This is a genomic window from Piscinibacter sp. (genome assembly GCF_047600445.1).
In the GTDB taxonomy this organism is placed as follows: domain Bacteria; phylum Pseudomonadota; class Gammaproteobacteria; order Burkholderiales; family Burkholderiaceae_C; genus Piscinibacter.
Genome location: NZ_JASGKT010000002.1, coordinates 1,280,623 through 2,175,099 on the forward strand (window position 1 = coordinate 1,280,623; position 894,477 = coordinate 2,175,099).

Below are 894,477 nucleotides of genomic sequence, written 5' to 3' on the forward strand. Positions count from 1 at the left end.
CGCACCACCTGCGCCGGCGCGGGCAGTTCGCCGCGCTCGTGGCGCTCGCTGTGCAAGGCCGTCTCGGGCAGCAGCAGCCAGGGGTCTTCGGCGACGTCGGGCAGCAGCGCGCGCAGCGCATCGAGCTCGGTGCGCAGCGCGGCCACATCGGCGTCGAGCCGGCCGCCCAGCGTGATGCGGCCCTCGGCGCGGCGCCGGCCCTGCGTCAGCGCCACCGTGGCAAAAGCCTGCTCGACCTGCGTCGCCTGCCGCACCGCGCCGTGGTTGAAGCGGATGAAGTCGGAGGCTTCGGCCTTCAGCAGCAGCGAGCTGCGTTCGCCGGGCTTCGCCTCGGTGCAGGCGGCGTCGGCGAGAGCATCGAAGTACGCGCGTTCCAATGTCTTCATGTCCGCCCCTCGTCCGGCGTGTACGCCGGCCGATCCCCCAAGGGGATGCGGGCCGGCCCTTCGACGCGGCTCAGGACAGGCTTGGGAGCGGCCCGGCGCGCGGCCCGCCTCATGCGCCCACCACCGCCACACCCTCGAACGCACACGCCGGCGAGGCGTGCCCGACGCGGATCACCTGCGAGGGCTCGCCCTTGCCGCAATACGGCGTGCCCATCACCTCGTAGGTGCTGGGGTCGCCCACCGCCTTCAGCGAGCGCCAGAAGGTCGCGCTGACGCCGCGGTAGCCGGGGTCGCGCACCACCTCGGCGAGCCGGCCGCCGCGGATCATGCGGCCCCACTCGCAGCCGAACTGGAACTTGTTGCGCGAGTCGTCGATGCTCCACGAGACGTTGGTGCGCATCATCACGCCCAGCTCGATGCCGGCGATCATCTCGTCCAGCGTCGAGCGGCCGGGCTCGATGTTCAGGTTGCTCATGCGGTCGATCGGCGCGCGGTTCCAGCTCGCCGAGCGTGTCGTCGCCACGCCTTGCAGGTCGGGCCGCAGCCGCCGCGCGCGCGAGAGCGACACCGCGCCGCCGAGCGGCCGCTTCAGGATGCCGCGTTCGATCAGCAGCGTGCGCTGCGCCGGCTGGCCCTCGTCGTCGAAGGCGAAGCTGGCGAGCTGCTCGGCGCGTGTCGGGTCGTAGCTGACGTCGAGCAGTTCGCTGCCGTAGGCGTAGTGGCCGAACATGTCCAGCGTGACGAAGCTGGTGCCGGCGAAGTTGCGCTCGTCGCCGAGGATGCGGTCGAGCTCGATCGGGTGGCCGATCGACTCGTGGATCTGCAGCATCATCTGGTCGGGCATCAGCAGCACGTCCATGGTGCCGCCGGGGCAGGGCGGCGCCAGCGCCAGCTCGATCGCCTCGGCGGCGACGCGCGCGCCCTCGGCGGCGAAGCGGGCGCGCTCCAGCACCTCCAGCCCGCCTTGCTGGCAGAAGCCGTTGTACTGGCCGGCCGAGGAGCGCGTCTGCGTCACGCCGTCGACGTGCGCGCTGGCCTGCACGTGCGGCATGGTCACGTGCCAGTGCTGCTCGGTGCGCCCGCCCTCGCTGGTCAGCAGCAGTTGCGACACCTCCACCGCCATCAGCGTGGCCTCCCAGGCGACGATGCGGTCGTCCGGGTGCGCCGAGGCGCACACCGCGCGCAGCGCGTCGAGCCGCTCGCGCAGCGGCGCGCCGCGCACCGGGCGGCTCACCGCGCCGTCGTAGCGGCCGCGCGCGTCGGCGGCGGGCAGGTCTTCGGGCACGAACACCATGCGGCCGGCCACCGCGTCGGCCATGCCGGCGGCGCGCGCGAAGGCGTCGGCCAGGCCGGCTTCGCTCAGGTCGGCGCTGGCGGCGTGGCCGAGGCCGCCGTTGCGCGTGACGCTGACCATCACGCCGGCGTCGCGGCTGCGCTGCGGCGCCTCGGCGACGTCCTGCCGCACGGCGAGCGTCTCGCTGATCTCGTCGACGGCACGCAGCGACCAGCGTGCGTCGCCGGGGGCGACGCGCGCGGCCAGGGTTTCGAGGTGATCGAGCATCGGAGGGCAGGTGGCGGTCGTGGATGCGAGGCAGTTTAGCGGCGCGCCCACGCGCCGTACCCCCCAAGCTTCCAGGCACCGGCGCCGAGTGGGACACTGCGCGCATGAACACCACCGCCCACCCGAACGCCCGGCTCATCGCCCGCTTCTACGAGGCCTTCGCGCGCCGCGACGGCGCCGCGATGGCGGCCTGCTACCACCCCGAGGTGCACTTCAGCGACGAGGTGTTCGACCTGCGCGGCGCCGACGCCGGGCTGATGTGGCGCATGCTGACCAGCACCGGCAAGGACCTGTCGGTCGAGGCCAGCGCCATCGAGGCCGACGAGCGCGGCGGCCGTGCCCACTGGGACGCGCGCTACACCTTCGGCGCCACCGGGCGGCCGGTGCTCAACCGCATCGACGCCTGCTTCGAATTCCGCGACGGGCTGATCGTGCGCCACGTCGACCGCTTCGACTTCTGGGCCTGGTCGCGCCAGGCGCTGGGATTGCCGGGCTGGCTGCTGGGCTGGTCGGGCTACCTGCGCGCCAAGGTGCGCGCCAGGGCGGCGGCGGGGCTGGCGGCGTTCAAGGCCAAGGCCTGATGCCTCTTGCGCGGCCCGGGCGCGTCAGCATTCCACGATGTTCACCGCCAGCCCGCCGCGCGCCGTTTCCTTGTACTTGCTCATCATGTCGGCGCCGGTCTCGCGCATGGTCTTGATCACCTTGTCGAGGCTGACGTGGTGGGTGCCGTCGCCGCGCAGCGCCATGCGCGCCGCGTTGACCGCCTTCACCGAGGCGATCGCGTTGCGTTCGATGCAGGGGATCTGCACCAGCCCGCCGACGGGATCGCAGGTCAGGCCCAGGTGGTGCTCCATGCCGATCTCGGCGGCGTTCTCCACCTGCGCCGGCGTGCCGCCCAGCACCGCGCACAAGGCGCCGGCGGCCATCGAGCAGGCCACGCCGACCTCGCCCTGGCAGCCGACCTCGGCGCCGCTGATGCTGGCGTTCTCCTTGTAGAGGATGCCGATCGCCGCGGCGGTGAGCAGGAAGTCGATCACGCCGCGCTCGGTCGAGCCGGGAACGAAGCGTGCGTAGTAGTGCAGCACCGCCGGCACGATGCCGGCCGCGCCGTTGGTGGGCGCGGTGACGACGCGGCCGCCGGCGGCGTTCTCCTCGTTGACCGCCAGCGCGTAGAGGTTCACCCAGTCGAGCACCTGCAAGGGGTCGCGCAGCGCGGCTTCGGGGTTGGCGCACAACTGGCGGTACAGGCCGGGCGCGCGCCGCCGCACCTTGAAGCCGCCGGGCAGCGTGCCGTCGTTCTCGCAGCCGCGCTTCACGCAGGCCTGCATCACGCCCCAGATGCTCAGCAGCCCGGCGTCGATCTCGGCGTCGCCGCGCCAGTGGCGTTCGTTGCGGCGCATCAGCTCGGCGATGCCGCAGCGCTCGCGTTCGGCCAGCGCCAGCAGTTCGGCGCCGCTGTGGAAGGGGTGGGGCAGCACCGTGGTGTCGGGTGCCACCACCTTCTGCCGCGTGCCGTCGGCCGCCACCTCGTCGCTGACGACGAAACCGCCGCCCACCGAGTAGTAGCTGCGCTCGGCCAGCAGCGCGCCCGCCGCGTCGAAGGCCGCGAAGCGCATGCCGTTGGCGTGGAAGGGCAGTGATTCGCGGCGGTGGAAGACGAGATCGGCCTTCTCGTCGAAGGCGATGGGCTGCGCGCCGAGCAGCGTCAATGACCTGGCCGTGCGCGCCGCCTGCAGCAGCGCGGGAATCGCCTCGACGTCCACCGTGTCCGGCTCGTGGCCCATCAACCCGAGCAGCACCGCCTTGTCGCTGCCGTGGCCCTTTCCGGTGGCGCCGAGCGAGCCGTACAGGTGCGACGCGACGCGCGCCGCGGCGGCGAGCTGGCCCTCGGCCTGCAGGCGCAGCGCGAACAGCCGCGCCGCGCGCATCGGCCCGACGGTGTGCGAGCTCGACGGCCCGATGCCGATCTTGAACAGGTCGAAGACCGACACCGCCATGGGCCGCTCCGTCGCTCAGCCGGCGTACTCGGCAACCGGCACGCAGGCGCAGAACAGGTTGCGGTCGCCGTAGACGTTGTCGACGCGGCCCACCGGCGGCCAGTATTTGTGCTGCTTCAGCGCGGCCACCGGGTAGGCGGCCTGCTCGCGTGTGTAGGCGTGCGGCCAGTCGGCGGCCAGCAGCGCCTGGGCGGTGTGCGGCGCGTGCTTCAGCGGGTTGTCCTCGCGCGGCCAGGCGCCGGATTCCACCTGCGCGATCTCGCTACGGATCGCGATCATCGCGTCGCAGAAGCGGTCGAGCTCGGCGCGCGATTCGCTCTCGGTCGGCTCGACCATCAGCGTGCCGGCCACCGGGAACGAGAGCGTCGGCGCGTGGAAGCCGTAGTCGATCAGGCGCTTGGCGACGTCCTCGGCGCTGATGCCGCTGCTTTCTTTCAGCGGGCGCAGGTCGAGGATGCACTCGTGCGCGACGCCGCCGCCTTTGAAGCCGGCGATCTCGCCGCTGAAGTGGATGTCGTAGTGCGGCGCGAGGCGCGCGGCGACGTAGTTGGCGGCGAGGATGGCCGCCTCGGTGGCGCGGCGCAGGCCTTCGGCGCCCATCATGCGGATGTACATCCACGAGATCGGCAGCACTGCGGCGTTGCCCAGCGGCGCCGCGCTGATCGCGCCGACCTGCTTGTCGCCGCCGATGCCCGCGCTGCGATGGCCGGGCAGGAAGGGCACCAGGTCCTCGACCACGCACACCGGCCCCACGCCCGGCCCGCCGCCGCCGTGCGGAATGCAGAAGGTCTTGTGCAGGTTGAGGTGGCTGACGTCGCCGCCGAACTCGCCCGGCGCCGCCACGCCGACCAGTGCGTTCATGTTCGCGCCATCCACATAGACGCGCCCGCCGTAGGAGTGCACCAGCGCGCACAGCTCCTTGACGCGCGCCTCGAACACGCCGTAGGTCGAGGGGTAGGTGATCATCACGCAGGCCAGGCGCTGCTGGTGCTGCTCGCACTTGGCGCGCAGGTCGGCCAGGTCGACGTTGCCCATCGCGTCGCACTTGACCACCACCACCTGCATGCCGGCCATCTGCGCGCTGGCCGGGTTGGTGCCGTGCGCGGATTCGGGGATCACGCAGATGTCGCGCTGCGTGTCGCCGCGCGCTTCGTGCCAGGCCTTGATCACCAGCAGCCCGGCGTATTCGCCCTGCGAGCCGGCATTGGGCTGCAGGCTGACGCCGGCGTAGCCGGTGGCCTGCGCGAGCCAGGCGCACAACTGCGCGTCGAGCTGCGCATAACCGGCCAGTTGATCGGCCGGCGCGAAGGGGTGCACGTTGGCGAACTCCGGCCAGGTGATGGGGATCATCTCGCTGGTGGCGTTCAGCTTCATCGTGCACGAGCCGAGCGGGATCATCGTGCGGTCCAGCGCCAGGTCCTTGTCGGCCAGGCCGCGCAGGTAGCGCAGCATGCCGGTCTCGCTGTGGTGGCGGTGGAACACCGGGTGCGTCAGGAACTCGCTCGTGCGGCGCAGCGCGGGCGGGATCAGCGCCGGGGTGCTCTCCAGCGCCTCGACCTCGGGCAGCGCCTGAGCGTCCTTCGCGAACACCGCCCACAGCGTTCGCAGATCCTCGCGCGTCGTGGTTTCGTCCAGCGAGATGCAGAGGTACTCGTTCCAGGCGCGGCGCAGGTTGATGCCGCGCTCGACGGCGCGCGCCATCAGCGTTTCGGTGTCGGCGCCGGTCTTCAGGCAGACGGTGTCGAAGCTGCCGCGCTCGGCGTGGTGCATCAGCGCGGCGCCCCAGCCGAGCTGATGCAGGCCGGCCGAGAGGATCGCGGTGTAGCGCGCCACGCGGCGCGCGATGCGCTTCAGGCCTTCGGGCCCGTGGTAGACCGCGTACATGCTCGCCACGATGGCCGGCAGCACCTGCGCGGTGCAGATGTTGGAAGTGGCCTTCTCGCGCCGGATGTGCTGCTCGCGCGTCTGCAAGGCCAGGCGCAGCGCCGGCGCGCCGGCGCCGTCGACGCTGACGCCGACCAGCCGCCCCGGCATCGAGCGCTTGAACTCGTCGCGGCAGGCGAGGTAGGCGGCATGCGGGCCGCCCGCGCCCATCGGCATGCCGAAGCGCTGCGTGCTGCCGATCGCGATGTCGGCGCCGAACTCGCCCGGCGGCTTCAGCAGCGTCAGCGCGAGCGGGTCGGCGGCGACGATGAACAAGGCCTGCCTCGCATGCAGCGCGGCGGCGTCCGCGCTCCAGTCGTGCAGCCAGCCGCTGCTGGCGGGGTACTGCACCAGCGCGGCGAAGCAGCCGGCTTCCAGGCCGGAGCGCCACTCGTCGGCCGAGTTGGCGATGCGCAGTTCCAGCCCGAGCGGGCCGGCGCGCGTTTGCAGCACCTCGAGCGTCTGCGGGTTCGTGTCGCCCGAGACCAGCAGCACCGGGCTCGGGTTTTTCGCCGAACGGCGCGCCAGCGTCATCGCCTCGGCGGCGGCGGTGGCTTCGTCGAGCATCGAGGCGTTGGCGATCGCCAGGCCGGTCAGCTCGGAGACCATGGTCTGGAAGTTCAGCAGCGCTTCCATGCGGCCCTGCGAGATCTCGGCCTGGTAGGGCGTGTAGGCGGTGTACCAGGCCGGGTTCTCGAGGATGTTGCGCAGGATGACGCCCGGCGTGTGCGTGCCGTGGTAGCCCTGGCCGATGAAGCTCTTGAGCAGCTTGTTGCGCGAGGCGATGGCCTTCAGCTCGGCCAGCGCGGCGGCCTCGGTGGTCGGCTCGGGCAGCGCCATCGCGCGCTCGCGGCGGATGGCGGCCGGCACCAGCGCGGCTATCAGCGCGTCGCGCGAGGCGGCGCCGATCGCCGACAGCATGTGGCGCTCGTCGTCTTCACCCAGGCCGATGTGGCGGGTGATGAATTCGGCGGGGTTCTCGAGCTCGCGCAGCGGCGCGTGGGCGGACATCGGCATGGTGGGTCCCGGGCGTTCGAATCAGGCGTTCTTGAGCAGCTTGTCGTAGGCCGGAGCGTCCATCAGCTGGTCGAACTCGGCCATGCCGGCTTCGGAGATGTGCACCTTGAAGAACCAGCCGTTGCCCAGCGGGTCGGAGTTGGCCAGCGACGGGTCGGCGCGCAGCGCCTCGTTGACCTCGACGACCTCGCCGCTGACCGGCATGTACAGGTCGGCGGCGGCCTTCACCGACTCGACCACGCCGGCCACCTCGCCCTTCTTGAAGCTCTTGCCGACTTCGGGCAGGTCGACGAAGACCACGTCGCCCAGCGCGTCCTGCGCGTGGTGCGTGATGCCGACGGTGGCGGCCTCGTGGTCCTCGATGTTGATCCACTCGTGGTCGGGGGTGTACATGGTCGTCATCGGAGTTCTCCTCGGTGTGATCGGGGGTGGTGGAGGGGTTCAGCCGCGGTGATAGCGGTGCGGCGCGAAGGGCATGGGGCTGACGCGCATCGGCTGGCCCTTGCCGCGCACCTCGGCGTAGACCTCGTGGTTGGGCAGCGCGTGGTTGGCGGCCAGATACGCCATCGCGATTGGCTTGCCGACCGTGGGCGCCAGCGTGCCGCTGGTGACGTGGCCGAGCTTGCGGCCTTGTGCGTCGTTGACGATGGCGCCTTCGCGCACCGGAATCTTCTCCAGCCCGACCAGGCCGACGCGCTTGCACGCCGGCCCGGCGGCGAGCTGCTTGTCGATCGCCGCCGCGCCGGGATAGCCGCCGTGGCGCTCGCCGCCGGCGCGGCGCACCTTCTGGATCGCCCAGGCCAGGCCGGCTTCGATCGGCGTGGTCTTCTCGTCGATGTCGTGGCCGTACAGGCACAGCCCGGCTTCCAGGCGCAGCGTGTCGCGCGCGCCCAGGCCGGCCGGCTTCACCTCGGGCAGGGCGAGCAGCGCCTTGGCCAGCGCCACCGCCTGCTCGGCGGGCACCGAGATCTCGTAGCCGTCTTCGCCGGTGTAGCCCGAGCGCGTGGCGAAGCACTCGATGCCGGCGATGCGGCAGGGTGCGCCGCTCATGAACACCAGTGCGTTCAGCTCAGGCGCGAGCCGGCCCAGCGCCGCGGCCGCCTTCGGCCCCTGCACGGCCAGCAGCGCGCGCTCGGGCAGCGGCTGCACGGTGCAGCGGTGCGCGATGTTGGTCTGCAGGTGGCGGATGTCGGCGTCCTTGCAGCCGGCGTTGACGATCACGAGGAAGTCGCTCTCGCGCCGCGTGATCATCAGGTCGTCGAGGATGCCGCCGGCCGCATTGGTGAAGAAGGCGTAGCGCTGGCGGCCGGGCGCGAGGCCGATCACGTCGACAGGCACCAGCGTTTCGAGCGCCGCCGCCGCGTCGTCGCCGGCCACGCGCACCTGGCCCATGTGCGAGACGTCGAACAGCGCCGCCGCCTCGCGGCAGTGGCGGTGCTCGGCGAGGATGCCCTGCGGATAGCTCACCGGCATCTCGTAGCCGGCGAAGGGCACCATCTTGGCGCCGAGTTCGAGGTGCAGCGCGTGCAGCGGGGTGTTGCGCAACGGAGTGTCGGACATGCTCGCCTCCTGGCGATGGATCGAGGGCCTTTGCCAAACCCGGCGCGGCGGTTCGCCGTGCCGGGTGCCGTGCCCTCTCTGTCCGCTTTACCTGAGAGATTGGCGGCGCGCCGTTGCCGATGCGTCGCTTGCCCCTTCGGTGGACCCGCTCGAAGGCGAGCCTCTCTCCAGCGAGGAACGCCGCGCGTCGCCGCGTGGCGCGTGCCAGTCCTTTTGCCTGAGCGTTCGAGCCGTGCCCCCGGGGATGCGGCTCTGCGCCTTCGGCGGCTTCGCGGGGGAAGCTCTCTCCTGGCGCGGCCAGTGTAGCAGCGGCCCTGCGGATAATCCGCGCATGACATCAGCGGAAGAATGGCTGGCGGTCGAGTCGCTCGACCTCGAGGCCCAGGGCGTGGCGCACGACGCCGAAGGCAAGGTGGTCTTCATCGACGGCGCGCTGCCCGGCGAGCGTGTGCGCGTGGCGGTGCAGCGGCGCAAGAACAACTGGGAGCAGGCCACCGCCGTGGCCTGGCAGCGCGAAAGCTCGCAGCGCGTGCGGCCGCAGTGCCCGCACTTCGGCCACTGCGGCGGCTGCAAGATGCAGCACCTGCACGTGGCCGCGCAGATCGCCGTCAAGCAGCGCGCGCTGGAGGATGCGCTGTGGCATCTCGGCAAGGTCGAGGCCGAGCGGCTGCTGCGCCCCATCGAAGGCCCGGCCTGGGGCTACCGCTACCGCGCGCGGCTGTCGGTGCGCTGGGTGGCGAAGAAGGGCAAGGTGCTGGTGGGTTTCCACGAGCGCAAGTCGAGCTTCGTGGCCGACATGGAGCGCTGCGAGGTGCTGCCGCCGCACCTGTCGGCGATGCTGCTGCCGCTGCGCGAACTGGTCGCCGGCATGCAGCAGCGCGACCGGCTGCCGCAGATCGAGGTGGCGGTGGGCGATGTGGTGACGGCGCTGGTGCTGCGGCACCTCGAGCCGCTGTCCGAGCACGACCTGGCGCGGCTGCGCGAGTTCGCCGCCGCGCACGGCGTGCAGTGGTGGCTGCAGCCCAAGGGGCCGGACAGCGTGCATCGCCTCGACGAAGGCGGCCCCGAACTCGCCTACACGCTGCCCGAGTTCGGCATCGTGATGCCTTTCAAGCCGACCGACTTCACGCAGGTGAACCACCAGATCAACGCGGTGCTGGTGTCGCGCGCGCTGCGCCTGCTCGACGTGGGGCCGCAAGAGCGCGTGATCGACTGGTTCTGCGGCCTGGGCAACTTCACGCTGCCGATCGCGCGCGGCGCGCGCGAGGTGCTGGGCATCGAGGGCAGCGAGGCGCTGGTGCAGCGCTCGCGCGAGAACGCGCTGCGCAACGGCCTGGCGGGCCGGGCCAGCTTCGCGGCGCGCAACCTGTTCGAGCTGCCGGCGGCGGACCTGGCCGGCTACGGCACGGCCGACAAATGGCTGGTCGACCCGCCGCGCGAAGGCGCGTTCGCGCTCGCCAAGGCGCTGGCCGAACTGCACGCCGAGCCGGCGCTGGCGCCGGGCTGGCGGCCGCCCGCGCGCATCGTCTATGTCAGTTGCAACCCGGCCACGCTGGCGCGCGACGCCGGTCTGCTGGTGCACCAGGCCGGCTACCGCTGCGTGGCGGCCGGGGCGGTGAACATGTTCCCGCACACCGCGCACGTGGAGAGCATCGCGGTCTTCGAGCGCGCATGAAAAACGGGGCCCGCGGGCCCCGTCGGCAGTGGGCGCGGCGGCGCCTCAGTCGCTGCTGCCGCCGGCGATGCCGAACAGCGACAGCAGGCCCTGGAACACGTTGTAGAGGTCCAGGTAGACGGCCAGCGTGGCGCTGATGTAGTTGGTCTCGTAGCCGTCGCGCACGCGCTTCAGGTCGTACAGGATGAAGGCCGAGAAGATGCCGGTGATCAGCACCGACAGCGTCAGCATCAGCGCGCTCGACTGCAGGAAGAAGTTCGCGATGGCCGCGACGAACACCATGATGGCGCCGATGAACAGGAACTTGCCCATCGTCGACAGGTCGCGCTTGATCACGGTGGACAGCGCGGCCATGCCGAGGAACACCGCGCCGGTGCTGGCGAAGGCCATCATGATCAGGCTGGCGCCGTTGGACAGGCCGAGCACCGCGCCGATCAGGCGCGAGAGCATCAGGCCCATGAAGAAGGTGAAGCCCAGCAGCAGCGGCACGCCGGCGGCCGAGTTCTTGTTCTTCTCGATCGCGAAGATGAGGCCGAAGGCGCCGACCAGGAAGACCACCAGCGAGATGCCCGGCGACATCGCGCGCGCGATGCCGGTCTGCACGCCGATCCAGGCGCCCAGCACCGTGGGCACCATCGACAGCGCCAGCAGCCAGTAGGTGTTGCGCAGGACGCGGTTGCGCTGCTCGAGCGAGACGCCGGATGCGGCGCCGGCGTAGGCGGCAGCTTGCAGACTTTGATTCATGAAACCTCCGTGGGGGTTGGATGACATGTCTTGTGACACGCCGCCGCATTCTAGGTTCCCTCGCCGGGGTTCAAGAAGACCGTATCGCGCATGCCGGAATCGCCCCGGCGCGGCGCGATACAGTGCGCCTGTCCCGAACTCGAAGCACGCCATGAAGACCAAGCCGACCCTGACCCTGGACGACGTCAAGCGCATCGCCGCCGCCGCCGAGGCCGAAGCGCTCGCCAACCGCTGGGCGGTGAGCATCGCCATCGTCGACGACGGCGGCCACCTGCTGTGGCTGCAGCGCCTGGACGGTGCCGCGCCGATCTCGGCGCAGATCGCCCCGGGCAAGGCGCGCACCGCGGCGCTGGGCCGGCGCGAGAGCCGGCTCTACGAGGAAATGATCAACCAGGGCCGCGTCTCCTTCCTCAGCGCGCCGGGGCTGGAGGCGCTGCTCGAAGGCGGCGTGCCCATCGTCGCCGAGGGCCAGCACATCGGCGCGGTGGGCGTCAGCGGCGTCAAGTCGACGGAGGACGCGCAGATCGCTCGCGCGGGCATCGCCGCGCTCGGTCTGGCTGGGTGAAAACCCGGGGCGGCGGTGGTCGCTCGGCTATACTTCTGCGGTTTAGCTTCTTCCACCCCCGCCCAGCGAACTCTCGCTGATTCCGACGGCTTCTTCCCTCGGTTTTCCCGCCGGCGCAGCCGGTTCCGGCTTCGACGAGCCGCGCTGGGCGCGCACACACGAACGGAGAACCCGGTGCCGCCGCAATTGCTGTCCCCACAAGCCCCGGCAATCCTGGCTCTCGCGGACGGCACGGTCTTCCAAGGCGTCTCGATAGGCGCCGCCGGCCGCACGGTCGGCGAGGTGGTGTTCAACACCTCGATCACCGGCTACCAGGAAATCCTCACCGACCCGAGCTACTGCCGGCAGATCGTCACGCTGACGTATCCGCACATCGGCAACTACGGCGTCAACGCCGAGGACGTCGAAGCCGCCAAGGTGCATGCCGCCGGGCTGGTCATCAAGGATCTGCCGGTGCTGCACTCCAACTTCCGCAGCAGCGCGACGCTGGCCGAATACCTGCAACGCGAGGGCACGGTCGCCATCGCCAACCTCGACACGCGCCGCCTGACGCGACTGCTGCGCGAGAAGGGCGCGCAGAACGGCTGCATCCTGACGCTGGCCGTCGGCGAGGCGCTCACGACCCGACACCGCGAAGAGGCCATCGCCGCCGCGCAGGCCGCGCCCAGCATGGCCGGCCAGGATCTCGCCAAGGTGGTGAGCTGCACCGAGCGGCACGAGTGGACCGAAACCGCCTGGACGCTCGAAGACGGCCACGGCAAGCTGCAGCGGGCCCGGCACCACGTGGTGGCCTACGACTTCGGCGTCAAGCGCAACATCCTGCGCCTGCTGGCCAGCCGCGGCTGCCGCGTCACCGTGGTGCCGGCGCAGACGCCCGCCGGCGAGGCGCTGGCGCTGAAGCCCGACGGCATCTTCCTCAGCAACGGCCCCGGCGACCCGGAGCCCTGCGACTACGCGATCGCCGCGGTGCGCGAGCTGGTCGACACCGGCATCCCGACCTTCGGCATCTGCCTGGGCCACCAGATCATGGCGCTGGCCTCGGGCGCGAAGACCTTCAAGATGAAGTTCGGCCACCACGGCGGCAACCACCCGGTGAAGGATCTCGACACCGGCCGCGTCTCGATCACCAGCCAGAACCACGGCTTCGCGGTCGACGACAAGACGCTGCCTTCGACCCTGCGCGCCACGCACGTCTCGCTGTTCGACGGCACGCTGCAAGGCCTGGCGCGCACCGACAAGCCGGCGTTCTGCTTCCAGGGCCACCCGGAGGCCTCGCCCGGGCCGCACGACATCGGCTACCTGTTCGACCGCTTCGTCGCGCTCATGGAGAAAAAGTAAATGCCCCAGCGCACCGACATCCGCAGCATCCTGATCATCGGCGCCGGGCCGATCATCATCGGCCAGGCCTGCGAGTTCGACTACTCCGGCGCGCAGGCCTGCAAGGCGCTGCGCGAGGAGGGCTACCGCGTCATCCTCGTCAACAGCAACCCGGCGACGATCATGACCGACCCGGAGATGGCCGACGCCACCTACATCGAGCCGATCACCTGGCAGATGGTCGAGAAGATCATCGAGAAGGAGCGGCCCGACGCGCTGCTGCCGACGATGGGCGGCCAGACCGCGCTGAACTGCGCGCTCGACCTGCACAAGTACGGCGTGCTGGCCAAGTACGGCGTCGAGATGATAGGCGCCAACGAGCACGCGATCGAGAAGGCCGAAGACCGCCTCAAGTTCAAGGACGCGATGACCGGCATCGGGCTGCACTCGGCCAAGTCGGGCATCGCGCACTCGATGGAAGAGGCGCTCGACGTGCAGCGCCGCATCACGCAGGAGATCGGCGGCACCGGCTTCCCGATGGTGATCCGCCCCAGCTTCACGCTCGGCGGCACCGGCGGCGGCATCGCCTACAACCCGCAGGAGTTCGAGGAGATCTGCAAGCGCGGGCTCGACCTCTCGCCGACCAACGAGCTGCTGATCGAGGAGAGCCTGATCGGCTGGAAGGAGTACGAGATGGAGGTGGTCCGCGACAAGGCGGACAACTGCATCATCGTCTGCTCGATCGAGAACCTCGACCCGATGGGCGTGCACACCGGCGACTCGATCACCGTCGCGCCCGCGCAGACGCTCACCGACAAGGAATACCAGCTCCTGCGCGACGCCTCGATCGCCATCCTGCGCGAGATCGGCGTGGACACCGGCGGCTCCAACGTGCAGTTCTCGATCAACCCGGACAACGGCCGCATGGTGGTGATCGAGATGAACCCGCGCGTGTCGCGCTCCTCGGCGCTGGCGTCCAAGGCGACGGGCTTCCCGATCGCCAAGGTGGCGGCCAAGCTGGCGGTGGGCTACACGCTCGACGAGCTGCGCAACGACATCACCGGCGGCGCCACGCCGGCGAGCTTCGAGCCCAGCATCGACTACGTGGTCACCAAGATCCCGCGCTTCGCGTTCGAGAAGTTCCCGGCCGCCGACTCGCGCCTGACCACGCAGATGAAGTCGGTCGGCGAGGTGATGGCGATGGGCCGCACCTTCCAGGAGAGTCTCCAGAAGGCGCTGCGCGGCCTGGAGACCGGCATCGACGGGCTGACCGAGCGCAGCACCGACCGCGAGGAGATCGTGCAGGAGATCGGCGAGCCCGGCCCCGAGCGCATCCTCTACGTGGCCGACGCCTTGCGCATCGGCATGACGCTGGCCGAGATCCAGGAAGAGACCACCATCGACCCGTGGTTCCTGGCGCAGATCGAGCAGATCGTCGCGATCGAGGCGGCGCTGCGGCACCGCACGCTGGCCAGCCTCTCGGCCGACGAGATGCGCCTGCTCAAGCAGAAGGGCTTCTCCGACAAACGCCTGGCCAGGCTGGTGGGCAGCAACCAGCACGAGGTGCGCGTGGCGCGCCACAAGCTGGGCGTGCGGCCGGTGTACAAGCGCGTCGACACCTGCGCGGCCGAGTTCGCCACGCAGACCGCCTACATGTACTCGACCTACGAAACCGCCGACGGCGAGTGCGAGGCGAACCCGAGCGAGCGCAGGAAGATCATGGTGCTCGGCGGCGGGCCCAACCGCATCGGCCAGGGCATCGAGTTCGACTACTGCTGCGTGCACGCCGCGCTGGCGATGCGCGAGGACGGCTACGAGACCATCATGGTCAACTGCAACCCGGAGACCGTCTCGACCGACTACGACACCTCCGACCGCCTGTACTTCGAGCCGGTGACGCTGGAAGACGTGCTGGAGATCGTCGACAAGGAGAAGCCGGTCGGCGTGATCGTGCAGTACGGCGGCCAGACGCCGCTGAAGCTCGCGCTCGACCTGGAGCGTGCCGGCGTGCCCATCGTGGGCACCAGCCCGGACAGCATCGACGTCGCCGAGGACCGCGAGCGCTTCCAGAAGCTGCTGCACGAGCTGGGCCTGAAGCAGCCGCCCAACCGCACCGCGCGCACCGAGGAGGCGGCGCTGCTGCTGGCCAACGAGATCGGCTACCCGCTGGTGGTGCGGCCGAGCTACGTGCTGGGCGGCCGCGCGATGGAGATCGTGCACGGCGACAAGGATCTGGCGCGCTACATGCGCGAGGCGGTGCAGGTCAGCGAGAAGTCGCCGGTGCTGCTCGACCGCTTCCTCGACGACGCGATCGAGGTCGACGTCGACTGCATCGCCGACGGCAGCGAGGGCGCCGACGGCGTGATGATCGGCGGCATCATGGAGCACGTCGAGCAGGCCGGCATCCACAGCGGCGATTCGGCCTGCTCGCTGCCGCCCTACACGCTGCCGGAGCAGTTGCAGGACGAGCTGCGCCGCCAGGCCACGCTGATGGCGCGCGCGCTGAAGGTCAAGGGCCTGATGAACGTGCAGTTCGCGATCCAGGGCGACACCTCGGGCGACGGCTCCAAGGCCACCGTCTACGTGCTCGAAGTCAACCCGCGCGCCTCGCGCACCGTGCCCTTCGTCTCCAAGGCCACCGGCCAGCCGCTGGCGAAGATCGCGGCGCGCTGCATGGTCGGGCAGACGCTGGCGTCGCAGAAGGGCCGTGACGGGAAGAAGCCGGGCGAAGTGATCCCGCCGTACTTCAGCGTCAAGGAAGCGGTGTTCCCGTTCAACAAGTTCCCCGGTGTCGACCCCATTCTCGGCCCCGAGATGCGCTCCACCGGCGAGGTGATGGGCGCCGGCGCCACCTTCGGCGAGGCCATGCTCAAGAGCCAGCTCGGCGCCGGCTCGCGGCTGCCGCGCAAGGGCACGGTGTGCATCACCGTGAAGAACGGCGACAAGGCGCGCGCCGTCGCGGTGGCGCGCGACCTGCACGCGCTCGGCTTCGCGCTGGTGGCCACCAAGGGCACCGCGGCGGCCATCGCCGAGGCCGGCGTGCCGGTCAAGCCGGTCAACAAGGTCAAGGACGGCCGGCCGCACATCGTCGACATGGTCAAGGCCGGCGAGATCCAGCTCGTCTTCACCACCGTGGACGAGACGCGCACCGCGATCGCCGACTCGCGCCACATCCGCCAGGCGGCGCTGGCCAACCGGGTGACCTACTACACCAGCATGGCCGGCTGCGAGGCGGCGGTGGAGGGCATGAAGCACCAGTCGGGGCTGGCGGTGAGGTCGTTGCAGGAACTGCACGCGGAACTGCACTAGACTCGCGCGCGTCCGAACACAACACAGAACCACGGCCGCTGCCGGTCCAGCCGGTGGCGGCTTCCTTTTTGCGGCAAGGTAGAACGCACATGGCCACCATTCCCCTCACCCGGCGCGGCGCCGACAAGCTCAAGGAAGAGCTGGCGCGGCTGAAGAACGTCGAGCGCCACGCCGTCATCCAGGCGATCGCCGAGGCGCGCGCGCAGGGCGACCTGTCGGAGAACGCCGAGTACGAGGCCGCCAAGGACAAGCAGGGCTTCATCGAGGGCCGCATCCTCGAGATCGAGGGCAAGCTCGCCGCCGCGCAGATCATCGACCCGAGTTCGCTCGACGCCGAGGGCCGCGTGGTGTTCGGCTCCACCGTCGACCTGGAAGACGAGGACAGCGGCGCCAAGGTCACCTACCAGATCGTCGGCGAGGACGAGGCCGACCTGAAGCAGGGCCTGATCTCGATCAATTCGCCGATCGCGCGCGCGCTGATCGGCAAGAGCAGCGGCGACGTGGCCGAGGTGCAGGCGCCCGGCGGCGCGCGCCACTACGAGATCGTCGACGTGCGCTACCTCTGATGGCGCCGTCTCGCATCGCGTCGCTGCTGGCCGGGCTGTGGGCCGGCGCGCTGCTGGCGGTCGGGCTGATCGGCGCGCCGGCGGCCTTCGCGGTGCTGGCCACGCCGGCCGAGGCGGGGCGGGTGGCGGGGCGCATGTTCTCCGTCGAGGCACCGCTGAGCCTGGCGCTGGCGATGGTGCTGTTCCTGCTCGAACGCCGCCGCGCGCGCGACGGCGGCGGCTCGCAGTTCAGCACCGGCATGCTGCTCGCGCTCGGCGCGCTGTTCTGCACCGTGGCCGGCTACTACGCGGTGCTGCCGATGATGGACGCGGTGCGCGCCGGCCAGTCGACGCTGACGTTCGCGACGCTGCACATCGTCTCGACGGCGTTCTTCGCGCTCAAGGGCCTGCTGGTGCTGGCCCTGGCCTGGCGGCTCAGCCGGCCGCCTGCTTCTTCTTGACGCTGGTCGCGCGCTTGCGGGCGCGCTTGAGTTCGCCGCCGGCGGCGAGCCGCTGGTTGCCCAGCACCTTGACCTTCTTGACCTGCGGGCGGTGGTTGCCGCTCTTGGAAAACTTCAGCACCTTCACCACCTTGGGCCCGGGCATGCGGTCGTCGCGCTCGGCCTTCTCCTTGGGCGGGATCGGGCGCCACAGCACCAGCAGCTTGCCGATGTGCTGGATGGGCGCGGCGTTCAGCGTGTCGGCCAGCGTGGCGAGCATCTGCTCGCGCGCCTCGCGGTCGTCGGAGAACACCCTCACCTTGACCAGCCCGTGCGCCTTGAGCGCGGCGTCCACCTCCTTGCGCACCGCGGGCGTCAGGCCCTCGGCGCCGATGCGAACGACCGGGTCGAGGTGGTGGGCGTCGGCGCGCTTGTCCTTGCGCTGGGCGGGTGTGAGCTGGATGGCAGGCATATGGGCCTATTATCCCCGCGACATGAAGACTCGGATCCGATGAAGAAGGGCGGCAAGAAGGTCAACCGGGCCTGGCTGCACGACCACCTCACCGACCCCTACGTGAAGCTGGCGCAGAAGGAGGGCTACCGCGCCCGCGCCGCCTACAAGCTCAAGGAGATCGACGAGACGCTGCACCTGGTCAAGCCGGGGCAGCTCGTCGTCGACCTGGGCGCGACGCCCGGCGCCTGGAGCCAGTACCTGCGCCGCAGGTTCGCGCCCAAAGAGGGCGGCGTGGCGCTGAACGGCACGATCATCGCGCTGGACATCCTCGACTTCGAGCCGATCGAGGGCGTGAGCTTCCTGCAGGGCGATTTCCGCGAGGAAGCGGTGCTGGCGCGGCTCGAGGCGGCGCTGGCCGGCCGGCCGGTCGACGTGGTGGTGTCGGACATGGCGCCCAACCTGTCCGGCATCGAGAGTTCGGACGCCGCGCGCATCGCCCACCTGGTCGAGCTGGCGGTGGAATTTGCGCAGGCGCACCTGCGGCCCGAGGGCGCGCTGGTGTGCAAGGTGTTTCACGGCAGCGGCTACAGCCAGCTCGTCAAGCTGTTCAAGGAGCGCTTCCGCGTCGTCAAGCCGATCAAGCCCAAGGCCTCGCGCGACAAGTCGGCGGAAACCTTTCTGGTCGGCATCGGCCTGAAAAATGCGTGATCTGCCGCGATTGCCGTCAAGGTACCAGGGTGAAACTTCGCCGGACGAGGCCCTTGACTCGACTAAAATCGCACACATCTACCGTGGCAATCGGTGGCATTTGGCCCGCCGCGTTGTCGTGACCCCGGAAAAGGAGCCGCGGTGAACAATCAATGGTTCTCCAAAGTCGCTGTGTGGCTGGTGATCGCCCTCGTGCTGTTCACCGTGTTCAAGCAGTTCGACCGCGGGGTGACGTCGGCCGGCACGATCGGCTACTCGGAATTCCTCGAAGAGGTGCGCAACAAGCGCATCAAGAGCGTCGTGCTCCAGGAAGGCGGCGGCGGCTCCACCGAGATCCGCGCCCGCACCACCGATGACAAGGAAGTGCGCACCACCGCCACCTACCTCGATCGCGGCCTGGTCGGCGACCTGATCAACAACGGCGTCAAGTTCGACGTCAAGCCGCGCGAGGAGCCCTCGTTCCTGCTCTCGCTGCTGGCGAGCTGGGGCCCGATCCTGCTGCTGATCGGCGTGTGGATCTACTTCATGCGCCAGATGCAGGGCGGCGGCAAGGGCGGCGCCTTCAGCTTCGGCAAGAGCAAGGCGCGCATGCTCGACGAGGCCAACAACAGCACCACCTTCGCCGACGTCGCCGGCTGCGACGAGGCCAAGGAAGAGGTCAAGGAGCTGGTCGACTTCCTGAAGGATCCGCAGAAGTTCCAGAAGCTCGGCGGGCGCATCCCGCGCGGCGTGCTGCTGGTCGGCCCGCCCGGCACCGGCAAGACGCTGCTGGCCAAGGCCATCGCGGGCGAGGCCAAGGTGCCGTTCTTCAGCATCAGCGGTTCCGACTTCGTCGAGATGTTCGTCGGCGTCGGCGCGGCGCGCGTGCGCGACATGTTCGAGCAGGCCAAGAAGAGCGCGCCGTGCATCATCTTCGTCGACGAGATCGACGCGGTCGGCCGGCACCGCGGCGCCGGCCTGGGCGGCGGCAACGACGAGCGCGAGCAGACGCTGAACCAGATGCTGGTCGAGATGGACGGCTTCGAGACCAACCTCGGCGTGATCGTGATGGCGGCGACCAACCGGCCCGACATCCTCGACCCCGCGCTGCTGCGCCCGGGCCGCTTCGACCGCCAGGTCTACGTGACGCTGCCCGACGTGCGCGGCCGCGAGCAGATCCTCAACGTGCACATGCGCAAGGTGCCGGTGGGCCAGGACATCCGCGCCGACATCCTGGCGCGCGGCACGCCGGGCTTCTCGGGCGCCGACCTGGCCAACCTCGTCAACGAGGCGGCGCTTTTCGCCGCGCGGCGCAACGGCCGCGTGGTCGAGATGGTCGACTTCGAGCGCGCCAAGGACAAGATCATGATGGGCCCCGAGCGCAAGTCCATGGTCATGCCCGAGGAGGAGCGCCGCAACACCGCCTACCACGAGGCCGGGCACGCGCTGGTCGCCAAGCTGATGCCCAAGACCGACCCGGTGCACAAGGTGACGGTGATCCCGCGCGGCCGCGCGCTGGGCGTGACGATGCAACTGCCCGAGACCGACCGCTACAGCATGGACAAGGAGCGCATGCTCTCGACCATCTCGGTGCTGTTCGGCGGCCGCATCGCCGAGGAGGTGTTCATGAACCAGATGACCACCGGCGCCAGCAACGACTTCGAGCGCGCCACGCAGATCGCGCGCGACATGGTCACCCGTTACGGCATGACCGACGAACTCGGCCCGATGGTCTACGCCGAGAACGAGGGCGAGGTGTTCCTCGGCCGCTCGGTGACCAAGACCACCAACATGTCCGAGGAGACGATGCGCAAGGTGGACGGCGTGATCCGCCGCATCATCGACGAGCAGTACGCGATCGCGCGCAAGCTGATCGAGGACAACCAGGACAAGATGCACGCGATGGCGACCGCGCTGCTCGAATGGGAGACCATCGACAGCGAGCAGATCGACGACATCATGGCCGGCAAGCCGCCGCGCCCGCCGAAGGACTGGACTCCGTCGGCGAGCAAGAGCAGCACGCCGACCCCGCCGGTCAACCCGGCGGGCGGCGGCGCCGCGGCGGCGGCCTGAGCGTGCGCTGAGCGCGCCCAGCGCGATTTGCCGATCGATGGGTGAACGGGGCTGCGGCCCCGTTCGTCTTTTCCGCATCCGCCGACCCGACCATGTTCTGGCAGACCACCCGCTTTTGCATCGACCTCGCCGAGCCGAAGGTGATGGGCATCGTCAACGTGACGCCCGACTCCTTCTCCGACGGCGGGCGGCACGGCGACGCGGCCGGCGCGCTGGCGCACTGCGAGACGCTGCTGGCCGAGGGCGCGCACATCCTCGACATCGGCGGCGAGTCGACGCGGCCCGGCGCGGCGCAAGTGCCGCTGGACGAGGAACTGCGCCGTGTGATCCCGGTGGTCGAAGGCGCGCTGAAGCTCGGCGTGCCGGTGTCGGTGGACACCGTCAAGCCCGAGGTGATGCGGCGCGCGCTCGACGCCGGCGCCGACATCGTCAACGACATCAACGCGCTGCGCCTGCCCGGCGCGCTGGAGGCGGTGGCGGCGCACCCCGGCTGCGGCGTCTGCCTGATGCACATGCGCGGCGACCCGGCGACGATGCAGCAGCGCCCGGCCTACGACGACGTGGTGCTCGAAGTCGGCGACTTCCTGCGCGAACGCCTGGCGGCGCTGCGCGAGCGCGGCGTCACCGCCGAGCGCGTCGTGCTCGACCCCGGCATCGGCTTCGGCAAGAGCGTGCAGCACAACCTGGATCTGCTGCGCCGCCAGCGCGAGCTGCTGGCGCTGGGCCGGCCGCTGCTGCTGGGCTGGTCGCGCAAGTCGACGCTGGGCGCGCTGACCGGGCGGCCGGTCGAGCAGCGGCTGGCCGCCAGCGTCGCGGCGGCCCTGGCCTGCGTGCACAGGGGTGCGCGCATCGTCCGTGTGCACGATGTCGCAGCCACGGCCGATGCCCTCAAGGTGTGGGGGGCGGCCGGGCTCGGCGGCTGACCGACAATCGCGCGCGACAACGCAGGCGAAAGAAAGGCAGGCCCCGTGAGCAGAACCTATTTCGGCACCGACGGCATCCGCGGCACGGTCGGCCAGAGCCCGATCACGCCGGACTTCATGCTGCGCCTCGGCAACGCCGTGGGCCGGGTGCTCAAGCGCACCGAACAGCGCCCGACCGTGCTGATCGGCAAGGACACGCGCATCTCCGGCTACATGATCGAGTCGGCGCTGGAGGCCGGTTTCGCCTCGGCCGGCGTCGACGTGCTGATGACCGGCCCGCTGCCCACGCCGGGTGTGGCCTACATGACACGCGCGCTGCGCCTGAGCCTGGGCGTGGTGATCAGCGCCTCGCACAACCCCTTCCAGGACAACGGCATCAAGTTCTTCTCGGCGCGCGGCGAGAAGCTGCCCGACGCCTGGGAACTGGACGTCGAGAGCATGCTCGAGCAGCCGGCCGAGTGGGTCGATTCGGCGCGGCTGGGCAAGGTGCGCAAGCTGGAGGACGCGCGCGGGCGCTACATCGAGTTCTGCAAGAGCACCTTCAGCAACGATCTGTCGCTCAAGGGCCTGAAGCTGGTGGTCGACGCGGCGCACGGCGCGGCCTACCACATCGCGCCCGAGGTGTTCCACGAGCTGGGCGCCGAGATCGTGCCGATCGGCTGCAAGCCCGACGGGCTGAACATCAACGCCGGCGTCGGCGCCACCGCGCCGGCCGCGCTGATCGAGGCGGTCAAGCAGCACGGCGCCGACTACGGCGTCGCGCTGGACGGCGACGCCGACCGGTTGCAACTGGTCGATGCCGGCGGCCGGCTCTACAACGGCGACGAACTGCTGTACGTGATGGTGGCCGACCGCCTCGCGCAGCAGCAGGCCGTGCCGGGCGCGGTGGGCACGCTGATGACCAACATGGCCGTCGAGGTGGCGCTGAAGTCGCGCGGCGTGCCCTTCGTGCGCGCCAAGGTCGGCGACCGCTACATCCTGGAGGAACTGGCCGCGCGCGGCTGGCAGCTCGGCGGCGAGGGCTCGGGCCACCTGCTCGCGCTGGACAAGCACACCACCGGCGACGGCATCGTCAGCGCCTTGCAGATCCTGCAGGCGATCCGCCGCACCGGGCGCTCGCTGGCCGATCTGCTGGGCGGCGTCGCGCTGTTCCCGCAGACGCTGATCAACGTGCGCCTGGCCGACGGCAGCGACTGGAAGAAGAACGCCGCGCTCGCGGCGGCGCAGGAGCGCGTCGGCCGCGAACTGGGCGACGACGGCCGCATCCTGATCCGCGCCTCCGGCACCGAGCCGGTGCTGCGCGTGATGGTCGAGGCGCGCGACGCCGGCCAGGCCCGGCGCAGCGCCGAGCAGCTCGCCGAGGCCGCGCGCGGCTGAGCCTCGGCCTTACTTCTTCGGCGGCAGCAGCACGCGGTCGATCACGTGCACCACGCCGTTGCCGGCGCGGATGTCGGCCTGCGTCACCAGCGCGTCTTCCACCGTCACGAAGCCGCCCGAGCGGGCCAGCGCCAGGTTGGCGCCTTGAACGGTCTTGACGTTGGCGTTGGCGACCTCGGTGGACGCCAGCCGGCCCGGCACCACGTGGTAGCTCAGCACCGAGCGCAGCAGTTCCTTGTTCGACGCCAGCTCGGCCGTGGTCTTGGCGGGCAGCGCCTTGAAGGCCTCGTCGGACGGCGCGAACACCGTGTAGGGGCCGGCGCCGCGCAGCGTGTCGGCGAGGCCGGCGTCGGCGATCAGCTTGTTCAGCGTGCTCAGTTGCGGCGTGCGGGCGGCGGCCTCGGCCACGTTGGCCGGCGGCGTGGCGGTGGTGGCGCAGCCTTGCATCAGCAGCGCGCCGGCAAGGGCAAGACAGGCGAGGGCGAGCGGTCGTTTCACGGCGGGTTTCTCCGGTGGGTTGTCGGTTCGGCCGGCAGGCTAGGGCGGCTTTGTGACAGCTTCGTGATGGCCATATGACGGCCGTGCCGCTCACGCGGCTGTCACGAGATCGTCATGACGGCTGCCTAGCATCCCGGCCAACCCCACCAACGACGAGAGGCCTGTCCATGTTCCATCGCTTCGTCATCGGCGCCACGCTCGGCGCGGCCGCCAGCTTCGCCTTCGCACAGAACATCACCGGCGCGGGCGCCTCGTTCCCGGCGCCCGTCTACGCCAAGTGGGCCGATGCCTACCACAAGGCCACCGGCACGCAGATCAACTACCAGTCGGTCGGCTCCGGCGCCGGCATGCGCCAGATCAAGGCCAAGACGGTGGACTTCGGCGCCTCCGACGCGCCGCTGAAGGACGACGAGCTGGCCAAGGACGGCCTGCTGCAGTTCCCGACCGTGATCGGCGGCGTGGTGCCGGTGCTCAACATCAAGGGCATCGCGCCGGGGCAGGTCAAGCTCACCGGCCAGGTGCTGGGCGACATCTACCTGGGCAAGATCACCAAGTGGAACGACGCGGCGCTGACCGCGCTGAACCCGGGCGTGGCGCTGCCCGATGCGGCCATCGCCGTGGTGCGCCGCGCCGACGGCTCCGGCACCAGCTTCATCTTCACCAACTATCTCTCCAAGGTGAACGCCGAGTGGAAGAGCAAGGTGGGCGAGGGCACCGCGGTGAACTGGCCCACCGGCGCCGGCGGCAAGGGCAACGAGGGCGTGTCGGCCTTCGTCGCGCGGCTGCCGAACTCGATCGGCTACGTCGAATACGCCTACGCCAAGCAGAACAAGATGTCGCACGCTCAGTTGAAGAACGCGGCTGGCAACTTCGTCTCGCCCGACGACGGCGCCTTCCAGGCCGCCGCCGCCGGCGCCGACTGGGCCAAGAGCTTCTACCAGGTGCTGACCGAGCAGCCGGGCAAGGACTCGTGGCCGATCACCGGCGCCACCTTCATCATGATGCACAAGGTGCAGGACAAGCCGGCCAACGCCGCCTCGGCGCTGAAGTTCTTCGACTGGGCCTACGCCAACGGCGACAAGGCCGCGGCCGAACTCGAATACGTGCCGCTGCCCGAATCGGTGAAGGCGCTGGTGCGCAAGCAGTGGGCGCAGATCGCCGACGCCTCCGGCAAGCCGGTGGTTCCGAACGCCAAGTGATCGCGGCGGGCCCGGGCGGGTGCCCGGGCCGATGAACGAGAATCGGAGGAACGCATGACGGCCATCCTGCCCGTCGAGGCATCGTTGAAGGAGGCAGAGGTGCGCCGCTTGGGCTCCGCGAACACCCCACCGGCCCGGCGCAAGCGCGCGCCGGCGGCCGATGCGCTGTTCGCCGCGCTGGCGCAGGGCGCGGCCTGGATCACGCTGGCGCTGCTGGCGGGCATCATCGTCTCGCTGGTGATAGGCGCGGCGCCGGCGATCCGCGAGTACGGGCTGTCCTTCCTCTGGCGCAGCGAGTGGGACCCGGTGCAGGACCGCTACGGCGGCCTGGTGATGATCTACGGCACGCTGGCCACCTCGATCATCGCGCTGCTGATCGCGGTGCCGGTGAGCTTCGGCATCGCGCTGTTCCTGACCGAGCTGTCGCCGGGCTGGCTGAAGCGCCCGCTGGGCATCGCCGTCGAATTGCTGGCGGCCGTGCCCTCGATCGTCTACGGCATGTGGGGCCTGCTGGTGTTCGGCCCCATCCTCGCCCGCTTCGTGCAGCAGCCGCTGCAAGCGGCGCTGGGCGACACGCCGCTGCTGGGCGCGCTGGTCTCGGGCCCGCCGGTGGGCATCGGCATCCTGTCGGCCGGCATCATCCTGGCGATCATGATCATTCCCTTCATCGCCTCGGTGATGCGCGACGTCTTCGAGGTCACGCCGCCGATGCTCAAGGAGTCGGCCTACGGCCTGGGCTCGACCACCTGGGAGGTGGTCTACCGCGTCGTGCTGCCGTACACCAAGACCGGCGTCATCGGCGGCATCATGCTCGGGCTCGGCCGCGCGCTCGGCGAGACCATGGCGGTGACCTTCGTGATCGGCAACATGAACCAGTTGAACTCGCTGTCGCTGTTCGAGGCCGCCAACAGCATCACCTCGGCGCTGGCCAACGAGTTCGCCGAGGCCGGCGAGGGCCTGCACCAGGCCTCGCTGATCTACCTCGGCCTGGTGCTGTTCTTCATCACCTTCGTGGTGCTGTCGATGTCCAAGCTGCTGCTGGCCCGGCTCAAGAAGAACGAAGGAGCGCGCACATGAGCAAGGCTGCGAGCGCACGGCTGGCGAAGCACCACGCCCGCAAGCGCGTCAACGCGGTCGCGCTGGCGCTGTCGCTGGCGGCGATGGCCTTCGGCGTGTTCTGGCTGATCTGGATCCTGGTCGAGACGGTGCGCCTGGGCATGGATGGGCTCGCGCTGGCGACCTTCACCGAGATGACGCCGGCGCCGCAGGCCGAGACCGGCGGCCTGGCCAACGCGATCTTCGGCTCGGCGCTGATGGTGGCGCTGGCCACGCTGATCGGCACGCCGATCGGCATCCTGGCCGGCATCTACCTGGCCGAGTACGGCCAGCGCGGCTGGCTGGGCTCGACCACGCGCTTCATCAACGACATCCTGCTGTCGGCGCCGTCGATCGTCATCGGCCTGTTCATCTACTCGGTGGTGGTGGCGCGCTTCAAGTCCTTCTCGGGCTGGGCCGGCGTGCTGGCGCTGGCGCTGATCGTGATCCCGGTGGTGATCCGCACCACCGAGAACATGCTCAGCCTGATCCCGAACGCGCTGCGCGAGGCGGCCTACGCGCTGGGCACGCCGAAGTGGAAGGTGATCCTGGCGATCACGCTGAAGGCCGCGCGCGCCGGCGTCGTGACGGGCGTGCTGCTGGCCGTGGCGCGCATCGCCGGCGAGACCGCACCGCTGCTGTTCACCGCGCTGTCCAACCAGTTCTGGACCAGCGACCTGGCCGAGCCGATGGCCAGCCTGCCGGTGACCATCTTCAAGTTCGCGATGAGTCCCTACGAGAACTGGCAGAAGCTGGCCTGGGCCGGCGTCTTCCTGATCACGCTGGGCGTGCTGGGCCTGAACATCCTGGCCCGCGTGCTGTTCCGCAACAAGCATTGAGACTTCCCCCATGGACGCGAAAGTCAACCTGCCCGTGACCGAGAAGCCGAAGATCTCGGTGCGCGACCTGAACTTCTACTACGGCGGCTTCCACGCCCTGAAGCGCATCAACCTCGACATCCCCGAGCGCAAGGTCACGGCCTTCATCGGCCCGTCGGGCTGCGGCAAGAGCACGCTGCTGCGCACCTTCAACCGCATGTTCGAGCTGTATCCCGAGCAGCGCGCCGAGGGGCAGATCCTGCTCGACGGCGACAACATCCTCGAGAAGCGCCACGACGTCAGCCTGATTCGCGCCAAGATCGGCATGGTGTTCCAGAAGCCGACGCCGTTCCCGATGTCGATCTACGACAACATCGCCTTCGGCGTGCGGCTGTTCGAGAACCTGCCGCGCGTCGAGATGGACGAGCGCGTCGAGTGGGCGCTGAAGAAGGCGGCGCTGTGGACCGAGGTCAAGGACAAGCTCGACCAGAGCGGCTCCGGGCTCTCGGGCGGCCAGCAGCAGCGCCTGTGCATCGCGCGCGGCATCGCGATCAAGCCCGAGGTGCTGCTGCTCGACGAACCCTGCTCGGCGCTCGACCCGATCTCCACCGGCAAGATCGAGGAGCTGATCGGCGAGCTGAAGGCCGACTACACCGTGGCCATCGTGACGCACAACATGCAGCAGGCGGCGCGCTGCTCGGACTACACCGCCTACATGTACCTCGGCGACCTGATCGAGTTCGGCCCGACCGCCGAGCTGTTCATGAAGCCGAAGAAGAAGGACACCGAAGACTACATCACCGGGAGATTCGGATGAACGACAAGCATCTCTCGACGCAGTTCGATTCGGAACTCAGCGCCATCTCCAACCGCGTGCTGGAGATGGGCGGGCTGGCCGAGTCGCAGCTCGCCCAGGCGATCTACGCGCTGGTGAACTTCAGCGGCGAGACGGCGAGCCAGGTGCTCAAGCAGGAGGAACTGGTCAACCAGATGGAAGTGGAGATCGACCGCGACCTCTCGACCATCATCGCGCGGCGCCAGCCGACCGCGCGCGACCTGCGCCTGCTGATCGCGATCTCCAAGACCATCGGCAACCTCGAGCGCGTCGGCGACGAGGCGGCGCGCATCGGCCGCACCGTGCAGCGGCTGCTCAACTCCGGCATGTCGAGCCGGCTGCGCCTGCCCACCGGCGACGTCTCCTTCGAGGCCAGCCTCGCCACCGCCTCGCTGCGCAAGGCGCTGGACGCCTTCGCGCGGCTCGACCCGGTGAAGGCGCTGGAGGTGATCAAGGACGACAATCAGATCGACCAGGAATTCGACGGCCTGATGCGCAAGCTGATCACCTACATGATGGAAGACCCGCGCACCATCTCGGCCTCGATCGAACTGGTGTTCGTCGCCAAGGCCATCGAGCGCATCGGCGACCACGCCAAGAACCTCGCCGAGCAGATCATCTACATCGTCAAGGGCACCGACGTGCGGCACCACTCGCTCGAGAACGTGGAGTCGGTGGTCCGATGAGCCGCGTGCTGGTGGTCGAGGACGAATCGGCGATCGCCGAGCTGATCTCGCTGAACCTGCGCCACGCCGGCTACGAGGTGACGCTCGCCGCCAGCGCCGAGCAGGCCCAGGCGGCGGTGGATGGCGTGCTGCCCGACCTGGTGCTGCTCGACTGGATGCTGCCCGGGCAGTCGGGCCTGGCGCTGGCGCGGCGCTGGCGCGGCGAGCAGCGCACGCGCGAGCTGCCGATCATCATGCTGACCGCGCGCGCCGACGAGGCCGACAAGGTCACCGGCCTGGACGCCGGCGCCGACGACTACCTCGCCAAGCCGTTCTCGACCAACGAGCTGATGGCGCGCATCCGCGCCGTGCTGCGGCGCAAGGCGCCCGAGGCGCTCGATTCGGTGGTCGAGCTCGGCGGGCTCAAGCTCGACCCGGCGACGCGTCGCGTCTCGCGCGGCGAGCAGGAGCTCAAGCTCGGACCCACCGAGTTCCGCCTGCTGCACTTCCTGATGACGCACCCCGAGCGCGTGCACAGCCGCGCGCAACTGCTCGACCGCGTCTGGGGCGACCACGTCTTCATCGAGGAGCGCACGGTCGACGTGCACGTCAAGCGCCTGCGCGAGGCGCTGGCGCCGGCGCAGTGTTCGCAGATGGTCGAGACGGTGCGCGGCGCCGGCTATCGATTGACCCAGCAGGTGGCGGCACCCTCGGCATGAACTGGCTGCTGCCGCGACTGACCGCCGGCGTGCTGGCCATGCTGGCGGGCGGCTGCGCCGGCTTCCTGGTGTCGAACGTCGAGCACACCGTGGTGTGGCGCGTGCTGGCCGGCGGCGCCATCGGCGTCGCGCTGGCGGCGCTGCTGGACACCGCGCGCGGCTACCGCCTGATCGAGTGGCTGCGCGGCAGCCAGGAGCAGCAGGCGCCGCGTGATGCCGGCTTCTGGGGCGAACTGGGCTACCGCGTCGAGCGCTCGATCCGGCTGCGCGAGCAGGGGCTGGAGCAAGAGCGGCTGCGCCTGGAGCAGTTCCTTTCGGCGATCGAGGCCTCGCCCAACGGCGTGATGATCCTCGACGCCGGCCAGCAGATCGTCTGGTGCAACGGCGTCGCCGCCGACCACTTCGGCCTCGACCCGCAGCGCGACCGGCGCCAGCGCGTGACCAACCTCGTGCGCTCGCCGGCCTTCGTCGCCTACCTGCAGCAGGCGCGCTTCGGCGCCGAGCCGGTGAGCTTCGCCAACCCGCGCGGCGACGGCACGCTGTCGGTGCTGCTGCGCTCCTACGGCGAGGGCATGACGCTGGTGCTGTCGCAGGACGTCACCGACCGCGAGCGCCACGAGGCGATGCGGCGCGACTTCGTCGCCAACGTGTCGCACGAGATCCGCACGCCGCTGACGGTGCTGTCGGGTTTCATCGAGACCATGGGCAACCTGCCGCTGACCGAGGTCGAGCGCAAGCGCGTGCTCGAGCTGATGGCGCAGCAGACCGGCCGCATGCAGACGCTGGTCAGCGACCTGCTGACGCTGGCGCAGCTCGAAGGCAGCCCGCGCCCGGCCGCCGACCGCTGGGTGCCGCTGGCGCCGCTGCTGGCGCAGGTGGAGTCGGACGCGAAGGCGCTGTCGGGCGGCAACCACACGATCGAGTTCGCGGCCGCGAACGGCATCGAGATCGCCGGCTCGCATGCCGAGCTGCTCAGCGCCGTCCACAACCTCGTCGGCAACGCGGTGCGCTACACGCCCGAAGGCGGGCGCATCACGGTCGGCTGGCAGCAGCAGGCCGACGGCAGTGGCGAACTGAGCGTGACCGACACTGGCCTGGGCATCGCGCGCGAGCACCTGCCGCGCCTGACCGAGCGCTTCTACCGCGTCGACGGCAGCCGCTCGCGCGACACCGGCGGCACCGGGCTGGGCCTGTCCATCGTCAAGCACGTGGTGCAGCGCCACGGCGCCGAACTGCAGGTCGACAGCGAGCCGGGCAAGGGCTCGCGCTTTCGCATCGTCTTTCCGGCGGCGCGTGTGCGCACGCTGGGCTAGGGTGCTGCCGCGCGCCGGTAGATCAGCGTGTAGTCGTTGCGGTCGGTCGGCCGGCGGATGCGCGCCACGGCCTTCCAGCCTTCGACCTCGGGCTGGCCCTGGCGCTCGGCGGCCGGCACGAGCAGGTACTCGCAGGGGCTGGTGGCGGCCGGCGTGATCGCGTCGACGCGCCAGCGGCCCTGGGCCTCCAGCGCCGCCAGCAGCGCGCGCGGCGCCTGCGGCGCGGCGATGCAGGCGTCGCGCGGCACGTGCTCGGCGATGCGCGCCAGCAGCGGCCGGTAGCTGCGCGCGTGGTCGAGCAGCGGCAGCCACAGCGTCATCAGCAGCAGCCAGCACACCGCCACGCCGCCGGCCGGCAGCACCAGGCTCTTCCACAGCGGATGGCGGTGCCGCCCGGTGCGCCAGCGCACGAGCCAGATCCAGGCCAGCGTGCCGGCCGCCGCGATGGCCAGCGCGAAGGCCGAGAAGCTCGGAACGAACTCCGGCGCGAGGCGCGCCACGTTGGCGGCCGGCTTGGCCGGCACGCCGGTCTGGATCGCGGCGTAGATGACCCAGATCGCCAGCGCGCAGGCGCTGAAGAAGAACACCGAGAACCAGTCGATCGCCGCCGCGGTGCTGCGTTGCAGCGTCGGCAGCGCGAAGGCGGCCAGCACCGCCAGCGCGGGCACGCCCAGCATCAGCGCGCGCTCCGAGCCGCCCATCGCGAGGCAGCCGCCCAGCGCCGTCAGCGTGATGCCCAGCGGCACCGCGATGTGCCGGTGCAGCAGGTGGCCGCGCCAGCGCCACAGCGTCCACAGCGCCAGCGGCCAGGCCGGCCAGCCGAACCACAGCAGCAGGCGCAGCGTGCTCACCGGGTTGAGCTGTGCCGGGCTGGCGACGCGCCAGGCCCAGGCCGCCAGCGCGCTGCCCAGGGCCACCGCGACGACGCCGGCGGCGACTATCCACCAGGCGGTGCGGCGCACCTGGGCGTAGGTCGATTTGGCGCAGATCGCGGTGCCGATCACGGCCAGCACCGCCGCGATGGCCGGCGCGCCGCTGGCCGCCATCAGCGGCAGCGACAGCAGCGCCGCGATGCGCGCCCGCGCGCGCCGGAACGGCGCCGCCGCCAGCGCGTACAGCAGCAGCGTGGCACCGACGAGCTGCACCAACTCGGGCGTGGTCTCGTGGCCGAGCTGCAGCAGCCCGAGCGTGGCCATCAACGCCAGCACCGCGCCGTCGGCGACGGCGCGCGCGTAGTCGACCGGGGTCGCCTCGCCGCCGAAGGCGAAGGGCACCGGCTGGGCCGCCTCGGTGCGCGCCAGGTGGTAGGTGGCGTACCAGCTGAACACCAGCACCGCCACCAGCAGCAGCGCGAACGGGATGCGCGCGGCCAGCGCCGCGTCCAGCCAGGGCAGGGCCTTGATGAACAGCGCGCCGAGCCAGTAGGGCACCAGCGCGCCGTCGGCCGGCAGCCCGGCCAGCGAGGGCGAGAACCAGCCGGCGCGGCCGTCGGCGATGGCCGCCATGTGGCCGAAGGCGGCCACGTCGGCGTTCTTCCAGGGGTCGCGGCCGAACACGCCGGGCATCACGTAGGCCGCGCAGAACAGCAGCAGGGCCGATCGCGGCAGCCGCTGCGCGGCGCGCTGGGTGACGAGGGCGGGCTTGGGCGAGTTCAAGGGCGGGGGCGCGTCGGGTCGGGGCGGATCATGCAATGAAAAAGGCAGCCGAAGCTGCCTTGATCGTCGGGCTGCACGAAGAAGCTTACTTCTTCAGGTGCGCGAACTTGTTGCGGAACTTCTCGACGCGGCCGCCCAGCGAGTCCACGCTCTTCTGCGTGCCGGTGTAGAAGGGGTGCGATTCGCTGGTGGTTTCCAGCTTCATCAGCGGCAGCTCGCGGCCGTCTTCCATCTTGATGGTTTCCTTGGTCTGCACGGTCGAGCGCGTGACGAACTTGAAACCGTTGGACAGGTCCACGAAGCACACTTCGCGGTAGCTGGGGTGGATGCCTTCTTTCATGACTGGCCTCTGCGCTGTTGACTCGGGAGCCACGCCGAACCTCTCGACGCACTTTCCGACGCTGGAAAACCGCGAAGTATAACTGATCGTTCCGATCCCCGGCCTGCCGGCTTGCAAGCCGGCAGGCGTTCGCCAGGCGCGAAGCAGTCCGCAGGGACTGCTTCACGTCCGGGCTCACCCACCTCTTCGCATCATGTCGAAGAAGTCGAGGTTGTTCTTCGACTGCTTCATCTTGTCGAGGATGAACTCCATCGCCTCGATCTCGTCCATGTTGTAGAGCAGCTTGCGCAGGATCCAGGTCTTCTGCAGGATCTCCGGCTTGAGCAGCAGCTCCTCGCGGCGCGTGCCCGACTTGTTGATCAGGATCGAGGGGTACACGCGCTTCTCGGCCATGCGGCGATCGAGGTGGATCTCGCAGTTGCCGGTGCCCTTGAACTCCTCGTAGATCACCTCGTCCATGCGGCTGCCGGTGTCGATCAGCGCGGTGCCGATGATGGTCAGCGAGCCGCCTTCCTCGACGTTGCGCGCCGCGCCGAAGAAGCGCTTGGGGCGCTGCAGCGCGTTGGCGTCGACGCCGCCGGTGAGCACCTTGCCCGACGAGGGCAGCACGTTGTTGTAAGCGCGCGCGAGGCGGGTGATCGAGTCGAGCAGGATCACCACGTCCTTCTTCAGCTCGACCAGGCGCTTGGCGCGCTCGATCACCATCTCGGCCACCTGCACGTGGCGCGCCGCGGGCTCGTCGAAGGTCGAGCTGATGACCTCGCCGCGCACCGTGCGCAGCATCTCGGTCACTTCCTCGGGGCGCTCGTCGACCAGCAGCACGATCAGGTAGACGTCGGGGTGGTTGGCGACGATGGCGTGCGCGATGTTCTGCATCATCACCGTCTTGCCGGTCTTGGGCTGGGCGACCAGCAGCGCGCGCTGGCCTTTGCCGATCGGCGCGATCAGGTCGATGATGCGCCCGGTGATGTTCTCTTCCGACTTGATCTCGCGTTCGAGCTTGAACTGTTCCTTCGGGAACAGCGGCGTCAAGTTCTCGAACATGATCTTGTGCTTGCTCTCCTCCGGGGTCAGGCCGTTGACACGATCGACCTTGACCAGCGCGAAGTAGCGCTCGCCGTCCTTGGGCACGCGCACCTCGCCCTCGATGGCGTCGCCGGTGTGCAGGTTGAAGCGGCGGATCTGGCTCGGGCTGAGGTAGATGTCGTCGGTCGACGCCATGTAGCTCGTGTCGGGCGAGCGCAGGAAGCCGAAGCCGTCGGGCAGCACCTCGAGCACGCCGTCGCCGAACACCTGCTCGCCGGCCTTGGCGCGCTTCTTCATGATCGCGAACATCAGCTCCTGCTTGCGCATGCGGGCGACGTTCTCGATCTCCAGGCCTTCGCCCATCTTGATGAGCTCGGAGACGTGGAGCGCTTTCAGTTCGGACAGGTGCATAAGGCGAGGGCGCGGATGCGCAAGGCTTCCAGGGACGAGAGCTGGCGGATGCTGGAGTGGGGTGCCGGAGCCACGCGCTGCCGGCGTGGTGGCGAACTTGGCGCGGCGCCGCCCGGAGGCTTGTGACCCGGGCGCGCCGCTATTGGAGCGAATTATAGATGACCGTCGAGGAAGGCGGTCAACTGGGTCTTGGACAGCGCGCCGACCTTGGTCGCGGCGAGCTGGCCGCCCTTGAACAGCATCAGCGTCGGGATGCCGCGGATGCCGAACTTGGCCGGCACGTCGCGGTTCTCGTCGACGTTCATCTTGGCGATCTGCAGGCGGCCGTTGTAGTCCTTCGAGACCTCGTCGAGGATGGGCGCGATCATCTTGCACGGGCCGCACCACTCGGCCCAGTAGTCGACCAGCACCGGCTTGTCGGACTTCAGCACGTCGCTTTCGAACGACGCATCGGAGATGTGTTTGATCAGCTCGCTGCTCATGGATTGTCCTCGGGAGAGCGCCTCGCGGCAGGGGTGCGAGGCACAATGATTCTGACACAAAGCCCCCCTGCGGCACCCGACTGGACCACCCCGTTCCCCCTATGGTCGCGATAGCGCGAATCTCCTTGAACGCCGCCGGCGAATCTGCGTGGGAGGCGTTCGCCGCGCGGGTCGCGGCCTGGGCCGAAGGCGAGGGCATCGCGCTGCGCGACGCGCTGGTGCTGCTGCCCTTCGGAGAGCTGCTGGCGCCGGCGCGCGCCGCCTTCGCGCGCCGCGGCGGCTGGCCGGCGCGCATCGAGACGCCGCGCACGCTGGCCGCCTCGCTCGGGCCGGCGCCGCCGGCCGCGCCGCAGCAGCCGAGCTTCGACGCCGCCGCCGACCGGCTCGTCGCCGCGCGGCTGCTGCGCGCGCAGGCCATCGGGCAGGCGCTGGCCCGCAGCGACCCGCGCCGCTTCGACCACGCGGTCGATGCGCTGGTCGAGACCGCGCACGCCTTCGCGCGCGCCGCGCACCAATGCGCGCCACGGCAGCGCGAGGCCTGGTGGGCCCAGGCGCGCGAGCGGCTCGCGCCGACCACCGGCCCGGGCACCCAGCAGCGCTGGCTGGCGCGCATCGCGCTCGAATGGGCGGCGCTGGCCAATGAGGCCGACACCGACCGCCTGTTCGCGCTGCGCCCGTCGGCGTGGATCGTGCTGCGGGCCGGCGGGCCGGACCGGCTGGCGCAGGCGCTGCTCGATGCCGCTGCCGCCGTGCCTTGCCTCGTCGTCGATGCCGATGCCGGCCTGCCGGCGGTGCCGCGCGAGCCGCCGGCGCTGGCGCGCTGCGACGACGTCGAGCACGAAGCGCAGTGCGCCGCGGCGCAGGTGCTGGCGCATCTGGAGCGCGGCGAGGCGCCGGTGGCGCTGGTCGGGCTAGACCGGCAGCTCGTGCGGCGCGTGCGCGCGCTGCTGGAGCGCCAGAACGTGCCGCTGGCCGACGAGACCGGCTGGACGCTGTCGACCACGCGCGCCGCCGCGCTGGTGATGAGCCTGCTGCGCAGCGCCGCGCCGCGCGCCGGCACCGATGCGCTGTTCGACTGGCTCAAGGCGCTGCCCGAGTGGCCCGGCGTGCCCGAGTTCGACGCGCGCGTGCGTGCGCTGGAGCGCGCCTGCCGGCGCCTCGGCGTGGCGCGTGTCGAGCGCCTCGGCGCGCTGCCGGACTATGTCGCGCCGGACTTGGTCGCGCCGCTCGATGCCGTGCTGGCCCCGCTGCGCGCGCCGCGCCGCCCGGTCGCCGAGTGGCTGGAGGCGCTGCGCGCCGCCTTGCAGGCCAGCGGCGGCTGGGCCTGGCTGGCGGCCGACGAGGCCGGCCGCGCGGTGCTGCGCGCGCTGCGGCTCGACGCCGAAGGCCCGGCCGCCTGGCGTGAGGCGACCGGCGCGGCGCGCCTCGGCCTGGACGGCTTCGCCGCCTGGGTCGATGCGGCGTTCGAGGCGCAGACCTTCAAGCCCGCCGCGCCGCCGGCCGAGGCGGTGAAGGTGGTCATCACGCCGCTGGCGCAGGTGATGCTGCGTCCCTTCGCCGCGCTGGTGTGCCCCGGCGCCGACGATCGCCACCTCGGCGCGCCGCCGGCCACGCATCCCTTGCTGTCCGACGCCGAACTCGCGGCGCTCGGCCTGCCCGACCGCGCCCAGCGCCGCGAGCGCGAATCGCTGGCCTTCGCGCATGCGCTGGCGCTGCCGCGCGTGACGCTGCTGCGCCGCCATGCCGACGCGAGCGGCGAGACGCTGGCCGACAGCCCGCTGCTGCAGCGCCTCGCGCTCGATCTCGCCGCGCAAGGCCGTTCGTTCGCCGCGTGGCACGACCCGCGCGTCGCGACGCCGCTGGCCGCCGAGCCGCTGGCGCGTCCGCTGCCGGTGGCCGCGCAGGCGCTGCCGGCGCGTCTGTCCGCCAGCGCCGTCGAGGCGCTGCGCGACTGCCCCTACCGCTTCTTCGCCCGCCACGTGCTCGGCCTGCGCGAAGACGACGAACTGGAAGCCGCGCTGGAAAAGCGCGACTACGGCACCTGGCTGCACGGCGTGCTGCTGGCCTTCCACCGCGAGCGCGGCGCAGGTGCTTCGGTCGAGCACGACGCCGAACGCCTGCGCGCCCTGGCCGCGCAACAGCAGGCCGAGATGGGCCTGGCCGACGACGAGTTCCTGCCCTTCGCGGCCAGCTTCGAGCGCTTCGTGCCGGCCTACCTCGCCTGGCTGCACGCGCGCGATGCCGAGGGCGCGCTCTGGCAGGACGGCGAGCGCGCGTGCCGGCTGCGCCCCGAGGCCTTCGGCGGCATCGAGCTGGAAGGGCGCATCGACCGCATCGACCGCGTGGCGCAGGGCGCGGCGCTGGAGCTGATCGACTACAAGACCTCGTCGGCCCAGCGCCTGCGCGGCAAGGTGGCGCAGCCGCTGGAAGACACGCAGCTCGCCGTCTACGCGGCGCTGCTCGCGCCCGAGGCCGACGTGCCGCTGCGCGCCTGCTACCTGCCGCTGGACCAGCCCGAGGCCATCAAGCCCATCGTGCACCCGCAGGTGCAGCACAGCGCCGAGGTGCTGGTGCGCGAACTGGGCGCCGAGTTCGCACGGCTGCGTGCCGGCGCGCCGCTGCCGGCGCTGGGCGAAGCCGGGCTGTGCGAGACCTGCGAAGCGCGCGGCCTGTGCCGGCGCGACCACTGGCCCGACGGAGGCGAGGCATGAGCCCCACACCCGCCTACCGTGCCGACGGCCGGCCGGTCTCGCGCGAGGCCTTCTACGCGCTGGCCTGCGACCCGCGCCGCAGCGTCGTCGTCGAGGCCTGCGCCGGCGCGGGCAAGACCTGGATGCTGGTGTCGCGCATCGTGCGCGCGCTGCTGGCCGGCGCGCAGCCGCAGGAGATCCTGGCGATCACCTTCACGAAGAAGGCCGCCGGCGAGATGCGCGAGCGCCTGGCCGAGTGGCTGCAGGCGTTCGCCGCGCCGGCCACCAGCGAGGCGCGGCGCATCGCCGAGCTGGTCGCGCGCGGCGTGCCGCCGGCCGAGGCGCCGGCCTGGGCCGATGCGCTGGCCGGATTGCAGCGCCGCGTGCTCGACAGCGGCCGCGCCGTCGAGGTGCGCACCTTCCACGCCTGGTTCGCGCAGTTGCTGCGCGCCGCGCCCTACGAACTGCTGGCCGAGATCGGCCTCGACCCCGCCGGAGAACTGCTGCTGGACATCGCCGACCACCGCGGCGAGGTGATGCGGCGCTTCCACGCCGCGCTGCTGCGCGACGCGGCGCGGCGCGAAGACCATGCCGCGCTGCTGCGCACACGCGGCCGCCACCAGGCCGACAAGTGGTTCGGCGTGGTGCTGGAGCGGCGCGTCGAGCTGGCGCTGGCCGATCGTGCCGGCGTGCTGGACGACAGCGTGCCGCCGGCGGTGCCCGCAGGCGCGCCGGCGCCGATCGAGGAGGTCGGCGGCGCCGCGTGGCGCGACGACCTGCTCGGCCTCGCGGCGCGGCTCGCCGCCAGCGACAAGAAGACCTGCCGCGACGCCGGCGCCGGCGTGCAGCAAGCGCTCGAACTGGCCGGCGCCGAAGCGCGTTTCGCCGCGCTGTGGTCGGCCCTGTTCACCAAGAGCGGCACGCCGCGCAAGCTGGCCGGCATCGCCGGCCTGGACGAAACCACGCGCGCGCTCGAAGCGATCGCCGCGCGCCAGCACCAGCACGACAGCCACCTCGAACACGCGCGCCTGGTGCGGCTGGCGCGCGTGCTGCTCACCGAGTACGCCGGCTACAAGCGCGAGCGCGGCCTGCTCGACATGAACGACCTGGAGCACGGCGCGCTGGCGCTGTTGCGCGACGCCGCGCTGTCGGGCTGGGTGCAGGAGCGGCTCGACGCGCGCATCCGCCACGTGCTGATCGACGAGTTCCAGGACACCAGCCCGCTGCAATGGCATGCGCTGCACGCCTGGCTGGGGGCATATGCGGGCGCCGGCGGCGGCGCCAGCGGGCAGAACGCGCCCGCGCTGTTCGTCGTCGGCGACCCCAAGCAGAGCATCTACCGCTTCCGCCGCGCCGAGCCGCGCGTGTTCGGCGCGGTGCGCGAGTTCGTCGGCCAGGCGCTGGGTGGCTGCGTGCTCGAATGCGATCACACGCGCCGCAACGCGCCGGGCGTGCTGGCCGCGCTCAACGCGGTGTTCGAGGCGGCGCAGGCGCAGGGCGCGTTCGACAGCTTCCGCGCCCACACCACCGAGGCCGGCGCCGACGACGCGCCGGCGCTGTTCGCGCTGCCGCGCGTGCCGCGCCCGGTTGCACAGGAAGACGGTGAGGGCGATGCGGCCGACGCGCCGCAGGCCTGGCGCGACAGCCTGACCCAGCCGCGCCGCGAACCCGAGGCGCAGCGCCGCGAGGCCGAGGCCCGCCTGGTGGCCGAGGCCATCGTGCGGCAGCTCGACGCCGGCCTCGCGCCGCGCCAGTTGATGGTGATGGCGCGCAAGCGCGCGCCGCTGCGGCTGCTCGCCGAGGCGCTGCAGCGGCGCCACGTGCCCTGCGTCGCCGTCGACGACGCGACGCTGATCGAAGCCGCCGAGGCGCAGGACCTGGTGGCCGTGCTCGACGCGCTGGTCTCGCCGCAGCACCGCCTGTCGCTGGCGCGCGCGCTGCGCTGCCCGCTGTTCGATGCCTCCGACGCCGAGCTGCTCGCGCTGGCGCGCCGCGCCGAGGCCGGGCACGCCGGCGACTGGTGGGCCGCGCTGGTGGCCGACACCGATGCGGGCGCCGCGCTGGCGCGCGCGCGCCGCCTGCTCGCCGCCTGGCAGCAGGCCTCGCGCCGCCTGCCGCCGCACGACCTGCTCGACCGCATCGTCGCCGAGGGCGAGCTGCGCGAGCGCCTGGCCGCACGCGTTCCCGCGGCGCGCCGCGCCGTGGCGCTGGCCACCGTCGACGCGGTGCTGGCGCAGTCGCTGGCGCTCGACGGCGGGCGCTACGCGACGCCTTACGCCTTCGTGCGCGCGCTGCGGCGCCGCACGATCACCGTGCCGGCGCCCGACCTGGGCGGCGCGGTGCGGCTGCTGACGGTGCACGGCGCCAAGGGGCTGGAGGCCGACGTGGTGTTCGTGATGGACGCGCAGCCCGAGCCGAGCCGCGCCGAGACCGCCACGCTGCTGGTCGACTGGCCGGTGCAGGCCAGCGCGCCGCGCCGCTGCGCTTTCATCTACAAGGAAAGCGAGGTGCCGCCCGCGCTGGCCGATGCGATGGCCGAGGAGCGGCGCGCGCGCGAACGCGAGGAGCTCAACGGCCTGTACGTGGCGATGACACGCGCGCGCCGCACGCTGGTGTTCAGCGCCACCGCGCCGCACGGCGCCAGCGCCGGGAGCTGGTGGCAGCGCATCGAGCCGCTGGCCGTGCCCTGGCCGCGGCCGGGCGACGGCGGCGTCGCGGCGCGGCCCGAGCCGGCGCCGCAGGTGATCGGGCTGCCGCGCTGGAGCGCCGCGCCGGCCGCGCCGCCGGCGCCGCCCGAACGCGACGACAGCCCGGCCGCGCGCCTGGGCAGCGCGGTGCACCGCGTGCTGGAGTGGCACACCGGCGCGGGCGGCGAGCTGGCGGCGCTGGCGGCCGGCGCCGCCGCCGAGTTCGGCGCGCCGGCCGGGGAGGTGGCGCGCATCGCCGGGCGCATCCTCGCCAACCCGGCCAGCGCGCGCTTCTTCGACGCCGCCGCGCTGCGCTGGGCCGCCAACGAGGTGCCGGTGAGCCTGGACGGCGCCGTGCTGCGCATCGACCGCCTGGTGCGGCTGGACGAGGACGGTGTCGACACCTGGTGGGTGCTGGACTACAAGCTCCACCACCGGCCCGAGGCGCTGCCGGCCTACCACGCGCAACTGGCCGCCTACCGCGCGGCGGTGCAGCGTGCCCAGCCCGGCGCGCGGGTGCGCAGCGCCCTCATCGCCGGCGACGGCCGTTTCATCGAGTCGGCCTGAGCGGCGCGAAGCCGCGATTGGCGGGAATTCCTGCCGCTGATCGGCGCTTCCGACCGGCCGGGATTCGCGTCCAATCGGCGCAAGACCCACCGCCACCGCCGATGGCCGCTTCCGCCACGTCCGCCCCGCCTGCCTCGCCCGCCCGCGCCAGCCCGCCGCGCGCCTTCGGCCGCTACGAGCTGCGCCAGTTGCTGGGCAAGAGCGCCGGCTCGATGAGCTGGCTGGCCTTCGACCCGCGGCTCGGCCAGGAGGTGATGCTGACGCTGCCGCGCGCGCAGCCGGGCGACGCCGCCGCGCTCGAACTGCGCCTGCGCGAGATGCGGCAGGCGGCGCGGCTGAACCATCCGAACCTCGCCCACGTGATCGAGGCCGGCGTGCAGGACCACTGGCCCTACCTCGCGGTGGATCGCGCGCTCGGCCTCACGCTGGCCGAATGGCTGGCGCGCCAGCAGCCGTCGCCCGCGCCGCTGGAGGTCGCCGGCCTGCTGTGCCAGGCCTTGCAGGGCCTGGCCTTCGCGCACGAGGCCGGCATCGTGCACCGCGACCTGCAGATGCACCACGTGCTGGTCGGCGCGCAAGGCCAGTTGCGGCTGGCGGGCTTCGGCGCCGTCGAGCCGGCGCAGGCCGCGGCCGGCGACGATGACGACGCGCTGCGCGTGCGGCGCGACGCCGAGCGCGACGTGCTCGCCGCCGGCGTGCTGCTGCACCAGATGCTGGCTGGCGCGCCGGTGCTCGACGAGCCCGACATCGCCGCGGTGATCGCGCGCCTCGCGCCGCGCGGCCGCGACCTGGTGCGCCTGCCCTGGACCACGCCGCAGCCGGTGCCCGAGGGCCTGCGCGCCATCGCCAACCGCTGCACTGCCTCGCAGGAGCGCCAGCGCTACCTGAACGCGCGCACGCTGCTGCGCGCGCTGGAGGGCTGGCGCGAGGTCGAGGAACGCGGGCAGGGCGACCCGATCGCGCTGCTGATCGACCGGCTGAGCACGGTCGGCCACCTGCCCGCGCTGCCGGGCATCGCGCGGCGCGTCGCCCGGCTGTCGGCCACCGACACGCAGCGCACCGACGAGATGGCCGAACTGCTGCTGCAGGACGTCGCGCTCGCCTTCGAGTTGCTGCGCCTGGCCAACTCGGCGCAGGTGCGCGGCACGCAGATGGCCGGCGGCGGCGCGGTGCTGACGCTGCGCCGCGCCATCACGCTGCTCGGCGTCGACGGCGTGCGCGGCGCCGCCAACGGCCTGCGCCAGTGGCCGGGCCCGATGAACGAGGCGGCGGCCGCGGCGATGGCGCGGCTGGTCAACGTGGCGCGCCTGGCCGGCCACGCCGCGCAGGCGCTGCGCCCGCCGGGCTACGACGCCGAGGTGGTGTTCCTCGTCGCGTTGATGCAGAACCTCGGCCGCCTGCTGGTGCAGTACCACTTTCCCGACGAGGCCGAGCAGATCCGCCAGTTGATGCAGCCGCTGCCGGCGGCGCAGCCGGACGAGCGCGGCCAACCCGGCCTGAGCGAAGCGGCGGCCTCGTACGCCGTGCTCGGCGTGGACATCGAATCGCTGGGCGCGGCGGTGGCGCGCCACTGGGGCCTGGGCGACGAGGTGCAGCACATGATCCGCCGCATCGCGGCCGACCGGCCGGTGCACCAGCCCGACGACGACGCCGACATGCTGCGCGCCGCCGCCAGCGCGGCCAACGAGGCGGTGGACGCGATGACGCGGCTGCCGTCGGCGCAGATCGGCGCGGCGGTCCAGCAGGTGGCGCAGCGTTACGCGCGTGTGCTGGAACTGAGCCCGCGCGAGGTGCAGGAGGCCTTGCAGGGCGCGCGCGCGGCCTTGCAGAGCGGCACCGCGGCGGCGGCGATGCCGCGCGCGGCGGCGCCGCAAGGGCAGCAAGGGTGACGAGCCTTACCCCCGGCACTGGTCGCAACGCTTAGGGCTGCTTGGTTCCCCACCTGACCCGGTTGGGCGCGCTCCCATGCGGGGAGGCCCGTCGCGGACGATTGTAGGCGACGCCCCCGTGCGCCCTCGGGCCCTCAGCGCAGTTGCAGCGCGTCGTCGCCCCACTCGATGCCCAGCGGCTCGACGATCAGGCGCTTCGCGCCGGCCTCGACACGGCCGGCGACCAGCGCCGCCACGCCCTGCGCGCGCGCGATCGCTACGCAGCGCTGCGCCTCGTCCGCCGCGACGAACAGCGCGAAGCCGGCGCCCATGTTGAGCGTGCCGTAGGCCTCGTGGTCGTCCTGCTTCGCATGCTGCTGGATGAACTTCAGCACCGGCGGCACCGGCGGCACGCTGTGGATGCGGTAGGTGAAGGGGGACGGATGGCGCAGCAGCTTGCGCCAGCCGTGGCCGGTGATGTTCGCGCAGTAGTGCGGCACGATGCCGGCGCGGGCCAGCGCTTCGGTCACCGGAGAGTACAGCGTGGTCGGTGCGAGCAGCGCCTCGCCGTAGCTCAGCCCCGGCGCCACCTCGCTCAGGTAGCCCCGCGGCAGCCGCTCCACCAGCTTGCGCGCCAGGCTCAGGCCGTTGGCGTGGATGCCGCTGGAGGCCAGCAGCACGATGGCGTCGCCCGCGCCGAGCCGCTCGCCCAGCGACAGCCGCGTCTTCGGGTTGACCAGGCCGGTGCAGCTCGCCGCGAGGTCGATGCGCCCGGCTTCGACGATGCCGGCCAGCGCCGGCGTCTCGCCGCCGCCCCAGGCCACGCCGCAGGTGTCGCAGGCCTTCTTCCAGCCGGCCACCAGCGCCTGCGCGCGCTGCGCGTCGCCGAACCAGTCGCTGCCGCCGGCGGCCCAGTAGGCCTGCACCACCAGCGGCGTCGCGCCGACGGTGATCAGGTCGTTGATCGCCATCGCGATGGTGTCCTGCGCGATCGCGTCGTAGAAGCTGCGGCCGGTCAGCGCCTTCATCTCGTCGGCCACCAGCGCCTTGGAGCCCAGGCATTCGACGATGCTCGCCAGGTAGAACGGCCCGACGTCGAGCACGTAGGCCGATTCGCCGCGCGAGGCCGGCACTTCCGTGAAGCCGTGCGGCCCGAGGTTGGCGGCGGTGGCGGCGGCGGCGCGCTGCGCGGCCACCTTGAGCGGGTCGATCAGCTCGTAGTCGACGCCGGCCTGTTCGTAGCTGAGCGTGGAGGCGTTGTCGGTGCGGGCGGCGTCGGTCATGGGGCGCGATTATCGGCCAGCGCACGCGCCGGCCGCGGCCGCCGCCGCCGGGGGCGGCCCGTAGAATGCCCCGTATGAGTTACCTGGTGCTCGCCCGCAAGTACCGCCCGCGCAGCTTCGATGCGTTGGTCGGGCAGGAGCACGTCGTGCAGGCGCTGTCCAACGCGCTGACGCAGCAGCGGCTGCACCACGCCTACCTCTTCACCGGCACGCGCGGCGTGGGCAAGACCACGGTCTCGCGCATCCTCGCCAAGTCGCTGAACTGCACCGGGGCCGACGGGCGCGGCGGCATCACCGCGCAGCCCTGCGGCGCCTGCGACGCCTGCCGCGACATCGACGCCGGCCGCTTCGTCGACTACGTCGAGCTCGACGCGGCCTCCAACCGCAGCGTCGAGGAGATCACGCAACTGCTCGACCAGGCCGTCTACAAGCCGGTGCTGGGCCGCTTCAAGGTCTACATGATCGACGAAGTGCACATGCTCTCGAACACCGCGTTCAACGCGATGCTCAAGACGCTGGAGGAGCCACCCGACTACCTCAAGTTCGTGCTGGCCACCACCGACCCGCAGAAGGTGCCGCCGACGGTGCTGTCGCGCTGTTTGCAGTTCAACCTGCGGCCGATGGCGCCGCAGACGGTGCAGGAGCACCTGGCCGCCGTGCTGGCGCAGGAGCACATCGCCGCCGAGCCCGGCGCCCTGCGGCTGCTGGCGCGCGCCGCGCGCGGCTCGATGCGTGACGCGCTCTCGCTGACCGACCAGGCGATCGCCTTCGGCGCCGGCACGCTGGCCGAGGCCGGCGTGCGGCAGATGCTCGGCGCGGTCGATCGCGGCCACGCGGTGCGGCTGGTCGAGGCGCTGGCGGCCGGCGACGGCGCGGCGCTGGTCGGCGCGGTCGAGCAGTTGCGCGGGCTCGGGCTGTCCGCCGCCGGCACGCTGGAGGAGATGGCCGCGCTGCTGCAGCAGATGGCGGTGCAGCAGGCGGTGCCGGGCGCGCTCGACGCGGGCGACCCCGACGCGGCGCAGGTCGAGCGCCTGGCCGGCGCGCTGGCGCCCGACGAGACGCAACTGCTATACAGCATCGTCGTGCACGGCCGCGCCGAGCTGGCGCTGGCGCCCGACGAATACAGCGGCCTGGTGATGGTGCTGCTGCGCATGCTGGCCTTCAAGCCGGCGGGCCCGGGCAGCGCGCAGCGCGCCGCGCCGCGGCCGGCCGCCGCGCCGGCGCAACCGGCCGCCGTGGCCGCGGCAGCGGCGCTGCGCGTGCCGGCGCCGCCGCTGGCGCGGCCCGCACCGACTCCCGCACCGGCACGCGCCGTGACGGCGCGCTCGCCCGAGCCGCCGCCCTGGGTCGACGCGCCCGACGAGGCTGCCGATGCCGATCCGGCCGAAAGGCCCGCCGTGGCCATCGAAGTTGCGGAGCCGAGCCCGCGTGCGGCCGTCACGACCCTTGCCACCACGCCGCTCGGCGACCGCTGGGCCGCGCTGGTCAGGCGCCTGGTCGAAGCCGGCGCGGTCAGCGCGCTGGTGCGCGAGCTGGCGATGCAGGCCGAGTGCATCGCCTTCGACGACGCGCGCATCGTGCTGCGCGTCGAGCGCGAGACGCTGCGCGGCGCGGCCAACGTCGACAAGCTGCGCGCCGCGATCGAGCAGACGCTGGGCCGCGCGGTGCCCTTGCAGGCCGAGTCCGGCGCGGCGCAGGATTCCCCCGCGCGCCGTGAAGCCGCCGCGCGCGCGCGCGCCCAGGCCGAGGCCGAGCAGATCATCGCCGACGACCCGCTGGTCAAGGCGCTGATGGCGCAGTACAAGACCGCGCGCATCGTGCCCGGCTCCGTCAAGCCGTATTGAGAGATTTTGCAGGAGCATCCACCATGATGAAGAACCAGTTGGCCGGCCTGATGAAGCAGGCCCAGGCGATGCAGGACAACCTGAAGAAGGCGCAGGAAGAGCTGGCGTTGGTCGAGGTCGAGGGCCAGTCCGGCGCCGGGCTGGTCAAGGTGACGATGACCTGCAAGCACGACGTCAAGCGCGTCGCCATCGACCCCAGCCTGCTCGCCGACGACAAGGACATGCTCGAAGACCTGGTGGCCGCCGCGTTCAACGACGCGGTCCGCCGCGCCGAGGAGGTCAGCCAGGCGAAGATGGGCAAGCTCACCGCCGGCCTGCCGCTGCCCCCTGGAATGAAGTTCCCCTTCTGATGATCCCCCCCCGGAGCGCTCGCGCGCTCCCCCCAGGGGGGCGCCGCTGGCGGGCCGGCAAAGCCGGTCCCGCGGCGGCCGCCTGGATCCGCGCCGTGGCTGAAGGCTCGCTGGCCGCGCTCGTCGACGCGCTGCGCCGCCTGCCGGGCATCGGCGTCAAGTCGGCGCAGCGGCTGGCCTTCCACCTGCTGCAGCACGACCGCGAGGGCGCGCAGCGCCTCGCCCATGCCTTGCAGGCGGCGTGCGCCGACGTGCGCCACTGCGAGCGCTGCCACACCTTCACCGAAGCCGCGGTGTGCGCCATCTGCGCCGACCCGCAGCGCGATGTGCGGCTGCTGTGCGTGGTCGAGACGCCCGCCGACCAGGCGGCGCTCGAGCGCAGTGGCAGCTACCGCGGCCTGTACTTCGTGCTGATGGGGCGCATCAGCCCGCTCGACGGCCTGGGCGCGCGCGACATCGGCGTGGCAGAGCTGCTGGAGCGCGCCGCCGACGGTCGCACCGAGGAAGTGATCGTCGCGACCAATTTCACCGCCGAGGGCGAGGCCACCGCGCACGTGATCGGCGAGGCGCTGCGCGCGCGCGGCCTGAAGGTCACGCGGCTGGCGCGCGGCGTGCCGATCGGCAGCGAGCTGGAATACGTCGACCTCGGCACCATCGCCCATGCGCTGAGCGAGCGGCGCTGAGCGTTCGGCCGAACGCTATTTCCGGGCGCGCTTCTTCGGCGCGCCGGCGGCCTTCCGTTTGACGCTCTTCGGCGCCGGCTTGGCGGCGACCTTGGCCACGTCCCTGGCCGTCACCGCGCGCGTCGACTTCGTGCCGGCCCTGGCCCCCGGCTTCTTCGCCAGGTAGACGACGATGGCCTGCCCGGGGCGGAAGCTCGCGCCGGCGCCGACGCCGTTCCACTGCGCCACCTGCATGGCGCTGACGCGGTAGCGCCGCGCCACGCTGGCCACGCTGTCGCGCTTGCCGGCCTTCAGCGCCACGCGCCGCAGCGCCGGCCCTTCGGGCGTCAGCGCCATCGTCGCGTTCTCGGCCAGATGCTCGGAGACGTCGGCCTCGCGCTGCGGGCTGCGCGGCACCAGCAGCGTCGAGCCGGCCCTGACCAGCATGCGCGGCGGGATCCGGTTCACCTCGCGCAGCTCGTCCTCGCCCATGCCGACCTGGCGCGCCGCCTCGGCGGGCTTGAGCGTCTTGGGCGCCACCCAGGCCGTCCAGCTCGCCAGCGGGCCGCGGTGCGAGGGCAGCGCGCGCACGAAGTGGTTGGCGTTGTCGTAGGGCAGCAGTACCTGCGGCGTGCCGGCGGCCAGGATCACCGGCTTGTTCATCTGCGGGTTGAGGGCGCGGAACTCGTCGAGCGGCAACTGCGCGAGCCTGGCCGCCAGCGCGACGTCGATGTCGCGTTCGATCGCCACCGCGAGGAAGTACGGATGGTTGGCCAGCGGCGGCAGGTTCAGGCCGAAGTCGGCCGGCCGCGCGACGATGTTCTTCACCGCCTGCAGCTTGGGCACGTACCAGCGCGTCTCGGCCGGCATGCGCAGGCTTTCGTAGTCGGTGCCCAGGCCGCCGCGGCGGTTCTTCGCGATGGCGCGCTGCACGTTGCCCTCGCCCCAGTTGTAGGCCGCCAGCGCGAGGTGCCAGTCGCCGAACATGCCGTGCAGCCGCTCGAGGTAGTCGAGCGCGGCGCGCGTCGAGGCCAGCACGTCGCGGCGGTCGTCGCGGAAGACGTTCTGGCGCAGCTCGAAGTGGCGCCCGGTGGCCGGCATGAACTGCCAGATGCCCGAGGCCTTGGCCGAGGACAGCGCCTCCGGGTTGAAGGCGCTCTCGATGAAGGGCAGCAGCGCCAGCTCGGTGGGCAGGCCGCGCTTCTCGACTTCCTCGACGATGTGGAACAGGTAGCGTCCGCCGCGGTCGCTCATGCGCTGCACGTAGTCGGGCCGCTCGGCGTACCAGCGCTCGCGGTCGCGCACCAGATCGCCGTCGAGGTCGGCCAGCGCGAAACCCTGGCGCACGCGCTGCCACAGGTCGGTGCGCGCCGAGCGGTCGTCCAGGTCGAGCGGCACCTCGGGGCGCAGCGGGTCGACCGCCGGCGGCGTCGGGGCCGGGCCTTCGGGTTCGGCCGACGCAACGGCTGCGGCGGGCGGCTGCGGCGCGGGCTCGGCGGGGGTGGTCGGCGGCGTGGCCGGCGCGGTGGATGCAGTGGACGTGGCGGGTGCCGCGTCGACCGGCGCGTCCGGGGTCGGCACATTGGCGCAGCCCGCCAGCGCGGCCAGCATCAGCCAGGTCAGGGCGGACGCGGCCGCGCTCGGGAATCTCGTCATCGGAATTCGTTCTTCCAGCGGCGCAGCGCCGCAAAGACTTCGGCGCCGGCCGTGCCGGCGGCGCCATGGGCGCGCGCGGAGGCCACCACCTCGGGCTCGGCGCAGCGCAGAAAGGGGTTGATCGCGCGCTCGGTGGCCAGCAGCGCGGGCAGCGTCGGCGTGCCGGCGGCGCGCAGCGCCTCGCAATCGGCCTGGTAGCGCGCCAGCGCGGCGTTGCCGGGCTCGACGGCGCGCGCGAAGCGCAGGTTGGACAAGGTGTACTCGTGCGCGCAGCACACCCGCGTGGTGCCGGGCAGCGCCGCCAGCGCCGCGAGCGAGGCATGCATCTGCTCGGGGGTGCCCTCGAACAGCCGGCCGCAGCCGGCAGAGAACAGCGTGTCGCCGCAGAACAGCAGCGGCGTGCTGTCGGCGTCGCCGTCGACGAAGTAGGCGATGTGCCCGGCCGTGTGCCCCGGCACGTCGATCACCGTGACGCGCCGGCCCAGCAGTTCGAGCCTGTCGCCGCCGGCCAGCGCCACGAAGGGTTCGGGGATGCGCTCGCGCTTCGGGCCGTAAACCGGACCTTTCAAACGATCGCGCAGCGCATCGACGCCGCCGACATGGTCGCCGTGGTGATGCGTCACTAGAATCGCCGCCAGCGCCAGCTGCCGCTCGTCGAGCGCCGCCAGCACCGGCGCCGCTTCACCTGGGTCGACGACCACCGCATCGGTGCCGTCGTGCAGCATCCAGATGTAGTTGTCGGTGAAGGCGGGCAAGGCGATCGGATTCATGGCGCGCAGCGAGCGAATTATAGGTTTGGCCTCCTGGCTCGCCACCCCGGCGGGGCGTTACCTGCTCCAGTGGGAACAGCGGCATCTCGACCTCGCCGTGGCCGACCTGTTCGGCTTCCACGCATTGCAGATCGGCCTGCCCGAGCTCGACGCGCTGCGCGCCAACCGCATGCCGCACCGCTGGTTGGCGATCGACGGCAGCGAGCCGGGCGCCGAAGGCGACGCCGCGCTGCCGCGCGCCGCGATCGCGCTGCAGCTCGACTGCGACGCGCTGCCCTTCGACAGCGCCAGCCTCGACCTCGTCGTGCTGCCGCACACGCTCGAACTGGCGCACGACCCGCACCAGACGCTGCGCGAGGTCGAGCGCGTGCTGCGGCCGGAAGGCCGCGTCGTGGTGGTGGGTTTCAACCCGGCCAGCCTGTGGGGCCTGCGTCAGCGCCTGGGCCGGCTGCGGCTGGGCGTGGGCATCGCGCGGCGCCGGCCGCTGTTCCTGCCGCCCAGCGGCGAGTTCCTCGGCTACCGGCGCCTGCGCGACTGGCTGCAACTGCTGAGCTTCGAGGTCGAGGCGGGCCGCTTCGGCTGCTACCGGCTGCCGGTGGTCTCCGAGCGCTGGCTGCAGCGCTGCGCCTGGATGGACGGCCACGGCGAGCGCTGGTGGCCGGTGTTCGGCGCGGCCTATTTCGTGGTGGCCGTCAAGCGCGTGCGCGGCATGCGCATCGTCGGCCTGGTGCGCGACCAGCAGCCGCAGCGCGCCAAGGCCGGCGCGGTGGTGGCCACGCACAAGCAGCGCCGCGAGCGCGAGAAAGAACCCGCATGACGAGCAGCCAGGCGGCCATCAAGAGGCCGCAAGTGACCATCTATACCGACGGCGCCTGCAAGGGCAACCCCGGCCCGGGCGGCTGGGGCGCGTGGCTGGCCAGCGCCGGCCACGAGAAGGAATTGTTCGGCGGCGAGAAGCTGACCACCAACAACCGCATGGAACTCACCGCGGTGATCGAGGCTCTGGCATCGTTGAAGCGCAATTGCGACGTCATCGTGCACACCGACAGCGAATACGTGCGCAAGGGCATCACCGAGTGGATCCACGGCTGGCAGCGGCGCGGCTGGAAGACCGCCGACAACAAGCCGGTGAAGAACGCCGAGCTGTGGCAGCGGCTCGACGCGCTGCGCCAGCTTCATCACGTCGAGTGGCGCTGGGTCAAGGGCCATGCCGGCGACCCGGGCAACGAGCGCGCCGACGCGCTGGCCAACCGCGGCGTCGCCTCGATTGCCTGAGCGGCGGCGCGCTTCCGGACCCAAGGCTACAGTTCGCAACAAACAACCGAAGTGCCGACTTGAAAACATTGCACACCGTCGTCGCCGTGGTCGGCATCGCCGCCGCCGGCGCCGCCGCCTGGTGGGTTCAGCACAAGGAGCCGGCCGCGCTTGCCGCGGCGCCGCAGGCCGCCGCGCCGGCAGCCAGCGGTGGCGGTGCCGCGCCGGCCGACGCGTCCGGCGGCGGGCCGGTGAGCGTGGAAGTGGCGCGCGCCGCCACGGTGCGCATCGAGGACGACGCGCAGTCGGTCGGCTCGCTGCGCTCGCGGCAGGGCGTGATGCTGCGTCCCGAGGTGCCGGGGCGCATCGCGCGCATCGGCTTCGCCGACGGCCAGCGCGTCAGGCGCGGCCAGTTGCTGGTGCAGCTCGACGACACCTTGCAGCGCGCGCAGTTGCAGCAGTCGCAGGCGCAGGCCAGCATCGCGCGCACCAACTTGCAGCGCAACCGCGAGCTGGTGGCGCAGAACTTCGTCAGCGCCAGCGCGGTCGACCAGAGCGCCGCCGCGCTCGAGGTGGCCGAGGCGCAGGTGGCGCTGTCGCGCGCGCAGCTCGAGCGCATGCGCATCCTCGCGCCCTTCGACGGCGTGGCCGGCATCGCGCTGGTGAACCTGGGCGACTTCGTGAAGGACGGCGCCGACCTCGTCAACATCGAGGACGCCTCCTCGATGTCGGTCGACTTCCGCCTGCCCGAGCGCTACCTGGCGCGCCTGAAGACCGGCCAGTCGGTGGAGGTGCAGGTCGACGCGCTGCCGGGCCGCGGCTTCCAGGGCCGCATCGACGCGGTGGACTCGCAGGTCGACGCCAACGGCCGCTCGCTGCTGGTGCGCGCGCGGCTGCCCAACCCCAAGGGCGAGCTGAAGGCCGGCATGTTCGCGCGCACGCGCACGGTGTTCGCGGTGCGCGAGCAGGCCGTGGTGGTGCCCGAGGAGGCGCTGGTGCCGCAGGCCGGCCGGCAGTACCTGATCAAGGTGGTCGACGGCCCGGCCGGCAAGGTCTCGCAGCGCGTCGAGGCGCGCCTGGGCATGCGCCTGCCCGGGCGCGTCGAGATCCTCGACGGCGTGGCCGCGGGCGACCTGATCGTCACCGCCGGCCAGGCCAAGCTGCGCGACGACAAGATGCCGGTCAGCCCGGTCGAGATCGGCGCGGCGCGATGAAGATCTCCGAAATCTCGATCCGCCGGCCGGTGTTCGCCACCGTGCTGTCGCTGATGCTGGTGCTGGTGGGCGCGGTGTCGTTCAAGGGCCTGCAGGTGCGCGAATACCCGCGCATCGACGAGCCGGTGGTCAACGTGACGACCAAGCTCACCGGCGCCTCGTCCGAGGTGATCGAGTCGCAGGTGACCAAGCCGCTGGAGGACTCGATCTCCGGCATCGAGGGCATCGACATCGTCACCTCGGTGTCGCGCAGCGAGCAGAGCCAGATCACCGCGCGCTTCAAGCTCAGCAAGAACCCCGAGGCCGCCGCGGCCGACGTGCGCGACCGCGTCTCGCGCGTGCGCGCCAAGCTGCCCGACGCGATCGACGAGCCGGTGATCGCCAAGGTGGAGGCCGACGCCACGCCCACCGTCTGGCTCGCCTTCGGCAGCGAGACGCTCTCGCCGCTGGAGGTGACGGACCTGCTCAACCGCATCGTCAAGCCGCGCCTGCAGACCGTGCCCGGCGTGGCCGAGGTGAACATCAACGGCGACCGCCTGTTCTCGATGCGCGTCTGGGTCGACCCCGACAAGCTCGCCGCCTTCAGCCTGACCGTGCAGGACGTGGAAGACGCACTGCGGCGCCAGAACCTCGAGGTGCCGGCCGGCCGCATCGAGAGCCAGCAGCGCGAGTTCAGCGTCACCGCGCGCACCGACCTGACCACGCCCGAGCAGTTCGCGCAGATCGCGCTGAAGAACGCCGCCGGCTACGTGGTGCGCCTGCGCGACGTGGCGCGCATCGAGCAGGCCGCCGCGAGCGAACGCTCCAGCGTGCGCCTGAACGGCATGCCCTCGGTGTCGGCGGGCGTGGTGCGCCAGGCCACCGCCAACCCGCTGGAGGTGTCGGCCGGCGTGCGCGAGGTGATCCCGAGGATCCAGCAAGACCTGCCGCCCGGCGTGATCGTGCGCCAGGCCAACGACAACTCGGTGTTCATCGACCGCTCGATCAAGTCGGTGTACCGCACCATCGCCGAGGCCGTGGTGCTGGTGGCGCTGGTGGTGTTCGTGTTCCTGCGCACGCTGCGCGCCTCCATCATCCCGCTGGTCACCATCCCGGTCAGCCTGATCGGCGCCTTCGGGCTGATGGCGCTGTCGGGCTTCACCGTCAACACGCTGACGCTGCTCGCGCTGGTGCTGGCCATCGGCCTGGTGGTGGACGACGCCATCGTCGTGCTGGAGAACATCTTCCGCCACGTCGAGGAGGGGCTGACGCCGTTCCAGGCGGCGCTGCGCGGGGCGCGCGAGGTCGGCTTCGCGGTGATGGCGATGACGATGACGCTGGCCGCGGTGTTCGCGCCGCTGGCCTTCACGCCGGGGCGCACCGGGCGGCTGTTCGTCGAGTTCGCGCTGACGCTGGCCGGCGCGGTGGTGGTGTCGGGCTTCATCGCGCTGACGCTGACGCCGATGATGTGCAGCAAGCTGCTGCGCCACGAGGCGGCGCCGAACCGCTTCGACCGCCTGATGGAGTCGGTGCTGGTGGCCATAGGCCGGGCCTACGACGGCGCGCTGCGCTGGGTGCTGCTGCGCCGCTGGCTGGTGCTGCTGGTGATGGTGGCCTCGGCCGCGGCGAGCTGGTGGCTGTTCAAGGGCGCCAAGAGCGAGCTGGCGCCGATCGAGGACCGCGGCGTGATCTTCACCTCGGTGAACGCGCCCGACGGCTCGACGCTCGAGTACACGCAGCGCTACATGCAGGCGATCGAGCGCATCGCGCAGCAGTACGACGAGTTCGACCGCATCTTCATCGTCACCGGCAACCCGACCGTCTCGCAGGGCATCGCGGTGCTGCGCACGCTCGACTGGACCGAGCGCAAGCGCAGCACGCAGGAACTGGCGCGCGAGCTGCAGCCCAAGTTCGCGCAACTGCCCGGCGTGACCGCCTTCCCGGTGACGCCGCCCTCGCTCGGCCAGGGCTTCCGCGAGCGGCCGATCAACTTCGTGATCGTCAGCTCCGACAGCTACGACAACATGGCGCAGGTGGCGCAGCACATGCTCGCCGAGATGGCGAAGAACCCCGGCATCGTGCAGCCCGACATCGACCTGCGGCTGAACAAGCCCGAACTCTTCATCCAGGTCGACCGCGACCGTGCCGCCGACGCCGGCATCGCCGTCGAGCAGGTGGCGCGCACCATCGAAACCATGCTGGGCGGGCGCAACGTGACGCGCTACAAGCGCAACGCCGAGCAGTACGACGTGATCGTGCAGACCGAGGGGCGCGGCCGCACCACGCCCGAGGACATCGACCGCATGTTCGTGCGCGGCCGCACCGACGCCGCCGGCAACGCCGCGATGGTGCCGCTGGCCTCGCTGGTGAAGGTGACCGAATCGGTGAGCCCGCGCGAGCTGAACCACTTCAACCAGCGCCGCTCGGTGGCCGTGACCGCCAACCTCGCGCCGAACTACTCGCTCGGCGAGGCGCTGCAGTTCATGGACGCCACCGCCGCCAAGGTGCTGAAGCCGGGCTACGCCACCGAGCTGAACGGCGTGTCGCGCGAGTTCCGCTCGTCCAGCGGCGCGCTGGGGCTGGTGTTCGTGCTGGCGCTGCTGTTCATCTTCCTGGTGCTGTCGGCGCAGTTCGAGAGCTTCGTCGACCCGTTCGTGATCCTGCTGGCGGTGCCGCTGTCGATGGTCGGCGCGCTCGGCGCGATGCGCCTGACCGGCGGCACGCTCAACGTCTATTCGCAGATCGGCCTGATCACGCTGGTGGGCCTGATCACCAAGCACGGCATCCTGATCGTCGAGTTCAGCAACCAGTTGCGCCAGCAGGGCCGCGACGTGCGCGCCGCGGTGACCGAGGCCGCGTCACTGCGGCTGCGCCCCATCATGATGACCACCGCCGCGATGGTGCTGGGCGCGCTGCCGCTCGCCCTGGCCAGCGGCGCCGGCGCCGAAAGCCGCCAGCAGATCGGCTGGGTGATCGTGGGCGGCATGTCGGTCGGCACGCTGCTGACCATCTTCGTGGTGCCGACGATGTACACCCTGTTCGCACGCAAGGGCGTGCCGGGGGAGATCACGACGCCGGAGGCGGGTGGGGCGGCGGCGGTGCATTGAGGACGGTTGGCTTCTCAGGTAGAGGGCGTTTGCCGTGCGGAGCCGGTGTAGGGCGGAACCTTGAAAGTGAGGCCTAAGGGTCGGGTGGCAGTCCCATCCCGCGCCGCGGTCTCTCTTTCTCATCGGAACGCCGTACAACGGCGCACCGCACGAGACCGGCAACGGGCAGATGGTTGCCTTTCTCGCCGAGAGCCGCCAGGTCGTCGACCAGGCACATGCCGTGGCAGTGGCGAACGGAGGCACCTCGGAGGGAGCGCCCGGCTTGCGGCCTGAGTACCACGCCAACTACTATGGCGCGTACTGCCGGGATACCGAGGGCAACAAGCTGTGTGTCGCGTGCCATTCGGCGCCTGCATGAGCCTGCTGCCTCGAGGCGTCATCGCATCACAGGAGGCGCGCCGCCATGCCCAAGCCGAGTTCGTTCCCCATTGAAGGCGGCTGCGACTGCCGGGCCGTCCGCTATCGGATGGAGACCGCCCCTCTGTTTGTCCACTGCTGTCACTGCCGCTGGTGCCAGCGGGAGTCCGGCGCATCGTTCGCGCTCAACGCGATGATCGAGGCGGATCGAGTCACCGAACTCGGCCAGGCGCCGGAACCCGTCGATACACCATCCGAAAGCGGCAGCGGCCAGGTCATCGCCCGCTGCCCGCACTGCAAAGTCGCCGTGTGGAGCAATTGCGCCGGCGCCGGGCCGCTGCTCAGGTTCGTGCGCGTGGGTACGCTGGACGACCCGGACCTTCTGCCTCCGGACATTCACATCTTCACGGCGTCCAAGCAGCCTTGGGTCGTGCTGCCCGAGGGTGTGCCCGCCGTCGCGGAGTACTACGAGCGCGAGAGCCATTGGTCCGCCGAGAGCCTTGCCCGGCGCCGGGTTCTTCTTCCGCTCATCGAGGCGTATCAGGCGGCGAAGCAGGGTGGTGCCTAACCCTTTGCTGAGGCCGACAAGCGCCAGGCTTCGATCCATCTTGCGCTGAGCGCCGCCGGTGGCGATACATTGGCTTCACCAGCCCGGAGGAGCAGCTTGTGGCAGACGCAAAGATGAAACCCACCGACTCCAGCATCGACGAGTACCTCGCTTCCAGGGCCAGCGGCGACCAGCTTGCCGACTGCAAGGCGCTGATGGCGCTGTTCCGGCGCGTCACGAAGTGCGCTCCCAGGATGTGGGGGCCCAACATCGTCGGTTGCGGCGCCTACACGTACGAGTACGAGAGCGGCCGGACGGGCGAAGCGCCCCTGGCCGCGTTTGCCGTGCGCGGCAAGGAACTGGTGGCCTACCTCGACGTGGACAGCCCCGAGCAGCAGCAGCGTCTGTCCCGGCTCGGTCGATACAGGATGGGAAAGTCCTGCCTGTATTTCAAGCGCCTGGCCGAGCTCGACACCAGCATGCTGGAGGCGCTGGTGGCCGAGTCGGTGGCGATGAGGAAGCGCCGCTACCCTGGCGCCGGCGGAGCCTGAGCGCATGACGAAGATCGAGGCGTTCTTTGCCCGCTACGAAGAAGGCGCCAACACCTTCGACCCCGACCTGATGGTCTCGCTCTACACCGCGGAGTTCATGGCGGGCGACCCCAACGGCGTATCGTGCGGCCGCAACGACCAGGCGCTGCGCGACGCCTTCGTTCAGCGCAAGGCCTTCTTCCAACAGATCGGCTTCAGGCGTGCCGAGATATTGGACGTGGCGGCAACGCCGCTCGATGAGCGGTACACGATGGCCAAGGTTCATTGGCACATGACGTTCGAGAAGCAGCCTGGCCATCCGCTCGATTTCAGGTTCCACATCACCTACTTCCTCTACGACCCCGGCGCCGGGCCCAAGGCCGTGTTCTGGATTTCGCACGACGACGAGCGGCGGGTCATGAGGGACGCCGGGCTGATCCCGGGCGGGGCCTGACGCCCCGCTCGCCCGATCCAACACACCCATGCCCCAAGCGCGCCGAGGTGTACATTTCGCCCCATGAAGCTCGCCACCGGCAGCGTCGTCGACGGCAAGATCGTTCTCGAAGGCGAGGCTTTGCCCGAGGGGACCGTCGTCACCGTGTTGGCACCCGAAGGTGACGGCACCTTCCTCGTCCCGCCCGAACTGGAGTCGGAACTGGACGAGTCGATCGCCCAGTCCCTTCGGGGAGAGACGATCCCCGTCTCGGAAGCCCTGCGCAAGCTGCGCACCCATTGACAACCGTGCTCGCCGTTGAAGTCACGCCGAGGGCGTTGGCCCAACTCGAGCGGGCGGCGAAGTGATGGGCTGTCAACAGGCCGGCTGCGCCGGGAGCCATCGCGAACGATGTCGAAGCCGCCACGAAGCTGCTGGCGCTTCAACCCGGCATCGGCGAACGCAGCGCTTCGCACAAGTATCCGGAGCTTCGCTGCCTGCAGCTCGAGCGGGTTCGTTACGACGTCTACTATCACGTGCTTCCCGGCAGGGTCGTCGTTCTTGCCTTCTGGCATTCGAATCGCGGCTCGACGCCCAAGCTGTAGTCCAAGAGGAGCCCGCACCATGACCATCGAAACCCAGGACGACGTCACCGCCCTGAAGCGCATCGGCCGCATCGTCTCGCTGGTGCTGCAGCGGATGCTCGACGCCGCCGAGCCCGGCATGAGCACGCGCGAGCTCGACCAGTTCGGCGCGCGGCTGCTCGAAGCGCACGGCGCGCGCTCCGCGCCCAGGCTAACCTACGACTTCCCGGGCGCCACCTGCATCAGCATCAACGAGGAAGCGGCGCACGGCATCCCCGGCGACCGGATCATCCGCGCCGGCGACGTGCTCAACGTCGACGTGTCGGCCGAGCTCGACGGCTACTTCGCCGACACCGGCGGAACGCGGGTGCTGCCGCCCACCACGGCGCAGAAGACGCGCCTGTGCCACGCCACGCGCACGGCGCTGGCCGAGGCGATGAAGGGTGCGCGGGCGGGGCAGCCGATCAACCGCATCGGCGCGGCCATCGAGCGCACCGCCAGGGCCTATGGCTTCAAGGTCATCGAGAACCTCGGCAGCCACGGCGTCGGCCGCGCGCTGCACGAGGCGCCGGAGCACATCGCCGGCTACTTCGACGCCTCGGACACGCGCCTGCTGCAAGAAGGCATGGTCATCACGATCGAGCCCTTCCTGTCGACCAAGAGCCGCATCGTGCACGAGACGGCCGACGGCTGGACGCTGGCGGGCGCGAGCGGCAACCTCTCGGCGCAGTACGAGCACACGATGATCATCACGAAGGGCGCGCCCATCGTGGTCACGCAGCATTGACGCCGGAGCGCGCCCGATGAACATCCGCCCCACGCCGCTGAGCGCCGCCGCCGCGGGTGCCGTGGCCGCGTTCGCGTGGCCCTTTCTGTGGGCACGGTTCGGCGGCCCGGCGGTGGAGGGTGGCTTCGAGCTGATCGTCGCCACGCTGCTGGTGATCGCGCTGCCGGCGCATGCGTTCGTGGTCGGCTTCGGCCGCTCGGAGCAGGTTTCGCCGCGCGCGCTCGACACCGCGCTGCTCAAGCGCATCGGCGCGTGGCTGGCGGCGGCACTGGCGGTGACGGCGCTGCGCGCCCTGGCGGGGTTCTGAGCGGGCCGCCTCAGCCGCGCGCGTTCATCGCGCGGCGCGCCTGCACGAATTCGAAGGCGAACTGCACCGCCTCGTCCACCCGTCGGGCGTTGGCGCTGCGTTCCTTGTCGCTCAGGTAGAAGGCGAAATCCGCCGCGTGGCGGATGTAGCGCGGCGGCAGGCGGTTCAGCGCCACACAGGCGATGTCGGCCAGCAGTTCAGGCGTGGCGAGGTGCGCGAAGCGCCCGGCGTGCGCCTCGACGGCCTCGAACACGGCACGTTCGTGGAAGTTGTGGATCGAGGCGAAGTCGGCGCTGCTCATGGCCCCGCCAGTGTTCACCGCGGCGGCGCCGGCGGCGGCCCGAAAAGCGCGGCCGGGGCGGTGCAATTCGGGCCTTTGGCCGACCGCCTCACAGCCGCTCGATCACCCGCATCGACAGATCGACCGCGCGCACGTTCTTGGTCAGCGCGCCGACCGAGATGCGGTCCACGCCGGTGGCGGCGATGTCGCGCAACTGCTCCAGTTGCACGCCGCCGGAGACTTCCAGTTCGGCGCGCCCGGCGTTCAGCGCCACGGCCTCGCGCATCGCGGCGAGGTCGAAGTTGTCGAGCATGACGCTGGTGGCGCCGTGCTCCAGCGCGTCCTTCAACTGCGCGAGCGTCTCCACCTCGATCTGGATTTCCACGCCGGCGTTCAGCGCGCGCGCCTGCGCCAGCACCTGGGCGATGCCGCCGGCCGCCGCGATGTGGTTCTCCTTGATCAGGATGCCGTGCCACAGCGCCAGGCGCTGGTTGCGTCCGCCGCCGGTGCGCACCGCGTACTTCTGCGCCTGGCGCAGCCCGGGCAGGGTCTTGCGCGTGTCGAGGATGGCGCATCCCCTGGGGTTGGGCGAGGCGCCGGCGATCGCGTCGACGTGCGCGCGCGTCAGCGTCGCCGTGGCCGAGAGCAGTTGCAGGAAGTTCAGCGCCGGGCGCTCGGCGGAAAGCAGCGCGCGGGCGTCGGCCTCGATCTCGCACAGCGTGGCGCCGGCTCGCACGCGCGCGCCTTCGTCGGCCTGCCACGCGACGCGCGTGTCGGCGTCGAGCGCGTGCAGCGTGCCGTCGAACCAGTCGCGGCCGCACAGCATGGCGTCCTCGCGCACGATCACGCGCGCGCGCACGCGCCTCGCCTCGGGCACGAGACTGGCGGTCCAGTCGCAGCGGCCGATGTCCTCGGCCAGCGCGTCGCGGATGTTGCGCGCGCGCGCCTGCTCCAGCGTTTCGTTGAAGTCGAACATCATGATGGGCAAGGGTCTCAGGCCGGGCCGATGTTCTTCACGAAGGCCGGCTGCGCCAGCGCGGCGGCGTTCCTGGCGGTGAAGTCGAGCATGCGCTCGATGCAGCCCTGCGCCCTGGCGCGCACGGCTTCTTCGACGTGGATCTCGCCGTCGCCGGTTTCCAGCGCGTGCACCACGCCTTGCAGGCCGTTCATCGCCATCCATGGGCAGTGCGCGCAGCTCTTGCAGGTGGCGCTGCGGCCGGCGGTGGGTGCTTCCAGCAGCGTCTTGCCGGGGGCGAGCTGGCGCATGCGGTGCATCAGGCCGTTGTCGGTGGCGATGATGAAGGTCTTGGCGTCGCTCTTGAGCACCGCGTTGAGGATCTGCGTGGTCGAGCCCACCACGTCGGCCAGCGCCACCACGCTCTTGGGCGACTCGGGGTGAACCAGCACCTTGGCGTCGGGGTGCTCCTTGCGCAGCAACTCCAGTTCGAGGCCCTTGAACTCGTCGTGCACGATGCACTCGCCGTGCCACGAGAGCATGTCGGCGCCGGTCTGCTCCTGGATGTAGCGGCCGAGGTGGCGGTCGGGCGCCCACAGGATCTTCTCGCCGCGCGCCTTCAGGTGGTTGACGATCTGCAGCGCGCAGGAGCTGGTCACCATCCAGTCGGCGCGCGCCTTCACCGCCGCGCTGGTGTTGGCGTACACGACGACGGTGCGGTCGGGGTGGGCGTCGCAGAAGGCGGCGAACTGGTCGGGCGGGCAGCCGAGGTCGAGCGAGCAGGTGGCGTCGAGGTCGGGCATCAGCACGCGCTTGTCGGGCGAGAGGATCTTGGCCGATTCGCCCATGAAGCGCACGCCGGCCACCACCAGCGTCTTGGCCGCATGGTCGCGGCCGAAGCGCGCCATCTCCAGCGAATCGGAGACGCAGCCGCCGGTTTCGAGGGCCAGATCCTGCAGGTCGCCGTCGACGTAGTAGTGCGCCACCAGCACCGCGCCGTGCTGTTTCAGAAGCGCCGCGGCGCGCGCCTTCCAGGTGCGGCGCTCCTCGGGGCTGAGCGCCTCGGGCACCTTGGCCCAGGCATGCGCGGTGCAGCTCGCGCCGCTGGCGTCCTGTCGCGTGTAGTCGTAGAGGGCTTGGCTCATGCGCCGATGTTAGCGGCGCACTCAGACCAGCGCTTTGTCCAGCTCCATCAGCTTGTAGCGCGCCAGCGGCAGGTTGGTGCGCTGGCGGTCGAGCAGGCAGACGACGAAGACGTCGGGGTAGCGCGAGATCACGCGCATCACCATCTGGCGCGCGCTGGTGCCGGTCATGATCTCCTCGACCGGGCCGCCCAGGCCCATGGTGCTCGAAGCCTGGCGGTGCTCGCGCAGGATCTGCGCGCAGGCGGCGCCGACCACGTCCATGTCGACCGGCTGGTCCTCGCGCAGCGCGCGCGCCAGCACCAGCCCGGTGCCGGCATCGACGGCCGCGGCGCCGAGCATGCCTTCGAGCGGCAGCATGTTGGCCAGGGCCTGGTTGGCGCGCGCCGGGTCGAGCATGGCGTGTCCCAGGCGCGCCAGCGGTGCCGGCGGCGCCGCGACGGCGGGGGCCTGCGCCGGCTGCGACAGGTCGGCCACCTTGAACGGGAACTCCGGCTTGGCCGCGGCCGGCGGCGCTTCCCAGGCCGGTTGCAGCTTGACGAGGTTCCAGATGCCCAGCATCGCGTTCCACACCGCCGAGGCGCTGATCAGCGGCTCGTCGATCACGTGCACGTTCAGGCGCTGCGGCCAGTGCACGGCGGCGATCTTGTTGGCGATCCACACCGCGTTGGGCGGCAGCATGAACAGCAGGTTGGGGCAGCGCCAGCCGGGCAGTTTTGTCGCGTCGGCCAGCGAGGCGAGCAGCGCGTCGATGGCGTGCGGCTGCATCGGCCCGATGATCACCGCGGTGAGGTGGCTGCGCTCCATCAGCGCGGCCGGGATCTCGGCGGTGTCCTGCCCGGGGGCGCGCACGTCGGCGTGGTAGAGGTTGAGCTTTTCCTCGTGGCGGCGGACCAGGCTGGTGCGCTCGATCATCGCCAGCGTCTTCAGCGTGGTGTGCTCGCGCAGGTGCAGGCGCTCGACCGGCTGGCCGCCGGCGTCCGACAGCGCCTTGATCACCGCCGAGGCCCACACGCCGGTGGGGTCGAGCAGGGTGATCTGGCGCGTCGCGGTGCCGAGGTCGGCGCGCGTGGCGGCGAAGTGCTCGCGGATCGCGGCGGCCGGCGAGCCGGTGACGACCAGGTCGCGCAGGTGGCGGTCGACGATCTGGCCGCGTTCGTTGACCTCGGTGGCCACGCTCTCGAGGATCGCGGTGGCGGCGAATCCGCCGTCGGTTTCGTCGGGGCCGGCGGCGCGCAGGCGCGGATCTTCCGCCGGGCCGAGCTCGCCGAACAGGGACTTGAGCATGGGTTTCCTCCGCGGCCGCGCGCGATTTCTGCGTCGACGTTCAGCCTAAGTTCAACTGCAACGCGGCATTCTCGGCGCAGATGGAAGAGCTGTTGCAAGACGTGTGTCGGGGCCGCGCCACCCGCCCCCGCAAGCGGGGGGAGGGCGGGCCCGCGTCAGGCAAAGAACTGCGTCGGCGGCGCGCCCAGCGTGCGCCGCACCATCGCCGTGAAGGCGCTGGCGCTGGCGTAGCCGAGTTCGGCGGCGATGGTCGCCATCGGCAGCTTGCGCGCCGCCAGCGCCACCGCGTGCGACAGCAGCACCTGCTGGCGCCACTGCACGAAGCTCGTGCCCAGCTCGCTGCGGAACAGGCGCGCCACCGTGCGCGGGCTGGCGCCGGCCTCGCGCGACCACTGCTCCAGCGTGCTCCAGCGCGCCGGCGCGTCGAGCACCGCCTCGCAGAGCTGGCGCAGGCGCTTGTCGGCCGGCAGCTCGATGCCCAGCTTGACCGGCGCGGCGCGGCGCAACTCGTCGAGGATCAGCGCGGCCAGGCAGGCCTCGCGCTCGCCGGCGGCCTTGCCGCCGGGCTCGTTGTCCAGGTGCGCCACCAGCTCGCGCAGCAGCGGCGAGACCTCCAGCACGCGGCATTCGGGCCAGCGCTGGAAGGGTGTCTCGCCGTCGGCGCCGAGAAAGCGCGCGCTGGGGTGCACGTAGAGCGTGCGGATCTCGGCGTCTTCCACCACGGTGACCACGTGCTCGATGCCCGGCGGGATCCACAGCGCGCGCGTCGGCGGCACGAGGTAGGTGCTGCGCCCGGCCTGCATGCGGATCACGCCGGTGGCCGACATCGCCACCTGCGCCCACGGATGGCTGTGCGGTATCACCTGCGTGTCGGCCGCCAGGCGGCGCAGCTTGGCGCGCAGCGGCCGCGCCGGCGTGGGCGCGTAGGCCACCGGGTCGATCGGCAGCACGCTGGTGCGGCCGGCGCGGCGCGGGCGTGGCGTCTTGGGCATTGGCAGGATCTCGACAGAGATTGGCCTTCTATCGTAACCGCGCCGTGCCGCGGCGGCCTACAGTGGCGTGATGACGACGACCGCCACCGCCTCGCTGCGCGACGACGCCCGCACCATCGGCCTGATCGGCCTGGCGCACGGCACCTCGCATTTTTTCCACATGCTGCTGCCGCCGCTGTTCCCGCTGTTCATCCGCGACTTCGGGCTGAGCTACTCCGAGCTGGGGCTGCTGGTCAGCACCTTCTTCGTGATCTCGGGCATAGGCCAGGCGCTGGCCGGCTTCCTGGTCGACCGTGTCGGCGCGCGGCCGGTGCTGTTCGCGGCGCTGTCGTGCTTCGTGCTGGCGTCGCTGGCGGCGGCCAGCGCGCAGGGCTACGCCGGGCTGATGCTGGCGTCGGCGCTGGCCGGGCTGGGCAACTCGCCGTTCCACCCGGTGGACTTCACCATCCTGAACAAGCGCGTCTCGCAGGCGCGCCTGGGCCACGCCTTCTCGGTGCACGGCATCACCGGCAACCTCGGCTGGGCCGCCGCGCCGGTGTTCATGGCGGCGATCACCGCGGCCACCGGCTCGTGGCGCTGGGCCGCGGCCGGCGCGGGGCTGTGGGCGCTGTTCGTGCTCGCGACGCTGCTGCTGAACCGCCGGGCCATCGACGACCGCTCGGCGAGCTGGCCGCACGCCGCCGCCAAGGCCGCCGGCGCGGCCAAGGACGAGCACCCGCTCGCCTTCCTGCGCCTGCCCTCGGTGTGGCTGTGTTTCTCGTTCTTCTTCTGGTCCACCTGCGCGCTGTCGGCGGTGCAGAGCTTCGCCGGCCCGGCCTTGCAGAAGCTGCACGACCTGCCGCTGACCGTGACCTCCTTCGTCGTCACCGGCTTCATGCTGTGCGGCGCGGCCGGCATGGTGGTGGGCGGCTTCCTGGCGGCGCGCGCCGAGCGGCTCGAACGCATCATCGGCGCGTGCCTGCTCGGCGCGGCGGCGCTGTTGTTCCTCGCCGGGCTGCCGGGCATGCCGGGCATGCTGGCGGCGGTGGTGGCTTCGCTGGCCGGCTTCGGCACCGGGCTGGCCGGCCCGTCGCGCGACATGCTGATCAAGCGCGCCGCGCCGCCCGGCGCCACCGGGCGCGTCTACGGCACGGTGTATTCGGGGCTGGACCTGGGCTTCGCGCTGGCCGCGCCGGTGTTCGGCGCCATCCTCGACCGCGGCGCGCCCTCGGGCGTGTTCGTCGGCGCGGCGCTGGCGCTGGTGGGCGGCGTGCTCTCGGCCGGGCTGGTCGGCGCGCGCGTGGCGAAGGGGCGGCCGCAGGCGGCGAAAATGGCTGCATGAACAGCCATCGCCTTGCCGGACACGCCCTCGTCGAAGCCCTGATCGCGCAAGGCGCGGACACCGTCTTCGGCGTGCCCGGCGAGAGCTACCTCGCGGTGCTCGACGGTTTTCACGAACACCGCGACCGCATCCGCTTCATCGCCTGCCGCCAGGAGGGCGGCGCCGCCTTCATGGCCGAGGCACAGGGCAAGCTCGGCGGCCGGCCCGGGCTGTGTTTCGTGACGCGCGGCCCCGGCGCCACCAATGCCGCCATCGGGCTGCACACCGCGTTCCAGGACAGCACGCCGATGATCCTGTTCGTCGGCCAGGTGGCCAGCGACCAGCGCGACCGCGAGGCCTTCCAGGAACTCGACTACCGCCAGGTGTTCGGCCCCGGCACGCTGGGCATGGCGAAGTGGGTCGGCGAGGTGCAGTCGGCCGACCGCCTGCCCGAGTACGTGGCGCGCGCCTTCCACACCGCGATGCAGGGCCGCCCCGGCCCGGTGGTGCTGGTGCTGCCGGAAGACCTGCTCACCACGCCCACCGCCGCGCCGGTGCTGCCGCGCGTCGAGCCGGCGCAGGCCTGGCCGGCGCCAGGCGCGCTGCGCGACCTGCGCGCGCTGCTGGTGCAGGCACGGCGGCCCTTCGTGATCGCCGGCGGCGGCGGCTGGGACGCCGAGGGCGCGCGCGCCTTGCAGCGCTTCGCCGAGAACTGGCAGTTGCCGGTGGGCTGCGGCTTCCGCTTCCAGGACAGCTTCGACAACCATCACCCGCAGTACGCCGGCGACGTCGGCATCGCCATCAACCCGAAGCTGGCCGCTCGCATCCGCGAGGCCGACCTGGTGATCGCGCTGGGCGTGCGCCTGGGCGAGATGACCACCGGCGGCTACACGCTGCTCGAAGCGCCGCGGCCGGCGCAGAAGCTGGTGCACATCCATGCCGGCGCGGAGGAACTCGGGCGCGTCTACGCCGCCGACCTGCTGCTGCAGGCCTCGGTGAACAACGCCGCCAAGGCGCTGGAGGCGCTGGCCGCGCCGCCGTCGCTGGCCTGGACGGCCTGGGCGCGGGCGGCCGCGGCCGACTACGCCGACAACCGCGTCGCGCCGCCGGTGGCGCCGCTGGACATGGCGCAGGTGATGCTGACGGTCGAGCGCCTGGCGCCGCAGGACAGCGTCTACACCAACGGCGCCGGCAACTACAGCGGCTGGCTGCACCGCTACCTGCGCTACCGCGGCCTGCAGCACCACGGCCGCACCCAGCTCGCGCCGACCTCGGGCGCGATGGGCTACGGCGTGCCGGCGGCGATCGCCGCGTCGCTGCTGTACCCGCGGCGCACGGTGATCAACGTCGCCGGCGACGGCGACTTCCTGATGACCGGCCAGGAACTCGCCACCGCCAGCGGCTACGGCGCCGGGCGCGGGCCGGGCCGGCTGATCAGCCTGGTGGTCGACAACGGCACTTACGGCACGATCCGCATGCACCAGGAGCGCGAGTACCCGGGGCGCGTGTCGGGCAGCGACCTGTTCAACCCCGACTTCGCCGCGCTGGCGCGCGCCTACGGCTGGCACGCCGCGACCGTGGAGTGCAGCGACGAATTCGAACCGGCCTTCCGCGCCGCGCTGGCCGCCGACGGCCCCGCGCTGATCCACCTGAAGCTCGCCGCCGAGGTGAGCACCACGCGCAGCACGCTCAGCGCGATCCGCGAGGCCGCGCTCAGGAAGCGGGCCTGAGCGCCGCGCCGCGCAGCATCAGCACCACGCCGGCCAGCACCACGCCGGCGGCGGTCCACTCGAAGCCGCTGACGGCCTCGCCCAGCACCGCCACGCCCAGCAGCATCGCGATCACCGGGTTGACGAAGGTGTAGCTCGACGCCAGCCCGGCGCTGGCGTGCGCGAGCAGGTGCATGTAGGCGTTGAAGGCGATCAGCGAGCCGGCCACGACGAGGTAGAGCCACGCCGCCGCGGCGGCCGGCTGCGGCGGCCACTGCGGCCGCTCGCCGGCCGCCAGCGACAGCGCCATCAGCACCGCGCCGCCGCACAGCATCTCGCTGGCGAAACCCATCGCGCCGGGCGCGAGCGGCAGGCTGCGCTGGCTCAGCACGCTGCCCAGCGCCCAGGCCAGGCAGGCGATCGCGATCGCCGCCAGCCCGGCCGGCGAGGCCTGGAAGCCGGCGCCCTGCGTCAGCATCAGCACGCCGCCCAGGCCGACGACGATGCCGGCCAGCTCCAGCCGCCCGGGCCGGATGCGCCACAGCAGGTTGAGCGCCGCGATCATCAGCGGCACCACCGCGATGAAGGCCACCACCAGGCCCGAGCCGACGCTAGTTTCGGCCACCGCGGTGCCGCCCATGCCGCCGCCGAGCATCAGCGCGCCCACCACCAGCGCGTTGCGCCACTGCGCGCGTGTCGGCCACGCCGCGCCGCGCCAGCGCAGCCAGGCGAGCAGCAGCGCGCCGGCGGCGAGGAAGCGCGTGCCCATCTGGAAGAAGGGCGGCAGGCTCAGCAGCGCGAACTTGATCGCGAGGTAGGTCGAGCCCCAGATCAGCCAGGTGGCGGCCAGGCAGGCGAGCAGCAGCGGCGACAGCGGCGCGGCGCGCGCTGCGCCGGCGGCGAGGGGAGAGGAGGAGGTCATGCCGTGGATGGTATGGAAAGCCGATCACTTCTTGCGGCCACAATCGTCGCGCCGCGCCGCCGCTGCGCAGACGTGAAACACCTCTTCAGGAAAGCGACCCACGCATGAGCACCACCCCGACCGACTTCTCCACCTGCGACCTGTGCGACGCGCACAAGGCCGCGTTCGCCGCGGGCGACGGCGCCTTCCGCGTGCTGCCGCCGGTGTTCGCGAGCTACGGCGGCCGCGCGAAGTTCAGCGGTCCGGTGCTGACCGTGCAGTGCTTCGAGGACAACTCGCCGGTGAAGGCGGCGCTGGAGTCGCCCGGCCAGGGCCGCGTGCTGGTGGTCGACGGCGGCGGCTCGCTGCGCCGCGCGCTGATCGGCGGCAACATCGCCGCCGCCGCCGCGAAAAACGGCTGGGCCGGCGTGCTGATCGACGGCGCGGCGCGCGACAAGGCCGAACTGGCCGCCGCCGACGTGGGCGTCCGCGCGCTGGCGCTGCTGCCGATGCCCACCGAGCGCAAGGCGCCGGGCCAGACCGGCGTGCCGGTGCGCATCCAGGGCGTGTGGGTGCGCAGCGGCGACTGGCTGTATGCCGACGAGGACGGCATCGTGGTGATGAGCGCGCGAGCCGCCTCCGCTTGAATGGCTAGCTAGAGGAAGCCCGTGGTTGTTGACACACGGCAAGACGCAGAGCATGCGCGACCGCGGCTCGCCCGGTTCGCGGCCCGCCCGGAAGCCATCCGGAACCTGCCTCTTCCTGACACAGCCATGCCCGTACGCAACGCCCCCTCCGCCGTTCCGACCACCTTGCGCTTCATGGCCGCGCGCTTGCGGCATCGCCTGTTCTCACCCAGGCCGGCGAGCGCGCCGGACCTTCGCACGCGCATGGGGAAGGTGTTCGCTGCGCTCCAGGCGCGCGGTGTGCAGGCGCACTGGATCCAGGTGCCGGCCGGCGGCGACTGGCTGGACGGCGGCATCGACCTGTTGCCCGGCGAAGCGGTCGCCATCCTCGCCGAAGGCATGGTGTGGCTGGCCAAGGGGCTGGACGTCGGTTTCGGGCCGCAGGTGGGGCTGTGGTACCGCGTCGGCGACGCGCCGCTGCGCAAGACGACGTCCGCGCGGTCGTGGCTGGACGCCGGCGAGGGTGGGCGGCTGCGCTTCACCACCAAGCCGCCGGGCGAATTCGCCTCCCGCGACGGCCGCTTCGAAGCCGACCTGGACCGCAAACCGCTGCAGGGCGGTTTCACCGTCGCGGTGCTGCGCTGGCCGGCGGAGCCGGACGCCGCGCTGGACCATGCCGCCTCGGTGGACGAGGAACTGTTTGCCTCGCTGCGGCAACAACGGCGCGTTCCGGCGCGCGCGCCGCAGGGCTGGCACTACCTCTGGCGCCTCGGCGACGGCAACATCTTCCGCGCCCACGAGCAGCACAACGGCCGGATGTGCTGCCAGACCCATGCCGATGTCGGCATCCTGCAGTTTCCGGTCGACCATGCGCTCGACGAAGGCTCGCGTCTCGACTGGCGCTGGCTGGTGCAACGGCTGCCGTCGGCGCTGCCCGAACACACCGCGCCGACCCACGACTACCTGTCGATCGCGCTCGAGTTCGACAACGGCCTCGACCTGACCTGGATGTGGAGCAGCGGCCTGCCGGAGGGCACGATCTTCCAGTGCCCCTTGCCCTGGTGGGACCAGCGCGAGACCCATTGGGTGCTGCGCAGCGATCCGGCGAAGCTGGGCCAGTGGCTCGATGAATCGCGCCCGATTCTGGCCGACTACCGAAAGGCCATCGGCGGGCCGGACCCGACCCGCATCGTCGCCGTCTGGCTGATCGCCAACACCGCCTTCCAGCGCGGCCACGGGCATTGCGAGTACGAGGGCATCGTCCTGCGCAGCGGCGCCCGTGAAGACCACGTCGGCGGCTGAGGCGCGCAAGCCCCTGTCGCCTGAATGGCTAGTTGGAGAAAACCCCTGGTTGTTGATACACGACAAGACGCAGACCATGCGCGACCGTGGCAAGCCTGATCCGTCCCGACGAACTGCCTCGCTGGGTTCCCGGCGAACTGCTGCTGTGCAGCGATGCACGCGGCTGGAAGGGTGTCGGCGTGCGCGGCTACCGCTACCAGGGCTCGGATGTCGAGGTGCCGCCGCTGGCCGACTACATGATCGTGCGCTACCAGCGCGGCAGCACGCTGATGGAGCGGCGCTTCGAGGGGCGCTGGACGCGCACCGAGTGCCACCCCGGCGACGTGTCGCTGCTGACACGCTCCCAGATGTCGCACTGGCACTGGACGCAGCCGATCGACGTCACCCACACCTACCTGGCTGACGACCTGGTCGCGCGTGTCGCCGCGGACGTGCTTGACCGCCCCATCGCCGAGGTGCGCCTGCACGACCTGCTGCGCACGCAGGACCCGATCGTCACCAACATCGTCGACGCGATCGCGCAGGAGAGCGGCGACGAAGGCGTCGGCGGCGCGCTCTACGTCGACGCGCTGGGCACCCAGCTCGCGGTGCACCTGCTGCGCCACTACGCCTCGTTCGAGTTCCGCGACCAGTCCGGCCGCGGGCGGCTGCCGCCGGCGGCGGCGCGGCGCGTGGTCGAGTACATCGACGCGCGGCTGGAGATGGCGCTGACGCTGGACGAACTGGCCGGCGTCGTCGGCATGGGCGTGTGGAGCTTCGGCAAGCGCTTCCGCGAGACCTTCGGCACGACGCCGCACCACTTCGTCGTCGACCGCCGGCTCGACCGCGCGCGGCAACTGCTCCAGCAGGGCAGCCTGCCGGTCAAGGCGGTGGCCTCGGCCTGCGGCTTCGCCGACCAGGCGCACCTGACGCGCGTGATGCGCGCCCGCCTGGCCACCACGCCCGCCGCGCTGCGCCGCGACCGCGCGAACTGAGCCGCCCGCGCCCGCGCGCGGCACCACAATTTTCAAAACCCGCACGCGGCCGTTCAAGACGGCGCGGCAGGCCGTCCCCGACATTGGCGCCAGGCCCGAGCACGAGGCCACGACGACATTCCAGGAGACAGCATGACCGCATCTGCCAACACCGCCACGGCGGCCCCGCCGCAACGTTCCGCGAACGGAACCCCCACCCGACTCGACGCGCTGGTGATCGGCGCCGGCATCGCCGGGCTGTACCAGTTGCACCGCATGCGCGAGATGGGCCTGAAGGTGCGCGCCTACGACACCGCCTCCGGCGTCGGCGGCACCTGGTACTGGAACCGCTACCCCGGCGCGCGTTTCGATTCGCAGGCCGAGGTCTACCAGTACTGGTTCTCGGAGGATCTGTACAAATCCTGGAAGCCCAGCGAGCGTTTCCCGGCGCAGCCCGAGACCGAGACCTGGCTGAACTTCGTCGCCGACCGGCTCGACCTGAAGAAGGACATCCAGTTCAACACCCGCATCGTCTCGGCGCACTACCGCGACGACACCGGCCGCTGGGACGTGACCACCGACGCCGGCGAGCGCATCGACACCCAGTACCTGCTGGCCTGCTGCGGCATGCTGTCGGCGCCGCTGGTCGACCGCTTCCCCGGCCAGTCCAGCTTCAAGGGCACGATCACGCACACCGGGCTGTGGCCCAAGGAAGGCATCGATCTGAAGGGCAAGCGCGTCGCCGTGGTCGGCACCGGCGCCACCGGCATCCAGGTGATCCAGACCATCGGGCCGATCGTCGGCTCGCTGAAGGTTTTCTCGCGCACGCCGCAGTACGTGGTGCCGATGAAGAACCCGAAATACTCGAAGGAGGACTGGGACCGCTGGAGCAGCCAGTTCCACGATCTGAAGAAGCGCGTGCGCCAGACCTTCGCCGGCTTCCACTACGACTTCGAGAACCGCCCTTGGGCCGAACTGGGCGACGCCGAGCGCACCCAGGTGCTGGAGAAGTTCTGGGAGGACGGCTCGCTGTCGATGTGGCTGGCCACCTTCCCGGAGATGTTCTTCGACGAGTCGGTCAGCGAGGTCGTGTCGGAGTTCGTGCGCGGCAAGATGCGCGCGCGGCTGCGCAACGACGAGAAGCTGTGCAAGACGCTGATCCCCGGCCGCGAGGACTACGGCTTCGGCACGCACCGCGTGCCGCTGGAGAACAAGTACCTGGAGGTCTACCTGCAGGACAACGTCGAAGCCATCGACTGCCGCAAGACGCCGATCGAGCGCATCGTGCCCGAGGGCATCCAGACCTCCGACGGCAAGGTGCACGAGTTCGACGTGATCGTCCTGGCGGTCGGCTTCGACGCCGGCTCGGGCGCGCTGTCGCGCATCGACATCCGCGGCCGCGGCGGCCGTTCGCTGAAGGACCAGTGGCAGCAGGAGATCCGCACCGCGATGGGCCTGCAGGTGCACGGCTACCCGAACTTGTTCACCACCGGCGCGCCGCTCGCGCCCTCGGCCGCGCTGTGCAACATGACCACTTGCCTGCAGCAGCAGGTGGACTGGATCACCGACTGCATCGCCTTCGCGCGCAGCCAGGGCAAGAGCGTCGTCGAGGCCAGCAAGGAGTTCGAGGACCGCTGGGTGCAGCACCACGACGAGACCGCCGCGGCCACGCTGGTGGTCAAGACCGACTCCTGGTACATGGGCTCGAACGTCGACGGCAAGCCGCGGCGGCTGCTGTCGTACATCGGCGGCGTGGGCAACTATCACCGCCAATGCGACGAACTCGCCGCCAGCGGCTACCCCGGCTTCACGATGGCGTGAGGTACGTCATTCTTCACGATGCCGTGAGGCGCAATATTCCAGTTTTGTCACTCTCGGAGAACAGGTCATGAAACGACTGGAAGGAAAGGTTGCGCTCGTCACCGGCGGCGCCAACGGATTGGGTGAAGCGATCGCGCTGCGCCTGGGCGAGGAGGGCGCGGCCGTGGCGCTGCTCGATCTCGACGAGCGCGGCCGCGAGGTGGCCGCGCAGCTCGAGGCGCGCGGCATCCGCACCAGTTTCGTGCGGGCCGACGTCACCCGCGAGGACGAGGTGCGCGCGGCCGTGCAAGGCGTGGTCGAGCGCTTCGGCGCGCTGCACGTGCTGGTCAACAACGCCGGCATCGAAGGGGTCAACAAGCCCACGCACGAACTGCCGCTCGCCGACTGGGAGCGCGTGATGGCGGTCAACGTGACCGGCGTGTTCCTGTGCACCAAGCACGCGATCGCGCCGCTGCGCGCCGCCGGCGGCGGCTCCATCGTCAACATCTCGTCGATCTACGGCCTGGTCGGCGGCGGCGACGTGCCGCCGTACCACGCCGCAAAGGGCGCGGTGCGCACGATGTCGAAGAACGACGCGCTGACCTACGCCGCCGACCGCATCCGCGTGAACTCGGTGCACCCGGGCTTCATCTTCACCGCGATGGTCAAGCGCTACGCGCGCGACGCGGGCCTGCAGGAGGCCGACGCGCGCAAGGCGCTCGACGCGATGCATCCGCTGGGCGGCACCGGCTCGCCGGACGACATCGCCTGGGGCGTGGTCTACCTCGCCTCCGACCAGGCGCGCTGGGTGACCGGCGCGGAACTGGTGATCGACGGCGGCTACACGGCGCGCTGAGGTCCAACCCCAACCACAGGGCCGGCCGCCATCGCGCGGCCGGCGACGAAGGAGGAGACAAGCATGAAAAGACTCGATAACAAAATCGCCCTGATCACGGGCGGCGCGGGCGGCATCGGCCTGGCGACGGCCAAGCTGTTCGTGGCCGAAGGCGCCAAGGTGGTGCTGGCCGATCTCGACGAGAAGGCGCTCAAGGCCGCGGTGGCGGAAGTCGGCAGCGATGCCGCCAGCCACGTGGCATGCGACGTCAGTCAGGAAGACCAGGTGCGCCACATGGTCGCCACCGCGGTGCAGCGCCACGGCCGGCTGGACGTGGTGTTTGCCAACGCGGGCACCGAAGGCACGATCAAGCCGCTGGTGGACTACCCGGTCGAGGCCTTCGACCGCGTGCTGGCGGTGAATCTGCGCGGCGTCTTCCTGTCGCTCAAGCACGCCATGCCGGTGATGCAGAAGCAGGGCGGCGGAAGCATCGTCATCACCTCGTCCATCGCCGGCCTGAAGGGCTTCGCAGGGCTGTCGGCCTACGTGGCGAGCAAGCACGGGGTGGTCGGGCTGATGCGTTCGGCGGTGCTGGAAGCCGGCAACAGCGGCGTGCGCATCAACACCATCCACCCGTCGCCGATCGAGACGCGCATGATGCGCTCCATCGAGGAAGGCGCGGCGCCCGGCGCCGCCGCGGCGGTGAAGGCCCAGTTCGAGACCATGATCCCGGCCGGTCGCTACGGCCTGTCCGAAGAGGTCGCCCGGACCGCGCTCTTCCTGGCCAGCGACGAGAGCGTCTTCTGCACCGGCGGACGCTACAGCGTGGACGGCGGCATGTCGGCGGGCTGAGCCCGCCGCGGCGCAACGACGAATCGACAACACGATCGACACAAGGAGACAGACATGAGCGGCTACTACACCCAGGAAGCGCACGGCCCGTTCGAGATGATCGGCATCGGCGCGCTCGAGCTGGAAGACGGCGGCAGCATTCCCGACTGCCGGCTCGCGGTGGCGACCCACGGCACGCTCAACGCGGCCAAGGACAACGCCATCCTGGTGCCGACCTGGTACTCGGGCACCAGCAAGATCATGGAGCAGGTCTACATCGGCCGCGGCCGCGCGCTGGACCCGACGAAGTACTTCATCATCGTCGTCAACCAGATCGGCAGCGGGTTGTCGACCTCGCCGAGCAACGCCGAGGGCGCGCTCGCCGGGGCGCGCTTCCCGCAGGTGCGCATCGGCGACGACGTGCGCGCGCAGCACCGCCTGCTGACGCAGCACTTCGGCATTGAGCGGCTGGCGCTGGTGGTGGGCGGCTCGATGGGCGCGCAGCAGACCTACGAGTGGGCGGTGCGCTACCCCGACATGGTGCGTCGCGCCGCGGCGATCGCCGGCACCGCGCGCAACACCGAGCACGACTTCATGTACGCGCAGACGCTGATCGAGGCGATCACCAGCGACCCCGCCTTCGCCGGCGGCGCCTACAAGAATTCGGCCGACGTGGCCGCCGGCCTGAAGCGCCAGGCCAAGCTGTGGACGGTGATGGGCTGGAGCACCGAGTTCTTCCGCGCCAAGCGCCACCACGCGCTGGGCTTCGACTCGATGGAAGCCTTCGTCGACAACTTCATGACCGGCTACTTCGCGCCGATGGACCCGAACAACCTGAACGCGATGGCCTGGAAGTGGCAGCGCGGCGACGTCAGCCGCCACACCGGCGGCGACCTGGCCGCCGCGCTGGGGCGCATCAAGGCGCGCACCTTCGTGATGCCGATCAGCCACGACATGTTCTTCCCGCCGGCCGACTGCCAGGCCGAGCAGCAGTTGATCCCGAACAGCGAGTTCCGCCCGCTGGCCTCGATCGACGGCCACCTGGCCCTGTTCGGCACCGACGCGCAGATGCTCGCCCAGCTCGACGCGCACCTGCTCGCGCTGCTGGGCGCGGCGGCACCCTGAGGTTTCAGGCGGGCACCGCGGGCAGGCCGGCGAGCGCCATCGCCAGCTCCTTCTCGTCGTAGGGCTGGTCGACCAGCTTGCCGGCCGCGTAGTTGCTGTAGGCCGCCATGTCGAAGTGGCCGTGCCCGCTGAGGTTGAAGACGATCACCTCGGAGCGGCCCTCGCGCTTGCAGCGCAGCGCCTCGTCGATCGCCGCGCGCACCGCGTGGTTGGCCTCGGGCGCCGGCACGATGCCCTCGCTGCGCGCGAAGGCCACGCCGGCCTCGAAGCAGGCGGTCTGGTGGTAGGCCACGGCCTCGATCAGGCCCAGCTCCTTCAGGTGCGACACCATCGGCGCCATGCCGTGGTAGCGCAGGCCGCCGGCGTGGAAGCCCGGCGGCGTGAAGGTGCTGCCCAGCGTGTGCATCTTGGTCAGCGGCGTCAGGTGCGCGGTGTCGCCGAAGTCGTAGGCGTACTTGCCGCGCGTCAGGCTCGGGCAGGCGGCCGGCTCCACCGCGACGATGCGGCGCTTCTTGGCCTTGGCCCCGCCGCGCAGTTGCAGGCCGAGGAAGGGGAAGGCCAGGCCGGCGAAGTTGCTGCCGCCGCCGGTGCAGCCGATCACCACGTCGGGATCGTCGCCGGCCATCTCGAACTGCTGGATCGCCTCCAGCCCGATGATGCTCTGGTGCATCAGCACGTGGTTGAGCACCGAGCCCAGCGCGTACTTGGTGTCGTCGTTGGTCGCCGCCACTTCCACCGCCTCGGAGATCGCGATGCCCAGCGAGCCGGGGTGCTCGGGGTTGGCGGCCAGGATGGCGCGGCCGGCGTTGGTTTCGTTCGACGGGCTGGCGATGCAGCGCGCGCCGTAGGTCTCCATCAGCGCGCGGCGGTAGGGCTTCTGGTCGTAGGACACGCGCACCTGGAACACCTTGACGTCGATGCCGAACAGCGCGCCCGCGAAGGCCAGCGACGAACCCCACTGGCCGGCGCCGGTTTCGGTGGCGATCTTCCTGATGCCGGCCTGGGCGTTGTACCAGGCCTGCGGCACCGCGGTGTTGGGCTTGTGCGAGCCGGCCGGCGAGACGCCTTCGTACTTGTAGTAGATCTTGGCCGGCGTGCCCAGCGCCTTCTCGAGCCGGTGCGCGCGGATCAGCGGGGCGGGGCGCCAGAGGCGGAACACCTCGCGCACCGGCTCGGGGATCTCGATCTCGCGCTCGGTGCTGACCTCTTGCGCGATCAGCGCCATCGGGAATAGCGGCGCCAGGTCGTCGGGGCCGACCGGCTGCATCGTGCCCGGGTGCAGCACCGCCGGCGCGGCCGCCGGCAGGTCGGCGGCGATGTTGTACCAGTGCTTCGGCAGCTTGCTTTCGTCGAGCAGGAACTTGGTGGGGGTGCTCATGGAGGGTTTCCTCGTGGGGTCGTGGGCGATGGCGCCGCATGCTAGCGCCGCGCGGCCCGCGCGGCATGAGGTCGAGCCCGCGCTCAGGCGTTCTGGAGCCAGGCTCGCGGCGAGCGGCCGACGACCTGCGTGAACGCGCGCGAGAACGCCGCCGGGCTGGCGTAGCCCAGCGCGGTGCTCGCGGTCTTCACCGACGCGCCCTCGCGCAGCAGCGTCTGCGCGAGCGACATGCGCCAGCGCAGCAGGTAGTCGCCCGGCGCGCAGCCGAGCGCGGCCTTGAACGCCGCCGCGAAGGCGCTGCGCGACATGCCCGCCTCGCGCGCCATCGCCTCCAGCGACCAGGGCGCGTCGGGGCGCTCGTGCAGCGCGGTCAGCGCCCGCGCCAGCCTGGCGTCCGCCAGGCCCGTCAGCAGCCCGGCGCTGACGCCGCCGCGCTCGGGGTGGTCGAGCAGCCAGCGCAGCATCTGCAGCAGCAGCACCTCGAACAGCCGGTCGGCCAGCAGGCGCTGCCCGCAGCGCACGCGCTCGGTCTCGGCGAACAGCAGCGCCAGCGTCTGCGCGATGCCCTCGACCTCGGCGATCGGCAGCGCCAGCAGCGCCGGCAGCGCGCGCACCAGCGGGTGCTGCGCGCCGCCGTCGAAGTCGAGCGTGGCGCAGACGAAGTCGCTGCCCTCGGCCGGCGCGTTGTGGAAGTCGTGCGCCAGCGGGCGCGGGTAGAACAGCAGCGTCGGCTCGTTGAGCACCAGCCGGCGTGGCGCGCCGCTGCGGGCGCGGTGCGTCACCGCCATCTCGCCGCGCCGCAGCACGTGCAGGAAGGCGCGGCCCGGACGGGCGTCGAAGTGCGTGACGCCGCACAGCGGCCCGGCGTGGAACAGGTGGGCGCGCACGCGGAAGCGTTCGAGCAGCGCGGAGAGCCGGTCGACGCCGGAAGCCGAGGTCATGGACGATCTGCAATATTCAATGGACCGAATGCAGCCAATCATACGGACATCTTGGCCACACTGGTCGCCTCTCGTCACCAACCCAGGAGCTGCCATGAACCGCGTCCCCCTGATCGACCGTACCGCCACCAGCGCCGACCGCCAGGCGCTGCTCGACGACATCCACGCCGCCTTCGGCGCCACGCCCAACATGTTCCGCGCCGTCGCCAACTCGCCGGCGGCGCTGCGCAGCATGTGGGGCTCGTTCGGCGCGCTGGGCGCCGGCACGCTGGGCGCGAAGCTCGGCGAGCAGATCGCCGTGGCGGTGGCCGACCGCAACGCCTGCGAGTACTGCCTGGCCGCGCACACGGTGCTGGGCCGCAAGGCCGGCGCGAGCGCCGAGGAGATGGCCGCCGCGCAGGCCGGCGAGGCGGCCGACGCGCGCACGCAGGCGGCGCTGCGCTTCGCGCTGAAGCTCGTCGACGCGCGCGCTCAGGTCGGCGACGCCGACGTGCAGCGGCTGCGCGACGTTGGTTTCGACGACGAGGGCATCGTCGAGATCCTCGCCCACGTGGCGCTGAACCTGTTCACGAACTACGTGAACGTGGCCTTCGCGGTGCCGGTGGATTTCCCCGCGGTCAGGCTGCGCGGCTCACTGGACCGCCCTCCGGTCACTGCGTGACCACCTCCCCGAGGGAGGAGCGCGCTCCCTTCGGAGCGGCCGTGCGGGAGCGCTCACGCTGACAGCACTTCGAGCGCGCGGTCCATGCCGCCGCTCGTGATCGAGATCATCGCCCGCTCGCGCACAGCGGGCTTGGGGCGGTAGGCGATCGACAGGCCGGCGGCGCCCATCATCGGCAGGTCGTTCGCGCCGTCGCCCACGGCGATGGTCTGCGAAGGCGCGATGCCCATCAGCTCGGCCACCTCGAGCAGCACGCGCTTCTTCTCGGCGCCGTCGACGATGTCGCCCCAGGGCCGGTCGAACAGCGTGCCGGTGAGCCGGCCGTTGGCGATGCCCAGCGTGTTGGCGCGTGCGAAGTCGAGCCCGAGCTGGTGGCGGATGCGCTCGCTGAAGAAGGTGAAGCCGCCCGAGACCAGCAGCGTCTTCAGCCCGGCCGCCCGGCAGGCCTGCACGAAGCCCTGCACGCCCGGGTTCAGGCGCAGCTTGTCGCTCCAGACCTTCTCCAGCGCCGCCACCGGCACGCCGGCCAGCAGCGCGACGCGGCGGCGCAGGCTGTCCTTGTAGTCGGCGATCTCGCCGCGCATCGCCGCCTCGGTGATCTCGGACACCTCGGCCTTGCGGCCGGCGGCCTCGGCGATCTCGTCGACGCACTCGATGTTGATCAGCGTCGAGTCCATGTCGAAGGCCACCAGCCTGAAGTCCGCCAGGCGCAGCGGCGGTGCGAAGCCGCGGATGAAGAGGCCGGGGGCGTGTTCGGTGCTGGACATGGAGCGGGCAAGGGACGAAGGGCCGCGATTCTACGAGCGGGGTGCCGCAGCCACGGGGACTTCGACGTACGAACCCGGAGACGCCGAATCGATGGCCGCCACGACGGGTGGCAGGTCGGCCAGGATGCGCGGCCAGCTCGTCGTGAGGATGACGACGATGGCGATCTTCCTGCCCGCGAGGTTCTGCTGGTACCTGAGGTTCTGGTCGGTGCTGACGAAGACCTCGAAACCGGCCTGCTCGGTGGCGGCGATGAGGGCGCCGTTCTTCAGTTGCGACCACCCGCGCTCATGGGCGGTTTCGACCTCGTGGCCCGCCAGCGAGCGGCGCAGCGGGGCGGGTGTGCCCTGGTCGAAGAACACCTTCACTCAGGCGGGCGCCAGGGCGCTCTTCGCGGCGTGCTCCAGGACCGTGCGAACCTGCTCCGCGCCGACGCCCGGGAACCATTCGATGAAGTCGTGGACGGATGCGCCGTCTTCCAGGTTCTCGAACAAGGCGGCCACGGGCACGCGCGTGCCCCGAAAGACCCAGGCACCGCTGACGCGCTCGGGGTCGCTTTCGACGGCGGGGCAGGTCGACCAGTCGATCATGGTGGGCATCGTAGCACCGGAGCACGGCGGCTCGTCGTGTCAGGCCGCCACCTTCGGCGCGCCGAGCGAACGCAGCACGTCGCGGATCAGTTGCGCGCGGTCTTTCGGCTCGGGCATGGCGCGCTCGATGCGCAGCTTGTCGTTGCCGGCCAGCTTGACGTGGCGGTTCTTCTGCACCAGCTCGATGATCTTCAGCGCGTCCACCGGCGGGTTGGGGCGGAAGCCGATCACCGTCAGTTGCGGCGCGGCGTCGATCTTGAGCACGCCGTAGGGCTTGGCCAGCACGCGCAGGCGGTGCACGTCGAACAGCGTCTGGCCCTGCGGCGGCAGCTTGCCGAAGCGGTCGGTGATCTCCTCGAGCATCGCGTCGATCTGCTCGGCGCGCTCGGCGGTGGCCAGGCGCTTGTACAGGCTCAGGCGCACGTGCACGTCGCCGCAGTAGGCGTCGGGCAGCAGCGCGGGGGCGTGCAGGTTGATCTCGGTGGCGGCCGCGAGTGGGCTCAGCAGGTCGGGCTCGCGGCCCGCCTTCAGCGAGCGCACCGCCTCGGCGAGCATGTCGTTGTAGAGCTGGAAGCCGACTTCCATCATGTTGCCGCTCTGGTTCTCGCCCAGCACCTCGCCCGCGCCGCGGATCTCCAGGTCGTGCATCGCGAGGTAGAAGCCGCTGCCGAGTTCCTCCATCTGCTGGATCGCTTCGAGCCGCTGCGCCGCCTGCTTGGTGAGGCCCTCCACGTCGGGCACCAGCAGGTAGGCGTAGGCCTGGTGGTGCGAGCGGCCGACGCGCCCGCGCAACTGGTGCAGTTGCGCCAGGCCGAACTTGTCGGCGCGGCTGATCACGATGGTGTTGGCGCTCGGCACGTCGATGCCGGTCTCGATGATGGTCGAGCACAGCAGCAGGTTGTGGCGCTGCGCGACGAAGTCGCGCATCACGCGCTCCAGCTCGCGTTCGGGCATCTGGCCGTGCGCGATGGCGATGCGCGCCTCGGGCAGCAGCTCGGCCAGCTTGTCGCGCCGCGCGGCGATGGTCTCCACCTCGTTGTGCAGGAAGTAGACCTGCCCGCCGCGCTTGAGCTCGCGCAGCACCGCCTCGCGGATCGTGCCGCTGCCCTCGTTGCGCACGAAGGTCTTGATCGCCAGGCGGCGCTGCGGCGCGGTGGCGATCACGCTGAGGTCGCGCAGGCCTTCCAGCGCCATGCCCAGCGTGCGCGGGATCGGCGTGGCGGTCAGCGTGAGCACGTCCACGTCGGCGCGCAGCGCCTTGATCGCCTCCTTGTGGCGCACGCCGAAGCGGTGCTCCTCGTCGATGACCAGCAGGCCCAGGCGCTTGAACTTCACGTCGGCCGACAGCAGCTTGTGCGTGCCGACCACGATGTCGATGCTGCCGTCGGCGATGCCTTCCATCGCCGCCTTCACTTCCTTGGCCGAGCGGAAGCGCGACAGCTCGGCCACCTTCACCGGCCACTTGCCGAAGCGGTCGGCGATGTTCTGGTAGTGCTGCTCGGCCAGCAGCGTGGTCGGCGCGAGGATGGCCACCTGGCGGCCGCCGGTCACCGCGACGAAGGCGGCGCGCAGCGCGACCTCGGTCTTGCCGAAGCCGACGTCGCCGCACACCAGGCGGTCCATCGGCCTGGGGCTGACCATGTCCTGGATCACGGCGTGGATCGCGGCCTGCTGGTCGGGCGTCTCGTCGAAGCCGAAGCTCGCCGCGAAGGCCTCGTAGTCGTGCGGCTGGAAGCGGAACGCGAAGCCCTCGCGCGCCGCGCGGCGCGCGTAGAGGTTCAGCAGCTCGGCCGCGGTGTCGCGCACCTGCTGGGCGGCCTTGCGTCGGGCCTTCTCCCACTGGCCGGAGCCGAGCCGGTGCAGCGGCGCTTCCTCGGCGCTGACGCCGGTGTAGCGCGCGATCAGGTGAAGCTGCGCCACCGGCACGTAGAGCGTGGCCTTGTCGGCGTATTCGAGGTGCAGGAATTCGCTCGGCCCGTCGCCTAGGTCGATGTTGATCAGCCCGATGTAGCGCCCGATGCCGTGGTTGACGTGCACCACCGGGTCGCCGACGTTCAGCTCGGAGAGATCCTTGATCAGCGCGTTGACGTCGCTGACCTGCTCCTGCCGCCGCTTGCGCCGCGCGCTCGGCGCGGTGGCGAAGAGTTCGGTCTCGGTGACGAACTGGATCGTGCGGCCCTCGGCCGGTTCGTGCCAGAAGAAGCCTTCGGCCAGCGGCGCGACGCCGATCGCGAAGTGTTCCGCGCCGGCTTCGAATTCGGCCAGCGAGGCGACGCTGGGCGGCTCGATCTTGTTGTCGCGCAGCAGCTCGAGCAGGCTCTCGCGCCGGCCCTCGCTCTCGGCGAGGATCAGCACGCGGTGCGCGGTGCCCGCCACGTGCTGCTGCAGCTTCTTCAGCGGCTCGGGCGCGCCGCGGTCGACGCTCAGGTCGGGCAGCGGCCGCGCCCACGTGACCTCGGCAGAGCTCACTTCGTGGCCCTTGACCGGCTCGCGGCCGCGCAGCGCCAGCGTCGCATGCACGTTGGCACGCGCGAAGAACTCCTCGCTGCGCAGGAAGATCTCCTCCGGCGCCAGGATGGGCTTTTCCTTGTCGTGCCGCAGGAAGCGGTGGCGCTCGCGCGTGTCGGTCCAGAAGCGGTTCAGCGCCTCGTCGACCTCGCCGTGCAGCGCCAGCGCCGCCGTGTCGCCGAGGTAGTCGAAGATCGTCGCCGTCGCGTCGAAGAACAGCGGCAGGTAGTACTCGATGCCCGCGGTGGCGATGCCGGCGGCGATGTCCTTGTACAGGCGCACCTTGGTCGGATCGCCCTCGACCTTCTCGCGCCAGCGCGCGCGGAAGGCGGTGCGCGCCGCCTCGTCCATCGGGAACTCGCGGCCCGGCAGCAGCCGCACCTCGGGCACCGGGTAGAGGCTGCGCTGCGAGTCGGGGTCGAAGGTGCGTATCGAGTCGACCTCGTCGCCGAACAGGTCGACGCGGTAGGGCACCGGCGAGCCCATGGGGAACAGGTCGATCAGGCCGCCGCGCACCGCGTACTCACCCGGCGACACCACCTGGCTGACGTGGGTGTAGCCGGCCAGCGTGAGCTGGCTCTTCAGCGCCGCTTCGTCGAGCTTCTGCTTCTGCTTGAAGTGGAAGGTGTAGGCGGCCAGGAAGCTCGGCGGCGCGAGCCGCACCAGCGCGGTCGAGGCGGGCAGCAGCACCACGTCGACATCCCGCTGGCGGATGCGCCACAGCGTGGCCAGCCGCTCGGAGATCAGGTCCTGGTGCGGGCTGAAGGTGTCGTAGGGCAGCGTCTCCCAGTCGGGGAACACGGCGATGCGCAGTTGCGGCGCGAAGAAGGCCAGTTCGCCTTCGAGGCGCTGCGTGTCGGCCGGCTCGGCGGTGACGATCGCCAGCGGCGTCTTGCGTTCGGCCTGCCGCTGCGCGAAGCGGGCCAGCAGCAGCGCGTCGGCCGAGCCGAGCGGGCGGGGCAGGGTGAAGCGCTTGCCGGGCGCGATGACGGGGACTTGCATCGGGGGGCGGATCATACAATCCGGGCCCTTCGCCCGCCGCGCATGAACGCCCCCACGAACACTCCTGCGAACGTCGATTCGCAGCCCCGCTGCTACGCCTTGCTGCCCTGTGCCGGCGTCGGTGCGCGCGCCGGCGCCGACGGCCCCAAGCAGTACGTGCGGATCGCCGGTCAGGCGATGGTGGCGCACACGCTCGCGGCGCTGGCTCGTGTGCCGCGCATCGCGGCGACGCTGGTGGTGCTGGCCGGCGACGACGACCGCTTCGAGGCGCTGCTGCCCGGCTTCGAGGGCGAACGCGGCTGGCTCTGCAAGCGCGGCGGCGCGACGCGCGCCGACAGCGTGGCCGGCGGCCTCGACGAACTGCTCGCGCGCGGCGCGCGCCGCGACGACTGGGTGCTGGTGCACGACGCCGCGCGCTGCCTGCTGCGCCCGGCCTGGGTGGAACGGCTGATCGACGCCTGCCTCGCCGACGCCGTCGGCGGCCTGCTCGCGCTGCCGCTGGCCGACACGCTCAAGCGCGCCGAGGGCGGGCGCGTGGCCGAGACGCTGCCGCGCGCCGACAAGTGGGCGGCGCAGACGCCGCAGATGTTCCGCATCGGCCTGCTGCGCGACGCGCTCGCGCGGGCCGGCAGCGCGGTGACCGACGAGGCCAGCGCGATCGAGGCGCTGGGCCTGCGCCCGCTGCTGGTGGAAGGCGACGCCGCCAACCTGAAGGTCACCTGGCCGTCCGACTTCACGCTCGCCGAACGCCTGCTCGCCGAACGCCAGGAGGAATCCGCATGAACCTGCCCAACATCCGCATCGGCCAAGGCTGGGACAGCCACCGCCTCGTCGAAGGCCGCCCGCTGGTGCTCGGCGGCGTGACCATCCCGCACACGCACGGGCTGGACGGCCACTCCGACGCCGACGCGCTGTGCCACGCGATCACCGACGCGGTCTTCGGCGCGCTGGCGCTGGGCGACATCGGATACCACTTCCCCGACACCGACGAGCGCTTCCGCGGCGCCGATTCGCTGGCGCTGCTGGCCGAGGCGGGCCGGCGCGCCTTGCAGGCCGGCTGGCACGTGGCCAACGTCGACAGCACCATCGTCGCGCAGGCGCCCAAGATGGCGCCGCACATCCTGGCGATGCGCCAGCGCATCGCGCAGGCGCTGGCCATCAAGGTCGAGCAGGTCAGCGTGAAGGCCAAGACGGCCGAGAGGCTGGGCCCGGTGGGCGAGGGCCTGGGCATCGAGGCCCGCGCGGTGTGCCTGCTCTACACCCTGCGCCGGCCCGTCGTGCCGGCCTGACCCCGCAGCGAACCCGGCGAGCCCGGTTCAGGGCGCTTTTTTCAGGCGCAGGTGGCAGACGAGGCCGCCGTCCGGCGCGTTGGCCACCTCGAAGGCGCCGCCCATGCGCTGCATCGCCTTCTCGACGATGGCCAGGCCCAGGCCGGCGCCGGTGGCCGCGGTGCGCGCCGCGTCGCCGCGGAAGAAGGGCGTCGACAACTGCTGCAGCTTGGCCGGGTCGACGCCCGGGCCGTGGTCGCGCACGCTCAGGATCACCCAGGGCCCGGTGCGCGCGTAGCTCACCAGTACCTTGGCGATGCCGGTGTCGTTGCTGCGGCCGTAGCGGCGCGCGTTCTCGAACAGGTTCTGCAGCACGCGGCCGAGTTCGGTTTCGTCGGCCAGCACCTTGGTGTCGATCGCCACGCGCGCGGTGATGCGGATCTGGCTGGTGTCGCGGAAGGCCGCCATCTCGCGGTCGACCAGGCTCGACAGGTGCACCGGCACCAGCTTCACGTCGCCCGGCCGCGCGTAGTCCATGAACTTGTCGATGATGGCGTCGAGCTGGTCGATGTCGGAGGCCATGTTGCGCTTGGCCTCGTCGTCGTTGACGCTCATCTCGGCTTCCAGGCGCAGCCGCGCCAGCGGCGTGCGCAGGTCGTGGCTGATGCCGGCGAGCATCACCGCGCGGTCTTCCTCCACCTTGGCCAGCTCGCGCGCCATGCGGTTGAAGCCCATGTTGACCTGGCGGATCTCGCTGGTCATCGTGTTCTCGTCGAGCACCGAGTCGAACTCGCCCTCGCGGATGCGGCTGGCGGCGAACGACAGGTCCTGCAGCGGCCGGTTGATCGCGCGGGCGATCAGCGCCGAGCCGAACACCGAGGCGATCAGCGCGACGCCGCCCCACAGCAGCAGCGTGCCCAAGGTGAGCGTGCTGACGCGCGAGGAGTCGGCCTGCAGCCAGTACGGGTCCTTGTCGATCGTGAAGCCCACCCACAGGCCCGGCTGCTTGTTCACCGAGCCGGCCACCACCGTGTCGGGGCCGAGCTGGGCGCGCAGTTCGGCACCGATGGCGCGCGAGAAGCGGTCCACCTCGTAGGGCTCCCACTTGTCGCCCGGCTCGCGCGGCGCGAGGCGCACCGACTCCTGCTTGGCCATGGTCTTGACCAGCGCGACGCGGTTGATCGTGTCGCTGGCCTGCAGCGCGGTGCGCGCCAGGTTCACCAGCGCGGCGATCTGCTGCGCCGCCTGCACCGCGCGCGGCTCGAACTCCAGCGCCTTGAAGGTCTGCATCCACGCGAACACGCCCCCCACCAGCAGCAGCGCGAGCAGGAAGAAGGTGCGCCAGAACAGGCTGAAGGCGAGCTTGGTGCGGGCCATCCGGGGCGGGGCGGGAGCGTGTGTGGAGGGTCAGTGCGCGAGTGTCGGCGCAAAAAAGGCCCCGACGCGCGGGGCCGTGCTGCCGGCGCGACGCCGCAGCGTCACGAGGTGCCGTCCGGCACGAAGACGTAGCCCACGCCCCACACCGTCTGGATGTAGCGCGGCTGGGCCGGGTCGGGCTCGATCATCTTGCGCAGGCGCGAGATCTGCACGTCCAGGCTGCGGTCGAAGGGCTCGAACTCGCGGCCGCGCGCCAGTTGCGCGAGCTTGTCGCGGCTCAGCGGCTGGCGCGGGTGCCGCACCAGCGCCTTGAGCATCGAGAACTCGCCGGTGGTCAGCGCGATCTGCTCGCCGTCCTTGGTCAGCCGGCGCAGCGCGAGGTCGAACTCGAAGGGGCCGAAGCTCACCGTCTGCGGCTCCTTGGCCGGCGCGCCGGGCGCCTCCAGCGTCGGGCGGCGGCGCAGCACGGCGTGGATGCGCGCCAGCAGCTCGCGCGGGTTGAAGGGCTTGGGCAGGTAGTCGTCGGCGCCCACCTCCAGGCCGACGATGCGGTCGACGTCTTCCACCTTGGCGGTCAGCATGATGATGGGCGTCACGTCGTTGGCGGCGCGCAGGCGGCGGCAGATCGACAGGCCGTCCTCGCCGGGCAGCATCAGGTCGAGCACGATCAGGTCGACGGTCTCGCGCGTCAGCACGCGGTTCAGCGCCTTGGCGTCCTCGGCGAGCAGCACCTCGAAGCCTTCCTGCGTCAGGTAGCGGCGCAGCAGGTCGCGGATGCGCGCGTCGTCGTCGACGACGACGATGCGGTCGGGGCGCTGGTTGGGATTGGCGGGCATCGGGGACTCCGAACTTGTAACAGGCGGGATTCTGCGGGGCTTTGCCGGGGCAATCGGAGCGCCTGACCATATGTTACAAATCTTGCCCCTGCGCGGGCCGGGGCGCCATCGTCACCCCGTTGGCGGCGCCAGCGCGTATAAGCCCTGCCTGTCCACTTTGACGAGGAAAACACAGACATGCGAAGCCGCCCCATCGCCGCCATGCTGGCCGCCGCCACCGCCGCGCTGACCGCCCACGCCCAGGCCGAGCAGCCGCAGGGCGTGGTCTCGCTCTCGGCGAGCGCCACCGTCGAGGTCACCAAGGACCTGCTCAACGTCGTGCTCAGCACCAGCAAGGAAGGGCAGGACGCCGCCACCGTGCAGAGCCAGCTCAAGCAGGCGCTCGACGCCGCGCTGGCAGAGGCGCGCAAGGCCGCCAAGCCGGGCCAGATCGACGTGCAGACCGGCAACTTCTCGCTCTACCCGCGCTACGCCGCCAAGGGCGGGCTGGCCGGCTGGCAGGGCTCGGCCGAACTGGTGATCGAGGGCAAGGACATCGGCGGCATCGGCGCGCTGACCGGCCGCATCACGACGATGAGCGTGGCGCGCGTCAGCCAGGGCGTGTCGCGCGAGCTGCGCGAGAAGGTCGAGAGCGAACTCGCCGCGCAGGCCATCGCGCGCTATCGCGCCAAGGCGGCCGAGTACGCCCGGCAGTTCGGCTACTCGTCGTTCGTGATCCGCGAGGTCAACGTCGGCGAAACCGAGGCGCCGGGCTTCGTGCCGATGCCGATGCTGCGCGCCAAGGCGATGTCGTCGGTGGTGGCCGACGAGGCGCTGCCGGTGGAGGCCGGCAAGGCGCAGCTCGCGGTCAGCGTCAACGGCAGCGTGCAGTTGACGAAGTAGCCGGCGGCGGCGCCGACCTCACTGCGCGGTCCAGCCGCCGTCCACGGCCCAGGCCTGGCCGCGCACGTTGTCCGCGCCCGCCGAGCACAGGAACACCGCCAGGTCGCCCAACTGCTCGGGCGTGGTGAACTGCAGCGAGGGCTGCTTCTCGCCGAGCAGGCGGCGCTTGGCTTCTTCGTCGTCGACGCCGTCCTTCGCGGCGCGCGCGTCGACCTGCTTCTGCACCAGCGGCGTCAGCACCCAGCCGGGGCAGATCGCGTTGACGGTCACGCCGGTGGTGGCGAGTTCGAGCGCGCTGGCCTTGGTCAGCCCGACGATGCCGTGCTTGGCCGCCACGTAGGCCGACTTGCCCGCCGAGGCCACCAGGCCGTGCGCCGAGGCGATGTTGACGATGCGGCCCCAGTTCCTCGCGCGCATCGCCGGGATGGCCAGGCGCATCGCGTGGAAGGCCGAGCTGAGGTTGATGGCGATGATCGCGTCCCAGCGCTCGGCCGGAAAGTCCTCGACGTTGGCCACGTGCTGGATGCCGGCGTTGTTGACCAGCACGTCGACGCCGCCGAATTCCTTGGCCGCGTAGGCCATCATCGCCTCGATCTCGGCCGGCTTGCTCATGTCGGCGCCGTGGTAGCCGACGCGGACGCCGTGCGCCCGGCCGGCCGCGGCCACCTCGGCCTGGGGCGCCTCGGCGTCGCCGAAGCCGTTGAGCACCACGTTGGCGCCCTGCGCGGCGAGCCGCTTCGCGATGCCCAGGCCGATGCCGCTGGTGGAGCCGGTGACGAGGGCGGTTTTTCCTTTGAGCATGAGGGTTCTCCGACGATTGACTTAGCATGGATTATGGAGACCGAACTGAACCGGAACTGAAACGGACATGACGCAACCCCGCCTTCACAGCGTGCAATGCCTGGGCGCGCGCGGACTGCACCGCATGGCCTACGCGGAATGGGGCGACGCCGCCAACCCGCGCGTGCTCGTCTGCGCGCACGGCCTGGCGCGCCAGGGCCGCGACTTCGACGTCTTCGCGCAGGCGATGAGCGACCGCTACCGCGTCGTCTGCCCCGACGTGGTCGGCCGCGGCCGTTCCGACTGGCTGGCCGATCCGGCCGGCTACCAGATTCCCGCCTACGTGAGCGACATGGTGACGCTGCTGGCGCGGCTGGACGCGCGCGAGCTGCACTGGGTCGGCACTTCGATGGGCGGCCTGATCGGGCTGGGCCTGGCCGCCTTGCCCGGCTCGCCGGTGGGCAAGCTCGTGCTCAACGACGTCGGCCCGGTGATCGAGGCGGCGGCCTTGCAGCGCATCGGCGCCTACGTCGGCGCGCCGGGGCGCTGGCCCAGCGTCGAGGCGGCGGCCGACTACCTGTGGAGCATCTCGGCCAGCTTCGGGCCGCACACGCGCGAGCAGTGGCTGGCGCTGACGCGGCCGATGCTCAAGCCCTGCGCCGACGGTTTCGAGCTGCACTACGACCCGGCCATCGCCGTGGCGCTGCGCGCCATCACGCCCGAGGCCGCGCGCGCCGGCGAGGCGGCGCTGTGGGCCGCCTACGACGCGCTGCGCTGCCCGACGCTGCTGCTGCGCGGCGCCGACAGCGACCTGCTCTCGCGCGACACCGCGCAGGCGATGACGCAGCGCGGCCCGCGCGCGACGCTGGTGGAGTTCGAGGGCGTCGGCCATGCGCCGACGCTGATCGCGCCCGGGCAGATCGCCGCGGTGCGCGAGTTCCTGCTCGCGCCATGAGGACGGGCCTGCCGGACACGCACGAGCAAGCCGCCCCCATCGTCCAGCTCGCGGACGTGGCCGGCGCTGTCGCCGACGCCGAAGCCGAGCTGGCCCCGCTGGAGCGCGCCCGCGCCTTCGCCGAGCCGCTGCTGACCGGCCGCACGCTCGGCACCGGCGAAGACGCGCGCGCGCACGCCGACGGCGTGGCCGCGATCCTGCAGGCCATAGGCGCGGCGCCCTCGATGCGCGCCGCCGCCTACCTCGTCTACGCCGGCGACTTCGTGCAGAAGCCCGAGGAGGTGGTCGAGAAGGCCTTCGGCGCCTCGTACGCGAGCCTGGTCAGCCACACGCGGCGGCTGGTGCAGATCCAGCGCGCCGCGCGCGAGGCGCAGCTCGGCGACGCGCAGCGCGCCGGCCAGGCCGAGCGCGTGCGCAAGATGCTGCTGGCCTTTTCGCGCGACCTGCGCGTGGTGCTGCTGCGCCTGGCCTCGCGGCTGCAGACGCTGCGCTGGTACGCCGCCGCGCGGCGCGAGTGCCCGCGCGCGCTGGCCGAGGAGTCGATGCAGGTGTTCGCGCCGCTGGCCAGCCGGCTCGGCATCTGGCAGGTCAAGTGGGAGCTGGAAGACCTGTCGTTCCGCTTCCTCGAGCCGGCCCGCTACCACGAGGTGGCGCGGCTGCTCGACGAGAAGCGCGTCGAGCGCGAGCAGGGCGTCGAGGCCTTCCGCGTCGAACTGGGCGGGCTGCTCGCCCGCGCCGGCCTGAAGGCCGAGGTGCAGGGCCGGCCCAAGCACCTCTACAGCATCTGGAAGAAGATGCGCGGCAAGGGCCTGGACTTCGCGCGCGTGTTCGACGTGCGCGCGATGCGCGTGATCGTCGCCGACGTGCCGGCCTGCTACGCCGTGCTGGCGCGCGTGCACGAGGCCTGGGCGCCAGTGCCCGGCGAGTTCGACGACTACATCGCGCGGCCCAAGCCGAACGGCTACCAGTCGCTGCACACCGTGGTGCTCGACGCCGAGGGTCGGCCGGTGGAGATCCAGATCCGCACGCGCGCGATGCACGAGCACGCCGAGCACGGCGTGGCGGCGCACTGGGCCTACAAGGAGGCCGGCGTCAAGGGCTACGCCGGCGTCAGCGCCGGCAGCGACTTCGACGCCCAGGTGGCCGAAGCGCGCAAGGCCGTGCTGCGCCAGTTGCTCGCCTGGGAGCGCGACTTCGTCGAGCGCAGCAGCGGCGAGCAGCAGGGCGGGTCGGCCGGCGCCGGCGTGTTCGACGACCGCATCTACGTCTTCACGCCGCAGGCGGCGGTGGTGGAGCTGCCGGCCGGCGCGACGCCGGTGGACTTCGCCTACGCGCTGCACACCGACCTCGGCCACCGCTGCCGCGGCGCGCGCGTCGACGGCCAGATGGTGCCGCTGAACACGCCGCTGCGAAGCGGGCAGACGGTGGAGATCAACGCGGCGAAGGAGGGCGGCCCCTCGCTCGACTGGCTCAACGCCGAACTCGGCTACCTGCAAAGCTCGCGCGGCAAGACCAAGGTGCGCGCGTGGTTCAACGCGCTGGCGCAGCGCGACACCATCGCGCGCGGCCGCGAGGCGGTGGAGAAGCTGCTGCAGCGCGAGGGCCGCACCGCGGTCAAGCTCGACGACCTGGCGGCGCGGCTGGGTTTTCGCAACGCCGACGCGCTGTTCGAGGTGGTGGGCAAGGACGAGTTCTCGCTGCGCAACATCGAGAGCCTGCTGCGGCCGGCCGGGCCGGCGCCGAGCGAGGACGAGGCCATCGTCGCCAAGCACCTCAAGGCGCCCGGGCGCGCGCCGCAGGGCGGCGTGCTGGTGGTGGGCGTCGAGTCGCTGCTGACCAGCCTGGCGCGCTGCTGCCGCCCGGCGCCGCCGGACGCGATCGGCGGCTACGTCACGCGCGGCAAGGGCGTGGCGATCCACCGCGCCGACTGCGTCAACTTCCGCCAGATGGCCGCGCGCGCGCCCGAGCGCGTCATCGCCGTGGCCTGGGGCGAACGCAAGGGCGAGGGCGCGGCGGTGTACCCGGTCGACGTGACCGTCGAGGCGAACGACCGGCAGGGCCTGCTGCGCGACATCACCGAGGTCTTCGCCAAGGAGAAGGTCAACGTGACCGGCGTGAAGACCCAATCGGTCAAGGACGCGCGCGGCGGCACCGCCTGGATGACCTTCACCGTCGAGGTCGGCGACGCGACGCGGCTGGCGCAGGTGCTGGCGCAGGTGGCGCGCATCGCCGGCGTGCGGACGGCGCGTCGGCGCTAGCGCGAAGCCTGCTATACTAAGCGGCTTTCGCAGGCGCGTAGCTCAGCTGGTTAGAGCACCACCTTGACATGGTGGGGGTCGGAGGTTCGAGTCCTCTCGCGCCTACCAGATTCGGTAGAAGGAACAAGGGCTTGGCGGTTTCGCCAGGCCCTTTGTCTTTGGTGGCGCGGAAAGCGCGTGCCGAAATTTGGCTGCTTCAGTTGATGGCGGCAGGTCTATGAGGTGTCCGGAATCCGCGACGAGAGAGTCTTCGGACGGCCGCCGCGTGAACCGACACCTCGAAGCCCGGGCACGCGATAGGTGCGCTCCGGATATCCAACTTTGGTGCGCGGCAAAATTACGTCTCAAAATCCGGACGCCTCTCGATGACCTGCTTCGCAGGAACATCAAGGGTAAACGCTCGAATTTCGGGCCCCCGTGACTCATTCCGGGGTCTCGGATTCAGAGACGCCGTGGCTCACGTCCGATCCTAGAGTTTCGCCGTTGACAGCCCGCCGCGACGGGCAACGGACTCGAAGCCACGTGCTTTCCAACCAGCGAGCGAGACCCATGACATCCAGATTCGACGCTGCGGCGATCCGCAGCGAATTCCCGGTGACCAAGCGCATGCTGTACCTGGATTCGGCGCATCAGACACCGTTGGCCACCAGCGTACGCAGCGCCTTGACCGACTTCTATTCCGAAAGCCATGAGACGGCAGGCCCGAAGCCGGTCTGGCTGCGCCGCGTCGAGCAGACACGTGCTCGTGTGGCGTCGCTCTTCAATGCCAAACCCAGCGAGGTCGCCTTCACGAAAAACACCTCCGAAGGGATGAATATCGCCGCCCACGCCATTCCATTCGCGGCCGGCGACAACGTCGTCCTGATCGAAGGCGACCATCCGAACGCTGCGTATGCATGGCTGAACCAGCGTCGCCGAGGTGTCGAGGTGCGCTTCGCCAAGCTGGCCGCCGAAAGCGAGATCGCCAGTGCCGACACCTTCCGGCCCCTGATCGACGAGCGCACGAAGGTGATCTGCCTGTCGCACGTCAGTTTCCACGCCGGCCAGCGCCACGACCTGGCGAGCATCGGCCGCCTGTGCAGGGAGCGCGGCATCTACCTGGTGGTGGACGCGATGCAGTCGGTCGGCGTGCTGCCGGTCGACGTGCAGGCGCTGAACATCTCGATCCTGGCTGCCGGTACGCACAAGGGGCTGCTGGTGCCGCAGGGGCTGGGCGTGCTGGTCGTGCGCGACGGCCTGGATGAGTTGCAGCCGGCGTACCTCGCGATGTCGAGCCTGGCCAACCCGCCGGCCGACTACATTGCCCGCCCCGACGACATGGCGACGCGCAAGGACGCCGCGCGTTTCGAGATCGGCAACCTCAATCTGCCGGACATCCAGGCGCTCGATGCCGCGGTCGAGATGATCACGAAGGTCGGCGTCGAGAACGTCGAGCGGCACGTGCTGGCGCTGGGCGACCGCCTGATCGAGATCCTGGACGCGCAAGCCATCCCCCTGGTCGGCCCGCGCAAGCGCGAACACCGGGCGCACATCTACGTGCTGCGCGTGCCCGTCGGGCCGTGGGCCGAGCACTTCGCCAACAACCAGGTGCGGGTCTCGCCGGAGCGCGATGGCATCCGCATCTCGTTCGCCATGTTCAACACGCTCGACGACGTCGAACGGCTGGCGCAGGTCCTCCGCCTCTACGGAGCCAAGAACTCGGCAGGCCAGGCCGTCGAGCGCATCGACTGAGCCGCGGCACGCATTCAACCGCCAGTTCCCTTCCACACCCTCGGAGTCACTCATGAACGCACGCACCCTCTTGACCATGGCCTGCCTCGCCGGCGCCGCGCTGACCTCGTCGGCCCACGCGCAAGCCACGGGCGACACGCTGAAGAAGATCAAGGAAACCGGCTCGATCACGCTCGGCTTTCGCGAGTCGTCGATTCCGTTCTCCTACCTCGACGGCCAGCAGAAGCCGGTGGGCATCTCGATCGATCTGTGCGACGCGATCGTCGCCAAGGTGAAACAGCAGCTCAACCTGCCCAGGCTGGAGGTCAAGCAGGTGGCGGTGAACTCGTCCAACCGCATCCCGCTCGTCGCCAACGGCACGGTGGACATCGAATGCGGTGGCACCGCCAACAACGCCGCGCGTCAGAAGCAGGCGAGTTTCTCCGTCGCTACCTTCGTCAGCCAGCCGGTGTGGCTGGTGCGCACCGACGCCGGCATCAAGCAGACTTCGAACCTGAAGGGCAAGACCGTCGTGGTCACGCAAGGTTCGAACGCAGTGGCATTCGCTCGCAAGGTCAACGAGGACCAGAAGCTGGAACTGAACATCATCCAGGCCAAGGACCACGCCGAGTCGATGCTCACGCTGGACAGCGGTCGCGCCGTCGCCTGGCTGGAAGACGACATCCTGGTGGCCGGCGAAAAGGCCAACGCGCGCAATCCCGGCGCGTTCGCGCTCGTCGGCAGCAACTTCGACAACATCTACTACGGCCTGATGTTCCGCAAGGACGATGCGGAATTCAAGACGCTGGTGGACGGCGTGCTCGGCGGCCTGATGAAGAGCGGCGAGTTCGACAGGCTCTACAAGAAGTGGTTCGAGTCGCCGATCCCGCCGCGCAACATGAACCTGGCCTTCCCGATGAGCGACAAGCTGAAGGAGCGGGTCAAGGCGCCGAGCGACAAGATCGACGGCTGACCCTGGATCGTCGCCGCGGAATCGGGCCATGTCGTTTGTCTTGCTGGAAACCGTTCAAGATGGCGACGAGCGCTACCTGGACTGGCTCGTCTCCGGTGTCGGCTGGACGCTGCTGCTGGCGATCACCGGCTGGTGCGTCGCCTTCGTGATCGGCGTCCTGGTTGGCAGCGCCCGCACCTCGACCCATCGCCACGTGGCCCTGGCCGCTCGCCTGTACGTCGAGGTGTTCCGCAACATCCCGGTCATCGTGCAGATGTTCCTGTGGTACTTCGTGTTCCCGGAGCTGTTGCCGGCCGCGCTCGGCGATGCGTTCAAGAAGATGGCGCCGCCCTGGGGCAGCTTCGTGCCGGCGCTGATCGGCCTGTCGCTGTACACGGCCGCCCGGGTGGCCGAGCAGGTGAGGGCGGGCATCGAGGCGCTGCCGCTGGGCCAGCGCTCTGCGGCGCAGGCCCTGGGCATGACCGAATTGCAGATGTACAGACTGGTGCTTCTGCCCCAGTCGCTGCGCATCATCATGCCGACGCTCACCAGCGAGGTGATGGGCATTTTCAAGAACACATCGGTTGCGCTGACCATCGGCCTGCTGGAGCTGACCGCGCAGGCGCGGCAGATCAACGAGTTCACGTTCCAGACCTTCCAGGCCTTCGGTTCGGCGACCGTGGTGTACCTGCTGCTCGCGCTGCTCGTCTACGCCGGAATGCACTGGATGGAAGAGCGCTTGCGCACGCCGGGCCAGGAGCCCGCGAAGAACGCTGCGCAGCCTGCGGCGACGCGCAAGCAAGGGGCCTGAGATGCAGCACCTCGACTTCTCGGTCGTCGGAGAGGCGCTGCCTTTCCTGTTCAAGGGCCTGGTGTTCTCGCTGGAGCTGACCGCCGTCGGATTTCTCGGCGGCCTGGTGCTGGGAACCGGTCTGGCGCTGGTCCGCCACCTGGATGTGCCGGTGGCCGCGCGTGTGGCCACCGGCTACGTCACGCTGATGCGGTCGATCCCGCTGATCATGGTGCTGTTCTGGTTCTTCTTCCTCGTGCCGCTCATGCTGATGTGGGTGACCGGCGCGCCGAGGCCGGTGACCATCGGGCCGGTGTGGACCGCCTTCATCACCTTCACGCTGTTCGAGGCGGCCTACTATGCCGAGATCATCCGCGCCGGCCTCAAGGCCATTCCGAAGGGGCAGTACGAGGCCTGCAAGGCGCTGGCAATGTCCACGGCCAAGACCTACCGGCTGGTGATCCTGCCGCAGGTCTTTCGCACGGTCAGCCCGATCCTGCTGACGCAGACCATCATCCTGTTCCAGGACACCTCCCTCGTGTACGTGCTCTCGATCACCGACCTGCTCGGCGCGGCCTCCAAGGTGGCGCAGCGCGACGCGCGCCTGGTCGAGATGTACCTGACGGTGGCGGTGGTCTACATGGCGATCTGCTCGCTGGCATCGCAACTGGTCGCGACTCTGCGCAAGCGCTATGCCATCCCTTCGAGAGCCTGAGGAGCGCGCCGCAATGGCCACCAAGAACCGCAGGGCGGCCGTGGAGGCCACGTCGACGGATACGCCGGTGGGCCGCCTGTTCGCGGTGATCGAACTGGCGTCGAAGATGGGCATGATCTCGGCGGCCGACATCGTCTACATGCTCGACCTGCCGCGGCCGACCGCGCATCGGATGATCGCCACGCTGGAGGGGCTGGACTTCCTGCAGAAGATGCCGGTCAAGGGGAAGTACGCGGTGGCGCCCAAGCTCGTCGGGCTGGCAACGGCCATCCTGTCGTCGACGATCGTGTACGCGCCGATCCAGACGCTGCTGGCCACCGTGGCGCAGCGCACCGGCGAGACCTGCGGCATCGCGCTGATGGCCATGGGCGAGGTCGAGTACATCGCCAGCGTGATGGGGCAATCGCCGCTGACGCTGCAGTTCCAGGCGGGGCAGCGCGCGCCGATGCATTGCACGTCCAGCGGCCAGGTCTTCCTGGCGAACCTGGACGCGGAGCAACTGGCCAGGTTCCTCGCCACCGGCCCCTGGGAAGCGACGACCGAGTTCACCGTCACCCAACCCAGGATGCTCGCGGACAAGCTTCGCAAGGTGAAGTCGCAGGGCTACGCGAAGAACGACTCCGAATACATCAGCGGCGTCGTCGGCGCCGCCGTTCCGATCCGCAACAGGGAGGGTCAGGTGATCGCCGCGCTGACGATCTCCGCGCCGCGCAGCCGCCGTTCGCTGGACGAGATCAGCGCCATGGTGCCGACCATGCGCACCTACGCCGATCGCATTGGCCGCATCCTGTGACCGCCGCCTGCCAACGCCGATGGAACACGCCGCCATGAGCACCGCCGCTCCCGAAGTCGCCATCCGGCTCACGAACGTCAACAAGCACTTCGGCGCCTTCCAGGTTCTCAAGAACATCAACCTCGAAGTCGCCGCGGGCGAGCGGGTCGTGGTCGGTGGCATTTGAGAAAGTCATTCATGAACGAGCGGTTGCCGAGTGAGCGCAGCGTGGCGAGGGAGATGGCCCTGCCTACTGCGGCGACATGCCTGCGCGAAGGAGCAGGGCGACCACAATCACAATCAGAAAGCTGTTCAATGCGCGGCGGAATGTCGCTTCCAGCAAGCGGCCAGCTAAGGCGTTTCCGGCGATGAAGCCCCCGAGGCCCACGGCTGTGCTGGCCAGCAGCATTGCAGGCGACGTGAGGCCCAGGGTGCCGGTCAGAGAAATCAGCCCCACCTGGATCGACTTGCCGAGGAAGAAGCACAGGTTCAGGACGATCAACTGCTCGACACGTTTCAGATGCGCCAAGGCGCCGAACAACACCATGAAGGGCGCGCCCACGTTGAGTGAGGACTCCGTGAAGCCGGCCAGTGCGGCGAAAGCGCCGCTGTTGCGCCGCACCTGCTGGGGGTCGACTGCGCTCCATCGCTTCAGCAACCAGGGCAAGCAGACGCTCATCGCCAGCAGGGCGGCGAGCAGCAGGATCGATGCTCGCGCCGGCAGCACGCTCTGAACGGCGACGCCGAGGATAGAACCGGTGGCGATGCCCGCAAGCAGCCGGCCAGGGATGCGTTCGGCCAGCAATGCGTGTCGATGGGTCGCCAGCCACCAAGCCGACATGCCGAGCAACGGGATCGCAGCCAGCACCAGCGATGTCGTGTAATCGAGAAAGAGCGCGAGTAAAGGCGTGGCGATCATCGCGAAGCCGATGCCGAAAATGCCGTGCGCGAGCCCTGCGACGCCCAGGATAGCCAGGGTGCCTATCACCGCTGCGTCCGTCATCTCGGGCGGCCCGGCTGCGGCAAGAGGGGTTTCTCGATCACTGCCATGCAGGCCGCTGCATCACCGGAGCGCTGCCACACCCGGCGGGATACCGGTTGCAGCTTCGAAGCGGCGCCCGAGGTCTCGCAGCAGATCGTCGGAGCCCGACCGTCCGATGATCGAGACGCCGAATGGCAAGCCGTCGGGCCGCAGGGCCGATGGCACGGCGACGGCGCAGAGGTCCAGCGGACCGACGCCGTAGGTGTAGTAGCCGATCTCCGCATTGCGGACGAGTGGCTCTTCCAGCATCTCGCGCACGGTGTATGGACGCGGGAGGGTGGGTGTCACGAGCACGTCGATGTTCTGGAATTGCCGCGCGAACTCCGACTGCAGCTCTGCTAGGCGATACATCGCGTTGAAGGCATCGACGGCCGTGTACTTGCGCGCGCGCATGAGAATCGCGGCGACCGTGGGGACGAGCTGCTGCGGGCTGGCGTGCAGCACGTCGCCGTAGCTGGCGACCCGCTCCGCGACGAGCCCGCTCTCGAAGATCATGCGGCCCGCCTCGTGATACGACGCCAAATCAATCTCCACGCAGCTGCCGCCGAGCCCTTTCAGGCGGGCGACGGCCTGCGCAAAGCACTCGGCCGAAGTTGTGTCTCCAAAGAACTCGAGCTGGTTCGGGATCGCGAAATGGAACATGCCGTCGGCTGGTGCGTTCCTGGTGCCGGCACCGGGCCCCCAGGGGCGCACGGGCTCGTCGGAGTCTGCGCCCGAGATCACGTCGAGGACGACGTACGCCTCCTCGACGGTCGAGGCGAAGATCGGGATGCAGTCGAAGAGGCGATTGTTGTAGACCATTCCCTTCGTGCTGACGCGCCCGATGGAGGGGCGAACGCCGACGATGTTGTTCATCGCGGCCGGAATGCGTCCCGATCCACCGGTGTCCGATCCCAGTGAGAAACTCACCAGACCTGCCGCGACAGCCACCCCCGATCCAGAGCTCGAGCCGCCGGGAATGTAGTCCGCATCGAAGACGTTGCGGCAGTGACCGCCGAGTGTGCGCGTGCCATTGAGTCCCGTGGCGAACTGGTCGAGCGTTTGCTTGCCGATGAAGATTGCACCCGCGTCCAGGGCCTTCTGTACCGCCTGCGATGACAGCTCGGGCGTACGCGAATATGTCGGGCAGCCGCAGGCCGTGGGAGATCCGGCGACGTCGACGTTGTCCTTCACGCCGAACGGCAGCCCGAAGAGGGGCAGGCGGTCGATCTCGTGCATCCGTGCGGCAAGCGTACGCGCGCGCTGGCGTAGGGCCTCGGCGTCGGCAACGAAGGCCCAGACGTGATCCTCTCCACGTGCGGCGATCGTGCGAAGCACTTGATCGACGACCTCGACGGGCGTCAACACTCCTGTCCGATAGGCGGAACGAAGCGCATCGAAACGCAGGGAGTGCGTCATGTCGAATCTTTTGAAAACGGCCGAGCAGCGGGCCATGCATGCTGCTCGCGCTCAACGCGAACGTGGAAGTGATAGGCGTCGCCCCGATGGAACAGGTGCTCGCACGAGACCGGAAGACCCGACTGGTCGGTCGTGACGCGATCGATGTAGAGCAGGGCCGCCCCTGGAACGAGCCCGAGCAGCGCGGCCTGTGCCTCGTCGGCAAGGCGCGCACCGATCACCAGGTCTGCGTGCTGCAAGGTCAGGCCCAGATCGCGCTCGAGGATCACGAAGATGTCGGAGGATTCAAGATCCGCACGAGCCAGCAACGCTCCGAGCTGGGTTTTGAAATAGCTGACATCGATCGACACGCGTTCGCGGTTGAGGAACCGGATGCGTTTGATCTCGCAGGCTTTCTCGTTGCGTTGCAGGCCCAGCCGCTCTGCCACGGCCGACGGTGGCTTCAGTTGCTTGATGCTGATCAGCTTCGAGAAGGTCTCGTATCCCAGCGGGCGCATCGCCTCGCCAAAGCTTTGCAGGCGTGTGAGGTCCTGTGTCGCGCGAGGGCGAGACACGTAAGTGCCCTTGCCGTGCAAGCGGTAGATCAGGCCCTCGTTCTGCAGGTCTTGCAGCGCGTGGCGGATCGTGATCCGGCTCACACGGAACATCGCGGTCATCTCGTTCTCTGACGGCAACTGCTGGTCGGGCAGGTGAGTGCCGTCGAGAATGCGCGCACGAATCGTCTCGCGCACCTGCGCATGGAATGGCAGTCTGTCGATGTTCGTGAGCGCCAGGGGCGCCGCGGGTGTGCGTGCAGGTTTCAGCGCTTGCCCTCCCAATGAACCAGTCGACGCCCGATGGCTGCCAGCCCACGATCACTGACCAGTCCGATCAGGCCGATGAGGATGATCCCGGCAAACACGTGGGCGGTTCGGAAGAAGTTGCTGGCATCGAGGACGATGAAGCCGAGTCCGCGATCACCCCCGAGCAGTTCGGATGCGACGAGGATGGACAGAGCCGTGCCCAAAGCCACGCGCATTCCGGTCACGATCTGCGGCAGCGCGGAGGGCAGCACGACATGCCGGAAGATCTGAAGGCGGCTGGCGCCGAGCGTCTGGGCCGCACGCAGCGAGTCCTCGGCGCAGCTGCGCGCACCGGCTTGGGTGTTGATCATCATGATCAGAAAAACCGACATGAAGATCAGCAGGATCTTCGATGTCTCGCCAATGCCGAACCAGAGGATGAACAGGGGGATCAGGCCGAGCGGGGGGATCGGGCGCAGCAACTCCGAAGGCACCAGGAAGATTGCGTCGACCGCTGGGATGCGACCCCTCATCATGCCGATTGAGACGCCGAGCAGGCAGCCCAGTGCAAACGCCGATCCTACGCGCAGCAAGCTCGCAGACACGTGCGCGATCAAGCTGACGCCAGAGTAGCCCTGCGACACCATTTCCTGCAGCGTCGCAAGCACACTTGCTGGGGATGGCAGCAAGGCACTGCGCACCCAGCCAAGTTGGGTGGCTGCGATCCACAACATCAGCAATGCGACGGGCGACAGCACTGCCAGCAGGACATAAGCGCTTCGCCTGCCCGAAGTCGTCGACGTGGTCATGATTCCCTTCTTCAATGGCCTATGCCGCGCATGGCGCGGTAGACCTTCTCACGCACTGACAGGAACTCTGGATGAAGCCGGTTCTCGGATTGGTCGCGCGGCTCCGGCAGCGCGACAGGGAACTCCTCGAAGCGTCCCTGGCCGTCCTTGAGCATCAAGAAGATCCGGTCGCCCAGGAACACGGCCTCGTCGATGCTGTGCGTCACGAACAAGATCGTGCAGCCGGTGGAGGCCTGAATGCGCAGGATCTCCTCCTGCAGCGTCTCTCGCGTCTGTACGTCCACCGCGGCAAAGGGTTCGTCCATCAGCATGACGCTCGGGCTCGCAGCGAGAACCCGCGCGAGGCCGCACCGCTGTCGCATCCCGCCCGAGAGCTGGTAGGGATAGGAGCGCTCGAAGCCGGACAGCCCGACCAGTGACGCCATGCGGCGCGCGGTTTCGTGCTGCTGCTCCTTCGGCGCGCCGGCGCAGCGCAAGCTGAATGCGATGTTCTCGGCGACTGTCATCCAGTCGAACAAGGCATAGGACTGAAAAACGACGCCACGGTCCGGCCCTGGCTCAGAAATCTCGCGGTTGTCGCACAGTGCCACCCCGGCGGTGGGCCGCAGGAAGCCGGCGACGATGTTCAGCAGCGTTGTTTTGCCGCAGCCCGACGGGCCGAGCAGTGCAATGGTTTCGCCGCTGCGCACACTGAACGACACATCGCGCAGCACAGCATGTTCGCCATAGGCGAGCCCCACACCTTCGAAGCGCAGTATCTCGCGTGGCATGCCCGGCCGGCCGGTGGGGGGCGCTGTCAGGTGTGTCGCCAGTTGTGGCGTGTCGCTCAGATCCATGGCGTTCAGGTGCCTTCGGCGCCGAAGAGCCGCAGCATGGCGAGGGCGAGCACCTGCGTTGCCGGAACCGCCTTGGGTGTGTGGATGTACTCGTTCGTGGGTGGCCAGCCGTCTTCGCCCGGTCCGAAGGTCACCGACGGAATCCCGGCGTGCGAGAAGCGAATCGTGTCGCAGTACGCGTTCTTGCGGTAGAGCATGGGAGCCTCGCCGAACACGCTCTGGTAGGCCCGGGCGAGGGAGGCGACCGGTTCCGCATGCGCGGGCACTTCCTTCGTCGCCGGGACGAAGAGCGAACCGGGTACCTGCCGGACATGCACTTTCAGGGTGGGGTCCGCCGCCATCCGCGTGTCGAGTACGCGACGGATGTCTGTGAGGATCGACTCCATGGTCATGCCCGGCACGAGACCGACCACAGCCGCGATGGCTACAGCTCTCGCCGGCGTGAACTGCATTTCGCGAGGCTCGCCCGCGCGCATGCGTGTGAAGCAGACCATCGGCCGCGTGCCACCATACAACTCGGGCTCTTCATGGGTGAGTTCGAGCAGTTGGAGCGCCGAGACAACCTTGGCCATGTGCGTGATCGCGTTCACGCCCGTGTCCGGGCGCCACAGATGGGACTGTGTGCCCTCGACGGTGATCTCCACCAGGCAGTTGCCGGAGTGTGCAACGGCGATCCCGATCCCCCACTCGTCGACCGATCGTGTCCAGCCGCTAGGCTCTGCCGTGATCTCGAAGTCACCTCGTACGCCGAGTTCTTCCAGCAAGTAGATTGCGCCATTGGGGCCGTGCTTCTCCTCGTCGACCGTGTAAATGCACTTGAGCGTTCCACGCAACTCGACGCCGGCGTCGCGCAGGGCCTTGACTGCCAGCAGCGTGCAAGCTAGGTTGCCGCGTGTGTCCGAGGTGCCGCGCGCGTACAGCTTGTCGTCGCGGACGGTCGGTCGATAGGGCTCACCGCCGGTTTCGGTCCACCCTGCCGGGTCGCCAGCCGGATAGACATCGAGATGGTCGTTCAGTATCACCGTCGGACCCGGCTCGGTGCCTGTCCAGGTACCGATCACGTTCGGTCGGCCGGGCTGCTTCGCTTGCAACTGCACGTCGAGGCCGAGCTCGCGCAACTTGCCGGCGACGCAGGTCGCGATCTTCTCTTCGCTACCGGAAGGCATGTCCGGATCCAACGGATTCTCGGCGTCGGGCTGCCCGGTGGTGACGAGCTCACGTGTGAGCGCGAGCCAAGCCTCGTGGGTTATGCCCTGCACGATGCGTTGCTGCAAGGCAGTGAGCTTGGTGGTGTCGAGAGGCTTCATGTCGTTGGATGGAGTGAAGGAAGGATCAGCGCTTTTCTGCCCGCAGCAGTTCCTGGATAGGGCGCGTGTTGAAGATCCGGCTCCAGTCGGAGGGCAGCGCGCTGATTCGCTTCTCGGTGAGCAGGAACGAGCCGATGGACTGCAGGTGCTTCATCAGGCGCGAATCCAGCTCCTGGCCCGGCGGCCCCATGAAGTCAGCGGTGAGCAACTGCTCGAACGGCGGGTGGCTTGCCGTTTGGCGAGCGATCAATGCATCGAACTCCTGCGGCGTCTGGCCCACGCGCTTGGCCTCGTATTGGCGCACTTCGGCAGGGTTGCTGGCATAGGCCGCCTGTGATTCCCGCCAAGAGCGCAGGAAGCGCTGTACTGTGTCGGGCTTGTCTCGGGTGAAGGCTTGGCGCGCCACCCAGATGCCGCCGGTGATCATCCCCAGGCTCTGCGTCGTGGCGATCGGCCGGGCCCCCGCCTTCTCCATCAGTCCGACATTGGGCTCCCAGGTCAGCGCGGCATCGATCTGCCCCGCGATGTAGGCCGGCGGCATGTTGGCCGGCGTCAGGTTCACCAGGGTGACGTCCGTCTGCTTTAGGTCACCTTGCGCAAGCGCGCGCAGAAGGTGGTTGTGGCTGGTCGATCCAATGGACACGCCGATCTTCTTGCCCTTGAGGTCGGCAAGACTGCGGATGTTTGCCGCTGGATTTGCGACGAGCCGGACGTTGGTGAAGTCCAGTCGCTCCATCATCAGGATCTCGATCGGCATGCCGTTCGAATAGCCCGTGACCGCCGGAAACTCACCCATCCACGCCAGGTCGACTTCGCCTGCGGCCAGCGCTGGGAGCATGGCCGGTCCCGCGGGAAATGGCGTGAGCTTCACGTCGAGGCCGTTGCGGGCCAGCACGCCGGCCTGCTGGGCGTACATCAGAAGAACATTGATGTCCCCGGTCTGAAAGCCAATGCGGATGGGGTTGGCCTGGGCGAAGACCGGAGCAGCGTATGCCAGCACGCCGGTGGCACCGATGGCATGAAGTACAGAGCGTCTGAGCATTGAAGCCTCCAAAAAAACGACGGACTTCATCAACTTGTGATGACTTGTCATTACAAGCGAAACCCATGCCTGCTGTTTTGGAGGGTTGAATGCCCGGGGGCCCAGTCCGACGAACCATCTGTGTGCAGGACGGGTCCAAACAAAGGCGCCCCAAGTTGATTTGGTGCGGCGGCCCCGCGGGTCGAACTGTCAGTCGAAATCTATCCCGGGACCTCGCCCCGCAGCAGGTGGTCCGACCAGGGCGTTCTTACAGCAGGTCATCCACTGATCGACAGCGCCTCGGCGTTCGCAGTCGAAAGGCGGAACCCGGCCTCGACCGGCCAGCCGCGCTCAAGCCTCCCCTTCCGACCCCTCACCCTTGCCGTAATAAAGCACCCCCAACTGGATGCGCGCGCGCCCCTGCGCCACCCGGTGCTCGTTGGTGTCGCGCAGCGAGTAGACGCAGCCGCAGTACTCCTGCTGGTAGAAGTTCTCGCGCTTGCTGATCTCGATCATGCGCGCCGAGCCGCCACCCTTGCGCCAGTTGTAGTCCCAGTACGTCAGGCCCGGGTAGCGCGCCGCGGCGCGCGTGCCGCAGTCGTTGATCTGCGCCATGTTCTTCCAGCGCGAGATGCCCAGCGAGCTGGTCATCACCGGAAAGCCGTGTTCGTGCGCGTACAGCGCGGTGCGCTCGAAGCGCATGTCGAAGCACATCGTGCAGCGGATGCCGCGCTCGGGTTCGTGCTCCATGCCCCTGGCGCGCTCGAACCAGTTGTCGCGGTCGTAGTCGGCGTCGATGAAGGGCACGCCGAACTTCTCGGCGAAGCGGATGTTCTCGTTCTTGCGCAGCTCGTATTCCTTGAGCGGGTGGATGTTGGGGTTGTAGAAGAAGATGGTGTAGTCGATGCCCGAGGCGAGCATGGCCTCCATCACCTCGCCGGAGCAGGGCGCGCAGCACGAATGCAGCAGCACCTTGCGGTGGCCCGCCGGCAGCGGAAGGGGTTTGCGGTCAGCGGGGGCGTTCATGCGGAGGGGCGGCGGGCGAGTTCGACGAAGGCGCGTATGTAGTCTATGGCGGTATCGGCCTCGCGCGCGCCGAGGAAGATCTGCTTGGCGATGCCGCGCGGCCCCAGGCGCACCGGCACGACGTCGAGCCGGGCCGCGTACTCCTGCACCAGCCAGCGCGGCAGCGCGGCCACGCCGCGGCCGCTGGCAACCATCTGCAGCATGATGTCGGTGGTCTCTATCGTCTTGTGGCGCCGGGGCGTGATGCCCGCCGGCAGCAGGAACTGGTTGTAGACGTCCAGCCGCTCGATGTCCACCGGGTAGGTGATCAGCACCTCGCTGGCGAGCTGCCGCGGCTTCACGTGCGCCGCCGCGGCGAGCGGATGGCCCCTGGCGACGACCAGCACCTGCTCGTAGTCGAACACCGGCTCGAAGTGGAGCCCGGGCTTGAACAGCGGGTCGGGCGTGACCAGCAGCTCGATCTCGTAGCCGAACAGCGCACCGATGCCGCCGAACTGGAATTTCTGCTTCACGTCCACGTCCACGTCGGGCCAGGCGGCGAGGTAGGGCGAGACGACCTTCAGCAGCCACTGGTAGCACGGGTGGCACTCCATGCCGATGCGCAGGCTGCCGCGCTCGCCCTGGGCGAACTGGCGCAGCCGCGCCTCGGCCTGGCCGAACTGCGGCAGCACGCGGTTGGCCACGGCCAGCAGGTACTGGCCGGCCTGCGTGAGCCGCAGGCTGCGGCCCTCGCGCAGCCAGACGTCGGTGCCGAGCTGCTGCTCGAGCTTCTTCATGCTGTGGCTCAGCGCCGACTGGGTGACGTGCAGCACCTCGGCCGCGGCGGTCAGCGAACCCTGCCTCTCGACTTCCTGCACGACGGCCAGGTGGATGCGCTCCAGCATGATGAGTGAATGAAATTCATGGATACGTGAGATAAGACCATTTTACTTCATTGAACCGCCTTTCTACGATGCCGGCCGTTCCCGGTTTTCCATTGATCTCCTGTTGATGAGGCGGCGCATGACCACGATCCACAACCTCGGCTTTCCCCGCATCGGCGCCCGGCGCGAACTGAAGTTCGCCCTCGAGTCGTACTGGAAGGGCGAGTCCTCGCGCGACGAACTGAAGGCGCTGGGCGCGCAACTGCGCCGGCGCCACTGGCAGAACCAGGCCGGCCTGGACTGGGTGCCCGTGGGCGACTTCTCGTTCTACGACCAGGTGCTGGACACCAGCTTCCTGCTCGGCAACCTGCCCGAGCGCGTGCAGGGCTTCCACGGCGACGTGCTGGACAACTACTTCCGCGTCGCCCGCGGCCGTTCGGCCAAGGGCACCGACGAGCACGCCGCGTGCTGCGGCGGCGTGGCGGCCGGGGAGATGACCAAGTGGTTCGACACCAACTACCACTACATCGTCCCCGAGTTCACGGCCGCCACGCGCTTCACGCTCGACGCCTCGCGCCTGCTGGCGCAGCTCGCGGAAGCGAAGGCGCAGGGCGTCAAGGCCAAGCCGGTGATCGTGGGCCCGCTCACCTACCTCGCGATCGGCAAGGCCAAGGACGATTCCGACAAGCTGGCGCTGCTGGAGCGGCTGGTGCCCGCTTATGCCGAACTGCTCGGCACGCTGGCCGCCCAGGGCGTCGAATGGGTGCAGATCGACGAGCCCATCCTCGTGACGGAACTCGACGCCGCCTGGCAGCGGGCCTTCGAGACCGCCTACCAGCGGCTCGCGGGCAGCGGGGTGAAGATCCTGCTGGCCACCTACTTCGGCCCCTTGCAGGAGAACGCCCGCCTGGCGGCCGGCCTGCCGGTGGCCGGCCTGCACGTGGACGCCATCAACGACCGCGACGGCGTGGCGCCGCTGATCGAGCTGCTGGCCGCCGGCAAGGTGCTGTCGCTGGGCGTGATCAACGGCCGCAACATCTGGAAGACCGACCTGACGGCGGTGCTCGACTGGATCGAACCGCTGGCGCGGCGCCTGGGCGAACGCCTGTGGATCGCGCCCTCGTGCTCGCTGCTGCACGTGCCGGTGGACCTGGACAGCGAACAGAAGCTCGACGCCGAGCTGAAATCGTGGCTCGCCTTCGCGCTGCAGAAGCTCGACGAGCTGCGCGTGCTCGGCAAGGCGCTGCGCGAAGGCCGCGATGCGGTGCGGGCCGAGCTGGCGGCCAACCGGGCGGCCCTGGCGTCGCGCCGCGCCTCGCCGCGTGTGCACAACCCGGCGGTGCAGGCGGCGGTGGCGAAGATCACGCCGCGCCTGGGCCAGCGCCGCAGCGCCTATGCCGAACGCGCCTCCCGGCAGGCCGCCTTGCTGAAGCTGCCCGCCTACCCGACCACGACGATCGGCTCCTTCCCGCAGACCGCCGAGATCCGCCATGCGCGCGGCGAATTCAAGGCCGGGCGCCTGGGCGAGCAGGGCTACCGCGACGCGATGAAGGCGGAGATCGAGCGCAGCGTGCGCGAGCAGGAGAAGCTGGGCCTGGACGTGCTGGTGCACGGCGAGGCCGAGCGCAACGACATGGTCGAGTACTTCGGCGAGCAGCTCGAAGGCTACGCGTTCAGCCAGTTCGGCTGGGTGCAGAGCTACGGTTCGCGCTGCGTGAAGCCGCCGATCCTGTTCGGCGACATCAGCCGCCCGAAGGCGATGACGGTGGAGTGGATCACCTACGCCCAGTCGCTGACCGACAAGCCGATGAAGGGCATGCTGACCGGGCCGGTGACGATCCTGAACTGGTCGTTCGTGCGCGACGACCAGCCGCGCTGCGTGTCGTGCAGGCAGCTCGCGCTGGCGATCCGCGAGGAGGTGCTCGACCTGGAGAAGGCCGGCGTGCGCGTGATCCAGATCGACGAGGCCGCGCTGCGCGAGGGCCTGCCGCTGCGCCGCGCGCAGTGGAAGAGCTATCTGGACTGGGCGGTGGAGAGCTTCCGCATCACGGCCAACGGCGTGCGCGACGAGACCCAGATCCACACCCACATGTGCTACTCGGAGTTCAACGACATCATCGCGTCGATCGCCGGGATGGACGCCGACGTGATCACCATCGAGACCTCGCGCTCCGACATGGAGCTGCTCGACGCGTTCGAGAACTTCCGCTACCCGAACCAGATCGGCCCGGGCGTCTACGACATCCACTCGCCCAACATCCCGACGCAGGAGCACATCGTGCAACTGATGAGGAAGGCGGCGCAGCGGCTGCCGGCCGAGCGGCTGTGGGTCAATCCCGACTGCGGCCTGAAGACCCGCCAGTGGCCCGAGGTGATTCCCGCGCTGGCCAACATGGTGGCGGCGGCGAAGACCTTGCGCGCCGGCGCCTGATCAGGCCGGGGCGTCGCGGCGCGCGCACAGCGCCCGCAGCTCGGCATGGAAGCGCTGCGCCGCCACGTCCAGCGGCCAGGGCTCCCAGGGCCGGTCGCCGTAGCGCGCGGCCAGCGGGTCGGCCTCGGCGATGGGCGCCGCGATTTTCAGGATGTCGCGCACTTCGGCCTGCGTCCAGCCGACGCAGTGCACGGCCTCGCTGGCCGCCGCGGCGGTGTCGGCGAGCTTGTGCAGGCGGTGCTGCTCGGCCGTCCAGGGCGGCAGGCGGTAGCGCCGCGCCACGGCGCGCATGAGCTGCTCGCCCACCGCGCGGAAGGGCTCGCCCAGCACGGCCTTGAGCGGGCCGATGCAGTCGAAGCCGAGGAAGGCCTCCTCGGCATCGTGCAGCAGCTCCAGCAGTTCGTCGTCGGCGCTCAGCGGCGCGGGGGCCGCCGCCCGGCGCAGCTCCAGCACCAGCAGCGAGTGCTGGGCCACCGACAGCGGCAGCGGCCACACCGATTCGCCGCCCCAGCGCGCGGTGCGCGACAGGCGCACCGCGAGGTCCGTGTCGGTCCAGGCGCAGGGGTCGGGGGTGATGAGGTCCAGGCGCGCGCCGGAGGGCAGGCGCATCCAGGCACGCGCGGGCGAGGGGCCGAAGGGCATGCGGCCATTGTGCCCGCGCCCATGCCCGCGCCCGCGAGGTTCACCTCACCAGCCGCCCGAGTAGCGCACGCCGATCCAGGCCTGCCGGCCCAGGCCCTGGTAGTCGCGCGCCGGTTCGATGCGCTCGTCGGTGGCGTTCAGCAGCTTGGCCTCCAGCGACCACTGCGGCAGGAAGCGCCAGGCGGCCTTCAGGTCGAGCGTGGTCTCGCCGCCGAGCCGCTTGCCGCCGTCGGGACGGCTGGCCAGGTTCAGCACGGCGGCACCGACGCTCCAGCTTCCGCCGTCCCAGTCGGCCGACAGCGTCTCCTGGTGCTTGGCACGGCGCGCCAGGCGCTCGCCGCTGTCGGTGTCCTTCGCGTCGACGAAGTCGATCTGCGCGCGCAGCGCGAGCGCGCCCAAGCGCTGCGCCCCCGAGAGCGTGGCGCCGTCGAGCTTGGCGCGCGCGGTGTTGCCGGCGCAGCCGAAGGGGTAGGCCGCCGGGTCGGGGCACTGCGTGGCGTCGCCCTGGTAGCCGATCAGGTTGCGCACGCGGTTGCGGTAGACGGTGGCCGCCGCTTCGCTGCCGTCGCCCTGCCACGCCACGCCCAGCTCGATGCCGCGCCCGCGCTCGGGCTCCAGCGTCTCGACGCCGTAGCCGGGGTAGTACAGGTCGTTGAAGGTCGGCGCGCGGAAGGTGGTGCCAGCCAGCGCGCGCAGCTTCCAGCCGGGCGCGAAGGCGAAGGCGCCGCCGATGCGGCCGGTGTTGACGTTGCCGTAGGCCGAGTTGTCGTCGTGGCGCGCGTCGAGCTGCCACGACCACGGCCCGGCGTCGCCGGTGAGCTCCAGCACCAGCGCGCTGTTGCGGCGCTTCAGCGAGCCGGGGCCGATGTCGCTGGACAGGGCCTTCTCCTCCACGTGCTCCAGCGCGCCCACCAGTTGCCCGATCGCGCCGGCCTTCCACGCCAGTTGCGCCGAGGCGCCCTGGCGCGTGGTGCGGTAGTGGGCGATGCCGTTGCCGCCGGTCTTGGAGTCGTCGCGCTGGCTGTCGATGCGGGCGCTGCCGACCAGCTCGGGCGTCAGCGCGCCGCGGTAGTCCAGCGCCACGGTGCGCGTGTTCAGCTTGTTGCGGAAGTCGGGCGTGTTGTCGGGCGCGAAGGTCGGCGGCGGGTACTCGCTGCTGTCGTACTGCGCGTTGAGCCGGCTCGTGGTGGCCACCAGCCCGATGCGGTGCCCGGCCGCGGGCTTGAAGCCGATCTGCGCCTGGGCGCTGTCGAGGCGGTAGCCGTCGTCGTCGGGGTTGTGGTTGCCGAACAGGTCGCCCGGCCGCACGGCGGAGACGCCGTCGCTCTTCTCATGCGACAGCGAGCCGGCCAGATCCCAGTCGCCGACGCCGCCGCTGACCGCCAGCGAGGCCTGGTTGCTGCCGTAGCCGCCGATCGCGGCATGCGCGTCGATGCGCGCCGGGCCGTCGCCGCGGCGCGTGTAGATGTTGATCACGCCGCCCAGCGCGTCGGCGCCGTAGAGGCTGGAGCCGGGGCCGCGCAGCACCTCGATGCGTTCGATCTGCGCCAGCGACAGGCTTTCGAGCGACGGCGAGCCGAGCGTGGCCGAGCCGACGCGCACGCCGTCGACGAACACCGCCGACTGGCCGGACGAGGCGCCGCGGATGAAGACGCCCGCGCTCTGCCCCGGCCCGCCGCTGCGCGAGAGCTGCACGCCGGCCTGGCGGCGCAGCAGATCGGCGACCGAATCGGCGCTGGACTGGCGGATGGTGTCGGCGTCGATCACGACCACGTCGGCCGCCAGCCGCTCCAGCGCCAGCGGCTCGCGCGTGCCGCTGATGACGACGCTGTCCAGCGCGGCGACGGCTTGCGCCAGCGCTGGCGGACAGGCGATGAAGGGAAGGGCGCCGGCGATGGCGCGCGCGATCGTGCTGCGCGCAGCGCGGCGGGAAGACGACTCGGTCATGATGAAAGAAGGATCACAAACGCGCCCGCGCCGCTTCCCCGCGGCCTGGCGCCTCACGGCGGGCCGCTCGCGCGGCGCGCCACCTCGTTGGCCGGTATCCGGGCTGACGGAGACTGCGCGCGACGCCTTCCCAGGGCGCAGCGCGGCGAGGCGATGCGCTTCCAGTGGCCGTGTGTCACGCGCCGCGGGCCGTGCCGCCGAGGCTTGGCCTGCGTCCGCTTACCGTTGCGGGGGCAGCTCAGGTTGGGAGCGGGCCGTGCCGGCCGTTTCCTTCCTGATTCCCGTTGAACCGTCTCGGCGGAACGCCTCGACGAGCACCAACGCCGCGATCATAGCCCGGCTATGCTCGGCGGATGAACGCTGCCGACCCCCACGCCACTGCCCACGCCGCCGCCGCCGAGCCGCGCCTGACCTCGCTGTCGCACGGCGGCGGCTGCGGCTGCAAGATCGCGCCCGGCGTGCTGACGAAGATCCTCGAAGGCACCGCCGCGATGGCCGCGCCGCGGGAGCTGCTGGTCGGCATCGAGACCTCCGACGACGCGGCGGTGTACCAGCTCAACGACGAGCAGGCGCTGGTGGCCACCACCGACTTCTTCATGCCCATCGTCGACGACCCGTTCGACTTCGGCCGCATCGCCGCCACCAACGCGATCAGCGACGTCTACGCGATGGGCGGCAAGCCCATCCTCGCGCTGGCGCTGGTGGGCATGCCGATCAACGTGCTGTCGACCCACACCATCGGCCGCATCCTCGAAGGCGGCGCCTCGGTGTGCCGCGCCGCGGGCATTCCGGTGGCGGGCGGCCACACCATCGACTCGGTCGAGGCGATCTACGGCCTGGTCGCGCTCGGGCTGGTGCACCCGAAGCGCGTCGGGCGCAACGCCGACGCGAAGCCGGGCGACGTGCTGGTGCTGGGCAAGCCGCTGGGTGTCGGCGTGATGAGCGCGGCGCTGAAGAAGGGCGAGCTGGGCGAGGCCGGCTACGCGCGCATGATCGCCACGACCACGCGGCTGAACACGCCGGGGCCGGAGCTCGCGGCGCTCGACGGCGTGCACGCGCTGACCGACGTCACCGGCTTCGGCCTGGCCGGCCATGCGCTGGAGATGGCGCGCGGCGCGCGCTGCCGCGTCGAGATCGACTGGACCGCCGTGCCCTTGCTCGACGGCGTGCGCGAACTGGCCGCGCGCGGCCTGGTCACCGGCGCGTCGGGCCGCAACTGGGCCGGCTACGGGCACGACGTGAGGCTGCCCGAAGGCTTCGACGCCACCGAGCGCGCGCTGCTCACCGATCCGCAGACCAGCGGCGGCCTGCTGGTGGCGTGCGCGCCGCAGGCGGTGGACGCCGTGCGCGCGGTATTCGCGCGCCATGGATTCGACGGCGCCGCGCTCATAGGCCGCGTGGCCGAGGGCGAGCCGGGCACGCTGGCGGTGTGTTGACGCGCCCTGGGCTCGCGCCCGAGGCGCCGGGGTAAACCCCTTCGGGTGCTCCGTGGGCGCTTCTTAGAATCTTTGTGCCCTGCACCATGCAAGCCCAACGGAGTCCACTGCCCATGCCCGCCACCCGCCGAACGACCAAGGCCGCCCCGCCCGCCAGCGCAGCGAAGGCCGACGACGCCGCGCTGCGGGTGCTGAAGAAGTACCCCAACCGGCGCCTGTACGACACACGTTCGAGCAGCTACATCACGCTGGCCGACGTCAAGCAGATGGTGATGTCGGGCGAGGCCTTCGTGGTGCGCGACGCGAAGACCGGCGAAGACCTGACGCGCAGCATCCTGCTGCAGATCATCCTCGAGGAAGAGACCGGCGGCGTGCCGATCTTCAGCACGCAGATGCTGTCGCAGATCATCCGCTTCTACGGCCACGCGATGCAGGGCATGATGGGCTCGTACCTCGAGAAGAACCTGCAGACCTTCACCGACATCCAGCAGCGCATCGCCGAGCAGTCGCAGGGCCTGTACGACCCGAAGGCGATGAGCCCGGAGCTGTGGACGCAGTTCCTGCAAGGCCAGGCGCCGGTGATGCAGGGCCTGATGGGCAACTACCTGGAACAGAGCAAGGCGATGTTCCTGCAGATGCAGGAGCAGATGGCCCGGCAGGCCGAGACGCTGTTCCCGGGCATGAGCGGTCTGCATCCGCCCAAGCGCTGATCGGGCGGCTTGCGAGCCGGCGTTCTTTCTTTTTCTCTTTCCTTCGGCGATGGCCCGCATCATCGGCACGATCTGCCTGGCGCTCGCGGCCCTGGTGTATCTCGTTCCGGTGCAGGTGCTGCTGCTCGAACTCGCCCGCAAGCGCGACGACGGCGGCGGTGCCTTCGCCGGCATCCTGCTGTTCGGCGCGCTGTGGGTTCTGCTGGCGATCGCGCTGTGCTGCGCGGTGGCCGAAGGCGGCTTCGACCGGCTGGGCATGGCCCGGGTCTGGCAGTACCTGCTGGTGGTGTTCGCGTCGCTGTGTTTTCTCGTCCTCGCCCTGGCGCGGCTGGAATTCGCGAGGCATCCGGGCAAGGCCGTGAGGCTGCTCACCGTGGCCTTCGTGCACGTGCCGCCCCTGCTCAGCATGCTGCTCGTGGTGATCACGCTGTATCCCCGTTTCGCGTTCGGCGTCGCGCACACGGCCGTGTTGCTGCCGTGGGCCGTCTGCGCGGCCGGCGCCGTGCTGCTCGGCGCCGGTTTCCTGGGTTGTCGGCTGGTGGGCGCGGGCGGGGGGCAGCTCGCCGGGCTCGTCCATCGTGCGGGCCACAAGCGCGAAGTAAGAGCGCAGAACCTGGCCAGCATTCCGACGCTGGACCCGAAGCGCGACTTCTCCGAGCTGATCCGCTTCACCGACGAATGGAATTCCGACGAGGTGCGCGCCGCCGCCATCGCGCGACTGCGCACGGACGGCGGCTTCGTCGCCGCGCTGATCGCCGAGCTGGACGGCGGCCAGGCCGGGCAGGCGCTGGCGACGCTGGAGATCGCGGGCCTGGCGCCGGACGAACAGCAGCGTGTGGGCCCGCACGCGCGCCGCGCCATCGAACGCATCACGCAGAATGCCCGGCGCGAGTGGCGCCACATCCCGAAAGACCGCCGCCAGCGGATGCGCAGCGCTTTCAAGCGCCTGCTGCCCGCGGTGCAGCGCGCGCTGCCGGCGGCGAACGTGGATCTTCAACCGGCCATCGCCGCATTCGACGACCTTTTCGACCATCCAGAGCGGATCACGCCATGAGCGCCACCGCCGCACTGCTGCGCGACAACCCCGGCCTGCTGGCCATGACCGTGGCCGCGGTGCTCGGCGCCGTGGTGCTGGCCGTGATGGGCCTGATGATGTCGCGGTCGGGCGTCTCGCTGCGGCCGCTGGTGTTCGTGGCCGGGCTGTTCGCCCTGGTGCTGCTGCCGCAGTTCGCCTTTCACCTGGCGGTGGCCACGGGCGCCGTGCCGCGTGCTGCGCTGAGCTGGACGCCGGGCGCGCAGCAGGCGAGCGCGCATGGCTGGGTGGAGCGCAAAGCCGCTCTCGCGGTGCGCGACGGCGCGTTCGCGGATCTCACCGCCGTGTTCGGGCCGGATGCCGCCGGCGCGCCCGGCTCGGACCTGCGTGCCGCCGGCACGCTGCCGCCGTTCCGGCAAGCGGAGGCGGCGCACATGGTGGTGCTGCCCGAAGGGGCCGCCATCGTGGCCCGCTTCGCCACGGCCGGGGCGGCGCAGCATGCGGCGCGGGCCTACGCCGAGCAGGCGCTCGGATCCTGGCCCGACCCCGGGCCCGACGGACTGCGCACCGCAACGCGGCCGGCGGGCGACGTGGTGAAGATCGCGCAGGTCGGGCGCAGCTTCGTGATGGTGTCCGGCGCGGATGAACGCGGCGCCACGCGGCGCCTGCTCGCGCTGGGCGCCATCGCGCCGGCACAGGCACGGTCACAGGCCGATTCGGAGGCGGACAGCCACTGGCTCTACCGTCCCGGCGTGCTGCCCGCCATCGTCGTCGCGCTCGTGCTGCTGTACGCGTTCGTGTTCTTCCGTGGCGTGGCCTGGGCGGGCACGGTGCCGGCGGCGGCGGGCACCACACCCGTGCCGCTCGCGGCGCTGCGCGAACGGCTGCTGGCCGTCAATGCGGCGGACGTGCCGCTGACGCTCGGCGAAGAGGCGGACGGCCGCATCGTCGTCACCTGGCGCCTCGCCGATGCGCGCTGGCTGGACCTGGCGCGGGCGCACCGCATGCGGCAGGTGGTGCGCCTGATCCTCGAGCCCGATCCGGACTCGGGCGTCGTGCGCGTGACCGATCAGCGCACGCGCTTCGACGCGGACGCGGGCTCAGGCGGCGCGTCGCTGGACTGGAGCACGCAGCGCGGCGTGGTGTTCTTCCAGGTCGAGCACGAACGTGTGTTCGGATTGCAATTCGACGCCGCCGGACGGCCGCAGCCGCGACTCGACTACGCTTGGCGCTTCGACGCCCAGGAGATGAAGGCGCCGTTCGTCGATGCGGTGACCCACGCCGGCTGGCAGTGGCGCGCCGTTCCCTGGTCCGGACCTTCATGGCTGCGATGGCTTACCGGTTGATTCTGCTGATGGCACTGTTCGGACTGCTCGGCTTTGGCGGTGATCGGCTGGTGCCGCGCACCTTGCAGGGGGTGGGGGAGATTTCGCTGCCCCCTCGCGTCGTTCCGTTCGGGGCGGGCGGGGCCCAGGACGACGATCCGCAGCGCATCCATTTCCGCTTCGAGCGGCAGTTCGGCTGGATGGCATCGCTGGGCAGCAGCACGGCTTTTCGGCAGTTGCTGACCGTGTCGCTGATGGCGCCCGACGCCCCCGCGGCCGCGTACGAGCGCTGGCCGCCGGGCTTCTCGCCGTCGTACGCGACGCTGCGCCACGAACGCACGCTGACGTTCGCAGACGCGCGCCTGAAGATCTCCGCCGGCCGCTACGCGCAGAACTCGCTGGACGAGCCCGCGCACCTGTATCTGTACGCCGATCCGTCGCGGCGCCTGCACATCGCGTGGCATGTGGTGGACGAGGACGTCGCGCCCGACGCGGCGGTGCCGATGCTGCAGCACATCGCGGCGTCGTTCAAGGTCACCGCGGACCTGCGGGCGAAGTTCGCCGAGATGGCCGGACGCGCCGGGCGTGCAGAGGCGCGTGCCACCGCGGCGACGCTGCGGGCGCGCGCGGCGCTGGAGAAAGCCGGCTTCGGCGCGGCGGCGCCCGGCAAGCCTGTGATGGTCAACGGCGTGTACGCGGAGTGGATGGACCATCCCGAGCCGCGCTTCCAGCTTTTGAAACCGCTCGGGCTGATGCTGCGCGAGGGCGCCGCGGCGCCGGTGCCGCGCCTGCCCGCGCGCGCCGACGGCTGGCGCGGCAGCGTCGGATGGCGTCAGCACGCGGAAGGCGCCTGGACCCACGACAACCGCGGCAACGCCTACCTGCCGATGCCGGGCATCGCCCAGGCGCTGGCGCGGCGCCAGACCGATGCGGCGACGCGGCTGTACTACTTCGCGACGACGGTGCGGGTGGAGGTGGCGGACGAGGCCAGGATCGACGAGCTGGGTTCGTTCTTCGACGAACTGCCGGCCGTCGAAGCCACCTGGCAGCAGGGCACGCTGGTGCCGGGCGCGCGGCAGAAGCTGGCGGATGGCGCCGCCGCCCCCGAGGCGGCGCCCACCGCGCCGCGCGAAGGCTTCGGATTGGACCTGCGCACCGGCGACCCGCAGCTCGACGCCCTGCGCCGGCGCCTGGCCGCCGCCGCGCGGGCCGCGCTGCCCGATGTGCAGGCGGGGCGCTTCGCCGAGGCGGATGCCGCGGTGCTGGCGGTGGACAGCGAGATCCAGTCCGCCGTGATGCTCGGCGCGTTGTACACCGAGGCCTTGCGCGACGCCGTGGGCCGCGGCGAGCGCGCGACGCGCCCGGACCACGTGGCGGCCCTGCATGCCCATGCGCTGCACTGGCGCCTGCGCGCCTACCCCGAGCCGCACACCGCCTTCGAGGCGGACAGCTACGACGCCGGCCGCCGAGCCGATCGCGCGGCGCTCGCGGCGCTGCTGGCGGGCGGCGAAACCGGGGGTTGAAGAACAAGGCCCGGCACTTCCCGCACCCATGTCCGCTTCTCGCACCCTCGCCGTCGTGTTCTTCACGGGTCTGCTCTCGGCCGCCGCCGGCCTGGTGCTCGTCGGCTGGCTGGCCGGGCAGTGCATCCGCTGGTATCGCATCAGCAGCTTCGAAGGCGGCTCGGCGTACTTCGCCATCATGCTGGCGCTGGGCGGGGCGATCGCCGGCTTCGTGATCGGCGCGGTGTGCGCGTGGCGGGTGGGCAGCGCGCCCGGCGGCACCTTCGTGCGCGGGTTGGCGCTCGCGCTGGCGGTGGACCTGGCGCTGGTCGCCCTCGCCACCGGCCTGGCCTACGCGGCGGCGGATCATCCGCCGCCGCGAGCCGAATCGAGTGCACCCGAGAACCAGCCACCGACCGAGGCGCAGCGGGCCGAGGCGCGCGAGCGCCGCGAGGCGCGGGCGCTGGCGGCGCTCCCCGCCGACGCGCCGCTCGAAGCGTGGCTGCCGTTCACGCGTGTCGAGGTGGCGGAGGCCCGACGCGCCGAGGTGCGCTCGCGCATCGCCGCGCGGCCGGACCTGGCCGCCGAGCTGCGCGCCCTGGCGCTCGGCGACGACGAGGCGCTGGCGGCCGAGGCGCTGCGCCTGGTTGCCGAGATGCCCGACGCGGCCGCCGCGTGGCGCGATGCGGTTCGTGCGACGGGCCCGGACCTCATCGCGCGACTGCGCCAGGGCATCGCCGTCAGCGCGGCCGACGATCCCTCGTACCTGTGGGCGGCGGCGATCTCGACGCGCTTCTCCGGCTGGCTGCAGGCCGCGCTCATCCTGCGCAAACGCTTCGGCGACGACGTGAGCGCGGAGCTGCGAACCCTGCGCGACCTCGCCCGCCAGCGGCCCGACAGCTACGTGATGCAGCGGGACATCGCCCGCGTGGCGGAGTTCTACGGAAGGCAGTAGCCGAAGCGCTGGCGCAGCTCGGCGATCGCAGCCGCGCGCGCGGCCGGGTCGTCGGTCGCGAAGCGCAGCACGAAGGGGCGGTGCTCCAGCGCCAGGCGATGGCTCGCGAGCCCGTGGAGGTGCAGCAGCAGCGCGGCGAAGCGCGGCGCCACCTGGGCGTCGCGCTCGCTCAGCCCCCGCCACAGCGCCTGCATCACCGGCGCCGGGTGCCAGACCGCGGCTTCGTCCAGCGCCGCCGGCAGCGCGATCAGCGGCTCGGCCTCGTCCAGCGCGCGCAGCAGCGACGCGGTGCGCGTCTCGGCGTCGACGAGCTGCGGGCAGCGGCGCACGATGCGCATGCGCACCTCCGGCGGGCCGTTTTGCAGCGCCTCGCGCAGCGCGGCCAGCGCGCTCGGCGACTCGACCTGCGCCAGCGCGTCGACGTCGCGCCAGTCGCGCAGGCCGCGGTCGAGCAGCACCTGCACCATGCTCTCCTGCGCCTTCGCGGGCAGCGCGGCCAGGGCTTCGAGGTCGTAGCCCGTGCCTTCGCGCCACTTCTCGCAGTCGATGGACAGGCTGGCGAGAAAGCGCTTCCTGAGCAGCGCTTCCGGGCTGGGCTCAGTCATGCCCGCCTCCGGCGGCGTGCAGGGCGGGCGTGCTCATCGGGCCGGCTTGGGCAGCAGCGCGCGCAGGCGGATGCCGCGGCGGTCGGTGATGTCGTCGACACGCCAGCCCTCGGGAGTGCGCAGCAGTTCGTAGTGCAGCGTGTGGCTGCGCCCGCCGTCGGCGAAGCGCACCGGCACGCGGGCGCGCTCCCCGCGCAGCCGGGCCGCGCCGACGGCGAAGCGTGCCGGCGCCTCCTGCGTGTCGGTGAACGGGTCGCCGTTGATCTCCGGCGGTTCATCCGCCTGCGCCGCGCGCGTCAACTCGGCCTGCAGGCCCGCGAGCAGCGCCGGCGTCAGCCAGCCCGCGCCGCGCTGCAAGCCGGCTTCGGTGTAGGCCACGTTGCCGGCGAAGTGCGCTTCCAGCAGGCGCTGCACGGTGGCCTGCGGCGTGCCGTCGGCGGCCAGCGCGCCGGGCGCGCGCGACAGCGTCCAGACGCGGCCGTCCAGCGCGACGAGCAGGGTCTGCGCGTCGGCGCGGTGGAAGTCGAAGCTGGCGTTCGGGCAGTCCACGCGCAGGCTGGGCACCGGGCCGCGGGCCAGGCCGAGTTCGCGCGGGTCGCTGCCGGCGGGCAGCCCGCCCTGGAACAGGCCGGCAGCCGGCACGGCCAGCGTTTTCATCGTCGCGGGCGCGCAGGCCAGCGGCGCCGGGCCGAGCAGGCGGTCTTCGCGCAGCCCGACGATCTGGCCGACCCGGTCCGCCGGCGCGGCGGCGGCCGGCACGCCCGGCGCGCCGGAAGCTCGCGGCAGGGGCCGCGCATGCGTGATGCGCCAGTCGCCGCCGAAGCCGCCGGGCACCGCGGCGGCGGCGGCCAGCGAACCCGCCAGCAGCGCCGCGGCGGCGAGTGCGTGGAAACAATGCGAGGTCTTCATGCCGTTCAGTCGTGGTTGCGCTCGAAAGGATCAGGCGTTTGTGCGGACGCGCGCAGCATCGGTGAGCGGCCCGGACCGGTCAAGGCCATGTCGGCGAAAATCGGGCGATGACCGAAACCGCCACCCCCGCCGCCACGCCCAAGATCGGCTTCGTCTCGCTCGGCTGCCCCAAGGCGCTGACCGACTCCGAGCTGATCCTCACGCAGTTGCGCGCCGAGGGCTACGACACTTCCAAGACCTTCGCCGGCGCCGACCTGGTGATCGTCAACACCTGCGGCTTCATCGACGACGCGGTGAAGGAGAGCCTGGACACCATCGGCGAGGCGCTGGCCGAGAACGGCAAGGTGATCGTCACCGGCTGCCTGGGTGCCAAGTCGGGCGAGGGCGGCGGCAACCTGGTGCGGCAGATGCATCCCAGCGTGCTGGCCGTCACCGGCCCGCACGCCACGCAGCAGGTGATGGACGCGGTGCACGTGCACGTGCCCAAGCCGCACGACCCCTTCGTCGATCTCGTGCCGGCGCAGGGCGTCAAGCTCACGCCACGGCACTACGCCTACCTGAAGATCAGCGAGGGCTGCAACCATCGCTGCACCTTCTGCATCATTCCCAGCATGCGCGGCGACCTGGTGTCGCGCCCGGTCGGCGACGTGCTCTCGGAGGCGCAGCGCCTGTTCGAGTCGGGCGTGAAGGAGCTGCTGGTGATCAGCCAGGACACCAGCGCCTACGGCGTCGACGTGAAGTACCGCACCGGCTTCTGGGATGGCAAGCCGGTCAAGACGCGCATGACCGAGCTGTGCGAACAGCTCGCCGTGCTGGCCGAGCGCCACGGCGCCTGGGTGCGGCTGCACTACGTCTACCCGTACCCGCACGTCGACGAGATCCTGCCGCTGATGGCCGGCGGCCGCATCCTGCCCTACCTCGACGTGCCCTTCCAGCATTCGCACCCCGACGTGTTGAAGCGCATGAAGCGCCCGGCCAGCGGCGAGAAGAACCTCGAACGGCTGCAACGCTGGCGCGAGGCCTGCCCCGAGCTGGTGGTGCGCAGCACCTTCATCGCCGGCTTTCCCGGCGAGACCGAGGCCGAGTTCGAGCACCTGCTCGACTTCGTGCGCGAGGCGAAGATCGACCGCGCCGGCTGCTTCACCTATTCGCCGGTGCCGGGCGCCACCGCCAACGAGCTGCCCGGCATGCTCGCGCCCGAGCTGCGCGAGGAGCGCCGCGCGCGCTTCATGGCGGTGGCCGAGGCGGTGTCGACGCGCAAGCTCCAGGCGCGTGTCGGTGCGACCATGCAGGTGCTGGTCGACGAGGCGCCGGCGCTGGGCCGCCGCGGCGGGGTGGGGCGCAGCTACGCCGACGCGCCCGAGATCGACGGCCGCGTGCGCCTGCTGGCGCCGCAGAAGGCGTCGAAGACGCTGAAGGTCGGCGAGTTCACGCGCGCGCGCATCATCGCCGCCGAGGGGCACGACCTGGTCGGCGAGGCGATCTGAGGACCAACGCATGAGCCAACCCGAAGACGAAGGCGTCGCCACCGGCCTGATCCACCACCCGTACCGCGCGCCGGGCGAGTTCGAATCGCCGCTGGCCGGCGTGCACAAGGCCTCGACGGTGTTCTTCGGCAGCGTGGCCGAGCTGCGCGCGCGCCGCTGGGTCGACAAGAGCGCCTACACCTACGGCCTGCACGGCACGCCGACCACCTTCACGCTGGAGGCCCGGCTGGCCACGCTGGAGCACGCGCGGCACGTGCTGCTGGCGCCCAGCGGCCTGTCGGCCATCACGGTGGTCGACATGGCGCTGCTCAGGCAGGGCGACGCGCTGCTGCTGCCCGACAACGTCTATCAACCGAACCGCAGTTTTTCGGCCCACGAACTGGCGCAGTGGGGCATCGCCCACCGCCTGTACGACCCGATGCAGCCCGACTCGCTGGCCGCCGCGCTGGGCGAGGACGTGAAGCTGGTCTGGCTCGAAGCGCCCGGCTCGGTGACGCTGGAGTTCCCCGACCTGCCGGCGCTGGTCGCGCGGGTGCGCCAGCGCGCGCCGCGGGCCGTGATCGCGCTGGACAACACCTGGGGCGCGGGCCTGGCCTTCGACCCCTTCGAGCTGCCCGGCGGCCAGGGCGTGGACCTGACCATCCACGCGCTGACCAAGTACCCCTCGGGCGGCGGCGACGTGCTGATGGGCTCCATCGCCTGCCGCGACGACGCGCTGTACGAGCGCCTGGCCTGGACGCACAGCCGCCTGGGCCTGGGCGTCGGCGCCAACGACGTCGAGGCCGTGCTGCGCGCGCTGCCCTCGCTGCCGCTGCGCTATCACGCGCAGGACGCCGCGGCGCGGCGCATCGCCGGCTGGGCCGCCGCGCAGCCGCAGGTGCGGCGCGTGCTGCACCCGCCGCATGCCGACTCGCCCGGCCATGCCCACTGGCGGGCCCTGTGCCGCGCGGCGGCCGGCCTGCTGACGCTGGAGATGGACGCGCGCTACACGGCCGCCCAGGTGGACGCCTTCGTCGACGCCCTGCGGCGCTTCCGCATCGGCTGGAGCTGGGGCGGCCCGGTCAGCCTGGCCGTGCCCTATCAGGCCCGCGCGATGCGCCAGTTGCCGCAGCCCTACCAGGGTGTGCTGGTGCGCCTGTGCATCGGCCTGGAAGACGTGGACGACCTGATCGCCGACCTCGCGCAGGCGTTGGCCGGCCTGCCGCCGCCATGACGACCGGCTCACTGCCTGGGCAGCAGCGCGTTGTCGATCTCCGCGGCGCGCAGCGCCGCCGGCCGGCCCATGTGGCGCTCGGCGAAGGCCTTGAAGGCCGGGCGCGCCGGCAACTGGCCGATGCGCATGTAAAAGCCCAGGCAGGCCGCGGCGTAGAGATCCACCGCGCTGAAGTGTTCGCCGGCCAGGTGGGCACGGCCCTGCAGGGCGGCTTCGAGCGTGTCCAGCGTGTCCTGCTCGCGCCCGTAGCCGGCGCTCGACGCGGGCGCCAGCGTGCCGCTGGCCTTGGCCGTCAGCATCGCTTCCAGCGGGCCGGCCAGGAAGAACATCCAGCGGTAGTAGGGGCCGCGCTCGGCGCTGCCGGGCGGCGGCGCAAGGCGCTTCTCGGGCACCAGGTCGGCCAGGTACAGGCAGATGGCGGCGTTCTCGGTGACCACCGTGTCGCCGTGGCGCAGCGCCGGGACCTTGCCCATCGGGTTGATCGCCAGGTAGTCGGGCGTCTTCATCGTGCTGCCGTAGTCCAGGATCACGGCCTGGTAGGGCAGGCCGGTTTCTTCCAGCATCCAGCGCGCCACGCGGCCGCGGGACATGGGGTGGGTGTACAGGGTCAGCGGCGCGGTGCTCATGGCGTGTCTCCAAAATGGAAGTGGATGGCCGGTGCACTGTAGGCCGGGGCTGCTGACAGGCGCTGTCAGCAGTCGTCGCTTCGTCGATTCACGACGGGCGGGACGCCGCCTTCTCCTGCATCTGCGCGCGCCAGCGGCGGATCAGCGCATGGCGGCGCACGGGGTAACGCTGGCCGGTGTCTTCCAGTGTGCGCACGCGGTCGGCGCGGAAGTGGCGGAAGTCCCGCCGCAGCTCGCACCAGGCGGCGAACACGCGCGTCGACGGGCCGAAGAAGGCCATCGCGAAGGGCCAGACGATGCGTGTGCTGGACGCGCCGGCGGCGTCGGCATAGTCCAGGCGCAGCGCGCGCTCGTCGCGGATGGCGTGGCGCAGCGCGGGCAGCCAGGGCTCCGGCGCCGCGGCATCGCGCGGGCGCGGCACGAACAGGCCGCTGGTCTCGACGGCCAGGCGCAGCTCGGCCGGCAGCGTGGCGCCGATGCGCGCCAGCGCGGCGTCGGCGGCGCGGGCCAGTTCGGCATCGGCCTGGGTGCCGACCCAGCGCATGCCCAACACCAGTGCTTCGAGTTCGTCGGCGCCGAACATCAGCGGCGGCAGCAGGAAACCCGGCCGCAGCGCATAGCCGACGCCCGGGTCGCCGGCGATGTCGGCACCCTGCTGGCGCAGCGTGGCGATGTCGCGGTACAGCGTGCGCAGGCTGACGCCCAGGGCCTGCGCCAGCGCCGCGCCGCTGACCGGGCGCCGCTGCCGCCGCAGCGCGTCGAGCAGGTCGAGCAGGCGGGCGGCGCGCGGCTTCATCGCGGCTGTCAGTCCTTGCCCGGCCCCGAGACCTTGTGCCGCATCAGGCGGCCTTTTTCGCGCTCCCAGTCCTTCTGCTTCTCGCTCTCGCGCTTGTCGTGCTGCGCTTTGCCCTTGGCCAGCGCGATCTCGGCCTTCACGCGTCCGCCCTTGTAGTGCAGGTCCAGCGGCACGAGCGTGAAGCCCTTCTGCTCGACCTTGCCGATCAGGCGGCGGATCTGCTCCTTGTGCATCAACAGCTTCTTGGTGCGGTCGGCCTCGGGATGCACGTGCGTCGAGGCGCTGCGCAGCGCGTTGATGCGGCAGCCGATCAGGTGCAGCTCGCCGTCGCGGATCACCACGTAGCCGTCGGTCAGTTGCACCTGGCCGGCGCGGATCGCCTTGATCTCCCAGCCTTCGAGCACGATGCCGGCCTCGAAGCGCTCCTCGATGTGGTAGTCGTAGCGGGCGCGGCGGTTTTCGGCGATGGGCATGGAAGGGCGGGTGCGGCCGGGGGCCGCCAATAGAATCGCGCGATTGTATGAAGCACGTGAAGAAGTCGGTCCTGCTGTGGTACTCGCCGCACGAGATGTACACGCTCGTCACCGGCATCGCCGACTACCCGAAGTTCCTGCCCTGGTGCGAACGCGCCGAGGTGATCGAGCAGCACGACGGCGGCATGACCGCGCGGCTGCACCTGCACTACGCCGGCGTGCGCCACGCCTTCACGACGCGCAACACGCACGTGAGCGACGCCTCGGTGCAGATGGACCTGGTCGACGGCCCGTTCTCGCTGCTCGAGGGCCTGTGGCGCTTCGTGCCGCTGGCGATGCCGGGCAACGACGCGGCGCAGGCCTGCCGCATCGAGTTCGAGCTGCGCTACGCGTTCAGCAGCAAGGCGCTCGAAACCGTCGTCAGCCCGGTGTTCGACCGTGTCGCCAACACCTTCGTCGATTCCTTCGTGCGCCGCGCCGAAGAGATCCACGGCGAGCGCTGAGCGCATGCGCGTCAGCGTGGCCTACAGCCCGCGCGCGGGCGAAGTCGACGAGGTGACGGTCGAGCTGCCGCCGGGCGCGACGCTGGCCGACGCGATCCGCGCCAGCGGCATGGCCGCTCGCCATCCGGGGCTGGACCTGGCCGGCGCGAAGCTCGGCGTGTGGGGCAGGGTGCAGCCGGCGACACATCCGCTGCGCGAGCGCGACCGCGTCGAGATCTACCGTGCCTTGCAGGTGGACCCGAAAGAGGCGCGGCGGCAGCGCTATCGCGGCACGGCGGCGTCGCGGCGCCGCTGAGAGGCGGCCGACTCTCTACTGCGCGCAGTTCGCGCCGGCGACGTCGCGGGCGCGCTTCACCTCGTCGGCGCGCATCTTGTCGTCGAGCACCTCGCGCTCGCCCTTCTCGTTGATGCGCGCCATGCGCATGCCGCTTTCGAGCGTGCGAAGCTGTTCGCGCGCGCGCTTGCAGTTGTCGGCCTTGGCGGCGGCGACGCGCTGCTCTTCTTCCTTGGTCTTGGCCGCCGCGTCCTGCTCGGCCTTCTTGCGCTTGGCTTCGAGTTCGGGGTCGACCGCCGCGGCCGGCTGCGACGCCGCGGAGGCGGCCGGCGCGGCGGCGGGGGCGGCCGCGCGCAAGGTGGCGGCGCTCGGGCGCTGCAGGATGTCCTTCTCGGCCACGCCGGCGGGCGGCGGCAGGTCGCTGTACTGGATCTGGCCATTGGCCCCGCGCCACTTCCACTGCGCCGCGGCGGGCAGGGCCAGCACGGCGCCGGCGAGGGCGATGGACACGAGGGCGGCGAGACGGCAACGCATCATGGTGCGACGAGAGGCAGGCGGCATTGCGCCACAGTGTAGCGGCGGCACCCGCGCGCGCGCCGTGCGAACGGTCACGAAACGTGCGCTGCTGCACGCTCCCTATAATCCGCTTTTGCGTCTGGAGCCCGCCTCATGCGCCTTCTCGGCAAAGCGCTCACCTTCGACGATGTGTTGCTGGTGCCCGCCTTCTCCCAGGTCTTGCCGCGCGACACCACGCTCGCCACGCGCCTGACCCGGAACATCCGCCTGAACCTGCCGCTGGTGTCCGCCGCGATGGACACCGTCACCGAGGCGCGCCTGGCGATCGCCATCGCCCAGGAGGGCGGCATCGGCATCGTGCACAAGAACCTCAGCCCGAAGCAGCAGGCGGCCGAGGTGGCGCGCGTCAAGCGCTACGAGAGCGGGTTGCTGAAGGATCCGATCACCATCTCGCCGGGCGTGCCGGTGCGCCACGTGATCGAACTCTCCAAACAGCACGGCATCTCCGGCTTTCCGGTGGTCGACGAAGGCCGCGTGGTCGGCATCGTCACCAACCGCGACCTGCGCTTCGAGACCCGGCTCGACGTGCCGGTGCGCGAGATCATGACGCCGCGCGAGCGCCTGATCACGGTGCGCGAAGGCGCCTCGCTCGAAGAAGGCAAGGCGCTGATGCACCAGCACAAACTGGAGCGCGTGCTGGTCGTCAACGACGCCTTCGAACTGCGCGGCCTGATGACGGTGAAGGACATCACCAAGCAGACCAGCTTCCCGAACGCCGCGCGCGACGTGCAGGGCAAGCTGCGCGTCGGCGCCGCCGTGGGCGTGGGCGAGGGCACCGAGGAGCGTGTCGAGCTGCTGGTGAAGGCCGGCGTCGACGCGCTGATCGTCGACACCGCGCACGGCCACAGCCACGGCGTGATCGAACGCGTGCGCTGGGTCAAGCGCAACTTCCCGCAGGTCGAGGTGATCGGCGGCAACATCGCCACCGGCGCGGCCGCGCTGGCGCTGGCCGAGGCGGGCGCCGACGGCGTCAAGGTCGGCATCGGGCCGGGCTCGATCTGCACCACGCGCATCGTCGCCGGCGTCGGCGTGCCGCAGATCACCGCGATCGACAATGTCGCGCGCGCGCTGGCCGGCTCCGACGTGCCGCTGATCGCCGACGGCGGCATCCGCTACTCGGGCGACATCGCCAAGGCCATCGCGGCCGGCGCGCACACCGTGATGATGGGCGGCATGTTCGCCGGCACCGAAGAGGCGCCCGGCGAGGTGATCCTCTACCAGGGCCGCAGCTACAAGAGCTACCGCGGCATGGGCTCGATCGGCGCGATGAAGGCCGGCTCGGCCGACCGCTACTTCCAGGAGAACGACGAGGCCGCCAACCCGAACGCCGACAAGCTGGTGCCCGAGGGCATCGAGGGCCGCGTGCCCTACAAGGGCTCGCTGGTGTCCATCATCTTCCAGATGGCCGGCGGCATCCGCGCCGCGATGGGCTACTGCGGCTGCGCCACCATCGAGGAGATGCGCAGCAAGGCCGAGTTCGTCGAGATCACCGCGGCCGGCATCCGCGAGAGCCACGTCCACGACGTGCAGATCACGAAGGAAGCGCCGAACTACCGCGCGGAGTGACGGCCGCGATGTCCGACAGCGATCGCGGGCCGAGCGCCGGGCCGCCCCAAGCCGGCCCCCGCCGGCCCCGAGACGGGGCCGGCACTCCGGCCGTCCATGCCCGCGCAGGCGGGCATGGAGCCGCGGCCGTCGTTCCCCTCGGGGGATCGTCGGGCGTAACCGCACGACCAGGGGCCGTCAGGACGGCTGCGATGCCATTCATCCTGGTGACGGTGCTGCTCGACATGGTCGCGATCGGCCTGATCGTGCCCGTGCTGCCGCTGATCGTCGGGCAGTTCACCGATTCGCCCGCCGCGCAGGCCTTCTGGTTCGGCGCGGTCGCCTTCGCCTTCGGCATCGCCAACTTCTTCGCCGCGCCCGTCCTCGGCGCGCTGTCCGATCGCCACGGCCGCCGGCCGGTGCTGCTGCTGGGCCTGAGCGGGCTGGCGATCAGCTTCATCGTCACCGGGCTGGCCACCGCGCTGTGGATGCTGATCGCGGTGCGCCTGGTCAGCGGCGCGATGCAGGCCAACGCCGCGGTGGCCAATGCCTACGTGGCCGACATCAGCGCGCCGGCCGAGCGCGCGCGGCGCTTCGGGCTGCTCGGCGCGATGTTCGGCCTGGGCTTCATCCTCGGGCCGATGATGGGCGGGCTGCTCGGCGCCGTCGACGTCCGGCTGCCGTTCTTCGCCGCCGGCGCGCTGGCGATCCTGAACTGGCTGTACGGCTACTTCGTGCTGCCCGAGTCGCTGCCCGCCGAACGCCGCCGCGCCTTCGAGTGGAAACGCGCCAACCCGTTCTCGGCCCTGAGGCAGCTCGGCGCGCTGCAAGGCGTCGGCCCGCTGGTGGTGGTGATCGGCCTGGCGCAGCTCGCGCAGTTCACGCTGCATTCGAGCTGGGTGCTGCACAACGCCTTCAAGTTCGGCTGGGGGCCGGCGGAGAACGGCTGGTCGCTGTTCGTCGTCGGCGTGATGTCGTTCCTGGTGCAGGGCGTGCTGCTGCGCGTGCTGCTCAAGCGCTTCTCGCCGCAGCGGCTGGCGAGCATCGGCCTGGTCGGCTCGGCGCTGACCTACCTCGGCTTCGGCCTGGCCACCGAGGGCTGGATGCTGCTCGTGGTGATCGTCGTCGGCACGCTGATCGGCGCGGGCGCGCAGGCGGCCATCCAGAGCATCGTCTCGAACGCCGCCGACGCGCACTCGCAGGGCCAGACCGCCGGCTCGGTGGCCTCGCTGACCAGCCTGATGGCGGTGGTCGCGCCGGTGATCGCCGCGCCGCTGCTGGGCATCGTCTCGCACCTGCCGCGCGGCGACATGCGCATCGGCCTGCCGTTCTTCTTCTGCGCGCTGCTGCAGGCCGCCGGCGCCACCATCGCCTTCCTCCATTTCCGCCGCCAGCGCGCCGCGGCGCACGCCGCGGCCACGGCCTGACTTCGACCGCCATGCACGACAAGATCCTCATCCTCGACTTCGGCTCGCAGGTCACGCAACTGATCGCGCGGCGCGTGCGCGAGGCGCACGTCTACTGCGAGATCCATCCGAACGACGTGTCGGACGAGTTCATCCGCGCCTTCGCGCCCAAGGGCGTGATCCTCTCCGGCAGCCACGCCAGCACCTACGAAGACCACCAGCTCCGCGCGCCGCAGGCGGTGTGGGACGCGGGCGTGCCGGTGCTGGGCATCTGCTACGGCATGCAGACCATGGCCACGCAGCTCGGCGGCAAGGTCGAGTGGAGCGACCACCGCGAGTTCGGCTACGCCGAGGTGCGCGCGCGCGGCCACACGAAGCTGCTCGCCGGCATCCAGGACTTCGCCACGCCCGAGGGCCACGGCATGCTCAAGGTGTGGATGAGCCACGGCGACAAGGTCACCGAGCTGCCGCCGGGCTTCAAGCTGATGGCCAGCACGCCGAGCTGCCCGATCGCCGGCATGGCCGACGAGGCGCGCGGCTACTACGCCGTGCAGTTCCACCCCGAGGTGACGCACACGCTGCAGGGCCGCGCGCTGCTGGAGCGCTTCGTGCTCGAGATCGCGCAAGCGAAGCCCGACTGGGTGATGCGCGACCACATCGCCGAGGCGGTGGTGAAGATCCGCGAGCAGGTCGGCGACGAGGAGGTGATCCTGGGCCTGTCGGGCGGTGTCGATTCGAGCGTGGCGGCGGCGCTGATCCACCGCGCCATCGGCGAGCAGCTCACCTGCGTGTTCGTCGACCACGGCCTGCTGCGCCTGAACGAAGCGCAGATGGTGATGGAGATGTTCGCCGGCCGGCTGCACGCGAAGGTGGTGCACGTGGACGCGAGCGAGCAGTTCCTCGGCCACCTGAAGGGCGTGAGCGACCCGGAGCACAAGCGCAAGATCATCGGCCGCGAGTTCGTCGAGGTGTTCCAGGCCGAGGCGAAGAAGCTGAAATCCGCCAAGTGGCTGGCGCAGGGCACGATCTACCCCGACGTGATCGAGAGCGGCGGCGCCAAGACCAAGAAGGCGACCACGATCAAGAGCCACCACAACGTCGGCGGCCTGCCCGAGACGCTGGGCCTGAAGCTGCTGGAGCCGCTGCGCGACCTGTTCAAGGACGAGGTGCGCGAGCTGGGCGTGGCGCTCGGCCTGCCGCACGAGATGGTGTACCGCCACCCGTTCCCCGGCCCGGGGCTGGGCGTGCGCATCCTCGGCGAGGTGAAGAAGGAATACGCCGAACTGCTGCGCCGCGCCGACGCGATCTTCATCGACGAGCTGCGCATGGCGATCGACGAGCACTCGGGCAAGAGCTGGTACGACCTGACCAGCCAGGCCTTCGCGGTGTTCCTGCCCGTCAAGAGCGTCGGTGTGATGGGCGACGGCCGCACCTACGACCACGTGGTGGCGCTGCGCGCGGTGCAGACCAGTGACTTCATGACCGCCGACTGGGCCGAACTGCCGTATTCGCTGCTGAAGAAGGTGTCGGGGCGCATCATCAACGAGGTGCGCGGCATCAACCGCGTGACCTACGACGTCAGCTCGAAGCCGCCGGCGACGATCGAGTGGGAGTGATTCAGGGTTCGCGCTCCCCGACGCCAGACGACCGCGCCGCTCGCGAGCCGCAGAAGACCGCGGCGACGATGCCGCAGATCAGACCCACGATCGGGCCGAACACCAGGCCCATCGCCATCGCTCCGCCGCCGTCGTGATCATGGATCTTGAATAAACCGGTATAGACGCTGTAGCCGACCATGAGCACGACATAGCCGGCGACGGCGCCCGCGACGAAGCCCAACAGGCTGGCGATGAAGACCTGGATCACATCCCCCCAAGTTTCTTTTTCGATTCGACCGAGCACGAATCGAGCGCGCGCCCAGGCTACCCCAAGCGAGCCGGGCCGTGCCGGCCCGTGACTACAATTCTCCGCGTGCGCCGCGGCAGGTGGAGGCGCTGGGCGAACTGATCCGAGGAACCCCACCGTGCCCCAAGCGCTTCAATCGGATGTCGTGGTCGCCGGCGGCGGCCTCGCCGGCATCGTCACCGCCACCGGGTGCCTGCGCGCCGGCCTGCGCGTCACGCTGATCGACCGCGACACGCCCGAGCGCCTCGGCGGCCTCGCGCTGTGGGCCTTCGGCGGCATGGCGCTGGTGGGCACGCCCTTGCAGCGGCGCATGAAGATCCCCGATTCGCCCGAACGCGCGCTGCGCGACTGGCTGAGCTTCGCCGAGCTGTCCGATGCCGACGTCTGGCCGCGCCGCTGGGCCGAGCACTACGTGCAGCACTCGCGCGCGCAGGTGTACGACTGGCTGGTGGCGCAGGGCCTGAAGTTCCTGCCGGCGGTCAACTGGGTCGAGCGCGGGCTCCAGGGCGAGGGCAACAGCGTGCCGCGTTATCACATCCTGTGGGGCAGCTCGCGCGAGTTGGCGCGGCGCATGATCGCGGCGATGAAGGCGGCCGACGCGGGCGGGCGCCTCGCGCTGCTCAGCGGCCACCGCGTCACGGCCATCGAGCACGGCGGCGGCGCCGTCTCGGGCGTGCAGGCGATCGACGAAGCGAGCGGCGCCGCCGTGCGCGTCGACGCGCCGGTGGTGGTGCTGGCGATGGGCGGCCTCAACGGCTCCACCGAGCAGGCCATCGCCAACTGGCCGGCCGGCCGGCCGCGTCCGGCCACGATGCTCAACGGCGCGCACCCGTTCGCCGACGGCCGGCTGCATCGCTTCGCGGCCGAACAGCTCGGCGGCCAGGTCACGCACGCCGGCGAGATGTGGAACTACGCCGCCGGCTTTCCGCATCCGCAGCCGCATTTCCCCGGCCACGGGCTGTCCACCATTCCCTGCAAGTCGGCGCTGTGGCTGGACCATCGCGGGCGGCGCATCGGCCCCGAGCCGCTGGTCACCGGCTTCGACACCCACGAGCTCTGCCAGCGCGTCGCCGCGCAGGAGAAGCCCTGGACCTGGCACCTGCTGAACCGGCGCATCGCCGCCAAGGAGTTCGCCATCTCGGGCGCCGAGCACAACCAGCGCCTGCGCGACAAGCAGTTCCTGCACTTCGTGCGCGAAACCGTGCTCGGCAATCACCGCCTGCTGCGCCAGATGCAGCGCGAGAGCGCGCATTTCCTGGTCGACGACACGCTGGCCGGCCTGGCGCGCCAGATGAACGCGCTGACGCAGAGCAGCGACGTCGACCCCGCGGTGCTGCAGGCGACGGCCGACGCCTTCGACGCCAACTTCGCCGGCAAGGATCTCGCGCTCGCCAACGACGACCAGATCCGCCGCATCCTGCATGCGCGCCAGTGGGGGCCGGACCGGCTGCGCACCTGCGCGCCGGCACCCTTGCAGAAGAAGGGCGCCGGGCCCTTCATCGCGATCCAGGTGCAGCTGATCACGCGCAAGAGCCTGGGCGGCCTGCAGACCGACCTGCAAAGCCGCGTGCTGCGCGCCGACGGCAGCGCGGCCAGCGGCCTGTACTGCGTCGGCGAGGCCGCCGGCTTCGGCGGCGGCGGCGCCAGCGGCAAACGCTCGCTGGAAGGCACTTTTCTGCCCGGCTGCATCCTCACGGCGCAAGCCGCCGCCGCTTCCATCACCCAAGGCAAGACGACCCCATGAACGGCGCCCAGGCCCTGATCAAGACGCTCGCCGACGCCGGCGTCGAGGTGTGCTTCAGCAACCCCGGCACCTCGGAGATGCACTTCGTCGCCGCGCTCGACCACGAACCGCGCCTGCGCGCCGTGCTGACGCTGTTCGAAGGCGTGGCCAGCGGCGCGGCCGACGGCTACGCGCGCATGGCCGGCAAGCCGGCGGCCACGCTGCTGCACCTGGGCTGCGGCCTGGGCAACGGGCTGGCCAACCTGCACAACGCGCGCAAGGGCCGCGTGCCGCTGCTGAACATCGTGGGCGACCACGCCACCTACCACGTCAAGCACGACGCGCAATTGCAATCCGACATCGAGACCGTGGCGCGCAACGTGTCGAGCTGGGTGCGCACCTCGGCCTCCACCGCCGCGCTGTGCGAAGACGCGGTGCAGGCGCTCGCCGCGACCCTGGGTCCGCCGGGGCAGGTGGCCACGCTGATCCTGCCGGCCGACGTGTCGTGGTCGGAAGGCGGCGTGCCCGCCGCGCCGCCGCCGCCCGCGCCGGTGCCGGCGGCGGACGACGCGGTGCTGGCCGCCATCGCGCAGGCGGTGCGCAGCGGCGCGCCGGCGGCGCTGCTGCTCGGCGGCCGCGCGCTGCGCGAACCCGCGCTGCTGGCCGCGGCGCGCATCGCGGCGCGCTGCGGCGTCAAGCTGCTGGCCGAGGTCTTCCCGACGCGCATCGAGCGCGGCGCGGGCCTGCCGCACGTCGAGCGCATCGCCTACCTCGCCGAGTTCGCGTCCGTGCAGTTGCAGGGGCTGCGCCACCTGATCCTGGTCGATGCCAAGGCGCCGGTGTCGTTCTTCGCCTACCCGGGCAAGAAGAGCGACCTGGTGCCCGAGGGCTGCGAGGTGCACACGCTGGCGCGCTTCGACCAGGACGCCGAGGCCAGCCTCGCCGCGCTCGCGCAGCGCCTCGGCGCCGGCGATGCGCAGCCCGCGCTGCAGGCGCCGCAGCGGCCCGGCCGGCCGCGCGGCAAGCTCAGCGCCGAGAAGGTCTGCAAGGCCATAGGCGCCATGCTGCCGGAGCGCGCCATCGTCGTCGACGAGGCGCAGACCTCGGGCGTGCTGCTGAGCGCCTTCACGCGCGGCGCGCCGCGCCACGACGTGCTCACGCTCACCGGCGGCGCGATCGGCCAGGGCCTGCCGGCCGCCGTGGGCGCGGCCATCGCCTGTCCGGACCGCCCGGTGCTCGCGCTGTGCGGCGACGGCTCGGCGATGTACACCCTCCAGGCGCTGTGGACGATGGCGCGCGAGCGGCTCGACGTGATCGCGGTGGTCTTCAACAACCGCTCCTACGCGATCCTCAACGTCGAGTTGCAGCGTGTCGGCGCCCAGGGCAGCGGCGAGAAGGCGCGCGCGCAGCTCGATCTCGACCGGCCCGGCCTGGACTTCGTGCAAATGAGCCAGGGCCTGGGCGTGCCGGCCGTGCGCGCGACCAGCGCCGAGGACTTCGTCGCCGCGCTCGAGCACGCGCTGCGCACGCGCGGGCCGCACCTGATCGAAGCGGTGGTGCCGAGCGCCTTCTCCGGCCTGCGGCTGCGGCTGCTGCCGCGCCTGCTGGCTTCACTGGGCAGCCTGCCGCCGGCGGTGGCGCGCGCGATCAAGCGCAAAGTGGCGCCCTGAGCCGCCGCTGAAGGGCGGCGGGTCTCCCGCCGTCACCCCGCGCATGGGGAGGGTTTCGTGTCGATTCATTGAATGAGAACTATTCTCAAGTAGAATCGACGCCATGCTGCCACCGAACCTCGCCGCACCCGACGCCGCCGTCACCACTTGGCGCTGGCGCACCTGGCTGGGCCTGGCGATCGCGGGCGCGGGTGCGCTGATCCTGCTGTTCCAGGTCTGGCGCGCGCTGCGCGGCGACCCGGTCGTCGCCGGCGCCTTGCTGGGCGGCTCGGCGGCGGCGCTGGCCACCGCGCTGGGCACGCTGCCGGTGCTGCTGTCGCAGCGCCTGTCCGACCGGGTGCAGGACACGCTGTTCGGCTTCGGCGCCGGCGTGATGCTGGCGGCCAGCGCGTTCTCGCTGGTGATCCCGGGTTTGCAGGCGGCGCGCGCGGCCGGCGTGTTCGGCGGCGGGCCGTGGTCGGCCGGCGCGGTGGTGGGCCTGGCGATCGTCGCCGGCGCCGTCGCGCTGCTGGCGCTCGACCGGCTGCTGCCGCACGAGCATTTCATCAAGGGCCGCGAGGGCGCGGCGGCGCGCACGCTGCGCCGCACCTGGCTGTTCGTCATCGCCATCGCGCTGCACAACCTGCCCGAAGGGCTGGCGATCGGCGTCGGCTACGCGGGCAACGACGGCCTGCGCGCCAACGCGCTGGCCATGGGCATCGCGATCCAGGACGTGCCGGAAGGCCTGGTGGTGGCCGCCGCGCTGCTGGGTGCCGGCTACCGGCGCGCCGTGGCGGTGGGGCTGGGCATCGCGTCCGGGCTGGTCGAGCCGCTCGGCGCGGTGGCGGGCGCGGCCATCGTCGGCTACTCGGCCGCGCTGCTGCCCTGGGGCCTGGGTTTCGCCGCCGGCGCGATGCTCTACGTGATCAGCCACGAGATCATTCCCGAGTCGCACCGCAAGGGGCACGAGGCCTCGGCCACCGCCGGGCTGATCGTCGGCTTCGTGCTGATGATGATGCTCGACACCGCGCTGGGCTGAGGTCTGCCCGCCATGCATGAATGCCTCTCGGCCGTGCCCTCGACGCTGCGCATTCCGCTGGCGGCGCGCGCGCTCGGCGATGCGCTGTTTCCTTCGGTGGCGGTGGACGACGCGCACGCCGCGCGCCTGCTCGCCGCTCTGGGCGACGACGGCGCGCTGTGGCTGCGCGACCGCGGCAGCGTCTACGGCGTGCTGGCGCGCACGCGGCGCTTCCGCGAACTGGCCGGCGCCTACCTGGCGCGGCATCCGGCCGGCCACGTGGTCAACCTCGGCTGCGGTCTCGCGCACTACTTCCAATGGCTCGACAACGGCCAGGCGCACATGACCGATGCCGATCTGGGCGAAGTGTTCGCCATCCGCCGCGCGCTGCTGCCGGCCGCGGGTGGCCGCCACGTGCTGCGTGAAGTGAATCTCGCCGACGCCGGCTGGTGGGATGCGCTCGGCCTGCCTGCGCAGCGCGGCGAGGCGCCGGTGTTCCTGTTCGCCGAAGGCGTCTTCATGTACCTGCAGCCCGAAGTCGTGCAGGCGGTGCTGCGCACCTTCGGCGAGCGCGCGCCGGCTGAATCGGTTTTCGCCTTCGACGCGATGTGCTGGCTGGCGGCGGGGCGCGCGAAGCAGCATCCGTCGGTGCGCCACACGGAGGCCGAATTCCACTGGGGGCCGCGCCGCCCGGCCGAGCTGACGGCGCCGTCGCCACGGCTGCGCCTCGCCGCGGCGCACCCGGTGATGGAGGGCTACGGCTGGCCGTACCAGTGGATGGGGCCGCTGTTCCGGGCCGTGCTGGGCGTGCCGTTCTATGCGCTCTACGAGCTGCACGCGACCGACACGGAAAACTGATGCGCATCGACGCACGCGACTTCGAGCAGCTCGCGCGCGAGCACCGCGCGCTGATGCGCGACTACGGGCGCGTGCAGTCGCGGTGCAGCGAGCAACTGCTGGCGCAGGCGCGCCGCATCGAGCGGCTCGATGCGCAGGCCGTGCGCCTGCGCGCCGAACTGATCGTGCGCGAGACCGCGCTCGCCTGGGCGCGCGAGGACCTGGCCGCGCTCGAGCAGGCCATCCCCGGCCTGCCGCGCCGCGTGAGGCTGGCGCGGCACGTCGAGGCGCTGCTGGCGCGCAACCGCGAGCTGATGCGCGAGCGCACGCGCGGCGAGCCGCCGGCCGCCACGGTGCTGCCGCCGCCCGACGATGCCGAGGCGCTGGAAGCCAGCCTGCGCGCCGCCGACCTGGTGATCTGCCAGACCGGCTGCCTGAGCCACGCCGCGTTCTGGCGCGTGCAAGACCATTGCCGGCGCACCGGCAAGGCCTGCGTGCTGGCCGAGCAGCCCGAGGCGCTGCGCATCGTGCGCATCCACAAGGCGCCGGCGAGCAACTAAGATCGCCGTCTCGGATTCGAGGAGCGTGCCATGAGCCACCAGTTCTCTCGTCTCGCAGCCGCCGGCCTGCTCGCCGCGGCCGCCGCCACGGCCGGCGCCGCCGAGTTCAGCGTCGGCTTCGTCCACCCCGAGACCTACACCGACGCCGGCTACTCGCGCTCGCCGGCCAGCGAGCGCGACCGCGCCGAGGTGATGCACGACATCGAGCAGCACCTGCAGCGCCTGGCCGAACGCAGCCTGCCGGCCGGCGACACGCTGCGCATCGAGGTGCTCGACATCGACCTGGCCGGGCACTTCGAGCCGTTCCGCTTCCGCGGCGCCGACGTGCGCATCGTGCGCGACATCGCCGCGCCGCGCATCAAGCTGCGCTACACGCTCAGCCGCGGCGGCCAGGTGGCGGCGCAGGCCGAGGAGCGCCTCACCGACCTGAGCTTCCTGATGGGCTTCAACCGCTATCCGGCCAGCGACCGGCTGCGCTACGAGAAGGCGATGCTCGACGACTGGTTCGACAAGCGCTTCGCCGCGCCGCAGTAGCCCCGGTCAGGCCGCGCCTGCGCGCCGCGCCGCGATCTCCTGCGCCAGCGCGATCACCGACAGCGGCGCGCAGCCCTCGGCCTTGTTGCTGATCGCGATGCACACCGGCTGGCCGGCGTCGGCGGTGGCCAATGCCACCTTGGCGAGCACGCGGCGGGTGTCGATGTCGGCGTCGGCGATGCGCGTGTAGGGCTCGTAGAGCTGGCGCGCCTTCTCGTAGCCCCAGGCGCCGTGGCGGCGGTGCAGGTTCCAGCGGCAGACCAGCGGGCCGGGCCAGAGCGCGCGCAGCATCGGCAACTGGTCTTCGATGGGCGGCATCTTCGCGTGCAGGCCCAGGCAGTAGGTGGCGCCGGCCGCGCGCAGCAGCGCGGCGAAGGCGGGCGTCAGCAGGGCCGCGTCGCGCACCTGCACCGCCACCACGGCGCCGGGCGCATCGGCCAGCGAGGGCAGGGCGCGCAGCATCGCGCCCAGGCGCTCGTGCAGGCGCGGCAGGTCGTGCAGCCACGCCGGGGGCAGCGGGCTGAGCTGGAACACCAGCGCGCCCAGCCGCTCGCCCAGCCCGGCCAGCGCCGGCTCGGCGAACTCGCGGCAGGCGAGGCCGGGGTCCAGGAACAGCGGGTTGGGCTGCGTCGCGCGGCCGTTCTCGTCGCGCACCACGGCATCGGCCACCGAGGCCGGCGCCTTGACGATGAAGCGAAACGAGGCCGGCACCTGCGCCGCGTAGGCGGCGTACTGCGCGCTGCTCAGCGGCTGGTAGAACGAGCGGTCGATGCTGACGCAGCCCAGCAGCGGGTGCCGCGCGTAGGCGGCCAGGCCGTCGCGCGACAGGCGGCTCTCGCCGTACTCGCCGTTCCAGACGAGGCCGTCCCAACCCGGATAGCTCCACGATGAGGTGCCCAGGCGCAGATTCGATGGCAGTTGCGCGGCCAGCGCGGCGATTTCCGCGCCCACCGGGGCGGCCGCCACGCCGCCGCGGCGCGGCCTGGGCGCCTCGGGAAGGGCAAACAATTCGTCCTGCACGTCGCGCAGCGTAGCCCACCCGGGTTTGCGGCGAGAATGCGCCGCGAGGAAAGGAACAGCGCCGAATGAGCGGGGGACACGACGAAGCCGCGATGCGCCTGGCGATCGACCAGGCGCGCAATGCCTGGCTGGTCGGCGAGGTGCCGGTGGGCGCGGTGATCGTGCGCGAGGGGCCGAACGGCCGCCAGGTCGTCGCCACCGGCTACAACCGGCCCATCACCGAACACGACCCGACCGCGCACGCCGAGATCGTCGCGCTGCGCCACGCCGCGACGCTGCTGGCCAACTACCGGCTGCCCGAGTGCGAGCTGTACGTGACGCTCGAGCCCTGCGCGATGTGCGCGATGGCGCTGATGCACGCGCGCTTCAAGCGCGTGGTGTTCGGTGCCTTCGACCCCAAGACCGGCGCGGCCGGCTCGGTGGTCGACCTGTTCGCCGACCCGCGACTGAACCACCACACCGAGGTCGCCGGCGGCGTGCTCGGCGACGAGTGCGGCGCGCTGCTGCGCGAGTTCTTCGCCGAGCGGCGCGAGCAGTACCGCCAGCGCCGCGGCGAGCGCCAGGCCGACGCCCCCGACACCATTCCCGCCGGCGAGGCGATCGAACTCGAACACCCCGATGCATCACCACCACCATCACCATGACCAGTCGCTGACGCTGTTCACGCCCTCCGGCGTGGTGGCGAAGGCGGCAACGCTGCGGCTGGCGGCCCGGCGCCTGCACGAGCTGGGCTTCCGGGTGTCGGTCGACGAAGCCGCGACCGCCCGGCACCAGCGCTTCGGCGGCGACGACGACACCCGCCTGGCCGCGCTGCACCGCGTCGCCGCCGCGGCGCCCGACATCGCGATGGCCGCGCGCGGCGGCTACGGCCTGACGCGGCTGCTGGACCGCATCGACTGGAAGCTGATCGCCGCGAGCGTCGAGCGCGGCACGCGCTGGGTCGGCCACAGCGACTTCACCGCGCTGCAGCTCGGCCTGCTCGCGCATGCGAAGGGCGTCACCTGGGCCGGGCCGATGGCGTGCTACGACTTCGGCGGCGAGGCGCTCGACGACGTCACCCGCGACTGCTTCCGCGAGGCGATGAGCGGCGAGCTGGAGGCGGTGGGCTTCCGCACCGACGAGGGCTTCGACGGGCTCGAGGTCAAGGGCACGCTGTGGGGCGGCAACCTCGCGATGCTGGTCTCGCTGCTGGGCACGCCGCACTGGCCGCGCATCAAGGGCGGCGTGCTGTTCGTCGAGGACGTCAACGAGCACCCCTACCGCATCGAACGCGCCTTGCTGCAGCTTCATCAGGCCGGCGTGCTCGACGCGCAGAAGGCCATCCTGCTCGGCGACTTCACCGAATGGAAGAAGTCGCCGCTGGACCGCGGCTACTCGCTCAAGACCATGGTGCGGGCGCTGCGCGGCGCGACGCGAACCCCCATCCTCACCGGGCTGCCCTTCGGCCACGTGCCGACCAAGGTGACGCTGCCGGTCGGCGCGCGCGTGCAGCTCGCGGTGCAGGGGCGCGACGCCTTCGCCGGCTGGCGCTGACGCTCGCGCCCTTGCCCTTATCATGCGCGGCTTCGACAAGGGGATCGGCCGCATGCACGGTCAGACGAGAGCCTGGAGCGCACGGATCGCCGCGATGGCGGCGCTGCTGCTGGCCGCCTGCAACAACAGCCCGTACCCCGACGGCGCGGCCGCCACCAACACGCTGTTCAATTCCTTCGACGAGCGCTCGCCGCGCTACCTCGACCCGACCGCGTCGTACAGCAACCCCGAGACGCCGTACACCTACTCGGCCTACGAGCCGATGTACGCCTACCACTACCTGAAGCGGCCCTACGAGCTGATCCCGAAGACCGCCGAGGCGGTGGCGCGCCCGCGCTACGTCGACCAGGCCGGCCGGCCGCTGCCCGACGACGCGCCGGCCGAGCAGATCGCCGAGAGCATCTACGACATCCACCTGAAGAAGGGCATCCTCTACGCGCCGCACCCGGCTTTCGCGAAGGACGACCAGGGCGCGTACCTCTACCACGCGATGAAGCCGGGCGAGGTCGGCGACAAGCGCTCGCCCTGGGATTTCGCGAAGCAGGGCACGCGCGAGCTGGTGGCCGAGGACTACGTCTACGCCTTCAAGCGCCACGCCACCACGCGCATCGAGACGCCGATCTTCGCGATCTTCTCCGAGTACGTGATCGGCCTGAAGGAGTACGGCGAGCTGGTGCGCCGCGAAGACGCCAAGCTGCTCGCCGGGCTGCCCGAGTCGAGCCAGGACAAGCCCTTTCTCGACTTCCGCCGCTGGCCGCTGGCCGGCGTGACCGCGCCCGACAGCCACACGGTGCGCTTTCGCATCAAGGGCAAGTACCCGCAGTGGAAGTACTGGCTGGCGATGACCTTCAGCGCGCCGGTGCCCTGGGAGGCCGACGCCTTCTACGCGCAGCCGGGCATGGCCGTCAACGGCCTGTCGCTGGTGAAATGGCCGGTGGGCACCGGGCCGTACATGATGACCGAGTACGTGCAGGACCGCCGCCACGTGATGAAGCGCAACCCCAACTACCGCGGCGAGCCCTACCCGTGCGAGGGCGAGCCGGGCGACAGGGAGAAGGGCCTGCTGGCCGACTGCGGCAAGACCATGCCCTTCGTCGACACCATCGTCTCCACCATCGTCAAGGAGGCGGTGCCGCGCAAGGAGATGTTCAAGCAGGGCTACCTCGACGTGCCCGAGATCGAGCGGCCCGAGTGGGGCGTGCAGTTCCGCGCCGACATGGAGGATTCCGACGACGTGCGGCGCCGCTTCGAGGCGCGCGGCTTCCTGTTCCCGCAGACCACCGACATCAACAACTGGTACCTCGGCTTCAACTGGCTCGACCCGGTGGTGGGCAAGGGCGACACGCCCGAGCAGCAGGTGAAGAACCGCAAGCTACGCCAGGCGCTGTCGATCGCGATCGACTGGGAAGAGGGCTACGGCCGCATCTTCCGCAGCAAGGGCGGCGTGGCCGCGCACGGGCCGGTGCCGCCGGGCGTGTTCGGCTCGCGCGAGGGCACGGCCGAGGGCATCAACCCGGTGACGCACAAGCTCGTCGACGGCAAGCCGGTGCGCCGCGACATCGAAGACGCGAAGAAGCTGCTCGCCGAGGCCGGCTACCCCGACGGCCGCGACGCGAAGAGCGGCAAGCCGCTGGTGCTGAACTACGACTTCCAGCGCGCGCCCACGCCCGACATCAAGTCGGAGCTCGACTGGATGGTCAAGCAGTTCGCCAAGCTCGGCGTGCAGCTCGAGATCCGCGCCACCGACTACAACCAGTTCCAGGACAAGGTGCTCAAGGGCAAGCAGCAGATCTTCTGGTGGGGCTGGCTGGCCGACTACCCCGACGCCGAGAACTTCCTCTTCCTGCTCTACGGGCCGAACGCCAAGTACCCGAATCAGGGCGAGAACACGGCCAACTACAACAACCCCGAGTACGACCGGCTCTATCGCCTGATGCAGACCATGGAAGACGGGCCCGAGAAGCAGAAGGTGGTCGACCAGATGGTGGCCATCGTGCGCGAGGACGCGCCCTGGGCCTGGGGCTACTGGCCCTACGTGGCGCTGGCCTTCCAGCCCTGGGCGCACAACGGCAAGCCGACCATCGTGGTGCGCGACCTGGCCAAGTACTACCGCATCGACCCGGCGCTGCGCGTGGCCAAGCAGGCCGAGTGGAACCAGCCGGTGCGCTGGCCGCTGGCGCTGATCGCCCTGGTGCTGGCCGTCGCGGTATGGCTCACCTGGCGCGGCTACCGCGTGCGCCAGCAGGCCACCGCCAAGCCGGGCTACGCCTGAGATGAAACCCGGGATGCGCCTCACTGCCGCTTCGACACGGGGCCTTCGGCAAGCTCAGTCCCCTGCTCAGGGCGAACGGTTGCTTCACGCCCGCGCCGCTCCCCTTTTCGGGTCGAGCCTGTCCGAACGGTTGCTTCACGCCCACACCACCCCCCCGTTCGGGCTGAGCTTGTCGAAGCCCGCTGCGCGCCTTGCTGCCCCTTCGACATGCTGACCTACCTGATCCGCCGCCTCGGCTACGGAGTGCTGATCCTGATCGGCGTGAACCTGTTCACCTTCGCGCTGTTCTTCACCGTCAACACGCCCGACGACATGGCGCGGCTGAACATCGGCGGCAAGCGCGTCACGCAGGAGCAGATCGACAAGTGGAAGGCCGAGCGCGGCTACGACAAGCCGCTGTACTGGAACGCGAAGGAGCAGGGCGCCGCCAAGCTGACCCAGACTATCGTCTGGGAGCGCTCGGTCTCGCTGTTCGCGCTGAAGTTCGGCCGCTCCGACGCGCGCGCCGCGATCGACATCGGCTATGAGATCCGCACGCGGATGTGGGTCAGCCTGCAGCTCGCGCTGCCCCTCTTCATCCTGCAGGTGATCGCCAGCACGGCCTTCGCGCTGCTGCTGGTGTTCTTCCGCCACTCGCGCATCGACTTCTGGGGCGTGGTGCTGTGCGTGCTGATGCTGTCGATCTCGGCGCTGTTCTACATCATCGTCGGCCAGTACCTGTTCTCGCGCCTGCTGCGCCTGGTGCCGATCAACGGCTACGCGCCGGGACTGGACGCGGTGAAGTTCCTCGTGCTGCCGATCGCGCTGTCGCTGCTGTCGCGCCTGGGCGGCGAGGCGCGCCTGTACCGCGCGATGTTCCTCGAGGAGATCGGCCGCGACTACGTGCGCACCGCGCGCGCCAAGGGCCTGTCGGAAGCGGTGGTGCTGTTCCGCCACGTGCTGAAGAACGCGCTGATCCCCATCATCACCAGTGCCGGCTCCTACCTGCCCTACGTGTTCCTCGGCAGCCTGGTGTTCGAGAGCTTCTTCGGCATCCCGGGGCTGGGCGCCTTCGTGATCGAGGCGATCACCGGGCAGGACTTCGCCATCGTGCGCTCGATGGTCTTCCTCGGCGCGCTGCTGTACATCGCCAGCTACGTGCTGATCGACGTGGCCTACACCTGGGCCGACCCGCGCGTGCGGCTGTCCTGAGCGCAAACGAAGCACACCATGCCCAAGATCGTCCTGCTCTGGACCGACATCGTGCTCTACGCGATGGCCGCCGCGCTCGTCTGGTACGGCTTTCGCATCCGCGCCAACGCCAACCTGCGCGCCAACTGGTGGAAGGTGCTGCGCGACCCGGCCGCGCTGTCGGCCGGCATCGTGCTGGCGCTGTTCGCGCTGGTCACGCTGGCCGACAGCCTGCACTTCCGCCGCGCGCTGCCGCCGCCGCCGGGCGCCGCGGCCGACGCCAGGATCTTCTACGCCACCACCACCGAAAGCGTGCTCGACCTGCTGCTGGCGCGCCAGATCGGCATGCGCGAGACCGGCTACTCCGAGCCGCTGGCCTGGCTAGGCCTGACGAAAGAGCCGTTCGAACGCGACGGCCAGCCGGTGCGCGACTTCCCGCGCCTGAAGTTCGGCGGCGCGCACCTCGCCGACCCGGCGAACGAGCGCGACGCCGACGTCGCGCTGCGCGCCGCGGCCGGCGCCTGCGGCGGGCTGCTGGCAGCCGCGCTGGCCGCGCTGGGCTGCGCGGCCGCGCTGCGGCGCACGCACGGCGGCTGGCGGCAAGCGCTGCGCGACATCGCCGCCGACCGCACCGATCTGCCGCTGCGCGCCGCGCTGGCCACCGTGGCGGTGGCGGCGATGCTGATCGGCGCGGCGCTCGCGCTGATGGGCCACTACCACGTGTTCGGCACCGACCGCACCGGCAACGACGTGCTGTACCAGGCGCTCAAGAGCGTGCGCACCGCCTTCGTGATCGGCACGCTGGCCACCGTGGCGACGCTGCCCTTCGCGGTGGTGCTGGGCATCCTGGCCGGCTACCTGCGCGGCTGGGTCGACGAGGTGATCCAGTACCTCTACACCACGCTCAGCTCGGTGCCCAACGTGCTGCTGATCGCCGCCTGCGTGCTGATGGTGCAGGTGTTCCTCGACAAGAACCCCGACCTGTTCGAGACCGGGCTGGAGCGCTCCGACCTGAAGATCTTCCTGCTGTGCGTGATCCTCGGCCTGACCGGCTGGGCCACGCTGTGCCGCCTGGTGCGCGGTGAGACGCTCAAGCTGCGCGAACTCGAATACGTGCAGGCCGCCACCGCCTTCGGCGTCGGCCACGCGCGCATCATGGCGCGCCACATCGCGCCCAACGTGATGCACCTGGTGCTGATCACCACGGTGCTGAGCTTCTCCGAGCTGATCCTGTACGAAGCGGTGCTGACCTACGTGGGCGTCGGCGTCGACCCGGCGATGAACAGCTTCGGCGGCATGATCAACCTGGCGCGCAGCGAGATGAGCCGCGACCCGGTGGTGTGGTGGAGTTTCGCCGCCGCCTTCGGCTTCATGGTCACGCTGGTGCTGGCGGCCAACCTGTTCGCCGACGGCGTGCGCGACGCCTTCGACCCGCGCGCGCGCAGCCTGCGGCCTCGCCTGGTGAGGCGCAGCCATGCTTGAACCTTCGGCGGCCAGCCCTTCGGCAGGCACAGGGCGAACGGGCTCGCTCCCTTCGCTGAACAGGCCGTTCGGGCCGAGTTTCTCCGCCCGGTTCGGGCTGAGTTTCTCTTCCCCGTTCGGGCTGAGTTTCTCCACCCCGTTCGGGCTGAGCCCTTCGACAAGCTCAGGACAGGCTCTGTCGAAGCCCCATCGCGCACCTCGGCCGCCCTTCGACAAGCTCAGGGCGAACGGGTTGGCGGCTCCCGCTCTCGAAAACCCCGTTCGGGCCGAGTGCGTCGAAGCCTCGTCGCACACCTTGGTTCGCCCTTCGACAAGCTCAGGGCGAACGGACAACACCCCGTTCGGGCTGAGCCTGCCCACCCCGCCTGGGCTGAACCTGCCCACCCCGCCTGGGCTGAACCTGACCACCCCGTTCGGGCTGAACCTGACCACCCCGCCTGGGCTGAACCTGCCCACTCCGTTCGGGCTGAGCCTGTCGAAGCCCCGTGTCGAAGGGCACGCTCGGGGCGAACGGGTTCATTCCCACCCGAAACGAGCACGATGCTGAAGATCGAGAACCTCGAAGTCACGCTCGACGCCGACGCCGGCCTGGTGCGCGCCATCGACGGGCTGAACCTGGCGATACGCCGTGGCGAGACCTTCGCGCTGGTGGGCGAATCGGGCTGCGGCAAGAGCATGACCGCGCTGGCGCTGATGCGGCTGCTGCCCGAGAACGGCCGCATCGACGCCGGCCGCATCGAGGTCGAGGGCGTCGACGTGCTGGCGCTGCCCGAGTCGAGCATGCGCGCGGTGCGCGGCGGGCGCATCGGCATGATCTTCCAGGAGCCGGCCACCAGCCTGAACCCGGTGATGCGCGTCGGCGAGCAGATCGTCGAGGCCATCGAGAGCCACACCGAACTGCGCGGCGAGGCGGCGCGCGAGCGCGCCATCGAGTGGCTGCGGCGCGTCGGCATCCCCGAGCCCGAGCGGCGCATCGACGAATACCCGTTCCGCCTGTCCGGCGGCCAGAAGCAGCGCGTGATGATCGCGATGACGCTGGCCTGCGAGCCCGACTTCCTGATCGCCGACGAGCCCACCACCGCGCTCGACGTGACCATCCAGGCGCAGATCCTCGAACTGCTCAAGCAGTTGCAGCGCGAGCAGGGCATGGGCCTGCTGCTGATCACGCACGACCTCGCCGTGGTCTCCGGCATGGCGCAGCAGGTGGCGCTGATGTACGCGGGCCAGATCGTCGAGGTGGCGAGCGCCGCCGAGTTCTTCGCCGCGCCGCGCCACCCCTACGCCAAGGCGCTGCTGCGTGCGCTGCCCGACACGCGCAAGCGCGGCGGCGCGCTCGCCGCCATCGCCGGCACCGTGCCGGCGCTGTGGCAGGAATTCCGCGGCTGCCGCTTCGCGCCGCGCTGCGAGCGCGTGATGGACGTCTGCCACGACACCGTGCCGCAGATGCTGCGCGTGGGCGAGGGCAGCGTGCGCTGCCTGCTGTACCGCGACGGCGCGGCGGCTGCGGCGGCCGTTGCCGGCGGCGCCGAGCCGGCGCGCGAAGCCGCGCCGCGCGCCGAGACGCCGGCCGAGGCGCCCGCCAGGGCGCTGCTCGAAGTGCGCGACCTCTCGGTGCGCTTCCCGATCCGCAAGGGGCTGCTGCAGCGCGTGGCCGGCGCCTTCACCGCGGTGGGCGGCGTGTCGTTCGACATCCCGGCCGCGCGCACGCTGGCGCTGGTGGGCGAGAGCGGCTGCGGCAAGACCACCACCGGCAAGGCCATCGTGCAACTGCTGCGCCGCCAGGCGGTGATCGGCGGGCAGGCGCTGTTCGACGGGCAAGACCTGTTCGCGCTCGAAGGCGAGGCGCTGCGCAGCGCGCGGCGCGCGGTGCAGATCGTCTTCCAGGACCCGTTCGGCTCGCTCGACCCGCGCATGCGCGTGCTCGAGATCCTCGAAGAAGGCCTGATCGCGCTGCGCCCCGAACTGGACGGCGCCACGCGCCGCGCGCGGTTGCACGCGCTGGTCGACCAGGTGGGCCTGCGCCGCGACGCGCTGGAGCGCTACCCGCACGAGTTCTCCGGCGGCCAGCGCCAGCGCATCGCCATCGCGCGCGCGCTGGCGGTGGAGCCGCGCCTGATCGTCTGCGACGAGCCGACCTCGGCGCTCGACGTCTCGGTGCAGGCGCAGATCCTGAACCTGCTGCGCGAGCTGCAGCGCGACACCGGTGTGTCGTACCTGTTCATCACGCACAACATCGGCGTGGTGGAGTACATCGCCGACCACATCGCGGTGATGCAGCGCGGGCTGATCGAGGAGCAGGGCAGCGTCGAGCAGGTGCTGGGCGCGCCGCGCACCGAGTACACCCGGGCGCTGCTGGCGGCGGTGCCGCGCATCGCGGCGGCCGCGGCGGCGGCCTGACCCCGGTGTGGGGTCCGCGCACCGTTTCAAGGAAACCCCTAGACAAGTTGCCGCACCGCTGTGGTGACAATCCGTTGACGTAGCTTCGCAGACGGGACATAGCCGGCTTACAAGGGCGGCATGTGTCTTGCTCGGGGCAAGGGTTACAGATCAACCTTTCATAGCTTTCGAGGAGAAGCCATGTTCAGGAGAACGAAGGTCAGCGCAGGGGTGGTGTTCGCTTTGGGCGTGATGGGCGCCGCGGGCGCCTGGGCGCAAGCTCAGCAGTTGGAGCGCGTCGAGATCACCGGCTCGTCGATCAAGCGTGTGGCGGCCGAAGGGGCGCTGCCTGTTCAGACGCTCAAGCGCGAGGACATCGAGCGAAGCGGCGTCACATCGGTGGTCGAACTGATGCAGAACCTCGCGGTCGTGCAGGGCGGCTACACCGAAGGCGACGCGATCGGCGGCGGCGGCGGCGGCCTGGCCGAGGTCTCCATCCACAACCAGGGCGGCGATCGCACGCTGGTGCTGCTGAACGGTCGCCGCCTGGTCGGCGAGGCCGGCGGGGCCGTGGACCTGAACATGATTCCGCTGTCGGCGATCGAGCGCGTCGAGGTGCTGACCGACGGCGCGTCGGCCATCTACGGTTCGGATGCGGTGGCTGGCGTGGTGAACTTCATCACTCGGCGCAACACGTCGATGGGGGGTCTGGAACTGCGTGCTTCCATCCCTCAGAGAAGCGGCGGCAAGGAGACCAACTTCGGCATCTCCAAGGGCATCGGCAACGTGGATTCCGACGGCTACAACGTGCTGCTGTCGGCTTCCTTCGACAAGCGCGATTCTCTCTCGGCGAGCCAGCGCAGCTTCTCGAAGACCGGCAACATGTTCTTCGACTATGGCGGCCAGCACGTCGGCTTCTTTAATGGCTCGCCGCGCTCCATCCCGGGCAACGTCGTGATGCCGGATGGCTCGCTGGCGAATATCTACGAAGTGCAGAATGGCGAGTGCCCGCCGGGGCACGTGGACTACTTCGGATCCTGCTACAACGACTACGCCGCAACGGTGATGGGCCTGCCCACGCGGGACCGTGCCAGCTTCATGGCGAACTCGGTGCTGAAGATCAGCCCCGACCACGAACTCAAGTTCGACGCCTACTACACGAAGACCAAGACGAAGACCCTGATCGCCTCGGTGCCAGGAGAACTGTCCATCGACCCGAACGGGCCGCTGGGCGGCTACCTCAACGATATCGGGTGGGCGCCCTACACCGATCAGGACGGGTTCGTCCATGATCAGGCGACGGTCTACTACCGGGCGACGGATCTCGGTGGCCGTGAAGCCACCTACAAGCGAGACAGCTTCGGTGCGTGGCTGGGTGCGGAGGGCCGCGTCGGGGGCTGGGACTACAGCACCTCCGTCGGCGCGCAGCAGACCAAGTACAAGGAATTCAACAAGGGTTATCCGTTCGGCAAGGCGTTCAACGAACTGATGAACAGCGGTGTCTGGAATCCGTTCGTGCTGCGCGGCAACCAGTCGCAGGCTGCGCTGGATGCGGCTGCCGGCATCATGACCGACGGCTTCTACGACGGCGAGCGCAGCCGCCTCTATAGCCTGGAGGCGAAGGCCAGCCGGGAGATCTTCCAGCTTCCCGGCGGCGCGGCGTCGATTGCGCTGGGCGCGAACTACAACCAGGACGCGGTGGACACCGACCCGAGCGCCGTGGCGCGTGGCGTGGCCGGGCCGACTGGCGACGACTCCCGGTTCGGGGATGCGGGCGCCGCCATCGCGTACAGCGCCAAGCGCAAGGCCTTCGGCGTGTTCGGCGAACTGCTGCTGCCCGTGGCCAAGTCGTTCGAGATCGGGGCCGCTCTGCGCTACGACAACTACAAGGACATCGACAGCGCCGTCACCGGCAAGGTGAGCTTCCGCTACCAGCCGAACAACGCGGTGCTGTTCCGCGGCTCGCTCGGTACCGGTTTCCGCGCGCCCACGCTGCGCCAGCTCTATCGCCCCTTGCAACAGTTCGGCGTGACCGGCACGCCCTTCGCTTGCACACCGGAGATGCAGGCCATCGCCACCGGGCTCGGCGCCCAGTGCCGCCCCGCGGGCACGCAGTACGACGTGTTCACCGGCGGCGACGCGAACATCAAGCCGGAGGAGTCGCGGCAGGCGACCATCGGTTTCCGCGTCGAGCCCACGTCCTCGTTCTCCTTCGGGGCCGACCTGTGGTGGATCGGGATCAAGAACACCTTCGGAACCATCGACGAGACCGAGGCGTTCAGCAACGCTGCCAAGTACTCCGATTTCTGGACCTCGTACACCGACCCCGTGAGCGGGCAGACCTATCTCGCTTATGCCGCCCGCGAAACCAACCTCGGCAAGAGCTATTCGAGCGGGGTCGACCTCGACATCGTCGGACGGTTCGCGACGGATGTCGGCCCGTTGACTTCGTCGCTCAGGGCGACGTACATGATCCGCGACCGGGGACAGTTGTTGCCGAATGGCGAGTACTTCTCGACCGTGGGTGACAACAACCCGTCGATCGGCGAAGTGACCTTCCGCTGGAAGGCGACCTGGTCGAACACGCTGCAGATGGGCAACTGGACCCACACGGCCGCCGTCAACTTCCTGTCCGGCTACAAGGACTTCCCGGGCTGGGTGGACTTCTATGACGACGCTGGCAATTGGATTGGCGAGGACCAGGAGTTCCGCATGAACATCAAGCGCTTCTCGACCCTGGATTGGCAAACGTCGTATGCCGTCAACAAGGCGCTGCAACTGACCGTGGGCGTCAAGAACGTCTTCGACCGCTCGCCGCCGCTGACGCTGCGCACGACCGGCGCCCACATGCTGGGCTTCGACTACCGCTACTACAACCCGCTGGGACGGACGTTCCAGGCGAAGCTCAACTACGCGTTCTGAGTTCCCGGGACGGAAAGCCGCTTCCCCCATGCCCGCTGGTCACGAGCCGGCGGGCATTTTTGTTAACCTCGCACGCTTTCGAACTGGAGATCCCAGGACATGAATTTCGGTCAGCGACAGCGTGACCCGACGAAGCACTTCGTCGGCATCGCCGCTGTGATCCTGTTCCACGGCTTCGTGATCTACGCGCTGATGACCGGCCTGGCCAAGAAGGTCATCGAGGTGGTGCGCGCACCGATCGAGACCAAGGTCATCGAGGAAGTCAAGAAGCCGCCGCCTCCGCCCGAGGTGCTGCTGCCGCCGCCGCCCAAGCTCGAGGCGCCGCCGCCGCCCTTCATCCCGCCGCCCGAGGTGCAGATCGCCACCCCGCCGCCGCCCCAGCCCACCATCACCGCCGTCACGCCCACGCCGCCGCCCGAGCCGGTGGTGATCGCGCCCGCGCCGCCGCCGGTGGCGGCACCCGCGCCGCCGGCCCCGGCCGCGCCGGCCGTGGTCTCGGCCGGCGTGGTCTGCCCCGGCTACCAGGAGAGGGTCAAGGAAGCCGGCTACCCGCGCGAGGCCAACCGCGCCGGCCTGACGCGCGGCGAGGCGCTGATCGAGTTCAGCGTCGGCGCCGGCGGCGAGGTCAAGAACCCGCGCGTGATCTCTTCCACCCACCCGATCTTCGGCCGCTACGCGGCGCGGCAGGTCCAGGAGATCAAGTGCGTCGGCCAGGGGCACGAGGTGCCGGCCGTGCGCATTCCCTTCACCTTCAAGCTCGACTGACCGGGCACCTACCCGGGCCCGCGTTCCCCGCTTTCACTTCTTCTCTGCACCACAGAAAGAGAACACCATGAATCTCCTCCGTCAAAGCATCGCCGCCTTCTTCCTCACGCTGAGCCTGGGCCTCGCGCCGCAGGCCGTGCTGGCCCAGCAGGCCTCCGCGCCCGAGGCCACCGCGGAAGCGGCCGCCCCGGCGCTGGCGGCCGCGCCGGCCGCGGCCACCAGCACCGAGGTGGTCGACAACCCCTACGGCCTGAAGGCGCTGTGGGCGCAGGGCGACATCGTCGCCAAGAGCACGCTGATCATCCTGGTGCTGATGAGCGCGGGAAGCTGGTACATCCTGTTCTCCAAGCTGTTCGAGAGCTTCAAGCTCAGCGGCGAGGCGAAGAGCGCGCGCGGCACCTTCTTCAAGTCGGCGAGCCTGCAGGACGGCCTGGCCAAGCTGAAGAAGGACGGCGCCTTCCGCTTCATCGCCGAGACGGCCATCGAGGCGGGCGAGCACCACGAGGGTGCGCTGACCGAGAACATCGACCGCAACACCTGGGTCGGCATGAGCGTGCAGCGCTCGGTGGAGGAAGTGCAGTCGCGCCTGCAGGACGGCCTGGCCTTCCTCGGCACGGTGGGCTCCACCGCGCCCTTCATCGGCCTGTTCGGCACGGTGTGGGGCATCCTGAACGCGCTGACGGCCATCGGCATCGCCGGCCAGGCCTCGATCGACAAGGTGGCCGGCCCGGTGGGCGAGTCGCTGCTGATGACGGCCATCGGCCTGGCCGTGGCGGTGCCGGCGGTGCTGGGCTACAACTGGCTGGTGCGCCGCAACAAGGTGACGATGGACGCGGTGCGCGGCTTCGCGGCCGACGTGCACGGCGTGCTGATGGGCGCGCGCAAGGGGCGCTGACGCCATGGCGATGAACGTGGGCTCGCCCAGCGGCGAGGAGGATCCGCTGAACAGCACCATCAACACCACGCCGCTGGTCGACGTGATGCTGGTGCTGCTGATCATCTTCCTGATCACGATTCCGGTGGTGACGCAGTCGATCGCGATGAAGCTGCCGCAGGAGACCAACCTCGCGCGCCAGACCAAGCCCGAGAACATCGAGATCTCGGTCAACCGCGACGGCGACGTGTTCTGGAACACCCAGCCGGTGGCCGACAGCGAGGCGCTGTTCCAGCGGCTCAAGCAGGTGGCGGTGATGAACCCGCAGCCCGAGGTGCACATCCGCGGCGACCAGGCGGCGCGCTACGAGTCGATCGGGCGCGTGGTGTTCGCCTGCCAGCGCGCGGCGATCGCCAAGATCAGCTTCGTGACCGAGCCGCCGCCGAAGGGGTAACGCATCATGGCAATGAATCTGGGCTCCTCCTCGGGCGACCAGGACGTGATGGTCGACATCAACACCACGCCGCTGATCGACGTGATGCTGGTGCTGCTGATCATGCTGATCATCACCATCCCGATCCAGTTGCACAGCGTCAACCTCAACATGCCGCAGGGCGCGCCGCCGCCGACGCAGACCGAGCCGGTGGTGGTGACCATCGACATCGACTTCGACGGCACCGTGCTGTGGAACGGCATGGCGCTGGCCGACCGCGCCGCGCTCGAGGCCAACCTGTCGCGCGCCGCCGCCGAGCCCGACCAGCCCGAGGTGCACATCCGCCCCAACAAGCTGGTGGAGTACAAGCAGGTGGCGATGGTGCTGGCGTCCGCGCAGCGGCTGGGCGTGACCAAGCTCGGCATGGTGGGCAACGAGCAGTTCGTGAAGTAGGCAGTTCCTGAAGTAGCGCGATGAACAAGCAACTCCGTTCGACCCTGCTGGCGCTGTCGCTCGCCGCCGCGTTCGGCGCCGCGCCGGCGCAGGAGGCGGTGCGGCCCGACGTCGGCCGGCCGCTGCAGGCGGCGCAGGATCTCATCAAGTCGGGCAAGTACCGCGAGGCGCTGGCCAAGGTGCGCGACGCCGACGCGGTGGGCAACAAGAACGCCAACGAGGCCTACCTCGTCGAGCGCATGCGCATCGCCGCGGCCTCGGGCGCGGGCGACATGGAAGCGGCCACCCGGGCCTACGAGGCGCTTTCCGCCGGCGGCCGCCTCGCGCAGGCCGACAAGGCGCGCATGGCCGAGTCGATCGCCGGCGGCTACTACCGCGCCAAGGACTACGCACGCGCGATGCAGTGGAGCCAGCGCTACTTCAAGGAGGGCGGCAGCAACCCGGCGATCCGCACGCTGCTGATCCAGAGCCAGTACCTCAGCGGCGACTACGCCGGCGCGGCGCGCGAGCTCACCGCCGAGGTGCAGGCCGCCGAGAAGGCCGGCAACGCGCCGGGCCAGGACCGGCTCAACCTGCTGCTGAACGCCGCGTCGCAGATGAAGGACGCCAACGCCACGGTGTTCGCGCTCGAGCGGCTGGTGACCTACTACCCGAAGAAGGAATACTGGGTCGACCTGCTCAGCCGCATGCAGCGCAAGCCCGGCTTCAGCGACCGGCTGGTGCTCGACACCTACCGCCTGAGCCTGGCCACCGGCAGCCTGTCGTCGGCGGCCGACTTCATGGAAGCCGGCCAGCTCGCGCTGCAGGCCGGCCACGAGGAGGAGGCGCGCCAGATCGTCGACAAGGGCTTCGCCAGCGGCGTGCTCGGCGCCGGCCCCGAGGCCGAGCGCCACAAGCGGCTGCGCGACCTCGTCGCGCGCAAGACCGCCGAGGCCAAGCCCGGCCAGGCGGCGGCCGAGGCGGAAGCCAAGGCCGCGAAGGACGGCGACGCCCTGGTGAAGATCGGCTTCGCGCGCGCGATGGGCGGCGACGGCGCCGCCGGCCTGGCGATGATGCAGCAGGGCATCGCCAAGGGCGGCCTGAAGCGGCCCGAGGACGCCAAGCTGCACCTGGGCATCGCGCAGGTGCTGGCCGGCGACAACAAGGCGCAGGCCACGCTGCGCAGCGTGGGCGGCAGCGACGGCACGGCCGACCTGGCGCGGCTGTGGAGCCTGTACGCGAGGCGGCGCAACTGACATCGACCCGGGCCAGTTGGCCCTGACCGGCACGCCGAGAGCCCTCGCGAATGCGGGGGCTCTCTTGCATCGGGCTCACATCGGGCGCGGTGTTTGCAATGGGGAATCCGTGCTGTTGCTCCTGCGCCTCATTGGTGAACGCCATGAGCGACGCCGCTCACAGGTCGCATTACGCTATTTGCATATCAATCGGAGGGTTTCCCATGTTCAAGCCCAGCAGCATTCGGTTGGCCGTTCTGACACTGTGTGCCGCCGGCGCACACCTGTCGGTGATGGGCCAGCAGCAAAGCCAGCCGCAACAGCAGCAGACTCAACAACTGCAGCGTGTCGAGGTGACCGGCTCCAACATCAAGCGCACCGACATGGAGACCGCGTCTCCCGTCACGGTGATCACGCGCGAAGACATGGTGCGCTCGGGCGCCTCGACGCTCGGCGACGTCATCAGCCGGCTGACCGTGGTGCAAGGCGGCCTGAGCGGCGTCGAGTTCAGCGGCTTCACGCCGGGCGCGGCGACGATCTCGCTGCGCGGCCTGGGTGGCGGCGCGACGCTGGTGCTGATCAACGGCCGGCGCATCGCGCCCTACGGCGTCACCGGCTTCCAGGAGGTGCTGACCAGCGTCAATGCGATCCCGGTCTCGGCGATCGATCGCATCGACATCCTGAAGGACGGCGCCTCGGCGATCTACGGCTCGGAAGCGATCGCCGGCGTGGTGAACATCATCCTGCGCGGCGACTTCACCGGGCTCGAGGCCGCGGTGCAGCACGGCTTCAACGAGAACGGCGCGCTCGGCGTCACGAGCTTCAACCTGTCGGGCGGCATCGGCGACATCGCAGCCGACCGCTACAACATCTTCGCGATCTACGAGCACCTGTCGCAGGATCACGCGACGGTGTCCGACAACCGCTTCTATCCCTCGCGCAACCTCGCACCGAAGGGCATTCCGGTCGACGGGCGTTCGTCATACGCGTATCCAGGCAACTTGCTGACCGGCACGATTTCGATGCTGCCGGGCACCGACTGCGATCCGGCGAACCAGCGTGTCGTCGGCGGCGTCACGCGCTGCGTGCTCGACGTGTTCGAGTACAACACGATGGCGCCCAAGGCCGAGCGCGACAGTCTGTTCGTGCGCGGCAACGTGCAGCTCTCGGCCAACCTCACCGGTTTCTTCGATGCCGGCCTGGGCAAGAGCAAGTACGGCTACCAGTTCGACCCGCAGTTCTATTACAACGACTACGACTTCCAGACGCTGGTGACGGATGGCGCGCCGTACGGCATCGCCGGCCCGGTCGACCTGCTGTATCGCGCCGGCGACCTCGGCCCGCGCAAGTTCAACGTGACGTCCGACGAGATGCGTGTGCTGGCCGGGCTGAAGGGAACGCTCGGCAGCTGGGACTTCGACAGCGCCATCGGCACGATGCAGAACAAGGTTCGCATCGACCAGCTTGGTTCGATCCTGATCACGCCGATGGATGAGGCGCTGGCCAACGGCACGTACGTGCCCGGCATGGTCAACGACCCGGCCGTGCTGGCGCAGATCTCGCCGGCGCTGAGCCGCAAGGGCAAGGCCACCACCACATTCGCCGATGCGCGCGTGTCCACCGAGTTCTCGTCGTTGACGCTGCCCGGCGGCGCCGTCGGTTTCGCCGCCGGCGTCGAGGCTCGGCGTGAGACGCAGAAAGACGAGTTCGACGAGCGTTTCGTCACGGGTGAGGTTTTCGGCTTCGGCTCGCTCGATCCGCTGGATGCCAAGCGCACCGTCAAGTCGGCCTATGCCGAGGTCAATCTGCCGATCCTGCGTACGCTGGAGAGCCAGTTGGCGCTGCGCCACGACCGCTACAGCGTCGGCGGCAAGTCGACCACGCCGAAGGTCGGCCTGAAGTGGACCGCGTTGCCCAGCCTGGTGCTGCGCGGCACCTATGCACGCGGCTTCCGCGCGGCCAATCCGCGCGAGACCAACCCGGCTGTCAGTGTCGGCTTCTACAACGGCGTGCAGGATCCGGTGCTGTGCCCGGTGATCGACACCACCAACCCGAACTGCAGCCTGAGCCTGCAGGCCAACATCTCCGGCAACCCGAACCTCTCGCCCGAGAAGTCGAAGAGCTACACGGTCGGCATGGTGTTCGAGCCTGCCAAGGACATGAGTGTCTCGGTCGACTACTGGCGCATCGACCGCACCGCCGAGATCACCAACCTCGACCTCACCCATCTGCTGGCCAATCAGGGTGCCTACTCGCAGTTCATCCAGCGCGACTCCTCGGGCTCGATCTCCGAGGTCGATCTGCCGTACGTGAACCTGGCGGGTACCTCGGTGCGCGGCTGGGACGTCGATTTCCGCGGACAGACCAACCTCGGCGAGGCCGGCAAGCTGAGCTACGGCGCGGCGGCAACCTACTTCGAGCACTTCTACGTGCAGCCCGCGCCCGATACCCCCAGCGAGGACTACAACGGCACCTGGCAGCAGCCGCGCCTGCGCATGAACGCGCGGATCGGCCTGGAGACAGGTCCGTGGACGACAGAACTCCTGGGCAACTACGTGGGCGGCTACAAGAACAGGCCGACGCCCTCGGGCGTCTGCTCGGCCCCGGCCGCGCTGAGCCAGTTCTGCTCGATCAAGCCCTGGGCCACGCTGGGGTTGTTCGTTCGCTACAAGGGCTTCAAGAACACCGAGCTGTCGCTGGCGATCGACAACATCGGTGACGAGAAGCCACCGTTCGACTACCGTTCGGCGGTGAACAACCAGACGCAAGCCTGGAGCACCAACTACCACAATGCCTGGGGCCGCTCGTACAAGCTGCGCATGAAGTACACCTTCTTCTGACCCGGGGATCTTTGCTCGCGAGAGGCGATCGGCGACGATCGCCTCTCGGCGTTTCACGAGAGGACTTTCGATGCTGAATCGTTGCCTGACCGCCGGCCTGCTGGCCGGCCTGACAGCCGTGCTCCTGCCTGCCGCGCAGGCGCAGACGGTGGTGAAGGACTACAAGAGCGCGGCCGAGGTGCCGGTGGCGCAGTTCTTCGCGCTGGAGGATTTCCGCAGCATGCGCTTGTCGCCCGACGGCAAGAACGTCGCGGCGGTGGCGCCGTACAAGGGCCGCGGCAACCTGCTCGTCGTCGATCTGGCCGGGCGGCAGGCCAAGAGCATCACCGCATCGGAGCGCTGGGACGTCGTGCAGGTACGCTGGATCGGCAACAAGCGCCTGTACTTCACCGTCGCCGACGGGCTGGAAGCCAGCGGGCGTCCTCGCCTGAAAGGCGCCTACACGATCAATGTCGATGGCACCGACATGAAGGAGGTGTTCGGCTACAACGACAACGGCGCGCCGCGCGGGCTGCGCATCGTCAGCGTGCTCGACACCGAGGGCGGCGATTCGACGGTGGCCTATGTCGCGATGCGCGAACGCTCGCGCGAGTACGCGGATGTCTACAAGCTGGACTTCCGCAACTTGCGCTTCGAACTGCTGTCGTTCGACTCGCCCGGGCGCACGGGGCAGTGGGAACTCGACAGCCAGCGGCGCCCGCGTATTGCCGTGCGCCACGAGCCCCGCCCGGCCCAGGGCAAACCGGTGGTCGAGACGTTCTGGCACAAGCCGGCATCCGGCGGCGCTTGGGAGAAGCTGTTCGAGTACAACCTCTACGTCGATCCGGAGACGTACTCGATCTGCGGCTTCGACAAGGACGACAAGACGCTCTACGTGACGGCGCGCCGTGGCCGCGACAAGTCGGCCCTCTGGAAATACGACACCCAGACCAAGCAGTTCGGCGACATGGTGCTCGACGACCCGCTGGTTGATCTGGAGTGCAACAGCGGCTCCGACGAGAGCGAAGGGTCCGGATCGGACGGCGGCCTGCTCACCGACCCGAAGACCAAGGAGGTGGTCGGATTCCAGTACCAGGGAGATCGGCCGAAGAAGGTCTACTTCACGCCGGGCAGCGAGCACGAGCGGCTCGCCAAGATGTTCTCCGCGGCCGTGCCGGGCTTCAGCGAGTTTCGATTCTCCAAGGATCGCTCGGTGGCGCTGGTGATGGCCTACTCGGACATCGATCCGGGCACGTACTACCTCTACGACGCCGCCAAGAAGCAATTGGAGGTCGTTGCGCGGAAACGTGCCTGGGTCAAGCCGGAATTGATGGCCGAGCGCAAGCCGATTCTCTACAAGTCCAGGGACGGACTGACGATTCCCGCCTACCTGACGCTGCCGCGCGGTATGCCCGCGAAGAACCTGCCACTCATCGTGAACATCCACGGCGGGCCGCAGGTGCGTGGCTACTACTGGTCCGAATGGGGGCGTTGGCCGGAAGCGCAGTTCTTCGCGTCGCACGGATACGCGGTCCTCGAGCCCGAGCCGCGGCTTTCGATGGGCTTCGGGCACAAGCTCTACTCCGTGGGCTTCAAGCAGTGGGGCCAGGCGGCGCAGGACGACATCACCGACGGCGCGTTGCACCTCGTCAAGGAAGGCATCGTCGACAAGGAGCGCATGTGCCTGCACGGCGGCAGCTACGGCGGTTACGCCTCGCTGCAAGGGCTGGTGCGCGAGCCGAATCTCTTCAAGTGCGCGCACTCCTTCGTCGCGGTCACCGACCTCGGGTTGATGCAGTCGGTCGCCTGGTCGGACATCGCCGAGGACGTCAAGTTCGACTACCTCGCCAACGAGTTCAAGATCCTGGTCGGCGACAGCAAGGACGACGCCGAGATGTTCCAGCGTGTCTCCCCGGCGCGCAACGCCGACAAGATCAAGGGCGCGGTGATGTTGACGATGGGCTCGGACGACGTGCGCGTGCCGCTGATCCACGGTGAGAAGATGCGCGACGCGATGATCAAGGCGGGCAAGCCCATCGAGTGGAAGGTCTACGCCGAGGAGGCGCACGGCTTCAACAAGGAAGCCAACGTGACCGACTTCTACACCCGCTCGCTGCGCTTCTACGACGAGCACATCGGCGCGAAGCGCAAGACCACGCCCTGAGCCGCGCCCTGAGGCGGGAAACAAAACGGGCGCCATCGGCGCCCGTTTTTCCGTGCTGCGCGGCGCGTTGGCTACTTCGGCGCCAGCCGAATCGCCCCATCCAGCCGGATCACCTCGCCGTTGAGCATCTCGTTGGTGACGATCTGGTGCACCAGCTTGGCGTAGTCGTCCGGCGTGCCCAGGCGGCTCGGGAAGGGCACGCCGGCGGCCAGCGCGTCCTGCACTTCCTGGGGCATGGTGAACAGCATCGGCGTGCCGAAGATGCCCGGCGCGATGGTCATGTTGCGGATGCCGTTGCGGGCCAGGTCGCGCGCGATCGGCAGCGTCATGCCCACCACGCCGCCCTTGGACGCCGAGTAGGCCGCCTGGCCGATCTGGCCGTCGTAGGCGGCCACGCTGGCGGTGGAGATCAGCACGCCGCGCTCGCCGGTGGCTTCGGGCTCGTTCTTCGCCATCGCCTCGGCGGCGAGGCGGATCATGTTGAAGCTGCCGACCAGGTTGACGGTCACGACCTTGGCGAACAGCGCCAGCGGGTGCGCACCGTCCTTGCCGACGGTCTTGGCCGCCGGCGCGATGCCGGCGCAGTTGACCAGGCCGACCAGCTTGCCCAGCTTCAGCGCCGCGGCGACGGCGGCCTGGCCGTCGGCCTCCTGGCTGACGTCGCACTTGACGAAGGCGCCGCCGAGTTCCTTGGCGACGGCCTCGCCCTTGTCGGCCTGCAGGTCGGCGACGACGACCTTGCCGCCGTTCCTGGCCAGCATGCGCGCCGTGCCTTCGCCCAGGCCGGAGGCGCCGCCGGTGACGATGAAGACCTTGCCTGCGATGTCCATGCGCTTGCTCCTCAGCCCAGCGCGGCGAGCGCGCGCGCGGTGATGTCCTCGACGCTGCCGGTGCCGTCGATCTTGCGGTAGCGCGGCGCGTTGGCGTCGCCGGTGGCGGCCCAACGGGAGTAGTAGTCGACCAGCGGGCGCGTCTGGCTCTGGTAGACCTCCAGGCGCTTGCGCACGGTCTCTTCCTTGTCGTCGTCGCGCTGGATCAGGTCTTCGCCGGTCGCGTCGTCCTTGCCGGCCGTCTTGGGCGGGTTGAACTTGACGTGGTAGGTGCGGCCCGAGGCGGCGTGCACGCGGCGCCCGCTCATGCGCTCGATGATGGCGGCGTCGGGCACGTCGATCTCGAGCACGAGGTCGAGCTTGACGCCGGCGCTCTTCATCGCGTCGGCCTGCGGGATGGTGCGCGGGAAGCCGTCGAACAGGAAGCCGCGCGCGCAGTCGGGCTGGGCGATGCGCTCCTTGACGAGGCCGATGATGATGTCGTCGCTGACGAGGCCGCCCGAGTCCATCACGCGCTTGGCGGCGATGCCCAGCTCGGTGCCGGCCTTGACCGCGGCGCGCAGCATGTCGCCGGTGGAGATCTGCGGAATGCCGAAGTGCTTGCAGATGAACGCGGCCTGCGTGCCCTTGCCGGCGCCGGGAGCGCCCAACAGGATCAGTCTCATGGGTTTGCCTCGAATAGTCTTATGCGGAAACGACGCCGGCGCGGGGGCGCCCCGTCGCGCGAACTCGAATCGAGAATAGCATGCACGCCCCTGCGTGAAGCTGACGCTCGGCAGCGGGTGGCTCGCGTGCCCTTCGACAAGCTCAGGGCGAACAGAGGCAGGGCGAACAGAGGCAGGGCGAACAGAGGCAGGGCGAACAGAGGCAGGGCGGATGGAGCCTGTGTCCCGTTCGGGCTGAGCCTGTCGAAGCCCCGGCGAGTGCGGCGATCGATCGTCGCCGGGTATCAGACCGCGGCGAAGATCGCGCGCACGCGCTCCAGGTCTTCGGGCGTGTCCACGCCGGGGCCGGGCGCGTGCGCGGCCACGTGCACCGCGATGCGCTCGCCGTGCCACAGCACGCGCAACTGCTCGAGCGACTCGATGCGCTCCAGCGGCGCCGCCTCGAGCGCCGGGAAGCGGCGCAGGAAGCCGGCGCGGTAGCCGTACAGGCCGATGTGGCGCAGCGGCGCGGGCGAGGGCAGTGCCGCGGCCGTGCTGGCGATGCGGCCGTCGCGCCACCATGGGATAGGCGCGCGCGAGAAGTACAGCGCGCGGCCGGCGGCGTCGAGCACCACCTTCACGACGTTCGGGTTGTCCAGTTCGCGCGGGTGGTCGATGGCGTGCGCGGCGGTGCTCATCACGCAGTCGCCGCGCGCCTGCAGCAGCGCCGCGCAGGCATCGATCAGCGCCGGCTCGATGAGCGGCTCGTCGCCCTGCACGTTGACCACCGTGTCCGCGCCGTCCAGGCCCAGCAGCGCGCAGGCTTCGGCGAGGCGGTCGCTGCCGGTGGCGTGGTCGCCGCGCGTCAGCACGGCGCGCACGCCGTGCGCGGCGCAGGCGGCGACGATGTCGGCATGGTCGGCCGCGACGACGACGGCACTCGCCGCCGACTGCGCCGCGCGCTGCGCCACGCGCACGATCATCGGCAGCCCGGCGATGTCGGCCAGCGGCTTGTTGGGCAGCCGTGTCGAGGCCAGCCGCGCCGGCACCAGCACCGTGAAGTTCACGATGCGCTTTGCGGCTCGCTCAGGGGGCGCGCTTCGCTTTCCAGCATCACCGGGATGCCGTCGCGCACCGGGAAGGCCAGGTGGTCGGCGTGGCACACCAGTTCGTGGCGCTCGTCGGCCGGCGGGCGGCGGTGTTCGAGCGGGCCCTTGCACAGCGGGCAGACCAGCAGTTCGAGCAGTCGGGTTTCCATGGCTCACGAGGTTCGCTGCGGGTGCGGCGGCAGCAGCGCGAGCAGCTCGCGCTCGAAGGCCGCGGGGAAGCCGAAGTCTAGCGCCGCCACCCAGATGCGCAGCGCGCCGGCGCGCTCGGGGCGGATCTTCACGGCGTCCTTCTCGGTGACGATCACGTCCTGCGTGCCGGCGGGCCAGTCGAGTACGGCGTGGTCGTGGTGGTCGGGCAGCGGGTGCTCGACGATGTCCAGCCCGGCCTCGCGCAGCATCGCGAAGAAGCGCTGCGGCCGCGCGACGCCGGCGGCGGCCAGCACGCGGCGGCCGCGCAGCGCTTCGAGCGCGGCGCGGCTGGCGGCGGCGCCGGCCCACCAGCCGGCCAGGCTGGCGGCGCCGGCCAGCGCGCGGCGCGCCACGTGGCCGGGCAGCGGCGTGCTCGGCTGCGCCGCGTTGTAGAGCACGAGGCTGCGCGCCGGCACGCGCGCCGGCAGCGGCTCGCGCAGCGGCCCGGCCGGCTGCAGCCAGCGGTTGCCGGCGCCGCGCTCGTCGAACACGATGACTTGCGCGTCGCGCGCCAGGCGCAGGTGCTGCAGGCCGTCGTCGCAGACGATGACGTCGGCCTCGGGGTGGCGTTCGAGCAGCGCTGCGGCCGCGCCGACACGATCGGCGCCGACGCACACCGGCACGCCGCCGCGCAGGCGCAGCAGCAGCGGTTCGTCGCCGCATTCGGCGGCCGGCGTGTCGGCCTCGACGTGCACGATGCCGCGCGACGCGCGTCCGTGCCCGCGCGACACCACCGCCGGCCGCCAGCCGGCGCGGCGCAGCAGCGCCACCAGCGCCAGCGTCGCCGGCGTCTTGCCGGCGCCGCCGGCGATCAGGTTGCCGACCACGATCACCGGCACGCCGACACGCCGTGTGCGCAGCACGCCCAGGCGGTACAGCGCGCGGCGCAGCGCCGCGGCGAGGCCGAACAGCGCCGCCAGCGGCAGCAGCGCCACGGCCAGCGACCCGCGGCCGCTCCAGATGCGTTGCAGGCGGCGTTCGATGGCGTTCAGCGCCAAATCAACGCGCTTCGCCGCCCGAGGTCTGCGTCGCGAAGGTCAGGCGCGCCAGGCCGGCGCGGCGCGCCGCGTCCATCACGTTGACCACGCTCTGGTGCGCCGCCGTGGCGTCGGCCGAGACGATCACGACCAGGTCCTTCGAGCCTTCGGACACCGCGTTCAGCTCGGCGGCCAGCAGCTCGACGCTGCGCCCGTCCACCGGCTTGCGGTTGACCACGTAGCGCCCGTCGGCGCTGACCAGCACGACGATCTCGCGCGGGCGCTCGCGCAGCTTCTCGGCGTCGGCGGTGGGCAGCGTGACCTGCAGCTCGGTGAACTTCGAGTAGGTGGTGGAGGCCATCAGGAAGATCAGCACCACCAGCAGGATGTCGATGAACGGGATCAGGTTGATCTCCGGCTCCTCGGGGCGGCCCTTGCGGAAGTTCAGCGACATGCGGGCAGTCTCAGCCGGCGTTGCGCTCGCGCGTGAAGCGCAGCAGGTGCGGCACCAGGCGGTTGGCCGACTGCTCCATGTCCAGCGTGTACTGGTCGACCAGGCCGCGGAAGTAGCGGTAGAAGATCAGCGCCGGGATCGCGACGATCAGGCCGAAGGCGGTGTTGTACAGCGCCATCGAGATGCCCTGCGCGAGCTGCGCCGGGTTGCCGCCCGCGGGCGACTGCGAGGCGAAGATCTCGATCATGCCGATCACCGTGCCGAGCAGCCCGAGGTAGGGCGCCGACTGCGCGATGGTGCCCAGCGTGTTGAGGTAGCGCTCCATGCGGTGCACCGCGGCGCGGCCGGCCGACTCGAAGGTGCTGCGCAGCGTGTCCTCGTTGATGCGCGGGTCGTTGATCACGGCGCGGATGCCGCTGGCCAGCACGCGCCCGAGGATGGAGTTGTCGGCCAGCTTGTTGACCACGTCGGGCGACGGCAGGTTGGCGCGTGTCACCGACAGCACCTCGTCGAGCAGCTTCGGGGGCACGACGCGCACGGCGCGCAGGCTGGACAGGCGCTCCACCACCAGCGCCAGCGCGATGATCGAGCAGATGATGAGCGGCCAGATCGGCCAGCCAGCGGCTTGTATGATCGAAAACAAGCGAGCCCTTTCGGTGACGGACTGCGGTTCTTTGGCGAGGCGCGATGATAGACGAAGGGTGTGGCCGCGGCGTCGTGCCGCACCCTCGCAGCGGCGGGCGCGCCACAATCCACCGCGCGTGTGGACAACTTTGTGGGCAACCCCCGTCCGGCCCGCGCAAAGCCGCGCCGATTCTGGCGCCGGGCTGGATCGCTGAAAAATTCAGCAGCGAGAAACCTTTGAAAATCAAGCACTTGCACGAACATGACGGCGCCGTGACGGGCAAGATGGCGCGCCAGGCCGCATGGCTGCGTGTTGTGGAGTTCTCGACCCGCGCCGCCATTGGGTTTGCGCGTGGCTGAGGGCGGCGCGCCGCGGCTGGTCTGGAGCGTCGCCGCGCTGGTGCAGGCGGTGGCCGACACGCTGGCGGCGCGTTTCCCGGTGTGCGTGGTGCGCGGCGAGCTGTCGGCCTTCGCGCGCGCGGCCAGCGGCCACTGCTACTTCAGCCTGAAGGATGCCGACGGCGCCGGCGCGCTGCTGCGCTGCGCGATGTTCCGCCGCGCCGCCGGCCTGCTCGACTTCGCGCCCGCCGACGGCCAGCTCGTCGAACTGCGCGGCCGGCTGGCCGTCTACGAGCCGCGCGGCGAGCTGCAGTTCGTCGTCGAGGGCATGCAGCGCGCCGGCGCCGGCGCGCTGTTCGAGCAGTTCCTGCGCCTGAAGGCCAGGCTCGAGGCGCAAGGTCTGTTCGAGCCCGGGCGCAAGCGGCCGGTCGCGGCCTTTCCGCGCCGCGTCGGCGTGGTCACCTCGCTGGCCGCCGCGGCGCTGCACGACGTGCTGAGCACGCTGGCGCGGCGCAGCCCGCACGTCGAGGTGATCGTCTACCCGAGCCCGGTGCAGGGCGCCGAGGCACCGGCCGCGCTGGCGCAGGCGCTGGCCGCGGCCTCCGCGCGACGCGAGGTCGACACGCTGCTGCTGGTGCGCGGCGGCGGCTCGCTGGAAGACCTGTGGTCGTTCAACGACGAGCGCGTGGTGCGCGCCATCGTCGGCTGCGCGGTGCCGGTGGTGTGCGGCGTCGGCCACGAGACCGACGTGACGCTCGCCGACCTCGCCGCCGACCTGCGCGCGCCGACGCCGACCGCCGCCGCCGAACTGGCCGCGCCGGCCAGCGCCGCCTGCGCCGAGGCGCTCGCGCTGCTGCAGCGGCGCGCCGCGCTGCGCCTGCACGGCGCGCTCGACACCCAGGCGCAGCGTCTCGACGGCCTGGCGCTGCGCCTGGCGCGCCCGGCCGCCGGCGTGCGCGCGCGCCGGCAGCAGCTCGCGCTGCTCGGCCAGCGCCTGGCCGCCGCCGCCGCGCGGCAGGCCGAGCGGCGCGGCGCGGCGCTGGCCCCGCTCGGCCGGCGCCTCGCGCGCGCCGCGGCGGTCGACCTCGACGCGCGCGCGCGCCGGCTCGACGCCTTCGGCCAGCGCCTCGCGGCGCTCGATCCGCAGCACGTGCTGGCGCGCGGCTACGCCTGGCTGACCGACGACGCGGGCCGCGTGCTGCAGTCGGCGCGGCAGTTGCACGTCGGCCAGGGCGTGCGCGCCACGCTGGCCGACGGTCACGCGGCGCTGACGGTGGCTGGCGTCGATCCGGAAAGCGGCCCGGGCGGCGACTGAGCGGCACCACGCCCGCCGGCAGGGTCTCGGGGCCCTGCCTACAATGCGGCGCAGGCCAACGACACAAGAGAGGATGCTCATGGAACACACCCTGCCGCCGCTGCCGTACCCGATCGATTCGCTCGCGCCGCACTACAGCCGCGAGACGCTCGAATACCACCACGGCAAGCATCACAACGCCTACGTGGTCAACCTGAACAACCTGCAGAAGGGCACCGAGTTCGAGAGCATGCCGCTCGAGGAGATCGTCAAGAAGTCGTCCGGCGGCATCTACAACAACGCCGCGCAGATCTGGAACCACACCTTCTTCTGGAACTGCATGAAGCCGGCCGGCGGCGGCGAGCCCCAGGGCACGCTGGCCGCGGCGATCAACACGAAGTGGGGCGGCTACGCCGCGTTCAAGGAAGCCTTCGTCAAGAGCGCGGTCGGCAACTTCGGCTCGGGCTGGACCTGGCTGGTGAAGAAGCCCGACGGCAGCGTCGACATCGTCAACACCGGCGCCGCGGGCACGCCGCTGACCACCGCCGACAAGGCGCTGCTGACGGTCGACGTCTGGGAGCACGCCTACTACATCGACTACCGCAACCTGCGCCCGAAGTTCGTCGAGACCTTCCTCGACAAGCTGGTCAACTGGGAGTTCGCGGAGAAGAACTTCGCCTGAACGCGCGAAGAGGCGCTCCGCCAAAGGGGAAGGCCGGTCGTCGACCGGCCTTTTTCGTCATGGGAGGGGCTGGTTCACTTGGTGCCGAAGGGCTCGCCCTTGATCTTCGCGCCGGCCTTCAGCGCGCGCTTGGCGAACCAGCCCTGGTTCATCTCCAGCGCGTAGCGCACCGGCCGCGCCGAGCAGTGCGAGTCCAGCGTCTGCGGCTTCATGTCCTCGATGTTGACGATGCTGCCGTCGTCGTCGAGGAAGGCGATCGACAGCGGCAGCAGCGTGTTCTTCATCCAGAAGCACTGCTGGCCGGGGCGTTCGAAGACGAACAGCATGCCGTCGTTGGCCGCCATCGCCGGCCGGTGCATCAGGCCGATGGCGCGCTGCTCGGGCGTTTGTGCCAGCTCGGCCTTGATCAGGTGGAAGCCGGCGGTCAGCGTCGTGGCCGGCAGGCGCTGCGGCGCGTCCTGCGCGCGGGCGGCGCCGACCAGGGCGAGCGCGGCGGCGAGGATCTGGACAGCGGCGAGGGAGCGTGGCTTGATGAATGTCATTCGAACCCCAGGGTGCGGCCGGTAGATTATGGGCGTGGCTTCCACATGGACTGAACGCGCGGCGGCGAGCGGCGACGACCTGCGCGCGCTCGACGACCCCTTGAACCAGGCGTCGTTCACGACCTTCGCGCCCGGGCCGGCCGGCGTGCGCGAGGCCACCTCGCAGTTCCGCATCTCGGGCATGTACTGCGCCGCCTGCGCCGGGCTGATCGAGGCTGCCTTGCAGCGCGTCGAGGGCGTGCGCGAGGCGCGTGTGCACGGCAGCGCCGCGATCGCGCTGGTGCGCTGGGATCCGCAGCGCACGCGCGCCTCGGCGCTGGTCGAGGCGGTGCGGCGCGCCGGCTACGGCGCCGTGCCCGACGCCGCCGCCAGCGCCCGCGCGCAGCGCGAGGCCGAGCAGCGCAAGGCGCTGTGGCGGCTGTTCGTGGCCGGCTTCTGCATGATGCAGGTGATGATGTACGCCACGCCGGCCTACGTCTCCGAGCCGGGCGACATCACCCCCGACATGCTGCGCCTGCTGCAGTGGGCGAGCTGGCTGCTGAGCCTGCCGGTGCTGCTGTTCTCGGCCGGGCCGTTCTTCCGCGGCGCGTGGAACAGCCTGCGCCAGCGCCGCCTCGGCATGGACGTGCCGGTGTCGCTGGGCATCGCGGTGACCTTCATCGCCAGCTCGGGCGCCACCTTCGACCCCGGCGGCGTCTTCGGCCACGAGGTCTATTTCGACTCGCTGACGATGTTCGTCTTCTTCCTGCTCGGCGGGCGCTGGCTCGAACTGCGCGCGCGCCACAAGGTGGCGCTGTCGCTGGAGGCCGGCACCGCGCGGCTGCCCGACAGCGTCGAGCGGCTGCGCGCCGACGGCGCCGGCGAGGCGGTGGCGATCGCGCGGCTGGCCGCCGGCGACCGCGTGCGCGTTCCCGCCGGCGCGGCTTTTCCGGCCGACGGCGTGCTGCTCGACGGGCGCAGCCTGGTCGACGAGGCGCTGCTGACCGGCGAATCCGAACCGGTGGCCAAGCAGCCGGGCGACGAACTGGTGGCCGGCAGCCTGAACCTGCGCGCGCCGGTGGTGATGCAGGTGCTGCGGCTGGGCGAGGACACGCGCCAGGCCGGCATCGTGGCGCTGATGCGCAGCGCGCTGACGCAGCGGCCGCGCCTGGTGCAGCAGGCCGAGCGCATCGCCGGGCCCTTCCTGTGGGCGGTGCTGACGCTGGCGGCGGGCGCGGCGGCGGCGTGGTCGCTGATCGACCCGTCGCGCGCCGTCTGGGTGGCGGTGTCGGTGCTGATCGTCACCTGCCCCTGCGCGCTGTCGCTGGCCGCGCCCTCGGCGCTGCTGGCCGCCACCGGCGCGCTGGCGCGGCGCGGCGTGCTGTTGCAGCGCATCGAGGCGCTCGAGGGCCTGGCGGCGATCGACACCGTGGTGTTCGACAAGACCGGCACGCTGACGCGCGACCGCCTCGAACTGGCCGAGACGCGCGTGCTCGCGCCCGGCGCCGATGCGCCCGCGCTGCTGGCGCGAGCGGCGTCGCTGGCGGCGCTGTCGACCCACCCGGCCTCGCAGGCGCTGGTGGCCGCCGCCGGCGGCGCGCCGGAAGCGGGTGCCTGGCGCGAGGTCGAGGAACATGCGGGGCAGGGCCTCGAAGCCGGCGCCGCCGACGACACGCGCTGGCGCCTCGGCCGCGCCGGCTGGGTCGACGCCTCGCTCGCCGCGGAGGTGCCGGACGGCGCGCTGTGTTTCGGTCCGGCCGGCCGCGCCCAGGCCGCCTTCGTGCTGCGCGAGCAGTTGCGCGAGGACGCGCCGGCCACGCTGGCGGCGCTGCGCGCGCAGGGCCTGACGCTCGCGCTGCTGTCGGGCGACGCGCCGGCGCGCGCCGCGGCGCTGGCGCAGCGCCTGGGCATCGCCGAGGTGAAGGGCGGCGCGACGCCGGCCGACAAGCTCGCCGCCGTGGCGGCGTGGCAGGCGCAGGGGCGGCGCGTCGCGATGGTCGGCGACGGCCTGAACGACGCGCCGGTGCTGGCGCGCGCCGACGTCTCGTTCGCCTTCGCGCACGGCTCGGCGGTGGCGCGCAGCGGCGCCGACGTGGTGCTGCTCGGCGAGCGCCTCGGCGACGTCGCGCTCGCGCGCACCCAGGCGCGGCGCACGCTGCGCGTGATCCGCCAGAACCTCGCCTGGGCCGCGCTCTACAACGCCGCCTGCGTGCCGCTGGCGCTGGTGGGCTGGCTGCCGCCGTGGGCGGCGGGCATCGGCATGGCGGCGAGTTCGCTGCTGGTGGTGCTCAACGCGCTGCGCGTGGCGCAGATCGACGCGCCGGCGGGGCGGGGCTGAACGCGATGGACATCCTGTTCGTGCTGATCCCGCTGTCGGTGGTGCTGGTGTTCGCCATCATCGGCGTGTTCGCCTGGGCCCTGAATGCCGGGCAGTTCGACGACCTGGAGCGCGAGGGTGAACGCATCCTCGGCGCGGAAGAGACGCCCGCGGGCCCGCCCGAGGGAAAGGTTGATGGCGATCAATCCGGATAATGACCCTGCGGGGAACAATGGTTTCATCCGGAAATACGACAGGCAAGGAAGGAGAGATCCGATGGTCAACAACGCGTCGGCGGCCACGAGGAGTGCGCCCGTCTACAACGACGCCGTCGTGCGGGCGTTCACGCTCGCCGCGGTGCTATGGGGCATCGTGGGCATGCTCGTCGGCGTCATCATCGCCGCGCAGCTCACCTGGCCCGAGCTGAACCTGGGGATCTCGTTCCTCAGCTACGGCCGGCTGCGGCCGCTGCACACCAACGCGGTGATCTTCGCGTTCGGCGGCTGCGCGTTGTTCGCGTCGAGCTACTACGTCGTGCAGCGCACCTCGCAGGTGCCGCTGTTCGCCGGCAAGCTCGCCTGGTTCACCTTCTGGGGCTGGCAGCTCGTGATCGTGCTGGCGGCGGTCACGCTGCCGCTGGGCCTGACGCAGGCCAAGGAGTACGCCGAGCTCGAATGGCCGATCGACCTGCTGATCGCCGTCGTGTGGGTGTCCTACGCGGTCGTCTTCTTCGGCACCGTCGGCACGCGCAAGGTGCGCCACATCTACGTGGCGAACTGGTTCTTCGGCGCCTTCATCCTGACGGTCGCGCTGCTGCACATCGTCAACAGCGCGGCGATTCCGGTCAGCCTGACCAAGAGCTACTCGGCCTACGCCGGCGTGCAGGACGCGATGGTGCAGTGGTGGTACGGCCACAACGCGGTCGGCTTCTTCCTGACCGCGGGCTTCCTCGGGATGATGTACTACTTCATCCCCAAGCAGGCCGAGCGCCCGGTGTACTCGTACCGCCTGTCGATCGTGCACTTCTGGGCGCTGATCTTCACCTACATGTGGGCCGGCCCGCACCACCTGCACTACACCGCGCTGCCCGACTGGGCGCAAAGCGTGGGCATGCTGTTCTCGCTGGTGCTGCTGGCGCCGTCGTGGGGCGGCATGATCAACGGCATCATGACCCTGTCGGGTGCCTGGCACAAGCTGCGCGACGACCCGATCCTGAAGTTCCTGATCGTCTCGCTGTCGTTCTACGGCATGTCGACCTTCGAGGGCCCGATGATGTCGATCAAGACGGTCAACGCGCTGTCGCACTACACCGACTGGACCGTCGGCCACGTGCACAGCGGCGCGCTCGGCTGGGTGGGCCTGGTGTCGATGGGCACGCTGTACTACCTGATCCCGCGCATGTTCGGCCGCAAGACGATGTACAGCACGCGCGCCATCGAGCTGCACTTCTGGATCGCCACCATCGGCATCGTGCTGTACATCGCCGCGATGTGGATCGCCGGCGTGATGCAGGGCCTGATGTGGCGCGCCATCAACCCCGACGGCACGCTGGTCTACAGCTTCGTCGAGAGCGTGAAGGCGACCTTCCCGTTCTACGTGATCCGCCTGGCCGGCGGCCTGCTGTACCTCGGCGGCATGCTGATCATGGGCTGGAACACGATCAAGACCGCCACCAGCGGCAAGTACGAGCCGGTCCCGGTGCCCGCCGTCGCGGCCCACGCCTGAACCCGCAGGAGGACAGAACAAATGGCCAACACCCATGCCACCGGTCACGAGAAGATCGAGACCAACAACTTCCTGATGATCGTGCTGATCCTGATCGTGGTCGCCGTCGGCGGCCTCGTCGAGATCGTGCCGCTGTTCTTCCAGAAGTCGACCACCGAGCCGGCGCCGGGCCTCAAGCCCTACACCGCGCTGCAGCTCGCCGGGCGCGACGTGTACATCCGCGAGGGCTGCTACAACTGCCATTCGCAGATGATCCGCCCGTTCCGCGCCGAGACGCTGCGCTACGGCGACTACTCCAAGGCCGGCGAGTTCGTCTACGACCACCCGTTCCAGTGGGGCAGCAAGCGCACCGGCCCGGACCTGCACCGCGTCGGCGGCAAGTACAGCGACGACTGGCACCGCATCCACCTGTTCAACCCGCGCGACCTGGTGCCCGAGTCGAACATGCCGGCCTACCCGTGGCTCGAGAAGTCCACCATCGACCCGGCCGACATGGCGCCCAAGATGAAGGCGCTGCGCACGGTCGGCGTGCCCTACAGCGACGACGAGATCGCCAAGGCCGGCGACGAGGTCAAGGGCAAGACCGAGATGGAGGCGGTGATCGCCTACCTGCAGGTGCTGGGCACCGCCCCGGCCACCGCTGCCGCGAACGCCGCCGCCGGCGCGAAGTGAGGGAGGTGCGCGATGGACATCAATGACCTCAGAAGCGTGGTGACCGTGATCTCGCTGATCGCCTTCCTGGGCATCGTCGCCTGGGCCTGGTCCCGCAACAACCGTGCAGGGTTCGACGAGGCGGCGCAACTGCCGTTCGCCGAGGAGCAGGGCGCCGACGGCGCCTCGCGTGGAGGAAACCGACAATGAGCGACTTCATCAACAGCGGCTGGTCGATCTACATCGCCGCCGTCGTCATCGTCAGCCTGGCGGCCTGCCTGGCGCTGCTGATCGTGGCGAGCCGGCGCAAGGTCATGGCCGGCGACAACACCACCGGCCACGTCTGGGACGAAGACCTGCGCGAGCTGAACAACCCGCTGCCGCGCTGGTGGATGGGCCTGTTCGTGATCACCGTGGTGTTCTCGGCGCTGTACCTGCTGCTCTACCCGGGCCTGGGCAACTTCGCCGGCCAGCTCGGCTGGACCAGCGTCGGCCAGCTCGAGGCCGAGCAGGCCAAGGCGCAGGCGGCGATGGCCCCGCTGTACGCCAAGTTCACCAGCCAGACGCCCGAGGCGCTGGCCAAGGATCCGCAGGCGATGGCCATCGGCGAGCGGCTGTACATCAACAACTGCGCGCAGTGCCACGGCTCCGACGCCAAGGGCAGCAAGGGTTTCCCGAACCTGACGCTGCCGGTGGCCTCGCGCCTGGCGACCGACTCGTTCGAGTCGGTCAAGGCGACCATCGTCGACGGCCGCCAGGGCGTGATGACGCCGATGGCCGCCGCGGTGGGTTCGTCGGAAGACGTCAAGAACCTCGCCAACTACGTGCTCAGCCTGTCGGGCAGCCCGCACAACGAACTGGCCGCCCAGCTCGGCAAGCCGAAGTTCGCGGTGTGCGCGGCCTGCCACGGTCCGGACGGCAAGGGCATGAAGGCCCTCGGCGCGCCGAACCTGACCGACAAGGTCTGGCTCCACGGCTGGGGCGAGGACGCCGTGATCGCGATGATCAACAATGGCAAGACCAACGTGATGCCGCCGCAGGGCGCGCGCATGACCGCCGACCAGATCCACGTGCTCGCGGCCTATGTGTGGAACCTCGCCCAGGGCGGCGCCGCGCAATAACGACGGACGCATGAATGGCTGACACGCACGCGGCGCCCCCCGGGGGCTCCGCCCCCGACGCGGCGGGCGAGATCGTCTCGCTCTACGCCGCGCAGAAGAAGATCTACGCCCGCGCGGTCAGCGGCTGGTTCGCCACCTGGCGCTGGGTGCTCGTCTGGGGCACCCAGCTTCTTTTCTACGGCCTGCCCTGGCTGCAATGGAACGGCCGCCAGGCGGTGCTGTTCGACCTCGGCGCGCGCCGCTTCTACATCGGCGGGCTGGTCCTGTACCCGCAGGACTTCATCTACCTGACCGGGCTGCTGATCCTCTCGGCCTACGGCCTGTTCCTGTTCACCGCGGTGGCCGGGCGGCTGTGGTGCGGCTACGCCTGCCCGCAGACGGTCTACACCGAGATCTACATGTGGTTCGAGAACCGCATCGAGGGCGACCGCGCCAAGCGCATGCGGCTGGACGCCGGCCCCTGGAACCGCGAGAAGATCCTGCGCAAGGGCGGCAAGCAACTGGCGTGGATCCTGTTCGGGCTGTGGACCGGCTTCACCTTCGTCGGCTACTTCACGCCGATCCGCGACCTCGCCGCGGCGCTGCCTACGCTCGCCTTCGGCCCGTGGGAATGGTTCTGGATCCTGTTCTACGGCTTCGCCACCTACGGCAACGCCGGCTACATGCGCGAGCAGGTCTGCAAGTACATGTGCCCCTACGCGCGCTTCCAGAGCGCGATGTTCGACCACGACACGATGGTCATCAGCTACGACGCCTCGCGCGGCGAGCCGCGCGGCTCGCGGCCGAAGTCGCTCGGGCACGCCGCGCTGAAGGACGCGGGCAAGGGCGACTGCATCGACTGCACGCTGTGCGTGCAGGTCTGCCCGACCGGCATCGACATCCGCAAGGGCCTGCAGTACGAGTGCATAGGCTGCGCCGCCTGCATCGACGTGTGCAACGGCGTGATGGACAAGATGAACTACCCGCGCGGCCTGATCCGCTACGCGACGCAGAACGGCATCGCGCAGCAGTGGACGCGCGAGCAGATGTTCCGGCGCGTGCTGCGCCCGCGCGTGCTGATCTACACCGCGATCATGGTGCTGATCGTCGGCGCCTTCGCGGCCAGCCTGGCGCTGCGCACGCCGTTCCGCGTCGACGTGGTGCGCGACCGCGGCGCGCTGGCGCGGCTGGTGGACGACGGCCGCGTCGAGAACGTCTACCGCCTGCAACTGATGAACGCGATGGAGTCGCCGCAGCGCTTCCGCATCGAGGCCAGCGGCCTGAACGGCGTGGCGGTGACGGTGCCGCGCACCGAGGTGACCGTCGGCCCGACCGAATCGCGCTGGGTGCCGGTGGCGGTGCAGTTGCCGCCGCAGGCCGCCGCCGCGCTGGGCGCGGGTGCGCACCCGCTACGATTCACGATCACGCGGCTGCCCGACGCGGCCGGCGGCGCGGTCGAGGTGCACGAGAAGTCGACCTTCGTCGTGCCGCGCTGAACACCGAGGACATGAACATGCACGACGACGACACGAACAAGAAGCCGGTGCCGTGGTATCGCGTTCCGATGGTGTGGCTGGTGCTGGGCGGGCCGCTGTCGGTGGTGGTGGCCAGCGTCGCCACCGCGGTGATCGCCTGGAAGCACATCGATCCGGTGATCGCCACCGGCCCGCAGGGCGAGCTGCGCCCCGGCGACAACATGGCGCCCAAGCTCAGCCCGAAGGACGCGATGGCGCCGGCGCTGCAGGGCCGCAACCACGCCGCCACGCCGGCCGAACAGTGAAGCAGCGAGTGAAGCAGCGCGCCCTGACCATTCTCTGGCCGGCCTTCCTGATGGCCGGCGTGCTGGAGATGCTCGTCTTCGTGGTCGTCGACCCGAGCGAGCTGCGCTGGTTCGGCGGCGAGGCGCTGGACTGGTCGGCGCAGGCGGTCTACACCGTGACCTTCCTGATCTTCTGGGGCGTGATCGCCGCGGCCGGCGCGCTGAGCGCGCTGCTCGGCGCGAGCCCGGACGAGATCAACGCCGACCGCGGCCGGCACTGGCCGCGCTGAGCGGCTTTCTCAGCAGGCCGTGCTGCTGATCAACTGGCGCAGGCCGGCGTCGTCGAGGATGCGGATGTGGCGCTGCTTGACTTCGAGCAGCCCGTCGTCCTGGAACTTCGAGAAGGTGCGGCTGACGGTTTCGAGCTTCAGGCCGAGGTAGCTGCCGATCTCCTCGCGCGTCATGCGCAGGATCAGCGACGAGGCCGAGAAGCCGCGCGCCTGCAGGCGCTGCGTCAGGTTCAGCAGGAAGGCGGCCAGCCGCTCCTCGGCGCGCATGCTGCCCAGCAGCAGCATCATGCCGTGGTCGCGCACGATCTCGCGGCTCATGATCTTGTGGAACTGGTGCTGCAGCGGCGTGAAGTCGCGCGACAGCTCCTCGAGCTGCGAGAAGGGGATCACGCACACCTGCGAGTCCTCCAGCGCGATCGCGTCGCAGTTGTGGCGGTCGTGGCTGATGCCGTCGAGGCCGAGCAGTTCGCCGGCCATCTGGAAGCCGGTGACCTGGTCGCGGCCGTCCTCCGAAGAGACGCAGGTCTTGAAGAAGCCGGTGCGCACCGCGTAGATCGACTGGAAGGCGTCGCCGGTGCGGAACAGCGCGTCGCCGCGCGTCACCGAGCGGCGCTTGGCCACCAGCTCGTCGAGGCGTTCGAGGTCCGGGTCCGCCAGGCCGACCGGCAGGCACAGCTCGCGCAGGTTGCAGTTGGAGCAGGCGACCTTGAAGGCGTCCGCGCGCAGCGGCACGACGGTCGATGCGCGATCCGCGGCGTCGCGGCGGGCCTTGGAGGCGGTCATGGGCGTGACATCCGCGGTGGTGGAGGGCATGGAATTATTCTCCGCCGCGCCTCGTGGAAGCCCGTTGATTCACGTCAAGGCGCTCGATCGGCGGCAAGGCACAGTCTCGTCTCATGTCCACGTCCTACGCCCCCATCGAGCGCCCCGTCGTGACCGAGGATCTGCTGCGGCGCCTCGACGTCAACGGCCCGCGCTACACCTCCTACCCGACCGCGGACCGCTTCGTCGACGCCTTCGGGCCGGACGACTACGTCCGCGCGCTCGACCAGCGCGCCCAGGGCGGCGGCGTGATCGGCGGCGCCAGCCCGCTGTCGATCTACGTGCACATCCCGTTCTGCGAGTCGCTGTGCTACTACTGCGCCTGCAACAAGGTGATCACCAAGCACCACGAGCGCGCCGCCGAGTACCTCGACGCGCTCGACAAAGAGATCGCGCTGCACGTGGCCCGCCTCGGCCCGGGGCAGGCGGTGTCGCAGTTGCACTTCGGCGGCGGCTCGCCGACCTTCCTCAGCGACGCCGAGCTGACGCGCGTGATGGATTCGCTGCGCGGCGCGTTCCGCATCGCGCCGGGCGCGGAGTGTTCGATCGAGGTCGACCCGCGCACGGTCGACCACGACCGGCTCGCGCACCTGGCGAGCCTGGGCTTCAACCGCCTGAGCTTCGGCGTGCAGGATTTCGACGCCGGCGTGCAGCAGGCGGTGCACCGCGTGCAGAGCCGCGAGATGGTGGCCGCGCTGATGGCGTCGGCGCGCCAGCTCGGCTTCGAGTCGACCAACGTCGACCTGATCTACGGCCTGCCGAAGCAGACGCCGCAGTCGCTGCAACGCACCGTGCGCGAAGTCGCCGAACTGCGCCCCGAGCGCATCGCGCTGTACTCCTACGCGCACCTGCCGCAGCGCTTCAAGCCGCAGCGCCGCATCGACCCGGCCGCGCTGCCGCCGGCGGCCGACAAGGTGCGCATGCTGGCCGAGGCCATCGCCGGCTTCGTCGGCCACGGCTACCAGTACATCGGCATGGACCACTTCGCGCTGCCGGGCGATTCGCTCGCCGCGGCCAAGCGCCAGGGCCGGCTGCACCGCAACTTCCAGGGCTACAGCACGCAGCCCGACTGCGACCTGGTCGCGCTGGGCGTGTCGTCGATCGGGCGCGTCGGCGCCACCTACAGCCAGAACGCCAAGACGCTGGCCGAGTACTACGACGCGGTCAACCGTGGCCAGTTCCCGGTGGTGCGCGGCCTGGCGCTGACGCGCGAAGACCTGCTGCGCCGCGCGGTGATCATGGCCATCATGTGCCAGGGCCGGCTCGAGTTCGAGTCGATCGAGCTGGCGCACCTGGTCGACTTCCGCCAGCACTTCGCCGCCGAGCTGGAGCAGTTGCGCACGCTCGAAGCCTCGGGCCTGGTGGTGGTGGAGCCGTCGGCGATCCAGGTCACCGCGCTGGGCTGGTACTTCATCCGAAGCGTGGCGATGACCTTCGACAAGTACCTGCAGGCCGATCGCACCCGGGAGCGCTTCTCTCGCATCATCTGAGCGATGATCCGGGCATGAACGCCGCGCTCGCCACCACCGCCTTGCTGATGGGCCTGGCCGGCGCGCCGCATTGCGCGGCGATGTGCGGCGCGGCCTGCACCGGCATCGTGCGCGGCTGCGCCGGCGGCACGGCGCAGGAGGCGAGCACGCTGTCCTTCCACGCCGCGCGGCTGGCCAGCTACGCCGCCGGCGGCGCGCTGGCGGCCGGCAGCGTGTCGTGGCTGGCGACGCAGGGCGCGCAGGTCGCGATCCTGCGGCCGCTGTGGACGCTGCTGCAGGTGGCGGCCTTCGCGCTCGGCCTGTGGCTGCTGGTGCGCGGCCGCCAGCCGATGTGGATCGACAAGGTAGGGCGCGGCGCCGCGGGCCGCAAGGTGATCTGGATGAACGGCCCGACCGGCGCCGCCGCGGCCGGCTCGCTGTGGGTCGCGCTGCCTTGCGGGCTGCTGCATTCGGCGCTGGTGGTTGCCGCGCTGGGCTCCGGCCCGGTCGAGGGCGCGACGCTGATGGCGCTGTTCGCCGCCGGCTCGGGCCTAGGCCTGTGGCTCGGCCCGGCGCTGTGGCTGCGCCTGGCCGGCCGGCATGCCGGCCGCGCCCAGGTGATGGCGGTGCGCCTGGCCGGCCTGATGCTCGCCGGCGCTTCCGGCTGGGCGCTCGCGCGCGGCCTGGCCAGCGCGATGGGCAGCGACTTCTGCCTGCCGGGTTTTTGACCCTCCGCGGCGACCCCTTGTAAGGCCTGCTTGTCAGTCGTCGGACAGAGAGCGTGGAATAGAATTCCACGTTCCGGTAAGACCGATCCCCCACCCATTCCAGCGAGGAGCGATATCTCCATGTACCAGCACATCAAGGTGCCCGAAGGCGGGCAGAAGATCACCGTCAACGCCGACTTCTCGCTCAACGTCCCGGCCAACCCGATCATTCCGTACATCGAGGGCGACGGCACCGGCTTCGACATCACGCCGGTGATGATCAAGGTGGTCGACGCCGCGGTGGCCAAGGCCTACGCCGGCAAGAAGAAGATCCACTGGATGGAGATCTACGCGGGCGAAAAGGCCACCAAGGTCTACGGCCCCGACGTGTGGCTGCCGGCCGAATCGCTGGAGGTGCTGCGCGAGTACGTGGTCTCGATCAAGGGCCCGCTGACCACGCCGGTGGGCGGCGGCATCCGCTCGCTGAACGTGGCGCTGCGCCAGGAGCTCGACCTGTACGTCTGCCTGCGCCCGGTGCAGTATTTCGCCGGCGTGCCCAGCCCGGTGAAGGAGCCGCACAAGACCAACATGGTGATCTTCCGCGAGAACTCGGAAGACATCTACGCCGGCATCGAGTACGAGGCCAGGAGCGACAAGGCGAAGAAGCTCATCAAGTTCCTGATCGACGAGATGGGCGTCAAGAAGATTCGCTTCCCCGACAGCAGCGGCATCGGCATCAAGCCGGTGTCCAGCGAAGGCACCGAGCGCCTGGTGCGCAAGGCGATCCAGTACGCGATCGACAACGACAAGCCCAGCGTGACCATCGTGCACAAGGGCAACATCATGAAGTTCACCGAGGGCGGCTTCCGCGACTGGGCCTACGCGCTGGCGAAGAAGGAGTTCGGCGCGGTCGAGATCGACGGCGGCCCGTGGTGCAAGTTCAAGAACCCGAAGACGGGCAAGGACATCGTCGTCAAGGACAGCATCGCCGACGCCTTCCTGCAGCAGATCCTGCTGCGCCCGGCGGAGTACTCGGTAATCGCCACGCTGAACCTCAACGGCGACTACATCTCCGACGCGCTGGCCGCGCAGGTGGGCGGCATCGGCATCGCCCCGGGCGCCAACCTGTCGGACTCGGTGGCCTGCTTCGAGGCCACGCACGGCACCGCGCCGAAGTACGCCGGCAAGGACTACGTCAACCCGGGCTCCGAGATCCTCTCGGCCGAGATGATGCTGCGCCACATGGGCTGGACCGAGGCCGCCGACCTGATCATCAGCGCGATGGAGAAGGCGATCGCCTCGAAGAAGGTGACCTACGACTTCGCGCGCCTGATGGAAGGCGCGACGCAGGTGTCGTGCTCGGGCTTCGGGCAGGTGATGATCGAGCAGATGTGAGGGCGCCCCGGGACGTCCTTGGACATCCCGGGTGGTCCCGTGCGAACCCCAGATCGTTGATTCGACTGGGGTTTTCTGTTTTCGGGCAGCCAGGATCGCTCGTTGACCTCCAATCGTGGTGGGGCCGAATTCGGGACCACGCCCGCCCTGGACCTGCCCACGCGCGCCGGCATTCCCACCCGGTCCGGATGCGCGTAGACTGCGCAGAATTCTGCAACTTCCGAGTGGGTCGTCCATGGGTATCTCTGCTAGCGATGTGGTGCCGTTCACCCAGGCGCGCGCCACGCTGTCCGACCTGGCGGAGCAGGTCAAGGCCGGTGCCGAGAAGATCATCACCAAGAACGGCGAGAGCTACGTCGCGCTCATCGACGCTGAGCGCCTGGACTACTACCACCGACTGGAGCGCGAGCGCATCCACCTGCTGCTGATCGACGATGCGCGCCGCGGCCTCGCGGACATCGCGGCGGGCCGGACCCAGGATGCCGATGCCGCCATCGCCGCGCTGCAGGCGAAGCGGGCCGGCGCATCGACGGCTGGCGCGAAAGGCAAGGTGAAGACCAGCGGGGTCGCACGCAAACGTGGCTGAGCCCGTCGTCCGTGTCGAACTGACGACCAGCTTCCTGGAGCGGCTGGCGGCGATCGAGTCCTTCCTGACCGAGGCCGACGCGGGCGCCGCCTACGACCGGCTGCTCGACGAACTTCGCACCACCGTCATCCCCAATCTCCGGCGCTTCCCTCGCATCGGGCGGCGGTATCTCGACCAGCCGCCGCAGTCCGCCGAAGCCCTCGCGCAGCTGGCCGCATTGCCGGCCGGAGCAGCAGATCGTCTGCGCGAGTACCTGCACGGCGACTACCTGATTCTGTACACCGTGGCGACTCCTGGCCACCTGGTGCACCTGCTGTCGATTCGGCACCACCGGGAGCTGTCCTTCCAGTTTTCTCGGCTATGGGCGGGGCCGGCCGGCAGCCCGGAGCGCTGACGAGAACAAGCAAAGGGTGCCAATGCCAAGCCGCATCGGCGCCGTAGAAGAATCAGATCCCATGAACTTGCAAGAACTGCTCACTCAGCTCGACACGCCCATCATCATCCGCCCCACGCGGCGCATGACCCAGGGCGAGCTGGAGACCTACCTCGATCACGCGGCAAACATCCTGCGGGGCAACGCCGACCACTCCGAGTTCCGCGGCTACGTGTTCGCGCTGCTGTTCTACAAGCGCATCAGCGACTGCTACGACGAAGAGGTGCGCACGCAGACGGACGCGCTCGTCAAGGCCGGCGTGCCGCGCGACCAGGCGCTGCTGCTGGCCCGAGACCCGCAGAACCACCACTTCACGGTGCCGGAACAGGCGGCCTGGGCTGACGTGGCGCGCACCGCCAAGGGCCCGCTCGGCCAGGCCCTGAACGAGGCCATGCTCGCCATCGAGCGGGCGAATGCCCACCGCCAGAACAACTTCGACGGCATCCTCACTGGCAAGATCGACTTCAACAAGCAGGACGAGCTGCCCCGCGACAAGCTGGTCAATCTAATCAACCACTTCAGCAGCCAGACCTTCGACCGCGCGCACGTCTCCGACGACCTGTTCGGCAATGCCTACGAGTACCTGATCCGCAACTTCGCCAGCAAGGCCGGCAAGTCCAGCGGCGAGTTCTACACACCGGCCGAGGTCGGCTTTCTGATGGCGGAGGTGCTGCAGCCGCGGGCCGGCATGTCGGTATGCGACTGGGCCAGCGGTTCGGGCGGCCTGCTGCTGCAGTGCATCCGGCACGTCAAGAAGCACGGCGGCGACGTGCGGCAGCTGCAGCTGCACGGGCAGGAGTCCAACGTCACCACCTACAACATCTCGCGCATCAACATGATCCTTCATGGCATCCCCGTGTGGGAGCACAAGCAGGGCGACAGCCTGCGTGACCCGCGGCATCTGACAGGCGAGAACCGCCTCAAGCAGTTCGACCGCATCATCATGAACCCACCCTTCTCGCTGGAAGACTGGGGGCACGACACGGTGGTGGCCGGCGACAAGTACGGGCGCCTGGGCTTCGGCATGCCGCCTGCGAGCAACGGCGACTGGGCCTGGCTGCAGCAGATCGCCAAATCGCTGAAGGACGCCGACCCCGACACCGGCATCGGTGGCCAGGGCATGGTGGTGATGTCGCAAGGCGTGCTCTTCCGCGGCCAGCCCGAGCAGACCGAGGAAGAGGACGGCCAGAACCAGAAGGCTGACGCCGAATACGTGATCCGCCGGGGCCTCATCGAGGCCGACCTGATCGAGGCCATCGTCGTGCTGCCTGGCAAGCTGTTCTATGGCAACAACGTGCCCGGCTGCCTGCTGCTGCTGAACAAGGCCAAGCCCGAAGCGCGCAAGGGCAAGATCCTGATGATCTGGGCGTCGCGCCACTTCCAGAAGGGCAACCCCCAGAACCTGCTGCGCCCTTCCGACCTGATGCGGGTGCTGGTGCCATGGCAGGCCTTCGGTGACCTGGAAGCAGCCCGCGCGCTGGTGCCGGTGCACGAGGCGCAACTGATCCGCGAAGTGGAGCAAGACCGGGACAGCCGGCTCGCCGACATCGAAGATGCCTACGGCCCTGTGCTGGAGCCACTGGCCCGACTGCAAACGGAACTGGCCACGCTGGAAGCGCTGGACCTCAAGGTGCAAGCCGTCAGGGACGCGATCACCCCGGAGCACCCGTACTTCCATCCATTGGCGCCGTTGAAGGCCGAAGTGGACCGGATCGAGGCCGAGATCGCCGCTGCCGGGCGGGGTGACAAGGCGGCGCTGAAGGCGGCCCTGCTGACCCCGAAAGCGAAGTTCGACGTGGCGCGCAAGCAGCTCGTGGACGCGATCAAGGCGCGCGAGAAGCAGGTGGCGCGAGCCGTCAAGGAACTGCAGAAGTTGCAAGAAGAACGGGATGCGCGCGAGCTGGAAATCAAGCAGGTCGCCGACCGTGAGATCGCGCACCTGCACGAAGCATCCAAGGACCTGCTCCGCATTTGCAGCAGCGAGGACGAGGCGCGGCGCTACTTCGCGATCGTGGGCCTGGGCGAGATCGAAGAGAACGAGTTCAACCTGAACATGCCGCGGTACGTGGACACCTTCGATCCGGATCCCACGAAGCCCCTGACCATCGCTGCACGTGAACTGGCCGATGCCGAAAAGGCGGCGCATGAGGCCCAGCAAGCCTTGAAGGCTGTGCTTGCCGCAGCGGGAGTGCTTTCGGAATGAAGGCCATCTACGACACGCCGCTGCCGGCGGGTTGGCGCGAAGAGCCGCTTGCAAACCTGGTAGTCACGCGGCGGGGTTACACGTGGGAGAAAGCAGACGAGGCGGACTATGCCGATGCGGATACCGTGCCCGTGATCCGGATTCCGAACGTGCAGGACACACTGGACCTGTCCGACCTCGTGCATCTGCGCAACGTTTCGCCGGAGGCGCTTCAGAAGGCTGCTGTGACTAAGGACTGGCTGCTTTTCGTCGGCTCCAATGGAACGCAGGATCGAATCGGCGACTCCGTCTTGATCGAAGAAGACCGGCCCATGGTGTTCGCCTCGTTCTTGATGGGCATTCAACCGAAAGATCAGATTCGACTGCGATCTGACTTCTTCGCCCATTGGATGCGCCTCCATCTCGTGCACGAAATGTTCAGCAAGACGTCGCAGCAGACTACAGGCTTGGCCAACTTCAGTTGGGGTGCCGTAAAGAGGCTACCGGTGCGATTCCCGGACTCAACTGAAGAGCAGCGGCGAATTGGAGCGTCGTTGAAGCTGGCCGAGGAGTCCGTTCATCGGGCACGCGCGCAATTGACCGCTACCGAGGATGTGAAGCGGTCGCTGCTGGCCAGTGTCTTTGAGAAGGGCCTATGCCGGTCAACTACCACGAAGCCCTGCAAGATCCATCGCTGCTTCACAGCGTCCGTCCCTGCGCACTGGGATGACGATAGGCTCGGCCGCAGTCTTGAGCTTGTGGAGTACGGAACGAATTCTCCGTCCAACGACCATCGCAGCGGGTACCCCGTCATCGCCATCCCGCAGGTTGTTGCACCTCACTTGTCACTGACCGACGTTCCATTTGCCGAAGTCCCTCAGGCGGAGGCTGAAGCACTCAGGCTCGTGCAGGACGATGTCCTGCTAATTCGAACGAACGGCAACCCCGAGTACATCGGCAAATCGACCATCGTTTCTGCGGAAGTGGCCGAGGTCCACACGATCTATGCGTCGTACCTCATCCGGGTTCGACCGAACAAGGACAAGGTGCTGGGGGCCTACTTGAACTACTTCCTCGCGTCCCCGCCGGGGAGGCGTCAGGCAGGTGCAGCTGCCAACACCTCGGCTGGCAACAACAATATCGGCGCTCGGGCGATCAAGCATTTTCGCTTTCCAAGGCCACCGCTTGCAGAGCAGCGACAGATCGTGGACCTCTTGGACGCAACCGAACGGCAGATTGACGCACTGACAAGGAAGCTGGTCACGGCCGAGGACGTGAAGCGGTCGCTGCTACATGACCTGCTCATCGGCAGGATCAGAATTCCGGAGGGGGCCATTCATGCCTGAGCTGAGGGAGGGACCGGTCCCATACTCCGTCCGCACGCTCTTCAACGAAGAGACCACCGTTGAACGCGAGATCATCGAGCACCTCAAGGCCGCCAAGCTCGGCTGGACCTGGCGGTCACGCGACTACCTGAAGCAGTATCGGCCGGATGAGCGCGAAGTCCTGCTGCTGCCGCTGCTGCGCGAGAAGCTCAAGGCACTGAACCCCGCCGTGCTGACGGACGACAGCCGGGTGGACGCCATCGTGACCAAACTGCTGGCCTGCCATGACAACCAACAATGGCTGGCCTGGCTGAAGGACGGCGTGAACTACAAGTTCGACGCGGCCGAGAACGCCCAGGACGTGCGGCTGATCGACTACGAGAACCTGGATGCCAACGACTGGTGGGTGACCAACCAGTTCTCGATCGACGGTCGCTCGACCCGCCGGCCCGACATCGTGCTGCTGATCAACGGCATTCCGGTCATCGTCATCGAGGCCAAGACGGCCAGCCGCAGCAAGCCCGACTGGCGCGAAGGCGCCAAGCAACTGGGCATGTACGCGGAAGAGATCGACCAGCTCTTCTACACCAATGCCTACGGCGTGGGCGTGAACGAGACCCGGATGATGTACGGCGTGCCTGGCCGGCGGCTGCAGTTCTGGCTGCAGTGGCGCGACCCATGGCCGCACGACATCGACGAGTACGACGAGATGAAGGTCTCGCTGTACGGCCTGTTCGACCGCAGCAACCTGCTGGACTTCATCCGGCACTTCATCGTCTTCGTCACCAAGGACGGGCGCACCGAGAAGGTGGTGGTGCGCTACCAGCAGTACCTGGCGGTGAAGGACATCGTCAATCGGGCCACCGCGCTGACGCTGCCTTCAGAGAAGCGTCGCGGCTTGATCTGGCATACGCAGGGTTCGGGTAAGACCCTGACCATGATTTACGCGGCCCGCAGCCTGTGGGAAGACCCGAAGCTGAAGTCGCCGACGGTCATCCTGCTGGTGGACCGCGAGCAGCTCGGCGACCAGATGGACCGCGAACTGAACTCCACCGGCACCGACAACGTGCACGTGGCGGCCAGCAAACGCGACCTGGAGGAGAAGCTGCGCGGCGACTACCGTGGCGTGATCCTCACCACGGTGCACCTGTTCGACGGCATGCCGGCGCGCATCACGCAGCAGCGGCCCAACGTCATCGTGATGGCCGACGAGGCGCACCGCTCGCAGGAGCGCGAACTGGGCACCTACATGCGGTCGGCGCTGGAAGGTGCGTCGATGTTCGGCTTCACCGGCACGCCGATCGAGAACGACGACCACAACACGCCCAAGGCCTGGGGTTACGTCAAGGAAGACGGCAAGATCGAGCGCTACATGGGCCGGCCCTACACGGTGACCGATGCCCTGCGCGACGGTGTCGTCAAGCCGATCCACTGGCAACCCCGGGTGACCGATTGGCAACTGCACGGCACCAAGCTTGATGTGGCGTTCCAGCGCGAGTTCGGTCACCTGCCAGAAGACGAGCGCAACAAGCTGGTGACCGAGGGAGCCCGCCTCGACGCGCTGCTGTACCACGACAAGCGCATCGCCCAGATCGCCGACGACGTGGCCCAGCACTTCACCGAGCACGTGCAGCCCAACGGCTTCAAGGCGATGTTCGTGTGCCGGGAGAAGAAGGCCGTCAAGCTCTACACCGACGCCCTTCGCGCGCGCCTGGGCGACGAGTTGGTGATGCCCGTGATCTCCGAGGCGCCGCAGATCGACCCCGAGGACATCAAGGCGATGTACCTCGGCGACGCCAAGCGCAAGGCGCTGCTCAACCAGTTCCTGATCCCGGCAGGTTCAGAGGCCGATGAGCACCGCGACAAACCGCTGCGCAAGGTGCAGATCCTGGTGGTGTGCGACATGCTCACCACGGGCTTCGACGCCCCCATCCTGCAGGCCCTGTATCTGGACCGCAAGATGGAGAACCACCTGCTGCTGCAGACCATCGCGCGTGTGAACCGGCCGTACAACGAGCTGAAGGGCTATGGCCTGATCCTCGACTACTACGGCATCTTCGATCACCTGAACGAGGCCCTGAACTACAAGCCCGACGAGCTGGGTGACGTGGCCTTCCCCTTCGATGGCATCCGCGACCGGTTCCGCCAGACCTTCCTCGAGGTGTGGGACATCTTTCCCGAGGCCACGGTGCCGCGCGACGGCTCGCACGATGCCTTCATCACGGCGATGACCATCCTCCGCGACGAGGACGGCGCCGAGAAGCGGTTCGACGTGGGCTATCGCAACCTGCGCGTGATGTACGAAGCGCTGCAGCCCGACGAGCAGTTGCGGGACTTCATCCGCCCGTACGCATGGCTCACCAAGCTGTACCTGCTGTACCGGAAGAAGTTCTACCCGGTGGAGAGCCGCAGCGTCGAGGCCACTGAGGAAGACGCGGCGCGCACGCGCGAGCTCATCCGTGACCACATCGACGTGGAAGTGCTGGAGAAGGAGTTCCCGACGTATGTGCTGGACGAGCATTTCCTAACCAAGCTGAAGGACAAGAAGCCCGACGCCAAGGCACTGGACATCGAGGCCATGCTTTCGTCGGAGCTGCGCATCCGGCTGGACCAGGATGAGTCGTTCCGCCTGCTTTCGGAGAGGCTGCAGCGGCTTATCGACGAAAAGCGCGCCGGCACGCTGGCTGGCGTGGCGCTGATCGAAGAACTGGAGAAGGTGACCGACGCGGTGCGCCAGGCCATCGACGAGGTGAACCGGCCCATCGCCCAGCAGTTGGCGCTAAAGGTCAAGGCACGAAACCCAGCGATCGCCGACACCGTGGCCGTGGAGGTGGCATCGGCCACGCTGGAGGTGGCCGACAAGCACTGCTTCCCGAACTGGTGGGGCACGTCCACCGCAGACCCGGACCTGACGAGGGATCTGCTGATGATGGTGGCCACGAAGTTCTCAGCAGCCGGGCTGCTGACGGCTGACGCCATGGGCTTCATCGGCACGCTGGTGCAGACGCTCAGACGGCGCCGTTATCAGCCGCGTGCGGAGAGCGCGGCGGCTTCACCGGAAAGCGGCGATGCCAGCGCTGATTGACGACAGCGCGCCCGGCAGCCTAGTGCTGCCTGATGGGCGATCGATCGAGTTCGCGATTCGGTACTCCAACCGTGCGCGCTCGGCCCGCCTGCGGGTGGGCGCGCGCGAGGGGTTGGTCGTTGTCGTCCCTGCGGGCCTGCAACGCGATCGCGTCAACCAGCTCGTTGCGAGCAAGCGCGATTGGATCGCGTCGAAGCTGGACGACATCGAAGCTATTCGGCACTTGATCCCGAAGGTGGCTCCGGCACGTCCGCAGGCATTCGACCTGCCGGCGCTCGCTGAATCGTGGCGGGTCGAGTACCGCGAGATGCGCCGACCATCGGTCGGCGCCAAGACGGATCGGCCCGGCCGCATCGTTGTCTTCGGTGCTGTCAATGATGTGGACGCATGCCATGCAGCGCTTCGACGGTGGCTGGCCCGCCGGGCTGCGGAGGCGCTACCGCCTTGGCTTGAGCGCGTAGCGGTTCAATGTGGGCAGCAGCCCGCCGCTGTCGCCATCAAGAACCAACGTACCCGCTGGGGAAGTTGCGCAGCCAGCATGCGCATCAGCTTGAACTGCAAGCTGCTATTCCTGCCGCGCGAGCTTGTGCGATACGTGATGGTTCACGAGCTCTGCCACCTGCTGGAGCACAATCACTCCAGCCGATTCTGGGCGCATGTCCGCCAGATGGACTACGGTGCGGATAGCCACCACGGACAGATGCGGGATGCATGGAAGTTCGTGCCTGCATGGGCACAACGCGGCACCGGGCTGGTACTGTGACAAGGGCCTGCAACAAGGGAAAGCGAGGGTAGTTCTATTGCGCCGCTAGCCATCCTCGTTGACTACGACAATGTTGAGCCGCGCCACAAAGGTGCTGGGCCAGTTGGTCTGGCACGAATCCTGGCTTCGGCAGTCCCCGAAGCGGTTGCGGCGCGCCACGACTCTTTCCTGGTCCGCTTCTACGGCGGCTGGCGCGCGAAAGGTACTTTGACGCAGGCGGCTCAAAGGCTCGTCCCCGAGATTCGGAAAGACTCGCCATGCATCGTCAACGTCAGCCACACAGGCGCCTGGCATCAGTATCGCCTGACAGTTGAGCTCGCCGATGGTCCAATCGGAACGACGATTGCGCTACAGGAAACGCTCGCACGCGAGCGCGGCTTGCGACGCTTTCGGTCCCGTGGGAGTGTCATGCCGGAATGTGCCTCGGTGGTCGGCTGCGGCTTGAATCAGTTCTTTGGCTTGTCCAATGCGACGCCGTGCACCAACACTGCCTGTGCTTGCACCCTTGGCGATGTCTTGGTTCGAGACGAGCAGAAGATGGTCGACACTCTGCTGGTTGCCGACATTGCTGCACACGCTTTCACGAGCAAAGCAACGGACGTGGTTGTCGTTTCATCCGATATCGACATGTGGCCCGGCGTGCTGCTCGCATTGCGCACGGGATGCTCGGTAACTCACATGCACACCAAGTCGGGTTGGCGAACGCAGACTCATTTGGTCGGAACTCTCGGTTCATCGCTTGGGAAGGCATACAGGCAACTTGCCGTGTAGGAGCACTCATGGATATCAGCGCATTTCGACGTGCTCTAACCGCGTTTGCCGATGAACCATCGGATGTGGATATTCGACTAGGTAAGGTTGTTGCGCAGATTCGCGATGAAGTCATCGACGCGACAATCACCTTGGATGATGGCGACGACCAACGGCTGCAAGTTCACGAGAATGGCCAGACCTACTCGGCCCGAATGTGGTTGATAAACCGAGTGGCCAAGGTTCCACAACTCGCAGACCGGATACTCGCTGCAACCTCGCTCCCACCGGAAGTTGCTGCGCGTTCTCCATTTGTGGTGCCCGCTGGACTTCTGACGCGCGATCTGTCGGAGCAACAAGGCCAGACTGCGGAGGCGGAAGTGCCGGACGCTGTAGAGGCGTTGTTGCAGAGAGCATCCAGGCCCCTCCCTGGCGCCACTTCGGTTGTCTACCTGACTTCAGATGCCGGCGAGGGGAAGACAACACTCATCAATCGTGCCGCAAGGATCCAGGCGGAGAGATTCAAACAGAAGTCTGTCGGATCGCTCATCGTTCCGGTCCCACTCAGCGGGCGTGCCTTCCTGACGTTCGACGACGCGGTAATCGCCGCATTGGTCAACAAGCTTCGCTTCAACTATCTGTACTACGACGCCTTTGTGCAGTTGGTTCGTATGGGCGTGGTGGTGCCTGCGTTTGATGGGTACGAGGAAATGCTTGTCGAAGGCTCCCGCGGTGAAGCTGTCTCAGCGCTCGGCAATCTCGTTCAGCATCTGGAGTCGGCCGGGGCCATTGTCATCGCGGCGCGCAAGGCATTCTTCGAGTACCTCAGCTTCAAAACACAAGCGCGACTCCTGGACGCTATCGGCGACAGGTCCGCCTCCTTTTCGAGGCTAGCTCTTCGACGGTGGAGCAAGGCGCAGTTCTGCGAGTACGGCCGACTTCGGAAGATCGACGCGCCTGAAGAGGTGCATGACATCGTCTCGGCTCGCCTCGGCTCGGAGCACCCACTCCTGACCCGAGCCGTCTTGGTTCGTCGGCTGTTCGATGTGATTGCCGATGGCGCCGATAAGCAGGAGCTGGCTGAGCTTCTAGGGAGCAGCCCCCATGACTACTTCTTCACCTTCGTCGATGCAATCGTGAAGAGAGAGGCGGCGGAGAAGTGGCTGGCTCGCGTGTCGGGCGATGTCATGACGCCACTGCTGGACATCTCGGAGCACCACCAACTCCTTGCGTTGATCGCGCAGGAGATGTGGCAATCGTCTACCAGTTCGCTCAGGCACGATGTTCTCGATGTCATCGTGGATATCTTTGGCGAGTCGCTCGGGAAAGGGCCGGCAGCCGTCAGACAGTTGAAAGAGCGAGTCAAGCAACACTCCCTCTTGGCCTCTGACCCGGCTCGCTCAGGGGCGCTCGCCTTTGATCATGAGGACTTCCAGAACTTCTATCTCGGTGAGTCACTCGGCCAACTTCTGGCCAAAGCCAATCGCTCAGAGTTGCAGGCCTTCTTGTCCGTGGCGCCTGTTCCTCAGGCAACGATTGAGCAAGCGGTTCAGTACGTGATCCGGCATGGTGCTGATCGGGTTGGAGCCCTAGCCTGTATTGTTCAGATCAACGGCGCGGAGTCCGGCTTCACGTTCTGTAAGGAGAACTGTAGTGGCTTGGCCCTGCGACTGACGGAGTGCGTTCCCAGCTCTGACGAGATCACTGAACTGCGAGGAATGATGTTCTCGCCGGGAAGCCTCGCTGGACGGACGCTGTCGCGTGTTGCGTTCTACGAGTGTCAGTTCCAGCCCACATCCACCGCAAAGTCGAAGCTCTCCGACCTGCTGTTCCGGCAATGCGAGTTTGAGCGCATCGAATGCGATGAGGATCAGCAGCTCGCAGGCTGCTCTTTCGTCGATTGCCGAGTTGACTCGCTTGTGATCTTGCCGGACGGCGAGCAGACCTTTGACCCAACTCTCATCGAGCAAGGGCTGCGTCGGGCCGGTGCGCAAGTCGGAGTTGTCGCTGATGCGCAGATCAAGACTGGTGCCGGTGATGTCGATGATCGGGTGAGGCAGCTTGAGCGCTTTCTGCGAGTCTTCTTGCGAAGCACGCACGTCGACGAAGAGGTCATTCGACTCCGGCTGGGCAAGAACTTCGCACCCAGCTTCTTCGACGAAGTGCTCCCCAGTCTCTTGAACGCTGGGTTGCTAGAGGAAGTGCCCTGGAGGGGCGGCGGCTACCAGAGGCGCTACAAGCTCGTGTCATCGATGTCCACCATCGAACGAGCGCTGGAGCGCTCGCGCGGAGACTTTGACGGCTTCCTGCGTCTCGTTCGAACTGGGGCGTAGCCGAGGCGCCCCGGGCTGGCCAGCGTGGCTTGCCATGTGCGAATCAACGCTGCGGTGCAGCACAACGACATCACGCCCGGCCCGGGTACCGGGGGTCGATCGCAGGCAGGGAGGTGGACGGGGCCACAGACGGGGCCACGGCCGAATCCTGGCAACACGGAACCCGCATGAATGCTGGCTCTACGGCCGATTGGGAAGTGATGATCGAGCAGATGTGAGGCGAGGGCGGGGCGGCCGGACCGCCTCCCGCCACGCTGCGACGCGTCGACGGCGCCCCGCGGGGCGCCGTTTCGTTTTTGCGCGGCGGGTTTCAGCGCTCGGCCAGCATGTCCTCCACGCGGATGTCCTGCGCCAGTTGCCCCTTCGGCCCCTGCACCAGTTCGTAGCGCACGCGCGCGCCTTGCTTCAGCGTGCGGAAGCCCTCCATGCGGATGGCCGAGAAGTGCGCGAAGACGTCCTCGCCGCCGCCCTCGGGCTCGATGAACCCGAAGCCTTTGGTGTCGTTGAACCACTTCACGGTGCCGGTCGGCATGGCATTCTCCTCGCTGTGAGCTGCGGAAATTCTCGAACGCCGCGCGCGGGCTCGTCCATGAAGCAGCGCAAGTCCGGCGCACTCCGCGCGCGGCGCGTGACCGGCGCACGGAACGCCGAAACCGGCGGGTGATCAGACCGAGATCAAGTCGATAGAATGTTTTCATGCCCGACGAAACCCCGCCGCAGCCGCCCGTGCCTCCCGGCACCGGAGTGCCCGATGACGGGCAGGGGGCGGTCGTCGCCGAGCGCAAGACCCAGCGCACCCGGCCGCCGCGCATGTACCAGGTGCTGATGCTCAACGACGACTACACGCCGATGGAGTTCGTCGTGATGGTCTTGCAGGAATATTTCAAGCGCGACCTCGAAACCGCGACTCAGATCATGTTGAAGATCCACCATGAGGGTCGGGGTGTCTGCGGCGTCTATTCCAAGGACGTGGCCGCGACCAAGGTAGAACTGGTGCTGGCTGCCGCGCGGCGCGGCGGCCACCCGTTGCAGTGCATTATGGAGGCCGCATGATTGCCCAGGAACTCGAAGTCAGCCTGCACATGGCGTTCGTCGAGGCGCGCCAGCAGCGCCATGAGTTCATCACCGTGGAGCATTTGCTGCTCGCGCTGCTCGACAACCCCTCGGCCGCCGAGGTGCTGCGCGCCTGCTCGGCCAACACCGACGACCTGCGCAAGAGCCTGGCCGGCTTCATCAAGGAGAACACGCCCACCGTCGGCGGCTCCGAGGAGGTCGACACGCAGCCGACGCTGGGCTTCCAGCGCGTGATCCAGCGCGCCATCATGCACGTGCAGTCCACCGGCAGCGGCAAGAAGGAAGTCACCGGCGCCAACGTGCTGGTCGCGATCTTCGGCGAGAAGGACTCGCACGCCGTGTACTACCTGCACCAGCAGGGCGTCACAAGGCTCGACGTGGTGAACTTCATCGCCCACGGCATCAAGAAGAGCGACCCGCCCGAGCCGGCCAAGTCGAACGACAACAGCGCCGGCGCCGGCGAGGGCGAGAAGGAAGAAGGCGAGGGCAAGGGCTCGCCGATCGACCAGTTCACGCAGAACCTCAACCAGCTCGCCCGCGACGGCAAGATCGACCCGCTGATCGGCCGCGAGCACGAGGTCGAGCGCGTGATCCAGATCCTGTGCCGGCGGCGCAAGAACAACCCGCTGCTGGTCGGCGAGGCCGGCGTCGGCAAGACCGCCATCGCCGAGGGCCTGGCCTGGCGCATCACGCAGGGCGACGTGCCCGAGGTGCTGGCGCAGTCGGTGGTGTACGCGCTCGACATGGGCGCGCTGCTGGCCGGCACCAAGTACCGCGGCGACTTCGAGCAGCGCCTGAAGGGCGTGCTCAAGCACCTGAAGGACCAGCCGCACGCGATCCTGTTCATCGACGAGATCCACACGCTGATCGGCGCCGGCGCCGCCTCGGGCGGCACGCTGGACGCGAGCAACCTGCTCAAGCCGGCGCTGTCGTCCGGCCACATGAAGTGCATCGGCGCGACCACCTTCACCGAGTACCGCGGCATCTTCGAGAAGGACGCGGCGCTGTCGCGGCGCTTCCAGAAGATCGACGTGGTCGAGCCCTCGGTCGAGCAGACGGTCGAGATCCTCAAGGGCCTGAAGTCGCGCTTCGAGGAGCACCACAGCGTCAAGTACGCGCTGGGCGCGCTGCAGGCCGCCGCCGAGCTGTCGGCCAAGTTCATCAACGACCGCCACCTGCCCGACAAGGCGATCGACGTGATCGACGAAGCCGGCGCGGCGCAGCGCATCCTGCCCAAGAGCAAGCAGAAGAAGACCATCACGCGCGCCGAGGTGGAGGACATCGTCGCCAAGATCGCGCGCATCCCGCCGACCAGCGTCTCCAGCGACGACCGCAGCAAGCTCAAGAGCCTGGAGCGCGACCTCAACAGCGTCGTGTTCGGCCAGGAGCCCGCCATCGAGGCGCTGGCCTCGGCGATCAAGATGGCGCGCTCGGGCCTGGGCCGGCCCGACAAGCCGATCGGCTCGTTCCTCTTCAGCGGCCCCACCGGCGTCGGCAAGACCGAGGTGGCGCGCCAGCTCGCCTACATCCTGGGCATCGAGCTGATCCGCTTCGACATGTCGGAATACATGGAGCGCCACGCGGTCAGCCGCCTGATCGGCGCGCCGCCGGGCTACGTCGGCTTCGACCAGGGCGGGCTGCTGACCGAGGCGATCAGCAAGAAGCCGCACGCGGTGCTGCTGCTCGACGAGATCGAGAAGGCGCACCCCGACGTCTTCAACGTGCTGCTGCAGGTGATGGACCACGGCACGCTGACCGACAACAACGGGCGCAAGGCCGACTTCCGCAACGTCATCATCATCATGACGACCAACGCCGGCGCCGAGACGATGAACAAGTCGACCATCGGCTTCACCAACTCGCGCGAGTCGGGCGACGAGATGGCCGACATCAAGCGCATGTTCACGCCCGAGTTCCGCAACCGGCTGGACGCGATCGTGTCGTTCCGCGCGCTCGACGAGGAGATCATCCTGCGCGTGGTCGACAAGTTCCTGCTCCAGCTCGAGAGCCAGCTCGCCGAGAAGAAGGTCGAGGTCACCTTCACCGACGCGCTGCGCAAGCACCTGGCGAAGAAGGGCTTCGACCCGCTGATGGGCGCGCGGCCGATGCAGCGGCTGATCCAGGACACGATCCGCCGCGCGCTGGCCGACGAACTGCTGTTCGGCCGCCTGGTCGACGGCGGCCGCCTGTCGGTGGACATCGACGCCGACGGCAAGCCGCTGCTCGAGATCACGCCGCCGAAGAAGAGCGACAAGCCCAAGGCCGAGCCGGCGACGGCCTGACCGCGGGGCCGGCGTAAGCGCGCCTACTGCGCCGGCAAGCCGGCGACGCGCAGCCCTTCGACGAAGCGAGCCTGGCCGGGCTGCAACGCGGGAGCCGAGCGCGCCTGCAGCGCCTGCACGCCGGCCACGGTCCATTGCGGCCGCAACTGGCGCAGCCGCGCCAGGGCCTGGGCGGCGGCATCGGGGCGCTGGTGCAGCGCGTCGATCGCCGCCATCAGCGCCCAGGCGTGGACGTTGGAAGGATTGGCCTGCACGGCCTCGCGGCAGTGTGCGTAGGCGGCATCGTCGCGCCCCAGATGGAAGTCGGCGGCGGCCGCGATCGCCTGGCCGAAGGCCACCTGCATGCCTTCCAGCGGGCTGAGCCGGCGCGCCTGCTCGACCGGCGCCGCCACCTCGGCGAAGCGGCCCAGCGCCAGCAGCGCCGACGCCACGCGCGCATGGGACCAGGCGTCGCTGGGGTTGAGCGCCAGCACGCGGCGATAAGCCGCCAGCGCGCCCTCGGCGTCGCCTTGCACCATCAGCAGGTGCCCGCGGGCGTAGTGGGCCAGCGGGAAATCGGGGTTGATCGCCAGCGCCGACTGCACCGCCTCGGCGGCGCGTGCGGTCTGGCGCGCGGGGTCGGCCGACCAGCCTCCCTGCAGTTCGGACAACAGCGACAGCGCCAGCCCCGACCAGGCGTGCGCCGAGCGCGGGTCGGCCGCCAGTGCCGACTCGAAGGCGGCGCGCGCCTTCAGCACGTCGGCCGGCGCGCCCGAGCGTCGCAGCAGCGCGTCGCCCTGGGCCAGCGCGTCGACCACGGCGCTGCTGCGCGGCGCCGAGCCGCCGCCGCGCGCGGCCGCCGCCGTCAGGTGCAGGTCCAGCGCGCGCGCCACGCGCAGCGAGACGTCGCGCGGCCAGGCCTGCGGGTCGGGGCTGTCGTAGCGCCAGCGTTCGCTCCACAGCACGGCGCTGCTGTCGGTGGCGACGAACTGCAGCGCCAGTTCCACCGCCTCGCCGTCGCGTGACAGCGAGCCGTCGAGCAGGTAGGCCGCGCCCAGCGCCTGGCCGATGCGGTGCGCGTCGCCGCCCTCGCGCGCCGCCGCCGCGGCCGCCGAGGGCCTGGCGATCACCTGCGTGCTGACCAGGCGGGCCAGGTCGCCGGTCAGCGCGTCGGCCACCGCCTCGGCGAACTCGGGGCTGGTGCCCGGGCCGACGACACGCAAGGGCAGCAGCGCGATGGAGCGGCGCTCGGCGAACGCCAGGTCGGCCGCGGCCGGCGCCGATGGGCGCCAGAGCAGCCATCCCGCCAGCGCCAGCGTCGACACCAGCCCCAGCGCGAGCAGCCGCCGCGCCGGCCGGCGCGGCGAGGCTGGCGCGAGCGTGTGTGCGGGTGCGGGTACCGGTGCAGGCGGCGCCGCGGCCTGCACCGGCGCATCGAAGCGGTAGCCGTGCCGCGGCACGGTGGTGATGAAGGCGGCGCCGTCGTCGCCCAGCGCGGCCCGCAGGTCGGCCACGCACTGCACCAGCGAATCGTCGGTGACCACGACGCGCGGCCACAGCGCCGCCACCAGTTCGGCCTTGCCCAGCACGCGGCCGGGGTGCGCCAGAAAGCAGGCCAGCAGCGCATAGGCCTTGGGCCGCAGCGGCACCGGCACGCCGTCGCGCAGCAGTTCCACGCGCTGCGGGTCGAAGCGGAAAACGCCGAAGCTCACCGGCCCGGCAGGCTGCGGCAGTGGTTCCAGCGCGCTACCCATCGCTTCCCTGTTCGTCGAAGTTTCGGCGAAGCTTGGGGCCGATTTGGGCGCCGGTCAATCGGGCAGGCAGCACAGTGGCGGCTCGTTCAATCCACAAAGGAGCGCCGATCATGTCCCGCCTGCTCTCGCTGCTTGCCGCCTCGGCACTGGCCCTGCTGGGCGCCTGCGCCGCACCGCCGCCCCTGGCCGGGCCGCCGCAGTGGATCGTGATGACGCCCTTGAGCGCCGCCGGCGACGCGCAGCCGCCCTGGCTGGCGCACGCGGCCACCTTGGTGCTGCGCGACGAACTGGGCGCGGTGCCCGGGCTGATGGTGGTGATTCCGCCGCCGGCAGCCGCCTCGGCGCCCGATTTCGATGAGCCGACGCCGTGGCGCTTGTCCGGCAGCGTGGCGTCCGCGCCCGACGGCGGCCTGAGCTTCGATCTCGCCTTGCGCCGCGGCGCCGACGGCAGCGCGGCCTGGCAGCAGCGGCTGGACTTCGCGGCCGGCGCGCTCTGGCGCCGCGAGCTCAGCGCCGCCGTCGCGCGCCAGATCGGTGTCGCGCCGCCGGCGTCCGATGTGCCGGGCCTGGGTGCCTGCCATGACGGTGCCGCCGCCGCGGCCACGCTCCAGGCGATCGAGGCCTTCGGCGGCTACCGCAGCCGCGACGACCTGCTGCGCGTGCGCGCGCTGCTGGAGCAGGCGCTGGTGGCCGAGCCCGGCTGTCCCGAGGCGAAGGCGCACCTGGCGATGACGCACGTCTCGGAGATGCTCAACCGCTGGAGCACCGACCCGGCGGCGCAGCTCGCGCTGGCCGATCGGCTCTCGCGCGAGGCGGTGGCGGCCGGCCCGGCGCAGCCTTATGCCCGCATGGCCCGTGTGGAGGTGCTGCGCCAGCAGGGCCGGGTGGCCGAGGCGCTGGAGGAGGCCCGGACGATGACGCGGCTGGACCCGAGCAGCGGCCTGTTCGTCGGCCGGCTGGCGGCGCTGCGCTACGGCACGGGTGATGCCGCCGGCACGCTGGAGGCCGCGTTGCAGGTCCAGCGCCTGCCCAACGGCACGCTGGCCGTGCAGCAGCAGGGGCTGCTGTTCGAGGCGATGGCGCGCTATTCGCTGGGCGAGGAAGCGCACGCGGCCGAGGTCCTGCGCAAGCTGTTGCAGATGAACCCGCGCAACGGCCTGGCCTGGCAGTTGCTCGCCGGCATCGAGGCCGTGCAGGGCAACGATGCCGTGGCCACCGAGGCACTGGCGCGTTTCATCGCGCTGGCGCCGCCGGGCCAGAGCATCCGCCGCCTGCGCGCCGCCGAGACGCCGGTTGGCGACGCGCGCTTCCAGCAGCAGCGCGAGCGCTACTTCGCGGCGCTGCGGCGCATCGGGCTGCCGGAGTAGCGCTGGCTCTAAGACCGCGTGCAGGTGAACGGCCAGTCCTGGATCCCGACGGCCGGCGCCGAGAAGCTGCCGCTGGCCGCCGCGCCGCTGACGGCGGCGCGTCCCGTCGGCACGGCGCCGTTGCCGCGTGTGTCCCAGGCCTGGTAGTACAGCGCGCCCTGGTCCGAGACCCAGCCGTCGCACGGGAAGCTCAGCGTGCCGAAATGGATGCTGAACGCGCACGATTCGAAGTAGCCTGAGCCGTCGACGTAGGCGCTGCCGCCGGCCGCGCCGCGGGCCGGGACGGTGGCGGTCAGGATGAAGTCGGCCTCGCCGGGCTGCTCGGCGTGGCTGGCGCAGCGGTAGGTGCCGGCGTAGTCTCCGGGGTTGGCGCCGGGCGCGGGCAGCGCCTCGCCGAGCGCGGCGACGCCGGCGATCTGCGAACAGGGCGACGAGGCCGAGCATGCCGCCTGCGCCGCCGAGTCCTTGCCGCCGCCGCCACCGCAGCCGGACAAGATCGAAGCCAGCGCGGCAACGAGGGCGCACCCCAGGCTGCGGGTGCGGAATTTTGTCTTCATGCTCGGGACTCCCTGTCGAGCCGGCGCATCGGCCGGACCAAGGCGCCGGCCTGTTCGGGCAGTCGGCGGAACCCAGGGGTTGCGCGGCGAGCGGATGGGTGCCGGCGACTCCTGTGAGCACGCTAGTGCCGCCGCGCGCCGGGCGGCGGAAGGTACGGCGAAACTTCGCCGAAGCGCCGATCAAGCTTCGCTCAGCGGACGCCGTCGATGCGGCGCACAGGCGCGGCCGGCGCGTTCGCGCTGGATCCCGGCGCAGGCCTGAAGCGATGCCGGGCGGGCCGCGCGGCCCGGCCCGGATTCCGGCTTACCTGGACGGCCGGGTGGCGGTGACGTTCACCGTCACGCGCCGGTTCGGCAGCAGGCATTCCTGCAGGGCCGGCTGCGACGACTTGGTACGCTCGCAACCTTCCACCTGCTGCGTGTCGCCCACCGCCGTGGCGGTGATCGCCTGGGCGGGGATGCCGCGCTCGACCAGCAGCGCGCGCACCGTCTCGGCGCGGCGCTCGGAGAGCTTCTGGTTGTAGGCGGGGTTGCCGGTGGAGTTGAGCCGGTCGGCGTGGCCCGCGAGTTCCACCGACTCGACGGTGAGCTTCTCGCGGCGGATCGTCGCCAGCATCTCGTCGAGCTGCTCGCGGCTGCCGGCGCGGATGTCGGCGCGGCCGTGGCGGTCGAAGGCGAACACCACGTTGGCGAACAGGCGCACGCGGCGGTCTTCGGCGGCGGCGCAGGGCGCGCACGGCACGGCTGCCGGCGCCGGGGCGGGCGGAGCCACGGCCGGCGCGGGCGCCGGGTTGCAGGTCGAGGCGCGCTGCTCGGCCTCGGCCACCATGTCCTCGGCCATCTGCACGTAGGGCTTGGCGTGGCGCCAGCCCTGCTGGTTGAACTCGTTGCCGGCGTGCACCAGCTCCACCTCGGCGCAGGCGGCGCGCTGCATCGCGCAGTTGAAGCCCGAGGAGCGCTGCACCACGGTCAGACGCTCCCACAGGTCGGGGCGCAGCCGCGCCGCGCCGTTGACCAGTGGGGTGTCCATCGGCAGCGGCTGCACCTTGTTCTCCATCGCGATGACGAGCTTGTCGCTCTCGGTCAGCGCGGCCTGCGGAAACTGGCTGCGGTCGTTGCGCGTGTACTCGTGGAAGCTCACGTCCAGCCAGCACTGCGCCTTGGAGAGGTGGTAGTCGGCGACGCGCCGGCCGCCGTCGTTCAGCGACTTGATGCGGGCCTGCACGGTCTCGAAGACCTTGTGGTCCTGCTGGATCACGCCGTCGCTGATGCGCGCGGCTTCCGGCGCGAGCGTGGCGGGCTGCTGCTGCGTGCCTTGCGCGAAGGCGGTGCCGCAGAAGGCCGCCAGCGCGGTGGCGGCAAGGGTGGTGGCGCGGAAGGGCATCGGTTTCATCGATCGAGACTGGGGTTGACGGCCTTGTTCCGGCCCGAGAAGAGGGTTTCGTCGAACTTGAAGCGCAAGCGCAGGTAGGCGCCGCGCTGCGTGTACTCGTAGCCGGTCAGGTCGGTGTCGCCCTTGAAGCCGGTGACGTTGTAGCCGGCCGAGAGCCACAGGTTCTGCATGATCAGGTAGCCGACCTCGACGCCGGCGGCGTACTGCCTGGCGCCTTGCTGGCCGGTCTGCAACGCGCCCATCACGCCGACGTCCCAGTTCTCGGTGAGGTCGTAGACGACGCGGCCCTGCACGAGCTGCGCGTTGAAGCGGCTGCGCACGCCCTGCTCGAACTGGTCGCGCTGCCACTTGCCGGCGATGCGGCCGGTCAGCCACCACGGCCGCGACGGGTGCCAGTCGGCGTGCGCCGAGGCGATGAAGGCGCGTGTCTTCAGCTCGCCGGTGGCGGCGTTGGTGTCGTCGCGCTCGTGCTTCCACTCCACCTTGCCCAGCGCGTTGACGCGGTTGGTGTCGGTATCGCGGTAGGCCAGGCCGAGCTGGGCGCGGTTCTGCACGATGTCGCCGCGCGCGCTGTAGCGCGTGGTCAGCAGATAGTCGCGCGCCAGCAGCGTCCAGTCGCGGTTGATCTTGCGCGCCACCAGCAACTGGCCGAGCACGGTGGTGAAGGTGTCGTCCTCGGGCGTGTCCTCTATGTCGCCGGAGCGGCGCGCCTCGACGCGGCCGGCCACGCGCCACAGCTCGTGGCCGGTCCAGTCCAGGCCGACGCTGACGGCGTTCGACGGCGCGCTCAGGTTGCCGTGCGTCTCGATGTGCTCGAGCGCCGTGGTCAGGCGCAGGCCCTCGCGCAGGTCCCAGAAGTTGCGGATGCCCGAGGCGAGCTGCAGGTCGCGGCCGTTGATGGCGTCGCGCATGCGGTACTCGCTGTAGACCTGGGTGTCGCGGATGACCGTCGAGTCGACGCCGAGCACGACGGCGTCGGCGCTGCGGTCGGTGGTCGAGACGCCCTGCAGCCAGGCCCAGCCCTCCTGGCGCTCGTAGCGCGCGTAGAGGCGGGTCTTGTCGTTGATGGCGTAGTCGGCGCCGGCCGCGTAGCGGCGGCGCGATTCGCCCGACACGTCGTGCTCGATCTCGCCGCCGAGCGTGATGCGCTCGGTGAGCCGGTAGCCCAGGCCGGCGCGCAGCGTGTCGCTCTCCAGCCGGGTGCCGGCGGGCAGGTCGCTGGTGGCCGGCGTCAGGCCGGTCGACGAGGTGATGATGGGCAGGCCCGTCACCGGGTCGAGCGCCTGGTTGCCGTAGCCGAGCGCGCCGCCGCCGGCGCCGCTGGCGATCGAGCCGGTCAGGCCGAGCTGCGAGGAGAAGGGCACCGCGGAGACGCCGGTGCCCAGCGTGCCGACGGTTTCGCGCATGTTGCGGTAGCCGACGTCCAGCGTGAGCCGCTGCGTCGCCTGCCAGCGCAGGCCGGCGCCGGCCACGCGGCGCTCGCCGCCGCCGGCGCTGCGGTCCTCGCTGAGCACGGCTTCGCCGTAGACCTTGACGTCCTCGGCCACCTTGTAGGCCACGCGCGCCTCGCCCTCGCCGCGGCCGGCGTTCAGCGGCGCGGCCGGGTTGTTGAAGGTCGGGTCGCTGCGGCCCATGAAGGCGCGCGCCTCGACCTTGCCGTCGGGGCCGGGGTCGTGCACGAACTCGGCGCGCCAGGCCTTGCCGGCCACATCGCCCGAGAGGCCGGCCAGGGCCGGGGTGGTCGACTGGTTGGTCGGGTTGGTGTTGATCTCGCTCTCGGTGCGCGCCGCCTCGACGACCAGCGCGGTGCGCTCGCCCATCTTCCAGGTGGCGTTGGCGCTGTAGAGGCGATAAGCGGCGAGGTCGTTCTCGTCGTGCACCGCCGAGCCGCCCAGCTCGATCTGCGGCGAGAGCTTGACCTGTGCGTCGCCGCCGAAGACCCAGAACTTCTCGCCACCCTGGTCGACCTCGTAGGTCACGCGCAGGCTGACGGGGTTCAGGTTCTCGTCGACCGAGGGCATGAAGGTCGCGAGGATGATGCGCCCGGAGAACGGCTCGAAGGAGTAGTCCACCAGCCGCGCCAGCGGCTTGACCGACAGGATGCGCGAGGTGTTGAAGCGGTCGCGCACGACCACTTCCACCTTCTCGCTGCCCTCCAGCACGGCGTTGTTGCGCAGCCCGTAGGGGCCAGAGCCCTGGCTCGCGAACTCCTCGACGACCTGGCGCAGCGAATCGTGGAAGGCCCAGCCGCTGGCGGTCAGCCAGTCGCGCTCGACGTGGCCGCGCACGCCGGTGGCGGTGCGGTTGTAGTTGCCCAGGCTGCGTTGCTTGAGCGAGGCCACCGCGCCCTGGCCGATCGGCTGCGTGAAGCCGTCGCCGGTGACGAAGTCGCCCCACAGCAGGTAGTCCTTGTCCTTGTCGAGACGCACGTACAGGCGCGAGGTCGAGCGCGCGTCGAACGAGCGCAGCGACGAGTCGCCGTACACCGGGTACAGCTCGTCGGGGTTCACGTCGCGCAGCAACCGCGCGCGCGTGTCCTTGTCGGAGTCGTAGGCGGCCGTCAGCAGCGCGTCGCCGCGGATCGTGCCCTTCAGGAAGAAGGCGGCGCGCGCGGCGGCGTTGGCCTTGCCGCTGTTCCACTCGCGCGACCAGGTCTGGATCTCGCGCTCGAAGGCGTCGCCGCCGCGCACCGGGTTCACCAGCGTCTTGGAGCGGAAGTTGACGATGCCTTCGAGCAGGCCGGCCACGACCATGGGCCGCAGCTCGGGCACGTAGCTGACCACGCCGCTGGCCTCGACGCCGTCGACCGAGACGCGCAGCCGCACGTCCTGCGGCTCGAAGGGCGCGAGCAGGGTGAAGCTGCCGCCGCCGTTCTCGACCTTCCACTGGATGCCGGGCACGGTGCGGTCGGCGTCGATGCGGCGCGGCCCGAGTTCGTCGGTGCGCGCGCCGGGCAGCACGATGCGTCCGCCCGAGTGCTCGATGGTGACCAGCGCCTGCCCCTTGAACGGCGCGCCGTTCTTGTCGAGCAGCTTGACGGCGACGCGCGCCGCCTGCTGGCCGTCGGCCGGGATGGCGTCGCGGTCGATCTCGACCACGATGCGCGCCACCGGCCCGGGCGCGGCGTCGCCGCCGGGCTGCACGGCCTGGTCGTCACGGACGATGACGGGGCGCGCGTCGGCGTCCGGGTTCTTCGGATAGAGCGGCACGCCTTCGCCGGTGACCGGCGTGTAGCGCACGTCGGAGGGGCTGCCGGCCGGGGCGCTGCTTTGCGCGCCGGCGGCGAGCGGCCCGAGCGCGAGCAGGGCGGCGGTCGCCAGGCGGCTCAGGCGGTGGCGCTGGACGAGGCGGCTCATCGCGCACCTCCTTCCTGGCGCGGGGCAGGTGTCTGCGTTCGTGGCCACGGGCCCTTGTCCCTGTTGATGCTGTCGAAGCGCAGCGCCGGCGGCTTGGATTGCTCGGTGTCGACCGAGCGGATCTCGCCCTGCGCGCGGCGCGCCTTGGTCTGGTCGAGCACGGTCGCGTTGCACGAGCCTTCGACGAAGTCGGCGCGGTGCAGCTCGCCGTTCTTCAGGTCGAGCCAGAGGCTGCCGGCGTCGCCCAGGTTGCGGTTGCTGGAGGTGGTCAGGCGCGAGCGCGGCGGCAGCGTGGTCTCGTCGACGCGCATCACGTGGCTGCGCGGGGGCAGGCCGCAGTAGCTGTACTTGCCCTCCGAGTCGCTGACCAGCACGGTGCCGTCGCTGATCACGAAGCGCACGCCGGGGATGCCGATCTCCTCGGGATCCTGCACGTGGTTGTTGTTGCAGTCGATGAAGATCTTGCCGAGCACGCAGGCGTCGGTGGTGAACACGCCGCCGGTGACGCGCACCGTGTGCCGGCCCTCGTTGGTGGCGTTGCTGCCGGGCAGCGGCGAGCTGCCGTTGGTGCAGCCCGCGGTCTGCTGGCAGGCGTAGCCGATGGCGCGGTTGGTGCCGTCGCCCTGCATCGCGCCCACGCCGACCCGCACGCGGTACTGCAGCACGAGCTGGTTCGACGCCGGCATCTCGCCGAGGTTGAACACCAGCGCCGGGCCGGGCTTGCCGGCCGGGTCGGCGACGCTCACGCCGTTGACCGTCGCGGTGCCGGCGATGAAGGTGAAGCCGGCCGGCAGGCGGTCGACCACCGTCACCTGGCGCGGCACCGGGCCGCTGGTGCGCTGCACGGTGATGGTGTAGCGCACGCTGTCGCCGACTTCCACGATCTGGCGGTCGCCGGTCTTCGACAGCGTGAGGCCGGTCGGCGCCACCGGGTCGAGCGGGATGTGGTTGTGCACGATGTTGGGCGTGCCCGAGCCGGCCGTGATCTGCAGGTAGTAGGTGGTCGCCGGGCCGGCCGGGCCGGTGGGCGCGTTGCCGTTGGGCTGCACCTGCACCGTGGTGCCGGGGGCGCCGCCGGGGGTGTAGGTGCCGTCCGTCGGCGGGATCTGCGTCGAGACGAAGCTGTGCGACGAGGGCGGCGTGACCGCGAGCGCGAAGGTGCAGCTCGCCGGCGCGGCCGGCGTGAACAGGAACTGGTAGAAGCCTTCGCTGCCGACCGTCATCGAGACCGCGCCGCCGTTGACGGTGTAGCCGCCCAGCGTGGCGCCCACCAGGCCGGTGGCCGGATCCCAGCCGGCGCAAGCGCCGACCGGTTGCAGCGTGACCACCGAGCCCGGCACGGGCTGGCGGTTGCCCGCGTCGTAGACCACGCCGCTCGGATCGACCGGCAGGCTTTGCTGCGGCAGGTTCTGCCCCGGCGCGAGCACCACGGTCAGCGTCGGGTCGCCGCCGGTGCCCGGGCACGAACTCGCCGTGCCGTTGGCGATGGCTGCCGCGGTGTTGCAGGCCGCGCCCGAGGAGCCGGGGGCCGACTCGCCGTTGACCGGGTAGGCCCACACCGTGTTCGACGACGGATCGCGGAAGCGCACGCGCAGCGCCTCGCCGGGCACCAGGCCGTCGACGCGGTAGCTGCCGTCGGCCTGCGTGGTGGCCTGGCCGACGATGTTGCCGGCGGCGTCCAGCACTTCCACGGTCCAGCCCGCGAGGCGGCGGTCGCCGCCGTCGAGCAGGTGGCTGGACGAGCCGATGTCGTACCAGGTCGTGCCCGAGATCGAGGCCGAGGCCTGCACCGGCGTGGTCACGCGGCAGGCGTTGGCGGTGATCGCCGGATCGCACGCCGGCAGGCTGCCCGGGTTGTTGTTGAAGGCGTCGGTCTCGGCCGGCGTCGGGCCGCGAGCCGGCAGCTCGCCGCCGCCTTCGACCAGCGCCACGTTGGTGAGGGGCGAGGCCTGCAGCGCCGCGGGCAGCACGGTCACGATCACGCTGATCGCGTTCGGGCTGGTGGCGCCGCCGGCGATGACGTCGCTCGACTCGCAGGTCACGATCTGCGTGCCGACCGCGCCGGTGCAGCTCCAGCCGGTGCCGCTGGGCACCGCGGCGAGCTGCAGCCCGGCGGGCAGGCGGTCGCGCACGGTGTAGGCCCCGACCGTGGGCGCCTGGCCGATGTTGCGCACGCGCAGCGTGTAGTGGCCGAGGTTGCCGACGGTGAAGCGCGTCTCCGTCGCCGCCTTGCTCACCAGCAGGTCGGGCGAGTTGCCGACTTCGAAGAAGTTGTTGTCGATCGAGGTCGAACCCGAGGTGATCACGATGTTGCTGATCGCCGAGGGCGTCTGCGCCGGCGTGGTGGCGGTGCCGGTGGGCGTGCCGTTGATCGTGCCGGGGCGGGTGATGCCGTCGACCGTGTCGGGCGGCTGCGTGGGCTCGGTCACCGTGTAGGTGCCGGGGCGCAGGTCGGGGAAGGTGTAGCGGCCGTCGGCGTCGGTGGTGGTGGTGATGTTCACCGGGTTGCCGTCGGTGTCGGTGCCGGTGAGCACGATGCTCACGTTGGCGATGCCGCCTTCGCCGGGGTCGACCACGCCGTCGTTGTCGGCGTCGGCGACGACGCGGCCGGAGATGCTGGCCGCCGGCAGCTCGGGGAAGTTGTAGCGCTCCGCGGTGGCCGCGGCGCCCACGACCACGCCGGTGTAGCTCGAGTTGCCGGTGCTGCCGCCGGCGGCGTAGCCGCCGCCGAGGCTGGGCGCCTGCGCGCCGGCCGTGGGCGGCGCGTCGGGCGAGTTGCGGTAGCCGGCCGGCTGCGTCTCGGTGATCGTGTAGCCGGTGGCGTCGGACGGCGGCAGGTCGTTGAAGCTGTAGTTGCCGTTCGCGTCGGTGGTGGTGGTGCGGCTGACGGGGTTGCCGTAGGTGTCGGTGCCGGTCAGCGTGATGGTCACGCCGGCGATGCGCGGCTCGACACCGGGCGCCTGCGGCGTGCCGGCGTTGGCGCCGCTGCGGTCGCGGTCTTCGAACACCGTGCCCGAGAGGGTGGAGCGCGTCACCGTGACGGTGCTGTTGGCGCTGTTGTTGCCCGGCACCGGGTCGACGCCGCCGATCTTGCTCGGCGTGGTGTCGACGGTCGCGGTGTTGGTCAGGCTGCCGCCCGTGGGATAGGCGGTCACGCGCGCCGGAACGGTGATGGTCGCCACGCCGGTGTTGTCGAGCTGGCCGAGCGGGCAGTTGATGGTGCTGCCGGTCAGCGTGCAAGTGCCGTTGCCCGCGGGCAGGGTCTTGCTCCAGGTGATGGCGCCGCTCACCGCGACGCCCGCCGGCAGCGTGTCGGTCAGGTCGGTCTGCAGCGAGTTGCCGTTGCCGTTGTTGGTGACGGTCACCGTCCAGTCGAAGGGCTGGCCGATCGTCACGCTGGCCAGCGAGGCGGTCTTGGTGACGGCCAGTTCGATGCGCTGGCGCACGTTGGTCTGCTCGGTGGCGGTGTTGTTGCTGCCCAGCGGGTCGGGCTCGGTGGAGCTCGACACGGCCCTGTTCACGAACAGGTCGCCGTTGCTGGCCGGCGCGTCCAGCGCCTCGAAGCGCAGCCACAGCGTCTTGCTCTGGCCGGCGGCCAGGGTGCCGCGGGCGGCGCCGGTGGTGGCGTTGCCGGCCGGCACGTCGCAGGTGAAGTCGGGCAGGGCCGTGCCCGGCGCGGAGGTGACGTTGCCCACCGAGCACAGCGTGGTCGGGTTGCAGGTGCTGCTGCCCGGGCCGGTGGTGTCGCAGACGAAGCGGACACGCTTGCCCGCCGGCGGCGTCATCGTCTCGGTGATGCGCACGCCGGTGGCGTAGCTGGGGCCCTGGCTGGTGACGGTGACGACGTAGTCGAGGAAACCGTTGGTTTGGAAGGCCACCGGGTCGACCACGTCGGTCTTGTTGACCAGCAGGTCGACGGAGGCCGCATTGACCGTCAGCGCGGCGGTCTCGGAGTTGTTGCCGTTGTCGCCGCCGCTCGGGCTCTCGACCGAGGTCGTGGCCACCGTCGCGGTGTTGCCGAAGCTGCGCCCGCCCGGGTTGCCGGGCTGGTAGTTGGGCCGCACCACCAGCGTGACGGTCTGCGTCTCGCCGTTGTTCATGTTGCCCTTGGTGCAGGTGAACGACGAGTTGGCCGGGTCGAGCACGGCGCCGGCCGCGATCGAGCAGGTGGCGCCGCCGGTGGCGGCGATCGAGACCACGGTCAGGCCGGTGTCGCCTGCCGGGAAGGCGAAGGCGTCGGTGACCGTCACGTTCGCCGCTTGCGACGGGCCGTTGTTGCGGTACGAAAGAACGTAGGTGGACTGCACGCCGGCCAGCACGGTGCCCGGCGAAGCCGTCTTGCCCGTCATTTCCACGTCGGCGATGGGCTGGATGGTCACCTCGTCGGTGGCGCTGTTGTTGCCGTCGACCGGGTCGCCCTCGGCCGTGTTGCTCACGGTGGCGGTGTTTGTGAAGTTGCCGTCGTTGAGCGGGCGGTTCACGGTGATCACCACCGCGACCGACTGGCCCTGCGCCAGCACGCCGCCGGTCTGGGTGCAGGTGACGGTGGCGCCGCTATTGCCGCAACTGAAGGTGGCGGTGCTGCCGCCCGAAGGCGTCGCCGTGATGGTGCCGAAGGTGGTGCGGCCCGTGATGAAGCCTGGCACTTCGTCGACGATGCGCACGCCGGTGGCGTCCTGCGCGGTGGCCGAGACGTTGCCGACGTTGAGCGTGTAGGTGACCGAGCTCTCGCTGGTCGAGACGATCTTGTCGCCGCCGGTGGGCGTGGACGTGGCCTTGCTGATCGCCAGGTCGGGCCGGACCGTGGTGGAGTTCGAGCCCGCGCTGTCGCAGTCGTTGGCCGTGTTCGGATCGCCTTGCGTGGGCGGCGAGGCGGTCACGCCGCCGGCGGCGCCGGCCGGCACGGTGCTGCCGGTACAGGCCTGGTTGGTGAGCGTGCCGGAACTGGTCGCGGTGGTGACGATGGTCAGCGTGGGCAGCGAGGCGTTCACCGCCAGGCCCGAGGCGTTGGGGTGGTTGCACACCAGCGTGGTGGTGCTGGCGGGCGCGAGCGCGCAGCTCCAGCCCGTGCCCGAGGCCGACACGAAGGTTTCGCCGTTGAGCAACTCGACCACGCGCAGCGGCCCGGTCGCGGTGCGCGGGCCGTTGTTGGTGACCTCGATGGCCGAGGTGAGGTTGGAGCCCTGCGCCACCGGGTTGGGCCACTTCGCCTTGGTGATGCTGAGGTCGGCGCCGTCGGGCCGCACCGTGAAGTTGACCGAACCGGCGTTGTTGCCGCCGTTCGGGTCGGCCACCGCGCTGTTGATCGAGGCGGTGTTGGTATAGGAACTGCCGGTCGGGCCGACGACGGCGTTGCCGGGCGCGGTGGCGACGACGCTGATGTTCTCGGTGGCGCCCACCGGGAAGTTGGCGCGTGTGCAGGTGACGGTCTGGCCGGCGTTCGTGCAGTTCCAGGGCGAGCCGGTGCTGGCCGAGACGAAGGTGAAGCCCGCGGGCAGCGTGTCGGTCACCACGGCATTGGTCGCGGCGGCCGGGCCGCTGTTGCGCGGCTGGATCTGGAAGGTGACGTTGGTGCCGGCGATCACCGGCGTGGCCGAGGTGATCGTCTTGGCGTTGATGCGCACGTCGGCGCCGGGCTGCACCGCGGTGGTCACGGTGGCGCCGTTGTTGGCCGGGTTCGGGTCGGCGGTGCCGCCGGCCGAGGGCGCGACGGTGGCGGTGTTGGTGACGTTGCCGGACGCGGCGTTGATGCGCGCCACGATGGACAGCGGCGCAATCGGCGTGCCCGCCGGGTGGTTGCCGGCGTGCGTGCAGGTCACCACCTGCCCGCTGACGCCGCAGTTCCAGCCGCTGCCGCTGTACGACTGGTAGACGGCCGACGGTGGCAGGGTGTCGGTGATGGTGATGGGGCCGGAGTCGTTCGGGCCGGCGTTGCTCGGCGTCAGCGTGTAGGTGACGTTGGCGCCGCCGACCACCGGGTTGGGCGTGCCCGTCATCGCCAGCGACAGGTCGCCGCCCTGCGACACCGAGGTCGACTGCGACTGGACGTTGTTGCTGGTGTTGGGGTTGGTGTCGTTGCTGGAGGCGAGGGTGGCGGTGGCGGTGATGGTGCCGGGGCCCGGGCCGTTGGCGCGGAACACCATGTTCAGCGTGCGCACGTCGGTGTCGCTGCCGGCGACGCTGCCGAGGTTGCAGACCACGCTGCCGCCGCTCAGCGCGCAGGGCGCGGCGGCGGAGACGAAGGTCGCGCCGGCAGGTACCGGGACCGTCAGCACGACGTTGGTCGCGGCATCCGGCATCTGGTTGCTGACCACCGCCGTGTAGGTGACGTTGCCGCCGGCCGGTACCGGGTCGGGGTTGTCGGTGAACGACGAGATCAGCGGGTCGGCCGCATGGGCCTGCGCAGCGACGAGCAGGGGGCCGAGTGCGAACAGCAGGCGGCCGAGGGCAGAGCGGAGCAGACGCGACACGATTTTGGACGACAGCGAAGCCGAGAGACCGCGCGATTCTCGGCAGCCAGCCCGCCGCATGGGAAGACATGCGCCGTAACCAACGGCCATTTGTGCGCAATATGCGGCATCCTTGCCACACATGGCGAGTTGGCGTTGACTTCGATGCCGAAACGGCGACGGCAGTGACCCGGGCGGGCCGATGCCGGAGATGCCCGTTGTTTTCCCTTCGTCGAACTTTCGGCGAAGCTTCGCCGGGCCTTCGGCGCGGACCGATCGGGTGCGTCGCACAGTACGTGCCGCACAGGAGACCGCCATGCGCCACTTGCCACTCATGCCACTCAAGCCGCTCGCCGCGGCCGCCATCGCCTTCGTTCTGTCCGGCCCCTCGTCCGCGCACGACGCCCACGAGGGCCAGGGCCGGCTCGGCAAGGTGTCGTTCGCCAACTCGTGCGACGCCAAGGTGCAGGACCAACTGCAACCCGCCTTCGCGATGCTGCACTCGTTCTGGTTCAACGCCGGCGAGCAGGCCTTCCGCAAGGTGCTCGAACAGGACCCCGGCTGCGCGATCGCCACCTTCGGCATCGCGGCGCTGTTGATGAACAACCCGCTGGCGGGCCAGGGCGCCTCGCCCAAGGCGGCGCAGGACGCGCAGGCCGCGATCGAGCAGGGCCGGCGCATCGGCGCCAAGACGGAGCGCGAACGCGACTACATCGAAGCCGTGGCCGCCTACTACGCCGACTTCGCCAACCGGCCCGAGCGCGCGCGCCAGGCCTCGCGGGCCCAGGCGTTCGAGGCCCTGGCCGCCAAGTACCCGGGCGACGACGAGGCGCAGATCTTCGCCGCGCTGTACACCGCGGCGACCCAGTCGCAGGCCGACCAGACCTACGCCGCCTACCTGAAGGCGGCGGCCGTGCTGGAGAAGCAGTTCGTCAAGTACCCCGACCATCCGGGCGTGGCGCACTACCTGATCCACAGCTACGACGCGCCGTCGATCGCGCAGCAGGGCCTGTCGGCGGCGCGCAAGTACGCCACCATCGCGCCCGACGCGCCGCATGCGCTGCACATGCCCTCGCACATCTTCACGCGCGTCGGCGCGTGGCAGGACTCGGCCGCGGGCAACCGGCGCTCGGCCGACGTGGCCAAGAAGGACGGAAGCTGGGTCGATGCCTTCCACGCCGCCGACTACATGGTCTACGCCTACCTGCAGCTCGGGCGCGACAAGCAGGCGCGGCAACTGCTCGACGAGTTCAAGAGCGCCGAGGGCGCCAAGCTGCCGCAGTTCGGCGGCCCCTATGCGGCGGTGGCGATGCCGGCGCGCGTGGCGCTGGAGCGGGCCGACTGGGCCGCGGCGGCCGAGCTGGTGCAGATGGGCACGCCGTTCCCGCACTGCGAGGCCATCACCAGCTTCGCGCGTGCGCTGGGCGCCGCGCGCAAGGGCGACGTGGCCGCCGCCGAGCGCGACGCGCAGCGCCTGCAGGCCCAGCACCAGGCGCTGGTCGAGGCGCGCAATACCTACTGGGCCGGCGAGGTGGACGTGCAGCGTGTCGCGGCGGCGGCCTGGATCGCCAAGGCGCGTGGCCAGAACGACGAGGCGCTGCGCCTGATGCGCACGGCGGCCGACATGGAGGACAAGAGCGAGAAGCACATCGTCTCGCCCGGCCGCGTGGTACCGGCGCGCGAGCTGCTGGGCGAGATGCTGCTCGAACTCAAGCAGCCCGCCGAGGCGCTGGCGCAGTTCGAGCAGTCGCAACTGCGCGAGCCCAACCGCCTGCGCGGCCTGGCCGGCGCGGCGACGGCCGCCGAGGCGGCGGGTGATCGCGACAAGGCGCGCCGCTACTACGCCAGCCTGGTCGAGCTGACCCGCGGGGGCGACGCCACGCTGCCCGAGCTGGCGCGCGCCCGCAGCTACCTCGCCGCGCGATGAGGGCGCCGCCTCCCGCCTACGCCGCCGGGTCCTGCCGGTAGTAACCGGCCAGCAGTGCGTACAGCGCCGGGTGCGCGTCGCGCATCGCGGCGGCGTCGACGAAGAACAGTTCGGAGGCGACGGCGAAGAATTCGTCGATCGCCTCGGCGCCGTAGGGGTCGATCAGGGTGTCCTTGCCGGTGTCGACGCGCTCGCAGAAGGCCCGCCACTCGGGTTCGAGCACCGCCAGCCAGCGTTCGCGCGCGGCGCGGTCGGCCAGCAGCGGCACGCCGTCGGCGGCGCCGTCGCGCATGTCGAGTACGTGGGCGAACTCGTGCACGACCACGTTGTAGCCCCAGGCCGCGGATTCGCCGGCCTCGGCGACGTCGCGCCAGGTCAGCATCACCGGGCCGCCTTCCATCGCCTCGCCGGCGAGTTCCTCGTCGTAGTGGTGCACGACGCCGTCCTCGTCGACGGTCTCGCGGCGCGCGACGACGATGTCGGGGTGCACGACGATGCCCTTGAAGCCGGCGTAGTGCGCCAGGTCGAGGCGCAGGATCGGCAGGCAGGCCTGCGCGGCGATCGCCACCGCCATGCCGTCGTCGACCTCCAGGCCCTGCATGCCGGCGAACTCCTTGTCGGCGAGGAAGAGCGTGGCGAGTTCGCGCAGGCGCCGGCGCTCGGCCTCGCCGCGCCGCGCGATGAAGGGGTAGCGCGCCAGCGTCAGCGCCCAGAGTTCGTCGGGGATCGCGCGGTGGCGCAGCGTGTGCTCGGCGCGGCGGCGGCGCCACCAGGCGCCGATCATGCGTGCACGATCGGCAGGCGCGTCAGCGCGCCGTCGGGCGTCAGGCGCAGCACCTCGGCGCGCGGCGCGCCGTGCGCGCCCTCGCAGTCCCAGTCGCTCAGCACCTCGCGCGCGTAGCCGGGTGCCAGCGATTCATGGGCCGGGCGGTGCGTGTGGCCGTGGATCAGCACCGGCGTGCGCGCCGCTCGCATCCAGCGCAGCGCGGTGGGCTGGTCGATGTCGACCCAGTCTTGCACCGCCATGCCGTGTTTGCGCTGCTCGCTGTGGTCGCGCATCTGGCGCGCCAGTTGCTGGCGCTCTTCCAGCGGGCGGGCCAGGAAGTCGCGCTGCCAGGGCGCGCCGCGCACCAGCGCGCGGAAGACCTGGTAGTCGTGGTCGGCCAGGCACAGCGCGTCGCCGTGCGAGAGCAGGAAGCGCCGGCCGAACGCGACGAGCACCGCCGGGTCGGGCAGGGCGCGCACGCCGCACTCGGCGAGCATCGCGTCGCCGACCAGGAAGTCGCGATTGCCGCAGGTGAAGGTGACGGCGCGCCGCGCCGCCGCCTCGGCCAGCACCGCGGCGCAGCGCGCCTCGAAGCCGGCGTGGCGGGCGTCGTCGCCGACCCAGACTTCGAACAGGTCGCCGAGGATGATCACCGCCGAGGCCGGCGTGCCGCGCAGGTAGTGCGCCCAGCACTCGAAGGTGCGCGGCGTCTGTTCGGACAGGTGCAGGTCGCTGATGAAGTCGACCGCCGTCCAGCCCGGCGCCGCTTCGAGCGTCTCGAAGCGCGGCAGGGCGGCCGGCGTCTCCCCCATTCGGGCCGACCCCAGTCAGTCGAGCACGGTGGCGCGCTGGATCAGCACGTCCTCGACCGGCACGTCGGCGTGCCCGCCGCTGCGGCCGGTCTTGACCTTCTCGATCGCGTCGATCACCTCGGCGCCGGCGCTGAGCTTGCCGAACACCGCGTAGCCCCAGCCGTCCTGCGCCTGCGCCTTGTTGAGGAAGCCGTTGTCGGTGGCGTTGATGAAGAACTGCGCGCTCGCCGAATGCGGCGCCGAGGTGCGCGCCATCGCGATCGTGTAGCGGTCGTTGGTCAGGCCGTTGGCCGATTCGTTCTGGATGGGCGCGCGCGTCGGCTTCTGGCGCATGCCGGGCTCGAAGCCGCCGCCCTGGATCATGAAGCCGGGGATGACGCGGTGGAACACCGTGCCGTCGTAGTGGCCGGCCTTGACGTACTCGACGAAGTTGGCGACGGTGGCCGGCGCCTTGGCGTCGTCGAGGTCGAGCGTGATGTCGCCCTTGCTCGTTTGCAGTCGGACCTTGATGCTCATGTCATTTCTCCAGGGTGGCCTTCTTGATGACGACGGGTTCGAGCGGCACGTTCTGGTGCATGCCCTTGTTGCCGGTGGGCACGGCGCGGATCTTGTCGACCGTCTCCATGCCCGAGACGATCTTGCCGAACACCGCGTAGCCGTTGCCGTCGCGCGAGTTCGCCTTGTCGAGGAAGGCGTTGTCGGTGACGTTGATGAAGAACTGCGCGGTGGCCGAATTCGGGTCCATCGTGCGCGCCATCGCGATCGTGCCGCGCCGGTTCTCCAGGCCGTTGCCGCTTTCGAGCGGGATCGGCGCGCGCGTCGCCTTCTCGTTCATGTCGGGCGTCATGCCGCCGCCCTGGATCATGAAGTTCGGGATGACGCGGTGGAACACCGTGCCGTCGTAGTGGCCGGCCTTGACGTACTCGACGAAGTTGGCGACGGACTTGGGCGCCTTCGCGGCGTCGAGCTCGACGACGATGTCGCCGGCGCTGGTGGCGAGCTTGACCTTCTGGGCCTGGGCGGCGGCATGCACGCCGAGCGCGAGCGCGGCGGTGAGCAGGGCGTGGCCGATGCGGCGGACGTTCATCGTGGCGGTCTCCGGTGTCGTGATGAAAAAGGGGATGGAAGCGCCGCGGCGCGTCACGGCGCGGCCGTGGGCACCGAGCGCAGCAGGTGGCGCAGCAGCGCCAGCTTGGCCGGCAGCGAGGTGCCGGACGGGTCGAGCTGCTGCGCGCGCTCGTAGGAGCGCAGCGCCAGCATCAGTTGCACGTCGCCGAGGTTCTCGTGCGCGGTGGCCAGCGAGGGGTTGGCGCGCAGCGCCTGGTCGAGCGAGGCCTTGGCGCCTTCGAGGTCGCCCGCCGCGGCCTTCAGCGCGGCGAGGTTGTTGTAGGGCTCGGGCAGGTCGGGGTGCTCCTGCGCCAGTTGTTCGAGCAGCTCGCGCGCCTCGGCGGCGCGGCCGGTGTCGGCCAGCATCACGGCGAGCTGGAAGCGCATCGCGGCGTCTTTCGGCGCGGCGGCGATGGCCTTGCGCGCGCGCTCGATCGCTTCGGCGTTCTGGCCCGCGCCGTGCAGGCGGCGCACCTCGTCGATCTCGGCCGCGCCGACGGCGCCGGCGAGCAGGGCGAGGCACAACACCGAGGAGCGGAAGACGCGAAGAGTCGCGCGGGCAGTCGTCATATACTGCCTCGATTCTAGTTCAGCCCCTCTCCGGCACGCGGCGTGGGGCCGGCGCGAGAGCTGCACTGCGCGCCCCGACCATCCCCGGAATCTGCTGCCGACAGGCCCATGACGCTGCGCATCCACAACTCGCTCTCGCGTGCCGTCGAGACCTTCACCCCGATCGAGCCCGAGCACGTGCGCATGTACGTCTGCGGCATGACGATCTACGACCTGTGCCACGTCGGCCATGCGCGCTTCCTGCTGGTGTTCGACATGGTGTACCGCTGGCTGCGGACGCTGGGCTACCGCGTCACCTACGTGCGCAACATCACCGACATCGACGACAAGATCATCCGGCGCGCGGTCGAGCGCGGCATCACGATCCGCCAGCTCACCACCGAGATGACCGCCGCGATGCACGAGGACATCGGCCGGCTCGGCGTGCTGCCGCCAACGCACGAGCCGCGCGCCACCGAGTACGTGCCGCAGATGCTGGCGATGATCGCCGCGCTGGAGCGCAAGGGCCTGGCCTACCGCGCCAGCAACGGCGACGTGAACTACGCGGTGCGCAAGTTCCCCGGCTACGGCAGGCTGTCGGGCAAGTCGCTCGACCAGTTGCGCGCCGGCGAGCGCGTCGCGGTGCTCGACGGCAAGGAAGACCCGCTCGACTTCGTGCTGTGGAAGTCGGCCAAGGACAGCGAGCCCGACGACGCCAAGTGGGCCAGCGAGTTCGGCCCCGGCCGCCCCGGCTGGCACATCGAGTGCTCGGCGATGGGCTGCGCGCTGCTCGGCGAGCACTTCGACATCCACGGCGGCGGGCTCGATCTGATCTTCCCGCACCACGAGAACGAGATCGCGCAGAGCGAGGGCGCCAACGGCGGCACCTTCGTCGACACCTGGATGCACAACGGCTTCCTCAACGTCGACAACGTGAAGATGTCGAAGTCGCTGGGCAACTTCTTCACCATCCGCGACGTGCTCCGGCACTTCGACGGCGAGACGCTGCGCTTCTTCATGCTGCGCACGCACTACCGCAGCCCGTTCAACTTCAGCGACGCGAACCTGGAAGACGCGAAGAGCGCGCTGCGCCGGCTCTACACCGCGCTCGACGGCATCGAGGCGCCGCCGGTCGAGATCGACTGGGCGCAGCCGCAGGCCGCCGCGTTCCGCGCCGCGATGAACGACGACTTCAACACGCCGGTGGCGTTCGCGGTGCTGTTCGAGCTGGCCGGCGAGCTGAACCGCACGCGCACGCCGGCCGCCGCCGCGCTGCTGAAGGCGCTGGGCGCGACGCTGGGCATCCTCCAGCAGCCGCCGCGCGCCTTCCTGCAAGGCGGCGAGGCCGGCGCCGACGAGGCCGCGTGGATCGGCGAGCGCATCGCCGCGCGCGCCGCGGCCAAGGCGGCGCGCGACTTCGCCCAGGCCGACGCGATCCGCCAGGAGCTGGCCGCGCGCGGCATCGTCCTGAAGGACTCGCCGCAAGGCACCACCTGGGTGAAGGGCTGACCCGGTGGCGGCGACCAAGGCGGGCACGACGCCCGAGTACTGGGACGAAGCCTGCCGTCACCTGGCGCGGCGCGACCGCGTGATGCGCAAGCTGATCCCGCAGTTCGGCGAAGGCCGGCTGCAAAGCCGCGGCGACGCCTTCACGACGCTGGCGCGCTCCATCGTCGGCCAGCAGATCTCGGTGAAGGCGGCGCAGTCGGTGTGGGAGCGCTTCGCGGCGCTGATGGCCGATCCCGGCCACCGCCTGCGGCCGGCCTCGGTGCTGGCGCTGGCCACGGCCGAGGCGCGCGGCGCGGGGCTGTCGGCGCGCAAGGTGGAGTACCTGTTCGACCTCGCGCAGCACTTCGAGTCGGGCAGCGTGCACGTGCGCCAGTGGCAGCAGATGGACGACGAGGCCATCATCGAGGAACTGGTCGCGATCCGCGGCATCGGCCGCTGGACGGCCGAGATGTTCCTGATCTTCCACCTGATGCGCCCCAACGTGTTGCCGCTGGACGATCTGGGCTTGATCCGCGGCATCAGCGTCAACTACTTCAGCGGCGAGCCGGTGTCGCGCGCCGAGGCGCGCGAGGTCGGCGAGGCCTGGGCGCCGTTCCGTTCGGTGGCCACCTGGTACCTGTGGCGTAGCCTGGACCCGCTGCCGGTAGACTACTGAGCCGTTCACCGAGCCGTTTCACGCGGAGGACATTCGTCCATGAGCAAACGCCACTTCCTGGAATTCGAGCAGCCGGTCGCCGAGCTCGAATCGAAGATCGAGGAGCTGCGCTACGTGCAGAGCGAGTCGGCGGTCGACATCTCGGAGGAGATCGACCGCCTGAGCAAGAAGAGCCTGCAACTCACCAAGGACATCTACGCCAGCCTGAGCCCCTGGCAGGTGACGCAGATCGCGCGCCATCCGCAGCGGCCGTACACGCTCGACTACGTCGCCGAGATCTTCACCGACTTCCAGGAACTGCACGGCGACCGCCACTACGCCGACGACCTCTCCATCGTCGGCGGGCTGGCGCGCTTCAACGGCCAGCCCTGCATGGTGCTGGGCCACCAGAAGGGCCGCGACACCAAGGAGCGCGCGGCGCGCAACTTCGGCATGGCGCGCCCCGAGGGCTACCGCAAGGCGCTGCGGCTGATGAAACTGGCCGAGAAGTTCGGCCTGCCGGTGTTCACCTTCGTCGACACGCCGGGCGCCTACCCGGGCATAGGCGCGGAGGAACGCGGCCAGTCGGAGGCGATCGGCCGCAACATCTTCGAGATGGCGCAGCTCGAGGTGCCGATCATCTGCACCATCATCGGCGAGGGCGGCTCGGGAGGCGCGCTGGCCATCAGCGTCGGCGACCAGACGCTGATGCTGCAGTACTCGATCTACTCGGTGATCTCGCCCGAGGGCTGCGCCTCGATCCTGTGGAAGACCGCCGAGCGCGCGTCCGACGCGGCCGAGGCGCTGGGCGTCACCGCGCACCGCCTGAAGGCGTTGCAACTGATCGACAAGATCGTCAACGAGCCGGTCGGCGGCGCGCACCGCGACACCAAGCAGATGGCCTCGTTCCTCAAGCGCGCGCTGAACGACGCGCTGCGCCAGGTCGGCGACCTGAAGCCCAAGGAGTTGCTGCAGCGCCGCTACGAGCGGCTGCAGGCCTACGGCCGCTTCGCCGACAGCACCCAGCGCTGAGCCCGGCGCGCGTGGCGTGAACGCCGGCCGCATCGCCGTGGCCTGGAGCGGCGGGCGCGACTCCACCGCGCTGCTGCACGCCACGCTGGCCGCCGCCGCGCCGCTGGGCGTCGAGGTGGTGGCGCTGCACGTGCACCACGGCCTCAGCCCGAACGCCGACGCCTGGCTCGCCTTCTGCGAGGCGCAGGCCGCGCGCTGGGCGCGGCGCTGGCCGCTGCTGCTGCGCCACGCACGGCTGGCGACGCGCCCGCCGCGCGGCCAGAGCGTGGAAGCCTGGGCGCGCCGCGAGCGCTACCGCGCGCTGCGCCGCCTGGCGCTGGAAGAGGGCGCGGACACGGTGCTGCTGGCGCACCACCGCCGCGACCAGGCCGAGACCGTGCTGATCCAGGCGCTGCGCGGCGGCGGCGTCGCCGGGCTGGCCGGCATGCCGCGCGAGATCGAACGCGACGGCGTGCGCTGGCTGCGGCCGTGGCTGGCGCAGGCGCCGGAGGCCATCGAAGCCTACGTGCGGCGCCACCGCCTGCGGCACATCGAGGACGAGAGCAACGGCGACCGCCGCTTCGCGCGCAACCGCCTGCGGCTGGAGGTCTGGCCGGCGCTTCGGGACGCCTTTCCGCACGCCGAGGCGGCGCTGGCCGACGCGGCCGAATGGGCGCGCCAGGCCAGCGCCTGCCTGGGCGAGATCGGCGCGGCGGATGTGGCGCTGCTCGACGACCACGGCGCCGGGCTCGACGTGGCGCGCTGGCGCGGCCTGAGCGAGGCGCGGCGCGCCAACGCGCTGCGCGGCTGGCTGCGGCGTGTGCTGGGCGCGCCGGCGGCCGCCAGCCTGGTCACCCGCCTGAGCGCTGAACTGCTGCGCGGCGCCAGCGGAAGCTGGCCGGCACCCGGCGGCCGGCTGTGCCTGTATCGCGGACGCCTGCACTGGCAAGCCGATGCCGCGCCCGCCGTTGCGGCCGCGCGCGAGGCCACGCTGAGCATCCGCCGCGCCGGCCGCCACCGCCTGCCGGGCTGGGGCGGCGTGCTGGTGGCCGAGCGTGTGGCGCAAGGCGGCGTGCCGCTCGCCTGGCTGGCCGCGCTGGAACTGCGCGAGCGCGGCGGCGGCGAGCGTTTCCAGGCCGGCATCGGCCGCCCGCCGCGCAGCCTGAAGAAGCAATTCCAGGCGCTCGGCCTGCCGGCCTGGGAGCGCGACGGCCCGCTGGTCTACAGCGGCGGCCAGCTCGTCTTCGTGCCCGGCCTCGGGCTCGATGCGCGCGTGATCGGCCTGCCCGGGCAGGCGCAGGTGCGCCTGTCGTGGCAGCGCGGTCCGGTGCCACGGGCCGCATAGAATGCCGGGTTCCCGAGAGCGCAGGCATTCCTCATTCATGGCACTCATCGTTCACAAGTACGGCGGCACGTCGATGGGCTCGACGGAGCGCATCCGCAACGTCGCCAAACGTGTCGCCAAGTGGGCGAGGGCGGGGCACCGCATGGTGGTCGTGCCCTCGGCGATGAGCGGCGAGACCAACCGCCTGCTCGGCCTGGCGAAAGAACTCTCCCCCGCCGCGACCACCCCCGCACTGCAGCGTGAACTCGACATGATCGCCTCCACCGGCGAGCAGGTGTCGGTGGGCCTGCTGGCGATCGCGCTGCAGGCCGAGGGCATGCCGGCGGTCAGCTACACCGGCTGGCAGGTGCCGATTTCCACCGACAGCGCCTACACCAAGGCGCGCATCCAGAGCATCGACGACCAGCGCGTGCGCGCCGACCTCGCGGCCGGCAAGGTGGTGATCATCACCGGCTTCCAGGGCATCGACGAGCAGGGCAACATCACCACGCTGGGCCGCGGCGGCTCGGACACCTCGGCGGTGGCGGTGGCCGCGGCGCTGAAGGCCGACGAGTGCCTGATCTACACCGACGTCGACGGCGTCTACACCACCGACCCGCGCATCGTGCCCGAGGCGCGCCGGCTGCACACCATCAGCTTCGAGGAGATGCTCGAGATGGCCAGCCTGGGCTCCAAGGTGCTGCAGATCCGCTCGGTGGAGTTCGCCGGCAAGTACCGCGTGCCGATGCGCGTGCTCTCGAGCTTCACGCCGTGGGACATCGCCATCGACGAGGAAGCCCGCTCGGGCACGCTGATTACCTTTGAGGAAGACGAGAAGATGGAACAAGCCGTCGTGTCCGGCATCGCGTTCAACCGCGACGAAGCCAAGATCAGCCTGCTGGGCGTGCCCGACAAGCCGGGCATCGCGTTCTCCATCCTCGGGCCGGTGGCCGAGGCCAACATCGACGTCGACGTGATCATCCAGAACGTCTCGCACGACGGCAAGACCGATTTCTCGTTCACCGTGCACCGCAACGACTACCAGCGCACGGTCGACCTGCTCAAGACCCGCGTGCTGCCGCAGACCGGCGCGGCGCAGGTGGCGGGCGACACCAAGATCTGCAAGGTCAGCATCGTCGGCATCGGCATGCGCTCGCACGTCGGCGTGGCCAGCCGCATGTTCCAGGCGCTGAGCGACGAGGGCATCAACATCCAGATGATCACCACCAGCGAGATCAAGACCAGCGTGGTGATCGACGAGAAGTACATGGAGCTGGCGGTGCGCGCGCTGCACAAGGCCTTCGACCTCGACCAGCCGGCCGCCGCGTGACGGGAAGGCACACCGAACGCGGCTAGAATGCGCCACTTCGCCGGAGTCGTGACCGAGAGGCCGAAGGTGCTCCCCTGCTAAGGGAGTATGCGGGCAAAACCTGCATCGAGGGTTCGAATCCCTCCGACTCCGCCAGATGCGAAACGAACGGGCCCCGTGGGGCCCGTTTTCATTCCGGCGTCGGCGCGTTCAGACTCGGCTTGCTGGCTGTGCGGTTCATGTGATACTGTATAAAAATACAGCATTCAGGAGCCTGGAGGCACCAATGGCCGCACACATCCGCCAACACTACCAACCCCGTCCCGAACGCCTACCCAACTGGCTGCGCCGGATCTGGGCTTGGCTCTGAGCCGTCTGAGTGCTCCGGGTGGGTACCCACTGGTTTGGTACCCGTACTTGTCACTAAGGTGGTGAGGTGTTGCACGCGTTAATTGACATAATATACAGGGGCTCCCCGATCAACCGTAGGGGAGGGCACGTCCGTACGTACGGCCGCGCCAGCGTCCGGGCCGCCGGTGATGAACATGCAGGCAAGGGCTGCGGCAGCGCCGGTGTGCAGGCGCTTCGCGATCGACTGCCACAGCTCGCGGGCCGGGCCATCGGCGGCGCGCTCGGCGTACAGCTCGGCAACGACTTCACCGGCGTCCAGGCCGGCGAGGCCGGCGAGCCGAATTGCGGTCTCATCGTCGGGGCGGCGCCGGCCGTGCTGCCAGTTGGCGACGGTGTTGTCTGTGACGCCAAGGAACCGCGCCAGGCGGTAGTCTGAGCTGATGCCCTGAGCGGCCTTCACGGCGGCCAGTAGGCGGCGAGTCGCTTCCATTGAATCCCCCGATTCCTGTGACGCTGGTCACTGTACGCTAACGCCCCGTACAGCCGAAAGCCCTACCACCACTTGCGGGCTTACGGCATGTTGGGGTATCGTGCCGGGGCGGTCCTGCTCCAAGTTCGCCCCCCATCCCAGGCGGGACCGCCCCTCAGGGGCCTTCGTTGGGGGGGCGAACGGGGGTTCAATGATCTTGACCGTCGGCCAGGTGCTTGACCTGGCGCGGGCGCGAACGAAGTCGCCAAGCGACTACGCGCTCTCCAAGCTGCTGAAGGCGTTCCCTTCGGCCCTCACCAACTACCGCAGCGGCCGATCGTTTCCCGACGATCTACGGGCCATCCGGCTGGCCGACCTGGCCGGCCTCGATCGCGCCTACGTGCTGGCGTGCATGTGGTCATGGCGCACGCCGGAAGGCGCGGTGCGCGAGGAATGGCGGGCGATGGCGCTGAGGCTCAGAAGCCAGCCATTCGCTTCCGCTGCGTGCACAGCACAAGCCGCACCTGGTGTGCATGAACCTGCACCGACACCACCCCTTCCTGGCCTGGTGGTTGCGATGCCAGTGTCAGCTCTAGAAGGCCTGACTCTGCCGCCTGCACCGATGAGCAGAGCATGCCCTGAACGGCCGCTCCGGTGGTGGGAGCGCTTGATTCAAGCAGGCCTTCAAAACCAGGAACGCCGAGCACAGGAGCGCCCTCTGTGAACACGACGAAGAATTCCCTCTCCATGCTGCCCCCCGCAAAAGAGGGCAGTGTATCCACCCCGGCCCTGAGCGAAGAACGCCTGGCCGGACTCCACCTCAGTGTTGGCGGCCACGAGCGCCCGAGCGAAGGCCACTGCCTGCTCGAAGTCGTCTCCATGTTCGCCGGGGAAGAGTTCTCCGACCACCCGGCGTGCGTTGACCCGGTGCTGGCCGCCTTCGGCCGGCGCTGGAACGACGCGCTGACCGACCAGGCCGAGCGCGACCACCTCAAGCGCTACATCCCCATGCTGGTGGGCACGCGCGGCAGCGTCGAGCTGTCGCGCCTGCGCGCATGGATGGCGGTCGACTGGTCGATCCGCGTGCACGCGCCGATCTGGCTCGACCTGACCGATGCGCTCAAGCCGCACGCCGAGAAGCTGCGCGCGCTGGCGCCGATCACCGATCGAGCGTCGGCTGACGCGGCGCTGCCGGTGATCCGTGCGGCGCGCGCCGACGCCGACGCCGACGCCTACGCCTACGCCGCCTACGCCGCCTACGCCGCCGCCTACGCCTACGACGCCGACGCCGCCGCCTACGCCGACGCCGCCGCCTCCTCCGCCTCCTCCGCCTCCTCCGCCTACGCCGCCGACGCCGACGCCGCCGCCTCCTCCGCCTCCTCCGCCGCGCACCTCAAGACCGCACGCTGCACCGCGCAGTCTTCGATGCACGACCTGTACGAGCGAATGATCAAGGCCTCTTGCCCGGCCCCGAGCCCTGAAAGGGCCGGGCAAGAGGGCGCAGCGTCATGAGCGCCGCCTACGCTCGCGGCGAGTTGGTGCATGTTGCCGTCGGCGCTACCGGCAAGGTCGGCCCGGTCGAGTTCGCCGGCACCAACGACAGGGGCGAGCCGCGCATCTGCGTGCGCTTCTCGCCCGCTTGGCGGCACTTCGCGGCGCCGGGCGACGTGCGCCAGGCCACCGGCGCCGAAGCGGCCCGGTGGATCGCCCTCCAGGCGGCGCGCGCCGTGGAACGCATCCTGTGAGCGCGCTGCGCCTGGTCATCCGCGCAGCCCGCGCGCGCCGCTGGCGCCCGCAGTGGTGGCCGATCCTGGCCGTGCTGCTGGACGTCACCGGCTGGCTCGGCATCGCGCTGCTGTGCGCGCTGTGGACGCGCGTGGATGCCGCCGAGCTGCCCCGGCCTGGCGCCGTGTGCGCCTACGGCGAGCAGCGCGCCACGGTGCAGTTCCTCGAGCCAGGGGAGGCGATGGCCATCCCCTGGGCGTGGGTCGCGCTCGACGCGGACGACGGATGGACCTGGCGCCGCGTGCGCGTCGACGAACTGAGGGGGTGCCGATGAATCTCGACCAGCTCGAAGCGCTGATGGCGCTCGCCATGCAGTTGCAGCGTGCACGCTTCGCGGAAGTGGCCCTGCGGGAGTTCGTCCCGCGCTCCTTCGATTCGACCCTGCCGCCCGAGCTGCACCAGCGCGCGGCGCGCGAGGCCTTCGACCTGGCCGACGCGATGATGGCCGAGCTGGCGCGGCGACAGGCCTGATTCGCCGCATGCCGCGCCGCAGGCCCGACAGCGACACCGTGGACATGTTCGGCTTCGATCCGCTCGGCCAGGCCTACACCACCACGCCGGAAGAGAACCGCGCCTTGCTCGGCCTGGGCGTGCTGCCGCTGGCCGTCTATCACGTGCTCAAGCGCTTCGCGAATGGCAACGGCCAGGTGATCGCCGCGAGCTACTACCGCATCGGCCAGGTGCTCAAGCATCGCGCCGAGCGCCGCGGCGGCCCCACCCCTCACGACCTCACGCTGAAGCAGCTACGCGGCGCTCTCGACGCGCTGGCCAGCGCCAATCTGGTGTTCAAGCCTAACGCCATTAATGAGCAGCGCGGCGTCCTTCAAATTTGGGTCGCGAGTGGGGTAGGGGCAACTGCAACTCGCGCAGTTAGGGCAGGGGTTAGGGCAGGGTCAAAACGCCCGCAAACCCGCGCCAATGCTTGATCTGAGCTCGACTTGTCCACAAGTTAGGGCAGGGGTTAGGGCAGCATCTAGTAATCTTTTAACTAAGTTAAAAGAAGGCCGAGGTTCATTCGCGTTTTGTGGATAACTCGCCATCGGCGCGGGGTAAGGATTTGGGCCCCCAAGGGGGCCTGAACATCGCCCGCTTCGCGGGCACGCCCCCCGGGGCTTCGCCCCCGCGATCGGCTCAGGCCGATCGCTCACCCAACCCGATCAACAGATCGACCAGGCGCACGGCGCCGCGCGGCGAACGCGACCGGCACCACCAGCTATGCACCGCACCGGCTGACGAATACCGCTCTCGAAGGGGGAGGGGCGCCAAGCGCGGAGCGCGCCGACAGCAGCGAGAGCCGCACCGGCTTGCAGGATCGAACGCAGCGGGCCGAACGGGGGCGGGGTAAGGGGTAGGGTGCTTGGACCCCGGAAAATCGCTCTACGGGCCGTTTGGCGCGTCAGCGCCAGAACTCGACCTTGAGCCCCGGCACGCGCTGGAAGTCGCGGTCGCGCGTGGCGAGCGTAAGCCCCCATTCGATCGCCGTCGCGGCGATGAGCGCGTCCATGCTGCCGAGCTGGTGCCCGGCCTTGGCAGTGGCGCGCACGATGCTGGCGGCCTCGCTGGCCACGCCATCGCTGACGAGTTCGTAGGTGAGCAGGCGATAGAACCGTTCCCACCTGGCGCGGCGGGCGCGGATGTTGGGGCTTCCGGCGATCATGCCGACTTCCACTTCGAAGATGGAAACGGCGCTGATGTGCACTTCGCGCGGGTCGAAGCGCTCGAGCTGCTCGGCGCACAGCATGTAACCGGCGCCCTGCTCGACGATCTCGATCACCACCGAGGTGTCGAGCAGGATCACTTGACGGGCTTGAACTTGAACGGTCCGAGCTTGGCGAGTTCGCCGAGCGCGCGCACCATCGGATAGCCCGGCGAGCCCTTCGCGTGGGCGATCATGGCGTCGATGCGGGCGATCTCCGCCTTCGAGAGCTTCTTCGGCGCCGCCTTCTTGGCGGGCGCCTTCTTGCTGGCGGCGCGGGACTTGGATCCGGTCATGCCCGCAGTGTACGGCCGTAGTCGCTGAGGCACAATCGCGCTGGGCCGGGGGGCTCTGCACAGGAGCCGCACCATGCGCACCCCCGCTGCGATCGCCGCCGAGCTGGCCGCGATGCGCGACAAGGCCGCCGCCTCGTTCCTCCCCCCCGATGTCCGGCGCGCGCTCGACCTGGCCGCCGAGTTCGCGGTCAGCGTGGCCGCCGTGCTGCGCGCCGCCGGCCTGGCGGCCGAAGGGCAGGGCTGATGGCCAGCGAGCTGATCGGCCTGGCGCGCTGCCCGGTGCCGCGCTGTGGATCCGACCGGGCGCGGCTGTCGCTGGCCAAGACCGGCCTGCCGGTTTTGACGTGCAACGCCTGCAACTTCCAGGGCTTTGCCCGCAGCGATCGCAGCGATCAGGGCCTGCGCGCGCTGCTGGTCGGCCAGGCGCCGCCCGCGCCGGCGCCCGAACCCGCACCGGCGCCACCGGCGCCGCCTGTTCCCGCTCCCGCGCCCGCCGCCCAAACCGGCAAGGCGCGCATGAGCTGGGGCGTCATGGGAGGATCCTGATGGACGAGACCAACGAAGCGCCGGCCGTGCCAGGCGTGCAGCCGCTGGACGTGCTGGCCGCCGAGGCGGCGTCGCTCGAGGCCGGCGCCGCGCCGGCCGCGCCCAGCGCGGCGCAGACCCGGCAGGCCGACAGCGAGGCCGCCGAGCTGCTCGGCGCGCTCCAGATGGCGCGGATGATGGTGGCGCCCATGTTCGGCTGGTGGGCGCAGTTCGGCGAGGTGTGGAGCGACCAGGCGCTGGAGCGGATCGCCGCCGGCGGCGCGCTGGTGATGCAGCGCCACGGCTGGACGATGGGCGGCCTGATGGGCGAGTTCGGCCCCTACATCGCGCTGGCCGGCGCGACGCTGCCGCCGAGCTTCGTCACCTGGCAGGCGATCAAGGCGCACCGCGCCGAGCTGGAAAGGGCTGCGCGTGAGCGTCCTGAACCGGCCGCGCATTGAGGCGTACATCGGCGCGAGCGGGTCGGGCAAGGGCGTCAGCGTCAACGCGCGGCTGCGCGAGCTGACGCCGCGCCGGCTGCTGATCTGGGATCCGCGCAACGAGTACGACGCCTACGCGCGCGCCGTGCACTCGCTGCCCGAGCTGGTGAAGGCGTTTCAGAAGGCCGGCGCCGGCGGCGTGCGCGTGCGCTACGTGCCCGGTGCCGCGCTCAAGCTCGACGACGCCTTCGACGTGGTGTGCAAGCTCGCCTTCAACGCCGGCGAGCTGGTGTTCGTCGCCGAGGAACTGTCGGACGTGACGACGGCCAGCCGCGCGCCGGCGAGCTGGCGCCAGGTGATCACGCAGGGCCGGCACCGCGCGCTGCACGTGCTCGGCTGCGCGCAGCGGCCGGCGCTGATCGACAAGACCTTCCTGGGCAATGCCACCTACATCCGATGCTTCACGCTGCGGTACGACGACGATCGGCGCGCGATGGCCAAGGCGCTCGACGTGCCGCAGGCTCAGGTGGACGCGCTGGAGACGGTCGAGACCGAGAAGCACACGACGATCCGCTACATCGAGCGGGATTTCCGGGCCAAGGTGTTGCGAACGGCGCAGATCAGGCTGGCCAGGTGATGGCGGCAATGTAGCTCCGACGTACAGGGCGAACGGCGCGCCGACGTACCGCTTCGATGCTGCACTTGGCGGGCTTTCCTCCACCACCATGAAAGGACCGTCATGAAAGCCCAGATCAAGAACGCCGCCATCACCACCGCGATCGTGCTCGCCACGATCTTCGCCCTCCGCCAGGTGGGTGTGACCAAGGGCCTGGTGGACCGCGCACTGAACGGCTGACCGTCGGGAACCGTGGGCCGGGGGGCGCACTGACACCAAGGAATTTCGATGCGCACCATCCGCCTGCCCCAGTTGCAGAACGTCGCTCCGAACTCGCACGTGAGCCTCGCGCTGCCGCTGGGCGTCACCTACGAAAAGCTCTACTTCACCCTCGGAACGAACATCACCACGGCGTTGATCACGAACATCGTGCTTCGGATCAACAACAAGGAGTTCCAGCGCTGGGCCACGGCCGCCGACCTGGTCAACGGCCTGAGCCTGTTCAAGGGCAACTTCAACGACACCTCGACGCTGGTGCTCGACTTCACCGAGCGCGACGCGAAGGAAGAGGTTGCGATGAAGCTCGGCACCATCGCGGCCACGGCCGAAGCCGGTGTCCAGAACCTCACGCTGGAGTTCGACCTGGGCAACTACACCAACGTGGCGGCCTCGATCATCACCGGTTGGGCGGACGTTGAACTGCCCTCGGCGAACTCGATCGTCCAGCGCGTGCAGTACAGCCAGAAGGTGATCGCCGCCGCGGCGCAGGAACAGATCTACCTGCCCTTCGGCGCCAACGGCTACCAGCTCAAGCGGCTGATCCTCAAGCACACGAACCTGGCGAGCGTGCGCGTGCGCCGCGACGGCGTCGACATCTACGAAGACCTGCCGGTGGCGTTCCAGAACAAGCGTCTCCAAGACTTCAAGCGGGCGCCGCAGGCCGGCTACCAGGTGATCGACTTCATGCCCGACTGCCTCCAGTCGAACGCGCTGAACACCGCGCTCGTGGTGGGCGGCGATGGCAAGCCCTCGCCGGTGACGAACCTGGACATCCGCCTGACCACGAGCGCGGCCGACACCATCACGATCTACGCCGAGGCCTACAGCCTCAACGCGCAACTGTGATGGAACGCGCGGCGGGCTCCGGCTCGCCGCGCTCCACCCGAAGGACATCACGCAGATGAGCGCGCGAATCGACTACATGATGGGCGATGTGGGCTACACCGGCCCGTCGCTGATGCCCGGCGATGTCACCGACACCGCCGCGGTGGCGCCCTACGTCAACACCTCCAACGGCGCGAGCTGGTGGGAGTCGCTGATCCAGTATGGCGTCACCAAGGCGATCGACAACAAGTTGGGTGGCTCGAACGTGGCGGGCAACACCGCCGTGGGCAGCTACGCGGGCCAGAACGGCCGCACCTACATGAACAACACCAGCGGCCAGGCCGGCGGCCTGTCGGCGAGCGTGGGCGGCGTGCCGCTGTGGGCGCTGCTGGCGGTCGGCGCGGTTGCCGCTTTCGTGGCGCTGCGGGGCTGACCATGGCTGTGGCGGCTGATCCGTGGTCGGCGTTCGCCGGCAACTTCGGCGCCGGCCTGGGCTCCGGCCTGGGCTCGGGCATCAGCGGCGCGCTCGGCGGCGACGCCGGGCCGTTCATCGGCGGCAGCTCGTCGGCCAACACCTACGGCACCACGCAGGACGGATCGGGCTGGATCGTCAACATCGGCGGCCAGCAGTCGGCCACGTCGACGGCCAACAAGACCACCAGCCCGAACCTGTACGACACGGCGCCGCAGATGCCGGGCGTCGGCATGCAGTCGGCCGGCGCGTCGGGCGTCGGCATGCTGCTGATGGTCGTGGTGATCGCCGGCATGCTGCTGGCGCGCAAGCGGGGCCGCTGATGCGCATCGGCCTGCGCGTCTCCAGCGACCAGGCGGCGGCCGTCGAGCGGCTGCGCGCCGCCGAGCGCTTCGCCGTCGACGGCTCCAGCGCCGAGGACATGGCGCGCGGCTGTGTGCTGTTCGATGTCGTCGACGAAGGCGCGGCCGTGGGTGCCATCGCGGTCGACCTGGCCGGCGAGCGCCGCGCCGTCGTCACTGCGGCAGCCTCGCGCGGCGCGGCGACCTGGCAGCACCTGGTGATGCTCGAACAGACCTTGCGCATCAACGGCGTGCGGCGCGTGGCGCTGTTCACCCGCCGCCGCGGCCTGGTGCGCCAGCTCGCGCGGCGCGGCTACCAGCCCGTGCGCCCGGTCGGCGCCGATGGCGTGGCCGAACTCGAAAAGGAACTGTGATGGCCAGCAAGAGCAGCAAGAGCGTCAGCACCACCGAACAGAACTTCTACGACCAGCGGGCGATCACGACGATCGACGACAGGGACACCACCACCAGCTACGACCTGTCGGACCGGTCGACCAGCAGCTACGTGTCGGACAGCTCCAACCGATCGACCACCAACACCACCATCACCGGCTTCGATCCTGGCGTGGCGCGCATCGTCGAGCTGCAATCGCAGCTCGCCGGCGCGGTGACCGAGAGCGGCTCCGACACGCTGCGCGCCGTTGCCGGTTTGGGCATGGGCGCGTTCAACGACCTGACCGGCTCGCTCTCGAACCTGAGCGCGACGAACGAACGCGCCTGGTCGCACACGGTGGACTCGGCGGAGAAGGTCATCACCGGCCTGCTCGCCGGCGCGAAGGACTCGACCGACGCGGCCAAGTCGCTCGCCGCATCGGCGATCGCCAGCTACCAGCCGAGCGAGAACAAGAGCGCCGACACATTCAAGTGGATCGGCGTTGCCCTGGCCGTGGCGCTGGGCCTCGGCTTCGTCTTGAAGGCATGAGCATGGACATTGAACTGATCACCGTCACGCTCGCCGCCAACGCGGTCGCGCGTATCGAGCGGGCAGGGCGCTACATCGAAGTGATCGATGCGCAGTACACCATCGCGTCGATCACGCTGACCGACGATGCGGGCGGGCAGGCCGCGTTCATCCGCAACTGCCTCTCCGGCATCTACGCCGAAATCGGCTTCCGCGCCTTCGACGTGGTGAACGGCGCCAGCGCGCAGACGATCACGGTGATGGTCTGCACCGGTCGAGGCGGATCGCGTCGTCAGCCTGGCGTCGTGCAAGTGGTCGACAGCTCGAAAGCGCGCGTGCTCTCGAACCAGTCGTTCATGGACTTCGGCTTTGCCAGCAGCACCGCCGCCCTCGCGGCTCAAGTTCAGGCGTGGAACCCGGCTGGCTCTGGAAAGCGCCTGATCGTTCAAAAGGTCGTGGTCAATATGTCCGTGGCTGGACTGCTGAACATCTCGCCTTCCAACGCCGCGCTGACCACGCTACGCGGGCAACTGTCCAGCAAGCTTGGCGGCGGCGCGTCGGCGGCGTCCCAAGTCCGCACGGATCAGGCGGCCGTGCCTGGCACGAGCGCCAAGCAGGCGTTCGGTGTATCGGCTAACACGCCGATCAATGTTCTCTTCGCGGACCCTGTCGTGCTTCCGCCTGGCTATGGCCTCACCGTGTGGAACGACGTGGGACCTGTCGGTCTGCTCTCGGCCTCCTTCGAGACGATCGAGGAAGCCGTCTGATGAAGCACGCCACCGCCATCGTCTTAGGCTTCGGCGTCCTCGCGCTGACAGCGAGCTACGCCGCCAAGCGCGCGGCCGATGCCGTCGCGACCAGCGATGACGCCGACGGCAGCACCGCACTCGACTACGTCAACGTCTGGGGCCTGATCGAACAAGGCGTGGACACCTACAGCACGGAGCAAGCGATGCGTACCAACGCCAACCTGCCGGCCTTCCTCGACGCGATCATGTGGAGCGAGGGCACCGCGCGCGAGGCCGATCCCTACCGCGTGTGCTACGGCTACCGGCACACCATCGTCAGCCTGGCCGACCACCCGGCCGTCACCGGCGAGTGGAAGGGCGAGGACATCAGCAAGCTCGGCCCGCAGTACGTGGGCAAGGTGAGCACCGCGGCCGGCGCTTTCCAGATCATCCGGGCGACCTGGCTGGGCGCCAAGCGCGCGCTCGGCCTTGCCGATTTCAGCGCGGAGTCGCAGCGCGCCGCGGCGACCTGGTTGATCAAGCGTCGCGGCGCGCTCGACGACATCGAGCGCGGCGACCTTCAGGCCGCCGTCGACAAGTGCGCGGCCGAGTGGGCCAGCCTGCCCGGCAGCACCAGCGGCCAGCCGCAGCGCAAGTTCGACCAGTTCGCCGACGCCTACAGCTCGGCGGGCGGCTGGCTCGCATGAAACCGGCAACCATGATGGCCATCGGCGCGGGCGTGCTGGCCCTGGCCGGCGCGGCCTGGCTGGTGTACCGCAAGGGCGGCGTCAGCGAGGCCGCCGGCGCCGTGGGCGAGGCCATCGGCACCGGCGCCGTGAAGGCGGCCGATGGTGCCGTCACCGGCGCCGTGGGCACGGTCGGCGCCGGCATCGGCGTGCCGACGCCCGGCCAGGTCACCACCGATCCGCTGGTGGCACGCTGGCTGATCGACACCGAGGGTTACTTCCCCGCCTCGCAGTGGTCGAGCGCGCCGGCGCTGATGCAGGCCATCTTCCTGGCCGCCGGCTCGGGCTCGCCGCCGCCGGCTGGCTCGGCGGTGGCGCTGCGCTTCGGCACCGGCGGCAGCGGCCTGACCACCGGCGACTTCACGCGCATGGACCACGACACCACGCCGGTGTTCACCGGCGGCGCCTCGGGGGGCTGGTGATGAACCCGCTGCTGGTCGGCCCGCTGTTCGACGTGGTCAAGCAGTTGCTCGGCGGCCTGGGCCTCGACCCGGCCGCCAAAGAGCGCGCGCAACTGCAAGCCTTCGAGCTGCTGAGCAAGGGCGACTTCGCGCAGAACGCAGATCTGCAACTCGCGCTGGCTCAACTGAGCGTCAACCAGTCCGAGGCGGTGTCGCCCGGCAGGTTCAAGGGTGGCTGGCGGCCGTTCATCGGCTGGGTGTGCGGCGGCGCGCTGGCGCTCCAGTTCGTGGCCGGCCCGCTGATGGAGTGGGGCGGGGCGGTGTACGGCCATCCGCTGCCGCCGCTGCCGCGGCTGGACGGCGTGCTGTGGGAACTGCTGTTCGGCATGCTGGGCCTGGGCACGCTGCGCACCGTCGAGAAAGTGAAGGGCTCCGCATGACGCTGGCCGACATCCTCCCCTGGCTCAACCTGCTGATGCTGCCCGGCGTCTCGCTGCTGCTGCGCATCACGCGCCAGCTCGCGGTGCTGGAAACGCGCCAGGACGAGCAGGCCCGACGACTTGAGCGCATCGACTCTGACCTGGCAGAGCTGCGCATGTGATCGACCAGGCAACCCCGAAAGGACCACCATGACCAAGAAGCGAAAGTCCCTCTCGCCGCGCAAGGCCAATGGCCAGTTCCGCAAGCGCAAAACCGGCAAGCGAGGCCGCCGGTGATCGGCGCGCTGCTGCGCGTGCTCGGCCGCTACGTGGCGCAGCCTGACAAGGCGCTGCACGTGCTGGCCGCGTTCGTGCTGACCTTCCTGCTGATGGCCGGCGGCATGCCGGTGCTGGCGGCCGCCTGGCTATGCCTGGCCGTGGCCTGGGGCAAGGAGCGCTGGGACAAGGCGCACGCCGAGGGGCACACCTGGGACGGCTGGGACGCCTTTGCGACCGTGCTGGGCGGCCTGGCCGGCATCACCCTGTGGCAGCTCATCGCGCCAGCTTGGCGCGTTGGCTGAGCCGTAGTCGCCGAAGCGCTCCAGCCAGGCCACGCGGGCCTGTAGGCGCTGCACGTCGCCGGCCAGGCACCGGGCCTGGCTCGCGTGGAGCCGGGCGCTGTTGGTCGCGGCGCAGTCGACGATGGACCACCCCCAGCGGGTGATCCAGAAGAGCGCCAGGTGCGCCGCGCGCGGCGCGGCGTCGGCGGCGAGCCAGCGGCGCACGGTGCCGGCGGACACGCCCAGCGCGCGCCCGATGCGCTCGGGCGGCGCGGCCAGGTCATCGACGATCAGCGACAGGGGCGGGAGCTGGCGGGGGATCAGGGCGAGCATCGCCGGCTTTCGTCAGGCCGGCAGCATCCCTTGAGGCTCGAAACCGGCAAGCAGGCGACGCAGTGCGCGCAGCAGTCGGTTGACATAATATACATTGTAGCGCGTTTATGGGTGCGCCAATTTGGCAGGATGGCAGGAAAGCCATCCCGCTCCCGCAATCAGGCGCTGGCCGGGCTCGTGCCGCTGACCAAGCCGGAATCGTCCATCTGCACCGTCGTGCCGGGCTGCTCCGGCGGATGGGCCTTGTCCAGTGGGCGGCAGATGCGGCTGCTCAGGCGGTTCAGCAGTTCGGAGCCTTCCATGCGGGCCACCACGGAGGCGGGGTCCAGCAGGAGCGCGAACGGATTGGCGACGGTCTGGGTTTGCATGGGGAATCTCCGGCACAAGCACTGGGATGGCCGCACTCTAGGGCTCGCCCGGGGCGCTGAAAGTCTCCGTTGCACCATCAGCCGTGTAGGGAAAAATCCGACACGCCGCCTGGCGCGTGAACTGCTGCCGCAATCTCAGTGCGGCAGCTTTTTCAGGCGCTCGACCATGTAGTCGCGCCCGGCGCTCTCGGCGAAGTCGATCGCCTGCTGGCCGCGCTGGTTGTGGCGCCTGGGGTCGGCGCCGCGTTGCAGCAGCAGTTCGACGGTGGCCTCGGGCGCATGCCGCGCCGCCAGCATCAGCGGCGTCGTGCCGTTGGGCGCCTCGGCGTCCACGCTGGCGCCGCGGTCGAGCAGCAGCTTGGTCAGCGCGGTGCTCGGCCCGCTGGCTGCGTAGTGGATGGGCGACCAGCCCGGCCGCTGCACCTTGGCGCCGCGCGCCATCAGCTTCTCGCTGGCTTCGACGTCGCCGGCGAGCACCGTGAGCATCAGCGCCGTCTCGTTCGCCGCGTTGGCGGCGTCGGGGTCGATGTCGGGGTGGGCCAGCAAGGCGTCGAAGGCCTGCGGCGACTCGCGCCGGACCGCCACCATCAGCGCCGGCATGCCCTTCTCGTCGCGCCAGTTCGGGTCGACACCCTGCTCGAACAGCTTCTTCAGGCTGCGTGGGTTGTCGCGGATGATGGCAATGAAGAGCTCGTCGTAGGCACCGGCTGCCGCAACGGAAAACCACATTGCAGCAACGAGATAGATTCCACACTTCAAGTAACGCTTTATCATTTCTGAATGAGCAACAGCGAAGAAAATCCCTTTGGATTCAACATTCTTTTGGATCTTCTTCAAGTTTTGCTGGAAGTTCTGAACAAGGCCTCGAAATTGGCCGAAGTCGCTTCGGCCACCGCCTCCAGCGGCAATTCCTTCAGCGCCGCCAGTTGCCTGGCCACATAGGGCACCAGCGCCGGCGTGTTGGTCTTGCCGCGATACGGCACCGGCGCGAGGTAGGGGCTGTCGGTCTCGATCAGGCAGCGCTCCAGCGGCACGAAGCGCGCCACGGCCTGCAGGTCGACGGCGTTCTTGAAGGTCAGGATGCCCGAGAACGACACGTAGAAGCCGAGGTCGAGCGCGGCGCGCGCCACTTCCATCGTCTCGGTGAAGCAGTGGAACACCCCGCCGGCCGCCTCGGCGCCCTCTTCCTTCAGGATGCGCAGCGTGTCGTCGGAGGCGCTGCGCGTGTGGATCACCAGCGGCAGCCGCGCCGCGCGCGCGGCACGGATGTGGATGCGCAAGCGCTCGCGCTGCCATTCCATGTCGGCCACGCTGCGGCCGTTCAGGCGGTAGTAGTCGAGCCCGGTCTCGCCGATCGCCACCACGCGCGGCAGCACGGCGCGTTCGAGCAGATCGGCCTCGGTGGGCTCGCGCACGCCTTCGTTGTCGGGATGCACGCCGACGCTGCACCAGAAGTTGTCGTGGCGCGTGGCCAGGCCGTGCACGGCCTCGAATTCCTCCAGCGTGGTGCAGATGCACAGCGCGCGCTCGACCTGGGCCGCCGCCATGTCGGCGCGGATGGTGTCGACGCGCTCGGCGAGGCCCGGGAAGCTGAGGTGGCAGTGCGAGTCGACGAACATCGGGCGGCTGCGCCCGGGGGCGGCGCGTTCAGGCGTTCTTCAGATGGTCTGCGTCGGCTTGGCCGAGGAGATCGAGGTGCCCAGGATCTCCTCGATCTTCAGCTTCAACAGCCGGGTCTTCTCGTCGGTCGGGAAGCGCACGCCGACGCCCTGGGTGCGTCCGCCCGAGGCGTTGGCCGGCGTGATCCAGCCGACCTTGCCGGCCACCGGGTAGCGCTGCGGATCGTCGGGCAGCGACAGCAGCAGGTAGATGTCTTCGCCGAGGCGGTATTCGCGCGTGGTCGGCACGAACAGGCCGCCGTCGGAGAACACCGGCATGTAGGCGGCGTACAGCGCGCCCTTCTCGCGGAACACCAACTGGATGACGCTCGGCCGCGCGGCGGCGACCGAGGTGGTCGAGCCTATCGAGCCCGGGACGGTGCTGCGCGCGGTGGCATCGCTCATGCGGTCGAGTGTACCGAAACACCCCGGCGCGCGGGCCCGCCGGGCGCGCCGGAAGCGCTGCCGGCCAACGCGCGCCGCGCTTGTGTGACCAAGGTCTCGATGGCCAGGCCGGCGTTGAGCGGATGCTCGGCCTGGCGCGCGGCGCGGGCCAGCTCGCGCGACCAGGTATCGAGCTTCGTGATGTCGGTCTGGCGCGGCAGCGTCTCGGCCGGAAAGAATCGCGGCGCCGTGCCGAGGCCGGCGCAGGCGAGGTCGTGGCAGAGCTTCTGCAGCGCGTCGACCACGCGCGGCAGCGGCCAGCCGGCCAGCGCGGCCAGTGCGTCGGCGTCGCCGCGCTGCATCGCGGCGGGCAGTTGCTGCCACAGCTTGGCGTCCAGCCCTTCGCGCAGCCAGTCGAGCGCATCGAGCGGCGCGCCGCCGGCGGCGGCCAGCACGGTCTGCGGCTGCGCCACGCCCTGCTGCGCCAGCCAGGCCGTGGCGGCCTCGGCCGGCGGCAGGTGCAGCGCCAACGCCTGGCAGCGGCTGCGGATGGTCGGCAGCAGCGCCTGCGGCGCCGCGCAGCTCAGGATGAAGCGCGCGTTGCCGGCCGGCTCTTCCAGCGTCTTCAGCAGCGCGTTGGCGGAGATGGCGTTCATGCGCTCGGCCGGGTGCAGCACCACCACCTTGCCGGCCTGGCGCGCCGGCGTGGTCTGCGCGAAGGCGACGGCGCCGCGCACCGCGTCGACGCGGATCTCCTTGCTGGGCTGCTTCTTGCCGCTGCCGGCCTCGGCCGGCTCGGCGTCGCCGTCGGCGAGCGCCCAGCCCAGCGGCGCCTGCAAGGCCTCGGGGATCAGCACCAGCAGGTCGGGATGCGTGCGCGCCTGCACCATGCGGCAGGCAGCGCATCGGCCGCAGGGCCGCGCGGCGCCCTGCCCGGCCGATGCGTCGGCTTCGCACAGCCAGGCCTGCGCCAGCGTCAGCGCGAGCTGCCACTGGCCGATGCCCTGCGGGCCGTGCAGCAGCACGGCGTGGCCGCGCTGCGTGCGCAGCGCTTCGTCGAGCCAGGGCGCGAGCCAGGGCAGCGGCAGCGCGCCGTCGGTGCCTACCACGAGCGTTTCTCCAGCTCGGCCTCGATCTGCGCCCACACGGCTTGCCGGTCGAGCGCGGCGTCGATGCGCGCGAAGCGCCGCGGCGCCGCCGCCATGCGCTGTGCGTAGCCGGCGCGCACGCGCTCGAAGAAGGCCAGGTCCTCGCGCTCGAAGCGGTCGGCCGCGCGCGCCTCGGCGCGGCGCCGGGCGGCGATGTCCGCCGGCAGGTCGAGCCACAGCGTCAGCTCGGGCTGCAGATCGCCGTGCACCCAGCGTTCGAGCTGCGCCAGCACGCCGGCATCGAAGCCGCGCCCGCCGCCCTGGTAGGCGAAGGTGGCGTCGGTGAAGCGGTCGCACAGCAGCGTGGCGCCGCGCGCCAGCGCCGGGCGGATGACCTGCTCGACGTGGTCGCGCCGCGCCGCGAACACCAGCAGCGCCTCGGTCAGCGCGTCCATGCCGCTACCCAGCACCAGCTCGCGCAGCCGCTCGGCCAGCGCGGTGCCGCCGGGCTCGCGCGTCTGCACGACCTCGGCGCCGCGCGCGCGCAGCCGCTGCGCCAGCGCCTCGATGTGGGTGGACTTGCCGGCGCCGTCGATGCCCTCGAAGGTGATGAATCGGCCGCTCACGGCGTTCGGGAACGCGCCGGCTAGCGGCCGCGCTGGTACTTGTTGACCGCGCGATTATGCTCGGCGAGGGTGTCGCTGAACTCGCTGCTGCCGTCGCCGCGCGCGACGAAGTACAGCGCCTTCGAGTCCTGCGGCCGCAGCGCCGCGCGCAGCGAGGCTTCACCCGGCATCGCGATCGGCGTCGGCGGCAGCCCCGGGCGGGTGTAGGTGTTGAAGGGCGTGTCGGCGAGCAGGTCGCGCTTGCGCAGGTTGCCGTCGAAGGTTTCGCCCAGGCCGTAGATCACCGTCGGGTCGGTCTGCAAGGGCATGCCGATGCGCAGCCGGTTGATGAACACCGCCGCGACGCGCCCGCGGTCCGCCGCCTGGCCGGTCTCCTTCTCGACGATCGAGGCGAGGATCAGCGCCTCGTCGGGCGTGCGCAGCGGCAGTTCGGCCGCGCGCGCGGCCCAGGCTTCGGCCAGCCGCTGCTGCATCGCGCGGTGCGCGCGCCTGAGCACCGCGAGGTCGGAACTGCCCTTGCTGTAGGCGTAGGTGTCGGGGTGGAAGCGCCCTTCCGGCGCCTGGCCCGCGGCGCCTATCGCTTCCATGATCTGCGCGTCGCTCATCGCCGCGGTGGTGGGCTTGAGCGCGTCGGCCTTGGCCAGTTCGGCGCGGAACTGGCGGAAGGTCCAGCCTTCGATCAGCCGCACGGTGGCCAGCGTCTCGTCGCCGCGCACCATCTTCGCCAGCAGCGTGCGCGGCGTGGTGCCGGCGCCGATCTCGTAGCTGCCGGCGCGGATGCGCTTGGCGTCGCCCGACCAGCGGAACCATTGATACAGCGCCCAGGCCGGCGCCTGCACGCCGGCACGCACCCAGCCCGCGGCGATGTCGCGCGGCAGCTCGCCCTGGGCGATCGACAGCTCCACCGTGTCGTCCGACAGCGCCAGCGGCTGGTTGACCCACCACGCCGCGCCGCCGCCCGCCGCGGCGGCGGCCAGCAGCGCGAGCAGCACAAGACGCCACAGCCATCGGGTCATCATCGGCCGATGATAATTGGCGCATGTCCGCCGCCTTCGCAACCAACGGTGTCGTGCGCCTGGCCCATTGGGGCCTGATGCGCGCGCGCGGCGCCGACGCCGCCAGCTTCCTGCACGGCCAGTTCACCAGCGACGTGCTGCATCTCGGCGCCGAGCGCGCGGTGCTGGCCGGCTACTGCTCGGCCAAGGGACGCTTGCAGGCGAGCTTCGTCGTGTGGCGCGCCGCGGCCGACGAACTGCTGCTGGCCTGCGCCGCCGACCTGCTCGCGCCCACGCTCAAGCGCCTGTCCATGTTCGTGCTGCGCGCGCAGTGCAAGCTCGGCGACGCGAGCGCCGAACTGCCGCTGTACGGCCTGGCCGGCGAGGCGGCGGCGGCGCGGCTGGGCGATGCGCCGGTCTGGTCGCGCCGCGACACACCCGAGGGCACGCTGATCCGCCTGCCCGACGCGGCCGGCGTGCCGCGCGCGCTGCTGGCGGCGGCCGATGCGCCGGCCGGCCTGCCGGCCCTTGCGCTGGAAACCTGGCGCTGGCTCGAAGTCGGCAGCGGCGTGCCGCTGATCGAAGTGGCCACGGTCGAGCAGTTCGTGCCGCAGATGGTGAACCTCGAACTGGTCGGCGGCGTGGATTTCCGCAAGGGCTGCTACCCGGGCCAGGAAGTCGTCGCGCGCAGCCAGTACCGCGGCACGCTCAAGCGCCGCATGTTCCTGTTCGACGTGGCGGCGCCGGCGCAGGCGGGCCAGGAGATCTTCCACAGCGGCGATCCCGGCCAGCCGGCCGGGCTGGTGGCCAACGCGGCGCCGGCGCCGCAGGGCGGCTCGCGGCTGCTCGCCGAAGTGAAGCTGGCGGCGCTGGCCGGCGGCAGCCTGCACCTGGGCGCGCCCGACGGCCCGCTGCTGCAACGCCAGGCGCTGCCTTACGACGTTCCGCTCGAATCCGCGGCGACCGCCTGAGCCGCGCGACGCACCGCACGGCCGGAATTCACGCGGCGGCGGCGCCGCTTTCCGGTGCGCGACACGCGCGCCGGCGCCTCCCCTAGCATCGAACGCTCCGGGAAACACGCGCCTGCAACGAGGCGCGTGTCCATGAATTCCAGAGGTGTTCCATGTGCCTGCTGACGCTGGCGCTCGACGAAAGCCGGCGGTTTCCGCTGGTGGTGGCCGCCAATCGCGACGAATACTTCGCGCGCGCCACCGCGCGCCTGGCCTGGTGGGCGCCCGAGCCGGGCGCGGCGCCCATCCTCGGCGGGCGCGATCTCGACGCCGGCGGCACCTGGCTCGGCCTCAGCGCCGAAGGCCGGCTCGGCCTGCTGACCAATGTGCGCAGTCCCGCGCGCAACGACCCGGCGGCGCCGTCGCGCGGCCGCATCGTGCCGCAGTGGCTGGCGGCGGACGAGCGTGTCGACCAGTTCTGGATGCGCACGGCGCTGTCCGGCTACAACGGCTTCAACCTGCTGGCCGCCGATTTTGCGCAGGGCGAATGTTTCTGGGCCAACAACGACGGCAGCCATCCGCTGCGGCTCGAACGCGGCCTGTACGGCCTGTCCAACGCCGGGCTCGACGCACCCTGGCCCAAGGTCGATGCGTTGAAGGTGCGCACGCGCGAGGCGATCGCGCAGTCCGCCGGCGTGGACGAACTCGCCGGCCGCCTGTTCGACGCGCTGGCCGACCGCCGCGTGCCGCCCGACCACGAACTGCCCGACACCGGCGTAGGCATCGAGAAGGAGCGCATGCTCGCGCCGGCCTTCATCCGCTCGCCCGACCTGCTCTACGGCACGCGCTGCTCGACGCTGATCATCACCGAGCGCACCGGGCGCCACAACGTGACGCACGTGCTCGAACGCAGCTTCTCGCCCAACGGCGGCATGGCGCTGCTGCGCCGCGCCACGCTGAACCACTGGCCGCCGCGCTACAACGCCGGCGCCTCGGCGCCTGCGATGCAGGCCGGCGCGGTGACGGAGTCGGAAGTCGATGCCGCCGCCGGCGTGGTGCCGGCCAAGCGCAGCCGCGTGCGCAGCCTGCTGCGGCCGCCGGCCGGGCGGCGCCGCGGCTGAACGCTGCCGTCTACAGCGCGCGCGTCATCTCGACGTGCGGTATGCCGGCTTCGTCGAAAACCTCGCCGCGCGGCGTGAAGCCGGCGCGCGCGTAGAACGGCGCGGCGCCGGTCTGCGCGTGCAGCAGCACCTCGCGGTCGCCGCGTGCGCGCGCCGCCTTCATCAGCGCGTCCAGCACCTCGCGGCCGACGCCGCTGCCGCGCACCGCCTGGCTCACCGCCATGCGGCCGATCTTGGCCACGCCCGGCACGTGCTGCAGCAGCCGGCCGGTGGCCAGCGGCAGGCCGAGGTGGTTGTAGGCCACGGCGTGCACGCTCACGGCATCGGCCTCGTCCCACTCCATCTCGGCCGGGATGCGCTGCTCCTCGACGAACACCGCGGTGCGCAGCGCCGCCGCGTCGCGGCCCAGCGCGGCCCAGTCGCCGACGCGCACCTCGACCATGCCCTGCCCGGCCTCGAAGCCCTGCAGCACGTCGCGCAGCGCGGCGGGCACCGGGCGCGAGGTCTGCGTGCGCGGATCGGCGAAGACGTAGACCAGTTCGCCCTCGACCAGCAGTTCGGCGCCGCGGAACACGCCGGCCGCGAACTGGATCGACGAGTTGCCGATGCGCGCGCAGCGCATGCCGACGTCCAACTGGTCGTCGTAGCGCGCCGAGCCGTGGTATTCGAGCGTGGCCTTGCGCACGTAGAGGTCGCCGTCCAGCGCTTCCATCGATGCGGCATACGGCAGCGCGAGCGCGCGCCAGTAGCCGGCCACCGCGGTGTCGATGTACATCAGGTAGTGCGCGTTGAAGACGATCTTCTGCGCGTCGATCTCGGCCCAGCGCACGCGCAGGCGGTCGAAGAAACGGAACTCGCTTCGTTGGGTCATGTCTCGAAGGCCTTCTTCAGTGCGGCGCCGAGCAGCGCCTGGGCGTGGCGGGCCTCGTCGAGCACGCGGCCCATCTTGATGAAATCGTGCGTCATGCCGCGCACCAGTTCGAGCGTCACCTCGACGCCGGCGGCGCGCAGCCGGTCGGCGTAGGCCAGGCCTTCGTCGACCAGCGGATCGCATTCGGCCAGCAGCACCACGGCGGGGGCGACGCCGTCGAGTTCGTCGGCGTTCAGCGGCGCGAAGCGCCAGTCGCCGCGCTGCGAGCGCTCGATGTACTGCTCGAAGAACCACTCGACGGTGCTGGCGTCGAGCAGGAAGCCGTTGGCGAACAGGCGGTGCGAGGCGGTGTCGGCATGCGCCGTGGTGCCGGGCGTGATCAGCACTTGCGCGCGCAGCGCGATGCCGTGCTCGCGCGCCCACAGCGCCGCCACCGCGGCCAGCGTGCCGCCGGCGCTGTCGCCGCCGACCGCGAGGCGCCGGACATCGAAACCCTGCGCCGCGCCATGGTCGGCGAGCCAGCGCAGCGCGGCCCAGCTGTCGTCCACCGCGGTCGGGAAGCGGTGCTCGGGGGCGAGGCGGTAGTCCAGCGCGAGCACCTCGGCACCCGAGTGCCGCGCGAGCTGCCGGCACAGGCTGTCGTGCGTGCCCAGCCCACCGATCGTGAAGCCGCCGCCGTGCAGGTACAGCAGCGTGCCGCGCGCGGCGGCGTCGGCGCGGTAGCGGCGCGCGGGCAGCGGCGTGCCGTCGAACGCGGGCAGTTCGAAGTCGCGGATCGAGGCCAGCGGGGCGCGCGGCAGGTCCAGCACCTCGGCCGCCGCCTCGTAGGCGGCACGTGCGGCCTGCGGCGTCATCGCGTGGAAAGGCGGCCGCTTGGCACGCTGGATGCGTTCCAGCAGGCCGGCCATGCGCGGTGTCAGCAGATGGGTGCCCATGGGAGCGGCGCAGTCTGCCACATGACGGCTCCTCGCCCGGCGGGTACGTCGGGCGCTCCCCCGAGGGGATGCGCGGGCCGGCTTGGGAGCGGCCCGGCGCTCGGCCCGCGGGGCGCACCCGATGGCGCGCGCGGCTGTTCTGCCTACACTCGCGCCCATGGCCTTCATCAACTACGTCACCCAGATCCAGTTGGACTTCGGCGCCGTGTCGCTGCTGCCGCAGGAATGCGAGCGCACCGGCATGCGCAGGCCGCTGGTGGTCACCGATCCCGGCGTGCGCGCCGCCGGTGTGCTCGACAAGGCGCTCGCCGCGCTCGGCGCCCTGCCCCACGCGGTGTTCGACCAGACGCCGTCGAACCCGACCGAAGCCGGCGTGCGCGCGGCAGTGGCGGTGTACCGGCAGCACGGCTGCGACGGGCTGATCGCCGTCGGCGGCGGCTCGAGCATCGACCTGGCCAAGGGCGTGGCGATCGCCGCCACGCACGAAGGCCCGCTGAAGACCTACGCCACCATCGAAGGCGGCAGCCCGAAGATCGGCGAGCGCGTCTCGCCGCTGATCGCGGTGCCCACCACCGCCGGCACCGGCAGCGAGGTGGCGCGCGGCGCGATCGTGATCGTCGACGACGGCCGCAAGCTCGGCTTCCACAGCTGGCACCTCGTGCCCCGGGCGGCCATCTGCGACCCCGAGCTGACGCTGGGCCTGCCGCCGCTGCTGACCGCCGCCACCGGCATGGACGCGATCGCGCACTGCCTCGAAACCTTCATGGCGCCGGCGGTGAACCCGCCGGCCGACGGCATCGGCCTGGACGGCCTGGAACGGGGCTGGGCGCACATAGAGCGCGCCACGCGCGACGGCGCCGACCGCGAGGCGCGCTGGCAGATGATGAGCGCGAGCATGCAGGGCGCGATGGCCTTCCAGAAAGGCCTGGGCTGCGTGCACAGCCTGAGCCACAGCCTGGGCGGCGTGAACCCGAAGCTGCACCACGGCACGCTCAACGCGGTGTTCCTGCCCGCGGTGATCCGCTTCAACGCCAGCGCCGAGTCCATGGTGCGAGAACGCCGCCTGGCGCGGCTCGCGCATGCGATGGGCATCGGCTCGTGCGACAGCGCCGGCACCGAGATCGCCGAGGCGATCCGCGAGATGAATGCGCGCCTCGGCCTGCCCAGCGGCCTGCGTGCGATGGGCGTCGGGCCGGAGCTGTTCGAGAAAATCATCGACGGTGCAATGGCCGACCACTGCCACAAGACCAACCCGCGCATCGCCACCCGCGAGGACTATCGGCAGATGCTCGAAGGGTCCCTCTAGAACACCGAATCCCGGTCGATCCCGTGGCGCAGCATGCGCCGCTTCAGCTTGACGAGCGCTTCCTGCTGGATCTGGCGGATGCGCTCGCGCGTCAGGTGCAGCCGCTCGGCCAGCACTTCGAGCGTCTCGGGCTCGCGGTCGTGCAGGCCGTAGCGGCCGCAGAGCACCTCGCGCTCGCGTTCGCTCAGCTCGTCCAGCCCGTGTTCGAGCAGGCGCTCGACCTCGTTCGACAAGGTCAGGCTCACCGGATCGCCGGCGCCGTCGTCGGGCACGCTGTCGAGCAGCGATTCGGCGTTGCCGTCGGCCGGGTGGCGCTCGATCGGCGCGTCCAGCGAGGCCGGCTGCTCGGCCAGGCGCAGCAGCTCGGCCACCTCCTGCACCGGGCGGCCGAGCGAGGCGGCCACGTCTTCCACGCGCACCGGCCGCTCGGCGTCGGCGCCGTCCGCCGGCAGGCGCGATTCGAGCGCGCGGCGCGCCTTGAGCACCTGGTTCAGCTCGCGCACCACGTGCACCGGCAGCCGCACCAGGCGCGCCTGGTGCAGGATCGCGCGCTCGATGCTCTGGCGTATCCACCACGAGGCGTAGGTCGAGAAGCGAAAGCCGCGCTCCGGCTCGAACTTGCCGATCGCGTGCATCAGGCCGAGGTTGCCCTCCTCGATCAGGTCGGGCATCGGCAGGCCGCGGCCGAGGTAGTTCTTGGCGATGCTGACCACCAGGCGCAGGTTGCGCTCGATCATCGCCTGGCGCGCCGCGAAGTCGCCCTGGCGCGCGCGCGTCGCGGTCTCGAACTCCTGCTGCGGCGTCAGCAGCGGCGCGCGGCGGATCTCGCGCAGGTAGGTCTGCAGCGTGTTGCCGATCTCGCCTTCGCCGGCGGGCAGCTCGGGGCGGCTGTCGGCGGCGGCGAGCGCAGGCGGCTCGTCGCCCTCGCCGTCGATCGGCGCAGGGCCGTCGAGCCGTAGTGGCGGCGGCCTGACCGATCCCCCGGATGGCGTCGTGCGCTTCCTGGGCATCGGCCTGGCTTTCGTGGTGCCGCTAGCGTGGCGGCAACAGGCGCGCCGGGTCGACCGGCTTGCCCTGCTTGCGGATCTCGAAGTGCAGCAGCACACGATCGGAGTCGGTGTTGCCCATCTCGGCGATCTTCTGGCCGCGCTTGACCGCCTGGTCTTCCTTGACCAGCAGAGTCTGGTTGTGCGCGTAGGCGGTCAGGTAGGTGGCGTTGTGCTTGAGGATCACCAGGTTGCCGTAGCCGCGCAGCCCCGAGCCGGCGTAGACCACGCGGCCGTCGGCCGCAGCGAGCACCGGATCGCCGAGCTTGCCGGCGATGCCCAGGCCCTTGCTCTTGCCTTCCTCGAAGCTGGCGCTGACGGGGCCGGCGGCCGGCCACATCCAGTTGATGTCGTCGTCGCCGTCACGCCCGGCCACCGGCGCCGGCGCCGCGGGTGGCGCGGCCGGCGGCGCGCTCGGCGCGGCGCTGGACGACGGCGTGGCCGCGGGGCGCGGGGCGTCGAGCGGACGCGTCTCGGCCCGCGTGGAGGCGATCGGACGCGTCGACACCGCGGCCGCGTTCTCGCCCGGCGGCACCACGCGCAGCACCTGTCCGACCTCGATCACGTTGGCGTTCTCGAGGTTGTTCCACTTGACCAGATCCTTCCAGTTCTGGCCGCTTTCCAGGCCGATGCGGATCATCGTGTCGCCCGGCTTGACGGTGTAGTAGCCGGGTTTGCCGGCGTTCTCGGCGCCGGGCAGCGGCTTGCTCGTGTCGGAGGCCGGCAGCGCGGGCGCGGTGCCGGGGCCGGCGATGATGGTCGGCGCGGGGCGCGGGCCGAGCGCGCGCTCTTCCACCGGCGCGGGCGACTTCGAGGTCGCGCAGCCGCCCAGCACGCCGGCGGCGCACAGCGCCGCGAGCAGGCCGTGAAAGCGTCGCATCGACGCGGGTTTGAGTTGTCGTTCAATCATGGATCAAGCACCGAGGCCGGATTTTAGGGGCACGAACTTCACGGATTCGTGAATGCTGTGCTCGTAGCCTCCCTCGTGGCGGTCGACCACCACCAGCGTCTGCTGCTGTGTGTGCGGCGTCTGCAAGGGCGCCACCAGCCGCCCGCCGATCGCCATCTGCTCCAGCCAGGCCGGCGGCAGCGCCTGCCCGCCCGCCGCCGCGATGATGCTGTCGTAAGGGGCGTTGGGCGGGTGTCCCCGCATGCCGTCACCATACACCAGACGCAGATTGCCCGGCCGCAGCGGCGCCAGATTGGCGCCTGCCTTGTCGTGCAGCGGCTTGAGCCGCTCGATGGAGATCACCTGGCGCGCCAGCCGTGCCAGCAGCGCGGCCTGGTAGCCGCAGCCGGTGCCGATCTCCAGCGTGCGCAGCAGCGAGCCGGCCGCGCGCGCGTTGGCGCCTTGCATCAGCAGCTCGATCATGCGAGCCACCACCGAGGGCTTGGAGATGGTCTGGCCCAGGCCGATCGGCAGGCTGGTGTCCTCGTAGGCCTGCGTGGCCAGCGCGGCGTCGACGAAGGCGTGGCGCGGCACCTCGGCCAGCGCGGCGGCCACCGCCGCATGCTGCAGGCCCTGCGCCTGCAGGCGCTGCACCATGCGGCGGCGCACGTCGGCCGAATCGAGCCCCAGGCCCGAGGGCGCCGCGTGCCGCGCGGCGTCCGCGTGCGCCTGCTGCAGCGGCGTCTGCGGGCGCAGCAGTTCCCGCCCGGTCGGCGCCCCGACCTGGTCCAGCCGCAGCGGAAAACGCGGCGGCTTGCCCGCTGAACTCATGCCGCTGCGCCCAGCCAGGCACGCCAGGCGGGCAGCTCGGCATGGTCGGTGAGGTCCACCTGCAGCGGCGTGACCGACACCGCGCCGGCGCTCACCGCGTGGAAGTCGGTGCCCTCGCCACCTTCGCGCGCATCGCCGGCCGGGCCGATCCAGTAGATCGTCTCGCCGCGCGGGCTGGTCTGGCGGATCACCGGCTCGCTGGCGTGGCGGCGGCCCAGCCGCGTGACGCGGCGCGGCAGCGCATCGGCATCGGCGCGGTTCGGGATGTTGACGTTGAGCAGCCAGGCGGCGCCGCCCGGCGGCCGGCGCAGCACCTGCTCGATGACGCTGCGCGCCACGCGCGCCGCGGCGTCGAGGTGCGCCCAGCCCTTCTCGACCTGCGAGAAGGCGATGGCCGGAATGCCGAACAGGAAGCCTTCCATCGCCGCCGCGACCGTGCCCGAATACAGCGTGTCGTCGCCCATGTTGGCGCCGTTGTTGATGCCCGAGACGACCAGGTCGGGCCGCTGCGGCAACAGCCCGGTGAGCGCCACGTGCACGCAGTCCGACGGCGTGCCGCTGACGTAGCGGAACGACTGGATCGCATCGCCGTGGGCGTGGCGCGCCGGATAGACCGACAGCGGCCGGTTCAGCGTCAGCGAGTTGGACGTGCCGCTGGCGTTCTGCTCTGGCGCGACCACGTCGATCTCGCCCAGCCCGGCACAGGCCTGGATCAGCGCGGCGATGCCGGGAGCGAGGTAACCGTCGTCGTTGGCGATGAGGATGCGCATGCGCGGCATTGTAGGGAGGCGCCGCGGCACGTCGCGCCGGCGACGCGGCGCCGGGCGCTTGATGCTTATCATGCGGCGACACCCGTAGCGAACCGCGGAGACGATCCCATGCATGCCTGGCTGTGCGAGAACCCCACCGGCGTCGATGCCGTGGCCTGGAAGGAATTGCCGACGCCCGAGCCCGGCGCCGGCGAGGTGCGCGTCGCCATCAAGGCGGCGAGCCTGAACTTTCCCGACCTGCTGGTGGTGCAGAACAAGTACCAGATGAAGCCGACGCCGCCCTTCGTGCCCGGCTCGGAGTTCGCCGGCGTGGTCGACGCGGTGGGCAGTGGCGTTTCTCACGTGAAGGTGGGCGACGCCGTCGCGGCCTTTTCCGGCACCGGCGGCTTCGCCACCCATGCCTGCCTGAAGGCCGAGCTCGTGATGCCGCTGCCGCGCGGCTTCGCCTTCGACGACGCGGCGGCCTTCGTGCTGACCTACGCCACCACCCACCACGGCCTGCTCGACCGCGGCGCGCTGAAGGCCGGCGAGACGCTGCTGGTGCTGGGCGCGGCCGGCGGCGTCGGCACCGCGGCGGTCCAGATCGGCAAGGCGGCTGGCGCGCGTGTCATCGCCGCCGCGTCCAGCGACGAGAAGTGCGCGCTGTGCCGCGAGATCGGCGCCGACGAGACGATCAACTACAGCAGCGCGAACCTGCGCGACGAACTCAAGCGCCTGACCGCCGGCAAGGGCCCGGACGTGGTCTACGACCCGGTGGGCGGCGACCTCGCCGAGCCGGTGTTTCGCTCGATCGCCTGGCGCGGGCGCTACCTGGTGGTCGGCTTCGCCCAGGGCGGCATCCCCAGCCTGCCGCTGAACCTGGCGCTGCTCAAGGGCGCCTCGCTGGTCGGCGTGTTCTGGGGCGATTTTGCGCGCCGCGAGCCGCAGGCCAACGCGCGCATGCTCGGCGAGCTGGCGCAGTGGTATGCGCAGGGCAAGGTCAAGCCGGTGATCGACAGCCGCCTGCCGATGCGCGCGCTGCCCGAGGCCTTCGCACGCATGGGCACGCGCAAGGTGCGCGGCAAGCTGGTGCTGCTCAACGACTGACGCGCCTCCCCCGCAAGCGGGTGCGGCGTTCGCACCCGGTGCGCTAACATGCCAGGCAAACGACGACAAGGCCCCGCAGGGTCGAGATCGGTGGAGCATGTCAGTCAAAGTCCTGATCCTCGAAGACAACCCGGTGGCACGCAGCTTCCTGTGCCGCGTCGTGCGCGAGAGCTTCAGCGATGCCATCGCCATCACCGAGGCCGGTGACCTCGAAACCGCGCGCCGCCACATCGGCCCGCTGTCCGCCGTGCGCGAGCCGGTCGATCCGTTCAAGCTGATCCTCGTCGACCTCGAACTGCCCGACGGCAACGGCATGGAGCTGCTGGCCGAACTGGTCAAGTACCCGGCCACCAAGATCGTCACCACGCTGTACTCCGACGACGACCACCTCTTTCCCGCGCTGCAATGCGGCGCCGACGGCTACTTGCTGAAGGAAGATCGCTTCGAGGTGCTGGTCGAGGAACTGCAGAAGATCGTGCGCGGCCAGCCGCCGCTGTCGCCGGCGATCGCGCGCCGGCTGCTGACGCACTTCCGCCAGGGTGGCGGCCTGGGCGGCTCGGAGAACCCGCCGCTGGCGCCGAACTCCGGCTTCCAGAGCAGCCGGCCGATGCCGCTGGGCCGCGGCGCGCCGCTCGACCACGAGCGCCTGACGCCGCGCGAGAGCGAGGTGCTCACCTACCTGAGCAAGGGCTTCACGATCAAGGAGATCGCGAACCTGATGGGCATCAAGTGGTTCACCGTCAACGACCACATCAAGTCCATCTACAAGAAGCTCAACGTCTCCAGCCGCGCCGAGGCCGCCGTGCTGGCGAGCAAACAAGGGCTGGTCTGACGCCGGCGCCGCGGCCGTGTCGCACCGTTCCGAGCCGGCGCCGCTGTCCACGCTGACGCCGGCCGACAGCGCCATCGAGTCGAGTTTCGGCGAACGCCTGTCGCTGCGCGGCGACCGTCTGTCGCGCTGGATGGGCTGGCGGCTGCGCGCGCTGGCGGTGTTCGCGCTGATCGGCTGCCTCGGGCTGTTCCTGCTGGCGCGCGAACTGGCCATGCAGCCGCGCGTCGACGCGAGCTGGCGCGCCAGCGCCGAGAACCGTGTCCAGCTCGTGCGCAGCAGCGACCCCGACCTCGAGCCGCTGGTCGGCCAGGTGCTGGTGGCGGTGCAGGCCGAAGGCCGCAGCGTGGCGCTCGACGACGCGCTGACGCTGCGCACCTCGGCGCGCTGGGTGGTCGACGACGACGCGCGCGCGCGCCACCACCGGCTGCACGCCGCGCTCGACGGGCTGCTGACGCAGCCGGCGGTGCAGTTCGTCTTCGCCGGCGGGCGCAGCGCCTACGTGCAGACCGCGCCGCGCGGTTTCGGCGGCCTGCCGGTGGTGTACTGGCTGCTCGGCGCGCTGGCGCTGGCGGTGTACCTGGTCGGCATGATCGTGCTGCTGGCCAAGCCGAACGGCCGCAACCTGCTGTACGCGCTGATCACGCTGTGCCAGGCCGGCAACCTGCTGTTCATCGCGATCGAGTCGACCGCCGATCTCGCGCTGCCCCTGCTGGTGGCGCGCCTCGACCTGCCGCTGCGCGTCGGCTTCGACCTGTTCAGCGCCGCGGCCATCGTGCACGCCGCCGCGGTGCATCCGCGCCGCCTGCCGGGCGCGACGGCCATCGCCGCCGCGGCCTGGCTGTTCGCCGCCGCGCTGACGGCCGGGGTCTCGACCGGTCGGGTGCCGCTCGGCTGGTGGTGGGTGCAGATCGCCGTGGTGGCCTACGGCCTGGCGATGGTGGGCCTGATGAGCTGGTCGTACCAGATCGAGCCGCACCCGCTGGCCACCGTGCTGCGCCGCATCGGCATCGTGACGGTGGCCACCTGGGTGCTGCTGACCGCCTCGATCGCCGCGGCCATCACCTACCCGGGCGTGCACCACAACATCGCCTCGATCGGCTCGACGCTGTGGTACGTGTTCTTCGCCTCGCTGATCGTGCTGATCCCCTTCCTGTCGCGCTCGCAGCAGGTGATGCGCGAGTTCTCGATGCTGGCCGCGGTGAGCACGGTGACGACCTCGCTCGACCTGCTGTTCATCGCGGTGTTCTCGCTCGGCCCGTTCGCGTCGCTGACGCTGGCGCTGTTCATCTCGCTGGCGGCCTACTCCGGCGCGCGCCAGTGGGTGCTGAACCAGTTGCTGGGCAGCAAGGTGCTGACCACCGAGCGCATGTTCGAGCAGCTCTACCGCATCGCGCGCGAGGTCGAGGCGCGCCCCGAGCGCACCGGCATGCTGCTGTCGGAGCTGCTGCGCGACCTGTTCGAGCCGATGGAGGTGCTGCTCAGCGAGCGGCGCGTCGGCGCGACGCGCGTGTCCAGCGACGGCTCGACGCTGGTGCTGCCGGTGCCCGCGCTGGGCGGCGAGAGCGCGCCGCCGCGCGGCGCGATCGTGCTGCGCTTCGCGCACCGAGGGCGGCGCCTGTTCACCTTCGAGGACGCGCGGCTGACGGCGCGCGTGGTCGAGCAGCTTCGCCGCGCGGTCGCTTTCGACAAGGCCGTCGAACAGGGCCGCAGCGAGGAGCGCGCGCGCATCGCGCAGGACCTGCACGACGACATCGGCGCGCGGCTGCTGACGCTGATGTACAAGGCCCAGTCGCGCGAGATGGAAGAGTACGTGCGCCACACGCTGCAGGACCTGAAGACGCTGACGCGCGGCCTGGCGGCGGCCAACCACAGCCTGTCGCACGCCGCGGCCGAGTGGAAGGCCGACCTGTCGCAGCGCCTGACCGCCGCGCACGTGCAGCTCGACTGGGTCTTCGACGCCGACAAGGAGGTGATGCTGTCGGTGGTGCAGTGGTCGGCGCTGACGCGCGTGCTGCGCGAGCTGGTCAGCAACGCGATCGCGCACGCGAAGGCGACGCGCGTCGAGGTGTCGCTGGTGCTGCGCAAGGACAGGCTCGAGCTGCAGATCCTCGACAACGGCGAAGGCCGCAACCCGCGCGCCTGGGCGCACGGCCTGGGCCTGGGCGGCGTGCGCAAGCGCGTCAAGCAGCTCGGCGGCGAGGTCGAATGGCGCGAGCTGCAACCGCGCGGCATCGGCTGCCGGGTGACGATCCGGGATCTCTCGGCGAACGCTTGACCTGAATCAGAGTTTGTCGTCGTCGCGGGTCGATCCGCGCAACGATTCATATTTTCATAATCTATTATTTCCCAATGCGTTCGACAGCCAGAACCAAGCCCCCCGAGCAACTGCGCGAGCACGCCGGCGAGGCGAGCGCCCTGCTCAAGGCGCTTGCCAACGAAGACCGCCTGATGCTGCTGTGCCAGATCGCATCCGCCCGCCTCAACGTGGGTGAGCTGGAAGCCCTCACCGGCATCCGCCAGCCCACCTTGTCGCAGCAGCTCGCCGTGCTGCGCCAGGAGGGGCTGGTCGACACCGAGAAGGAAGGCAAGTACGTCTATTACCGGCTGGCCGACGAGAAGGTGGTGCGCGTCATGCGCACGCTCTGGGACATCTACTGCGCTGCGCAGTGACAACGGGCAGGAGACCATGAAACACGACCACGATCGCATCGAACGAGACGAGCCGACGGCTCGGCCGCTCGACCGGCGCCGGGCCCTGCTGGCGCTCGGCGCCGCCGGTGCCGCCGGCTTCGCGCTCACGCCCGGCGTCGCCGGCGCGGCGAACAAGCTCAAGACCACGGCCCGCATCGTCATCGCCGGCGCCGGCGCCGCGGGCCTGGCGGCGGCGTCGCGCCTGTCGGAAGCGCTGGACGGCGCGAAGATCACGCTGATCGACGCGCGCAGGGAGCACTTCTACCAGCCCGGCTTCACGCTGGTGGCCTCGGGCATCAAGCCGGCGGGTTACGTGGTCTCCAGCACCGCCGACTACGTGCCCGCGGGCGTCGACCTCGTGCCCGAGCGGGTGGTCGAATTCGATCCCGAGGGCAGGAAGGTCGTCACGGAGAGCGGCCAGGCCCACGCCTACGACTTTCTCGTCGTCGCCACCGGCATGAAGCTGGAGTACGGCCTGATCGAAGGCATGGACGAGACGCTGATCGGCACGAACGGCATCGGCAGCATCTACCACAGCCCGGCCAAGGCCGAGGCCACGTGGCAGGCCATGTCGGCGTTCGCGGACCAGGGCGGACGGGGCGTCTTCCTGCGGCCCGGCACCGAGATGAAGTGCGCGGGCGCGCCACTGAAGTACACCTTCATCGCCGAGGACTACCTGAGCCGGCGCGGCCAACGCGGCAAGGCGGAGGTGGTCTACAACTCGAACAACAAGGCGCTGTTCAGCGTGCCCATCGTCTCGGAGAAGGTGCGCATGCTGTTCCAGGAGCGCGGCATCCAGGTGAACTACGAGCGCGTGCTCAAGGCCATCGATCCGGGCAGGCGCATCGCCACCTTCGCCACGCCGGCGGGAACCGAGGAACAGAACTACGACTTCATCCACGTCATTCCGCCGATGCGCGCGCCCGAGGCCATCCGCAACAGCCCCCTGCCCTGGCAGAGCGGCCCCTGGGCCGCCGAAGGCTGGATGGAGGTCGACAAGGCAACGCTGCGCCACGTGCGCTACCGCAACGTCTTCGGCGTCGGCGACATCGCCGGCGTGCCCAAGGGCAAGACCGCCGCGAGCGTGAAGTGGCAGGTGCCCGTGGCGGTCGAACACCTCGTGGCCGAGATCGCCGGCAAGACCTCCGGCGCGCTCTACACCGGCTACACCTCGTGCCCGCTGATCACGCGCCTGGGCCGCGCCATGCTGGTGGAATTCGACTACCAGAACAACCTGGCGCCCTCGTTCCCCGGCGTGATCGCGCCGCTGGAGGAACTGTGGATCAGTTGGGTCATGAAGACCATGGCGCTCAAGCCCACCTACATCAGCATGCTGCGCGGCCGCGCCTGAGGAGACATCGCCATGAAAGAACTCGACCCCGTCATCCTGCTGGCCGTCTTCCAGGAGATGCTCGGCCCGCTGCTGTGGATGCTGCTGGCCGTCGTCGTGCTGGGCCTGGCCGCTTTTGTCGCGCTGCTCGCGCGCGAGAAGGGCCTGATGTCGCGACGCCTGGTGCGTTCGGAGGCGCTGGGCGTCGTCGGCGGCGCGCTGGCTCTGGTGCTGATGGCCAAGGTGTCTTCCTCGGGCTTCACCGATGCCGGCGGCCCGGCCGACTGGTTCCTGATCGCCCTGGTGTTCGGCGCCGGCCTGGCCGGTTCGACCATACTGGTCTATACCATCGCCGGCTGGTGGACGGCCCGCACGGCACGTGCTCATTGAACCGGAGGGAGCTTCATGACGACCCACAGCTACACCGACCTGACCCAGCAGATCAGCGCCAACCTGGCCACGCTGCGAAGCGGCGTTCCGCAGGTGATGAAGGGCTTTGCCGAGATGGGCAAGGCCGCCATCGCCGACGGCGCGCTGGACGCGAAGACCAAGGAACTGATCGCGCTGGCCATCGGCGTGGCCACGCGCTGCGACGGCTGCATCGGCTTCCACGCCAAGGCCCTGGCTCGCCTGGGCGCGACGGCCGCCGAAGTGCACGAAACCCTGGGCGTCGCCGTCTACATGGGCGGCGGGCCTTCGGCCATGTACGCGGCCAATGCCGTGGCGGCGTTCAACGAGTTCGCGGCCGCCAGGGAATCGTCCTGAGCCCCTGATTCATCCCGAATTCTTCCCCGAGAAACGAAAACGCCCGGCTGATGCCGGGCGTAGAAGGTGGGGTGGCTGATGGGACTCGAACCCACGACGACAGGAATCACAATCCTGGACTCTACCAACTGAGCTACAGCCACCGCAGAGCCCGCCATTATAGCCAAGCGGGGCGTGGCGATGCTCAGTTGGCGGCTGGCGTGCTGGCGTTCTTGGCCGCGGCGGCCAGCGTCTCGGCGCGGAAGCGCTGCTTGAGCGCGGCGTAGTAGGCCTGCGCCTCGGCCTCGCCCCAGGCCTGTCCGTACTGCGCCTGCATCTGCTTGGCGTCGCCGGCGGCCGGGTCGCGGCCGGCGAGCTTGCCGATGCGCACCACCGCGTAGCCCTGCGTGCCCTGCTCTACCCCGACGACGGCCGGCAGCTTGCCGGCCGGCGCGCGCAGCGCGGCGTCGAGCACGTCGCGCGCCACGTCCTTGGGCGCGGCGCGCGACACCGTCACCGGGCTGCCGGGCATGGCCGCGTCGGGCGTCTTCTGCAGTTCGGCCAGGCGCGCCTCGCCGTCCTTGCGCGCCAGCGCCTGCGCCTGCTGCGCCGCGACCTTCTCGCGCACCAGCGTCTTCACCTCGTCGAAGGCGAGCTGGTGCGCCGGGCTGTACTGCACGATGCGGCCCGAGGCGATCTGGTTCGCGCCGATCTCCACCGCCTCGATGTTGCGCTTGTTCTTCACCGAGTCGGCGCTGAAGATCGCCTCGAGGAACTTGGCGCTGGCCAGCGCGCCGGTGGCGCCGCTGGCCGGCGTGCGCTTCACGTCGGCGGCGCTGCGCACTTCGAGCTTGAACTTCTCGGCCGCCGGCTTGAGGCTGTCGGCCTGCTCGTAGACCATGTTGGTGAAGTCGACCGCGGCGGCCGCGAAGCGGCTCTGCGCCTGCTGCTGCTTGGCCTCGTCCTCGATCTCGGCGCGCACCTGCTCGAAGCTCTTCTTGCCGCCGCCGCGCACGCCGGTGACCTGGATGACGTGGTAGCCGAAATCGCTCTCGACCACGCCGCTGATCTCGCCCGGCTTCAAGCCGAAGGCGGCGTCCTCGAAGGGCTTGACCATCGCGCCGCGGCCGAAGAAGTCGAGGTCGCCGCCGCGCTGCGCCGAGCCGGGGTCGTCGCTGTTCTTGCGCGCGACGTCGGCGAAGCTGCCCGGCGCCTTGCGCACCTCGGCGAGCAGGTGCTCGGCCTTGGCCCTGGCCTTGTCGCGCTCGGCGGCGGGCGCGCCCTTCTCGGCCTTGACGAGGATGTGGCTGGCGCGGCGCTCCTCGGGCGTGGAGAAGCGCTTCTCGTTCTGTTCGTAGTACTTGCGCAGCTCTTCCTCGGGCACGCTGATGTCCTTCTTGATCGAGGCCAGGTCGAGCACCACGTACTCGATCGAGGCCTGCTCGGGCGCCTGGAACTGCGCGGCGTTCTCGGGCGCCTTGTAGTAGGCCTGCAGATCGTCGTCGCTCGGGTTGACGCGGGCGAGGTAGCTCTTGGCGTCGAAGTGCTGCACCTGGATCTCGCGCTGCTGCAACAGCGCGTCGAAGGCGGCGTCGGCGCTGCCGGCCGTGCCGAAGGCGGTGTTGCCCACGCCGTCGAGCACCTGGCGCAGCGTGATGTCCTGGCGCATGCGCGCCTCGAACATCTCCGGCGACATGCCTTGCGCGCCCAGCAGCGCCTTGTAGGCCTCGACGTCGAAGCTGCCGTCGGGCTTCTTCAGCGCGGCGAGCTGCGGAATGGCGAGCAGCTCGCGTTGCAGCCGCTCGTTGGTGGTGACGAGGTGCGCCTTGTCGGCCGCGGCCAGCAGCACGCGCTCGCGGATCATCGCGTCGAGCACCTGCTTCTTCATCTCCGGCGTGTCGAACAGCTTCGCGTCGACGTTGGGCATCTGGCGCCGCACGCGGTCGATCTGCTCGCGCTGCGCGGCGTTCCACTCGGCCAGCGTGATCTCGTGGCCGGCGACCTTGGCCACCGGCTCGTTCTCGCCGCCGCTGAAGCGGCTGTAGCCCTGGATGCCGAAGAACACGAACGACGGGAAGATCAGCAGCACCAGGATGAACTGCAGAAGCCGGGTGTGCTTGCGGACGAAGTCGAACATCGGAGAAAGCCTCTGTCGAGCCGAGGGAAGTCCAGACGCGACAAAGGCGAACCGCGGTTCGCCTTCGTGTTCTGGTGTTGGCCTGGATTCTAGCGCAGGCCCCTGGCGGGGCCGTGGTGGGTGCTGAGGGGTTCGAACCCCCGACCTACGCCTTGTAAGGGCGCCGCTCTACCGGCTGAGCTAAGCACCCGCGCGCTGCGCAGGCTGTCAGCGCAGCGATCAGTTGACGGCGTCCTTCAGGGCCTTGCCGGGGCGGAACTTCGGCACCTTGGCGGCCTTGATCTTGATCGTGGCGCCGGTGCGGGGGTTGCGGCCGCTGCGCGCCGCGCGCTTGCTGACGCTGAAGGTTCCGAAGCCGACCAGCGAGACGCTGCCGTTCTTCTTCAGCGTCTGCTTCACACCGCCGATCACGGCTTCCAGGGCGCGCGTGGCAGCAGCCTTGGAGATGTCCGCCTGTCGGGCGATGTGTTCGATCAATTCAGACTTGTTCACGGGATATCCCCCTCTCAAAAGTTTCTCGAACGGTGGTATTCGGTGGGTGTCTCCGGGCACTGTCTGCCCGAGGCGATCCGGCGCGGAGCATTACATGCCGCGCCCCTGGGGCTGTCAAGCGCGGAGCGCGATTCTATGTGGATTCACCTCGCGCCGCGCTCGTCGCGAACCACCAGCGCGACGCCGGCCGCGGTGAGCGCCATGCCGAGCATCATCAGCGGCGTGAAGGCCTCGCCGAACAGCGCCCAGGCCATCGCGGCGGTGCACGGCGGCACGAGGTAGAGCAGGCTCGTCACCTGCGTCGCCGCACCCCGCTGGATCAGCAGGTACAGCAGCGAGCTGCCGCCCAGCGTCAATCCGAGCACCGACCAGGCGAGCGCGGCGATCAGCTCGGGGTGCCAGCGCATCGGCTCGGCCTCGAGCAGCGCGAACGGAACGCTGACGAGCAGCGCCGCGCCGAGCTGCACCGCGCTGGCGGCGCGCACGTCGGCGACACGCACATGGCGCTTCTGGTACAGCGTGCCGATGGTGATGGACAGCATCGCGAAGATCGACAGCGCGAGGCTCGCGCCGCCGACCTCGCCGACGCCGAGCTTGCGCCACACCACCAGCGTGAGCCCGGCCAGGCCGAGCGCGAGGCCCAGCCACTGGCGCGGCAGCACACGATGCTCGGCGCTGGCCGTCGCGCTGATCCAGATGGCGGTGAGCACCGGTTGCAGCCCGACCAGCAGCGCGACGGTGCCCGCGCCCATGCCGAGCTTGACCGCCGACCACACGCCACCGAGGTAGCCCGCGTGCATCAGCGCGCCGCTGACGGCCAGGTGCGGCCACTGCGCGCGCGGCGGCCACGACACGCGCGCCAGCGCCATCCACGCCGCGAAGCACAGCACCGACAGCGCGTAGCGCACGGACAGGAAGGTCAGCGGCGGCGCGTGCGGCATCGCCAGGCGCGCGACCACGAAGCCGGTGCTCCAGATCAGCACGAAGACCCACGGCATCGCCCGCAGCAGCGGGCCCGCACTGCCCTGCGCCACGCTCAGCGCGCCTTGGCGCGGATCTCCGGCAGCGCCTTCTGCAGGTAGTAGATCATCGACCAGATGGTGAGCACCGCGGCCACGACGATCAGCACCGTGCCCCACAGGTGCGTGTCGATCACGCCGAGCACGTGGCCGTCGTAGAGCAGGAACGGGATCGCCACCATCTGCACCGCGGTCTTGACCTTGCCGACCATGTGCACCGCCACGCTGCGCGACGCGCCGATCTGCGCCATCCACTCGCGCAGCGCCGAGATCGCGATCTCGCGGCCGATGATCACCAGCGCCACCAGCGCATGCAGCCGGTTCAGGTGCACCAGCACCAGCAGCGCGGCGCAGACGAGGAACTTGTCGGCCACCGGGTCGAGGAAGGCGCCGAACGACGAGGTCATGTTCAGCCGGCGCGCCAGGTAGCCGTCGAGCCAGTCGGTCAGCGCGACGACGACGAACAGCACGGTCGCCAGCAGGTTCTGGAAACCGGGCTCGAGGTTCAGGTAGAACAGCCCGACGATCAGCGGGATCGCGACGATGCGAGCCCAGGTCAGCAGGGTCGGCAGGTTGAAGAACATCGGCGCATTGTGCCGAAGTTCGAACCCGACCCTAGAGCTGGCCTTCGGTCAGCGTGTCGAGCTGGAACTGGCCGCTCTTGTCCATCAGCCAGGTGTCGATGTACTTCATCCGGCCGATGCGCGCCGGCGCGGGCAGCGGCGAGGCCTTGCGGATCATCTCGCGCACGCGCGCCGTGACCTCGGGCGCGTGGCTGGGCGCGCGCAGCATGCGCACGTCGCGCACGTTGCCGTTGGCGTCCAGCTCGGTCTCGACGACGGCGATGGCGTACAGCAGCGGCGGCAGCTTGCCCTTGTAGATGCTGTCCGGGTACGCGGCGTAGATCGCGCGCGCGGCGTCCTGGCGGTAGGCGCGCTCGTTGGTGGCGGCGGAGACGCGCTTGTTGGCCGGCGCCGGCGGCGTGGCCGGCGCGCGCGCCACCGGGGTGCGCGGCGTCGGTGCCGGCGGCGGCTCGGTGCTGCAGCCGGCCAGCCAGGCGAAGCCGGCCAGGGTTGCCAGCGCGAGGCCGGCGCGGGTGCGGGTAAGAGTGTCAGTGCAAGGCACGATAGATCTCCTCTGCGAGTTCCTTCGATATTCCGTCCACGCTGGCGAGGTCGTCAACGCTGGCCTGCCCGACGCCGCGCACGCCGCCGAAGCGTTGCAGCAATCTTGCACGCTTGCGTGGCCCGACGCCGGGGATCTCCTCCAGCCGACTGCCGCCGGTGCGCACGCTGGCGCGCCGCGCGCGCATGCCGGTGATCGCGAAGCGGTGCGCCTCGTCGCGGATCTGCGCCACCAGCATCAGCGCCGCCGAGTCGCGCCCGAGGTACACCTTGGGCCGGCCGTCGGCGAACACCAGTTCCTCCAGCCCGACCTTGCGGCCTTCGCCCTTCTCGACGCCGACGATCAGGCCGAGGTCGATGCCGAGCTCCTCGAACACCTCGCGCGCCATCGCCACCTGGCCTCGGCCGCCGTCGACCAGCACCAGGTCGGGCAGGCGCGCCGCGCCGCTGCTCGCCGCTTCGGCCAGCTTGGCGTAGCGGCGCGTCAGCACCTGGCGCATCGCGGCGTAGTCGTCGCCGCCGGTGATGCCTTCGATGTTGTAGCGGCGGTACTGCGCGTTCTGCATGCGGTGGTTTTCGAACACCACGCACGATGCCTGCGTCGCCTCGCCGGCCGTGTGGCTGATGTCGAAACACTCGATGCGAAAGGTGTCGAGATCGTCGGCCGCGAGGTCGAGCGCGTCGACCAGCGCGCGTGTGCGCGCCTTCTGCGAGCCCTCCTCGGCCAGCAACTGCGCCAGCTTGAGCTGCGCGCCCTGGATGCACATGTCGAGCCAGGCGCGGCGCGCCTCGCGCGGCTGGTGCTGGGCCGTCACGCGCACGCCTGCCTGCGCCGACAGCGCCTCGATCAGCGACTTGTCGACCGGGTGGCTGGTGAGCAGCAGCGGCGGCACCGGCGCGTCGAGGTAGTGCTGGGCGATGAAGGCTTCGAGCACCTGCACCTCGGGCGAAGTGCGCGTCGCATCCCCGCCGCCCTCTTCGTCATCGTCGGCGGCCAGCGTGCCCTCCTCCACGTGCGCCGGGAAGTACGGCCTGTCGCCGAGATGCCGCCCGCCGCGCACCATCGCGAGGTTCACGCAGGCCTTGCCGCCTTCGACGCGCACCGCCAGCACGTCGGCGTCCTTGGTGCTGACACCGCTGTTGTCTTCCACCGCCTGGCGGTGCAGCACGCGCGACAGCGCGCCGATCTGGTCGCGCAGCTCGGCCGCCTTCTCGAATTGCAGCGCGTCGGCGTGCGCCATCATCTGCGCCTGCAGGGCGTCGAGCGTCTCTTGCTCACCGCCGAGCAGGAAGCGCTCGGCGTTGGCGACGTCGCGTGCATAGTCGCGCTCGTCGATCATCCTCACGCACGGCGCCGAGCAGCGCTTGATCTGGTAGAGCAGGCAGGGCCGCGTGCGGTTGGCGAACACGGTGTCCTCGCAGGTGCGCAGCCGGAACACCTTCTGCAACAACTGGATCGACTCCTTCACCGCCCAGGCGCTGGGGTACGGGCCGAAGTAGCGGTGCTTCTGGTCGACCGCGCCGCGGTAGTAGGCGATGCGCGGGAAGGTGCCGGCGACGATCTTCAGGTAGGGGTAGCTCTTGTCGTCGCGGAAGAGGATGTTGTAGCGCGGCGCGAGCGCCTTGATCAGGTTGTTCTCGAGCAGCAGCGCCTCGGCCTCCGAGCGCACCACGGTGGTCTCGATGCGCGCGATCTTGCCGACCATGTGGCCGATGCGCGTGCCGCCGTGGTTCTTGTGGAAGTAGCTCGAGACGCGCTTCTTCAGGTCGCGCGCCTTGCCCACGTACAGCACGCCGCCCTGCGCATCGAAGTAGCGGTAGACGCCCGGGCGGCCCGGCAGCGCGGCCACTTCGTCGAGCAGGCGCGCCCAGGCGGCGTCTCGGTCCGGCTCGATGGGCGTGTTCATCGCGGCGGATTATCGGCTCGGACACCGGCCCGGATAATCGCCCGCATGCCGCACTGCGACCTGTTCTGCCGCGTGATCGACAACCACGGCGACCTCGGCGTGTGCTGGCGCCTGGCCGCCGATCTCGCGGCGCGCGGCCGGCGCGTGCGGCTGTGGGTCGACGATGCGCAAGCACTGGCCTGGATGGCGCCGCAAGGCGCGGCCGGCGTCGAACCGCGCGCCTGGGACGAGGCGGATGCGCAGGCCGCGCCGGGCGAGGTGGTGATCGAAGCCTTCGGCTGCGAGCTGCCGCCGCGCTTCGCCGAGCGCATGGCGGCGCGCGCGCCGGCGCCGCTGTGGATCAACCTCGAATACCTGAGCGCGGAAGCCTACGTCGAGCGCAGCCACCGCCTGCCCTCGCCGCAGCGCAACGGCCTGACCAAGTGGTTCTTCTACCCCGGCTTCGGCGAGCGCACCGGCGGACTGCTGCGCGAGCCCGGCCTGCTCGCGCGGCGCGAGGCTTTCGACGCGGCGGCGTGGCTGGCCCCGCGCGGCCTCGCTCGCCGCGACGGCGAACGCCTCGTCAGCCTGTTCTGCTACGACAACGCCGCGCTGCCGGCGCTGCTGGATCGACTCGCCGCCGCGCCGACGCTGCTGCTGCTCACCGCCGGCCATGCGGCGCGGCAGGTGCGCGCCGCGCTGGGCGATGCGCTCGCGCTCGGCGCGCTGCGCGCCGTCGAACTGCCCTACCTGACGCAGACCGACTTCGACCGCCTGCTGTGGGCCTGCGACCTGAACTTCGTGCGCGGCGAAGACTCGGCGGTGCGCGCGATGTGGGCCGGCTCGCCCTTCGTCTGGCAGTTCTACCCGCAGTCCGACGGCGCGCACCACGCCAAGCGCGAAGCTTTTCTCGACCGCTTCCTCGCCGGCGCGCCCGAGGATTGGGCGGCGCCGTGCCGCGCGTTCTGGCGCGCCTGGAACGGCGCCGGCGCGCTGCCGGCCTGGCCCGCCATGCCGGCCTGGCGTGCGCAGACGCTGACTTGGCGCAACACGCTGGCCGCCCGGCCCGACCTCGCCAGCCAGCTCCTCGGTTTCGTGGCCGAAAAGCGCTAAAATCGCAGGCTTTTCGCCAGACGGGCAAGTCACCATGAAGATCGCTCAGGAAATCCGCGCCGGCAACGTGATCATGCAAGGCAAGGATCCGATGGTCGTGCTCAAGACCGAGTACAGCCGCGGGGGCCGCAACGCCGCCACCGTGCGCATGAAGCTGAAGAACCTGCTCAACAGCTCGGGCACGGAAGTCGTCTTCAAGGCCGACGACAAGATGGACCAGATCGTGCTCGACAAGAAGGAGTGCACCTACTCCTACTTCGCCGACCCGATGTACGTGTTCATGGACGCCGACTACAACCAGTTCGAGGTCGAGGCCGAGAACATGGGCGACGCGATCAGCTACCTGGAAGACGGCATGGCCGTCGAGGTGGTGTTCTACGACGGCAAGGCGATCTCGGTCGAGCTGCCCACCAGCGTGGTGCGCGAGATCGAGACCGAGCCCGCCGTCAAGGGCGACACCTCGGGCAAGGTGATGAAGCCGGCGCGCCTGGTCGGCACCGGCTTCGAGATCTCGGTGCCGCTGTTCGTCGAGAACGGCGACAAGATCGAGATCGACACCCGCACGCACGAATACCGCAAGCGCGTCTGACGCCTATCGGCGGGACGGACGGCGGGCGCCCTTTGGGCGCCCTTTCTTTTTGTAGTCCACTCCTGGCATGCCCTTCGACTTCGCCTCCGTCAGCGCGCCCTTCCGCATGCAGCCCGGGCTGCGCGCGCTGGCGCCCGAGGCGGCGCAGCTCACGCCGATCCACCCCGGCGATCGCGCCTTCGCCGAGAAGCTGGCGGTGCTGACACACCACGCCGACCAGGCGCTGCTGGTGCAGCCCGGTTTCGATGCGGCGCCGGCACTGGCCGCGCTGATGGCGCAGGCGGCGCGCGAGCACCCGCAGGCCTGGCACGAGGCGCGGACGCGGCTGCCCGCCGAGCCGGCCGTCGCCGCCTGCCTGGCCGCCCTGAGCGACGCCTGGCGGCTGCCCGCGCTGCTGAGCCTCTCCTTCGCCGAGGACTTCGCGATCATCGACGGCGCCAGCGCGCGCATCCCCTGGCTGGCGGTGTGCCTGCCCTCGCAGTGGTCGCCGCAGGACAAGGTCGGGCGTCACTTCGCCGAGGTGCACGCGCCGGTGGCCGACAACCGGCTGCTGCTGGCCGCCGGCGACCATCTGGCGCGCCTGGTCACCGGCACGCAGCGCTGGGAGCGTTTCGTCTGGACCATCGTGCCCGAGCCGCGCCTGGACATGCATCCGGCGCGCGTGGGTCCGCCGCATTGGCGCGACGCGGCCGAGGCCTTCTTCCGCACCGAGCGCCAGACCTTCATCCCGCTGCCCGAGGCGCGCCAGGCGGTCTTCACGATCCACGTCGAGAGCCGGCCGCTGGCCGAGGCGATCGCCACGCCCGGACAGGCCGCCGCCGTGCACGCCGCGCTGGCCTCGATGAGCGAGGCGGTGCTCGCCTACCGCGGCCTGAGCAGCGTGCGCGGGCGGCTGCTGGACTGGCTGGCCTCGCGCATGGCATGAAAACCGCGCCCATCGTCGCCGCCGACATCGTGCCCTCGCCCGAGGGCCTGCCCTTCGCCGCCGCATTCGGCGACGTCTACCACCCGCGCGGCGGCGCGCTCGATCAGGCGCGCCACGTCTTTCTCGCCGGCAACGGCCTGCCCGAGCGCTGGCGCGGCCGCGAGCGCTTCGTCATCGCCGAGACCGGCTTCGGCCTGGGCAACAACTTCCTCGCCGCGTGGCAGGCCTGGCGCGACGATCCGCAGCGCAGCGAGCGGCTCGACTTCGTTGCGGTGGAACTGCATCCGCCGCGCGCCGACGATCTTTTGGCATGGCCGCGCGACGCGGCCGTGCAGGAACTCGCGGCGCAACTTCATGCGCAATGGCCGCTGCTCACGCCCGACCTGCACCGCCTCGAATTCGAAGGCGGCCGCGTCACGCTGCACCTCGCCTTCGGCGACGCGGCGCAGTGGCTGCCCGAATGGGTGGCCAGCGTCGACGCCTTCTTCCTCGACGGCTTCGCGCCCGACCGCAACCCGGCGATGTGGGACGCGCGGCTGTTCAAGTCGCTGGCGCGGCTGGCCGCGCCGGGCGCGACGGCGGCCACCTGGTCGTCGGCGCGAGCGGTGCGTGATGCGCTGCGCGGCGCCGGTTTCGAGGTGAACAAGACCCCCGGCCGCGGCGGCAAGCGCGAGATCACGCTGGCGCGCTTCGTGCCGCCGCCGGCCGCCGCGCGGCGCGTGCCGCCGGGCCGGCCGCGCGGGCGCGGCGTAGCGCGCAAGGCGTTGATCGTCGGCGCCGGCCTGGCCGGCTGCGCGGCCGCCTGGGCACTGGCCGGGCAAGACTGGCAATGCGAACTGTTCGACCGCCACGCCGAGCCGGCGCAGGAAGGCTCGGGCAATCCCGGTGGGCTGTTCCACGGCATCGTCACACCCGACGACGGCGCGCATGCGCGCTGGCACCGCGCCGCCGCGCTCGCGTTCGCGCCGGTGGCGCGCGCCGCGGTGGCTGCCGGCGTGCCAGGCGCGGTCGATGGCCTGCTGCGGCTGGAATACCAACTGCGCGACGTGGCGGCGATGCAGGAACGCCTGCGGCGCCTCGGCCTGCCGCCGGCCTACGTCGAGGCGCTGCCGGCCGGCGTGGCCTCGGCGCGCGCCGGCGTCACGCTGCGCGACCCGGCGTGGTTCTTTCCCGGCGGCGGCTGGATCGCGCCGCGCGGCCTGGCGGCCTGGCTGCTGCGTTCGGCCGCCAGGCCGGTGGCATGGCATGGCGGCGTGCAGGTCGATGCGCTGCGCCGCGACGGCGCGCAATGGTGCCTGCTCGACGCCGCCGGCCGCGAACTCGCGCGCGCACCCACTGTTGTGCTCGCCAATGCCGGCGACGCGCTGCGCCTGCTCGATGCGCCGGACTGGCCGGTGCAGGCGGTGCGCGGCCAGGTGGCTGTCGCGCCGGCCGCCGGCATGCTTCTGCCGAAGCTGCCGCTGGCCGGCGCCGGCTACGTGCTGCCGCCCGTGGGCGATCGCGCCGTGTTCGGCGCGACCGCGCGGCGCGGCGATGTCGATGCGGCGGTGCGTGAGACCGACCACGTGGAGAACCTCGCCAAGCTCGCGCGCCTGCTCGGGAATGAATCATCCGTTCGCCCTGAGCTTGTCGAAGGGCGCCCGCGTGGCGCGGCAGGGCTTCGACGAGCTCAGCCCGAACGGGAGTCGAGCCTCGTTCACGAACTGCAAGGCCGCGTCGGCTGGCGCTGCACGGCGCTGGACCGGCTGCCGCTGATCGGCGCCGTGCCCGACGCCAGCGCGTCCGGCGTCGGCTCGGCCGACCAGCCGCGCCTGCTGGCGCGCCGCGAGAGCTTGTTCGTGTTCGCCGCGCTGGGCTCGCGCGGCATCGTGCAGTCGGTGCTGGGCGCGCGGCTGCTGGCGGCCTGGGTGACCGGCGCGCCCGCGCCAGTGGCGGCGAGCCTGATGGATGCCGTCGACCCGGCGCGCTTCGCGGCGCGCTCGCGCCGCAAGGGGCTCAGTTCGAACCGGGCTGCGCCGGCTGGGGCGCCGTGAGTTCGTCGGCGTCGTCCTCGGGCGCCGCCTCGCCCTCGCCGTCGGCGCCCGTGCCGCCGCCGGCCTTGCGCGCGGCTTTCTCGCGCGCCTTCTCTTCCTTCTTGTTTTTCTTCGCCAGCTCGCGCTGTCGCTTCTCGTACGAATAGTTGGGTTTGGCCATGCGCGCTGTTTCCTTTCCTGGGAGGCGCCTGGCGGCGCCCGATATCGCGAGGTTACGCGCTTTTGCCGGCGCTGCGCCGCGAACAGCGCTCAGAAATCGAGAGTCTTCACGCCTTGTGCCGTGCCGAGCAGGCAGACGCTGGCACGGTGCCGTGCGAAGATGCCCACCGTCACCACGCCCGGCCACTGGTTGATTTCCCGCTCCAGCGCCAGCGGGTCGGTGATGGCCAGGCCGCGCACGTCGAGGATGAGGCCGCCGTTGTCGGTCACCACGCCTTCGCGCAGCGCCGCGTCGCCGCCCAGCGCCGCGAAGCGCCGCGCCACCTGCGCGCTGGCCATCGGGATCACTTCCACCGGCAGCGGGAAGCGGCCTAGCGTGTCCACCAGCTTGGATTCGTCGGCGATGCAGACGAAGCGCTCGGCCAGGTCGGCGACGATCTTCTCGCGCGTCAGCGCCGCGCCGCCGCCCTTGATCATGTGGCCGCCGCGGTCGATCTCGTCGGCGCCGTCGATGTAGACCGGGATGCGCTCGACGCCGTTGCTGTCCAGCACCGCGATGCCGTGGGCGCGCAGCCGCTGCGTGCTCTTCTCGCTGCTGGACACCGCGCCGGCGATGCGATCCTTGAGGGTCGCCAGCGCGTCGATGAAGCAGTTGACCGTCGAGCCGGTGCCGACGCCGACCACCTGGCCCGGTTGCACGTAGGCCAGCGCGGCCTGGCCGACGAGGGCCTTGAGTTCGTCCTGGGTCATGGCGTGGGCGTTCGGCGCGTAGGGGTTTGCGACAATCGCGCGATTATCCAGGACGCCCACCCGACCCCGCATGGCCCTCGTTCCCTACCCGCTCGCCCGCACCGTGCTGTTCGGCCTCGACCCCGAGGATGCGCACGACCTGACGTTGGCCGCGCTGGCGCGCATCCAGCACACGCCGCTGGCCTGCGTGGTCGCGCAGCCGCGCGTCGACGATCCGGTGACGCTGGCCGGGCTGCGCTTCCCGAACCGCATCGGCCTGGCCGCCGGCCTGGACAAGAACGGCCGCTGCATCGACGGCCTGGGCGCGATGGGCTTCGGCTTCGTCGAGGTCGGCACCGTGACGCCCCGGCCGCAGCCTGGCAATGCGAAGCCGAGGCTGTTCCGCCTGCCCGAAGCGCGCGCGCTGATCAACCGGCTCGGCTTCAACAACGACGGGCTCGACGCCTTCGTCGCCAACGTGAAGCGCGCGGGTTTCCGCGCGCAGGGCGGCATCCTGGGCCTGAACATCGGCAAGAACGCCGCGACGCCGATCGAGCGCGCGGTGGACGACTACCTGCTCGGCCTGGCCGGCGTCTACCCGCACGCCGACTACGTGACGATCAACATCTCCAGCCCGAACACGCAGAACCTGCGCGAGCTGCAGGGCGACGCGGCGCTCGACGCGCTGCTGGGCGCCATCACGCAGCGCCGCGAGGCCTTGCAGCGCGAGCACGGCCGCGCCGTGCCGCTGTTCGTGAAGATCGCGCCCGATCTCGACGAGGCGCAGGTCAAGCTGATCGCCGCGACGCTGAACCGCCACGGCATCGACGGCGTGATCGCGACCAACACGACGATCGCGCGCGACGCCGTCAGGCACCTGATGCACGGCGCCGAGGCCGGCGGCCTGTCGGGCGCGCCGGTGCTGGAGGCGAGCAACCGAGTGATCCGCGCGCTGCGCGCCGAGCTGGGCGGCGGCTACCCGATCATCGGCGTGGGCGGCGTGATGAGCGCGGCCGACGCGCTCGCCAAGCGCGAAGCCGGTGCGGACCTCGTGCAGATCTACACCGGCTTCATCTACCAGGGCCCGCCGCTGATCACCGAGGCGGCGCAGGCCCTGAAGGCGCGGGGCTGAGCCCCTGAGCCTTACTGCAGCGTCACGCCCGTCTTGGCCTGAACCTCCTCGCGCGTCACGCCCGGCGCGAGTTCGACGAGCTTCAGCCCGTGCGGCGTCACGTCGAGCACGGCGAGGTCGGTGATGATGCGGTCGACCACGCCCAGGCCGGTCAGCGGCAGCGTGCACTGCGGCAGGATCTTCAGGTCGAAGCCGCCGTCCTTCTTCTTCGCGACGTGCTCCATCAGCACGACCACGCTCTTGACGCCGGCCACGAGGTCCATCGCGCCGCCCATGCCCTTGACCATCTTGCCCGGGATCATCCAGTTGGCGAGGTCGCCCTTCTCGCTGACCTGCATCGCGCCGAGGATGGACAGGTTGACCTTGCCGCCGCGGATCATCGCGAAGCTGTCGTGGCTGCCGAAGATGCTCGAACCCGGCAGCGTGGTGACGGTCTGCTTGCCGGCGTTGATCAGGTCGGCGTCGACCTCGGCCTCGTCGGGGAACGGGCCGATGCCCAGCATGCCGTTCTCGCTTTGCAGCCACACCTCGATGGCCGGGTCGACGAAGTTGGCCACCAGCGTCGGCAGCCCGATGCCGAGGTTCACGTAGAAGCCGTCGGCGAGTTCGCGGGCGGCGCGCGCCGCCATTTCATCGTGGGTCCAGGCCATCGTCAGGCTCCCTTCGGGTTCTGCTTGGTGGTGCGCTTCTCGATGCGCTTCTCGGGTTTGGCGTTGAGCACGAGGCGGTGCACGTAGATGCCCGGCAGGTGCACGGCATCGGGGTCGAAGCTGCCGGTCTCGACGATCTCCTCCACCTCGACGACGCTGACGCGCCCGGCCATGATCGCGGCCGGATTGAAGTTGCGCGCGGTGCGGCGGAAGATCAGGTTGCCGCTCTTGTCGGCCTTCCAGGCCTTGGCCAGCGCGACGTCGGGCACCAGGGCGCGTTCCATCACGTAGGTGTGGCCGTCGAACTCGCGCAGCTCCTTGCCCTCGGCCACCAGCGTGCCGACGCCGGTGCGTGTGAAGAAGGCCGGGATGCCGGCGCCACCGGCGCGCAGCCGCTCGGCCAGCGTGCCCTGCGGCGTGAACTCCAGCTCCAACTCGCCGGCGAGGTACTGGCGCTCGAACTCCTTGTTCTCGCCGACGTAGCTCGAGATCATCTTCTTGATCTGGCGCGTCTCGAGCAACTGGCCGAGGCCGAAGCCGTCGACGCCGGCGTTGTTCGAGATCACCGTGAGGTTCTTCGCCTTCGAGTCGCGCAGCGCGGCGATCAGCGCCTCGGGGATGCCGCACAGGCCGAAGCCGCCCACGGCGAGCAACTGCCCGTCGTGCACGATGCCTTCGAGCGCCTTGGCCGCGCTCGGGTACACCTTGTTCATCGAAACGTCTCCTGGGTGGGATAGGAAGCGGGCGAAGCGTACTACGTATGGCATTACGTAGGCGCTACGTAGAATTGACTAATGACTACCCCGCAGTCGGCTGCACCTCAGTCGGCCATCGACTACCGCACCGCCTTCGACCTCGCGCCGGTGGGCATGGTGCTGTCGCGCCAGCGGCTGATGGTCGACTGCAACCGGCAGGTGCTGGCGATGTTCGGCGCCGAGCGCGAGCAGTTGGTCGGCCAGAGCTTCGAAGTGCTCTACCCCACGCACGACGAATTCGAGCGCACCGGCGAGCGCATCGCCGCGAGCCTGGACCGCCAGGGCTGGTACAGCGACGAGCGTGTGATGAAGCGCCTGGACAACGCCGGTGGCGCGCAGCGCGGCGAGCTGTTCTGGTGCCACGTCTCGGGCCGCGCGCTCGACCCGGCGCGGCCGCACGCCGCCGGCATCTGGGTGTTCGAGGACCTGTCGGCGCGGCGGCGGCTGGCGGTCGACCTGACGCCGCGCGAACGCGAGATCGCCGCGCTGCTGATCGAGGGGCTGACCAGCAAGCTGATCGGCAAGCGGCTGGATATCAGCCCGCGCACGGTGGACGTGTATCGCGCCCGGCTGATGAAGAAGCATCGGGCGGCGACGACGCCGGAACTGGTGCAGAAGTTGTTGCGGGCTTGATGTTCGCGGCCTGAGGCATGCATGGGCTGGGGCGGCAAAGGGCCGTCCGGGGCGCCCGCGGCGCTTCGATGAGGCGGTCGGCTGCGCCGACTGCCCTGCGGTGCTCGGGCTTGCGGCCCTGCCGCGGAACTCACTACGCTCACTTCGTTCGCTGCGTTCAAACACCCGCGGCAAGCATGAGGACGAAGCGCGCGAGTACGCGCGCGGGCCACAAGCCCTGCGCTTCTCGGCGCCTCATAGGCGCGCCGCGAGCGCCCCGGACGGTCCTTTGCTGAATCAGCGATGGCATGCCATCTTCCGCACACCACCATTGGTTCAGCGCGGCAGGCGCGGCCCCGTGGGGGCGATTTGGGGGCGGCGAGAAGCGCAGGCACCGGGGTCGGCGCGCGTACCCGCGCGCTTCGTCCTCATGCTCGTCGCGGGTGTTTGAGCGCAGCGGGCAAGGCCCGCGCAGCGAGTTCCGCGACGCGGCCCCGGTGTCGAGCATCGCAGCGAAGTCGGTGCGCAGCACCGACCGCCACCGCATGAGCCCCCACGGGGCCGCGCCTGCCGCGCCGCTCGGTGCCGCGCACGCCGTCAGCTATTCGGCCGCCGCCGCCACAACCTCGCGAATCCGCTCCGGCAGCGGCACCGACTTCTGCTTCGGAAAGTCGACCCACACCGTCTTCGCCCCGCCCTCGGTGCAGATCACGCCGGGCTGGTCGGTGCGCTCCAGCGTCATGTAGGTGTCGAAGCTGGTGCGCCCGGGGTTGGCGACGTAGTGCTTGGCCAGCACCTCGCCCGGGTATTCGAGCTGGCGGATGAAGCTGCAGAAGGCGTTGACGATCACCGGCCCCACGTCCTGCGGCCCGGGCAAGGTGCCTATCGTCTCGAACCAGGCGATGCGCACGGTCTCGAAATAGCGGAAGTAGATGGTGTTGTTGACGTGGCCCATCGCGTCCATGTCGCCCCAGCGGATCGGGATCACCATCTGGTGCACCAGCTTCTTTTGCTCGGGCAGGTGGAATCGCAGCATCGTCTCGTTCCTCGTCAGGGCCTGGCGACGCCCAGCTCGGCGTAGAGCCGCTCGACCAGCGCGCGCAGTTCGTTGACCTCGGCCTTCAGCGCGGCGATCTCGCTGCTGGCGACGATGTCGTCGGTGGCCGCCGGCAGTGCGCTCAGGTCCACCGCGCCGGCCAGCAACTGCGTCCAGCGCGGCTCGCGCGCGCCGGGGGCGCGCGGCAGCTTGAGCGCCAGCGCGCCGCCCTTGTCGTCGGGCCGCGCGGCGAGTTCGTCGAGGAAGGCTTCCACCGACGACGTGTCGGCGAAGCGGTGCAGCCGCTCGCAGTTCGTGCGCAGCTCGGAGGCCGTCTGCGGCCCGCGCAGCATCAGCACCGCCAGCAGCGCCACCGCCTGCGAGGGCACGCCCAGCGCGCGGCCGAGGTTGTGCTCGTAGCGCGCCACGCGCGAGCCGCTGCTCTCGAAGACGAGGCTGAGCACGCGCAGCGAATCGACGGCGTCCTGCACCTCGGCCTCGCTCGCGCTGAGCACCGGGTCGCGCGCGGTCTTCTGGTTGCAGCCCAGCGTCAGCGCGTTGAGCGACAGCGGGTAGCTGTCGGGCACGGTGTGCTGCTTCTCGACCAGCACGCCGAGCACGCGGGTCTCGAGCAGCGACAGCGTTCTCACACCGCGAAGCCGTCGTCCGCCTGGATCACGGCGCCGTTGATGAAGTGGCTCTCGTTGGCCACCAGCATCAGCAGCGCGGTGTCCAGGTCCTGCGGCTGGCCGACGCGCTTGCGCGGCAGCATGTCGACGAGCTTCCTGCCCTGCTCGGTCTGCCAGTGGTGGTGGTTGATCTCGGTGTCGATGTAGCCGGGGCAGATGGCGTTGACGTTGATGCCGAAGCGGCCCCATTCGAGCGCCATCGAGCGCGTCATGTGGATCACCGCCGCCTTGCTCATGCAGTACACGCCGATCTGGCCCAGCACGCGCAGTCCGGCCATCGAGGCCACGTTGACGATGCGCCCGCCGGTGAAGGTGCCCGGCGCCGCGCCCTTGGCGCGCGCCAGCATGCGCTTGCCGACCTCCTGCGCGACGAAGAAGGCGCCCTTGGTGTTGGTGTCGAAGACGAAGTCGTAGTCTTCCTCCGTCACGTCGACCAGCTTCTGCGTGGTGCTGACGCCGGAGTTGTTGACCAGGATGTCGATCGTGCCCATCTCGGTCTCGGCGTGCGCCACCGCGGCCTTGATGCTGGCCAGGTCGGTCACGTCGAGCGCCACCACGTGCGCGTCGCCGCCGTCGGCCTCGATCTCGGCGCGCAGCGTCTTGAGCCGCTCGACGCGCCGCCCCGCCAGCACCACCGCGCAGCCGGCGCGGGCCAGGGTCTTCGCGAACTGCGTGCCCAGGCCGCTCGACGCGCCGGTGACCAGCGCCACGCGGCCGGAAAGATCGATGCTGTAGCTCATGCCTGCCCTCTCGTTTGATCTGCGATTGGCGGGCGACGATAGCACGCAGCCTCGCGGCCCCGCGCGTGTCGCATCGGTGACTCGAGCATCGAGTCCAAGTCATCGAACGATCGTGCTTTTTTGTTTTTTCACCCCGTAGAATCGTGCGCAGTCCGATCCACTTCGATCCACTGGACACACGATGAGCCCGCAACAGATCCTCGAACAGTTCGGCCCGCGCGAAGCGATGGAATACGACGTCGTCGTCGTGGGTGCCGGCCCCGCCGGCTTGGCCACCGCGATCCGCCTGAAGCAGTTCGCCGCGCTCGAAGGCGGCGAGGTCTCGGTGGTGGTGCTGGAAAAGGGCTCCGAGCCCGGCGCGCACATCCTGTCCGGCGCGATCATGGATCCGCGCGCGATCACCGAGCTGTTCCCGACGTGGAGCGAGATGGACGCGCCGCTGAAGCAGGAAGTCGCCTGCGACCGCTTCCTGTTCCTCGACGAGCACGGCGCCAAGGCCACGCCCGAATGGCTGCTGCCCGACTGCTTCAAGAACCACGGCAACTACATCGTCAGCCTCGGCAACGTGACGCGCTGGCTGGCGCAGCAGGCCGAGGCGCTGGGCGTGGAGATCTTCCCCGGCTTCGCCGCCGCCGAGGTGCTCTACAACGACGACGGCTCGGTCAAGGGTGTGGCCACCGGCAACATGGGCGTGGGCAAGGACGGCGAGCCGACCGAGAACTTCCAGCTCGGCATGGAGTTGCACGCCAAGTACACGATCTTCGCCGAGGGCGCGCGCGGGCACCTGGGCAAACAACTGATCGAGCGCTTCAAGCTCGACGCCGGACGCGACCCGCAGAGCTACGGCATCGGCCTGAAGGAGCTGTGGGAGATCGACCCGGCCAAGCATCAGCCCGGCCTGGTGATCCACACCGCCGGCTGGCCGCTGGACAGCGCCACCTACGGCGGCTCGTTCCTCTACCACGCCGAGGACAACAAGGTCGCGCTCGGCTTCGTCGTCGGGCTCGACTACGCCAACCCCTGGCTCAGCCCGTTCGAGGAATTCCAGCGCTGGAAGACACACCCCGAGATCCGCAAGTACCTCGAAGGCGGCAAGCGCGTCGCCTACGGCGCGCGCGCCATCACCGCCGGCGGCATCCTCAGCCTGCCCAAGACGGTGTTCAAGGGCGGCGCGCTGGTCGGCTGCGACGCCGGCTACCTGAACGCCAGCCGCATCAAGGGCAGCCACGCGGCGATCAAGACCGGCATGCTGGCCGCCGAGGCGGCCTACGCCGCGCTCAAGGCCGGCCGCGCGTACGACGAGCTGAGCGACTACCCCAAGTCCTTCGAGGAAAGCTGGCTGCACGAGGAACTCGACCGCGCGCGCAACTTCAAGCAGTGGTTCAAGAAGGGCCGCAACACCGCGACGCTGATGACCGGCGTCGAGCAGTGGCTGCTGCCGCGCCTGGGCTTCAAGGCGCCGCCGTGGACGCTGCACCGCGCGGCGCCCGACCACACCTACCTCAAGCCGGCCGCCGAGTGTCCGCCCATCACCTACCCCAAGCCCGACGGCAAGCTCACCTTCGACCGCCTCAGCTCGGTGTTCATCAGCAACACCAACCATGAGGAGAACCAGCCGGCGCACCTGACGCTCAAGCGCGCCGACGTGCCGGTGGACGTCAACCTCGCGACCTACGCCGGCCCCGAGAGCCGTTACTGCCCGGCCGGCGTCTACGAGTTCGTCAAGAACGACGACGGCTCCGACCGCCTGCAGATCAACGCGCAGAACTGCGTGCACTGCAAGACCTGCGACATCAAGGACCCGACGCAGAACATCGTCTGGGTCACGCCCGAGGGCGGCGGCGGGCCGAACTATGCCGGGATGTGAGCGCAGCGAGCAGGCCCGGCGCCGCCTGATTCACGCTGGGATGTGAGGCTCAACGGCGCGCCGCATAGACCTGCGCGCCGTTCACCGCCAGCATCTGCTGCACCAGCGGCGCGCGCGCCTTGTCGGCCCAGTAGGGGTGCGCGAGGTCGATCACCATGAAGGGGCACGGCAGCTCGATGCGTTCGCGCAGCTCGGCCCACCAGCTCTGCGCGTCGGGCTGGCCCAGGCCCTTGGCGCGCTCGATGATCACCAGGCAGAAGCGCCAGTTCGGCGCCGCCGCGTCGACCTTGCGCACGACGTAGGCGCGCGCCGCGGCGCGTTCGCCGCGCAGCAGGTCCTGCAAGGAGCGCAGCACGCGGCGGCTGAGCTGCGCCGGCTCGAAGTGCTGCGGCCCCTCGAAATCGTGCAGCGCCTGCATCGCCGCGGTGGCCTCGGCGTCGCGCTGCTTCAGCAGCTCGCGCCACTTCTTCAGCTCGTCGAAGCGCTCGCGCCGCTCCAGCCAGGCCTCGCGGCGCTGCGCCGCGCTGAAGGCCCAGGGGTTGTTGCCGGCCTCGGCGACGCCGCGCAGCAGCTCGGCGCCCTCTTCGCCGCGCGCGTCCGAGGCGTCGTCGATCAGCAGCATGCCCAGCTCGTAGCGGCCGGCCAGGTTGTCGGGGCGCTGCTCGACCAGAGCGCGCAGCACCGACTCGCCGGCCGCGTCGCCGTCGAGCAGCCGCGCGGCGTGCGACCACAGCAGGTGGTCGTCGGGGTCGATCGCGCCGGTGCCGCTCTCCTGGCGCAGCTCGTCCATCAGGTGGCGCTGGCCGTTGGCGTAGCGGTGCCGCTCGCTCCACGAGCGGCCCGCCTCCTCGCGCCAGCGTGCGTCCAGGCGCGCGATCCAGTCCTTCAGCGCGCCGCCCAGCAGCGCCTGCGCGGCCGAGGTTTCGGCGGCGCGCGGCAGGCCGGGCTTGAGCTCGGCGAAGGCGAGCCGGTCGCGCAGCGAGGGGTGCGTGTCGTCGACGTCGGACAGGCGCTTCAGCCCGTCGGCCAGCCAGGTGTTGGCCTTGGCGTGCGACAGGCTGGCCGGCATCGCGTCGCGCAGCAGCCGGTACGGCCGCTCGGCGGCCGGCGACGGCGCGTTCGCCGCGCGGCGCCACAGCGCCGGCCAGAACTCCTCCTCGAGGTAGCGCGACTGCACCTCGATCGCCTGCAGGCCCTCGCCGCTGGCCTGCGCCCCGGCGATGCGGTGCGCGGCGCGGTCGGCCTCGTACTCCTGCTGGCGCGACAGCACGAAGGCGCGCGCGTTGAAGCGCGGGAAGAAGTGGCGGAAGAAGAACGCCAGCGCCAGGTCGGCGACGTTGCCGCCCAGGCTGGCTCGCTCGCGCGCCAGCGCCAAGAGGTACCAGCTCCGCCGCGTGCGGTAGATCCACTGGCCGAGCTTGCCGTGCGCGCCGCGCAGGTGGCCGAACTCGTGCGCGATCACCGCGCCGAGCTGGCGCGTCGACAGGCCCATCATCAGCGGCAGGCCGAGCACCAGGTGGTTGCGGTGCCAGCCGAGCAGGCCCAGGCGCGGCTGCTGCCACACCGCGGCGTTCAGCTCGCCGTCGATCAGCACGCGGTCCGGCCGCGGCGCGCCGGTCTTGCGGCGCAGCGTCTCGATCAGTTCGAACAGGCGCGGCGCCTCCTGCGGCGTCACCGCCAGGCCCTGCGGCGCCTCGGGGCGCATCCACAGCGCGCGCAGCAGCGAGAACATCAGCGAGGCGCAGCCGAGCACCAGCATCAGCTTCCAGCCGGCCACGCGGCCGTGCAGCAACTGCGCGCCGCCCCACACCAGGCCCCAGGCCGAGGCCGCCAGCGTCAGCAGGATGGCGGCGTAGCCGAAGGCCGCCAGCGCGAAGGTCAGGCGCGCGAAGCGCACCGGGTCGTCGCGGCTGTCGTGTTCGTAGCGGGCGACCAGGCGCCGGAAGGAGGCGTCGTCCATCGTCGGGTGGCGTTGCGGCCGGCCATCTTGACGCGGCGCGGCTTCGTTCACTTTGTCACGCGGCCGCGGCGTCGAGTTGTTCACACATTCACACCGGGCGCTGCGTGCCGGCCGATACACTGCCGGGCATGGTTTTGCTGACCCGCCGACGCTCGCTCGCCGCCTTCGCCGCCCTTGCCGCCTCCCCGGTGATCGTCCAGGCCCGCGCCGGCGGATCGCGCGCGCTGAGCTTCAAGCACCTGCACACCGGCGAGGCGCTCGAGGTCGAGTACTTCAGCGCCGGCCGCTACCTCGACGACGCGCTGGCCGCGGTGAACCACCTGCTGCGCGACTTCCGCAGCGGCGAGGCCGGCACGATGGACCCGGCGCTGCTCGACCTGCTGCACGCGCTGCGCGAGCGCACCGGGGCGCAGGCGCCCTACCAGATCATCTCCGGCTACCGCTCGCCGGCCACCAACCGCATGCTGCATGAGCGCAGCGGTGGCGTGGCGACCAGGAGCCTGCACATGAGCGGCCAGGCGATCGACATCCGCGTCGCCGACGTGCCGCTGGCGCGGCTGCGCGACGCGGCGCTGGCGCTGCAACGCGGCGGCGTCGGCTTCTACCCGGGCTCGAACTTCGTGCACGTGGACACCGGGCGCGTGCGCGCCTGGCGCGGCTGACAATCTAGCGGCGGCGCGCCGCCAGGCGCTTCTCCAGCGCGGCGTCGTGGCGGTAGATGTCGTCGGCGAAGCGCAACTGCCCGTCGTCGGGCGACACCATCGCGGTCAGGTAGTACAGCAGCACCGGCACCGGCGCGCCGAGGTTCACCTGCTGCGTGCGCGCGCCGTTCATCGCCGCGTCTATCGCCTCGCGCGTCCAGGCCGGCTGGTCGCGCAGCAGCCACTGCGCCAGCGCCGGCGGGTCGGCCACGCGCACGCAGCCGTGGCTGAAGTCGCGCCGGCTGCGCGAGAACATCTCGCGCGAGGGCGTGCCGTGCAGGTAGACGCTGGCCTCGTTGGGAAAGATGAACTTCACCAGGCCGAGCGAGTTCTTCGGCCCCGGCCGCTGGCGCACGCGCATCGCCTCGCCCTCGCCGGAGACCACTTCCATGTCGTGGCGCGCGAGGTAGTTCGGGTCGCGCTCGATGGCCGGCAGGATCTCGTTGCGCACGATGGAGCGCGGCACGTTCCAGTACGGGCGGAACACCAGGTGCGTCATCTGGTGCGAGAACACCGGCGTCTGCGTGCGCATCGCGCGGCCGACGATCACGTCCATCGCCAGCGCGGGCGCGGCGCGGTCGGCGTCGGCGCCGGCATCCCAGGCCCACAGGCGGAACATCGGGATGTTGATCGCCACCAGCGGTCGGCCGGCCAGCGGCGGCAGCCAGCGCAGCCGCTCCATCGACAGCTCGATCTGGCGCAGGCGCCGCGCCGGAGCGATCTTGTCGTCGGCGACGACGACATCGCCGGCACGGTAGCGCGCCAGCATCTCGCGCAGCCGGCGGTACTGCGTCGGCGCGGGTGTCAGGCGCTCGACCGCCGGCGCGAGGCGGCCGGCGGCGATGGCCTCGTGCAGCGCCTGCGCGACGAAGGTCTCGTCGGGCAGCGGCGTGCCGACGCCGAAGCCGAGGTCGCGCGGCCGCACACGGCCCAGGTGCAGATCGCGCAGGTAGCGCCCGAAGGACGCTTCGACGGTGCCGTCACGGTAGTCGGCCGGGTCGAGCCCGTCGGCCGCCGCGCCGGCCAGGATCTGCCGCGCCTCGTGTTGCAGCGCCTCGCTCCACGGCGCCGGCGCCTGGGCGCGCGGTGCGCCGGCCGCGAACGCGACGGCGCCGGCCAGCAGCGCGCGTCGCCTCAATGCGGCTGTCCCCAGCGCGGCGGGCGTTTGTCGATGAAGGCCTGCACACCTTCCAGCGCGCTGTCGTCCATCATGTTGCAGGCCATGGTCTGGCCGGCGTCGTCGTAGGCGGCGGCGATGCCCTTTTCGAGCTGGCGGTAGAACAGCGCCTTGCCCATCGCCAGCGCGACGCGCGGCTTGGCGACGATGGCGCCGACCAGCGCCTCGACGGCGGCGTCGAGCTGGTCCGGCTCGGCGACGCGGTTGACCAGGCCCTTCTCCTTCGCCTCGTCGGCCGAGATGAAGCCGCCGGTGACCAGCATCTCGAAGGCCGCCTTGCGCGACAGGTTGCGGCTCAGCGCCACGCCCGGCGTCGAGCAGAACAGCCCGAGGTTGACGCCGCTGACCGCGAAGCGCGCGTCGCGGCTGGCCACCGCGAGATCGCACATCGCGACGAGCTGGCAGCCCGCCGCGGTGGCGATGCCCTGCACACGCGCGATCACCGGCACCGGCAGCTTCTGGATCGCCAGCATCACCCGCGTGCACTGCGCGAAGAGCGTCTGGTAGTAGTCGAGCGAGGGCTCGGCGCGCATCTCCTTCAGGTCGTGGCCGGCGCAGAAGGCCTTACCCGCCGCGCCGAGCACGACGACGCGCACCGACTCGTCGCGCGCGGCCGCCTCGAACTCGGCCCGCAGCGCGGCCAGCATCGCCTCCGACAGCGAGTTGAAGGCGTTCGGCCGGTTCAGCGTCAGCCGCAGCACGCCGCGCGCGTCGATGTCGCGCAGCACCAGCCTGTCGTCGTTCGTCTGCATCACGCTCTCCTCATTCGATCGCCGAAGCGCTCTTCGCGCGTTCGCGCAACTGGAACTTCTGGATCTTGCCGGTCGATGTCTTGGGAATGGCCTCGAAGCGGATCTCGCGGGGCACCTTGTAGCCGGCCAGCAGGGCCTTGCAGTGGGCGATCAGCGCCTCGGCCGTCACGCTCGCGCCCGGCTTCAGCTCGACGTAGGCCAGCGGCGTCTCGCCCCACTTCTCGTGCGGCCGCGCCACCACCGCGCAGGCCAGCACGTCGGCGTGGCGGTACAGCGCGTCTTCCACCTCGATCGAGCTGATGTTCTCGCCGCCGCTGATGATGATGTCCTTGCTGCGGTCCTTGATCTTGACGTAGCGGTCGCTCTCCATCACGGCGAGGTCGCCGGTGTGGAACCAGCCGCCCTCGAAGGCCTTGGCGGTCGAGCCCGGGTTCTTCAGGTAGCCCTTCATCACGATGTTGCCGCGGAACATGATCTCGCCCATGGTCTGGCCGTCGGCGGGCACCTCGCGCAGGGTCTCGGGGTCGAGCACGGTCATGCCCTCCTGCAGCACGTAGCGCACGCCCTGGCGGCCGTTCAGGCGCGTCTGCTCCGACAGCGACTCGGCCGCCCAGCCCTCGCGCTTGACCGCCACCGAGGCCGGGCCGTAGACCTCGGTGAGCCCGTAGACGTGGGTGATGTCGAAGCCGAGCTTCGCCATGCCCTCGATCATCGACGCCGGCGGCGCGGCGCCGGCCACCATGCCGCGCACCTTCTGGCGGATGCCTTCGCGCAGCTCGGCCGGCGCGGCGATGATCAGGTTGTGCACGATGGGCGCGGCGCAGTAGTGGTCGACGCCGTGCTCGCGCATCGCGGCGAGGATGGCCGGCGCCTCGACGCGGCGCAGGCAGACGTGCACGCCGCCGAGCATCGCCACCGTCCACGGGAAGCACCAGCCGTTGCAGTGGAACATCGGCAGCGTCCACAGGTACTTCGGGAAGTGCGGCATGGTCCAGGTCGCCGCGTTGCACACCGCGTTCAGGTAGGCGCCGCGGTGGTGCGTGACCACGCCCTTGGGGTCGCCGGTGGTGCCGCTGGTGTAGCTGACGGCGATCGCGTCCCACTCGTCGGCCGGGCCCTCCAGCCGCGCCAGCGGCGCGTGCGCGGCCAGCAGCGCCTCGTACTCGTGCGCGCCGAGGCGGTCGCCGGGGCCGGTGTATTCGCTGTCGCACACGTCGATGACCACCGGCGCGCGGCCGTGCTCGGCCTTCAGGATGCGCAGCGCCTCGCCCATCAGCGGCGCGAACTCGCGGTCGGTGATCACCACCGCGGCCTCGCAGTGGTTCATCTGCCAGGCCAGCAGCGGCGCGTCGAGCCGGGTGTTGAGCGTGTTGATCACCGCGTTCAGCGCGGGGATCGCGTAGTGCGCCTCGACCATCTCGGGCGTGTTCGGCAGCATGGTCGTCACCGTGCTGCCGCGGCCGACGCCGAACGAGCGCAGCGCCGCGGCCAGCCGCGCCGAGCGCTCGCGCAGCGTGCGCCAGTCGTAGCGGCGCGCGCCGTGGATCACCGCCGGCAGGTCGCCGAACACCTCGGCGCTGCGTTCGACGAAGCTGATCGGGCTGAGCGCCGCGTGGTTGGCGGGGTTCTTGTCGAGATCGCGGTCGTAGATCGTGCTCATGTCAGTTTTCCGTGGCAGCGAGTGCCTGGTCGATGTCCCACAGGATGTCGTCGATGTGTTCCAGCCCGACCGACATGCGCACCATGTCGGGCAGCACGCCGGCGGCGCGCTGCTGCGCCTCGTCGAGCTGGCGGTGCGTGGTCGAGGCCGGGTGGATGATCAGCGTGCGGGTGTCGCCGATGTTGGCGAGGTGGCTCATGAACTGCGCCGCCTCGATGAACTTCACGCCCGCGGCCGAGCCGCCCTCGACGCCGAAGGCCAGCAGCCCCGAGGCGCCGCTCATCTGGCGCATCAGCAGCGCATGCTGCGGATGATCCGGCAGGCCGGGGTAGTTGACCCAGCGCACGCGCGGGTGCGCGCGCAGGAACTCGGCCACGCGCAGCGCGTTGGCGCAGTGCCGCTGCATGCGCAGCGGCAGCGTCTCGACGCCTTGCAGGATCTGCCAGGCGCTGGCCGGTGCCAGTGCCGCGCCGTAGACGCGCAGCGTCTCCATGCGCGCGCGCATCGTGAACGCGAAGTCGCCGAAGGTCTCGTGGAACTTCACGCCGTGGTAGCCGGGCGAGGGCTCGGTCATGCCGGAGAACTTGCCGTTCGCCCAGGGGAATTTGCCGCTTTCGACCACCACGCCGGCCAGCGTGGTGCCGTGGCCGCCGAGGTACTTGGTGGCCGAGTGCACGACGATGTCGGCGCCGTGGCGGATCGGCTGGCACAGCAGCGGCGAGGGCACGGTGTTGTCGATCACCAGCGGAACGCCGTGCGCATGCGCCACCTCGGCGACCGCGGCGATGTCGAGCACCGCCAGGCTGGGGTTGCCCAGGCTCTCGGCGAACACCGCGCGGGTGTTCGGCCGCATCGCGGCGGCGAAGGCCTCGGGCTGCATCGCATCGACGAAACTGGTCTCGATGCCGAACTTGGCGAGATTCACCGCCAGCATCGTCACCGTGCCGCCGTACAGCGCGCCGGCGGCGACCACGTGGTCGCCGGCCTGCAGGATCGTCATCAGCGCCATCGCCTCGGCCGCCATGCCGCTGGCCGAGGCCACGGCGGCGCGGCCGCCTTCGAGCGCGGCGATGCGCTCCTCCAGCGCCGCCACCGTCGGGTTGGACAGCCGCGAGTAGACGTTGCCGAAGGTCTGCAGGTTGAACAGCGACGCGGCGTGGTCGGCGCTGTCGAAGACGAAGCTGGTGGTCTGGTAGATCGGCAGCGCGCGGGCGCCGGTGGCGGCGTCGGGAATCTGGCCGGCGTGGATGGCCAGCGTCTCGGGCTTGAAGTCGTGGTCGGCCATGGGAGCGGCCAAGTGTAGCGAGGCACCGAGCGGATGGGCACGAGCCCCGGGCAGCGATTACCCGCGAGGTAGTTGCCGCCGCCCCGCCCTGGCGGCAAGCTCAGCGCATGAACAATCCATCCCCATCGGTGGGCGAACTGCTGCGCGGCTGGCGCCAGCGCCGCCGGCTCAGCCAGTTGGCGCTGGCGGTCGATGCCGAGGTCTCGCAGCGCCACCTGAGCTTCGTCGAGTCGGGCCGCTCGCAGCCCAGCCGCGAGATGCTGCTGCGCCTGGCCGAGCGCCTGTCGGTGCCGGTGCGCGAGCGCAACGCGATGCTGGTCGCCGCCGGCTTCGCGCCGCTGTACCGCGAACGGCCGCTGGGCGCGCCGGAACTGGCTTCGGCGCGCGACGCGGTCGAGCGCATCCTGCAAGGCCATGCGCCGCACCCGGCGCTGGCGGTGGACCGGCACTGGAACCTGCTCGCGGCCAACCGCTCGGTGTACGCGCTGCTCGGCGCCCTCGGCGCGCCGCCGCCGTCGGGCCCGGTGAACGTGCTGCGGCTGACGCTGCACCCCGAAGGCCTGGCCGGCCGCGTGCTGAACCTGGCCGAGTGGCGCGAGCACCTGCTGGTGCGGCTGGCGCACGATGTCGAACGCTCGGCCGATCCGGTGCTGGCCGCGCTGCTGGAGGAACTGAAGAGCTACCCCGCGCCGCCGCGTCCGCCGGCCGCGCCCGCCGCCGACGGGCGCATCGCGGTGCCGTTCCGGCTGGCCGGGCCGGACGGGCCGCTGTCGTTCATCAGCGCGACCACGGTGTTCGGCACCGCGGTCGACGTGACGCTGGCGGAACTGACCATCGAAGCCTTCTTCCCGGCCGACGCCGACACGGCCGCAACCATGGCGCGACTGGCCTGACCATCATGCTCGAACTCTCGACCCTGCAAACGCTGCTCGACCCGCTCTTCCCCGGGCTCATGGGCGTGCAGTTGCTCGAAGCCACGCCCGAGCGCGTCGTGGCGCGGATGCCGGTGCGGCCCGAGCTGTGCACCGCGGGCGGCATCATGCATGGCGGCGCCTGCATGGCGTTCGCGGACACGCTGGGCGCCGTCGGCACCCTGCTCAACCTGGCCGCGGGCCAGACGACGACCACCACCGACTCGAGCACCAAGTTCATCGGCGCGGCCAAGGCCGGAAGCGTCGTCAGGGGCGAGAGCGTCGCGCTGCACCGTGGCTGCACCACCCTGGTCTGGCAGACGAACATCACCAACGCCGACGGCAGGCTGTGCGCGGTGGTGACGCAGACGCAACTGGTTCTCGAAGGCAGGCGCTGAGCCAGATCTACACCGGGCGCCGCGCCGAGATCACCCGGGTGTTCACGCCCGCCCAGTTCAGTCCGCCGAACAGGCGCGCGTGCTCGATCTTCACGCAGCGGTCCATCACCGAGTCCATGCCGGCCGCGCGTGCGATGGCGTCGGCCTCGAGGTTCTTCACGCCGAGCTGCTGCCACAGGCACTTGGCGCCGACGGCCGCCGCGGCGCGCGCGATCGGCGGCAGGTCTTCGGGCTTGCGGAACACGTCGACCATGTCGACCTTGAACGGGATCGCTTCCAGGCTCGGGTAGCAGGTTTCGCCCAGCACCTGCGCGTAGCGCGGATTGACCGGCACGATGCGGTAGCCGTGCTGCTGCATGTACTTGGCCGCGAAGTAGCTCGGCCGGTGCCATTCGGCCGACAGGCCGACCACCGCGATGGTACGGCAGTCTTTCAGGATGCGGCGCAGGTCGGAGATGGTGTCGGCCATGCCCGCGACGATAGCAGGCGCGCACCGCGTGCCAAAGACAAGGGCCCGGCATCGCCGGGCCCGCTGTCGTCTCCTGCGCGAAGCGCGTTACGCGTGCTTCTTGTCGAAGAACTGCTCGTCTTCCGTCGAGCCCTTCAGCGCGGCGGTCGAGGCTTCCTTCTCGATGGTCGTCGTCACGGCGTCGAAGTAGCCGGTGCCGACCTCGCGCTGGTGCTTCACCGCGGTGAAGCCGCGCTCGGCGGCGGCGAATTCCTTCTCCTGCAGCTCGACGAAGGCGCTCATGTTGTTGCGCGCATAGCCGTAGGCCAGGTCGAACATGCCGTAGTTCAGCGCGTGGAAGCCGGCCAGCGTGATGAACTGGAACTTGTAGCCCATCGCGCCCAGCTCGCGCTGGAACTTGGCGATGGTCGCGTCGTCGAGGTTCTTCTTCCAGTTGAACGACGGCGAGCAGTTGTAGGCCAGCAGCTTGCCCGGGAACTTGGCGTGGATCGCGTCGGCGAAGGCCTTGGCGAAGGCGAGGTCGGGCTTGCCGGTCTCGCACCAGATCAGGTCGGCGTAGGGCGCGTAGGCCAGGCCGCGGCTGATCGACTGCTCCAGGCCGTTCTTCGTGCGGTAGAAGCCCTCGACGGTGCGCTCGCCGGTGCAGAAGGGCTTGTCGTTGTCGTCCACGTCGCTGGTGACGAGGTCGGCCGCTTCGGCGTCGGTGCGCGCCAGCAGCACGGTGGGCACGCCCATCACGTCGGCCGCCAGGCGCGCCGCCACGAGCTTGCTGACCGCTTCGCGCGTCGGCACCAGCACCTTGCCGCCCATGTGGCCGCACTTCTTCACCGCGGCGAGCTGGTCTTCGAAGTGCACGCCGGCGGCGCCCGCGTCGATCATCGCCTTCATCAGCTCGAAGGCGTTGAGCACGCCGCCGAAGCCGGCTTCCGCGTCAGCGACGATGGGCGCGAAGTAGTCGATGTCGCTCTTGCCTTCGCTCCACTGGATCTCGTCGGCGCGCTTGAAGGTGTTGTTGATGCGGCGCACGACCTTGGGCACCGAGTCCACGGCGTACAGCGACTGGTCGGGGTACATCTCGCCGGTGGAGTTGGCGTCGCCGGCCACCTGCCAGCCCGACAGGTAGATCGCCTTCAGGCCGGCCTTGACCTGCTGCATCGCCTGGTTGCCGGTCAGCGCGCCGAGCGAGTTGATGAAGGGCTCGGTGTTGATCAGGTTCCACAGCTTCTCGGCGCCGCGCTTGGCCAGCGTGTGCTCGATGGGCAGCGAGCCGCGCAGGCGCACCACGTCGGCGGCGGTGTAGCCGCGCTTGATGCCCTTCCAGCGCGGGTTTTCCGCCCAGTCCTTCTCGAGGGCGGCGGCTTGTTGTTCGCGGGTCAGATTCGTCATGGAGACCTCCGTGAGTGGGTGAAGACAAGGAAGCAAAACTTGCAATCTCTGGACCCAAGGTTAACGACGCCGGCCTCGCATGGAAAGACTTATGTCTTATAGAAGACTAAAAAAGTTTTCCAGTAAAATCAATGGGTTGCATTCGACGTTCCGGGATGCGGAAGTTCGTTCTTCACGATGAGAAAGATTGCGGCGGCGCAGCATCCATGCTTGCCGCGATGCGAAACGACTATCCCTGATCGTGAAACGGGCTCAGCCGCGCAGCGCCGCCAGGAACTCCGCCAGCGCCGCCACCAGCGGCTGCGCCTGTTCGGCGCTCATCGTCGGCGCCACCAGCAGCATGTTGTGGAAGGGCGTGACGAGGACGCCGCGATTGAGCAGCCACAGGTGCAGCGCGCGTTCGAGCTCGTCGTCCATCGCCGCCCTCGCCTCGCCGGCATCGCGCGGCGGCCGGGTGCAGAACTGCAACTCCATGCGCGCGCCCAGGCGCGTCACGCTCCAGGGCATGCCGGCCTGCGCCAGCGTCTCGCGCAGGCGCGATTCGATCGCGGCGGCGCTGGCCAGCATCGGCGCATAAGTCTCCGGCGTCACCAGCTCGCCCAGGCTGGCGTGCAGCGCGGCCATCGCGAGCAGGTTGGCCGACAGCGTCGTGCCGATGCCGGAATGGCCGTCGGGCGCGGCGCGCTTGGCGGCTTCCATGCGCGCGTTCATCTCCTCGGTGAAGCCGTAGACGGCGCAGGGCAGGCCGCCGGCGATCGCCTTGCCGACGACGAGGAAGTCGGGCACGAGGCCTTCGCCGCGCGCCTGCCCGCCCCAGCCGCTGGACAGCGTGTGCGTCTCGTCGAGCGCGAGCAGCGTGCCGTGGCGGCGGCAGGCCGCCTGCAACTGCGCGAGAAAGTCCGGCAGCGGCGGCACCAGGCCGCAGTTGGTCAGCGCCGGTTCGCTCAGCACGCAGGCGACGTCGCCGCCGGCCAGCGCGCGCTCGACCGCCGCGATGTCGTTGAACGGAACCACCACGCTGCCGAGCGCGAGGTCGTGCACCTGGCCGAGCAGGCTGGCGCGCGTCAGCGTGCGGCCCTGCGCGTCGCCGTCGACCAGCGTGTCGTCGACGGTGCCGTGGTAGCAGCCGTCGAATACCAGCACCTTGGGCCGGCGCGTGACCGCGCGCGCCCAGCGCAGCACGAAGCGGTTGGCGTCGCTGGCGCTGAGCGTGAGCTGCCAGCGCGGCAGGCCGAAGCAGTGCGCCAGCCGCTGGCCGACCTCGGCCGCGAGCGTCGAGGGCAGCATCGCGGTCAGGCCGTGCTGCGCCTGCTCGGCGATCGCGCGCGCCACCGGCGCCGGGCTGTGGCCGAACATCGCGCCGCTGTCGCCGAGGCAGAAGTCGAGGTAGGCGTGGCCGTCGGCGCACCACAGCCGGTGGCCCTCGGCGCGCGCCACGTGCAGCGTGGCGGGCGTGGGCCAGTCGCGCATCCAGTGCAGCGGCACGCCGAACAGGTAGTGCCGCGCGTCCTGCCCGGCCAGCGCGACGCTGCGCGGATGCGTCTCGACGTAGCGGCGCCGCTCGCGTTCGTGCAGCGCGGCGAGATGGGCTCTAATCATGGCCCGCCAGTGTGCAGCAGGATGCCCGCCCGATGAGCGACCACGCCTTCGCCTTCCTCTCCAACAACGCATTCCTGAAGGCGCCCGCGGCCGGCGCCGCCACGCCCTACGCGGTGGCCGGCATCGCCTGGGACGGCGCGGTGACCAACCGCCCCGGCGCGCGCATGGCGCCGCGCGCGATCCGCGAGGCGAGCCACATGCTGTGCGACGCGATCCATCCGCACTTCGACCTCTCGCCCGAAGGCCGGCTCGGCGACGCCGGCGACCTGGCGCTGCCCAACACCGGGCTGGCGGCGATGCGCGAGGCGATGGCGCCGCAGGTCGACAGGCTGATCCGCGCGCACCACATGGCCTGGCTGGGCGGCGACCACAGCATCACGCTGCCGCTGCTGCGCGCCTATCGCCGATGGCTGGGCCGGCCGCTGGCGGTGATCCACTTCGACGCGCACTGCGACACCTGGAAAGACCACTTCGGCGAGCCCAGCGGCCACGGCACCTGGGTCTGCGAGGCGATCCAGGAAGGGCTGGTGCTGCGCGAGTGCTTCACGCAACTGGGCATACGCTCGTCGGGCGTGCGCGAGGCGCGCGAGTACGTGCGCGACCAGGGCGGGCTGATCTTCACCGCGCGCGATCTGCGCGGGCTGGAGAGCCCGGCGCAGCTCGCGCCGTTGCTGCAGGCGATCCGCGACCGCCTCGCGCGGCACGGCCATCCGCCCGTCTACCTGAGCCTGGACATCGACTGCCTGGACCCCGCCTTCGCGCCCGGCACCGGCACGCCCGAGCCGGGCGGCATGAGCAGCAACCAGGTGCTCAGCGTGCTCGAAGAACTGGCCGACCTCCCCTTCGTGGGGATGGATTGCGTCGAGGTCGCCCCGCCCTACGACCATGCCGAACTGAGCAGCCAGGCGGCGGCGCATTTCGTCTGGACCTACCTGTGCGGCAGACTGAAAAACGCTTGAGCTGACGCAAGGTTCTCGGCGCGCCGGCGTGCGAACAATGCCGTCGGCACAACGGCATCGCGGAGGTGAACATGGCATCGGCGACGGCACGCCGCGCGGCGGGCGCGGACTTCGAGGCGCTGGCCGCCTGCCACCGGCAGATCGCGGCGCACCTGGAGCGGCTCGGCGCGCTGCTCGAACACCTCGCAGAGCGGGGCGTCGACGCGCACGCGCGGCACGAGGCGCGCGCGATCGAGGCCTTCTTCTCCAGCACCTCGCAGCGGCACCACGCCGACGAGGAGGCCCAGGTGTTCCCCGCCCTGCTGGCCTCCAGCGACGAAGCGCTGGTGGCCACGGTGCGCATGCTGCAGCAGGACCACGGCTGGATCGAGGAGGACTGGCTCGCGCTGGCGCCGCAGTTGAGCGCCATCGCGGCGGGCCATGACTGGCACGACCCGGCGGAACTGCGCCACGGCGTCGAGGTCTTCCTCGAGCTGTACCGCGAGCACCTCGCGCTGGAGGAGTCGCTGGTCTACCCCGAGGCCAAGGCCTTCGCCGCCAAGCTGGCGCGGCGCCGGGTCACAGCGGAAACGCCGTCGTTTTCTTGACGGTGCGCAGCACCAGCATCGAGTTGGAACGCGCCACGCCCGGCAGGTGCATCAGCACCTGCGAGTGGAAGCGCTCCAGGTCCTCGGCGTCGCGGTAGGTGAAGCGGATCAGGTAGTCGTTCTCGCCGGCCACGTAGTAGCAGTCGAGGATCTCCGGCGTGTCGCGCACCGCCTGCTCGAAGGCCGCGAGCAGCGGCGTGCTCATGCTCTCCAGGTTCAGGATGGTGTAGCTGATGCCGTGCTTGCCCACCGCCTTGGGGTTGAGCAAGGCGACGTAGCCGGCGATCACGCCCGCTTCCTCCAGCGCCTTGACGCGCCGCAGGCAGGCCGAGGGCGACAGGTGCACACGCTGCGCCAGCTCCTGGTTGGAGATGCGGCCGTCGTGCTGCAGCACGTCCAGAATGCCGCGATCTATCGAATCCAGTTGCACGTCCGTGGCTTTGTTTCGCATTGGCTGCGTCGTATCGGCTGCGTCACCGCATGATATTGCAACTGCAAGGGTGAACCCGGCACGATTGCGCAAGCACATTGCGCCTCGCTTTCTCTAGACTTCCCGCTTGCCCAGGAGCGCGCCATGAACAAGTCCATAGACCCCAGCCTGTTGTCCGTCGCCGAGCAGGGCTCGGCGCACCCGCATGCGATGGATGCCTTCTGGATGCCCTTCACCGCCAACCGGCAGTTCAAGAAGGCGCCACGCCTGCTGGCCAAGGCCAAGGGCATGCATTTCTGGACGCCCGAGGGCCGCGAGATCCTCGACGGCATCGCCGGCCTGTGGTGTGTCAACGCCGGCCACGCGCGGCCCAAGATCGTCGAGGCGATCGCCCGGCAGGCCGCCGAACTCGACTACGCGCCGCCCTTCAACATGGCGCATCCCAAGGCCTTCGAGCTGGCCGAGCGCCTGGCGCAGCTCACGCCGGCGGGGCTGGACAAGGTGTTCTTCACCAACTCCGGCTCGGAGGCCGTGGACACCGCGCTGAAGATGGCCATCGCCTACCACCGCGCGCGCGGCGAAGGCACGCGCACCCGGCTGATCGGCCGCGAGCGCGGCTACCACGGCGTCAACTTCGGCGGCATTTCGGTGGGCGGCATCGTCGGCAACCGCAAGATGTTCGGCCCGGCGCTGGGCGGCATCGACCACCTGCGCCACACCCACGACCCGGCGCGCAACGCCTACTCGCGCGGCGTGCCGGCGCACGGCGCCGAGCTGGCCGACGACCTGGAGCGCCTGGTCGCGCTGCACGACGCCTCGACCATCGCCGCGGTGATCGTCGAGCCGGTGGCCGGCTCCACCGGCGTGCTGCTGCCGCCCAAGGGCTACCTGGAGCGGCTGCGCGCGATCTGCGACAAGCACGGCATCCTGCTGATCTTCGACGAGGTCATCACCGGCTTCGGCCGCCTGGGCTCGCCCTTCGCGGCGCAGCACTTCGGCGTCACGCCCGACCTGATGACGGTGGCCAAGGGCATCAGCAACGGCTGCGTTCCCATGGGCGCGGTGTTCTGCAAGAGCGAAATCCACGACGTGTTCATGACCGGGCCCGAGCACCTGATCGAGTTCGCGCACGGCTACACCTACTCGGCGCACCCGCTGGCCTGCGCGGCCGCGCTGAGCACGCTGGACACCTACGCCGACGAAGGCCTGCTGACGCGCGGCGCGCAGATGGCACCCTACTTCGAGGACGCGCTGCACTCGCTGAAAGGCGCGCGCCACGTGATCGACGTGCGCAACATCGGGCTGGTCGGCGGCGTCGAGCTGGAGGCCATTCCCGGCCAGCCGGGCAAGCGCGCCTTCGACATCTTCCTCGAGTGCTGGCAGCGCGGCGTGCTGATCCGCACCACCGGCGACACGATCGCGTTCTCGCCGCCGCTGATCATCGAGAAGCAGCACATCGACCAGCTCGTCGGCACGCTCGCCGACGTGCTGAAAACCGCGGCCTGAACCCGCTTTTATGTCGCTGCTGCAAACCGACCTCGAACTGACCCGGAATTCGTACTACGCGGCCACGGCGCCGCGTCGGCAGCGCTTCGCGGCGCTGGAATCGGACGTCGAGGCCGACGTCGCCATCGTCGGCGGCGGGCTGGCCGGGCTGTCGGCGGCCGTCGAGCTGGCCGACCGCGGCTACCGCGTCGTGCTGCTCGAAGCGCGCCAGGTCGGCTGGGGCGCCTCGGGCCGCAACGGCGGCCAGGCGATCGCCGGGCTGGCCTGCGACCAGGCGGTGGTCGAGGCGCAGCTCGGCCACGGCGACGCGCGGCGCGTGTGGGACATGACGATGGAGGCGCTGCGCCTGATCGGCGAGCGCCGCGAGCGCTTCGGCATCGACTGCGACTGGCGCCCCGGCTACCTGGGCCTGGCGGTCGGCGAGCGCAAGGCGCGCGAACTGCGCGCCTGGCACGAGCAGATGCAGCGCGACTACGGCTACGAGACGCGCTGGATCGAGCCCGGCGAGATGCCGGCCTGGATCGCCAGCCCGCGCTTCCACAGCGGCATCCACGACCCCCGGGGCGGCCACCTGCACCCGCTCAAGTACAGCATGGGCCTGGCCGCCGCGGCGGCCTCGCTGGGCGTCTCGATCCACGAAGACTCGGCCGTCGGCGCCGTCGAGCACGGCCGCATCGCGAGGCTGCGCACCGCGCGCGGCAGCGTCGCCGCCGCGCACGTGCTGCTGGCCGGCAACGTCTACCTGCAAGGCCTGGCGCCGGCGCTCGAAGCGCGCGTGATGCCGGTCGGCACCTACATCGTCGCCTCCGAGCCGCTGGCGCCGGCGCTGGCCGAGTCGCTGATCCCGTCCGGCTCGGCGGTGTGCGACACCAACTTCGTGCTCGACTACTTCCGCCCCACCGTCGACCGGCGCCTGCTCTACGGCGGCCGCGTCAGCTACAGCACCGCGACGCCGGTGAACCTGGTGGCCAGCATGCGGCGGCGCATGGCGCGCACCTTCCCGCAGCTCGCGGACACCAAGGTCGAGTTCGCCTGGGGCGGCTTCGTCGACATCTCGATGAACCGCGCGCCCGACTTCGGCCGTCTCGCCGACGCGCCCAACGTCTACTACCTGCAAGGCTTCTCCGGCCACGGCCTGGCGCTGACCGGGCTGGCGGGCAAACTGGTGGCCGAGGCCATCGCGGGCGATGCCGGGCGCTTCGACACCTTCGCGCGCATCCGCCATCGCCCCTTCCCCGGCGGCTCGCTGCTGCGCACGCCGGCGCTGGTGGCCGGAATGGCTTATTACCGCTTGAGGGATCTGCTGTGAAGCTGGCCGAGCGCAGGGCCGTTCCCAAGCCGGCCGGCATCCCCGTGGGGGATCGGCTGGCGTACTCGACAGACGAGGGGCAGTCATGAACAAACCCGTGGTGCTGGTGCCGTCGTGCAACCGCACGCTGGGGCAGCACCTCTTCCACGTGGCGGGCCGCAAGTACGTCGAGGCGGTGCGGCTGGCCGGCGCCCTGCCGCTGATCGTGCCGGTGGCGCATGCCGACGAATTCGACGCGCTGCTCGACCTGGCGCACGGCGTGCTGCTGACCGGCTCGCCCTCGAACGTGCATCCGCGCCACTTCGGCGAGGGCGTGCACGACACCACCTTGCCGCTGGACACCGAACGCGACGACTGGACGCTGCCGCTGATCCCGCGCATCCTCGCGCGCGGCATGCCGCTGTTCGCGATCTGCCGCGGCTTCCAGGAGGCCAACGTCGCGCTCGGCGGCTCGCTGCACCAGGCGGTGCACGAGGTGGCCGGCCAGCACGACCACCGCGGCGCCGGCGGCCGCGCCGACGCCTCGGCCGAGGAGGTGTACGACTTCGCGCACGCCGTCGAGGTGCAGCCCGGCGGCCTGCTGGCGGGCATCCTGGGCGAGCGCGAGGTGCGCGTCAATTCGGTGCACGGCCAGGGCATCAACCGTCTTGCCCCGGGGCTGCGCGTCGAGGCGCGCGCGCCCGACGGCCTGGTGGAAGCCTTCTCGGTCGAGTCCGCGCCGGGTTTCAACCTGTGCGTGCAGTGGCATCCGGAGTGGCAGGCGGCGAGCAACCCGGTGTCGATGCGCCTGCTGCGCGCCTTCGGCGACGCCTGCCGCGCCTTCCGCGACCGCCCGCGCGCGCCTCAGCCAGCGCGCTGACGCTCGCCACGGCCGCCACCGCGGCAGATACTCCGCGCTACGAGCCGGCCACGAGCCGCGAGACGCGCAACAACCTTCAGGTGCCCCATGGTCGACAAGAAGAACTTCGGCTTCGCCGAACTGGAACAGTGGTTCAACGAACGCCGCGTCACCGAGATCGAATGCCTCGTGCCCGATCTCACCGGCGTGGCGCGCGGCAAGATCCTGCCGCGCGAGAAATTCACCGAAGACCGCGGCATGCGGCTGCCGGAGGCGATCGTCGCGATCGGCGTGACGGGCGAGTTCCCCGAGGAAGGCCCGTACTACGACGTGATCCACGCCACCGACCGCGACATGCACCTGCGCCCCGACCCGAGCACGGTGCGCATCGTGCCCTGGGCCACCGACCCGACCGCGCAGGTGCTGCACGACTGCTTCGACCGCGACGGCAAGCTGATCCCCTACGCGCCGCGCTCGGTGCTGCGCCACGTCTGCGACCTCTATGCGGCCGAGGGCTGGAGCCCGGTGGTCGCGCCCGAACTGGAGTTCTACCTGATCGAGCGCAACTCCGACCCGAACACGCCGCTGCGCCCGCCGCGCGGCCGCAGCGGCCGCTCCGAGACCTCGCGCCAGGCCTATTCGATCGACGCGGTCAACGAGTTCGACCCGCTGTTCGAGGACATCTACGCCTACTGCGAGCAGATGGAGCTGAACGTCGACACGCTGATCCACGAGGTCGGCGCCGGGCAGATGGAGATCAACTTCTTCCACGCCCACCCGCTGGCCCTGGCCGACGAGGTGTTCTTCTTCAAGCGCACGATCCGCGAGACCGCGCTGCGCCACGAGATGTACGCCACCTTCATGGCCAAGCCGATGGCCAACGAGCCGGGCAGCGCGATGCACGTGCACCAGAGCCTGGTCGACACGGCCAGCGGGCGCAACATCTTCAGCAACCCCGACGGCTCGCCCAGCAAGGAGTTCTACTGGTACATCGGCGGGCTGCAGAAGTACACGCCGGCGGCGATGGCGCTGTTCGCGCCCTACGTCAACAGCTACCGTCGCCTGGCGCGCTCGACCGCCGCGCCGATCAACATCCAGTGGGGCACCGACAACCGCACCGTCGGCATCCGCTCGCCGGTGGCGACGCCGGCGGCGCGCCGCGTCGAGAACCGCGTGATCGGCGCCGACGCCAACCCCTACGTGGCCCTGGCCGCCACGCTGGCCTGCGGCTACCTGGGCATCAAGAACCGCATCGAGCCCACGCCCGAGTGCAAGGGCGACGCCTACCTGTCGGAGTACCAGTTGCCGCGCTCGCTGAACGAGGCGCTCGGCTGGCTGGCCGACGAGAAGGATCTGCACGACGTGCTGGGCCGCGAGTTCATCACGGTGTACTCGGAGGTCAAGGACACCGAGTACGGCGAATTCATGAAGGTGATCTCGCCGTGGGAGCGCGAGCACCTTCTTCTTCACGTCTAGAAATTGGCCCACCCCCGCAGCGCCTGCGGCGCTCCCCCTCGAGGGGGCGCCGCCCGCGGCCCGGCAAAGCCGGTTCCGCGGCGACCGCTCGAACGGAGATTCCACGAATGAATGACCTTCTCACTCCCGCGCCCCCCCGCAGCACCGCCGACTGGCAGGCCGCCGACGCGGCGCACTACCTGCACCCCTTCACCGACTTCAAGGGCCTGGCCCACAAGGGCTCGCGCGTGATCACCCGCGCCGAGAACATTTACCTGTGGGACAGCGACGGCCACAAGATCCTCGACGCGATGTCGGGGCTGTGGTGCGTCAACGTCGGCTACGGCCGCCAGGAGCTGATCGACGCGGCCACGCGCCAGTTGAAGGAGCTGCCCTTCTACAACAGCTTCTTCCAGACCGCGACGCCGCCGGCCATCGAGCTGGCCGAGTTGCTGGCGCAGGTGACGCCGCCGCAGTTCCAGCACGTGTTCTTCTCCGGCTCGGGCTCGGAGGGCAACGACACCGTGGTGCGCATGGTGCGGCGCTACTGGGACCTGCTCGGCCAGCCGCAGCGCAAGGTGATCATCAGCCGCAAGAACGCCTACCACGGCTCGACCATGGCCGGCGCCTCGCTCGGCGGCATGAGCGGCATGCACGAACAAGGGGGGCTGCCGATCCCCGACATCGTGCACATCGAGCAGCCGTTCTGGTTCGAACTGGGGCGTGGGCAGTCGCGCGAGGACTTCGGCCGCACGGCCGCGGGCTGGCTGGAGGCCAGGATCCTCGAGATCGGCGCCGACCGGGTGGCCGCCTTCATCGGCGAGCCGATCCAGGGCGCGGGCGGCGTGATCGTGCCACCGTCCACCTACTGGCCCGAGATCCAGCGCATCTGCGACAAGCACGGCATCCTGCTGGTCAGCGACGAGGTCATCACCGGCTTCGGCCGCACCGGCCAGTGGTTCGGCTGCGAGACCATGGGCACGCGGCCCGACCTGATGACCTTCGCCAAGGGCGTCACCTCGGGCTACATCCCGCTCGGCGGCGTGATGGTCGGCGAGCGCGTCGCCCGCGTGCTGATCGAGCGCGGCGGCGAGTTCAACCACGGCTATACCTACTCGGGCCACCCGGTGGCCTGCGCGGTGGCGGTGGCCAACATCGGCCTGATCCGGCGCGAAGGCCTGGTCGAGCGCGTGCGCGAGGACATCGGCCCCTACCTGGCGCAGCACTTCGCCGAGCTGGCGAAGCACCCGCTGGTCGGCGAGGCGCAGACCTGCGGGCTGATGGGCGCGCTGCAACTGGTCAAGGACAAGGCCTCGGGCGCCACCTTCGACGCCGCGCTGGAGGTCGGCATGGTCTGCCGCGGCCACTGCTTCGGCAACGGGCTGATCATGCGCGCGGTGGGCGACCGCATGATCATCGCGCCGCCGCTGGTGATGACACGCGCGCAGATCGACGAGATGGCCGCGCTGATCCGGCGCTGCCTCGACCTGACGCTGTCCGACCTCGAGGCGCGCGGCTGGCTGTGAGGCGTGGCACGGGGTTTGCCTCTAACGCCCCGTTGACGCACCTCGCTAGACTGCCCCGCAGCCCGTTCCTTACACCGAAACCTCGACACGAAGGAAATCCACCATGAAGCGGATGTTCAGTGCCCTCGCCTCCATCACACCGGCCGCGCTGGCCGCCACGGCAGCGCTGTGGGGGCCACCGGCGACGGCGCAGGACGAGGAGAAGGTGCTCAACGTCTACAACTGGTCCGACTACATCGCCGAGGACACGCTGCGCAACTTCGAGAAAGAGACCGGCATCAAGGTCCGCTACGACAACTTCGACAACAACGAGATCGTTCACGCCAAGCTGGTGGCGGGCAAGACCGGCTACGACGTGGTGGTGCCCTCGTCGTACTGGGCCAAGATCCAGGCCGACGGCGGGCTGCTGCTGAAGCTCGACAAGAGCAAGCTGCCCAACCTGAAGAACCTCGACCCGGCGCTGCAGGAGCAGCTCGCCAAGCTCGACCCGGGCAACCAGTACCAGGTCAACTGGATGTGGGGCTACACCACGGTGGGCATCAACGTCGACAAGGTCAAGGCCGCGCTCGGCGACATGCCCCTGCCCGACAACGCCTGGGACCTGGTCTTCAAGCCCGAGTACATCTCCAAGCTCAAGGGCTGCGGCGTCAGCTTCCTCGACTCGGCCACCGAGGTGATCCCGGCGGCGCTGCACTACCTCGGCAAGCCGCCCTACTCCAAGGCGCAGGCCGACTACGCCGGCGTCGGCCCGCTGCTCAAGTCGGTGCGGCCCTACGTGACGCTGTTCAGCTCGTCGGGCTACATCAACGACATGGCCAACGGCTCGATCTGCGTGGCGCTGGGCTGGTCGGGCGACATCAACATCGCGCGCCAGCGCGCCATCGAGGGCAAGACCGGCCAGAACATCCAGGCGCTGATCCCCAAGAACGGCGGCATCCTGTTCTTCGACGTGATGGTGATCCCGGCCGACGCGCCGCACCCGAACAACGCCTACAAGTTCATCGACTACATCCTGCGCCCCGAGGTGCACGCGAGCCTGACCAACAAGGTCTTCTACGCCAACCCGAACAAGGAGTCGAAGAAGTTCATCAAGCCCGAGGTGGCGAGCAACCCGACGGTGTTCCCGAGCGCGGAGGACATGAAGAAGATGCAGGCGCCCGACGCGCTGTCCAACGACATCCGCCGCACGATGACGCGCCTGTACACGGGCTTCAAGACGGGCCTGTGAGCACACGATGAGCGCGGCGGCATTCCTCCAGATCCAGGACGTCGTGAAGGACTTCGGCGGCGGCGCCGTCGCGGTCAACCACGTCTCGATCGACATCGCCAAGGGCGAGATCTTCGCGCTGCTCGGTTCCTCGGGCTGCGGCAAGACCACGCTGCTGCGCATGCTGGCCGGCTTCGAGACGCCGACATCGGGGCGCATCGTGCTGGCCGGGCAGGACCTCGCCGGCCTGCCGCCCTACGAGCGGCCGATCAACATGATGTTCCAGAGCTACGCGCTGTTCCCGCACCTGACGGTGCGCGACAACATCGCCTTCGGCCTGAAGCGCGACGGCATGGCGGCCGAGCAGATCGCCGAGCGCGTCGAGGCCATGCTCAAGCTGGTGCAGCTCGGCAAGTTCGCGCAGCGCAAGCCGCACCAGCTCTCCGGCGGCCAGCAGCAGCGCGTGGCGCTGGCGCGCAGCCTGGCCAAGCGGCCGCAGCTTCTGCTGCTCGACGAGCCACTGGGCGCGCTCGACAAGAAGCTGCGCGAGGAGACGCAGATCGAGCTGGTCAACATCATCGAGGAGGTCGGCGTGACCTGCGTGATGGTGACGCACGACCAGGAGGAGGCGATGACCATGGCCTCGCGCATCGCCATCATGAGCGAGGGCCACGTGCTGCAGGTCGGCGCGCCGGCCGACATCTACGAGACGCCGGCGACGCGCTTCGTCGCCGACTTCATCGGCAACGTCAACCTGATGGACGGCACGCTCGCCGACGACCAGGCCGACCACTGCGTGGTCGACTGCGGCGACGTGAAGCACTACGTCGGCCACGGCATCACCGGCACGCAGGGCATGCCGGTGTCGGTGGCGGTGCGGCCGGAGAAGATCCACCTGTCGCCGCACGCGCCGCCCGACGAGGACCACGGCGGCGGCTTCAACCGAGCCCGCGGCGTGGTGAAGAACCTGTCGTACTTCGGCAGCTACACCGTCTACCACCTCGAGCTGCCGTCGGGGCGCGTGCTCAAGATCAGCCAGAACAACACCCAGCGCCACCGCGAGCACGAGCTGACCTGGGGCAGCGAAGCCTGGGCGCACTGGTCGCGCCAGTCGCAGGTGGTGCTGACGCAATGAGAACCACCCGCGAGCCCGGCGCCCGGCCGCCCGAAGCCGGGCGAGGCCCCCTCGGGGGGCTGCTTGCCGTACTCGGCAAGCTGGGGGCGGTCATCGGTCGCGGCCGCACGGCCGTGATCGGCGTGCCCTATTTGTGGCTGCTGGTGTTCTTCCTGCTGCCCTTCCTGATCGTGCTGAAGATCAGCATCTCCGAGATGGAAGGCGTGGTCTTCAAGGACGTGCTGACGCTGCAGGACGGCGTGCTGGCGCTGACGGTCAAGCTGTCGAACTACGTCTTCATCACGCAGGACGACCTCTACTTCAAGACCTACCTGTCGAGCATCAAGTACGCCGCCGTCACCACCGTGCTGTGCCTGGCGATCGGCTACCCCTTCGCCTACTTCATGGCGCGCGCCCGGGCCACGCTCCAGCCGGCGCTGCTGATGCTGGTGATGCTGCCGTTCTGGACCTCGTTCCTGCTGCGCGTCTACGCCTGGAAGGGGCTGCTGACCGAGCACGGCTGGGTGTCCGACCTGCTGATCGCGCTGAAGCTCGACCACCTGCTGCTGGCGATGGGCGTGATCCCGGCGCTGGGCAAGTTCATGAACTCGCCGTTCTCGCTGGTGGTGGGCATGGTCTACACCTACCTGCCGTTCATGATCCTGCCGCTGTACGGCAACCTCGCCAAGCTCGACCTGCGCCTGCTCGAAGCCGCCGCCGACCTCGGCGCGACGCCCTGGGTGGCGTTCTGGAAGGTGACGGTGCCGCTGTCCAAGGCCGGCATCATCGCCGGCGCGATGCTGGTGTTCATCCCCTGCATCGGCGAGTTCGTCATCCCCGAGCTGCTCGGCGGCCCGCAGACGCTGATGATCGGCCGCGTGCTGTGGGACGAGTTCTTCAGCAACAACGACTGGCCGATGGCCTCCACCGTGGCGGTGGTGATGATCCTGCTGATCATCGTGCCGCTGGCGATCTTCAACCGCTACCAGGCGCAGGCCCAGGAGCAGAAGCGATGAGCGGCCGCAAGACCTGGTTCGGCACCGGCTTCGCGCGCGGCTTCTCGCGGGCCTGGCTGATCGCCGGCTACGCCTTCCTGTACCTGCCGATCGTCGCGCTGGTGATCTACTCGTTCAACGACTCGCCGATCCCGAACATGTGGGCCGGCTTCACGCTGAAGTGGTACGCGGCGCTGCCCGGCGACCGCGAGATGATCGCCGGCCTGTGGCTGAGCCTCGAGGTCGCCTTCTTCACCGCCTGCGGCGCGGTGCTGCTGGGCACGCTGGCCGCCTTCGCGCTGGTGAAGTACCGCCGCTTCACCGGCCGCACGGTCTTCAGCGGCATGGTCAACGCCCCGCTGGTGATGCCCGAGGTGATCATCGGCCTGTCGCTGCTGCTGATGCTGGTGTCGGTGCAGCGCGTGCTCGGCTTCCCCGAGCGCGGCATGCTGACCATCTGGCTCGGCCACCTGCTGCTGGGCATGGCCTACGCCACCGTGGTGGTGCAGGCGCGCCTGCAGGACCTGAACCCGCAGCTCGAAGAGGCGGCGATGGACCTGGGCGCGCGCCCGCACCAGGTGTTCTACCTGGTCACGCTGCCGATGATCACGCAGTCGCTGCTGTCGGCCTGGCTGCTGACCTTCACGCTCTCGCTCGACGACGTGGTGCTGTCGGCCTTCCTGTCCGGCCCCGGCTCGACGACCATGCCGCTGGTGATCTTCTCGCGCGCGCGCCTGGGCCTGAACCCGAGCGTGAACGCGGTGGCCGCCATCATCGTGCTGGTGGTCTCGGTGGGCGTGGTGCTGGCCAGCCTGGCCATCGCGCGCGCCGAGCGCCGCCGCAGCCGGGAACTCGCGGCCGCCGCGCGCGGCGGATGAAGCAACGAACGACGACAACCGAAACCGATTGACCCACGAGGAGAACCCGAAATGAAAGTCTGGCAACCCAACGCCCTCGCCCAGGCCGTCGTGCTCGCGCTCGGGGCCGGCTTCGCGAGCGGCGCCGCGGCGCAGTCCAACGCCGAACTGCTCAAGGAGATCCAGGAGCTGAAGAACCGCGTCGCCGAGCTCGAAGGCCGGCAGAAGGCCGCCGAGGCGGCGCCCAAGCCGGCCGCCGGTCAGTGGGGCATGACGCCCGAGCAGGCCGCCGAGTTCAACCGCATCGCGGTGAAGACCGAGGCCATCGAGGACGCGCGCGAGGCCTCCGGCCTGAAGGGCCTGGTGATCTCGGGCTACATGGACCCGACCTTCATCTACAACAAGCGCCAGGACAACGCCGGCTTCCAGTTCCTGAACCGCGTCGACGACGACGGCTACAACTACGACAACTCCTACTTCGGCGCCGCGGTGCTCGACTTCCAGAAGGAAACCGACTCCGGCACGCGCTGGCGCCTGACGCTGGCGCCGAACCGCGGCGTCGGCGCGGCGTTCGACGGTAGCTCGCCGATCCACGAGGCCAGCGTGTCGGTGCCGCTGACCGACCTGCAGACGCGCTTCATCGCCGGCCAGGTGCCCGACTGGTCGGGCTACGAGTACCTGCAGCCCACGCTGAACAAGCTGATCACGCACAACCTGCTGTTCGACTTCACGCTGCCCACCGCCTACACCGGCGCCGGCCTGGAGATCACCGAGGGCAAGTGGATCTACAAGGCCATGCTGGCCAACATGAACACCAGCCGCAAGACCTCGGGCAACAAGACGCCGGTGCTGGCCTACCGCGTCGACTACGCCAAGGGCGAGTTCCAGGGCTTCGGCTTCGCCGGCGCGCACGGCAAGGCGGCGAACTTCAGCGAGAACGTCGTCGACGTCAACGGCGACGTGGTCGCGCAGAAGGACTCGCGCGTCGACCTGTTCGAGCTCGACGCCTACTTCATCCGCGGCGACTGGACGGTGCAGGGCCAGGTGAGCTTCGGCCAACAGAAGCGCGCCGCGATCACCCTCGACCCGGACACCGGCGATCTGCGCGACGCGCGCTGGTGGGGCCTGTCGACGCTGGCCGCCTACAAGTGGGATCCGCGCTTCGAGACCACCGCGCGGCTCGACTACCTCGCCAACAAGAAGAACGGCGGCGGCCTGCTCGGCTATGCCGTGGCCGACGACCGCAACGGCATCGGCCCCGACCTCAACGGCGATCCCGAGCGCGGCGCCAACCGCATGGCGCTCACGCTCGGCGCGAGCTACCTCTTCAACCTGAACACTACCTTCAAGGTCGAGTACCGCCTCGACCGCGCCAACCTGCCCGTCTTCTACGACGTGAAGAACGACAGCTACAGCAAGACCAACCACCTCTTCGGCGCCTCGGTGCTGGTGTCGTTCTGACCTTCCGCCCGCCGTCGCGGCGGGCTCGTTCGACGACGACGCTCTGCGCCCGTGGCCCCGTTCAGGCCACGGGCGTTTCATCGTCGCCACCCCGACCCAGGAAATCCCCATGAACAAGCCCGCCCCCGACTGGCATGCCGCCGCATCGGCGCTGCGCATCGACGGCCGCGCCTTCGTCGCCGGCCAGCGCGTCGCCGCCCGCAGCGGCGAGACCTTCGCCAAGCGCTCGCCGATCGACGGCCGCGCGCTCGGCGACATCGCGCGCGGCCGAAGCGAGGACATCGACGCCGCCGTCGTGGCCGCGCGCGCCGCCTTCGCCGACGCGCGCTGGGCCGGCAAGCCGCCGGCCGCGCGCAAGAAGGTGCTTCAGCGCTTCGCCGAGAAGATCCTCGCCGCCAAGGACGAACTGGCCCTGCTCGAAACCCTCGACATGGGCAAGCCGATCCAGTACAGCCTGGCCGTCGACGTGGGCGCGACCGCGCGCACCATCGCCTGGTACGCCGAGGCCGTCGACAAGGTCTACGACGAGATCGCGCCGACCGGGGCGAACGCGCTGGCGCTGATCACGCGCGAGGCCATGGGCGTGGTCGGCGTCGTCGTGCCCTGGAACTACCCGATGATCATGGCGGCCTGGAAGCTCGGGCCGGCGCTGGCGGCCGGCAACAGCGTGGTGCTCAAGCCCAGCGAGAAGAGCCCGCTGACGGCGCTGCGCCTGGCCGAGCTGGCCGTCGAGGCCGGCCTGCCCGACGGCGTGTTCAACGTCGTGCCGGGTTACGGCCACGAGGCCGGCGAGGCGCTCGCGCTGCACATGGACGTCGACGCGATCGGCTTCACCGGCAGCACGCGCGTCGGCCGCAAGATGCTCGAGTACGCCGGGCAGAGCAACCTCAAGCGCGTCTACAACGAACTGGGCGGCAAGTCGGCCTTCGTGGTGTTCGACGACTTCGCCGACGTCGAGCGCGCCGCCAAGACGGTGGCCGGCAGCATGTTCTTCAACCAGGGCGAGAGCTGCAACGCGCCCTCGCGCGTGCTGGTGCACGAGCGCGTGGCCGACCGCTTCCTCGAAGTCGTCGCCGCCGAGGCGCCCCGCTACGCGCCGGGCGATCCGCTGTCGGGCAGCGCCGCGATGGGCGCGCTGGTCGACGAGACGCAGATGAACACCGTGCTGGGCTACATCGCCGCCGGCAACGCCGAGGGCGCGAAGCTCGTCACCGGCGGCGCGCGCGCGCGCGCCGAGACCGGCGGCTTCTACGTGCAGCCGACCGTCTTCGAGCAGGTGCGCAACGACATGAAGATCGCCCGCGAGGAGATCTTCGGCCCGGTGATGAGCGTGCTGCGCTTCCGCGACGAGGCCGAAGCCGTCGCGCTGGCCAACGACTCCAGCTACGGCCTGCAGGCCAGCGTGTGGAGCGACAACGTCAACCGCGCGCACCGCGTGGCGCGTCAGCTCCGCGCCGGCACCGTGCACGTCAACCAGTACGACGAGGACGACATCACCGTGCCCTTCGGCGGCTACAAACAAAGCGGCAACGGCCGCGACAAGAGCCTGCACGCCTTCGACAAGTACACCGAGCTGAAGACCACCTGGCTGCGCATCGACCCGGCCTGAGGAGAGCGCCATGAACCACTCCCTGAACGAGCAACTGATGGCCCGCAAGGCCGCCGCCACCCCGCGCGGCGTCGGCGTGATGGGCACCTTCTTCGCCGAGCGCGCCGACAACGCCGAGCTGTGGGACGTCGAGGGCCGGCGCTTCATCGACTTCGCCGGCGGCATCGCGGTGATGAACAGCGGCCACGGCCACCCGAAGGTGGTCGCCGCGATCGAGGCGCAGCTCGCGAAGTTCACCCACACCTGCTACCAGGTCGTGCCCTACGAGAGCTACATCGCGCTGGCCGAGAAGCTCAACGCGCTGACGCCCGGCGCGCACGCGAAGAAGACGGCGCTGTTCTCCACCGGCGCCGAGGCGATCGAGAACGCGATCAAGATCGCGCGCTCACACACCAGGCGCTCGGGCGTGATCGCCTTTTCCGGCGCCTTCCACGGCCGCAGCCTGTTCGCGGTGTCGCTGACCGGCAAGGTGGCGCCCTACAAGCTCGGCTTCGGGCCCTTCCCGCCCGAGATCTACCACGCGCCCTACCCCGACGCGCACACGCCACTGGCCGAGGTGAAGAAGGCGCTGGGCCACCTCTTCAAGGCGGACATCGAGCCGAGCCGCGTCGCGGCCATCGTGTTCGAGCCGGTGCAGGGCGAAGGCGGCTTCAACGTCATCCAGGCCGAGGCGGTGCGATGGCTGCGCCAGCTCTGCGACGAGCACGGCATCGTGCTGATCGCCGACGAGATCCAGACCGGCTTCGGCCGCACCGGCCGCCTGTTCGCGATGGAGCATTTCGGTGCAATGGGTGTCACGCCCGACCTCATGACCATCGCCAAGAGCCTGGCCGGCGGCGTGCCGCTGTCGGCGGTGACCGGCAAGGCCGAGATCATGGACGCGCCCGCGCCCGGTGGCCTGGGCGGCACCTACGCCGGCAACCCGCTGGCGATCGCCGCGGCGCACGCGATCATCGACCTGATGCGCGACGAGCGGCTGCCCGAGCGCGGCGCGGCGCTGGGCGACCAGCTCAAGGCCGTGCTCGACGGCATGCGCCGCGAGGTGCCGCAGATCGCCGACGTGCGCGGCCTCGGCGCGATGGTGGCGGTGCAGTTCGACCAGCCCGGCGGCGGCGCGCCCGACGCCGAGTTCACGAAGAAGGTGCAGGCCGAGGCGCTGCGGCGCGGGCTGATCCTGCTGAGCTGCGGCGTCGACGCGAACGTGCTGCGCTTCCTGTTCCCGCTGACGATCCAGCAGCCGGTGTTCGACGAGGCGATGGCCATTCTGCGCGACTCGCTGAAGGCTGCCGCCGCGTGACCGGCGACGCCATCGACGCCCTGCGCGAGCGGCTCGCCGCGCAGGGCGTGCACACGCTCGTCGCGCAGTTCACCGACCTGCACGGCGTGGCCAAGGGCAAGCTGCTGCCGCTGGCGCAACTGCGCACGCTGGTCGAGACGGGCGCGGGCTTCTCGGGGCCGTCGATCGCCGGCACTGGCCTGCCGCGCATGGGGCCGCGCTCGGAGTACTACGGCCGCGGCGACCTCGCCAGCGCCTGCGCGCTGCCGTGGCTGCCGGGCCATGCGCGCCTGGTCTGCGACGGCTTCGTCGCCGGCGTGCCCTTCGACGCCTGCCCGCGGCAGGTGCTGCGGCGCCAGGTCGCGCGCCTGGCCGAGCGCGGCTGGACGCTGCACACCGGCATCGAGCCGGAGTTCTTCCTGCTGCGGCGCACGGAGCGCGGCTACGCGCCGGCCGACGACCACGACCGCCTCGCCAAACCGTCCTACGACCTGAAGAGCCTGCCACGCCAGGCCGGTTTCCTGCACGAGCTGGCCACGGCGCTGGCGGCCTGCGGGCTGGAGGTGCTGCAGGCCGATCACGAAGACGCGCAAGGCCAGTACGAAGTCAACTTCCTGCACGCCGACGCGCTGGCGAGCGCCGACCGGCTGATGCTCTTCAAGCAGGCCGCGCACGCGCTGGCCGAGCGGCGCGGCATGGTGTTCTCGATGATGCCCAAGCCCTTCGCCGACCAGCCGGGCAGCGGCATGCATTTCCACGTGTCGCTCGAAGGCTGCGGCGACGAGGCCGTGCCGTGGCACTTCATCGGCGGCGTGCTGGCGCATTCGGCCGGGCTCGCGGCGCTGGCCGCGCCGACGGTGAACTCGTACAAGCGCCTCGTCGTCGGCGAGTCGCTGTCGGGCACGAGCTGGGCGCCCGCGTTCGTCGCGCACGGCCCGAACAACCGCACGGCGCTGGTCCGCACGCTGCCCGGCCGCTTCGAATGGCGCCTGCCGGACGCCTCGGCGAATCCCTACCTCGCCACGGCCGGGCTGATCGCCGCCGGGCTGGACGGCATCGCCCGGCGCAGCGATCCCGGCCCCGCCTGCCACGACGACCTGTTCGAGCAGCCCAGCGCCGCGCGCCTGCCGCGCAGCCTGGGCGAAGCCGTCGATGCGCTCGAAGCCGACGCGACGCTGTGCGAGGCGCTGGGCGCCACGCTGGCACGCGAGTTCATCGCCGCCAAGCGCGCCGAATGGACCGCCTACGCGCGCCACGTCGGCGACTGGGAACTGCGCCGCTACGCCGAGCTGTTCTGACGCGATGGCACACCCCGTTCCCTGGCTGTCGTACCTGTGCCTGGCCTCCGGCATGGCGCTGGTGGGCAGCTACGTCGGCCTGTCGAAAGTGCTGGTGCTGGTGCTGCCGGTGTTCCTGCTGGCCTGGCTGCGCTTCGGCATCGCCGCCGTCGCGATGGCCGGCTGGGTGAAGCGCCAGCCGGGCGAGGCGCCGCTGAGCCGGCACGACCGCCGGCTGCTGTTCCTCGAGTCCTTCTTCGGAAACTTCCTGTTCTCGGTGTGCATGCTGTTCGGCGTGGCGCGCACCTCGGCGCTGGCCTCCGGCGTGATCATGGCGGCGATCCCGGCGGTGGTGGCGATCCTGTCGCGCGTGCTGCTGAAGGAACGCATCGCGCCGCGCGTGGCCGTGGGCATCGCCTGCGCGGTGGGTGGCATCGCGCTGGTGTCCTTCGGCAAGCATGCCGGCGGTGACCTCGGCGGGCTGGTCGGCAACCTGCTGCTGCTCGGCGCGGTGACCTGCGAGGCGATCTACGTCGTGCTCGGCAAGAAGCTGGCGGCCAAGGTCTCTGCCAAGCGCATCAGCGCGCTGATCAACCTGTGGGGCCTGCTGCTGGTGACGCCGTTCGGGCTGTGGCAGGCGCTGGGCTTCGACTTCGCGAGCGTCGGCGCCGGCCACTGGTGGCTGCTGCTGTTCTACTCGCTGGCGGCCAGCATGGTCACCGTGTGGCTGTGGATGACCGGCCTGAAGCACGTGCCGGCCTCGCAGGCCGGCGTGTTCACGGTGATGCTGCCGGTGGCCGCGGCGGCCATCGGCGTGGCCTTCCTCGGCGAGCGCTTCACGCCGGCTCAGGCCAGCGCGTTCGCGCTCGCGCTGGCCGGCGTGGTGCTGGCCACCTGGCCGTCGCGCCGCGCCTGAGTCGCGAGGCCGGCCACCGCGGCCGGCGCCAGCGCCTTCAGCCGGTGGTCCGACCACACCTGGCGCCAGCGGCGCGCGCCCGGCTCGCCGCTCCACAGCCCGAGCATGTGGCGCGCGATGTGCGCCCAGGGCTCGCCCTGGCGCGCTTCGCGCTCCATGTAGTCGACCATCGCGGCCTCGACCTGCTCGCGCGTTCGCGCGGCCGGCGCGGCGCCGAGGAAGCGTTCGTCCCACTCGGCCAGCAGCCACGGATGGTGATACGCCGCGCGGCCGACCATCACGCCCTGCATGCCCTGCGCGAACAGCGCCTCGATCTGCGCATTGCCCGCCACGCCGCCGTTGAGCGCGAAGCGCAGCGCCGGGAAGTCGTTCTGCAAGCGTGCCACGAACTCGTAGCGCAGCGGCGGCAGCTCGCGGTTCTCCTTCGGGCTCAGGCCGCGCAGCCAGGCGTTGCGCGCGTGCACGATGAAGACCTCGCAGCCCGCCGCCGCCACGGTGCCGACGAAGTCGCGCACGAAGTCGTAGCTCTCGATGCGGTCGATGCCGATGCGGTGCTTGACCGTCACCGGGATCGCCACCGCGTCGCGCATCGCCTTGACGCCGTCGGCCACCAGCGCCGGCTCGGCCATCAGGCAGGCGCCGAAGGCGCCGCGCTGCACACGCTCGCTGGGGCAGCCGCAGTTCAGGTTGACCTCGTCGTAGCCCCATTGCTCGGCGAGCCTGGCGCAGCGCGCCAGGTCGTCGGGTTCGCTGCCGCCGAGCTGCAGCGCGAGCGGATGCTCCTCCTCGCGGTGGCCGAGGTGGCGCGGCACGTCGCCGTGCAGCAGCGCGCCGGTGGTCACCATCTCGGTGTACAGGCGCGTTTGCCGGGTGATCAGGCGGTGGAAGAAGCGGCAGTGCCGGTCCGTCCAGTCCATCATCGGCGCGACGCTGAGGCGCCAGGGCGAGGTCATGCGGGGGAGTCTGCGGGCTGTCGGCGAGGCCCGCATTGTCTCAGCCCCGCGCGGGCTCAGCGCCGGTTCCAGTAGCCGGGGCGCTCGCGCCAGCCCTGGCCCTGTCGCTGCCACTGGTGCGGCACCCAGCGGTAGCCGGGGCGCGGCGCCTCCCAGTGGCCGCCGACCCACACGTGGCGATTGGCGCGCCAGCTCCAGAAGCCGCCGATCCACAGCCAGCCCGGCGCCGGCGCGGCCGGCATGTATTCGACCTGCGGCGGCGGCGGCGCCACCGACACCGGCTCGCCGTAATAGCCGTAGGACCCGTAAGGCGCCGGCGCGACCACGCAGCCGGCCAGTGCGAGGCTCAGCGCGGCGGCCGCGCCCAGGGTGAAGAATCGGATCGAGGGCTTGCTCATGGGGCGCTCCTTCGGAAAGGGTTCAGCCCCGAAACGCCAGGCCGCGCGCCGCCGTGCACGGCGGCTGCGCGGCTTTACCCGCGCGACACAGTCGTATCGGCGGCGCGCGCCGCCGCGCCGGCGATGCCCGCGACGAAGCGCGGCCACAGCGACTCGGGCAGGTCGTGGCCCATGCCGGCGATCACGTCGAGCGTCGCGTCGCGGATGCGCCGCGCCAGGTCTTGCCCGCAGGCCAGCGGCACGAGCGGATCGTCGGCGCCGTGGATCACGTGCGTGGGCGCGGCGATGCGCGCCAGCAGCGGCGTGCGGTCGCCGTCGGCGGCGATGGCCGCGAGCTGCCGCAGCACCGCGCCGGGGCGGTGCGAGCGCCGCATCCAGGCCTCGATGTGCTCGCGCCGCTGCGCTTCCGGCATCGGGTAGCCGGGGCCGGCGATCATGCCGTGCAGGCGCACCAGGTGCTCGGCCACGCTGGCCGGGTCGCCCGGATGGCGCGGCCGCGACAGCAGCGCCATGCGCATCTTCAGGCTCGGCTGCGGCAGGCTGCGCGCGCCGCTGGTGGTCATCATCAGCGTCAGGCTGCGCATGCGCAGCGGATGCCACACCGCGAGGTGCTGCGCCACCATGCCGCCCATCGACGCGGCGCACACGTGCGCGCTGTCCAGCCCGAGCGCCGCGATCAGCGCGGCGCAGTCGTCGGCCAGGTCGGCGAGCCGGTAGGGGCTGGCCACCGGCAGGCCGACGGCGTGGCGCAGCGCGGCGGCGGCCAGGTTCGGCACGCCGAGGTGATCGAAGGGCTGCGACAGGCCGATGTCGCGGTTGTCGAAGCGGATGACACGGAAGCCGCGCGCCGCCAACTGGTCGACCAGGCCCTCGGGCCAGGCCACGAGCTGCATGCCCAGGCCCATGATCATCAGCAGCGGCTCGCCGCCGGCCGGCCCGCGCTCGTCGACCTCGAGGCGTATGCCGTTCGCGCCGATCTGCATCTCAGTGGCGCTGCGGCTGCTGCGGCGTGCGGAAGAACCAGCGCCGCGCGCCGCGCGCCTCGAAGGGTTTCCAGTGCCCGGCCGGCTGCGCGAGGCGGTCGGCCACCGCGTACAGCGCCAGCGGGTTCATGCCCATGCCCATGTGGCTGGCGTGCACCTCGATGTTCTCGGCCTGCGCGCCGGGCGCGACCACGCTGCAGCGCCAGGCGACGATGCCGTCGCTGCGTGACCAGATCGAGGTGGTGGGCACCGGCGGCTCGCGGCGGATCTGCGCCAGCACCTTCGGGTCGTGCACCGACTGGCCGCTGACCAGCTCGAAGAAGCGCCACGCGTTGGTGGCGCGCGGATGGCCGGTGAAGGGCGTGCCCAGCGTGATCACGCAGCGCACGTGGTCGGGCAGTTCCTTGGCGAGTTCACGCGCGTACAGCCCGCCCAGGCTCCAGCCGATCAGGCTGAGCTTGCGCGAATGCGCGTTGAACAGCCGCCGCACGTCGTGCGTGCAGCGCTCCAGCACGCCCTGGCGCGGGCCGAAGTTGAAGCCCTGGCCCCAGGGGTGGGTGACGTAGCCGAGGCTGTCGAGAAAGCGCCGCAGCGGCCGCGTGGTGAAGTCGTTGGCGCCCAGGCCCGGCAGCACCAGCACCGGATGGCCGTCGCCGCGCGGCAGCCGGCGCAGCCAGGGCATCGCCGCGAGCAGCGCGGCGTACTCCCACGGCGCGCGGCCCTCCAGCGCGAGCAGCAGCGCATGGGGCGCGCGCAGATCCTCGAAATGAATGCCCGGGTGTTCGCTCGTCGGATCGGATTTCACCGGGGCATGTTAGCGGCTTGCCCGCTTCGCGGCTGGAGCGCTTGCCCTAGGGCCTGTTAACGCCATGAGATGGCTCGCGTGACTCGGCAAACAGCCGCCAGCAAGGCGCGCGGCGCAGCCCATGCTGGGCGCCTGGGCAAGCCGTGCAACGCGGCTGGCGGCTGTTTGCCGAGATCACCCGCAGGGCCGCTGCCTGGCTGGCCCCAGGGCGTCGTTGCTCGCTCGTTGCGTGCCACAGGCACGCGGCCTCGCTCACGCCTAGCCCTGGGGCCAGCCAGGCAGCGGCGCGAGCCCTCTCATGGCGTTAACAGGCCCTAGGCTTGCGCGTCGCCTTGGCGACAGGCTTGGCCTTGGATTTGATGGTGGGTTCGGCGGCCGGCGCCGCCGCCGGCAGGCCCTTGAACTCCTCGAACGCCGTCTCGATGTGCGCGGCGAACTCGGCCACCTCGGGCATCGCGTCGGCGCAGGCGATGATGCCCAGGTCGAGCTGCTGGTCGTAGGTCTGCACGGTGACGTTCAGCGCCACGCCGTGCACGACGATGGACACCGGGTAGTTGGCGAGCATGCGCGCGCCGGCCAGGTACAGCGGCACCGTCGGGCCGGGCACGTTGGAGACCACCAGGTTGGCCAGCGGCGGAACGCGGTCGGCCAGCCCGGCGCGGCCGTAGACCGCCGTCAGCGCCTCCATCAGCCAGGGCACACCCATCGACGGGAAGTCGGTCGGCAGCAGGTTCTTGATGCCGACTAGCGTGGCCTTCATCGAGGCGCTGGCCGCCAGCACGTGCGCCAGCCGCGCCGCCGGGTCGGCCAGGTGCGTGCCCAGGCTCATCTGCGTCATCGAGGCCTGGTTGTTGGCGGCGGCGTCGCCGCGTTCGCGCAGCGAGATCGGCACCGCGGCCAGCAGCGACTTGCGCGGCAGCGGCCCGTGCTTGGCGAAGTGGCGCCGCAGCGCGCCGCCGATGACGAACAGCAGCGCGTCGTTCAGGCTCGCGCCGTGGCGGCGCCGCACCGTGTTCAGCTCGGCCAGCGGCAGGCTGACGCCGGCGAAGGCGCGCGTGTCGGAGATGGTGGTGTTCAGCCGCGTGCGCGGCGCGAGGCCGAGGTTGCCGACGCGCTTCTTCGGCGCCGCGCCGCCGCCGATGCGCGCCCACAGCGCCGCGGCGGTCTCGCCCAGCGCGCCGCCGGCGCTGCGCGCGGCCACCTGCGACACCGCGCCCACCGCCGCCGGCAGCGCCTTGACGAGGCTGCCGAGCTGCTCCAGTTGATGCGACAGCGCGCCGCGCAGCATCTCGGTGGTGCCGAGCCGGCCCTTGCGGCGGCGCGGCAGCTTCTTCGTCTCGATCTCGCGCGGCTGCGGGCCGAGGTCGAGGATGACCTGCGCCAGCGCCACCGCGGCCTGGCCGTCCACCGCCGCGTGGTGGAGCTGCGAATAGACGGCGACGCGCTTCTCGCCTTCCGGCCCCGGCGCGAGGCCGTCGAAGACGTGGAACTTCCACAGCGGCCGGCTGCGGTCGAGCAGCACCGGGTGCAGCTCGCCGATCTTGCGTTCCAGCTCGGCCTGGCCGCTGCCCGCGGGCATGCGGATGGCGACGATGTGCTCGTCGAGGTCGGGCTGCGCATCGACCCAGGCCGGCGCGGCCAGGTTCAGCGGCATCCACGCCAGCTTGCGGCACAGCGCGGGCAGCAGCGGCAGCCGTGCCGCGATGTGCGCGCGCAGCTCGGCGGCGAAGTCACCGCGGTGGTTGCGCGGCAGCTCGTACAGGCTCAGCGCGCCGACGTGCATCGGCATCTCCGCGGTTTCCAGGTACAGGAAACTCGCATCCAGGCCGGACAGCTGTTGCATGCTTGGCTCTTTCGTCGCTCGGGGTCGCGGCATGCTAGCCGCACCCACCGCGCGCGGCGCCGAGGGAAAGCCCGCTGCGCGGCGCTACGGCCCGCGTTCGCGCAAGGCCAGCAGCTCGTTGCCGGCCAGCGCCGCCAGCACCAGCGCGCCGCCGCTGATCACCGTGGGGCCGGGCGTCTCGCCGGCGCCCAGCCAGGCCCACAGCACGCCGAAGATCACTTCGAGCAGGCCGAGCAGCGAGATCTCCGGCGCCGGCAGCACGCGCGCCACCATCACCGCGAGCAGGCAGGGAATCGCCAGTTGCACCACGCCGAGCAGCGCGAGCAGGCCCAGGTCGCGCCCGGTGGCGGCGAAGGGCAGCGCCGGCAGCAGCGTGGCGGCGGCCGACAGCACGGCGCCGATCAGCACCGCCGGCAGCATGTCCTGCGCCGCCGCGCCGCGGTTGTGCTGCATCAGTGTCCAGTTCGCCGCCGCCGCCAGCGGCACCGCCAGGCCGACGGCCATGCCCAGCAGGTTGCGCGCGTCGGCGCCGCTGAGTTCGCGGGCGTACATCCAGACGATGCCGGCGCCGGCCAGGACGATGGCGCCCCAGGTGCGCGCGGCCAGCCGGTGGCCGAGCACGAAGCGCGACGCCAGCGCGGTGATCAGCGGCGTCAGCGCGATCAGCACCAGCACGTTGGCCACCGTGGTCAGCGTCAACGCCAGCATGAAGGCGACGTACATCACCGCCCAGCACAGGCCCGACAGCCACAGCGTGCGGCCGCCCCCGCGCAGCGAGCGCAGCAGCGCCGCCGGCCCGCGCAGCGCGCCGAGCAGCAGCGCCATCGCGGCGGCGTTGAAGAAGCTGCGCCAGAACGTGACCTCGAAACCGCGCGCCGCCTCGATGTGGCGCGACACCACGCCGGCGATGCTCCACATCAGCGTCGCGGCGATCATCGTCAGCACCGCGCGGCGGTGCGTCATCGTCATGCCGCCTCGCGGCTGGCGCGCTTGCGCTCGTGTTCCTTGAGGTGGCGCTTGCGGATGCGGATCGACTTCGGCGTGATCTCGACCAGCTCGTCGTCGGCGATGAACTCGACCGCGTACTCCAGCGTCAGCAGGATCGGCGGGGTGATCTTGATCGCGTCTTCCTTGCCCGAGACGCGGAAGTTGGTGAGCTGCTTGGCGCGCACCGGGTTGACCACCAGGTCGTTGTCGCGGCTGTGGATGCCGATCACCATGCCCTCGTAGAGCGGGTCGCCGGCCTTGACGAACATGCGGCCGCGGTCGTCGAGCTTGCCCAGCGCGTAGGTGACGGCCTCGCCGTCGTCCTGGCTGATCAGCACGCCGTTCTTGCGCCCGCCGATCTCGCCCTTGAAGGCCTCGTAGCCGTCGAAGATGTTGCTGATCAGCCCGGTGCCGCGCGTCAGGTTGAGGAACTCGTTCTGGAAGCCGATCAGGCCGCGCGCCGGGATGCGGTATTCGAGCCGCACGCGGCCCATGCCGTCAGGCTCCATGTTGACGAGTTCGCCCTTGCGCTCGCCGAGCGCCTGCATCACCGCGCCCTGGTGCTGGTCTTCCACGTCGGCGGTCACGAGTTCGATCGGCTCCTGGCGTTCGCCGTCGACCTCGTGGAACACCACGCGCGGCTTGCTGACGGCCAGTTCATAGCCCTCGCGGCGCATGTTCTCCAGCAGGATGGTCAGGTGCAGTTCGCCGCGGCCGGAGACCTCGAAGATGCCGTCCTCGTCGGTCTCCTTGACGCGCAGCGCGACGTTGCTCTGCAGCTCGCGCTGCAGACGGTCCCAGATCTGCCGGCTGGTGACGAACTTGCCCTCGCGACCGGCCAGCGGCGAGGAGTTGACGCAGAAGTTCATCGTCAGCGTCGGCTCGTCGACCTTGAGCATGGGCAGCGGCGCCGGGTTCTCGGGGTCGGTCAGCGTGACGCCGATGCCGATGTTCTCGATGCCGTTGACCAGCACGATGTCGCCCGGGCCGGCTTCGGTCGCCTGCTTGCGCTCCAGGCCCTCGAACTTCAGCACCTGGTTGACGCGCGCGTTGAACGGCGCCGCTTCCGGGCCGGCGTACACCGCGACGGTCTGCATGGGTTTCAGCGTGCCCTGGTTGACGCGCCCGATGCCGATGCGGCCGACGTAGCTGGAGTAGTCGAGCGAGCAGATCTGCAGTTGCAGCGGCGCGTCGGCCGCGCCCTCGTGCGCCGGCACGTGCTGCAGGATCGCGTCGAACAGCGGCGCCAGGTCGGTGCCGGTCTCGCCCTGCTTCAGCGTCGCCCAGCCGTTCAGGCCGGAGGCGAAGATCACCGGGAAGTCGAGCTGCTCCTCCGTCGCGTGCAGCTTGTCGAACAGCTCGAAGGTGGCGTTGATCACGTAGTCGGGCCGCGCGCCGGGGCGGTCGACCTTGTTGACGACGACGATGGGCTTCAGGCCCAGCGCCAGCGCCTTCTTGGTGACGAAGCGCGTCTGCGGCATCGGGCCCTCGACCGCGTCGACCAGCAGCAGCACCGAGTCGACCATCGACAGCACGCGCTCGACTTCGCCGCCGAAGTCGGCGTGGCCCGGCGTGTCGACGATGTTGATGTGCGTGCCCTTCCACTCCACGGCGCAGTTCTTGGCCAGGATGGTGATGCCGCGCTCGCGTTCGAGGTCGTTGCTGTCCATCACGCGCTCGGCGATCTTCTCGTTGTCGCGGAAGGTGCCGCTCTGGCGCAGCAGTTGGTCGACCAGCGTGGTCTTGCCGTGGTCGACGTGGGCGATGATCGCGATGTTGCGGATCTGGCGGGTCATGCGGTTCTTTCGGTTCTATCGTTCACGACGAGGCCTTGCACCTCGGTCGGGCTGAGCAGCCTGGTGGAAATCAGTTCGCCGGCGACGATGTGCGCCGAGCCGAGGAAGGCGCGCGGCTCGGGGCCGAACACCCGCACCTGCGGCGCGTCGGCCAGCGCGAGGCGGCGCCGCATGCCGGCGAGGAAGCGCGCGGCGTCCTCGGCGCCCAGGCGCACCTCGGGGCAGTCGGCCAGCAGCGCGTCGGCGCTGAGCAACTGCGCGTCGCGCTGGGGTTCGTCCATCGCCTCGAGCGCTTCCAGCGTCACGGCGCCTTGCAGCGTCAGCGCGCCCGAGCCGGTGCGGCGCAGCGCCGCGAGGTGCGCGCCGCAGCCCAGCGCCTCGCCGATGTCCTCGGCCAGCGTGCGGATGTAGGTGCCCTTGCTGCAACGCACGTCGAGCAGCCAGCGCCGATGATCGCCTTCGACGATGTCGATCGCGTGAATCGTCACGCGGCGCGCCTCGCGCTCGACCTCGACGCCGGCGCGGGCGTATTCGTAGAGCGACTTGCCCTCGTGCTTGAGCGCCGAGTGCATCGGCGGCGTCTGCTCGATGGTGCCGGTGAAGCGCGCGCAGGCGGCTTCGACGTCGGCGCGCGTCGCGTTCACCGGCCGCGTGCGCAGCACCTCGCCTTCGAGATCGCCGCCGCGGCGCGTCTGGCCGAGCGCCAGCGTCGCGAGGTAGCGTTTGTCGGCGTCCAGGCTGGCCTGCGAGAACTTGGTGGCCGCGCCGAAGCAGATCGGCAGCAGCCCGCTGGCCAGCGGGTCGAGCGTGCCGGTGTGGCCGGCCTTCTCGGCGCGGTACAGGCGCTTGGCGCGCTGCAAGGCATCGTTGCTCGACAGGCCCACCGGCTTGTCGAGCAGCAGCACGCCGTGCACGGCGCGCCGCGGCACGCGGCCCCGACCCAGCGGCCGCCGCGGAACCGGCTCTGCCGGGCCGCTGGCGGCGCCCCCCTGGGGGGGAGCGCCGAAGGCGCTACGGGGGGGGGTCATTCTTTCGCCCGCGTCGCGTTGGCCTGGCTGATCAGGATGTTCAGCTCCGCCGCGCGCTCGGTGGTGCGGTCGAAGTGGAAGTGCAGCGTCGGCACGGTGTGGATCTGCAGGCGCTTGAACAGGCCGTTGCGCAGCCAGCCGGCGGCCTCGTTGAGCGCCGTTTCGCATTCGGCCGGGTCGCCCACCAGCAGCGAGAAGTAGACCTTGGCGTGCGCGTAGTCGGCCGACACCTCCACCGCGTGCAGCGTGACCATGCCGATGCGCGGGTCCTTCAGCTCGCGGATCAGCTCGGCCAGGTCGCGCTGGATCTGGTCGGCGATGCGGTAGCCGCGGTTGGGGATGGAACGCTTGTGTCGCATGGTGTGCTCCTAAACGCGAACCCCGCCCTCTTTTGGAAGGCGGGGTTCGGGACGAGGCCGGTGCCGCCTTACAGCGTCCGCGCCACCTCCTTGATCTCGAAGAACTCGAGCTGGTCGCCTTCCTTGATGTCGTTGTAGTTCTTCAGCTTGATGCCGCACTCGAAGCCTTCCTTGACCTCGCGCACGTCGTCCTTCAGGCGCCGAACCGACTCGACCTCGCCGGTGTAGACCACCACGTTCTCGCGCAGCAGGCGGAAGCGCGCGCCGCGGCGCACCAGGCCGGAGGTGACCATCGAGCCGGCCACCGTGCCGATCTTGGAGGCCACGAACACCTGGCGGATCTCGGCGGTGCCGATCGCCTCTTCCTTCTGCTCGGGCGCCAGCATGCCGCCCATCGCCGCCTTCACCTCGTCGACCGCGTCGTAGATGATGTTGTAGTAGCGGATGTCGACGCCGTTGTTCTCGGCCAGCTTGCGCGCGCCGGCGTCGGCGCGGGTGTTGAAGCCGATGATGATGGCCTTCGACGCGATCGCGAGGTTGACGTCGCTCTCGCTGATGCCGCCCACCGCCGCGTGCACGATCTGCACCTTGACCTCGTCGGTGGAGAGCTTCTGCAGCGAGGTCGCCAGCGCCTCCTGCGAACCCTGCACGTCGGCCTTGATGATCAGCGCGAGGCTCTGCACCTCGCCCTGGCCCATCTGTTCCATCATCGACTCGAGGTTGGCGGCCTGGCGCTTGGCCAGCTTCACGTCGCGGTACTTGCCCTGGCGGAAGGTGGCGATCTCGCGCGCGCGGCGCTCGTCGGCCAGCACCATGAACTCGTCGCCGGCCTGCGGCACTTCGGTCAGGCCCTGGATCTCCACCGGGATCGACGGGCCGGCCGATTCGGTGGGCTTGCCGTTCTCGTCGAGCATCGCGCGCACGCGGCCGTAGCTCGAACCCGCCAGCACCACGTCGCCCTTCTTCAGCGTGCCGCTTTGCACCAGCACGGTGGCCACCGGGCCGCGGCCCTTGTCGAGCTGCGCCTCGATCACCAGGCCCTTGGCGGGCGCGTCGACCGGCGCCTTCAGCTCCAGCACCTCGGCCTGCAGCAGCACCTGCTCGAGCAGCTCGTCGATGCCCTGGCCGGTCTTGGCCGACACCGGCACGAAGGGCGAATCGCCGCCGAAGTCCTCGGGCACGACCTCCTCGGCCACCAGTTCGCTCTTGACGCGCTCGGCGTTGGCCTCGGGCTTGTCGATCTTGTTCATCGCCACGACGATCGGCACGCCGGCCGCCTTGGCGTGGTGGATGGCTTCCTTGGTCTGCGGCATCACGCCGTCGTCGGCGGCCACCACCAGGATCACGATGTCGGTCGCCTTGGCGCCGCGCGCGCGCATCGCGGTGAACGCGGCGTGGCCCGGCGTGTCGAGGAAGGTGATCATGCCGCGCGGCGTCTCGACGTGGTACGCGCCGATGTGCTGCGTGATGCCGCCGGCCTCGCCCGCGGCGACGCGGCTGGTGCGGATGTAGTCGAGCAGCGAGGTCTTGCCGTGGTCGACGTGGCCCATCACGGTGACCACCGGCGCGCGCTGCGTCGCCTCGTGCGCGCCCTCGGCGGCCTCTTCCTCGAGGAAGGCTTCCGGGTCGTCGAGCTTGGCGGCCAGCGCCTTGTGGCCCATCTCCTCGACGACGATCATCGCCGTCTCCTGGTCGAGCTGCTGGTTGATGGTGACCATCTGGCCCAGCTTCATCAACTGCTTGATGACCTCGGAGGCCTTCACCGACATCTTGTGCGCGAGGTCGGCCACCGAGATCGTCTCGGGGATGTGCACCTCCTGCACCACCTGCTCGGTCGGCGGGGTGAAGTTCGAGCCGGAGCCCTCGCCGCGCTCGCCGCGGCGGCCGCCGCGCGGCGCGCGCCAGCCGGCGCGCGCGCCGCCGGCCGGGCCGTCGCTGCGGCCCTTGAGCGCGGCGCGCTTCTTCGCGGCGTCGTCGGCCCAGCTCGACGACAGCTTCTCGGACTTGACCGACTTCTTGTCGCCCGGCTTGGCAGCGCCCGGCGCGGCGGCGGCGGTGGCCGCACCCGGCGCACCGGCCTTCTTGTGGATCGTGCCCTTGATCTCGGTGGCCGGCTTGGCCGGCTCTTCGGGCTTCTTCGCGACCAGCACCTTCTTGGGCGCGTTCATCATCTCGCGGATGGCGCGCGCCTCGGCCTCGGCGGCCTGGCGGCGCCGCGTGAGATCGGCGGCCTTCTGCGCTTCCTCGTTGGCCACGTCGGCGGCCTTGACGACGCGCAGCGCCGGCTTGGGCGGCTCGGCCGGCGCCGGGGCGGGCGCCGCGGCCGGGGGCTCGGCGGCGGCCGCGGCGGCCTTGCTCTTCTCGGGCTTGGCGGCGGCCGCGGCCAGCGCGGCGGCGGCTTCCTCGGCGGCGCGGCGCGCGGCCTCGGCGGCGCGCGCCTCGGCGGCTTCGCGGTCGCGCTTTTCCTGCTCCTCGCGCTGGCGGCGCTTCTCGGCCAGGTCTTCCTCCTGGCGGCGCAGCAGCTCGGCGTGGGCGCGCGCCTCTTCCTCGCGGCGCTGCAGTTCGGCCTCGTCGATCACCGGCGCGGCGGGCTCCTCGGCGCCCACGTCGTCGCGCTTGACGAAGGTGCGCTTCTTGCGCACCTCGACCTGGATGGTGCGCGCCTTGCCGCTCGCATCGGCCTGCTTGATCTCGCTGGTCGACTTGCGCGTCAGCGTGATCTTCTTGCGCTCGCCGCCGGCGGTGCCGTGGGCCGAACGCAGGAAGTCGAGCAGGCGTTCCTTGTCCGCCTCGCTGAGCATGTCGTCGGCCGACGCCTTCTTGACGCCGGCGGACTGCAACTGCTCGAGCAGTGCCGCGGCCGGGCGGTTCAGCTCGGCGGCGAGTTGGGCGACGGTGGTCGAAGCCATTGTGGGTGTTCCTTGCTGGGTCTAGCTCTGTCTAGCGCTGTCTCGTGGCGGCGTGGCGGTCAGGCGGTGAACCAGTGCTCGCGCGCCTTCATGATCAAGGCCTTGGCCTGCGCCTCGTCGACGCCGGTCATCTCGGTCAGCTCGTCGACCGCCAGGTCGGCGAGGTCGTCGCGGGTGTGGATGCCGCCGTCGGCCAGCTTGGCGATCAGCTCGGGCGCGATGCCGCGGCCGTCGACCTCGAGGTCGCGCAGGTCCTGCGAGACCTCCTCGACCTTCTCCTCGCGGGCGATCTCCATCGTCAGCAGCGCATCCTTGGCGCGGGTGCGCAGCTCGCCGACGGTGTCCTCGTCGAAGCTCTCGATCTCGAGCATCTCCTGCATCGGCACGTAGGCCACTTCCTCGAGGCTGGTGAAGCCCTCGGCGATCAGGATGTCGGCGACTTCCTCGTCGACGTCGAGCTTGTCGACGAACAGCTTGCGGATCGCGTCGCTCTCGGCCGCCTGCTTGGTGGCCGATTCCTCGGCGGTCATGATGTTGATGCGCCAGCCGGTCAGCTCGGAGGCCAGGCGCACGTTCTGGCCGCCGCGGCCGATCGCGATGGCGAGGTTCTCCTCGTCGACCACCACGTCCATCGCGTGGCGCTCCTCGTCGACGACGATGGACTGCACGTTGGCCGGCGCCAGCGCGCCGATCACGAACTGCGCCGGGTCGTCGGACCACAGCACGATGTCGACGCGCTCGCCGGCCAGCTCGTTGGTGACGGCGGTGACACGCGAGCCGCGCACGCCGACGCAGGTGCCGATCGGGTCGACGCGCTTGTCGTGCGACACCACCGCGATCTTGGCGCGGCTGCCGGGGTCGCGCGCGCAGCTCTTGATCTCCAGAAGGCCCTGCTCGATCTCGGGCACCTCCTGGCGGAACAGCTCGATCATGAAACCCGGCGCCGAGCGCGACAGGATGATCTGCGGCCCGCGCAGCGTCGGGTCGACCTCGAGGATGAAGGCGCGCACGCGGTCGCCGCTGCGCAGGTTCTCCTTCGGGATCATCTCGTTGCGGCGCAGCCGGCCCTCGACGCGGCCCGACTCGACGACGATGTCGCCCTTGTCGAGGCGCTTGACGGTGCCGACGAAGATCTTGTCGCCGCGCGACAGGAAGTCGTTGAGCAGTTGCTCACGCTCGGCGTCGCGGATCTTCTGCAGGATCACCTGCTTGGCGGCCTGCGCACCGATGCGGCCGATCGACACCGACTCGACCGGCTCCTCGATGTAGTCGTCGACCTCGATGTCGGCGATCTGCTCCTTGGCCTCGAACAGCAGGATCTCGGAGTCGGGCAGTTGCAATCCGGCCTCGTCGGGCACCACGTGCCAGCGGCGGAAGGTCTCGTACTCGCCGCTCTCGCGGTCGACCGACACGCGCATGTCGACCTCGCCGCCGTGCAGCTTCTTCGACGCCGAGGCCAGCGCGGCCTCCACCGCGCCGAACACCACCTCGCGATCGACGCTCTTCTCGCGCGAGATGGCGTCCACCAGCATCAACAATTCGCGGTTCATCGCTCACGACCTCCGTCTGCCTCTGGCGCGGTGGCGGCCGCGTCGGTGTCCGGCTTCGCGGCGGCGGCGCGCCGCCCCTTGAAGTCGATCACCGGCACCAGCCGGGCCTCGCGCACTTCGTCGAATGAAAAATCCAGTGCCTGATCGGTCTTGCCGTCGTTGAAGACGAGGCGCCAGCCCTCGCCTTGCGGCTGCAGCACGCCGCTGTACTTCTTGCGCCCCTGGAAGGCCAGCTTGAGCGTCAGCTCGACGGCCGAGCCGGCGAAGCGCGCGTAGTCGGCCGGCTTCTTCAGCGGCCGGTCCAGCCCCGGCGACGAGACCTCGAGCCGCGCGTAGGCGCAGTTCTCGACCTCCAGCACGTGCTGCAACTGGCGCGTGACGCGCTCGCAGTCGTCGACGGTGACGAACTCGCCGCCCGGGTCGCCCGGCAGGCGGTCGATGTACACGCGCAGCAAGCCCCCGGCGCTGCGCTCGGTGTCCACGAGCTCGTAGCCCAGGCCGGTCACGGTGCGTTCGACGCTGGCTTGCCAACTCGTCACTGGTTCGTCAACCTTCGCAAAGACTTCAAAAAACGATCGAGCAAAAAAAATGGGCTGGAAGAATCCGCCCACGCAGCTTTCTCGAAAACGACGGATTGTAGCGCGCCGCGCAGGTACCGGCAAGCCGGCCGGCTGTCAAGAGGGGCCCGCGGCGCCCGGGCGCATGCCAAAATCCGGCCCCTTCCCCCCCCGAACCAGCCACGCGGAGACTCCATGGGCTTTCTTGCCGGCAAGCGCTTCCTCATCACCGGCCTGCTGAACAACCGCTCGATCGCCTACGGCATCGCCAAGGCCTGCCGCCGCGAGGGCGCCGAGCTGGCCTTCAGCTACCAGGGCGAGCGCTTCAAGGAGCGCATCGCCGAATACGCCGCCGAGTTCGGCTCGACGCTGACCTTCGAGTGCGACGTCGGCGACGATGCCCAGATCGCCGCGCTGTTCGCGCAGCTCGGCCAGGCCTGGCCGCAGTTCGACGGCTTCGTGCACTCGATCGGCTTCGCGCCGCGCGAGGCGATCGCCGGCGACTTCCTCGACGGCCTGTCGCGCGAGAACTTCCGCATCGCGCACGACATCTCGGCCTACAGCTTTCCGGCGATGGCCAAGGCGGCGCTGCCGATGCTGCGCGAAGGCTCCTCGCTGCTGACGCTGTCGTACCTGGGCGCGGTGCGCTACGTGCCCCACTACAACACCATGGGCCTGGCCAAGGCCTCGCTGGAGGCCAGCGTGCGCTACCTGGCGCACTCGCTGGGTGCGCGCGGCATCCGCGTCAACGGGCTGTCGGCCGGGCCGATCAAGACGCTCGCCGCCTCGGGCATCAAGGATTTCGGCAAGCTGCTGGCCGACTTCGCCGCGATGACGCCGATCCGGCGCGCCATCACCATCGAGGACGTGGGCAACACCGCGGCCTTCCTGCTGTCCGACCTGGCCTCGGGCATCAGCGCCGAGATCACCTACGTCGACGGCGGTTTCAGCCACGTGATGGCCGGCTCCGACGCCGCCTGACGCGCGGCCGTCGCGCTCAGTTCGAGAGTTCGTCCAGGGCCCGCGCCGCGCCGAGCAGCGCGGGCGAGCCGCTGGCCTGCACGACGAAGGTCGGGATGTTGCGCAGGTAGGCGGCGAAACGCCCCTTGGCCTCGAAGCGCTCGCGGAAGGCCGATTGCTCGATGCGCCCGCCCAGGCGCGGCACGATGCCGCCGCCGATGTACACGCCGCCGCGCGCGCCCAGCGACAGCGCGAGGTTGCCGGCCACCGTGCCGAGCAGCGCGAAGAACAGATCGAGCGCCCGGCCGGCGCGCGCCTCGCCGGCCTGGGCGCGCGCGCTGATCGCGGCGGCATCGAGGGTCTCGACCGCCGCGCCGTCCAGTTCGCACAGCGCGGCGTGCAGGTTGACCAGCCCCGGCCCCGACAGCGCGCGCTCGGCCGAGGCGTGGCCGAAGCGTTCGCGCAGCCGCGCGATCACCGCGTCTTCCAGCGCCGTGGCGCCGGCCAGCGTGACGTGGCCGCCCTCCCCCTCGATGGCGACCACGCCGCCGCCCGGCGCCGGCAGCAGGCCCGAGACGCCCAGGCCGGTGCCCGGCCCGAGCAGCGCCAGCGGCGCGTGCTCGGCCGCCGTGCCCGGCCCGACCTGGCGCAGATCGGCCGGCCGCAGCGCCGGCAACGCCAGCGCCAGCGCGGTGAAGTCGTTGATGACCAGCAGCCGCTCCAGGCCGAACTGCGCGCGCAGCGCCTCGATCGAGAACTGCCAGTGGTGGTTGGTCATGCGCACCCGATCGCCGGCCACCGGGTTGGCGATGCCGATCGCGCAGCGCCGCGGCGCCGGCAGGCACTGCGTGTCGAGGTAGCGGCGCATCGCGTCGGCCAGCGAGGCGTGTTCGGCGCAGCGCAGGCTGTCGAACCCGGCGAGCGCGGCGCCCGGCGCGGCCAGCCAGGCGAAGCGCGCGTTGGTGCCGCCGACGTCGCCCAGCAGGCGCGGGTAGCCGGGCGCGCTCGCGTCCAAGGCCTCAGCCCTTCACGCAGTCCACGTAGTAGCGCTTCGGCGCGCCCGGCACGCCGTCCTCGTCGGCGACCAGCCCGTGCACGTCGGTCGTGAAGCCGGGGAACGCGGCGTTGAACTCGCGCGTGAACTTCAGGTAGTCGACGATCTTCCGGTTGAAGCGCTCGCCGGGGATCAGCAGCGGGATGCCCGGCGGGTACGGCGTCAGCAAGGCGGTGGTGATGCGCCCTTCCAGCGCGTCGATGTCGACACGCTCGGTGCGGCGCTGCGCGATGTGCGCGTAGGCGTCGCTCGGTTTCATCGCCGGGTGCAGGTTCGACAGGTACATCTCGGTGGTCAGCCGCGCGATGTCGCCGCGCGCGTAGGTCTCGTGGATGCTCTGGCACAGGTCGCGCAGGCCCATGCGCTCGTAGCGCGGGTGCTGGGCGCAGAACTCCGGCAGGATCTTCCACATCGGCTGGTTGCGCGCGTAGTCGTCCTTGAACTGCTGCAGCGCGGTCAGCAGCGTGTTCCAGCGGCCCTTGGTGATGCCGATGGTGAACATGATGAAGAACGAATACAGGCCGGTCTTCTCGACCACCACGCCGTGCTCGGCGAGGAACTTGGTGACGATGGACGCCGGGATGCCGGTCTTGGCGAACTTGCCGGTCACGTCCAGCCCCGGGGTGATGATGGTGCTCTTGATCGGGTCGAGCAGGTTGAAGCCCTCGGCCAGGTCGCCGAAGCCGTGCCACTTCTCGCCGGCCTTGAGCATCCAGTCGGCGCTGGCGCCGATGCCCGAGGCGGCCAGCTTGTCGGGGCCCCAGACCTTGAACCACCAGTCGCCGCGGCCGTAGTCCTTCTCGACCTTGCGCATCGCGCGGCGGAAGTCGAGCGCCTCGAGGATGCTCTCCTCCACCAGCGCGGTGCCGCCGGGCGCCTCCATCATCGCCGCGGCCACGTCGCAGCTCGCGATGATCGCGTACTGCGGGCTGGTGCTGGTGTGCATCAGGTAGGCCTCGTTGAAGAGGTGGCGGTCGAGCTTGCGGTTGGCCGCGTCCTGCACCAGCACCTGCGAGGCCTGGCTCAGCCCGGCCAGCAGCTTGTGCGTCGACTGCGTGGCGAAGACGAGCTGGTCCTTCGGCCGCTCGCGGTTCTTGCCCATCGCGTGGAAGGTGGCGTAGAACTTGTGGAAGGCGGCGTGCGGCAGCCAGGCCTCGTCGAAGTGCAGCGTGTCGATGTAGCCGTCGAGCGAGTGCTTGATGGTCTCGGTGTTGTAGAGCACGCCGTCGTAGGTGCTCTGCGTCAGCGTCAGGATGCGCGGCTTGATCCTGTCGGGGTCGACGCCGGCCAGCAGCGGGTTGGCGGCGATCTTGCGCCGGATGGCCTCGGGCGTGAACTCGCGCTCGGGGATCGGGCCGATGATGCCGTAGTGGTTGCGCGTCGGCGGCAGGAACACCGGCACCGCGCCGGTCATGATGATCGAGTGCAGGATGGACTTGTGGCAGTTGCGGTCGACCACGACCACGTCGCCGGGCGCCACCGTGTGGTGCCACACCATCTTGTTCGAGGTGCTGGTGCCGTTGGTGACGAAGAAGCAGTGGTCGGCGTTGAAGATGCGCGCCGCGCCGCGCTCGGAAGCCGCCACCGGGCCGGTGTGGTCGAGCAGTTGCCCGAGCTCGTCGACCGCGTTGCACACGTCGGCGCGCAGCATGCTCTCGCCGAAGAACTGGTGGAACATGCGCCCCACCGGGCTCTTCAGGAAGGCGACGCCGCCGCTGTGGCCGGGGCAGTGCCAGGAGTACGAGCCGTCCTGCGCGTAGTCGACCAGCGCGCGGAAGAACGGCGGCGCCAGTCCGTCGAGGTAGCTCTTGGCCTCGCGGATGATGTGGCGCGCGACGAACTCCGGCGTGTCCTCGAACATGTGGATGAAGCCGTGCAGCTCGCGCAGGATGTCGTTGGGCAGGTGCTGCGAGGTGCGCGTCTCGCCGTACAGGTAGATCGGGATCTCCGAGTTGCGGAAGCGGATCTCGCTGATGAACTTGCGCAGGTTCACCACCGCCGGGTCGATCTCGGGGCCGGCGGAGAACTCCTCGTCGTCGATCGACAGGATGAAGGCGCTGGCGCGGCTTTGCTGCTGCGCGAACTGGCTCAGGTCGCCGTAGCTGGTGGCGCCCAGCACCTCGAAGCCCTCTTTCTCGATCGCCTGCGCGAGCGCGCGGATGCCGAGGCCGGACGCGTTCTCCGAACGGTAGTCCTCGTCGATGATGACGATCGGGAAGCTGAAACGCAGCATGGGCGGCCTCGGGGCGGTGGCGGTGGTCGAAAGAGCGCGCAGTGTAGGGCTTCGCGCCGGCCGTACACTGCGCGGCGTCGGGCTTCGAGGAGCAATGCATGGACCTGTCTGCCGCCACGCTGTGGTGGGTGGCCGCCGGTGTCGCGGTGGCCGCGGAGCTGGCCACCGGAACCTTCTACCTGCTGATGATCGCGCTCGGCCTGGCCGCCGGCGCGCTGGCCGCGCACCTCGGCCTCGCGCCGTCCGCCCAGGTGGTCGTGGCCGCGCTGGTGGCCGCCGCCGCCACCGCGCTGTGGCACTTCAAGCGCGCGCGCCATCCGCGCTCGGCGCCGGCGGCGAGCAACCGCGACGTCAACCTCGACATCGGCGAGCGCGTGCTCGTCGAAGCCTGGGGCAGCGACGGCACCGCGCGCGTCAGCTACCGCGGCACGCAGTGGACCGCGCGTCTCGCGCCGGGCGCCGCGCGAACGGCCGGCGAGCACCGCGTCGCCGCGGTCGAAGGCAACTGGCTGGTGCTCGCGCCGGATTCCTCCTCCCACTGATCCCATCCATCGAACGAGAGCCATCCATGGAAATCGCCCTGATCATCGCGGTCATCGCCGGCATCTTCATCGTCCGCACCTTCAAGATCGTGCCGCAGCAGCACGCCTGGGTGGTCGAGCGGCTCGGCAAGTACGACCGCACGCTGACGCCGGGGCTGAAGTTCGTCGTGCCCTTCATCGAGCGCGTGGCCTACAAGCATTCGCTCAAGGAGGTGCCGCTGGACGTGCCGAGCCAGGTCTGCATCACCAAGGACAACACGCAGTTGCAGGTGGACGGCATCATCTACTTCCAGATCACCGACCCGATGCGCGCCAGCTACGGCTCGAGCAACTACGTGGTCGCGATCACGCAACTGGCGCAGACGCTGCTGCGCTCGGTGATCGGCAAGATGGAGCTGGACAAGACCTTCGAGGAGCGCGACGCGATCAACGCCTCGGTGATCAGCGCGCTGGACGACGCGGCGGCCAACTGGGGCGTCAAGGTGCTGCGCTACGAGATCAAGGACCTGACGCCGCCGGCCGAGATCCTGCGCGCGATGCAGGCGCAGATCACCGCCGAGCGCGAGAAGCGCGCGCTGATCGCCGCCTCCGAGGGCCGCAAGCAGGAGCAGATCAACATCGCCAGCGGCGAGCGCGAGGCGTCGATCGCGCGCTCCGAGGGCGAACGCCAGGCCGAGATCAACAAGGCGCAGGGCGAGGCCGCCGCGATCACCGCGGTGGCCGACGCCACGGCCGACGCGATCCGCAAGATCGCCTCGGCGATCCAGTCGCCTGGCGGCGAGCAGGCGGTGCAGCTCAAGGTGGCCGAGAAGGCGGTGGACGCCTACGGCCAGTTGGCGCAGAAGAACAACACGATGATCGTGCCCGGCCACATGGGCGAGGTGTCGGCGCTGATCGGCACCGCGATGGCCTTGCTCAAGGGCAAGGGGCCGGGGGCGGGCTGAGGCCGGCGCTCGGCCGTTCAGCACCACTTTGTGACAACCATCACCAGGAACAAACGGCATTTCCCGCCAGCGTTGATACGATTTTCCCCACTTCGACCCGGCGGGTCGGAGCAACAACGAGATCACGACGGGGAGGCGGGAATTGCGCAGGATCGCTGCATCGACACTGCTGTTGCTGGGCCTGCTGACCGCTTGCGGCGGCGGCGGTGGTGGAAACGGAAGCGGAAGCGGCACGCCGGACAACGGCACCGGCACGACGCCGGCACCCGCGCCCGCCCCGACGCAACCCTCACCAGGGCCGGCCAACGGCATCGATGCCGCGCTCGCCAGCGGCGATCCATCCGCGCTGACCGATGCGCAAGCCCTCATGGCCCGGGCCCTCGACCATGCGCGCACACTGGCGCAGCAGCAGGCCGCCCGCATCGGCGCGCTGTATGCCGGCGTCAGCAGCGAATACCTGCCCGGCGCCAGCAGCCAGTTCATCGTGCCCGGCAACCCGGAGTCCGCCCAGCCGCTGATCGTCGGTGACGGCGGGCAGCGGCTGGCCGCGATCAGCACGGCGCACGGCGGCCGCGCCGCCGGCTACGGCGAGAACGTGCTCGCGCAGTTTCGCGGCAACGCCAACCTGAACCACGCCCCCGCGTTCCGCCGCCTGCTGGCCTGGCTGGCGAGCGGCCATGCCGACAGCGCGCTGCCGGCGCCGCTGAACCTGAGCATCGTCGGCCTGTCCGCGAAGGACACCCTGGACGGCCTCGCCAAGGCCGGCGTCAGCGCCAAGGATGCGGCCTGCGACGCGCTGGCCGACAGCGCCTGCGCGGCCGGCATGGCGCTGGTGATCGTCGGCGGCGACGTCGCCGCGAGCGACACGCTGACCGCCCGCATCCGTGACCTGCTGCAAGCCGGCAAGCCGGTGCTGTACGTGCACGACAACGGCTGGGGCGACAGCCCCTCCGGCCGCCAGGTGCTGGCGGCCATGGACCTGGAGCTGGGCGGCTACGGCGGCAACTTCTGGGACGAGGACAAGGTGGCGGCCGGGCGCAGCAGCAGCGCCAACGAGAAGGCGACCGCGCAGTTCGGCGCCATCCTGCCGCTGCTGGAGCGGCTGGCCGGGAACACGCTGCGCACCAACTACGACTGGAGCCCTTGCAGCGACACCGACTGCGACGAGGTGACCGCCTTTGACGCCGACGTGCTGGCGCCGGCCGAAGACGTGCGCGGCCAGCTCGATGCCTTCAACAGCGCCGGCCGCAACCTGTTCACCACGCCGAACACCACGCTGTTGCGGCTGCTCTCGCTGTGGGCCGACACGGTGCGCAAGCAGATCGCCTACCCGCTCGACAAGGCCGCCAAACCGGCCGATTTCCAGCGCGCGGTGATCGCCGATGCCTGGGTCAGCTATGTGCGCCATGCCGGCGGGCGCCAAACCGATCTCGGCTCCTACCTCGGCGGCAAGGCGGCCACGCTGCCGGTGTCCAGCGCCGACGAGACGGTGAAGGTCACCCTCACCGGCGCCGACGGCTTCACCGCCATCGGCCGCTTCGCCGCGCCGGGGCAGCCGCTGCAGGTGACGCTGCTCGACGCCGGCCAGGCCAGCGTGGCGCTGCGCATCAACACACAGCGCAGCGGCTCCACCAAGTGGGGCAGCAGCCGCGACTACACCCGGCCGCGTTACCTGGCCAGCCCCGCCATCCGCCTGGCCGGCAATGCGCCGGTGCCGGTGGTCACGCCCTACGGCGGGCTGCTGCAACTGCAATTCAGCGGCGCCACGCCCGGCCAGGTGGTGACGCTGCGGCTGCGCGGCGCGGCGCGCCAGCCCTTCCTCGACCTGACCGCCAACGGCGATCGGGCCGCCTTCGTCACCGCGCTCGCCGACACGCCGTTCGAATGGGCCGAGATCAAGCTCGCCGGCCTGGAAGCGCACACCCGCGTGGACATGCTGCGCGAGGTGATCAACGACACGCCTTATCAGGGCAACGTGGACCGGTATCTCGACGAGATGGTGAACCTGTTCTTCGAGAGCGACTACGACCTGGCCGGCTTCGCCCGCGGTGGCCGCAGCCTGCCCGACGCGGTGCGATCGTTCTGCGCCGCACGCGGCTGGAACTGCACCGATGCCACGCTGCATCGCGGCCCCGGCACCCAGCACGTGAACGCCGACGTCTACGCGCAGTGCGGCATCGGCTGCTCCGGCAACCCCTATGACCAGACCTGGGGCGTCACCCCGCGCGGCTGGGGCGAGAGCCACGAACTGGGCCACAACCTGCAGCTCGGCGAGCTGGATGTCTATGGCGGACGCAGCGGCGAGGTCTCGAACAACCTGTTCCCGCTGCACAAGAAGTGGCGCCTGTTCCGCGAACTGGGCGTGAACGAGGAGAACGCCCGCGTGAGCTACCGCAGCGCCTTCGACCGGATCGTCGCCGCCAAGGCGAACGCCACGCCGGTCCAGGCCGCCTACCAGGCCCTGTGGGCCGACGACCGCTACGCGGCGCAGAACGGCGAGCGCCTGGCGTTCTACATGCAGTGGGTGCACCACTGGGCCGAGCGCACCGGCAACGTCACCCAGGGCTGGAACATCGTCACCCTGCTCTACCTGCATGCCCGCCAGCTCGCCGCCGGCGCCGCCTCGGGCGCCGAATGGGACGCCAAGAAGGCGGCGCTCGGCTACGGCCAGTACACCAGCCGGCCGAAGACCGACGGCAACGACAACCTGCTGCTGGCGCTGTCCACCATCACGCAGCGCGACCAGCGCGCGACCTTCGACCTGTGGGGCGTCAAGTACTCGGCCGCCGCTTCCAACCAGGTCGACAGCTATCGCTACGACGCGCAGCCGGCGTTCTTCTACGCCAACACCGGCACCAACGACCACGGCACGGTGCGCAAGGTGGACATGACGGTGGCGAAGCCGGCCTGGCCGTTCTGAGCCCCTTCAGGACTCGACCCTGTCGCGCCCCAGCGCCTTGGCGCGGTACAGCGCCGCATCGGCGCGGGCGAACAGGCTGTCGCGGGTGTCGCCCGGCTGCGCTTCGGCGATGCCGATGCTGGTGCTGATGCGCAGCTCGGGCGCGACGTCGGGCAGGCGCACGGCGCGCGTGGCGTTCAGCAGGCGTTCGGCGATGGTGCGCGCCAGCGCGTTCGACGCGCCCGTGCAGACCATCATGAACTCCTCGCCACCGAAGCGGCCCAGCGCGTCGTCCCCGCGCAGATGCGCCTTCCATGCGGCGGTGGCGGCGCGCAGCACCGCGTCGCCCGTGGCATGGCCGTAGCGGTCGTTGATGGTCTTGAAGTGGTCCAGGTCGAGCACCAGCAGCGCGAGCGGCGCGCCGGTGCGCGCCGCCCGGGCCAGCGCGGTGTCGACGATGCGTTCGATGACGCGCCGGTTGGCCACGCCGGTGAGCTGGTCGGTCATCGCCAGCGTGCGCAAGTGGCGCGAACGGCGCTGCTGCCGCAGCGCCAGCGCCGCCAGCACGACGATCAGCAGCGCACCCAGCACCAGCGCCGCCGTCTGCCAGGCGCGCGCACGCTCCAGCGCGGCGACGTGCCGGCGCTGGGCCTCGGCCTCGACGCGCAACTGCCGGTTCTCCAGCTCGCGCGTGCGCAACTCGTGCTCGGAAGCCAGCAGCCGGTTCTGCTCCAACTGCATCCTGCGCTGCAGGCCGGCCTGCAGCTCGCTGTAGCGCTTGAAGTCGTCCAGCGCCGCGGCGCTGCGCCCCAGCGCTTCCTCGCTGGCGGCCATCGACTGGTAGGTCCAGGCCAGGTAGCGCTCGTTGCCCTCGCGCTGCATCAGCGGCAGCGCCTGGCGGTAGATCGTCAGCGCCTGCTGGTGCCGGCCCTGTCCGGCCAGCGCCTGGCCGGTGAGCAGCCGCAGCATGCCTTCGTTCTGGGTGATGCCGGCCGCGGCAAAACCGGCGCGCGCCTGTTCCAGCGTGGCCAGCGCCGTACCGTGCCGGCCCTGCGCCACCTGGGCCGAGGCGAGGCCGAGGCGAGCATAGGCGGCCCGGTCGCCGTGGCCGTGTTCGCCCGCCACCTCGACCGCACGCTCGAACGCCGCCTGCGCCTTGTCCGGCGACTCCGCCTCGGCATGCAGGTGGCCGAGCTGGATCAGGATGCCCGCCACGCCCTGCCAGTCCTGCCGCGCCTGTGTGCGCGCCATCGACTCGTTGAAATACTGCTCGGCGTGCGACCAGTCGCCGATGCGGCGGTAGGTGGTGGCCAGGCGCAGCAGCAAGGCGTCGACTTCGTGGTCGATGCCGGCGTCGCGGAAGGCCGTGCGCGCGCGCTGGTAGTCCAGCAGCGCCTTGGCCTGTTCGCCCACGCGCGACAGCAGGCTGCCGCGCACCATCAGCGCCTCGCCCAGCAGTTGCGGCTGCTGCGCGCTCTCCAGCAGCGCCACGGCCTTGTCGATCTCCACCAGCGCCTGCTTCGGGCCTTGCAGCGGCAACACGTAGGCGGTGATGCAGATCAGGCCGCGGCCTTGCGCCGGCACGTCGTTCACCGCCTGCGCGAGGGTCAAGGCCTCCCGGGAATAGGCCAGCGCGCGTTCGTTGTCGCTCCAGCGCTTGCTGCCGCAATCCACCGAGCGGAAGCGTGCGTCGCGCAGCGCATCGCCCGCGGGCAGCAGCGCGCGCAGCCGCTCCACCTTGGCGGCGGTGACGTCGTGGCGCAGGTCCAGCGAGGCGGGGCCGGTGATCTCGGCGTACAGCGCATCGAAGGGCTGCGTCGCCGCGCCGACGTCCGAGGCCGCCCAGGCCATCGGCGACAGGGCCAGCAGCCCGGCCAGCAACAGCCCGGCCAGCCACGGCGCTGCGGGGCCGTGGCGAAGAGGGATTGCTCCTGGCGTCGTCATCGACGGGGATCGTAGCCGGCATGCCGCCGACCGGCCTCCGAACGGGCTTCGCGCGAAGGCGATCGGCTAAAATCGTGGCTTCGGAGAGATGGATGAGTGGTTTAAGTCGCACGCCTGGAAAGCGTGTGTGGGTTAACAGCCCACCGCGGGTTCGAATCCCGCTCTCTCCGCCACGCCACCGCCGCTGACTCCCCTGCTGCGCTCGCCGCAGCGAGTTGTTGCGATTGCAGCCGCGGCGGCTTTCCGCGGCCACCCCACCCGGCATAGACTCGCGGCGATGAGCGACAAGCCCTCAGACGCCGAACCTGCAGCGCCCGCCGAGCCTCGCCCGGCCGACGCCGGCCCGCGCACCGAGCCCGCGCAGCCGGTTCCGGTCGAAGCCGCGACGCCGTTCAAGCGCATGCCCCACGTGCCCAAGCGCCGCAGCGGCTGGGAGGCGTTCAGCGTGCCGCTGCCGCTGCAGTTCGCCATCGCGGTGATCCTCGGCGTGCTGATCGCCACCGCCATCGCCGCCGCCTACGTGAAGTGGAACGCGCGCGTCACCGCCGAGGCGAACGCACGCGCCACGCAGGAGGAGATCGAGCGCATCGCGCGCGAACGCGAGCGGCAGCTCGAAGCCGAGCAGAGCGCCGCCGCCGAGCGCCAGCGCAAGGCGGCCGACGAGGAGCGCCAGCGCATCGAGCGCGCGCGCGAGGAGCAGCGCCTGGCCGAGGAGGCGCAGCGCGCCAGCCAGGGCGAGGCCGAGCGCATGGAGAAGGCTTTCGCCGCCAGCTACCGCAAGCCGCCCGGCTGCGCCGACTCGGGCTCGCTGGCCTGCGCCAACCACTACATCCGCGCCCGGCGCGCCTTCGAGGCGCAGTACCTGCGCGAACGCGCGCGCCAGCGCGCGGCCTCGGCGCCGTAGCCGCCCCCTCGCCCTCCCTGCGATCTATCCGGCCGCGTCGCCGCTCAGGCGGCGGTACAGCGCGAGGTAGCCGCCGGCCGCGCCGTCCCACGAGAAGTCCTGCGCCATCGCGGTGGTCATCAGCTTGCGCCACAGCGCGGGCTGGGCATGGGCGCGCACCGCGCGCGCCAGCGCCGCTTCGAGCGCCGCCGGGCTCGCCTCGTCGAAGGTGAAGCCGGTGGCGCGGCCCTCGCGCAGCGCGGCCTCGTCGGCATCGACCACGGTGTCGGCCAGGCCGCCGACGCGCCGCACCACCGGCAGCGTGCCGTAGCGCAGGCCGTAGAGCTGCGTCAGCCCGCAGGGCTCGAAGCGCGAGGGCACGAGGATGGCGTCGGCGCCGGCGATCACGCGGTGCGCCAGCGCCTCGTCGTAGCCTATGCGCAGCGCCACGCGGCCGGGGTGCGCGTGGGCGGCCTGCGAGAACGCGGCTTCCAGCATGGGGTCGCCGCTGCCCTGCACCACCAGTTGCGCGCCCAGTTCCAGCAGCGCGGGCAGCGCGGCGAGCACGAGGTCGAGGCCTTTTTGCGCCGTCAGCCGGCTGACCACGCCGAACAGCGGCCCCGTCGCGTCGGCCGCCAGCCCCATCTCGGCGCGCAGCGCGGCCTTGTTGCGCGGCTTGTCGCGCGGGTCGCCGGCCGAGTAGCGCGCCGCGATGCCGCTGTCGCGGGCCGGGTCCCACACCGCGCCGTCGACGCCGTTGAGGATGCCGCTGACGTCACCGCCGCGGCCGCGGATCACGCCGTCCAGCCCGCAGCCGAACTCGTGCGTGCCGATCTCGCGCGCGTAGGTCGGGCTCACGGTGGTGATGCGGCGCGCGTACTTCAGCCCCGCCTTCATGAACGACAACTGGCCGTGGTACTCGACCCCGTGCGACTGCATGAAGTGCGGCGGCAGGCCGAGCTGCGCGAATGCGCCGGCCGGGAACAGGCCCTGGTAGGCCAGGTTGTGCACCGTGAACACCGTGGGCACCGTGTTGCCCGGGTGCGCGGCGAGGTAGGCGCAGGCCATCGCGGCGTGCCAGTCGTGCGCGTGCAGCAGCGTGGCCGGCCAGTCGCGGTCCAGGTCGCCGCCGGCCACGTGCGCCGCCATCCAGCCCAGCAGCGCGAAGCGTTGCAGGTTGTCGGGCCACTCGCCGCCGTCCTCGGCCTGGTAGGGGCCGCCGGCGCGCCGGTAGAGCCAGGGCGCGTCGACCACGTAGGCCGGCACGCCGCTGCCGGGCAGCGTGCCCAGGCGCAGCGCGACGCGGCCGGCGCCGAACAGCGGACCCAGCTCGACGATGGTCTTCGGCTGTTGCAGCACGTCGGCGATGGCCGGGTAGCCGGGCAGCAGCAGGCGCACGTCGGCGCCCTGGCGCCGCAGCGCCTGCGGCAGCGCGCCCATCACGTCGGCCAGCCCGCCGGTCTTGACCAGCGGGAAGACCTCCGCGGCAACCTGGAGCACGCGCATCGCTCAGACCTCCTCGAGCTGGCCCAGCATCTCGCGCGTCACCAGCGTGATGCCGGCGTCGCTGCGCACGAAGCGCGCGGCGTCGGCGTCGGCGTCCTCGCCGATCACCATGCCGTCGGGGATGCGGCAGCCGCGGTCGACCACCACGCGGTTCAGCCGCGCGCCGCGCCCCACCTGCACGCCGGGCAGCAGCACCGCCCAGTTGACGCTGGCATGGGAGTGCACGCGCACGCTGGAGAACAGCACCGAGCGGAACACGTGGCCCGAGACCAGGCAGCCGCCCGAGACCAGCGACTCGATCGCCATGCCGCGCCGGTCGTCCTGGTTGTGCACGAACTTGGCCGGCGGCAGTTGCGGCTGGTAGGTCCAGATCGGCCAGCGCGTGTCGTACAGGTTCAGCAGCGGGTCGGTGGCGGTGAGGTCGATGTTGGCGTCCCAGTAGGCGTCGATGGTGCCGACGTCGCGCCAGTACGGTTCCTCGTCGATGCGCGTGCCGACCGCGCTCAGCTCGAACGGGTGCGCCGCGGCGCGGCCGTTGCGCACCGCCGCCGGGATGATGTCCTTGCCGAAGTCGTGGCTGGAGTTCGCGTCGGCGATGTCGCGCTCCAGCTCCTTGTAGAGGTAGCGCGCGTTGAAGATGTACACGCCCATGCTGGCCAGCGAGCGCTCCGGCTTGCCGGGCATGCCGGGCGGGTCGGCCGGCTTCTCGACGAAGTCGGTGATCAGGCCCTTGTCGTCCACCGCCATCACGCCGAAGGCCCGGGCCTCGGCGCGCGGCACCTCGATGCAGGCCACCGTGCAGTCGCGCCCCTTGGCGACATGGTCGGCCAGCATCAGCGCGTAGTTCATCTTGTAGATGTGGTCGCCGGCCAGCACGATGATGTAGTCGGCGCCGTAGCTGGCGAGGATGTCCTGGTTCTGGTAGACCGCGTCGGCGGTGCCGCGGTACCAGCTCTCCTCGTCGACGCGCTGCTGCGCCGGCATCAGGTCGACGAACTCGTTCATCTCGCTCTTCAGGAACGCCCAGCCGCGCTGCAGGTGGCGCATCAGGCTGTGGCTCTTGTACTGCGTGATCACGCCGATGCGGCGGATGCCGGAGTTCAGGCAGTTCGACAGCGCGAAGTCGATGATGCGGAACTTGCCGCCGAAGTACACCGCCGGCTTGGCGCGCCTGTCGGTCAGGTTCTTCAGCCGGCTGCCGCGCCCGCCGGCCAGCACCAGCGCCACCGCGCGCTTGGGCAGATCGAGGCTGAGCGCCAGTTCGTTCGGCTTCATCGAATCGTCTCCTCGGGTCTCGTCGAAGGCCCACGGCATGGGGCGGCCCGATGATCGGCGATTTCGGCGGGCGCGGGCATGACAACCATCACGCTCGGGGCCGCCGGACCGCCGCGCCGGCGCGACAGGCTCGAAACTTGCGTTTGCGCCTCGGTTGACGCCCTTCCGATGGGCATGGACACTGCGCACCCCGCCGCAAGGCCTGAGGACTCTCGTGGACACGAACGCCCCTTCTTCCCGCTTCGACAGCGCCCTCGACAGCCATCTGCTGCAGACCGTCGGCGTCGCGCCGGCGCAGGCCACGCCCACCGAGCTGATGCAGGCGGTGGCGCAGGTGGCGCGCGAGCAGCTCTCGCGGCGCTGGGTCGCCACGCAGGCGCGCGAGCGCGAGGCCGGGGCGCGGCGCGTCTACTACCTGTCGATGGAGTTCCTGATCGGCCGCACGCTGGGCAACGCGCTGGCCGCGCTCGACCTCGGCGATGCCGCCGCGCAGGCGGTGCGGCAGCACGCGCTGACGCTGGAAGACGTGGCCGGGCGCGAGCCCGACGCCGCGCTGGGCAACGGCGGCCTGGGCCGGCTGGCGGCGTGTTTCCTCGACTCGATGGCCACGCTCGGCCTGCCCTCGTTCGGCTACGGCATCCGCTACGAGTACGGCATGTTCGCGCAGGAGATCAGCCAGGGCTGCCAGGTCGAGTATCCCGACCCGTGGCTGGCCGACGGCACGCCCTGGGAGTTCCCGCGCGCCGGCATCGCCTACCCGGTGCGCTTCGGCGGCTGGGTCGAGCACCAGGGCGACAAGGCGGTGTGGCGCCACGCCGGCGAGGTGGCCGCCAAGGCCTACGACATGGTGGTGCCCGGCCACGGCACGCAGAAGGTCAGCACGCTGCGGCTGTGGAAGGCGGTGGCGCCGGCGCACATCGACCTGCACGCCTTCAACACCGGCGACTACGCGCGCGCCGCCGGCGTCAAGAACGAGTACGAGAACATCTCCTGGGTGCTGTACCCGAACGACAGCACGCCGGCCGGCCGCGAGCTGCGGCTGCGCCAGGAGTACTTCTTCGTCGCCGCCTCGGTGCAGGACATCCTGGCGCGCCACCTCGACGAGCACGGCACGCTGGCCAACCTCGCCGACCGCGTGGCGATGCACCTGAACGACACGCACCCGGCGATCGCGGTGGCCGAGCTGATGCGCGTGCTGTGCGACGAGCACGAGCTGCCCTGGGAGCAGGCCTGGGACATCACGCAGCGCGTGTTCTCGTACACCAACCACACGCTGATGCCCGAGGCGCTGGAGACCTGGCCGGTGGGGCTGATGCAGCACGTGCTGCCGCGCCACCTGGAGATCATCTTCCGCATCAACCAGGTGTTCCTCGACTTCGCCGCGGCGCAGCGGCCGGGCGACCTGGGCTTCCTGTCGCGGCTGTCGCTGATCGACGAGAACGGCGAGCGCCGCGTGCGCATGGCCCATCTGTCCATCGTCGGCAGCCACAAGGTCAACGGTGTCTCGGCGCTGCACTCCGAGCTGCTGGTCGAGACCATCTTCGCCGACTTCGCGGCGCTGTGGCCCGAGCGCTTCACCAACATGACCAACGGCGTGACGCCGCGGCGCTGGCTGGCGCAGGCCAACCCCGGCCTGGCCGCACTGCTCGACCGCGGCATCGGGCCGGCGTGGCGGCTCGACCTCGACCAGTTGCAGGCGCTGCGCGAGCGGCGCGGCGACGCCGCGTTCCGCGACGAGTTCATGGCCGTCAAGCGCGCCAACAAGGCCCGCCTGGCCGGGCACATCGCGCGCGCCACCGGCATCGCGGTCGACCCGTCCAGCCTGTTCGACGTGCAGGTCAAGCGCATCCACGAGTACAAGCGCCAGCTCCTGAACGTGCTGCACGTGGTGGCGCGCTACCAGGCCATCGCCGCCGACCCGGGCGCCGACTGGGTGCCGCGCACGGTGATCTTCGCCGGCAAGGCGGCCTCGTCGTACGCGATGGCCAAGAACATCATCCGGCTGATCCACGACGTGGGCGCCGTGGTCGAGCGCGACCCGCGCGTCGGCGGGCGGCTCAAGGTGGTGTTCGTGCCGAACTACGGCGTCTCGGTGGCCGAGGTCATCATGCCCGGCGCCGACCTGTCGGAGCAGATCTCCACCGCCGGCACCGAGGCCTCGGGCACCGGCAACATGAAGCTGGCGCTCAACGGCGCGCTGACCATAGGCACCGACGACGGCGCCAACATCGAGATCCGCCAGCACGTGGGCGACGACAACATCTTCATCTTCGGCCTGAAGACGCCCGAGGTGCAGGCGCTGCGCGCCGGCGGCTACCAGCCGATGCGCTGGTACGAGGGCAACCCGCAGCTCAGGAACGTGCTCGACGCGATCGCCGGCGGCGCCTTCTCGCCCGAGGAGCCGGGGCGCTACCGCGGGCTGGTCGATTCGCTGCTGTGGGGCGGCGACCACTACCTGCTGCTGGCCGACTTCGCCGCCTACGTCGAGACGCAGGCGCGTGTCGACGCGCTGTACCGCCAGCGCGACGAGTGGGCCGCGCGCGCCATCGCCAACGTGGCCGGCATGGGCGCCTTCTCGTCGGACCGCACGATCCGCGAGTACGCGCGGCAGATCTGGGGCATGACGCCGGCGCCTTGATTCAGTCCGGGCGCCGACTGTCGACGGCTACCATCGCGGCGATGCTGACCGACACCGAGATCGAGCTGATCCGCCACGCCCGCCACGGCGATCCGTTCGCCGTGCTGGGCCCGCATGCCGACGCCGAGGGGCGCGTGCAGTTGCGCGCCTTCCTGCCCGGCGCGACGCACGTGCTGGCGGTCGATGCGCACAGCGGCGCCACGCTCGCGCCGCTGCTGCTGGCGCACGTCGACGGCGTGTTCCAGGCCACGCTGCCCGCCGCGCTGCCGGCGGCCGGCTACCGCTTCCAGGTGCGCTGGGGCGACGGCAGCGGCGCGCTGCTCGACGACCCCTACCGCTTCGGCCCGCTGCTCGGCGAGATGGACGCCTGGCTGCTCGGCGAAGGCACGCACCTGCGCCCCGGCGAGGTGATGGGCGCGGCGCCGCGCGAGATCGACGGCGTGGCCGGCACCGCCTTCGCGGTGTGGGCGCCGAACGCGCGGCGCGTCAGCGTGGTGGGCGACTTCAATACCTGGGACGGCCGCCGCCACCCGATGCGGCTGCGCCGCGAGTGCGGCGTGTGGGAGATCTTCCTGCCCGGCGTGGCCGCCGGCGCGCGCTACAAGTTCGAGATCGTCGCGCCCGACGGCACTGTGCTGCCGCTCAAGGCCGACCCCTACGCGCGCCAGTCCGAGCTGCGCCCGGCCACCGCCAGCGTGGTCGCGACCATGCCGGACAAGGTCGCGCCCTCGGAGGCGCGGCGCCGGGCCAATGCGCTCGACGCGCCGCTGAGCATCTACGAGGTGCACCTCGGCTCGTGGCGGCGCAAGCCCGAGGAAGGCGACCGCTGGCTGAACTGGGACGAACTCGCCGCGACGCTGCTGCCCTATGCGCGCGAGATGGGTTTCACCCACCTCGAACTGCTGCCGGTGTCCGAGCATCCGTTCGACGGCTCCTGGGGCTACCAGCCGATCGGGCTGTACTCGCCCACCGCGCGCTTCGGCGACGCGGGCGGCTTTCGCCGCTTCGCCGAACGCTGCCGCGCCGAGGGCCTGGGCCTGATCATCGACTGGGTGCCGGCGCACTTCCCCAGCGACGAACACGGCCTGGCGCGCTTCGACGGAACGCACCTGTACGAATACGCCGACCCGCGCGAAGGCTTCCACCCCGACTGGAACACGCTGATCTACAACCTCGGCCGCACCGAGGTGCGCAACTTCCTGGTCGGCAACGCGCTGTACTGGCTGGAGCGCTACGGCGTGGACGGCCTGCGCGTCGACGCGGTCGCCTCGATGCTCTACCGCGACTACAGCCGCGAGCACGGCCAGTGGCTGCCCAACGTGCACGGCGGGCGCGAGAACCTGGAGGCCATCGCCTTCCTCCAGCGCCTGAACGAAGTGATCGGCAGCGAACGGCACGAGGCGGTGACGCTGGCCGAGGAGTCGACCGCCTTCCCGGCCGTCTCGCGCCCGACCTACGTCGGCGGGCTGGGCTTCCACTACAAGTGGAACATGGGCTGGATGCACGACACGCTGAAGTACATGGCGCGCGACCCGGTGCACCGCCGGTATCACCACGGCGAGCTGAGCTTCGGGCTGGTCTACGCCTTCAACGAGAACTTCGTGCTGCCGCTCTCGCACGACGAGGTGGTGCACGGCAAGGGTTCGCTGCTCGGCAAGATGCCGGGCGACCGCTGGCAGAAGTTCGCCAACCTGCGTGCCTACTACGGCTTCATGTGGGGCCACCCGGGCAAGAAGCTGCTGTTCATGGGCGGCGAGTTCGCGCAGGAGCGCGAGTGGAACCACGACCGCAGCCTCGACTGGCACCTGCTCGCCGACCGCTCGCACGCCGGCGTGCAGCGCCTGGTGCACGACCTGAACCGCTTCTACCGCGCCACGCCGGCGCTGTACGAACGCGACTTCGACGCCAGCGGCTTCGAGTGGATAGACCACGAGGATGCGCAACATTCGGTGCTGAGCTTCGTGCGCCGCAGCGCCGACGGCCGCTCGCAGGTGCTGGTGGTGTGCAACTTCACGCCGACGGTGCGGCACGGCCACCGCCTCGGCGTGCCGCTGCCGGGCACCTGGCGCGAGCGCATCAACACCGATTCGCAGCACTACGGCGGCAGCAACGTCGGCTGCCGCTGGGGCGCGGCGGCCAGCGAGCCGGTGCCCTGCCACGGCCGCGCGCAGTCGCTGCTGCTCGACCTGCCGCCGCTGGCCACGGTGTTTTTCGAACACGAGCGGACGTGAGCGCCGAACTTCAGCCCGGCCGCCCCTGGCCGCTAGGCGCGCACTGGGACGGCCGCGGCGTCAACATCGCGGTGTTCTCGGCGCATGCGCAGCGCATCGAGTTCTGCGTCTTCGACGCCGCCGGCAGCCACGAGACGCACCGCTTCACGCTGCCGGCGCGCAGCCAAGAGGTCTGGCACGGCTACCTGCCCGGGGCGGGGCCTGGCCTGGTGTACGGGCTGCGCGCGCACGGGCCGTGGCAGCCCGGGCGCGGCCACCGCTTCAACCCGCACAAGCTGCTGCTCGACCCCTGTGCGCGCGAGATCGTCGGCCGCTTCGAGTGGCGCGACGAGCACTTCGGCGCCGCCGCGAACCACGGCCCGGACCCGCGCGACAACGCCGCGCACGCGCTCAAGGCGCGCGTGGTCGAACCGCTGCGCGACGTGCCGAGCGACGACGAGCGCCCGCACGTTCCGCCCGAGCGCACGGTGATGTACGAGCTGCACGTCAAGGGCTTCACGCGGCGCCACCCCGGCGTGGCGCCGGAACTGCGCGGCAGCTACGCCGGGCTGGCGTCCGACGCGGCGATCGCGCACCTGCGCGAGCTGGGCGTCACCACGCTGTGCCTGCTGCCGGTGCACCAGCACATCGACGAGCGCCGCCTCGTCGGCCTGGGCCTCGCGAACTACTGGGGCTACAACAGCATCGGCTTCTTCTGCCCCGACGCGGGCCTGGCCAGCGGCGCCGGCGGGCTGACGCCGCGCGAGGAGTTCCGCGCGATGGTGCGCCGGCTGCACGCGCACGGCTTCGAGGTGCTGCTCGACATGGTCTACAACCACAGCGCCGAGTCCGACGAACACGGGCCGACGCTGAGCTTTCGCGGCCTGGACAACGCCAGCTACTACCGCCTGCCGCCCGAGTGCATGGCGGCCTACGAGAACCACACCGGCTGCGGCAACACGCTCGACCTGCGCCAGCCGCGTGTGCTGCAGATGGTGCTCGACAGCCTGCGCTGCTGGGCCGGCGAGATGGGCGTCGACGGCTTCCGCTTCGACCTCGCGCCGGTGCTGGGCCGCGGCGACCACGGCTTCGACCGCCACGCGCCCTTCTTCACCGCGCTGGCGCAGGACCCGCTGCTGTCACGCCTGAAGATGGTCGCCGAGCCCTGGGACGTCGGCCCGGGCGGCTACCAGCTTGGCGCCTTCCCGGCCGGCTGGCTGGAATGGAACGACCGCTTCCGCGACACGATGCGCGCCTTCTGGGCGCAAGGCCGGGGCACGCGCGGCGAGTTCGTGCAGCGGCTCGCGGCCTCGTCGGACATCTTCCAGCCGCGCGGCCGCGCGCCGGCCGAATCGGTGAACTTCGTCGTCGCGCACGACGGCTTCACGCTCGCCGACCTGCTCAGCCACGATCAGCGCCACAACGAGGCGAACGGCGAGCACAACCGCGACGGCCATGCGAACAACCACTCGGCCAACTTCGGCGTCGAGGGGCCCAGCGCCGACCCGGCGGTGCGCGCGCTGCGCGGCCGCGTCGGCCGTGCGCTGCTGGCCTCACTGCTGCTGTCGCAGGGCACGCCCCTGCTCTGTGCCGGCGACGAGATCGGCCGCAGCCAGGGCGGCAACAACAATGCCTACTGCCAGGACAACGCCCTCTCGTGGCTGGACTGGGCGCAGGCCGATGCCGAACTGCTCGCTTTCACGCGCCGGCTGCTGGCGCTGCGCCGCCAGGCGCTGCCCTTCGCCAACCGCTGGTACGACGGCCAGCCCGACGAACGCGGCGTGCGCGACGTGACCTGGCTGCGCGCCGACGGCGGCGAACTGCACGGCGACGACTGGCGCCAGTCCGAGGGCCGCGCGTTCGGCTGCCTGATCGGCCGCCCCGGGGGCGGTGGCGCGCCGCTGCTGCTGCTCGTCAACGGCGAGGCCGCCGACATCCCATTCATGCTGCCGCGCGGCGCCTGGCAGGCCGTGCTCGACAGCGCCCATCCGCGCGGCGAAGCGCACTGGCAGGGTGCGGGCGAAGCGCCCTATCCGCTGCCGGCGCGCAGCGTCGCGCTGCTGGCCGGCGACGGCCACGCCATCGTTCCGTAGGACATCCCATGCGCCTGCCACGCGCCAGCGGCGTGCTGCTGCATCCCACCTCGCTGCCCGGCCCGCACGGCTCGGGCGACTTCGGCGCTGCGGCCTACCACTTCGTCGACTGGCTGGTCGCGGCCGGCCAGACGCTGTGGCAAATTCTGCCGCTGGGCGGCATAGGCCCGGGCAACTCGCCCTACATGAGCAGTTCGGCCTTCGCCGGCAACGTGCTGCTGATCGACCTGGAGGAACTGCACCGGCGCGGCTGGCTGACGGCCGACGAGCTCGTGCCGCCGGCCGGCATCGCCGAGCAGCGGTTGAACTTCGCGGCGGTGGTGCCGTTCCGCATGGACCGCCTGGCGCGGGCCGCGCAGCGCTTCGCCGCGCAGGCGAATGCCCAGGAGCGCGCCGAACTGCATGCCTTCTGCGAACGCCATGCCGACTGGCTGCCCGACCACGCGCTGTTCATGACCCTGGCCGAGCAGCGCCTGTCGCGCGACTGGTGCGACTGGGAAGCACCGCTGGCCGCGCGCAACCCGGTGGCGCTGGCCAGCGCGCGCCACGTCCATGCCGAGCGCGTCGCCTTCTGGACCTTCTGCCAGTGGTGCTTCTTCCGCCAGTGGCTGGCGCTGAAGGCCTACGCCAACGGCCGAGGCGTGCGCATCGTCGGCGACGCGCCGATCTTCATCGCCTACCAGAGCGCCGAGGTGTGGGCGCGGCCGGAGCTGTTCGAGCTGGACGCGAAAGGCCGGCCCGGCGTGGTGGCCGGCGTGCCGCCGGATGCCTTCAGCGCCACCGGCCAGCGCTGGGGCAACCCGCTGTACCGCTGGCCGGCCCATGCGCGCGAGGGTTATGCGTGGTGGGTGCGGCGCATCCGGCGCAGCTTCGAGCTGGCCGACATCGTGCGCATAGACCACTTCCGCGGCTTCGCCGGCTACTGGGAGATCCCGGCCGATGCGCCCACGGCGGTCGAAGGCCGCTGGATGCCGGGGCCCGGCGAGGCGCTGTTCGAGGCGGTGGCGCGCGCGCTGGGGCCGCTGCCGGTGATCGCCGAAGACCTCGGCGTGATCACGCCCGACGTGGTGGCCCTGCGCAGGAAGTTCGGCTTCCCCGGCATGCGCATCCTGCAGTTCGCCTTCGAGGGCGGCAGCGGCAACGCCTACCTGCCGCACAACCACGAGCCCGACAGCGTGGTCTACCCCGGCACGCACGACAACGACACCGCGCTGGGCTGGTGGCAGGCGCTCGACGAGGGCCGGCGCCGGCACGTGCGCGACTACCTCGGCAGCGACTGCCGCGAGATCCACTGGGCGCTGATCCGCGCCGCCTGCGCCAGCGTGGCCGACACCGCGGTGCACCCGATGCAGGACGTGCTGGGCCTGGGCGCCGAGCACCGCATGAACCTGCCCGGCCAGGGCGCGGGCCACTGGGCGTGGCGCTTCGCCTGGAGCCAGGTGCGGCCCGAGCACGCGCAGCGGCTGGCGCAACTGGCGCGGCTGTACCGCCGCGACGGCACGCCGCTGCAGTCGTAGGCCGGTGCCATGAAAAACGGGGCGCCGAAGCGCCCCGTTCATGCGGTCACGAAACCGCCGTGCTCAGCGCACCACGGCCATCTGCTCGCGCTTGCCGCCCTTGTAGGTGTACAGGGTCAGCGCGCCGTTCTTGATGTCGCCCTTCTCGTCGAAGGCGATGTTGCCGGTCACGCCCTTGTGCTCGATCTTGGCCAGCACCGGCAGGTACTTGGCCGGGTCGGCCGAGCCGGCCTTGACCATCGCGTCGGCCATCGTCATCGTGGCGTCGTAGACGTAGGGCGCGTAGATCTGCACGTCGGCGTTGAACTTCTTCTTGAAGTCGGCCTTGAACTTGTCGAGCGCCGGCTTGCCGGCATCGTCGACACCGCCGGCCTCGGCGCAGATCACCTGGCTGTCGGCCATCGCACCGGCGGCCAGCTTGGGCAGTTCGCCCGAGCAGATGCCGTCGCCGCCGAGGAACTTGGCGTTGATGCCGAGCTGCTTCATCTGGCGGATCATCGGGCCGGCCACGGCGTCCATGCCGCCGTAGAAGACCACGTCGGGGTTCTTGGCCTTGATGGCGGTCAGGATGGCGGTGAAGTCGGTCGCCTTGTCGTTGGTGAACTGCTGTTCGGCGATGGCGCCGCCCGAGGCCTTGACGGCCTTGGAGAATTCCTCGGCCACGCCCTGGCCGTAGGCGGTGCGGTCGTCGATCACGGCGATCGACTTGCCCTTCAGCGTGTTGACGGCGTAACGGCCCAGCGTGCCACCCAGGTGGGTGTCGTCGGCCACGACGCGGAAGGCGGTCTTGTAGCCGTTGCGGGTGTACTTCGGGTTGGTCGCCGACGGCGAGATCTGCGGGATGCCGGCGTCGCTGTAGATCTTGGAGGCCGGGATGGTGGTACCGGAGTTCAGGTGGCCGATCACGCCGTTGACCTTGGAGTCGACCAGCTTCTGCGCCACGGCGGTGCCCTGCTTCGGGTCGCCGGCGTCGTCTTCGGCCAGCAGCTCGAACTTGGCCTTCTTGCCGCCGATCGTCACGCCCTTGGCGTTCAGTTCGTCGATGGCCATGCGCGCGCCCATCTCGTTGTCCTTGCCGAGGTGGGCGATGCCACCGCTGGTGGGGCCGACGTGACCGATCTTGACGACCACTTCCTGAGCCGACGCGGCGCCTGCGATGAGCAGGGCGGCCGCAGACACCACGGCATTGAATTTGACTTGCATGTAGAGACCTCCGGGTTGGGGAATGTTGAGAGCGTTCGGAAGAGAGAGGGTATTTCTCAACGGCCGAGACGATACTCCAAAAGAAACGCCGTCTGTAGCGCTTCGCCTCAGGGGAAACCTTCGATTCGCCCCCGGGGCCTGCCCTCAACGCACGGCTCAGCGTGTGCGATGACGGGCGATTTCCGAAGCGACGGCGCGCGCCACGACATCACGCAAGGTCGATGCCAGCTCGGTGCGCGCCTCGCGCATCAGCGCATCGGTGGCGCGCGTCAGCGCCGGGGCCAGCGCCTCGCGCAGCTTGACCTCCAGCATCAGCTCGATCTGGCGCTGCAGGTCGGCCAGCACGCGCTGCACCAGTTCGTCCTCGTCGAGCGCCTGCGGCACCGCGGCGGGCGGCGCGGGGGCGTGCAGCGGCGTGGGCTGGGTGGGCGCGAAGGCGCTGGCCGGCACCGGCGTGGCGGCGTCCGGCAGGCTCACCACCTCGGTCAGCGTGGGCACGCGCGCCGGCGGCGGGGGGCGCAGGGTCATGCCTCGACCTCGTGCTTGTCGATGGCGTAGCCGCGCGCCGCGTAGTGCTTCCAGCGCGCGCGCGCGGCGGCGCGGTCGGCCTCGTCGGTGGAGACGATCTCGATCAGCCGCTCGAAACTCTCGAAGCCGGCCGGCGGCTGCGCACCCAGATTGAGCAGCACGTCGTGGTGCGGCGCACCGACGGGCGTCGGCATCAGGCACACCGGCGTGTCGCGCAGCCGCTCGGGCAGCGCCTGGCCGTCGCGCAGCAGAACGTGCGGGATGAACTCGGTGGGCTCGAAGCTCCACAGCGCGCGGTCCAGCTCGGCGAGCTGGCGCGCCTCGCCGGTGACGGCGATGCGCGCGTTCTGGCGCGTCGCCTTGCGCAGCAGCCGGCAGGCGTAGACCAGCCGCTGCGGCACGTTGAAGTGGAAGCTGACGCGCGTCATCGTGGTCCGGCCCGCGCGCGGATTCAACCCGCCTGCGAGAGCACGAAATGCGTCAGCAGCGCCACCGGCCGCCCGGTGGCGCCCTTGGCGGCGCCCGACTTCCAGGCGGTGCCGGCGATGTCCAGGTGCGCCCAGCGGTAGCGGCCGGTGAAGCGGCGCAGGAACATCGCCGCGGTGATCGCGCCGCCGGCGCGCCCGCCGACGTTGCCCATGTCGGCGAAGTTGCTCTTCAGGGCCTCGTCGTACTCCTCGTCGAGCGGCATGCGCCAGCACGGGTCCAGCGCCTCGGCGCCGGCGGCCAGCAGCGCGGTGGCGAGGCGGTCGTCGGCGCTGAACAGGCCCGTGTGGTGGTGGCCCAGCGCGATCACGCAGGCGCCGGTGAGCGTGGCCACGTCGACCACGCAGGCCGGCTTGAAGCGCTCGGCGTAGGTCAGCGCGTCGCACAGCACCAGCCGGCCCTCGGCGTCGGTGTTGAGGATCTCGATGGTCTGCCCCGACAGGCTGGTGACCACGTCGCCCGGCTTGACGGCGCGTCCGCCCGGCATGTTCTCGGTGGTCGGCACCAGCACGACGAGGTTCAGGCGCGGCTTCAGCTCGGCCACGGCGCGCAGCGTGCCCAGCACGCTGGCGGCGCCGCCCATGTCGAACTTCATCTCGTCCATCTCGGCGGCCGGCTTGATCGAGATGCCGCCGGTGTCGAAGGTGATGCCCTTGCCCACCAGCACCACCGGCGGCTGCGACTTCGGCGCGCCCTGGTACTGCGCGACGATGAAGCGCGGCGGCTGCGCCGAGCCCTGGGCGACGGCGAGGAAGGCGCCCATGCCGAGTTTCTCGATCGCCTTGCGGTCCAGCACCTCGACCTTCAGGCCGAAGGCCTTGCCGAGCTTCTTCGCCTGATCGCCCAGGTCGCTGGGCGTGCAGTGGTTGCCCGGGCGGTTGCCGAGTTCGCGCGCCAGCGTCACGCCGGCGGCGACCGCCTGGCCGCGCGCCAGGCCCTGCGCCACCGCCTTGGCCGCGCCCTTGCCCGCCAGCAGCGTGACCCGAGACAGAGCGCCGGCGGCCGGCGCGCTCGGCTTGGTGTGGCGGTAGACGTAGGTGGCGTCGTTCACCGCCGCGACCAGCGCCTCGGCCTGCGCGGCGCTGGCCTCGCCGGCGCCGGCGAGCGCCACCGCGACGTGCCGGCTGCCGCCGCCCTTGAGCGCCGCGAGGCCGGCGGCGAAGGCCGCCTTCACCGCCTGCGGCGTCGCCGTGCCGCAGGCGGCCAGCACCAGGCGCGGCGCCTTCAGGCCGCTCGGGCGGTGCAGGTAGACGGTCTTGCCGCGCTTCAGTTCGAACTCGCCGTGCGCGAGCGCGTCGTCGAGCGCGCGCTTGACGGCCGCATCGCGCACCGCGTCGGCCTGGTCGCCGGCGACCACCAGCAGCAGCGCGTCGCAGGCCACCGTGGCCAGCGCGTCGGGGGAAACGCCTTGATGACGAAAGTCCATAATCGTCGACTGTTCCAAGATGCGCACGATGTTATTCGATTCCACCCTGCGGGCCGACCTGGCGCGCAGCTTCGGGGCCACCCTGGTGGTCATCCTGACCATCGTGCTGACGATGTTCCTGATCCGCACGCTCGGCCAGGCCGCGGTCGGCCGCGTGTCGCCGCAGGACGTGGTGCTGCTGCTGGGCTACACCGCGCTGGGCCACCTGCCGACCATGCTGGCGCTGTCGCTGTTCGTCTCGGTGGTGGCCACGCTCGGGCGCATGTACCGCGACAGCGAGATGACGATCTGGTTCGCCAGCGGCGTCGGCCTGGCGCGCTTCGTGCGCCCGGTGCTGCGCACGAGCTGGCCGGTGCTGCTGGTGATCGCCGCGCTGGCGCTGTTCGTCTGGCCCTGGGTCAACCAGCGCGCCAACGACCTGAAGGAGCGCTTCGAGCGCCGCTCCGACATCTCGCGCGTCGCGCCCGGCCAGTTCCAGAGCTCCAGCGACGGCAAGCGCGTGTTCTTCATCGACCGCGACTCGGAGGACGGCCGCACCGGCCGCAACGTCTTCATCCTGTCGACCACGCCGCAGGCCGAGTCGGTGACCTCGGCGAAGACCGGCCGCATCGAGGTCGAGGGCGACGACCGCTTCCTCGTCCTCGACCGCGGCCAGCGCAACGAGGAGAACCGCGCCAGCGGCGAGAAGACGCTGTCGCGCTTCGAGAGCTACCGCATCCTGGTGGGCGACCGCGCGCTGGCGCGTGTCACCGGGGCACCGCCGCGCGCCACGCGCAGCATCGAGCTGCTGCGCAAGCCCACGCCGCGCAACCTCGGCGAGTTCACCTGGCGCATGGGGCTGCTGCTCGGCGCCGGCAACCTGCTGCTGCTGGCGATCCCGCTGTCGGCCGCCAACCCGCGCCGCGCCAGCAACTGGAACCTGCTGTTCGCGCTGCTGACCTTCGTCGTCTACTACAACGCGATCAATCTCTCGCAGGCCTGGGTGGCCGGCGGCCGGATGGGCGTCGGCACGGCGCTGGCGCTGTTCCACGGCGGCGCCTTCGCGCTGGCGCTGGCGCTGCTGTGGTGGCGCGAGCAGGGCAACCGGGGGCTCGGCCTCACGCGGCGGCGCGCCGCCGCGCCCGCGGCGGCGGCATGAAGACCGTCCGCCGCCTCTTCTACCGCGACATCGTCTCGTCGGTGGGTTTCGTCGCGATCGCCTTCCTGTCGCTGTTCTTCTTCATCGACTTCGTCGAGGAGCTGGCCGACGTCGCCAAGGGCTACACCGTGCTGCACGCGGTGGCCTACTCGCTGCTGCAGGCGCCCGGGCACCTGTACGAGCTGATGCCCATCGCGGTGCTGATCGGCACGATCTACGCGCTGGCGCGGCTGGCGCAGTCGTCCGAATACACCATCCTGCGCACCGGCGGGCTCGGGCCGGCGCGCGCGCTGTCGCTGCTGGCGCAGCTCGGGCTGATGTTCGCGGTGCTGACCTACGTCACCGGCGACTGGGTGGCGCCCTACAGCGAACGCCAGGCCACCGAGCTGGTGGCGCGCGCCAAGGGCAAGGTGCGTGTCGGCGCCGCCGGCGCCTGGCTGAAGGACAGGCGCGCCGCGCCGGACGGCGAGCACAGCTTCTCGGTCAACGTCGGCTTCGCCGGGCATGACGGCGTGCTGCACGACATCCGCATCTTCGAGTTCGACGCCGACGGCCGGCTGGTGCGGCGCATCGGCGCGGCCAGCGCCACCATCGCCGACCGCGCCTGGCAGCTCGCCGAGGTGCGCGTGACGCACTGGTCCGCCGACGCCGACGCCGCGCGCAGCGCGGCCTCCGACGAGCAGCTCGCCACGCTGGCCTGGCCGAGCGCGCTGTCGGCCGGCGTGGTGGCCGCCGCGGTGCTGCCGCTGTCGACCATGTCGACGATCGAGCTGTTCCGCTACATCGGCCACCTGGCCGACAACGAGCAGGCGGCGCAGCGCTACGAGATCCAGTTCTGGAAGCGCGCGCTGTATCCCTTCGCCTGCCTGGTGATGATGGCGCTGGCGCTGCCCTTCGCCTACATGCACGCGCGCGCCGGCAGTGTCAGCTTCAAGGTGTTCGCCGGCATCATGCTGGGCATCGGCTTCGTGCTGCTCAACAACATGGCCGGCCACCTCGGCCTGCTGCACGACTGGACGCCGTGGATCACCGCCGCCACGCCCAGCGCGCTGTTCCTGATGGTGTCGCTGGCGGCCTTCAGCTGGCTGGTGCGCTACCGATGAAGCGCGGCGTGCTGCTGTTCGCCCACGGTGCGCGCGACCCCGGCTGGGCGCGGCCCTTCGAGGCGGTTGCGCGGCGCGTGCGCGCCGCCGGCGTCGAGGCCGCGCTCGGCTACCTCGAATTCATGAGCCCGAGGCTGCTCGACGCCGGCGCGACGCTGGCCGGAGCCGGTTGCGACCACGTCGAGGTGCTGCCGCTGTTCCTGGGCGCCGGCGGCCATGTGCGCCGCGAGCTGCCGGCGCTGGTCGACGAACTGCGCCGCCGCCACCCCGGCGTTTGCTTCGTGCTGCGCGGCGCGGTCGGCGAGGACGAGGCGGTGATCGAGGCGATGGCCGCCTGTGCATTGCGCGGCGCCGGCGACACCTGAGAGGCGGAAAGCACCATGAACCTGCATCAATTCCGCTTCGTCCAGGAGGCGGTGCGCCGCAACCTCAACCTCACCGAGACGGCCAAGGCGCTGTTCACCTCGCAGCCGGGCATCTCCAAGGCGATCCTCGAGCTGGAGGACGAACTGGGCGTGGACATCTTCGCGCGCCACGGCAAGCGCCTGCGGCGCGTCACCGAGCCTGGCCTGCAGGTGCTGAAGTCGATCGAGATCATCATGCGCGAGGTCGGCAACCTCAAGCGCATCGGCGAGGAGTTCTCCAAGCAGGACGCCGGCACGCTGTCGATCGCCACCACGCACAGCCAGGCGCGCTACTTCCTGCCCGAGCCGATCGCGCAGTTGCGCAGGCGCTTCCAGAAGGTCAACGTCAGCCTGCACCAGGGCTCGCCGGACCAGGTGGCGCGCATGGTGATCGAGGAGGTGGCCGACATCGGCCTGGCCACCGAGGCGCTCGACGCGCACGACGAACTGGTCACCCTGCCCTGCTACGACTGGCAGCACGCCCTCGTGATGCCGGCCGGCCACCCGCTGGCGCAGCTCGAGCGCGTCGAGCTGGAGGACCTGGCGGTGCAGCCGCTGGTGTCCTACCACCCCTCGTTCAGCGGCCGCACGCGCGTCGACCAGGCCTTCGCGGCGCGCCGGCTCAAGCCGAACATCGTGCTGGAGGCGATCGACGCCGACGTGATCAAGACCTATGTGCGCCTCGGCCTGGGCGTGGGCATCGTCGCCGAGCACGCGGTGCGCGACGACGCGCCGGGCGGCGAGCTGGTGTGGCGCCCGCTCGGCCACCTGTTCGGCCGCAACGTGACGCGCATCGCCTTCAAGCGCGGCGCCTACCTGCGCAGCTTCGTCTACGCCTTTGCCGAGATGCTGTCCGACCGCCTGACGCGCCCGCTGATCGTGCAGGCGCTGTCGGGGGCCCCCGGCGCCGCGCCCGACTACCAGCTTTGACCCGACCCGCCATGACCGACTTCCGCTCCCCCGCCATCGAAAGCCGCCTGCCGCGCGTGGGCACCACCATCTTCACCGTGATGTCGGCGCTGGCGCAGCAGCACGGCGCGGTCAACCTCGGCCAGGGCTTTCCGGACTTCGACTGCGACCCGGCGCTGCTCGACGCCGTCACCGACGCGATGCGCGCCGGGCTGAACCAGTACCCGCCGATGGCCGGCGTGCCGGCCTTGCGCGAGGCGATCGCGGCCAAGATCGAGGCGCTGTACGGCCGCCGCTACGACCCCGGCAGCGAGATCACCGTGACCGCCGGCGCCACGCAGGCGATCATCACCGCGATCCTGGCCGTCGTGCACCCGGGCGACGAGGTGATCGTGCTCGATCCCTGCTACGACAGCTACGAGCCCAACATCGAGCTGGCCGGCGGCCGCGCGGTGCACGTGCCGCTGACGCCGGGCAGCTTCCGCCCCGACTTCGCGCGCATCGCCGCGGCGCTGTCGCCGCGCACGCGCGCGATCATCGTCAACACGCCGCACAACCCGAGCGCGACGGTGTGGAGCGAGGCCGACATGCGGCGCCTGGCCGAGTTGCTGCGCCCGACCGACGTGCTGGTGATCGCCGACGAGGTCTACGAGCACATGGTCTACGACGGCGCGCGCCACGAGAGCATGGCGCGCCACCCCGAGCTGGCGCAGCGCGCCTTCATCGTCTCGAGCTTCGGCAAGACCTACCACGTGACCGGCTGGAAGGTCGGCTACGTCGCCGCGCCGGCGGCGCTGACGGCCGAGTTCCGCAAGGTGCACCAGTTCAACGTGTTCACCGTCAACACGCCGATGCAGCACGGGCTGGCGGCGTTCATGGCCGACGCTTCGCACCACCTGAACCTGCCGGCCTTCTACCAGCGCAAGCGCGACCTGTTCCGCGCCGGCCTGGCCGGCAGCCGCTTCAGGCTGCTGCCCAGCGAAGGCAGCTACTTCCAGTGCGTGGACTATTCGGCGATCGGCGACGAGCCGGAAGAAGCCTTCGCCCGCCGCCTGACGAGCGAAGCCGGCGTGGCGGCGATTCCGCTGGCGGCCTTCTATCCCGACGGCTTCGAGCAGCGCATCGTGCGCTTCTGCTTCGCGAAGAAGGACGAGACGCTGAAGCTCGCGCTGGAACGCCTGGCGGCGCTGTAGCCGGCCGCGCCGGCTCAGTAGCGGTCGCCGCCGCGCTTGTTGGCGTCGGGGTCGACCAGGCCGAGGAAGTCGGACCGGCCGCTGCCGGAGCGGTCGGGCATCGGGCGCGTCACGTCGAGGTCGACCTGCACCGTGAGCTGGTTGGTCGGCGCGAAGCCCATCAGGCGGCTGGCGGTCAGCTCCTCGATCGGCTTCTCGGCCGCGCCGCCGTCCATCGGCAGTTCGAGGTCGACGGAGCGCGCGTTGGTGGGGTGCTCGCCCAGGTCGCGCGCGATCGAGTACAGGAACAGCAGTTCGCGGTAGGCCGGCAGGTCGTAGGTGTCGCCCTCGGCGTCCTGGCGCATCAGCGCGGCGTCGAGCATCTGCGTCACGCGCGCCGGCTCGTCCCACAGGCGCTGGAGCTGGCGCAGCATCTGCGGGTAGTCGTCGAGCGGGCGGCCTTGCGCGAGGTCGGCGTCCCAGTCGGGCGCGTAGGCGCTGAAGCGCCGGTTGAAGCGTTCGCGCACGCGTTCGTAGGCGTCGCGCTCGCCGCGGCGGCGGTAGATTTCCAGCAGCTTCAGGTAGGGCAGCGGGCTGGCGCCGCCGCTGCTGCGCACATGGCCCATCAGCAGGTCGATGGCGGCGTCTTCCTGGCCCAGCACGACGAAGAAGTCGGCCTGCTGTTCGAGGTCGATCAGTTCCTCCACCGACAGCTCGCGGCGCGGCTCGGCGGTGGAATCGGCGCCGGGCGGGATCAGCGACACCGGCGGCTCGGTGCGCGGCGCGGTGGACGGCATCGGCGGCGACAGCGAATCGACGCCCGTGTGCGCCAGGTGGCGCTCGGCCATCACCGCCGGCTGGGTCTCCTGGCGTGTGTTGGCCGGCTCGACGGCGCGCGGCGGCGCCGGCCGGGCGGTGTCGGCCATCGCCACCGTCGCGCCGGTGGGCGCGAGCCACCACTGCGAGTTCTGGCGCGCGTGCGACTGGCGCCACCACAGCAGCGCGAGGCCGAGCGCCAGCAGGGCCGACAGCGCCGCCAGCGCGTAGACCAGCGGGTTCGAGTAGCTGTGCTCCTGCGCCTGGCCGAGCGTGGATTGCAGCGTGGCCAGCGCCTTCTGCGTCTTCTGCGATTCTTCGCTCAGCAGCTTGAGCTGCGCCTCCAGCGCGGCGATGCGCTGCTGCGCCGCCGAGGCGGCCGCCGCGGCCGACGCCGCCGCCATGTTCGATGCCGCGACTTCCGACGCCGCGGCGGCAGCCGCCTGCGCGGCGGCGGCGGACGCGGCCGAGGCGGCGGCAGCAGCCGCCACGCTGCCGGGTTCGAGCTGCAAACGCGGCCCCGGGGCCCGCGGCGCGGCGCTGGACGCCACGCGCGTGTCGGCACGGCGTTCGCGCGGCTGGGTCGGCGCCTGCGCCGCGGCGCGCGGGCGCGCAGCCGGTGCCACGCGGCCTTCGGCGCGCGCCCTCGGCTCGCGGGCCGCCGGCGCGGGTTCGGATGAGCGCGGCGCGGAGGTCGACGACGAACCCTGCGCGGCCGCGACCACCGGCGCCGTCTCGGGGTCGAAGCGCTGCGGCGGCAGGCTGGCGGGCTCGACCGGCGCCGTGCCGGCGAGGTTGATGCCGGGCGGATCGACCAGCGCGACGAAGTTGCGCGACAGGCGCTGCTGGCAGCCGGCGGACAGCGTCACGGTGACCACCGGCTCGTCGATGGCGCCGCGGGTGGTGACGCGCACCAGCCGCTCGTTCGGGTTCGGCGCCGGCTCGACCGACACGTTCACCGCCGCCGGCGCGACGCGGAACTCGCCCGACATCACCTCGGCCGTGACACATTCGCGCGGCAGCGACTCGTCGTTCTCCAGCCGCACGGTGGCCGCGAAGTTCAGCGGCTGGCCGAGGTGGGAGGCGTTGACCGAGCGCCCGAAACCGAGCGCTTGCGCGTCGCCCGCGGCGGACAACAGGCAGCCGCCCGCGGCGAGCAAGGACAGAGAGAGCGAGACCCGGCGCATTGAGCAGGTGTGTTCTTTTGCGCGAAGACTCTAGCATGGACCGCCGACCCGCCCGGAGGCGCTTTCACGGGGTGCCGGGAACGAGCGTGACACAATCGACCGAACCCCGGCGCCGGCCGAAGCCATGACATCCGAACTGTTGACCGAGCGCCAAGGCGCCGTGCTGATTCTCACGATCAGCGACCCCGAAACCCGCAATACGCTGTCCGAGGCGGTGATCACCGCGGGGATCGAGGCGCTGGGCACGGCCGAGGCCGACGACGAGCTGCGCGCCATCGTGCTGCGCGGCGCCGGCGCGCATTTCTGTGCCGGCGGCAACCTGCAGGGCCTGATGGCGCGCCGCCAGGCCGGCGTGGCGGCGCAGACGCGCCAGCTCGAACTGCTGCACCAGTGGATCGAAGCGCTGCGCGCGTGTCCCAAGCCGGTGATCGCCGCGATCGAGGGCGCGGCCGCCGGCGCCGGCTTCTCGCTCGCGCTGGCCTGCGACCTGATCGTCGCCGCCGACACGGCGCGCTTCGTGCTCTCGCACGCCCGGCTCGGCCTGACGCCCGACGCCGGCGCAACCTGGCAACTGGCGCGCGCGCTGCCGCGCAACGCGGTGCAGCAGATCGTCTGGCTGGCCGAGCCGGTGAGCGCGGCGCAACTGCACGGCTGGGGCGTGGTGCAGGTGGTCTGCCCCGGCGGGCAGGCGACGGCCGAGGCGCTGCGCCTGGCCGACCGGCTCGCCGCGATGGCGCCCAACGCAGTCGCCGGCGGCAAGGAACTGGTCAATGCCGCTTCCGGCAACAGCCTGAACGCGCAACTGGCCGCCGAACGCGACCAGTTCCTGCTCAGCCTGTTCCACGCCAACGGCGGCGAGGGCCTCGCGGCCTTCGTCGCCAAGCGCGCGCCGCGCTTCGAGTGAGACCGGGCGCGAGCGGGAAACGAACGGCGCGGGCTGTCACCTCAGCGACTGAACATGGACGTGTCGGTTCTTACACTCGAAGAACGTTCCAACATCGAGTCGGGCTCGTGGTTCTCGAAGCTCTCCCCCACCCTGCGCGAAGCCATCCTGTCGCGCGCCACGGTGCGGCGCCTGCGCGACGGCGCCGCCTTCGGCACGCGCGGCACGCCGGCGGCCGAATGGATCGCGGTGGCGCGCGGCGCGGTGCGCGTCAGCTCGGTGTCGCTGTCGGGCAAGCAGGTCACGCTGACCTACGTCGAGCCCGGCTCGTGGTTCGGCGACATCGCGCTGTTCGACGGACTGCCGCGCACGCACGACGCCAACGCGCATGGCGAGACCACCTTGCTGATCGTGCGCAAGGCCGACTTCCGCGAGTTGCTGGCTCAGCACGTCGAGTTGTACGAGGCGCTGCTGCGCCTGAATTGCCGGCGCCTGCGCATGATGTTCGACACCATCGAGGACCTCAACACGCTGCCGCTGGCGGCGCGGCTGGCCAAGCAGGTGCTGCTGCTGGCGCGGCGCTACGGCGTGCGCGAGGGCGACGAGGTGCGCATCGGATTGCAGCTCGCGCAGGCCGACCTGGCGCAACTGCTCGGTGCCTCGCGCCAGCGCGTCAACCAGGAGCTCAAGGGCTTCGAGCGCGAAGGCGCGGTGCGCGTCGAGCCGACCTCGCTGGTGGTGCTCGCCCCCGACAAACTGCTCGCCATCGCCGAGCGCTGAGCGGCCCTGCGGCCGGGCGGCGCGAGGCTCTTCACGTCCGACACGCCCCATGACCAGCCCCAGCCTCTCCGACGCCAATTCCGGCACCAAGCCGGTCGCCGAGCAGCACGCCTTCGACGCCGCGCGCCTGCAAGCCCACCTGACCCAGCACCTGGAGGGCTTCGCCGGGCCGCTGACCGTCGAGCAGTTCAAGGGCGGGCAATCCAACCCGACCTTCAAGCTGGTCACGCCGGGCGCCACCTACGTGATGCGCTGCAAGCCCGGCCCGGTGGCCAAGCTGCTGCCCTCGGCGCACGCGATCGAGCGCGAGTTCACGGTGATGCGCGCGCTGGCCGGCAGCGACGTGCCGGTGCCGGCGATGCGGCTGCTGTGCGAGGACGAATCGGTCATCGGCCGCGCCTTCTACGTGATGGAGTTCGTGCCCGGCCGCGTGCTGTGGGACCAGTCGCTGCCCGGCATGAGCCCGGCCGAGCGCGCCGCGATCTACGACGAGATGAACCGCGTCATCGCCGCGCTGCACAAGGTCGACGTGCGGCGCGCCGGCCTGGCCGGCTACGGCAAGCCGGGCAACTACTTCGAGCGCCAGATCTCGCGCTGGAGCAAGCAGTACGTCGCCTCGATCACCGAGCCGATCGAGGCGATGGACAAGCTGATCGAATGGCTGCCCGCCCACATCCCGGCCGGCGCCCGCGACGAGAGCCAGGTCTCGGTGGTGCACGGCGACTTCCGGCTCGACAACCTCGTCTTCCACCCCAGCGAGCCGCGTGTGCTGGCGGTGCTCGACTGGGAGCTGTCGACGCTCGGCCACCCGCTGGCCGACTTCAGCTACCACTGCATGTCGTGGCACATCACGCCCGGCGCGTTCCGCGGCATCGGCGGGCTGGACCTCGCCGCGCTGGGCATCCCCGACGAGAAGAGTTACGTGCGCCGCTACTGCGAGCGCACCGGCCGCGCCGACCCCGACGCGGTGATGGCCGACTGGAACTTCTACCTCGCCTACAACATGTTCCGCCTCGCCGGCATCCTGCAAGGCATCGCCAGGCGCGTCGTCGACGGCACCGCGTCGAGCGCGCAGGCCGCCGCGGCCGGCGCCGGCGCCCGGCCGCTGGCCGAGATGGGCTGGCGCATCGCCAGCCGCACCTGATCACCCGAACACCACCCGGAGAGACACGCCATGGACTTCAGCTATTCGCCCCGCACCCAGGAACTGCAGGCTCGCCTGCTGCGCTTCATGGACGAGCACATCTACCCCGCCGAAGCCGCGTGGTGGGCCGAGATCGAGGCCAACACCGCGGCCGGCCGGCGCTGGACGCCGCTGGAGGTGATCGAGCAGCTCAAGCCCAAGGCGCGCGAGGCCGGCCTGTGGAACCTGTTCCTGCCGCCCAGCGCCGACGGCCGCAAGAACACCTCGGGCGACTACGGCATCGGCCTGAGCAACCAGGAGTACGCGCCGCTGGCCGAGATCATGGGCCGCGTGCCCTGGGCCAGCGAGGTCTTCAACTGCTCGGCGCCCGACACCGGCAACATGGAAACCATCGTGCGCTACGGCACCGAGGCGCAGAAGAAGCAGTGGGCCGAGCCGCTGCTGGAGGGCAGGATCCGCAGCGGCTTCGCGATGACCGAGCCGGCGGTGGCCTCGTCGGACGCCACCAACATCGAGGCGCGCATCGAGCGCCAGGGCGACGAGTACCTCATCAACGGCCGCAAGTGGTGGACCAGCGGCGCCGGCGACCCGCGCTGCAAGATCTACATCTTCATGGGCAAGACCGACCCGGCGGCGCCCAGGCACACCCAGCAGTCGATGGTGCTGGTGCCGGCCGACGCCCCGGGGGTCAAGGTGCTGCGCCCGCTGAGTGTGTTCGGCTACGACGACGCGCCGCACGGCCACATGGAGGTGGCGTTCGAGAACGTGCGCGTGCCGGTCTCGAACATCCTGCTCGGCGAGGGCCGCGGCTTCGAGATCGCGCAGGGCCGCCTCGGCCCCGGGCGCATCCACCACTGCATGCGCCTGATCGGCCTGGCCGAGCGCTCGCTGGAGCTGATGTGCCGGCGCGCGACGCAGCGCGTCGCCTTCGGCCGGGCGCTGGCCGAACAGGGCGTGACGCGCGAGCGCATCGCGCAGGCGCGCTGCATGATCGACCAGGCGCGGCTGCTGACGCTGAAGGCCGCCTGGATGATGGACGTGGCCGGCAACAAGAGCGCCAAGGCCGAGATCGCGATGATCAAGGTGGTGGCGCCGAACATGGCCTGCCAGGTGATCGACTGGGCGATGCAGCTCCACGGCGGCGCCGGCATGAGCCAGGACACGCCGCTGGCCTACTTCTACACGCTGGCGCGCACGCTGCGCTTCGCCGACGGCCCCGACGAGGTGCACCGCAACGCGATCGCCAAGCTGGAGATCGGCAAGCTCGCCTGAAGGCGCGCGCGGCGCGGCGGGCCGCTCAGCGCGGCTTGCCGGCGCCGAAGGTCTGCCAGACGGTGGCGGGCGCGTCGCCGTCCGGGCAGTCGAGCGCCGCCGGCGACTCGTCCGGGCTCAGCGACACGCGCAGCGCCTGCCGAGCCGCGGCCTCGAACAGCGTCACCAGCGCTTCGAGCGCCGCCGGCTCGGGCTCGGCCAGTTGCATGCGCAGGTAGGCGCGGCCGCGCAGCGTCATCAGCACGAAGGGCGGGTCGAAGCGCAGCAGCGTGGCCAGCGCGCGCTCGAGCTGTTGCGCCAGCGGCCCCTCGACCCAGGCCTGCACCGCCGAGGGCAGCGACGAGGCCGCGCCGAAACGCTCGCGCAGCGCTCCATGCGCGTTCAGGTTGACCTTGGGGAACATCACCAGCCAGCGCATCTCTTCCGGCGTGGCGGTGTCGATCTGCGTCTGCAGGCCTTCCGTGAAGCTCTCGTAGGTCTGGCGCTCGAGCTGGTCCATCAGCGGCTTGCTCAGCAGCAGCATCTGCAGGTCGCCGGGCAGGTCGAGCTCCATGCGCATGCGCAGCTCGCGGCCGGCGATGTACGCGCGCTGCGGCGGGCCCCATTCGAGGCGCCAGGGCAGCTCGTCGAGCCTGCCCTCGGCCACGAAGCCGCCGCCATCGCGCGCACGGCGAAACGCCAGCGAACGGCGCCTGGCCCAGGCCTCGGCCTCGGGCCAGGCCGGCGGCTGCGGCGTCTCGGGCCGGGCGGCGAACAGGCGCTTGATCGCGTCGAGCATCGCGGCGATCAATCCACTAGAGTTCGCCCCAACGGCGACATCGGGCGCGTGCTGCGGGGGAAGACATGATCGAAGTGTATTCGTGGGCGACACCGAACGGACACAAGGTCCACATCATGCTCGAGGAGTGCGGCCTGCCCTACCGCGCGGTGGCGGTGGACATCGGCGCCGGCGAGCAGTTCGAGCCCGGCTTCCTCGCGATCAGCCCGAACAACAAGATCCCGGCCATCGTCGACCCCGACGGCCCGGGCGGCGAACCCATCTCGCTGTTCGAGTCGGGCGCGATCCTGCTGTACCTGGCCGCCAAGACCGGCCGCTTCCTGCCCGACGACCTGCGCGGCAAGTACGAGGTGCTGCAGTGGCTGATGTTCCAGATGGGCGGCGTCGGGCCGATGCTCGGCCAGGCGCACCACTTCCGCATCTACGCGCCCGAGAAGATCCCCTACGCGATCGAGCGCTACACCAACGAGGCCAGGCGCCTGTACGGCGTGCTGGACCGGCGCCTGGCCAAGAGCAGGTACCTCGGCGGCGGCGACTACTCGATCGCCGACATCGCGGTGTTCCCCTGGCTGCGCTCGTGGAAGAACCAGGGCATCGATTGGGCCGACTACCCGCACCTGAAGGGCTGGTTCGACGAGATCGCGCACCGGCCCGCAGTGATGCGCGGCGTCGAGGTGCTGGCCGACAGGCGCAAGCCGCTGGTCGACGACAAGGCGCGCGAGACGCTGTTCGGCGCCACGCAGTACCGCAGGCGCTGAAGCCGGCGCGGTATCGCGCCGCGCGCCCGGCGGTGTCGTGCGCCGCGCGGCCGCCGAACCGTGCGCGGCCCGCGGCGCGGCGCGGCTAGCATGCCGCCCGATCACGTCACCCATGGAGGATGGATGGACCTGCGACTCGCGCTGCACGAACTCGAGGCGACGCACGGCCTGGATGCGCCGACCGCGCGGCGCCTGCACGACATCGCCGGGCTCGGCGCCGAGCCCGCCGCGCTGGCGCGCCGGCTGCCGCTCGGGCTGGCGGTGCTGGCCGCGGCGCTGCTCGGCCTCGGCCTGATCTTCTGGATCGCGGCCAACTGGGACACGCTGGGCCGCTTCGGCCGCTTCGCGGTGCTGCAGGGCGCGATCGCCGCGGTGGGCCTGGGCGCCCTGCTGCGCCCCGCCTGGCGCGCGCCGCTCGCGCTGCTGGTGCTGCTGGCCACCGGCGCGCTGTTCGCCTACTTCGGGCAGACCTACCAGACCGGCGCCGACCCCTGGCAACTGTTCGCGCTGTGGGCCGCGCTGACGCTGCCGCTGGCGCTCGCGCTGCGCTCCGACCTGCTGTGGACGCCGTGGGTGCTGGTGGCCTTCGTCGGCATCGCGCTGTGGATCCATGCGCACGCCGGGCACCGCTGGCGCATCGAGCCGGACGACCTGGCCGTGCACCTGGTCGGCTGGGCCGCCGCCGGCGCGCTGGTGCTGGCGATGAGCCCGCTCGCGCAACGCCTGACCGGCGCCGGCGCCTGGGCATTGCGCGGCGCGGTGACGCTGGCGGTGATCGTGGTCACCGGCACCGCGCTGATGGCGCTGTTCTCGACGCCCGTCGCCGCGCACTACGCCGCCGGTCTGCTGGTGCTGGCCGTGCTCGCGGCGGCCTTCGTGCCGCGCGCGGGCTTCGACGTCTACGCGCTCAGCGCGGCGGCGCTGGGGCTGAACACGCTGATCGTCGCCGGCCTGGGCCGGCTGCTGTTCGAGGACGCGCGCGGCGACCCGATCGGCCGGCTGTTCCTGCTCGGCGCGCTGGCGGCCGTGCTGCTGGCCCTCACGGTGAGCCGCGTGCTCAAGCTCGCGCGTTCGTGTGCGAACCCGGAGGCCTCGGCATGAACAGGCTCGACGTCATCGTGCAAAGCGCTCGCGCGCAAGGCCTGCTGCCCGCCGACGCGCGGGCACCGGCCGACGAGGGCCGGCCCTGGCCGGTGGTGCTGCTGACCGCGCTCGGCGCCTGGCTGGCGGCGGTGCCGCTGCTCGGCGTGGTCGCGCTGCTGCTCGGCGACCTGATCAACGGCAGCGCGGGGCCTTACCTCGTCGGCGTGCTGCTGCTGGCGGTGGCCATCGTGCTGCTGCGTTCGCGCGGCCTGCCGCTGTTCCTCGAGCAGCTCGCGGTGCCGGCGCTGCTGGTCGGCGGCGGCTCGCTCGGCTACGGCCTGTTCCGCGACGCCGACATCGCGCTCGGCGCGCTGCTGCTCGCTCTGGTGACGCTGGGCGTCGCGGGCGCGTTGCGCGCCGCCTGGCTGCGCGTGCTGCTCGGCGTCGCCGCCGCGCTGCTGCTGGCGATCGCGCTGACGCCGCGGCGCTGGGATCTGTTCGAACAACAGGGCGGCGGGTCGCTGACGCAATGGTGGCTCGCCTGGCACGCCCTGCTGCTGGCCTGGTTGGCGGGACACTTCTTCGTGCGCCACCGCCTGCGCGCGCAGCCGGCGGCGCTGCTCGAATCGGTGGGCACGGGCTGGAGCCTGGCGCTGCTGGCCGCGTTCGCGTGGTGGTCGGGCATGAGCTTCCTGGTCGGCGGCGTGTTCGGCAACGGCCTGTCGGGCGAGCTCGCGCGCGAACTCGGCCGGCGCGCCGACCCCGGCCTCGCCTGGCGCGGCCTGCAGGCGGCCTCGGCGCTGCTGGCGCTGGCCGGCGCGCTGCTGGCCGCGCGCCGCTGGCGCGGGCTGCGCCATCCGGCGCTGGCCGGCGCGGCGCTGGTGCTGGTGGGCCTGGCGGCGCTGATGCCTTCGCTGGGCGCCACGCTGCTGATGCTCGCGCTGCTGGCCACCAGCGGACGCTGGCGCCTCGCCGCCGCGGCCGGCGTGGCCGCGGCCTGGATCGTCGGCGCCTTCTACTATGCGCTGGCCTGGCCGCTGGCGCACAAGGCCGCGCTGCTGGCCGGCGCGGGCGCCCTGCTGCTCGCGCTGGCATGGTGGGCCGGCGCGCGCCTCTCGCGCGGCGGCGAGGCCACGGCCCACGGCGCCGCGCCGCGCTTCGCGCGCTGGGGCATCGCGCTGTCGCTGCTGGCCGTGCTGGCGGTGGCCAACCTCGGCATCCGCGACAAGGAAGCGCTGATCCGCGACGGCCGGCCGGTGTTCGTCGAACTGGCGCCGGTGGACCCGCGCTCGCTGATGCAGGGCGACTTCATGCGCCTGAACTTCAACCTGCCGGGCGAGCCGGCCGAACGCCGCGCCGGAATGCTGCGCGCGCGTCGCCCGCACGCGGTGGCGCAGATCGACGAACGCGGTGTCGCGCGGCTGGTTCGCATCGACGCGGGCGAACCGCTGCAAGCCGGCGAGCTGCGCATCGAGCTGACGCCCAAGGGCGGCGGCTGGATCCTGGTCAGCGACGCCTGGTTCTTCGCCGAGGGCGAGGCCGAGCGCTGGGCGCGCGCGAAGTACGGCGAGTTCCGCGTCGACGCCGAGGGCCGGGCGCTGCTGGTGGGGCTGCGCGGGCCGCAACTCGAGGCGCTCTGAGCGGCCCCTAGAATCCGCCGCCTCGCAGACCGCCCCCGCCCGAATCGATCCATGTTCAAGAACGCGCTCGTCTACCGCATCGTCCAGTGGGAGCCGCCCACGCAAGCCGAGATCGAACGCCGCCTCGAAGCGGCCCGCTTCGCCGCCTGCGCGCCCTCGCAGCCCGAGGCGGCCGGCTGGGTCGAGCCGCGCGGCGAGAAGCACGGCGCGCTGCTGGAGAGCGTCGGCGGCCAGCTCATCCTGCAACTCTGCAGCGAAAGCAAGCCGGTGCCGTCGGGCGTGGTCAAGCAGCAGCTCGAAGCGCTGCTCGACCGCATCGAGGCCGACACCGGCCGCCGCCCCAAGGGCAAGGCCAAGCGCGAGCTGAAGGAGCAGGTGGTGCACGAACTGCTGCCGCGCGCCTTCCCGAAGCGCTCGGCCACCTGGGTGTGGCTGGACCTGGAGGCCAGGCTGGTGCTGGTCGGCGCGACGGCCACGAAGAAGACCGACGCGGTGCTCACGCGCCTGGTCGAGCTGTTCGGCGCGCTGCGCCTGGAGCCCTTGCAGACCGCGCTGTCACCCGCCACCGCGATGGCCGCGTGGCTGAGCGAGAAGGAAGCGCCGCGCGGCTTCGGCATCGACCGCGAATGCGAGCTGAAGCAGCCCGACAGCGAGAAGGCCGCGGTGCGCTACGCGCGCCACACGCTCGAGATCGACGAGGTCGGCGAGCACATCAAGCAGGGCAAGCTGCCGACGCAGCTCGCGCTGACCTGGAACGGCCGCGTCTCCTTCGTGCTGACCGAAGGCCTCGCGCTCAAGCGCATCAAGCTGCTCGACGTGGTGCTCGAGGGCGCCGGCCAGGGCGACGCGGACGCCGGCTTCGACGCCGACGTGGCGATCATGACCGGCGAGCTGCGCGGGCTGCTGCCGGATCTGATCGAGGCGCTGGGCGGGGTGTTGGAGAAGCAGCCGGCGGCGTGAGCTACGCTGGCCTGCCCAGAGGGAATCGAACCCCCGACCTGCGGTTTAGAAGACCGCTGCTCTATCCAACTGAGCTATGGGCAGTGCGGAGGTGTGAAGTGGTCGGGGTGAGATGATTCGAACATCCGACCCACTGCTCCCAAAGCAGTTGCGCTACCAGGCTGCGCTACACCCCGAACGGCCCGGATTGTAGTGGCCGGCGCCGTGCGCCAGCCACTCCGTTCAAGCCGGCACCGACGCCGCTGCCGGCGCCGGCAGCGCGAGCTGGCGCGCCACCGACATGCACTGGCGGATGTGCTGCTCGCAGACGTACTTCAGCGCGCTGTAGGTCAGCACCGCCGACACCGCCTGGCCAGCCAGCGGCACGAACTTGGCGGCCTGCTGGGCGCTCAGGCGCACGCCGACCAGGCGCAGCATCGACATCAGCACCTCGCGCGTGACGACGCGGCCGATCAGCATGCCGCCGCCGGCGGTGATGGCCTTGTAGACCACCACGCGGCGATCCGGCGCGAGGCGCTCGACCTGCTCGGGCGTCAGCCCGAACTCCTGGTTGATCTGGGGGATGAGCTTGAGCAGCAGCGCCACGTCGGTCATCCAGTCGACGCCGGGCAGCGGCACCATCGCCACGCCGGCGCCGAACAGCGCGCGCTTGGTGACGAGGCGGCGGCAGCGCTCGGCGGCCGCCTCGATGCGCGTGGGGGTGTCGGGCACCACCTCCCATTCGGCCGTGCGGCTCATCGCCTCGCCTCAGCCGCCCGACGCGCCGGGGCCCTTGAGCTTGCCGACGATGAACAGCAGCACGATGGCGCCCACCAGCGAGCCGATGAAGCCGGCGCCCTGCCCCATCTGGTACCAGCCGAGCGACTGGCCGACGAAGCCGGCGATGAACGAGCCGGCGATGCCCAGCAGCGTGGTCAGGATGATGCCCATGGCCTGGGTGCCGGGCAGCACGGCCCGCGCGATCAGGCCCACCACGAAGCCCACCAGGGCGGTCCAGAGCAATTCCATCGCGGATCTCCTTGTTGTGGATGGTGCGGAAGACTGTAGCCGATGCCGGGCATCAGCGCTGCAACTGCTCCCACGCCCTTTCCAGGCGCTTGACACTGACCGGCTGCGGCGTGCGAAGTTCCTGCGCGAACAGGCTGATGCGCAATTCCTCCAGCAGCCAGCGGAATTCGTCGAGCCGCGCGTCGGCGCGGCCCTTGCGCTCGGCCAGCGCGCGCGTGAAGCGCTGCTCCAGCGGACGCAGCTCGGCCAGGCGCTGCGCATCGCGCGCCGGGTCGGCGCGCCACTTGTCCAGGCGCATCTGCACGCCCTTCAGGTAGCGCGGCAGGTGCGCCAGCGCCGCCCACGGCGTGGCGGTGACGAAGCGCCTGGGCACCAGGCGCGCGAGCTGCGCCGCCACGTCGTCGGCGGTCTCGCGCGCCGGCCGGGCGTCCTTGAGCTTGCGCTGCGCCGCGCTCCACTCGGCCAGCACGGTGCCGGCGGCGCGCGCGATCTCGCTGGCGATCAGCGTCAGGCGGCCGCGGCCCTCGTCGACGCGCCGGGCGAACGCGGCCGCGTCGGCGGGCAGCGGCTCGGCGAGGAAGGCGCGGTCGAGCGCCAGCTCGACGATCTGCTCGCGCAGTTCCTCGGCGGTGCCCAGCGGCATGTAGGCCACCGCCATCTTCTGCAAGTCGGGGATGTTCTTCTCCAGGTACTTCAGCGCGTCGCGGATCTGCAGCGCCACGAGGCGGCGCAGGCCGACGCGGTGCTTGGCCGCGGCCGCGTCGGGCTCGTCGAAGACCTCGATCTCGACGTGGCCGCCGCAGTCGATCAGCGCCGGAAAGCCGACCAGCGACTGCCCGCCCTTGCGCAGTTCGAGCAGTTCGGGCAGTTCGCCGAAGGTCCAGGCGGCGTACTTCTCCGACGCCTTCGCGGCCGGCGGCGGCGCGGCCGGCGCGCTGGCCGCCGGGGTGGCCGACGCGGCGGGTGCCGCGGGCACCGCCGGCGCGGCGGCGATCTTCAGCGCCGCCAGCGCCTGGAAGGCCGAGCGCGCCTGGCCGCCCAGCTCGGCCTTCAGCGCCGCGAGGTTGCGCCCGCTGCCGAGCTGGCGGCCGTGTTCGTCGACGACGCGGAAGTTCATCGCCAGGTGCGGGCTGAGCTGTTCGCGCTTGAAGTCGTTGCGCTGCACGGCGAGCTGGGTGCGCTCGCGCACGTGGCGCAGCAGCGCGTCGATCAGGTCGCCCTGCGCGAACGCGGCCTCGGCGACGAACTCCTCCGCGTAGGCCGGCAGCGGCACCAGGCGCGAGCGCGGCCGCTGGTGCAGCGTCTTCACCAGCGCCAGCACCTTGTCCTTCAGCATGCCCGGCACCAGCCATTCGCAGCGTTCCTCGGCGACCTGGTTGAGCACGTAGATCGGCACGGTGACGGTGAGGCCGTCCTTGGCGTCGCCGGGCTCGTGCAGGTAGCTCGCCGCGCAGTCGATGCCGCCGAGGCGGATGGTTTTCGGGAACGCGGCTGTGGTGATGCCGGCGGCCTCGTGGCGCATCAGCTCGTCGCGCGTCAGCGTCAGCAGGCGCGGCTGGCGTTTGACCTCCTCGCGGTACCAGCGCTCCAGCGTCGCGCCGCTGACCACGTCGGCGGGAATCTGCGCGTCGTAGAAGGCGTAAATCAGGTCGTCGTCCACCAGCACGTCCTGGCGCCGCGACTTGTGCTCCAGCTCCTGCACCTGCGCGATCAGCTTGCGGTTGGCGGCCAGGAACGGCAGCCGCGTCTCCCACTCGCCGCCCACCAGCGCCTCGCGGATGAAGATCTCGCGCGCCGCCTTCGGGTCGACGTTGCCGAAGTTCACGCGCCGGTTGTTGTAGACCACGATGCCGTACAGCGTGGCGCGCTCCAGCGCCACCACCTCGGCGGCCTTCTTCTCCCAGTGCGGTTCGAGCAACTGCGTCTTGATGACGTGCGCCGCGATGCCGGGCAGCCAGGCCGGGTCGATCGCGGCGATGCCGCGGCCGAACAGCCGCGTGGTCTCGACCAGTTCGGCGGCGACGATCCAGCGCCCCGGCTTCTTCGACAGATGCGTGCCCGGGTGGCGGTGGAAGCGGATGCCGCGCGCGCCCAGGTACCAGTCCTCGTCGTCGCTCTTGCAGCCGATGTTGCCCAGCAGCCCGGCCAGCAGCGATAGATGGATCTGCTCGTAGGTGGCCGGCGTCGCGTTGAGCCGCCAGCCGTGTTCGGCCACCACCGTGTGCAGTTGCGCATGCAGGTCGCGCCACTCACGCACGCGGCGCGGCGAGATGAAGTGCTCGCGCAGCAACTGCTCCTGCTTGCGCAGGCTGAGCTTGTGTTCGCCCTTCTCTTTCGAATGAGCACCCTTGCTGTCTTCCAGCCACTTCCACAGCTTGAGGTCGCCGCTGAACTCGGAGCGCTCGTCGTCGAACTTCCGGTGCGCGTTGTCGGCGGCCTGCTGCTGCTCGAGCGGGCGGTCGCGCACGTCCTGCAGGCTGAAGGCGGCGGCGATCACCAGGATCTCGGTCAGCGCCTGGCGCTCGCGCGCCTCCAGGATCATGCGGCCGACGCGCGGGTCCAGCGGCAGCCGGGCCAGCTCGGTGCCGATGCGGGTGAGCTGGTTGGTCTCGTCGACCGCGCCGAGCTCGGACAGGAGCTGGTAGCCGTCGGCGATCGCGCGGCGCGGCGGCGCTTCGAGGAAGGGGAAGTCCTCGACGTTGCCCAGGCCGAGCGACTTCATGCGCAGGATCACGCCGGCCAGCGACGAGCGCAGGATCTCCGGGTCGGTGAAACGCGGCCGGCCGGCGTAGTCCTTCTCGTCGTACAGGCGGATGCAGATGCCGTTGGCCACGCGCCCGCAGCGCCCGGCGCGCTGGTTCGCCGCCGCCTGGCTGACCGGCTCGACCAGCAACTGCTCGACCTTGTTGCGGTAGCTGTAGCGCTTGACGCGCGCGGTGCCGGCGTCGATCACGTAGCGGATGCCGGGCACCGTCAGCGAGGTTTCGGCCACGTTGGTGGCCAGCACGATGCGCGGCGCGCCGTGCGGCTCGAAGACGCGGTCCTGCTCCTGCTGCGACAGCCGCGCGAACAGCGGCAGGATCTCCACGCCCGGCGGGTGGTGGCGGCGCAGGTGCTCGGCCGCCTCGCGGATCTCGCGCTCGCCGGGCAGGAAGACCAGCACGTCGCCCGCGCCCTCGCGCCAGAGTTCGTCGACGGCCTCGCCGATGGCGTCGTTCAGGTCGAACTCGCGCGACTCCTCGAACGGCCGCCATCGCTGCTCCACCGGGAACAGCCGCCCCGACACCTGGATCACCGGCGCCGGAGCGCGCGCCGAGGCGAAGTGCTGCGCGAAGCGGTCGGCGTCTATGGTCGCCGAGGTCACGATCAGCTTCAGGTCGGGCCGGCGCGGCAGGATGCGGCGCAGGTAGCCGAGCAGGAAGTCGATGTTCAGGCTGCGCTCGTGCGCCTCGTCGATGATCAGCGTGTCGTAGGCGCGCAGCAGCGGGTCGCTTTGCGTCTCGGCCAGCAGGATGCCGTCGGTCATCAGCTTGACCGAGGCGCCGCGCTGCAGGCGGTCCTGGAAGCGCACCTTGTAGCCCACCACCTCGCCGAGCGGCGAGTTCAGCTCCTGGGCGATGCGCTTGGCCACGCTCGACGCCGCGATGCGGCGCGGCTGCGTGTGGCCGATCAGGCCCTTGCCGCCCGCGCCCAGCCCGCGGCCCAGCGCCAGCGCGATCTTCGGCAACTGCGTGGTCTTGCCCGAGCCGGTCTCGCCGCAGACGATCACCACCTGGTTCGCCTCGACGGCGCGCGCGATCTCGTCGCGCCGCGCCGAGACGGGCAGCGATTCGGGGAAGCTGATCGCCGGAACGGCGTTGGGAGCAGGTGCTGGCACGGGGCGCGGATTATCGGAGACAAGCCCCGGAGCGCGCCGCGCCCTGCGGCACAATTGCCGCCGCAGCCGCCCTTCCCGCGCCGATGAGCCTCGTCTTCCCCCACACCTTCGTGCCGTGGTTCCGCCATGTCGCGCCGCACATCCACGCCTACCGCGGCAAGACCTTCGTCGTCGCGATCGCCGGCGAGCTGATCGCCGCCGGCAAGCTCGACCGCTTCGCGCAGGACCTCGCGATCCTGCACGCGATGGGCATCAAGCTGGTGCTGGTGCACGGCTTCCGCCCGCAGGTCACCGAGCAGTTGCGCGTCAAGGGCCACCCGGCGCGCTACAGCCACGGCATGCGCATCACCGACGCGGTGGCGCTCGACTGCGCGCAGGAAGCCGCCGGCCAGCTCCGCTTCGAGATCGAGGCGGCCTTCTCGCAGGGCCTGCCGAACACGCCGATGGCCAACGCCATCGTGCGCGTGGTCTCGGGCAACTTCCTGACCGCGCGGCCGGTGGGCATCGTCGACGGCGTCGACTTCATGCACAGCGGCGTGGTGCGCAAGGTCGACGCGGGCGCGATGCGCAAGGCCATAGACACCGGCGCGCTGGTGCTGCTGTCGCCGTTCGGCTTCTCGCCCACCGGCGAGGCCTTCAACCTGACGATGGAAGACGTGGCCACCAGCGCGGCCGTCGCGCTGCAGGCCGACAAGCTGCTGTTCATGACCGAGGTGCCCGGCATCCACGAGAAGGTCGACGACGCCGACAGCCCGATCGACACCGAGCTGGCGCTGGCCGAGGCCGAGCGGCTGCTGGCCGCGCTGCCCGCGCCGACGCAGCCCGCCGACCCGGCCTTCTACCTGCGCCACTGCGTCAAGGCCTGCCGCGGCGGCGTGGAGCGCTCGCACATCCTGCCCTTCGCGGTCGACGGCGCGCTGCTGCTGGAGGTGTTCACGCACGACGGCATCGGCACGATGGTGGTCGACGAGAAGCTCGAGAGCCTGCGCGAGGCCGGCGCCGACGACATCGGCGGCATCCTGCAACTGATCGAGCCCTTCGAGAGCGACGGCACCCTGGTCAAGCGCAGCCGCACCGAGATCGAGCGCGACATCGGCCACTACACGGTGATCGAGCACGACGGCGTGATCTTCGCCTGCGCCGCGCTGTACGCCTATCCCGAGGCGCGCACCGGCGAACTGGCGGCGCTGACGGTGTCGCCCAACGTGCAGGGCCAGGGCGACGGCGAACGCATCCTCAAGCGCGTCGAGCAGCGCGCCAAGGCGATGGGGCTGGAGAGCATCTTCGTGCTGACCACGCGCACCATGCACTGGTTCATCAAGCGCGGCTTCGCCAGCGTCGACCCCGACTGGCTGCCCGAGGCGCGCAAGCGCAAGTACAACTGGGACCGGCGCTCGCAGGTCCTGGTCAAGAAACTGTGAAAGGAATTCCACCATGCCCCGCACCATCCAGTGCAGCTACCTGAAGAAGCAGGCCGAGGGCCTGGACTTCGCGCCCTACCCCGGCGAGCTCGGCAAGCGCATCTACAACGAGATCAGCAAGGAGGCCTGGGCGCTGTGGCTCAAGCACCAGACCATGCTGGTCAACGAGAACCGCCTGAACCTGGCCGACCAGCGCGCCCGCCAGTACCTGGCGCGCCAGATGGAGCGCTTCTTCTTCGGTGAGGGCGCCGAGCAGCCGGCCGGCTACGTGCCGCCTTCGGCCTGATTCCAGCTTGCACCCGGCCTGATCCCGCTATCCGGCGCGGGCATTCATTGAGAACGCTTCTCGTTCGACTCTAGAATCCCGGGCTCCCGCCACCAGGAGTCCGCATGAAGATACGCCTCGCCCTCGCCTCCATCGCCGCCCTGCTGGCCGCCGCGCCCGCCGCCGCGCAGGACAAGGTGCTCAACCTCTACTCGGCGCGCCACTACCAGACCGACGAGGCGCTGTACGCCGACTTCACCAAGGCCACCGGCATCCGCATCAACCGCGTCGATGCCGACGACGCCGGCATCGTGGCGCGCCTGAAGAGCGAAGGCGCGGCCAGCCCGGCCGACGTGGTACTGCTGGTCGACGCGGCGCGCCTGTGGAACGCCGAGTCCAGCGGCCTGTTCCAGCCCTTCAAGTCGGCGCTGCTCGAACAGCGCATCCCCGCCACGCTGCGCGGCGCCGACGACGGCAAGGGTTCGCAGTGGTTCGGCTTCTCGACGCGCGGCCGCGTGATCGTCTACAACAAGCTGAACGTCAAGAAGGACGACGTCGACACCTACGAGGAACTCGGCGACCCGAAGAACAAGGGCAAGGTCTGCACCCGTTCCGGCTCGCACCCCTACAACCTCTCGCTGTTCGGCGCGATGCTGCAGCACCTGGGCGAACCCGCCACCGAGAACTGGCTCAAGGGCGTGGTCGACAACATGGCGCGTGCGCCCAAAGGCGGCGACACCGACCAGATCAAGGCCGTGGCCAGCGGTGAATGCCAGATCGCGCTGACCAATACCTATTACCTGGCGCGCCTGATGCGCTCTTCGAAGCCGGAAGACCGCGCGGTGGTCGAAAAGGTCGGCGTGGTGTTTCCCAACCAAGCCAGCTGGGGAACGCACGTGAATATCGCCGGTGCCGCCATCGCGCGCCATGCGCCGAACCTCGACTCGGCCAAGCAGTTTCTCGAATACCTGGCCAGCGACTCGGCGCAGGCGTATTTTGCCGACGGCAACAACGAATGGCCGGCGGTGCCCGGCGTCAAGACGGCCAACCCGGCGCTCGCCGCGCTCGGCACGTTCAAGGCCGAAACCATTCCGGTTGCCGCCGCCGGCGGCAACCAGGTGAAGGTTCAGCAAATGCTGGACCGTGTCGGCTACAAATGAATCCGTGGGTTTGAACCCGAGGGTTTGCCATTGATTTTCAGGAGCGGAAACCGGGCCGCTCCTGCCTAGAATATCCCCGCCGCGACATCGGGTTTGCGGGGAGTTTTGAATGGCCACCCTCCAGGAACTGCTGCAGCAGAAAGAAGCGCTAGAGCGCCAAATCGACCTGACCCGCAAACGCGAGCGCGCCGAGGCGATCGCCCAGGTGCGCGCGCTGATGAACGAATACGGCCTGACGCCGGCCGACCTCGGCGCGCGCGCCGTGCCGCCGGCGCCCGCCAAGTCCGGCGCGACCAAGCTGGCGCCGAAATACCGCCATCCCGACAGCGGCGAAACCTGGAGCGGCCGCGGCCTGCAGCCCAACTGGCTGAAGGCGGCCCTGGCCGCCGGCCGCAAACTCGACGAGTTCAAGCTCTGAACACGCTCGCGCGCTCGGCGATGTCCCGGCTGCGCGCGCTGGGCCACGGGCTGCCGTTGCCGCGGCGCGCCCTGGCCGCCTTCGGCTGGGCGCTGGCGCTGTGCCTGGCCTACTACGCCAGCGGCCTGCTCGGCCTGGCCATACCGCAGGTCGGCCACAGCGTCAGCCTGATCTGGGCGCCCGCCGGCATCGCCTTCGCGGCGCTGCTGCGCCTCGGGCCGCGCCTGTGGCCGGCGGTGGCGCTGGCCGCGCTGGTGGTCGCCTTGTCCAGCGGCCTGGCGCTGTGGATGGCCGTGCTGGTGGCGCTCGGCAACGCCGGGGCGATGGCCTGGGTGGCCGCGCTGCTGCGGCGCCGGCGCATGCAGCCGGCGCTGGGCCGGCGTCACGACCTGCGCCTGCTGGCCCTCGGCGCCTGCGGCGCGGCGGCGCTGACGGCCACGAACGGCACGCTGTGGCTGCTGCTCGGCAGCGCGCTGCCCTGGTCCGCCGCACCGCGCCTGTGGGGCCACTGGTGGCTGGGCGACCTGATGGGGGTGATCGTCGTCGGCGTGCCGCTGCTGACGCTGTCGCGCCGCACCTTCGCCCAGGCGCTCGCGCCGGGCTGGCTGGGCGCGGCGCTGGCGGGCGCCTCGCTGCTGGCGGCGTGGCTGGCGTTCCGCGGCGCGGGCGGCATGCCGTCGCCGCTGCTGTTCGTGCCCTACCTGCTGCTGGGCTGGCTGGCGCTGCGCAGCGGCCTGTTCACCGCCTCGGCGACGGTGCTGGTGCTGGCGCTGATCGCGCTCGCCGGCACGCTGGCCGGCGCCGGCCCGTTCGCCTCGGCGCCGCCGCAGCGCGGCCTGGGCCTGCTGGCCGGCTACCTCGCCACGCTGGCGGCGGTGCCGCTGCTGGCCGCAGCGCTGGTCGGCGAACTGAGCGCCCGTGCGCAGCGCTGGCGGCTCGCGCTGGCCGCCTCGCAACTCGGCGTGGCCGACTGGAACCTGCGCCGAGCCGAGATCGAGTTCTCGCCGCGCTGGGCCGCGCTGCTCGACGCGCCGGAACTCGACGCGCCGGCGCCGGCACAGGCCTTCTGGTCGCGCCTGCGCGACGACGACCACCCCGCGGTGCAGGCGGCGCTGGCCTCGCTGCGCGACGCGCAGGCCGAGTCGGCGTGCGTCGAATGCCAGATGCGCCGCGGCGACGGCGCCTGGCGCTGGTTCGAGCTGAACGCGCTGGCCGCCGAGCGCGATGCCGACGGCGCGCCGCTGCGCCTGGTGGCCACGCTGCGCGACGTGCACGGCGAACACGAGACGCGTGCGCGCGAACTGGCCGCCGACGGCCTGTACCGCCAGTTGCAGGAGCGCATGGCGCGCCAGGCCTTCTACGACGAGGTGACGCGCCTGCCCAACCGCACCCGGCTCGGCCATGCTGCTGCACGACGCGCTGGACACCAGCCGGCGCGAAGGCTCGCTGCTGACGGTGTGCCACCTCGACATCGACCACTTCAAGGACATCAACGACAGGTACGGCCGCGACGCCGGCGACCGGCTGATGGCCGCGCTGGCCGCGCGCGTGCAGGCCTCGCTGCGCAGTTGGGCCGGCGGCGACGACGTCGCGGCGCGCGTCGGCGGCGACGAGTTCGCGCTGCTGCTGCGCACCGCCACGCTGCGCGAGAGCCACCACGCCGTCGAGCGCGTGCTGCGCCAGGTCGCGCAGCCCTGCGACATCGGCCTGCCCGACGGCCCGCTCAGCGTCACGGCCAGCATCGGCGCCACCGTCTTCCCCTACGACCGCGCCGACGGCGACGCGCTGCTGCGCCACGCCGACCAGGCGATGTACGGCGCCAAGCAGGCCGGCCGCAACGGCTACCTGTTCTTCGACGCCGAGCAGGAGCGCCGCACCAAGGACCGCTTCGTCGCGCTCGGCCGCGTGCAGGAGGCGCTGGACGCCTCCGAGTTCGAGCTGCACTACCAGCCGCGCGTCGACATGCGGCGCGGCCGCGTGCGCGGCGCCGAGGCGCTGCTGCGCTGGCGGCACCCGGAGCAGGGGCTGGTCGGGCCGTCGCAGTTCATGCCGCTGGTCGAGCACACCGTGCTCGGCGTCGCGCTCGGGCGCTGGGTGCTGGCGCAGGGCGTGGCGCAGCTCGCCGCCTGGCTGCACGAGGGGCTGGACCTGACGCTGAACATCAACGTCTCGGCGCGCCACCTGCAGGAGCCCGCCTTCGTCGACGAACTGGCCGCGCTGCTCGCGCCGCACGGCCCGGCGGTGGCCGGGCACCTGGTGCTGGAGGTGCTGGAGACCGCCGCGCTGGCCGACATCGACTACACCTGCGAGCTGATGCAGCGCTGCCGCGAGCTGGGCGTGCGCTTCGCGCTCGACGACTTCGGCACCGGCTACTCGACCTTCACCTACCTGAAGCGCCTGCCGGTCGACCAGATCAAGATCGACCGCTCGTTCGTGCAGCAGATGCTCGACGACCGCCAGGACCACGCCATCGTCGAGGGCGTGATCGCGCTGGCGCACGCCTTCGGCTGCGAGGTGGTGGCCGAGGGCGTCGAGGCGCCCGCGCAGGCGGCGCGGCTGGTCGAACTGGGCTGTGACGCCGGCCAGGGCAACGGCATCGCCGCGGCCATGCCGCCCGAGCGGCTGCCGCCGTGGATCCAGGCCTTCGCCGGCATGCCGGCCCCGGACCCGGCCCCGCCCTCGGACAGCCTTTAGACTTTGGCCGGTGATCCCGCCCGGCTTCATCCAGGAACTGCTCTCGCGCACCGACATCGTCGACGTGGTCGGGCGCCACGTGCAGCTCAAGAAGGCCGGCATCAACCACAAGGGGCTGTGCCCCTTCCACGGCGAGAAGTCGCCCAGCTTCATCGTCAGCCCGTCGCGCCAGACCTACCACTGCTTCGGTTGCGGCGCGCACGGCAACGCGGTCGGCTTCCTGATGGAGCATGCCGGCCTGGGTTTCCCGGAGGCGGTGCGCGAGCTGGCCCAGCAGGTCGGCCTGGTGGTGCCGGAAGACGACAGCTCGCCGGCCGAGCGCGAGCGCGCCGCCGCGCAGAAGCAGCGCCAGGCGACGCTCACCGACGTGCTCGCCAAGGCCTGCGACCACTACCGCAAGGAACTGCGCGCCAGCCCGCGCGCGATCGACTACCTCAAGCGCCGCGGCCTGAGCGGCGAGATCGCCGCGCGCTTCGGCCTCGGCTACGCGCCCGACGGCTGGCGCAGCCTGGCCAGCGCCTTCGCGCGCTACGACGATCCGCTGCTGGAGGAAAGCGGCCTGGTGATCGTCAAGCCCGCCGACAGCGGCGACGAGGCCGACGCGCGGCGCTACGACCGCTTCCGCGACCGCGTCATGTTCCCTATCCGCTCGGTGCAGGGCGAGGTGATCGGCTTCGGCGGACGCATCATCGACCAGGGCGAGCCCAAGTACCTCAACTCGCCCGAGACGCCGGTGTTCAGCAAGGGCCGCGAGCTGTACGGCCTGTACGAAGGTCGCAGCGCGATCCGCCAGCGCGGCTACGCGCTGGTGGTCGAGGGCTACATGGACGTGGTCGCGCTGGCGCAAAGCGGCTTCGGCAACGCGGTGGCCACGCTGGGCACCGCCTGCACGGCGGAGCACGTTCAGAAGCTGTTCCGCTTCACCGACTCGGTGGTGTTCAGCTTCGACGGCGACGCCGCCGGCCGCCGCGCCGCCGGCCGCGCGCTGGAAGCGAGCCTGCCGCACGCCAGCGACACGCGCACCGTGCGCTTCCTGTTCCTGCCCGCCGAGCACGACCCGGACTCCTACGTGCGCGAACTGGGCGCCGAGGCCTTCGAGCAGTGCGTCGCGCAGGCGGTGCCGCTGTCGCGCCAGTTGATCGAGGCGGCCCGCGCCGATGTCGACACCGCCACCGCCGAAGGCCGCGCGCGCTTCGTCGTGCAGGCGCGGCCGCTGTGGAACGCGCTGCCGCCGGGCATGCTCCAGCGCCAGTTGCTGGGCCAGATCGCCTCCGTCGCGGCGCTGCCGGTGGAAGAACTCGCCGCCGCCTGGCAGACCCAGGCGCAGGGGCCGGCGCCACGCCGCGCGCCGCCGCGCCCGCCGGCGGCGCGCCGCCACATGCCGCGCCAGCCGGAAGACCGCGTGCTGTGGGCCTTGCTGCTGGAAAGCGGCTGGTGGAGCGAACTCTCCGCCGAGGACCACGAGCGCCTGTGCGCGCTGCAAGACTGGCGCGGCGAGGCGTTCCGGCTGATCGACCGGCTCGCCACCGAAGAAGGCAACCTGCCCTGGGCGGCGCTGCGCGAGCGGCTGGCCGGCGAGGCATGGGCGGCGCAGGCGCTGCACCTGGTCGACGGCGAAGACCCGGCCATCGAGCCATCGCTGGAGGATCTGCGCGCCTCCATCGTGCAACTGCGCCGGGCATCGGTGGACGCCGAGGTCATGCGCATCCTCGGCCGACGCTGAAAATACGGCCTCCGCTTTGTATAATGCACGGTTTGTACGCGCGGCAAGAGTGACAGCAGCACCTCCGGGCCCCGGCCACCCTGCGACACAGGGTCACACACCAGGCCACCCATTCCCCGCAAGGGCTGCGCTCTACGGACTGTTCACGCCAGCTTGCCCGCCGCCAGCCGCCCGAACGGGCGCGCCGGCCGCCGCATGGCCCCCTACCATCCGAGGAATCGCATGACCGCGAAGAAGAGCGCCGCTCCCGCCAAGGCCGTGAAGGCCGCCGCCAAGCCCGTCAAGGCCGAGGCCGAGGACAAGAAGAAGCCCGCCAAGGCCGCGGCCAAGGCGGCGCCGGCCAAGCCGGCCGCCCGCGCAGAGGCCGCCGCGCCCAAGGGCAAGCCCGGCCGCAAGCCCAAGGAAGACCCCAAGGCCAAGAAGGAGCAGGTCGAGGAGGACTTCTCCGACATCGACGCCGATCTCGAGGGCGAGCCCGAGGTCGAGGCGGCCGAGGACAGCGCCAAGGCCGAGAAGGCCAAGCCGCTGCGCATGAAGGTGTCGCGCGCCAAGGAGCGCGCGCTGATGCGCGAGTTCGGCCTGGACGAGACGCAGTTGACCGAGGAAGAGGTCACCAAGCGGCGCCAGGAGCTGAAGACGCTCATCAAGATGGGCAAGACGCGCGGCTTCCTGACGCACCAGGAGATCAACGACCACCTGCCCGAGAAGCTGGTCGACAACGAGATCCTCGAAGCCATCGTCTCGATGCTCAACGACATGGGCATCGCGGTGTACGAGCAGGCGCCCGACGCCGCGACGCTGCTGATCGCCGGCGGCGGCACCACCACCGCCACCGAGGAAGAGGCCGAGGAAGCCGCCGAAGCGGCGCTGTCCACCGTCGACTCCGAGTTCGGCCGCACCACCGACCCGGTGCGCATGTACATGCGCGAGATGGGCACCGTCGAGCTGCTGACGCGCGAGGGCGAGATCGAGATCGCCAAGCGCATCGAAGGCGGCTTGCAGGCGATGATGCTGGCGATCTCCGCGTCGCCGACCACCATCGCCGAGCTGCTGAGCTACGCCGACCGCATCCGCGCCGGCGAGATGCAGATCTCCGAGGTGGTCGACGGTTTCGTCAGCGAGGACGAGGCCGACGACTACGTGGCCGAGGAGGACGTCGACTTCTTCGACGACGACGACGACGACGGCGCCGGCGGCAGCAAGGCGCTGACCAAGAAGCTCGAGGAGCTGAAGGCCGCGGCGATGGTCAAGTTCGACTCGCTGCGCGCCAACTTCGAGAAGATGCGCCGCGCCTTCGAGAAGGACGGCTACCAGTCGGGCGCCTACGACAAGGCGCAGCACGCCATCAGCGCCGAGCTGATGACGATCCGCTTCACCGTCAAGACGATCGAGAAGCTGTGCGGCATCCTGCGCTCGCAGGTCGACGACGTGCGCCGCTACGAACGCGAGCTGCGCAAGATCATCGTCGACAAGTGCGGCATGCCGCAGGAGTACTTCATCAAGCACTTCCCGCCCAACGCGCTGAACCTCAAGTGGGCCGAGAAGGAAGCCGCGGCCGGCAGGCCGTACAGCGTGGTGCTGCAGCGCAACCTGCCGCCGGTGCAGGAGCTGCAGAAGAAGCTCACCGACGTGCAGGCGCGCGCCGTGGTGCCGCTGGAGGACCTCAAGCTCATCAACAAGCGCATGAACGAGGGCGAGAAGGCCTCGCGCGACGCGAAGAAGGAGATGATCGAGGCCAACCTGCGCCTGGTGATCTCGATCGCCAAGAAGTACACCAACCGCGGCCTGCAGTTCCTCGACCTGATCCAGGAAGGCAACATCGGCCTGATGAAGGCGGTCGACAAGTTCGAATACCGCCGCGGCTACAAGTTCTCGACCTACGCGACGTGGTGGATCCGCCAGGCGATCACCCGCTCGATCGCCGACCAGGCGCGCACCATCCGCATCCCGGTGCACATGATCGAGACGATCAACAAGATGAACCGCCTGTCGCGCCAGCACCTGCAGGAGTTCGGCTACGAGCCCGACGCGCCGACGCTGGCCGAGAAGATGGAGATCCCCGAGGACAAGATCCGCAAGATCATGAAGATCGCCAAGGAGCCGATCTCCATGGAGACGCCGATCGGCGACGACGACGACTCGCACCTGGGCGACTTCATCGAGGACACCAACAACACCGCGCCGATCGACGCGGCGATGCAGGCCGGCCTGCGCGACGTGGTCAAGGACATCCTCGACAGCCTGACGCCGCGCGAGGCCAAGGTGCTGCGCATGCGCTTCGGCATCGAGATGAGCACCGACCACACGCTGGAGGAAGTCGGCAAGCAGTTCGACGTGACGCGCGAGCGCATCCGCCAGATCGAGGCCAAGGCGATCCGCAAGCTCAAGCACCCGAGCCGCAGCGACAAGCTGCGCACCTACCTCGACAACCTGTAGAGCCAGCCACATGGTCGCCACCGCGCGCGGGCCGAGCGCCGGGCCGCCCCAAGCCGGCCCGCATCCCCTCGGGGGATCGGCCGGCGTACCCGCCGGACGAGGGGCAGCATGACCCAGATCGTCGAGCGCACCATCCTGTTCGCGGATCTCCGCGGCAGCACCTCGCTGTACGAGTCGATGGGCAACGCCGAGGCCACCGCGGTGGTCACGCAGAGCGTGGCGCTGCTGGCGCGCATCGTCGAGACCATGGGCGGGCAGGTCGTCAAGACGCTCGGCGACGGGCTGATGGCGATGTTCATCCTGCCCAAGGCGGCGCTCGCCGCGGCCGAGGAGATCCACGACTCGATGGAGCGCATCGGCGGGCGCGGCGGCTCGCTGCAACCGCTGAAGGTGCAGGTGGCGCTGGCCTGCGGCGAGGTGGTGCAGATGTCGGGCGACGTGTTCGGCGACGCCGTCAACGTCGCCGCGCGGCTGCTCGACCACGCCGGCGACAACGAGACGCTGCTCACCGCCGCGGTGCTCGCCGGCCTGCCGCCGGCGCAGCGCGAGCGCTTCCGCAGCCTCGAGCGCATGCAGTTGCGCGGACGCGTCGAGCCGGTGCACGTCTTCCTGCTCGAAGCGCAGCGCAACCCCGGCGACACCGCCGCCACCGCCTTCGGCGACATGCTGCCGGCGACCGAGCCGGAGGGCATCCGCCTCGTCTGGGTGAACCAGAACCGCGTCTACAGCGGCGCCAGCCTGCCGGTGGTGCTGGGGCGCAGCCCGCAGGTCACCTACTGCATCGACGACACCCGCGTGTCGCGCTCGCACGCGCGCATCGACTGGCACGGCGGCACCTTCCAGCTCACCGACCTGAGCTACAACGGCACTTACGTGCGCTTCGACCACGACCCCGAGGTGATCAGCCTGCGGCGCGGCACCTGCACGCTGCACGGCAGCGGCCTGATCGGGCTGGGCACGCCGCCCGCCGAGACCGACGGCCCCTGCGTGCGCTTCGAGGTGATGAAGTTCGCCGACACGCAGCCGCGCGACTTCTGCCCCTGACGATGAGCGGCAAGCACGGGCCGGGCGCGATGGATGCCGAGGCCGGGACGTACGGCCCGAGCGACCTTCGCCGCCTCGAACGCGAACTGCGTCTGCTGCAGCGCGCCGTCGAGGCCGACGCCGCGCTGCCGGTGATCGTCACCGACGCCACGCACCCCGACGACCCGATCGTCTACGTCAATCCGGCCTTCGAGCGCCTCGCCGGCTACCCGCGCGCCGAGGTGCTGGGCCGCAACTGCTGCTTCCTGCTCGACCCCGCGCGCGAGCAGCCCGGGCTGCCGGCGCTGCGCGCCGCGCTGGCCGAAAACCGGCCCTGCACCGCCGTGCTCGCCTGCCTGCGCCGCGACGGCAGCGGCTTCCTCAACGAGATCAGCCTCGTGCCGATCCGCGACGACCGGGGCGCGGTGGTGCAGCGCCTGGCCACGCTGATCGACGTCACCGAGCGCGTGCGCGCCGCCGAGCGGCTGAGCCTCAGCGAGGAGCTGTACCGCTCGGTGGCCGCCGCGATCAGCGACGGGCTGGTCGTCGTCGGCGCGGACGGGCGCGTGATCACCTGCAACCCCGCCGCCGCCGAGACGCTGGGCATCGATCCGGCGCGGCTGGCCGGCCATCGGCTCAGCGAACTCGGCTACCGGATGCACGACGAGCACGACCGCCCGCTGACGCCCGAGACGCATCCGGTGCGCCAGGTGCTGGCCGGCGGCGCGCCGGTGCGCGAACTGCCGCTGGTGCTGCATCGGCACGACGGCCAGGTGCGGCGCGCGCTGCTCAGCGCCCGCGCGCTGCCCGCCGCGGCCGGCGCGCCGGGGCCGTCGTGCCTGATGAGCTTTCGCGACGTGACCGAGCGGCATGCCGCCGCGCAGGCGCTGCTCGACAAGCAGGCCGCCGAGATGGCCAGCCGCGCCAAGAGCGCCTTCCTCTCGCGCATGAGCCACGAGATGCGCACGCCGCTGAACGCGGTGATCGGCTTCGCGCAACTGCTGCGCATGCAGCCCGCCGGCGATCCGGCCAAGGTGGCGGACTACGCCGAGCACATCCTGCGCGCCAGCGAGCACCTGCTCGGCCTGGTCAACGAGGTGCTCGATCTGCAGCGCGTCGAGGAAGGCCACGCCGCGCTGGAGCCTCGCCCGATCGAGCTGGCGCCCCTCCTCGCCGCCACGCTGGAGCTGCTGCGCCCGGCCGCGCGGGCGCAGGACATCGCGCTGACGAGCCAGGTGCCGCCGGGCCACGCCGTGCTGGCCGACGAACGCTGCCTGCGCCAGGTGCTGATGAACATGCTGTCCAACGCGGTGAAGTACAACCGCGCCGGCGGCTGGGTGGTGGTGACGCTGCTCGACGCCCAGCCCGGGCGCTGCGCCATCGGCATCGAGGACACCGGCTCGGGCCTCACCGGCGCGCAGATCGCGCGGCTGTTCCAGCCCTTCGAGCGGCTCGGCCACGAGAGCAGCGGCATCGAGGGCTGCGGCCTGGGCCTGGTGATCACGCGCAGCCTGATCGAGCACATGGGCGGCAGCGTGGCGCTCGAAAGCACACCCGGTGCCGGCACGCTGGCGCGCATCGAGCTGCCGGCCGCGCCGTGGCCGGACGCCGCGCCGGCCGTGCCGACCGAAACGCCGCCGCAGGCGGCGCCCGCCGACGCCTTCGCCGAGGCCGCGCCGCTGCGCGTGCTGTACGTCGAGGACAACCGCATCAACGCGCTGCTGTTCGAGGAGGCGATGCGCCTGCTCGGCGGCATCGAGCTGCGCGTGGCCGAAGACGGCGCCGCGGCGCTGGCGCTGGCGCCGCAGTGGACGCCGCAGGTGCTGGTGCTCGACGCCAACCTGCCCGACATGAACGGCCACGAACTGCTGCGCCGGCTGCGCGAGCAGCCCGCGCTGGCCGGCGTGCCGGCCTTCATGTGCTCGGCCGACGCGATGCCCGAAGACCTGGAGCGCGCCCGCGCCAGCGGCTTCCAGGGCTACTGGACCAAGCCGATCGAGATGGCCAAGCTCGGCGAGGCGCTGGCCGGCCTGCGCCGGCCCGCGCCCCCTGCCGCATGAGCTTCGCGCCGGAACCCGCGCTGCCCGCCTCGGCCGCCGACCGGCCCGGACGCAGCGCTGTCGTGCTGGTCAACCTCGGCACGCCCGACGCGCCGACCGCGCCGGCGCTGCGCCGCTACCTGGCGCAGTTCCTGGCCGACCCGCGCGTCGTCGAGATCCCGCGCGCGCTGTGGTGGCCCATCCTGCACGGCGTGATCCTGCGCGTGCGGCCCGCCAAATCGGCGAAGAAGTACGCCGGCATCTGGACGCCCGAGGGCTCGCCGCTGCTGGTGTGGAGCGAGAAGCAGGCCAAGCTGCTGCAGGGCTACCTCGGCGAGCGCGGCCGCGCGGTGCCGGTGCGCCACGCGATGCGCTACGGCCAGCCCTCGGTGGCCGGCGTGCTCGACGCGCTGAAGGCCGAGGGTGTCACGCGCATCCTGCTGCTGCCGATGTACCCGCAGTATTCGTGCACCACCACCGCCAGCGCCTGGGACGCGGTGAGCCAGTGGGCGGCGAGCATACGCGCCCTGCCCGAGCTGCGCTTCGTCAACCGCTACCACGACGACGCCGGCTACATCGAGGCGCTGGCGCAGCGCGTGCTGGCGCACTGGCAGACGCACGGCCGCGCCGACAAGCTGGTGCTGAGCTTCCACGGCGTGCCGCAGCGCACGCGCACGCTCGGCGACCCGTACCACGACGAATGCCAGGCCACGGCCCGGCTACTGGCCGCGCGGCTGTCCGTGCCGCCCGAGCGGCTCGCCGTCACCTTCCAGAGCCGCTTCGGCAAGGCCGAATGGCTGCAGCCCTACACCGAGCCGACGCTGGTGGCGCTGGCGCGCCAGGGCACGGCCAGCGTCGACGTGATGTGCCCCGGCTTCAGCGCCGACTGCCTGGAGACGCTGGAAGAGATCGACCAGGAGGTGCGCGAAGCCTTCCTGCGCGCCGGCGGCCGCGAGTTCCGCTACATCCCCTGCCTGAACGACAGCCACCCCTGGATCGCCGCGCTGGCGGCGATCGCGATCCGGCACCTGCAGGGCTGGGACTGAGCGCTCAGCCGAAGCGCGCGCGGCGCCGCGCCTTCGCCACGCGCGGCAGCACCAGCACCGCGGCGACGATCACCAGCAGCACGATGGACATCGGCCGCTGCAGGAACACGCCCCAGTGCCCTTCGCCTATGGACAGCGCGTTGCGCATCTGGGCCTCGGCCAGCGGGCCCAGGATCATGCCCACCACCACCGGCGCGGTCGGGAAGTCGAAACGCCGCATCGCCACGCCGAGCAGGCCGATCGCGTACAGCAGCACCAGGTCGAAGGCCGACTGGCGCATGCCGTACACCCCCACCGTCGCGAAGATCAGGATGCCGGCGTAGAGCTGCGGCTTGGGCACCTTCAGCAGCTTCACCCACAGGCCCACCAGCGGCAGGTTCAGCACCAGCAGCATCACGTTGCCGATGTACAGCGAGGCGATCAGCGCCCACACCAGCGCGGCGTTGTTGTCGAAGAGCTGAGGCCCGGGGTTGATGCCGTAGTTCTGGAACGCGCCGAGCAGGATGGCCGTGGTGTTGGAGGTCGGGATGCCCAGCGTCAGCAGCGGGATCAGCGTCGCGGTGATGGCCGCGTTGTTGGCCGCCTCGGGGCCGGCCACGCCTTCGATGGCGCCGGTGGTGCCGAACTCCTCCTTGTGCTTGCTGAGCTTCTTCTCGGTGGCGTAGCTGAGGAAGGTCGGGATCTCGCTGCCGCCGGCAGGGATGCAGCCGAAGGGCGTGCCGATCACCGTGGCGCGCAGCCAGGCCGGCCAGGAGCGGCGCCACTCGTCGCGCGTCATGTGCACCTTGCTCATGCGGTTGCGCGACTCCTGCACGCGGCCCTCGTACAGCACCGCGTACAGCGCCTCGGCCACCGCGAACAGGCCGACCGCGATCAGCACCACCTCGAGCCCGTCCATCAGCTCGGGCACGCCGCCGGTGTAGCGCGCCTGGCCGGTGATCTGGTCGATGCCCACCAGCCCCATCGCCAGCCCGACGAACAGCGCCACCAGGCCGCGCAGCGTGCTCTTGCCGAGCACCGCGCTGACGGTGCAGAAGGCCAGCACCATCAGCAGGAAGTACTCGGGCGGCCCGAGCTTGACCGCGTAGTTGGCGACGAAGGGTGCGAAGAAGGTCACCACCACGGTGGCGATGGTGCCGGCGACGAAGGAGCCGATCGCCGCGGTGGCCAGCGCCGCGCCGGCGCGGCCGTTCTTGGCCATCTTGTTGCCCTCCATCGCGGTGACCATCGAGCCGGATTCGCCCGGCGTGTTCAGCAGGATGGAGGTCGTCGAGCCGCCGTACATCGCACCGTAGTAGATGCCGGCGAAGAAGATCATCGAAGCCGTGGGCTCGACCTTGAGCGTGATCGGCAGCAGCATCGCCACCGCGGTGGCCGGACCGATGCCGGGCAGCACGCCGACCGCGGTGCCGATGGTGCAGCCCAGCAGCGCCCACAGCAGGTTGATCGGCGTGGCCGCGACGGCGAAGCCTTGCAGCAACTGGTTGAGGATGTCCATGCGCGCGCCTCCTCAGATCCAGCCGGTCGTCGTCAGGCCGGGCAGGCTGATCGCCAGCGCCTGCGTGAACATCCAGAACACCGGCGCGGCGATCGCGATGCCGATCAGCGCGTCGACCAGCCAGGCCTTCGGGCTCATGTCGGGCCGGCCCTCCGAGGCCTTGAAGCCGCGCACCGCCAGCACGAAGCACAGCGCGCAGCTCAGCACGAAGCCGATGGTCGTGATCAGCAGCGCGTTGGCGAGGATGCCCGCCGACACCCAGGCGAAGCCGGGCCAGAAGCCCTGCGCCGCGCCCGAGGGTTCTTCCATCTCGCGGAAGCCGCCGCTGCGCGCCTCCCACACCAGCAGCGCCCCGCACACCAGCAGCGCCACGGCCACCACCCAGGGCAGGAAGTTGGGGCCGACGCCGGCGTAACCGGCCTCGGCGCTGATCTGCGTGGCGCCGGCGGCCAGCAGCGCGCCCAGCGCCAGCACGCCCGCGCCGAGCAGCGTCTGCGGCGTGGCCGGCTTCATCAGATCATCCCCGCCTTGGCCATCACCGCACGCAGGCTGGCGAACTCGTTGTCGACGAAGCTGTCGAACTCCGGCCCGGCCAGCAGCGCCTGCGTCCAGCCGTTGGATTCGACCGCCTGCGTCCAGGCCTTGGTCCTGGTGGCCTTGACGATCAGCTCGGTCAGCGCCTTGCGCTGCTCGGCGCCGATGCCGGGCGCGCCGTAGACGCCGCGCCAGTTGCCGATCTCGATGTTCAGCCCCAGCTCCTTCAGCGTGGGCGCGTCGACGCCCTTGAGGCGCGCCGGCGCGGTCACCGCGATCGGGCGCATCTTCTTCGTCGCGATGTACTCGCCGAACTCGGTGTAGCCGCTGCCGCCCACCGTGACGTTGCCGCCCAGGATCGCCGCCACCGCCTCGCCGCCGCCGCGGAAGGCGACGTAGTTGATCTTCGCCGGATCGACGCCGACCTCGCGCGCGATCATCGCCGCGGCGATGTGCTCGGTGGAGCCGCGCGAGCCGCCGCCCCACTTCACCGAGCCCGGGTCTTTCTTGAGCTGCTCGATGACGTCCTTCATCGACTTCAGCGGCGACTCGGCCGGCAGCACGAACACCTGGTATTCGCTGATCAGCCGCGCCAGCGGCGTGGCCTGCGACAGGTTCACCGGCGGCTTGCCGGTGATGATGCCGCCGACCATCACCGCGCCCATCATCATCAGCGCGTTGGGGTCGCCCTTGCTGGCGTTGACGAACTGCGCCAGGCCGATCGCGCCGGCCGCGCCGCCCTTGTTGTCGTAGCTGACCGAGCCCGCGCCGGCCTCCTGCAAGGCCTTGCCCAGCGCGCGGCCGGTGCCGTCCCAGCCGCCGCCCGGGTTGGCCGGGATCATCATCTTCAGGTTCGGGCCCGCCGCGCGGGCGGGCAGCGGCAACACGCCGGCGGCGGCCAGCGCGGCCATCGAGCGCAGGAAGGTATCGCGACGCATGAGGGAGTCTCCTGGGTTTTCGGATTCGAACGCGGTGCATGCTCGGGCGCTAAGCTGTCAATCCGCTGTCCACGCACTCAGGGAAAACGCCAGGCGATGAAGCTGCTGCTGATCGAGGACAACCCGGCCATGCAGGCCACGCTGCAACGATCCTTCGAACGCCGCGGCATCCAGGTGGCGACCTGCGGCGACGGCGCGCGCGCGCTCGACCGCTGGCGCGCCGGCATGCCCGACGTGGTGCTGCTCGACCTCAGCCTGCCGGGGCTGGACGGCCTGCAGGTGCTGACGCTGGCGCGCACCGAAGGGCTGCGCACGCCGGTGCTGGTGCTGACCGCGCGCGGCACCGTGGGCGACCGCATCCTCGGCCTGAACAGCGGCGCCGACGACTACCTGCCCAAGCCCTTCGACCTCGACGAGCTGGAGGCGCGCATCCGCGCGCTGGCGCGCCGCGGCCGCGACCAGGAGGCGCCGCGCGCGGCGGCCTTCGCCGGGCTGAGCGTCGATGCCGACAGCGGCGCGGTCTGCCTCGACGGCGCGCCGATGGAGCTGCCCCCGCGCGAGGCGGCGCTGCTGCGCGCGCTGCTGGCGCGCCCCGGCCAGGCGCTGGCCAAGGAGCGGCTGGTCGAGGTGGTGTTCCCCGGCGAGGACGTGCAGCCCGACGCGATCGAGGTGGTGGCCTACCGGCTGCGCAAGCGCCTCGCGGCCACGGCGGTGCAGCTCGTCACGCTGCGCGGCCTCGGCTACCTGCTGAAGGCGCAGGCGCAGTGAAGCTCGTTGCCCGTTCGCTGCGCGGCCAGTTGCTGATCGGCATCCTGGCGCCGCTGCTGATCGGCATCGTCGTCAACACCGTCAGCCTGTACCGCCAGACGCTGCGTGCCGCCGACACCGCCTACGACCGCACGCTGCTGGCCAGCGCCAAGTCGATCGGCGAGCACCTGGAGGTCGAGGGCGCCGGCGACGACGCGCGCGTGCGCGCCAGCGTGCCCTACTCCGCGCTGGAAGCCTTCGAGGCCGACAACCGCAGCCGCATGTACTACAAGGTCAGCGGCTTCCGCGGCGAGATGGTGTCGGGCTTCGAGGACCTGCCGACGTGGCGCGGCCGCCTGCCCGACAAGGGGCTGTACGCCGCGCTGGTCGACTTCTACGACGACGAATACCGCGGCCAGCCGGTGCGCGTGGCGGTGCTGCTGCAGCCGGTGGCCAGCCCGCAGGGGCGCGGCATGAGCACCATCCAGGTGGCCGAGACGCTGGAGCTGCGCCAGACGCTGGCGCGCCGCCTGCTCGTCGACACGCTGTGGCGCCAGGCGGCGCTGCTGGTGGTGCTGGTCGGCGCGGTGCTGTGGGCGGTGCAGCGCGCGACGCGGCCGGTGCGCTCGCTCAGCGCCGAGCTGCGCGAACGCGCCGAGAGCGATCTCTCGCCGATCGCCGGCGCCGACGCGCCGCGCGAGCTGCAGCCGCTGCTCGATGCCTTCAACCAGGTGATGGCGCGCCTGGCGCACCTGCTCGAACACCAGAAGCGCTTCGTGCGCGACACCGCCCACCAGTTGCGCACGCCGCTGGCGGTGCTGAAGACGCAGGTGCAGTCGGCGCTGCGCGGCGACCTCGAGCCGGCCCAGGCGCTGCGCGAGATCGAGCACACCGTCGAGCGCGCCACGCAACTCGCCAACCAGATGCTGGCGCTGGCCAAGGTCGAGCAGTTGCGCCAGCAGGGCGACGCGCCCGTGGCCGACTGGGCCGTCATCGCGCGCGCGGTGGCGCTCGACCTGGGCGCGTTGATCGCCGAGCGCGCGCTCGACTTCGAGATCGCCACCGCGCCCGCGCCGGTGCGCGCGCACGACTGGGCGCTGCGCGAGCTGACGCGCAACCTGCTGCACAACGCCATCCGCCACTGCCCCGAGGGCGGTGCGCTGGCGATGCGGCTGGTGTGCGACGCCAGCACCGCGGCGCTGACCATCGCCGACAGCGGCCCCGGCGTCGAGCCCGAGCTGCGCAAGCGTCTGTTCCAGCCCTTCGCCGCCGGCGAGCGCGGCGGCTCGGGCCTGGGGCTGGCGATCTGCGGCGAGATCGTGCGCACGCTGGGCGGAACGATCTCGCTCGACGACCGCGTCGCCGCCGGCCGCATCGCCGGGCTCGACGCCACGGTGCGCGTGCCGCTGGCCGACAATCACGGCACATGAACGACGACGACAGGGACGGCCGCGTGCGGCTCGACAAATGGCTGTGGGCGGCGCGCTTCTACAAGACCCGCAGCCTGGCCGCCGAGGACATCGGCAAGGGCCGCATCGAGGTCAACGGCCAGCCGGCCAAGGCCTCTCGCGAGCTGCGTGAAGGCGACCTGATCACGATCCGCCACCCGCAGCAGCCGCGCACCGTGTCGGTCAAGGGCCTGAGCGCGGTGCGCGGCCCGGCGCCGGCGGCGCAGCGGCTCTACGAAGAAACCGCCGAGAGCCTGGCCCGGCGCGCCCAGATCGCCGAGCAGCGCCGCTTCGGCAGCGAGCCTGCGCAAACCATCGAGCAGGGGCGCCCCACCAAGCGCGACCGGCGCCGGCTGGCCGACTGGGAGCGCTGGAGCGCCTCGGCCGACGCCGTGCGCCGCGAGCGCGGCCAGCGCTGAGCGCTACGGCGCGCCGCGCGGCCTGTGGCCGCCTGCGGGAGCGACGTGCTGCGCATCTTCCAGCAGTGACCGCTACGGCGGCGGCATGAAGTCCAGCGCCACCGCATAGGCGCGCAAGCGCCCCTGCACTGCATCCCGGGCCGGGCCCAGCCCCAGTCGCACTCGCAGCACCATGCCTCGACCCGGATCGTCGGCCACTTCCAGCCCTTCGACGGCCAGGCCATCCAGCACTTCCCGGAAATGCGCCAGCGCCGCCATGCGCCGCAGCGTGGGCTTGAAGGGCTTGCCCACGGCGGTGAGCGGCAGCGCGTCGAGAACGCGCACCCAGCGCGGCAGCGCGGGCCGCTCGGCGATGCGCTCGGCGGCAAAGCTGCGCAGTACCTCTGCATCCGCCTGCGCGCCGGGCTTCAGCGTCACGTAGGCCACGGGCACCTCGCCCGCGTAGGCGTCGGGCAGGCCGACCGCCGCCGCGTCCGCCACCGCCGGGTGGGCGCGCAGGCAGTCCTCGATGGCGGCGGGGTCGATGTTGTGGCCGCCGCGGATGATGAGGTCCTTGGCCCGGCCCGTGATGAACACGCGCCCGTCTTCGCACACGCGGCCCAGGTCGCCGGTGACGAGCCAGCCGTCGGGCGTGAAGAGGCCCGCGCCCTCCCCGGCTTGCAGATAACCCGGCGTGACCTGCGGCCCGCGCACCACGAGCATGCCCGCCTCGCCGGGCGCGCAGGCATCGGCCAGCGCCCCCAGCCGCCGCGCCCGCACTTCGCAGAAGGGCACGGGCAGGCCCGCCGAGCCCGGCACGCGCTCGGCCCAGACGGGATCGACGCAGATCACGCCGCCGCATTCCGTCATGCCATACACCTCGCGCAGCGGTCGGCCCGTCAGCCGCTCGACGCCCGCCGACACGGCCTGCGGCGTGAGCGCCGCGCCGCAGACGCTGGCACGCACGGCGGACAGGTCGAGCCCATCGGCGCCATGCGCAAGCGCCGCCGCGAACGCGGTGGGCACGCCGCCCAGCAGCGTGGCCCGCCGCTCGGCGGCGATGCGCCAGAAGCCCGCCACGATGCCTGGGTCGCGCATGCCCAGCGGCGACAGCACCAGCACCTGCGCGCCCGCGAGCCACATCGACAGCGTGCCGAAGATCGTGGCCGCCACGTGGAACAGCGGCAGGCCGTTGAGCATCACGTCCGTGGGGGCCGCGCCAATGGCCGCCGCGCCGCCGTAGGCGGCGGCAAGCTGGTTGCGGTGCGTGTGCACGGCCAGCTTGGGCGCGCCCGTGGTGCCGCCGGTGTGGTAGCAGGCGGCGGGGTCGTCCGGCGTGGGCGGCGCGAAGCCCAGGCGCGGCGCGCTGGCGGCAAACGCGGTGGCGAAGTCGGCGTCCGCCCCGGGCGCGTCGCCGCCGCCCAGTCGCATCAGGGTCTGCACGCAGGGCGCCAGCGCACGGGCGGCCTGGGCCTTGGCCCAGATGTCGACACCCGGCATGGGGCCCAGCGCAACCAGCACCTTGGCGTTGGCGGCGCGCAGCAGCGCGGCGATGTCCTCGGCGGACAGCAGCGGGTTGATGGGCAGGGCGATGCCCGCCGTCTCGGCTCCCCACAGCAGGTAGTGGGTTTCTGGCAGGGCGGGCAGCAGGTAGGCCGCCACGTCGCGCGGCCCCACGCCCAGGCCGCGCAGCAGGTTGGCGGCGCGGGCGACGTGCTCCACCAACTGGGTGTAGCGGGTTTCCAGCAGCGGCCCCTGGTGTGCCGCGTGCGGCAGAAAGGCCAGGGCCGTGCGCTCGCCGTGCGCTGCCGCCGCCATCTCCAGGGCTTCGAACACGCTGCACGCGGGCAGCCAGTCTTGCAGCGTGGTGCCCGCGAAGGCGGCGGGCAGCGCCTCGGATGCGGGCCAGCGGATCGTCATTGCGCACCCCGCTGCCCGCGCACGGCCTGGGCGATGGCGGCAAAAGCCTGCCGGTCGAGCACGTGCGTGAACGCGGTGTTTGGCACCGGGTGCGACGAGAGCTTGACCACCACCAGCTCCGCCGCCGGGTTGACGTGCAGGTGCTGGCCATTCAGGCCCTTGGCCTCGAAGCTGCCGTCGCGGTCATGCGGAATCCACCAGAAGTTGTGGTACGAGTAGCCCGCGCGCATCGGCTGGCCGGCGGCCTTGAACTTCTCGGGGTCGGCGCCCTTGCGTAGCTCGGCCACCACGGCGGGGCCAGCACCTCGCGGCCGTTGAAGCGGCCTTGCAGCCGCAGCATCTCGCCCAGGCGCGCCAGGTCGCGCGCGGTGGCGCCCACGCCCACGCTGGCGAGCTGCGCGCCGTTGGCGTCGGTCCAGACGTAGCCGTCCTCGCCCGCGCCCAGGGGTGCCCAAAGGCGTTCGGACAGCAGTTGATCGAGTCGCTGCCCGGTCACGCGTTGCAGCAGCCAGCCGATCACCTCGGTGTCCACCGTCTTGTACACAAAGCCCGCGCCGTGCTCGCCCGCCTTCTTCACCGTGGGCAGGTAGGCCAGCACGCTGCGCGGGCCGGGGTAGGCGGCGGGCGCGGGCACCAGGCCGCCCGCGATGAGGTACTGGAAGATGCCGGAGCCGGGCTTGGCGAAGTCCTCGTCGTATTGCACGCCTGCGGTCATGTCCAGCGTCTGCTGCACGGTGGCGTCGCCCCAGGCGGAGTCCTTCAGCTCGGGCAGGTAACGCGCGACGGGCGCTGCCGGGTCGATGCGGCCCTCATGGATGAGCTGCATGGCGATCAGGCCGGTGAGCGACTTGCTCAGCGACCACAGCGCATGCGGCTGCCAGGGCTGCATGCCAACGTCGTAGCGCTCGTAGACCACCTGGCCGCGATGCAGCACCAGCAGCGCGTCGGTGTAGGTATTGCGCTGCCAGTCGGCCAGCGCCAGCGCGCGGCCCTGGCCGTCGTCGAAGCGCGCGTCGCCCAGGCCGTGTGCGGCCTGCGGCAGGGCCGATGCAGGGCCTGCGCCGCGCCAGACGGCGGCGGTGGGCCCGAGTTCACGCATGTGGTGGAAGGCCCAGCGGGCGTTGGGGTACTGCAGCACGGTGGCCAGCCGCACCGTCTTGTCGGGCGGGGGCGGAAAGCCCTGCATCGTCTTCAGCGCGACCGGGTCGGTGGCCTGCGGCGGGGGCAGTTGCGGTTGCGCATGGGCCGTGGCGGCGAGCAGCACGGCGGCGGCCCAGGAAGCGGGGCGGAGTGTCATGGCGGCTTGTTCCTCGAAAAACGGGAAGGGGTTGCGGGTCCGGCATGGCCGGGACAACCGCATTGGGCGTGGCGCCTGTGTGCGCGGTTTGTCCGAGCCGGGCGGTTTTGTCGCCTCGCTTGTCCGCCGGGCAGTCCAGACAAACTGGAATACAAAACGCCGCGTCGGCTCGGGTACAACCACGTGGTGCAGCCGCCCGACCACATCCTCATCGTCGATGACGACCCCGACATCCGCGAGATGCTGGTCGACTACCTGACGCGCCAGGGCCTGAAGGCCAGCGGCGCGGCGGACGGCCGCGCGATGCGCCGCGTGCTGGCGCGCGAGCGGGTCGACCTGCTGGTGCTCGACCTGATGCTGCCCGGCGAAGACGGCATCGGCCTGTGCCGCGAGCTGCGCGCGCCCGGCCAGCCGCCGCTGCCCATCGTGATGCTCAGCGCCCGCAGCGACGAGGCCGACCGCATCCTGGGCCTGGAGCTGGGCGCCGACGACTACCTGCCCAAGCCCTTCGCCGCCCGCGAGCTGCTGGCGCGCGTGCGCTCGGTGCTGCGGCGCACGCGCATGCTGCCGCCGCCGATCGCGGCGGAGATGCCGCGGCCGCACCTGCGCTTCGGCGCCTGGACGCTGGACACCGTGGCGCGCCACCTGCTGGACGAGGCCGGCACGGTGGTGGCGCTGTCGGGCGCCGAATACCGGCTGCTGCGCGTGCTGCTGCAGCATCCGCAGCGCATCCTCAGCCGCGAGCAGTTGCTGCAACTGACCCAGGGGCGCGACGCCGACGTGTTCGACCGCTCCATCGACCTGCTGGTCAGCCGCGTGCGCCAGCGCCTGCGCGACGAGGTGCGCGAGCCGCGCTACATCAAGACGGTGCGCAACGAGGGCTACGTGTTCTGCATGCCGGTGCAGCCCGCGCCATGAGGCTTCCGCGCACGCTGTTCGGCCGGCTGGTGCTGATCCTGTTCGCCTGCCTGGCGCTGGCCCAGGCGCTGACCTTCGGCGTCGTGCTGGCCGAGCGCGGGATGGCGATGCGCGGGACGATGGTCTCGTACCTGGCGGCGGACGTGGCCAGCTCCGCCGCGATGCTCGACCGCCTGAGCGCCGGCGAGCGCCGCGCCTGGCTGCCCCGGCTGGAACGCCCCCACTACCGGCTGGTGCTGGGCGCGGCTGGCGAACCTGCCGAACACATTCGAGGCGACGCGGCCACGCCGCTGGCCCGCTCGGTGTCCGCCGCGCTCGCGCAGGCGCTGGGCCAGCCGGTGACGCTGATCGAAGCGCCCGGGCCCGGCGTGGACATGCGCCTGGGCCTGCGGCTGAGCGACGGCACAGCGCTGGCCGTCGACGTGGCGCAGCCGCGCCTGCGGCTCTCGCCCTGGCTGCTGGCCGCGCTGGCCGCGCAGCTCGCGCTGCTGGCCGGCGGCTGCTGGCTGGCGGTGCGGCAGGCGACGCGCCCGCTGGCGCAACTGGCCGAGGCCGCCCGCGCGCTGGAGCCCGGCCGCCCCGTCCCCGCCCTGCCCCACGCCGGCCCGCGCGAGGTGGCCGACGCGGCCGACGCCTTCGACCGCATGCGCCTGCGCATCGCCGAGCACCTGGAAGAACGCAGCCAGATGCTGGGCGCCATCGCCCACGACCTGCAGACGCCCATCACCCGCATGCGCCTGCGCGCCGAGCTGCTGGACGACGCCGCGCTGCGCGACAAGCTGCACGCCGACCTGGGCCAGATGCAGCACCTGGTGGAACAGGGCCTGGCCTACGCACGCAGCGCCCACGCCGTGCAGGAGCCCGAAGCACCCACCGAGCTGACCGCCCTGCTGCACAGCGCCGCGGCCGACTACCAGGACGCCGGCCAGCCGGTGCGGTGGCTGGGTGGCCCGGAGGCCGTCATCGTGCACACCCGGCCTCGGGCGCTGCGCCGCATCGTCGGCAACCTGATCGACAACGCGCTGAAGTTCGGCGGCGCGGCGGAGCTGGGGCTGGCCGTGCGCGAAGGGCGTGCCGTCATCCTGGTGCGGGACCGGGGGCCGGGCATCCCCGCCGACCAGCTCGACAAGGTGCTGCAACCCTTCTACCGCATCGACGCCTCGCGCAACCCGGCCACCGGCGGCACCGGGCTGGGCCTGGCGATCGTGCAGCGGCTGGCGCCGCACTGCCACGCCAGGCTGCGGCTGCTGCCGCGCGAAGGCGGCGGGCTGGTGGCCGAGCTGGCGTTCGACGCCTGAAGCCCACTTGGCCGAGTGCCGCCAGGCCGAAAAATCGCCGAATACCCCTCTTGAAAGCGCGGTCGCCGCCCCCAGGTGGCCGGCTGAGCTTTCGTTTCGACCGCCTTTCCGCCCTTTCGACCGCATCCGCCCGTCATGTCCGACCAAGACCAAGCCGCCCCCCTGCCCGACACGCCGGCCGCGCCCGGCGCCGCCGCGCCCCAGACTGATGTCCCCCAGGCCGACCTGGCCGCCCAGTTCGCCGAGCTGCAGGCCCGGCACGCCGAGGTCTCCGACGCCTACCTGCGCGCCAAGGCCGAGACCGAGAACATCCGCCGCCGCGCCGAAGAGGAGATGAGCAAGACGCGCAAGTTCGCCATCGAAGGCTTCGCCGAGAGCCTGGTGCCGGTGAAGGACAGCCTGGAGGCGGCGATCGCGATCCAGAACGCCACGCCCGAGCAGTTGCTCGAGGGCGTGCACGCCACGCTGCGCCAGCTCACCCAGGCGCTGGAGCGCAACAAGGTGGTCGAGGTCAACCCCGCCGCCGGCGCCCGGTTCGATCCCAGCCAGCACCAGGCGATCTCGGTGGTGCCGGCCGAGCAGGAGGCCAACACCGTCGTCGCGGTGCTGCAAAAGGGCTACCTGATCGCCGAGCGCGTGCTGCGCCCGGCGCTGGTCACCGTGGCCGCGCCGAAGTAACGCGCTCCACAAGCCGCGGCCCTTGAATTAGCCCGACTTATCCACAACTCGAAGACAACCCGGTTTCCAGATTTCAGGAGCACACGAACATGGCAAAGATCATCGGCATTGACCTCGGCACCACGAACTCGTGCGTGGCCATCATGGAAGGCAACACCACGCGCGTGATCGAGAACAGCGAGGGTGCGCGCACCACGCCGTCGATCATCGCCTACCAGGAAGACGGCGAGGTGCTGGTGGGCGCCTCGGCCAAGCGCCAGGCGGTGACCAACCCGAAGAACACGCTGTACGCCGTCAAGCGCCTGATCGGCCGCAAGTTCACCGAGAAGGAAGTGCAGAAGGACATCGACCTGATGCCCTACAAGATCACGGCCGCCGACAACGGCGACGCCTGGGTCGAGGTGCGCGGCAAGAAGCTCGCGCCGCCGCAGGTCAGCGCCGAGGTGCTGCGCAAGATGAAGAAGACCGCCGAGGACTACCTCGGCGAGCCGGTCACCGAGGCCGTGATCACCGTGCCCGCGTACTTCAACGACAGCCAGCGCCAGGCCACCAAGGACGCCGGCCGCATCGCCGGCCTGGACGTCAAGCGCATCATCAACGAGCCGACCGCCGCGGCGCTCGCCTTCGGCCTGGACAAGCACGGCAAGGGCGACCGCAAGATCGCCGTGTACGACCTGGGCGGCGGCACCTTCGACATCTCGATCATCGAGATCGCCGACGTCGACGGCGAGAAGCAGTTCGAGGTGCTGTCCACCAACGGCGACACCTTCCTCGGCGGCGAGGACTTCGACCAGCGCATCATCGACTACATCGTCTCCGAGTTCAAGAAGGAACAGGGCGTCGACCTGTCGAAGGACGTGCTCGCGCTGCAACGCCTGAAGGAAGCGGCCGAGAAGGCCAAGATCGAGCTGTCGAACGCGACGCAGACCGACATCAACCTGCCCTACGTGACCGCCGACGCGAGCGGCCCGAAGCACCTGAACCTCAAGCTCACGCGCGCCAAGCTGGAGTCGCTGGTCGAGGAGCTGATCGAGCGCACCATCGCGCCGTGCCGCACCGCGATCAAGGACGCCGGCGTCAGCGTGGGCCAGATCGACGACGTGATCCTGGTCGGCGGCATGACGCGCATGCCCAAGGTGCAGGACAAGGTCAAGGAGTTCTTCGGCAAGGAGCCGCGCAAGGACGTCAACCCCGACGAGGCCGTGGCCGTCGGCGCGGCGGTGCAGGGCCAGGTGCTGTCGGGCGACCGCAAGGACGTGCTACTGCTCGACGTGACGCCGCTGTCGCTGGGCATCGAGACGCTCGGCGGCGTGATGACCAAGATGATCCAGAAGAACACCACCATCCCGACCAAGTTCAGCCAGGTGTTCTCGACCGCCGACGACAACCAGCCGGCGGTGACCATCAAGGTCTACCAGGGCGAGCGCGAGATGGCCTCGGGCAACAAGAGCCTGGGCGAGTTCAACCTCGAGGGCATCCCGCCGGCGCCGCGCGGCACGCCGCAGATCGAGGTGACCTTCGACATCGACGCCAACGGCATCCTGCACGTCGGCGCGAAGGACAAGGCCACCGGCAAGGAGAACAAGATCACCATCAAGGCGAACTCGGGCCTCAACGAGGAAGAGATCCAGAAGATGGTGAAGGACGCCGAGCTGAACGCCGCCGAGGATCACAAGAAGCTCGAGCTGGTGCAGGCGCGCAACCAGGCCGACGCGATGGTGCACTCGGTGAAGAAGAGCCTGGCCGAGCACGGCGACAAGCTCGACGCGCCCGAGAAGGAGAAGATCGAGGCCGCGCTGAAGGAGGCCGAGGAGGCCATCCAGGGCGACGACAAGGCCGCGATCGACGCCAAGACCGAGGCGCTGATGAGCGCCAGCCAGAAGCTCGGCGAGAAGGTCTACGCCGACGCGCAGGCGGCCCAGGCGGCGGCCGGCGCGGCGGGCGGCGGCGCCCAGGAGGCGCAGGCGGACAACAAGCCGGCCGACGACAACGTGGTCGACGCCGACTTCAAGGAAGTCAAGAAGTGACCCGGCGGACGGGCCGGACGCGGCCTGCCGCCTTTTTCGCCGCGTTCGACCTGCCGGGCCGCGCCCGCAGGCCGACGCGGCGGTTTCGCTTCTGATTCACTGAGGCCATTCATGGCAAAGCGCGATTACTACGAAATCCTCGGCGTCGCGAAGAACGCGAGCGAGGAAGACATCAAGAAGGCCTACCGCAAGCTGGCCATGAAGTACCACCCCGACCGCAACCAGGGGGACGACGCGAAGAAGGCCGAGGAGAAGTTCAAGGAGGCCAAGGAGGCCTACGAGATGCTCTCCGACGCGGGCAAGCGGCAGGCCTACGACCAGTTCGGCCATGCCGGCGTCGACCCCAACATGGGCGGCGGCGGCTTCCGCCCGGGCGGCGGCGGCGCGGACGGCTTCGGCGGCTTCGCCGAGGCCTTCGGCGACATCTTCGGCGACATCTTCGGCGGCGGGGCCGGCGGCGCGCGGCGCGGCGGCCAGCAGGTGTTCCGCGGCGCCGACCTCAGCTACGCGATGGAGATCACGCTCGAGGAAGCCGCGCACGGCAAGGAGACGCAGATCCGCATCCCCGCCTGGGAGAGCTGCGAGAGCTGCCACGGCAGCGGCGCCAAGCCCGGCACCAGCCCCAAGACCTGCACCACCTGCAACGGCTCCGGCACGGTGCACATGCGCCAGGGCTTCTTCAGCATCCAGCAGAGCTGCCCGCACTGCCACGGCAGCGGCAAGATCATTCCCGACCCCTGCCCCGCCTGCGGCGGCCAGGGGCGCATCAAGAAGACCAAGACGCTGGAGGTGAAGATCCCCGCCGGCATCGGCGAGGGCATGCGCATCCGCTCCAGCGGCAACGGCGAGCCGGGCAGCAACGGCGGCCCGCCGGGTGACCTGTACATCGAGATCCGCGTCAAGCAGCACGACATCTTCGAGCGCGACGGCGACGACCTGCATTGCACCGCGCCGGTCGGCCTGACCACGGCGGCGCTGGGCGGCCGCATCGAGGTGCCCACGCTGGGCGGCACGGCCGAGATCGAGCTGCCCGAAGGCACCCAGCACGGCAAGACCTTCCGCCTGCGCGGCAAGGGCATCAAGGGCGTGCGCTCCAGCTATCCCGGCGACCTGTACTGCCACGTGCAGGTGGAGACGCCCATCAAGCTCACCGAGCACCAGCGCAAGCTGCTCAAGGAGCTGGACGAGTCCTTCCGCAAGGGCGGCGACCGGCATTCGCCGAACGCCAAGAGCTGGACCGATCGGGTGAAGGACCTGTTCAAGTAGGAAGCCGGCACGCGCGCCGGCGTCAGAACAGCTCGCCCTGCCCGGCCGCGCCGGGGCGGCGAAAGCGCGTCAGGTCGAGTTCGTGGCGCGTGCGGTTCAGCCCCAGGCGCGCGCAGGCCTTGTGCAGACGCTGGCGCAGCAGGCGCGCCCACACGCCCTCGCCCGTCATGCGGCTGCCGAAGCGCGCGTCGTTGTCGCGCCCGCCGCGCATCTCGCGCAGGCGCGCCATCACGCGTTCGGCGCGCAGCGGGTAGTGGCGCGCCAGCCAGTCCTGGAACAGCGGGTTCACCTCCCAGGGCAGGCGCAGCACGATCGAGAACGCGCGCGTCGCGCCGGCCTCGGCGGCGGCTTCGAGCACGCGCTCCAGCTCGGGCTCGTTGATGAACGGGATCACCGGAGAGACGCTCACGCCCACCGGCACGCCCGCGTCGGCCAGCGCGCGTATGGTGCGCAGGCGGCGCTGCGGCGAGGCCGCGCGCGGCTCGAGGACGCGCGCCAGCGCGGCGTCGAGCGTCGTCACCGACACGTACACCGCGACGAGGCGCTGCTGCGCCATCGGCGCGAGCAGGTCGAGGTCGCGCTCGACCCCGGACGACTTGGTGACCAGCGAGAACGCATGGCGGCACTCGGCCAGCACCTCGATCACCGCGCGCGTGATGCGCAGGCGGCGCTCGACCGGCTGGTAGGCGTCGGTGGCCGAGCCGAGGTTGAGCATCAGCGGCTCGTAGGCGCGCCCGGACAGCGCCTCGCGCAGCCGCTCGGCGGCGTTGACCTTGGCGACGATGCGCGTCTCGAAGTCGAGGCCGGGCGAGAGGTTCAGGTAGCTGTGCGTCGGCCGCGCGAAGCAGTAGATGCAGCCGTGCTCGCAGCCGCGGTAGGGGTTGATCGAGAGATCGAAGGCGATGTCCGGCGAGTCGTTGCCGCTGAGGATGGACTTGACGCGCTCCTCGATGATCTGCGTGCGCGGCGGCACGATCTCCTCGCTGGCCTGCTGGTCCAGCGTGCCCCAGCCGTCGTCCCAGGGCTCGGCGTGCTGCGCGCTGAAGCGGTGTTCTAGCGCCCAGGTGGTGCCGCGCCCCTTGGGCGCGAGCGCTTCGGCGCTCAGGATGTCGATGCGGCGGGCGTGGCGCATACTGTAAATATATACAGTCTTCGCACGGCACGCACCGGCAGCCTCAGTAGTCGTCGCCTCCACCCATGCCCGGGGCCAGGTTGTCGAACTTGGTCAGCGGCTTCAGGAAGGTCAGCTTGCAGGTGCCGGTCGGGCCGTTGCGCTGCTTGCCGATGATGATCTCCGCGATGCCGGGCTCCTTGCAGGCTTCCTTGGTGTAGTACTCGTCGCGGTAGATGAACATGATCACGTCGGCGTCCTGCTCGATCGCGCCGGACTCGCGCAGGTCGCTCATCATCGGGCGCTTGTCGGTGCGCGTCTCGACGCTGCGGTTGAGCTGCGACAGCGCGATCACCGGGCACTTCAGCTCCTTGGCCAGCGACTTCAGCCCGCGCGAGATCTCGCCGATCTCGGTGGCGCGGTTCTCGTCGCCGCCGCCGCCGCTGCCGCTCATCAGTTGCAGGTAGTCGACCACGATCAGCCCGAGCTGCCCGCACTGGCGCGCCTGGCGCCGCGCGCGCGCGCGCACCTCGCTGGGCGTCAGGCCCGGGCTCTCGTCGATGAACATGCTGACCCGGCCGAGCTTCTCGACGGCCTCGGACAGCCGCCCCCATTCGTCGTCGCGCAGCCGGCCGGTGCGCAGGTTGCTCTGGTCGATGCGGCCGAGCGAGCCGACCATGCGCAGCGCGAGCTGCGCGGCGCCCATTTCCATCGAGAACACCACCACCGGCAGGCCCTCGTTGACGGCCACGTGCTCGCCGATGTTCAGCGCGAACGCGGTCTTGCCCATCGAGGGGCGCGCCGCCAGCACGATCAGGTCGCCGGGCTGCAGGCCGGCGGTCATCCGGTCGAGGTCGTAGAAGCCGGTGCGCACGCCGGTCACGTCCTCGGCGCCGTTCTCGTGCAGTTCGTTGACGCGGTCGATCAGCTGCACCACGAGCTGGTCCATGCTCTGGAAGCCCTGGCGCGAGCGCGAGCCCTCCTCGCCGATGCGGAAGATCTTGCCCTCGGCCTCGTCGAGGATCTCCGAAACCTGCCGGCCCTGCGGGTTGAAGGCCGTGGTGGCGATCTCGTCGGCGGTGGCGACCAGCTTGCGCAGGATGGCGCGCTCGCGCACGATCTCCGCGTAGCGGCGCAGGTTGGCCGCGCTGGGCACGCTCTGCGCCAGCGCGTTGAGGTAGACGAGCCCGCCGCACTCCTCGGCCTTGCCCAGGCTCTGCAACTGCTCGAAGACCGTGATCACGTCGGCCGGGCGCGTGGCGTTGACCAGCGCGCCTATCGCGGCGTAGATGTGGCGGTGCTCCCAGCGGTAGAAGTCGCTGTCGCTGAGCAGGTCGCCGGCGCGGTCCCAGGCGCTGTTGTCGAGCAGCAGGCCGCCGAGCACGCTCTGCTCGGCCTCGATCGAATGCGGCGGCACGCGCAGCCGCGCGACTTCGTCGTCGGGGCGCGACTCGGCGCTGTTGGAGAAAACGGCAGACATCGGCGGATCATAGGCCGGCGCCGGCCGCGAGCCTGTGCGCAAGCCTGTGGAAATTCGGGGGGCAAGCGCTGGACAAGTAGCGTGCGCGCGGCCAAAGAAAAAGGGCCGGCATGCGCCGGCCCCGCAGTCGTACCGGGCCGAAGGCCTCAGTCGGTCTCGCCGATCACGACGACCTTGACTTCCGCCGCCACGTCGGTGTGCGGCACCACGGTCACGGTGTGCTCGCCGACGGTCTTGATCGGGCCGCTGGTCAGGCGCACCTGCGCCTTGGCGACCTTGAAGTCGATGCGGTTCAGCGCGTCGGCGATGTCGGCGTTGGTCACCGAGCCGAACAGGCGGCCGTCGACGCCGGCCTTCTGCGTGATGTGCACGGTGCGGCCGTTCATCTTCTCGGCCAGCGCCTGGGCGGCGGCGAGCTTCTCGGCGGCGGCCTTCTCCAGTTCGGCGCGCTTGGCCTCGAACTCCTTGATCGCGGCGTCGGTGGCGCGGCGCGCCGCCTTGGTCGGGATCAGGAAGTTGCGGGCGTAGCCGTCCTTCACCTTGACGACGTCACCCAGGTTGCCCAGGTTGACGACTTTTTCGAGCAGGATCACTTGCATGGCGATGCTCCCTTCAGACCTTGTGCTGGTCGCTGTACGGCAGCAGGGCCAGGAAGCGAGCGCGCTTGATGCAGGTGGTGAGCTGGCGCTGGAAGAAGGCGCGCGTGCCGGTCAGGCGCGCGGGCACGATCTTGCCGTTCTCGCCGACGAAATCGCGCAGGGTGTCGACGTCCTTGTAGTCGATCTCCTTCACGCCGGTGACGGTGAAGCGGCAGAAGCGCTTGCGGCGGAACAGCAGCGATTGTTGGTTGCGCTTGGGCTTGCGGTCCTTCGAGAACCGGCCTTTACCACGGGGCGGGGGCATGGTGTACCTCTTTCTGATCTATCCGGATGGAACGTGTGTCTGTCAGTCGAGTTCGGTCACGTGGAAGACGACGCCGCGGCCGTTGCGCTGGGCGGCGACGAAGCCGGCGAAGCCGTGCTCGCTGCCGAGTTCGAGCGCACTGACCTGCTGCACGATCTGCCCGATCGCCCGGGCCCGGAGTTCCACCGAGACCTTCCTGGGCTGCCCGTCCTGCGTGACCTGCGATTCGTGCCGAAGCGAAAAATCCAGGGCCGGCAGTCCGGCGGGGGTGTAGCGAAGCGCGGCGCGTTCGACCAGCGTGGCCGACAGCATCAGCCTGTTCAGGCGGCCGACTCCTGGGCGGTCTTGCGCGACTCTTCCTTCTCGACGGCCTTCATCATCACCGACGGCGTGGTCTCGGCCTGGGCCTTCACCACGGTCAGGTGACGCAGCACGGCGTCGTTGAAGCGGAAGCCCGTCTCGAGCTCGGCCAGCGTCTCCTTGCTGCACTCGATGTTCAGGCACAGGTAGTGCGCCTTGGCGAGCTTCTGGATCAGGTAGGCGAGCTGGCGGCGGCCCCAGTCCTCGACACGGTGCACCTTGCCGCCGGCGGCGGTGACGATGCCCTTGTAGCGTTCCAGCATGGCCGGAACCTGTTCGCTCTGATCCGGATGGATCAGCAGAACGATCTCGTAGTGACGCATCGATACTCCTCGAGGTTTCCAGGCTGGCGGCGAAGCCGCCACGCCGTTGCTGGAAGCCACCCCGAAGCGTCGGTCCCGGGTGTGGCAAGGGAAAGCCCGCGAGTATACCTCAGCCGCTGAGCCCGTACACCTTGGGCCGGGCGCCGCTGCGGGCGCGGCGCACCAGCACGGTCGGGAAGCTGACCGGCAGCGCGTTCGGGAAGTCGCGGCTGTAGTGCAGGCCGCGGCTCTCGTGGCGCATCAGCGCCGAGCGCACGATCAGCTCGGCGCAGTCGACCAGGTTGCGCAGCTCGAGCAGGTCGCGGTTGACGCGGAAGTTGGCGTAGTAGTCGTCGATCTCGCTCTTGAGCAGCTTGATGCGGTGCAGCGCGCGTTCCAGCCGCTTGGTGGTGCGCACGATGCCGACGTAGTTCCACATCAGCAGGCGCAGCTCGTCCCAGTTGTGGGCGATGACGACCTGCTCGTCGGCGTTCTCGACCTGGCTCTCGTCCCAGGCCGGCAGCGCCGGCCGCTCGTGCCGCGGCTGGCCGAGGATGTCGTCGGCGCAGCCGCGCCCCAGCACCACGCATTCGAGCAGCGAGTTGCTGGCCAGCCGGTTGGCGCCGTGCAGACCGGTGTAGGTGGTCTCGCCGACGGCGTACAGCCCGGGCAGGTCGCTGCGGCCGTGCAGGTCGGTGACCACGCCGCCGCAGGTGTAGTGCGCCGCCGGCACCACCGGGATCGGCTGGCGCGCGATGTCGATGCCCAGCGACAGGCAGCGCGCGTGGATGGTCGGGAAGTGCGACTTGAGGAAGTCCTCGCCCAGGTGCGTGGCGTCGAGCAGCACGTTGTCCAGGCCGTGCTTCTTCATCTCGAAGTCGATCGCGCGCGCGACGATGTCGCGCGGCGCCAGCTCGCCGCGCTCGTCGTGCGCCGGCATGAAGCGGGTTCCGTCGGGCAGCTTCAACTGGCCGCCCTCGCCGCGCAGCGCCTCGGTGATCAGGAAGCTGCGCTCCTGCGGGTGGTACAGGCAGGTCGGGTGGAACTGGATGAACTCCATGTTGCCGACGCGGCAGCCGGCGCGCCAGGCCATCGCGATGCCGTCGCCGGTGGAGGTGTCGGGGTTGGTGGTGTAGCGGTACACCTTGCCGGCGCCGCCGGTGGCCAGCACCACGGCGCGCGCGGCCAGCGTCTCGACGCGCTGGCGTTCGATGTCCAGCACGTACAGGCCGTAGCAGCGCGGCTGCTCGTCGCGCTTCAGGTGCCGGCTGGTGACCAGGTCGAGCGCCATCCAGCGCTCGCGCAGCGTGATGTTGGGGTGCGCGCGCGCCTCGTCGAGCAGCACGTCGTGGATGGCCTTGCCGGTGGCGTCGGCCGCGTGGGCGATGCGGCGCACCGCGTGGCCGCCCTCGCGCGTCAGGTGCAGGCCGAGCGGGCCTTGCGGGTCGGGCGAGAACGGCACGCCGCGATCGACCAGCCACTGCACCGCCTCGGCGCTGTGCTGCGCGATGAAGCGCGCGATGTGCTCCTCGACCAGCCCGGCGCCCGCCTCCTGCGTGTCGCGCACGTGCGACTCGATGCTGTCGTCGCTGCCCAGCACGCCGACGATGCCGCCCTGCGCCCAGGCGGTGGCGCCTTCGGTCAGCTCGCGCTTGGCCAGCACGACCACCGGCTGCGTCCGGGCCAGATGCAGCGCCACGGTCAGGCCGGCCAGGCCCGCGCCCACGATGACGACGGGATCGGCGGCAGCGGCGCGTTCGGCAGGTTTCATGGCGGGGCACGGCAAGAGGGGGCTGCATTCTATCGACCGGGCGCGCGCGGCGCCTTCGACACTGGGGATGGCCGGCCGCGACGGCGGCGTGACAACATCACGCGCGCCGACCCGACCCGGCCGCCCCGGGGGCGCGGCGCCGGCGGCACGCCTACACTCTCCCCGCAGCCCCTCGACGAGGACCACACCATGAGCTCCAGCCCCGCGCCTCCCGGCGGCGCGCCCGACACGCCGGAAGCCTGGCAGGCCACGCTCGTGCAGACCATGCTGGCCACGCAGGTGATGCGCCGGCCCGAGGACGACGCCGACGCGCAGGGCAAGGACATCGGCCGCCTGGTCGGCAACGACGAGCGCGAGCTGTTCGTCTCCTGCGCGCCGGCCGAGGCGCTGCAGCAGCAGATCGACCACCTCGACCCCGATTTCATCGCGGTGCACGACATCGGCACCAACTCGTCGCGCCGGCTGCTGGCCGGCATCGCCGCGGCGAGCAAGCGCGCGGTGCAGAAGCTGCACATCCGCCGCCAGGGCTACGGCACCACGCTGGCCTCGCTCGAATACGTCGAGCTGCCCACCTCCGACGGCTCCAGGCTGCTGATGTACTCCACCGAGGCCGACGCCGACACCGCCTCGCGCCACGAGCTGGCGCGCACGCTGCTGGGCAACAGCCGGCTGGCGGTGATCATGGTCGGCGAGCTGCCCGCGCATGCGCTCGAAAGCGCCTTCAAACCGCTGCGCGAGGGCGTCCTGGGCGGCGCCATGCACTGGCGCAACCGCCACGTGCTGGTGCTGCCGCTGAGCGGCGCGAGCGCGGTCGCGAACCTGGCCGCCGAGATCGGCCGCGGCACGATGGTCGACGTGCGCACCACGCCGCAGGTGACGCGCCCGGCCGACGCCTGGGGCTTCATCAACGGCACCTGGGCGCGCATCCGCGAACTGCTGCCGGCGCGCGGCGCGGCCGCGCCGCTGCGCACGAGCGCTCCTGCGCCTGCACCGGCACCAACGCCTGCACCGGCGCCCGCCCCCACACAGCCGCCGCTGGCGATGCGGCCGATGCCGGCGGTGCCGTCCAGCGCGCCGGGCCCGGCCGCGGCGGCCGGCATCCTGGAGCGCTACGTGCACCAGCTCGCCGAGCTGACCGGCATGGTGAGCTGCTGCGTGTTCGAGCTGTCCAGCGGCAAGCCGCTGGCGCACGCCGGCGCCAGCCCGGGCGCCGAGGAATTGGCCAACCACGGCACCGAGCTGCTCGCCACCATCGCCGGCACCTGCCGCGCGATGGGCCTGGGCCACGCGATCCCGGACGCCGCGATCACGCTGGGCGCGCACCACCTGCTGCTGCGCGCGGTGCCCCGGCATCCCGGCCTGGGGCTGCACGCCGTGCTCGACAAGACACACGCCAACCTGACGCTGGCGCGGCTGCAGGTGCAGCGCATGGACGCGATCTTCGACGAGCCGGCCGCCTGAGCGGCCGGCTCGCCGCGTCGTGCCGTCAGTGCACGACGCGCTCGAAGCGGAACTCGCCGCCCTGCACCTCGACCGGGATCACGTCCTTCGGCCCGAAGCGGCCTTCGAGGATCAGCCGAGCCACCGGGTTCTCGATGCGCTGCTGGATCGCGCGCTTCAGCGGCCGCGCGCCGAACACCGGGTCGAAGCCGACCTTGGCGATCTCCGCCAGCGCCGCCGCCGACACGTCGAGCTTCATGTCCATCTTCTCCAGGCGCGATTCGAGCACGCCGAGCTGGATCTTCGCGATCGCCTCGATGTTCTTCGCGTCGAGCGCGTGGAACACCACGGTCTCGTCGATGCGGTTGAGGAACTCGGGCCGGAAGTGCTGCTTGACCTCGCCCCACACCGCGTCGCGGATCTGCTCGCTGGGCTCGCCGGCCATCTGCATGATCAGGTGCGAGCCGAGGTTGCTGGTCATCACGATCACGGTGTTCTTGAAGTCCACCGTGCGGCCCTGGCCGTCGGTCAGGCGGCCGTCGTCGAGCACCTGCAGCAGCACGTTGAACACGTCGGGGTGCGCCTTCTCGACCTCGTCGAGCAGCAGCACGCTGTACGGCTTGCGCCGCACCGCCTCGGTCAGGTAGCCGCCCTCGTCGTAGCCGACGTAGCCCGGCGGCGCGCCGATCAGCCGCGCCACCGAGTGCTTCTCCATGAACTCGCTCATGTCCAGGCGGATCAGGTGCTCCTCGCTGTCGAACAGGAAGGCCGCCAGCGCCTTGCACAGCTCGGTCTTGCCGACGCCGGTGGGGCCGAGGAAGAGGAACGAGCCGGTCGGCCGGTTCGGGTCCGACAGGCCCGAGCGCGAGCGGCGGATCGCGTTGGCCACCGCGACGATCGCCTCGTCCTGGCCGACCACGCGCTCGTGCAGCTTGTCTTCCATGCGCAGCAGCTTCTCGCGCTCGCCCTGCATCAGCTTGGACACCGGGATGCCGGTGGCGCGCGCCACCACCTCGGCGATCTCCTCGGCGCCGACCGTGGTGCGCAGCAACTGCGGCCGGCCGCCGCCCTTCTTGCCCGCCTCCTTGGCCTGCGCGTCCTTGAGCTTCTTCTCCAGCTCGGGCAGCTTGCCGTACTGCAGCTCGGCCACCTTGTTGAGTTCGCCCTTGCGGGTGAACTCCTCGATCTGGAAGCGGATCTGGTCGATCTCCTTTCGCACCTGATCGGTGCCCTGGGCCGAGGCCTTCTCGGCCTTCCAGATCTCGTCCAGGTCGGCGTACTCGCGCTCGAGCTTGGCGATTTCCTCGGCGATCAGCTCGAAGCGCTTCTGCGAGCCTTCGTCCTTCTCCTTGCGCACCGCCTCGCGCTCGATCTTCAACTGGATCAGCCGGCGGTCGAGCTTGTCCATCGCCTCGGGCTTGGAGTCGATCTCGATCTTGATCTTGCTGGCCGCCTCGTCGATCAGGTCGATCGCCTTGTCGGGCAGGAAGCGGTCGGTGATGTAGCGGTGGCTCAGCTCGGCCGCGGCGACGATCGCCGGGTCGGTGATCTCCACGCCGTGGTGCACCTCGTACTTCTCCTGCAGGCCGCGCAGGATCGCGATGGTCGCCTCCACGCTCGGCTCGCCGACGAGGATCTTCTGGAAGCGGCGCTCCAGCGCGGCGTCCTTCTCGATGTACTTGCGGTATTCGTCCAGCGTCGTGGCGCCCACGCAGTGCAGTTCGCCGCGCGCCAGCGCGGGCTTGAGCATGTTGCCGGCGTCCATCGCGCCCTCGGCCTTGCCGGCGCCGACCATGGTGTGCAGCTCGTCGATGAAGACGATGGTCTGGCCGGCGTCCTGCGCCAGCTCCTTCAGCACGTTCTTCAGGCGCTCCTCGAACTCGCCGCGGTACTTGGCGCCGGCCAGCAGCAGCGCCATGTCGAGCACCAGCACGCGCTTGCCCTTCAGCGAATCGGGCACCTCGCCGGCGACGATGCGCTGCGCCAGGCCCTCGACGATGGCCGTCTTGCCGACGCCCGGCTCGCCGATCAGCACCGGGTTGTTCTTGGTGCGGCGTTGCAGCACCTGGATGGCGCGGCGGATCTCGTCGTCGCGGCCGATCACCGGGTCGAGCTTGCCCAGGCGGGCGCGCTCGGTCAGGTCGAGCGTGTACTTCTTCAGCGCCTCGCGCTGGCCCTCGGCCTCGGGCGAATCGACCTTCTGGCCGCCGCGCACCGCCTCGATGGCCGCCTCCAGCGCCTTGCGCGTCAGGCCGTGGCCGCGCGCCACGCCGGCGAGGTCGGTCTTGGCGTCGGCCAGCGCCAGCAGGAACATCTCGCTGGCCACGTACTGGTCGCCGCGCTTGGAGGCCTCGCGCTCGGCCGCCTGCAGCAGCGAGACGAGGTCGCGCCCCGCGCCCACCGGCTCGCCGCCCTGCACCTGCGGCAGAGCGCCGAGCGCCGTCTGCGCCGCGGTCTGCAAGGCGCTGGTGCGCACGCCGGCGCGTTCGAGCAGCGCGCGCGGGCCGTCGTCCTGCGCGAGCATCGCGGCGAGCACGTGCACCGGCTCGATGTAGGGGTTGTCGTTCGTCACCGCGAGGCTCTGGGCCTCGGCGAGCGCCTGCTGGAACTGGCTGGTGAGCTTGTCCTGTCGCATGGAAATTCCTCCGATGACGACGATCTGGGGCGGCCCGGCCCCGATTTCAAGTCGGACGCGCGGTGTTCAGCGCGCGCCGCTCAGCCGGCATTCGGCGCGTGGATGCCCCAGCGCGCCAGCGCGGCGTCGTCATCCACGCGCGCATCGACCCAGCGCGCGCCCTCGGGCGTGGTTTCCTTCTTCCAGAACGGCGCCTGGGTCTTCAGGTAGTCCATCAGGAACTCGCAAGCCTGGAAGGCCGCGCCCCGGTGCGCCGAGCTGACGGCCACCAGCACGATCTGGTCGAGCGGCGCCAGCACGCCGACGCGGTGCACGACACGCGCGGCGCGGATCGGGAAGCGCGCGAAGGCCGCGTCGACCATCGCCTCGATGGCCTTCTCGGTCATGCCGGGGTAGTGCTCCAGCTCGAGCGCGCTGATGCCGGCCCGCGCCTCGCCGCGGTCGCGCACCGTGCCGACGAAGCTCACCACCGCGCCGACGCCGGCGTCGGCGGCGCGCAGCGCGGCGACTTCGGCGCCGAGGTCGAAGTCCTCGCGCTGGATCGAGACGCGCGGCGCGGCCACTTCAGCCTCCGGTGACGGGCGGGAAGAACGCCAGCTCGGCGCCGTCGGCGAGCGCGGCGGATTCGTCGCACAGCACCTGGTCCAGCGCGCAGCGCAGCGCACGGCCGCGCGCCAGCGCCGCCGCGTGCGCGGCATCGCGGCCGATCAGCGCGTCGCGCGCGCCGGCCACGGTGGCGCCTTCCGGCAGGTCGAGCGTCTCGCCCGCGCCGAGCGCCTCGCGCAGCGAGGCGAAGTAGCGCACGCGGATCTTCACGACAGCAGTTCCGCGAAGGGCAGGAAAGCGACCGTGTCGCCGCGCGCGATCGCGTGCCCGCCCGGGTTGTCGACCAGGCCCTCGCCCCACACCAGCGAGGTCAGCACACCCGAGCCCTGGTTGGGGAACAGTTCCAGCCCGCCGGCCGCGTTGCGCCGCACGCGCAGGAACTCGCGGCGCTTGTCGGGCCGCGGCCAGTCGAAATCGGCGTGCAGCCGCAGCGGCACCGGCATCGCGGCGGGCGCGCCTTGCAGCGCGCGCAGCACCGGCCGCACCGCGAGCAGGAAGGTGACGAAGCTCGACACCGGGTTGCCCGGCAGGCCGATGAACCAGGCCGAGCCGCCGTCGGCGCGGCGCACCTCGCCGAAGGCCAGCGGCTTGCCCGGCTTGATCGCGATCTGCCACAGGTCGAGCCGGCCCTCGGCCTGCACGGCCGGGCGCAGGTGGTCTTCCTCGCCGACCGAGACGCCGCCCGAGGTGACGATCAGGTCGCTCGCCTGCGCGGCGCGGCGCAGCGCCTCGCGCGTCGCGTCGAGCCGGTCGGGCACGATGCCGAGGTCGTGGCATTCGCCGCCCAGCGCCTCGATCAGCGCGCGCAGCGCGTAGCGGTTGGAGTTGTAGATCGCGCCGGGCTTGAGCGGCTCGCCCGGCATCGCCAGCTCGTCGCCGGTGGAGAACAACGCGACGCGCGGGCGGCGCGCCACCACCAGCGAAGCGGCGCCGACCGAGGCCGCCATGCCGAGCGCCTGCGGCGTCAGCAGCGTGCCGCGCGACAGCACCTCGGCGCCGTTCGTCACGTCTTCGCCGCGGCGGCGGATGGACTGGCCGGGTTCCGGCACCACGTCGATGCGCACCGCGTCGCCCTGCGCGGTGCATTGTTCCTGCATCACCACCGCGTCGGCGCCGGGCGGGATCTGCGCGCCGGTGAAGATGCGCGCCGCGCTGCCGGGCGCGAGCGGCCGGCCCACCTGCCCGGCCGGGATGCGCTGGCTCACCGGCAGCACGGTGCCGGCGGCCGGCACGTCGGCGGCGCGCAGCGCGTAGCCGTCCATCGCGCTGTTGTCCTGCGGCGGCACGTCGAGCGCGGCGCGCACGCCTTCGGCCAGCACGCGGCCGCGCGCGTCGAAGGTGGACACTTCTTCGACCTCGCCTAGCGGCTGCACCGCGGCGAGCAGCCGCGCCAGCGCCTCGTCCAGCGTCATCAGCGGTGCGCGTGCCGGTTCAGCCATGCCGGGCAATGTAGTCCTTGACCGCCTGCGCGTCGACGCGCATCACCTCGAAGCGCTTGGGCAGTTTTTCGATGCCCTCCAGCGCGGCGGGGCGCTGCGGCTCGCGGCCCAGCGCCTCGACGATGGTGGCCGAGAACTTCGCCGGCAGCGCGGTTTCGAGCACGATCATCGCGACGCCGGCGTCGCGGTGCTCGCGCGCCACCTTCAGGCCGTCGGCGGTGTGCGTGTCGATCACCGTGCCGCAGCGCTGCGCGGTGTCGCGGATGGTGGCCAACCGGTCGGCGTGCGTGCTGCTGCCCGAGACGAAGCCGTAGCCGGCGATGCGCTCGAACTCCTCGGGCGTCAGCGTGAAGGCGCCGCGGCGGGCGATCTCGTCGCCGAACAGCGCCTTGACGCGAGCCGCGTCGCGCCCCAGCAGGTCGAACACGAAGCGCTCGAAGTTCGAGGCCTTGCTGATGTCCATCGACGGGCTGGAGGTCTCGTGCGTCTCGGCGCTGCCGCGCACGCGGTAGGTGCCGGTGCGGAAGAACTCGTCGAGCACGTTGTTCTCGTTGGTGGCCAGCACCAGGCGGTGGATGGGCAGGCCCATCATGCGCGCCACGTGGCCGGCGCAGATGTTGCCGAAGTTGCCCGAGGGCACCGCGAAACTGACGCGCTCGTCGTTGCCTTGGGTCGCCTGGAAGTACCCGGCGAAGTAGTACACCACCTGCGCCAGCAGGCGCGCCCAGTTGATCGAGTTGACGGTGCCGATCTTCCAGCGGCGCTTGAAGTCGAGGTCGTTCGACACGGCCTTGACGATGTCCTGGCAGTCGTCGAACACGCCCTCGATGGCGATGTTGTGGATGTTGGCGTCCTGCAGGCTGAACATCTGCGCCTGCTGGAACGGGCTCATGCGGCCGTGCGGGCTGAGCATGAAGACCCTGACGCCCTTCTTGCCGCGCATCGCGTACTCGGCCGCGCTGCCGGTGTCGCCCGAGGTGGCGCCGAGGATGTTCAGCGTCTGCCCGCGCCGCGCCAGTTCGTACTCGAACAGCGCGCCCAGCAGTTGCATCGCCATGTCCTTGAAGGCGAGCGTCGGGCCGTTGGACAGCGCTTCGAGGTACAGGCCGTCTTCGAGCTTCTTCAGCGGCACGATCTCGCGCGTGCCGAACACCTGCTCGGTGTAGGTCTGCGACACGAGCCGCTTCAGGTCGGCGTGCGGGATGTCGTCGATATAGAGCGAGAGGATTTCGAAGGCCAGCTCGGCATACGTGAGGCCGCGCCAGCGCGCCAGCGTGGCCGCATCGACCTTCGGGTAGTGCGTCGGCAGGTACAGCCCGCCGTTGGGCGCCAGGCCTTCGAGCAGGATCTCGGAGAAGCCGCGCGGGGTCGCGTCGCCGCGCGTGCTGAGGTATTTCACTTCAGTTCTTCCTTGCGGATGCGCACGATGGGCGCGAGCACGGTCGGCAGCGCCTGCATCTGCGCCAGCGCCTTGTCCATCTCGCCTTCGAGCGTGTCGTGCGTCAGGATGATCAGGTCGGTCTGCGCCTCGCCTTCATCCGATTCGCGCTGCAGCACCGCGTCGATCGAGATGCCGTGCTCGGCCAGGATGCCCGTGATGCGCGCCAGCACGCCGGCCTTGTCGGCCACCACCAGGCGCAGGTAGAACGAGGTCACCACCGCCGACATCGCCAGGATGGGCGTGTCCCGCATCGCGCCGGGCTGGAAGGCCAGTGACGGCACACGGTGGCCGGGGTCGGCCGTGTGCAGGCGCGTGATGTCCACCAGGTCGGCGATCACCGCCGAGGCGGTCGGCTCGGCGCCGGCGCCCTTGCCGTAGTACAGCGTGGTGCCGACCGCGTCGCCATGCACCACCACGGCGTTCATCGCGCCCTCGACGTTGGCGATCAGCCGCGTGGCCGGGATCAGCGTCGGGTGCACACGAAGTTCGATGCCCTGCTCTCTGCGTTTCGTGATGCCCAAGAGCTTGATGCGATAGCCGAGCTGCTCGGCGTAGCGGATGTCGGCCGCCTGCAGCTTCGTGATGCCTTCGACGTAGGCCTTGTCGAACCGCACCGGCGTGCCGAACGCGATCGCGCTGACCAGGGTCGCCTTGTGCGCGGCGTCGACGCCCTCGATGTCGAAGGTCGGGTCGGCCTCGGCGTAGCCCAGGCGCTGCGCATCCTTCAGCGCGGTGTCGAAGTCCAGCCCCTTGGAGCGCATCTCCGAGAGGATGAAGTTGGTCGTGCCGTTGATGATGCCGGCCACCCACTCGATGCGGTTGGCGCTCAGGCCTTCGCGCAGCGCCTTGATGATCGGGATGCCGCCGGCCACCGCGGCCTCGAAGGCCACCACCACGCCCTTCTCGCGCGCGGCGGCGAAGATCTCGCTGCCGTGCACCGCCAGCAGCGCCTTGTTGGCGGTGACCACGTGCTTGCCGGCGTCGATCGCGGCAAGCACCAGCGAACGCGCCAGCTCGGTGCCGCCGATCAGCTCGCAGACGATGTCGACGTCGTCGCGCCGCGCCAGCGCCTCGAAGTCCTGCACGACGGGCACGTCGACGCCGCCCAGCGCGGCCTTGGCCTTGGCCGGGTTGCGCGCCGCCACGGCCACCACCTGCAGCGCGCGGCCGGCGCGGCGCTGGATCTCGGCCTGGTTGCGCTGCAGCACGTGGACGACGCCGCCGGCGACGACGCCGGCGCCGAGCACGGCGATGCGGATCGGTTTCATACGGAATGTCTCTTGCGGTAGTGCTCGAGGAAGCGCGCGATGCGGCCGATCGCGTCGGCGAGGTCGTCGACGCTGGGCAGGAAGACGAGGCGGAAGTGGTCCGGTGTCGGCCAGTTGAAGCCGGTGCCCTGCACGATCAGCACCTTCTCCTCGGCGAGCAGTTCGTAGGCGAACTGCTGGTCGTCCTCGATCGGGTAGAGCTTGGGGTCCAGGCGCGGGAACATGTACAGCGCCGCCTTCGGCTTGACGACGCTGACGCCCGGGATCTGCGTCAGCAGCTCGTAGGCGAGGTCGCGCTGCTTGCAGAGCCGGCCGCCGGGCGCCACCAGGTCCTTGATGCTCTGGTAGCCGCCCAGCGCGGTCTGGATCGCGAGCTGCCCCGGCGTGTTCGAGCACAGCCGCATCGAGGCCAGCATGTTCAGGCCCTCGATGTAGTCGCGCGCATGCCGCTTCTCGCCCGACACCACCATCCAGCCGGCGCGGTAGCCGCAGGAGCGGTAGTTCTTCGACAGGCCGTTGAAGGTCAGGCACAGCACGTCGTCGGCCAGCGAGGCGATGCTGGTGTGCGTGTGGCCGTCGAACAGCGTCTTGTCGTAGATCTCGTCGGCCAGGATGACGAGCTGGTGCTCGCGCGCCACCTCGACGATCTGCCGCAGCACGCCCACCGGGTAGAGCGCGCCGGTCGGGTTGTTCGGGTTGATGACGACGATGGCCTTGGTGCGGCTCGTCACCTTGCGGCGGATGTCCTCGATGTCGGGCATCCACTCGCTCGCCTCGTCGCACAGGTAGTGCACCGGCGTGCCGCCGGACAGCGCCACCGAGGCGGTGTACAGCGGGTAGTCGGGCGCCGGGATCAGCACCTCGTCGCCGCTGTTGAGCATCGCGTTCAAGCTCATCGTGATCAGCTCGGAGGCGCCGTTGCCGAGGAACACGTCGTCCACCGTCACGCCGGGGATCGCCTTCTCCTGCGTGTAGTGCACCACCGCCTTGCGCGGCGCGAACAGGCCCTTGCTGTCGGTGTAGCCGGCGCTGTGCGGCATGTTGCGGATCATGTCCTGCACGATCTCGTCGGGCGGCTCGAGGCCGAACACGGCGAGGTTGCCGATGTTCAGCTTGATGATCTTGTGGCCCTCCTCCTCCATCTGCCGGGCCTTCTCGAGCACGGGTCCGCGGATGTCGTAGCAGACATTGGCCAGCTTGCTCGACTTGGCGATGGGCTTCACGGGGGCGTCTCCTGGGCGCTGCGGCGCCGCAAAACCTAGAATTTAACCATGAAGATGCATGCCGACCGCCCCGAAGGAGCCAACGCGATCAGCCGCCACGCGCCCGAGGGCGTGATCATCGCCGGCGTCGCGTACCGCGACAGCGTGCTGGTGCCGTGGCAGGGCGCGGTGCAGCCCTGGGCGGTGCAGCGCTTCGAGTCGCTCAGCGAGCAGAGCTTCGAGCCGGTGATCGCGCTCGCGCCCGAGTTGGTGCTGTTCGGCAGCGGCGGCCGGCTGCGCTTTCCGCCGCCGGCCGTCCTGCGCGCACTGATGGCGCGGCGCATCGGCTTCGAGGCGATGGACACGCCGGCCGCCTGCCGCACCTACAACGTGCTGCTGGCCGAGGGCCGCGCGGTGGTCGCGGCGCTGCTCTTCGAGACCAGGGCATGAGAGCCCCGCGCCGCGGGCGGCTCGGGCACGAGCCTTATAATGCATGGCTACGCCCGGACGGGCGCAACAGATCAGCATAACTCCATGACGCCAGCCCTCAACAAACCCCTTCCGGACTTTGAAGCGCTCGCCACGGGAGGCGTGAAGTTCACGCCGGCGGCCTTCGCCGGCAAGACGGTCGTGCTGTATTTCTACCCGAAGGACAACACGCCGGGCTGCACCACCGAGGCGATGCAGTTCCGCGACCACCACAAGGACTTCGTCAAGGCCGGCGCGGTGGTGTTCGGCGTGTCGCGCGACAACATGGCCTCGCACGACAAGTTCAAGCAGAACCTCGAGCTGCCGTTCGAGCTGATCGCCGACACCGAAGAGAAGCTCTGCCACATGTTCGGCGTGGTCAAGAACAAGATCATGTACGGCAAGAAGGTCAAGGGCATCGAGCGCTCGACCTTCCTGATCGACGGCGCCGGCGTGCTGCGCGCCGAGTGGCGCGGCCTGAAGGTCGCCGGCCACGTCGAGGAGGTGCTCAAGGCCGTCAAGGCGTTGAAGTGAGCTCTCCTCCGGCCCGCGATCTCTTGTGTATGATCAATCCATGCACGTGAGTCGCGAGACCCGCTTCCGCCGAAAGCCGCACAGCCGACTGTGCGGCTTTTTTGTTTTCCGTCCGCACTGAACGCCTCCATGCCACTGCCCAAGCCGCCTGCCAAACGCGCCGCCATCCTCTCCAATACCGACTTCGAATCGCAGGCCGCCCCCAAACCGGGCAAACGCACCCCACCGAGCCGCCACAGCGCCGAACCCGCCTCGCCGGCGGTGCTGGACCTGCTCGACGGCAGCGCCACGGCCACCCCGGTGGTGGCGCGCCCGGCCGCCGCGGCCCCGGCGGCCAAGCCGGCGCGCCCGGTGGCGCCGCAGCGCGTGCCGCGCACGCCGCGCGGCAGCGGCCCGGCCAGCCTGTTCGTGCTCGACACCAACGTGCTGATGCACGACCCGACCTCGCTGTTCCGCTTCGAAGAGCACGACATCTACCTGCCGATGATCACGCTCGAGGAGCTCGACGGGCACAAGAAGGGCATGACCGAGGTGGCGCGCAACGCCCGCCAGGTCAGCCGCGACCTCGACGCGCTGGCCGCCGCGATGCCCAAGCGCGACGCCTCGGGCATGTCCGAGGGCCTGCCGCTGGCCGCCACCGGCCACCGCGAAGCCGGCGGCAAGCTGTTCTTCCAGACCCACCTGGTCGACGTGCACCTGCCCGCCGGGCTGCCGCAGGGCAAGGCCGACAACCAGATCCTCGGCGTCGTGCAGGCGCTGCGCAAGCAGCAGCCGGGCCGTGAGGTGGTGCTGGTGTCCAAGGACATCAACATGCGCATCAAGGCGCGTGCGCTCGGCCTGCCGGCGGAGGACTACTTCAACGACAAGACGCTGGACGACGGCGACCTGCTCTACACCGGCGTGCTGCCGCTGCCCGCCGACTTCTGGGAGCGCCACGGCAAGACGATGGAGAGCTGGCAGCAGGGCGGCTTCACCTACTACCGCATCAGCGGGCCGCTGGTGCCGGCGCTGCTGGTCAACCAGTTCGTCTACCTGGAGGCGCCGGGCGCCGCGCCGCTGTACGCCAAGGTGCACGAGATCACCGGCAAGAGCGCGGTGCTGCGCACGCTGCGCGAGTACACCCACGCCAAGAACGCGGTGTGGGGCGTGACCGCGCGCAACCGCGAGCAGAACTTCGCGCTCAACCTGCTGATGGACCCGGAGTGCGACTTCATCACGCTGACCGGCACCGCCGGCACCGGCAAGACGCTGCTGACGCTGGCCGCCGGGCTCAGCCAGGTGATGGACGACCGCCGCTACACCGAGATCATCGTCACGCGCGTGACAGTGCCGGTGGGCGAGGACATCGGCTTCCTGCCCGGCACCGAGGAGGAGAAGATGAGCCCGTGGATGGGGGCGCTGGACGACAACCTCGAGGTGCTGGCGCGCAGCGACGGCGGCGCCGGCGAGTGGGGCCGCGCCGCCACCAACGACCTGGTGCGCGCCAAGATCAAGATCAAGAGCCTGAACTTCATGCGCGGGCGCACCTTCCTGAACAAGTTCGTCATCATCGACGAGGCGCAGAACCTCACGCCCAAGCAGATGAAGACGCTGATCACGCGCGCCGGCCCGGGCACCAAGATCGTCTGCCTGGGCAACCTGGCGCAGATCGACACGCCCTACCTGACCGAAGGCAGCTCGGGCCTGACCTACGCGGTGGACCGCTTCAAGGGCTGGCCGCACAGCGGCCACGTGACGCTGGCGCGCGGCGAACGATCCCGGCTGGCGGACTTCGCTTCCGAGGTGCTCTGAGACCCGGATCGCCGGGATCAACAAAAAGGCCCCTCGCGGGGCCTTTTCTTCTTTACTTCACCGCCACCAGATCGCGGATCTGCTGCAAGGCGGTCGGGTCGTCCATCGTGGTCAGGTCGCCCGGGTCGCGCTGTTCGCAAACCGCCTGGATCGCGCGGCGCAGCATCTTGCCGGAGCGCGTCTTGGGCAGCAGCGTCACGAAGTGGATGCGCGCCGGCCGCGCCACCGCGCCGAGCTGGCCGTCGACCGTCTTCATCACCTCGCCTTCGAGCTTCAGGCGCGCGGCGGCGTCGGGCGCGAGCGCCGGATCCTTCAGCACCGCGAAGGCCATCGCCACCTGGCCCTTGAGCTGGTCGGCCACGCCGACCACCGCCACCTCGGCCACGGCCGGGTGGCTGGAGATGCTCTCCTCGATCTCGCGCGTGCCGAGGCGGTGGCCCGCCACGTTGATCACGTCGTCGGTGCGGCCGAGGATGAAGAAGTAGCCGTCCTCGTCCTTGATGCCCCAGTCGAAGGTGCTGTAGAGCTGCTGGCCCGGGATGCTCTGCCAGTAGGTCTTGACGAAGCGCGCGTCGTCGCGCCACACCGTCTGCATGCAGCCCGGCGGCAGCGGGCCGGCGATCGCCACCACGCCCTTCTGGTTCGGCGCGCTGACCTGCTCGCCGGTGGTCTCGTCGATCAGGCGCACGTCGTAGCCGTACATCGCCACGCCCGGGCTGCCGAACTTGCTGGGCGCCTTCTCGACGCCGTTGGCGATGGTCAGGATCGGCCAGCCGGTCTCGGTCTGCCAGTAGTTGTCGATGATCGGCTTGCCCAGGCTGTCGGCGATCCACTTGGCGGTGGGCTCGTCGAGTGGCTCGCCGGCGAGGAACAGCGCGCGCAGCGAGGACAGGTCGTACTTGGTCAGGAAGGCCGGATCCTGCTTCTTCAGCACGCGCACCGCGGTGGGCGCGCTGAACATCACGGTGACCTTGTACTTCTCGACCAGGCTCCACCAGATGCCGGCGTCGGGGCGCGTCGGCAGGCCCTCGTACATGATGGTCGCCATGCCGGCGATCAGCGGGCCGTAGATGATGTAGCTGTGGCCCACCACCCAGCCGATGTCGCTGGTGGAGAAGTAGGTCTCGCCGGCGTTGCCGCAGAAGATGTGCTTCATCGACGCGGCCAGCGCCACCGCGTAGCCGCCGGTGTCGCGCTGCACGCCCTTGGGCTTGCCGGTGGTGCCGCTGGTGTAGAGCGTGTAGCTCGGGTGCGTCGAGTCGACCCAGACGCAGGGCACGACGGTGTTCAGGTGCTTGTCGCGCAGCGCCGCGTAGTCGACGTCGCGGCCGGCCACCGTCTCCATGGGGCTCAGGCCGCGGTCGACCAGCAGCACCTTGGCGGGCTTGTGCGTCGCGAGGCTGATCGCCTCGTCGAGCAGCGGCTTGTAGGCCACGACCTTGCCCGAGCGCATGCCGGCGTCGGCGCTGACGATCACCGTCGGCTCGGCGTCGTCGATGCGGCTGGCCAGGCTCACGCTGGCGAAGCCGCCGAACACCACCGAATGGATCGCGCCGATGCGCGCGCAGGCCAGCATCGTGAAGGCGGCCTCGGCGATCATCGGCATGTACACCAGCACGCGGTCGCCCTGCTTGACGCCCAGTTCCCGCAGGATGGCGGCCATGCGCTGCACCTCGGCGTGCAGTTCGCGGAAGCTGTAGGCCTTCTCCTGCTCGGTTTCGGTGGAGACGAAGATCAGCGCGTTCTGGTCGGGCCGCGTCTTCAGGTGCCGGTCGACGGCGTTGTGGCACAGGTTGGTCTTGCCGCCGACGAACCACTTGGCGAACGGCGGGTTCGCGTAGTCGCAGACTTTCTCGAACGGCTGCTGCCAGTCGATCAGCTCGGCCTGTTCGGCCCAAAAACCGTCGCGGTCCTGGATCGAGCGCTGGTGGAACGCTGCATAGCTCGTCATGGCGTGTCTCCTGGAGTCGTTGTTGCCTGCCGGCGCGATTTCAAGCGCGGGCTCTTACGAGCGTCTGACGCTCAGCCGATCGCGACGACGACGCGGCCGCGCAGCCGGCCGGCCATCAGCTCGGCAGCGCGCTCGGCCGCCTGCGCCAGCGGCACCTCGACGGCGATCGCCTCGAGCTGCTTCGCGTCGAGGTCGCGCGCCAGGCGCTGCCAGGCCTCGCGGCGCAGCGGCTGCGGCGCGTAGACGCTGTCGATGCCGGCCAGCGTCACGCCGCGCAGGATGAAGGGCATCACCGTGGCCGGCAGCTCGGCGCCCTGCGCCAGCCCGCAGGCGGCGACGACGCCGCCGTAGCGCGTCTGCGCCAGCGCGTTGGCGAGCGTGTGGCTGCCCACCGCGTCGACCACCGCCGCCCAGCGCTCCTTCTGCAGCGGCTTGCCGGCCGCGGCCAGTTCGGCGCGGTCGATCACCGCGGCGGCGCCCAGCGCCTTCAGGTAGTCGGCCTCGGCGGCCTTGCCGGTGGCGGCGACGACGCGGTGGCCGAGCCGGGCCAGCAGCGTGGTGGCCACGCTGCCGACGCCGCCGGTGGCGCCGGTGACCAGCACCTCGCCCTCGCCCGGCTTCAGGCCGTGGCGCTCCAGCGCCATCACGCACAGCATCGCGGTGTAGCCGGCGGTGCCTATGGCCATCGCCTGGCGCGTCGTGAACGCGGCCGGCAGCGGCACCAGCCAGTCGCCCTTCAGGCGCGCCTTGCCCGCCAGACAGCCCCAGTGCGTCTCACCGACGCCCCAGCCGTTCAGGACGAAGGCGTCGCCGGCCTTCCACTGCGGGTGCGAGCTCTCCAGCACGCGGCCGGCGCCGTCGATGCCGGCCACCATCGGCCACTGGCGCACCACCGGGCTGCGGTTGGTGATCGCCAGGCCGTCCTTGTAGTTGAGCGTCGAGTGCGCCACCTCCACCAGCACGTCGCCTGCGGGCAGCGCGACCTCGTCGAGTTCGCGGATGCCGGCGCGAAAGCCGGCCTCGTCCTTCTCCAGCAGCAAAGCCTTGAACATGAGATCTCCTTGGGGATGGCGCGGACGATAACGCAGCCTCGCAATCGTCTCTAAATGTTCGCGCAAGTGCTGGTCAGCACTGGTTTTTTCGATTGACTGGCGGCGCCGCCAGCGGCTAAGCTGCGCGCCGATGGACCGCCCCGCCCGCCTCCGCCCCCTGCTGGCCGCCCTGGCCGCGGGCCTGGCGCTGGCCGCCGCGGGCGTGCAGGCGGCGCCGGAAGCCGACCCGATCGCCAAGCTGCTGGCCGAACGCGGCTACGGCGAGCCCGACACGGTGCCCGCCGCCGTGCCGCCGAGCGAATACGCCTTCGTGCGCACGATGCGCGACAAGGCCTCCGAGATGGTGCTCGGTGCGATGAACTTCCTCGGCGTGCCTTACCGCCGCGGCGGCAACAGCGCCGAGCAGGGTTTCGACTGCAGCGGGTTCACGCGCCACGTGTTCGAGATGAGCCTGGGCCTGGTGCTGCCGCGCCGCGCCGACGAGCAGGCCAAGGCGGCCGGCATGGTCAAGGTCAAGCGCGACGAACTGAAGCCGGGCGACCTGGTGTTCTTCAACACGCTCAAGCGCACCTTCTCGCACGTCGGCATCTACATCGGCGAGGGCAAGTTCATCCACGCGCCGCGCACCGGCGGCGAGGTGCGCGTGGAAGACATGCGCTACGCCTACTGGAGCAAGCGCTTCACCGGCGCGCGCCGCGCGCAGCCGCTGGTGGACGCCGCCGCGCCCGCGGCGCAGTCCGTCGCGCCGGCACCCGCCGCGACGCCGGCGGTGACCGCCGCCGTGCAGGACGCCGAAACCTTCCGCATGCTGCACTGAAGCGCCGACCCCGGCCGTTGCGGGGTCGCGGGATCGTGCCGGGTCGCAGCGCCGCCGCGCGCAGGCACAATTCGCGCTCATGGGCGAAAAGATCATTCCGCTGGCCGACCACCGCTACGCCGCCAGCGTGCCGCTCATCCCCGAGCGGCCCGCGGCGCCGAGCGGGCACGTCGCCGACCGCCTCGGCCGGCCGCTGCGCGACCTGCGCATCTCGGTCACCGACCGCTGCAACTTCCGCTGCGGCTACTGCATGCCCAAGGAAGTGTTCGATGCGCGCTACCCCTTCCTGCCGCACGCCTCGCTGCTGAGCTTCGAGGAGATCACGCGCGCGGCAAGGCTGTTCGTCGCGCACGGCGTGCACAAGCTGCGCCTGACCGGCGGCGAGCCGCTGCTGCGCAAGAACCTGGAACGCCTGGTGGCGATGCTGGCCGCATTGCGCTGCGCCGACGGCCGGCCGCTCGACCTGACGCTGACCACCAACGGCTCGTTGCTGGCGCGCAAGGCGCGCACCCTGAAAGACGCCGGCCTGCAGCGCGTGACGGTCAGCCTCGACGCGCTGGACGACGCCGTCTTCCGGCGCATGAACGACGTCGACTTCCCGGTGGAAGACGTGCTCGAAGGCATCGCCGAGGCGCTGCGCTGCGGGCTCGGGCCGGTCAAGGTCAACATGGTCGTCAAGCGCGGTGCGAACGACCACGAGATCGTGCCGATGGCGCGTTTCTTCCGCGAACACTTCGGCGGCCGCGTCGTGCTGCGCTTCATCGAGTACATGGACGTGGGCGCCACCAACGGCTGGCGCATGGCGGAGGTGCTGCCCTCGGCCGAGGTGGTGGCGCGCATAGACGCGGCCTTCCCGCTCGAGCCGCTGGAGGCCAGCGCGCCCGGCGAGACCGCGCAGCGCTGGCGCTACCGCGACGGCGGCGGCGAGATCGGCGTGATCTCCAGCGTCACCCGCGCCTTCTGCCGCGACTGCAACCGCGCGCGCCTGTCCACCGAGGGCAAGCTCTACACCTGCCTGTTCGCCAGCCAGGGCCACGACCTGCGCGTGCTGCTGCGCGGCGGGTACGACGACGAGGACATCGCCGCGGCGGTCGGCGCGCTGTGGGCGGGGCGCGAAGACCGTTACTCCGAACTGCGCGGCGCGATGCAGGCCGATGCGGGCAGCGGGCAGCGGCGCGTCGAGATGCACTACATCGGCGGGTGAGTTGCACATCGCCCGCGACGACATCACCGGCCTCGTGCTCGCCGGCGGGCGCGGCAGCCGCATGGGGGGCGTCGACAAAGGTCTGCAACGCCATCGCGGCATGCCGCTCGCCCTGCACGCCTTGCAGCGCCTGGCGCCGCAGGTCGGCCGCGTCGCGATCAACGCGAATCGCCATCTCGACGCCTATGCAGCCTTCGGCGCGCCGGTCTGGCCCGACGCCCTGCCCGAGCATCCCGGCCCGCTGGCCGGCTTCCTCGCCGGGCTGGCGCACATCGAAACCCCCTGGCTCGCCACCGTGCCCTGCGACTCGCCGAACTTCCCCGCCGACCTCGTCGCGCGGCTGGCCGACGCGCTGGCGCGGCAAGGCGGCGAGATCGCGATGGCCGTCAGCGTCGAAGCCGGCGGGCGCCGCGCGCAGCCGGTGTTCTGCCTGCTGCACCGCGCGCTGGCAACGAGCCTGCGCGAATCCGTCGCCGCCGGCGAGCGCAAGGTCGAACGCTGGGCGACGCGGCACGGCTGCGTCGAGGTGCCGTTCGACGACGCGGCGGCCTTCGTCAACGCCAACACGCCGGCCGAGTTGCAGCGCCTGCAAGGCTGAGGCGCGGCTGCGTGCGCGCGGCTACCATCCGCGCCCATGAGCGCCCCGCCCCCGACCCTGGCCCAGATCGCCTCCTGCGTGAGCGGCTACGACCCCGACGCCCTGCCGGTGGCGCAGGCCCAGGAGTTCATCGCCCGGCTGGTGCCGCGCGTGCAGGCGGTGCAGCGCGTGCCCATCCGCAGCGCGCTGGGCCGCGTGCTGGCGCACGATCTGATCTCGACGCTGGACGTGCCGGCGCACGACAACGCCGCGATGGACGGCTACGCGCTGCGCGGCAGCGAACTGGCCGCCAGCGGCGACACCGTGCTGCGCATCGCTGGCCGCGGCCTGGCCGGCACGCCCTTCGAGGGCGCGCCCGGCCCCGGCGAATGCGTGCGCATCATGACCGGCGCCGTGATGCCGGCCGGGCTGGATACCGTGGTGCCGCAGGAGTTCGTGCGCGTCGAGGAGGGACGCGCGACGCTGCCCGCCGGCGTGGTGCGTGCCGGCGACAACCGCCGCCGCGCCGGCGAAGACCTGGCCAAGGGCGAGCCTGCGCTGCACGCCGGCCGGGTGCTGCGCCCGGCCGACCTGGGCCTGCTCGCCTCGCTCGGCCAGGCCGAGGTGGCGGTGCGGCGCCGCCTGCGCGTGGCCTTCTTCTCCACCGGCGACGAGTTGCGCTCGGTCGGCGAGCCGCTGGACGAAGGCTGCGTCTACGACAGCAACCGCTACACGCTGTGGGGCATGCTGCGGCGCCTGGGCGTCGAGCCCATCGACATGGGCGTGGTGCGCGACGACCCGGCGGCGCTGGAAGCCGCCTTCCGCGACGCCGCCGCGAACGCGGATGCGGTGATCACCTCCGGCGGCGTCAGCGTCGGCGAGGCCGACCACACCCGGCGCATCATGAACACGCTCGGCGAGGTGCTGTTCTGGCGCATCGCGATGCGTCCCGGCCGGCCGCTGGCGATCGGGCGCATCGGCAACGCCGTCCTGTTCGGCCTGCCCGGCAACCCGGTGGCGGTGATGGTGAGCTTCTACGCCTTCGTGCGCGACGCGCTGCTGGCGATGAGCGGCGCGGCGCCTCAGCCCTTGCCCATGCTGCGCGCCGCCAGCCTGCGGGCTATCCGCAAGAAACCCGGCCGCACCGAGTTCCAGCGCGGCATCGTGACGCGCGCCGGCGACGGCTGGCAGGTCGAGATCACCGGCTCGCAAGGTTCGGGCATCCTGCGCAGCATGAGCGTGGCCAACGGGCTCGTCGTGCTCGGCCACGAGCAGGGCGACGTGCCGGCCGGCGCGCCGCTGGACGTACTGCCCTTCGACGGGCTGATCTGAGGAGAACACGTGTACCCCACCCCTTCGCAGACCGCCGGCGACGCGGCGCGCAAGCCGATGACGCTGCACCGCCTCGCCGCGATGCGCGCGGCCGGCGAGAAGATCGCGATGCTGACCTGCTACGACGCCAGCTTCGCGCGCCTGCTCGACGAGGCCGGCGTCGACGTGCTGCTGGTCGGCGATTCGCTCGGCATGACGCTGCAGGGCCGCGACAGCACGCTGCCCGTCACGCTCGCGGAGATGGCCTATCACGTGCAGTGCGTGGCGCGCGGCAGCCGGGCGGCCTGGATCATCGGCGACCTGCCCTTCGCCAGCTACCACACCGGCGCCGAGCAGGCGCTGCTGAGCGCGGCCACGCTGATGCAGTCGGGCGCGCACATGGTCAAGCTCGAAGGCGGCGGCTGGACGGCGCCGGTGGTGCGCCACCTCGCCGAGCGCGGCATCCCGGTGTGCGCGCACCTCGGGCTGACGCCGCAGTCGGTGCATGCGCTGGGCGGCTACCGCATCCAGGGGCGCGACGAGAGCGGCGCCGAGCGCCTGCTGCGCGAGGCGAAGGAACTGGCCGACGCCGGCGCGGCGATGCTGGTGGTCGAGCTGATCCCCAGCGCGCTCGGCGAGCGGCTGACGCAGAGCCTGCCCATCCCGGTGATCGGCATCGGCGCCGGCCCGGGCTGCTCGGGCCAGGTGCTGGTGCTGCACGACATGCTGGGTGTCACGCGCAGCCGGCTGCCGCGCTTCGTGCGCAACTTCATGGCGGGCGCCGGCGACATCGAAGCCGCGATCCGCGCCTACGTGGCCGCCGTCAAGGACGGCAGCTTCCCCGACCCGGCCGTGCACGGCTACTGAAACACGACCCGACCAACGCATGCAAGTCGTCCACAGCATCGCGCAACTGCGCGCCGCGCTCGCCGGCCAGGCCAACAGCGTCTTCGTGCCCACGATGGGCAACCTGCACGACGGCCACCTCTCGCTGATCCGGCTGGCGCGCGCGCGCGGCGGCCCGGTGGTGGCGAGCATCTTCGTCAACCGGCTGCAGTTCGCGCCGCACGAGGATTTCGACACCTACCCGCGCACGCTGGAGCGCGACTGCCAGTTGCTCGCGCCGGCCGGCTGCGACATCGTGTTCGCGCCCTCGGAGAAAGACCTCTACCCCGAGCCGCAGGGCTACAAGGTGCATCCGCCGCCCGAGCTGGCCGACATCCTCGAGGGCCACTTCCGCCCCGGCTTCTTCACCGGCGTGTGCACCGTGGTGCTCAAGCTCTTCAACGCGGTGCAGCCCAAGGTGGCGGTGTTCGGCAAGAAGGACTACCAGCAACTGATGGTGATCCGCCGCATGGTCGAGCAGCTCGCGCTGCCGATCACCATCGTCGGCGGCGAGACCGGGCGCGCCGCCGACGGCCTGGCGCTGTCGTCGCGCAACGGCTACCTCGACGCGGCGCAGCGCGCCGAGGCCGTGCAGCTCAGCGCCGCGCTGCGCCGCATCGAAGCCGCGGCGATGGCCGGCGAACGCGACTGGGCCCAGCTCGAAGCCGAGGCGATGGCCGGCCTCGCGGCGCGCGGCTGGCAGCCCGACTACGTGGCGATCCGCCGCCGCCGCGACCTCGGCGAGCCCGCCGGCGGCGAGCCGCTGGTGGTGCTGGCCGCCGCGAAGCTGGGCACGACGCGGCTGATCGACAACCTCGAGATCTAACGCTTCGCGAGGCGCTGCCAGGTCTCGACCACGGTGTCGGGGTTCAGCGAGATCGACACGATGCCCTCGCGCGCCAGCCAGTCGGCGAAGTCGGGGTGGTCGCTGGGCCCCTGGCCGCAGATGCCGACGTACTTGCCCACCGCGCGGCACGCGGTGATGGCGCGCGAGATCATCGCCTTGACCGCCGGGTCGCGCTCGTCGAAGTCGCGCGCCAGCAGTTCCAGGCCGGAGTCGCGGTCCAGGCCCAGCGTGAGCTGCGTGAGGTCGTTCGAGCCGATCGACATGCCGTCGAAGTGCTCGAGGAACTGCTCGGCGAGGATGGCGTTGCTCGGGATCTCGCACATCATGATCACGCGCAGGCCGTCCGTCCCGCCCGAAGCCGCGCGCTTCAGGCCGCGCTCGGCGAGCATGCCCACCACGCGCTCGGCCTGCCCCAGCGTGCGCACGAAGGGCACCATGATCTCGACGTTGTTCAGCCCCATCTCGTTGCGCACGCGCTTGAGCGCCTCGCACTCCATCGCGAAGGCCTCGCCGAACTCCTCGCTGACGTAGCGCGACGCGCCGCGGAAGCCGAGCATCGGGTTCTCTTCCTCGGGCTCGTAGCGCGAGCCGCCGATCAGCTTCTTGTACTCGTTGCTCTTGAAGTCCGACAGCCGCACGATCACCGGCTTGGGCCAGAAGGCCGCGGCGATGGTCGCCACGCCCTCGGCGAGCTTGTCGACGTAGAAGGCGCGCGGGCTGGCGTGGCCGCGCGCCACCGACTCGACCGCCTTCTTCAGGTCGGCATCGACGTTCGGGTAGTCCAGGATCGCCTTCGGGTGCACGCCGATGTTGTTGTTGATGATGAATTCCAGCCGCGCCAGGCCCACGCCCGAGTTCGGCATCTGCGCGAAGTCGAAGGCGAGCTGCGGGTTGCCGACGTTCATCATGATCTTCACCGGGCAGTAGGGCAGCTCGCCGCGCTGCACCTCGCTGACCTCGGTTTCGAGCAGGCCGTCGTAGATGTAGCCGGTGTCGCCCTCGGAGCAGGCCACCGTCACCAGCGCGCCGTCCTTGAGCGTCTCGGTGGCGTCGCCGCAGCCCACCACCGCCGGGATGCCCAGCTCGCGCGCGATGATCGCCGCGTGGCAGGTGCGCCCGCCGCGGTTGGTGACGATCGCGCTGGCGCGCTTCATCACCGGCTCCCAGTTCGGGTCGGTCATGTCGGTGACCAGCACGTCGCCCGGCTGCACCTTGTCCATCTCGGCGATGTTGTGCACCAGCCGCACCGGGCCGGTGCCTATCTTCTGGCCGATCGCGCGGCCCTCGGCCAGCACCGTGCTCTTGGCGCCCTTCAGACGGTAGCGCTGCTCGGCCTTGCCGTGCGCCTGGCTCTTCACCGTCTCGGGGCGCGCCTGCAGGATGTAGAGCTTGCCGTCGCCGCCGTCCTTGCCCCACTCGATGTCCATCGGCCGGGCGTAGTGCTGCTCGATGATCAGCGCGTACTTCGCGAGTTCGGTCACGTCGGCGTCGCTGAGCGAATAGCGGTTGCGCTGCTCGGGCGCGGTGTCCACGGTGCGCACCAGGCGGCCGGTCCTGGCGCGCTCGTCGGCCGGCGCGAACTCCATCTTGATCAGCTTGGAGCCGAGGTTGCGGCGGATGATCGGCAGCTTGCCGGCCTTCAGCGCCGGCTTGTGCACGTAGAACTCGTCGGGGTTGACGGCGCCTTGCACCACCGTCTCGCCCAGGCCGTAGCTGGAGGTGATGAAGACCACGTCGGCAAAGCCGCTCTCGGTGTCGATCGTGAACATCACGCCGGAGGCGCCGAGGTCGGAGCGCACCATGCGCTGCACGCCGGCCGACAGCGCCACGTCGGCGTGCGCGAAGCCCTTGTGCACGCGGTAGCTGATGGCGCGGTCGTTGTAGAGGCTGGCGAACACCTCCTTCATCTTGGCCAGCACCTCGTCGATGCCGACCACGTTCAGGAAGGTCTCCTGCTGGCCGGCGAAGGAGGCGTCGGGCAGGTCTTCGGCGGTGGCCGAGGAGCGCACCGCGAACGAGGCGCCCGGGTTGCCCTCGGCCAGCCTGGCGAACTCGGCGCGGATCGCCGCTTCGAGCGCGGGCGGGAACGGCGTGGATTCGAGCCAGTGGCGGATCTGCGCGCCGGCCTCGGCGAGCGCGCGCACGTCGTCGGTGTTCAGGCTCGCCAGGCGCTGCTCGATGCGGCCGGCCAGGCCCTCGTGCTTGAGGAACTCGCGGAACGCGTGCGCCGTGGTCGCGAAGCCGCCGGGCACGCGCACGCCGGAGGCGGCCAGTTGGCTGATCATCTCGCCGAGGGAGGCGTTCTTGCCGCCGACCACCTCGACATCGCTCATCCTCAGTTGTTCGAACGGTACGACCAGGGCGGTCGCCAGAGCGGGGTTGGACATGGGAAAACTCCGTGATGTTGCAAAAGCCGTGTCCCCCGCCGGATGCGGCAGGCCCAGGCCGGCGCGCCGCACTGTTCGAGTGCTTGTTGGAGGCGGCGGTCGGCGTTCATCGGGCGTGGCTCGGGCGGGGGCGAATCGGCGGGAATTCTAAGGTTTGTCCCTATCATTCCGGGCACGCTCACCCCCCTCGGCCGCAGGGCCGCCCGCCCATGCCCAACCGCACCGTGTTCTTCGTCTCCGACGGCACCGGCATCACCGCCGAGACCTTCGGCAACTCGATCCTGGCGCAGTTCCCGGGCAAGCCGCGCCATGTGCGCCGCCCCTTCATCGACACGCCCGACAAGGCGCACCAGGTGGTGCGCGAGGTCAACCACAGCGCCGATGCCGAGGGGCGCCGGCCGGTGGTGTTCCTGACGCTGGTCAACGCCGAGATCCTGGCCATCCTCAAGCAGTCGCGCGGACTGGTGCTGGACATGTTCAACACCTTCATCGAGCCGCTGGAGGCCGAGTTCGGCGTCAAGTCGAACCACCGCATCGGCCGCTTCTCCGACGTCTCGGCCAGCCAGGAGTACACCGACCGCATCGAGGCGATCAACTTCTCGCTCGCGCACGACGACGGCCAGTCGGCCAAGAACCTGGCCGAGGCCGACGTGATCCTGGTCGGCGTCAGCCGCAGCGGCAAGACGCCGACTTCGCTGTACCTGGCGATGCAGCACGGCATCAAGGCCGCCAACTACCCGCTGATCCCGGAAGACTTCGACCGCGGCCAGATCCCCTCGACGCTGGCCCCGTTCAAGAAGAAGTGCTTCGGCCTGACCATAGACCCCGAGCGCCTGACCCAGATCCGCAACGAGCGCCGCCCCGGCAGCAAGTACGCCTCGCTGGAGAACTGCCGCTTCGAGGTGCGCGAGGCCGAGGCGATGATGCGCCGCGAGGGCATCGCCTGGCTGTCGTCGACGCACAAGTCGATCGAGGAGATCGCGACGACCATCCTGCGCGACCTGCGGCCGGACCGGCTGATGTATTGACGACCCGCCCGACGCGCCCGGCGGCCGCTCAGAACTCGTAGCGCAGCGTCGCGGTGATGTCGCGCGGCGTGCCGTAGTTGTGATACCAGATGGTGGACAGATAGGTCTTGTCGGCAAGATTGGCCACGTTCAGCGTCGCGGTCCAATGGCGGTTCACGCGGTAGCGCGCCATCAGGCTGAACACCGCGAACGAGCCCTGGTTCAGAACGGGGTTGGCATCGTAGGGGTGCGAGGTCCGGCTTTGCCATGTCACGCCGCCGCCCAGCGTCAGGTCGCTCAGGCCGCCGGAGAGGGTGTAGCTCGTGAACAGCTTGAGCTGCCGCACGGGAACCTCCTGCAACAGCCGTTGCCCCGCGCTGTCGCGAACCACCACTCGAGAGAACCCCGCCGCCAGGCGCCAGTTGCGCAGCGGCTCGCCGGACACTTCCAGCTCATATCCACGCGCGCGCACCTTGTCCGCCGCAATGTAGGCATCGTCCCCATTGGGAGTGACGGCACCCTCGTCCCACAGCGCGAGATTGCTCTTCCTCGTCTGGAACACGGCAGCGCTGGCATTCAGGCGGCCGTCGAGGAATTCGCCTTTCAGGCCGATCTCGTAGTTCCTCCCCTTCTCCGGGCTCAAGGTCTGCCCATTGCGGTCCTGGTAGCTCTGGGGATTGAAGATGGTCGTGTAGCTGGCGTACGCGGACACCTGCTTGCCGAGATCGGCCACGACGCCGAGGTAGGGCGTGACGACGCCGGATTCATCGATACCGGACCAGTTGTCACGCAGCCTGTAGTTGCTGACACGCGCACCCGCGATGAGCGCCAGCCCCTCCATGGGCCTCAGCCGCGTGGCCAGGTAGCCGCCGGTCTGGCGAATGCGCGTATGGCTGACGCCATTGCGCTGCGGCGGTTCGGCCTCGATCTCGCCCGTCCGCGCGAATTCGTAGATGTTGTCGACAGGCAGGTCGAACCGGTACTCGTGCGACGGATCGGACGCCTTCAAGGTTTCATGGTTCAGCCCGAGCATCAGTTCGTGCTCCCGCCCCAGCAGGCCGTACGTTCCGGTCAGGTGGAAATTCAGGCCGGTGGTGCTCGGGGTGAAGACGGTCTTCCCATACTCGAACGACGAGGCGCCGGTTTGCGCGTCGATCTCGCCCCGGGCGAATCCGAAGACCTGGTCGTGGTGCAGCCGGGTGTGGTTGACCGACAGGCGCGCGGCCCAAGCGCCGCCGAACTGGTGGTCCAGCGTGGCAAAGGCGTTGCTGCGCCGGACATCGGCATGGGTCCACGAGGCCGATGCATTGGCCGTGCGCCAGAAGTGCGTCGGGTTGCCGTCGGTGTCGACGCGCATGAAATTGTTGAAGGAGATGCCGCGATCCTTGCTGCTCGTGTGCTCCAGCCCGACGGTCAGCAGCGTGGTGGGCGCCAGATCGGCCTCCAGCACGCCGTAGAACAGGCCGTTGCGCGCATCCCTGTGGCGATCCATCCACTCCCCGCCGCCGCCCTGGCCGACGACGACACGGCCTCGCAGCGTCTTCGCCGCGTCGAACGGGCCGGACAGATCGACCAGGCCGTCCAGGCGGCTCCAGCGGCCGGCGGAGGCCTCCACGGCGCCGTGAAGCTCGGAGGTCGGCCGCTTGCGCACGAGGTTGATGGCGGCAGCGGGGTTGCCGGCGCCATTCATCAGCCCCGTCGCGCCGCGAACCACAGTGACCTGGTCGTAGAGGGCCGTCGACGTCCCTCCGATGCCGCTGCGGGTTCCGGCCATCGCCTGCAGGCCGAGCTGATTGACCGGCAAGCCATCGATCTGGTAGTTGGTGATCTCGAACCCGCGCGCATAGAAGATCTCACCCACGGCCGGGCTGCCGCTGGCGCCGGCACGCACGAGCGCAACCCCCGGCGTGACATCCAGGACCTTGCCCACCGAGTTCAGGCCTTCGTCCTCCATGCGCTGGCGCGTGACCACCGTCACCGACTGCGGCGTCTCGCGCAGCGGGAGGTCCAGGCCGGTCGCGGCGCTGCTGATGCGCGCGGTGTAGGAGCCCGTGCCCTCGGTCGGCTCCCCGCCCTCGGCCCGGGCTGTCACCCTCACCTCCGGCAAGGCCGCATCGGGCGACACGGCCGGCGCGGGCAGCAGCGCCGGCCGGAGCGTGAAGCCGCCCGCCCTCGCGCTCGAAATCGCCACGCCGGTGCCTGCGAGCAGTTGCTCCAGCGCCTGCCTGGGCGTCAGGCTTCCCTTGACCGCCCGCGCATGGCGCCCCGCCACGTCGGCCTCGTCGAACAGCACCTGCCGTCCGGCCTGCTGCCCGAACACGCCCAGCGCGGAGACCAGCGGCTGCGCCGCGATGTCGAATTCGATGCGCGCGTCCTGCGCATGCGATGTGGCCGGCACGGCCATCGTGGCCACGGCGCTCATCACCGGCAAAGACAACGCCGTCCGCACCGCCAACACCCCGCCCGCCAGGGCACCCCTCGATTTCCTTGTCCGCATCACGAATCCTGCCTCCGATTGAACGGCGCGAACCTGCGCCCGTGAGCACCGGCGTGCAGGCAGGACGAAGGCCACTCGGGGCGCGACGCGCGGATCGACACGGGAAAGACGTCGCTCATCGGGCCCGGACAACCCTGCCAGCCTGCGTGCGCTCGGCGCACCGCTTGTTTGCGGCCGTTGGCTGGGGGAAGCGCGGTGTGCCCGCTTCGGCCCGACTGGCTGGCAGCCGAGGGTGGCCGGAGGATTCCGGTCCCTAGGGAAACAAGACGTGGTTCGAGGGCACAGGACGAACCCGCCGCACCGACTCCATGTGCAACGAGTTGAAACGCGGCGGCGTGGCGCGGCGTCAGCGGGGCGAGATCATCCAGCCGCCGCCGGGCTGGCGCTGCACCCGCACGGGCACGAGGTCCGGCAGGAGTTCCACAAAGGCGTCGGGTGCCGCCGTGGCGAAGTAGGCCGAGATGGGCATGCCGGCCAACTCGGGGCCGGTCAGCGTGACGGGCCGCCCCAAGTAGCGCGCGATTTCCTCGGCGACTTCTATCAGCGGGCGCTGTTTGAAGCGCAACTGGCCGCTGCGCCAGTCGTCCACGCCGTCGGCGCTCGCGGGCACGGGCACATGCCGTGCCGTCACGGGGTCGATGGACACGCCGTCCTGCGCGCCGAGCAAAAGCACCGGAGCATCGGCCGCAGCCCTGTCCGGGCGCACTTCGACCTTGCCCTCGCTCACCTTGACGACGAGGCGGGACGGGGCGACCCGCACGTTGAAGGCGGTGCCGACCACCTTGAGCTGGCTGCGGCCCGAATCCACGGTGAAAGGCCAGGCCGCATCGGCCTTCACTTCGAAGAAGGCTTCACCCCGGTCCAGCGCCACCTCGCGGCGGCGCGGGTAGTAGCGCACTCGCAGGACGCTGTCGACGTTGAGCGCGATGCGCGATCCGTCGGGCAGGTCGACGCTTCGGGTTTCACCACGGGCGGTGGAGGCGTCGAGGCTGTAGCGGGCGGTGTTGTCCCACGCATACCAGCCGCCGCCTGCCAGCGTGAGAACGGCGGCAAGCAGAATGGATGCGAATACCGGGCCGCGCGCGACAGCCCGCCGCCAGCCGCGGCGCGACGCCGTGGCCGCGCCGGGGCGCATGGCCGGTGTCGACCCCTGCTGCTCCGCGCGGAACTGCCTGAGGCTGCCGAAGAGCTGCCGTGTACGCGCCATGCTCTCGAAGACTTCGCGGTGCAAGGGGTCGGCTTGCAGCCATGCATCGAGCTCGCGCTCGTCGGCGCCCGTCCAACCCGGTTCCTGGCGGCGGGTGAACCGCTCGGCGGCGGCCTCGTGCAGGGCGACCAGTATGTCCGGCGCCATGCCCGGCGGCGGGGTCTTGTTCATCGCGGGCTGCCGCGTTCGGGCTCGCGGTGCGTTTCGTCGGCTTCCTCCCGGCGGGCCGATGCGAGCAGGCGCTGCATCTGCGCCACGCTGCCGTATTGCAGACGCAGTTCGCAGTAGGCATAGGCGCGGCTGACGTGCTTGGAGACCATGCGCTTCGAGATGCCCATGCGTGCCGCCACCTCCTCCTGCGTGCAGCCGTCGAGAACGTTCAGGATGAAGGCCTCGCGCTGGCGCTCGGGCAGTTCGGTCAATGCCTGGTCCAGCCGCGCCAGGCGCTGGCGGTGCTGCGCATGCCGCACCGGATCGTGTTCCTCGCCTCCGGCCGCCACCTCGCTCGAGGCGTCCATGGACAGCAGCTCGATGGACTGGTACCGCCCGCTCCTGCGCCAGCCGTCGATCACCAGGTTGCCGGCGGCCCGGCTGAGATAGGCCTGCTCCTTGCCGGCTTCGGGCAGGCGGCCGGAGGCGATCAGCCGGACGAACACTTGCTGCACGGTGTCTTCGGCCTCGGCACGGCTGCCCAGGCGACCCTGCAGCAGGCGCAGGATCGGTTTGCGCCAGCGCTGGTAGAGCGCGGAGAGCGTGGCCGTGGACTCGCGCTTCATGGGTCGCAACGATACGCCATCGATCCGCAAGGGCGGCGCCGCACGCCACCGGCGCTCACACCGCCCGCTGCCGCGCCGACTCGTACAGGCACACCGCGGCGGCGGCCGCCACGTTGAGCGACTCCTCACCGCCCGGCTGCGGAATGCGCAGGCTCATCGCGCAGCGCCGCCGCAGGTCGGGCGCGATGCCCTGCCCTTCGTGGCCCATCACCCAGGCGCAGGGCCAGGGCAGGTCGACCTCGTGCAGCGCCGCCTCGGCATGCGAGCTGGTGGCCAGCAGCGGCAGGCGCAGCGCTTCGAGCGCGCCGGCGTCGACGCCCTCCACCAGCCGCAGCCCGAAATGCGCCCCCATGCCGGCGCGCAGCACCTTGGGCGACCACAGCGCCGCCGTGCCCTTGAGCGCCACCACCTGCGTGAAGCCGAAGGCCGCCGCGCTGCGCAGGATGGTGCCGACGTTGCCGGCGTCCTGCAGCCGGTCGAGCAGCACCGAGGGCGCATCGGGCGTGATCGCCGCGGCGGTCGGCGTGGCGACGACGAAGCCGATCGCACCCGGCGATTCGAGCGTCGACAGCCCCGCCATCAGCTCGGCCGGCACGATGGCCACGGCCGCGGCGTGGCCGGCCAGCTCGCGCAGCCGCGGCTGCTGCCAGCCCTCGCTGCTGACCAGCGCCTGCAAGGCACGCCCGCCGCGCTGCGCGAAGGCGGCGCAGAGGTGGTCGCCTTCCAGCCAGACCTCGCCGAACTTGCGGTAGCCGCCGGGGTCGGCCACGAGCTTGCGCACGCGCACCAGCAGCGGGTTGTCTTTCGAGGTGATGCTGCGCGGCTCGGCCATGGCTCAGGGGATCAGCAGTTCGCGCACCGGCGCGAAGGAGCGGCGGTGCTCCGGGCAGGCGCCGTGCGTGCGCAGCGCGGCCAGGTGCTCGGGCGTCGGGTAGCCCTTGTGGCCGTCGAAGCCGTACTGCGGATGCGCCTCGTGCATCGCCAGGCAGAGGCGGTCGCGGTGCACCTTGGCGAGGATGGAGGCGGCCGAGATCGCCTTGACCTTGGCGTCGCCCTTGACGATGGCCTCGGCCGGCACCTTCAGCACCGGGATGCGGTTGCCGTCGACCAGCACCTTGGCCGGCTTCAGGCGCAGCCCCTCGACGGCGCGGCGCATCGCCAGCATCGTGGCCTGCAGGATGTTGAGCTGGTCGATCTCGGCGGCGCTCGCCTCGGCGATGCAGCAGCACAGCGCCTTGGCGCGGATCTCGTCGAACAGCTTCTCGCGCTTGCGCGCCGTCAGCGCCTTGGAGTCGGCCAGGCCGCGGATCGGCTGCAGTTCGTCGAGCATCACCGCCGCGGCCACCACCGGGCCGGCCAGCGGACCGCGGCCGGCCTCGTCGACGCCGGCCACCAGCCCGGGCGCGTCGAAGACCAGGCCGAGCTGCTCAGCGCGCAAGAACTTCCGCGATCGCATCGGTGGCGGCGCGCGCGGTGTCGCGCTTCAGTTCGAGGTGCAGCGCGCGGAAGCGCGTTTCCAGCTCGGCGCAGCGCTGCGGGTCGTCGAGCCAGGCGAGCGTGGCGTGCGCCAGCCGCTCGGGCGTGGCGTCGCCCTGGATCAGCTCGGGCACGGCGAAGTCGCGCAGCAGGATGTTGGGCAGCCCGACCCAGGGCTGGTACTTCATGCGCTTCATCATCTGCCAGCTCAGCGCATGCATCGCGTAGGTGATGACCATCGGCCGCTTGAACAGCGCCGCCTCCAGCGTGGCGGTGCCGCTGGCGATCAGCGTCACGTCGCAGGCGGCCAGCGCCTCGTGCGAGCGGCCGTCGAGCAGTTCGATGCCGACGCGGTCGGCGTACTGCTTGCGCAGCGGCTCGACGAGGTGGCGCAGCCCCGGCACCACCGGCAGGACGAAACGCAGCCCCGGGCGCAGCTCGTTCATCTCGGCGGCGGCGGCGAACAGGCGCGGCGCGATGTACTGGATCTCCGAGCGCCGGCTGCCGGGCAGCAGCGCGACCACCACCGCGTCGCCGGGCAGGCCGAGCGCGGAGCGCGCCTGGCCGCGCGGCACCTCGAGCGCAATGGTGTCGGCCAGCGGGTGGCCGACGTAGTGCGCCGCGATGCCGCTCCTGGCGTAGATCTCCGGCTCGAAGGGGAAGATGCACAGCACAGCATCGACGGCCTTGCGCATCTTCTCGATGCGCTTGCCGCGCCAGGCCCAGATCGACGGGCTGATGAAGTGCACGGTGCGGATGCCGCCGGCCTTCAGGCGCGCTTCGAGATCGAGGTTGAAGTCGGGCGCGTCGACGCCGATGAACAGGTCGGGCCTGGCGGCCAGCAGCCGCTCGGCGAGCTGGTTGCGGATGCCGGCCAACTCGCGGTAGTGGCTCAGCACCTCGACGTAGCCGCGCACCGCCAGCTTGTCGTGCGGCCACCAGGCCTCGAAACCCTGCGCCGCCATCTTCGGCCCGCCGATGCCCTGCGCCACGAGGCCGGGCCAGCGCGCGCGCAGGCCGCCGAGCAGCAGGCCGGCGAGCAGGTCGCCCGAGGCCTCGCCGGCCACCATGCCGAAACGCGGCGTGGTCATCGCCCGGTGTCAGCGCACGATGCCGCGGCTCGCGTCGCCGAGGAAACCGAGCATCAGCTCGACGTCGGCATCGCCCTCGGGCACGGCGCCTTTCATCGCGGCGATCTCGGCGATGCCCGCGGCCAGCGTCAGCCCTTTGCGGTACAGCGCGCGGTGCATCTGCTTGACCTGCGCGATGCGTTCGGGCGTGTAGCCGCGGCGCTTCAGGCCCTCGGCGTTGATGCCCTGCGCCTCGGCCGGGTTGCCGGCCGCGGTGACGAAGGGCGGCAGGTCCTGCGACAGCCGGGTCTGGAAGCCCGTCATCGCATGCGCGCCGACGCGCACGAACTGGTGCACGCCCGACAGCCCGCCGAGGAAGACCCAGTCGCCCAGGTGCACGTGGCCGCCGAGCTGCGTCGCGTTGGCGATGATGATGTGGCTGCCGAGCCGGCAGTCGTGCGCGATGTGCACGTAGGCCATGATCCAGTTGTCGTCGCCCAGGCGCGTGACGCCGCCGTCCTGCACCGTGCCGGTGTTCAGCGTGCAGAACTCGCGGATCGTATTGCCGTTGCCGATGACCAGCTCGGTGGGTTCGCCGGCGTACTTCTTGTCCTGCGGCATCGCGCCGATCGAGCCGAACTGGAAGAAGCGGTTGTCGCGCCCGATCGTCGTGCGGCCCTCGACCACGCAGTGCGCGCCTATGGACGTGCGGTCGCCGATGCGCACCTGCGGCCCGACGACGGCATAAGGCCCTATCGTGACGTTCTCGCCCAGCTCGGCGCCGGCGTCGACGATGGCGGTGGGGTGGATGTTCGTCGCCATGGTCGGCGGCTCAAGCGAAGCTGCGCATCGTGCACATCAGGTCGGCCTCGACGGCCAGTTCGTCGCCGACCAGCGCGCGTGCCTTGAACTTGAACACCGAGGACTTCGCGCGTTCGAGCGTGGCTTCCAGCGTCAACTGGTCGCCGGGTTCCACCGGGCGCTTGAAGCGCGCGTTGTCGATGCCGGCGAAGTAGTAGACGGTGTTCTCGTCGGCGTCCTGGCCGAGCGTCGCGAAGGCCAGCAGCGCCGAGGCCTGCGCCAGCGCCTCGATCATCAGCACGCCGGGCATCACCGGGCGGCGCGGGAAGTGGCCGTTGAAGAAGTCCTCGTTGATCGTGACGTTCTTGATCGCCTTGATGCGCTGGCCCTTGTCGAGCTCGAGCACGCGGTCCACCAGCAGGATCGGGTAGCGGTGCGGCAGCTTCTTCAGGATCTGGTGGATGTCCATCGTCGTCATGCTTGTCTCTCGTTCTTCTCGAGCGCCCGGATGCGGTCGCGCAGCGCGTGAAGCTGGCGCAGCGTGGCGGCGTTCTTCTCCCACGCGGCATTGTCGTCGATGGGGAACACGCCGCTGTAGTGGCCCGGCTGGCGGATCGAGCGCATCACCACCGAGGCGGCCGAGATGTGCACGTCGTCGGCCAGCGTCAGGTGGCCGAGGATGACCGCCGCGCCGCCGATGGTGCAGCGCTTGCCGATCACGCCGCTGCCGGCCACGCCCGAGCAACCGGCCATCGCCGAATGCGCGCCGATGCGCACGTTGTGGCCGATCTGGATCAGGTTGTCGAGCTTGACGCCGTCCTCGATCACGGTGTCGTCGAGCGCGCCGCGGTCGATGCAGGTGTTGGCGCCGATCTCGACGTCGTCGCCGATGCGCACGGCGCCGAGCTGCTCGATCTTCTCGTAGCGCAGCCCGTCCTCGCCCTCGACGGGCGCGAAGCCGAAGCCGTCGGCGCCGATCACCGCGCCGCCGTGCACGACGCAGCGCGCGCCGATCGTGCAGCCGTCGTAGACCGTCACGTGCGCGGCCAGCCGAGTGCCGGCGCCGATGCGCACGTTGGCGCCGATCACGCACAGCGGGCCGATCACCGCGTCGGCCGCGACCCGCGCGCTGGCGTCGACCACCGCGCTGGGGTGGATGCCGGATGCCGGCCGCGGCCGCAGCGTGCGCACCCACCACTGCGTGAGCCGCGCGTAGTAGGCATAGGGGTCGGGCGTGACGATCGCCGCGCCGCGCGCGGCGGCTTCGTCGCGCAGCGCCGGCGCGACGATCACGCAGCCGGCGCGCGAGCTCGCGAGCTGCGAGCGGTACTTGGGGTTGGCGAGGAAGGCGATCGCGTCGGGCGCCGCGCTTTCCAGGGTGGCGATGCGCGCGATGCGCAGTTCGCCGTCGCCGACCAGTTCGCCGCCGAGTTGCCCGGCGATCTCGCGCAGAGCAACTTCCATCGGCGCCGCCCTGCCCTTACTTGGCGCCGCCCTGGGCGTTCAGCGCCTTGATCACCTTGTCGGTGATGTCGATCTTCGGGCCGGCGAACACGGCTTCCTGGATGATCAGGTCGTACTTCTCGCTGTCGAAGATCTGCTTCATGACCTTGTTGGCGCGCTCGACGACGGAGGCCAGCTCCTCGTTCTTGCGCTGCGTCAGGTCTTCCTGGAACTCGCGGCGCTTGCGGTCGAAGTCGCGGTTCTGCTCGACCAGTTCGCGCTGGCGGCGCGTGCGCTCGGATTCGGCCAGCGTCGGCGCGTCCTTGTCGAGCTTCTCGCCGGCGGCCTTGAGCTTGCCAGCCATGTCGGCCAGCTCCTTCTCGCGCTTGCCGAACTCGGCTTCGAGCTTGGCCTGCGCGGCCTTGGCCGGCACGGCGTCGCGCAGCACGCGGTCGGCGTTCACGTAACCGATCTTCAGCTCTTGCGCCTGCGCACCCAGGGCGGCGCCGGCGAGCAACGCAGCGCAGGCCGCCGATTTCAGGAAAGAGGTATTCATTAGAACGCGGTCCCGATCTGGAATTGCAGTCTCTCGATTCTATCGTTGGGCTGTTTGCGGATGGGCGTACCCCAGCTCAGCTTGAGCGGGCCGACCGGCGAGATCCAGCTCAGGCCCAGGCCGGCCGAGGCGCGCAGGCTGTCGGCGGTCAGCTTCTCCTGCTCGCCCCACACGTTGCCGATGTCGAGGTAGCCGAACACGCGCAGCGTGCGGTCGTTGCCGGCGCCCGGCACCGGCACGTAGAGCTCGCTGTTGAGGTTGGCGCGGCGGTTGCCGCCCACGTAGGCGCCGGTCACGTCGGCCGGGCCCAGCGAGCCCTGGTCGAACGCGCGCACCGTGCCCAGGCCGCCGCCGTAGAAGTTCTTGAACACCGGGTACGGCCGCCCGCCCAGCCCGCGGCCGTAGCCCACCTCGGCGTTGACCGCGAAGGTGTACTGGCGCGTGATCGGCCAGTAGTGCTGGTACTGCAGGTTGCTGCGCATGTAGCGCGTGTTGCCGAAGGCCGTCCAGTCGACGTTGACGCGCTTGTAGCTGCCCTCGTTGGGCACCAGCGCGCTGTCGCGCTCGTCGCGCGTCCAGCCCACCGTCAGCGGGAAGGAGTTGCTGCTCTCGCCGAACTGCAGCCGGTACAGGTACAGGTTGTTCGGCATCGAGGTGCCGCCCTTGATCTGCGTGCGCTCGGCGCCGATGCCGAAGAACACCGTGTCGTACTCGCTGAACGGCACGCCGAAGCGCAGCGCCACGCCCGGCGTGACGATCTGGTACTGCTCGCCGCGGCTGTTGATCGGCTTGGCGGTGCGGTAGTAGATGTCGAAGGCGCGCGAGATGCCGTCGATCGTGAAGTACGGGTCGACCGTGCTGAGCACCAGCGTGCGGCTGCTGCGGCTGGTGTTGACCTCGATGCCGAGGTAGTTGCCCGAGCCGAACACGTTCTCCTGCTTGATCGACGCCGTCAGCGCGAGCCGGTCGGCCGACGAGTAGCCGGCGCCGAGCATCAGGTTGCCGGTGGGCTTCTCCTTGACCGACAGCGTCAGGTCGACCTGGTCCTGCGTGCCGGGCACCTCGGTGGTGTCGACGCTCACGTCGCTGAAGTAGCCGAGGCGGTCGACGCGGTCGCGCGAGAGCTTGATGCGCTGGCCGTCGTACCACGACGACTCGAACTGGCGGAACTCGCGGCGGATCACCTCGTCGCGCGTGCGCGTGTTGCCGGCGACGTTGATGCGCCGCACGTAGACGCGCCGCGACGGATCGGCGGCCAGCGTCAGCGCGACGCGGCCGTTGGCGCGGTCGATCTCGGGGCGCGCGTCGATGCGCGCGAAGGCGTAGCCGAACAGGCCGAAGTGGTCGGAGAAGGCCTTGGTGGTCTCGGTCACCGCCTCGGCGCGGTAGGGCTCGCCGGGCTTGATGCTCACCAGGGTCTTGAAGTCCTCTTCCTTGCCGAGGTAGTCGCCCTCGAGCCTGACCGAGGTCACCGTGTAGCGCTGGCCCTCGGTGACGTTGATCGTGACGGTGATCTCCTGCTTGTCCGGCGAGATCGCCACCTGCGTCGAGTCGACGTTGAACTCGAGGTAGCCGCGGTTCAGGTAGTAGGCGCGCAGCGTCTCCAGGTCGGCGTTGAGCTTGGAGCGCGAATAGCGGTCGGCCTTGGTGTACCAGTTGAGCCAGCCGCCGTCGTTCAGGTCGAACAGGCCCTTGAGCGTGCTCTCGGAGAAGGCCTTGTTGCCGACGATGCGCAGCTCGTGGATCTTCGCCGCCGTGCCCTCGGTGATCGTGAAGGTCACGTTGACGCGGTTGCGCTCCTGCGGCGTCACGGTGGTCACCACCTCGGCGCCGTACAGACTGCGCGTCAGGTACTGGCGCTTGAGCTCCTGCTCGGCGCGGTCGGCCAGTGCCTTGTCGAAGGGCAGGCCCTCGCCGATGCCGAAGTCCTTCAGCGACTTGACCAGCGTGTCCTTCTCGAACTCTTTCAGGCCGACGAAGTCGATCGCGGCGATCACCGGGCGCTCCTCGACGATCACGACGACGACGCCGTCGTCGATGTCGATGCGCACGTCCTTGAACAGCCCGGTGGCGAACAGCGCGCGCAGCGCGGCGGCGCCCTTCTCGTCGTTGTAGGTGTCGCCGATGCGGAACGGCAGCGAGGCGAACACCGTGCCGGCGTCGGTGCGCTGCAGGCCCTCGACACGGATGTCCTTGAGCGTGAAGGGTTCGACCGCCCAGGCGCTGCCGGCGTGCAGCGCGGCGGCCAGGGCGATGCCGAGAACGGTCGGGCGGAATGCGGGCGCGCGTCGGGAAGAAGGCATGCGTCGGGGTCAGTGCAGGCCCAGGAGTCGGGCCACGTCGTTGTAGAGAGCCAGGGACATCATCATGAGCATGATGGCCACCCCGCCACGCTGCAGCCGCTCCAGCCACAACTCGGAGACCGGCCGCCCCGTCACACCCTCGAAAAGATAATACATCAGGTGCCCGCCATCGAGCATCGGCAGCGGCAGCAGGTTCAACACGCCGAGTGACACGCTGACCACCGCGAGGAAGCCGAGGTAGTAGGCCAGCCCGAGCTGCACCGACTGGCCGGCGTAGTCGGCGATGGTCAGCGGCCCGCTGAGGTTCTTCAGCGAGGCCTCGCCGACCAGCATGCGGCCGAGCATCTTCAGCGTCAGCGCCGACATCTCCCAGGTGCGCGAGGCCGCGCGCGCCAGGCCCTCGACGAAGCCGTAGCGCACCTTGACCATCTCCGGCGCCTGGCCGGGATAGGCCTCGATGCGGCCGACACTGCGCGTGCCCTCGGCGACGACGCTGGGCGTCACGGCGATCTCCAGCGTGCGGCCGGCGCGCTCGACGCGCCACAGCATCTCGCGCGCCGCGCCGTCGGCGCCGTTGGCGCGGATCAGCTCGCGGATGCGGCCGGCCTCGGCGATCGCCTCGCCGTCGATGGACAGCACGCGGTCGCCGGCGCGCAGGCCGGCGCGCGCCGCCGGCCCGGCCGGCTTGGTCTCGCCGAGCACCGGCTCGCTGAACGGCGCGCCGATGCCGATCTGCTTCCTCGCCGCCGCGTCGACCTCGCGCCCGGCCAGCGCCTGCAGATCGAGCACCACGCGCCGCTGGCCGTGGCCCTGCGTGTCGGCCACCAGCAGGTGCAGCGGCTCGCCGTGCAGCACCGACTGCGTCAGCTGCCAGTGCAGCTCGTTCATCGAGCGCAGGTCGTGCCACTCGGCGCCGTCGTCCGACCAGGCCTGCGCCCAGTCGCCGGCGCGCAGGCCGGCGCGCTCGGCCAGGCTGCCGGCGGCGGGCGCGGCCATCACGGCCTTGGGCTCGTCGGTGCCGATCCAGCTCGCGCCGGCGTACAGCAGCACCGCCAGCAGCAGGTTGGCCACCGGCCCGGCGGCGACGATGGCCGTGCGCTGCCACAGCGTCTTGCGGTTGAAGGCGCGGTGCGCGTCTTCGGGCGCGACCGCGGCCTCGCGCTCGTCGAGCATGCGCACGTAGCCGCCCAGCGGCAGCGCGCAGACGACGAACTCGGTGCTCTCGGGCGTGGGCTGGCGGCGCCACAGCACGCGGCCGAAGCCGACCGAGAAGCGCAGCACCTTGACGCCGCAGGCCACCGCCACGCGGTAGTGGCCGTACTCGTGCACGACGATCAGCACGCCGAGCGTCAGGATGAAGGCAAGCAGCGTGGTCATCGTGCCAGGTTGCGGATCAACTGCCGCGCCTCGCGGCGCGCGCGCTCGTCCAGGTCGAGCAGGCCCGGCAGCGACTGCGCGGCCTCCGGCGCCGGAAGCACACGCCCGACGGTGCCGGCGTTGACGCTGTGAATGCGATCGAAGGCTATGGTTCCGGCCAGGAACGCGGCCACGGCCTCCTCGTTGGCGGCGTTCAGCACCGCGGTGCTGCCCGGCGCGGCGCGCAGCGCCTGCCACGACAGTTCGAGCCCGGGGTAGCGCACGAAGTCGGCCGGCTCGAAGCTGAGCGCGGACAACGCGGTGAAATCGAGCGCCGACGCGCCCGACTCGATGCGCTCGGGGAACGACAGGCCGTAGGCGATCGGCACGCGCATGTCGGGCGTGCCGAGCTGCGCCAGCACCGAGTTGTCGCGGCACACCACCATCGAGTGGATGATGCTCTGCGGGTGCAGCACGACGCGGATGCGCTCGGGCGCGAGGTCGAACAGCCAGCGCGCCTCGATGACCTCGAGCGCCTTGTTCATCATCGTCGCCGAGTCGACCGAGATCTTGCGCCCCATCACCCAGTTCGGGTGCGCGCAGGCCTCGTCGGGCGTCACCGCGTGCAGCGTGGCCGGGTCGCGGCCGCGGAACGGCCCGCCCGAGGCGGTCAGCACGATGTGGGCTATGCGCTGCGGCCAGCTCGCGCGGTCTTCGGGCAGGCACTGGAAGATCGCCGAGTGCTCGCTGTCGATCGGCAGCAGCGTCGCGCCGCCGGCCTTCACCGCGTCCATGAAGAACGCGCCGCCGACCACCAGCGCCTCCTTGTTGGCCAGCAGCAGGCGCTTGCCGGCGCGCGCCGCGGCCAGGCACGACGACAGCCCGGCCGCGCCGACGATCGCCGCCATCACCACCTCGACCTCGGGGTGCGCGGCCAGTTCGTCGAGCGCGCGCTCCCCGGCCAGCACCTCGGTGCGCAGGCCTTCGCGCCGCAGCCGCTCGCGCAGCGCGGCGGCGCGCGCCGCATCGGGCATGGCGGCGAAGCGCGGCCGCCATTGCAGGCACTGCCGCGCCAGCTCGTCGACGCGGCTCGCGCCGGTCAGCGCGAACACCTCGAAGCGCCCGGGGTGGCGCGCGATCACGTCCAGCGTGCTGACGCCGATCGAGCCGGTCGAACCGAGCACGCAGATGCGTTGGCGGGCGGTGGCGGAGCTCATGACGTTCTGTTCAGCTCGCGGCCAGCGCGATGGCGATGGGGAACACCGGCAGCAGCGCGTCGACGCGGTCGAGCACGCCGCCGTGGCCGGGTAGCAACTGGCTGCTGTCCTTCGCGCCGGCGGCGCGCTTGACCAGCGATTCGAACAGGTCGCCGACCACGCTCATCGCGCCGAGCAGCACGCAGCCGATCACCATGCCGGCCGCGCCCCAGGCCGCCGCCATGCGGCTGTAGAGGCTGGGCGTGTCCAGCGCGCAAGCGGCATCGGCCCAGCGCCACACGAAGGCCAGCAGCAGCACGCCGGCCAGGCCGCTGAACACGCCTTCCCAGCTCTTGCCGGGGCTGATCGAGGGCGCGAGCTTGCGCCGGCCGAAGGCGCGCCCGCCGAAGTAGGCCGCGATGTCGGCCACCCAGACGAGGCAGAACACCGACAGGGTGAAGTTGATGCCGACGCCGCGTGCAAACGCGATCGCCAGCCACGCCACCCACAGCAGCGCCAGGCCGAGCAGCCAGCGCAACGCCTGAGGCAGCTTCGGCCAGCCGGCCGGTCCGCCACGCAGCGCAAGCGCGCCGCCGGCCACCCAGGCGACGGCCACCGGCGCCCACAGCCAGCGCGGCGGCGCGAAGGTCCAGCCCAGCGCGAGCGCCGCGGCGCCGGACAGCGCGAGCAGCACGCCCATGGCCACCGCAACGGCCGGCGCCGCGCCGTTGAGCCGGCCCCACTCCCAGCCGGCCGCGCCGATCAGCAGCAGCGTCAGGACCGCGAACGGCCACGCCGAGGCTGCGAACAGCGCGGGAAGCAGCAGCGCCAGCAGCACGATGGCGGTGATGACACGCTGCTTCAGCATGCTCGGTTGGCCGCGGCCTGCGCGGGCGCGGCGTTCTTCACGAGGCCGAAGCGCCGGTCGCGCGCGGCGTAGGCGGCGATCGCCTTGTCCAGTTCGGCGTCGTCGAAGTCGGGCCACAGGCAGTCGGTGAAGACGAGCTCCGAATACGCCGCCTGCCAGAGCAGGAAGTTGCTGATGCGCAGCTCCCCGCCGGTGCGGATCAGCAGGTCGGGGTCGGGCGCCTCGCCGAACGCCAGGTAGCGGGCCAGCGTGGCTTCGTCGAGGGCCTGCGGATCGACGCCGTCGCGCATCGCCGCGCGGCAGGCCTGCACGATGTCCCAGCGTCCGCCGTAGGCGAAGGCCACCCACAGCGTGATGCGCGTGTTGTGCGCGGTGTTCGACTCGGCCTGGTCGCAGGCCTGGCGCAGCCGCTCGCTGAGCTGGTCGCGGTCGCCGATCACGCGCACGCGCACGCCGCGCGCGGCCAGCCGGCCGAGGTACTTCTCCACCGCCACCAGCACCAGCCCCATCAGGAACGAGACTTCCTCGGTGGGGCGCTTCCAGTTCTCCGACGAGAACGCGAACACCGTCAGGTGCTCGATGCCGCGGTCGGCGCAGGCCAGCACGGTCTTGACCAGCGTGTCGACGCCGGCCTTGTGGCCGAACACGCGCGGCAGGAAGCGGCGCTTGGCCCAGCGGCCGTTGCCGTCCATCACGATGGCGACGTGGCGCGGGATGCCGGCGTCGGAAGCCATCAGACGGCCAGGATTTCCGATTCCTTGGTCGCGACGAGCTTGTCGATCTCGGCGATCGTGCCGTCGGTCAGGCGCTGCAACTGCTCGAGCGCGCGCCGCTCGTCGTCCTCGGAGATCTCCTTGTCCTTGAGCAGCTTCTTCAGGTGGTCGTTGGCGTCGCGGCGCACGTTGCGCGCCGCGATGCGCGCCTCCTCGCCGGCGTGGCGCACGACCTTGGTCAGGTCGCGGCGGCGCTCCTCGGTCAGCGGCGGCATCGGCACGCGCAGCAGGTCGCCCTGGGCCGCGGGATTCAGGCCGAGGTCCGACTCGCGGATCGCCTTCTCGATCTTGGCGCCCATGCCCTTCTCCCAGGGCTGCACGCTGATCGTGCGCGCGTCGAGCAGCGTCACGTTGGCCACCTGGCTGATCGGCACCATAGCGCCGTAGTAGTCGACGTGCACCTGGTCGAGGATGCCCGGGTGGGCGCGGCCGGTGCGGATCTTCTGCAGTTCGACCTTGAACGACTCGATGGTCCGGGCCATCTTGGTCTCGGCGGTCTTCTTGATGTCGGCAATGGTCATGGCTACCTCGTCGCGTCAGACGTGCACCAGCGTGCCCTCGTCCTCGCCCTGCACCACGCGCTTCAACGCGCCGGGCTTGAAGATGGAAAACACCTTGATCGGCAGTTTCTGGTCGCGGCACAGCGCGAAGGCAGTGGCGTCCATCACCTGCAGGTTGCGGGCGATCGCCTCGTCGAAGCTGATCTGCGCGTAGCGCGTCGCGGCCGGGTCCTTCTTCGGGTCGGCGCTATAGACGCCGTCGACCTTGGTGGCCTTGAGCACCACCTGCGCGCCGATCTCGGCGCCGCGCAGCGCGGCGGCGGTGTCGGTGGTGAAGAAGGGGTTGCCGGTGCCGGCGGCGAACACGACGACCTTGCCTTCCTCGAGGTACTGCAGCGCCTTCGGGCGCACGTAGGGCTCGACCACCTGCTCGATGCCGATGGCCGACATCACGCGCGCCGTCATGCCCTCCTGGCGCATCGTGTCGGCCAGCGCCAGCGAGTTCATCACGGTGGCGAGCATGCCCATGTAGTCGGCGGTGGCGCGGTCCATGCCCACCGAGCCGCCGGCCACGCCGCGGAAGATGTTGCCGCCGCCGATCACCACCGCCACCTCGCAGCCGAGCTGGGTCACCTCCTGCACCTCGCGCACCATGCGCACGATGGTGGCGCGGTTGATGCCGTAGGCATCGTCGCCCATCAGGGCCTCGCCGGAGAGTTTCAGCAGGATACGTTTGTAGGCGGGCATGCGGGCGGCTCCAGGCGCGGGTCGGTTCTCGTGGTGCGCAAGTCTAATCGGCCGGGAGCGCGCGGCGCCCCCGGCGCGCCGGCTCAGGCGCCCTTGGCGGCGGCCACCTGGGCGGCCACTTCGGCCGCGAAGTCGTCGACCTTCTTCTCGATGCCCTCGCCGACCACGTAGAGCGTGAAGCCCTTCACCTCGGTCTTGGCGCCCTCGAGCATCTTGCCGACGGTCTGCTTGCCGTCGGCGGCCTTGACGAACACCTGGTCGAGCAGGCTGACTTCCTTCAGGAACTTCTGCACCGAGCCGTCCACCATCCTGGCGACGATGTCGGCCGGCTTGCCGCTCTCGGCGGCCTTCTCGGCAGCGATCTTGCGCTCCTTGTCGACCAGTTCGGCCGGCACCTCGGCCGACGACAGCGCGGCCGGCTTCATCGCGGCGACGTGCATCGCCACGTCCTTCGCCGCGGTGGCGTCGCCGCTGTACTCGACGATCACGCCGATGCGCGTGCCGTGCAGGTAGTGCGCCAGGCTCGTGCCGCCGGCGTAGCGCTTGAAGCGGCGGATCGACATGTTCTCGCCGATCTTGCCGATCAGGCCCTTGCGCACGTCTTCCAGCGTCGGGCCGAAGCCGTCCTGCGCATAGGGCAGCGCCGACAGCGCGGCCACGTCGGCCGGGTCGTTCTTCGCCGCCAGCTCGGCGGCGGCCTTCGCGAAGGCCAGGAACGAATCGTTCTTCGAGACGAAGTCGGTCTCGCAGTTGATCTCGATCAGCGCGCCGGTGCCGCCGTCGACCGCCGCGGCGACCACGCCCTCGGCGGTGATGCGGGCGGCGGCCTTGCCGGCCTTGTTGCCGAGCTTGACGCGCAGGATCTCCTCGGCGCGACCCATGTCGCCGTCGGCCTCGGTCAGGGCCTTCTTGCACTCCATCATCGGCGCGTCGGTCTTGGCGCGCAGTTCGGCAACCATGCTGGCGGTGATTGCGGGCATCTCAGTTCTCCGGAAAAACAGGGATTGAAAAAGGGGCTGTGCGACAGCCCCCTTTGCACGAACTCGCGGCGCGCGAGCCGGGGCGAGCGGGCCTCAGGCCGTGGTCTCGACTTCCACGAACTCGTCGCCGCCGGCGGCGGCCTGCACCACCTCGGCGCTCGCGTTGGCCTTGCCCTCGAGCACGGCGTCGGCCACCGCGCGGGCGTACAGCGCCACGGCCTTGGCCGAGTCGTCGTTGCCGGGGATGACGTAGTCGATGCCGTCGGGGTTGTGGTTGGTGTCGACCACGCCCACCACCGGGATGCCCAGCTTCTTGGCTTCCTGGATGGCGATCTTGTGGTAGCCGACGTCGATCACGAAGATCGCGTCGGGCAGCGCGTTCATGTCCTGGATGCCGCCGATGTCCTTGAGCAGCTTGTCGAGCTCGCGCTGGAACATCAGTTGTTCCTTCTTGGTGCGCGTGTCGATGCCGGCTTCGACCTGGGCCTGCATGTCCTTGAGCTTCTTCAGCGAACCCTTGACGGTCTTGAAGTTGGTCAGCATGCCGCCGAGCCAGCGCTGGTCGACGTAGGGCATGCCGGCGCGCTGCGCGTCCTGCGCGATCACCTCGCGCGCCTGGCGCTTGGTGCCGACCATCAGGATGGTGCCGCGCTTGGCGGCGAGCTGGCGCACGAACTTCAACGCGTCGTTGAAGAGCGGCTGCGTCTTCTCGAGGTTGATGATGTGGATCTTGTTGCGATGGCCGTAGATGTACGGGGCCATCTTGGGATTCCAGAAGCGCGTCTGGTGGCCAAAGTGCACACCGGCTTCCAGCATTTCACGCATGCTGATCGTCATGGGGACTCCAAAGGTTGGTTCTAGAATCCGGCCCGAATCGCTGCGACACATGCCGACATGCGTCGGTCTCGTGGCGCCGCGACACCTTCAGCGGCCGGCTTCGCGATTGCTTCGTCCGGGGGCGTCCCGGACAAAACTCGCGGAGTGTACCACGCCACCCATGCCCACCGACCCGAGCGCCACCGACACCCTCGAGCGCTGCATCGCCGCCGCCCAGGGCGAGGCCTGCCGCCACGCCTTCACGCTGACCACCTTCGACGCCGCGCGTGAACAGGCCCGCGCCGCGGCGCCCGGCAGCCCGCTGGCCGGCCGCGCGCTGAGCATCAAGGACTTGTTCGACGTGGCCGGCCAGCGCAGCGCCGCGGCCAGCCGCGTGCTCGCCGACGCGCCGCCGGCCGCGGCCGACTGTCCGGCCGTCGCGCGCTTGCGCGCCGCCGGCGCGGCCTTCGTGGGCCGCACCAACATGAGCGAATTCGCGTTCTCCGGCGTGGGCATCAACCCGCACCACGGCACGCCGGCGAACGTCGCGACGGCCGCGCTCGACGCCACGCCGCGCATCCCCGGCGGCTCCACCTCCGGCGGCGCGGTGTCGGTGGCGGCCGGCGCGGCCTGGGCGGCGCTGGGCTCGGACACCGGCGGCTCGATCCGCATCCCGGCCGCGCTGCACGGGCTGGTCGGCTTCAAGAACACCGCGCGCCTGGTGCCCACCGAGGGCGCGATCCCGCTGTCGACCACGCTGGACACCGTCTGCGCGATCACGCGCAGCGTGCGCGACGCGGTGCTGATGCACGAGGTGCTGGCGGCGCGCACGGTCGCACTGGCGCGCAAGCCGCTCGCCGCACTGCGCTTCGGCGTGCCGAGCACCCTGATGCTCGACGGCCTGGAGCCGGCGGTGGCCGCGGCCTTCCAGCGTGCGCTCGCGGCGCTGCGCGACGCCGGCGCGCGCGTGGACAAGATCGTGCTGCCCACGCTGGCCGAACTCGCCGCGCTGAACGCCGCCGGCGGCTTCCCGGCCGCCGAGAGCTGGGCCTGGCACCGCCGGCATCTTGCCGCGAAGGCCGGGCTGTACGACCCGCGCGTCGCGCTGCGCATCCGCCGCGGCGAGGCGATGAGCGCGGCCGACTATGTCGAGCTGGTCTGGGCGCGGCGCGACTGGATCGCGCGCACCGAGGCGGCGATGGCTGGTTTCGACGCGATGCTGAGCCCCACCGTGCCGCTGCTCGCCGCGCCGATCGCGCCGCTGCTGTCCGACGACGCCGCCTTCTTCGCCGTCAACGGCGCGCTGCTGCGCAACCCGAGCGTGATCAACTTCCTCGACGGCTGCGCGCTCTCGCTGCCCTGCCAGGGCGCGGGCGAGATGCCGGTCGGCCTGATGGTCTGGAGTTCGGCGCTGCGCGACGACGCGGTGCTCGATGCCTCGCTGGCCATCGAGGCGGCGCTCTCGACGAAGCGCGGCTGAGCATGCGCATCGCCGTCATCGGCGCCGGCATCGTCGGCGTCACCACCGCCTACGAACTCGTGGCCGCCGGCCACGAGGTCACCGTGTTCGAGCGGCGCGGCAGCGTCGCCGCCGAAACCAGCTTCGCCAACGCCGGCGTGGTCGCGCCCGGCTACGTCACGCCCTGGGCCGCGCCCGGCATGCCGCGGAAGGTGCTGCGTTCGCTGTTCGCCCGCCATGCGCCGGTGCGCCTGCACGCCAGCCTCGACCCCGCGCTGGCCGCCTGGATCTGGCGCTGGTGGCGCGCCTGCCGCAGCGAGGTGTGGCAGGCCAACCGCACGCGCATGCAGCGCCTGGCGGTGTTCAGCCGCCATCGCCTGCACGAGCTGACCAAGGCCTTGCAGCTCGACTACGAACACGAGAACGGCTACCTCGTGCTGCTGCGCAATGAAGCCGACCTCGCCGCGGTGCGCCCGGGACTGAAGCTGCTGACGGAACTCGGCAACCGCTTCCACCTCGTCGACGCGGCTCGCTGCCGCGAGCTGGAGCCAGCGCTCAACCCCGACACGCCGCTGCACGCCGGCGTGCACCTGCCCGACGACGAGGTCGGCAACTGCCGCCAGTTCGCCCACCTGCTGCGCCACGAGGCGCAGAAGCTCGGCGCGCGCTGGTGCTTCCACACCGAGGTGCAGCGCCTCGTGGCGGGCGCGCAGCCGCGGGTGGTGCACCGCTACCTGCCGCCGGCCGAATCGACGCAGTTGATGATGGAGCCGTCCACGAGCGCCCGCGGCGACGCGGTCGCCACCGAGCCGGCGCCGCTGGAGCCCATCGACGAAGTCTTCGACACGGTGGTGGTCTGCGCCGCGATGGGCTCGCCCGCGCTGCTCAAGCCGCTGGGCGTGCGCCTGCCGCTGCGCGCGGTGCACGGCTACTCGATCACCGCGCCGCTGCGCCCCGACGACAGCGCCGCCGAGCGCGCGCCGCGCGCCGCGTTGATGGACGAGCGCTACAAGGTCGCCATCTCACGCATCGGGCAGCGCGTGCGCGTGGCCGGCAGCGCCGAACTGGGCGGCAGGCTCGACAAGCAAGACCCGCGCGCGATCGAGACGCTCTACAAGGTGCTGGAAGACTGGTTCCCCGGCGCCGCGCGGCTGAGCCAGGTGCAGCGCTGGAAAGGCGCGCGCCCGATGCTGCCCGACGGCCCGCCGCTGATCGGCGCCAGCGGCACCGCCGGCATCTGGCTCAACCTCGGCCACGGTTCGAGCGGCTGGGCGCTGGCCTGCGGCTCGGCCTATGCGCTGGCGCAGGCGATGCAGGGGCGCGAGGCGCCGATCCCGCTGGACGGCTTGGGCATCGAGCGCCTGCGCTGAGCGGGCCACCAGCCCGCGCCTCGTTTGCTACCCTCGCACGATGCGCCGCATCGACCGCTTCTGCCCCGACCTGCCGCTGTTCGATGTCGTCCGCACGCGGCGCATCGAACGGGCGGCGCTGGCCACGCTGCCCGCGCACGCGCTGATGCAGCGCGCCGGCGACGCGGTGGCGCGCCTCGCGCTGGCGCTGGCACCGCATGCGCAGCGCATCCGCGTCGTGGCCGGGCCGGGCAACAACGGCGGCGACGGACTGGATGCGGCGATGCGCCTGCAGCACGCCGGCAAGGCGGTGGAAGTGGTGCTGCTCGGCGAGCCGCAGGCCGACGACGCGCTCGATGCGCTGGCGCGCGCGCGAGATACCGGCGTGACCATCCATGCCGAGGCCACAGCGCCGCTGGGCGCGCAGGACCTGGCCATCGACGCGCTGCTCGGCATCGGCGCGAGCCGCGCCGCCGAGGGTGCGCTGCGCGAGGCGATCGCCGGGCTGAACGCCCTGCCCTGCGCGCGGCTGGCGATCGACCTGCCCTCGGGCCTCGCGGCCGACACCGGCCAGCCGCTGGGCGAGGCCGTGCGCGCGACGCACACGCTGAGCCTCTTGACGCTCAAGCCCGGCCTGTTCACCGCCGCCGGGCGCGACCATGCCGGCACGGTGTGGTTCGACGACATCGGCATCGCCGACCCGCGCGAGGCGCCCGCCGCCTGGCTCGGCGGCGCGGCAGTCGGCGACGCGCCGGCGCGCCGCCACGCACAGCACAAGGGCAGTTTCGGCGACGTGGCGGTGGTCGGCGGCGCCGGCGGCATGGCCGGCGCGGCGCTGCTGGCCGGCCGCGCGGCGCTGGCGGCGGGCGCGGGGCGTGTGTTCGTCGAGATGCTCGACGCGCAGGCGCCGGCCTTCGACGCGGCGCGGCCCGAGCTGATGCTGCGCCCGGGCTGGTCGCGCCACGCCGACCCCGCCACGCTGGCGCACACCAGCGTGGTGTGCGGCTGCGGCGGCGGCGACGCGGTGCGCGCCGTGCTGCCCGCGCTGCTGGCCGGCAGCGCGCGCCTGGTGCTCGATGCCGACGCGCTCAACGCCGTCGCCGCCGACGAAGCGCTGCGCCGCCAACTGCGCGCGCGCGCCGGCCGCGGCCTGGCCAGCGTGCTGACGCCGCATCCGCTCGAAGCCGCGCGGCTGCTCGGCGTGCCCAGCGCGCAGGTGCAGGCCGACCGCCTCGCCGCCGCACAGCGCCTGGCCGACGGCTTCGGCTGCGTCGTGGTGCTCAAGGGCTCGGGCAGCGTCATCGCGGCGCCCGGCCGCGCGCCGTGCATCAACGCCAGCGGCGACGCCTCGCTGGCCAGCGCCGGCACCGGCGACGTGCTGGCCGGCTGGCTGGGCGGGCACTGGGCGCAGCGCGACGAGCAAGACGCCGCCGAGCGCGCCTGGCGCGCCGCGCGCCACGCGGTGTGGCGGCACGGCGCCGCCGCCGAAGCCGCCGCGCGGCCGGTGCTGCGCGCCGCCGACCTGATCGAGCGGATGGCGGATCGGATGACGGCGCCGGGCTGATCAGCGCCGCTTGGCGCGGCGCGGCGCCGCCGCCGTCTTGGTCTTGCGCGCCGTCGCCTTGGCCGCCTTCACCGGATGCGCCGCCTTGGCGCCCCTCGCCTTGACCTTGGTGCCGGCCTTGGCGGCGCGGTCGGCCGACTTCACGCGCGCCAACTCCTCCTCGGCGCCCGTCTTGGCCAGCGTGCGCTCGCGCCGCGCGCGCAGCCGCGCCGCGTCGTCCTCGCCCTCGCGCACCAGGCGGAAGTCGATGCGCCGGCCGTCGAGGTCGACGCGGCTGACCTGCACGCGCACGCGCGCGCCGATCACGTAGCGCATGCCGCTGCGCTCGCCGCGCAGTTCCTGGCGCAGCTCGTCGAAGCGGTAGTACTCACCGCCCAGCTCGGTGATGTGCACCAGCCCCTCGACGTACAGCGCGTCGAGCGTGACGAACAGGCCGAAGCCGGTCACCGCGCTGACCGTGCCAGAGAACTCCTCGCCGAGGTGCTCGCGCATGTAGCGGCACTTCAGCCAGGCCTCGACGTCGCGCGAGGCCTCGTCGGCGCGCCGCTCGTTGGCGCTGCAATGCGCGCCGGCGGCCTCCCAGCGCTCCATCTCCTCGCTCGGCGTCTGCCGGGGCTTGCCCTTGCCGCGGCCCTTGGCCGCGCGCGGCGCGGGCGCGTCCTCGAGCTTGCCGCTGAGCAGGTGGTAGCGCTTGCCGCCGAGCAGCGCCTTGATCACGCGGTGCACCAGCAGGTCGGGGTAGCGCCGGATCGGGCTGGTGAAATGCGTGTAGGCGCCGTAGGCCAGGCCGAAGTGGCCGCTGTTGGTGCCGGTGTAGATCGCCTGCTGCATCGAGCGCAGCAGCATGGTGTGGATCTGCAGGGCGTCGGGGCGGTCCTTGGTGGCCGCGGCGATGGCCTGGAACTCCTGCGGGCGCGGCTCCTCGCCGATCGACAACCCGAGGCCGAGCGCCTTCAGGTAGTTCTGCAGCGTCGCGCGCTTCTCGGGCGTCGGCCCTTCGTGCACGCGGTACAGCGCCGGGTGCCCGGCCTGCGCGATGAAGTCGGCCGCGCAGACGTTGGCCGCCAGCATCGCCTCCTCGATCAGCCGGTGCGCGTCGTTGCGCGTGCGCGGCACGATCTTCTCGATGCGGCCGTTCTCGTCGCAGACGATCTGCGTCTCGGTGGTCTCGAAGTCCATCGCGCCGCGCCGCACGCGCTGCTTGAGCAGCGCGCGGTAGACCTCGTGCAGTTGCAGCAGGTGCGGCACCAGCTCGCCGCGCCGCGCCGCCTCCGGCCCGCGCGTGTTGGCCAGGATCGCCGCCACCTCGGTGTAGGTCAGGCGCGCGTGCGAGCAGATCACCGCCGGGAAGAACTGGTAGGCGTGCACCTCGCCGGCGGCGTCGACCAGCATGTCGCACACCATCGCCAGGCGCTCGACGCCCGGGTTCAGCGAGCACAGCCCGTTGGAGAGCTTCTCCGGCAGCATCGGGATCACGCGGCGCGGGAAGTACACCGAGGTGGCGCGCTCGTAGGCGTCGTCGTCGAGCGCCTCGCCGGGCTTCACGTAGTGGCTCACGTCGGCGATCGCCACCACCAGGCGCCAGCCGTTGGGCGCCTTGACGCGGCCGATCTTCGCCGGCTCGCAGTACACCGCGTCGTCGAAGTCGCGCGCGTCCTCGCCGTCGATGGTGACCAGCGGCACGTCGCTCAGGTCGATGCGCTGCCTGCGGTCGGCCGGGCGGATCTTCTCCGGCAGCGCGGCAGCCTGCGCCAGCGCCTGCGCCGAGAAGCGGTGCGGCACCTCGAACTTGCGCACGGCGATCTCGATCTCCATGCCGGGGTCGTCGATCTCGCCGAGCACCTCGGTCACGCGGCCCACCGGCTGCGAGTACATCGACGGCGGCTCGGTCAGCTCGATGGCCACCACCTGGCCCGCGCTCGCGTTGGCGATCGCGTTCTTCGGCACCATGATGTCCTGGCCGTAGCGCTTGTCTTCGGGCGCCACCAGCCAGACGCCGCCTTCGTGCAGCAGCCGGCCGATGATGGGCGCCTTGCGCCGCTCGAGGATCTCGAGGATGCGGGCCTCGGGGCGGCCGCGCTTGTCGTAGCGCACGATGCGCGCGCGCACGCGGTCGCGGTGCAGCACCGAGCGCATCTCCTGCTGCGAGAGGTAGATGTCGCCGCTGGCGCGGTCGTCGCGCACGAGGAAACCGTGGCCGTCGCGGTGGCCTTGCACGGTGCCCACGACTTCGCTCATCAGTTCGGCACCGACGGCGGGGAGAGTTGAGTGTTGATTCGTTTTGATGATATGATCCAAGACTTCCTGAAATGCCCAGGTGGCGGAATTGGTAGACGCACTAGTTTCAGGTACTAGCGGGTAACACCGTGGGGGTTCGAGTCCCTTCCTGGGCACCAGATGATTGATATCGAAAAGGCCAGTGCCGGCGCGCTGGCCTTTTTCTTTGTGTCGTCCGCAAGCGGCTTCAGATGACGAACTTCTTCGCCAGGCCCTCGGGCCGCAGGTCGTCGTATTCCTCGAAGGGCTGGTGGATCCACGGGCTGGTGGGCAGCAACTCGACGAAATAGTCGGGCGTGTAGCTCGAGACGCCCTTGACCCAGATCACCGCCGAGCGCAGCTCGGCGATCGAGGGCATGCCGCGCAGCCGCTCGACCACCGCCTTGAGCGTCACGCCCGAGTCGGCCAGGTCGTCGACCAGCAGCACGCGCCCGGACAGGTCGCCCTTGGGCATGGTGATGTACTTGGCCATGTCCAGCCGGCCCTGGATGGTGCCGGCCTCGGCGCGGTACGAGCTGGTCGACATGATCGCCAGCGGCTTGTCGAACACGCGCGAGAGCACGTCGCCCGGCCGCATGCCGCCGCGCGCCAGGCACAGGATCTGGTCGAACTCCCAGCCCGAGGCATGCACCTTGAGCGCCAGGCGCTCGATCAGCATGTGGTACTCGTCCCAGGAGACGTAGAGATGTTTGCCGTCGTCGGTGAGCATGCGGTCGTTCTCCTCCAGATGGATGCGCGGGCGGCCCTCAGCCGCGGTACGGATGCTTCAACAGGATGGTGTGCTCGCGGTCCGGGCCGGTGGACACCATGCCGATCGGCGCGCCGATGAGCTGCTGCACGCGCTCGAGGTAGCGGCGCGCGTTCGGCGGCAGCGCGTCCCACTCGGTGACGCCGAAGGTGCTCTCGCTCCAGCCGGGGAAGCTGTCGTAGACGGGCACGCATTCGGCCACGTCGTCGGCGTCCAGCGGCAGGATGTCGATGCGCCGGCCGCGCAGCTCGTAGCCGACGCAGACCTTGATCTCCGGCAGCTTGTCGAGCACGTCGAGCTTGGTGATGCACAGGCCCGAGATGCCGTTGATGATGATCGCCCGCTTCAGCGCCGCGGCGTCGAGCCAGCCGCAGCGGCGCGGCCGGCCGGTGACGGTGCCGCGCTCCTGGCCGATGGTCGAGAGGTGGTGGCCCACCGAGCCTTCCCGATCCATCGGCAGCTCGGTCGGGAACGGCCCGCCGCCCACGCGCGTGGTGTAGGCCTTGGTGATGCCCAGGATGTAGTGCAGCATGTCCGGCCCGACGCCCGAGCCGGCCGCGGCGTTGCCGGCCACGCAGTTGCTCGAGGTGACGTAGGGGTAGGTGCCGTGGTCGATGTCGAGCAGCGTGCCCTGCGCGCCTTCGAAGAGGATGTTGCCGCCGCGCCGGTTGATCGTGTGCAGCATGTAGCCCACGTCGGCCAGCATCGGCTTCAACTGAGCGGCGACCTTCATCGCGTGCTCGAAGATCGGCTCGAAGGTCAGCGCCTGGGACTTCAGGTAGCCGGTCAGCGCCACGTTGTGCAGCGCCAGCAGCTCGCGCAGCTTGGCGGCGAAGCGCTCGGGGTGCTTCAGATCCTGCACGCGCAGCGCGCGGCGCGCCACCTTGTCCTCGTAGGCCGGGCCGATGCCCTTGCCGGTGGTGCCGATCTTGCCGGCGCCGCTGGTCTCGCGCAGCGCCTCGCGCGCGCGGTCGACCTCGACGTGGAAGGGCAGGATCAGCGGGCACGACTCGCTGATGAACAGGCGCGAGCGCACGTCCAGGCCGATGCCTTCGAGCCGCTCGATCTCGGACAGCAGGTGCGTCGGGTCGACCACCACGCCGTTGCCGATGAAGCAGGCCACGCCGTCGCGCATGATGCCCGAGGGGATGAGCTGCAAGGCCGTCTTGACGCCCTTGATCACCAGCGTGTGGCCGGCGTTGTGGCCGCCCTGGAAACGCACCACGGCCTCGGCGTGGTCGGTCAGCCAGTCCACCACCTTGCCCTTGCCTTCGTCGCCCCACTGCGTGCCGACGACGACGACGTTGTGGCCGGCGGCCGCGCTCTTGTGTTGCTGCATGTCTCGTGTCACTCGATGAATCACCCGGGCCGTGGCGCGCTCACAGCGCGCGCACCGCCCACTGGCCGCCGACGGCGACCAGTTCGCGGTCGCACTCGAACTCCTGCCCTTCGTGGTCGTGCCCCGGCAGGATGCACACCACGGTCTCGCCCTGCTCGCGCAGGCGCCGCACCGCGGCGCGCAAGGCCGCGTCCTCCGACCACGGCGCGCGTACCGCCGGCCGGCCGATGCGGGCCGGCACGCACTCGGCCAGCTCCTTCAGGTCGAGGCTGAAGCCGACCGCCGGGCGGTTGCGGCCGAAGATCGCGCCGACCTCGTCGTAGCGCCCGCCGCGCGCGATCGAATCGCTGGAGCCGCGCGCATACACCGCGAAGCGCGCGCCGCTGTAGTACGACGAGCCGCCCACGTCGGCGAGGTCGAAGCCGACGCGCACCTCCGGATGCGCCTGGCGCACGTGGCGCGCCAGCGTCGCCAGGTCGGCGAGCGCGGCGCGCAGCGGCGCCGGCGCCGGCAGCAGTTCGCCGGCGCGCGCCAGCACCGCCTCGTCGCCGTACAGCGCCGGCAGCGCCAGCAGCACGCGGCGCGAGGCCTCGTCGAGCCCGGCGCACAGTTCGGCGAGGCCGGCCGTGTCCTTGCCCGCCAGCGCCGCCTCGATGTCGGCGCGCCGCGCCGCGTCGACGCCGGCCAGCAGCGCGCGCACGATGCGCGCGTCGGCCAGGTCCAGCGTCAGCTCGGCGAGGCCGGCGTCGCGCAGGCAGTCGAGCGCGAGGTCGAGCACTTCCAGGTCGGCTTCCAGGCCGGCGTGGCCGTAGATCTCGGCGCCGAACTGCAGCGGCTCGCGCGTGCCGCGCATGCCCGAGGGCCGCGTGTGCAGCACCGGGCCGCAGTAGCACAGGCGCGTCACACCGGCGCGGTTGAGCAGGTGGGCGTCGATGCGCGCCACCTGCGGCGTCGCGTCGGCGCGCACGCCCAGCGTGCGGCCGCTGATCTGGTCGACCAGCTTGAAGGTCTTCAGGTCGAGGTCGCGCCCGGTGCCCGACAGCAGCGACTCGATGTGCTCCATCAGCGGCGGCATCACCAGTTCGCAGCCGAAGGAGCGCGCCACGTCGAGCAGGCCGCGCCGCAGTTCTTCGATGTGTCGGGCCTGCGCGGGCAGGACGTCGGCGATGTGCTCGGGCAGCAGCCAAGCAGAAGACATGGGGAAAACCGGCGCGGGATTAAAAACCGCATTGTACCGGCCGCACCCCCGCCAAAAGCCTCGCGGCGTTGCGCCGCGGCGCCAGTTCAGCCCCAGAACAGCAGCATCAGCAGCGCGCCGAGCAGCATGCTCGACAGGCCGAGGAAGCGGATCTGCCCGTCGCTCAAGGCCATGGCCTGCTCGAACAGCCGGCGCCACGAGGCCGGGCTGAAGAAGGGCAGCAGCCCTTCGAGCACCAGCATCAGCGCACCCGCGGCGAGCAGCAGGTCCCAGGCGCTCGCGCCCACCGCCGGCTACTTCTTCGCCGGCGCGCCGGCCAGGCCCGAGCCGCGCATCGCGCGGAAGAACTCGCTGCCCGGGTCGACCACCATCACGTCGTTCTTGCTGCGGAAGCTGGCGCGGTAGGCCTCGAGGCTGCGGTAGAACTCGGCGAACTGCGGGTCGCGCCCGAAGGCCTCGGCGAAGATCGCCGAGGCGCGCGCGTCGCCGTCGCCCTTGACCTTCTGCGCCTCGCGGTAGGCCTCGGCGACGATGACCTGGCGCTGCCGGTCGGCGTCGGCGCGGATCTTCTCGCCCTCGGCGGTGCCGGTCGAGCGCAACTGGTTGGCGACCTGCTGGCGCTCCGAGCGCATGCGGCTGTAGATCGACTCGGTGATGTTGGCGACGAAGTCGACGCGCTTGATGCGCACGTCGAGGATCTCGATGCCGAAGGCCTTGGCGTCGTCGTCCAGGCGCTTGCGCACGTCCTGCATCACCTTGTCGCGCTCGGTGGACAGCACGCCGCCGACGGTGCGCTTGGTCACCTCCTCGTTGAAGGCGGCGTGCACCACCGGCGACAGGCGCGTCTCGAGGTTGCGGATGTCGGTGCCGTTGTTGCGGATGAACTGGCGCGGCTCGGCCACGCGCCACTTCACCAGCCAGTCGATCACCAGGCTCTTCTTCTCGGCGGTGAAGATCGGGCGCACGTCCGGGCTGTCGAGCGTCTGGATGCGGCGGTCGAGGAAGACGACGTTCTGGAACGGCGGCGGCAGCTTGACCTTCAGGCCGGGCTCGGTGATCACTTCCTTGATCTCGCCGAGCGCGTAGACCACCGCCACCTGGCGCTGGTCGACGACGAACAGCGTCGAGGCCGCGGCCATCAGGGCCAGCAGCAGCAGGCCGACGAAGAATCCGATGCGGTTCATGTTCTGGTTCTCCCTCTCGCCTCAGCGGCCTTCGCGTTCACGGCTGCGCTGGTTGTCGCGCGAACGCGCGTCCAGCGCCGCGGGAGACTGCACCGCGGCGCCGGCGTCGGCCGACGCCGCGGCCGGCGGCGCGGCCACCGCCGCGCCGGCCTGCTGCATCAGCTTGTCCAGCGGCAGGTACAGCAGGTTGGAGTTGCCGCGGCTGTCGACCAGCACCTTGCTGACATTGGAATACACCTGCTGCATGGTCTCGATGTAGAGGCGGTCGCGCGTCACCGCGGGCGCCTTCTGGTACTCGGTGAGCACGCGGGCGAAGCGCTGCGCGTCACCCTCGGCCTGCGCCACCACCGCGGCCTTGTAGCCCTCGGCCTCCTCGCGCAGCCGCGCGGCCGTGCCCTGCGCCTTCGGGATCACGTCGCTGGCGTAGGCCAGGCCCTCCTTCTTCGTGCGGTCGCCGTCCTGGCCGGCCTTGAGCGTGTCCTCGAAGGCGGCCTGCACCTGCTCGGGCGGCTGCACGCTCTGCATGTTGACGTTGGCGACGATGATGCCGGCGTTGAGCCGGTCGAGCTGGCTCTGGATCAGCTTGACCAGCTCGGCGGCGATCGCGTCGCGCTGCTCGTACAGCACCGCGTCGATGTTGGTGCGGCCGACGATCTCGCGCACCGCCGACTCGGCGGCCAGCGTCACCGCCTCCTCGGGGTCGCGGTTCTCGAACAGGAAGGCGCGCGCGTCCTTCAGCCGGTACTGCACGGTGAAGCGGATGTCGATGATGTTCTCGTCCTGCGTCAGCATCGACGAGTCGCGCAGCCCGGTGGCCTGCACCACCGCGTTGCGGCCCACCTCGCGCGAGCGCAGTTGCGTGACGCTGACCGTCTCGTGCGCCTGGAACGGGTACGGCATGCGCCACTGGAAGCCGGCGTCCGCGGTGTGGCTGAACTTGCCGAACGAGGTGACCACCGCCTGCTGGCCTTCCTGCACGATGAAGAAGCCGCTGCCCAGCCACACCAGCGCCACCACGCCGGCGATCAGGCCGACGCCGATGCCGGCGCTCTTCATGTCGGGCTGGAAGTCGCCGCCGCCTTCCGGCGGGCCGCCGGGGCGCTGGCCGCCGCCCTTGCCGCCGAACAGGCCGCCGAGCTTGCGGTTGAAGTCGCGCCACAGTTCGTCGAGGTCCGGCGGACCGTCGTTGCGGCCGTTGCTGAGCAGGCGGCCGGCGGCGAGTCGGAGGGCGTTCAGGGGATTCATGCTCATGCCTGTGAATCGTGGGTTCCGGTGGCGGGGGCGTGGATGACGTCGGGGTCGGCGGCGAAGCGCGCGTCTAAGGCCTCGCACGCCGGCGTGTCGGGGTGCAGCGTGCCGGCCACGGCTTCGGTCAGCACCTGCCGCAGTTCGTCCAGGCCGCTGCCGTCGAGCGCGCTGACGAACACACGCGGCACGCGCTGGCCGCCGCCGCGCTCGATCAGGTCGCGCGGCGCGCGCGGGCGCTGGCTGGGTTCGAGCCTGTCGACCTTGTTGAAGACCAGCACCTGCGGGATGCGCCCGGCGCCGATCTCGTCGAGCACGCGCTCGACCTCGGCCATCTGCTCGTCGAGCACCGGGCTCGCGCAGTCGACCACGTGCAGCAGCAGGTCGGCGTCGGCGGCCTCCTGCAGCGTCGCCTCGAAGGCCTCGACCAGTTTGTGCGGCAGGTCGCGGATGAAGCCCACCGTGTCGGACAGCGACACCGAGCGCCCCGCCTCTTCCAGGTAGAGCTGGCGCGTGGTGGTGTCGAGCGTGGCGAAGAGCTGGTCGGCGGCGTAGCTGCGCGCCTTGACCAGCGCGTTGAACAGCGTCGACTTGCCGGCGTTGGTGTAGCCCACCAGCGAGACGCGGAAGGTTTCGTTGCGCTCGCGCGCGCGGCGCTGCGTGCGGCGCTGCTTCTTCACGCGCTCGAGCCGCGCCTTCACCGACTTGATGCGGTCTTCGATCATGCGCCGGTCGAGCTCGATCTGCGCCTCGCCCGGGCCGCCGCGCGTGCCGATGCCGCCCTGCTGGCGCTCCAGGTGGCTCCAGCGCCGCACCAGCCGGGTCGCGAGGTACTGCAGCCGCGCCAGTTCCACCTGCAGCTTGCCCTCGTGGCTCTTGGCGCGCGCGGCGAAGATCTCCAGGATCAGCATCGTGCGGTCGGCCACCGCCACGCCGAGGTGGCGCTCCAGGTTGCGCTGCTGCGCCGGCGAGAGCGCCTGGTCGAACAGCACCGCCTCGGCCTGGTGGCCCTCGACCAGCGCCTTGATCTCGTCGGCCTTGCCCGAGCCTACGAACAGGGCCGGGTCGGGCGCCTTGCGGCGCGCGATCACGCGCGCCACCGGCGCGTCGCCGGCCGATTCGGCCAGCAGCGCCAGTTCGTCCAGCGATTCGTCGAACGCGACGCGCCCGCCGAGGTCGACGCCGACGAGGATGGCCCGCGCGGGGCTGCCGGCGGCGACGGGGGCCTGCGAAGAACTCAAGCCTGTTCGGGGGTTTCGTTGGCGTGGAAATTCACCGCCCGGCCCGGCACCACGGTGGAGATCGCGTGCTTGTAGACCATCTGCGTGACGGTGTTGCGCAGCAGGACGACGTACTGGTCGAACGACTCGATGTGGCCCTGCAGCTTGATGCCGTTGACCAGGTAGATGGAAACCGGAACGTGCTCCTTGCGCAGCAGGTTCAGGAACGGGTCTTGTAGGAGTTGCCCTTTGTTGCTCACGATATGCTCCGTGATGAAAGTTCGTAGGAGGGAGACGTTAACACAGGGATTTCGCGGCCCGGTGGAATCTCCGCATTGACCGCGCTCGCGGAAGTCTTGCGATCACTTCTCGTCGAACGGGTTCCGCGACGAGCGCATCTCGATCTTCAGCGGCGTGCCGACCAGCTTGAAGTGCGCGCGAAAGCGCCCTTCGAGGAATCGTTTGTACGAGTCGGTCACGTGTTCGAGCGAATTGCCGTGGATGACGATGATCGGCGGGTTCATCCCACCTTGGTGCGCGTACCTCAATTTGGGGCGGAACATGCCGGCGCGCTTGGGCGCCTGGTGCTCCACCGCCTCGTGCAGCAGCCGCGTCAGCACCGGCGTGGGCATCTTGCAGGTGGCCGAGGCATGCGCATCGGCGATCGCCTTCCACAACGGGCCCAGGCCTTGCCGCTTCTTCGCCGAGATGTGGAGCAGCGGCGCGAATTTCAAGAAGGCCAGGCGCTGCTCGATCGAGCGCTGCAACTGCTCCTTCTGGTAGTCGTCGATCGCGTCCCACTTGTTGACCGCCAGCACCACCGCGCGGCCGCTGTCGAGCACGTAGCCGGCGATGTGCGCGTCCTGGTCGGTCACGCCCTGCGTCGCGTCGAGCAGCAGCAGCACCACGTGGGCGTCGGCGATGGCCTGCAGCGTCTTGACCACCGAGAACTTCTCGATCGCCTCGAACACCTTGCCCTTGCGGCGCAGCCCGGCGGTGTCGATCAGCTCGAAGCTGCGGCCGTGGCGCTCGAAGGGCACGTGGATCGCGTCGCGCGTCGTGCCCGGCAGGTCGAAGGCGACCAGGCGCTCCTCGCCCAGCCAGGTGTTGATCAGCGTCGACTTGCCGACGTTCGGCCGGCCCGCCACGGCCAGGCGGATCGGCGCGTCGGGGTCGGGCTCGGCGCCCTCTTCCTCGCCGAAGTCGCAGTCGGCCAGCGCCGCTTCGGTCAGGCTGCGCACGCCCTGGCCGTGCGCGGCCGACACCGGGTGCGGCTCGCCCAGGCCGAGTTCGTAGAACTCGCCGAGCAGCGGCGAATCGGCCATGCCCTCGGCCTTGTTGGCCGCCAGCAGGATCTTCTTGCCGGTGCTGCGCAGGTAGCGCGCGATGTCGTGGTCCTGCGCCGAGAGCCCGCCGCGCACGTCGACGACGAAGACCACCGCGTCCGCCTCGGCCACCGCCTGGCGCGTCTGGCGCGCCATCTCGCGGACGATGCCCGATTCGGCGCTCGGCTCGAAGCCGCCGGTGTCGATGACGATGAACTCGCGCTCGCCGAGGCGACCGTCGCCGTAATGGCGGTCGCGCGTCAGCCCGGCGAAGTCGGCGACGATCGCGTCGCGGCTCTTCGTCAGGCGGTTGAACAGCGTCGACTTGCCGACGTTGGGCCGCCCCACGAGGGCAATGACGGGTTTCACGACGCGGGTCTCCGGCGACCGGCGACCGGCCGCTCCGAAGCCGGTCGCCGATCCCCCCGGGGGATCGCCGTGAAACGGCGAGGGGCTGTCATCTACTCGGGGCGGAAGGCGTGCAATCCGCCGTTGCGCGTGACGACGAGCAGCGTCGTGCCCGACACCGCCGGCGCCGCGGCGGGCGCCGAGCCGTCGGTCGGCAGGCGCAGCATCGTCTGGCCCTTGGCCAGCGAGAGCCAGTGCACCATGCCCTCGCCGTCGACGAACACCGCCGTCGGCCCGGCCACCTGCGGCGCGCCCAGGCTGCGGTACAGCAGCGCTTCGCTGCTCCAGGCGACCTCGCCGCCGGCGGCCTGCCAGGCGGTGATGCGGTCCGACGCATCGGCGCCGACCACCACTTGCTCGTTGCCGGCGATGCCCTCGGTACCGCCGACGTTCTTGCTCCATTGCAGGTTGCCGCGCTCGGCGTCGACGCAGCCCACCGCCGACTGGAAGGCGCGCGCGCAGACGCTGTCGCCGCGGCGCACCAGCGGCGCCACCAGGTCGGCGATGCGCTCGACCTCGTTGGTGCCGCGCGGCGAGGCCACCGGCACCTCCCAGCGCACGTTGCCGCTCAGCGGGTCGAGCCCGGCCAGCCGCGGGCCCTGGCCGACCAGCAGCGTGTTCTTGAACGCCGCCAGCACGCCGCCCTGCGCCAGCGTCAGCGGCTCGCCCGGGCGCTGCTGCTGCCACAGCTTGCGGCCGTCGAGCGCGTCCCAGGCGGCCACGCGGCGGTCGACGCCGAGCACGAAGACGCGCTCGCCGGCCACCAGCGGCGCGGTCACGACCTTGGTGCCCACCGGCTTGCGCCACAGCGGCTTGCCGCCGTCGAGCACCACCAACTCGCCCTCGCGCGTGACCACCGCGGCGTAGCGGCCGTCGCTGCCGACGCCGGCGGCGATGCGCCCGCCGACGCTCGTGCGCCAGACTTCGCGGCCGGTGTCGGCCTGCACGGCGGCGACGGTGCCGTCGCCGCTGGCCACGGTGAACACGCCGCCTTGCGCCGCCACGGAAAGCGGGAAGTCGATGCCGCCGATGCGCTGCGACCAGACCTGCTTGCCGGCGATGGGCGCGGCGATGGCCTCGTAGGGCTTGGGTTTGGGACGATCGGGCCCGCTGGAGCAGCCCGCCAGCGCCAGCGCCAGCGCCAGCGCGCCGGCCAGGACTTGCCAGCGCGCCGTCACTTGGCGGCTCCCTCGGCCGCCGCCGGCGGCGCGGCGCCCAGCGCGGTCAGCTTGGCGTCGATCAGGCGGCGGTACTGCACCGCCGGGTCCATCGTGTCCCAGGCCTTGCGGTAGGCGGCCTTGGCCTCGTCGGTCTTGCCCTGCGCGAGCAGGATGTCGCCGCGGCGGTCGGCCACCAGCGCCTCGAATTCCTTGCTCGCGGCGCCGTCGAGCTGCTTGAGCGCCTCGTCGTACTTCTTCTGGTCGGCCAGCAGGCCGGCCAGGCGCAGCCGGGCGACGCTGCGGTATTCGCTCTCGCTGGCCTTGTCGGCCACCCAGGTCAGCGTGGCCTGCGCGGCGTCGGCCTGCCCCTTGTCGAACTGCACGCGCGCGGTCAGCAGCCCGCCCTGCTGAGCGAAGGCGGTACCGCCGAAACGCTCCTTCAGGTCGTTGAAGATGCCGGCGGCCTTGGGTGCATCGCCGGCGTCGGCGGCCTTCTGCAACTCGTCGAACATCGCCGCGGCCTTGACGGCCTGGTCGCGCTGCCACCAGGTCCAGCCGTTCCAGGCCGCGAAGCCGGCGAGCACGATGGTCAGCGCCCAGGTGATCAGGTTGCCGTACTGGCTCCAGAACGCCTTCAACTGGGCGACCTGTTCCTGTTCTTCGAGATCGAGATGCGTGGCCATGAGGGTGGAAGTTCGGTTCTGCGCGCAAAGGCGCGATTATGCTTTGGCGAGGTCGGCGGCCCAGGCGGCGGCGCCGGCCAGCGGCAGGCTGCGCTGCACGGCGGCGGCGTCGCGCAAGTCCTTCAGCGCCACCTCGCCGCGCGCCAGTTCGTCATCGCCGAAGATCAGCGCGTAGCGCGCGCCGCTGGCGCCGGCGCGCTTGAACTGCGCCTTCATGCCGCCGCCGCCGGCGTGCATCAGCACGGCAATGCCGGCGGCGCGCAGGGTCTCGAGCACCGCCATCGCACACGGCAGCGCCGCCGCGCTTGGCAGCACGGCGTAGACGGCTGGCGCCGACGCGGGCTGCGCCACCTTCAGCTCCTGCAACAGCAGCAGCAGCCGCTCTATGCCCAGGCCGAAGCCGACGGCGGGCGACGGCTTGCCGCCGAGCTGCTCGAACAGCCCGTCGTAGCGGCCGCCGCCGCACACCGTGCCCTGCGAGCCGAGCTGGTCGGTAACCCACTCGAACACGGTCAGGTTGTAGTAGTCCATGCCGCGCACCAGGCGCGGGTTGATGCGGTATTCCAGCCCGGCCGCGTCGAGCACCGCGCGCAGCGCGTCGAAGTGCGCGCGCGATTCGGCGCCGAGGAAGTCGCCCAGTTGAGGCGCGGCTTCGACCAGCGCCTGCATCGCCGGGTTCTTGCTGTCCAGGATGCGCAGCGGGTTGCTGTGCAGGCGGCGCCGCGCGTCCTCGTCGAGCTGGCCGGCGTGCGCCTCGAAGTGCGCGATCAGCGCGGCGCGGTGCGCCAGGCGCTCGGCCGGCTGGCCCAGGCTGTTCAGCTCCAGCCGCACGTGGCGCCCGATCTCCAGCCCGAGGGCGCGCCACAGCGCGCGCAGCATCAGGATCATCTCGGCGTCCACGTCGGGCCCGGCGAAACCCAGCGCCTCGACATCGAGCTGGTGGAACTGCCGGTAGCGGCCCTTCTGCGGCCGCTCGTGGCGGAACATCGGCCCGAGCGTCCACAGCCGCAGCGGCCCGTTGTACAGCGCGTTGTGCTCGACCATCGCGCGCACGATGCCGGCGGTGGCCTCGGGGCGCAGCGTGAGCTGGTCGCCGTTCATGGCGTCGGTGAAGGAGTACATCTCCTTCTCGACGATGTCGGTCACCTCGCCGAGCCCGCGCACGAACAGCGCCGTCGGCTCGACGATGGGCGTCACGACGTACTGGTAGCCGTAGCGGCCCAGCACCTCGCGCACCGTGGTCTCGAACCACGACCACAGCGCCGAGTCGGGCAGCCGGTCGGTGCGCGGCACGCCGGCCGGCAGGATGTCGTTCATGCCCTTGACGGCACGCAGGATGTCAGCCATGTCGCAACGAAGTGGAAAGCGGGAAGCCGCGGCGCCTCAGGGCGCGGCGGCGGCGGCGCCGAAGCGCTTCTCGATGTAGTCCTCGACGATGCGGTGGAACTCCTGCGCGATGCCCTCGCCGCGCAGCGTCAGCGCCTTCTCGCCGTCGATGAACACCGGCGCGGCCGGCGCCTCGCCGTTGCCCGGCAGGCTGATGCCGATGTCGGCATGCTTGCTCTCGCCCGGGCCGTTGACGATGCAGCCCATCACCGCGACCTTCATCGTCTCGACGCCGGGGTACTTGCTCTTCCACACCGGCATCTGCGCGCGCAGGAAGTCGTCGATCTGCTTGGCGAGTTCCTGGAAGGTGGTGCTGGTGGTGCGGCCGCAGCCGGGGCAGGCGGTGACGCTCGGGTTGAAGGAGCGCAGGCCCAGCGATTGCAGAATCTCGAGGGCCACCACCACCTCCTGCGTGCGCGCCTCGCCGGGCTGCGGCGTCAGGCTGACGCGGATGGTGTCGCCTATGCCGTCCTGCAGCAGCAGCGCCAGCGCCGCGGTGGAGGCCACCGTGCCCTTGGTGCCCATGCCGGCTTCGGTCAAGCCCAGGTGCAGCGGGTAGTCGCAACGCCGCGCCAGCGCGCGGTAGACGCTGACCAGGTCCTGCACGCCGCTCATCTTGCACGACAGGATGATCTGCTCCGGCGCGAGGCCGATCTCCTCGGCGCGCCGCGCCGACTCCACCGCCGAGGTGATGATGGCGCGGTACATGATCTGCTGCGGCTCGTGCGGCTCGGCGAGGCGGGCGTTGTCGTCCATCATGCGCGCGAGCAGTTCCTGGTCGAGGCTGCCCCAGTTGACGCCGATGCGCACCGGCTTGGCGTACTTCGCCGCCGCCTCGACCATCTGCGCGAACTGCTTGTCCTTCTTGTCGCCCTTGCCGACGTTGCCGGGGTTGATGCGGTACTTCGACAGCGCCTCGGCGCAGGCCGGAAATTCGGTCAGCAGGCGGTGGCCGTTGTAGTGGAAGTCGCCGACCAGCGGCACGGCTATGCCCATGCGGTCGAGCTGCTCGCGGATGTGCGGCACCGCCGCTGCCGCCTCGGGCGTGTTGACGGTGATGCGCACCAGCTCCGAGCCGGCGATCGCCAACTCCTTCACCTGGATCGCGGTCTCGATGACCTCGACGGTGTCGGTGTTGGTCATCGCCTGCACGCGCACCGGCGCGCCGCCGCCGATCGTCACCTCGCGCGCGCCCCAGCGCACCACCGCCTGGTGCGAGCGGCGCGCGGCCGGGTGCGCCGGCGCGATGAAGTCGTCGAGTGATTCGAGCGATTCACGCGCGTTCATTTCAGCTCCAGGCGCGCGACGTTGTCGCGCGGCGCGGGCAATTCCACGGCCTTGCCGCGGAAGGTCAGTTGCGTCGCGGCGGCATTGCCGATCGTCAGCTTGAAGGGCGCGGCGCCGTCGATGCCGACCGTCTCGCCGGGTTGCAGCAGGCGCGACAGCAGCGTCGCGCCACGTGCGTCGAGCACCTCGACCCAGGATTCCGCCGACGCGCGCAGTTGCAGCACGCCGGCCACCTCGGCGGCGGCGCCGGGCGTGCTCGCCGCGGCGTCGGGCGCGGCGGGCGCGGAGTGCACCGTCTCCACCACCACCGACGCGGCGGCTTCGGCGGCCGGTGCGCTCTGCTCGGCGGGCGCCGTGTCGGCCGGCGGCGGCGTGGTCGTCGAGGTGGCCGTGCCGGGCGCCGAGGCGGCGCCGCCCAGCGTGGGCAGCGTCACCGTGCCCTTGGGCAGGAAGTAGACGACGGCGGCCAGCAGCAGGATCAGCAGCGGCGCCCACACCGCCGGCGAGCCGAGCAGCGACCAGTCGGCGCCGGCCGCCGCGCCGGGGCGCTCGCGGAACGGCGCGTTGATGCCTTCGGCCACGTGCTCCAGCCGGTGGCCGGCCGGCTGCGGCAGCAGCGCCAGCACCGGCGCCGGGTCGACCTTCAGCGAGCGGCACACCGTCTGGGCGAGCGCGCGGGTGAAGGTGGCGTCGGGCAGCTCGTCGAAGCGGTCGGCCTCCAGCGCCTCGAGCTTGCGCTGCGGCACCTTGATGGACGCGGCCAGCGCCGCGATGTGCAGGCCCTGCGCCTGGCGCGCCTGGCGGATCAGCGCGCCGGCGCTGGCGGCGGCCGGCTTGTCGACGGACGGATCACTCATCGAAGCGCCCCCGCTGGAAAGCGACGGCCTCGCGCGTCTCGGGGAAGCGGTTGAGCAGTTGCTCGCCGAGGTCCTTCACGCCGGCGTTGTTGCCGAGGCGGCGCTCGATGCGCGCGGCCAGCCACAGCGTCTGCGCGCTGACGTAATTGGTGTTGGCGTTGACGCGCCGGATGTGGAAGCGCGCGCGGTCGGCCTCGCCGCGGCGCAGCAGCACCTCGGCGAGGTTGACCGAGGTGGACGGGTTGTTCGGGTCCATCTGGTAGGAGCGCTGCAAGGCCTGCTCGGCCTCGTCGAGCTTGCCGGCGCGCGCATGGCACACGCCCTGCGCGAGCCAGGTGCGCGCCGTGTCGCGCCGCCCCGGCAGGGCCAGCGCCTGCGCGAACTGCGCGTTGGCCTCGTCGTGGCGGTTGTGCTGGCACAGGTACCAGCCGTAGTTCTGCAAGGCGTCGGTGTCGCGCGGGTTGATCGACAGCGCGCGGCGGAAGTCGCTGTCGGCGGCGCTGTCGTTGCCCAGCGCCGCGTTGATCAGGCCGCGCAGGTTGTAGCCCTGGCCCAGGCTCGGGTTGGCCGCGATCGCGCGGTTCACCTCGGGCAGCGCCACCTCGGGCTGGTTGTTCGCGAAATAGGCCGCGGCCAGTTCGAGCCGGGTGCGCGCGCGGCGGTCGGGGTCGGGGTCCTCGCTGCCGGGCTGCGGCTTGATCGGCCGCGCGTCGTTGATCGGGCCCGTGGTGGTGGTGCTCGTCGTCGAACAGCCGGCCAGCGCGGCCAGCAGGGTCGCGCAGCACAGCGCGGCAATGCCCTTCATGCCTTGGTCTCCTGAAGCGGAACCCCGCGGGTCGGCAGGCGGACGGGCGCGCGCAGCATGCGTTCGTGCGCGCGCGTGCGGTCCTGCACCTCGCCGGCGAGCTGGCCGCAGGCGGCGTCGATGTCGTCGCCGCGCGTCTTGCGCACGGTGGTGACGATGCCGGCGTCCTGCAGCACCCTGGCGAACGCCGTCACGCGCTCGCGCGGCGAGCGCTTCAGGCCCGAGGCGGGGAAGGGGTTGAACGGGATCAGGTTGAGCTTGCAGGGCACGCGCCCCTTGAGCAGCCTCACCAGCGCCTGCGCCTGCTCGGGCGCGTCGTTCACGCCGTCGAGCATGCAGTACTCGAAGGTGACGAAGTCGCGCGGCGCGGCGTCGAGGTAGCGCACGCAGGCGGCCAGCAGCGCCTCGATGCCGTCCTTGTGGTTCAGCGGCACGAGCTGGTCGCGCAGCGCATCGTCGGGCGCGTGCAGCGAGACGGCCAGCGCCACCGGGCAATCCTCGCGCAGCCGGTCGATCATCGCCACCATGCCCGAGGTCGACACCGTCACGCGCCGGCGCGACAGGCCGTAGGCATGGTCGTCGAGCATGGTCTTCAGCGCGGGCACCAGCGCGGCGTAGTTCTGCAAGGGCTCGCCCATGCCCATCATCACGACGTTGTCGATGACGCGCTCACCATCCGCGCCGCGCAGGCGGTGCTCGGCGAACCAGAGCTGGGCGACGATCTCGCCGCTCGTCAGGTTGCGGCTGAAGCCCTGGTGGCCGGTGCTGCAGAAGCGGCAGCCGACCGCGCAGCCGGCCTGCGACGACACGCACAGCGTGCCGCGGTCGTCCTCGGGGATGTAGACGCTCTCGACCGCGTTGCCGCCGCCGACGTCGAACAGCCACTTGATCGTGCCGTCGGCCGAGCGGTGTTCGCCGATCAGCGGCAGGCCGCGCACCTCGGCGCTGCCGGCGAGCTTGGCGCGCAGCGACTTGGCCAGGTCCGACATCTTCTCGAAGTCGGATTCGCCGCGCTGGTGGATCCAGCGGTAGAGCTGGACGGCGCGGAAGCGCTTCTCGCCCAGGCCCTCGCACCAGGCCGCCAGCCCCTCGAGGTCGAAGTCGAGCAGGTTGACGGCCATGGCGCGTTCAGCGGGCGTAGACGTTCATGCCGGGGAAGAAGAAAGCCACTTCCACGGCGGCGGTTTCCGGCGCGTCCGAGCCGTGCACCGCGTTGGCGTCGATGCTGTCGGCGAAGTCGGCGCGGATGCTGCCCTTCTCGGCCTTCTTCGGGTCGGTGGCGCCCATCAGCTCGCGGTTCTTGGCGATCGCGTTCTCGCCTTCGAGCACCTGGATCATCACCGGGCCGGAGATCATGAAGTCCACCAGGTCCTTGAAGAACGGACGCGCCTTGTGCACCGCGTAGAACTGCTCGGCGTCGGCGCGCGACAGATGCACCAGCTTGGCCGCGGCGATCTTCAGCCCGGCGCCCTCGAAGCGGGCGTAGATCTGGCCGATGACGTTCTTCGCCACGGCATCGGGCTTGATGATCGAAAGGGTGCGTTCGATGGCCATGAATTCTTCTCCTGAAATCAACAACTTGGCAAAGCTTCGAATTGTAGCCCGCGGCGTTCGCGCGGCGCGTGACGACGCGCCTCAGCGCCCGCCGCGGCGGCCCCCGCCGCCGCCGTAGTTGCCACCGCCCCGGCCACCGCCGCCGCCACCGCCACCACCCCCGCCACTGCGCCCGCCGCGGTTCTTGCGGTGGAAGGCGTCGGCGCCGATGTAGCCCACCGAGGTCTGCATCGGGTCGGGCTGCTTGGGGCCGCCCTTCTTGCCGCCGCCACCGCCGCCGCCGGGCTGCTGGCCGCTGCCGCCCGCGCCGAAGCCGCCGCCGCCGAACGCGAAGCCGCGCCCGCCGACGCGGCTGCGCGGGTTCTGCACGAAGCGCTTGTCGAAGGTCTGTTCGAGCGGGTTCGGTATCTTCATCGGGTCGATGTCCAGCCCGTCCTCGTCGTCGAAGTCGGCGTGCTCGCGCTGCGGCGGCTGCTGTTGCGGCTGCGCCGGGCCGCGCTGGCCGCGTTCGTTGTTCGGCCGCGCGCCGCGCTCGTTGTTGTTGCGCTGCTTGTTGCGGCCGTCGCGGCGCTCGTCGCCGCGCTGCTGTTGCTGCGGCTGCCCGTCGCGCGGGCCGCCGCCGGCCAGGCGCCGGATCGCGCGCACGTCTTCCGGCCCGAGGTCGACCCACACGCCGCGCTTGAGCCCGCGCGGCAGCACCACGTTGCCGTAGCGGATGCGGATCAGCCGGCTGACCGTCAGGCCCACCGCGTCGAACAGCTTGCGCACCTCGCGGTTGCGGCCTTCGGTGATGACGACGCGGTACCAGTGGTTGACGCCCTCGCCGCCGCCGTCCTCGATGGCACGGAAGGCGGCCGTCTGGCCCTCGATCTCGACGCCTTCGAGCAGCCGGGCCTTGGCTTCCGGCTCCAGCATGCCCAGCACGCGCACCGCGTACTCGCGCTCGACGCCGAAGCGCGGGTGCATCAACTGGTTGGCCAGTTCGCCCGAGGTGGTGAACAGCAGCAGGCCCTCGGTGTTGATGTCGAGCCGGCCGACCGACTGCCACTTGCCCTGCTGCAGGCGCGGCAGGCGGCGGAACACGGTGGGGCGCTGCTGCGGATCGTCGTGCGTGACGACCTCGCCGACCGGCTTGTGGTACGCGATCACGCGCGCCGGCGGCGGCTGGATGCGCACCTTGACCGGCTTGCCGTCGAGCGCGATGCGGTCGCCGAACGAGATGCGCTGGCCGACGTGCGCCGGCTCGCCGTTCACGGTGATGCGGCCGTCCTCGATCATCTGCTCCATGTCGCGGCGCGAGCCGACGCCGGACTGCGCCAGCACCTTCTGCAGTTTGGGCGCGTCGGGCTCGGGCGCCAGCACGCGCTTGTGCGGCTCGGCCTCGCCGCCGTCTTCGGCGGTGGCGTCGGATCCAGCGGCTTCCGCGGCCTCGGCGGGCCCGTCGGCCGGCGCCACCTCGGCGTCGGCCTGCGCGTCGAACGCACCCGACAGCACCTCGGCGAACACTTCGCCGGTGGCGGCCGCGGCCGCTTCGGGCGTCGCCGCGTCGCCGCCTTCGCCGCGGCGGCGGTCGCGCCGGTTGCGGCGGTTGCGGCGGCGGCCGCTGCCTTCGCCGCTTTCGCTGCTGTCGCCGCCTTCGCCGTCGCTGCTTTCTTCGCCATCACCGCCCTCGCCTGCATAGGCCGCCGGCGCTGCCGCCACGGGCTCGGCCGCCGGCGCCACGGGCGGCGCCTCGCTCACGACGGACGCGGCCTCCTGCGGCGCGGCCTCGGCCGCCTCCTTGCGGCGCCGGCGCGGCTTGGGCGCCGCCTCGACGGCGACTTCGCCGCCTTCGGCTGGGGCCTCGCCCTCGGCGCTCGCCGGCGCGGCGGCCGTGCGGCGCCGGCGCACCGGCTTGGCGGCCTCGGGCGTCACGGCGAGATCCTCTGCGGGAGCTTCGGGCTGGGACTCGGGCGGGAGATTCATGCTTGCGGTTCCATCGGCGCGGCGTCGTCGGCCGCAGGGTCGCTCTCGTCGGAGAGGGCTTCGGGGAGAACTTCGGGGGACATTTCGGGGGGGAGCGCTTCGGCAGCGTCGGCCGGCGCTTCCAGCGCCAGCGCCGCCTGTGCGTCGATCAGCGAGGGCTGCTCGTCGTCGGGCAGCGCCTCGGCGAGCATCGCGCCGGCGGCGGGCGCGCCATCGATCATCGGCAGTTGCTCCAGGCTGGCCAGGCCGAGGTCGTCGAGGAACTGGCGCGTCGTGGCCAGCAGCGCCGGCCGGCCCGGCGCCTCGCGGTAGCCGATCGCCTCGACCCAGCCGCGGTCTTCGAGCTGCTTGATGATCTGGCTCGCGACGGTGACGCCGCGGATCTCCTCGATGTCGCCGCGTGTCACCGGCTGGCGGTAGGCGATGATGGCCAGCGTCTCCATCACGGCGCGCGAATACTTCGGCGGCTTCTCGGGGTTCAGGCGGTCGAGGAACTCGCGCATCTCGGGCCGGCTCTGGAAGCGCCAGCCATGGGCCAGCGCCACCAGCTCGACGCCGCGGTCTTCCCAGTCGCGCGTGAGTTCGTCGAGCAGGGCGCGCAGCGTGTCCGGCCCCAGCTCGTCGTTGAACAGCGTGCGCATCTCGCGCAGGGGCATGGGCTGGCTGGCGCAGATGAGCGCGGTCTCGAGGACGCGCTTCGCATCCTGTGTATTCATGGATCCTGTCAAATCCTCGGCCGGGGGTAGCCGGCTGGTCTGGCAAGTGGGCCGCGCATATCGCGCCGGCGGGGGCTGAGGCGCCTCGGTGGACCGCCTCAGGGGGCCTGGCAGCCGGAGCGGCCAGGGGCCGCGGTTCGCGGCGGCCGGCCCGCTCGGGCTGGAGGGATGGCGCGCATTGTACCCGCCGTCAACCCGACCCGCCCAGCGCGCGCCAGGCGGGCGCCAGATCGGCCGGCGGCGCGGCCTCGAATTGCAGGGGGCGCCCGTCGATCGGGTGCACGAAGCCGAGCCGGAAGGCATGCAGCGCCTGGCGCGTCAGGCCCAGCGCCGGCGCGCCGCCGTACAGCGCGTCGGCCACCAGCGGATGCCCGCGCGAGGCCAGGTGCACGCGGATCTGGTGCGTGCGGCCGCTGTGCAGCGTGCAGCGCAGCGCGCTGAAGCCGTCGCGCGCCGCGACGCGTTCGACGTCGGTGCGCGCCGGCTTGCCGGCGGCGAGCACCGCCATGCGCACGCGCGACTTCGGGTCGCGGCCGATCGGCGCGTCGACGCTGAACGCCGCCTCGGCCACCTCGCCGTGGCAGATCGCGAGGTACCGGCGCTGCACCTCGCGCGCGGCGATGGCGCGCACCAGCGCGGTCATCGCCGGCAGCGTCTTGGCCACCACCATCAGGCCGGAGGTGTCCTTGTCGAGCCGGTGCACGATGCCGGCGCGCGGCAACGCGGCGGCGCCGGCGTGGTGCGCCAGCAGGCCGTTGAGCAGCGTGCCCGACCAGTGGCCCGCGGCCGGATGCACGACCAGGCCGGCCGGCTTGTCGAGCACCAGCAGTTGCGCGTCCTCGTGCACGACGGCCAGCGCCATCGCCTCGGGCCGGAAGGCGCGGCTCTCCTCGGTGCCGACCAGCTCGACCGCGATGCGCTGCCCGGCGCGCAGTTTCTGCGCCGCCGCGCGCGCCGCCACGCCGTCGACGCTCACCAGGCCGCGCTCCAGCAGGCTTTGCAGGTGGCTGCGCGAGAACTCGGGCGCCATCGCCACCAGCAGCTTGTCGAGCCGCTGGCCGTGCCACTCGGGGCCGGCCGGCGCCTCGCGGCGCTCCGCCGCGCCGTCGCCGTCGACCTCGGCGTCGGCCTCGCCCTGCGGGGGCGGCTCCCTATAATCCGGCGCTTCTGTCATGACGTGTCCGCGCGCGAGCGCGGCGCTAGCCTCAGCCCATGAATGTGATGCCTTGGATCGGCCTGCCGGGCCTGCGTGCAGCCCTCGTGACAGCCACCGTGCTGCTGGCCGCCTGCGGCTCGGGCCCGAAGGACGAGAGCAGCAACTGGTCGCCCGAGAAATTGTATTCAGAGGCCAAGGACGAGGCCTCGGCCGGCGCCTACGACCGCGCCGCCAAGCTCTACGAGCGCCTCGAAGGCCGCGCCGCCGGCACGCCGCTGGCGCAGCAGGCGCAGATCGAGCGCGCCTACGTGCTGTGGCGCAGCAACGAGAAGGCCGAGGCGCTATCGGTGCTGGAGCGCTTCATCAAGCTCAACCCGTCCAGCCCCGGGCTGGACTACGCGCTGTACCTGCAGGGCCTGGTCAACTTCAACGACAACCTCGGCATCCTCGGCAAGTTCGCCGCGCAGGACCTGTCCGAGCGCGACCAGCAGGCGGCGCGCGATTCGTACCAGTCGTTCAAGCAGCTCGTCGACCAGTTCCCGCGCTCGATCTACGCCGAGGACGCGCAGGTGCGCATGAACTACATCGTCAACTCGCTGGCGGCCTACGAGGTGCACGTGGCGCGCTACTACTTCCGGCGCGGCGCCTACGTGGCCGCGGCCAGCCGCGCGCAGCAGGCGGTGCAGGAGTTCCAGCACTCGCCGGCCGCCGAGGAGGCGCTGGCGATCATGTCGCGCAGCTACGACCGCCTCGGCCTGGTCGAACTGCGCGACGACGCGCGCCGCGTGCTGGAAGCCAACTTCCCGCAGAGCCGCTTCGCCGGCGAGAGCGGCAACGCGCCCGACAAGGCGTGGTGGAAGATCTGGTAGCTCAGAACGGCACGTCTTCGCGCTCGCGTTCGCTCGCCAGCGTCTCCAGCCAGGCGCTCGCCTCGGCTTCGTTCGCCACCCGCGTCATCGGCGGCAGCGCTTCGCGCAGGCGCCGGCCGTAGTTCATGCCGGCCATGCGCGGATCGCACACCACCAGCAGGCCGCGGTCGGTCTCGCTGCGGATCAGCCGCCCGGCGCCCTGCTTGAGCGACACCGCCGCCTCGGCGATGAAGTAGTCGGCGAAGGCGTTGCGGCCCTGCGCCTCGAGGCGCTTGACGCGCGCCTCGACCAGCGGATCGTTGGGCGGCGGGAACGGCAGCTTGTCGATCAGCACGCATTGCAGCGCGTCGCCGGGCACGTCGATGCCCTCCCAGAAGCTCTGCGAGCCGACCAGCACCGAGCGCGGCTCGGCGAGGAAGCGCTGCATCAGCGCGCGCTTGGGCGCCTCGCCCTGCTGCAGCACGCGCAGCGTGTCGCCGGCCGCCTCGAACTCGGCGCGCAACTGCTCGGCGATCGCCTGCAAGGCGCGCAGCGTGGTGGTCAGCACGAAGCTGCGGCCGCCCAGCACGCGCGCGAAGCGCGAGGCCAGCGTCGCCACCGCGGCCGGATGCGCCGGCTCGTTCGGCTTGGGCATGCCGGCCGGGATGTACAGCCGCGCGTGCGCCGCGTAGTCGAACGGGCTGCCCACGCGCAGCGTGCGCGCCGCCTCCAGGCCGGCCTGCTCGGTGAACCAGGCGAGCGCGTCGTCCTCGCCCAGCGTCGCCGAGGTGAATATCCAGGCTTTGCGGGCGTTGCCCATCTGCTCGGCCAGCGCCTCGCGGATGTCCAGCGGCGACTCGACCAGCCGCGCCTGGTGCGGCGAGACGTCGATCCAGCGCACCCGGCCGGTGGCCGCCTCGTCGGCGAAGCGGCCGGCCAGCGTGGCCAGCGTGCCGGCGCGCTCGGCGAGCTTGACCAGATCGGGCGAAAGCTCGGCCACGCCGTCCAGCGCCTGCCCGGCCGCGTCCGCCGCGCGGCCGAGTTCGGCGAGCGCGGCGACGAAGTCCTCGCGCTTCGCACGTTCGTCCCAGCGCAGCTTGAGCGTGCCGCGCAGATCGCGCAGCGGCCCGGCGGCGGCCAGGCGCAGCTCGCGCGCCGCCTTCTCGACCGCGGCGGCGAGCTCCTGCCACTTGGCCAGCCCGCGCGCCAGTTGCAGGCCCAGGCCGAGCAGGTCGCGCGAGAAGTCCAGCGCCTGCGCGGTCGACAGCGTGGTGCCGAGGAACTGCACGCCGGCCTCGGGCAACTGGTGCGCCTCGTCGAACACCGCCACCTCGACGCTGGGCAGCAGTTCGGCCACGCCGCTGTCGCGCAGCGCCAGGTCGGCGAAGAACAGGTGGTGGTTGACCACCACCACGTCGGCCGCCATCGCCTCGCGGCGCGCCCTGACGACGTGGCAGGCGCGGAAGTCGGCGCACTCGCTGCCCAGGCAGTTCTCGCGCGTCGAGGTCACCAGCGGGATCACGCTGCTGCGCTCGTCCAGGCCGTCCATCTCGGCGAGGTCGCCGCTGCGCGTGGCCTGCGACCACTGCTCGACCTTGGCGAGCGTGCGCACCGCCCAGCGGTCGGGCAGCGTGGCCGACTGGCGCGCCTGCTTCATGCGGTGCAGGCACAGGTAGCTGGCGCGGCCCTTGAGCAGCGCCACGCTCACCGGCAGTTGCAGCGCGTCGCGCAGGCGCGGGATGTCGCGCAGGAAGAGCTGGTCCTGCAGGCTCTTGGTGGCGGTGCTGACCAGCGCGCGCGCGCCCGACAGCAGCGTCGGCACGAGGTAGGCGAAGGTCTTGCCGACGCCGGTGCCGGCCTCGGCCACCAGCGCGGCGCGCGATTCGATCGCCTCGGCCACCGCCTCGGCCATGCGCAACTGCACCTCGCGCTCGACGTGGCGCTCGTCGGCCTGGGCCAGCGCGCCCGCGCCCGACAGCGCCCGGCGCGAGGCGGCGGCGAGGCCGGGCACGGCGTCGGCGGGCTCCGCCGTCATGCCGGCTCGGGAGGTTCGAGCTCGGCCTCGAGGCGGGCGATCATGTCGCGCAGCGCCAGGCGGCGCTTCTTCAGGCGACGCATCGCCAGCTCGTCGCCGGGATGCTCGATGGTGGCGCGGTCGATCAGGTCGTCGAGGTCGGCGTGCTCGATGCGCAGCTCGATCAGTCGACGCGGCAGGGAATGCAGGTTGTCGTCCATCGACGCGCCACGGCGGAACAGGCCTTAGGTCGCAGAAATCGCCCCGGAGCGGGACGGATCAGCGATTATAGTTTTCGGCCATGAGCACCACGACCGCCGGCTACCGTCTGTCCGCCGCCACCGGCATCCACCGCGGCGACCGGGCCTACCAGCAGGACCAGGTGCAGATCATCCCGCACCAGCGCGTGCCCGGCTGCGTGATGGCGGTGCTGGCCGACGGCATGGGCGGCAAGAGCGGCGGGCGCAAGGCCGCCGACCAGGTGATCCTGACCGCGCAGCAGATCTTCGAGCGCTTCGCCGTCAACCGCGACGACGCGGCCGAGGCGCTCAAGCAACTGGTGCTGGAAGCGCACCTGATGATCAAGCTGACCGCGATCACCTCCGAGGAGGAGCCGCACAGCACGGTGGCCGCCTGCATCATCGGCCCCACGCGCGAGTGCCACTACGTGCATGCCGGCGATTCGCGCGTCTACCACTTCCGCGGCTCCGACATGCTCACGCGCACGGTCGACCACTCCTACGTGCAGCGCCTCGTCTCCGAGGGCTCGATCAGCGAGGAGGACGCCAACAACCACCCGCAGTCGAACCTGCTGACCGGCTGCCTGGGCACGCACCAGGACCCGCCGATCAGCATCGGCCACATCGAGCGGCTGGAGGTGGGCGACAGCGTGCTGTGCTGCAGCGACGGCCTGTGGCATTACTTCACGCCGCGCGAGCTGGGCGCGATCGTGCATGCCCTGGCGCCGCGCGAGGCCAGCGAGATGCTGGTCAGCAAGGCGCGCCAGCGCGCCCGCGGCGGCGGCGACAACCTCTCGCTCGCGCTGATCCGCGTCGATCCGCTCGGCTGACGGGCGCCGCGTCAGCGCGCGGCCGGGTCGGGCAGCGGCGCGGCCGGCTTGCCCTTCTTCTCGCGCTCGGCGCGGCGCCGCTCGGCCTGCTCGCGGTGCCTTTGCGCCTCGCGCTGGTGGGCCTCGGCGCGCTCGCGCTTGCGCGCCTCCTGCGCGGCGCGCTCGGCCGGCGACACCGCCGGGGCCGGCGCGCGCGCCGCCTTCGGCTCGCGCGGCGGGCGCGGCGGCCGGGGTTCGTGCGGCTCGGCGGTCCGCGCGGCGCGCGGGGCGCTGGCGCGTTCGCGCTCGGCGCGCTGCTTCGCCTCGATGGCGGCCAGCCGCGCCGTGGCGCGCTGGCGGCGCTGCGCCTCGTCGAGCACGCTTTCCTCGCGGCGCAGCCGCTGCGTCACCTCGCGGTGATCGCCGCGCGCCGCGTCGACGCAGGCCGTCACCGCGAAGCGCTGCTGGCATTCCTCGCGCTGCGCGCGCAGCCGCGCGTCGGCCTGCGCGCGCTCGTGCGCGATGCGCTTGCGCTCGGCCACGGCGTCGTCGGCGTGCGCCGGCGCGAGCGCGGCGAGCAGCAGGCAGGCGGCGGCGAGCAGCGGCCTCATCGTCAGGTCAGCGAGGTGTCGACGGCGCGGCGGTCCAGCGCCAGGAACTCGGCCGACTGCATCTCGGCCAGCCGCGACACCGTGCGCGGGAACTCGTGCGCCAGCGGTCCCTCGGTGTAGAGCTGCTCGGCGGGCACCTCGGCCGACAGGATCAGCTTGCAGCGCCGGTCGTACAGCACGTCGACCAGCCAGGTGAAGCGGCGCGCCTCGGAGGCCATGCGCAGCGGCATGCGCGGCACGCCCGACAGCAGCACGGTGTGGAACTGCGTGGCGATCTCGAGGTAGTCGTTCTGCGAGCGCGGCCCGCCGCACAGCACCTTGAAGTCGAACCACACCACGCCGCCGGCGCGGCGCCGCGCGCGCAGCTCGCGGTGCTCGATGCGCAGCACCGGATCCTCGTCGCGCGCCTCGGCGAGCCGATCGAAGGCCTCGTCCATCGCCGCGTCCGCCTCGGGGCCGAGCGGGCAGTGGTAGAGCTCGACGTGCTCCAGCGTGCGGCGCCGGTAGTCGGTGCCGTTGTCGACGTCGATGACCTCGAGCCGGCGCTTGAGCAGCTCGATCGCCGGCAGGATGCGGTCGCGGTGCAGGCCGTTCGGGTACAGCGCGTCGGGGTGGAAGTTCGAGGTCGTCACGATGCTGACGCGGTTCTCGAACAGCGCTTCGAGCAGGCGGTGCAGGATCATCGCGTCGGTCACGTCGGCGACGTGGAACTCGTCGAAGCAGATCAGCCGGTGCCGCCGCGCGATGCGCGCGCCCAGCTCCTGCAGCGGGTTGACCACGCCCTTGAGATCCTGCAGCTCGCGGTGCACCTCGCGCATGAACTCGTGGAAGTGCAGCCGCGTCTTGCGCGTCAGCGGCACCGAGACGAAGAAGCAGTCCATCAGGAAGCTCTTGCCCCGGCCCACGCCGCCGTACATGTACACGCCGCGCGGGATCGGCGGGCGCGCGATCAGCTTGGTGATCGCGTTGCTGCGCCGCGCCTTGTAGGCGATCCACTCGTTCTCGCAGCGCTCCAGGGCGGCCACGGCGCGCAACTGCGCCGGGTCGGCCGCGTAGCCGCGCTCGGCGAGCGTCTGCTGGTACAGCGCGCGGACGCCCATGCCCGTCGCGATCAGAAGTTCAGCGTGCGCTTGTCGACCGCCAGGGCGGCTTCCTTCGTCGCTTCGGACAGCGACGGGTGCGCATGGCAGATGCGCGCGATGTCCTCGGCGCTGGCCTTGAACTCCATCGCCACCACCGCCTCGGCGATCAGCTCCGAGGCGAACGGCCCGACGATGTGCACGCCGAGGATCTCGTCGGTGGCCGCGTCGGCGAGGAACTTGACGAAGCCGGTGGTGTCGCCGAGCGCGCGCGCGCGGCCGTTGGCCATGAACGGGAAGCTGCCGGCCTTGTAGGCGCGGCCGGCGGCCTTGAGCTGCTGCTCGGTCTGGCCGACCCAGGCGATCTCCGGGCTGGTGTAGATCACCCAGGGAATGGTGCCGAAGTTCACGTGGCCGTGCTGGCCGGCGATGCGCTCGGCCACCGCGACGCCCTCTTCCTCGGCCTTGTGCGCGAGCATCGGCCCGCGCACCACGTCGCCCACCGCCCAGACGTTGGGCAGGTTGGTGCGGCATTCGTCGTCGACGACGATCGCGCCGCGCTCGTCGAGCTTCAGACCGACGGTCTCGGGGTTCAGGCCGACGGTGTTGGGCACGCGGCCGATCGAGACGATCAGCTTGTCGACCTCCAGCGTCTGCGCCTCGCCCTTGGCGTTGGCGTAGGCGATGGCGACGCCCTTCTTGCCGGCCTTGACCTCGCCGATCCTGACGCCGAACTCGAACTTCAGGCCCTGCTTGACGAAGGCCTTGTGCGCCTCCTTGGCCACCTGCTCGTCGGCCGCGCCGAGGAAGCCGGGCAGCGCCTCGAGGATGGTGACCTCGGCGCCGAGGCGGCGCCACACCGAGCCCATCTCCAGGCCGATCACGCCCGAGCCCACCACGCCGAGCCGCTTGGGCACCGCGGGGATACGCAGCGCGCCGTCGTTGGAGAGGATCTGCTCCTCGTCGAAGGGCGCGCCCGGCAGCGCGCGCGCGTTCGAGCCGGTGGCGACGATCACGTGCTTGGCGAGCAGCGATTCGTTCGCCGTACCCGCGACCGCAATCTCATAACCACCCTCACCCGCTTTCACGAACGAGCCGCGGCCGTGGAAGAAGGTCACCTTGTTCTTCTTGAAGAGGTACAGGATGCCGTCGTTGTTCTGCTTCACGACGGTGTTCTTGCGCGCGACCATTTTGGCCACGTCCATCTTCAGGTTCGTGAGGCTGATGCCGTGCTCGCCGAAGTGGTGCGCGGCCTGCTCGTAGTGCTCGCTCGATTGCAGCAGCGCCTTGCTCGGGATGCAGCCGACGTTGGTGCAGGTGCCGCCCGGCGCCGGGCCGCCCTTGTCGTTCTTCCACTCGTCGATGCAGGCGACGCTGGCGCCCAGTTGCGCCGCGCGGATCGCCGCGATGTAGCCGCCCGGGCCGCCGCCGATCACGACGACGTCGAATTGTCTGGTGCTCATCGTGCCGTCCTCAGATGTCGAACAGCAAGCGGGCCGGGTCTTCCAGCGCTTCCTTCATCGCGACCAGGCCCAGCACCGCCTCGCGGCCGTCGATGATGCGGTGGTCGTAGCTCATCGCAAGGTAGTTCATCGGGCGCACCACGACCTGGCCGTTCTCGACCACCGCGCGGTCCTTGGTCGCGTGCACGCCGAGGATGGCGCTTTGCGGCGGGTTGATGATCGGCGTCGACAGCATCGAGCCGAACACGCCGCCGTTGCTGATCGAGAAGGTGCCGCCAGAGAGTTCGTCGAGCGAGAGCTTGCCGTCGCGGGCCTTCTGGCCGAACTCGGCGATCTTCTTCTCGATGTCGGCGAAGCTCATCTGGTCGGCATTGCGCAGGATGGGCACCACCAGGCCGCGCGGCGAGCCGACCGCGATGCCGATGTCGAAGTAGCCGTGGTAGACGATGTCGTTGCCGTCGACCGAGGCGTTGAGCACCGGGTAGCGCTTGAGCGCGGCCACCGCCGCCTTCACGAAGAAGCTCATGAAGCCGATCTTGACGCCGTGCTCCTTCTCGAACTTCTCCTGGAAGCGCTTGCGCATCTCCATCACCGGGGCCATGTTGACCTCGTTGAAGGTGGTCAGGATGGCGTTGGTGGCCTGCGACTGCAGCAGCCGCTCGGCGATGCGCGCGCGCAGGCGCGACATCGGCACGCGCTGCTCGGGGCGGTCGCCCAGGTTGACGGCCGCCGGCGCGGCGACGGCCGGCAGCGGCTTGGCCACGGCGGGCGCGGCCGGCACGGCCAGCGCCGGCGCGGCGGCGGCGCCGGCCACGGCGGCGAGCACGTCGCCCTTGGTCACGCGGCCGTCCTTGCCGGTGCCGGGCACCGAGCCGGCGGGCAGCTTGTTGTCGGCCATCAGCTTGGCGGCGGCGGGCATGGCCACGCCGGCCTTGCCGGCGGCGGCCGGCGCGGGGGCCGCGGCGGCGGGCGCGGGCGCCGCAGCCGCCGCCACCGAGGCCGTGCCTTCGGTGTCGATCTTCGCGATCACCTGATCGCTGACGACGCTGCCGCCGTCGCCGACGACCAGGTCGGCGATCACGCCGGCGGCCGGCGCCGGCACTTCGAGCACGACCTTGTCGGTTTCGATCTCGATCAGGATCTCATCGATCGCCACGGCTTCGCCGGGCTTCTTCTTCCATTGCAGCAAGGTGGCTTCGGCCACCGATTCCGACAGTTGCGGAACCTTCACTTCGACGATTGCCATGATGTGTCTTCAGAGTGTGTTGTACGTACCGCGCGGCCGCCGCGCGGGCCCGGCTCGGCCGGTCCGCCGGCGGCGCAGCGCCGCCGGGCGCTGCGGGGGTGGACCTATTTCGTGAGGACGAAACCCTTGAGTTTTCCGAAGGCCTGGTCGAGCAGCGCCTTCTGCTGGTCCTGGTGCAGGTGCGCGTAGCCCACCGCCGGCGAGGCCGAGGCGGGCCGCCCGGCGTAGCCGAGCTTCTGGCCTTCCAGCATGTTCTCGTGGATCTGGTGCTGCACGAAGAACCAGGCGCCCTGGTTCTGCGGCTCGTCCTGGCACCACACCACGTCGACCGCGTTCGGGTACTTCTTCATCTCCGTCGCGAAGGCCTTGTGCGGGAACGGGTAGAGCTGCTCGACGCGCAGGATCGCGACGTCGGTGTGCTTCTTCTCGGCGCGCGCCTTGACGAGGTCGTAGTAGACCTTGCCCGAGCACGCGACCACGCGCTTGACCTTGTCGTGCACGATCTCGGCGCTGACCTCGCCGATCACCGTCTTGAACTCGCCGCGCGTGAACTCGCTCAGCGGCGAGGTGGCGTCCTTGTTGCGCAGCAGGCTCTTGGGCGTCATCAGCACCAGCGGCTTGCGGAACATGCGCACCATCTGGCGGCGCAGCACGTGGAAGATCTGGCTCGCCGAGGTGGGCTGCACCACCTGCATGTTGTTGTCCGCCGCGAGCTGCATGAAGCGCTCCAGGCGCGCCGAGCTGTGCTCGGGGCCCTGGCCTTCGTAGCCGTGCGGCAGCATCAGCGTCAGGCCGTTGGCGCGGCCCCACTTGACCTCGCCGGAGGCGATGAACTGGTCGATGACCACCTGCGCGCCGTTGGCGAAGTCGCCGAACTGCGCCTCCCAGATGGTCAGCGTGTTCGGCTCGGCGCTGGCGTAGCCGTACTCGAAGCCGAGCACCGCCTCTTCCGACAGCAGCGAGTCGATCACGACGAAGGGCGCCTGGCCCTCGGCCACGTTCTGCAGCGGCGTGTAGGTGCCTTCGTCCCAGCGCTCGCGGTTCTGGTCGTGCAGCACCGAGTGGCGGTGCGTGAAGGTGCCGCGCCCGCAGTCCTCGCCCGACAGCCGCACGGCGTAGCCGCTGGCCACCAGCGAGGCGAAGGCGAGGTGCTCGCCCATGCCCCAGTCGACGTTGATCTCGCCGCGGCCCATCGCGGCGCGGTCGGCCAGCACCTTCTCGACCAGCGGGTGCGGCTTGAACTTCTCGGGCAGCGTGGTGATGCGCTCGGCCAGGCGCTTGACCTCGGTCAGCGGCAGCGCGGTGTCGGCCGCGTCGGTCCACTTCTTGCCGAGGAAGGGCGCCCAGTCGACCGAGTACTTGCTCTTGTAGTTGGTCAGCACCGGATCGACGGTGTGCTTGCCGGCGTCCATCGCGGCGCGGAAGGCCTTGACCATGTCGTCCGGGCCGCCTTCGGGCAGCACGCCCTGCGCCACCAGCTTGTCGCCGTACAGCTTGCGCGTGCCGGGGTGCTGGCCGATCTTCTTGTACATCAGCGGCTGCGTCAGCGCCGGCGTGTCCTGCTCGTTGTGGCCGAGCTTGCGGAAGCAGATGATGTCGACCACGACATCCTTGTTGAACTCCTGGCGGTACTCGAGCGCGAGCTGCGTGCACAGCACCACCGCTTCCGGGTCGTCGCCGTTCACGTGCAGCACCGGCGCCTCGATCATCTTGACGACGTCGGTGCAGTACAGCGTCGAGCGCGTGTCGCGCGGGTCGCTGGTGGTGAAGCCGATCTGGTTGTTGATCACCAGGTGCACGGTGCCGCCGGTGTAGTAGCCGCGCGTCTGCGCCAGCGCCAGCGTCTCCATCACCACGCCCTGGCCGGCGAAGGCCGCGTCGCCGTGCACCAGCACGGGCAGCACGCTGTCGCCTTCCTTGTCGCCGCGGCGGTCCAGCCGCGCCTTGACCGAGCCCTCGACCACCGGGTTGACGATCTCCAGGTGCGAGGGGTTGAACGCCAGGCTCAGGTGCACCGGGCCGCCCGGCGTGGTGATGTCCGACGAGAAGCCCTGGTGGTACTTGACGTCGCCGGCCGGCAGGTCTTCCTTGGCGGTGTGGTCGAACTCGGCGAACAGGTCCTTGGGCATCTTGCCGAGCGTGTTGACCAGCACGTTGAGGCGGCCGCGGTGCGCCATGCCGATCACCATCTCCTGCACGCCGCGCTTGCCGGCGCCCTGCACCAGTTCGTCCATCGAGGCGATGAAGCTCTCGCCGCCCTCCAGCGAGAAGCGCTTCTGGCCGACGTACTTGGTGTGCAGGTAGCGCTCCAGGCCCTCGGCGGCGGTCAGGCGGTCGAGGATGTGCTTCTTCTCGTCGGCCGTGAAGCTGGGCTTGCTGCGGATGGCCTCCAGCTTCTGCTGCCACCAGCGCTTCTCGACCGGCTCGGTGATGTGCATGAACTCGGCGCCGATGGTGCCGCAGTAGGTTTCGCGCAGCGCCTGCAGGATCTCGCGCAGCGTCTGGTGCTCGGCGGTGGTGAAGTAGGTGTTCGTCGCGCTGAACGTGATGTCCATGTCGGACTCGCTCAGGTCGTAGAACGCCGGCTCCAGCTCGGGGATCTTGGGGCGCTCCTGGCGCTTGAGCGGGTCGAGGTCGGCCCAGCGCGCGCCCAGCGAGCGGTAGGCCGCGATCAGCGACTGGACGTGGACCTGCTTGCGCGCCACCGCCAGCTCGCTGGCGCTGGCCTTGACGGCGAAGGCGTTGGCCTTGGCGCGCTGCGCGAAGGATTCGACGACGGGGGCGTGCGCCATGTCGCGGGCGTTGCTGCCGTCGGTGGCGGGAACGTGCTGGAGCGCGTCGAAATACGTGCGCCAGTTGTCGGGAACCGAGCCGGGGTTGTCGAGGTAGGCCTCGTACATCTCCTCGACGTAGGGCGCGTTGCCTCCGAACAGGTACGAGTTCGACCTGTATTGCTGCATCATCTTCGCTCACCTCTCGCGCCGGTTTCCAGCGCTGTAGTGGGTTGAAAAACCTTCCGCGACACGGCTTAACCGGCTGGCGGACTAGCGACCCGCCTCGGCTGATGGACCAGCAAAGGGGACGGGAAGGACCTGGAAAGTCACCGGCGCGACTGTAGCACCGGCGCGCATGATCCGCAGCGATGCTGACGCACCGCTGAAGCGGCCCCTAGGGGAAACGCGAAGTCGTGCCTAGGCGCGCGCTCAGGCGGCGCGCAGCCGCTGCCGTGCCGCCTGGTACTCGCGCGCCAGGCGCGCCACCAGCTCGCCGGCCGGCACCACCTTGTCGACCGCGGCGATGCCCTGGCCGCAGCCCCAGATGTCCTTCCAGGCCTTGGACTTGGAGCCCTCGCCGCCGCCGAAGCTCATCTTGCTCGGGTCGCTCTCGGGCAGGTTGTCGGGGTCCAGGCCGGCGGCGCGGATCGAGGGCTTGAGGTAGTTGCCGTGCACGCCGGTGAACAGGTTCGAGTAGACGATGTCGTCCGACGTGCCTTCGACGATCGCCTGCTTGTAGGCGTCGCTGGCGCGCGCCTCGTCGGTGGCGATGAAGGCCGAGCCGATATAGGCCAGGTCGGCGCCCATCGCCTGCGCGGCGAGGATGGCGCCGCCGGTGGCGATGGCGCCCGACAGCGCCACCGGCCCGTCGAACCAGCCGCGGATCTCCTGGATCAGCGCGAACGGGCTCTTCACGCCGGCATGGCCGCCGGCGCCGGCCGCCACCGCGATCAGGCCGTCGGCGCCCTTCTCGATCGCCTTCTTCGCGAAGGCGTTGTTGATGATGTCGTGCAGCACGATGCCGCCCCAGCCGTGCACCGCCTCGTTGATGTCGGTGCGCGCGCCCAGCGAGGTGATCACGATCGGCACCTTGTACTTGGCGCACACCTGCATGTCGTGTTCGAGCCGGTCGTTCGTCTTGTGCACGATCTGGTTGATCGCGAACGGCGCGGCCGGCCTGTCCGGGTTCGCGCGGTCGTACGCCGCCAGCGTCTCGGTGATCTCGGCCAGCCACTCGTCGAGCTGCTCGGCCGGGCGCGCGTTGAGCGCCGGCATCGAGCCGACGATGCCGGCCTTGCACTGCTCGATCACGAGCCTGGGGTTGCTGATGATGAACATCGGCGAGGCGATCGCCGGCAGCGGAAGCTTGGCGAGGATGGGCGGCAGCGACACGTCGTGGTCTCCGGGTGGGCGTTGTCAGAAGGCGTCGATGGGCAGCGCGTTGACGCTCTCGCCGCCGGCGACGATGGCGTCGCGCATGCCGGGCACGCGGCTCAGCAGGTGCTCGGCGTAGAAGCGCGCGGTGGCGATCTTGGCGGTGAGGAAAGGCTGGTCGGCATCGGCCTGCGCGAGCAGCGCCTCGGCGGCGAGCAGCGCGCGCGCCATCTGCCAGCCGGCCATCAGGTTGCCGGCCAGCATCAGGTAGGGCACCGAACCGGCGAACACCGCGTTCGGGCTCGCCTTGGTGTTGCCGGCGACGAAGTCGACCACCTGCACGAAGGCCTCGCGCGCGGCGCGCAGCCGCGCCTGCATGGCCCGCGCGGCGGCGCTGGCGCTCTTGGCCAGCGCGGCTTCGGTCTGCTCGATCTGCCGCGCGATCGCCTTGGCGGTCTGGCCGCCGTCGCGCGCGGTCTTGCGGCCGATCAGGTCGTTGGCCTGGATCGCGGTCGTGCCTTCGTAGATCGTCAGGATGCGCGCGTCGCGGTAGTACTGCGCCGCGCCGGTCTCCTCGATGAAGCCCATGCCGCCGTGCACCTGCACGCCCAGGCTGGCGACCTCGACGCTCATCTCGGTGGAGTAGCCCTTCACCAGCGGCACCATGAACTCGTAGAAGGCCTGGTTCTGCGCGCGCACGTCCTTGTCGGGGTGGTGGTGCGCGGCGTCGTAGGCGGCCGCGGCGGCCAGCGCCATCGCGCGGCAGCCTTCGGTATAGGCGCGCATCGTCATCAGCATGCGCTTCACGTCGGGGTGGTGGATGATCGCCGCGCTGCCGGGCAGCGAGCCGTCCACCGGGCGCGACTGCACGCGGTCCTTCGCGTAGGCCACCGCCTTCTGGTAGGCGCGCTCGGCCACCGCGATGCCCTGCATGCCCACCGCGTAGCGCGCCGCGTTCATCATGATGAACATGTACTCGAGGCCGCGGTTCTCCTGGCCGATCAACTGGCCGATCGCGCCGCCCTTGTCGCCGAACTGCAGCACCGCCGTCGGGCTCGCCTTGATGCCCAGCTTGTGCTCGATGCTGACGCAGTGCACGTCGTTGCGCGCGCCCGGCGAGCCGTCGGCGTCGACCAGGAACTTCGGCACGATGAACAGGCTGATGCCCTTCACGCCCTCGGGCGCGCCGGCGATGCGCGCGAGCACGAGGTGGACGATGTTGTCCGCCATGTCGTGCTCGCCGTAGGTGATGAAGATCTTGGTGCCGAAGATGCGGTACGTGCCGTCGGGCTGCGGCTCGGCGCGCGTGCGCACCAGCGCGAGGTCGCTGCCGGCCTGAGGCTCGGTGAGGTTCATCGTGCCGGTCCACTCGCCGGAGATCATCTTCGGGATGTAGGTGGCCTGCTGCTCGGGCGTGCCGGCGGTCAGCAGCGCCTCGATCGCGCCGTCGGTCAGCAGCGGGCACAGCGCGAAGCTGAGGTTGGCGCTGTTGAGCATCTCGCCGCAGGCCGCGCCTATGGTCTTGGGCAGGCCCTGGCCGCCGACTTCGGCCGGATGCTGCAAGCCCTGCCAGCCGCCCTCGGCGAACTGGCGGAAGGCCTCCTTGAAGCCCGGCGTGGTCGTCACCTTGCCGTCGTGCCACGACGAGGGGTACTTGTCGCCCTCCCAGTTCAGCGGCGCGATCACGCCCTCGTTGAGCCTGGCGCATTCCTCCAGCACCGCCTGCGCGGTGTCCAGGCCGGCCTCCTCGAAGCCGGGCAGCTTCGCCACTTCCTCCAGTCCGGCGAGTTCCTTCATGCAGAACAGCATGTCCTTGATCGGCGCGACGTAGCTCACGGTGTCATCCTCGAAGAGATTCAGGCAAGAAAAAGCCCGTCGGCCAGGGAGATCGGCGAACGGGCTGATCCGGAAGGCGCGCGGCGACTCAGAGCGCGGCCACCAGCTCCGGCACGGCGGTGAACAGATCGGCCTCGAGGCCGAAGTCTGCGACGCTGAAGATGGGGGCCTCGGGGTCCTTGTTGATGGCCACGATGACCTTGGAGTCCTTCATGCCTGCCAGGTGCTGGATCGCCCCGCTGATGCCGCAGGCGATGTACAGGCTCGGCGCGACGATCTTGCCCGTCTGCCCGACCTGCCAGTCGTTGGGCGCATAACCGGCATCCACCGCCGCGCGGCTGGCCCCCAGCGCGGCGCCGAGCTTGTCGGCCAGCGGCGTCAGCACCTCCGTGAACTTCTCGCTGCTGCCCATCGCCCGGCCGCCCGAGACGATGATCTTGGCCGCGGTCAGCTCCGGCCGGTCGCTCTTGGCCAGCTCGCTGCCGACGAAGCTGCTCTTGCCGCTGTCGGCCACGGCGGCGACGGTCTCGACGGCGGCGCTGCCGCCCTGGCCCGCCGCGTCGAAGCCGGTGCTGCGCACGGTGACGACCTTGACCGCGTCCTGGCTCTGCACGGTGGCAATCGCGTTGCCGGCGTAGATCGGGCGCTCGAAGGTGTCGGGGCCGATCACCCGGGTGATGTCGCTGATCTGCGCCACGTCGAGCTTGGCGGCCACGCGCGGCGCGACGTTCTTGCCGTGCGCGGTGGCGGGGAACAGGATGTGGCTGTAGTTCGCGGCGAGCGCCAGCACCTGCGCGGCGACGTTCTCGGCGAGCTGCTCGGCCAGGCTCGCGCCGTCGGCGTGCAGCACCTTGGCCACGCCCTGGAGCTGGCCGGCGGCCTGCGCCGCGCCGGCGGCGTTCTGCCCGGCCACCAGCACGTGCACGTCGCCGCCGCATTGCAGCGCGGCAGTCACGGTGTTCAGGGTCGCGCCCTTGAGGGCGCCGTGGTCGTGTTCGGCAATGACGAGGATGGGCATCTCAGATCACCTTGGCGTCGTTCTTGAGTTTTGCGACCAGCGTGGCCACGTCGGGCACCTTGATGCCGGCGCTGCGCTTGGGCGGCTCGCTGACCTTCAGGGTCTTGATGCGCGGGGCCACGTCCACGCCGAGATCCGCCGGCTTGACGGTCTCCAGCGGCTTCTTCTTGGCCTTCATGATGTTGGGCAGCGTGACGTAGCGCGGCTCGTTCAGGCGCAGGTCGGTGGTGATGACGGCCGGCAGGCTGACCGACAGGGTCTCCAGGCCGCCGTCGACTTCGCGGGTGACTTTGGCCTTGCCGTCGGCGACTTCGACTTTGCTGGCGAAGGTGGCCTGCGGCAGTTCGGCCAGCGCGGCGAGCATCTGGCCGGTCTGGTTGCAGTCGTCGTCGATGGCCTGTTTGCCCAGGATGACCAGGCCGGGCTGCTCCTTGTCGACCAGGGCCTTGAGCAGCTTGGCCACGGCCAGCGGCTGGAGTTCGGCGTCGGTCTCGACCAGGATGGCGCGGTCGGCGCCTATGGCCATCGCGGTGCGCAGCGTCTCCTGGCACTGCGCGACGCCGCAGGACACGGCGATCACTTCGCTGGCCGCGCCCTTCTCCTTGAGCCGCACCGCTTCCTCCACGGCAATCTCGTCGAAGGGGTTCATGCTCATCTTCACGTTGGCGATGTCCACTCCCGTGCCGTCGCTCTTGACGCGTACCTTCACGTTGTAGTCCACCACTCGCTTGACGGGGACGAGGATCTTCATCCGGCAGGCTCCTGCTGTATTGACACTTAAAATCGAACGATCGTGCTATTTTAGACGCACGATGACGGGGCGCGCAACGATGCAAGCGCGGGCTCGGCGTGGTGCCCGGGGCGGGCATCGAACCCGCAAGCCCTCTTGCGAGAGGCGGCGGATTTTAAGTCCGCTGTGTTTACCGATTTCACCACCCGGGCGGCCGGGCGCGATTATCGGCGCGCGCAAAGAAAAGGGCCTCGCGCACGGCGAGGCCCGATGGAGAATTCTGTGGAGGCGCGGGCCGGAGTCGAACCGACCTAGATGGATTTGCAATCCACTGCATAACCGCTTTGCTACCGCGCCGCGAGCGGGATTCTGACAAAAAAGGGAAGCCTGGGCTTCCCTTTTCCGATCAGACTCTGGAGCGGGAGACGAGTCTCGAACTCGCGACCTCAACCTTGGCAAGGTTGCGCTCTACCAACTGAGCTACTCCCGCGTGAGCCTCACAGTATACACAAAATTCAGTGCTGCATCACCGCCTCGCCGGTGCCGTCGGCCGGCTTGGCGCTCTCGCCCGCCTTGGCCGGCTCCTCGTCGGGCAGCGGCTGCGGCGCGGACTGCAAGGCGATTTCGAGCACGCGGTCGATCCACTTCACCGGAACGATCTCGAGGTGGTTCTTCACGTTCTCGGGAATGTCCTGCAGGTCCTTGGCGTTCTCCTCGGGAATCAGCACCGTCTTGATGCCGCCGCGGTGCGCCGCGAGCAGCTTCTCCTTCAGGCCGCCGATCGCCGTGACCTCGCCGCGCAGCGTGATCTCGCCGGTCATCGCCACGTCGGCGCGCACCGGGATGCCGGTCAGCGCCGAGACGAAGGCCGTCGTCATCGCGATGCCCGCGCTCGGCCCGTCCTTGGGCGTCGCGCCGTCGGGCACGTGGATGTGCACGTCGCGCTTCTCGAACAGCTCGTCCTTGATGCCCAGGAGTCGCGCGCGCGAACGCACCACCGAGCGCGCCGCCTCGACCGACTCCTTCATCACGTCGCCGAGCTGGCCGGTGCGGATGATGTTGCCCTTGCCGGGCATCACCGCCGCCTCGATGGTCAACAGGTCGCCGCCGACCTCGGTCCACGCGAGGCCGACCACCTGGCCGACCTGGTTCTGCTTCTCGGCCTGGCCGTAGCTGAACTTGCGCACGCCGAGGAAGTCGTTGAGGTTGTCCTCGGTGACGACGACCTTCTCGCTCACCTGCTTGAGCTGGATCGACTTGACCACCTTGCGGCAGATCTTGCTGATCTCGCGTTCGAGCGAGCGCACGCCGGCCTCGCGCGTGTAGTAGCGGATCACGCCGCGGATCGCGCTCTCGGTGACGTCCAGCTCCTCGTCCTTCACGCCGTTGTTCTTGCGCTGCTTGGGGCAAAGGTAGCGCGACGCGATGTTGACCTTCTCGTCCTCGGTGTAGCCCGACAGGCGGATCACCTCCATGCGGTCGAGCAGCGCCGGCGGGATGTTCATCGAGTTCGAGGTCGCGATGAACATCGTGTCCGACAGGTCGAAGTCGACCTCGACGTAGTGGTCGCCGAAGGTGTGGTTCTGCTCGGGGTCGAGCACCTCCAGCAAGGCCGACGACGGATCGCCACGGAAGTCCATGCCGAGCTTGTCGATCTCGTCGAGCAGGAACAGCGGGTTGCGCGTGCCGACCTTGGTCAGCGACTGCAGCACCTTGCCCGGCATCGAGCCGATGTAGGTGCGGCGGTGGCCCCGGATCTCGGCCTCGTCGCGCACGCCGCCCAGCGCCATGCGCACGAACTTGCGCCCGGTGGCGCGCGCCACCGACTGGCCCAGCGAGGTCTTGCCCACGCCCGGAGGCCCGACCAGGCACAGGATGGGCGCCTTGACCTTGTCGACGCGCTGCTGCACCGCGAGGTATTCGAGGATGCGGTCCTTGACCTTCTCCAGCCCGTAGTGGTCTTCGTTGAGCACCTGCTCGGCGAAGGCCAGGTCGTGCTTGATCTTGGTCTTCTTGCTCCAGGGCAGGTTGATCAGCGTGTCGATGTAGTTGCGCACCACCGTCGCCTCGGCGCTCATCGGCGACATCAGCTTGAGCTTCTTCAGCTCGCCGTCGGCCTTCTTGCGCGCCTCCTTGGGCATCTTGGCGGCGATGATCTTCTTCTCGAGCTCCTCGAGATCGGCGCCCTCCTCGCCGTCGCCCAGCTCCTTCTGGATGGCCTTGACCTGCTCGTTCAGGTAGTACTCGCGCTGGCTCTTCTCCATCTGGCGCTTGACGCGGCCGCGGATGCGCTTTTCCACCTGCAGGATGTCGACCTCGTGCTCGAGCTGCTCGAGCAGCTTCTCCAGGCGCTTGTCGACCGCGAACAGGTCGAGCACCGACTGCTTGTTCTCCAGCTTGAGCGGCAGGTGCGCGGCGATGGTGTCGGCCAGGCGCCCGGCGTCGTCGATGCCCGAGATCGAGGTCAGGATCTCCGGCGGGATCTTCTTGTTGAGCTTGACGTACTGGTCGAACTGCTGCGTCACCGCGCGGCGCAGCGCCTCGACCTCGGGCTTGCTGTCGGCCTCGGGCGGCACCGGCGTCACGTCGGCGACGAAGTATTCGCCGTTGTCGCTGATCTGGTGGGTGTTGGCGCGCTGGATGCCCTCGACCAGCACCTTCACCGTGCCGTCGGGCAGCTTGAGCATCTGCAGGATGCTGGAGACGCAGCCGACCTCGAACATGTCGTCGGGCTTGGGCTCGTCCTTGCCGGCGGCCTTCTGCGCGACCAGCATGATCTGCCGGCCGGCTTCCATCGCCACCTCGAGCGCCTTGATCGACTTCGGGCGGCCCACGAACAGCGGGATCACCATGTGCGGGAAGACCACCACGTCGCGCAGCGGCAGCAGCGGCAGGTTGATCTTCTCGGCGGGCAGTACGGGATGTCCGGACATTGGGAACCTCTCTTTCTCAGGCCCATCTGCGGCCCGAGCGGTCAATTGCAAGGAGCCGCGCGCGGAACCGGGCGCGGCTCACCGGACTTCAGGCGCTCGCCTTGGCCTGCTCGCGGTAGACGAGCAGCGGCTTGGCCTCTTCCTCGATGGTGTGTTCGTCCAGCACCACCTTGGCCACGCCGTCGAGGTTGGGCAGGTCGAACATGGTGTCGATCAGCGAATGCTCCATGATCGAGCGCAGGCCGCGCGCGCCGGTCTTGCGCGCCAGCGCCTTGCGCGCGATGGCGGCCAGCGCCGAGGGGCGAATCTCCAGCTCGACGCCGTCCATGCCGAACAGCTTCTGGTACTGCTTGACCAGCGCATTCTTCGGCTCGGTGAGGATCTGCACCAGCGCGTCCTCGGTCAGCTCGCCCAGCGTGGCCACCACCGGCAGGCGGCCGACCAGTTCGGGGATCAGGCCGAACTTGATCAGGTCTTCCGGCTCGACCTCGCGGAACACCTCCGAGACGCGCCGCTCCGACTTGCCGTGCACGGTGGCGCCGAAGCCGATGCCGGAGCGCTCGGTGCGGCCCTGGATCACCTTCTCCAGCCCGTCGAAGGCGCCGCCGCAGATGAACAGGATGTTGGTCGTGTCGATCTGCAGGAAGTCCTGGTTCGGGTGCTTGCGCCCGCCCTGCGGCGGCACGCTGGCCATCGTGCCTTCCACCAGCTTGAGCAGCGCCTGCTGCACGCCCTCGCCCGACACGTCGCGCGTGATGCTGGGGTTGTCGGCCTTGCGCGAGATCTTGTCGATCTCGTCGATGTAGACGATGCCGCGCTGCGCCTTCTCGACGTCGTAGCCGCAGTTCTGCAGCAGCTTCTGGATGATGTTCTCGACGTCCTCGCCGACGTAGCCGGCCTCGGTCAGCGTGGTCGCGTCGGCGATCACGAAGGGCACGTTGAGCAGCCGCGCCAGCGTCTGCGCGAGCAGCGTCTTGCCCGAGCCGGTGGGCCCGATCAGCAGGATGTTGCTCTTGGCGAGCTCGACCTCGTCCTTGGTGCGGCTCATGTGCTTGAGCCGCTTGTAGTGGTTGTAGACCGCCACCGCGAGCGTGCGCTTGGCCGCGTCCTGGCCGATCACGTACTGGTCGAGGATGCTCTTGATCTCGGTCGGGATCGGCAGGTCGGACTTCGGCGAACGCGCCTGCTCGCCCTCGGCCGGCACCTCGTCGCGGATGATGTCGTTGCACAGCTCGATGCACTCGTCGCAGATGAACACCGACGGGCCGGCGATCAGCTTCTTGACTTCGTGCTGGCTCTTGCCGCAAAAGGAGCAGTAAAGCACCTTCTCGGTGGCGGAGCCTTTCTTGTCGGCCATGTGTGGAGTGCCTGGGTGGGTAGCGTCCGGGCAATGATAGTGGAAAAGCCGACCCGCCCCGCCCCGTGGAAATGCCCCGCAAGCAGGCGTTTTCCGGCGCTTTGCGCGTTCTTCCGCGCTCGGCGGGCGACTCAGGCTCAGGGGCGCTGGCTGATCACCTGGTCGATCAGGCCGTAGGCCTTGGCCTCTTCGGCATCGAGGTAGAAGTCACGCTCCATGTCGGCCTGGATCTTGGACAGCGGCTGGCCGGTGCGTTCGGCGTAGATCTGGTTGAGCTTCTCGCGCGTCTTGAGGATCTCGCGCGCGTGGATCTCGATGTCGGTGGCCTGGCCCTGCGCGCCCCCGGACGGCTGGTGGATCATCACGCGCGAGTTCGGCAGCGCCACGCGCTTGCCCTTGGCGCCGGCCATCAGCAGGAACGAGCCCATGCTGGCGGCCATGCCCAGGCACATCGTCGAGACGTCGGGCTTGATGAACTGCATCGTGTCGTAGATCGACATGCCCGCGCTCACCGAGCCGCCCGGCGAGTTGATGTACAGGTAGATGTCCTTGTCCGGGTTCTCGCTCTCGAGGAACAGCAGTTGCGCCACCACCAGGTTGGCCGACTGGTCGTTGACCGGGCCGACGAGGAAGATGATGCGCTCGCGCAGCAGCCGGCTGTAGATGTCGTAGGCGCGTTCGCCCCGGCCGGAGGTTTCGATGACCATGGGCACCATGCCCAGGCCGGTGGTGTCGAGCGCGCTCATGCGGTTCCTTGGATTGCGTCAGACGCGAATATTGCCCGAACTCAGCCGACCATCAGTTCGTCGAACGGCACGGCCTTGTCGCTGACCTTGGCCTTGGCGAGCACGAAGTCGGCGACGTTGTTCTCGATCACCACCGCCTCGACCTCGGCCATGCGGCTGCGGTCGCTCAGGTACCAGCGCACCACCTCGGCCGGGCGCTCGTAGCTCTGCGCCATCTCCTCGATGTGCGCCTGCAACTGCTCGGGCTTGGCCTGCAGGTTGTTGGCGCGCACCAACTCGCCGACCACCAGGCCCAGGCGCACGCGGCGCTCGGCCTGCGGCTCGAAGATCTCCTTCGGGATCGGCGCCTTGTCGGCGTCCTTGATGCCGCGCTTCTTCAGGTCGGCGCGCGCGCCCTCGGTCATGCGCTCCACCTCGCCGGCCACCAGCGCCTTGGGCACCTCGAGCTCGGCGACCTTGACCAGCGCCTCCATCACGCTGGCCTTGTTGCGCGCCTGCACGCGGAACTTCACCTCGCGCTCGAGGTTCTTGCGGATGTCGGCGCGCAGCGCCTCGACCGTGCCGTCCTGGATGCCCAGCGACTTGGCCAACGCCTCGTTCACCTCGGGCAGGTGCTGGGCCTCGATCTTCTTCAGCGTGACGAGGAAGTCGGCCTCCTTGCCGGCCACGTCCTTGCCGTGGTAGTCGGCCGGGAACTGCAGCGGGAAGGTCTTGCTCTCGCCGGCCTTCATGCCGCGCACGGCCTGGTCGAACTGCTCGAGCATCTGGCCTTCGCCGATGATGAACTGGAAGCCCTCGGCCTTGCCGCCCTCGAAGGGCACGCCGTCGATCTTGCCCTCGAAGTCGATGCTCACGCGGTCGCCCTCGGCGGCGCCGTCGGCGGCGGCGCGCTGCTGGAAGGTGCGGCGCTGCTTGCGCAGGATGTCCAGCGTCTTGTCGATCGCGGCCTCGGTGACTTCGGTCGAGACGCGCTCGACCTCGGCGCCGGCGAGGTCGCCGATCGTCACCTCGGGGTAGACCTCGAAGGTGGCGTCGAAGGCCACCTGGCCCTCGGGCGCGCCTTCCTTCTCGGTGATGCGCGGCGCGCCGGCCACGCGCAGCTTGGCTTCGTTGACGGCGGTGTTGAACTGCTCGCCAACCTTGTCGTTCATCACCTCGTAGTGCACCGAGTAGCCGTAGCGCTGCGCCACCACGCTCATCGGCACCTTGCCCGGGCGGAAACCGTCGGCCTTCACGGTGCGGGCCAGGCGCTTCAGGCGCGACTCCACCTCCGACTGGATCACGTCGGCGGGCAGGGTCAGCGTGATGCGGCGCTCGAGCTTCTCGAGGGTTTCGACTTGGACGGACATGATGTTCTCGGACTGGAGGGTTGAATGTCTGGTGCGCGGGGGGGACTCGAACCCCCACACCATCGCTGGCGTCAGGACCTAAACCTGGTGCGTCTACCAATTTCGCCACCCGCGCATGGGGGACGGCCTCGACGGCAAGCCGGCGATTTTAGCGGGATGCGGCGCGCCGCTCCTCCCGGGCCGGTTTGACGCGGAACCAGGCCGCGTACATCGCCGGCAGCGCCAGCAGCGTCAAGGCGGTCGCCACGACCAGCCCGCCCATGATGGCCACCGCCATCGGCCCCCAGAAGCCGCTGCGCGACAGCGGGATCATCGCCAGCACCGCCGCCGCGGCGGTCAGGATGATCGGGCGGAAGCGCCGCACCGCGGCCTCGACGATCGCGTCCCAGGTGGCGACGCCGCGCTCGCGGTCGTGCTCGATCTGGTCGATCAGGATCACCGAGTTGCGCATGATCATGCCCATCAGCGCGATCACGCCGAGCAGCGCGACGAAGCCGAACGGCCGGTCGAGCAGCAGCAGCGCGGCGGCCACGCCGGCGATGCCCATCGGCCCGGTCAGGAACACCAGCATCGCGCGGCTGAAGCTGTGCAGTTGCAGCATCAGCAGCGTGAACATGATGAACAGCATCAGCGGCGCGCCGGCGGCGATCGAGCCCTGGCCCTTGCTGCTTTCCTCCACCGCGCCGGCCACCTCGATGCGGTAGCCGGGAAGCATCTTCTCGCGGATCGGCTTGAACAGCGGATCGAGCTGCGCGGTCACGGTCGCGCCCTGCAGGCCGTCGACGATGTCGCCCTGCACGGTGGCGGCGTAGTCGCGCCCCTCGCGCCACAGCACGCCGGGCTCCCAGGTGAACGAGGCCTTGGCGATCTGGCCGAGCGGGATGCTGCGCCCGCTGGCCGACGGCACGTAGCCGTTGGCCAGCGCGGTGATGGTGTCGCGCTCGTCGAGCGGCTGGCGCAGCACGATGTCGATCAGCTTGTCGCCCTCGCGGTACTGGCCGATCGTGCTGCCGCTGTTGAAGACGCGCGCCGCCTGCGCGATGGCCTGGCTGCTGACGCCGAGCGCGCGCGCCTTGTCCTGGTCGATGGCCAGGCGCAGCACCTTGACCGACTCGTTCCAGTTGTCGTTGACGCCGCGCATGTTCGGGTTGGCGTGCATGATCGCCTTGACCTCGTCGGCATAGGCGCGCACCTGCGCGGGGTCGGGCCCGACGACGCGGAACTGCACCGGGTACGGCACCGGCGGCCCGTTGGGCAGCAGCTTGGCGCGCGCGCGCGCCTCGGGGAACTCGCTGGCCAGCAGCGCCGGCAGCTCGCGGCGCAGCTTCTCGCGCGCCGCCAGGTCGGTGGACATCACGATCAACTGGCTGACGTTGCTCTGCGGGAAGATCTGGTCGATCACCAGCGCGAAGCGCTCGGCGCCGCTGCCGACCCAGGTGGTGACGTGGGCCACGCCGTCGAGCTGCATCACGCGCGCCTCGACGCGCCGGGTGACCTCCTCGTTGGCGGCGTAGGCGGTGCCCTCCGGGTACCACAGGTCGACCAGCACCTCGAGCCGGCTCGAATCGGGGAAGAACTGGTTCTGCACCCGGCTCATGCCGGCCACGCCGAGCGCCAGCGTGGCGACGGTCAGGCCGATGGTGATCCAGCGGTGCTGCACGCACCAGTTCACCAGCGCGCGAAAGCGCGTGTAGAACGGCGTGTCGAACAGTTCGTGCGGCTCGTCGGCGTTGGCGTGCGGCCGCGTCTGCAGCAGCAGCGTGCCGAGGTAGGGCACGAAGTACACCGACACGCACCACGAGATCACCAGCGCCGCGGCGGTGACGGCGAAGATCGCGAAGGTGTATTCGCCTACCGTCGACTTCGCCAGCCCGATCGGCAGGAAGCCCACCGCGGTGATCAGCGTGCCGGTGAGCATCGGCATCGCGGTGGCCTCGTAGGCGAAGGTGGCGGCGCGCACCTTGTCGTAGCCCTCCTCGAGCTTTCGCACCATCATCTCGACGGCGATGATCGCGTCGTCGACCAGCAGCCCGAGCGCGACGATCAGCGAGCCCAGCGAGATCTTGTGCAGGCCGACGCCCCAGTAGTACATCGCCACGAAGGTGATGGCCAGCACCAGCGGGATGGTGATCGCCACCACCAGGCCGGGGCGCCAGTCGAGCCGGAAGCGCGGCTTGAGGTGCAGCCCGAGGCTGACGAAGCTGACCGCCAGCACGATCACCACCGCCTCGATCAGCACCTTGACGAACTCGCCGACCGAGCGCGACACGATGGTCGACTGGTCCTGGAACTGGCTCATCTCGATGCCCACCGGCAGCTCGGCGCGGATCGCATCGGTGGCCCCGCGCAGCGCGTGGCCCATCTCGATGATGTCGCCGCCCTTGGCCATCGAGATGCCCAGCGCGATCACCTCCTTGCCCTGGTGGCGCACCTTGACCTGCGGCGGGTCGACGTAGTCGCGCCGGATCCGCGCGATGTCGCCGAGCCGGAAGCTCGCGCCGTTGGCGCGGATCGGGAAGCGCTCCAGCTCCTCGACGGTGTTGAACTGCCCCGCCACGCGCACCTGCAGCACGTCGGTGGGCGCGTTGATCGTGCCGGCCGACTCCACCGCGTTCTGCTGGCCGAGCTGCGCGATCACCTGGTTGAAGTCCAGCCCGAGCTGCGCGAGGCGCTTCTGCGGGATCTCGACGAACACCTTCTCGTCCTGCGCGCCGAAGATCTGCACCTTGTTGACGTGCTTGACCTTCAGCAGCCGCTGGCGCACGAAGTCGGCCTGGTCCTTGAGCTGCTGGTAGCTGAAGCCGTCGGCCGAGAGCGCGTAGATCGAGCCGTAGACGTCGCCGAACTCGTCGTTGAAGTAGGGACCGATCACGCCGGCCGGCAGCGTGGCGCGCATGTCGCCGATCTTCTTGCGCACCGTGTACCAGATCTGCGCCATCTCGCGCGGCGGCGAGTTGTCCTTCACCTGGAAGATGATCAGCGCCTCGCCCGGCTTGGAGTAGCTGCGGATCTTGTCGGCGTAGGGCACCTCCTGCAGCGTGCGCTCGAGCTTGTCGGTCACCTGGTCGGCCACCTGCTGCGCGGTGGCGCCGGGCCAGAACACGCGCATCGCCATCGCGCGGAAGGTGAAGGGCGGGTCTTCGTCCTGGCCGAGCTGGAAGTACGCGGCGACGCCCAGCACCAGCAGCACGACCAGCAGGTAGCGCGTCAGCGCCGGATGGTCGAGCGCCCAGCGCGAGATGTTGAAGCGCGACGGCTGCCGCGGCGCGTTCGCCCCGCTCACTTGACGCTCACCTGCGCGGCGCCGGCGGCCGCGGAGGCCGCGGCGGCGCTCGCGGCGCCGGGCTCGACGTAGAACTTCACCTGCTGGCCGGCGTTGAGCACGTGCACGCCGGCCGTGACGACCACCTGGCCGGGCTGCAGACCGGCGCCGATCACCGCGTCGTTGCCGTCGGCGCCGGCCACCTGCACGGGCTGCGCGCGCACCGTCATGCTCTGCGGGTCGACCACCCACACGATGGAGCGGCCCTGCTCCTCCTTCAGCGCGGTCAGCGGCAGCTTGGTCACGCCGGCGGTCTGCGGCAGCGCGACGCGCACCGTCGCGGTCTGGCCGAGCTTGACCGGCGCCTGGCCGACGTCGGCCTTGACGAGGAAGGTGCGCGTCACCGGGTCGGCGGCGGCCGAGACCTCGCGGATCGTCGCCGGCAGCGGCGCGCCCGCCTCGCCCCACAGCGTGACGCTGAAGCGGCCCGGCGCCTCGCCGAGCTGGCGGATCAGCGCCACCTTGTCCTCGGGCACCGCGAACACCACGTCGCGCGGGCCGTCGTGCGCCAGGCGCAGCACCGGCGTGCCGGCCGCCACCACCATGCCGGGCTCGGCCTCGACGGCGGTGATCACGCCCTTGGCGTCGGCGGTCAGCGCGGTGTAGGCCGCCTGGTTGCCCTGCACGCTGCTTTGCGCGCGCGCCTGCTCGAGCTGGGCGGCGGCGGCTTTCAGCGCGGTCTCGCGGCGCTCCAGCTCGGCCGAGCTGATGAACCCCTGGTCGCGCAGTTCCTTGAAGCGCTTGAAGTCGGCGGCGGCCTGGTCGTGGTTCACCTGCGCCGCCGACAGCGCCGCCCTCGCCGCCTCCTGGCCGAGCCGCAAATCCTGCGGGTCGAGCTGCGCCAGCCGCTGTCCAACCTTGACGCTGGCGCCCAGGTCGACGTCGCGGCGCACGATCTTGCCGCCGACTCGGAAACCCAGGCGCGACTCGGTGCGCGCCCGCACCTCGCCGGCGTACTCCTGCACGCCGCCGGCCGATTGCGGCGCCACCGTCACAGTGCGTACCGCGCGCACCGGCGGCGCAGCGGGTTCCGGCTTGGAACAGGCCGCCAGGGCGGCGACGCTGGCGAGCACGAGCACATGCAGCGGTTTCATGAACTTCCTAACTGACTGACTGGTCAGTAATATATTGATCGGCTTGCGCTCTGTCAAACCCCGACCCGCCGCGCGTCGCGGTCACGGCGCGGCGGGCCGTGGACAATCGGCCCCGTGAGCGTCGATCACTACGAAAACTTCCCCGTCGCCTCCTGGCTCTGCCCGCCGGCGCTGCGCGCGCCGATCGCGGCGATCTACGCCTTCGCGCGCACCGCCGACGACATCGCCGACGAAGGCGATGCCACGCCGGCGCAGCGGCTGGCCGAGCTGGCCGCCTACCGCGCCGATCTCGCGGCGGCGGTGGCGGGCCAGGCCGTCTCGACGCGCTGGCCGCAGGTGTTCGCCGCGCTGGCGCGCGCGCTGCGCGAGCACGCGCTGCCGCCGGCGCCGCTGCACGACCTGCTCGACGCCTTCGCGCAGGACCTGGTCAAGCCGCGCTACGCCGACCGCGCCGAGCTGCTCGACTACTGCCGCCGCTCCGCGAACCCGGTCGGCCGGCTGCTGCTGCATCTGTACGGCGTGGCCGACGAGGCCTCGCTGCGCCGCTCGGACGCGATCTGCACCGCGCTGCAACTGATCAACTTCTGGCAGGACCTCGGCGTCGACACCGCGCGCGGCCGGCTCTACGTCCCCGAGAGCGACTGCCGCCGCCACGGCCTGGCGGGCGACACGCTGCTGGCGCGCACCGACTCGCCGCAGCTTCGTGCGCTGCTGCGCGAGGAATGCGGCTGGGCGCGCACGCTGATGCTCGAAGGCGCGCCGCTGGTGCACCGCGTCGGCGGCCGCGCCGGCTGGGAGCTGCGCCTGGTGGTGCAAGGCGGGCTGCGCATCCTCGACAAGATCGCCGCGCTCGACTTCGCCACGCTGCGCGAGCGCCCGACGCTGCGCGCGGCCGACGCGCCGCCGATGCTGTGGCGCGCGCTGCGCATGCGCGCCGCCCCGCCCGCCCTGGCCGGGAGCGCCGCATGACGCCGCAGGAGTACGTGCAGCAGAAGGCGGCGCGCAGCGGCTCGAGCTTCTACTACGCCTTCCTGTTCCTGCCGCCGCCGCGGCGCGCCGCGATCACCGCCTTCTACGCCTTCTGCCGCGAGGTGGACGACGTGGTCGACGAGGTGCACGACCCCGGCGTCGCCGCCACCAAGCTGGAGTGGTGGCGGCGCGAGGTCGACGCCGCCTTCGCCGGCCGCCCGACGCATCCGGTGATGCAGGCGCTGCAACCGATCGCCGCCGGCTTCGACATCCGCGCCGAGCACCTGCAGGCGGTGATCGCCGGCTGCCGCATGGACCTCGAACAGTCGCGCTACCTCGACTTCCCGGCGCTGGCGCACTACTGCCACCTGGTGGCCGGCGTGGTCGGCGAGGTCGCGGCGAACATCTTCGGGCGCAGCAGCGACGCGACCATCGCCTACGCGCACAAGCTCGGCCTGGCGATGCAGCTCACCAACATCATCCGCGACGTCGGCGACGACGCGCGGCGCGGCCGCATCTACCTGCCGGTGTCGGAGCTGAAGCAGTTCGACGTCAAGGCGCAGGAGATCATCTCGCGCAGCTACAGCGAGCGCTTCGCCGCGCTGATGCGCTTCCAGGCCGAGCGCGCGCAGCGCTGCTACGACGAGGCGCTGGCGCTGCTGCCCGAGGCCGACCGCCAGCCGCAGAAACCCGGGCTGATGATGGCCAACATCTACCGCACGCTGCTGCGCGAGATCGAGGCCGACGGCTTCCAGGTGCTGCACCAGCGCACCTCGCTGACGCCGATCCGCAAGCTCTGGATCGCGATGTGCACGCACTGGCGGGGCCGCTAGTGGCGGGAGCCCTGTCGGTGGCGGTGGTCGGCGCGGGCTGGGCCGGGCTGGCCGCGGCGGTCGAAGCGATGCGCGCCGGCCATGCGGTGACGCTCTACGAGATGGCCGAGCAGCCGGGCGGCCGGGCGCGCGAGGTGCGCCACGACGGCCTCGCCCTCGACAACGGCCAGCACATCCTGATCGGCGCCTACACGCAGACGCTGCGGCTGATGCGCGCGGTGGGCGTCGACCCCGAGGCCGTGCTGCTGCGCACGCCGCTGCGCCTGAGCGAACCCGACGGCCGCGGCCTGCACCTGCCACCCGGGCCGCCGACGCTCGCCTTCGCGCGCGGCGTGTGGCGCCGCGAGGGCTGGCGCGCGGGCGAGCGCCTCGCGCTGCTGCGCGCGGCCGGCGGCTGGGCGCTGCGCGGCTTCCGCTGCGACGCGGCGCTGACGGTGGCCGAACTGACGCGCACGCTGCCGGCGGCGATCCGGCGCGATCTGGTCGAGCCGCTGTGCGTGGCCGCGCTGAACACGCCGGCCGGCGAAGCGAGCGCGGCGGTGTTCCTGCGCGTGCTGCGCGACGCGCTGTTCAGCGGCCCGGGCTCGGCCGACCTGCTGCTGCCGCGCGCCAGCCTGGGCGACCTGTTTCCCGCGCCGGCGCTGGCCTGGCTGAAGGCGCGCGGCGCGGCGCTGGAGCTCTCGACGCGCGTGCAGGCCATCGAGCGCGCCGGCGAGGGCTGGCGCATCGACGGCACGCGCTTCGACGCCGTCGTGCTCGCCACGCCGCCGGGCGAAGCGGCGCGCCTGAGCGCGGCCATCGCCCCGGCGTGGTCGGCGGGCGCGGCGGCCCTGCGCTACGAGCCGATCGTGACAGTCTACCTCGATGCCGGCGCCACCCGCCTGCCCGAGCCGATGCTCGCGCTGCCGGCCGGGCCGCGGGCGCCGGCGCAGTTCGTCTTCGACCGCGGCCAGCTCGGCGGCCCGCGCGGGCTGCTGGCCTTCGTGATCAGCGGCGCGCAGCCCTGGGTCGACGCCGGCCGCGAGGCGACGCTGGCCGCCACGCTGGCCCAGGCCCGCGCCGCGCTGGGCCCGCTGCTGCGCGGCGAGCCGCGGCCGCTGCAGTCGATCACCGAAAAACGCGCCACCTTCCGCTGCGTGCCGGGCCTGGCGCGCCCGGTGATGCAGCTCGCCCCAGGCCTCGTCGCGGCGGGCGACCACGTGGCAGGCCCCTACCCGGCCACGCTGGAAGGCGCGGTGCGCAGCGCGGTTGCCGCCGTGGCGGCCGTTTCCACATCCAGTCCCGCAGCCAGTCCCGCAGTGATTTCCGGATAGCCCGATGCGCTTTCGCCATGCAAAAACTCACTGCGGATGAGCGAGAATCCCGGGCATGCCGAACCCCGACGCCAAGAAGCCCACCATCCAGGTTCTCGAGCGGGCCTTCGACCTGCTGGAAGTGCTGGCCTCGTTCCCCGATCCGGTCTCGCTGAAGCTGATCGCCGAGCGCTCGGGCCTGCACCCGTCCACGGCGCACCGCATCCTCAACGACCTGACCATAGGCCGCTTCGTCGACCGCCCCGAGGCCGGCAGCTACCGGCTCGGCATGCGGCTGCTCGAACTCGGCAACCTCGTGAAAGCGCGGCTGGACGTGCGCGAAGCCGCGCTCGCGCCCATGCGCGAGCTGCACAAGCTGACGCACCAGCCGGTCAACCTGTCGATGCGCCAGGGCGACGAGATCGTCTACATCGAACGCGCCTACAGCGAGCGCTCGGGCATGCAGGTGGTGCGCGCGATCGGCGGCCGCGCGCCGCTGCACCTCACCTCGGTGGGCAAGCTGTTCCTCGCCAACGACGACCCGCAGCGCGTGCGCGCCTACGCCGCGCGCACCGGCCTGGCCGGCCACACGCGCAACAGCATCACCGAGCTGCCCGCGCTCGAACGCGAACTGGGGCGCGTCAACCAGCTCGGCACGGCGCGCGACGACGAGGAGCTGGAACTGGGCGTGCGCTGCATGGCCGCGGGCATCCGCGACGACCAGGGCCACCTGGTGGCCGGCCTGTCGATCTCGGCGCCGGCCGACCGGCTGGAGGAATCGTGGCTGGAACGCCTGAAGGCGACGGCGGCGCAGATCTCGGCCGCGCTCGGCTACCGCGGCTGAACGCTCAGCTCGCCGGCTCCAGCAACTCGGCGGCGCTCGACGACGTGGTCGACGCCGCGCCGTGGCCCACCTCGTCGAGCCAGCGGCGCACGCGCTCGGCGTCGCCCAGGCGCGAATACTTCCCGGCCGAGTCGAGGAACACCATGATGAGGTGGCGCCCCGCCAGCTTGGCCTGCATCACCAGGCAGCGCCCGGCCTCGGAGATGTAGCCGGTCTTCTGCAGGCCGATCTCCCAGCTCGGGTTGCGCACCAGCGCGTTGGTGGTGCGGAACTGCATCTCGCGCTTGCCCACCGCCACGCTGTACTCGGGCGAGGTCGACAGCTCGCGGATGATCTGGTGGCCGTAGGCGGCCTTCACCAGCGTGGCCAGGTCCTTGGCGCTCGACTGGTTGCGGCTCGACAGGCCGGTCGGCTCGGCGTAGCGCGTGTCGCCCATGCCCAGCAGCCTGGCCTTGGCGTTCATCGCCGAGACGAAGGCCGCGAGGCCGCCCGGGTAGTGACGGCCCAGCGCATGCGCGGCACGGTTCTCGGAGGACATCAGCGCCAGGTGCAGCATCTCTTCGCGGGTGAGCTGCGTGCCGACGCGCAGGCGCGAGCGGCTGCCCTTCTCGGTGTCCACGTCTTCCTGCGAAATGGTCAGCGTCTCGTCCAGCGGCAGTTGCGCCTCGGCGACCACCAGCGCGGTCATCAGCTTGGTGATCGAGGCGATCGGCAGCACCGCGTCGGGGTTCTTGGAGACCAGCACCTCGTCGGTGTCCTGGTCGAGTACCAGCGCGACGCTGGACTTCAGCTCGAGTTCATCCTCGGTGTTGCGCAGCCCGGCGAGCTGGCCGAAGGACGGACGCTCGGGCACCACGCGGACGACGCGCTTGGGCGCGCCGCGGCGCTGCTTGAGCGAGGCCCTGGCCTTGGCCGACGGCTTGACGGCCTTCTGCGCCGTGGCGGCCTTCTTGCGCACCTGCTTCTGGGCCGCCTCCGCGGGCGGCGCCATCGTCAGCGCGACGGCGGCCAGCAGGGCCGCGGCCAGCGTTGCGGCAACTCGGTTGATCAATCCCACGACAGTCCTTTTGGCTCGGCTTTGCGCCGAGTCTATGCGATGGAAAAAAAGCGCGCAAGATCATGACGTTACGCGCTTTTCCTCAAGTCAGTCCTCGGACTGTCAGGATTGTGACCAATTTGGCAGGTCAGCCCTGCGCGGCCACGCGCTCGGTCTTGCTGTGCAGCTTGTTCAACGCCGACAAATAAGCCTTCGCCGACGCCACCACGATGTCCGGATCGGCTCCCACGCCATTGACCACACGCCCGCCGTGCTGGAGCCGCACCGTCACCTCGCCCTGCGATTCTGTGCTGCCCGAAGTGATGGCATTGACCGAATAGAGCAGCATCTCGGCGCCAGTCTGCAGCTTCGACTCGATCGCCTTCAGGCTCGCGTCGACCGGGCCGTTGCCGTCGCTGTCGGCGTGCAGCTCGGTGCTGCCGGCCGAGAACGCCACCGTGGCGTGCGGACGCTCGCCGGTCTCGGAGCGCTGCGCGAGCGACAGCAGCCGGTAGTGCTCGCTCTCGGCGGTGACCGACTCGTCCATCACCAGCGCGACGATGTCCTCGTCGAAGATGTCGCTCTTGCGGTCGGCCAGTTCCTTGAACTTGGCGAAGGCAGCGTTGATCTCGGCCTCCGACTGCATCTCGATGCCCAGCTCCTGCAGGCGCTGCTTGAAGGCGTTGCGGCCCGAGAGCTTGCCCAGCACGATCTTGTTGGCGGCCCAGCCCACGTCCTCCGCGCGCATGATCTCGTAGGTGTCGCGCGCCTTCAGCACGCCGTCCTGGTGGATGCCCGAGGCGTGCGCGAAGGCGTTGGCGCCGACCACCGCCTTGTTCGGCTGCACGACGAAGCCGGTGGTCTGCGCCACCAGCCGCGAGGCCGGCACGATCTGCGTGGCGTCGATGCCGACTTCGAGGCCGAAGTGGTCGCGGCGCGTCTTCACCGCCATCACCACCTCTTCGAGCGAGCAGTTGCCGGCGCGCTCGCCCAGGCCGTTGATGGTGCACTCCACCTGGCGCGCGCCGCCGATCTTGACGCCGGCCAGCGAGTTGGCCACCGCCATGCCGAGGTCGTTGTGGCAGTGCACCGACCAGATCGCCTTGTCGGAGTTGGGCACGCGCTCGCGCAGCTCGCGGATGAAGGCGCCGTACAGCTCGGGCACGGCGTAGCCGACCGTGTCCGGGATGTTGATCGTCGTCGCGCCCTCGGCGATCACCGCCTCGACCACGCGACAGAGGAAGTCGGGGTCCGAGCGGTAGCCGTCTTCGGCCGAGAACTCGACGTCGCCGCACAGCTTGCGCGCGAAACGCACCGCCAGCCGCGCCTGCTCGAACACCTGCTCGGGCGTCATGCGCAGCTTCTTGTCCATGTGCAGCGCGCTGGTGGCGATGAAGGTGTGGATGCGCGAGCGCGCCGCGCCGGCCAGCGCCTCGGCGGCGCGCGAGATGTCGCGGTCGTTGGCGCGCGCCAGCGAGCACACGGTCGACTCCTTGATGTGGTCGGCGATGGACTTCACCGCCTCGAAGTCGCCGTTGCTCGACGCCGCGAAGCCGGCCTCGATGACGTCCACGCGCAGCCGCTCGAGCTGGCGCGCGATGCGCAGCTTCTCGTCGCGTGTCATCGAGGCGCCGGGCGATTGCTCGCCGTCGCGCAAGGTGGTGTCGAAGATGATGAGCTTGTCGGCCATTGCGGGTCTCCTCTGTCGCTGAGAGTGCGTGGATGTTAGGCGGTCGCCGCGGCGACATCGCGAGGCGCGAGGCCGCGCGCCGAGGCGCGCCGCAGCCCCGAGACCACCGCGTGCAGCGAGGCGTTGACGATGTTGCGGTCGATGCCGACGCCGAACAGCGTCTGCTCGCCGATGCGCAGTTCCAGGTAGGCGACGGCGCGTGCGTCGGCGCCCTCGCCGACCGCGTGCTCGTGGTAGTCGAGCACGCGGATCGCCACGCCGGCGCGCTGCGCCAGGCCGGCGACGAAGGCGTCGATCGGGCCGGTGCCCTGCCCGCTCACCGTGTGCACCGCGCCGTCGAGGCGCACGCCGGCCTCGATCGCCACGCGCTCCGGCCCGGCCTCGCGCACCGCCACCTGCACGACGCCCGGCGCGTCGATGCCGTACTCGCGGTCGAAGATGGCGCGAAGCTGCGCCGCATCGACCTCCTTGCCGCTGTCGTCGGTGACCGCCTGCACGACCTGGCTGAACTCGATCTGCAAACGGCGCGGCAGCTCCAGCCCGTGCTCGGCTTCGAGCAGGTAGGCGATGCCGCCCTTGCCCGACTGGCTGTTGACGCGGATCACCGCGTCGTAGCTGCGCCCCAGGTCCTTGGGGTCGATCGGCAGGTAGGGCATGTCCCAGACATCGCCCTCGCGGCGCGCCGCGAAGGCCTTCCTGATCGCGTCCTGGTGCGAGCCGGAGAACGAGGTGTAGACCAGGTCGCCGACGTAGGGGTGGCGCGGGTGCACCGGCAACTGGTTGCAGTGCTCGACGCAGCGGCGCACCTCGTCGATGTCGGAGAAGTCCAGCCCGGGCGACACGCCCTGCGTGTACAGGTTCAGCGCGATGTTGACGATGTCGACGTTGCCGGTGCGCTCGCCGTTGCCGAACAGGCAGCCCTCGACGCGGTCGGCGCCGGCCATCAGCGCCAGCTCGCCGGCGGCGGTGCCGGTGCCGCGGTCGTTGTGCGGGTGCACCGACAGCACCACGCCGTCGCGGCGCTCGATGTGGCGGTGCATCCACTCGATCATGTCGGCGAACACGTTGGGCGTGCTGTGCTCGACGGTGGACGGCAGGTTGACGATCACCTGGTTGCTCGGCGAGGCCTCCCACACGGCGGTGACCGCATCGACCACGCGCTTGGCGAACGGCAGCTCGGTGCCCGAGAACATCTCCGGCGAGTATTCGAAGGTCCACTGCGTCGCGCCCTGCGCGCGCGCCAGGTCGCGGATCAGCCGCGCATGCGTGGTGGCCAGTTCGACGATGCCGTCCTCGTCCAGCCCCAGCACCACGCGGCGCATCACCGGCGCGGTGGCGTTGTAGACGTGCACGATGGCGCGCTTCGCGCCCTGCAGCGCCTCGAAGGTGCGCCGGATCAGCGGCTCGCGCGCCTGCGTCAGCACCTGGATGGTCACGTCGTCGGGAATGCGGTCCTGCTCGATCAGCAGGCGCACGAAGTCGAAGTCGGTCTGCGAGGCCGAGGGGAAGCCGACCTCGATCTGCTTGAAGCCGATCTTCAGCAGCATCTCGAACATGCGCAGCTTGCGCTGCGCGTCCATCGGCTCGATCAGCGCCTGGTTGCCGTCGCGCAGGTCGACGCTGCACCACTGCGGCGCGCGGGTCAGCACCGCGTCGGGCCAGCGGCGGTCTTTCAGGCCGATGGGCTGGAACGCCCGGTACTTCTGCTGCGGATGCTTCAACATCATGGTTGCCTCGTGAAGGTGGTGATGGCAACCCGCGCATTCCCGAAAATCGAACGGCCCGCTGCGGGTTGCATACGGGCCGTGAGATCGGAAAACGAATGGACGTGGACGATCAGCGAGCCCGTGGAACTCCTAGAAGAAGCGCTAGCGTGGTCGCGGTCGGGAACGTCATGGGTCGCAGTCTAGCACGGCCGGCTCAGCGGTGCAGGCCCTGCTCGTCGGGCTCGTCGGTCGAGGTGGAGATCACGCTGACCGGCTTGCCCTTGGCCTTGCGGTACGCGTACATCCCATAGCCCGACAGGCCGTAGACGACGAACAGCGCGAACAGCACGGTGGGCGGGTGGTAGGCGATCAGCGCGAAACCCAGCGCGATCGCGACGATCACGATGAAGGGCACCGAGCGCTTGAAGCTGATGTCCTTGAAGCTGTAGAAGGGCACGTTGGTGACCATCGTCAGCCCGGCGAAGAGCGTGAAGCCCAGCGCCGTCCAGCCCAGCCACGGGCCCTCGCGGAAGCCCTGGTAGCCGTTGTCGTCCATCAGCCAGATGAAACCGATCACCAGCGCTGCCGCCGCCGGGCTCGGCAGGCCCTGGAAAAAGCGCTTGTCGACCACGCCGACGTTGACGTTGAAGCGCGCCAGCCGCAGCGCCGCCGAGGCGCAGTAGACGAAAGCCGCGATCCAGCCCAGCTTGCCCATGCCCTTGAGCGCCCACTCGTAGACGATCAGCGCCGGCGCGGCGCCGAAGGACACCATGTCCGACAGGCTGTCCATCTGCTCGCCGAAGGCGCTCTGCGTGTTGGTCATGCGCGCGACGCGGCCGTCCAGGCTGTCGAGCACCATCGCGCAGAACACGCCGATGGCGGCCTGCTCGAAGCGCTGGTTCATCGCCATCACGACGGCGTAGAAGCCGCCGAACAGCGCCGCCAGCGTGAACAGGTTGGGCAGGATGTAGATGCCCTTGCGGCGCGGCCGCGGCACGAGATCGGTGTCGTCGGCCGGTTCGGGTGCGTCGTTCATGGCCGCGAGGATACCGCACGGTGCCTCAACGAAAACGGCCGCGTGGGGCGCACGCGGCCGTCGAGGACAAGAAGCCCGGATCAGTTGCGCGACTGGTCGACCAGGCGGTTCTTCTTGATCCACGGCATCATCGCGCGCAGTTTCTCGCCGACCACCTCGATCGAGTGCTCGGCCGTCAGGCGGCGGCGCGACTGCAGCGTCGGCGCGCCGGCGCGGTTCTCGAGGATGAAGCTCTTGGCGTACTCGCCGGTCTGGATGTCCTTGAGCACCTGCTTCATGACCTTCTTGGTCTCTTCGGTGACGATGCGCGGGCCGGTCACGTACTCGCCGTACTCGGCGTTGTTCGAGATCGAGTAGTTCATGTTCGCGATGCCGCCCTCGTAGATCAGGTCGACGATCAGCTTCAGCTCGTGCAGGCACTCGAAGTAGGCCATCTCGGGCGCGTAGCCGGCTTCCACCAGCGTCTCGTAGCCGGCCTTGATCAGCTCGACGGTGCCGCCGCACAGCACGGCCTGCTCGCCGAACAGGTCGGTCTCGGTCTCCTCGCGGAAGTTGGTCTCGATGATGCCGGCCTTGCCGCCGCCGTTGGCCACCGCATAGGAGAGCGCCAGATCGCGCGCCTTGCCCGACTTGTCGGCGTGCACCGCGACGAGGTGCGGCACGCCGCCGCCCTGGGTGTAGGTCGAGCGCACGGTGTGGCCCGGCGCCTTGGGCGCGACCATCCACACGTCGAGGTCGGCGCGCGGCACGACCTGGCCGTAGTGCACGTTGAAGCCGTGCGCGAAGGCCAGCGACGCGCCCTGCCTGATGTTCGGCTCGACGTCGTTCTTGTAGACGGCGGCGATCTGCTCGTCGGGCAGCAGGATCATCACCACGTCGGCGCTCTTCACCGCCTCGGCGACCTCGGCGACCTTCAGCCCGGCCTTCTCGACCTTGGCCCAGGAGGCGCCGCCCTTGCGCAGTCCGACGGTGACTTTGACGCCGCTGTCGTTGAGGTTCTGCGCGTGCGCATGGCCCTGCGAGCCGTAGCCGATGATGGTGACGTTCTTGCCCTTGATGAGGCTCAGGTCGGCGTCCTTGTCGTAGTAGACCTTCATGTCTTCTCCTTCTTTCGTTCGTTCAATGAGCGGGGTTCAAGTGCGGAGAATCCGCTCGCCGCGACCGATCCCGCTGGTGCCGGTGCGCACGGTTTCGAGGATGGCGGCGCGGTCGATGGCCTCGATGAAGGCATCGAGCTTGCCCGCGTCGCCCGTCAGTTCGATGGTGTAGCTCTTCTCGGTGACGTCGATGATGCGGCCGCGGAAGATGTCGGCCATGCGCTTCATCTCCTCGCGTTCCTTGCCGACGGCGCGCACCTTGATCAGCATGAGCTCGCGCTCGGTGTAGGCGCCTTCGGTCAGGTCGACGACCTTGACCACCTCGATCAGCCGGTTCAGGTGCTTGGTGATCTGCTCGATCACCTCGTCGGAGCCGGTGGTGACGATGGTCATGCGCGACAGCGAGGCGTCCTCGGTCGGCGCCACCGTCAGGCTCTCGATGTTGTAGCCGCGGGCGGAGAACAGCGCGACCACGCGCGACAGCGCACCGGGCTCGTTCTCGAGCAGCAAAGCGATGATGTGTTTCATGTGGGTTTCAGCGCGCTCTTCGGGCCGGCGGCGGTAACCGGCGGCCTTTGGCCACGCTGCTTGGGTTGAGGGAAGAAAGTGAACGATCCGGGGCGTTTCGCGCGTCCCGCCGGCTCCTGGCGCGCGCCCGGTCAGGCGCGAGCCCTCGCCGGCGTTTGGCGCGTCACAGGTCCTCGGAGCCCAGCAGCATCTCCGAGATGCCCTTGCCCGCCTTGACCATGGGCCAGACGTTCTCGGTCGGGTCGGTGCGCACGTCGAGGAACACCGTGCGGTCCTTCAACTTGATGGCCTCGCGCAGCGCCGGCTCCACGTCGGCCGGCTTCTCGATCTTCAGGCCGACGTGGCCGTAGGCCTCGGCGAGCTTGACGAAGTCGGGCAACGCGTCCATGTAGCTGTGCGAGTAGCGGCCCTGGTAGTCCAGTTCCTGCCACTGCCGCACCATGCCGAGGTAGCGGTTGTTCAGCGAGATGATCTTGACCGGCGTCTTGTACTGCTGGCAGGTCGACAGCTCCTGGATGCACATCTGGATCGAGCCCTCGCCGGTGATGCAGAACACGTCCGCGTCCGGCTTGGCGAGCTTGATGCCCATCGCGTACGGCAGGCCCACGCCCATCGTGCCCAGGCCGCCGGAGTTGATCCAGCGGCGCGGCTCGTCGAAGCGGTAGTACTGCGCCGCCCACATCTGGTGCTGGCCGACGTCGGAGGTGACGTAGCAGTCGCTGCCGCGCGTCATCTCCCAGAGCTTGTCGATCACGTACTGCGGCTTGATGACCTCGCTGCTGTTCTTGTAGCTCAGGCACTCGCGCTTGCGCCACTCGTTGACCTGGGCCCACCACGCGGCCAGCGCCTGCGCGTCGGGGCGCGCCTGGGCTTCCTTGATCTGCGCGATCAGCTCCTGCAGCACGTCCTTCACGTCGCCGACGATCGGGATGTCGACCTTGACGCGCTTGGAGATCGACGAGGGGTCGATGTCGACGTGGATGATCTTGCGCTGCACCGTCGCGAAGTGCGCCGGGTTGCCGATCACGCGGTCGTCGAAGCGCGCGCCCACGGCCAGCAGGACGTCGCAGTTCTGCATCGTCATGTTGGCTTCGTAGGTGCCGTGCATGCCCAGCATGCCGAGGAAGCGCGGGTCGGTGGCGGGCATCGCGCCCAGGCCCATCAGCGTGTTGGTGCAGGGGTAGCCGAGCAGCTCGACCAGCTCGCGCAGCTCGGCCGCGGCGTTGCCCAGCACCACGCCGCCGCCGGTGTAGATGTACGGGCGCCGTGCCGCCAGCAGCAGTTGCACGGCCTTGCGGATCTGCCCGCCGTGGCCCTTGCGCACCGGGTTGTACGAGCGCATCTCCACCGTGGCCGGGTAGTGGAAGGGCGCGGTCTTCAGCGACACGTCCTTCGGGATGTCGACCACCACCGGGCCGGGACGGCCGGTGCGGGCGATGTGGAAGGCCTTCTTGATCGTCGTGGCCAGCTCGCGCACGTCCTTGACCAGGAAGTTGTGCTTGACGATGGGCCGCGTGATGCCGACGGTGTCGCACTCCTGGAAGGCGTCCAGGCCGATCGCCGGCGTCGGCACCTGCCCGGTGATGACCACCATCGGGATCGAGTCCATGTAGGCCGTCGCGATGCCGGTCACGGCATTCGTGACGCCCGGCCCCGAGGTGACCAGCGCGACGCCGACGTCGCCGGTGGCGCGCGCGTAGCCGTCGGCCGCGTGCACGGCCGCCTGCTCGTGGCGCACCAGCACGTGCTCGATGGTGTTCTGCTTGTACAGGGCGTCGTAGATGTAGAGCACCGCACCGCCGGGGTAGCCCCAGAGGTACTTGACGCCTTCGGCCTGCAAGCAGCGGACCAGGATTTCCGACCCGTTCGGGTCGGCATGAGGGGGGGTTTGCGGTTGTGCCGTGGCGGCACGCTTGATTTCCGCGGCAGACATGTCCATGTAGAACCTCTGTGAATTTCTCTGACGAAAAACCATCGGTGCACCTCTCCGCATCCTCGTGAGACGGGTGTGGTGCCTGCGCGGTCAGGAATACGAGGCGTCCGGGTCGGACGTCCAGCTCTTGACCCAGCTGTTGTGCAAAGCAGCATTATGACATCTGTTTGCACCTCGACTGCGCCACGCCATGTTCCGAATGGGTGCGGTGACATAATCCCGCGCGACTTTCAGGGCCTCGCCCCAGCGCGAGGCACCCGCCCTTGGCTTCCGACAAAGAACTCGCCGACTTCCTCAAGAGCGCAGAGCGGCGCGCCTTCAAGCGCGTGGCCTACGCCATCCGCGACGAGAACGCCGCGCTGGATGTCGTGCAGGACTCGATGATCCGGCTGGCCGAGAAATACGCCGACCGCCCCGCCGCCGAGCTGCCGCTGCTGTTCCAGCGCATCGTCTCGAACGCCACGATGGACTGGTTCCGGCGCCAGAAGGTGCGCAATGCGCATGTGCGGAACTTCTCGGATTTCGAGACCACCGACGACGACGGCGAGTTCAACATCCTGGAGGCGCTCGAATCGCTGGACGGCTCCCCGGAGACCGAGAGCGCCGCCGACTCGGTGTCGCGGGCCCAGATCCTGCTCGCGATCGAGCAGGAGATCCAGCAGTTGCCCGGGCGTCAACGGGAGGCTTTCCTGCTGCGTTACTGGGAGGATTTCGACGTCGCCGAAACCGCCCAGGCCATGGGTTGTTCGGAGGGATCGGTCAAGACGCACTGCTCCAGAGCCGTGCACGCCTTGGCCAAGGCCCTCCAGGCGAAGGGAATTGCACCGTGAAGAACTCGAACACCTCCGCTTCCGCCGCCGCGCTCGACGCGCTGGAGTCGCGCGTCGCCTACCGCATCGCGGCGCGCCTGAGCGAGCGCGCCGAAACGATCGACGGTGATGTCGCCGAACGCCTGCGCTTCGCGCGCGAGCAGGCCTTGGCGCGCGCCAAGGCGGTGCGCACCGCGCACGCCGGCGCGGTGGTGGGTGTGGGCGCCGGCGGTGCCGCGCTGCTCGGTGGCGGCGGCGGCTGGTGGCTCAAGCTCGGCTCGGTGCTGCCGCTGCTGGCGCTGGCCGCGGGCCTGGTGCTGATCCAGCACCTGCACACCGAGGCGCAAATCGAGGCCGCCGCGCAGATCGACGTCGAACTGCTCGCCGACGATCTCCCGCCGGCGGCCTACACCGACGCCGGCTTCGTCGAGTTCCTCAAGTCCTCTCCGCTCGACGATTGAGGGCGCGCATGAGCCCTCGCCTCCCCCGCCTGCGCCCGCTGGGCACGGCAGCCGTGCTGGCTGCCGTGCTGGTCGGCGGCGGCTTCTTCGCGATGACCTCGGCGGTGCACGCCGGCGGCGGCGCACGTCCCGTGCCCACGGCCGAGACCGGCCCGCGCTGGCGCGAGCTCAGCCCGGCGCAACGCGCCGCGCTCAAGCCACTCGAGCGTGACTGGGCCAGCATCGACGAGCCGCGCAAGCAGAAGTGGCTGGAAATCGCCAACCGCTACCCCGCGATGCCGCCGGCCGAGCGCGAGCGCATCACCGCGCGCATGTCGGAGTGGGTCAAGCGCTCGCCGGCCGAGCGCGGCCAGGCGCGGCTGAACTTCCAGAACGCGCGCCAGATCACCCCCGAGGAGCGCCAGGCGCGCTGGCAGGCCTACCAGTCGCTCAGCCCGGAAGAGCGCAGCCGGCTCGCCGAGCGCGCCGCCCCCGGCCGCGCCGCCGAGCGCCGCGCCGGCCCGGCCCGGCGCGACGACGTGCAGGACAAGTCCAACCTCGTGCCGAACCCGCCGCCGGCGGCCGCGCGCAGGCCGGTGGCGCCGTCGGTGGTGCAGGCCGCGCCCGGCGCCACCACGACGCTGATCTCCAAGCGCCCGATGCCGCCCACGCACCAGCAGCCTGGCCTGCCGAAGATCGTGGCCTCGCCCTCCTTCGTCGACAAGCAGACCCTGCTGCCGCAACGCGGCGCGCAGGGCGCGGCCGTTGTGACGCTGCCGCCGCCGGCCCGCGCCGCGAGCCGGTGAGCGATCCCGCCGCGAGCGAAGGCGCCGGCCCCGGCGCGAGCACGCCGGACGCCTGGCGCCGCCTGGCCTGTTTCCTCTACGAAGGCGTGCTGCTGTTCGGCGTGGTCTGGGGCGCGGGGCTGGTCTATTCGATCGTCACCGGGCAGCGCAACGCGATGACCGGGCAGACCGGCATGCAGTTGCTGCAGTTCCTGGTGCTCGGCGCCTACTTCGTCTGGTTCTGGTCGCGCCGCGGCCAGACGCTGCCGATGCAGACCTGGGGCATCCGCGTCGTGCGGCTCGACGGCAGGCCGCTGACGCCGCTGCGCGCGGCCTGCCGCTACCTGCTCGCCTGGCTGTGGTTCCTGCCCGGGCTGGCCGCCGCGCGGCTGGCGGGCATCCACGAGCCCTGGCCGGTCGCCGTGATCGTGCTGGCGGGCATGGCCACCTATGCCACGATCGGGTTGCTGCATCCGCGCAAGCAGTTCCTGCACGACGTGCTCTGCGGCACGCAACTGATCCACTGGAAGACCGAGCGCCGCCGCCCATGAACACGCCAGCCCTGTCGGTCTGCGTCTACTGCGGCTCGCGCGACGGCGACGACCCGGCCTTCGCCGCGGCCGCCCACGCCGTCGGCCGCGGCATCGCCGAGCGCGGCTGGCAGCTCGTCTACGGCGGCGGGCGCGCCGGGCTGATGGGCCGCGTGGCCGATGCGGCGCTGGCCGCCGGCGGCCGCGTGGTCGGCGTGATCCCGCGCTCGCTGATGGAGCGCGAGGTCGGCCATGCCGGGCTGTCGGAGCTGCACGTCGTCGACACCATGCACCAGCGCAAGCGGCTGATGGCCGAGCGCAGCGACGCCTTCGTCGCGCTGCCCGGCGGCATAGGCACCTTCGAGGAACTGTTCGAGGTCTGGACCTGGCGCCAGCTCGGCTACCACGACAAGCCGGTCGGCCTGCTCAACGCGGCGGGCTACTACGACGCGCTGCTCGGCTTCCTCGGCCAGACCGTGGCGCACGGTTTTGTCGCCCCGCCGCAGCGGGCGCTGCTGCAGGTCAACGCCGAGCCGGCCGCGCTGCTCGACGCGATAGGCCGCCTCGCGCCGCGCGCCACCGCGCCCGACGACTACGGCCGCATCTGATCAGACGGCGTCTTCGTTGGTCTCGCCGGTGCGGATGCGCACCACCTGCTCGACCGGCGTGACGAAGATCTTGCCGTCGCCGATCTTGCCGGTCTTGGCGGCCTTGACGATGGCCTCGATGCAGCGCTCGACGTCGGCGTCCTTCACGACGACCTCGACCTTGACCTTGGGCAGGAAGTCGACCACGTACTCGGCGCCGCGGTACAGCTCGGTGTGGCCCTTCTGGCGCCCGAAGCCCTTGACCTCGGTCACGGTCAGCCCGGTGACGCCGACCTCGGCCAGCCCTTCACGAACCTCTTCGAGCTTGAATGGTTTGACGACGGCGGTGATCTGCTTCATGGCCTGCTCCGAAGGGTTGAACTGGGGCTAGTGTAGTTTCAGGCGCGGAACTTCGAGGTGATCGGATAGCGCCAGTCGCGGCCGAAGGCGCGGTGCGTGATGCGGATGCCCACCGGCGCCTGGCGGCGCTTGTACTCGTTCACCTTGATGAGGTGCGTCACGCGCTCCACGTCGGTGCGCGCGAAGCCGGCCGCGACGATCTCCTCGATGGACTGGTCGTCTTCCATGTAGCGCTCGAGGATGGCGTCCAGCACCTCGTAAGGCGGCAGGCTGTCCTGGTCGGTCTGGTCGGGGCGCAGTTCGGCCGAGGGCGGCCGCGTGATGATGCGCTGCGGGATCACCTCGCGCCCCTGCGCGTTCTTCCAGTTCGCGAGGCGGTACACCAGGGTCTTGGCCACGTCCTTGATGACCGCGAAGCCGCCGGCCATGTCGCCGTACAGCGTGCAGTAGCCGGTGGCCATCTCGCTCTTGTTGCCCGTGGTCAGCACGATGGCGCCGAACTTGTTCGACAGCGCCATCAAGAGCGTGCCGCGGATGCGCGCCTGGATGTTCTCTTCGGTGGTGTCTTCGGGCAGCCCGGCGAATTCGCCAGCCAGGCTGGCGCGGAAGGCGTCGAACATCGGCACGATGGAGATCTCGTCGTAGCGCACGCCCAGGCGCTGCGCCATGTCGCGCGCGTCGATCCAGGAGATGTCGGCGGTGTAGGGCGAGGGCATCATCACGGTGCGCACCTTGTCGGCGCCCAGCGCGTCGACCGCGATCGCCAGCACCAGCGCCGAGTCGATGCCGCCGGACAGGCCGATGATCGCGCCGGGAAAGCCGTTCTTGACGATGTAGTCGCGCACGCCGGTCACCAGTGCCGCCCAGGCCTGCGCCTCGATGGCGGGCACCTCGGCCAGCGGGCCGCGCAGCGCGCCGCCGCGCACCTCGACCAGCGTCAGCGCCTCCTCGAACATCGGCGCGCGCGCGCCCACCGCGCCCTGCGCGTCGACGGCGAACGAGGCGCCGTCGAACACCACCTCGTCCTGCGCGCCGGTGAGGTGCGAGTACAGCAGCGGCACGCCGGCCTGGCGCGCGCGCTCGGCCATGCGCTGCTCGCGCTCGGCCAGCTTGCCCAGGTGGAAGGGCGAGGCGTTGAGCACGCACAGCGCCTGCGCGCCGGCCGCCGTGGCCGCGGCGGCCGGCTCGTCGAACCAGGCGTCCTCGCAGATCAGCACGCCGAAGCGCGTGCCGTCCACCTCGAACACCAGCGGCGGCTGGCCGGCGTCGCGGCCCGAGGCGAAGTAGCGGCGCTCGTCGAACACCTGGTAGTTCGGCAGCTCGCGCTTGCAGTACGTGGCGAGGATGCGTCCCCCCGCCAGCACCGAGGCGGCATTGAAGCGCCGCTGCACCGCCAGCGACTTGGACCTAACATCGCCGCGCTCACCGAACTGATGCGGATGCCCCACCACCACGTGCAAGCCGTCGAGACCGGCCAGCGACCGCGCGACGCCGGCCAGCGCCTCGGCGCAGGCCTGCATGAAGGCCGGGCGCAGCAGCAGGTCTTCGGGCGGGTAGCCGCACAGGCTCAGCTCCGGGAACAGCACCAGCCGCGCGCCCTGCGCGTGCGCGCGGGTCGCGTACTCGACGATGCGGCGGGCGTTGCCGGCGATGTCGCCCACCGTCACGTTGATCTGCGCGAGGGCGACTTGAACGGGCGGGCGAGCTGACATGGGGCGCGACGAAGGGTTGGGCGACTATGTTATCCGCGTCCACGACGCGCCCTCGCGCATCGACGCGCGGCAATGGAACGCGCTGCTCGATGCGGAGCCCGAGGCGACGCCTTTCATGCGCCACGAGTACCTCGCCGCGCTGCACGACTCGGGCAGCGCGACGCACGCCACCGGCTGGCAGCCGCTGTTCATCACGCTGCACCACGGCGAAACGCTGGCCGGCGCCGCACCGCTCTACCTGAAGACGCATTCCTACGGCGAATACGTGTTCGACTGGGCCTGGGCCGACGCCTACCAGCGCCACGGCCTGGCCTACTACCCCAAGCTGCTGGGCGCCGTGCCGTTCACGCCGGTGCCCGGCGCGCGGCTGCTGGCCCGCGGCGAGCCCGAACGCCGCCTGCTGCTGCGCGCCATGCGCCGGATCGGGCGGCAACAACAGCTTTCGTCGGCACACCTGCTGTTCATGTCCGACGCCGATGTGGCCGCCGCGCGCGCCGAAGGCTGGCTGCTGCGCGCCAACGTGCAGTTCCACTGGCGCAACCCGGCCGAGGCGCCCTACGCCGACTTCGCCGCCTTCCTCGCCGGGCTGCAGCGCGACAAGCGCAAGAAGATCCAGCAGGAGCGGCGCCGTGTCGCCGAGGCCGGCGTCGATTTCGAGATCCTCGAAGCCGAGGCCATCGACGAATCGGCCTGGGACTTCTTCCACCGCTGCTACACCCTCACCTACCGCGCGCACCACTCGACGCCCTACCTGACGCGCGACTTCTTCGCGCGCATGGCCGCGACGATGGCGCGCCACTGGCTGCTGTTCATCGCGCGGCGCGGCGGGCAGCGCATCGCCTGCTCGCTGGTGGCCATGGACCCCGGCCGCCGCGCCGCCTGGGGCCGCTACTGGGGCGCCGTCGAGGCCGTGCCCTGCCTGCACTTCGAGGCCTGCTACTACCAGCCGCTGCAATGGTGCATCGCGCACGGCTACCGCCGCTTCGAGGGCGGCGCGCAGGGCGAGCACAAGATGGCGCGCGGCCTGCTGCCGGTGGCCACGCACTCGGCGCACTGGCTCGCGCACCCGCAGTTCTCGCGCGCCGTGGCCGATTTCCTCGCCGCCGAGAGCGGCGGCGTCGAGCGCTACCTCGACGAACTGAACGAGCGCAACCCCTTCAAGGCTGCTTGAAGTCGCCCGCCAGCACCAGGGCGATGTCCTCCGGCTTGATGTACTTGCGCAGCGCCGCGTTCACCTGCGCCAGCGTCGCCTTGGCGATCGCCTCGTCGACCTGCTGCGAATAGGCGTACGTGCGATCGAGGTCGAGGTTGCTCGCCAGCGCCGCGGCGATGCCGCCGTCCTGCGCGCGCGACAGGCGGCGGAAGTTGAGCAGCCCGCGCTGGCCCTCGGCCAGCTCCTGCGCGGTGAAGCCGTCCTTCAGCGCGCGCGCGATCTCCTCGCGCAGCGCCTGCTCGACCTTGGCCGCGTTCTGCGGCGCGAAGATCGCGCCGGCGGTCCAGGTGGAATGCGCCTCGCGCGGGTTCCAGCCTATCGAGCTGCGCACGTCGTAAGACAGGCCCTCGCTCTCGCGGATGCGACGCCACAGCCGCGAGCTGCCGCCCTGGCCGAGCAGGTAGTTGGCCAGCGTCAGCGCCGGGTAGTCGGCGTCGCGGTCCGACAGCGGCAGCGGCAGCTTGGCCGCCAGCGTGGCGTTCTGCTTGTCGGGCGTGGCGATCACCAGGCGCTGCGGCGCCGGCGCGACGAAGGGCCGCGGCACGCGCGTGTAGGGCGCGCCGCCGCGCCAGTCGCCGAAGCCCTGCTCGAGCGCGGCGCGCACCTGCGCCACGTCGAGGTCGCCGGCGGCGCCGAACTCGCCGCGCGCCGCGCCGTAGAAGCGGCGATGGAAGTCGCGGATGGCCTCCAGCGTCACGCCGTTCACGTCCTGCGCCATCTCGTCGAAGCTGCGCACGTGGCGCACGTCGCCGCGCGGATACGGGTTGCCGATGCGGCCGATCGTGTTGTCGGCCAGCGCGTCGGGTTCCTTGCGCTGCGATTCGATCGCGGTGAGCGTCTGGCGACGCACCTCGTCGAAGGCGTCGGCCGGGAAGGCGGGCCTGCGCAGCAGCTCGGCGGCCAGGCCGATCGCGTCGGCCAGGTGTTCGCGGCGCGAGGCGATCGTCACGTCGACGCGGCCCGGCGAGCCGTGGAAGGACATCTCGGTCTTCAGCGCGTCGAGCCGGTCCTGCACCTGCTCGCGCGTCAGCGTGGCGCTGCCCTTGTCGAGCAGCGCGGCGGTGAAGTCGGCCACTTCGGCCTGGCCGTTCAGCGATGCCTCGTCGCCGAAGCGCAGCGTCAGCACCGCGCGCACCGCCTGGCCGCGCGTCGCCTTGGGCAGCACCGCCGCGCGCACGCCGCCGGCCTCGAAGCGCTGCGTGCGCGCGTCGATGTTGGCCGGCGTCGCGGCGAAGGCCTCGGCGCGCGCGGCCGCGGGCGCCGGCGTGAAGCTCTTCATCTCCTGCGCGACGTCGATGCGCCGCGGCGCCGGCGCGCGCTGCGGCTTCTCGGTGGGCACGTAGGTGGCCACGGTGCGGTTGTCGGCGATCAGGTACTGCTCGGCCACGCGCTGCACGTCGGCCAGCGTCACGCCGCGCACGCGGTCGCGCAGCAGGAAGAAGAAGCGCCAGTCGCCCTGCGCCACCGACTCCGACAGCACCATGCCGACGGCCTCGGGGTTGTCGAAGGTGCGCTCCCAGTTCTTCAGCCACTTGGCGCGGGCGCGCTGCAGCTCGAGCTCGCCGACCGGCTCGCGGGCGAGCGACTCGATGGTCGCCAGCATCGCCGCGCGCGCCGGCTGCGGGTCGGCCTGCGGCGGCAGTTGCGCGCCCAGCAGCAGCACCGAGGGCTCGGCCAGCGCCAGGGTCTCGCCGAAGGTGCCGGCGGCGAGCTGCTTCTCGGTCAGCACCTTGTGCAGGCGGCCCGAGGGCGCGTCGCCGAGGATCGCCGCCAGCAGCTCGACCGCCGCCGTGTCCGGGTGGCCGGCCGGCGGCACGTGGTAGCCGGCGAACAGCAGCGGCGCGCCGCCGACGCGGCGCAGCACGATGCTGCGCTCGCCGTCCTGCGCCGGGTCGAGCGTGTACTGCGGCGGCAGCACGCGGCGCGGCTTCGGGATCGCGCCGAAGGTGGCCGCCACGCGCTTGAGCACACGCGCCGCGTCGAAGCTGCCCGAGACGATCAGCGTCGCGTTGTCGGGCTGGTAGTGGAGCCGGTAGAAGGCCTGCAGACGGCCGATGTCGACGTTCTCGACGTCGCTGCGCGCGCCGATCACGTCCTTGCCGTAGTTGTGCCAGTCGTACATCAGCGCCAGGATGCGCTGGTAGAGCATGCGCTGCGGGCTGTTCTCGCCCATCTCCATCTCGTTGCGCACCACCGTCATCTCGGTGTCGAGGTCGCGCCGGGCGATGAAGCTGTTGACCATCGAGTCGGCCAGCCAGCCGATGTACCAGTCGAGGTTGCCGGCGTCGGCCGAGAAGCTCGCGGTGTAGTTGGTGCGGTCGAAGCCGGTGCTGCCGTTGGCGGCGAGGCCGCGCTTCTCGAACTCGGCCCAGACCTTGCGGTGCGTCGGCGTGCCCTTGAAGATCAGGTGCTCGAGCAGGTGCGCCATGCCGGTCTCGCCGTAGTTCTCCTGGCGCGAGCCGACGTGGTAGGTCAGGTTGACCGTGGTGGTCGGCTTGGAGTCGTCGGCCACCAGCAGCAGTTGCAAGCCGTTGGCGAGGCGGTATTCGGCGATTCCTTCCACCGAGCCCGCGGCGCGGACGCCGGGCGGCAGCGGCTGCGCCCGGGCGAAGCCGGCCTGGAGGCCGAGAACGAGAAGAACGAGGCCGAGCAGGAATCGGGGCATGGCGGGCGCGGGCTGGACGGGAACGGCAGTGTAGGAGCGCGGCCGCGCCGAAAAGATCCCGCCCCGGCCGGCCTCACGCCTTCTTGCTTCTTGCGTAGGCGGCGATGCCGTTGCGGACCTCGGCCTGGGCGGCCTCGGGGCCTTCCCAGCCCTGGACCTTCACCCACTTGCCGGCTTCGAGGTCCTTGTAGTGCTCGAAGAAGTGCTGGATGGCCTTCAGGCGCATCTGGTTGATGTCCTCGGGCTTGTGCCAGTGGCTGTAGATCGGGCAGACCTTGGGGATGGGCACCGCCAGCAGCTTGGCGTCGCCGCCGGCCTCGTCGTCCATCTTCAGCACGCCCAGCGGGCGGCAGGTCACGACCACGCCCGGGCTCAGCGCATAGGGCGTGATCACCAGCACGTCGACCGGGTCGCCGTCGTCGGCCAGCGTCATCGGCACGTAGCCGTAGTTGCACGGGTAGTGCATCGCCGTGGTCATGAAGCGGTCGACGAACATCGCACCCGACTCCTTGTCGACCTCGTACTTGATCGGGTCGGCGTTCATCGGGATCTCGATGATCACGTTGAACTCTTCGGGGGCCTTGGGGCCCGGGGTGACGTTGTGCAGGCTCATGAAGTGGTGGCGGCAGACGAAAAGCCGTGATTCTATGCACCGCGCTTGTCGGCGACCTGACACATTGATCCCGGGCACGGAAGGCAGGAAAACCCGAGGCGGCTCCATTGCCGCCCGCGCGCCCTTCCCTTAGGATGCCGCGGGCCCCGGGGTGGGGCATCGCCGGTGCGCCGGCGCGCCCTCCCCCCGCGAGTTTTCCCATTCAATCCAAAAGCCAAGCAAAGAGGAAGGAGATCCCGAGATGTCCACCACCGTGGCGCTATACGTCGCGCTTGCCTGCGGGCTGGCCGCCGTCGTCTACGGCTTCGTGCAACGAAGCTGGATCCTCGGCCAGAGTGCCGGCAACGCCCGCATGCAGGAGATCGCCGGCGCGATCCAGCAGGGCGCGGCGGCCTACCTGGCCCGGCAGTACAAGACCATCGCCATCGTCGGCGTGATCCTCGCGGTGCTGATCGCCGTGTTCCTCGGCACCACCACCGCGATCGGCTTCGTGCTCGGCGCGGTGCTCTCGGGCGCCTGTGGCTTCATCGGCATGAACATCTCGGTGCGCGCCAACGTGCGCACCGCGCAGGCGGCCACCCGCGGCATCGGCCCGGCGCTGGACGTCGCCTTCAAGGGCGGCGCCATCACCGGCATGCTGGTCGTGGGCCTGGGCCTGATCGGCGTGGCGCTGTTCTTCTGGTGGATCACCGGCGGCCAGGCGCCCGAGGCCGGCACCTCGCTGTCGGCGCTGCTCAAGCCGCTGCTGGGCGTGGCCTTCGGCTCCAGCCTGATCTCGATCTTCGCGCGGCTGGGCGGCGGCATCTTCACCAAGGGCGCCGACGTCGGCGCCGACCTGGTGGGCAAGGTCGAGGCCGGCATCCCCGAGGACGACCCGCGCAACCCGGCGGTGATCGCCGACAACGTGGGCGACAACGTCGGCGACTGCGCCGGCATGGCCGCCGACCTGTTCGAGACCTACGTCGTGACGCTGATCGCGACGATGGCGCTGGGCGCGATCATGATCGCCGGCAGCGGCGCGATGACCGGCGTGGTCTACCCGCTGGTGCTCGGCGGCGTGTCGATCATCGCGTCGATCATCGGCTGCTTCTTCGTCAAGGCCAAACCCGGCATGACCAACGTGATGCCGGCGCTCTACAAGGGCCTGGCGGTGTCGGGCGTGCTGAGCCTGATCGCGTTCTGGTTCGTCAGCTCGGCGATGTTCCCGCAGCCGATCGAACTGGCCGGCGGCAAGACCGTGGGCGCCACCGGCCTGTGGCTGAGCTGCGTCGTCGGCCTGGTGTTGACCGCCGCGCTGGTGTGGATCACCGAGTTCTACACCGGCACGCAGTACGGCCCGGTCAAGCACATCGCGCAGGCCTCGACCACCGGCCACGGCACCAACATCATCGCCGGCCTGGGCGTGTCGATGAAGTCCACCGCCTGGCCCGTGCTGCTGATCTGCATCTCGATCTACGTCGCCTACGCGCTGGCCGGCCTGTACGGCATCGCGATCGCGGCCACCTCGATGCTGAGCATGGCCGGCATCGTCGTCGCGCTCGACGCCTACGGCCCGATCACCGACAACGCCGGCGGCATCGCCGAGATGTCCGAGCTGCCCAGCAGCGTGCGCGACGTCACCGACCCGCTCGACGCGGTGGGCAACACCACCAAGGCGGTGACCAAGGGCTACGCGATCGGCTCGGCCGGCCTGGCCGCGCTGGTGCTGTTCGCCGACTACACGCACGCGCTGGAAGCGCGCGGCATGTCGCTGGCGTTCGACCTGTCCGACCACCGCGTGATCGTCGGCCTGTTCATCGGCGGCCTGATCCCCTACCTGTTCGGCGCGATGGCGATGGAAGCCGTCGGCCGCGCGGCCGGCTCGGTGGTGGTCGAGGTGCGGCGCCAGTTCCGCGACATCAAGGGCATCATGGAAGGCACCGGCAAGCCCGAGTACGGCAAGGCGGTCGACATGCTCACCACCGCGGCGATCAAGGAGATGATGATCCCCTCGCTGCTGCCGGTGGTCGTGCCCATCCTGGTCGGCCTGCTGCTCGGCCCGGCCGCGCTCGGCGGCCTGCTGATGGGCACCATCGTGACGGGCCTGTTCGTCGCGATCAGCATGTGCACCGGCGGCGGCGCCTGGGACAACGCCAAGAAGCTGATCGAAGAAGGCTTCAAGGACGAATCCGGCGTCACCCACAAGAAGGGCGGCGACACGCACAAGGCCGCCGTCACCGGCGACACCGTCGGCGACCCGTACAAGGACACCGCCGGCCCGGCCGTCAACCCGCTGATCAAGATCATCAACCTGGTGGCGCTGCTGATCGTGCCGCTGCTGCCGATCAGCGGCACGGCGAGCAAGGCGCACGAGGCCGCCCCGGCGGCCGCCACGGCCGCGGCTGCGGCCGATGCCGCCTCGTTCGTGGTCGAGAACGGCGTCGTCAAGTTCTACTTCGCCTCCGGCAAGGCCGAGCTGGCTGGCGGCGCCGACGCCGCGCTGGCCGACGTGGCCAAGGCCGTGGCCGACGGCAAGCGCGCCGTGCTCAGCGGCTACACCGACGCCTCGGGCGACCCGGCGCTGAACGAGGAACTGGCCAAGCAGCGCGCCTTCGCGGTGCGCGACGCGCTCAAGGCCGCCGGCATCGCCGAAGACAAGATCGAGCTGAAAAAGCCCGAGCAGCTCACCGGCAGCGGCAAGGCCGCCGAGGCGCGCCGCGTCGAGGTGACGCTGCAGCAAGCCCCCTCAGCGTGCCAGCCAGGATCTCGTGAAGTCCGCGAGATCCTGGTGCACGCTGCTGGCCAGCGCCAGTTCCGGCCCTTCGTTCGGGCTGCCGTTCGGCGCCCGCGTCACCAGCGCGGTGTGGACCGAGCTGGCCACGCCGCGAAAGTACGGCAGGTAGTCGTCGACGAAGGCCACCGCGTCTATCGCCTCCACCGCGTCGGCCTTGGGACTGCGCACCGATTCGCGGTGGCCGGTGGCGATCACGCGCTCGATCGGGAAACCCAGCTCACGCAGGTTGCGCAGCCGCGCGGCCTCGTAGCGCGCCTCCAGCGCCGAGACGCACACCAGCTCGTGGCCCGCCTCGCGCAGGCGATGGCAGGCGTCGACCGCGCCGGGGATCGCCGGCACCGTCGACCAGAACAGCTCGCCGAACTCGGCGCGAAAGCGCCTGCGCTTGAACAGGCGCAGCGCCGGCACGGCCCAGCGGTCCATCGGCCAGTAGGCCTGCGGGTCGCGCTCGGCGGGGTATTCGCCGAAGGCGCGCTGCCACGCGGCGGCGTAGGCGAGGTGGTAGTCGAGCAGCACGCCATCGGCGTCCAGGGCGATCACGGGGCGGGTCATTGTTCAACCGATTACGAGGGCAGGCGCGAAAGCTGGGACAATAGCGGATTGAACAGGCCGCCAGAGCCCCCACCTTCGCCTCTGCCTCTTCGGATCGACCGCGACATGACGACACGCCGCCCCACGCCCCCGACCCCGCCCGAAACGCCGGCCATGAAGCTGCGCCAGACCCAGGCGGAGTACACGGCGGCGCGGCCTTCGGCCGAGCCGGGCATCCGCCCGCTGATGTCCAGCTCGAAGATGTACGTGTGCCGCCGCTGCCAGGCCAACTTCAAGACCGGCGACGGCAAGCCCGACCCGCGCCTGCCCGGCCTGGGCAAGTGCAACGCCTGCCTGGCCGCCTCGGCCGCGACCGCGGCCTGAGCGCCTTCTTCCGGAGCTTCCGCTAGAGATCGAGCACCAGTCGCGCCGACCTGGCGCGCGAGCAGCACGGCAGGAACTGGTCGTTCGCCGCCTGCTCTTCCGGCGTCAGGTACAGGTCGCGGTGGTCGGGCTCGCCCTCGATCACGCGCGTCAGGCAGGTGCCGCACACACCCTGCTCGCACGAGGTGGCCACGCTGACGCCGGCCTCGGCGAGCGCCTGCACCACGCTGCGATCGGGCGCCACCGTGATCACGCGGCCCGAGCTGGCCAGCATCACCTCGAAGGAGCCGTCGCCCGCCTTCGGCGCCGCGTCGGCGGCGAAGAATTCGTAGTGGATCTGCGCCTCCGGCCAGCCCTGCGCGCGGGCGCCGGACAGCACTGCGTCCATGAAGCCCTTGGGCCCGCAGACGTACAGATGCCGCCCGGCGCGCGGCGCCGCCAGCAGCGCGGCGATGTCGAGCTTCTGCCCAGCCGCGCCGTCGTCGAAATGGAAGGCCACGCGCGGCGCGAAGACCGAGCGCGCGATGCGCTCGCGGAAGGCCGTGCGCGCCGCCGAGCGTGTGCAGTAGTGCATCTCGAACTCGCCGCCGGCGTGCGCCAGGCGCTCTGCCATGCACAGCAGCGGCGTCACGCCGATGCCGCCGGCCAGCAGCAGGTGGCTTTGCGCGTCGTGCGCCAGCGCGAAATGGTTCTTCGGCGCGCTGATGGCCAGCACGTCGCCCTCCTTCACGCGCTCGTGCATGCCGGCCGAGCCGCCGCGCGAGGCCGCGTCGCGCAGCACCGCGATCAGGTAGCGGTGCGACTCGGCGGGGTCGTTGCACAGCGAGTACTGGCGCGTCGGGCCGCCGCCGGGCAACTGCACGTCGATGTGCGAGCCGGCGGCGAAGGCCGGCAGCGGCGCGCCGTCGGTGCTCACCAGTTCGAAGCTGGCGATGTCCTCGGCCTCGACGGTCTTGCGCGCCACGCGCACCGACAGCATCGCGGCGCTCATGCCGCCACCGCCTGGCCCTGCTCCTGCGCCACCAGCCGCTCGACGATGCGCCGCGCCTGCACGCCGCCCAGGTCGGTGTTGAGCGACAGCAGCTTGCGCTGCGGCTGCGCCGAGAGGTTGCGCTGCTGCGATTCGAGCATCTCCAGGTCTTCGGCGAACACCCTGCCCTGCGCCTCGCGGATCGAGGCGGTGAGCGCCTTGTCGTCCGGGCGGAAGTTGCGCGCCAGGCCCCAGAAGTACCAGATCGAGGTCTCGGTCTCGGGCGTGATCAGGTCGACGACGATGCCCGAGGTCTTCACCGCCGCCGGCGCGTCGAAGCCGCCCTGGCCGGCCAGCGCCACGCCCACGTCGATCATCACGCTGGACGGCGGCACGAAGCGGCAGCGCTGCCAGCGGTCCACCGTCTGCTCGGGGTCCAGCCCGTTGCCGCGCATCGCGGCCTGCCAGAACGGCGGCGCCTTCACGCCGCTCATCTCGCGCCGCGCGATGACCACGCCGCCCTCGCTGCTGGTATGCGCCGGCACCTCGTCGAGTTCCTGCTGGCCGATGCTGGTGGCATGCACGTACTTCTCGTGCGTCAGGTCCATCAGGTTGTCGATCATCAGCCGGTAGTCGCACTGCACGTGGTACATGCCGCCGCCGAAGGCCCAGGCCGGATCCTCGGCCCAGGCGAGGTCGGGCATCAGCGCCGGATCGGCCTTGGCCGCTTCGCCCGGCCACACCCAGACGAAGCCGTAGCGCTCGACCACCGGGTAGCTCGCCAGCGTCGGGAAGCCGCGCACGCGCTGGCCGGGCATGGCCACGGTCTTGCCGTCGCAGCCCATCTCCAGGCCGTGGTAGCCGCACACCAGCTTGCCCTCGACCACGCGCCCCAGCGACAGCGGCGCGCCGCGGTGCGGGCACCAGTCCTCCAGGCCGACGGCCTTTCCGTCCGCGCCGCGGAAGAACACGATGCGCTCGCCGCACACCGTGCGGCCCAGCGGCTTCTCGTCGATCTCGCCCGGCGTGCAGGCCACGTACCATGCGTTCCTGGGATACATGCTTGTCTCCTGGATCTTGTTTGGGTTGATGATTGGATCCAATTATCGGTCAAAATGGCAATTCTACGCAAATAACTCGATATTATGGATCCAATCGAACCCATCACCCCCGACTCCGGCAGCGTCGTCGCCACCTTGCGCCAGCGCATCGTCGAAGGCGCGCTGGCGGCCGGCGAGCGGCTGGCGGAGATTCCGGTGGCCGCGTCGCTGGGCGTCTCGCGCACGCCGGTGCGGCTGGCCTTCCGCGCGCTGGAGCAGGAAGGGCTGCTGGCCAAGGCCGGCAAGCGCGGCTACGAGGTGCGCAGCTTCTCGGAGGCCGACGTGCGCTCGGCCGTCGAGGTGCGCGGCACGCTCGAAGGGCTGGCGGTGCGGCACCTGGCCGAGCGCGGCATGACGGCCGAGGTGCGGGCCACGCTGCGCGGCTGCGTCGCCGACGGCGCGGCGCTGCTCGCCAAGGGCCACCTGAACGACGACGACATCGGCCGCTGGAGCCGCATCAACAAGCGCTTCCACGACACGCTGGTGCAGGCGCACGAGAGCCGCGTGATCGCCGACGCGATCGCGCGCAACGACCACCTGCCCTTCGCCTCGGCCAGTTCGATCGCGCTGGACCGCAGCGCGCTGCCGGCCGAGTACCAGAAGCTGCGCATCGCGCAGCTGCAGCATCAACTGGTGCTCGACGCGCTGGAGCGGCGCGAGTCGGCGCGCGCCGAGATGCTGATGCGAGAGCACGCCTGGGTGGGCTTCCGCTACGGGCAGTTGTTCGGCCTGCCGGCCGGCGACAGCCTGGGGCGGGCCCTGCCCGGCTGACGAATCCTTCCACCCACTACCCTCACGACCTTCACACCCACGAGCACACCATGAGCCAACTCAAGATCGCCGTCATCATCGGTTCCACCCGCCCCACCCGTTTCGCCGACAAGCCGGCGCAGTGGATGTTGAAGCAGGCGCAGGCGCGCGACGAACTCGACGCCGAGATCGTCGACCTGCGCGACTTCAAGCTGCCGTTCTTCGACGAAGTGGCCTCGAACGCCTGGGTGCCCAGCCAGAACCCCGAAGCCGTGCGCTGGCAGCAGACCGTGGGCCGCTACGACGGCTACGTCTTCGTGGTGGCCGAATACAACCACTCGATCACCGGCGCGCTGAAGAACGCGCTCGACCAGGCCTACAAGGAGTGGAACCGCAAGCCCTTCACGGCCATCGGCTACGGCGGCGTGGGCGCCGCGCGCGCGATCGAACACCTGCGGCTGATCGGCGCGGAACTGCACATGGTCTCCACCCGCTCCGCCGTTCACATCGGCGGCGGCGACTTCCGTGCCGTCCACCCCTCGGGCCGCGTCGAAAAACCCATCGAGGAGATCGAAGCGAACCTGCTGCCCGCGACCAAGGCCGCGCTGGACGAGCTGGTGTGGTGGGCCCGCGCGACGAAGGCGGCGCGGGGCTGAGGCACGCCTTCCCGCCCGATCGCGTTCAGAAGCTGAGGCTGGCCGCGCCGGCCTTGAGCCGCTCGTGCATCGCACTCGCCCCCTGGATGGTGACGCCGTCGATGAAGTCTTCCTGCGCATAGCCGCGCGCCTTGGTACACGGCGGGCACGCCCAGATGATGCCCCCGCGCGCGAGGAAGTCGTCGATGAGGGACTTCAGCGGATCCAGCGGCGGAACATGCGTGATGTCCACGGCCTTGCGGCGCACCAGATCGACGCCCGAACTCACGAGGAAGGCGTAGACCTTCATCCCCGACGTGATCGCGCCGCAGGCGATCGTGAAAGCGACGGACGACAGTTCATGGTCGGTGCCGCGGGTCACCAACACCACCAGTTCACGGCTGGGTTGCGGGATCTGCTCTGCCATCGGAGTGCTCCTTCCTGTTCGTGGGATCGAAATTGAGCCACGCCGGCGGTAGGGCATCAATCCCCTGGAGGACACCGCGACGGCGCCGCCGGCGCTGCGCGCGGCCGCGTGGCAGCGGCTCGTACGCGTGGCGCAGGACTGAACGCGCGGGTGCCGCAGCCGTACCTTACGATCCGCAGCCTGCCACCCACAACCAACGAGGAGATACGCCATGAGTGCCCTGCCCTCCACCCTGGCGCGCGGCCTGTCCGCTGCCGCCTTGGCCGGCCTGCTGGCCGCCTGCGCCGGCATCACGCCCGCGCCCATCGTGCAGACGCCCGGCTGCCTGAGCGACGCCCAGGTGGACGTTTGGATGGCCGACCAGGCGGCCCGCCGCCCCGCCGCCAATCCAGCCCAGACCATGACGATGGCCGACGCCGCCTGCACCCGCGCCAAGCTGCAGCAGCGCCTGGCGGCGCAGTCCGGGCCGCTGGCGGGCTACAAGGCGGGCCTCACCAACCCGGCGGTGCAGAAGCGCTTCAACACCGACCAGCCGGTGTGGGGCGCGCTGTACCAGCGCATGCTGCTGGACAACGGCGCCACCGTGGAAGCCGCCTTCGGCGCCCGCCCGCTGTACGAGGCCGACCTGCTGGTGCGCGTGAAGGACGCCGGCATCAATGCCGCCACCACGCCCGCCGAGGTGTTGCGGCACGTGGACCAGATCGTGCCCTTCATGGAACTGCCCGACCTCGTGGTGCAGGCGCCGCCCCAGCTCAACGGCGCGGGCGTGAGCGCCATCAACGTCGGCGCGCGCCTGGGCGTGCGCGGTGCGCCGCTGGCCGTGCCTTCCGACGCCGCCGGCCAGGCGCGGCTGCTGGACCAGTTGCGCGACATGGACGTGCGCCTGGTCGACGCGCAGGGCGAAAAGCTGGGCGGCGGCAAGGGCAGCGACGTGCTGGGGCACCCGCTGAACGCCGTGGTCTGGCTGGCCGGCGCGCTGAAGGCGCAGGGCCTGGCCATGCAGCCGGGCCAGCTCATCAGCCTGGGCTCGTTCTCGGCCCTGCTGCCGCCCAAGCCGGGGCTGCAGGCCACGGTGCGCTACGACGGCGTGCCGGGCTTGCAGCCGGTGACGGTGACCTTCCGCTGACCCTGCGGCCGCTGCCGGCGCCTACAGCGACGGCGCCTTCGTGGTCTTCGCCGCCTTGTCGAGTTCCCTGGCGCGGCGCTCGCGGTCCGACTGCTCCAGGCCCTGCTCGGTCGCGACCAGCAGGCGGTAGCCGCCACCCTGGTCGACGACGCCCACCTGAAGGCGGTCGACCAGGCCCGGGTTGGTCCGTTGCGGCAGCAGCAGCGCCTGCACGACGATGCCGCAGTCGGGCGCCACGCTCACCGAGCGTTCCAGCGCGTGCGCGCCTGCCGCACCCAGTCGGCCAGCTCGGGCCAGTCGTCGAAGGCCAGGTCGCCGAGCAGCGCGTCGCGGCCCGCGTCGGGGTCGGTCGCGATGCGCGCCAGCGTCGCCGCCAGATCGGTCGCGACACCCTCGGCGAGCGCGAGCCGGCTGCCGCTGGCGACGATGGCTGCGCCGCACTCGCGGCGCAGCCTGAACAGGCGCTGGCGCAGGCTGGTGTCGGCCTTGCGGGTGTCCGCGCCGGGCCAGACCAGCGCCGCGACGCGCTCGGCCGCGACCGGCCCGTCGAGCGCGACGATCGCCAGCAGCGCGGCGTCTTTCACCGACAGGCGCACGACGGCGGACGAGGCATCGTCCCGCAGCAGGCGCGGCGTGCCGAGCAGCAGCAGTTGCCAGCGCCCGGCGGCGCTCGTGTCGGGCACGGTGGACATGGCGGATTGTGTTGTAGGCCCGATGGCGTTACCAGCGGGTTACCGGCGACCGAGTGGGCCACGCATGACGCTTCGCTCGGTGGCTTCCTGCTTCGGCAGGTTATATTAATGAAAATTATTCTCATTCAATAATGAGAACCTCCCTTTCACCCAACCGAAGAAGCCAGCCATGCCCTCGCTCCGCCCCTGCCCGCCCCGCGCCGCCGCGACCCGCCCTCGCCCCACCACGCTGACCTTGGCGCTGACCTTGGCCCTGGGCGCGGCAGCGCTGCCGCCGGCGGCGCGCGCCCAGGCCGCCGCCGCGCTGCCCGCTGGCGGCGAGGTGCACGTCTTCGACCTGCCCGCGGGCCCGCTGCGCCCCGCGCTGGCGCAATTCGAACGCGCGACCGGCGTCGCCCTGAGCTACGACGCCGCGCTGGTCGACGGCGTGCGCACGCAGGGCGTGACCGGCAGCCACGGCATCGCCGCCGCGCTGAGCGCGCTGCTGGCCGGCAGCGACCTCGAAGCCGTGTCGCAGCCGGGCGGCGGCTACGTGCTGCGCCGGACCGTCGCGGCGGCACCCGCGTCCGCCAGCCAGGACGCCACGCTGGCCGCGGTGAAGGTCACCGCCAGCAGCCTGCGCGACGGCGTCACCGAGGGCACGCGCAGCTACACCACCGACGGCAGCGCCGCCGCCACCGGCCTGAACCTGTCGCTGCGCGAGACGCCCCAGTCGGTCACGGTGATCACGCGCGAGCGCATGGACGAGGCGGGCATCAACAGCCTGGGCGATGCCGTGGCGCAGGCGCCGGGCATCGCCTACCAGCCGATGGGATCGCCGGTGGGCGGCTACTCGCCGCTGTGGGCGCGTGGCTACCAGGTGCAGAGCTTCATGCTCGACGACATCCCCGTTTCCGCCTACGCCATCAGCGCCGGCGGGGCCTGGCAGGGACTGACCAACATCGATTCGGCGGTGTACGACTCGGTGACGGTGATCCGCGGGGCCACCGGCCTGATGACCGGCGCGGGCGACCCCTCGGCCACCGTGGCGCTGACGCGCAAGCGGCCCACGCCGGCGTTCCGGGCCTCGCTGTCGCAGTCGTTCGGCAGTTGGCAGAAACAGCGCACCGTGGGCGACGTGGGCGGGCCGCTGAACGAGGCCGGCACGCTGCGCGGCCGCCTGGTGGGCGCCTACGAGGCCGGGCATGGCTGGAAGGAGGGCTACCGCTACGACAAGTCCGTGGTCTATGGCGTGCTGGAGGCCGACCTGTCCAGCCGCACGCTGGCCACGCTGGCGCTGGAGGCGAGCGACGACAAGGCCCGCGGCGGCGCCGCCGCGTACACCGGCTACGCGGTCGACGATGTGGACGGCAACCCGACGCCCTTCGGCCGGCGCGACAACTCCGCGGCCGACTGGAGCCGCTACGGCAGCCGCCGCCTCGGCCTGACGGCGACGCTGGAGCACCGCTTCAGCGACGACTGGCAGGTCAAGCTGAGCTATCACCGCGCCACGGTGAAGGACCACCAGAGCTTCGGCCTGGCCTCGTGGTCGCCCGATGCCGACGGCATCGGCCAGTTGCACCTGCGCAGCTACCGCCGCCACAACGACGTGGATGCCGCGCTGCTCAAGCTGGACGGACGCTACGAACTGTGGGGCCGCAAGCACGAACTGGTCGCGGGCATCAACGGCTACCGCGAGGACCAGACCGCGCCGCAGTGGTTCATGGACTGGGACAACTACTTCGTGAACGTCTACACCTGGAACCGCCGGTTCCCCGAGCCGGACTGGCCGGCCCTCTACGAGTTCGGCTGGCGCGACAAGGTCAGCCAGTACGGCGCCTACACCGCCACCCGGCTGCACGTCACCGAGCAACTCTCGGTGCTGGCCGGCGCGCGCTGGACCCGGTGGCGCTCGCGCGGCTTCGACGAAGCCGGCGGCGTGATCGAGGACCGCAAGGAGAACGGCGTCCTCACACCCTACCTGGGCGTGGTGTACGACTTCGCGCCCAACCTCTCGGCCTATGCCAGCTACACCAGCATCTTCAACCCGCAGTCGTACCGCGACGTGAACGGAAGCCTGCTCGACCCCGAGACGGGCACGAACATCGAGGCCGGCGTCAAGGGCGAATGGTTCGGCGGCCGCCTGAACGCCAGCGTGGCGGTGTTCCAGGTGAAGAAGAACGACCTGGCCGTGCTCGACCCTCCCAACCTGACGCCCGGCGGCGACGACGCCTACCGCGCCGAAGACGACACCAGGGGCCGCGGCTGGGAGGTGGAGGTGGCGGGCGAGCCGCTGCCCGGCTGGCGCGTGCAGGGCGGCTACACCCGCATGCTCACGCGCGACAGCAGCGGCGGGCGCCTGATGACCGATGCGTCTCCGGAGCACCTGTTCAAGATGTTCACCACCTGGACGCCCGCGAGCCTGAACCAGCTCACCGTGGGTGGCGGCGTGACCTGGCAGAGCAGGACGTGGGTGGACGGCATGAGCGCGCTGTACGCGCAGAAGAGCTACGCCGTGCTCAACCTGATGGCGCGCTACGCCTTCAGCGAGCCGCTCACGCTGACGGTGAACCTGAACAACGTGTTCGACAAGGTCTACCGAACCGACATGTGGGGCCACGACTACGGCGCGCCGCGCGACGTGCAGGCGACGCTGCAGTACAAGTTCTGAGCCGCACAGTTCGCGGCAGCCACCCCCACCGGCCGAGATGTCACCGGCACCAGTACCAACAGCGCCGGCGCCCACACCGCTGGCCCGTGCATGTCCCTGCCAATCGACCCGATCCCGCGTGCTCGCGATCTTCGCTTCGGCTGGCCCGGCCAAGCATCGCTGTGGCCGGCACTGAATCTTGACCTCACCCCCGGCCTCTGGGCCGTGGTGGGGATGAGGGCTGCGGCAAGACCACGCTGCTGCGACTGCTGGCGGGCGAACTGGCGCAGCAGGCCCCGGCCAGATCCTGCTGCGCGGGCAGCCGGCCTCTGCGGCGGAGTTGGCTTCATCGGTCGCCTGGACCGATCCGCGCACCGGCACCTTCGACGCAGTGGCGGTGGAGCGCTACCTGGCCGGTCTGCCCCAGCGTTTTCCAGGCACCGACCAGCGCCCGCTGCACGCGCTGGTGGAGGCGTTGTCACTGGGCTAGGACCGCCCTTCTGACGGGAACGGGAGCCGGGGGGGTATCCGCGCCCCGGCCCCCTGCCTCATCCAATCAACGATCAGGACCGCTTGGTCAGCTTGCCGGCGATCTGCTCGGACACCCAGCCGAACAGCGCACCGACGATGATGGACAGAATGGTCGGCACGATGGCATCCGTCGGCGACAGGCCTTTGAGCAGGATCAGGCCGGCCACGCTGGCGAAGCCATAGACGCTCGACGGAATGGTGCTCAGCACCGGCAGGTGCGCGGCCAGCACGATCACGGCCGCGCCGATGCCGACCGCCACGGGAGCGGCCAGGCCGCCCAGCGCGCCCAGTTGGCCGGCCAGCATCACCGAGGCCATGCCGACGAGCGCGCCGAACGACATGCAGACCACGGTCTTGACCAGGCCGCCGGTTTTTCCGCCATTGTGGAAAAAGCTCGCCCAGGCGACAAAGGCCTGCCAGATCTGCATGTGAAGGGCGGCCAAGGGCCCCAGGAACAGCCACGTCGCGACAAGCGCCAGCACGCCGATGGACAGCGCCAGTGCAATCAACAAACTCATCTTTGTCTCCTCAATAGTTGGAAAGTCGTTCCCATCCGGATGAAAGACGGAGGGAACATCCGCGGCAAGGCAACTTCCGCGCCACTGAGCTGAGGTACAAAACTACCGATTCACGGCAGAAAAGAAGTGATTACCCAGGCCAACTTCAATTTGACGCAAGGGTTTTCAGCAGAAGAAGCATCGCCGCTCGCGTTCCAGCCCGGCCCGATTTTCTCGAGGCAGACTCACGCCGCGCCTAAATGGAACAATTCCCGGAGCAATGGGTAATCGGTGCCCATGCGCACGGCCCAGGGCTGTCGGTTCAAGGCCGCCGCGCCTGCGCCGTGCGCACTGCCCATACGCTGTCCGCGCGGCCGTGGTGAATCCGGCGGCGTGTGAGGCGGATCAGCCAGGCGAACACCGGCACCGCCGCGAGCGCGGTGAGGTCCACCGCGACGGTGCCCGGATGGTTCCAGCCGCCGACCATGCCCCAGGCGCTCATCAGGCTGACCAGCGGAATCGCCGCGGTGGCCGCCGCGCACAGCCACAGCAGCTCGTGCGCGCCTTTGGCCGCGCCGCGCACGAAGGCCCAGGCGGTGGCGGCAAGGAACACGCCGCAATAGATGGCCTCGTGCCAGAAACCCGGGTCGGCCACGCGCACCGGCAACCATTTGGTGGCGGCGATGGTGGCCGAGATGCCCGCCACGCTGCCCAGCGCGACACCCACGGTCAGGCAGCCCATCATGCGTGCGGATCGCGCCTGCACCACCGTCTCGGCACCGCGCCGCGGTTTGCGGCGCGATTCGATCCACAGCAGGTTGCCGGTGTAGAACAGCGCCGCGCCCGCCAAACCCATCAGCGCATACAGCCAGCGCACCGGGGTGCCACCGAAACTGCCGAAGTGCAGCATGAAGAAGGTGTTGACCGCCTCGCTCCAACCATCCATGTGTCCGGGCAGGCCGCGGAGGTCCACGTCGCCGGTGATGGGGTCGATGCGGGTGCGCATCCATGTGCTGCCGCGCGTGCCGCGCCGCACATCGAGGCCCTGGACCGTGGCGTCCTGGCGGAAGATGCTCTCCTGCTCGAAGCCGAAGCGATGCACGTCGAAGCCCGGCAGTTGCTCGCGCACACGCGCCAGAAGCTGGTGTGCCCGCATCGGCGTGCCGCCCGCGGGCATCGTCGAGGGCTGGCCCCAGTTGATCTGGCCGCCGTAAAACGCCTTGCTCTGGGCAAGGTAGAACGGCGCATGGAACGCGAACACCACGCAAGTCAGCGCGATCACCAGGTGGAACGGCAGGCTGAAGACGCCGAGCGCGTTGTGCACGTCCAGCCACATGCGTTTGAGGTTCGGGCCGATGCGCAGCGCGAACAGGTCGCGCACGAGTGCGGGTAGCAGCACGATCAACCCGGACAGCAGCGCCACCGCATAGGCCAGCGCCACTGCGCCCATCAGGGGGCGCGCGATGTGCTCCGGCAGCGGCAGGCCGACGAACTGGTGCAACCGGTCCACGAGTTGCGCCACCTGCGCCCGGCGCAGCCGCTCGGTCTGCAAGCTGCCGTCGGGGGCGAAGCTGGCGCCGTATTCGATGCGGTCGAACTCGCTCTTGCCGGGCAGGCTCCAGGTGACGCGCGCCGGCTGCTCGGGCGTGATGTCCACCACGATGCCGTAGCGGTCGATGGGCCGAGGTTGTTCGTCCCGCACGGCGGCCAGCAGTTTTTCGGCCTCTTCCAGCGGCGGCGCGGCGGCCAGCGCCGTGGGCGGCGTGGCCCAGCGTTGCAGCGGCTTTTCGAACATCGTGATCGCGCCGGCATAGAACCCGATGAACAGCAGCAGCCCGCAGACGATGCCGACCCAGGTGTGGACATCTTTGTAGACCTTGACGATGTCGCTGCGGATGTTCATGCCGACCTCAGCGCAGCCACGCCTTCAGCAGCCACAGCAGCCCCCACGCCGCTGCGTTCGCCAGCCCCAGCCATCCCCACGCGCGCAGGCTGTCGCGAAACAGGAACACGAAGCCGAGCACGGCGACCCAGGCCGGCGCGATAGCCCACATGACGAACTGGATCTTCCCTTGGCCGCCGGGATCGGCGGGCGTCAGCAGCGCGAGCACGCCGGAAAGCGCCAGCGCCAGCGTGAACCCGAGTACCACACCGGCCGCCGCCTTGCCGAACCAGTGGCGGCTTTGCAAGCGCCGCCGCGCCGTGGTCATGGCGCTCCTCCTGCGCGGCTGAGGGCACGCCAGGCACCCAGGAACGGCATCACCGACGCGGCCAGCATCAGCAGGATGCTCCACGCGAACGCGGCCTCCATCGGGGCCAGCAGCCGAAGCATCGCCGCCAGCGACACCAACGCGCACACGACGCCCGGCCACCAGCGCCACCGTGACGGCCAGCGCCCGGCCGCGCGCCATTGCTGGTGCGACGAAGCCAGGTAGGCGAACAGCGCGGCAGCGGTGCCGGACAGAACGGCCAGGATGGCGGCAAACGTGGTCATGGCACCGGCCTGATGGGGCATAGGGCGTGCATTCTGTCAAGTTCGCCCCGGGGCCGCGCGCCAGTCGTACCAGCGCGTCGAGCGGCGCCAGCCGGTCAGCGTCTTCTTGAAGCGCGCGGCCAGCTTGCCGGGGCCATCGGCATCGGCATCGGCCCCTCACAGCCCCAGAAATCGAAACGGGTTAGCCCCTTGTGGAAGCTAACCCGTTGATTTCAATGGTCGGGGTGGCGGGATTCGAACTCGCGACCCCTTGCACCCCATGCAAGTGCGCTACCAGGCTGCGCTACACCCCGACGAAGCTGCGCATTATAGCCTCAGCGGGCCGCGCCTCTGCCTTCAGAGCACCAGCAGCGCGCGGATCGCCAGCAGCTCGCTGCGCACCTCGCCCGGCGAGGGCACGCCGGCGCCCGGCGGCGCGGCCACCGGCATCGCGTCGGTGGGCACGCCTTCGAGCACTTCGCTCATGTCGATCACCTCGTCGGGCTCGTCGTCGGCCTGCGGCGGCACGGGCTCGCGGGCATGCAACAGCGCCTCGGCGAGCCGGTTGCGCGCGCCGCTGATCGTGAAGCCCTGTTCGTAGAGCAGCTCGCGGATGCGCCGGATCAGCAGCACCTCGTGGTGCTGGTAGTAGCGCCGGTTGCCGCGGCGCTTCATCGGCTTGAGCTGGGTGAACTCCTGCTCCCAGTAGCGCAGCACGTACGGCTTCACCCCGCAAAGCTCGCTGACCTCACCGATGGTGAAGTACCGCTTCGCCGGGATGGCTGGGAGCGCTTTCTCCATGAAAATCAACAAGATCCCGTGGGAAAGCTAAGACTTTACTCGAAGTCCTCCCCGGCGGGTATGTCGCCTTGCACAACCCCCTTGAGTTTGTGGCTCGCGTGGAAGGTCACGACGTTGCGCGCCTTGATCGGGATGGCCTCGCCGGTGCGCGGGTTGCGCCCCGGGCGCGGCGCCTTGCGGCGGATGTTGAAGTTGCCGAAGCCGGAGAGCTTGACGTCCTCGCCGCGCACCAGCGTGGCGTGGATGATGTCGAAGAAGCCCTCGACCATGTCCTTCGACTCGCGCTTGTTCAGCCCGAGGCGCTCGAACAGCAGGTCGGCCAGTTCCGCCTTGGTCAGCGTCGGCGTCTCGATGCTCGGCAGCATCACGCGGTCGTGCGGCTTGTGCTTGTCGTCGTCGTCCATGATCGTTGCCTTCAGCCCCGCAGCCGCGCGCCCAGGCGCGCGCCCAGCCGTTCGATGACCTCGGCCACCGCGGCCTCGATGCGTTCGTCGGTCAGCGTGTTGTCGTCGTCCCGCAGTTCCAGGCGCACCGCCAGGCTGCGCTCGCCCGGCTTCATGTCGGCGGCCGGCGCGGCGGGTTTGTAGATGTCGAACAGGCGCGCCGAGCGCACCAGCCCGCCGCTGCCGGCGCCGATCGCCGCCATCAGCGCGTCGTGCCCGACCTGCTCGCCGGCCACCACCGCGATGTCGCGCCACGCCGACTGCTGGCGCGGCAAGGGGGCGAAGGCCGGCACGTCGCGCTCGAGCAGCGCATCGAGGTCGAGTTCGAACAGCACGGGCGCCGACGGCAGCTCGTAGCCCTGGCGCCAGCGCGGATGCAGTTCGCCGACGAAGCCGATGGCCACGCCGTTCAGCTCGACACGCGCGCAGCGCCCCGGGTGCAGCGCCGGATGCTCGGCGGCGACGAACGTCGCCTGGCGCGGCGCGAGCAGCGCCTCGATGTCACCCTTCACGTCGAAGAAGTCGGCCGCGCGTTCCTTGCTGCCCCACTGCAAGGCATCGACGCGGCCCCAGGCGAGCCCGGCCACGCGCCGCGGCTGCGCCACGCCGGCCACGCTGCGGATGCTGTCGGGCACCGAGGGGTCGCGGCGGAACACGCGCCCGGTCTCGAACACGCGCACGCGGCTCGGCCTTGCGCGCGAGGTTGGATTGCAGCACCGAAACCAGGCTGCCGATCAGGCTGGAGCGCATCACCGCCAGCGGGCTGGCGATCGGGTTGAGCACGCGGATCGGGTCGGGGTTGCCGGCCAGCTCGCGCTCGCGGCGCTCCTCGACGAAGCTGAAGCCGATGGTCTCCTGGTAGCCCAGGCTGGCCAGCGCGTGGCGCAGCGCGCTCAGGCCGCGGTTCGCCTCGGGCCGCACGCGCGCCGTCACCGGCGCGAGCGGCGGCGTGTCGGGCAGGTGGCGGTAGCCGACGATGCGCACCACTTCCTCGATCAGGTCTTCCTCGATCTTCAGGTCGAAGCGCCACGACGGCGGCGTCACGGTGATCGCGCCCGGCTCGCTCACGAAGGCCAGGCCGAGGCGCCGCATCACGCCCTCGCACTGTTCCTGCGTCACCGGCATGCCGATCACCTTGGCGGCGCGTGCGATGCGCAGCCGCACCGGTTCGGCCTTGGGCAGGTTGAGGATCTGGTCGTCCATCGGCCCGGCCCGCCCGCCGCAGATGTCGATGATCAGCCGCGTGATGCGCTCGATGTGCTCGACGGTCAGCGCCGGGTCGACGCCGCGTTCGAAGCGGTGCCCGGCGTCGGTGGCGAAGTTGTAGCGGCGCGAGCGGCCGGCCACCGCCTCGGCCCACCAGAACGCCGCTTCGACGTAGACGTTGCGCGTGTCGTTCGACACCGCGGTGGCCTCGCCGCCCATGATGCCGGCCAGCGACTCGACCTGCTTGTCGTCGGCGATCACGCCGACCTGCGCATCGACCTCGATGGTGTTGCCGTTGAGCAGTTCGAGCGTCTCGCCGGGCCGGCCCCAGCGCACCGTCAGGCCGCCGTGGATCTTGTCGAGGTCGAAGATGTGCGTCGGCCGGCCGTACTCGAACATCACGTAGTTCGAGATGTCGACCAGCGCGCTCACCGAACGCTGGCCGCAGCGCGCCAGGCGCTCGACCATCCAGTCCGGCGTCTTCGCCTGCGTGTTCACGCCGCGCACGACGCGGCCGGAGAAGCGGCCGCACAGGTCGCTCGCCTCGACGGTCACCTTCAGCCGGGCGTCGTGCGCCGGCGGCACCGGCGCGATCGCCGGCGTGAGCAGCGGCGCGCCGGTCAGCGCCGAGACCTCGCGCGCGATGCCGTACACGCTCAGGCAGTGCGCCAGGTTGGGCGTGAGCTTGAGCGTGAAGATGGTGTCGTCGAGCTCGAGGTGGTCGCGGATGTTCGCGCCGACGGGCGCGTCGTCGGCCAGGATCAGCAGGCCGCCGTGGTCGTCGGAGAGCTTCAGCTCGCGCGCCGAGCACAGCATGCCCTGGCTCTCGACGCCGCGCAGCTTGCCGAGCTTGATCGTGAAGGGCTTGCCATCCTCGCCCGGCGGCAGCTCGGCGCCCACCAGCGCGCAGGGCACGCGGATGCCCTCGCGCACGTTGGGCGCGCCGCAGACGATCTGCAGCGTCGCGCCGGTGCCGGCGTCGACCTCGCAGACGTTGAGCCGGTCGGCGTTCGGATGGCGCGTCACCGACAGCACCCGCGCCACCACCACGCCGCCGAAGGGCGGCGCGGCCGGGCGCGCCTCTTCGACCTCCATGCCGGCCATCGTCAGCAGGTCGGCCAGCTCGGCGCTGGACACGCCCGGGTTGCAGAACTCGCGCAGCCAGGATTCGGGGAACTGCATGGGAAGCGGTGCTCAGTTGAACTGCGCCAGGAAGCGCAGGTCGTTCTCGAAGAAGAGGCGCAGGTCGTCGACGCCGTAGCGCAGCATGGTCAGGCGGTCCGGCCCCATGCCGAAGGCGAAGCCGATGTGGCGCTCCGGGTCGAGCCCGAAGTTGCGCACCACGTTCGGGTGCACCTGGCCCGAGCCGGCCACCTCGAGCCAGCGGCCCTTCAGCGGGCCGCTGTCGAAGGCGATGTCGATCTCGGCGCTGGGCTCGGTGAACGGGAAGAACGAGGGGCGGAAGCGCAGCGCCAGCGCGTCGGTCTCGAAGAAGCGGCGGCAGAAGTCGGTGAAGACGACCTTCAGGTCCTTGAAACTGACGTTCTCGCCGATCCACAGGCCTTCGCACTGGTGGAACATCGGCGAGTGCGTCGCGTCGCTGTCGACGCGGTAGGTGCGGCCCGGCGCGATCACGCGGATCTCGGGCATGTGCGCCTCGGCCGCATGCTTCGCTGCATGCGCCTTCGCGTAGCGCACCTGCATCGGCGAGGTGTGCGTGCGCAGGTTGAGCCAGCGGCCTTCGGCGTCCTTCATGTCGACGTAGAAGGTGTCCTGCATCGAGCGCGCCGGGTGGTTCTCGGGGCTGTTCAGCGCGGTGAAGTTGAACCAGTCGGTCTCGATCTCGGGGCCGTCGGCGACGTCGAAGCCCATCGAGCCGAAGATCGCCTCGATGCGCTCGATGGTGCGCGTCACCGGGTGCAGGCCGCCCACGCCGCGCTGGCGGCCGGGCAGCGTGACGTCGAGCGCCTCGGCCCTGAGCTGCGCCTCCAGCTCGGCCTGGCCGAGCGCCTCGCGGCGCGCCTGCAGCAGCGCCTCGACCTGCTGCTTGGCGGCGTTGATCAGCGCGCCGCGCGCCTTCTTCTCCTCGACCGGCAGCGCGGCCAGCGCCTTCAGCGCCTCGGTCAGGCGGCCCGACTTGCCGAGGTAGCGCGCCTTGGCGTTCTCGAGGTCGGCGGGCGTCATCGCGGCGGCGAAGTCGGACTTCGCGGCGTCGATGAGGGAAGCGAGATCGTTCATCGTGGCGGGAAACAAAAAAGGCCGAACGCGAGGTCGGCCTTCGAAAGCTGAACCGGCGGCCGCCGCCCTCGCGGGCGCCGGCGACGCGTTGGATCAAGCGAGCTGGGCCTTCACCTTCTCGACGATGCTGCCGAAGCCGGCAGGATCGTTCACGGCCATGTCGGCAAGAACCTTGCGGTCGATGTCGATGTTGGCCTTCTTCAGGCCGGCCATGAACTTGCTGTAGGTCAGGCCCAGGCCCCGGCTCGCCGCGTTGATGCGGGCAATCCAGAGCTGGCGGAACACGCGCTTCTTGTTGCGGCGGTCGCGGTAGGCGTACTGCCCGGCCCGCATGACCGCTTCCTTGGCGATGCGGAAGACGTTCTTGCGGCGGCCGCGGAAACCCTTGGCCAGGGCCAGCACCTTCTTGTGACGAGCGCGTGCGGTGACACCACGTTTGACGCGAGGCATTTCTCTTCTCCTTTACCTGGGCGACTCAGAGACCGGCGAACGGCAACATCTGGGCCATGTGGCCCATGTTGGTCTCGTGCACGGTGACGGCGCCACGCAGGTGGCGCTTGTTCTTCGTCGTCTTCTTGGTGAGGATGTGGCGCTTGAACGCCTGACCCCGCTTGACGGTGCCGCCCGGGCGGACGCGGAAGCGCTTCTTCGCGCTGCTCTTGGTCTTCATCTTGGGCATGAACTGCTCCTTCTTGAAATTGCGTCCGACAGGCGCCGGGGAAGCTTCCCCGTCTTGTTGGCCTGCGGCCGCTTCTGGCAGCGCCCCGGCAACCAGACCGGGACACTGAACTTCGATTCAATTCACTTTCGCTTCGGCGCCAGCACCATGATCATCTGGCGGCCTTCGAGCTTGGGCATGTGCTCCACCACCGCCACGTCGGCCAGTTCGTCGCGGATGCGCTCGAGCAGCCGCATGCCGATGTCCTGGTGCGTGATCTCGCGGCCGCGGTAGCGCAGCGTGACCTTGCCCTTGTCGCCGTCCTCCGAGATGAAGCGGCGCAGGTTGCGCATCTTGATCGCGTAGTCGCCTTCGTCGGTGCCCGGACGGAACTTGACTTCCTTGATCTCGATGATCTTCTGCTTGGACTTCGCCTCCGCCGCCTTCTTCTGCTCCTGGTACTTGAACTTGCCGTAGTCCATCAGGCGGCACACTGGAGGATCCGCCTGGGCCGCGATCTCGACCAGATCGACGTCCAGATCGCCGGCCATGCGCAGCGCTTCCTGGATGGGCACGATGCCCAGCGGTTCGTTCTCTGGGCCGTTGAGGCGCACCTCAAGCGCCATGATCTCGCGATTGAGCCGGTGCTTGCGCTCGTCGTTCCGGACACGGCGGTCAACAAAAGTAGCGATGGTGGGTACCTTTCAGCAGACCTCCCAGGCAGCAGGAAGCCCAACACACAAACAACGACGCGCCCCAAGCCTTCCAGCGGCAACCACCGTCGTGGTCACAGCTTGCGGGCGATGTCTCCGGTGACTCTTTCGAGGAAGTCGGCCAGCGGCATCACGCCGAGATCCTGGTTGCCCCGGGCGCGCACGGCAACGGTTCCGTTTGCCTTCTCCTTGTCGCCGACGACCAGGATGTACGGAACCTTCTGCAACGAATGCTCGCGGATTTTATAGGTAATTTTTTCGTTCCGCAAATCGCTGGCCACTCTAAGTCCTTGTTTTTGCAGCGTTTTGGTAACGCTCTCGGCGTAGTCGGCCTGGGCTTCGGTGATCGTGAGCACGCTGGCCTGGCGCGGCGCCAGCCAGGCCGGCAGCGCGCCGGCGTGCTGTTCGATCAGGATGCCGATGAAGCGCTCCAGGCTGCCGACGATGGCCCGGTGCAGCATCACCGGGTGGTGGCGCGCGCCGTCCTCGGCGACGTACTCGGCGCCCAGGCGCTCGGCCATGAAGAAGTCGACCTGCATCGTGCCGCACTGCCACTGGCGGCCCAGCGCGTCCTTCAGCGTGTACTCGATCTTCGGGCCGTAGAAGGCGCCGTCGCCCGGCGCGACGACGAACTCGACGCCCGAGCGGCGCAGGCTCTCCATCAGCGCGTGCTCGGCCTTGTCCCAGGCCGCGTCGGAGCCGATGCGCGCCTCGGGCCGCGTCGCCACCTTGTAGAGGATGTCGCTGAAGCCGAAGTCGGCGTAGACCTTCTGCAGCAGCGCCGTGTAGGCCACGCATTCGTCGAGGATCATGTCCTCGGTGCAGAAGATGTGGCCGTCGTCCTGCGTGAAGCCGCGCACGCGCATGATGCCGTGCAGCCCGCCGGTCGGCTCGTTGCGGTGGCACTGGCCGAACTCGCCGTAGCGCAGCGGCAGGTCGCGGTAGCTCTTGATGCCCTGCTTGAAGATCAGGATGTGGCCGGGGCAGTTCATCGGCTTGAGCGCGTAGTCGCGCTTCTCCGATTCCGTCGTGAACATGTTCTCGCGGTACTTGTCCCAGTGGCCGGTCTTCTGCCACAGCGTGCTGTCCAGCAGTTGCGGGCCCTTGACCTCCAGGTAGCCGTTGTCGCGGTAGACGCGCCGCATGTACTGCTCGACCTCCTGCCACAGCGCCCAGCCCTTGGGGTGCCAGAACACCGTGCCGGGCGAGTGCTCGTCGAGGTGGAACAGGTCGAGTTCGCGGCCGAGCTTGCGGTGGTCGCGCTTCTCGGCCTCCTCCAGCATCGTCAGGTACTTCTGCAGGTCGTCCTTGCTCGCCCAGGCGGTGCCGTAGATGCGTTGCAGCATCTCGTTGCGGTGGTCGCCGCGCCAGTAGGCGCCGGCCACCTTCATCAGCTTGAAGTGCCTGAGCTTGCCGGTGGACGGCACGTGCGGGCCGCGGCACAGGTCTTCGAACTTGCCTTCGCGGTACAGCGACACGTCTTCGCCGGCCGGGATGCTGGAGATGATCTCGGCCTTGTAGTCCTCGCCCAGGCTCTTGAAGTAGGCCACCGCCTCGTCGCGCGGCAGCACGCGGCGCTCGACCTTCTCGTCCTTCTTCGCCAGTTCCGTCATCTTGGCCTCGATGGCCGCCAGGTCCTCGGGCGTGAAGGGGCGCTTGTACGAGAAGTCGTAGTAGAAGCCGTTGTCTATCACCGGGCCGATGGTCACCTGCGCGTCGGGGAACAGCTCCTTGACGGCGTAGGCGAGCAGGTGCGCCGTCGAGTGGCGGATCACCTCCAGGCCATCCGGGTCCTTGTCGGTCAGGATGGCCAGCGCCGCGTCGCCGTCGATGCGGTAGCTGGTGTCGACCACGCGCGCCGCGTCGCCCTGCCCCACACGCCCGGCGATCGCGGCCTTGGCCAGGCCGGGGCCGATGGACGCCGCCACCTCGGCCACCGTGACCGGGCCGGGGAATTCGCGCCGCGAACCGTCGGGCAATTGAATCGAGACCATGTCGAGACTCTTTCGGAAAAGCAAAAAGGCGCGGACCCTGCCGCGCCTTTCTTCGTGAACGAAAAACGAGTGATGAAGATCGACGCGCGCAGCTCCGCTAGACCTTCCGGGTCCAACGCGTAGTCCGCGGTGTCATAACCGTCATGCCTTTCTCGCTCTTGTCGGGTCTATCGAAGCGGCAATTGTAGTTCAGGCCAGCGGCTGCGGCTCGATGCGCCCGGGCCGCGCCAGCCACTGCGCGAACTCGTCGGCCAGCCGCCGGCTCTCGGCCACCGCCCGCGACCAGGCCGCCACGCGCGCCGGCAGGTCGTCGCCGTAGTGCTTGAAGTCCTCGCGGTCGGGCAGCTTGGCGTTGGGCAGCGTCGCGATCCATTCGGCGCGCGGCGACAGCACGATGGCGTTGTCCAGGCAGGCGCTGGCGCGGTGGCGGTGGCGCAGCGCCTTGTCCAGCCAGCCGGGGATCACCGTCTTCTGGAAGTGCGGATAGAGCACCAGGCCCTCGCCCATCGAGGCGTAGTCCAGGTGCAGGTGGTAGTCGGTGATGCCGCCGTCCCAGTAGGCGCCGGCCGGCGCGCCGGGGATGTCGCGCACCGCCTGCAGCCAGAACGGGATCGAGCAGCTCGCCAGGATGCCGGGCTGCAGGTTGTTCGCGGCCAGCGGCACGACCCGGGTGCGGAAGTCGTTCAGGCGCAGCGGCAGCGGCTCGCGCGCGTCGGAGAAGATCACCCGCTCCAGCCAGCCGCCCATCGCCCTGCGGCTCAGCGCGTTGGCGGCGAAAGCGCCGAGGTAGCCCAGCGGCGTGCGCAGCCGCCCCTCGCGGCGCAGCAGATGCCGGCCGCGGCTGGTGAACACGTGCAGCCGGTAGCGCGGATGGCCCAGCACCTCGGCCTCGCGGCCAGCGAAGCGTTCGGCGAGCTTGGCGCCGAACACCGCGCTGACGTGCGAGGCTGTCGGCGCCTTGCCGGGCGCATGTTCGTAGGTCTGGCCGATGTAGTCGGCCGCCATCTGCTCGAAGGCCGCGTCGGGCTGCGCGAGGCAGGCGCTGGCCATGCGCCACGCGCCGATCGAGGCGCCGAGCAGATGCACGCTGTGCGCGCCGCCGGCCAGCCAGTGGCCGAACAGGAAGCGGTCGAGCGGGTTCAGGACCAGGCCCTTGGGCCCGCCCGCCGCGGCGGGAATCAGGCGCACGTCGGCCGGCGCCAGGCCGCGCTCGCGCAGGTGGCGCAGGGCGCGCGGCCCGGCGTGGATCTGCAGGGCTTGCACGGCCCGCCCCGTGCCTCAGCCGCGCGACTGCAGCTTGGCGAAGGCCGCGGCCATCGCCGATTGCGGCTGTGCACCCCCCCGCCCGCCTTGAGCACGCTCGCCGCGCGCCGCTGGCCGGTAGCTGTTGTCGCCGCGCGCGCCGGAAGCCGCCGGCTTGGCGTCCAGCTTCATCGTCAGCGAGATGCGCTTGCGGGCGAGGTCCACCTCCAGCACCTTCACCTTGACGATGTCGCCGGTCTTGACCACCTCGCGCGCGTCGTTGACGAACTTGTGCGAGAGCTGGCTGACGTGCACCAGCCCGTCCTGGTGCACGCCCAGGTCGACGAAGGCGCCGAACTGCGCGACGTTGCTGACCGTGCCTTCCAGCGTCATGCCGGGCTGCAGGTCCTTGATGTCCTCGACGCCGTCGTTGAAGCGCGCCACCTTGAAGTCGGGGCGCGGGTCGCGGCCGGGTTTCTCCAGCTCGGCGAGGATGTCCTTGACGGTGATCGCGCCGAAGCGCTCGTCGGCGAAGGCCTCGGGCTCGAGCGTGCGCAGCACGTCGCTGCGGCCCATCAGCTCACCGATCGGCCGGCCGGTCTGGGCCAGCATGCGCTGCACCAGCGGATAGGTCTCGGGGTGCACGCCGCTCTGGTCCAGCGGGTTGTCGCCGCCGCGGATGCGCAGGAAGCCGGCGCACTGCTCGAAGGTCTTGGCGCCCAGGCCGCCGACGTCGAGCAGTTGCGCGCGGCTGCGGAACGCGCCGTTCGCATCGCGCCAGCGCACGATGCCGGCCGCCACCGCGTTCGACAGCCCCGAGACGCGCGCCAGCAGCGGCGCCGAGGCGGTGTTCAGGTCCACGCCCACCGAGTTGACGCAGTCCTCGACGATGGCGTCCAGGCTGCGCGCCAGCTCGCTCTGGTTGACGTCGTGCTGGTACTGGCCGACGCCGATCGACTTCGGCTCGATCTTCACCAGCTCGGCCAGCGGGTCCTGCAGCCGCCGCGCGATGCTGACCGCGCCGCGCAGGCTCACGTCCAGCTCGGGCAGCTCCTTGCTGGCGAACTCGCTGGCCGAGTACACCGAGGCGCCGGCTTCGCTGACGACGATCTTCTCGATCTTCGTGTCGGGGGCCATCGCCTGGATGCGCTTGATCAGGTCGGCGGCGAGCTTGTCGGTCTCGCGACTGGCGGTGCCGTTGCCGATCGCGATCAGGTCGACGCCGTGCGCCGCGACCAGCCGGCCCAGCGTGTGCAGCGAGCCTTCCCAGTCGTTGCGCGGCTCGTGCGGATAGACGGTGTGGGTATCCAGCACCTTGCCGGTGGCGTCGACCACGGCCACCTTGCAGCCGGTGCGTATGCCCGGGTCCAGGCCCATCACGACGCGCGGGCCGGCCGGCGCGGCCAGCAGCAGGTCGCGCAGGTTTTCGGCGAAGACCTTGATGGCCACTTTTTCGGCTTCTTCGCGCAGGCGCGCGAACAGGTCGCGCTCCAGGCTCAAACTGAGCTTGACCTTCCAGGTCCAGGCGATGGTCTTGCGAATCAGTTCGTCGCCCGGCCGCTTGGCATGGCGCCAGCCGAGGTGCACCGCGATGCGGCCTTCGGCGAGCGTCGGTTGGCCGGGAACGACTTGTTCATCGAGCACCAGCTTGGCGTCCAGCACTTCCTGCGTGCGGCCGCGGAACACCGCCAGCGCGCGGTGCGAGGGCACGCCGCGGATCGGCTCGTCGTGGTCGAAGTAGTCGCGGTACTTCGCCACCTCGGCCTGGTTCGCGTCCTTGCCGTCCATCAGCCTGCTCTTGAACAGGCCCTCGGTCCACAGCCACTCGCGCAGCGTGCCGACGAGCACGGCGTCTTCGGCCCAGCGCTCGGAGAGCAGGTCGCGCACGCCGTCGAGCACCGCGTGCGCGTCGGCGAAGCCGGCCTCGGCCAAGGCGGCAGGGCCGCCTTCGCAGGCGTCCGCGAAGGCAGCGGCTTCGGCCAGCGGATCGAGCGACGGATCGGCGAACAGCCTGTCGGCCAGCGGCTCCAGCCCGACTTCGCGCGCGATCATGCCCTTGGTGCGGCGCCTGGGCTTGTAGGGCAGGTAGAGGTCTTCCAGCTCCTGCTTGGTCGGCGCGGCCTCGACGGCGGCGCGCAGCTCGGGCCTCAGCTTGCCCTGCTCGGCGATGCTCTTGAGCACCGTGGCGCGGCGCTCTTCCAGCTCGCGCAGGTAGGCCAGGCGCGCTTCCAGTTCGCGCAGTTGCACGTCGTCGAGGCCGTCGGTGGCCTCCTTGCGGTAGCGGGCGATGAAGGGGACGGTCGCTCCGCCGTCGAGCAGTTCGACGGCGGCCTTCATCTGGGCCGGCCGAACCTTCAGCTCGGCGGCGATCTGCAGAAGAATCTTGTCCAAATCGGCTCAGGCCCGCGAGGGGGCATCTCGAAAAGCGGCGCAGTGTGCCACAGCCCCCCGCCCGGCGATCAGGCCGCTGGCGAAGCTCGCGGTGAGCAGGTAGCCGCCGGTGGGCGCTTCCCAGTCGAGCATCTCGCCGGCGCAGAACACGCCGGGCAGCCGCTTCAGCATGCCGTTCTCGTCGAGTTCGTCGAGCCGCACGCCGCCGGCGCTGCTGATCGCCTCGTCGATCGGCCGCGCGCGCAGCAGCGTGACCGGCAGCGCCTTGATCGCCGCGGCCAGCGCGGCGGCGTCGGCGAAGGTCTGGCGCGGCAGCAGTTCGCGCAGCAGCGCGGCCTTGGCGCCGTCCAGGCCGAGGCGGCTTTTCAGGTGCGTGGACATCGAACGCGCGCCGCGCGGCCGGGCCACCTCGGCGTGCACGAACTCGGCGCCGCGCTCGGGCAGCAGGTCGATCTCGGCGACCGCCCTGCCCTGCGCGGCGATGGCTTCGCGCAGCGTGGCCGAGGCGGCGTAGACCAGGCTGCCTTCGATGCCGCCCTCGGTCAGCACGAACTCGCCGCGCTGGTGGAACGCGCCGCAGCGCAGCGCGACGTTCTTCAGCGGCGCGCCGGCGAAGCGCGTGCGCAGATGTTCGCTCCAGCGCGCCACGTCGAAGCCGCAGTTCGACGCTTGCAAAGGCGCTACCCCCACGCCGCGTTCGGCCAGCCGCGGCACCCACGCGCCGTCGGAGCCCAGCCGTGCCCAGCTCGCGCCGCCGAGCGCCAGCACCACGGTGCGCGCATGCAGCGTGGTCTCGCCGTCCGGCGTGGCGAAGCGCAGCGCGTGCGCGCAGTCCTCGCTCTCGCCCCAGCCGATCCAGCGGTGCCGCATGTGCAGCCGCACGCCGTTCGCGCGCAGGCGCTGCAGCCAGGCGCGCAGCAGCGGCGCGGCTTTCATGTCGACCGGAAACACCCGCCCCGAGCTGCCGACGAAAGTGGCTATGCCCAGGCCGCGCGCCCAGTCACGCAGATCCTGCGGGCCGAAGGCCGCCAGCCACCGCGCCACGCGCGTGCCGGCCGCGCCGTAGCGCGCGACGAAGGGCTCGGCCGGCTCGCTGTGCGTCAGGTTCAGCCCGCCCTTGCCGGCGAGCAGGAACTTGCGCCCCACCGAGGGCATCGCGTCGAACAGGTGCACCGGCACGCCGGCCGCGGCCAGCGCCTCGGCGGCCATCAGCCCCGCCGGCCCGCCGCCGACCACCACGGCCGGCAGCACGCCTTGCAGCGCCTTCACTCGACCGCGCGCAAGGCCTGGCGCAGGTTCTCGCCGATCTCCGGCCGGGCGGCGAACGGATCGCTCGGGTTGCGCGCCAGCATCACGTCGTCCAGGCGCGTCTGCACCGGACCCAGCGCGTTCGGGTGGCTGAAGACGTAGAAGCGCCGTTCGCGCACCGCGTCCATCACGAACTGCGCCACCTGCGTCGCGCTGACCTTGCCGCTGCCCACGGCCTTGTCGATCATCGCCTGCGCGACGAGCTGGCTGCGGGTCGGCTTGGCGCCGTCGCGCATGTCGCCCGGCCGGTTGCGGGAACTGGCCGCGATGCCGGTGGACACGAAGTAGGGGCACAGCACCGAGGCGCCGATGCGGTCGGTGACCAGGCGCAGGTCCTGGTACAGCGTCTCGCTGAGCGAGACCACCGCATGCTTGGTGACGTTGTAGACGCCCATGTTGGGCATGTTGACCATGCCGGCCATCGAGGCGGTGTTGACGATGTGGCCCTCGTAGCCAGCGTCGGCCTCGGCGGCGGCCAGCATCATCGGCGTGAAGACGCGCACGCCGTGCGCCACGCCCATCAGGTTGACGCCGACCACCCACTCCCAGTCCTTCAGCGAGTGCTCCCAGATCAGCCCGCCGGCGCCGACGCCGGCGTTGTTGAACACCAGGTGCGGCGCGCCGAAGCGCGCCCGCGTCGCGTCGGCCATCGCCTCGACCTCGGCGGCCTTGGCCACGTCGAGCCGGAAGCCGATCGCCTGCGCGCCGAGCGCGCGGATCTCGGCCACCGCGCGGTCCAGCGCCTCCTGCTGCACGTCGGCCATCACCAGGTTCATGCCGGCACCGGCCGCCAGGCGCGAGAGTTCCAGCCCGAAGCCCGAGCCCGCGCCGGTGATGACCGCGGTGCGGCCCTGGAAGGTTTTCATCGAAGTGCTCCTGTGTCGGAATGTCGGGATGTCGGTGGTCAGCGCGGCATCGCGCGCGCCGTGATCGCATCGAACGCGACCGTGCGCGGCAGCGTGCCGAAGACCTGGCCCCAGTCGCCGGCCAGGCGCGAGGCGCAGAAGGCGTCGAAGACGAAGTCCGGCGCATGGCGGCGCAGCAGCGAGGCCTGCACCGCGAGCGCCACGTCCTGCGCGAGTCGGCGCGCCTCGATCTCGTCGGCCAGCGCGTCGATGCGCGCCGGCAGCGCGGCGGCGCAGCGGTCGTAGGCGGTGTTGGCGCCGCGCGCCGGGGCGAGCTCGGCCTCCAGCGCCTCGGCCACCGAGCCGCCCTTGCTGCCGCCGCCGCGCAAGGCGCGCAGCAGGTCGAGCGCCATGATGTTGCCGGCGCCTTCCCAGATCGAGTTCAGCGGCATCTCGCGGTAGATGCGCGCCATCACGCCCTCGCCTGCCTCCTCGACGTAGCCGTTGCCGCCCAGGCACTCCATCGCCTCCTGGCCGAGCAGACTGCCGCGCTTGCAGATCCAGAACTTGGCCACCGGCGTCAGCACGCGCCGCATCAGCGCCTCGAAGGGATCGTCCCGCCGGTCGATGGCGCGCGCCAGGCGCAGCGCCAGCGCGGTGGCGGCTTCGGACTCCAGCGCCATGTCGGCCAGCACGTTCTTCATCAGCGGCTGCTCGATCAGCTTCCGGCCAAAGGCCATGCGCTGCGCGGTGTGGTTCAGCGCGAGGCCGAGCGCCTGGCGCATCAGGCCGGCCGTGCCTAGCGCGCAGTCGAGCCGCGTCAGCGTGCCCATCTCGAGGATCTGCGCCACGCCGCGCCCCGGCTCGCCGACGCGCCAGGCGCTGGCCGCCTCGAACTCCACCTCCGAGCTGGCGTTGGCGTGGTTGCCGAGCTTGTCTTTCAGGCGCTGGATGCGGATGGCGTTGAGCGCGCCGTCCGGCAGCACGCGCGGCAGGAAGAAACACGACAGGCCGCCCTCCTCTTGCGCCAGCACCAGGAAGGCATCGCACATCGGCGCCGAGAAGAACCACTTGTGGCCGGTGATCTCGGCGCGTGCGCCCCAGGGCGTGGCCTCGACGATCAGCGCCCGCGTGGTGTTGGCGCGCACGTCCGAGCCGCCCTGCTTCTCGGTCATGCCCATGCCCATGGTCACGCCGGGCTTGTCGGCCAAGGGCACGAGGCGCGGGTCGTAGGCGGTGCTGGAAAGCTTGCCGAACCAGTCCTGCGTGATCGCCGCGTTGGCGCGCAGCGCCGGCGTCACCGCGTAGGTCATGGAAATCGGGCACAGGACGGACGGCTCCAGCTCGGTGAAGAGCATGAAGGCCGCGGCGCGCTCGACGTGCGCGCCGGGCCCGAGCGCCCAGGGCCGGCCGTGCAGCCCGGCGGCCACCGCCTCGGCCATCAGCGCGTGGTAGCTGGGGTGGAACTCGACGCGATCGACGCGGCGGCCGAAGCGGTCGTGCGTCAGCAGGCGCGGCGGGTGCGTGTTGGCCAGGCGCGCATGCACCTGCCACTCGGCACTGCCCCAGCGCTCACCCTGCGCGAGGCTGGCGGCCTCGTCGCGCCCCGGCAGGTGGAAGGCCAACGCCTCGCGCAGCGCGAGGTTGCCGGCGTAGAGGTTGTAGTCGGCCAGCGGCTCGGGCTGGTTGAACACGTCGTGGGTGGTGCTCATGCGCTGATCTCCTTCCACGTGGGGAGCGTCGCGGCAGCGTGATCAGAACAGTTTCACCAATTGCTTGCCGAAGTTCCTGCCCTTGAGCAAACCGAGGAAGGCTTGCGGCGCATCCTCGATGCGCGGCGCGATGCTCTCGCGGTACTTCAGCCGGCCGGTGGCGACCAGCGTGGCGAGTTCCTTCAGCGCCTCGGGCCAGGCGTCCATGTGCTCGCTGACGATGAAGCCCTCGACGCGCAGCCGCTGCGTCAGCAGCAGCGCCGGGTTGGCGAGCGGGACGGGCCGGCCCTCGTAGCCGCTGATCATGCCGCACAGCGCGACGCGGCCGAAGGCGTTCATGCGGCGCAGCACGGCGTTGAGGATCTCGCCGCCGACGTTCTCGAAGTTGCAGTCGATGCCGTTCGGTGCGGCCTGCGCGAGTGCGGCGTCGAGCGCGGCGGCGTCGGCGTGCCGCTTGTAGTCGACGCACGCGTCGAAGCCGAGTTCGTCGACCACGTAGCGGCATTTCTCGGCGCCGCCGGCGATGCCGACCACGCGGCAGCCGCGCACCTTGGCGAGCTGCCCCACCGCGCCGCCGACCGCGCCGCTGGCGGCGCTGACCACCACCGTCTCGCCGGCCTTCGGCTGGCACAGCTTCACGAGGCCATACCAGGCCGTCACGCCCGGCATGCCGACCGCGCCGAGGTAGGCCGACAGCGGCACCTGCGTGGCGTCGACCTTGCGCAGCAGCCCGGGCGCGTTGCCGTCGACCAGCGCGTACTGCTGCCAGCCGCCCATGCCGACCACCTTGTCGCCGACGGCGAACTTCGGGTGCCGCGACGCCGCCACCTCGCCCACCGTGCCGCCGATCATCACCGCGTCGAGCGGCTGCGGCGCGGCGTAGCTCTTGGCGTCGTTCATGCGCATGCGCATGTAGGGGTCGAGCGAGAGGTAGAGCTGCCGCACCAGCACCTGGCCCTCGGCCAGCGCCTGCGGCACCGGCGTCTCGACGAGGCGGAAGTCGCTCGTCGCCGCCTCGCCTTTCGGCCGCGCGGCGAGCAGCCATTGCTTGTTGGTCGTCGTCATCGCTGGCAATCCTTTCAGTCGGAGGCGTTCGGCTTCAGGATGCGCCGTCCGCCGGCGGGCAAGCCCTTCATGTACTTGAACGTGCCGCTGGCATGCGCCACCAGCTCGCCGCGCTCGTCGGTCACCGAGCCCTCGGTGAAGGCCAGCGAGGCGGTGCGGTGCAGCACCGTGCCGCGCGCGGTCAGCCTGCCCAGCCCGGCGCGCAGGAAGCTGGTCTTCATCTCGATGGTCACCACGCCCGGCGATTCGGCATGACCGGGCTGCCCGGGGCTGCGCGCGGCGTGCGCCATCACGACGTCGAGCAGCGTCATGGTCACGCCGCCGTGCGCCACGCTCCACGAATTGGTCAGCTCCTCGCGCAGCGTGAGCGCGATCGCGGCGCGGCCCGCGCCGCATTCGAGCAGCTCCATGCCGAGCAGCTCGACGAAGGGGATGTGGGCCAGGAATTTCATCCGCCGTGGTGCACCGCGCTGACGCCGCCGTCCACCGCCAGGATCTGCCCGGTGATGTGCTTGCCCGCGGCCGAGGCGAACAGCAGCGCCGCGCCCTTCAGGTCGTCGTCGTCGCCGATGCGGCGCAGCGGCGCGGCCTGCGCCATGCGATCGGCGCCGAAACGCTCTATCGTGCCCTTGGTCATCTTGCTCGGGAAGAAACCCGGCGCCAGCGCGTTGACGGTGATGCCGTGCTCGCCCCACTCGCCGGCCAGCGTGCGCGTGAAGTTGACCACCGCGCCCTTGCTGGTGCCGTAGGCGATGAACTCGACGTCGCCCGAGCCGCTCAGGCCCGCGATCGAGGCGACGTTGATGATGCGCCCGCGCCGGCGCGGGATCATGCTGCGCCGGCCGATCTGCTGGCTCATCAGGAAGATGCTGCGGATGTTCAGGTTCATCACCTTGTCCCAGGCTTCCAGCGGATAGTCCTCGGCCGGCGCGCCCCAGGTGGCGCCGGCGTTGTTGACCAGGATGTCGACGTCGCCCAGGCGTTGCAGCGCCTCGGAGGCGACCCGCTCGACCTCCGCCGGCTCGCTCACGTCGGCCGCCAGCCAGCGCGCGTCGATGCCGCGCGACTGCAGGTGCGCGGCGGCCTCCTCGAGATCGGCGGCCTTGCGCGAGGTGAGGAAGATCTTCGCGCCGGCTTCGCCCAGCGCCTCGGCGATCTGCAGGCCCAGGCCACGCGAGCCGCCGGTGACCAGCGCGGTCTGGCCGCTGAGGTCGAACAACTTCTGGATCGGGGTGCTCATGGGGTCGTCTCCTTCTGGAACGTCATTCGATCGCCAGGCTGCGGAAGAAGGCGTCGCGGTTGCCGGGCCGGCCGAGAAAGCGCCGCACCAGTTCGTCGGGCGCCACCTGGCCGCCGTTGGCGAGCACGCTGTCGCGGTAGCGCCGGCCGACGGCCGCGTCGAGCCGGTCGGCCGCGAACGCGGTGCGCAGGTCTTCGGCAACCACCAGGCTCCACAGGTAGCCGTAGTAGCCCGCGCCGTAGCCGCTGGCCACGTGGCCGAAGTTGGCCGGGAACAGCGTGCCCGGCACGTAGCCGAAGGGCGTGGCGCCCTCCATGCGCGCCCACAGCGCCAGCGGCGCCTCGACGCGCCGGCCGTGCAGCGCGAGGTCGTAGCGCGCGTACAGGAGCTGCCGGCCGAAGAGCAATCCCTTGGCGAAGTGGCGCGCGCGGTTCACCCGCTCGATGGTCTCGCGCGGCAGCGGCGCGCACTCGGGGCACACCTGTCCGAACAGCGCCAGCACCGCCGGGTCGTAGACCCAGTCTTCCAGCATCTGCGAAGGCGCCTCGGCGAAGTCGAGCTGCACGTTGGTGCCGCCGGGAATCGCGTAGCGCGTGGTCGACAACAGCGCGTGCAGCGCGTGGCCGAACTCGTGCAGCAGCGTCTCCAGCTCGTCCAGCGTCAGGCCCTGGCGGTCGAAGTTGGTGACCAGCGCGGCGGCCGGCAGCCGGCCGCTGCGGGTCGACACGTTGCGAAACCCCCAGACCGCGGCGTGGTTGTACTTGTCGGGGCGCGGGAACAGGTCGACGAAGAGCGTGCCCAGCAGCGCGCCGTCGGCGTCGCGCGCGGCGTAGGCGCGCGCCTCGTCGTGCCACAGCGATTGCTCGACCGGCTCGAAGCGCACGCCGAACATGCGCTGCGCGACCGCGAACACGAACGCCAGGCTGCGCTGCGGCGGGAAGTGCGCGCGCATGGCTTCCTGGTCGACGCCGTAGCGCGCCTGGCGGATGCGCTCGGTGAAGTAGCTGGCGTCCCAGCGCCGCACGGTGACGCGCTCGACGGGCTGCTGCGTCGCCGCGGCCTTCGCCTCGCGCAGCAGCGCGATGTCGGCGCGCTCGCGCTCGCGCACCGCGCCGTCCACCGCGGCCAGGAAGGCCAACGCGTTCGCTTCGCTGCCGACCATGCGGCGGCGCGTCACGAAGTCGGCATACGAATCGAAGCCGAACAGCCCGGCCAGCTCGTGGCGCAGCGTGGCGATGCGCTGCAAGGTCTTCAGGTTCGCCTCCCCGCCGATCCGCATCGTGGCGCGCCACATGCGCTCGCGCGTGGCTTCCTGCACGGCGCGCTCGATCACCGGGGCGGAACTCGGGTGGTCGAGCCCGAGCACGTAGCGCCCCCGCGCATCGCGCCTGGCCTGGCGCCACACGTTCCCGGGCACGCCTTCCAGTTCGGCTTCGGTGAAGGCCACCGTGTCGCGGTTCTCGCGCGAGCGGCGCTCGAAGTCCTGCGTCTGCTTCGTCAGCGCATCGTTCAGCCGCGTCGCGCGGGCCCGGGCGGCGGGCGGCAGCGCGACGCCGGAGTCCTCGAAGGCGTCGAGCAGGTCGCGCTGCAGGCGCCGGTCGATGTCGTCGGCCACCGCCGCCTGCTTCAGGTTCGAATGGATGCGCACATCCTGCAGCAAGGCGGTGTTGAAGCGCTGGTAGGCCAGGTCGCAGGCCTCGGCCGCGTCGCGCACCGGCTTGGCCGGGTGCACCGCGGGCAGCAGCCACAGCGGGCCCATGGCGTCTTCGACGCGCTGGTTCAGCGCATCGAGCGCGCCCAGCACGTCGGCGCCGCGCGCGGGCAGCGCCGCGATCGCGCGCCGGCGCTGCTTCAGCTCGGCGAGCAGGCGGTCGCAGTCGGCGCGCACCTGCGCGGCGCTTTCGTAGCGCGGGAACTGATAGACCTGCGCCGCGGCGAGCGGCGCCAGCAGCGACGCAGCCAGACCGATGAGCAGCCGGCGTGCCTGCATGCTCAGAACCAGTCTTCGCTCATGGCGCGGCAGGTATCGTCGCGCGAGGCCACCACCTGCAGCCACGCCGCCACCTTGGGCAGGTCGTGGCGGTAGAAGAAGCGGCAGGCGGCGAGCGTGCCGCGCAGCGCCGCATCCTCGCCGCCTTGCGCCAGCTTCGCGTGCGCGCACAGCGCCACGTCGAGCCAGATCCAGGCGACCACCGTGTGGCCGAAGGCCTGCAGGTAGGGCACGGCGTTGGCGAGCGCCTCTTCCGCGTTGCCGGTGGCCCAGGCGGCCTTGGTGGCGCGGCCGAGTTCGGCTAGCGCCGCCGCCAGCTCGTTGGCGAAGCCGGCCAGCTCGGGCTGCCGCATCGCGCGCTCGACGGTCGCGTTGACCTTCGCCGCCAGCAGCGCCAGCCCCTTGCCGCCGTCCATCACGACCTTGCGGCCGAGCAGGTCCAGCGCCTGGATGCCGTGCGTGCCCTCGTGGATCATGTTCAGGCGGTTGTCGCGCCAGTACTGCTCGACCGGGAAGTCGCGCGTGTAGCCGTAGCCGCCGTGCACCTGGATCGCCAGGCTGTTGGCCTCCAGGCACCACTCGCTCGGCCAGCTCTTGGCTATCGGCGTCAGCATCTCCAGCAGCAGCGCCGCCTCGGCGGCGGCCTCGGGCGCGCCGGTGTGCTGCTCGTCGACCAGGCGCGCGCAATACAGCTCGAGCGCCAGCGCGCCTTCGCACCAGCTCTTCTGCGCCAGCAGCATGCGGCGCACGTCGGCGTGGCGGATGATGGGGATCTGCGGCTGCGTCGCGTCCTTGCCCGAAGGCCCCATCGCCCGGCCCTGCGGGCGGTTCCGCGCGTAGTCCAGGCTGGCCTCGTAGCCCGCGTAGCCGAGCATGGTCGCGCCCAGGCCGACGGCGATGCGCGCCTCGTTCATCATGTGGAACATGCAGCGCAGGCCCTCGCCGGGCTGGCCGACGCGGTAGCCGATCGCGCCGGCCGCGCCGCGCACCGGGTAGCGCCCCTCGCCGAAATTCAGCAGCGTGTTCGGAATGCCGCGGTAGCCCAGCTTGTGGTTCAGGCCCGCGAGCGCCACGTCGTTGCGCTCGCCGGTCAGGCGGCCCTGCCCATCGACCAGCGTCTTCGGCACGATGAACAGCGAGATGCCGCGCGTGCCCGGCACCGGCTTGCCGTCCGGCCCGGGGATCTTGGCCAGCACGAGGTGCACGATGTTCTCGGCCAGCTCGTGCTCGCCCATGCTGATCCACATCTTGTTGCCGCGCAGGCGGTAGCGCGGCCCGAGCGGATCGCTCTCGAAGTCCTCGCCGTCGGGCACGGCGCGGGTGGCGATGTCGGACAGCGAGGAGCCCGCCTGCGGCTCCGACAGGCACATGGTGCCGAAGAAGCGCCCGGCGAACTCGTTCTTCGCGAACACCTCCTTCTGCGAGGCGGTGCCGTGCGCCATCAGCAGGTTGGCGTTGCCGCTGGTCAGCATGCCGGCGCCGCCGACGCCGATGCCGGCCTTGGAGAAGAAGGCGTGCGCGGCCATCTCGACCACGCAGGGCAGTTGCATGCCGCCGATCTCGTAGTCCTGCGCGGCGCCGAGCAGGCCCGATTCGGCATAGGCCCGCGCCGCCGCCACCGCGGCCTCGGGCACGTGCACACGCTCGCCGTCGAACCAGGGCTCCTCGGTGTCGACGATGCGGTTGGCCGGCGCGAACTTGTCGGCGGCGAGCTTCTCGCACAGGTCGAGCACCGCGTCGAAGGTCTCGCGGCTGTGCTCGGAAAAGCGCGAGCGCCGTTGCAGCGACTCGACCTGGAGCCAGTCGTAGAGCAGGAAGTCGGCGGTGCGGCGGTAGCTCATGGCCGCATCCGGACCTGCGCGCGCGGGCCGTTCGCGCCCGCCATCACAGCACCTCGAACACCCCGGCCGCGCCCATGCCGCCGCCGATGCACATCGTCACCACCACGCGCTTGGCGCCGCGGCGCTTGCCTTCGATGAGCGCATGGCCGGTCAGGCGCTGGCCGCTGACGCCGTAGGGGTGGCCCACGGCGATCGCGCCGCCGTTGACGTTCAGGCGGTCCATCGGGATGCCCAGCGTGTCGGCGCAGTACAGCACCTGCACCGCGAAGGCTTCGTTCAGCTCCCACAGGTCGATGTCGGCGACCTTCAGGCCCAGGCGCTTGAGCACCTTGGGCACCGCGAACACCGGGCCGATGCCCATCTCGTCGGGCTCGCAGCCGGCCACCGCGAAGCCGAGGAAGCGGCCCAGCGGCTTCAGGCCCTTCTTCGAGGCCACGCTCTCGTTCATCACGATGCAGGCGCCGCCGCCGTCGCTGAACTGGCTCGCGTTGCCGGCCGAGATCACGCCGCCGGGCAGCGCCGGGCGGATGTCCTTGATGCCCTCGTAGGTGGTGCCGGCGCGCAGGCCTTCGTCGACGCCGACCGTCACTTCCTTGCTGCGCAGGCCCAGCACCGGGTCGGCGACGCCGGCGGTGACGATGATGGGCGCGATCTCGTCCTTGAAGCGGCCGGCCTCCTGCGCGGCGCAGGCCTTCTGCTGGCTGGCCGCGCCGTACTGGTCCATGCGCTCGCGCGGGATGCCGTAGCGCTTGGCCACCTGCTCGGCGGTCTGCAGCATGCTCCAGTAGATCTCGGGCTTGTGCTGCACCAGCCAGGGGTCGGCCATCATGTGCTTGTTCATCTCGTTCTGCACGCACGAGATGCTCTCGACGCCGCCGGCGGCGTAGATGTCGCCCTCGCCGGCGATGATGCGCTGCGCGGCCAGCGCGATGGTCTGCAGGCCGCTGGAGCAGAAGCGGTTGACCGTCATGCCGCTGGTGGTGATGGGCAGCCCGGCGCGCAACGCGATCTGGCGCGCGATGTTGGCGCCGGTGGCGCCCTCGGGGTTGGCGCAGCCCATGATGACGTCGTCGACCTCGGCGGCCTCGATGCCGGCGCGCTCGACGGCCGCCTTGACGGCGTGTCCGCCCAGCGTGGCGCCGTGAGTCATGTTGAAGGCGCCCTTCCAGCTCTTGGCCAGCGGCGTGCGTGCGGTGGAGACGATCACTGCGTTCGTCATGATGCGGTTCCCTCGTGGCCTCGTGGATCAGGAAAAGGTCTTGCCTTCGGCGGCGAGCCTGGCCAGCAGCGGCGCGGGCTGCCAGAAGTTCGCGTCGTCGTGCGGGTTCTTCGCGAAGCGCTTCATCGCCTGCACGACGTTGAACAGGCCGACGGTGTCGGCGTAGTTCATCGGCCCGCCGCGGTGCAGCGGGAAGCCGTAGCCGGTGAGGTAGACCATGTCGATGTCGGAGGCGCGCAGCGCGATGCCTTCCTCGACGATGCGCGCGCCCTCGTTGACCAGCGCGTAGACCAGGCGCTGCACGATCTCCTCGTCCGAGATCTTGCGCGGCGTGATGCCGAGTTCGGCGCGGTGCTTCACGATCATGTCCTCGACCAGCCTGGACGGGATCGCGTCGCGCTTGCCGGCCACGTAGTCGTACCAGCCGGCCTGCGTCTTCTGGCCGAAGCGGCCCATCTCGCACAGCAGGTCGGCGGTCTTGGAGTAGCGCAGGTTCGGCTTCTCGACATAGCGGCGCTTGCGGATGTACCAGCCGACGTCGTTGCCGGCGAGGTCGCCCATGCGGAACGGGCCCATCGCGAAGCCGAAGCGCTCGACGGCCTTGTCCACCTGCTGCGGCGTGCAGCCCTCTTCCAGCAGGAAGCCGGCCTGGCGCGAGTACTGCTCGATCATGCGGTTACCGATGAAGCCGTCGCACACGCCCGAGACCACGCAGGTCTTGCGGATCTTCTTGCCCAGCGCCATCACGGTGGCCAGCACGTCCTTCGCGGTCTTCTCGCCGCGCACCACCTCGAGCAGCTTCATCACGTTGGCCGGGCTGAAGAAGTGAGTGCCGATCACGTCCTGCGGGCGCTTCGTGAACGCGGCGATCCGGTTCACGTCCAGCGTCGAGGTGTTGGTGGCGAGGATGGCGCCGGGCTTCATCACCTCGTCGAGCGCCTTGAACACCTGCTCCTTGACGGCCATGTCCTCGAACACCGCCTCGATGACCATGTCGGCGTCCTTCAGCGCGGCGTAGTCCAGCGTGGTGCCCAGCAGCGCCATGCGCTGCTCGTACTTGTCTGCCTTCAGCTTGCCCTTCTTGACCTGGGCCTCGTAGTTCTTGCGGATGGTCGCGACGCCGCGGTCCAGCGCCTCCTGCTTCGTCTCCAGCATCACGACGGGGATGCCGGCGTTCAGGAAGTTCATCGCGATGCCGCCGCCCATCGTGCCGGCGCCGATCACGGCGAGCTTCTTCACCTCGCGCACCGGCGTGTCGGCCGGCACGTCGGGGATCTTGGTCGTCGCGCGCTCGGCCATGAAGGCGTGGCGCAGCGCCTTGCACTCCGGCGTCAGCATCAGGTTGACGAACAGCTCGCGCTCGTGGTTCAGGCCGTCGTCGAACTTCATCGTCGTCGAGGCGGCCACGGCGTCGACGCACTTGGGCGGCGCCGGGTAGTTCTTCGCCATCGCGCCGACGGTGTTGCGCGCGAACTGCAGGTAGGCCTGCGCGTCGAGGTGCTCGACCTTCAGGTGGCGCACCAGCGGCAGCGGGCGCTTGTCGGCGACTTCGCGCGCGAAGGCGATCGCGCCGTCGAGCAGGTCGCCTTCGATCACGCGGTCGAACAGCTTCTGGCCGGGCAGCCTGGCCAGCACCTCGCTGGACACCGGATCACCCTTGACGATCATGTTCAGCGCCGTCTCCAGCCCGAGCACGCGCGGCAGGCGCTGCGTGCCGCCGGCGCCGGGGATCAGGCCGATCTTCACCTCGGGCATCGCGATCTGCGCGCCCGGCGCGGTGACGCGGTAGTGGCAGCCCAGCGCCAGCTCCAGCCCGCCGCCCATCGCGACGCTGTGGACGGCCGCGACGACGGGCTTGCTCGACGCCTCCAGCGCCAGGATCACCGACAGCAGGTTGGGCTCGGCGATGGCCTTGGGCGTGCCGAACTCGCGGATGTCGGCGCCGCCCGAGAAGGCCTTGCCGGCGCCGGTGATCACGACGGCCTTGACGGCGGCATCGTCCAGCGCCCGCTCCAGGCCGGTGACGACGCCGACGCGGCTGTCGTAGCCCAGGCCGTTGACCGGGGGGTTGTCTAGCGTGATGACGGCGACGTCGCCGCGGGTCTGGTAGGTGGCGGTCATGCGGTGCCTCTGGGGGGAGAAAGGGACAGAAAAGAACGGTCGTTCGATTCTAGGTTGGCCGAGGTCAAGGGGCCTGTCGCTGCGGTGACATGGAGGTGCTACCCCGTTCGGGCTGAGCTTGTCGAAGCCCTTCGACAAGCTCAGGGCGAACGGAGCTTTGCCCGCATCACACCTCCAGCCACTCCTTGCGGATGTAGGCGTTGGCGCGCAGTTCGGCCGGCGAGCCCTCGAAGACGATGCTGCCGTGGCCCATCACGTAGCAGCGCTGCGAGATCTGCAGCGCGATGGTGAGCTTCTGCTCGACCAGCAGCACCGAGACGCCGCGGTTCTTCAGCTCCTTCAGGTACTCGGCCACCAGCTCGACGATCTTCGGCGCCAGGCCCTCGGTGGGCTCGTCGATCATGATCAGGTCGGGGTCGCCCATCAGCGTGCGGCACAGCGTCAGCATCTGCTGCTCGCCGCCGGACATCACGCCGGCCGCGGTGTGCTGGCGCTCCTTCAGGCGCGGGAACATGCGGTACATGTCGTCGAAGCTCCAGCGCGGCTTCTTCGCGCCGCGCTTCTCGCCGAGCATCAGGTTCTGGTGCACGGTGAGCTTGGGGAAGATGTCGCGGTTCTCCGGCACGTAGCCCACGCCCAGGTGCGCGATCTCGAAGGGCTTGCGGCCCAGCACCTCGCGGTCGCGCAGGCGCACCGAACCGGTGGCGTCGACCAGGCCCATGATCGCCTTCGCGGTGGTCGAGCGGCCCGAGCCGTTGCGCCCCAGCAGCGCGACGATCTCGCCCGGCTGCACGTTCATGTGCACGCCGTGCAGCACGTGGCTCTTGCCGTAGTAGGCGTGCAGGTTGCCGACCTGGAGAAGGCTCATACCGACGCCCCCGCCGCCTGCGCCTCGGCCAGCACCGAGCCGAGGTAGGCCTCCTGCACGCGCGCGTTGGCGCGCACCGCCTCGGGCGTGTCGAAGGCGATCACCTCGCCGTACACCAGCACCGCGATGCGGTCGGCCAGGCCGAACACCACGCCCATGTCGTGCTCGACGGTCAGCAGCGTCTTGCCCTCGGTGACCTCGCGGATCAGTTGCACGAAGCGCGTGGTCTCGCTGCGGCTCATGCCGGCGGTGGGCTCGTCGAGCAGGATCACGTCGGAGCCGCCGGCGATGGTGACGCCGATCTCCAGCGCGCGCTGCTCGGCGTAGGTGAGGTTCATCGCCAGCACGTCGCGGCGCTTGTCGAGCTTGATCATCTTCAGCACCTCGTCGGTGCGGTCGTTGGCGTCCTTCGCGTCGGCGAGGAAGCGCCAGAACGAGTAGCGGTAGCCGCGCGACCACAGCACCGCGCAGCGGATGTTCTCGAACACCGACAGCCGCGTGAACAGGTTGCTGACCTGGAAGCTGCGCGCCAGGCCGCGGCGGTTGATCTCGTACGGCGCCAGGCCGCAGATGGACCGCCCGTGCAGCAGGATGTCGCCCGAGCTGACGCCGAAGCGCCCGCTGATCAGGTTGAACAGCGTGCTCTTGCCGGCACCGTTCGGGCCGATGATGGCCACGCGCTCGCCCGGCCGAACCTGGAGCGTGGCGCCGCGGATGATCTCGGTCTTGTCGAAGCTCTTGCGCACGTCGCGCAGTTCCAGCGCAAAGGAGGTGCTGGCCGTGCTCATGCCGCGGTCTCCCGGCGCTTGATCTCCTTCTCGATCTCCTCCTGCGTCTGCTCCCACTGGCGGCGGAATTCGCGCCGTGCCAGCTCGAACAGCGCGACGCCGGTCACCAGCACCAGCGTGGCGCCCACCCAGCTATCGACGCCGCGCACGTTCAGCGCGGCGCCCAGGAAGTGCGCCTCGGGGCCCAGCGCGGCGTTGAGCTGCATGTGGTAGACCATCTCGATCATCGCCGCCAGCGCCAGCACCACGACGGCGGCGGTGCCGCCCAGCGCGAGGTAGGCCGGCCACAGCCGGCGCAGCTTGCCGAAGGCGGCCACGCGCAGGTTCATCATGATGAGGCTGGCCACGCCGCCGGGCGCGTACATCACCATGAACAGGAAGATCAGGCCCAGGTACAGCAGCCAGGCCTTGGTCAGCTCCGACAGCAGCACCAGCGCCACCACCATCAGCACCGCGCCGATGATGGGCCCGAAGAAGAACGTGGCCCCGCCCAGGAACACGAACAGCAGCAGCGCGCCCGAGCGCGCCGCGCTGACGACCTCGGCGGTGACGATCTCGAAGTTCAGCGCCCCCAGGCCGCCGGAGATGCCGGCGAAGAAGCCCGAGATCATGAACGCCAGGTAGCGCACGCGCTGCGCGCTGTAGCCGACGAATTCCACGCGCTCGGGGTTGTCGCGCACCGCGTTGAGCATGCGGCCCAGCGGCGTGCGCGTCAGCGCGAACATCGCCGCGGTGCTGAGGAAGCAGTACAGCGCGATCAGGTAGTAGAGCTGGATCTGCGGCCCGAAGCTCACGCCCAGCACCGGCTTGCCGATGACACGGTCGCCGGTGATGCCGCCCTCGCCGCCGAAGAACTCGGGCAGCATCAGCGACATCGACCACACCAGCTCGCCGATGCCCAGCGTGATCATCGCGAACGTCGTGCCGGCCTTCTTCGTCGTCACCCAGCCCAACAGCGCCGCGAAGAACCAGCCCGCCACGCCGCCGACCAGCGGCATCAGGCTCACCGGTATCGGCAGCGTGCCGCCGCTGGCGGCGTTCAGCGCGTGGATGGTGATGAACGCACCCAGCCCGCTGTATACCGCGTGGCCGAAGCTGAGCATGCCGCCCTGGCCGAGCAGGATGTTGTAGGCCAGGCAGGCGATGATCGCGGTGCCCATCTGCGAGAGCATCGTCAGCGCGAGGCTGGAGCTCCACAGCAGCGGCGCCACGGCCAGCACCAGCGCGAACAGGCCCCAGACGATCCAGCGCCCGACGTTCCAGGGCTTGAAGTGGTAGACGGCGGCGGCCATGCGTTCAGCCTTCCCGGGTGCCCAGCAGCCCCTTGGGCCGGAAGATCAGGATCAGCACCAGCAGCAGGTACGGCAGGATGGGGGCCGCCTGCGCCAGCGTGATCTTCATCAGCGGATAGCTCAGGTCGCCGGGCGCCACCGTCCAGCCGAAGGCCGCGGCGAGGTGCACCAGCGACTTGTCGACCGTCAGCGGCAGCGTCTGCAGCAGCCCGATCAGCAGCGAGCCGATGAAGGCCCCGGCCAGCGAGCCCATGCCGCCCACGACGACGACGACGAAGATGATGCTGCCGACGATGGCCGCCATCGAGGGTTCGGTGACGAAGGTGATGCCGCCGACGACGCCGGCCAGCGCCGCCAGCGTGCAGCCGCTGCCGAACACCAGCATGAACACGCGCGGCACGTTGTGGCCCAGCGCCTCGACCATCTCGGGGTGCGTCAGCGCGGCGGTGATGACCATGCCGATGCGCGTGCGCGTCAGCATCAGCCACAGGCCCACGAGCATCAGCAGCGCCACCAGCATCATGAAGCTGCGCGTCATCGGGAAGCGCGTGCAGGCCACGCCGGCGGCCTGGCACAGCTCGGCCGGCGCGGCGCCGGCCGTGACGCTCAGCGCGCCGGCGGCGTCCTTCACGATCGTGAACGCGGGGCCCTGCAGCAGCGCCGGCGGGTCGAAGGCCACCGTGGCGCGGCCCCACACGAGCTGCACCAGTTCCAGCACGACGTAGCTCAGGCCGAAGGTGATCAGCAGCTCGGGCACGTGGCCGTAGGCGTGCACGCGGCGCAGGCACAGCCGCTCGAACAGCGCGCCCAGCAGCCCCACCAGCAGCGGCGCCAGCGGCAGCGCGACCCAGAAGCCGACGATGCCGGTCAGCGTGTACGCGAAGTACGCCCCCAGCATGTAGAAGCTGGCGTGCGCGAAGTTCAGCACGCCCATCATGCTGAAGATCAGCGTCAGGCCCGAGCTCAGCATGAACAGCAGCAGCCCGGAGCTGATGCCGTTGAGGATGTTGATCAGTACCTGGTCCACGCGTCTGCGGTTCTGGCGGTGTCGGGCGAGACAAGGGCCCGTTGGAGCCGGTGGCTCCAACGGGCCGATGCCGGCGGCGGGGTCCGGGTGCGGCCGGGTCTCAGGACGGGCGCTTCATCTGGCACGACGTGGGCGTGCTCGAGACGTAGGCCTCGTAGGTCTTCACCGGCTGGAAGTTGTAGCCGGTGTTCTCCACGCTGTAGTCGTCGGGCTTGGGGCCGACCTTGTGCCAGCGGCTGATGTACAGCGTCTGCTGGAGCTGGTGGTCGGTCTTGCGCATCTCGACATCGCCGTTGAAGCTGCGGAACTTCAGGCCCTCCATCGTGGCGGCCACCTTCACCGGGTCGGTGCTCTTGGCCTGCGCCATCGCCGTGGAGAGGATGGCGTAGGCGTGGTAGACGGCGCCGGTATACCAGTCGTCGTTGAAGCGCTTCTTGTACTCGTCCATCAGCGCGCGGGGCTCGCCGGTCATAGCCGAGTGCATGTACGAGGCCTGGTACACGCGGTCGGCCATCGCGGCGCCCATCGCGGTGGGCGTGCCGGAAACGCCGGCGTAGTAGGTGAAGAAGCGCGCGTTCAGGCCCGCGTCGTTGGCAGCCTTCATCAGCAGCGAGAGGTCGGAGCCCCAGTTGCCGGTGATGATGGTGTCGGCGCCGGCGGCCTTGATCTTGGCCACGTAGGGCGCGAAGTCGCGCGTCTGCGCCAGCGGCGTCAGGTCTTCGCCGACGATCTCCACGTCGGGCCGCTTGCGCGCGAGCATCTCCTTGGCGTACTTGGCCACCTGATGCCCGTGCTGGTAGTTCTGGTTCATCAGGTAGACCTTCTTGACCTCCGGCATGTCCTTCATGAAGGTGGTCAGCGCCTCCATCTTCATCGAGGTGTCGGCGTCGAGCCGGAAGTGCCAGTAGTTGCACTTGCTGTTCGTGAAGTCGGGGTCCACGGCGGCGTAGTTCAGGTACACCACCTCCTTGCCGGGGTTGCGCTCGTTGTGCTTGGTGATGCCGTCGATGATGGCCGCCGCCGCGCCCGAGCCGTTGCCCTGCACGACGTAGCGCACGCCCTGGTCGATGGCGGACTTCAGCGCGTTCGAGGTCTCCTGCGGGCTGAGCTTGTTGTCGATGCCGATGACCTCGAACTTCACGCCGGCCGGGTTCTTCTTGCTGAAGTACTCGGCCAGGAACTGGAAGCTCTTGAGCTGGTTCTGGCCCACCGGGGCCATCAGGCCGCTGAGCGGGTCGATCCAGGCAATCTTGACGGTCTCGCCCTTCTGCGCCCAGGCCGCGCCGCTCATCAGCATCGCACCGCACAGGGTGCCGAGGACATGTTTCGTGAAGTTCATCGGGTGCTCCGGAAGTGGGGGTCTGTCTGCCGCGGGGCAAAGCGTCCGCACGGTAGCGGATCGCACCCCCGTCGGGTGTTGGGGACTACCCCGAACGGCCCCGCCGTCCGGGGGTGGACCCGGCTCAGCCCCCCGGCAGCACGTGGTCCTTGAACAGCTCGCGCAGCTTGAGCTTCTGGATCTTGCCGGTGGCGGTGTGCGGGATCTCGTCGACGAAAGCCACGTCGTCGGGGATCTGCCACTTGGCGATGCGGCCGTCGAAGAAGCCGAGCATCTGCTCGCGCGTCAGCTCGGCGCCGGGCTTGCGCACCACCACCAGCAGCGGGCGCTCGTCCCACTTCGGGTGGCGGCAGGCGATCGCGGCGGCCTCCAGCACCGCCGGGTGGCCCATCGCGATGTTCTCCAGGTCGATCGAGCTGATCCACTCGCCGCCGGACTTGATCACGTCCTTGCTGCGGTCGGTGATCTGCATGTAGGCGTCGGCGTCGATCGCCGCCACGTCGCCGGTCGGGAACCAGTCGCGGCCGTTGACCTTGATCAGCGGCGACTCGTCGCGCTGGAAGTAGCTGCGGATGATCCACGGCCCGCGCACCACCAGGTTGCCCGAGGCGCTGCCGTCCCAGGGCAGCGAGGCGCCGTCGTCGTCGACGATCTCCATGTCGACGCCGAAGATCACCTTGCCCTGCTTCTCCAGGATGCGGCGCCGCGCCTCCGGCGGCAGCGCGTCGTGCTTGCCCTTGAGCTTGGACAGCGTGCCCAGCGGCGACATCTCCGTCATGCCCCAGGCGTGGACGACCTCGATGCCGAACTCGTCCTCCAGCGTGCGCATCATCGCGGGCGGGCAGGCCGAGCCGCCGATCACGGTGCGCTTGAGGGTGCTGAACTTCAGCTTGCCGGCCTGCGCGTAGTTGATCAGGCCCAGCCACACGGTCGGCACGCCGGCGCTGAAGGTGACCTTCTCCGACTCCATCAGCTCGTAGAGCGACTTGCCGTCCAGGTGCGGCCCGGGGAACACGAGCTTGGAGCCGATCATCGGCGCGGCATAGGGCGTGCCCCAGGCGTTGACGTGGAACATCGGCACCACCGGCAGGATGGCGTCCTTGGCGCCCACGCCCATCGCGTCGGGCAGCGCCAGGCCGTAGCTGTGCAGCAGCGTCGAGCGGTGGCTGTAGACGGCGCCCTTGGGGTTGCCGGTGGTGCCGGAGGTGTAGCAGATGCTCGAGGCGGTGTTCTCGTCGAACTCGGGCCAGCGGTAGATGCCGTCCTCGGCGTCGACCAGCTCCTCGTAGCTCAGCAGGTTCGGGATCGTGGTCTGCGCCGGCATGTGGCTGCGGCCGGCCAGCGCCACGTAGTGCTTGACCGTCGTCAGCGCCGGCACCAGCTTCTCGACCAGCGGCAGGAAGCTCAGGTCGAAGCACAGCACCTTGTCGGCAGCGTCATTGACGATCCAGGCGATCTGCTCGGGGAACAGGCGCGGGTTGATGGTGTGGCACACCAGCTCCGAGCCCGAGGTGCCGTAGTAGATCTCGAAGTGGCGGTAGCCGTTCCAGGCCAGCGTGCCCACCCGGTCGCCCGGCTCGCAGCCCAGCCGGCCCAGCGCCTGGGCGAGCTTGCGCGCGCGCAGCTCGGCGTCCTTGTAGGTGTAGCGGTGGATGTCGCCCTCGACGCGCTTGGAGACGATCTCGACGTCACCGTTGTGACGCGCTGCGTGCACCAGCAGCGAGGAGATCATCAGCGGCATCTGCATCATCTGGCCCATCAGGCGTGGCATGGTCTGGCTCCTTGTTGCAACGCAGTAATGATAGGAAACCCACGCCGCCTTCCCCGCCTGCGGTTTACCCGCAAGGCCATCGCTGGCTACACTCGGCCGCCATGAGCGGATACAAGGTCAGCAAGACGGACGCCGAGTGGCGCGCGCAACTTGACCCGACGCAATACCAGGTGACGCGCCACGCCGCCACCGAGCGGCCCTTCAGCGGCAAGTACTGGGACCATTGGGAACAGGGCCAGTACCGCTGCGTCGGCTGCGACACGCCGCTGTTCGAATCGGGCACCAAGTTCGACGCCGGCTGCGGCTGGCCGAGCTACTGGCAGCCGGTCAACGCCGAGGTGATCGAGCGCGTGGTCGACAAGAGCCACGGCATGGTGCGCATCGAGGTGCGCTGCAACCAGTGCGGCGCGCACCTCGGCCACGTCTTCCCCGACGGCCCCGAGCCCACCGGCGAGCGCTATTGCATCAATTCCGCTGCGATAGACTTCGCCGCGAAATGAAGCTGCTGTTCGACTTCCTGCCGATCATCCTGTTCTTCGCGACCTTCAAGGTCGCGCAAGGGCACCAGGAATGGGCGGCGCGCTTCGCGTCCGAGCACCTGGGCTTCATCGTCAACGGCGGCGTGGTCGGCCCGTCCGAGGCGCCGGTGCTGCTGGCCACGGTGGTGGTGATCCTCGCCACGCTGGCGCAGGTGGGCTGGATCCTGGCGCGCGGACGCAAGGTCGACACCATGCTGTGGGTCAGCCTGGCGCTGGTGACGGTGTTCGGCGGCGCGACCATCTGGTTCCACAACGAGACCTTCATCAAGTGGAAGCCCAGCGTGCTGTACTGGGTGATGGGGCTGAGCTTCTGGCTCAGCCAGCTGCTGTTCCGCAAGAACCTGCTGCGCACGCTGATCGGCGAGCAGCTCGCGCTGCCGGCCGGCGTGTGGCAGCGCCTGAACTTCATGTGGGTGGCCTTCTTCGCCTTCATGGGCCTGCTCAACCTGTACGTGGCCTACAGCTTCAGCACCGAGACCTGGGTGAGCTTCAAGCTGTTCGGCGGCGTCGGCCTGATGCTCGCCTTCACCGTGGCGCAGGGCTTCTACATCAGCCGCCACCTGGAGCACGAGCCCGAAGCCGGCGCCGGCGAGACCCCGCATTGACGATGACGGCGGCGCAAGACATCGAGCGGGCGCTGCGCGCCGCGCTCGAGCCCAGCGAGTTGCAGGTGCGCGACGACAGCCACCTGCACGCCGGCCACGCCGGCGCGCGCGAAGGGCGGCACTTCAGCGTGCGCGTGGCCAGCGCGCGCTTCAACGGTTTGTCACGAGTGGCGCGGCACCGCCTCGTTTATGATGCCCTGCGCTCGCTCCCGGGCATCCACGCCCTGGCCATCGACGCCCGCGCGCCGGGCGACTCCTGAGATTCCCCCTCTCTCCCCCACCATGAAGACATCCGCATCCCTTCGCCTGACCTCGCTCGCGCTCGCCGCGCTGCTCGCCGCGCCGCTGGCCGCGCAGGCGCAGAACATCGCCATCGTCAACGGCAAGGCGGTGCCCAAGGCGCGCGTCGAGGCGCTGATGGCGCAGGCCGTGCGCGGCGGCCAGCAGAAGACGCCCGAGCTGGAGCAGCAGGCGCGCGACGAGGTCGTGCTGCGCGAGATCTTCATGCAGGAAGCCGAGAAGCGCGGCCTGGCCGCCACGCCCGAGTACAAGCAGCAGATCGAGTTCGCGCGCCAGACCCTGCTGATCCGCGAGCTGTTCTCCGACTTCGCGAAGAAGAACCCGGTCAGCGACGCCGAGGTCCAGGCCGAGTACGACAAGTTCAAGAGCCAGTCCGGCGGCACCGAGTACCGCGCGCGCCACATCCTGGTCGAGAAGGAAGACGAGGCCAAGGCGCTGATCGCGCAGATCAAGGGCGGCGCCAAGTTCGAAGACGTGGCCAAGAAGAACTCCAAGGATCCGGGCTCCGGCGAGAACGGCGGCGACCTCGACTTCGCCGCGCCGGGCGCCTACGTGCCCGAGTTCTCGCAGGCGATGGTCGCCCTCAAGAAGGGCGAGATGACCGAGACGCCGGTGAAGTCGCAGTTCGGCTGGCACATCATCCGCCTCGAGGACACGCGCGAGGCCAAGTTCCCGCCGCTGGAAGAGGTCAAGGGCCAGATCCAGCAGCGCCTCGGCCAGCAGAAGCTCGCCGAGTACCGCGACGCGATCCGCGCCAAGGCCAAGACCGACTACAAGTTCTCGGGCCAGAACTGAGCTACATCGCCAGCGCGCCCTGCTCGAGCCGTCCGGCCTCGATGCGCAGTTGGCGGTCGCAGCGCGCGGCGATGGCGCGGTCGTGCGTCACCAGCACCAGCGTCGTGCCGGCCTCGCGGTTCAGCTCGAACATCAGCTCCATCACGCGCTCGCCGGCGGCGAAGTCCAGGCTGCCGGTGGGCTCGTCGGCCAGCAGCACCGCCGGCTGAACCACGAAGGCGCGCGCCAGCGCCACGCGCTGCTGTTCGCCGCCCGAAAGCACCTTGGGGTAGTGGCGCAGCCGCTGCGACAGGCCGACGCGGCCGAGCATCTCGGTGGCCAGCGCGCGCGCGTCGCGGCGCCCCTGCAGTTCGAGCGGCAGCATCACGTTCTCCAGCGCGTTCAGGTTGGCCAGCAACTGGAAGCTCTGGAACACGAAGCCGAGCTTGCCCGCGCGCAGCGCGGCGCGCGCATCCTCGTCGAGCGCGAACAGGTCGGTGCCGGCCAGCCTGACCGTGCCCGCGCTCGGCGTGTCCAGCCCGGCGATGATGGCCAGCAGCGTGCTCTTGCCCGAGCCCGACGCGCCGACGATGGCCGCCGACTCGCGCGGCGCCAGGGTGAAGTCGATGTCGTGGAGAATCGTCAGCGGGCCGGTGGCGTCGCGCACCTGCTTGGTGACGTGATCCACGGCGATGATGGGTTCAGGCATGAAGAAGGGTTCGATGACGAGGCGTGATTGGCTGGCGCACTGTAGCCTGCTCGGCTCCGGCCTGTGCGGCACGGGGGCGCTGGCGGCCGGCGGCGGCGCGCCGCCGCGCACGCTGCTGGTGGTCGGCGACAGCCTGTCGGCCGAGTACGGGCTGGCGCGCGGCAGCGGCTGGGTGGCGCTGCTCGAACAGCGCCTGGCCAAGGAGAAGATCGCCGCCACGGTGGTCAACGCCAGCATCAGCGGCGACACCACCTCGGGCGGCCGCTCGCGGCTGCCGGCGCTGCTCAGGCAGCACAAGCCGACGCACGTGCTGATCGAACTCGGCGGCAACGACGCGCTGCGCGGCCTGCCGCTTCCGATGACGCGCGACAACCTCGCCGCGATGGTGAAGGCCGCGCGCGACGCCGGCGCCCGCGTGCTGCTGCTGGGCATGCAGGTGCCGCCCAACTACGGCCGCAAGTACGGCGACGAGTTCGCGGCGCTGTTCGCCGACGTGGCCCGCGCCGGCGGCGCGGCGCTGGTGCCCTTCGTCCTCGACGGCGTGGCGAACGCGCCGAACGCCGAGGCGATGTTCCAGAGCGACCGCATCCACCCGCTGGCCGCGGCGCACCCGCGCATGCTGGCCAACGTCTGGCCGGTGCTCGCGCCGCTGCTGAAGTAGCGGCGCGGCGCCGGCTCAGAACTGCTGGCGCGGGTTGTTGGGGCGGCCGACGTCGGGCCGCTCGCGGAACGCGGGCTGGTTGAGCTGCGGACGCGGCGCCGGCTCGGCCTGCGGCGGCTGGGGCAGGCGCACGCTGGGCTGCGCCGGCGGCATGGACGGCATCGGCTGGGCCGGCGCGGGCGCCTGGCGCACGATCCGGGGTTGCTGCGGTTGCGGTTGCGTCTGCGGTTGCACCTGCGATTGCGGCTGCTGCGGCTGGAGTTGCTGCTGGCGCCACTGCGGCTGTGCCGGCAGCGGGCGCACGTCGCGCGACTCGCGCTCGCGCATCACCGGCGGGCGCTCGCGCTCGCGCGGCTGCACCGGCGGCTGCGCCGGCGGCGGCGCGCTGCGCACCACGTCGGGCCGGTCGCGCTGGAAGCCGCCTTGCTGCTCCACCCGCTCGCGCAGCGAGGGCGCCGACCGCAGCGGCGGGCGCGCCACCGGCACGTCGGGCCGGCGCGCCACCGGGGCCGGCGCGGCCACCGGCGGGGCCGCCACCATCGCGCCGCGCGGCGGCTGCGTGGCGATCTCGCGCACGGCCGGTGCATCGCGCCACTGGCGCGCCACCGGCGCCACCGGCTGGTGCGCGCTGAGCGTGCTGGCCGGCACCACCGTCACCGCATGCGGGAACTTGCGGTTGCGGAAGTCGCGCCCCTCCACCGCCTGCTGCGGGTTGTTGACGATGGTCGTGATGTTGGTGATGTTGGTGACGTGCGTGACGTTCACGTTGCGCACGTAGCCCGGGCTGACGCGGTAGCTCGGCACGTAAACCTCGCGTGGCGCCAGCGGCACCCAGCCGACCGCCGGGCCGCCGCCGAGCGTGAGGCTGGCCGACACGCGCGGCCCGCCGATCCAGGCCACCATCGCCGGCGCATAGACCGGCCGGCGCACGTAGCTGCCCGGCGCCCAGCACCAGTTCGCGCCGACGTAGACCCAGCGCCCGTAGTGGAAGGGCGCGAAGCCCCAGGGCGCGTCGTCGACCCAGGTCCAGCCCCAGGGCGCCACCCAGGCCCAGCGGCCGGTCGTGTAGGGCGCCCAGCCCGGCGCCACGCCGCGCGGCACCCACAGCGCGCCGTACTCGGGGTTGTCCTGCCAATAGCCATAGCGGTCCAGATCCTCGGCGCCGGTCATCTCGGGCGAGACGTAGCGGTTCGAGGCGCTGCGGTCGTCGGCGCGGTCGCCTTCGTCGACCCAGGCGGCGAAGGCGTCGCGCTGCGGCTCGATCGGGCTGTACTGCGGCGCGCCGGCACGGTCCATCCAGAACTCGGCGCGCTGGCCTGCGTTGATGGTCAGCGCGTTGTTGCGCGTCTCGTAGTAGGCCTGGCCCGCCAGCACGGTGGCGAAGCTGGACGCGGCATCGCGGTCGAAGCGGTAGCGGCCGGCGCGCCGCACGGTGAAGCGCCCTTCGTCGGTGTGCAGTTCGAAGCCGGCCGCCTGGTCGTCGCCGCGGATGCGCACCGCCAGGCTGCCGTCGTGCAGGCGCAGCGCCAGGTGGTCGTCGTCCAGGCGCAGCACCTCGATCTCGGTGGCGCCGTCCAGGCGCAGCACCGACGAGCCGACGCGCAGTTCGCTGCGCGCGCCGCCATCGGTGGCGAGACGGTCGCCGCTGGTCAGCGGGCGGTTGCGCTCGGCGGCGCTCCACTCGCCGTCCTCGGGGTGGTAAAGCCACACCGAGCCCTGCACCACGGACAGCCGCGCGACGCGGCCGGGCGGATCAACCGTTTCGTCGCTGCGCTGCGCCGGCACCGGCGCGGCGACGGCGGTGCAGGCCTGCAGCGCGGGCAGCGCGGCGGCGACGGCCAGCGTCAGGGCCGCGATGAGAGGGTGTCGACGGGGGCTTTGCATGGTGGGCCTCGAATGCCTTTGTCCGTTTCCGCAACGCGCACCGTCACGCCGTCGCCGACCTGTCACGCCGTGTGACACACAGCTTTACAAGGCAGCAGCGTTCAGTCGTCTTCCGCCGCGTCGATGTCGGGGAACAGCACGCTGGTGTAGCCGAAGCGGCTGAAGTCGCGCACGCGCATCGGGTAGAGCTTGCCGGCCAGGTGGTCGCATTCGTGCTGCACCACGCGCGCATGGAAGCCGCCGGCCTCGCGGTCTATGGCATGGCCGTGTGCGTCGAAGCCCCGGTAGCGGATGCGCGCCCAGCGCGGCACCACGCCGCGCAGCCCCGGCACCGAGAGGCAGCCCTCCCAGCCTTCTTCCTCTTCGTCCGACAGCGGCTCGATGCTCGGGTTGAGCAGCACCGTCTGCGGCACCGGTTCGCGCTCGGGGTAGCGGCGGTTCGTCGTGAAGCCGAAGATCACCACGGCGAGGTCGACGCCGATCTGCGGCGCGGCCAGCCCGGCGCCCTCGGCGGCGCGCATGGTGTCGAACATGTCGGCCACGAGCGCGTGCAACTCGGGCGTGTCGAAGCGCTCGACGCGGCGGGCGACGCGCAGCAAGCGCGCATCGCCCATCTTCAGGATCTCGCGGACGGCCATGCGGCCATCATGCCAGCTTCGCGAAGGCCTCGATGACTTCGGGCGGCGCCTGCACCAGTTCGATCAGCACGCCCTCGCCGCTGACCGGGAACTCCTCGCTGCCCTTGGGGTGCAGGAAGCAGATGTCGTGGCCGGCCGCGCCGCGGCGGATGCCGCCCGGCGCGAAGCGCACGCCCTGCGCCGTCAGCCACGCCACGGCGCGCGGCAGGTCGTCGATCCACAGTCCGACGTGGTTCAGCGGCGTGGCGTGCACCGCCGGCTTCTTCTGCTCGTCCATCGGCTGCATCAGGTCGACTTCCACCGTCAGCGGCCCGCGCCCGATCGCGCAGATGTCCTCGTCGACGTTCTCGCGCTCGCTGCGGTAGGTGCCGGTCACCTCGAGCCCGAGCTTGTCGACCCACAGCGTCTTGAGGCGGTTCTTGTCGAGGCCGCCGATGGCGATCTGCTGGATACCCAGCACCTTGAACGGGCGTGTCGTTTCCATCATTCGAACTCCAGGATCACCTGATCCACCGACAGGCTCTCGCCCTTGCCCGCGGCCACCTTGGCGACCACGCCGTCCTGCTGCGCGACGAGGATGTTCTCCATCTTCATCGCCTCGATCACCGCCAGCTTCTCGCCGGCCAGCACCTTCTGCCCCGGCTTCACCGCCACGTCGACCAGCAGGCCCGGCATCGGCGAGAGCAGGAACTTCGACAGGTCGGGCGGCGCCTTGAAGGGCATCAGCGCCTCCAGCTCGGCCGCGCGCGCCGACAGCACGCGCGCCTCGACCCGCAGGCCGTTGTGCACGATGCGGTAGTGCAGCCCGATGCGCTCGATCTGTGCATGGAAGGGCCGGCCGTCGACCTCGCCGCTGACGGCCACCTCGCGCAGCGGCACGGCAAAGCGCAGCGTCGAGGTCTTGCCGGCGATCGTGACGCGGTAGCCGCCGTCGCCGTCGACCACGCGCACCGGCGTCTGGGTGCGGCCGCCCTGCCCGTCGGCGAGCACGATCACGAAGTCCTCGCCGACCTGCAGCTCGTGCCCCGGCAACTGCCCGCTGATGCGCGAGGCGCGCTCGCGCATGCGGCGGTGCGCCGCGCCGGCCAGCATCAGCAGGAAGGCCGGGTCGTCGTGCGGCACCAGCGCGGCCGAGAAGCCCTTCGGGTAGTGCTCGGCGATGAAGCCGGTGTTGAACTGCCCGGCGACGAACTCCGGATGCGCCAGCAGCGCCGACTGGAACGGGATGTTGCTCGACACGCCGCGGATCACGAAGGCGTTGAGCGCCTCGCGCATGCGGCGGATCGCGTCGTCGCGGTCGAGCCCGTGCACGATCAGCTTGGCGATCATCGAGTCGTAGTACATCGGGATCTCGCCGCCCTCGTACACGCCGGTGTCCACGCGCACGCCGCCGCCCTCGGGCATCGGCCGCGCGGCTTCCATCGTCTGCGCCGGCGGCTGGTACTTCACCAGACGCCCGGTGGAGGGCAGGAAGCTGCGGAACGGGTCTTCCGCGTTGATGCGGCACTCCATCGCCCAGCCGCGGCGCGGAATCTGCGCCTGCGTGAAGCCCAGCGCCTCGCCGGCCGCGACGCGGATCATCTGCTCGACCAGGTCGAGCCCGGTGATGCACTCGGTGACAGGGTGCTCCACCTGCAGCCGCGTGTTCATCTCGAGGAAGTAGAAGCTCTGGTCGCGCCCGACCACGAACTCCACCGTGCCGGCGCTCTGGTAGTTCACCGCCTTGGCCAGCGCCACCGCCTGCTCGCCCATCGCCTTGCGCGTGGCCTCGCTGATGAAGGGCGACGGCGCCTCCTCGATCACCTTCTGGTGGCGGCGCTGGATCGAGCACTCGCGCTCGTGCAGGTAGACCACGTTGCCGTGCGCGTCGCCGAGCACCTGGATCTCGATGTGGCGCGGCTCCTCGACGAACTTCTCGATGAAGACGCGGTCGTCGCCGAAGCTGTTGCGCGCCTCGTTGCGGCACGAGCTGAAGCCTTCGAAGGCCTCCTTGTCGTTGAAGGCCACGCGCAGGCCCTTGCCGCCGCCGCCGGCGCTGGCCTTGATCATCACCGGGTAGCCGATGCCCTTGGCGATGGTCACCGCCTGCTCGGGCGACTCGATCACGTCGTTGTAGCCCGGGATCGTGTTGACCTGCGCGGCCAGGGCGAGCTTCTTGGAGGCGATCTTGTCGCCCATCGCGGCGATCGAGGCGTGCTTCGGGCCGATGAAGACGATGCCCTCCTCCTCGACGCGGCGCGCGAACTCCTCGTTCTCCGACAGGAAGCCGTAGCCCGGGTGCACCGCCTGCGCGCCGGTGCGCTTGCAGGCGTCGATGATCTTGTCGGCCACCAGGTAGCTCTCGCGGCTGGGCGCGGCGCCGATGAAGACGGCCTCGTCGGCCAGCTCGACGTGGCGCGCGTCGCGGTCGGCCTCGGAGTAGACGGCCACCGTCCGGATGCCCATCTTGCGGGCGGTCTTGATGACGCGGCAGGCGATCTCGCCGCGGTTGGCAATGAGAATTTTGCTGAACATATCAATCCGTTCGGCGTTCAGAGAGGAATGTTCCCGTGCTTGCGCCACGGGTTGTCCAGTTTCTTGTCGCGCAGCATCACGAGGCTGCGGCAGATGCGCTTGCGGGTCTCGTGCGGCTGGATCACGTCGTCGATGTAGCCGCGCGCGCCGGCCACGAAGGGGTTGGCGAAGCGCGCCTTGTATTCGGCCTCCTTCGCGGCGAGCTTGGCCGGGTCGCCCTTGTCCTCGCGGAAGATGATCTCCACCGCGCCCTTGGCGCCCATCACCGCGATCTCGGCGTTCGGCCAGGCGAAGTTGACGTCGCCGCGCAGGTGCTTGGAGCTCATCACGTCGTAGGCGCCGCCGTAGGCCTTGCGCGTGATCACCGTGACCTTGGGCACCGTGCACTCGGCGTAGGCGTACAGCAGCTTGGCGCCGTGCTTGATGATGCCGCCGTACTCCTGCGCGGTGCCGGGCATGAAGCCGGGCACGTCGACGAAGGTGATCACCGGGATGTTGAAAGCGTCGCAGAAGCGCACGAAGCGCGCCGCCTTGATCGAGCTCTTGATGTCCAGGCAGCCGGCCAGCACCAGCGGCTGGTTGGCGACGATGCCCACCGTCTGGCCCTCCATGCGGCCGAAGCCGATGACGATGTTCTTCGCGTAGTCGGGCTGCAGCTCGAAGAAGTCGCCGTCGTCCACCGTCTTGGCGATCAGCTCCTTCATGTCGTAAGGCTTGTTCGGGTTGTCGGGCACCAGCGTGTCCAGCGAGAGGTCGAGCCGCTCGGCCGGGTCGTCGCTGCGGCGCACCGGCGGCTTGTCCTTGTTGTTCAGCGGCAGGTAGTTGAACAGGCGCCGCAGCATCAGCAGCGCGTCCACGTCGTTCTCGAAGGCGAGGTCGGCCACGCCGCTGCGGCTGGTGTGCGTGGAGGCGCCGCCGAGTTCCTCGGCGCTGACCTCCTCGTGCGTCACCGTCTTCACCACCTCGGGGCCGGTGACGAACATGTAGCTGCTGTCCTTCACCATGAAGATGAAGTCGGTCATCGCCGGCGAGTACACCGCGCCGCCGGCGCAGGGGCCCATGATCATGCTGATCTGCGGCACCACGCCCGAGGCCATCACGTTGCGCTGGAACACCTCGGCGTAGCCTCCCAGCGACGCCACGCCCTCCTGGATGCGCGCGCCGCCCGAGTCGTTCAGGCCGATCACCGGCGCGCCGACCTTCATCGCCTGGTCCATCACCTTGCAGATCTTCTCGGCGTGCGCCTCGGACAGCGCGCCGCCGAAGACGGTGAAGTCCTGGCTGAACACGAAGACGAGGCGGCCGTTGATCATGCCGTAGCCGGTGACGACGCCGTCGCCGGGGATCTTGTTGTCGGCCATGCCGAAGTCGGCGCAGCGGTGCTCGACGAACATGTCCCATTCCTCGAAGGTGCCTTCGTCGAGCAGCAGTTCGAGGCGCTCGCGCGCGGTGAGCTTGCCCTTGCCGTGCTGCGCGGCGATGCGCTTCTCGCCGCCGCCCAGGCGCGCCTTGGCGCGTTTGGCTTCGAGCTGCTGGATGATGTCGTGCATTTGGATGTGCCTCCTCAGGGCTGGGGATGCTGGAACAGGGTCAGGAGAGCGCGCGCCGCGGCCGAGGGCGCGATGCGCGCCTCGTTCACGTCGGCGAGCGTTTGCGGCAGCGCGGCGCGCACCGCCGCGTGCCGGTCGAAGGCGTGGCGCAGCCCGGCGTGCACGATGTCCCACATCCAGGCGCGCGCCTGTTGGATGCGGCGCGCCTCGAACTCGCCGCTGGCGCGCCGCCTGGCTTCGAAGTCCTTCACGGCGGCCCAGAACTCGGCCACGCCCTGCGCCTTCAGCGCGCTGATCTGCATCACCCTGGGCTGCCAGCGATCGGCGGCGTGCGCCGGGTTGCCGTGGAAGCTGAAGACGCGCAGCGCCGAGGTGATCTGCGCCATCGCGCGCGTGGCGGCGTTCGGGTCGATGTCGGCCTTGTTGATGACCACCAGGTCGGCCAGTTCCATCACGCCCTTCTTGATCGCCTGCAGGTCGTCGCCGGCATTGGGCAGTTGCAGCAGCACGAACAGGTCGGTCATGCTCGCGACGGCGGTTTCGCTCTGGCCGACGCCGACGGTCTCGACGATCACCACGTCGTAGCCCGCCGCCTCGCACACCAGCATGGCCTCGCGCGTCTTCTCGGCCACGCCGCCGAGCGTGCCCGAGGCCGGGCTGGGGCGGATGTAGGCGGCCTCGTCGGACGACAGACGCTCCATGCGCGTCTTGTCGCCGAGGATGGAGCCACCCGAGACGTTCGACGACGGGTCGATCGCCAGCACCGCGACGCGGTGCCCCTGCGCGATCAGGTGCAGGCCCAGCGCCTCGATGAAGGTCGACTTGCCGACGCCCGGCACGCCCGAGATGCCGACGCGGATGGCCCGGCCGCTGGCCGGCAGCAGCGCGTTGAGCAGCGCATCGGCGCGCGCACGGTGGTCGGCGCGCGTCGATTCGAGCAGCGTGATGGTCTTGGCCAGCGCGCGGCGCTCGCGGCGCAGCACGCCGTCCATCAGCGGCTGGTCGGCTTCGAAGGGCAAGGCGGTTCGCGTGCGCCCTTCGACAAGCTCAGGGCGAACGGAGGGGGGCGGGGGCCCTTCGACAAGCTCAGGGCGAGCGAGGGGGGATTGGGGGCGAACGGGGGAACGTTCGGGGCGAGCGGGGGGAGGTTCGGGGCGAGCGGAGGGAGGTTCGGGGCGAACGGGGAGAAGTACGGGAGGAACAGGGAGGGGTACTGGGGGAACGGGGGGAACGGGGAGAGGTTCGAGGTGAACGGAGGGAGCTGTGGAGTGAACGGAGAGAGTCCGTTCGGGCTGAGCTTGTCGAAGCCCATCGCGCTGCACCGGCACCCCGGAGCGCGCCAACTCGCTCACCCGCTCCCAATCCCCCGCGATCAAGGCCTGCTTCTTCGCCCGGCTCCAGCCCTTGAGGCGCAGTTCCGCCGCCAGCGCCTCCTCGCGCGACGCGGCCTCCTGCGACCACACCAGCCGCACCGGCCGGCGCGCTCGCGTGTAGCCCTCCACCTCGCCCGTGTCGTGCTGCGCGATGCGGCGCGAAAGCTCGTCCGTGTGGCCGACGTAGTAGCTGCCGTCGGCGCACTCGAGCAGGTAGACGAAGAACGGCTTCACCGTGACAGCGATGCCTTGATCTGCTCGAGCACGTCCTTCGCGCTCGCGGGGATCGGCGTGCCGGGGCCGTAGACGCCCTTGACGCCGGCCTCGAACAGGAACTCGTAGTCCTGGCGCGGGATCACGCCGCCGACGAAGACGATGATGTCGTCGGCGCCCTGCTTCTTCAGGCTGTCGATGATCGCCGGCACCAGCGTCTTGTGCCCGGCGGCCAGTGTCGAGACGCCGACCGCGTGCACGTCGTTCTCGATCGCCTGGCGCGCGCATTCCTCGGCGGTCTGGAACAGCGGGCCCATGTCGACGTCGAAGCCGAGGTCGGCGAAGGCCGTGGCCACCACCTTGGCGCCGCGGTCGTGGCCGTCCTGGCCGAGCTTGGCGATCATCACGCGCGGGCGGCGGCCCTGCTCCTCGGCGAAGGCGGCGATCTCGGCCTTCAGCTTGTCCCAACCCTCGGCGCTGTCGTAGGCGGCTGCATACACTCCGGTCACCTTCTGCGTATCGGCGCGGTGGCGCCCCCAGGCCTTCTCCAAGGCATCCGACACCTCGCCGACCGTGGCGCGCGCTCGGATCGCCTGGATGCTCAGGTCGAGCAGGTTGCCCTTGCCCGTCTCCGCGCACGCGGTCAGCGCGTCGAGCGCCGCCTTCACCTTCGCGCCGTCGCGCGCGGCCTTGATCGCGTTCAGGCGCCTGACCTGGTTCTCGCGCACCGCGTGGTTGTCGACCTCGAGGATCTCGATCGCATCCTCCTTGGCGAGCTTGTACTTGTTGACGCCGACGATCACGTCCTTGCCCGAGTCGATGCGCGCCTGTTTCTCGGCGGCGCTGGCCTCGATTTTCAGCTTGGCCCAGCCGGAGTCGACCGCCTTGACCATGCCGCCCATCGCGTCGACTTCCTCGATGATGGCCCAGGCCTTGTCGGCCATGTCCTGCGTCAGCTTCTCCATCATGTAGCTGCCGGCCCAGGGGTCGACCACGCTGGTGATGTGCGTCTCCTCCTGGACGATGAGCTGCGTGTTGCGCGCGATGCGCGCGCTGAACTCGGTGGGCAGCGCGATGGCCTCGTCGAGCGCGTTGGTGTGCAGGCTCTGCGTGCCGCCGAACACCGCGGCCATCGCCTCGATCGTCGTGCGCACGACGTTGTTGTACGGGTCCTGCTCGGTCAGGCTCCAGCCCGAGGTCTGGCAGTGCGTGCGCAGCATCAGGCTCTTCGGGTTCTTCGGCTCGAACTCCTTCATGATGCGCCACCACAGCAGCCGCGCGGCGCGCATCTTGGCGACTTCCAGATAGAAGTTCATGCCGATGGCCCAGAAGAAGCTCAGGCGGCCGGCGAACTCGTCGACGTCCAGCCCCTTGGCCAGCGCCGTCTTCACGTACTCCTTGCCGTCGGCCAGCGTGAAGGCGAGTTCCAGCGCCTGGTTCGCGCCCGCCTCCTGCATGTGGTAGCCGGAGATCGAGATCGAGTTGAACTTCGGCATGTTCTTCGCCGTGTACTCGATGATGTCGCCGATGGCCCGCATGCTCGGCTCGGGCGGGAAGATGTAGGTGTTGCGGACCATGAACTCCTTGAGGATGTCGTTCTGGATGGTGCCGCTGAGCTTGTCCTGGCTGACGCCCTGCTCCTCGGCCGCCACCACGTAGCCGGCCAGCACCGGCAGCACCGCGCCGTTCATCGTCATCGACACCGAGACCTTGTCGAGCGGAATGCCGTCGAACAGGATCTTCATGTCCTCCACCGAGTCGATCGCCACGCCGGCCTTGCCGACGTCGCCGGTGACGCGCGGGTGGTCGCTGTCGTAGCCGCGGTGCGTGGCCAGGTCGAAGGCGACGCTGACGCCCTGCGCGCCGGCGGCCAGCGCCTTGCGGTAGAACGCGTTGGAGGCCTCGGCGGTGGAGAAGCCGGCGTACTGGCGGATGGTCCAGGGCCGCACCGCGTACATGGTGGCCTGCGGGCCGCGCACGAAGGGCGCGAAGCCGGGCAGCGTGTCGGCCAGTTGCGGGTCGGGCAGGCCCTGCACGTCGGCCGCCGTGTACAGCGGCTTGACGGTGATGCCCTCGGGCGTGACCCAGTTCAGCGCCTCGACGCTGCCGCCGGGCGCCGACTTGGCCGCGGCCTTGAGCCACTGCGCCATGCCGTCGGCTGCGCGCAGGTAATCGTTCGACATGGGGCTTCTCCTCGTCGTCTTCGCTGGCCCGGGCGATGCCCGGCCGGTGTCGTCTGGCGCCTTGCCGGTCGCACCGGCCTCGGCCATAATTCAAAATTGAATTCTATCTTCACCGGCCCGGCTTTCAGCCAGCTTTCGAAAATCGATGACCGCCACGCGCGCCGCCAGCACCGCCCCCGCCCCGTCCAAGCCCTTGGCGGGCCGCCTGGGCGAGCGTGCGCTCTACGAGCAGGTGGCCGAGCGCCTGCGCGCCAACATCCTCGCGCACCGGCTGGCGCCGGGGAGCTGGATCGACGAACAGGCGCTGTGCGCCGAGTACGGCATCAGCCGCACGCCGCTGCGCGAGGCGCTCAAGGTGCTGGCCGCCGAGGGCCTGGTGACGATGAAGCTGCGCCGCGGCGCCTACGTCACCGAGGTGTCGGAGCGTGATCTCGCCGAGGTCTTCCACCTGCTCGCGCTGCTGGAGAGCGACGCCGCCGGCATCGTCGCGGCGAAGGCGAGCGACGACGAACTGGCCGGCCTGCTCGCCCTGCACGACGAGCTGGAGAACTCGCTGGACGACCGCGTGCGCTTCCTCGCCGCCAACGAGCGCTTCCACATGCGCCTGCTCGAGATCGCCGACAACCGCTGGCGCATTCAGTTGGTGACCGACCTGCGCAAGGTGATGAAGCTCAACCGCGCGCAGTCGCTGCAGAAGCAGGGCCGGCTCGAAGCCTCGCTGCGCGAGCACCGCAAGATCGTGGCGGCGCTGAAGGCGCGCGACGCCGAGCGCGCCGCCACGCTGATGCGGCAGCACCTCGAAGCCGGGCGCGAAGCGGCCTCGCCGGCCTGAGCGCAGCCGGGCCGAACCCGCCGGACGCGGCTGCGACAATCGCGCGCATGCCGCCGCAACGCCCCCGCCTCGCGCTGATCGCCGCCGTCGCGCGCAACGGCGTGATCGGCCGCGGCGGCGAACTGGTCTGGCACGAAAGCGAAGACCAGAAGCACTTCCGCCGCGTCACGCTCGGCTGCCCGGTGATCATGGGCCGCAAGACCTGGGACTCGCTGCCGCCGCGCTTCCGCCCGCTGCCCGGGCGGCGCAACCTCGTCGTCACGCGCAACGCCGGCTGGCACGCCGAAGGCGCCGAGCGCGCCGGCTCGCTCGACGCGGCGCTGGCACTCGCGGCCGGCGCCGACAAGGTGTTCGTGATGGGCGGCGCCGAGCTGTACGCGCTGGCGCTGCCGCAAGCCGACGAACTGGTGCTGACCGAGATCGACGCCGACTTCGACGGCGACACGCACTTCCCCGACTGGCCGCGCGAGCAGTTCCGGCTCGCGGCCTGCGAGCCGCGCGTCAGCGCGGCCGGCATCGGCTACCGCTTCTGCCGCTACGAACGCCGCGCGGCCTGAGCGCGCCGCGTGTCGCCGGGCGGCGAACGCCTCATCGGAATTGCGAACGAGTCTCATTACAATATTGCGCGGAGCCACTTCCCCGCGCACCGATGAGCATTTCACGCGACAAGCTGTTGACGTTGCAGGCCTACAGCCTGTCGCGGCGTGCGCAGCGCCAGCAGATGATCCGCCACCGCCGCCAGCGCAGCCTGACGCTCGGGCCGTGCATGCGCCTGCAGTTCGAGGACGAGCTGACCGTGCGCTACCAGATCCAGGAGGTGCTGCACGCCGAGCGCTGCGGCCATCCCGACGCGGTGGAGCACGAGATCGGCACCTACGCGCACCTGGTGCCCGACGGCAGCAACTGGAAGGCGACGCTGCAGATCGAGATTCCCGACGCGCTCGAACGCAGCCGCGAGCTGCCTCGGCTCAACGAGGCGGCGCACCGCCTCTACGTCGAGGTGGGCCGCCAGCCGCGCGTGTTCGCGCTGGCCAACGAAGACCTGCCCGACGGCCATCGCTCGCGGCCCAGCGCGGTGCACTTCCTGCGCTTCCAGTTCGCCGAGTCGCTGCGCGCGGCGCTGCACGCCGGCGCCGCCGTCACGCTCGGCTGCGCGCACGACCAGTACGCGTTCCGCCGCGTCGTGCCGGCCGACACCGTCGCGCGGCTGTGCCGCGACCTCGTGCTGCCCACGCACAAGCTCGACCTCTGCGCCGTGCGCTGACGGGCATTGCGCCGCGCGGCCGGGCGAGAACGGACGTGAACGGGCGCGAAGGGACCGCGACGGAGGTTTGACGCCACGCAAATCCAGGTCGGGAGCATGTCGATATCTTTTGCGAACAGCAATCATTCGCATCTGATTCCATGACCCGACTCCGCCCCATCGTGGCCGCCCTGTGGGCATGCGGCCTGCTCGCCGGCGTGCATCCGCTGCACGCCGCGGCCGCCGCCGAGGAGGCGGAACTGCCCGCCGTCACCGTCACCGCCAAGGGCTACGCGGCCGACAACGCCGAGACGCCCGCCTCGGTGCTGTCGCAGGAGCGGCGCGACTGGCAGGCGCGCGGCGCCGCCAACGTCGGCGACGCGCTGCGCGGCGAACCCGGCCTGGCGGTGGCCGGCGACAGCGCGCAGGGCGCCAACCCGGTGATCCGCGGCCTGAAGCGGGAAAGCGTGGTGCTGCTGGTCGACGGCATGCGGCTGAACTCGGCGCAGCCGGCCGGCGCGATCGCGTCGTTCATGAGCCTCGGGCTGGCCGAGCGGCTGGAGGTGGTCAAGGGCCCGTCGTCGGTGCTGTACGGCACCGGCGCGCTGGGCGGCGCCATCAACGTGCTGCTGCCGCAGGCGCGCTTCGTCGACGGCCTGAAAGCCGAGCTGAGCCTGGGCGCCGACAGCGTGCGGCACGGCGCCTCGGGCGCCGGCGTGCTCAACCTGGCGCAAGGCGACCACGCGCTGATGCTCGGCGCCTCGGCGCTGCGCGCGAAGGACTACCGCGCGCCGGGCGGCAGCGTCGCGCGCACCGGCTACGACAGCGAGGCGCTGATCGGCCAGTACCGCTTCCGCATCGACGCGCGCCAGCAACTGCGGCTGTCGGCGCAGCGCCATCTCGACGAGGACGTCTGGTACCCCGGCTCGACGCGCCCGCTGCCCAACCCCGCGCTGGGCAGCACCACGGTGCACTCGCCGACGCAGCAGCGCCGGCTCTACGAGGCCGGCTACAACTTCAGCGAGGCCGGCGTGGAGGTCGACCTGCGCGCCTACCGCCAGGAGATGCGCCGCGAGATCTGGTCCTGGGCCAACCAGTTGCGGCGCGACACCGCGCGCACCAGCGTCGCGTTCGAGACCGACGGCCTCGACGCCCGCGCGCGCTGGGCCTGGGGCGAGGCGCAGGTGCTCTCGGCCGGCGTCAACGCCTGGCGCATGGGTGCTTCGCCGGCGCGCTACCTGGCCAACCCGACGCCGATGTCGCCGCTGGTGCGCAACGACCCCTTCGCCGACGCGCGCATCCGCTCGCTGGGCGCCTACGTGCAGGACGACGTGCGCCTGGGCGCCTGGGGCCTGGTGGCGGGCCTGCGCCACGACCGCGTCAAGGGCGACGCGGCGTCGATGAGCAACGGCGCGGTGCGCAGCGGCCTGGCGCGCAGCGACGGCAGCACCTCGGGCTCGCTCGGCGTGATGTACGAGGCCGACGCGCTGCTGCGCCCCTACGCGCAGATCGCGCGCGCCTTCCGCGCCGGCGAGATGCGCGAGCGCTACGAGGCCTCGCCGCGCGGCGACGGCTACTTCTACCTCGGCAATCCGCAGATCGCGCCGGAGCAGTCGACGCAGATCGAAATCGGCGCCAAGGGCGAGTCGCCGCGCCTGGTGTGGTCGGCCGCGCTGTACCGCAACCGCATCACCGACTTCATCACCGGCCGGCCCACCGGCGCGGTGCAGAACGGCCTGCCGGTCAAGGCCACCGTCAACCTCGGCCGGGTGGTGATCGAGGGCCTGGAGGCGCAGGTGCGCGGCAAGGTGCTGGCCGAGCACTGGCTGAGCGCCTCCCTGTCGCTGCTGCGCGGCACCAACAAGGACCTGGACGAGCCGCTGTTCCAGATGCCGGCCGACGAACTGTCGCTCGGCTGGGACGCGCGCTGGAGCGCCGAGTGGGCCAGCGACGCGCGGCTGCGCCTGGTGCGCCGGCAGACGCGCGTCGCCACCGCCTTCTCGCTCGGCGGCGAAAACGCCACGCCCGGCTTCGCCACGCTGGACCTGGGCGCCACCTGGAGCTTCGCCAAGGGCCAGCGCCTGCGCATGGCGCTGCGCAACCTGGCCGACAAGGGCTACCACGAACACCTCACCGAAGGCCTGTCGGGGCAGGAGATCCAGGCGCCCGGGCGCAGCCTGCTGCTCAGTTGGCAAGGCAGCTTCTGACATGCGCCCCGCAAGCTCGATTCGCCGCGCCTGCCTGCGCGGCGCGGCCGGTGCCGCGTTGCTGGCCGCGGCGCGCCTTGCCAGCGCCGCCCCCGCGAAGCGCGCGCGGCTGGTGCTGGCCGGCCCGTCGGCGGCGATCTCCAACCCGCTGGTCCGCATGGCCGAGGCCGGCATGCTGGCCGACCTCGCCGACGAGGTGAAGTTCGTCGCCTGGAAAGACCCCGACCAGTTGCGCCTGCTGGCGCTGGAAGGCCAGGCCGACCTGCTGGCGATGCCGAGCAACGTGGCGGCCAACCTCTACAACCGCGGTGTCGACCTGCGCCTGCTCGGCGTGCCCTCGTGGGGCGTGCTGTGGATGGTCTCGCGCGACGCGGCGCTGAAGACGCTGGCGGACTTCAAGGGCAAGGAGATCGTGATGCCCTTCCGCGGCGACATGCCCGACATCGTGCTGCGCCTGCTGGCCGAGAAGCAGGGCTTGCAGCAGGGCCGCGACTACTCGCTGCGCTACGCCGCCTCGCCGCTGGACGCGATGCAACTGCTGGTGATGCGCCGCGCCGACCACGCGCTGCTGGCCGAGCCGGCGGTGTCGATGGCGCTGCGCAAGACGCGCTCGTTCCCGCTCGGCATGGTCGCGCCCGAGCTGCACCGCAGCGTCGACATGCAGCGGGAGTGGGGCCGCGTGATGCAGCGCGCGCCGCGCATGCCGCAGGCGGTGCTGACCCTGCTCGGCCCCGTCGCCGCCGACGCCGCGCTGGTGGAGCGCCTGCAGCGTGACTACGCCGCCGCGTTGCGGTGGTGCCAGGGCGCGCCGGCCGAATGCGGCCGCCTGGTCGCCTCGCGCATCGCGCAGCTCGCGCCCGAGGCGGTGGCCGACGCGATCGCCGTCGACAACGCCCGCTTCGTCGCGCCGGCCGAGGCGCGCGGCGAGCTGGAGTTCTTCTACGGCCAGTTGCTCGCGCGCCAGCCCGGCCTGGTCGGCGGACGCCTGCCCGACGCGCGCTTCTACGGCGGCTGAGCCGCCCGGCCGGCGCACCGAACACCCACGACCTTTCGACACCGATGACCCACACCACCCGCCCTGCCCGCACCACCCGTCCGCTCGCACTCGCGCTGGCCGCCGCCGCGCTGCCCTGCGCCGCCCAGCCCGACGCGGCGGCGTCCGAACCGCTGCTGCCGCCCGTCACCGTCACCGCGACGCTGACCGAACAGGACGCACGCGGCGCGCCGGCCACCGTGACCGTGATCGACGCCGGCGAGATCACGCGCCGCAACGCCAGCGACCTGCTCGACGCGGTGCGCAGCGCGCCCGGCCTGACGCTGGGCGCGCGCCAGGTGGGCGGGCGCAAGACGCTGGCGCTGCGCGGCCTGGAAGGCAAGCACACCCTGACGCTGATCGACGGCCGGCGCATCAGCGCCAGCGACGACGTGGTCGGCCATTCCGACTACCAGTACGGCTGGCTGCCGATGTCGGCGGTCGAGCGCATCGAGATCATCCGCGGCCCGATGTCGGCGCTGTACGGCTCCGAGGCGCTCGGCGGCGTGATCAACCTGATCACGCGCACGCCGCGCAAGCGCTGGGAGGGCTCGCTCGGCCTGTCCGCCGCCGACCCCACCACGGCCGGCGAAGGCGGGCGCAGCGCGCGCGTCTCGGCCAGCGCCGGCGGGCCGGTGGGCGAGCGCCTCGCGCTGCGCGTGCACGCCGAGGCGCTGCGCAGCGGCAGCGTCGCCTTGAAGGAGGATCCGCGCGTGTCCGAGACCGAGGGCCGCCGCTCCGTCGGCGGCGGCGTCGGCGGCGTGTTCGACCTGGCGCCCGGGCACGCGCTGGAGGCCGGCTTCAACGTCGTCGACGAGGACCGCTTCTACGACGCGCTGTCGGGTCCGCGCGTCTACCGCAACACCTACGAGCTGGACCGCCGCCACGGCCACCTCGGCTGGCGCGGCAGCGTCGGCGCCGCCAAGGCGCAGGTGCGCGCCTACCGCAGCAGCATCGACATCGTCAACCTGCGCAGCAACGGCGTCGCGCCGACGCGCCCGCAGCGCATGACCGACGACGTGGTCGACGGCCACGCCGCCTGGACGCTGGGCGACCATCGCCTCACCGCCGGGGGCGAGTGGCGCAAGGAGGCGCTCGAGAACGCCGGCCTCGCCGGCGGTCGGGACGCCGCCACGCACAAGTCGGTGTTCGTGCAGGACGAATGGGCGCTGGCCCGCGCGCTGATGCTGACCGCCGGCGTGCGCGCCGACCGCCACGAGTACTTCGGCAACGAGCTCAGCCCGCGCGCCTACCTGGTGTGGCAGCCCGATCGCACCTGGGTCGTCAAGGGCGGCTTCGGCCACGCCTTCAAGGCGCCCACGCTCAAGCAGATCTCGCCGAACTACGTCGGCGCCGAGGGTCCGCACACCTTCCTCGGCAACGCCGGCATCCGGCCGGAAAGCTCGAACTCGGGCGAGATCGGCGTCGACGCCGACTTCGGCGCCTGGTCGCTGCGCGCCACGGCGTACCAGACCGACGTGAAGGACCTGATCACCTACCGGCTGATCGACCAGGTCGGCACGCGCCGCACCTACCTGTACGACAACGTCGACCGCGCGCGCGTGCGCGGCCTGGAGGCCGGCTTCGGCTGGCAGATCGACCGCCACTGGCACTGGAGCACCGACCTGACGCTGCTGAACACCGAGGACAAGGCCACCGGCCAGGCGCTGCCCGACCGCCCGCACCAGGCCTGGACCACGCGCCTGCAGTACCGCGCCGCCGCCGGCTGGCAGGCGCTGCTGACGCTCGAGCGCACCGGCCGCCAGACCGCCACCGGCGGCGCCCGGCTGCCGGGCTACTCGCTCGCCTCGGCGAGCCTGGGCCAGGCCTTCAAGCTGGCCGACGCGCGCACGCTGCACCTGCGCGCCGGCATGGAGAACCTCGGCAACCTGCGCCTGGCCGAGGAGTCGGCCGACTTCGGCTACACCGAACGCGGCCGGCGCGTGTTCGTCAACGCACGGCTCGATTTCTGAGGCTGCGGCGTGGGCGCCGTCCTGCGGCTGCTGCGCGGCGCGCCGGCCTACCTCTGGTCGGGCTGGGGCGCGCTGGCCAGCCTGATGCTGCTGCTGGCCGCCTGGGAGGCGGCCGCGCAGGCGCTGGGCCCCCTGGTGCTGCCGACGCCGGCGCAGACCTGGCAGGCACTGCACGCGCTGGCGGCCGAGCGGCAGCTCGCGCCGGCGCTGCTGGCCACCGGGCGGCGCGCGCTGCTCGGCCTGGGCGCGGCGATGGCGCTGGGCACCGTGCTGGGCATGCTGGCCGGGCGCTGGGCCGCGCTGGCGGTCGCGCTGCGCCCGCTGGTCACGGTGGTGCTCGGCACGCCGCCGATCGCCTGGCTGGTGCTGGCGCTGCTGTGGTTCGGCGCCGGCGACGGCACGCCGGTGTTCACCGTCTTCATCGCCTGCTTTCCGCCGGTGTTCGCCGCCGCCTTGCAGGGCACGCGCACGCTCGACCGCCAGTTGCGCGACATGGCGCGCGCCTTCCGCCTGCCGCCGTGGATGGCCTTGCGCGAGGTGCTGGCGCCGCACGTGCTGTCCTACGTCTTCCCGGCCTGGATCACCGCGCTCGGGCAGGCCTGGAAGGTGGTGGTGATGGCCGAACTGCTGGCCACCGAGAGCGGCGTCGGCGCCGCGCTGGCGGTCACGCGCTCGCAGCTCGACACCGCCGGCACGCTGGCCTGGGTGGCGGTGGTGGTGGGTTGTCTGCTGGCGCTCGAATCGCTGCTGCTGGTGCCTATCCAGCGCGAGCTGGAGCGCTGGCGCGAGGCCACCACGTGAGCGCCGCCCCGGCGCTGCGGCTGCACGGCGTGCGGCACCGCTACGGCCCGACCACCGTGCTGGAAGACATCGAGCTGGGCGTGCGCGCCGGCGAGGTGGTGGCGCTGGTCGGCCCGTCGGGCTGCGGCAAGACCACGCTGCTGCACCTGGCCGCCGGGCTGCTGGCCGTGCAGGAGGGCCGCATCGTGCAGGGCTTCGAGCGGCCGGCGGTGATGTTCCAGCAGCCGCGCCTGCTGCCGTGGCAGCGCGGCGTCGACAACATCGCGCTCGGCCTGCGCGCCGCCGGCCTCGGCCGCCACGAGGCGCGCCGGCGGGCCGCCGTGATGGGCCGCGCGATGGGGCTGGACGACGAGGCCTTGCAGGCCTACCCGACGCAGCTCTCCGGCGGCATGCAAAGCCGCGCCGCGCTGGCGCGCGCGCTGGTCACCGAACCCGACCTGCTGCTGATGGACGAACCCTTCGCCGCGCTCGACATCGGGCTGCGCGGCCAGATGCACGAGCTGCTGCGCCGGCACGTGCGCGAGCACGGCACCGCCGTGCTGATGATCACGCACGATCTCACCGAGGCGGCGCGGCTGGCCGGCGAGGTGCTGGTGATGGGCGGCACGCCCGGGCGCATCGTGCACCGCTGGACGCCCGAGGACAACGGCCAGGGCCCCGGCGACGCCGTCGCGCACCGCGCCGTGGCCGCCCTGCTGCAACGCTCCGCGGTGCGCGAGGCCTTCGGGCTCGCCGCCGCGCCCGCGCGATGAAGCCCGGCCACCCGCTCTGGCAGTGCGGCCTGCGCCCCTTCTTCACGGCGGCGGCCTGGGTCGCGCTGCTGTCCATCGGCACCTGGGCGGCGGCGCTGGCGCTCGCCCTGCCCATCACACCCGCCTGGCATGCGCAGGCGATGCTCGAACACATGGGGCTGGCCGCCGTGGCCGGCTTCCTGCTCACCGCGGTGCCGGAGTTCACCGCCACGCCGCAGGTGCCGCCGCGCACCACGCGGCGGCTGTTCGGCGCCTGGGCGCTGGGCCTGGCCGGCTCGCTCGCGCCCGGCGCGCTCGGGCATGCGCTGGCGCTGGCCGGCGCGCTGACGCTAATCGGCGGCCTGCTCGCGACGGTGTGGCCGCGCCTGCGCGCCGACCCGCAGCGCGCGCACCGCTCCTTCGCCGCCGCGCTGCTGGCGCTGGGCGCGGGCGTGGCGGCGCACCACCTGGCGGCGCTGCTGGGGCGCCCGGCGGCGAGCTTCCTGCACGCGCTGCTGGGCATCTACATGGCGCTGCTGGTGCTGGCGATGAGCCGCATCTCGATGCGCATCGTCAACGCGGCGCTCGACGACGAACGCGCGCGGGCCGGGCGCGACGGGCGGCGCGCCACCGCGGCGGTCTACCTGGCGCGCCCGCCGCACCGCCAGCTCGCGCTGGCGCTGATCGCGGCGCACACGCTGGCGCAGATGGCCTGGCCGGGGCATCGCGCCGCCGGCTGGCTGGCGCTGGCCGCGGCGGCCGCGGTGCTGCAACTGATGGGCGACTGGCACGTGGGCCGCGCGCTGCTGCGGCGCCGCCCGCTGATGCTGTACGCGGTCTACGCCGCGATGGCGGCCGGCTATGCGCTGTGGGGCGTCGCCGTTCTCGCCGACGCGCCGGCGTGGGCCTCGGCGGCACGGCACGTGCTCGGCATCGGCGCCTTCGGCCTGGCCATCCTGACGGTGTTCGTGATCGCCGGCCGCGCCCACTGCGGGCTGTGGCCGGACGAGCGCCCCTGGGTGCCGGCCGCGGCGCTCGCGCTGCTGGGCGCGGCGGCGGCACGCGCGCTGTCCGCGCTGGGCATCGGCGATGCGCCCACCGGGCTGCTGCTGGCCGCGGCGCTGTGGATGCTGGCCTTCGGCGCGGTGCTGATGCGGCTGGCGCCGGCCTGGCGCCGCGAGCGCGCCGACGGCCGGCGCGGCTGCCAGGGGCCGGACCACACCGTCGAGGGTTGCTGAGCTGCGCTCATTCGTCGCGCATGCTTGCTAATGCGACGTATTCTCATCTAAGATCGCCACCGTTCCTGCACGCCAGCCGCCGCCAGCCTCGAACGCAGGTCGATCTCGAGGAGTTCCCGTCCCATGAGAAACACCCGGCTGCGTGCCGCCGCCGACTGGCTGGTGTTCACCGTCGTCGTGCTCGCCGTGTACGTCTTCGTCCCGATGGCGGGTTGAGCGCCTTGCCGTACGACGACGACACGCTCGACGAGTGGACGCGCCTGATGCTGCGCGCCAATTCGCTGCTCGACCGCGGCGCGTTCGACAGCGCGGTGGCGGCCTACCGGCTCGCGCGCCGCTACGCCACCGAGCACTTCGGAAGCTGGCCCGACGTGGAGGACGCCGTCACCGCGCTCGTCGTCAGCAGCCTGAACCTCGCCGAAGGGCTGGTGCGCGTGCGGCGCCTGCCCGAAGCCGCCGCCACGCTGTGCGGCGCGCACGGCGGCATGCTGCACGCCGCGCGCGACGAGCGCCTGCCGATGGAAGCGCGCCTGGCCGCGCGCAAGCGCCTGCGCGAGACCCGCGCCGCGCTGCTGCGCTTCCAGTCGCAGCACGGGCCGTGGCCCGAGGTCCAGCGCTGGCTGGCCGCCGGCTGCGCCTGCGGCTCGCCGGCGCACGCGCAGCCGGCGGCCAGCCACCCTTCACCCACCCTGCACTGAAGCGCCCGCCATGGATCATCCCCTGCCCTTCCTGTTCGCCCTCGGGCTGGCGCTGCTCGCCTGCGCCGCGCTGACGCTGGCCGGCGAGCGTGTGCAGCGCACGCTGTTCGGGCGCAGCCTCAGCGCGCCGCGGCGCCGGCTGCTGCGCGGCGTCGCGCTGGCCGGCCTGGCGGGCGCCACGCTCGGCGGCGGCTGGGCCGCGGCCGGCGCGCCGCTGGCCGGCTTCACGCACGCCGGCGCGCCGCGGCCGCTACTGCTGCTCGGCGAGGTGCACGACAACGCCGGCCAGCACGAGCTGCGCGCGCGCACCTTCGAGGCCCTGCTCGAAGCCGGCGCGCGCCCGGCGCTGCTGATGGAGCAGTTCGACCGCGAGCGCCAGGCCGACCTCGACCGCGCGCGCCAACAGCCCGGCGCCGACGCCGACGAGCTGATCGCCGCCGCCGCCGCGCCCGGCGCGGCCTGGCAATGGGCCTACTACAAGCCGCTGATCGCGCTGGCGCTGCGCCACGACCTGCCCATCGTCGCCGCCAACGTCTCGCGCCCCGACGCGCGCCGCGTCATCGCCGAAGGCCTGCAGGCGATGAACTTCGACGAGCGTGTGCCGCCCGACATCGCCGCCGCGCAGGCGCAAGCCATCGTCAGCGCGCATTGCGGCGCGGTCGACGCCTCGCACGGCCTGCGCATGGCCGCCGCGCAGGTGGCGCGCGACCAGTTCATGGCGCACATGATCGAGCGCCACGCCGAACGCGGCGTGGTGCTGCTGGCCGGCAACGGCCACGTGCGCCGCGACATCGGCGTGCCGCGCTGGCTGGCCGAGCCGCTGCGCTCGAACGCCGTCGTGATCGGCCTGCTCGAAGAAGGCGACGACGGCCACGCCGCCTACGACCGCGCCATCACCACGCCGCGCCAGCCGCGCGAAGACCCCTGCGCCGCGCTGCGCCCGGTCGAACGCCCGGGCGGCGCGTCGGCCTGACACCGCTTCCGGACCATTTCAAACCAACGAGGAGAACCCCCTTGAAAAAACCCACCCTTGCGCTCGCCGCGTTCACCCTCGCCATCGCCGCGACCTCGGCCGGCGCCGCCGATCACGTCGTGAAGATGCTCAACGCCGGCAAGGACGGCAGCATGGTGTTCGAGCCCGCCTTCGTGAAGGCGGAGGTGGGCGACACGGTGGTCTTCGCGCCGACCGAGAAGGCCGCGCACAACAGCGCCTCGCTGCTGCTGCCGGCCGGCGCCAAGCCGTGGAAGGGCGCGCCCGACGCCGAGGTGAAGGTCAAGCTCGAGAAGGAAGGCGTCTACCTGTACGTCTGCGAGCCGCACAAGATGATGGGCATGGTCGGCGTCATCCAGGCCGGCAAGCCGGCCAACCTGGCCGACGCGAAGGCGGCCGCCGCGAAGGAGCAGGCCGGCTTCGTGATGGGCAAGGACCGCTTCGACAAGGCGCTCGCGCAGGTGAAGTGAGCCCGGCCGCGCGGCCTCACCCGCCCTTGCCGCCGGCCCCGCTGCCGCGGCAGGCCGGGTCGGAGCACAGGCCGTACATCGCCAGCGCGTGGTCGTGCAGCTCGAAGCCGTGCTGCTCGGCCAGTTCGCGCTGGCGCTGCTCGATCGCCGCGTCGAAGAACTCCTGCACGCGGCCGCAGTGCAGGCACACCATGTGGTCGTGGTGGCGCCCCTCGTTCATCTCGAACACGGCGCGCCCGCCCTCGAAGTGCTGGCGCGTCAGCAGCCCCGCCTGCGTGAACTGCATCAGCACGCGGTAGACGGTGGCCAGGCCGATGTCGGAGCCGTCGGCGAGCAGCGCCTTGTAGACGTCCTCGGCGGCGAGGTGGCGCCGGTCGGTGCGCTGGAACACCTCCAGCACCTTCAGGCGCGGCAGCGTCGCCTTCAATCCGCTGGTCTTCAGTTCCTCCACCGGGCTGCCGGTGGGCGGCCCGTCGCCCGGGCGGCGGCGCGGCACGCTCATGCCGCGTCCGCGCCGCAGCCGTGCGCGCAGACGTAGTGCGTGCGGCCCACCAGGCTGCGGCTGCGCAGCATGCGGCGCGGTCGGTGCCGGCCGCACAGGAAGCAGGACATGGTCTGGCCCTGCAGCCCCGCCCCGCCGCTGTACGGCGAGCCGGCGGGCTTGCAGCGGTAGGTCAGGCCGTCGGGATTGATCTGGACGCGCGGCGCGCTGGCGGAAATGTCGTCGGGCATGGCGGGTCGGTTCAATGCAATGAGATCGTTTCTCATTCGCATTATGCACCGAGCGCACACGCCGTGGCGGGCGGGTGTGTGTCACGGTTCTTGAACCGTTCCGTCATCGCTTGGCCATGCGCGCTGACCACACTGCGCGGCGCCGGGCGAGCGGGCTCTCCGCCCGTCCAAGACCCTCACTTCACAGAGCGACAGCCATGACCGACATCAAAACTTCACGCCGCCGTCTTCTTCAACTCCTGGGCGGCGCGCCGATGCTGCCGCTGGCATCCTCGCTGTCCGCCGCCGGGCTGCTGAGCGCCTGCGGCGGCGGCGGCGGCGACCACGCCGCGCCCGCCAAGGCCTTCAAGTCGGTGAGCTTCTCCAGCATGGCCGCGCCCAGCCTGGCGGCGCCGGCCGCGATGGCCACCACCACCACCGCGGCGGTGATGAGCATCGTGTACGACGACAACAGCAAGAAGGACGTGGCGCTGGCCTACCAGCCCTTCTTCGTGACCGGCGACCTGGTCAGCGATGGCAAGGGCGGCAAGACCCTGGCCGGCGGCTACTACGACATCCACAACCAGCCGATCGTCGACGCCTCGGTGCCCGGCCAGGAGCGCCAGTTCTTCTCCGATTCGCCGGACGGCTCGTCGCTGATCCAGATCGAAGGCGCCAAGGTCGACGGCGTCAAGGGCAAGCCGGTGTTCTTCGTCGTGCAGTTCGAATACAACAGCCGCGACCAGGCCGGCAACGACACCTACGGCCGCCTGCCCTCGCCCATCGCCGTGCTGACGCTGGACCAGGACCAGGCCACCGGCCAGCTCAGCCTGGTGAAGTACCACAACGTCGACATGTCCTCGGCCCACGGCCTGTGGATCACCTGCGGCGCCAGCCTCTCGCCCTGGAACACCCACCTGTCCAGCGAGGAGTACGAGCCCGATGCCTTCACGGCCGCCGGCTCGGCGCAGTTCAAGGCCTTCAGCAAGAACGTCTACGGCGACGAGACCACGGCCAACCCCTACCACTACGGCCACCTGCCCGAGATCACCGTGAACCCCGACGGCAGCGGCAGCGTGAAGAAGCACTACTGCCTGGGCCGCATCTCGCACGAGCTGATCCACGTGATGCCCGACGAGCGCACCGCGCTGATGGGCGACGACTACACCAACGGCGGCCTGTTCCTGTTCGTGGCCGACAAGGCGAAAGACCTGTCCGCCGGCAACCTGTACGTGGCGCACTACACCGAGACGCTGACCAACACCTCCACCGCGAAGATCCAGTGGATCCACCTCGGCCACGCCACCAGCGCCGAGATCGAGGCGCTGGCCGGCAGCCTGAAGCCGACCGACATCATGGAGTCGCTGACCGCCGACCCGCAGGACGACAGCTACACCAAGGCGTTCCTCGACGGCAAGGCCGCCTGGCTCAAGCTCAAGCCCGGCATGGAGAAGGCCGCCGCCTTCCTCGAGACCCACCGCTACGCCAACCTGGCCGGCGGCAGCATGGCCTTCACCAAGATGGAAGGCACGACGCTGAACGCCAAGGACAAGGTGGCCTACTCGGCGCTGGCCAACATCCAGACCTCGATGATCGAGGGCGACGCGCTCTGGAACGCGAAGCACAAGGTGGCCTTCCCCAAGACGCTGAAGGCTGGCGGCGTGCTGGCGCACGACCTGGGCGGCGGCGTCAAGGACGACAAGGGCGCCGCCATCGACAGCGAGTGGGTGCCGCTGCGCTCGCGCATGGAACTGATGGGCGAGGACATCGCCGCCGACGCGCTGGGCAACACCGCCCACCCCGACAAGATCGCCAGCCCCGACAACCTGAAGTTCTCCGAGAAGATGCGCACGCTGTTCATCGGCGAGGACAGCGGCAACCACGTCAACAACTTCCTGTGGGCCTACAACGTCGACACCAGGACGCTGTCGCGCATCCTCTCGACGCCGGCCGGCGCCGAATCGACCGGCCTGCACGCGGTGGACGAGGTCAACGGCTGGACCTACATCATGAGCAACTTCCAGCACCCCGGCGACTGGAGCGGCCTGCACGCGAAGGTGAAGGACACGCTCGACCCGCTGATCAACGCCAACTACAAGAACAAGTTCGGCGCCGCGGTCGGCTACCTGACCGGCGCGCCGCAGGCGGTCAAGCTGTAAGCCCTGGCAAGAGGGCGCGGCCGGAGATCGGCTAACCTGGGCCGGATGCGCCCCTCGCCACCGCCTCCCCCGCCCTCGCCGGCCGCCGCCGCCCCCGTACCCTCGATCCCGCGCGCCGCGGCCTGGATGGCCGGCTGGCTGACGCTGATGGTGGTGATGGCCGTGGCCGGCCGCGAAGCGACACGCGAGCTGTCGGTGTTCGAGGTGATGGTGCTGCGCTCGCTGATCGGCCTGGCGATGCTGTGGCCGCTGGTCCACCGCGCCGGCGGGCTGCCGGCCATGCGCAGCACGCGCATGACGCAGCACGTGCTGCGCAACGCGGTGCACTACGCGGCGCAGTACGGCTGGCTGGCGGCGCTGACGCTGATCCCGCTGGCCCAGGTGGTAGCGATCGAGTTCACGATGCCGCTGTGGTCGGTGGCGCTGGCCGCGCTCGTGCTGGGCGAGCGCGTGAACCGCTGGAAGCTCGCGGCCGTGCTGCTGGGCCTGGCCGGCGTGGCCCTGATCGTGCGTCCCTCGGCGCACGGCCTGAACGCGGGCCAGTTGATCGCGCTGGCCGCGGCGCTGGGCTTCGCGGTGTCGGTGATCATGGTCAAGTCGCTGACCCGCACCGACACGGCCGTGCAGCTCAGCTTCTGGATGCTGGTGGTGCAAAGCGCCATCGGCGTGCTGCCGGCGCTGGCCGCGTGGCGCTGGCCCTCGGCGCCGATGTGGGGCTGGGTGCTGGTGGTGGCCTTCTGCGGCACCTTCTCGCACTACTGCTTCGCCCGCGCGATGGCGCATGCCGAGGCCACCGTGGTGGTGCCGATGGACTTCCTGCGCGTGCCGCTCACCGCCGCGGTGGGCTGGGCGGTCTACGCCGAGCGCGTGGGCCTGGCCACGGTACTGGGCGTGGCGCTGATCCTGGGCGGCAACGCGCTGAACCTGCGGCGCGCGCCGGCCGGCTCGGGGCCTGCGCCCGAGCGTCGGTCCTGAAACTCCATAAGATGCACGAGACACACGTCGCGCCCGGCGGCACGCATCCACCCACACAGCCATTCATTCAAGCGATGAAACTCGCCACCTGGAACGTCAACTCGCTCGCCGTGCGCCTGCCGCAACTGCTCGCATGGCTGGCCGAGCATCCGGTCGACGCGATCGCGTTGCAGGAAACCAAGCTCACCGACGACAAGTTCCCGCACGCCGAATTGCTGGCGGCCGGCTACCAGGCGCAGTGGTTCGGGCAGCGCACCTACAACGGCGTGGCGCTGCTCAGCCGCCGCGGCGGCGCCGAGGTCGTGCGCAACATCCCGGGCCTGGACGACGAGCAGGCACGCGTGATCGCCGCCACGCTGGACGGCATCCGCGTGATCGGCGCCTATTTCCCGAACGGCCAGGCGCCGGGCAGCGAGAAGTTCGCCTACAAGATGCGCTGGCTCGACGCGCTGCGCGCCTGGGTGGCCGGCGAGCTGGCCGCGCATCCGCGCCTGGTGCTGATGGGCGACTTCAACATCGCGCCGGAAGACCGCGACGTCCACGACCCCGTCGCCTGGGCCGGGCAGATCCACTGCACGCCCGAGGAGCGCGAGCAGTTCGCCCGCCTCGTCGCCCTGGGTCTGCACGACGCCTTCCGCCTCTTCGAGCAGCCGCCCAGGAGCTGGAGCTGGTGGGACTACCGCAACCTCGCGTTCCGCAAGAACCAGGGGCTGCGCATCGACCACATCCTGGTCAGCGAGGCGCTGAAGGCCCGCGTCGGCGCCTGCACGATCGACAAGGCGCCGCGCAGGAACGAGCGGCCGAGCGACCACGCGCCGGTGGTCGTCGAGCTGGCCGACTGAACGGCGCGGCCGTCAGTCGTCCAGGCCCAGTTCCTGGATCTTGCGCGTGATGGTGTTGCGGCCTATGCCGAGCTTCTGCGCCGCCTCGATGCGGCGGCCGCGCGTGATGTCCAGCGCGGTGTGGATCATGCGGGCCTCGAACTTGCGCGTCAGCGCGTCCCACACCTCGGGCTCGCCGGACAGCAGCAGTCGGCGCGCCTCGTGTTCGAGGCCGGCCAGCCAGTCGGCGTCCGTGGTCGCAGCGGCCGCGCCCATGGCCGCCGGCGCGGCGGCAACCGGCGCGGGCGCGGCGCTCACCGTGGCGGCCGGTGCCGGCGGCAGCGCGGCGGCCGGCTCGGGCTGAGGTTCCGGCACGGCCGGCGGCGGCGCCTCGCTGCCCAGTTCGGGCGGCAGGTCCTTCGGCTCGATCACCTGCGCCGGCGCCATCACCGTCAGCCAGTGGCAGACGTTCTCGAGCTGGCGCACGTTGCCGGGGAAGTCGAACCTCACCAGCTTCGCCAGCGCCGCGTCGGTGAAGCGCTTGGTCTCGACGCCCAGTTCCTTGGCGCTCTTGCCGAGGAAGAACTTCGCCAGCGCAGGAATGTCCTCGCGCCGCTCGCGCAGCGGCGGCAGGCGCAGGCGGATCACGTTGAGGCGGTGGAACAGGTCTTCGCGGAACACGCCCTGGCGCACGCGGTCCTCGAGGTTCTGGTGCGTGGCCGCGATCACGCGCACGTTGGCGCGCATCGGGTTGTGGCCGCCGACGCGGTAGAACTGCCCGTCCGACAGCACGCGCAGCAGCCGCGTCTGCAGGTCGAAGGGCATGTCGCCGATCTCGTCGAGGAACAGCGTGCCGCCATCGGCCTGCTCGAAGCGCCCGCGCCGCGTGGTCTGCGCGCCGGTGAAGGCGCCGCGCTCGTGGCCGAACAGCTCGCTCTCGAGCAGGTCTTTCGGGATCGCCGCGGTGTTGATCGCGACGAACGGCCCCTTGCTGCCGTTCTCGCCGCGCGGGCTGTGGCGGTGCAGCGCCTGCGCCACCAGTTCCTTGCCGGTTCCCGACTCGCCGGTGATCAGCACCGTCACGTTGCTCTGGCTCAGCCGGCCGATGGCGCGGAACACGTCCTGCATCGCCGGCGCCTGGCCGAGCATCTCGGGCATCTGCGCCTGCGCGCCGTCGCGCACCTCCTCGCGCAGGCTCTCGTCGACGGCGCGGCGGATCAGCTCCACCGCCTTGGGCACGTCGAAGGGCTTGGGCAGGTACTCGAAGGCGCCGCCCTGGAAGGCGCTGACCGCGCTGTCGAGGTCGGAGTAGGCGGTCATGATGATGACCGGCAGCCCCGGATGGCGCTCCTTCACCTTGCCCAGCAGCTCGATGCCCGAGCCGCCGGGCATGCGGATGTCGGACACCAGCACCTGCGGCTCGTCGTCGTCCAGCGCGGCGAGCACGTCGCGCGGGTTGGTGAAGCTGCGCACGGCCAGCTCCTCGCGCGCCAGGGCCTTCTCCAGCACGAAGCGGATGGATTGGTCGTCGTCAACGATCCAGATGGGTTTCATTGAATCAAGGCAGCGGAATCAGGATCTTGAACAGCGTCCTGCCCGGTTCGCTCTCGCATTCGATCGTGCCCTGGTGTTGCTGCACGAAGGTCTGCGCGAGCGTGAGCCCGAGTCCGGAGCCGCCATCGCGCCCCGATACCAGCGGGTAGAAGATGTGCTCTCGGATGGACTCGGGCACGCCCGGGCCGTTGTCCTGGATATGCAATTCCAGTGCCAGACGATAGCGCTGCTTGCCCAGCGTCACCTGGCGCGCGATGCGCGTGCGCAGCGTGATCACCGCGTCGCCGGCGGCGATGCGCTCGGTCAGCGCCTGCGCGGCGTTGTGGGCGATGTTCAGCACCGCCTGGATGAGCTGCTCGCGGTCGCCGCGGAAGTCGGGAACCGAGACGTCGTAGTCGCGCTCGACCTTCAGCCCGCGCGGGAACTCCGCCAGGATCAGCGAGCGCACCCGCTCGCACACCTCGTGGATGTTGAGGTCGCTGACCACGTGCGGCTTGCGGTGCGGCGCGAGCAGGCGGTCGACCAGCGCCTGCAGCCGGTCGGCCTCGTTGATGATGACCTGGGTGTACTCGGTCAGCGCGCGGCCCTCGACCTCCATGCCGAGCAGTTGCGCCGCGCCGCGGATGCCGCCCAGCGGGTTCTTGATCTCGTGGGCGAGGTTGCGGATCAGCTCCTTGGTGGCCTTGGCCTGGTCGAGCGCGCGTTCCTCGCGGTCCTGGCGCGTCTGCTGCTCGATCTCCACCAGCTCGATCAGCACGTGCGGCGTGCCGTCCATCTGCGTGACGATGGCGTGCACCGGCAGCGCGTCGCCGCCGGCCGGGCCGGGGCGGCGCAGCAGCGTCTCCATGCGGCTGGTGGAGAACTCGTTGCGCGCCACCGCGGCCACCGTCTCGCGCAGCGTGCCGGCGTCGACGAACCAGTCGAACAGCGAGCCGCGCTGCACGCTGCGGCGCGACAGGCCGAGCACGTTCTCGAACGAGGCGTTGGCGAACACGCAGCGCCCCTGCGGCGACACCACCGCGATCATGGTCGCGAGGTGGTCGAAGGCGGCGTAGGCGCCGGCGTCGGCGTCGGGCGTCACGACGGCATCACGAGGGCGGCAGCTTGCCGATCTCGCGCTTGATCGCGGCGATGTCGCTTTCCTTGCGCGCGATCGCCGCCTTCATCTCGGCGGCGCGGTCGAGGTACTTCTGGTAGTTGCGCTCGTCGCCGCGGCGCTCGGGCTCGCCGTTGTTGTATTCCTTCTGCATCTGCGCGAGGCGCTCTTCTTCCTTCTTCAGCTCGGCCTCGAGGATGCGGCGCGCGTCGGCGTCGCGCGCGCGCTGCTGCGAGGGGTCGACGCGCGAGTCGGGCCCGCGCGACGCCGCCGCCTCGGGCACCGGCGAGCCGGCCCGGGCGCGCGGCGCCTGGCCCTGGATCACCGTGATGGGCGCGCCCTCGATGGTCTTGCAGCCGCGGCTGTCGGCCTCCTTGGCCGAGATGTCGGCGCTGCTGGTGTAGACGTTGCCCGGGCAGCGGTACACCGTGACCTGCGCGGCGGCGGCCAGGGGCATGAGCAGCAGGACGGCCAGGCCGGAGGGGAAGCGGTGCATGCGAAGGACTCCTTGGCCGGATCGTAGCCCAGCGTCGATGCCCCGCGGCCGGTCGGAGTTCCAACAAAAAGGGACGGCCGCGGCCGTCCCTTCGTCCCTGCGGGAAAAGCTCACAGGGCGTAGTACATGTCGAACTCGACCGGGTGGGTGGTCATGCGGAAGCGCTGCACCTCCTGCATCTTCAGGTCGATGTAGGCGTCGAGGTAGGCGTCGGTGAACACGCCGCCCTTGGTCAGGAAGGCGCGGTCCTTGTCCAGGTACTCCAGCGCCTGGTCCAGGCTGTGGCAGACGGTCGGGATCTTCGCGTCCTCTTCCGGCGGCAGGTGGTACAGGTCCTTGGTGGCGGCTTCGCCCGGGTGGATCTTGTTCTCCACGCCGTCCAGGCCGGCCATCAGCAGCGCGCTGAAGGCCAGGTAGGGGTTGGCGGTGGGATCCGGGAAGCGCGCCTCGATGCGGCGGCCCTTCGGGTTGGCGACGTAGGGAATGCGGATCGAGGCCGAGCGGTTCTTCGCCGAGTAGGCCAGCTTGACCGGCGCCTCGAAGCCGGGCACCAGGCGCTTGTAGCTGTTGGTGCCGGGGTTGGTGATGGCGTTGAGCGCGCGCGCGTGCTTGATGATGCCGCCGATGTAGAACAGCGCGAACTCGCTCAGGCCCGCGTAGCCGTCGCCGGCGAACAGGTTCTTGCCGTCCTTCCAGACCGACTGGTGCACGTGCATGCCGCTGCCGTTGTCGCCGACGATGGGCTTGGGCATGAAGGTCGCCGTCTTGCCGTAGGCGGCGGCGACGTTCTGGATGATGTACTTCTGCAGTTGCAGCCAGTCGGCGCGCTGCACCAGCGTGCTGAACTTGGTGCCGATCTCCATCTGGCCGGCGGTGGCCACCTCGTGGTGGTGCACCTCGACCGGGATGCCCATCGACTCGAGGATCAGGCACATCTCCGAGCGCAGGTCCTGGCCGCTGTCGACCGGCGGCACCGGGAAATAGCCGCCCTTGACGCCCGGGCGGTAGCCGGAGTTGCCGTGTTCGTAGTCCTTGCCGGTGTTCCAGGCGGCTTCCTCGGACTCGACCTTGACGAAGCAGCCGGACATGTCGACGTTCCAGCGCACGTTGTCGAAGATGAAGAACTCGGGCTCGGGGCCGAAGTAGGCGGCGTCGCCCAGGCCGGAGGACTTCATGTAGGCCTCGGCGCGCTTGGCCAGCGAGCGCGGGTCGCGCTCGTAGGGCTTGCCGTCGCTGGGCTCGAGCACATCGCAGGTCAGCAGCAGCGTCGGCTCTTCGAAGAAGGGGTCGATGTTGGCGGTGTTCGGGTCCGGCATCAGCAGCATGTCGGAGGCCTCGATGCCCTTCCAGCCGGCGATCGAGGAGCCGTCGAAGGCGTGGCCCGAGGTGAACTTGTCTTCATCGAACGCAGACACGGGCACGGACACGTGCTGTTCCTTGCCGCGGGTGTCGGTGAAGCGGAAGTCGACGAACTTGACTTCGTTCTCCTTCACCATCTTCATCACGTCGGCGACGGTCTTGGCCATCAAAGCATCTCCTGGCAGGCTGGTAGGTCGGTGGATTGGTGTGTGGGCCCGGGGTTTCCCCCGAAAAGCGCACAGGAATGTAGCAGGAGACATGCCAGCAGCCACGCCCGGAGCCTGGTTCCGCGCCGCGCCGGGCGTCACGCAGGTCGAACCAAATCAGGGCGAGCTTATGCTCTATTTTGGTGCGTAGTTTCGAACGCTCAACGCACCAGTTCGGGGCCGAGCCGGGCGTCGTGGCGGCGCAGGCCGGCCAGCAGTTCGCCGTAGGCCGCGGCGAGCCGCCCGGCGTCGGCGCCCTTGACCCCCAGTTCGATGTGGCGGCCCCACTCGGCGTGGTCGACGCTGGGCAGGCTGAACACCTTGATGCCGTCGAAGCGCGCCTCGATGGCTTCCATCAGCGGCGTCAGCGCGGCTTCCATCGCGCCGAACACGATCACCGAGCGCTCGCTCGTCACGACCGCGCGCTGCGCATGCTTGCAGTGGGTGTCCAGCGCCCACTCGATCATCGGCCAGGCCATCACCGGGAAGCCCGGCACGAAGAAGACCGCGCCGCCCGCCTCGCCGGGGTGCAGGCTGAAGCCGGCGATCTTGTTGTACGGGTTGGGCACGATGCGCGCGCCCTCGGGGAACACGCCCATGTTCAGGCGGTGCAGGTTGTCGGGCCGCTCGGGCTCGCAGGGCGTGCCCTGCTCGCGCGCCACGTCGCGCATGCGCTCGCGGATCAGCTCGGCGGCCTCGGCGTGCAGCGCCAGCGGCACGCCGAGCGCGCGCGCGGCGCACTGGCGCGTGTGGTCGTCGGGCGTGGCGCCGATGCCGCCGCAGGAGAACACCACGTCGCCGCGCCGCGCGGCGTCGAGGGCCTCGTGCAGGTCGGCGGTGATGCGCTCGCGCTCGTCGCCGGCGTAGCGCGCCCAGGCGAGCGACAGGCCGCGCGCGGCGAGCAGTTCGATGACCTTGGGCAGGTGCTTGTCGGCGCGCTTTCCGGACAGGATCTCGTCGCCGATGATGATCAGGCCGAAGTTCATGGCGGCGGCAGGATCTCCACGGGCTCCAGCAGCGGCGGCGCGGACGCGGGCGGCGCAGGCGGCGGTTCGCGCTCCAGCCGCAGCGCGGCCAGCGCGGCCAGCGCGAAGTGCGCGAACCACAGCGCCGCGAAGGCGAAGACCAGCGTGTAGATCCAGATCGCCGCCGGCACCAGCACCGGCGCCAGCGCGACGAACATGCCACCCGACACCCACAGCAGCCCCGGCGCGGCGCCGAGCAGGCCGGCCACCACGCCCATCGCCAGCATGGGCATGCGATGGCGCGCCACCAGCTCGCGGCGCTCCTCGCGGCTGGCGTGCTCGGCCAGCACGTCGTAGCCGAGCACGCGGTAGGTGAGCCAGCCCCAGATCAGCGGCGGAATCACCAGCACCAGCGGCGGCACCAGCCACAGCGGGATCGACACCACCATCGCCAGCAGCGCCACCGCGGTGGCCACCAGCGCCACCAGCGCGCCGCGCCACCACGAGCCGCCGTGGCGGCGCTCCAGGTCGGGAAAGCGCCGCTGCGCCACCAGGTGCAGCATCGCCGGCGTCATCAGCACCGACACCGCCAGCAGCGCCATCACCACGATCAGCGGCGTGGCGAGGAAGACGATGATCAGCGGCGCCAGCACCGACCTGAACCCGCCCAGGCCGAAGCCTTCGAGCCAGGTGAAGAAGCTGGTGACGAAGGGCCAGCCCTGCAGCGTCGCGTTGACGAGGTCGACCGTGCGGTCCCAGTACAGGTAGCCCAGGCCCAGCGAGACCACCACCATCAGCACCAGCGGCAGCACCGACAGCGCGATCACGCGCGGGTGCAGGCAGTAGGCGGCCGCGCGCCAGAAGGCATCCAACACCAGCTTCATGTGCGCAGTGTGCCCGGGTTCAGCGCAGGTTGCCGGTGTGGCCGAGCGAGTAGCGGCCCGGCTGCGGCCAGACGGTCAGGCCGTGCGGCTCGGCGCCGACCTTGATCTGCTTCACGTCGCCGTTGGCGGTGTCGAAGCGGTAGACCACGTCGTCGTAGCGCGCCGCCAGCCACAGGTACTTGCCGTCGGCGCTGACGTTGCCCATGTCGGGGCTGCCGCCGCCGGGCACGGCCCAGCGCGCCACCACCTTCTCGGTGGCGAAGTCGATCACCGTCACGCCGCCGTTGCCCAGGCGCGAGCCGTGGATCTTGTGCGAGCCGCGATTGGCCACGTAGAGTAGCCGGCCGTCGCGGCTCGGGTACAGCCCGTGCGCGCCCAGGCCGGTCTGGATGAAGCCGACCTGCTTGAAGGCGTCGCCATCGACCACGTGCACGCCGTCGGCATGCATGTCGGCCACGTAGAAGCGCTTGCCGTCGGGCGAGACGCGGATGTCCTGCGGCATGCCCTTGGTGACCGTGCACACCTCGCTCTCGCCCGGCTCCCACGCCTGCCCGGCCTGCGTGCGCGGCGCGCGCGGCTTCTCGACCAGGCGCGTGGCCGGCATCTGGAGCTGCAGGTAGCCGAGCACCTTGCGCTGCGGCAGGTCGATCTTGACCAGCGTGCCGGAGAACTCGCAGGTGAAGATCGCGAAGCGGCCGTCGATCGAGAAATCGGCATGGTTCACGCCCGGGCAGCCCGGCACGTCGATCGAGTACTGCACGGCCATCGTCTTCGGGTCGCGGAAGTCGAGCCGCTTGCGCGCCTCGGCCACCACGATGGCCGACTTGCCGTCGGGCGTGGCATACATGTTGTACGGGTCGTCGACCATCACGGCCTGGCCCGGCTTGCCGGTGCGCGGGTCGATCGGCGTCAGGCTGCCGTCGGTGCGGCCCTCGGCGTTGTTGGTCACCCACAGCGTGCGCAGGTCCCACGAGGGCACGATGTGCTGCGGGCCGCGGCCGACCTTGAAACGGTCGACCACCTTCATCGCCTGCGGGTCGATCACGTAGACGTCGTTGCTGCGCAGGTTGGGCACGTAGATGCGCTCGAGGTCGCCCTGCAGCGCCGGGCCGATCTTGCCGGCGCCGGTCTCGGCGTAGACGTTCGGGGTGGTCTGCGCCTGCGCGCCCAGGCACAGGAAACTCGTGGCCGCCAGCGTGGCGGCGATGTGTCGCTTGGTCATGGAGGGAAAAAAGGGTGGGAAGGCGATTCGGGTCGATTGTCAACGCTTGGCGGTGCGCTCGCGGATGACAGCCGCCGTCTCTTCGACGATCAATGCCGTGCCCAGTTGTCCCAGTTCAACACTGGCGCGGCGCGGATCACCGCTGACGCCGACACGCTGCGCCGGCGTGCTGGCGCGGCCCAGCCACTCGGCGCGCACCAGCGAGGGATCGACCGCCAGCGCGAGCGAGGTGTCGGCCAGGCCGGCATGCTCGCCGATCTCGCCGGCGCCGTAGCCGCGCGCGGCCAGCAGCCTGGCGTAGCCCGACTGCGCGGCGCGGTAGTACTCGGCCGGCGCATGCACGCGGCAGCCGTCGCGTTTGAAGCGCGCCGCCACGCGCACGAGGTTCTTCTGGTAGCCGCCGTGGTCGCCGAGCAGCACCACGTCGCGGAAGCCGGCGTGGCACAGGCTCGCCGCCGCGCCTTCGAGCACGGCTTCGAAAGCCGGCTCGGGAATCGACAGCGTGCCGGGGTAGCGCATGTGCGCCTGCGGCGGCTCGATTCGCCCTTCGGGCACGTAGGCGAGCACCGGCGCCACCAGCGCGTCGCCCAGCCGTTCGGCGATGCGCTCGGCCAGCACGCGGGCGCGCACGTTGTGCTTGCCCAGCGCCATGTGCGGGCCGTTCTGCTCGGTGCCGCCTATGGGCAGCAGCGCCGTCGTCGCGCCGGCGGCGATGCGCGCGCGCAGTTCGGTGGAGGTCAGCGCCTCGAGTTGCAGCGGCGCGGCGCGCGCCGCGACCGCCAGCAGCAGCCCGGCCGCCAGCAGCACGGCGCGGCGCTCATTCATCGTCGCCGCCGCCGTCGCCGCCGCCGAGCACGCCGCCGAGCAGCCCGCCGGCGGCGAGTCCGCCCAGCAGCGAACCTTCCTCGCGCCCGCCGCGGCCGGTCTGCGGCGCCGCCGCGAACACGCGCGAGGCCAGGCGCGAGAACGGCAGGCTTTGCAGCCACACCGTGCCGGGCCCACCGACCTTGGCGAAGAACAGGCCCTCGCCGCCGAACAGCGCGGTCTTGATCTTGCCGACGTACTGGATTTCGAAATTCACCCCCGGCGTCAGCGCCACCAGGCAGCCGGTGTCGACCAGCAGCGTCTGCCCGGCCGCCAGCTCGCGCTTGACCACCGTGCCGCCGGCATGCACGAAGGCCAGGCCGTCGCCTTCGAGCTTCTGCATGATGAAACCTTCGCCGCCGAAGAAACCCACCGACAGCTTGCGCTGGAAGTGGATGCCCAGCGAGACGCCGCGCGCCGCGCACAGGAAGGCGTCCTTCTGGCAGATCAGCGTGCCGCCGAGCTGGCGCAGGTCCATCGGCAGGATCTTGCCCGGGTACGGCGCCGCGAAGGCCACGCGCAGCTTGGCGCGCGTCGGGTTGCTGTAGACGGTGGTGAAGAGCGACTCGCCGGTGACCAGCCGCTTGCCGGCGCCGAGCAGCTTGCCGAACAGGCCGCCCTGCTGCGCGCTGCCGTCGCCGAACACCGTGTCCATCTGGATGCCGCCGTCCATGAACATCAGGCTGCCAGCCTCGCCGACGGCCGCCTCGCCGGGGTCGAGCTCGACCTCGACGAACTGCATTTCCGCACCCTTGATCTCGAAATCGACGACATCCATGGCCATTGCACTGCTCCTGGGTTGCGATGACGGCGATTCTCCCAGACCCCTAGAACGATCCCCCCTAAGAGGTACACCATTCGCGGCGCGCAGCGGCCAGAATGGGCGACGCCATGACCATCCACCTGCCCACCCTGCTCGTCGTCTGCGTCGTCGCCGTGGCCGCTTCGGCCGGCGTGATGACGCTGTACGCCGCCACGCAGCGCACCTACCGCGGCTTCGGCTGGTGGATCGCGGCGCAGTGGCTGCTGGCGCTGGGCTGCCTGGTGCAGATGTTCCGCGACAGCGCGCCCGAACTGCTGCCGCTGGCCAACCTGCTGCTGCTGCAATGGCCGGTGGTGGTGCTCGGCGGCATGCGCCGCTTCAGCGCGCGCCACCCCAGCCGCGTTCCGCCGGTGGTCGACGCGCTGATGCTCGGCGGCGCCTGGATGCTCTGGCTGGTCGTCTGGGCCTCGGGCGGCTCGCTGGCCTCGCGCGTCGCGGCGTATTCGGGCGCCGTTTGCGCGCTGCACCTGTACAGCGCGGCGCTGGTGTGGCAGATGGCCGAGACACGCGGCAGCGCCGCCACGCGCATGCTGGTGGGCGTGGACCTCATGGCCGCGCTGCTGCACGCGCTGCGCGCCTCGGCGGCGCTGGCCGCGCCGACGGCGCCGGCCACCGGACTGGTGACCGAGGCCCTGCTGCTGGGCAGCGCGCTGGTGATCGTGGTGTCGGCGCTGGTGATGGTCTACCTCGCGCTGATGCTCACCGGCGAGCGCAGCGAATCGCAGTTGCGCGAAATCCACCGCCAGTTGCGCGTGCTGGCCGACATCGACCTGCTGACGCGCGTGCCGAATCGGCGCCACTTCCACGAACTGGCCGCGCAGGCGCTGGCCGAGGGCGTGGAGCAGCCCTGCACGCTGATGATGCTCGACATCGACCACTTCAAGCGCATCAACGACCTGCACGGCCACGCCGCCGGCGACGAGGCGCTGCGCGAAGTCGGCCGCTGCATGCACGACGCGCTGCGCCGGCAGGACATCGCCGGCCGCCTGGGCGGCGACGAGTTCGCGGTGCTGCTGCCGGCCGCGGCGGTGGACGACGCGCTGGCCGTCGCCGGCCGCATCGTCGAACGGCTCGCGCAATGCCGCGCCGAACCGCTCGGCCTGAGCATCGGCGTCGTGCAGTTGCAACCCGGCGAGCCGCTCGACGAGGCGCTGCGCCGCGCCGACCAGGCGCTCTACGAAGCCAAGCGCCAGGGCCGCGGCTGCGCCGTGCCGGCCTTCGGCGCCGAGAGCAAGCCGGTGTTCGGCGAGAGTCGCCCGCTCGGCCTGTCGCCGCTGTGAACCCGCGCTGAGCCAGGCCCCGCCGCGGGGCGGATAGACTGGCGCATGCCCGAAGAATACGGAACAGCCTCGCCGCAACGGCCTCGCGTCACGGCGCGCGCGGCCCGGGCCTGACGCGCGCGACGGAGCCGACTTGATCCACCTGCTCAACCTGCTCGCCGCCATCGCCCTGCTGGTGTGGAGCACGCACCTCGTGCGCACCGGCATGCTGCGCGCCGCCGGCGAGAACCTGCGCGGCATCCTCGGGCGCAGCTTCAGCAACCGCCTGTCGGCGCTGCTGGCCGGCTGGGGCGTGACCAGCCTGGTGCAGTCGGCCACCGCCACCTGCCTGATCGTCGCCAGCTTCGTCGGCAAGGGGCTGGTGGGCGCCGCGCCGGCGCTGGCGGTGATGCTGGGCGCCGACGTCGGCAGCGCGATGATGGCGGTGGTGTTCTCGCTCGACCTGTCGTGGCTGTCGCCGCTGCTGATCTTCGCCGGCGTGGTGATGTTCACGACGCGCCAGAACAGCGGCGTCGGGCGCGTCGGCCGGGTGCTGATCGGCCTCGGGCTGATCACGCTGGCGCTGCAGCTGATCGTCGAGGCGACCACGCCGCTGACGCAGTCGCCCGCGGTGCGCACGCTGCTCACCTCGCTGCCCAGCGACGTGCCGCTGGACATCGTGGTCGGCGCGGCCCTGACGGTGCTGTCGTACTCCAGCCTCGCCATCGTGCTGCTGACCGCGACGCTGGCCGCCTCGGGCATCGTGCCGGTGACGGTGGCGCTCGGGCTGGTGATCGGCGCCAACCTCGGCAGCGGCTTCCTCGCGCTGCTGGCCACCGGCGGCGCCACGCCGCAGGTGCGCCGCCTGCCGCTGGGCAACCTGATCTTCAAGGCCCTGGGCGCGGCCATCGCGATCCCGCTGCTGCCGCAGGCGCACGTGTGGCTGCAGCTCAGCGGCGGCTCGGTGCACGAGCAGGTGGTGTGGTTCCACCTCGGCTTCAACCTGATGCTGGCGCTGCTGTTCATCAGCTTCACCGGCATGGTGGGCCGGCTGGTCGAGCGGCTGCTGCCCGAGCCGCGCGCGGGCGCCAGCACCGACCGGCCGCGCCACCTCGACCCCTCGGCGCTGCAGACGCCCTCGCTGGCGATCAGTTGCGCGGCGCGCGAGGCGCTGCACCAGGCCGACGTGGTGGAGACGATGATGCGCGGCATCCTGCCGGTGATCCGCCACAACGACCTCGAGCTCGCCGAGCAGTTGCGCAAGATGGACGACACCGTCGACGAGCTGTACTCGGCGATCAAGTTCTACCTGACGCAGATCTCGCGCGAGGCGCTGTCCGAGCGCGAGAGCCGGCGCTGGACCGACATCCTCTCGTTCACGATCAACATGGAGCAGATCGGCGACGTGATCGAGCGCGTGCTGCAGGACGTGGAGGACAAGAAGATCCGCAAGAACCGCAGCTTCTCCGAGGCCGGCCTGGCCGAGATCAGCCACCTGCACGAGCGGCTGCTGGCCAACCTGCGCCTGGGCATGAGCGTGTTCCTCGACGGCCACGTGCGCGACGCCAAGAAGCTGCTGGAGGAGAAGGCGCGCTTCCGCGACCTGGAGCGCGAGTACGCCGCCAGCCACATCGCGCGGCTGCAGGACAACACCGCGCAGAGCATCGAGACCAGCTCGCTGCACCTCGACCTGATCAGCGACCTCAAGCGCATCAACTCGCACATCTGCTCGATCGCCTACCCCATCCTCGACTCGGCCGGCGTGCTGACGCAGACGCGCATCCGCAACTCCCGGCTGGCCGACCTGCCGGACGACGCCCGGCAGGCGCGCTGACGCGATGGCGCTCGACGGCGCGGTGCTCGCCGCGGTGCTGCTCGGCGCGCTGCTGCACGCCTCGTGGAACGCACTCATCAAGAGCGGCAGCGACAAGTCGCTGGACACCGCGCTGATCCACGGCCTGGGCATCGTGGTGGCGCTGCCGCTGGTGGCCGCGACCGGGCTGCCGGCGCGCGCCTCCTGGCCCTTCCTCGGCGCGTCGATCGTGGTGCACCTGGGCTACTACCTCGCGCTGGTCGGCGCCTACAAACACGGCGACCTGGGGCTGACCTACCCGGTGATGCGCGGCCTCGCGCCGCCGCTGGTGGCGCTGGCCAGCGCGGCGGTGATCGGCGAGCGGCTCGGCGCCACCGCCTGGGCGGGCGTGCTGGCGGTGAGCCTCGGCGTGATCGCGATCGGCCTGTCGCGCGGGATCGTCGGCGGCGGCCAGCGCGGCACCGCGCTGCGCTACGCGCTGGCCAACGCGGCGATCATCGCGCTGTACACCATCGTCGACGGGCTGGGCGTGCGCGCCTCCGGCAACGCGCTGGCCTACGTGGCGACGCTGTTCGTCTTCGAGGGCATGCCCTACCTCGCGCTGGTGCTGTGGCGCCGGCGTGCGCGCATGCAGGCCACGCTGGCCCACGTGCGCGCGCGCTGGCCGCTGGCGCTGGCCGGCACGGCGGCTTCGTTCGGCTCCTACGCGATCGCGCTGTGGGCGATGACCAAGGCGCCGGTCGCGCTGGTGGCCGCGCTGCGCGAGACCTCGGTGCTGTTCGCCGCGCTGCTGGGCGCGCTGTGGCTCAAGGAAGGCTTCGGCGCGCTGCGCCTCGGCGGCACGGCGCTGGTGCTGGCCGGGGTGATGGCGCTGCGCCTGGCCTGAATCCGGCTCTGCCTCAGCGCGGCGCGGCGTCCAGCGCCAGCGCGTGCGCATGGATCAGCGCCGCTTCCAGCGTGTAGCGGCCGGCGGCGAGCCCTTCGCGCAGCGCCGCCGCATCGACGCAGGCGAAACCCGCCACCTCGCCGTCGCGGTTCTCGGGCGCGAGGCGGCGCGGCACCACGGCCTGGAACAGCACCGCGCGCTCGACCATGTAGCCCTCGGCCACCGGTCGGCGGACCTGCAAATGGCCGAGCGGCTGCACACCTTCGAGCTCGCGCAGGCGCAGGCCGGCTTCTTCCCAGGTCTCGCGTTCGAGCGTGGTCTGCACCGTCTCGCCGGCCGCCATCAGGCCGCCGACCAGCGTGTCCCACAGCCCGGGGTCGGTGGCCTTGTCGTGGGCGCGCTGCTGCACCCAGAAGCGGCCGTCGGGATGCCGGCCGACCAGGTGCACGGCCTGCGTGATCAGGCCCAGCGGACGCATCGCGGCACGCTCGATCGCGCCGTGCACGCGCCCCTCGGCGTCGATCACCGGCAGCAGCTCGTCGCGCCAGCGGCCGGCCAGGCCGTGCTCGCGCAGCCAGGCCGCCAGCTCGGCCAGCGTCTCGTCGTCGCGCGAGCCGATCTGCCAGGCGCCCGCCTCGCGGCGCAGCGGCAGGCCGTCGCCCTGCATGCGCTCGCCCAGCGCGGCTTCGATCGAGCCGATCTCGGCCGCGCCCCAGCACAGCGGCTCGCGCGCCTGTAGCGGCGGCTGCGCGGCGCGGCGGCGCAGCTCGGCCAGCCAGGGTGCGTCGTCGCTCATGCTGCCTCGCCGGCCAGCAGCGCGCGCAGCCCGGCCTCGTCGAGCACCGCCACGCCCAGCTCGCGCGCCTTGTCGAGCTTGCTGCCGGCTTCCTCGCCGGCGATCACGAAGTGCGTCTTCTTCGACACCGAGCCGCTGACCTTGCCGCCCGCCGCCTCGATCAGTTCCTTGGCCTCGTCGCGCGACAGCGAGGGCAGCGTGCCGGTCAGCACCAGCGTCTTGCCCAGCAGCGGCCGCGGCGTGGTGTCGGCGCTGCCGTCGTGCTCGTCCCAGCGGATGCCGGCGGCGCGAAGCTGCTCGACCACCTCGCGGTTGTGCGGTTGCTCGAAGAAGGCGCGGATGCTCTGCGCGACGACCGGGCCGACGTCGTTCACCTCGAGCAACTGCTCGACGCTCGCGTCCATGACGCGGTCCAGGCCGCCGAAGTGCTTGGCCAGGTCCTTCGCCGTCGCCTCGCCGACCTGGCGGATGCCCAGGGCGTAGAGAAAGCGCGCCAGCGTCGTGTGCCTGCTCCTGGCCAGCGCCGCGACCAGGTTGGCCGCGCTCTTGTCGGCCATGCGCTCCAGCGCCGCCAGCTTGGCCACGCCCAGCGTGTACAGCTCGGGCAGCGTGCGGATCAGGCCGCCATCGACGAGCTGGTCGACCAGCTTGTCGCCCAGCCCCTCGATGTCCATCGCGCGCCGGCCGGCGAAGTGCAGCAGCGCCTGCTTGCGCTGCGCGGCGCAGAACAGGCCCCCGCTGCAGCGGTGGTCGATGCCGCCCTTCTCGCGCAGCACGCGGCTGCCGCACACCGGGCATTCGCGCGGCATGCGGAAGTTGGGCACGTAGGCCGGGCGCTCGCCCGGCACGCGGCCGACGACTTCGGGAATCACGTCGCCGGCGCGCCGCACGATCACCGTGTCGCCGACGCGCACGCCCTTGCGGCGCAGTTCGAAGAGGTTGTGCAGCGTCGCGTTGCTGACCGTGGTGCCGCCGACGAACACCGGCTCGAGCTTGGCCACCGGCGTCAGCTTGCCGGTGCGGCCGACCTGGACCTCGATGCCGCGCAACAGCGTCATCTGCTCCTGCGCCGGGTACTTGTGCGCCACCGCCCAGCGCGGCTCGCGCGAGACGAAGCCGAGGCGCTTCTGCAGCTCGACCTCGTTGACCTTGTAGACCACGCCGTCGATGTCGAAGGGCAAGGCGTCGCGCCGCGCGGCGATGCGCTGGTGGAAGGCGACCAGGCCCTCGGCGCCTTGCACCACCGCGCGCTCGGCGTTGACGGGCAGGCCGAAGGCGGCGATCGCGTCGAGCGTCGCGCCGTGCGTGGCCGGCTGCGCCCAGCCGCGCAGCTCGCCCAGGCCGTAGGCGTAGAAGCTCAGCTTCTTGTCGGCCAGCGCGCGGCTGTCGAGCTGGCGCACCGCGCCGGCGGCGGTGTTGCGCGGGTTGATGAAGGTCTTGCCGCCCTTCTCGCGCTGGCGTTCGTTGAGGCGCTCGAAGTCGTCGCGCCGCATGTAGACCTCGCCGCGGATCTCGATCAGCGGCGGCAGCTCGTCGTCCCGGCCGATCAGTCGCAGCGGGATCTGGCCGATCGTGCGGATGTTGTGCGTCACGTCCTCGCCGGTCTCGCCGTCGCCGCGCGTCGCGGCCTGCACCAGCACGCCCGACTCGTAGCGCAGGTTGATCGCCAGGCCGTCGAACTTCAGCTCGGCGGCGTATTCCACCGGCGCATCGGCCTCGCCCAGGCCCAGTTCGCGGCGCACGCGCGCATCGAAGGCCAGCGCGCCGCCGGCGCTGGTGTCGGTCTCGGTGCGGATCGACAGCATGGGCACCGCGTGCTTCACCGGCACCAGGCCGGGCAGCACCTGGCCGATCACGCGCTGCGTGGGCGAATCGGGGCTCAGCAGTTCGGGGTGCGCGGCCTCGATCGCCTGCAACTCCTGGAACAGCCGGTCGTACTCGGCGTCGGGAATCTCCGGCGCGTCGAGCACGTAGTAGCGGTGCGCGTGGTGGTTCAGCGTGGCGCGCAGCTCGGCGGCGCGCGCGGCGGGGTCCGGGGAACTCATGCGACGATTGTCGGGCAGCAGTGCGTCGCGGGCATCCCGTTCGGGCCGAGCTTGTCGAAGCCCCCAAGTGCACCTCGCCGGCCCTTCGACAGGCTCAGGGCGAGCGGGAAAAGGATTCGAATCAGTTGAACAGCCGCCGGGCCGCCGCCGAGCCGGCCGGCAGGCCGCGCGCTTCCAGCGCGTCGTACAGCGTCTTCAGCTCGCTGCCGATGATGTCGAAGCTCTCGGGCGCCAGCGCGTTGCCGTTGTCGTCGACGATGGCCGCGTCCATGCCCAGCGAAAGCGCCTGCGCGCTGGCCTGCCAGGCGACGAAGGGCTCGCCGGAAGGGTCGGTCTGCGGCACGTCGAAGGCCAGCGTCACGTCGCGCAGCGCGGCCTGGTTGGGGTCGTCGGCCAGCGCGGCCTGCGAGTCGAAGGCCAGCGTCAGCACCGGCGGCGCGCCCTCTTCCGCGCCCGGCAGCACCAGCCGCCCCGGCACCATGCCGGGCACGAAGCCATGCCGCGCCGCATGCTGCTGGATGAAGCCGACGCTCCACGCCACCGAGCGCGAGCGCAGGTGCACCGCGAGCTGCGCGTCATGCTCGCCGGCGAAGGTGTCCAGTTCGCGGGCGCGCGCCACGACCTCCAGCATGTCGGGGAAATCGGCCATCGCGCCGATGTCTTCGGCGAAGGCCTCGACCTTCTGCACGAACTCGGAGTACTCGATCTCGTTGAGCGCGCCGCCGCGGTTGGCGAGCTGCACGCCGGCCTGGAACTCGCCGTAGCGCTGGCCGGCGGCGGGCGGCTCCCACTCCTTGCTCAGCGCGTTCAGGCCTTCGATGAAAAAGGGCTTGCTGCCGGCGCGGTGCGTCGTCGGCAGGTGCGTGAGCGCCATCTCGCCGCTGATCTGCACCTCGACCGACAGCGTGGCGATGGCGTCGATCAGCGCGTCCAGGCGCGGCTGGCTGCGGCGCGCCGGGCGCAGCTCGGGCGGCGGCATGCCGGCCTCGGCGCCCGCCGCCGGCGCGTCGAAGCTCGGCTCGATGCCCTCGCCGGCCAGCCCCGGCTCGCGCGCCGCTTCCGCCTGGGGCGGCAGAACGCGCCGCGGCCGGGCGCGGCGCGCCTGCCACCACAGGTGCCCCGCCATCGCGGCCAGCACCGCCGCACCGAACAGGGCCAAGGCGACGGTCAGACTCATGCGCGCTTCCTCGTCAGGCGGCTTGGGCCATGCCGACCGCGGCTTCCATGTCCACCGCGACGATGCGCGAGACGCCCTGCTCCTGCATGGTCACGCCGATGAGCTGCTCGGCCATCTCCATCGCGATCTTGTTGTGGCTGATGAACAGGAACTGCGTGCCCCTGGCCATCTCCTTGACCAGCTTGGCGTAGCGCTCGGTGTTGGCGTCGTCCAGCGGCGCGTCGACCTCGTCGAGCAGGCAGAACGGCGCCGGGTTCAACTGGAAGATCGCGAACACCAGCGCGATCGCGGTGAGCGCCTTCTCGCCGCCCGACAGCAGGTGGATGGTGCTGTTCTTCTTGCCCGGCGGCTGCGCCATCACCTGCACGCCGGCGTCGAGGATCTCGTCGCCGGTCATCACCAGCTTGGCCTGCCCGCCGCCGAAGAGCGACGGGAACATGCGCCCGAAATGTTCGTTGACCTGGTTGAAGGTGCTGCCGAGCAGGTCGCGCGTTTCCAGGTCGATCTTGTGGATCGCGTCTTCCAGCGTGGTGATCGCGTCGGTCAGGTCGGCGTTCTGCGCGTCGAGGAAGGTCTTGCGCTCGCGCGCCGCGGTGAGTTCGTCGAGCGCGGCGAGGTTGACCGCGCCGAGCGCGTTGATCTCGCGGTTGATGCGGTCGATCTCGCCTTGCAGGCCCTGCAGCCTGACGCCGCCTTCTTCGATGTTCTTCGCCAGCGCGTCCAAATCGACCTGCGCGGCGCTGAGCTGTTCGAGGTACTGCGCGCCGCCGAGCTGCGCGGCCTGCTCTTCGAGTTGCAGCTTGGTGATGCGCTCGCGCAGCGGCTCCAGGCTCTGCTCGTGCTGCAAGCGCTGTTCCTCGGCGCGGCGCATGCGCAGCGTCAGGTCGTCGTACTCGCTGCGCTTGGCGCCCAGCGCGGCCTCGCGGTCCAGCTTCAGGGCCAGCGCGGTCTGCAGGCCGGCCTGCGCGGCGGCGTCGGTGAGCTGGGCCAGTTCGTCCTGCAACTGCTGCGCGGAAGCCTCGTTGGCCGCCACCTGCTGCAGCGCGGTCTCGATGCCGCGCTGCAGTTCGCCGCGGCGCGCGGCCAGCGAACGCGCGCTGAACTGCGCCTCCTGGCTCTGGCGCTCCAGCGCGCGCAACTGCTCGCGCGCTTCGGCCAGCTTGCGCTCGGCGGCGATCACGCCTTCGTCCAGCTCGGCATGGCGCTCCTGCGTGGTCGCGAGCTGCATGTCGAGTTCCTCGAACTTCGCCTCGCCGGTGGTGCGGCGTTCGTCCAGCTCTTCGAGCTGCGCGTCGAGTTCGGCGAGTTCCTCGTCGAGCTGGGCGCGCCGCGTGCTGGTCTGCTCGGCAAGCTGCGACAGGCGCAGCAGTTCCACCTGCACCTGGTGCGCGCGCGTCTGCGCCTCGCCGGCCTCGCGCCGCGCCGCGCCCAGGCGCTGCGAAGCCTCGGTGTAGGCCGCTTCGGCGCGCACCAGCGCGCTGCGCGCTTCCTCGGCGATCAGCGATTGCGCGCGCAACTGGCGCTCCAGGTTCTCGATCTCCTGCGCGCGCGCCAGCATGCCGGCCTGCTCGGAGTCGGGCGCGTAGAAAGCAACCGCGAACTGGCTGATCTGGTGACCCTCGCGGGTCATGATCACCTCGCCGTGCGTCAGCTTGCCGCGCGCGGCAAGCGCCTCGTCGATGTTCGCGGCGGTGTAGACACCTTCGAGCCAATCGTTGAGCAAGGCCTTCAGGCCGGCATCGCCCAGGCGCAGCAGTTCGCTCAGGCGCGGCAGCGTCTGGTGCGTGTTCGATATCGCGGCATTCGGCGGTGTGTAGAACGCGAGCTTGGCCGGCGGCGCATCGTCGGCGAAGGCACGCACGGTCTCGACGCGGCCGACTTCCAGCGCGTTGAGCCGCTCGCGCAGCGCCGACTCCAGCGCGGTTTCCCAGCCGGGCTCGATGTGCACCTTGGTCCACAGGCCTTGCAGCCCGTCGAGGCCGTGGCGCGCCAGCCAGGGCTTGAGCTTGCCCTCGGTCTGCACCTTCTCCTGCAAGGCGCGCAGCGCGTCCAGGCGCGCCGACAGGTCGGCCTGTCTGGCCGCCTCGGTGTTGACCTGCTCCTGCTTCGCGCGGCGTTCCTCGTCGAGCGTGGGCACCTGCTCGTTCAGCTCGTGCAGCCGCGCGTCGGCGATGCCCTGCGCTTCCTCGGCAGCGGCGAAGCCGGTCTTCAGTTCGGCCAGGCGCTGCGTGTCGGGCGCGGCGAGCTGCTGCTTCTCGCCGGCCAGGCGCTCGCGGCGCGCGTTGAACTGGCGGCGCTGCTCGTCGATGTTGCGGCTCTCGGCGGCGAGCAACTGGATCTGCTGCTGCACCTGCGCGACCACGTTGCGCTGCTCGTTGCTCTTGCCCTGCGCGGCGCGCACCGCGTCTTCGAGGTTCGGCAGGTTGCCGGCCTGCTCCTCGGCCTGCGCGGCGAGCAGCTCGCCCTGTTCCTCGGCGGCGGCGATCTGCTCGGCGATCTGGCCGAGTTCGTCCTCGGCCTGCTGGCGGCGCTCGGCCCACTGCTCGCTGCCGGCCTTCAGCTCGGCCAGGCGCTGCTCGACGCGCGCGCGCCCTTCCACCACGTAGCGGATGCGCTCTTCGAGCCGGCTCACCTCGAGCGCGGCCTCGGCGAGCAACCCTTGCGCGCCGTGCAGCTCGTCGCTGGCGGCGTAGTGCGCCTGGCGGATCGTCTCCAGCTCGGCCTCGCCGTGGCGCAGCTCGGCCAGGCGCGCCTCCAGCGCGGTGCTGGCTTCCAGGTGCGCCTTCTTGACGCGCTCTTCCTCGCTGGCCGCGTCGCGGTGCTTGAGGAACCAGAGCTGGTGCAGCTTCAGTTCGCCGCTTTGCTGCAGGCCGCGGTACTGCTGCGCCACCTCGGCCTGCTTCTCCAGCTTGTCGAGGTTGGCGCTCAGCTCGCGCAGGATGTCCTCGACGCGCGTCAGGTTCTCGCGCGTGTCCTTCAGGCGGTTCTCGGTCTCGCGGCGGCGCTCCTTGTACTTCGAGACGCCGGCGGCTTCCTCGAGGAACAGGCGCAGTTCCTCGGGGCGCGATTCGATGATGCGACTGATCGTGCCCTGGCCGATGATGGCGTAGGCGCGCGGGCCCAGGCCGGTGCCGAGGAAGACGTCCTGCACGTCGCGGCGCCGCACCGGCTGGTTGTTGATGTAGTAGCTGCTGGTGCCGTCGCGCGTCAGCACGCGCTTGACCGCGATCTCGGTGAACTGGTTCCACTGGCCGCCGGCGCGCGCGTCGGCGTTGTCAAACACCAGCTCGACGCTGGCGCGCGAGGCCGGCTTGCGGTTGCCCGAGCCGTTGAAGATCACGTCCTGCATCGACTCGCCGCGCAGTTCGCTGGCCTTGCTTTCGCCCAGCACCCAGCGCACCGCGTCCATGATGTTGGACTTGCCGCAGCCGTTCGGGCCGACCACGCCGACGAGCTGCCCGGGCAACTGGAAGTTGGTCGGTTCGGCAAACGACTTGAAGCCGGAGAGCTTGATCGAGTTCAGGCGCATGGGAGAGCGGGTGCGCGCTCGGCGTGCGTATCGCCAAGTCGTTGATTCATATGAGAAAACCCGCGCTTTCGCGGGTCGTCTGCGGGGCGGGATGATAGCATCGCGGCCCCGCGCCATCCCTCTCCAGACGTGTCCGCCATGCCTTCGAAGAAGACCCCCGCGAAGCCGCCCCTCGAGCAGCGCCCCGTGCCGCCCAACCCGCCCAGCGCGCCGAGCAAGGCGCTGCACGTCTTCCCCAACCCGGCGCCGGAGCGCGACTACGTCATCCAGTTCCAGGTGCCCGAGTTCACCTGCCACTGCCCGCTGACCGGCCAGCCCGACTTCGCGCACTTCACGATCGACATGATCGCCGACCAGCTCTGCGTCGAGCTGAAGAGCCTGAAGATGTACTTCTGGAGCTACCGCCACGAGGGCGCGTTCCACGAGAAGGTGACCAACACCATCCTCGACGACATCGTGAAGGCGACGAAGCCGCGCTTCGTGCGCATCACCGCCAAGTGGTACGTGCGCGGCGGCATCTACACCAACGTGGTGGCCGAGCACCGCAAGAAGGGCTGGAAGCCGCAGCCCCGCGTCGAGCTGCCCGCGCACGCGGCACAAACCGGCCTGATCTGATGAACCCGCTGCTGGGCAGGCTGCACCCCTACCCCTTCGAGCGCCTGCGCGAGCTGACGCGCGGCATCACGCCGAACCCGGCGCTCGCGCCGATCGGCCTGGGCATCGGCGAGCCCAAGCACGCGACGCCGGAGCTGATCAAGCGCGCGCTGAGCGACAACCTCGCCGGCCTGGCCAGCTACCCCGCCACCGCCGGCGAACCCCGGCTGCGCGAAGCCTGCGCCGCCTGGGTGCGGCGCCGCTACGGCGTCGCGCTCGACGCCGCCACGCAGGTGCTGCCGGTGGTCGGCTCGCGCGAGGCGCTGTTCGCGCTGGCGCAGACGGTGATCGACCCGACGCGCCCCGGCGCCACCGTGGTCTGCCCCAACCCCTTCTATCAGATCTACGAGGGCGCGGCGCTGCTCGCAGGGGCGCAGCCGCACTACGCCAACAGCGACCCGACGCGCAACTTCGCGGTCGACTGGGCCAGCGTGCCGGCCGAGGTGTGGGCGCGCACGCAACTGCTGTACGTCTGCTCGCCCGGCAACCCGACCGGTGCGGTGATGCCGCTTTCCGAGTGGCGCACGCTGTTCGAGCTGAGCGACCGGCACGGCTTCGTGATCGCCTCCGACGAGTGCTACTCGGAGATCTACTTCCGCGACGAGCCACCGCTGGGCTCGCTGGAGGCGGCGCTGCGGCTGGGCCGCACCGACTTCCGCCGGCTCGTCGCGCTGACCAGCCTGTCCAAGCGCAGCAACGTGCCGGGCATGCGCTCGGGTTTCGTGGCCGGCGACGCGGCGATCCTGAAGTCCTTCCTGCTCTATCGCACCTACCACGGCAGCGCGATGAGCCCGGTGGTGCAGGCCGCCAGCGTCGCCGCCTGGGGCGACGAGGAACACGTGGTGGACAACCGCGACCTCTACCGCGCGAAGTTCGCGCAGGTCACGCCACTGCTGGCCGGCGTGATGGATGTCGCGCTGCCCGACGCCGGCTTCTACCTCTGGGCGGGCGTGCCGGGCGGGGACGACGTAGCCTTCGCGCTGCGACTGCTCGCTCAATACAATGTGGCGGTGCTGCCCGGAAGCCTGCTCGCGCGCGAGTCCGGCGGCGTCAATCCGGGCGCCGGCCGCATCCGCATGGCGCTGGTCGCCGGTGTCGGCGAGTGCCTGGAAGCCGCGCAGCGCATCGTCTCTTTCGTCCAAGCCCGCTGAGCCATGAGCCAACAACTGCAGAACATCATCGAACTCGCCTGGGAAGGGCGCGCCAACATCACCGCCACCAGCAGCCCCGAGGTGCGCGAGGCGGTCGAGCAGGTGATCGCCGAACTCGACGCCGGCCGCCTGCGCGTGGCCGAGCGCCAGGGCGTGGGCCAGTGGACGGTCAACCAGTGGGTCAAGAAGGCGGTGCTGCTGAGCTTCCGCCTGAACGACAACCGCCTGATGCACGCCGGCGAGCTGAGCTTCTTCGACAAGGTGCGCACCAAGTATTCCGACGCCGACGAGGCCGCGCTGCGCGCTTCCGGCGTGCGCGTGGTGCCGCCGGCGGTGGCGCGGCGCGGCTCGTTCCAGGCGAAGAACGTGGTGCTGATGCCCAGCTACGTGAACATCGGCGCCTACGTCGACGAGGGCACGATGGTCGACACCTGGGCCACCGTGGGCTCGTGCGCGCAGATCGGCAGGAACGTGCACCTGTCGGGCGGCGTCGGCATCGGCGGCGTGCTCGAGCCGCTGCAGGCCGGCCCGACCATCATCGAGGACAACTGCTTCATCGGCGCGCGCTCGGAGATCGTCGAAGGCGTGGTCGTCGAGGAGAACTCGGTGATCTCGATGGGCGTGTACATCGGCCAGAGCACCAAGATCTACGACCGCGCCACCGGCGAGGTGATCTACGGCCGCGTGCCGGCCGGCTCGGTGGTGGTCAGCGGCAACCTGCCCAGCGCCGACGGCAAGTACAGCCTGTATTGCGCGGTGATCGTCAAGCGCGTGGACGCGCAGACGCGCGCCAAGACCAGCATCAACGACCTGCTGCGCGCCTGAGCGCGCACACCAGCGGAGGGAGTTCGGCATGAGCAGTGGTAGCGGTGGTGGAAACATGGAGCGCGTGCTTCGCCTGATGGCGGAGAAGAGCGCGTCGGACGTGTACCTGTCGGCCAACTCGCCTATCCTCATCAAGATCAACGGGCAGTTGCTGCAGCTCTCCGACCAGCCGCTGACGCACTCGCAGCCGCGCCAACTGCTCGCCGAGCTGCTGACGCCCAGCCAGCTCGAAGAGCTGGAAGACACCGGCGAGCTGAACATGAGCGTCGGCCTGCCCGGCGTGGGCAGCTTCCGGCTCTCGGGCTTCAAGCAGCGCGGCTCGATCGCGGCGGTGTTCCGCTGCATTCCGGTGGTGATCCCGACGCTGGAGAGCCTGAACGTGCCGAGCGTGCTGAACACGCTGATCCTCGAGAAGCGCGGCCTGATCCTGATGGTGGGCGCCACCGGCACCGGCAAGAGCACCACGCTGGCGGCGATGCTGGAACAGCGCAACCAGCAGATGGCCGGCCACATCCTGACCATCGAGGACCCGATCGAGTTCCTGTTCACCAACAAGAAGTCGGTGATCAACCAGCGCGAGGTCGGGCGCGACACCAACACGCTGCAGGTCGGCCTGAAGAACGCGCTGCGCCAGGCGCCCGACTGCATCATGATCGGCGAGATCCGCGACCGCGAGACCATGACCTCGGCGATCTCGTATGCGCTGTCGGGCCACCTGGTGCTCTCGACGCTGCACGCCAACAACTCCTACCACGCGCTCGGGCGGATCCTGTCCTTCTACACGCCCGAGGCGCGCCCCGCGCTGCTGTCCGACCTCTCCGCCGGCCTGAAGTCCATCATCTCGCAGCGCCTGGTGCGCGCGGTGGCGGGCGGGCGCGTGCCGGCGGTGGAGGTGATGCTCAACACCAAGCTGGTCTCCGAGCTGATCGAGCAAGGCGACTTCACCGGCGTGAAGGAGGCGATGGAGAAGTCGCTCGCCGAGGGCTCGCAGACCTTCGAGCAGGACCTGGCGCGGCTGATCACCACCGAGGTCATCACGCGCGACGAGGGCCTGGCCTACGCCGACTCGCCGACCAACCTGATGTGGCGGCTGCAGAACGACATGTCGCCGGTCTCGCGCGCGCAGCCGAAGAAGGAAGAGCAGGACGACGAGCCGACCTTCACCGACATCCAGCTCGACGTGCGGGAAGAAACCAGCACGATGTCGGGTCTCTTGCGCCCCTGATGACCCACCGCACGTTGCTGCTGGCCGAGCAGTTGATCGCCTGCCGCTCGGTGACGCCGGACGACGGCGGCTGTCAGCAGCTCATCCGCGAACGCTTGGCGCCGCTGGGCTTCGAGTTCGAGAGCCTCGTGTCGGGGCCGGACGATTTCCGCGTCACGAATCTCTGGGCCGTCCGGCGCGGCAGCGATGCCGCCGCGCCGCTGCTCGCCTTCGCCGGCCACACCGACGTGGTGCCCACCGGCCCGCTGGAGCAGTGGCGCAGCGACCCCTTCGTGCCGACGCACCGCGACGGCCGCCTGCACGGCCGTGGCGCCGCCGACATGAAGAGTTCGCTCGCCGCGATGGTGGTGGCGACCGAAGAGTTCGTCGCCGCGCACCCATCGCACCGCGGCTCGCTCGCCTTCCTGCTGACCAGCGACGAAGAAGGCCCGGCGCTCGACGGCACGGTGCGCGTCGTCGAGTGGCTGCGCGCGCGAGGCGTGCGGCTAGACGCCTGCATCGTCGGCGAGCCGACCTCGGTGGAACGGCTCGGCGACATGGTCAAGAACGGCCGCCGCGGCTCGCTGTCGGGCAAGCTCACGGTCAAGGGCGTGCAAGGCCACATCGCCTACCCGCACCTGGCGAAGAACCCCATCCACCTCGCCGCGCCGGCGCTGGCCGAACTCGCCGCCGTCGAGTGGGACCGCGGCAACGCCTACTTCCCGCCGACGAGCTGGCAGATGTCGAACATCCACGCCGGCACCGGCGCGAGCAACGTGATCCCGGGCGCGCTGGTGGTGGACTTCAACTTCCGCTTCTGCACCGAATCGACGCCGCAGTCGCTGAAGGCGCGCGTGCACGCGCTGCTCGACCGCCACGGGCTCGACTACGAGCTCGCCTGGACACTCGGCGGCGAACCCTTCCTGACGCCGGTGGGCACGCTCAGCGAAGCGCTCGCCGGCGCGATCCGCGCCGAGACCGGCATCACGACCGAACTCTCCACCACCGGCGGCACCTCCGACGGCCGCTTCATCGCGACGATCTGCCCGCAGGTCGTCGAGTTCGGGCCGCTGAACGCCAGCATCCACAAGATCGACGAATGGGTGGAGACCGCCAGCCTCGAACCGCTGAAGAACATCTACCGCCGCACGCTGGAGGCGATGCTGACATGAAGCTCATAGATCTCATCACCGCGCAAAGCGCCCGCCTCAAACAGGCGGGCGTTTCGTTTGGCCACGGCACCACCAACGCCTTCGACGAAGCGGCCTGGCTGGTGCTGTTCGCGATCGGGCTGCCGCTGGACGCCCTGGAAGAGCGCGCGCAGCGCGAGCTGTCGGGCGAGGACGAGGCCCAGGCCGTCGCGCTGGTGACGCGCCGCATCGAATCGCGCCTGCCCGCCGCCTACCTGACGAAAGAAGCGTGGCTGCAGAACGTGCCCTTCCACGTCGACGAGCGCGTGATCGTGCCGCGCTCCTACATCGCCGAGCTGCTCGCCGACGGCGAGGGCGAAGGCACGCTGGACGGCTGGCTGTCGGACCGCACCACGCGCGTGCTCGACCTGTGCACCGGCAACGGCAGCCTGGCGGTGATCGCGGCGATGGCCTACCCGGAGGTGAGCGTCGAGGCCTGCGACATCAGCGCCGACGCGCTGGCGGTGGCGCGCATCAACGTCGACAGGCATGGGCTGGGCGGGCGCATCCGCCTGTTCGAGTCCGACCTGTTGACCGAGGCCCAGGGCCCCTACGACCTGATCGTCTGCAACCCGCCCTACGTCAACAGCAAGAGCATGGCGGCGTTGCCGCCCGAGTACCGCGCCGAGCCGCAGATGGCGCTGGCCGGCGGCGCCGACGGCATGGACCTGGTGCGCCGCATCCTGCGCGACGCACCGGCCAAGCTCAGCGACATCGGCGTGCTGGTGCTGGAGATCGGCCACGAGCGCGCGCACTTCGAGCGCGCCTTCCCGAAGGCGGAAGTGGCCTGGCTGCCCACCAGCGCGGGCGCCGACGAAGTGCTGCTGATGACACGCGAGGCGCTGGCCCGGCTGGCGCAGCGCATGAACAAGGCCTGATGAAATGACCCCCCCAAGCTCACTTCGTTCGCTGCCCCCCGAGGGGGCGCTCAGCGGCTTCGGAACGGCCGAGTGCCACTGAGATGCTGGTACTGAACGACCTCTCGCTGCGCCGCGGCGTCAAGCTGGTGCTGGAGCACGCCAGCGTGACGCTGCAGCCGGGCGAGAAGATCGGCCTGATCGGCCGCAACGGGGCCGGCAAGTCGTCTCTCTTCGCGCTGCTGGCCGGCCGGCTGCATGCCGACGGCGGCGAGGTGCAGATGCCGCCGCGCTGGCAGCAGCCCGGCGGCATGGCCGAGGTGGCGCAGGAGATGCCCGAGACCGACGAAGGCGCCACCGACTTCGTGCTCGCCGGCGACGCCGTGTTGGCGCTGGCGCGGCAGCGCCTGGCCGCCGCCGAGGCCGACGACGACGGCCACGCGATCGCCGAGGCGCACCAGGCGATCTCGGACGCCGGCGGCTTCGACGCGCGCGCCCGCGCCCAGGCCATGCTGCTCGGCCTGGGTTTCCAGCCCGCGCAGCTCGACGCGCCGGTGAACAGCTTCTCCGGCGGCTGGCGCATGCGATTGCAGCTCGCGCGCGCGCTGATGTGCCCGGCCGAGCTGATGCTGCTCGACGAACCCACCAACCACCTCGACCTCGACGCGCTGGTGTGGCTGGAGGCGTGGCTGAAGCGCTACCCGGGCATGCTGATCGTGATCAGCCACGACCGCGAGTTCCTCGACGCGATCACGCAGGTCACGCTGCACCTCGACGACGCGAAGCTCACGCGCTACGGCGGCAACTACAGCGCCTTCGAGGAGATGCGCGCCGAGCGGCTGGCGCAGCAGCAGGCCAGCTACGAGAAGCAGCAGGAGCGCATCGCGCACCTGCAGAAGTTCATAGCCCGCTTCAAGGCCAAGGCCACCAAGGCCAAGCAGGCGCAAAGCCGCGTCAAGGCGCTGGCGCGCATGGAGAAGATCGCGCCGGTGCTGACCGCGAGCGACTTCCAGTTCGAGTTCCGCGAGCCGGCCTCGCTGCCGAACCCGATGCTGGCGCTGTCGGGGCTCGATTGCGGCTACCGCGGCGATGCCGGGCAGGCGACGCCGATCGTGCGCGGCATCGAACGCTCGGTGCTCGCCGGCCAGCGCATCGGCATCCTGGGCGCCAACGGCCAGGGCAAGTCGACCTTCGTGAAGACGGTGGCGCACGAGCTGGCGCCGCTGGCCGGCACGATGACCGAGGGCAAGGGGCTGGCGATCGGCTACTTCGCGCAGCAGGAGCTGGACCTGCTCTCGCCCGCCGACGGGCCGCTGATGCACCTGGTGCGCCTGGCGCGCGACGTCGGCCCGCCGGCGCGCGAGCAGGAGCTGCGCGACTTCCTCGGCTCCTTCCGCTTCACCGGCGAGATGGTCACGCAGGCCGTCGGCACGATGTCCGGCGGCGAGAAGGCGCGCCTGGTGCTGGCGATGCTGGTGTGGCAGCGCCCCAACCTGCTGCTGCTCGACGAGCCGACCAACCACCTCGACCTGACGACGCGCGAGGCCCTGTCGATGGCGCTCAACGAGTTCGAGGGCACGGTGATGCTGGTCAGCCACGACCGCGCGCTGCTGCGCGAGGTCTGCGACGAGTTCTGGCTGGTGGCCGGCGGCGCGCTGAAGCCCTTCGACGGCGACCTCGACGACTACCAGCGCTGGCTGCTCGAGCAGTCGCGCGAGGCGGCCAAGGCGGCCACCGAGCAGTCGCGCAGGGCGCGCGAGGACGCCGCGCCCGCCGCCAGCCGCAAGGAAGACCGCAAGGCCGCCGCCGCGGCGCGCCAGGCGCGGGCCGACGAGATCAAGCCGCTGAAGAAGGAGCTGACGCTGGCCGACCACAAGCTCGGCGTGCTGTTCGCCGAGCGCGAGCGCATCGAGGCGGGCTTCGCCGATGCCTCGCTGTCGCCCGAGCAGATCGCCGAGGCCGGCAAGCGCCTGAAGGCGGTCAACGACCAGATCGAGCAGCTCGAAGGGCGCTGGCTGGAGCTCTCCACCCGCATCGACGAACTCGGCGCGGCGGCGCCCTGAGCGCGCGGCGCTTCACCCCGGCGCGCACGCGGTCATGCGGCGTGCGCGACAGTCGGCGCTCCCAGGCCCACCCGAAGGAGAACCCATGGCCCTCGACAAAGTGCTCTACACCGCCCGCGCCACCACCACCGGCGGCCGCGAAGGCACCTCCAAATCCGACGACGGCAAGCTCGCCGTGACACTGGCGCCGCCCAAGGAGATGGGCGGCAACGGCAACGGCACCAACCCCGAGCAGTTGTTCGCGGCCGGCTACTCGGCCTGCTTCATGGGCGCGATGAAGTTCGTCGCGGGCCAGCAGAAGAAGCAGGTGCCGGCGGACAGCACCATCACCGCCGAGGTCGGCATCGGCCCGATCCCGGCCGGCTTCGGCATCCAGGTGGCGATGCAGATCAGCGTGCCCGGCTGGTCGAAAGCCGACGCGCAGGCGCTGGTCGACGCCGCGCACAAGGTCTGCCCCTACTCGAACGCGACGAGGGGGAACATCGACGTGACGCTGACGGTGGTCTAAGCCGTTCCCATCAGGCGCAGCATCAATTCGACACGCGCCTGCGCCGGCGTCAGCCCGCCGGCCGAGGGCAGGCGGTCGGCGGGGGTGGGCTGCACCGGGCCGGCCAGGCAACGGGTGCTGCGCAGCACGCTGACGCCGGCGGCCCGCGCGTCCAGCAGCGCCGCCGCGAGCGCGTGATGCAGCGTGCCGTTGCCGGTGCCGGCCACGACCAGGCCGCGCACGCCGGCGGCCACCAGCGCCCGCACGGCCTCGGGCCGCGCGCCGGCGTGGCTGGTGACGATCTCGACCCAGGGCCAGTCGCCCTGCCCGATGCGCTCCAGCCCGAGCGGCTCGCCCGCCGGCCAGTCGCGCAGGCGCCGCACGCGGCCTTCCTCGACGTGGGCCAGCGGCCCGGCATCGCCCGAGCCGAAGGCGTCGAGGCGGTAGCTGTGCCGCTTGCGCACCTCGAGCGCCGAGTGCGCCGTGCCGGCCAGCACGGCCATCACGCCGCGCGCGCCGGGCTCGCGCGCCAGCGTCACCGCGTCGAGCAGGTTCTGCGGCCCGTCGCGCAGCAGCGAGGTGGCCGGGCGCATCGCGGCGGTCAGCACCACCGGCTTGCGCGGCGCGAGCAGGCGCTGCAGCAGGTAGGCCGTCTCTTCCAGCGTGTCGGTGCCGTGCGTGATCACCACCCCGGCGATGCCGGGCTGCGCGAGGTGGTGCGCCACGCGCTGCGCCAGCGCCGCCCACACCGCGAAGCTCATGTCCTTGCTGTCGAGCTGCGCCACCTGTTCGGCGAGCAGCGGCACGCCGTGCAGCGCCGGCACCGCGTCGACCAGCGCCTGCACGCCGAGCTGCGCGGCGCTGTAGCCGATGTTGTCGGTGGCGCTCGCGGCGGTACCGGCGATGGTGCCGCCGGTGGCGAGCACCGCCACCGTGAGTGCGGTGTCTTGCATTGAACTCACAAACTGGATGAAAATACAGGTGCTGGACATGCATCCAGCGCCCAAGGAGTGCCCGTGCAGGAGAAGCCCAAACTCACCGACCGCCAGCAGCAGATTCTCGATCTGGTGCAAAGCGCCATCGAACGCACAGGCGCCCCGCCCACGCGCGCCGAGATCGCCGCCGAACTCGGCTTCAAATCGGCCAATGCCGCCGAGGAGCACCTGCAAGCCCTGGCCCGCAAGGGCGTGATCGAACTGGTGGGCGGCACCTCGCGCGGCATCCGCTTGAAGTCTGACACATTGCGCGCGCTGGCCGAATCGCGCGTCAAGCAGTTCAGCCTGCCGCTGCCCAGCCTCGCGCAGCTCTCGCTGCCGCTGGTGGGCCGCGTCGCGGCGGGCTCGCCCATCCTCGCGCAGGAGCACATCGACCAGACCTACGTGGTCGAGGCCGGCATGTTCCCGCGCCGGCCCGACTATCTGCTGAAGGTGCGCGGCATGAGCATGCGCGACGCCGGCATCATGGACGGCGACCTGCTCGCGGTGCAGAAGGCCAAGGAGGCGAAGAACGGCCAGATCGTCGTCGCGCGGCTGGGCGACGAGGTCACCGTCAAGCGCTTCCGCCGCACGCGCACGGGCATCGAACTGATTCCCGAGAACCCCGACTTCGAGACCATCGTCGTGCACCCGGGCGACGAGCAGTTCGAGCTGGAGGGCCTGGCGGTCGGCCTGATCCGCAACAACATGCTGATGTGAGTGGCATGGAATGGGTACGGCCACGACCATCAAGTCGCCCAAGGCGCGCACGGCCGAAGCCTGCGAGCGCCTGGAGCAACTGCCCAACATCGGCCCGTCGCTGGCCGCCGACCTGCGCCTGATCGGCATCCACACGCCGGCCGAGCTGCGCGGCAAGGATCCCTTCGTGCTCTACCAGAAGCTGTGCGCCGCCACCGGCCAGCGGCAGGATCCGTGCGTGCTCGACACCTTCATGGCCGCCACCGACTTCATGCGCGGCGCGCCGGCCGCGCCGTGGTGGCACTACACGGCGCAGCGCAAGGCGCTGTTCGGGCAGGTCTGACCGCCGGCTAAGGCCCGGGTTCGAGCTTCAGCGTCTGCACCGCCGGCGCCGACCACAGCGGCACGTAGTCCACCCTCGCCCAGCGCTCGACGAAGCCACGGTAGTGCGGCGACAGGGCGATGCCCGACTGCCCGCTGGAGTGCATGAAGCGCGAGTTCGCCGCATCGCCCAGGTCGTAGATCGCGCGCAGCGAGGGGCCGTGCTCGTCGAGGTACAGCTCGCCGGTGCTGGCGTCGGGCCTGAGGTTCACGCGCGACACGTTGACGGTGTAGGTGTCGCCGCCCACCGGCGTGCGCAGTTCGAACCAGCGCGCCAGCGCCTTGACGCGGCTGAACGGCCGGTGCTCGCTGCGCGCCTGGTGGGCGCGGCTCCAGCGCCACGCGGAAACGTCCGGCCCCTGCGCGGCCTGCAGCTCGTCGAGCGCACGCGCCAGCGCACGGTCGTTGATCTGCGCGCAGGTTTCCAGCGCCGGCGTGCTCTTGTCGTCGCACCACCAGTCGTCCTGGCGTGTCATCACGTCCTGCATCGCCTCGCGCCAGGCGCGAACGCTGGCCGTCCAGGCGGCTTCGCCGGCCTCGTCGGCGAACAGGTCGTGCGCGAGGTGGCGAGCCCAGGCCCAGTAGATCAGCGGGGCGGCCTTGTCGGCGGCCATCACGCCGTCGAAGCCGGCCAGCTCGCGCTGCGCCGCGGTGGCCAGCGGGTGCGCGGGCGCGGCCTGGCGCAGCAGCGGCAGCATGGGCAGCGCGGCCAGCGACAGCTCGTCGGCCTGCATCGCCCGCATGTCGGCGATCGAGTGCTTCTCCCGGGCCGCCAGCATCTGCTCGATGCGCTGGTAGCGCCACGGCGGCGCCCACTCGCTGGTCAGGTAGTGCGGGTAGTCGGCCGGGTGGATGCGCTGGTTGGCGGTGGCGATCCAGCCGCGCGGCGGGTCGGTCTCGCGCGGCGTGACGCCGGCGTCGAGGAAGCCGGCCCAGTCGTAGCGCGCCAGCCAGCCGGGCGCCGGCACCTGGCCCTTCAGGTCGTTGTCGGGCTTGCGCAGCGGCACGCGGCCGGCCGAGACCACGGCGATGCGGCCGGCGCGGTCGGCCACCACCACGTTCTGCATCGGCGCCACGTAGCGCGCGGTGGCGCGGACGAATTCGTCGACCGAGCGCGCCGCGGTCATCTCCCAGCTCGCCTCCATCGTGCCGGGGTCGGGGTCGAGCGCGGTCCAGCGCAGCGCGATCGCATAGGCCGGCGCCGAGGCCGGGCCGGTCAGCCCGGCGCCGGCCCCGCCGTCGGAAATCACCGGGCCGTGGCGCGTGGCGCGCACGCTCAGGTGTTCGTCGGGCTTGCCCTTGACGCGGATCACCTCGTCGAAGCGCTCGAAGGCCTCCCAGCCCTGCGGCGTCTGGTACCGGCCGGCATCGGCCGGGTCGATGCGTTCGAGGTAGAGGTCCTGCACGTCGGGGCCGGTGTTGGTGAAACCCCAGGCGATGTGCTCGGTCTGCCCCAGCACCACCTGCGGCAGCCCCGGCATCGTCGCGCCGGCCACGCGCCCGGCCGGCGTCTCGATGCGCGCGAAGTACCACAGCGCCGGCGCGCTGAGCTTCAGGTGCGGGTCGTTGGCCAGCAGCGGCTTGCCGCTGCCGGTGCGCGCGCCGGCCAGCACCCAGTTGTTCGAGCCCACGCCCTCCACGCCCGATTCGGGCGCGGCGGCCAGCGCCTGCGCGCCGAGCCGGGCATCGACCTTCAGCGAGCGGAACAGCGCGCTGTAGTCGGCCGTTGCCAGCGGCTTCTCGCCCGGGTAGGGCGGCAGCAGTTCGTTGATGCGCGCAACGGGCAGGCGCAGCGCCAGCCGCATGCGCTGCAGCTCGGTGGTCCAGTTGCCGCCCAGGTCCCAGGCCATCATGATCATCCAGGCCAGGCTGTCCTGCGGCGTCCACGGCTCGGGCTGCAGGCCCAGCAGCACGAATTCCGGCGGCCGTGCGCGCATCTGCTCGCGCACGAAGGCGTTGATGCCGTCGGCATAGGCCTGCAGCAGCTCGCGCGAGCGCGGGTCGAGGCGCTCCCACTGTGCCGCGGCGGTGCGCCCGACACCCAGCGCACGCAGGAAGCGGTCGGTTTCCAGCGCCGCCTCGCCGAAGGCCTCGGCCAGCCGGCCGGCGCCGATGCGGCGGTGCGTCTCGAGCTGCCAGAGCCGGTCTTGCGCATGCACGAAGCCGAGCGCGAACGAGGCGTCGCGCAGGCTGCCGGCGCGTATGCTCGGGATGCCGTCGGCATCGCGCTCGACGCTCACCGCGCCGTGCAGGCCGGCGAGCGTGATCGCGCCCTCGGTGCGCGGCAGCACCAGCGAGCGGTAGGTTCCGAACGCCACGGCCAGCGCCGCGGCGAGCACCAGCAAGCCCACGGCGATTCGACGAGCCCAACGCATCGTTTTTCTCCTTCTTGTCCTGGATCCAGGCGGCGGCAGAGCTTACGCCCAAGCGTGAAAAAGCCGGCACTTTCCGCGCCTGCTCGTCACGTTGCGGCACGACGGGGAGGTTCACACTGCGCCCATGCCCGCATTGTCGACGGGCCCAGCGTTGGGAATCATGATCTCGCCTCAGCACGCCAGCCGCCCCAGCGTCGGCCGCACCCGGCCCGCGCGGCTCGAAATCTGCCCTCCGCAACGCCAGCGCACGGCGCGCCACTGGCTGCTGCGCGTCAAGCGCTGGCTGGTGGCCGGCTGGCCCGGCGCCGAGCGGGCCACGGCCGCGCTGCCCGAACGCTCGCGCGCGCTGGCCGCGGCGCGCCAGGACTTCTTCGACGCCACCGCCGACCTGCGGCTGCCCGCCGCCGCGGCGCTGCTGGACCGCATCGAGTACGCCAAGTCGATGCGCGAGCTGTGGCACCTGCGCGCCGAGGTGTTCGCGCTGGTCTCGCTGGAGCTGAACCAGTTCGAGGCCGACAAGCGCCTGGCCCGGCTGAACCGCCACTTCCCGACACGCGCGCCGCGTTCGGGCTTCTCGGGCCTGCACACCGGCAAGGGCATGTGGCCCTGAGCGGCTGAGAAGCGGCTGATCCCCCGGCGGCGGGCGGCGACGCCGCCCGTGCACAATCGGCGCCATCCGCCCCAGAGCGCCGCCGACGTGAACATCATCATCCTCGACGACTACCAGGACGCGGTGCGCAAGCTGAGCTGCGCCGCGCTGCTGGAGCCGTACAACGCCAAGGTCTTCACCAACACCGTCAAGGGCATCGGCCAGCTTTCGGTGCGCCTGAAGGACGCCGACGTGCTGGTGCTGATCCGCGAGCGCACGCACTTCCCGCGCCTGCTGCTGGAGAAGCTGCCCAAGCTCAAGCTGATCGCGCAGACCGGCCGCGTCGGCGCGCACATCGACCTCGACGCCGCGACGCGGCTGGGCATCGCCGTGGCCGAGGGCGTCGGCGCGCCGGCGGCCACGGCCGAGCTGACCTGGGCGCTGATCATGGCGGCGATGCGCCGGCTGCCGCAGTACATCGGCAACCTCAAGCACGGCGCCTGGCAGCAGTCGGGGCTGAAGGCGGCGTCGATGCCGCCGAACTTCGGCATCGGCCTGATGCTGCGCGGGCGCACGCTGGGCATCTGGGGCTACGGGCAGATCGGCCGCATGGTGGCCGGCTACGGCCGCGCCTTCGGCATGACGGTGCAGGTGTGGGGCAGCGAGGCGGCGCGCGAGCGCGCGCTGGCCGACGGCCACCTCGCCGCGCCGAGCTGCGAGGAATTCTTCGAGAGCTGCGACGTGCTCTCGCTGCACCTGCGCCTGGCCGACAGCACGCGCGGCATCGTGCGCCTGGACGCGCTGACGCGCATGAAGCCGACCGCGCTGCTGGTCAACACCTCGCGCGCCGAGCTGATCGAGGAAGGCGCGCTGGTCTCGGCGCTGAACCGCGGCCGCCCCGGCATGGCGGCGGTCGACGTGTTCGAGAGCGAGCCCATCCTGCAAGGCCACCCGCTGCTGCGCCTGGAGAACGCGGTGTGCACGCCGCACATCGGCTACGTGGAACTGGACAGCTACGAGCAGTACTTCCGCGCGGCGTTCGAGAACGTCGTCAACTTCATCGCCAAGAACCCGACGAACGTCGTCAACCCCGAAGCGCTGCGCGTGATCCGATGAGCGCCGGCACGGCGCAGGCGCGTTGGGCGCTGCTCGCGGGCAACTTCGTGATCGGCTGCGGCGTGATGGTCGTGGCCGGCACGCTCAACGACCTGGCGCGCTCGCTGGAAGTCTCGGTGGCGCTGGCCGGCCAGTTGATCACGCTGGGCGCGGTGGTGATGGGCGTGGGTGCGCCGCTGCTGGCGAACTGGGTGGCCGGCTTCGACAGGCGCCGCCTGCTGACGCTGACGCTGGCCTGGTACGCCGTCGGCCACGCGCTGTCGGCGCTGATGCCCGACTACGCCGCGCTGGCCGGCGTGCGCGTGCTGTGCATGCTCGGCGCGGCCGTCTTCACGCCGCAGGCCGCCGCGGCGATCGGCCACATGAGCGAGCCGGCGCGGCGCGGGCGCGCCATCACCTTCGTCTTCCTCGGCTGGTCGCTGGCCTCGGTGCTGGGCATGCCGATCGCCGCCTGGATCGGCGAAACCTTCGGCTGGCGCGCCGCCTTCGCCACGGTGGCCGTGCTCGGCGCGGGCGCGGCGGTGTGGGTCCACACGGCGATGCCCGACGGCGTGCGGCCGCCGGCGCTGTCGCGCGCCGCGTGGCGCGAGGCCCTCACGCACCCGGCGCTGATGGCGATCGTGCTCGTCACCGCCTTGCAGAGCGCCGGACAGTTCACGCTGTTCTCCTACTTCGCGCCCTACTACCGCCAGGTGCTGGCCGCGACGCCGGCGCAGATCAGCGCGCTGTTCTTCTGGTTCGGCCTGTTCGGGCTGATCGGCAACGTGGTGCTGACACGCGCCATAGACCGCGTCGGCGCGGCGCGCTGCGCGGCGATCGCGCTGGCGCTGATCACGCTGTCGCTGCTGGCCTGGCCGCTGGCCGGCGGCATGCTGGGCATGGCGATCGTGCTGGTGCCCTGGGCGCTGGGCTGCTTCTCGACCAACTCGGCGCAGCAGGCGCGCCTGGGCCTGGCGGCGCCGGCGCTGGCCCCGGCGCTGATGGCGCTGAACACCTCGGCGATCTACCTCGGCCAGGCGGTCGGCGCGGCCAGCGGCGGCGCGCTGCTGGCCGCCAGCGGCTTCACCTGGCTGAGCCCGGTGGGCGTGCTGTGGATGGTGGCGGCGATGCTGCTGAGCCGCTGGGCGGCCAGGCGCACGGAGGCCGCACGATGAACAACGCGCCCGGCTCCTGCATCGAGCTGTTCCTCGCCTTCAACCGCCTCGCGCTGCAAGGCTTCGGCGGCGTGCTGGCGGTGGCGCAGGTCGAACTGGTCGAGCGGCGCGGCTGGGTCTCGCGCGCCGACTTCGTCGAACTGCTCTCGGCCAGCCAGGTGCTGCCCGGGCCCAACGTGGTCAACCTCGCGCTGATGCTGGGCGACCGCTGGTTCGGCTGGCGCGGCGCGCTGGCGGCGCTGGCCGGGTTGATCGTCGTGCCGCTGGCGATCGTGCTCGCGCTGACGCTGGTGCACGACCGTTTCGAACACGTGCCGCAGGTGGCCGGCGCGCTGCGCGGCATGGGCGCGGTGGCCGCCGGGCTGGTGCTGGTCACTGCGCTGCGCCTGCTGACGACGCTGCGCGGCAACCGCCTCGGCACGGCGCTGTGCGCCGCGATGGCCGCCGCCGCCTTCGGCGCCGTCGCGCTGGCACGCTGGCCGCTGGTGGCGGTGCTGGCCGCGCTCGGCCCGCTGGCCATCGCACTGGCGGTATGGAAGCTGCGCCCATGAACGGCCTGGCCTGGAGCGACCTGCTCGGCCTGGCCGGCCACTTCATGCTGCTGAGCCTGGTGGCGATCGGCGGGGCGATCACCACCGCATCGGACATGCAGCGTTACCTGGTCGCCGAACACGGCTGGATCAGCGACGCGCAATTCACCAGCTCGATCGCCATCGCGCAGGCCGCGCCCGGGCCGAACGTGCTGTTCGTCGCGGTGATCGGCTGGAACGTCGCCGGCGTGGCCGGCATGCTGGCCACCTTGATCGGCATCATGCTGCCCTCGACGCTGCTGGTGATGGCCGTGTCGCGCTGGGCCGCGCGGCGCCGCGACAGCCTGGCGGTGCGTGCCTTCGCCACCGGCATGGCGCCGCTGACGCTCGGGCTGCTGCTGGCCACCGGCTGGGTGCTGGCGGAGCCCTTCGTGCGCGTGCCAGCGCAGCGCATCGGCGCGCTGGCGCTGATCGGCGTGACCATCGCGGTGATGCTGGGCACGCGCGTCAGCCCGATCTGGCTGGTGGCGCTGGGCGCCGCGACCGGCGCGCTGGGCGGGATCTGAGACGAGCCGCGCTCAGGTGAGCGCGCGGCCGAGCAGGTCGGGCAGCTCGGCCAGCTCGTCGGCCACCGGCGCGGGCATGCCGTACCAGCCCGAATCGAGCGACTGCGGCACCAGCACCTCGGCGCCGCCGTCGTTGCTGCGCAGCACCTGCACCGCCAGCGGCACGTCGGGCGGCGAATCCTCCGACTGCATCAGCACCGGCGTGCCGCCGACCGTCGAGGCCAGCACCACCACCGAGCCCTGCTGGCCGACACGCGCCAGCACCTGCAGGCCGCGCGCCTCGGCGGCGGCCTCGATGCGGCGCAGCGTCTCCTTCACGCCGTAGGGGCTGTGGCGCAGCACGCGCATCGAGCCGGCCAGGCGCTCGGCATCGAGCACGCCGCGGCCGGTGCACAGCGAGGCCATCACCACCGCGAGGCTGCCGGTCATCCAGAGCCGGAAGGGAATGCGCAGCGTCTTCATGGGTGTGCACCCTAACCCTCGCACGTGTCGCCCGCAAGTCAACCCTGCTGCCAGCATGTAAAGAATCGCAAGGCGCCGCGCCGGCGGCTCGGCTACTTGGTGCCGAAGATCTTGTCGCCCGCGTCGCCCAGGCCGGGGATGATGTAGCCGAGTTCGTCGAGGTGGCTGTCGATCGCGGCCGTCCAGCAGCGAACATCCGGATGCGCCTGCTGCAGCGCCGCAACGCCTTCCGGCGCGGCCACCAGCACCAGCGCGCGCACGTCCTTGCAGCCGCGGCGCTTGAGCAGGTCGATGGTGGCGATCATCGAGCCGGCGGTGGCCAGCATCGGGTCGACGATCAGCGCGGTGCGCTCGTCGAGGTGGCCGACGAACTTCTCGAAGTAGTGCTCGGGCTGCAGCGTCTCGTGGTTGCGCGACAGCCCGACCACGCTGACCTTGGCGCTGGGGATCATGTCGAGCACGCCGTCGAGCATGCCCAGCCCGGCGCGCAGGATGGGCACCACCGTCACCTTGCGCCCGGCGATGCGCTGCACCTCGGCCGGGCCGCTCCAGCAGGCTACGGTGACGGTTTCGAGCGGGAAGTCGGCGGTGGCCTCGTAGGCCAGCAGGCGCGCCAGCTCGCCGACCAGCTCGCGGAACTTCTTGGTCGAGATGTCGGACTCGCGCAGCAGACCGACCTTGTGCTTGACCAGCGGGTGGCGGACGTCGATGACGGTCATATTGGCTGTCGTTTCGTTGAGTCCGGACAGTCTAGTGCCAGCAATTATCGTGCGGTCCTCTTCGTCTTCGCTTTCTGCGATGACGATCATTGCGCCGGCGAACGACCCCGCATGCATTTCAGTTCGCGATCCTGTTGTTCCACGGTCCCCTCAGGAAACAGTTGTCTCGAGCGGGCACGGTTCGACGACATCCAGATTAGCAACCTGCGCGCGTCTCGCCATCACACAACATCGGTAGGCAACGAGGAGGACGATGCCTCCCACGACGCCTGGAGTGGCCCACAGCCAGTACAACTGCTCAGTATCCAGTTGATCCAGCGCGACGCCATTGACGAGACAGGCCAGTGCGTTACCCACAGCACCTCCGCTGATAGTTGTGCCAAAAACGCGCCCCAATACCTGATGATCAAAGGTAGCCGCTAGCAACGAGTCTGCCGACGGGATTGCGAGGCATTGACTCACGCAGAAGAACACCGCAAGCACACCGCTGGCGATCGCTCCATGATCAGCGGGTACGAGTGAGAATGCCGTGAAACCTACCGCCGCCAGCAAGAGACCACCAAAGTACAGTTGAGCTAATTGCTCTGGAGGATGAGCCTTGATGCGGACACCGATAACTGGAAGCGCAACGATCAGCGCCGCCGACTGTGCAACAAAAAAGACCGATGTGTAGGCGGAATGGCCGAAGACCCGCGCGCAATAAATAGCCAAGCTAAGGTACACCGTTGTTGACAGGTAGCCAAGTACTCCGGCAGCCACCGCGAAGGCCCGCAAGGCTGGCCCACGCGGTACTGGCAGATTGCGCGCCGTGCTACCGTGTGTTGTGGCGTCATCAGCCCCGGCAGGTACGGGCGCTAGCAGCAACGCTAGCAGCGCCGCTGCGAGATAGGCTAGCGCGGCCGCCTCGGGCAGTCCAGCACCGTCGCGTGAGAATGCCCACAGGCCACCGGCGGCAGTGCCAGCCAGCATGCCGAGGTTGTAAGCCGCACTGGATCCGCTGTAGACACGCGTTAGTCCGCCTTTCGGAAAGCTACGAGCGATATGCGTGCGATTGAGCAACTGGAAGGCTGCGCCGGCGATGCTCAGGCCTATGCAAGCCGGCACAGCTGCCGACAAGCCGGCGTGCTTTGGAGACCAAGCGAGCAAACCGGCGGAGAAGGCACCCGCTAACAACGTCACCGGCATCAGTCGTCGACGAGGCCAGCGGTCGGCCATGCGTCCGATCGGGCTCGCGAACAGCCGCCCGGCAACGAATACGAGACTTGCGATCACGGCTGCTGCCATTGCCGACAACGCCATGTCGCGGGTCAGCATCAGCATCAAGTACGGAACCACCAGCAGTGATGCGGCACTCGCCATGAAGCGTAGTGCCAGCAACAGAGCAACTTGACTCTGCTGCTCGCGCGTGAAATCGGAACATCGGAACATGGTGCTCGCCCTCACGCAGCATGCGTCTCGACCAGCGCAGCGAGGCCAGACACTGGTGCCAGCGCGCACAATTGTCTAAGCGCCGAGCTGCATAGTGGATCGATACTCAACGCACGCTGGTAGTACAGGCATGCCATCGCTTCGTGCCCCTGCAGTCGCTCGCATTCACCGACCATGTAGCTGGACAAAGCCGCGCCCGGCGGCGCGAACGCAGCAGCGCGTGAGTAACAATCCTCGGCGTCCTCGTAGTGACCTAGGTCGAGCCGCACCTCGCCGAGCTCAATCCAGCGCACGGGGTCTGAGGGGTCGATGCTGCAACCCTCGGCAAGGCGTTCGTGGGCCAGCTCGAGGTCACCGATCCAGCGCGCCTCCTTGGAGCGGCTCTGCAACACTGGCAGCATGTTCTCGCGCCAAATTAGTTCGTCAATCTCGTCACGTGGCACCATCGCTCTCGCGTGCTGTTCGCAGAGTTCCATTTCTCGCATGACTGCCTCGCGCTGCCCGAGCAAGAAGGGAACGTACGACGCTCCCCGGTAAAAGCGACTCGCAAGCAGATGCCCGTTGAAGCTGTCAGTGCCGTGTAGCGCTAGTTGCGCGTCCAGCTCGCGATGCGCCTCCTCACGCCAAGACTGTGCAGCGCTGACGTCGTAGGTGCTCTTCCCGTACTGCACAACCAAGTTCATCAATGCATCGAAACGCACTATCGAACCGCGGGGCACATGTGTCGCGATTTTCTTGAATCCTTCTAGCGAGAATGGCTGCAAGCCCTCAAGTGCAAGGATAAGACTGCTCGCCGCGATACTGCCGGCGATCGACGCGGCGTCGCGATCGGCGGCAAGTTCGGTCGAATCTGGCATGCGACCGAGCTTAAGCACCAGTTGGAAGTAGCCCAGCGAGAGCAGTAGGCCTAGTACTCGCGCGCGTTGCTGCAGCGACAGCGAAGGGCAGGTGCGCACGCGCTCGCACAGTTGCATCCAAGCTGGAGTCACCAAATCTGAGTCCAACGAGAACGGGTGTGTCGGGGCGAGATTGCGACGGCCGCCGATTTCAGCCTGAAGCGACTCACGGAATGCGGGCGGCAGAATGCGCTGCAAGTTGCGGGGCGGGAGGGACTCATCGACCACGCGGCACCAAGATAGATAGGGGCGCCATGCGTGCAGCGGTGCTGCAGCCTCCGGGCGATAGAGGGTGAAGTAGGACGCGACGAGGGTCTCGCCTAGGGTTGGGATATTCATCACTTTCTCCGGCTCCGATATCGTCAGGTGGCGCTGGCGCGTTCCGCCCAGGTCTGAAGTGGCGCTGAGCAACCTTGAGCATGCGCAACATATAGCGCTTGCCGTACGGAAGAGACTGCCAACCTGTCCTGGCGCTGGCTTTGAACGTAAGCGGCCAGTGCGGGCGCCTTTCGCCCGGCGAGCCGGAAAGCCTCACCGGCCATGAACATCGCCAGTGCCGACCCAAGCGGCGCATATGCATCGGCCTCAAGATAGCGACGTGCCGCTTCAAGCCACTGAGCGCGAGCGAGTAGCACTTCACCGAGTTCAATTAGGGCTGCCGACTGCTGTGGGAACATCGTTACAAGCGTTATCGCGTAGTCGCACGCACGGTCCGTGTCGCCGACGTGCAAATACTCTTTAGTGCGACTCTCGTACACGGAGAACAGGTTCTCTGTACGTAGGAACGCCTCGATCGAATTTCCCGGACGCGCATGCTCGCCTAGTTGTTGAGCTCGATCCATCTCGCGATGCATGCGTGGGATGCACCGCACACGCTGCGAATGCATCGCCGCGGCCCGCCAGATCCGCGACTGAAGAGACAGAGACAGGAAGTCGTCGCGGGTGGACAGGACACGCGCCTGCGCCACGAGCCACTCATATTCGGAAGCAGCGCTGCGCCCACTATATTGGAGCGTGAGTAGGAACGCGTTTATGCCAGCGGCGATGCGCAGGGCTGGCTTCAACCGGCCGTCCACCGCGATAGCATGACAGATGCCCAAATAGCGCTCGTGATCGATCGACGCACGATGACCTGTGCGGTGCAACCCTACTTCGACCGAGACCCTCGTCAGTCGCAGGTGCGGATCGTCACCATCGTCGGCGAGTAGTTGCCCGAGGCGCTCGTAGTCACCGAGCATCAGCAGTACGCGGGCAGCCTGACACCGCCGCCGCAGTGGCAGTTGCCTCCACTGGACCACAGCCTCGGACACGGCGCGGCAAGTATCGTTGGGATGATAGCGTCTGGTGCCGTCAAAGAGTGCGGCATCTGCACCGAGATGTGCTGCCGCGCAAACCTGTTCGCGAAAACCGGGCGGGTGACGACGCTGTATCCAGATCGGATAGAACTCGTCGTTGAGCAACGCAGTCGCACTGCGCGCCACTGCGTTGGAGAAGAACTCTGCAGTCGCGCTCTCGACCAAGTCGATCACGGGGCGGTGCAGGCGCAACCGGAGGGCAACGGCATGCATGAGAGACCTCTCGCATGTAACAACAGATTTGATTGAAAAGGAGGCAGATGTCATGCACCTGCCCCCGTTTGTTTCACTCAGTGAGCGTCTGACGAGAACAGCGTGCCGAAGTCCCGCGTCTTACGTAGAGTCTCGAAACGAACATATGCCGGAGCGACCGGCTTCGCCGGAGCTTGAGTCTTGACGGGTTGCGTTTGCATGATCGCTACTCCTTGGTGACATTGAAAAAACCACCAGCTCACATGGCTGGCGGTACTGCCAGAGAGGCAGTCCGTTGTGGGACGGATCACGTCCGTAGGGCTTGATCAGACAGAAGGCCGTCCCGGAACTCCATCCGTAAGCCGGCCGGCCTCGGCGGATGCGCTTGTTGTACTTGTCCCTCGGCCAGCAGATGCATGTTGGACTCTTTGCAACTCATTGCTGCAGCGACCAACAGTCCCGCCGAAGTCCGCTTCGTCGGACCGAGGCGCCGCGTGTCCATGCCCCAGCGGCGCGACAGCCGTTCGACAGCGACAGTCGTGCAAAAGACAAGCGTGTGTGCCCCTTGGGCCTGCGTCACGCGCATTGCCTCAAGCAGCAGTGCCTTTCCGACGATCGTAGAGATATCGGGGCTAGCGTCTCCGTGGCGCAGGTCCGTCGCAGCATAGCGTGACAGCTCCCAGACCTCCTCATCGCAAGGTGCCGAGCCGCCGTTGAGCAGGTCCGGGAACACCGAGCGCAGCAAGTAGGGTCGAGTCGTTGGCAGCAACCGTGCGTAGCCGACGATAGTGTTGACCTCGGTCGCGACCACGTGCCGCGTATAGGCCACGTCGAACCCATCTTGGTCGTGGTCATGTGGGACTGGCAGATCCCAGCCAAGTTGGCCAACGAACACCCGGTAGCGGTAGCGTGCAATATCGCAGCGGCTCGAATCCGTCAGTTCGGAATCAGCAAAACAGGCGATTCGCATGTCGACCCTCCGGTGAGACACGTGCTGTGTGTTCGGAATTTCAGTCGGTGCGGCTCGCTTCTTCAACTATGAAACCTGATAGGGTCAAACCGTCGGTCGGTTGCCTACACTGCTGAGGGACATCTAGTCCATCACCCTGCCACTAGGAATGAACATCGATGGCTATCTGTGCGTGTCACTGCCCGAACTGCCGTGGCTATGCTTCAGGCACCTTGAGACAGCTATGGATTTCGATGACGGGCTACTGTCGGACGCACGGCTCCGCTGGTCGCCAACAGCACTGAGCGACATCTGCGGCTACACCGAGTGGGCTATCCACGACTGGCCGGCGGCTTCGCTCGGCTGGGACTGGATAATGTTGCTGCCCAAGGAAGAATTGACGGTGCGCCAGCATTCGATACGAACCAATCTGCGGGTGATCGATGCCAATGGCAAATCGCTAGGCATGGCGCGCTCACTGGAGCTTCTGCACAAGGTGATAGATACACTGCCCTGGCAGCAGCACGTCGTCAAGACCATACACGCGGTGTGCGTCAACCCCATTAAGCACAGCCTGGACGCTACTCAGCCCTCGCCCGTAGACTTGATTACTGGCGACGGCTCAACGCCGTCGACTAGCGGGGGGGAGCGTGCGCGGTTGGCAGATGGCCCAGTTGCACCTCATCAGGGGCGCGACCACGAGCGATGAAACCTTCACAGCCGTAGCAGCTGAGGCACAGCGGCTCGGCTTTGAATTCTGCTCGTTCGGGATGAAGGCTCCGGTCCCACTGGCAGCGCCGCGCGTGATGTGGTGCAGCAACTACCCCGAGGCTTGGAAGCGTCGTTACGAAGCGCAGAATTACCTGTTGCAAGATCCCACAGTCAGGCATGCGATCACCAGCGATGCGCCGATCCTGTGGACCGATGAGCTATTCACATCCTGTCCGCAGCTGCGCTTGGAGGCCCAGGAGCATGGCTTGAATCATGGTTGGGCGCAACCCCGGCGCGACTTGCACGGCAACGTGAGCCTGCTGAGCTTTGTGCGCCGTGAGCCGGTCATCAACGCGGACGAGATCGCCGTAAAACAAGCACGGTTGCAGTGGCTGTCCTGTTTGTGTCACGAAGGCATGCTGAAAGTTTGGGGGGCGCGCCTGATAGGCAACATCGACAACGACGCCCTGTCGGACCGCGAGTTGGACGTGCTGCGCTGGTCCTGCGACGGCAAGACATCAGCCGACATCGCGGTGATTCTCAGCATCTCGGAGGCTACCGTGAATTTTCACGTGCGCAACGCCTGCGCCAAACTCGGCACTAGTAGCAAAACTGCCGCCGCCGTACGGGCCGCGCTGCTGGGCCTGCTGTGGTAGGCCGTTTCCAATGTCGGGACGCTCGAGATGGATGGGTTTAGCCACTGGATTAAACAACGATCGCCGGCGCGGGCCGCCGAGATCGGATAGCCTTGAGCCTCTTGCGCAGGCTGGAGGTCCTTGTGAGTAGCCCGAGCGCGTTGACGCCAGTTCCCCTCGCGGAGCTTGAAGCCACAGTTGCTCGCATGGAGTCACGGCTTTCAGCACACGAGTCAGGTTTAGTGATTTGTCTGATGGCGGCGTATCGTCAACTAGCCACTCGGTTTGAGCAAGACTTGGTTTCTCCACGTGACGTGGCCTTAGCCAAAGCAAGCACACTCATGCTGGTGCGAGAAATTGCAATGGGGCAGGATGTGATTTAGACCACTCTGGGCCGCAGCCCAGGGGCCATGCCTCTTTGCGGGCGTGGCATGTTGAGTTCTAGCATAGGCGCTTTCTGGCGCACTAAGCGACGGCATCATGGAACAACTGCGGCAACACCTGCGCCGCCGTGCCCGGCACGAGCACGTGCGCGGCGGCGTCGATCTCGCTGGGCTGCGGGTTGACGATGGCCACGAACGCGCCGGCGCGGCGTGCCGTTGCGGCCAGCCCGGCCGCCGGCCACACCGCGCCCGAGGTGCCCACCACCAGCATCACCTCGGCGGCGCATGCGGCGCGCTCGGCCGCCTCCAGCGCGCCTTCGGGCAGCGCCTCGCCGAACCACACCACGCCGGGGCGCACGAGCTTGCCGCAATCGGGGCAGCGCGGCGGCCGGCCGGGCGTGGCCTCGCGCGGGTCGCGCTGCCGCCCGCAGCGGCAGGGTTCGAGCCAGCGGTCGGCGAGGATGTCGCCGTGCAGGCGGATGGTGTCGGCATTGCCGGCGCGCTGATGCAGGTCGTCGACGTTCTGCGACACCAGCGTCAGCACGCCCGGGCGGCGCCGCGCGAACGCGCCCAGCGCGAGGTGGCCGGCGTTCGGCTGCGCGGCGCGCACGTTGGCGCGGCGCTCGGCGTACCAGTCCCACACCAACTGCGGGTCGGCGCGAAAGCCCTCCTCGCTGGCGAGTTGCCCCGGATCGAAGCGCGACCACAGCCCGGTCAGCGCATCGCGGAAGGTCGCGATGCCGCTCTCGGCCGACATGCCCGCGCCGGTGAGCACGCAGATGCGCGCGGCGCCGTCGATGCGCTCGCGCAGGTTGTGCACGTCGGCGCCGGGCTCACGCATCGGCGTCGCGCTGGCGCAGCGCCTCGTACAGGCACACACCCGACGCCACCGAGACGTTCAGGCTCTCCACCGCGCCCTTCATCGGCAGGCGCACCAGTTCGTCGCAGGTCTTGGCGGTGAGCTGGCGCATGCCGCTGCCTTCGGCGCCCAGCACCAGCGCCACCGGGCCGCGCAGGTCGGCGTCGTAGAGCGAGCGCTCGGCGCGATCCGAGGTGCCGATGACGCGGATGTCGCGCTCCTTCAGCTCGTTGAGCGTGCGCGCGAGGTTGGTCACCATGAAGTAAGGCACCGTCTCGGCCGCGCCGCTGGCCACCTTGGCGACGGTGGCGTTGACGCCCACCGCATGGTCCTTGGGCGCGATCACCGCGTGCGCGCCGGCGCCGTCGGCCACGCGCAGGCAGGCGCCGAGGTTGTGCGGGTCGGTGATGCCGTCGAGCACCAGCAGCAGCGGCGCGCCGTCCACCGCGTCCAGCGTGTCGTCGAGCGAATGGCTCCGGGCCACCGGCTGCACGCGCGCCACCACGCCCTGGTGGCGGTGCGTGCCGCAGAGCTGGCGCAATCGCTCGTCGTCGCTGTCGACGATCTTCGCGCCGGCCTCGCGGGCGCGCTCGACGAACTGCCGCATGCGCGCATCGCGGCGCGCCGCGTCGACGTGCAGCTCGATCACCGACTGCGGCGCGGTCTTCAGCCGCACGGTCACGGCATGGAAGCCGAACAGCACCTGTTTGCTCATGGCCGGCATGGTAGCCTCGCCGCATGCAAGTCATCTGCCTCGACCTCGAAGGTGTGCTCGTTCCGGAGATCTGGATCGCCTTCTCCCAGCGCACCGGCATCGCCGAGCTGGCGCGCACCACGCGCGACGAACCCGACTACGACAAGCTGATGCGCTTTCGCATAGCCCTGCTGAGGCGGCACGGCCTCAAGCTCGCCGACATCCAGGCGGTGATCGCCGGCATGGGGCCGATGGCGGGCGCGAAGGACTTCCTCGACGACCTGCGCAGCCGCTACCAGGTGATGATCCTGTCGGACACCTTCTACGAGTTCGCGCAGCCGCTGATGCGCCAGCTCGGCTGGCCGACGCTGCTGTGCCACCGGCTGGAGGTCGACGAGCAGGGCTTCGTCACCCGCCACCTGCTGCGCATGCCCGACCAGAAGCGCCATGCGGTCAACGCGCTGCGCCTGCTGAACTTCCAGGTGATCGCGGCCGGGGATTCGTACAACGACACCGGCATGCTGATGTCGGCGCATGCGGGCTTCTTCATCCACCCGCCCGAATCGATCGTCGCGCAGTTTCCGCAGTTCCCGGTGACGCGCAGTTATGCCGAGCTGAAGGCGGCGATCGACGCGGCGGCCGAGAAGCTGCGCGGCTGAGCGGGGAGCCGGCGTGCGTCAAACGCCGGCCAGCCTCGTCTTCCAATAGCCGGGCTTCCTGTCGGTGGGCGCGACCGCGACGACGTAGACCTCGCGGTCCGTGTGCAGGTACACGAGCGAGAACTTGAAGCGCCGTTCGATCACGCGACGGGTCTTGTGCTTGTACCGGGGCCAGGCCTGCGGCGTGCTGGCGGCGGCCGCTTCCGCCGCATGGACGGCGCTGTCGTAGCGCTCGGCGAGACGGGGGCTGATGGCCGCGTAGTACCGAACTTCGTGCAGGAACTCGGCCCGGGCTTCGGGGTGATAGCGAACCGTCCTCACCGCCGGATCAGGCGGCGCGCTTCCGCGTGGACATCCTCGGCCGGAATCAATTCAACCGTTGCCGACTCGATCTGCGCGACGCGGCGCTCGATCTCACGCTCCCAGGCGGCCTCGGCCTCGGCTTCGGCGTCGGGTGCTGCCTGCAAGGAGTCGAGCAACTCCGCCGCGAGGCGCGCTCGATCTTCGGGCGGCAAGGCCTTCGCCCGGGCAGACAGTTCTTCGACCAGCGTGGACATACCGAACTCCGATGGTTGAACGCGCAGTTTACGGCGCTCACCGCCCGAGCATCACCACCAGCCACAGCACGCCGATCAACACCGGCTGGTGCAGCATGTAGAAGCTCAGGCTCCAGCGGCCGAGCGCGGCCAGCGGCGCGAGCGCGGCCGGCAGCGCGCCGGCCAGCCAGGCGCGGCGATGCGCCAGCACCCAGCGCCCCGCCGCCAGGCCCCACAGCAGCACGCCCAGCCAGGGCAGGACGGGCGCGTAGTCCTCGGTGACCGGCTTGTGCGTGACCAGGCCGACCCAGTTGGTCCAGCGCGTGTCGAAGAAGGCGTGCTGCACGAGCCGCGGCAGCGCGATCGCGGCGGCGCCGGCCAGCCACAGCCCGCCTTTCATCCGCGCAAGCGGCGGCGCGAGCAGCCGCGCCAGCACCAGCATCGCCGCGATGCCGTGCAGGATGCCGAAGCTGATCCAGCTTCGCGGGAACATCAGCGCCGAGCCCAGGCTCACCAGCGCGGCGCAGCCGGCGATCTGCGCCCAGCGGCGCCAGAAGCGCGGCCAGGTCTGGCCCTGGTCCAGCGCCACCGCCAGGCTCAGCCCGGCGCAGAACAGGAACAGCGAGACGATGCACACGCGCTGCTGCGTCCAGACCGGGTCGGTGTAGAAGTTCTGGCGGATGACGCCGAAGTAGTTCAGGTCGTAGCAGAAGTGGAAGGCGGCCATCCAGACGATGGCCACGCCGCGCAGCGCGTCGAGTCGGTCGAAACGTTCCTTCGAGGGCATGTCCTGCGGACGATAGCGCAAGGGCGGGGTTATGCTTGGACGCCGATGAATCCAGCCAGCACCACCGAAGCCCACGTCCGGCGCGAGCTGCTCGAACTCGCGCTGCGCAACGCGGGCCGCAGCGCGTCGCCGCTGCTGCTGGTGGTGGCGCTGATGGTCTGGTTCGGCATCGACGTCGGCCGCACCGCGGCGGCGATCGCCTGCGGCATCATCGGCGTGCCGACCGCCGCATGGCGCTGGTGGCTGTGGCAGCGCTATCGGCAGCCAACGCCGCTGTCGGAAGCCGAGGTGCGCCGCGCCGGGCTCGGCCTGCAGGCCAATTCGGCCTCGGCCGGCATCCTCTGGGTGGTGGCCACCTTCGCCATCTATCCGCACCTGAGCCCGGCGCTTGCCACGGCCTTCGTGATCCTGGTGTGCGGCTCGGTCGCCGTGGCGGCCTATTTCATGCCGCTGGTCGGCCGCTCCTTCGCGCTGCTGACGGCGCCGCAACTGGGCGCGCTGGCCATCGTCGCCGCCGTGGGCAAGGACGACGGCTCGCTGCCGATCGCCGGCATGGTGGTCATCTTCGGCCTGACGATGGCACGCGCCGCGCGCGAGTTCACCGCCATCACGACGCAGGCGATCCGCCACAGCCTCGAAGCCGACGCGGCCAACGAATCGCTGCTGCGCGCGAAGGAAGCGGCCGAGGCGGCCAACACCGCCAAGTCGCAGTTCCTCGCGACGATGAGCCACGAGATCCGCACGCCGATGAACGGCGTGCTGGGCGCGCTCGAACTGCTGCGCAGCTCGCCGCTCGACCCGCAGCAGCGCCGCCTGGTGAAGACGGCCGCCTCGTCGGGCGAGTCGCTGATGGCCATCCTCAACGACGTGCTCGACCACTCCAAGATCGAGGCCGGCAAGCTCAACCTGGTGCGCAACCCGCTGTCGCTGCACGCCACCGCCTCGTCGGTGGTGGCGCTGTTCCGCGCCAACGCCGAGGCCAAGGGCCTGACGCTGACGCTGGACGTCGACCCGGACAGCGCCAACTGGGTGCTGGGCGATGCGCAGCGGCTCAAGCAGGTGCTGCTGAACCTGGTCGGCAACGCGATCAAGTTCACCGAGCGCGGCGGCGTCCGGCTGAGCGTCGCCCCGGCAACCGGCACGCCGGTGAGGCCGGGCGTGCGCTTCGAGGTGACCGACAGCGGCATCGGCGTGCCGCTCGAGCTGCAAGACCAGTTGTTCCAGCCCTTCCAGCAGATCGACGGCTCGCGCAGCCGGCGCGCCGGCGGCACCGGCCTGGGCCTGGCGATCAGCCAGAAGATCGTCGAGGCGATGGGCGGGCGCATCGCGCTGGACAGCCGGCCGGGGCGCGGCGCGCGCTTCCACTTCGATCTGGTGTTCGACGCCGACCCGAACCCGCCCGAGGGCGCGCTGCCCGACTCCGCGATGTCGCCGCTGGACGCGCTGCCTTCGCAGTTGTCCGGCACGGTGCTGGTGGTCGAGGACAACCCGGTGAACCGCGTGATCGCCGAGGAGATGCTGCAATCGCTCGGCCTGGACTGCATCGAGGCGCACGACGGCATGGAGGCACTCGACGTGCTGACGCGCCGCTCGGTCGACCTGGTGCTGATGGACTGCCAGATGCCGGTGATGGACGGCTACACCGCGACGCGGCACATCCGCGCCCGCGAGCTGCGGCAGCGCCTGCCGCGCACGCCGATCGTCGCGCTGACCGCCAACGCCTACGAAGAAGACAGCACGCACGCGCTCGAAGTGGGCATGGATGCCCACCTCGCCAAGCCGTACACGCGCGATCAGTTGCGCGAGATCATCTCGACCTGGCTCTGATGGCGCCCTGGTCCCCTTCGACTTCTATCTAGAGTGCGCCCCAGGCGGTGAGCCCGGTGCCGCTGCGCAGGTCGCCCCAGGCGGTGTCCAGCTCGATCTTCTTGATCTCCTCGACCGCGCCCTCCTCCGCGCCGCCGGCCTTGCGCACCTGGGCGCGCGCGAGGCGCTCCATCAGGCGCAGGTCGCGCGTGGTCAGCGTCAGCGCGGTCTCGGCCCACAGGTCGACGGCCTCGACCAGCGACTGGTAGGTGATCGGCGCGGCCATGCGCTGCGCGCGCAGCGCCGCCAGCGTGCCGCGCAGCTTGGGCTCGACGCTGCGCACCACGTCGAGGATGGCTTCCTCGCCGGCGCCGTCGTCGACGACCGCATCGACCAGGCTGCGCCGGTGCAACTGCTCGGCGGTGTAGAGGCGGCCGCTGAGGATCATGTCGTTGGCGATCGCGAAGCCCGCCTTGCGGATCGTGAACTGCCACGCGCCCATGCCCGGGAACAGGTTGAACAGCACCTCGGGGAAGCCGGCCTGCGCGCTGCGCTCGAAGATCACCTGGTGGAAGGGCAGCACCGACTCCAGCCCGCCGCCCAGCGTGTCGCCCTGCACCAGCACGGTGGTGTGCACGCCGCGCAGCGCGGCGGTTTCCATCCACCACACCAGGTCGATGCAGCGCCGGCCGTACATCTTCAGCGAGTCGATGTCCTGCGCGCGCACCAGCAGCACGAACAGCGCGAGGTCGCCGCCGAAGTTGAAGACGCCGGCGACGTCGGAGCTGAGCACGAAGTGGCGCACCACGCCGGGGTTGGCGGCGATGTCGTCGAGCATCTGCTGCAGCTCCGACATGCCGGCCAGGCTGTAGCACTGGATCGGCTTGACGCAGGTGCGCACGCGCAGCATGCCCAGCTCGCCGGTCCACTCCAGGCGCAGGTACTTGTAGGGGCGCGACAGGATCGCCGCCAGCCCGCCTCCCCGGGATGAAGCTGCGGCGGTCGTCATACCTGCTCGATGATGCGGGTGAAGTGGTGGAAGTTCAGCAGCGCGGCGTCGACGATCGCGTCCTGTGCCGGCCGGTCGCCGACGGTGACGAGGATCTTGCGCAGGTCGGCCATGTGCTCGGCGTCCATCGTCGCGTGCGAGCCGATGAAGGACACGCCGCGCTCGCCTTCGAGCAGCAGCGCCTCCTTGATCGCCGAGGCGAACGGCCCGCCGTACACCGAGGCGATCACCTCCAGCGTGTACAGCATGCCCAGCACCGAGCAGGGGTGCGAGCGCTCGGCGGCCCAGTAGTTGTAACCCACCAGAGCCTGGGTGTAGGCCGAGGGCTTCCAGCCGTCGGTGTCGGAGGCCGGCACGCCCACCGCCTCGAGGTCGTTGCGCACCCATTCCTCGTGGCCCGACTCCTCCTGCATGTGCTCGTAGAGGAAGTAGCGCACCGCCTTGTGGCTGTCGGCGATGCGGCTGGCCGCCGCCGCGCAGACCGGGTTGAAGTGCCACACCACGTGGTACAGCTCGAGCAGCAGCGTGCGGTAGCGCGGCAGCGACATGCCCTTGGCCACGGCGTCGAGCACGACGGGGTGGGTCTCGAAGGCACGGCGTGCCTCGTCGGTGCGGATCACGAGGTCCGCGAAAAACTGGCTCATCTGTGGTTTCTCCAACGACGGTCTCATCATCGACGCAAGGCGCGTGCCCTCCCGCGCGCTTGCGACGCCTCTTTTGAGACGGCATTGTGGCGGCGCAGCGCCGGCCGCACCACCGTCAACCCTGACAGGTTGACGCCGGCCCGCCACGCCGGGTGCGAATGCGGGGCTCAGCCCGGCAGCCGCTTCTTCAGCTCGGCGCGCAGCCGCTTGCAGGCCGCGGGGTCTAGCGCCGCGAGCAGGTCGAGGTCGGCGAGCAGCCGCTCGACGCGCGCCTGCGCGTTGCCGGCCTTGATGGCGTCGATCTCGGCCTTCATGCTGCGGAAGTCGTCGAAGCGGGCGTCGCCGCCCCGGGGGTCGCGCGCGTCGATCAGGATGGCCAGCGCGTCGCCGATGCGGCCGAGCTGGCGGCCGTAGCTGTGCCGCTGCGTCACCTCCGCCTCGGTCTGGGGCGAACTGCTGTTGAAGGCGTTCACGTTCAGCGTCCAGCCCGGCAGGATGGGCTGCACCAGCGTGTTCGGCGCGAGCTGCAGCGCCGCGCTCCACTGCTTGAGCCAACTGGCCGGGTCCCAGGCGGAAAAGTCGGTGGCTGCCATGGTGTTGTCCTCTCTCGGCGTCGCGGCGCCGCCCTCAGCCGACCCAGCGGCGGGCGTTGCGGAACATGCGCATCCAGGGGCTGGGCTGGCTGGCGTCGCCGCTGGTCCAGCTCATCTGCACGTTGCGGAACACACGCTCCGGGTGCGGCATCAGCACGGTGAAGCGGCCGTCGGGCGTGGTCACCGCGGTCAGGCCGTCGGGGCTGCCGTTCGGGTTGGCCGGGTAGGCCTCGGTGGGCCGGCCGTGGTGGTCGACGAAGCGCATCGCGCGCTGCACGGCCCTGGCGTCGCCGCGCTGCGAGAAGTCGGCGAAGCCCTCGCCGTGCGCCACCGCGATCGGGATGCGGCTGCCGGCCATGCCGGCGAAGAAGATCGACGGGCTGTCCAGCACCTCCACCAGCGCCAGCCGCGCCTCGAACTGCTCGCTGCGGTTGCGGGTGAACTTCGGCCAGGCCTGCGCGCCCGGGATCAGGGGCGCGAGCGCGGCCATCATCTGGCAGCCGTTGCACACGCCCAGCGCGAAGGTGTCGTCGCGCCCGAAGAAGGCCGCGAACTGCTCGGCCAGCGCCGGGTTGAACATCACCGAGCGCGCCCAGCCCTCGCCGGCGCCCAGCGTGTCGCCGTAGCTGAAGCCGCCGCAGGCGACGAAGCCCCGGAACATGTCCAGGCGCGCGCGGCCGGCCTGCAGGTCGCTCATGTGCACGTCGTAGGTCTCGAAGCCCGCCTGGTGCATCGCGTAGCTCATCTCGACGTGCGAGTTGACGCCCTGCTCGCGCAGGATCGCGAGCTTGGGTCGCGCCGCGGCGACGAAGGGCGCGGCGATGTCCTCGGCCGGATCGAACGTGAGGTGCAGGTGCAGGCCCGGGTCGTCGGGCGCGCCGGCGGCCGCGTGCTCGGCATCGGCGCAGGCCGGGTTGTCGCGCAGCGCGGCGATGCGCCAGCTCACCTCGTCCCAGGCCTGGTGCAGATCGCGCAGCGAGGCGCTGAACACCGCCTTGGCGTCGCGCCACACCTCGACCACGCCGCGCGCATTGGTCTTGCCGACGAAGTGGCTGTGCCGGCTCAGGCCGTGCGCGCGCAGCGTCTGCATCACCTCGTTGCGCACGGCGCTGGGCACTTGCAGCACCACGCCGAGTTCCTCGTTGAACAGCGCCTCCAGCGTCAGGCGCTGGCGCCGCGCGCCCACCTGGGTGGCCCAGTTCTTGGTGTCGCCGTACTCGGCGCGGCTGTCGGCGATGCCGTCGCCTTCGGTGACCAGCAGGTCGACGTTCAGGTCGACGCCCATGTGCCCGGCGAAGGCCATCTCGCACACCGTGGCCCACAGGCCGCCGTCGCTGCGGTCGTGGTAGGCGAGGATGCGGCCCTGGCCGCGCAGCTCGTTGACCGCCGCGACCAGGGCCTTCAGCAGCGCCGGGTCGTCGAGGTCGGGCACGGTGTCGCCGAACTGGCCGAGCACCTGCGCCAGCATCGAGCCGCCCATGCGCCGCCGGCCCTGGCCGAGATCGACCAGCACCAGCGTGGTGTCGCCCGGCTGAAGCTGCGGCGTCAGCGTGGGCCGCACGTCGGCGATGCTGGCGAAGGCCGAGACGATCAGGCTCACCGGCGCGGTGACCTGCTTCGCCTCACCGCCATCGTTCCAGCGCGTGCGCATCGACAGCGAATCCTTGCCCACCGGCACGCTGATGCCCAGCGCCGGGCACAACGCCATGCCGACCGCTTTCACGGTGTCGTACAGCGCCGCGTCTTCGCCCGGCTCGCCGCATGCGGCCATCCAGTTGCACGAGAGCTTGACGCGCGCCAGCTCGATCGGCGCGGCCAGCAGGTTGGTGATGGCCTCGCCCACCGCCATCCGGCCCGAGGCCGGCGCGTCCAGTGCGGCCAGCGGCGTGCGCTCGCCCATGCTCATCGCCTCGCCGGCGAAGCCGCCGTAGTCGGCCAGCGTCACGGCGCAGTCGGCCACCGGCACCTGCCAGGGGCCGACCATCTGGTCGCGGTGGTCGAGCCCGCCGACGGTGCGGTCGCCGATGGTGATCAGGAAACGCTTGCTGGCCACCGTCGGGTGGCGCAGCACGTCGAAGGCGGCCTGCTCCAGCGCCACGTCGTCGAGCTGCAGCGGCGCGGCCGCGCGCGCCACGCGCCGCACGTCGCGCTGCATGCGCGGCGGCTTGCCGAGCAGCACGTCCATGGGCATGTCGATCGCGACAGCCTGGTCGATGCCGGCACCCTGGTCGATCCGGGCACTCCGTTCGGGCTGAGCGTGTCGAAGCCCTTCGACAGGCTCAGGGCGAACGGGTGCAATGGGCTCAGGGCGAACGGGTGCAATGGGGTCAGGGCGAACCGGTGCAACGGGCTCGGGGGGAACGGGTGGAACAGGCTCGGGGCGAGCGGATGAATCCACCAGCACGAGCTGCTTCTCGTCGGTGGCCACACCGACGATCGCGAACGGGCAGCGCTCGCGTTCGGCCATCGCCCGGAACAGCGGCAGCGCGTCGGCGCGCAGCGCGATCACGTAGCGCTCCTGGCTCTCGTTGCACCAGATCTCCTTGGGCGCCAGGCCGGACTCCTCCAGCGGCACCTTGGACAGGTCGAAGCGCGCGCCCCGGCCCGCCCCGTCGACCAGCTCCGGGAACGCATTGCTGATGCCGCCGGCGCCCACGTCGTGGATCGCCAGGATGGGATTCACCTCGCCCAGCGCCCAGCAGTGGTTGATGACCTCCTGCGCGCGGCGCTGGATCTCCGGGTTGCCGCGCTGCACCGAGTCGAAATCCAGCTCGGCGGCGTTGGCGCCGGCGGCCATCGAACTCGCGGCGCCGCCACCCATGCCGATGCGCATGCCGGGGCCGCCCAGTTGCACCAGCAGCGTGCCGGCGGGGAACTCGATCTTGCGCGTCTGCGACGCCGAGATCGTGCCCAAGCCGCCGGCGATCATGATCGGCTTGTGGTAGCCGCGCCGCACGCCGGCCACCGTCTGTTCGTAGACGCGGAAGTAGCCCAGCAGGTTGGGCCGGCCGAACTCGTTGTTGAACGCGGCGCCGCCGATGGGGCCGTCGATCATGATCTGCAAGGGGCTGGCGATGTGGGCGGGCTTGCCGCAGGGCTCGCGCTCCCAGGGCTCGGGATTGTCAGGCCCGGACAAGCCGGGCCGGCCGGGCAGGTGCAGGTTGGAGACCGAGAAACCCGTCAGCCCCGCCTTGGGCCGCGAGCCGCGCCCGGTGGCGCCTTCGTCGCGGATCTCGCCGCCGGCGCCGGTGGCCGCGCCCGGGAAGGGCGAGATGGCGGTCGGGTGGTTGTGCGTCTCCACCTTCATCAGCACGTGCGCGGTGTCGCGGCGCGGCGCGTACACCGGAGCGTTGGTGTAGCCCTGCGGCAGCCAGCACTCGACCTCGTGGCCTTCCATCACGCTGGCGTTGTCGCTGTAGGCGATCACCGTGTGCTGCGGCGCGAGCTGGTGGGTGTGGCGGATCATGCCGAACATCGACTTCTCTTGCGCCACGCCGTCGATCGTGAACTGCGCATTGAAGATCTTGTGGCGGCAGTGCTCGGAGTTCGCCTGCGCGAACATCATCAGCTCGACGTCGGTCGGGTTGCGCTTCAGGCCGGTGAAGGCGTCGACCAGGTAGTCGATCTCGTCGTCGGACAGCGCCAGGCCGAAATCGGCGTTCGCCGCCACCAGCGCCGCGCGGCCGCGGCCCAGCACGTCGACGTGCTCCATCGGCTTGCCCGGCTGCTCGTCGAACAGGTGCCTCGCGTCGTCGCGCGAGCGCAGCACGCTCTCGGTCATGCGGTCGTGCAGCAGCGCGGCGCAGGCGTTCAGTTCGTCGTCGCTCAGGGCCTTGGCGCCGCCGAGCAGGCCGCTCTTGAGCACGAGGCGGTATTCGGTGACGCGCTCGACGCGCCGGATCGCCAGGCCGCAGTTGTGCGCGATGTCGGTGGCCTTCGAGGCCCAGGGCGACACCGTGCCCAGGCGCGGCGCCACCACCAGCAGCGCGCCCTCGCCCGAGCCGGCATAGGGGTCGCCGTAGCGCAGCAGCGCTTCGAGCTTGTCGCGCTCGGCGCCGGCCAGCGCATGCTCGCTCCACACCCAGTGCACGTGTCGGGCGTGCACGGCCGTGATGCGCGGCTGCACCGCCTGCAAGCGCGGCAGCAGCGCTTGCGCGCGGAAGGCGGACAGCGCGTTGCCGCCCTCGAAGTGGAACAGGTGCTGGGGGCTGGAGCTCACGCGACGGTCTCGGAATGGAAGGCCGGCCTCGGGGCCAGGGCGCCCCGGTGGAAACGCGCGATTTTACGTGGCCGGTGCTGCGGCCGAGGCCGCCGGCATTCAGCGCACTTCGGTCATGAACTTCAGCAGGCGGGCGGTGGCGTCCTTCGTGGTTTCCGGGCTGTAGATGTAGCCCCTGGAGGCCAGGCCGACCTTGTCCCAGGCATGAGACGCCTCGGGGAAGACATGCCACTGCACCGGCTTGCCGGCCGCCTTCAGCTCGTCGAGCCGGGGAAAGCACGGGGCGGCCGGCACCTCCTCGTCGCGCCCGCCCATCAGCAACAGCAGCGGCCGGTCGATGTCGTCCAGCACCAGCGCGTGGGTCTTGAACGCGCAGCTTCCGTAGTTGACCACGGTGGCCGCGAAGCGCCGCTGCGACCCCGCCAGGCTCGCACTCTGCGGCGACGCCAGCAAGGCCGAGACGAACGCCCCCCAGCTGTAGCCGACCTGGTAGATGCGTCCGCCGTCGACGAAGGGCTTGGAGGCCAGCAAGGCGAGCGCCGCATAGGCGTCGGCGATGCCGCTCGACGTGCTCGGCGTGCGCACCGCGCAGTTGTCGAAGCCGCGCGGCCCGAAGCTGTCGATCACCAGCGTCACGTAGCCGGCCGCCAGCAGCGTCTGCGCGTGCTGCTTCATGTGGGCATTGGGCGCGCCCTTGAGCCCGCCGCAGGTGTGCATCAGCACGACGGCCGGGAAAGGCCCGTCGCCCGCCGGCTTGAAGACCACGTTCGCGACGTCGGTGAACAGGCCGATCGACTCCTTCACCTCGCCGGCGAAGGCCACCGGCTTCAGGTCCAGGGGCGGCTGGAGCTGCGCCGCCAGGTCCTGGGCAGCCGCGCCCGGCGCGGCCAGGGCGAGAACGGTTGCAGCGACGGCCAGCGGGCCCACGCGTCGATTCATCATGAACGGCACCTCCCGCCCGAGTGTAGGAGAGCGCAGCCGCGCGGCGGCACGGGTCTCGCTTCCCGCGATCAGGGGTGCGGCCGGAGTCCCGCCCCGACCAGCCGGTTGCGCCCGCCCCGCTTGGCGGCATAGAGCGCGGCGTCGGCGCGCACGCACAGCGCGTGGGCGTCTTCGCCCGCGCCCGCCCGGGCCAGCCCGATGCTGACCGTGACCCGCAGCCCGGGCACGATCGCGGCCCAGTCGTGGTGGGCCACGCGCAGGCGCAGCCGTTCGCACACCTCGTCCGCCGCCGTCTCACTGCCGGTCAACACCAGCACGAACTCCTCGCCGCCGCAGCGCGCCACCAGGTCGCCGGCGCGTGTGCTCTCGCGCAACAGGCGGGCCAGCTCGCGCAGCACACCGTCGCCGGCGGCGTGGCCATGGTTGTCGTTGATGGCCTTGAAATGGTCGATGTCGATCATCGCCACGTGCAGGCTGCGTGGCGGCCCGGCGCCGTCCACGGGCAGCAACTCGGCCAGCCGCAGGTCGAGCGCGCGGCGGTTCGCCAGGCCGGTGAGCGAATCCTCGAGCGCCGCCTTGGCCGCCGCCGCGGCGCGCGCTTCGAGCTCACCGGCACGCCGGCGCAGCCGCTGCGCCTCGTGGCGCGCGTTCTGCACTTCGAGTTCGCGCAACAGGGCGCGGTTGTGCGCGTCCTGACGCTCGCGCGCCTCGCGCCGCTCCAGTGCCAGCAGCGCCTCGGCGGCCGCCAGCGCCGGCTCGGCGGCGCCGCGCGCCTTGTGCGCGCGATGGCGCATGTCGAGCAGCCGGCGCAACTGGTTCGCACGGCCGCGCAGATCGGCTTCGTCGATCCGCTCGTCGAGTAGCGCACAGGCCTGCTCCGCCGCCCCGGTGGCGATCAGCCATTCGGCTTCGTACAGCAGCGCCATCCACGCGAACGTGTGCATGCCGCTGCGCTGCGCCAGGGCACGATAGCGCTCGACCGCGTCACGCATCGCGTCCAGCTCGCCGGCCTCCAGCAGCGCCCCGCATTCGACGCCGCAGCAGTACATGCGCTGGTGCGGATGCTCGCCGCACAGCGCGCTGGCGCTGCGCACGGCCTGCAGCGCGCGCCGGGCGTCGGACTCCCGGCCGGCATCGTCGCCGTCGCGCCCGCCGCTGCGGATGCGCTGCATCAGCGTCACGGCCATGTTCATGTGGGCGGCGAAACGCGGTTCGTTTTCGCCGCATTCCTGCGCAACGTCGACCGCTTCGTGCAGATGCTCCAGGGCGCGATCGAAGTTGCCGATCGCCTCGTAGGTGCAGCCGAGCCGGTTCAGGCTCCACGACAGCAACCGCGGCGAGCCGAGCGTGCGTGCGCGTTGCAGCGCCTCCAGCGCGCACGCCAGGGCCTCGCCGGTCAGTCCGGTCTCGTTGCAGGCCTGGGTCAGCGTGTTGCGCAGCTCGATGCTCCATTCCGGCCGCTGCGCCAGGTCCACCTCCGGCAGTGCGGCTCGCCCGAACTGCACGGCCTCCTCGAGCCTCCCCTGGCGGAACACGTGCAGCGTCAACAGCGTCGCCGCACGCGCGGCGGCGGCGGGGTCGCCGCAAGCCTGCGCCAGCGCCCGCGCCTCGCGCGCATGTCGCTCGCCGGCCGTGTAGTCGGCAGCATCGCGCGCCGCCTCGCAGGCCGCGAGCAGCGACGCCAGCTCGTCGCGCGAGCCGGCGGCATCGGCAGCTTTTGCCGTCATCTCTCCGGATTCCATGCTGGATGTGCCCACAGTGGCAGCCGGGTTCGTATTTCAGCGCCGCGACGGCCGCTCGCAGGCGAGGCGCGGGCTAGGACGCGGACGTGTGCCGGTATCGGCAAGCTTCCGACGTATCCAGACAACAGGTGAGCGGTTAGGTGCAACATATAATGGGAATGATTCTTGTTCATTACAGTCAATAAAGAAGAGCCAAGCCCATGCAAACCACCCGCTCCCGCCCCCTGCGACTCAACGCCATCATGCTGGCGCTGCTGGCCGCCAGCGCCGCTTCCGCCGTGAACGCCCAGACCGCCGCCGCCGAGGAGAGGAGCGAGCCGCGAGAAGCCAAACCCGTGGTGCTGGCGCCGATCACCGTGCGCAGCACCTACGAGCGCGAAGACCTGCCCGGCCTGGCGCCGGGGCGCAAGGCGGCCAAGGGCGCGCGCCTGGGCATCCTGGGCGCCACCTCGATCGCAGACGCGCCGGTGCACGTCAACGCCTACACGCGCGAGCTGGCCGAGGACTGGTCGGCGCTGACGCTGCAGGACGTGCTGGAGAACGACTCCGCCGTCGTCTTCACCACCAATAAGAACCACCTGCTGCAGAACTTCAACCTGCGCGGGCTGGACATGGGCGCGATGGACATCGCCACCAACGGCCTGTACGGCATCGCGCCGGCCAACTCGGTGCCGATCGAGATGTTCGAGCGCGTCGAGGTGCTGCGCGGGCCGAACGTGCTGCTGTCGGGCATGCCGCCCAACAGCAGCGTGGCGGGCACCGTCAACATGGTGACCAAGCGCGCGCTGCCGCAGCCCATCGCCGAGCTGACGCTGACCTACGGCACGCGCTCCTACGGCCAGGTGCATGCCGACGTGGGCCAGCGCTTCGGCGACGCCCAGCGCCTGGGCGTGCGCTTCAACGGCGTCTATGGCGACGGCGAGATGGGCGCCAAGGGCGAGAACCAGAAGCGCCTGGTGGGCGCGCTCGCGCTCGACTACCTGGGCGACAGCGCCCGCTTCTCGCTCGACCTGTACAACAGCGTCAACAAGATCGACGGCGGCAGCCCCGGCATGTTCAACTTCCTGGGCAACGCGGCGATTCCCGGCGTGGGCGTGCTGCTGGCTCCGCCCAAGGGCGACACCAATATGTTCCGCGGCACGCACGGTAAGTACGACAACAGCGGCGTGCTGGCGCGCGCCGAGCTCGACTTCACGCGCGACTGGCAGGGCTACCTCGCGCTGGGCGGCTCCGAGGCCGAGGGCAAGGGCCTGCTGTTCGGCACCCGCGCCTTCGTCACCGGCGCGGACGGCACCACGCGCGGCGCGGTCTACCACGTGCACACCAAGTCCGAGCGCCGCACGGCCGAGGCGGGCGTGATCGGCAAGTTCGACACCGGCCCCGTCAAGCACCGCCTGCAGTTGTCGGCCAACGTCCTCAAGCACAAGGAAGGGACGGTGAACACGCCCTGCAACTACTGCTACACCACCAACATGTACGACCCGGTGGAGCCGCCCTTCCCGGCCGCGCCCACCTGGACCGACTACACCACCCGGAACGACTACCGCTCGCTGGCCGTGGCCGACATCCTGGGCTTCGCCGGCGACACGGTGCTGCTGACCGTGGGCGGGCGCCACCAGACCGTGAAGATGCCGCTGTCGAACTACAGCGAAAGCCGCTTCTCGCCGATGGTCGCCGCCGTCGTGCGCCCCTGGGGCGACGCCGTTTCGCTGTTCGGCAACTACACCGAGGGGCTGGAGCCGGGCCAGGTGGTCGGCGTGGGCTACACCAACACCGGCGACGCCCTGCCGCCGAAGCAGACCAAGCAGTTCGAGCTGGGCGTGAAGCTGCAGACCGGCGAGCTGACGCACACCTTCAGCGCCTACGAGATCAAGCGCCCGTCGTTCATCGGCGTCGACGAAGGCGGCGCCCTGCCCGCGCTGCGCGACGCCGGCGAGCAGCGCCTGCGCGGCGTGGAGTGGAGCGTGTACGGCGAACTGGCGCAGAACGTGTCGCTGCTGGGCGGCATCACCCGCCTCGAGTCCGAGCAGCGCAACACCGGCCGCGACACCTTCGGCGTACCCGAGTGGCGCGCCCGCATCGGCGCCGACTGGCAGACCCCGGTGCCGGGCCTGAAGGTGGGCGGCCGCGTGATCCACACCGGCAAGCAGTGGTCCGACTCGGGCAACCGCCTGCGCGTGCCGTCGTGGAACCGCCTCGACCTGGACGCCGGCTACGCCACCAAGTTCGTCGACACGCCCGTGCGCTTCAACGCCAGCGTCGAGAACGTCACCGACAAGAAGTACTGGATCGGCCTGTTCGCCGACGGCTTCGTGATGCCGGGCGCGCCGCGCACCTTCAAGGTGTCGGCCACGGTCTCGTTCTGGTAGACGGCCTTCCTGTCGATCCGGCACGGCCGAGTTCGCATGCCCGTCTTCACCCTCCTCGGCCTGGCCGCCGCCGCCCTGGCCAGCCTGTGCCTCTACGCGGCCTCGCCCAACCAGCGCCTGTGGCTGGCGCCCTGGCCGCGCGGACTCGCGCGCATCGCGAGCGCGGCGCTGCTGGTGCTGGCCTGGCTCGCGCTGCTGCAGGACATGCGGCGCGTGACCGCCGCCTTCGTCCTGGGCACGGTGCTGATGCTGGCGCTCGCCGTGTGGCCCTATGCTGGAGCGTATGTCCATGTCCGCCGTACCCGCTGAAACCGGCGCGGCACCGCCCCGGGCGTTGAAGCCGATCCGCACCGACTGGGTGTCCAAGACCCTGGCCGGCCTGCTGCTGGGCTTCAGCCTGGCCATCGTCGTCGCCGGGGCGCTGATGGCGCTGCTGCGCGGCACGCCGCTGCCGGTGAGCGGGCAGCTCGCGATGTGGCTGGTGCCGCCGGTGTGGCTGGGCGTGCTGTCGGGCGTGTATTTCTTCTCCAGCGGGCTGCGCGCCTGGGCCTGGCTGCTGGGCGCCAACGCGCTGGCGCTGGGCCTGTGGTGGCTGGCCTCGACGGCGGGCGCGGCATGAGGGCCGACCACGTCCGCAACTACAAGTCCGTCCACACCTGGACGGGCATCGTCAGCGGCCTGGCGCTGTTCATCGCCTTCTACGCCGGCGCGCTCACGGTGTTCAAGGAGCCGCTGCGGCGCTGGTCCACGCCGCCCGCCACCCTGGCGCAGCCGGTGCCGCTGGACGAGGTGCAGCCGCTGATCGTGCAGACCCTGGCCACCACGCCCTCCGTCGGGCGCGGCGCGGCGCTGAAGCTCGAAGGCGACCGCGCCATCCCGCGCCTGGAATGGGAAGTGCGCGACCCCAAGGCCGACGACCACGACGACAGCGCCGTGCGCCGCTACGTCGCCACGCTGGACGCCGGCGGCGGCGTGCAGGTGAGCGAACAGCATCCCTCGCGGCTGGTGGAGTTCATCGACGTGCTGCACCGCGTCGTCGGCCTGCCGGTGGATTCGGACCCGAACCGCTGGATCATGGGCGTGGTCTCGGCGCTGTACTTCGTCGCGCTGGTCTCCGGCGTCGTGGTGCTGCTGCCCTCGCTGGTGAAGGACTTCTTCGCGCTGCGCGTGGGCAAGAACCTCAAGCGCATGTGGCTGGACGCGCACAACGTCGTGGGCATCGTCAGCCTGCCCTTCCACATCGTCATGGCGCTGAGCGCCGTGGTGTTCGCCTACCACGACCAGATCTACGCGCTGCAGGACAAGGTGATCCACAAGGGCCAATGGTCGCAAGGCCCGGCGAGGGCCCCGCAGGCCAAGGGCGGGCCGGCGCGCGATCCGGCCGACATGCTGCCGCCCTCGCGGCTGCTGCAGATCGCCCGGGAGGCCTCGCCCGGCTTCGAGCCCAACGGGCTGCAATACGCGCAGGTGACCGGGCCCCGGCCCACGGTGCGCGTCTGGGGCAAGAACCCCGAGGCCGTCTCGCCGCGCGCCCTGGGCGGCTTCGCCGCGATCGACCCGTACAGCGGCAAGCTGCTCGCCACCGACTTCCTTCCGGGCGCGCAGGACACGCCGGCGCTGTTCATCAGCAGCTTCTTCGCGCTGCACATGGCCTCGTTCGGCGGCACGGCCGTGCTGTGGCTGTACTTCCTGCTGGGGCTGGCGGGCGCGTGGCTGTTCTACACCGGCAACCTGCTGTGGGTGGAAACGCGGCGCAAGGCCCAACGCAAGGGCGGCGAGCGGCCCGTGCAGCGGCGCGACACGGCGCTGATGGCCTCGGCCACGGTGGGCGTGTGCATAGGCTGCGTGGCGGGCATCTCGCTGACACTGGCCGCCGCCAAGTGGCTGCCGGGCCGCGTGGACGACCTGGCCGCCTGGCACGTGCGCATCTACTACGCCGTGTTCTTCGCCGGCGTGGCCTGGGCCTTCTGGCGCGGCGCGGCGCGTGCCGCCGCGCCGCTGCTGTGGCTGGCGGCGGCTTGCACGGCGGCGATTCCGCTGTCGTCGCTGCTGGGCTGGCTGGCGCCGGGCTCCGGCGCGTGGGCCGACGGCACGATGCTGGGCGTCGACCTGACCGCGCTGGCCGGGGCGCTGGCGCTGGCGTGGATGGCGCGCGCCACGGCGCGGCGCGTGCGCCAGGGGCCGCAGGACAGCGTGTGGTCGGTGCGGCGGAGCATGGCGGCGAGCGCCTGAGGCCGGCGGCCGCGGGCGCGATGGCCCGAGCAGCGCAATGGGATAATTCGCCCCATGACGATCACGATCAAGACCGCTGCCGACATCGAAGGCATGCGGCTCGCCTGCCGGCTGGCCTCCGAGGTGCTGGACATGCTCACGCCGCACGTCAAGCCCGGCGTGAGCACCGAACAGCTCGACAAGCTCGCGCACGACCACATCGTGAACGTGCAGGGCGGCGTGCCCGCGCCGCTGAACTACGCGCCGCCGGGCTACACGCCCTACCCCAAGTCGATCTGCACCTCGATCAACCATCAGGTCTGCCACGGCATCCCGAACGACCGGCCGCTGAAGAACGGCGACATCGTCAACATCGACGTCACCGTCATCAAGGACGGCTGGCACGGCGACACCAGCCGCATGTTCGTGGTCGGCGAAGGCTCGATCGCCGCCAGGCGCCTGTGCCAGATGACCTACGACGCGATGTGGAAGGGCATCGCCAAGGTGAAGCCGGGCGCGCGCCTGGGCGACATCGGCAACACCATCCAGACCTTCGCCGAGAGCAACGGCTTCTCGGTGGTGCGCGAGTTCTGCGGCCACGGCATCGGGCGCAAGTTCCACGAGGAGCCGCAGGTGCTGCACTACGGCCGCCCCGGCACGCTGGAGGAACTGGTGCCGGGCATGACCTTCACGATCGAGCCGATGATCAACGCCGGCAAGCGCGACATCCGCGAGATGGGCGACGGCTGGACCATCGTCACGAAAGACCGCTCGCTGTCGGCGCAGTGGGAACACACGGTGCTGGTCACCGACACCGGCTACGAGGTGCTGACGCTGTCGGCCGGCAGCCCGCCCCCGCCCGCGTTCATCGCGGCCTGAGGCGCAGATGGCCGCCGCGCTCAGCGAACGCCGGGACGGCGCCGCGCCCGACATCGCCGAGCTGCGGTCGCGCTTCCGCTCGGGCAAGAGCGAGCTGATCGAGCACTTCAAGGCCTCGCGCGCCAGCGCGCCGGCCGCGACGCGGCTGCTCAAGGCGCTGGCGCGGCACGTCGACGCCACGCTGCTGGCGCTGTGGCGGCACTGCAGCATGCCCGGCGGCGCGGCGCTGCTGGCGGTGGGCGGCTACGGGCGCGGCGAGCTGTTCCCCTGCTCCGACGTCGACGTGCTGGTGCTGCTGCCGCCCGCCTCGGTGCGCCAGAGCGAGGCCGACGCGGCCGCCACGCGCTCGGCCATCGAGCGTTTCATCACCGCCTGCTGGGACATCGGGCTGGAGATCGGATCGAGCGTGCGCACCGTCGACGAGTGCATCGCCGAGGCCGAGCGCGACGTGACGGTGCAGACCTCGCTGCTGGAAAGCCGCTACCTGTGCGGCTCGCGGCGCGTGTTCACCACCTTCCGCCACGCCAACACGCGGGCGATGGACGCCAAGGCCTTCCTGCGCGCCAAGACGCTGGAGATGCTGCAGCGCCACACCAAGTTCGAGGACACGCCCTACGCGCTCGAGCCCAACTGCAAAGAAAGCCCCGGCGGCCTGCGCGACCTGCAGACGGTGATCTGGGTGGCGCGCGCCGCCGGCCTGGGCAAGAACTGGAGCGAGCTGGCCGCCAAGGGGTTGATCACGCCCTTCGAGGTCAAGCAGTTGCAGCGCAACGAGGGGCTGCTCAAGCTGATCCGCGCGCGGCTGCACCTGATCGCCGGGCGCCGCGAGGACCGCCTGGTGTTCGACCTGCAGACCGCGGTGGCCGAGAGCTTCGGCTACCAGTCGACGCCCGGCCAGCGCGCCTCCGAGGTGCTGATGCGGCGCTACTACTGGGCCGCCAAGGCGGTGGCGCAGCTCAACCAGATCCTGATGCTCAACATCGAGGAGCGCGTGGCCGGCTCGCAGGACGCGCCGATGCGCCCGATCGACGGCTACTTCCTCGAACGCGGCGGCATGCTGGAAGTCGCCAGCGACGACCTGTACCAGCGCCACCCCGACGCGATCCTCAAGACCTTCCTGACCTACCAGCAGACGGTGGGCATCAAGGGCCTGTCGGCGCGCACGCTGCGCGCGCTGTACAACGCACGCGAGGTGATGGGCGCGGAGTTCCGCCGCGACCCGGTGAACCGCGCCACCTTCATGCAAATCCTGAAGGAGCGCGAGGGCCAGACGCACGCCTTCCGGCTGATGAACCAGACCTCGGTGCTGGGGCGCTACCTGTGGGTGTTCCGGCGCATCGTCGGGCAGATGCAGCACGACCTGTTCCACGTCTACACGGTCGACCAGCACATCCTGATGGTGCTGCGCAACGTGCGCCGCTTCTTCATCCCCGAGCATGCGCACGAGTACCCGTTCTGCACCCAGCTCGCGCTGACCTGGGACAAGCCGTGGATCCTGTACGTGGCGGCGCTGTTCCACGACGTGGCCAAGGGCCGCGGCGGCGACCACTCCGAGCTGGGCGCCGTCGAGGCGCGGCGCTTCTGCCGCGACCACGGCATCGGGCGCGAGGACGCCGCGCTGATCGAGTTCCTGGTGCACGAGCACCTGCGCATGTCGCGCATCGCGCAGAAGGAAGACCTGTCCGACCCGCAGGTGATCCAGGACTTCGCGCGCCGCGTCGGCAGCCCGCGCACCCTGACCGCGCTGTACCTGCTGACGGTGGCCGACATCCGCGGCACCAGCCCTAAGGTGTGGAACGCCTGGAAGGGCAAGCTGCTGGAAGACCTGTACCGCTCGACGCTGCGCGCGCTCGGCGGCGCGCAACCCAACCTCGACGCCGAGATCGAGGCGCGCAAGGAAGAGGCGCGCCACCTGCTCAACCTGCACTCGATGCTGCCCGACACCGAGGTGCCGCTGTGGAAGACCCTCGAGGTCAGCTACTTCGCGCGCCACGACGCGCCCGACATCGCCTGGCATGCGCGCTCGCTGTTCCGCCACGTCGACACGCAGGAGCCGGTGGTCAAGGCGCGCCCCTCCTCGGTCGGCGAGGGCCTGCAGGTGCTGGTGTACGCGCCCGACCGGCCCGACCTGTTCGCGCGCATCTGCGGCTACTTCGACTCGGCCGCCTTCAACATCCTCGACGCCAAGGTGCACACCACGCGCGCCGGCTACGCGCTCGACACCTTCCAGGTGACCAGCCCGCAGCACGAGGGCCACGACCCGGCGCACTACCGCGACCTGATCTCGCTGGTCGAGAACCAGCTCAGCGGCGCGGTGGCCGCCACCGGGCCGCTGCCCGAGCCGAGCCGCGGGCGGCTGTCGCGGCGTGTCAAGAGCTTCCCGGTCACGCCGCGCATCACGCTGCGGCCCGACGAGCGCGCGCAGCGCTGGCTGCTCGGCGTCTCCACCAGCGACCGTTCCGGCCTGCTCTACGCCATCGCGCGCGTGCTGGCGCGCCACCACGTCAACCTGCAGCTCGCCAAGATCACCACGCTGGGCGAGCGCGTGGAAGACACCTTCCTGATCGACGGCTCGGCGCTGCAGCAGAACCGCAAGCAGATCGCGATCGAGAGCGAGCTGCTCGACGCGATCAGCCCCTGACGGCCGGCGATGGCCATCGTCAGGATTCCCGCGGCCGAGGCGCTCGCGCGGCTCGGCGAATTCGACGCCGTGATCGACGCGCGCTCGCCGGGCGAGTACGCGCTGGACCGCCTGCCCGGCGCGCTCAACTGGCCGAGCCTGAACGACGCCGAGCGCGCGCTGGTCGGCACCGAGTACCGCCAGGTGTCGCCCTTCGCGGCGCGCAAGCGCGGCGCGGCGCTGGTGGCGCGCAACATCGCCGCGCACATCGAGCGCGAGGCGATCGACAAACCCAAGGACTGGCGCCCGCTGCTGTACTGCTGGCGCGGCGGCCAGCGCAGCGGCGCGCTGGCCACGGTGCTGGGCGCGATCGGCTTTCGCGTGCACGTGCTCGATGGCGGCTACCAGGCGTTCCGCCGCGCGGTGCTGGCCGAGCTGCAGGCGCTGCCGGCGCGCTTCGCGTGGCGCGTGGTCTGCGGCGTCACCGGCTCGGGCAAGAGCCGGCTGCTGCAGCACCTGGCGGCGCAGGGCGCGCAGGTGCTCGACCTGGAGGCGCTGGCCAACCACCGCGGCTCGGTGCTCGGCCTGGTGCCGGGCAGCCCGCAGCCGACGCAGAAGCGCTTCGAGACGCGGCTCTGGGAGACGCTGCGCCGCTTCGACGCGGCGCGGCCGGTGATCGTCGAGAGCGAGAGCAGGAAGGTCGGCGACCTGCGCGTGCCCGAGGCGCTGGTCGAGCGCATGCGCGCCGCGCCGTGCGTCGTGCTCGAACTGCCGCTGCACGCGCGCGTCGAGCTGCTGATGCGGGACTACGACTTCTTCGTGCGCGACACGGCGGCCTTCTGCGAGCGCCTGGACGCGCTGCGCATCCTGCGCGGCAACGCGCTGGTCGAGGGCTGGCAGGAACGCGCCCGCGCCGGGCTCACGCGCGAGGTCGTGCGCGAGCTGCTGGAACGGCACTACGACCCGATCTACCGCCGCTCGATGCAGAACCACTTCGCCGGGCTGGCGCAGCCGCTCGCGTCGATCGCGTGGGACGGCGGCGACGCGTCGCTGGCCGCCGCGGCGCGGGCCGTCGTGGCGCTGTGACTACAATCCGGCTCCGGTCGGCAGTTCACCCAGGCGTTGCCGCGCTGTCCCCAGCGAGCTAAACCTGCCATTCACCCCGCGAGCTTGGTCACGTTCGATGCGTGCGCCGGGCCGGAAGTCGGCAACCCCCGGCGCCTCGATACCCCGAGGTTGGCGCATGAACGACGAAAGACCCTCATGCCCCGCACCCAGACGCCGCTGCATGCCGGCGACATCTCCGCCTTCGCCCGCGCGCTGTCGCGCGAACTGAAGCAGTCCCACACGCTGAACCAGCGCCCGCCCGGCCACGTCGAGCTGCTGAACATGCTGGCGCGCGCCGCCGGCCATCGCAACTTCCAGAGCCTGAAGGCGCTGCCGCCGGCCGCCGCGCCCGTGGCCGCCGCACCGCCGGCAGCGGCACCGGCGCCGAACGACGCCGTCGCGAAGGCGCTGCGCCAGTTCGACGCGCAGGGCCGCATCACACGCTGGCCGAACAAGTTCGGCGTGCAGCGCCTGATGCTGTGGGGCTTGTGGATGCACTTCGACGGCAAGCGCCGCTACCGCGAGCGCGAGGTCAATGAAGTCCTCAAGGCCTGGCACCTGTTCGGCGACCACTGCCTGCTGCGCCGCGAGCTGGTCGAGATGAAGATGCTCGCCCGCACCGACGGCGGCGCCGAGTACCGCAAGCTGCCCTGCCGCCCCGGCGAGGAGGCGATGGCGCTGATGCGCGCGCTGCGCGGGCGCGCCTAGCCGGGTGACGGCCCTCGCGCCAGGCGCGTGTCGTACAGCCACTGGCGCAGCTTGCGGGCCTCGACGCGGGAGATGTCGGCGTGCGCCGGGTTGATCAGCACGTTGAACTCCTCGGGAACCACCACCGAGGGAACACGCGCCAGCAGCGTCGCGCCGCCCGCCGCCCAGGCCGTGCCCCAGTCCAGCGAGGCCTTGCCCGCCGGCTGGGCGTTCCAGCCGACCAGCGCCGCGCCGTCGAGTTCGGGCGCGGCCGCCCAGGCGGCGGCCGGCACCGTGATCTTCACGAGGTAGCGGTTCAGCGGCAGCGGGTGCCGGGCGAGATGCACCAGCGTCTCGAGGCAGGCGAGCGCGCGGGTCGTCGAACAGTAGACCAGCGGCGTACCGGGCCGGTTCCAGCGCCCGCCCGATGTCTCCGCGCCTTTGCCGCCGAGGTCGTGCGCTTCGTGCTCAGCGGTGTCGACGCCGATGCGCCAGAGCTCGACGTCCGCGCTCACGCATAGGCCCCGGACTGCATCTGCGCGACCAGCCCGGACACCAGCGCGCGGCCGTCGGCCGTGTCCATGAACTCGCCGGGCGGCCGGCCGCCCAGCGCATCGTTGGGCTGGTCGAGCCACTGCGCCGTCCAGCGCGCGGCATCGAAGCCCTCGGGGTTGCCCGACTCCGAGACGATCGTCTGCACCTGGCCCACGAGGCGGGTGATGCCCAGCGCCCGCTCGCTTTCGTCCTGGCTGAGCAGGTCCTTGTCCTTCACCTTGCGATTGGCCGTCGTGCGGGCGATGCCCAGCCAGGCGTACAGGCGTTCACGCGGCACCTGCATGTCGCTGGCCAGCGTGGCCAGCAGTTGCGCGGGCAGGCCCGCCTTCACGATGCCGATGCGGTCGACCGGGTCGAAGCCGCCGACCACCGCATAGGCGGCCGCCTGCCCGGCGATGAGGTCCTGCAAGGCGGATTCGCGGCCAGGCGTGGCGCGCGGGTGAACCCGGGAGGCGGGGCGGTTCTCGGCGACGTGCTTCACGATCGACCTCCCGATTCATTGACCATTTGGACCTTTACTATAGCCCATTCGGTCTAGAACACCAAGCACGCCCGGCGCTCAGCCCTTCAGGAAGTGCTCGCGGTAGTACGCCAGCTCGTCGATCGACTCCTGGATGTCCGCCAGCGCGGTGTGTGCCTGGGCCTTCTTGAAGCCGGCCATGATCTCCGGCCTCCAGCGCCGCGCCAGTTCCTTGAGCGTGCTGACGTCGAGGTTGCGGTAGTGGAAGAAGGCTTCCAGCTCGGGCATGTAGCGGGCGAGGAAGCGGCGGTCCTGGCAGATGCTGTTGCCGCACATAGGCGACTTGCCCGCCGGCACGTAGCGTTCCAGGAAGCCGATCACCTGCGCGGTGGCGGCGGCTTCGTCGACGGTCGAGGCCCGGACGCGGTCGATCAGGCCGCTGCGGCCGTGCGTGCCCTTGTTCCAGGCGTCCATCGCGTCGAGCGTGGCGTCGCTCTGGTGGATCGCCAGCACCGGGCCTTCGGTGCGCCGGCCGAGCTGGGCGTCGGTGACGATCACCGCGATCTCGATGATGCGGTCGCGCTCGGGCGACAGGCCGGTCATCTCCAGGTCGATCCAGACCAGGTTCTGGTCGCTCGGGCTCAGCGCTTCGGTGCGGGTGTCGTCGCTCATGAAAATCCGGAAATGTGGGCCGCGCCGCCATGCCGACGACAGGCGCGCATTCTCGCAGTTCTACACTTGCGGCCATGCAAGCGATGCTTCTCACCTCGTGCTTCGCCGCCGCGCTGCTGGCCTCGCTGGCGCTCAAGTACTGGCTGGCGACACGCCAGATGCGCCACGTGGCGGCGCACCGCGGCGCGGTGCCGGCGGCCTTCGCGGCCACCATCGCGCTGGCCGCGCACCAGAAGGCCGCCGACTACACGCTCGCCAAGGGCCGCTTCGGGCTGTGGTCCACCGCCTTCGGCGCCGCCGTGCTGCTGGGCTGGACCCTGCTCGGCGGGCTAGACGCGCTGAACGCCACGCTGCGCGACACGCTGTTCGATCGCTTCGGCGGCATGGCCTACCAGCTCGCGCTGCTGGCCGCCTTCGCGCTGGTCGGCGGCCTGCTCGACGCGCCCTTCGAGGCCTGGAGCACCTTCCGCATCGAGCAGCGCTTCGGCTTCAACCGCGTGACCTGGAAGCTCTACCTCGCCGACGCGCTCAAGGGCGTCGCGGTCGGCGCGCTGATCGGGCTGCCGATCGCCGCGCTGATCCTGTGGATCATGGGCGCGGCAGGCGCGTTGTGGTGGCTGTGGGCCTGGGCCGCGTGGATGGGCTTCAACCTGCTGATCCTGGTGCTGTACCCGACCGTGATCGCGCCGCTGTTCAACAAGTTCGAGCCGCTCGCCGACGAGTCGATGAAGGCGCGCGTGCAGGCGCTGATGGCGCGCTGCGGCTTCACCGCCAAGGGCTTGTTCGTGATGGACGGCAGCCGCCGCTCGGCGCACGCCAACGCCTATTTCACCGGCTTCGGCGCGGCCAAGCGCGTGGTCTTCTTCGACACGCTGCTGGCCAAGCTCTCGGCCGCCGAGGTGGAAGCGGTGCTGGCGCACGAGCTCGGCCACTTCAAGCACAAGCACGTGCTCAAGCGCATGGCGGCGATGTTCGCGCTCAGCCTGGCGGGTTTCGCGCTGCTGGGCTGGCTGTCGGGCCAGGGCTGGTTCTACCGCGGCCTGGGCGTCGAGCCGAACGTGGCCGCGCCGAACGACGCGCTGGCGCTGCTGCTGTTCCTGCTCGCGGCGCCGGTGTTCGGCTACTTCGTCTCGCCGCTGCTGGCCAACCTGTCGCGCCGCCACGAGTTCCAGGCCGACGCCTACGCCTGCGCGCAGGCCAGCGGCGCCGACCTCGCCGCCGCGCTGCTCAAGCTGCACGAGGACAACGCCGCCACGCTGACGCCCGACCCGGTGTTCGTGAAGTTCTACTACTCGCACCCGCCGGCCTCGGAGCGGCTCGCCGCGATGCAGCAGCTCGGCGCGGGCCTGGCTTGAGCCGCGGCGCCGAACTCGACCTCGGGCTGGTGGTCACCGGCCACGGCCGGCACTACACCGTCGAGACGCCCGAAGGCACGCGGCTGCACTGCACGCCGCGCGGCAAGAAGAGCGACTGCGTGGTCGGCGACCGCGTGCGCTGGATGCCCACCTCGGCGGGCGAAGGCGTGATCGAGGCGGTGGAGCCGCGCCGCAACCTGCTGCACCGGCAGGACGACTGGAAGACCAAGTCCTTCGCCGCCAACCTCGACCAGTTGCTGGTGCTGGTGGCCGCCGAGCCGGTGTTCAGCGAATCGCAGCTCGCACGCGCGCTGATCGCCGCCGAAGCCGCCGGCATCCCGGCGGCCATCGTGCTGAACAAGGCCGACCTGCCGGCCATCGCCGCGGCGCGCGAGCGCCTCGCGCCCTACGCGGCGATGGGCATCGCGGTGCACGAAGTGGCGCTGAAGGCTCGCCGGGAGGAAAGCCGCGCCGCGCTGGCGCCGCTGCTCGCCGGCAAGGCCACGCTGGTGCTGGGCCCCAGCGGCACGGGAAAAAGCACGCTGATCAACCTGCTGGTGCCCGACGCGGGCGCGCAGGTCGGCGAAGTCTCGCGCGCGCTCAATTCGGGCCGCCACACGACGACGACGACGCAGTGGTACTGGCTCGATGCGCAGCGCAGCGCCGCGCTGATCGACTCGCCCGGCTTCCAGGAATTCGGCTTGCGCCAGGTCGACGCCGCCGAGCTGCCGCGCCTGATGCCCGACTTCCGCGAGCCCTCGACGCAGTGCCGCTTCTACAACTGCACGCATGTGCAGGAACCGGGCTGCGGCGTGCTGGCGGCGCTGGAGCGCGGTGGGATCACGCTCTCGCGCCACCGCATCTACTGCGAGATCCGCGACGAGTTGACCCGAACCCGCTACTGACTCCATCCGGCCGATCGGCTTGCAGGCCGATCGGCGCTCGGGCGGGCGAACCGTCCTCAGGACGCTCCGCTCCTCCGCCCTCACCCAATCAGGTTGGCCAAGGTCAGCAAGGCCAGCAGCAGCATCCACAGCACCACCGAGCGCCACACCAGCCCGACGATGCTGCGCAGGTGCCCGGGCAGCGGCGGCAGCCCGGGCGTCGAGCCTTCGGCGCCGGCGGCCTCGGGCAGCACGCCGGCCTCGAAGGTCTTGGAGCGGTCCGGCGTGACGCCGGGCGCCGCGCTGCCGCCGAGCTGCACGCCGACCGCGCCGGCGGCGGCGGCGAGGATGATGCCCTCGTTCTCGTGCTTCCACAGCCCGGCGTCGCGGCGCCAGCAGGTGATCGCTTCCTCGAAGTTGCCGACCACCGCGAAGCCGAAGGCGGTCAGGCGCGCCGGCACGCGGTCGATCAGGCCGAACAGCCATTGCGAGCGCCGCATCAGCCGCTCGTTGACCGGCGCGCCGACGGTGCGGCTCTTGAAGGCCCAGTAGCGGCTCGCCAGCTCGGCCATGCGGTACAGCACCGCGCCGGCCGGCCCGAGGCCGAAGGCCGAACCGAGCACGAACCAGAAGAACACGCCGAACACGTGGCGGTGCGCGGCCAGCAGCGAATGCTCGATCACATGACGCAGCAGCTCGGTGCGCGGCAGCTCGCTGGCGTCGAGGTGGCGCCACTGCGCGAGCAGGCGGCGCGCCTCGTCCTCGTCGCCGCGTTCGAGCGCGTCGCGGATGTCGGTGAAATAGTGGCTGAACTGGCGGAAGCCCAGCGTCAGGTAGAGCACCGCGACGTCGAAGCCGAGCGCCAGCAGCATGCCGAAGTGGGCGAGCGCGTGGTACGCGACGGCCACCAGCAGCGCCGGCACCAGCACCGTGATGCACCAGACCACCCAGGCGTGGTGGTCGCGCCCGGCGTCGAAGTTGCGGCCCGCCCAGCGCATCCAGCCGGTCAGCGCGTCGTGCACCACGTTGTCGCGCGGCAGCGGCTTGAGCTGTTCGATCAACAGCGCGAACAGGACGGCGAAGAAACTCATGCCGTTCGATGATAACGGCCGCCCCGCGCCGCCCTCACCGGACCAGGAATGCGTACAGGTTGCGCAGCATCGCCGCGGTGGCGCCCCAGATGAAGTACTCGCGCGGCCGGCCCGCGGCGTCGAGCCCCTGCCACGGCATCGACAGGAAGCGGCGCCGCTCGCCGCCGAACTCGAACTCGTGGTGCCGGTGCCGCGCCGGATCCATCAGGAAGGCCAGCGGCACCTCGAAGGCCTCGGCCACCTCGAAGCTGTCGATCGCCAGCGTGAAGCCCGGCCGCACCAGCGCGACCACCGGCGTGACGTGAAAGCCGGTGACGGTGGTGTAGACGGGCAGCGCGCCGATCACGTCGACGAACTCGGGCGCGAGGCCGACCTCCTCCTGCGCCTCGCGCAGCGCGGTGTGCACCGCGTCGGCGTCGATCTCCTCGGCGCGGCCGCCGGGAAAGCTGATCTGGCCGGCGTGGTCGCGCAGGTGCTCGGTGCGGCGCGTCAGCAGCACGGTGACGCCCTGCGCATGCGCCACCAGCGGCACCAGCACCGAGGCGGCGGCGGGCTCGCGGCCGGCGAACAGGCCGCCGTCGCCGGCCAGCTCGGGCTGCCACTGCGCGGCGTGCGCTGCGAAGCGCTCGCGCAGCGCCGCGGCGGCCAGGCGCTCGGCGGGCACGGCGGGAAGCCGCGTGTCGGTGGCGACCACCGGCGCGGCGTGCGGATCGACGATGGGAAGACGGCGGCTCATCGGCAGGCGTTCAATGACAAAGCCGCCCCTCGGGGCGGCTTCGTGCGCGGGCTCGTCCGGCCCGGGTTCAGGCCAGCTTCTCCTTGATGCGCGCCGACTTGCCCGAGCGCTGGCGCAGGTAGTACAGCTTGGCGCGGCGCACGTCGCCGCGGCGCTTCACTTCGATCGAGGCGATCAGCGGGCTGTAGAGCTGGAAGGTGCGCTCCACGCCTTCGCCGCTGGAGATCTTGCGCACGATGAAGCTGCTGTTCAGGCCGCGGTTGCGCTTGGCGATCACGACGCCTTCGTAGGCCTGCACGCGCTTGCGCGTGCCTTCGACGACGTTCACGCTGACGATCACGGTGTCGCCGGGGGCGAACTCGGGAATGGTCTTGTTGAGACGGGCGATTTCTTCCCGCTCGAGGGTCTGGATCAGGTCCACGGGGTTCTCCAAGGATCTTGCGCGGGGGTGTTGTAGGAAGTGTGCGGCAGCTAGGGCCGCTCGCCCGGCAGAGGATCGAAAAGCCGCAGATTATAGCCCGAGCGAGGCGAGGTACTTCTCGTCGGCCGGCGTGAGCTTTCCGGCGGCGCGCGCCGCGGCGACCAGCTCGGGGCGGCGCCGCGCGGTCAGTTCGAGCGAGCGCTCGCGGCGCCAGCGCGCGATGTCGGCGTGGTGGCCCGACAGCAGCACCGCCGGCACCGGCCGCACCGCGTCGCCCTCGTCCAGCACCTCGGGGCGGCTGTAGTGCGGGCAGTCGAGCAGACCATCGGAAAAGCTGTCCTGCTCGTGCGAGCGCGCGTCGCCGAGCACGCCGTCCTGCAGTCGCGCCACCGCGTCGAGCAGCGCCAGCGCCGGCAGTTCGCCGCCGGACAGCACGAAGTCGCCCAGGCTCAGCTCGACGTCGACGTGCGCGTCGAGCACACGCTGGTCGATGCCCTCGTAGCGGCCGCACAGCAGCACGGCGCCCGGCCCGGCGGCGAACTCGCGCACCACGGCCTGGTCGATGCGCCGGCCGGTGGGCGTGAAGTGCAGCACCGGCGCGGCCGCACCGCGATCGGCCTTCACGGCGGCCAGCGCGCGTTCCAGCGGCTCGGCCAGCATCACCATGCCGGGGCCGCCGCCGTAGGGGCGGTCGTCGACGCGGCGGTAGTTGTCCTCGGCGAAGTCGCGCAGCGGCCAGAGCTTCACCCCCACCTGGCCGGACTCGAAGGCGCGCCGCGTCACGCCCACTTCGAGCGGCGCGCCGAACAGCTCGGGGAACAGCGTGACGACGTCGAAGCGCATGGCCCCGGGCTCAGTAGTCCAGGCCCCAGTCGACGCGGATGCGGCGCGCCGGCAGGTCGACCTCGTCGACGTACTGCGCGACGAAGGGGATCAGGCGCTCGTCGCGCTCGGCCTGCCCGCCTTCGGGCAGCACGCGCAGCACGCTGTGCGCGCCGGTGTCGAGCAGGCCGACGACCGTGCCGAGCGGCTGCTCTTCGCGGTTGCGCACCGCCAGCCCGATCAGGTCGACCCAGTAGTACTCGCCGTCGCCGGCGCTGGGAAAGCTCGCGCGGCCGACGAAGACACGCGCGCCGCGCAGCGCCTCGGCGGCATCGCGGTCGGCGATGTCGGGCGAACGCGCGACCACGGCATCGCCGTGTTCCTTCGCCTCGGCGATCTTCAGCAGCGTGGGCAGGGCCGGTGCGCCGGGCCGCGGCGGCCGGGCATCGGCCGCGCCCTGGAGGAACCAGCGCTTCGAGGAGAACAGCGCCTGCGGGTCGGCGGCGAAGGGCTGGACCTTGAACCAGCCCTTCACGCCCCAGGCGCCGGTGATGCGAGCGACCTCGACGGCATCGTCGGGCCAGGCCGGGTCGGCCGCGCTCGCCATCGCGCGCCCGCTCAGGCGGCGGCGGTCTTCGCCTTGGCCTCGCCGACCAGGCGGGCGACGGTGGGCGACAGTTGCGCGCCGTTCTTGGCCCAGTGCTCGACGCGGTCGAAGGCCACGCGCAGCGGCTGCTCGGCGCCCGAGGCCACCGGGTTGTAGAAGCCCACGCGCTCGATGAAGCGGCCGTCGCGGCGATTGCGCGAGTCGGCGACGACGATGTTGTAGAACGGGCGCTTCTTGGCGCCGCCACGTGCGAGTCGGATCACGACCATGACTGTTTCCTCGAATCTGGGGTGACCGGCGACGCCAGGGACACGGCTGGAGCCAACGGATCGGGTTCTCTTGCTTTCGCCGCCGTAGATACGCCGGTCACCCGACCAGCCGGCAGCGAAACTCCGCATTATAGTCGGCCGCGCCCTTGCTTTCGCATTCCACCGCCATGCCGGTCTACAAATCCAAGACGCTCGCCACCTGGATCGCGGTGCTCGGCGGCACCTTCGGCCTGCACCGCTTCTACCTGCGCGGCCTGCGCGACCCCTGGGGCTGGCTGCACCTGCCGCCCGCGCTGCTCGGGCTGTACGGCGTGCAGCGCATGAACGAGCTGGGCCAGGACGACAAGCTCGCCTGGGCGCTGATCCCGCTGCTCGGCTTCACGATCGCCGCCGGCATGCTCGCCGCGATCGCGACCGGCCTGACGCCCGACGAGAAGTGGGACGCGCGCCACAACCCCGGCGCGCCGGCGCGGGCCACGCGCTGGGGCCCGGTGCTCGGCGTGATCGCCGCGCTGATGCTCGGCGCGGCGGCGCTGATGGCGACGGTGGCCTTCAGCGGGCAGCGCTACTTCGAATGGCAGGTGGAAGAAGGCCGCAAGATCAGCCAATGAGCAGGCCCCGCCCGCTTCACGCGAACAGCGCCAGGCTGACCCAGTAGAAGACGCCCGCGACGAAGGCCGAAGCCGGGATCGTGAAGATCCAGGCCCACACGATGTTGCCGGCGATGCCCCAGCGCACCGAGGAGGCGCGCCGCACCGAGCCGACGCCGACGATCGCGCCGGTGATGGTGTGCGTGGTCGACACCGGGATGCCCAGGCTGGTGGCGATGAACAGCGTCAGCGCCCCGCCGGTCTCGGCGCAGAAGCCGCCCACCGGCTTGAGCTTGGTGATCTTCTGGCCCATCGTCTTGACGATGCGCCAGCCGCCGAACATCGTGCCCATGCCGATGGCGAGGTAACAGACCCAGATCGTCCAGGCCGGCGGCAGCGTGTCGCCGGCCGACGAGTAGCCGGCGGCGATCAGCAGCATCCAGATGATGCCGATGGTCTTCTGCGCGTCGTTGCCGCCGTGGCCCAGGCTGTACAGGCCGGCCGAGGCGAGCTGCAGGCGGCGGAACCAGTTGTCCACGCGCAGCGGCGGCACGCGCCGGAACAGGTGCGCCACCAGCACCATCAGCAGCGAGCCGAACACGAAGCCGAGCAGCGGCGAGACGAAGATGAAGGCCACCGTCTTGAACACGCCGCCGGCCACCAGCGAGCCGGCGCCCGACTTGGCGATCACCGCGCCGACGATGCCGCCGATCAGCGCGTGCGACGAGCTCGACGGAATGCCGTACCACCAGGTGACCACGTTCCAGGCGATCGCGCCGACCAGCGCGCCGAACACCACGTGGTGGTCGACCACGCCGGGCACGACGATGCCCTTGCCGATGGTCGCCGCGACCTTGAGCTGGAAGATGAAGATCGCCACCACGTTGAAGAAGGCCGCGAACAGCACCGCCTGCTGCGGCTTGAGCACGCCGGTGGAGACCACGGTGGCGATAGAGTTGGCGGCGTCGTGGAAGCCGTTCATGAAGTCGAACGTCACCGCCAGCACGACCAGCAGCGCGACGACCCAGAAGGCGACCTGGATGTGATCCATGGCGGCGCGGCGCGCGGGCGCCGGGTCAGGCGTTCTCGAGGACGATGCCCTCGATCAGGTTGGCCACGTCCTCGCAGCGGTCGGAGATGGATTCGAGCTGCTCGTAGATCGCCTTGAGCTTGATCAGCTCGCGCACGTCGGTCTCCTCGCGGAACAGGCGCGACATCGCGCCGCGCATCACGCGGTCGGCGTCGCTCTCGAGCTTGTCGATCTCCTCGCAGGTCTTGATCGCCGCCTCGGCGGAGGCCGGCTGGCTGATCCGGGGCAGCAGCGACACCGCGTGCTGCACGCGCTCGCAGCACTTGGCCGACAGGTCGCCCAGGCGCAGCACCTCATCGGTCATCACGCGCACGTCGTACAGCGACAGGGTCTCGGTGGCGTCCTGCAGCAGGTCGAGGATGTCGTCCATCGCGTTGATCAGGCTGTGGATCTGCTCGCGGTCGATCGGCGTGATGAAGGTCTTGTGCAGCAGCCGGTTGACCTCGGCGGTGACGCGGTCGGCGCTGCGCTCGGCGGAGACCACCTCGCCGGCGTACTTCTCGCGCAGGTCGAGGTCGGCGTAGTTCTGGATCAGCAGGATGAAGGCGCGCGCGCCATCCACGATGTGCGCGCCGTGCTGGTTGAACAGCTCGAAGAAATTGCCCTCACGCGGCAGCAGCTTGCCGAACAGCATTCCCCTGACCCCTCCCGGTCGTCACACGCTCGTCACACTTTCGTCACCGGGCGAGTGTAGCGGCTGGCCGGTCCGCCTCAGGCCCTGAAGATGAAGTAGACCGCGCCGACCAGGCACAGCCCGGCCCAGACGAAGTCGAGCTTGAAGGGCTGCTGCATGTAGACCATCGCGAAGGGCACGAACACCGCCAGCGTGATCACCTCCTGCATGATCTTCAGTTGCGCCAGCGAGATGCCGCCGCCGAAGCCGATGCGGTTGGCCGGCACCTGCAGCAGGTATTCGAACAGCGCGATGCCCCAGCTCACCAGCGCGGCGACGTACCAGGGCTTGGCGGCGAGGTTCTTCAGGTGGCCGTACCAGGCGAAGGTCATGAAGACGTTCGAGGCCGCCAGCAGCACGATGGTCTGCAGGGAGACGGGGATGCCGTTCATGGCAGCAGCCTTTCGATGCGTTGGCCGGCCAGCGCCGGCAGCAGCGACGCCACCGCGCCGTGGCCGGGAATGACGAGCTGCGCCGCCAGCTCGGCCAGCGGCGCGAGCACGAAGGCGCGCTCGTGGGCGCGCGGGTGCGGCAGCGTCAGCTCGGGCGTGGCGAGCACGCTGCCGCCGTGCAGCAGCAGGTCGAGGTCTAGCGTGCGCGGCGCGTTGCGGTACGGGCGCCGGCGGCCGTGCGCCTGCTCGATGGCGTGCAGCGCGTGCAGCAGGGCCAGCGGTTCCAGCGCCGTGCGCAGCTCGGCGACGGCGTTGAGGTAGTCGGGTCCGCCGGCATCGACCGGCGCGCTGCGCCAGAGCGACGAGCGGCGCAGCAGCTCGGTGGCGGGCAGGGCCGCCAGCGCGTCGAAGGCGCTGGCCAGGGCGGCGCGCGCGTCGCCGAGGTTGGCGCCCAGGCCAACGTAGGCAAGGCTCGCGGCCATGGCGGCTCAGGCCGCGTCGGCGGCCGGCGGTGGCGGCGCGTCGCCCGCGCCGGAGCCGGCGGGTTTGCGGCGCCGGCGGCGCTTCTTGCGCGCCGGCTCGCCGCCCTCGCCCGCCGCGGTGCCGCCGCCGGCACTGGCAGCGCCGGCGCGCCGCGGGCCGTCGCGTTCGCGCGCCTGCTCGATCAGCGCCTCGCGCTCCTCGTCGCTGCCGAGCGAGAAATCCTCCCACCACTCGGCCAGTTCGGCATCGACCTCGCCCGCGTCGGCGCGCAGGCGCAGGAAGTCGAAGCCGGCACGGAAGCGCGGCTGCTCCGCCAGCGAGTACGGCACGCGCCCGCCGCGGCGCTCGAAGCGCGGCTGCATCATCCAGATCTCGCGCATGTCGGCGGCCAGCTTGCCGCGCCCGGAGATGTCGCCGATGCGCGCGTCGAAGGCGGCGTCTATGGCCTGCTGCAAGGCCGGGAACGGCGCCTCGCCCTGGGCGCGGATCTTCTTCCAGCGCTCCTGCACGTCGTGCCACAGCAGGCAGGCGAGCATGAAGCTCGGCGCCACCGGCTTGCCCTCGCCGACGCGGCGGTCGGTGTCGGCCAGCGCGAGCTGCACGAAGCGCTCGCGGCCGTCGTGGCGCTGCGCCTCGTCGAGCGCCACGTCGAGCACCGGGAACACGCCGCGGTGCAGGCCCTGCTTGCGCAGCTCCTCGATGCTGGCCAGCGCGTGGCCGGTCTGCAGCAGCTTGATCATCTCGTCGAAGGTGCGCGAGGCCGGCACGTTGTCGAGCAGCGCGGCCATCTCGCGGATCGGCGCGCGCGTCTTCGGCTCGATCTCGAAGCCGAGCTTGGCCGCGAAGCGCACCACGCGGATGATGCGCACCGGGTCTTCGCGGTAGCGCGTGGCCGGGTCGCCGATCATGCGCAGCAGCTTCTTCTTCGCGTCGGCCAGGCCGCCGTGGTAGTCGACCAGCAGCTCGCGCTGCGGGTCGTAGTACATCGCGTTGACGGTGAAGTCGCGCCGCGCGGCGTCTTCGATCTGCGGGCCCCAGACGTTGTCGCGCAGCACGCGCCCACTGGCGTCGACGACGCTGGTCTTGTCGGCCAGCTCGCCCTTGGAGGTCTTCTCGTTGCCGGCCACCTGCTCGGCGGCCGCGGCGTCGATCAGCGCGCGGAAGGTCGAGACCTCGATCACCTCGTGGTCGCGCCCGCGCCCGAACACCACGTGCACGATGCGAAAGCGCCGTCCGATGATGAAGGCGCGCCGGAACAGCGCCTTGACCTCCTCGGGCGTCGCGCTGGTGGCGACGTCGAAGTCCTTGGGGCGCAGGCCCAGCAGCAGGTCGCGCACCGCGCCGCCGACGATGTAGGCCTCGTGCCCGGCCTCGGCGAGCGTCCGGACCACCTTGACGGCGCGCTCGTCGACCAGCGCGGGGTCGATGCCGTGCTGCTCTTTCGTCACCTCGACGCGCTTGCCGCGCGCCGCGGCGCCGGCCTTCTTCGTCGTCGTGCCCTTGCCGAGCAGCTTGTCGATGAATTTCTTGATCATTCTTCGAAGAGTCTGAGGATGCGCCAGCCGCGCTCGCGCGCCACGGCTTCGAGCGCCGGCGACGGGTTGGTCGCCACCGGGTCGGTGGCCCGCTCGAGCAGCGGCAGGTCGTTGGGCGAGTCGCTGTAGACGCTGATGCGCTCGAAGTCGCCCCAGCCCCGGCCCGACCCGGCCAGCCATTCGCCGACGCGCGCCACCTTGCCCTCGCGGTAGCTCGGCGTGCCGGCGATGCGGCCCGTGATGGTAGCGCCCGGGCCGCGCTCGAGCCGCACCGCGATCAGCGTGTCTATGCCGAAGGCGCGCGCGATCGGCGCGGTGATGAAGTCGTTGGTGGCGGTGACCAGCGCCACCGCGTCGCCCCGGCGCTGGTGCTCGCGCACCAGTTCCAGCGCCTGCGGGCGCAGCGCCGGCTCGACCACCTCGCGCATGAAGCGGGCGTGCGCCGCGGCGCAGGCCTCGGGCCCGCGCGCGCGCAGCGGCGCGGTGGCGAATTCGACGTAGGCGTGGATGTCGAGCGCGCCGGCCTTGTACTGGGCGAAGAATTCGTCGTTGCGGCGGCGGAACGCCGCCTCGTCGACCCAGCCGAGGCGGATCACGAACTCGCCCCAGGCGTGGTCGGAGTCGAGCGGGATCAGCGTCTCGTCGAGGTCGAACAGCGTCAGGCTCGGCGGACTCATGGCGCGCCCTCCTCGGCGAGCATCAGCTTGAGCATGGGCACGGTGATGGCGCGCTTGTTGGCCAGCGAGAAGCGGTCGAGCCGGTCGAGCTGCGCCATCAGCGGCTTGAGGTTGCGCTCGAAGCGCGTCAGCAGGTAGTCCATCACCTCGTCGGAGAGAAACACGCCGCGCCGGTCGGCCTCGCGGCGCAGCGCGGCGCGCATCTCGGCCTCGGCCAGCGGCTGCAGCGCGAACACCGGGCCCCAGCCGAGGCGCGTGCGCAGGTCCTCGCGCAGCGGCAGGTCCACCGGCGGCACGCGCCCGGCCGCGGCCAGCGGGATGCCGTGCGTGGCGGCGTCGACGAACAGCGCGAAGGCGGCGTGCTGGCGCGCTTCGTCGAGCGCCTGACAGTCGTCGATCAGCAGCAGCGACCAGGCCTCGTCGAGCGTCCACGGCAGCGGCGCGGCCGGCTCGAACCAGCCGCTGCGCCGCCCCTGCGCGCGCGTCTGGCGCGCCAGCGCGTGCAGCAGGTGCGTCTTGCCGGCGCCGCTGGCGCCCCACAGGTAGTTCACCGGCGCGCGCTGCACGCCGCCGCCTTGCAGGTGCGCCAGCGCCGCGGCGTTGGGCCCGGCCAGATAGCTCGCGAAGCTCTGTTCGGGGCCGTCGCCGATCGCGCCGATGGCCAGCGGCAACTGCTTCATCCGCCGTACAAGGGGCCGGCCAGGTAGGCCGCCTTCACCCGGCGCACCGCCACCACCAGTAGCGAGCTGACCGGCAGCGCGATCAGCACGCCGACGAAGCCGAACAGGTGGCCGAAGGCCAGCAGCGCGAAGATCACCATCAGCGGGTTCATGCCGATGCGCTCGCCCACCAGGCGCGGCGTCAGCCACATGCTCTCGACCAGTTGCCCGATGCCGTACACCACCGCCACCGCGACCAGGCCGTACCAGCTCGCGAACTGCAGCACCCCGGCGAGCAGCGCCAGCGCCAGCCCGAGCCCGAATCCGAGGTAGGGAATGATCATCGCCAGCCCGGTGAACACACCCACCGGCAGCGCCAGGTCGAAGCCGAACAGCGCCAGCCCGATGCTGTAGAAGGCCGCCATGCTCAGCATCACCAGCAACTGGCCGCGCAGGTACTGGCCGAGCATGGCGTCGCATTCGTCGAGGAAGCCGATCACCCCCTCGCGCATGCGCGGCGGGATCAGCGCCTGCGCGCGCGCCACCAGGTTGGGCCAGTCGTCGAGCAGGTAGAACAGCACCACCGGCACCAGCATCAGGTTGCCGATCAGCGCCAGCACGATGCTGCCGCCGATGCGCGCCGAGCTGAGCGCGGCGGCCAGCCCGTCTTCCAGGTTGGCGTCGAGGTACTTCAGCACGAAGGCCTTGATGCCCGGGATGTCGAGCTGCACGTGGATGCCGAACTGCGCCAGCCAGGGCGCGACGCTGCGGTTGAGTTTGTCGGCCAGGACCGGGATCTGCTCGCGCAGCATCGGCAGTTCCTTGGAGATGATCGGCACGATCAGCAGCAGCACCGCCAGCAGCGCGACGATGAACAGCCCCTCGACCAGCAGCACCGTCACCACGCGCGGCACGCGCCGCGCCGCCAGGCGCTCGACCGCCGGGTGCAGCGCGTAGGCGAGCACCGCGCCGACGACGAAGGGCGTGAGCACCGGCGCGAGCAGCCACAGCAGCAGCGCCGCGGCGACGGCGATGGCGGCCCAGGCGAGGCTGCGGCGTTGTGCGAGGTTGGGTGTCATGCGGCCGCGCATTCTACGGGGCGGGGCCCCGCGCGGGCGGGCCGCTCAATGCAGGCGCGGCGAGCCGTGGCGGCGCAGTTCGGCCAGGCGCGCGGCGACGGCGGCGCGGTCCTGCGCCGCGCCGGCGTGCTCGAGGTAGGCGGCCAGGTCGTCGGCCGCCGAGCCGTTCATGCCCAGCTCGGCGTAGGCCAGGCCGCGGTCGCGCCGCTCGTCCCAGGCCTGCGGCAGCAGCAGCACCAGGCGATTGGCCACCGCCACGAGGCGCGGCCAGTCGTGCGCGCTGCGGTGGATCTCCTTCAGGTTGCGCAGCATGCGCGCGAGCACGTCGCGCGCCGGCGCGGCCTGCAGGAACAGGCCCAGCGGCACGTCGAACTCGCCGGTCAGGCCGCGGCTGCGCTTGTAGGGCAGCAACAGCTCGTCGAGTTCCTCGCGCGACAGCGACTGGCCGGTGAACGGGTCGATCACCACCTCGCCCTGCGACATCTTCAGCTTGACGAGGAAGTGCCCGGGAAAGGACACGCCGCGCGCATGCAGGCCGATCTGCGCGGCCAGCTCGACGTACAGCACGGCCAGCGTGATCGGAATGCCGCGGCGCGTCTCGACCACGCGGTGCAGGTAGCTGTTGGCCGGGTCGTAGTAGTCGTTGACGTTGCCGGCGAAACCCAGTTCCTGGAAGAAGAAGCGGTTCAGCCAGCGCAGCCGTTGCAGCGCGACGGCATCGGCGGGGATGCGGCGCCTGAGCTTGTCGGCCAGCGCATCGACCTCGGCCAGCACGCTCTGCGTGTCCAGCGCGGGGTAGTCGTCCTGCGCGATCGAGATCGCCGCCTCGAGCAGCGGCAGGCTGGCGTCGTCGGCCACCAGGCTGGCGAAATACTCCAGCACGCTGGGCGTCTCGAACTGCGGCGGACCGGCCATGAAACCAGTTTAGGGCCTGTTCACCCTACGGATGCCAGTGCGAACGGACCTGGCAGGGCGCAGGGCAAGGCGCGCGACGACGCCAAGCCTGGACGGCTTGGCTAGGAGCGCAACGCCGCCGTGCGCCCTGCCAGGCCCGTTCCCTGCGGGTTGCCCCGACAAAGCCCGCGCGCGGCGTTGCAAACCTTGCCCAGGCGTCCAGCCTGGGCTGCGCTTTGCGCCTTGCTCGCGGGCTTTGTCGGGGCAACGCATCTGGCATCCGTAGGGTGAACAGGCCCTAGCCGCGGCGCATGAACTCGCGAAGCTTGAGCCCGCTGGCCAGCAGCGTGCCGAAATACAGCGCCATCGCGCCGACGACGCAGGCGGCCAGCAGCCCGATGCGCGTCCAGGGCTGCACGCGCAGGCCGATCCAGTCGATCGCGCCCGCGGCCCACCACAGCGCGGCGCCCAGCAGCACGCAGGCCAGCACCACGCGCAGCGCAAACGCTCCCCAGCCCGGCCCGGGCGTGTACAGGCCCTTGCGGCGCAGCCCGACGAACAGCCAGGCGGCATTGACCAGCGCCCCCAGGCCGATCGACAGCGCCAGCCCGACGTGGCCGAGCCGGGGCACGAGCACGAGGTTCAGCGCCTGCGTCAGCGCCAGCACGACGATCGCGATGCGCACCGGCGTGCGGATGTCCTGGCGCGCGTAGAAGCCGGGCGCGAGGATCTTCACGCCGACCAGGCCCATCAGCCCGACGCCGTAGCCCATCAGCGCCAGCGAGGTGCGCTCGACGTCGTGCGGCGTGATCGCGCCGTAGTGGTACAGCACCGCCACCAGCGCGCGCGGGAACACCAGCAGCGCCACCGCGCAGGGCAGCGCCAGCAGCAGCACCAGGCGCAGGCCCCAGTCGAGCAGCCCGGAGTAGCGCGCGGCGTCGTCGCCGGCGCGCGCCGCCGAGAGCTGCGGCAGCAGCACCACGCCCAGCGCCACGCCCAGCAAGGCGGTCGGGAACTCCATCAGCCGGTCGGCGTAGGTCAGCCACGACACCGCGCCGACACCCTGATACGAGGCGATCTGCGTGTTGATCAGCAGCGACAACTGCGCCACCGACACGCCCAGCAGCGCCGGCGCCATCTGCCTCAGGATGCGCCCCACGCCCGGGTGCGTCCAGGCGGCGCGCAGCGCGCGCGGCCCCAGCCCGATGCGCGGCAGGCAGCCGATGCGCGCCAGCGCCGGCACCTGCACCGCGAGCTGCAGCACGCCGCCGGCCATCACGCCGACGGCCAGCGCGTAGATCGGCGCGATGCCGTGCCGCTCGAGCAGCGGCGCGAGGCCCCAGGCGGCGGCGATCACCGCCAGGTTCAGCAGCACCGGCGTGGCCGCCGGCACCGCGAAGCGCTTCCAGGTGTTCAGGATGCCGGCCGAGAGCGCCACCAGCGACATGAAGCCGATGTAGGGGAACATCACGCGCGTCATCAGCACCGCGTCGTCGAAGCGCTGCAGGCCCGAGGCGATCGCCCACACCACCAGCGGCGCCGCCAGCACGCCGGCCACGCAGGTCAGCAGCAGCGCCCAGAACAGCACCGTGGCCACCGCGTCGACCAGCCGGTGCGTGGCCTCGTCGCCGTCGCGCGTGCGCGTCTCGGCCAGGATGGGCACGAAGGCCTGCGAGAACGCGCCTTCGGCGAACAGCCGGCGCAGCAGATTGGGAATGCGGAAGGCGACCTGGAAGGCGTCCATGAAGCCGCCGGCGCCGAAGCTGGCGGCGAGGATCGCCTCGCGGGCCAGCCCGGTGATGCGCGAGGCCAGCGTGAAGAGCGAAACGGTGGAGGCGGCCCGCAGAAGATTCATCCGTGGCGCCCGGCCGTTCCGAAGCCACGCAGCGCCCCCTCGGGGGGCAGCGAACGAAGTGAGCTTGGGGGTTCCATTCAGGCGGCGGATTATAGGGAGCGGCCGCATGTGCTATATTCGCGGTCTTTGCTCCACCCCGGACAGACGCTACAGCATGGCCACCTCCTCCAAAGCCAAGAAGAAGACCGTTCGCATCGCGTCGGGCCGCAAGCGCGCCCGCCAGGACGTCAAGCTCAACGCCGCCAACACCGCGCTGCGCTCGAAGTTCCGCACCGTCGTCAAGAACGTCCAGAAGGCCGTCGTCTCGGGCGACAAGTCCAAGGCCGCCGACCTCTTCAAGACCGCCCAGAGCGTGATCGACTCGGTGGCCGACAAGGGCATCTTCCACAAGAACAAGGCGGCCCGCCACAAGAGCCGCCTGGCCGCCAAGGTCAAGGCGCTCGCCGCCGCCTGATCAATTTCCCGGGTGGGAAGAAAGCCGAAGGGCCCGCGACAGCGGGCCCTTTGTCATTGGGGCCCTGCCTCTGCGGCCTCGCGCGTTTGCAGGTGGTTGTCGCGGGCGAAGTTCATCACGAAGTCCCAGGCCATCGGCTCGATGTCGCGCAGCGCCTCGCTGACGATCACGCACTTCACGCCATCGACCACGCGCGGCACGCAGTACGGCGAGTAGCCGATGTAGGCGGCGATGCCGCTTCTCACGCCGTCGGGGCGGAAGCAGGCCATCGCGCCGGCCAGCCGCTCGGCCCAGTCGCTCGGGCGGAAGGTCTTGCCTTCGAGCGTGACGCCCTGGATGTAGATCTGGCGGGGTGGTTTGGGCGCGGTCATGGACAGGGGCGGTCGACGGCCGCCATTGTGCCGCCGCCGTGCTGCAACGCAGCAAGAGCGATGCCGGCCGACCGGACGCGGCCTTTAGAATCGGCGGTTCGCTCATGACGCCCGATACGGCGCTGGAGAACCGATGAACGCCCCGGAACAAGTGCCCGCGAACCCCGAGCCGCACGTGATGAAGACCTACGGGCGACTGCCGGTGGCGCTGTCGCACGGCCGAGGCTGCTGGGTCTGGGACACCGAGGGCCGGAAGTACCTCGACGGGCTGGGCGGCATCGCGGTGAACACCTTGGGGCATGCGCACCCCAAACTGGTGCCTGCCTTGCAGGACCAGGTGTCCAAGCTGATCCACAGCTCCAACTACTACCTGGTGCCCTTGCAGGAGCAGCTTGCCGCCAGGCTGTGCGAGATCTCCGGCTTGGCCAACGTGTTCTTCTGCAGCACCGGGCTGGAGGCCAACGAGGCGGCGCTGAAGATCGCGCGCAAGTTCGGGCACGACAAGGGCATAGCCCGGCCCGAGATCGTCGTCTACGAGCGCGCCTTCCACGGCCGCTCGATCGCCACGCTGTCGGCCACCGGCAACCCCAAGGTGCAGGCCGGCTTCGGCCCGCTGGTGGAGGGTTTTCCGCGCGTGCCGCTGAACGACGTGGCGGCGATCGAAAAACTGGCGGCGAGCAACCCGAACATCGTCGCGGTGTTCCTGGAGGTGATCCAGGGCGAAGGCGGCATCAACCCGGCCACGGCCGACTACCTGCGCGCGGTGCGCCGGCTCTGCGACGACAAGGGCTGGCTGCTGATGCTCGACGAGGTGCAGTGCGGCATCGGCCGCACCGGCAAGTGGTTCGCGCACCAGTGGGCCGGCATCCAGCCCGACGTGATGCCGCTGGCCAAGGGCCTGGGCTCGGGCGTGCCGATCGGCGCGGTGGTGTGCGGACCGCGCGCGGCCACGGTGCTGGGCCCCGGCAACCACGGCACCACCTTCGGCGGCAACCCGCTGTCGATGCGCGCCGGCGTCGAGACGTTGCGCATCATGGAAGAAGAAGGCCTGCTCGCCAACGCCGCCACGGTGGGCGCGGCGCTCAAGGCCGGGCTGCAGCGCGAGCTGGCGGGCGTCGACGGCGTGGTCGAGGTGCGCGGCCAGGGCCTGATGCTGGGCATCGAGCTGGCGCGGCCCTGCGGCGAACTGCTCGGCCGCGCCGCGCAGGCCGGGCTGATGCTCAGCGTCACCGCCGACAAGGTGGTGCGCCTGGTGCCGCCGCTGATCCTGTCGCAAGACGAGGCGGCGCAGATCGTCGCCATCCTCTGCCCGCTGATCAAGAGCTTCCTCGCCGAGCCGGCGACCCAGGCGTGACGGCGATGAAGCCCGGCATGAGCCTGATGAAGCACTACCTGCAGTTCAAGGACCTGCGCGAGCAGGAGTACGCCTACCTGTTCGAGCGCACCGCGATCATCAAGAGGCGCTTCAAGAACTACGAGAAGTACCAGCCGCTGGTCGACCGCACGCTGGCGATGATCTTCGAGAAGGCCAGCACGCGCACGCGCGTCAGCTTCGAGGCCGGCATGTACCAGATGGGCGGCTCGGTGGTGCACCTGACCACCGGCGACAGCCAGCTCGGCCGCGCCGAGCCGATCGAGGACAGCGCGCGCGTGATCAGCCGCATGGTCGACATCGTGATGATCCGCACCTACGAGCAGACCAAGCTCGAGCGCTTCGCCGCGCATTCGCGCGTGCCGGTGATCAACGGCCTGACCAACGAATACCACCCGTGCCAGATCCTGGCCGACGTGTTCACCTTCATCGAGCAGCGCGGCGACATCCGCGGCAAGACCGTGGCCTGGGTGGGCGACGGCAACAACATGGCCAACACCTGGTTGCAGGCGGCCGACATCCTCGGCTTCACGCTGCACGTCAGCACGCCCGGCGGCTACGAGCTCGACCCGACGGTGGCCGGCGTCGCGAACCCGACCTGCCTGAAGAGCTTCAAGAGCCCGCTGGCCGCCTGCGAGGGCGCGCACCTGGTCACCACCGACGTCTGGACCAGCATGGGCTACGAGGCCGAGAACGAGGTGCGCATGAAGGCCTTCGCCGACTGGCGCGTCGACGCGCGCATGATGGCGGTGGCGCAGCCCGACGCGCTGTTCATGCACTGCCTGCCGGCGCACCGCGGCGAGGAGGTCGAGGCCGAGGTGATCGACGGCCCGCAGTCGGTGGTCTGGGACGAGGCCGAGAACCGCATGCACGTGCAGAAGGCCCTGATGGAATACCTGCTGCTGGGACGCATCGGATGAAGCCCCCGAGCTCACTCCGTTCGCGGCCCCCCGAGGGGGCGCGGCTGCGCTTGGGGCGGCCCGACGCGCAGCCATGAAACTCGCGCTGATCGCCGACCTGCACGCCAACCGCGAATCGGTGGGCGCGGTGATGGCGCACGCCGCCGCGCAGGGCATCGACAAATACGTCTTCCTCGGCGACTTCGTCGGCTACGGCGCCGACCCGGGCTGGGTGGTCGACCTGGTGCGCGAGCACGTCGCGCGCGGCGCGGTCGCGGTGATGGGCAACCACGACGCGGCCGTGGTGCAGGGCCCGCTGCCGACCATGATTCCCGAGGCGCGCCAGGTGGTGGAGTGGACACGCGCCCGGCTCGACGCCGCGCAGATGGAATTCCTCGCGACGCTGCCGATGTCGGTGAGCGACGCGGACCGCCTTTACGTGCACGCCAACGCCTTCGCGCCGTCGGAATGGGCCTACGTGCTCGGCCGCATGGAGGCGGTGCGCAGCCTGCAGGCCACCGGCGCGCGCTTCACCTTCTGCGGCCACGTGCACGACCCCAAGCTGTTCCACCTCACCGGCACCGGCAAGATCGGCGACTTCGTGCCCAGCGACGGCATGCCCATCCCCCTGTCGGAGCAGCGCCGCTGGCTGGTCATCCCCGGCTCGGCCGGCCAGCCGCGCGACGGCAACCCGGCCGCCTGCTACGCCACCTTCGACACCGCGGGCAGCGTCCTCACCTACTTCCGCGTGCCCTACGACACCGAGGCGGCCGGCGCGAAGATCCGCGCGGCCGGCCTGCCGCAACGCCTGGCACAACGGCTCGCCCATGGAGAGTGACGCGCAGCAGGAGGAACCGACGTCCAGCGCCGGCCAGCGGCTCGAGCCCGGCCAGGTCATCGACGGCTTCCGTCTCGAGGAACATCTCCATCAGGGCGGCATGGCGCACCTGTGGCGCGTCACCCGCGCCGAGGGCGACGACGGCGCGCCGCTGATCATGAAGGTGCCGCGCATCAAGGGCGGCGACGACCCGGCCACCATCGTCGGCTTCGAGGTCGAGCAGATGATCATGCCGACGCTGTCGGGCGTGCACGTGCCGAAGTTCGTCGCCAAGGGCGACTTCACGCGCCAGCCCTACATCGTGATGGAGCACATCCCGGGCGCCTCGCTGCGCGCGCGCTTCGACGCCGCGCCGCTGCCGCTGGACGAGGTGATCGAGATCGGCAGCCGCGTCGCCACCGCGCTGCACGACCTGCACCGCCAGCACGTGATCCACCTCGACGTGAAGCCCAGCAACATCCTGTTCCGCCCCGGCGGCGAGGCGGTGCTGGTCGACTTCGGCCTGTCGCGCCACGACAGGCTGCCCGACCTGCTCGACGAGGAATTCGAGCTGCCGATGGGCACCGGGCCCTACATGTCGCCCGAGCAGGTGCAGTTCGTGCGCAACGACGCGCGCAGCGACCTGTTCGCGCTCGGCGTGCTGATGTACCACCTGGCCACCGGCGAGCGACCGTTCGGCAACCCCAGCACCGTGCGCGGGCTGCGCCAGCGCCTGTACCAGGAGCCGGTGCCGCCGCGCGCGCTGCGCCCCGACATGCCGCCGTGGCTGCAAGAGGTGATCCTGCGCTGCCTGGCGGTGCAGCCGGCCGACCGCCACCAGACCGCCGCGCAGCTCGCCTTCGACCTGCAGAACCCGACGCAGGTGAAGCTCACCGAGCGCGCCGAGCGCATGCAGAAGAAGAGCGGCGGCCTGAGCACCTTCAAGCGCTGGTTCAGCGCCCTCGGCGGCGAGCCGGTGACGATCGCCAGCGCCGCCGAGCAGACCGAGCGCAGCCCGATCATCCTGGCCGCCGTCGACGTGGGCGGCGCCACGCCGGCGCTGCTGGAAGCAGTGCGCCACACCGTGCAGCGCCTGCTCAGCACCGAGCCCGGCGCGCGCCTGGCCTGCCTGGCGGTGATGAAGACCAACCGCATCGCCACCGACGAGCTGATGGAAGCCGACGGCAGCAGCAAGCACGTCAACCTGCTGGTCAAGCTCAAGCACTGGGCGCACCCGCTGCAACGCGCGATCGAGCCGCAGCAGCGCGAGCCGCAGGACGGGCGCGTGACCTTCCACGTGCTGGAGGCGCCCGACGCGGCCGGCGCGATCGTCGACTACGCGCGTAAGAACCAGGTCGACCACATCGTGATGGGCGCGCGCAGCAGCGGCGGCCTGCGGCGCTACCTGGGCAGCGTCTCGGCCGAGGTGGTGGCGCACAGCGACTGCACCGTCACCGTGGTGCGCGCCGCCGCGGACGACTGAACCCCGGCGCGCCTATGGCCGACAACCCCTGCACGCGCTGCGGCGCCTGCTGCGCGAGCTTCCGCGTCGACTTCGCCGTCGAGGAACTGGAAAGCCGCGGCGGCACGGTGCCCGAAGGCCTGGCCGTCGAACTCAACGAGCGCACCTGCCGCATGCGCGGCACCGACCACGCCCGGCCGCGCTGCGCGGCCCTGGTGGGCACGGTGGGCGAACGCGCCCACTGCGGCATCTACGAATGGCGCCCCTCGCCGTGCCGCGAGTTCGGCCTGCGCGCGCCGCTCGGCCTGGGCGACGAGGCCTGCGCCCGGGCGCGCGCGCGCCACGGGCTGGCGGCGCTGCCGGCTTAGCCCCTCGGCCGCGGCACCGGCCCGGGCCGCAGCAGCGCGGCCTGCCATTCGCGCCGCAGCCGCTCGTCGTCGTCGCGCCCTTCGTCGACCTGCAGGCCGAGGCGCAGTTCGCGGCTGGATTCGTACCAGCCCGGGCCGCAGTCCTCGGCCTCGTCGCCAGGCTGCATCATGCGGAAGCGGCGCAGGAACAGCTCCTGCGAGGCGCGGCGCCGGCACAGCTCGGCGATGCGGGTGATGAGTCGGGCCATCGTGTCCTCCAGCGTGGGCTTGCTGGAAGACAGTCTTGCGAGACGCGCCCCGGCGCGCCATCGCCCTGGCGTGTCACCCGGGCGTTGCCCCTCGCGGCCCTCCCCCGCGCGGGGGAGTGCAGTAGGCCCCTAGACCGGCACCACGCTCACCGCCACGTCCATCGCCTGCGCGCCGCCGCCGAGGATCACGCCGCGCAGCGGCACCACGTCGGCGAAGTCGGCGCCCCAGGCGAGCGTGATGTAGCGCGCGTCGGCGAGCTGGCCGTTGGTGGGGTCGAACTCCACCCAGCCGTGCCGCGGCGACCACGCCGCCACCCAGGCGTGCGAGGCGTCCACCCCCATCAGGCGGGGCTGGCCGGGCGGCGGGTCGGTGAGCAGGTAGCCCGACACGTAGCGCGCCGGCAGGCCCCAGCCGCGCAGCGCGGCGAGCATCAGGTGGGCGAAGTCCTGGCACACGCCGCGGCGCTCGCGCAGCACCTCGTCCACCGGGGTGCCGACGCCGGTGACGCCGCTGCGGAACTCGAACTCGGCGTGGATGCGCCGCATCAGCGCCGTCACCGCGGCCAGCCAGTCGCGCCCCGGCGCGAGCGAGTCGGCCGCGTAGCGCCGCGCGGCGTCCGACAGCGGCAGCAGCGCGGTCGCCTCGGCGACGCGCAGCGCATCGAGTTCGAGCGGCGCGCCGGGCCGCGCCAGCAGCGCGCACACCTCCTCCCACGGCTGCGCCGCGTCCTCGGCCAGCGGCGGCCGTGCGCCGACCTCCACCTCGCAGCGCATGCGCACGCCCAGGCCGCGGTGCGCGCGGTGCAGGCCGAAGTGGGTGACGGTGTTGCCCCAGGCGTCGGGGCCGTCGTGGCGCTCGTCGGGGCGCGGCTCGATGTCGATGGCGTGCGCCAGCAGCTTCTGCCACGGCAGCGTGCGCGGCGTCAGCCGCGCGCGCTGCCACGACTGCGACACCGGCGCGTCGTAGGCGTAGCGCGTCTCGTGCTCGACGCGATAACGAATCATGTCGGCCCGCCCTGCCGCGCTGAATGCAGTTGCACTCATCTCATGCGACCAGCGACAGCACCGAGCGCGAGGCCGCGTGCGAGAAGAACTTCAGCGTCAGCTCGTCCGACACGCTGCCGGCGATGCGCTGCAACTGGTCGAGCAGCGCGGCCAGCGCCTCGCTCTCGGGGTGCAGGTCGGCCGGCGTCAGCGCGGCCAGCGCGGCGCGGCCGGGCGCCACCACGTCGGCGGCGAAGCGGCCGTGGCGCGCTTCGAGCTTGTCGACGTACTCGGCCAGGCCCTTGACCTGGAAGGCCAGCGAGCGCGGCACGGCCTCGTCGCACACTAGCAGGTCCAGCGTCGGCAGCCATTCGGGCGCGGCGAGGTAGCGCGAGCGGTAGGTGACCGACGAATCGGCCCATTGCAGCAGCCACTCCAGGCCCTGGTCGCGGCCTTCGTGCGTGGCCACGCGCAGCGCGGCGCACAGGTTCCACAGCCGCTCGATGCGCCGGCCCATCGACAGGAAGCGCCAGCCGGTGCCGCGTGTCATGCCGTCGAGCACGAAGCCCGACAGCGTGACCATCGCCGTCACCGCGCGGTCCAGCCAGGCCAGCGCCAGCGGCAGGCGCAGCGTGGCCGAGGCCGCGCCGCGCTGGAACACCGGGTCGGCGATCAACTGGTTGATGGTGCGCCAGTGGTCGGCCGAGAGGCGGTCGCGCAGGCTGAAGGCGACGCGCGACACCTCGCGCAGCCGCTCGGCCAGCGCGCCCTCGGGATGGGTGGCGGCGCGCAGCAGCGCGAGCGCGGCGTCGTCGCCGGCCGCGTCGGCGTCGATCAGCCCGAGCCGCGCGCACAGCGCGCGCGCGGCCGGCGCGCCGTCGCAGCCCTCGTCGTCGAGATGCGCCTCGATCGCCACGCGCAGCAGCCGCGCGGTGGCGTCGGCGCGTTCGCCGTAGCGGCCGAACCAGAACAGGCTCTCGGCGCTGCGCGACGGCAGGTTGGCGCGCGAGCCGACCAGCGCCTGCGGCGTCACCGTGCGGGTCAGCAGCGAGAAGGCGGCGTTGACCGGCGCGTCCGACAGCACCCAGGTGTCCTTCGAGCGGCCGCCGTGCTGCATCGCGATCATGCGCGGCTCGCCCTCGCCGGCCACGCGCGCCAGCCCGCCGGGCATCACGCGCCAGCCGTCCGGCGTGGCGACGGCGAAGACGCGCAGCCCCACGGTGCGCGCGCCCAGCAGCTCGCGGCCGTGCGCGCCGCGCTCCAGCACCGGCGCCTGCGAGACGTGCACCCACTCCTGCGCCACGTAGCGCTGCGGCCGCGCCGCGACGCGCTCGCGCAGCCGCGCGCGCGCGGCGGCGTCGAGGTCGGCGCCGAACAGCGAGGGCTCGCGCGACGAGCGCTCGATCGGCTTGATCAGCACCTGGTCGAGCCGCCGCCAGGCGTCTTCCAGCGCGGCCGGCTCGCCCAGCCACCAGGTGGCGACGGAGGGCAGCCGCAGCGGCTCGCCGAGCAGCCGCTCGGCCAGCGCCGGCAGGTAGCCGAGCAGCGCGCCCGACTCCAGCACGCCCGAGCCCAGCGCGTTGGCCACCAGCACGCTGCCGCGCCGCGCGCACTCGGTCAGGCCGGCGACGCCGAGCGCCGAGTCGGAGCGCAGTTCGAGCGGGTCGCAGTAGTCGTCGTCCTGGCGGCGCAGCAGCGCGTGCACGCGCTGCAAGCCTTCGACGGTCTTCATCCACACGCAGCCGTCGCGCACGGTGAGGTCGCTGCCCTCGACCAGCGCGATGCCGAGGTAGCGCGCGATCAGCGCGTGCTCGAAGTAGGTTTCGTTGAAGGGGCCGGGCGTCAGCAGCGCGATCTGCGGCGTGGCGTCGCCGGGGCCGCCACGCGGCGCCCAGCGCAGCAGCGCGTCCTTCAGCGCGGCGAAGAAGGCGGCCAGGTGCTGCACGCGCAGCTCGCGGAACATCTGCGGGAACACGCGCGAGACCAGCAGCCGGTTCTCCAGCGCGTAGCCGGCGCCCGAGGGCGCCTGCGTGCGGTCGCCCACCACCCACCAGCGGCCGTCTGGCGAGCGCGCCAGGTCGGCGGCGTAGTGGAACAGGTGCACGCCGCCGGGCGGCCGTATGCCCTGCGCGGCGCTCAGGAAGCCGGCGTGGCCGAACACCGCGGCCGGCGGGATCGCGCCCGAGTGCAGCAGCGCCTGGTCGCCGTACAGGTCGGCCAGCACGCGGTTGAGCAGCTCGGCGCGCTGCGCGATGCCCTCTTCGATGAACTGCCACTCGTGCGCCGGCAGCAGCAGCGGCAGCGGGTCGACCTGCCAGGGCCGGTCGCGCCCCTGCGGGTCGGCGTAGACGTTGTAGGTGATGCCGTTCTCGCGCACCTCGCGCTCGGTCAGCGCCAGCGTGTCGGCCAGGCCGCCGGCGCCGCGCGCGGCCAGCGCGCGCAGGAAGGCATCCCAGTGCGCGCGCGGCTGCCCCGCATGCGCGAGCGCCTCGTCGTAGCGTCCGCTTTGCGCGGCGTACGTGGCGAGCAGGGAGGGCAGCAGCGGCATCAGCTCATGGCGGGAGGTGGGCTCAGGATTGTCGCCGCAGGTCGAGCGTGAACGGGAAGTCGGGGTTGCGTTCGTCGCGCGGCAGCGGCATCACACCGGGCGTGTGGCCGATGCGGAAGAAGCGCGCCAGCCGCCGCGCCTCGGCCTCGTGCGCGTTGACCGGGAAGGTGGCGTAGTTGCGCCCGCCCGGATGCGCCACGTGGTACTGGCAGCCGCCCATCGAGCGGCTCATCCAGGTGTCGACGAGGTCGAAGCTCAGCGGCGCGTGCACGCCGATGGTCGGGTGCAGCGCCGAGGGCGGGTTCCAGGCGCGGTAGCGCACCGCGCCGACGAACTCGCCGACGCGCCCGGTGGGCTGCAGCGGCACGACGCGGCCGTTGCAGGTGAGCACGTGGCGGTCGCCCACCAGGCCGGTGGCCAGCAGTTGCAGCCGCTCCACCGACGAATCGACGAAACGCACCGTGCCGCCGACCGCGCCCTCCTCGCCCATCACGTGCCAGGGCTCCAGCGCCAGGCGCATCTCGACCTCGACGCCCTGCGCGGCGAAGTCGCCCAGGCGCGGGAAGCGGAAGTTCAGGTGCGGCGCGAACCACTCCAGCTTCATCGCGTGGCCGAAGTCGTTCAGCTCCTGCACCACGTCGGCCAGGTCGGCCCAGACGAAGTACGGCAGCATGAAGCGGTCGTGCAGCTCGGTGCCCCAGCGCTTCAGGCGCGCCGGCCGGTACGGCTGCTGCCAGAAGCGCGCGATCAGCGAGCGCATCAGCAACTGCTGCGTCAGGCTCATGCGCGCGTGCGGCGGCATCTCGAAGGCGCGCATCTCCAGCAGGCCGAGCCGGCCGGTCGGGCCGTCGGGCGAGTACAGCTTGTCGATGCAGAACTCGGCGCGGTGGGTGTTGCCGGTCACGTCGATCAGCAGGTTGCGCATCAGCCGGTCGATCAGCCACGGCGGGCAGGCCGCCGGGCCGAGCGCGGCCTGCCGCTGCAGTTCGGCGAAGGCGATCTCGATCTCGTAGACCGAGTCGTTGCGCGCCTCGTCGATGCGCGGCGCCTGGCTGGTCGGGCCGATGAACAGGCCCGAGAACAGGTAGCTCAGCGAGGGGTGGTTGTGCCAGTAGGCCACCATGCTGGCCAGCAGGTCGGGCCGGCGCAGGAAGGGCGAGTCGGCCACCGTCGCGCCGCCGAGCACGAAGTGGTTGCCGCCGCCGGTGCCGGCGTGGCGGCCGTCGAGCATGAACTTCTCGGTGGACAGGCGCGTCTCGTGCGCCGCCTGGTACAGGTGCGTGGTCTGGTCGACCAGTTCCTCCCACGAATGCGCCGGGTGGATGTTGACCTCGATGACACCCGGGTCGGGCGTGACGCGCAGCGTCGCCAGGCGCGGGTCGCGCGGCGGCTCGTAGCCTTCGAGGACCAGCGGCAGCTTCATCTCCACCGCGGTGTCCTCCACCGCCGCGACGATCTCGAGATAGTCCTCCAGCGCCGAGGTCGGCGGCATGAAGACGTAGAGCCGGCCGTCGCGCGGCTCGGCGCACAGCGCGGTGCGGGTGATCCAGCCGGCCGACTCGAAGGGCTGCGGCGCGCGCGCCGCGGCGGGCGGCGGCGCGCCCTCCTCGTCGAGCGTGCCGAAGCCGCTGGCGCCGAAACCCGAGCTGCGCTGCGCCGCGCGCGAGCGCTCGGCGAAGCTGGCCAGCGGCTGCGCCCGCTCGCCCTCGCCGGGGGCCCGCTCGGCGAAGCGCAGCCGGCGGTACGGCGGCAGCGGCGCGAAAGGCTGGCTCTGGTCGGGCTGGTGCAGCCAGGGCCAGTCGGCGGCCGAGGCCCAGGGCTGCGAATCCAGCGGCAGCCGGTAACCCAGCGCCGAATCGCCCGGCACCAGGTAGCAGCGCTCGGCGCGCAGGAACCATGGGCCGGTCTGCCAGCGCGCCGGGCCCTGCGTGGCGCGCGCGATCGGCAGCACGTGGCCGGCCACCTTGTCCAGCCCCTGCGCGAACACCTTGCGCAGGCGCTCGCGCTCCAGCGGGTCGTCCAGCCGCGCGTCGAAGGGGTCGACGTTGCTCGGCAGCTTGCGCTCGCGCCACAGGTAGTACCAGGTGTCCTCGTAGGCCGGGAAGACGTACTTCGTCTCGAGCGCGAGGCGCCGCGCCACGCCTTCGAGGAAGCGCTGCGCCTGCGCGTCGGTGACGCCGTAGCGCTGGTGCTCGTCGGCGAACAGCTCCGGGTGCGTCCAGACCGGCTCGCGGTCCTTGCGCCAGAACAGGTTCAGGCTCCAGCGCGGCAACTGCTCGCCCGGGTACCACTTGCCCTGGCCGTAGTGCAGCAGGCCGCCGTCGCCGTACTTGGCGCGCAGCTTGGCCAGCAGCTCGGCCGCCAGCAGGCGCTTGGTGGGGCCCAGCGCCTCGGTGTTCCACTCCGCGCCGTCGCGGTCGTCGACCGAGACGAAGGTCGGCTCGCCGCCTTGCGTCAGGCGCACGTCGTGCGCGCGCAGCTCGGTGTCGACGCGGTGGCCGAGCGCCTCGATCTCGCTCCACTGCGCGTCGCTGTAGGGCAGCGTCACGCGCGGCGCCTCCCACACGCGCGAGACCTGCATGTGGTGCTCGAACTCGGTCTCGCATTCGTCGAGCGCGCCGGTCACCGGCGCGGCCGAGCCGGGGTCGGGCGAGCAGGCCAGCGGGATGTGGCCCTCGCCGGCCAGCAGCCCCGAGGTCGGGTCCAGGCCGATCCAGCCGGCGCCGGGCAGGTAGACCTCGCACCAGGCGTGCAGGTCGGTGAAGTCGACCTCGGTGCCGCTGGGCCCGTCGAGCGCCTTGACGTCGCTCTTGAGCTGGATCAGGTAGCCCGAGACGAAACGCGCCGCGAAGCCGAGGTGGCGCAGCAACTGCACCAGCAGCCAGCCGCTGTCGCGGCACGAGCCGCTGGCCTTGGCCAGCGTCTGCTCGGGCGTCTGCACGCCCGGCTCCATGCGGATCAGGTAGCCGATGTCCTTCTGCACGCGCTGGTTCAGCTCGACCAGGAAGTCGGTGGTCTGCTTCTTCGCGCGCGGGATGCTCTCCAGGTACTTCGAGAACAGCGGCGTCGCCTCGCCCTTCAGCCGGTACGGCGCCAGCTCGTGCGCCAGCGACGGGTCGTACTCGAAGGGGAAGTGCTCGGCCGAGGGTTCGAGGAAGAAGTCGAAGGGGTTCAGCACCGACATCTCGGCGACCAGGTCGACCTCGATGCGGAAGCTGGTGGTCTTGTCCGGGAACACCAGCCGCGCGAGGTAGTTGCTCTGCGGGTCCTGCTGCCAGTTGATGAAGTGCGTGGCCGGCTCGATGCGCATCGAGTAGCTCAGGATGCGCGTGCGCGAGTGCGGCGCCGGGCGCAGGCGGACCACCTGCGGGCCGAGGTTCACGGGCCGGTCGTACCGGTAGTGGGTCACGTGGTTGAGCGCGACGTGGATGGACATTCAAGGCTCCGGGGGTGATATCAGCACGCGCACGCGCAGCGTCTCGTCGCCGCCGCCCTCGCGCACGCCGCGCACGGGCGCGCAGGCGGCGTAGTCGGGGCCCACGGCCAGGCGCACGTGGCGCTCGTCCATCGTGCAGGCGTGGGTGACGTCGATCGACAGCCAGCGGCGCGCGTCGGGGTCGACGCAGACGTCGGCCCAGGCGTGGCTGCCCAGTTCCTGCGCCTGCGGCGAGTGGAAATAGCCGCTGACGTAGCGCGCCGGCACGCCGGCGGCGCGGCAGGCGGCGATGAAGGCGTGCGCATGGTCCTGGCAGACGCCGGCGCCGAGCGCGAAGGCCTCGGCCGCGGTGGTGCCGACGTGCGTGGCGCCGGCGCGCCAGGCGATGCGGCCGGCCACCGCCGCGGCCAGCGCCAGCAGCGCGGCCTCGTCGACGCGCCTGCCGCCCAGGTGCGCGCGGGCCAGCCCGGCGAGCGCCGCGTCGGCGGCGGTCAGCGCGGTGGCGCGCCGGTACAGCGCCGGCGGCGGCGCGCCGGGTTCGTCGACCAGCAGCGCGGCGGGCGAGGTCTGCACGATGCCGTGCGCGGTGATGCTGCCGCGGTAGACGTGCCGGCCGCCGCGCACGCGCGCCATGCTCCAGCTGTGCGCGAGGTTGCCCCAGCCGTCGCGCTGCGCGAACAGCGGCCCGGGCGCGCTGAGCTGCCAGCTTCGCACTTCCTGGTGCGCGTTGGCCTGCGGCGTCAGGCACAGGTGCTGCAGCGCGTACTGCAGCGGCGCGCTGTACTCGTAGTGCGTCTCGTGGCGGATGCTGAGTTCCATCGCTCAGCGCCCGCCCTATTGCACCGGCACGAGGAAGTCGCGGCTGATGCCGACGCCGATGGTGTTGACGCGGTCGAGGAACTGCGTCAGGAAGGCGTGCAGCCCGGTGGCGAGGATCTCGTCGATGCGGCCGAACTGCAGGTCGGCGCGCAGCCGGCCGGCCTGGCGCAGCGTCTCGCCGCTCTGCTCGTTGGCCACCTGGCGCAGGTTGCCCACCACCTCGTGCATGCACGCCGCCAGCGAGCGCGGCATGTCGGGGCGCAGGATCAGCAGCTCGGCCACCTTCTCCGGCAGGATCACGTTGCGGTAGGCCTTGCGGTAGACCTCGAAGCCCGAGACCGAGCGCAGGATCGCCGACCAGTGGTAGAAGTCGTACTCGACGTCCTTGGCCGGCCCGCCGTTGCGCGCCTGGCCCTGGCTCTGCGCCGAGCCGAAGAACTCCAGGTCGGCGGCGTGGAACTTCACGTCGAGCAGCCGCGCGGTGTTGTCGGCGCGTTCGAGGAAGCTGCCGATGCGCAGGAAGTGGAAGGCCTCGTCCTGCAGCATTGTGCCGACCGTGACGCCGCGCGACAGGTGCGAGCGGAACTTGACCCACTCGAACAGCGCGCTCGGGTCGCGCTGGAAGTCGCTGGTGGCGACCATGCGCTGGAACTCCAGCCAGGTCTGGTTCTGCGTCTCCCACACCTCGGTGGTCAGCGTGCCGCGCACCGCGCGCGCGTTCTCGCGCGCCGCCATCAGGCAGGAGCGGATGCTCGACGGGTTCTGCGCGTCGGCCACCATGTACTGCATGACGCTGCGCGCGTCGACGCTGCCGTGGCGGCTGGCGAAGTCGCCGCTCAGCTCGGAGATGCCCAGCAGGCCCTTCCAGCCCTTCTCGGCGGCGTCGGCGGATTGCGGCAGCAGCGAGGTCTGGTAGTTGACGTCGAGCATGCGCGCGGTGTTCTCGGCGCGCTCCATGTAGCGCGACATCCAGAACAGGTGGTCGGCGGTCCTCGAAAGCATGATCGTGTCTCCCCTATGCCTCGAGAACCCAGGTGTCCTTGGTCCCGCCGCCCTGCGACGAGTTGACCACCAGCGAGCCCTCCTTCAGCGCCACGCGCGTCAGGCCGCCGGGCACCGTCTGCACCGTCTTGCCCGACAGCACGAAGGGCCGCAGGTCGATGTGGCGCGGCGCGATGCCGCTGTCGACGAAGGTCGGGCAGGTCGACAGGCTCAGCGTCGGCTGCGCGATGTAGCCCTCGGGGCGCGCCTGCAGCGCCTGGCGGAAGTCGGCGATCTCGGCCTGCGTGGCGGCCGGGCCGACCAGCATGCCGTAGCCGCCCGCGCCGTGCACCTCCTTGACCACCAGCTCGTTCAGGTGGGCCAGCACGTAGCCGAGGTCGTCCGGCTCGCGGCACAGGTACGTGGGCACGTTGTTCAGGATCGGCTTCTCGCCGAGGTAGAACTCGATCATCTTCGGCACGTAGGGGTAGATCGACTTGTCGTCGGCCACGCCGGTGCCTATGGCGTTGGCCAGCGTCACGTTGCCGGCCCGGTACACGCTCAGCAGCCCGGCGCAGCCCAGCGTGGAATCGGGGCGGAACACCAGCGGGTCGAGGAAGTCGTCGTCGACGCGGCGGTAGATCACGTCGACGCGCTTGGGGCCCTGCGTCGTGCGCATGTAGACGAAGTTGTCCTTGACGAACAGGTCCTGCCCCTCGACCAGCTCGACGCCCATCTGCTGCGCCAGGAAGGCGTGCTCGAAGTAGGCGCTGTTGTACATGCCCGGCGTCAGCACGCAGACGGTCGGCTCGTTGACGGCCGCCGGCGCCACCGCGCGCAGCGTCTCGAGCAGCAGGTCGGGGTAGTGCGCCACCGGCTCGACGCGGTGCTGGCTGAACAGCTCGGGGAACAGACGCATCATCATCTTGCGGTTCTCGAGCATGTAGCTCACGCCGCTGGGCACGCGCAGGTTGTCCTCCAGCACGTAGTAGCTGCCGCTGCCGTCGGCGTTGGCGGCGCGCACGATGTCGATGCCGGCGATGTGCGAATAGACGCCGCCCGGCACGTCGACGCCCATCATCTCGGGGCGGAACTGCGCGTTCTTGAAGATCTGGTCGGCCGGGATCAGCCCGGCGCGGATGATCTCCTGCTCGTGATAGACGTCGTGGACGAAGCGGTTCAGCGCGTTGACGCGCTGCGCGAGGCCGCGCTCCATCTCGCTCCACTCGTGCGCCGGGATCACGCGCGGGATCAGGTCGAAGGGGATCAGGCGCTCGGTGCCCGAGCCGTCCTCGTCCTTGGCGCCGTAGACCGCGAAGGTGATGCCGACGCGGCGGAAGATCATCTCCGCCTCCTCGCGCCGCGAGCGCATCGCGTCGTGCGGCTGCTGCGCCAGCCAGCGGTCGTAACCCCGGTAGTGCTCGCGCACCGTGGCACCGGCGGCGTGCATCTCGTCGAAACTCGGTCTCATCGGAATGTCTCCTCGCCGGCAGGGTAGCAAAAAGCAGGCCACTCACCCGTCCACGGGCTCGCCGTCGAGGGAGAGATGCCAGTAGCGCCGCGCGGCGTCACGCTGGCAGCGGCCCGGCCCGCCCTGGTCGGAACGCCACGCCCAGGCGCCGCAGGCCGGGCTCGCCACCAGCGTGCTGCCCAGCGCGCGGTAGCGCTCCACCACCTCGGCCGCCGGGTGGCCGAAGCGGTTGCGGTAGCCGGCCTGCACCACCGCGACCTGCGGCCTGACGGCGTCGAGGAACAGCGGCGTCGAGGACGTGCGGCTGCCGTGGTGCGGCACGACCAGCACGCCGGCGCGCAGCGCCTCGCCGTGGCGGCCGGCCAGGCGCAGCTCCTGCTCGCGCTCGATGTCGCCGGCCAGCAGCGTGACCGGCGCGCCCGCGGCGGCCACGCGCAGCACGCACGACACGGTGTTCGGCCGCGCCGCCGGATCGGCCTCGCCCTCGCGCGGGTGCAGGAACTCGAAGCGCACGCCGTCCCACACCCAGGTCTGGCCGGCGGCGCAGGTGGCGTGCCGCGGCGCCAGCGCGAGCAGCGGGTGATCGGGCGGCAGCGAACTCGAGGTGGAACGCACCGGCAATGCCGACAGCAGCGCGCGTGCGCCGCCGACGTGGTCGGTGTCGCGGTGGCTCAGCACCAGCCGGTCGACCTGCCGCTCGCCGCGGGCGCGCAGCAGCGGCAGCAGCACGCGCGCGCCGGCGTCGCTCTCGCGCGAATACTGCGGGCCGGCGTCGTAGACCAGCAGGTGATGCCGCGTGCGCACCAGCACCGCCGTGCCCTGCCCGACGTCGACCGCGAGCAGCTCGTAGTGGCCGGGCGGCGGGCGTTCCGGCGGCGTCAGCAGCAGCGGCAGCAGCAAGGGCGCGGCGAGCAGCCGCGTGCGCCACGGCAGCGGCAGCACCAGCAGCGCGCCGCCCAGCAGGGCGGCGGCCGAGGCCCAGGCCGGTGCCGCCGGCACGAACCACACCGCCACCGGCAGGCCCGCCAGCCATTGCAGCCACGTCGTCAGCGGCTGCAACAGCCAGGCCGCCAGCGTCCACAGCGGCGGCGCGAGGCTGCCCAGCAGCGCCAGCGGCGTGACCAGCAGCGTGACGAGCGGAATCGCCAGCAGGTTGGCGAAGAAGCCGACCAGCGACACCTGCTGGAAGAACAGCAGCGTCAGCGGCGCGAGGCCCAGCGTGGCGACGAGCTGGGTGCGCACGCCGCCGTGCAGCGCCGCGACGAGGCGCTGCCGCCACGTGGCGGCACCCGAGGCCTCGCCCGGCTCGGACGCCATCAGCAGCGCCACCGCCGCGAACGACAGCCAGAAGCCCGGCTGCAGCAGCGCCCAGGGGTCGACCAGCGTCACCACCAGCGCGGCCAGCGCCAGCACCAGCGGCCAGGGCCAGCGCACGCCGATGCCGCGCAGCAGCACCACCGTGGCCAGCATCCACACCGTGCGCTGCGCCGGTACCGCCCAGCCGGCGAACACCGCATAGGCCGCGGCCACCAGCAGGCCGCCCCAGCGCGCCGCCTGCGGCGCGGGCACGGCCAGCATCGCGCGCGGGCTGCGCCGCCACAGCGCGCCGATGAGCCGCGCCGCGAGCCAGGCGAACATCGTGATGTGCAGGCCGCTGATGGCCATCAGGTGCGCCAGGCCGGTGCTGCGGAACAGCTCCCAGTCCTCGCGCTCGATCGCGCCCTGGTCGCCCACGGCCAGCGCCGCCAGCACGCCGGCGGCGCGCGCATCGGCCACGCGCGCGAAGATCGCGTCGCGCGCCCGCTGGCGCAGCCGCTGCACCGGGTAGCCCGCGCCCTCCTCGATCGGCGGCGGCGGCACGCCGCGCACGTAGCCGGTGGCGCGCACGCCCTGCTCGAACAGCATCAGCTCGTAGTCGAAGCCGTGCGGGTTCAGCGAGCCGTGCGGCCGGCGCAGCCGCACCTCGAAGCGGCGGCGCTGGCCGGCGCGCAGCTCGCGCTGCGCCGGCGAGAGCGCCGCGTCGTCTCGCGAGTCGGCGTACCAGCCCAGCGCGATCAGGCGCGGCAGCGCCAGCGCCGCCCCGTCCACGCTGGCGCGCTCGACCTCGAAACGAAAGCGCACGCCGTTCGGCCCGGGCTGCGGCAGGCTGGCGACGATGCCGACGAGCTGCACGTCGCGCCCTTCGAGCGCCGCGGGCAGGTGCTCGGCCAGGCGCTGGCCGGCGCGCCAGCCGGTGCTGCCGAAGCCGATCAGCGCCAAACCGATCAGGCCGATCACGCCGATCAGGCTGGCCCCGGCCAGGCGCCGCCAGCGCCAGCCGGCCAGCGCCAGCAGCGCGCCCAGGGCACACAGCGCGGCGTAGCAGGCCGGCGCGTCGAGCGCGCGCTGCTGCAACTGCGCACCCGCGCCCAGCGGCAAGGCCAGCAGCGCCGCGAACCACCGCGGCGCGCCCGCCGCCTGCGCTGCCGGTCTGCCTCCCATGCGGCGCAGTGTAGGATTTGCGCCCCGCTTCGAGCGCCCCAGGATCCCCCCATGTCCAACGTCTACGACCGCCTCGCCGAACTGGGCATCACGCTGCCGCCGCTGGCGGTGCCGGCCGCCGCCTACGTGCCCTTCGTGCGCAGCGGCAAGCTGGTGTTCCTCTCCGGCCACATCGCCAAACAAGACGGCAAGCCCTGGGTCGGCCAGCTCGGCCGCGAGATCGACACCGCCACCGGCCAGCAGGCCGCGCGCGCCGTCGCCATCGACCTGCTCGGCACGCTGCACGCCGCGGTGGGCGATCTGAACCAGGTCGAGCGCATCGTCAAGGTGATGAGCCTGGTCAACAGCACGCCGGGCTTCACCGAGCAGCACCTGGTCACCAACGGCTGCTCCGAGCTGCTCGGCGCGGTGTTCGGCGACAAGGGCGCGCATGCGCGCAGCGCCTTCGGCGTGGCGCAGATCCCGATGGGCGCCTGCGTCGAGATCGAGCTGATCGCGCAGGTGGCGTGAGCGCTCCGATGAAGCTCGCGCCGCGCGGCTGGCTGCTGGCGGTGGCCGCGCTGTCCATCGCGGCGGTGCTGGCCGCGCTGTTCACGCAGTACCAGTGGGACATGCAGCCCTGCCCCTGGTGCATCCTGCAACGCGTGCAGTTCGTGCTGGTCGCGCTGCTCGCGCTGGCCGCCGCCTTCCTGCCCGGGCGGCGGCTGTTCGCCGGCCTGGGCGTGCTGGCCGCCGCCTCGGGCATCGCGGCGGCGCTGTGGCAGCACTTCGTCGCCGCCAAGTCGAGCTCTTGCAAGCTGACGCTGGCCGACAAGATCGTCAGCGGCCTCGGCCTGGACCGCGTGCTGCCCTCGGTGTTCGAGGTGCGCGCGAGCTGCGCCGACGCGGCGGTGAACCTGCTCGGCCTGCCCTACGAGTTCTGGAGCCTGGCGCTGTTCGTCGTGGCGATCGCGCTGACGATCCCGGCACTGCGCGCTCAGCCGGCCCTCAGCACGCGCTGAGCCTTCATGCCCTCGACCGCCCTGCCCTTGCGCGCCCGCTTGCCGGCGTAGGCCGCGAGCGCCGCGCCCTTCAGCACTTCCTCGCGCGGCTTGCCCCCGCGCAGCGCGGTGCCCGTCACCTGCAAGGCCTGAGAGAACGCCGCCACGCTGACCAGCGCGTCTTTCGCGTCGAGGTCGATCAGCGTCAGCCCGCGCCCGCCGTTGGGCTGCAGCTTCAGTTCGTCGAGCCCGAAGCTCAGCAGCCGGCCGGTCAGCGACAGGCAGGCCACCTGCGTGGCGCCGTCGGCCAGCGCCGGCGGCAGCGGCTTCTCGTCGGCTTCCAGGCTCAGGAAGCTCTTGCCGCCCTTCTGGCGCGCCACCAGGTCGCCGAGCCGGGCCAGCAGCCCGAAGCCGCCGGTGCCGGCCAGCAGCAGCGTGGTGGCCAGGCTGCCGGCGAGGTAGTGCGCCGGCTGCGTGCCGCTTTCCAGCTCGATCAGCGTGGTGATCGGCTGGCCGTCGCCGCGCCCGCCGGGCAGGCCGGCCACGGATGTCGAATAGGCGCGCCCGTTGCTGCCGATCACGATCAGCGGGTCCACGCTGCGGCAGGCAAAGGCGCCGTACAGCCCGTCGCCGGCCTTGAACGAGAGCGCGCCGGCTTCCACCTCGTGGCCCTTGAGCGCGCGCACCCAGCCCTTGAGGCTGACCACCACCGTCACCGGCTCGTCGATCACCTTCACCTCGGCGACGGCGCGGCGCTCCTCCTGGATCAGCGTGCGGCGTTCGTCGCCGTACTGCTTCGCGTCGGCCTCGATCTCCTTGACCACGGTGCGCTTCAGGCTCGCCGGGCTGCCGAGGATGTCTTCCAGCTTCGCCTGTTCGGCGCGCAGTTCCTTCAGCTCCTGCTCGATCTTGATGGCTTCGAGCCGCGCGAGCTGGCGCAGCCGGATTTCGAGGATGTCCTCGGCCTGCCGGTCGCTGAGCTTGAATCGTTCGATCAGCGCCGCCTTCGGCTCGTCGGCGTTGCGGATGATGCGGATCACCTCGTCGATGTTCAGCAGCACGAGCTGCCGGCCCTCGAGGATGTGGATGCGGTCCAGCACCTTGCCCAGCCGGTGCTGCGTGCGCCGCTGCACGGTGGCGAGGCGGAAGGCGATCCACTCGGCCAGCACCTGGCGCAGGCTCTTCTGCGTCGGCCGGCCGTCGGCGCCGATCATCGTCAGGTTGACCGGCGCGCTGCTCTCCAGGCTGGTGTGCGCCAGCAGCACGTTGACCAGCTCCTGCTGCTCCACCGTGCGCGACTTGGGCTCGAACACCAGGCGCACCGGCGCGTCCTTGCTCGATTCGTCGCGCACCGCGTCGAGCACCGCGAGCACCGTCGTCTTGAGCTGCACCTGCTCGGTCGACAGCGCCTTCTTGCCCGCCTTCACCTTCGGGTTGGTCAGCTCCTCGATCTCCTCCAGCACCTTGGCGGCGCTCGCGCCCGGCGGCAGTTCGGTGACGACGAGCTGCCACTGGCCACGCGCCAGGTCTTCGATCTTCCAGCGCGCGCGCACCTTCAGGCTGCCGCGGCCGCCGGCGTAGGCGGCGCGGATGTCGTCGGCGCTGCTGATGATCTGCCCGCCGCCGGGGAAGTCAGGCCCCGGGATCAGCGCGGCCAGTTCGTCGTCGCTCAACTTGTCGTTCTTCAGCAGCGCCACCGCGGCGGCGGCCACTTCGCGCAGGTTGTGGCTGGGCACTTCGGTGGCCAGGCCCACGGCGATGCCGCTGGCGCCGTTGAGCAGCACGAAGGGCAGCCGCGCCGGCAGCAGCCGGGGCTCCTGCGTCGAGCCGTCGTAGTTGGGGATGAACTCGACCGTGCCCTCGTCGATCTCGTCGAGCAGCAGCCGCGTGATCGGCGCCAGGCGCGCCTCGGTGTAGCGCATCGCGGCCGCGCCGTCGCCGTCGCGGCTGCCGAAGTTGCCCTGGCCGTCGATCAGCGGGTAGCGCTGGCTGAAGTCCTGCGCCATGCGCACCAGCGCGTCGTAGGCGGCCTGGTCGCCGTGCGGATGGAAGCGGCCCAGCACGTCGCCGACCACGCGCGCGCTCTTGACGGGCTTGGCGCCGGCGTTGCCCGAGAAGGCCAGCCCCATCCGCTCCATCGCGTAGAGGATGCGCCGCTGCACCGGCTTCTGGCCGTCGCACACGTCGGGCAGCGCGCGGCCCTTGACCACGCTCAGCGCGTACTCCAGATAAGCCTGCTCGGCGTACAGCGACAGCGCGACGGCGTCGTCGCCCGGGTTCTGCGTCGGGGAATCGAAAAGGTCGTTCATAAGCGGGCGGCATTCTCGCGCAAACCCGCGCGGGCCCCGCGGCCGGGGGCGCTCAGGCGCGCTGCAGCACGCGGATCAGCACGTCGATCACGTCCTGCCCGTCGGGCGAGCGCAGGCGGTGGCGGCGCAGCGACTGCGCCAGCTCGCCGCGTTCGAGAAGCTGCGTGTCGGCGCGCAGCAGCACGTTGGCGATGGCGCGCTGCACCTGCAGCGAGCGCGTGCGGCGGAACAGCGCGGTGATCTGCTCCAGGCTGCGCGCGTCGGAGACGCGCTGCCGCGCCAGCGTCTCCAGCGCGCGCACCTGCGCCTCGGTGCCGGCCAGCCGGCCGATGTCGGCGGCGATGGCCTGCACCTCGCCGGCGCCGGCCAGCGGGCGGTGGCGCAGGTAGGTCTGCGCGATCTCCACCTCGTCGGGCCGCGCGCTGGTGAGCGCGCGCACGGTGCGGTCGTGCGCCGGCGACGCGCCCAGGCAGGCCAGCACCGCGGCATGCGCCACCTTGGCTGTGTCGGCCGCGCCGCTGGCGGTGACGCGGTCGAGCAGGCCCTCGCGCGACAGCGGCGAGGCGCACACCAGGTCGACCTCGTGGCGCGCGATGCCGTCGCGCCGCGCCATGCGCGTGGTGATCATGCGCACGAACTCGTCCTGCTGCTGAGCGTCGGTCAGCCAGCCCAGGCTGCGCGCCAGGTCGATCATGCGCGACTGCACCACCGCGAGGTCGGCGTCGCGCGCGAAGTCGAGGAAGCGCTCGCGCGCCGGCAGGTCGCGGCGGATCGCGTCGAAGGCCTCGGCCACGTCGGGGCGCAGGCGCTGCGCGGCGCTCACCGTGCCGAGGTAGTGCTCCAGGTGGTCGAGCAGCATGCGCACCTCGGCCGCGTCGCGCCGCAGCACCTGGTGCACGAAGGCCATCTTCTGCGCGGTGCCGCGGCGTTCGTCGGCGAGGCTGCAGATGTCGTTGCGCAGGCCGATGTGCGGGTCGGCGTCGGTGACGCCGCGCGCGCTGACCATCGAGCTCGGCCCGAAGGCGGCCAGCAGCGCGCCGCTGGGCCGGCCGCTGGCCACCTCGCCGGGCGGCGCGCTTTGCAGCACGCGCTCCAGCAGCGGGCCGGCGTAGCGCCCCAGCGGCGCCTTGGACGAGAAGCCGTACAGCAGCGGCACGTCCTTGAAGATGTGGCGCAGCCGCTCGCGGTTGCTCTCGCCGTAGTGCTCGCCGAGCTTCGCCGCGCTGCGCTGCGCCTCGTCCGGCGACAGGCCGCCGCGTTGCAGGCTGCGCAGCACCTCGCTGCCGGCGCTGCGGCGCGGCTCGGTCTTCAGCGTGTTGCAGCCGAACAGGTAGACCTCCTTGAGCTGCGCGAACACGCCGCAGGAGTCGCTGCACGAGGCCTGCTGCAAGTCCTGCACCGGCAGGGCCTCGCGGTTCTCGAAGCGGTCGGTGTAGAACTCGCTGCCGTCGTCGAAGTGGCCGGAGATCACCAGCGCGTCGCAGCGCACGCCGCTGCGGCAGGCCTGCGCGAACCAGTCGGGCTGGCCGTGCTGGACCAGCTCGACGAAGCGGTAGTCGGCGCCGGGGAGCTGGCGCATCATCACGTCGCGCTCGTCGGGCGAGTTGATCGTGATGGTGCACACCGTCCGGGGCTCGGCCAGGGCCGCCGCAGGCCAGGCGGCCAGCACGGCCAGGCCGAGCGACAGGGAACGGGCGAGAAGCTTCATGCGATCAGTTTTCCATGCCGCGCGGCGACGATGCAAACACCTGTAAGCGGCGCGCCAGGGCTCAGGACACGCCCAGCAGAGCGATCAGCGCGTCGATGGTTCCCTCGCGGCCCGCATCGCGCCTGAGCGATGTCAAGGTACGGCGCAATTCCGGCGCATCGAGCGCCGAGCGGTCGGCGCGCAGCAGGATGCCGGCCACCGCCGTCTGCACTTCCGCCGAGGACGTGCGCCCGAACAGCGCCACCAGCGTCTCCAGCACCTCACGGTCGGATACATAGTGGCGGCCGAGCGCCTCCAAAGCGCGCACCTGCGCCGCGCCGGGCGCCATCGCGGCGATGTCGTCGGCCAGGCGGCGCAGCTCCGGCGCATCCTCGACCGGGTGGTGGCGCAGATAGGCCTGCGCGAGCTCCACGTCGGCCTCGCGCGGCGAGAGCAGCGCTTGCAGCGTCTCGGCGCGATCGGCCGCGCTGCCCAGGCAGGCGCGCATCGCGGCCTGCGCGGTGCCGCCGGCGGCCGGCCACGGCGCCGCGCCACCGGCGCCACCGGTGCCATCGGCAAAGCGGCCGTCGAGATGGCCGTCGGCGTTGAGCTGGCAGGCCAGGTGGATCTCGCTGACGCCCAGCTCGGGGCGCGTGTACAGCTCGGCCAGCATCGCCATCAGCTCGTCGTCGCGCTGCGCCGCGGTGAGCCAGCCGGCGTCGCGCGCCAGGTCGAACATCGCCACGCGCGTCTCGGGGCGGTCGGCGCGGCGCGCGTAGGCCAGCACGCGCTCGCGCGCGCCCTCGTCGCGCGCGATCGCCTCCAGCACCTCGGCGGCCATCGGGTCGTGGCGCACGCTGGCGTCCAGCGATTCGCGCAGGCGGCGGATGCGGTCGAGGTACAGCCGCGTTTCGCCCACGTGGCGCTGCAACAGCCCGTGCACGAAGGCCAGCTTGGCGGCCACCGCGCGGCGCTCGTCGGCGAACTGGCACATGTCCTGGCGCGACTGCCAGTACGGGTCGGCGGCGGTCATGCCGGAGACGGCCGTCATGCCGAAGTTCGAGAAGGTATTGAGCAGCGCGCGGCTCGGCCGGCCGCGCGCCAGATCGCGCTCGCCCGACTGGCGGAAGTAGCGGTCCAGCACGCCGCCGGCGATGTGGCCCAGCGGCGCGGTGGACGCGAAGCCGTAGATCACCGGCACGCCCTTGAACACCTGGCGCATGCGGTCGCGGCTGCTCTCGCCGTGCGCGGCGGCCAGCGCGTTCAGCTCGCGCTCGGCGCGCTCCCTGGACAGCCCCTCGCGCACCAGGCTGCGCACCACCTCGGCGGTGGCGCCGCTGTGCGGCGCGGGGTTGAGCGTGTTGCAGCCGAACAGGTAGACCTCCTGCAGCCGCGCGAACAGCGAGGGGCACGAGCCGCTGCACGACACCCGCTCCAGCTCGCTGACGGGCAGGAACTCGCGCGCGTCCAGGCTGTCGGGGAAGAACTCGTTGCCGCCGTCGTAGTGCGCCGAGATCACCAGGATGTCGCAGAAGACGCCGGCGCGGCACGACGAGTCCAGCCAGTCGGGCCGGCCGCGCTCCACCAGTTCGACGAAGCGGTACTTCTCGGTGCCGAGGTGGCGGCGGAAGCTCTCTTTCTCGTCGGGCGAGTTGACGGTGATGGTGCACACCGTCCTGGGCTCCACCGCTGTTGCGGCCGCCGCGGCGGCCGGCGCCAGCAGCGCCAGCCAGGCCGCGGCCGCCCAGGCGCGCATCAGGCCGCTCCCTGCTCGCGCTCGCGCAGCAGCGCGGCGTGCTCGGGTTCGAGCAGCGACATCACGATCAGCGAGTCGTAGCCCTGGTCGGTGCGCACGCTCTCGCGCAGCCGCCCTTCCTCGACGAAACCCTCGCTGCGGTACAGCGCCTGGGCGCGCTCGTTGCGCGCCTTCACGTCGAGCCAGAAGCGGTGCGCACCGAGGTCGCGGAAGGCCATCCGCGCCAGCAGCCGCACGCAGGCGCGGCCCAGGCCCAGGCCCTGGTCTTCGGGCAGCAGCACCATGCGCTTGAGCTCCACCGAGCGGTGCGGATTGCGGCAGCCCTGCAGGATCACGAAGCCGACGCGCTCGTTGTCGGCGCCGCGCTCGACGATGAAGTGGCGGAAGTCGGGGAAGCGGATCGCGCCCTCGTGCTGGGTGCGCTCCCAGGGCGTGATGAAGGGCAGGTTCGATTGATCCTGCTCGACGGCGATCACGAAGTCGAGATCCGACGCCATCGTCGGCCTGAGGCGGATGTTCATGACGCGGGCCGAGCGCTGGGCCGCTCCCGAGCCGGCCCGCATCCCCTCGGGGGATCGGCCGACGTACCCGTCGGACGAGGGGCCGCAATCACACGTCGATCTCCACGTCGTCGCCGCGCAGTTCCATCAGCTCGCGGCGCGCCTGCGCCTCGCCCTTGCCCATCAGCTTGGTCAAGGCCTCGACAGTGGCCGCGAAGCCGTGCGCGCCGAAGCTCACTTGCAGCAGCCGGCGCGTGTCGGGGTTCAGCGTGGTGTCCCACAACTGCTCGGCGTTCATCTCGCCCAGGCCCTTGAAGCGGCTGATGGTCCAGCTGTTCTCGCGCGCGCCTTCCTTGCGCAGCTTGTCGAGCGCGGCGGTGAGTTCACCCTCGTCGAGCGCGTAGATCTTCGCCGCCGGCTTCTTGCCGCGCGCCGGCGCGTCGACGCGGAACAGCGGCGGCTTGGCCACGTGCACGTGGCCGCGTTCGATCAGCCTGGGGAAGTGGCGGAAGAACAGCGTCAGCAGCAGCACCTGGATGTGCGAGCCGTCGACGTCGGCGTCCGACAGGATGCAGACCTTGCCGTAGCGCAGGCCGGAGAAGTCGGGCTCGTCGTTCGGGCCGTGCGGGTCGACGCCCACCGCCACCGCGATGTCGTGGATCTCGGTGTTGGCGAACAGGCGGTCGCGCTCCACTTCCCAGGCGTTGAGCACCTTGCCGCGCAGCGGCAGGATGGCCTGCGTCTCCTTGTCGCGGCCCATCTTGGCGCTGCCGCCGGCCGAGTCGCCTTCGACCAGGAACAGCTCGTTGAAGGCGGTGTCGCGGCTCTCGCAGTCGGTCAGCTTGCCGGGCAGCACGGCCACGCCCGAGCCCTTGCGCTTCTCGACCTTCTGGCCGGCGCGCTGGCGCGTCTGCGCCTGGCGGATCACCAGCTCGGCGAGCTTCCTGCCGAGGTCGACGTGCTGGTTCAGCCACAGCTCCAGCGCCGGCTTCACGTAGGTCGACACCAGCCGCAGCGCGTCGCGCGAGTTCAGCCGCTCCTTGATCTGGCCCTGGAACTGCGGGTCGAGCACTTTCGCCGAGAGCACGAAGCTGGCGCGCGAGAACACGTCTTCGGGCATCAGCTTCACGCCCTTGGGCAGCAGCGAGTGCAGTTCGATGAAACCCTTGACCGCGCCGAACAGGCCGTCCTTCAGGCCCGACTCGTGCGTGCCGCCGGCCGGCGTCGGGATCAGGTTGACGTAGCTCTCGCGCATCACGTTGCCGTCGTCTGTGAAGGCCACGCACCAGGCCGCGCCCTCGCCTTCGGCGAAGTTCTCGGTCTCGGCGGCCTCGGCGTAGTGCTCGCCTTCGAACAGCGGGATGATGGGGTCGGCCGCCAGCGTCTGCATCAGGTAGTCGCGCAGGCCGCCCTGGTAGAGCCACTGCTGTTTGTCACCCGACTTCTCGTGCGCCAGCGTCACCGTCACGCCCGGCATCAGTACCGCCTTGCTGCGCAGCAGGTGCGTCAGCTCGCCCCTGGGCAGATCGGCGCTCTCGAAATACTTCGCGTCGGGCCACACGCGCACGGTGGTGCCGCTCTTGCGGTCGCCCCCCTTCGCCGATGCATCGGCCTTGCGCGTCTTCAGCGGCTCGACCACGTCGCCCCCGGCGAACGCGATCGTCGCCACCTGGCCGTCGCGGTACACCGTGACCTCGAGCCGCTTGGCCAGCGCGTTGGTCACGCTGACGCCCACGCCGTGCAGGCCGCCGGAGAAGCTGTAGGCGCCGCCCGCGCCCTTGTCGAACTTGCCGCCGGCGTGCAGCCGCGTGTAGACGATCTCGACCACCGGCACCTGCTCCTCGGGGTGCAGGCCGACCGGGATGCCGCGGCCGTCGTCTTCCACGCTCACCGAGCCGTCGACGTGCAGCGTCAGGTCGATGCGCCGGCCGTGGCCGGCCAGCGCCTCGTCGGCGGCGTTGTCGACCACTTCCTGGACGATGTGCAGCGGGTTGTCGGTGCGCGTGTACATGCCCGGCCGCTGCTTGACGGGCTCGAGCCCCTTGAGAACGCGGATCGAGGCCTCGCCGTAGCTGCCCGGGGTCTTGCTCTTGCTTGCCATGCGCGGGATTCTAGGAGCGGTGACAATCGTGCCCGATGAGCAAAGAACTTCCGCGGGCCGAGGTGCTGTCGATGACGCAGGTGCTGCTGTGCGGCGCCGCGATCGTCACGCTGTCGATGGGCATACGCCACGGCTTCGGGCTGTGGCTGCAACCGGTCACGATGGACCGCGGCTGGACGCGCGAGACCTTCGCCTTCGCGCTCGCGGTGCAGAACCTCGCGTGGGGCCTGGCCGGCCCGTTCGCCGGCGCGCTGGCGGACCGCTTCGGCGCCTTCAGGGTGCTGGTGGCCGGCAGCCTGCTGTACGCGCTGGGCCTGGTGCTGATGGCGCTCGCCACCTCGGGCCTGGCCTTCACCGGCAGCGCCGGGCTGCTGCTGGGCATGGCGCAGGCGGGCACCACCTACGCGGTGGTGTACGGCGTGATCGGCCGCAACGTCGCGCCCGACAAGCGAAGCTGGGCGATGGGCGTGGCCGCCGCGGCCGGCTCGTTCGGCCAGTTCCTGATGGTGCCGGTGGAGAACTGGCTGATCGGCGGCCTGGGCTGGCAGTCGGCGCTGTTCGTGCTCGGCTGCCTGGCGCTGGCCATCGCGCCGCTGGCCTGGGGCCTGAAGGAGCCGCGCCGCGCCGCGGCCGGCGCGTCGCAGCAGAGCCTGGGCGCGGCGCTGCGCGAGGCCTTCGGCTACCCCAGCTTCCGCTGGCTGATGGCGGGCTACTTCGTGTGCGGCTTCCAGGTCGTGTTCATCGGCGTGCACATGCCGAGCTACCTGAAGGACCACGGCCTGACGCCGGACGTGGCCACCACCGCGCTGGCGCTGATCGGCCTGTTCAACGTGTTCGGCACCTACGCCGCCGGCACGCTCGGCCAGCGGCTGCCGAAGAAGTACATCCTCTCGGCCATCTACCTGCTGCGCTCGATCGCCATCGTGATCTTCCTCGCCGCGCCGCTGACGCCGTGGAGCGTCTACGTGTTCTCGGCGGTGATGGGGGTGCTGTGGCTGTCCACCGTGCCGCCCACCAACGCGGTGATCGCGCAAATCTTCGGCGTGCAATACCTGTCGATGCTCGGCGGCTTCGTCTTCCTCAGCCACCAGGTGGGCAGCTTCCTCGGCGTGTGGCTGGGCGGCAAGCTCTACGACGCGACGGGCAACTACGACGTCGTCTGGTGGATCGCCGTCGCGCTGGGCGTGTTCGCCGCGCTCGCCAACCTGCCGGTGCGCGAGCGCGCCATCGAGCGCGCGCCGCAGGCGCGGGTGGCGGCGGCATGAGCTGGCGCCGCAGCCTGGCCTGGGCCGCGGCCGGCGCGGTGCTGCTGCTGGTGTTCGCCGCCTACCTGAAGCCCGATCTGGTGATGACGCTGGCCAACCAGCTCTGGGCCTGCTTCTGATGCACGGCGCGCCCGAGCCCTCGCCCTGGGTGCGGCGCTGGGCGGCGCTGCTGCCGGCCGGCGCCCGCGTGCTCGACGTGGCCTGCGGCGCCGGGCGCCACCTGCGCTGGTTCGCACAGCGCGGCTGCCGCGTCACCGGCGTCGACCGCGACGCGGATGCGCTCGAAGCGCTGCGCGCGCTGGGCGAGGTCGTCGTCGCCGACATCGAGAACGGCCCCTGGCCGCTGGCCGGGCGCCGCTTCGACGCGGTGGTCGTCACCAACTACCTGTGGCGCCCGCTGCTGCCGACGCTGGTGGCCAGCGTCGCCGACGGCGGCGTGCTGGTCTACGAAACCTTCGCCGCCGGCAACGAAACCGTCGGCAAGCCGGCGCGGCCCGACTTCCTGCTGCACCCCGGCGAGTTGCTGCGGGCCGCCGCCGGCCTGCGCGTGGTCGCCTACGAAGACGGCTTCGTCGCCGAGCCGCCACGCTACGTGCAGCGCCTTTGCGCGGTGCGCGAGGCGGCGTCACGCGGCGTTGCGCCGCGCTACCCGCTGTAGCCGGCGGCGGCGCCGGCCGTGCCGGCTAAAATCGCGCGATTCATCAGGACGCCCCATGAAGCCCATTGTTGGAAGCATCGTCGCGCTGGTCACTCCGCTGCACGACGACGGCGCGGTCGACTACGACGGCCTGCGCCGGCTGATCGACTGGCACATCGCGCAAGGCACCGACTGCATCGGCGTGGTCGGCACCACCGGCGAGTCGCCCACCGTCTCGGTCGACGAGCACTGCGAGATCATCCGCGTGTCGGTGGCGCACGCCAAGGGGCGCGTGCCGATCATGGCCGGCACCGGCGGCAATTCCACGCACGAGGCGATCGAGCTGTCGCGCTTCGCCAGGCAGGTCGGCGCGGACTGCACGCTGTCGGTCGTGCCCTACTACAACAAGCCCTCGCAGGAAGGCATCTACCGGCACTTCAAGGCGATCGCCGAGGCGGTGGACATCCCGATGGTGCTGTACAACGTGCCCGGCCGCACCGTCGCGGACATGCAGCCCGAGACCGCCATCCGCTGCGCCGCGCTGCCCGGCGTGATCGGCGTGAAGGAGGCCAGCGGCAACATCGAGCGCGCGCAGTGGCTGATCAAGCAGGCGCCCAAGGGCTTCTCGATCTACTCGGGCGACGACGGCACCGCCGTGGCGCTGATGCTGCTCGGCGGCCAGGGCAACGTGAGCGTCACCGCCAACGTCGCGCCCAAGGCGATGCACGAGCTGTGCGTCGCGGCCATCGAAGGCCGCGTGCGCGAGGCCACCGCGATCCAGATGCGCCTGCTCGCGCTGCACAAGGCGCTGTTCTGCGAGCCGAGCCCGGCGCCCACCAAGTGGGCGATGAAACGCCTCGGCCTGACCGGCGACGCGGTGCGCCTGCCCATCACGCCGCTCACGCCGGCTGGCGAGCAGCAGGTCGAGCAGGCGCTGCGCGAGGCCGCGCTGCTGTGATTCTTGTTCACCGGAGCCGCGCGGCCAACACCGCCGCCGCGGCCCTCTCGGAGATGCTTCCCGTGACCCGTCCCTTCGCCCTTTCGCCGCTGCGCGGCGCCGCCCTCGCGCTGTCCTTCGCCCTGCTGGCGGGCTGCTCGTCGATCGAGAACCTCGTCTCCGGCGACAAGCTCGACTACCGCACCCAGGGCAACCGCACGCCGGGCCTGGAAGTGCCGCCCGACCTGACGCAGCTCGCGCGCGATTCGCGCTACGCGCCCAGCGGCGGCGCCGTGAGCGCCTCGACGATCCAGAACGCGCCCGCCGCGACGGGCGCCGCCGTGCAGCAGACCGCCGGCACGGTGGCGCCGACGCAGATCGGCCAGACACGCATCGAGCGCGAGGGCAACCAGCGCTGGCTGGTCAGCCCGCTGACGCCCGAACAGCTCTGGCCGCGCCTGCAGGCCTTCTGGAAGGACATGGGCTTCGCGCTCGTGATCGACCAGTCGGCCACCGGCGTCATGGAAACCGAGTGGAACGAGAACCGCGCCAAGCTGCCGCAGGACATCATCCGGCGCACCATCGGGCGCGTGTTCGATTCGGCCTACTCGACCGGCGAGCTCGACAAGTTCCGCACCCGCGTCGAGCGCACCGCCGCCGGCAGCGAGGTCTACATCAGCCACCGCGGCGCCGAGGAGATCTACACCAGCCAGTTGAAGGACTCCACCGCCTGGCAGCCGCGCGCGTCCGATCCGCAGCTCGAGGCGGCCTTCCTGGCGCGCCTGATGCAGAAGCTCGGCGCCACCGAGGAAGCCGCGCAGGCGGCGGTGGCCAACGCGCCGGCCGCGCCGACGCGCGCGCGCATCGTGGCCGGCCAGAGCGCCGCGACGCTGCAGGTCGACGACAACTTCGACCGCGCCTGGCGCCGCGTCGGCCTGGCGCTGGACCGCAGCGGCTTCACGGTCGAGGACCGCGACCGCGCGCAAGGCCTGTATTTCGTGCGCTACGTCGACCCGAAGGACATCGGCAAGAGCGAACCCGGCTTCTTCGCCAAGCTGTTCGGCAAGGGCGACGCCGCCTCCGGCCCGCAGCGCTACCGCATCCAGGTCAAGGGCGACGGCGAGCGCAGCAACGTGGCGGTGCTCAACGCGCAGGGTGCGCCGGAAGCCGGCGAGACCGGCCAGCGCATCGTCGGCCTGCTGTTGGATGAACTGAAGTAGGCCTGCGCCGGCCGCGCCGATGCGCTTTTGCAGCCTCGGCAGCGGCAGCGCCGGCAACGCCACCGTCGTCGAGGCGCGCGACGGCGCGCGGCGGCACCGGGTGCTGATCGACTGCGGCTTCTCGCTGCGCGAGTTGGAACTGCGCCTGGCGCGCGTCGGCCTGCAGGCGGCCGACCTGCACGCGATCTTCATCACCCACGAGCACGGCGACCACGTCGGCTGCGCGGCGCTGCTGGCGCGGCGCTACCGCCTGCCGCTGTGGACCAGCCGCGGCACCTGGCGCGCGATCGGCGCCGACGCCGAGGGCCTGGACCTGCGCTTCGCGCGCGACGGCGAGGCCATCGCCGTCGGCGCACTGCAACTGCTGCCCTTCACCGTGCCGCACGACGCCGCCGAGCCGCTGCAACTGCGCTGCGGCGACGGCGCCGCGAGCCTGGGCGTGCTGACCGACGTGGGCTCGATCACCACCCACCTGCTGGAGCGCCTGCGCGGCTGCGACGCGCTGCTGCTCGAATGCAACCACGACGCGGAGCTGCTGGCGCGCTCGCGCTACCCGGCCTCGCTGAAGGCGCGCATCGGCGGCAGCCACGGGCACCTGTCCAACGCGACGGCGGCGCGCATCCTGGCCGAATGCCTGCACGGCGGGCTGCGCCACGTCGTCGCGGCACACCTGAGCGAGCAGAACAACACGCCCGCGCTGGCGCGCGCCGCGCTCGCCGCGGCCTGCGGCGCGGCGGCGTCGGACATCGTCGCGGCCGACCCGGCCGAAGGCTTCGACTGGCTCGACCTGGGCTGAAAACAAAAAGGCCGCCTCGCGGCGGCCTTTCGGTATCCGGCGAAGCGGATTACTTCGGCGCGGCGGCGGCAGCGGCCGAAGCGGCTTCGGCCACGGCGTTGGCGGCAGCATTGGCAGCGGCGGTGGCGGCACCCGACGCGGCATCGGCCACGGCGGCGGCAGCGCCCGACGCGGCATCGGTAACGGCGGCGGCGGCACCCGAAGCAGCCTCGGCCACGGCGGCGGCCGGGGCGGTCACGGCGGCGGGAGCGGCCGGCGCAGCGGCTTCTTCCTTCTTGCCGCAGGCGGCCAGGGCGACAGCGGCAACCACGGAAGCCAGCAGAACGGTCTTCTTCATACTTGTGTCCTCAACATCAAAGAGTCGAACAATTACCGGTAATTGCAGGATCCCTCCGATCAGCAGAGACCCATCCCCCAGATCCGCGGGGCTCGAATACCCGACATGATCAGCCCTTGATTATAGCCAAACCTAGGGAACACCCTAGAGTCCCAGGGTGGTGGCCGGAAACGCCTCTGCCGCGCGTTGCAAAACCGCATCAATCGCCTCGCGCCACTGCAGCTCGTCGGCCTTGTCGCGCGTGGCCACGCCGCGGTAGTGCACGCGGTCGTGCAGGCGCACCGAGAGCAGCCCCGGCACCAGCAGGATGCTGGGCATCTGCCCGGCTTCGAGTTCGTTGTTGGCGCGGCAATGCACCACGTGCGAGAACTGGCGCCGCCACGTGACCCAGCGCGCCTGGCGCGCGAGCGCATCGAAGCTGCGCGCGACGATGGTGAAGCTGCGGTGCGCCGCGGCCCAGTGCGTCAGGTCGTCGACGACGGCCTTCTCGCCCAGCGGCCATTCGGCGAAGTCGTCGTCGACCAGCCAGATCTCGCGGCAGCCGACCAGCGCCGCCTCGGCCAGCGCGCCGCGCACCGCGTTCTGGAAATCGCCGCGCGACTCGATCATCGCGCGTGTTGCTTCTTCGCTCATCGCTCGTCCTCCTGGCCGTCGCCGGCATGCAGCCAGCCGGCCTGCGCCCACTGGCCGATCACCTCGTGCGCATCATCGCTCAGCGCCGCGACCTCGTGCGCCGCGAGCACGCGCCGGTCGGCCAGCCGGCGCATCAGCGCGGCGTCGCGCCCGCCGGCGCGGAACGACTCGCCGTTGACGTAGACGTGGCGCGCGTCGTGCAGCATGCGCGTGCGCCGGTCGAGCCGCACGGCGCACGCACGCGCCAGCGGCGCGCCGGCATCGAACCACACGCCCGGCTTGGGCTCGCTGAGCACCTCGCCGAGCGCGACCTCGAAGCCGCCCTGCGCCTTCAGCCAGCGCGCCAGCGCGTCGCGCGCGAAGTCCTGCAACGGCGCGGGAATACGCCCCGGCGCCGTGACCGCCGGCTGCGCCGGGTCGCGGTAGATGCGGCCGCCGTTGTCACCTTCGTCGCCCTCGTCGGCATCGAGCGCGCGCTGCAACAGTTCGCGCGCGATCTCGTCGGCGCCAGCCGAGCGGAAGCCGATCGAGCAGGTCATGCACTCGCCCTCGGCGATGCCGTCGTGCGCCCAGCCCGGCGGCAGGTAGAGCATGTCGCCCGGCTCGAGCAGCCACTCCTGCTCGGGCACGAAGTTGGTCAGGATCTTCAGCGGCACGCCGGCTTGCAGTTCGGGCCGCGCCAGGCGGCCGATGCGCCAGCGCCGCCGGCCGTGGATCTGCAGCAGGAACACGTCGTAGGAATCGAAGTGCGGCCCGACACCGCCGCCGTCGGTGGCGTAGGACACCATCACGTCGTCCAGGCGCGCGTCGGGCACGAAGCGGAAGCGTTCGAGCACGGCGCGGGCGCGCTCCAGGTGCAGGTCCAGGCCCTGCACCAGCAGGCTCCAGCCGCCCTGCGCCAGCGGCGGCAGCGCGCGGCGCGGCAGCGGGCCGTGGCGCAGCGTCCAGTCGCGGCCGCGGCGCACGATCAGGCGCGATTCGACGGCATCGCCGGCGGCCAGCGCGAACAGCTCGGCGCGCGAGACGAAGGGCGCCTCCATCGGCAGCGCCCGGCGCACCAGCAGCGGCTTCTTGTGCCAGTGGCGGCGCATGAAGCGCTCGGGCGAAAGGCCGGCCAGCAGCGGCGTCGGCGCGGTGATGTCGATGGGGTGCATGGAGAGTCCTCGGGGGCGATTGTGCGATCATCCCGCGATGCTGATCACCGCCCCCTGCGTCGTCACGCTGACCTGGCGCCTCGAGGACACCCAAGGCAACCTGATCGACGAACTCGCCGAGCCGCTGGAGTTCTTCTACGGCGGCGAAGACTTGCTGGAGAAGGTGGAAGAAGCGCTGGCCGAGCAGACCACCGGCTTCCACGCCGTGCTGCACCTCGAACCCGAGCATGCCTTCGGCGACTACGACCCCGCACTGGTGTTCTTCGAGCCGCGCGGCGTGCTGCCCGAGGGCGTCGAGCCCGGCATGCAGTTCGACGGCCCGCCGCCGGGCGCCAAAACGCCGGGGCTGCGCCCCGACGCGATCTACACCGTCACCGAGGTCTACCCCGAGCACGTGGTGCTCGACGGCAACCATCCGCTGGCCGGCATCGCGCTGCGGCTGGACCTGACGGTGCGCGACGTGCGCGACGCGAGCGACGAGGAAATCGAGGCCGGCAGCGTCGGCAGCTCGGCCTTCACGGTGCTCAACACCGCGCCGCCGGGCTCGCCGCTGCACTGAGATCCGCGTCAGTGCTTTCCCGTTGAGCCAAAACCGCCCTCGCCGCGCTGCGATTCGCCGAATTCCTCCACGCGCCGGAACGCCGCCTGCACCACCGGCACGATGACGAGTTGCGCGATGCGCTCCATCGGGTTGATCGTGAAGGCGGCGGCGCCACGATTCCAGCAGCTCACCATCAGCGGGCCCTGGTAGTCGGAGTCGATCAGGCCGACCAGGTTGCCCAGCACGATGCCGTGCTTGTGGCCCAGGCCCGAGCGCGGCAGGATCAGCGCGGCCAGGCCCGCGTCGGCGATGTGGATCGCGATGCCGGTGGGGATCAATTCGGACTGCCCCGGCGCCAGCACCAGCGGCGCATCCAGGCAGGCGCGCAGGTCCAGGCCGGCGCTGCCGGGCGTCGCATACGCGGGCAGTTGCCCGGCCATGCGGGCGTCGAGCACTTTGAGGTCGATGGTGGTCATGTCTCGTCGGAAGCGATGCGCGCGGCGATCTCGGCCACCAGCGCGCGCGCCAGGCTGAGCTTGTCGGCGCGCGGCAGTTCGCGGTGGCCGTTCGCGTCGACCAGCGTCAGCGCATTGTCGTCCTGGCCGAAGGTGGCGGGCCCGAGGTTGCCGACGATCAGCGGCACGTTCTTGCGCACCAGCTTCTCGCGCGCGTGTTCGAGCAGCTTGTGGCTCTCGGCCGCGAAACCGACGCAGTAAGGCCGGTCGGGCAGCCGGGCCACCGCGGCGAGGATGTCGGCGTTCTCGGCCAGCTCGAAGCTCGGCGCGACCTTCTTGCCGTCCTTCTTGATCTTGTGCTCGGCCAGCGTGGCCGGGCGCCAGTCGGCCACCGCTGCGGTGGCGACGAACACGTCGTGCCGGGCCGCGATCGGCAGCACCGCGTCGTGCATCTGCTGCGCGCTGCGCACGTCGATGCGCGTCACGTGGCGCGGCGTCGTCAGGTGCACCGGGCCGGCCACCAGCGTCACCTCGGCGCCGGCCTGCGCGGCGGCGCGCGCGATCGCGAAGCCCATCTTGCCGCTGGACAGGTTGGTGATGCCGCGCACCGGGTCGATCGCCTCGAAGGTCGGCCCCGCGGTGATCAGCACGCGCTTGCCCAGCAGCGCCTTGGGCTGGAAGAAGGCGACCAGCTCGTCGAGCAGTTCCTCGGGTTCGAGCATGCGGCCGTCGCCGACCTCGCCGCAGGCCTGGTCGCCGCAGCCCGGGCCCAGCACCGTCGCGCCGTCGGCGCGCAGTTGCGCGAAGTTGCGCTGCGTGGCCGGGTGCGCCCACATCTCGCGGTTCATCGCCGGCGCCACCAGCAGGGGGCAGCGCTCGATCGGGCGCGCCAGGCACAGCAGGCTCAGCAGGTCGTCGGCGCGGCCGTGCAGCAGCTTGGCGACGAAGTCTGCGCTGGCCGGCGCCACCAGCACCGCGTCGGCCTCGCGCGTGAGGTTGATGTGCGCCATGTTGTTGGGCGCGCGCGCGTCCCACTGGCTGGCGTAGACCTCGCGGTTGGACAGCGCCTGCAGCGTCACCGGGGTGATGAAGTGCTGCGCCGCCTCGGTCATCACCACCTGCACGCTGGCGCCCTCCTTGACCAGCGCGCGCACCAGCTCGGCCGACTTGTAGCAGGCGATGCCGCCCGACAGCCCGAGCACGATGCGCCGGCCGGCGAGCTGGCCCGGCGTGCTCATGGGCGGGCCTCGCCGCGGAAACGGGCCGAAAAAGGCATGACGTGGACGCAAAGACCGATCTGCATGGTGCGGCGCATTATTCATCAGCGCGCGCATCGCCTATAACCGCACGCGCGGCAAGGAACATCGAACCTGCCGCGAACACAAGTACATTCGCGGGCCCATGACCATCGACACGCTGACCCACGCCGCCGTCCCGGCCTCGGCCGCCTCCGCGCCGCTGTGGACGCTCGACGGGCTGCGCGCCGCCGATCCGGTGCTCGGCCTGGCGCTGCTGATGCTGGTGGCGGTGCTGCTGGCCGAGACGCTGCACCGCACCTGGCGGCTGCCGCGCATCTGCGGCCACATGCTGACCGGCGCCGTGGCCGGGCCGGTGATGCTGCGGCTGTTCCAGGGCCTGGAACTCGACCCGTGGAAGCCGCTGATCGACCTGGCGATCGGCGCGCTGCTGTTCGAGCTGGGCACGCGCATCCGCCCGCGCTGGCTGCTCGACAACCCCTGGCTCGCGGCGAGCGCGCTGCTGCAGGCGCTGCTGGCGGGCCTGTTCGTCACCGTGGCGCTGAAGTGGCTGGGCGCACCCTGGCTCACCGCGGCGGTGGCCGGCACGGTGGCGGCCTCGACCTCGCCGGTGATCGTGCTGGCGGTCAGCCACGAGGCGCGCTCGCGCGGCCAGGTCACCGAGCGGCTGCTGATGATGTCGGCCTTCAACGCCGTCGTCGCGGTGGTCGGGCTCAAGGTGCTGCGCATCGTGCTGGCCTCCGACAGCGGCACGCCGGCCGAGGAGTTCACGCGCGCCTCGATCAGCGCGCTGTGGGTGATCAGCGGCTCCTTCCTGCTCGGCGTGGCCTGCGGCATGGTGCTCGACCGCCTCAGCCCGCTGGTGCGCGACACGCCGGCGATGCCGGTGCTGCAGATCGCGCTGGTGATCATCGCCAGCATGCTGGCCGCGCAGTGGACGCTGTCGCCGCTGCTCGCGCTGCTGGTGGCCGGCATGACGGCGCGCGCGCGCATGAAACACGCGCTGACGGTGGAGCCGCACCTCGGCTCGGCCGGCGCGGTGCTCAACGTGCTGCTGTTCATCTGCCTGGGCCTGCTGTTCACGCTCGACGGCCTGGCCACCCTGTGGCCGTGGGTGCTCGTGATCGTGCTGGCGCGGCTGGCCGGCACCGCGGCGGCGATCGGCGCGCTGGCGCGGCTCAGCGGGCTCAGCCTGAAGCAGGCCGGCGCGCTGACGCTCGCCCTGCAGCCGATGAGCAGCCTGGCGGTGCTGCTGGCGGCCGACACCTTCGGCTGGAGCGCGCAGCTTCCGGGCACGCACACGCCCACCGTGCAGGCGCTGCTGCTGGCCACCACGCTGATGCAGGTGACCGGCCCGATCTGGACCCAGCTCTCGCTGCGCCGCCTCGTGCACGAAACGAACGAAAGCCGCTGACACCATGGCCTTGCAGCCCTTCACCGTATCCGAGCCGCTGACGCTGGGCGTCGAGCTGGAGCTGCAGCTCGTCAGCACGCACGACTTCGACCTCGCGCCGCAGGCCGAGGACCTGCTGCGCGTGCTGGCCAACCACAGCGGCGCCTGGGACGTGAAGCCCGAGATCACGCGCAGCATGATCGAGATCGGCACCTCGATCCAGCGCCAGCACGGCACGCTTGTCGCCGAGCTGCGAGACCTGCGCGACCAGCTCGCGCGCGGCGCGCGCAAGCTCAACATCGGCATCGCCGGCGGCGGCACGCACGCCTACCAGCACTGGAGCGAGCAGAAGATCTTCCCCGGCGAGCGCTTCCACTACATCAGCGAGCTGTACGGCTACCTCGCCAAGCAGTTCACCGTGTTCGGCCAGCACGTGCACGTCGGCTGCGAGGATGGCGACCGCGCGCTGTGGCTGCTGCATTCGCTCAGCCGCTACGTTCCCCATTTCATCGCGCTGTCGGCCTCGTCGCCCTACGTGCAGGGCGTGGACACCGGCTTCGACTCGGCGCGCCTGAACTCGGTGTTCGCCTTCCCGCTGTCGGGCCGCGCGCCGTTCTGCCTCGGCTGGGACGAGTTCGAGAAGTTCTTCGACAAGATGACCAGCACCGGCGTGGTCAACTCGATGAAGGACTTCTACTGGGACATCCGCCCCAAGCCCGAGTTCGGCACCATCGAGCTGCGCGTGTGCGACACGCCGCTGACGGTGGAGAAGGCCGCCGCGCTGGCCTGCTACCTGCAATGCATCTGCCGCCACCTGCGCGAGCAGCGGCCCTTCGAGCCCTCGGAGGACGACTACCTCGTCTACACCTTCAACCGCTTCCAGGCCTGCCGCTTCGGGCTCGACGGCGAGATCGTCGACCCCAAGACCAAGGAGCGCCACCGCCTGCGCGACGACATCCTGCGCACGCTGGCGCGCGTCGACGAGCACGCGCTCGACCTGCAGGCGCTCGACGCCTCCAACCTGATCCGCGACAGCCTGTTCGCCGGCAACGACGCGCAATGGCTGCGCGGCCAGCGCGCCGGCGGCCGGCCGCTGTCGGCGGTGGTGGAAGCCGCGGCGCAGCGCTGGATGGGCGCATGACGCTGCGCGCCACCCTCCCCGCGCTGGCGCTCGCGCTCGCCGCCTGTGCTTCGGCGCCGCCGCCGCTGCCCGACGCGCAGGTGCTGGTGTTCGGCGAGCAGCACGACCAGCCCGACCACCAGCGCCAGACCGCGCAGGCCGTCGCGCAGCTCGCCGCCGAGGGACGGCTGGCCGCGCTGGTGATCGAGATGGCCGAGCGCGGCCGCAGCAGCGCCGGCCTGCCGCGCGACGCCAACGCGGCGCAGGTGCGCGAGGCGCTCGCCTGGAGCGGCTGGGAGTGGCCGGCCTACGAAGGCGTGGTGATGACGGCGGTGCGCGCCGGCGTGCCGGTGCTGGGCGGCAACCTGCCGCGCGCACAGATGCGCGCGGCCATGGCCGACGCCGGCCGCGACGCGCTGCTCGACGCCGGCGTGCGCGAGAAGCTCGCGAGCGCGGTGCGCGACGGCCACTGCGGCCTGCTGCCGGCCGCGCAGGAGCCCGGCATGGTGCGCATCCAGATCGGGCGCGACCAGAGCATGGCCGAGACCGTGGCCGCCGCGCTGCGCCCCGGCCAGCGTGTCGTGCTGCTGACCGGCGCGCAGCACGCCTCGCGCGACCGCGGCGTGCCGCTGCACCTGTCGCTGCGCGAAGGCGCGCCCAGCACGCACGTGGTGATCTTCGGCCCGGGCGCGAACGGCCTGGCGGCCGACGAGCTGCGCAGCGCGAAGTTCAAGCCGCGGCCCGACCCCTGCGAGGGGCTGGCGGAGCGGTTGAAGAAGAAACCGGCGGCGTAGACCTCCGCTCGCCATGAGCCTGCCCTTCGACACGGGCCTTCGGCAAGCTCAGGCCCTGCTCAGGATGATCGGAAGGAGACCCCGCTCGCCCTGAGCCTGCCCTTCGACACGGGCCTTCGACAAGCTCAGGCCCTGCTCAGGATGATCGGAAGGAGACCCCGCTCGCCCTGAGCCTGTCGAAGGGCTTCGACAAGCTCAGCCCGAACGGGGTCTATCCTCTCTATCCGATCTCAGGCGCGCTCGGCCACCCAGCCCTGCACCGACGCAAGCGCCGCGCCCAGCTTGGCGGGCTCGGTGCCACCGGCCATCGCCATGTCGGGCTTGCCGCCACCCTTGCCGCCGACCTGCTGGGCGACGAAGTTGACCAGCTCGCCGGCCTTGAGCTTCCCGACCGCATCGCTGGTCACGCCGGCGGCGAGCTGCACCTTGCCGCCTTCCACCGTGGCCAGCACGATGGCGGCGCTCTTGAGCTTGTCCTTGAGCTTGTCGAGCGTCTCGCGCAGCGCCTTGGCGTCGGCGCCGTCGAGCTGCGCGGCCAGCACCTTCAGACCCTTGACGTCCACCGCGCGGGCGAGCAGCTCGTCGCCCTGCGAGGACGCGAGCTTGCCCTTCAGCGCCGCCAGCTCCTTCTCCAGGGCCTTGACCTGATCGAGCACCTGCGCCAGGCGCGCAGGCACCTCGGCGGGCGCCGCCTTGAGCGTGCCGGCGATGGCGTTGACCGTGCCTTCCAGCGATTGCAGGTAGGCCAGCGCGTTGTTGCCGGTCACCGCCTCGACGCGCCGGATGCCTGCCGCCACGCCGCTCTCGGCGACGATCTTGAACAGCCCGATGTCGCCGGTGCGCTGCACGTGCGTGCCGCCGCACAGCTCGCGGCTGCTGCCGATGTCGAGCACCCGCACCTCGTCGCCGTACTTCTCGCCGAACAGCATCATCGCGCCGGACTTCTGCGCTTCGTCTATGGGCATCACGCGCGCCTGCGTCGCCGCGTTGGCGAGGATCTCGGCATTGACGATCGCCTCGATGCGCTCGATCTGCGCCTCGGTCACCGGCGCGTTGTGCGCGAAGTCGAAGCGCGTGCGTTCGGCGTTGACCAGCGAACCCTTCTGCTGAACGTGGCCGCCCAGCACCTCGCGCAGCGCCTTGTGCATCAAGTGGGTGACGCTGTGGTTGCGCATGGTCCTGGCGCGCTTGTCGGCGTCGACGCGCGCGACGAACTGGTCGCCGATCTCGACCTCGCCCTCGACGATGCGGCCGCTGTGGCCGTGCACCGCCGCCTGCACCTTGATGGTGTCCTCGACGAGCACGCGCGAGCGCGCGTTGCGCAGCTCGCCGCTGTCGCCCGCCTGGCCGCCGCTCTCGGCGTAGAAAGGCGTGTGGTCGAGCACGATCACCACGTCGTCGCCCGCGCGGGCGCTCCGCGCCGGGGTGCCGTCGACGTAGATCGCCGTCACCTTGCTGTGCTCGCACACCAGGTGCTCGTAGCCGTGGAAGGCGGTGGCCGCGCCGTCGTATTCCAGCCCGGCGGCCATCTTGAATTTGCCTGCCGCGCGCGCCTGTTCGCGCTGGCGGTTCATCGCGGCTTCGAAGCCGGCGGAGTCCACCGTCACGCCGCGCTCGCGGCACACGTCGGCGGTCAGGTCGAGCGGGAAGCCGTAGGTGTCGTGCAGCTTGAAGGCGGTCTCGCCGTCGATCTGCTTGGTGCCGCCGGCCAGCGCCGCCTCCAGGATCTCCATGCCGTTGGCGATGGTCTGGAAGAAGCGCTCCTCCTCCTGCTTCAGCACCTCGGTGACGCGCAGCTTCTCGCGCTTCAGCTCGGGGTAGGCCTCGCCCATCTCCTCGACCAGCGGCGCCACCAGCGCGTGGAAGAAGGGCTTGCGCGCACCCAGCTTGTAACCGTGGCGGATGGCGCGCCGCGCGATGCGGCGCAGCACGTAGCCGCGCCCCTCGTTGCCGGGGATCACGCCGTCGGTGACGGTGAAGGTGCAGGCACGGATGTGGTCGGCGATGACCTTCAGCGAAGGCGAATCCTTGTCGCAGTCACCTGCCCCAGCGGCGTCCACGACCCGCTTCGCCGCCGCCAGCAGGTTGACGAACAGGTCGATCTCGTAGTTCGAGTGCACGTGCTGCAAGACGGCCGCGATGCGCTCCAGGCCCATGCCGGTGTCCACGCTCGGCTTGGGCAGCTTGTGCATCACGCCCGCCTCGTCGCGGTTGAACTGCATGAACACGTTGTTCCAGATCTCGATGTAGCGGTCGCCGTCCTCGTCGGGCGAGCCCGGCGGGCCGCCGGGGATCTCGGCTCCGTGGTCGTAGAAGATCTCGGTGCACGGGCCGCAGGGGCCGGTGTCGCCCATCATCCAGAAGTTGTCGGACGCATAACGCGCGCCCTTGTTGTCGCCGATGCGCACGATGCGCTCGGCCGGCACGCCGACCACCTCGTTCCAGATCTGGTAGGCCTCGTCGTCCTCCGCGTACACCGTGACCCAGAGCTTGTCCTCGGGCAGCTCGAAGACCTGGGTCAGCAGTTCCCAGGCATAGCGGATCGCGTCCTTCTTGAAGTAGTCGCCGAAGCTGAAGTTGCCCAGCATCTCGAAGAAGGTGTGGTGCCGCGCGGTGTAGCCCACGTTCTCCAGGTCGTTGTGCTTGCCGCCGGCGCGTATGCACTTCTGCGAGGTGGTGGCGCGGCTGTAGGGCCGCTTGTCGAAGCCGAGGAAGACGTCCTTGAACTGGTTCATCCCGGCGTTGGTGAACAGCAGCGTCGGGTCGTCGCCCGGGATCACCGGGCTGGAGGCCACGATGGCATGGCCCTTGGACTCGAAGAACTTCAGGAACGCTTGGCGGATCTCGGCGGCTTTCATGGGGCGGAATTCTACCGGCCGGCCCCGGGGCATCCGGCCGGCGCAGTACAGTGTCGGGCTGCCTACGGAGACACCACATGGACATGAAGACCTCGCCGCTGGCCACGCTGGCCGACGCCACGCTGCTGAAGACCGACGCCCTCATCGACGGCGCCTGGGTGGCCGGCGCCCGCCGCTTCGCGGTGCACGACCCGGCCACCGGCCAGAAGCTCGCCGAGGTGGCCAACCTCGGCGCGGCCGAGACCGAGGCCGCGCTGAAGGCCGCCGACAAGGCCTGGCCGTCCTGGCGCGCCAAGACCGCGAAGGAACGCGGCGCGATCCTGATGAAGTGGTTCGCGCTGATGCACCAGCACGCCGACGACCTGGCGCGCATCATGACCGCCGAGCAGGGCAAGCCGCTGGCCGAGGCGAAAGGCGAAGTCGGCTACGGCGCCAGCTTCCTCGAATGGTTCGCCGAGGAGGCCAAGCGCGTCTACGGCGAGACCATCCCGACCACCGACGCCAACAAGCGCTACATCGTCGTCAAGCAGGCGATGGGCGTGTGCGCGGCGATCACGCCGTGGAATTTCCCGATCGCGATGATCACGCGCAAGGTCGCGCCGGCGCTGGCCGCGGGCTGCCCGGTGGTGATCAAGCCGGCCGAGCAGACGCCGCTGTCGGCGCTGGCGGTGGCCGAGCTGGCGCAGCGCGCCGGCATGCCGAAGGGCGTGCTGAACATCGTCACCGCCGACGCCGACGACTCCATCGCCGTGGGCAAGGTGCTGTGCGCCAGCGACATCGTGCGGCACCTGTCGTTCACCGGCTCCACCGAGGTCGGCCGCATCCTCGCCGCGCAGTGCGCGACTACGATCAAGAAGCTCAGCCTGGAACTCGGCGGCAACGCGCCCTTCATCGTCTTCGACGACGCCGACATCGACAGCGCGGTCGAGGGCGCGATGGTCAGCAAGTACCGCAACGCCGGCCAGACCTGCGTGTGCGCGAACCGCTTCTACGTGCAGGACGGCGTCTACGACGCCTTCGTGGCGCGGCTGGCCGAGAAGGCCAAGGGCATCAAGGTCGGCAACGGCTTCGAGGCCGGCATCAACCAGGGGCCGCTGATCGACGACCAGGCGATCGGGAAGATCGAGCGCCACGTCGCCGACGCGGTCGGCAAGGGCGCCAAGGTCGTGGTGGGCGGCACCAGGATCGGCGAGCGCTTCTACACGCCGACCGTGCTGGCCGGCGTGACCGGCGACATGCTGTGCGCCCGGGAAGAAACCTTCGGCCCGGTGGCGCCGGTGTTCCGCTTCAAGACCGAGGCCGAGGCGATCGCCGCGGCCAACAACACCGAGTTCGGCCTGGCGAGCTACTTCTACAGCCGCGACGTGGGCCGCATCTTCCGCGTCGGCGAGGCGCTGGAGTACGGCATGGTGGGCATCAACACCGGGCTGATCTCGACGGCGGAAGTGCCCTTCGGCGGCGTCAAGCAATCGGGGCTGGGGCGCGAGGGCTCGCACCACGGCATGGCCGATTACGTCGAGATCAAGTACCTGTGCCTGGGCGACATCCTCGAGTGAGGGCCCGACGCTCTCAGCCGTCGTTGGCCGCCGAACCGCCGAGGCGGCCTTCGGCAGGCGCGGCGGCGGCGAGCGCGGTGGCGCGCGCCAGCAGCGCCTCGGGGTGGGTGCCGTCGCGCACGTGCAGCGCGACGCCCAGCGCGGCGGCCAGCACCTCGTCGTGCCCGGCCACCTGGAACGGCGCGCGCAGCACCGCCAGCAGCTTGGCGCCGACGTGCATCGCATCGTCGGGCGCGAGCAGCGCGGCCAGCAGCACGGCGTAGCTGTCGTCGCCCAGCGAGGCGACCACGTCGCTGGCGCGCACGCCGGCGCGCAGGCGCACCGCCAGCTTGCGGCGCAGCACGTTGGCCGCCTCGCGGCCCAGGCGCGCCGCCACGCGCTCGAAACCCTCGATGCGCAGCACCAGCAGCGCCATCGGCGCCGGCTGGCGCTCGCGCAGCGCGATCAGGTGGCTCATGTGCTCGACCAGTTGCTGCCGGTGCGGCAGCCCGGTGGCGAGGTCGGTGGCGTAGGCCTGGCGCGCGTCGCGCTCGACGCGGCGGCGCTCGACCGCGACGCGCAGCCGCGCGCCGAAGCCGGGCGAGCGCAGATCGTGCGCGCCGACCACGTCGGCCGCGCCCTGGCGCAGCCAGCCGAGCAGCGGCGCCACGCCGTCGCCCTCGGCCACCACCACCAGCGCCGTCGCCGCCGCGTGCGCGGGCAGGTCGGCCAGGCCGGTGCTCTGCGGCATCAGCACCGCATCGAAGTCGCCGGCGTCGAAGGGCATGCCCGAGGGCAGCACGACCACGTCGAACGGGCCGGCGTCCGACACCGCCAGCGCCGCCTGCACGCTCTCGCCGAGCGGCTCGGGCACCAGCACACGCAGCGATTCGAGGCTCATGGCGCGGCTTCCTCCAAGGATGTGCCCGCTAATGTAGCGGCGCGCGGTGCGGGCTAAGGGCCGGTGCGCGCCACCACCGCGGGAACGGCCACGACGCTGGCCGCCGTCAGCACGCCCAGGGCCAGCAGCGTGGCGGGCAGGCCGATGAAGTGCGAGGCATAACCGATCAGCGCCGGCCCCAGCAGCACGCCCAGATAAGCCACCATGCTGGTGGCGGCGACGGCATCCGACGCCGGCATGACCTTCTGCCGCCCGGCGGCCGTCACCAGGATGGGCGCCACGTTGCCCGCCGCCAGGCCGGCCACCGCGATCCCGAGCAGCGCCACGGCCGGCGAGGCCACCAGCGCCGCCACCGCCAGGCCGCCGCCGGCCATCACCACGCCGTGCAACAGCAGCGCCCTGCTCCCCAGCCTGGCCACGAGCCAATCACCCGACAGCCGGCTGACCGTCGTGGCCAGCGAAAACACGGTGTAGCCGATGCCGGCGCGGGACACGTCCACGCCCTTGAAATCGGACAGCAGGATCGCGCCCCAGTCGAGCACCGCACCCTCGACCAGGAAGATCGTGAACAGCAGCAGCCCGATGACGACGACGATGCCGCGCGGCATCACGAAGCCCGTGGCCTCGGCCGCCTTGCGCGTCGGCAGAAAACCGGACGCGGCCGCGACGATGGCCGCCAGCATCACGGCGGAAGCGACGAAGGCCGCCGTCGTGATGCTCACGCCCATGCCGATCGCCAGCGTCATGCCCGCCGTGCCCACCAGCCCGCCGATGCTGTACAGGCCGTGGAAGCCGGACATCAGGGGCACGCCGGCCGCATCCTGGACCTCGATGCCGTGGATGTTGGCGGCGACATCGACCACGCCGCAGGCCGCGCCCAGCAGCAGCAGGCTCGCCGCCAGCAGGTAGGCGTGGGCCATGGTGAGGGCCAGCATCGGCAGCGCGACGACCACCCCCAGCGCGCCCGCGACCACGGTGACACGAAGCCCCTTGCGGGCCACCCCGGCGCCGGCCGCGAACATGCCGATCAAGGCGCCCAGCCCGAGGCACAGCAGGATGCTGCCCAGCGTGGCGGAATCGGCCTGCAGCCGCTGCGCCGCGAAGGGCACCATCGGCGCCCAGCACGCGAGGCCGAAGCCGCCGATGAAGATCGCGAGCCGGGTGGCTCGCTTGGCGCCGTTCAATGCCTAGCGCCGCCGCAGCGTGCTCGAAGGCGCCTCGCCGAAGCGCCCGTGGTACGCCGCCGCGAACAGGCCGAAGTGGGTCCAGCCCCAGTCGGCGGCCACGTCGCGCACCGTGGTGCCGGCCGGTGCCACCAGCAGTTCGGCGCGCGCGCCGGCCAGGCGCGCCTCGCGCACGGCCTGCATGGGCGTGCAGCCGCGGAATTCGCGGAAGGCGGCGCTCAGCGTGCGCACGCTGACGCCGGCGGCGGCGGCCAGTTCGCTCAGCGTGGGCGCCTGACGCGCGTGCTGGCGGATGTGCTGCTCGGCCGCCAGCACGTGGCGCGGCGCCAGGCGGTGGAGGGTGGGCGGCGGCGCGTCGAGCTGCTGGCGCCACAGCGTCAGCAGGTGCAGGCCGATGGCCTCTTCCAGGTGCCGCCCCAGCGGCCCGTGCTCGACGGCATCGGGCATCTCGGTGATGCAGCGGCAGACGTAGGTCAGCAGCGCGATCCAGCTCGACCGCGTGCCGCCGAAGCGAAAGCTGCGCGCCCACATGCGCTCGTCGGCCGGCTGGCCGAACCAGCGCTCGTGCAGCGCGGCCATGGCGTCGTGCCGGAACGTGAGGTTGACCTGCAAGTGGTCGGCGTCGGCATCCAGCCAGTAGGGCGCGCGCGAGTTGTCGACCAGGAAGGCCTCGCCGACGCCGGTGTCGCTGTACGTCCGCCCGCCGGACCAGTGGCGCACGGCACCGCGCAGCGTGGTCAGCACGATGCCGGTGCCGGCCTCGGCCGAGAACTGCGTCAGGTGCACCGGGATGCCGTAGCGGAAGCGGCTGAGCGTGATGTCGCCGATGCGAATGGCGTCGAGCACCGAGTCCGGCGCCCGGGCCGGCCCGGCCGGCGCGGCGTCGTAGGGCATGTAGACCTGGCGGCACCAGTGCTGCACCTCGTCCCAGTCGGACGAGGCCACCAGGCGGTGGCGCGTGCTCGGTGCGCCCTGGGCGTCGGTGATCAGCACGTTGCGGATGGCTTCCACGTGGTTGTCTCCTTGGGCAATGGCGAGCCGCGGTCGCCGCTGACGCAGCCGCCGGTCTTCGGACCGAACAACCGCGTCGCGCTTCTTCTGCGGCCGCATGGTAGCGGCGTCCACCGGACGGATGGCCTTGCGAAGGGGGAGCAGCGCTTTTCAGCGGAACGCAGCCGGGAGCACCAGCCGCGCGCACAGGCCGTGCGGCGGCGTCCCGGCGAGCGGCCGCAGCTCCAGCCGCCCGCCATGGCGGTGGGCGATGCGCTCGACGATGGCCAGGCCGAGCCCATGGCCGGCGTCATCGCCGCCGGCGGCGCCTGCCGAGGCGCCCCGCTGCCACGGAGCGCGCATCGCCTCCACCGCCTCGGGTGCGATGCCCGGGCCGGCATCGCGCAGCTCGAGCCAGGCGGCTTCGGCCTGCCGGTCGGCGCCGACGACCAGGCGCACCGGCGGCGCACCGTGGCGAAACGCGTTCTCGACCAGGTTGGCGATCGCCCGCGCCAGCAGCACCGCGTCGCCAGGCACCACCAGCCGCCCGGCGGCCGTGGCTTCGACCTCGACCGGCACCGCGCGCCCGTGGTCGCGCGCCGCGGCGGCGGCCTCGTGCGCCAGGCCCGCGAGGTCGACCGGCGCCACCACCAGCGGCGCCTCGCCGTCGTGCCGCGCCTGATCCAGGAAGTGGCCGACGATGGCGTCGAGCTCGGCGATGCCGCGCTCCAGGCGCGCATGCAGGTCCGGCCCGGCGCGCGCGGCGAGGATCTCGATGCCCAGGCGCAGCTTGGTCAGCGGCGTGCGCAGGTCGTGCGAGATGCCGGCCAGCAGCAGTCCGCGCTCGCGGCCGGCCCGCTCGAGATCGGCCACGAGCTGGTTGAAGCTGCGTGCGACGGTGGCGATCTCGAGCGGGCCGTCCTCCGGCAGGGGCGGCGGCCGCACGCCGGAGCCGAGCTGCCGGGCCGATGCGACCAGCGCGCGCAGCGGCCGCTCGATGCGCCGCTGCAAGGCGATGGCGCCGCCCAGCGCGAGCGCCGCCATGGCGAGCGACGCGATCAGCCAGGCGCCGGTGAACTCGCGCGCCGGCGGACGCCAGCCGACCGGCAGCCAGTGCGCGCTGCGCTCGTCGCCCTGGCCGACCTCGATGCGCAGCGCCAGCCGGCCTTGGGCGTCGCGCCGCCAGAGGGCCGGCATGCCGCTCTGCTCGAGGCGCCTGGCCATCGCACGCAGAAAGAGCCGCTCGGCCGCGCCGGGGCGTCCGGCGCGCGAGGCGGCGGCATCGGCGGCGCCGGGGACCGCAGGCAGCGCCCGTGTTTCTCGCGCCAGTGCGTCGATGAAGGCGGCGCGCTCGGCGGGCCGCAGCGTGCCGAGCGCGCCGCGCATGGCGACGGCATGGCGCGCGAGCGCCTCCGCCGCCTGCTCCGTCCTCGGCCTGGCCACGAGCTGCCGCACGAGCAGCACGGTCACGAGCTGGGCCACCACCATCAGCGCCACGAGCAGCAGGACGTTGCGGCCGAGCAGCGTGCGCGGCCAGCCGGTTGGTGTCATCCGCCGGGCCCCGGGTCGGCGACGAACACGTAGCCCGCGCCCCACACCGTGCGGATGTACCGGGGTGCCGAGGGGTCGGCCTCGATGACGCGGCGCAGCCGCATCACCTGCACGTCGATCGAGCGGTCGGTGGCGGCGTGGTCGCGTCCGTGCGCGAGTTCCATCAGCCGGTCGCGCCCGAGCGTGCGGCCGGGGTGACGCGCGAACGCCTTGAGCAGCGCGAACTCCGCGCTGGACAGCGGCACCTCGGCTCCGTCGCGCACGAGGCGGCGGCCGGCGAGGTCGAGCACGAACGCCCCGAACGACACGCGCGCTGCGGCGTCGGCCGGGCCGGCATGGGCGCCGAGCATCCGCTGGCGGCGCACCAGCGCGTGGATGCGGGCCAGCAGTTCGCGCGGCGTGAACGGCTTGGCGAGGTAGTCGTCGGCCCCCATCTCGAGGCCGAGGATGCGGTCGAGCGGGTCGCCGCGGGCGGTCAGCATGAGGATGGGAATGGTCTCGCCGGCGGCGCGCAGCCGGCGGCAGAGCGCCAAGCCGTCCTCGCCGGGCATGGTGACGTCGAGCACCAGCAGGTCGAAGCGTTCCCGCGCGAGCAGCCGGTCGACCGCGGCGGCGCCATCGACCGTGCGCACCGCCAGTCCGTGGTCGCCCAGGTAGCGTTCGAGCAGCGCGCGCAGGTCGGGTTCGTCGTCGGCGACGAGGACGCGCGTCGGGGCGGGCAGGTCGGGCGCTTGCATGGCGTGCGATGCCATCGTAAACAGCGCCGCCCTTCGCGTCGCGCCGGCGCCCGGCCCTGCGGCGGCGGATTTCGTGACAAACGATGACAGCCCCGGTGCGCAGCGTCACCGATCGTCATGCACGATTGCCGTCCGGCAACCCAAGGCGCGGCCCCGGGGCGCCACGATGAAGCCCTTCGCAACCCGACCCGAAAGCGCCCCATGATGTCTTTGCCCATCCTCGCGGCCACCGCCTGCCCGAGCCGCCGATGAACGCGCGTCACAGGCTGCTCGTGCCGGCCGGCGCGCTGGCGGCGCTGCTAAGCGCCTGCGGCGGCGGGGGCGGCGGCGGCGGGGAGAACGCCGGCCCCACCCTCGCCCAGCGCAGCACGGCCGCGAAGGCCTCGGCGGAGTCGACGACGAACGCCTGCGCCGCCGTGCGGCCCTTCTACTGGGAGGTCGGCGACGCGGCGGCGGCGCAGGCGTCGGGCTCGGTCGATGCCGCCGGCGGCGCGGTGCACTGGACCGCCGACAGCGTGATGCCGATCGCGTCGGCCTCCAAATGGCTGTACGGCGCCTACGTGGCGCAACGGCGCGGCGGCGCGCTGACGGCCGACGACGTGCGCTTCCTCAGCTTCCGCAGCGGCTACATCGACTTCACCGCCTGCGAACGCGACGCGACCGTGCAGTCCTGCGCCGAGGCCGGCGACAACAACCGCTACACGGCGAGCGCCGACGGCCGCTTCTCGTACGGCGGCGGCCACATGCAGCAGCACGCAGCGCGCAACGGCCTGGGCGCCTACGACAACGCCGGCCTGGCCGCCGAGATGCGGCGCCTGCTCGACCCCGGCATGGCGCTCGGCTATAGCCAGCCGCAGCTCGCGGGCGGCGCCGCCACCAGCGCGGCGCAGTACGCGCGCGTCCTGCGCGGCATCCTCGGCGGCCGGCTCGTCATGCACGATCTGCTCGGCAGCAACGCCACCTGCACCAACCCGGCGACCTGCCCGACGGCGATCAACACGCCGGTCGATCCCGCCTTGAGCTGGTCGTACTCGATCGGCCACTGGGTCGAGAACGATCCGGCCAGCGGCGACGGCGCGTTCAGCAGCGCCGGCGCGTTCGGCTTCTATCCGTGGATCGACGCCTCCAGGCGCTGGTACGGCGTGCTCGCGCGCTCCGATCTCGCCGCGGGTGCGGGCGGCGCTTCGGCAGAGTGCGGCGCGCTGATCCGTCGCGCCTGGATGGACGGCGTCGCGCGATGAAGCGCCGCCGCCCGGCCGCTCAGCCGGCCAGCGAGCGGTACACCGCCGTCTCGAGGTTCATGTAGCCGACGAAGGAGGCCGGGTCGCCGAATGGCAGGATCTGCGTGGCCCAGTAGCCGCCGATGCCGTTCTTGCGGTCTATCCAGTAGAACAGGTTGGCCAGGCCCGCCCAGCCCTGCGCGCCGGCGGGGCGGCCGGTGGGCGCCTGCTCCTCGTTGATCATGAACGGCAGCGACCACGACTTGGCCTGGCCGGGGAAGAACTCGGCGTCGTTCGACAGCGACGGGATCACGCCGGGCAGCATGGTCACCTTCAGCTTCGGGTCGAGGTGGCGGCGGCAGGCCATCTCCACCGTCTCGGCCTTGAGCACCCGGCCGCCCGGTGAATTGCCGTCGTTCAGCCACATGCGGATGAACTTCATGTAGTCGCCCACGCTGCCGTACAGGCCGTGGCCGCCGAAGTGCACCTCGGGTTGGGCCGGCAGCTCGAAGTCCATCGCCTCCAGGCGGCCGTCGGGGTGGCGCGCGTGCACGGCGGCCAGGCGGGCGCGGACGCGGTCGTCGATCGAGAAGGTCATGTCGTCCATGCCCAGCGGCCCGAAGATGCGGCTGGCGAAGACCTCACCCAGGCGGCGGCCGGTGATGCCCTCGACCACCTGGCCCACCCAGTCGAGGTTGGTGCCGTACTCCCAGCGCTCGCCGGGATCGAACAGCAGCGGCGTCTCCAGCGCGGCGCGCGAGGCGGTGATGACGCTGGGCTGGCGGCCGGCCTCGGCCAGGCGCTTGTAGTTCTCGTTGAAGAAGTCGTAGCCGAAGCCGCCGCTGTGGGTGAGCAACTGGCGCGTCGTCACCTTGCTGCGCGGCGCGCGCAGCTTCGGGCTGCCGTCGGCGGCAAAGCCGTCGAGCACCTGCAGCTTGCCGATGGCCGGCGCGTACTTCTCGGCCGGCGCGTCCAGGTCGAGCTGGCCGCTTTCCACCAGTTGCAGCGCGGCGGTGGCGGTGATGGCCTTGGTGGTGGAGAAGATGGCGAAGGTGCTGTCGGTGGTCATCGCCGCCGGCGCGCCCAGGCGGCGCACGCCGGCCGCGCCCTCGTACACATTGCCCTCGCGGTTGGTGACCATCGCCACCACGCCCGGTACCTTGGGATTGCCTTCGGCCGCCTCGCGCAGCACGGCGTCGAGTGCGGATGTGAGTTGCTCGCTCATGACTTGTCTCCTTGATTTGCCGGCCTATGGAAGGAACTGCCTCGCCGGGCACCGTGAATCTAGGCACAAAACCCGCCCGGCGCTGCCGGAATCTGGCAGCGCCATGTCTCGATCTGGCAGAAAGTGAGGCTGCCGGGCTACAGGTCTTCTTCCCTAGGCCGGAGCCGCCGCCGCCTTGCCCCCGGGGGTCCCGGCAAACGGCCGGAACGCCATCAGCACCCCCATCGCCGCCAGCCCGATGACCCAGGCGCCGACGTACATCGGCGCGTAGCCGCCCAGGCGGTCGTAGGCCAGGCCGCCGAGCAGCGGCCCGGTGGACATGCCCAGGCTGCCGGCCATCGCCATCGCGCCGATGATCGTGCCCATCATGCGCAGCGGGAAGTTCTCGCGGATCAGCACCGCGTACAGCGGCATGGTGCCGGCATAGATGAAGCCGACCAGCATCGCCACCGCATAAAAGCCGTAGAGCCGGCTGACGCCCGCGTAGGCCAGCACCGCGAAGGCCTGCGCCAGCAGGCCGATGACGAGGACGCGCTGCGCGCCGAAGCGGTCTCCGGCCAGGCCGAAGCCGATGCGGCCGGCCATGCCGGCCAGCCCCTCGATGCTGTAGATCGTGACCGCCGCGATCATCGGGATGCCGCAGCTCACCGCATAGCTCACCGTGTGGAAGATCGGGCCGGAGTGCGCGGCGCAGCAGCAGAAGTTGGCCAGCATCAGCACGGCGAACTGCGGCGAGCGCAGCGCCCGGGCGACGCTCATTTCCGCCGACGGCCCGTCGCTGGCCGTGCCGGCCGGCGCGGCGTCCAGCGCCGGCGGCCGACGCACCAGCAGCGCGGCCGGAATCATCAGCACCGCCGCGACGCCGGCGACCACGAGCATCGCGCTGCGCCAGCCGTAGGCGGTGACCAGCCAGGCGGCCAGCGGCGCCATCGTCATCGGCGCCATGCCCATGCCGGCGGAGACCAGCGAGACCGCCAGGCCGCGCTGCGTGTCGAACCAGCCGGTGACGCAGGCCATCATCGGCGCGAACACCGCGGCCGTCGCGCCGCCGACCAGCAGCCCGAACAGGAGCTGGAACCCGCCCAGCGATGTCGCCCGGCTGGCCAGCGCCAGGCTCGCCGCCAGCACCACCGAGCCCGCCAGCACCACCGGGCCCGGACCGACGCGGTCGGACAGGCTGCCCCACGCCAGGCTGGCCGCGCCCATCGCGAGGAAGGCCAGCGTCATCGCGGTGGAGATGCCGGTGACCGACCAGCCGGTGTCCTCGGCCATCGGCCGCAGGAAGACCGGCAGCGAGAACATCGCCCCCATCGCGACGCAGCCCAGCAGGCCGCCGGCGGCGACGATGACCCAGCGGTAGGGGTGGTTCATGGCCTTCCTCCGGAACGCGTCGTGCGCCGATGCTGCGCGCTGCTCAGGCTGCCGGCGTGCTGCCCCAGCCCAGTTCCACCAGCCCGGTGAAGCCGCCCCAGAACATGCGCATGCCGTCGAAAGGCATGTTGTCGGGCGAGCAGGCGATACGCGGGTCCTGCATCACCAGTGCGTTGATGCGGTCGCGCTCGGCGCGCGAGGCATAGACGATCCAGGCGAACACGGGCACCTCGTCGTCCTTGAGCTGCACGGCCTGCGGGAACGAGGTGACCTTGCCGAGCGGCACGTCGTCGCCCACGCATTCGAAGTACTGCAGCGCGCCGTGTTCGATCCACACTTGGCCGGCTGTGTACGCGAGCGTGCGGTAGGCGTCCAGCTTGGCGCGGGGGACGGGCACGACAAAACCATCGACGTAGTGCATGAGGTTCTCCAATCAAGGTTTCAGGAGTGTCACCGGCGCACGTAGCGCAAGTGCGTGGCATTCGGGCCGTCGAGCACCTTGTCGATGCGGAACCGCGGCCCGGGCTCGCGCAGGTTCTCGAAGAGACGTCGCCCACCGCCGAACAACACCGGCGCCAAAGCGATTTCCAGTTCGTCGACGGCATCCAGGTTGAGGTACTGCTGAATCACGTCCGCTCCGCCCGCGATGCGAACGTCACGGCTGCCTGCAGACTCACGGGCCAGTTCCAGCGCGCGCTGCGGCCCGTCGTTGACGAAGTGGAAGGTCGTGCCGCCGGGACGCACCCAGGGTTCGCGCTTCTCGTGGGTCAGCACATAGACCGGCGTGTGGAACGGCGCCTCATCCGGCCAGGCGACTTCGCCCTGGTCGAACATCCGCTTGCCCATGACGTTGGCGCCGATGCGCTCCGTCGTGCGGCGAACCAGGTCATTGACCGGGCCGGTCTCTCCGCCGGGCCCGAGCTTGAGGTTGTCGCGAAAGTGCTGCTGGCTGATGAGCCAGGCCATCAGGGCACCCCATTTGGCGCCCCAGTTCTTGTACTCGGGCTTGCCCATGGTCATGCCTTCCGGTGCCATGTAGCCGTCGAGGCTGAGTCCGATGTTGACGAATACCTTGCTCATCGCTTGCTTCTCCCATGCTCGAATTCAAGACTCCGGATCGAACATGATCTCGCGAACCTCTTGCGCGCAGCGGCACGCGGCGGCGAGCCTGGCGGCCCAGGCGAGTGCCTCTTCGCGTGAAGCAACCTCGATGACCGAAAAGCCGCCTATGGCCGCTTTCGTCTCGGACACCGGCCCGGCCGTGGTGGTCCCGTCCGTTGCGACGATGGTCGATTGCTGGCGCTGCACGCCGCCGCCGAAGATCCACGCCCCCGCGGCCTTGGCCTCCCTGACCACCCGGCGTGACGCCTCGCTCACCGACGGCAAGTCTTCCTGAGGAATGGGGTCCATGGCGCCGTCATCAAACGAGATCAAGTACCGGGGCATATCGCGTCACTCCTCATGCGGCGAAGATGTCTGCGTCACGACTTCCTGGGCGCCTAATTCGGAACCTCAGGCTCGACGAGGCGGGCGAGCTGGGCCAGCGATTCCTGCCAGCCCAGGGTGCACATCTCGACCGGGATGACCTCCGGGATGCCGGCCTGCTCGATGTCGATTTCCGTGCCGCAGGCCACCGCGCGCAGCTTCACCGTCACGCGCATCTCGCCGGGCAGCTTGGGGTCGTCGAAGCGGTCGGTGTATTCGACGAGTTCGCCGGGTTTCAGCGTCAGGTACTCGCCGCCGAACGAATGGCGGTGGCCGGTGGAGAAGTTCTCGAACGACATCCTGAAGCGGCCGCCGACCTGGCCGTCGAACTGATGCACGTGGCAGACGAAGCCGTAGGGCGGCAGCCACTTGGCCATGGCGGCGCCGTGCGTGAAGGCGCGGTAGACCTTGTCGGGCGTGGTGCGCAGCACGCGGTGAAGGCGCACGGTTCCGGTGGGCATGTTCGGGTCTCCTTCGCGATCACTGCATCGAATGCAGGCCGATGCAATTGCCTTCGCTGTCCACCACCACGGCACAGAAGCCGTACGGGCCGATGGAGAACTTGGGCTTGTGGATGCGGCCGCCCGCGGCCTCGACGCGCGACTGCTCCACCGCGCAGTCTTCGCAGCCGAAGTACACCAGCGTGCCGCCGCCGCCCGGCGAGACGCCGTCCATGCGCACCAGCATGCCGCCCGCGCCGGAGGCGTTCATGTCCATCGGGAAACTCAGCATCTCCATGCCGCCGGCTTCGCCCTCGGGCATGGGCAGCGGCTCCAGCGTGCACCGGAGTACGGCTTCGTAGAACCTGCGCGCACGCGCCATGTCCTGCACGTAGATCTCGAACCAGACGACGGGGTTGGGTTTCATGGGGGCTCCGACTGCTTGAAGGTGGAAAACGCGGCTCAGGCGGCGCCAGCTTCGACGTAGCGCGCGAAGTTGTCCAGGATCGCCTGCCATCCGGCTCGTTGCTGTTCTTCGGAGTGGGTCGGCTCGCTGTCGAACGTGACCGTCACGGCTACGCCGGACGCACCGCTTTCGAACTCGACGAGACCGATGCGGTCTCCGAAGGCGTATTCGATGAGTTGGAGCGGTTCCACTTTGGTGTATTCGCCGGCGAAGTCGAAGCCGAACGATCCGTCTTTGGCTTCCATTCGGGACGAGAACTTGCCGCCCGGACGAAGGTCCACGGAAGAAGCGGTGGTATGCCAATCGGGAGACGCGGTGTTCCACGCCTTGATGTCGTCGGGGGTTGTGTATGCCCGCCAGACCTCATGCAAGGGCGCTTTGACGAGTATTGAGACGACGATCTTCATGTATTTGTCCTCGCGGTCGGTGCGCGCTTTGTGTTACCCGGTCCGTGTTCGACCGGACGCGGCCGGGGGGCGGCTTGCCCTTCAAGCCAGGGCGGCGACATTCACCATCCACGGCGTGCCGAAACGGTCGGTCACCATGCCGAAGCCGGGCGACCAGAAGGTCTTGGCGAAGGGCATGGTCACCTGGCCGCCCTCGGCCAGGCCGTCGAAGATGCGCTTGCCTTCGGCATCGGTTTCGACGCCGATCGATATCCACATGCCTTGCGGCTTCTGATAGCCGCCGCCGCAGGTCTCGAGGCCCATGCCGGGCACCTCCGGCATGGTGTCGGACGCCATCAGGCTCTGCGCGCCGACCTGCAGTTGCGCGTGCATCAGGCGGTTCTTGGCCGACTCGGGCAGCGGCGGCATGCCTTCGCCGGGCGGCATCTCGCCGAAGGTGGACTGGAAGACGATCTGCCCGCCGAACAGCCGGGCGTAGAAGGCCAGGGCCTCGGCGCAGTTGCCGTCGAAGTTGAGGTAGGGGAGGAATTGCATGGTGCTGCTTCCTTTCGTTGGACGGTGATGATTCACAAGGCAGCGAAAACCGCCTTCTGCGCGGCAAAGGCGCGGCGGAAGGCGGGTCGCGCTTCGCCGCGAGCAACGTAGGCAGCCAGATTCGGATGCTCCGCCAGCAGGCCCGAGCTGCCCAGGCGGCGCAGCACCTGCACCATCAGCAGGTCGCCGGCGCTGAACGCGGCATCCAGCCAGTCGGCGTCGCCGAGCCGGGCGGACAGTTCGGCCAGCCGGACGCGGATGCGCGCCTCGACCAGCGGCAGGCGCTGCGCATGCCAGGGCTCGTCGCGCTCCGACAGCAGGGCGATGGAGCGCTCGACGATCGGCGGCTCCACCGTGCTGAGCGCGGCGAACATCCACATGATGGCGCGCGCCCGTGCATCGGCATCCGGAGGCAGCAGGCCCCCATGGCGCTCGGCGATGTGCAGCACGATGGCACCCGACTCGAACAAGGCCAGATTGCCTTGCTCGTAAGTGGGAATCTGCCCGAAAGGCTGGATCGCTCGATGCCCGGCCTGCTTCATGGCGCCGAACGACATCAGGCGGACGTCATAGGGCTGGCCGACTTCCTCGAAGGCCCAGCGCACCGGCATGTCGCGCGCCAGCCCCTGGCCGCGGTCAGGCGAGTGCTCGAAGGCGGTAATGGTGGGACGCATCGCGGACATTGGACCGCGTCAGCGCCCGTCGAACGCCGCCTGCAGCGCGGCGATGTCGAGCTTCTTCATCTGCATCATGGCTTGCATCGCGCGCTGCGAGGCGGCGCGGTCGGGCGCGTTCATCATGCGTTCCCAGTCGCGCGGCGTCACCTGCCACGACAGGCCGTAGCGGTCGGCCAGCCAGCCGCACTGCTGCGCGGCCGGGTCGCCGCCTTCGCCCAGGGCGCTCCAGTAGTGGTCGATCTCGGCCTGGCTGTCGCAGTTGATCATCAGCGACACCGCGGGGTTGAAGCGGAAGTGCGGCCCGCCGTTGAGCGCCAGCATCTCGTGGCCGTCGAGCGTGAAGCTCACGGTCATCACCGAGCCGGGCGGCTTGCCGTGATGCTCGCGCCCGGCTTCGCCGTAGCGCGCGACGCTCAGGATGCGTGAATTCGGAAAGATGCCGACGTAGAACTTCGCGGCTTCCTCGGCCTGGGTGTCGAACCACAGGCAGGGTTGGATGCGTGAGACGAGACGGGCCATGGACAACGACTCCAGCGTCATGTGTGGACGGTGTTCACATGCTAGACGCTAAAATGGACGATGTCCACATCGCAGACCCGCGGGGCTGAAAGTTTTTGTTCGCCCCCCCCTGCTCCCCAAGACATCTTGGCCACCGCCCGCCGCCCCAAGCCCCGCGCCACCTACCACCACGGCGACCTGCGCGCCGCGCTGGTGGAGGCCGGCCTGGCGCTGGCGCGCGAGGGCGGGCCGCAGGCGGTGGTGCTGCGCGAGGCCACGCGCCGCGCCGGCGTGGCGCCCAATGCGGCGTACCGGCATTTCTCGGGCCACCAGGCCTTGTTCGAGGCGGTGCGCGCGGCCAGCCTGGGCGCGCTGGCGCGGGCGATCGAGGCCGAACTGCGGCTGGCCGAGGCGCTGCCCGACCCGGCCGAGCGCGCACGCGCGATGCTCGCGGCCGTGGGGCGCGGCTACCTGGGCTTCGCGCAGGCGGAGACGGGCTGGTTCCTCACGGCGTTCTCGTCCGGCGCGTTCGACGTGCAGACGCCCGCCGACCCGGCGCGCACCGGGGCCAAGGGGCTCAACCCCTTCGAACTGCTGGGCCATGCGCTGGACACGATGGTGCGGGCCGGCGTGCTGCCGGCCGACCGGCGGCCGGGCGCCGAGTTCCTGGCCTGGTCGTCGGTGCACGGCATGGCGCTGCTGATCATCGACGGGCCGCTGCGCCGCGCCGCGCCGGCGCTGCGCAAGGCGCTGGGCGCGCGGCTGCTGCGCATGGTCGAGAACGGGCTGTGAGTCCGCCGTGCGTTCGGCGCGTCAGCGCTGCACGAAGCCCCGGTCCGTGAGGTCGAGCCGGGCCAGGTCGACCCCGCTGTCCTGGCGGAACACCCGGCGGTAGTGCTCGGCGGCCTGCTGCCGGCGCTGGGCGTTGCCCTCGCGGGCCAGCGCCTCGCGATTGGCCATGATCAGCGTGGTCTGGTAGATCATCGTCTCGCCGGCGCGCTGGCGCTCGGCGCCCGTCATGGCCGCGGCCGCGCCGCCCGCGCCCAGTTGCGCCGCCATCGTGCGCCGCACGGCCGCGATGGCCTGCGGCGCGATCGTGTCGCGCTGGTGCACGATGGCCCAGTTCGCGATCATGTAGCCCGCATACACGTCGGCCAGATTGCGTGCATCCAGCCCGTTGGGCACGGCGATGTCGGTGCGGTAGCCCTGCAGCCAGTCCTTGGCCAGCGCCCGGTCGATGGCCGCCTCGGCGCCGGGGTTGGCGCGCACCAGCCCGTCGCGGAAGCGCTGCCGCACCTCGCGGCTGATGGCGCGGTCGCTGCCGATCCGCAAGGCCGCGATCTTGGGCTGCGTGCGCGGCCCCGGCGGTCGGCCGTCCTGCGGGTAGTAGCTCTTGGAGACGGCGGCCATGCCCATCTGTGCGGCCACCGAGCGCCCCATCATGGCCGAGTTCTCCGCCATGTTCAGGAACGGATCGGCGCGCGCGGGCAGCGTCGTCAGGCTCAGCGCCGCGGCCAGCAGCAGCGTGCCGCCGATGCGGCGCGGGGCGGCCTCGCGGCGGGACGGGGGAGGCTTTTGCATGGCGGCCTGGCTGGAGCGGGTGAAGGAATCGCGAAGCATGACCAAAGCTTACGCCCCGTCGCCCCGGGGCCGGACATTTGCGTGTATCCGCAAGCTGCCGGTATGGCAGGACGATACCTGGAGATACTTCTTCGGAGACCGCCCATGGCCAGCACAGCCGTTCGCCCCGTGGCGCTCAAGATCGACGAGGACACCAAGGCCCGCGTGAAGCGTCTGGCCGATGCACGCCATCGCACGCCGCATTGGTTGATGCGCGAGGCGATCACCCAGTACGTCGAGCGGGAGGAAAAGCGGGAAGCCTTTCGCCAGGACACGCTGAAGGCGTGGAAAGCGTACCGCGCCACCGGAGCGCATGTGGCCGCCGAGGAGGCCGATGCCTGGTTGGCCCAGCTCGAACAGGGCAAGGATGTCGGGCCGCCTGAATGTCACGTCTGATCTGGTCGCCATCGGCGCTGCTCGATGTGCAGCGCCCTTATTGCTTTCTCGCATCCCAGAACCCGACGAGTCCCGCGAATGGATCATCGACTTCGCGACAGCGGCCACGTGGCGCGCTACCGGATCGACCTGGATGCGGTCACGATCCTTGCCGTGCGGCATCAAAAGGAGGCAGGCTTCTCTAGACTGGAGCGGGTGAAGGGAATCGAACCCTCGTCTTAAGCTTGGGAAGCTTCAGCTCTGCCATTGAGCTACACCCGCATCGGGTCGGGATTCTAGCGTGCGGCCCTCGGGCACAATCCGCGCCCTCGCCCGCCGCCCGACCCGCCGCCATGACTACTTCCCCCCCCCGAGCAGCCGCCGCGCCGCGCCATCCGCAGCTACGTGGTGCGCGCCGGCCGCATGGGCACCGGGCAGCAGCGCGCGCTGGCCGAGCTGGCGCCGCGTTTCGTGCTGCCCTTTGCCGGGTGCGCCACCGATTTCTCCACGACCTTCGGGCGCCGCGCGCCGCTGGTGGTCGAGATCGGCTTCGGCATGGGCGACGCCACCGCTAGGATCGCCGCCGCGCGGCCCGACACCGACTTCCTCGGCATCGAGGTGCATCCACCCGGCGTCGGCGCGCTGCTGCAGCGCATCGACGAACACGGCCTGACGAACCTGCGCATCGTGCAGCACGACGCGGTGGACGTGCTGGAGCACATGGTCGCGCCGGCCACGCTGGCCGGGGTGCACGTGTTCTTTCCCGATCCGTGGCACAAGAAGCGCCACCACAAGCGCCGGCTGATCCAGCCGCCCTTCGTCGCGCTGCTGGCCAGCCGGCTGGCGCCGGGCGGCTACCTGCACTGCGCCACCGACTGGGAGCCCTACGCGCAGCAGATGCTGGAGGTGCTGTCCGGCGAACCGCTGCTCGCCAACCGTTTCGACACCTGGGCGCCGCGCCCCGACTACCGCCCGCTGACCAAGTTCGAGAACCGCGGCCTGAAGCTCGGCCACGGCGTGTGGGACTTGATCTTCACTCGTGCCACGTGACCCAGCCCATCTGCGCGGTGACCAGCACGACGATGCCGAACACGATGCGGTACCACGCGAACGGCGTGAAGGTGTGGCTGGCGATGTAGCGCAGCAGCCAGCGCACGCAGATCCACGCCGAGACGAACGAGAACAGCAGCCCGACGGCGAACAGGGGCAGGTCGGCCAGCGACAGCAGCGCGCGCTCCTTCCACAGGCTGTAGGCGCCGGCGCCGATCAGCGTCGGGATCGCGAGGTAGAAGCTGAAGTCGGTGGCGGCCTTGCGGCTCAGGCCGAGCAGCATGCCGCCGATGATGGTGGCGCCCGAGCGGCTGGTGCCGGGGATCATCGCCAGGCACTGCACCAGGCCGACCTTGAGCGCGTCCCAGGGCGTCATCTGGTCCACCGAGTCGATGCGCGCCGCGACCACGCGGCGCTCGGCCCACAGGATCACGAAGGCGCCGACGATGAAGGCGCTGGCCACCACCGTCGGCGTGAACAGGTGCGCCTTGATCGCCTTGCCGAACAGCAGCCCGAGCAGCACCGCCGGCGCGAAGGCGATCGCCACGTTCAGCGTGAAGCGGCGCGCCTCGTCGCTGCCACGGCCCAGGCCGGCGGCGGTGTCGCGCAGGCGCTGCCAGTAGACGATGATCACCGCGACGATCGCGCCGGTCTGGATCGCGATGTCGAACACCTTGCTCTTCTCGTCGGTGAAGCCCAGCAGCGAGCCGGTGAGGATCAGGTGCCCGGTGCTCGAGATCGGCAGGAACTCGGTCAGGCCCTCGACGATGCCCATCACGGCCGCCTTGGCCAGGAAGATCCACTGCGCAACGTCCAAACCGAAGCTCCGGGTTTTCGAGAGTGGCGCGGATCATAAAGGCCTCGTGCGGGCCGCCCGTGACGCCGCCGCCCCGCATTCAGGGCGGTGGCGCCGCATGACATGCTTGACCTGGGCCTACCCGCGCCGGTATATTACTGACCGGTCAGTCAGTATCGTGATGCCCGAGACACCCACCGCCCCCACGCCGCCGCGCCAGCGCCGCAAGGAAGCCCGCCCGCAGGAGTTGATCGACGCCGCGCTCGAGCTGTTCGCCGAGAAGGGCTTCGCGGCGACGCGCTCCGAGGAGGTGGCGGCGCGCGCCGGCGTCTCCAAGGGCACGCTCTATCTCTACTACCCGAGCAAGGAAGAGCTGCTCAAGGCGGTGATCAGCCAGCGGCTGTCCAGCGAGATCGAGGCGGTGCGCGAGTACGCGCGCGGCTACCGCGGCGACTGCGCCAGCCTGCTGCGCGAGGTGTTCACCGAGTGGTGGCGCCGCGTCTTCGACAGTCCGACCTCGGCGGTGTTCAAGCTCGTGATCACCGAGGTGCGCAACTTCCCGGAGATCGCCGCCTTCTACCGCGCCGAGGTGGTCGACCCCGCCACCGCGCTGGTCGGCTCGGTGATCGAGCGCGGCATCGCCAGCGGCGAGTTCCGCGCGGTGGACACGCGCGGCGCGGTGATGTCGCTGCTGTTCCCGATGATCATGCTGTGCCTGCACAAGCACTCGCTGGGCGCCTGCGCGCCGACGCTGGAGATGATGGATCCGCACGAGTTCATCGGGCAGCACGTCGACATCGTGCTGCACGGCCTGCGGGGCCGTTCATGAAGCGCCACCTGAAGTGGATCGTGCCGCTGCTGGCGGTGCTGCTGCTCGGCCTCGCGGTGCTGCGCGTGATCGACAAGCGGCGCAGCGAGCAGGCCGCCGCCGCGCCGGCGCGCGAGACGCTCGCGCTCGACCTCGCGCCGGCCGACGTGGTCACGGCGCGCCGCGCGACGCTCACGCGCACGCTCGAGGTCTCGGGCGGGCTGCGCGCCGTCAACAGCGCGCTGGTGAAGGCCAAGGTGGCCGCCGAGCTGCGCACGCTCGGCGTGCGCGAGGGCGACCGCGTCAAGGCCGGCCAGGTGATCGGCCAGCTCGACACCGTGGAACTCGACTGGCGCCTGCGCCAGGCCGAGCAGGCCGCCGCCTCGGCGCGCGCCCAGCTCGACATCGCCCGGCGCGCGCTGGAGAACAACCGCGCGCTGGTGGCTCAGGGCTTCATCTCGCCGACCGGGCTGGAGACCTCGGTGAACAACGAGGCCGCGGCGCGCGCCAACCACGAGGCCGCGGTGGCCGCGGTGGAGCTGGCGCGCAAGTCGCGCGCCGACGGCACGCTGGTGGCGCCGATCGCCGGGCTGGTGTCGCAGCGCCTGGCGCAGCCCGGCGAGCGCGTGCCGGTGGACGGCCGCATCGTCGAGATCGTCGACCTCGCGCGCATCGAGCTGGAGGCGGCGGTGGCGCCGGAAGACGTGGTGCAGCTCGCGCTCGGCCAGGCCGCGACGCTGCACATCGACGGCCTGCCCGAGCCGGTGGGCGCGCGGGTGGCGCGCGTCAACCCGAGCGCGCAGACCGGCAGCCGCTCGGTGCTGGTCTACCTCGAGGTCGATGCGCACCCGGCGCTGCGCCAGGGCCTGTTCGCGCGCGGCCGCGTCGCGCTGGCGCAGTTGCAGGGCATCGCGGTGCCGCTGGCGGCGGTGCGCACCGATCTCTCGCAGCCCTACGTGCTGCAGGTGCAGGAAGGCCGCGCGGCGCTGAAGACCGTCAAGCTCGGCGCGCGCGGCGAGCTCGACGGCCAGCCCTGGGTCGTCGTCGCCGAGGGCCTGGCCGACGGCGCGGTGGTGCTCAGCGGCAGCGCCGGCGCGGTGCGCGACGGCACGCCGGTGCGGCTGGCTCCGGCGGCCCCGGCGGCCTCGCGCTGAGCGGCATCGGCCATGTGGTTCACCCGCGTCTCGATCGCCAACCCGGTGATGGCCGTGATGGTGATGCTCGCCTTCGTCGTGCTGGGCCTGTTCAGCTACCAGCGCCTGGCGGTCGACCAGTTCCCGAACATCGACCTGCCGACCGTGGTGGTGCAGATGGACTACCCCGGCGCCTCGCCGGAGATCATCGAGTCGGAGGTCACCAAGAAGGTCGAGGAGGCGGTCAACACCGTCGCCGGCATCGGCTCGCTGTACTCGCGTTCGTATGAGGGCACGTCGGTCGTCATCATCGAGTTCAACCTCGACATCGACGGCCGCAAGGCCGCCGACGACGTGCGCGAGAAGGTCGCGCTGATCCGCCCCAACCTGCGCGACGAGGTGAAGGAGCCGCGCATCTTCCGCTTCGACCCGGCCAACGCGCCGATCTTCAACGTCGCCCTGCTCTCGCCCGACGGCAGCCGCTCGGCGCAGGCGCTGAGCACCTGGGCCACGCAGGTGCTGCAAAAGCGCCTGGAGAACGTGCGCGGCGTCGGCTCGGTGACGCTGGTCGGCGGCGTCGAGCGCGAGATCAACCTGCACGTGCGCCCGGCCGCGCTGGAGGCCTTCGGCATCGGCGTCGACCAGATCGTCGCCGCGGTGAAGAGCGAGAACCAGGAGCTGCCGATGGGCGCGATCCGCTCGGCCGAGCAGGAGCGCGTGGTGCAGATCAACGCGCGGCTGAAGCGGCCGGAGGATTTCCGCGACATCGTGGTGGCCCGGCGCAACGGCCAGGCCGTCAAGCTCTGGCAGGTGGCCGACGTGGTCGACGGCCCGCAGGAGCTCGAGAGCCTGGCGCTGTACAACGGCCAGCGCACCGTGCTGCTGTCGGTGCAGAAGAGCCAGGGCGAGAACACCATCGCGGTGGTCGACGGGCTGATGAAGGCGCTCGACGAAGCCAAGTCCGTCACGCCGCCGGGCGTGACGCTGGAGGTGAACCGCGACAACTCGCGCGGCATCCGCGTCTCGGTGGCCAACGTCAAGCGCACGCTGCTCGAAGGCGCGGCGCTCACGGTGCTGATCGTGTTCCTGTTCCTGAACAGCTGGCGCTCCACCGTCATCACCGGCCTGACGCTGCCGATCGCGCTGATCGGCACCTTCCTGTTCATGTACGCCTTCGGCTTCACGATCAACGGCATCACGATGATGGCGCTGAGCCTGTGCGTGGGCCTGCTGATCGACGACGCCATCGTCGTGCGCGAGAACATCGTGCGCCACGTGCAGATGGGCAAGAGCGCGCGCGACGCGGCGCTCGACGGCACCGCCGAGATCGGGCTGGCGGTGCTGGCCACCACGCTGTCGATCGTCGCGGTGTTCCTGCCGATCGGCTTCATGGGCGGCATCGTCGGCAAGTTCTTCCACGAGTTCGGCATCACCATCGTCGCCGCGGTGCTGATCTCGATGTTCGTCAGCTTCACGCTGGACCCGATGCTCTCCAGCGTGTGGCACGACCCGTCGGCGCACGGCGCGCACCGCGGGCCGCCGCTCACGCTGTACGACAAGACGCTGGGCCGCGTCACGCTGCGGTTCGAGCGCTTCACCGACTGGCTGGGCGAGGTCTACCAGCGCCTGCTGGGCTGGTCGCTGAAGCACAAGCTCGCCACGCTGGCGCTGGCGGCGGCCACGCTGGTGGGCAGCGTCGTGCTGCTGCCGGTGCTCGGCGCCGAGTTCGTGCCCAAGCCCGACCTGTCCGAGACGCAGATCAACTTCTACACGCCGGTCGGCTCGTCGCTGGAGGTCACCGAGCTGCGCGCGCGGCAGGTCGACGCCGCGCTGCGCGAGTTCCCGGAGGTGCGCTACACCGTCACCACCATCAACAGCGGCTTCGCCGCCGGCAAGAACAACGCCTCGACCTACGTGCGCCTGGTCGACCGCCACGAGCGCCAGCGCAGCATCGCCGCGCTGACCGCGCCGATACGCGACCGGCTCGCGCGCATTCCCGGCATCACCGTCACCAACATCGGCCCGACCGACCTGGGCGGCGGCAAGAGCCTGCAGTTCTCCGTGCAGGGCGCCGACCTCGGCGAGCTGGCGCGGCTGTCGCGCCTGATCGACGCCCGGCTGCGCGAGATCCCCGGCCTGGTCGACCTCGACAGCACGCTCAAGGCCGACAAGCCGACCGTCTCCGTCGAAGTCAAGCGCGACGCCGCCGCCGACGCCGGGCTGAACGTCAACGCGCTGGCCGGCACGCTGCGCACGCTGGTGGCCGGCCTGACCGTGGGCAACTGGCGCGCCCCCGACGGCGAGAACTACGACGTCAACGTGCGCCTCGCGCCCGAGGGCCGCGTCGCGATCGACGACCTGCAGCGCCTGCCGATCACCGTGGCCGCCGCGGCCGACGGCGCGCCGCGCGTGGTGCGGCTCGCGCAGGTGGCCGACATCCGCGCCTCGACGGGCCCGAACCAGATCAACCGCCGCGACCTGAACCGCGAGATCAACTTCGACGCCAACGCGCTGGGCCGCAGCACCGGCGAGGTCTCGGCCGACGTGAAGAAGGCGCTCGACGGCATCGCCTGGCCGCCCGGCTACCGCTACGTGTTCGGCGGCTCGACCAAGAACATGAACGAATCGTTCCAGTACGCCGTCGGCGCGCTGGCGCTGGCGATCGTGTTCATCTACATGATCCTGGCCAGCCAGTTCAAGAGCTTCCTGCAGCCGATCGCGCTGATGAGTTCGCTGCCGCTGACGCTGATCGGCGTGGTGCTGGCGCTGCTGCTGTTCGGCTCGACGCTGAACATGTTCTCGATCATCGGCATCGTGATGCTGATGGGGCTGGTGACCAAGAACGCGATCCTGCTGATCGACTTCGCGATCCGCGCGCGGCGCGGCGAGCACGCCGGCGAGCACGGGCTGGACCACGACGTGGCGCCGCTGGCGCGCGACGAGGCGCTGCTGCACGCCGCGCGCGTGCGGCTGCGGCCCATCCTGATGACGACGCTGGCGATGGTGTTCGGCATGGTGCCGCTGGCCTTCGCGCTCAGCGAGGGCTCGGAGCAGCGCGCGCCGATGGGCCAGGCGGTGATCGGCGGCGTGATCACCTCCTCGCTGCTGACGCTGGTGGTGGTGCCGGTGATCTACTGCTACCTCGACGACCTCGCCGCCTGGCTCAAGCGCCGCTTCGCCGCGCCGCCGCCTGCGCAAGGTCAAGCCGGCGCCTGGACGGCGGCCAAATAAAATCGCCGGTTGCCCGCCAAAGTTTCCCCGAGAGACACCCCATGAACATCGAACAAGCCCGCTTCAACATGATCGAGCAGCAGATCCGGCCCTGGAACGTGCTCGACCCGGCCGTGCTCTCGCTGCTGACCGTCGTCAAGCGCGAGGACTTCGTGCCCGCCGCCTACCGCGCGCTGGCCTTCGTCGACACCGAGGTGCCGCTGCCGGCCGGCCAGTGCATGCTGGCGCCGCGCGTCGAGGCACGCATGCTGCAGGAGCTGAACGTGCACAAGCACGAGCGCGTGCTCGAGATCGGCGCCGGCTCGGGCTACATGGCGGCGCTGCTGGCGCACCGCGCGCAGCACGTGACCACGCTGGAGATCGTGCCGGAACTCGCCCGGCTGGCCGCCGACAACCTCAAGCGCGCCGCGATCGTCAACGCCACGGTGCGCGAGGCCGACGGCTCGCGCGGCGTGCCGGCCGAGGCGCCGTTCGACGCCATCGTGCTGTCGGGCTCGGTGGCCGAGGTGCCGGCCGGGCTGCTCGGCCAGCTCAAGCTCGGCGGCCGGCTGATCGCCATCGCCGGCCAGCAGCCGGTGATGCGCTGCACGCTGGTCACGCGCAGCGGCGAACACGCCTTCACCAGCGTCGAGCTGTTCGACACCGTCGCGGCGCGCCTGCGCGGCTTCGACGAGCAGCCGCGCTTCCACTTCTGACGGCGCCGACGGCGATGCGGCAGTTGCGCGCCACCGAGGTGCAGGGCTGGGCCGCCGAAGCGGCACGGGCCGGCGCGGCGCCGCTGCTGCTCGACGTGCGCGAGCCCTGGGAGTTCGCGCTGGCGGCGATCCAACTGCCCGGCGCGAGCACGCTCAACCTGCCGATGGGGCAGATCCCGCGGCGCCTGGCCGAGCTCGATCCGGCGCAGCCCATCGTCTGCATCTGCCACCACGGCATGCGATCGGCGCAGGTCGTCGCATTCCTCGAGCGCGCCGGCTTCGCTTCGGTCTACAACCTCGCCGGCGGCATCGACGCCTGGTCGGCGCAGGTCGACCCGGCGCTGCCGCGCTACTGAATTCACGAGTCAGCCCCAAGGATTCCCGCCATGCCCGCCTCGCGCCGCCGCCCCGTCTTCGCCCCCGCCGCCCTCGCCTTCGCGCTCGGGCTCGCGTTCGGCGCCCCCGCGCGGGCGCAGAGCCTGCAAGAGGTCTACGAGGCCGCGCGCGGCTACGACGCCAGCTTCCTGGCCGCGCGCGCGCTGCTCGACTCGGCGCAGTACCGCGCCGAGCAGGCCAAGGCGCTGAACCGGCCCTCGGTCGGCCTGCAGTTGCAGGGCCAGCGCAGCACCAGCGACACGCCCTACGCCAGCACGCTGAAGACCGACACCAACACCGTCAGCGCCGGCCTGAGCGCGTCGCAAAGCCTGTTCAACCGCGCCAACAGCGTCAGCATCGAGCAGGCCGAGAAGGCGCTCGCGATCTCGCGCGCCGACTTCGAGAGCGCCGAGCAGGAGCTGATCGTGCGCGTCGCGCAGGCCTACTTCGACGTGCTGGCCGCGCAGGACACGCTGGCCACCACGCGCACCAGCAAGGCCGCGATCAGCGAGCAGCTCGCCTCGGCCAAGCGCAACTTCGAGGTCGGCACCGCGACCATCACCGACACGCGCGAGGCGCAGGCGCGCTTCGACCTCGCCAGCGCGCAGGAGATCGCCGCCGAGAACGACCTGCGCACCAAGAGCATCGCGCTCGACCAGTTGGTCGGCCGCACCGGCGTCGAGCCGCGCGGCCTGGCGGTGCCGGTGGCGCTGCCGCCGGTGCAGCCGCCGGCGGTGGACGAATGGGTGCTGCGCGCCGACGCCGAACACCCGCTGGTGCGCAAGGCGGCGCTGGGCTACGACGTGGCCAAACTCGAAACCGAGAAGGCGCGCGCCGGCCACCTGCCGACCGTGACGCTCAACGGCAGCGTCGGCAAGGCGCACGTGAGCACCAGCGGCGACGCGCGCGTCAGCACCGGCGGCGGCAGCGCCATCGTGCCCTACGACGCCTCGGGCACCGGCACCAACACCGCCATCGGCGTGACGCTGCAGATGCCGCTGTTCGCCGGCTACGCGATCCAGAACCGCGTCAAGGAGACGCTGCTGCTCGAGGAGAAGTCGCGCAACGACCTGGAAGCCGCGCGCCGCGGCGTCGCGCAGCTCACGCGCCAGGCCTACTTCGGCGTGCAGTCGGGGCAGGCGCAGGTGAAGGCGCTGGAGGCGGCGGAATCGTCCAGCCAGCTCGCGCTGGAAGCGACGCAGCTCGGCTACAAGGTCGGCGTGCGCGTCAACCTCGACGTGCTGAACGCGCAGACGCAGTTGTTCCAGACGCGCCGCGACCTGGCCAAGGCGCGCTACGACGTGCTGGTGGGCTCGCTGCGGCTGCGCCAGGCGGCCGGGCTGCTGAAACCGGAAGACGTGGCGGCGCTGAACCAGTTGCTGGCGCGCTGACCCGGGCTGCTCACTCGGCCGGCACCGGCCCGCGCACTTCGAGCACGCGGCCGAGCGGGTCGAGCCGCAGCAGCAGCGTCAGCGCCGCCTCGCCGGCAAAGCCGGCTTCGAGCGCCTGCAGCGCGGCCGCCAGCGCGCGGCGCGCCGGCTCACCGTCTCCACCCGCTTCGTCGCGCAAGGCCTGCCGCGCCCCACGCAGCGCCAGCGTCGCCGCCGGCCCGGCGTCGCCGAGCGCCAGGCGCAGCGTGTGCCAGGCCGCCAGCATGCGCAGCGCGCAGTGCGCGACGAGGCGGCGCTGCGCGAACTCGGCGGCCACGTCCTCGCCGGCGCGCAGGCGCCGGGCCAGCGCGTCGGCGGCGTCGCGCGCGAGCTGCCATTGCTGCTCGGCCTGCGCGCAGAAATCGGCCACGCGCGCCACGAACACCGGCTTGCGGATCGCGCCGGCGTGGTTCTCCTCGACTTCGCGCAGGTAGCGGCTCAGGTCCTGCAGCAGCGCGCGCAGGCGCTCGTCGGCGCTCGACGAACGGCGCAGCCAGCCGGCCGAATCGGCGCGGATCGCCGCCACCTCGCGGCGCAAGCGGCGCAGGTACAGCGGCGCGCAGTGCAGCGCCATCACGATCGCGGCCAGCGCGGGTGAGCGCGCCGCGTCGAGCGACTGCGCCGGCACGGCACGCAGCTCGGCGGCGGCCAGCTCGCCGCGCGCCAGCGGCAGGGCGGCGCCGGCGCGCAGCGTCAGGCGGTACAGATCGGTGTCGGCGTCGCCGCCGGCCGCGGGCGCGGCCAGCAGCGAGGCATGGCTGAGCGCGGCGGCCAGCGCGTCGCACTGCATCGGCGTCGGCGCGGCGCGCGCGGCGCGGCGCCACTCGTCGGCGCGGGCGCGCTCCAGCGCCAGCACCGGCTCGGCGGCGCCGTCGCGCAGTTCGTAGCGGCGCGAGCGCGTCGCCACCAGCAGCGCCGGCAGGCGCACCACCGGCGGCGCCACCAGCGCGGCCACCGGGTTGCGCTGCGGCGCGAGCGGCGCGGGCAGCGGCGCCAGCGGGTTGCCCGGCGCGCGGGAGGCGGATGACGGCACACCGCCGCGCGGCTCGCGCGCCGCGGTGGCGGCCGGCACGCCGCGCGCGCCCTGCCCGCCGTGCGGCGGCGGCTCACCGGGGCCTGGCCGGCGGCGCAGCCACAGCAGGCCGGCCAGCGCGGCGCACACCAGCGCCAGCACCGCCACCAGCCACCATGCCAGTTCCTGCATCGCCTCGGGCCTCCTGCGTGGCATCGTGCCACGAACCGCGGCGCGGTGCGAAAGGTCGCATCGGCCGCTGGGCTATCGGCGCGTCAGCGCGCGGCGTGGCGCCGCGCCAGCGCGTCGATCGCCAGCAGGTAGCCGTCGATCCCCAGGCCGACGATGACGCCGGCGGCCACCGGCGACAGCCACGAGTGGTGGCGGAAGCTCTCGCGCGCGTGCACGTTGCTGATGTGCACCTCGATCACCGGCACCTCGACGGCGCGCACCGCGTCGTGCAGCGCGATCGAGGTGTGGGTGTAGGCGCCGGCATTGATCACCACGCCGGCCACGCCGCCGGCCTGGAAGCCGCGGCCGGCCTCGTGGATCGCGTCGACCAGCACGCCCTCGTGGTTGGACTGGCGGAAGTCGAGCGTGAAGCCGCGCTCGCGCGCCCGCTCGGCGCACAGCCGCTCGACGTCGGCCAGCGTGGCGCTGCCGTAGGTGGCGGGCTCGCGCGTGCCGAGCAGGTTCAGGTTCGGGCCGTTCAGGACGAGGATGGCGGGCATGGCGGTGCGTCTCGGGGGGATCGGTGCGATCCGGTCCCGCTTTGTACCTCAGGCCACAGCGCGACGATCGCCTCGGCCATGCGCCGCGCCGCGCCGCGATGCCCGGCCGCGAAGGCGCGCGCGGCCTCGCCGAGCCGCGCCAGGCGCGCCGCGTCGGCGAGCAGCGCGAGCGCGGCATCCAGCGCGGCGTCGACCGTCTCGGCGCGCAGCGCGGCGCCGGCCGCCTCGGCGCGCTCGGCGGCTTCGGCGAAGTTGAAGGTGTGCGGCCCCATCACCACCGGGCAGCCGCAGGCCAGCGCCTCGATCAGGTTCTGCCCGCCCAGCGGCGCGAAGCTGCCGCCCAGCAGCGCCACCTGGGCCAGCCCGTAGTACAGCGGCATCTCGCGCATCGAGTCGCCCAGCCAGGCGTCGGCGGCGAGCGCGCCGTCGGACGGCGCCTGCTCGCCCCAGGCGCTGCGCCGCGCGACGGCCAGGCCCGCCGCCTGCATCGCCGCGGCGACCTCGTCGAAGCGCTGCGGGTGGCGCGGCACGATCACCAGCAGCGGGCGGCCCGGCAGCGCGGCGCGCCGGCACGCCCAGGCCGCCAGCAGCGGCGCCTCCTCGCCCTCGCGCGAGACCGCGAACAGCAGCACCGGCCGGCCGGCCAGCGTGGCGCGCCACGCGGCGCCGCGCGCCACCAGCGCGGGGTCGGGCGCCACGTCGAACTTCAGGTTGCCGCACACGCGCACGTCGCGCGCGCCGGCCGAGCGCAGGCGCTGCGCATCGGCCTCGGTCTGCGCCAGCACCAGCGACAGCGCCTCGACCGCCGGGCGGATCAGCGCCGCGTAGCGCTCGCCCTGGCGCCGGCTTTTTTCCGACAGGCGCGCGTTGGCCAGCACCAGCGGCACGCCCTGCGCCCGGGCGCTGGTCAGCAGGTTGGGCCAGACCTCGGTTTCCATCAGCACGCCCAGCGCCGGGCGGAAGTGCGAGAGGAAGCGCCGCACCGCGCCGGGTGTGTCGAAGGGCAGCCAGCTCTGCCGGTCGCCCGCGCGCAGCAGCTCGCGGCCGGCCTCGCGGCCGGTGGCGGTGCTGTGCGTCAGCAGCAGGCGCAGGCCCGGCCGGCGCTCGCGCAACGCGTCGACCAGCGCGGCGGCGGCGCGCGTCTCGCCGAGCGACACCGCGTGCAGCCACAGCCAGCCGGCCGAGGGCGCGCCGGCGTGCCGGCCGAAACGCTCGCCGAGCGCCTCGCGGTACGGCGGCTCGGCGCGGCCGCGCCACCACAGGCGCAGCAGGTACAGCGGCTGCGCCAGCCACAGCGCGGCGGAGTACAGCGCGCGCGCCATCGCCGCGGGCCGGGTCACGAAGCCGCGACCAGCACGTTGCTCCAGGCCAGCCAGGCGGCCTGCACCGCCGGCGGCCGGCCTTCCAGCGCGACCTGGTGGCGGTGCCCCTGCCCGCCGGCCTGCGGCCCGGTGCGCCAGGCGCTCGGCGCGTTGTAGAGCTGCACGTGCGGCAGGTCGAGCGCCACCGCGAGGTGGCTCAGCCCGCCGTCGACGCCGATCACGCCCTGCGTCAGCGCGAGGCGGTCGAGCGCCGCGTCCAGCGCCATCGTCGGCCAGACCTCGACGTGGAAGGCCTTCTCGTACTGCAGCCCGGCGGCGATCAGCTCGGCGCGGGTCTGCTCCATCTCGTTGCCCTGCGGCAGCGCGATGCGCCAGCCGGCCTCGATGACACGCTTGCCGAGCTGGATCCAGTGCTCGACCGGCCAGAGCCGCTCGTCGTGCGACGCGCCGTGCGCGAAGGCCACCGTCGGGCTGGCCGTCTTGAACAGGCGCTGCTTCGGGTTCAGGCCGTACTTCGGCGGCCCCTCGGGCGCGCGGCCGAGCGCGGCGCCGGCCAGCACGCGCGCGCGGTCCACGGCGTGGATGCGCGGCGCGACGCGGATCGCCCGGTCGGCCAGCCAGCCGGCCAGCGGCTCGTAGGCCTCGCCCTCGGTGCGGTTGGCCAGGCCGAAGCGCGTGCCGCGCGCCTGCCGGGCGGCGAGCGCCGAGCCGAGCACGCCTTGCAGGTCGATCACCGCGTCGTAGCTCTCCTGCCGGAGCTGGGCCTTGAAGGCGCGCCACTCGGCGCGCGTCGCGCCGCTCCACCAGGCGCGCCGCCAGCGCTGCATCGGCGCCTCGACGACGCGCCGCACGCCGGCCACGCGCCGCACCAGCGGCGCGAAGGCCGGCTCGACCACCCAGTCGATCACCGCCTCGGGATGAGCGGCGCGGATGTCCTGCACCGCCGGCATCGCGTGCACCACGTCGCCGAGCGACGAGAGCCTGACGATCAGGACCTTCACGCCCGCGCCCGCCCGTCGTTCAGTGCGCCGCGGCGGCGAAGGTGGCGTCGGGCTTGACGGCGCGCAGCGCGGCCATCATGTCGGCCTCGATGCGGTGCAGCGCCTCGGGGGTGTGGCCCTCGAAGCGCAGCACCAGCACCGGCGTGGTGTTGGAGCTGCGCACCAGGCCGAAGCCGTCGTCGTACTCGACACGCACACCGTCGATGGTCACCACCTCCCTCGCGCCGGGGAACTTCGCCGTTGCCAGCAGCCGCTGCACCACCTGCTGCGGCTCGCCTTCCCGGCAGGGCACGTTCAGTTCGGGCGTGCTGAAGCTGGTGGGCAGCGCGTCGAGCACCGCGCTCGGGTTCTTGGCACGCGAGAGGATCTCGAGCAGCCGCGCCGCGGTGTAGGTGGCGTCGTCGAAGCCGTACCAGCGCTCGCCGAAGAAGATGTGGCCGCTCATCTCGCCGGCGATCGGCGCGCCGATCTCGCGCATCTTGGCCTTGATCAGCGAGTGGCCGGTCTTCCACATCAGCGGCACGCCGCCGGCGGCGCGGATCGCCGGCGCGAGGCGCTGCGTGCACTTGACGTCGAAGATCACCGTGCCGCCCTGGTTGCGCGAGAGGATGTCCTGCGCGAACAGCATCAACTGGCGGTCGGGGTAGATGATGTGGCCGTCGACGGTGACCACGCCGAGCCGGTCGCCGTCGCCGTCGAAGGCCAGGCCCAGTTCGGCGCCGCTGGACTTCACGGTGCGGATCAGGTCGGCCAGGTTCTCCGGCTTGCTCGGATCGGGGTGGTGGTTGGGGAAGTCGCCGTCGACTTCCGAGTACAGCTCGATCACCTCGCAGCCCAGCGCGCGCAGGATCGCCGGGGCCGAGGCGCCGGGGATGCCGTTGCCGGAATCGACCACGATCTTCATCGGGCGCGCGAGCTTGCAGTCGCCCGCGATGCGCGCCGCGTACTCGGGCCCGATGTCCATCGCCGCCGAGCGGCCCGCGCCGCCGACGCAGTCCTCGCGCTCGATGCGCCGGCGCAGGGCCTGGATGGCGTCGCCGTAGATCGCCTTGCCGGCCAGCACCATCTTGAAGCCGTTGTAGTCCTTCGGGTTGTGGCTGCCGGTCACCTGGATGCCGCTGTTGCAGCCGTGCGCCCCGCGCGTGGCGGCCACGTAGTAGAGCATCGGCGTGGTGACGGCGCCGAGGTCGACCACGTCGAGCCCGGTGGACGCCAGCCCGCGGATCAGCGCCGCCGCGAGGCCGGGGCCCGACAGGCGCCCGTCGCGCCCCACCGCCACCGCGCGCTCGCCGGCCGCGACGGCTTCGCTGCCGAAGGCGCGGCCGAGCTGCTCGGCGAAGGCTTCGTCGATGGTCTTGCCGACCACGCCGCGGATGTCGTAGGCCTTGAAGATGCTGGGGTCGACTTTCATGTCTGGGCTGGGGTGAGAATCGGGGGGCATTGTAGGGAGGCCCGGCCTGGACTCGTCACTGATCATCATCATCCTCGGCGCGGCGCTGGCCGGCTTCATCCAGGGCCTGTCGGGCTTCGGCTTCGGCCTGACCGCGATGGCCGTCTGGGCCTGGGTGCTGGAGCCGCAACTGGCCGCCGTGCTGGCGGTGGCCGGCGCGCTGACCGGCCAGTTGCTGGCGGCCTTCACGGTGCGGCGCGGCTTCGACGCGCCGCGCCTCGCGCCCTTCCTGGCCGGCGGCCTGCTCGGGCTGCCGATCGGGCTGTGGCTGCTGCCGCGGCTGGACGTGCCGCTGTTCCGCGCCGTGCTGGGCGCGCTGCTGGTCACCTGGTGCCCGCTGATGCTGCTGGCGCCGCGCCTGCCGCGCATCACGCGCGGCGGCCGGCTCGGCGACGCCGCCTCGGGCGTGGCCGGCGGCGTGATGGGCGGGCTGGGCGGCTTCACCGGCGCGATCCCGACGCTGTGGTGCACGCTGCGCGGCTTCGACAAGGACGGCCAGCGCGCCATCATCCAGAACTTCAACCTGGCGATGCTCGCCGTGACCTTCGCCGCCTACCTCGCCAAAGGCTTCGTCACGCCCGCGATGCTGCCCTCGCTGGCGATCGTGCTGCCGGCGATGCTGCTGCCGGCGCTGCTGGGCATGCGCGTCTACATCGGCATCAGCGAGCAGGCGTTCCGCCGCATCGTGCTGCTGCTGCTGACGGCCTCGGGCGTGGCGCTGCTGGCGGCGGCGGTGCCGGTGCTGATGAGCCGCTGAGTCTCACGCGAAGCGCCCGTGCAGGAACCAGCCGCTGCCCGGCCCGTCCGGCAGCCGGCCGCGGTACAGCCACAGCAGCGCGCCGCCGGCGTCCTCGGCGATGAAGTAGTCGCGCTCGGCGAGTTCGTGGTCCCACCAGCCGGCCTCGATGCGCTCGGGGCCGCTGAGCAGTCGCAGCACGCGCCCGCCCAGCAGCGGCTGCCCGCCGCGCGCGGCCAGCGGCTCGGGCGGCGCGAGCAGCCACACCGGGCGCGGCGGCAGGACTGATGGCTCGATCGCGGCGCCGCGCTGGCCGAGGCGCGCCGGCTGCGCCGGCCGCAAGGCGCTGGCGCGCTCGGGGCGGTGGTCGTGCAGCGCATGCAGCGTCTGCACCCGCGCCGCGCCGAGACGCGCCTGCAGGCGCTCGACCAGCCGCACCAGGCCCTCGCGCTCGCTGGCCGCGCTGGGAAACAGCTCGCCGCTGGGCGCCGCGCCGGGCACGATCTCATGGGCCGACAGGGCCAGCTCCAGCGTCGGCGCCGGCAGGCGCAAGCGCATCAGGCGTTCGCGCAGCAGCACCTGCAGGTGCGCCGGGTCGCGCGAGGGCTCGGCCAGCGCCACCTCGAGCAGCGTCTGCGCCGGCACCCGCGCATCGCCGCGCCAGCGCGGCTCGTGCCGCAGCGCCAGCGTGAAGCCGCGCGCGAGCGCGTGCTGCGCGGCCAGCCAGGCGGCCAGGCGCGCCAGCAGCAGCGCCGCGGCGTGCAGCACCTGTTCGGCGCCGTCGGCGCGGGTGAAGAGTTCGAGGCGGCTCTCGAAGCCCGGCGGCGGCGCGAGGGCCTCGCGCGGGTCGGGCCGCTCGCCGTAGGCGCGGTCGAGCTCGGCCAGCAGCGCCGCGCCGAAACGCCGCGCCAGGCTCGCGCGCGGCAGGCGGCGCAGGTCGCCGAGCGTCGCCAGGCCCATGCCCTGCCAGGCCTCGCCGTGCTCGACGCCCGAGGCGAGCAGCCACGGCGGCAGGGCGTCGAGCGCGCGCCGCAGCGCCGCGGCGTCGTGCGCATGCGCGGGCCCCGGGCCGCGCGCCAGCAGCGCGGCGCCGAGCGGCGTCGGCGCGCTGGCGACGCGGATGCGGTGGCCCAGCGGCGCCACCGCCTCGCGCAGCCGCCGCAGCAGCGCCGCCGGCCCGCCGAAGCAGCGCAGGCTGGCGCGCACCTCGAGCAGCACGGTGTCGGCGCTGCGCCGCGCATCGGGCGGCGCCTGCACGCACACGCTGGGCGTGAAGGCGAGCGCCGCGTGCACGACGGCGGCCAGCGCCGCGGCATCGCGCGCCGCGTCGGCCTGGCCGAGACGCAGGTCGGGCGCGAGCGCCAGCGCGGTGGCGCGCTTCTGGCCGGGCTCGACGCCGAGCGCGCGCGCCGCGGCGTTGGCGGCGGCGATGTGGCGGGCGTCTTCGAGTGCGATCGGCGCATCGGCCGCGCCAGCCGCGTCGCCCGCCAGCGTGGCGGCGAAGGCCTCCAGCGACAGCCACGGCAGGTGCAGCGCGATCCACAGCATGGCGAAGCGGCGCGCACGGCGCTCAGCCGATGTCGACGAAGGTGGCCGCCGGCAGCGCGGCCGGGTGCCCGGCGGGGCGGCGGCGCGCCCGCGCCGGGGCCGACAGCACCGGCGGCAGCGCCAGCGTGATCGGCGCTTCCAGCGGCGGGCCGCGGCGCTTGAGCAGGCGCAGCGCCAGCGCATCGGCGCCGGCGGCGTGCAGCGCCAGGCGCAGCGGCGCGGCGCTCGGCCGTTCGGCGGCGGCGCTCTCGCGCATCACGAAGGCGGCGCCGTCGTGCGCCTGCGCGGCCAGTTGCAGGCGGCGCAGCCGCTCGGCGCGCAGCCGCGGCGGCAGCCAGGCCAGCAGCGCGCCGACGTGGCCGCTCTTGAGCGCCTGCTCGACGGCCCACAGGCCGTCGTTGCCGCCGGGCTGCGCGCCCTGGCGCGTCTGCACCACCAGCAGTTGCGCCACGTCCAGCCCGAGCTGGGCCAGCGCCCAGGCCGACAACTGCGCCGGCGGATCGAACAGCATCACCAGCCGGCCGCCGCGCTGCGCCGCGGCCAGCGCGGGCGCGAGCAGGCGCATCTCGCCGATGCCCGGATGCGGCAGCAGCAGTTCGGTCAGCGCGCGGCGCGGCCAGCCGCCGCCGGGCAGTTGGACGTCGAGCGCGGCGAAGCCGCTGGCCACGCCGTCGAGGCGCGTGCGGCCGAGCTGGTGGCCCAGCCACAGCGCGGGGTGCAGGTCTTGCGGGGCGGGGATGGCGGGCATGGCGCTCACTTGCATACTGTAGTTTTATACAGTATTCGGCACGGGCACCCCAGCGCGTTTGCAGGCACGATGGCGGCATGTCTTCCCGTTCTTCCTGTTCACTGCGCACCCACCGCCCCGGCGACATCGGCTGGATCGTCTCGCGCCACGGCGCGCTGTACGCGCAGGAGTACGGCTTCGACGGCGGCTTCGAGGCGCTGGTGGCGCGCATCGGCGCCGATTTCCTGGAACGCTTCGACGCGCAGCGCGAGGCCTGCTGGATCGCCGAGCGCGACGGCGCGAGCGTCGGCAGCGTGATGCTGGTGCAGGCGCGCGACGAGCACACCGGCGCCGTCGTCCCCGACAGCGCGCAGTTGCGCCTGCTGCTGGTCGAACCGGCGGCGCGCGGCCTGCGCCTCGGCGAACGCCTGGTGGCGCAGTGCGAGCAGTTCGCGCGCGAGCGCGGCTACCGCCGCATCGTGCTGTGGACCAACGCCCACCTCGCCGCGGCGCGCGGCATCTACCGCCAGGCCGGCTACCGGCTGACCGGCAGCGAGGCGCACCGCAGCTTCGGGCAGGAGCTGGTGGGCGAAACCTGGGAGCTGACGCTGGCATGAGCGCAGACCCGCCCTGCCCCTGCGGCGCCGGCGCGCCCTACGCGAGCTGCTGCGGCCGCTACCACGCCGGCGCGGAGCACCTGCGGGCGCCCGATGCCGAGCGCCTGATGCGCTCGCGCTACAGCGCCTACGTGCTCGGCCTCACGGACTACCTGCTCGCCACCTGGCATCCGCTCACGCGGCCGGCGCGGCTGGAGCCCGATCCGCCCGGGCTGAAGTGGCTGGGGCTGGAACTGCGCCGCCACCTGCGGCGAGACGACGATCACGCCACGGTGAGCTTCGTCGCGCGCAGCAAGCTCGGCGGACGCGCGCAGAGATTGGTGGAAACCAGCCGCTTCGTGCGCGAGGGCGGACGCTGGTTCTACGTCGACGGCGAGGTCGGGTAGCCGCCGCTCAGGCGAATTCCTGCCGCACCGCCGCCGACATCAGCCGGCGGATGATCCAGCCCAGCAGCGCGCAGCACAGCAGCGTCATCGCCGCGCCCATCGCGCGCGCCGCGGTGACGAAGCCGCCGAACACGCCGAGCGCCTGCTCGGGCAGCGGCGTGCGGCTGAGCGTGCCTTCCACCACCGACTGCACCACCTCGTGCTGGAACCACAGCCCGAGCAGGTTGGCGACGATGGCCAGCACGAGCAGGCCGATGAAGGCGCGGCGCGCCCAGTCCAGGCGCAGCAGCAGGCCGATCGCCGAGGCCAGCGTGGCCAGCGACAGCGCCAGCGCGGCACCCAGCACCCAGGGCAGGTAGGCGAGCAGCAGGCCGGTCAGCGGCGGCTGCGCCGCGGCGTGGCCTTGCGGCAGCGGCAGCAGCGAGGCGACCTCGGCGTTGCGCACCACCGCCGCGGCCACGGCCAGCAGCGCCAGCACGATGAACACCCAGGCCACCGTCGTGACGAACAGCGAGCGGGATCCGACGTTGAAGGTCTGCGTCATGGCGATGTCTCCGGCGCGCCGCCGCGCGGCGCTGCAACGGCATTGTGGGCAGCCTCGTGTGACAGGACATCCCACGCATGCGCCGCGCCCCGCGAGCGAGGGGGATGGCTGTGACGGCGGCGCCACAGCCGGGTGCGTTCTGCACCGATCGCCGGGCGCGGCGACAATGCCGGCCGCATGCCCTCCGGAATCCTCTACGCCGCCAGCGCCTACGTGCTGTGGGGCCTGTTCCCGATCTACTTCGCCCACCTGGCCGCCGTGCCGGCCGCCGAGGTGCTGGTGCACCGCATCGTCTGGTCGCTGCTGTTCGTGCTGGCGCTGCTCGGCGCGCGGCGCCAGTGGGGCTGGCTGGTGCCGGCGCTGCGCAGCCCGAAGGTGCTGGGCGCCTTCGTGCTCAGCGCGCTGCTGCTGTCGTGCAACTGGCTGACCTACATCTGGGCCATCGCCAACGGCCACGTGATCGACGCCAGCCTGGGTTACTTCATCACGCCGCTGGTCAACGTGCTGCTCGGCTACAGCGTGCTGCACGAGCGCCCGCGGCGCCTGCAGTGGGCCGCGCTGACGCTGGCGATGGCCGGCGTGGCGTGGCTGACCGCGCTGACCGGGCAGTTGCCGTGGATCGCGCTGGTGCTGGCGGCGAGCTTCGGCGCCTACGGCCTGATGCGCAAGATCGCGCCGCTGGGCGCGCTCGAAGGCCTGACGCTGGAGACGCTGCTGCTGACGCCGCCGGCGCTGGTGGCCATCGCGCTGTGGTGGCCCACGGCCGGCTTCCCGGCGCCGGACGCCGCGACCAACCTGCTGCTGGTCGGCGTGGGCCCGCTGACCGCGGTGCCGCTGCTGCTGTTCGCCGCCGGCGCGCGGCGCATCCCGATGACGACGCTGGGGCTGCTGCAGTACATCGGCCCGTCGATCCAGTTCGCGCTCGGCGTGTGGCTGTTCGGCGAACCCTTCGGCGGCACGCGGCTGGCCGGCTTCGCGCTGATCTGGGCCGCGCTGGTGCTCTACAGCGCCGACGGCTGGTTCACCGCGCGGCGCGGCGCCGCGCTGGCCGCGCCTAGCTGAAGTCGCCCGCCAGGCTGGCCAGCGTCTCGGGCGCGATCGCCACGTGCGCCGGGTAGTGCGTGTGGTCGCAGCCGAGCTTGACGCCGGCGCCGGCGCGCACCGCGGCACGCGCGGCGGGCGGAAACTCGAAGCGCAGGAAATGCACCGACGAGGTCTTCTCGTCGGTCTCGCGCTCCAGGTCTTCGTCGGCGATCGCGTAGATGCGCGCATGGCCCTCGACCTCGACGAACATGCGGTCTTCGATGTCGATCAGCCGCGCCAGCTCGCGGCGGCGCTCGTGCACGTCGGGGTACTCGATCAGCATCGTCGCCTTCCAGTTCGTGCCGTCGGGCACCAGCGGCGCGTAGGCATCGATCTCGCCCTGGATGCCGGCCTCGTCGAAGATCTTCTCGATGTGCAGCATCTCCTGGATCTGGCGCCGGATGGTGTGCTCGTCCTCGAACTGCACGGTCAGGTGCTCGCCGAGCCGCACGCTGCGCAGCCGGCGGCGCGCGATCGCCTCGGGCTTGCTGCTCTTGCGGATCTTCGCGTAGGCCTCCAGCGTCAGCAGGCTCTCGGGGGTGATGCTCATGCTCGTCTCCGTGCGCGGGGGCTCAGATGCCGTAGGCGCTGCGCAGCAGCGTCAGCGGGTGCGCGACCTTCGCCGCCGGCGCGCCGTTGTTGCCCATGCCCTGGGCGATGTGGTGTGCGGCCATCGGGCAGTCGGAGCCGATGTAGTCCGGCTCGTCCTTGGCCATCTGCTTGAACACCGGGCGGCCGATCTTCATCGCCGTCTCGTGGTAGGGCTTCTTCACGCCGTAGGTGCCGGCATGGCCGGAGCAGCGCTCCACGGTGTTGAGCTGCACGCTGACGCTCTGCGCGATCAGCTTGAGCATCTCTTCGGTCTTGCGGCCGATCTTCTGCACGCGGCCGTGGCAGGGGATGTGGTAGCTGACCTTGCCGAGCGGCTGCTTGAAGTCGGTCTTCAACAGCCCGTCCTTGTGGCGCGCCATCAGGTACTCGAAGGGGTCGTACATGGCCTGCTGCACCGCGACCACGTCGGCATCGCCGGGGAACAGCAGCGGCAGCTCCTGCTTGAACATCAGCGTGCACGAGGGCACCGCGCTGACGATGGCCCAGCCCTCGCGCGCGTACCTCGCCAGCACCGGGATGTTGGCGTTCTTGTGCTTCTCCACGCCTTCCAGGTCGCCGAGCTCGAGCTTGGGCATGCCGCAGCACGACTCCTTCTCGACGATCACCCAGGGGATCTCGTTGTGCTCCAGCGCGGCGAGCAGGTCGTGGCCGATGCCGGGCTCGTTGTAGTTGACGTAGCAGGTGGCGAACACCGCCACCTTGCCGGGGCTGCGCGCGCCGTCCTTCACCTCGGCGGCGCTGCCCTTCTTCTTCGCCTTCCAGCGGAAGCGCTGCGTGGCCAGTTCGGGCATCCAGGCCTTGCGGTCGACGTCGAGCACCCGCTCCATCGCGCCGCGCGCCGCCTTCGTGCGGTTGACCGCGTTGACCGCCTGCACCACCACCGGGATGCCGGCGAACTGGCCGTGCACGTCGGTGGAGGCGAGGAACTTCTCGCCCGCCTTGACCTCGCCCTTGCGGAACTTGATCGCCTTGGCGCGCAGCATGGTGTGCGGGAAGTCGAGGTTCCAGGCGTGCGGCGGCACGTACGGACACTTGGTGAGGTAGCACAGGTCGCACAGGTAGCACTGGTCGACCACCTTCCAGTAGTCGGCCTTGGCGACGCCGTGCACCTCGCCGTCGTCGGTGGCGTCGACGAGGTCGAACAGGTTCGGGAAGCTCTGGCACAGGCTCACGCAGCGCCGGCAGCCGTGGCAGATGTCGAAGATGCGCTCCATCTCGGCGAAGCACCGGGCCTCGTCGTAGAAGTCGGCGCTCTTCCAGTCGACGGCATGGCGCGTGGGCGCTTCGAGGTTGCCTTCGCGGATGGTCATGGGGTCTCCTCCTGCGGCCGCGGAAGAAAGACAAGGGGCGCGCGGCCCCTTGTCGTCGCGAGCGCGCGCGGCGCGTCAGTCGACGAGCGCGTCGAGCGCCTTCTGGTAGCGGTTGGCGTGCGAGCGCTCGGCCTTGGCCAGCGTCTCGAACCAGTCGGCGATCTCGTCGAAGCCCTCGTCGCGCGCGGTGCGCGCCATGCCGGGGTACATGTCGGTGTACTCGTGCGTCTCGCCGGCCACGGCGGCGGCGAGGTTCTGGCGCGAGTTGCCGATCGGCAGGCCGGTGGCCGGGTCGCCCGAGCCGTGCTCGAGGAATTCGAGGTGGCCGTGCGCATGGCCGGTCTCGCCCTCGGCGGTGGAGCGGAACAGCGCGGCCACGTCGTTCTGGCCTTCCACGTCGGCCTTGTTCGCGAAGTAGAGGTAGCGGCGGTTCGCCTGCGATTCGCCGGCGAAGGCGTCCTTCAGGTTCTGCTCGGTCTTCGATCCTTTCAAGCCCATGGTGCGTCTCCTGTCGTTGAGTTGGATTCCGGCCGCGTCTGCGCGCGGCACAGGCGCACCGTAACGCCGCGGTGGCGCCGGGGTCAATATCAAAACTCAATGCGCGGCATTGACTGCGCCTATCCGCGAGGGCCGTGCCGCGCGCCGCCGGAGCGGGCCGCGAAGTTTGCTAGAATGCGCGCTGTCGTGGGGGGGTAGCTCAGCTGGGAGAGCGTCGCGTTCGCAATGCGAAGGTCGGGAGTTCGATCCTCCTCCTCTCCACCACACGATCAATGGAAACGGGCCCTCGCGGCCCGTTTTTCTTTCGGGACCGCGGCCGAGGCCTTGTATCTTTAAGCCTCGGACCGGCTCGGGTAGCCCGAGCGGCCTCTGGGATGTTTGAAGCCCGTGATTGAGCACTGGGCGCCTGAGCCGGACCGTCCTTCTCTGCAACCCGAACGGTTGTAGGAACTTGAAGTTCGCATAGACAAGGATGGGGGTGAGAGGACGTGTCCGACTCTGTTTTTATCGGCATTGATGTCTCCAGCCAGACGCTGGAGATCGCCAGCAGCGAGCAGTCCAAGACCTGGCAGGTGGCCAACGACGTCAGCGGCATCGAGCAACTCGTCCACCAGGCCACGGCCCTGTCGCCGGCGCTGGTGGTGCTGGAGGCCACCGGCGGCTACGAGTTCGAGGCGGCCTGCGCGCTGCAGGCCTCGGGCCTGGCGGTGGCTGTGGTCAACCCGCGCACGGCGCGCGACTTCGCCCGCGCCATGGGTGCATTGGCCAAAACCGACGCGCTGGACGCGCGCATGCTGGCGGCCTTCGCGCGCGTGCTGCACCAGCACCCCGAGCGCGAACGCTTCGTCAAGCCGCTGGCCGACGCCGAGCTGCAGCAGCTGCAGGCCCTGGTGCTGCGCCGTCGCCAACTGGTGCAGATGCTGACGGCCGAGCGGCAGCGTCTGCGCCTGGCGCACGCGGCCTCGCGCCCGAGCATCGAGCGGGTCATTGAGTTTCTGAAGCACGAACTGGGCGACAGCGAAGTGGAGGTGGCAGCGCATGTGCAGCGCCACCATGCCGAGCTGGCCCAGGCGCTGACCAGCGTGCCGGGCATCGGCGCGGCCAGCGTGGCGGTGCTGCTGGCCGAACTGCCCGAACTCGGCAAGCTCGACCGGCGCCGCATTGCCGCGCTGGTCGGCGTGGCGCCGTTGAACCGCGACTCCGGCCAGATGCGCGGGCAGCACTCCATCTGGGGTGGGCGCGCAGATGTGCGACGAACGCTGTACATGGCCACCCTCACGGCGGTCCGGTACAACCCGGCGCTTAAGGTCTGCTACGAACGCCTGCTGGTGGCCGGCAAGCGCAAGAAGGTCGCCCTGGTCGCTTGCATGCGCAAGCTGCTGACGATGCTCAATGCCATCGCCAAACATGGCTCGATGTGGGATTCGACTATGCATAGCGCTTGACGAACAAGACGGTTGCTCAATCCTCGGCCTCGCCACTCCCCGGCAACTCCCCCAGCCGCGCCATCAGTTCGTCCACCGTCGCATAACAGCGCTGGATCAGCTCCACCCCGATCTGCGCCTCGATCTCGCGGTACATCGACTCGATGCGCGGCGCCATCGCGGCGGCCATCGCGCGGCTGCGCGCGGTCAGGGTGACACGCACGCGGCGCTGGTCGCCGGCCATGCGCTCGCGCGCCACCAGGCCCAGCTCGTCCATGCGCGCCAGCACGCCGGCCAGGCTCGGGCTGGAGATGCGGCACAGCTCGCCGATCTGGCGCGGCTCCAGTTCGCCGCGCTCGCCGAGTTCGTACAGCGCGCGCACCACGCGCCACTGCTGCTCGGTCACGCCGTGCGAGTTGAGGATGGGCCGGAAGTGCGCCAGCACGCCCTCGCGCGCCTGCAGCAGCAGCAGCGGCAGGTTGCGGTGGCGGAACGAGGCGGGCTCCGCCGCCTTCTTCGCCCTCGGCGTTTTCCCTGATCGGGTTGACATGCTCTCATCGTAGCAAATACATTGCTCACATCTTAGTGATTTAGTCCGCCGCGCCCTCCATGTCCCACCCGCCGCTGCGCTTCGAGCTGCCGCCGTACCGGCTGTCGGGCACGGTGGTGGGCGCGCTGCTGAACGATCCGGCGCAGCTCGCCGCGCTGGGCGACGCGGTGCATGCCGCGCCGCACAAGGCGCCGCCGCACGCGCCGGTGCTGGAGGTCAAGCCGCGCCACACGCTGGCGGGCGACGGCGCGGCGGTCGAACTGCCCGCGGGCGAGGCGGCGCTCGAAGTCGGCGCCTCGCTGGGCATCGTGATCGGCGCGACCGCCTGCCGCGTCGACGCCGCGCGCGCGCTGTCGCACGTGGCCGGCTACCTCGTCGCGCTCGATTTCAGCCTGCCGCTGGCGGCGCACTACCGCCCCGCGGTGCGGCTGAAGGCGCGCGACGGCTTCTGCCCGCTCGGCCCGGCGGTGGTGCCGGCCTCGGCCGTCGCCGACCCCGACGCGCTGGGCGTCGACGTGAGCGTGGACGGCGCCGTCGCGCACCGCCACACGACCGCCGGGCGCGTGCGCGGCGTCGCGGCGCTGATCGCCGATGTCAGCGAGTTCATGACGCTGCAGCCCGGCGACGTGCTGCTGCTCGGCCGCGCCCACGGCGCGCCGCTGGCGCGCGCCGGGCAGACGGTGGCGGCACGCATCGAGGGCGTGGGCACGCTGCGTGCGCGCCTCGTCGCGGAGGCGCTCGCATGAAGACGGCGCGCGTCGCCCACGCCGGCGCCATCCATCGCGCCACGCCGCACGAGCGCGGCCTGCGGCTCGCCGACGGCCGTGTGCTCGCCGAGCACGAGGTGGTGTGGCTGCCGCCGGTCGAGGTCGGCACGATCATCGCGCTCGGCCTGAACTACGCCGATCACGTCAAGGAGCTGTCCAGGGAGCTGACGGTCACGTCCAAGGACGAGCCGCTGGTGTTCTTCAAGACCGCAGGCGCGCTGGTCGGCCACCGCGGCGCGACGCGCCGGCCGGCCGACGCCGCCTTCATGCACTACGAGTGCGAGCTGGCGGTGGTGATCGGCCGCACGGCGCGGCGCGTGAAGCGCGCCGAGGCGATGGCGCACGTGGCCGGCTACACCGTGTGCAACGACTACGCGGTGCGCGACTACCTGGAGAACTGGTACCGCCCCAACCTGCGCGTGAAGAACCGCGACGCCGCCACCGCGCTCGGGCCCTGGCTGGTCGACGCGGCCGACGTGCCCGACCCGCACGCGCTCGGCCTGCGCACCTTCGTCAACGGCCGGCAGACGCAGTCGGGCAGCACCGCGAACATGGTCAACGACATCCCGGCGCTGATCGAATACCTGAGCGGGTTCATGACGCTGCAAGCCGGCGACGTGATCCTCACCGGCACGCCCGACGGCGTGGTCAACGTGAATGCCGGCGACGAAGTGGTGTGCGAGATCGACGGCATCGGCCGCCTCGCCAACACGCTCGTCGACGGGCAGGAGGCCCCATGAGAATCCCGCACCTGATCGCCGGCAAGGCGGTCGAGAGCCCGCGCTGTTTCGAGACCGTCAACCCGGCCACGCAAGAGGTGCTGGCCGAGGTGGCGCAAGGCGGCGCGGCCGAGGTGAACGCCGCCGTCGCCGCCGCCAAGGCCGCGTTCCCGAAGTGGGCCGCGCTGCCGGCGCCCGAGCGCGCGAAGCTGATGCGCCGGCTCGGCGAGCTGATCGCCGCGAACGTGCCCGAGATCGCCCGCACCGAGACGCAGGACACCGGCCAGGTGATCGCGCAGACCGGCAAGCAGCTCGTGCCGCGCGCGGCCGACAACTTCCACTACTTCGCCGAGATGTGCGTGCGCGTCGACGGCCACACCTACCCGACGCCCACGCACCTGAACTACACGCTGTTCCACCCGGTGGGCGTGTGCGCGCTGATCAGCCCGTGGAACGTGCCCTTCATGACCGCGACGTGGAAGGTGGCGCCCTGCCTCGCCTTCGGCAACACCGCGGTGCTGAAGATGAGCGAGCTGTCGCCGCTGAGCGCCGCGCGCCTGGGCGAGCTGGCGCTGGAGGCCGGCATCCCGGCCGGCGTGCTGAACATCGTGCACGGCACCGGCCGCGAGGCCGGCGAGCCGCTGGTGGCGCATCCCGACGTGCGCGCGATCAGCTTCACCGGCAGCACGGTGACGGGCAACCGCATCGTGCAAAGCGCCGGCCTGAAGAAGTTCAGCATGGAACTGGGCGGCAAGAGCCCCTTCGTGATCTTCGACGACGCCGACCTCGAGCGCGCGCTCGACGCGGCGGTGTTCATGATCTTCAGCAACAACGGCGAGCGCTGCACCGCCGGCAGCCGCATCCTGGTGCAGAAGTCGATCTACGCCGACTTCGCGGCGAAGTTCGCCGCGCGCGCCAGCAAGATCCGCGTCGGCGATCCGCTCGACGAGAAGACCATCATCGGCCCGATGATCAGCCCCGAGCACCTGGCCAAGGTGCGGCGCTACATCGAGCTGGGCCCCAAGGAAGGCGCGACGCTGCTGTGCGGCGGGCTCGACGCGCCGGAGCTTCCGGCCGCGCTCGCGAAAGGCAACTTCGTCAAGCCGACCGTGTTCGCCAACGTGGACAACCGCATGAAGATCGCGCAGGACGAGATCTTCGGCCCCGTCGCCTGCCTGATCCCCTTCGACGACGAGGCCGACGCGATCGCGCAGGCCAACGACATCCAGTACGGCCTGTCGAGCTACGTCTGGACCGAGAACATCGGCCGCGCGCACCGCGTCGCCGCGGCGATCGAGGCCGGCATGTGCTTCGTCAACAGCCAGAACGTGCGCGACCTGCGCCAGCCCTTCGGCGGCACCAAGGCCAGCGGCACCGGCCGCGAGGGCGGCACCTGGAGCTACGAGGTCTTCCTGGAGCCGAAGAACGTGGCGGTGTCGCTCGGTTCGCACCACATCCCGCACTGGGGGGTCTGACATGGGCAAGCTCGCACTCGCCGCCAAGATCACGCACGTGCCGTCGATGTACCTCAGCGAGCTGCCGGGCCCGCGCCAGGGCACGCGGCAGGACGCGATCGACGGCCACCTCGAGATCGGGCGGCGCTGCCGCGAACTCGGCGTGGACACCATCGTCGTGTTCGACACGCACTGGCTGGTCAACGCCAACTACCACATCAACTGCTCGCCGCACTTCAAGGGGCTGTACACCAGCAACGAGTTGCCGCACTTCATCGCCAACATGGGCTACGAGTTCCCCGGCAACCCGGCGCTGGGGGCCCTGCTGGCGAAGACCGCCAACACGATGGGCGTGGAGACGCTGGCGCACGAGCGCACCACGCTCGCGCCCGAGTACGGCACGCTGGTGCCGATGCGCTACATGAACACCGACCAGCACTTCAAGGTGGTGTCGGTGTCGGCGCTGTGCCAGGCGCACTACCTGAACGACAGCGCGCGCCTGGGCTGGGCGCTGCGCCGCGCGGTGGAAGACCACTACGACGGCACGGTGGCCTTCTTCGCCAGCGGCTCGCTGTCGCACCGCTTCGCGCAGAACGGCCTGGCGCCCGAGTTCGCGTTCAAGATCTGGAGCCCCTTCCTCGAGGCGCTGGACCACGAGGTGGTGGAGATCTGGAAGCGCGGCGACTGGAAGACCTTCTGCGGCATGCTGCCCGAGTACGCGGCCAAGGGCCACGGCGAAGGTTTCATGCACGACACCGCGATGCTGCTGGGCGCGCTGGGCTGGAGCGAATACGACGGCCGCGCCGAGATCGTGACGCCCTACTTCGGCGCCTCGGGCACCGGGCAGATCAACGTGGTGCTGCCGGTCACGCCGGCGGCGGGCACGGCCATCCCGAAGCCGGTGGCCTCCAGCGCCGAGGGCTACACCTCGGTGGCGACGCGGCTCTGAGCGGGGCGAAAGGGAGTCGAGGCGATGCCGCAGGTCGTCATCTACTACACGCCGGACCTGGAGGCCGACGGCGCGATGCCCGCGCTGTGCCGCACGCTGGCCGACACCATGCTCACGGTGCGCGACGAGGCCGGCGCGCAGGTCTTCCCGACCGGCGGCGTGCGCGTGTTCGCCTACCCGGCCGCGCACGCGGCGGTGGCCGACGGCTCGGGCGACCACGGCTTCTGCTACATGAACCTGCGCATGGGCCGCGGCCGCAGCGCGGCGGCGCAGCAGGCGGCCGGCCAGGCGCTCGCCGCGGCGGCCAGGGCGCACTTCGCGCCGCTGCTCGCGCGGCGCCACCTCGGCCTGACCTTGCAGGTGGACGTGGGCGACGAGGTTTTCGACGCCAAGTTCGGCAACCTGCACCCGCTGTTCCCCAAAGGGGCTGACAAGCTGTGAACAGACCCTCGATCCCGTTCGGGCTGAGCCCTTCGACAGGCTCAGGACAGGCTCTGTCGAAGCCCCGTCGCGCATCTCGAGCGCCCTTCGACAAGCTCAGGGCGAACGGGCACTTTCACATCCTCTGAGTCATGCTCGACCCGCAAACCATCACCACGCTCGCCCGCCGCCTCTACGACGCGCGCAAGACGCGCACGCCGCTGCGCCACTTCTCGCGCGAGCACCCGGGCATGACGATCGCCGACGGCTACGCGATCCAGCGCGAGTGGGTGAAGCTGGAGATCGCCGACGGGCGCCGCATCCTCGGCCGCAAGATCGGCCTGACCTCGCGCGCGATGCAGCTCTCCAGCCAGATCGACGAACCCGACTACGCGCCGCTGATGGACGACATGTTCTTCGCGCAGGGCGGCGACATCCCGGTCGAGCGTTTCATCGCGCCGCGCGTCGAGGTCGAGCTGGCCTTCGTGCTCGGCCGGGCGCTGAAGGGCCCGGGCGTGACGCTGTTCGACGTGCTCGCCGCCACCGACTACGTCTGCCCGGCGCTGGAGATCATCGACGCGCGCATCGAGCAGTTCGACCGCGAGACCCGCGCGCCGCGCAAGGTGTTCGACACCATCAGCGACTTCGCGGCCAACGCCGGCATCGTGCTCGGCGGCCGGCCGGTGAAACCCGACGCGCTCGACCTGCGCTGGGTCGGCGCGATGCTGTTCAAGAACGGCGTCGTCGAGGAGACCGGCCTGGCCGCCGGCGTGCTCAACCACCCGGCCAACGGCGTGGCCTGGCTGGCCGACAAGATCGCGCCCCACGACGAGCAGCTCAACGCCGGCGACGTGGTGCTGGCCGGCTCCTTCACGCGGCCGACGCCGGCGGTGGCCGGCGACACGCTGCACGCCGACTACGGGCCGCTGGGCACCGTGTCCTTCCGTTTCGCCTGACGAGCGTTGAGAGATTTCATGCCCGCGCACCCGCACATGCACCCGCACAAGCGTGCGCACCCGTTCGGGCTGAGCTTGTCGAAGCCCCATCGAGCCGCTCGGGCGCCCTTCGACAAGTTCAGGGCGAACGGGGAGGTTCTCCCTCAGGGCAAACGGGTTCTCCCCCGGAGCAAGCGGGATCTTTCAGAACAGTCTTTTGCGAGGTAAGCCGCCATGCGCGACACCACCGACCCCTTCCTGCGCCCCGAGCGCTTCGGCCCGGCCGAATGGGAGGCGCGCGTGCAGCTCGCCGCCACCTACCGCATCTTCGACCACCTCGGCTGGGACGAGCTGATCTACAACCACATCTCGCTGCGCGTGCCGGGCGAGGACGGCCACTTCCTGATCAACCCCTTCGGCCTGCACTACCGCGAAGTGACGGCCTCCAACCTGGTGAAGGTCGACATCGAGGGCCGCATCGTCGGGCACAGCGACTGGCCGATCAACCCGGCCGGCTTCACCTTCCACGGTGCGATCCACGCGGCGCAGCCCGACGCGCACTGCGTGATGCACGTGCACACCACGCCGACAATGGCGGTGTGCTGCCTGGAGGAAGGCCTGTCGTTCAGCAACTTCTACGCGGCGCAACTGCACGGCGCGGTGGCCTACCACGAGTTCGAGGGCATCACCGTGCACCTGGACGAAGGCAAGCGCATCCTGGCCAGCGCCGGCGGCAAGCCGGTGCTGCTGCTGCGCAACCACGGGCCGGTGGTGATCGGCCGCACGCTGCCGCACGCCTTCGGGCTGATGTGGCTGGTGCAGCGCGCCTGCGAGGTGCAGATGGCCACGCTGTCCATGGGCCGGCCGCGCCCGATACCGGCTCCGGTGATGGAGGGCTGCGTGCGCGACTCGCTGAACTTCAACCCGAAGTTCGGCGCCGGCGCCGATGCCTTCGCCGCGCTGCAGCGGCTGGTCGACGCGCGCGACCCGGGGTATCGGCGCTAGCCCCCTAAGGCCGCTGAACGCCCCGCCCCAAGGCCAGCGCGAACAACTCGTGACGCTGATGGATGCCCAGCCGCTCGAACGCCCGGTCGCGATAGGTCTTGACCGTGGCCGGCGACAGGCCGAGGTCGGCGGCGATGCCGTCGTGCGTCCAGCCGCGCAGCAGCCGCTCGCACACCTCGCGCTCGCGCCGCGTCAGCGCGGCGAAGGCGTCCAGCACCGGCAGCGGCTGCGGGCGCAGCGCGAGCTGCCGGCGCACGCAGCCCAGCACCAGCGGGCCGATGGCGTGCAGCGCGTCGCGCTCGTCGTCGGAGAAGGCGCGCTGCGTTTCGTGGCGGTAGAGGTTGACCGTCAGCAGCGCGCCGTCGGCGTCCTCGCAGGCGAGCGACAGGCGCTCCGACAGGCCGTGCCGCTCGAAGACGCGGCGCCGGTGCTCGGGCGCCAGTTCCAGCGCGTGCATGTGCGCCAGCACCGCGCCGCCGCGCGCGATGCCTTCGCGCACGCCGGCCAGCGCGCGGTCGCGCCGCCACAGCCCGTCGCGGTAGGCGCCGAAGGCGTCGGCCACGCAGTCCTGCTCGTGCAGGCAGCCGCCGAAGTGCAGTTGCGGCGGCGCGTCGTCGAAGATGCGGTAGACCGTCCACCAGCCCAGCGGCATCAGCCGCGCGAGCTGCTCCAGGCCGCGCTGGCCGAAGGCCTCGTCGCCGATGCAGCCGATCAGCCCGGCCAGCGCCGCCGCCGCGCCCGGCTCGACGCGCAGGCCGGCGCCCGCGTCGGCCGTCAGCGCATCGAGCAGGCGGATGTCCATGCTCCCGATTCTCCCCGTTCCACCACCACACCACCACGGAGACAAACCATGTCACTACGACGCCCCCTGATCGCCTCGCTGACCGCCCTGTCGCTGTTCGGACTGGCCGGCGCGGCACGCGCCGACATCCACATCGGCGTGACGCTCTCGCTCACCGGCCCGGGCGCCTCGCTCGGCATCCCGGCGGAAAACGCGCTCAAGCTCTGGACCGGCGAGATGGCCGGCCAGAAGGTGCGCTTCACCGTGCTGAACGACGCCACCGACAGCACCACGGCGACCAAGAACACGCAGAAGCTGATCACCGAGGAGAAGGTCGACCTGATCATCGGCTCGTCGGTCACGCCGACCTCGCTGGCGGTGGTCGAGACCGCGGGCGCGGCCGGCGTGCCGGTGGTCTCGATGGCCGGCGGCGGCGCGATCGTGCTGCCGCAGGACGGGCCCCGCAAGTGGGCCTTCAAGCTCTCGCCGACCGAGCCGATCTCGGTCAACATGGTCATCGACCACATCCTGAAGAACAAGGGCAAGACCATCGCCACCATCGGCGCGGCCAACAGCTACGGCGACGGCTTCCTGAAGGTGGTCGAGCAGTTGGCTGCGGCCAAGGGCCTGAAGCTGGTGGCTGTCGAGAAGTACACGCCGACCGACCAGAGCGTCACCGCGCAGACCGTCAAGATCCTCGCGGCGAACCCCGACGCGGTGTACATCCTCAGCTCGGGCACGCCCGGCGCGCTGCCACAGATCGAGCTGGCCAAGCGCGGCTACAAGGGCGCCGTGTACCAGACCCAGGGCGTGGCCAACAACGACTTCCTGCGCGTCGGCGGCAAGGACCTGGAAGGCGGCTACATGACCGTCGCGCCGGTGCTGGTGGCCGAGCAGTTGCCCGACGCCAGCCCGGTGAAGAAGCCGGCGGTGGACTTCGTGCACCGCTTCGAGACCAAGTACGGCGCCGGCAGCCGCTCGCTGTTCGCCGCGACGATGTGGGACGCGCTGCTGATCGTGCAGCAGGCGGCCGGCCAGGCGATCAAGAAGGCTCAGCCCGGCACGACCGAGTTCCGCAGCGCGCTGCGCGACAACATCGAAGGCATGAAGGAGTTCGTCGGCTCGCAGGGCGTGTTCAACATGACGCCGGCCGACCACAACGGCGTGGACCACCGCTCGCAGGTGATGGTGCGCATCGAGAACGGCACCTGGAAGCTGGTCAGGGACTGAGCGTGGCGCGCCGCTTCAGCCAGCGGCGCATCGCCAGCGACGGCCCGTCGGCGCGGAACGAGATCTCGTGCGCCGCGCCCGGCGGGTAGTTCTCGAGGTTGCGCTCGATCGCCTCCAGGCCGTCGATGTCCTCCTGGAAGGCGGCGAGCAACTGGCCGTGCATGAACTCGGTGATCTCGCCGTCTTCGAGCCCGAAGTTGCGCCCGTGATGGATGAAGTAGTGCGTGCTGGTCGCCGTCTCGGGCGTGACGATGTGCGCGGTGCGGATCGCGCGCGAGGGTTGCTGATCCTCGGGAATCGCGCAGGCGTGGAAACGCGCGTGCACCTCGTGCAGCGCCGGCGAGTGGAAGGTCGAGCTGGTGATGCGCGCCGCGTCCACGCCTTCCAGCCCGGTGGGCCGGGCCCACACCGGCGGCAGCCGCGTCGGCACCACGCGGCGCAGCAGCGAGAAGTGGCCGGCCTCGGCGTCGATCTTCGTCTCGTAGGGCGCGCTGGCGTAGTCGGGCGTGCCGAAGGTCTTGGCGTGCAGGAAGCTCAGGTGCGTCAGGTCGAGCAGGTTCTCGTGCAGGCGCACGTAGCTGGCGCGCAGGTGCAGCCGCTCGCGCGAGGCACGCCAGCCTTCGGTGTCGGAGATCCACGGCAGGTGCGGCGGGTCGCGGTCGGGCGGCGTCGCGCCCATCCAGATCCACACCAGCGGCCCGAGCTGCTCGGCCGCGAAGGCGCGCACGCGCGCGCCCGGCGGCACGATGCTCTGCGAGGGCACCGAGCGGCACACGCCGTCGCAGCCGAAACGCGCGCCGTGGTAGCCGCAGACGATGCTGTCGCCGTCCACCGTGCCCAGCGACAGCGGCATCGAGCGGTGCGCGCAGCGGTCTTCCAGCGCCATCACGCCGCCGTCGGTGCGGCGCAGCAGCATCAACGGCACGCCGAGGATGCGGCGCGCCAGCGGCGTGCGCGTCACCTCGTGGTCGAAGGCGGCGACGTACCACTCGTCGAAGACGAAGGGCGTGCGCTCGTCGGCGAGTTCGGCCTGGAAGCGCAGCGCGGCTTCGCGCGCACGGTCGGCCAGGGGCTGGTCCATGTCGTCTCCTGTCGTCGTTTTGTCGTAGTGCGATGCTGCGCCTATGCCTGAGCGCCGTCTGTCCCCCGCGCGGCGGACAATCCGCGCCATGCCCGCGATGCCCGCCCCGCGCCTGAGCCTGGACGCCGAGGCGCTCGCGCGCGTCGTCGAGCGCCTCGGCCACGACGGCTTCGGCGCCGCGCTGATCGCCTGGCTGGCGCCGGCCTTGCAGCCGGCGCACGCCACCGCCTTCCGCTACGACAGCGGCTTGCAGGCGCGCGTGGTGATGACGGCCAGCGCCGGCGGCGGGCCGGCGGCGCTGCAATCGGCGCGCGTCTACGCCGGCAGCGGACTGGCGCGGCTGGACCGGCTGCGCGGCCTGATCCCGCCGCGCGGCGAGGCCGTCGACGGCAACCCGGCGATCGTGCGGCTGCGCCGCGAGGAGATCGCCGACACCGCCTACCGCGAGCAGTTGTGGGACCGCTTCGGCCTCGTCGACCGCGTCTCCGCGCTGGCGCTGGTCGACGGCCACTGGAGCGCCTTCAACCTCTACCGCGACCGCGCCGGCGGCCCGTTCGGCGCGCGCGAGCTGGCGCGCTTCGCGGCGCTGGCGCCGCTGCTGCTGGCCCTGCTGGGCCGCCACCTGGACGCCTTGCAGCCGGCCGCGCAGGACGGCCCGGCGACGCGCCTGGCGCCCGAGGCCGCCGAGGCGATGCTGCGCCGGCTGCCGGCGCGCCTGAGCGCGCGCGAACGCGAGGTCTGCGCGCTGACGCTGGCCGGCCACACGCGCGAGGGCATCGGCCTGGCGCTGGGCATCGCGCCGAGCAGCGTGGCCACGCTGCGCCGGCGCGCCTACGGCAAGCTCGCCATCCACGGCGCCGGCGAGCTGTTCGCGTTGTGCCTGAACCACGCGCCGCGCTGAAACGAGGGCCGCCGCGTCGCCAGCGCAGAGGACAGACAAACGCCGCCCGCGCCGCTACCGTGCGGCATCGAACGACGACAGGAGACAACAACCATGTTCATCCGCAACTGCTGGTACGTCGTCGCCTGGGACCACGAAATCCCGGACGACGGCCTGTTCGCGCGCACCGTGATCGGCGAGCCGCTGCTGCTGTTCCGCACCGCCGCCGGCGAGGTGGTGGCGCTGGAAGACCGCTGCTGCCACCGGCTCGCGCCGCTGTCGGCGGGGCGCAAGGAGGGTGACTGCGTGCGCTGCGGCTACCACGGCCTGAAGTTCGATGCCAGCGGCACCTGCGTCGAGATTCCCGGCCTGGCCAGCGTGCCGCCCAAGGCGCGCGTGCGCCGCTACCCGGTGGCGGTGAAGAACCACTGGGTGTTCGCCTGGATGGGCGAGCCCGAGCGCGCCGACGTCGCGACGCTGCCCGACAACTTCTCCTGCGGCGACCCCGACTGGCACTACAAGCCCGGCTACCTGCACTACGACACGCCCTGGGCGCTGATCGCCGACAACCTGCTCGACTTCTCGCACCTGAGCTACGTGCACGAGAAGACGCTGGGCGGCACGCCGGCCATCGCGCAGTCGCGCCCGACGATCGAGAAGGTGCCGCGCGGCGTGCGCGTCTCGCGCCACGTACCCGACGTGCCGCCGCCGCCCTTCTACCTGCGCATGAAACCCTTCGACGGCAACATCGACCGGCACTTCGTCTACGACTTCGTGCTGCCGGCCACGCTGCTGATGCACTCCGGCGGGCGCCCCACCGGCACCACCGACAAGGACGGCCCGCCCTCGGTGCAACTGCACTCCTGCCAGGCGCTGACGCCCGAGACCGAGGGCAGCACGCACTACTTCTTCATGCAGGGCGTGCCGACGGCGCAGGGCGGTTCGAGCCTGGCCGACAACGTCTACAACAGCCTGGTGCAGGCCTTCAACGAAGACCGCGACATGATCACCGCGCAGGCGCGCATCATCGCGATGAAGCCCGACGCACCGATGCTGCCGCTGGCGATGGACTCGGCGCTGATCCAGTTCCGGCGCGTGGTCGACGAGGCGCTGCGCGCCGAGGCCTGAAGCCGCCCCGCTTATGCGAGCGGCGCACTTGCTTAGAAGCTTCGCGTCCTAGGGCGGCGCGGGGCCGGGGGCGACAATCGTGGATTCGTTCCGCGCACGCCCCATGAACTTCCAGCAACTCCGCGCCGTCCGCGAGACCGCCCGCCTCGGCTTCAACCTCACCGACGTGGCGCACGCGCTGCACACCTCGCAGCCGGGCGTCAGCCGCCAGATCCGCGAGCTGGAGGACGAACTCGGCATCGAGATCTTCGTGCGCGCCGGCAAGCGCCTGACCGGCCTGACGCCGCCCGGCGCGGTGCTGCTGCCCATCGTCGAGCGGCTGCTGCTCGACGCCGACAGCCTCAAGCGCGTCGGCGACGAATTCGTCGCGCAGAACAGCGGGCGCCTGTCGATCGCGGCGACGCACTCGCAGGCACGCTACGCGCTGCCGACGGTGGTGCGCGACTTCCGCGCCGTCTACCCGCAGGTGACGCTCGAACTGCACCAGGGCTCGCCGCGCCAGGTGGCCGACATGCTGCTGTCCGGCGAGGCCGACATCGGCGTCGCCACCGAGGCATTGGCGCAGTACGAGCAGCTCGTGGCGCTGCCGTGCTACCGCTGGACGCACAGCATCATCGTGCCGCCCGGCCACGAGCTGCTGGAGACCGAGGGCCCGGTGACGCTGCAACAGCTCGCGCGCCATCCGATCATCACCTACGAGAGCGGCTACACCGGCCGCACGCACATCGACGAGGCCTTCGACAAGGCCGGCCTGAAACCCGGCGTCGTGCTCAGCGCGATGGACGCCGACGTGATCAAGACCTACGTCGAGCTGGGCATGGGCGTGGGCATCGTCGCCGCGATCGCCTTCGACCCGGAGCGCGACCGCACGCTGCGCGCGCTCGACGCGCGCCATCTCTTCGAGGTCAACCTGACGCGCCTGGCCATCCGCCGCGGCACCTGGCTGCGCGGCTACGTCTACGCCTTCATCGAATCCTTCGCGCCGACGCTGACGCGCGAGCTGGTGCAGCGGGCGCTGGCGGGTGAGGCGGTGGAGGTTTGAGCTTGGCTTGAGAGGCAGGCGCGGCCCCGTGGGGGCGATTTGGGGGCGGCGAGAAGCGCAGGCGCCGGGGTCGGCGCGCGTACCCGCGCGCTTCGTCCTCATGCTCGTCGCGGGTGTCTGAGCGCAGCGGGCCAGGCCCGCGCAGCGAGTTCCGCGACGCGACCCCGGTGTCGAGCATCGCAGCGAAGTCGGTGCGCAGCACCGACCGCCACCGCATGAGCCCCCACGGGGCCGCGCCTGCCGCGCCGCTCCAGCGCCGACGCCGACGCCGACGCCAAAGCCAGCGCCAACCCCTTCAGATCATCGCCGCCGGATCGACCAACTCCTCGGCGAAGCGCGTCACCTTGCGCGGCCGCAGGTGCACCGCCGAGCCGGGCTGGAGGCCGAGGCGGTCGCGCAGCGCGAGGTATTCGGCGCGCGGCATCTCGACGTCGACGTAGCCGGCTTCGTCGACGCGGCGCAGTTCCAGCCGCGTGTTCGGCCCGACCGTGAGCGCCTGCGACAGCACCGCCGCGACCGCGCCCTCCTCGGCCGCCGCGACGATCTCCAGCTCGTGCGGGCGCACGTAGCTGACCTCGCCGCCGGTGGCGCCGGGGCCGTGGCCGAAGCGGCCGTGGAACAGGTTCACGTCGCCGAGGAACTGCAGCACGAAAGGCGAGGCCGGGTGGTCGTAAACCTCGTCGGGCGTGCCCTGCTGCTCGATGCGGCCCTCGTTCATCACAACGATGCGGTCGGCGACTTCCATCGCCTCCTCCTGGTCGTGCGTGACGAACACGCTGGTCACGTGCATCTCGTCGTGCAGCCGGCGCAGCCAGCGGCGCAGCTCCTTGCGCACCTTCGCGTCCAGCGCACCGAAAGGCTCGTCGAGCAGCAGCACCTTGGGCTCCACCGCCAGCGCACGCGCCAGTGCGATGCGCTGGCGCTGGCCGCCGCTGAGCTGGTGCGGGTAGCGGTCGGCGATCCAGTCGAGCTGCACGAGCTTGAGCAGCTCGGTCACCTTGGCGCGGATGTCCTTCTCGCCCGGCCGCGTCGCCTTGGGCCGCACGCGCAGCCCGAAGGCGACGTTCTCGAAGATCGTCATGTGCGCGAAGAGGGCGTAGTGCTGGAACACGAAGCCGACGTGGCGCTGGCGCACGTCGGTGTGGGTGGCGTCCTCGCCGTGGAACAGCACGGTGCCGCTGTCCGGCACCTCCAGCCCGGCGATGATGCGCAGCAGCGTGGTCTTGCCCGAGCCCGAAGGCCCGAGCAGCGCGACCAGCTCGCCGGCCGGGATGTCGAGGTCGAGCTTGTCGCAGACGACGGTCTTGCCGAAGCGCTTGTTCAGGTTGCGGATCTCGATGCTCATTTCATTCGCTCCGTTCGCCGGCCGTGCGTTTCTCGTTCTTCATGCGCTGCTCGACCAGGTACTTCAGCACCAGCGTCACCAGCGCCAGCAGCGCCAGCAGCGAGGCCACCGCGAAGGCGGCGGCGAACTGGTATTCGTTGTAGAGGATCTCGATGTGCAGCGGCATCGTGTTGGTCTGGCCGCGGATGTGGCCCGAGACCACGCTGACCGCGCCGAATTCGCCCATCGCGCGCGCGTTGCACAGGATCACGCCGTACAGCAGCGCCCATTTCACGTTCGGCAGCGTGACGCGGCGGAAGATCTGCCAGCCGTTCGCGCCGAGCACGCGCGCGGCCTCCTCCTGCTCGGTGCCCTGCGCCTGCATCAGCGGGATCAGCTCGCGCGCGACGAAGGGGAAGGTCACGAACACCGTGGCCAGCACGATGCCCGGCACCGCGAAGACGACCTTCAGGTCGTGGTCGCGCAGCCACTCGCCGAACCAGCCCTGCAAGCCGAACACCAGCACATAGATCAGGCCGGCGATCACCGGGCTGACGGAGAACGGCAGGTCGATCAGCGTCAGCAGCACGTTCTTGCCGCGGAACTCGAACTTGGCGATGCACCAGGCCGCGGCGATGCCGAACACCAGGTTCAGCGGCACGCTGATCAGCGCGGCGATCAGCGTCAGCTTGATGGCCGCCAGCGCGTCGGGCTCGACGATCGCGGCGAGGTAGACGTCCCAGCCCTTCTTGAACGCCTCGGCGAACACGATGGCCAGCGGAATGAAGAGGAAGAAGGCGAGGAAGGCGAGCGCGGTGGCGATCAACAGCCACTTGACCCAGGCGGGCTCGGTGGTGGCGGCCTGGATCGGGCGCGGGGCCACACCGGTGGCTCGCGCCGGCGCTTCGACAGGCTCAGCGCGAACGGGGATGGACATGCTGCTGCTCATCGCCCCTGCCTCGCCCGCGTCCAGGCCTGCAGGCCGTTGATCGCCAGCAGCAGCACGAAGGCCGCCACCAGCATCACCACCGCGATGGCGGTGGCGCCGGGGTAGTCGTACTGCTCCAGCTTGGTGATGATGAGCAGCGGCGTGATCTCGCTGATCATCGGCATGTTGCCGGCGATGAAGATCACCGAGCCGTATTCGCCGAGTGCCCGCGCGAAGGCGAGCGCGAAGCCGGTCAGCAGCGCCGGCGTCAGGATCGGGAAGATCACCTTCTGGAAGGTCTGCCAGCGGTTCGCGCCCAGCGTCGCCGCGGCCTCCTCGACCTCCTTGTGCAGGTCTTCCAGCACCGGCTGCACGGTGCGCACCACGAACGGCAGGCCGATGAAGGTCAGCGCGACCAACACGCCCAGCGGCGTGAAGCTCACCTTGAAGGGCAGGAACTGGCCTATCCAGCCGTTGCCGGCGTACAGCGCCGTCAGCGCGATGCCGGCCACCGCGGTGGGCAGCGCGAACGGCAGGTCGACCAGCGCATCGACCAGCCGCTTGAAGGGGAAGTCGTAGCGCACCAGCACCCACGCGACGACCAGGCCGAAGAAGGCGTTGAGGAAGGCCGCCGCGAGCGAGGCACCGAAGGTCAGCCGGTACGAGGCCAGCACGCGCGGCGAACTGACCGCATCCCAGAATGCCGGCCAGCTCATCGTGAAGGTCTTGAGGAAGGCCGCGCTGAGCGGGATCAGCACGATCAGCCCCAGGTACAGCAGCGTGAAGCCGAGCGCCAGGTCGAAGCCCGGCAGCACGCTGTGCCGCTTGAGCAGCGTCCGCGTGAAGATCATCGCTTCTTCGCCCGCGCGATGACCTGGTCGTACAGGCCGCCGTCGTCGAAGTGCTCCTTCTGCGCCTTCTTCCAGCCGCCGAACACCTCGTCGACAGTGAAGGCGTTCACCTTGGGGAAGTCCTTCGCATGCTTCGCCAACACCTTGGCATTGCGCGGGCGCAGATGGTGCCTGGCGGCGACCTCCTGGCCCTCGTCGGACCACAGGTACTCGAGGTACGCCTCGGCCTCGGTGCGCGTGCCGCGCCGGTCGATCACCTTGTCGACCACACTCACCGGGTTCTCGGCCAGCACCGTCCAGGTCGGATAGACCACCTCGAAGTCGCCGCCGAACTCGCGCTTGATCAGCGGCACCTCGCTCTCGAAGGTGACCAGCGCATCGCCCAACTGGCGCTGCGCGAAGGTGGTGGTGGCGCCGCGGCCGCCGCCGTCGAGCACCGGCACGTTGGCGAAGATGCGCTCCACCAGCGCCTGCGCGGCCGCCGGCGCCACGCCGTTCTTCAGCGCCGCGCCCCAGGCGGCCAGATAGGTGTAGCGGCCGTTGCCCGAGGTCTTGGGGTTGGGGATGATCACAGACAGCCCCGGCTTGCCGAGATCGTTCCATTCGCCGATCTGCTTCGGGTTGCCCTTGCGCACCAGGATCACCGATATGGAGGTGGTCGGCGAGGCGTTGTCCGGCAGCCGCTTGGCCCAGTCGGCCGGGATCAGCGCGCCGCGCTCGGCCAGCAGGTCGATGTCGTTGGCCTGGTTCATCGTGATGACGTCGGCCTCCAGGCCCTCGACCACGCTGCGCGCCTGGCGGCTGGAGCCGCCGTGCGACTGGTTGAGCGTCAGTTCGGCGCCGGCGGTCTTCTTCCAGTGCGCGGCGAAGACGGCGTTGTAGTCCTTGTAGAACTCGCGCGAGACGTCGTAGCTGACGTTCAGCAGCGTCTTGGCGGCGGTCGGGCCGGCCTGCGCGAAGGCCGGCGGCGAGGATGCGAGGGCGGCCAGCGCCAGCAGCGCGGCGCGTCGGGTCGTGAAGGTCATGACGGATCGGGGCTCGGGGTGCGTGCGTCCTCGCCTCACTTGCGGGTGTAGATCTGGTCGAACACGCCGCCGTCGCCGAAGTGGGTCTTCTGCGCCTGGGTCCAGCCGCCGAACACCTCGTCGATGGTGAACAGGTTCACCTTCGGGAACTGCTTCTCGTACTTCGCCGCGACCTTCGGGTCGGTCGGCCGGTAGAAGTTGCGCGCCGCGATCTCCTGGCCTTCCGGCGTGTAGAGGTATTGCAGGTAGGCCTGGGCCACGTCGCGCGTGCCCTTCTTGTCGGCCACCTTGTCGACCAGCGCCACCGGCGGCTCGGCCAGGATGCTCTGCGGCGGGTAGACGATGTCGAACTTGTCGGCGCCGAACTCCTTGATCGACAGGTGCGCCTCGTTCTCCCAGGCCAGCAGCACGTCGCCGACGCCGCGCTCGGCGAAGGTCACCGTCGAGCCGCGCGCGCCCGAGTCGAGCACCGGCACGTTGGCGAACAGTTTGGCGACGAAGTCGCGCGCCTTGGCGTCGTTGCCGCCAGGCTGCTTCAGCGCGAAGCCGTAGGCGGCCAGGTAGCCCCAGCGCGCCCCGCCCGAGGTCTTGGGGTTGGCGGTGATCACCGAGACGCCGGGCTTGACCAGATCGTCCCAGTTCCTGATGCCCTTCGGGTTGCCCTTGCGCACCAGGAAGATGTAGGTTGAGGTGTAGGGCGCGCTGTTTTGCGGCAGGCGCTTCTGCCAGTCGGCGGGCAGGAGTTTCGCCTTCTCGGCGATCTCGTCGATGTCGTAGGCCAGCGCGAGCGTGACCACGTCGGCCTCCAGGCCGTCGATCACCGAGCGCGCCTGCTTGCCCGAGCCGCCGTGGCTCTGCTTGACCGTGACGGTGTCGCCGGTCTTGCCCTTCCAGTGGGCGGAGAAGGCCTTGTTGAAGTCGACGTACAGCTCGCGCGTCGGGTCGTAGGAGACGTTGAGCAGCGTCACGTCCTTGGCCGGCGCGGCGCCGGCGAATGCGGCGAGGCCGGCGGTGACGAAGAGGGTGTGCAGGAGTCGGGTGGTGTGCTTCATGGGCCGGGATGCTAGGAAGCGCATCCCGGCCTGGGAACGAAGGAAACCGACGCTGCTTATGCGGCTTTCGCGCTTCAGACCGCGAACGACCACTCGCCCCACTCGGCATGCGCGATGCGCTGCTCGCGCGCGGCGCGCTGCAAGGCCGTCTGCACCCAGCGCGAGGCCAGCGGCAGCGGGCCGTGGCCCGACTCGACGTTGATGTGGCCGGCGTCGCCGAGGTTGACGAAGTGGCTGCCCCAGCGCTGCGCCCAGCGGCGCGCGCTGGCGGGTTTCATCCACGGGTCGGTGTCGCTGGCGACCAGCGTGGTGCTGCGCGGCAGGCGCTGCGGCGGCAGCCGGCCGGCGATGCCGAAGCGGTCCGGCTCGGCCGGCGCCACCAGCAGCGCCGCGACGACCGGCGAATCGGGCTGCTGCGCGAGATGCCGGGCCAGCGCCAGGCAGCCGAAGCTGTGCGCCACCGCGACGAAGCGGCGCCCGCCGCCCAGCGCCGCGACGTGGGTGATGCGTTCGGCCCAGCGCTCGAGGTCGGGCTCGGACCAGTCGCGCTGCCTGACGCGCAGCGCATCGCGGTGCTGCGCCTGCAGCCAGCTCTGCCAGTGGCCGGGGCCGCTGTCGTTCAGCCCGGGCACCACCAGCAGGCGCGGCGGCTCAAAGCGCGGCAATCGACACCTCGGTCGACTTGACCAGCGCGATCACCTCCTTGCCGACCGCGAGCCTCAGTTCCTTGACCGAGCGCGTCGTGATGACCGAGGTGACGACCAGGCCCTGCGCCGTCTCGACGTCGATCTCGGAGACCACCGGGCCTTCGATGATCTCCTTGACCTTGCCTCGGAACTGGTTGCGGACGTTGATGGCGGTGATGCTCATGCTGCGGCGCCTTTCTGCGGGGGGGTGAGGACGATGAAACCCTCACTCTAGGCAGGCGCGGCGCGGCGGGGAACGAACGAATCCGCCGCTGCAAATGCGCGCCGCGCATGAGCCGCTTCAATGCCCCGCGTGCGGCGCCCCGTGCGGCGCGGCCGCGGCGCCGAGCACGGCCGGGTCGAGCATGCCGAAGATCATCGCGACGTGCGCCACGACGAGAAAGGCCGCCACCGCCAGCGCGTGCCGCGCCAGGCGCGTCTCGGTGCTCCAGCCCGTGCCGATCCAGCGCAGGTCGATCAGCGCCATCGCGCCCAGCGGCAGCACGCCGGCCAGGTAGGAGCCCACCGCGATCACGTCGGCCGGGCCGCGCCATTCGCCGCCGCGCGTCAGCGGCAGCACGGCGTTGACCATCAGGTAGACGAACACGACGGCGAAGTACGCGCCGGCGGCGACGCTCGCCGCGCGGTTGACGTTCACCAGCGTGCCGCCGGCGGGCCGGTGCAGCAGGATGAACAGCTCGGTGATGGCCACCGTCTCGGCGAGGACGACGGGCACCGCCATGAAGAGGATCAGGTTCCAGGGCTGGTTCTCGGCCAGCAGTTGCATGTAATGGGTCATGTTCATGATCGAAAGCTCACAGCCAGGTTCGTTCGCGCCGCGCATGAAGGCGCGCGGCGTTTCCGGTTCAACGGGGAAAGGGAGGAACGGAAGAACCTCAGGCCGTCGGCGGCGGCGGCTCGGGCGCGATGGTGCGGCCGGGCGGAATGGCCTCGTCGATGCACGGCCGCGAGCGCACGGCGGCACGCGCCACGCCGCTCACGGCGGGAGCGGCCGCCGCCGGCGCGCAGGCCGCCGCGCAGGCGGCGGCGCAGGCGCTGGTCTGGCCGCAGTGCTCGGGTTCGGCATCGTGCGGCGCGGCGGCAGCGGCATCGCCGTGCGCGTGCGCACAGGGCTCGTCGGCGGGAGCCTCGGCGGTCACCGCGATTGCCGGCGACACCGCCAGCGCCGCGCGCAGGCCGAGCGGCCCCGCCAGGACGAGGCCGGTCACGAGCAGCAGGATGCGCCAGTGGTGCATGCCGCGAGCATACGGCCTGCCGGGCAGCCGCGGCATGACGCCCGTCAGATCACGCCACGACGGACGGCGCCTCAGGCATACACCCGCGCCTGCGCCTCCAGCGCCACCGGCCGGATGCGCGAGGCCATGCCCGCGCAGCCGAAGGCCTCGAAGCGCGCCACGCACACGTCGCGCGCCGCGGCGATGGCGTCCTTGAGGAACTTGCGCGGGTCGAACTCGCTGGTGTCCTTGGCCATCGCGCGGCGCATCGCGCCGGTCATCGCCAGGCGGATGTCGGTGTCGATGTTGACCTTGCGCACGCCGTGGCGTATGCCTTCCTGGATTTCCTCGACCGGCACGCCGTAGGTCTCGCGGATGTCGCCACCGTGTTCGCGGATGATCGCCAGCCACTCCTGCGGCACCGACGACGAGCCGTGCATCACCAGGTGCGTGTTCGGGATCTTCGCGTGGATCTGCTTGATGCGCGCTATCGCCAGGATGTCGCCGGTGGGCTTGCGGGTGAACTTGTAGGCGCCGTGGCTGGTGCCGATGGCGATGGCCAGCGCGTCGACGCCGGTCTGCCTGACGAAATCGGCCGCCTGGTCGGGGTCGGTCAGCAGTTGCTCGTGGCTGAGCGTGCCGGCCGCGCCGACGCCGTCTTCCTCGCCGGCCTGGCCCGACTCCAGCGAGCCCAGGCAGCCCAGCTCGCCCTCCACCGACACGCCCACCGCATGCGCCATCTCGCAGACGCGGCGCGTCACGTCCACGTTGTACTCGTAGCTGGCCGGCGTCTTGGCGTCCTCGCGCAGCGAGCCGTCCATCATCACGCTGGTGAAGCCGCTGCGGATGCTTTGCAGGCACACCGCCGGGCTGGCGCCGTGGTCCTGGTGCATCACGATCGGGATGTCGGGGTACATCTCGACCGCCGCTTCCACCATCTTGCGCAGGAAGGGCTCGCCGGCGTATTTGCGCGCGCCGGCCGAGGCTTGCAGGATGACCGGACTGTCGGTCTTCCGCGCGGCTTGCAGGATGGCCTGGATCTGCTCCAGGTTGTTGACGTTGAAGGCCGGCACGCCGTAGCCGTGCTCGGCGGCGTGGTCCAGCAACTGGCGCAGGGAGATCATGGCCATCAGAAGGCTCCTGGAAAGTTCAAGACCTTGCGAGTTCGGGCGCCGCCGCCGTGCGCAGCAGGCGCGCGGCGCGCGCCGCCACCTGCTCGGCGCCGAGGCCGAAATGGCGGAACAGCTCGCCGGCCGGCGCCGATTCGCCGAAGCGGTCGAGGCCGACCACGTCGCCGTGTTCGCCGACATGCTTCCACCACAGGCCGGTGCTGCCGGCCTCCACCGCGAGGCGCGGCAGGTGGCGCGGGATGACCTCGCTGCGGTATGCCGCGTCCTGGCGTTCGAAGACATCGAGGCAGGGCACCGACACCACGCGCGCCGACAGCCCATCGCCGGCCAGCAGCGTGGCGGCGGCGAGCGCGATGCCCACTTCGGAGCCGGTGGCGATCAGCGCCACTTGCTCGTCGGCCGGCCGGCGCAGCACGTAGCCGCCGCGGGCGATGGCGTCGATGCGCTCGGCGCCGTCGCCGGCATGCGGCAGCGCCTGCCGGCTCAGCGCCAGCACGCTGGGGCCGTCGCCGCGCCGCAGCGCTTCGCGCCAAGAGACTGCTGTTTCGGTCGCATCGGCGGGGCGCCACACGTCCAGCCCGGGGATCAGCCGCAGGCTCGACACATGCTCCACCGGCTGGTGCGTCGGCCCGTCTTCGCCCAGGCCGATCGAGTCGTGCGTGAACACGTGCACCACCGGCAGCTTCATCAGCGCGGCCATGCGCAGCGCGTTGCGGCCGTAGTCGCTGAAGGTGAGGAAGGTGCCGCCGTAGGGCCGCAGTCCGCCGTGCAGCGCGATGCCGTTCATGATCGCCGCCATGCCGAACTCGCGCACGCCGTAGTGCACGTGGTTGCCGGTGCCGGCGCCGGTGAGCGGCTGGCTGCCCTTCCAGTCGGTCAGGTTCGAGCCGGTCAGGTCGGCCGAGCCGCCGAGCAGGCCGGGCAAGTGCGGCGCCACCGCGTGGAGCACGTCCTGCGAGGCCTTGCGCGTGGCGACGCTGGCGCGCTTCGCTTCCGTCTCGGCGATCGCCTTCGCGAACGCCTGCTCGGCAGCGGCCGGCAAGCCGTTCGAGGCGAAGCGCCGCAGCAGCTCGTGCGCGAGTTCGGGGTGCGCCTCGGCATAGGCGCCGAAACGCTGTTGCCACTCGCGCCGCGCCTGCGCGCCGCGCTCGCGTGCCGACCAGGCTTCGCGCACCGCGTCGGGAATCTCGAAAGCCGGCCAGGTCCAGCCGAGCTGCTCGCGTGTCTTCGCGATCTCCTCGGCACCCAGCGCCTCGCCGTGCGCCTTGGCGGTGCCGGCGCGGTTCGGCGAGCCGAAGCCGATGGTCGTGCGGCAGCACACCAGCACTGGCTTGCCGGAGGCTTTCGCGGCGGTGATCGCCGCATCGAGCGCCGCGCGGTCGTGGCCGTCGACGTGGCGGATCACGGTCCAGCCATAGGCCTCGAAGCGCGCCGGCGTGTCGTCGCCGAACCAGCCCTTCACGTCGCCGTCGATCGAGATGCCGTTGTCGTCGTAGAAGGCCACCAGCTTGTTCAGCCGCCAGGTGCCGGCCAGCGACGCGGCCTCGTGGCTGATGCCTTCCATCAGGCAGCCGTCGCCGAGGAAGACCCAGGTGCGGTGGTCGATCACGCTGTGGCCGGGCCGGTTGAACTCGGCAGCCAGCAGCTTCTCGGCCAGCGCCATGCCGACCGCGTTGGTGATGCCCTGGCCGAGCGGGCCGGTGGTGGTCTCGACGCCTGGCGCCAGGCCGTGCTCGGGATGGCCGGGCGTCAGCGAATGAAGCTGGCGGAAGCGCCGCAGCTCGCTCATCGGCAGCGCGTAGCCGGAAAGATGCAGCAGCGCGTACAGCAGCATCGAGCCGTGGCCGTTGGAGAGCACGAAGCGGTCGCGGTCCGGCCACTGCGGGTCGGCCGGATCGTGCTTCAGGTGGTGGCGCCACAGCGCTTCGGCGATGTCGGCCATGCCCATCGGCATGCCGGGGTGGCCGGAGTTGGCGGCCTGCACCGCATCGATGGCCAGCACGCGCAGCGCGTTGGCGCACAGCGTGCGCAGCGCGGCGGCGTCGGGGGAAGTCGTCATGCTCGCGCCCTCCCCGCTCACTGGCCCAGCGCCTTGCGGCGCCGCTCGACGAGACGCAGGATCATCGGCGTGAAGATCAGTTGCATCGCCAGTTCCATCTTGCCGCCCGGCACCACCAGCGTGTTGGCGCGGCTCATCCACGAGTCGTGCAGCATCGACAGCAGGTAGGGGAAGTCGATGCCGGCCGGGTTCGCGAAGCGGATCACGACGATGCTCTCGTCGGCGGTGGGAATGGTGCGCGCGATGAAGGGGTCGGAGGTGTCGACCACCGGCACGCGCTGGAAGTTGATGTGCGTGCGCGTGAACTGCGGGCAGATGTAGTGCACGTAGTCGGGCATGCGGCGCAGGATCACGTCGGTCACCGCCTCGGTGGAGTAGCCGCGCATGTTCTTGTCGCGGTGCAGCTTCTGGATCCACTCCAGGTTGATCACCGGCACCACGCCGATCAGCAGGTCGGGGTAGCGCGCGATGTCCACCGTGTCGGTGGTGACGCCGCCATGCAGGCCTTCGTAGAACAGCAGCTCGCTGCCGGGCAGGTTCTCCCAGGGCGTGAAGGTGCCGGGCTCCTGCTGGTACGGGGCGGCTTCGTTGGCGTCGTGCAGGTACTTGCGGCTCTTGCCGGTGCCGCTTTCGGCGTAGTCGCGGAACAGCGCCTCCAGTTCCTCGAACAGGTTGCCCTCGTGGCCGAAGTGGCTGAAGTTGCGGTTGCCGTCGGCCTCGGCCTCGGCGAGCTTCTCGCGCATCGCCTTGCGGTCGTAGCGGTGGAAGGCGTCGCCCTCGATGACGGCGGCGTCGACCTTCTCGCGCCGGAAGATGGCCTCGAAGGTGCGCGTCACCGAGGTGGTGCCGGCGCCCGACGATCCGGTGATCGCGATGATGGGGTGCTTGGCGGACATGGTGGTCTTCCTGGAAGTGGGGAATTCGATGGTCTTGCTCGGTATGGATCCCGTTCGGGCTGAGGCTGTCGAAGCCCACCGAGGTGCAACGCCAGGCCCTTCGACAAGCTCAGGGCGAACGGAGCTCTACTCAGGGCCCACGGATCTCTACTCAGGGCGCACGGATCTCTGCCTCGGTCAGAGCGTGGTCGCGAACAGGCCGCGCTTGCCGAACAGCGGCGACTTGAACGACTCCAGCGGCTCCTCGGCGTGGTAGCGCTCGATGCGCCCCACTTCCTCGGCCGAGCCGAAGATGAAGCCGATGCGCTGGTGCAGCGACTCGGGCGCGACGTCCAGGATGCGCTTGTGCCCGGTGGTGGCGCGCCCGCCGGCCTGCTCGACCAGCATCGCGATCGGGTTGGCCTCGTACAGCAGGCGCAGCCGCCCGGCCTTGCCCGGGTCCTTGTTGTCGCGCGGGTACATGAACACGCCGCCGCGCATCAGGATGCGGTGCGTCTCGGCCACCAGCGAGGCGATCCAGCGCATGTTGAAGTCGGCGCCGCGCGGCCCGGTGCTGCCGGCCATGCATTCGTCGACGTAGCGCTTGACCGCCGGCTCCCAGAAGCGGCTGTTCGAGGCGTTGATCGCGAACTCGCGCGTGGCCGGCGGGATCGCCAGGTCGCGGTGGCTCAGCACCCATTCACCCAGCGTCGGCTCGAGCGTGAAGGCATGCGTGCCCTTGCCCAGCGTCAGCACCAGCATGGTCGAGGGGCCGTAGATCGCGTAGCCGGCGCAGACCTGCTCGGTGCCGGCTTGCAGGAAGTCTTCGGGCTTCGCGTCCTCGCCCGGCGTCGCGGCGCGCAGCACCGAAAAGATGCTGCCCACCGAGACGTTGACGTCGATGTTGGAGGAACCGTCGAGCGGGTCGAACAGCAGCAGGTACTTGCCGCGCGGATACTGCGGCGGCAGCGTGTAGGGCGCGTCCATCTCCTCCGACACCATGCCGGCGACGTGCCCGTCCCACTCGGCCGAGCGCAGGAACAGCTCGTTGCTCTCGATGTCCAGCGGCTTCTGCTCCTCGCCCTGCACGTTGACGCTGCCCGCGCCGCCCTGGGTGCCGGCCAGCGCGCCGAGCGCGACCTTGCGCGAGATCGCCTTGCAGGCGAGCGACACGTCGGTGACCAGCGCGTTCAGCTCGCCGGTGGCGCCGGGGTGGCGGCGCCGCTGCTCGATCAGGAACTGCGTCAGGGTGGGTCTTCCGCCGGTGGGCATGACGGTCTCCTTAGTTGTTGGCAATCGGTTCGGCGGCGGCGCGGCACGGCAGCGCGGCGAGCAGTTCGTGCGGCGCGGCGATGCGCAGCGGGTCCAGCCAGGCGGGCAGCGCGGCGTGGCCGTAGCCCCAGCCCACGCACAGCGCGCGGCAGCCGGCGGCGTGCGCGGCGCGCATGTCGGGTTCGGCGTCGCCCACCATCAGCAGCTCGTGCGGCGCGACGCCGAGGCGCTCGCAGGCCGCCAGCAGCAGCGCCGGCGCGGGCTTGCGCAGAGACGGCGTGTCGGCGCCGTGCACGCCGCTCAGGTAAGGCACCAGCCCGGCAGCGCCGAGCACCGCACGCGCCAGCGGCGTCGGCTTGTTGGTGAGCACCACCAGCGGCAGCGCGCGGTGCAGCGCGTCCAGCAGTTCGACGACGCCGGGGTAGACGCCGCCGCCGGCCAGCGGCGCGGCCAGCGTGGCGGCGTCGAACCGGCGGCGCAGGCGCGTGCGCAGGGCGAGGTCGTCCGCATCGCCGCCTTGCGCTTCGAGCGCGCGGACGATCAGCGCATCGGGGCCGTCGCCGATCCAGCCGCGCACGCGCGCCAGGTCGAAACACGCCAGGCCTTCGCGGTGCAGCGCGGCGTTGAGCGCGTGCTGGATGTCGGGCGCGCTGTCCACCAGCGTGCCGTCGAGATCGAAGGCGACGGCGCGGATCGTGCGCAGCTCATCCGTCATAACGCCTCCAGCGCTTCGCCGCGGATCGCCGCGATCGCGTCGCGGTACGCCGCCGCGTCGCGCGCACCGGTGAACACCGCCGAGCCAGCCACCAGCGTGTCGGCGCCGGCGGCGGCAATGGCGCGCGCGTTGTCGGGCTTGACGCCGCCGTCGACCTCCAGCCAGATCGGCTTGCCGGTCGCTTCGATGCGCCGCCGGATCGCCTCGATCTTGCGCAGCGCCGAGGCGATGAAGGCCTGCCCGCCGAAGCCGGGGTTGACCGACATCACCAGCACCAGGTCCAGATCTTCCAGCACATGGTCGAGCACCGCCAGCGGCGTCGCCGGGTTCAGCACCAGACCGGCCTTGCAGCCCTGCGAGCGGATCAACTGGATCGTGCGGTGCACGTGCTCGCTCGCCTCGGGGTGGAAGCTGATGATGCCGGCGCCGGCCTGCGCGAACAGGGGCACCAGCGCATCGACGGGCTTGACCATCAGGTGCACGTCGATGGGCACCGTCGAATGAGGCTTGATGGCCTGGCACACCAGCGGCCCGACCGTCAGGTTGGGCACGTAGTGGTTGTCCATCACGTCGAAGTGGATCAGGTCGGCGCCGGCGGCGATGACGGCGCGCACCTCCTCGCCGAGCCGCGCGAAGTCGGCCGACAGCAGGCTGGGCGCGATGCGGATCTCGCGGCTCATCCCGCCGCTCCGGCATACAGCGCGGAAAACTCGCTGCGCGGGCGGCGGTCGCCCAGGCGCGCGAGTTCGGCGTAGTCGATTTCGCCGAGGTGCTGCAGCACCAGCCCGGCCTCGGCGAAGTCGTGGTGCTCGGTCCAGTAGGTCGGCGTCACCACCGTCCACAGCCCGGCGCGCGTGGCGGCGAGCAGGCCGTTGCGCGAATCCTCCAGCGCCACGGCCTGATCCACGTCGGCGCCGAGATGCCGCAGCGCGAGCTGGTAGATGTCGGGCGCCGGCTTCTTGGCCGCCACCTGGTCGCCGCAGGCGATCACGCTGAACTTCTCGATGCCGCGCGGGCCGAGCGTCGCGTTCAGCAGCGCGTCGATGTTGGCAGCAGTGGTCGTGCTGGCGATCGCGAGGCGGCAGCCGGCGGCCAGCGCCTCGTCGATCAAGGCCTCCACGCCCTCGCGCAGCGGCACCGCGCCGTCGGCGACGAAGGCGCTGTAGAACCTGGTCTTCTCGGCGTGGATCGCCGGGATCAGCGCGGTGAGCTGCTTGCGCTCGGCGCTGGAGAGCGTCTTCGTCGCCAGGTAGGCCGCGATGCGCTCCTTGCCGCCCGTCGTCTTCAGCAGTTCCTTGTAGGCGTCCTGGCTCCAGCGCCAGTCGAGCTTGAAGCGTTCGAAGGCGTTGTTGAAGGCGACACGGTGCGCTTCTTCGGTGTCGGCCATCGTGCCGTCGACGTCGAAGATCAGGGCCTCGATGCTCATGCGGCAGCTCCTTGGGAGGCTTGGGTGAAGACACGGCTGGCGAGCACGTCCGGTGCCTGCAGCGTGACGAGTTCGTCGCGGCCCAGCGCCGCGTCGCTCGCGAACAGCCGCGTCGCCTGGCGCAGCCGGATGCGGTCGAGCGCATTGCGGATCGAGCGCCCGTTGGCGAAGTGCGGCTGCTGCCGGCGCAGGTGCACGTAGCGCGCGAAGGCCGATTCCGCCTCGCCATCGAAGCGGTAGTTCAGCTTGTCCAGCATCAGTCGCGCGATCTGCATCAACTCGGCTTCGTCGTAGTCGGGGAAGGCGATGTGGTGCGCGATGCGCGAGGCCATGCCGGGGTTGGACGAGAAAAAGGTGTCCATCCGGTCCTGGTAGCCGGCGAGGATCACGACCAGGTCGTCGCGCTGGTTCTCCATCACCTGAAGCAATATCTCGATCGCCTCCTGGCCGTAGTCGCGTTCGTTCTCGGGGCGATACAGGTAGTAGGCCTCGTCGATGAACAGCACGCCGCCCATCGCCTTCTTGATCACTTCCTTGGTCTTGGGCGCGGTGTGGCCGATGAACTGGCCGACCAGGTCGTCGCGCGTCACCGCGACCAGATGGCCCTTGCGCACGTAGCCGAGCTGCTTGAGCACCTCGGCCATGCGCAGCGCCACCGTGGTCTTGCCGGTGCCGGGGTTGCCGGTGAAGCACATGTGCAGCGTGGGCGGCTGCGATTGCAGGCCCTGCTCGGCGCGCAGCCTGTCGATCAGCAGCAGCGCGGCGATGTCGCGGATGCGCCCCTTCACCGGCGCGAGGCCGACCAGCTCGGCGTCGAGCTGGTCGAGCAGCGCCTTGACGCCGGAGGATTCGAACAGCGCCTTGGGCGCGCTGGGCTGCACGGGCATGTCCATATGCGTTAAGTCTGTTGATTCCACTCGAACCAGGCCCTTCGACAGGCTCAGGGCGAACGGTGACGGGCCGACCCCGTTCGTCCTGAGCAGGGACTGAGCTTGTCGAAGGATCAGTACCTCGCGCCTTCCGGCCGATGCGCCACCGCGTAGCTCTCGATGCTGTAGCGCAGCGTGCGGCCCGGCTCCTCGGTGCGGATCAGTCGGAAGCCGGGCTCCTGCTTCGGCCGGTTGACGATGAAGGACAGCACCACCGACTCCGTGCCGTGCGTGGAATCGAAGGCCGTGACGCGGATGTACTGGTCGGGGAAGGTCTTGCGGCAGGCATTGATCTCCATGAGGATGCCGGCGGCGTCCTTCAGGTCGAACATCGGGTTGCCGTGCATCTCCCAGAAGGTGTTGCGCGGATGCGGATCGTCGGTGTACTCGACGCCCACCGCCCAGCCTTTGTCCAGGCAGTATTCGAGCTGCCTGGTGATCTGCGCGTCGCTGAGGTCGGGCAGGAAGGAGAAGGTGCCCTGTGTGATTCGCATGTCGTTGCTCCTTAGGCCACCGCCGGCGTCGGCACGTAGTCGGACGTGTCGGTCGAGGTGTAGTTGAAGGTGATGTCGCCCCAGGTATCCAGCGCGGCGGCCAGCGGCTTGCACCACTTGGCGGCGTCGCGCAGGATCTGCGGGCCCTCCTCCTTGATGTCGCGGCCCTCGTTGCGCGCCAGCACCATCGCTTCGAGCGCGACGCGGTTCGCCGTGGCGCCGGCCTGGATGCCCTGCGGGTGGCCGATGGTGCCGCCGCCGAACTGCAGCACCACGTCGTCGCCGAACAGGTCGAGCAACTGGTGCATCTGGCCGGCGTGGATGCCGCCGGAAGCCACCGGCATCACCTTCTTCAGCGCGCCCCAATCCTGGTCGAAGTAGATGCCGCGCGGCAGGTCGACCCGCGTGTGCGTGTCGCGGCAGACCTTGTAGTAGCCCTGCACCGTCATCGGGTCGCCTTCGAGCTTGCCGACCGCGGTGCCGGCGTGGATGTGGTCGACGCCGGCCAGCCGCATCCACTTGGCGATCACGCGGAAGCTCACGCCGTGGTTCTTCTGGCGCGTGTAGGTGCCGTGCCCGGCGCGGTGCAGGTGCAGGATCATGTCGTTCTGCCGGCACCAGTGCGACAGGCTCTGGATGCCGGTGTAGCCGACCACCAGGTCGACCATCACGATCACCGAGCCCAGGTCCTTGGCGAACTGCGCGCGGCGGTACATCTCCTCCATCGTGCCGGCGGTGACGTTGAGGTACGAACCCTTCACCTCGCCGGTGGCGGCGCTGGCCTTGTTGACCGCGTCCATCACGAACAGGAAGCGGTCGCGCCAGTGCATGAAGGGCTGCGAGTTGATGTTCTCGTCGTCCTTCATGAAGTCGAGCCCGCCCTTCAGGCCCTCGTAGACCACGCGGCCGTAGTTGCGGCCAGACAGCCCCAGCTTGGGCTTGGTGGTGGCGCCCAGCAGCGGGCGGCCGAACTTGTCGAGGCGCTCGCGCTCGACCACGACGCCGGTGGGCGGGCCGGCGAAGGTCTTCACGTAGGCGACCGGGAACCTCATGTCCTCCAGCCGCGCGGCCTTCAGCGGCTTGAACGAGAACACGTTGCCGATGATCGACGCGGCCACGTTGGTGATCGAGCCCTCTTCGAACAGACTCAGGTCGTAGGCCACGTAGGCGAACCACTGGCCCGGGTTGTTGGGCACCGGCTCGACGCGATAGCACTTGGCGCGGTACATGTCGCAGGCGGTGAGGCGGTCGGTCCACACCACCGTCCAGGTCGCGGTGCTGGATTCGCCGGCCACCGCGGCGCCGGCCTCGATCGGGTCGACGCCGTCCTGCGGCGTGATGCGGAACAGCGCCAGGATGTCGGTGTCCTTGGGCACGTAGTCGCCGTCCCAGTAGCCCATCTGCGCGTACTTCAGCACGCCGGCGGAGTAGCGCTTCTTCGCGTCGGTGATCTGCTGGATGTCCTTCATGCTGCCCATCGAATGGCTCCTGGGGGTGTCCGATGGCGCGAATGTAGGCAGCCGAGATGAATAAGAAAAATCAATTATTTTGACTTATTCATCTTATTTATCTAATATAAGCACATGCCGCTGACCCGCAACGCCACCTTCCGCCAGCTCGCCACCTTCCATGCGGTGGCGCGGCTGGGCAGCGTGTCGGCGGCGGCCGACGAGATGCACCTGACGCAGCCGGCGGTGTCGCTTCAGATCGCCGCACTGGAGGAGTCGGCGCGCACGCCGCTGCTGCAGCGCAGCGGCCGCGGCATCCGCCTGACCGAAGCCGGCGAGCTGCTCGACGGCTACGCACGCCGCATCCTCGGCCTGTGGCGCGAGGCCGGCGAGGAGATGGCCACGCTGCAGGGCGTGTTCTCGGGCACGCTGCGCGTCGGCGCGATCACCACCGCCGAATACCTGCTGCCGCCGATGCTGGTGACCTTCGCCAACCAGCACCCGGGCGTGAAGGTCAACCTGCAGGTCGGCAACCGCGACGAGATCGTGCGCATGCTCGGCAGCCAGGAGATCGACCTGGCCATCATGGGCCGCCCGCCGGCCGAGCTGAAGACCGCGTCGACGCCGTTCGCGAAGCACCCGATGGCCTTTCTCGCGTCACCGGATCATGCGCTGATGCAGGGCAAGGCGAAGGTGACGATGGCGCAGCTCTCCGAGCAGCGCATCCTGGTGCGCGAGCGCGGCTCGGGCACGCGCGCGACCATCGAGCGGCTGTTCAAGGACGCCGGGCTGCCGCTGCGCATCGGCTCGGAGCTGTCGAGCAACGAGGCGATCAAGCACATGTGCGCGGCCGGCTTCGGCGTCGCCTTCCTGTCGATGCACACCTGCGTGCTCGAGATCGAGGCCGGCGTGCTGGCGCTGCTGCCGATGGCGCACAACCCGATCGAGCGCGACTGGTACGTGATGCGCCTGGCCGCGCGCCAGTTGCCGCACGTGGCGCAGGCCTTCGAGGCCTTTCTCGTCGAACGCGGTCAGGGCGAGATCCGGCGCCAGCTCGGCGTCAAGCCGGCGGCGAAGAAGGCGGCACGGAGGAAGCCGACATGACGCCGTGCCACGCACACGGGAAAGCAGGCGTGCGTCGCCGCAGGATGCTGGCCCTGCTGGGCGCGGCCGCGGCCGGCGGCTGCGCATCGCCGCCGTCGCCTCCTGCATCGCAGCCGCGCACCCTCGCCCCCGGCGTCTACCTGCTGCCCGGCAGCGGCGGCACGGCCGACGCACACAACCTGGGCCGCATCGCCAACGCCGGCTTCATCGTCGGCGAACGCGGCGTGCTGGTGGTCGACACCGGTACCTCGTTCGCGCACGGCCGCGCCATCCTCGCGGCCGTGCGCTCCGTCACCGACAAGCCGGTGAAGCTCGCGCTGGTGACCCATGCGCGCCCCGAGTTCCTGTTCGGCGGCCCGGCCTTCCAGGACGCCGGCATCCCGGTGCGCATGCACGATCGCGCAGCGCAACTGATGGCGGCGCGCTGCGACGGCTGCCTGAAGCAGTTGCGCCAGACGGTCGGCGCGGTGGGCATGGCCGGCACCGCGATGTACCGGCCCGACCAGGTGTTCGGGGCCGCGCACACGGTCGAGGGCCTGGGCCGCGCGGTGCGCGTGCTGTACTTCGGCCACGCCAGCGGGCCGGGCGACGTCGCCGTGCTCGACGAGGCCAGCGGTACGCTGTTCGCCGGCGGCCTGCTCGACGCGGCGCGCGTGCCCGACATCCAGGACGGCGAACTGCCCGCCTGGCATCGCGCGCTGGCTTCGCTGCGCGGCGAGCGCCTCACCACCATCGTGCCTGGACACGGCGCGCCGGGCTCGCCGGCGCTGATCGACGCGGTCGACGCCTACCTCGCCGCGCTGGAGACGAGGATGCGCGCGCTCGTCGAGGCCGGCGCCTCGCTGATCGATCTGCCCGCGGCCGGCGAGCTGCCGGCCTACGCGCACTGGGACCAGTACGAGACGATCCACCGCCGCAACGCCTCGACCGCCTTTCTGCGCGCCGAGCGCGAGTGGATGTTCAGGCAACCGCGGGAGGGGCGCCCGTGAGCGCCGCGAGGCGGCGCGACTCCTTCGGGTCGCGGAACACCAGCGGATGCTCCGTGACGCCGGCCTCGGCCTGTGCCACCGCCGCGAGCACCTTGTCGTGCTGCGGGCTCTTGCGGCACACCGGGTCGGCGGCCTCGGCGTCGTGCGCGAGCAGCCAGGCCTGGCAGCGGCAGCCGCCCAGGTCTTCCTCCTTGTGCTCGCAGGAGGCGCACGGTTCCTTCATCCAGCCGGTGCCGCGGTAGCGGTTGAAGCCGTCGGAGTCGAACCAGGCCTCGCGCAGCGAGGCCTCGCGCACGTTCGGGAAGCGCAGGCCCGGCAGCATCTTCGCGGTGTGGCAGGGCAGCGCGCTGCCGTCGGGCGTGACGGTCAGGAACATGCTGCCCCAGCCGTTGACGCACTTCTTGGCGCGGCCCTCGTGGTAGTCGGGCGCGACGAAGAAGATGCGCATGCGGCCCTCGAGCCTGCGGCGCCACTCGTCGGTGACGGCCTCGGCGCGCCGCAACTGCTCGCGCGTCGGCAGCAATTGCGCGCGGTTGACGAAGGCCCAGGAGTAGTACTGCGTGTTGGCCAGCTCGATGTACTCGGCGCCCAGCTCGGCGGCCATCTCGATGATGCGGCCGATGTGGTCTATGTTCAGGCGGTGGATCACCACGTTCATCACCATCGGCCAGCCCTGGGCCTTGATGAGTTGCGCGACGCGACTCTTCAGCGTGAAGGTCTTGGTGTGCGAGAGGAAGTCGTTCATCTCGCGCGTGCTGTCCTGGAACGAGAGCTGCACGTGGTCGAGCCCGGCGGCCTTCAGCGCGGCGGCGCGCGCTTCGGTGAGGCCGACGCCGGAGGTGAGCAGGTTGCTGTAGAAGCCGAGCCGGCGCGCCTCGGCGACGATGACTTCGAGGTCGTCGCGCAGCAGCGGCTCGCCGCCCGACAGGCCGAGCTGCACCGCGCCCATCTCGCGGCCCTCGCGCAGCACGCGCAGCCAGTCGTCGGTGGAGAGTTCTGCCGGCTGCGCCGCGTAGTCCACCGGGTTGTAGCAGAACACGCAGTGCAGCGGGCAACGGTAGGTCACTTCCGCGAGCAGCCACAGCGGCGGGCCGATGCTCATCGATTCAGTTCCACTTCAGCCCCACGCCAGCCAGCGCTGCCGGGCAGCCATCTCGACGAAGGCGAGCACGTCGGCCTGCAAGCCTTGCACATCGAACGCGGCTTCGAGTTCGGCGACGATCTCGCCGACGCTGCGCTGCCCGTCGCAGCGTTTCATGATCTCGCCGGCGCTGCGGTTGAGCTTGACCATGCCCTCGGGGTAGAGCAGCACGTGGCAGTCCTGCGCCGACTCCCATTGCAGGCGAAAGCCCGCGCCGATGCGCGGCCGGCTGGCGATGCTCGCGGGGCTCATGCGTTCACGCCGTACTTCAGCGCCATCGCGTCGTTCATCGCCCACAGGATGTCGAGCTTGAACTGAAGAATGCCCAGCGCGCGCTGCTGCGCCGCGCGCGTGTCGAAGTGGTCTAGCGTGACGGCCAGGCCCTGCTCCACGTCGCGCCGCGCCTGGCCGACGCGGTTGCGGAAGTAGGCCAGGCCTTGCGGCTCGATCCAGCGGTAGTGCTCGGGCCAGGTGGCCAGGCGCTGCTTGTGGATCTCGGGCGCGAACAGTTCGGTGAGCGAGGAGCACACCGCCTCCTGCCAGGGCGCGCGGCGCGCGAACTCGACGTAGGCGTCCACCGCGAACTTCAGCGCCGGGATCAGGTGGCGCCGGTCTTCCACCTCCTCGCGCGTCAGGCCCACGGCTTCGGCCAGGCGCAGCCAGGCCTCGATGCCGCCGGGGTCGTTCACGCCGCCGATCTCGAAGCCGTCGTGGTCCAGGATGCGCTGCACCCAGCCGCGCCGCACCGCGCGGTCGTCGCAGTTGGACAGCACCGCCGCGTCCTTGATCGGGATCGCGATCTGGTAGTAGAAGCGGTTCGCCACCCAGCCGCGGATCTGCTCCGGCGTGGCCCGGCCGGTGTTGAGCATCACGTTGAACGGATGGTGGATGTGGTACGAGCGGCCGCGCTCGCGCAGCCTGGCTTCGAATTCGGCGCGGGTCCAGGCGGCGTCGCTCATGTCACAGCTCGAGGGTCATGCCGTCCTCGCAGGGCACGATGCCGTGGCGCGCCAGCTCGGCGCGCTGCGCCGAGTCTTCGTCGAGGATGGGGTTGGTGTTGTTGATGTGGATGAGGCAGCGCCGCGTGCGCGCCGGCAGCCGGTCCAGCCATTCGATCATCCCGCCCGGGCCGCTTTGCGGCAGGTGGCCGATGTCGCGCGCGGTCTTCTTCGACAGGCCGAGCGCGATCATCTCGTCGTCGGTCCAGAAGGTGCCGTCGACCAGCACCGCGTCGGCACCGCTCATCACGTCGAACAGCGCCGGCGTGATCTCGCCCAGGCCCGGCGCGTAGAAAGCGCTGCGGCCGCTGCGCGTGTCGGCGATCAGCACGCCGATGTTGTCGCCCGGCGTGGGCTGCTCGCGGTGCGGCGAATACGGCGCGGCCTTGCTCGCCAGCGCGAAGGCGCGCAGCCTCAGGTGCGCGGCGCCGGGAATCTCGAACGGCGAGCCGTCGGGTTCGATGCGCCGGCGCGCCACGCCGCAGTAGTGGCCCAGCACGTTCAGTACCGGGTTGCCGGTCGTCAGGTCTTCGTGGACCGGGTCGGTGCACCACAGCGGCAGCGGACTGCCGCGCTCGCGCAGCATGAACAGGCCCGTGGCGTGGTCGATCTGCCCGTCCATCAGCAGCACGCCGGCGATCGCCGTGTCGCGGATCGCGCGCTTCGGTTGCAGTGTCGGGTTCGAGCGGATCTGTTCGAGGATGTCGGGCGAGGCGTTGAACAGCACGCCGTCGCAGCCCGCCTCGCCCTGCACGAAGATCGACGACTGCGTGCGCGCCCTGGCGCGCAGCGCCCCGCTGCGCACGCCGGCGCATTGGCGGCAGTTGCAGTTCCACTGCGGAAAGCCGCCGCCGGCGGCCGAGCCGAGGATGGTGATGCGCATCGGGACGTGGAAAAGAGGGGCCGCCGCGAGTGGTGCACCCGCGGCGGCCTGCGCACGCTCAGCGGGCGGCGACGTACATCGTGATTTCGAAGCCGAAGCGGAAATCGGCCGCGGCCGGGGTTTGCCATTGCATGGAACTGCTCCTTCAGTGAACGACACATGGCGCCGGGTGGTCGCCACGAGAACGACCCTCGTCGTCCCGTGATGGATGCTCGTGGCTCGCCCGCGCGCCGCACAGGCCCCGCGCCATGATTCGGCCCTCATGAATATCTGGAATCGATCTCCGGCTTCTCCCGGGGGCGACCCAGCGATGGATGCGCGGGCGGAGTCGATACCATCGCCGGGTGCTTTCCGACACCACCGCGCCCTTCGCCACCCATGCCCTTGCCGTGCCCGGCGGCCATGTGCTGTCGGTGCAGGAATTCGGCGCGCGCGACGGCATGCCCGTGGTGCTGCTGCACGGCGGCCCCGGCTCGGGCAGCTCGCCGCTGCTGCGCAGCGTGTTCGACGCGGCGCACTGGCGCATCGTCTGTCCCGACCAGCGCGGCGCGGGCGCGAGCCGGCCACGCGGCGAGACGGCGCACAACGATACCGACGCGCTGATCGCCGATCTGCGCCTCATCCGCGAACACCTGGGCATAGTCCGCTGGGTGGTGGTCGGCGGCTCGTGGGGCGCGACGCTCGCGCTCGCCCATGCCGCCGCCGAACCGCGGGCCGTCGCGGCGCTGCTGCTGCGCGCGAGCTTTCTCGCGCGGCCGCAGGACATCGCCGCCTTCTTCGGCGAGCTGTCGCTGGACCGGCTCGCGGCCGAGCTGGACTCGCCCGACGCGGCGACGCGCGAAGCCGCCGCCCTCGCGTGGTGGCGCCGCGAGCAGCAGCTCGCCGGCGCGCAGGCCGCCGCGCCGCACGGCGAAGCGCTGGCCGCGCAGGTCGAGCGGCTGCGCGTGCAGGCGCACTACCTGCGCCACGGCTGCTGGCTGCAGGCGCCGACGCTGCTCGAACGCTGCGAGACGGTGCCGCGTGTGCCGACGCACCTGATCCACGCCCGCGACGACCGCGTCTGCCCGCCCGAGGGCGCCGTGCTGCTGCAGCGCCGCCTGCCCGGTGCGACGCTGCAATGGGTGGACGGCGCCGGCCACGACGCCGCCCATCCGGCGATGCTCGCGGCGATGCGCGGCGCGCTGTCGAACCACGCGCGCAGCGGCCGCTTCACGCCATGAGCCTGAGACTCAAGATCAATCTGGTCGTCGGCGCGCTGACGCTGCTGCTCCTGCTCGCGATGCTCGGGCTGCAACTGCGCAGCATGCGCAGCTCGGTACACGAGGAGGTGCTGGCCGCCAACCGCGTCGCCGCGCAACTGCTCAACCGCACGGCCTGGCTGTACGCCGCGCAGGGCACGCCGGCGATGCTGTCGTTCCTGCAAGGCACCGGGCGCGTGCGCGCCAACGACATCACGCTGTACGACCAGGGCGGCCAGACGCTCTACCACTCGCCGCCGTCGACCTACAAGTCCGGACGCGACGCGCCGGACTGGTTCGAGGCGCTGATCGCGCCCGAGCCGACCGTGCAGTCCATCGAATTCCCCGACGGCAAGCTGGAAGTGCGGTCCAACGCCACGCGCTCGGCGCTCGACGCCTGGGACGACGCCGTCGCCCTGGCCGGCGGCGCGGCGGCGCTGCTGCTGGTGGTGAACCTGCTGGTGTTCTGGCTGGTGGGCCGCACGCTGCGCCCGCTCGGGCAGATCGCCGGCGCGCTCGAGCAAGTGCAGCGCGGCCGCTTCGACATCGTGCTGCCGCCGCTGCCGGGGCGCGAGGCGGGCACCATCGGCACCGCCTTCAACCGCATGGTCGGCGAGATCGGCCGCCACATCGAGACCGAGCGCCGCGCGCTGCGCGCGGAACTCCAACTCTCCGACAGCCGCGAGCTGACGCGCTGGATCGACCACCACATCGAGCAGGAGCGCCTGACCATCGCGCGCGAGCTGCACGACGAGCTGGGCCAGTCGGTCACCGCGATGCGCAGCATGGCGACCTCGATCGCGCAGCGCAGCGCCGGCAAGGACGGCGCCACCGAACACGCCGCGCGCCTGATCGCCGAGGAATGCTCGCGCCTGTACGACGCGATGCACGGCATCATCCCGCGCCTGACGCCGCTGGTGCTGGACAACTTCGGCCTGGCCGACGCCCTCAACGATCTCGTCGAGCGCACGCGCCGCGCCCACCCCGGCCTGGCGCTGGACGCCGACATCGCGCTGGGCGACGCGCGCCTGCCGGCCGACGCCGCGCTGGCGCTGTACCGCGCCGCGCAGGAAGGCATCACCAACGCATTGCGCCACGGCCAGGCCGGGCGCGTCACGCTGCGCCTCGCGGGCACCGCCGACGAGGTGACGCTGCTGCTGCGCGACGACGGCCGCGGCCTGGCCCGGAGCGATGCCGCGCCGCGCGAGGGCGGCCACTACGGCCTGCGCTGGCTGCGCGAACGCGTCGTGGCGCTGCACGGCAGCGTGGCGCTGGACGACGCCGCGCCGCGCGGCGCGCAGCTCGCGGTGCGCCTGCCGCTGGCCGCCACCGGCACGACGGAGGCCGCATGATCCGCGTGATGCTCGCCGACGACCATGCACTGGTGCGCATGGGCTTTCGCATGCTGCTGGCCGACGCGCGGATCGAGGTGGTGGCCGAACTCGACACCGGCGAGCAGGCCTGCGCCGAGTACCCGCGCGTGCAGCCCGACGTGCTGGTGATGGACCTCGCCATGCCCGGCATGGGCGGGCTGGAATCGGTGCGGCGCATCGTCGCGCAGGACGCGAAGGCGCGCATCCTCGTGCTCTCGGCGCACGAGGACACCGCGCACCCGCAGCGTGTGCTGCGCGCCGGCGCGCTCGGCTACCTGACCAAGCGCAGCGCGCCCGAGGCGTTGATCGACGCGGTGAGCGCGGTGGCGCGCCACGAAACTTACGTCGACGCGCACACCGCGCGCGCGCTGGCGATGGCGCAGGTCAAGGGCCAGGCCAGCCCGGCGCAGACGCTCTCCGAACGCGAGTTCTCGGTCTTCCTGCAACTCGCGCGCGGCCAGAGCGTGGCACAGATCGCCGACAACCTGAAGCTCTCGCCCAGCACCGTGGGCACGCACCTCTACCACGTCAAGCAGAAGCTCGGCGCGAGCAACCAGTCGGAGCTGACGCTGGTGGCCTTGCAGTGGGGTTTGCTGCAGGTGTGAGGCACGCGGCCGGGTCCATGTCAGCATAGAGCGATGGCACAGGGACGGTTCAGCATCGCCCGATGCGCGATGAAGGGCGTGGAGGCGGTCGCCGCCGACACCGCTCATGCGTTCGGCCGCCACATGCACGACCAGTACGGCCTGGGCCTCATCCTGCGCGGCGCGCAGAAGTCCTCGAGCGGTCGCGGCATCGTCGAGGCCAAGGCGGGCGACATCATCACCGTCAACCCTGGCGAGGTCCACGACGGCACGCCCCTCGGCAAGAACGGCCGCGCCTGGCGGATGCTGTACTTCGACCCGGCAACGCTGGCCGACACGATGGCGGACCTGACGGACGGCGCCACCGGCAACGCGGAACTGACGCGGCCCGCGATGCGCGATCCGGCGTCCGCGATTCGATTCGCCTCTCTTTTTCGTGCCGTCACCGATCCGCAAGGCGGGCACAGCGAGATCGAGGTGCGCGAGAACCTTCTGTTGCTGCTGGCCCGGTTGATCGACGCGGGCCATCAAAAGCAGATGCGCACAGCGCCCCAAGGCATCGAACCGGCCCGCGCTCGCATCGACGACGCTCCATCGGAGCCGATTTCGCTGCATGAGCTGGCGAAAATCGGTGGCATCAGCCAGTTCCAGCTCGTTCGAGGCTTCTCGAAGGCCACGGGCCTCACGCCGCACGCCTATCTGGTGCAGCGCAGGCTGCAAAGAGCGCGCAGGCTCGTTGCCGCGGGAGTGGCCCTTGCGGATGCGGCGCGGGCAGCCGGCTTCGCGGACCAGAGCCACATGACCCGGCTCTTCGTCCGCACCTACGGCTTGTCTCCAGGGCTGTATGCCGCGGCGATGCGCTGAGCCGCAATTTCGTTCAAGACCGTACGGCGGCGCATCGCGCACAGTGGAGCGGTTCGACACACGACCGGACCTCTCACATGCCATTCAAGCCGACGCAGTACCGATGCACCTCCCAAGCCCTGCGCGTGGAGCCGCGATGACGCTCGAGTTCTTCCTCACGGCGCTGGTCATCGTGGCATCGCCGGGCACCGGCGCGATCTATACCGTAGCGGCCGGCCTCTCGGCGGGGCCGCGCGCGAGCCTGCTGGCGGCCTTCGGCTGCACGCTCGGCATCGTTCCCCACATGCTGGCCGCGATCAGCGGGCTCGCGGCACTGCTTCACACCAGCGCCACGGCCTTCCAGATCCTCAAAGTCCTCGGCGTCGCCTACCTGCTCTACATGGCATGGACGATGTCCCACGCTCGCGGCATGCCGAGCCTGAACGACAAGGCGGGTGGAAGGAGTGCCGGGCAGGTGATCGTTTCGGCGATTCTCGTCAACCTGCTGAATCCCAAGCTCTCCATCTTCTTCTTCGCCTTCCTGCCTCAATTCGTCAGCGTGAACGAGGCGGCGCCCGTGTACCGGATGACGGAACTGAGCCTGGTGTTCATGGCGCTGACCTTCGTGGTCTTCGCCGCCTACGGCGCTTTCGCCGCCGCGCTCAGGCGGCATGTCCTGTCCAGCGCGTCGGTCCAAACCTGGATGCGGCGCGGCTTCGCCGCCGCGTTCGCCGCGCTGGCCGCGCAGCTCGCGCTGACTCAGAAATGAGTTCGAGATTCCAGATGGGCACACACGACTTCGTGCGCGTCTACGAAGCCGGCTCGAGAACGGGCCAGCCGGCCTTCCGGCACTGCTCGCGCAGCCGCGCATCCGGGTTCACCGCAACGGGGTGGGTGACACGCCGCAGCAAGGCGATGTCGCCGATCGAGTCGCTATAGAACCACGAGCGTTCGATGGCCGCCAGCGGCGGCGCGCCGATGCGCGCCAGCCATGCCTCGACCTGCGTCACCTTGTGTTCGCGGTAGCACGGCAGGCCCGCGGTCTCGCCGCTGGGGCAGCCGTCGTGCATGGCCGCTTCGCTGGCCACCAGATGCTCGATGCCGAAGGCGCGCGCGAAGGGCTCGGCGACCAGGCGCTGCGTGGCGGTGACGATCGCGCACAGGTCGCCGCGTGCGCGGTGATCGTCGACCAGCGTGCGCGTCGCGGCCGGCAGGCGTTCGAGCATCGAGCGCGCGAAGCTCTCGCGCCACGATTCCAAGCGCGCCGGCGCCACGCCGGCCAGCGGCGCCAGCAGCGCGCGGTGCATCGCACGGATGTCGAGCGTGCCGGCCACGTACTGGTGGCAGAAGTCGAGGTGGCGCTGCTCGGCGCAAGCATCCAGCGCGCCGAGGGCGACGAGGTGCCGCGTCCACGCCATGCCGCTGTCGAAGGGGATCAGCGTGTGGTCGAGGTCGAACAGCGCCAGCGTCGTCATGCGGCGTCGTCCGCCATCAGCCGCGCCGGCAGCACGCCGCGCAGGGCATTGCAGACCATCAAGGCCTCGGCGCGGCGCAGGTCGGCGCGTGTCAGGCGGCGTTCCGATGCGCCCAGCGCGGGGTCGGCGAGCAGCAGCGCGCGCATCACGCCAGGCAGCGCGCCGTCCTCGACCGGCGGCGTGAACCAGCGCCCGCCGAGCTTCACGAACACCGAACTGCGCCCGCCTTCGGCGAGCCGGCCGCTCGCCGTGAAGAACAGGCTGTCGAAGGCGCCGGCACGCTCGGCCGCGCGCACGCCGGCGTCGTAGAGCGTACGCAGCGTGGTCTTGTGCGCGGCCAGCGGGTTGGCGTCGCCCAGGGCTTCGTCGGCGATGCGCAGCCGCACCTCGCCTTCGGGCAAGGGCGCCAGCGCGGCCTGCGTGAGCGCGAGGCGGCCGTCGTGCGCGAGCGCGAGGCGCAGCCGGCGCGGGCCCGTCGCGGCTTCGCGCGCGGCCCGCAGCAGCAGCCTGCGCGCCGCCTCGCCATCGCAGGCGAAACCGAGCGCCTCGGCGCTGCGCGCGAGGCGTTGCAGATGCCGCTCCAGCAGCGGCAACGCGCCCGCCGCGCTGCACAGCACGGTCTCGAACAGTTCGAATCCCGGGTCCAGGCCGGTGAGGAAACGCGCCTTGAGCCGGCACTCCTCGAACTCGTCGGCGGCCGCGCTGTCCTGGACGATGCCGGCGCCGACGCCCAGCGTCAGCGCTCTCGCGCCGCCTTGCTGCGCCCCCAGCGTCAGCGTGCGGATCGCCACCGAGAAGCAGAAGTCGCCCAGGCGCTCTCCGGCGCGCGGCGCGTCGGCCCAGCCGATGGCGCCGCAGTACAGGCCGCGCGGCGTGCCCTCCAGCCGCGCGATGAGCTGCATCGTGTGGTGCTTGGGCGCGCCGGTGATCGAGCCGCAGGGGAACACCGCGCGCAGCAGTTCGGGCATGCCGACCTCGGGCCGCAGGCGCGCCTGCACGGTGGAGGTCATCTGGAACACCGTCGCATACGGCTCGATCGCGAACAACTGCGGCACCTTCACCGAGCCGATGCGCGCGATGCGGCCGAGGTCGTTGCGCAGCAGGTCGACGATCATCAGGTTCTCGGCGCGGTTCTTGATGTCTTCCGACAGCAGCCGCGCCGTCTCGCTGTCGCCCTCGGGCGCGACGAAGCGCGAGGCGGTGCCCTTCATCGGCCGCGCGGTGGCCAGGGCGCCCGCTTCGTCCACCTCGCAGCGCACGAACAGCTCGGGCGAGCACGACAGCACATGCGTCGCCTCGCCACCCTCGGGCAGCACGATGTAGGCGCCGAAGGCCACCGGCTGGCGTGCACGCAGCGCGCGGTACAGCGCCAGCGGCGAGCCGAAGGCGCGGCCGTGCAGCCGGTAGGTGTAGTTGACCTGGTAGGTCTCGCCGGCGGCGATGGCTTCGTGGATGCGCGCGATCGCCTGCGTGAACTCGTCGCGATCGACGCTGGCTTGCAGGTCCATCGTGCCGGCCGTGCCGTCGGCGTCGGGCTGCGCTTCGAGCCAGCGCGTCGCGGCCTCGTTCGAGAGCTTCTCGCAGCGCTGGAACATCAGCACGCGCAAGGCGCCTCGGTGTTCGGGCGCAAGCCGCTCGTGGCCAGCCTTCAGCAGCCGCGCGCCCCATTCGTAGTCGGCCAGCAGCAGCGCGTGCAGGCCGGCGCGCTGGTCGGCCTCGACAGCCGCCCACGCCGCATCGAGCCACGCCGGATCGTCGTTGCGGTGCTCGCGCACGAAGCCGGTGTAGAGCCGGCTCGTGGGGTTCGAGTCGCTGGCATGGCGATCGTCCAGAAGGGCACAGACCATCGCCAAGCTCAGCGCATCAAGCGGCCGCCGCGGAACCGGCTTTGCCGGGCCGCTGGCGGCGCCCCCTGGGGGGAGCGCGAAGCGCTCCGGGGAGTGGGACCATGACTACGACCAGTCGTTCATGTCGTGTTTGATGGTGTGGCGATTCGCGATCAGCTCGTCGATGCTCGGCTCGTTGTTCAGCGCCCGCTTGATCGCCAGCTTGGTCGCCTCGTAGTTGGTGCGGTACATGTCTTTCTTGTCGAGCTTCGGATCCTTGGCGCAGCGCGGGTCGATCCACACCAGGCTGACGATGCACAGCTCGTTGACCAGCGCCTTCGGGATGATGCCTTCGGCCACGCAGTCGACCACCGCGTCGGCGGTGGCGCTCTGCACCACGCCGCCGAACAGGTCGATGTTGGCGCTGTCCTTCAGCGTCACCTTGGGGCAGGTGATGGTCGCCGGGCGCACCATCTGGTTGCAGGCGCGGATCGCGAACATCGCCGTGTGGCCCTTGCTCTGCGCCATCATGTTGGCGAAGGCCTGGCCCACCGGGCCGTTGGTGCGGCCGATCAGGATCTCGGGCATCGCGTCGGTGTACTGGCCGTCGGCGGCCAGCACGGTGGCTTCGCCGGCGTGGAAAACGTAGTCGTTGCTCATGGCTTCAATCACTGGGGGAAAAGAGGAAGAAAAATGGATCAGCGCACGACGATCAGCTCGCCCTTGCCCGCCGCTGCCACGTCGCCCAGATGGCGCTCGAAACCGCGCGCGGCCAGCGAGCCGAACGCGCCGCCGTGGCGCGCCAGGTCGCGCGCCAGCAGTTGCCAGAATACAGGCGCGCCGGCGCCGGCCGGCACGAAGGTGGGCGCGAGCCCGGGCGCCGGCCCGGCGAAGACCACGCTGCCGCGCCGCATGCCGTAGCCCACGTGCGCGCCCGCACGGCCGGCGATGGCGATGGTGCCGGCCACCATGCGGGAGGCCAGGAACTCGCCCGCGTCACCGAAGATCAGCGCCGTGCCGCGGCGCATGCGGTCGCCGAAACGCGCGCCGGCGTTGCCGCGCACCAGCAGCGAGCCGCCGCGCATGCCGTCCATGCTGCCGGGCAGGGTGCCGGCGGCGAAGTCGCCGACATGGCCTGCGATGTCCAACGTGCCGCCGGCCATCTCGCAGGCAGCGAGGTCGGCGGCGTGGCCTTTCACCGTCAGCGTGCCGGCGCTCATCGCGCCGCCGGCGTAGTCGCCCACGCTGCCCTCGGCGATCAGCGTGCCGCCGTTCATCTGCCAGCCGACGAAGTCGCAGCGCGAGAGATCGCCTTGCAGCAGCAGCGTGTCGTCGCGGCGCGGCGCCACGGTGAAGAATTCGGCCAGCGGCACGAAGGCATTGCCATGGGCGAGGGGCAGCCTCTCGACCTCGGCAGCGCTCAACGAGGCGAACGCATTGGGCGTCACGCCGCGCACATCGAGCCGCAGCGCCGGCGCGCTTTTCAGCGTCAGGGTGAAGCCGGTCATGCCGCACCCTCCCCCAGCAGCTTGCGCAGATGGAAGTGGAAGGGCCCGAGCTTGCCGCCGTAGTTGCCCGCCGAGATGCGCAGCAGGCCTTGCGCCGCGCCGAGCGCGATGCCGGCCTGCATGCCGACGCGCATCGCCGCGCCCACGTCGGCCTCGGTCAGGCCGTCGATCACGATTTCCATCACGCAGCGGGTCTCGCTGGTCAGCTCGGTCTTCTTCGTGAGGCCGACCAGGCCGGGGCAGAAGGCGTCGTTGGTCGAGGCGCCCAGCGCCGGGTACTTGCTGCCGACCTTGGATCCCGAGCGCACCACGCCGCCCGGGAAGGGCATGATGACGTTGGGCAGCGCCTTCATCGCCGCCACCGCGGCTTCGGCGGCGGCCAGCGCGGCATCGGTGTCGCGCGCCAGCAGCAGCAGGTTGCCGCCGCCGACGCCCTTGACGACGGCCGTGGTTTCTTCGGCGACGAACTCGCCGTCCATCACCGGCACGCGCCAGTAGCGCTTGCCGGCTATCACCTTGGACATCTGCCAGCCGTCGCCGAAGAAGCGCAGGTTCTTGCCCAGCGCCACCGCTTCGCCTTCGTCGATGCCGGCATAGACGGCGGTGGTCGGGCAGGTCAGCACGCATTGGCCGACGCGGCGCTCGATCTGCTTGGCGAGTTCCTTGCCCGACATCGCGAAGAGCAGCACCGCGATGCCGGGGCGGCCGTCGGGCGTTTCGCTCGCGGGAAGTTCGCGCTCGATGCCGGCCTCGCAGCCGCAGGCGATCACCGAGGTGGCGAAGCCGGTGGCGGCCACGGCCGCGTGGCGCGCCCAGACCGGGTTGTGCGCGGTGATGAGCAGCCGCGTCGCCTTCATGGCGAAGGCTTCGGCGAAGGTGTCGTCGATGCTCACGCCGTTGCGCTTCATGCCTCACTCCCGGTGAAGCACTCGGCCGGCAGCAAACGCCCGCCGTTGCAGCAGTTGCACAGCTCGTCGTGCGTGATCGCCACGTTGTCGAAGCCGATCGCGCCGTGGTCCTGCCAGTGCTTGCGCAGGGTCTTCTCGATCGCCGTGTCGTAGCCGGGCTCGACGAAGTGCGTGCCGCCGGCCGGCGTGGCCAGCAGCGTGCCGCCGCGCGCCACCGGCACGCCGTCCTTGAACACCCACTCGGGCGTCTTGAACATCGCCTCGCGGTCGGCCGCGTCGCGGTAGATCGTGATGTCGGCGGCCGCGCCCGCGCCGAGCTGGCCGCGTTCCTTCAGGCCGAGCAGCCGCGCCGGGCCGGCGCGCGTCATCACCGCGATCTCGTCGAGCGTCAGCTCGCGCGTGATCGACTTCAAGGCGCAGCCGGCCGCCACCTCCGGGTGCAGCTTCGCCAGTTGCTCCTCGCGGAAACCGCGGTCCATCAGCAGCCGGATCAGGTGAGGGTAGCTGGTGAAGGGCGCGCCGTTCGGGTGGTCGGTGGTCAGCACCACCTGCCAGGGGTTGCGCACCAGCAGGAAGATCTCCAGCCCGATCACCCATTGCAGCGCGTTCACGTAGCTCTGCTCTCGGTAGCGGAACGGCACCACGCCGCAGCCGGCCATCAGCTCGATGTCGGCGCCGACCCATTTGCGCGGGCTGGCGAGATCGGCCTGCGCCACCTGGCGCATCGTGTCGCCCGAGGCGGTGACGGTCTGGCCGAACATGATCTGGCCGATGTCGATGCTGATCTGCGGGTTGGCGTTGACGGCTTCGGCGATCTGCAAGGCCGCCGACGAGAACTTCTTCGGCCCCTCGGTGCCGTAGGCGTGGAACTGGATGTGCGTCAGGTGCGCCGGCAGGCCTTCGAGCGCGGCGATGGTGTCCAGCGTCGAGCGGATGTTGCCCGGCACGCCGAGGTTGCTGCCGTGGATGTGCAGCGGGTGCGGCACGCCGAGTTCCTTCAGCGCGCGCGCCAGCGCATGCACCACCTGGCGCGGCGTGACCTCCCAGCGCACGTGCGCCTCGTCGACGTCGAGCTTGCGCTGGTTGAACTTGAAGGCCGAGATGCCGCCCGGATTCACCACCTTCACGCCCATCGCCTTGCTGGCGTTGATGGTCCAGGCGGTGTAGTCGCGGATCTGGTCGAAGTTCTTCAGCTCCGGCCCGCCGCGCGCGAGCAGTTCGAGGAACAGCTCGTCGCTGCCCAGCATCACGTAGGCGCCGTGGTCGAGCACCGGCACGTCGCCCATCTCCATGTGGGCGTGGCGCGCGTTGCTGGGCACCATCGCGGGCTCGAAGGCCGCGGTGTAGCCCATCTCGACGTAGCGGTAGCCGGTGGCCAGCGTGCCCGGCGCGCAGTTGCCGCAGGAGGCGAGCTCGAGCGCGTTGCGCGGCAGGGCGATGGGGTTGACGCCGTCGCGGTGGTCTTCTGCCATCAGCAGCCGCGCGAGGTTGACCTTGCCGCCGCCGATGTGCGTGTGCATGTCGATGCCGCCGGCCATCACGACGCAGCCGGCGGCGTCGACGGTCTGGTTGTGCGCCTCGCCGGCAACGGGCGCGGCGATGCGGCCGTCGCGGATCACGATGTCCCGCACCGCGTCGACGCGGTTGGCGGGGTCGATCACGCGCCCGCCGCGGATCAGGGTGCTCTTGCTCATGCGGCCTTCCTCGCCGGCAGGCCCGCCAGCATCCGTCCGGCGAGGGCCGCGACGGTGGGCAGCGCATCGGGCCGCGCGGCGCGCAGCGGCACCAGCACCGTGCCGTCGGTGCGGAAGACGTGGCCGGCCGAGCCGATGCCGGGCGTGCTGACGGCGATGAAGACGCTGCCGGCGCGCCGCACGCGCGGCGCCAGCGCCGGATGGCCGAGCACGATCAGCGGCAGGCCCTGGTCGGGCGGCGCCGCGTCGGCGTCGAAGGCCGACACCCACAGCAGCGCATCGACGGCGCCCTGCCCGATCAGCCGCAGGCCGCCGTAGCGCAGCGGCTCATGCTCCAGCCCGCGCGGCCCGGCGCGCGAGCGCAGCGGCAGGCCCGACAGCCACGCGAACACCTGGTTGGCCGTGCCCGCGCCGTTGCCGCCGGCGATCCACAGCGCGGCGGCGCGCGTCGTGCGGTTGAGCGTGTTGACCGTGCGGTGCAGCGTCTCGACGATCAGCGCGCCCTGCGCCGGCAGCAGCGCCGGGGTACCCACCAGCACGGCGTAGCGCGCGGCGTGCAGGCGATCGGCGAGTGCACGCAGCGGCTCGGCAAGGTTTGCCGACGCCATCGCCGGGCGCTGCGCCACCAATGCGTCGAGCAGCGACACGGTGTCGAACAGATCGCCTTGCAGCGCAATGGATTCCACCGTCACGCCCGAGCCGGACGACGCCGCCCAGTTCGCCAGCACCGCCTCGTCGCCCTCGCACGGGCCGAGCACGACGACGTGGCGCTGCGGCACCTGCGGGTCGCCTATGCCCAGCCGCTCGCGGATTCCCGAGGCCAGCGCGAGCGGCAGGCCGCCGACGAACACGATCACATCGGCGCGCGTGCGCACCTCGGCCAGCGTGGCGGTGAACTGGCCGCGATCCTGCAGCGCGCGCAGGCCGTGCATCAGCGCCTCGCCGGGCGCGGCGTCGCAGATCGCGCCGCTCGCGCAGGCCAGCGGGTAGAGCGCACGGGCGCCGGCCACGTCGGTGGCGAGGTTGGCGAACAGCGGCTGGCGGCTGGCGGCGAGCATGCGCGCCGCAGCGGCCACGGCTTCGTCCACCGTCGCCGCCCGGCCGTCGATCTCGGCCAGCGGCGCCGGCGGCGCGCTGCTGAAGCTGGCCAGCGCGCGGCGCGCCCGGGCGCAGTCGCCGGCTGCCAGTTCGAGCGGCTGCGCGCCGCTGCCGACACGCAGCTCCAGGTGATCGCAGGCCAGCGGGCAGAACGGGCAGGTCCAGGTCATGGAAGCTTCGTCACGCAAGCGATGTGCCATTCGGCGGCGCCACGCCGCGCCCGGCGCCGCGCCGGCGCGGCGCAGCCTGCGCGGCCAAAACTGCCACACAGTGTTTCGGAATCGTCGGCCGGCGGGCGCCGCACCCCCCGCCCGGCGGTGGCACGAATCGTGATGGTGCTGCGCTCATGGCTCTTCGTCATGCCCGCGCCGCGGCTGGCAGCCGCCCATCGTGCAGTGCGCTCGCCACCAGCCAGGCGTGGGCGCCGGCGGCGCGCGCGGCATCGAGGTCGTGTTCGTCGCGGATGCCGCCGGCGCCGACCAGCCGCGTCGCCGGCGACTTCGCCTGCACCTCGCGCAGCGTCGCCAGATCCGGCCCGGCGGCGGCGCCGACGCGTTCCAGCGTCATCACGATCACGCGGCTGGGCCACAGCATGGGCGACTCCCAGGCGCCGGCGGCGTCGAGCCGGCGGCCGTCGCGACGGTCGAGCGAGAGCACGCCGGCCTCGCGGCCAGCGCCGCACGCGGCGAGCGCCTCGCGCGAGCGCAGCGATTCGCTGGCAAAAACCGGCACGACGCGTTCGGCGCCCGGCCCGATGCGCTCGCGCAGCGCCTCGGCCGCCGCCCGGTCGGCGAAGCCGGCATCGAGCCAGAGTTCCAGTTCGGGCATCGCGCGCAGGATGCGCCGCAGCGCCGCCACCTGCGCCTGGCCGCCGGTCAGCGCATCGAGGTCGGCGGCGTACAGCCGCGTCGACGCGCAATGCGCGCACAGCGCGCGCGCCACGGCCAGCGGCTCGCTGCCCTCGCACAGCGTCGAGACCACCGGCTTGTACGATGCGCGTTCGCCGCGCAGCGCACGCACCGCGTGGCCACGCATCAGGTCGATCACGGGAATCAGCAGCATGAAGGTGCCGGAATGAGGCGGGTGTTCGTCTACGAGTATCTCAGCGGCGGCGGCCTGGTCGACGGCGACGCCCAGGCCAGCGCCGAGTTGCTGCCGCAAGGCCTGGCGATGCGCGATGCGCTGGTGGCCGAGCTGCTGGACAGCGGCGATTTTGCGGTCAGCGCTGCCACCTGCGAACGCGCCGCCGCGCCGCCGGCCGGCGCCGTGGCCGTGACGGCGCGCGACGGCGAGACGCCGCTGGCCTTTGCCACGCGGCTGGCCGCGCAGCACGACGCCGCGCTGGTGGTCGCCCCGGAGAGCGACGGCTGCCTGGCCGCCTTCGAGCGCGCCATCGGCGCGCCGCGCTGGCGGGGCTGCGACGCGCGCAGCATCGCGATCGCCTCCAGCAAGACCGCGACGCTGCGCCACCTCGCGGCGCACGGCATCGTCACGCCGCTGGCGTTCGCGCACGAGGCGCAGCGCTGGGTCGTCAAGCCCGACGACGGCGCCGGCAGCGTCGCCACGCGGGTGCACGCCAACCGCCTGGCCGCCGAAGCCGACCTGGCCGGGCGCGAGGCGCGCGGCGCGAGCGCCTGCCTGGAACCGTGGGTGGATGGCGAGCCGGCCAGCCTGTCGCTGCTGTGCGGACACGGCGGCCACGCCGAGCTGCTGAGCGTGAACCGCCAACGCATCGCCGCGCTGCCCGACGGCACGCTGCGCTACGACGGCGTCGAGATCGACGTGCTGCCGCGCGCCGCGCCGGCATGGCAGGCGCTGGCGGCGCTGGCCGGGCGCGTCGTCGCCGCCCTGCCCGGCCTGCACGGGCTGGTCGGCGTCGACTTCATCGCCAGCGCCTACCACGGCCCGGTTGTCATTGAGGTCAACCCGCGCCCCACCTGCGCCTGCGTCGGCCTGTCCGCGCGGCTGCAACGCAAGCTCGCGCGCGAGTGGCTCGCCCTGTCGCCGCGCGAGACCAGCCATGCCTGAACGCGGCGTGATCGGCTGGGACATCGGCGGCGCGCACGTCAAGGCGGCACGCTGGCAGGGCGGCGCGATCGTCGACGCGGTGCAATGGCCCTGCCCGCTGTGGCAGGGCATGGACCGGCTCGACGCCGCGCTCGACGCGGCCCGCGCGCGCTGGCCCGACCTCGCCGCCCAGGCGCAGGCGGTGACCATGACCGGCGAGATGGTCGACCTGTTCGAACACCGCGAGCAGGGCGTGGCGCGCATCGCCGCGCGGCTGGCCGAGGCGCTGCCGGCGCCGCGCTTCTTCGCCGGCACGGGCTGGCCCGCGGCCCACGAAGCCGCCGCGCACTGGCAGCGCATCGCCTCGGCCAACTGGCTCGCCACCGCGCGCCACGCCGCGCGCGCGCTGCCGGCGGACGATGGCCTGCTGCTCGACATCGGCAGCACCACCACCGACCTGGTCGCGCTGCGCCGCGGCCACGTGCTCGGCGAGAACGGCACCGACGCGCAGCGCCTGGCCAGCGGCGAGCTGGTCTACCTCGGCGTGGTTCGCACGCCGCTGTGCGCGCTGGCGCGGCGCATCGCGTGGCGCGGCCGGCCGCACAACGTGATGAACGAGTTCTTCGCGACCACGGCCGACGTCTACCGCCTGAGCGGCGAGCTCGACCCCGAGCACGACCAGCACCCGAGCGCCGACAACGCGCCCAAGGACGCGCACCACACGCGCGCGCGGCTGGCGCGCATGATCGGCCTGGACGAGCGCGACGGCAGCGCCGCGCAGTGGGCCGAGTTCGCCGCCGCGTGGCGCGCGGCGCAGCTCGCCGAGTGGCACGAGCAGTTGCGGCGCGTGATCGCGCTGCACGACCTGCGCCCCGGCGCCACGCTGGTGGCGGCCGGCTGCGGCGCCTTCCTCGCCGGCGAGTTGCTGCCGCCCGGCTGGCGGCTCGCGCACTACGCCGACGCGGTGGCGCGCGTGGCCGGCGGCGACGCCGCGCTGCGTCGCTGGGTGCAGGTGGGCGCGCCGGCCGCCGCGGTGGCGTCGCTGTATGCCGAACGGATCGCCGAGGAAGCCGCCCCATGTGGGTCGTGAAGATCGGCGGCAGCCTCAACCACGACCCGCTGCTGCCGCAGTGGCTGGCGCTGCTGGCGCAGCTCGGCGGCGGGCGCGTGACGCTGGTGTGCGGCGGCGGCAGCTTCGCCGACGAGGTGCGGCGCACGCAGTCGCACTGGCGCTTCGACGACCTGGCCGCGCACAACATGGCGGTGCTGGCGATGACGCAGAGCGCCTACCTGGCGCACGCGCTGCAGCCGGCGCTGCGGCTGGCGCGCGACCAGAGCGAGATCCGCGCGGTGCTGCGCGGCGGCCAGGTCGCGCTGTGGCTGCCCTGCGACTGGCTGCGCGAGCGCGGCGGCGCCGACACCGGCTGGGACACCAGCTCGGACAGCATCGCGCTCGATCTGGCGCGCCAGCTCAACGCCGAGCGGCTGGTGGTGGTGAAGTCCTGCACGATCGCTCCGCACGCGAGCCTGGCCGAGCTGGGCCACGCCGGCGTGCTCGATGCGCGTTTCGCCGCCACCGCCGCCGGCGCGAATTTCCCGATCGACCTGGTTCACCGCGCCGAGCTGGCGCGCATGCGCTCGCTGCTGATCGGCGAGCCGCGGCCGCCGGCCTGAGCGCCGCGCATCGCCGCGGCCAGGGTTTGCAGCCGCCCGGCATCGAGCGCGGCGCCGCGCTCGCCGCCGGCGCATACCGCGCCGCGGAAGCCGGCGAAGTCGGGCGCCAGCGCTGCGATGCGTCCGGCCTGTTCGCGGCGCAGCGCGCCGGCCAGGCCCACCATCACGCCCGCCGCGCGCGCCGTCGCGACGAAGCGTGCGATCGCCGCCGCCGGCAGGGCGTCGAACAGGCTGCCGCCGCGCTTGTCGGCGGTGTCGAGCATCACGCCGGCGAAGCCCAGCCCGAGCGCCAGCGCGACGGCGCGTTCGTCGAGCCCGCGGTCGGCGATGAACACCGGTACCAGCGGCGTTCCGCTGCGCGCCAGCGCGCGCAGCAGCGCGCCGGCGCCCGGGCCGCGCTCGATGCCGACCTTGACGATGTCCACGCCGCAGGCGGCGACGCGCCGCACGCGCGCCAGGATCTCGGCCTGCTCGCCCGGCGCCAGGTCGCCGATCGTCGCGCTCACCGGCTGGGCATGGCCGTGCGCGCGCAGCGCCGGCACGATGGCGCGCAGCGTGTCTTCGGGCAGGCCGCCGAGCGCGCCTCGCGCCGGCTCCTTCAGGTCGATGAAGTCGGCGCCGCCGCGCGCGGCCAGCAGCGCCTCGGCGACGCTGCGCACGCTGACCAGCAGCCGCACGCTCATCGCGACGCCGCCTTCGCGCGATGCGCCGCCACGGCGTCCTGCAGCCAGCCCCAGGCCTCGTGTTCGCCCGGTCCGGCGGTCTTGTCGATGGCGATGCGCAGGTAGGCCATCTCGGCGTCGATCTTGTCCATCGGCAGCATGTGCAGCCGGCTGACCAGCACCGCGCCCTCCACCACCGCGGCCTGCGCGCGGTTCAGGCCCATGAAGCCCGCGTGGCCGGCCTCGTGCACGCGCGCCATGCGCAGCACCGGCCGCAGCGCGTCGTCGAGATGCTCGTCCAGGCTCAGCTCGACGTGGTGCAGCGCGCACGCCAGGCGCTGCCCGGCGATCTTCTCGGCGGCCAGCAGCGGCCACGCGCGCCGGCCCGTGACGCAGCCGGCGAACACGCGCGTGTCGGTCAGCAGGTTGAGCACCGCGTGCCGCGTCGCGACGATGTTGGCCAGCGTGGTGGACGGCTTGAAGGGCATCAGCACCACGCGAGCGCCCTGGTAGCGCACGCCCATCGGCGCGACGTGCGCCACGCCCTCGGGCGACTGCGTGGTGACCACGGTTTCGAAGATCTGGTCGTTCATTTGTTCTCCGGCGCGGAGCGCGTCGTGCCCGGCGCGCACCAGGCGTCGAGGTTCTCGGCCTCGCGCTCGACCGCGCAGCCCCAGTCGAGCGGCTGGTCCTGCACGTAGCGCTTGCCCAGGCGCCAGGCGATCTCGGCGTGCGCCAGCTCCACGCCCATGTAGAAGGCGTGCGCGGCGTCGCCCTCCAGGCCGAGGCGCGGCCACAGGTCGAAAGCCCGGGTGCCGTGGCGGATGCCGTCGCGGTTGTAGACATGCAGGCCGTCATGGGCCACCTGCACGCGGAAGTTCGGGTCCCTCACCTGCGCCGCGGTGGCGGCGATCTCGTCGGGCGTGTCGGGGAACGGGTGCTTGTCGTGCGCCGTCATCAGCGCGCCGCTCATGCCCTTGGGCAGCGAACGGTTGCGCACCGCCGCGTGCATGATGCGGCGCGCCCAGTCGGCCTCGCGCACCGCGCGGCGCGCGTGCGCGCTGACCTGCGTGGTCAGCACCGCCGCGATGTTCAGCTCGGCGCCGATGCCGAACAGCAGCGCGTTGATGCCGCTGGTGTCGGCCTCGGTCAGCTCGGTGAGGTTGCCCACGCCCATCATGATCGGCGCCTCGGGGTAGCGCGCGCGCAGCGCGTGGTAGCGCAGCAGCGAGGCGGTGAAGCCGAACGGGATCGGATCGAGGATGGGGTCGGCGAGGAAGGCGCGGCCCTTCGCGGCGAGCGCGTCGATCGCGGCGTACAGCGAGGCCTCGTCCTGCGGCGTCTTCGCGATCAGGATCGGCGTGCTCGCCACCTCGTCGGCGAGCCACAGCGTGTCGAGCGTGAGGCTGAGCAGGTAATCGGCGCCGGCGCGCCCGCCGCGCAGCAGCTCCTGCGCGTCGACCGAATCGACGCTGACCGCGAAGCCGGCCTGCTTCAAGGCGCGCACGCCGTCTTCGAGGTGCGGGAACGGTGTCTCGGGCAGGCAGCCGAGGTCGATCACGTCGGCGCCGTCGCGTGCGAGCGCCTGGGCGCGCGCGACGATCGCGTCGACCGACAGGCGCGGCGCGTCGACGATCTCGGCGAAGATCGCCACCTCGTACTCGCTCAGGTCCACCGGCTTGGCGGCGCGGTTGAAGAAGCGCGGCAGGTCCTTCAGTTCCTCGGGCCCGCGCTGTACCGGGACGCCGAAGTGTTCCGACAGCGCCGCCACGTCGCCGCGGCAGCGGCCGGGCACGATGATGCGGTCGGCCCGCACCGGCGGCTCGACGCGGCGGCGGATCATGTCGGCCGTCATCAGCGCGGCGACCTGCAGGCCGATCTCGCGCACCTCGTGCGTGAAGGGTGCGTCGGCGATGTTCGCCAGCACCTTCTCGAGCTGCGGCTGCGCGAGCCTGCCGGTCAGGAAGACGATGTGTTCCATGCGAGGCGCAGCGCATCGAGGCGCCGTTGCAGCGCCGCTTCGAGTTCATCCGGCGAGCTGACGACCTCGCAGAAGTCGACCGCGCGCAGGCGCTCGACGTTGTCGAGTTCGAGCCGGCGCGGCCGCAGCGTCACCCAGTCGTGCGGCGATCGGGTCACCACCACCGGCTCGGTATCGCACGCGAACACGATGCCGGGGATGGCGAGCTTGCCGGCCTGCGCGAACATGTTGGTCGGCAGCGTGTCGCTGATGCCCACGACGCACTTGGCCACCGTGTTGCTCGTCGCCGGCGCGATCACCACCGTGTGGTAGATGTCGTCGTAGAGCATGCCCACCGGCACCGCGCTGGCGGTCTTGTCGCGCACCAGGCGGAAGCCGGGGCCGAAGCGCGGCTTCAGTTCCTCGGGCCGCATGCCGTAGATGTTGAGCACTTCCTCGGCGGCATCCGACAGGAACAGGTCGAGATCCGGCAGGCGCCGCGCCAGCGCCATCGACTCATCCAGGAAATGGCCGGAACCGGTGATGCACCAGGCGAAGCGCGAGCGCTTCGCGAAATCTGGCTCACTCGGGGTGACTGACCTCGATGTGGAGCTTGTGGAGCTTGCGGTAGAGGGTGTTTCGGCTGACATCGAGCGCCTTGGCGACGTTGCTCACGTTCCAGCGATGCTGTTCGAGCAATTGGAGCAGAACCTGGCGTTCGTTGGCCTGGATGGGGTTGAGCTTGACCGGAAGATCCTCGGGCACGGCCGGCGCCGTCGTCGCCGCGGCCAACGGCGCCACGGCCTTGGGCGACAGCGCCGGTGCCGGCGCGTGCAGCAGCGAGGGCAGGTGCTCGCGCGTGATCGGCCGACCATCGGCCAGCGCCGCGGCGCTGCGCAGCACGTGGCGAAGCTGGCGGATGTTGCCCGGCCAGGCGTGCTCCATCAGCAGCCGCTCGGCGTCGGCCGAGAGGCTGGCCGCGCCGCCGCCCGCCTCCGAGTTCAGCACGGCCTGGATCAGCTCGCGCCTGTCGCTGCGCTCGCGCAGCGGCGGCAGGCTCAGCTCGATGCCGGCGAGGCGGTAGTACAGGTCTTCGCGGAACTTGCCCTCGCGCACGCGCGTCGGCAGGTGCTGGTGGCTGGCGCTGATGAGCTGGAAGTCGACCGGGTGCGTCTCCTCGGTGCCCAGCGGCGTGACCTGGCGCTCGTCGAGCACGCGCAGCAGGCGCGCCTGCAGTTCCAGCGGCATGTCGGCGATCTCGTCGAGGAACAGCGTGCCGCCGTCGGCCTGCAGGATCTTGCCGCGCCGGCCGGTGCGCTGCGCGCCGGTGAAGGCGCCGGCACGGTAGCCGAACAGCTCGGACTCGATCAGCGTCTCGGGCAGGCTGGCGCAGTTGACCGCCACGAAAGCGCCGCCGGCATGCGGGCTGACCTCGTGCACCGCGCGCGCGAACACCTCCTTGCCCGAGCCGGTCTCGCCGCACAGCAGCACCGGCGTCTGGCGCGCGATCACGCGGCGCGCGGTGTCCAGCGCGGCGACCAGGCGCGTGTCGAGGAAAGTCGCGCTGCTCGCCTGCCTGGGCGCGGCCACGGCGGTACGCGCCGCCGGCCGCGCGGCCGGCGCGGGCAGCGGCGGCGCTTCCACCGCCGGCACCGACACGCCCGGCCCGGCCAGCACCGGCGCCTTGGCGTCGCGCGCGGGGCGGCGCGCCACCGCGAAGAAACGCAGCGCGGCGTTGGCGCGGTAGGTCACCACGGGATGAAACGACGAGGCGTTGCTGCGCTGGAGCATGTCTTCCAGCGAGGTCTGGAAGAAGTCCTCGATGCGGCGCGCGCGGATGTCGCTCATCGACTGCAGGCCGAGCTGGAACAGCGCGCTGCGGTTCGCCGCGAGGATGCGGCCGTCGTCGCCCACCGCCAGCTTGCCCTCGTGCAGCGTGTAGACGAACTCGGGGCGGCTGTGGAAGTGCAGCGGGTGCGCGTTGCCGTAGCGCGTGTCGATCAGGCGATTCTCGATCATGCGCGCCGTCATGCCCAGCAGCACCAGCAGGTGCTGCTGCATCAGGCTGGAGCGGCTGGTGACGTCGAGCACCGCGGCGATCTCGCCCGACGGGTCGTACACCGGCACCGCCGAGCAGGTGAGCTGGGTGAATTCGTTGAAGAAATGGTCTTCCTTGCGCACCGACACCGGCCCGCCGGCGGCCAGGCAGGTGCCCATGCCGTTGGTGCCCATCGCCGCCTCGCTCCAGGCGCCGCCGACGCGCAGGCCGAGCGGGCCAGCCTCGGCGGCGAACTCGGGCGAGGACACCATGTGCACGATCACGCCGTCGGTGTCGGTCAGCACCACGGCCGCCTCGGGGTCGGCGAGCTGCTGGTACAGCGTGGTCATCTCGTAGCGCGCGCAGGCGATCACGTCGGCGCGGCGCGCGCGGCGCTCCTCGAGCTCGACGCGCGCGACGAACGAGGGCTCGCAGGGCCGCGCCGGGTCGAGCCGGTATTCGTTCAGGCAGCGGCTCCACGACTGCGCCACCGGGTCGTTGGCCTGCGGCTGCGCGCCGGCGCGCACCAGTTCCAGAATCCGGTCGGCATGCCTGTGGGCTTCACGCATCGTCATCGTCATCATCGTCTCCAGGCAGGCCCGACAAAATCGGGAACCATTCTCGATTGTGGTGCGGGCATTCCACCCCCCGCACCGGGTAAACCACGGGTGCCGCCGCGCGGCGCCCGGCCTGCAACTTGCTGCCGCTCACCCCACGCCCCGTTCACCCCATGGAGACTCGCTTGACGCCCCTCGATGCCCAGAGCACCGGCTTCGTCGCCGCCCCCGCCATCGCCGGCGCGCCGCTGGACCTGATCTTCATCGAAGGCCTCACCGGCCAGACGGTGATCGGCATCCACGACAGCGAGTTGCACCGCCCGCAGCCGGTGGTGATCGACCTGCACGCCGGCCTCGCGCGCTCGCGCGCCTGCGACACCGACCGCATCGGCGACACGATCGACTACGGCGCCGTGCACGAGCGCCTGCGCACGCTGCTGGCCGGGCACGGGGTGCAGTTGCTGGAAGCCCTGGCCGAGACGATCGCCGGCATCCTGATCGACGAGTTCGGCGCGCGCTGGGTACGCGTCAAGGTAGTCAAGCCGCGCAAGTTCGACGACGTGGCCGCGGTGGGCGTGCAGATCGAGCGCTTCGCGCCGGAACCCGCGCCGCGCGGCGCGGCCGTGCTGCACCTGCTGGGCAGCGGCATGGTGCCGGGCGAGCGGCGCTGACGGGGCGAGCACCGCACGACGACCGGACGGCAAAAAGCCGACCGGACACACCGGTCGGCAACTCTCGACCCTCGCTCACGAGACGCGCCCTCGCGGGCGCGCCCCCTCTCTCTCACTTCGCCTGGAACGGGTGGGCCACCGAGCCCTTCTTGGCCACGACTTCCGCGGCGGTCGGCGAGCCGGCGACGGCGCGCGCGAGCGCTTCCTTGGTGGCGCGGTAGTTGTAATCCTGGATCTTCTTGTCGTCTTCGGCCAGCCAGTGGATGAAGACGCCGACGCTGATGAACAGGTTGTCGGCCTCGGCGGCGGGAATGGTGCCGTCCTCGACGCTGTCGGCCACGGCCATCGCCACGGCGCGCTGCGCCGGGCCGAACATCTGCACCGCCTGCTTGGCACCCTTGATCGTCACCTTGTTGAACATCACGGTGGCGGGTTTGGTCAGCAGGTTCGGCGCCACCACGGCCAGCAAGGAGGTGAAGCCGTCCTTGTTGTTGGTCAGCGCGTTGGCGAACGCGGACTCGGCCGCCGAGCCGCGCGGCCCGATGATCAGGTCGATGTGCGCGACCTCGTTGCCGTCACCGACGAGCGACTCGCCAACCATCATGCGATCGATCTTTGCCATGGCTTTTCCATCTCCTGTAAGTGATTCTTGAAGTGTCGACACACTGGCCCGCGGCGCAGCGTGCGATCCAGCTAACACGTTCCATGCCATGGCGGCGCGAGCAAGCCGGCCGCGAACACGCTCGCGACCACGAGGTCGGCGCTGGTCCCGGGGTTGATGCCCTGCGCCTTGAGCGCCTCGTCCCAACGCGGCAGACCGGCCTCGCGCGCAGACGCGTCGAGCGCCCGCCAGCCCTGCGCCGAGCGCATGACAGTGTGTGCCACGGCCTCGCCGTGTTTTCGAACAATGTGTGAATCGGGCCAGGCCGCCAGAAAGGCGAGGAACAGGCGCTGCACCGCGGCGCACGTCGCCGCGTCGGCGTCTTCGCCCGGCGCGGCATCCGGCACCGGACCAGGGGAAAGGTTCCCGAGGCCGGTCTCGAACACGTCGAGGAAGCCGCTCGCGTACTGCGCCGCGATGCGGTCGCGCGGCGCGGCCAGCGCCATCGCGTCGCGCAGGCCCCGCGTGGGCTCGTCGCGCACGTCCTGCTCGGGCGCGGCGCCGAGGCCGCCCGGATTCGCCTGCGCGATCGCGCGGTAGGCGGCGCGCGCGTCGTCGAGGTCGAGCGCGGCGAGCACGTCGGCGAGCGCCGCGCGCAATGCCGCAGCGCCTGAGCGCGCGCCCGCTCGCTCGGCCGCCGCCGCGAGCGGCGCGCACAGCAGCAGGATGCCGAGGTTGGTGTTGCAGCCGACGGCGCGCCAGGTGGCATCCATCGCCGCCTCGATGCGCGCGCCGACGCGCGCGCCCGGCGCGCACAGCGGCGCGGCGGCCGCGCGGGCGCTGGCGACGAACTGCTCGGCGCGCATGCGGTGCCCGGCCGAGGCCAGGCTGACGTTGCCGGGCTTGCGCACCGCCACGTCGAGCCAGCAGGCGCGCAGGAAGCAGTCTTCGATCGAGCGCGGGTTCATGCGCGGCGCGCCGGCCGCGCCGCCGCGATGCGCCGGTCGAGCAGGTCGTCGACGATCGCGCGCGCGATGTTGAACGGCGTCACGCGCTGCAAGCCCTGCCAGGCGGCAACGCCGTTGACTTCGAGCACGCGCAGCCGGTCCATCGAGCCGTCGGGCAGGATGTCGACGCCGGCGTAGTCCATCTGCAGCGTGCGCGCCGCGGCCTCGGCGATCCCGGCCAGCGCCGGGCTCGGCGCGCAGGGCTCGCAGCGCGCGCCCTGCTTGACGTTGTGCACCCAGTGCGTGCTGACGCGCTTCATCGCCGTCAGCGCCCGCCCACCGACCACCAGCACGCGCCAGTCGAAGCCGGGCGAGGTGATCGGCGCGATGAAGCGTTGCAGGTAGGCCAGCGAGCCGTACGGCCCCTTCAGCTCGGGCAGCGGCACGTGCGCGCCGGCCACGCAGCCGACGAGCCGCAAGCCCTTGCCCTGCGAGCCGAACAGCGGCTTGAGCACCAGCGCGCGGCCGGCCGCGCTCTCGCGCATCACCAGGCGGCGCGCCTGCGCGGGCGACTCCAGCGCCCAGGTCGCCGGCGTCGCGATGCCGGCGGCGTGCAGCAGCAGGCTGGTCATGCTCTTGTCGACGCTGCGCTCGATGGCCCGCGCGTCGTTGTAGACCGGCACGCCCAGCTCGCGCAGCGCGTGCAGCACGCCCAGGCGCTTGGTCACCTGCTCGAAGCTGCCGCCCGCGATGCCGCGCACCAGCACCGCGTCGGGCAGCGCGGTGCCGAAGCCGGGGATCACGAGGCCGTGCCAGGCGGCGCTGGTGTCGATGCGGCAGTCTTCGAGATCGACGCAGCGCCCCAGCGCGCCGCGCTCGCGCAGCGCGGCCTGCAACTGGCGCGTGTGCCAGCCGACCTCGTCGGCGGCGATCGCGACGCGCAGGCTCATGCCGGCTCCAGCCACAGGCCGCGCAGCAGGTCCATGTTCAGCGCGCCGGCGTGGAAGGTGGCGCCGCTGTCGAGGTTGCTGATCCACACCTCGGCCGGCGCGAACAGGGCCGGGTCGATCTTGTAGAAGTCGTACTCGACGGCCTTGAAGATCTCGGCGAAGGAGCGGCCGTAGTCCTTGGAATTGCGCGAAGGCAGTTGCTGCGCGAGCGCGCGCGCCGCCTCGTCGCTGCCGCACACGCTCAGGTGGACGCGCCCGCCGTACAGGATCGCGTCGTTGGTGCGCCCCATCGCCTCGACGCCGTCCGGGCTGGGCGCGGGCACCGGCGCGCTGGCGATGCCGTCGACCACGTGGTCGAGGCGGAAGCCCAGCTCGTGCGTCTTGTGCAGCGCCACCTCGAGCACGCGCGCCACCACCTGCGTGGTGCCGGCGGCGCTGCTGGTGGGCGTCAGCACGATGGTCAGGCCCTCCGGCGCCAGGCCGCAGTCGCGCAGCAGTTTTTGCACGATCACCGCCGGCGGCGCGCGGTCGACTTCGAGCACGATCACGCCGCGGTCGGCGCGGTCGCGGTAGCCGAGCTCGGCGTAGAGCTTCTCCTTGCCGGCCAGCGCGCGCGCCGGGCCGGAGCCCAGCGAGAAGAACTTCTTGCCGCCGGTCTCTTCCTTGCTCGCCGCCAGGCTCCAGCCGGCGTACTGGCTGGCCAGGCAGGCCAGCACCGGCTGCGAGCTGCGCACCTCCAGCCAGCTCGGCCAGCCGTCGGCGGCGGACGTCTTCAGCGCGACGCTGCCGAAGCCGCCCAGGCAGATCTCGCCGATCAGCGTGCCGGCGGCGACGCTGCCCGGCGCCGTGATGCCGGCATCGACGATGCGCGCGCCGCTGTCGTCGCGGCGCACCTGCACGCGCAGCGCGTCGGCGTCGGCGACGAGGCGATCGACCCAGGGCTGCACGTGGGCGTTCAGGCTCAGCGTGCAGCCGGCCAGGGCGGCGGGATGGTCACTCATGGCTTGTCTCCAGAAGGGCTGCGACGGCGGCGCGGCGCGCCGCCAGCCTGTCGTTCATCGTCGCTTCGCCGCCGGCTTCGGCGCAGACGCTGCATGCGGGCTCGCCGGCGCCGATGCGTGTGCCGGCCCGCGGCAGGTCGCGCGCGCCGGGCACGGCCGCGAGCGCCGCGGCCAGCGCCGCATCGACGTGCACCGGCCGCGCCGCGAACACGATCTCGCTGCCGCGCACGCGGCCGTCGCCGGCGGGTGCCGCGGGCAGTTCGGCGCGCTCGCAGGCGAGCAGGTGCGCCGAGAAGGCGCGCGGGTAGAGCGCGAGGCTGGCCGGCAGGCGGGGGTTGAGCTCGAGCACCTCGAGAGTATCGCCGTCGAGCAGCACGTCCAGGCTCGCCAGCCCGCGCACGCGGAACACGCCGGCGAGCAGGCGCACGATGGCCGTCAGCTCGCGCCGCGCGCGCTCGCTCACCGCCACCGGCCCGGCGATGCGCGTGAACACGAAGGGGCGCTTGCCGATGGCGCTGCTGCCCTGCCGGTTCACGCCCAGCAGCACGGCGTCGCGGCCGTTGCCGACGAAGCTGGCCGACATCGCCGCGCCGGGCCGCTCGCGCTGCCAGTAGCGCCCGGGCGCCGGCGCCTCGTCGACCCCGGCGCGCCGCACCTGCCAGCCGCCGCAGCCGCCGGCATGCTTGACGAGCCAGCCCGCCGGCCGGCCGGGCGGCTCGAAGGCGATGGGCGGGAAGCCGATGCCGTGCGCGTCGAGCACGCCGAAGAACTCGCGCGGATCGCGCACGCGGCGCACGTCGTCGGGCGCGCTGCCGAGCAGCGGCAGGCGCGCCGCGCCCTGTTCGAGCAGGTCGACGCGGCCGTCGAAGCCGCTACCGGCGCTCCAGGCGCGCACGTCGCCGCGCCGCGCCAGCTTGTCCAGCGCCGCGAGGAACAGTTCGTCGTCGATGCGCATCGTCGCCACGCTGCCGATCGCATGCCACTCGGCCGCGAACTGGCGCGTGTCGGCATCGCCGAACACGTCGAGCGCGACGCTGCGCAGGCCGTCGCGCGCCGCGGCCTCGGCCGGCGCGCGAGCGGAGAGCGCCGCCAGTGCCAGCACCGGCGGCTCAGCCGGCCCGGGCGGCCGATTCGGCCAGGAAGGCGCGCGCCATCGCGAAGGCCTCGGCGAAGCCCAGCACCGACTTCGGCGACTCGCGCATCTGCACCAGCAGGCGATGCTGGGTCTGGTACTTGACGTTGCCTATCGCCAGCGCGCCTATGCCGACGGCGTTCGTGCCCGCCAGCGGACTGGCGTCGTCCATCACGCCGACGCCGGCCACGCCTTCCGGCGGCACGGCGTTGACGTCGGCGGCCACGCGCAGCTTCTTCGCATGCGCGAGGTCGTCGGCCGACACCACCTGCACGCCGGCGGCGGCGCAGGCGAGGATCACGTCGGCATCGGCGATCGAGGTGCGCAGCGCGGCGCGGTCGCCGCCGGAGGTGCCGTGGATGCTCACGCCGAAGCGCGTGCCGGTCTGCCGGGCGGCCTCCTCGGCGACGTCGATGCCGTTGCGGCTGGACAGCGCCACGTCGGCGCCCGCCTGCGCGGCCAGCACGCCGGCGATGCGGCCCACCGGGCCGGTGCCGCCCAGCACCACCACGCGCAGGCCCTTCAGGCCTTGTTCGCGCTGCTTCAGCAGCGCGGCCTCGACGCTCGCCAGCATCGCCGCGGCGGTGGTGTAGGCGCCGCTCGGGTCGGCCATCAGCGAGACGACGAAGGGCGGCACCATCGCCTTCTTCGCCGCCTCGAGCATGTCGGCGGCCACCAGCGCGTCGCGCCCGCCGATGAACAGGCCGGTGCGCGCCACGCCCTTGGGGCCGCGCGAGAAGATCGCGTCCTGCGTCAGCGAGGCCACGCTCTTCATGTCGGCTTCGCAGTAGGGCACGATGATCTGGTAGCCGGCGTCGGCGGCCATGTTGATGTCGAACGGGCTCATCTGCTTGCCCGGCGTGATCATGTGCAGGATGTAGGGGCGTTCCATCAGCGCTCGTCTCCGGCTTGGGTGATGCGTGCGCCGCCGCGGCGCGCGCCGACGACGCGACATTCGAGCGCGTCGTCCAGCACGCCGGCGGCGCGCGCCGCGGCGACCAGGGCGTGCGCGGCGGTTTCCGAGGGCACGATCGCGAAGCCCGTCGGGCCCCACGAACTCTGGCCGAGCGCGGCGGCGTCGGCGCCCTGCCCGCCCCAGCAGCGCATCAGCCGGCCGACGGCCGCGCTGGTCCAGGCGCTGCCGGCCTGCGCGGGCGCGAAGTGCTCGCCCAGCCGTTGCTGCACGCGGTTCAGTCCGGCGGCGAAGGCGCCGAAGTCGTCGCCCGCCGCGCCGGGCAGCATGCGCATCAACACCTGGTGCGAGATGTCGGCGGCGTCGGCCTGCGGCAGCGCGGGCAGCGCGGCGATGGCGGCGCGCTCGGGCTCGCCGCACAGGCCGCGCATGCGCGCATCGAGCACGACGATCACGCGCCACGCGGCCGGCAGTTCGATGCGCGAGAGCAACTGGGCGGGTTGTCCGTCGCGCCCCGGGCCGCCGTCGACGAGCAGGCCGCCGGCATCGAAGCCGGCGATGCCGATGCCCGAGCGCCGGCCGCGGCCCAGCCACTGCGCGAGGGTCGCGGTGGGCGTGTCCAGCCCGTGCACGCACGCAAACGCGCGGCCGAGCGCCAGCGCGAGCTGCGTGCCCGAGCCGAAGCCGGCATGCGCCGGCAGCACGCGGCGCAGCCGCAGCGCGAGCGGCTCGCGCCGGCCGCTGCGTTCGCGCAGCGCGGCGAGGTGTTGCGCGGCGCGCGGCAGCTCGGCCTGCGCCTCGGGCGTCTCGGCCTGCAAGGCATCGCGCCCGGCGTGGCGCAGTTCCAGCTCGGTTTCGAAACCGTCGATGACCAGGCCGATGCTGCCGAAGCGCCGCCCCAGCGAACCGGATGGGTCGATGAAGCCGAGGTGCAGGCGCCCCGGCGCCTGCACGCGCACGGCGGCGCGCGGCGCGGACAGCGGCGAAGAGGCCATCGGGGGCGGCAGCGGAGCGTCTATCGGTCGGAGCATACGGCCTCAGGTAGCAAGCCCCGTTCCGCCACGCGAAGGCGCGCCAGTGCTCGCGCCGCGCGCCGCGCTGTTCCGATTGGGGGACAGTCTGTTGCGCCGGGCGGCGCGGTTCAGTCGTATTTGAGGTACTTGAAGCGCGGGTCGTCGGGCGTGCCCTGCAGCGGCCCGCCCTCTTCCCGGCCGGGCTGCCACGTCAGCACCTCCTCGATCTTCTTCGCCAGCGCGAAGTCCTTCTCGGTGATGCCCTTGGCCTCGTGGTTCTGCAGCTTCACGATGACGAAGGCGTACGAGACGGTCAGGTCGGGGTGGTGCCAGGCCGCCTCGGCGAGGTGGCCGACGGTGTTCACGACCATCAGCGTGGACTTCCAGCCGCTGGTCTTGTACTTGCGGCGGATGAAGCCGTCCTCGAAATACCACTTCGGCAGTTCGTCCTTCAGCCGCGCGTCGATCTCCTCCGCGCTGAAGGTCTCGTCGCCGCCCTTGCGTCGCCATTGCGCCATGCTCGTCTCCCGGTGCACAGGCCGCAACGATAGTCAGGGCGCCTTCACCGCGGTGAGCACATGGCCTTCGCAGCGGCCGAAGCCGATGCGGCGCGCGCCGGCCCGCTCGCAGTGCGCGCGCAGCTCGATGCTGTCGCCGTCCTGCAGGAAGGTGCGCGTCTCGCCGTTGGCCAGCGTGATCGGCCGGCGTCCGCCCTCGGTGAGTTCGAGCAGCGAGCCGCCCTGCCCCGCCGCCGGGCCGGACTGCGTGCCCGAGCCGAGCAGGTCGCCCGCGCCGAGGTTGCAGCCGCCCACGGTGTGGTGCGCGATCAGTTGCGCGAGGGTCCAGTACGAATCGCGGAAGTTCGACTGCATCAGCCGCTGGTGCGGCACGCCGGCCTCGCGCATGCGCGGCGTCTGCAAGCCGACTTCGAGCACGATGTCGATGGCACCGCCGGCGCGGTTGGCCGGCGAATCCAGGTAGGGCAACGGCTGCGGGTCGCCCGCCGGGCGCTCGAAGGGCACGCGGAACGGCGCCAGCGCCTCGGGCGTGACCACCCAGGCGGAGATCGTGCTGGCGAAGTTCTTCGCCAGGAAGGGCCCGAGCGGCTGGTACTCCCAGGCCTGCACGTCGCGCGCCGACCAGTCGTTGAGCAGCACGGTGCCGAACCAGTGCTCTTCCGCGTCGGCAATCGGAATCGGCTCGCCCTGCGCATTGCCGGCGCCGATCAGGAAACCCAGTTCCAGTTCGTGGTCGAGCCGCTGCGTCGGCGCGAGGCGCGGCACGGCGTCGTCGGGGCCCTTCAACTGGCCGAGCGGGCGGCGCACCGGCGTGCCGTCGATCACGATCGAGGAGGCGCGGCCGTGGTAGCCGATCGGCACCCAGCGGTAGTTGGGCAGCAGCGGGTTGTCGGGGCGGAACAGCTTGCCCACCGTGGTGGCATGGTGGATGCCGGTGTAGAAGTCGGTGTAGTCGCCGATGCGGCAGGGCAAGGCGTGGTCGAGCGCCGCCTGCGGCACGAGGCAGGACGCCAGCGCCGCGCGGCGCTCGCTGTCCTCGCGCAGCGCCGCCGACAGCACGGCGCGCAGGCCGCGGCGCGCGCCCGGCCCGAGCGCCATGAAGGCGGCGAGCTCGCCCTCGGCCAGCGGCGCGAGCCAGGCCGTGGCCACGCGGCCCCAGCCGCCTTGCTCGCGGGCCAGGCGCAGGTCCAGCGCCTGGTCGCCGATCGCCACGGCGATGCGCCACGGCTCGTCGCTGCCGCTGCGGCGCACGCGCGCGAACGGCAGGTTCTGGACGGGGAAGTCGCTGGCCGCGTCGTTGGCGCTCTCGACCCAGCTTCGCAGCGCGGGGTCGTGCGTCGCGTCGAGCGCGCTCATGCCGATGCTCCGATGCCGGCGCGCGCGGCCTGCAAGGCCTCGCGCAGCACGTCGAGATCGCCGACGTGGTTGGCCAGCAGCAGCACCAGGCGTGCGTTGACGAGGCGGCTGTCGGCGTCGGCCAGGCCGCGGTGCGTCTCGATCAGCATCTCGTAGAAGTCGTCGCCGGGCGTGTAGGCGTGCAGCGGCGCGGCGTTGCCGGCGCGGAAGTTGGGCTGGGTGATCAGGTGGTCCATGGCGCGGGCGGATTCAGGCGTTGCAGGTGGCACGGGCGACGGCGGCGCGCACGCGCGCGGCGTCGAAGCGGCGCCAGCGCGCGGCCACGTGCTGGTCGGGCCGCAGCAGGTAGGCGGTGCCGGGCTGCGCATCCAGGCGCGCGGCCGCCAGGCCCTTGGTGTCCAGCAGCACGCGGCAGCCGGCCGGCGTCGCGGCGCCCGCGTCGTCTTCGCCGACCACCAGGCGCGCCTGCACCGCGATCGGCGCGTCGGCCAGCGCGCGCAGCGCCGCCAGCGTGGCCGCGTCCACGTCGCCGGGCGAGCGTGCGAACAGCAGCAGCACGAAGGCGTCGCCGGTGTGGCCGAGCAGCCAGCCGTTGCGGCCCTCACAGCGCACCGGCGCATCGACCAGCGGCGCGCCGGGGCCCATCGTGCCCGCGAAGGCGTCGGCATCGGGCGTGTTCAGCGCCGAGCGGCCCAGGTGCGCGGGCACCGACAGGCGCCCCGAATTGACCAGCCCGCGCGCGAAGCCGTGCTCGCGCGCCAGCGTCAGCACGGCGTTGCGGAAGTCCTTCGACACCTCGCTCTTGGGCGTGATGAAGTCGGTCGAGCGCGTCGAGTTCATCAGGTTCTCGTCGGCCGCAGCGACACGCTCGTCGCTGTAGCTGTCGAGCAGCGATTCGGGCGCGAGGCCGCGCATCACCAGCAGCAGCTTCCAGGCGAGGTTGTCGGTGTCCTGCAGGCCGGAGTTGGCGCCGCGCGCGCCGAAGGGCGACACCTGGTGCGCCGCGTCGCCGACGAACAGCACGCGGCCATGCCGGAAGCGCTGCATGCGCCGGCACTGGAAGGTGTAGACGCTGACCCATTCCAGATCGAACTCGTGCTGCGGCCCGAGCATCGCGCGGATGCGCGGCGTCACGCGCTCGGGCTTCTTCTCCTCCTCGGGGTCGGCGTCCCAGCCGAGCTGGAAGTCGATGCGCCAGACGTTGTCGGCCTCGCGGTGCAGCAGCACGCTCTGCCCGGGGTGGAAGGGCGGGTCGAACCAGAACCAGCGCTCGGCCGGGAAGTCGGCCTTCATCACCACGTCGGCGATCAGGAAGCGGTCCTGGAACACCTTGCCGTCGATGTCCAGCCCGAGCAGGCGGCGGATCGGGCTGCGCGCGCCGTCGGCGACCACCAGCCAGTCGGTGTCGAGCGCGTAGGCGCCGTCGGCCGTCTCGACCTGCAAGCGCGCGCCCCGGCCGTCGGGCGCGACGGCGGTGACCTTGTGCTTCCAGCGCAGTTCGAGATTGGGCAACTGCTCGGCGCGCCGGACCAGGAATTCCTCGAGGTAGTACTGCTGCAGGTTGACCATGCCGGGGCGGTGGTGGTCTTCGTCGGGCAGCAGGTTGAAGCGGAACACCTCGTCGTTGCCGAAGAAGGTGCGGCCGACGTTCCAGGTGACGCCCTTGTCGACCACCGGGTCGCCGCAGCCCAGGCGGTCCAGCACTTCGAGCGCGCGCTTGGCGTAGCACAGACCGCGCGAGCCGACGCTGACGGTGTCGTCGTCGTCGAGCAGCAGCACGCGCTGGCCCTGCTGCGCGAGGTCGATCGCCGCGGCCAGGCCGATCGGGCCGGCGCCGACCACGATCACCGGGTGGCGGTCGACCGCGCCGGCGCGGTCGAGTTCGGCCGGGCGGCGGTAGGCGAACTTCGGGTAGGTATAGGTGCTGAGCATCGTGGTGCGCCGCCGGGGTTCAGTCCTCGAATTCCTTCTCGTGCATCCACGCCGCGTGCTTGGGTGCGCGTTTCGTCTTCGCCCACTCGTTCAGCATCTCCCACTTCACCGCGTCGAGCTTGGCGTTCATCTCGGGCGTGGCGGTGTCCACGGCGAGTTCGACGCGGTGGCCGTTCGGGTCGAAGAAATAGATCGACTGGAACAGCGTGTGGTCGGTCGGCCCGATCACGTCGATGCCGCCGGCCTGCAGCCTGGCCTTGGTGGCGAGCAGTTCGTCCATCGAGCCGACCTTGAAGGCGATGTGCTGCACCCACTCGGGCGTGTTCGCGTCGCGCCCCATCGGCGGCGAGTTGGGAATCTCGAAGAAGGCCAGGATGTTGCCCGCGCCGGCGTCGAGGAAGACGTGCATGTACGGGTCGGGCGCCTTGGTGGACGGCACCTGGTCTTCGGCGATCGCGAGCACGAACTCCATGCCCAGGTGCTGGCGGTACCACTCGACGGTCTGCTTGGCGTCGCGGCAGCGGTAGGCGACGTGGTGGATGCGCTGGATGCTCATTCGTTTGTCTCCGGTGAACGAGTTTCGGGCTGACAGGTGGCCGAGCCGCTCGAGCGCGGCATCGCGCCATGCGACCCAGGCGGCCGCCGCGGAACCGGCTTCGCCGGGCCGCTGGCGGCGCCCCCTGGGGGGAGCGCCGAAGGCGCTGCGGGGGGGATCATGTTTCCAGGGCCGCCCACATCTGGCGGTCGCGCTCGGCGGTCCAGATGCGCGGGTCGGGGTACTGCGTGACTTCGTCGTAGCAGCGCGTCACGTCGAAGGGCATGCAGTGGTCGAAGATGACCCACTTGCCGTACTTCGGCGCGAGCTTCGCGTAGGTGTCCTTGTAGACGCCGTTCAGGTCCTTGCCGGCGGCCACGCCGGCCTCGACGGCGGCGCGCACGTCGGCGATGAAAGAGCGCGTGCCGTCGAGGCCCGCCTTCACCTGCTCGGGCGTGACCAGCGCAGCGCCGCGGCCGGGCACCAGCTTCTGCGGCTTCAGCGCGGCGATGTTGTCCAGCGTCTGCGGCCAGTCCTTGAAGTAGGCGTCGCCGGCATAGGGCGTGGCGTCGAACTCGACCAGGTCGCCGCTGAACAGGATCTTCTGCTGCGGCAGCCAGGCCACCGTGTCGCCCTTGGTGTGGCCGCGGCCGAGCTGCAGCAGTTGCACTTCCAGCTTGCCCAGCCACAGCGTCATCTTGCCGGTGAAGGTCATCGTCGGCCAGGTCAGGCCCGGCGGCACGCTCTCGACGCTGCGGAACAGGCGCGGGAAGCGGCCGATCTCGCTGGCCTTGTCCTGCTCGCCGCGCTCGACGATCAGGTCATAGGTGTCCTGGCTGGCGATGATCTGCTGCCCACCTTCGGCCATGTAGGCCGAGGCGCCGAGCACCCGCACCGCATGGTAGTGCGTCAGCAGCACGTACTTGATCGGCTTGTCGGTCACTTCGCGGATGCGGCGGATCACGTCCTGCGCCATCACCGGCGTGGCCTGCGTGTCGAGCACCAGCACCGCGTCGTCGCCGACGATCACGCCGGTGTTCGGGTCACCCTCGGCGGTGTAGGCGTAGGCGTTGTCGGACAGCTTGATGAAGCTGACCTTCTTCTCTTCCAGGTCGGCCTGGCTGGCGAATGCCTTCTGGTTCATGCGTCGGTCCTGTCGTGTTGTGCCGCGGTGATTTGTTCAATGCAAACGTGTTTGCACTTTACGACCACCGTTGCCGTATGTCAAACTGATTTGCATGGAGCAAATAATGATCCGCGAGCAGCGCGCCGTGCAATCGGTGGAAGTCGGGGGGCGGCTGCTGATCGCGCTGGGCCAGCACAACGGGCCGATGACGCTGAAGGACCTGGCCGCCGCGGCCGGCCTGCCGGCTTCGCGCGCCCACCCCTACCTGGTCAGCTTCGGCCGGCTCGGGCTGATCGAGCAGGATGCGCTCAGCGGCCGTTATGCGCTCGGGCCGGCGGCGCTGCAACTGGGGTTGGCCTGCCTGCACCAGCTCGACCCGGTCAAGGCCGCCGGGCCGGTGGCCGAGGCGCTGTCGCAGCGCATCGACCAGACGGTGGCGATCGCGCTGTGGGGCAACATGGGCCCGGCCATCGTGCGCGTGATCGAGGGCACGCAGCCGCTGCACGTGAACATGCGCGCCGGCTCGGTGATGTCGCTGTTCGGCACCGCCACCGGGCGCGCCTTCGCGGCGGTGCTGCCGGCGCGCGTGGTCACCGAGATGCTGGCCGCGTCGCGGGGCGAGGCGCGCCGCGCCGACCGCACGGCGGTGAAGGACGTCGGCCGCGAGCTGGAAGCCATCGTCGCCGAGTTCCGCCGCCACGGCGTGGCGCGCGCGGTGGGACGGCCTATCCCGGGCGTCAACGCCTTCAGCGCGCCGGCCTTCGACCACGAAGACAAGCCGGCCCTGGTGATCACGGCGCTGGGCCACGAAGACAGCTTTCCCGCCGGCTGGGACTCGCCGCTGGCCGCCGCGGTGCGCGAGGCGGCGGCGGAGATCTCGCACCGGCTGGGCCACAAGAACAAACCCCTCCCGGCCTGAGGCCGGGAGGGGCGGGCGGCTGACGCCGCCGGGTGGGGCTCCGGAGGGAAAGCGTCCGGGGCTCCTGGCGCGCAGGGACTGCGCCATCGGGTGCGCCTGCTGAACAGGCCCTGCAAAACTAGGCGATGGCGCGCGCCGATTCAAGCGCGCGGCATGCTGGTGTTTCCTCTTGTCAGCCGGCCGGCTTCATGATCCGCGCCACCACGTCGGCCACACGCCGCTCGACCGCCGCGTCCATCACGATCGCGCGGCCCCACTCGCGCTGCGTCTCGCCGGGCCACTTGCTGGTGGCGTCCAGCCCCATCTTGCCGCCCAGGCCGCTGACCGGCGAGGCGAAGTCGAGGTAGTCGATCGGCGTGCGCTCGACCAGCGTGGTGTCGCGCACCGGGTCCATGCGCGTGGTGATGGCCCAGACCACCTCGTCCCAGCGGCGGATGTCGACGTCGTCGTCGGTGACGACGATGAACTTGGTGTACATGAACTGGCGCAGGAAGCTCCACAGCCCGAACATCAGCCGCTTGGCGTGGCCTGGGTAGGCCTTGCGCATGCTGATGATCGCCATGCGATAGCTGCAGCCCTCGGGCGGCAGGTAGAAGTCGACGATCTCCGGAAACTGCTTCTGCAGGATGGGCACGAACACCTCGTTGAGCGCCACGCCGAGCACCGCCGGCTCGTCGGGCGGCTTGCCGGTGTAGGTGGAGTGGTAGATCGGCTCGCGGCGGTGCGTGATGCGCGCGATCTCGAACACCGGAAACCAGTCCTGCTCGTTGTAATAGCCGGTGTGGTCGCCGAACGGCCCTTCCAGCGCGTGCAGGTAGCCGTTGAGCTCCTTCAACGCGACGCCGTGCTCGCTGATGCCGCTCCAGCCGCGCTCGGCCGGCGGAATGTGCCCTTCCAGCACGAACTCGGCGCTGGCCGGCACCTGCAGCATCACGCCGGCGTCGCCGACGCCGGTGTCGGCCACCTCGGTGCGGCTGCCGCGCAGCAGCCCGGCGAACTGGTACTCGGACAGCGTGTCGGGCACCGGCGTCACCGCGCCGAGGATGGTGGCCGGGTCGGCCCCCAGCGCCACCGCGATCGGGAAGGGCTGGCCCGGCCGGGCCAGCGCGAACTCGCGGAAGTCGAGCGCGCCGCCGCGGTGCGCCAGCCAGCGCATGATCACCTGGCGCGGCGCGATCACCTGCTGGCGGTAGATGCCCAGGTTCTGGCGCGCACGCGCCTTCGGCCCGCCCTGCGGCCCGCGCGTGACCACCAGGCCCCAGGTGATCAGGGGGCCGGCGTCGCCCGGCCAGCAGGTCTGCACCGGCAGGCGGGTCAGGTCGGCGTCGGCGCCTTCCAGCACCAGCTCGCGGCAGGCCGGCGAGCGCACCAGCGCCGGCTTCATGTCCCACACCGCCTTGGCCATCTGTAACAAACGGCCGGTGTCCTTCAGGCCCTTGGGCGGCTCGGGCTCCTTCAGCCGCGCCAGCAGCTCGCCCACCTCGCGCAGCTCGTTCACCTCGGTGGCGCCCATGCCCAGCGCCACGCGGCGCGGCGTGCCGAACAAGTTGGCGAGCACGGGAATTTTGTAACCGGCAGGCTGCTCGAACAGCAGCGCCGGACCGGCCGAGCGCAGCACGAAGTCACTGACCGCTGTCATCTCCAGCCGCGCGGAGACAGGATCGGCCACTCTTTTCAGCTCGCCCAGACCTTCCAGGCCCTGGATGAAGTCACGCAAGTCCCGGTATTTCATACGAAATAGTAATTAGAGACAAATTTCATAGTCTTGACCGGTTATGAAGCGGCTTCCTAGAATTCGCGCCAGTCGCACCGCTACGGGATAACCCCAGGCCCTCGGTGCAGGGATAGAGAAGCAGCGCCGCTGCTGCCAGTATCGGATCGAGGTCCGACGAGGCCCGATCGACGCGCCGGAACGCCGCACCAGACGGCGCCACCCACCGGCCCGGAATTATCACCGTCGCCCTGCGGCCACCGCCGCAGCAAAGCCCCGCCCGGGGCCGGCGACCGCGAAAGGAAGAGACATGACGACGACGCTGAAGCGATGTTTGACGCGCACCCTGCGGGTACGCGATGCCATCGGCGAGTCGGCCACGGTGTTCCTCAAGGACGTCGGGCAGGGCTTGCTCGAAGTCAGCCACAACATGCTGGCGCTGATCGGCCTGCTGATCGTGGCCGCCGCGCTGTTCGCCATCGGCAAGCCCGAGCTGCGCCACGCCGTCGAGGCGCAGGCGCTGGGCTGGCTGAAGACGCGCCACGAGGCGCGCGCCGATCCGGCCGAGCTGCTGGCCCAGCAGTTGAGCGAGCCCGACGCGATCGCCCGCGCCACCGCCGCCAACCCCAAGGACCTGAGCCGCCAGCAGGCCGCCGTGGCGATGTGGATCTCGCGCCGCTACCGCGTCGCGCCCGAGCCGGTCAGCCGCCTGGTGCAGGAAGCCTGGGCGGTGGGCCAGCGCGCCGGGCTGGACCCGACGCTGATCCTGGCGATCATGGCCGTCGAGTCGAGCTTCAACCCCTTCGCGCAGAGCAGCGTCGGCGCGCAGGGGCTGATGCAGGTGATGACACGTATTCACGACGACAAGTACGAAGCCTACGGCGGCAAGCACGCCGCCTTCGACCCGGTGAGCAACCTGCGCGTCGGCGTGCAGGTGCTCAAGGAGTGCATCGCGCGCGCCGGCAGCCTGGAAGCGGGCCTGCGCTACTACGTCGGCGCGGCCAACCTGGAAGACGACGGCGGCTATGCCGGCAAGGTGCTGGCCGAGCAGAACAACCTGCGCACCGTGGCCTCGGGCAAGGCGCTCTCGCCCACCACCGCGCTGGTGCCGGTGGTGCTGCCCGCCCCCGCCGCCGCGCCGCGCAGCGAGCCGCGCCCGGCCGAGGCCGAGGCGGCGGTGCCCGCCGAGCCGGCCAAACACGCGGAGCAGGTGGCCTCGCTGGGCTGAGCGGCGAGCCGCTACACTTGCGCCACCGCGCGACTGGCGATGCGGCCCCGCCTCGGGGCCTGAGGTGGTGAACCACCGGGAAGCGCGGTCGGTGAGCGACGCGGTCGCGCGCCGCATCGAGCCGTTCGCCTGGGCAGCCCCGCCGCCGCAGCCTCCTGCGGCGCGCGCCGGGACCGTCTGCTGTCAAGGACCGCCGCCACCATGTTCGACCGTACCGCCTCCACCGTCGCCAGCGTCGACCCCGAGACCTGGGCCGCCATCCAGCGCGAGAACCAGCGCCAGGAAGACCACATCGAGCTGATCGCCTCGGAGAACTACGCCTCGCCGGCCGTGATGGCCGCGCAGGGCTCGCAGCTCACCAACAAGTACGCCGAGGGCTACCCGGGCCGCCGCTACTACGGCGGCTGCGAATACGTCGACGTGGTGGAGCAGCTCGCCATAGCCCGCGCACAACAGCTCTTCGGCGCCGAGTTCGCCAACGTGCAGCCGAACTCCGGCTCGCAGGCCAACCAGGGCGTGTTCTTCGGGCTGCTGCAGCCGGGCGACACCATCATGGGCATGAGCCTGGCCGAAGGCGGCCACCTGACGCACGGCATGGCGCTGAACATGAGCGGCAAGTGGTTCAAGGTGGTCTCCTACGGCCTGAACGCGCAGGAGGAGATCGACTACGACGCGATGGAGCGCCTGGCGCACGAGCACCGCCCCAAGCTGATCATCGCCGGCGCCTCGGCTTATGCGCTGCGCATCGACTTCGAGCGCTTCGCCAAGGTGGCCAAGGCGGTCGGCGCGTATTTCATGGTCGACATGGCGCACTACGCCGGGCTGATCGCCGCGGGCGTCTACCCGAACCCGGTGCCCTTCGCCGACGTGGTGACCACCACCACGCACAAGACGCTGCGCGGCCCGCGCGGTGGCCTGATCCTGACGCGCAGCGAAGAGATCGCCAAGAAGATCAACAGCGCGATCTTCCCCGGCATCCAGGGGGGCCCGCTGATGCACGTGATCGCCGCCAAGGCGGTGGCCTTCAAGGAGGCGCTCGCGCCCGGGTTCAAGACCTACCAGCAGCAGGTGGCGAAGAACGCGGTCGTGATGGCCGAGACGCTGGTGCAGCGCGGCCTGCGCATCGTCAGCGGCCGCACCGAGAGCCACCTGATGCTGGTCGACCTGCGCCCCAAGGGCCTGACCGGCAAGGAGGCCGAGGCCATCCTCGGCGGCGCGCACATCACCTGCAACAAGAACGGCATCCCGAACGACCCGCAGAAGCCGATGGTCACCAGCGGCATCCGCCTCGGCTCGCCGGCGATGACCACACGCGGCTTCAAGGAAGAGCAGGCGCGGCTGACCGCCAGCCTGATCGCCGACGTGCTCGACAAGCCGCACGACGAGGCGAACATCGCGGCGGTGCGCGCCAAGGTCGCGGCCTTGACCAAGGACTTCCCGGTCTACCGCTGATGCGCTGCCCCTTCTGCGGCCACGTCGACACGCAGGTCGTCGAGACGCGCGAGTCCGACGAAGGCGACCAGATCCGCCGGCGGCGGCGCTGCCAGAAATGCGACAAGCGCTTCACCACCTACGAGCGCGCGGACATCGCGCTGCCCTCGGTGGTGAAGAAGGACGGCACGCGCGAGGAGTTCGTGCTCGCCAAGCTGCGCGGCTCGATGTCGCTGGCGCTGCGCAAGCGGCCGGTGAGCGTGGAGCAGATCGACGCCGCGGTCGACCGCATCCAGGAGAAGCTGCTCAACAGCGGCGCCAAGGAAGTCAGCTCCACCCGGCTGGGGGAACTGGTGATGAGAGAGCTGAAGCGAATCGACAAGGTCGCCTACGTGCGCTTCGCCTCCGTCTACCGTTCCTTCGAGGACGTGGACGAGTTCCGGCAGCTCATCCGCGACATTTGAGCTGAACTCCCCCGCCCGGGGGAGCCCACCGCCGAGGGCCCCGCAGCGAGGCCCCGGCGCATCGCCCCTCGTCGGGACGCGCGGGATCGCGTCGATTCCTAGAGTTCGTGCAAGGCCTCAGCGGAGCACGACATGGACTCGACACTCTCCTTCCCGCGGCAGCGCGGCTTCACGCTCGTCGAAGCCGGCGTCGTGATCGCGGTGCTGGCCGCGGCCGTCACGGTCGCGGTGCCCGGACTGCAGCGGGTGATCGAACAGCGCCGCCTCGACGCCGCCGCGACGCAGCTCGCCGCGACGCTGCAACTGGCGCGCAGCGAGAGCCTCGCGCGCAACCGCGTGGTGCGGCTCGCGCACGACGCCGCCACCGGCTGCACGCTGCTGCACACCGGCGCGGCCGGCGCCTGCCGCTGCACGCCGCGCGGCGAGGCCGACTGCGCGGCCGGCGCGGTGCTGATCCGCAGCAGCGGCGCGACGCCCGGCGTGTCGATCCAGAGCAATACCGCGTCGCTCGCCTTCGACCCGCAGCACGGCACCGTCACGCCCACCGCCACCTGGCGCGTGGTCGCGGCGCGCGACGGCCGCGCCGTCCACCACGTGATCAACCTGATGGGCCGCGTGCGCAGTTGCTCGCCCAACGCGGCCGTGCCCGGCTACCGCGCCTGCTGAACACCATCCGACGAGGAGGAACCGACCATGAACCACATCGCTTCGCGCCGCGCCGCACGCGGCTTCACGCTGATCGAGCTGCTCGCGGCCGTCGGCATCGCCGGCGTGCTGTCCAGCCTCGCCTGGCCGAGCTTCGAGGGCAGCCTTCAGAAAGGCCGCCGCACCGACGCGATGCTGGCGATGGCACAGTTGCAGATCGCGCAGGAGCGCTGGTACGCCAACCATCGCCGCTACGGCACGCTCGCCGAGCTGCGCCTGGGCGAGCGCAGCGGCGCCGGACACTACCGGCTCGACGTGAGCGCGGCCGACGAGCAGGGCTACGTCGCGCTCGCGCAGGCCAGCGGCGCGCAGGCGCGCGACGCGGCGTGCCGCCACCTGCGCCTGAGCGTCGTGGGCGGGCTGACGCGGCGCGAATCGGGCGCCGACGAGGGCGTGGCCAACGACGAAGCCGCCAACCGGCGCTGCTGGGGGCTTTGAGATGGGCCGACGTTCGCAGGCCGGCGTGTCGCTGGTGGAACTGATGGTCGGGCTGGCGCTCGGCCTGTTCATCGCCGCCGCCGCGTTCACCGCGGTCGTCGCGCAGTGGCGCGAGCACCGCCACGCGACGCTGGCGCTGCGCTTGCAGCAGGATCTGCGCAGCGCCGCCGACGTGATCTCGCGCGACCTGCGCCGCGCCGGGCACTGGGCCGCGCCGGCGGCCTCGGCGGCCAATCCGTATGCGGCCTTCGCGCCGCAGGGCGCGGCCTCGGACGCGGCGAGCTACGCCTACTCGCGCGACACGGCGGAGAACCACACGCTGGACAGCGCCGAACAGTTCGGCCTGCGCCTGCGCCGCGGCGTGATCGAGCTGCAGCTCGGCGCCGGCGCCTGGCAGGCGCTCACCGATGCCGGCGCGCTGGTGGTCACCGAGTTCTCGCTGGCGCCGCGCGAACAAAGCGTCTCGCTGCTCGAACACTGCCCGCGCGAGTGCGCGGACGGCGCGCTCTGCGAGGCGCTCGTCAGCGTGCGCCGCGTCGCGCTGCGCATCGCGGCGCATACGGCCGAGGACACCTCGCTGCGGCGCCGCGTCGACACGCTGGTGCGGCTGCGCAACGACGACGTGGCCGGCGCCTGCCCGGCCTGAGGAGAATCACCATGACCCTGTCTTCACAACGCGGCGCCGCCACGCTGGCGGTCACGCTGATGCTGCTCGCCGCGATGCTGGTGACGCTGCTGGCGGCGAACCGCAACCTGCTGATCGAGCTACGCCAGTCGTCCAACCAGGCCGATGCGGCGCTCGCCTTCGAGACGGCCGAAGCCGGGCTGGATTGGGCGCTCGCCCGGCTCAACGACGATGCACGCACCGGCGGCGACTGCCAGGCCGCCGCCACCGCCGCGCGGAGCTTTCGCGAGCAGTTGCTCGACACCGGCATCGCCACCTTCACGCCGCGCGGCCTGGCGCCGGCCTGCGTGCACGGCGCTTCGGGCTGGGCCTGCGGCTGCGGGCCCATGGGGCCCGTCGGGCCGGCAGCGAACGGGCCGGGCTTCACCGTGAGCGTGCAGCCCGGGCCGCAGGACGGCCGGCTGCTGCTCGTCGCCAGCGCCTGCGCGCACACCGCCGGCGTGTGCGGCGACGAAGGCGCGCTCGCGCGCCACCAGGCCGTGATCGCGCTGCAAGCCGCGCTGCCCATGCCGCCGGCGGCCGCGCTGACGGTTCGCCCCGCCGCGACGCCCGTCGGGCCTTTCTTCGCCGGTCTGTTCGGGCAATCGAAGGCCTCGTGGACGCAGCAGCAGGCCGTGCGCCGCATCGACTGCCACGGCGACTGCGGCGCGGCCGTCACGCTCGCCGTCGAACAGGGCGCGACGCTGCTGGCGCTGCCCGGCGATGTGCTGCTGCGCGGCCCGCTGGCGCTCGGCACGCCCGAGCGGCCGGTGCTGATCGTCGCGGCCGGCACCTTGCAGTTGCAAGGCGCGGTGCAACTGCACGGCGTGGCCTACGCCGCCAGCCTGGGCTGGACGGCCCCCGCCGCCACGGTGCGCGGCGCGCTGATCAGCGAAGGCGGCGCGGCCGGCGACGCCTCGCTGGACCTGCAACTCGACGCCGCCGTGCTCGACGCGCTGCGCACCCGCCAGGGCGGCTTCGTGCGCGTGGCCGGCGGCTGGCGCGATTTCTGAGGAGCCCGACCATGACGAACCCCCTGCCCCGCCGCCAGCGCGGCATCACGCTGATCGAAGCGCTGCTCGCCGCGCTGGTGCTGGCCATCGGCGCGCTGGCGCTGCTGCGCGTGCAGCCCGAGCTGCGCCGCCATGCCGAGTTCGCGCGCGAGCGCGGCTCGGCGCTGCGGCTGGCGCAGCAGGAGATCGAAGACCTGCGCGGCTTCACCACGCGCGCCGGGTTCGACGCCATCGCAGAACGTGCCTTCACCGTCGAGCCCGACGGCCTGGGCAGCCCGCGTTATGCGCTGGTGCGGCGCGTCGATGCCGCCGCCTGGGCGGGCGCGAAGGTGGTCGACGTCAGCGTCGCCTGGAACGATGCCCAGGGCGAACCGCAGCAGGTGCGGCTCGCCACGCTGGTCGCCGCGCAGGAGCCGGCGCTCGGCGCGCTCGCGCTGCTCTCGCGCTGACGCAGAATGCGGCGCATGACGGGCACGCCGCAATTCCCCACGCCCATGCACGAGGCGCTCGCGCTGGCCGAGCAGTCGGTCGGCCTGACCGAGCCGAACCCGCGCGTGGGCTGCGTGATCGTCGCGCCCGACGGCCGCGTGCTCGGGCGCGGCCGCACGCAGCAGGCCGGCGGGCCGCACGCCGAGGTGATGGCGCTGCGCGACGCCATCGCGCGCCACGAGATCGTGCACGGCGCCACCGCCTACGTGACGCTCGAGCCCTGCGCGCACCACGGCCGCACGCCGCCGTGCTGCGATGCGCTGATCGAAGCGCGCCTGGCCCGCGTGGTGATGGCGCTCGAAGATCCGTTCCCGCAGGTGGCCGGCCAGGGCGCGGCGCGGCTGCGCGCGGCCGGCATCGCGGTCGAGTCGGGCCTGCTCGCCGACGAGGCGCGCGAGCTGAACATCGGCTTCTTCTCGCGCGTGCTGCGCGGCCGGCCCTGGGTGCGCATGAAGGCGGCGGTGTCGCTCGACGGCCGCACCGCGCTGGCCAACGGCGTCAGCCAGTGGATCACCGGCGCGGCGGCGCGCGCCGACGGTCACGCCTTCCGGCGCCGCGCCGGCGCGGTACTGACCGGCATAGGCACCGTGCTCGACGACGACCCGCGCCTGGACGTGCGCCTGGTCGAGACCGCGAAGCAGCCGCTGCGCGTGGTGGTCGATTCGCGCCTGGAAACGCCGCCGGCGGCCAAGCTGCTCGCACCGCCCGGCAAGGTGCTGATCTACGCCGCGCAGCCGCAGGCCGGGCGAGAGGCGGCCTTGCAGGCGGCCGGCGCCGAGATCGCCCTTGTGCCCGGTGCGAACGGCAAGGTCGACCTCGCCGCGATGCTGGCCGACTTGGCCAAGCGCGGCGTCAACGAGTTGCACGTGGAAGCCGGCCACAAGCTCAACGGCTCGCTGGTGCGCGAGGGGCTGGTCGACGAATTCCTGGTCTACATGGCGCCGCGCCTGCTCGGCGTGGGCCGCGAGCTGGCCGCCTTCGGCCCGCTGGAGCGCCTGGAAGACACGCTGGGCCTGCGCTGGACCAGCGTGGCGCGCGTCGGCGACGACCTGCGCCTGATCGCCCGCCCGCACGGCCGCGCCGACTTCTGAGACACGTCGCCCCCCCCCGTTCGCCCTGAGCCTGTCGAAGGGCATGCGAGTACCTCGCCCGGGCTTCGACAAGCTCAGCCCGAACGGGCATGTCGCACCCGAACGGGGAAACGCCGCGCCCGCGCGGCGCCTGCGACAATCACACCCATGTTCACCGGCATCATCAGCGGCGTCGGCCGCATCGTCGACGTGCAGCCGCTCGGCGAGCACGCCTCGCACGGCCGGCGCCTGACGCTGCAGGCGCCGGACGGCTACCTGGCCGACGTCGCCCTGGGCGACAGCATCGCGCTGAACGGCGCGTGCATGACCGTCACCTCGTTCGACGCGGCGGCCGCGCGCTTCACGATCGACATCTCGGCCGAGAGCCTGTCGAAGACCGCCGGCCTCGCCGAGCCCGGGCCGGTCAATCTCGAAAAGGCCTTGCGCGCCAACGACCGCCTCGGCGGTCACCTCGTCAGCGGGCACGTCGACGGCATCGGCACCGTGCTGTCGTTCGACCCGGTGGGCGAATCGCGCGAGCTGCGCATCGCCGCGCCGCCGGCGCTGGCGCGCTTTCTCGCCTACAAGGGCTCGATCACGGTCAACGGCGCCAGCCTGACGGTCAACCGCGTCGTCGACCACCCCGAGCACTGCGAGTTCAGCATCAACCTGATACCGCACACCGTCGAGCACACCACGCTGGGCACGCTGCAACCGGGCCTGCGCGTCAACCTCGAGATCGACCTGATCGCGCGCTACGTCGAGCGCATGCTCGGCGGCGCGCTGCCGCGGCCCTGAGCGACCTCGGCCTCAGAACTGGCCCCGCAGCGTGAGCAACGCATTCCGCGGTTCGCCGACGAAACTGAAGACGTAGTCGGTGGCAATGAACGTGTAGTACTTCTTGTCGAACAGGTTTTCGACATTCAGCGCTGCCGCCCAGATCTTGTTGATCTGGTAGCTCACGCGCGCATTCCAGATCGAGTAGCCGCCCTGCACCGGGTTCAGCCGCGTGGTGCTGTTGGTCTTCTGCTCGCTGCGGTAGTCGACGCCCGCCCCAATGCTCCACTGGCCCAGTTGGCCGGGCAACTTGTGGTCAGCCCAGAGGCGGAAGATGTGCTTGGGTGTGTTGTAGTCGAAGGGCTTGCCGACCTGGGCGGCGTTGGCGTCTTGCAGGAACTCGTTGCGGTTGTAGGTGTATCCCCCGCCCAATTGCCAGTCCTTTGCCAACTGGCCGCGCACCTCGAGTTCCAGTCCCTCGCTGCGGACCTTGCCGGCCGCGCGCGAGCAGCGGCTGGTGCCCGCGCTGCCGCAGACGGGCGGTGAGTCGAAGTCGGCGATGGCACGATTGCTCTGGTCGATGCGGAAGACCGCGAAGGAGGTGTTCAGCGCGCCGTCGAAAAGCTCGCCCTTGATGCCGACCTCGTGGTTGGCGCCGACGATGGGCGGCAACACCTCCAGTTGTGCGTTGGTGGCGCTCTGGGGTTGGAAGATGTCGGCATAGCTGGCGTAGACCGACCACTCGGGCGTCAACGCGTACACCAAGCCTGCGTAGGGCGTGATTTCACCGCTCTCCTTGCGCAGGTTGGTGGACGTGCGGGTCATCGTGCGGGTCTGCGAAGGGGCCTCGTACCAACTGGCGCGCACGCCCAGGCTGAGCGTCAGCGTGTCGGTGAGGTGGCTGCGCAGCGTGCCGTAGATGCCCTTCTGGGTTTCTCGGCCCGCGAACCGGTAGATGCCGTTCGGCGCGATCCCATCGAACCTCGGCGCATCGTGGTTGGGATCGAAGACGTTGTAGGCCGTGTACTCCCAGTATTCGTCGTACGCGTAGTTCTGCCGTTGTCTCGAATAGTTGGTACCGAGCACGACCTCATGGTCCAGGCCCAGGGCCTGCAGGCGGCCCGAGAGCGCTGCATCGACCCCCAGGTTCTTGGTCCGGATGTCGTAGGTGTAGCCGTGGCCGCCGATCGTGCTGCCGTCCACCGGCACCAGCATGTATCCGCCGAATGACATGATCGACTCGAGGCTTTCCTCGATATATACACCGGCCAGCTTGAGCTTCCAGTTCGGATCGAAGCGGTGTTCGAAGTCGATGAAAGCCTGGGTTTCGTGTCGGTCGCCGTTGTTCCAGTCCGCGCCAATGAAGGCGGAGCGCGGAATGTTCAACGCCCTGCCGTCGGCGTAGCGCGGCACGCCGTAGTACGTGAAGCGTGTTCCCTCCAGCCGGGAATGCGCGAGCCCCAACCCCAGCGCGGTCTGTGGCGTCAGATCGACGTCGAGCGCCGCGTAGGCGTTGAGATTGCGTTCATGCATCGTGTCGACGAAGTAGTCCTTGTCTTCGTAGTCCAGCGCGACGCGGCTGCGCAAGCGGCCTTCGCCATCCAGGGGACCGCCGGCTTCCACCCGGGCGCCCAGGTTGTCCCACGAGCCGGCCCGGCCCTCGACCTTGACTCCGGTTTTCGCCAGGCCGCGCTTGCGCACCAGGTTCACCGCGCCGGCCGGATTGCCCGCGCCTTCCAGCAGGCCCTGGGCGCCTCGAAGCACCTCCACGCGGTCCAGGTAGATGGACGACGCCGCGAAATGGTTGCCCGTGGAGGCGCCGCGCTGCAATGGAACGCCGTCGTACTGAAAGGTGCTTGTCGCGAAGCCGCGCGAGTAGACGTCTCTCCCACCGTTGGGGCGGTTCACCAGCGTGACACCAGGCGTGTTGGCCAGCACGTCGTACAAGGTATCCAGGCGCTGGTCGTCCATCTGCTGCCGGGTGATCACGCTGACCGACTGCGGAATGTCCTTGAGAGCGTGCGTCGACTTCATCAGCGTGGCGCCCTGGGCGGTGTACGAGCCGGTTCCTTCGGTTGTGACCGCGTCGAGAACGGTCTGAGCCATCACTCTCACCGCGGGCAGTGTTGCTTCGCGGGCCTGCGGTGCTGCGGACGATGCAGCCGCGGCGGCAAATTCCTTGCTCAACACGAAGGTGCCGTTGGCCTGCTGGGCGGCCCGCAAGCCGCTGCCGGCGAGCAATGCGTCCAGGCCGCCCTGTACGGAGTAGCTGCCCTGCAGGCCGGGGCTGCGCAGGCCGGCCGTACTCTCGGGCGTGAACGACAGCAGGATGCCGGCGGCGCGGCCGAAGTGGGTCAACGCCTCTTCCAACGTGCCCGGCGGGATGCTGTAGCTGCGGATGGGCAGCGGCGCCGCCTGAGCCCATGCGGTGAAGGGCGTGACGAGTGTGACGGCGGCACCGAGGCTGCCGAAGAGGGTGTGCCCCATGGCGCACGCCATGGCGCTGCGCACGAGCGCGTTGGAAAACAGGCGCCGAGAAGCGCCGCGTCGACGATGGTCCATGGTCGGCCGTTTGCGGTTGCGGGTGGTGGAGTTGCTGGCTTTCACCATGCATGTCGCACGAGATTCCGAAACGGACCAGGGTGGGAAGCTGTTTCGTTCGCTCCTTGTGAAAACGCGGGCCTGCGCCCAGCCTTGCGGTGCGATGCGCGTTGCGCATCCCGCGCGACGGCTTCCAGCCGCGGCGCGTTTAGGCGCGCGGCGCCGGTCGCAAGCGCACCGTCTGCGCGCCCCAGAAGCGGGTGACGGTCTCGATGCGCAGCGACAGGGTCGCGCTGAGCGCGTCGAGCACCTTGCCGATGTCGTCCAGCGGATAGGAACCCGACACGCGCAACTCCGCCACGGCCGAGTCGCAGGTGATCGCGTGCGGGCTGTAGAGGTTCAGCTCGGCCACGAAATCGGCCAGCCGCATGCCCTTGGCGACAATGAAGCCCTCGGTCCAGGCAGTGCCATCCGGATCGGCCGGCTGCCACGCGCCCACGCCTGCGGCGGTGAAGCGGGCATGCTGGCCCGCTTGCAGCACGGTGGAGCGCCCGGCGCCACCGGTCGGCGTGATGCGCACCGCGCCTTCGTAGACGGCCACCTGCGTCGCACCGTCGACCAGCCGCACCGTGAAGCGCGTACCCAGGGCCTGCGCCTTGCCATGCTCGGTTTCCACAAGAAAGGGCCGCGCAGCCTGTTCCTTGGCCGTGGTGACGAGCACTTCGCCCGCGACGAGTTGCAGGCGCCGCTCGGCGGGACCGTAGGCCACGTTGACGGCGCTGGCGGTGTTGAGGATCAGCACCGTGCCGTCGTCGAGCACCAGCGCGCGGCGCTCGCCGTGCTGGGTGCGATGGTCGGCGACCCATTCGCGCCAGCGAGTCTGGTCATGCGCCGCCCAGGTGGCGCCACCGGCGAACAGCAGTGCGGCCAGCGTGTTGACGGCACGTCGCCGCGCTGGGGACCGCGGCGGCGTCAGGCTGGCATGCGTGACGGCAGCGCGCAACGGTTCCGCCAGCGGCCCAAGGCGGCTGAAGACCCGGCCGTTCACCACCTCGATGCGCCGCCACGCACGCTCGTGATCGGGATGCGCCGCACGCCAGCGCAACCACTCTTCCTTCAGCGCGGGCGCGACCTCGGGCGCCTGCAGTTCGACGAACCATTCGATAGCGCGCCGTGCGACCGCCGGTGCGATCGGGGTCTCCGGCGCCCCCGCGACCTGTGCACGGACCATCGGCGGCGAGGTTGCCGTCATCGTTTCAGCCCGGCAGCGCGTCCGCAAAGTAGCAGTGTGCGGCAGCTTTGACGAGATAGCGCTTGACCGTGGTGACCGAGACTTCCATGGCTTGCGCCACTTCGAGATGGTTGAGACCATCGAGTTGCGTCAGCAGGAAGCAGCGCTTTACCGGCGGTGGAAGGCCGTCGAGCAGGCGGTCGATCTCGAGCAGCGTCTCCAGCAGGATCGCGCGCTCCTCCTCTGACGGCACCAGCGCTTCAGGCACTCGGGCCAGAGCGTCCAGGTAAGCGCGCTCCAACTGCTGCCGGCGCCAGTGACTGATCACCGCCCGCTGGGCCGCGATGGTCAGGAAGGCGCGTGGCTCCTGCAAGGCCAATGCGACCTCGCGCTCCAGCAAGCGCACGAAGATGTCGTGGGCAAGATCCGCTGCCGTAAAGGGATCACCCAGCCTACGGCGCAGCCACACCTTCAACCAGCCATGGTGGTGAGCGTAGAGGGACTCCACATCCCTGTGGAGCGGGAGCGCGATTCCAGCGACGGTCATGGCGGCTTTCCGGACTGGCGGCGGAACAGGGTGGGCAACTCAAAAGATAATGTGAATTGTTCTCATTATAACATCGATACTGCGCCGAAAGCCTTGGCAACGGCCGCGGCGGCAAGCTTCTTCGCGGTCCCGATCTAGACCGGCGCGCCGTAGAGCAGGACCTGTGCGTAGGCAAATCCCGCCGCCAGTGACAGCCCGCGCTCAACGCCATAGCCAAGCACGGCTCGAAGTGGGATCCGACGCTTCATCGAGCTTGACCGTCAAGACGGTTGCTCAGACGGGCGGCCGCACGGGTCGCCCGCCTACAATTCGTGGCTCCATGTCCATTTCCCCGATTCCCGAACTGGTCGCCGAGCTGGCCGCCGGCCGCATGGTGATCCTCGTCGACGAGGAAGACCGCGAGAACGAAGGCGACCTCGTGCTCGCCGCCGACCACGTCACGCCCGAGGCGATCAACTTCATGGCCAAGTACGGCCGCGGGCTGATCTGCCTGACGCTGACGCGCGAGCGCTGCGAACGCCTGCAGCTCGTGCCCATGGCCGCGCGCAACGGCCAGAAGACCGGCACCGCGTTCACCGTCTCGATCGAGGCCGCCGAGGGCGTGAGCACCGGCATCTCGGCGGCCGACCGGGCGCGCACCGTGCAGGCCGCGGTGGCGCGCAACGCCAAGGCGAGCGACCTGGTGCAGCCCGGCCACATCTTCCCGCTGACCGCGCAGGACGGCGGCGTGCTGATGCGCGCCGGCCACACCGAGGCCGGCTGCGACCTGGCCGGCATGGCCGGGCTGACGCCCGCCGCGGTGATCTGCGAGGTGATGAAGGACGACGGCACGATGGCGCGCCTGCCCGACCTGATCGAGTTCGCGCGCGAACACCACCTGAAGATCGGCACCATCGCCGACCTGATCGAGTACCGCAGCCGCAACGAGACGCTGATCGAGCGCGCCGGCGAGCGCAAGCTCACCACCGCGCAGGGCGAATTCGACTGCATCGCCTTCCGCGACCGCACCGGCGGCCTGCACCTCGCGCTGACGCACGGCCGCTGGACGCCGGCCGACGAGGTGCTGGTGCGCGTGCACGAGCCGCTGTCGGTGATGGATCTGCTCGACAGCGGCGCGAGCCGCCACTCCTGGCCGCTGCCGCGCGCGCTGGCCGCCATCCGGGCCAGCGAACGCGGCGCGGCGCTGCTGCTGAACTGCGGCGAGAGCGCCGCCGCGCTGCTGCCCAAGCTCAGCGGCGCGGCGCCGGCCGAGCGCGCGCCGGCGCGCGCGCAGATGGACCTGCGCACCTACGGCGTCGGCGCGCAGATCCTGCGCGACCTGGGCATCGCCAGGATGCGCCTGCTCGGCAGCCCGCGCCGCATGCCCAGCATGACCACCGGCTACGGCCTCGAAGTCACCGGCTTCATGGCCGCCCAATGATTTTTTCGGAAACCGACCACCATGCAGGACGCTGACAAGGGCCAGGCTCTCGAGTTGAACGGGCAGGACCTGCGCATCGGCATCGTGCAGGCGCGCTTCAACGCCGGGATCACCGATGCGCTCGCGCGAAGCTGCATCGCCGAGCTGAAGGCGCTGGGCGTCAGCGAGCGCCACATCCGCCACGTCAGCGTGCCGGGTGCGCTCGAAGTGCCGCTGGCGCTGGCCGCGCTGGCCGAGAGCGACGACTACGACGCGCTGGTGGCGCTGGGCTGCGTGATCCGCGGCGAGACCTACCACTTCGAGCTGGTGGCCAACGAGAGCGGCGCCGGCGTCACGCGCGTCTCGCTCGACCTGCAACTGCCGATCGCCAACGCCATCCTCACCGTCGAGAACGAGGCGCAGGCGCGCGCGCGCGCCGACGAGAAGGGCCGCGACGCCGCGCGCGTGGCCGTCGAGATGGCCAACCTGCTGGAAGACCTGTCGTGAGCGACGCACCGGCCAGGAAGAAGGCGCGCGCGCCCTCGGCGCGGCGCGGCGCGCGCGAACTGGCGCTGCAAGGCCTGTACGAGTGGCTGATCGGCGGCGCCGACGCCGGCGTGATCGACGCCCACATGCGCGAGCAGGACGGCTTCGCGAAGTGCGACGCGGCGCACTTCGATGCGCTGCTGCACGGCTGCATCGCCGAGGCGGCGGCGATCGACGCGGTGCTGGCGAAACACGTCGACCGCAAGACCACCGAGCTGTCGCCGATCGAGCACGGCGTGCTGATGATCGGCGCCTACGAGCTGAAGCACTGCGTCGACGTGCCCTACAAGGTGGCGATCAACGAGGCGGTGGAACTGGCCAAGAACTTCGGCGGCACCGACGGCCACAAGTACGTCAACGGCGTGCTCGACAAGGCCGCCGCCGAGCTGCGCCCGGCCGAGGTCGACGCGGCGCGCGCCGCGCGGCGCTGAGGCGGCATGCTGCGCACCGCCGCGCGGCTCGATCACATCGAGCCCTTCTACGTGATGGAGTGCGCCAAGGCGGCCGCCGAGCTGGCGCGCTCGCCCGCGTGCGCCGACAAGCCGATGATCTTCCTGAACATCGGCGAGCCCGACTTCACCGCGCCGCCGCCGGTGCGCGAGGCCGCCGAACGCGCGCTGCGCGGCGGCCGCACGCAGTACACCGAGACCACCGGCCTCGCGCCGCTGCGCGAGCGCATCTCGCAGTGGTACGCGCGGCGCTTCGGATTGCACGTCGCGCCCGAACGCATCGTCGTCACCGCCGGCGCCTCGGCGGCCTTGCAGCTCGCCTGCCTGGCGCTGGTCGAGCGCGGCGACGAGGTGCTGATGCCCGACCCCAGCTACCCCTGCAACCGCCACTTCGTCGCCGCCGCCGACGGCGTGGCGGTGCTGCTGCCCACCGGGCCCGCGCAGCGCTTCCAGCTCGACGCGGCCGGCGTCGAGGCGGCCTGGGGCGAACGCACGCGCGGCGTGCTGCTGGCCTCGCCGTCGAACCCGACCGGCACCTCCATCGACCCGGCCGAGATGGGCCGCATCGTGCGCGCGGTGCGCGAGCGCGGCGGCTTCACGATCGTCGACGAGATCTACCTCGGCCTGAGCTACGACGAGCGCTACGGCGCGAGCGCGCTGGCGCACGGCGAGGACGTGATCTCGATCAACAGCTTCTCGAAGTATTTCTCGATGACCGGCTGGCGGCTGGGCTGGATGGTCGTGCCGCCGGCGCTGCTGCCGGCCGTCGAGAAGCTGGCGCAGAACCTGTTCATCTGCGCCTCGACGGTGGCGCAACACGCCGCGCTGGCCTGCTTCGAGCCGGAGTCCATCGCCGAGTACGAACGACGCCGCGCCGAGTTCAAGGCGCGCCGCGACCTCGTCGTGCCGGCCCTGAACGCAATGGGCCTGAACGTGCCCGTGCTGCCCGACGGCGCCTTCTACGCCTGGGCCGACTGCTCGGCGCATGCGGGCAGCAGTTGGGACTTCGCCTTCGACCTGATGCGCCGCGCCCACGTGGCGCTGACGCCGGGGCGCGACTTCGGCCGCCACGGCGCCGAGCGCTGGGTGCGGCTGTCGTATGCCAACTCGCTGGCGCAGCTCGAGGAGGCCATGGCGCGGCTGCAACAGGCCCTCGCCGCCGGCCCGTGACACCCGCACGGGGCCGCGCCGGTCTTTGGTGAAAAGCTGTTACCAAGCCTGCTGCGTTGGGGGTTTTTCACGCTCGACGAACCAGCCCCTGGTCTAAGCTGCCGAAGTGACCTCTCCGAGCCCCGTTCCGCAGCGCGCGGCGTCCGGCCCCGCGCCCGCCAGCCCGCCCGCCACCCCCGAATCCGTGCGCTGGAGCGACACCGACATCGGTGCCCCGCCCGGCCCCGCGACGGCCTTCCGCACCAACGTGCCAGCCAAGGCCGACGAGAGCATGCCCACCATCGGGCACATCGGCCGCTACGCGCTCAAGTACAAGATCGGCGCCGGCGGCCTGGGCACGGTGTACGCCGCGCACGACCCGCTGCTGTCGCGCCTGATCGCGATCAAGACCCTGAACCTGGAGATCGCGCCCGAGGAGCGCGAGGCCTTCAACGCGCTGTTCCTGAACGAAGCGCGCGCCGCCGGCGGGCTCTCGCACCCGCACATCGTCACGGTGTTCGACGCCGGCGTCAGCGACGACAGCGCCTACATCGCGATGGAGCTGCTCAAGGGCCGCGACCTGCGCCAGCTCCGCCAGGAAGGCTGGCGCCCCACGCCGGTGCAGGCCGCCACCATCGTGCGCCGCGTCGCCGACGCGCTGGCGTATGCGCACAGCAAGGGCGTGATCCACCGCGACATCAAGCCGGCCAACATCTTCATGGTCGGGCGCACGCAGCCGCGCGTGCTCGACTTCGGCATCGCGCGCATCGCGCACCAGCACGACGGCACCGGCGACATCGCCGCCGGCTCGCCCTACTACATGGCGCCCGAGCAGGCGCGCCAGCAGCCGGTGGACCGGCGCGCCGACGTGTTCTCGCTCGGCGTGGTGCTGTACGAGTTGCTGACCGACAAGAAGCCCTTCACCGGCAAGACGCTCAGCGAGATCACCGGCGCGGTGCTCGACCACAAGCCGCCGCGCGCCGACGAACTCGACGCGGGCGTGCCGGCGGCGCTGGCCGAGATCGTCGCGCGGGCGATGGAAAAGGACCCGGAGCACCGCTTCCGCTCGGCGCGCGCGCTGTCGCGCGAACTGCGCCACTGGCTCGACGAGAACGCCGGCACCGCCGGCGGGGCCGACAGCCTGCCCGACGAGGCCGCCCCGGAAGCGCCGCAGCGCCGCCGCAGCGCCGTCGTGATCGCCGCCGGGCTGGTGATCGGCCTGCTGGCCGGCATGGGCTGGCTGGCGCTGCGTGGCGGCTCCGGCGAGCCGGCGCCCCGCGCCGTGCCGGCCGCCGTGGCAACGCCGGCACCGGCGCCGGCACCGGTCAAATCGCAGACGCCCGCCGCCGCGCCGCCCGTGGTGGCCGCCGCGCCGGCGGCATCGGCCGTGGCAGCCAAGATGCCCGAGGCGACCGAGGCGCCGGTGGCCACCGCGCCGCCGCCCCCACCCGTCGCGGCGCCCGCCCCGCCGCCGGCCGCCCAGGCCCCGGTGCGCGCCGCCGCCCGGCCCGCGCCGACCCGGGCCGCGCCGCCGAAGGAAGCCGCGCGAACGGCGCGCGAAACGCCGCCGGCGAAGAGCCCGGCCACCGGCACGGGCAGCGTGCGCATCGCCGTCAGCCCCTGGGGCACCGTCGAGGTCGACGGCGCGCCGGTGGGCACCGCGCCGCCGCTGAACGAACTGACGCTGCCCGAGGGCAGGCACCAGATCGTCATCCGCAACGCCGACTTCCCGCCCTACAGCGCCAGCATCAACGTCGCGCCGGGCCAGACGGTCAACCTCAAGCACAAGTTCGGATCATGAGCCGTTCCCGCCTCGCCGCCGCCCTTCCCGCCGTCGCGCTGGCCGCGCTCGCCGGCTGCGCGCAGATGCCCGCCGCGCCGGCGCCCGGCCTGCTCGACATCACCGAGCGCCCGGCCGAGAAAGCCTTGCTGGCCGGCATGCGCGCCTACGACGACGCGCAGTACGCGCAGGCCGAGAAGCAGTTGCAGGCCGCGCTGCAGGCGGGCCTGGCCTCGCCGCGCGACCGCGCCGCCGCGCACAAGCTGCTGGCCTTCGTGCTGTGCACCAGCAACCGCGCCAGCGAGTGCGAAGCGCAGTTCCGCGCGGCGCGCGACGCCGACCCGGCCTTCGCGCTGTCGAAGTCGGAAGCCGGCCACCCGCTGTGGGGCCCGGTGTACCAGCGGGTGCAGCAGCGATAATCCGGGCTTGGCCCGAGAAGACACCCCCTCCACGCCGTTCCGCCACACGCTGCGCGTGTACTGGGAGGACACCGACGCCGGCGGCGTGGTGTTCTACGCCAACTACCTGAAGTTCTTCGAGCGCGCGCGCACCGAGTGGCTGCGCGCGCTCGGCTTCTCGCAGCAGCGCTTGCGAACCGATACAGGCGCGATCTTCGTCGTCGCCGATACTTCGGTGCGCTTTTGCCGGCCGGCGCGGCTGGACGACCTGATCGAGGTCAGCGTCGAGCCGCGCGACATCGGCCGCGCCTCGATGGCGCTGCACCAGCAGGCCTGGCTCGGCGGTGGCGCGCCCGGCGGGCCGGCGCTGCTGGCCGAGGGCCACATCCGCATCGGCTGCGTCGATGCCGGAACTTTCGCCCCCCGGCGCATCCCGAACGCCATCCTCGACGCACTGACATGAACCAGGATTTCTCCATCTTCACCCTCGTGATGCACGCCAGTTGGGTGGTGCAGCTCGTGATGGCCGGCCTGCTGCTCGCTTCGCTGGCGAGCTGGACGGTGATCTTCGGCAAGCTGTTCGGCCTGAAGCGCGTGCGCGGCGACAACGAGGAATTCGAGCGCGAGTTCTGGGCCGGCCGCAACCTCAACGAGCTGTACGCCGACGCCGTCAAGCGCGGCAACGAGGGACGCGGCGCACCGATGGAGCGCATCTTCGCCTCCGGCATGCGCGAGTTCCTCAAGCTGCGCGAGCGCCGCGTCAGCGACCCCGGCGCGCTGCTCGACGGCGCGCGCCGCGCGATGCGCGCCAGCTTCCAGCGCGAGATCGACGCGGCCGAATCCAACCTCAGCTTCCTCGCCTCGGTGGGCTCGGTGAGCCCCTACGTCGGCCTGTTCGGCACGGTGTGGGGGATCATGCACGCCTTCGTCGGCCTGTCGAACATGCAGCAGGTGACGCTGGCCACCGTGGCGCCCGGCATCGCCGAGGCGCTGGTGGCCACCGCGATCGGCCTGTTCGCGGCCATTCCGGCGGTGATCGCCTACAACCGCTTCGCGCGCGACATCGACCGCATCGCGATGCAGCAGGAGACCTTCATCGAGGAGTTCTCCAACATCCTGCAACGCAACGCCGGCGCGGCGCCGCCGCCCCAGCCGGTCACACCGGCCGCGGCGCAGATGCACGGCGGCTTCACGCACTCTCGCTGACATGCCCGCCGTCGCCGCCCGCGGCACGCGCCGCCGCACCATCGCCGAGATCAACATGGTGCCCTTCATCGACGTGATGCTGGTGCTGCTGATCATCTTCATGGTCACCGCGCCGCTGATCACCACCGGCGTGATCGACCTGCCCACGGTCGGCAAGGCGAAGAAGGCGCCCGAGCACGTGATCGAGGTCATCGTCGCCGGCGACGAGGCGCTGAAGATGCGCGTCGACGGCAAGGACGAGCAGCCCGTCGCGCTGCGCGGCCTGGCCGCGCGCGTCAAGCAGGTGCAGGGCGGCAACGCCGAGACGCCGGTGGTGATCTCGGCCGACAAGGCGGTGAAGTACGAGGCGGTGGTCAAGGTGATGGACACGCTGCAGCGCGCCGGCGTGCAGCGCGTCGGGCTGTCGGTCAAGAGCAGCGGGGCCTGATGCGGCGATGAACACCGCCACGCTGTCGCGCGACGCGCTGATCCCGCGCCGGCCCGATCGTGTCGGCCGCGGGCTGGCGATGGCGCTGGCCGTGCACGCGCTGCTGCTGATCGCGATCGCCTTCGGCGTGAGCTGGCGCTCCAGCAACCCGGCCGGCGTCGAGGCCGAGCTGTGGGCCGCCGTGCCGCAGATCGCCGCACCGAAACCCGTCGCGCCCGAGCCGACGCCGCAGCCCGTGGTCAAGAAGGTCGAGCCGCCGGTGCCCGCGCCCAAGGTGGAGACGCCGAAGCAGGAAGACGCACAGATCGCGATCGAGAAGGCCAAGCGCGAGGAGCAGAAGCGCAAGGAAGAAGAGCTCAAGCGCCAGCAGAAGGAGGAACAGCAGCGCAAGCTCGCCGAGGCCGAGAAGCTCAAGAAGGAGCAGGCCGAGCAGAAGAAGCGCGAGGCGGCCGAGGCGGTGGCGGCCGAGAAGCGCCGCGAGGAAAACCTGCGCCGCATGATGGCGCAGGCCGGCGACGGCGCGCCCAACGCCACCGGCACCGCCGCCAGGACCGCCGGCCCCTCGGCCAGCTACGCCGGACGCATCAAGGCGCGCATCCTGCCCAACATCGTATTCCCCGATTCGGTCAGCGGCAATCCGCAGGCGACCGTGGAAGTGAAGGCCGCATCCGACGGCACCATCATCGGCCGGCGCCTGATCAAGAGCAGCGGCGTGCCGGCCTGGGACGAAGCGGTGCTGCGCGCGATCGACAAGACCGAAGTCCTGCCGCGCGACACCGACGGGCGCGTGCCCTCCTCGCTGGAGATCAGTTTCCGGCCGCGCGATTGATGATGGGGTGGAGCGGCAAAGGGCCGCCAGCGGTTCAGCACGCCAGGCGGGGCCGCAGCCCCGCCCCCGCGCGAATTCAGTTCGCCTGCGACAACTGATCCAGGATCGCCGGGTTCTCCAGCGTGGAGGTGTCCTGCGTGATCGTCTCGCCCTTGGCCACCGAGCGCAGCAGGCGGCGCATGATCTTGCCCGAGCGCGTCTTGGGCAGGTTGTCGCCGAAGCGGATGTCCTTGGGCTTGGCGATCGGGCCGATCTCCTTGCCGACCCAGTCGCGCAGCTCCTTGGCGATGCGCTTGGCTTCCTCGCCGGTCGGGCGCGGACGCTTCAGCACGACGAAGGCGCAGATCGCCTCGCCGGTGGTGTCGTCGGGGCGGCCCACCACGGCGGCCTCGGCCACCAGCTCGGTGTGCGACACCAGCGCCGACTCGATCTCCATCGTGCCCATGCGGTGGCCCGAGACGTTCAGCACGTCGTCGATGCGGCCGGTGATGGTGAAGTAGCCGGTCTTCTCGTCGCGGACCGCGCCGTCGCCGGCGAGGTAGTACTTGCCCTTGAAGTCGTCCGGGTAGTAGCTCTTCTTGAAGCGCTCGGGGTCGCCCCAGATCGTGCGGATCATGCCCGGCCACGGCTTCTTGACGACCAGGATGCCGCCCTGGCCCCAGGGCACGTCGGCGCCGGTCTCGTCGACGATCGCGGCCTGGATGCCCGGCAGCGGCAGCGTGCAGGAGCCCGGCACCAGCGGGGTCACGCCCGGCAGCGGCGTGATCATGTGGCCGCCGGTCTCGGTCTGCCACCAGGTGTCGACGATCGGGCAGCGCCCGCCGCCCACGTTGGCGTGGTACCACTCCCAGGCGGCCGGGTTGATCGGCTCGCCCACGGAGCCCAGGATGCGCAGGCTCTTCAGGTCGTAGCTCTTGGGGTGCACGGCCTCGTTGGCCTCGGCGGCCTTGATCAGCGAGCGGATCGCCGTCGGCGCGGTGTAGAAGACGGTGACCTTGTGGTCCTGGATCATCTTCCAGAAGCGGCCGGCGTCGGGGTAGGTGGGCACGCCCTCGAAGACGATCTCGGTGCCGCCCAGCGCCAGCGGGCCGTAGGTGATGTAGGTGTGGCCGGTCACCCAGCCGATGTCGGCGGTGCACCAGAAGACGTCGTCGGGCTTGAGGTCGAAGGTCCACTTCGTCGTCAGCGCCGCGTGCAGCAGGTAGCCGCCGGTGCTGTGCTGCACGCCCTTGGGCTTGCCGGTCGAGCCCGAGGTGTAGAGCAGGAACAGCGGGTGCTCGGCCTCCACCCACTCGGGCTCGCAGGTCTCGGACTGGCCCTTCAGCAGCTCGGCCAGCCAGACGTCGCGCCCGGCGTTGAACGGGATCTCGCCGCCGGTGCGCTGGTGCACGACGACCTTGCGCACGGCGTCGCAGCCGCCCAGCGCCAGCGCCTCGTCGACGATGGCCTTCAGCGGCAGGTGCTTGCCGCCGCGCACCTGCTGGTCGGCGGTCAGCACGGCCACGGCGCCGGTGTCCTCGATGCGGTCGCGCAGGCTTTGCGCGCTGAAGCCGCCGAACACCACCGAGTGCGTGGCGCCGATGCGCGCGCAGGCCTGCATCGCGGCCACGCCTTCGATGCTCATCGACATGTAGATGACGACGCGGTCGCCCTTCTTGATGCCCAGCGACTTCAGCGCGTTCGCGAACCTCGACACCAGCGCCAGCAGCTCGCGGTAGCTGACCTTGGTGACCTCGCCGCCGTCGGCCTCGAAGATGATCGCGGTCTTGTCGCCCAGGCCGCGCTCGACGTTGCGGTCCAGGCAGTTGTACGAGGCGTTCAGCGTGCCGTCCTCGAACCACTTGAAGAACGGCGCGCCGCTCTCGTTCAGCACCTTGGTGAAGGGCTTCTTCCAGCTCAGCAGCTCGCGCGCGTGGCGAGCCCAGAAGCCCTCGTGGTCGGCGTCGGCCTCGGCGCACAGCTTGTTGTAGGCCTCGATGCCGGAGACGTAGGCGTTCTTCACGGCGGCCTCGGGCGGCGGATAGAGATGGCTCGAGCTCATGGTGTCTCCTCGACGAATGGTTGCTTTGTGCGGGACATTAGGCAGGGGCTCTTACGAAGGCCTGACGCCCCGGCGCGCCGCCACGACCGCCATGCTACGCACCCTAGAATCCTGCGGCAAACCCGAACCCGCACCGAGCACACCCCCATGGCCGCTTCCGACCCGCCCCTGATGCCCTCGCCCCAGCGCCCGCTGCCGCGGCTGATCTTCGCCAGCCGCTGGCTGCAGTTGCCGCTGTACCTGGGGCTGATCCTGGCTCAGGCGGTGTACGTGTTCCACTTCTGGGTCGAGCTGGTGCACCTGATCGAAGCCGCCTTCGGCAACGCCGACGCGCTGGCCAAGCTGGTGGGCAGCATCGGCTACAAGAGCGACGTGGCGCCGACCGCGCTGAACGAGACCATCATCATGCTGGTGGTGCTGGCGCTGATCGACGTGGTGATGATCAGCAACCTGCTGATCATGGTGATCGTCGGCGGCTACGAGACCTTCGTCTCGCGCCTCGACCTCGAAGGCCACCCCGACCAGCCCGAGTGGCTCAGCCACGTCAACGCCTCGGTGCTGAAGGTCAAGCTGGCCACCGCGATCATCGGCATCAGCTCGATCCACCTGCTCAAGACCTTCATCAACGCCGCCAACTACAGCGACAAGGTGCTGCTGTGGCAGACGGTGATCCACATCGCCTTCCTGTTCTCGGCGCTGGCCATCGCGCTGGCCGACCGGGTGATGGTGCACGCCGGCGCCAGCGCCGAGCACTGAGCTACCAGCGGTAGCTGGCCGACAGCGTCAACGTGCGCGGGTCGCCGTGCAGACAGCTTCCCGAGCCGCAGGTCAGGTAGTTCTTGTCGAAGGCGTTGCGTAGGTTGAGCGCCACGCGCCAAGGGCCATCTTCCCAAGCCGTCATCAGGTCGGCCACGGTGTAGGCCGGCACGCCGCGCTCGATGCCGCTGCGCCAGTCGCGGTCGAAGCTGCTGCCCGTGTAGCGCAGGCCGGCGCCCAGCGTCCATTGCGGCAGATTCCAACCCGCCAGGCGGTAGCTGCCCCACAGCGAGGCTTGGTGGTACACCTGCCCGCCGGGGCGTTGCCCCACTTCCTCGGGCGTGTTGCTCTTGGTCGTGCGGTGATCGGTGTAGGCATACGCACCCACCAGTTCGAGGTTGCGCATGACCTGCCCACGCACCTCTACCTCCAAGCCGCGTGAGCGCTGCTCTCCGGTCTGCACGCTGAAGAATGGGTTCACCGGATCGGTCGTGAGCACGTTGGTTCTGCGCAGATCGAATACGCTGGTGGACAGCAAAAAGTCCTGCCCGGGCGGCTGCCAGCGCAGGCCCGCTTCCACCTGCTTGCCTTCGGACGGATCGAAGCGCCGGCCCCGGGCGTCGGTGCCGCCTTGCGGCTCGAAAGACTCGCTGTAGCCGACAAACGGAGCCAGTCCATTCGGCATCAGATAGACCAGCCCCAGACGGCCCGTGGCGGCGCGGGTATCCTCGGTTTCTAGGGCATCGCGGGGGTCGCCGGAGCTGTAGCTGCTGCGGTCATGGCGCAGGCCGGCCAGCGCCACCCAGCGCTCGCCCCATTTGATCTGGTCTTGCAGGTACACGCCGGTCTGGCTGCGCTTGGCGCGCCACAGCCAGCCGTCTGTCCGATCACCGGGCACCGCGCCGTAGACCGGCGCGTAAATGTCAAGTGGTGCGAGCGGGCGCGGGAAAACGTCGTAACCGGATCGGAGGCGCACGTGGTCCACGCCTGCCAGCAGTGTGTGCTCTGCACGGCCGGTGCGCCAGCGCTGCTGCCAGTGCGTGTCGATAGCGAAGCCGCGCGAGTTCTCGAATTCGTCGTAGGCGGTGCGCTCCCAGAGGCGAGGGTTATCGGCCGTGGGGCTTTCGGCGCCGGTGAAAAACACGTCCACCTTGGAATCGAACAGCCGCAGGTTGCTGCGCAGCGTGGCATCTTCGCTGAAGCGATGCTCGAACAGCGCGGTCAGCGAGGTTTTCGACACGTCCTGCTTGTCGAAAGCCGGCTCACCGACGAAGGTGAAGCGCGGAAGGTAGGCCCCGCCTGCCCCCGGCACCAGCGTGCCCTCCACCGGCAGCGAGTACGAGTAGCCGATCTCGCTTTTCTGGTGTTGCAGCAGCAGCGTGAGCGAGGTGTCCGCCGACGGACGCCAGCGCAGCGCGGGCGCGATGTAGAGGCCGTCGTTGCGCAACGGCCCCACGGGCGTTCCACTCTCGCGCCCCAGGGCGGTGAGGCGCCAGTCCCAATCGCTGTCGGGTGCGACTTCTCCACCCAAGTCCACGCCAATCTGCTTGTGACCGTGGCTGCCTACCTCGGCCACGACCTCGCGCACGCGCTCCTGCGTGGGCCGCTTGCTCACGGTGTTCAGCACGCCGCCCGGCGCGGCCATGCCGTAGAGCACCGAGGCCGCGCCCTTGATCAGTTCGACCCGCTCCAGCCCATACGGCTCCTGCTTGCCCGAGGACCATGAACTGCCGGACATGCGCATCCCGTCGGCATACTGGCTGCCGCCCCCGTCGATCCAGAAGCCCCGGCTGTAGATGGCATCGAACGAACGGCTGTAGCCCGACACCGGCAACACGCCGGCCGAGTAGTCGAACGCCTGTTCGATGCTGGCGGTGCGCAGCGTGCGCATCTGGTCGGCGGTGATGACGGTGATGGACTGCGGCGTTTCGATGATGGGCGTATCCGTCTTGGTGGCCGTGGCGCTTTGCCTGGCCGCGAATCCCGCCACGGGGCCGGTGGCAGACTCCGCATCGGCTCGAGCCTTCACCCGCACTTCGTGCAGCACCTGCTCGGCCGGCTCGGCAAGGGGCGCCACGGTCCAGGTGGCGCCGTCGCGGCGCGCCTCGAGCCCCGTGCCTTGCAGCAACTGCCGCAGCGCCGCCAACGCGTCGAGCGTGCCGTGAACGGGCCGGCTCGTGCGGTCCGCGCCCAGGGCCTGGGCAAAAACGAGTTGCACGCCGGACTGGCTCGCGAACTGCCGCAGCGCATCCGCCAGCGGCTGCGCGGGAATGTCGAACCGAGCCGTCTGTGCGGCGGCGTGCAGGCAGGCCGCCGCCAGGGCGGCAGCCGCCGTGGCACGCATGGGAAGCTTCAAGATCGTCAGGTTCATGTCGGTCGCGGGGAGAAAGTGGCCATCCCCGCTACAACGAACCGCACCGTCCCGTTCCTGAACGCCGGCCGCCCTCGGGATGCCGGCGCGCGCCGCTCAGAGCGCCTGGATGTGCCACCCTCCCGGCTCCAGCCGCGAGCGCACCGGCACGATGCCCGGCAGCGCGCGCAGGAAGTCCTCGGACTGCGCGATGCGCACCTGGCCCGACAGGCGCAGCCCGGCCGCCGCCGGATCGACCTCCACGACGCGCGGCAGGTAGCGGCGCAGGCGTTCGACCGCGTCGCCGAGAGGCACGTCGTCGAACACCACCACGCCGCGGCGCCACGCGGCTGCCTGCTGCGGCCGATCGTTGTGCATCGACTCCACGGCCGCCTCTTGCGAACCGGGCGCCCAGCGCAGGACGTCGCCGGCCCCGAGTTCATGCGGCGACCCGGCGCCACCCGGCATGCTCACCTTCACGCGGCCGGACTCGACCTGCACTTCCACCGCGCCGCCCGGCAGCCGCTCCACGCCGAAGCGCGTGCCGAGCACCGTGATACGCACAGCCTGCGCCCCACTGTCGTCGGCGGGCGGAACGTCCACCACGAAGGGGCGTTGCGCGTCGGCGGCCACCTCGAAGAAGGCCGCACCCGTCAGCAGACGCGCGCTGCGCCACGCCCCGTAGTAGGCGAGCTGCACGCGGGTCTGCGCATCGAGCGTGACCACGCTGCCGTCGGGCAGGCTCTGGCGCAGGGTCTGGCCGCGGCGCGTGGCCGCCGCCTGCTCCCACTGCGGCACGGCGAGGCGCCACCAGCGCCAGCCGCCGACGCCTGCGACGGCCGCCCCCGCCAGGCTCAGCAGCGCGGTCAGCGAGCGCCGGCGACCCTCGCCGCGCGTCGCCGACGTGGCTGTGGCCGTGCCCGCGCGCCACTGCTCCAGCCCGGCCTGCACGCGGTCCATCGCGAGCATCATGTCGCGCTCGACCATGTTGCGCGAGACGCCGAAGGCCTGTGCCAGCGCCGCCTGGTCCTCGCCCTGGACACGATGGCGCAGGAAGACCTGGCGCGGGCGTTCGGGCAGGCTCGCCAGCGCGGCCTCGACGGCGTCGATGGCCTGGCCGTACATGACCGACTCGGCCGCGTCCGGCATCTGCGTGTCGACGCGCGGCCGCTGCTCGTCGGCGCGGCGCTGCGCGACACCGTCGCGCCGATGCAGGTCGATCGCAAGGTGCCGCGCCATCGTGAACAGGTAGGCGCGCGCCTCGCTTTCGTTGCGCAGCACGGGCCCCCGTTCGCGGCCCGCCGCCTCGGCCACACGCAGCCAGAGGTCGTGCACCAGGTCACGCGCATCGTCGGCGCTGCCGGTACGGCGCGCCAGGTAGCGCAGAAGCTCTCGATAACTGTCTTGGAAGCTGGCGAGCAAGGAAACGCGGGCATGCACAACAGGGGACGTCATGAACGCGAAAGCTCCGCTGTCAAAATCGGCGTGCATGCACACTGCACGGTGAACCTTCGAATATATCTCGAATGAGAATAAATCTCATCTGAGAAACCCCCACCCTGACGAGAGACGACATGACCACCACGATCCGCCACGCCGACCTGGTCGACAGCGTCGCCGCCGCACTGCAGTACATCAGCTACTACCACCCGGCCGACTACATCGAGCACCTGGCGCGCGCCTACGCCGCCGAGCAGAGCCCGGCGGCCAAGGACGCGATCGCGCAGATCCTCACCAACTCGAAGATGTGCGCCGAGGGGCGGCGCCCGATCTGCCAGGACACCGGCATCGTCAACGTGTTCCTGAAGATCGGCATGGACCTGCGCTTCGAGGGCTTTCCCGGCAGCCTGGAAGACGCCGTCAACGAAGGCGTGCGGCGCGGCTACCTCGACCCCGATAACACGCTGCGCGCCTCGGTGCTCGCCGACCCGATCTTCGAGCGCAAGAACACCAAGGACAACACGCCGGCGGTGGTGCACATGAGCGTGGTGCCCGGCGCGACGCTCGACGTGACCGTCGCCGCCAAGGGCGGCGGCAGCGAGAACAAGAGCAAGTTCATCATGATGAACCCGAGCGACAACCTGGTCGACTGGGTGCTCAAGACGGTGCCGACCATGGGCGCCGGCTGGTGTCCGCCGGGCATGCTGGGCATCGGCGTGGGCGGCACCGCCGAGAAGGCGATGCTGCTGGCCAAGGAGGTGCTGATGGAGCCGGTCGACATGTTCGACCTGCTCCAGCGCGGGCCGAGCAGCAAGCTCGAGGAACTGCGCATCGAGCTGTACGAGAAGGTCAACGCGCTGGGCATCGGCGCGCAGGGCCTGGGCGGGCTGACCACCGTGCTCGACGTGAAGATCGCCACCTACCCGACGCACGCTGCGAGCAAGCCGGTGGCGATGATCCCGAACTGCGCCGCGACGCGCCACGCCCACGTGGTGCTCGACGGCTCGGGCCCGGCCTTCATGGAGCCGCCCAGCCTGGACCTGTGGCCCGACGTGCACTGGCAGCCCGACTACAACAAGAGCAAGAAGGTCAACCTCGACACGCTGACGCAGGCCGAGGTGGCGAGCTGGAAGCCGGGCGACACGCTGCTGCTGTCGGGCCGGATGCTCACCGGCCGCGACGCCGCGCACAAGCGCATCCAGGACATGCTCGCCAAGGGCGAGAAGCTGCCGGTGGACTTCACCAACCGCGTCATCTACTACGTCGGCCCGGTCGACCCGGTGCGCGACGAGGTGGTCGGCCCGGCCGGCCCGACCACGGCCACGCGCATGGACAAGTTCACCGAGATGATGCTGGCGCAGACCGGCCTGATCGCGATGGTCGGCAAGGCAGAGCGCGGACCGGTGGCGATCGAGGCGATCAAGAAGCACAAGAGCGCCTACCTGATGGCGGTGGGCGGCGCGGCCTACCTCGTCGCCAAGGCGATCAAGCAGTCGAAGGTGGTGGGCTTCGCCGACCTGGGCATGGAAGCGATCTACGAATTCGAGATCCAGGACATGCCGGTGACGGTGGCGGTCGACGCGCAAGGCATCAGCGTGCACAACACCGGGCCCAAGGAGTGGCAGGCGCGGATCGGGAAGATTCCGGTGGCGGCGGGCTGAGCGGCGCGGCGCCGGTTGTGGCAAGCTAAGGTCATGCCCGTGACCCTCGAATCCCTGCAGGCACAGGTCATGAGCCTGTCCAAAGCAGACAGAGCGCGCCTGCTCGACCGGCTCATCGCCAGCCTCGACGTGGACGCCGAGGCGGAAGCGCAGTGGGAGCAATTGGCCGAAGCGCGCGACGCCGAACTGGAATCCGGCGCGGTGGCGCCCATGGCGCTCGAGGATGCGATGGTCCACCTGCGTGCCCGGTTCCCGGGATGAAGACTGCGGAACTTCATCCGCATGCGCTGAGAGACATCGAAGAGGCCGCGAGCTTCTACGAACGCGAAGGCTCTGCGGCGCTGGCGGCACGCTTCGTCGCCGAGTTCGAACGGGTTGCGAAACTCATCCTGGCCGACCCCGGGCTCGGCACGCCGCGAGCGCGCGGACGCAAGGGCTTCCCGGCCACGGACTTCCCGTACACGGTCATCTACCGCGAAGTTCCAACGGGAATCCGCATCCTCGTCGTCAAGCACGACCGGCGCCAGCCCGGCTACGGCGGTTCGCGCCGCTGACACACGAGCAACTCACCCGCGCGGATGATGCCGCGCATGCAGCGACTTCAGCCGCTCGCGCGCCACGTGGGTGTAGATCGTCGTCGTCGAGATGTCGGCGTGGCCGAGCAGCATCTGCACGGCGCGCAGGTCGGCGCCGTGGTTCAGCAGGTGCGTCGCGAAGGCGTGGCGCAGCGTGTGCGGCGACAGCGGCACCCGCACGCCGGCGCGCAGCGCGTGGGCCTTGACCAGCTTCCAGAACATCTGCCGCGTCATCGCGCCGCCGCGCGCGGTGACGAACAGCGCGTCGCTCGAGCGCCCTTGCAGGATCTCGCCGCGCGCGTCGGCCAGGTAGCGCTCCAGCCAGGCGCGCGCCTCCTCGCCGAAGGGCACCAGGCGCTCTTTCGAGCCCTTGCCGGCAACGCGCAGCGCGCCCTCGCTCATCGACAGGTGCACGGCCTTGAGCGTCACCAGTTCGCTGACGCGCAGGCCGCTGGCGTACAACAGTTCGAGCATCGCGCGGTCGCGCAGGCCCAGCGGCGTGTCGGCGTCGGGGGCGGCCAGCAGCGCCTCGACCTGCGCCTCCGACAAGGTCTTGGGCACGCGCAGCGGCGTCTTCGCGCTGCCGAGCTTGAGCGTCGGGTCGGCCGCGACGAGGTGTTCGCGCAGCGCCCAGCGGAAGAAGCGCTTGAAGACGGTCAGCCGCCGGTTCGCGCTGCTGGCCTTGCTGGCGCCGTGGCGTGCCACGGCGTACGCGAGCAGGTCGGCTTCGCCGCTCTCGGCGATGCCGCGGCCGTGCTCGCGCGCCAGCCAGTCGGCGTAGAGCGACAGGTCGCGGCGGTAGGCCGCCAGCGTGTTGGCGGCCAGGCCGTCCTCGACCCACAGCGCGTCGGCGAAGCGGTCGATCAGCTCGCCGCCGGCCGGCGCGCCGGCCGCCGCGCTCACTCCAGCGTCAGCTTCTGCTGCACCACCACCTTCTTGTAGACGTCGAACTCGGCGGCGATCTGCTGCGCGAACTGCTCGGGCGTGTTGGCCACGATCAGCGAGCCGGTGTCCTCGATGCGCTTCTTGACCGCCGGGTCTTCCAGCGTCTTCTTCACCGCCGCGCTGACCTTCTCGACCACGTCCTTCGGCAGGCCCTTGGGCCCGTGGATGCCGTAGTAGGCCATGCGGTTGACGGGCTCCAGCCCGACTTCCTTGAAGGTCGGCACGCCCGGCAGCACCGCCAGGCGCTGCGGCGCCGCGACGACGATGGGCACCAGCCGGCCGTCCTTGATGAAGGGCAGCGCCGAGGGCAGGTTGTCGAAGATGATCGGCACCTGCCCGGCCACCGTGTCGTTCAGCGCCGGGCCGGCGCCGCGATACGGGATGTGCGTCATGAAGGTGTTCGACATGCTCTTGAACAGCTCGGTCTGCAGGTGGCCGATGCCGCCGGTGCCCGAGCTCGCGTAGCTGTACTTGCCGGGGTTCTTCTTCAGCTCGGCGATGAAGCCCGCGTAGTCCTTGGCCGGGAAGCTCGGGTGCACCGCGATCACGTTCGGCGTCGCCGCGACGTTGATGATGGGCGTGAAGTCGGTGATCGGGTTGTAGGGGATCTTGGCGTTGATCGCCGGGTTGGCGGCGGTGGTCGAGACGGTGGCCATGCCGAGCGTGTAGCCGTCGGCGGGCGCCTTCGAGATCTCGGTGGCGCCCACCGAGCCGCCGCCGCCGGACTTGTTCTCCACCACCAGCGTCTGGCCGAGCGGCACGTTGATCTTCTCGGCCAGCACGCGGGCCACGATGTCGGTGGTGCCGCCGGGCGCGAAGGGCACGATCAGCTTCACCGGCTTGGTCGGGTAGGTCTGGGCCAAGGCCAGCGGCGACGCTGCCACCAGGGCGAGCGCGGGAATGGCGGCGAGCAGGGGGCGTCGGTACATGGACTCTGTCTCCTTGGGTCGAAACGCGGAAGCGCGAAGTGCGCAGTGTAGGCGGCGCGGGCGGCCGCCGGCGGGCTGGCACACTCGGTGCATGCCCGATGCCTTGCTGCTGCTGCCCGACTTCACCCTCATCGCGATCGGCTGGTTCGTCTGCCGCCACACGCCGCTGGATCGCAGCGTCTGGGACGGCGTCGAGCGGCTGGTGTACTACATGCTCTTCCCGGCGCTGCTGTTCAGCGCCATCCTGCGCCACCCCTTGCAGCCGCAGGCCGCCGCGGCGCTGGCGGCCTGCGGCCTGGGCGTCACGCTGCTGGGCGTGCTGCTGGCCTACGCGCTGCGGCTGTGGCCGGGCGTGGACGCGCGGCTGCACGCCTCGGGCGCGCAGGTGGCGTTCCGCTTCAATTCCTACGTGGCGCTGGCGCTGGCCGAGCGCCTGGCCGGCATCCAGGGCGTGGCCTGGGTGGCGCTGCTGGTGGCGCTGTGCGTGCCCTTGTGCAACATCGCCGCGGTGTGGCCGCTGGCGCGCCACGGCGGGCACGGCTTCTGGCGCGAGCTGGCGAAGAACCCGCTGATCCTCAGCACCAGCGCCGGGCTGGTGTGCAACCTGCTCGGCGTGCAACTGCCCGAGCTGGTGACCACCACGCTGGTGCGCATCGGCGCGGCGGCGCTGCCGCTGGGGCTGATGGCGGTGGGCGCGGGGCTCACCTTCGGCGGCCTGAAGCGCGCGCCGGCGCTGGCCGCGGCCCTGCTCACGATCCGCCACGCCATCCTGCCGGCGGCGGCGATCGCGATCGGCATCGCGCTGGCGATGCCGCCGGCGCAGCAGGCCGTCGCGGTCGCCTTCGCGGCGCTGCCGACGGCGTCGAGCGCCTACGTGCTGGCCGCGCGCATGGGCGGCGACGGCAGCTTCGTCGCCGGGCTGGTGACGATGTCGACGCTGATCGGCATGGCCGGCCTGCCGCTGGCGCTGCTGGCGCTGCAACGCCTGGCGTGACGGAACCCATGCCGCGCCGGCCACTCCGATCTGGGAAAATCCCGCCGCCCCGGCCCTGCCGCGATTCACCGAAGACCTGCATTTGACGATCCTGGGAAACCGCACGCTGCACTGGGCCGACGAGGCCGACTGCGAAGCCGACGCCCGCGCGCTGGCCGCGCGCCCGGCGCTGCGCGACGCCTTCGTCGAACTGCACGGCCCGCTGGGCGCCGGCAAGACCACCTTCGCGCGCCACCTGCTGCGCGCGCTCGGCGCGGCGGGCCGCATCAAGAGCCCGACCTACGCGGTGATGGAGCCCTACGAGCTGCCCGGCGGCACGGTGTGGCACTTCGACTTCTACCGCTTCAACGACGCGCAGGAATGGGAGGACGCCGGCTTCCGCGACGTGTTCGCGAGCCGCGGCCTGAAGCTCGCCGAGTGGCCCGAGAAGGCCGCCGGGCTGCTGCCCGCGCCCGACCTGCGCGTGGACATCGAGCCGCTCGAGCACGAGGCGCGCCGCGTCACGCTGGCCGCCTGCACGCCGCGCGGCCTGGAGCTGCTGCCGTGAAGCGGCGCGACGCCCTCGCCGCCGGCTCGCTGGTGCTGCTGCTCGGCCGCGCCGAGATCGCGCGCGGCGCGAGCATCGTCGCGGTGCGGGTCTGGCCGGCCGACGAGTACACGCGCGTCACCATCGAGTCCGACGCCGCGCTGACCGAGCGCCACTTCCTGGCCGCCGGGCCCGACCGCCTCGTCATCGACATCGACGGCCTGGAGCTGAGCCCGGCGCTGCGCGAGATCGTCGGCAAGGTGCGCAGCGACGACCCCTTCATCGCCGGCGTGCGCGTCGGCCAGAACCAGCCGCGCGTGGTGCGCCTGGTGATCGACCTGAAGCAGCCGACCGCGCCGCAACTGTTCACGCTGATGCCGGTGGCGGCCTACCAGCACCGCATGGTGTTCGACCTGTACCCGGTGAAGGAGCCCGACCCGCTGCTCGCGCTGATCGAAGACAAGGAGCAGGCCGAGCAGCAGGCCGCCAAGGCGGTGCGCGACGCGCTGGGCGAGTTCATCGGCCGCATCGAGCGTCCGCCGCTGGCCAGGGCGCCGGCCTCGCCGTCCGCTTCGCCATCCGCCTCGCCGCCGCCGGTCCAGACGCCCGCGCCGGCGCCGCTGCCGCACATCGCCAAGGAGAAGATCGACCGCCTGATCGTCGTCGCGCTCGACCCCGGCCACGGCGGCGAGGACCCGGGCGCGATCGGCCCCAGCGGCCTGCGCGAGAAGGACGTGGTGCTGGCCGTCGCGCTGGCGCTGCGCGAGCGGCTGAACGCGCGGCCCGGCATGCGCGCGATGCTGACGCGCGACGCCGACTTCTTCGTGCCGCTGGGCGAGCGCGTGCGCAAGGCCAGGCGCGTGCAGGCCGACCTGTTCGTCTCGATCCACGCCGACGCCTTCGTCAACCCGCAGGCGCGCGGCGCCTCGGTGTTCGCGCTCAGCGCGGGCGGCGCCAGCAGCACCGCGGCGCGCTGGCTGGCCGACAAGGAGAACGCCGCCGACCTGGTGGGCGGCATCAACGTCAAGAACCGCCACGCCGACGTGATGCGCACGCTGCTCGACATGAGCACCACAGCGCAGATCAAGGACAGCCTGAAGATCGGCCGCGAGGTGCTGGGCCGCATCGGCAAGATCGGGCGGCTGCACAAGCCGCAGGTCGAGCAGGCCGGCTTCGCGGTGCTGAAGGCGCCGGACATCCCCTCGATCCTGGTCGAGACGGCGTTCATCTCCAACCCCGACGAAGAACGCAAGCTGCGCGACGCCGACTACCGCGAGAAGCTGGTGGATGCACTCGAAGACGGCATCGCGCGCTACTTCGCGCGCAATCCGCCGCTGGCGCGCAACCGGCAACTCTAGGCGCTCTGCACGCTCCTGGCCGACGACGGCGCCAGCGCGTCGCGCAGCCGGTCGCGCCCGCTGGCGCGGCCCGACAGGCGCGCGTCGAGGCGCGCCTCCAGCGCGTCGATGTGCGCGCGCATCAGGCGCTGCGCGGCCTCGTTGTCGCCGGCGGCCAGCGCCGCGACGATGGCGGCGTGGTCGTCGTTCGAGTCCTGCGCCTCGCTGGCCGACTGGTACAGCGCCGCCGCCAGCACGGTGCGCGCCGACAGGTCGACCATCGACGAGATCAGGAAGCGGTTGCCCAGGCATTCCGCCAGGCAGACGTGGAAGTCGGCCAGCAGCACGCTGCGCGTGGCCGCGTCGGCGTCGGCGATGGCGCGGCGCTCCTCGGCGACGTGGGCGCGCAGCCGCTCGAGCGCGGCCTGCAGCGGCTTGCCGGCCTCGTGCAGCATGCCCGACTCGATCACGCGGCGCGCCTGGTAGGTCTGCTGCGCGTCCTCGAAGCTCGGCTCGACGACGAACCAGCCGAGCCGAGGCCGCACCTCGACGAAGCCGCGCGCCTGCAACTGCATCAGCGCCTCGCGCGCCAGCGTGCGGCTGACGCCGAACAGGTCGGCCAGCGCCTGCTCGCCGAGCCGGTCGCCGGGGCGGACCTTGCGCTCGAGGATGGACTGGACGACCTGGCGGGCGATCGGCGAGAGCGTGAGCATCGGGTGGGGTGGGTTCAGGCCGGAGCCGGCGCCGCGCGCGGCCGCAGCGTGGCGAGCACGTAGTAGACGGTGCCGCCGATGGCCACGCCGAAGAACCAGCCGTAGGTGCCCCACCAGGCCGGCAGCAGCGTGGTGAAGTTGGGCAGGATGGTCGAGAACACCGCGCCCGCCGCGGTGGCCAGCAGCGCGTTGACGTTCCAGCCGCCCTGGTAGCGGTACTCGCCGTGCTCCTCGTAGAGCGCTTGCACGTTCACGCGGCCGCGGGCGATGAGGTAGTAGTCGACCAGGATGATGCCCAGCAGCGGGCCCATGGTCGCGCCGATCGCGTTGACGAAGGTCGCGGCGTTGCCTTCCCAGGGCGCGAAGGGGTAGAGCACGAGCGCGATCGCCGCGGCGATGTAGCCGCCCTTCTTGAAGTCGATCTGCCTCGGGAAGACGTTGGAGATGTCGAACGCCGAGGACACGAAGTTCGCCACCACGTTGATGCCCAGCGTGGCCACGGCGAAGGTCAGCGCGGCGATCGCGGCGAGCACCCAGCTGTCGAACTTGGCCGAGATCTGCTCGGGGTGCAGCAGCACCTCGGCGTAGACCTGGAAGGCCGCGATGGTGGTGACGCCCGCCACCAGCGAGAACAGGATCAGGTTGACGGGCAGGCCCCACAGGTTGCCGCGTGTCACCGCCTGGCGGTTGGTGGCGTAGCGCGAGAAGTCGCAGAAGTTCAGGTACAGCGCGGCGAAGTAGGTGATCCACGTGGCGCCCACGGCCATCAGCGCCCAGAACGAGCCGGGCTGGCCGGCCACGCCGGCGTCCTTGGTCTTCTCGAGCAGCACGTCCATCGGGATGCCGTGCTCGAAGGAGAAGCCGCCGGCCTTCACCACCAGGCCCACGGCCAGCACCAGCATCGCGACCCACACCGCGGGGCCGGCCCAGTCCTGGAACTTGCGCACCGTCTCCATGCCCTTCTGGATGATGAGCAGTTGCAGCGCCCACATGATCACGTAGCAGATCACCTCCAGCCCGCTGTGGCCGAACCAGTGCGTGGTCTTGTGGAACTCGAGGAAGGTGTCGCTGCGGATCAGCAGCGCCACCAGCGCGCTCGAGGCCGCGGCGGTCTGCGCGCCGTACCAGAAGATCGCCACCAGCGCGCGCACCAGCGCCGGCAGGTTGGCGCCCCACACGCCGAAGGAGGCGCGCGCCAGCACCGGGTACGGCACGCCGGTCTTCTCGCCGGCCCAGCCGATCAGGTTCATCAGCAGGAAGATCACCAGCGAGCCCAGGCCGATGGCGATCAGGAAGTTGCCGAAGCTGCCGCACAGCAGGAACAGGCTGGCCGCGAGGTAGTAGCCCCACAGGCTGTGCACGTCCGAGGTCCAGACGTTGAAGATGCTGAAGGCGCCCCAGCGTCGGTCTCGCGCGGGGGCGAGGTCTTCGTTGTAGAGGCCGGGCGACGGGTTGCGGATCTCCATGGGCTCCTCCTGCGATGATCCATGCAATCTGGTATACAAATAGTGTATGCAGTGATGCACGGCCCGCTCTTCGCGTAAACCCGAGGCGACGGCCGTGCCGGGCGGCGCCGCCTCGGGCATCATCGGCGCGCCCTCGCTTCCGCCTCGCCGCCATGCTGCATCCCCAGACCCGCGCCCTGCTCGACCTGATCGCCGAACGCGGCGTGCCCGCCACGCACACGCTGAGCCCCGCCGAGGCGCGCACGATCTACCGCGAGCGGCGCGGCTTCACGCAGCCCGAGGCGCCGCCGGTGGCGTCGGTGCAGGAACTGAAGGCATCGGGCCCGCACGGCGCCATCCCGCTGCGCCTGTACCGCCCGCTGGGCACGCCGGCCGGCCAGGTGCTGCCCGCGCTGGTGTACTACCACGGCGGCGGCTGGGTGATCGGCGACCTCGACACGCACGACACGCTGTGCCGCGAACTCGCGAACCATTCAGGCTGCGCGGTGCTGTCGGTGGACTACCGGCTCGCGCCCGAGCACCGCTTTCCGGCCGCGGTGGACGACGCCATCGCCGCGACGCGCTGGGTGCGCGACAACGCCGCGGCGCTGAAGCTCGACGCCGCGCGCATCGCCGTCGGCGGCGACAGCGCCGGCGGCAACCTCGCCGCGGTGGTGGCGCTGGCCGCGCGCGACGCCGGCGAGGCGCCGTTCGCCTACCAGCTCCTGATCTACCCGGCCACCGACCAGCACCGCGGCACACCCTCGCACGAGCGCAACGGCGAGGGCTACCTGCTGACGCGCGACACGATGGACTACTTCTGCGGCCACTACATTCCCGAGCCGGGCGCATACGCCGACTGGCGCGCCTCGCCGCTGCTGCACCCCGACCACTCGCGCCTGCCGCCGGCGCTGGTGCTCACCGCCGGCTACGACCCGCTGCGCGACGAAGGCATCGCCTACGCGCACAAGCTCAGCGCCGCGGGCGTGCGCGCCACGCACCTGAGCTTCGAGCGCCAGATCCACGGCTTCATCCTGATGGGCCGCGTGATCGACGAGGCCAACGACGCGGTGCGGCTGTGCGCGGCGGCGCTGCGCGACGCGCTGCGGGGCTGAGCACCCCTCACGCCGCCGCGCGCCGCGCCTTCCAGGCCCCGAAGATCACCACCAGCCCGGGGATCAGGATCGCCGCCCAGATGATCTTGTCCAGGTGCTCCTTGACCCACGGGATGTTGCCGAACAGGTAGCCGGCCAGCGTCACGCCGCCCACCCACAGCGCCGCGCCGGTGACGTCGTAGAAGGTGAACTTGCTGCGCGTCATGCGCGCCACGCCGGCGACGAAGGGCGCGAAGGTGCGCAGGAACGGCATGAAGCGCGCCGCCACGATGGTGATGCCGCCGTAGCGTTCGTAGAACGCATGCGCCTGGTCGAACGCCTGCTTGTTGAAGAAGCGCGAGTTCTCCCACTGGAACACCTTGGGGCCGAAGTAGGCGCCGATCGTGTAGTTGCTCTGGTTGCCGAGGATGGCCGCGGCCATCAGCAGGCCGATCGACAGCGGCAGGCTCATCAGCCCCGCGCCGCACAGCGCGCCGACCACGAACAGCAGCGAGTCGCCCGGCAGGAAGGGCATCACCACCACGCCGGTCTCGACGAAGATGATCAGGAACAGCAGCGCGTACACCCAGGTGCCGTAGGTGGCGACGAAGTTCGCGAGGTGCACGTCGACGTGCAGGATGAAGTCGATCAGGAAGGCGGCGATGTCCATGGGCGGCGATTATCCCGGGGCCGCCTTTCTACAATGCCGCATGAGCGCCGTCCTCGAATCGCCCCGCCCGCGCCGCCCCATCCGCGAACTGCCCGACGAACTGGTCAGCCAGATCGCCGCCGGCGAGGTGGTCGAGCGCCCCGCCTCGGTGGTGCGCGAACTGGTCGACAACGCGCTCGACGCCGGCGCGCGCGAGATCGTCGTGCGCCTCGCGGCCGGCGGCATCCGCGCCATCCTGGTCGAGGACGACGGCTGCGGCATCCCGGCCACCGAGCTGCCGCTGGCGCTGCGCCGCCACGCCACCAGCAAGATCGGCTCGCTCGAGGAGCTGGAGAACGTCGCGACCATGGGCTTTCGCGGCGAGGCGCTGGCGGCCATCGCCTCGGTGGCCGAGCTGAGCATCGCCAGCCGCACCGCCGACGCGCCGCATGCGCAGCGGCTGGAGGCGCGCTCCGGCGAGCTGACACCGGCGGCGCGCGCGGTGGGCACCAGCGTCGAGGTGCGCGAGCTGTTCTTCGCCACGCCGGCGCGGCGCAAGTTCCTCAAGAGCGAGGCCACCGAACTCGCGCACTGCATCGAGGCGGTGCGCCGCCATGCGCTGACGCGGCCCGACGTGTCCTTCACCGTCTGGCACGACGGCAAGCTGGCGCAGCAGTGGCGCCGCGCCGGCGCCGAGCAGCGCGTGCGCGACGTGCTGCACGACGAGTTCGTCGCCGCCAGCCGCGAGGTGGCGCTCGACCTGGGCGTGCTGCGCATCCGCGGCCGCGCCGGGCTGCCCGAGGCGGCGCGCTCGCGCGCCGACCAGCAGTACGTCTACGTCAACGGCCGCTACGTGCGCGACCGGCTGGTCGCGCACGGCGTGCGCTCGGCCTACGAAGACGTGCTGCACGGCGCGCGGCAGCCGAGCTACGTGCTGTTCATCGACATCGCGCCGGGGCTGGTGGACGTGAACGTGCACCCGACCAAGATCGAGGTGCGCTTCCGCGACGCGCGCGAAGTGCACCAGGCGGTGCGGCGCGCCTTCGACGCCGCGCTGGCGGTGTCGCGCGCCGGCGAGGCGGCGCCGGCCGCGCTGCCCGCCGCTGCCACTGCCGCTTTCGCCGACTCAGCGCCGCCCGCGGCACGGCCGTGGCCGGCGGCCACGCCGCAGCAGGCCGCGCTCGGCTTGCAGCAGGCCGCGGTGCTGTTCGCGCAGGAGTCGCCGCCGGCCGCCTGGCCCGCCGCCGCCACGGCAGCGGCACCGGCCGCCGCGCCGCTGCCCGAGGGCGACTGGCCGTTGGGCCGCGCCGTCGCGCAGATCGCCGGCGTCTACATCCTGGCCGAGAACACGCAGGGCCTGGTGGTGGTCGACATGCACGCCGCGCACGAACGCATCGTCTACGAGCGCCTGAAGGCCAGCCTCGCCGGCGCGGCCATCGAATCGCAGCCGCTGCTGATCCCGGCCACCTTCTCCGCGACGCCGCAGGAGCTGGCCACCGCCGAGCAGCAGGCCGACAACCTGAAGCGGCTCGGCCTCGACGTGTCCGCGCTGTCGCCCGGCGTGCTGGCGGTGCGCGCGCGGCCCGCCGCGCTGGCCGGCGGCGACGTGGTGGAACTGGCGCGCAGCGTGCTCGCCGAGCTGGCGCAGGTCGGCAGCAGCAACGTGATCCAGCGCGCGCAGCACGAGATCCTCGCGACCATGGCCTGCCACGGCGCGGTGCGCGCCAACCGCCAGTTGACCATCGAGGAGATGAACGCGCTGCTGCGCGACATGGAGCGCACCGAGCGCGCCGACCAGTGCAACCACGGCCGCCCCACCTGGCGCGCGCTGACGATGAAGGACCTGGACGCCTTGTTCTGGCGCGGGCGCTGAGCCGGCGGCATGCTCCAATCGCGTTCATGGCCACGCTCACGCTGAAAAAACCCGCCGCCGGCGCCGCCAAGCCGCGCCGTGCCCCGCTGCGCGGCAGCGGCGCGAAACCGCGGCCGACGCTGGCGCAGGCGCAGGCCGAACGTGCGGAGCGTGCCGAACGCGAAACCCAGCGCGGCGCCGAGCCCGCGCGCCCGGCGGCGAAGCGCCCGGCCCAGCCTGCGGCCAGGTCCGCGCCCGGGCCCTCGCCCAAACCGCTGCCGAAACCCGCCGCGAAGCCGCCGCGCCCCCCGCTGCCGCCGGCACGCCCGGCCACGGCGAACACCGCCTTCAGCAAGCGGCCGGCCCGGCCGGAAGCGCCGCCGCCGGCCAGCGGGCCGCAGCACGCGCCGGGCAGCGTGCGCCTGTCCAAGCGCATGAGCGAGCTGGGCCTGGCGTCGCGGCGCGAGGCCGACGAGTGGATCGCGCGCGGCTGGGTGCGCGTCGACGGCGAGGTCGTCGCCGAACTCGGCGCGCGTGTGCTGCCCGGCCAGCAGGTGAGCGTCGACAAGAAGGCGCGCACCCAGCAGGCGCAGCGCGTGACGGTGCTGCTGCACAAGCCGGTGGGCTACGTCAGCGGCCAGGCCGAAGACGGCTACGAGCCCGCCTCGGTGCTGGTGACGCAGGCCAACCACTGGCGCGAAGACCGCAGCGGCCTGCGCCTGCAACGCGAGCACCTGCGCCACCTCGCGCCGGCCGGCCGGCTCGACATCGACTCGGTCGGCCTGCTGGTGCTGACGCAGGACGGCCGCGTCGCCAAGCAGCTCGTCGGCGAGGACAGCGCCGTCGAGAAGGAATACCTGGTGCGCGTGCAGCCGGCCGAAGGCGGCGCGCGCCTGTCGGCCGAGGGCCTGCGCCTGCTGAACCACGGCCTCGAACTCGACGGCGCGGCCCTGCGGCCGGCGCGCGTCGAATGGGTCAACGACGACCAGCTCCGCTTCGTGCTGTCGGAAGGCCGCAAGCGCCAGATCCGCCGCATGTGCGAGGCGGTGGGCCTGAAGGTTACCGGCCTGAAGCGCGTGCGCATCGGCCGCGTGGCGCTCGGCGACCTGCCGGCCGGCCAGTGGCGCTACCTGGGCGCCGACGAATCCTTCGTCTGAGCCTGCAGCGACGCGAGCAGCGCGTTCGCGCGTTCGGCCAGGCCCGCGTCGGCCACCGCCACGGCGCGGCGCGCCGATTGCAGCGCGGCCTCGCGCCGGCCCAGTTCGGCTTGCGTGCTGGCGAGGTTCATCCAGGCCGCCGCGCTGTCGGGATGGCGGCTTGCCGCCTCCTCGAAGGCCTGCGCGGCGCCGGCCTTGTCGCCCGCGGCGTGCAGCGTGTTGCCCAGGCCGATGCGCAGGCTCAGGCTGCCGGCGAAGCGTTCCAGCGCGCTGCGGTACACCCGGGCCGCCTGCGCCGGCGCGCCGCTGCGCTCGAAGCCGAGCGCCGCTTCCACCACCGCCTTCTCCTCGGCCGTCGCCGGCCACTGCCCCGGCGGCAGCGCCACGAAGGCCCAGCTTCCGGCGCGCACCCAGGTGTGCTCGAAGGTGCTCATCGGCAGGGCCAGGCGCTCGGTGGTTCCGGAGCGCAGCAGCACCTCGCCGGCCGCGAGGTCGTGGCCGACCAGCACCGCGTAGTGCCACAGCGGATACCAGCTCAGTCCGAGGTTCTGGAACACCACCACCGGATGCCCGGCCTGCACCTCGCGCAGCAGCGCTTCGAGCCTGGCCGGCAGCCGCGTCGCCACCACGCCGTGGCGGCGCGCGCCGGCGATCATCTCGATCTGCAAGGTGCCGCTGCGCGCCGGCAGGAACACCTCGTCGGCGAGCCGCGCGGGCGTGGCCTCGGGCGCCAGCGGCGCCAGCACCGTGGCCAGCGCGGCCGGGCCGCAGTGGTAGGCGGTCTGGGGGAAGAACGGCGTGGCGGCCAGCTCGGCGCGCGGCGCCAGGCCGGGCGGCGCGGCGCGGCGCAGCGTCTCGGTCTGCGCCGCGCACCCCCCCAACAGCGCCAGCAGCGTCAGCAGCGCCAGCAGGAACGCCAGCGCGGCGCGCATCGCGCGATCAGCGGATCGAGCGCGTGAACGGGAAGATCTTCGTGAAGCCGAGGATGTCGGTGATCAGCAGCAGCACGAAGATGAACACGATGACGCCCAGCACGTCGCCGGCGCCGGCCGGCGCGGTGTCCAGCGTGTGCGCCACGTGCGCCACCTCGGCGTCGGTCAGCGCGGCGACGCGCGCCTTGGCCTGGTCGAGGTCGATGCCGCGCTCCTGCAGCGCGGCGGCCACGTCGGCGCGCGCCAGCATCGCCTCGACGTGGGCGCGCTGCTCGGCGGCGCCGCTGACGCCCTCGCTCGCCGCCACCTGCTCGGTACTCACCAGCGTGGCCTGCGCGCTGCTCATGAAGCCGGCGAAGCTCAGGCACACGGCGATCACGCGGGTCATCCAACGGGTCGAGGTCTTCATGTCTGTCGTCCTTTGTGAATTCTGGGAGCGGCCTGCTGTTCGAGAGTGCGGCACAGGGGCAGGCCCGCCCTGCGGCCCAGCGATCGTAACAAGCCGGCGCCGCCGCGCGTCACCGATTGCAACGCCGCGCCCGGGGCCGCGGCGACGCGCCTGTTAGGCTCGCCGCATGCCGTCGCCCGCTTCCGAACGCCACGCCATGACCGGCGCCACGGTCGTGCTGCTGCTGACCCTGCTGCTGGGCATCCAGCCCATCACCACCGACCTGTACCTGCCCGCGCTGCCGACCTTGCAGCGCGAGCTGGGCGCGAGCATGGCCGCCACGCAGCTCACGCTGTCGGCGCTGATCATCTGCTTCGGCGCCGCGCAACTGGTGCTCGGGCCGCTGGCCGACCGCTTCGGCCGCAGGCCGGTGCTGCTGGCCGGGCTGGCGGTGTACACGCTGGCCAGCCTGGCCGGCGCGCTGGCGCCGAGCATCGAGGCGCTGGTGGGCTGGCGCGCGCTGCAAGGCGCCGGCATGGCCGCCGCGGTGACCTGCGCGCGCTCGATCCTGCGCGACCTGTTCGCGCCGCAGGACGGCGCGCGCGTGATGTCCAAGGCGCTCAGCGGGCTGGGCGTGATCGCGATGGCCAGCCCGCTGGTCGGCGGCATCGTCGCGCAATGGCTGAACTGGCACGCGGCGCTGCTGGTGGTGGCGCTGTTCGGCGCCGCGACGCTGGCCATCGTCGCCTGGCGCTACGAGGAGACGGTGCCGCGCCGCGACCCGCGTGCCACGCAATGGGCGCCGATGAAGGCCAACTGGCGCGCCGTGCTGGCGCATCCGGGCTTTCGCGCCTGGACGCTGCTGTCGGGCTTCGCCTACGGCTCGCTGTTCTTCCTGCTCGCCGGCACCTCGTTCGTCTACATCGGCGTGCTGGGCACCAGCAAGCTCGCCTACGGGCTGATCATGATGACGCAGTCGTTCGCCTACATCACCGGCACCTTCTGGTGCCGCCGCCTGCTGGCGCGCCACGGCCTGCGCGGCGCGGTGGCGCGCGGCGGGGTGTTCACGCTGGCCGGCGCCGTCGCGATGGCGGCGCTGGCGCTGGCCGGCGTGCACACGGTGTGGGCGGTGATGCTGCCGTCCATCCTCTACTGCGTCGGCCACGGCGTGCACCAGCCCTGCGGGCAGGCCGGCGCGGTAGGCCCGTTCCCCGAGAAGGCCGGCACCGCGGCCTCGCTGTCGGGCTTCTGGATGATGCTGGTGGCCTTCGGCGTCGGGCTGTTCCTCGGCCACAGCGGCGGCACGAGCCTGTACCCGCTGACGCTCGGCTTCGCGACGCTGGCGCTGGCGCTGTGCGCGGTGGCGTGGACGCTGGTGCAGCGCCACGGCGACGCGCCGGCCGCGGCGCGCGAGGCGCAGGCGAGCCCGGCCTGACCATCGCGTGAATACCGCGCTGCCCTGCCTGTGCCTCGCCGGCCCGACGGCCGCCGGCAAGACCGCCGCCGCGCTGGCGATCGCGCGCGCGCTGCCGGTGGAAGTGGTCAGCGTCGACTCGGCGCTGGTGTACCGCGGCATGGACATCGGCACCGCCAAGCCGAGCGCGGCCGAGCGCGCGCAGGTGCCGCACCACCTGATCGACATCCTCGACCCGGCGCAGGCCTATTCGGCGGCGCGGTTCATCGCCGATGCGGGAGAGCTCATCGAGGCGATCCGCGCGCGCGGCCGGCTGCCGCTGCTGGTGGGCGGCACGATGCTGTACTTCAAGACGCTGTTCGAGGGTCTGGACGAGATGCCGCCGGCCGACGCCGCCGTGCGCGCCGCGCTCGACGCCGAGGCGCGCGAGCGCGGCTGGCCGGCGCTGCACGCCGAGCTGGCGCGTGTCGACCCCGTCACCGCCGCGCGGCTGCCGGCCGGCGACACGCAGCGCATCCAGCGCGCGCTGGAGGTGCAGCGCCTGAGCGGCCGGCCGATCTCGTCGTTCCAGCGCGGGCGCGGCGAAGCGCGCGCCGCGCCGCCGCTGCTTTCGCTCGAACCCGCGAGCCGCGCCTGGCTGCACGAACGCATCGCGCAGCGCTTCACGCAGATGCTGGCCGCCGGCTTCGTCGACGAGGTGCGCCGGCTGCGCGCGCGCGGCGACCTGCACCCGGGGCTGCCCTCGATGCGCTGCGTGGGCTACCGGCAGGCCTGGGAGGCGCTCGATGCCGACGATCTGGCCGCCCTGCCCGAGCGCGGCATCGCGGCCACGCGCCAGCTCGCCAAGCGCCAGATCACCTGGCTGCGCGGCATGCCGCGGCGCGAGGTGTTCGCCTGCGACGCGCCCGACGCCGTCGAGCGCGTGGTCGAACGCGCGCGGCACCACGCCCGGGCGCTGATGCCATGCTGAAGCTCCAGGGCCTGGCCAAGCGCTACGGCGCCACGCCGGTGTTCGGTGGCGTCGACCTCGAACTGCGCGGCGGCGAGTTCGTCGCCATCGTCGGCGAGTCGGGCGTCGGCAAGTCGACGCTGCTGAACTGCATCGCCGGCCTGGACACGCCGGACGCCGGCAGCGTGCAGCTCGGCGAGCACGAGGTCACGGCGATGAACGAGGCCGACCAGGCGCTGCTGCGCCGGCGCAACCTGGGTTTCGTGTTCCAGGCCTTCCACGTGCTGCCGCACCTGACGGTGGCGCAGAACGTCGCCCTGCCGCTGCTGCTGCTGCACCGCCCCGACGCGGCGCGCGTGGCGCGCGCGCTGGCCGAGGTGGGACTGGACGGCCTGGGCGAGCGCCTGCCGCAGACGCTCTCGGGCGGCCAGTTGCAGCGCGTGGCGATCGCCCGCGCGCTGGTGCACGAGCCGCGCCTGCTGCTGGCCGACGAGCCCACCGGCAACCTCGACGCGCGCAACGCCGAGCGCGTGCTGGACACGCTGGTGCACCAAACGCGCGCCCACGGCACCGCCTGCCTGCTGGTCACCCACTCGCACGCCGCCGCGGCACGCGCCGACCGCGTGATGGAGTTGCGCACCGACGGGCTTTTCCCCGCCGCGAGTGGGGCTGTTTCCAAGGCGGATTGATCCAGGTCACGCAAGCCCTCAGGGGCGACCCGGACACTCCGGTCCGTCTTTCATCCGCAGTACGCGCCATGCCGATCGAACTCTTCAACCACAAGGGCCACCAGTGCCTGATGTTCACCGACCTGAGCGGCGAAGGCGGCGAGGTGGTGCAGTCGAACCAGTTCCTGATCGTCGACGGCGACACCGGCGCCATCATCGACCCGGGCGGCAACCTCGCCTACGGCGAGCTGTACCTGGCGATGACGCGCTACTTCCCGCCGCAGCAGCTCACCGCGATCTTCGCCTCGCACGCCGACCCGGACATCATCGCCTCGCTGGACCGCTGGACCACCACCACCGCCGGCGCCAAGATCTACATCTCGAAGCTGTGGGAGCGCTTCGTGCCGCACTTCTGCAAGCCGGGCAAGACCACCGGGCGCGTGGTCGGCATCCCCGACGCGGGCATGCGCATCACCGTGGGCCGCAGCGAGCTGATCGCGCTGCCGGCGCACTTCATGCACTCGGAAGGCAACTTCCAGTTCTACGACACGGCCAGCCGCATCCTCTTCTCGGGCGACCTGGGCGCCTCGATCATCGGCGGCGAAGAGGCCAAGCAGCCGGTCACCGCGCTGGCCGGCCACCTGCGGCACATGGAAGCCTTCCACCGCCGCTACATGGTCTCGAACAAGATCCTGCGCCTGTGGGCGCAGATGGTGCGCCGCCTGCCGATCGACATGATCGTGCCGCAGCACGGCGCGCCGATGAAGGGCGCGGCGGTGGGCGAGTTCATCGCCTGGATCGAACAACTGCCCTGCGGCGTGGACCTGGTGTCCGAGCGCGACTACGCGGTGCCGGCCTGAGCCCACAATCGCCGCGGTGAACGGCACCGCGACGACGCTCTCCCTGCTGCGCCGGGTCTCCTGGCCCTGGCTGCGCCACCAGCCGCTGCGCCACGCGGTGGCGGTGCTCGCGGTGGCGCTGGGCGTGGCGCTGGCCTCCTCGGTGCACCTGATCAACGAGTCGGCGCTGGGCGAGTTCAGCGCCGCGGTGCGCCAGGTCAACGGCCAGCCCGATCTCGAACTGCGTGGCGGCGGCGCCGGCTTCGACGAGGCCTGGTTCGCGCGCGCCGCCGCGACGCCCGGCGTGGCGCTGGCCAGCGCGCTGATCGAACTCGATGCGCTGGCGCTGGACGCCGACGGCCGCCCCGTGCCGCTGCGCGTGATCGGGCTGGACGCACTGGCGGCAGCGCCGCTGACGCCGGCGCTGCTGCCGCGCCCGCGCGAGGGCGCCGGCCGGCTCGCGCCGATCGACCCGGGCACGGTCTTCCTGAACGCGGCGGCGGCAAGCCGCCTCGGCGATCCGGACACGCTGACGCTGCGCGCCGGCGCCGCCGCCACGCGCTTCACGGTGGGCGGCAGCGTCGCGGCCGAGGGCGCGCCGCTGGCGGTGATCGACATCGCCGGCGTGCAGGCGGCGTTCGGCTGGGCCGGGCGCATCGGCCGCATCGACCTGCGCCTGGTGCCCGGCAGCGACCGCGCCGCGCTGCTGCGCGCGCTGCGGCTGCCCGAGGGCCTGCGCGCCGCCGCGCCCGACGAGGCGGCGCAGCGCGTCTCGAACGTCTCGCGCGCCTACCGCGTCAACCTCACGGTGCTGGCGCTGGTGGCGCTGTTCACCGGCGCCTTCCTGGTGTTCTCCATCCTGTCGCTGTCGGTGGCGCGGCGGCTGCCGCAACTGGCGCTGCTGGGCGTGCTGGGCCTGGGCGCGCGCGAGCGCCTGGCCTGGGTGCTGGCCGAGTCGGCGCTGATCGGCGTGGCCGGCAGCGTGCTCGGCCTCGCGCTGGGCAGCGCGCTCGCGGCGCTGGCGCTGCGGCTGCTGGCGGGTGACCTGGGCGGCGCCTACTTCCCGGGCGTGACGCCGCGCCTGCAGTTCAGCGCCGCCGCGGCGGCGGTGTACGGCGCGCTGGGCGTGCTGGTGGCGCTGGCCGGCGGCTGGCTGCCGGCACGCCAGGCGCAGCGCATCGCGCCGGCGCAGGCGCTCAAGGGCCTGGGCGATGCGCACGCGCGGCACGGCCCGGCCTGGCTGGGCCCGGCGCTGATCGGGCTGGGCGTGCTGCTGGCGCAGGCGCCGCCGCTGGCGGAGATTCCGCTGGCGGCCTACGCCTCGGTGGCCTGTCTGCTGCTCGGCGGCATCGCCTGCGTGCCGGCGCTGGTGGCCCTGCTGCTGCGCCGCGTGCGCGCGCCGCGCCATGCGCTGGTGCTGCTGGCCGTGCAGCATGCGCGCCACGAGCGCGGCAGCGCCACCGTCGCGGTGGCCGGCGTGGTGGCGAGCCTGGCGCTGGCGGTGGCGCTGACCGTGATGGTGACGAGCTTCCGCGAAGCGGTGACGCAGTGGCTGGACCGCGTGCTGCCCGCCGACCTGTACGCACGCGCCGCGCCGGGCGGCGCCGACACGGCCTGGGTCGACGATGCGCTGGTGGCCAGGCTGCGCACCCTGGACGGCGTGGCGCGCGCCGAAGGCACACGCGCCACGACCGTCCAGCTCGAAGCGCGCCGCCCCGCCGTGGCGCTGCTGGCGCGGCCGCTGGCCGACGATCCGGCGCGGCGCCTGCCGCTGCTCGGCGAGCTGCTGCCGCCGCGCGCCGGCGCGCTGTCGGTCTACGCCAGCGAGCCGATGGCGAACCTCTACGGCCTGCACGCCGGCGCGGACTTCGAGCTGCCGCTGCCCGACGGCCGGCGCGAGCGCGCCTTCGTGCGTGCGGTGTGGCGCGACTACGCGCGCCAGCACGGCGCGCTGGCGCTCGACGCGGCCGACTACCGCCGCCTCAGCGGCGATGCGCGCCTGAACGACCTGGCGATCTGGCTCGCCCCCGGCGCCGATGCCGGCGCGGTGCAGGCGCGCGTGCGCGCGCTGGCCGGCGCCGACGCGCCGCTCGAATTCGCCAGCGTGGCCGAACTGCGCGCGCTGTCGCTGCGCATCTTCGACCGCAGCTTCGCGGTCACCTACTGGTTGCAGGCAGTGGCGATCGCGATCGGCCTGGCCGGCATCGCCGCCAGCTTCTCGGCGCAGGTGCTGGCGCGCACGCGCGAGTTCGGGCTGCTCGCCCACCTCGGCCTGACACGCGCGCAGGTGCTCGCGGTGGTGGCCGGCGAAGGCGCGCTGTGGAGCGGCGCCGGCGTGCTGCTGGGGCTGCTGCTGGGCATCGCGGTCAGCGCGGTGCTGGTACACGTGGTGAACCCGCAGAGCTTCCACTGGACGATGGAGCTGCTGCTGCCCTGGGCCCGCCTGGCCGCGCTGTGCGCCGCGATGGCCGCGGCCGGCACGCTGACGGCGTGGTGGGCCGGCCGCGCGGCCGGCGCCAGACAGGCGGCGCTGGCTGTGAAGGAGGACTGGTGACGCTGCGCCGCCGCCCGCTGCTGCTGGCGCTGGCCGCCGCGCCGCTGGCCGGCCGCGCCGCGCCGGTGCAGCCCGGCCGCGCCCTCGCCTTCCCGCGCGACCACGGCGCGCACCCCGACGCGCGCACCGAGTGGTGGTACGCCACCGGCTGGCTGGCCGAGCCGGGCTCGCACGAACCGCGGTTCGGATTCCAGGTCACCTTCTTCCGCTCGCGCACCGGCATCGCACCCGATCACCCGAGCCGCTTCGCCGCGTCGCAGCTCGTCTTCGCCCACGCGGCGCTCACCGACCTCGCCGCGCGGCGCCTGCGCCACGACCAGCGCATCGCCCGCGCCGGCTTCGGCATCGCCGAGGCGGCCGGCGACGACACGCGCGTCGCGCTGCGCGGCTGGCGCTTCGAACGCGGCGGCGGCATCGACGCGAGCGTCTACCGCGCGCAGCTCGCCAGCGATGCGGCCGGCTTCGCCTTCGAGCTCGAACTCGCCGCCACCCAGCCGCTGCTGCTGCAAGGCGACGCCGGCTTCTCGCGCAAGGGCCCGCTGCCGACGCAGGCCAGCCACTACTACAGCCAGCCGCAGCTCGCCGTGCGCGGCACGCTGGTGCGCGAAGGCCGCGCGCAGGCCGTGCAGGGCCGCGCCTGGCTCGACCACGAATGGAGCGACGAGATCCTGCCCGCCGAGGCGGTGGGCTGGGACTGGATCGGCATCAACCTGCTCGACGGCGGCGCGCTCACCGCCTTCCGCCTGCGCCGCGCCGACGGCTCGGCGCTGTGGGCCGGCGGCAGCCTGCGCGCGCCCGGCGGGCCGGTGCGCGCCTTCGCGCCCGGCGAGGTGCGCTTCGAGCCGCTGGCGCGCTGGACCAGCCCGGCCTCGCGCGCCGCCTACCCGGTCGAGTGGCGCATCGTCACGCCCGCCGGCACGCAGCGCGTGCGCGCCCTGCTGGCCGACCAGGAACTCGACAGCCGCGCCAGCACCGGCGCGATCTACTGGGAGGGCCTGTCGGAACTGCTCGACGAGGGCGGCCGGCGCATCGGCCTGGGCTACCTGGAGATGACCGGCTATGCCGCGCGGCTGCGGCTCTGAGCGCGGCTCCGATCGCGGCGCTTGAAGTTTGTCAACGCCGCCGCGCCGCGTTGCGCCCACACTGGACACAACACCAACACAGGGAGACAAGGCATGGCGCAGTTCGTCGACAGCATCGAAGCCGCGGTCGACCGCGTTCTCGACACCGTGCAGGGCGACATCGTGCTCGGCATCCCGCTGGCCATCGGCAAGCCCAACCCCTTCGTCAACGCGCTGTACAAGCGCATGAAGGCCAACCCGGCGCGGCGGCTGCGCATCGTCACCGCGCTGTCGCTCGAACGGCCGGTCGGCAAGAGCGACCTCGAACAGCACTTCCTCGGGCCGCTGGTCGAGCGCGTGTTCGAGGACTATCCCGACCTGCTGTACGTGAAGGACCTGCGCGCCGGCACGCTGCCGCCGCACATCGAGGTGCGCGAGTTCTTCATGAAGACCGGCGACTACCTCGGCAACCCGGCGGCGCAGCAGAACTACATCTCGACCAACTACACCTTCGTCGCGCGCGACATGGCCGTGCAGGGCATGAACGTGATCGCGCAGGCCGTGGCCGCCAAGGGCGAGGGCGAGGCGATGCGGCTGTCGCTGTCGAGCAACCCCGACGTGGTGTTCGAGGTGGTGGAGAAGCTGCGCGCGGCCGGCCAGCCGCTGATCACCGTCGGCGTGGTCAACCGCAAGATGCCCTTCATGCCCAACGGCGCCGAGGTGGCGCCCGACTTCTTCGACCTCGTCGTCACCGACCCGGCCGGCACGCACGCCCTGTTCGGCCCGCCCAACAACAAGGTCAGCAGCGCCGACTACGCGATCGGGCTGCACGCCTCCAGCCTCGTCGCCGACGGCGGCACGCTGCAGATCGGCATCGGCTCGCTGGGCGACGCGATCGCGCAGGCGCTGATCGTGCGCGACCGCCACGGCGAGGAATACCGCCGCATCCTCGAGTCGCTCAGCGCCGACGGCCTGGCCGGGCGCGAACTCGGCCGCTTCGACCAAGGCCTGTACGGCTGCTCGGAGATGTTCGTCAACGGCTTCCTCAAGCTGATCGAGGCCGGCATCGTGCGCCGCGAGGTGTTCGCCGACGCGACGCTGCAGCGCGCGCTCAACGAAGGCGAGATCGAGCTGGCGGTGACGCCGCGCACGCTCGCCGCGCTGCTGCGCCACGGCCGCATCCGCTCGCCGCTGTCGGCCGCCGACGTGGCCTACCTCCAGCACTGGGGCGTGCTGCGCGAAGGGGTGCGCATCTCCGGCGCCCATCTCGTGCTCGACGGCACCCGGCTGCCCAACGACCTCGTCGACGAAGCCAACCTCGCGCGCATCGGCGAAACCATGCTCGGCGGGCGCCTCGCGCACGGCATCTTCATGACCGGCGGCTTCTTCCTCGGGCCGCGCGACTTCTACGAGCGGCTGCGCACCATGCCGCCGCAGGAGCTGGCGAAGATCGACATGACGCGCATCGACTTCATCAACCAGCTCTACGCCGACGACGACGACGAGGCCGCGGTGAAGCGCGCGCAGCGCCGCAAGGCGCGCTTCGTCAACACCACGATGATCGTCACGCTGCTCGGCGCGGCGTGCAGCGACGCGCTGGAGTCGGGCCAGGTGGTCAGCGGCGTGGGCGGGCAGTACAACTTCGTCGCGATGGCGCACGCGCTGCCCGACGCGCGGCTGGTGATGATGCTGCGCGCCACGCACGACAACAAGGACGGGCTGAAGAGCAGCATCGTCTGGAACTACGGCCACGTGACCATTCCGCGCCACCTGCGCGACATCGTCGTCACCGAGTACGGCGTGGCCGACCTGCGCGGCCAGGCCGACGCGGAAGTGGTCAAGCGCCTGATCGCCGTCGCCGACTCGCGCTTCCAGGACGAGCTGATCCGCCAGGCCAAGGCGCACGGCAAGCTCGAAGCGGGCTACGAGCTGCCCGAGCGCTACCGCCACAACCTGCCCGACGCGCTGGAAGCCAGGCTGCACCCCTGGATGGCCGCCGGGCTGCTGCCCGACTTCCCGTTCGGCACCGACCTGACCGACGACGAACTGCACATCGTGCGCGCGCTGAAGAAGCTCAAGCACGCCACGCACCACCCCGGCGAACTGCTGACCATGGCCATCAAGAGCCTGTGGGAGAGCAAGGAGGCACCGCTGCCCTACCTCGAACGGCTGGGGCTGGCGGAGACGCACAGCTTCCGGGATGTGTTCGTCAGGAGGTTGCTGGCGAACAATCTCTGAGGGTGATGCGGCGCGTCACGGGCTGCCGACGCGCGTGCAAGCCTTGCCGAGCCACCGGTACAAGGTGCGCTCGGACACGCCGAGCTCCCGCGCCGCCGCGGCACGGTTGTTGCCGTGGCGCGCCAGCGCGGCGGCCAGCCGCGCCGGGTCGATGCCTTTCGCGGCGCGCTGGGCCGCGCCGGCGTTTTCTTCCGCGACATCGGCATGCCGCGGCTCGGGCTCGATCGCCAGTTGCGCCAGCAATTGCGCGTCGATCAGTCCGTTGACCGACTGCACCGCGGCGCGGCCCATGATCTGGCGCAGCTCCCGCACGTTGCCGGGCCAGGGCCGGATGCGCAGCCACGCCAGCGCATCCGGCGTCAGGGCCGGCACGGCGCCCGTCTCCAGGCGAAACTCGTCGAGGAAGCGGCTGGCCAGCAGCGTGATGTCCTCGATTCGATCGCGCAGCGGCGGAAGCACCACCTTGAGCCCCGCGATCCGGTAGTACAGATCGGGACGGAACCGCCCCGCGCGCACCTCGGCGAGCAGGTCCCGGTTCGTCGCGCAGACGACCCGCACGTCCACCCGCTTGGGATGCCCCTCGCCGAGACGGCGCAGCTCGCCGGTCTCGAGGATGCGCAGCAGCTTCGCCTGGACTTCCGGCGCCAGTTCCGACACCTCGTCGAGAAACAGGGTTCCCCCGTCGGCCTGCTCGAACAGGCCCGCGCGGGTGCTCATCGCGCCCGAATAGGCGCCTCGCACGTGGCCGAACAGCGTGTCCTCCGCGAGCGAGGTCGGCAGGTTCGCGCAGTCCACGGTCACGAACGCACGCCCGGCGCGCGGGGACTGGGCGTGAAGGCGGCGCGCCGCGAGTTCCTTTCCGACGCCGGTTTCGCCGAACAGCAGCACCGGCAGCGCGAAGCGCGCCGCGCGCGCCAGTTCGGCCAGCGCGGCGACGAAGGCCGGACTGGCGCCCAGCATCGCATCGGCGGGTTCGGCCGGCACGACGGAGACCGGCTGCAGCGGCTCGATCGACTCACCCAGCAGCAGCCGCGAGCCGATCCTGATCGGGTGCCCGATGATGCGCACGACGTCCTGCCGGGCACCGCAACCGTAATGCACGTGCACGACCTCGGTGGTCTCGCCGGTCGCCATCACCTCGCGCAAGGGGCAGGCCTCGCCATGCTCATGGCAGGGAGAAGACCGGTGGTGCGACACCTGGTGGCAATGGAAGCGCTCGATCTGCTTCGGCGTCAGGCCGTACAGCGCCGCGTAGCGGCTGTTCGCCGCGACGATGCGGTAGCGGTCGTCGATGAGCACGAACGGGTCGGACCGCGCCTCGATCAGCGAGCGCAGGGCCTCAACATCAATTTGCCTCGCCATGCAAGCGACATTGTCATGACATGGCGGGAATGTCATGCGGGTATTCCAGCAACCGAAAGACCATCGGCCCGGTCTTGCG

General features: G+C 70.9%; 832 protein-coding genes, 15 tRNA genes, 1 other RNA gene, 6 pseudogenes and 4 riboswitches (1 of these 858 only partly in view). Of the genes and pseudogenes, 403 read left to right on the forward strand and 451 right to left on the reverse strand.

Annotation, left to right across the window (positions count from 1 at the left end):
- Together QM792_RS10175 and QM792_RS10180 are read right to left on the reverse strand one after the other, a co-directional pair.
- Positions 1-386, reverse strand: the beginning of a protein-coding gene (locus tag QM792_RS10175) for a metallopeptidase TldD-related protein (protein ID WP_415149682.1). Its footprint begins 949 nt before the window's first position; the window shows 386 of its 1,335 coding nt (coding positions 1-386); it begins with the start codon at positions 384-386; its stop codon lies off the left edge, out of view.
- Between the two features lie 109 nt (positions 387-495).
- On the reverse strand, positions 496-1,947 hold the full coding sequence (locus QM792_RS10180) for a TldD/PmbA family protein (protein ID WP_415149684.1): 1,452 nt from the start codon (positions 1,945-1,947) through the stop codon (positions 496-498).
- A 104-nt stretch (positions 1,948-2,051) separates the two neighbouring features.
- Between QM792_RS10180 and QM792_RS10185 the strand changes: the two genes are divergently transcribed.
- The gene (locus QM792_RS10185) at positions 2,052-2,528 is read left to right on the forward strand and encodes a nuclear transport factor 2 family protein (RefSeq protein WP_415149686.1); all 477 of its coding nucleotides are present in this window, start codon (positions 2,052-2,054) and stop codon (positions 2,526-2,528) included.
- A gap of 24 nt (positions 2,529-2,552) precedes the next feature.
- On the opposite strand, the gene QM792_RS10190 is transcribed toward QM792_RS10185, so the two are convergent.
- Genes QM792_RS10190 through gcvT form a run of 4 tightly spaced genes read right to left on the reverse strand, consistent with a single transcriptional unit; the run spans position 2,553 to position 8,444 of the window.
- Positions 2,553-3,944: an L-serine ammonia-lyase gene (locus tag QM792_RS10190; protein WP_415149687.1), complete on the reverse strand. Its 1,392-nt coding sequence runs from the start codon at positions 3,942-3,944 to the stop codon at positions 2,553-2,555.
- 15 nt (positions 3,945-3,959) lie between these two features.
- Complete coding sequence (gcvP, locus tag QM792_RS10195) at positions 3,960-6,884, reverse strand: aminomethyl-transferring glycine dehydrogenase (RefSeq protein WP_415149688.1); 2,925 nt, start codon at positions 6,882-6,884, stop codon at positions 3,960-3,962.
- Positions 6,885-6,905: 21 nt separating this feature from the next.
- The gene (gene gcvH / locus QM792_RS10200; RefSeq protein WP_415149690.1) at positions 6,906-7,286 is read right to left on the reverse strand and encodes a glycine cleavage system protein GcvH; all 381 of its coding nucleotides are present in this window, start codon (positions 7,284-7,286) and stop codon (positions 6,906-6,908) included.
- A gap of 39 nt (positions 7,287-7,325) precedes the next feature.
- The gene (gene gcvT, locus QM792_RS10205; protein WP_415149692.1) at positions 7,326-8,444 is read right to left on the reverse strand and encodes a glycine cleavage system aminomethyltransferase GcvT; all 1,119 of its coding nucleotides are present in this window, start codon (positions 8,442-8,444) and stop codon (positions 7,326-7,328) included.
- Between the two features lie 68 nt (positions 8,445-8,512).
- Positions 8,513-8,625, reverse strand: a riboswitch (glycine riboswitch).
- 14 nt (positions 8,626-8,639) lie between these two features.
- A riboswitch (glycine riboswitch) is annotated at positions 8,640-8,745 on the reverse strand.
- A gap of 30 nt (positions 8,746-8,775) precedes the next feature.
- Between gcvT and rlmD the strand changes: the two genes are divergently transcribed.
- Positions 8,776-10,119, forward strand: coding sequence for a 23S rRNA (uracil(1939)-C(5))-methyltransferase RlmD (rlmD, locus tag QM792_RS10210; protein WP_415149693.1), 1,344 nt, complete (start codon positions 8,776-8,778; stop codon positions 10,117-10,119).
- Positions 10,120-10,164: 45 nt separating this feature from the next.
- On the opposite strand, the gene QM792_RS10215 is transcribed toward rlmD, so the two are convergent.
- Entirely contained in the window at positions 10,165-10,863 is a 699-nt protein-coding gene (locus QM792_RS10215; protein ID WP_415149694.1) for a Bax inhibitor-1/YccA family protein, read from the reverse strand.
- Positions 10,864-11,014: 151 nt separating this feature from the next.
- On the opposite strand from QM792_RS10215, the gene QM792_RS10220 reads away from it, so the two are divergent.
- The 5 genes from QM792_RS10220 to QM792_RS10240 all read left to right on the forward strand — a co-directional run bounded on the left by QM792_RS10220 (position 11,015) and on the right by QM792_RS10240 (position 17,060).
- Positions 11,015-11,428 carry a GlcG/HbpS family heme-binding protein gene (locus tag QM792_RS10220; protein ID WP_415149696.1) on the forward strand — a complete coding sequence of 138 codons (414 nt, stop codon included), beginning with the start codon at positions 11,015-11,017 and terminating at the stop codon, positions 11,426-11,428.
- A gap of 174 nt (positions 11,429-11,602) precedes the next feature.
- Entirely contained in the window at positions 11,603-12,766 is a 1,164-nt protein-coding gene (gene carA, locus QM792_RS10225) for a glutamine-hydrolyzing carbamoyl-phosphate synthase small subunit (RefSeq protein ID WP_415149698.1), read from the forward strand.
- On the forward strand, positions 12,767-16,054 hold the full coding sequence (gene carB / locus QM792_RS10230; RefSeq protein WP_415149699.1) for a carbamoyl-phosphate synthase large subunit: 3,288 nt from the start codon (positions 12,767-12,769) through the stop codon (positions 16,052-16,054).
- An 89-nt stretch (positions 16,055-16,143) separates the two neighbouring features.
- Positions 16,144-16,620 carry a transcription elongation factor GreA gene (gene greA / locus QM792_RS10235; RefSeq protein WP_415149700.1) on the forward strand — a complete coding sequence of 159 codons (477 nt, stop codon included), beginning with the start codon at positions 16,144-16,146 and terminating at the stop codon, positions 16,618-16,620.
- Complete coding sequence (locus tag QM792_RS10240; protein ID WP_415149702.1) at positions 16,620-17,060, forward strand: DUF4149 domain-containing protein; 441 nt, start codon at positions 16,620-16,622, stop codon at positions 17,058-17,060. Before greA ends, QM792_RS10240 begins: the two co-directional genes overlap by 1 nt.
- Here QM792_RS10240 and QM792_RS10245 read toward each other — a convergent pair.
- The gene (locus QM792_RS10245; RefSeq protein WP_415149703.1) at positions 17,035-17,511 is read right to left on the reverse strand and encodes a YhbY family RNA-binding protein; all 477 of its coding nucleotides are present in this window, start codon (positions 17,509-17,511) and stop codon (positions 17,035-17,037) included. The genes QM792_RS10240 and QM792_RS10245 overlap by 26 nt on opposite strands.
- A gap of 39 nt (positions 17,512-17,550) precedes the next feature.
- Between QM792_RS10245 and QM792_RS10250 the strand changes: the two genes are divergently transcribed.
- The 4 genes from QM792_RS10250 (at position 17,551) to glmM (ending at position 22,553) form a co-directional block, all read left to right on the forward strand.
- Positions 17,551-18,201, forward strand: a complete 651-nt coding sequence (locus QM792_RS10250; RefSeq protein ID WP_415149705.1) for an RlmE family RNA methyltransferase — start codon at positions 17,551-17,553, stop codon at positions 18,199-18,201.
- A gap of 141 nt (positions 18,202-18,342) precedes the next feature.
- Positions 18,343-20,253 carry an ATP-dependent zinc metalloprotease FtsH gene (ftsH, locus tag QM792_RS10255; protein ID WP_415149706.1) on the forward strand — a complete coding sequence of 637 codons (1,911 nt, stop codon included), beginning with the start codon at positions 18,343-18,345 and terminating at the stop codon, positions 20,251-20,253.
- Positions 20,254-20,345: 92 nt separating this feature from the next.
- Positions 20,346-21,176, forward strand: a complete 831-nt coding sequence (folP, locus tag QM792_RS10260; RefSeq protein ID WP_415149707.1) for a dihydropteroate synthase — start codon at positions 20,346-20,348, stop codon at positions 21,174-21,176.
- A gap of 45 nt (positions 21,177-21,221) precedes the next feature.
- The gene (gene glmM, locus QM792_RS10265) at positions 21,222-22,553 is read left to right on the forward strand and encodes a phosphoglucosamine mutase (protein ID WP_415149709.1); all 1,332 of its coding nucleotides are present in this window, start codon (positions 21,222-21,224) and stop codon (positions 22,551-22,553) included.
- 9 nt (positions 22,554-22,562) lie between these two features.
- Here the strand turns inward: glmM and QM792_RS10270 are convergent, their stop codons facing one another.
- On the reverse strand, positions 22,563-23,000 hold the full coding sequence (locus QM792_RS10270) for a fasciclin domain-containing protein (protein ID WP_415151609.1): 438 nt from the start codon (positions 22,998-23,000) through the stop codon (positions 22,563-22,565).
- A gap of 218 nt (positions 23,001-23,218) precedes the next feature.
- On the opposite strand from QM792_RS10270, the gene pstS reads away from it, so the two are divergent.
- Genes pstS through phoR form a run of 7 tightly spaced genes read left to right on the forward strand, consistent with a single transcriptional unit; the run spans position 23,219 to position 29,695 of the window.
- Positions 23,219-24,250, forward strand: coding sequence for a phosphate ABC transporter substrate-binding protein PstS (gene pstS, locus QM792_RS10275; RefSeq protein ID WP_415149711.1), 1,032 nt, complete (start codon positions 23,219-23,221; stop codon positions 24,248-24,250).
- A gap of 54 nt (positions 24,251-24,304) precedes the next feature.
- On the forward strand, positions 24,305-25,327 hold the full coding sequence (gene pstC, locus QM792_RS10280; protein ID WP_415149712.1) for a phosphate ABC transporter permease PstC: 1,023 nt from the start codon (positions 24,305-24,307) through the stop codon (positions 25,325-25,327).
- The gene (gene pstA / locus QM792_RS10285; RefSeq protein ID WP_415149713.1) at positions 25,324-26,184 is read left to right on the forward strand and encodes a phosphate ABC transporter permease PstA; all 861 of its coding nucleotides are present in this window, start codon (positions 25,324-25,326) and stop codon (positions 26,182-26,184) included. Before pstC ends, pstA begins: the two co-directional genes overlap by 4 nt.
- Before the next feature lie 10 nt (positions 26,185-26,194).
- Positions 26,195-26,980, forward strand: a complete 786-nt coding sequence (gene pstB, locus QM792_RS10290) for a phosphate ABC transporter ATP-binding protein PstB (protein WP_415149714.1) — start codon at positions 26,195-26,197, stop codon at positions 26,978-26,980.
- Positions 26,977-27,684, forward strand: coding sequence for a phosphate signaling complex protein PhoU (gene phoU / locus QM792_RS10295; RefSeq protein WP_415149716.1), 708 nt, complete (start codon positions 26,977-26,979; stop codon positions 27,682-27,684). Before pstB ends, phoU begins: the two co-directional genes overlap by 4 nt.
- Entirely contained in the window at positions 27,681-28,382 is a 702-nt protein-coding gene (gene phoB, locus QM792_RS10300; protein ID WP_415149717.1) for a phosphate regulon transcriptional regulator PhoB, read from the forward strand. Before phoU ends, phoB begins: the two co-directional genes overlap by 4 nt.
- Entirely contained in the window at positions 28,379-29,695 is a 1,317-nt protein-coding gene (gene phoR, locus QM792_RS10305) for a phosphate regulon sensor histidine kinase PhoR (RefSeq protein WP_415149718.1), read from the forward strand. The genes phoB and phoR overlap by 4 nt, the downstream gene beginning before the upstream one ends.
- On the opposite strand, the gene QM792_RS10310 is transcribed toward phoR, so the two are convergent.
- The 4 genes from QM792_RS10310 to trxA all read right to left on the reverse strand — a co-directional run bounded on the left by QM792_RS10310 (position 29,692) and on the right by trxA (position 33,609).
- Positions 29,692-31,350: a hypothetical protein gene (locus QM792_RS10310; protein WP_415149720.1), complete on the reverse strand. Its 1,659-nt coding sequence runs from the start codon at positions 31,348-31,350 to the stop codon at positions 29,692-29,694. The two genes, phoR and QM792_RS10310, sit on opposite strands and share 4 nt — an antisense overlap.
- 85 nt (positions 31,351-31,435) lie before the next feature.
- Entirely contained in the window at positions 31,436-31,690 is a 255-nt protein-coding gene (locus QM792_RS10315; protein WP_293430994.1) for a type B 50S ribosomal protein L31, read from the reverse strand.
- 174 nt (positions 31,691-31,864) lie between these two features.
- Entirely contained in the window at positions 31,865-33,127 is a 1,263-nt protein-coding gene (rho, locus tag QM792_RS10320) for a transcription termination factor Rho (protein WP_415149722.1), read from the reverse strand.
- A 152-nt stretch (positions 33,128-33,279) separates the two neighbouring features.
- Complete coding sequence (gene trxA / locus QM792_RS10325) at positions 33,280-33,609, reverse strand: thioredoxin TrxA (protein ID WP_415149723.1); 330 nt, start codon at positions 33,607-33,609, stop codon at positions 33,280-33,282.
- A 125-nt stretch (positions 33,610-33,734) separates the two neighbouring features.
- On the opposite strand from trxA, the gene QM792_RS10330 reads away from it, so the two are divergent.
- The 3 genes from QM792_RS10330 to QM792_RS10340 all read left to right on the forward strand — a co-directional run bounded on the left by QM792_RS10330 (position 33,735) and on the right by QM792_RS10340 (position 41,442).
- Positions 33,735-36,320 carry a PD-(D/E)XK nuclease family protein gene (locus QM792_RS10330; protein ID WP_415149725.1) on the forward strand — a complete coding sequence of 862 codons (2,586 nt, stop codon included), beginning with the start codon at positions 33,735-33,737 and terminating at the stop codon, positions 36,318-36,320.
- A complete protein-coding gene (locus QM792_RS10335; RefSeq protein ID WP_415149727.1) occupies positions 36,317-39,553 on the forward strand; it encodes a UvrD-helicase domain-containing protein in 3,237 nt (1,078 codons plus the stop codon). Before QM792_RS10330 ends, QM792_RS10335 begins: the two co-directional genes overlap by 4 nt.
- 101 nt (positions 39,554-39,654) lie before the next feature.
- Positions 39,655-41,442 (forward strand): HDOD domain-containing protein, encoded by a 1,788-nt coding sequence (locus tag QM792_RS10340; RefSeq protein WP_415149729.1) that lies wholly within the window; start codon positions 39,655-39,657, stop codon positions 41,440-41,442.
- On the opposite strand, the gene ffs is transcribed toward QM792_RS10340, so the two are convergent.
- Together ffs and QM792_RS10350 are read right to left on the reverse strand one after the other, a co-directional pair.
- An RNA gene (ffs, locus tag QM792_RS10345) (signal recognition particle sRNA small type) lies at positions 41,438-41,535 on the reverse strand. The genes QM792_RS10340 and ffs overlap by 5 nt on opposite strands.
- 41 nt (positions 41,536-41,576) lie before the next feature.
- Entirely contained in the window at positions 41,577-42,704 is a 1,128-nt protein-coding gene (locus QM792_RS10350) for an AIR synthase-related protein (protein WP_415149730.1), read from the reverse strand.
- Positions 42,705-42,778: 74 nt separating this feature from the next.
- On the opposite strand from QM792_RS10350, the gene dnaX reads away from it, so the two are divergent.
- The 3 genes from dnaX to recR all read left to right on the forward strand — a co-directional run bounded on the left by dnaX (position 42,779) and on the right by recR (position 45,581).
- Positions 42,779-44,548: a DNA polymerase III subunit gamma/tau gene (gene dnaX, locus QM792_RS10355; RefSeq protein ID WP_415149732.1), complete on the forward strand. Its 1,770-nt coding sequence runs from the start codon at positions 42,779-42,781 to the stop codon at positions 44,546-44,548.
- A 23-nt stretch (positions 44,549-44,571) separates the two neighbouring features.
- Entirely contained in the window at positions 44,572-44,898 is a 327-nt protein-coding gene (locus QM792_RS10360) for a YbaB/EbfC family nucleoid-associated protein (protein ID WP_415149734.1), read from the forward strand.
- 95 nt (positions 44,899-44,993) lie between these two features.
- Positions 44,994-45,581, forward strand: a complete 588-nt coding sequence (recR, locus tag QM792_RS10365) for a recombination mediator RecR (protein WP_415149735.1) — start codon at positions 44,994-44,996, stop codon at positions 45,579-45,581.
- 15 nt (positions 45,582-45,596) lie between these two features.
- Here the strand turns inward: recR and QM792_RS10370 are convergent, their stop codons facing one another.
- Positions 45,597-47,216, reverse strand: coding sequence for a transglycosylase SLT domain-containing protein (locus QM792_RS10370; RefSeq protein WP_415149736.1), 1,620 nt, complete (start codon positions 47,214-47,216; stop codon positions 45,597-45,599).
- Positions 47,213-47,986 carry a hydroxyacylglutathione hydrolase gene (gloB, locus tag QM792_RS10375; RefSeq protein ID WP_415149738.1) on the reverse strand — a complete coding sequence of 258 codons (774 nt, stop codon included), beginning with the start codon at positions 47,984-47,986 and terminating at the stop codon, positions 47,213-47,215. Before gloB ends, QM792_RS10370 begins: the two co-directional genes overlap by 4 nt.
- Before the next feature lie 25 nt (positions 47,987-48,011).
- On the opposite strand from gloB, the gene QM792_RS10380 reads away from it, so the two are divergent.
- From QM792_RS10380 to QM792_RS10430, 11 genes and pseudogenes are all read left to right on the forward strand, one after another.
- The gene (locus QM792_RS10380; protein WP_415149739.1) at positions 48,012-48,803 is read left to right on the forward strand and encodes a class I SAM-dependent methyltransferase; all 792 of its coding nucleotides are present in this window, start codon (positions 48,012-48,014) and stop codon (positions 48,801-48,803) included.
- Positions 48,800-49,261, forward strand: a complete 462-nt coding sequence (gene rnhA, locus QM792_RS10385; protein ID WP_415149741.1) for a ribonuclease HI — start codon at positions 48,800-48,802, stop codon at positions 49,259-49,261. The genes QM792_RS10380 and rnhA overlap by 4 nt, the downstream gene beginning before the upstream one ends.
- Positions 49,262-49,320: 59 nt before the next feature.
- On the forward strand, positions 49,321-50,454 hold the full coding sequence (locus QM792_RS10390; RefSeq protein WP_415149743.1) for an efflux RND transporter periplasmic adaptor subunit: 1,134 nt from the start codon (positions 49,321-49,323) through the stop codon (positions 50,452-50,454).
- Positions 50,451-53,540 (forward strand): efflux RND transporter permease subunit, encoded by a 3,090-nt coding sequence (locus QM792_RS10395; RefSeq protein WP_415149744.1) that lies wholly within the window; start codon positions 50,451-50,453, stop codon positions 53,538-53,540. The genes QM792_RS10390 and QM792_RS10395 overlap by 4 nt, the downstream gene beginning before the upstream one ends.
- Positions 53,541-53,622: 82 nt before the next feature.
- Positions 53,623-53,898, forward strand: a pseudogene (locus QM792_RS10400) (VOC family protein); the annotation flags it as partial.
- Between the two features lie 45 nt (positions 53,899-53,943).
- Positions 53,944-54,465: a GFA family protein gene (locus tag QM792_RS10405; RefSeq protein ID WP_415149746.1), complete on the forward strand. Its 522-nt coding sequence runs from the start codon at positions 53,944-53,946 to the stop codon at positions 54,463-54,465.
- A 113-nt stretch (positions 54,466-54,578) separates the two neighbouring features.
- Positions 54,579-54,995, forward strand: a complete 417-nt coding sequence (locus QM792_RS10410) for a DUF1801 domain-containing protein (RefSeq protein WP_415149748.1) — start codon at positions 54,579-54,581, stop codon at positions 54,993-54,995.
- A gap of 4 nt (positions 54,996-54,999) precedes the next feature.
- Positions 55,000-55,428 (forward strand): hypothetical protein, encoded by a 429-nt coding sequence (locus QM792_RS10415; protein ID WP_415149750.1) that lies wholly within the window; start codon positions 55,000-55,002, stop codon positions 55,426-55,428.
- Between the two features lie 63 nt (positions 55,429-55,491).
- Positions 55,492-55,710, forward strand: coding sequence for a hypothetical protein (locus QM792_RS10420; RefSeq protein ID WP_415149752.1), 219 nt, complete (start codon positions 55,492-55,494; stop codon positions 55,708-55,710).
- Positions 55,711-56,031: 321 nt separating this feature from the next.
- Positions 56,032-56,778 carry a type I methionyl aminopeptidase gene (map, locus tag QM792_RS10425; protein WP_415149754.1) on the forward strand — a complete coding sequence of 249 codons (747 nt, stop codon included), beginning with the start codon at positions 56,032-56,034 and terminating at the stop codon, positions 56,776-56,778.
- A 16-nt stretch (positions 56,779-56,794) separates the two neighbouring features.
- Positions 56,795-57,085 carry a hypothetical protein gene (locus QM792_RS10430; RefSeq protein WP_415149756.1) on the forward strand — a complete coding sequence of 97 codons (291 nt, stop codon included), beginning with the start codon at positions 56,795-56,797 and terminating at the stop codon, positions 57,083-57,085.
- A gap of 10 nt (positions 57,086-57,095) precedes the next feature.
- Here the strand turns inward: QM792_RS10430 and QM792_RS10435 are convergent, their stop codons facing one another.
- The 5 genes from QM792_RS10435 to QM792_RS10455 all read right to left on the reverse strand — a co-directional run bounded on the left by QM792_RS10435 (position 57,096) and on the right by QM792_RS10455 (position 61,741).
- Positions 57,096-57,386: a late competence development ComFB family protein gene (locus tag QM792_RS10435; protein ID WP_415149758.1), complete on the reverse strand. Its 291-nt coding sequence runs from the start codon at positions 57,384-57,386 to the stop codon at positions 57,096-57,098.
- An 88-nt stretch (positions 57,387-57,474) separates the two neighbouring features.
- The gene (gene nadC / locus QM792_RS10440) at positions 57,475-58,341 is read right to left on the reverse strand and encodes a carboxylating nicotinate-nucleotide diphosphorylase (RefSeq protein ID WP_415151610.1); all 867 of its coding nucleotides are present in this window, start codon (positions 58,339-58,341) and stop codon (positions 57,475-57,477) included.
- Positions 58,342-58,358: 17 nt separating this feature from the next.
- Positions 58,359-59,465 (reverse strand): quinolinate synthase NadA, encoded by a 1,107-nt coding sequence (gene nadA, locus QM792_RS10445; protein ID WP_415149759.1) that lies wholly within the window; start codon positions 59,463-59,465, stop codon positions 58,359-58,361.
- Positions 59,466-59,486: 21 nt separating this feature from the next.
- A complete protein-coding gene (locus tag QM792_RS10450) occupies positions 59,487-60,749 on the reverse strand; it encodes a hypothetical protein (RefSeq protein ID WP_415149761.1) in 1,263 nt (420 codons plus the stop codon).
- Between the two features lie 155 nt (positions 60,750-60,904).
- Positions 60,905-61,741 (reverse strand): AraC family transcriptional regulator, encoded by an 837-nt coding sequence (locus tag QM792_RS10455; protein WP_415149763.1) that lies wholly within the window; start codon positions 61,739-61,741, stop codon positions 60,905-60,907.
- Positions 61,742-61,811: 70 nt separating this feature from the next.
- Here QM792_RS10455 and QM792_RS10460 point away from each other — a divergent pair, with 70 nt between their 5' ends.
- Both QM792_RS10460 and QM792_RS10465 read left to right on the forward strand, forming a co-directional pair.
- Entirely contained in the window at positions 61,812-63,062 is a 1,251-nt protein-coding gene (locus tag QM792_RS10460) for an MFS transporter (RefSeq protein ID WP_415149765.1), read from the forward strand.
- Positions 63,059-64,771, forward strand: a complete 1,713-nt coding sequence (locus QM792_RS10465; RefSeq protein ID WP_415149766.1) for a thiamine pyrophosphate-binding protein — start codon at positions 63,059-63,061, stop codon at positions 64,769-64,771. The genes QM792_RS10460 and QM792_RS10465 overlap by 4 nt, the downstream gene beginning before the upstream one ends.
- Here QM792_RS10465 and yedA read toward each other — a convergent pair.
- Positions 64,755-65,672 carry a drug/metabolite exporter YedA gene (yedA, locus tag QM792_RS10470; protein ID WP_415149767.1) on the reverse strand — a complete coding sequence of 306 codons (918 nt, stop codon included), beginning with the start codon at positions 65,670-65,672 and terminating at the stop codon, positions 64,755-64,757. The two genes, QM792_RS10465 and yedA, sit on opposite strands and share 17 nt — an antisense overlap.
- Before the next feature lie 104 nt (positions 65,673-65,776).
- Here yedA and rraA point away from each other — a divergent pair, with 104 nt between their 5' ends.
- From rraA to QM792_RS10505, 7 genes are all read left to right on the forward strand, one after another.
- A complete protein-coding gene (gene rraA, locus QM792_RS10475; protein ID WP_415149769.1) occupies positions 65,777-66,298 on the forward strand; it encodes a ribonuclease E activity regulator RraA in 522 nt (173 codons plus the stop codon).
- Positions 66,299-66,424: 126 nt separating this feature from the next.
- Positions 66,425-67,579, forward strand: coding sequence for a DUF3047 domain-containing protein (locus QM792_RS10480; RefSeq protein WP_415149771.1), 1,155 nt, complete (start codon positions 66,425-66,427; stop codon positions 67,577-67,579).
- An 86-nt stretch (positions 67,580-67,665) separates the two neighbouring features.
- Positions 67,666-68,553 carry a helix-turn-helix domain-containing protein gene (locus QM792_RS10485; protein WP_415149773.1) on the forward strand — a complete coding sequence of 296 codons (888 nt, stop codon included), beginning with the start codon at positions 67,666-67,668 and terminating at the stop codon, positions 68,551-68,553.
- Positions 68,554-68,685: 132 nt separating this feature from the next.
- Complete coding sequence (locus QM792_RS10490) at positions 68,686-70,353, forward strand: flavin-containing monooxygenase (protein ID WP_415149774.1); 1,668 nt, start codon at positions 68,686-68,688, stop codon at positions 70,351-70,353.
- A gap of 67 nt (positions 70,354-70,420) precedes the next feature.
- The gene (locus QM792_RS10495) at positions 70,421-71,188 is read left to right on the forward strand and encodes an SDR family NAD(P)-dependent oxidoreductase (protein WP_415149775.1); all 768 of its coding nucleotides are present in this window, start codon (positions 70,421-70,423) and stop codon (positions 71,186-71,188) included.
- A 63-nt stretch (positions 71,189-71,251) separates the two neighbouring features.
- Entirely contained in the window at positions 71,252-72,019 is a 768-nt protein-coding gene (locus QM792_RS10500; RefSeq protein WP_415149777.1) for an SDR family NAD(P)-dependent oxidoreductase, read from the forward strand.
- Between the two features lie 54 nt (positions 72,020-72,073).
- Positions 72,074-73,123: an alpha/beta fold hydrolase gene (locus tag QM792_RS10505; RefSeq protein ID WP_415149778.1), complete on the forward strand. Its 1,050-nt coding sequence runs from the start codon at positions 72,074-72,076 to the stop codon at positions 73,121-73,123.
- Between the two features lie 4 nt (positions 73,124-73,127).
- On the opposite strand, the gene QM792_RS10510 is transcribed toward QM792_RS10505, so the two are convergent.
- Both QM792_RS10510 and QM792_RS10515 read right to left on the reverse strand, forming a co-directional pair.
- The gene (locus QM792_RS10510; RefSeq protein ID WP_415149780.1) at positions 73,128-74,501 is read right to left on the reverse strand and encodes a TrpB-like pyridoxal phosphate-dependent enzyme; all 1,374 of its coding nucleotides are present in this window, start codon (positions 74,499-74,501) and stop codon (positions 73,128-73,130) included.
- A gap of 83 nt (positions 74,502-74,584) precedes the next feature.
- On the reverse strand, positions 74,585-75,442 hold the full coding sequence (locus tag QM792_RS10515) for an AraC family transcriptional regulator (RefSeq protein ID WP_415149781.1): 858 nt from the start codon (positions 75,440-75,442) through the stop codon (positions 74,585-74,587).
- 94 nt (positions 75,443-75,536) lie between these two features.
- Between QM792_RS10515 and QM792_RS10520 the strand changes: the two genes are divergently transcribed.
- Positions 75,537-76,103, forward strand: coding sequence for a carboxymuconolactone decarboxylase family protein (locus tag QM792_RS10520; protein ID WP_415149782.1), 567 nt, complete (start codon positions 75,537-75,539; stop codon positions 76,101-76,103).
- Positions 76,104-76,156: 53 nt separating this feature from the next.
- On the opposite strand, the gene serB is transcribed toward QM792_RS10520, so the two are convergent.
- From serB to mfd, 4 genes are read right to left on the reverse strand one after another with little or no spacing between them, the layout of a single operon-like run.
- Positions 76,157-76,870 (reverse strand): phosphoserine phosphatase SerB, encoded by a 714-nt coding sequence (serB, locus tag QM792_RS10525; protein WP_415149784.1) that lies wholly within the window; start codon positions 76,868-76,870, stop codon positions 76,157-76,159.
- A gap of 30 nt (positions 76,871-76,900) precedes the next feature.
- Positions 76,901-77,230, reverse strand: a complete 330-nt coding sequence (locus QM792_RS10530) for a hypothetical protein (RefSeq protein ID WP_415149785.1) — start codon at positions 77,228-77,230, stop codon at positions 76,901-76,903.
- 6 nt (positions 77,231-77,236) lie between these two features.
- Entirely contained in the window at positions 77,237-77,458 is a 222-nt protein-coding gene (locus tag QM792_RS10535) for a DUF433 domain-containing protein (RefSeq protein WP_415149787.1), read from the reverse strand.
- A gap of 39 nt (positions 77,459-77,497) precedes the next feature.
- Complete coding sequence (gene mfd / locus QM792_RS10540) at positions 77,498-80,968, reverse strand: transcription-repair coupling factor (protein WP_415149789.1); 3,471 nt, start codon at positions 80,966-80,968, stop codon at positions 77,498-77,500.
- A gap of 42 nt (positions 80,969-81,010) precedes the next feature.
- Between mfd and ispD the strand changes: the two genes are divergently transcribed.
- Together ispD and ispF are read left to right on the forward strand one after the other, a co-directional pair.
- Positions 81,011-81,751: a 2-C-methyl-D-erythritol 4-phosphate cytidylyltransferase gene (gene ispD, locus QM792_RS10545; RefSeq protein WP_415149790.1), complete on the forward strand. Its 741-nt coding sequence runs from the start codon at positions 81,011-81,013 to the stop codon at positions 81,749-81,751.
- Positions 81,748-82,257 (forward strand): 2-C-methyl-D-erythritol 2,4-cyclodiphosphate synthase, encoded by a 510-nt coding sequence (gene ispF, locus QM792_RS10550; RefSeq protein ID WP_415149791.1) that lies wholly within the window; start codon positions 81,748-81,750, stop codon positions 82,255-82,257. The genes ispD and ispF overlap by 4 nt, the downstream gene beginning before the upstream one ends.
- 27 nt (positions 82,258-82,284) lie before the next feature.
- Here ispF and QM792_RS10555 read toward each other — a convergent pair whose 3' ends face one another.
- Both QM792_RS10555 and ompR read right to left on the reverse strand, forming a co-directional pair.
- On the reverse strand, positions 82,285-83,613 hold the full coding sequence (locus QM792_RS10555; RefSeq protein WP_415149793.1) for an ATP-binding protein: 1,329 nt from the start codon (positions 83,611-83,613) through the stop codon (positions 82,285-82,287).
- A gap of 101 nt (positions 83,614-83,714) precedes the next feature.
- Positions 83,715-84,449: a two-component system response regulator OmpR gene (ompR, locus tag QM792_RS10560; protein ID WP_415149795.1), complete on the reverse strand. Its 735-nt coding sequence runs from the start codon at positions 84,447-84,449 to the stop codon at positions 83,715-83,717.
- A 177-nt stretch (positions 84,450-84,626) separates the two neighbouring features.
- Here ompR and QM792_RS10565 point away from each other — a divergent pair, with 177 nt between their 5' ends.
- A complete protein-coding gene (locus QM792_RS10565) occupies positions 84,627-85,331 on the forward strand; it encodes an SIMPL domain-containing protein (protein ID WP_415149797.1) in 705 nt (234 codons plus the stop codon).
- A gap of 18 nt (positions 85,332-85,349) precedes the next feature.
- On the opposite strand, the gene QM792_RS10570 is transcribed toward QM792_RS10565, so the two are convergent.
- Positions 85,350-86,132 (reverse strand): 3-hydroxybutyrate dehydrogenase, encoded by a 783-nt coding sequence (locus QM792_RS10570; protein WP_415149799.1) that lies wholly within the window; start codon positions 86,130-86,132, stop codon positions 85,350-85,352.
- 67 nt (positions 86,133-86,199) lie between these two features.
- Here QM792_RS10570 and QM792_RS10575 point away from each other — a divergent pair, with 67 nt between their 5' ends.
- From QM792_RS10575 to QM792_RS10615, 9 genes are all read left to right on the forward strand, one after another.
- Complete coding sequence (locus QM792_RS10575; RefSeq protein ID WP_415149801.1) at positions 86,200-87,066, forward strand: alpha/beta fold hydrolase; 867 nt, start codon at positions 86,200-86,202, stop codon at positions 87,064-87,066.
- Positions 87,063-89,324, forward strand: a complete 2,262-nt coding sequence (locus tag QM792_RS10580) for a RelA/SpoT family protein (RefSeq protein ID WP_415149803.1) — start codon at positions 87,063-87,065, stop codon at positions 89,322-89,324. The genes QM792_RS10575 and QM792_RS10580 overlap by 4 nt, the downstream gene beginning before the upstream one ends.
- Positions 89,325-89,355: 31 nt before the next feature.
- Positions 89,356-89,432 (forward strand) — tRNA-Val (locus tag QM792_RS10585).
- 441 nt (positions 89,433-89,873) lie between these two features.
- Positions 89,874-91,055, forward strand: a complete 1,182-nt coding sequence (locus QM792_RS10590; protein WP_415149805.1) for an aminotransferase class V-fold PLP-dependent enzyme — start codon at positions 89,874-89,876, stop codon at positions 91,053-91,055.
- 52 nt (positions 91,056-91,107) lie between these two features.
- Positions 91,108-92,007, forward strand: a complete 900-nt coding sequence (locus QM792_RS10595; protein ID WP_415149807.1) for a transporter substrate-binding domain-containing protein — start codon at positions 91,108-91,110, stop codon at positions 92,005-92,007.
- 28 nt (positions 92,008-92,035) lie between these two features.
- Positions 92,036-92,797, forward strand: a complete 762-nt coding sequence (locus QM792_RS10600; RefSeq protein ID WP_415149808.1) for an amino acid ABC transporter permease — start codon at positions 92,036-92,038, stop codon at positions 92,795-92,797.
- A 1-nt stretch (position 92,798) separates the two neighbouring features.
- Positions 92,799-93,491, forward strand: coding sequence for an amino acid ABC transporter permease (locus tag QM792_RS10605; protein WP_415149810.1), 693 nt, complete (start codon positions 92,799-92,801; stop codon positions 93,489-93,491).
- Between the two features lie 13 nt (positions 93,492-93,504).
- Complete coding sequence (locus tag QM792_RS10610) at positions 93,505-94,284, forward strand: IclR family transcriptional regulator (RefSeq protein WP_415149811.1); 780 nt, start codon at positions 93,505-93,507, stop codon at positions 94,282-94,284.
- A gap of 34 nt (positions 94,285-94,318) precedes the next feature.
- Positions 94,319-94,450: a hypothetical protein gene (locus QM792_RS10615; protein WP_415149813.1), complete on the forward strand. Its 132-nt coding sequence runs from the start codon at positions 94,319-94,321 to the stop codon at positions 94,448-94,450.
- Positions 94,451-94,513: 63 nt separating this feature from the next.
- Here QM792_RS10615 and QM792_RS10620 read toward each other — a convergent pair whose 3' ends face one another.
- The 9 genes from QM792_RS10620 to QM792_RS10660 all read right to left on the reverse strand — a co-directional run bounded on the left by QM792_RS10620 (position 94,514) and on the right by QM792_RS10660 (position 103,368).
- Positions 94,514-95,251 carry a sulfite exporter TauE/SafE family protein gene (locus tag QM792_RS10620; RefSeq protein ID WP_415149814.1) on the reverse strand — a complete coding sequence of 246 codons (738 nt, stop codon included), beginning with the start codon at positions 95,249-95,251 and terminating at the stop codon, positions 94,514-94,516.
- A gap of 75 nt (positions 95,252-95,326) precedes the next feature.
- Entirely contained in the window at positions 95,327-96,703 is a 1,377-nt protein-coding gene (locus QM792_RS10625) for an allophanate hydrolase (RefSeq protein WP_415149816.1), read from the reverse strand.
- Positions 96,700-97,434: a GntR family transcriptional regulator gene (locus tag QM792_RS10630; protein ID WP_415149818.1), complete on the reverse strand. Its 735-nt coding sequence runs from the start codon at positions 97,432-97,434 to the stop codon at positions 96,700-96,702. Before QM792_RS10630 ends, QM792_RS10625 begins: the two co-directional genes overlap by 4 nt.
- 68 nt (positions 97,435-97,502) lie before the next feature.
- Positions 97,503-98,294 (reverse strand): ABC transporter permease, encoded by a 792-nt coding sequence (locus tag QM792_RS10635; RefSeq protein WP_415149819.1) that lies wholly within the window; start codon positions 98,292-98,294, stop codon positions 97,503-97,505.
- Between the two features lie 11 nt (positions 98,295-98,305).
- Positions 98,306-99,130, reverse strand: a complete 825-nt coding sequence (locus QM792_RS10640; RefSeq protein ID WP_415149820.1) for an ABC transporter ATP-binding protein — start codon at positions 99,128-99,130, stop codon at positions 98,306-98,308.
- A gap of 5 nt (positions 99,131-99,135) precedes the next feature.
- Positions 99,136-100,437, reverse strand: a complete 1,302-nt coding sequence (locus QM792_RS10645) for a M20 family metallopeptidase (protein WP_415149822.1) — start codon at positions 100,435-100,437, stop codon at positions 99,136-99,138.
- Between the two features lie 25 nt (positions 100,438-100,462).
- Positions 100,463-101,509, reverse strand: a complete 1,047-nt coding sequence (locus QM792_RS10650) for an aliphatic sulfonate ABC transporter substrate-binding protein (protein ID WP_415149823.1) — start codon at positions 101,507-101,509, stop codon at positions 100,463-100,465.
- Between the two features lie 300 nt (positions 101,510-101,809).
- Entirely contained in the window at positions 101,810-102,484 is a 675-nt protein-coding gene (locus QM792_RS10655) for an epoxyqueuosine reductase QueH (RefSeq protein WP_415149825.1), read from the reverse strand.
- A complete protein-coding gene (locus QM792_RS10660; protein WP_415149827.1) occupies positions 102,481-103,368 on the reverse strand; it encodes a LysR family transcriptional regulator in 888 nt (295 codons plus the stop codon). Before QM792_RS10660 ends, QM792_RS10655 begins: the two co-directional genes overlap by 4 nt.
- Positions 103,369-103,486: 118 nt before the next feature.
- Between QM792_RS10660 and metE the strand changes: the two genes are divergently transcribed.
- Entirely contained in the window at positions 103,487-105,778 is a 2,292-nt protein-coding gene (metE, locus tag QM792_RS10665; RefSeq protein WP_415149829.1) for a 5-methyltetrahydropteroyltriglutamate--homocysteine S-methyltransferase, read from the forward strand.
- On the opposite strand, the gene QM792_RS10670 is transcribed toward metE, so the two are convergent.
- Positions 105,779-106,420, reverse strand: a complete 642-nt coding sequence (locus tag QM792_RS10670; RefSeq protein ID WP_415149830.1) for a phosphohydrolase — start codon at positions 106,418-106,420, stop codon at positions 105,779-105,781.
- Positions 106,421-106,465: 45 nt separating this feature from the next.
- On the reverse strand, positions 106,466-108,367 hold the full coding sequence (locus QM792_RS10675) for a TonB-dependent receptor domain-containing protein (protein WP_415149831.1): 1,902 nt from the start codon (positions 108,365-108,367) through the stop codon (positions 106,466-106,468).
- A gap of 71 nt (positions 108,368-108,438) precedes the next feature.
- A riboswitch (cobalamin riboswitch) is annotated at positions 108,439-108,704 on the reverse strand.
- A gap of 16 nt (positions 108,705-108,720) precedes the next feature.
- On the opposite strand from QM792_RS10675, the gene selD reads away from it, so the two are divergent.
- The 6 genes from selD to QM792_RS10705 all read left to right on the forward strand — a co-directional run bounded on the left by selD (position 108,721) and on the right by QM792_RS10705 (position 115,328).
- On the forward strand, positions 108,721-109,803 hold the full coding sequence (gene selD / locus QM792_RS10680) for a selenide, water dikinase SelD (RefSeq protein ID WP_415149833.1): 1,083 nt from the start codon (positions 108,721-108,723) through the stop codon (positions 109,801-109,803).
- A 113-nt stretch (positions 109,804-109,916) separates the two neighbouring features.
- Positions 109,917-110,513, forward strand: coding sequence for a polyhydroxyalkanoate synthesis repressor PhaR (gene phaR / locus QM792_RS10685; protein ID WP_415149834.1), 597 nt, complete (start codon positions 109,917-109,919; stop codon positions 110,511-110,513).
- 49 nt (positions 110,514-110,562) lie between these two features.
- On the forward strand, positions 110,563-111,567 hold the full coding sequence (locus tag QM792_RS10690; protein ID WP_415149836.1) for a hypothetical protein: 1,005 nt from the start codon (positions 110,563-110,565) through the stop codon (positions 111,565-111,567).
- A complete protein-coding gene (locus tag QM792_RS10695) occupies positions 111,564-112,892 on the forward strand; it encodes a hypothetical protein (RefSeq protein WP_415149838.1) in 1,329 nt (442 codons plus the stop codon). The genes QM792_RS10690 and QM792_RS10695 overlap by 4 nt, the downstream gene beginning before the upstream one ends.
- On the forward strand, positions 112,868-114,394 hold the full coding sequence (locus QM792_RS10700) for a hypothetical protein (protein WP_415149840.1): 1,527 nt from the start codon (positions 112,868-112,870) through the stop codon (positions 114,392-114,394). Before QM792_RS10695 ends, QM792_RS10700 begins: the two co-directional genes overlap by 25 nt.
- Positions 114,395-114,422: 28 nt before the next feature.
- Positions 114,423-115,328, forward strand: coding sequence for a hypothetical protein (locus tag QM792_RS10705; RefSeq protein ID WP_415149842.1), 906 nt, complete (start codon positions 114,423-114,425; stop codon positions 115,326-115,328).
- Here QM792_RS10705 and QM792_RS10710 read toward each other — a convergent pair.
- Both QM792_RS10710 and QM792_RS10715 read right to left on the reverse strand, forming a co-directional pair.
- Positions 115,313-115,933 carry a hypothetical protein gene (locus QM792_RS10710; protein WP_415149843.1) on the reverse strand — a complete coding sequence of 207 codons (621 nt, stop codon included), beginning with the start codon at positions 115,931-115,933 and terminating at the stop codon, positions 115,313-115,315. The two genes, QM792_RS10705 and QM792_RS10710, sit on opposite strands and share 16 nt — an antisense overlap.
- A gap of 33 nt (positions 115,934-115,966) precedes the next feature.
- A complete protein-coding gene (locus tag QM792_RS10715) occupies positions 115,967-116,842 on the reverse strand; it encodes a hypothetical protein (protein WP_415149845.1) in 876 nt (291 codons plus the stop codon).
- 107 nt (positions 116,843-116,949) lie between these two features.
- On the opposite strand from QM792_RS10715, the gene rimO reads away from it, so the two are divergent.
- Both rimO and QM792_RS10725 read left to right on the forward strand, forming a co-directional pair.
- Positions 116,950-118,329 carry a 30S ribosomal protein S12 methylthiotransferase RimO gene (gene rimO, locus QM792_RS10720; protein WP_415149847.1) on the forward strand — a complete coding sequence of 460 codons (1,380 nt, stop codon included), beginning with the start codon at positions 116,950-116,952 and terminating at the stop codon, positions 118,327-118,329.
- 10 nt (positions 118,330-118,339) lie between these two features.
- Entirely contained in the window at positions 118,340-119,542 is a 1,203-nt protein-coding gene (locus tag QM792_RS10725) for a PLP-dependent transferase (protein ID WP_415149848.1), read from the forward strand.
- An 8-nt stretch (positions 119,543-119,550) separates the two neighbouring features.
- On the opposite strand, the gene QM792_RS10730 is transcribed toward QM792_RS10725, so the two are convergent.
- From QM792_RS10730 to smpB, 3 genes are all read right to left on the reverse strand, one after another.
- Positions 119,551-120,168: a glutathione S-transferase family protein gene (locus tag QM792_RS10730; RefSeq protein WP_415149850.1), complete on the reverse strand. Its 618-nt coding sequence runs from the start codon at positions 120,166-120,168 to the stop codon at positions 119,551-119,553.
- A gap of 88 nt (positions 120,169-120,256) precedes the next feature.
- The gene (locus QM792_RS10735) at positions 120,257-120,964 is read right to left on the reverse strand and encodes a helix-turn-helix transcriptional regulator (RefSeq protein WP_415149852.1); all 708 of its coding nucleotides are present in this window, start codon (positions 120,962-120,964) and stop codon (positions 120,257-120,259) included.
- An 8-nt stretch (positions 120,965-120,972) separates the two neighbouring features.
- The gene (gene smpB / locus QM792_RS10740) at positions 120,973-121,437 is read right to left on the reverse strand and encodes an SsrA-binding protein SmpB (RefSeq protein WP_415149854.1); all 465 of its coding nucleotides are present in this window, start codon (positions 121,435-121,437) and stop codon (positions 120,973-120,975) included.
- 47 nt (positions 121,438-121,484) lie between these two features.
- On the opposite strand from smpB, the gene QM792_RS10745 reads away from it, so the two are divergent.
- Together QM792_RS10745 and QM792_RS10750 are read left to right on the forward strand one after the other, a co-directional pair.
- Entirely contained in the window at positions 121,485-121,940 is a 456-nt protein-coding gene (locus QM792_RS10745) for a type II toxin-antitoxin system RatA family toxin (RefSeq protein WP_415149855.1), read from the forward strand.
- A gap of 4 nt (positions 121,941-121,944) precedes the next feature.
- Positions 121,945-122,235 carry an RnfH family protein gene (locus QM792_RS10750; protein WP_415149857.1) on the forward strand — a complete coding sequence of 97 codons (291 nt, stop codon included), beginning with the start codon at positions 121,945-121,947 and terminating at the stop codon, positions 122,233-122,235.
- Between the two features lie 15 nt (positions 122,236-122,250).
- Here QM792_RS10750 and QM792_RS10755 read toward each other — a convergent pair whose 3' ends face one another.
- The gene (locus QM792_RS10755) at positions 122,251-122,751 is read right to left on the reverse strand and encodes a DUF4124 domain-containing protein (protein WP_415149859.1); all 501 of its coding nucleotides are present in this window, start codon (positions 122,749-122,751) and stop codon (positions 122,251-122,253) included.
- 132 nt (positions 122,752-122,883) lie between these two features.
- Here QM792_RS10755 and guaB point away from each other — a divergent pair, with 132 nt between their 5' ends.
- The 3 genes from guaB (at position 122,884) to guaA (ending at position 127,357) form a co-directional block, all read left to right on the forward strand.
- On the forward strand, positions 122,884-124,356 hold the full coding sequence (gene guaB / locus QM792_RS10760) for an IMP dehydrogenase (protein ID WP_415149860.1): 1,473 nt from the start codon (positions 122,884-122,886) through the stop codon (positions 124,354-124,356).
- 191 nt (positions 124,357-124,547) lie between these two features.
- Positions 124,548-125,762, forward strand: coding sequence for an MFS transporter (locus QM792_RS10765; protein ID WP_415149862.1), 1,215 nt, complete (start codon positions 124,548-124,550; stop codon positions 125,760-125,762).
- Positions 125,763-125,773: 11 nt separating this feature from the next.
- Positions 125,774-127,357, forward strand: a complete 1,584-nt coding sequence (guaA, locus tag QM792_RS10770) for a glutamine-hydrolyzing GMP synthase (protein WP_415149863.1) — start codon at positions 125,774-125,776, stop codon at positions 127,355-127,357.
- Between the two features lies 1 nt (position 127,358).
- On the opposite strand, the gene QM792_RS10775 is transcribed toward guaA, so the two are convergent.
- Positions 127,359-127,643, reverse strand: coding sequence for a hypothetical protein (locus tag QM792_RS10775; protein ID WP_415149865.1), 285 nt, complete (start codon positions 127,641-127,643; stop codon positions 127,359-127,361).
- Positions 127,644-127,764: 121 nt separating this feature from the next.
- Between QM792_RS10775 and QM792_RS10780 the strand changes: the two genes are divergently transcribed.
- The 6 genes from QM792_RS10780 (at position 127,765) to QM792_RS10805 (ending at position 133,967) form a co-directional block, all read left to right on the forward strand.
- Entirely contained in the window at positions 127,765-129,390 is a 1,626-nt protein-coding gene (locus QM792_RS10780) for an FAD-dependent oxidoreductase (RefSeq protein WP_415149866.1), read from the forward strand.
- Entirely contained in the window at positions 129,387-131,039 is a 1,653-nt protein-coding gene (locus QM792_RS10785) for an acetolactate synthase large subunit (RefSeq protein WP_415149868.1), read from the forward strand. The genes QM792_RS10780 and QM792_RS10785 overlap by 4 nt, the downstream gene beginning before the upstream one ends.
- A gap of 103 nt (positions 131,040-131,142) precedes the next feature.
- A complete protein-coding gene (locus QM792_RS10790) occupies positions 131,143-132,057 on the forward strand; it encodes a ZIP family metal transporter (RefSeq protein WP_415149870.1) in 915 nt (304 codons plus the stop codon).
- Between the two features lie 12 nt (positions 132,058-132,069).
- Positions 132,070-132,894, forward strand: a complete 825-nt coding sequence (locus QM792_RS10795; RefSeq protein ID WP_415149872.1) for a class I SAM-dependent methyltransferase — start codon at positions 132,070-132,072, stop codon at positions 132,892-132,894.
- On the forward strand, positions 132,894-133,433 hold the full coding sequence (locus QM792_RS10800) for a DUF2325 domain-containing protein (protein WP_415149873.1): 540 nt from the start codon (positions 132,894-132,896) through the stop codon (positions 133,431-133,433). Before QM792_RS10795 ends, QM792_RS10800 begins: the two co-directional genes overlap by 1 nt.
- 30 nt (positions 133,434-133,463) lie before the next feature.
- A complete protein-coding gene (locus QM792_RS10805; protein ID WP_415149875.1) occupies positions 133,464-133,967 on the forward strand; it encodes a DUF3016 domain-containing protein in 504 nt (167 codons plus the stop codon).
- Positions 133,968-133,973: 6 nt separating this feature from the next.
- On the opposite strand, the gene QM792_RS10810 is transcribed toward QM792_RS10805, so the two are convergent.
- The gene (locus QM792_RS10810) at positions 133,974-134,987 is read right to left on the reverse strand and encodes a DUF72 domain-containing protein (RefSeq protein WP_415149877.1); all 1,014 of its coding nucleotides are present in this window, start codon (positions 134,985-134,987) and stop codon (positions 133,974-133,976) included.
- Positions 134,988-135,052: 65 nt separating this feature from the next.
- Between QM792_RS10810 and tadA the strand changes: the two genes are divergently transcribed.
- From tadA to QM792_RS10880, 14 genes are all read left to right on the forward strand, one after another.
- Positions 135,053-135,631 (forward strand): tRNA adenosine(34) deaminase TadA, encoded by a 579-nt coding sequence (tadA, locus tag QM792_RS10815; protein WP_415149879.1) that lies wholly within the window; start codon positions 135,053-135,055, stop codon positions 135,629-135,631.
- Positions 135,606-136,520 carry an LD-carboxypeptidase gene (locus QM792_RS10820; RefSeq protein WP_415149881.1) on the forward strand — a complete coding sequence of 305 codons (915 nt, stop codon included), beginning with the start codon at positions 135,606-135,608 and terminating at the stop codon, positions 136,518-136,520. The genes tadA and QM792_RS10820 overlap by 26 nt, the downstream gene beginning before the upstream one ends.
- A 52-nt stretch (positions 136,521-136,572) precedes the next feature.
- Complete coding sequence (locus tag QM792_RS10825; protein ID WP_415149882.1) at positions 136,573-138,792, forward strand: ABC transporter substrate-binding protein; 2,220 nt, start codon at positions 136,573-136,575, stop codon at positions 138,790-138,792.
- A 207-nt stretch (positions 138,793-138,999) separates the two neighbouring features.
- Complete coding sequence (locus QM792_RS10830; RefSeq protein WP_415149883.1) at positions 139,000-139,983, forward strand: ABC transporter permease; 984 nt, start codon at positions 139,000-139,002, stop codon at positions 139,981-139,983.
- 18 nt (positions 139,984-140,001) lie between these two features.
- Positions 140,002-141,444 carry an ABC transporter permease gene (locus tag QM792_RS10835; RefSeq protein ID WP_415149884.1) on the forward strand — a complete coding sequence of 481 codons (1,443 nt, stop codon included), beginning with the start codon at positions 140,002-140,004 and terminating at the stop codon, positions 141,442-141,444.
- 540 nt (positions 141,445-141,984) lie between these two features.
- Positions 141,985-143,841 carry a dipeptide ABC transporter ATP-binding protein gene (locus QM792_RS10840; protein WP_415149886.1) on the forward strand — a complete coding sequence of 619 codons (1,857 nt, stop codon included), beginning with the start codon at positions 141,985-141,987 and terminating at the stop codon, positions 143,839-143,841.
- A 180-nt stretch (positions 143,842-144,021) separates the two neighbouring features.
- Positions 144,022-146,742 (forward strand): TonB-dependent receptor plug domain-containing protein, encoded by a 2,721-nt coding sequence (locus tag QM792_RS10845; RefSeq protein ID WP_415149888.1) that lies wholly within the window; start codon positions 144,022-144,024, stop codon positions 146,740-146,742.
- A 99-nt stretch (positions 146,743-146,841) separates the two neighbouring features.
- Complete coding sequence (locus QM792_RS10850) at positions 146,842-147,507, forward strand: TonB family protein (protein ID WP_415149890.1); 666 nt, start codon at positions 146,842-146,844, stop codon at positions 147,505-147,507.
- A 67-nt stretch (positions 147,508-147,574) separates the two neighbouring features.
- Positions 147,575-148,402, forward strand: a complete 828-nt coding sequence (locus tag QM792_RS10855; protein WP_415149891.1) for a MotA/TolQ/ExbB proton channel family protein — start codon at positions 147,575-147,577, stop codon at positions 148,400-148,402.
- A 4-nt stretch (positions 148,403-148,406) separates the two neighbouring features.
- Positions 148,407-148,835: an ExbD/TolR family protein gene (locus QM792_RS10860; RefSeq protein WP_415149892.1), complete on the forward strand. Its 429-nt coding sequence runs from the start codon at positions 148,407-148,409 to the stop codon at positions 148,833-148,835.
- 6 nt (positions 148,836-148,841) lie between these two features.
- Positions 148,842-149,267: an ExbD/TolR family protein gene (locus QM792_RS10865; protein WP_415149893.1), complete on the forward strand. Its 426-nt coding sequence runs from the start codon at positions 148,842-148,844 to the stop codon at positions 149,265-149,267.
- Positions 149,268-149,287: 20 nt separating this feature from the next.
- On the forward strand, positions 149,288-150,502 hold the full coding sequence (locus QM792_RS10870) for a hypothetical protein (protein ID WP_415149895.1): 1,215 nt from the start codon (positions 149,288-149,290) through the stop codon (positions 150,500-150,502).
- 227 nt (positions 150,503-150,729) lie between these two features.
- Positions 150,730-153,321, forward strand: a complete 2,592-nt coding sequence (locus tag QM792_RS10875; protein WP_415149897.1) for a TonB-dependent receptor — start codon at positions 150,730-150,732, stop codon at positions 153,319-153,321.
- Positions 153,322-153,391: 70 nt separating this feature from the next.
- A complete protein-coding gene (locus QM792_RS10880) occupies positions 153,392-155,464 on the forward strand; it encodes a prolyl oligopeptidase family serine peptidase (RefSeq protein ID WP_415149898.1) in 2,073 nt (690 codons plus the stop codon).
- A 71-nt stretch (positions 155,465-155,535) separates the two neighbouring features.
- On the opposite strand, the gene QM792_RS10885 is transcribed toward QM792_RS10880, so the two are convergent.
- The 7 genes from QM792_RS10885 to QM792_RS10915 all read right to left on the reverse strand — a co-directional run bounded on the left by QM792_RS10885 (position 155,536) and on the right by QM792_RS10915 (position 160,310).
- Positions 155,536-156,294: a 3-hydroxyacyl-CoA dehydrogenase gene (locus QM792_RS10885; protein WP_415149900.1), complete on the reverse strand. Its 759-nt coding sequence runs from the start codon at positions 156,292-156,294 to the stop codon at positions 155,536-155,538.
- A gap of 11 nt (positions 156,295-156,305) precedes the next feature.
- The gene (adk, locus tag QM792_RS10890) at positions 156,306-156,959 is read right to left on the reverse strand and encodes an adenylate kinase (protein ID WP_415149902.1); all 654 of its coding nucleotides are present in this window, start codon (positions 156,957-156,959) and stop codon (positions 156,306-156,308) included.
- A 284-nt stretch (positions 156,960-157,243) separates the two neighbouring features.
- Positions 157,244-158,005, reverse strand: a complete 762-nt coding sequence (gene kdsB, locus QM792_RS10895) for a 3-deoxy-manno-octulosonate cytidylyltransferase (protein WP_415149904.1) — start codon at positions 158,003-158,005, stop codon at positions 157,244-157,246.
- A complete protein-coding gene (locus QM792_RS10900) occupies positions 158,002-158,196 on the reverse strand; it encodes a Trm112 family protein (RefSeq protein ID WP_415149906.1) in 195 nt (64 codons plus the stop codon). The genes kdsB and QM792_RS10900 overlap by 4 nt, the downstream gene beginning before the upstream one ends.
- A 3-nt stretch (positions 158,197-158,199) precedes the next feature.
- On the reverse strand, positions 158,200-159,234 hold the full coding sequence (gene lpxK, locus QM792_RS10905; RefSeq protein ID WP_415149908.1) for a tetraacyldisaccharide 4'-kinase: 1,035 nt from the start codon (positions 159,232-159,234) through the stop codon (positions 158,200-158,202).
- A 1-nt stretch (position 159,235) separates the two neighbouring features.
- Positions 159,236-159,661: an ExbD/TolR family protein gene (locus QM792_RS10910; RefSeq protein WP_415151611.1), complete on the reverse strand. Its 426-nt coding sequence runs from the start codon at positions 159,659-159,661 to the stop codon at positions 159,236-159,238.
- Between the two features lie 16 nt (positions 159,662-159,677).
- Positions 159,678-160,310: a MotA/TolQ/ExbB proton channel family protein gene (locus QM792_RS10915; protein ID WP_415149910.1), complete on the reverse strand. Its 633-nt coding sequence runs from the start codon at positions 160,308-160,310 to the stop codon at positions 159,678-159,680.
- A gap of 44 nt (positions 160,311-160,354) precedes the next feature.
- On the opposite strand from QM792_RS10915, the gene QM792_RS10920 reads away from it, so the two are divergent.
- From QM792_RS10920 to QM792_RS10930, 3 genes are all read left to right on the forward strand, one after another.
- A complete protein-coding gene (locus QM792_RS10920) occupies positions 160,355-160,651 on the forward strand; it encodes a hypothetical protein (RefSeq protein ID WP_415149911.1) in 297 nt (98 codons plus the stop codon).
- Positions 160,638-161,945 (forward strand): exodeoxyribonuclease VII large subunit, encoded by a 1,308-nt coding sequence (gene xseA, locus QM792_RS10925; RefSeq protein WP_415151612.1) that lies wholly within the window; start codon positions 160,638-160,640, stop codon positions 161,943-161,945. Before QM792_RS10920 ends, xseA begins: the two co-directional genes overlap by 14 nt.
- 79 nt (positions 161,946-162,024) lie before the next feature.
- Positions 162,025-162,606, forward strand: coding sequence for a superoxide dismutase (locus tag QM792_RS10930; protein WP_415149913.1), 582 nt, complete (start codon positions 162,025-162,027; stop codon positions 162,604-162,606).
- A gap of 74 nt (positions 162,607-162,680) precedes the next feature.
- Here QM792_RS10930 and QM792_RS10935 read toward each other — a convergent pair whose 3' ends face one another.
- On the reverse strand, positions 162,681-163,148 hold the full coding sequence (locus QM792_RS10935; RefSeq protein ID WP_415149915.1) for a DUF192 domain-containing protein: 468 nt from the start codon (positions 163,146-163,148) through the stop codon (positions 162,681-162,683).
- Positions 163,149-163,182: 34 nt separating this feature from the next.
- Here QM792_RS10935 and QM792_RS10940 point away from each other — a divergent pair, with 34 nt between their 5' ends.
- The 9 genes from QM792_RS10940 to QM792_RS10980 all read left to right on the forward strand — a co-directional run bounded on the left by QM792_RS10940 (position 163,183) and on the right by QM792_RS10980 (position 170,969).
- Positions 163,183-165,465 (forward strand): heavy metal translocating P-type ATPase, encoded by a 2,283-nt coding sequence (locus QM792_RS10940; protein WP_415149917.1) that lies wholly within the window; start codon positions 163,183-163,185, stop codon positions 165,463-165,465.
- A gap of 5 nt (positions 165,466-165,470) precedes the next feature.
- Positions 165,471-165,659: a cbb3-type cytochrome oxidase assembly protein CcoS gene (gene ccoS, locus QM792_RS10945; protein WP_415149918.1), complete on the forward strand. Its 189-nt coding sequence runs from the start codon at positions 165,471-165,473 to the stop codon at positions 165,657-165,659.
- A gap of 61 nt (positions 165,660-165,720) precedes the next feature.
- Positions 165,721-167,169 (forward strand): cytochrome-c oxidase, cbb3-type subunit I, encoded by a 1,449-nt coding sequence (gene ccoN / locus QM792_RS10950; RefSeq protein ID WP_415149920.1) that lies wholly within the window; start codon positions 165,721-165,723, stop codon positions 167,167-167,169.
- Positions 167,170-167,190: 21 nt separating this feature from the next.
- Positions 167,191-167,841 (forward strand): cytochrome-c oxidase, cbb3-type subunit II, encoded by a 651-nt coding sequence (ccoO, locus tag QM792_RS10955; RefSeq protein WP_415149922.1) that lies wholly within the window; start codon positions 167,191-167,193, stop codon positions 167,839-167,841.
- A gap of 12 nt (positions 167,842-167,853) precedes the next feature.
- On the forward strand, positions 167,854-168,030 hold the full coding sequence (locus QM792_RS10960) for a cbb3-type cytochrome oxidase subunit 3 (protein WP_415149924.1): 177 nt from the start codon (positions 167,854-167,856) through the stop codon (positions 168,028-168,030).
- Complete coding sequence (gene ccoP, locus QM792_RS10965) at positions 168,027-168,941, forward strand: cytochrome-c oxidase, cbb3-type subunit III (protein ID WP_415149926.1); 915 nt, start codon at positions 168,027-168,029, stop codon at positions 168,939-168,941. Before QM792_RS10960 ends, ccoP begins: the two co-directional genes overlap by 4 nt.
- 14 nt (positions 168,942-168,955) lie before the next feature.
- Positions 168,956-170,416, forward strand: a complete 1,461-nt coding sequence (ccoG, locus tag QM792_RS10970; RefSeq protein ID WP_415149928.1) for a cytochrome c oxidase accessory protein CcoG — start codon at positions 168,956-168,958, stop codon at positions 170,414-170,416.
- A gap of 17 nt (positions 170,417-170,433) precedes the next feature.
- Positions 170,434-170,700: a nitrogen fixation protein FixH gene (locus QM792_RS10975; protein WP_415149929.1), complete on the forward strand. Its 267-nt coding sequence runs from the start codon at positions 170,434-170,436 to the stop codon at positions 170,698-170,700.
- 8 nt (positions 170,701-170,708) lie between these two features.
- The gene (locus QM792_RS10980) at positions 170,709-170,969 is read left to right on the forward strand and encodes a hypothetical protein (protein WP_415149931.1); all 261 of its coding nucleotides are present in this window, start codon (positions 170,709-170,711) and stop codon (positions 170,967-170,969) included.
- Positions 170,970-170,978: 9 nt separating this feature from the next.
- Here QM792_RS10980 and fnr read toward each other — a convergent pair whose 3' ends face one another.
- On the reverse strand, positions 170,979-171,752 hold the full coding sequence (fnr, locus tag QM792_RS10985; RefSeq protein ID WP_415151613.1) for a fumarate/nitrate reduction transcriptional regulator Fnr: 774 nt from the start codon (positions 171,750-171,752) through the stop codon (positions 170,979-170,981).
- 113 nt (positions 171,753-171,865) lie between these two features.
- On the opposite strand from fnr, the gene hemN reads away from it, so the two are divergent.
- The 10 genes from hemN to QM792_RS11035 all read left to right on the forward strand — a co-directional run bounded on the left by hemN (position 171,866) and on the right by QM792_RS11035 (position 186,819).
- Complete coding sequence (hemN, locus tag QM792_RS10990) at positions 171,866-173,281, forward strand: oxygen-independent coproporphyrinogen III oxidase (RefSeq protein ID WP_415149933.1); 1,416 nt, start codon at positions 171,866-171,868, stop codon at positions 173,279-173,281.
- A 14-nt stretch (positions 173,282-173,295) separates the two neighbouring features.
- Positions 173,296-173,988, forward strand: a complete 693-nt coding sequence (locus QM792_RS10995; protein WP_415149934.1) for a sulfite exporter TauE/SafE family protein — start codon at positions 173,296-173,298, stop codon at positions 173,986-173,988.
- Between the two features lie 120 nt (positions 173,989-174,108).
- Positions 174,109-175,362 carry an NADP-dependent isocitrate dehydrogenase gene (gene icd, locus QM792_RS11000; protein WP_415149936.1) on the forward strand — a complete coding sequence of 418 codons (1,254 nt, stop codon included), beginning with the start codon at positions 174,109-174,111 and terminating at the stop codon, positions 175,360-175,362.
- A gap of 235 nt (positions 175,363-175,597) precedes the next feature.
- Complete coding sequence (locus QM792_RS11005; protein ID WP_415149938.1) at positions 175,598-175,948, forward strand: type II toxin-antitoxin system Phd/YefM family antitoxin; 351 nt, start codon at positions 175,598-175,600, stop codon at positions 175,946-175,948.
- On the forward strand, positions 175,941-176,342 hold the full coding sequence (locus QM792_RS11010; protein WP_415149939.1) for a type II toxin-antitoxin system RelE/ParE family toxin: 402 nt from the start codon (positions 175,941-175,943) through the stop codon (positions 176,340-176,342). The genes QM792_RS11005 and QM792_RS11010 overlap by 8 nt, the downstream gene beginning before the upstream one ends.
- Positions 176,343-176,403: 61 nt before the next feature.
- Entirely contained in the window at positions 176,404-178,584 is a 2,181-nt protein-coding gene (locus tag QM792_RS11015; RefSeq protein ID WP_415149941.1) for an N-6 DNA methylase, read from the forward strand.
- A complete protein-coding gene (locus tag QM792_RS11020) occupies positions 178,581-179,909 on the forward strand; it encodes a restriction endonuclease subunit S (protein ID WP_415149943.1) in 1,329 nt (442 codons plus the stop codon). Before QM792_RS11015 ends, QM792_RS11020 begins: the two co-directional genes overlap by 4 nt.
- Entirely contained in the window at positions 179,857-182,973 is a 3,117-nt protein-coding gene (locus tag QM792_RS11025) for a type I restriction endonuclease subunit R (RefSeq protein WP_415149945.1), read from the forward strand. The genes QM792_RS11020 and QM792_RS11025 overlap by 53 nt, the downstream gene beginning before the upstream one ends.
- Positions 182,957-183,736, forward strand: a complete 780-nt coding sequence (locus tag QM792_RS11030; RefSeq protein ID WP_415149947.1) for a M48 family metallopeptidase — start codon at positions 182,957-182,959, stop codon at positions 183,734-183,736. Before QM792_RS11025 ends, QM792_RS11030 begins: the two co-directional genes overlap by 17 nt.
- Positions 183,737-184,515: 779 nt before the next feature.
- The gene (locus tag QM792_RS11035; protein ID WP_415149949.1) at positions 184,516-186,819 is read left to right on the forward strand and encodes a hypothetical protein; all 2,304 of its coding nucleotides are present in this window, start codon (positions 184,516-184,518) and stop codon (positions 186,817-186,819) included.
- Between the two features lie 310 nt (positions 186,820-187,129).
- Here QM792_RS11035 and QM792_RS11040 read toward each other — a convergent pair whose 3' ends face one another.
- The gene (locus tag QM792_RS11040) at positions 187,130-187,351 is read right to left on the reverse strand and encodes a cold-shock protein (protein WP_415149950.1); all 222 of its coding nucleotides are present in this window, start codon (positions 187,349-187,351) and stop codon (positions 187,130-187,132) included.
- Between the two features lie 164 nt (positions 187,352-187,515).
- Between QM792_RS11040 and clpS the strand changes: the two genes are divergently transcribed.
- Together clpS and clpA are read left to right on the forward strand one after the other, a co-directional pair.
- A complete protein-coding gene (gene clpS, locus QM792_RS11045; protein ID WP_415149951.1) occupies positions 187,516-187,872 on the forward strand; it encodes an ATP-dependent Clp protease adapter ClpS in 357 nt (118 codons plus the stop codon).
- Complete coding sequence (gene clpA, locus QM792_RS11050; protein ID WP_415149953.1) at positions 187,869-190,175, forward strand: ATP-dependent Clp protease ATP-binding subunit ClpA; 2,307 nt, start codon at positions 187,869-187,871, stop codon at positions 190,173-190,175. The genes clpS and clpA overlap by 4 nt, the downstream gene beginning before the upstream one ends.
- Before the next feature lie 23 nt (positions 190,176-190,198).
- On the opposite strand, the gene QM792_RS11055 is transcribed toward clpA, so the two are convergent.
- Positions 190,199-191,908, reverse strand: coding sequence for a winged helix-turn-helix domain-containing tetratricopeptide repeat protein (locus tag QM792_RS11055; protein WP_415149955.1), 1,710 nt, complete (start codon positions 191,906-191,908; stop codon positions 190,199-190,201).
- Positions 191,909-192,018: 110 nt separating this feature from the next.
- Here QM792_RS11055 and QM792_RS11060 point away from each other — a divergent pair, with 110 nt between their 5' ends.
- Positions 192,019-193,275 carry a tetratricopeptide repeat protein gene (locus QM792_RS11060; RefSeq protein ID WP_415149957.1) on the forward strand — a complete coding sequence of 419 codons (1,257 nt, stop codon included), beginning with the start codon at positions 192,019-192,021 and terminating at the stop codon, positions 193,273-193,275.
- 8 nt (positions 193,276-193,283) lie between these two features.
- Here the strand turns inward: QM792_RS11060 and QM792_RS11065 are convergent, their stop codons facing one another.
- The 4 genes from QM792_RS11065 to QM792_RS11080 all read right to left on the reverse strand — a co-directional run bounded on the left by QM792_RS11065 (position 193,284) and on the right by QM792_RS11080 (position 205,051).
- Positions 193,284-193,832 (reverse strand): hypothetical protein, encoded by a 549-nt coding sequence (locus QM792_RS11065; RefSeq protein WP_415149959.1) that lies wholly within the window; start codon positions 193,830-193,832, stop codon positions 193,284-193,286.
- Between the two features lie 304 nt (positions 193,833-194,136).
- Positions 194,137-195,216 carry an OmpA family protein gene (locus QM792_RS11070; RefSeq protein WP_415149961.1) on the reverse strand — a complete coding sequence of 360 codons (1,080 nt, stop codon included), beginning with the start codon at positions 195,214-195,216 and terminating at the stop codon, positions 194,137-194,139.
- Positions 195,217-195,221: 5 nt separating this feature from the next.
- Positions 195,222-198,581 (reverse strand): hypothetical protein, encoded by a 3,360-nt coding sequence (locus QM792_RS11075; RefSeq protein WP_415149962.1) that lies wholly within the window; start codon positions 198,579-198,581, stop codon positions 195,222-195,224.
- A complete protein-coding gene (locus tag QM792_RS11080; RefSeq protein ID WP_415149963.1) occupies positions 198,578-205,051 on the reverse strand; it encodes an SdrD B-like domain-containing protein in 6,474 nt (2,157 codons plus the stop codon). Before QM792_RS11080 ends, QM792_RS11075 begins: the two co-directional genes overlap by 4 nt.
- A gap of 313 nt (positions 205,052-205,364) precedes the next feature.
- Between QM792_RS11080 and QM792_RS11085 the strand changes: the two genes are divergently transcribed.
- On the forward strand, positions 205,365-206,957 hold the full coding sequence (locus QM792_RS11085) for a hypothetical protein (RefSeq protein ID WP_415149965.1): 1,593 nt from the start codon (positions 205,365-205,367) through the stop codon (positions 206,955-206,957).
- Between the two features lie 16 nt (positions 206,958-206,973).
- On the opposite strand, the gene QM792_RS11090 is transcribed toward QM792_RS11085, so the two are convergent.
- From QM792_RS11090 to QM792_RS11110, 5 genes are read right to left on the reverse strand one after another with little or no spacing between them, the layout of a single operon-like run.
- Complete coding sequence (locus tag QM792_RS11090) at positions 206,974-207,741, reverse strand: zinc-dependent peptidase (protein ID WP_415149966.1); 768 nt, start codon at positions 207,739-207,741, stop codon at positions 206,974-206,976.
- On the reverse strand, positions 207,738-208,535 hold the full coding sequence (locus QM792_RS11095; RefSeq protein ID WP_415149968.1) for a UDP-2,3-diacylglucosamine diphosphatase: 798 nt from the start codon (positions 208,533-208,535) through the stop codon (positions 207,738-207,740). Before QM792_RS11095 ends, QM792_RS11090 begins: the two co-directional genes overlap by 4 nt.
- Positions 208,536-208,550: 15 nt before the next feature.
- The gene (locus QM792_RS11100; protein ID WP_415149970.1) at positions 208,551-209,051 is read right to left on the reverse strand and encodes a peptidylprolyl isomerase; all 501 of its coding nucleotides are present in this window, start codon (positions 209,049-209,051) and stop codon (positions 208,551-208,553) included.
- Between the two features lies 1 nt (position 209,052).
- Positions 209,053-209,622, reverse strand: coding sequence for a peptidylprolyl isomerase (locus QM792_RS11105; RefSeq protein WP_415149971.1), 570 nt, complete (start codon positions 209,620-209,622; stop codon positions 209,053-209,055).
- 53 nt (positions 209,623-209,675) lie between these two features.
- On the reverse strand, positions 209,676-210,212 hold the full coding sequence (locus tag QM792_RS11110) for a tetratricopeptide repeat protein (protein ID WP_415149973.1): 537 nt from the start codon (positions 210,210-210,212) through the stop codon (positions 209,676-209,678).
- 108 nt (positions 210,213-210,320) lie between these two features.
- Between QM792_RS11110 and cysS the strand changes: the two genes are divergently transcribed.
- The 6 genes from cysS to QM792_RS11140 all read left to right on the forward strand — a co-directional run bounded on the left by cysS (position 210,321) and on the right by QM792_RS11140 (position 216,134).
- Positions 210,321-211,700: a cysteine--tRNA ligase gene (gene cysS / locus QM792_RS11115; protein ID WP_415149974.1), complete on the forward strand. Its 1,380-nt coding sequence runs from the start codon at positions 210,321-210,323 to the stop codon at positions 211,698-211,700.
- A 4-nt stretch (positions 211,701-211,704) separates the two neighbouring features.
- Positions 211,705-212,355 (forward strand): DNA-3-methyladenine glycosylase family protein, encoded by a 651-nt coding sequence (locus QM792_RS11120; protein ID WP_415149975.1) that lies wholly within the window; start codon positions 211,705-211,707, stop codon positions 212,353-212,355.
- Positions 212,356-212,394: 39 nt separating this feature from the next.
- Entirely contained in the window at positions 212,395-213,366 is a 972-nt protein-coding gene (locus QM792_RS11125; RefSeq protein WP_415149976.1) for an acetyl-CoA carboxylase carboxyltransferase subunit alpha, read from the forward strand.
- A 16-nt stretch (positions 213,367-213,382) separates the two neighbouring features.
- Positions 213,383-214,690 (forward strand): tRNA lysidine(34) synthetase TilS, encoded by a 1,308-nt coding sequence (gene tilS / locus QM792_RS11130; protein WP_415149978.1) that lies wholly within the window; start codon positions 213,383-213,385, stop codon positions 214,688-214,690.
- Between the two features lie 37 nt (positions 214,691-214,727).
- Complete coding sequence (locus tag QM792_RS11135) at positions 214,728-215,999, forward strand: aspartate kinase (RefSeq protein ID WP_415149979.1); 1,272 nt, start codon at positions 214,728-214,730, stop codon at positions 215,997-215,999.
- A 42-nt stretch (positions 216,000-216,041) separates the two neighbouring features.
- A tRNA-Ser gene (locus tag QM792_RS11140) sits at positions 216,042-216,134 on the forward strand.
- A 292-nt stretch (positions 216,135-216,426) separates the two neighbouring features.
- On the opposite strand, the gene QM792_RS11145 is transcribed toward QM792_RS11140, so the two are convergent.
- Positions 216,427-216,789, reverse strand: coding sequence for a DUF3693 domain-containing protein (locus tag QM792_RS11145; RefSeq protein ID WP_415149980.1), 363 nt, complete (start codon positions 216,787-216,789; stop codon positions 216,427-216,429).
- Between the two features lie 220 nt (positions 216,790-217,009).
- Between QM792_RS11145 and QM792_RS11150 the strand changes: the two genes are divergently transcribed.
- From QM792_RS11150 to QM792_RS11175, 6 genes are read left to right on the forward strand one after another with little or no spacing between them, the layout of a single operon-like run.
- Positions 217,010-217,522, forward strand: a complete 513-nt coding sequence (locus tag QM792_RS11150; protein ID WP_415149982.1) for a hypothetical protein — start codon at positions 217,010-217,012, stop codon at positions 217,520-217,522.
- A 23-nt stretch (positions 217,523-217,545) separates the two neighbouring features.
- Complete coding sequence (locus QM792_RS11155; RefSeq protein ID WP_415149984.1) at positions 217,546-218,310, forward strand: hypothetical protein; 765 nt, start codon at positions 217,546-217,548, stop codon at positions 218,308-218,310.
- Complete coding sequence (locus tag QM792_RS11160) at positions 218,307-218,543, forward strand: hypothetical protein (protein WP_415149986.1); 237 nt, start codon at positions 218,307-218,309, stop codon at positions 218,541-218,543. The genes QM792_RS11155 and QM792_RS11160 overlap by 4 nt, the downstream gene beginning before the upstream one ends.
- Entirely contained in the window at positions 218,540-218,857 is a 318-nt protein-coding gene (locus QM792_RS11165) for a hypothetical protein (RefSeq protein WP_415149988.1), read from the forward strand. Before QM792_RS11160 ends, QM792_RS11165 begins: the two co-directional genes overlap by 4 nt.
- Entirely contained in the window at positions 218,854-219,054 is a 201-nt protein-coding gene (locus QM792_RS11170; protein WP_415149989.1) for a hypothetical protein, read from the forward strand. Before QM792_RS11165 ends, QM792_RS11170 begins: the two co-directional genes overlap by 4 nt.
- Positions 219,055-219,062: 8 nt before the next feature.
- Positions 219,063-219,509 carry a hypothetical protein gene (locus QM792_RS11175; RefSeq protein ID WP_415149991.1) on the forward strand — a complete coding sequence of 149 codons (447 nt, stop codon included), beginning with the start codon at positions 219,063-219,065 and terminating at the stop codon, positions 219,507-219,509.
- 470 nt (positions 219,510-219,979) lie between these two features.
- Here the strand turns inward: QM792_RS11175 and QM792_RS11180 are convergent, their stop codons facing one another.
- On the reverse strand, positions 219,980-220,381 hold the full coding sequence (locus tag QM792_RS11180; RefSeq protein ID WP_415149992.1) for a type II toxin-antitoxin system VapC family toxin: 402 nt from the start codon (positions 220,379-220,381) through the stop codon (positions 219,980-219,982).
- Positions 220,378-220,575 (reverse strand): hypothetical protein, encoded by a 198-nt coding sequence (locus QM792_RS11185; protein WP_415149993.1) that lies wholly within the window; start codon positions 220,573-220,575, stop codon positions 220,378-220,380. The genes QM792_RS11180 and QM792_RS11185 overlap by 4 nt, the downstream gene beginning before the upstream one ends.
- A 73-nt stretch (positions 220,576-220,648) precedes the next feature.
- On the opposite strand from QM792_RS11185, the gene QM792_RS11190 reads away from it, so the two are divergent.
- The 15 genes from QM792_RS11190 (at position 220,649) to QM792_RS11260 (ending at position 227,849) form a co-directional block, all read left to right on the forward strand.
- Complete coding sequence (locus QM792_RS11190) at positions 220,649-220,819, forward strand: hypothetical protein (RefSeq protein ID WP_415149994.1); 171 nt, start codon at positions 220,649-220,651, stop codon at positions 220,817-220,819.
- Complete coding sequence (locus QM792_RS11195) at positions 220,819-221,121, forward strand: hypothetical protein (RefSeq protein ID WP_415149996.1); 303 nt, start codon at positions 220,819-220,821, stop codon at positions 221,119-221,121. Before QM792_RS11190 ends, QM792_RS11195 begins: the two co-directional genes overlap by 1 nt.
- A complete protein-coding gene (locus QM792_RS11200) occupies positions 221,121-221,561 on the forward strand; it encodes a hypothetical protein (RefSeq protein WP_415149998.1) in 441 nt (146 codons plus the stop codon). The genes QM792_RS11195 and QM792_RS11200 overlap by 1 nt, the downstream gene beginning before the upstream one ends.
- Complete coding sequence (locus QM792_RS11205) at positions 221,533-222,177, forward strand: hypothetical protein (protein WP_415149999.1); 645 nt, start codon at positions 221,533-221,535, stop codon at positions 222,175-222,177. The genes QM792_RS11200 and QM792_RS11205 overlap by 29 nt, the downstream gene beginning before the upstream one ends.
- A 267-nt stretch (positions 222,178-222,444) precedes the next feature.
- A complete protein-coding gene (locus tag QM792_RS11210; protein ID WP_415150000.1) occupies positions 222,445-223,281 on the forward strand; it encodes a major capsid protein P2 in 837 nt (278 codons plus the stop codon).
- Between the two features lie 55 nt (positions 223,282-223,336).
- On the forward strand, positions 223,337-223,693 hold the full coding sequence (locus QM792_RS11215; protein WP_415150001.1) for a hypothetical protein: 357 nt from the start codon (positions 223,337-223,339) through the stop codon (positions 223,691-223,693).
- A gap of 2 nt (positions 223,694-223,695) precedes the next feature.
- Complete coding sequence (locus QM792_RS11220; RefSeq protein ID WP_415150002.1) at positions 223,696-224,055, forward strand: hypothetical protein; 360 nt, start codon at positions 223,696-223,698, stop codon at positions 224,053-224,055.
- A complete protein-coding gene (locus tag QM792_RS11225; protein ID WP_415150003.1) occupies positions 224,055-224,447 on the forward strand; it encodes a hypothetical protein in 393 nt (130 codons plus the stop codon). The genes QM792_RS11220 and QM792_RS11225 overlap by 1 nt, the downstream gene beginning before the upstream one ends.
- Entirely contained in the window at positions 224,447-224,995 is a 549-nt protein-coding gene (locus QM792_RS11230; RefSeq protein WP_415150004.1) for a hypothetical protein, read from the forward strand. Before QM792_RS11225 ends, QM792_RS11230 begins: the two co-directional genes overlap by 1 nt.
- 2 nt (positions 224,996-224,997) lie before the next feature.
- On the forward strand, positions 224,998-225,741 hold the full coding sequence (locus QM792_RS11235) for a hypothetical protein (RefSeq protein WP_415150005.1): 744 nt from the start codon (positions 224,998-225,000) through the stop codon (positions 225,739-225,741).
- Complete coding sequence (locus QM792_RS11240) at positions 225,741-226,409, forward strand: glycoside hydrolase family 104 protein (protein WP_415150007.1); 669 nt, start codon at positions 225,741-225,743, stop codon at positions 226,407-226,409. Before QM792_RS11235 ends, QM792_RS11240 begins: the two co-directional genes overlap by 1 nt.
- A complete protein-coding gene (locus QM792_RS11245; RefSeq protein ID WP_415150009.1) occupies positions 226,406-226,870 on the forward strand; it encodes a hypothetical protein in 465 nt (154 codons plus the stop codon). The genes QM792_RS11240 and QM792_RS11245 overlap by 4 nt, the downstream gene beginning before the upstream one ends.
- A complete protein-coding gene (locus tag QM792_RS11250; RefSeq protein ID WP_415150010.1) occupies positions 226,870-227,289 on the forward strand; it encodes a 3TM-type holin in 420 nt (139 codons plus the stop codon). Before QM792_RS11245 ends, QM792_RS11250 begins: the two co-directional genes overlap by 1 nt.
- On the forward strand, positions 227,286-227,450 hold the full coding sequence (locus QM792_RS11255; protein ID WP_415150012.1) for a hypothetical protein: 165 nt from the start codon (positions 227,286-227,288) through the stop codon (positions 227,448-227,450). Before QM792_RS11250 ends, QM792_RS11255 begins: the two co-directional genes overlap by 4 nt.
- Before the next feature lie 111 nt (positions 227,451-227,561).
- Positions 227,562-227,849, forward strand: coding sequence for a hypothetical protein (locus tag QM792_RS11260; protein WP_415150014.1), 288 nt, complete (start codon positions 227,562-227,564; stop codon positions 227,847-227,849).
- Positions 227,850-228,319: 470 nt separating this feature from the next.
- On the opposite strand, the gene QM792_RS11265 is transcribed toward QM792_RS11260, so the two are convergent.
- From QM792_RS11265 to mltG, 7 genes are all read right to left on the reverse strand, one after another.
- On the reverse strand, positions 228,320-228,529 hold the full coding sequence (locus QM792_RS11265) for a hypothetical protein (protein WP_415150015.1): 210 nt from the start codon (positions 228,527-228,529) through the stop codon (positions 228,320-228,322).
- 135 nt (positions 228,530-228,664) lie between these two features.
- Positions 228,665-229,258 (reverse strand): ankyrin repeat domain-containing protein, encoded by a 594-nt coding sequence (locus QM792_RS11270; RefSeq protein ID WP_415150017.1) that lies wholly within the window; start codon positions 229,256-229,258, stop codon positions 228,665-228,667.
- Positions 229,259-229,362: 104 nt separating this feature from the next.
- Positions 229,363-230,148, reverse strand: a complete 786-nt coding sequence (locus QM792_RS11275) for a TatD family hydrolase (RefSeq protein ID WP_415150018.1) — start codon at positions 230,146-230,148, stop codon at positions 229,363-229,365.
- Positions 230,149-230,187: 39 nt separating this feature from the next.
- Positions 230,188-230,592, reverse strand: a complete 405-nt coding sequence (locus QM792_RS11280; RefSeq protein WP_415150019.1) for a PilZ domain-containing protein — start codon at positions 230,590-230,592, stop codon at positions 230,188-230,190.
- Entirely contained in the window at positions 230,589-231,680 is a 1,092-nt protein-coding gene (holB, locus tag QM792_RS11285; protein WP_415150021.1) for a DNA polymerase III subunit delta', read from the reverse strand. The genes QM792_RS11280 and holB overlap by 4 nt, the downstream gene beginning before the upstream one ends.
- Positions 231,674-232,285: a dTMP kinase gene (gene tmk, locus QM792_RS11290; protein ID WP_415150023.1), complete on the reverse strand. Its 612-nt coding sequence runs from the start codon at positions 232,283-232,285 to the stop codon at positions 231,674-231,676. The genes holB and tmk overlap by 7 nt, the downstream gene beginning before the upstream one ends.
- Before the next feature lie 20 nt (positions 232,286-232,305).
- Positions 232,306-233,301, reverse strand: coding sequence for an endolytic transglycosylase MltG (gene mltG, locus QM792_RS11295; RefSeq protein WP_415151614.1), 996 nt, complete (start codon positions 233,299-233,301; stop codon positions 232,306-232,308).
- Positions 233,302-233,324: 23 nt separating this feature from the next.
- Between mltG and QM792_RS11300 the strand changes: the two genes are divergently transcribed.
- The gene (locus tag QM792_RS11300) at positions 233,325-234,251 is read left to right on the forward strand and encodes a YgfZ/GcvT domain-containing protein (RefSeq protein WP_415150025.1); all 927 of its coding nucleotides are present in this window, start codon (positions 233,325-233,327) and stop codon (positions 234,249-234,251) included.
- A 152-nt stretch (positions 234,252-234,403) separates the two neighbouring features.
- Positions 234,404-235,351: an NRDE family protein gene (locus QM792_RS11305; RefSeq protein WP_415150026.1), complete on the forward strand. Its 948-nt coding sequence runs from the start codon at positions 234,404-234,406 to the stop codon at positions 235,349-235,351.
- Positions 235,352-235,361: 10 nt separating this feature from the next.
- Here the strand turns inward: QM792_RS11305 and QM792_RS11310 are convergent, their stop codons facing one another.
- Positions 235,362-236,222 (reverse strand): YbgC/FadM family acyl-CoA thioesterase, encoded by an 861-nt coding sequence (locus QM792_RS11310; protein WP_415150027.1) that lies wholly within the window; start codon positions 236,220-236,222, stop codon positions 235,362-235,364.
- On the reverse strand, positions 236,219-237,157 hold the full coding sequence (locus QM792_RS11315; protein ID WP_415150029.1) for an alpha/beta hydrolase: 939 nt from the start codon (positions 237,155-237,157) through the stop codon (positions 236,219-236,221). Before QM792_RS11315 ends, QM792_RS11310 begins: the two co-directional genes overlap by 4 nt.
- Positions 237,158-237,314: 157 nt before the next feature.
- On the opposite strand from QM792_RS11315, the gene QM792_RS11320 reads away from it, so the two are divergent.
- Positions 237,315-238,463 (forward strand): iron-containing alcohol dehydrogenase, encoded by a 1,149-nt coding sequence (locus tag QM792_RS11320; RefSeq protein WP_415150031.1) that lies wholly within the window; start codon positions 237,315-237,317, stop codon positions 238,461-238,463.
- On the opposite strand, the gene rpoS is transcribed toward QM792_RS11320, so the two are convergent.
- The 4 genes from rpoS to surE are packed head-to-tail and all read right to left on the reverse strand — an operon-like array spanning position 238,460 to position 241,999.
- The gene (gene rpoS / locus QM792_RS11325; protein WP_415150033.1) at positions 238,460-239,473 is read right to left on the reverse strand and encodes an RNA polymerase sigma factor RpoS; all 1,014 of its coding nucleotides are present in this window, start codon (positions 239,471-239,473) and stop codon (positions 238,460-238,462) included. The two genes, QM792_RS11320 and rpoS, sit on opposite strands and share 4 nt — an antisense overlap.
- 22 nt (positions 239,474-239,495) lie before the next feature.
- Positions 239,496-240,389: a peptidoglycan DD-metalloendopeptidase family protein gene (locus QM792_RS11330; protein WP_415150035.1), complete on the reverse strand. Its 894-nt coding sequence runs from the start codon at positions 240,387-240,389 to the stop codon at positions 239,496-239,498.
- Positions 240,390-240,422: 33 nt separating this feature from the next.
- On the reverse strand, positions 240,423-241,229 hold the full coding sequence (locus tag QM792_RS11335; RefSeq protein WP_415150037.1) for a protein-L-isoaspartate(D-aspartate) O-methyltransferase: 807 nt from the start codon (positions 241,227-241,229) through the stop codon (positions 240,423-240,425).
- Positions 241,226-241,999, reverse strand: coding sequence for a 5'/3'-nucleotidase SurE (gene surE / locus QM792_RS11340; RefSeq protein WP_415150039.1), 774 nt, complete (start codon positions 241,997-241,999; stop codon positions 241,226-241,228). The genes QM792_RS11335 and surE overlap by 4 nt, the downstream gene beginning before the upstream one ends.
- Positions 242,000-242,107: 108 nt before the next feature.
- On the opposite strand from surE, the gene QM792_RS11345 reads away from it, so the two are divergent.
- The 7 genes from QM792_RS11345 (at position 242,108) to QM792_RS11375 (ending at position 248,703) form a co-directional block, all read left to right on the forward strand.
- Positions 242,108-243,085: an NADPH:quinone oxidoreductase family protein gene (locus QM792_RS11345; protein WP_415150040.1), complete on the forward strand. Its 978-nt coding sequence runs from the start codon at positions 242,108-242,110 to the stop codon at positions 243,083-243,085.
- A 97-nt stretch (positions 243,086-243,182) separates the two neighbouring features.
- Positions 243,183-243,917, forward strand: a complete 735-nt coding sequence (locus QM792_RS11350; RefSeq protein WP_415150042.1) for a LuxR C-terminal-related transcriptional regulator — start codon at positions 243,183-243,185, stop codon at positions 243,915-243,917.
- Positions 243,918-243,933: 16 nt separating this feature from the next.
- On the forward strand, positions 243,934-246,192 hold the full coding sequence (locus QM792_RS11355; protein ID WP_415150044.1) for a sensor histidine kinase: 2,259 nt from the start codon (positions 243,934-243,936) through the stop codon (positions 246,190-246,192).
- A 74-nt stretch (positions 246,193-246,266) separates the two neighbouring features.
- Positions 246,267-246,587 carry a metalloregulator ArsR/SmtB family transcription factor gene (locus QM792_RS11360; protein WP_415150046.1) on the forward strand — a complete coding sequence of 107 codons (321 nt, stop codon included), beginning with the start codon at positions 246,267-246,269 and terminating at the stop codon, positions 246,585-246,587.
- A gap of 16 nt (positions 246,588-246,603) precedes the next feature.
- On the forward strand, positions 246,604-247,959 hold the full coding sequence (locus tag QM792_RS11365) for an NAD(P)/FAD-dependent oxidoreductase (protein ID WP_415150048.1): 1,356 nt from the start codon (positions 246,604-246,606) through the stop codon (positions 247,957-247,959).
- A gap of 12 nt (positions 247,960-247,971) precedes the next feature.
- Entirely contained in the window at positions 247,972-248,328 is a 357-nt protein-coding gene (locus QM792_RS11370; protein WP_415150050.1) for a DUF5368 domain-containing protein, read from the forward strand.
- 15 nt (positions 248,329-248,343) lie between these two features.
- Positions 248,344-248,703 (forward strand): carboxymuconolactone decarboxylase family protein, encoded by a 360-nt coding sequence (locus QM792_RS11375; RefSeq protein WP_415150052.1) that lies wholly within the window; start codon positions 248,344-248,346, stop codon positions 248,701-248,703.
- Between the two features lie 67 nt (positions 248,704-248,770).
- Here the strand turns inward: QM792_RS11375 and QM792_RS11380 are convergent.
- The 8 genes from QM792_RS11380 to uvrC all read right to left on the reverse strand — a co-directional run bounded on the left by QM792_RS11380 (position 248,771) and on the right by uvrC (position 255,361).
- Positions 248,771-248,846, reverse strand: a tRNA-His gene (locus QM792_RS11380).
- A 41-nt stretch (positions 248,847-248,887) separates the two neighbouring features.
- Entirely contained in the window at positions 248,888-250,819 is a 1,932-nt protein-coding gene (locus QM792_RS11385; RefSeq protein ID WP_415150054.1) for a SurA N-terminal domain-containing protein, read from the reverse strand.
- Positions 250,820-250,933: 114 nt separating this feature from the next.
- Positions 250,934-251,009 (reverse strand) — tRNA-Val (locus tag QM792_RS11390).
- 29 nt (positions 251,010-251,038) lie between these two features.
- On the reverse strand, positions 251,039-251,311 hold the full coding sequence (locus QM792_RS11395) for an HU family DNA-binding protein (protein WP_415150055.1): 273 nt from the start codon (positions 251,309-251,311) through the stop codon (positions 251,039-251,041).
- 143 nt (positions 251,312-251,454) lie between these two features.
- Positions 251,455-252,309: a DMT family transporter gene (locus tag QM792_RS11400; RefSeq protein WP_415151615.1), complete on the reverse strand. Its 855-nt coding sequence runs from the start codon at positions 252,307-252,309 to the stop codon at positions 251,455-251,457.
- 38 nt (positions 252,310-252,347) lie between these two features.
- Complete coding sequence (gene pgsA, locus QM792_RS11405; protein WP_415150057.1) at positions 252,348-252,914, reverse strand: CDP-diacylglycerol--glycerol-3-phosphate 3-phosphatidyltransferase; 567 nt, start codon at positions 252,912-252,914, stop codon at positions 252,348-252,350.
- A 31-nt stretch (positions 252,915-252,945) separates the two neighbouring features.
- Entirely contained in the window at positions 252,946-253,455 is a 510-nt protein-coding gene (locus QM792_RS11410; RefSeq protein ID WP_415150059.1) for an energy transducer TonB family protein, read from the reverse strand.
- A complete protein-coding gene (gene uvrC / locus QM792_RS11415; RefSeq protein ID WP_415150061.1) occupies positions 253,442-255,361 on the reverse strand; it encodes an excinuclease ABC subunit UvrC in 1,920 nt (639 codons plus the stop codon). The genes QM792_RS11410 and uvrC overlap by 14 nt, the downstream gene beginning before the upstream one ends.
- Before the next feature lie 45 nt (positions 255,362-255,406).
- On the opposite strand from uvrC, the gene earP reads away from it, so the two are divergent.
- From earP to mnmC, 4 genes are all read left to right on the forward strand, one after another.
- The gene (gene earP / locus QM792_RS11420) at positions 255,407-256,453 is read left to right on the forward strand and encodes an elongation factor P maturation arginine rhamnosyltransferase EarP (RefSeq protein WP_415150063.1); all 1,047 of its coding nucleotides are present in this window, start codon (positions 255,407-255,409) and stop codon (positions 256,451-256,453) included.
- 34 nt (positions 256,454-256,487) lie between these two features.
- Entirely contained in the window at positions 256,488-257,042 is a 555-nt protein-coding gene (gene efp / locus QM792_RS11425) for an elongation factor P (RefSeq protein ID WP_415150065.1), read from the forward strand.
- A 67-nt stretch (positions 257,043-257,109) separates the two neighbouring features.
- Positions 257,110-257,967 carry a heme-dependent oxidative N-demethylase subunit alpha family protein gene (locus QM792_RS11430; protein WP_415150067.1) on the forward strand — a complete coding sequence of 286 codons (858 nt, stop codon included), beginning with the start codon at positions 257,110-257,112 and terminating at the stop codon, positions 257,965-257,967.
- A complete protein-coding gene (gene mnmC, locus QM792_RS11435; RefSeq protein WP_415150069.1) occupies positions 257,964-260,000 on the forward strand; it encodes a bifunctional tRNA (5-methylaminomethyl-2-thiouridine)(34)-methyltransferase MnmD/FAD-dependent 5-carboxymethylaminomethyl-2-thiouridine(34) oxidoreductase MnmC in 2,037 nt (678 codons plus the stop codon). The genes QM792_RS11430 and mnmC overlap by 4 nt, the downstream gene beginning before the upstream one ends.
- Here the strand turns inward: mnmC and QM792_RS11440 are convergent.
- The gene (locus QM792_RS11440) at positions 259,963-260,160 is read right to left on the reverse strand and encodes a hypothetical protein (RefSeq protein ID WP_415150071.1); all 198 of its coding nucleotides are present in this window, start codon (positions 260,158-260,160) and stop codon (positions 259,963-259,965) included. The two genes, mnmC and QM792_RS11440, sit on opposite strands and share 38 nt — an antisense overlap.
- Before the next feature lie 89 nt (positions 260,161-260,249).
- Complete coding sequence (gene rpiA, locus QM792_RS11445; RefSeq protein ID WP_415150072.1) at positions 260,250-260,909, reverse strand: ribose-5-phosphate isomerase RpiA; 660 nt, start codon at positions 260,907-260,909, stop codon at positions 260,250-260,252.
- 70 nt (positions 260,910-260,979) lie between these two features.
- On the opposite strand from rpiA, the gene QM792_RS11450 reads away from it, so the two are divergent.
- A complete protein-coding gene (locus tag QM792_RS11450; RefSeq protein ID WP_415150074.1) occupies positions 260,980-262,020 on the forward strand; it encodes a quinone-dependent dihydroorotate dehydrogenase in 1,041 nt (346 codons plus the stop codon).
- A gap of 11 nt (positions 262,021-262,031) precedes the next feature.
- Here QM792_RS11450 and QM792_RS11455 read toward each other — a convergent pair whose 3' ends face one another.
- Entirely contained in the window at positions 262,032-262,670 is a 639-nt protein-coding gene (locus tag QM792_RS11455) for a 3-oxoacid CoA-transferase subunit B (protein WP_415150075.1), read from the reverse strand.
- A 2-nt stretch (positions 262,671-262,672) separates the two neighbouring features.
- Entirely contained in the window at positions 262,673-263,383 is a 711-nt protein-coding gene (locus QM792_RS11460; RefSeq protein WP_415150077.1) for a CoA transferase subunit A, read from the reverse strand.
- Positions 263,384-263,464: 81 nt separating this feature from the next.
- On the opposite strand from QM792_RS11460, the gene QM792_RS11465 reads away from it, so the two are divergent.
- Complete coding sequence (locus QM792_RS11465) at positions 263,465-264,058, forward strand: LuxR C-terminal-related transcriptional regulator (RefSeq protein WP_415150079.1); 594 nt, start codon at positions 263,465-263,467, stop codon at positions 264,056-264,058.
- Positions 264,059-264,638: 580 nt separating this feature from the next.
- Here QM792_RS11465 and QM792_RS11470 read toward each other — a convergent pair.
- The 3 genes from QM792_RS11470 to QM792_RS11480 are packed head-to-tail and all read right to left on the reverse strand — an operon-like array spanning position 264,639 to position 266,502.
- On the reverse strand, positions 264,639-265,070 hold the full coding sequence (locus QM792_RS11470; protein WP_415151616.1) for an acyl-CoA thioesterase: 432 nt from the start codon (positions 265,068-265,070) through the stop codon (positions 264,639-264,641).
- A gap of 17 nt (positions 265,071-265,087) precedes the next feature.
- A complete protein-coding gene (locus QM792_RS11475; RefSeq protein WP_415150081.1) occupies positions 265,088-265,723 on the reverse strand; it encodes a YceH family protein in 636 nt (211 codons plus the stop codon).
- Positions 265,720-266,502 (reverse strand): SDR family oxidoreductase, encoded by a 783-nt coding sequence (locus QM792_RS11480; RefSeq protein WP_415150083.1) that lies wholly within the window; start codon positions 266,500-266,502, stop codon positions 265,720-265,722. The genes QM792_RS11475 and QM792_RS11480 overlap by 4 nt, the downstream gene beginning before the upstream one ends.
- A 181-nt stretch (positions 266,503-266,683) precedes the next feature.
- Here QM792_RS11480 and QM792_RS11485 point away from each other — a divergent pair, with 181 nt between their 5' ends.
- Positions 266,684-268,369: an electron transfer flavoprotein-ubiquinone oxidoreductase gene (locus QM792_RS11485; protein ID WP_415150085.1), complete on the forward strand. Its 1,686-nt coding sequence runs from the start codon at positions 266,684-266,686 to the stop codon at positions 268,367-268,369.
- Positions 268,370-268,418: 49 nt separating this feature from the next.
- Here QM792_RS11485 and QM792_RS11490 read toward each other — a convergent pair whose 3' ends face one another.
- A complete protein-coding gene (locus QM792_RS11490; RefSeq protein ID WP_415150087.1) occupies positions 268,419-270,329 on the reverse strand; it encodes a M48 family metalloprotease in 1,911 nt (636 codons plus the stop codon).
- Between the two features lie 128 nt (positions 270,330-270,457).
- Here QM792_RS11490 and QM792_RS11495 point away from each other — a divergent pair, with 128 nt between their 5' ends.
- Positions 270,458-270,991 carry a DUF882 domain-containing protein gene (locus tag QM792_RS11495; RefSeq protein WP_415150089.1) on the forward strand — a complete coding sequence of 178 codons (534 nt, stop codon included), beginning with the start codon at positions 270,458-270,460 and terminating at the stop codon, positions 270,989-270,991.
- A 4-nt stretch (positions 270,992-270,995) separates the two neighbouring features.
- On the opposite strand, the gene QM792_RS11500 is transcribed toward QM792_RS11495, so the two are convergent.
- The 4 genes from QM792_RS11500 to QM792_RS11515 are packed head-to-tail and all read right to left on the reverse strand — an operon-like array spanning position 270,996 to position 275,904.
- A complete protein-coding gene (locus tag QM792_RS11500; RefSeq protein ID WP_415150091.1) occupies positions 270,996-272,168 on the reverse strand; it encodes a L,D-transpeptidase family protein in 1,173 nt (390 codons plus the stop codon).
- Positions 272,165-272,959, reverse strand: a complete 795-nt coding sequence (locus QM792_RS11505; protein WP_415150093.1) for an enoyl-CoA hydratase — start codon at positions 272,957-272,959, stop codon at positions 272,165-272,167. The genes QM792_RS11500 and QM792_RS11505 overlap by 4 nt, the downstream gene beginning before the upstream one ends.
- Positions 272,960-272,969: 10 nt before the next feature.
- Complete coding sequence (locus tag QM792_RS11510; protein WP_415150095.1) at positions 272,970-274,619, reverse strand: acyl-CoA synthetase; 1,650 nt, start codon at positions 274,617-274,619, stop codon at positions 272,970-272,972.
- 1 nt (position 274,620) lies between these two features.
- Positions 274,621-275,904, reverse strand: a complete 1,284-nt coding sequence (locus QM792_RS11515) for an O-acetylhomoserine aminocarboxypropyltransferase/cysteine synthase family protein (RefSeq protein WP_415150097.1) — start codon at positions 275,902-275,904, stop codon at positions 274,621-274,623.
- A gap of 107 nt (positions 275,905-276,011) precedes the next feature.
- Here QM792_RS11515 and QM792_RS11520 point away from each other — a divergent pair, with 107 nt between their 5' ends.
- Both QM792_RS11520 and QM792_RS11525 read left to right on the forward strand, forming a co-directional pair.
- Positions 276,012-276,797, forward strand: a complete 786-nt coding sequence (locus QM792_RS11520; protein WP_415150099.1) for a helix-turn-helix domain-containing protein — start codon at positions 276,012-276,014, stop codon at positions 276,795-276,797.
- A 5-nt stretch (positions 276,798-276,802) separates the two neighbouring features.
- The gene (locus QM792_RS11525; protein ID WP_415150101.1) at positions 276,803-277,213 is read left to right on the forward strand and encodes a PaaI family thioesterase; all 411 of its coding nucleotides are present in this window, start codon (positions 276,803-276,805) and stop codon (positions 277,211-277,213) included.
- A 7-nt stretch (positions 277,214-277,220) separates the two neighbouring features.
- Here the strand turns inward: QM792_RS11525 and QM792_RS11530 are convergent, their stop codons facing one another.
- The 3 genes from QM792_RS11530 to QM792_RS11540 form a co-directional block, all read right to left on the reverse strand.
- On the reverse strand, positions 277,221-277,682 hold the full coding sequence (locus QM792_RS11530; RefSeq protein ID WP_415150103.1) for a CoA-binding protein: 462 nt from the start codon (positions 277,680-277,682) through the stop codon (positions 277,221-277,223).
- 87 nt (positions 277,683-277,769) lie between these two features.
- Complete coding sequence (gene aceA / locus QM792_RS11535) at positions 277,770-279,068, reverse strand: isocitrate lyase (protein ID WP_415150105.1); 1,299 nt, start codon at positions 279,066-279,068, stop codon at positions 277,770-277,772.
- Between the two features lie 252 nt (positions 279,069-279,320).
- Positions 279,321-280,667 carry an aspartate aminotransferase family protein gene (locus QM792_RS11540; protein WP_415150107.1) on the reverse strand — a complete coding sequence of 449 codons (1,347 nt, stop codon included), beginning with the start codon at positions 280,665-280,667 and terminating at the stop codon, positions 279,321-279,323.
- Between the two features lie 11 nt (positions 280,668-280,678).
- On the opposite strand from QM792_RS11540, the gene speB reads away from it, so the two are divergent.
- Both speB and QM792_RS11550 read left to right on the forward strand, forming a co-directional pair.
- Positions 280,679-281,626 carry an agmatinase gene (speB, locus tag QM792_RS11545; protein ID WP_415150109.1) on the forward strand — a complete coding sequence of 316 codons (948 nt, stop codon included), beginning with the start codon at positions 280,679-280,681 and terminating at the stop codon, positions 281,624-281,626.
- A gap of 71 nt (positions 281,627-281,697) precedes the next feature.
- Positions 281,698-282,213, forward strand: coding sequence for a hemerythrin domain-containing protein (locus QM792_RS11550; RefSeq protein WP_415150110.1), 516 nt, complete (start codon positions 281,698-281,700; stop codon positions 282,211-282,213).
- On the opposite strand, the gene QM792_RS11555 is transcribed toward QM792_RS11550, so the two are convergent.
- The gene (locus QM792_RS11555) at positions 282,185-282,664 is read right to left on the reverse strand and encodes an Lrp/AsnC family transcriptional regulator (protein ID WP_415150112.1); all 480 of its coding nucleotides are present in this window, start codon (positions 282,662-282,664) and stop codon (positions 282,185-282,187) included. The genes QM792_RS11550 and QM792_RS11555 overlap by 29 nt on opposite strands.
- Before the next feature lie 189 nt (positions 282,665-282,853).
- Here QM792_RS11555 and QM792_RS11560 point away from each other — a divergent pair, with 189 nt between their 5' ends.
- The 14 genes from QM792_RS11560 to QM792_RS11625 all read left to right on the forward strand — a co-directional run bounded on the left by QM792_RS11560 (position 282,854) and on the right by QM792_RS11625 (position 299,989).
- Positions 282,854-284,149 (forward strand): aspartate aminotransferase family protein, encoded by a 1,296-nt coding sequence (locus QM792_RS11560; protein ID WP_415151617.1) that lies wholly within the window; start codon positions 282,854-282,856, stop codon positions 284,147-284,149.
- A gap of 10 nt (positions 284,150-284,159) precedes the next feature.
- Positions 284,160-285,458, forward strand: a complete 1,299-nt coding sequence (locus tag QM792_RS11565; RefSeq protein ID WP_415150114.1) for an NAD(P)/FAD-dependent oxidoreductase — start codon at positions 284,160-284,162, stop codon at positions 285,456-285,458.
- 85 nt (positions 285,459-285,543) lie between these two features.
- The gene (locus tag QM792_RS11570) at positions 285,544-286,317 is read left to right on the forward strand and encodes a gamma-glutamyl-gamma-aminobutyrate hydrolase family protein (protein ID WP_415150116.1); all 774 of its coding nucleotides are present in this window, start codon (positions 285,544-285,546) and stop codon (positions 286,315-286,317) included.
- Between the two features lie 87 nt (positions 286,318-286,404).
- Positions 286,405-287,772, forward strand: a complete 1,368-nt coding sequence (locus tag QM792_RS11575) for a glutamine synthetase family protein (protein WP_415150117.1) — start codon at positions 286,405-286,407, stop codon at positions 287,770-287,772.
- Between the two features lie 107 nt (positions 287,773-287,879).
- Positions 287,880-289,277, forward strand: a complete 1,398-nt coding sequence (locus tag QM792_RS11580) for an aspartate aminotransferase family protein (RefSeq protein WP_415150119.1) — start codon at positions 287,880-287,882, stop codon at positions 289,275-289,277.
- Positions 289,278-289,389: 112 nt separating this feature from the next.
- Positions 289,390-290,505: a polyamine ABC transporter substrate-binding protein gene (locus tag QM792_RS11585; protein WP_415151618.1), complete on the forward strand. Its 1,116-nt coding sequence runs from the start codon at positions 289,390-289,392 to the stop codon at positions 290,503-290,505.
- 7 nt (positions 290,506-290,512) lie between these two features.
- Positions 290,513-291,619, forward strand: coding sequence for an ABC transporter ATP-binding protein (locus QM792_RS11590; protein ID WP_415150121.1), 1,107 nt, complete (start codon positions 290,513-290,515; stop codon positions 291,617-291,619).
- Complete coding sequence (locus QM792_RS11595) at positions 291,616-292,614, forward strand: ABC transporter permease (protein ID WP_415150123.1); 999 nt, start codon at positions 291,616-291,618, stop codon at positions 292,612-292,614. The genes QM792_RS11590 and QM792_RS11595 overlap by 4 nt, the downstream gene beginning before the upstream one ends.
- Entirely contained in the window at positions 292,611-293,471 is an 861-nt protein-coding gene (locus QM792_RS11600) for an ABC transporter permease (RefSeq protein WP_415150125.1), read from the forward strand. The genes QM792_RS11595 and QM792_RS11600 overlap by 4 nt, the downstream gene beginning before the upstream one ends.
- 51 nt (positions 293,472-293,522) lie before the next feature.
- On the forward strand, positions 293,523-294,911 hold the full coding sequence (locus QM792_RS11605; protein WP_415150126.1) for a DUF3138 family protein: 1,389 nt from the start codon (positions 293,523-293,525) through the stop codon (positions 294,909-294,911).
- A 109-nt stretch (positions 294,912-295,020) separates the two neighbouring features.
- Positions 295,021-296,520 carry an aldehyde dehydrogenase gene (locus QM792_RS11610; RefSeq protein WP_415150128.1) on the forward strand — a complete coding sequence of 500 codons (1,500 nt, stop codon included), beginning with the start codon at positions 295,021-295,023 and terminating at the stop codon, positions 296,518-296,520.
- Between the two features lie 10 nt (positions 296,521-296,530).
- Positions 296,531-297,817: a 4-aminobutyrate--2-oxoglutarate transaminase gene (gene gabT, locus QM792_RS11615; protein WP_415150130.1), complete on the forward strand. Its 1,287-nt coding sequence runs from the start codon at positions 296,531-296,533 to the stop codon at positions 297,815-297,817.
- The gene (locus tag QM792_RS11620; protein ID WP_415150132.1) at positions 297,814-299,094 is read left to right on the forward strand and encodes a type III glutamate--ammonia ligase; all 1,281 of its coding nucleotides are present in this window, start codon (positions 297,814-297,816) and stop codon (positions 299,092-299,094) included. The genes gabT and QM792_RS11620 overlap by 4 nt, the downstream gene beginning before the upstream one ends.
- 4 nt (positions 299,095-299,098) lie before the next feature.
- Positions 299,099-299,989: a DMT family transporter gene (locus QM792_RS11625; RefSeq protein WP_415150133.1), complete on the forward strand. Its 891-nt coding sequence runs from the start codon at positions 299,099-299,101 to the stop codon at positions 299,987-299,989.
- On the opposite strand, the gene dusA is transcribed toward QM792_RS11625, so the two are convergent.
- The 12 genes from dusA to rimP all read right to left on the reverse strand — a co-directional run bounded on the left by dusA (position 299,920) and on the right by rimP (position 314,139).
- Positions 299,920-300,942, reverse strand: a complete 1,023-nt coding sequence (gene dusA / locus QM792_RS11630) for a tRNA dihydrouridine(20/20a) synthase DusA (protein WP_415150135.1) — start codon at positions 300,940-300,942, stop codon at positions 299,920-299,922. The genes QM792_RS11625 and dusA overlap by 70 nt on opposite strands.
- Before the next feature lie 56 nt (positions 300,943-300,998).
- On the reverse strand, positions 300,999-301,340 hold the full coding sequence (locus QM792_RS11635) for a hypothetical protein (protein WP_415150137.1): 342 nt from the start codon (positions 301,338-301,340) through the stop codon (positions 300,999-301,001).
- Positions 301,341-301,414: 74 nt separating this feature from the next.
- Positions 301,415-302,323 carry an alpha/beta fold hydrolase gene (locus tag QM792_RS11640; protein WP_415150139.1) on the reverse strand — a complete coding sequence of 303 codons (909 nt, stop codon included), beginning with the start codon at positions 302,321-302,323 and terminating at the stop codon, positions 301,415-301,417.
- A gap of 1 nt (position 302,324) precedes the next feature.
- The gene (locus QM792_RS11645; RefSeq protein WP_415150141.1) at positions 302,325-303,128 is read right to left on the reverse strand and encodes an esterase/lipase family protein; all 804 of its coding nucleotides are present in this window, start codon (positions 303,126-303,128) and stop codon (positions 302,325-302,327) included.
- A gap of 304 nt (positions 303,129-303,432) precedes the next feature.
- Positions 303,433-304,971: a wax ester/triacylglycerol synthase family O-acyltransferase gene (locus QM792_RS11650; RefSeq protein ID WP_415150142.1), complete on the reverse strand. Its 1,539-nt coding sequence runs from the start codon at positions 304,969-304,971 to the stop codon at positions 303,433-303,435.
- A gap of 84 nt (positions 304,972-305,055) precedes the next feature.
- The gene (locus QM792_RS11655; protein WP_415150144.1) at positions 305,056-305,934 is read right to left on the reverse strand and encodes a DMT family transporter; all 879 of its coding nucleotides are present in this window, start codon (positions 305,932-305,934) and stop codon (positions 305,056-305,058) included.
- Between the two features lie 2 nt (positions 305,935-305,936).
- Positions 305,937-307,754: a translational GTPase TypA gene (gene typA / locus QM792_RS11660; protein ID WP_415150145.1), complete on the reverse strand. Its 1,818-nt coding sequence runs from the start codon at positions 307,752-307,754 to the stop codon at positions 305,937-305,939.
- Entirely contained in the window at positions 307,751-308,683 is a 933-nt protein-coding gene (gene truB, locus QM792_RS11665) for a tRNA pseudouridine(55) synthase TruB (RefSeq protein ID WP_415150147.1), read from the reverse strand. Before truB ends, typA begins: the two co-directional genes overlap by 4 nt.
- A gap of 95 nt (positions 308,684-308,778) precedes the next feature.
- The gene (gene rbfA, locus QM792_RS11670; protein WP_415150149.1) at positions 308,779-309,141 is read right to left on the reverse strand and encodes a 30S ribosome-binding factor RbfA; all 363 of its coding nucleotides are present in this window, start codon (positions 309,139-309,141) and stop codon (positions 308,779-308,781) included.
- 68 nt (positions 309,142-309,209) lie between these two features.
- Positions 309,210-312,050 (reverse strand): translation initiation factor IF-2, encoded by a 2,841-nt coding sequence (infB, locus tag QM792_RS11675; protein ID WP_415150150.1) that lies wholly within the window; start codon positions 312,048-312,050, stop codon positions 309,210-309,212.
- Positions 312,051-312,109: 59 nt separating this feature from the next.
- Complete coding sequence (gene nusA, locus QM792_RS11680) at positions 312,110-313,600, reverse strand: transcription termination factor NusA (RefSeq protein WP_415150152.1); 1,491 nt, start codon at positions 313,598-313,600, stop codon at positions 312,110-312,112.
- Positions 313,597-314,139, reverse strand: a complete 543-nt coding sequence (rimP, locus tag QM792_RS11685) for a ribosome maturation factor RimP (protein WP_415150154.1) — start codon at positions 314,137-314,139, stop codon at positions 313,597-313,599. Before rimP ends, nusA begins: the two co-directional genes overlap by 4 nt.
- Positions 314,140-314,352: 213 nt before the next feature.
- Here rimP and fabI point away from each other — a divergent pair, with 213 nt between their 5' ends.
- On the forward strand, positions 314,353-315,138 hold the full coding sequence (fabI, locus tag QM792_RS11690; protein WP_415150156.1) for an enoyl-ACP reductase FabI: 786 nt from the start codon (positions 314,353-314,355) through the stop codon (positions 315,136-315,138).
- Positions 315,139-315,154: 16 nt separating this feature from the next.
- Here fabI and glk read toward each other — a convergent pair whose 3' ends face one another.
- Entirely contained in the window at positions 315,155-316,132 is a 978-nt protein-coding gene (gene glk, locus QM792_RS11695) for a glucokinase (protein WP_415150158.1), read from the reverse strand.
- 4 nt (positions 316,133-316,136) lie between these two features.
- Positions 316,137-318,404: an Orn/Lys/Arg decarboxylase N-terminal domain-containing protein gene (locus tag QM792_RS11700; RefSeq protein ID WP_415150160.1), complete on the reverse strand. Its 2,268-nt coding sequence runs from the start codon at positions 318,402-318,404 to the stop codon at positions 316,137-316,139.
- A gap of 104 nt (positions 318,405-318,508) precedes the next feature.
- Here QM792_RS11700 and QM792_RS11705 point away from each other — a divergent pair, with 104 nt between their 5' ends.
- The 3 genes from QM792_RS11705 (at position 318,509) to QM792_RS11715 (ending at position 322,810) form a co-directional block, all read left to right on the forward strand.
- Entirely contained in the window at positions 318,509-318,946 is a 438-nt protein-coding gene (locus QM792_RS11705) for an NfeD family protein (protein WP_415151619.1), read from the forward strand.
- A gap of 26 nt (positions 318,947-318,972) precedes the next feature.
- Positions 318,973-319,890, forward strand: coding sequence for an SPFH domain-containing protein (locus tag QM792_RS11710; protein ID WP_415150161.1), 918 nt, complete (start codon positions 318,973-318,975; stop codon positions 319,888-319,890).
- A 172-nt stretch (positions 319,891-320,062) separates the two neighbouring features.
- Positions 320,063-322,810 carry an ImpA family metalloprotease gene (locus QM792_RS11715; RefSeq protein ID WP_415151620.1) on the forward strand — a complete coding sequence of 916 codons (2,748 nt, stop codon included), beginning with the start codon at positions 320,063-320,065 and terminating at the stop codon, positions 322,808-322,810.
- Between the two features lie 6 nt (positions 322,811-322,816).
- Here QM792_RS11715 and QM792_RS11720 read toward each other — a convergent pair whose 3' ends face one another.
- Positions 322,817-324,733, reverse strand: a complete 1,917-nt coding sequence (locus QM792_RS11720) for a diguanylate cyclase (RefSeq protein ID WP_415150163.1) — start codon at positions 324,731-324,733, stop codon at positions 322,817-322,819.
- Positions 324,734-324,815: 82 nt separating this feature from the next.
- On the opposite strand from QM792_RS11720, the gene QM792_RS11725 reads away from it, so the two are divergent.
- Together QM792_RS11725 and QM792_RS11730 are read left to right on the forward strand one after the other, a co-directional pair.
- Positions 324,816-324,906 (forward strand) — tRNA-Ser (locus QM792_RS11725).
- A gap of 104 nt (positions 324,907-325,010) precedes the next feature.
- On the forward strand, positions 325,011-325,637 hold the full coding sequence (locus QM792_RS11730) for a hypothetical protein (protein ID WP_415150164.1): 627 nt from the start codon (positions 325,011-325,013) through the stop codon (positions 325,635-325,637).
- Positions 325,638-325,661: 24 nt separating this feature from the next.
- On the opposite strand, the gene glgA is transcribed toward QM792_RS11730, so the two are convergent.
- Positions 325,662-327,122: a glycogen synthase GlgA gene (gene glgA, locus QM792_RS11735; RefSeq protein ID WP_415150166.1), complete on the reverse strand. Its 1,461-nt coding sequence runs from the start codon at positions 327,120-327,122 to the stop codon at positions 325,662-325,664.
- Between the two features lie 3 nt (positions 327,123-327,125).
- Positions 327,126-328,397: a glucose-1-phosphate adenylyltransferase gene (gene glgC, locus QM792_RS11740; RefSeq protein ID WP_415150168.1), complete on the reverse strand. Its 1,272-nt coding sequence runs from the start codon at positions 328,395-328,397 to the stop codon at positions 327,126-327,128.
- A gap of 214 nt (positions 328,398-328,611) precedes the next feature.
- Here glgC and QM792_RS11745 point away from each other — a divergent pair, with 214 nt between their 5' ends.
- Genes QM792_RS11745 through malQ form a run of 4 tightly spaced genes read left to right on the forward strand, consistent with a single transcriptional unit; the run spans position 328,612 to position 336,855 of the window.
- Entirely contained in the window at positions 328,612-331,035 is a 2,424-nt protein-coding gene (locus QM792_RS11745; protein WP_415150170.1) for a glycogen/starch/alpha-glucan phosphorylase, read from the forward strand.
- A gap of 41 nt (positions 331,036-331,076) precedes the next feature.
- Positions 331,077-333,266 (forward strand): 1,4-alpha-glucan branching protein GlgB, encoded by a 2,190-nt coding sequence (gene glgB / locus QM792_RS11750; protein ID WP_415150172.1) that lies wholly within the window; start codon positions 331,077-331,079, stop codon positions 333,264-333,266.
- Positions 333,263-335,338 carry a glycogen debranching protein GlgX gene (gene glgX, locus QM792_RS11755; RefSeq protein WP_415150174.1) on the forward strand — a complete coding sequence of 692 codons (2,076 nt, stop codon included), beginning with the start codon at positions 333,263-333,265 and terminating at the stop codon, positions 335,336-335,338. The genes glgB and glgX overlap by 4 nt, the downstream gene beginning before the upstream one ends.
- An 8-nt stretch (positions 335,339-335,346) precedes the next feature.
- Positions 335,347-336,855, forward strand: a complete 1,509-nt coding sequence (gene malQ / locus QM792_RS11760; RefSeq protein ID WP_415150176.1) for a 4-alpha-glucanotransferase — start codon at positions 335,347-335,349, stop codon at positions 336,853-336,855.
- Between the two features lie 63 nt (positions 336,856-336,918).
- Here malQ and QM792_RS11765 read toward each other — a convergent pair whose 3' ends face one another.
- The 4 genes from QM792_RS11765 to QM792_RS11780 all read right to left on the reverse strand — a co-directional run bounded on the left by QM792_RS11765 (position 336,919) and on the right by QM792_RS11780 (position 340,498).
- Positions 336,919-338,058, reverse strand: coding sequence for a branched-chain amino acid ABC transporter substrate-binding protein (locus QM792_RS11765; protein ID WP_415150177.1), 1,140 nt, complete (start codon positions 338,056-338,058; stop codon positions 336,919-336,921).
- 156 nt (positions 338,059-338,214) lie between these two features.
- Entirely contained in the window at positions 338,215-338,586 is a 372-nt protein-coding gene (locus tag QM792_RS11770; protein WP_415150179.1) for a hypothetical protein, read from the reverse strand.
- A complete protein-coding gene (locus QM792_RS11775; RefSeq protein WP_415150181.1) occupies positions 338,583-339,014 on the reverse strand; it encodes a DNA polymerase III subunit chi in 432 nt (143 codons plus the stop codon). Before QM792_RS11775 ends, QM792_RS11770 begins: the two co-directional genes overlap by 4 nt.
- A gap of 23 nt (positions 339,015-339,037) precedes the next feature.
- On the reverse strand, positions 339,038-340,498 hold the full coding sequence (locus tag QM792_RS11780; protein WP_415150183.1) for a leucyl aminopeptidase: 1,461 nt from the start codon (positions 340,496-340,498) through the stop codon (positions 339,038-339,040).
- 28 nt (positions 340,499-340,526) lie between these two features.
- On the opposite strand from QM792_RS11780, the gene lptF reads away from it, so the two are divergent.
- Genes lptF through QM792_RS11805 form a run of 5 tightly spaced genes read left to right on the forward strand, consistent with a single transcriptional unit; the run spans position 340,527 to position 345,245 of the window.
- A complete protein-coding gene (gene lptF / locus QM792_RS11785; RefSeq protein ID WP_415150185.1) occupies positions 340,527-341,636 on the forward strand; it encodes an LPS export ABC transporter permease LptF in 1,110 nt (369 codons plus the stop codon).
- Positions 341,633-342,739, forward strand: a complete 1,107-nt coding sequence (gene lptG / locus QM792_RS11790) for an LPS export ABC transporter permease LptG (protein WP_415150187.1) — start codon at positions 341,633-341,635, stop codon at positions 342,737-342,739. Before lptF ends, lptG begins: the two co-directional genes overlap by 4 nt.
- The gene (locus tag QM792_RS11795) at positions 342,736-343,104 is read left to right on the forward strand and encodes a sirohydrochlorin chelatase (protein ID WP_415150189.1); all 369 of its coding nucleotides are present in this window, start codon (positions 342,736-342,738) and stop codon (positions 343,102-343,104) included. Before lptG ends, QM792_RS11795 begins: the two co-directional genes overlap by 4 nt.
- 15 nt (positions 343,105-343,119) lie before the next feature.
- Complete coding sequence (locus QM792_RS11800) at positions 343,120-344,073, forward strand: CysB family HTH-type transcriptional regulator (RefSeq protein ID WP_415150191.1); 954 nt, start codon at positions 343,120-343,122, stop codon at positions 344,071-344,073.
- A gap of 11 nt (positions 344,074-344,084) precedes the next feature.
- The gene (locus QM792_RS11805; protein WP_415150193.1) at positions 344,085-345,245 is read left to right on the forward strand and encodes a pyridoxal phosphate-dependent aminotransferase; all 1,161 of its coding nucleotides are present in this window, start codon (positions 344,085-344,087) and stop codon (positions 345,243-345,245) included.
- A 14-nt stretch (positions 345,246-345,259) separates the two neighbouring features.
- Here QM792_RS11805 and QM792_RS11810 read toward each other — a convergent pair whose 3' ends face one another.
- Entirely contained in the window at positions 345,260-347,176 is a 1,917-nt protein-coding gene (locus QM792_RS11810; RefSeq protein WP_415150195.1) for a hypothetical protein, read from the reverse strand.
- 175 nt (positions 347,177-347,351) lie between these two features.
- Between QM792_RS11810 and QM792_RS11815 the strand changes: the two genes are divergently transcribed.
- From QM792_RS11815 to QM792_RS11830, 4 genes are read left to right on the forward strand one after another with little or no spacing between them, the layout of a single operon-like run.
- Positions 347,352-348,131 carry an oxepin-CoA hydrolase, alternative type gene (locus QM792_RS11815; protein ID WP_415150197.1) on the forward strand — a complete coding sequence of 260 codons (780 nt, stop codon included), beginning with the start codon at positions 347,352-347,354 and terminating at the stop codon, positions 348,129-348,131.
- A gap of 54 nt (positions 348,132-348,185) precedes the next feature.
- Positions 348,186-348,890, forward strand: coding sequence for a Crp/Fnr family transcriptional regulator (locus QM792_RS11820; RefSeq protein WP_415150199.1), 705 nt, complete (start codon positions 348,186-348,188; stop codon positions 348,888-348,890).
- Between the two features lie 49 nt (positions 348,891-348,939).
- A complete protein-coding gene (locus tag QM792_RS11825) occupies positions 348,940-350,034 on the forward strand; it encodes a phosphotransferase (protein ID WP_415150201.1) in 1,095 nt (364 codons plus the stop codon).
- Between the two features lie 30 nt (positions 350,035-350,064).
- On the forward strand, positions 350,065-351,306 hold the full coding sequence (locus tag QM792_RS11830) for an acyl-CoA dehydrogenase family protein (protein ID WP_415150203.1): 1,242 nt from the start codon (positions 350,065-350,067) through the stop codon (positions 351,304-351,306).
- A gap of 25 nt (positions 351,307-351,331) precedes the next feature.
- Here QM792_RS11830 and QM792_RS11835 read toward each other — a convergent pair whose 3' ends face one another.
- Positions 351,332-352,084: a hypothetical protein gene (locus tag QM792_RS11835; RefSeq protein ID WP_415150205.1), complete on the reverse strand. Its 753-nt coding sequence runs from the start codon at positions 352,082-352,084 to the stop codon at positions 351,332-351,334.
- A gap of 65 nt (positions 352,085-352,149) precedes the next feature.
- On the opposite strand from QM792_RS11835, the gene QM792_RS11840 reads away from it, so the two are divergent.
- The 4 genes from QM792_RS11840 (at position 352,150) to QM792_RS11855 (ending at position 356,525) form a co-directional block, all read left to right on the forward strand.
- Positions 352,150-352,842, forward strand: coding sequence for a glutathione S-transferase C-terminal domain-containing protein (locus QM792_RS11840; protein ID WP_415150207.1), 693 nt, complete (start codon positions 352,150-352,152; stop codon positions 352,840-352,842).
- Between the two features lie 123 nt (positions 352,843-352,965).
- A complete protein-coding gene (locus QM792_RS11845) occupies positions 352,966-353,943 on the forward strand; it encodes a DUF2157 domain-containing protein (protein ID WP_415150209.1) in 978 nt (325 codons plus the stop codon).
- The gene (locus QM792_RS11850; protein ID WP_415150211.1) at positions 353,940-355,565 is read left to right on the forward strand and encodes a GDYXXLXY domain-containing protein; all 1,626 of its coding nucleotides are present in this window, start codon (positions 353,940-353,942) and stop codon (positions 355,563-355,565) included. Before QM792_RS11845 ends, QM792_RS11850 begins: the two co-directional genes overlap by 4 nt.
- A 51-nt stretch (positions 355,566-355,616) precedes the next feature.
- Positions 355,617-356,525 (forward strand): recombination-associated protein RdgC, encoded by a 909-nt coding sequence (locus QM792_RS11855; protein WP_415150213.1) that lies wholly within the window; start codon positions 355,617-355,619, stop codon positions 356,523-356,525.
- 7 nt (positions 356,526-356,532) lie between these two features.
- Here the strand turns inward: QM792_RS11855 and QM792_RS11860 are convergent.
- From QM792_RS11860 to hrpA, 5 genes are all read right to left on the reverse strand, one after another.
- A tRNA-Arg gene (locus tag QM792_RS11860) sits at positions 356,533-356,609 on the reverse strand.
- Positions 356,610-356,624: 15 nt separating this feature from the next.
- Positions 356,625-356,701 (reverse strand) — tRNA-Pro (locus QM792_RS11865).
- 46 nt (positions 356,702-356,747) lie between these two features.
- Entirely contained in the window at positions 356,748-357,263 is a 516-nt protein-coding gene (locus tag QM792_RS11870; RefSeq protein WP_415150215.1) for a hypothetical protein, read from the reverse strand.
- Between the two features lie 9 nt (positions 357,264-357,272).
- Positions 357,273-357,533: a GlsB/YeaQ/YmgE family stress response membrane protein gene (locus QM792_RS11875; RefSeq protein WP_415150217.1), complete on the reverse strand. Its 261-nt coding sequence runs from the start codon at positions 357,531-357,533 to the stop codon at positions 357,273-357,275.
- A gap of 52 nt (positions 357,534-357,585) precedes the next feature.
- A complete protein-coding gene (gene hrpA, locus QM792_RS11880; protein ID WP_415150219.1) occupies positions 357,586-361,410 on the reverse strand; it encodes an ATP-dependent RNA helicase HrpA in 3,825 nt (1,274 codons plus the stop codon).
- 83 nt (positions 361,411-361,493) lie between these two features.
- On the opposite strand from hrpA, the gene argA reads away from it, so the two are divergent.
- The 11 genes and pseudogenes from argA (at position 361,494) to hemH (ending at position 375,635) form a co-directional block, all read left to right on the forward strand.
- On the forward strand, positions 361,494-362,831 hold the full coding sequence (gene argA, locus QM792_RS11885; protein WP_415150221.1) for an amino-acid N-acetyltransferase: 1,338 nt from the start codon (positions 361,494-361,496) through the stop codon (positions 362,829-362,831).
- A gap of 13 nt (positions 362,832-362,844) precedes the next feature.
- The gene (locus QM792_RS11890; RefSeq protein WP_415150223.1) at positions 362,845-363,117 is read left to right on the forward strand and encodes an oxidative damage protection protein; all 273 of its coding nucleotides are present in this window, start codon (positions 362,845-362,847) and stop codon (positions 363,115-363,117) included.
- 104 nt (positions 363,118-363,221) lie between these two features.
- Positions 363,222-364,256 (forward strand): extracellular solute-binding protein, encoded by a 1,035-nt coding sequence (locus tag QM792_RS11895; protein ID WP_415150225.1) that lies wholly within the window; start codon positions 363,222-363,224, stop codon positions 364,254-364,256.
- A gap of 109 nt (positions 364,257-364,365) precedes the next feature.
- A complete protein-coding gene (locus tag QM792_RS11900) occupies positions 364,366-364,674 on the forward strand; it encodes an H-NS family nucleoid-associated regulatory protein (protein ID WP_415150227.1) in 309 nt (102 codons plus the stop codon).
- Between the two features lie 20 nt (positions 364,675-364,694).
- Positions 364,695-365,873 (forward strand): annotated as a pseudogene (locus QM792_RS11905) (MASE1 domain-containing protein); the annotation flags it as partial.
- 202 nt (positions 365,874-366,075) lie between these two features.
- Positions 366,076-367,368, forward strand: coding sequence for a putative bifunctional diguanylate cyclase/phosphodiesterase (locus QM792_RS11910; protein ID WP_415150228.1), 1,293 nt, complete (start codon positions 366,076-366,078; stop codon positions 367,366-367,368).
- Between the two features lie 10 nt (positions 367,369-367,378).
- On the forward strand, positions 367,379-369,091 hold the full coding sequence (dnaG, locus tag QM792_RS11915) for a DNA primase (RefSeq protein WP_415150230.1): 1,713 nt from the start codon (positions 367,379-367,381) through the stop codon (positions 369,089-369,091).
- A 222-nt stretch (positions 369,092-369,313) separates the two neighbouring features.
- On the forward strand, positions 369,314-371,527 hold the full coding sequence (gene rpoD, locus QM792_RS11920; RefSeq protein ID WP_415150232.1) for an RNA polymerase sigma factor RpoD: 2,214 nt from the start codon (positions 369,314-369,316) through the stop codon (positions 371,525-371,527).
- Positions 371,528-371,635: 108 nt separating this feature from the next.
- Positions 371,636-372,571, forward strand: coding sequence for an FHA domain-containing protein (locus QM792_RS11925; RefSeq protein WP_415150234.1), 936 nt, complete (start codon positions 371,636-371,638; stop codon positions 372,569-372,571).
- A 2-nt stretch (positions 372,572-372,573) separates the two neighbouring features.
- Complete coding sequence (locus QM792_RS11930; RefSeq protein WP_415150236.1) at positions 372,574-374,610, forward strand: PAS domain-containing protein; 2,037 nt, start codon at positions 372,574-372,576, stop codon at positions 374,608-374,610.
- Complete coding sequence (hemH, locus tag QM792_RS11935) at positions 374,607-375,635, forward strand: ferrochelatase (RefSeq protein ID WP_415150238.1); 1,029 nt, start codon at positions 374,607-374,609, stop codon at positions 375,633-375,635. Before QM792_RS11930 ends, hemH begins: the two co-directional genes overlap by 4 nt.
- 4 nt (positions 375,636-375,639) lie before the next feature.
- On the opposite strand, the gene QM792_RS11940 is transcribed toward hemH, so the two are convergent.
- From QM792_RS11940 to QM792_RS11950, 3 genes are read right to left on the reverse strand one after another with little or no spacing between them, the layout of a single operon-like run.
- The gene (locus tag QM792_RS11940; protein ID WP_415150240.1) at positions 375,640-377,133 is read right to left on the reverse strand and encodes a tripartite tricarboxylate transporter permease; all 1,494 of its coding nucleotides are present in this window, start codon (positions 377,131-377,133) and stop codon (positions 375,640-375,642) included.
- A gap of 12 nt (positions 377,134-377,145) precedes the next feature.
- Positions 377,146-377,646 carry a tripartite tricarboxylate transporter TctB family protein gene (locus tag QM792_RS11945; RefSeq protein WP_415150242.1) on the reverse strand — a complete coding sequence of 167 codons (501 nt, stop codon included), beginning with the start codon at positions 377,644-377,646 and terminating at the stop codon, positions 377,146-377,148.
- On the reverse strand, positions 377,646-378,605 hold the full coding sequence (locus tag QM792_RS11950; RefSeq protein WP_415150244.1) for a Bug family tripartite tricarboxylate transporter substrate binding protein: 960 nt from the start codon (positions 378,603-378,605) through the stop codon (positions 377,646-377,648). Before QM792_RS11950 ends, QM792_RS11945 begins: the two co-directional genes overlap by 1 nt.
- A gap of 96 nt (positions 378,606-378,701) precedes the next feature.
- Between QM792_RS11950 and QM792_RS11955 the strand changes: the two genes are divergently transcribed.
- From QM792_RS11955 to QM792_RS11965, 3 genes are read left to right on the forward strand one after another with little or no spacing between them, the layout of a single operon-like run.
- Complete coding sequence (locus QM792_RS11955) at positions 378,702-379,373, forward strand: response regulator transcription factor (protein WP_415150246.1); 672 nt, start codon at positions 378,702-378,704, stop codon at positions 379,371-379,373.
- Positions 379,370-380,782, forward strand: coding sequence for a sensor histidine kinase (locus QM792_RS11960; protein WP_415150247.1), 1,413 nt, complete (start codon positions 379,370-379,372; stop codon positions 380,780-380,782). The genes QM792_RS11955 and QM792_RS11960 overlap by 4 nt, the downstream gene beginning before the upstream one ends.
- Positions 380,779-381,219 (forward strand): RNA-binding S4 domain-containing protein, encoded by a 441-nt coding sequence (locus QM792_RS11965; protein WP_415150249.1) that lies wholly within the window; start codon positions 380,779-380,781, stop codon positions 381,217-381,219. The genes QM792_RS11960 and QM792_RS11965 overlap by 4 nt, the downstream gene beginning before the upstream one ends.
- Positions 381,220-381,291: 72 nt before the next feature.
- Here the strand turns inward: QM792_RS11965 and QM792_RS11970 are convergent, their stop codons facing one another.
- From QM792_RS11970 to QM792_RS11980, 3 genes are read right to left on the reverse strand one after another with little or no spacing between them, the layout of a single operon-like run.
- Positions 381,292-383,118 carry an AMP-binding protein gene (locus tag QM792_RS11970; RefSeq protein ID WP_415150251.1) on the reverse strand — a complete coding sequence of 609 codons (1,827 nt, stop codon included), beginning with the start codon at positions 383,116-383,118 and terminating at the stop codon, positions 381,292-381,294.
- Entirely contained in the window at positions 383,115-383,348 is a 234-nt protein-coding gene (locus QM792_RS11975; protein WP_415150253.1) for a hypothetical protein, read from the reverse strand. The genes QM792_RS11970 and QM792_RS11975 overlap by 4 nt, the downstream gene beginning before the upstream one ends.
- Positions 383,270-384,415 (reverse strand): serine hydrolase domain-containing protein, encoded by a 1,146-nt coding sequence (locus tag QM792_RS11980; protein ID WP_415150255.1) that lies wholly within the window; start codon positions 384,413-384,415, stop codon positions 383,270-383,272. The genes QM792_RS11975 and QM792_RS11980 overlap by 79 nt, the downstream gene beginning before the upstream one ends.
- 186 nt (positions 384,416-384,601) lie before the next feature.
- Between QM792_RS11980 and QM792_RS11985 the strand changes: the two genes are divergently transcribed.
- From QM792_RS11985 to dnaJ, 5 genes are all read left to right on the forward strand, one after another.
- Complete coding sequence (locus tag QM792_RS11985; protein WP_415150257.1) at positions 384,602-385,333, forward strand: response regulator; 732 nt, start codon at positions 384,602-384,604, stop codon at positions 385,331-385,333.
- The gene (locus QM792_RS11990; protein WP_415150258.1) at positions 385,330-386,631 is read left to right on the forward strand and encodes an ATP-binding protein; all 1,302 of its coding nucleotides are present in this window, start codon (positions 385,330-385,332) and stop codon (positions 386,629-386,631) included. The genes QM792_RS11985 and QM792_RS11990 overlap by 4 nt, the downstream gene beginning before the upstream one ends.
- Before the next feature lie 135 nt (positions 386,632-386,766).
- Positions 386,767-387,309 (forward strand): nucleotide exchange factor GrpE, encoded by a 543-nt coding sequence (gene grpE, locus QM792_RS11995; protein WP_415150260.1) that lies wholly within the window; start codon positions 386,767-386,769, stop codon positions 387,307-387,309.
- A gap of 89 nt (positions 387,310-387,398) precedes the next feature.
- The gene (gene dnaK, locus QM792_RS12000; protein ID WP_415150262.1) at positions 387,399-389,336 is read left to right on the forward strand and encodes a molecular chaperone DnaK; all 1,938 of its coding nucleotides are present in this window, start codon (positions 387,399-387,401) and stop codon (positions 389,334-389,336) included.
- A 111-nt stretch (positions 389,337-389,447) separates the two neighbouring features.
- On the forward strand, positions 389,448-390,602 hold the full coding sequence (gene dnaJ, locus QM792_RS12005) for a molecular chaperone DnaJ (protein ID WP_415150264.1): 1,155 nt from the start codon (positions 389,448-389,450) through the stop codon (positions 390,600-390,602).
- Positions 390,603-390,624: 22 nt separating this feature from the next.
- Here the strand turns inward: dnaJ and QM792_RS12010 are convergent, their stop codons facing one another.
- From QM792_RS12010 to nadB, 7 genes are all read right to left on the reverse strand, one after another.
- The gene (locus tag QM792_RS12010) at positions 390,625-391,734 is read right to left on the reverse strand and encodes a PA0069 family radical SAM protein (RefSeq protein ID WP_415150265.1); all 1,110 of its coding nucleotides are present in this window, start codon (positions 391,732-391,734) and stop codon (positions 390,625-390,627) included.
- Between the two features lie 43 nt (positions 391,735-391,777).
- On the reverse strand, positions 391,778-393,193 hold the full coding sequence (gene dnaB / locus QM792_RS12015) for a replicative DNA helicase (protein WP_415150267.1): 1,416 nt from the start codon (positions 393,191-393,193) through the stop codon (positions 391,778-391,780).
- A 146-nt stretch (positions 393,194-393,339) separates the two neighbouring features.
- Positions 393,340-393,792: a 50S ribosomal protein L9 gene (gene rplI / locus QM792_RS12020; protein ID WP_415150268.1), complete on the reverse strand. Its 453-nt coding sequence runs from the start codon at positions 393,790-393,792 to the stop codon at positions 393,340-393,342.
- Between the two features lie 13 nt (positions 393,793-393,805).
- On the reverse strand, positions 393,806-394,096 hold the full coding sequence (rpsR, locus tag QM792_RS12025; RefSeq protein ID WP_415150270.1) for a 30S ribosomal protein S18: 291 nt from the start codon (positions 394,094-394,096) through the stop codon (positions 393,806-393,808).
- Positions 394,097-394,138: 42 nt separating this feature from the next.
- The gene (gene priB, locus QM792_RS12030; RefSeq protein WP_415150272.1) at positions 394,139-394,408 is read right to left on the reverse strand and encodes a primosomal replication protein N; all 270 of its coding nucleotides are present in this window, start codon (positions 394,406-394,408) and stop codon (positions 394,139-394,141) included.
- Between the two features lie 8 nt (positions 394,409-394,416).
- Positions 394,417-394,779: a 30S ribosomal protein S6 gene (rpsF, locus tag QM792_RS12035; protein WP_415150274.1), complete on the reverse strand. Its 363-nt coding sequence runs from the start codon at positions 394,777-394,779 to the stop codon at positions 394,417-394,419.
- Positions 394,780-394,888: 109 nt separating this feature from the next.
- Positions 394,889-396,529: an L-aspartate oxidase gene (nadB, locus tag QM792_RS12040; protein WP_415150276.1), complete on the reverse strand. Its 1,641-nt coding sequence runs from the start codon at positions 396,527-396,529 to the stop codon at positions 394,889-394,891.
- 189 nt (positions 396,530-396,718) lie between these two features.
- Here nadB and QM792_RS12045 point away from each other — a divergent pair, with 189 nt between their 5' ends.
- Entirely contained in the window at positions 396,719-397,990 is a 1,272-nt protein-coding gene (locus tag QM792_RS12045; protein WP_415150278.1) for a hypothetical protein, read from the forward strand.
- 25 nt (positions 397,991-398,015) lie between these two features.
- On the opposite strand, the gene clpB is transcribed toward QM792_RS12045, so the two are convergent.
- The 7 genes from clpB to QM792_RS12080 form a co-directional block, all read right to left on the reverse strand.
- On the reverse strand, positions 398,016-400,604 hold the full coding sequence (gene clpB / locus QM792_RS12050; protein ID WP_415150280.1) for an ATP-dependent chaperone ClpB: 2,589 nt from the start codon (positions 400,602-400,604) through the stop codon (positions 398,016-398,018).
- 80 nt (positions 400,605-400,684) lie between these two features.
- Positions 400,685-401,167: a molybdenum cofactor biosynthesis protein MoaE gene (locus QM792_RS12055; protein ID WP_415150282.1), complete on the reverse strand. Its 483-nt coding sequence runs from the start codon at positions 401,165-401,167 to the stop codon at positions 400,685-400,687.
- 1 nt (position 401,168) lies between these two features.
- A complete protein-coding gene (locus tag QM792_RS12060; protein ID WP_415150283.1) occupies positions 401,169-401,420 on the reverse strand; it encodes a MoaD/ThiS family protein in 252 nt (83 codons plus the stop codon).
- Positions 401,417-402,649 (reverse strand): gephyrin-like molybdotransferase Glp, encoded by a 1,233-nt coding sequence (gene glp / locus QM792_RS12065; RefSeq protein WP_415150284.1) that lies wholly within the window; start codon positions 402,647-402,649, stop codon positions 401,417-401,419. The genes QM792_RS12060 and glp (QM792_RS12065) overlap by 4 nt, the downstream gene beginning before the upstream one ends.
- On the reverse strand, positions 402,642-404,048 hold the full coding sequence (gene thrC / locus QM792_RS12070) for a threonine synthase (RefSeq protein ID WP_415150286.1): 1,407 nt from the start codon (positions 404,046-404,048) through the stop codon (positions 402,642-402,644). The genes glp (QM792_RS12065) and thrC overlap by 8 nt, the downstream gene beginning before the upstream one ends.
- Positions 404,045-405,358 carry a homoserine dehydrogenase gene (locus tag QM792_RS12075; RefSeq protein WP_415150287.1) on the reverse strand — a complete coding sequence of 438 codons (1,314 nt, stop codon included), beginning with the start codon at positions 405,356-405,358 and terminating at the stop codon, positions 404,045-404,047. The genes thrC and QM792_RS12075 overlap by 4 nt, the downstream gene beginning before the upstream one ends.
- Positions 405,355-406,581 carry a pyridoxal phosphate-dependent aminotransferase gene (locus QM792_RS12080; protein WP_415150288.1) on the reverse strand — a complete coding sequence of 409 codons (1,227 nt, stop codon included), beginning with the start codon at positions 406,579-406,581 and terminating at the stop codon, positions 405,355-405,357. The genes QM792_RS12075 and QM792_RS12080 overlap by 4 nt, the downstream gene beginning before the upstream one ends.
- A gap of 48 nt (positions 406,582-406,629) precedes the next feature.
- Here QM792_RS12080 and QM792_RS12085 point away from each other — a divergent pair, with 48 nt between their 5' ends.
- The 3 genes from QM792_RS12085 (at position 406,630) to QM792_RS12095 (ending at position 409,353) form a co-directional block, all read left to right on the forward strand.
- A complete protein-coding gene (locus QM792_RS12085) occupies positions 406,630-407,010 on the forward strand; it encodes an Mth938-like domain-containing protein (protein WP_415150290.1) in 381 nt (126 codons plus the stop codon).
- 84 nt (positions 407,011-407,094) lie between these two features.
- Positions 407,095-407,562: a peroxiredoxin gene (locus QM792_RS12090; RefSeq protein ID WP_415150291.1), complete on the forward strand. Its 468-nt coding sequence runs from the start codon at positions 407,095-407,097 to the stop codon at positions 407,560-407,562.
- Positions 407,563-407,691: 129 nt separating this feature from the next.
- Positions 407,692-409,353, forward strand: coding sequence for a PhoH family protein (locus QM792_RS12095; protein WP_415150293.1), 1,662 nt, complete (start codon positions 407,692-407,694; stop codon positions 409,351-409,353).
- A gap of 52 nt (positions 409,354-409,405) precedes the next feature.
- Here the strand turns inward: QM792_RS12095 and QM792_RS12100 are convergent, their stop codons facing one another.
- Both QM792_RS12100 and QM792_RS12105 read right to left on the reverse strand, forming a co-directional pair.
- Positions 409,406-411,304, reverse strand: coding sequence for a propionate--CoA ligase (locus tag QM792_RS12100; protein WP_415150295.1), 1,899 nt, complete (start codon positions 411,302-411,304; stop codon positions 409,406-409,408).
- A gap of 71 nt (positions 411,305-411,375) precedes the next feature.
- Positions 411,376-412,356, reverse strand: a complete 981-nt coding sequence (locus QM792_RS12105) for an MDR family oxidoreductase (RefSeq protein ID WP_415150297.1) — start codon at positions 412,354-412,356, stop codon at positions 411,376-411,378.
- Between the two features lie 130 nt (positions 412,357-412,486).
- On the opposite strand from QM792_RS12105, the gene QM792_RS12110 reads away from it, so the two are divergent.
- The 6 genes from QM792_RS12110 (at position 412,487) to panC (ending at position 417,976) form a co-directional block, all read left to right on the forward strand.
- A complete protein-coding gene (locus QM792_RS12110) occupies positions 412,487-413,173 on the forward strand; it encodes a C40 family peptidase (RefSeq protein ID WP_415150298.1) in 687 nt (228 codons plus the stop codon).
- 79 nt (positions 413,174-413,252) lie between these two features.
- Positions 413,253-414,377: a GTP 3',8-cyclase MoaA gene (gene moaA / locus QM792_RS12115; protein ID WP_415150300.1), complete on the forward strand. Its 1,125-nt coding sequence runs from the start codon at positions 413,253-413,255 to the stop codon at positions 414,375-414,377.
- The gene (gene mobA, locus QM792_RS12120) at positions 414,328-414,975 is read left to right on the forward strand and encodes a molybdenum cofactor guanylyltransferase MobA (RefSeq protein ID WP_415150302.1); all 648 of its coding nucleotides are present in this window, start codon (positions 414,328-414,330) and stop codon (positions 414,973-414,975) included. The genes moaA and mobA overlap by 50 nt, the downstream gene beginning before the upstream one ends.
- A gap of 36 nt (positions 414,976-415,011) precedes the next feature.
- A complete protein-coding gene (gene glp / locus QM792_RS12125; protein WP_415150304.1) occupies positions 415,012-416,286 on the forward strand; it encodes a gephyrin-like molybdotransferase Glp in 1,275 nt (424 codons plus the stop codon).
- Between the two features lie 57 nt (positions 416,287-416,343).
- Positions 416,344-417,132 (forward strand): 3-methyl-2-oxobutanoate hydroxymethyltransferase, encoded by a 789-nt coding sequence (gene panB / locus QM792_RS12130; protein ID WP_415151621.1) that lies wholly within the window; start codon positions 416,344-416,346, stop codon positions 417,130-417,132.
- 19 nt (positions 417,133-417,151) lie between these two features.
- Positions 417,152-417,976, forward strand: coding sequence for a pantoate--beta-alanine ligase (gene panC / locus QM792_RS12135; protein ID WP_415150306.1), 825 nt, complete (start codon positions 417,152-417,154; stop codon positions 417,974-417,976).
- On the opposite strand, the gene ppsA is transcribed toward panC, so the two are convergent.
- Positions 417,973-420,384 carry a phosphoenolpyruvate synthase gene (ppsA, locus tag QM792_RS12140; RefSeq protein ID WP_415150308.1) on the reverse strand — a complete coding sequence of 804 codons (2,412 nt, stop codon included), beginning with the start codon at positions 420,382-420,384 and terminating at the stop codon, positions 417,973-417,975. The genes panC and ppsA overlap by 4 nt on opposite strands.
- 209 nt (positions 420,385-420,593) lie before the next feature.
- Between ppsA and QM792_RS12145 the strand changes: the two genes are divergently transcribed.
- On the forward strand, positions 420,594-421,412 hold the full coding sequence (locus QM792_RS12145; protein ID WP_415150310.1) for a pyruvate, water dikinase regulatory protein: 819 nt from the start codon (positions 420,594-420,596) through the stop codon (positions 421,410-421,412).
- Between the two features lie 28 nt (positions 421,413-421,440).
- Here QM792_RS12145 and QM792_RS12150 read toward each other — a convergent pair whose 3' ends face one another.
- The 19 genes from QM792_RS12150 to rpsB form a co-directional block, all read right to left on the reverse strand.
- Positions 421,441-423,813 (reverse strand): TonB-dependent siderophore receptor, encoded by a 2,373-nt coding sequence (locus QM792_RS12150; protein WP_415150312.1) that lies wholly within the window; start codon positions 423,811-423,813, stop codon positions 421,441-421,443.
- Positions 423,814-424,234: 421 nt separating this feature from the next.
- The gene (locus QM792_RS12155; protein WP_415150313.1) at positions 424,235-425,266 is read right to left on the reverse strand and encodes a FecR family protein; all 1,032 of its coding nucleotides are present in this window, start codon (positions 425,264-425,266) and stop codon (positions 424,235-424,237) included.
- Positions 425,263-425,871, reverse strand: a complete 609-nt coding sequence (locus tag QM792_RS12160; RefSeq protein WP_415150314.1) for an RNA polymerase sigma factor — start codon at positions 425,869-425,871, stop codon at positions 425,263-425,265. The genes QM792_RS12155 and QM792_RS12160 overlap by 4 nt, the downstream gene beginning before the upstream one ends.
- A gap of 55 nt (positions 425,872-425,926) precedes the next feature.
- A complete protein-coding gene (locus tag QM792_RS12165) occupies positions 425,927-426,703 on the reverse strand; it encodes a TrmH family RNA methyltransferase (RefSeq protein ID WP_415150316.1) in 777 nt (258 codons plus the stop codon).
- A gap of 3 nt (positions 426,704-426,706) precedes the next feature.
- Entirely contained in the window at positions 426,707-427,327 is a 621-nt protein-coding gene (gene rnhB / locus QM792_RS12170) for a ribonuclease HII (protein ID WP_415150317.1), read from the reverse strand.
- Complete coding sequence (lpxB, locus tag QM792_RS12175) at positions 427,299-428,438, reverse strand: lipid-A-disaccharide synthase (RefSeq protein ID WP_415150319.1); 1,140 nt, start codon at positions 428,436-428,438, stop codon at positions 427,299-427,301. The genes rnhB and lpxB overlap by 29 nt, the downstream gene beginning before the upstream one ends.
- Positions 428,439-428,447: 9 nt before the next feature.
- Positions 428,448-429,239 carry an acyl-ACP--UDP-N-acetylglucosamine O-acyltransferase gene (gene lpxA / locus QM792_RS12180; protein WP_415150321.1) on the reverse strand — a complete coding sequence of 264 codons (792 nt, stop codon included), beginning with the start codon at positions 429,237-429,239 and terminating at the stop codon, positions 428,448-428,450.
- 10 nt (positions 429,240-429,249) lie between these two features.
- Positions 429,250-429,696, reverse strand: coding sequence for a 3-hydroxyacyl-ACP dehydratase FabZ (gene fabZ / locus QM792_RS12185; protein WP_415150323.1), 447 nt, complete (start codon positions 429,694-429,696; stop codon positions 429,250-429,252).
- Positions 429,693-430,682 (reverse strand): UDP-3-O-(3-hydroxymyristoyl)glucosamine N-acyltransferase, encoded by a 990-nt coding sequence (gene lpxD, locus QM792_RS12190; RefSeq protein ID WP_415150325.1) that lies wholly within the window; start codon positions 430,680-430,682, stop codon positions 429,693-429,695. The genes fabZ and lpxD overlap by 4 nt, the downstream gene beginning before the upstream one ends.
- A gap of 16 nt (positions 430,683-430,698) precedes the next feature.
- On the reverse strand, positions 430,699-431,217 hold the full coding sequence (locus QM792_RS12195; protein ID WP_415150327.1) for an OmpH family outer membrane protein: 519 nt from the start codon (positions 431,215-431,217) through the stop codon (positions 430,699-430,701).
- On the reverse strand, positions 431,217-433,520 hold the full coding sequence (bamA, locus tag QM792_RS12200; protein ID WP_415150329.1) for an outer membrane protein assembly factor BamA: 2,304 nt from the start codon (positions 433,518-433,520) through the stop codon (positions 431,217-431,219). The genes QM792_RS12195 and bamA overlap by 1 nt, the downstream gene beginning before the upstream one ends.
- A 9-nt stretch (positions 433,521-433,529) precedes the next feature.
- Positions 433,530-434,897: an RIP metalloprotease RseP gene (gene rseP / locus QM792_RS12205; RefSeq protein WP_415150331.1), complete on the reverse strand. Its 1,368-nt coding sequence runs from the start codon at positions 434,895-434,897 to the stop codon at positions 433,530-433,532.
- Entirely contained in the window at positions 434,894-436,093 is a 1,200-nt protein-coding gene (gene dxr / locus QM792_RS12210; protein ID WP_415150333.1) for a 1-deoxy-D-xylulose-5-phosphate reductoisomerase, read from the reverse strand. The genes rseP and dxr overlap by 4 nt, the downstream gene beginning before the upstream one ends.
- A 10-nt stretch (positions 436,094-436,103) precedes the next feature.
- The gene (locus QM792_RS12215; RefSeq protein ID WP_415150335.1) at positions 436,104-436,940 is read right to left on the reverse strand and encodes a phosphatidate cytidylyltransferase; all 837 of its coding nucleotides are present in this window, start codon (positions 436,938-436,940) and stop codon (positions 436,104-436,106) included.
- A complete protein-coding gene (uppS, locus tag QM792_RS12220; RefSeq protein ID WP_415150337.1) occupies positions 436,934-437,674 on the reverse strand; it encodes a polyprenyl diphosphate synthase in 741 nt (246 codons plus the stop codon). Before uppS ends, QM792_RS12215 begins: the two co-directional genes overlap by 7 nt.
- Positions 437,674-438,234 (reverse strand): ribosome recycling factor, encoded by a 561-nt coding sequence (gene frr / locus QM792_RS12225; RefSeq protein WP_415150339.1) that lies wholly within the window; start codon positions 438,232-438,234, stop codon positions 437,674-437,676. Before frr ends, uppS begins: the two co-directional genes overlap by 1 nt.
- 15 nt (positions 438,235-438,249) lie before the next feature.
- The gene (pyrH, locus tag QM792_RS12230; RefSeq protein WP_415150341.1) at positions 438,250-438,960 is read right to left on the reverse strand and encodes a UMP kinase; all 711 of its coding nucleotides are present in this window, start codon (positions 438,958-438,960) and stop codon (positions 438,250-438,252) included.
- An 83-nt stretch (positions 438,961-439,043) separates the two neighbouring features.
- Positions 439,044-439,940 carry a translation elongation factor Ts gene (gene tsf, locus QM792_RS12235; protein ID WP_415150343.1) on the reverse strand — a complete coding sequence of 299 codons (897 nt, stop codon included), beginning with the start codon at positions 439,938-439,940 and terminating at the stop codon, positions 439,044-439,046.
- Positions 439,941-440,033: 93 nt separating this feature from the next.
- On the reverse strand, positions 440,034-440,777 hold the full coding sequence (gene rpsB / locus QM792_RS12240; RefSeq protein WP_415150344.1) for a 30S ribosomal protein S2: 744 nt from the start codon (positions 440,775-440,777) through the stop codon (positions 440,034-440,036).
- 160 nt (positions 440,778-440,937) lie between these two features.
- On the opposite strand from rpsB, the gene QM792_RS12245 reads away from it, so the two are divergent.
- Genes QM792_RS12245 through QM792_RS12255 form a run of 3 tightly spaced genes read left to right on the forward strand, consistent with a single transcriptional unit; the run spans position 440,938 to position 445,128 of the window.
- Complete coding sequence (locus tag QM792_RS12245; RefSeq protein WP_415150345.1) at positions 440,938-442,236, forward strand: amidase; 1,299 nt, start codon at positions 440,938-440,940, stop codon at positions 442,234-442,236.
- A 2-nt stretch (positions 442,237-442,238) separates the two neighbouring features.
- A complete protein-coding gene (locus QM792_RS12250) occupies positions 442,239-443,585 on the forward strand; it encodes an FAD-dependent oxidoreductase (RefSeq protein WP_415150347.1) in 1,347 nt (448 codons plus the stop codon).
- Positions 443,586-443,625: 40 nt separating this feature from the next.
- Positions 443,626-445,128, forward strand: coding sequence for an NAD(P)H-hydrate dehydratase (locus QM792_RS12255; protein ID WP_415150349.1), 1,503 nt, complete (start codon positions 443,626-443,628; stop codon positions 445,126-445,128).
- Here QM792_RS12255 and rnr read toward each other — a convergent pair whose 3' ends face one another.
- On the reverse strand, positions 445,129-447,366 hold the full coding sequence (gene rnr, locus QM792_RS12260) for a ribonuclease R (RefSeq protein WP_415150350.1): 2,238 nt from the start codon (positions 447,364-447,366) through the stop codon (positions 445,129-445,131).
- Positions 447,367-447,439: 73 nt separating this feature from the next.
- Here rnr and QM792_RS12265 point away from each other — a divergent pair.
- A tRNA-Leu gene (locus QM792_RS12265) sits at positions 447,440-447,524 on the forward strand.
- A 68-nt stretch (positions 447,525-447,592) separates the two neighbouring features.
- Here the strand turns inward: QM792_RS12265 and QM792_RS12270 are convergent.
- The 20 genes from QM792_RS12270 to QM792_RS12365 form a co-directional block, all read right to left on the reverse strand.
- Positions 447,593-448,114, reverse strand: a complete 522-nt coding sequence (locus QM792_RS12270) for a phosphoribosyltransferase (RefSeq protein ID WP_415150351.1) — start codon at positions 448,112-448,114, stop codon at positions 447,593-447,595.
- A 37-nt stretch (positions 448,115-448,151) separates the two neighbouring features.
- A complete protein-coding gene (locus QM792_RS12275; protein ID WP_415150352.1) occupies positions 448,152-449,492 on the reverse strand; it encodes an adenylosuccinate synthase in 1,341 nt (446 codons plus the stop codon).
- 40 nt (positions 449,493-449,532) lie between these two features.
- Positions 449,533-450,690, reverse strand: a complete 1,158-nt coding sequence (locus tag QM792_RS12280) for an ATP phosphoribosyltransferase regulatory subunit (RefSeq protein ID WP_415150354.1) — start codon at positions 450,688-450,690, stop codon at positions 449,533-449,535.
- A gap of 86 nt (positions 450,691-450,776) precedes the next feature.
- A complete protein-coding gene (locus tag QM792_RS12285; protein WP_415150356.1) occupies positions 450,777-450,977 on the reverse strand; it encodes a DUF2065 domain-containing protein in 201 nt (66 codons plus the stop codon).
- Positions 450,978-450,983: 6 nt separating this feature from the next.
- Positions 450,984-451,874, reverse strand: a complete 891-nt coding sequence (gene hflC / locus QM792_RS12290; RefSeq protein ID WP_415150357.1) for a protease modulator HflC — start codon at positions 451,872-451,874, stop codon at positions 450,984-450,986.
- Between the two features lie 21 nt (positions 451,875-451,895).
- Entirely contained in the window at positions 451,896-453,125 is a 1,230-nt protein-coding gene (hflK, locus tag QM792_RS12295) for an FtsH protease activity modulator HflK (RefSeq protein ID WP_415150359.1), read from the reverse strand.
- The gene (hflX, locus tag QM792_RS12300) at positions 453,122-454,360 is read right to left on the reverse strand and encodes a GTPase HflX (RefSeq protein WP_415150361.1); all 1,239 of its coding nucleotides are present in this window, start codon (positions 454,358-454,360) and stop codon (positions 453,122-453,124) included. The genes hflK and hflX overlap by 4 nt, the downstream gene beginning before the upstream one ends.
- Complete coding sequence (gene hfq / locus QM792_RS12305) at positions 454,357-454,599, reverse strand: RNA chaperone Hfq (RefSeq protein WP_209386607.1); 243 nt, start codon at positions 454,597-454,599, stop codon at positions 454,357-454,359. Before hfq ends, hflX begins: the two co-directional genes overlap by 4 nt.
- A gap of 102 nt (positions 454,600-454,701) precedes the next feature.
- Positions 454,702-456,033, reverse strand: a complete 1,332-nt coding sequence (gene der, locus QM792_RS12310) for a ribosome biogenesis GTPase Der (RefSeq protein WP_415150363.1) — start codon at positions 456,031-456,033, stop codon at positions 454,702-454,704.
- A 92-nt stretch (positions 456,034-456,125) separates the two neighbouring features.
- Positions 456,126-457,250, reverse strand: coding sequence for an outer membrane protein assembly factor BamB (gene bamB, locus QM792_RS12315; RefSeq protein ID WP_415150365.1), 1,125 nt, complete (start codon positions 457,248-457,250; stop codon positions 456,126-456,128).
- Positions 457,247-457,915, reverse strand: a complete 669-nt coding sequence (locus QM792_RS12320; RefSeq protein ID WP_415150367.1) for a YfgM family protein — start codon at positions 457,913-457,915, stop codon at positions 457,247-457,249. Before QM792_RS12320 ends, bamB begins: the two co-directional genes overlap by 4 nt.
- 36 nt (positions 457,916-457,951) lie before the next feature.
- Positions 457,952-459,262: a histidine--tRNA ligase gene (hisS, locus tag QM792_RS12325; RefSeq protein ID WP_415150369.1), complete on the reverse strand. Its 1,311-nt coding sequence runs from the start codon at positions 459,260-459,262 to the stop codon at positions 457,952-457,954.
- A 36-nt stretch (positions 459,263-459,298) separates the two neighbouring features.
- Positions 459,299-460,588 (reverse strand): flavodoxin-dependent (E)-4-hydroxy-3-methylbut-2-enyl-diphosphate synthase, encoded by a 1,290-nt coding sequence (ispG, locus tag QM792_RS12330; protein WP_415150371.1) that lies wholly within the window; start codon positions 460,586-460,588, stop codon positions 459,299-459,301.
- Positions 460,585-461,445, reverse strand: coding sequence for a helix-turn-helix domain-containing protein (locus tag QM792_RS12335; protein WP_415150373.1), 861 nt, complete (start codon positions 461,443-461,445; stop codon positions 460,585-460,587). The genes ispG and QM792_RS12335 overlap by 4 nt, the downstream gene beginning before the upstream one ends.
- Positions 461,438-462,250 carry a type IV pilus biogenesis/stability protein PilW gene (gene pilW, locus QM792_RS12340; RefSeq protein ID WP_415150375.1) on the reverse strand — a complete coding sequence of 271 codons (813 nt, stop codon included), beginning with the start codon at positions 462,248-462,250 and terminating at the stop codon, positions 461,438-461,440. The genes QM792_RS12335 and pilW overlap by 8 nt, the downstream gene beginning before the upstream one ends.
- Positions 462,247-463,371, reverse strand: a complete 1,125-nt coding sequence (gene rlmN / locus QM792_RS12345) for a 23S rRNA (adenine(2503)-C(2))-methyltransferase RlmN (RefSeq protein WP_415150376.1) — start codon at positions 463,369-463,371, stop codon at positions 462,247-462,249. The genes pilW and rlmN overlap by 4 nt, the downstream gene beginning before the upstream one ends.
- Positions 463,372-463,378: 7 nt before the next feature.
- Positions 463,379-463,804 carry a nucleoside-diphosphate kinase gene (ndk, locus tag QM792_RS12350; protein WP_415150378.1) on the reverse strand — a complete coding sequence of 142 codons (426 nt, stop codon included), beginning with the start codon at positions 463,802-463,804 and terminating at the stop codon, positions 463,379-463,381.
- A gap of 81 nt (positions 463,805-463,885) precedes the next feature.
- Positions 463,886-465,718 carry a pseudouridine synthase gene (locus QM792_RS12355; protein ID WP_415150380.1) on the reverse strand — a complete coding sequence of 611 codons (1,833 nt, stop codon included), beginning with the start codon at positions 465,716-465,718 and terminating at the stop codon, positions 463,886-463,888.
- 47 nt (positions 465,719-465,765) lie between these two features.
- Positions 465,766-466,485: an SMC-Scp complex subunit ScpB gene (scpB, locus tag QM792_RS12360; protein ID WP_415150382.1), complete on the reverse strand. Its 720-nt coding sequence runs from the start codon at positions 466,483-466,485 to the stop codon at positions 465,766-465,768.
- 190 nt (positions 466,486-466,675) lie between these two features.
- Positions 466,676-467,659, reverse strand: coding sequence for an RluA family pseudouridine synthase (locus QM792_RS12365; RefSeq protein ID WP_415150383.1), 984 nt, complete (start codon positions 467,657-467,659; stop codon positions 466,676-466,678).
- A gap of 47 nt (positions 467,660-467,706) precedes the next feature.
- Between QM792_RS12365 and QM792_RS12370 the strand changes: the two genes are divergently transcribed.
- Entirely contained in the window at positions 467,707-468,510 is an 804-nt protein-coding gene (locus QM792_RS12370; RefSeq protein ID WP_415151622.1) for an outer membrane protein assembly factor BamD, read from the forward strand.
- Position 468,511: 1 nt separating this feature from the next.
- Here the strand turns inward: QM792_RS12370 and QM792_RS12375 are convergent, their stop codons facing one another.
- A complete protein-coding gene (locus QM792_RS12375) occupies positions 468,512-470,524 on the reverse strand; it encodes an ATP-dependent DNA helicase (RefSeq protein WP_415150385.1) in 2,013 nt (670 codons plus the stop codon).
- Positions 470,521-470,724, reverse strand: coding sequence for a YdcH family protein (locus tag QM792_RS12380; RefSeq protein WP_415150386.1), 204 nt, complete (start codon positions 470,722-470,724; stop codon positions 470,521-470,523). Before QM792_RS12380 ends, QM792_RS12375 begins: the two co-directional genes overlap by 4 nt.
- 80 nt (positions 470,725-470,804) lie before the next feature.
- Between QM792_RS12380 and QM792_RS12385 the strand changes: the two genes are divergently transcribed.
- Positions 470,805-471,572 (forward strand): PP2C family protein-serine/threonine phosphatase, encoded by a 768-nt coding sequence (locus QM792_RS12385; protein ID WP_415150387.1) that lies wholly within the window; start codon positions 470,805-470,807, stop codon positions 471,570-471,572.
- 11 nt (positions 471,573-471,583) lie between these two features.
- Here the strand turns inward: QM792_RS12385 and QM792_RS12390 are convergent, their stop codons facing one another.
- From QM792_RS12390 to QM792_RS12480, 19 genes are all read right to left on the reverse strand, one after another.
- Positions 471,584-472,162 (reverse strand): hypothetical protein, encoded by a 579-nt coding sequence (locus QM792_RS12390; RefSeq protein ID WP_415150388.1) that lies wholly within the window; start codon positions 472,160-472,162, stop codon positions 471,584-471,586.
- A 2-nt stretch (positions 472,163-472,164) separates the two neighbouring features.
- Positions 472,165-473,262: a cell division protein ZapE gene (zapE, locus tag QM792_RS12395; protein WP_415150389.1), complete on the reverse strand. Its 1,098-nt coding sequence runs from the start codon at positions 473,260-473,262 to the stop codon at positions 472,165-472,167.
- An 11-nt stretch (positions 473,263-473,273) separates the two neighbouring features.
- Positions 473,274-474,704, reverse strand: a complete 1,431-nt coding sequence (gene lpdA / locus QM792_RS12400; protein ID WP_415150391.1) for a dihydrolipoyl dehydrogenase — start codon at positions 474,702-474,704, stop codon at positions 473,274-473,276.
- Positions 474,705-474,714: 10 nt separating this feature from the next.
- Complete coding sequence (gene odhB / locus QM792_RS12405) at positions 474,715-475,950, reverse strand: 2-oxoglutarate dehydrogenase complex dihydrolipoyllysine-residue succinyltransferase (RefSeq protein ID WP_415150393.1); 1,236 nt, start codon at positions 475,948-475,950, stop codon at positions 474,715-474,717.
- Between the two features lie 104 nt (positions 475,951-476,054).
- A complete protein-coding gene (locus QM792_RS12410) occupies positions 476,055-478,913 on the reverse strand; it encodes a 2-oxoglutarate dehydrogenase E1 component (protein WP_415150394.1) in 2,859 nt (952 codons plus the stop codon).
- 240 nt (positions 478,914-479,153) lie between these two features.
- Complete coding sequence (locus tag QM792_RS12415; protein WP_415150396.1) at positions 479,154-480,116, reverse strand: NAD(P)H-dependent flavin oxidoreductase; 963 nt, start codon at positions 480,114-480,116, stop codon at positions 479,154-479,156.
- 24 nt (positions 480,117-480,140) lie between these two features.
- A complete protein-coding gene (locus QM792_RS12420) occupies positions 480,141-481,934 on the reverse strand; it encodes an acyl-CoA dehydrogenase (protein WP_415150398.1) in 1,794 nt (597 codons plus the stop codon).
- Positions 481,935-482,022: 88 nt separating this feature from the next.
- Complete coding sequence (locus tag QM792_RS12425) at positions 482,023-482,952, reverse strand: electron transfer flavoprotein subunit alpha/FixB family protein (protein WP_415150400.1); 930 nt, start codon at positions 482,950-482,952, stop codon at positions 482,023-482,025.
- Position 482,953: 1 nt separating this feature from the next.
- Positions 482,954-483,703, reverse strand: coding sequence for an electron transfer flavoprotein subunit beta/FixA family protein (locus QM792_RS12430; RefSeq protein WP_415150401.1), 750 nt, complete (start codon positions 483,701-483,703; stop codon positions 482,954-482,956).
- Positions 483,704-483,802: 99 nt separating this feature from the next.
- Positions 483,803-483,894 (reverse strand) — tRNA-Leu (locus tag QM792_RS12435).
- Between the two features lie 71 nt (positions 483,895-483,965).
- Positions 483,966-484,039, reverse strand: a tRNA-Cys gene (locus QM792_RS12440).
- Between the two features lie 57 nt (positions 484,040-484,096).
- Positions 484,097-484,172 (reverse strand) — tRNA-Gly (locus tag QM792_RS12445).
- Between the two features lie 25 nt (positions 484,173-484,197).
- Positions 484,198-486,615 (reverse strand): endopeptidase La, encoded by a 2,418-nt coding sequence (gene lon / locus QM792_RS12450; RefSeq protein ID WP_415150403.1) that lies wholly within the window; start codon positions 486,613-486,615, stop codon positions 484,198-484,200.
- Positions 486,616-486,703: 88 nt separating this feature from the next.
- The gene (gene clpX, locus QM792_RS12455) at positions 486,704-487,972 is read right to left on the reverse strand and encodes an ATP-dependent Clp protease ATP-binding subunit ClpX (protein WP_415150405.1); all 1,269 of its coding nucleotides are present in this window, start codon (positions 487,970-487,972) and stop codon (positions 486,704-486,706) included.
- Positions 487,973-488,109: 137 nt separating this feature from the next.
- Positions 488,110-488,718: an ATP-dependent Clp endopeptidase proteolytic subunit ClpP gene (gene clpP, locus QM792_RS12460; protein WP_415150407.1), complete on the reverse strand. Its 609-nt coding sequence runs from the start codon at positions 488,716-488,718 to the stop codon at positions 488,110-488,112.
- 41 nt (positions 488,719-488,759) lie between these two features.
- Positions 488,760-490,067: a trigger factor gene (tig, locus tag QM792_RS12465; RefSeq protein WP_415150410.1), complete on the reverse strand. Its 1,308-nt coding sequence runs from the start codon at positions 490,065-490,067 to the stop codon at positions 488,760-488,762.
- 29 nt (positions 490,068-490,096) lie between these two features.
- Positions 490,097-490,182 (reverse strand) — tRNA-Leu (locus QM792_RS12470).
- A 33-nt stretch (positions 490,183-490,215) separates the two neighbouring features.
- Entirely contained in the window at positions 490,216-493,350 is a 3,135-nt protein-coding gene (locus tag QM792_RS12475) for an efflux RND transporter permease subunit (protein ID WP_415150412.1), read from the reverse strand.
- Complete coding sequence (locus QM792_RS12480; protein WP_415150414.1) at positions 493,347-494,483, reverse strand: efflux RND transporter periplasmic adaptor subunit; 1,137 nt, start codon at positions 494,481-494,483, stop codon at positions 493,347-493,349. The genes QM792_RS12475 and QM792_RS12480 overlap by 4 nt, the downstream gene beginning before the upstream one ends.
- A 114-nt stretch (positions 494,484-494,597) precedes the next feature.
- On the opposite strand from QM792_RS12480, the gene hpnC reads away from it, so the two are divergent.
- Genes hpnC through QM792_RS12500 form a run of 4 tightly spaced genes read left to right on the forward strand, consistent with a single transcriptional unit; the run spans position 494,598 to position 498,421 of the window.
- Complete coding sequence (gene hpnC, locus QM792_RS12485; protein ID WP_415150415.1) at positions 494,598-495,452, forward strand: squalene synthase HpnC; 855 nt, start codon at positions 494,598-494,600, stop codon at positions 495,450-495,452.
- Positions 495,449-496,285 (forward strand): presqualene diphosphate synthase HpnD, encoded by an 837-nt coding sequence (gene hpnD, locus QM792_RS12490; RefSeq protein WP_415150417.1) that lies wholly within the window; start codon positions 495,449-495,451, stop codon positions 496,283-496,285. Before hpnC ends, hpnD begins: the two co-directional genes overlap by 4 nt.
- Entirely contained in the window at positions 496,285-497,598 is a 1,314-nt protein-coding gene (gene hpnE, locus QM792_RS12495; RefSeq protein ID WP_415150419.1) for a hydroxysqualene dehydroxylase HpnE, read from the forward strand. The genes hpnD and hpnE overlap by 1 nt, the downstream gene beginning before the upstream one ends.
- Positions 497,599-497,653: 55 nt before the next feature.
- Positions 497,654-498,421: an IclR family transcriptional regulator gene (locus QM792_RS12500; RefSeq protein WP_415150421.1), complete on the forward strand. Its 768-nt coding sequence runs from the start codon at positions 497,654-497,656 to the stop codon at positions 498,419-498,421.
- A gap of 4 nt (positions 498,422-498,425) precedes the next feature.
- Here QM792_RS12500 and pbpG read toward each other — a convergent pair whose 3' ends face one another.
- The 7 genes from pbpG to QM792_RS12535 all read right to left on the reverse strand — a co-directional run bounded on the left by pbpG (position 498,426) and on the right by QM792_RS12535 (position 507,453).
- Entirely contained in the window at positions 498,426-499,412 is a 987-nt protein-coding gene (gene pbpG, locus QM792_RS12505; RefSeq protein WP_415151623.1) for a D-alanyl-D-alanine endopeptidase, read from the reverse strand.
- Between the two features lie 193 nt (positions 499,413-499,605).
- Positions 499,606-501,147 carry a 2-isopropylmalate synthase gene (locus QM792_RS12510; RefSeq protein ID WP_415150423.1) on the reverse strand — a complete coding sequence of 514 codons (1,542 nt, stop codon included), beginning with the start codon at positions 501,145-501,147 and terminating at the stop codon, positions 499,606-499,608.
- Positions 501,148-501,182: 35 nt separating this feature from the next.
- The gene (leuA, locus tag QM792_RS12515) at positions 501,183-502,871 is read right to left on the reverse strand and encodes a 2-isopropylmalate synthase (RefSeq protein WP_415151624.1); all 1,689 of its coding nucleotides are present in this window, start codon (positions 502,869-502,871) and stop codon (positions 501,183-501,185) included.
- 196 nt (positions 502,872-503,067) lie between these two features.
- Positions 503,068-503,889: a CDP-diacylglycerol--serine O-phosphatidyltransferase gene (pssA, locus tag QM792_RS12520; protein ID WP_415150424.1), complete on the reverse strand. Its 822-nt coding sequence runs from the start codon at positions 503,887-503,889 to the stop codon at positions 503,068-503,070.
- A gap of 80 nt (positions 503,890-503,969) precedes the next feature.
- Entirely contained in the window at positions 503,970-504,986 is a 1,017-nt protein-coding gene (ilvC, locus tag QM792_RS12525; protein WP_415150426.1) for a ketol-acid reductoisomerase, read from the reverse strand.
- A gap of 36 nt (positions 504,987-505,022) precedes the next feature.
- Positions 505,023-505,514: an acetolactate synthase small subunit gene (gene ilvN, locus QM792_RS12530; protein ID WP_415150428.1), complete on the reverse strand. Its 492-nt coding sequence runs from the start codon at positions 505,512-505,514 to the stop codon at positions 505,023-505,025.
- 163 nt (positions 505,515-505,677) lie between these two features.
- The gene (locus QM792_RS12535) at positions 505,678-507,453 is read right to left on the reverse strand and encodes an acetolactate synthase 3 catalytic subunit (RefSeq protein ID WP_415150430.1); all 1,776 of its coding nucleotides are present in this window, start codon (positions 507,451-507,453) and stop codon (positions 505,678-505,680) included.
- A gap of 257 nt (positions 507,454-507,710) precedes the next feature.
- On the opposite strand from QM792_RS12535, the gene QM792_RS12540 reads away from it, so the two are divergent.
- Genes QM792_RS12540 through QM792_RS12560 form a run of 5 tightly spaced genes read left to right on the forward strand, consistent with a single transcriptional unit; the run spans position 507,711 to position 510,619 of the window.
- The gene (locus QM792_RS12540; protein WP_415150432.1) at positions 507,711-508,277 is read left to right on the forward strand and encodes an RNA polymerase sigma factor; all 567 of its coding nucleotides are present in this window, start codon (positions 507,711-507,713) and stop codon (positions 508,275-508,277) included.
- Positions 508,274-508,717, forward strand: a complete 444-nt coding sequence (locus QM792_RS12545; protein WP_415150434.1) for a DUF3619 family protein — start codon at positions 508,274-508,276, stop codon at positions 508,715-508,717. Before QM792_RS12540 ends, QM792_RS12545 begins: the two co-directional genes overlap by 4 nt.
- Positions 508,718-508,725: 8 nt before the next feature.
- Positions 508,726-509,502, forward strand: a complete 777-nt coding sequence (locus QM792_RS12550; protein WP_415150436.1) for a DUF3106 domain-containing protein — start codon at positions 508,726-508,728, stop codon at positions 509,500-509,502.
- A complete protein-coding gene (locus QM792_RS12555; protein WP_415150437.1) occupies positions 509,499-510,032 on the forward strand; it encodes an RDD family protein in 534 nt (177 codons plus the stop codon). The genes QM792_RS12550 and QM792_RS12555 overlap by 4 nt, the downstream gene beginning before the upstream one ends.
- Positions 510,029-510,619, forward strand: a complete 591-nt coding sequence (locus tag QM792_RS12560; RefSeq protein WP_415150439.1) for a TIGR00730 family Rossman fold protein — start codon at positions 510,029-510,031, stop codon at positions 510,617-510,619. The genes QM792_RS12555 and QM792_RS12560 overlap by 4 nt, the downstream gene beginning before the upstream one ends.
- On the opposite strand, the gene QM792_RS12565 is transcribed toward QM792_RS12560, so the two are convergent.
- Both QM792_RS12565 and QM792_RS12570 read right to left on the reverse strand, forming a co-directional pair.
- Positions 510,620-510,958 carry a P-II family nitrogen regulator gene (locus tag QM792_RS12565; protein ID WP_415150441.1) on the reverse strand — a complete coding sequence of 113 codons (339 nt, stop codon included), beginning with the start codon at positions 510,956-510,958 and terminating at the stop codon, positions 510,620-510,622.
- 38 nt (positions 510,959-510,996) lie between these two features.
- Complete coding sequence (locus tag QM792_RS12570) at positions 510,997-512,670, reverse strand: NAD+ synthase (protein WP_415150443.1); 1,674 nt, start codon at positions 512,668-512,670, stop codon at positions 510,997-510,999.
- On the opposite strand from QM792_RS12570, the gene QM792_RS12575 reads away from it, so the two are divergent.
- Positions 512,669-513,841, forward strand: a complete 1,173-nt coding sequence (locus tag QM792_RS12575; RefSeq protein WP_415150445.1) for a GNAT family N-acetyltransferase — start codon at positions 512,669-512,671, stop codon at positions 513,839-513,841. The genes QM792_RS12570 and QM792_RS12575 overlap by 2 nt on opposite strands.
- Here QM792_RS12575 and QM792_RS12580 read toward each other — a convergent pair.
- The gene (locus QM792_RS12580; RefSeq protein WP_415150446.1) at positions 513,828-516,548 is read right to left on the reverse strand and encodes a M16 family metallopeptidase; all 2,721 of its coding nucleotides are present in this window, start codon (positions 516,546-516,548) and stop codon (positions 513,828-513,830) included. The two genes, QM792_RS12575 and QM792_RS12580, sit on opposite strands and share 14 nt — an antisense overlap.
- Before the next feature lie 73 nt (positions 516,549-516,621).
- Positions 516,622-517,161, reverse strand: coding sequence for an inorganic diphosphatase (gene ppa / locus QM792_RS12585; protein ID WP_415150447.1), 540 nt, complete (start codon positions 517,159-517,161; stop codon positions 516,622-516,624).
- Between the two features lie 241 nt (positions 517,162-517,402).
- Between ppa and QM792_RS12590 the strand changes: the two are divergent.
- Positions 517,403-519,877, forward strand: a pseudogene (locus QM792_RS12590) (sodium-translocating pyrophosphatase); the annotation flags it as partial.
- A 9-nt stretch (positions 519,878-519,886) separates the two neighbouring features.
- Here QM792_RS12590 and QM792_RS12595 read toward each other — a convergent pair.
- From QM792_RS12595 to QM792_RS12605, 3 genes are all read right to left on the reverse strand, one after another.
- Entirely contained in the window at positions 519,887-520,486 is a 600-nt protein-coding gene (locus tag QM792_RS12595) for an HAD family hydrolase (protein WP_415151625.1), read from the reverse strand.
- Between the two features lie 385 nt (positions 520,487-520,871).
- Positions 520,872-521,840: a PDR/VanB family oxidoreductase gene (locus QM792_RS12600; protein ID WP_415150449.1), complete on the reverse strand. Its 969-nt coding sequence runs from the start codon at positions 521,838-521,840 to the stop codon at positions 520,872-520,874.
- A complete protein-coding gene (locus QM792_RS12605; RefSeq protein ID WP_415150451.1) occupies positions 521,837-522,880 on the reverse strand; it encodes a Rieske 2Fe-2S domain-containing protein in 1,044 nt (347 codons plus the stop codon). Before QM792_RS12605 ends, QM792_RS12600 begins: the two co-directional genes overlap by 4 nt.
- An 84-nt stretch (positions 522,881-522,964) precedes the next feature.
- Between QM792_RS12605 and QM792_RS12610 the strand changes: the two genes are divergently transcribed.
- Both QM792_RS12610 and QM792_RS12615 read left to right on the forward strand, forming a co-directional pair.
- Positions 522,965-523,690 carry a GntR family transcriptional regulator gene (locus tag QM792_RS12610; RefSeq protein WP_415150452.1) on the forward strand — a complete coding sequence of 242 codons (726 nt, stop codon included), beginning with the start codon at positions 522,965-522,967 and terminating at the stop codon, positions 523,688-523,690.
- Positions 523,691-523,740: 50 nt separating this feature from the next.
- On the forward strand, positions 523,741-524,325 hold the full coding sequence (locus tag QM792_RS12615; RefSeq protein WP_415150454.1) for an NADPH-dependent FMN reductase: 585 nt from the start codon (positions 523,741-523,743) through the stop codon (positions 524,323-524,325).
- 25 nt (positions 524,326-524,350) lie between these two features.
- Here the strand turns inward: QM792_RS12615 and QM792_RS12620 are convergent, their stop codons facing one another.
- Positions 524,351-524,731 carry a DsrE family protein gene (locus QM792_RS12620; RefSeq protein WP_415150456.1) on the reverse strand — a complete coding sequence of 127 codons (381 nt, stop codon included), beginning with the start codon at positions 524,729-524,731 and terminating at the stop codon, positions 524,351-524,353.
- A gap of 211 nt (positions 524,732-524,942) precedes the next feature.
- Between QM792_RS12620 and QM792_RS12625 the strand changes: the two genes are divergently transcribed.
- On the forward strand, positions 524,943-525,857 hold the full coding sequence (locus tag QM792_RS12625) for a 2-keto-4-pentenoate hydratase (RefSeq protein ID WP_415150458.1): 915 nt from the start codon (positions 524,943-524,945) through the stop codon (positions 525,855-525,857).
- Positions 525,858-525,878: 21 nt separating this feature from the next.
- Here the strand turns inward: QM792_RS12625 and QM792_RS12630 are convergent, their stop codons facing one another.
- Together QM792_RS12630 and QM792_RS12635 are read right to left on the reverse strand one after the other, a co-directional pair.
- The gene (locus QM792_RS12630) at positions 525,879-526,100 is read right to left on the reverse strand and encodes a hypothetical protein (RefSeq protein ID WP_415150459.1); all 222 of its coding nucleotides are present in this window, start codon (positions 526,098-526,100) and stop codon (positions 525,879-525,881) included.
- Positions 526,097-526,549: a hypothetical protein gene (locus QM792_RS12635; RefSeq protein ID WP_415150460.1), complete on the reverse strand. Its 453-nt coding sequence runs from the start codon at positions 526,547-526,549 to the stop codon at positions 526,097-526,099. The genes QM792_RS12630 and QM792_RS12635 overlap by 4 nt, the downstream gene beginning before the upstream one ends.
- A gap of 235 nt (positions 526,550-526,784) precedes the next feature.
- On the opposite strand from QM792_RS12635, the gene QM792_RS12640 reads away from it, so the two are divergent.
- The gene (locus QM792_RS12640; RefSeq protein ID WP_415150461.1) at positions 526,785-529,199 is read left to right on the forward strand and encodes a TonB-dependent siderophore receptor; all 2,415 of its coding nucleotides are present in this window, start codon (positions 526,785-526,787) and stop codon (positions 529,197-529,199) included.
- Positions 529,200-529,518: 319 nt separating this feature from the next.
- Positions 529,519-529,668: a hypothetical protein gene (locus QM792_RS12645; protein ID WP_415150462.1), complete on the forward strand. Its 150-nt coding sequence runs from the start codon at positions 529,519-529,521 to the stop codon at positions 529,666-529,668.
- A gap of 73 nt (positions 529,669-529,741) precedes the next feature.
- On the opposite strand, the gene QM792_RS12650 is transcribed toward QM792_RS12645, so the two are convergent.
- The 31 genes and pseudogenes from QM792_RS12650 to QM792_RS12800 form a co-directional block, all read right to left on the reverse strand.
- The gene (locus QM792_RS12650; protein WP_415150463.1) at positions 529,742-530,227 is read right to left on the reverse strand and encodes a DUF1097 domain-containing protein; all 486 of its coding nucleotides are present in this window, start codon (positions 530,225-530,227) and stop codon (positions 529,742-529,744) included.
- A gap of 301 nt (positions 530,228-530,528) precedes the next feature.
- Entirely contained in the window at positions 530,529-532,109 is a 1,581-nt protein-coding gene (locus QM792_RS12655; RefSeq protein ID WP_415150464.1) for a PepSY-associated TM helix domain-containing protein, read from the reverse strand.
- Between the two features lie 7 nt (positions 532,110-532,116).
- Positions 532,117-532,416 (reverse strand): hypothetical protein, encoded by a 300-nt coding sequence (locus QM792_RS12660; protein WP_415150465.1) that lies wholly within the window; start codon positions 532,414-532,416, stop codon positions 532,117-532,119.
- Positions 532,413-532,700 carry a hypothetical protein gene (locus QM792_RS12665; RefSeq protein ID WP_415150466.1) on the reverse strand — a complete coding sequence of 96 codons (288 nt, stop codon included), beginning with the start codon at positions 532,698-532,700 and terminating at the stop codon, positions 532,413-532,415. The genes QM792_RS12660 and QM792_RS12665 overlap by 4 nt, the downstream gene beginning before the upstream one ends.
- Before the next feature lie 216 nt (positions 532,701-532,916).
- Positions 532,917-532,993 (reverse strand) — tRNA-Pro (locus QM792_RS12670).
- A 43-nt stretch (positions 532,994-533,036) separates the two neighbouring features.
- A complete protein-coding gene (locus tag QM792_RS12675) occupies positions 533,037-533,480 on the reverse strand; it encodes a MerR family transcriptional regulator (protein WP_415150467.1) in 444 nt (147 codons plus the stop codon).
- 35 nt (positions 533,481-533,515) lie between these two features.
- The gene (locus QM792_RS12680; RefSeq protein WP_415150468.1) at positions 533,516-533,884 is read right to left on the reverse strand and encodes an integration host factor subunit alpha; all 369 of its coding nucleotides are present in this window, start codon (positions 533,882-533,884) and stop codon (positions 533,516-533,518) included.
- Between the two features lie 11 nt (positions 533,885-533,895).
- Positions 533,896-536,311, reverse strand: a pseudogene (pheT, locus tag QM792_RS12685) (phenylalanine--tRNA ligase subunit beta).
- 12 nt (positions 536,312-536,323) lie between these two features.
- Positions 536,324-537,367, reverse strand: coding sequence for a phenylalanine--tRNA ligase subunit alpha (pheS, locus tag QM792_RS12690; RefSeq protein WP_415150469.1), 1,044 nt, complete (start codon positions 537,365-537,367; stop codon positions 536,324-536,326).
- Between the two features lie 93 nt (positions 537,368-537,460).
- The gene (gene rplT, locus QM792_RS12695; RefSeq protein WP_293437708.1) at positions 537,461-537,817 is read right to left on the reverse strand and encodes a 50S ribosomal protein L20; all 357 of its coding nucleotides are present in this window, start codon (positions 537,815-537,817) and stop codon (positions 537,461-537,463) included.
- A gap of 25 nt (positions 537,818-537,842) precedes the next feature.
- A complete protein-coding gene (gene rpmI, locus QM792_RS12700) occupies positions 537,843-538,046 on the reverse strand; it encodes a 50S ribosomal protein L35 (protein ID WP_293437711.1) in 204 nt (67 codons plus the stop codon).
- A 122-nt stretch (positions 538,047-538,168) separates the two neighbouring features.
- A complete protein-coding gene (infC, locus tag QM792_RS12705; RefSeq protein ID WP_415151626.1) occupies positions 538,169-538,717 on the reverse strand; it encodes a translation initiation factor IF-3 in 549 nt (182 codons plus the stop codon).
- A gap of 95 nt (positions 538,718-538,812) precedes the next feature.
- Positions 538,813-540,732: a threonine--tRNA ligase gene (thrS, locus tag QM792_RS12710; protein ID WP_415150470.1), complete on the reverse strand. Its 1,920-nt coding sequence runs from the start codon at positions 540,730-540,732 to the stop codon at positions 538,813-538,815.
- A gap of 189 nt (positions 540,733-540,921) precedes the next feature.
- On the reverse strand, positions 540,922-541,995 hold the full coding sequence (locus tag QM792_RS12715; RefSeq protein ID WP_415150471.1) for a phospholipase: 1,074 nt from the start codon (positions 541,993-541,995) through the stop codon (positions 540,922-540,924).
- Positions 541,996-542,010: 15 nt separating this feature from the next.
- Entirely contained in the window at positions 542,011-544,365 is a 2,355-nt protein-coding gene (locus QM792_RS12720) for a Tex family protein (RefSeq protein ID WP_415150472.1), read from the reverse strand.
- 6 nt (positions 544,366-544,371) lie between these two features.
- The gene (locus tag QM792_RS12725) at positions 544,372-545,625 is read right to left on the reverse strand and encodes a TIGR03862 family flavoprotein (protein ID WP_415151627.1); all 1,254 of its coding nucleotides are present in this window, start codon (positions 545,623-545,625) and stop codon (positions 544,372-544,374) included.
- Positions 545,626-545,630: 5 nt separating this feature from the next.
- Positions 545,631-546,539, reverse strand: coding sequence for an SDR family oxidoreductase (locus QM792_RS12730; RefSeq protein WP_415150473.1), 909 nt, complete (start codon positions 546,537-546,539; stop codon positions 545,631-545,633).
- 38 nt (positions 546,540-546,577) lie between these two features.
- Positions 546,578-548,230 (reverse strand): isovaleryl-CoA dehydrogenase, encoded by a 1,653-nt coding sequence (locus QM792_RS12735; protein WP_415150474.1) that lies wholly within the window; start codon positions 548,228-548,230, stop codon positions 546,578-546,580.
- 42 nt (positions 548,231-548,272) lie between these two features.
- Positions 548,273-549,295 carry an NADP-dependent oxidoreductase gene (locus QM792_RS12740; RefSeq protein ID WP_415150475.1) on the reverse strand — a complete coding sequence of 341 codons (1,023 nt, stop codon included), beginning with the start codon at positions 549,293-549,295 and terminating at the stop codon, positions 548,273-548,275.
- Positions 549,296-549,309: 14 nt separating this feature from the next.
- The gene (locus QM792_RS12745) at positions 549,310-549,747 is read right to left on the reverse strand and encodes a PaaI family thioesterase (RefSeq protein WP_415150476.1); all 438 of its coding nucleotides are present in this window, start codon (positions 549,745-549,747) and stop codon (positions 549,310-549,312) included.
- Complete coding sequence (locus QM792_RS12750) at positions 549,744-550,535, reverse strand: SDR family oxidoreductase (RefSeq protein WP_415150477.1); 792 nt, start codon at positions 550,533-550,535, stop codon at positions 549,744-549,746. The genes QM792_RS12745 and QM792_RS12750 overlap by 4 nt, the downstream gene beginning before the upstream one ends.
- A gap of 22 nt (positions 550,536-550,557) precedes the next feature.
- Positions 550,558-552,525 (reverse strand): M3 family metallopeptidase, encoded by a 1,968-nt coding sequence (locus QM792_RS12755; RefSeq protein ID WP_415150478.1) that lies wholly within the window; start codon positions 552,523-552,525, stop codon positions 550,558-550,560.
- 2 nt (positions 552,526-552,527) lie between these two features.
- The gene (locus tag QM792_RS12760) at positions 552,528-554,366 is read right to left on the reverse strand and encodes an acyl-CoA dehydrogenase (RefSeq protein WP_415150479.1); all 1,839 of its coding nucleotides are present in this window, start codon (positions 554,364-554,366) and stop codon (positions 552,528-552,530) included.
- 43 nt (positions 554,367-554,409) lie between these two features.
- The gene (locus QM792_RS12765; protein WP_415150480.1) at positions 554,410-555,585 is read right to left on the reverse strand and encodes an acetyl-CoA C-acyltransferase; all 1,176 of its coding nucleotides are present in this window, start codon (positions 555,583-555,585) and stop codon (positions 554,410-554,412) included.
- Between the two features lie 27 nt (positions 555,586-555,612).
- Positions 555,613-557,706, reverse strand: a complete 2,094-nt coding sequence (locus QM792_RS12770) for a 3-hydroxyacyl-CoA dehydrogenase NAD-binding domain-containing protein (RefSeq protein ID WP_415150481.1) — start codon at positions 557,704-557,706, stop codon at positions 555,613-555,615.
- Between the two features lie 166 nt (positions 557,707-557,872).
- Complete coding sequence (locus tag QM792_RS12775; RefSeq protein WP_415150482.1) at positions 557,873-558,574, reverse strand: ABC transporter ATP-binding protein; 702 nt, start codon at positions 558,572-558,574, stop codon at positions 557,873-557,875.
- Positions 558,571-559,362: an ABC transporter ATP-binding protein gene (locus tag QM792_RS12780; RefSeq protein ID WP_415150483.1), complete on the reverse strand. Its 792-nt coding sequence runs from the start codon at positions 559,360-559,362 to the stop codon at positions 558,571-558,573. The genes QM792_RS12775 and QM792_RS12780 overlap by 4 nt, the downstream gene beginning before the upstream one ends.
- Positions 559,359-560,654, reverse strand: a complete 1,296-nt coding sequence (locus QM792_RS12785) for a branched-chain amino acid ABC transporter permease (RefSeq protein WP_415150484.1) — start codon at positions 560,652-560,654, stop codon at positions 559,359-559,361. The genes QM792_RS12780 and QM792_RS12785 overlap by 4 nt, the downstream gene beginning before the upstream one ends.
- Positions 560,655-560,658: 4 nt before the next feature.
- Positions 560,659-561,624, reverse strand: a complete 966-nt coding sequence (locus tag QM792_RS12790) for a branched-chain amino acid ABC transporter permease (RefSeq protein ID WP_415151628.1) — start codon at positions 561,622-561,624, stop codon at positions 560,659-560,661.
- Between the two features lie 157 nt (positions 561,625-561,781).
- Complete coding sequence (locus QM792_RS12795; RefSeq protein WP_415150485.1) at positions 561,782-563,020, reverse strand: branched-chain amino acid ABC transporter substrate-binding protein; 1,239 nt, start codon at positions 563,018-563,020, stop codon at positions 561,782-561,784.
- A 124-nt stretch (positions 563,021-563,144) separates the two neighbouring features.
- Positions 563,145-564,791: a 3-(methylthio)propionyl-CoA ligase gene (locus QM792_RS12800; RefSeq protein ID WP_415150486.1), complete on the reverse strand. Its 1,647-nt coding sequence runs from the start codon at positions 564,789-564,791 to the stop codon at positions 563,145-563,147.
- 101 nt (positions 564,792-564,892) lie between these two features.
- On the opposite strand from QM792_RS12800, the gene msrB reads away from it, so the two are divergent.
- Genes msrB through QM792_RS12820 form a run of 4 tightly spaced genes read left to right on the forward strand, consistent with a single transcriptional unit; the run spans position 564,893 to position 567,030 of the window.
- Positions 564,893-565,291, forward strand: coding sequence for a peptide-methionine (R)-S-oxide reductase MsrB (gene msrB / locus QM792_RS12805; protein WP_415150487.1), 399 nt, complete (start codon positions 564,893-564,895; stop codon positions 565,289-565,291).
- Positions 565,288-565,935 carry a septation protein A gene (locus QM792_RS12810; RefSeq protein WP_415150488.1) on the forward strand — a complete coding sequence of 216 codons (648 nt, stop codon included), beginning with the start codon at positions 565,288-565,290 and terminating at the stop codon, positions 565,933-565,935. The genes msrB and QM792_RS12810 overlap by 4 nt, the downstream gene beginning before the upstream one ends.
- 2 nt (positions 565,936-565,937) lie before the next feature.
- Complete coding sequence (locus QM792_RS12815) at positions 565,938-566,195, forward strand: BolA family protein (RefSeq protein ID WP_415150489.1); 258 nt, start codon at positions 565,938-565,940, stop codon at positions 566,193-566,195.
- 22 nt (positions 566,196-566,217) lie between these two features.
- Entirely contained in the window at positions 566,218-567,030 is an 813-nt protein-coding gene (locus QM792_RS12820) for a peptidylprolyl isomerase (RefSeq protein WP_415150490.1), read from the forward strand.
- A gap of 1 nt (position 567,031) precedes the next feature.
- On the opposite strand, the gene QM792_RS12825 is transcribed toward QM792_RS12820, so the two are convergent.
- Positions 567,032-567,718, reverse strand: coding sequence for an ABC transporter ATP-binding protein (locus QM792_RS12825; protein WP_415150491.1), 687 nt, complete (start codon positions 567,716-567,718; stop codon positions 567,032-567,034).
- A gap of 13 nt (positions 567,719-567,731) precedes the next feature.
- On the opposite strand from QM792_RS12825, the gene QM792_RS12830 reads away from it, so the two are divergent.
- A complete protein-coding gene (locus tag QM792_RS12830; protein WP_415150492.1) occupies positions 567,732-568,379 on the forward strand; it encodes an arylesterase in 648 nt (215 codons plus the stop codon).
- A 15-nt stretch (positions 568,380-568,394) separates the two neighbouring features.
- Here the strand turns inward: QM792_RS12830 and QM792_RS12835 are convergent, their stop codons facing one another.
- The 8 genes and pseudogenes from QM792_RS12835 to scpA form a co-directional block, all read right to left on the reverse strand.
- Positions 568,395-570,263, reverse strand: coding sequence for a DUF6600 domain-containing protein (locus QM792_RS12835; RefSeq protein ID WP_415150493.1), 1,869 nt, complete (start codon positions 570,261-570,263; stop codon positions 568,395-568,397).
- 101 nt (positions 570,264-570,364) lie between these two features.
- Positions 570,365-570,901 carry a peptide deformylase gene (gene def, locus QM792_RS12840; RefSeq protein ID WP_415150494.1) on the reverse strand — a complete coding sequence of 179 codons (537 nt, stop codon included), beginning with the start codon at positions 570,899-570,901 and terminating at the stop codon, positions 570,365-570,367.
- Between the two features lie 7 nt (positions 570,902-570,908).
- Positions 570,909-571,388, reverse strand: a complete 480-nt coding sequence (locus tag QM792_RS12845) for a VOC family protein (protein WP_415150495.1) — start codon at positions 571,386-571,388, stop codon at positions 570,909-570,911.
- Positions 571,385-573,415 carry an acetyl-CoA carboxylase biotin carboxylase subunit gene (locus QM792_RS12850; RefSeq protein ID WP_415150496.1) on the reverse strand — a complete coding sequence of 677 codons (2,031 nt, stop codon included), beginning with the start codon at positions 573,413-573,415 and terminating at the stop codon, positions 571,385-571,387. Before QM792_RS12850 ends, QM792_RS12845 begins: the two co-directional genes overlap by 4 nt.
- Before the next feature lie 17 nt (positions 573,416-573,432).
- A complete protein-coding gene (locus QM792_RS12855) occupies positions 573,433-574,965 on the reverse strand; it encodes an acyl-CoA carboxylase subunit beta (protein ID WP_415150497.1) in 1,533 nt (510 codons plus the stop codon).
- A 14-nt stretch (positions 574,966-574,979) separates the two neighbouring features.
- Positions 574,980-575,957 carry a methylmalonyl Co-A mutase-associated GTPase MeaB gene (meaB, locus tag QM792_RS12860; protein ID WP_415151629.1) on the reverse strand — a complete coding sequence of 326 codons (978 nt, stop codon included), beginning with the start codon at positions 575,955-575,957 and terminating at the stop codon, positions 574,980-574,982.
- A gap of 402 nt (positions 575,958-576,359) precedes the next feature.
- Positions 576,360-576,572, reverse strand: a pseudogene (locus QM792_RS12865) (GIY-YIG nuclease family protein); the annotation flags it as partial.
- Positions 576,569-578,734 (reverse strand): methylmalonyl-CoA mutase, encoded by a 2,166-nt coding sequence (gene scpA, locus QM792_RS12870; RefSeq protein ID WP_415150498.1) that lies wholly within the window; start codon positions 578,732-578,734, stop codon positions 576,569-576,571. The pseudogene QM792_RS12865 and the gene scpA, both read right to left, overlap by 4 nt.
- A 145-nt stretch (positions 578,735-578,879) precedes the next feature.
- On the opposite strand from scpA, the gene QM792_RS12875 reads away from it, so the two are divergent.
- The 12 genes from QM792_RS12875 (at position 578,880) to QM792_RS12930 (ending at position 590,951) form a co-directional block, all read left to right on the forward strand.
- Positions 578,880-579,566 (forward strand): GntR family transcriptional regulator, encoded by a 687-nt coding sequence (locus tag QM792_RS12875; protein ID WP_415150499.1) that lies wholly within the window; start codon positions 578,880-578,882, stop codon positions 579,564-579,566.
- A gap of 47 nt (positions 579,567-579,613) precedes the next feature.
- A complete protein-coding gene (locus QM792_RS12880; RefSeq protein ID WP_415150500.1) occupies positions 579,614-580,123 on the forward strand; it encodes a dihydrofolate reductase in 510 nt (169 codons plus the stop codon).
- 92 nt (positions 580,124-580,215) lie between these two features.
- A complete protein-coding gene (locus QM792_RS12885; RefSeq protein ID WP_415150501.1) occupies positions 580,216-580,830 on the forward strand; it encodes a DUF3501 family protein in 615 nt (204 codons plus the stop codon).
- A 140-nt stretch (positions 580,831-580,970) separates the two neighbouring features.
- Positions 580,971-583,016, forward strand: coding sequence for a TonB-dependent receptor (locus tag QM792_RS12890; protein WP_415150502.1), 2,046 nt, complete (start codon positions 580,971-580,973; stop codon positions 583,014-583,016).
- 1 nt (position 583,017) lies between these two features.
- Positions 583,018-584,031: an ABC transporter substrate-binding protein gene (locus QM792_RS12895; protein WP_415150503.1), complete on the forward strand. Its 1,014-nt coding sequence runs from the start codon at positions 583,018-583,020 to the stop codon at positions 584,029-584,031.
- Between the two features lie 44 nt (positions 584,032-584,075).
- Positions 584,076-586,022, forward strand: coding sequence for a TonB-dependent receptor plug domain-containing protein (locus QM792_RS12900; protein WP_415150504.1), 1,947 nt, complete (start codon positions 584,076-584,078; stop codon positions 586,020-586,022).
- A 9-nt stretch (positions 586,023-586,031) separates the two neighbouring features.
- A complete protein-coding gene (locus tag QM792_RS12905) occupies positions 586,032-586,823 on the forward strand; it encodes an ABC transporter permease (RefSeq protein ID WP_415150505.1) in 792 nt (263 codons plus the stop codon).
- Positions 586,820-587,575, forward strand: coding sequence for an ABC transporter ATP-binding protein (locus tag QM792_RS12910; RefSeq protein WP_415150506.1), 756 nt, complete (start codon positions 586,820-586,822; stop codon positions 587,573-587,575). Before QM792_RS12905 ends, QM792_RS12910 begins: the two co-directional genes overlap by 4 nt.
- Entirely contained in the window at positions 587,572-588,792 is a 1,221-nt protein-coding gene (locus QM792_RS12915) for an NnrS family protein (RefSeq protein WP_415150507.1), read from the forward strand. Before QM792_RS12910 ends, QM792_RS12915 begins: the two co-directional genes overlap by 4 nt.
- Positions 588,793-589,004: 212 nt before the next feature.
- Complete coding sequence (locus QM792_RS12920) at positions 589,005-589,490, forward strand: hypothetical protein (protein WP_415150508.1); 486 nt, start codon at positions 589,005-589,007, stop codon at positions 589,488-589,490.
- A gap of 10 nt (positions 589,491-589,500) precedes the next feature.
- Complete coding sequence (locus QM792_RS12925; protein WP_415150509.1) at positions 589,501-590,463, forward strand: ChaN family lipoprotein; 963 nt, start codon at positions 589,501-589,503, stop codon at positions 590,461-590,463.
- 41 nt (positions 590,464-590,504) lie between these two features.
- Positions 590,505-590,951 carry a pseudoazurin gene (locus QM792_RS12930; RefSeq protein ID WP_415150510.1) on the forward strand — a complete coding sequence of 149 codons (447 nt, stop codon included), beginning with the start codon at positions 590,505-590,507 and terminating at the stop codon, positions 590,949-590,951.
- 16 nt (positions 590,952-590,967) lie between these two features.
- Here the strand turns inward: QM792_RS12930 and fur are convergent, their stop codons facing one another.
- Together fur and QM792_RS12940 are read right to left on the reverse strand one after the other, a co-directional pair.
- Complete coding sequence (gene fur / locus QM792_RS12935) at positions 590,968-591,453, reverse strand: ferric iron uptake transcriptional regulator (RefSeq protein WP_415150511.1); 486 nt, start codon at positions 591,451-591,453, stop codon at positions 590,968-590,970.
- Positions 591,450-591,698 (reverse strand): hypothetical protein, encoded by a 249-nt coding sequence (locus QM792_RS12940; protein WP_415150512.1) that lies wholly within the window; start codon positions 591,696-591,698, stop codon positions 591,450-591,452. Before QM792_RS12940 ends, fur begins: the two co-directional genes overlap by 4 nt.
- A 182-nt stretch (positions 591,699-591,880) precedes the next feature.
- On the opposite strand from QM792_RS12940, the gene QM792_RS12945 reads away from it, so the two are divergent.
- The 3 genes from QM792_RS12945 to QM792_RS12955 all read left to right on the forward strand — a co-directional run bounded on the left by QM792_RS12945 (position 591,881) and on the right by QM792_RS12955 (position 595,638).
- Entirely contained in the window at positions 591,881-593,821 is a 1,941-nt protein-coding gene (locus QM792_RS12945) for a PhoX family protein (protein WP_415150513.1), read from the forward strand.
- A gap of 126 nt (positions 593,822-593,947) precedes the next feature.
- Positions 593,948-594,796 carry a DMT family transporter gene (locus QM792_RS12950; RefSeq protein WP_415150514.1) on the forward strand — a complete coding sequence of 283 codons (849 nt, stop codon included), beginning with the start codon at positions 593,948-593,950 and terminating at the stop codon, positions 594,794-594,796.
- Between the two features lie 74 nt (positions 594,797-594,870).
- Positions 594,871-595,638: an exodeoxyribonuclease III gene (locus tag QM792_RS12955; RefSeq protein WP_415150515.1), complete on the forward strand. Its 768-nt coding sequence runs from the start codon at positions 594,871-594,873 to the stop codon at positions 595,636-595,638.
- Between the two features lie 12 nt (positions 595,639-595,650).
- Here QM792_RS12955 and ntrC read toward each other — a convergent pair whose 3' ends face one another.
- The 9 genes from ntrC to QM792_RS13000 form a co-directional block, all read right to left on the reverse strand.
- Positions 595,651-597,171 carry a nitrogen regulation protein NR(I) gene (ntrC, locus tag QM792_RS12960; protein WP_415150516.1) on the reverse strand — a complete coding sequence of 507 codons (1,521 nt, stop codon included), beginning with the start codon at positions 597,169-597,171 and terminating at the stop codon, positions 595,651-595,653.
- A 4-nt stretch (positions 597,172-597,175) separates the two neighbouring features.
- Complete coding sequence (gene glnL, locus QM792_RS12965) at positions 597,176-598,252, reverse strand: nitrogen regulation protein NR(II) (protein WP_415150517.1); 1,077 nt, start codon at positions 598,250-598,252, stop codon at positions 597,176-597,178.
- A gap of 7 nt (positions 598,253-598,259) precedes the next feature.
- On the reverse strand, positions 598,260-598,763 hold the full coding sequence (locus QM792_RS12970) for a hypothetical protein (RefSeq protein ID WP_415150518.1): 504 nt from the start codon (positions 598,761-598,763) through the stop codon (positions 598,260-598,262).
- Positions 598,764-598,873: 110 nt separating this feature from the next.
- Positions 598,874-600,289, reverse strand: a complete 1,416-nt coding sequence (gene glnA, locus QM792_RS12975; RefSeq protein WP_415150519.1) for a type I glutamate--ammonia ligase — start codon at positions 600,287-600,289, stop codon at positions 598,874-598,876.
- Between the two features lie 200 nt (positions 600,290-600,489).
- Positions 600,490-601,314, reverse strand: coding sequence for a competence/damage-inducible protein A (locus tag QM792_RS12980; RefSeq protein WP_415150520.1), 825 nt, complete (start codon positions 601,312-601,314; stop codon positions 600,490-600,492).
- Positions 601,311-602,177, reverse strand: a complete 867-nt coding sequence (locus QM792_RS12985) for an EI24 domain-containing protein (protein ID WP_415150521.1) — start codon at positions 602,175-602,177, stop codon at positions 601,311-601,313. Before QM792_RS12985 ends, QM792_RS12980 begins: the two co-directional genes overlap by 4 nt.
- Positions 602,178-602,196: 19 nt before the next feature.
- The gene (locus QM792_RS12990; RefSeq protein WP_415150522.1) at positions 602,197-603,399 is read right to left on the reverse strand and encodes a YncE family protein; all 1,203 of its coding nucleotides are present in this window, start codon (positions 603,397-603,399) and stop codon (positions 602,197-602,199) included.
- Between the two features lie 39 nt (positions 603,400-603,438).
- Complete coding sequence (locus QM792_RS12995) at positions 603,439-604,224, reverse strand: creatininase family protein (protein WP_415150523.1); 786 nt, start codon at positions 604,222-604,224, stop codon at positions 603,439-603,441.
- Positions 604,217-605,047, reverse strand: a complete 831-nt coding sequence (locus QM792_RS13000; RefSeq protein ID WP_415150524.1) for a TIGR00266 family protein — start codon at positions 605,045-605,047, stop codon at positions 604,217-604,219. Before QM792_RS13000 ends, QM792_RS12995 begins: the two co-directional genes overlap by 8 nt.
- A 107-nt stretch (positions 605,048-605,154) precedes the next feature.
- Between QM792_RS13000 and QM792_RS13005 the strand changes: the two genes are divergently transcribed.
- The 3 genes from QM792_RS13005 (at position 605,155) to QM792_RS13015 (ending at position 609,044) form a co-directional block, all read left to right on the forward strand.
- Complete coding sequence (locus tag QM792_RS13005) at positions 605,155-606,366, forward strand: GGDEF domain-containing protein (RefSeq protein ID WP_415150525.1); 1,212 nt, start codon at positions 605,155-605,157, stop codon at positions 606,364-606,366.
- 133 nt (positions 606,367-606,499) lie between these two features.
- The gene (locus QM792_RS13010; RefSeq protein ID WP_415150526.1) at positions 606,500-608,179 is read left to right on the forward strand and encodes a Na/Pi cotransporter family protein; all 1,680 of its coding nucleotides are present in this window, start codon (positions 606,500-606,502) and stop codon (positions 608,177-608,179) included.
- A 4-nt stretch (positions 608,180-608,183) separates the two neighbouring features.
- Positions 608,184-609,044, forward strand: coding sequence for an EamA family transporter (locus QM792_RS13015; RefSeq protein ID WP_415150527.1), 861 nt, complete (start codon positions 608,184-608,186; stop codon positions 609,042-609,044).
- Between the two features lie 13 nt (positions 609,045-609,057).
- On the opposite strand, the gene QM792_RS13020 is transcribed toward QM792_RS13015, so the two are convergent.
- The 4 genes from QM792_RS13020 to smc all read right to left on the reverse strand — a co-directional run bounded on the left by QM792_RS13020 (position 609,058) and on the right by smc (position 616,591).
- Positions 609,058-609,840: an NUDIX domain-containing protein gene (locus tag QM792_RS13020; protein WP_415150528.1), complete on the reverse strand. Its 783-nt coding sequence runs from the start codon at positions 609,838-609,840 to the stop codon at positions 609,058-609,060.
- On the reverse strand, positions 609,837-611,885 hold the full coding sequence (ligA, locus tag QM792_RS13025) for an NAD-dependent DNA ligase LigA (protein ID WP_415150529.1): 2,049 nt from the start codon (positions 611,883-611,885) through the stop codon (positions 609,837-609,839). The genes QM792_RS13020 and ligA overlap by 4 nt, the downstream gene beginning before the upstream one ends.
- A 121-nt stretch (positions 611,886-612,006) precedes the next feature.
- A complete protein-coding gene (locus tag QM792_RS13030; RefSeq protein ID WP_415150530.1) occupies positions 612,007-613,062 on the reverse strand; it encodes a cell division protein FtsZ in 1,056 nt (351 codons plus the stop codon).
- Between the two features lie 13 nt (positions 613,063-613,075).
- On the reverse strand, positions 613,076-616,591 hold the full coding sequence (smc, locus tag QM792_RS13035; protein ID WP_415150531.1) for a chromosome segregation protein SMC: 3,516 nt from the start codon (positions 616,589-616,591) through the stop codon (positions 613,076-613,078).
- 138 nt (positions 616,592-616,729) lie between these two features.
- Between smc and queF the strand changes: the two genes are divergently transcribed.
- The 8 genes from queF (at position 616,730) to QM792_RS13075 (ending at position 625,043) form a co-directional block, all read left to right on the forward strand.
- Entirely contained in the window at positions 616,730-617,206 is a 477-nt protein-coding gene (queF, locus tag QM792_RS13040) for a preQ(1) synthase (RefSeq protein WP_415150532.1), read from the forward strand.
- Positions 617,206-618,396, forward strand: a complete 1,191-nt coding sequence (dapC, locus tag QM792_RS13045; RefSeq protein WP_415150533.1) for a succinyldiaminopimelate transaminase — start codon at positions 617,206-617,208, stop codon at positions 618,394-618,396. Before queF ends, dapC begins: the two co-directional genes overlap by 1 nt.
- A gap of 3 nt (positions 618,397-618,399) precedes the next feature.
- Complete coding sequence (dapD, locus tag QM792_RS13050) at positions 618,400-619,221, forward strand: 2,3,4,5-tetrahydropyridine-2,6-dicarboxylate N-succinyltransferase (protein ID WP_415150534.1); 822 nt, start codon at positions 618,400-618,402, stop codon at positions 619,219-619,221.
- Between the two features lie 55 nt (positions 619,222-619,276).
- Positions 619,277-620,446 carry a PilT/PilU family type 4a pilus ATPase gene (locus QM792_RS13055; protein WP_415150535.1) on the forward strand — a complete coding sequence of 390 codons (1,170 nt, stop codon included), beginning with the start codon at positions 619,277-619,279 and terminating at the stop codon, positions 620,444-620,446.
- Entirely contained in the window at positions 620,446-621,597 is a 1,152-nt protein-coding gene (dapE, locus tag QM792_RS13060; protein ID WP_415150536.1) for a succinyl-diaminopimelate desuccinylase, read from the forward strand. The genes QM792_RS13055 and dapE overlap by 1 nt, the downstream gene beginning before the upstream one ends.
- Positions 621,594-622,493: a 50S ribosomal protein L3 N(5)-glutamine methyltransferase gene (gene prmB, locus QM792_RS13065; protein WP_415150537.1), complete on the forward strand. Its 900-nt coding sequence runs from the start codon at positions 621,594-621,596 to the stop codon at positions 622,491-622,493. Before dapE ends, prmB begins: the two co-directional genes overlap by 4 nt.
- 83 nt (positions 622,494-622,576) lie before the next feature.
- Positions 622,577-624,535 (forward strand): ABC-F family ATP-binding cassette domain-containing protein, encoded by a 1,959-nt coding sequence (locus QM792_RS13070; protein WP_415150538.1) that lies wholly within the window; start codon positions 622,577-622,579, stop codon positions 624,533-624,535.
- Between the two features lie 85 nt (positions 624,536-624,620).
- A complete protein-coding gene (locus QM792_RS13075) occupies positions 624,621-625,043 on the forward strand; it encodes an organic hydroperoxide resistance protein (protein WP_415150539.1) in 423 nt (140 codons plus the stop codon).
- On the opposite strand, the gene QM792_RS13080 is transcribed toward QM792_RS13075, so the two are convergent.
- Positions 625,040-625,975: an asparaginase gene (locus QM792_RS13080; RefSeq protein ID WP_415150540.1), complete on the reverse strand. Its 936-nt coding sequence runs from the start codon at positions 625,973-625,975 to the stop codon at positions 625,040-625,042. The genes QM792_RS13075 and QM792_RS13080 overlap by 4 nt on opposite strands.
- Before the next feature lie 63 nt (positions 625,976-626,038).
- On the opposite strand from QM792_RS13080, the gene lexA reads away from it, so the two are divergent.
- The gene (lexA, locus tag QM792_RS13085; RefSeq protein WP_415150541.1) at positions 626,039-626,716 is read left to right on the forward strand and encodes a transcriptional repressor LexA; all 678 of its coding nucleotides are present in this window, start codon (positions 626,039-626,041) and stop codon (positions 626,714-626,716) included.
- Positions 626,717-626,726: 10 nt separating this feature from the next.
- Complete coding sequence (locus QM792_RS13090) at positions 626,727-627,038, forward strand: helix-hairpin-helix domain-containing protein (RefSeq protein ID WP_415150542.1); 312 nt, start codon at positions 626,727-626,729, stop codon at positions 627,036-627,038.
- A 7-nt stretch (positions 627,039-627,045) separates the two neighbouring features.
- Here QM792_RS13090 and QM792_RS13095 read toward each other — a convergent pair whose 3' ends face one another.
- Positions 627,046-629,451 carry a penicillin acylase family protein gene (locus QM792_RS13095; RefSeq protein ID WP_415150543.1) on the reverse strand — a complete coding sequence of 802 codons (2,406 nt, stop codon included), beginning with the start codon at positions 629,449-629,451 and terminating at the stop codon, positions 627,046-627,048.
- A gap of 160 nt (positions 629,452-629,611) precedes the next feature.
- Here QM792_RS13095 and QM792_RS13100 point away from each other — a divergent pair, with 160 nt between their 5' ends.
- The 5 genes from QM792_RS13100 to QM792_RS13120 all read left to right on the forward strand — a co-directional run bounded on the left by QM792_RS13100 (position 629,612) and on the right by QM792_RS13120 (position 633,406).
- Positions 629,612-630,061 carry a hypothetical protein gene (locus QM792_RS13100; protein ID WP_415150544.1) on the forward strand — a complete coding sequence of 150 codons (450 nt, stop codon included), beginning with the start codon at positions 629,612-629,614 and terminating at the stop codon, positions 630,059-630,061.
- A gap of 87 nt (positions 630,062-630,148) precedes the next feature.
- Positions 630,149-631,156, forward strand: a complete 1,008-nt coding sequence (locus QM792_RS13105) for a D-2-hydroxyacid dehydrogenase family protein (protein ID WP_415150545.1) — start codon at positions 630,149-630,151, stop codon at positions 631,154-631,156.
- On the forward strand, positions 631,153-632,310 hold the full coding sequence (locus QM792_RS13110; protein ID WP_415150546.1) for an MFS transporter: 1,158 nt from the start codon (positions 631,153-631,155) through the stop codon (positions 632,308-632,310). The genes QM792_RS13105 and QM792_RS13110 overlap by 4 nt, the downstream gene beginning before the upstream one ends.
- Positions 632,307-632,861 (forward strand): chromate transporter, encoded by a 555-nt coding sequence (locus tag QM792_RS13115; RefSeq protein ID WP_415150547.1) that lies wholly within the window; start codon positions 632,307-632,309, stop codon positions 632,859-632,861. Before QM792_RS13110 ends, QM792_RS13115 begins: the two co-directional genes overlap by 4 nt.
- Positions 632,843-633,406: a chromate transporter gene (locus QM792_RS13120; protein WP_415150548.1), complete on the forward strand. Its 564-nt coding sequence runs from the start codon at positions 632,843-632,845 to the stop codon at positions 633,404-633,406. Before QM792_RS13115 ends, QM792_RS13120 begins: the two co-directional genes overlap by 19 nt.
- A 12-nt stretch (positions 633,407-633,418) precedes the next feature.
- Here QM792_RS13120 and QM792_RS13125 read toward each other — a convergent pair whose 3' ends face one another.
- From QM792_RS13125 to QM792_RS13150, 6 genes are all read right to left on the reverse strand, one after another.
- Positions 633,419-633,868, reverse strand: a complete 450-nt coding sequence (locus QM792_RS13125) for a hypothetical protein (RefSeq protein ID WP_415150549.1) — start codon at positions 633,866-633,868, stop codon at positions 633,419-633,421.
- 92 nt (positions 633,869-633,960) lie between these two features.
- Complete coding sequence (gene upp, locus QM792_RS13130) at positions 633,961-634,587, reverse strand: uracil phosphoribosyltransferase (protein WP_415150550.1); 627 nt, start codon at positions 634,585-634,587, stop codon at positions 633,961-633,963.
- A 150-nt stretch (positions 634,588-634,737) separates the two neighbouring features.
- Complete coding sequence (locus QM792_RS13135) at positions 634,738-636,015, reverse strand: MFS transporter (protein ID WP_415150551.1); 1,278 nt, start codon at positions 636,013-636,015, stop codon at positions 634,738-634,740.
- A gap of 11 nt (positions 636,016-636,026) precedes the next feature.
- Positions 636,027-637,250, reverse strand: coding sequence for a hypothetical protein (locus QM792_RS13140; protein ID WP_415150552.1), 1,224 nt, complete (start codon positions 637,248-637,250; stop codon positions 636,027-636,029).
- 23 nt (positions 637,251-637,273) lie between these two features.
- Positions 637,274-638,440: a tetratricopeptide repeat protein gene (locus QM792_RS13145; protein WP_415150553.1), complete on the reverse strand. Its 1,167-nt coding sequence runs from the start codon at positions 638,438-638,440 to the stop codon at positions 637,274-637,276.
- Between the two features lie 325 nt (positions 638,441-638,765).
- The gene (locus tag QM792_RS13150; RefSeq protein ID WP_415150554.1) at positions 638,766-639,428 is read right to left on the reverse strand and encodes an acyl-homoserine-lactone synthase; all 663 of its coding nucleotides are present in this window, start codon (positions 639,426-639,428) and stop codon (positions 638,766-638,768) included.
- Between the two features lie 148 nt (positions 639,429-639,576).
- On the opposite strand from QM792_RS13150, the gene QM792_RS13155 reads away from it, so the two are divergent.
- Together QM792_RS13155 and QM792_RS13160 are read left to right on the forward strand one after the other, a co-directional pair.
- Positions 639,577-640,116, forward strand: a complete 540-nt coding sequence (locus QM792_RS13155) for a DUF4902 domain-containing protein (protein ID WP_415150555.1) — start codon at positions 639,577-639,579, stop codon at positions 640,114-640,116.
- Positions 640,073-640,774, forward strand: coding sequence for an autoinducer binding domain-containing protein (locus tag QM792_RS13160; RefSeq protein WP_415150556.1), 702 nt, complete (start codon positions 640,073-640,075; stop codon positions 640,772-640,774). Before QM792_RS13155 ends, QM792_RS13160 begins: the two co-directional genes overlap by 44 nt.
- Before the next feature lie 444 nt (positions 640,775-641,218).
- Here the strand turns inward: QM792_RS13160 and QM792_RS13165 are convergent, their stop codons facing one another.
- Both QM792_RS13165 and rlmB read right to left on the reverse strand, forming a co-directional pair.
- Complete coding sequence (locus tag QM792_RS13165) at positions 641,219-641,977, reverse strand: SIR2 family NAD-dependent protein deacylase (protein ID WP_415150557.1); 759 nt, start codon at positions 641,975-641,977, stop codon at positions 641,219-641,221.
- Entirely contained in the window at positions 641,970-642,710 is a 741-nt protein-coding gene (gene rlmB, locus QM792_RS13170) for a 23S rRNA (guanosine(2251)-2'-O)-methyltransferase RlmB (protein WP_415150558.1), read from the reverse strand. Before rlmB ends, QM792_RS13165 begins: the two co-directional genes overlap by 8 nt.
- 23 nt (positions 642,711-642,733) lie before the next feature.
- Between rlmB and thrH the strand changes: the two genes are divergently transcribed.
- Positions 642,734-643,348, forward strand: a complete 615-nt coding sequence (thrH, locus tag QM792_RS13175; RefSeq protein ID WP_415150559.1) for a bifunctional phosphoserine phosphatase/homoserine phosphotransferase ThrH — start codon at positions 642,734-642,736, stop codon at positions 643,346-643,348.
- A gap of 18 nt (positions 643,349-643,366) precedes the next feature.
- On the opposite strand, the gene QM792_RS13180 is transcribed toward thrH, so the two are convergent.
- Genes QM792_RS13180 through QM792_RS13190 form a run of 3 tightly spaced genes read right to left on the reverse strand, consistent with a single transcriptional unit; the run spans position 643,367 to position 644,671 of the window.
- A complete protein-coding gene (locus QM792_RS13180; protein ID WP_415150560.1) occupies positions 643,367-643,669 on the reverse strand; it encodes a type II toxin-antitoxin system RelE/ParE family toxin in 303 nt (100 codons plus the stop codon).
- On the reverse strand, positions 643,666-643,905 hold the full coding sequence (locus QM792_RS13185; protein WP_415150561.1) for an addiction module protein: 240 nt from the start codon (positions 643,903-643,905) through the stop codon (positions 643,666-643,668). Before QM792_RS13185 ends, QM792_RS13180 begins: the two co-directional genes overlap by 4 nt.
- Before the next feature lie 37 nt (positions 643,906-643,942).
- A complete protein-coding gene (locus tag QM792_RS13190) occupies positions 643,943-644,671 on the reverse strand; it encodes a DUF1624 domain-containing protein (protein WP_415150562.1) in 729 nt (242 codons plus the stop codon).
- 45 nt (positions 644,672-644,716) lie between these two features.
- On the opposite strand from QM792_RS13190, the gene QM792_RS13195 reads away from it, so the two are divergent.
- Complete coding sequence (locus QM792_RS13195; RefSeq protein ID WP_415150563.1) at positions 644,717-646,498, forward strand: ATP-binding protein; 1,782 nt, start codon at positions 644,717-644,719, stop codon at positions 646,496-646,498.
- A gap of 28 nt (positions 646,499-646,526) precedes the next feature.
- On the opposite strand, the gene QM792_RS13200 is transcribed toward QM792_RS13195, so the two are convergent.
- From QM792_RS13200 to QM792_RS13225, 6 genes are all read right to left on the reverse strand, one after another.
- The gene (locus tag QM792_RS13200) at positions 646,527-647,486 is read right to left on the reverse strand and encodes a crotonase/enoyl-CoA hydratase family protein (RefSeq protein ID WP_415150564.1); all 960 of its coding nucleotides are present in this window, start codon (positions 647,484-647,486) and stop codon (positions 646,527-646,529) included.
- Positions 647,483-648,130: a TenA family transcriptional regulator gene (locus QM792_RS13205; protein WP_415150565.1), complete on the reverse strand. Its 648-nt coding sequence runs from the start codon at positions 648,128-648,130 to the stop codon at positions 647,483-647,485. Before QM792_RS13205 ends, QM792_RS13200 begins: the two co-directional genes overlap by 4 nt.
- Positions 648,131-648,297: 167 nt before the next feature.
- On the reverse strand, positions 648,298-648,723 hold the full coding sequence (locus QM792_RS13210) for a hypothetical protein (protein ID WP_415150566.1): 426 nt from the start codon (positions 648,721-648,723) through the stop codon (positions 648,298-648,300).
- Between the two features lie 34 nt (positions 648,724-648,757).
- Positions 648,758-652,942, reverse strand: coding sequence for a phosphoribosylformylglycinamidine synthase (gene purL, locus QM792_RS13215; protein ID WP_415150567.1), 4,185 nt, complete (start codon positions 652,940-652,942; stop codon positions 648,758-648,760).
- 99 nt (positions 652,943-653,041) lie between these two features.
- Positions 653,042-653,884: a dienelactone hydrolase family protein gene (locus QM792_RS13220; protein WP_415150568.1), complete on the reverse strand. Its 843-nt coding sequence runs from the start codon at positions 653,882-653,884 to the stop codon at positions 653,042-653,044.
- Between the two features lie 68 nt (positions 653,885-653,952).
- Entirely contained in the window at positions 653,953-655,611 is a 1,659-nt protein-coding gene (locus QM792_RS13225) for a diguanylate cyclase domain-containing protein (protein ID WP_415150569.1), read from the reverse strand.
- A gap of 215 nt (positions 655,612-655,826) precedes the next feature.
- Here QM792_RS13225 and QM792_RS13230 point away from each other — a divergent pair, with 215 nt between their 5' ends.
- From QM792_RS13230 to QM792_RS13265, 8 genes and pseudogenes are all read left to right on the forward strand, one after another.
- A complete protein-coding gene (locus QM792_RS13230; protein WP_415150570.1) occupies positions 655,827-657,995 on the forward strand; it encodes a TonB-dependent receptor in 2,169 nt (722 codons plus the stop codon).
- Positions 657,996-658,031: 36 nt separating this feature from the next.
- Entirely contained in the window at positions 658,032-658,304 is a 273-nt protein-coding gene (locus QM792_RS13235; RefSeq protein ID WP_415150571.1) for a hypothetical protein, read from the forward strand.
- Positions 658,285-658,614, forward strand: a complete 330-nt coding sequence (locus tag QM792_RS13240) for a hypothetical protein (RefSeq protein ID WP_415150572.1) — start codon at positions 658,285-658,287, stop codon at positions 658,612-658,614. The genes QM792_RS13235 and QM792_RS13240 overlap by 20 nt, the downstream gene beginning before the upstream one ends.
- Positions 658,611-660,227 carry a PepSY-associated TM helix domain-containing protein gene (locus QM792_RS13245; protein ID WP_415150573.1) on the forward strand — a complete coding sequence of 539 codons (1,617 nt, stop codon included), beginning with the start codon at positions 658,611-658,613 and terminating at the stop codon, positions 660,225-660,227. Before QM792_RS13240 ends, QM792_RS13245 begins: the two co-directional genes overlap by 4 nt.
- A 27-nt stretch (positions 660,228-660,254) precedes the next feature.
- Positions 660,255-661,085 (forward strand): annotated as a pseudogene (map, locus tag QM792_RS13250) (type I methionyl aminopeptidase); the annotation flags it as partial.
- Between the two features lie 7 nt (positions 661,086-661,092).
- The gene (locus QM792_RS13255; RefSeq protein ID WP_415150574.1) at positions 661,093-663,726 is read left to right on the forward strand and encodes a [protein-PII] uridylyltransferase; all 2,634 of its coding nucleotides are present in this window, start codon (positions 661,093-661,095) and stop codon (positions 663,724-663,726) included.
- Between the two features lie 9 nt (positions 663,727-663,735).
- Positions 663,736-664,791 carry a tRNA 2-selenouridine(34) synthase MnmH gene (gene mnmH / locus QM792_RS13260; RefSeq protein ID WP_415150575.1) on the forward strand — a complete coding sequence of 352 codons (1,056 nt, stop codon included), beginning with the start codon at positions 663,736-663,738 and terminating at the stop codon, positions 664,789-664,791.
- A 177-nt stretch (positions 664,792-664,968) separates the two neighbouring features.
- Positions 664,969-665,520: a DUF2087 domain-containing protein gene (locus tag QM792_RS13265; protein WP_415150576.1), complete on the forward strand. Its 552-nt coding sequence runs from the start codon at positions 664,969-664,971 to the stop codon at positions 665,518-665,520.
- Here QM792_RS13265 and QM792_RS13270 read toward each other — a convergent pair.
- The 3 genes from QM792_RS13270 to orn form a co-directional block, all read right to left on the reverse strand.
- On the reverse strand, positions 665,517-666,014 hold the full coding sequence (locus QM792_RS13270) for an RES family NAD+ phosphorylase (RefSeq protein ID WP_415150577.1): 498 nt from the start codon (positions 666,012-666,014) through the stop codon (positions 665,517-665,519). The genes QM792_RS13265 and QM792_RS13270 overlap by 4 nt on opposite strands.
- The gene (locus QM792_RS13275) at positions 666,011-666,535 is read right to left on the reverse strand and encodes an antitoxin Xre-like helix-turn-helix domain-containing protein (RefSeq protein ID WP_415150578.1); all 525 of its coding nucleotides are present in this window, start codon (positions 666,533-666,535) and stop codon (positions 666,011-666,013) included. The genes QM792_RS13270 and QM792_RS13275 overlap by 4 nt, the downstream gene beginning before the upstream one ends.
- Positions 666,536-666,613: 78 nt before the next feature.
- Complete coding sequence (orn, locus tag QM792_RS13280; protein WP_415150579.1) at positions 666,614-667,186, reverse strand: oligoribonuclease; 573 nt, start codon at positions 667,184-667,186, stop codon at positions 666,614-666,616.
- A gap of 74 nt (positions 667,187-667,260) precedes the next feature.
- On the opposite strand from orn, the gene QM792_RS13285 reads away from it, so the two are divergent.
- Complete coding sequence (locus QM792_RS13285) at positions 667,261-668,541, forward strand: M48 family metallopeptidase (protein ID WP_415150580.1); 1,281 nt, start codon at positions 667,261-667,263, stop codon at positions 668,539-668,541.
- Positions 668,538-669,446, forward strand: coding sequence for a ribosome small subunit-dependent GTPase A (gene rsgA, locus QM792_RS13290; RefSeq protein WP_415150581.1), 909 nt, complete (start codon positions 668,538-668,540; stop codon positions 669,444-669,446). The genes QM792_RS13285 and rsgA overlap by 4 nt, the downstream gene beginning before the upstream one ends.
- An 80-nt stretch (positions 669,447-669,526) precedes the next feature.
- Here the strand turns inward: rsgA and QM792_RS13295 are convergent, their stop codons facing one another.
- The 6 genes from QM792_RS13295 to rpsP all read right to left on the reverse strand — a co-directional run bounded on the left by QM792_RS13295 (position 669,527) and on the right by rpsP (position 673,371).
- A complete protein-coding gene (locus QM792_RS13295; RefSeq protein WP_415150582.1) occupies positions 669,527-670,516 on the reverse strand; it encodes a CobD/CbiB family protein in 990 nt (329 codons plus the stop codon).
- A 34-nt stretch (positions 670,517-670,550) separates the two neighbouring features.
- Positions 670,551-671,252: a CoA pyrophosphatase gene (locus tag QM792_RS13300; protein ID WP_415150583.1), complete on the reverse strand. Its 702-nt coding sequence runs from the start codon at positions 671,250-671,252 to the stop codon at positions 670,551-670,553.
- Between the two features lie 67 nt (positions 671,253-671,319).
- Entirely contained in the window at positions 671,320-671,673 is a 354-nt protein-coding gene (rplS, locus tag QM792_RS13305; RefSeq protein ID WP_415150584.1) for a 50S ribosomal protein L19, read from the reverse strand.
- A gap of 90 nt (positions 671,674-671,763) precedes the next feature.
- On the reverse strand, positions 671,764-672,516 hold the full coding sequence (trmD, locus tag QM792_RS13310; protein ID WP_415150585.1) for a tRNA (guanosine(37)-N1)-methyltransferase TrmD: 753 nt from the start codon (positions 672,514-672,516) through the stop codon (positions 671,764-671,766).
- A 10-nt stretch (positions 672,517-672,526) separates the two neighbouring features.
- Entirely contained in the window at positions 672,527-673,102 is a 576-nt protein-coding gene (rimM, locus tag QM792_RS13315; RefSeq protein ID WP_415150586.1) for a ribosome maturation factor RimM, read from the reverse strand.
- 11 nt (positions 673,103-673,113) lie between these two features.
- A complete protein-coding gene (gene rpsP, locus QM792_RS13320; protein WP_415150587.1) occupies positions 673,114-673,371 on the reverse strand; it encodes a 30S ribosomal protein S16 in 258 nt (85 codons plus the stop codon).
- Positions 673,372-673,538: 167 nt separating this feature from the next.
- On the opposite strand from rpsP, the gene QM792_RS13325 reads away from it, so the two are divergent.
- The gene (locus tag QM792_RS13325) at positions 673,539-673,982 is read left to right on the forward strand and encodes a hypothetical protein (RefSeq protein WP_415150588.1); all 444 of its coding nucleotides are present in this window, start codon (positions 673,539-673,541) and stop codon (positions 673,980-673,982) included.
- Between the two features lie 16 nt (positions 673,983-673,998).
- On the opposite strand, the gene QM792_RS13330 is transcribed toward QM792_RS13325, so the two are convergent.
- The 10 genes from QM792_RS13330 to murJ form a co-directional block, all read right to left on the reverse strand.
- Positions 673,999-675,012, reverse strand: a complete 1,014-nt coding sequence (locus tag QM792_RS13330; protein WP_415150589.1) for an inorganic phosphate transporter — start codon at positions 675,010-675,012, stop codon at positions 673,999-674,001.
- 25 nt (positions 675,013-675,037) lie between these two features.
- Positions 675,038-675,685 (reverse strand): DUF47 domain-containing protein, encoded by a 648-nt coding sequence (locus QM792_RS13335; RefSeq protein WP_415150590.1) that lies wholly within the window; start codon positions 675,683-675,685, stop codon positions 675,038-675,040.
- Between the two features lie 77 nt (positions 675,686-675,762).
- Positions 675,763-676,116 carry a DMT family protein gene (locus QM792_RS13340; RefSeq protein ID WP_415150591.1) on the reverse strand — a complete coding sequence of 118 codons (354 nt, stop codon included), beginning with the start codon at positions 676,114-676,116 and terminating at the stop codon, positions 675,763-675,765.
- On the reverse strand, positions 676,113-676,598 hold the full coding sequence (gene folK / locus QM792_RS13345; protein ID WP_415150592.1) for a 2-amino-4-hydroxy-6-hydroxymethyldihydropteridine diphosphokinase: 486 nt from the start codon (positions 676,596-676,598) through the stop codon (positions 676,113-676,115). The genes QM792_RS13340 and folK overlap by 4 nt, the downstream gene beginning before the upstream one ends.
- A gap of 6 nt (positions 676,599-676,604) precedes the next feature.
- Positions 676,605-678,134, reverse strand: a complete 1,530-nt coding sequence (gene pcnB, locus QM792_RS13350; protein WP_415150593.1) for a polynucleotide adenylyltransferase PcnB — start codon at positions 678,132-678,134, stop codon at positions 676,605-676,607.
- Positions 678,131-678,811 (reverse strand): HAD family hydrolase, encoded by a 681-nt coding sequence (locus QM792_RS13355; RefSeq protein ID WP_415150594.1) that lies wholly within the window; start codon positions 678,809-678,811, stop codon positions 678,131-678,133. Before QM792_RS13355 ends, pcnB begins: the two co-directional genes overlap by 4 nt.
- On the reverse strand, positions 678,808-679,491 hold the full coding sequence (gene hda / locus QM792_RS13360) for a DnaA regulatory inactivator Hda (protein ID WP_415150595.1): 684 nt from the start codon (positions 679,489-679,491) through the stop codon (positions 678,808-678,810). The genes QM792_RS13355 and hda overlap by 4 nt, the downstream gene beginning before the upstream one ends.
- Positions 679,488-680,549, reverse strand: a complete 1,062-nt coding sequence (locus QM792_RS13365) for an AI-2E family transporter (protein WP_415150596.1) — start codon at positions 680,547-680,549, stop codon at positions 679,488-679,490. The genes hda and QM792_RS13365 overlap by 4 nt, the downstream gene beginning before the upstream one ends.
- Positions 680,550-680,594: 45 nt before the next feature.
- Positions 680,595-681,464 carry a SirB1 family protein gene (locus QM792_RS13370; protein WP_415150597.1) on the reverse strand — a complete coding sequence of 290 codons (870 nt, stop codon included), beginning with the start codon at positions 681,462-681,464 and terminating at the stop codon, positions 680,595-680,597.
- A gap of 277 nt (positions 681,465-681,741) precedes the next feature.
- Complete coding sequence (gene murJ / locus QM792_RS13375) at positions 681,742-683,298, reverse strand: murein biosynthesis integral membrane protein MurJ (protein WP_415150598.1); 1,557 nt, start codon at positions 683,296-683,298, stop codon at positions 681,742-681,744.
- Between the two features lie 154 nt (positions 683,299-683,452).
- Here murJ and rpsT point away from each other — a divergent pair, with 154 nt between their 5' ends.
- Positions 683,453-683,752, forward strand: a complete 300-nt coding sequence (gene rpsT, locus QM792_RS13380) for a 30S ribosomal protein S20 (RefSeq protein ID WP_415150599.1) — start codon at positions 683,453-683,455, stop codon at positions 683,750-683,752.
- Positions 683,753-683,805: 53 nt separating this feature from the next.
- Here the strand turns inward: rpsT and QM792_RS13385 are convergent, their stop codons facing one another.
- Positions 683,806-684,123 carry a DUF3579 domain-containing protein gene (locus tag QM792_RS13385; protein ID WP_415150600.1) on the reverse strand — a complete coding sequence of 106 codons (318 nt, stop codon included), beginning with the start codon at positions 684,121-684,123 and terminating at the stop codon, positions 683,806-683,808.
- 133 nt (positions 684,124-684,256) lie between these two features.
- Between QM792_RS13385 and QM792_RS13390 the strand changes: the two genes are divergently transcribed.
- The 5 genes from QM792_RS13390 to QM792_RS13410 all read left to right on the forward strand — a co-directional run bounded on the left by QM792_RS13390 (position 684,257) and on the right by QM792_RS13410 (position 689,041).
- On the forward strand, positions 684,257-685,477 hold the full coding sequence (locus tag QM792_RS13390) for an aspartate aminotransferase family protein (RefSeq protein WP_415150601.1): 1,221 nt from the start codon (positions 684,257-684,259) through the stop codon (positions 685,475-685,477).
- 5 nt (positions 685,478-685,482) lie between these two features.
- A complete protein-coding gene (gene argF / locus QM792_RS13395; RefSeq protein ID WP_415150602.1) occupies positions 685,483-686,415 on the forward strand; it encodes an ornithine carbamoyltransferase in 933 nt (310 codons plus the stop codon).
- A gap of 73 nt (positions 686,416-686,488) precedes the next feature.
- Positions 686,489-687,232: a metallophosphoesterase family protein gene (locus QM792_RS13400; protein WP_415150603.1), complete on the forward strand. Its 744-nt coding sequence runs from the start codon at positions 686,489-686,491 to the stop codon at positions 687,230-687,232.
- Entirely contained in the window at positions 687,222-688,694 is a 1,473-nt protein-coding gene (locus tag QM792_RS13405; RefSeq protein WP_415150604.1) for a protein kinase domain-containing protein, read from the forward strand. The genes QM792_RS13400 and QM792_RS13405 overlap by 11 nt, the downstream gene beginning before the upstream one ends.
- Positions 688,695-688,708: 14 nt before the next feature.
- The gene (locus QM792_RS13410) at positions 688,709-689,041 is read left to right on the forward strand and encodes a YkgJ family cysteine cluster protein (protein WP_415150605.1); all 333 of its coding nucleotides are present in this window, start codon (positions 688,709-688,711) and stop codon (positions 689,039-689,041) included.
- Here QM792_RS13410 and QM792_RS13415 read toward each other — a convergent pair.
- From QM792_RS13415 to QM792_RS13450, 8 genes are all read right to left on the reverse strand, one after another.
- Positions 689,038-689,289, reverse strand: a complete 252-nt coding sequence (locus QM792_RS13415; protein ID WP_415150606.1) for a hypothetical protein — start codon at positions 689,287-689,289, stop codon at positions 689,038-689,040. The two genes, QM792_RS13410 and QM792_RS13415, sit on opposite strands and share 4 nt — an antisense overlap.
- Before the next feature lie 129 nt (positions 689,290-689,418).
- A complete protein-coding gene (locus tag QM792_RS13420) occupies positions 689,419-690,294 on the reverse strand; it encodes a transglutaminase family protein (protein ID WP_415150607.1) in 876 nt (291 codons plus the stop codon).
- A gap of 40 nt (positions 690,295-690,334) precedes the next feature.
- Positions 690,335-692,821, reverse strand: coding sequence for a circularly permuted type 2 ATP-grasp protein (locus tag QM792_RS13425; RefSeq protein WP_415150608.1), 2,487 nt, complete (start codon positions 692,819-692,821; stop codon positions 690,335-690,337).
- A gap of 22 nt (positions 692,822-692,843) precedes the next feature.
- Positions 692,844-696,257: a DUF2126 domain-containing protein gene (locus QM792_RS13430; RefSeq protein ID WP_415150609.1), complete on the reverse strand. Its 3,414-nt coding sequence runs from the start codon at positions 696,255-696,257 to the stop codon at positions 692,844-692,846.
- On the reverse strand, positions 696,258-697,076 hold the full coding sequence (locus QM792_RS13435; protein ID WP_415150610.1) for a transglutaminase family protein: 819 nt from the start codon (positions 697,074-697,076) through the stop codon (positions 696,258-696,260).
- 15 nt (positions 697,077-697,091) lie between these two features.
- Positions 697,092-698,078: an alpha-E domain-containing protein gene (locus tag QM792_RS13440; protein WP_415150611.1), complete on the reverse strand. Its 987-nt coding sequence runs from the start codon at positions 698,076-698,078 to the stop codon at positions 697,092-697,094.
- Positions 698,079-698,091: 13 nt separating this feature from the next.
- Positions 698,092-699,528, reverse strand: a complete 1,437-nt coding sequence (locus QM792_RS13445) for a circularly permuted type 2 ATP-grasp protein (protein ID WP_415150612.1) — start codon at positions 699,526-699,528, stop codon at positions 698,092-698,094.
- A gap of 42 nt (positions 699,529-699,570) precedes the next feature.
- Positions 699,571-702,009: a DNA internalization-related competence protein ComEC/Rec2 gene (locus tag QM792_RS13450; protein WP_415150613.1), complete on the reverse strand. Its 2,439-nt coding sequence runs from the start codon at positions 702,007-702,009 to the stop codon at positions 699,571-699,573.
- A 51-nt stretch (positions 702,010-702,060) separates the two neighbouring features.
- Between QM792_RS13450 and QM792_RS13455 the strand changes: the two genes are divergently transcribed.
- Positions 702,061-702,519, forward strand: a complete 459-nt coding sequence (locus QM792_RS13455; protein ID WP_415150614.1) for a RidA family protein — start codon at positions 702,061-702,063, stop codon at positions 702,517-702,519.
- Positions 702,520-702,527: 8 nt separating this feature from the next.
- Positions 702,528-703,010, forward strand: coding sequence for a disulfide bond formation protein B (locus QM792_RS13460; protein ID WP_415150615.1), 483 nt, complete (start codon positions 702,528-702,530; stop codon positions 703,008-703,010).
- Here QM792_RS13460 and parC read toward each other — a convergent pair.
- The 5 genes from parC to QM792_RS13485 all read right to left on the reverse strand — a co-directional run bounded on the left by parC (position 702,986) and on the right by QM792_RS13485 (position 711,342).
- Entirely contained in the window at positions 702,986-705,298 is a 2,313-nt protein-coding gene (parC, locus tag QM792_RS13465) for a DNA topoisomerase IV subunit A (RefSeq protein ID WP_415150616.1), read from the reverse strand. The genes QM792_RS13460 and parC overlap by 25 nt on opposite strands.
- A gap of 52 nt (positions 705,299-705,350) precedes the next feature.
- The gene (locus tag QM792_RS13470) at positions 705,351-707,006 is read right to left on the reverse strand and encodes a hypothetical protein (protein ID WP_415150617.1); all 1,656 of its coding nucleotides are present in this window, start codon (positions 707,004-707,006) and stop codon (positions 705,351-705,353) included.
- A 61-nt stretch (positions 707,007-707,067) separates the two neighbouring features.
- Positions 707,068-708,741, reverse strand: coding sequence for a hypothetical protein (locus QM792_RS13475; RefSeq protein WP_415150618.1), 1,674 nt, complete (start codon positions 708,739-708,741; stop codon positions 707,068-707,070).
- Positions 708,741-709,262: a GNAT family N-acetyltransferase gene (locus QM792_RS13480; protein ID WP_415150619.1), complete on the reverse strand. Its 522-nt coding sequence runs from the start codon at positions 709,260-709,262 to the stop codon at positions 708,741-708,743. The genes QM792_RS13475 and QM792_RS13480 overlap by 1 nt, the downstream gene beginning before the upstream one ends.
- Before the next feature lie 88 nt (positions 709,263-709,350).
- Positions 709,351-711,342, reverse strand: a complete 1,992-nt coding sequence (locus tag QM792_RS13485; protein ID WP_415150620.1) for a DNA topoisomerase IV subunit B — start codon at positions 711,340-711,342, stop codon at positions 709,351-709,353.
- 35 nt (positions 711,343-711,377) lie between these two features.
- On the opposite strand from QM792_RS13485, the gene QM792_RS13490 reads away from it, so the two are divergent.
- The 6 genes from QM792_RS13490 to QM792_RS13515 are packed head-to-tail and all read left to right on the forward strand — an operon-like array spanning position 711,378 to position 716,197.
- Entirely contained in the window at positions 711,378-712,607 is a 1,230-nt protein-coding gene (locus QM792_RS13490; RefSeq protein ID WP_415150621.1) for an MFS transporter, read from the forward strand.
- The gene (locus tag QM792_RS13495; protein ID WP_415150622.1) at positions 712,604-712,726 is read left to right on the forward strand and encodes a hypothetical protein; all 123 of its coding nucleotides are present in this window, start codon (positions 712,604-712,606) and stop codon (positions 712,724-712,726) included. The genes QM792_RS13490 and QM792_RS13495 overlap by 4 nt, the downstream gene beginning before the upstream one ends.
- On the forward strand, positions 712,726-713,265 hold the full coding sequence (locus tag QM792_RS13500; protein WP_415150623.1) for a class I SAM-dependent methyltransferase: 540 nt from the start codon (positions 712,726-712,728) through the stop codon (positions 713,263-713,265). The genes QM792_RS13495 and QM792_RS13500 overlap by 1 nt, the downstream gene beginning before the upstream one ends.
- A 55-nt stretch (positions 713,266-713,320) precedes the next feature.
- Positions 713,321-714,202: a 4-hydroxy-tetrahydrodipicolinate synthase gene (gene dapA / locus QM792_RS13505; protein WP_415150624.1), complete on the forward strand. Its 882-nt coding sequence runs from the start codon at positions 713,321-713,323 to the stop codon at positions 714,200-714,202.
- 53 nt (positions 714,203-714,255) lie between these two features.
- Positions 714,256-715,401 carry an outer membrane protein assembly factor BamC gene (bamC, locus tag QM792_RS13510; RefSeq protein WP_415150625.1) on the forward strand — a complete coding sequence of 382 codons (1,146 nt, stop codon included), beginning with the start codon at positions 714,256-714,258 and terminating at the stop codon, positions 715,399-715,401.
- A gap of 19 nt (positions 715,402-715,420) precedes the next feature.
- Entirely contained in the window at positions 715,421-716,197 is a 777-nt protein-coding gene (locus QM792_RS13515) for an MBL fold metallo-hydrolase (protein WP_415150626.1), read from the forward strand.
- A 49-nt stretch (positions 716,198-716,246) separates the two neighbouring features.
- Here the strand turns inward: QM792_RS13515 and QM792_RS13520 are convergent, their stop codons facing one another.
- The 3 genes from QM792_RS13520 to QM792_RS13530 form a co-directional block, all read right to left on the reverse strand.
- Positions 716,247-716,534 carry a hypothetical protein gene (locus QM792_RS13520; RefSeq protein ID WP_415150627.1) on the reverse strand — a complete coding sequence of 96 codons (288 nt, stop codon included), beginning with the start codon at positions 716,532-716,534 and terminating at the stop codon, positions 716,247-716,249.
- A gap of 144 nt (positions 716,535-716,678) precedes the next feature.
- Positions 716,679-717,167: a hypothetical protein gene (locus tag QM792_RS13525; protein WP_415150628.1), complete on the reverse strand. Its 489-nt coding sequence runs from the start codon at positions 717,165-717,167 to the stop codon at positions 716,679-716,681.
- Positions 717,164-718,312: a JmjC domain-containing protein gene (locus QM792_RS13530; protein WP_415151630.1), complete on the reverse strand. Its 1,149-nt coding sequence runs from the start codon at positions 718,310-718,312 to the stop codon at positions 717,164-717,166. Before QM792_RS13530 ends, QM792_RS13525 begins: the two co-directional genes overlap by 4 nt.
- Before the next feature lie 46 nt (positions 718,313-718,358).
- Here QM792_RS13530 and QM792_RS13535 point away from each other — a divergent pair, with 46 nt between their 5' ends.
- On the forward strand, positions 718,359-718,880 hold the full coding sequence (locus tag QM792_RS13535; RefSeq protein WP_415150629.1) for an FKBP-type peptidyl-prolyl cis-trans isomerase: 522 nt from the start codon (positions 718,359-718,361) through the stop codon (positions 718,878-718,880).
- 8 nt (positions 718,881-718,888) lie between these two features.
- Here QM792_RS13535 and dut read toward each other — a convergent pair whose 3' ends face one another.
- Together dut and coaBC are read right to left on the reverse strand one after the other, a co-directional pair.
- On the reverse strand, positions 718,889-719,338 hold the full coding sequence (gene dut, locus QM792_RS13540; protein ID WP_415150630.1) for a dUTP diphosphatase: 450 nt from the start codon (positions 719,336-719,338) through the stop codon (positions 718,889-718,891).
- Positions 719,335-720,555: a bifunctional phosphopantothenoylcysteine decarboxylase/phosphopantothenate--cysteine ligase CoaBC gene (coaBC, locus tag QM792_RS13545; RefSeq protein ID WP_415150631.1), complete on the reverse strand. Its 1,221-nt coding sequence runs from the start codon at positions 720,553-720,555 to the stop codon at positions 719,335-719,337. The genes dut and coaBC overlap by 4 nt, the downstream gene beginning before the upstream one ends.
- 163 nt (positions 720,556-720,718) lie before the next feature.
- Here coaBC and QM792_RS13550 point away from each other — a divergent pair, with 163 nt between their 5' ends.
- The 3 genes from QM792_RS13550 to QM792_RS13560 are packed head-to-tail and all read left to right on the forward strand — an operon-like array spanning position 720,719 to position 723,880.
- Positions 720,719-721,987 carry a cation:proton antiporter gene (locus QM792_RS13550; RefSeq protein WP_415150632.1) on the forward strand — a complete coding sequence of 423 codons (1,269 nt, stop codon included), beginning with the start codon at positions 720,719-720,721 and terminating at the stop codon, positions 721,985-721,987.
- A 4-nt stretch (positions 721,988-721,991) separates the two neighbouring features.
- Positions 721,992-723,107 (forward strand): YbdK family carboxylate-amine ligase, encoded by a 1,116-nt coding sequence (locus tag QM792_RS13555; RefSeq protein ID WP_415150633.1) that lies wholly within the window; start codon positions 721,992-721,994, stop codon positions 723,105-723,107.
- Entirely contained in the window at positions 723,104-723,880 is a 777-nt protein-coding gene (locus QM792_RS13560; RefSeq protein ID WP_415150634.1) for a ChaN family lipoprotein, read from the forward strand. Before QM792_RS13555 ends, QM792_RS13560 begins: the two co-directional genes overlap by 4 nt.
- 230 nt (positions 723,881-724,110) lie before the next feature.
- Here the strand turns inward: QM792_RS13560 and alaS are convergent, their stop codons facing one another.
- On the reverse strand, positions 724,111-726,738 hold the full coding sequence (gene alaS / locus QM792_RS13565; RefSeq protein WP_415150635.1) for an alanine--tRNA ligase: 2,628 nt from the start codon (positions 726,736-726,738) through the stop codon (positions 724,111-724,113).
- Positions 726,739-726,815: 77 nt separating this feature from the next.
- Between alaS and QM792_RS13570 the strand changes: the two genes are divergently transcribed.
- Complete coding sequence (locus QM792_RS13570; RefSeq protein ID WP_415150636.1) at positions 726,816-728,294, forward strand: NAD-dependent succinate-semialdehyde dehydrogenase; 1,479 nt, start codon at positions 726,816-726,818, stop codon at positions 728,292-728,294.
- A 13-nt stretch (positions 728,295-728,307) separates the two neighbouring features.
- Here QM792_RS13570 and QM792_RS13575 read toward each other — a convergent pair whose 3' ends face one another.
- From QM792_RS13575 to QM792_RS13595, 5 genes are all read right to left on the reverse strand, one after another.
- The gene (locus tag QM792_RS13575; protein WP_415150637.1) at positions 728,308-729,174 is read right to left on the reverse strand and encodes a diguanylate cyclase domain-containing protein; all 867 of its coding nucleotides are present in this window, start codon (positions 729,172-729,174) and stop codon (positions 728,308-728,310) included.
- 53 nt (positions 729,175-729,227) lie between these two features.
- Positions 729,228-730,358, reverse strand: coding sequence for an MFS transporter (locus tag QM792_RS13580; protein WP_415150638.1), 1,131 nt, complete (start codon positions 730,356-730,358; stop codon positions 729,228-729,230).
- Positions 730,359-730,361: 3 nt separating this feature from the next.
- Entirely contained in the window at positions 730,362-731,369 is a 1,008-nt protein-coding gene (locus QM792_RS13585) for an AraC family transcriptional regulator (RefSeq protein ID WP_415150639.1), read from the reverse strand.
- 150 nt (positions 731,370-731,519) lie between these two features.
- Positions 731,520-732,899 (reverse strand): ATP-binding protein, encoded by a 1,380-nt coding sequence (locus QM792_RS13590; protein ID WP_415150640.1) that lies wholly within the window; start codon positions 732,897-732,899, stop codon positions 731,520-731,522.
- Positions 732,896-733,636, reverse strand: a complete 741-nt coding sequence (locus QM792_RS13595) for a response regulator (RefSeq protein WP_415150641.1) — start codon at positions 733,634-733,636, stop codon at positions 732,896-732,898. Before QM792_RS13595 ends, QM792_RS13590 begins: the two co-directional genes overlap by 4 nt.
- Before the next feature lie 248 nt (positions 733,637-733,884).
- On the opposite strand from QM792_RS13595, the gene QM792_RS13600 reads away from it, so the two are divergent.
- The gene (locus QM792_RS13600) at positions 733,885-734,877 is read left to right on the forward strand and encodes a hypothetical protein (protein WP_415150642.1); all 993 of its coding nucleotides are present in this window, start codon (positions 733,885-733,887) and stop codon (positions 734,875-734,877) included.
- A gap of 19 nt (positions 734,878-734,896) precedes the next feature.
- Here the strand turns inward: QM792_RS13600 and QM792_RS13605 are convergent, their stop codons facing one another.
- The 11 genes from QM792_RS13605 to QM792_RS13655 form a co-directional block, all read right to left on the reverse strand.
- A complete protein-coding gene (locus QM792_RS13605) occupies positions 734,897-736,081 on the reverse strand; it encodes a serine hydrolase domain-containing protein (RefSeq protein ID WP_415150643.1) in 1,185 nt (394 codons plus the stop codon).
- 153 nt (positions 736,082-736,234) lie between these two features.
- Positions 736,235-737,452: an MFS transporter gene (locus tag QM792_RS13610; RefSeq protein WP_415150644.1), complete on the reverse strand. Its 1,218-nt coding sequence runs from the start codon at positions 737,450-737,452 to the stop codon at positions 736,235-736,237.
- Positions 737,453-737,495: 43 nt separating this feature from the next.
- A complete protein-coding gene (locus tag QM792_RS13615) occupies positions 737,496-737,873 on the reverse strand; it encodes a DUF1428 domain-containing protein (protein ID WP_415150645.1) in 378 nt (125 codons plus the stop codon).
- A gap of 29 nt (positions 737,874-737,902) precedes the next feature.
- Positions 737,903-738,532 carry a dihydrofolate reductase family protein gene (locus tag QM792_RS13620; RefSeq protein WP_415150646.1) on the reverse strand — a complete coding sequence of 210 codons (630 nt, stop codon included), beginning with the start codon at positions 738,530-738,532 and terminating at the stop codon, positions 737,903-737,905.
- Between the two features lie 24 nt (positions 738,533-738,556).
- Positions 738,557-738,862 carry a YciI family protein gene (locus tag QM792_RS13625; protein ID WP_415150647.1) on the reverse strand — a complete coding sequence of 102 codons (306 nt, stop codon included), beginning with the start codon at positions 738,860-738,862 and terminating at the stop codon, positions 738,557-738,559.
- 89 nt (positions 738,863-738,951) lie between these two features.
- Entirely contained in the window at positions 738,952-739,398 is a 447-nt protein-coding gene (locus QM792_RS13630; protein ID WP_415150648.1) for an SRPBCC family protein, read from the reverse strand.
- A 19-nt stretch (positions 739,399-739,417) separates the two neighbouring features.
- The gene (locus tag QM792_RS13635; protein ID WP_415150649.1) at positions 739,418-739,804 is read right to left on the reverse strand and encodes a VOC family protein; all 387 of its coding nucleotides are present in this window, start codon (positions 739,802-739,804) and stop codon (positions 739,418-739,420) included.
- A gap of 35 nt (positions 739,805-739,839) precedes the next feature.
- Positions 739,840-740,250, reverse strand: coding sequence for an SRPBCC domain-containing protein (locus tag QM792_RS13640; protein WP_415150650.1), 411 nt, complete (start codon positions 740,248-740,250; stop codon positions 739,840-739,842).
- Positions 740,251-740,331: 81 nt separating this feature from the next.
- Positions 740,332-740,784, reverse strand: a complete 453-nt coding sequence (locus QM792_RS13645; protein ID WP_415150651.1) for a VOC family protein — start codon at positions 740,782-740,784, stop codon at positions 740,332-740,334.
- A gap of 32 nt (positions 740,785-740,816) precedes the next feature.
- Positions 740,817-741,458, reverse strand: a complete 642-nt coding sequence (locus tag QM792_RS13650) for a glutathione S-transferase family protein (protein WP_415150652.1) — start codon at positions 741,456-741,458, stop codon at positions 740,817-740,819.
- 18 nt (positions 741,459-741,476) lie between these two features.
- Positions 741,477-741,980: a VOC family protein gene (locus QM792_RS13655; RefSeq protein ID WP_415150653.1), complete on the reverse strand. Its 504-nt coding sequence runs from the start codon at positions 741,978-741,980 to the stop codon at positions 741,477-741,479.
- 126 nt (positions 741,981-742,106) lie between these two features.
- Here QM792_RS13655 and QM792_RS13660 point away from each other — a divergent pair, with 126 nt between their 5' ends.
- The gene (locus QM792_RS13660) at positions 742,107-742,751 is read left to right on the forward strand and encodes a TetR/AcrR family transcriptional regulator (RefSeq protein ID WP_415150654.1); all 645 of its coding nucleotides are present in this window, start codon (positions 742,107-742,109) and stop codon (positions 742,749-742,751) included.
- Positions 742,752-742,772: 21 nt separating this feature from the next.
- Here QM792_RS13660 and QM792_RS13665 read toward each other — a convergent pair whose 3' ends face one another.
- Entirely contained in the window at positions 742,773-743,540 is a 768-nt protein-coding gene (locus QM792_RS13665; protein ID WP_415150655.1) for a DUF6683 family protein, read from the reverse strand.
- Positions 743,541-743,684: 144 nt separating this feature from the next.
- On the opposite strand from QM792_RS13665, the gene QM792_RS13670 reads away from it, so the two are divergent.
- Positions 743,685-743,975, forward strand: coding sequence for a CopG family ribbon-helix-helix protein (locus tag QM792_RS13670; RefSeq protein WP_415150656.1), 291 nt, complete (start codon positions 743,685-743,687; stop codon positions 743,973-743,975).
- Positions 743,976-744,162: 187 nt separating this feature from the next.
- Here QM792_RS13670 and QM792_RS13675 read toward each other — a convergent pair.
- Positions 744,163-744,236 (reverse strand) — tRNA-Gly (locus tag QM792_RS13675).
- 141 nt (positions 744,237-744,377) lie between these two features.
- On the opposite strand from QM792_RS13675, the gene trmB reads away from it, so the two are divergent.
- Positions 744,378-745,004: a tRNA (guanosine(46)-N7)-methyltransferase TrmB gene (gene trmB / locus QM792_RS13680; protein ID WP_415151631.1), complete on the forward strand. Its 627-nt coding sequence runs from the start codon at positions 744,378-744,380 to the stop codon at positions 745,002-745,004.
- Here trmB and QM792_RS13685 read toward each other — a convergent pair.
- On the reverse strand, positions 744,988-745,821 hold the full coding sequence (locus QM792_RS13685) for an undecaprenyl-diphosphate phosphatase (protein WP_415150657.1): 834 nt from the start codon (positions 745,819-745,821) through the stop codon (positions 744,988-744,990). The genes trmB and QM792_RS13685 overlap by 17 nt on opposite strands.
- 160 nt (positions 745,822-745,981) lie before the next feature.
- Here QM792_RS13685 and QM792_RS13690 point away from each other — a divergent pair, with 160 nt between their 5' ends.
- Genes QM792_RS13690 through QM792_RS13715 form a run of 6 tightly spaced genes read left to right on the forward strand, consistent with a single transcriptional unit; the run spans position 745,982 to position 753,433 of the window.
- Positions 745,982-746,629, forward strand: a complete 648-nt coding sequence (locus QM792_RS13690) for a TetR/AcrR family transcriptional regulator (protein ID WP_415150658.1) — start codon at positions 745,982-745,984, stop codon at positions 746,627-746,629.
- A complete protein-coding gene (locus QM792_RS13695; protein ID WP_415150659.1) occupies positions 746,626-747,762 on the forward strand; it encodes an efflux RND transporter periplasmic adaptor subunit in 1,137 nt (378 codons plus the stop codon). The genes QM792_RS13690 and QM792_RS13695 overlap by 4 nt, the downstream gene beginning before the upstream one ends.
- Positions 747,763-747,774: 12 nt before the next feature.
- On the forward strand, positions 747,775-750,972 hold the full coding sequence (locus tag QM792_RS13700) for an efflux RND transporter permease subunit (protein ID WP_415150660.1): 3,198 nt from the start codon (positions 747,775-747,777) through the stop codon (positions 750,970-750,972).
- Positions 750,973-751,013: 41 nt separating this feature from the next.
- Positions 751,014-751,667, forward strand: coding sequence for a protein-L-isoaspartate O-methyltransferase family protein (locus tag QM792_RS13705; protein ID WP_415150661.1), 654 nt, complete (start codon positions 751,014-751,016; stop codon positions 751,665-751,667).
- Positions 751,668-751,681: 14 nt separating this feature from the next.
- Positions 751,682-752,023 carry a rhodanese-like domain-containing protein gene (locus QM792_RS13710; protein WP_415150662.1) on the forward strand — a complete coding sequence of 114 codons (342 nt, stop codon included), beginning with the start codon at positions 751,682-751,684 and terminating at the stop codon, positions 752,021-752,023.
- Positions 752,024-752,053: 30 nt separating this feature from the next.
- Entirely contained in the window at positions 752,054-753,433 is a 1,380-nt protein-coding gene (locus QM792_RS13715) for a TolC family outer membrane protein (protein WP_415150663.1), read from the forward strand.
- 10 nt (positions 753,434-753,443) lie between these two features.
- Here the strand turns inward: QM792_RS13715 and QM792_RS13720 are convergent, their stop codons facing one another.
- From QM792_RS13720 to QM792_RS13740, 5 genes are read right to left on the reverse strand one after another with little or no spacing between them, the layout of a single operon-like run.
- A complete protein-coding gene (locus QM792_RS13720) occupies positions 753,444-754,700 on the reverse strand; it encodes a hypothetical protein (protein ID WP_415150664.1) in 1,257 nt (418 codons plus the stop codon).
- Between the two features lie 59 nt (positions 754,701-754,759).
- On the reverse strand, positions 754,760-755,215 hold the full coding sequence (gene aroQ, locus QM792_RS13725; protein WP_415150665.1) for a type II 3-dehydroquinate dehydratase: 456 nt from the start codon (positions 755,213-755,215) through the stop codon (positions 754,760-754,762).
- Positions 755,194-756,537 (reverse strand): lipid IV(A) 3-deoxy-D-manno-octulosonic acid transferase, encoded by a 1,344-nt coding sequence (gene waaA / locus QM792_RS13730; RefSeq protein WP_415151632.1) that lies wholly within the window; start codon positions 756,535-756,537, stop codon positions 755,194-755,196. Before waaA ends, aroQ begins: the two co-directional genes overlap by 22 nt.
- Before the next feature lie 14 nt (positions 756,538-756,551).
- A complete protein-coding gene (gene waaC, locus QM792_RS13735; protein WP_415150666.1) occupies positions 756,552-757,538 on the reverse strand; it encodes a lipopolysaccharide heptosyltransferase I in 987 nt (328 codons plus the stop codon).
- Positions 757,539-757,557: 19 nt separating this feature from the next.
- Positions 757,558-758,949, reverse strand: coding sequence for a phosphomannomutase/phosphoglucomutase (locus QM792_RS13740; RefSeq protein ID WP_415150667.1), 1,392 nt, complete (start codon positions 758,947-758,949; stop codon positions 757,558-757,560).
- Positions 758,950-758,995: 46 nt separating this feature from the next.
- Here QM792_RS13740 and QM792_RS13745 point away from each other — a divergent pair, with 46 nt between their 5' ends.
- The gene (locus QM792_RS13745) at positions 758,996-759,745 is read left to right on the forward strand and encodes a sulfite exporter TauE/SafE family protein (RefSeq protein WP_415151633.1); all 750 of its coding nucleotides are present in this window, start codon (positions 758,996-758,998) and stop codon (positions 759,743-759,745) included.
- A 3-nt stretch (positions 759,746-759,748) separates the two neighbouring features.
- Here QM792_RS13745 and QM792_RS13750 read toward each other — a convergent pair whose 3' ends face one another.
- Positions 759,749-761,272: a DNA polymerase Y family protein gene (locus QM792_RS13750; protein WP_415150668.1), complete on the reverse strand. Its 1,524-nt coding sequence runs from the start codon at positions 761,270-761,272 to the stop codon at positions 759,749-759,751.
- Positions 761,273-761,294: 22 nt separating this feature from the next.
- On the reverse strand, positions 761,295-762,020 hold the full coding sequence (gene imuA, locus QM792_RS13755; RefSeq protein WP_415150669.1) for a translesion DNA synthesis-associated protein ImuA: 726 nt from the start codon (positions 762,018-762,020) through the stop codon (positions 761,295-761,297).
- Between the two features lie 77 nt (positions 762,021-762,097).
- Between imuA and QM792_RS13760 the strand changes: the two genes are divergently transcribed.
- Positions 762,098-762,616: a GNAT family N-acetyltransferase gene (locus tag QM792_RS13760; RefSeq protein ID WP_415150670.1), complete on the forward strand. Its 519-nt coding sequence runs from the start codon at positions 762,098-762,100 to the stop codon at positions 762,614-762,616.
- Positions 762,613-763,002, forward strand: coding sequence for a YchJ family protein (locus QM792_RS13765; RefSeq protein ID WP_415150671.1), 390 nt, complete (start codon positions 762,613-762,615; stop codon positions 763,000-763,002). Before QM792_RS13760 ends, QM792_RS13765 begins: the two co-directional genes overlap by 4 nt.
- Positions 763,003-763,009: 7 nt before the next feature.
- On the opposite strand, the gene QM792_RS13770 is transcribed toward QM792_RS13765, so the two are convergent.
- Positions 763,010-763,546: a hypothetical protein gene (locus tag QM792_RS13770; RefSeq protein WP_415150672.1), complete on the reverse strand. Its 537-nt coding sequence runs from the start codon at positions 763,544-763,546 to the stop codon at positions 763,010-763,012.
- A gap of 177 nt (positions 763,547-763,723) precedes the next feature.
- On the opposite strand from QM792_RS13770, the gene rarD reads away from it, so the two are divergent.
- Positions 763,724-764,608 carry an EamA family transporter RarD gene (rarD, locus tag QM792_RS13775; protein WP_415150673.1) on the forward strand — a complete coding sequence of 295 codons (885 nt, stop codon included), beginning with the start codon at positions 763,724-763,726 and terminating at the stop codon, positions 764,606-764,608.
- Here rarD and QM792_RS13780 read toward each other — a convergent pair.
- From QM792_RS13780 to QM792_RS13790, 3 genes are all read right to left on the reverse strand, one after another.
- Positions 764,601-765,179 (reverse strand): DUF3501 family protein, encoded by a 579-nt coding sequence (locus QM792_RS13780; protein WP_415150674.1) that lies wholly within the window; start codon positions 765,177-765,179, stop codon positions 764,601-764,603. The two genes, rarD and QM792_RS13780, sit on opposite strands and share 8 nt — an antisense overlap.
- 22 nt (positions 765,180-765,201) lie before the next feature.
- Positions 765,202-766,551, reverse strand: a complete 1,350-nt coding sequence (locus tag QM792_RS13785) for a (Fe-S)-binding protein (protein ID WP_415150675.1) — start codon at positions 766,549-766,551, stop codon at positions 765,202-765,204.
- Positions 766,552-766,626: 75 nt separating this feature from the next.
- On the reverse strand, positions 766,627-767,049 hold the full coding sequence (locus tag QM792_RS13790; protein WP_415150676.1) for a rubrerythrin family protein: 423 nt from the start codon (positions 767,047-767,049) through the stop codon (positions 766,627-766,629).
- A gap of 188 nt (positions 767,050-767,237) precedes the next feature.
- Here QM792_RS13790 and QM792_RS13795 point away from each other — a divergent pair.
- Both QM792_RS13795 and QM792_RS13800 read left to right on the forward strand, forming a co-directional pair.
- Positions 767,238-767,313 (forward strand) — tRNA-Ala (locus QM792_RS13795).
- A gap of 224 nt (positions 767,314-767,537) precedes the next feature.
- A complete protein-coding gene (locus tag QM792_RS13800; RefSeq protein WP_415147377.1) occupies positions 767,538-768,494 on the forward strand; it encodes an IS110 family transposase in 957 nt (318 codons plus the stop codon).
- 16 nt (positions 768,495-768,510) lie between these two features.
- Here the strand turns inward: QM792_RS13800 and hpaR are convergent, their stop codons facing one another.
- Entirely contained in the window at positions 768,511-769,023 is a 513-nt protein-coding gene (gene hpaR, locus QM792_RS13805; protein WP_415150677.1) for a homoprotocatechuate degradation operon regulator HpaR, read from the reverse strand.
- A gap of 59 nt (positions 769,024-769,082) precedes the next feature.
- Here hpaR and QM792_RS13810 point away from each other — a divergent pair, with 59 nt between their 5' ends.
- The 7 genes from QM792_RS13810 to QM792_RS13840 all read left to right on the forward strand — a co-directional run bounded on the left by QM792_RS13810 (position 769,083) and on the right by QM792_RS13840 (position 775,272).
- Complete coding sequence (locus QM792_RS13810; RefSeq protein WP_415150678.1) at positions 769,083-769,769, forward strand: fumarylacetoacetate hydrolase family protein; 687 nt, start codon at positions 769,083-769,085, stop codon at positions 769,767-769,769.
- Complete coding sequence (locus QM792_RS13815; protein WP_415150679.1) at positions 769,766-770,530, forward strand: fumarylacetoacetate hydrolase family protein; 765 nt, start codon at positions 769,766-769,768, stop codon at positions 770,528-770,530. Before QM792_RS13810 ends, QM792_RS13815 begins: the two co-directional genes overlap by 4 nt.
- Complete coding sequence (gene hpaE, locus QM792_RS13820) at positions 770,527-771,984, forward strand: 5-carboxymethyl-2-hydroxymuconate semialdehyde dehydrogenase (RefSeq protein ID WP_415150680.1); 1,458 nt, start codon at positions 770,527-770,529, stop codon at positions 771,982-771,984. Before QM792_RS13815 ends, hpaE begins: the two co-directional genes overlap by 4 nt.
- Before the next feature lies 1 nt (position 771,985).
- Positions 771,986-772,912 carry a 3,4-dihydroxyphenylacetate 2,3-dioxygenase gene (hpaD, locus tag QM792_RS13825; RefSeq protein ID WP_415150681.1) on the forward strand — a complete coding sequence of 309 codons (927 nt, stop codon included), beginning with the start codon at positions 771,986-771,988 and terminating at the stop codon, positions 772,910-772,912.
- Between the two features lie 24 nt (positions 772,913-772,936).
- Complete coding sequence (locus QM792_RS13830; protein WP_415150682.1) at positions 772,937-773,353, forward strand: 5-carboxymethyl-2-hydroxymuconate isomerase; 417 nt, start codon at positions 772,937-772,939, stop codon at positions 773,351-773,353.
- Between the two features lie 131 nt (positions 773,354-773,484).
- Positions 773,485-774,288, forward strand: coding sequence for a 2-oxo-hept-4-ene-1,7-dioate hydratase (gene hpaH, locus QM792_RS13835; RefSeq protein ID WP_415150683.1), 804 nt, complete (start codon positions 773,485-773,487; stop codon positions 774,286-774,288).
- A gap of 213 nt (positions 774,289-774,501) precedes the next feature.
- The gene (locus tag QM792_RS13840; protein WP_415150684.1) at positions 774,502-775,272 is read left to right on the forward strand and encodes a class II aldolase/adducin family protein; all 771 of its coding nucleotides are present in this window, start codon (positions 774,502-774,504) and stop codon (positions 775,270-775,272) included.
- 4 nt (positions 775,273-775,276) lie between these two features.
- Here the strand turns inward: QM792_RS13840 and QM792_RS13845 are convergent, their stop codons facing one another.
- Positions 775,277-776,074 carry a helix-turn-helix transcriptional regulator gene (locus QM792_RS13845; protein ID WP_415150685.1) on the reverse strand — a complete coding sequence of 266 codons (798 nt, stop codon included), beginning with the start codon at positions 776,072-776,074 and terminating at the stop codon, positions 775,277-775,279.
- Positions 776,075-776,122: 48 nt separating this feature from the next.
- Here QM792_RS13845 and QM792_RS13850 point away from each other — a divergent pair, with 48 nt between their 5' ends.
- A complete protein-coding gene (locus QM792_RS13850) occupies positions 776,123-777,283 on the forward strand; it encodes an ABC transporter substrate-binding protein (RefSeq protein ID WP_415150686.1) in 1,161 nt (386 codons plus the stop codon).
- On the opposite strand, the gene QM792_RS13855 is transcribed toward QM792_RS13850, so the two are convergent.
- A complete protein-coding gene (locus QM792_RS13855) occupies positions 777,273-778,364 on the reverse strand; it encodes a Rieske 2Fe-2S domain-containing protein (protein WP_415150687.1) in 1,092 nt (363 codons plus the stop codon). The genes QM792_RS13850 and QM792_RS13855 overlap by 11 nt on opposite strands.
- Positions 778,365-778,452: 88 nt before the next feature.
- Here QM792_RS13855 and QM792_RS13860 point away from each other — a divergent pair, with 88 nt between their 5' ends.
- The 3 genes from QM792_RS13860 (at position 778,453) to QM792_RS13870 (ending at position 781,414) form a co-directional block, all read left to right on the forward strand.
- Entirely contained in the window at positions 778,453-779,265 is an 813-nt protein-coding gene (locus QM792_RS13860) for a helix-turn-helix transcriptional regulator (RefSeq protein WP_415150688.1), read from the forward strand.
- Positions 779,266-779,358: 93 nt separating this feature from the next.
- Positions 779,359-780,372 carry a Rieske 2Fe-2S domain-containing protein gene (locus tag QM792_RS13865; protein WP_415150689.1) on the forward strand — a complete coding sequence of 338 codons (1,014 nt, stop codon included), beginning with the start codon at positions 779,359-779,361 and terminating at the stop codon, positions 780,370-780,372.
- A gap of 103 nt (positions 780,373-780,475) precedes the next feature.
- Positions 780,476-781,414 carry a CysB family HTH-type transcriptional regulator gene (locus QM792_RS13870; protein ID WP_415150690.1) on the forward strand — a complete coding sequence of 313 codons (939 nt, stop codon included), beginning with the start codon at positions 780,476-780,478 and terminating at the stop codon, positions 781,412-781,414.
- A 295-nt stretch (positions 781,415-781,709) separates the two neighbouring features.
- On the opposite strand, the gene QM792_RS13875 is transcribed toward QM792_RS13870, so the two are convergent.
- From QM792_RS13875 to QM792_RS13965, 19 genes are all read right to left on the reverse strand, one after another.
- The gene (locus tag QM792_RS13875) at positions 781,710-782,759 is read right to left on the reverse strand and encodes a sulfate/molybdate ABC transporter ATP-binding protein (protein ID WP_415150691.1); all 1,050 of its coding nucleotides are present in this window, start codon (positions 782,757-782,759) and stop codon (positions 781,710-781,712) included.
- A gap of 1 nt (position 782,760) precedes the next feature.
- Positions 782,761-783,687: a sulfate ABC transporter permease subunit CysW gene (gene cysW / locus QM792_RS13880; RefSeq protein ID WP_415150692.1), complete on the reverse strand. Its 927-nt coding sequence runs from the start codon at positions 783,685-783,687 to the stop codon at positions 782,761-782,763.
- The gene (gene cysT, locus QM792_RS13885) at positions 783,684-784,517 is read right to left on the reverse strand and encodes a sulfate ABC transporter permease subunit CysT (RefSeq protein ID WP_415150693.1); all 834 of its coding nucleotides are present in this window, start codon (positions 784,515-784,517) and stop codon (positions 783,684-783,686) included. The genes cysW and cysT overlap by 4 nt, the downstream gene beginning before the upstream one ends.
- Positions 784,514-785,542: a sulfate ABC transporter substrate-binding protein gene (locus QM792_RS13890; protein WP_415150694.1), complete on the reverse strand. Its 1,029-nt coding sequence runs from the start codon at positions 785,540-785,542 to the stop codon at positions 784,514-784,516. Before QM792_RS13890 ends, cysT begins: the two co-directional genes overlap by 4 nt.
- 35 nt (positions 785,543-785,577) lie before the next feature.
- Complete coding sequence (locus QM792_RS13895) at positions 785,578-786,594, reverse strand: sulfate ABC transporter substrate-binding protein (protein ID WP_415150695.1); 1,017 nt, start codon at positions 786,592-786,594, stop codon at positions 785,578-785,580.
- 74 nt (positions 786,595-786,668) lie between these two features.
- Positions 786,669-787,259 (reverse strand): RBBP9/YdeN family alpha/beta hydrolase, encoded by a 591-nt coding sequence (locus QM792_RS13900; protein WP_415150696.1) that lies wholly within the window; start codon positions 787,257-787,259, stop codon positions 786,669-786,671.
- The gene (locus QM792_RS13905; protein WP_415150697.1) at positions 787,246-787,464 is read right to left on the reverse strand and encodes a TOBE domain-containing protein; all 219 of its coding nucleotides are present in this window, start codon (positions 787,462-787,464) and stop codon (positions 787,246-787,248) included. Before QM792_RS13905 ends, QM792_RS13900 begins: the two co-directional genes overlap by 14 nt.
- Before the next feature lie 117 nt (positions 787,465-787,581).
- Positions 787,582-788,085 carry a DUF6803 family protein gene (locus QM792_RS13910; protein WP_415150698.1) on the reverse strand — a complete coding sequence of 168 codons (504 nt, stop codon included), beginning with the start codon at positions 788,083-788,085 and terminating at the stop codon, positions 787,582-787,584.
- A 91-nt stretch (positions 788,086-788,176) separates the two neighbouring features.
- Complete coding sequence (locus QM792_RS13915) at positions 788,177-788,536, reverse strand: hypothetical protein (RefSeq protein ID WP_415150699.1); 360 nt, start codon at positions 788,534-788,536, stop codon at positions 788,177-788,179.
- Between the two features lie 71 nt (positions 788,537-788,607).
- Positions 788,608-789,645 carry a class II fructose-bisphosphate aldolase gene (gene fba / locus QM792_RS13920; protein ID WP_415150700.1) on the reverse strand — a complete coding sequence of 346 codons (1,038 nt, stop codon included), beginning with the start codon at positions 789,643-789,645 and terminating at the stop codon, positions 788,608-788,610.
- Between the two features lie 19 nt (positions 789,646-789,664).
- Positions 789,665-791,704, reverse strand: a complete 2,040-nt coding sequence (gene tkt / locus QM792_RS13925; RefSeq protein ID WP_415150701.1) for a transketolase — start codon at positions 791,702-791,704, stop codon at positions 789,665-789,667.
- A gap of 17 nt (positions 791,705-791,721) precedes the next feature.
- Complete coding sequence (locus QM792_RS13930) at positions 791,722-792,600, reverse strand: phosphoribulokinase (protein WP_415150702.1); 879 nt, start codon at positions 792,598-792,600, stop codon at positions 791,722-791,724.
- A 177-nt stretch (positions 792,601-792,777) separates the two neighbouring features.
- Complete coding sequence (locus QM792_RS13935) at positions 792,778-793,851, reverse strand: class 1 fructose-bisphosphatase (RefSeq protein WP_415150703.1); 1,074 nt, start codon at positions 793,849-793,851, stop codon at positions 792,778-792,780.
- Positions 793,852-793,861: 10 nt separating this feature from the next.
- Entirely contained in the window at positions 793,862-794,566 is a 705-nt protein-coding gene (locus QM792_RS13940) for an HAD-IA family hydrolase (RefSeq protein WP_415150704.1), read from the reverse strand.
- A complete protein-coding gene (gene rpe, locus QM792_RS13945) occupies positions 794,563-795,246 on the reverse strand; it encodes a ribulose-phosphate 3-epimerase (RefSeq protein ID WP_415150705.1) in 684 nt (227 codons plus the stop codon). The genes QM792_RS13940 and rpe overlap by 4 nt, the downstream gene beginning before the upstream one ends.
- Positions 795,243-795,992 carry an HAD-IA family hydrolase gene (locus QM792_RS13950; protein ID WP_415150706.1) on the reverse strand — a complete coding sequence of 250 codons (750 nt, stop codon included), beginning with the start codon at positions 795,990-795,992 and terminating at the stop codon, positions 795,243-795,245. The genes rpe and QM792_RS13950 overlap by 4 nt, the downstream gene beginning before the upstream one ends.
- Positions 795,989-796,885 (reverse strand): CbbX protein, encoded by an 897-nt coding sequence (gene cbbX, locus QM792_RS13955; protein WP_415150707.1) that lies wholly within the window; start codon positions 796,883-796,885, stop codon positions 795,989-795,991. Before cbbX ends, QM792_RS13950 begins: the two co-directional genes overlap by 4 nt.
- 110 nt (positions 796,886-796,995) lie before the next feature.
- A complete protein-coding gene (locus QM792_RS13960) occupies positions 796,996-797,415 on the reverse strand; it encodes a ribulose bisphosphate carboxylase small subunit (RefSeq protein ID WP_415150708.1) in 420 nt (139 codons plus the stop codon).
- Between the two features lie 11 nt (positions 797,416-797,426).
- A complete protein-coding gene (locus QM792_RS13965; protein WP_415151634.1) occupies positions 797,427-798,884 on the reverse strand; it encodes a form I ribulose bisphosphate carboxylase large subunit in 1,458 nt (485 codons plus the stop codon).
- A gap of 114 nt (positions 798,885-798,998) precedes the next feature.
- Here QM792_RS13965 and QM792_RS13970 point away from each other — a divergent pair, with 114 nt between their 5' ends.
- Together QM792_RS13970 and QM792_RS13975 are read left to right on the forward strand one after the other, a co-directional pair.
- Positions 798,999-799,967 (forward strand): LysR family transcriptional regulator, encoded by a 969-nt coding sequence (locus tag QM792_RS13970; protein WP_415150709.1) that lies wholly within the window; start codon positions 798,999-799,001, stop codon positions 799,965-799,967.
- Between the two features lie 29 nt (positions 799,968-799,996).
- Positions 799,997-800,956: an MBL fold metallo-hydrolase gene (locus QM792_RS13975; RefSeq protein ID WP_415150710.1), complete on the forward strand. Its 960-nt coding sequence runs from the start codon at positions 799,997-799,999 to the stop codon at positions 800,954-800,956.
- Here the strand turns inward: QM792_RS13975 and pqqE are convergent.
- Genes pqqE through pqqA form a run of 5 tightly spaced genes read right to left on the reverse strand, consistent with a single transcriptional unit; the run spans position 800,928 to position 804,111 of the window.
- On the reverse strand, positions 800,928-802,058 hold the full coding sequence (gene pqqE, locus QM792_RS13980; RefSeq protein WP_415150711.1) for a pyrroloquinoline quinone biosynthesis protein PqqE: 1,131 nt from the start codon (positions 802,056-802,058) through the stop codon (positions 800,928-800,930). The genes QM792_RS13975 and pqqE overlap by 29 nt on opposite strands.
- 15 nt (positions 802,059-802,073) lie before the next feature.
- Entirely contained in the window at positions 802,074-802,349 is a 276-nt protein-coding gene (pqqD, locus tag QM792_RS13985; protein ID WP_415150712.1) for a pyrroloquinoline quinone biosynthesis peptide chaperone PqqD, read from the reverse strand.
- A complete protein-coding gene (gene pqqC / locus QM792_RS13990; protein WP_415150713.1) occupies positions 802,346-803,056 on the reverse strand; it encodes a pyrroloquinoline-quinone synthase PqqC in 711 nt (236 codons plus the stop codon). Before pqqC ends, pqqD begins: the two co-directional genes overlap by 4 nt.
- Before the next feature lies 1 nt (position 803,057).
- Entirely contained in the window at positions 803,058-803,978 is a 921-nt protein-coding gene (gene pqqB, locus QM792_RS13995; RefSeq protein WP_415150714.1) for a pyrroloquinoline quinone biosynthesis protein PqqB, read from the reverse strand.
- A gap of 58 nt (positions 803,979-804,036) precedes the next feature.
- Positions 804,037-804,111: a pyrroloquinoline quinone precursor peptide PqqA gene (pqqA, locus tag QM792_RS14000; RefSeq protein ID WP_132572691.1), complete on the reverse strand. Its 75-nt coding sequence runs from the start codon at positions 804,109-804,111 to the stop codon at positions 804,037-804,039.
- Positions 804,112-804,322: 211 nt separating this feature from the next.
- On the opposite strand from pqqA, the gene QM792_RS14005 reads away from it, so the two are divergent.
- The 5 genes from QM792_RS14005 to QM792_RS14025 all read left to right on the forward strand — a co-directional run bounded on the left by QM792_RS14005 (position 804,323) and on the right by QM792_RS14025 (position 808,785).
- Entirely contained in the window at positions 804,323-805,198 is an 876-nt protein-coding gene (locus QM792_RS14005) for an alpha/beta fold hydrolase (protein ID WP_415150715.1), read from the forward strand.
- Positions 805,195-806,568, forward strand: a complete 1,374-nt coding sequence (locus tag QM792_RS14010; RefSeq protein ID WP_415150716.1) for a HAMP domain-containing protein — start codon at positions 805,195-805,197, stop codon at positions 806,566-806,568. The genes QM792_RS14005 and QM792_RS14010 overlap by 4 nt, the downstream gene beginning before the upstream one ends.
- On the forward strand, positions 806,565-807,194 hold the full coding sequence (locus QM792_RS14015) for a response regulator (RefSeq protein ID WP_415150717.1): 630 nt from the start codon (positions 806,565-806,567) through the stop codon (positions 807,192-807,194). Before QM792_RS14010 ends, QM792_RS14015 begins: the two co-directional genes overlap by 4 nt.
- 33 nt (positions 807,195-807,227) lie before the next feature.
- Positions 807,228-808,037, forward strand: coding sequence for an AraC family ligand binding domain-containing protein (locus QM792_RS14020; RefSeq protein WP_415150718.1), 810 nt, complete (start codon positions 807,228-807,230; stop codon positions 808,035-808,037).
- Positions 808,038-808,173: 136 nt separating this feature from the next.
- On the forward strand, positions 808,174-808,785 hold the full coding sequence (locus QM792_RS14025; RefSeq protein WP_415150719.1) for a LysE family translocator: 612 nt from the start codon (positions 808,174-808,176) through the stop codon (positions 808,783-808,785).
- A 40-nt stretch (positions 808,786-808,825) separates the two neighbouring features.
- Here the strand turns inward: QM792_RS14025 and QM792_RS14030 are convergent, their stop codons facing one another.
- The 8 genes from QM792_RS14030 to QM792_RS14065 form a co-directional block, all read right to left on the reverse strand.
- The gene (locus tag QM792_RS14030) at positions 808,826-809,491 is read right to left on the reverse strand and encodes an HAD family hydrolase (RefSeq protein WP_415150720.1); all 666 of its coding nucleotides are present in this window, start codon (positions 809,489-809,491) and stop codon (positions 808,826-808,828) included.
- On the reverse strand, positions 809,488-811,338 hold the full coding sequence (pabB, locus tag QM792_RS14035; RefSeq protein WP_415150721.1) for an aminodeoxychorismate synthase component I: 1,851 nt from the start codon (positions 811,336-811,338) through the stop codon (positions 809,488-809,490). The genes QM792_RS14030 and pabB overlap by 4 nt, the downstream gene beginning before the upstream one ends.
- A 105-nt stretch (positions 811,339-811,443) precedes the next feature.
- Positions 811,444-811,977, reverse strand: a complete 534-nt coding sequence (fae, locus tag QM792_RS14040) for a formaldehyde-activating enzyme (RefSeq protein ID WP_415150722.1) — start codon at positions 811,975-811,977, stop codon at positions 811,444-811,446.
- A 38-nt stretch (positions 811,978-812,015) separates the two neighbouring features.
- A complete protein-coding gene (locus QM792_RS14045; protein ID WP_415150723.1) occupies positions 812,016-812,825 on the reverse strand; it encodes a formylmethanofuran dehydrogenase subunit C in 810 nt (269 codons plus the stop codon).
- Entirely contained in the window at positions 812,822-813,733 is a 912-nt protein-coding gene (gene fhcD / locus QM792_RS14050; RefSeq protein WP_415150724.1) for a formylmethanofuran--tetrahydromethanopterin N-formyltransferase, read from the reverse strand. The genes QM792_RS14045 and fhcD overlap by 4 nt, the downstream gene beginning before the upstream one ends.
- Entirely contained in the window at positions 813,730-815,427 is a 1,698-nt protein-coding gene (locus tag QM792_RS14055) for a formylmethanofuran dehydrogenase subunit A (protein WP_415150725.1), read from the reverse strand. The genes fhcD and QM792_RS14055 overlap by 4 nt, the downstream gene beginning before the upstream one ends.
- Positions 815,424-816,695, reverse strand: a complete 1,272-nt coding sequence (locus QM792_RS14060) for a formylmethanofuran dehydrogenase (RefSeq protein WP_415150726.1) — start codon at positions 816,693-816,695, stop codon at positions 815,424-815,426. Before QM792_RS14060 ends, QM792_RS14055 begins: the two co-directional genes overlap by 4 nt.
- A gap of 187 nt (positions 816,696-816,882) precedes the next feature.
- Positions 816,883-817,587, reverse strand: a complete 705-nt coding sequence (locus tag QM792_RS14065) for a HisA/HisF-related TIM barrel protein (protein WP_415150727.1) — start codon at positions 817,585-817,587, stop codon at positions 816,883-816,885.
- A gap of 12 nt (positions 817,588-817,599) precedes the next feature.
- Between QM792_RS14065 and QM792_RS14070 the strand changes: the two genes are divergently transcribed.
- The 3 genes from QM792_RS14070 to QM792_RS14080 are packed head-to-tail and all read left to right on the forward strand — an operon-like array spanning position 817,600 to position 820,206.
- Positions 817,600-818,553, forward strand: coding sequence for an ATP-grasp domain-containing protein (locus QM792_RS14070; protein ID WP_415150728.1), 954 nt, complete (start codon positions 817,600-817,602; stop codon positions 818,551-818,553).
- Positions 818,546-819,622 (forward strand): hydantoinase/oxoprolinase family protein, encoded by a 1,077-nt coding sequence (locus QM792_RS14075; RefSeq protein ID WP_415150729.1) that lies wholly within the window; start codon positions 818,546-818,548, stop codon positions 819,620-819,622. The genes QM792_RS14070 and QM792_RS14075 overlap by 8 nt, the downstream gene beginning before the upstream one ends.
- The gene (locus QM792_RS14080) at positions 819,610-820,206 is read left to right on the forward strand and encodes an aspartate kinase (protein ID WP_415150730.1); all 597 of its coding nucleotides are present in this window, start codon (positions 819,610-819,612) and stop codon (positions 820,204-820,206) included. The genes QM792_RS14075 and QM792_RS14080 overlap by 13 nt, the downstream gene beginning before the upstream one ends.
- Here the strand turns inward: QM792_RS14080 and QM792_RS14085 are convergent.
- The 5 genes from QM792_RS14085 to QM792_RS14105 are packed head-to-tail and all read right to left on the reverse strand — an operon-like array spanning position 820,143 to position 825,447.
- Positions 820,143-820,889: a (5-formylfuran-3-yl)methyl phosphate synthase gene (locus tag QM792_RS14085; RefSeq protein WP_415150731.1), complete on the reverse strand. Its 747-nt coding sequence runs from the start codon at positions 820,887-820,889 to the stop codon at positions 820,143-820,145. The two genes, QM792_RS14080 and QM792_RS14085, sit on opposite strands and share 64 nt — an antisense overlap.
- Positions 820,886-821,461, reverse strand: coding sequence for a DUF447 domain-containing protein (locus tag QM792_RS14090; protein WP_415150732.1), 576 nt, complete (start codon positions 821,459-821,461; stop codon positions 820,886-820,888). Before QM792_RS14090 ends, QM792_RS14085 begins: the two co-directional genes overlap by 4 nt.
- A complete protein-coding gene (locus QM792_RS14095) occupies positions 821,458-822,849 on the reverse strand; it encodes a DUF6513 domain-containing protein (RefSeq protein WP_415150733.1) in 1,392 nt (463 codons plus the stop codon). The genes QM792_RS14090 and QM792_RS14095 overlap by 4 nt, the downstream gene beginning before the upstream one ends.
- Complete coding sequence (locus tag QM792_RS14100; RefSeq protein ID WP_415150734.1) at positions 822,828-823,478, reverse strand: flavoprotein; 651 nt, start codon at positions 823,476-823,478, stop codon at positions 822,828-822,830. Before QM792_RS14100 ends, QM792_RS14095 begins: the two co-directional genes overlap by 22 nt.
- Positions 823,411-825,447, reverse strand: coding sequence for a sigma-54-dependent Fis family transcriptional regulator (locus QM792_RS14105; protein ID WP_415150735.1), 2,037 nt, complete (start codon positions 825,445-825,447; stop codon positions 823,411-823,413). The genes QM792_RS14100 and QM792_RS14105 overlap by 68 nt, the downstream gene beginning before the upstream one ends.
- Before the next feature lie 224 nt (positions 825,448-825,671).
- On the opposite strand from QM792_RS14105, the gene QM792_RS14110 reads away from it, so the two are divergent.
- The gene (locus QM792_RS14110) at positions 825,672-826,094 is read left to right on the forward strand and encodes a dihydroneopterin aldolase (RefSeq protein ID WP_415151635.1); all 423 of its coding nucleotides are present in this window, start codon (positions 825,672-825,674) and stop codon (positions 826,092-826,094) included.
- Positions 826,095-826,206: 112 nt separating this feature from the next.
- Here the strand turns inward: QM792_RS14110 and fae (QM792_RS14115) are convergent, their stop codons facing one another.
- The 13 genes from fae (QM792_RS14115) to QM792_RS14175 all read right to left on the reverse strand — a co-directional run bounded on the left by fae (QM792_RS14115) (position 826,207) and on the right by QM792_RS14175 (position 838,136).
- Positions 826,207-826,716 (reverse strand): formaldehyde-activating enzyme, encoded by a 510-nt coding sequence (gene fae, locus QM792_RS14115; RefSeq protein ID WP_415150736.1) that lies wholly within the window; start codon positions 826,714-826,716, stop codon positions 826,207-826,209.
- 71 nt (positions 826,717-826,787) lie between these two features.
- Entirely contained in the window at positions 826,788-827,663 is an 876-nt protein-coding gene (locus tag QM792_RS14120) for a triphosphoribosyl-dephospho-CoA synthase (RefSeq protein WP_415150737.1), read from the reverse strand.
- Positions 827,660-828,592: an ATP-grasp domain-containing protein gene (locus QM792_RS14125; protein ID WP_415150738.1), complete on the reverse strand. Its 933-nt coding sequence runs from the start codon at positions 828,590-828,592 to the stop codon at positions 827,660-827,662. Before QM792_RS14125 ends, QM792_RS14120 begins: the two co-directional genes overlap by 4 nt.
- Positions 828,589-829,593, reverse strand: a complete 1,005-nt coding sequence (gene mch, locus QM792_RS14130) for a methenyltetrahydromethanopterin cyclohydrolase (RefSeq protein WP_415150739.1) — start codon at positions 829,591-829,593, stop codon at positions 828,589-828,591. The genes QM792_RS14125 and mch overlap by 4 nt, the downstream gene beginning before the upstream one ends.
- The gene (locus QM792_RS14135) at positions 829,586-830,695 is read right to left on the reverse strand and encodes an ATP-grasp domain-containing protein (RefSeq protein ID WP_415150740.1); all 1,110 of its coding nucleotides are present in this window, start codon (positions 830,693-830,695) and stop codon (positions 829,586-829,588) included. The genes mch and QM792_RS14135 overlap by 8 nt, the downstream gene beginning before the upstream one ends.
- A gap of 7 nt (positions 830,696-830,702) precedes the next feature.
- On the reverse strand, positions 830,703-831,617 hold the full coding sequence (locus QM792_RS14140) for an NAD(P)-dependent methylenetetrahydromethanopterin dehydrogenase (RefSeq protein WP_415150741.1): 915 nt from the start codon (positions 831,615-831,617) through the stop codon (positions 830,703-830,705).
- Positions 831,617-832,633, reverse strand: coding sequence for a beta-ribofuranosylaminobenzene 5'-phosphate synthase family protein (locus QM792_RS14145; RefSeq protein ID WP_415150742.1), 1,017 nt, complete (start codon positions 832,631-832,633; stop codon positions 831,617-831,619). Before QM792_RS14145 ends, QM792_RS14140 begins: the two co-directional genes overlap by 1 nt.
- 146 nt (positions 832,634-832,779) lie before the next feature.
- A complete protein-coding gene (locus QM792_RS14150; protein WP_415150743.1) occupies positions 832,780-833,169 on the reverse strand; it encodes a 4a-hydroxytetrahydrobiopterin dehydratase in 390 nt (129 codons plus the stop codon).
- A 33-nt stretch (positions 833,170-833,202) separates the two neighbouring features.
- The gene (gene fahA / locus QM792_RS14155) at positions 833,203-834,525 is read right to left on the reverse strand and encodes a fumarylacetoacetase (protein ID WP_415150744.1); all 1,323 of its coding nucleotides are present in this window, start codon (positions 834,523-834,525) and stop codon (positions 833,203-833,205) included.
- Positions 834,522-834,761, reverse strand: coding sequence for a DUF2783 domain-containing protein (locus QM792_RS14160; protein WP_415150745.1), 240 nt, complete (start codon positions 834,759-834,761; stop codon positions 834,522-834,524). Before QM792_RS14160 ends, fahA begins: the two co-directional genes overlap by 4 nt.
- Before the next feature lie 13 nt (positions 834,762-834,774).
- Positions 834,775-836,457, reverse strand: coding sequence for an FAD-dependent oxidoreductase (locus tag QM792_RS14165; RefSeq protein WP_415150746.1), 1,683 nt, complete (start codon positions 836,455-836,457; stop codon positions 834,775-834,777).
- Positions 836,458-836,476: 19 nt separating this feature from the next.
- Entirely contained in the window at positions 836,477-837,013 is a 537-nt protein-coding gene (locus tag QM792_RS14170; RefSeq protein ID WP_415150747.1) for a VOC family protein, read from the reverse strand.
- 157 nt (positions 837,014-837,170) lie between these two features.
- On the reverse strand, positions 837,171-838,136 hold the full coding sequence (locus tag QM792_RS14175; RefSeq protein ID WP_415150748.1) for an MBL fold metallo-hydrolase: 966 nt from the start codon (positions 838,134-838,136) through the stop codon (positions 837,171-837,173).
- Between the two features lie 106 nt (positions 838,137-838,242).
- Here QM792_RS14175 and QM792_RS14180 point away from each other — a divergent pair, with 106 nt between their 5' ends.
- Positions 838,243-839,037, forward strand: a complete 795-nt coding sequence (locus QM792_RS14180; protein WP_415150749.1) for an IclR family transcriptional regulator — start codon at positions 838,243-838,245, stop codon at positions 839,035-839,037.
- A gap of 172 nt (positions 839,038-839,209) precedes the next feature.
- On the opposite strand, the gene QM792_RS14185 is transcribed toward QM792_RS14180, so the two are convergent.
- Positions 839,210-840,769, reverse strand: coding sequence for a UbiD family decarboxylase domain-containing protein (locus QM792_RS14185; RefSeq protein WP_415150750.1), 1,560 nt, complete (start codon positions 840,767-840,769; stop codon positions 839,210-839,212).
- 289 nt (positions 840,770-841,058) lie between these two features.
- Between QM792_RS14185 and QM792_RS14190 the strand changes: the two genes are divergently transcribed.
- From QM792_RS14190 to QM792_RS14235, 10 genes are all read left to right on the forward strand, one after another.
- Entirely contained in the window at positions 841,059-841,976 is a 918-nt protein-coding gene (locus QM792_RS14190; protein WP_415150751.1) for a transglycosylase SLT domain-containing protein, read from the forward strand.
- 19 nt (positions 841,977-841,995) lie between these two features.
- Positions 841,996-842,118, forward strand: a riboswitch (ZMP/ZTP riboswitch).
- Between the two features lie 59 nt (positions 842,119-842,177).
- On the forward strand, positions 842,178-843,428 hold the full coding sequence (gene glyA, locus QM792_RS14195; RefSeq protein ID WP_415150752.1) for a serine hydroxymethyltransferase: 1,251 nt from the start codon (positions 842,178-842,180) through the stop codon (positions 843,426-843,428).
- On the forward strand, positions 843,428-843,871 hold the full coding sequence (nrdR, locus tag QM792_RS14200; RefSeq protein WP_415150753.1) for a transcriptional regulator NrdR: 444 nt from the start codon (positions 843,428-843,430) through the stop codon (positions 843,869-843,871). Before glyA ends, nrdR begins: the two co-directional genes overlap by 1 nt.
- Positions 843,872-844,003: 132 nt before the next feature.
- Positions 844,004-844,537 carry a GspH/FimT family protein gene (locus QM792_RS14205; RefSeq protein ID WP_415150754.1) on the forward strand — a complete coding sequence of 178 codons (534 nt, stop codon included), beginning with the start codon at positions 844,004-844,006 and terminating at the stop codon, positions 844,535-844,537.
- 27 nt (positions 844,538-844,564) lie between these two features.
- A complete protein-coding gene (locus QM792_RS14210; RefSeq protein WP_415150755.1) occupies positions 844,565-845,014 on the forward strand; it encodes a type IV pilin protein in 450 nt (149 codons plus the stop codon).
- Position 845,015: 1 nt separating this feature from the next.
- The gene (locus QM792_RS14215) at positions 845,016-845,660 is read left to right on the forward strand and encodes a prepilin-type N-terminal cleavage/methylation domain-containing protein (protein WP_415150756.1); all 645 of its coding nucleotides are present in this window, start codon (positions 845,016-845,018) and stop codon (positions 845,658-845,660) included.
- An 11-nt stretch (positions 845,661-845,671) separates the two neighbouring features.
- Positions 845,672-846,691 carry a PilX N-terminal domain-containing pilus assembly protein gene (locus QM792_RS14220; RefSeq protein WP_415150757.1) on the forward strand — a complete coding sequence of 340 codons (1,020 nt, stop codon included), beginning with the start codon at positions 845,672-845,674 and terminating at the stop codon, positions 846,689-846,691.
- Positions 846,692-846,702: 11 nt separating this feature from the next.
- On the forward strand, positions 846,703-847,140 hold the full coding sequence (locus tag QM792_RS14225; RefSeq protein ID WP_415150758.1) for a prepilin-type N-terminal cleavage/methylation domain-containing protein: 438 nt from the start codon (positions 846,703-846,705) through the stop codon (positions 847,138-847,140).
- A gap of 15 nt (positions 847,141-847,155) precedes the next feature.
- Positions 847,156-848,271: a bifunctional diaminohydroxyphosphoribosylaminopyrimidine deaminase/5-amino-6-(5-phosphoribosylamino)uracil reductase RibD gene (ribD, locus tag QM792_RS14230; RefSeq protein ID WP_415150759.1), complete on the forward strand. Its 1,116-nt coding sequence runs from the start codon at positions 847,156-847,158 to the stop codon at positions 848,269-848,271.
- Positions 848,272-848,418: 147 nt separating this feature from the next.
- On the forward strand, positions 848,419-849,048 hold the full coding sequence (locus QM792_RS14235; protein ID WP_415150760.1) for a riboflavin synthase: 630 nt from the start codon (positions 848,419-848,421) through the stop codon (positions 849,046-849,048).
- A 12-nt stretch (positions 849,049-849,060) separates the two neighbouring features.
- On the opposite strand, the gene QM792_RS14240 is transcribed toward QM792_RS14235, so the two are convergent.
- The 3 genes from QM792_RS14240 to QM792_RS14250 all read right to left on the reverse strand — a co-directional run bounded on the left by QM792_RS14240 (position 849,061) and on the right by QM792_RS14250 (position 853,346).
- Positions 849,061-851,637, reverse strand: coding sequence for a TonB-dependent siderophore receptor (locus QM792_RS14240; protein ID WP_415150761.1), 2,577 nt, complete (start codon positions 851,635-851,637; stop codon positions 849,061-849,063).
- Positions 851,638-851,776: 139 nt separating this feature from the next.
- Entirely contained in the window at positions 851,777-852,820 is a 1,044-nt protein-coding gene (locus QM792_RS14245) for a FecR domain-containing protein (protein ID WP_415150762.1), read from the reverse strand.
- Positions 852,821-852,824: 4 nt separating this feature from the next.
- Positions 852,825-853,346 (reverse strand): sigma-70 family RNA polymerase sigma factor, encoded by a 522-nt coding sequence (locus QM792_RS14250; protein ID WP_415150763.1) that lies wholly within the window; start codon positions 853,344-853,346, stop codon positions 852,825-852,827.
- Positions 853,347-853,665: 319 nt separating this feature from the next.
- Here QM792_RS14250 and ribBA point away from each other — a divergent pair, with 319 nt between their 5' ends.
- From ribBA to QM792_RS14300, 10 genes are all read left to right on the forward strand, one after another.
- Complete coding sequence (gene ribBA, locus QM792_RS14255) at positions 853,666-854,766, forward strand: bifunctional 3,4-dihydroxy-2-butanone-4-phosphate synthase/GTP cyclohydrolase II (RefSeq protein ID WP_415150764.1); 1,101 nt, start codon at positions 853,666-853,668, stop codon at positions 854,764-854,766.
- Between the two features lie 21 nt (positions 854,767-854,787).
- Positions 854,788-855,252 carry a 6,7-dimethyl-8-ribityllumazine synthase gene (gene ribH / locus QM792_RS14260; RefSeq protein ID WP_415150765.1) on the forward strand — a complete coding sequence of 155 codons (465 nt, stop codon included), beginning with the start codon at positions 854,788-854,790 and terminating at the stop codon, positions 855,250-855,252.
- On the forward strand, positions 855,249-855,722 hold the full coding sequence (gene nusB, locus QM792_RS14265; RefSeq protein ID WP_415150766.1) for a transcription antitermination factor NusB: 474 nt from the start codon (positions 855,249-855,251) through the stop codon (positions 855,720-855,722). The genes ribH and nusB overlap by 4 nt, the downstream gene beginning before the upstream one ends.
- Positions 855,723-855,728: 6 nt before the next feature.
- A complete protein-coding gene (locus tag QM792_RS14270) occupies positions 855,729-856,910 on the forward strand; it encodes a pyridoxal phosphate-dependent aminotransferase (protein WP_415150767.1) in 1,182 nt (393 codons plus the stop codon).
- A 106-nt stretch (positions 856,911-857,016) separates the two neighbouring features.
- Positions 857,017-858,690 (forward strand): serine/threonine-protein kinase, encoded by a 1,674-nt coding sequence (locus QM792_RS14275; RefSeq protein ID WP_415150768.1) that lies wholly within the window; start codon positions 857,017-857,019, stop codon positions 858,688-858,690.
- Positions 858,687-859,088 carry a TssQ family T6SS-associated lipoprotein gene (locus tag QM792_RS14280; RefSeq protein WP_415150769.1) on the forward strand — a complete coding sequence of 134 codons (402 nt, stop codon included), beginning with the start codon at positions 858,687-858,689 and terminating at the stop codon, positions 859,086-859,088. Before QM792_RS14275 ends, QM792_RS14280 begins: the two co-directional genes overlap by 4 nt.
- 7 nt (positions 859,089-859,095) lie before the next feature.
- On the forward strand, positions 859,096-859,530 hold the full coding sequence (ybgC, locus tag QM792_RS14285; protein WP_415150770.1) for a tol-pal system-associated acyl-CoA thioesterase: 435 nt from the start codon (positions 859,096-859,098) through the stop codon (positions 859,528-859,530).
- Positions 859,527-860,273: a protein TolQ gene (tolQ, locus tag QM792_RS14290; protein WP_415150771.1), complete on the forward strand. Its 747-nt coding sequence runs from the start codon at positions 859,527-859,529 to the stop codon at positions 860,271-860,273. Before ybgC ends, tolQ begins: the two co-directional genes overlap by 4 nt.
- Before the next feature lies 1 nt (position 860,274).
- Positions 860,275-860,700 (forward strand): protein TolR, encoded by a 426-nt coding sequence (gene tolR / locus QM792_RS14295; protein ID WP_415150772.1) that lies wholly within the window; start codon positions 860,275-860,277, stop codon positions 860,698-860,700.
- A gap of 7 nt (positions 860,701-860,707) precedes the next feature.
- Entirely contained in the window at positions 860,708-861,529 is an 822-nt protein-coding gene (locus tag QM792_RS14300; RefSeq protein WP_415150773.1) for an energy transducer TonB, read from the forward strand.
- A 76-nt stretch (positions 861,530-861,605) separates the two neighbouring features.
- Here the strand turns inward: QM792_RS14300 and acs are convergent, their stop codons facing one another.
- On the reverse strand, positions 861,606-863,570 hold the full coding sequence (gene acs, locus QM792_RS14305; protein ID WP_415150774.1) for an acetate--CoA ligase: 1,965 nt from the start codon (positions 863,568-863,570) through the stop codon (positions 861,606-861,608).
- A gap of 147 nt (positions 863,571-863,717) precedes the next feature.
- Here acs and QM792_RS14310 point away from each other — a divergent pair, with 147 nt between their 5' ends.
- Positions 863,718-864,326, forward strand: a complete 609-nt coding sequence (locus QM792_RS14310) for a TIGR00645 family protein (RefSeq protein WP_415150775.1) — start codon at positions 863,718-863,720, stop codon at positions 864,324-864,326.
- A 1-nt stretch (position 864,327) separates the two neighbouring features.
- On the opposite strand, the gene QM792_RS14315 is transcribed toward QM792_RS14310, so the two are convergent.
- Together QM792_RS14315 and QM792_RS14320 are read right to left on the reverse strand one after the other, a co-directional pair.
- Positions 864,328-866,697, reverse strand: coding sequence for a TonB-dependent siderophore receptor (locus QM792_RS14315; protein WP_415150776.1), 2,370 nt, complete (start codon positions 866,695-866,697; stop codon positions 864,328-864,330).
- A 96-nt stretch (positions 866,698-866,793) separates the two neighbouring features.
- On the reverse strand, positions 866,794-868,131 hold the full coding sequence (locus tag QM792_RS14320; protein WP_415150777.1) for a sigma-70 family RNA polymerase sigma factor: 1,338 nt from the start codon (positions 868,129-868,131) through the stop codon (positions 866,794-866,796).
- Positions 868,132-868,250: 119 nt separating this feature from the next.
- Here QM792_RS14320 and QM792_RS14325 point away from each other — a divergent pair, with 119 nt between their 5' ends.
- Genes QM792_RS14325 through QM792_RS14335 form a run of 3 tightly spaced genes read left to right on the forward strand, consistent with a single transcriptional unit; the run spans position 868,251 to position 870,331 of the window.
- Entirely contained in the window at positions 868,251-869,777 is a 1,527-nt protein-coding gene (locus QM792_RS14325) for a fumarate hydratase (protein WP_415150778.1), read from the forward strand.
- A 33-nt stretch (positions 869,778-869,810) separates the two neighbouring features.
- Positions 869,811-870,038, forward strand: a complete 228-nt coding sequence (locus QM792_RS14330; RefSeq protein ID WP_415150779.1) for an addiction module protein — start codon at positions 869,811-869,813, stop codon at positions 870,036-870,038.
- Positions 870,035-870,331, forward strand: coding sequence for a type II toxin-antitoxin system RelE/ParE family toxin (locus QM792_RS14335; RefSeq protein WP_415150780.1), 297 nt, complete (start codon positions 870,035-870,037; stop codon positions 870,329-870,331). The genes QM792_RS14330 and QM792_RS14335 overlap by 4 nt, the downstream gene beginning before the upstream one ends.
- A 12-nt stretch (positions 870,332-870,343) precedes the next feature.
- Here QM792_RS14335 and xerD read toward each other — a convergent pair whose 3' ends face one another.
- Together xerD and QM792_RS14345 are read right to left on the reverse strand one after the other, a co-directional pair.
- Positions 870,344-871,255 carry a site-specific tyrosine recombinase XerD gene (gene xerD / locus QM792_RS14340; protein ID WP_415150781.1) on the reverse strand — a complete coding sequence of 304 codons (912 nt, stop codon included), beginning with the start codon at positions 871,253-871,255 and terminating at the stop codon, positions 870,344-870,346.
- Positions 871,252-872,226 (reverse strand): tripartite tricarboxylate transporter substrate binding protein BugE, encoded by a 975-nt coding sequence (locus QM792_RS14345; protein WP_415150782.1) that lies wholly within the window; start codon positions 872,224-872,226, stop codon positions 871,252-871,254. The genes xerD and QM792_RS14345 overlap by 4 nt, the downstream gene beginning before the upstream one ends.
- 91 nt (positions 872,227-872,317) lie before the next feature.
- On the opposite strand from QM792_RS14345, the gene QM792_RS14350 reads away from it, so the two are divergent.
- The 3 genes from QM792_RS14350 (at position 872,318) to QM792_RS14360 (ending at position 875,104) form a co-directional block, all read left to right on the forward strand.
- Positions 872,318-873,220 carry an AEC family transporter gene (locus QM792_RS14350; RefSeq protein WP_415150783.1) on the forward strand — a complete coding sequence of 301 codons (903 nt, stop codon included), beginning with the start codon at positions 872,318-872,320 and terminating at the stop codon, positions 873,218-873,220.
- 76 nt (positions 873,221-873,296) lie between these two features.
- A complete protein-coding gene (gene tsaE / locus QM792_RS14355; protein ID WP_415151636.1) occupies positions 873,297-873,767 on the forward strand; it encodes a tRNA (adenosine(37)-N6)-threonylcarbamoyltransferase complex ATPase subunit type 1 TsaE in 471 nt (156 codons plus the stop codon).
- Positions 873,764-875,104, forward strand: coding sequence for an N-acetylmuramoyl-L-alanine amidase (locus QM792_RS14360; protein ID WP_415150784.1), 1,341 nt, complete (start codon positions 873,764-873,766; stop codon positions 875,102-875,104). Before tsaE ends, QM792_RS14360 begins: the two co-directional genes overlap by 4 nt.
- On the opposite strand, the gene QM792_RS14365 is transcribed toward QM792_RS14360, so the two are convergent.
- Positions 875,101-875,796 carry a GntR family transcriptional regulator gene (locus QM792_RS14365; protein WP_415150785.1) on the reverse strand — a complete coding sequence of 232 codons (696 nt, stop codon included), beginning with the start codon at positions 875,794-875,796 and terminating at the stop codon, positions 875,101-875,103. The genes QM792_RS14360 and QM792_RS14365 overlap by 4 nt on opposite strands.
- Before the next feature lie 14 nt (positions 875,797-875,810).
- Complete coding sequence (locus QM792_RS14370; protein ID WP_415150786.1) at positions 875,811-877,262, reverse strand: NCS1 family nucleobase:cation symporter-1; 1,452 nt, start codon at positions 877,260-877,262, stop codon at positions 875,811-875,813.
- A gap of 152 nt (positions 877,263-877,414) precedes the next feature.
- Here QM792_RS14370 and QM792_RS14375 point away from each other — a divergent pair, with 152 nt between their 5' ends.
- On the forward strand, positions 877,415-878,356 hold the full coding sequence (locus QM792_RS14375) for an alpha/beta hydrolase (protein WP_415150787.1): 942 nt from the start codon (positions 877,415-877,417) through the stop codon (positions 878,354-878,356).
- A 7-nt stretch (positions 878,357-878,363) separates the two neighbouring features.
- On the opposite strand, the gene QM792_RS14380 is transcribed toward QM792_RS14375, so the two are convergent.
- Positions 878,364-879,005 (reverse strand): DedA family protein, encoded by a 642-nt coding sequence (locus tag QM792_RS14380; protein WP_415150788.1) that lies wholly within the window; start codon positions 879,003-879,005, stop codon positions 878,364-878,366.
- A gap of 40 nt (positions 879,006-879,045) precedes the next feature.
- Between QM792_RS14380 and mutL the strand changes: the two genes are divergently transcribed.
- Entirely contained in the window at positions 879,046-880,857 is a 1,812-nt protein-coding gene (gene mutL, locus QM792_RS14385; RefSeq protein WP_415150789.1) for a DNA mismatch repair endonuclease MutL, read from the forward strand.
- Between the two features lie 26 nt (positions 880,858-880,883).
- The gene (locus QM792_RS14390; protein ID WP_415150790.1) at positions 880,884-881,993 is read left to right on the forward strand and encodes a pseudouridine synthase; all 1,110 of its coding nucleotides are present in this window, start codon (positions 880,884-880,886) and stop codon (positions 881,991-881,993) included.
- On the opposite strand, the gene QM792_RS14395 is transcribed toward QM792_RS14390, so the two are convergent.
- Together QM792_RS14395 and QM792_RS14400 are read right to left on the reverse strand one after the other, a co-directional pair.
- Positions 881,963-882,925 carry a PA2778 family cysteine peptidase gene (locus QM792_RS14395; protein ID WP_415150791.1) on the reverse strand — a complete coding sequence of 321 codons (963 nt, stop codon included), beginning with the start codon at positions 882,923-882,925 and terminating at the stop codon, positions 881,963-881,965. The two genes, QM792_RS14390 and QM792_RS14395, sit on opposite strands and share 31 nt — an antisense overlap.
- 7 nt (positions 882,926-882,932) lie before the next feature.
- Positions 882,933-883,334, reverse strand: coding sequence for a PA2779 family protein (locus QM792_RS14400; RefSeq protein ID WP_415150792.1), 402 nt, complete (start codon positions 883,332-883,334; stop codon positions 882,933-882,935).
- Positions 883,335-883,530: 196 nt separating this feature from the next.
- Between QM792_RS14400 and QM792_RS14405 the strand changes: the two genes are divergently transcribed.
- From QM792_RS14405 to QM792_RS14435, 7 genes are all read left to right on the forward strand, one after another.
- Entirely contained in the window at positions 883,531-884,748 is a 1,218-nt protein-coding gene (locus tag QM792_RS14405) for a multidrug effflux MFS transporter (protein WP_415150793.1), read from the forward strand.
- 7 nt (positions 884,749-884,755) lie between these two features.
- Positions 884,756-885,697 (forward strand): tRNA (adenosine(37)-N6)-dimethylallyltransferase MiaA, encoded by a 942-nt coding sequence (gene miaA / locus QM792_RS14410; protein ID WP_415150794.1) that lies wholly within the window; start codon positions 884,756-884,758, stop codon positions 885,695-885,697.
- On the forward strand, positions 885,691-886,365 hold the full coding sequence (locus QM792_RS14415; RefSeq protein ID WP_415150795.1) for an ABC transporter ATP-binding protein: 675 nt from the start codon (positions 885,691-885,693) through the stop codon (positions 886,363-886,365). The genes miaA and QM792_RS14415 overlap by 7 nt, the downstream gene beginning before the upstream one ends.
- 68 nt (positions 886,366-886,433) lie before the next feature.
- Complete coding sequence (locus QM792_RS14420) at positions 886,434-887,204, forward strand: MBL fold metallo-hydrolase (protein ID WP_415150796.1); 771 nt, start codon at positions 886,434-886,436, stop codon at positions 887,202-887,204.
- 16 nt (positions 887,205-887,220) lie between these two features.
- On the forward strand, positions 887,221-889,737 hold the full coding sequence (locus QM792_RS14425) for an FtsX-like permease family protein (protein ID WP_415150797.1): 2,517 nt from the start codon (positions 887,221-887,223) through the stop codon (positions 889,735-889,737).
- A 2-nt stretch (positions 889,738-889,739) separates the two neighbouring features.
- On the forward strand, positions 889,740-890,819 hold the full coding sequence (locus tag QM792_RS14430) for a lipocalin-like domain-containing protein (RefSeq protein ID WP_415151637.1): 1,080 nt from the start codon (positions 889,740-889,742) through the stop codon (positions 890,817-890,819).
- Positions 890,820-890,912: 93 nt separating this feature from the next.
- A complete protein-coding gene (locus QM792_RS14435) occupies positions 890,913-893,036 on the forward strand; it encodes an acetyl-CoA hydrolase/transferase C-terminal domain-containing protein (protein WP_415150798.1) in 2,124 nt (707 codons plus the stop codon).
- 15 nt (positions 893,037-893,051) lie between these two features.
- Here the strand turns inward: QM792_RS14435 and QM792_RS14440 are convergent, their stop codons facing one another.
- A complete protein-coding gene (locus tag QM792_RS14440; protein ID WP_415150799.1) occupies positions 893,052-894,434 on the reverse strand; it encodes a sigma-54 interaction domain-containing protein in 1,383 nt (460 codons plus the stop codon).
- Positions 894,435-894,477 lie beyond the last annotated feature (43 nt).

What these genes read in the sequence shown, in the direction of transcription:
- cysS (WP_415149974.1), top strand. Translation starts at nt 210,321, where the DNA reads ATGACGCTGCGCATCCACAACTCGCTCTCGCGTGCCGTCGAGACCTTC.
- QM792_RS13220 (WP_415150568.1), bottom strand. Translation starts at nt 653,884, where the DNA reads ATGATGAATCGACGCGTGGGCCCGCTGGCCGTCGCTGCAACCGTTCTC.
- guaB (WP_415149860.1), top strand. Translation starts at nt 122,884, where the DNA reads ATGCGCCTTCTCGGCAAAGCGCTCACCTTCGACGATGTGTTGCTGGTG.
- QM792_RS11265 (WP_415150015.1), bottom strand. Translation starts at nt 228,529, where the DNA reads ATGCAAACCCAGACCGTCGCCAATCCGTTCGCGCTCCTGCTGGACCCC.
- rplI (WP_415150268.1), bottom strand. Translation starts at nt 393,792, where the DNA reads ATGCAAGTGATCCTGCTCGAAAAAGTCGTCAACCTGGGCAACCTGGGT.
- QM792_RS13125 (WP_415150549.1), bottom strand. Translation starts at nt 633,868, where the DNA reads ATGAAGACGCTGCGCATTCCCTTCCGGCTCTGGATGACCGGCAGCCTC.
- QM792_RS13225 (WP_415150569.1), bottom strand. Translation starts at nt 655,611, where the DNA reads ATGACGGCAAAAGCTGCCGATGCCGCCGGCTCGCGCGACGAGCTGGCG.
- hflC (WP_415150357.1), bottom strand. Translation starts at nt 451,874, where the DNA reads ATGAACCGCATCGGATTCTTCGTCGGCCTGCTGCTGCTGGCCCTGATG.
- ilvN (WP_415150428.1), bottom strand. Translation starts at nt 505,514, where the DNA reads ATGAAACACATCATCGCTTTGCTGCTCGAGAACGAGCCCGGTGCGCTG.
- QM792_RS13330 (WP_415150589.1), bottom strand. Translation starts at nt 675,012, where the DNA reads ATGGATCACATCCAGGTCGCCTTCTGGGTCGTCGCGCTGCTGGTCGTG.
- QM792_RS13650 (WP_415150652.1), bottom strand. Translation starts at nt 741,458, where the DNA reads ATGCGTCCCACCATTACCGCCTTCGAGCACTCGCCTGACCGCGGCCAG.
- QM792_RS11780 (WP_415150183.1), bottom strand. Translation starts at nt 340,498, where the DNA reads ATGGACTTTCGTCATCAAGGCGTTTCCCCCGACGCGCTGGCCACGGTG.
- pqqD (WP_415150712.1), bottom strand. Translation starts at nt 802,349, where the DNA reads ATGAGCCCCGCGAGCATCGCCAGCCGGCCGCGCATCGGCGCGGGCTTT.
- QM792_RS13905 (WP_415150697.1), bottom strand. Translation starts at nt 787,464, where the DNA reads ATGAGCATCACCGCCATCAACGTCCGCAACCAGTTCCGAGGCAAGGTC.
- QM792_RS13890 (WP_415150694.1), bottom strand. Translation starts at nt 785,542, where the DNA reads ATGACCTTCACGACCCGACGCGCCGCGCTGCTGGCGCTGGCCGCCCTC.
- QM792_RS13710 (WP_415150662.1), top strand. Translation starts at nt 751,682, where the DNA reads ATGCGGCAGTTGCGCGCCACCGAGGTGCAGGGCTGGGCCGCCGAAGCG.
- QM792_RS11625 (WP_415150133.1), top strand. Translation starts at nt 299,099, where the DNA reads ATGGCACACCCCGTTCCCTGGCTGTCGTACCTGTGCCTGGCCTCCGGC.
- metE (WP_415149829.1), top strand. Translation starts at nt 103,487, where the DNA reads ATGACCACGATCCACAACCTCGGCTTTCCCCGCATCGGCGCCCGGCGC.
- QM792_RS13445 (WP_415150612.1), bottom strand. Translation starts at nt 699,528, where the DNA reads ATGAGACCGAGTTTCGACGAGATGCACGCCGCCGGTGCCACGGTGCGC.
- QM792_RS11570 (WP_415150116.1), top strand. Translation starts at nt 285,544, where the DNA reads ATGAACAAACCCGTGGTGCTGGTGCCGTCGTGCAACCGCACGCTGGGG.
- QM792_RS14300 (WP_415150773.1), top strand. Translation starts at nt 860,708, where the DNA reads ATGAACACCGCCACGCTGTCGCGCGACGCGCTGATCCCGCGCCGGCCC.
- QM792_RS12740 (WP_415150475.1), bottom strand. Translation starts at nt 549,295, where the DNA reads ATGACGACGACCAACAAGCAATGGCTGCTCGCCGCGCGGCCGAAAGGC.
- QM792_RS13715 (WP_415150663.1), top strand. Translation starts at nt 752,054, where the DNA reads ATGCCCGCCTCGCGCCGCCGCCCCGTCTTCGCCCCCGCCGCCCTCGCC.
- QM792_RS13855 (WP_415150687.1), bottom strand. Translation starts at nt 778,364, where the DNA reads ATGGACCAGCCCCTGGCCGACCGTGCGCGCGAAGCCGCGCTGCGCTTC.
- QM792_RS11070 (WP_415149961.1), bottom strand. Translation starts at nt 195,216, where the DNA reads ATGCCCTTCCGCGCCACCACCCTTGCCGCCACCGCGCTGGCGGCCTTC.
- fba (WP_415150700.1), bottom strand. Translation starts at nt 789,645, where the DNA reads ATGGCCATGATCTCCCTGCGCCAGTTGCTGGACCACGCCGCCGAGCAC.
- queF (WP_415150532.1), top strand. Translation starts at nt 616,730, where the DNA reads ATGCCTTCGAAGAAGACCCCCGCGAAGCCGCCCCTCGAGCAGCGCCCC.
- fabZ (WP_415150323.1), bottom strand. Translation starts at nt 429,696, where the DNA reads ATGACGACGATGGACATCCACCAGATCCTGAAGAAGCTGCCGCACCGC.
- QM792_RS13950 (WP_415150706.1), bottom strand. Translation starts at nt 795,992, where the DNA reads ATGAGCATCGAGGCCCTGATCTTCGACGTCGACGGCACGATGGCCGAC.
- QM792_RS11135 (WP_415149979.1), top strand. Translation starts at nt 214,728, where the DNA reads ATGGCACTCATCGTTCACAAGTACGGCGGCACGTCGATGGGCTCGACG.
- QM792_RS10180 (WP_415149684.1), bottom strand. Translation starts at nt 1,947, where the DNA reads ATGCTCGATCACCTCGAAACCCTGGCCGCGCGCGTCGCCCCCGGCGAC.
- pstB (WP_415149714.1), top strand. Translation starts at nt 26,195, where the DNA reads ATGGACGCGAAAGTCAACCTGCCCGTGACCGAGAAGCCGAAGATCTCG.
- ribBA (WP_415150764.1), top strand. Translation starts at nt 853,666, where the DNA reads ATGTCCATTTCCCCGATTCCCGAACTGGTCGCCGAGCTGGCCGCCGGC.
- QM792_RS11315 (WP_415150029.1), bottom strand. Translation starts at nt 237,157, where the DNA reads ATGGGCACCCATCTGCTGACACCGCGCATGGCCGGCCTGCTGGAACGC.
- QM792_RS14270 (WP_415150767.1), top strand. Translation starts at nt 855,729, where the DNA reads ATGCTGCGCACCGCCGCGCGGCTCGATCACATCGAGCCCTTCTACGTG.
- QM792_RS13055 (WP_415150535.1), top strand. Translation starts at nt 619,277, where the DNA reads ATGGAGCGCGTGCTTCGCCTGATGGCGGAGAAGAGCGCGTCGGACGTG.
- QM792_RS12105 (WP_415150297.1), bottom strand. Translation starts at nt 412,356, where the DNA reads ATGTTCAAGGCTTTGCTGCTGGAGAAGGACGAGGCCGGCTTTCGCGCC.
- QM792_RS10885 (WP_415149900.1), bottom strand. Translation starts at nt 156,294, where the DNA reads ATGGACATCGCAGGCAAGGTCTTCATCGTCACCGGCGGCGCCTCCGGC.
- QM792_RS10995 (WP_415149934.1), top strand. Translation starts at nt 173,296, where the DNA reads ATGAACGCCGCGCTCGCCACCACCGCCTTGCTGATGGGCCTGGCCGGC.
- alaS (WP_415150635.1), bottom strand. Translation starts at nt 726,738, where the DNA reads ATGAAAGCCGCCGAGATCCGCCAAGCGTTCCTGAAGTTCTTCGAGTCC.
- QM792_RS11090 (WP_415149966.1), bottom strand. Translation starts at nt 207,741, where the DNA reads ATGATCGGCGCCTGGTGGCGCCGCCGCCGCGCCGAGCACACGCTGCGC.
- QM792_RS11385 (WP_415150054.1), bottom strand. Translation starts at nt 250,819, where the DNA reads ATGTTCGACTTCGTCCGCAAGCACACCCGGCTTCTGCAGTTCATCCTG.
- QM792_RS13110 (WP_415150546.1), top strand. Translation starts at nt 631,153, where the DNA reads ATGAGCGCCGGCACGGCGCAGGCGCGTTGGGCGCTGCTCGCGGGCAAC.
- QM792_RS10660 (WP_415149827.1), bottom strand. Translation starts at nt 103,368, where the DNA reads ATGCTGGAGCGCATCCACCTGGCCGTCGTGCAGGAAGTCGAGAGGCAG.
- smpB (WP_415149854.1), bottom strand. Translation starts at nt 121,437, where the DNA reads ATGCCCATCGCCGAAAACCGCCGCGCCCGCTACGACTACCACATCGAG.
- surE (WP_415150039.1), bottom strand. Translation starts at nt 241,999, where the DNA reads ATGCGCATCCTCATCGCCAACGACGACGGTTACCTCGCTCCCGGCATC.
- QM792_RS11585 (WP_415151618.1), top strand. Translation starts at nt 289,390, where the DNA reads ATGTTCAGTGCCCTCGCCTCCATCACACCGGCCGCGCTGGCCGCCACG.
- QM792_RS11370 (WP_415150050.1), top strand. Translation starts at nt 247,972, where the DNA reads ATGAAAGAACTCGACCCCGTCATCCTGCTGGCCGTCTTCCAGGAGATG.
- QM792_RS13185 (WP_415150561.1), bottom strand. Translation starts at nt 643,905, where the DNA reads ATGTCCACGCTGGTCGAAGAACTGTCTGCCCGGGCGAAGGCCTTGCCG.
- QM792_RS10415 (WP_415149750.1), top strand. Translation starts at nt 55,000, where the DNA reads ATGACGAAGATCGAGGCGTTCTTTGCCCGCTACGAAGAAGGCGCCAAC.
- QM792_RS10635 (WP_415149819.1), bottom strand. Translation starts at nt 98,294, where the DNA reads ATGACCACGTCGACGACTTCGGGCAGGCGAAGCGCTTATGTCCTGCTG.
- pstC (WP_415149712.1), top strand. Translation starts at nt 24,305, where the DNA reads ATGACGGCCATCCTGCCCGTCGAGGCATCGTTGAAGGAGGCAGAGGTG.
- QM792_RS11240 (WP_415150007.1), top strand. Translation starts at nt 225,741, where the DNA reads ATGAAGCACGCCACCGCCATCGTCTTAGGCTTCGGCGTCCTCGCGCTG.
- QM792_RS11085 (WP_415149965.1), top strand. Translation starts at nt 205,365, where the DNA reads ATGCCACTCAAGCCGCTCGCCGCGGCCGCCATCGCCTTCGTTCTGTCC.
- QM792_RS14075 (WP_415150729.1), top strand. Translation starts at nt 818,546, where the DNA reads ATGCCTGAACGCGGCGTGATCGGCTGGGACATCGGCGGCGCGCACGTC.
- QM792_RS10455 (WP_415149763.1), bottom strand. Translation starts at nt 61,741, where the DNA reads ATGCCCAAGACGCCACGCCCGCGCCGCGCCGGCCGCACCAGCGTGCTG.
- QM792_RS11480 (WP_415150083.1), bottom strand. Translation starts at nt 266,502, where the DNA reads ATGAGCTACAGCATCGATCTTTCCGGCCGCGTGGCGCTGGTCACCGGC.
- QM792_RS14145 (WP_415150742.1), bottom strand. Translation starts at nt 832,633, where the DNA reads ATGGCCTCTTCGCCGCTGTCCGCGCCGCGCGCCGCCGTGCGCGTGCAG.
- msrB (WP_415150487.1), top strand. Translation starts at nt 564,893, where the DNA reads ATGAGCGGATACAAGGTCAGCAAGACGGACGCCGAGTGGCGCGCGCAA.
- QM792_RS11330 (WP_415150035.1), bottom strand. Translation starts at nt 240,389, where the DNA reads ATGCGACGCTTTCACGGCCTGCTCGCGGCGCTGTGCGCCGCCGGCGTG.
- QM792_RS11125 (WP_415149976.1), top strand. Translation starts at nt 212,395, where the DNA reads ATGAGCAAACGCCACTTCCTGGAATTCGAGCAGCCGGTCGCCGAGCTC.
- QM792_RS13850 (WP_415150686.1), top strand. Translation starts at nt 776,123, where the DNA reads ATGTCACTACGACGCCCCCTGATCGCCTCGCTGACCGCCCTGTCGCTG.
- tolR (WP_415150772.1), top strand. Translation starts at nt 860,275, where the DNA reads ATGCCCGCCGTCGCCGCCCGCGGCACGCGCCGCCGCACCATCGCCGAG.
- argF (WP_415150602.1), top strand. Translation starts at nt 685,483, where the DNA reads ATGAAGCCCGGCATGAGCCTGATGAAGCACTACCTGCAGTTCAAGGAC.
- QM792_RS12320 (WP_415150367.1), bottom strand. Translation starts at nt 457,915, where the DNA reads ATGGCCACGCATCTCGATCTCGAAGAACAGGAACAGGTCGCCCAGTTG.
- QM792_RS11105 (WP_415149971.1), bottom strand. Translation starts at nt 209,622, where the DNA reads ATGAACGTCCGCCGCATCGGCCACGCCCTGCTCACCGCCGCGCTCGCG.
- lon (WP_415150403.1), bottom strand. Translation starts at nt 486,615, where the DNA reads ATGTCCGGACATCCCGTACTGCCCGCCGAGAAGATCAACCTGCCGCTG.
- QM792_RS14405 (WP_415150793.1), top strand. Translation starts at nt 883,531, where the DNA reads ATGACCGGCGCCACGGTCGTGCTGCTGCTGACCCTGCTGCTGGGCATC.
- QM792_RS10700 (WP_415149840.1), top strand. Translation starts at nt 112,868, where the DNA reads ATGGCTGCGATGGCTTACCGGTTGATTCTGCTGATGGCACTGTTCGGA.
- QM792_RS13590 (WP_415150640.1), bottom strand. Translation starts at nt 732,899, where the DNA reads ATGACACCAACCGGCTGGCCGCGCACGCTGCTCGGCCGCAACGTCCTG.
- QM792_RS13070 (WP_415150538.1), top strand. Translation starts at nt 622,577, where the DNA reads ATGCTGGTACTGAACGACCTCTCGCTGCGCCGCGGCGTCAAGCTGGTG.
- QM792_RS14395 (WP_415150791.1), bottom strand. Translation starts at nt 882,925, where the DNA reads ATGCGCGCCGCGCTGGCGTTCCTGCTGGCGCTGCTGACGCTGCTGGCG.
- QM792_RS13245 (WP_415150573.1), top strand. Translation starts at nt 658,611, where the DNA reads ATGAGGGCCGACCACGTCCGCAACTACAAGTCCGTCCACACCTGGACG.
- QM792_RS13415 (WP_415150606.1), bottom strand. Translation starts at nt 689,289, where the DNA reads ATGGCCCGACTCATCACCCGCATCGCCGAGCTGTGCCGGCGCCGCGCC.
- ompR (WP_415149795.1), bottom strand. Translation starts at nt 84,449, where the DNA reads ATGCCCGCCAATCCCAACCAGCGCCCCGACCGCATCGTCGTCGTCGAC.
- QM792_RS13390 (WP_415150601.1), top strand. Translation starts at nt 684,257, where the DNA reads ATGAACGCCCCGGAACAAGTGCCCGCGAACCCCGAGCCGCACGTGATG.
- lpdA (WP_415150391.1), bottom strand. Translation starts at nt 474,704, where the DNA reads ATGAGCACCAGACAATTCGACGTCGTCGTGATCGGCGGCGGCCCGGGC.
- QM792_RS11525 (WP_415150101.1), top strand. Translation starts at nt 276,803, where the DNA reads ATGCTCGAACTCTCGACCCTGCAAACGCTGCTCGACCCGCTCTTCCCC.
- zapE (WP_415150389.1), bottom strand. Translation starts at nt 473,262, where the DNA reads ATGGGCGTCCGCGCGCTGTACCAGCAGACGCTCGCCGAGCGCGGCTAC.
- QM792_RS11945 (WP_415150242.1), bottom strand. Translation starts at nt 377,646, where the DNA reads ATGAAGCCGGCCACGCCGCAGACGCTGCTCGGCGCGGGCGTGCTGGCG.
- QM792_RS11850 (WP_415150211.1), top strand. Translation starts at nt 353,940, where the DNA reads ATGAACAGGCTCGACGTCATCGTGCAAAGCGCTCGCGCGCAAGGCCTG.
- QM792_RS10730 (WP_415149850.1), bottom strand. Translation starts at nt 120,168, where the DNA reads ATGAGCACCGCGCCGCTGACCCTGTACACCCACCCCATGTCCCGCGGC.
- upp (WP_415150550.1), bottom strand. Translation starts at nt 634,587, where the DNA reads ATGACCGTCATCGACGTCCGCCACCCGCTGGTCAAGCACAAGGTCGGT.
- QM792_RS11220 (WP_415150002.1), top strand. Translation starts at nt 223,696, where the DNA reads ATGGCTGTGGCGGCTGATCCGTGGTCGGCGTTCGCCGGCAACTTCGGC.
- QM792_RS11255 (WP_415150012.1), top strand. Translation starts at nt 227,286, where the DNA reads ATGACGCTGGCCGACATCCTCCCCTGGCTCAACCTGCTGATGCTGCCC.
- lpxA (WP_415150321.1), bottom strand. Translation starts at nt 429,239, where the DNA reads ATGGCGACGAACATCCACCCCACCGCCATCGTCGACGCCGGCGCCGAG.
- QM792_RS11455 (WP_415150075.1), bottom strand. Translation starts at nt 262,670, where the DNA reads ATGGCCTGGACCCACGATGAAATGGCGGCGCGCGCCGCCCGCGAACTC.
- QM792_RS10595 (WP_415149807.1), top strand. Translation starts at nt 91,108, where the DNA reads ATGAACGCACGCACCCTCTTGACCATGGCCTGCCTCGCCGGCGCCGCG.
- QM792_RS10930 (WP_415149913.1), top strand. Translation starts at nt 162,025, where the DNA reads ATGGAACACACCCTGCCGCCGCTGCCGTACCCGATCGATTCGCTCGCG.
- aceA (WP_415150105.1), bottom strand. Translation starts at nt 279,068, where the DNA reads ATGACGAATCTGACCCGCGAACAACAAGCCGCCGCCCTCGAGAAGGAC.
- coaBC (WP_415150631.1), bottom strand. Translation starts at nt 720,555, where the DNA reads ATGAGCACGCCGGGCCAGCTCGCCGGCCGGCGCATCGTGCTCGGGCTG.
- QM792_RS10450 (WP_415149761.1), bottom strand. Translation starts at nt 60,749, where the DNA reads ATGCTCAAGTCCCTGTTCGGCGAGCTCGGCCCGGCGGAAGATCCGCGC.
- QM792_RS11300 (WP_415150025.1), top strand. Translation starts at nt 233,325, where the DNA reads ATGTCCGCCGCCTTCGCAACCAACGGTGTCGTGCGCCTGGCCCATTGG.
- pstS (WP_415149711.1), top strand. Translation starts at nt 23,219, where the DNA reads ATGTTCCATCGCTTCGTCATCGGCGCCACGCTCGGCGCGGCCGCCAGC.
- rbfA (WP_415150149.1), bottom strand. Translation starts at nt 309,141, where the DNA reads ATGCGACACAAGCGTTCCATCCCCAACCGCGGCTACCGCATCGCCGAC.
- QM792_RS11965 (WP_415150249.1), top strand. Translation starts at nt 380,779, where the DNA reads ATGAACGACGACGACAGGGACGGCCGCGTGCGGCTCGACAAATGGCTG.
- QM792_RS13810 (WP_415150678.1), top strand. Translation starts at nt 769,083, where the DNA reads ATGTCCCACCCGCCGCTGCGCTTCGAGCTGCCGCCGTACCGGCTGTCG.
- mnmH (WP_415150575.1), top strand. Translation starts at nt 663,736, where the DNA reads ATGGCCATCGTCAGGATTCCCGCGGCCGAGGCGCTCGCGCGGCTCGGC.
- QM792_RS13160 (WP_415150556.1), top strand. Translation starts at nt 640,073, where the DNA reads ATGGCCCAGTTGCACCTCATCAGGGGCGCGACCACGAGCGATGAAACC.
- QM792_RS12425 (WP_415150400.1), bottom strand. Translation starts at nt 482,952, where the DNA reads ATGCCCATCCTCGTCATTGCCGAACACGACCACGGCGCCCTCAAGGGC.
- QM792_RS11235 (WP_415150005.1), top strand. Translation starts at nt 224,998, where the DNA reads ATGGACATTGAACTGATCACCGTCACGCTCGCCGCCAACGCGGTCGCG.
- imuA (WP_415150669.1), bottom strand. Translation starts at nt 762,020, where the DNA reads ATGCCCGCCATCCCCGCCCCGCAAGACCTGCACCCCGCGCTGTGGCTG.
- QM792_RS13895 (WP_415150695.1), bottom strand. Translation starts at nt 786,594, where the DNA reads ATGAAGCACACCACCCGACTCCTGCACACCCTCTTCGTCACCGCCGGC.
- scpB (WP_415150382.1), bottom strand. Translation starts at nt 466,485, where the DNA reads ATGAATACACAGGATGCGAAGCGCGTCCTCGAGACCGCGCTCATCTGC.
- QM792_RS13205 (WP_415150565.1), bottom strand. Translation starts at nt 648,130, where the DNA reads ATGAGCCAGTTTTTCGCGGACCTCGTGATCCGCACCGACGAGGCACGC.
- QM792_RS12215 (WP_415150335.1), bottom strand. Translation starts at nt 436,940, where the DNA reads ATGCTGAAGCAGCGTGTCATCACCGCCATCGTGCTGCTGGCGCTGCTG.
- QM792_RS13470 (WP_415150617.1), bottom strand. Translation starts at nt 707,006, where the DNA reads ATGAAGCTTCTCGCCCGTTCCCTGTCGCTCGGCCTGGCCGTGCTGGCC.
- QM792_RS11095 (WP_415149968.1), bottom strand. Translation starts at nt 208,535, where the DNA reads ATGGGGGAGACGCCGGCCGCCCTGCCGCGCTTCGAGACGCTCGAAGCG.
- QM792_RS11925 (WP_415150234.1), top strand. Translation starts at nt 371,636, where the DNA reads ATGACCCAGATCGTCGAGCGCACCATCCTGTTCGCGGATCTCCGCGGC.
- QM792_RS13605 (WP_415150643.1), bottom strand. Translation starts at nt 736,081, where the DNA reads ATGAGCGAGCAACTCACATCCGCACTCGACGCCGTGCTGCGCGAGGCG.
- QM792_RS12895 (WP_415150503.1), top strand. Translation starts at nt 583,018, where the DNA reads ATGCGCCCCGCAAGCTCGATTCGCCGCGCCTGCCTGCGCGGCGCGGCC.
- QM792_RS13595 (WP_415150641.1), bottom strand. Translation starts at nt 733,636, where the DNA reads ATGCAAGCGCCCGACCTGCCCGCCCCGACGCGCGTCCTCGTCGCCGAC.
- QM792_RS11605 (WP_415150126.1), top strand. Translation starts at nt 293,523, where the DNA reads ATGAAAGTCTGGCAACCCAACGCCCTCGCCCAGGCCGTCGTGCTCGCG.
- QM792_RS14240 (WP_415150761.1), bottom strand. Translation starts at nt 851,637, where the DNA reads ATGGTGAAAGCCAGCAACTCCACCACCCGCAACCGCAAACGGCCGACC.
- rpe (WP_415150705.1), bottom strand. Translation starts at nt 795,246, where the DNA reads ATGAGCCGCGAGATCCGCATCGCGCCCAGCCTGCTGTCGGCCGACTTC.
- QM792_RS10655 (WP_415149825.1), bottom strand. Translation starts at nt 102,484, where the DNA reads ATGAACGCCCCCGCTGACCGCAAACCCCTTCCGCTGCCGGCGGGCCAC.
- QM792_RS12850 (WP_415150496.1), bottom strand. Translation starts at nt 573,415, where the DNA reads ATGTTCAGCAAAATTCTCATTGCCAACCGCGGCGAGATCGCCTGCCGC.
- QM792_RS11060 (WP_415149957.1), top strand. Translation starts at nt 192,019, where the DNA reads ATGTCCCGCCTGCTCTCGCTGCTTGCCGCCTCGGCACTGGCCCTGCTG.
- QM792_RS11560 (WP_415151617.1), top strand. Translation starts at nt 282,854, where the DNA reads ATGGATGCCTTCTGGATGCCCTTCACCGCCAACCGGCAGTTCAAGAAG.
- QM792_RS11980 (WP_415150255.1), bottom strand. Translation starts at nt 384,415, where the DNA reads ATGACACTCCGCCCCGCTTCCTGGGCCGCCGCCGTGCTGCTCGCCGCC.
- QM792_RS10335 (WP_415149727.1), top strand. Translation starts at nt 36,317, where the DNA reads ATGAGCCCCACACCCGCCTACCGTGCCGACGGCCGGCCGGTCTCGCGC.
- QM792_RS14015 (WP_415150717.1), top strand. Translation starts at nt 806,565, where the DNA reads ATGATCCGCGTGATGCTCGCCGACGACCATGCACTGGTGCGCATGGGC.
- QM792_RS14225 (WP_415150758.1), top strand. Translation starts at nt 846,703, where the DNA reads ATGACGAACCCCCTGCCCCGCCGCCAGCGCGGCATCACGCTGATCGAA.
- QM792_RS14165 (WP_415150746.1), bottom strand. Translation starts at nt 836,457, where the DNA reads ATGCTCAGCACCTATACCTACCCGAAGTTCGCCTACCGCCGCCCGGCC.
- QM792_RS11215 (WP_415150001.1), top strand. Translation starts at nt 223,337, where the DNA reads ATGAGCGCGCGAATCGACTACATGATGGGCGATGTGGGCTACACCGGC.
- mfd (WP_415149789.1), bottom strand. Translation starts at nt 80,968, where the DNA reads ATGCAAGTCCCCGTCATCGCGCCCGGCAAGCGCTTCACCCTGCCCCGC.
- QM792_RS12875 (WP_415150499.1), top strand. Translation starts at nt 578,880, where the DNA reads ATGACCGCCACGCGCGCCGCCAGCACCGCCCCCGCCCCGTCCAAGCCC.
- QM792_RS10405 (WP_415149746.1), top strand. Translation starts at nt 53,944, where the DNA reads ATGCCCAAGCCGAGTTCGTTCCCCATTGAAGGCGGCTGCGACTGCCGG.
- rlmN (WP_415150376.1), bottom strand. Translation starts at nt 463,371, where the DNA reads ATGGCCGTCAACCTGCTCGACTTCGACCTCGAGGGGCTGGCGGCCTGG.
- QM792_RS13625 (WP_415150647.1), bottom strand. Translation starts at nt 738,862, where the DNA reads ATGGACCCCATTCCTCAGGAAGACTTGCCGTCGGTGAGCGAGGCGTCA.
- QM792_RS12090 (WP_415150291.1), top strand. Translation starts at nt 407,095, where the DNA reads ATGACGCCAGCCCTCAACAAACCCCTTCCGGACTTTGAAGCGCTCGCC.
- QM792_RS12335 (WP_415150373.1), bottom strand. Translation starts at nt 461,445, where the DNA reads ATGAGTGATCCGTCCGTCGACAAGCCGGCCGCCGCCAGCGCCGGCGCG.
- QM792_RS12550 (WP_415150436.1), top strand. Translation starts at nt 508,726, where the DNA reads ATGAGCCCTCGCCTCCCCCGCCTGCGCCCGCTGGGCACGGCAGCCGTG.
- QM792_RS11770 (WP_415150179.1), bottom strand. Translation starts at nt 338,586, where the DNA reads ATGACCCTGCGCCCCCCGCCGCCGGCGCGCGTGCCCACGCTGACCGAG.
- QM792_RS13095 (WP_415150543.1), bottom strand. Translation starts at nt 629,451, where the DNA reads ATGCGTTGGGCTCGTCGAATCGCCGTGGGCTTGCTGGTGCTCGCCGCG.
- QM792_RS11805 (WP_415150193.1), top strand. Translation starts at nt 344,085, where the DNA reads ATGACCGACTTCCGCTCCCCCGCCATCGAAAGCCGCCTGCCGCGCGTG.
- hpaD (WP_415150681.1), top strand. Translation starts at nt 771,986, where the DNA reads ATGGGCAAGCTCGCACTCGCCGCCAAGATCACGCACGTGCCGTCGATG.
- QM792_RS13490 (WP_415150621.1), top strand. Translation starts at nt 711,378, where the DNA reads ATGAGCAAAGAACTTCCGCGGGCCGAGGTGCTGTCGATGACGCAGGTG.
- QM792_RS14060 (WP_415150726.1), bottom strand. Translation starts at nt 816,695, where the DNA reads ATGACCTGGACCTGCCCGTTCTGCCCGCTGGCCTGCGATCACCTGGAG.
- QM792_RS13210 (WP_415150566.1), bottom strand. Translation starts at nt 648,723, where the DNA reads ATGGCAGCCACCGACTTTTCCGCCTGGGACCCGGCCAGTTGGCTCAAG.
- QM792_RS12780 (WP_415150483.1), bottom strand. Translation starts at nt 559,362, where the DNA reads ATGAGCACGGCCAGCACCTCCTTTGCGCTGGAACTGCGCGACGTGCGC.
- QM792_RS13295 (WP_415150582.1), bottom strand. Translation starts at nt 670,516, where the DNA reads ATGAGTTTCTTCGCCGTCCTGTTCGCGCTGTTGATCGAACAGCTCAAG.
- QM792_RS12950 (WP_415150514.1), top strand. Translation starts at nt 593,948, where the DNA reads ATGGCCGGCTGGCTGACGCTGATGGTGGTGATGGCCGTGGCCGGCCGC.
- QM792_RS11490 (WP_415150087.1), bottom strand. Translation starts at nt 270,329, where the DNA reads ATGGACGACGCCTCCTTCCGGCGCCTGGTCGCCCGCTACGAACACGAC.
- QM792_RS14310 (WP_415150775.1), top strand. Translation starts at nt 863,718, where the DNA reads ATGGCCGCTTCCGACCCGCCCCTGATGCCCTCGCCCCAGCGCCCGCTG.
- QM792_RS10570 (WP_415149799.1), bottom strand. Translation starts at nt 86,132, where the DNA reads ATGCTCAAAGGAAAAACCGCCCTCGTCACCGGCTCCACCAGCGGCATC.
- QM792_RS11280 (WP_415150019.1), bottom strand. Translation starts at nt 230,592, where the DNA reads ATGAGCGATGCCACCGCGCGCAGCACCGTCCCGGGCTCGATAGGCTCG.
- rplT (WP_293437708.1), bottom strand. Translation starts at nt 537,817, where the DNA reads ATGCCTCGCGTCAAACGTGGTGTCACCGCACGCGCTCGTCACAAGAAG.
- QM792_RS14120 (WP_415150737.1), bottom strand. Translation starts at nt 827,663, where the DNA reads ATGAACCCGCGCTCGATCGAAGACTGCTTCCTGCGCGCCTGCTGGCTC.
- QM792_RS13555 (WP_415150633.1), top strand. Translation starts at nt 721,992, where the DNA reads ATGGCCTTGCAGCCCTTCACCGTATCCGAGCCGCTGACGCTGGGCGTC.
- QM792_RS14090 (WP_415150732.1), bottom strand. Translation starts at nt 821,461, where the DNA reads ATGAACGACCAGATCTTCGAAACCGTGGTCACCACGCAGTCGCCCGAG.
- scpA (WP_415150498.1), bottom strand. Translation starts at nt 578,734, where the DNA reads ATGTCGAACGATTACCTGCGCGCAGCCGACGGCATGGCGCAGTGGCTC.
- QM792_RS12430 (WP_415150401.1), bottom strand. Translation starts at nt 483,703, where the DNA reads ATGAAGATCCTCGTCCCCGTCAAGCGAGTGGTGGACTACAACGTGAAG.
- QM792_RS13935 (WP_415150703.1), bottom strand. Translation starts at nt 793,851, where the DNA reads ATGCCCACCGGCGGAAGACCCACCCTGACGCAGTTCCTGATCGAGCAG.
- greA (WP_415149700.1), top strand. Translation starts at nt 16,144, where the DNA reads ATGGCCACCATTCCCCTCACCCGGCGCGGCGCCGACAAGCTCAAGGAA.
- parC (WP_415150616.1), bottom strand. Translation starts at nt 705,298, where the DNA reads ATGAACGACCTTTTCGATTCCCCGACGCAGAACCCGGGCGACGACGCC.
- dapA (WP_415150624.1), top strand. Translation starts at nt 713,321, where the DNA reads ATGAAGCCCATTGTTGGAAGCATCGTCGCGCTGGTCACTCCGCTGCAC.
- QM792_RS13785 (WP_415150675.1), bottom strand. Translation starts at nt 766,551, where the DNA reads ATGACCATCCGCGAAGGCAACCTCGAAGCGCCCACGCGCCATGCCGTC.
- QM792_RS13420 (WP_415150607.1), bottom strand. Translation starts at nt 690,294, where the DNA reads ATGATTCGTTATCGCGTCGAGCACGAGACGCGCTACGCCTACGACGCG.
- guaA (WP_415149863.1), top strand. Translation starts at nt 125,774, where the DNA reads ATGCACGACAAGATCCTCATCCTCGACTTCGGCTCGCAGGTCACGCAA.
- QM792_RS11990 (WP_415150258.1), top strand. Translation starts at nt 385,330, where the DNA reads ATGAGGCTTCCGCGCACGCTGTTCGGCCGGCTGGTGCTGATCCTGTTC.
- QM792_RS12775 (WP_415150482.1), bottom strand. Translation starts at nt 558,574, where the DNA reads ATGAGCCTTCTCCAGGTCGGCAACCTGCACGCCTACTACGGCAAGAGC.
- rnhB (WP_415150317.1), bottom strand. Translation starts at nt 427,327, where the DNA reads ATGCGATCGCGGAAGTTCTTGCGCGCTGAGCAGCTCGGCCTGGTCTTC.
- QM792_RS13770 (WP_415150672.1), bottom strand. Translation starts at nt 763,546, where the DNA reads ATGACGCAGACCTTCAACGTCGGATCCCGCTCGCTGTTCGTCACGACG.
- QM792_RS10515 (WP_415149781.1), bottom strand. Translation starts at nt 75,442, where the DNA reads ATGACCTCGGCTTCCGGCGTCGACCGGCTCTCCGCGCTGCTCGAACGC.
- folK (WP_415150592.1), bottom strand. Translation starts at nt 676,598, where the DNA reads ATGGCCGCGAGCCTTGCCTACGTTGGCCTGGGCGCCAACCTCGGCGAC.
- QM792_RS13405 (WP_415150604.1), top strand. Translation starts at nt 687,222, where the DNA reads ATGGAGAGTGACGCGCAGCAGGAGGAACCGACGTCCAGCGCCGGCCAG.
- QM792_RS14375 (WP_415150787.1), top strand. Translation starts at nt 877,415, where the DNA reads ATGCTGCATCCCCAGACCCGCGCCCTGCTCGACCTGATCGCCGAACGC.
- hda (WP_415150595.1), bottom strand. Translation starts at nt 679,491, where the DNA reads ATGAAGCAGTTGCCGCTGGCCATCGGCGCGATCGGCGACGGCCCCGAA.
- QM792_RS13515 (WP_415150626.1), top strand. Translation starts at nt 715,421, where the DNA reads ATGCGCTTTTGCAGCCTCGGCAGCGGCAGCGCCGGCAACGCCACCGTC.
- QM792_RS14070 (WP_415150728.1), top strand. Translation starts at nt 817,600, where the DNA reads ATGAGGCGGGTGTTCGTCTACGAGTATCTCAGCGGCGGCGGCCTGGTC.
- QM792_RS13495 (WP_415150622.1), top strand. Translation starts at nt 712,604, where the DNA reads ATGAGCTGGCGCCGCAGCCTGGCCTGGGCCGCGGCCGGCGCGGTGCTG.
- QM792_RS12825 (WP_415150491.1), bottom strand. Translation starts at nt 567,718, where the DNA reads ATGCCTGAACCCATCATCGCCGTGGATCACGTCACCAAGCAGGTGCGC.
- QM792_RS11575 (WP_415150117.1), top strand. Translation starts at nt 286,405, where the DNA reads ATGGTCGACAAGAAGAACTTCGGCTTCGCCGAACTGGAACAGTGGTTC.
- QM792_RS13335 (WP_415150590.1), bottom strand. Translation starts at nt 675,685, where the DNA reads ATGCTGTTCGGCAAGCTGCTGCCGCGTGAGGGCAATTTCTTCGAGCTG.
- dut (WP_415150630.1), bottom strand. Translation starts at nt 719,338, where the DNA reads ATGACCACCATCGACCTCAAAGTGCTCGACGCCCGCATGGCCGGGCAA.
- QM792_RS13030 (WP_415150530.1), bottom strand. Translation starts at nt 613,062, where the DNA reads ATGAGTCTGACCGTCGCCTTGGCCCTGTTCGGTGCGGCGGTGCTGGCC.
- QM792_RS13865 (WP_415150689.1), top strand. Translation starts at nt 779,359, where the DNA reads ATGTTCATCCGCAACTGCTGGTACGTCGTCGCCTGGGACCACGAAATC.
- QM792_RS14215 (WP_415150756.1), top strand. Translation starts at nt 845,016, where the DNA reads ATGGGCCGACGTTCGCAGGCCGGCGTGTCGCTGGTGGAACTGATGGTC.
- QM792_RS14365 (WP_415150785.1), bottom strand. Translation starts at nt 875,796, where the DNA reads ATGCTCACGCTCTCGCCGATCGCCCGCCAGGTCGTCCAGTCCATCCTC.
- QM792_RS13500 (WP_415150623.1), top strand. Translation starts at nt 712,726, where the DNA reads ATGCACGGCGCGCCCGAGCCCTCGCCCTGGGTGCGGCGCTGGGCGGCG.
- QM792_RS14140 (WP_415150741.1), bottom strand. Translation starts at nt 831,617, where the DNA reads ATGGAACGCCCCTACATCCTGCACATGATCACGCCGGGCAAGCAGATG.
- QM792_RS11870 (WP_415150215.1), bottom strand. Translation starts at nt 357,263, where the DNA reads ATGAGCCGCACGGCCGAATGGGAGGTGGTGCCCGACACCCCCACGCGC.
- QM792_RS12365 (WP_415150383.1), bottom strand. Translation starts at nt 467,659, where the DNA reads ATGACAGAAGCGCCGGATTATAGGGAGCCGCCCCCGCAGGGCGAGGCC.
- QM792_RS11225 (WP_415150003.1), top strand. Translation starts at nt 224,055, where the DNA reads ATGCGCATCGGCCTGCGCGTCTCCAGCGACCAGGCGGCGGCCGTCGAG.
- mutL (WP_415150789.1), top strand. Translation starts at nt 879,046, where the DNA reads ATGAGCGCCGTCCTCGAATCGCCCCGCCCGCGCCGCCCCATCCGCGAA.
- QM792_RS12660 (WP_415150465.1), bottom strand. Translation starts at nt 532,416, where the DNA reads ATGACCACGGCGCGGCGGCGCTTGCAAAGCCGCCACTGGTTCGGCAAG.
- QM792_RS11250 (WP_415150010.1), top strand. Translation starts at nt 226,870, where the DNA reads ATGAACCCGCTGCTGGTCGGCCCGCTGTTCGACGTGGTCAAGCAGTTG.
- QM792_RS10715 (WP_415149845.1), bottom strand. Translation starts at nt 116,842, where the DNA reads ATGAAGACCTCGCATTGTTTCCACGCACTCGCCGCCGCGGCGCTGCTG.
- QM792_RS10650 (WP_415149823.1), bottom strand. Translation starts at nt 101,509, where the DNA reads ATGAAGTCCGTCGTTTTTTTGGAGGCTTCAATGCTCAGACGCTCTGTA.
- QM792_RS11510 (WP_415150095.1), bottom strand. Translation starts at nt 274,619, where the DNA reads ATGAGCACGATCTACGACCGCGATCTCGACAAGAACCCCGCCAACCAC.
- QM792_RS10860 (WP_415149892.1), top strand. Translation starts at nt 148,407, where the DNA reads ATGGCGATGAACGTGGGCTCGCCCAGCGGCGAGGAGGATCCGCTGAAC.
- QM792_RS13695 (WP_415150659.1), top strand. Translation starts at nt 746,626, where the DNA reads ATGAAGCGCCACCTGAAGTGGATCGTGCCGCTGCTGGCGGTGCTGCTG.
- QM792_RS10185 (WP_415149686.1), top strand. Translation starts at nt 2,052, where the DNA reads ATGAACACCACCGCCCACCCGAACGCCCGGCTCATCGCCCGCTTCTAC.
- QM792_RS10705 (WP_415149842.1), top strand. Translation starts at nt 114,423, where the DNA reads ATGTCCGCTTCTCGCACCCTCGCCGTCGTGTTCTTCACGGGTCTGCTC.
- QM792_RS13155 (WP_415150555.1), top strand. Translation starts at nt 639,577, where the DNA reads ATGAACATCGATGGCTATCTGTGCGTGTCACTGCCCGAACTGCCGTGG.
- hisS (WP_415150369.1), bottom strand. Translation starts at nt 459,262, where the DNA reads ATGGCTGACATCCTGCGTGCCGTCAAGGGCATGAACGACATCCTGCCG.
- uppS (WP_415150337.1), bottom strand. Translation starts at nt 437,674, where the DNA reads ATGGCTTCCGACGCCGGCATCCCGCGCCACGTCGCCATCGTGATGGAC.
- QM792_RS13150 (WP_415150554.1), bottom strand. Translation starts at nt 639,428, where the DNA reads ATGCGAATCGCCTGTTTTGCTGATTCCGAACTGACGGATTCGAGCCGC.
- ndk (WP_415150378.1), bottom strand. Translation starts at nt 463,804, where the DNA reads ATGGCCATCGAACGCACCCTTTCGATCATCAAGCCCGATGCCGTGGCG.
- QM792_RS13135 (WP_415150551.1), bottom strand. Translation starts at nt 636,015, where the DNA reads ATGTTCCGATGTTCCGATTTCACGCGCGAGCAGCAGAGTCAAGTTGCT.
- QM792_RS14345 (WP_415150782.1), bottom strand. Translation starts at nt 872,226, where the DNA reads ATGTACCGACGCCCCCTGCTCGCCGCCATTCCCGCGCTCGCCCTGGTG.
- QM792_RS11765 (WP_415150177.1), bottom strand. Translation starts at nt 338,058, where the DNA reads ATGCAAGTCAAATTCAATGCCGTGGTGTCTGCGGCCGCCCTGCTCATC.
- QM792_RS10845 (WP_415149888.1), top strand. Translation starts at nt 144,022, where the DNA reads ATGTTCAGGAGAACGAAGGTCAGCGCAGGGGTGGTGTTCGCTTTGGGC.
- typA (WP_415150145.1), bottom strand. Translation starts at nt 307,754, where the DNA reads ATGACCCGCCAGATCCGCAACATCGCGATCATCGCCCACGTCGACCAC.
- QM792_RS13575 (WP_415150637.1), bottom strand. Translation starts at nt 729,174, where the DNA reads ATGAGCCTCGAATCGCTGCGTGTGCTGGTGCCCGAGCCGCTCGGCGAG.
- QM792_RS11975 (WP_415150253.1), bottom strand. Translation starts at nt 383,348, where the DNA reads ATGCGCGCGGGCTACTCGTACCACAACTTCTGGTGGATTCCGCATGAC.
- QM792_RS13265 (WP_415150576.1), top strand. Translation starts at nt 664,969, where the DNA reads ATGCCCCGCACCCAGACGCCGCTGCATGCCGGCGACATCTCCGCCTTC.
- clpB (WP_415150280.1), bottom strand. Translation starts at nt 400,604, where the DNA reads ATGCGACAGGACAAGCTCACCAGCCAGTTCCAGCAGGCGCTCGCCGAG.
- cbbX (WP_415150707.1), bottom strand. Translation starts at nt 796,885, where the DNA reads ATGGACATGCCCGTGCAGCCCAGCGCGCCCAAGGCGCTGTTCGAATCC.
- QM792_RS10240 (WP_415149702.1), top strand. Translation starts at nt 16,620, where the DNA reads ATGGCGCCGTCTCGCATCGCGTCGCTGCTGGCCGGGCTGTGGGCCGGC.
- QM792_RS14245 (WP_415150762.1), bottom strand. Translation starts at nt 852,820, where the DNA reads ATGACGGCAACCTCGCCGCCGATGGTCCGTGCACAGGTCGCGGGGGCG.
- ligA (WP_415150529.1), bottom strand. Translation starts at nt 611,885, where the DNA reads ATGAGTTCCCCGGACCCCGCCGCGCGCGCCGCCGAGCTGCGCGCCACG.
- QM792_RS13285 (WP_415150580.1), top strand. Translation starts at nt 667,261, where the DNA reads ATGCAAGCGATGCTTCTCACCTCGTGCTTCGCCGCCGCGCTGCTGGCC.
- QM792_RS13200 (WP_415150564.1), bottom strand. Translation starts at nt 647,486, where the DNA reads ATGACGACCGCCGCAGCTTCATCCCGGGGAGGCGGGCTGGCGGCGATC.
- dnaJ (WP_415150264.1), top strand. Translation starts at nt 389,448, where the DNA reads ATGGCAAAGCGCGATTACTACGAAATCCTCGGCGTCGCGAAGAACGCG.
- QM792_RS13940 (WP_415150704.1), bottom strand. Translation starts at nt 794,566, where the DNA reads ATGACGGATGAGCTGCGCACGATCCGCGCCGTCGCCTTCGATCTCGAC.
- mch (WP_415150739.1), bottom strand. Translation starts at nt 829,593, where the DNA reads ATGAGTGACCATCCCGCCGCCCTGGCCGGCTGCACGCTGAGCCTGAAC.
- pgsA (WP_415150057.1), bottom strand. Translation starts at nt 252,914, where the DNA reads ATGTTCTTCAACCTGCCGACCCTGCTGACCTGGGCTCGCATCGTCGCG.
- hemH (WP_415150238.1), top strand. Translation starts at nt 374,607, where the DNA reads ATGAGCTTCGCGCCGGAACCCGCGCTGCCCGCCTCGGCCGCCGACCGG.
- QM792_RS10745 (WP_415149855.1), top strand. Translation starts at nt 121,485, where the DNA reads ATGAAGCACGTGAAGAAGTCGGTCCTGCTGTGGTACTCGCCGCACGAG.
- QM792_RS10870 (WP_415149895.1), top strand. Translation starts at nt 149,288, where the DNA reads ATGAACAAGCAACTCCGTTCGACCCTGCTGGCGCTGTCGCTCGCCGCC.
- fahA (WP_415150744.1), bottom strand. Translation starts at nt 834,525, where the DNA reads ATGAGCGCGCTCGACGCGACGCACGACCCCGCGCTGCGAAGCTGGGTC.
- ispG (WP_415150371.1), bottom strand. Translation starts at nt 460,588, where the DNA reads ATGAACGCGCGTGAATCGCTCGAATCACTCGACGACTTCATCGCGCCG.
- trmD (WP_415150585.1), bottom strand. Translation starts at nt 672,516, where the DNA reads ATGCGCTTCGACGTCGTCACGCTGTTCCCCGAGCTGTTCGGCGCGCCG.
- QM792_RS12480 (WP_415150414.1), bottom strand. Translation starts at nt 494,483, where the DNA reads ATGAAACCGCTGCATGTGCTCGTGCTCGCCAGCGTCGCCGCCCTGGCG.
- QM792_RS10850 (WP_415149890.1), top strand. Translation starts at nt 146,842, where the DNA reads ATGAATTTCGGTCAGCGACAGCGTGACCCGACGAAGCACTTCGTCGGC.
- QM792_RS12145 (WP_415150310.1), top strand. Translation starts at nt 420,594, where the DNA reads ATGCCCAACCGCACCGTGTTCTTCGTCTCCGACGGCACCGGCATCACC.
- QM792_RS10435 (WP_415149758.1), bottom strand. Translation starts at nt 57,386, where the DNA reads ATGAGCAGCGCCGACTTCGCCTCGATCCACAACTTCCACGAACGTGCC.
- QM792_RS13400 (WP_415150603.1), top strand. Translation starts at nt 686,489, where the DNA reads ATGAAACTCGCGCTGATCGCCGACCTGCACGCCAACCGCGAATCGGTG.
- QM792_RS13740 (WP_415150667.1), bottom strand. Translation starts at nt 758,949, where the DNA reads ATGAAAGTCGACCCCAGCATCTTCAAGGCCTACGACATCCGCGGCGTG.
- QM792_RS10505 (WP_415149778.1), top strand. Translation starts at nt 72,074, where the DNA reads ATGAGCGGCTACTACACCCAGGAAGCGCACGGCCCGTTCGAGATGATC.
- QM792_RS14020 (WP_415150718.1), top strand. Translation starts at nt 807,228, where the DNA reads ATGGCACAGGGACGGTTCAGCATCGCCCGATGCGCGATGAAGGGCGTG.
- QM792_RS14400 (WP_415150792.1), bottom strand. Translation starts at nt 883,334, where the DNA reads ATGAAGACCTCGACCCGTTGGATGACCCGCGTGATCGCCGTGTGCCTG.
- QM792_RS13520 (WP_415150627.1), bottom strand. Translation starts at nt 716,534, where the DNA reads ATGAAGAAGACCGTTCTGCTGGCTTCCGTGGTTGCCGCTGTCGCCCTG.
- QM792_RS11190 (WP_415149994.1), top strand. Translation starts at nt 220,649, where the DNA reads ATGCGCACCCCCGCTGCGATCGCCGCCGAGCTGGCCGCGATGCGCGAC.
- QM792_RS13860 (WP_415150688.1), top strand. Translation starts at nt 778,453, where the DNA reads ATGCCCGCGATGCCCGCCCCGCGCCTGAGCCTGGACGCCGAGGCGCTC.
- cysW (WP_415150692.1), bottom strand. Translation starts at nt 783,687, where the DNA reads ATGAGCAGCAGCATGTCCATCCCCGTTCGCGCTGAGCCTGTCGAAGCG.
- aroQ (WP_415150665.1), bottom strand. Translation starts at nt 755,215, where the DNA reads ATGCCCGCCATCCTCGTCCTGAACGGCCCGAACCTGAACCTGCTCGGC.
- thrH (WP_415150559.1), top strand. Translation starts at nt 642,734, where the DNA reads ATGCAAGTCATCTGCCTCGACCTCGAAGGTGTGCTCGTTCCGGAGATC.
- QM792_RS14350 (WP_415150783.1), top strand. Translation starts at nt 872,318, where the DNA reads ATGCCCGATGCCTTGCTGCTGCTGCCCGACTTCACCCTCATCGCGATC.
- QM792_RS10855 (WP_415149891.1), top strand. Translation starts at nt 147,575, where the DNA reads ATGAATCTCCTCCGTCAAAGCATCGCCGCCTTCTTCCTCACGCTGAGC.
- QM792_RS12925 (WP_415150509.1), top strand. Translation starts at nt 589,501, where the DNA reads ATGGATCATCCCCTGCCCTTCCTGTTCGCCCTCGGGCTGGCGCTGCTC.
- infB (WP_415150150.1), bottom strand. Translation starts at nt 312,050, where the DNA reads ATGGCTTCGACCACCGTCGCCCAACTCGCCGCCGAGCTGAACCGCCCG.
- QM792_RS11100 (WP_415149970.1), bottom strand. Translation starts at nt 209,051, where the DNA reads ATGAGCATCAAGGTCCGACTGCAAACGAGCAAGGGCGACATCACGCTC.
- QM792_RS14045 (WP_415150723.1), bottom strand. Translation starts at nt 812,825, where the DNA reads ATGACCGGCTTCACCCTGACGCTGAAAAGCGCGCCGGCGCTGCGGCTC.
- icd (WP_415149936.1), top strand. Translation starts at nt 174,109, where the DNA reads ATGTACCAGCACATCAAGGTGCCCGAAGGCGGGCAGAAGATCACCGTC.
- QM792_RS12245 (WP_415150345.1), top strand. Translation starts at nt 440,938, where the DNA reads ATGCCCACCGACCCGAGCGCCACCGACACCCTCGAGCGCTGCATCGCC.
- QM792_RS10600 (WP_415149808.1), top strand. Translation starts at nt 92,036, where the DNA reads ATGTCGTTTGTCTTGCTGGAAACCGTTCAAGATGGCGACGAGCGCTAC.
- QM792_RS13615 (WP_415150645.1), bottom strand. Translation starts at nt 737,873, where the DNA reads ATGCACTACGTCGATGGTTTTGTCGTGCCCGTCCCCCGCGCCAAGCTG.
- ccoS (WP_415149918.1), top strand. Translation starts at nt 165,471, where the DNA reads ATGGACATCCTGTTCGTGCTGATCCCGCTGTCGGTGGTGCTGGTGTTC.
- fur (WP_415150511.1), bottom strand. Translation starts at nt 591,453, where the DNA reads ATGAGCGTGCCGCGCCGCCGCCCGGGCGACGGGCCGCCCACCGGCAGC.
- QM792_RS10880 (WP_415149898.1), top strand. Translation starts at nt 153,392, where the DNA reads ATGCTGAATCGTTGCCTGACCGCCGGCCTGCTGGCCGGCCTGACAGCC.
- QM792_RS12255 (WP_415150349.1), top strand. Translation starts at nt 443,626, where the DNA reads ATGCGCCGCATCGACCGCTTCTGCCCCGACCTGCCGCTGTTCGATGTC.
- QM792_RS12855 (WP_415150497.1), bottom strand. Translation starts at nt 574,965, where the DNA reads ATGCACGACATCATCCAGCAGCTCGAAGCCAAACGCGCCAAGGCGCGC.
- QM792_RS12635 (WP_415150460.1), bottom strand. Translation starts at nt 526,549, where the DNA reads ATGTCCACCGTGCCCGACACGAGCGCCGCCGGGCGCTGGCAACTGCTG.
- phaR (WP_415149834.1), top strand. Translation starts at nt 109,917, where the DNA reads ATGCCCGCCACCCGCCGAACGACCAAGGCCGCCCCGCCCGCCAGCGCA.
- pabB (WP_415150721.1), bottom strand. Translation starts at nt 811,338, where the DNA reads ATGGTCTGTGCCCTTCTGGACGATCGCCATGCCAGCGACTCGAACCCC.
- QM792_RS11775 (WP_415150181.1), bottom strand. Translation starts at nt 339,014, where the DNA reads ATGACGCGCGTCAGCTTCCACTTCAACGTGCCGCAGCGGCTGGTCTAC.
- QM792_RS12785 (WP_415150484.1), bottom strand. Translation starts at nt 560,654, where the DNA reads ATGGCCGCCGCCGTCTACCACTTCAAGCCCTGGAACGTCGGGCGCTGG.
- nadB (WP_415150276.1), bottom strand. Translation starts at nt 396,529, where the DNA reads ATGAAACCTGCCGAACGCGCCGCTGCCGCCGATCCCGTCGTCATCGTG.
- bamA (WP_415150329.1), bottom strand. Translation starts at nt 433,520, where the DNA reads ATGCCTTCTTCCCGACGCGCGCCCGCATTCCGCCCGACCGTTCTCGGC.
- QM792_RS12165 (WP_415150316.1), bottom strand. Translation starts at nt 426,703, where the DNA reads ATGGCCGAGCCGCGCAGCATCACCTCGAAAGACAACCCGCTGCTGGTG.
- QM792_RS14175 (WP_415150748.1), bottom strand. Translation starts at nt 838,136, where the DNA reads ATGAACCAGAAGGCATTCGCCAGCCAGGCCGACCTGGAAGAGAAGAAG.
- QM792_RS11950 (WP_415150244.1), bottom strand. Translation starts at nt 378,605, where the DNA reads ATGCGTCGCGATACCTTCCTGCGCTCGATGGCCGCGCTGGCCGCCGCC.
- QM792_RS13630 (WP_415150648.1), bottom strand. Translation starts at nt 739,398, where the DNA reads ATGCCCACCGGAACCGTGCGCCTTCACCGCGTGCTGCGCACCACGCCC.
- ppsA (WP_415150308.1), bottom strand. Translation starts at nt 420,384, where the DNA reads ATGTCCAACCCCGCTCTGGCGACCGCCCTGGTCGTACCGTTCGAACAA.
- thrS (WP_415150470.1), bottom strand. Translation starts at nt 540,732, where the DNA reads ATGGTCTCGATTCAATTGCCCGACGGTTCGCGGCGCGAATTCCCCGGC.
- QM792_RS10795 (WP_415149872.1), top strand. Translation starts at nt 132,070, where the DNA reads ATGCATGAATGCCTCTCGGCCGTGCCCTCGACGCTGCGCATTCCGCTG.
- QM792_RS10920 (WP_415149911.1), top strand. Translation starts at nt 160,355, where the DNA reads ATGATAGACGAAGGGTGTGGCCGCGGCGTCGTGCCGCACCCTCGCAGC.
- QM792_RS11015 (WP_415149941.1), top strand. Translation starts at nt 176,404, where the DNA reads ATGAACTTGCAAGAACTGCTCACTCAGCTCGACACGCCCATCATCATC.
- QM792_RS11970 (WP_415150251.1), bottom strand. Translation starts at nt 383,118, where the DNA reads ATGACGATCCGCTGGCCCGCATCCGAGGCGCTGCCCGCCGCCTTCGCG.
- QM792_RS14370 (WP_415150786.1), bottom strand. Translation starts at nt 877,262, where the DNA reads ATGGAGATCCGCAACCCGTCGCCCGGCCTCTACAACGAAGACCTCGCC.
- QM792_RS13570 (WP_415150636.1), top strand. Translation starts at nt 726,816, where the DNA reads ATGGACATGAAGACCTCGCCGCTGGCCACGCTGGCCGACGCCACGCTG.
- QM792_RS12500 (WP_415150421.1), top strand. Translation starts at nt 497,654, where the DNA reads ATGCCGAACCCCGACGCCAAGAAGCCCACCATCCAGGTTCTCGAGCGG.
- QM792_RS12160 (WP_415150314.1), bottom strand. Translation starts at nt 425,871, where the DNA reads ATGAAGCGCGAGTCCACGGCCACGCTCTCCGCGCTCTACCAGCGCTGG.
- QM792_RS13690 (WP_415150658.1), top strand. Translation starts at nt 745,982, where the DNA reads ATGCCCGAGACACCCACCGCCCCCACGCCGCCGCGCCAGCGCCGCAAG.
- phoU (WP_415149716.1), top strand. Translation starts at nt 26,977, where the DNA reads ATGAACGACAAGCATCTCTCGACGCAGTTCGATTCGGAACTCAGCGCC.
- QM792_RS13455 (WP_415150614.1), top strand. Translation starts at nt 702,061, where the DNA reads ATGTCCAACGTCTACGACCGCCTCGCCGAACTGGGCATCACGCTGCCG.
- QM792_RS11485 (WP_415150085.1), top strand. Translation starts at nt 266,684, where the DNA reads ATGAGCCCGCAACAGATCCTCGAACAGTTCGGCCCGCGCGAAGCGATG.
- dapE (WP_415150536.1), top strand. Translation starts at nt 620,446, where the DNA reads ATGACCCACCGCACGTTGCTGCTGGCCGAGCAGTTGATCGCCTGCCGC.
- ispD (WP_415149790.1), top strand. Translation starts at nt 81,011, where the DNA reads ATGAACGCCCCCACGAACACTCCTGCGAACGTCGATTCGCAGCCCCGC.
- QM792_RS12980 (WP_415150520.1), bottom strand. Translation starts at nt 601,314, where the DNA reads ATGAACTTCGGCCTGATCATCATCGGCGACGAGATCCTGTCCGGAAAG.
- glp (WP_415150304.1), top strand. Translation starts at nt 415,012, where the DNA reads ATGAGCGCCCCGCCCCCGACCCTGGCCCAGATCGCCTCCTGCGTGAGC.
- QM792_RS12945 (WP_415150513.1), top strand. Translation starts at nt 591,881, where the DNA reads ATGACCGACATCAAAACTTCACGCCGCCGTCTTCTTCAACTCCTGGGC.
- QM792_RS12800 (WP_415150486.1), bottom strand. Translation starts at nt 564,791, where the DNA reads ATGCCACGCCTGATGGGCCAGATGATGCAGATGCCGCTGATGATCTCC.
- QM792_RS14325 (WP_415150778.1), top strand. Translation starts at nt 868,251, where the DNA reads ATGACCACCACGATCCGCCACGCCGACCTGGTCGACAGCGTCGCCGCC.
- QM792_RS12890 (WP_415150502.1), top strand. Translation starts at nt 580,971, where the DNA reads ATGACCCGACTCCGCCCCATCGTGGCCGCCCTGTGGGCATGCGGCCTG.
- QM792_RS14030 (WP_415150720.1), bottom strand. Translation starts at nt 809,491, where the DNA reads ATGACGACGCTGGCGCTGTTCGACCTCGACCACACGCTGATCCCCTTC.
- QM792_RS12605 (WP_415150451.1), bottom strand. Translation starts at nt 522,880, where the DNA reads ATGTATCCCAGGAACGCATGGTACGTGGCCTGCACGCCGGGCGAGATC.
- folP (WP_415149707.1), top strand. Translation starts at nt 20,346, where the DNA reads ATGTTCTGGCAGACCACCCGCTTTTGCATCGACCTCGCCGAGCCGAAG.
- QM792_RS10610 (WP_415149811.1), top strand. Translation starts at nt 93,505, where the DNA reads ATGGCCACCAAGAACCGCAGGGCGGCCGTGGAGGCCACGTCGACGGAT.
- QM792_RS12620 (WP_415150456.1), bottom strand. Translation starts at nt 524,731, where the DNA reads ATGGCAGAGCAGATCCCGCAACCCAGCCGTGAACTGGTGGTGTTGGTG.
- QM792_RS10690 (WP_415149836.1), top strand. Translation starts at nt 110,563, where the DNA reads ATGGCCCGCATCATCGGCACGATCTGCCTGGCGCTCGCGGCCCTGGTG.
- QM792_RS11210 (WP_415150000.1), top strand. Translation starts at nt 222,445, where the DNA reads ATGCGCACCATCCGCCTGCCCCAGTTGCAGAACGTCGCTCCGAACTCG.
- rho (WP_415149722.1), bottom strand. Translation starts at nt 33,127, where the DNA reads ATGCACCTGTCCGAACTGAAAGCGCTCCACGTCTCCGAGCTCATCAAG.
- tolQ (WP_415150771.1), top strand. Translation starts at nt 859,527, where the DNA reads ATGAACCAGGATTTCTCCATCTTCACCCTCGTGATGCACGCCAGTTGG.
- QM792_RS14185 (WP_415150750.1), bottom strand. Translation starts at nt 840,769, where the DNA reads ATGAAATACCGGGACTTGCGTGACTTCATCCAGGGCCTGGAAGGTCTG.
- QM792_RS11230 (WP_415150004.1), top strand. Translation starts at nt 224,447, where the DNA reads ATGGCCAGCAAGAGCAGCAAGAGCGTCAGCACCACCGAACAGAACTTC.
- QM792_RS13355 (WP_415150594.1), bottom strand. Translation starts at nt 678,811, where the DNA reads ATGAGTCCGCCGAGCCTGACGCTGTTCGACCTCGACGAGACGCTGATC.
- QM792_RS11820 (WP_415150199.1), top strand. Translation starts at nt 348,186, where the DNA reads ATGGACGTGTCGGTTCTTACACTCGAAGAACGTTCCAACATCGAGTCG.
- QM792_RS12560 (WP_415150439.1), top strand. Translation starts at nt 510,029, where the DNA reads ATGAACACGCCAGCCCTGTCGGTCTGCGTCTACTGCGGCTCGCGCGAC.
- rpsR (WP_415150270.1), bottom strand. Translation starts at nt 394,096, where the DNA reads ATGCCCCCGCCCCGTGGTAAAGGCCGGTTCTCGAAGGACCGCAAGCCC.
- pqqC (WP_415150713.1), bottom strand. Translation starts at nt 803,056, where the DNA reads ATGAGCGACGCCGCCTGGACCCGCGCCGAATTCGAAGCCAGGCTGCGC.
- QM792_RS13535 (WP_415150629.1), top strand. Translation starts at nt 718,359, where the DNA reads ATGCTGATCACCGCCCCCTGCGTCGTCACGCTGACCTGGCGCCTCGAG.
- nadC (WP_415151610.1), bottom strand. Translation starts at nt 58,341, where the DNA reads ATGTTCGACTTCAACGAAACGCTGGAGCAGGCGCGCGCGCGCAACATC.
- QM792_RS13665 (WP_415150655.1), bottom strand. Translation starts at nt 743,540, where the DNA reads ATGCAAAAGCCTCCCCCGTCCCGCCGCGAGGCCGCCCCGCGCCGCATC.
- QM792_RS13815 (WP_415150679.1), top strand. Translation starts at nt 769,766, where the DNA reads ATGAAGACGGCGCGCGTCGCCCACGCCGGCGCCATCCATCGCGCCACG.
- QM792_RS12765 (WP_415150480.1), bottom strand. Translation starts at nt 555,585, where the DNA reads ATGACGAACGCAGTGATCGTCTCCACCGCACGCACGCCGCTGGCCAAG.
- QM792_RS10615 (WP_415149813.1), top strand. Translation starts at nt 94,319, where the DNA reads ATGAGCACCGCCGCTCCCGAAGTCGCCATCCGGCTCACGAACGTCAAC.
- pbpG (WP_415151623.1), bottom strand. Translation starts at nt 499,412, where the DNA reads ATGGCGCCGCCCGCGGAGGCGGCCCAGAAGCAGGTGCGCAAGAAGGCC.
- QM792_RS12410 (WP_415150394.1), bottom strand. Translation starts at nt 478,913, where the DNA reads ATGATGCAGCAATACAGGTCGAACTCGTACCTGTTCGGAGGCAACGCG.
- QM792_RS12625 (WP_415150458.1), top strand. Translation starts at nt 524,943, where the DNA reads ATGAGTGCCCTGCCCTCCACCCTGGCGCGCGGCCTGTCCGCTGCCGCC.
- earP (WP_415150063.1), top strand. Translation starts at nt 255,407, where the DNA reads ATGCCGCACTGCGACCTGTTCTGCCGCGTGATCGACAACCACGGCGAC.
- QM792_RS12990 (WP_415150522.1), bottom strand. Translation starts at nt 603,399, where the DNA reads ATGACCAAGCGACACATCGCCGCCACGCTGGCGGCCACGAGTTTCCTG.
- QM792_RS14160 (WP_415150745.1), bottom strand. Translation starts at nt 834,761, where the DNA reads ATGGACCACCTGATCACCCAGCCCAACTTCCGCGCCGGCAACGCCGCG.
- QM792_RS12110 (WP_415150298.1), top strand. Translation starts at nt 412,487, where the DNA reads ATGGACCGCCCCGCCCGCCTCCGCCCCCTGCTGGCCGCCCTGGCCGCG.
- QM792_RS11270 (WP_415150017.1), bottom strand. Translation starts at nt 229,258, where the DNA reads ATGTGGTTTTCCGTTGCGGCAGCCGGTGCCTACGACGAGCTCTTCATT.
- ilvC (WP_415150426.1), bottom strand. Translation starts at nt 504,986, where the DNA reads ATGAAGGTCTACTACGACAAGGACGCCGACCTGAGCCTCATCAAGGGC.
- serB (WP_415149784.1), bottom strand. Translation starts at nt 76,870, where the DNA reads ATGTCCAGCACCGAACACGCCCCCGGCCTCTTCATCCGCGGCTTCGCA.
- QM792_RS14065 (WP_415150727.1), bottom strand. Translation starts at nt 817,587, where the DNA reads ATGCTGCTGATTCCCGTGATCGACCTGATGCGTGGCCACGCGGTGCGT.
- rlmD (WP_415149693.1), top strand. Translation starts at nt 8,776, where the DNA reads ATGACATCAGCGGAAGAATGGCTGGCGGTCGAGTCGCTCGACCTCGAG.
- QM792_RS13875 (WP_415150691.1), bottom strand. Translation starts at nt 782,759, where the DNA reads ATGAGCATCGAGATCCGCAACCTGAACAAGCGCTTCGGCAAGACCGTC.
- QM792_RS13480 (WP_415150619.1), bottom strand. Translation starts at nt 709,262, where the DNA reads ATGAACATCCGCCTCAGGCCGACGATGGCGTCGGATCTCGACTTCGTG.
- ccoP (WP_415149926.1), top strand. Translation starts at nt 168,027, where the DNA reads ATGAGCGACTTCATCAACAGCGGCTGGTCGATCTACATCGCCGCCGTC.
- QM792_RS10785 (WP_415149868.1), top strand. Translation starts at nt 129,387, where the DNA reads ATGAACGGCGCCCAGGCCCTGATCAAGACGCTCGCCGACGCCGGCGTC.
- pcnB (WP_415150593.1), bottom strand. Translation starts at nt 678,134, where the DNA reads ATGATCAAGAAATTCATCGACAAGCTGCTCGGCAAGGGCACGACGACG.
- QM792_RS13700 (WP_415150660.1), top strand. Translation starts at nt 747,775, where the DNA reads ATGTGGTTCACCCGCGTCTCGATCGCCAACCCGGTGATGGCCGTGATG.
- QM792_RS13655 (WP_415150653.1), bottom strand. Translation starts at nt 741,980, where the DNA reads ATGGCCCGTCTCGTCTCACGCATCCAACCCTGCCTGTGGTTCGACACC.
- QM792_RS12985 (WP_415150521.1), bottom strand. Translation starts at nt 602,177, where the DNA reads ATGAAGCTGGTGTTGGATGCCTTCTGGCGCGCGGCCGCCTACTGCCTG.
- QM792_RS11940 (WP_415150240.1), bottom strand. Translation starts at nt 377,133, where the DNA reads ATGGACATCCTCAACCAGTTGCTGCAAGGCTTCGCCGTCGCGGCCACG.
- dusA (WP_415150135.1), bottom strand. Translation starts at nt 300,942, where the DNA reads ATGACCTCGCCCTGGCGCCTCAGCGTCGCGCCGATGATGGACTGGACG.
- QM792_RS12815 (WP_415150489.1), top strand. Translation starts at nt 565,938, where the DNA reads ATGACGGCGGCGCAAGACATCGAGCGGGCGCTGCGCGCCGCGCTCGAG.
- QM792_RS10750 (WP_415149857.1), top strand. Translation starts at nt 121,945, where the DNA reads ATGCGCGTCAGCGTGGCCTACAGCCCGCGCGCGGGCGAAGTCGACGAG.
- ribH (WP_415150765.1), top strand. Translation starts at nt 854,788, where the DNA reads ATGCAGGACGCTGACAAGGGCCAGGCTCTCGAGTTGAACGGGCAGGAC.
- priB (WP_415150272.1), bottom strand. Translation starts at nt 394,408, where the DNA reads ATGCTGTCGGCCACGCTGGTCGAACGCGCCGCGCTTCGCTACACCCCC.
- QM792_RS11365 (WP_415150048.1), top strand. Translation starts at nt 246,604, where the DNA reads ATGAAACACGACCACGATCGCATCGAACGAGACGAGCCGACGGCTCGG.
- frr (WP_415150339.1), bottom strand. Translation starts at nt 438,234, where the DNA reads ATGACCATTGCCGACATCAAGAAGACCGCCGAGACCAAGATGGCCCGG.
- dnaX (WP_415149732.1), top strand. Translation starts at nt 42,779, where the DNA reads ATGAGTTACCTGGTGCTCGCCCGCAAGTACCGCCCGCGCAGCTTCGAT.
- dnaB (WP_415150267.1), bottom strand. Translation starts at nt 393,193, where the DNA reads ATGTCTGCCGTTTTCTCCAACAGCGCCGAGTCGCGCCCCGACGACGAA.
- QM792_RS11840 (WP_415150207.1), top strand. Translation starts at nt 352,150, where the DNA reads ATGATCGAAGTGTATTCGTGGGCGACACCGAACGGACACAAGGTCCAC.
- QM792_RS11640 (WP_415150139.1), bottom strand. Translation starts at nt 302,323, where the DNA reads ATGCAGATCGGCGCGAACGGCATACGCCTCGAGGTCGACGAGCGCGGG.
- QM792_RS11275 (WP_415150018.1), bottom strand. Translation starts at nt 230,148, where the DNA reads ATGTTCGTCGACTCGCACTGCCACCTCAGCTTCCCGGGCCTCGCCGAG.
- QM792_RS11895 (WP_415150225.1), top strand. Translation starts at nt 363,222, where the DNA reads ATGAAGATACGCCTCGCCCTCGCCTCCATCGCCGCCCTGCTGGCCGCC.
- tsf (WP_415150343.1), bottom strand. Translation starts at nt 439,940, where the DNA reads ATGCCCGCAATCACCGCCAGCATGGTTGCCGAACTGCGCGCCAAGACC.
- QM792_RS12820 (WP_415150490.1), top strand. Translation starts at nt 566,218, where the DNA reads ATGAAGACATCCGCATCCCTTCGCCTGACCTCGCTCGCGCTCGCCGCG.
- ccoO (WP_415149922.1), top strand. Translation starts at nt 167,191, where the DNA reads ATGGCCAACACCCATGCCACCGGTCACGAGAAGATCGAGACCAACAAC.
- QM792_RS13915 (WP_415150699.1), bottom strand. Translation starts at nt 788,536, where the DNA reads ATGCACCACTGGCGCATCCTGCTGCTCGTGACCGGCCTCGTCCTGGCG.
- QM792_RS10735 (WP_415149852.1), bottom strand. Translation starts at nt 120,964, where the DNA reads ATGAAGCCGCGCGCCGCCCGCCTGCTCGACCTGCTCGACGCGCTGCGG.
- rpsP (WP_415150587.1), bottom strand. Translation starts at nt 673,371, where the DNA reads ATGGTCGTGATCCGACTCGCACGTGGCGGCGCCAAGAAGCGCCCGTTC.
- QM792_RS11930 (WP_415150236.1), top strand. Translation starts at nt 372,574, where the DNA reads ATGAGCGGCAAGCACGGGCCGGGCGCGATGGATGCCGAGGCCGGGACG.
- QM792_RS13120 (WP_415150548.1), top strand. Translation starts at nt 632,843, where the DNA reads ATGGAAGCTGCGCCCATGAACGGCCTGGCCTGGAGCGACCTGCTCGGC.
- adk (WP_415149902.1), bottom strand. Translation starts at nt 156,959, where the DNA reads ATGAGACTGATCCTGTTGGGCGCTCCCGGCGCCGGCAAGGGCACGCAG.
- lptG (WP_415150187.1), top strand. Translation starts at nt 341,633, where the DNA reads ATGAAGACCGTCCGCCGCCTCTTCTACCGCGACATCGTCTCGTCGGTG.
- QM792_RS10340 (WP_415149729.1), top strand. Translation starts at nt 39,655, where the DNA reads ATGGCCGCTTCCGCCACGTCCGCCCCGCCTGCCTCGCCCGCCCGCGCC.
- QM792_RS13195 (WP_415150563.1), top strand. Translation starts at nt 644,717, where the DNA reads ATGAATCCAGCCAGCACCACCGAAGCCCACGTCCGGCGCGAGCTGCTC.
- QM792_RS12915 (WP_415150507.1), top strand. Translation starts at nt 587,572, where the DNA reads ATGAAGCCCGGCCACCCGCTCTGGCAGTGCGGCCTGCGCCCCTTCTTC.
- QM792_RS13325 (WP_415150588.1), top strand. Translation starts at nt 673,539, where the DNA reads ATGCCGGTCTACAAATCCAAGACGCTCGCCACCTGGATCGCGGTGCTC.
- QM792_RS13560 (WP_415150634.1), top strand. Translation starts at nt 723,104, where the DNA reads ATGACGCTGCGCGCCACCCTCCCCGCGCTGGCGCTCGCGCTCGCCGCC.
- QM792_RS10490 (WP_415149774.1), top strand. Translation starts at nt 68,686, where the DNA reads ATGACCGCATCTGCCAACACCGCCACGGCGGCCCCGCCGCAACGTTCC.
- QM792_RS13425 (WP_415150608.1), bottom strand. Translation starts at nt 692,821, where the DNA reads ATGCCGCTGCTGCCCTCCCTGCTCGCCACGTACGCCGCGCAAAGCGGA.
- QM792_RS10395 (WP_415149744.1), top strand. Translation starts at nt 50,451, where the DNA reads ATGAAGATCTCCGAAATCTCGATCCGCCGGCCGGTGTTCGCCACCGTG.
- QM792_RS11595 (WP_415150123.1), top strand. Translation starts at nt 291,616, where the DNA reads ATGAGAACCACCCGCGAGCCCGGCGCCCGGCCGCCCGAAGCCGGGCGA.
- QM792_RS13910 (WP_415150698.1), bottom strand. Translation starts at nt 788,085, where the DNA reads ATGAACATGACCCATTACATGCAACTGCTGGCCGAGAACCAGCCCTGG.
- fabI (WP_415150156.1), top strand. Translation starts at nt 314,353, where the DNA reads ATGGGCTTTCTTGCCGGCAAGCGCTTCCTCATCACCGGCCTGCTGAAC.
- QM792_RS14100 (WP_415150734.1), bottom strand. Translation starts at nt 823,478, where the DNA reads ATGTCAGCCGAAACACCCTCTACCGCAAGCTCCACAAGCTCCACATCG.
- glyA (WP_415150752.1), top strand. Translation starts at nt 842,178, where the DNA reads ATGTTCGACCGTACCGCCTCCACCGTCGCCAGCGTCGACCCCGAGACC.
- QM792_RS14025 (WP_415150719.1), top strand. Translation starts at nt 808,174, where the DNA reads ATGACGCTCGAGTTCTTCCTCACGGCGCTGGTCATCGTGGCATCGCCG.
- QM792_RS12665 (WP_415150466.1), bottom strand. Translation starts at nt 532,700, where the DNA reads ATGACCACGTTTGCCGCCATCCTGGCCGTTCTGTCCGGCACCGCTGCC.
- QM792_RS11710 (WP_415150161.1), top strand. Translation starts at nt 318,973, where the DNA reads ATGGAAATCGCCCTGATCATCGCGGTCATCGCCGGCATCTTCATCGTC.
- QM792_RS10960 (WP_415149924.1), top strand. Translation starts at nt 167,854, where the DNA reads ATGGACATCAATGACCTCAGAAGCGTGGTGACCGTGATCTCGCTGATC.
- QM792_RS12845 (WP_415150495.1), bottom strand. Translation starts at nt 571,388, where the DNA reads ATGATGGAAACGACACGCCCGTTCAAGGTGCTGGGTATCCAGCAGATC.
- hpaR (WP_415150677.1), bottom strand. Translation starts at nt 769,023, where the DNA reads ATGTCAACCCGATCAGGGAAAACGCCGAGGGCGAAGAAGGCGGCGGAG.
- QM792_RS11890 (WP_415150223.1), top strand. Translation starts at nt 362,845, where the DNA reads ATGCCCCGCACCATCCAGTGCAGCTACCTGAAGAAGCAGGCCGAGGGC.
- QM792_RS14390 (WP_415150790.1), top strand. Translation starts at nt 880,884, where the DNA reads ATGGCCACGCTCACGCTGAAAAAACCCGCCGCCGGCGCCGCCAAGCCG.
- QM792_RS10935 (WP_415149915.1), bottom strand. Translation starts at nt 163,148, where the DNA reads ATGACATTCATCAAGCCACGCTCCCTCGCCGCTGTCCAGATCCTCGCC.
- QM792_RS11845 (WP_415150209.1), top strand. Translation starts at nt 352,966, where the DNA reads ATGGACCTGCGACTCGCGCTGCACGAACTCGAGGCGACGCACGGCCTG.
- trmB (WP_415151631.1), top strand. Translation starts at nt 744,378, where the DNA reads ATGGGCACCGGGCAGCAGCGCGCGCTGGCCGAGCTGGCGCCGCGTTTC.
- QM792_RS11460 (WP_415150077.1), bottom strand. Translation starts at nt 263,383, where the DNA reads ATGAACAAGGTGTACCCGAGCGCGGCCAAGGCGCTCGAAGGCATCGTG.
- QM792_RS11855 (WP_415150213.1), top strand. Translation starts at nt 355,617, where the DNA reads ATGTTCAAGAACGCGCTCGTCTACCGCATCGTCCAGTGGGAGCCGCCC.
- QM792_RS10565 (WP_415149797.1), top strand. Translation starts at nt 84,627, where the DNA reads ATGCGAAGCCGCCCCATCGCCGCCATGCTGGCCGCCGCCACCGCCGCG.
- QM792_RS13720 (WP_415150664.1), bottom strand. Translation starts at nt 754,700, where the DNA reads ATGCCACGCAGGAGGCCCGAGGCGATGCAGGAACTGGCATGGTGGCTG.
- QM792_RS14170 (WP_415150747.1), bottom strand. Translation starts at nt 837,013, where the DNA reads ATGAGCATCCAGCGCATCCACCACGTCGCCTACCGCTGCCGCGACGCC.
- rpsT (WP_415150599.1), top strand. Translation starts at nt 683,453, where the DNA reads ATGGCCACCTCCTCCAAAGCCAAGAAGAAGACCGTTCGCATCGCGTCG.
- nadA (WP_415149759.1), bottom strand. Translation starts at nt 59,465, where the DNA reads ATGAGCCAAGCCCTCTACGACTACACGCGACAGGACGCCAGCGGCGCG.
- clpA (WP_415149953.1), top strand. Translation starts at nt 187,869, where the DNA reads ATGATTGCCCAGGAACTCGAAGTCAGCCTGCACATGGCGTTCGTCGAG.
- QM792_RS10645 (WP_415149822.1), bottom strand. Translation starts at nt 100,437, where the DNA reads ATGAAGCCTCTCGACACCACCAAGCTCACTGCCTTGCAGCAACGCATC.
- QM792_RS13610 (WP_415150644.1), bottom strand. Translation starts at nt 737,452, where the DNA reads ATGAACCACCCCTACCGCTGGGTCATCGTCGCCGCCGGCGGCCTGCTG.
- QM792_RS13670 (WP_415150656.1), top strand. Translation starts at nt 743,685, where the DNA reads ATGGCCAGCACAGCCGTTCGCCCCGTGGCGCTCAAGATCGACGAGGAC.
- QM792_RS13000 (WP_415150524.1), bottom strand. Translation starts at nt 605,047, where the DNA reads ATGGCCATGGATGTCGTCGATTTCGAGATCAAGGGTGCGGAAATGCAG.
- QM792_RS13090 (WP_415150542.1), top strand. Translation starts at nt 626,727, where the DNA reads ATGGGTACGGCCACGACCATCAAGTCGCCCAAGGCGCGCACGGCCGAA.
- QM792_RS14435 (WP_415150798.1), top strand. Translation starts at nt 890,913, where the DNA reads ATGGCGCAGTTCGTCGACAGCATCGAAGCCGCGGTCGACCGCGTTCTC.
- QM792_RS10430 (WP_415149756.1), top strand. Translation starts at nt 56,795, where the DNA reads ATGAACATCCGCCCCACGCCGCTGAGCGCCGCCGCCGCGGGTGCCGTG.
- QM792_RS11700 (WP_415150160.1), bottom strand. Translation starts at nt 318,404, where the DNA reads ATGCTGCGTTTCAGCTTCCCGATCGTCATCATCGACGAGGACTACCGT.
- QM792_RS10725 (WP_415149848.1), top strand. Translation starts at nt 118,340, where the DNA reads ATGAGCCAACCCGAAGACGAAGGCGTCGCCACCGGCCTGATCCACCAC.
- QM792_RS11110 (WP_415149973.1), bottom strand. Translation starts at nt 210,212, where the DNA reads ATGACGACTGCCCGCGCGACTCTTCGCGTCTTCCGCTCCTCGGTGTTG.
- QM792_RS13100 (WP_415150544.1), top strand. Translation starts at nt 629,612, where the DNA reads ATGATCTCGCCTCAGCACGCCAGCCGCCCCAGCGTCGGCCGCACCCGG.
- QM792_RS13385 (WP_415150600.1), bottom strand. Translation starts at nt 684,123, where the DNA reads ATGACCGCGCCCAAACCACCCCGCCAGATCTACATCCAGGGCGTCACG.
- QM792_RS14330 (WP_415150779.1), top strand. Translation starts at nt 869,811, where the DNA reads ATGCCCGTGACCCTCGAATCCCTGCAGGCACAGGTCATGAGCCTGTCC.
- QM792_RS10220 (WP_415149696.1), top strand. Translation starts at nt 11,015, where the DNA reads ATGAAGACCAAGCCGACCCTGACCCTGGACGACGTCAAGCGCATCGCC.
- QM792_RS10825 (WP_415149882.1), top strand. Translation starts at nt 136,573, where the DNA reads ATGCACGGTCAGACGAGAGCCTGGAGCGCACGGATCGCCGCGATGGCG.
- rlmB (WP_415150558.1), bottom strand. Translation starts at nt 642,710, where the DNA reads ATGAGCAAACAGGTGCTGTTCGGCTTCCATGCCGTGACCGTGCGGCTG.
- QM792_RS11910 (WP_415150228.1), top strand. Translation starts at nt 366,076, where the DNA reads ATGCTGCTGCACGACGCGCTGGACACCAGCCGGCGCGAAGGCTCGCTG.
- moaA (WP_415150300.1), top strand. Translation starts at nt 413,253, where the DNA reads ATGGGCGAAAAGATCATTCCGCTGGCCGACCACCGCTACGCCGCCAGC.
- rpmI (WP_293437711.1), bottom strand. Translation starts at nt 538,046, where the DNA reads ATGCCCAAGATGAAGACCAAGAGCAGCGCGAAGAAGCGCTTCCGCGTC.
- QM792_RS13435 (WP_415150610.1), bottom strand. Translation starts at nt 697,076, where the DNA reads ATGGAACTCAGCATCCGCCACGAGACGCACTACGAGTACAGCGCGCCG.
- pilW (WP_415150375.1), bottom strand. Translation starts at nt 462,250, where the DNA reads ATGAAGGGCATTGCCGCGCTGTGCTGCGCGACCCTGCTGGCCGCGCTG.
- QM792_RS11600 (WP_415150125.1), top strand. Translation starts at nt 292,611, where the DNA reads ATGAGCGGCCGCAAGACCTGGTTCGGCACCGGCTTCGCGCGCGGCTTC.
- QM792_RS14220 (WP_415150757.1), top strand. Translation starts at nt 845,672, where the DNA reads ATGACCCTGTCTTCACAACGCGGCGCCGCCACGCTGGCGGTCACGCTG.
- ppa (WP_415150447.1), bottom strand. Translation starts at nt 517,161, where the DNA reads ATGAGCCTGCACAACGTCACCCCGGGCCCCAAGGCCCCCGAAGAGTTC.
- selD (WP_415149833.1), top strand. Translation starts at nt 108,721, where the DNA reads ATGAACGCTGCCGACCCCCACGCCACTGCCCACGCCGCCGCCGCCGAG.
- QM792_RS11350 (WP_415150042.1), top strand. Translation starts at nt 243,183, where the DNA reads ATGTCAGTCAAAGTCCTGATCCTCGAAGACAACCCGGTGGCACGCAGC.
- dxr (WP_415150333.1), bottom strand. Translation starts at nt 436,093, where the DNA reads ATGAGCTCCGCCACCGCCCGCCAACGCATCTGCGTGCTCGGTTCGACC.
- QM792_RS11320 (WP_415150031.1), top strand. Translation starts at nt 237,315, where the DNA reads ATGGCCTTCATCAACTACGTCACCCAGATCCAGTTGGACTTCGGCGCC.
- QM792_RS10625 (WP_415149816.1), bottom strand. Translation starts at nt 96,703, where the DNA reads ATGACGCACTCCCTGCGTTTCGATGCGCTTCGTTCCGCCTATCGGACA.
- pqqB (WP_415150714.1), bottom strand. Translation starts at nt 803,978, where the DNA reads ATGCGCATCACCATCCTCGGCTCGGCCGCCGGCGGCGGCTTTCCGCAG.
- QM792_RS13750 (WP_415150668.1), bottom strand. Translation starts at nt 761,272, where the DNA reads ATGCTGTGGATCGCGCTGCACCTGCCGTGGCTGTCGCTGGAGGCCTTC.
- QM792_RS10410 (WP_415149748.1), top strand. Translation starts at nt 54,579, where the DNA reads ATGAAACCCACCGACTCCAGCATCGACGAGTACCTCGCTTCCAGGGCC.
- QM792_RS10675 (WP_415149831.1), bottom strand. Translation starts at nt 108,367, where the DNA reads ATGACCGAGTCGTCTTCCCGCCGCGCTGCGCGCAGCACGATCGCGCGC.
- QM792_RS10190 (WP_415149687.1), bottom strand. Translation starts at nt 3,944, where the DNA reads ATGGCGGTGTCGGTCTTCGACCTGTTCAAGATCGGCATCGGGCCGTCG.
- QM792_RS11495 (WP_415150089.1), top strand. Translation starts at nt 270,458, where the DNA reads ATGGTTTTGCTGACCCGCCGACGCTCGCTCGCCGCCTTCGCCGCCCTT.
- QM792_RS13190 (WP_415150562.1), bottom strand. Translation starts at nt 644,671, where the DNA reads ATGCCCTCGAAGGAACGTTTCGACCGACTCGACGCGCTGCGCGGCGTG.
- QM792_RS11075 (WP_415149962.1), bottom strand. Translation starts at nt 198,581, where the DNA reads ATGAGCCGCCTCGTCCAGCGCCACCGCCTGAGCCGCCTGGCGACCGCC.
- QM792_RS10465 (WP_415149766.1), top strand. Translation starts at nt 63,059, where the DNA reads ATGAACAGCCATCGCCTTGCCGGACACGCCCTCGTCGAAGCCCTGATC.
- QM792_RS12380 (WP_415150386.1), bottom strand. Translation starts at nt 470,724, where the DNA reads ATGGACGACAACCTGCATTCCCTGCCGCGTCGACTGATCGAGCTGCGC.
- QM792_RS12535 (WP_415150430.1), bottom strand. Translation starts at nt 507,453, where the DNA reads ATGGACATGTCTGCCGCGGAAATCAAGCGTGCCGCCACGGCACAACCG.
- QM792_RS11565 (WP_415150114.1), top strand. Translation starts at nt 284,160, where the DNA reads ATGTCGCTGCTGCAAACCGACCTCGAACTGACCCGGAATTCGTACTAC.
- QM792_RS10975 (WP_415149929.1), top strand. Translation starts at nt 170,434, where the DNA reads ATGCACGACGACGACACGAACAAGAAGCCGGTGCCGTGGTATCGCGTT.
- clpP (WP_415150407.1), bottom strand. Translation starts at nt 488,718, where the DNA reads ATGAGCGCGCTCGACACCACCGGCCTGGGCATGGTGCCCATGGTCATC.
- QM792_RS14080 (WP_415150730.1), top strand. Translation starts at nt 819,610, where the DNA reads ATGTGGGTCGTGAAGATCGGCGGCAGCCTCAACCACGACCCGCTGCTG.
- QM792_RS11170 (WP_415149989.1), top strand. Translation starts at nt 218,854, where the DNA reads ATGAATCTCGACCAGCTCGAAGCGCTGATGGCGCTCGCCATGCAGTTG.
- QM792_RS13080 (WP_415150540.1), bottom strand. Translation starts at nt 625,975, where the DNA reads ATGCAAGACACCGCACTCACGGTGGCGGTGCTCGCCACCGGCGGCACC.
- QM792_RS11195 (WP_415149996.1), top strand. Translation starts at nt 220,819, where the DNA reads ATGGCCAGCGAGCTGATCGGCCTGGCGCGCTGCCCGGTGCCGCGCTGT.
- QM792_RS11520 (WP_415150099.1), top strand. Translation starts at nt 276,012, where the DNA reads ATGAACAATCCATCCCCATCGGTGGGCGAACTGCTGCGCGGCTGGCGC.
- QM792_RS11955 (WP_415150246.1), top strand. Translation starts at nt 378,702, where the DNA reads ATGAAGCTGCTGCTGATCGAGGACAACCCGGCCATGCAGGCCACGCTG.
- QM792_RS13370 (WP_415150597.1), bottom strand. Translation starts at nt 681,464, where the DNA reads ATGGCCGGTCCGCCGCAGTTCGAGACGCCCAGCGTGCTGGAGTATTTC.
- rpiA (WP_415150072.1), bottom strand. Translation starts at nt 260,909, where the DNA reads ATGACCCAGGACGAACTCAAGGCCCTCGTCGGCCAGGCCGCGCTGGCC.
- QM792_RS12085 (WP_415150290.1), top strand. Translation starts at nt 406,630, where the DNA reads ATGAAGATGCATGCCGACCGCCCCGAAGGAGCCAACGCGATCAGCCGC.
- carB (WP_415149699.1), top strand. Translation starts at nt 12,767, where the DNA reads ATGCCCCAGCGCACCGACATCCGCAGCATCCTGATCATCGGCGCCGGG.
- QM792_RS14335 (WP_415150780.1), top strand. Translation starts at nt 870,035, where the DNA reads ATGAAGACTGCGGAACTTCATCCGCATGCGCTGAGAGACATCGAAGAG.
- clpX (WP_415150405.1), bottom strand. Translation starts at nt 487,972, where the DNA reads ATGGCCGACAAGAAAGGCTCCGCCACCGAGAAGGTGCTTTACTGCTCC.
- dapD (WP_415150534.1), top strand. Translation starts at nt 618,400, where the DNA reads ATGAGCCAACAACTGCAGAACATCATCGAACTCGCCTGGGAAGGGCGC.
- QM792_RS11580 (WP_415150119.1), top strand. Translation starts at nt 287,880, where the DNA reads ATGAATGACCTTCTCACTCCCGCGCCCCCCCGCAGCACCGCCGACTGG.
- QM792_RS14235 (WP_415150760.1), top strand. Translation starts at nt 848,419, where the DNA reads ATGTTCACCGGCATCATCAGCGGCGTCGGCCGCATCGTCGACGTGCAG.
- QM792_RS10900 (WP_415149906.1), bottom strand. Translation starts at nt 158,196, where the DNA reads ATGGAAACCCGACTGCTCGAACTGCTGGTCTGCCCGCTGTGCAAGGGC.
- fae (WP_415150722.1), bottom strand. Translation starts at nt 811,977, where the DNA reads ATGAGCAACGACTACGTTTTCCACGCCGGCGAAGCCACCGTGCTGGCC.
- QM792_RS11030 (WP_415149947.1), top strand. Translation starts at nt 182,957, where the DNA reads ATGCCAGCGCTGATTGACGACAGCGCGCCCGGCAGCCTAGTGCTGCCT.
- QM792_RS13780 (WP_415150674.1), bottom strand. Translation starts at nt 765,179, where the DNA reads ATGAGCATCACCCCCGAGAGCCTGCTGACGCTGGAGGCCTACGCGAAG.
- QM792_RS12575 (WP_415150445.1), top strand. Translation starts at nt 512,669, where the DNA reads ATGGGGCGCGACGAAGGGTTGGGCGACTATGTTATCCGCGTCCACGAC.
- QM792_RS11375 (WP_415150052.1), top strand. Translation starts at nt 248,344, where the DNA reads ATGACGACCCACAGCTACACCGACCTGACCCAGCAGATCAGCGCCAAC.
- QM792_RS14105 (WP_415150735.1), bottom strand. Translation starts at nt 825,447, where the DNA reads ATGACGATGACGATGCGTGAAGCCCACAGGCATGCCGACCGGATTCTG.
- ntrC (WP_415150516.1), bottom strand. Translation starts at nt 597,171, where the DNA reads ATGAAACCCATCTGGATCGTTGACGACGACCAATCCATCCGCTTCGTG.
- QM792_RS13845 (WP_415150685.1), bottom strand. Translation starts at nt 776,074, where the DNA reads ATGGACATCCGCCTGCTCGATGCGCTGACGGCCGACGCGGGCGCCGGC.
- QM792_RS10805 (WP_415149875.1), top strand. Translation starts at nt 133,464, where the DNA reads ATGAGCCACCAGTTCTCTCGTCTCGCAGCCGCCGGCCTGCTCGCCGCG.
- ribD (WP_415150759.1), top strand. Translation starts at nt 847,156, where the DNA reads ATGACGGGCACGCCGCAATTCCCCACGCCCATGCACGAGGCGCTCGCG.
- efp (WP_415150065.1), top strand. Translation starts at nt 256,488, where the DNA reads ATGAAGATCGCTCAGGAAATCCGCGCCGGCAACGTGATCATGCAAGGC.
- clpS (WP_415149951.1), top strand. Translation starts at nt 187,516, where the DNA reads ATGCCCGACGAAACCCCGCCGCAGCCGCCCGTGCCTCCCGGCACCGGA.
- hpaE (WP_415150680.1), top strand. Translation starts at nt 770,527, where the DNA reads ATGAGAATCCCGCACCTGATCGCCGGCAAGGCGGTCGAGAGCCCGCGC.
- QM792_RS11590 (WP_415150121.1), top strand. Translation starts at nt 290,513, where the DNA reads ATGAGCGCGGCGGCATTCCTCCAGATCCAGGACGTCGTGAAGGACTTC.
- QM792_RS12795 (WP_415150485.1), bottom strand. Translation starts at nt 563,020, where the DNA reads ATGAACTTCACGAAACATGTCCTCGGCACCCTGTGCGGTGCGATGCTG.
- QM792_RS13635 (WP_415150649.1), bottom strand. Translation starts at nt 739,804, where the DNA reads ATGAAACCCAACCCCGTCGTCTGGTTCGAGATCTACGTGCAGGACATG.
- QM792_RS12675 (WP_415150467.1), bottom strand. Translation starts at nt 533,480, where the DNA reads ATGGAGAAAGCGCTCCCAGCCATCCCGGCGAAGCGGTACTTCACCATC.
- orn (WP_415150579.1), bottom strand. Translation starts at nt 667,186, where the DNA reads ATGAGCGACGACACCCGCACCGAAGCGCTGAGCCCGAGCGACCAGAAC.
- QM792_RS12810 (WP_415150488.1), top strand. Translation starts at nt 565,288, where the DNA reads ATGAAGCTGCTGTTCGACTTCCTGCCGATCATCCTGTTCTTCGCGACC.
- QM792_RS12195 (WP_415150327.1), bottom strand. Translation starts at nt 431,217, where the DNA reads ATGAATACCTCTTTCCTGAAATCGGCGGCCTGCGCTGCGTTGCTCGCC.
- QM792_RS13870 (WP_415150690.1), top strand. Translation starts at nt 780,476, where the DNA reads ATGAACTTCCAGCAACTCCGCGCCGTCCGCGAGACCGCCCGCCTCGGC.
- QM792_RS12745 (WP_415150476.1), bottom strand. Translation starts at nt 549,747, where the DNA reads ATGAAATTCCTGGCCCACATCCCCTTCGTCGAGCTGCTCGGCATGGAG.
- bamC (WP_415150625.1), top strand. Translation starts at nt 714,256, where the DNA reads ATGCTTCCCGTGACCCGTCCCTTCGCCCTTTCGCCGCTGCGCGGCGCC.
- QM792_RS10820 (WP_415149881.1), top strand. Translation starts at nt 135,606, where the DNA reads ATGCATCACCACCACCATCACCATGACCAGTCGCTGACGCTGTTCACG.
- QM792_RS13640 (WP_415150650.1), bottom strand. Translation starts at nt 740,250, where the DNA reads ATGAAGATCGTCGTCTCAATACTCGTCAAAGCGCCCTTGCATGAGGTC.
- pssA (WP_415150424.1), bottom strand. Translation starts at nt 503,889, where the DNA reads ATGAACGACGCACCCGAACCGGCCGACGACACCGATCTCGTGCCGCGG.
- hflK (WP_415150359.1), bottom strand. Translation starts at nt 453,125, where the DNA reads ATGAGCATGAATCCCCTGAACGCCCTCCGACTCGCCGCCGGCCGCCTG.
- QM792_RS11155 (WP_415149984.1), top strand. Translation starts at nt 217,546, where the DNA reads ATGCTGCCCCCCGCAAAAGAGGGCAGTGTATCCACCCCGGCCCTGAGC.
- rimO (WP_415149847.1), top strand. Translation starts at nt 116,950, where the DNA reads ATGACCGAAACCGCCACCCCCGCCGCCACGCCCAAGATCGGCTTCGTC.
- QM792_RS13830 (WP_415150682.1), top strand. Translation starts at nt 772,937, where the DNA reads ATGCCGCAGGTCGTCATCTACTACACGCCGGACCTGGAGGCCGACGGC.
- QM792_RS10835 (WP_415149884.1), top strand. Translation starts at nt 140,002, where the DNA reads ATGCCCAAGATCGTCCTGCTCTGGACCGACATCGTGCTCTACGCGATG.
- meaB (WP_415151629.1), bottom strand. Translation starts at nt 575,957, where the DNA reads ATGGACGGCGTGCTGCGCCGCGAGCGCCGCGCGCTGGCCAAGACCATC.
- QM792_RS12750 (WP_415150477.1), bottom strand. Translation starts at nt 550,535, where the DNA reads ATGAGCACCCCGATCCAGAAGTTGTTCGACCTCAGCGGCCAGACCGCG.
- dapC (WP_415150533.1), top strand. Translation starts at nt 617,206, where the DNA reads ATGAACCCGCTGCTGGGCAGGCTGCACCCCTACCCCTTCGAGCGCCTG.
- fae (WP_415150736.1), bottom strand. Translation starts at nt 826,716, where the DNA reads ATGGCAAAGATCGATCGCATGATGGTTGGCGAGTCGCTCGTCGGTGAC.
- QM792_RS13485 (WP_415150620.1), bottom strand. Translation starts at nt 711,342, where the DNA reads ATGGCAAGCAAGAGCAAGACCCCGGGCAGCTACGGCGAGGCCTCGATC.
- QM792_RS12730 (WP_415150473.1), bottom strand. Translation starts at nt 546,539, where the DNA reads ATGAAAACCTTCCAGGGCCGCACCGCGGTCATCACCGGCGCGGGCTCG.
- QM792_RS10555 (WP_415149793.1), bottom strand. Translation starts at nt 83,613, where the DNA reads ATGGCCCGCACCAAGCTCGCCTTCAGCCTGTTCTGGCGCACCTTCTTC.
- QM792_RS10575 (WP_415149801.1), top strand. Translation starts at nt 86,200, where the DNA reads ATGACGCAACCCCGCCTTCACAGCGTGCAATGCCTGGGCGCGCGCGGA.
- QM792_RS14095 (WP_415150733.1), bottom strand. Translation starts at nt 822,849, where the DNA reads ATGGAACACATCGTCTTCCTGACCGGCAGGCTCGCGCAGCCGCAGCTC.
- uvrC (WP_415150061.1), bottom strand. Translation starts at nt 255,361, where the DNA reads ATGAACACGCCCATCGAGCCGGACCGAGACGCCGCCTGGGCGCGCCTG.
- QM792_RS14380 (WP_415150788.1), bottom strand. Translation starts at nt 879,005, where the DNA reads ATGGACATCGCCGCCTTCCTGATCGACTTCATCCTGCACGTCGACGTG.
- QM792_RS11875 (WP_415150217.1), bottom strand. Translation starts at nt 357,533, where the DNA reads ATGGAATTGCTCTGGACCGCCCTGGTGGGCTTCGTGGTGGGCCTGATC.
- QM792_RS13525 (WP_415150628.1), bottom strand. Translation starts at nt 717,167, where the DNA reads ATGAGCGAAGAAGCAACACGCGCGATGATCGAGTCGCGCGGCGATTTC.
- QM792_RS12760 (WP_415150479.1), bottom strand. Translation starts at nt 554,366, where the DNA reads ATGAGCTACCGCCGCACCGCCGACTTCCTGCTCTACGACTGGCTCCAG.
- QM792_RS10765 (WP_415149862.1), top strand. Translation starts at nt 124,548, where the DNA reads ATGCCATTCATCCTGGTGACGGTGCTGCTCGACATGGTCGCGATCGGC.
- QM792_RS11550 (WP_415150110.1), top strand. Translation starts at nt 281,698, where the DNA reads ATGGCATCGGCGACGGCACGCCGCGCGGCGGGCGCGGACTTCGAGGCG.
- QM792_RS13960 (WP_415150708.1), bottom strand. Translation starts at nt 797,415, where the DNA reads ATGCGAATCACACAGGGCACCTTCTCCTTCCTGCCCGACCTCAGCGAC.
- QM792_RS10755 (WP_415149859.1), bottom strand. Translation starts at nt 122,751, where the DNA reads ATGATGCGTTGCCGTCTCGCCGCCCTCGTGTCCATCGCCCTCGCCGGC.
- hpaH (WP_415150683.1), top strand. Translation starts at nt 773,485, where the DNA reads ATGCTCGACCCGCAAACCATCACCACGCTCGCCCGCCGCCTCTACGAC.
- QM792_RS13600 (WP_415150642.1), top strand. Translation starts at nt 733,885, where the DNA reads ATGAACGCGCGTCACAGGCTGCTCGTGCCGGCCGGCGCGCTGGCGGCG.
- QM792_RS11035 (WP_415149949.1), top strand. Translation starts at nt 184,516, where the DNA reads ATGGATATCAGCGCATTTCGACGTGCTCTAACCGCGTTTGCCGATGAA.
- map (WP_415149754.1), top strand. Translation starts at nt 56,032, where the DNA reads ATGACCATCGAAACCCAGGACGACGTCACCGCCCTGAAGCGCATCGGC.
- QM792_RS13165 (WP_415150557.1), bottom strand. Translation starts at nt 641,977, where the DNA reads ATGCGTGAGCCCGGCGCCGACGTGCACAACCTGCGCGAGCGCATCGAC.
- QM792_RS10580 (WP_415149803.1), top strand. Translation starts at nt 87,063, where the DNA reads ATGAGGACGGGCCTGCCGGACACGCACGAGCAAGCCGCCCCCATCGTC.
- panB (WP_415151621.1), top strand. Translation starts at nt 416,344, where the DNA reads ATGACGCTGCACCGCCTCGCCGCGATGCGCGCGGCCGGCGAGAAGATC.
- QM792_RS11530 (WP_415150103.1), bottom strand. Translation starts at nt 277,682, where the DNA reads ATGGCCGACACCATCTCCGACCTGCGCCGCATCCTGAAAGACTGCCGT.
- QM792_RS12755 (WP_415150478.1), bottom strand. Translation starts at nt 552,525, where the DNA reads ATGCAGGCACGCCGGCTGCTCATCGGTCTGGCTGCGTCGCTGCTGGCG.
- QM792_RS11830 (WP_415150203.1), top strand. Translation starts at nt 350,065, where the DNA reads ATGGACTTCAGCTATTCGCCCCGCACCCAGGAACTGCAGGCTCGCCTG.
- QM792_RS12735 (WP_415150474.1), bottom strand. Translation starts at nt 548,230, where the DNA reads ATGAGCACCACCCACGACGTGTTCAACCAGCCCGAGCCGCTGGCCGAC.
- rarD (WP_415150673.1), top strand. Translation starts at nt 763,724, where the DNA reads ATGCCCTCCGGAATCCTCTACGCCGCCAGCGCCTACGTGCTGTGGGGC.
- QM792_RS12615 (WP_415150454.1), top strand. Translation starts at nt 523,741, where the DNA reads ATGAGCCAACTCAAGATCGCCGTCATCATCGGTTCCACCCGCCCCACC.
- grpE (WP_415150260.1), top strand. Translation starts at nt 386,767, where the DNA reads ATGTCCGACCAAGACCAAGCCGCCCCCCTGCCCGACACGCCGGCCGCG.
- QM792_RS10695 (WP_415149838.1), top strand. Translation starts at nt 111,564, where the DNA reads ATGAGCGCCACCGCCGCACTGCTGCGCGACAACCCCGGCCTGCTGGCC.
- QM792_RS12155 (WP_415150313.1), bottom strand. Translation starts at nt 425,266, where the DNA reads ATGAACAAGACCCCGCCGCCGGGCATGGCGCCGGACATACTGGTCGCC.
- QM792_RS10460 (WP_415149765.1), top strand. Translation starts at nt 61,812, where the DNA reads ATGACGACGACCGCCACCGCCTCGCTGCGCGACGACGCCCGCACCATC.
- QM792_RS11305 (WP_415150026.1), top strand. Translation starts at nt 234,404, where the DNA reads ATGTGCCTGCTGACGCTGGCGCTCGACGAAAGCCGGCGGTTTCCGCTG.
- QM792_RS11555 (WP_415150112.1), bottom strand. Translation starts at nt 282,664, where the DNA reads ATGCGAAACAAAGCCACGGACGTGCAACTGGATTCGATAGATCGCGGC.
- pyrH (WP_415150341.1), bottom strand. Translation starts at nt 438,960, where the DNA reads ATGCCCGCCTACAAACGTATCCTGCTGAAACTCTCCGGCGAGGCCCTG.
- QM792_RS10710 (WP_415149843.1), bottom strand. Translation starts at nt 115,933, where the DNA reads ATGACTGAGCCCAGCCCGGAAGCGCTGCTCAGGAAGCGCTTTCTCGCC.
- QM792_RS10250 (WP_415149705.1), top strand. Translation starts at nt 17,551, where the DNA reads ATGAAGAAGGGCGGCAAGAAGGTCAACCGGGCCTGGCTGCACGACCAC.
- lpxB (WP_415150319.1), bottom strand. Translation starts at nt 428,438, where the DNA reads ATGACCACGCCGCGTTTCGGCATGGTGGCCGGCGAGGCCTCGGGCGAC.
- QM792_RS13965 (WP_415151634.1), bottom strand. Translation starts at nt 798,884, where the DNA reads ATGAAGGACATCCAGCAGATCACCGACGCGAAGAAGCGCTACTCCGCC.
- glnA (WP_415150519.1), bottom strand. Translation starts at nt 600,289, where the DNA reads ATGGCCAAGACCGTCGCCGACGTGATGAAGATGGTGAAGGAGAACGAA.
- QM792_RS11040 (WP_415149950.1), bottom strand. Translation starts at nt 187,351, where the DNA reads ATGCCGACCGGCACCGTGAAGTGGTTCAACGACACCAAAGGCTTCGGG.
- QM792_RS10670 (WP_415149830.1), bottom strand. Translation starts at nt 106,420, where the DNA reads ATGCCCTTCGGCCCCTCGCCCGCGCGTGCCTGGATGCGCCTGCCCTCC.
- QM792_RS13410 (WP_415150605.1), top strand. Translation starts at nt 688,709, where the DNA reads ATGGCCGACAACCCCTGCACGCGCTGCGGCGCCTGCTGCGCGAGCTTC.
- QM792_RS11345 (WP_415150040.1), top strand. Translation starts at nt 242,108, where the DNA reads ATGCATGCCTGGCTGTGCGAGAACCCCACCGGCGTCGATGCCGTGGCC.
- QM792_RS10350 (WP_415149730.1), bottom strand. Translation starts at nt 42,704, where the DNA reads ATGACCGACGCCGCCCGCACCGACAACGCCTCCACGCTCAGCTACGAA.
- QM792_RS14010 (WP_415150716.1), top strand. Translation starts at nt 805,195, where the DNA reads ATGAGCCTGAGACTCAAGATCAATCTGGTCGTCGGCGCGCTGACGCTG.
- waaA (WP_415151632.1), bottom strand. Translation starts at nt 756,537, where the DNA reads ATGGCGCGCGCGCTGTACTCCGCCGCGCTGTGGCTGGCGCAGCCGCTG.
- QM792_RS14205 (WP_415150754.1), top strand. Translation starts at nt 844,004, where the DNA reads ATGGACTCGACACTCTCCTTCCCGCGGCAGCGCGGCTTCACGCTCGTC.
- QM792_RS12375 (WP_415150385.1), bottom strand. Translation starts at nt 470,524, where the DNA reads ATGACGGCGGAGCCCGCCGACGCCGTGCCCGGCCTCGCCGCCGCCTCG.
- QM792_RS14150 (WP_415150743.1), bottom strand. Translation starts at nt 833,169, where the DNA reads ATGGCGCAATGGCGACGCAAGGGCGGCGACGAGACCTTCAGCGCGGAG.
- QM792_RS11185 (WP_415149993.1), bottom strand. Translation starts at nt 220,575, where the DNA reads ATGACCGGATCCAAGTCCCGCGCCGCCAGCAAGAAGGCGCCCGCCAAG.
- QM792_RS13705 (WP_415150661.1), top strand. Translation starts at nt 751,014, where the DNA reads ATGAACATCGAACAAGCCCGCTTCAACATGATCGAGCAGCAGATCCGG.
- QM792_RS11795 (WP_415150189.1), top strand. Translation starts at nt 342,736, where the DNA reads ATGAAGCGCGGCGTGCTGCTGTTCGCCCACGGTGCGCGCGACCCCGGC.
- malQ (WP_415150176.1), top strand. Translation starts at nt 335,347, where the DNA reads ATGCGCCTGCCACGCGCCAGCGGCGTGCTGCTGCATCCCACCTCGCTG.
- QM792_RS14210 (WP_415150755.1), top strand. Translation starts at nt 844,565, where the DNA reads ATGAACCACATCGCTTCGCGCCGCGCCGCACGCGGCTTCACGCTGATC.
- QM792_RS11335 (WP_415150037.1), bottom strand. Translation starts at nt 241,229, where the DNA reads ATGAGTTCAGCGGGCAAGCCGCCGCGTTTTCCGCTGCGGCTGGACCAG.
- smc (WP_415150531.1), bottom strand. Translation starts at nt 616,591, where the DNA reads ATGCGCCTGAACTCGATCAAGCTCTCCGGCTTCAAGTCGTTTGCCGAA.
- QM792_RS11065 (WP_415149959.1), bottom strand. Translation starts at nt 193,832, where the DNA reads ATGAAGACAAAATTCCGCACCCGCAGCCTGGGGTGCGCCCTCGTTGCC.
- QM792_RS10605 (WP_415149810.1), top strand. Translation starts at nt 92,799, where the DNA reads ATGCAGCACCTCGACTTCTCGGTCGTCGGAGAGGCGCTGCCTTTCCTG.
- mltG (WP_415151614.1), bottom strand. Translation starts at nt 233,301, where the DNA reads ATGACCCGATGGCTGTGGCGTCTTGTGCTGCTCGCGCTGCTGGCCGCC.
- QM792_RS11440 (WP_415150071.1), bottom strand. Translation starts at nt 260,160, where the DNA reads ATGGCCAAACCCAACTATTCGTACGAGAAGCGACAGCGCGAGCTGGCG.
- QM792_RS10790 (WP_415149870.1), top strand. Translation starts at nt 131,143, where the DNA reads ATGCTGCCACCGAACCTCGCCGCACCCGACGCCGCCGTCACCACTTGG.
- QM792_RS11610 (WP_415150128.1), top strand. Translation starts at nt 295,021, where the DNA reads ATGAACAAGCCCGCCCCCGACTGGCATGCCGCCGCATCGGCGCTGCGC.
- QM792_RS11430 (WP_415150067.1), top strand. Translation starts at nt 257,110, where the DNA reads ATGCCCTTCGACTTCGCCTCCGTCAGCGCGCCCTTCCGCATGCAGCCC.
- QM792_RS10830 (WP_415149883.1), top strand. Translation starts at nt 139,000, where the DNA reads ATGCTGACCTACCTGATCCGCCGCCTCGGCTACGGAGTGCTGATCCTG.
- QM792_RS13550 (WP_415150632.1), top strand. Translation starts at nt 720,719, where the DNA reads ATGACCATCGACACGCTGACCCACGCCGCCGTCCCGGCCTCGGCCGCC.
- rnhA (WP_415149741.1), top strand. Translation starts at nt 48,800, where the DNA reads ATGACGAGCAGCCAGGCGGCCATCAAGAGGCCGCAAGTGACCATCTAT.
- QM792_RS13450 (WP_415150613.1), bottom strand. Translation starts at nt 702,009, where the DNA reads ATGGGAGGCAGACCGGCAGCGCAGGCGGCGGGCGCGCCGCGGTGGTTC.
- QM792_RS14085 (WP_415150731.1), bottom strand. Translation starts at nt 820,889, where the DNA reads ATGAGCGTGCGGCTGCTGGTCAGCGTGCGCAGCGTCGCCGAGGCGCTG.
- mobA (WP_415150302.1), top strand. Translation starts at nt 414,328, where the DNA reads ATGCGGGCAGCGGGCAGCGGCGCGTCGAGATGCACTACATCGGCGGGT.
- tkt (WP_415150701.1), bottom strand. Translation starts at nt 791,704, where the DNA reads ATGACGACTTCCCCCGACGCCGCCGCGCTGCGCACGCTGTGCGCCAAC.
- QM792_RS14055 (WP_415150725.1), bottom strand. Translation starts at nt 815,427, where the DNA reads ATGAGCAAGAGCACCCTGATCCGCGGCGGGCGCGTGATCGACCCCGCC.
- mnmC (WP_415150069.1), top strand. Translation starts at nt 257,964, where the DNA reads ATGAAAACCGCGCCCATCGTCGCCGCCGACATCGTGCCCTCGCCCGAG.
- QM792_RS13075 (WP_415150539.1), top strand. Translation starts at nt 624,621, where the DNA reads ATGGCCCTCGACAAAGTGCTCTACACCGCCCGCGCCACCACCACCGGC.
- QM792_RS12280 (WP_415150354.1), bottom strand. Translation starts at nt 450,690, where the DNA reads ATGTCTTCTGCTTGGCTGCTGCCCGAGCACATCGCCGACGTCCTGCCC.
- QM792_RS12610 (WP_415150452.1), top strand. Translation starts at nt 522,965, where the DNA reads ATGGATCCAATCGAACCCATCACCCCCGACTCCGGCAGCGTCGTCGCC.
- QM792_RS11005 (WP_415149938.1), top strand. Translation starts at nt 175,598, where the DNA reads ATGGGTATCTCTGCTAGCGATGTGGTGCCGTTCACCCAGGCGCGCGCC.
- gloB (WP_415149738.1), bottom strand. Translation starts at nt 47,986, where the DNA reads ATGAATCCGATCGCCTTGCCCGCCTTCACCGACAACTACATCTGGATG.
- phoB (WP_415149717.1), top strand. Translation starts at nt 27,681, where the DNA reads ATGAGCCGCGTGCTGGTGGTCGAGGACGAATCGGCGATCGCCGAGCTG.
- hpnD (WP_415150417.1), top strand. Translation starts at nt 495,449, where the DNA reads ATGACGCCGCAGGAGTACGTGCAGCAGAAGGCGGCGCGCAGCGGCTCG.
- pqqE (WP_415150711.1), bottom strand. Translation starts at nt 802,058, where the DNA reads ATGAGCATCGGCCCGCCGCTGTGGCTGCTCGCGGAAGTGACCTACCGT.
- QM792_RS11815 (WP_415150197.1), top strand. Translation starts at nt 347,352, where the DNA reads ATGACATCCGAACTGTTGACCGAGCGCCAAGGCGCCGTGCTGATTCTC.
- QM792_RS11025 (WP_415149945.1), top strand. Translation starts at nt 179,857, where the DNA reads ATGACCTGCTCATCGGCAGGATCAGAATTCCGGAGGGGGCCATTCATG.
- rseP (WP_415150331.1), bottom strand. Translation starts at nt 434,897, where the DNA reads ATGACCACGCTGCTTGCCTTCATCCTGACGCTCGGCGTGCTGATCGTC.
- QM792_RS13140 (WP_415150552.1), bottom strand. Translation starts at nt 637,250, where the DNA reads ATGAATATCCCAACCCTAGGCGAGACCCTCGTCGCGTCCTACTTCACC.
- QM792_RS12275 (WP_415150352.1), bottom strand. Translation starts at nt 449,492, where the DNA reads ATGCAGCAACACAAGAGCGCGGCCGCCGGCCACAACGTCGTCGTCGTC.
- QM792_RS11400 (WP_415151615.1), bottom strand. Translation starts at nt 252,309, where the DNA reads ATGCCGTGGGTCTTCGTGCTGATCTGGAGCACCGGCTTCGTGGTCGCG.
- QM792_RS13115 (WP_415150547.1), top strand. Translation starts at nt 632,307, where the DNA reads ATGAACAACGCGCCCGGCTCCTGCATCGAGCTGTTCCTCGCCTTCAAC.
- QM792_RS14420 (WP_415150796.1), top strand. Translation starts at nt 886,434, where the DNA reads ATGCCGATCGAACTCTTCAACCACAAGGGCCACCAGTGCCTGATGTTC.
- rimM (WP_415150586.1), bottom strand. Translation starts at nt 673,102, where the DNA reads ATGGCGAGCGCGGCCGACCCGGCCTGGCCCGACGATGCCGTCGAGGTC.
- odhB (WP_415150393.1), bottom strand. Translation starts at nt 475,950, where the DNA reads ATGGCAATCGTCGAAGTGAAGGTTCCGCAACTGTCGGAATCGGTGGCC.
- QM792_RS11360 (WP_415150046.1), top strand. Translation starts at nt 246,267, where the DNA reads ATGCGTTCGACAGCCAGAACCAAGCCCCCCGAGCAACTGCGCGAGCAC.
- QM792_RS10420 (WP_415149752.1), top strand. Translation starts at nt 55,492, where the DNA reads ATGAAGCTCGCCACCGGCAGCGTCGTCGACGGCAAGATCGTTCTCGAA.
- QM792_RS11900 (WP_415150227.1), top strand. Translation starts at nt 364,366, where the DNA reads ATGGCCACCCTCCAGGAACTGCTGCAGCAGAAAGAAGCGCTAGAGCGC.
- QM792_RS12835 (WP_415150493.1), bottom strand. Translation starts at nt 570,263, where the DNA reads ATGCAAAGCCCCCGTCGACACCCTCTCATCGCGGCCCTGACGCTGGCC.
- cysT (WP_415150693.1), bottom strand. Translation starts at nt 784,517, where the DNA reads ATGATCTTCACGCGGACGCTGCTCAAGCGGCACAGCGTGCTGCCGGGC.
- murJ (WP_415150598.1), bottom strand. Translation starts at nt 683,298, where the DNA reads ATGAATCTTCTGCGGGCCGCCTCCACCGTTTCGCTCTTCACGCTGGCC.
- QM792_RS14280 (WP_415150769.1), top strand. Translation starts at nt 858,687, where the DNA reads ATGAGCCGTTCCCGCCTCGCCGCCGCCCTTCCCGCCGTCGCGCTGGCC.
- QM792_RS14320 (WP_415150777.1), bottom strand. Translation starts at nt 868,131, where the DNA reads ATGACGTCCCCTGTTGTGCATGCCCGCGTTTCCTTGCTCGCCAGCTTC.
- QM792_RS11450 (WP_415150074.1), top strand. Translation starts at nt 260,980, where the DNA reads ATGGCCCTCGTTCCCTACCCGCTCGCCCGCACCGTGCTGTTCGGCCTC.
- prmB (WP_415150537.1), top strand. Translation starts at nt 621,594, where the DNA reads ATGAAGCTCATAGATCTCATCACCGCGCAAAGCGCCCGCCTCAAACAG.
- QM792_RS12650 (WP_415150463.1), bottom strand. Translation starts at nt 530,227, where the DNA reads ATGAGTTTGTTGATTGCACTGGCGCTGTCCATCGGCGTGCTGGCGCTT.
- QM792_RS11160 (WP_415149986.1), top strand. Translation starts at nt 218,307, where the DNA reads ATGAGCGCCGCCTACGCTCGCGGCGAGTTGGTGCATGTTGCCGTCGGC.
- QM792_RS13790 (WP_415150676.1), bottom strand. Translation starts at nt 767,049, where the DNA reads ATGGGCTTGAAAGGATCGAAGACCGAGCAGAACCTGAAGGACGCCTTC.
- lpxD (WP_415150325.1), bottom strand. Translation starts at nt 430,682, where the DNA reads ATGGAAGTTGCTCTGCGCGAGATCGCCGGGCAACTCGGCGGCGAACTG.
- glgA (WP_415150166.1), bottom strand. Translation starts at nt 327,122, where the DNA reads ATGCGCGTGCTCCAGGTTGCCGCGGAGGTCTTCCCGCTGGTCAAGACC.
- QM792_RS12885 (WP_415150501.1), top strand. Translation starts at nt 580,216, where the DNA reads ATGAGCATTTCACGCGACAAGCTGTTGACGTTGCAGGCCTACAGCCTG.
- QM792_RS12150 (WP_415150312.1), bottom strand. Translation starts at nt 423,813, where the DNA reads ATGAGCGCCGTGGCCACGATGGCCGTGCCGGCCACATCGCATGCGCAG.
- tig (WP_415150410.1), bottom strand. Translation starts at nt 490,067, where the DNA reads ATGTCCGTCCAAGTCGAAACCCTCGAGAAGCTCGAGCGCCGCATCACG.
- fnr (WP_415151613.1), bottom strand. Translation starts at nt 171,752, where the DNA reads ATGACCGCCTCCAAGGCCCGCCGCGACGCCGCGGATCGCGCATCGACC.
- QM792_RS10520 (WP_415149782.1), top strand. Translation starts at nt 75,537, where the DNA reads ATGAACCGCGTCCCCCTGATCGACCGTACCGCCACCAGCGCCGACCGC.
- QM792_RS12510 (WP_415150423.1), bottom strand. Translation starts at nt 501,147, where the DNA reads ATGGCCGACAAGCTCATCATCTTCGACACCACCTTGCGCGACGGCGAG.
- QM792_RS13430 (WP_415150609.1), bottom strand. Translation starts at nt 696,257, where the DNA reads ATGTCCATCCACGTCGCGCTCAACCACGTGACCCACTACCGGTACGAC.
- QM792_RS10245 (WP_415149703.1), bottom strand. Translation starts at nt 17,511, where the DNA reads ATGCCTGCCATCCAGCTCACACCCGCCCAGCGCAAGGACAAGCGCGCC.
- ccoN (WP_415149920.1), top strand. Translation starts at nt 165,721, where the DNA reads ATGGTCAACAACGCGTCGGCGGCCACGAGGAGTGCGCCCGTCTACAAC.
- QM792_RS13620 (WP_415150646.1), bottom strand. Translation starts at nt 738,532, where the DNA reads ATGAGCAAGGTATTCGTCAACATCGGACTCAGCCTCGACGGCTACATG.
- QM792_RS11465 (WP_415150079.1), top strand. Translation starts at nt 263,465, where the DNA reads ATGACTACCCCGCAGTCGGCTGCACCTCAGTCGGCCATCGACTACCGC.
- QM792_RS12770 (WP_415150481.1), bottom strand. Translation starts at nt 557,706, where the DNA reads ATGACCGCCACCTACCAGACCCGCGGCGACGTCGCCGTCATCACGCTA.
- QM792_RS13460 (WP_415150615.1), top strand. Translation starts at nt 702,528, where the DNA reads ATGAAGCTCGCGCCGCGCGGCTGGCTGCTGGCGGTGGCCGCGCTGTCC.
- QM792_RS11635 (WP_415150137.1), bottom strand. Translation starts at nt 301,340, where the DNA reads ATGAGCAAGCCCTCGATCCGATTCTTCACCCTGGGCGCGGCCGCCGCG.
- QM792_RS12010 (WP_415150265.1), bottom strand. Translation starts at nt 391,734, where the DNA reads ATGCGCCACGCCCGCCGCATCGACATCCTGAGCGCCGAAGCGCTCGCG.
- QM792_RS13765 (WP_415150671.1), top strand. Translation starts at nt 762,613, where the DNA reads ATGAGCGCAGACCCGCCCTGCCCCTGCGGCGCCGGCGCGCCCTACGCG.
- gcvP (WP_415149688.1), bottom strand. Translation starts at nt 6,884, where the DNA reads ATGCCGATGTCCGCCCACGCGCCGCTGCGCGAGCTCGAGAACCCCGCC.
- tadA (WP_415149879.1), top strand. Translation starts at nt 135,053, where the DNA reads ATGAGCGGGGGACACGACGAAGCCGCGATGCGCCTGGCGATCGACCAG.
- yedA (WP_415149767.1), bottom strand. Translation starts at nt 65,672, where the DNA reads ATGACCTCCTCCTCTCCCCTCGCCGCCGGCGCAGCGCGCGCCGCGCCG.
- QM792_RS12655 (WP_415150464.1), bottom strand. Translation starts at nt 532,109, where the DNA reads ATGAACATCCGCAGCGACATCGTCAAGGTCTACAAAGATGTCCACACC.
- acs (WP_415150774.1), bottom strand. Translation starts at nt 863,570, where the DNA reads ATGAGCTCGAGCCATCTCTATCCGCCGCCCGAGGCCGCCGTGAAGAAC.
- QM792_RS12595 (WP_415151625.1), bottom strand. Translation starts at nt 520,486, where the DNA reads ATGACCCGCCCCGTGATCGCCCTGGACGCCGATGGCGTGCTGCTCGAC.
- QM792_RS11055 (WP_415149955.1), bottom strand. Translation starts at nt 191,908, where the DNA reads ATGGGTAGCGCGCTGGAACCACTGCCGCAGCCTGCCGGGCCGGTGAGC.
- QM792_RS14250 (WP_415150763.1), bottom strand. Translation starts at nt 853,346, where the DNA reads ATGACCGTCGCTGGAATCGCGCTCCCGCTCCACAGGGATGTGGAGTCC.
- QM792_RS10500 (WP_415149777.1), top strand. Translation starts at nt 71,252, where the DNA reads ATGAAAAGACTCGATAACAAAATCGCCCTGATCACGGGCGGCGCGGGC.
- QM792_RS14190 (WP_415150751.1), top strand. Translation starts at nt 841,059, where the DNA reads ATGACGACGACGCTGAAGCGATGTTTGACGCGCACCCTGCGGGTACGC.
- QM792_RS10270 (WP_415151609.1), bottom strand. Translation starts at nt 23,000, where the DNA reads ATGCAAGGCTGCGCCACCACCGCCACGCCGCCGGCCAACGTGGCCGAG.
- QM792_RS13300 (WP_415150583.1), bottom strand. Translation starts at nt 671,252, where the DNA reads ATGAGCCGCCGTCTTCCCATCGTCGATCCGCACGCCGCGCCGGTGGTC.
- rpoD (WP_415150232.1), top strand. Translation starts at nt 369,314, where the DNA reads ATGACCGCGAAGAAGAGCGCCGCTCCCGCCAAGGCCGTGAAGGCCGCC.
- QM792_RS10510 (WP_415149780.1), bottom strand. Translation starts at nt 74,501, where the DNA reads ATGAGCACCCCCACCAAGTTCCTGCTCGACGAAAGCAAGCTGCCGAAG.
- QM792_RS11150 (WP_415149982.1), top strand. Translation starts at nt 217,010, where the DNA reads ATGATCTTGACCGTCGGCCAGGTGCTTGACCTGGCGCGGGCGCGAACG.
- QM792_RS10840 (WP_415149886.1), top strand. Translation starts at nt 141,985, where the DNA reads ATGCTGAAGATCGAGAACCTCGAAGTCACGCTCGACGCCGACGCCGGC.
- QM792_RS12580 (WP_415150446.1), bottom strand. Translation starts at nt 516,548, where the DNA reads ATGCCCCGATTCCTGCTCGGCCTCGTTCTTCTCGTTCTCGGCCTCCAG.
- QM792_RS10215 (WP_415149694.1), bottom strand. Translation starts at nt 10,863, where the DNA reads ATGAATCAAAGTCTGCAAGCTGCCGCCTACGCCGGCGCCGCATCCGGC.
- QM792_RS11800 (WP_415150191.1), top strand. Translation starts at nt 343,120, where the DNA reads ATGAACCTGCATCAATTCCGCTTCGTCCAGGAGGCGGTGCGCCGCAAC.
- rraA (WP_415149769.1), top strand. Translation starts at nt 65,777, where the DNA reads ATGAGCACCACCCCGACCGACTTCTCCACCTGCGACCTGTGCGACGCG.
- QM792_RS12100 (WP_415150295.1), bottom strand. Translation starts at nt 411,304, where the DNA reads ATGACGAGCTATGCAGCGTTCCACCAGCGCTCGATCCAGGACCGCGAC.
- QM792_RS11175 (WP_415149991.1), top strand. Translation starts at nt 219,063, where the DNA reads ATGCCGCGCCGCAGGCCCGACAGCGACACCGTGGACATGTTCGGCTTC.
- QM792_RS14125 (WP_415150738.1), bottom strand. Translation starts at nt 828,592, where the DNA reads ATGAGCCTGCGCGTCGCGATCGCCGCCGACGAGGTCGGCTGGCACACG.
- panC (WP_415150306.1), top strand. Translation starts at nt 417,152, where the DNA reads ATGCAAGTCGTCCACAGCATCGCGCAACTGCGCGCCGCGCTCGCCGGC.
- QM792_RS13240 (WP_415150572.1), top strand. Translation starts at nt 658,285, where the DNA reads ATGTCCGCCGTACCCGCTGAAACCGGCGCGGCACCGCCCCGGGCGTTG.
- argA (WP_415150221.1), top strand. Translation starts at nt 361,494, where the DNA reads ATGAGCCTCGTCTTCCCCCACACCTTCGTGCCGTGGTTCCGCCATGTC.
- fhcD (WP_415150724.1), bottom strand. Translation starts at nt 813,733, where the DNA reads ATGAAGCGCAACGGCGTGAGCATCGACGACACCTTCGCCGAAGCCTTC.
- QM792_RS14440 (WP_415150799.1), bottom strand. Translation starts at nt 894,434, where the DNA reads ATGACATTCCCGCCATGTCATGACAATGTCGCTTGCATGGCGAGGCAA.
- QM792_RS10865 (WP_415149893.1), top strand. Translation starts at nt 148,842, where the DNA reads ATGGCAATGAATCTGGGCTCCTCCTCGGGCGACCAGGACGTGATGGTC.
- rpsB (WP_415150344.1), bottom strand. Translation starts at nt 440,777, where the DNA reads ATGACGATCAGCATGCGTGAAATGCTGGAAGCCGGTGTGCACTTTGGC.
- nusA (WP_415150152.1), bottom strand. Translation starts at nt 313,600, where the DNA reads ATGAACCGCGAATTGTTGATGCTGGTGGACGCCATCTCGCGCGAGAAG.
- glp (WP_415150284.1), bottom strand. Translation starts at nt 402,649, where the DNA reads ATGGCTGAACCGGCACGCGCACCGCTGATGACGCTGGACGAGGCGCTG.
- hemN (WP_415149933.1), top strand. Translation starts at nt 171,866, where the DNA reads ATGTCCACGTCCTACGCCCCCATCGAGCGCCCCGTCGTGACCGAGGAT.
- QM792_RS12900 (WP_415150504.1), top strand. Translation starts at nt 584,076, where the DNA reads ATGACCCACACCACCCGCCCTGCCCGCACCACCCGTCCGCTCGCACTC.
- QM792_RS13015 (WP_415150527.1), top strand. Translation starts at nt 608,184, where the DNA reads ATGGCGCTCGACGGCGCGGTGCTCGCCGCGGTGCTGCTCGGCGCGCTG.
- QM792_RS11245 (WP_415150009.1), top strand. Translation starts at nt 226,406, where the DNA reads ATGAAACCGGCAACCATGATGGCCATCGGCGCGGGCGTGCTGGCCCTG.
- QM792_RS13440 (WP_415150611.1), bottom strand. Translation starts at nt 698,078, where the DNA reads ATGCTTTCGAGGACCGCCGACCACCTGTTCTGGATGTCGCGCTACATG.
- QM792_RS13230 (WP_415150570.1), top strand. Translation starts at nt 655,827, where the DNA reads ATGCAAACCACCCGCTCCCGCCCCCTGCGACTCAACGCCATCATGCTG.
- QM792_RS12270 (WP_415150351.1), bottom strand. Translation starts at nt 448,114, where the DNA reads ATGCTCACCGACGACGGCAAACATCTCTACGTCTCCTGGGACGAGTAC.
- QM792_RS11730 (WP_415150164.1), top strand. Translation starts at nt 325,011, where the DNA reads ATGAGCGACAAGCCCTCAGACGCCGAACCTGCAGCGCCCGCCGAGCCT.
- QM792_RS10370 (WP_415149736.1), bottom strand. Translation starts at nt 47,216, where the DNA reads ATGACGAGATTCCCGAGCGCGGCCGCGTCCGCCCTGACCTGGCTGATG.
- QM792_RS12095 (WP_415150293.1), top strand. Translation starts at nt 407,692, where the DNA reads ATGCCACTGCCCAAGCCGCCTGCCAAACGCGCCGCCATCCTCTCCAAT.
- QM792_RS12830 (WP_415150492.1), top strand. Translation starts at nt 567,732, where the DNA reads ATGACGAGGCGTGATTGGCTGGCGCACTGTAGCCTGCTCGGCTCCGGC.
- QM792_RS13235 (WP_415150571.1), top strand. Translation starts at nt 658,032, where the DNA reads ATGCCCGTCTTCACCCTCCTCGGCCTGGCCGCCGCCGCCCTGGCCAGC.
- QM792_RS11200 (WP_415149998.1), top strand. Translation starts at nt 221,121, where the DNA reads ATGGACGAGACCAACGAAGCGCCGGCCGTGCCAGGCGTGCAGCCGCTG.
- QM792_RS11835 (WP_415150205.1), bottom strand. Translation starts at nt 352,084, where the DNA reads ATGCTCGACGCGATCAAGCGCCTGTTCGCCGCCCGGCCCGAGACGCCG.
- QM792_RS13365 (WP_415150596.1), bottom strand. Translation starts at nt 680,549, where the DNA reads ATGACACCCAACCTCGCACAACGCCGCAGCCTCGCCTGGGCCGCCATC.
- QM792_RS11310 (WP_415150027.1), bottom strand. Translation starts at nt 236,222, where the DNA reads ATGACCCAACGAAGCGAGTTCCGTTTCTTCGACCGCCTGCGCGTGCGC.
- QM792_RS12565 (WP_415150441.1), bottom strand. Translation starts at nt 510,958, where the DNA reads ATGAAGCAGATCACCGCCGTCGTCAAACCATTCAAGCTCGAAGAGGTT.
- QM792_RS11825 (WP_415150201.1), top strand. Translation starts at nt 348,940, where the DNA reads ATGACCAGCCCCAGCCTCTCCGACGCCAATTCCGGCACCAAGCCGGTC.
- QM792_RS11720 (WP_415150163.1), bottom strand. Translation starts at nt 324,733, where the DNA reads ATGACGACGCCAGGAGCAATCCCTCTTCGCCACGGCCCCGCAGCGCCG.
- QM792_RS10480 (WP_415149771.1), top strand. Translation starts at nt 66,425, where the DNA reads ATGCCCGTACGCAACGCCCCCTCCGCCGTTCCGACCACCTTGCGCTTC.
- QM792_RS10535 (WP_415149787.1), bottom strand. Translation starts at nt 77,458, where the DNA reads ATGATCGACTGGTCGACCTGCCCCGCCGTCGAAAGCGACCCCGAGCGC.
- ccoG (WP_415149928.1), top strand. Translation starts at nt 168,956, where the DNA reads ATGGCTGACACGCACGCGGCGCCCCCCGGGGGCTCCGCCCCCGACGCG.
- gabT (WP_415150130.1), top strand. Translation starts at nt 296,531, where the DNA reads ATGAACCACTCCCTGAACGAGCAACTGATGGCCCGCAAGGCCGCCGCC.
- ispF (WP_415149791.1), top strand. Translation starts at nt 81,748, where the DNA reads ATGAACCTGCCCAACATCCGCATCGGCCAAGGCTGGGACAGCCACCGC.
- QM792_RS14415 (WP_415150795.1), top strand. Translation starts at nt 885,691, where the DNA reads ATGCTGAAGCTCCAGGGCCTGGCCAAGCGCTACGGCGCCACGCCGGTG.
- QM792_RS10495 (WP_415149775.1), top strand. Translation starts at nt 70,421, where the DNA reads ATGAAACGACTGGAAGGAAAGGTTGCGCTCGTCACCGGCGGCGCCAAC.
- gcvT (WP_415149692.1), bottom strand. Translation starts at nt 8,444, where the DNA reads ATGTCCGACACTCCGTTGCGCAACACCCCGCTGCACGCGCTGCACCTC.
- QM792_RS12790 (WP_415151628.1), bottom strand. Translation starts at nt 561,624, where the DNA reads ATGCTGAGCTCGGGCCTGACGCTGATCTTCAGCATGATGGGCGTGCTG.
- QM792_RS12680 (WP_415150468.1), bottom strand. Translation starts at nt 533,884, where the DNA reads ATGGACGACGACGACAAGCACAAGCCGCACGACCGCGTGATGCTGCCG.
- QM792_RS11020 (WP_415149943.1), top strand. Translation starts at nt 178,581, where the DNA reads ATGAAGGCCATCTACGACACGCCGCTGCCGGCGGGTTGGCGCGAAGAG.
- pheS (WP_415150469.1), bottom strand. Translation starts at nt 537,367, where the DNA reads ATGAACGATCTCGCTTCCCTCATCGACGCCGCGAAGTCCGACTTCGCC.
- dnaK (WP_415150262.1), top strand. Translation starts at nt 387,399, where the DNA reads ATGGCAAAGATCATCGGCATTGACCTCGGCACCACGAACTCGTGCGTG.
- QM792_RS10315 (WP_293430994.1), bottom strand. Translation starts at nt 31,690, where the DNA reads ATGAAAGAAGGCATCCACCCCAGCTACCGCGAAGTGTGCTTCGTGGAC.
- QM792_RS12075 (WP_415150287.1), bottom strand. Translation starts at nt 405,358, where the DNA reads ATGAAACCGATCCGCATCGCCGTGCTCGGCGCCGGCGTCGTCGCCGGC.
- QM792_RS13340 (WP_415150591.1), bottom strand. Translation starts at nt 676,116, where the DNA reads ATGAACGGCATCCCCGTCTCCCTGCAGACCATCGTGCTGCTGGCGGCC.
- QM792_RS13255 (WP_415150574.1), top strand. Translation starts at nt 661,093, where the DNA reads ATGGCCGCCGCGCTCAGCGAACGCCGGGACGGCGCCGCGCCCGACATC.
- QM792_RS11650 (WP_415150142.1), bottom strand. Translation starts at nt 304,971, where the DNA reads ATGCAACAGCTGTCCGGCCTGGATGCGAGTTTCCTGTACCTGGAAACC.
- QM792_RS13970 (WP_415150709.1), top strand. Translation starts at nt 798,999, where the DNA reads ATGCCGCTGACCCGCAACGCCACCTTCCGCCAGCTCGCCACCTTCCAT.
- nrdR (WP_415150753.1), top strand. Translation starts at nt 843,428, where the DNA reads ATGCGCTGCCCCTTCTGCGGCCACGTCGACACGCAGGTCGTCGAGACG.
- pstA (WP_415149713.1), top strand. Translation starts at nt 25,324, where the DNA reads ATGAGCAAGGCTGCGAGCGCACGGCTGGCGAAGCACCACGCCCGCAAG.
- QM792_RS14315 (WP_415150776.1), bottom strand. Translation starts at nt 866,697, where the DNA reads ATGAACCTGACGATCTTGAAGCTTCCCATGCGTGCCACGGCGGCTGCC.
- def (WP_415150494.1), bottom strand. Translation starts at nt 570,901, where the DNA reads ATGGCCGTCCGCGAGATCCTGAAGATGGGCGATGCGCGCTTGCTGCGC.
- rpsF (WP_415150274.1), bottom strand. Translation starts at nt 394,779, where the DNA reads ATGCGTCACTACGAGATCGTTCTGCTGATCCATCCGGATCAGAGCGAA.
- QM792_RS12955 (WP_415150515.1), top strand. Translation starts at nt 594,871, where the DNA reads ATGAAACTCGCCACCTGGAACGTCAACTCGCTCGCCGTGCGCCTGCCG.
- leuA (WP_415151624.1), bottom strand. Translation starts at nt 502,871, where the DNA reads ATGTTGAAGCATCCGCAGCAGAAGTACCGGGCGTTCCAGCCCATCGGC.
- QM792_RS12995 (WP_415150523.1), bottom strand. Translation starts at nt 604,224, where the DNA reads ATGAATGAGCGCCGCGCCGTGCTGCTGGCGGCCGGGCTGCTGCTGGCG.
- QM792_RS13475 (WP_415150618.1), bottom strand. Translation starts at nt 708,741, where the DNA reads ATGCGCGCCTGGGCGGCCGCGGCCTGGCTGGCGCTGCTGGCGCCGGCC.
- QM792_RS12880 (WP_415150500.1), top strand. Translation starts at nt 579,614, where the DNA reads ATGCCGCCGCAACGCCCCCGCCTCGCGCTGATCGCCGCCGTCGCGCGC.
- glgC (WP_415150168.1), bottom strand. Translation starts at nt 328,397, where the DNA reads ATGAAGCCGAACGAACTGGCGCTCAGCCTCGATCTGCCCAAGCGCGCG.
- QM792_RS12970 (WP_415150518.1), bottom strand. Translation starts at nt 598,763, where the DNA reads ATGCACCGCTTCCCCTCCGGCCTGGCCGTCCTGCTGCTCATGCCCCTG.
- QM792_RS11515 (WP_415150097.1), bottom strand. Translation starts at nt 275,904, where the DNA reads ATGGCCGACCACGACTTCAAGCCCGAGACGCTGGCCATCCACGCCGGC.
- QM792_RS12370 (WP_415151622.1), top strand. Translation starts at nt 467,707, where the DNA reads ATGCCTTGGATCGGCCTGCCGGGCCTGCGTGCAGCCCTCGTGACAGCC.
- gcvH (WP_415149690.1), bottom strand. Translation starts at nt 7,286, where the DNA reads ATGACGACCATGTACACCCCCGACCACGAGTGGATCAACATCGAGGAC.
- QM792_RS12570 (WP_415150443.1), bottom strand. Translation starts at nt 512,670, where the DNA reads ATGTCAGCTCGCCCGCCCGTTCAAGTCGCCCTCGCGCAGATCAACGTG.
- glgB (WP_415150172.1), top strand. Translation starts at nt 331,077, where the DNA reads ATGCTGACCGACACCGAGATCGAGCTGATCCGCCACGCCCGCCACGGC.
- QM792_RS13760 (WP_415150670.1), top strand. Translation starts at nt 762,098, where the DNA reads ATGTCTTCCCGTTCTTCCTGTTCACTGCGCACCCACCGCCCCGGCGAC.
- QM792_RS11505 (WP_415150093.1), bottom strand. Translation starts at nt 272,959, where the DNA reads ATGCAGACGAACGACGACAGGCTGGTGCTGCGCGACATCGACGCGCGC.
- QM792_RS12600 (WP_415150449.1), bottom strand. Translation starts at nt 521,840, where the DNA reads ATGAGCGCCGCGATGCTGTCGGTGCGCGTGGCGCGCAAGACCGTCGAG.
- QM792_RS10640 (WP_415149820.1), bottom strand. Translation starts at nt 99,130, where the DNA reads ATGGATCTGAGCGACACGCCACAACTGGCGACACACCTGACAGCGCCC.
- QM792_RS10590 (WP_415149805.1), top strand. Translation starts at nt 89,874, where the DNA reads ATGACATCCAGATTCGACGCTGCGGCGATCCGCAGCGAATTCCCGGTG.
- QM792_RS11540 (WP_415150107.1), bottom strand. Translation starts at nt 280,667, where the DNA reads ATGATTAGAGCCCATCTCGCCGCGCTGCACGAACGCGAGCGGCGCCGC.
- phoR (WP_415149718.1), top strand. Translation starts at nt 28,379, where the DNA reads ATGAACTGGCTGCTGCCGCGACTGACCGCCGGCGTGCTGGCCATGCTG.
- QM792_RS12385 (WP_415150387.1), top strand. Translation starts at nt 470,805, where the DNA reads ATGAGCACCACGACCGCCGGCTACCGTCTGTCCGCCGCCACCGGCATC.
- QM792_RS13005 (WP_415150525.1), top strand. Translation starts at nt 605,155, where the DNA reads ATGACCATCCACCTGCCCACCCTGCTCGTCGTCTGCGTCGTCGCCGTG.
- QM792_RS13645 (WP_415150651.1), bottom strand. Translation starts at nt 740,784, where the DNA reads ATGCAATTCCTCCCCTACCTCAACTTCGACGGCAACTGCGCCGAGGCC.
- QM792_RS14180 (WP_415150749.1), top strand. Translation starts at nt 838,243, where the DNA reads ATGATCCGCGAGCAGCGCGCCGTGCAATCGGTGGAAGTCGGGGGGCGG.
- QM792_RS13020 (WP_415150528.1), bottom strand. Translation starts at nt 609,840, where the DNA reads ATGAGCGACGACGCACCCTGGCTGGCCGAGCTGCGCCGCCGCGCCGCG.
- QM792_RS12390 (WP_415150388.1), bottom strand. Translation starts at nt 472,162, where the DNA reads ATGAGGCCGCTGCTCGCCGCCGCCTGCCTGCTGCTCGCCGCGCTCGCG.
- QM792_RS12250 (WP_415150347.1), top strand. Translation starts at nt 442,239, where the DNA reads ATGCGCATCGCCGTCATCGGCGCCGGCATCGTCGGCGTCACCACCGCC.
- QM792_RS10800 (WP_415149873.1), top strand. Translation starts at nt 132,894, where the DNA reads ATGCGCATCGACGCACGCGACTTCGAGCAGCTCGCGCGCGAGCACCGC.
- trxA (WP_415149723.1), bottom strand. Translation starts at nt 33,609, where the DNA reads ATGAGCAGCGAGCTGATCAAACACATCTCCGATGCGTCGTTCGAAAGC.
- rpoS (WP_415150033.1), bottom strand. Translation starts at nt 239,473, where the DNA reads ATGCCCAGGAAGCGCACGACGCCATCCGGGGGATCGGTCAGGCCGCCG.
- rnr (WP_415150350.1), bottom strand. Translation starts at nt 447,366, where the DNA reads ATGAGCGAAGTCGTGGGCACCGTGCAAGGCCACCGCGACGGCCACGGT.
- QM792_RS11655 (WP_415150144.1), bottom strand. Translation starts at nt 305,934, where the DNA reads ATGACGCACCGCCGCGCGGTGCTGACGATGATCGCCGCGACGCTGATG.
- QM792_RS13840 (WP_415150684.1), top strand. Translation starts at nt 774,502, where the DNA reads ATGCGCGACACCACCGACCCCTTCCTGCGCCCCGAGCGCTTCGGCCCG.
- lptF (WP_415150185.1), top strand. Translation starts at nt 340,527, where the DNA reads ATGTTATTCGATTCCACCCTGCGGGCCGACCTGGCGCGCAGCTTCGGG.
- QM792_RS12045 (WP_415150278.1), top strand. Translation starts at nt 396,719, where the DNA reads ATGAGCTCCAGCCCCGCGCCTCCCGGCGGCGCGCCCGACACGCCGGAA.
- QM792_RS10360 (WP_415149734.1), top strand. Translation starts at nt 44,572, where the DNA reads ATGATGAAGAACCAGTTGGCCGGCCTGATGAAGCAGGCCCAGGCGATG.
- QM792_RS13930 (WP_415150702.1), bottom strand. Translation starts at nt 792,600, where the DNA reads ATGTCCGCCAAGCACCCCATCATCGCGATCACCGGATCGTCGGGCGCC.